The sequence below is a fragment of the Duganella sp. FT27W genome, from assembly GCF_009295655.1.
GTDB classification, from domain to species: domain Bacteria; phylum Pseudomonadota; class Gammaproteobacteria; order Burkholderiales; family Burkholderiaceae_D; genus Rugamonas; species Rugamonas zoogloeoides.
Genome location: NZ_WHIV01000005.1, coordinates 170,171 through 831,865, shown reverse-complemented (window position 1 = coordinate 831,865; position 661,695 = coordinate 170,171). Strand labels below are relative to the sequence as shown.

558 protein-coding genes, 4 tRNA genes, 2 other RNA genes and 2 pseudogenes (1 of these 566 running past the window's edge) are annotated in these 661,695 nt (G+C 62.7%); 212 read left to right on the top strand and 354 right to left on the bottom strand.

The window, feature by feature from the left end; translation table 11 throughout:
* Positions 1-496 precede the first annotated feature (496 nt).
* The 3 genes from F8197_RS25600 to F8197_RS25590 all read left to right on the top strand — a co-directional run bounded on the left by F8197_RS25600 (position 497) and on the right by F8197_RS25590 (position 4,006).
* Complete coding sequence (locus F8197_RS25600) at positions 497-1,879, top strand: sensor histidine kinase (protein ID WP_152884548.1); 1,383 nt, start codon at positions 497-499, stop codon at positions 1,877-1,879.
* 74 nt (positions 1,880-1,953) lie between these two features.
* Positions 1,954-2,718: a LytTR family DNA-binding domain-containing protein gene (locus tag F8197_RS25595; protein WP_019921917.1), complete on the top strand. Its 765-nt coding sequence runs from the start codon at positions 1,954-1,956 to the stop codon at positions 2,716-2,718.
* 109 nt (positions 2,719-2,827) lie between these two features.
* On the top strand, positions 2,828-4,006 hold the full coding sequence (locus F8197_RS25590) for a PAS domain-containing sensor histidine kinase (protein WP_152884546.1): 1,179 nt from the start codon (positions 2,828-2,830) through the stop codon (positions 4,004-4,006).
* A 6-nt stretch (positions 4,007-4,012) separates the two neighbouring features.
* Here F8197_RS25590 and F8197_RS25585 read toward each other — a convergent pair whose 3' ends face one another.
* The 3 genes from F8197_RS25585 to F8197_RS25575 all read right to left on the bottom strand — a co-directional run bounded on the left by F8197_RS25585 (position 4,013) and on the right by F8197_RS25575 (position 6,871).
* A complete protein-coding gene (locus F8197_RS25585; protein ID WP_056139181.1) occupies positions 4,013-5,071 on the bottom strand; it encodes a porin in 1,059 nt (352 codons plus the stop codon).
* Positions 5,072-5,258: 187 nt separating this feature from the next.
* Positions 5,259-5,912 (bottom strand): class I SAM-dependent methyltransferase, encoded by a 654-nt coding sequence (locus tag F8197_RS25580; RefSeq protein ID WP_152884544.1) that lies wholly within the window; start codon positions 5,910-5,912, stop codon positions 5,259-5,261.
* A gap of 17 nt (positions 5,913-5,929) precedes the next feature.
* The gene (locus F8197_RS25575; RefSeq protein WP_019921913.1) at positions 5,930-6,871 is read right to left on the bottom strand and encodes a CysB family HTH-type transcriptional regulator; all 942 of its coding nucleotides are present in this window, start codon (positions 6,869-6,871) and stop codon (positions 5,930-5,932) included.
* Positions 6,872-7,014: 143 nt separating this feature from the next.
* On the opposite strand from F8197_RS25575, the gene F8197_RS25570 reads away from it, so the two are divergent.
* The 8 genes from F8197_RS25570 to F8197_RS25535 all read left to right on the top strand — a co-directional run bounded on the left by F8197_RS25570 (position 7,015) and on the right by F8197_RS25535 (position 14,804).
* Entirely contained in the window at positions 7,015-8,709 is a 1,695-nt protein-coding gene (locus tag F8197_RS25570; RefSeq protein ID WP_152884542.1) for a nitrite/sulfite reductase, read from the top strand.
* A complete protein-coding gene (locus F8197_RS25565; RefSeq protein ID WP_152884540.1) occupies positions 8,702-9,265 on the top strand; it encodes a DUF934 domain-containing protein in 564 nt (187 codons plus the stop codon). The genes F8197_RS25570 and F8197_RS25565 overlap by 8 nt, the downstream gene beginning before the upstream one ends.
* 11 nt (positions 9,266-9,276) lie before the next feature.
* Positions 9,277-9,996, top strand: a complete 720-nt coding sequence (locus F8197_RS25560) for a phosphoadenylyl-sulfate reductase (RefSeq protein WP_152884539.1) — start codon at positions 9,277-9,279, stop codon at positions 9,994-9,996.
* Positions 9,997-10,024: 28 nt separating this feature from the next.
* Entirely contained in the window at positions 10,025-10,957 is a 933-nt protein-coding gene (gene cysD / locus F8197_RS25555; RefSeq protein ID WP_056139171.1) for a sulfate adenylyltransferase subunit CysD, read from the top strand.
* A complete protein-coding gene (locus F8197_RS25550) occupies positions 10,957-12,276 on the top strand; it encodes a sulfate adenylyltransferase subunit 1 (RefSeq protein WP_152884537.1) in 1,320 nt (439 codons plus the stop codon). The genes cysD and F8197_RS25550 overlap by 1 nt, the downstream gene beginning before the upstream one ends.
* Positions 12,277-12,441: 165 nt before the next feature.
* Positions 12,442-13,203, top strand: a complete 762-nt coding sequence (gene cobA / locus F8197_RS25545) for a uroporphyrinogen-III C-methyltransferase (RefSeq protein WP_152884536.1) — start codon at positions 12,442-12,444, stop codon at positions 13,201-13,203.
* Positions 13,204-13,258: 55 nt separating this feature from the next.
* Positions 13,259-14,026: a hypothetical protein gene (locus F8197_RS25540; protein WP_152884535.1), complete on the top strand. Its 768-nt coding sequence runs from the start codon at positions 13,259-13,261 to the stop codon at positions 14,024-14,026.
* A 10-nt stretch (positions 14,027-14,036) separates the two neighbouring features.
* Complete coding sequence (locus tag F8197_RS25535; protein WP_373996976.1) at positions 14,037-14,804, top strand: glutaminyl-peptide cyclotransferase; 768 nt, start codon at positions 14,037-14,039, stop codon at positions 14,802-14,804.
* Positions 14,805-14,907: 103 nt separating this feature from the next.
* Here F8197_RS25535 and F8197_RS25530 read toward each other — a convergent pair whose 3' ends face one another.
* Genes F8197_RS25530 through lptF form a run of 3 tightly spaced genes read right to left on the bottom strand, consistent with a single transcriptional unit; the run spans position 14,908 to position 17,582 of the window.
* The gene (locus F8197_RS25530) at positions 14,908-15,276 is read right to left on the bottom strand and encodes a sirohydrochlorin chelatase (protein WP_152884533.1); all 369 of its coding nucleotides are present in this window, start codon (positions 15,274-15,276) and stop codon (positions 14,908-14,910) included.
* Entirely contained in the window at positions 15,277-16,446 is a 1,170-nt protein-coding gene (gene lptG, locus F8197_RS25525; protein WP_019921903.1) for an LPS export ABC transporter permease LptG, read from the bottom strand.
* Complete coding sequence (gene lptF, locus F8197_RS25520) at positions 16,443-17,582, bottom strand: LPS export ABC transporter permease LptF (protein ID WP_152884530.1); 1,140 nt, start codon at positions 17,580-17,582, stop codon at positions 16,443-16,445. Before lptF ends, lptG begins: the two co-directional genes overlap by 4 nt.
* 125 nt (positions 17,583-17,707) lie before the next feature.
* Between lptF and F8197_RS25515 the strand changes: the two genes are divergently transcribed.
* Positions 17,708-19,210 carry a leucyl aminopeptidase gene (locus F8197_RS25515; RefSeq protein WP_152884528.1) on the top strand — a complete coding sequence of 501 codons (1,503 nt, stop codon included), beginning with the start codon at positions 17,708-17,710 and terminating at the stop codon, positions 19,208-19,210.
* Between the two features lie 47 nt (positions 19,211-19,257).
* On the opposite strand, the gene F8197_RS25510 is transcribed toward F8197_RS25515, so the two are convergent.
* Genes F8197_RS25510 through F8197_RS25500 form a run of 3 tightly spaced genes read right to left on the bottom strand, consistent with a single transcriptional unit; the run spans position 19,258 to position 20,272 of the window.
* A complete protein-coding gene (locus F8197_RS25510; RefSeq protein ID WP_152884527.1) occupies positions 19,258-19,719 on the bottom strand; it encodes a hypothetical protein in 462 nt (153 codons plus the stop codon).
* A gap of 59 nt (positions 19,720-19,778) precedes the next feature.
* On the bottom strand, positions 19,779-19,970 hold the full coding sequence (locus F8197_RS25505; protein ID WP_152884525.1) for a DUF1653 domain-containing protein: 192 nt from the start codon (positions 19,968-19,970) through the stop codon (positions 19,779-19,781).
* A gap of 8 nt (positions 19,971-19,978) precedes the next feature.
* Complete coding sequence (locus F8197_RS25500) at positions 19,979-20,272, bottom strand: hypothetical protein (RefSeq protein WP_227012408.1); 294 nt, start codon at positions 20,270-20,272, stop codon at positions 19,979-19,981.
* 555 nt (positions 20,273-20,827) lie between these two features.
* On the opposite strand from F8197_RS25500, the gene xth reads away from it, so the two are divergent.
* Positions 20,828-21,592 (top strand): exodeoxyribonuclease III, encoded by a 765-nt coding sequence (gene xth, locus F8197_RS25495; RefSeq protein ID WP_152884669.1) that lies wholly within the window; start codon positions 20,828-20,830, stop codon positions 21,590-21,592.
* Positions 21,593-21,595: 3 nt separating this feature from the next.
* Here the strand turns inward: xth and F8197_RS25490 are convergent, their stop codons facing one another.
* The 7 genes from F8197_RS25490 to prpB form a co-directional block, all read right to left on the bottom strand.
* On the bottom strand, positions 21,596-23,752 hold the full coding sequence (locus tag F8197_RS25490) for a bifunctional diguanylate cyclase/phosphodiesterase (RefSeq protein ID WP_227012407.1): 2,157 nt from the start codon (positions 23,750-23,752) through the stop codon (positions 21,596-21,598).
* Between the two features lie 149 nt (positions 23,753-23,901).
* Positions 23,902-25,578: a cation acetate symporter gene (locus tag F8197_RS25485; RefSeq protein WP_056139153.1), complete on the bottom strand. Its 1,677-nt coding sequence runs from the start codon at positions 25,576-25,578 to the stop codon at positions 23,902-23,904.
* Complete coding sequence (locus F8197_RS25480) at positions 25,575-25,883, bottom strand: DUF485 domain-containing protein (protein WP_056139198.1); 309 nt, start codon at positions 25,881-25,883, stop codon at positions 25,575-25,577. Before F8197_RS25480 ends, F8197_RS25485 begins: the two co-directional genes overlap by 4 nt.
* A gap of 98 nt (positions 25,884-25,981) precedes the next feature.
* Positions 25,982-27,178: a 2-methylaconitate cis-trans isomerase PrpF gene (gene prpF, locus F8197_RS25475; protein WP_152884523.1), complete on the bottom strand. Its 1,197-nt coding sequence runs from the start codon at positions 27,176-27,178 to the stop codon at positions 25,982-25,984.
* Between the two features lie 15 nt (positions 27,179-27,193).
* Positions 27,194-29,791 carry a Fe/S-dependent 2-methylisocitrate dehydratase AcnD gene (acnD, locus tag F8197_RS25470; RefSeq protein ID WP_152884667.1) on the bottom strand — a complete coding sequence of 866 codons (2,598 nt, stop codon included), beginning with the start codon at positions 29,789-29,791 and terminating at the stop codon, positions 27,194-27,196.
* An 11-nt stretch (positions 29,792-29,802) separates the two neighbouring features.
* The gene (gene prpC, locus F8197_RS25465; RefSeq protein WP_056139145.1) at positions 29,803-30,954 is read right to left on the bottom strand and encodes a 2-methylcitrate synthase; all 1,152 of its coding nucleotides are present in this window, start codon (positions 30,952-30,954) and stop codon (positions 29,803-29,805) included.
* An 11-nt stretch (positions 30,955-30,965) separates the two neighbouring features.
* On the bottom strand, positions 30,966-31,862 hold the full coding sequence (prpB, locus tag F8197_RS25460; protein ID WP_056139143.1) for a methylisocitrate lyase: 897 nt from the start codon (positions 31,860-31,862) through the stop codon (positions 30,966-30,968).
* Between the two features lie 152 nt (positions 31,863-32,014).
* Between prpB and prpR the strand changes: the two genes are divergently transcribed.
* The 4 genes from prpR to F8197_RS25440 all read left to right on the top strand — a co-directional run bounded on the left by prpR (position 32,015) and on the right by F8197_RS25440 (position 36,488).
* Entirely contained in the window at positions 32,015-33,736 is a 1,722-nt protein-coding gene (prpR, locus tag F8197_RS25455; RefSeq protein ID WP_152884517.1) for a propionate catabolism operon regulatory protein PrpR, read from the top strand.
* A gap of 108 nt (positions 33,737-33,844) precedes the next feature.
* Entirely contained in the window at positions 33,845-34,708 is an 864-nt protein-coding gene (locus F8197_RS25450; RefSeq protein WP_152884516.1) for an alpha/beta fold hydrolase, read from the top strand.
* A 17-nt stretch (positions 34,709-34,725) separates the two neighbouring features.
* Complete coding sequence (locus tag F8197_RS25445) at positions 34,726-35,766, top strand: sensor histidine kinase (protein ID WP_373996975.1); 1,041 nt, start codon at positions 34,726-34,728, stop codon at positions 35,764-35,766.
* Complete coding sequence (locus tag F8197_RS25440) at positions 35,763-36,488, top strand: LytTR family DNA-binding domain-containing protein (RefSeq protein ID WP_227012406.1); 726 nt, start codon at positions 35,763-35,765, stop codon at positions 36,486-36,488. Before F8197_RS25445 ends, F8197_RS25440 begins: the two co-directional genes overlap by 4 nt.
* Before the next feature lie 6 nt (positions 36,489-36,494).
* Here F8197_RS25440 and F8197_RS25435 read toward each other — a convergent pair whose 3' ends face one another.
* The 4 genes from F8197_RS25435 to clpS form a co-directional block, all read right to left on the bottom strand.
* Positions 36,495-38,939, bottom strand: a complete 2,445-nt coding sequence (locus tag F8197_RS25435) for an FtsX-like permease family protein (RefSeq protein ID WP_152884515.1) — start codon at positions 38,937-38,939, stop codon at positions 36,495-36,497.
* A 128-nt stretch (positions 38,940-39,067) separates the two neighbouring features.
* Positions 39,068-42,418: a S41 family peptidase gene (locus F8197_RS25430; RefSeq protein WP_152884509.1), complete on the bottom strand. Its 3,351-nt coding sequence runs from the start codon at positions 42,416-42,418 to the stop codon at positions 39,068-39,070.
* Between the two features lie 127 nt (positions 42,419-42,545).
* Positions 42,546-44,852, bottom strand: coding sequence for an ATP-dependent Clp protease ATP-binding subunit ClpA (gene clpA, locus F8197_RS25425; protein WP_152884507.1), 2,307 nt, complete (start codon positions 44,850-44,852; stop codon positions 42,546-42,548).
* Positions 44,849-45,151 carry an ATP-dependent Clp protease adapter ClpS gene (gene clpS, locus F8197_RS25420; protein WP_019921882.1) on the bottom strand — a complete coding sequence of 101 codons (303 nt, stop codon included), beginning with the start codon at positions 45,149-45,151 and terminating at the stop codon, positions 44,849-44,851. The genes clpA and clpS overlap by 4 nt, the downstream gene beginning before the upstream one ends.
* A 323-nt stretch (positions 45,152-45,474) precedes the next feature.
* Between clpS and F8197_RS25415 the strand changes: the two genes are divergently transcribed.
* Positions 45,475-45,678, top strand: a complete 204-nt coding sequence (locus F8197_RS25415; protein ID WP_019921881.1) for a cold-shock protein — start codon at positions 45,475-45,477, stop codon at positions 45,676-45,678.
* Between the two features lie 123 nt (positions 45,679-45,801).
* Here F8197_RS25415 and F8197_RS25410 read toward each other — a convergent pair whose 3' ends face one another.
* The 3 genes from F8197_RS25410 to icd form a co-directional block, all read right to left on the bottom strand.
* Positions 45,802-46,116, bottom strand: coding sequence for a DNA-binding transcriptional regulator (locus tag F8197_RS25410; protein ID WP_152884505.1), 315 nt, complete (start codon positions 46,114-46,116; stop codon positions 45,802-45,804).
* Entirely contained in the window at positions 46,113-46,457 is a 345-nt protein-coding gene (locus F8197_RS25405; protein WP_152884504.1) for a toxin, read from the bottom strand. Before F8197_RS25405 ends, F8197_RS25410 begins: the two co-directional genes overlap by 4 nt.
* A 149-nt stretch (positions 46,458-46,606) precedes the next feature.
* Positions 46,607-47,863 (bottom strand): NADP-dependent isocitrate dehydrogenase, encoded by a 1,257-nt coding sequence (gene icd / locus F8197_RS25400; RefSeq protein ID WP_152884502.1) that lies wholly within the window; start codon positions 47,861-47,863, stop codon positions 46,607-46,609.
* 163 nt (positions 47,864-48,026) lie between these two features.
* Between icd and F8197_RS25395 the strand changes: the two genes are divergently transcribed.
* On the top strand, positions 48,027-48,587 hold the full coding sequence (locus tag F8197_RS25395; RefSeq protein WP_152884501.1) for a pseudouridine synthase: 561 nt from the start codon (positions 48,027-48,029) through the stop codon (positions 48,585-48,587).
* A gap of 108 nt (positions 48,588-48,695) precedes the next feature.
* Here the strand turns inward: F8197_RS25395 and rpsT are convergent, their stop codons facing one another.
* Positions 48,696-48,968, bottom strand: a complete 273-nt coding sequence (rpsT, locus tag F8197_RS25390) for a 30S ribosomal protein S20 (RefSeq protein WP_019921878.1) — start codon at positions 48,966-48,968, stop codon at positions 48,696-48,698.
* Between the two features lie 180 nt (positions 48,969-49,148).
* On the opposite strand from rpsT, the gene murJ reads away from it, so the two are divergent.
* Positions 49,149-50,693: a murein biosynthesis integral membrane protein MurJ gene (gene murJ / locus F8197_RS25385; protein ID WP_152884499.1), complete on the top strand. Its 1,545-nt coding sequence runs from the start codon at positions 49,149-49,151 to the stop codon at positions 50,691-50,693.
* A 19-nt stretch (positions 50,694-50,712) separates the two neighbouring features.
* Here murJ and F8197_RS25380 read toward each other — a convergent pair whose 3' ends face one another.
* The 18 genes from F8197_RS25380 to F8197_RS25295 form a co-directional block, all read right to left on the bottom strand.
* Positions 50,713-51,534 carry a type II secretion system protein gene (locus F8197_RS25380; RefSeq protein WP_227012405.1) on the bottom strand — a complete coding sequence of 274 codons (822 nt, stop codon included), beginning with the start codon at positions 51,532-51,534 and terminating at the stop codon, positions 50,713-50,715.
* Positions 51,534-51,911 carry a type II secretion system protein gene (locus F8197_RS25375; RefSeq protein WP_152884497.1) on the bottom strand — a complete coding sequence of 126 codons (378 nt, stop codon included), beginning with the start codon at positions 51,909-51,911 and terminating at the stop codon, positions 51,534-51,536. The genes F8197_RS25380 and F8197_RS25375 overlap by 1 nt, the downstream gene beginning before the upstream one ends.
* Before the next feature lie 2 nt (positions 51,912-51,913).
* Positions 51,914-52,384 carry a type II secretion system protein gene (locus F8197_RS25370; protein WP_152884496.1) on the bottom strand — a complete coding sequence of 157 codons (471 nt, stop codon included), beginning with the start codon at positions 52,382-52,384 and terminating at the stop codon, positions 51,914-51,916.
* Positions 52,385-52,400: 16 nt separating this feature from the next.
* Positions 52,401-54,620, bottom strand: a complete 2,220-nt coding sequence (locus F8197_RS25365) for a secretin N-terminal domain-containing protein (RefSeq protein ID WP_152884494.1) — start codon at positions 54,618-54,620, stop codon at positions 52,401-52,403.
* Positions 54,620-55,183, bottom strand: coding sequence for a hypothetical protein (locus F8197_RS25360; RefSeq protein WP_152884492.1), 564 nt, complete (start codon positions 55,181-55,183; stop codon positions 54,620-54,622). The genes F8197_RS25365 and F8197_RS25360 overlap by 1 nt, the downstream gene beginning before the upstream one ends.
* On the bottom strand, positions 55,180-55,782 hold the full coding sequence (locus F8197_RS25355; RefSeq protein WP_152884490.1) for a hypothetical protein: 603 nt from the start codon (positions 55,780-55,782) through the stop codon (positions 55,180-55,182). The genes F8197_RS25360 and F8197_RS25355 overlap by 4 nt, the downstream gene beginning before the upstream one ends.
* Entirely contained in the window at positions 55,767-56,303 is a 537-nt protein-coding gene (locus F8197_RS25350; protein WP_152884488.1) for a PilN domain-containing protein, read from the bottom strand. Before F8197_RS25350 ends, F8197_RS25355 begins: the two co-directional genes overlap by 16 nt.
* A gap of 17 nt (positions 56,304-56,320) precedes the next feature.
* Positions 56,321-57,178 carry a hypothetical protein gene (locus F8197_RS25345; protein WP_227012404.1) on the bottom strand — a complete coding sequence of 286 codons (858 nt, stop codon included), beginning with the start codon at positions 57,176-57,178 and terminating at the stop codon, positions 56,321-56,323.
* Complete coding sequence (locus F8197_RS25340; protein ID WP_152884486.1) at positions 57,171-58,901, bottom strand: GspE/PulE family protein; 1,731 nt, start codon at positions 58,899-58,901, stop codon at positions 57,171-57,173. The genes F8197_RS25345 and F8197_RS25340 overlap by 8 nt, the downstream gene beginning before the upstream one ends.
* A complete protein-coding gene (locus F8197_RS25335; protein WP_152884484.1) occupies positions 58,898-60,085 on the bottom strand; it encodes a type II secretion system F family protein in 1,188 nt (395 codons plus the stop codon). The genes F8197_RS25340 and F8197_RS25335 overlap by 4 nt, the downstream gene beginning before the upstream one ends.
* 42 nt (positions 60,086-60,127) lie before the next feature.
* Positions 60,128-60,574 carry a type II secretion system major pseudopilin GspG gene (gene gspG, locus F8197_RS25330; RefSeq protein ID WP_152884483.1) on the bottom strand — a complete coding sequence of 149 codons (447 nt, stop codon included), beginning with the start codon at positions 60,572-60,574 and terminating at the stop codon, positions 60,128-60,130.
* Between the two features lie 135 nt (positions 60,575-60,709).
* Positions 60,710-61,642 carry a LuxR C-terminal-related transcriptional regulator gene (locus tag F8197_RS25325; RefSeq protein WP_152884481.1) on the bottom strand — a complete coding sequence of 311 codons (933 nt, stop codon included), beginning with the start codon at positions 61,640-61,642 and terminating at the stop codon, positions 60,710-60,712.
* A 23-nt stretch (positions 61,643-61,665) separates the two neighbouring features.
* Positions 61,666-62,388, bottom strand: coding sequence for a winged helix-turn-helix domain-containing protein (locus tag F8197_RS25320; protein WP_152884479.1), 723 nt, complete (start codon positions 62,386-62,388; stop codon positions 61,666-61,668).
* Between the two features lie 104 nt (positions 62,389-62,492).
* A complete protein-coding gene (locus F8197_RS25315; protein WP_152884478.1) occupies positions 62,493-63,128 on the bottom strand; it encodes an NF038129 family PEP-CTERM protein in 636 nt (211 codons plus the stop codon).
* A gap of 9 nt (positions 63,129-63,137) precedes the next feature.
* Positions 63,138-66,152, bottom strand: a complete 3,015-nt coding sequence (locus F8197_RS25310) for an ExeM/NucH family extracellular endonuclease (protein WP_152884476.1) — start codon at positions 66,150-66,152, stop codon at positions 63,138-63,140.
* Positions 66,153-66,268: 116 nt separating this feature from the next.
* Entirely contained in the window at positions 66,269-67,273 is a 1,005-nt protein-coding gene (locus F8197_RS25305; protein WP_152884475.1) for a TIGR03790 family protein, read from the bottom strand.
* A gap of 143 nt (positions 67,274-67,416) precedes the next feature.
* Positions 67,417-67,914 (bottom strand): FxDxF family PEP-CTERM protein, encoded by a 498-nt coding sequence (locus F8197_RS25300; protein WP_152884473.1) that lies wholly within the window; start codon positions 67,912-67,914, stop codon positions 67,417-67,419.
* Positions 67,915-68,321: 407 nt separating this feature from the next.
* Entirely contained in the window at positions 68,322-69,461 is a 1,140-nt protein-coding gene (locus tag F8197_RS25295; RefSeq protein WP_056139093.1) for a sugar phosphate nucleotidyltransferase, read from the bottom strand.
* A gap of 642 nt (positions 69,462-70,103) precedes the next feature.
* Between F8197_RS25295 and F8197_RS25290 the strand changes: the two genes are divergently transcribed.
* From F8197_RS25290 to galE, 5 genes are all read left to right on the top strand, one after another.
* Positions 70,104-71,663 carry an Atrophin-1 multi-domain protein gene (locus tag F8197_RS25290; protein WP_152884471.1) on the top strand — a complete coding sequence of 520 codons (1,560 nt, stop codon included), beginning with the start codon at positions 70,104-70,106 and terminating at the stop codon, positions 71,661-71,663.
* 445 nt (positions 71,664-72,108) lie between these two features.
* Positions 72,109-73,224, top strand: a complete 1,116-nt coding sequence (locus F8197_RS25285) for an Atrophin-1 multi-domain protein (RefSeq protein ID WP_152884470.1) — start codon at positions 72,109-72,111, stop codon at positions 73,222-73,224.
* Positions 73,225-73,247: 23 nt separating this feature from the next.
* Positions 73,248-73,769: a serine acetyltransferase gene (locus tag F8197_RS25280; RefSeq protein ID WP_152884468.1), complete on the top strand. Its 522-nt coding sequence runs from the start codon at positions 73,248-73,250 to the stop codon at positions 73,767-73,769.
* Positions 73,766-74,953: a glycosyltransferase family 2 protein gene (locus F8197_RS25275; RefSeq protein ID WP_152884466.1), complete on the top strand. Its 1,188-nt coding sequence runs from the start codon at positions 73,766-73,768 to the stop codon at positions 74,951-74,953. The genes F8197_RS25280 and F8197_RS25275 overlap by 4 nt, the downstream gene beginning before the upstream one ends.
* A 22-nt stretch (positions 74,954-74,975) precedes the next feature.
* Entirely contained in the window at positions 74,976-75,977 is a 1,002-nt protein-coding gene (gene galE / locus F8197_RS25270) for a UDP-glucose 4-epimerase GalE (RefSeq protein ID WP_152884465.1), read from the top strand.
* A gap of 64 nt (positions 75,978-76,041) precedes the next feature.
* On the opposite strand, the gene F8197_RS25265 is transcribed toward galE, so the two are convergent.
* The 4 genes from F8197_RS25265 to F8197_RS25250 form a co-directional block, all read right to left on the bottom strand.
* Positions 76,042-77,247 carry a glycosyltransferase family 4 protein gene (locus F8197_RS25265; protein ID WP_152884463.1) on the bottom strand — a complete coding sequence of 402 codons (1,206 nt, stop codon included), beginning with the start codon at positions 77,245-77,247 and terminating at the stop codon, positions 76,042-76,044.
* 18 nt (positions 77,248-77,265) lie between these two features.
* Entirely contained in the window at positions 77,266-78,435 is a 1,170-nt protein-coding gene (locus tag F8197_RS25260; protein WP_227012403.1) for an acyltransferase, read from the bottom strand.
* A 78-nt stretch (positions 78,436-78,513) separates the two neighbouring features.
* Entirely contained in the window at positions 78,514-79,908 is a 1,395-nt protein-coding gene (locus F8197_RS25255; RefSeq protein ID WP_227012402.1) for an O-antigen ligase, read from the bottom strand.
* Between the two features lie 109 nt (positions 79,909-80,017).
* Positions 80,018-81,091, bottom strand: a complete 1,074-nt coding sequence (locus F8197_RS25250) for a glycosyltransferase (RefSeq protein WP_152884458.1) — start codon at positions 81,089-81,091, stop codon at positions 80,018-80,020.
* Positions 81,092-81,368: 277 nt separating this feature from the next.
* Here F8197_RS25250 and F8197_RS25245 point away from each other — a divergent pair, with 277 nt between their 5' ends.
* From F8197_RS25245 to F8197_RS25225, 5 genes are read left to right on the top strand one after another with little or no spacing between them, the layout of a single operon-like run.
* Positions 81,369-82,742 (top strand): UDP-glucose/GDP-mannose dehydrogenase family protein, encoded by a 1,374-nt coding sequence (locus F8197_RS25245; protein WP_152884457.1) that lies wholly within the window; start codon positions 81,369-81,371, stop codon positions 82,740-82,742.
* Between the two features lie 10 nt (positions 82,743-82,752).
* Entirely contained in the window at positions 82,753-83,634 is an 882-nt protein-coding gene (locus F8197_RS25240) for a glycosyltransferase family 2 protein (RefSeq protein ID WP_152884455.1), read from the top strand.
* Positions 83,635-83,659: 25 nt separating this feature from the next.
* Entirely contained in the window at positions 83,660-85,147 is a 1,488-nt protein-coding gene (locus tag F8197_RS25235) for an MOP flippase family protein (RefSeq protein ID WP_152884453.1), read from the top strand.
* Positions 85,148-85,155: 8 nt separating this feature from the next.
* The gene (locus tag F8197_RS25230; RefSeq protein ID WP_193333564.1) at positions 85,156-86,145 is read left to right on the top strand and encodes a glycosyltransferase; all 990 of its coding nucleotides are present in this window, start codon (positions 85,156-85,158) and stop codon (positions 86,143-86,145) included.
* Between the two features lie 13 nt (positions 86,146-86,158).
* Entirely contained in the window at positions 86,159-87,025 is an 867-nt protein-coding gene (locus F8197_RS25225) for a glycosyltransferase (protein ID WP_193333563.1), read from the top strand.
* A 76-nt stretch (positions 87,026-87,101) separates the two neighbouring features.
* Here F8197_RS25225 and xrtB read toward each other — a convergent pair whose 3' ends face one another.
* The 9 genes from xrtB to F8197_RS25180 all read right to left on the bottom strand — a co-directional run bounded on the left by xrtB (position 87,102) and on the right by F8197_RS25180 (position 98,863).
* Complete coding sequence (gene xrtB, locus F8197_RS25220) at positions 87,102-88,739, bottom strand: exosortase B (protein WP_193333562.1); 1,638 nt, start codon at positions 88,737-88,739, stop codon at positions 87,102-87,104.
* A 17-nt stretch (positions 88,740-88,756) separates the two neighbouring features.
* A complete protein-coding gene (gene epsG / locus F8197_RS25215; RefSeq protein ID WP_227012401.1) occupies positions 88,757-89,662 on the bottom strand; it encodes a chain length determinant protein tyrosine kinase EpsG in 906 nt (301 codons plus the stop codon).
* Between the two features lie 32 nt (positions 89,663-89,694).
* The gene (epsF, locus tag F8197_RS25210; RefSeq protein WP_152884447.1) at positions 89,695-91,107 is read right to left on the bottom strand and encodes a chain length determinant protein EpsF; all 1,413 of its coding nucleotides are present in this window, start codon (positions 91,105-91,107) and stop codon (positions 89,695-89,697) included.
* 37 nt (positions 91,108-91,144) lie between these two features.
* Positions 91,145-91,942, bottom strand: a complete 798-nt coding sequence (gene epsE / locus F8197_RS25205) for a polysaccharide export protein EpsE (protein ID WP_152884659.1) — start codon at positions 91,940-91,942, stop codon at positions 91,145-91,147.
* Between the two features lie 48 nt (positions 91,943-91,990).
* Positions 91,991-92,953 (bottom strand): EpsD family peptidyl-prolyl cis-trans isomerase, encoded by a 963-nt coding sequence (locus tag F8197_RS25200; protein ID WP_152884446.1) that lies wholly within the window; start codon positions 92,951-92,953, stop codon positions 91,991-91,993.
* Between the two features lie 187 nt (positions 92,954-93,140).
* Entirely contained in the window at positions 93,141-94,520 is a 1,380-nt protein-coding gene (locus F8197_RS25195; protein ID WP_152884444.1) for an undecaprenyl-phosphate glucose phosphotransferase, read from the bottom strand.
* 5 nt (positions 94,521-94,525) lie between these two features.
* Positions 94,526-95,731, bottom strand: coding sequence for an XrtB/PEP-CTERM-associated polysaccharide biosynthesis outer membrane protein EpsL (epsL, locus tag F8197_RS25190; protein WP_152884442.1), 1,206 nt, complete (start codon positions 95,729-95,731; stop codon positions 94,526-94,528).
* 355 nt (positions 95,732-96,086) lie between these two features.
* Positions 96,087-97,991 (bottom strand): ATP-binding cassette domain-containing protein, encoded by a 1,905-nt coding sequence (locus F8197_RS25185; RefSeq protein WP_152884440.1) that lies wholly within the window; start codon positions 97,989-97,991, stop codon positions 96,087-96,089.
* Positions 97,992-98,134: 143 nt separating this feature from the next.
* Positions 98,135-98,863, bottom strand: coding sequence for a WecB/TagA/CpsF family glycosyltransferase (locus F8197_RS25180; protein WP_152884439.1), 729 nt, complete (start codon positions 98,861-98,863; stop codon positions 98,135-98,137).
* Between the two features lie 171 nt (positions 98,864-99,034).
* Between F8197_RS25180 and F8197_RS25175 the strand changes: the two genes are divergently transcribed.
* The 3 genes from F8197_RS25175 to F8197_RS25165 all read left to right on the top strand — a co-directional run bounded on the left by F8197_RS25175 (position 99,035) and on the right by F8197_RS25165 (position 102,327).
* Positions 99,035-99,109, top strand: a tRNA-Arg gene (locus F8197_RS25175).
* A gap of 309 nt (positions 99,110-99,418) precedes the next feature.
* The gene (locus F8197_RS25170) at positions 99,419-100,546 is read left to right on the top strand and encodes an acyltransferase family protein (RefSeq protein ID WP_152884437.1); all 1,128 of its coding nucleotides are present in this window, start codon (positions 99,419-99,421) and stop codon (positions 100,544-100,546) included.
* Positions 100,547-100,866: 320 nt separating this feature from the next.
* Positions 100,867-102,327 (top strand): Atrophin-1 multi-domain protein, encoded by a 1,461-nt coding sequence (locus F8197_RS25165; protein ID WP_152884435.1) that lies wholly within the window; start codon positions 100,867-100,869, stop codon positions 102,325-102,327.
* Positions 102,328-102,377: 50 nt separating this feature from the next.
* Here F8197_RS25165 and F8197_RS25160 read toward each other — a convergent pair whose 3' ends face one another.
* The 22 genes from F8197_RS25160 to F8197_RS25055 form a co-directional block, all read right to left on the bottom strand.
* Entirely contained in the window at positions 102,378-102,782 is a 405-nt protein-coding gene (locus F8197_RS25160) for a GtrA family protein (protein WP_152884433.1), read from the bottom strand.
* Positions 102,775-103,758: a glycosyltransferase family 2 protein gene (locus tag F8197_RS25155; RefSeq protein ID WP_227012400.1), complete on the bottom strand. Its 984-nt coding sequence runs from the start codon at positions 103,756-103,758 to the stop codon at positions 102,775-102,777. The genes F8197_RS25160 and F8197_RS25155 overlap by 8 nt, the downstream gene beginning before the upstream one ends.
* 5 nt (positions 103,759-103,763) lie before the next feature.
* The gene (locus F8197_RS25150; protein ID WP_152884431.1) at positions 103,764-105,356 is read right to left on the bottom strand and encodes a hypothetical protein; all 1,593 of its coding nucleotides are present in this window, start codon (positions 105,354-105,356) and stop codon (positions 103,764-103,766) included.
* Between the two features lie 432 nt (positions 105,357-105,788).
* A complete protein-coding gene (locus F8197_RS25145) occupies positions 105,789-106,178 on the bottom strand; it encodes a RidA family protein (RefSeq protein WP_019921831.1) in 390 nt (129 codons plus the stop codon).
* Positions 106,178-107,365: an acyl-CoA dehydrogenase family protein gene (locus F8197_RS25140; RefSeq protein ID WP_152884429.1), complete on the bottom strand. Its 1,188-nt coding sequence runs from the start codon at positions 107,363-107,365 to the stop codon at positions 106,178-106,180. The genes F8197_RS25145 and F8197_RS25140 overlap by 1 nt, the downstream gene beginning before the upstream one ends.
* A gap of 9 nt (positions 107,366-107,374) precedes the next feature.
* Positions 107,375-108,229, bottom strand: coding sequence for an enoyl-CoA hydratase family protein (locus F8197_RS25135; RefSeq protein WP_152884428.1), 855 nt, complete (start codon positions 108,227-108,229; stop codon positions 107,375-107,377).
* 9 nt (positions 108,230-108,238) lie between these two features.
* Complete coding sequence (locus F8197_RS25130) at positions 108,239-108,769, bottom strand: MarR family winged helix-turn-helix transcriptional regulator (RefSeq protein ID WP_152884426.1); 531 nt, start codon at positions 108,767-108,769, stop codon at positions 108,239-108,241.
* A 13-nt stretch (positions 108,770-108,782) separates the two neighbouring features.
* Positions 108,783-109,577 (bottom strand): SDR family NAD(P)-dependent oxidoreductase, encoded by a 795-nt coding sequence (locus F8197_RS25125; protein WP_152884424.1) that lies wholly within the window; start codon positions 109,575-109,577, stop codon positions 108,783-108,785.
* Complete coding sequence (locus F8197_RS25120; protein WP_373996974.1) at positions 109,574-111,898, bottom strand: bifunctional salicylyl-CoA 5-hydroxylase/oxidoreductase; 2,325 nt, start codon at positions 111,896-111,898, stop codon at positions 109,574-109,576. Before F8197_RS25120 ends, F8197_RS25125 begins: the two co-directional genes overlap by 4 nt.
* Positions 111,895-113,640 (bottom strand): AMP-binding protein, encoded by a 1,746-nt coding sequence (locus F8197_RS25115; protein WP_152884422.1) that lies wholly within the window; start codon positions 113,638-113,640, stop codon positions 111,895-111,897. The genes F8197_RS25120 and F8197_RS25115 overlap by 4 nt, the downstream gene beginning before the upstream one ends.
* Positions 113,641-113,727: 87 nt before the next feature.
* On the bottom strand, positions 113,728-114,453 hold the full coding sequence (locus F8197_RS25110; protein WP_152884420.1) for a response regulator: 726 nt from the start codon (positions 114,451-114,453) through the stop codon (positions 113,728-113,730).
* A gap of 107 nt (positions 114,454-114,560) precedes the next feature.
* Positions 114,561-119,564, bottom strand: a complete 5,004-nt coding sequence (locus F8197_RS25105; RefSeq protein ID WP_152884419.1) for a two-component regulator propeller domain-containing protein — start codon at positions 119,562-119,564, stop codon at positions 114,561-114,563.
* A 28-nt stretch (positions 119,565-119,592) separates the two neighbouring features.
* Positions 119,593-120,768 (bottom strand): patatin-like phospholipase family protein, encoded by a 1,176-nt coding sequence (locus F8197_RS25100; RefSeq protein ID WP_152884417.1) that lies wholly within the window; start codon positions 120,766-120,768, stop codon positions 119,593-119,595.
* Positions 120,769-120,819: 51 nt separating this feature from the next.
* Entirely contained in the window at positions 120,820-122,622 is a 1,803-nt protein-coding gene (ggt, locus tag F8197_RS25095; RefSeq protein WP_152884415.1) for a gamma-glutamyltransferase, read from the bottom strand.
* 220 nt (positions 122,623-122,842) lie between these two features.
* Positions 122,843-123,601: an SDR family NAD(P)-dependent oxidoreductase gene (locus tag F8197_RS25090; RefSeq protein ID WP_152884413.1), complete on the bottom strand. Its 759-nt coding sequence runs from the start codon at positions 123,599-123,601 to the stop codon at positions 122,843-122,845.
* Positions 123,602-123,708: 107 nt separating this feature from the next.
* On the bottom strand, positions 123,709-124,335 hold the full coding sequence (locus tag F8197_RS25085; protein ID WP_152884411.1) for a hypothetical protein: 627 nt from the start codon (positions 124,333-124,335) through the stop codon (positions 123,709-123,711).
* Between the two features lie 125 nt (positions 124,336-124,460).
* Positions 124,461-126,626, bottom strand: coding sequence for a sodium-translocating pyrophosphatase (locus F8197_RS25080; protein WP_152884409.1), 2,166 nt, complete (start codon positions 126,624-126,626; stop codon positions 124,461-124,463).
* Positions 126,627-126,738: 112 nt separating this feature from the next.
* Positions 126,739-127,395 (bottom strand): adenylate kinase, encoded by a 657-nt coding sequence (gene adk / locus F8197_RS25075; RefSeq protein WP_152884407.1) that lies wholly within the window; start codon positions 127,393-127,395, stop codon positions 126,739-126,741.
* Between the two features lie 325 nt (positions 127,396-127,720).
* Entirely contained in the window at positions 127,721-127,897 is a 177-nt protein-coding gene (locus F8197_RS25070) for a Trm112 family protein (RefSeq protein WP_019921816.1), read from the bottom strand.
* On the bottom strand, positions 127,887-129,011 hold the full coding sequence (gene lpxK / locus F8197_RS25065; protein ID WP_152884404.1) for a tetraacyldisaccharide 4'-kinase: 1,125 nt from the start codon (positions 129,009-129,011) through the stop codon (positions 127,887-127,889). The genes F8197_RS25070 and lpxK overlap by 11 nt, the downstream gene beginning before the upstream one ends.
* A gap of 69 nt (positions 129,012-129,080) precedes the next feature.
* Entirely contained in the window at positions 129,081-129,515 is a 435-nt protein-coding gene (locus F8197_RS25060) for a biopolymer transporter ExbD (protein ID WP_019921814.1), read from the bottom strand.
* A gap of 9 nt (positions 129,516-129,524) precedes the next feature.
* Positions 129,525-130,130: a MotA/TolQ/ExbB proton channel family protein gene (locus tag F8197_RS25055; protein ID WP_056139006.1), complete on the bottom strand. Its 606-nt coding sequence runs from the start codon at positions 130,128-130,130 to the stop codon at positions 129,525-129,527.
* 907 nt (positions 130,131-131,037) lie between these two features.
* On the opposite strand from F8197_RS25055, the gene xseA reads away from it, so the two are divergent.
* Positions 131,038-132,387 (top strand): exodeoxyribonuclease VII large subunit, encoded by a 1,350-nt coding sequence (xseA, locus tag F8197_RS25050; protein ID WP_373996980.1) that lies wholly within the window; start codon positions 131,038-131,040, stop codon positions 132,385-132,387.
* A gap of 32 nt (positions 132,388-132,419) precedes the next feature.
* Here the strand turns inward: xseA and glk are convergent, their stop codons facing one another.
* On the bottom strand, positions 132,420-133,409 hold the full coding sequence (glk, locus tag F8197_RS25045) for a glucokinase (protein ID WP_152884400.1): 990 nt from the start codon (positions 133,407-133,409) through the stop codon (positions 132,420-132,422).
* Between the two features lie 189 nt (positions 133,410-133,598).
* On the opposite strand from glk, the gene F8197_RS25040 reads away from it, so the two are divergent.
* Positions 133,599-134,579: a LacI family DNA-binding transcriptional regulator gene (locus F8197_RS25040; protein ID WP_152884398.1), complete on the top strand. Its 981-nt coding sequence runs from the start codon at positions 133,599-133,601 to the stop codon at positions 134,577-134,579.
* 225 nt (positions 134,580-134,804) lie between these two features.
* On the top strand, positions 134,805-135,380 hold the full coding sequence (sodB, locus tag F8197_RS25035; protein ID WP_019921809.1) for a superoxide dismutase [Fe]: 576 nt from the start codon (positions 134,805-134,807) through the stop codon (positions 135,378-135,380).
* 78 nt (positions 135,381-135,458) lie between these two features.
* Here the strand turns inward: sodB and F8197_RS29015 are convergent, their stop codons facing one another.
* On the bottom strand, positions 135,459-135,905 hold the full coding sequence (locus tag F8197_RS29015; protein ID WP_227012399.1) for a hypothetical protein: 447 nt from the start codon (positions 135,903-135,905) through the stop codon (positions 135,459-135,461).
* 176 nt (positions 135,906-136,081) lie between these two features.
* On the opposite strand from F8197_RS29015, the gene F8197_RS25025 reads away from it, so the two are divergent.
* The 6 genes from F8197_RS25025 to F8197_RS25000 are packed head-to-tail and all read left to right on the top strand — an operon-like array spanning position 136,082 to position 141,573.
* A complete protein-coding gene (locus tag F8197_RS25025) occupies positions 136,082-136,345 on the top strand; it encodes a DUF4148 domain-containing protein (RefSeq protein WP_152884396.1) in 264 nt (87 codons plus the stop codon).
* Positions 136,346-136,363: 18 nt separating this feature from the next.
* Entirely contained in the window at positions 136,364-137,812 is a 1,449-nt protein-coding gene (locus F8197_RS25020) for an efflux transporter outer membrane subunit (protein WP_193333560.1), read from the top strand.
* A gap of 55 nt (positions 137,813-137,867) precedes the next feature.
* Positions 137,868-138,368 (top strand): MarR family winged helix-turn-helix transcriptional regulator, encoded by a 501-nt coding sequence (locus tag F8197_RS25015; protein ID WP_019921805.1) that lies wholly within the window; start codon positions 137,868-137,870, stop codon positions 138,366-138,368.
* Between the two features lie 10 nt (positions 138,369-138,378).
* On the top strand, positions 138,379-140,505 hold the full coding sequence (locus F8197_RS25010; protein ID WP_152884394.1) for an FUSC family protein: 2,127 nt from the start codon (positions 138,379-138,381) through the stop codon (positions 140,503-140,505).
* Positions 140,495-140,695 (top strand): DUF1656 domain-containing protein, encoded by a 201-nt coding sequence (locus F8197_RS25005; protein ID WP_019921803.1) that lies wholly within the window; start codon positions 140,495-140,497, stop codon positions 140,693-140,695. Before F8197_RS25010 ends, F8197_RS25005 begins: the two co-directional genes overlap by 11 nt.
* A gap of 17 nt (positions 140,696-140,712) precedes the next feature.
* Positions 140,713-141,573: an efflux RND transporter periplasmic adaptor subunit gene (locus F8197_RS25000; protein ID WP_373996973.1), complete on the top strand. Its 861-nt coding sequence runs from the start codon at positions 140,713-140,715 to the stop codon at positions 141,571-141,573.
* 2 nt (positions 141,574-141,575) lie between these two features.
* On the opposite strand, the gene F8197_RS24995 is transcribed toward F8197_RS25000, so the two are convergent.
* From F8197_RS24995 to F8197_RS24985, 3 genes are all read right to left on the bottom strand, one after another.
* Positions 141,576-142,322, bottom strand: coding sequence for an SDR family oxidoreductase (locus tag F8197_RS24995; protein WP_152884392.1), 747 nt, complete (start codon positions 142,320-142,322; stop codon positions 141,576-141,578).
* 49 nt (positions 142,323-142,371) lie between these two features.
* On the bottom strand, positions 142,372-142,704 hold the full coding sequence (locus F8197_RS24990; protein ID WP_056138984.1) for a hypothetical protein: 333 nt from the start codon (positions 142,702-142,704) through the stop codon (positions 142,372-142,374).
* A gap of 71 nt (positions 142,705-142,775) precedes the next feature.
* Positions 142,776-144,746, bottom strand: a complete 1,971-nt coding sequence (locus F8197_RS24985; protein ID WP_227012398.1) for a TonB-dependent receptor — start codon at positions 144,744-144,746, stop codon at positions 142,776-142,778.
* Positions 144,747-144,908: 162 nt separating this feature from the next.
* On the opposite strand from F8197_RS24985, the gene F8197_RS24980 reads away from it, so the two are divergent.
* Positions 144,909-145,703 (top strand): class III extradiol ring-cleavage dioxygenase, encoded by a 795-nt coding sequence (locus tag F8197_RS24980; protein ID WP_152884390.1) that lies wholly within the window; start codon positions 144,909-144,911, stop codon positions 145,701-145,703.
* Between the two features lie 60 nt (positions 145,704-145,763).
* Here the strand turns inward: F8197_RS24980 and ylqF are convergent, their stop codons facing one another.
* A complete protein-coding gene (gene ylqF, locus F8197_RS24975; RefSeq protein WP_229214530.1) occupies positions 145,764-146,687 on the bottom strand; it encodes a ribosome biogenesis GTPase YlqF in 924 nt (307 codons plus the stop codon).
* A gap of 156 nt (positions 146,688-146,843) precedes the next feature.
* Between ylqF and F8197_RS24970 the strand changes: the two genes are divergently transcribed.
* Positions 146,844-148,832 (top strand): OPT family oligopeptide transporter, encoded by a 1,989-nt coding sequence (locus F8197_RS24970; RefSeq protein WP_152884386.1) that lies wholly within the window; start codon positions 146,844-146,846, stop codon positions 148,830-148,832.
* Positions 148,833-148,971: 139 nt separating this feature from the next.
* Positions 148,972-150,984: a S9 family peptidase gene (locus F8197_RS24965; protein ID WP_152884385.1), complete on the top strand. Its 2,013-nt coding sequence runs from the start codon at positions 148,972-148,974 to the stop codon at positions 150,982-150,984.
* Between the two features lie 15 nt (positions 150,985-150,999).
* Here F8197_RS24965 and F8197_RS24960 read toward each other — a convergent pair whose 3' ends face one another.
* Entirely contained in the window at positions 151,000-151,926 is a 927-nt protein-coding gene (locus tag F8197_RS24960; protein ID WP_152884383.1) for a histone deacetylase family protein, read from the bottom strand.
* Positions 151,927-152,024: 98 nt separating this feature from the next.
* Between F8197_RS24960 and F8197_RS24955 the strand changes: the two genes are divergently transcribed.
* The 5 genes from F8197_RS24955 to F8197_RS24935 all read left to right on the top strand — a co-directional run bounded on the left by F8197_RS24955 (position 152,025) and on the right by F8197_RS24935 (position 157,954).
* On the top strand, positions 152,025-152,945 hold the full coding sequence (locus tag F8197_RS24955) for a MoxR family ATPase (RefSeq protein WP_152884381.1): 921 nt from the start codon (positions 152,025-152,027) through the stop codon (positions 152,943-152,945).
* Positions 152,921-154,006: a DUF58 domain-containing protein gene (locus F8197_RS24950; protein WP_227012397.1), complete on the top strand. Its 1,086-nt coding sequence runs from the start codon at positions 152,921-152,923 to the stop codon at positions 154,004-154,006. The genes F8197_RS24955 and F8197_RS24950 overlap by 25 nt, the downstream gene beginning before the upstream one ends.
* Complete coding sequence (locus tag F8197_RS24945; RefSeq protein WP_152884380.1) at positions 154,003-156,006, top strand: DUF3488 and transglutaminase-like domain-containing protein; 2,004 nt, start codon at positions 154,003-154,005, stop codon at positions 156,004-156,006. The genes F8197_RS24950 and F8197_RS24945 overlap by 4 nt, the downstream gene beginning before the upstream one ends.
* The gene (mltB, locus tag F8197_RS24940; protein WP_152884378.1) at positions 155,997-157,175 is read left to right on the top strand and encodes a lytic murein transglycosylase B; all 1,179 of its coding nucleotides are present in this window, start codon (positions 155,997-155,999) and stop codon (positions 157,173-157,175) included. The genes F8197_RS24945 and mltB overlap by 10 nt, the downstream gene beginning before the upstream one ends.
* A 434-nt stretch (positions 157,176-157,609) precedes the next feature.
* Positions 157,610-157,954, top strand: coding sequence for a hypothetical protein (locus F8197_RS24935; protein WP_026637273.1), 345 nt, complete (start codon positions 157,610-157,612; stop codon positions 157,952-157,954).
* Positions 157,955-158,038: 84 nt separating this feature from the next.
* Here the strand turns inward: F8197_RS24935 and cysM are convergent, their stop codons facing one another.
* A complete protein-coding gene (cysM, locus tag F8197_RS24930; protein WP_019921789.1) occupies positions 158,039-158,941 on the bottom strand; it encodes a cysteine synthase CysM in 903 nt (300 codons plus the stop codon).
* Between the two features lie 185 nt (positions 158,942-159,126).
* Between cysM and F8197_RS24925 the strand changes: the two genes are divergently transcribed.
* Positions 159,127-160,917 carry a cyclic nucleotide-binding domain-containing thioredoxin-disulfide reductase gene (locus F8197_RS24925; protein ID WP_152884376.1) on the top strand — a complete coding sequence of 597 codons (1,791 nt, stop codon included), beginning with the start codon at positions 159,127-159,129 and terminating at the stop codon, positions 160,915-160,917.
* Positions 160,918-160,973: 56 nt separating this feature from the next.
* On the opposite strand, the gene F8197_RS24920 is transcribed toward F8197_RS24925, so the two are convergent.
* From F8197_RS24920 to gyrA, 15 genes are all read right to left on the bottom strand, one after another.
* Positions 160,974-161,387, bottom strand: coding sequence for a hypothetical protein (locus F8197_RS24920; protein WP_152884375.1), 414 nt, complete (start codon positions 161,385-161,387; stop codon positions 160,974-160,976).
* Between the two features lies 1 nt (position 161,388).
* Entirely contained in the window at positions 161,389-162,903 is a 1,515-nt protein-coding gene (locus F8197_RS24915) for an MBL fold metallo-hydrolase (RefSeq protein WP_152884373.1), read from the bottom strand.
* 70 nt (positions 162,904-162,973) lie between these two features.
* Positions 162,974-163,297, bottom strand: a complete 324-nt coding sequence (locus F8197_RS24910) for a DUF655 domain-containing protein (protein ID WP_152884371.1) — start codon at positions 163,295-163,297, stop codon at positions 162,974-162,976.
* A gap of 199 nt (positions 163,298-163,496) precedes the next feature.
* Positions 163,497-164,441: a D-glycero-beta-D-manno-heptose-7-phosphate kinase gene (rfaE1, locus tag F8197_RS24905; RefSeq protein ID WP_152884369.1), complete on the bottom strand. Its 945-nt coding sequence runs from the start codon at positions 164,439-164,441 to the stop codon at positions 163,497-163,499.
* Between the two features lie 2 nt (positions 164,442-164,443).
* Entirely contained in the window at positions 164,444-165,619 is a 1,176-nt protein-coding gene (gene lapB / locus F8197_RS24900; protein ID WP_152884367.1) for a lipopolysaccharide assembly protein LapB, read from the bottom strand.
* A gap of 35 nt (positions 165,620-165,654) precedes the next feature.
* Positions 165,655-165,957, bottom strand: a complete 303-nt coding sequence (locus tag F8197_RS24895; protein ID WP_019921782.1) for a lipopolysaccharide assembly LapA domain-containing protein — start codon at positions 165,955-165,957, stop codon at positions 165,655-165,657.
* 108 nt (positions 165,958-166,065) lie between these two features.
* On the bottom strand, positions 166,066-166,371 hold the full coding sequence (locus F8197_RS24890; protein WP_008446215.1) for an integration host factor subunit beta: 306 nt from the start codon (positions 166,369-166,371) through the stop codon (positions 166,066-166,068).
* A gap of 18 nt (positions 166,372-166,389) precedes the next feature.
* Positions 166,390-168,066 (bottom strand): 30S ribosomal protein S1, encoded by a 1,677-nt coding sequence (rpsA, locus tag F8197_RS24885; protein WP_019921781.1) that lies wholly within the window; start codon positions 168,064-168,066, stop codon positions 166,390-166,392.
* A 120-nt stretch (positions 168,067-168,186) separates the two neighbouring features.
* Positions 168,187-168,861, bottom strand: a complete 675-nt coding sequence (gene cmk / locus F8197_RS24880; protein WP_152884366.1) for a (d)CMP kinase — start codon at positions 168,859-168,861, stop codon at positions 168,187-168,189.
* 7 nt (positions 168,862-168,868) lie between these two features.
* Complete coding sequence (gene aroA / locus F8197_RS24875; protein ID WP_152884364.1) at positions 168,869-170,182, bottom strand: 3-phosphoshikimate 1-carboxyvinyltransferase; 1,314 nt, start codon at positions 170,180-170,182, stop codon at positions 168,869-168,871.
* Positions 170,183-170,278: 96 nt separating this feature from the next.
* Entirely contained in the window at positions 170,279-171,193 is a 915-nt protein-coding gene (locus F8197_RS24870) for a prephenate dehydrogenase/arogenate dehydrogenase family protein (protein WP_152884362.1), read from the bottom strand.
* A gap of 1 nt (position 171,194) precedes the next feature.
* Positions 171,195-172,307, bottom strand: coding sequence for a histidinol-phosphate transaminase (gene hisC / locus F8197_RS24865; RefSeq protein ID WP_152884359.1), 1,113 nt, complete (start codon positions 172,305-172,307; stop codon positions 171,195-171,197).
* A 140-nt stretch (positions 172,308-172,447) separates the two neighbouring features.
* The gene (gene pheA / locus F8197_RS24860) at positions 172,448-173,521 is read right to left on the bottom strand and encodes a prephenate dehydratase (RefSeq protein ID WP_152884357.1); all 1,074 of its coding nucleotides are present in this window, start codon (positions 173,519-173,521) and stop codon (positions 172,448-172,450) included.
* 4 nt (positions 173,522-173,525) lie between these two features.
* A complete protein-coding gene (serC, locus tag F8197_RS24855) occupies positions 173,526-174,620 on the bottom strand; it encodes a 3-phosphoserine/phosphohydroxythreonine transaminase (protein WP_373996972.1) in 1,095 nt (364 codons plus the stop codon).
* Between the two features lie 125 nt (positions 174,621-174,745).
* Positions 174,746-177,466: a DNA gyrase subunit A gene (gene gyrA, locus F8197_RS24850; protein WP_152884353.1), complete on the bottom strand. Its 2,721-nt coding sequence runs from the start codon at positions 177,464-177,466 to the stop codon at positions 174,746-174,748.
* A gap of 451 nt (positions 177,467-177,917) precedes the next feature.
* Between gyrA and ompA the strand changes: the two genes are divergently transcribed.
* The 5 genes from ompA (at position 177,918) to F8197_RS24825 (ending at position 182,613) form a co-directional block, all read left to right on the top strand.
* Entirely contained in the window at positions 177,918-178,631 is a 714-nt protein-coding gene (gene ompA, locus F8197_RS24845; protein WP_056138937.1) for an outer membrane protein OmpA, read from the top strand.
* A gap of 207 nt (positions 178,632-178,838) precedes the next feature.
* Positions 178,839-179,537 carry a bifunctional 2-polyprenyl-6-hydroxyphenol methylase/3-demethylubiquinol 3-O-methyltransferase UbiG gene (gene ubiG, locus F8197_RS24840; RefSeq protein WP_019921772.1) on the top strand — a complete coding sequence of 233 codons (699 nt, stop codon included), beginning with the start codon at positions 178,839-178,841 and terminating at the stop codon, positions 179,535-179,537.
* 4 nt (positions 179,538-179,541) lie between these two features.
* Positions 179,542-180,213: an HAD family hydrolase gene (locus tag F8197_RS24835; protein WP_152884352.1), complete on the top strand. Its 672-nt coding sequence runs from the start codon at positions 179,542-179,544 to the stop codon at positions 180,211-180,213.
* A 191-nt stretch (positions 180,214-180,404) separates the two neighbouring features.
* Entirely contained in the window at positions 180,405-181,391 is a 987-nt protein-coding gene (locus tag F8197_RS24830; protein WP_152884350.1) for a hypothetical protein, read from the top strand.
* A 103-nt stretch (positions 181,392-181,494) separates the two neighbouring features.
* Complete coding sequence (locus F8197_RS24825) at positions 181,495-182,613, top strand: hypothetical protein (RefSeq protein WP_152884348.1); 1,119 nt, start codon at positions 181,495-181,497, stop codon at positions 182,611-182,613.
* A gap of 2 nt (positions 182,614-182,615) precedes the next feature.
* Here the strand turns inward: F8197_RS24825 and F8197_RS24820 are convergent, their stop codons facing one another.
* From F8197_RS24820 to F8197_RS24810, 3 genes are all read right to left on the bottom strand, one after another.
* Entirely contained in the window at positions 182,616-183,887 is a 1,272-nt protein-coding gene (locus F8197_RS24820; protein WP_152884346.1) for an O-acetylhomoserine aminocarboxypropyltransferase/cysteine synthase family protein, read from the bottom strand.
* A gap of 240 nt (positions 183,888-184,127) precedes the next feature.
* The gene (locus F8197_RS24815; protein WP_373996971.1) at positions 184,128-184,550 is read right to left on the bottom strand and encodes a PIN domain-containing protein; all 423 of its coding nucleotides are present in this window, start codon (positions 184,548-184,550) and stop codon (positions 184,128-184,130) included.
* Positions 184,547-184,825: a hypothetical protein gene (locus tag F8197_RS24810; RefSeq protein ID WP_152884343.1), complete on the bottom strand. Its 279-nt coding sequence runs from the start codon at positions 184,823-184,825 to the stop codon at positions 184,547-184,549. Before F8197_RS24810 ends, F8197_RS24815 begins: the two co-directional genes overlap by 4 nt.
* A gap of 100 nt (positions 184,826-184,925) precedes the next feature.
* Between F8197_RS24810 and F8197_RS24805 the strand changes: the two genes are divergently transcribed.
* Together F8197_RS24805 and F8197_RS24800 are read left to right on the top strand one after the other, a co-directional pair.
* Positions 184,926-185,828, top strand: coding sequence for an RNA polymerase sigma-70 factor (locus tag F8197_RS24805; RefSeq protein ID WP_227012396.1), 903 nt, complete (start codon positions 184,926-184,928; stop codon positions 185,826-185,828).
* Positions 185,829-185,915: 87 nt separating this feature from the next.
* Positions 185,916-186,389, top strand: coding sequence for a carboxymuconolactone decarboxylase family protein (locus F8197_RS24800; protein WP_152884341.1), 474 nt, complete (start codon positions 185,916-185,918; stop codon positions 186,387-186,389).
* Between the two features lie 118 nt (positions 186,390-186,507).
* Here the strand turns inward: F8197_RS24800 and F8197_RS24795 are convergent, their stop codons facing one another.
* From F8197_RS24795 to F8197_RS24780, 4 genes are all read right to left on the bottom strand, one after another.
* The gene (locus tag F8197_RS24795; protein WP_152884339.1) at positions 186,508-189,564 is read right to left on the bottom strand and encodes a TonB-dependent receptor; all 3,057 of its coding nucleotides are present in this window, start codon (positions 189,562-189,564) and stop codon (positions 186,508-186,510) included.
* 562 nt (positions 189,565-190,126) lie between these two features.
* The gene (locus F8197_RS29510) at positions 190,127-191,068 is read right to left on the bottom strand and encodes a CPBP family intramembrane glutamic endopeptidase (protein WP_152884337.1); all 942 of its coding nucleotides are present in this window, start codon (positions 191,066-191,068) and stop codon (positions 190,127-190,129) included.
* Between the two features lie 92 nt (positions 191,069-191,160).
* Positions 191,161-191,961 (bottom strand): AraC family transcriptional regulator, encoded by an 801-nt coding sequence (locus F8197_RS24785; protein ID WP_152884335.1) that lies wholly within the window; start codon positions 191,959-191,961, stop codon positions 191,161-191,163.
* A 165-nt stretch (positions 191,962-192,126) separates the two neighbouring features.
* A complete protein-coding gene (locus F8197_RS24780; protein WP_152884334.1) occupies positions 192,127-192,780 on the bottom strand; it encodes a VOC family protein in 654 nt (217 codons plus the stop codon).
* Between the two features lie 469 nt (positions 192,781-193,249).
* Between F8197_RS24780 and F8197_RS24775 the strand changes: the two genes are divergently transcribed.
* Genes F8197_RS24775 through F8197_RS24765 form a run of 3 tightly spaced genes read left to right on the top strand, consistent with a single transcriptional unit; the run spans position 193,250 to position 195,533 of the window.
* Positions 193,250-193,615: a transposase gene (locus F8197_RS24775; protein WP_227012395.1), complete on the top strand. Its 366-nt coding sequence runs from the start codon at positions 193,250-193,252 to the stop codon at positions 193,613-193,615.
* Positions 193,612-193,959: an IS66 family insertion sequence element accessory protein TnpB gene (gene tnpB / locus F8197_RS24770; RefSeq protein WP_152884330.1), complete on the top strand. Its 348-nt coding sequence runs from the start codon at positions 193,612-193,614 to the stop codon at positions 193,957-193,959. Before F8197_RS24775 ends, tnpB begins: the two co-directional genes overlap by 4 nt.
* Positions 193,960-193,988: 29 nt before the next feature.
* The gene (locus tag F8197_RS24765) at positions 193,989-195,533 is read left to right on the top strand and encodes an IS66 family transposase (protein WP_152884328.1); all 1,545 of its coding nucleotides are present in this window, start codon (positions 193,989-193,991) and stop codon (positions 195,531-195,533) included.
* Between the two features lie 448 nt (positions 195,534-195,981).
* On the opposite strand, the gene F8197_RS24760 is transcribed toward F8197_RS24765, so the two are convergent.
* From F8197_RS24760 to F8197_RS24740, 5 genes are all read right to left on the bottom strand, one after another.
* Positions 195,982-196,503, bottom strand: a complete 522-nt coding sequence (locus F8197_RS24760) for a YrhB domain-containing protein (protein WP_193333559.1) — start codon at positions 196,501-196,503, stop codon at positions 195,982-195,984.
* A 79-nt stretch (positions 196,504-196,582) separates the two neighbouring features.
* The gene (locus F8197_RS24755; protein WP_152884324.1) at positions 196,583-197,197 is read right to left on the bottom strand and encodes a DUF3885 domain-containing protein; all 615 of its coding nucleotides are present in this window, start codon (positions 197,195-197,197) and stop codon (positions 196,583-196,585) included.
* 653 nt (positions 197,198-197,850) lie between these two features.
* Positions 197,851-198,882 (bottom strand): IS110 family transposase, encoded by a 1,032-nt coding sequence (locus F8197_RS24750; RefSeq protein ID WP_152884322.1) that lies wholly within the window; start codon positions 198,880-198,882, stop codon positions 197,851-197,853.
* 243 nt (positions 198,883-199,125) lie between these two features.
* The gene (locus tag F8197_RS24745) at positions 199,126-199,767 is read right to left on the bottom strand and encodes a hypothetical protein (RefSeq protein WP_152884320.1); all 642 of its coding nucleotides are present in this window, start codon (positions 199,765-199,767) and stop codon (positions 199,126-199,128) included.
* Between the two features lie 237 nt (positions 199,768-200,004).
* Positions 200,005-200,445, bottom strand: a complete 441-nt coding sequence (locus tag F8197_RS24740) for a hypothetical protein (RefSeq protein WP_152884318.1) — start codon at positions 200,443-200,445, stop codon at positions 200,005-200,007.
* 316 nt (positions 200,446-200,761) lie between these two features.
* Here F8197_RS24740 and F8197_RS29215 point away from each other — a divergent pair, with 316 nt between their 5' ends.
* Together F8197_RS29215 and F8197_RS29005 are read left to right on the top strand one after the other, a co-directional pair.
* Positions 200,762-200,884 carry a hypothetical protein gene (locus tag F8197_RS29215; RefSeq protein ID WP_255473015.1) on the top strand — a complete coding sequence of 41 codons (123 nt, stop codon included), beginning with the start codon at positions 200,762-200,764 and terminating at the stop codon, positions 200,882-200,884.
* A gap of 1,009 nt (positions 200,885-201,893) precedes the next feature.
* Entirely contained in the window at positions 201,894-202,250 is a 357-nt protein-coding gene (locus F8197_RS29005; protein ID WP_227012394.1) for an AlpA family transcriptional regulator, read from the top strand.
* Between the two features lie 54 nt (positions 202,251-202,304).
* Here F8197_RS29005 and F8197_RS24730 read toward each other — a convergent pair whose 3' ends face one another.
* Together F8197_RS24730 and ssrA are read right to left on the bottom strand one after the other, a co-directional pair.
* Positions 202,305-203,510: an integrase arm-type DNA-binding domain-containing protein gene (locus tag F8197_RS24730; RefSeq protein WP_152884316.1), complete on the bottom strand. Its 1,206-nt coding sequence runs from the start codon at positions 203,508-203,510 to the stop codon at positions 202,305-202,307.
* A 307-nt stretch (positions 203,511-203,817) separates the two neighbouring features.
* Positions 203,818-204,178: a transfer-messenger RNA gene (gene ssrA, locus F8197_RS24725) on the bottom strand.
* Positions 204,179-204,550: 372 nt separating this feature from the next.
* On the opposite strand from ssrA, the gene F8197_RS24720 reads away from it, so the two are divergent.
* Genes F8197_RS24720 through F8197_RS24710 form a run of 3 tightly spaced genes read left to right on the top strand, consistent with a single transcriptional unit; the run spans position 204,551 to position 205,884 of the window.
* Positions 204,551-205,198 carry a TetR/AcrR family transcriptional regulator gene (locus F8197_RS24720; protein ID WP_227012393.1) on the top strand — a complete coding sequence of 216 codons (648 nt, stop codon included), beginning with the start codon at positions 204,551-204,553 and terminating at the stop codon, positions 205,196-205,198.
* 50 nt (positions 205,199-205,248) lie between these two features.
* Entirely contained in the window at positions 205,249-205,548 is a 300-nt protein-coding gene (locus F8197_RS24715) for an antibiotic biosynthesis monooxygenase (protein ID WP_152884314.1), read from the top strand.
* A 33-nt stretch (positions 205,549-205,581) separates the two neighbouring features.
* Positions 205,582-205,884: a hypothetical protein gene (locus F8197_RS24710; protein WP_019921752.1), complete on the top strand. Its 303-nt coding sequence runs from the start codon at positions 205,582-205,584 to the stop codon at positions 205,882-205,884.
* A 70-nt stretch (positions 205,885-205,954) separates the two neighbouring features.
* Here F8197_RS24710 and pncB read toward each other — a convergent pair whose 3' ends face one another.
* The 4 genes from pncB to F8197_RS24690 all read right to left on the bottom strand — a co-directional run bounded on the left by pncB (position 205,955) and on the right by F8197_RS24690 (position 209,724).
* The gene (pncB, locus tag F8197_RS24705; protein ID WP_056137262.1) at positions 205,955-207,157 is read right to left on the bottom strand and encodes a nicotinate phosphoribosyltransferase; all 1,203 of its coding nucleotides are present in this window, start codon (positions 207,155-207,157) and stop codon (positions 205,955-205,957) included.
* A 64-nt stretch (positions 207,158-207,221) separates the two neighbouring features.
* Positions 207,222-207,989, bottom strand: coding sequence for a hypothetical protein (locus F8197_RS24700; RefSeq protein WP_152884312.1), 768 nt, complete (start codon positions 207,987-207,989; stop codon positions 207,222-207,224).
* 6 nt (positions 207,990-207,995) lie between these two features.
* Positions 207,996-208,856, bottom strand: a complete 861-nt coding sequence (locus tag F8197_RS24695; protein WP_152884310.1) for a cysteine hydrolase — start codon at positions 208,854-208,856, stop codon at positions 207,996-207,998.
* Between the two features lie 256 nt (positions 208,857-209,112).
* Positions 209,113-209,724, bottom strand: coding sequence for an FMN-dependent NADH-azoreductase (locus tag F8197_RS24690; protein WP_152884308.1), 612 nt, complete (start codon positions 209,722-209,724; stop codon positions 209,113-209,115).
* Positions 209,725-209,838: 114 nt separating this feature from the next.
* Between F8197_RS24690 and F8197_RS24685 the strand changes: the two genes are divergently transcribed.
* Positions 209,839-210,912 carry a LysR family transcriptional regulator gene (locus F8197_RS24685; RefSeq protein WP_152884306.1) on the top strand — a complete coding sequence of 358 codons (1,074 nt, stop codon included), beginning with the start codon at positions 209,839-209,841 and terminating at the stop codon, positions 210,910-210,912.
* Here F8197_RS24685 and F8197_RS24680 read toward each other — a convergent pair.
* Both F8197_RS24680 and F8197_RS24675 read right to left on the bottom strand, forming a co-directional pair.
* On the bottom strand, positions 210,890-211,207 hold the full coding sequence (locus F8197_RS24680) for a chaperone modulator CbpM (protein WP_227012392.1): 318 nt from the start codon (positions 211,205-211,207) through the stop codon (positions 210,890-210,892). The two genes, F8197_RS24685 and F8197_RS24680, sit on opposite strands and share 23 nt — an antisense overlap.
* 2 nt (positions 211,208-211,209) lie before the next feature.
* Entirely contained in the window at positions 211,210-212,148 is a 939-nt protein-coding gene (locus F8197_RS24675) for a DnaJ C-terminal domain-containing protein (protein ID WP_373996970.1), read from the bottom strand.
* A gap of 149 nt (positions 212,149-212,297) precedes the next feature.
* On the opposite strand from F8197_RS24675, the gene F8197_RS24670 reads away from it, so the two are divergent.
* Together F8197_RS24670 and F8197_RS24665 are read left to right on the top strand one after the other, a co-directional pair.
* Positions 212,298-213,689: an MATE family efflux transporter gene (locus F8197_RS24670; protein WP_152884302.1), complete on the top strand. Its 1,392-nt coding sequence runs from the start codon at positions 212,298-212,300 to the stop codon at positions 213,687-213,689.
* 139 nt (positions 213,690-213,828) lie between these two features.
* Entirely contained in the window at positions 213,829-216,054 is a 2,226-nt protein-coding gene (locus F8197_RS24665) for a S9 family peptidase (protein WP_193333558.1), read from the top strand.
* A 73-nt stretch (positions 216,055-216,127) separates the two neighbouring features.
* Here the strand turns inward: F8197_RS24665 and F8197_RS24660 are convergent, their stop codons facing one another.
* On the bottom strand, positions 216,128-216,319 hold the full coding sequence (locus F8197_RS24660) for a CsbD family protein (protein WP_019921742.1): 192 nt from the start codon (positions 216,317-216,319) through the stop codon (positions 216,128-216,130).
* A 232-nt stretch (positions 216,320-216,551) separates the two neighbouring features.
* On the opposite strand from F8197_RS24660, the gene F8197_RS24655 reads away from it, so the two are divergent.
* Together F8197_RS24655 and F8197_RS24650 are read left to right on the top strand one after the other, a co-directional pair.
* Entirely contained in the window at positions 216,552-217,379 is an 828-nt protein-coding gene (locus F8197_RS24655) for an HDOD domain-containing protein (RefSeq protein WP_019921741.1), read from the top strand.
* A gap of 162 nt (positions 217,380-217,541) precedes the next feature.
* On the top strand, positions 217,542-217,820 hold the full coding sequence (locus tag F8197_RS24650; protein ID WP_026637267.1) for a flagellar protein FliT: 279 nt from the start codon (positions 217,542-217,544) through the stop codon (positions 217,818-217,820).
* 67 nt (positions 217,821-217,887) lie between these two features.
* On the opposite strand, the gene F8197_RS24645 is transcribed toward F8197_RS24650, so the two are convergent.
* Positions 217,888-219,114 carry an aminotransferase class I/II-fold pyridoxal phosphate-dependent enzyme gene (locus F8197_RS24645; RefSeq protein WP_152884300.1) on the bottom strand — a complete coding sequence of 409 codons (1,227 nt, stop codon included), beginning with the start codon at positions 219,112-219,114 and terminating at the stop codon, positions 217,888-217,890.
* Positions 219,115-219,226: 112 nt separating this feature from the next.
* Entirely contained in the window at positions 219,227-221,215 is a 1,989-nt protein-coding gene (locus tag F8197_RS24640) for a hypothetical protein (RefSeq protein ID WP_193333557.1), read from the bottom strand.
* Positions 221,216-221,367: 152 nt separating this feature from the next.
* Between F8197_RS24640 and fumC the strand changes: the two genes are divergently transcribed.
* Positions 221,368-222,756 (top strand): class II fumarate hydratase, encoded by a 1,389-nt coding sequence (fumC, locus tag F8197_RS24635; RefSeq protein WP_152884296.1) that lies wholly within the window; start codon positions 221,368-221,370, stop codon positions 222,754-222,756.
* A gap of 15 nt (positions 222,757-222,771) precedes the next feature.
* On the opposite strand, the gene F8197_RS24630 is transcribed toward fumC, so the two are convergent.
* On the bottom strand, positions 222,772-223,524 hold the full coding sequence (locus F8197_RS24630) for a hypothetical protein (protein ID WP_152884294.1): 753 nt from the start codon (positions 223,522-223,524) through the stop codon (positions 222,772-222,774).
* Between the two features lie 170 nt (positions 223,525-223,694).
* Here F8197_RS24630 and F8197_RS24625 point away from each other — a divergent pair, with 170 nt between their 5' ends.
* Complete coding sequence (locus F8197_RS24625) at positions 223,695-223,913, top strand: RNA-binding S4 domain-containing protein (protein WP_026637265.1); 219 nt, start codon at positions 223,695-223,697, stop codon at positions 223,911-223,913.
* 164 nt (positions 223,914-224,077) lie between these two features.
* On the top strand, positions 224,078-224,371 hold the full coding sequence (locus F8197_RS24620) for a hypothetical protein (protein WP_056137291.1): 294 nt from the start codon (positions 224,078-224,080) through the stop codon (positions 224,369-224,371).
* A gap of 137 nt (positions 224,372-224,508) precedes the next feature.
* Here the strand turns inward: F8197_RS24620 and F8197_RS24615 are convergent, their stop codons facing one another.
* The 9 genes from F8197_RS24615 to F8197_RS24575 form a co-directional block, all read right to left on the bottom strand.
* Positions 224,509-226,248 carry a DUF692 family multinuclear iron-containing protein gene (locus F8197_RS24615; protein ID WP_152884292.1) on the bottom strand — a complete coding sequence of 580 codons (1,740 nt, stop codon included), beginning with the start codon at positions 226,246-226,248 and terminating at the stop codon, positions 224,509-224,511.
* A gap of 30 nt (positions 226,249-226,278) precedes the next feature.
* Positions 226,279-226,551 carry a DUF2282 domain-containing protein gene (locus F8197_RS24610; protein ID WP_152884290.1) on the bottom strand — a complete coding sequence of 91 codons (273 nt, stop codon included), beginning with the start codon at positions 226,549-226,551 and terminating at the stop codon, positions 226,279-226,281.
* A 112-nt stretch (positions 226,552-226,663) separates the two neighbouring features.
* Entirely contained in the window at positions 226,664-226,864 is a 201-nt protein-coding gene (locus F8197_RS24605) for a YjfB family protein (protein WP_019921731.1), read from the bottom strand.
* A 52-nt stretch (positions 226,865-226,916) separates the two neighbouring features.
* The gene (mobB, locus tag F8197_RS24600; protein ID WP_056137297.1) at positions 226,917-227,474 is read right to left on the bottom strand and encodes a molybdopterin-guanine dinucleotide biosynthesis protein B; all 558 of its coding nucleotides are present in this window, start codon (positions 227,472-227,474) and stop codon (positions 226,917-226,919) included.
* A gap of 80 nt (positions 227,475-227,554) precedes the next feature.
* Positions 227,555-227,758, bottom strand: coding sequence for a hypothetical protein (locus F8197_RS24595; RefSeq protein WP_152884288.1), 204 nt, complete (start codon positions 227,756-227,758; stop codon positions 227,555-227,557).
* A 133-nt stretch (positions 227,759-227,891) separates the two neighbouring features.
* Complete coding sequence (locus F8197_RS24590) at positions 227,892-228,701, bottom strand: general secretion pathway protein GspB (RefSeq protein WP_152884286.1); 810 nt, start codon at positions 228,699-228,701, stop codon at positions 227,892-227,894.
* Position 228,702: 1 nt separating this feature from the next.
* Positions 228,703-230,448, bottom strand: coding sequence for an AAA family ATPase (locus F8197_RS24585; RefSeq protein ID WP_152884284.1), 1,746 nt, complete (start codon positions 230,446-230,448; stop codon positions 228,703-228,705).
* A gap of 37 nt (positions 230,449-230,485) precedes the next feature.
* Entirely contained in the window at positions 230,486-231,010 is a 525-nt protein-coding gene (locus F8197_RS24580; protein ID WP_373996969.1) for a hypothetical protein, read from the bottom strand.
* Positions 231,011-231,014: 4 nt separating this feature from the next.
* A complete protein-coding gene (locus F8197_RS24575) occupies positions 231,015-231,200 on the bottom strand; it encodes a hypothetical protein (protein ID WP_019921725.1) in 186 nt (61 codons plus the stop codon).
* A 143-nt stretch (positions 231,201-231,343) separates the two neighbouring features.
* Here F8197_RS24575 and F8197_RS24570 point away from each other — a divergent pair, with 143 nt between their 5' ends.
* The 4 genes from F8197_RS24570 (at position 231,344) to F8197_RS24555 (ending at position 236,308) form a co-directional block, all read left to right on the top strand.
* The gene (locus F8197_RS24570) at positions 231,344-232,258 is read left to right on the top strand and encodes a BadF/BadG/BcrA/BcrD ATPase family protein (protein WP_152884282.1); all 915 of its coding nucleotides are present in this window, start codon (positions 231,344-231,346) and stop codon (positions 232,256-232,258) included.
* A 14-nt stretch (positions 232,259-232,272) separates the two neighbouring features.
* Positions 232,273-233,370, top strand: coding sequence for an N-acetylglucosamine-6-phosphate deacetylase (gene nagA / locus F8197_RS24565; protein ID WP_152884281.1), 1,098 nt, complete (start codon positions 232,273-232,275; stop codon positions 233,368-233,370).
* Positions 233,367-234,893 (top strand): beta-N-acetylhexosaminidase, encoded by a 1,527-nt coding sequence (nagZ, locus tag F8197_RS24560; protein WP_373996968.1) that lies wholly within the window; start codon positions 233,367-233,369, stop codon positions 234,891-234,893. Before nagA ends, nagZ begins: the two co-directional genes overlap by 4 nt.
* Positions 234,894-234,997: 104 nt before the next feature.
* Positions 234,998-236,308, top strand: coding sequence for a M48 family metallopeptidase (locus tag F8197_RS24555; RefSeq protein ID WP_152884279.1), 1,311 nt, complete (start codon positions 234,998-235,000; stop codon positions 236,306-236,308).
* 58 nt (positions 236,309-236,366) lie between these two features.
* On the opposite strand, the gene F8197_RS24550 is transcribed toward F8197_RS24555, so the two are convergent.
* Genes F8197_RS24550 through F8197_RS24530 form a run of 5 tightly spaced genes read right to left on the bottom strand, consistent with a single transcriptional unit; the run spans position 236,367 to position 242,708 of the window.
* Positions 236,367-237,284, bottom strand: coding sequence for an NAD(P)/FAD-dependent oxidoreductase (locus F8197_RS24550; RefSeq protein WP_152884277.1), 918 nt, complete (start codon positions 237,282-237,284; stop codon positions 236,367-236,369).
* Positions 237,259-237,723: an Rrf2 family transcriptional regulator gene (locus F8197_RS24545; RefSeq protein WP_152884275.1), complete on the bottom strand. Its 465-nt coding sequence runs from the start codon at positions 237,721-237,723 to the stop codon at positions 237,259-237,261. The genes F8197_RS24550 and F8197_RS24545 overlap by 26 nt, the downstream gene beginning before the upstream one ends.
* A 55-nt stretch (positions 237,724-237,778) precedes the next feature.
* Complete coding sequence (locus F8197_RS24540; RefSeq protein WP_152884274.1) at positions 237,779-239,644, bottom strand: glycoside hydrolase family 15 protein; 1,866 nt, start codon at positions 239,642-239,644, stop codon at positions 237,779-237,781.
* The gene (gene otsB / locus F8197_RS24535) at positions 239,641-240,420 is read right to left on the bottom strand and encodes a trehalose-phosphatase (RefSeq protein ID WP_152884272.1); all 780 of its coding nucleotides are present in this window, start codon (positions 240,418-240,420) and stop codon (positions 239,641-239,643) included. Before otsB ends, F8197_RS24540 begins: the two co-directional genes overlap by 4 nt.
* The gene (locus F8197_RS24530) at positions 240,420-242,708 is read right to left on the bottom strand and encodes a trehalose-6-phosphate synthase (protein ID WP_152884270.1); all 2,289 of its coding nucleotides are present in this window, start codon (positions 242,706-242,708) and stop codon (positions 240,420-240,422) included. The genes otsB and F8197_RS24530 overlap by 1 nt, the downstream gene beginning before the upstream one ends.
* Before the next feature lie 181 nt (positions 242,709-242,889).
* Between F8197_RS24530 and F8197_RS24525 the strand changes: the two genes are divergently transcribed.
* A complete protein-coding gene (locus tag F8197_RS24525) occupies positions 242,890-244,014 on the top strand; it encodes a mechanosensitive ion channel family protein (RefSeq protein ID WP_152884267.1) in 1,125 nt (374 codons plus the stop codon).
* Between the two features lie 41 nt (positions 244,015-244,055).
* On the opposite strand, the gene F8197_RS24520 is transcribed toward F8197_RS24525, so the two are convergent.
* The 8 genes from F8197_RS24520 to rpsP form a co-directional block, all read right to left on the bottom strand.
* Positions 244,056-246,794, bottom strand: a complete 2,739-nt coding sequence (locus F8197_RS24520) for a pitrilysin family protein (RefSeq protein WP_152884265.1) — start codon at positions 246,792-246,794, stop codon at positions 244,056-244,058.
* 95 nt (positions 246,795-246,889) lie between these two features.
* Complete coding sequence (locus F8197_RS24515) at positions 246,890-247,225, bottom strand: DUF3579 domain-containing protein (RefSeq protein WP_019921713.1); 336 nt, start codon at positions 247,223-247,225, stop codon at positions 246,890-246,892.
* Between the two features lie 189 nt (positions 247,226-247,414).
* The gene (locus F8197_RS24510) at positions 247,415-248,380 is read right to left on the bottom strand and encodes a CobD/CbiB family protein (protein WP_152884263.1); all 966 of its coding nucleotides are present in this window, start codon (positions 248,378-248,380) and stop codon (positions 247,415-247,417) included.
* 93 nt (positions 248,381-248,473) lie between these two features.
* Entirely contained in the window at positions 248,474-249,142 is a 669-nt protein-coding gene (locus tag F8197_RS24505) for a CoA pyrophosphatase (protein WP_152884261.1), read from the bottom strand.
* A gap of 81 nt (positions 249,143-249,223) precedes the next feature.
* Positions 249,224-249,613: a 50S ribosomal protein L19 gene (gene rplS / locus F8197_RS24500; protein ID WP_019921710.1), complete on the bottom strand. Its 390-nt coding sequence runs from the start codon at positions 249,611-249,613 to the stop codon at positions 249,224-249,226.
* Between the two features lie 121 nt (positions 249,614-249,734).
* Positions 249,735-250,481 (bottom strand): tRNA (guanosine(37)-N1)-methyltransferase TrmD, encoded by a 747-nt coding sequence (gene trmD / locus F8197_RS24495; protein WP_152884259.1) that lies wholly within the window; start codon positions 250,479-250,481, stop codon positions 249,735-249,737.
* Positions 250,482-250,502: 21 nt separating this feature from the next.
* Complete coding sequence (gene rimM, locus F8197_RS24490) at positions 250,503-251,072, bottom strand: ribosome maturation factor RimM (RefSeq protein ID WP_152884257.1); 570 nt, start codon at positions 251,070-251,072, stop codon at positions 250,503-250,505.
* A 12-nt stretch (positions 251,073-251,084) separates the two neighbouring features.
* Positions 251,085-251,330 carry a 30S ribosomal protein S16 gene (gene rpsP, locus F8197_RS24485; RefSeq protein WP_019921707.1) on the bottom strand — a complete coding sequence of 82 codons (246 nt, stop codon included), beginning with the start codon at positions 251,328-251,330 and terminating at the stop codon, positions 251,085-251,087.
* A 227-nt stretch (positions 251,331-251,557) separates the two neighbouring features.
* On the opposite strand from rpsP, the gene F8197_RS24480 reads away from it, so the two are divergent.
* Together F8197_RS24480 and F8197_RS24475 are read left to right on the top strand one after the other, a co-directional pair.
* Positions 251,558-251,974, top strand: coding sequence for an NINE protein (locus tag F8197_RS24480; protein ID WP_056137330.1), 417 nt, complete (start codon positions 251,558-251,560; stop codon positions 251,972-251,974).
* Between the two features lie 25 nt (positions 251,975-251,999).
* Positions 252,000-252,590: a glycine zipper 2TM domain-containing protein gene (locus F8197_RS24475; protein WP_056137333.1), complete on the top strand. Its 591-nt coding sequence runs from the start codon at positions 252,000-252,002 to the stop codon at positions 252,588-252,590.
* A 114-nt stretch (positions 252,591-252,704) separates the two neighbouring features.
* On the opposite strand, the gene F8197_RS24470 is transcribed toward F8197_RS24475, so the two are convergent.
* From F8197_RS24470 to ugpQ, 6 genes are all read right to left on the bottom strand, one after another.
* Entirely contained in the window at positions 252,705-254,495 is a 1,791-nt protein-coding gene (locus F8197_RS24470; protein WP_152884255.1) for an acyl-CoA dehydrogenase, read from the bottom strand.
* Between the two features lie 105 nt (positions 254,496-254,600).
* Complete coding sequence (locus tag F8197_RS24465; protein WP_152884253.1) at positions 254,601-255,539, bottom strand: electron transfer flavoprotein subunit alpha/FixB family protein; 939 nt, start codon at positions 255,537-255,539, stop codon at positions 254,601-254,603.
* Positions 255,540-255,549: 10 nt separating this feature from the next.
* Positions 255,550-256,299 (bottom strand): electron transfer flavoprotein subunit beta/FixA family protein, encoded by a 750-nt coding sequence (locus F8197_RS24460; protein ID WP_152884251.1) that lies wholly within the window; start codon positions 256,297-256,299, stop codon positions 255,550-255,552.
* Positions 256,300-256,495: 196 nt separating this feature from the next.
* Complete coding sequence (locus F8197_RS24455) at positions 256,496-256,723, bottom strand: sulfurtransferase TusA family protein (RefSeq protein WP_026637260.1); 228 nt, start codon at positions 256,721-256,723, stop codon at positions 256,496-256,498.
* 262 nt (positions 256,724-256,985) lie between these two features.
* A complete protein-coding gene (alaS, locus tag F8197_RS24450) occupies positions 256,986-259,595 on the bottom strand; it encodes an alanine--tRNA ligase (protein ID WP_152884249.1) in 2,610 nt (869 codons plus the stop codon).
* A 71-nt stretch (positions 259,596-259,666) separates the two neighbouring features.
* A complete protein-coding gene (gene ugpQ, locus F8197_RS24445; protein ID WP_152884247.1) occupies positions 259,667-260,428 on the bottom strand; it encodes a glycerophosphodiester phosphodiesterase in 762 nt (253 codons plus the stop codon).
* Between the two features lie 106 nt (positions 260,429-260,534).
* On the opposite strand from ugpQ, the gene F8197_RS24440 reads away from it, so the two are divergent.
* Positions 260,535-261,764, top strand: a complete 1,230-nt coding sequence (locus tag F8197_RS24440; protein WP_152884245.1) for a CaiB/BaiF CoA-transferase family protein — start codon at positions 260,535-260,537, stop codon at positions 261,762-261,764.
* Positions 261,765-261,772: 8 nt separating this feature from the next.
* Here F8197_RS24440 and F8197_RS24435 read toward each other — a convergent pair whose 3' ends face one another.
* The 4 genes from F8197_RS24435 to F8197_RS24420 form a co-directional block, all read right to left on the bottom strand.
* Positions 261,773-262,066 (bottom strand): type II toxin-antitoxin system HicB family antitoxin, encoded by a 294-nt coding sequence (locus F8197_RS24435; protein WP_152884243.1) that lies wholly within the window; start codon positions 262,064-262,066, stop codon positions 261,773-261,775.
* 21 nt (positions 262,067-262,087) lie between these two features.
* The gene (locus F8197_RS24430; protein ID WP_152884241.1) at positions 262,088-262,264 is read right to left on the bottom strand and encodes a type II toxin-antitoxin system HicA family toxin; all 177 of its coding nucleotides are present in this window, start codon (positions 262,262-262,264) and stop codon (positions 262,088-262,090) included.
* A gap of 79 nt (positions 262,265-262,343) precedes the next feature.
* Complete coding sequence (locus tag F8197_RS24425) at positions 262,344-262,694, bottom strand: hypothetical protein (protein ID WP_152884240.1); 351 nt, start codon at positions 262,692-262,694, stop codon at positions 262,344-262,346.
* Positions 262,695-262,822: 128 nt separating this feature from the next.
* Complete coding sequence (locus tag F8197_RS24420; RefSeq protein WP_152884238.1) at positions 262,823-264,073, bottom strand: MFS transporter; 1,251 nt, start codon at positions 264,071-264,073, stop codon at positions 262,823-262,825.
* Positions 264,074-264,177: 104 nt separating this feature from the next.
* Between F8197_RS24420 and F8197_RS24415 the strand changes: the two genes are divergently transcribed.
* Complete coding sequence (locus F8197_RS24415; RefSeq protein ID WP_152884236.1) at positions 264,178-265,080, top strand: LysR substrate-binding domain-containing protein; 903 nt, start codon at positions 264,178-264,180, stop codon at positions 265,078-265,080.
* A 22-nt stretch (positions 265,081-265,102) separates the two neighbouring features.
* Here the strand turns inward: F8197_RS24415 and F8197_RS24410 are convergent, their stop codons facing one another.
* From F8197_RS24410 to F8197_RS24395, 4 genes are read right to left on the bottom strand one after another with little or no spacing between them, the layout of a single operon-like run.
* Entirely contained in the window at positions 265,103-265,993 is an 891-nt protein-coding gene (locus tag F8197_RS24410; RefSeq protein ID WP_152884234.1) for a hypothetical protein, read from the bottom strand.
* A 14-nt stretch (positions 265,994-266,007) separates the two neighbouring features.
* Positions 266,008-266,784: a hypothetical protein gene (locus F8197_RS24405; RefSeq protein ID WP_152884232.1), complete on the bottom strand. Its 777-nt coding sequence runs from the start codon at positions 266,782-266,784 to the stop codon at positions 266,008-266,010.
* 3 nt (positions 266,785-266,787) lie between these two features.
* Positions 266,788-267,288 carry a hypothetical protein gene (locus F8197_RS24400; RefSeq protein WP_152884230.1) on the bottom strand — a complete coding sequence of 167 codons (501 nt, stop codon included), beginning with the start codon at positions 267,286-267,288 and terminating at the stop codon, positions 266,788-266,790.
* Between the two features lie 32 nt (positions 267,289-267,320).
* Positions 267,321-267,614 (bottom strand): DnaJ domain-containing protein, encoded by a 294-nt coding sequence (locus F8197_RS24395; protein WP_056137364.1) that lies wholly within the window; start codon positions 267,612-267,614, stop codon positions 267,321-267,323.
* Between the two features lie 173 nt (positions 267,615-267,787).
* Here F8197_RS24395 and F8197_RS24390 point away from each other — a divergent pair, with 173 nt between their 5' ends.
* From F8197_RS24390 to F8197_RS24375, 4 genes are all read left to right on the top strand, one after another.
* Complete coding sequence (locus tag F8197_RS24390) at positions 267,788-269,554, top strand: glutamine--tRNA ligase/YqeY domain fusion protein (protein WP_152884228.1); 1,767 nt, start codon at positions 267,788-267,790, stop codon at positions 269,552-269,554.
* A gap of 139 nt (positions 269,555-269,693) precedes the next feature.
* Entirely contained in the window at positions 269,694-271,547 is a 1,854-nt protein-coding gene (locus tag F8197_RS24385) for a CHASE domain-containing protein (RefSeq protein WP_152884227.1), read from the top strand.
* 65 nt (positions 271,548-271,612) lie between these two features.
* Positions 271,613-272,131 carry a glycine-rich domain-containing protein-like gene (locus F8197_RS24380; protein ID WP_193333556.1) on the top strand — a complete coding sequence of 173 codons (519 nt, stop codon included), beginning with the start codon at positions 271,613-271,615 and terminating at the stop codon, positions 272,129-272,131.
* Positions 272,132-272,185: 54 nt separating this feature from the next.
* Positions 272,186-272,377 (top strand): hypothetical protein, encoded by a 192-nt coding sequence (locus tag F8197_RS24375; protein ID WP_019921687.1) that lies wholly within the window; start codon positions 272,186-272,188, stop codon positions 272,375-272,377.
* Between the two features lie 71 nt (positions 272,378-272,448).
* Here F8197_RS24375 and F8197_RS24370 read toward each other — a convergent pair whose 3' ends face one another.
* Positions 272,449-272,688 carry a hypothetical protein gene (locus tag F8197_RS24370; protein WP_019921686.1) on the bottom strand — a complete coding sequence of 80 codons (240 nt, stop codon included), beginning with the start codon at positions 272,686-272,688 and terminating at the stop codon, positions 272,449-272,451.
* Between the two features lie 289 nt (positions 272,689-272,977).
* Positions 272,978-273,859, bottom strand: coding sequence for an SDR family oxidoreductase (locus F8197_RS24365; RefSeq protein ID WP_152884225.1), 882 nt, complete (start codon positions 273,857-273,859; stop codon positions 272,978-272,980).
* Positions 273,860-273,871: 12 nt separating this feature from the next.
* Between F8197_RS24365 and F8197_RS24360 the strand changes: the two genes are divergently transcribed.
* From F8197_RS24360 to F8197_RS24345, 4 genes are all read left to right on the top strand, one after another.
* Positions 273,872-274,918 carry a CDP-6-deoxy-delta-3,4-glucoseen reductase gene (locus F8197_RS24360; RefSeq protein WP_152884223.1) on the top strand — a complete coding sequence of 349 codons (1,047 nt, stop codon included), beginning with the start codon at positions 273,872-273,874 and terminating at the stop codon, positions 274,916-274,918.
* A 61-nt stretch (positions 274,919-274,979) separates the two neighbouring features.
* Complete coding sequence (locus F8197_RS24355; RefSeq protein ID WP_152884221.1) at positions 274,980-276,230, top strand: MFS transporter; 1,251 nt, start codon at positions 274,980-274,982, stop codon at positions 276,228-276,230.
* A 10-nt stretch (positions 276,231-276,240) separates the two neighbouring features.
* Positions 276,241-276,900, top strand: coding sequence for a DUF1345 domain-containing protein (locus F8197_RS24350; protein ID WP_373996967.1), 660 nt, complete (start codon positions 276,241-276,243; stop codon positions 276,898-276,900).
* 111 nt (positions 276,901-277,011) lie between these two features.
* Entirely contained in the window at positions 277,012-277,389 is a 378-nt protein-coding gene (locus F8197_RS24345; RefSeq protein WP_056137377.1) for an HPF/RaiA family ribosome-associated protein, read from the top strand.
* 27 nt (positions 277,390-277,416) lie between these two features.
* Here the strand turns inward: F8197_RS24345 and F8197_RS24340 are convergent, their stop codons facing one another.
* Positions 277,417-278,196 carry a helical backbone metal receptor gene (locus tag F8197_RS24340; RefSeq protein ID WP_152884219.1) on the bottom strand — a complete coding sequence of 260 codons (780 nt, stop codon included), beginning with the start codon at positions 278,194-278,196 and terminating at the stop codon, positions 277,417-277,419.
* 163 nt (positions 278,197-278,359) lie between these two features.
* On the opposite strand from F8197_RS24340, the gene F8197_RS24335 reads away from it, so the two are divergent.
* On the top strand, positions 278,360-279,349 hold the full coding sequence (locus tag F8197_RS24335; RefSeq protein ID WP_152884217.1) for a GGDEF domain-containing protein: 990 nt from the start codon (positions 278,360-278,362) through the stop codon (positions 279,347-279,349).
* Here F8197_RS24335 and F8197_RS24330 read toward each other — a convergent pair.
* The gene (locus tag F8197_RS24330) at positions 279,346-280,050 is read right to left on the bottom strand and encodes a DUF5610 domain-containing protein (RefSeq protein ID WP_152884215.1); all 705 of its coding nucleotides are present in this window, start codon (positions 280,048-280,050) and stop codon (positions 279,346-279,348) included. The two genes, F8197_RS24335 and F8197_RS24330, sit on opposite strands and share 4 nt — an antisense overlap.
* 79 nt (positions 280,051-280,129) lie before the next feature.
* On the opposite strand from F8197_RS24330, the gene sbcB reads away from it, so the two are divergent.
* A complete protein-coding gene (sbcB, locus tag F8197_RS24325) occupies positions 280,130-281,572 on the top strand; it encodes an exodeoxyribonuclease I (protein WP_152884214.1) in 1,443 nt (480 codons plus the stop codon).
* Between the two features lie 27 nt (positions 281,573-281,599).
* On the opposite strand, the gene pyrF is transcribed toward sbcB, so the two are convergent.
* Entirely contained in the window at positions 281,600-282,418 is an 819-nt protein-coding gene (gene pyrF / locus F8197_RS24320; RefSeq protein ID WP_373996966.1) for an orotidine-5'-phosphate decarboxylase, read from the bottom strand.
* Between the two features lie 111 nt (positions 282,419-282,529).
* Here pyrF and F8197_RS24315 point away from each other — a divergent pair, with 111 nt between their 5' ends.
* From F8197_RS24315 to F8197_RS24305, 3 genes are all read left to right on the top strand, one after another.
* Positions 282,530-283,291, top strand: a complete 762-nt coding sequence (locus tag F8197_RS24315; RefSeq protein WP_152884212.1) for an SDR family NAD(P)-dependent oxidoreductase — start codon at positions 282,530-282,532, stop codon at positions 283,289-283,291.
* A 323-nt stretch (positions 283,292-283,614) separates the two neighbouring features.
* Entirely contained in the window at positions 283,615-284,007 is a 393-nt protein-coding gene (locus tag F8197_RS24310) for a VanZ family protein (RefSeq protein WP_019921674.1), read from the top strand.
* 340 nt (positions 284,008-284,347) lie between these two features.
* A complete protein-coding gene (locus F8197_RS24305; RefSeq protein ID WP_152884210.1) occupies positions 284,348-284,896 on the top strand; it encodes a hypothetical protein in 549 nt (182 codons plus the stop codon).
* Positions 284,897-284,908: 12 nt separating this feature from the next.
* On the opposite strand, the gene F8197_RS24300 is transcribed toward F8197_RS24305, so the two are convergent.
* Positions 284,909-285,820, bottom strand: a complete 912-nt coding sequence (locus F8197_RS24300) for a TraB/GumN family protein (protein WP_227012391.1) — start codon at positions 285,818-285,820, stop codon at positions 284,909-284,911.
* 269 nt (positions 285,821-286,089) lie between these two features.
* Between F8197_RS24300 and F8197_RS24295 the strand changes: the two genes are divergently transcribed.
* Positions 286,090-287,100, top strand: coding sequence for an LLM class flavin-dependent oxidoreductase (locus F8197_RS24295; protein WP_152884208.1), 1,011 nt, complete (start codon positions 286,090-286,092; stop codon positions 287,098-287,100).
* A gap of 159 nt (positions 287,101-287,259) precedes the next feature.
* Positions 287,260-288,408 carry an MFS transporter gene (locus F8197_RS24290; protein ID WP_152884628.1) on the top strand — a complete coding sequence of 383 codons (1,149 nt, stop codon included), beginning with the start codon at positions 287,260-287,262 and terminating at the stop codon, positions 288,406-288,408.
* Between the two features lie 100 nt (positions 288,409-288,508).
* Here F8197_RS24290 and F8197_RS24285 read toward each other — a convergent pair whose 3' ends face one another.
* Complete coding sequence (locus tag F8197_RS24285; RefSeq protein ID WP_152884206.1) at positions 288,509-290,323, bottom strand: family 43 glycosylhydrolase; 1,815 nt, start codon at positions 290,321-290,323, stop codon at positions 288,509-288,511.
* A gap of 153 nt (positions 290,324-290,476) precedes the next feature.
* Positions 290,477-292,108, bottom strand: a complete 1,632-nt coding sequence (locus tag F8197_RS24280; RefSeq protein WP_152884204.1) for a M28 family peptidase — start codon at positions 292,106-292,108, stop codon at positions 290,477-290,479.
* 168 nt (positions 292,109-292,276) lie between these two features.
* Here F8197_RS24280 and gluQRS point away from each other — a divergent pair, with 168 nt between their 5' ends.
* Positions 292,277-293,233: a tRNA glutamyl-Q(34) synthetase GluQRS gene (gene gluQRS, locus F8197_RS24275; RefSeq protein WP_227012417.1), complete on the top strand. Its 957-nt coding sequence runs from the start codon at positions 292,277-292,279 to the stop codon at positions 293,231-293,233.
* 20 nt (positions 293,234-293,253) lie between these two features.
* Positions 293,254-294,768, top strand: a complete 1,515-nt coding sequence (locus F8197_RS24270; protein ID WP_152884201.1) for a CYTH and CHAD domain-containing protein — start codon at positions 293,254-293,256, stop codon at positions 294,766-294,768.
* Between the two features lie 59 nt (positions 294,769-294,827).
* On the opposite strand, the gene F8197_RS24265 is transcribed toward F8197_RS24270, so the two are convergent.
* The 3 genes from F8197_RS24265 to F8197_RS24255 all read right to left on the bottom strand — a co-directional run bounded on the left by F8197_RS24265 (position 294,828) and on the right by F8197_RS24255 (position 296,941).
* A complete protein-coding gene (locus tag F8197_RS24265; RefSeq protein ID WP_227012390.1) occupies positions 294,828-295,214 on the bottom strand; it encodes a hypothetical protein in 387 nt (128 codons plus the stop codon).
* Positions 295,215-295,274: 60 nt separating this feature from the next.
* Positions 295,275-295,874, bottom strand: a complete 600-nt coding sequence (locus F8197_RS24260) for a LysE family translocator (protein WP_152884199.1) — start codon at positions 295,872-295,874, stop codon at positions 295,275-295,277.
* Between the two features lie 116 nt (positions 295,875-295,990).
* The gene (locus F8197_RS24255) at positions 295,991-296,941 is read right to left on the bottom strand and encodes a LysR substrate-binding domain-containing protein (RefSeq protein WP_152884198.1); all 951 of its coding nucleotides are present in this window, start codon (positions 296,939-296,941) and stop codon (positions 295,991-295,993) included.
* Positions 296,942-297,158: 217 nt separating this feature from the next.
* Here F8197_RS24255 and F8197_RS24250 point away from each other — a divergent pair, with 217 nt between their 5' ends.
* From F8197_RS24250 to F8197_RS24240, 3 genes are all read left to right on the top strand, one after another.
* Positions 297,159-297,896 (top strand): HAD family phosphatase, encoded by a 738-nt coding sequence (locus tag F8197_RS24250; RefSeq protein ID WP_152884196.1) that lies wholly within the window; start codon positions 297,159-297,161, stop codon positions 297,894-297,896.
* Between the two features lie 45 nt (positions 297,897-297,941).
* Positions 297,942-299,489, top strand: a complete 1,548-nt coding sequence (locus F8197_RS24245) for a hypothetical protein (protein ID WP_152884194.1) — start codon at positions 297,942-297,944, stop codon at positions 299,487-299,489.
* A gap of 94 nt (positions 299,490-299,583) precedes the next feature.
* Positions 299,584-300,969 carry a DUF3422 family protein gene (locus F8197_RS24240; RefSeq protein WP_152884192.1) on the top strand — a complete coding sequence of 462 codons (1,386 nt, stop codon included), beginning with the start codon at positions 299,584-299,586 and terminating at the stop codon, positions 300,967-300,969.
* A 5-nt stretch (positions 300,970-300,974) separates the two neighbouring features.
* Here F8197_RS24240 and F8197_RS24235 read toward each other — a convergent pair whose 3' ends face one another.
* Positions 300,975-301,826, bottom strand: coding sequence for an alpha/beta hydrolase (locus F8197_RS24235; RefSeq protein ID WP_152884191.1), 852 nt, complete (start codon positions 301,824-301,826; stop codon positions 300,975-300,977).
* 156 nt (positions 301,827-301,982) lie between these two features.
* Between F8197_RS24235 and F8197_RS24230 the strand changes: the two genes are divergently transcribed.
* Positions 301,983-302,741, top strand: coding sequence for an alpha/beta fold hydrolase (locus tag F8197_RS24230; protein ID WP_152884189.1), 759 nt, complete (start codon positions 301,983-301,985; stop codon positions 302,739-302,741).
* 89 nt (positions 302,742-302,830) lie between these two features.
* Here the strand turns inward: F8197_RS24230 and F8197_RS24225 are convergent, their stop codons facing one another.
* From F8197_RS24225 to F8197_RS24165, 13 genes are all read right to left on the bottom strand, one after another.
* Entirely contained in the window at positions 302,831-304,453 is a 1,623-nt protein-coding gene (locus F8197_RS24225) for a methyl-accepting chemotaxis protein (RefSeq protein ID WP_227012389.1), read from the bottom strand.
* A gap of 128 nt (positions 304,454-304,581) precedes the next feature.
* The gene (locus F8197_RS24220) at positions 304,582-306,930 is read right to left on the bottom strand and encodes a glycoside hydrolase N-terminal domain-containing protein (protein WP_152884185.1); all 2,349 of its coding nucleotides are present in this window, start codon (positions 306,928-306,930) and stop codon (positions 304,582-304,584) included.
* Between the two features lie 15 nt (positions 306,931-306,945).
* Positions 306,946-309,822 (bottom strand): TIM-barrel domain-containing protein, encoded by a 2,877-nt coding sequence (locus F8197_RS24215; RefSeq protein WP_152884183.1) that lies wholly within the window; start codon positions 309,820-309,822, stop codon positions 306,946-306,948.
* Positions 309,823-309,844: 22 nt separating this feature from the next.
* On the bottom strand, positions 309,845-311,491 hold the full coding sequence (locus tag F8197_RS24210; protein ID WP_152884181.1) for a DUF5597 domain-containing protein: 1,647 nt from the start codon (positions 311,489-311,491) through the stop codon (positions 309,845-309,847).
* A 12-nt stretch (positions 311,492-311,503) separates the two neighbouring features.
* Entirely contained in the window at positions 311,504-314,512 is a 3,009-nt protein-coding gene (locus tag F8197_RS24205) for a TonB-dependent receptor (RefSeq protein ID WP_152884179.1), read from the bottom strand.
* A gap of 410 nt (positions 314,513-314,922) precedes the next feature.
* On the bottom strand, positions 314,923-316,065 hold the full coding sequence (locus F8197_RS24200; protein ID WP_152884177.1) for a sugar ABC transporter permease: 1,143 nt from the start codon (positions 316,063-316,065) through the stop codon (positions 314,923-314,925).
* A gap of 20 nt (positions 316,066-316,085) precedes the next feature.
* Positions 316,086-317,606 (bottom strand): D-xylose ABC transporter ATP-binding protein, encoded by a 1,521-nt coding sequence (xylG, locus tag F8197_RS24195; protein WP_152884175.1) that lies wholly within the window; start codon positions 317,604-317,606, stop codon positions 316,086-316,088.
* A gap of 82 nt (positions 317,607-317,688) precedes the next feature.
* Positions 317,689-318,693, bottom strand: coding sequence for a D-xylose ABC transporter substrate-binding protein (xylF, locus tag F8197_RS24190; RefSeq protein WP_056137435.1), 1,005 nt, complete (start codon positions 318,691-318,693; stop codon positions 317,689-317,691).
* 57 nt (positions 318,694-318,750) lie between these two features.
* On the bottom strand, positions 318,751-320,541 hold the full coding sequence (locus F8197_RS24185; RefSeq protein WP_056138349.1) for an IlvD/Edd family dehydratase: 1,791 nt from the start codon (positions 320,539-320,541) through the stop codon (positions 318,751-318,753).
* Positions 320,542-320,590: 49 nt separating this feature from the next.
* Positions 320,591-322,546 carry an SDR family oxidoreductase gene (locus F8197_RS29505; RefSeq protein WP_152884174.1) on the bottom strand — a complete coding sequence of 652 codons (1,956 nt, stop codon included), beginning with the start codon at positions 322,544-322,546 and terminating at the stop codon, positions 320,591-320,593.
* A 98-nt stretch (positions 322,547-322,644) separates the two neighbouring features.
* Positions 322,645-323,847 carry a DNA-binding transcriptional regulator gene (locus F8197_RS24175; RefSeq protein ID WP_152884172.1) on the bottom strand — a complete coding sequence of 401 codons (1,203 nt, stop codon included), beginning with the start codon at positions 323,845-323,847 and terminating at the stop codon, positions 322,645-322,647.
* Positions 323,848-323,990: 143 nt separating this feature from the next.
* On the bottom strand, positions 323,991-327,470 hold the full coding sequence (locus tag F8197_RS24170; protein WP_152884170.1) for a GDSL-type esterase/lipase family protein: 3,480 nt from the start codon (positions 327,468-327,470) through the stop codon (positions 323,991-323,993).
* Between the two features lie 130 nt (positions 327,471-327,600).
* Positions 327,601-328,038 (bottom strand): hypothetical protein, encoded by a 438-nt coding sequence (locus tag F8197_RS24165; RefSeq protein WP_152884169.1) that lies wholly within the window; start codon positions 328,036-328,038, stop codon positions 327,601-327,603.
* A gap of 195 nt (positions 328,039-328,233) precedes the next feature.
* On the opposite strand from F8197_RS24165, the gene hmpA reads away from it, so the two are divergent.
* The 6 genes from hmpA to soxR all read left to right on the top strand — a co-directional run bounded on the left by hmpA (position 328,234) and on the right by soxR (position 334,482).
* A complete protein-coding gene (hmpA, locus tag F8197_RS24160) occupies positions 328,234-329,412 on the top strand; it encodes an NO-inducible flavohemoprotein (RefSeq protein WP_152884167.1) in 1,179 nt (392 codons plus the stop codon).
* Positions 329,413-329,525: 113 nt separating this feature from the next.
* Positions 329,526-331,100, top strand: coding sequence for a glycoside hydrolase (locus F8197_RS24155; protein WP_152884165.1), 1,575 nt, complete (start codon positions 329,526-329,528; stop codon positions 331,098-331,100).
* A 211-nt stretch (positions 331,101-331,311) separates the two neighbouring features.
* Entirely contained in the window at positions 331,312-333,027 is a 1,716-nt protein-coding gene (locus tag F8197_RS24150; protein WP_152884163.1) for a methyl-accepting chemotaxis protein, read from the top strand.
* A 67-nt stretch (positions 333,028-333,094) separates the two neighbouring features.
* Positions 333,095-333,595 carry a YeeE/YedE family protein gene (locus F8197_RS24145; RefSeq protein ID WP_373996965.1) on the top strand — a complete coding sequence of 167 codons (501 nt, stop codon included), beginning with the start codon at positions 333,095-333,097 and terminating at the stop codon, positions 333,593-333,595.
* A gap of 9 nt (positions 333,596-333,604) precedes the next feature.
* Positions 333,605-334,021, top strand: coding sequence for a DUF6691 family protein (locus tag F8197_RS24140; RefSeq protein WP_056137452.1), 417 nt, complete (start codon positions 333,605-333,607; stop codon positions 334,019-334,021).
* Positions 334,018-334,482 carry a redox-sensitive transcriptional activator SoxR gene (gene soxR / locus F8197_RS24135; protein WP_152884159.1) on the top strand — a complete coding sequence of 155 codons (465 nt, stop codon included), beginning with the start codon at positions 334,018-334,020 and terminating at the stop codon, positions 334,480-334,482. Before F8197_RS24140 ends, soxR begins: the two co-directional genes overlap by 4 nt.
* Positions 334,483-334,536: 54 nt before the next feature.
* Here soxR and F8197_RS24130 read toward each other — a convergent pair whose 3' ends face one another.
* Complete coding sequence (locus F8197_RS24130) at positions 334,537-334,962, bottom strand: type II toxin-antitoxin system HigA family antitoxin (protein ID WP_152884157.1); 426 nt, start codon at positions 334,960-334,962, stop codon at positions 334,537-334,539.
* Positions 334,950-335,204 (bottom strand): type II toxin-antitoxin system HigB family toxin, encoded by a 255-nt coding sequence (locus tag F8197_RS29500; RefSeq protein WP_227012416.1) that lies wholly within the window; start codon positions 335,202-335,204, stop codon positions 334,950-334,952. Before F8197_RS29500 ends, F8197_RS24130 begins: the two co-directional genes overlap by 13 nt.
* 394 nt (positions 335,205-335,598) lie before the next feature.
* Here F8197_RS29500 and F8197_RS24120 point away from each other — a divergent pair, with 394 nt between their 5' ends.
* The gene (locus tag F8197_RS24120) at positions 335,599-336,732 is read left to right on the top strand and encodes a PQQ-dependent sugar dehydrogenase (RefSeq protein ID WP_227012388.1); all 1,134 of its coding nucleotides are present in this window, start codon (positions 335,599-335,601) and stop codon (positions 336,730-336,732) included.
* Positions 336,733-336,961: 229 nt separating this feature from the next.
* Here the strand turns inward: F8197_RS24120 and F8197_RS24115 are convergent.
* Positions 336,962-337,051, bottom strand: a tRNA-Ser gene (locus F8197_RS24115).
* 306 nt (positions 337,052-337,357) lie between these two features.
* On the opposite strand from F8197_RS24115, the gene F8197_RS24110 reads away from it, so the two are divergent.
* Positions 337,358-339,406 (top strand): hybrid sensor histidine kinase/response regulator, encoded by a 2,049-nt coding sequence (locus tag F8197_RS24110; RefSeq protein ID WP_152884154.1) that lies wholly within the window; start codon positions 337,358-337,360, stop codon positions 339,404-339,406.
* A gap of 65 nt (positions 339,407-339,471) precedes the next feature.
* On the opposite strand, the gene acs is transcribed toward F8197_RS24110, so the two are convergent.
* Positions 339,472-341,460: an acetate--CoA ligase gene (gene acs / locus F8197_RS24105; RefSeq protein WP_152884152.1), complete on the bottom strand. Its 1,989-nt coding sequence runs from the start codon at positions 341,458-341,460 to the stop codon at positions 339,472-339,474.
* A 239-nt stretch (positions 341,461-341,699) separates the two neighbouring features.
* Between acs and F8197_RS24100 the strand changes: the two genes are divergently transcribed.
* The 6 genes from F8197_RS24100 (at position 341,700) to F8197_RS29210 (ending at position 345,906) form a co-directional block, all read left to right on the top strand.
* On the top strand, positions 341,700-342,299 hold the full coding sequence (locus tag F8197_RS24100; protein WP_056137462.1) for a YqhA family protein: 600 nt from the start codon (positions 341,700-341,702) through the stop codon (positions 342,297-342,299).
* A gap of 45 nt (positions 342,300-342,344) precedes the next feature.
* Entirely contained in the window at positions 342,345-343,874 is a 1,530-nt protein-coding gene (locus F8197_RS24095) for a fumarate hydratase (RefSeq protein WP_056137463.1), read from the top strand.
* Positions 343,874-344,713 carry a glutamate racemase gene (murI, locus tag F8197_RS24090; protein WP_152884150.1) on the top strand — a complete coding sequence of 280 codons (840 nt, stop codon included), beginning with the start codon at positions 343,874-343,876 and terminating at the stop codon, positions 344,711-344,713. Before F8197_RS24095 ends, murI begins: the two co-directional genes overlap by 1 nt.
* Positions 344,714-344,830: 117 nt before the next feature.
* Positions 344,831-344,906, top strand: a tRNA-His gene (locus F8197_RS24085).
* A gap of 369 nt (positions 344,907-345,275) precedes the next feature.
* A complete protein-coding gene (locus tag F8197_RS24080) occupies positions 345,276-345,632 on the top strand; it encodes a hypothetical protein (protein ID WP_373996964.1) in 357 nt (118 codons plus the stop codon).
* Between the two features lie 148 nt (positions 345,633-345,780).
* The gene (locus F8197_RS29210) at positions 345,781-345,906 is read left to right on the top strand and encodes a hypothetical protein (RefSeq protein ID WP_019921624.1); all 126 of its coding nucleotides are present in this window, start codon (positions 345,781-345,783) and stop codon (positions 345,904-345,906) included.
* A gap of 80 nt (positions 345,907-345,986) precedes the next feature.
* On the opposite strand, the gene F8197_RS24075 is transcribed toward F8197_RS29210, so the two are convergent.
* The 5 genes from F8197_RS24075 to dusA form a co-directional block, all read right to left on the bottom strand.
* Positions 345,987-346,400, bottom strand: coding sequence for a hypothetical protein (locus F8197_RS24075; RefSeq protein WP_152884147.1), 414 nt, complete (start codon positions 346,398-346,400; stop codon positions 345,987-345,989).
* Between the two features lie 143 nt (positions 346,401-346,543).
* Positions 346,544-346,873, bottom strand: coding sequence for an energy transducer TonB (locus F8197_RS24070; RefSeq protein WP_082488529.1), 330 nt, complete (start codon positions 346,871-346,873; stop codon positions 346,544-346,546).
* Between the two features lie 54 nt (positions 346,874-346,927).
* Positions 346,928-347,266, bottom strand: a complete 339-nt coding sequence (locus F8197_RS24065) for an energy transducer TonB (RefSeq protein WP_152884145.1) — start codon at positions 347,264-347,266, stop codon at positions 346,928-346,930.
* Positions 347,267-347,378: 112 nt separating this feature from the next.
* Entirely contained in the window at positions 347,379-349,145 is a 1,767-nt protein-coding gene (locus F8197_RS24060) for a methyl-accepting chemotaxis protein (protein WP_193333555.1), read from the bottom strand.
* Between the two features lie 438 nt (positions 349,146-349,583).
* On the bottom strand, positions 349,584-350,603 hold the full coding sequence (dusA, locus tag F8197_RS24055; RefSeq protein ID WP_152884143.1) for a tRNA dihydrouridine(20/20a) synthase DusA: 1,020 nt from the start codon (positions 350,601-350,603) through the stop codon (positions 349,584-349,586).
* 157 nt (positions 350,604-350,760) lie between these two features.
* Here dusA and F8197_RS24050 point away from each other — a divergent pair, with 157 nt between their 5' ends.
* Positions 350,761-351,606 (top strand): hypothetical protein, encoded by an 846-nt coding sequence (locus tag F8197_RS24050; protein ID WP_152884141.1) that lies wholly within the window; start codon positions 350,761-350,763, stop codon positions 351,604-351,606.
* Between the two features lie 135 nt (positions 351,607-351,741).
* On the opposite strand, the gene F8197_RS24045 is transcribed toward F8197_RS24050, so the two are convergent.
* From F8197_RS24045 to F8197_RS24035, 3 genes are read right to left on the bottom strand one after another with little or no spacing between them, the layout of a single operon-like run.
* Positions 351,742-352,938, bottom strand: coding sequence for a GIY-YIG nuclease family protein (locus F8197_RS24045; RefSeq protein WP_152884139.1), 1,197 nt, complete (start codon positions 352,936-352,938; stop codon positions 351,742-351,744).
* Positions 352,931-355,054: a DEAD/DEAH box helicase gene (locus F8197_RS24040; RefSeq protein ID WP_152884137.1), complete on the bottom strand. Its 2,124-nt coding sequence runs from the start codon at positions 355,052-355,054 to the stop codon at positions 352,931-352,933. Before F8197_RS24040 ends, F8197_RS24045 begins: the two co-directional genes overlap by 8 nt.
* Entirely contained in the window at positions 355,051-357,852 is a 2,802-nt protein-coding gene (locus tag F8197_RS24035) for a DNA methyltransferase (protein ID WP_152884135.1), read from the bottom strand. Before F8197_RS24035 ends, F8197_RS24040 begins: the two co-directional genes overlap by 4 nt.
* 1,018 nt (positions 357,853-358,870) lie before the next feature.
* On the opposite strand from F8197_RS24035, the gene F8197_RS24030 reads away from it, so the two are divergent.
* Genes F8197_RS24030 through F8197_RS24020 form a run of 3 tightly spaced genes read left to right on the top strand, consistent with a single transcriptional unit; the run spans position 358,871 to position 360,894 of the window.
* The gene (locus tag F8197_RS24030; protein WP_152884133.1) at positions 358,871-359,629 is read left to right on the top strand and encodes a helix-turn-helix domain-containing protein; all 759 of its coding nucleotides are present in this window, start codon (positions 358,871-358,873) and stop codon (positions 359,627-359,629) included.
* A 28-nt stretch (positions 359,630-359,657) separates the two neighbouring features.
* Positions 359,658-360,392 (top strand): hypothetical protein, encoded by a 735-nt coding sequence (locus F8197_RS24025; RefSeq protein WP_193333554.1) that lies wholly within the window; start codon positions 359,658-359,660, stop codon positions 360,390-360,392.
* Between the two features lie 49 nt (positions 360,393-360,441).
* Positions 360,442-360,894, top strand: coding sequence for a GNAT family N-acetyltransferase (locus tag F8197_RS24020; protein ID WP_152884131.1), 453 nt, complete (start codon positions 360,442-360,444; stop codon positions 360,892-360,894).
* Positions 360,895-361,046: 152 nt separating this feature from the next.
* Here the strand turns inward: F8197_RS24020 and F8197_RS24015 are convergent, their stop codons facing one another.
* The 13 genes from F8197_RS24015 to F8197_RS23955 all read right to left on the bottom strand — a co-directional run bounded on the left by F8197_RS24015 (position 361,047) and on the right by F8197_RS23955 (position 378,688).
* Positions 361,047-363,296: a DUF3141 domain-containing protein gene (locus tag F8197_RS24015; RefSeq protein ID WP_373996963.1), complete on the bottom strand. Its 2,250-nt coding sequence runs from the start codon at positions 363,294-363,296 to the stop codon at positions 361,047-361,049.
* A 170-nt stretch (positions 363,297-363,466) separates the two neighbouring features.
* A complete protein-coding gene (gene typA, locus F8197_RS24010) occupies positions 363,467-365,299 on the bottom strand; it encodes a translational GTPase TypA (protein ID WP_019921614.1) in 1,833 nt (610 codons plus the stop codon).
* Between the two features lie 129 nt (positions 365,300-365,428).
* A complete protein-coding gene (locus F8197_RS24005) occupies positions 365,429-365,959 on the bottom strand; it encodes a DUF6036 family nucleotidyltransferase (RefSeq protein ID WP_152884129.1) in 531 nt (176 codons plus the stop codon).
* The gene (locus tag F8197_RS24000) at positions 365,940-366,266 is read right to left on the bottom strand and encodes a hypothetical protein (RefSeq protein ID WP_152884121.1); all 327 of its coding nucleotides are present in this window, start codon (positions 366,264-366,266) and stop codon (positions 365,940-365,942) included. Before F8197_RS24000 ends, F8197_RS24005 begins: the two co-directional genes overlap by 20 nt.
* A 109-nt stretch (positions 366,267-366,375) precedes the next feature.
* Entirely contained in the window at positions 366,376-367,299 is a 924-nt protein-coding gene (gene truB / locus F8197_RS23995; protein ID WP_152884119.1) for a tRNA pseudouridine(55) synthase TruB, read from the bottom strand.
* Positions 367,296-367,712: a 30S ribosome-binding factor RbfA gene (rbfA, locus tag F8197_RS23990; RefSeq protein WP_019921612.1), complete on the bottom strand. Its 417-nt coding sequence runs from the start codon at positions 367,710-367,712 to the stop codon at positions 367,296-367,298. The genes truB and rbfA overlap by 4 nt, the downstream gene beginning before the upstream one ends.
* Before the next feature lie 85 nt (positions 367,713-367,797).
* Positions 367,798-370,713 carry a translation initiation factor IF-2 gene (gene infB / locus F8197_RS23985; RefSeq protein WP_056137477.1) on the bottom strand — a complete coding sequence of 972 codons (2,916 nt, stop codon included), beginning with the start codon at positions 370,711-370,713 and terminating at the stop codon, positions 367,798-367,800.
* Between the two features lie 46 nt (positions 370,714-370,759).
* Positions 370,760-372,325 (bottom strand): transcription termination factor NusA, encoded by a 1,566-nt coding sequence (gene nusA, locus F8197_RS23980; RefSeq protein WP_019921610.1) that lies wholly within the window; start codon positions 372,323-372,325, stop codon positions 370,760-370,762.
* Positions 372,322-372,810 carry a ribosome maturation factor RimP gene (gene rimP, locus F8197_RS23975; protein ID WP_019921609.1) on the bottom strand — a complete coding sequence of 163 codons (489 nt, stop codon included), beginning with the start codon at positions 372,808-372,810 and terminating at the stop codon, positions 372,322-372,324. Before rimP ends, nusA begins: the two co-directional genes overlap by 4 nt.
* 248 nt (positions 372,811-373,058) lie before the next feature.
* Positions 373,059-375,470 (bottom strand): pseudouridine synthase, encoded by a 2,412-nt coding sequence (locus F8197_RS23970; RefSeq protein ID WP_152884117.1) that lies wholly within the window; start codon positions 375,468-375,470, stop codon positions 373,059-373,061.
* Positions 375,457-376,236 carry an SMC-Scp complex subunit ScpB gene (gene scpB, locus F8197_RS23965; RefSeq protein ID WP_019921607.1) on the bottom strand — a complete coding sequence of 260 codons (780 nt, stop codon included), beginning with the start codon at positions 376,234-376,236 and terminating at the stop codon, positions 375,457-375,459. The genes F8197_RS23970 and scpB overlap by 14 nt, the downstream gene beginning before the upstream one ends.
* 323 nt (positions 376,237-376,559) lie before the next feature.
* Positions 376,560-377,588 (bottom strand): glucokinase, encoded by a 1,029-nt coding sequence (locus F8197_RS23960; protein ID WP_056137479.1) that lies wholly within the window; start codon positions 377,586-377,588, stop codon positions 376,560-376,562.
* Between the two features lie 143 nt (positions 377,589-377,731).
* A complete protein-coding gene (locus F8197_RS23955) occupies positions 377,732-378,688 on the bottom strand; it encodes a VTT domain-containing protein (RefSeq protein WP_152884115.1) in 957 nt (318 codons plus the stop codon).
* A gap of 403 nt (positions 378,689-379,091) precedes the next feature.
* Between F8197_RS23955 and F8197_RS23950 the strand changes: the two genes are divergently transcribed.
* The 3 genes from F8197_RS23950 to F8197_RS23940 all read left to right on the top strand — a co-directional run bounded on the left by F8197_RS23950 (position 379,092) and on the right by F8197_RS23940 (position 384,188).
* Positions 379,092-380,582, top strand: a complete 1,491-nt coding sequence (locus F8197_RS23950) for a PQQ-binding-like beta-propeller repeat protein (protein WP_193333553.1) — start codon at positions 379,092-379,094, stop codon at positions 380,580-380,582.
* Positions 380,583-380,791: 209 nt separating this feature from the next.
* A complete protein-coding gene (locus tag F8197_RS23945) occupies positions 380,792-381,121 on the top strand; it encodes a hypothetical protein (protein ID WP_152884111.1) in 330 nt (109 codons plus the stop codon).
* A gap of 418 nt (positions 381,122-381,539) precedes the next feature.
* The gene (locus F8197_RS23940; RefSeq protein WP_227012387.1) at positions 381,540-384,188 is read left to right on the top strand and encodes a TonB-dependent receptor; all 2,649 of its coding nucleotides are present in this window, start codon (positions 381,540-381,542) and stop codon (positions 384,186-384,188) included.
* A 7-nt stretch (positions 384,189-384,195) separates the two neighbouring features.
* Here the strand turns inward: F8197_RS23940 and aroG are convergent, their stop codons facing one another.
* Positions 384,196-385,275 carry a 3-deoxy-7-phosphoheptulonate synthase AroG gene (gene aroG / locus F8197_RS23935; RefSeq protein ID WP_152884108.1) on the bottom strand — a complete coding sequence of 360 codons (1,080 nt, stop codon included), beginning with the start codon at positions 385,273-385,275 and terminating at the stop codon, positions 384,196-384,198.
* A gap of 534 nt (positions 385,276-385,809) precedes the next feature.
* Here aroG and F8197_RS23930 point away from each other — a divergent pair.
* Positions 385,810-388,434, top strand: coding sequence for a TonB-dependent receptor (locus F8197_RS23930; protein ID WP_152884106.1), 2,625 nt, complete (start codon positions 385,810-385,812; stop codon positions 388,432-388,434).
* 37 nt (positions 388,435-388,471) lie between these two features.
* Here F8197_RS23930 and tldD read toward each other — a convergent pair whose 3' ends face one another.
* Genes tldD through F8197_RS23915 form a run of 3 tightly spaced genes read right to left on the bottom strand, consistent with a single transcriptional unit; the run spans position 388,472 to position 395,009 of the window.
* Positions 388,472-389,932, bottom strand: a complete 1,461-nt coding sequence (gene tldD / locus F8197_RS23925) for a metalloprotease TldD (protein WP_152884104.1) — start codon at positions 389,930-389,932, stop codon at positions 388,472-388,474.
* A gap of 38 nt (positions 389,933-389,970) precedes the next feature.
* Positions 389,971-390,771, bottom strand: a complete 801-nt coding sequence (locus F8197_RS23920; protein WP_152884102.1) for a carbon-nitrogen hydrolase family protein — start codon at positions 390,769-390,771, stop codon at positions 389,971-389,973.
* Between the two features lie 20 nt (positions 390,772-390,791).
* Positions 390,792-395,009, bottom strand: a complete 4,218-nt coding sequence (locus tag F8197_RS23915; RefSeq protein WP_227012386.1) for a YhdP family protein — start codon at positions 395,007-395,009, stop codon at positions 390,792-390,794.
* A 176-nt stretch (positions 395,010-395,185) separates the two neighbouring features.
* Between F8197_RS23915 and glnE the strand changes: the two genes are divergently transcribed.
* Both glnE and F8197_RS23905 read left to right on the top strand, forming a co-directional pair.
* Positions 395,186-397,930: a bifunctional [glutamate--ammonia ligase]-adenylyl-L-tyrosine phosphorylase/[glutamate--ammonia-ligase] adenylyltransferase gene (gene glnE, locus F8197_RS23910; RefSeq protein WP_152884100.1), complete on the top strand. Its 2,745-nt coding sequence runs from the start codon at positions 395,186-395,188 to the stop codon at positions 397,928-397,930.
* A gap of 149 nt (positions 397,931-398,079) precedes the next feature.
* Complete coding sequence (locus F8197_RS23905; protein ID WP_152884098.1) at positions 398,080-401,022, top strand: TonB-dependent receptor domain-containing protein; 2,943 nt, start codon at positions 398,080-398,082, stop codon at positions 401,020-401,022.
* A 52-nt stretch (positions 401,023-401,074) separates the two neighbouring features.
* Here the strand turns inward: F8197_RS23905 and gap are convergent, their stop codons facing one another.
* Positions 401,075-402,085 carry a type I glyceraldehyde-3-phosphate dehydrogenase gene (gene gap, locus F8197_RS23900; RefSeq protein WP_152884096.1) on the bottom strand — a complete coding sequence of 337 codons (1,011 nt, stop codon included), beginning with the start codon at positions 402,083-402,085 and terminating at the stop codon, positions 401,075-401,077.
* Between the two features lie 44 nt (positions 402,086-402,129).
* Positions 402,130-404,124, bottom strand: a complete 1,995-nt coding sequence (tkt, locus tag F8197_RS23895; RefSeq protein WP_152884094.1) for a transketolase — start codon at positions 404,122-404,124, stop codon at positions 402,130-402,132.
* A 145-nt stretch (positions 404,125-404,269) separates the two neighbouring features.
* Here tkt and F8197_RS23890 point away from each other — a divergent pair, with 145 nt between their 5' ends.
* Positions 404,270-404,998: a 16S rRNA (uracil(1498)-N(3))-methyltransferase gene (locus F8197_RS23890; protein WP_152884093.1), complete on the top strand. Its 729-nt coding sequence runs from the start codon at positions 404,270-404,272 to the stop codon at positions 404,996-404,998.
* A gap of 95 nt (positions 404,999-405,093) precedes the next feature.
* On the opposite strand, the gene F8197_RS23885 is transcribed toward F8197_RS23890, so the two are convergent.
* Positions 405,094-407,961, bottom strand: a complete 2,868-nt coding sequence (locus tag F8197_RS23885) for a TonB-dependent receptor (protein WP_152884091.1) — start codon at positions 407,959-407,961, stop codon at positions 405,094-405,096.
* A 549-nt stretch (positions 407,962-408,510) separates the two neighbouring features.
* Between F8197_RS23885 and F8197_RS23880 the strand changes: the two genes are divergently transcribed.
* Positions 408,511-409,806 carry an aspartyl/asparaginyl beta-hydroxylase domain-containing protein gene (locus F8197_RS23880; protein WP_152884090.1) on the top strand — a complete coding sequence of 432 codons (1,296 nt, stop codon included), beginning with the start codon at positions 408,511-408,513 and terminating at the stop codon, positions 409,804-409,806.
* Positions 409,807-409,896: 90 nt separating this feature from the next.
* Here the strand turns inward: F8197_RS23880 and F8197_RS23875 are convergent, their stop codons facing one another.
* The gene (locus tag F8197_RS23875) at positions 409,897-412,725 is read right to left on the bottom strand and encodes a TonB-dependent receptor domain-containing protein (protein WP_152884088.1); all 2,829 of its coding nucleotides are present in this window, start codon (positions 412,723-412,725) and stop codon (positions 409,897-409,899) included.
* Between the two features lie 1,095 nt (positions 412,726-413,820).
* Between F8197_RS23875 and F8197_RS23870 the strand changes: the two genes are divergently transcribed.
* Positions 413,821-415,482, top strand: coding sequence for an NAD(P)/FAD-dependent oxidoreductase (locus F8197_RS23870; RefSeq protein WP_152884085.1), 1,662 nt, complete (start codon positions 413,821-413,823; stop codon positions 415,480-415,482).
* On the opposite strand, the gene F8197_RS23865 is transcribed toward F8197_RS23870, so the two are convergent.
* Positions 415,470-416,852, bottom strand: a complete 1,383-nt coding sequence (locus F8197_RS23865; RefSeq protein WP_152884084.1) for a sensor histidine kinase — start codon at positions 416,850-416,852, stop codon at positions 415,470-415,472. The genes F8197_RS23870 and F8197_RS23865 overlap by 13 nt on opposite strands.
* 266 nt (positions 416,853-417,118) lie before the next feature.
* Here F8197_RS23865 and F8197_RS23860 point away from each other — a divergent pair, with 266 nt between their 5' ends.
* A complete protein-coding gene (locus F8197_RS23860) occupies positions 417,119-419,827 on the top strand; it encodes a TonB-dependent siderophore receptor (RefSeq protein ID WP_193333552.1) in 2,709 nt (902 codons plus the stop codon).
* 66 nt (positions 419,828-419,893) lie between these two features.
* Here the strand turns inward: F8197_RS23860 and corA are convergent, their stop codons facing one another.
* From corA to glnA, 5 genes are all read right to left on the bottom strand, one after another.
* Positions 419,894-420,862, bottom strand: coding sequence for a magnesium/cobalt transporter CorA (gene corA / locus F8197_RS23855; protein ID WP_056137498.1), 969 nt, complete (start codon positions 420,860-420,862; stop codon positions 419,894-419,896).
* A gap of 91 nt (positions 420,863-420,953) precedes the next feature.
* The gene (ntrC, locus tag F8197_RS23850) at positions 420,954-422,474 is read right to left on the bottom strand and encodes a nitrogen regulation protein NR(I) (protein WP_152884080.1); all 1,521 of its coding nucleotides are present in this window, start codon (positions 422,472-422,474) and stop codon (positions 420,954-420,956) included.
* Positions 422,475-422,534: 60 nt separating this feature from the next.
* A complete protein-coding gene (glnL, locus tag F8197_RS23845) occupies positions 422,535-423,632 on the bottom strand; it encodes a nitrogen regulation protein NR(II) (protein WP_152884078.1) in 1,098 nt (365 codons plus the stop codon).
* Between the two features lie 23 nt (positions 423,633-423,655).
* Positions 423,656-424,168, bottom strand: coding sequence for a DUF4124 domain-containing protein (locus F8197_RS23840; RefSeq protein ID WP_152884076.1), 513 nt, complete (start codon positions 424,166-424,168; stop codon positions 423,656-423,658).
* 128 nt (positions 424,169-424,296) lie between these two features.
* On the bottom strand, positions 424,297-425,712 hold the full coding sequence (gene glnA / locus F8197_RS23835) for a type I glutamate--ammonia ligase (protein ID WP_019921580.1): 1,416 nt from the start codon (positions 425,710-425,712) through the stop codon (positions 424,297-424,299).
* Positions 425,713-426,044: 332 nt separating this feature from the next.
* Here glnA and F8197_RS23830 point away from each other — a divergent pair, with 332 nt between their 5' ends.
* Positions 426,045-426,503, top strand: a complete 459-nt coding sequence (locus tag F8197_RS23830; RefSeq protein WP_152884074.1) for a rhodanese-like domain-containing protein — start codon at positions 426,045-426,047, stop codon at positions 426,501-426,503.
* On the opposite strand, the gene F8197_RS23825 is transcribed toward F8197_RS23830, so the two are convergent.
* From F8197_RS23825 to F8197_RS23795, 7 genes are all read right to left on the bottom strand, one after another.
* The gene (locus F8197_RS23825) at positions 426,504-427,856 is read right to left on the bottom strand and encodes a TAXI family TRAP transporter solute-binding subunit (RefSeq protein ID WP_152884072.1); all 1,353 of its coding nucleotides are present in this window, start codon (positions 427,854-427,856) and stop codon (positions 426,504-426,506) included.
* A gap of 14 nt (positions 427,857-427,870) precedes the next feature.
* A complete protein-coding gene (locus F8197_RS23820) occupies positions 427,871-431,047 on the bottom strand; it encodes a transglycosylase domain-containing protein (RefSeq protein WP_152884070.1) in 3,177 nt (1,058 codons plus the stop codon).
* Between the two features lie 303 nt (positions 431,048-431,350).
* A complete protein-coding gene (locus F8197_RS23815; RefSeq protein WP_152884068.1) occupies positions 431,351-432,136 on the bottom strand; it encodes a molybdopterin-binding protein in 786 nt (261 codons plus the stop codon).
* Between the two features lie 14 nt (positions 432,137-432,150).
* Positions 432,151-432,990: an EI24 domain-containing protein gene (locus F8197_RS23810; RefSeq protein WP_152884066.1), complete on the bottom strand. Its 840-nt coding sequence runs from the start codon at positions 432,988-432,990 to the stop codon at positions 432,151-432,153.
* Positions 432,991-433,113: 123 nt separating this feature from the next.
* On the bottom strand, positions 433,114-434,109 hold the full coding sequence (locus F8197_RS23805) for a sterol desaturase family protein (RefSeq protein WP_152884064.1): 996 nt from the start codon (positions 434,107-434,109) through the stop codon (positions 433,114-433,116).
* Positions 434,106-434,903 carry a polysaccharide deacetylase family protein gene (locus F8197_RS23800; protein ID WP_152884062.1) on the bottom strand — a complete coding sequence of 266 codons (798 nt, stop codon included), beginning with the start codon at positions 434,901-434,903 and terminating at the stop codon, positions 434,106-434,108. Before F8197_RS23800 ends, F8197_RS23805 begins: the two co-directional genes overlap by 4 nt.
* A complete protein-coding gene (locus F8197_RS23795) occupies positions 434,903-435,883 on the bottom strand; it encodes a cytochrome D1 domain-containing protein (protein WP_152884060.1) in 981 nt (326 codons plus the stop codon). Before F8197_RS23795 ends, F8197_RS23800 begins: the two co-directional genes overlap by 1 nt.
* A 186-nt stretch (positions 435,884-436,069) precedes the next feature.
* Here F8197_RS23795 and F8197_RS23790 point away from each other — a divergent pair, with 186 nt between their 5' ends.
* Positions 436,070-436,426 carry an FKBP-type peptidyl-prolyl cis-trans isomerase gene (locus F8197_RS23790; RefSeq protein ID WP_019921571.1) on the top strand — a complete coding sequence of 119 codons (357 nt, stop codon included), beginning with the start codon at positions 436,070-436,072 and terminating at the stop codon, positions 436,424-436,426.
* A 39-nt stretch (positions 436,427-436,465) separates the two neighbouring features.
* Here F8197_RS23790 and F8197_RS23785 read toward each other — a convergent pair whose 3' ends face one another.
* Entirely contained in the window at positions 436,466-437,215 is a 750-nt protein-coding gene (locus tag F8197_RS23785) for a hypothetical protein (protein ID WP_152884059.1), read from the bottom strand.
* A gap of 224 nt (positions 437,216-437,439) precedes the next feature.
* Here F8197_RS23785 and F8197_RS23780 point away from each other — a divergent pair, with 224 nt between their 5' ends.
* Both F8197_RS23780 and F8197_RS23775 read left to right on the top strand, forming a co-directional pair.
* Entirely contained in the window at positions 437,440-437,730 is a 291-nt protein-coding gene (locus tag F8197_RS23780) for an HU family DNA-binding protein (protein ID WP_019921569.1), read from the top strand.
* 180 nt (positions 437,731-437,910) lie between these two features.
* The gene (locus F8197_RS23775; protein ID WP_019921568.1) at positions 437,911-438,162 is read left to right on the top strand and encodes an acyl-CoA-binding protein; all 252 of its coding nucleotides are present in this window, start codon (positions 437,911-437,913) and stop codon (positions 438,160-438,162) included.
* 39 nt (positions 438,163-438,201) lie between these two features.
* Here F8197_RS23775 and F8197_RS23770 read toward each other — a convergent pair whose 3' ends face one another.
* A complete protein-coding gene (locus tag F8197_RS23770; RefSeq protein WP_056137510.1) occupies positions 438,202-438,483 on the bottom strand; it encodes a polyhydroxyalkanoic acid system family protein in 282 nt (93 codons plus the stop codon).
* A gap of 270 nt (positions 438,484-438,753) precedes the next feature.
* Here F8197_RS23770 and fdxA point away from each other — a divergent pair, with 270 nt between their 5' ends.
* The 12 genes from fdxA (at position 438,754) to F8197_RS28670 (ending at position 452,225) form a co-directional block, all read left to right on the top strand.
* Positions 438,754-439,077 (top strand): ferredoxin FdxA, encoded by a 324-nt coding sequence (fdxA, locus tag F8197_RS23765; RefSeq protein ID WP_056137511.1) that lies wholly within the window; start codon positions 438,754-438,756, stop codon positions 439,075-439,077.
* Between the two features lie 85 nt (positions 439,078-439,162).
* Complete coding sequence (locus F8197_RS23760; RefSeq protein ID WP_019921565.1) at positions 439,163-440,227, top strand: NAD(P)/FAD-dependent oxidoreductase; 1,065 nt, start codon at positions 439,163-439,165, stop codon at positions 440,225-440,227.
* A gap of 260 nt (positions 440,228-440,487) precedes the next feature.
* Positions 440,488-441,729 (top strand): polyhydroxyalkanoate depolymerase, encoded by a 1,242-nt coding sequence (locus tag F8197_RS23755; RefSeq protein ID WP_152884057.1) that lies wholly within the window; start codon positions 440,488-440,490, stop codon positions 441,727-441,729.
* A gap of 77 nt (positions 441,730-441,806) precedes the next feature.
* Positions 441,807-442,217: a MarR family winged helix-turn-helix transcriptional regulator gene (locus F8197_RS23750; protein WP_152884055.1), complete on the top strand. Its 411-nt coding sequence runs from the start codon at positions 441,807-441,809 to the stop codon at positions 442,215-442,217.
* Positions 442,210-443,979, top strand: coding sequence for a chloride channel protein (locus F8197_RS23745; protein ID WP_152884054.1), 1,770 nt, complete (start codon positions 442,210-442,212; stop codon positions 443,977-443,979). Before F8197_RS23750 ends, F8197_RS23745 begins: the two co-directional genes overlap by 8 nt.
* 27 nt (positions 443,980-444,006) lie before the next feature.
* Positions 444,007-444,729 carry an electron transport complex subunit RsxB gene (gene rsxB / locus F8197_RS23740; RefSeq protein WP_373996962.1) on the top strand — a complete coding sequence of 241 codons (723 nt, stop codon included), beginning with the start codon at positions 444,007-444,009 and terminating at the stop codon, positions 444,727-444,729.
* Positions 444,726-445,373 carry an endonuclease III gene (gene nth, locus F8197_RS23735; RefSeq protein WP_056137515.1) on the top strand — a complete coding sequence of 216 codons (648 nt, stop codon included), beginning with the start codon at positions 444,726-444,728 and terminating at the stop codon, positions 445,371-445,373. The genes rsxB and nth overlap by 4 nt, the downstream gene beginning before the upstream one ends.
* Before the next feature lie 36 nt (positions 445,374-445,409).
* Complete coding sequence (locus F8197_RS23730) at positions 445,410-448,280, top strand: class I adenylate-forming enzyme family protein (protein WP_152884052.1); 2,871 nt, start codon at positions 445,410-445,412, stop codon at positions 448,278-448,280.
* A gap of 10 nt (positions 448,281-448,290) precedes the next feature.
* Positions 448,291-450,084 (top strand): AMP-binding protein, encoded by a 1,794-nt coding sequence (locus F8197_RS23725; protein WP_193333551.1) that lies wholly within the window; start codon positions 448,291-448,293, stop codon positions 450,082-450,084.
* A 13-nt stretch (positions 450,085-450,097) separates the two neighbouring features.
* The gene (locus tag F8197_RS23720) at positions 450,098-450,952 is read left to right on the top strand and encodes a hypothetical protein (protein ID WP_152884048.1); all 855 of its coding nucleotides are present in this window, start codon (positions 450,098-450,100) and stop codon (positions 450,950-450,952) included.
* A 25-nt stretch (positions 450,953-450,977) separates the two neighbouring features.
* The gene (locus tag F8197_RS23715) at positions 450,978-452,081 is read left to right on the top strand and encodes an MBOAT family O-acyltransferase (protein WP_193333550.1); all 1,104 of its coding nucleotides are present in this window, start codon (positions 450,978-450,980) and stop codon (positions 452,079-452,081) included.
* Between the two features lie 3 nt (positions 452,082-452,084).
* The gene (locus tag F8197_RS28670) at positions 452,085-452,225 is read left to right on the top strand and encodes a hypothetical protein (protein WP_193333549.1); all 141 of its coding nucleotides are present in this window, start codon (positions 452,085-452,087) and stop codon (positions 452,223-452,225) included.
* Here the strand turns inward: F8197_RS28670 and proB are convergent, their stop codons facing one another.
* The 4 genes from proB to rplU all read right to left on the bottom strand — a co-directional run bounded on the left by proB (position 452,226) and on the right by rplU (position 455,413).
* Positions 452,226-453,344: a glutamate 5-kinase gene (gene proB, locus F8197_RS23710; protein WP_152884044.1), complete on the bottom strand. Its 1,119-nt coding sequence runs from the start codon at positions 453,342-453,344 to the stop codon at positions 452,226-452,228. It abuts the gene before it with no gap.
* A 235-nt stretch (positions 453,345-453,579) separates the two neighbouring features.
* A complete protein-coding gene (gene obgE / locus F8197_RS23705) occupies positions 453,580-454,689 on the bottom strand; it encodes a GTPase ObgE (RefSeq protein ID WP_019921558.1) in 1,110 nt (369 codons plus the stop codon).
* A 112-nt stretch (positions 454,690-454,801) separates the two neighbouring features.
* Complete coding sequence (gene rpmA / locus F8197_RS23700; protein WP_019921557.1) at positions 454,802-455,062, bottom strand: 50S ribosomal protein L27; 261 nt, start codon at positions 455,060-455,062, stop codon at positions 454,802-454,804.
* A 39-nt stretch (positions 455,063-455,101) separates the two neighbouring features.
* Entirely contained in the window at positions 455,102-455,413 is a 312-nt protein-coding gene (gene rplU / locus F8197_RS23695) for a 50S ribosomal protein L21 (RefSeq protein WP_026637237.1), read from the bottom strand.
* A gap of 240 nt (positions 455,414-455,653) precedes the next feature.
* Here rplU and ispB point away from each other — a divergent pair, with 240 nt between their 5' ends.
* A complete protein-coding gene (gene ispB, locus F8197_RS23690) occupies positions 455,654-456,664 on the top strand; it encodes an octaprenyl diphosphate synthase (RefSeq protein ID WP_193333548.1) in 1,011 nt (336 codons plus the stop codon).
* Positions 456,665-456,693: 29 nt separating this feature from the next.
* Here ispB and arsC read toward each other — a convergent pair whose 3' ends face one another.
* Both arsC and F8197_RS23680 read right to left on the bottom strand, forming a co-directional pair.
* Positions 456,694-457,041 (bottom strand): arsenate reductase (glutaredoxin), encoded by a 348-nt coding sequence (gene arsC, locus F8197_RS23685; RefSeq protein WP_056137522.1) that lies wholly within the window; start codon positions 457,039-457,041, stop codon positions 456,694-456,696.
* A 37-nt stretch (positions 457,042-457,078) separates the two neighbouring features.
* Positions 457,079-459,406: a TonB-dependent receptor gene (locus F8197_RS23680; RefSeq protein WP_152884042.1), complete on the bottom strand. Its 2,328-nt coding sequence runs from the start codon at positions 459,404-459,406 to the stop codon at positions 457,079-457,081.
* Between the two features lie 310 nt (positions 459,407-459,716).
* On the opposite strand from F8197_RS23680, the gene F8197_RS23675 reads away from it, so the two are divergent.
* The 3 genes and pseudogenes from F8197_RS23675 to F8197_RS23660 all read left to right on the top strand — a co-directional run bounded on the left by F8197_RS23675 (position 459,717) and on the right by F8197_RS23660 (position 461,508).
* The gene (locus tag F8197_RS23675; protein WP_227012385.1) at positions 459,717-460,961 is read left to right on the top strand and encodes a Fic family protein; all 1,245 of its coding nucleotides are present in this window, start codon (positions 459,717-459,719) and stop codon (positions 460,959-460,961) included.
* A gap of 80 nt (positions 460,962-461,041) precedes the next feature.
* A tRNA-Pro gene (locus F8197_RS23670) sits at positions 461,042-461,118 on the top strand.
* Between the two features lie 107 nt (positions 461,119-461,225).
* A pseudogene (locus F8197_RS23660) lies at positions 461,226-461,508 on the top strand (helix-turn-helix domain-containing protein).
* Between the two features lie 151 nt (positions 461,509-461,659).
* On the opposite strand, the gene F8197_RS23655 reads toward F8197_RS23660, so the two are convergent.
* On the bottom strand, positions 461,660-462,442 hold the full coding sequence (locus tag F8197_RS23655; protein WP_152884041.1) for an IclR family transcriptional regulator C-terminal domain-containing protein: 783 nt from the start codon (positions 462,440-462,442) through the stop codon (positions 461,660-461,662).
* Between the two features lie 157 nt (positions 462,443-462,599).
* Here F8197_RS23655 and F8197_RS23650 point away from each other — a divergent pair, with 157 nt between their 5' ends.
* From F8197_RS23650 to F8197_RS23625, 6 genes are read left to right on the top strand one after another with little or no spacing between them, the layout of a single operon-like run.
* Positions 462,600-463,535 carry a 4-hydroxyphenylpyruvate dioxygenase gene (locus F8197_RS23650; RefSeq protein WP_152884039.1) on the top strand — a complete coding sequence of 312 codons (936 nt, stop codon included), beginning with the start codon at positions 462,600-462,602 and terminating at the stop codon, positions 463,533-463,535.
* On the top strand, positions 463,532-464,377 hold the full coding sequence (locus F8197_RS23645; protein WP_056137527.1) for a shikimate dehydrogenase: 846 nt from the start codon (positions 463,532-463,534) through the stop codon (positions 464,375-464,377). The genes F8197_RS23650 and F8197_RS23645 overlap by 4 nt, the downstream gene beginning before the upstream one ends.
* The gene (locus F8197_RS23640; protein WP_152884037.1) at positions 464,374-465,261 is read left to right on the top strand and encodes a sugar phosphate isomerase/epimerase; all 888 of its coding nucleotides are present in this window, start codon (positions 464,374-464,376) and stop codon (positions 465,259-465,261) included. Before F8197_RS23645 ends, F8197_RS23640 begins: the two co-directional genes overlap by 4 nt.
* Positions 465,258-465,734: a type II 3-dehydroquinate dehydratase gene (gene aroQ / locus F8197_RS23635; RefSeq protein ID WP_152884035.1), complete on the top strand. Its 477-nt coding sequence runs from the start codon at positions 465,258-465,260 to the stop codon at positions 465,732-465,734. Before F8197_RS23640 ends, aroQ begins: the two co-directional genes overlap by 4 nt.
* 40 nt (positions 465,735-465,774) lie before the next feature.
* The gene (locus F8197_RS23630; RefSeq protein WP_152884033.1) at positions 465,775-466,908 is read left to right on the top strand and encodes a porin; all 1,134 of its coding nucleotides are present in this window, start codon (positions 465,775-465,777) and stop codon (positions 466,906-466,908) included.
* Positions 466,909-466,950: 42 nt separating this feature from the next.
* On the top strand, positions 466,951-468,288 hold the full coding sequence (locus F8197_RS23625) for an MFS transporter (RefSeq protein ID WP_152884032.1): 1,338 nt from the start codon (positions 466,951-466,953) through the stop codon (positions 468,286-468,288).
* Between the two features lie 2 nt (positions 468,289-468,290).
* On the opposite strand, the gene F8197_RS23620 is transcribed toward F8197_RS23625, so the two are convergent.
* The 5 genes from F8197_RS23620 to F8197_RS23600 form a co-directional block, all read right to left on the bottom strand.
* Positions 468,291-469,301, bottom strand: coding sequence for an NADP-dependent oxidoreductase (locus F8197_RS23620; protein WP_152884030.1), 1,011 nt, complete (start codon positions 469,299-469,301; stop codon positions 468,291-468,293).
* Between the two features lie 4 nt (positions 469,302-469,305).
* The gene (locus tag F8197_RS23615; RefSeq protein WP_152884028.1) at positions 469,306-470,382 is read right to left on the bottom strand and encodes an alkene reductase; all 1,077 of its coding nucleotides are present in this window, start codon (positions 470,380-470,382) and stop codon (positions 469,306-469,308) included.
* 22 nt (positions 470,383-470,404) lie between these two features.
* Positions 470,405-471,211 (bottom strand): SDR family oxidoreductase, encoded by an 807-nt coding sequence (locus tag F8197_RS23610; protein ID WP_152884026.1) that lies wholly within the window; start codon positions 471,209-471,211, stop codon positions 470,405-470,407.
* A gap of 70 nt (positions 471,212-471,281) precedes the next feature.
* Entirely contained in the window at positions 471,282-471,890 is a 609-nt protein-coding gene (locus tag F8197_RS23605; RefSeq protein WP_056137533.1) for a TetR/AcrR family transcriptional regulator, read from the bottom strand.
* 44 nt (positions 471,891-471,934) lie between these two features.
* The gene (locus tag F8197_RS23600) at positions 471,935-473,152 is read right to left on the bottom strand and encodes an MFS transporter (protein ID WP_152884023.1); all 1,218 of its coding nucleotides are present in this window, start codon (positions 473,150-473,152) and stop codon (positions 471,935-471,937) included.
* A gap of 109 nt (positions 473,153-473,261) precedes the next feature.
* Between F8197_RS23600 and F8197_RS23595 the strand changes: the two genes are divergently transcribed.
* Positions 473,262-474,179 carry a LysR family transcriptional regulator gene (locus F8197_RS23595; protein ID WP_152884021.1) on the top strand — a complete coding sequence of 306 codons (918 nt, stop codon included), beginning with the start codon at positions 473,262-473,264 and terminating at the stop codon, positions 474,177-474,179.
* A gap of 21 nt (positions 474,180-474,200) precedes the next feature.
* Here the strand turns inward: F8197_RS23595 and F8197_RS29000 are convergent, their stop codons facing one another.
* From F8197_RS29000 to F8197_RS23565, 6 genes and pseudogenes are all read right to left on the bottom strand, one after another.
* The gene (locus F8197_RS29000; protein ID WP_227012383.1) at positions 474,201-476,969 is read right to left on the bottom strand and encodes a zinc-dependent metalloprotease; all 2,769 of its coding nucleotides are present in this window, start codon (positions 476,967-476,969) and stop codon (positions 474,201-474,203) included.
* Positions 476,970-476,976: 7 nt separating this feature from the next.
* Entirely contained in the window at positions 476,977-478,254 is a 1,278-nt protein-coding gene (locus F8197_RS23585) for a M14 family zinc carboxypeptidase (RefSeq protein ID WP_152884020.1), read from the bottom strand.
* 9 nt (positions 478,255-478,263) lie between these two features.
* The gene (locus tag F8197_RS23580; RefSeq protein WP_152884018.1) at positions 478,264-481,053 is read right to left on the bottom strand and encodes a TonB-dependent siderophore receptor; all 2,790 of its coding nucleotides are present in this window, start codon (positions 481,051-481,053) and stop codon (positions 478,264-478,266) included.
* A gap of 70 nt (positions 481,054-481,123) precedes the next feature.
* Positions 481,124-482,062 carry an N-formylglutamate amidohydrolase gene (locus F8197_RS23575; RefSeq protein ID WP_152884016.1) on the bottom strand — a complete coding sequence of 313 codons (939 nt, stop codon included), beginning with the start codon at positions 482,060-482,062 and terminating at the stop codon, positions 481,124-481,126.
* A 392-nt stretch (positions 482,063-482,454) separates the two neighbouring features.
* A pseudogene (locus F8197_RS23570) lies at positions 482,455-482,649 on the bottom strand (transposase); the annotation flags it as partial.
* Positions 482,650-482,859: 210 nt separating this feature from the next.
* Positions 482,860-483,771 carry an AraC family transcriptional regulator gene (locus tag F8197_RS23565; protein WP_193333547.1) on the bottom strand — a complete coding sequence of 304 codons (912 nt, stop codon included), beginning with the start codon at positions 483,769-483,771 and terminating at the stop codon, positions 482,860-482,862.
* A gap of 169 nt (positions 483,772-483,940) precedes the next feature.
* Here F8197_RS23565 and paoA point away from each other — a divergent pair, with 169 nt between their 5' ends.
* The 3 genes from paoA to paoC are packed head-to-tail and all read left to right on the top strand — an operon-like array spanning position 483,941 to position 487,793.
* The gene (gene paoA, locus F8197_RS23560) at positions 483,941-484,621 is read left to right on the top strand and encodes an aldehyde dehydrogenase iron-sulfur subunit PaoA (RefSeq protein ID WP_227012382.1); all 681 of its coding nucleotides are present in this window, start codon (positions 483,941-483,943) and stop codon (positions 484,619-484,621) included.
* On the top strand, positions 484,618-485,586 hold the full coding sequence (locus tag F8197_RS23555; RefSeq protein WP_152884009.1) for a xanthine dehydrogenase family protein subunit M: 969 nt from the start codon (positions 484,618-484,620) through the stop codon (positions 485,584-485,586). The genes paoA and F8197_RS23555 overlap by 4 nt, the downstream gene beginning before the upstream one ends.
* A complete protein-coding gene (paoC, locus tag F8197_RS23550) occupies positions 485,583-487,793 on the top strand; it encodes an aldehyde oxidoreductase molybdenum-binding subunit PaoC (RefSeq protein WP_152884007.1) in 2,211 nt (736 codons plus the stop codon). The genes F8197_RS23555 and paoC overlap by 4 nt, the downstream gene beginning before the upstream one ends.
* Before the next feature lie 110 nt (positions 487,794-487,903).
* Here paoC and F8197_RS23545 read toward each other — a convergent pair whose 3' ends face one another.
* From F8197_RS23545 to F8197_RS23520, 6 genes are all read right to left on the bottom strand, one after another.
* Complete coding sequence (locus F8197_RS23545) at positions 487,904-488,593, bottom strand: hypothetical protein (RefSeq protein WP_152884005.1); 690 nt, start codon at positions 488,591-488,593, stop codon at positions 487,904-487,906.
* A 122-nt stretch (positions 488,594-488,715) separates the two neighbouring features.
* On the bottom strand, positions 488,716-490,119 hold the full coding sequence (locus tag F8197_RS23540; RefSeq protein WP_152884003.1) for an alkaline phosphatase: 1,404 nt from the start codon (positions 490,117-490,119) through the stop codon (positions 488,716-488,718).
* A gap of 22 nt (positions 490,120-490,141) precedes the next feature.
* Positions 490,142-491,608, bottom strand: a complete 1,467-nt coding sequence (locus F8197_RS23535) for an alkaline phosphatase (protein WP_152883992.1) — start codon at positions 491,606-491,608, stop codon at positions 490,142-490,144.
* A gap of 89 nt (positions 491,609-491,697) precedes the next feature.
* Positions 491,698-492,867, bottom strand: coding sequence for a sensor histidine kinase (locus tag F8197_RS23530; protein WP_152883990.1), 1,170 nt, complete (start codon positions 492,865-492,867; stop codon positions 491,698-491,700).
* Positions 492,868-492,924: 57 nt separating this feature from the next.
* Positions 492,925-494,034, bottom strand: a complete 1,110-nt coding sequence (locus F8197_RS23525; RefSeq protein WP_152883989.1) for a mechanosensitive ion channel family protein — start codon at positions 494,032-494,034, stop codon at positions 492,925-492,927.
* 188 nt (positions 494,035-494,222) lie between these two features.
* Positions 494,223-495,317 carry a calcium:proton antiporter gene (locus tag F8197_RS23520; RefSeq protein ID WP_373996961.1) on the bottom strand — a complete coding sequence of 365 codons (1,095 nt, stop codon included), beginning with the start codon at positions 495,315-495,317 and terminating at the stop codon, positions 494,223-494,225.
* A 166-nt stretch (positions 495,318-495,483) separates the two neighbouring features.
* Here F8197_RS23520 and F8197_RS23515 point away from each other — a divergent pair, with 166 nt between their 5' ends.
* The gene (locus F8197_RS23515; RefSeq protein ID WP_152883985.1) at positions 495,484-496,620 is read left to right on the top strand and encodes a glycoside hydrolase family 43 protein; all 1,137 of its coding nucleotides are present in this window, start codon (positions 495,484-495,486) and stop codon (positions 496,618-496,620) included.
* Positions 496,621-496,630: 10 nt separating this feature from the next.
* Here F8197_RS23515 and F8197_RS23510 read toward each other — a convergent pair whose 3' ends face one another.
* From F8197_RS23510 to F8197_RS23465, 10 genes are all read right to left on the bottom strand, one after another.
* Positions 496,631-497,407, bottom strand: coding sequence for a PEPxxWA-CTERM sorting domain-containing protein (locus tag F8197_RS23510; RefSeq protein WP_227012381.1), 777 nt, complete (start codon positions 497,405-497,407; stop codon positions 496,631-496,633).
* Between the two features lie 348 nt (positions 497,408-497,755).
* On the bottom strand, positions 497,756-498,565 hold the full coding sequence (locus tag F8197_RS23505; protein WP_152883983.1) for an isocitrate lyase/phosphoenolpyruvate mutase family protein: 810 nt from the start codon (positions 498,563-498,565) through the stop codon (positions 497,756-497,758).
* A gap of 9 nt (positions 498,566-498,574) precedes the next feature.
* Positions 498,575-500,962 (bottom strand): DNA polymerase II, encoded by a 2,388-nt coding sequence (locus tag F8197_RS23500; protein ID WP_373996960.1) that lies wholly within the window; start codon positions 500,960-500,962, stop codon positions 498,575-498,577.
* Positions 500,963-501,008: 46 nt separating this feature from the next.
* Positions 501,009-502,070: a LacI family DNA-binding transcriptional regulator gene (locus F8197_RS23495; protein WP_056137549.1), complete on the bottom strand. Its 1,062-nt coding sequence runs from the start codon at positions 502,068-502,070 to the stop codon at positions 501,009-501,011.
* A 34-nt stretch (positions 502,071-502,104) separates the two neighbouring features.
* The gene (locus tag F8197_RS23490) at positions 502,105-502,809 is read right to left on the bottom strand and encodes a histidine phosphatase family protein (RefSeq protein ID WP_152883982.1); all 705 of its coding nucleotides are present in this window, start codon (positions 502,807-502,809) and stop codon (positions 502,105-502,107) included.
* Positions 502,810-502,816: 7 nt separating this feature from the next.
* The gene (locus F8197_RS23485; protein ID WP_152883980.1) at positions 502,817-503,440 is read right to left on the bottom strand and encodes a membrane integrity-associated transporter subunit PqiC; all 624 of its coding nucleotides are present in this window, start codon (positions 503,438-503,440) and stop codon (positions 502,817-502,819) included.
* Positions 503,437-505,059 (bottom strand): intermembrane transport protein PqiB, encoded by a 1,623-nt coding sequence (locus F8197_RS23480; protein WP_056137552.1) that lies wholly within the window; start codon positions 505,057-505,059, stop codon positions 503,437-503,439. Before F8197_RS23480 ends, F8197_RS23485 begins: the two co-directional genes overlap by 4 nt.
* Complete coding sequence (locus tag F8197_RS23475; RefSeq protein ID WP_373996959.1) at positions 505,052-506,320, bottom strand: paraquat-inducible protein A; 1,269 nt, start codon at positions 506,318-506,320, stop codon at positions 505,052-505,054. The genes F8197_RS23480 and F8197_RS23475 overlap by 8 nt, the downstream gene beginning before the upstream one ends.
* 94 nt (positions 506,321-506,414) lie before the next feature.
* The gene (locus F8197_RS23470) at positions 506,415-507,650 is read right to left on the bottom strand and encodes a M20/M25/M40 family metallo-hydrolase (RefSeq protein WP_152883979.1); all 1,236 of its coding nucleotides are present in this window, start codon (positions 507,648-507,650) and stop codon (positions 506,415-506,417) included.
* 11 nt (positions 507,651-507,661) lie between these two features.
* Positions 507,662-508,894, bottom strand: coding sequence for a urate hydroxylase PuuD (locus tag F8197_RS23465; protein ID WP_152883977.1), 1,233 nt, complete (start codon positions 508,892-508,894; stop codon positions 507,662-507,664).
* A gap of 123 nt (positions 508,895-509,017) precedes the next feature.
* Between F8197_RS23465 and F8197_RS23460 the strand changes: the two genes are divergently transcribed.
* Together F8197_RS23460 and F8197_RS23455 are read left to right on the top strand one after the other, a co-directional pair.
* A complete protein-coding gene (locus F8197_RS23460; protein WP_056137555.1) occupies positions 509,018-509,956 on the top strand; it encodes a LysR substrate-binding domain-containing protein in 939 nt (312 codons plus the stop codon).
* A gap of 101 nt (positions 509,957-510,057) precedes the next feature.
* The gene (locus F8197_RS23455) at positions 510,058-511,821 is read left to right on the top strand and encodes an allantoate amidohydrolase (protein WP_152883975.1); all 1,764 of its coding nucleotides are present in this window, start codon (positions 510,058-510,060) and stop codon (positions 511,819-511,821) included.
* Here the strand turns inward: F8197_RS23455 and F8197_RS23450 are convergent.
* From F8197_RS23450 to F8197_RS23415, 8 genes are read right to left on the bottom strand one after another with little or no spacing between them, the layout of a single operon-like run.
* Positions 511,818-512,366: an AAA family ATPase gene (locus F8197_RS23450; protein ID WP_152883974.1), complete on the bottom strand. Its 549-nt coding sequence runs from the start codon at positions 512,364-512,366 to the stop codon at positions 511,818-511,820. The genes F8197_RS23455 and F8197_RS23450 overlap by 4 nt on opposite strands.
* Positions 512,367-512,395: 29 nt before the next feature.
* A complete protein-coding gene (locus F8197_RS23445; RefSeq protein ID WP_152883972.1) occupies positions 512,396-513,631 on the bottom strand; it encodes a Zn-dependent hydrolase in 1,236 nt (411 codons plus the stop codon).
* 2 nt (positions 513,632-513,633) lie between these two features.
* Positions 513,634-515,031, bottom strand: a complete 1,398-nt coding sequence (gene hydA / locus F8197_RS23440) for a dihydropyrimidinase (protein ID WP_152883970.1) — start codon at positions 515,029-515,031, stop codon at positions 513,634-513,636.
* Positions 515,032-515,041: 10 nt separating this feature from the next.
* On the bottom strand, positions 515,042-516,586 hold the full coding sequence (locus F8197_RS23435) for an NCS1 family nucleobase:cation symporter-1 (RefSeq protein WP_227012380.1): 1,545 nt from the start codon (positions 516,584-516,586) through the stop codon (positions 515,042-515,044).
* Positions 516,587-516,641: 55 nt separating this feature from the next.
* Positions 516,642-517,934, bottom strand: a complete 1,293-nt coding sequence (gene preA, locus F8197_RS23430; RefSeq protein WP_152883969.1) for an NAD-dependent dihydropyrimidine dehydrogenase subunit PreA — start codon at positions 517,932-517,934, stop codon at positions 516,642-516,644.
* Positions 517,927-519,303 (bottom strand): NAD(P)-dependent oxidoreductase, encoded by a 1,377-nt coding sequence (locus tag F8197_RS23425; RefSeq protein ID WP_152883967.1) that lies wholly within the window; start codon positions 519,301-519,303, stop codon positions 517,927-517,929. The genes preA and F8197_RS23425 overlap by 8 nt, the downstream gene beginning before the upstream one ends.
* A gap of 60 nt (positions 519,304-519,363) precedes the next feature.
* Positions 519,364-520,866 (bottom strand): CoA-acylating methylmalonate-semialdehyde dehydrogenase, encoded by a 1,503-nt coding sequence (locus F8197_RS23420; protein WP_152883966.1) that lies wholly within the window; start codon positions 520,864-520,866, stop codon positions 519,364-519,366.
* Positions 520,867-520,880: 14 nt separating this feature from the next.
* Positions 520,881-522,197, bottom strand: coding sequence for an aspartate aminotransferase family protein (locus F8197_RS23415; protein WP_152883964.1), 1,317 nt, complete (start codon positions 522,195-522,197; stop codon positions 520,881-520,883).
* Between the two features lie 180 nt (positions 522,198-522,377).
* Between F8197_RS23415 and F8197_RS23410 the strand changes: the two genes are divergently transcribed.
* Both F8197_RS23410 and F8197_RS23405 read left to right on the top strand, forming a co-directional pair.
* Positions 522,378-523,838: a PLP-dependent aminotransferase family protein gene (locus tag F8197_RS23410; protein WP_152883962.1), complete on the top strand. Its 1,461-nt coding sequence runs from the start codon at positions 522,378-522,380 to the stop codon at positions 523,836-523,838.
* Positions 523,839-523,849: 11 nt separating this feature from the next.
* Complete coding sequence (locus F8197_RS23405) at positions 523,850-524,518, top strand: TetR/AcrR family transcriptional regulator (RefSeq protein WP_152883961.1); 669 nt, start codon at positions 523,850-523,852, stop codon at positions 524,516-524,518.
* Between the two features lie 135 nt (positions 524,519-524,653).
* Here F8197_RS23405 and F8197_RS23400 read toward each other — a convergent pair whose 3' ends face one another.
* Both F8197_RS23400 and F8197_RS23395 read right to left on the bottom strand, forming a co-directional pair.
* Entirely contained in the window at positions 524,654-525,535 is an 882-nt protein-coding gene (locus F8197_RS23400; RefSeq protein ID WP_193333546.1) for a choice-of-anchor A family protein, read from the bottom strand.
* A gap of 146 nt (positions 525,536-525,681) precedes the next feature.
* Positions 525,682-526,761: a collagen-binding domain-containing protein gene (locus F8197_RS23395; protein ID WP_227012379.1), complete on the bottom strand. Its 1,080-nt coding sequence runs from the start codon at positions 526,759-526,761 to the stop codon at positions 525,682-525,684.
* Between the two features lie 301 nt (positions 526,762-527,062).
* Here F8197_RS23395 and F8197_RS23390 point away from each other — a divergent pair, with 301 nt between their 5' ends.
* The 4 genes from F8197_RS23390 to F8197_RS23375 all read left to right on the top strand — a co-directional run bounded on the left by F8197_RS23390 (position 527,063) and on the right by F8197_RS23375 (position 529,534).
* Positions 527,063-527,320 carry a hypothetical protein gene (locus tag F8197_RS23390; RefSeq protein ID WP_152883957.1) on the top strand — a complete coding sequence of 86 codons (258 nt, stop codon included), beginning with the start codon at positions 527,063-527,065 and terminating at the stop codon, positions 527,318-527,320.
* A complete protein-coding gene (locus tag F8197_RS23385) occupies positions 527,317-528,246 on the top strand; it encodes a sensor histidine kinase (protein WP_152883955.1) in 930 nt (309 codons plus the stop codon). The genes F8197_RS23390 and F8197_RS23385 overlap by 4 nt, the downstream gene beginning before the upstream one ends.
* Positions 528,243-529,013, top strand: coding sequence for a LytTR family DNA-binding domain-containing protein (locus tag F8197_RS23380; RefSeq protein ID WP_152883954.1), 771 nt, complete (start codon positions 528,243-528,245; stop codon positions 529,011-529,013). The genes F8197_RS23385 and F8197_RS23380 overlap by 4 nt, the downstream gene beginning before the upstream one ends.
* A 95-nt stretch (positions 529,014-529,108) precedes the next feature.
* Positions 529,109-529,534: a VOC family protein gene (locus F8197_RS23375; protein ID WP_152883952.1), complete on the top strand. Its 426-nt coding sequence runs from the start codon at positions 529,109-529,111 to the stop codon at positions 529,532-529,534.
* Between the two features lie 53 nt (positions 529,535-529,587).
* Here the strand turns inward: F8197_RS23375 and F8197_RS23370 are convergent, their stop codons facing one another.
* The 7 genes from F8197_RS23370 to xapA all read right to left on the bottom strand — a co-directional run bounded on the left by F8197_RS23370 (position 529,588) and on the right by xapA (position 538,219).
* Complete coding sequence (locus F8197_RS23370; protein ID WP_152883951.1) at positions 529,588-530,859, bottom strand: nucleoside deaminase; 1,272 nt, start codon at positions 530,857-530,859, stop codon at positions 529,588-529,590.
* 4 nt (positions 530,860-530,863) lie between these two features.
* On the bottom strand, positions 530,864-531,325 hold the full coding sequence (locus tag F8197_RS23365) for a cytidine deaminase (RefSeq protein WP_152883949.1): 462 nt from the start codon (positions 531,323-531,325) through the stop codon (positions 530,864-530,866).
* Between the two features lie 15 nt (positions 531,326-531,340).
* On the bottom strand, positions 531,341-532,663 hold the full coding sequence (gene deoA, locus F8197_RS23360) for a thymidine phosphorylase (RefSeq protein ID WP_152883947.1): 1,323 nt from the start codon (positions 532,661-532,663) through the stop codon (positions 531,341-531,343).
* Positions 532,664-532,753: 90 nt separating this feature from the next.
* Positions 532,754-535,147 (bottom strand): aldehyde dehydrogenase family protein, encoded by a 2,394-nt coding sequence (locus F8197_RS23355; protein ID WP_373996958.1) that lies wholly within the window; start codon positions 535,145-535,147, stop codon positions 532,754-532,756.
* 15 nt (positions 535,148-535,162) lie between these two features.
* A complete protein-coding gene (deoC, locus tag F8197_RS23350; protein ID WP_019921497.1) occupies positions 535,163-536,134 on the bottom strand; it encodes a deoxyribose-phosphate aldolase in 972 nt (323 codons plus the stop codon).
* Complete coding sequence (locus F8197_RS23345; RefSeq protein ID WP_152883946.1) at positions 536,131-537,324, bottom strand: phosphopentomutase; 1,194 nt, start codon at positions 537,322-537,324, stop codon at positions 536,131-536,133. Before F8197_RS23345 ends, deoC begins: the two co-directional genes overlap by 4 nt.
* Before the next feature lie 55 nt (positions 537,325-537,379).
* Positions 537,380-538,219, bottom strand: coding sequence for a xanthosine phosphorylase (gene xapA, locus F8197_RS23340; RefSeq protein ID WP_019921495.1), 840 nt, complete (start codon positions 538,217-538,219; stop codon positions 537,380-537,382).
* Positions 538,220-538,484: 265 nt separating this feature from the next.
* Here xapA and F8197_RS23335 point away from each other — a divergent pair, with 265 nt between their 5' ends.
* Genes F8197_RS23335 through F8197_RS23325 form a run of 3 tightly spaced genes read left to right on the top strand, consistent with a single transcriptional unit; the run spans position 538,485 to position 541,506 of the window.
* A complete protein-coding gene (locus F8197_RS23335) occupies positions 538,485-539,651 on the top strand; it encodes a carbohydrate kinase (protein WP_373996957.1) in 1,167 nt (388 codons plus the stop codon).
* Between the two features lie 12 nt (positions 539,652-539,663).
* Positions 539,664-540,575 (top strand): pseudouridine-5'-phosphate glycosidase, encoded by a 912-nt coding sequence (locus F8197_RS23330; protein WP_019921493.1) that lies wholly within the window; start codon positions 539,664-539,666, stop codon positions 540,573-540,575.
* A gap of 13 nt (positions 540,576-540,588) precedes the next feature.
* Positions 540,589-541,506: a LysR family transcriptional regulator gene (locus F8197_RS23325; protein ID WP_056137576.1), complete on the top strand. Its 918-nt coding sequence runs from the start codon at positions 540,589-540,591 to the stop codon at positions 541,504-541,506.
* Here the strand turns inward: F8197_RS23325 and pcp are convergent.
* From pcp to F8197_RS23305, 4 genes are all read right to left on the bottom strand, one after another.
* Positions 541,496-542,146 (bottom strand): pyroglutamyl-peptidase I, encoded by a 651-nt coding sequence (gene pcp / locus F8197_RS23320; RefSeq protein WP_152884596.1) that lies wholly within the window; start codon positions 542,144-542,146, stop codon positions 541,496-541,498. The genes F8197_RS23325 and pcp overlap by 11 nt on opposite strands.
* Before the next feature lie 72 nt (positions 542,147-542,218).
* A complete protein-coding gene (locus F8197_RS23315; RefSeq protein ID WP_152883944.1) occupies positions 542,219-543,175 on the bottom strand; it encodes a DUF979 domain-containing protein in 957 nt (318 codons plus the stop codon).
* The gene (locus F8197_RS23310; RefSeq protein ID WP_152884594.1) at positions 543,172-543,870 is read right to left on the bottom strand and encodes a DUF969 domain-containing protein; all 699 of its coding nucleotides are present in this window, start codon (positions 543,868-543,870) and stop codon (positions 543,172-543,174) included. The genes F8197_RS23315 and F8197_RS23310 overlap by 4 nt, the downstream gene beginning before the upstream one ends.
* Positions 543,871-543,938: 68 nt before the next feature.
* Positions 543,939-546,296 (bottom strand): TonB-dependent receptor, encoded by a 2,358-nt coding sequence (locus tag F8197_RS23305; protein WP_193333545.1) that lies wholly within the window; start codon positions 546,294-546,296, stop codon positions 543,939-543,941.
* A gap of 507 nt (positions 546,297-546,803) precedes the next feature.
* Between F8197_RS23305 and F8197_RS23300 the strand changes: the two genes are divergently transcribed.
* The 4 genes from F8197_RS23300 (at position 546,804) to F8197_RS23285 (ending at position 551,484) form a co-directional block, all read left to right on the top strand.
* Complete coding sequence (locus tag F8197_RS23300) at positions 546,804-547,799, top strand: BMP family protein (protein WP_152883942.1); 996 nt, start codon at positions 546,804-546,806, stop codon at positions 547,797-547,799.
* Positions 547,800-547,887: 88 nt separating this feature from the next.
* Entirely contained in the window at positions 547,888-549,417 is a 1,530-nt protein-coding gene (locus tag F8197_RS23295; RefSeq protein ID WP_056137580.1) for an ABC transporter ATP-binding protein, read from the top strand.
* Positions 549,414-550,496 (top strand): ABC transporter permease, encoded by a 1,083-nt coding sequence (locus F8197_RS23290; RefSeq protein WP_056137581.1) that lies wholly within the window; start codon positions 549,414-549,416, stop codon positions 550,494-550,496. Before F8197_RS23295 ends, F8197_RS23290 begins: the two co-directional genes overlap by 4 nt.
* 16 nt (positions 550,497-550,512) lie before the next feature.
* The gene (locus tag F8197_RS23285) at positions 550,513-551,484 is read left to right on the top strand and encodes an ABC transporter permease (protein ID WP_019921484.1); all 972 of its coding nucleotides are present in this window, start codon (positions 550,513-550,515) and stop codon (positions 551,482-551,484) included.
* A gap of 43 nt (positions 551,485-551,527) precedes the next feature.
* Here F8197_RS23285 and F8197_RS23280 read toward each other — a convergent pair whose 3' ends face one another.
* From F8197_RS23280 to F8197_RS23270, 3 genes are read right to left on the bottom strand one after another with little or no spacing between them, the layout of a single operon-like run.
* Positions 551,528-551,767 carry a hypothetical protein gene (locus F8197_RS23280; RefSeq protein WP_152883940.1) on the bottom strand — a complete coding sequence of 80 codons (240 nt, stop codon included), beginning with the start codon at positions 551,765-551,767 and terminating at the stop codon, positions 551,528-551,530.
* Positions 551,764-551,973, bottom strand: coding sequence for a type II toxin-antitoxin system HigB family toxin (locus tag F8197_RS29495; protein ID WP_373996956.1), 210 nt, complete (start codon positions 551,971-551,973; stop codon positions 551,764-551,766). Before F8197_RS29495 ends, F8197_RS23280 begins: the two co-directional genes overlap by 4 nt.
* Positions 551,974-552,369, bottom strand: a complete 396-nt coding sequence (locus F8197_RS23270; protein WP_152883938.1) for a cytochrome c family protein — start codon at positions 552,367-552,369, stop codon at positions 551,974-551,976.
* Between the two features lie 211 nt (positions 552,370-552,580).
* On the opposite strand from F8197_RS23270, the gene F8197_RS29300 reads away from it, so the two are divergent.
* Together F8197_RS29300 and F8197_RS23260 are read left to right on the top strand one after the other, a co-directional pair.
* Entirely contained in the window at positions 552,581-554,230 is a 1,650-nt protein-coding gene (locus tag F8197_RS29300) for a methyl-accepting chemotaxis protein (RefSeq protein ID WP_152883937.1), read from the top strand.
* Positions 554,231-554,377: 147 nt separating this feature from the next.
* Entirely contained in the window at positions 554,378-555,301 is a 924-nt protein-coding gene (locus F8197_RS23260) for a hypothetical protein (RefSeq protein WP_152883935.1), read from the top strand.
* 60 nt (positions 555,302-555,361) lie between these two features.
* On the opposite strand, the gene F8197_RS23255 is transcribed toward F8197_RS23260, so the two are convergent.
* The 10 genes from F8197_RS23255 to puuE form a co-directional block, all read right to left on the bottom strand.
* A complete protein-coding gene (locus tag F8197_RS23255) occupies positions 555,362-556,429 on the bottom strand; it encodes a S1/P1 nuclease (RefSeq protein WP_227012378.1) in 1,068 nt (355 codons plus the stop codon).
* Between the two features lie 8 nt (positions 556,430-556,437).
* On the bottom strand, positions 556,438-557,664 hold the full coding sequence (locus F8197_RS23250; protein WP_152883932.1) for a phospholipase D-like domain-containing protein: 1,227 nt from the start codon (positions 557,662-557,664) through the stop codon (positions 556,438-556,440).
* A 9-nt stretch (positions 557,665-557,673) separates the two neighbouring features.
* Positions 557,674-559,410, bottom strand: coding sequence for a bifunctional UDP-sugar hydrolase/5'-nucleotidase (locus tag F8197_RS23245; RefSeq protein ID WP_152883931.1), 1,737 nt, complete (start codon positions 559,408-559,410; stop codon positions 557,674-557,676).
* Between the two features lie 160 nt (positions 559,411-559,570).
* The gene (locus F8197_RS23240; RefSeq protein ID WP_308937351.1) at positions 559,571-562,957 is read right to left on the bottom strand and encodes a TonB-dependent receptor; all 3,387 of its coding nucleotides are present in this window, start codon (positions 562,955-562,957) and stop codon (positions 559,571-559,573) included.
* A gap of 777 nt (positions 562,958-563,734) precedes the next feature.
* The gene (locus tag F8197_RS23235; RefSeq protein WP_193333544.1) at positions 563,735-565,216 is read right to left on the bottom strand and encodes an adenosine deaminase; all 1,482 of its coding nucleotides are present in this window, start codon (positions 565,214-565,216) and stop codon (positions 563,735-563,737) included.
* Positions 565,217-565,238: 22 nt separating this feature from the next.
* Positions 565,239-566,543 carry a guanine deaminase gene (gene guaD / locus F8197_RS23230; protein ID WP_152883928.1) on the bottom strand — a complete coding sequence of 435 codons (1,305 nt, stop codon included), beginning with the start codon at positions 566,541-566,543 and terminating at the stop codon, positions 565,239-565,241.
* Positions 566,544-566,559: 16 nt separating this feature from the next.
* Complete coding sequence (gene xdhC, locus F8197_RS23225; RefSeq protein WP_152883926.1) at positions 566,560-567,669, bottom strand: xanthine dehydrogenase accessory protein XdhC; 1,110 nt, start codon at positions 567,667-567,669, stop codon at positions 566,560-566,562.
* Between the two features lies 1 nt (position 567,670).
* Positions 567,671-570,004, bottom strand: a complete 2,334-nt coding sequence (gene xdhB / locus F8197_RS23220) for a xanthine dehydrogenase molybdopterin binding subunit (RefSeq protein WP_152883925.1) — start codon at positions 570,002-570,004, stop codon at positions 567,671-567,673.
* Positions 570,001-571,485, bottom strand: coding sequence for a xanthine dehydrogenase small subunit (gene xdhA / locus F8197_RS23215; RefSeq protein WP_152883923.1), 1,485 nt, complete (start codon positions 571,483-571,485; stop codon positions 570,001-570,003). The genes xdhB and xdhA overlap by 4 nt, the downstream gene beginning before the upstream one ends.
* A 7-nt stretch (positions 571,486-571,492) precedes the next feature.
* Positions 571,493-572,446, bottom strand: a complete 954-nt coding sequence (puuE, locus tag F8197_RS23210; RefSeq protein ID WP_152883921.1) for an allantoinase PuuE — start codon at positions 572,444-572,446, stop codon at positions 571,493-571,495.
* 126 nt (positions 572,447-572,572) lie between these two features.
* Here puuE and uraH point away from each other — a divergent pair, with 126 nt between their 5' ends.
* The 5 genes from uraH to F8197_RS23185 all read left to right on the top strand — a co-directional run bounded on the left by uraH (position 572,573) and on the right by F8197_RS23185 (position 578,940).
* Positions 572,573-572,926, top strand: a complete 354-nt coding sequence (uraH, locus tag F8197_RS23205; RefSeq protein WP_056137596.1) for a hydroxyisourate hydrolase — start codon at positions 572,573-572,575, stop codon at positions 572,924-572,926.
* A 58-nt stretch (positions 572,927-572,984) separates the two neighbouring features.
* Complete coding sequence (locus F8197_RS23200) at positions 572,985-574,499, top strand: tetratricopeptide repeat protein (protein WP_227012377.1); 1,515 nt, start codon at positions 572,985-572,987, stop codon at positions 574,497-574,499.
* Positions 574,500-574,564: 65 nt separating this feature from the next.
* Entirely contained in the window at positions 574,565-575,854 is a 1,290-nt protein-coding gene (locus F8197_RS23195) for an HlyC/CorC family transporter (protein WP_026637221.1), read from the top strand.
* 135 nt (positions 575,855-575,989) lie between these two features.
* Positions 575,990-577,714: a type IV-A pilus assembly ATPase PilB gene (gene pilB / locus F8197_RS23190; RefSeq protein WP_152883918.1), complete on the top strand. Its 1,725-nt coding sequence runs from the start codon at positions 575,990-575,992 to the stop codon at positions 577,712-577,714.
* 11 nt (positions 577,715-577,725) lie between these two features.
* Positions 577,726-578,940, top strand: a complete 1,215-nt coding sequence (locus F8197_RS23185; RefSeq protein ID WP_056137599.1) for a type II secretion system F family protein — start codon at positions 577,726-577,728, stop codon at positions 578,938-578,940.
* Between the two features lie 77 nt (positions 578,941-579,017).
* Here the strand turns inward: F8197_RS23185 and F8197_RS23180 are convergent, their stop codons facing one another.
* Positions 579,018-579,389: a histidine kinase gene (locus tag F8197_RS23180; protein WP_152883916.1), complete on the bottom strand. Its 372-nt coding sequence runs from the start codon at positions 579,387-579,389 to the stop codon at positions 579,018-579,020.
* Positions 579,390-579,567: 178 nt separating this feature from the next.
* Here F8197_RS23180 and F8197_RS23175 point away from each other — a divergent pair, with 178 nt between their 5' ends.
* The 4 genes from F8197_RS23175 (at position 579,568) to F8197_RS23160 (ending at position 582,094) form a co-directional block, all read left to right on the top strand.
* On the top strand, positions 579,568-580,446 hold the full coding sequence (locus tag F8197_RS23175; RefSeq protein WP_152883914.1) for an A24 family peptidase: 879 nt from the start codon (positions 579,568-579,570) through the stop codon (positions 580,444-580,446).
* Positions 580,443-581,048: a dephospho-CoA kinase gene (gene coaE / locus F8197_RS23170; protein WP_056137602.1), complete on the top strand. Its 606-nt coding sequence runs from the start codon at positions 580,443-580,445 to the stop codon at positions 581,046-581,048. Before F8197_RS23175 ends, coaE begins: the two co-directional genes overlap by 4 nt.
* A gap of 107 nt (positions 581,049-581,155) precedes the next feature.
* The gene (gene zapD / locus F8197_RS23165) at positions 581,156-581,911 is read left to right on the top strand and encodes a cell division protein ZapD (RefSeq protein WP_056137603.1); all 756 of its coding nucleotides are present in this window, start codon (positions 581,156-581,158) and stop codon (positions 581,909-581,911) included.
* A 9-nt stretch (positions 581,912-581,920) separates the two neighbouring features.
* Positions 581,921-582,094 (top strand): DNA gyrase inhibitor YacG, encoded by a 174-nt coding sequence (locus F8197_RS23160; RefSeq protein ID WP_019921459.1) that lies wholly within the window; start codon positions 581,921-581,923, stop codon positions 582,092-582,094.
* Between the two features lie 131 nt (positions 582,095-582,225).
* On the opposite strand, the gene F8197_RS23155 is transcribed toward F8197_RS23160, so the two are convergent.
* The 6 genes from F8197_RS23155 to argJ all read right to left on the bottom strand — a co-directional run bounded on the left by F8197_RS23155 (position 582,226) and on the right by argJ (position 586,825).
* Entirely contained in the window at positions 582,226-582,993 is a 768-nt protein-coding gene (locus tag F8197_RS23155) for an anti-sigma factor domain-containing protein (RefSeq protein WP_152883913.1), read from the bottom strand.
* A complete protein-coding gene (locus F8197_RS23150) occupies positions 582,990-583,556 on the bottom strand; it encodes a sigma-70 family RNA polymerase sigma factor (RefSeq protein ID WP_019921457.1) in 567 nt (188 codons plus the stop codon). Before F8197_RS23150 ends, F8197_RS23155 begins: the two co-directional genes overlap by 4 nt.
* Positions 583,557-583,642: 86 nt before the next feature.
* Positions 583,643-584,188 (bottom strand): DUF3455 domain-containing protein, encoded by a 546-nt coding sequence (locus F8197_RS23145; protein WP_152883911.1) that lies wholly within the window; start codon positions 584,186-584,188, stop codon positions 583,643-583,645.
* Positions 584,189-584,292: 104 nt separating this feature from the next.
* On the bottom strand, positions 584,293-584,715 hold the full coding sequence (locus F8197_RS23140; protein WP_152883909.1) for an NUDIX domain-containing protein: 423 nt from the start codon (positions 584,713-584,715) through the stop codon (positions 584,293-584,295).
* Positions 584,712-585,587, bottom strand: coding sequence for an ATP-binding protein (locus F8197_RS23135; protein WP_152883908.1), 876 nt, complete (start codon positions 585,585-585,587; stop codon positions 584,712-584,714). The genes F8197_RS23140 and F8197_RS23135 overlap by 4 nt, the downstream gene beginning before the upstream one ends.
* Positions 585,587-586,825 carry a bifunctional glutamate N-acetyltransferase/amino-acid acetyltransferase ArgJ gene (gene argJ / locus F8197_RS23130; protein WP_152883906.1) on the bottom strand — a complete coding sequence of 413 codons (1,239 nt, stop codon included), beginning with the start codon at positions 586,823-586,825 and terminating at the stop codon, positions 585,587-585,589. Before argJ ends, F8197_RS23135 begins: the two co-directional genes overlap by 1 nt.
* A gap of 319 nt (positions 586,826-587,144) precedes the next feature.
* Between argJ and F8197_RS23125 the strand changes: the two genes are divergently transcribed.
* Both F8197_RS23125 and F8197_RS23120 read left to right on the top strand, forming a co-directional pair.
* Complete coding sequence (locus tag F8197_RS23125; RefSeq protein ID WP_152883905.1) at positions 587,145-588,365, top strand: porin; 1,221 nt, start codon at positions 587,145-587,147, stop codon at positions 588,363-588,365.
* A 13-nt stretch (positions 588,366-588,378) separates the two neighbouring features.
* Positions 588,379-588,789 carry a hypothetical protein gene (locus F8197_RS23120; RefSeq protein WP_152883903.1) on the top strand — a complete coding sequence of 137 codons (411 nt, stop codon included), beginning with the start codon at positions 588,379-588,381 and terminating at the stop codon, positions 588,787-588,789.
* Between the two features lie 59 nt (positions 588,790-588,848).
* On the opposite strand, the gene F8197_RS23115 is transcribed toward F8197_RS23120, so the two are convergent.
* The 3 genes from F8197_RS23115 to secA form a co-directional block, all read right to left on the bottom strand.
* The gene (locus F8197_RS23115; RefSeq protein WP_193333543.1) at positions 588,849-589,355 is read right to left on the bottom strand and encodes a GNAT family N-acetyltransferase; all 507 of its coding nucleotides are present in this window, start codon (positions 589,353-589,355) and stop codon (positions 588,849-588,851) included.
* A complete protein-coding gene (locus F8197_RS23110; protein WP_082488538.1) occupies positions 589,336-589,626 on the bottom strand; it encodes a DUF1778 domain-containing protein in 291 nt (96 codons plus the stop codon). Before F8197_RS23110 ends, F8197_RS23115 begins: the two co-directional genes overlap by 20 nt.
* A 169-nt stretch (positions 589,627-589,795) precedes the next feature.
* Positions 589,796-592,594: a preprotein translocase subunit SecA gene (secA, locus tag F8197_RS23105; protein ID WP_152883900.1), complete on the bottom strand. Its 2,799-nt coding sequence runs from the start codon at positions 592,592-592,594 to the stop codon at positions 589,796-589,798.
* 241 nt (positions 592,595-592,835) lie between these two features.
* On the opposite strand from secA, the gene F8197_RS23100 reads away from it, so the two are divergent.
* Positions 592,836-593,315 carry a DciA family protein gene (locus F8197_RS23100; RefSeq protein WP_152883898.1) on the top strand — a complete coding sequence of 160 codons (480 nt, stop codon included), beginning with the start codon at positions 592,836-592,838 and terminating at the stop codon, positions 593,313-593,315.
* Between the two features lie 16 nt (positions 593,316-593,331).
* Here F8197_RS23100 and lpxC read toward each other — a convergent pair whose 3' ends face one another.
* The 5 genes from lpxC to F8197_RS23075 all read right to left on the bottom strand — a co-directional run bounded on the left by lpxC (position 593,332) and on the right by F8197_RS23075 (position 597,985).
* Positions 593,332-594,267 carry a UDP-3-O-acyl-N-acetylglucosamine deacetylase gene (gene lpxC, locus F8197_RS23095; RefSeq protein WP_152883897.1) on the bottom strand — a complete coding sequence of 312 codons (936 nt, stop codon included), beginning with the start codon at positions 594,265-594,267 and terminating at the stop codon, positions 593,332-593,334.
* A 42-nt stretch (positions 594,268-594,309) separates the two neighbouring features.
* Positions 594,310-595,152 (bottom strand): DMT family transporter, encoded by an 843-nt coding sequence (locus F8197_RS23090; protein WP_152883895.1) that lies wholly within the window; start codon positions 595,150-595,152, stop codon positions 594,310-594,312.
* 209 nt (positions 595,153-595,361) lie between these two features.
* Positions 595,362-596,690, bottom strand: a complete 1,329-nt coding sequence (locus F8197_RS29490) for a type II toxin-antitoxin system HipA family toxin (RefSeq protein ID WP_373996955.1) — start codon at positions 596,688-596,690, stop codon at positions 595,362-595,364.
* Positions 596,691-597,149: an XRE family transcriptional regulator gene (locus F8197_RS23080; RefSeq protein ID WP_373996954.1), complete on the bottom strand. Its 459-nt coding sequence runs from the start codon at positions 597,147-597,149 to the stop codon at positions 596,691-596,693. It lies immediately after the preceding gene.
* A gap of 68 nt (positions 597,150-597,217) precedes the next feature.
* Entirely contained in the window at positions 597,218-597,985 is a 768-nt protein-coding gene (locus F8197_RS23075) for a helix-turn-helix transcriptional regulator (RefSeq protein WP_152883894.1), read from the bottom strand.
* 94 nt (positions 597,986-598,079) lie between these two features.
* On the opposite strand from F8197_RS23075, the gene F8197_RS23070 reads away from it, so the two are divergent.
* The 3 genes from F8197_RS23070 (at position 598,080) to F8197_RS23060 (ending at position 600,269) form a co-directional block, all read left to right on the top strand.
* A complete protein-coding gene (locus tag F8197_RS23070; RefSeq protein WP_152883892.1) occupies positions 598,080-598,850 on the top strand; it encodes a class I SAM-dependent methyltransferase in 771 nt (256 codons plus the stop codon).
* Between the two features lie 70 nt (positions 598,851-598,920).
* Complete coding sequence (locus F8197_RS23065; RefSeq protein ID WP_152883890.1) at positions 598,921-599,376, top strand: DUF2628 domain-containing protein; 456 nt, start codon at positions 598,921-598,923, stop codon at positions 599,374-599,376.
* A 143-nt stretch (positions 599,377-599,519) separates the two neighbouring features.
* Positions 599,520-600,269 carry a nucleotidyltransferase domain-containing protein gene (locus F8197_RS23060; protein ID WP_229214519.1) on the top strand — a complete coding sequence of 250 codons (750 nt, stop codon included), beginning with the start codon at positions 599,520-599,522 and terminating at the stop codon, positions 600,267-600,269.
* Positions 600,270-600,888: 619 nt separating this feature from the next.
* On the opposite strand, the gene F8197_RS23055 is transcribed toward F8197_RS23060, so the two are convergent.
* The 19 genes from F8197_RS23055 to rnpB form a co-directional block, all read right to left on the bottom strand.
* Positions 600,889-602,901: an NACHT domain-containing protein gene (locus F8197_RS23055; protein WP_152883887.1), complete on the bottom strand. Its 2,013-nt coding sequence runs from the start codon at positions 602,899-602,901 to the stop codon at positions 600,889-600,891.
* A 659-nt stretch (positions 602,902-603,560) separates the two neighbouring features.
* Complete coding sequence (locus F8197_RS23050; protein WP_152883886.1) at positions 603,561-604,064, bottom strand: peroxiredoxin; 504 nt, start codon at positions 604,062-604,064, stop codon at positions 603,561-603,563.
* Between the two features lie 225 nt (positions 604,065-604,289).
* Complete coding sequence (gene ftsZ, locus F8197_RS23045; protein ID WP_019921437.1) at positions 604,290-605,507, bottom strand: cell division protein FtsZ; 1,218 nt, start codon at positions 605,505-605,507, stop codon at positions 604,290-604,292.
* Between the two features lie 178 nt (positions 605,508-605,685).
* Complete coding sequence (gene ftsA / locus F8197_RS23040; RefSeq protein WP_152883884.1) at positions 605,686-606,918, bottom strand: cell division protein FtsA; 1,233 nt, start codon at positions 606,916-606,918, stop codon at positions 605,686-605,688.
* A gap of 55 nt (positions 606,919-606,973) precedes the next feature.
* Positions 606,974-607,798 (bottom strand): cell division protein FtsQ/DivIB, encoded by an 825-nt coding sequence (locus F8197_RS23035; protein WP_152883882.1) that lies wholly within the window; start codon positions 607,796-607,798, stop codon positions 606,974-606,976.
* Between the two features lie 7 nt (positions 607,799-607,805).
* Positions 607,806-608,765 (bottom strand): D-alanine--D-alanine ligase, encoded by a 960-nt coding sequence (locus tag F8197_RS23030; protein ID WP_152883881.1) that lies wholly within the window; start codon positions 608,763-608,765, stop codon positions 607,806-607,808.
* Between the two features lie 2 nt (positions 608,766-608,767).
* Positions 608,768-610,171: a UDP-N-acetylmuramate--L-alanine ligase gene (gene murC, locus F8197_RS23025; protein WP_373996953.1), complete on the bottom strand. Its 1,404-nt coding sequence runs from the start codon at positions 610,169-610,171 to the stop codon at positions 608,768-608,770.
* A gap of 10 nt (positions 610,172-610,181) precedes the next feature.
* Positions 610,182-611,258, bottom strand: a complete 1,077-nt coding sequence (gene murG, locus F8197_RS23020; RefSeq protein ID WP_193333542.1) for an undecaprenyldiphospho-muramoylpentapeptide beta-N-acetylglucosaminyltransferase — start codon at positions 611,256-611,258, stop codon at positions 610,182-610,184.
* Complete coding sequence (ftsW, locus tag F8197_RS23015; RefSeq protein ID WP_019921431.1) at positions 611,255-612,475, bottom strand: putative lipid II flippase FtsW; 1,221 nt, start codon at positions 612,473-612,475, stop codon at positions 611,255-611,257. The genes murG and ftsW overlap by 4 nt, the downstream gene beginning before the upstream one ends.
* Positions 612,475-613,983, bottom strand: a complete 1,509-nt coding sequence (gene murD / locus F8197_RS23010; RefSeq protein ID WP_152883879.1) for a UDP-N-acetylmuramoyl-L-alanine--D-glutamate ligase — start codon at positions 613,981-613,983, stop codon at positions 612,475-612,477. The genes ftsW and murD overlap by 1 nt, the downstream gene beginning before the upstream one ends.
* Positions 613,980-615,149 carry a phospho-N-acetylmuramoyl-pentapeptide-transferase gene (gene mraY / locus F8197_RS23005; protein WP_056137626.1) on the bottom strand — a complete coding sequence of 390 codons (1,170 nt, stop codon included), beginning with the start codon at positions 615,147-615,149 and terminating at the stop codon, positions 613,980-613,982. Before mraY ends, murD begins: the two co-directional genes overlap by 4 nt.
* 2 nt (positions 615,150-615,151) lie before the next feature.
* A complete protein-coding gene (gene murF / locus F8197_RS23000; RefSeq protein WP_152883878.1) occupies positions 615,152-616,540 on the bottom strand; it encodes a UDP-N-acetylmuramoyl-tripeptide--D-alanyl-D-alanine ligase in 1,389 nt (462 codons plus the stop codon).
* Positions 616,540-618,096 carry a UDP-N-acetylmuramoyl-L-alanyl-D-glutamate--2,6-diaminopimelate ligase gene (locus F8197_RS22995; protein ID WP_373996952.1) on the bottom strand — a complete coding sequence of 519 codons (1,557 nt, stop codon included), beginning with the start codon at positions 618,094-618,096 and terminating at the stop codon, positions 616,540-616,542. The genes murF and F8197_RS22995 overlap by 1 nt, the downstream gene beginning before the upstream one ends.
* Complete coding sequence (locus F8197_RS22990) at positions 618,093-619,868, bottom strand: penicillin-binding protein 2 (protein ID WP_152883876.1); 1,776 nt, start codon at positions 619,866-619,868, stop codon at positions 618,093-618,095. The genes F8197_RS22995 and F8197_RS22990 overlap by 4 nt, the downstream gene beginning before the upstream one ends.
* Entirely contained in the window at positions 619,865-620,140 is a 276-nt protein-coding gene (gene ftsL / locus F8197_RS22985) for a cell division protein FtsL (protein WP_373996951.1), read from the bottom strand. Before ftsL ends, F8197_RS22990 begins: the two co-directional genes overlap by 4 nt.
* Positions 620,137-621,135 carry a 16S rRNA (cytosine(1402)-N(4))-methyltransferase RsmH gene (gene rsmH / locus F8197_RS22980; RefSeq protein ID WP_373996950.1) on the bottom strand — a complete coding sequence of 333 codons (999 nt, stop codon included), beginning with the start codon at positions 621,133-621,135 and terminating at the stop codon, positions 620,137-620,139. The genes ftsL and rsmH overlap by 4 nt, the downstream gene beginning before the upstream one ends.
* 8 nt (positions 621,136-621,143) lie before the next feature.
* Complete coding sequence (mraZ, locus tag F8197_RS22975) at positions 621,144-621,572, bottom strand: division/cell wall cluster transcriptional repressor MraZ (protein ID WP_026637213.1); 429 nt, start codon at positions 621,570-621,572, stop codon at positions 621,144-621,146.
* Between the two features lie 658 nt (positions 621,573-622,230).
* A complete protein-coding gene (glpK, locus tag F8197_RS22970; RefSeq protein WP_152883873.1) occupies positions 622,231-623,742 on the bottom strand; it encodes a glycerol kinase GlpK in 1,512 nt (503 codons plus the stop codon).
* Between the two features lie 57 nt (positions 623,743-623,799).
* Positions 623,800-624,147, bottom strand: an RNA gene (gene rnpB, locus F8197_RS22965) — RNase P RNA component class A.
* Between the two features lie 116 nt (positions 624,148-624,263).
* Between rnpB and F8197_RS22960 the strand changes: the two genes are divergently transcribed.
* Positions 624,264-625,976, top strand: coding sequence for a thiamine pyrophosphate-binding protein (locus tag F8197_RS22960; protein ID WP_152883871.1), 1,713 nt, complete (start codon positions 624,264-624,266; stop codon positions 625,974-625,976).
* A gap of 2 nt (positions 625,977-625,978) precedes the next feature.
* On the opposite strand, the gene F8197_RS22955 is transcribed toward F8197_RS22960, so the two are convergent.
* The gene (locus F8197_RS22955; protein WP_152883870.1) at positions 625,979-626,506 is read right to left on the bottom strand and encodes a hypothetical protein; all 528 of its coding nucleotides are present in this window, start codon (positions 626,504-626,506) and stop codon (positions 625,979-625,981) included.
* A gap of 74 nt (positions 626,507-626,580) precedes the next feature.
* A complete protein-coding gene (locus F8197_RS22950) occupies positions 626,581-627,678 on the bottom strand; it encodes a porin (protein ID WP_152883868.1) in 1,098 nt (365 codons plus the stop codon).
* 863 nt (positions 627,679-628,541) lie between these two features.
* Here F8197_RS22950 and ftsY point away from each other — a divergent pair.
* The 4 genes from ftsY to rpoH all read left to right on the top strand — a co-directional run bounded on the left by ftsY (position 628,542) and on the right by rpoH (position 632,380).
* A complete protein-coding gene (gene ftsY / locus F8197_RS22945; protein WP_152883866.1) occupies positions 628,542-629,594 on the top strand; it encodes a signal recognition particle-docking protein FtsY in 1,053 nt (350 codons plus the stop codon).
* Between the two features lie 23 nt (positions 629,595-629,617).
* Positions 629,618-630,274 (top strand): cell division ATP-binding protein FtsE, encoded by a 657-nt coding sequence (gene ftsE / locus F8197_RS22940; protein WP_152883864.1) that lies wholly within the window; start codon positions 629,618-629,620, stop codon positions 630,272-630,274.
* The gene (gene ftsX, locus F8197_RS22935) at positions 630,271-631,191 is read left to right on the top strand and encodes a permease-like cell division protein FtsX (RefSeq protein ID WP_152883862.1); all 921 of its coding nucleotides are present in this window, start codon (positions 630,271-630,273) and stop codon (positions 631,189-631,191) included. Before ftsE ends, ftsX begins: the two co-directional genes overlap by 4 nt.
* A 289-nt stretch (positions 631,192-631,480) precedes the next feature.
* Positions 631,481-632,380, top strand: a complete 900-nt coding sequence (rpoH, locus tag F8197_RS22930) for an RNA polymerase sigma factor RpoH (RefSeq protein WP_193333541.1) — start codon at positions 631,481-631,483, stop codon at positions 632,378-632,380.
* A 90-nt stretch (positions 632,381-632,470) separates the two neighbouring features.
* On the opposite strand, the gene F8197_RS22925 is transcribed toward rpoH, so the two are convergent.
* Positions 632,471-632,734 (bottom strand): hypothetical protein, encoded by a 264-nt coding sequence (locus tag F8197_RS22925; protein WP_056137638.1) that lies wholly within the window; start codon positions 632,732-632,734, stop codon positions 632,471-632,473.
* Between the two features lie 158 nt (positions 632,735-632,892).
* Between F8197_RS22925 and F8197_RS22920 the strand changes: the two genes are divergently transcribed.
* From F8197_RS22920 to F8197_RS22905, 4 genes are all read left to right on the top strand, one after another.
* Positions 632,893-633,414: a hypothetical protein gene (locus tag F8197_RS22920; RefSeq protein WP_152883860.1), complete on the top strand. Its 522-nt coding sequence runs from the start codon at positions 632,893-632,895 to the stop codon at positions 633,412-633,414.
* Positions 633,415-633,484: 70 nt separating this feature from the next.
* Entirely contained in the window at positions 633,485-635,236 is a 1,752-nt protein-coding gene (ggt, locus tag F8197_RS22915) for a gamma-glutamyltransferase (protein ID WP_193333540.1), read from the top strand.
* Position 635,237: 1 nt separating this feature from the next.
* Positions 635,238-635,975: an ABC transporter ATP-binding protein gene (locus tag F8197_RS22910; RefSeq protein ID WP_152883858.1), complete on the top strand. Its 738-nt coding sequence runs from the start codon at positions 635,238-635,240 to the stop codon at positions 635,973-635,975.
* Positions 635,968-638,355, top strand: coding sequence for a type II CAAX endopeptidase family protein (locus tag F8197_RS22905; protein ID WP_152883856.1), 2,388 nt, complete (start codon positions 635,968-635,970; stop codon positions 638,353-638,355). Before F8197_RS22910 ends, F8197_RS22905 begins: the two co-directional genes overlap by 8 nt.
* Here the strand turns inward: F8197_RS22905 and F8197_RS22900 are convergent.
* Complete coding sequence (locus F8197_RS22900; protein WP_026637209.1) at positions 638,345-639,151, bottom strand: NAD(P)-dependent oxidoreductase; 807 nt, start codon at positions 639,149-639,151, stop codon at positions 638,345-638,347. The genes F8197_RS22905 and F8197_RS22900 overlap by 11 nt on opposite strands.
* 79 nt (positions 639,152-639,230) lie before the next feature.
* Positions 639,231-640,751 carry a galactarate dehydratase gene (garD, locus tag F8197_RS22895; protein ID WP_152884580.1) on the bottom strand — a complete coding sequence of 507 codons (1,521 nt, stop codon included), beginning with the start codon at positions 640,749-640,751 and terminating at the stop codon, positions 639,231-639,233.
* 414 nt (positions 640,752-641,165) lie between these two features.
* Between garD and F8197_RS22890 the strand changes: the two genes are divergently transcribed.
* From F8197_RS22890 to F8197_RS22875, 4 genes are all read left to right on the top strand, one after another.
* Positions 641,166-641,864 carry a FadR/GntR family transcriptional regulator gene (locus tag F8197_RS22890; protein WP_193333539.1) on the top strand — a complete coding sequence of 233 codons (699 nt, stop codon included), beginning with the start codon at positions 641,166-641,168 and terminating at the stop codon, positions 641,862-641,864.
* Between the two features lie 160 nt (positions 641,865-642,024).
* Complete coding sequence (locus F8197_RS22885) at positions 642,025-642,831, top strand: rhamnogalacturonan acetylesterase (protein WP_152883853.1); 807 nt, start codon at positions 642,025-642,027, stop codon at positions 642,829-642,831.
* Positions 642,828-644,255: a pectinesterase family protein gene (locus F8197_RS22880; protein ID WP_152883852.1), complete on the top strand. Its 1,428-nt coding sequence runs from the start codon at positions 642,828-642,830 to the stop codon at positions 644,253-644,255. Before F8197_RS22885 ends, F8197_RS22880 begins: the two co-directional genes overlap by 4 nt.
* A 12-nt stretch (positions 644,256-644,267) precedes the next feature.
* Positions 644,268-646,118, top strand: coding sequence for a glycoside hydrolase family 28 protein (locus F8197_RS22875; protein WP_152883850.1), 1,851 nt, complete (start codon positions 644,268-644,270; stop codon positions 646,116-646,118).
* Between the two features lie 62 nt (positions 646,119-646,180).
* On the opposite strand, the gene F8197_RS22870 is transcribed toward F8197_RS22875, so the two are convergent.
* From F8197_RS22870 to F8197_RS22830, 9 genes are all read right to left on the bottom strand, one after another.
* Entirely contained in the window at positions 646,181-647,056 is an 876-nt protein-coding gene (locus F8197_RS22870) for an SMP-30/gluconolactonase/LRE family protein (protein WP_152883848.1), read from the bottom strand.
* The gene (locus F8197_RS22865) at positions 647,044-648,618 is read right to left on the bottom strand and encodes an aldehyde dehydrogenase (NADP(+)) (RefSeq protein WP_152883846.1); all 1,575 of its coding nucleotides are present in this window, start codon (positions 648,616-648,618) and stop codon (positions 647,044-647,046) included. Before F8197_RS22865 ends, F8197_RS22870 begins: the two co-directional genes overlap by 13 nt.
* A 71-nt stretch (positions 648,619-648,689) precedes the next feature.
* Positions 648,690-649,598 carry a 5-dehydro-4-deoxyglucarate dehydratase gene (kdgD, locus tag F8197_RS22860; protein WP_152883845.1) on the bottom strand — a complete coding sequence of 303 codons (909 nt, stop codon included), beginning with the start codon at positions 649,596-649,598 and terminating at the stop codon, positions 648,690-648,692.
* Between the two features lie 189 nt (positions 649,599-649,787).
* The gene (locus F8197_RS22855) at positions 649,788-650,573 is read right to left on the bottom strand and encodes a FadR/GntR family transcriptional regulator (protein ID WP_152883843.1); all 786 of its coding nucleotides are present in this window, start codon (positions 650,571-650,573) and stop codon (positions 649,788-649,790) included.
* 127 nt (positions 650,574-650,700) lie between these two features.
* Positions 650,701-651,531, bottom strand: a complete 831-nt coding sequence (locus F8197_RS22850) for an HDOD domain-containing protein (RefSeq protein WP_152883841.1) — start codon at positions 651,529-651,531, stop codon at positions 650,701-650,703.
* Between the two features lie 101 nt (positions 651,532-651,632).
* Positions 651,633-652,214, bottom strand: coding sequence for a TerD family protein (locus F8197_RS22845; protein ID WP_056137649.1), 582 nt, complete (start codon positions 652,212-652,214; stop codon positions 651,633-651,635).
* 26 nt (positions 652,215-652,240) lie between these two features.
* A complete protein-coding gene (locus F8197_RS22840; protein ID WP_056137650.1) occupies positions 652,241-652,933 on the bottom strand; it encodes a TIGR00266 family protein in 693 nt (230 codons plus the stop codon).
* Positions 652,934-652,951: 18 nt separating this feature from the next.
* Complete coding sequence (locus F8197_RS22835; protein ID WP_019921394.1) at positions 652,952-653,527, bottom strand: TerD family protein; 576 nt, start codon at positions 653,525-653,527, stop codon at positions 652,952-652,954.
* Between the two features lie 97 nt (positions 653,528-653,624).
* Positions 653,625-654,680: a DUF475 domain-containing protein gene (locus F8197_RS22830; protein WP_019921393.1), complete on the bottom strand. Its 1,056-nt coding sequence runs from the start codon at positions 654,678-654,680 to the stop codon at positions 653,625-653,627.
* A gap of 124 nt (positions 654,681-654,804) precedes the next feature.
* On the opposite strand from F8197_RS22830, the gene nhaR reads away from it, so the two are divergent.
* The 4 genes from nhaR (at position 654,805) to F8197_RS22810 (ending at position 658,126) form a co-directional block, all read left to right on the top strand.
* The gene (gene nhaR / locus F8197_RS22825) at positions 654,805-655,710 is read left to right on the top strand and encodes a transcriptional activator NhaR (RefSeq protein WP_373996949.1); all 906 of its coding nucleotides are present in this window, start codon (positions 654,805-654,807) and stop codon (positions 655,708-655,710) included.
* A 295-nt stretch (positions 655,711-656,005) separates the two neighbouring features.
* On the top strand, positions 656,006-657,343 hold the full coding sequence (locus F8197_RS22820; RefSeq protein WP_056137653.1) for a hemolysin family protein: 1,338 nt from the start codon (positions 656,006-656,008) through the stop codon (positions 657,341-657,343).
* A 61-nt stretch (positions 657,344-657,404) separates the two neighbouring features.
* Entirely contained in the window at positions 657,405-657,656 is a 252-nt protein-coding gene (locus F8197_RS22815; RefSeq protein WP_152883838.1) for a hypothetical protein, read from the top strand.
* Positions 657,656-658,126 (top strand): PIN domain-containing protein, encoded by a 471-nt coding sequence (locus F8197_RS22810; protein WP_193333538.1) that lies wholly within the window; start codon positions 657,656-657,658, stop codon positions 658,124-658,126. The genes F8197_RS22815 and F8197_RS22810 overlap by 1 nt, the downstream gene beginning before the upstream one ends.
* Here F8197_RS22810 and F8197_RS22805 read toward each other — a convergent pair.
* The 5 genes in view from F8197_RS22805 to F8197_RS22785 are tightly spaced (at most 34 nt apart) and all read right to left on the bottom strand, a layout consistent with a single transcriptional unit that may run on beyond the window.
* Positions 658,119-658,535 (bottom strand): DUF2809 domain-containing protein, encoded by a 417-nt coding sequence (locus F8197_RS22805; RefSeq protein ID WP_373996948.1) that lies wholly within the window; start codon positions 658,533-658,535, stop codon positions 658,119-658,121. The two genes, F8197_RS22810 and F8197_RS22805, sit on opposite strands and share 8 nt — an antisense overlap.
* Positions 658,532-659,569, bottom strand: a complete 1,038-nt coding sequence (locus F8197_RS22800) for an AI-2E family transporter (RefSeq protein ID WP_152883834.1) — start codon at positions 659,567-659,569, stop codon at positions 658,532-658,534. Before F8197_RS22800 ends, F8197_RS22805 begins: the two co-directional genes overlap by 4 nt.
* A gap of 18 nt (positions 659,570-659,587) precedes the next feature.
* Positions 659,588-660,172, bottom strand: coding sequence for an SCO family protein (locus F8197_RS22795; protein ID WP_152883833.1), 585 nt, complete (start codon positions 660,170-660,172; stop codon positions 659,588-659,590).
* Positions 660,169-661,059: a heme o synthase gene (gene cyoE / locus F8197_RS22790; protein WP_152883832.1), complete on the bottom strand. Its 891-nt coding sequence runs from the start codon at positions 661,057-661,059 to the stop codon at positions 660,169-660,171. The genes F8197_RS22795 and cyoE overlap by 4 nt, the downstream gene beginning before the upstream one ends.
* A gap of 34 nt (positions 661,060-661,093) precedes the next feature.
* Positions 661,094-661,695, bottom strand: the 3' portion of a protein-coding gene (locus F8197_RS22785; protein WP_227012376.1) for a heme A synthase. Its footprint extends 562 nt past the window's final position; 602 of the gene's 1,164 nt are visible here — the last part of the coding sequence; the start codon falls outside the window, past its right edge — the gene reads right to left on this strand; the stop codon is at positions 661,094-661,096.

The following is a 661,695-nucleotide window of genomic DNA, read 5'->3' as shown; positions in this document are numbered from 1 at the left end:
TCAGTTTAATCTCTGTTTATTTGCTACTTTCGTAGCACCCTTATTGCTAAGGGGTCGCTCACTCAAAATACTGACAGGCCACTATTTTCATAGTGCCTATTTCATTACTTCTTGTGAACATTTGATATGTTAAGTATCACAGCGACTAGCGCTGTGTGCACTTTCATCAAACGTCCACACTTATCGACTGTTAATTTTTAAAGAACTTATTCGGTGTTACTTTCGCACTTGACAAATCGTTTTGTTTGTCAGCGAGAAGGAAGAGTATGAAGCGTTTGCAGCATTTCGTCAACCTTCTTTTTTTCTCGCTTCACTCTGCATTTGCATGCGGTGTTCTGCGAGGGGGCGAATTATAGCCAACGCTGGGCGCCGTGGCAAGAAACATTTCTACGACACGGCCCATCCCCTGTTTCTTGCATCCTGTCGCACAGGCATGGCGCAAAGCGGCACTGGTCGTTACAGTTGCATCATCAAATACAGACAGTGAAAGCCGCACATGTTTCCTTTGCCAAAAACCCAAGAAACGGTCAAAACCGTCGCCACCTGGCTGCACCGTGCCTTCGATGCGGTGGCTACCTGGGTAACGCAACTGTCCTGGTGGAAGTTCCTGGTGTTTGCCATATTGATGCTGATAGCGGGCTCCATCCTGCAGGACGAGCTGTTTTCTTCCAATACGGTCATCCAGGAGAATGTTCGCAGCGACAAGTCCAAGCGTCGCAGCGGCGAAAGCAATATCGTCATCGACGACAGCGGCATTCGCTTCAATCCCCGCAACAAGAACATCAACAAGGACGCCGAGAAGGCTGTCGAGGAACATCCCGATGCTGCCGCCGTCCCTCCGGAGCCTGTAGAACCTGTGGAGCCTGCTGAGGCGGCCGAGCCGACAGTGCCGGAAGCGCCGCCGGCAGTACCAGCCACACCGGCAACCCCGGCTACCCCGGCCACCACCGGCAAATCTGGCAAAGCTGCCGCCGTCCCCTCCCTGCCCTCGCTGCCCGGCGACGAAGTCCACATCGAACTGCCGCCGCAAATCGGCGAGGAGTTGTCCAACGCTATCGAAGAAGCAGTGGACGATGCCGCCGAGCAGAAAGTGGCCCGTTACCACGTGCAGGCATCGACCTGGTTCAAGAGTTTCGTGACCTTGCTGGTGCTGGCATTATTCGGGATCAAGGCCCTGATGGGCAGCAAAAAGCGCGCGGAAGCGGAAACCCAGAACGCCAACGCCACCGCCGAACGCGAAGCCATGCAGCGCCAGCTGTCCGAAGCGCGGATGCAGATGATGCAGGCGCAAGTAGAGCCGCACTTCCTGTTCAACACCCTGGCCTCGGTCGAACACCTGATCGAAACCGATCCGCCACGCGCCTCGGCCATGCAGCGCAGCCTGATCCGCTATCTGCGCGCGGTGCTGCCGCAAATGCGCGATAACGCCCTGATCACCAACCTCGGCCGCGAAGCCGACATGGTGGAGGCTTACCTGAACCTGCTCAAAATGCGCATGGAAGAGCGCCTGATCGTGGAGTTCGATGTGCCGGACGGACTGCGCACCGCCGCCTTCCCGCCCATGATGCTGCAATCGATGGTGGAAAACGCCATCAAGCACGGACTGGAAGCGAAGCCCGAGGGCGGCGTGCTGAAAGTGCGCGCCGAAGTGGCCCACAACAAGCTGCGCGTGATTGTCTCCGATACGGGCTTGGGCTTTGGCGCCGTGCCCAGCAACGGTACTGGCCTGGGGCTGACCAACATCCGCGAACGGTTGAAACTGCTGCATGGCGAGCAGGGCCAGTTACTGATCGCCGCCAACAGCCCGAGCGGCGTGATCGCCACCATTGAGGTGCCATATGCCCTGGCCAAGACCACGCTGGAAAAGAAGCCTCATTGATTAATTGACCATGAGCGCAATTCGTTGAATAATTGATCAACTATCCTTTTGATAAACCTTAGCCAGCAAACACGATGCCTACCGCAATTATTGCCGATGACGAAAGACTGATGCGCGACCAGCTGCGCATGCGCCTGGAACAAGTGTGGCCCGAGCTTGAAATCCTGGGCGAAGCCAAGAACGGCGATGAAGCAATCGAGCTGGTGGACCAGCTCAAGCCCGACTTTACGTTTCTCGACATCCGCATGCCCGGCAAGACCGGCATGGAAGCGGCCACCGTGATTGGCAACAAGAGCAATATCGTCTTCGTTACCGCCTACGATGCCTATGCGGTCGAAGCGTTCGAGCGCGGCGCCATCGATTACGTGCTCAAGCCGTCCGAGCCGGAGCGGCTGAAAATCACGGTCGATCGCCTCAAGGAACGCCTCAACAAGCCGGTCGCGCCGGACGTAAGCGCCAGCGTGACGGCGCTGCTGTCGCAGCTGACCGAGAAAATTTCCGCCCCAAAGCCATCGCACCTGCAATGGATACAGGCGAGCATCGGCCAGGACCTGCGCATGATCCCGGTCGAGGAAATCCTGTTTTTCCGTTCCGACGAAAAATACACGTGCGTGCAGACCGAGCGCTACGAGGCGCTGATCCGCAAGCCGGTGCGCGACCTGGCCGAAGAACTCGACCCCAAGCTGTTCTGGCAAATCCACCGCGCCACCCTGGTCAATGTCAATGCGATCGAAGGCGTGACGCGCGACATTCGCGGCCGGCACCTGGTCATGATCAAGGGCCGCTCCGACAAGCTGGAAGTAAGCCGCAGCTTCCTGCATTTGTTTAAACAGATGTAAACGGCAGATCTCAAGTGCGCAGGCGCGCGCTTGAGCCGCATCAAGGGGTGGCCCCGCACTTGTCCTAAGGTACAAGATGCAGCCGCCCTTCTCCGGCTGGGGATTTTGCATGAAGCTACCCGGCCACCTCCGCTCCCTGCTCGCCATCACCGCCGCTGCCGGCGCCGCGTGGCTGGCGCAGCCTGTGGTGCGTGCGTTGTTGCGTCCATTGTTGCACCCGGTCGGGAGCAAGTCATGGCGCCGCAGCCGGGGCATCATCCAGCACGCCAGCGACGCCATTATCATCACCGACGAGCGCCAGTCCATCCTGAAGGCCAACCCTGCGGCAGCCGCCATGTTTGGTGTGACCATCGACGAGATGCAGGGCGCGCCGCTCAACGCGTTCATCCCGCGCGACCAGCGCCTCGGCGCCAACATGGCCACTTCCCACTATTTCGGCGACACCGGCATCCACCTGCGCATGAAGGGCCGCCGCGCCAGCGATTACGCGGTCACCGGCGTGCGCCGCGACGGTCAACACGTGCCGTTGGAAGGTTCCATCTCATCGCTGTACGAGAGCGGCAAGCCGATCTATACGATCATCTTGCGCGACATTACCGAGCGCAAGCAGGTACATGAACAGCTGGCACAGTCCACCACGCAGCTGCGCGAGCTGTCGGCCGCGCTGCAAACCATCCGCGAGGAGGAACGCAGGCACATCGCCCGCGAACTCCACGACGACCTGGGCCAGTTGCTGGCCACGCTGCGGGTGGACCTGGCGCTGCTGCAACGCCAGGTGCGCGAACCGGGGGCGCGCAAGCTGCTCGATGGCATGGATGACCTGGTCATGGCGGCAATCACGTCGCTGCGGCGCATCGCCAGCAACCTGCGGCCGCGCGCACTCGATGAAGGTGGTTTGTATTTTGCGCTGGAAAGCCTGCGCCAAGAATTCGTGTCCCACTACGGCATTGCCTGCCGATTGCATGCGAACGAAGAAGAATTGATACTCGATGATGCCTACAGTACAGCGATTTACCGCATCGTGCAGGAAGCGCTGACCAACATTACGCGCCATGCGCAGGCCAGCCGTGTCGATCTGTCATTGCGACGCGTCGACGATTTGCTCGATATTTCCATCCAGGATGATGGTCACGGCATCGCCGCCCAGGACATGGACAAAGCATCGTCCTATGGCCTGATCGGGATGCGCGAGCGGGTCTGGGCGCTGCACGGCGATATTTCCATCCTCAACGACGGCGGTACGCGGATTATGGTCCGCCTGCCGCTGCCGCCGCGCGCCGCTCCCTAGACCAGCTTAGAACGAGTGACGGATACCGACGTTGAAGGCCTTGTCGCCGGTGCCTGGCTCGTTGTTGTTACCAACGGTGTAGCCGGCGCCGTTCTTGTTCTTGATCTTGGCGTAGCTGGCGTAGGCGCCGGTACGCTTCGACAGCGCGTACAGGTAACCCACTGCGAACTGGTCGGCGTCCTGGTTGAAGGCGGTGCGGTCGTTCTTGCGGGTGTACGACGTCATGATGGTGCCAGCACCGACCGGGATTTGCGCGCCGACCAGCATGTCACGGCTTTCCAGGCTGGCCGTTGGGGCCACGCGGTAGCCGAAGGCATTGGCCACTGGCAGCGGCGAGCTGTTCAGGCCTTTGTTGGCGCCGAAGGCGAAGTAAGCCTTGACCACCTTGAAGTCATAGTTCAGGGCCACCAGGGTGTTCTTGCCGGTGTCACGCTCGGTCACGACGCCGTTGGCAACGGTGTCGTTGTTGCGGTTGTTGTACACCACGCGCACGTTCAACGGACCTTGCGAGAAAGCCATGCCCAGGCCGAACTGGCGCGCTGCTTCGCTGCTGCCAGCCTGCTCGCCCAGCGCGTACTGGCCGTCGATGGTGAAGCCCGAGAAGGTCGGGGTCGTGTAGATCAGCGAGTTGCTGACGCGGGTCAGGTTGCCCGAAGTTGGGAACAAGTTCTTGGCGCTACCGGCATAACCGGCGCCAAACGGGTCGGCGACCTGGCTCAACGCGTTGTACAGCATGGTTTGTTGACGACCGATGGTCAGGGTGCCGGCATCCTTGCTTTTCAGACCGACCATGGCGGCGCGGTTGAACAGCGCATTGTTGGAGTTGTCCAGGGTACCGTCGTCCACTTTCAGGCCGGCTTCCAGCTGGAAGATGGCCGACAGGCCGTTGCCCAGGTCTTCGGTACCACGGAAACCCAGACGCGACTGGCCGCCGATACCGCTGGTCACTTTGGTCACATTGCCGGCTGCACCGCCGCGCTCGGAAACCATACCGACGTCAACCAGACCGTAGATGGTGACGTTCGATTGCGCTTGGGCTTGGGCTGCGAAGCCGCCGATGATCATTGCTGCCAGAGTAAGTTTTTTCACTTGAAGATCTCTACTGAAGGTTGAAAGAGTGCTGCACGATTTGCTTGTACCGGCGGAATCATGCCTATCAATTACTTCAACAATGTGACATCGCCAAGCTGTTGTTTTCGAACCACAATGCAAAACAGCCGCACATGGCGGCTGTTCTTGGGGGCAATAAGCCTTACTTCAGGCGGCAGGACAGCAGGTAGTAATACTCGAGCCGCTCGATGCGAATCTGCTTGGTGGACGCGGCAAAGCGCTTGCGCAGCGTGCTGTCGGTCAGGTAATTCTTCATGATTTCGTAGCGCTGGCCATCGTCGGCGGTGAGGATCTGGTGGGTATTGCCTTCCATATCGGTGCGGGCAAACACCATCGAATTGCCATCGACATAGGTTTCGTCCAGCAGTACCAGCAACACTTCCTTGCCCAGCTTGGTGCGCAGCTCTTTCAGGTATTTTTCCTGGTCTTCGCGGCGCACGTGCGACCACAAGCCGGCGGCGAACACGGCGGTGTACTTGCCTTCCAGGCCGTCGGGCAGGTTGAACGCGTCCATGATGCCGAAGGTGACCACGTCCTCGTCGAGGCCACGGGTTTCGGCCAGGGCTATCATTTCCGGCAACAGGTCGGTGGCGTGGACCGACTCGGCGGTTTCCGCGATCAGGTCGGTCCAGTACGCGGTGCCGCAGGCCAGTTCCAGCACCTTGTGGCCTTCGAACATCTCGGCGACCATTTCCTGCAGGTCGTCGAGATCGTCGAAGCGCTCTTCCTGGGCATAGACCTGGTCGTAATTGTCGGCGTTAACGGCATAAAATTGTGCCAACTGATTGGTAATCATGGGAGTGCTTTCTCGTTTTACAGTTCGTAGTGCTCTTTATCGCCACTCATGGCTTGCTCCACCAGTTTGCGGTTGAGCGTGGGCGCCAGCAGTTCGATAAAGGTGTATATATAGCTGCGCAGGTAGGCGCCCTGCTTGACGGCCACGCGCGAAACGTTCATGCCAAACAGGTGTCCTACGGGAATCGCGCGCAGATTCTTGTCGCGTTCGGCGTCGAAGGCCATGCCCGCGATGATGCCGATACCCATGCCCAACTCCACATAGGTCTTGATGACGTCGGCGTCTATCGCCTCGAGCAACACGTCGAGCTTCAGGCCGCGCAGCGCAAAAGCGTGATCGATCTTGCTGCGGCCGGCAAAGGCGCCATCATAGGTGATGATCGGGTACGCTGCAATTTCTTCCAGCGTGACTTCCTTGTAACGCAACAGCGGATGGTCGGGCGCGACCACCAGCACGTGCTCCCATTGATAACATGGCAATGTGATCAAACCGTTAATGCCGGCGATCGATTCGGTGGCGATCGCCAGGTCGGCCTGGTCGCGCTGGACCATCTCGGCGATCTGCTGCGGATTACCTTGCAGTAAAGACAGCCGCACCTTGGGGAACTTGACCATGAAGGCCTGCACCACCTTCGGCAAGGTGTAGCGGGCCTGGGTGTGGGTGGTGGCAATGGTGAAGCTGCCGCTGTCCTGGGCCGCGTACTCCTTGCCGATGCGCTTGAGGCTGTCGATTTCCTGCATGATCAGTTCCACCGACGACAGCACCAGCCGCCCCGGCTCGGTCAGACCACGGATGCGCTTGCCATGCCGGGTAAAAATGTCCACTCCCAACTCTTCTTCGAGCTCGATAATCGCCTTGGACACGCCGGGCTGCGAGGTAAACAGCGCCTTGGCGGCGTCGGTCAGGTTGTAGTTCTGGCGTACAGCTTCGCGCACGAAGCGCAGTTGGTGAAGGTTCATCTCTGCCGATCTTTAATTAACGTCCATGCTTATACTCAATCCTTATATAAGCAAATAAAGACTAAGTCGTTTGGAATAAGGCTGAAGTTTATTACTATTGCAGCTACTTTGGGGATTCTAGTAAGCGACCAACCAGGAAGAATATGTATCAATACGATCAATACGACCATCTTATCGTGCGCGAACGCATTGCACAGTACCGCGACCAGGTACGTCGCCGCCTCGCCGATGAGCTGACCGAAGCCGAGTTCGTGCCGCTGCGCCTGCAAAACGGCTTGTACATGCAACGCCACGCCTACATGCTGCGCATCGCCGTGCCTTACGGCCTGCTGGCGTCGAAGCAGATGCGCATGTTCGCCCATATCGCCCGCAAGTACGACCGCGGCTATGGCCATTTCACCACGCGCCAGAACATCCAGTTCAACTGGGTGGAGCTCGAACAGACCCCGGACATCCTGACCGACCTGGCTTCGGTGGAAATGCACGCCATCCAGACCTCGGGCAACTGCATCCGCAACACCACGTCCGACCCGTATGCCGGCGTGGCCGCCGACGAGATCATCGATCCGCGTCCGTACGCCGAGGTGCTGCGCCAGTGGTCCACGTTCCACCCCGAGTTCATCGCCTTGCCGCGCAAGTTCAAGGTCGCCATCAACGGCGCCGTGGAAGACCGCGCGGCGATTGCCATCCATGACATCGGCCTGACCGTGGTGCGCAACGACGCCGGCGAGATCGGCTTCAAGTTCATGGCCGGCGGCGGCATGGGCCGCACGCCGATCATCGGCAGCGTGATCCGCGACTTCCTGCCTTGGCAGCACCTGCTCACCTATACCGAAGCCGTGATGCGCGTGTACAACCAGTACGGCCGCCGCGACAACAAATACAAGGCCCGCATCAAGATCCTGCTCAAGGCCATCGGCGCCGAAGAATTCGCGCGCCAGGTCGAAGAAGAATGGGCCGATCTCAAGGACGGTCCCGAGACGCTGACGCTGGAAGAAATGCAGCGCATTATCGACTACTTCCAGCCGCCGGCCTATCAACAGCTCGACGACAGCGATGTCGTGGCCGCGCAAGCCGGTAACAAGGCGTTCGCCAACTGGGTCGCGCGCAACGTCAAGCCGCACAAGCAGCCCGGTTACGCGGCCGTGGTGCTGTCGCTGAAAAAACCTGGCGTGCCGCCGGGCGACGCCACCGCCGAGCAGATGGACTTCATGGCCGACCTGGCCGACCGCTACAGCTTCGGCGAACTGCGCGTGACCCACGAGCAGAACGTGGTGCTGGCCGATGTCGAACAGTCGCAATTGTACGCGCTGTGGCAGGAAGCCAAGGCGCACCAGCTGGCCACGCCGAATATCGGCCTGCTGACCGATATCATCTGCTGCCCGGGCGGCGACTTCTGCTCGCTGGCCAACGCCAAGTCGATCCCGATCGCCGCGTCGATCACTGAACGCTTCGAGAACATCGATTACCAGCACGATATCGGCGAGATCGAACTCAATATCTCGGGCTGCATCAACGCCTGCGGCCACCACCACGTCGGTTCGATCGGCGTGCTCGGTGTGGACAAGGACGGCAGCGAGTGGTACCAGGTCTCGATCGGCGGCGCGCAGGGCAACAACGCCGCCATCGGCAAGATCATCGGACCGTCGTTCTCCGCGCAGCAGATGCCGGAAGTGATCGACCGCCTGCTGCAGGTGTACCTGCGCGAGCGCTTCGAGGACGAGTCGTTCGCCCAATGCGCACAGCGCCTTGGCGTGGCACCGTTCAAGCAATTTGTGTACGCCACGCCGATCGCCGAAAAAGGTGGTCGCCTGGTAGGAGAGGATGAATATGTCTGACGCTGTTAAAAACCTGATCATCAAGGGCCGCGAAGTTGTCGAAGATGGCTGGCAGGTCTTGCGCCTGGCCGAACCGGTGGAAGGTGCGCCAGCCATCGACCCGGCCACCGTCAGTGTCCCGGCAGGCCACATCATCGTGCCGCAAGCGGTATGGCTGGTGCAGCGCGAGCTGCTGGCCGCACGCGCCGCCGCTGGCGAAATCGGCGTCTGGATCGCCAGCGACGAGCGTCCGGAAGCGATCAAGGACGACCTGTCGCAGTTCGCCCTGGTGGCCGTGGACTTCCCCAAATTTACCGATGGCCGTGGCTACTCGATCGCCTACAACCTGCGCTTGCGCCTGGGCTGGACCGGCGAGCTGCGCGCGATTGGCGACGTGCTGCGCGACCAGCTGTTCCAGATGAGCCGCGTGGGCTTTGATGCCTACGTGGTGCGCGCCGACCGCGACGTGCACGACGCGCTCAAGGGCCTGTCCGATTTCTCCGAGACGTACCAGGCTTCCGTGGACCAGAAAGTACCGCTGTTCCGCCGCCACGCGCGCCTGGCCGCCGGCGCTTGATCGGAACCGCCATGAGTGATCTGAGCAAGCTCATTGCCGACAGCAGCGCCACGCTGTCGCGCATCGCCAGCGATTTTTCCCCGGCCGTTTTCGCTTCGAGCCTGGCCGCCGAAGACATGGTGCTGACCGACCTGATACTGAAATCGAAACTCGATATCGGCATCTTCTCGCTCGAAACCGGGCGCCTGCATCCCGAAACGCTGGACATGCTGGACAAGGTCAAGGACCGCTACGACGGTTACGAGATCGCGCTGTACAAGCCGCAGCCCGAAGCCGTCGATGCCTACGTGGCGCAGAACGGCCTGAACGCCTTCTACGACAGTGTAGAGATGCGCCGCGAATGCTGCCGTATTCGCAAGGTCGAACCGCTGGGCCGCGCCTTGGCCGGCAACAAGGCCTGGATAACGGGACAACGCCGCGCGCAATCGACCACCCGCGCCGAGCTGCACGTGCAGGAAGACGATGCAGCGCACGGCATGGTCAAGTTCAATCCGCTGGCCGACTGGTCGGAGGAAGACGTGTGGAATTACATCCGCGCCAACGACGTGCCGTACAACGCGCTGCACGACCAGGGCTTTCCATCGATCGGCTGCGCACCGTGCACGCGCGCCGTGCAGCCAGGCGAGGATGTACGCGCCGGCCGCTGGTGGTGGGAAAACCCGGACTCGAAGGAGTGCGGACTGCACATGGTAGACGGCAAACTGATACGCATTAAATCCGTGGCTGCCTGAGTTTCGGCCGCCGAACAAGAAAGAACATATGAACGCATTAGCTGAAAACCACGCCGTGCACGTCAATGCGCGCCACCTCGACGCCCTGGAATCGGAAGCGATCCACATCATGCGCGAAGTGGCGGCCGAGTGCTCCAACCCTGCCCTGCTGTTCTCGGGTGGTAAAGACTCGGTGGTCTTGCTGCGCATCGCAGAAAAGGCTTTCCGCCCGGGCAAATTTCCGTTCCCGCTGGTGCACGTCGATACCGGCCATAACTTCCCGGAAGTGATCACCTTCCGCGACAAGCGCGTGGCCGAACTGGGCGAGCGCCTGATCGTCGGCTCGGTCGAAGAATCGATCAAGAAGGGCACGGTGCGCCTGCGCAATCCGGCCACCGATTCGCGCAACGCCGCACAAGCGGTCACGCTGCTGGAAACCATCGCCGAACACGGTTTCGATGCCTGCATCGGCGGTGCCCGCCGCGACGAAGAAAAAGCCCGCGCCAAGGAACGCATCTTCTCGTTCCGCGACGAATTCGGCCAGTGGGATCCGAAATCGCAGCGCCCGGAATTGTGGGACCTGTATAACACCCGCGTCCATCCGGGCGAGAATATGCGCGTGTTCCCGATCTCCAACTGGACCGAGCTCGATGTGTGGCAATACATCGCCCGCGAACAGCTGGAACTGCCGCCGATCTACTTCGCCCACGAGCGCCAGGTCATTCCGCGCAACGGCCTCTTGGTGCCACTGACCGACCTGACCCCGCCGCGCGAAGGCGAAACCGTGGAAACGCAAGTGGTGCGCTTCCGCACCGTGGGCGATATCTCGTGCACCTGCCCGGTATCGTCGGACGCCTCGACGGTGGACGCCATCATCGCCGAGACGGCAGTGACGCAAGTGACCGAGCGCGGCGCCACCCGCATGGACGACCAGACTTCCGAAGCATCAATGGAAAAACGTAAAAAAGCAGGATACTTCTGATGAACGCACTGACTGACAACACTGTTCAAAATTTGTCGGAGCGCGGCCTGCTGCGCTTCATCACCGCCGGTTCCGTCGATGACGGCAAGAGCACCCTGATCGGCCGCCTGCTGTTCGACAGCAAGGGCATCTTCGCCGACCAGCTGGACGCCATGTCGCGCTCCAAGCACAAGCGCACCGTGGGCGACGCGGTCGACCTGTCGCTGCTGACCGACGGCCTGGAAGCCGAACGCGAACAGGGCATCACCATCGACGTGGCCTACCGCTACTTCGCCACGCCCAAGCGCAAGTTCATCATCGCCGACACCCCCGGCCACGAGCAGTACACGCGCAACATGGTGACCGGCGCTTCCACTGCGGACGCCGTGATCATCCTGGTCGATGTATCGAAAGTGAAGCTGCGCGAGGATGGCGGCGTCGATCTGCTGATCCAGACCAAGCGCCACTCGACCATCGCCCACCTGCTGCAGATCGAGCACGTAATCGTGGCCGTCAACAAGATGGACCTGGTGAACTACGACCAGGCGATCTACGACCGCATCGTCAAGGCTTACCAGGAATTCGCCGCCACGCTAGGCCTGAAAGATGTGACGCCAATCCCATTGTCGGCGCTGACCGGCGACAACGTGGTCGATCGCAGCGACAAGCTGGCGTGGTACCAGGGTCCTACCCTGATCGAGCTGCTCGAATCGCTGTCGGTCTATGATGAGTCGCACGATGCGCCGTTCCGCTTCCCGGTGCAGCTGGTGGCGCGCCACAACGGCCACGAAGCCAACGACTTCCGCGGCTACATGGGCCGTATCGAAGCCGGTAAAGTATCGGTCGGCGACAAGCTGGTGGTACAGCCTTCGGGCCAGAGCGCCACCGTCAAGGACATCGTCACGCTGGAAGGCTCGCACCAGTCGGCCGTGGTGGGCCAGTCGGTGACCCTGCTGCTGGAAGAATACCTGGACATCTCGCGCGGCGACCTGCTGGCCGGCGCCGACCAACCGGCCACCCTGCTCAAGACCCTGAAGGCGGACGTGTGCTGGATGTCGGACGAGCCGCTGGACCAGCGCCGCAAGTACTGGATCAAGCACGGCACCAAGCAGACGTCGGCCAAGATTACGGCAATCGAGTCGCTGTTGGACATCAATACCCAGCAGCGCCACGATGCCGACGGGCTGAAGCTGAACGACATCGCGCGCATCGGTCTGACCGTGCAGCAGCCGCTGGCAGCCGACGCCTACGCCGACATCCGCGCGACCGGCGCCTTCATCCTGATCGATGAAGTGACCCACCAGACGGTTGCAGCAGGTATGATTCGTCTGGCGGATTGAGGGGAGCCTCGCAAAACCTACTGCGCGACCCGCTATCGCATCTCCGTTGCTCAGCGTACGCAAGTACGCTTCCGCTACTCAATGCGATAGCGAGCCGCTCGCTACGGTTTTTCGAGGTCCCCTCAACCGCCCGCTGCGGCGCAGCCATTCAAGGAATTTATTGTTATGCCAACTCTCGGAAAAGTTTACCTGATCGGCGCCGGCCCCGGCGCCCAGGACCTCATGACACTGCGCGGTGCGCGCCTGCTGGCGCAAGCCGACGTGGTGCTGCACGACGCCCTGGTCACGGCCGAGATGCTGGAACTGTGCCCGCAAGCCGAGAAAATCCTGGTCGGCAAACGCTGCGGCCAGCTTTCCAGCGCCCAGCAGTTCATCAACAAGCAGCTGGTCGATCATGCCTACAAGGCCGCCGTGGTGGTGCGCCTGAAGGGCGGCGACCCGATGCTGTTCGGCCGCGCCGACGAAGAACTGCGCGCGCTCGAGGAAGCCGGTATCGAGGTGGAAGTCGTCCCCGGCATTACCACCGCACTGGCTGCCGCCGCCACCACCAAGCAGCCGCTGACCAAGCGCGGCGTCTCGCGCAGCGTGGCGTTCTTCACCTCGTCCACCGCACCGGACGAACGCGAGCAGGATGCGATACCCGATTCCGACACCCTGGTCCAGTACATGGGCGGGCGCGAGGCGATTGCCACGGCCCGGCGTCTGCTCGATGGCGGCCGGCGCCCCGATACGCCGGTGGTGGTGATCGAAAACGTCAGTCGCGCCGACCAGCATATCCGCCGCATGACCATCGCTGCCATGGCCCACGGCCTGGGCGAAGCACATGGCCCGGTGCTGGTGATGATCGGCGATGCCATGCAAACGCGTAGCCACCAGCAGCTTGAAAGCCGGATCAGCGACGCAATACAGCAGCAACTCCGCGCGTAACTCCTCAAAAAACGTAATAGAATATCCATTCTTACCAACAGTGTCAGAGGCAGCAATGGATAATGTTCACGACATCCTGGACCGTGCGTGGACCGCGCACTCGGCCGGCCAGTTCGACGCCGCGCTGCAGGACTACATCTGGTTATTCGATGCCACCTCCGAACGCGATTCGGACGTGGCGCCGCTGCGCCTGTCGTATGTGCTCAACGCCTGGGCCAAGCTGGCCGAAGAACACCTGCCCGCGCGCCAGGCACTGGTCGCCCTGCGCGACCGCGACGCCGCACTGCTGCTGGCCGCTGATGGCGGCAATCCCAATCCCGATCCCGGCGCCGACATCGATGCCAATGCGAACCTGTTCAACGACGTCCGCGCCATCAACGACAAGCTTGGTGATGCCCAGCACACATACCAGCTATTCCAGCGCCTGCCAGCAGACCTGGCCCGCGCATGCGCCAACTCGGCGCTGCCGTCGATGATGGCCTGCGGCGATTTCACTCTGGCCCACACCTACCTGCCGCATCCCGATGCCCACCTGGGCGACTATGCGGCCGAAGTGAACGCCCACGTGGCCACGCTCGATCTGCTCGGCGACGCCGGCATGTCCGAGCTGCTGGCCACCGTCTACAACTACATGACCGAAGTGCGGCTGATCCTGGAGCTGCTCGAAGGCTATGGCGACCATCCCGCCGCCGACCGTCTGCGCCAGCAAGCCGCCGCGCTGATCACTTCGGCCGAAGCGCGCGCCTGCATCGAGGCCGAATTCGCCCACCCCGGCACCACGCTCGACGCCATGGTCGAATTGCAGAACGCCGCACTCATTTAACGATACCCCAGTGAACCAGAACCGCCTGTCCCTCTTCCTTTGCGCCGCGCTGATATCGACATCTGCCGCAGCCGCGATCCCCACCTACGACTTCAAGATCGTCCACAGCTACCCGCACGACGCCCAGGCGTTTACCCAGGGCCTGTTGTACCGCGACGGTTTTCTGTACGAGAGCACGGGCCTGAACGGCAAGTCCACCATCCGCAAGGTGCAGCTGGAAACCGGCAAGGTGCTGCAAAGCCGCGACATTCCGGCGCAGTATTTCGGCGAGGGCATGACCGACTGGAACGACACGCTGGTGAGCATCACCTGGCGCTCGCAGACCGGCTTCGTGTTCGACCTGAAAACGTTCGAACCGAAGAACGAATTCGCCTACCCCGGCGAGGGCTGGGGCCTGGCGCAAAACGGCAAGGAACTGGTGCTCAGCGACGGCAGCAGCACGCTGCGCTTCCTCGATCCGAAAACCTTCCTGGAAGTGCGGCGCGTCAAAGTGACGGCCGACGGCATCGCGGTCGATCAGCTCAACGAACTGGAAGTGGTGGGCGACGAAATCTTCGCCAATATCTGGCAGACCAACACGATCGCCCGCATCGACCAGAAGACCGGCAAGATCACCGGCTGGATCGATCTCGGCAAGCTGTATGCGGAAGCAGGCAAGGGCCCGGCCGCCGACAATGTCCTCAACGGCATTGCGTACGACGCCGCAAAAAAACGCCTGTTCGTGACCGGCAAGCTGTGGCCCAAGCTCTACGAAATCAAGCTGGTACCGCGCCATTAATAATAAGGCCGCTTCAGAGCTGCCAGAGCGAGGCGTAGCGACGCAGACAGTGCGTTAGCACGGCAAGGAGCTACAACGAAGCGCTGGCTGCTCTGAAGCGGCCTTACAGGGAGTTGACGCAGTAGTCGGTCAGGGCATTCAACACGGCCGGATCTTCCCCGGCCGCCCCCACCACCTTGAACGACAGCTGCGGATGATCGCTGCGCAGCTGCTCGACCATCAGCGGCAGGTCGCGCAGAACGTGGCCGCCCTGCCCTAAAAACACCGGCACCACCGTTACTTCCGCAACGCCTTGCGCAGCCATCTGCGCCACCATCTCGGGCAGGCGCGGTTCCATCAGTTCGAGGAAGGCCAGTTCCACCTGTGTCTCGGGCAGGCGTGCGCGCGTGAGGTCGCGCAGTCGTTCGAACGGCGCGGCCCAGGATGCGGCGCGGGCGCCGTGGGCAAATAAAATCAGGGCTTGCTTGGTCATCTAATGTCTTTCCACCCACCATAGCGCACCGAGCGCCAGGAACAGGTATATCAAGCTGGGGGCCAGCGCCGTCAGGAATGCGGGCCAGGTACTGAGCACGCCAAGGTGCGAGAACAGGGTATTCACCAGCAGGAAGCTCACGCCGATCATGATGCCGACGAAAATTTTCAAACTCACGCCGCCGCTGCGGGTGTGCAGGTAGCCGAACGGCAGGGCCAGCGCCATCAGCACGAAAATCGCCAGCGGGTCGAACAGCTTTTTCCAGAACGCGATCTTGAAGCGCTCGGTCTCCTGGCGGTTTTCCTGCAGGTGGCGGGTGTAGACCAGCAGTTCGTTGGCCGACATGCGATCCGGGTCGGCGCCGGACACTGCCAGGATGCGCGGCGTGATTTCCGAGATCAGCCCCCTGGTGGCGCTATGGCGCGTCTCGATCAGGCTCGACTCCTGGCCGAAATTGTTTTCCAGGTTGGCGATCATGCCCGGCTTGAGCAGCGCCGGATTGGTGAAGATGTTTTCGGTGACGTCCGACAGCAGCCAGTTGTTATTGCCCTGGAAGGTGCCGCGCTTGGCAGCGGTGATCGAACGCAGGCGGAAGCTGTTATCGAATTCGTAGAGCTTGACGTCCACCAGCGAACCATCGGGCCGCACCTCGCGCACATTGAAAAAGCGCGAACCGGTGACGGTGCCGGTCATGCCCTCGGACTTGACGATATCCTTGGTCCACAGGCCGGAGCGGAACTCGGACGAAATCGCCGCGCCGCGCGAATTGAGCTTGATCTTGTCGGCAATGGGCGCCGTGCGCGGCGTGATCAGCTCACCGAAAATAAAGGTGATAATTACCAGCACGATGCCGATCTTGGCCAGCATCCAAGCCACCATGCCGGTGGACATGGACGCCGCGCGCATGATGGTGAACTCCGACGTGGCCGCGAACTGCGCCATGATGTAGATGGTGCCGATCAGCGAGGCTACCGGCATCACCCGGTACACATAGCCGGGAATGCGCGCGGCCACGTACAGCAGCGCGTATTGCAGCGTGTAGCCGTTCTTGCCGACCGAGCGCAGTTCGCCGGTGAGGTCGAGGAAAGCCTGCAGCAGCAGGAAGGCCACCAGCACGAAGGCAACCGCCTGCAGGATCGAGACGGCGAAATAGCGTTGCAGGATTTTCATGGCGAGACGGCCTTGTTGTCGGCGCCACTGCGCGAGCGTTTCATCGCCGCCAGCATGGCCAGCGGATGGTAAGGATGGTTCAGGTTCAGGCGCCAGGCGAACATGGCTAGCACCACCAGCGCGGTGATCAGGTGCAGCGGCCACCAGCCCAGCGCGAACGAGATTTTGCCGCCCTGGACCACGCCCTCCATCAGCTTGACCAGGTTGTTATACGAGAAGAAGATCAGCAGCGCGATGATCAGGTTGGCCGAACTGCCGGCGCGCGGATTGACAAACCCCAGCGGAATGGCCAGCAGCACCAGCAGCAAGCAGGTGAGCGGCGAGGCGATACGCGAGAGCAGTTCGGCGCGGCCGGAGTTGCTGGTATCGGCAAACAGCGCCATGGTCGGGATGGCGTCGGTGTCGCTGTCGGGGTCGAGCTCCTGCGCCTGGCTGGCCACGCGCATGCTGTAGCTTTCGAACTCCATGGTCTGGAAGTCGGACTGTCCCGGCACGCCCTGGTAGCGGCGGCCGTTCTTGAGCACCAGGTAGCGCTCACCCTTGGCGCCCGTACTGATCACGCCTTCGCGCGCGACGATGACGGCGGTGCCGCGTTCATCGACGGTGTTGACGAACACGTTGTGCACGACCGAGGTGTCGCCGGCCACGCCTTCAACAAAAAAGATGCGGTTGGCCGACGACGATTCGCGGAACTGGCCAGGCGAGACTTTTTGCAGGTCTTCGCGCTTGGCGAAGCGTTCGACGTACTCGGAGCTTTTCTCCTTGGCCCACGGCGCCGCCACCAGGCTCAGGGCGGCGGTGAGCAGCACCATCGGAATGCCGAAGGTGAGCACGGGCCAGATCCAGCGCGTGAGGCTCAGGCCCGAGGCAAACCACACCACCATTTCGGAATCGCGATAGGTGCGCGTGACCACCATCAGCACCGAAATAAAACTGGTGAGGATGAGGATGGTGGGCAGATAATTGACGGTCGCGAACATGATCAGCGCCAGCACGTCGCCGGAATCGACCTTGCCGCCGGCGGCCTTGCCGAGGATGCCGATCAGGGTCCAGGTCACGCTGACGCTGAAGAGCACCGTGAAGGTGGTGCCGGCCGCAGCGGCCATTTCTCGTCGGAGGGCGCGTTGAAAAATCATTCGAAGTTTATAATTGGTGGTTATGGCTTGAGTAATAGCTCATTACAGGGCCAAAAAATTAAAAGTAACAGCCTGGCGAAACACCCAAGACAGGCTGGAAATTCGCACACGTCACGGAGAATCAAATGGACTTTAGCATAAAAGCATTCGACACAAAGAACACCATCGCCTCGGCAAAAGCCGGGGTAGTGGCCGTCGCGGTCTTCGAGAACAAGAAGCTGTCGCAAGCGGCCAAGGCCCTCGATGGTTCCGGTGAAATCTCGGCTGCGCTCAAGTCCGGCGACATCACCGGCAAGGCCGGCACCACCCTGCTGCTGCGCGGCGTGCAAGGCGTGGCCGCCGAGCGCGTGCTGCTGGTGGGCCTGGGTAGTGAAGAAGCCGTGAGCGAGAAAAGCTTCGCCAGCGGCGTCTCGGCCGCCATCAAGGCCTTCAGCGCCCTGGGCGCGAGCGACGCTATTATCGCACTGCCGATGACCGAAGTGAAAGAGCGCGACGTCAATTGGGCGATCCGCTGCGTGGTGCAAACCGGCCACGAAGCCGTGTTCCGTACCGACGGCCAGAAGAGCAAGAAGGATCCGGCGCCTGCAGGCGTCAAGAAGGTCGCGCTGGCCGTGCCAGCCACCAACGACATCAAGCTGGCACTGGCGCAAGCCGTGGCGATCGCCAACGGCATGGACCTGACCAAGGAACTGGGCAACCTGTCCGCCAACATCTGCACCCCTACCCACCTGGCCAACACCGCCAAGAAGCTGGGCAAGGACTACAAATTCGACGTCGAAGTACTGGACCGCAAACAGCTCGAAGCGCTGAAGATGAACAGCTTCCTGTCGGTCACCAACGGCAGCGAGCAGCCGCCGAAGTTCATCATCATCAAGCACATGGGCGGCAAGGCCAAGGATGCGCCGGTGGTGCTGGTCGGTAAAGGCATCACCTTCGACACCGGCGGCATTTCGCTCAAAGCCGGTCCCGGCATGGACGAGATGAAGTACGACATGGGCGGCGCCGCTTCGGTGCTGGGCACCATGCGCGCCATCGGCGAGATGAACCTGAAACTCAACGTGATCGGCGTGATCGCCAGCTGCGAGAACATGCCGTCGGGCCGCGCCACCAAGCCGGGCGACATCGTCGCGTCGATGAACGGCCTCACCATCGAGATCCTCAACACCGACGCCGAAGGCCGCCTGGTGCTGTGCGACGCACTGACCTACGCAGAGCGCTTCAACCCGGCCGTGGTGCTGGACGTGGCCACGCTCACCGGCGCCTGCATCGTGGCGCTGGGCCACCACAAGAGCGGCCTGTTCACGCGCGACGACGACGCCCACAACGCGCTGGCCGACGAGATCATGGCGGCCGGCAAAGCCGCCGGCGACACCGCGTGGCGCCTGCCGATCGGAGAAGAGTACAACGAGCAGCTGAAGTCCAACTTCGCCGACCTGGCCAACATCGGCACCCCGGGCGGCGCGTCGTGCACGGCAGCGGCCTTCCTCGAGAACTTCACCCGCAAGTACACCTGGGCGCACCTCGACATCGCCGGCACGGCCTGGAAATCGGGCGGCGCCAAGGGCGCCACCGGCCGTCCGGTGCCGCTGCTGTCGAACTTCCTGATCAATCGTACGACGCGCGGCTAATCGACGACGCACCGCAAAAAGGCAGACTTCGGTCTGCCTTTTCCACGTCAGTACAGCGTCACGCCCGGTGATGGCGGCTGCAATTCGTCGCGCTCCTCGGCGGGACGCATGATGACCGTCAGCGTCGATGGAAAATCGTAACCGGCGCCGGTATTCTGGTCGATGAAGTAGCCGACGCCAGCCGTCAGGATCAGGTTGCCCCACAGGTTGCCATTGGGCCTGGGATCGACCCGCTCGTAAGCCCACCCTGCTCCTTCCTTCTTGCAGTCGATGCGCAAAGGCGCCGAGCTCTTGCGCAAGGTGACGCGGCCCGGCGTGGTCACGAACCACTTGCCGGCGTCGTTGTACAGCACGCAGCCCACGCCGCCGATTTGACGATGGTCAAGCACGGTTTGCACCAGCACGCTTTGTTCGGTGGGTTCGCTCAGCGAAGCGCAGCCGGCACTGGTCAGCACCGCCAGTGCAGACAGTGCATGAACGTACACGCGTGCGGGAGGACGGAAATACATGGTCGGTCTCGGTAATGGAGTCCGGGACAGTGTATCAAGACCGATGAAGATTGATTCTCTTAATCAAGAGGCGTAAAGCGTTGCACTTTGACGCCATCAACCTCGATCAGCTCGAAAAACACGGCGGCAGGACGACACCAGATCGATCCATCCGCAGCGCGGTAGACGATCATGGTGCTCAAGTCCGCTTCCAGGGTAGCCTCGCACACCAGCTCGTACAGGCCGCCCTTGTAATGCCGGTAACGCTTCATCGGTACGATCAGGCGTTCTGGGTGGCTGCCGACTTGGTGGCAACCGAAGCGCGCTCGCTGGCTTGCTCCTGCTGCTTTTTCTTCAAGTCGTTGACGACTTTCAGAATGTCGTCCATGCCGCCCTGGCCGCCCAGCGACGAGAATGCATCGAGCACCTCGTTGAGCACCTGGTTACGTACGGCAGCTTCGTCCTGGCTCACTGCCGTACCGCGTTGCAACGCCTCGGCAGCGCGCTTTTCGGCAGCGGCGGCTTCTTTTTGCGCAGCGGTCTTGCGGCCGCCAGGCACTTTGCCATGTTCCAACGCAGCTTGCCAGATCACCCAGCGACGTTGCGTTTCAAAAACCAGATACTCTTCCGGTTTGTCTTCTCGACGGCGAACGATATGTCCGTCGCGTTGTGCCCATGCCTCAAATGCAGCTCGCATTTTTATTCCTTTGCAAATGCGCTACGCGCAATTCACTGTTAAAACTACAAGATATTTCCGTATAGTACCATTTATTGCACCGGCCCAATAACCAATATAAAGGAATATTGCTAAATTGAGGTTGCTTAGTGGCAACACTAGTTTTGACTTAATTTTGTAACAGTATATTTCTTATTTGCTATTTTGTCTCGCACCATTGATTCAGTTTTGATAACTAAGAGACAAATTTGGCAATTTTTTCAGCATTTCACAATTTCTGCAACATTTTAGGCGCTGGCAACGGGATTGCGAAGTGTTATTCCAGCATTTCTTGGAAAAATCGTCACAATTGCTGCTACTAAGACAACCTCATCTGTTAAATCGGATTGCGGTAAGATGCGCCACTCATCGCGCACCGCCGCGCCCACAATTCTTCAAGGACATTAACTAGTGATGAAATTAGCTACATGGAATGTTAACTCACTGAACGTAAGACTGCCGCACGTTATGGCATGGCTAGAGGCAAATCCAATAGATGTGCTCTGCATCCAGGAAACAAAATTAACTGACGACAAGTTTCCGTTCACCCAGATCGAGGCGGCCGGCTACCACGTCGCCTACACCGGGCAAAAAACTTACAATGGTGTGGCTATTTTGTCAAAACTGCCTATCAATGATGTAGTCAAGAACAATCCTCATTTGGACGATCCGCAACAGCGTATCCTGGCGGCGACCATCGGCGGCATGCGGATCGTCTGCGCCTACGTCCCCAATGGCCAGAGCGTTGGCTCCGAGAAATACCAATACAAGATGGGTTGGCTCGACGCCTTTCACCGCTGGATCGGCGAGGAAGCTGCGCAGCATACGCAACTGGCGGTAATGGGCGACTACAACATCGCCCCCGAAGACCGCGATGTCCACGATCCGGCAGCGTGGGAAGGCGAAGTGCACGTGTCGGAACCGGAGCGCGCCCACTTGCGCCGTTTGCTCGATATCGGCCTGGCCGACGCCTTCCGCCTGTTCGAGCAACCGGAAAAATCGTTCAGCTGGTGGGACTACCGTGGCCTGGGCTTCCGCCTGAACAAAGGCCTGCGTATCGATCACATCCTGCTGTCGCCGGCGCTGGCGCAGCGCTGCACGGCGTGCGTGATCGACCGTACCCCGCGCAAGTGGGAGCAGCCGTCCGACCACACCCCGGTGATCGCCACCATCGAGTAAAGTCTATGCCAGCGCCGCATCGAGGCGCGGCAGCAGCAACCGTACTTCGTGGTGCGGCGCCGGTTCGGAGAACAGGAAGCCCTGGGCGAACTGGCAACCATGGCGCTGCAACAGCGCGTACTGGCTTTCGTTCTCCACCCCTTCCGCCACCACCGACAGCTGCAGGCTGCCCGACAGGGCGATGATGGCTGCCACGATGGCGCGGTCCTCGGCGCTGGTGGGCAAATCCTTGATGAACGCGCGGTCGATCTTGATCTTCTTGACCGGGAAGCGCTTCAAATAGGCCAGGCTCGAATAGCCGGTGCCGAAATCGTCGATCGACAGGCGGATTCCCATGGCATTGATCTGTTCGAGGATTTCCTGGGTCTGTTCGCCGTGCTGCATCAGCGCCGTCTCGGTAATCTCGAATTCCAGCAGTGCCGGATCGATGCCGGTTTCGTCGAGGATGCGCCGCACCGTCGCCACCAGGGCGCCATGCGTGAACTGGCGCGCCGACAAATTGACCGCCAGCGGTACCGGCTGCAAGCCCGCGCGCAGCCACGCCATGCTCTGCTCGCACGCCTGGCGAATCACCCATTCGCCGATCGGTACGATCAGGCCATTGTCCTCGATGATGGGAATGAAGCTGTCGGGCAGCACCAGGTCATGCTCGTCCCGGCGCCAGCGCAGCAGAACTTCCATCGCGTGCAGGCGGCGCGTGCCGATATCGATGATGGGCTGGAAGTGCAGCGAGAACTGGTCGCGCGCCAGCGCGTTGCGCAGGTTCGATTCGAGTTCGAAATACTGGGCCGCCGCCTGGTTCATCACCGGCTGGAAGTACTGGTAATTATTCCTGCCGGTGGCCTTGGCGTGGTACATCGCGGTGTCCGCGTTGCGCATCAGCGTGGCGACATCGGCGCCATCGTCGGGATAGATGCAAATACCGATCGATGGGGTGATGTGCAGATTGCGCCCGTCGAGCGGGAAGCTCTCGTCGAGCGCGGTGATGATCTGCTCGGCCACTGCACTGGCTTCAACCGGGTCGGCAATGCCCGGCAACAGCACCACGAACTCGTCGCCGCCCAGGCGCGCCACGGTATCGCTGCCGCGCACCGCGCAGCACAGGCGGTTGGCCACTTCCTTGAGCAGCTGGTCGCCGGTCATGTGGCCGAGCGAATCGTTGATGGTCTTGAAGCGATCGAGGTCGATGAACATCACGGCCAGCTGGCGCTGCGAGCGCTGGGCATTGAGCATGGCGCGGTCAAGCCGGTCCGACAACAGCGCACGGTTGGGCAGGCCGGTCAAACTGTCGTGATACGCCATGTGATGCACGCGGGCCTCGGCCTGGCGGCGCTCGATGATCTCGCCCTGCAGCAGGGCGTTGGCGCCGGCCAGTTCGGCGGTGCGCTCGAGCACCCGCACTTCCAGCTCGTCGCGCGCGCGGCTCACCGCCTCGGCGGCCTCCCGCCGTGCGGTGATGTCGTCCACCAGCCATACCGAGCGGCCACGCGGGTGGGCAAGATCGAACGGGCGGCCCGACAGGCGCGCCCAGAACACCGTGCCGTCGCGGCGTACCAGCTCGTACTCGGAAACGTTGATGCGGCCAGCCGTGAAGTCGCGCATGGTCTCGGCGCGTGCCGCCTGCCAGGCATCCTTGTCGGCATAGAAGGCCTGCACACTGAGGTTGTTCATGCCGCCCGGCGGATAGCCGAACAGTTCTTCCATCTTGGTATTGCAATGCAGGTTGCGGCCCTCCTCCACGACCGAGATGCCGAGCACCGCGCTGTCGAGGATGGCCTGGTTTTCCAGCAGCGCATTGTGCAGCGCACGCTGGTCGCGCCGCACGTCGCTGATGTCGTTGAAGACGATGGTCGCGCCCTGCACTTGCGCGCCGGCCGGCAGCGGCTTGACCCAGGCCTGCACCGCGAAATAGTGGCCGCTGGCGGGCGTCAGGTAGGTATCCCAGCGTACGCCGGGCGTGGCGCTGGCCAGGCGAGCCACGCTGGCCTCGCGCACGTGCAGCGTAAACAGCTTGTCCACGCCCGCGCCGCACGGATCGCGCCCGAGCAAAGTCACCAGCTCCGCATTGGCAGCCATGACCGTGCCGTCCACACCAAAGGCGCAGGCGGGGACGCCGATCAGCACGAGTGCGCCGGCGACAAAATCCGTATTGGTCAACATAAGGCCCCTGAAAAATCCGCAAACATGACAACTTATTATTGTTAGTTGACAGATGTTAAACCATCTTCAGGGCTTTGGGGTGGATAAAACGACAATGCCCGGCAAATACCGGGCATTGTCGTTACAACGCTACTACTGGTGGCACGTGATCAGTGGCCGCTGGCGCCGTCCGCGCCGATACCGGTTTCCGAACGCACGGTCTGTGCTTCGAAGCCATCGCGGTCGATGCGCGCACGCGGGCCCTTGTCGGTGATCGAGAACAGCCAGATGCCGATGAAGCCGACCGCCATCGAGAAGATGGCTGGCGACGCGTACGGGAACAGCGGCTCGGCCTTGCCGAACACGTCCACCCACACCGACTTCGACACCACGGTCAGTCCCACGGCGGTGAACAGGCCGAGGAAGCCGCCGACGGTTGCGCCACGGGTGGTACAGTCTTTCCACAGCACCGACATGAACAGTACTGGGAAGTTGGCCGAAGCGGCGATTGCAAATGCCAGCGAAACCATGAACGCGATGTTCTGCTTCTCGAACACGATGCCCAGCACCACGGCGACGATACCGAGCGCGATGGTGGTGATTTTCGAGACGCGCAGTTCGTCGGCGCCGGTGGCCTTGCCCTTCTTGATCACGGTGGCGTAGATATCGTGCGATACCGCCGACGCGCCGGACAGGGTCAGGCCCGCAACCACCGCCAGGATGGTGGCAAATGCCACGGCCGAAATGAAGCCGAGGAAGACGTCGCCGCCCACGGCCTTGGCCAGGTGAACCGCTGCCATGTTGTTACCGCCCAGGAGCTTGCCGGCGGCATCCTTGAATTCCGGATTGGTGCCGACCAAAACGATGGCGCCGAAACCGATGATGAAGGTCAGCACGTAGAAGTAGCCGATCCAGGTCGTGGCCCACAGGACCGATTTGCGTGCTTCTTTCGCGTTCGGGACGGTGAAGAAACGCATCAGGATGTGCGGCAGGCCGGCGGTACCGAACATCAGCGCCATACCGAACGAGATCGCCGAAATTGGATCCTTGATGAACGTGCCCGGGCCCATGATGGCGTCCTTGTTGGCGTGGACTTCCACGGCCTTGGCAAACAGTTTTTCAGGGCTGAAGCTGAACTGCGCCAGCACGGCCAGCGCCATGAAGCTCGCACCGCCCAGCAGCATCACGGCCTTGATGATCTGCACCCAGGTGGTGGCGGTCATGCCGCCGAACAGCACGTAAATCATCATCAAGGTACCAACCAGCACGACCGCGATCCAGTATTCGAGGCCGAACAGCAGCTTGATCAACTGGCCGGCGCCGACCATCTGCGCGATCAGGTAGAACGCCACCACCACCAGCGTGCCGGAAGCGGCGAAAATGCGGATCGGCTTTTGCGCGAAGCGGTAAGCGGCAACGTCGGCAAAGGTGAAGCGGCCCAGGTTGCGCAGGCGCTCTGCCATCAGGAACGTGATGACGGGCCAGCCGACCAGGAAGCCGATGGCGTAGATCAGGCCATCGTAGCCGTTCAGGAACACGGCGGCGGAAATACCGAGGAACGATGCTGCCGACATGAAGTCGCCGGCAATCGCCAGACCGTTCTGGAAACCGGTAATGCCGCCACCGGCGGTATAGAAGTCGGCGGCCGACTTGGTCTTGGCGGCAGCCCACTTGGTGACCCACAGCGTGAACAGCACGAACACGCCGAACATGGCAATCGCGGTCCAGTTGGTGGCCTGCTTGGTGGCCTGGCCCAAGTCGCCGCCGGCGGCGTACACGACGCCGCTGACTGCGGCGCCGATCAGTGCGGAAGCGACGACCGCCAGTTGACGGTTCGAGGCGCTCATGCTTTCACCCGTGCGGCGATGGCGGTGGTGAGATCGTCGTATTCGCGGTTGGCGCGACGCACGTAGATGCCGGTGATGATGACGGTGAAGACGATCACGAACAGGCCGATCGGCATGCCCCACGTCATCACGCCGTCGCCGGTTTTGGCAGCCAGCAGTTCTTTGTCGAACGCGATCAGGAGGATGTAGCCGTAATAGACCACCATCATCAGCGCGGTCAGTATCCAGCCGAACCGGGAACGCGCCTTGACCAGCTTATGGTAATTGGGGTCGGCTTTGATTTTTTGAACCAAATCGTCTTGCATCATCTGTCTCCATTTATTGAGGAACCTGCCCATTTAGCTGAGCTTGAACCCACAATAAGCTGCGAGACTTACCGCTGGCTTACACGCACTGTTATTACTTACGCCCTCACCCATCCTTCCATCAGGATGCGCGCGCTGCGGCTCATCACCGCTTTCACCACGCTCCACTCGCCATTTTTTTGCACCGCAGCGGCGCCCACGCGCAGGGTGCCCGACGGATGGCCGAAGCGCACGGCAGCGCGCTCGCCGCCGCCGGCCGCCAGGTTGACCAGCGTGCCGGGAATGGCGGCCGCCGCGCCGATGGCCACGGCGGCTGTGCCCATCATGGCGTGGTGCAGTTTGCCCATCGAAAGCGCGCGCACCAGCAGGTCGATGTCGCCTGCGTCCACCTGCCTGCCGCTCGACGCCGTGTACGACACCGGCGGCGCCACGAAGGCCACCTTGGGCGTGTGCTGGCGTTGTGCGGCCTGTTCCAGGGTTTGCACCAGGCCCATGCGCACGGCGCCGTGCGCGCGGATGGTTTCGAACATGGCCAGCGCGCGCGCATCGCCATTGATCGCGTCCTGCAGTTCGGTGCCGGTGCAGCCCACCGCCTGCGCCTCGATGAAGATGGTGGGGATGCCGGCGTTGATCATGGTGGCGCGCAGCGTGCCGATGCCGGGCACCTCGAGGTCGTCGATCACGCGCCCGGTGGGGAACATGGCGCTATTGGTGCTATTGGTGCTATTGGCGCCGCTGCCCTCCTCGTCCGCTGCCGGGTCGAGGAATTCGAGCACCACTTCCGCCGCCGGGAAGGTCACGCCATCGAGTTCGAAGTCGCCCAGCTCCTGCACCTGCCCTGCCGTCATCGGAATATGGGCGATGATGGTCTTGCCGATATTGGCCTGCCAGATGCGCACCACGGCCACGCCATCGTGCGGCACCCGTGCGGCATCGACCAGGCCTGACTGAATCGCAAATGCACCCACGGCGGCCGACAGGTTGCCGCAATTGCCGCTCCAGTCCACGAACGGCCGGTCGATGGCGACCTGGCCGAACAGGTAGTCAACGTCGTGATCCGGCCTGGTCGCCGGCGCTACGATCACGGCCTTGCTGGTGCTCGACGTGCCGTTGCCCATGCCGTCGATCTGCTTGCCGTAGGGGTCGGGGCTGCCGATCACGCGCAGCAGCAGCGCGTCGCGCGCCGCGCCCGGGGTTTGCGCGTCAAGCGGCAGGTCTTGCAGGCGGAAGAACACGCCCTTGCTGGTACCGCCACGCATATAGGTGGCGGGAATCTTCGTCTGTTGGTTCATCATGCGGCCTATGCTGTTTTATGCTGTTTTATGCTGTTGCAGGAAGTCCTGGGCAAAGCGCTGCAGCACGCCGCCCGCTTCGTAGATCGACACTTCTTCCTGGGTGTCGAGCCGGCAGATCACCGGCGTTTCCACCCGCTCTCCGTTGCGACGGTGAATCACCAGCGTGAGCATGGCGCGCGGCGTACGTTCACCCACCACGTCGTAGGTTTCGGTACCGTCCAGCGCCAGCGTCAGGCGATTGACGCCGGGCGTGAATTCCAGCGGCAGCACGCCCATGCCCACCAGGTTGGTGCGGTGGATGCGCTCGAAGCCTTCGGCGGCAATCGCTTCCACGCCGGCCAGGCGCACGCCCTTGGCGGCCCAGTCGCGCGAGGAACCCTGGCCATAGTCGGCGCCAGCCACCACGATCAGCGGCTGCTTGCGCTCCATGTAGGTCTCAATGGCTTCCCACATGCGCGTGACCGTGCCTTCCGGCTCCACGCGCGCCAGCGAACCGGCCATGACCTTGCCGTCCGCGCCGCGCACCATCTCGTTTTTCAGGGTGGGGTTGGCGAACGTGGCGCGCTGCGCGGTCAGGTGGTCGCCGCGATGGGTGGCGTACGAATTGAAGTCCTCTTCCGGCAAACCCATTCTGGCCAGGTACTCGCCCGCCGCGCTGTCGGCCATGATGGCGTTCGACGGCGACAGGTGGTCAGTGGTGATGTTATCGCCGAGCAGCGCCAGCGGACGCATGCCGGTGAGCGACCGGGCGCCCGCCAGCGCGCCTTCCCAGTACGGCGGGCGGCGGATGTAGGTCGTTTGCGGGCGCCAGTCGTACAGCGGACTCACTGCCACGCCGTCGTCAGCTTCGCGCGCGAACATCGGGATGTACACCTTGCGGAACTGTTCGGGTTTCACACTGGCCGCGACCACGGCGTCGATCTCGGCGTCCGACGGCCAGATGTCGGCCAGTTTGACCGGACAGCCGGCGGCATCCACGCCCAGCACGTCCTTTTCGATATCGAAGCGGATGGTGCCGGCAATCGCATACGCCACCACCAGCGGCGGCGAGGCCAAAAAGGCCTGCTTGGCATACGGGTGGATGCGGCCATCGAAATTGCGGTTGCCCGACAGGACGGCGGTGGCATACAAATCGCGCGCGATGACTTCCTGCTGGATCACGGGATCGAGCGCGCCGGACATGCCATTGCACGACGTGCAGGCGTAGGCCACCACGCCAAAGCCCAGTCGTTCCAGCTCGGGCATCAGGCCCGCTGCTTCCAGGTACAACGTGACGGTCTTGGAACCGGGCGCCAGCGAGGACTTGACCCATGGTTTGCGCGTCAGGCCGCGCGCGTTGGCATTGCGGGCCAGCAGGCCGGCGGCAATCATGTTGCGCGGGTTGTTGGTGTTGGTGCAGCTGGTAATGGCCGCGATGATACAGGCGCCATCGGGCATCAGGCCCGGTTCGTTTTCCACCACGCCGCTGATGCCGCGTGCTGCAAGTTCCGACGTCGGCACGCGGCTGTGCGGGTTCGATGGTCCGGCGATATTGCGCACCACCGACGACAGGTCGAACGTCAGTACGCGCTCGTATCGCGCGGTGGCCAGCGCGTCGGCCCACAGGCCGGCCTCTTTCGCATAGGTTTCCACCAGCTTGACGGTTTCCTCGTCGCGACCGGTCAGGCGCAGGTACTTGATGGTCTGCTCGTCGATGTAGAACATGGCGGCGGTCGAACCATATTCGGGCGCCATGTTGGAGATGGTGGCGCGGTCGCCCAGCGTGAGGTGGGCAGCCCCTTCGCCGTAGAACTCCAGGTACGACGACACCACTTTTTGCTGGCGCAGGAATTCGGTCAGCGCCAGCACGGTGTCGGTGGCGGTAATGCCGGGTCCCGGTTTGCCGGTCAGTTCCACGCCGATGATGTCGGGCAGGCGCATCCACGAGGCGCGGCCCAGCATCACGCTTTCCGCTTCCAGGCCACCCACGCCGATGGCGATCACGCCCAGCGCATCGACCATCGGCGTGTGCGAGTCGGTGCCGACCAGGGTATCGGGAAAGGCCACGCCGTCCTGCGCCTGGATCACCGGCGACATGCGTTCGAGGTTGATCTGGTGCAGGATGCCGTTACCGGGCGGGATCACATCGACATTCTTGAATGCCTTCTTGGTCCAGTCGATGAAGTCGAACCGGTCCTCGTTGCGGCGGTCCTCGATGGCGCGGTTCTTGGTAAAGGCATCGGGATCGAAGCCGCCGCACTCCACCGCCAGCGAATGGTCCACCACCAGTTGGGTGGGCACCACCGGGTTGACCAGCGCCGGATCGCCGCCCTGCAGGGCAATGGCGTCGCGCAGGCCGGCCAGGTCCACCAGCGCGGTCTGACCGAGGATGTCGTGGCAGACCACGCGCGCCGGGAACCACGGGAAGTCGAGATCGCGCCGGCGTTCGATCAGTTGCGACAGCGAGGCATCGAGCGTGGCGGGATCGCAGCGGCGCACCATGTTTTCAGCCAGCACGCGCGAGGTATAAGGCAACCCGGCCCAGGCGCCCGGTTCGATCGCATCGACGGCAGCGCGCGCGTCGAAGTAGTCGAGCGTGGTGCCGGGCAGCGGTTTGCGGTATTGCGTGTTCATTGGCGTAGTCATTACGAACGGTCCTTGATCGGTACGAATTGCAGGTCTTCCGGGCCGACGTAGTTGGCGCTGGGGCGAATGATCTTGTTGTCGATGCGCTGCTCGATCACGTGCGCGGCCCAGCCGGACGTGCGCGAAATGACGAACAGCGGCGTGAACATCGCGGTGGGCACGCCCATCATGTGGTACGACACGGCCGAGAACCAGTCCAGGTTGGGGAACATTTTTTTCACGTCCCACATCACGGTTTCGAGCCGCTCGGCAATGTCGAACATTTTCATCGAGCCGCCGTCCTGCGACAGTTGGCGCGCCACCTCCTTGATGACCACGTTGCGCGGATCGGAAATCGTGTACACAGGGTGGCCGAAGCCGATCACCACTTCCTTGTTGGCCACGCGGTTGCGGATGTCGGCTTCCGCTTCGTCGGCGTTTTCGTAGCGCTTCTGGATCTCGAACGCGAACTCGTTGGCGCCGCCGTGCTTGGGACCGCGCAGTGCGCCGATGGCGCCGGTGATCGCCGAGTGCATGTCCGAACCCGTGCCCGCGATCACGCGACCGGTAAAGGTGGACGCGTTGAATTCGTGTTCGGCGTACAGGATCAGTGACGTGTGCATGGCGCGCACCCAGCTCGCGGGCGGCTTGAAGCCGTGCAGCAGGTGCAGGAAGTGACCGCCGATCGAATCGTCGTCGGTTTCCACGTCGATGCGCTTGCCGTTATGGCTGTAGTGGTACCAGTACAGCAGCATCGAGCCGAACGACGCCATCAGACGGTCGGCGATGTCGCGCGCACCGGGCACATTGTGGTCGTCCTTTTCCGGCAGCACGCAGCCGAGCACCGAGGCGCCGGTGCGCATCACGTCCATCGGGTGGGCGGCGGCCGGCAAGGCTTCCAGCGCGGACTTGACAGCCTGCGGCAGGCCGCGCAGCGAACGCAGTTTGGCCTTGTAGCCGCGCAGCTCGCCGTCGTTGGGCAGCTTGCCGTGCACCAGCAGGTAGGCGATTTCCTCGAACTCGCTGGTGGTGGCCAGGTCGAGGATGTCGTAACCGCGGTAGTGCAGGTCATTGCCGGTCTTGCCGACGGAGCACAGCGCGGTATTCCCGGCCGCCACGCCGGACAGGGCGACGGATTTTTTCGGTTTGAAGGTGGTGGTGGTGTCGGTCATGGTGGTCTCCGTTATTTTTTCTGGGCCGCATTTTGAGCTGCAAACAAGGCATCGAGCTTCTGTTCGAAGCTATGGTAATTGATCCGTTCATACAGCTCGGCGCGCGTCTGCATGGTATCGAGCACATTTTGCTGGGTGCCGTCGCGGCGGATCGCGCCATACACATTTTCAGCCGCCTTGTTCATGGCGCGGAACGCGGACAGCGGATAGAGCACCAGGCCCACGTCGGCGTCGCGCAACTCGTCCACCGTGAACAGCGGCGTGGAACCGAATTCGGTGATATTGGCCAGCACCGGCACTTTTACGGCGGCGGCGAACTGCTTGTACATCTCGAGGCTGATCATCGCCTCCGGGAAGATCATGTCGGCGCCAGCCTCCACGCACGCCACCGCGCGGGCGATCGCCGCGTCCAGCCCTTCGACCGCCAGCGCGTCGGTGCGGGCCATGATCACGAACTGGTCGTCGGTGCGCGCATCGACAGCGGCGCTGACGCGATCGACCATCTCCTGCTGCGAGACGATTTCCTTGCCGGGGCGGTGGCCGCAGCGCTTGGCGCCCACCTGGTCTTCGATATGCATGGCGGCGGCGCCGGCCTTGATCATGGTCTTGACCGTGCGCGCGACATTGAAGGCCGAGGCGCCGAAACCGGTATCGGCATCGACCAGCAGCGGCAGGTCGCACACGTCGGTGATGCGGCGGATGTCGGTAAGCACGTCATCCAGGCTCGAGATGCCCAGGTCGGGCAAGCCGAGCGAGCCGGCCGCCACGCCGCCGCCCGACAGATAGATGGCGCGGAAACCGGCGCGCTTGGCCAGCAAGGCGTGATTGGCGTTGATGGCGCCGACAACCTGTAACGGCGATTCTTCTTGGACGGCCTGGCGGAATGCGGCGCCTGCGGAATAACTCATGGGTGACCTTTCAATGTTGCGGTAAAGTTAGGCGGTAGTTTGCAAACGCCGTGCCACCCGTGACCTCCTTTAAAATCAATCACTTGCTAATTTTAGATGTTGCACTATTGTTTCATTTTGAAACATCGAAACAACTGCACTACAATTGAAACATGCGCCCCCCTCCTTCCCTGCCGCTCGATCCTGACGACAAACCGGTCATCTGGACCGTTTCCGTCTCGCGCCTGTCTGATGTGTTTCGTCACATCACGCTCGAATACGACAACCGCGCCACCATCGAACAAATCCATCTCGGCTTCGACGACGCCGTGCGCCATATCCGCGCGCGCCTGGCCACCGAGCGCTGCGACGCCGTCATTGCGGCGGGCTCCAACGCCGCCTACCTGAGAAGCCGGCTGTCGGTGCCGGTGGTCGTGGCCCGCTTCAGCGGCTTCGACGTGATGCAGGCGCTGGCGCGGGCGCGGCGCGTGTCCCCGCACGTGGGCATCGTCACCTACCAGGAGCGGCTGCAGGAGCTGGCCGAATTCACCACCACCTTCGACATCGACGTGGCACAGCGCACGTACGTGACCGAGGAAGACGCGCGCGACCAGGTCAACGATTTAAAGGCCGCCGGCATCAAGGCCATCGTCGGCGCAGGCCGCATCACCGACCTGGCCGAAGAGGCGGGGCTGACGGGCGTGTTCGTGTATTCGGCGGCGTCGGTGCGCCATGCGTTCGACGATGCGCTGGAACTGGCGCGCCTGACCCAACTTGAAATGGACCGGGGCCGGGGTCGCGCACGCGGCGCCACCACGGGCGCTGGGGCCGACACACTGCGCGCCCGCCACGGCATTACCGACTTGCGCGGCGAATCGGCCGACATGGAAGCTGTGCGCCAGTCGGTGGTGCTGTATGCGAAATCCCCGGCCACAGTGCTGATACAGGGCGAGACTGGCAGCGGCAAGGAACTGGCTGCGCAGGCGATCCACAACGAGGGGCCGCGCAGCCTGGGCCAGAACCGGCCGTTCGTGGCGGTGAACTGCGGCGCCATCGCCGAGTCGCTGCTCGAATCGGAACTATTCGGCCACGAAGACGGCGCGTTTACCGGCGCGCGCCGGGGCGGCCACGCCGGCCTGTTCGAGGCGGCCAACCACGGCACCCTGTTCCTCGACGAGATCGGCGAGATGCCGCTGACGCTGCAAACCCGGCTGCTGCGGGTGCTGGAAGAACGGCAGGTGGTGCGAGTAGGCGGCACCCGGCCCATCGCCGTTGCCGTGCGCATCATCAGCGCCACCCACTGCGATCTCGAGCAGCGCATGCGCGACGGCCGCTTCCGCGCCGACCTGTTCTACCGGCTGGCGGTGCTGCGCCTGGCGCTGCCGCCGCTGCGCGCGCGGCCCGGCGACGTGGCGGCGCTGGCCGAGTGGTCGCTCAAGCATGCGCTGGCGTCGCTCGGCGCCAGGCCGCACCCCAACCTGCGCGCCGAGATGGCGGCGTGCGCGCCGCTGCTGCAAGCGTACGCCTGGCCCGGCAATATGCGCGAACTGCGCAACGTGGCTGAGCGCCTGGCGCTGTTCCTGGCGGCCGAGCCACTGCAGGCGCTCACGCCCGCGTTCATTGCTGGCGTGGCGCCGGAGCTGGCAGGCCATGGCGGTATTGGCGCCGGTGTTGACGCTGATGTTGGCAACACCGGCGCGGATGGCCCTGCCGCCGGCGCCACTGCATCGTCGCTCAGCATCGGCCGAGCGCACCGCGAGACGGCAAGCACGGCAGAGGTGCTGGCCCGCTTTGGCGGCCGGCGCGACGCGGCCGCCAATTACCTGGGCATCAGCCGCACCACGCTGTGGCGCCGGTTGCGTGCGGAGGACGGCGATCAAACCGTCACGCCTTAAAAGCGTCACGCCGTTCATCACCTGCCAGCGACCGCTCATCCACCAGCACTCGCCGCCCGTGAACCCCACCGCTAACATGGCCACACCTACCCACCACGGAGAAACGCCATGTCCTTCCCCCGCATCGTTGCCGCCATCGCCGCCGGCTTGCTGTTCGCCTCATCCGCCATCGCGGCCCCCGCCTTCAAGGTCGAGGTGACCGGCAATACCAGCGGCGCACCGATGATCCTGATCCCGGGCCTGGCATCGTCGGGCGCGGTGTGGGACGGCACGGTCCAGCGCTATTGCGGCGCGCGCCGCTGCCACGTGCTGACCCTGGCCGGCTTTGCCGGCGTACCGGCCATCGACGGCCCGCTGCTGGCCACCGCCGAACAGCAGCTGAGCGAGTACATCGCCGCCAACAAACTGGCGCAACCGGTCATCGTCGGCCACAGCCTCGGTGGCTTCCTGGCGCTGAAACTGGCCGCCGACCACCCGGAACAGGTGGGACGGCTGGTGATTGTTGACAGCCTGCCGGCACTGGCCGCGGTGCAGATGCCCAGCATTACCAGCGCACAGATGAAGGAAATGGCGGCCGGCATGCGCGTCCGCATGCTGGGCATGGATGCCGCCGCCCACCAGGCCGGCCAGCTGCAAACCCTTCGCACCATGATCACCGGTGAAGCTGACGTGCAGCGCGCCCTGGCGTGGGGCCTGGAGTCGGACCGCACCACCGTCGCCAATGCCATGGCGGACCTGATGGGACAGGATCTGCGCCAGAACATCGCCCGCATCAAGGCGCCCACGCTGGTCATGGGCAGCTGGATCGCCTATAAAAACTTCGGTACCCGCGAGCAGTTTCTGCAGACCTACCAGGACCAGTACCGCCAGTTGCCAGGCGTGACAATCGAGATGGCGGACAACGCCCGCCACTTCATCATGCTCGACGACCCGGACTGGATGTATGATCGCATCGACCAGTTCCTGAAATGATCTCACCGTAAATCCTCGTGACCGAACGCCGCCCTCTGCCCGCCCGCCTGCCCTGGTACTGGATCTTCCAGCTGGCCGGCTGGAACTTTCTGCCGCTGCTGATGGTGGCGATGACGCCCAGCGCCGAACGGACACTGGCAGCGATCGCGATTGGCTACTGGGGCGTGGCGGGCGGCCTGCTGATTTCCCACCTGTGGCGCCGGTTCCTCAAGCGGCGCATTGCAAACCGCGTGCGCGTATCGTGGAAAACCATCGCCATCGCTTTGCCCTTGCTCAGCGCCGTACATACGGCGATACAAACGGTCGGCTATTTCGTCATCAAGCCGTTCGGCGAGATACATGGCGCCGGCTGGCTGCCGGGGGCGCTGCTGTTCTGGTGGGGCGTGTACCTGGTCTGGACCATTTTTTACATGCTGGTTGCCTACCTGCGCCGCAATGCCCGGCTCGAAGCGGAAGCGCTGCAACTGCAACTGAGCGCGAAAGAAGCCGAACTGCGCGCCTTGCAGGCGCAGGTCAATCCGCACTTTTTCTTCAACAGCATGAACAGCGTGCGTGCGCTGGTGTACCAGGACCAGGACGCGGCCGCGCAAATGATCGACCAGCTGGCCAGCGTGATGCGCTACGCGCTGCAATCGGGCCACCACGACACCGTGCCGCTGGCGGCAGAAATCGAAGCGGTGCAAGCCTACCTGGCGATCGAGAAAATCCGCTTCGAGGAGCGGCTGCGCATCGCCATCGATATCGGTCCGGGCATGGACGCGGTGCGCATTCCGCCCATGACCTTGCAAACGCTGGTGGAAAACGCCGTCAAGTACGGCGTGGAGGCCAGTCCCACCGGCAGCGACATCCGCATCCGCGCGTGGCGCGACACCGACCAGGCAGTGCGCATCGACATCGCCAACCATGGCGCGCTGGCGCCGTTCACCGATTCCACCCGGGTGGGGCTGGCCAACACGCGCCAGCGGCTGGCGTTGATACTGGGCGCCGGCGCCCGGCTCGACCTGACCGAAGACGGTGGCTGGGTGCGCGCCACCATGACCGTGCCGGAGCTGCCATGATGCAAACCATGCGGGTACTGCTGATCGATGACGAGCGCCTGGCGCGTGCCGAATTGCGGCGCCTGCTGGCGACGCACCCGTACGTGGACATCGTCGGCGAAGCAGCCAACGCCGCCGACGGCATGCAGCAGATCGCCGCGTTAAAACCCGACCTGGTGTTCCTCGACGTGCAAATGCCGGGCGGTAGCGGTTTCGACATGCTGGCCGCCCTCGACGCCGCGCCGCAGGTGATTTTTACCACCGCCTTCGACCGCTACGCCTTGCAGGCGTTCGAAGTCAACGCGCTCGACTACCTGCAAAAGCCGATCCAGCCGGCGCGCATGGCGGCGGCGCTGCAGCGCTGCGCGGCGCAACGCTTTACCGATGTGCTGCCGGCAGCCACACCCGCCGCCATGCCCCAAAAACTGTTCATCAAGGACGGCGAACGTTGCTGGTTCGTCGCCCTCGACGACATCCGCCTGTTCGAGTCCGAGGGTAATTACACGCGCGCCTATTTCGACATGCACCAGCCGCTGATGCTGCGCTCCCTGAGCCAGCTCGAAGAACGGCTCGATCCGCAAAGGTTTTTCCGCGCCAGCCGCCGCCACATCGTCAATCTCGGCTTCGTCGAGCGGGTGGTGTCCAATGACGCGGGCGGGCTGGATCTGACGCTGCGCGATGGCGCGGAGATCGAAGTGTCGCGCCGCCGCGCCGCCCAGTTCCGTAGCCTGACCAATTTCTGATGGCGCTCAGGCGCGCAGCGCATCCGCTGGCGCCATGCGCATGGCCACGCGCGCCTGCCGCGCTATTGCCAGCAGCGCCACCATGACAGTCATTGCCAGCGACAGCAGCAAGGTCCAGTAGCCGCCCGGTGCATGCGCCACGTAGCCGGCCAGGTAGCGCTGGATGGCCAGTGCCGCCAGCGGCAAGCCGACGATGGCGGCTACCAGCACCAGCACACCCGTGTCGCGCACTACCAGCAGAGCGATATCGCGGCTACGCGCGCCGTGCAGCTTGCGCAGCACGATCTCCCTGGCGCGGCGCTGCACGGTGGTAGCCGACAACACGTAGGTGCCGAAGGCGGCAATCGCCAGCGCGATGGCGGTGGCAATGACCAGCAGCGTGGACAAGCGCGATTCGTCGGCGTAGTTCGCCGCCAGGATAGCGCCGGCGCGCTCGGTATGCATGATCGCATCGGGGAAGTAGCGCGGCCACAGGTCGCGCACCAGCGCTTCCACCTGCGCGGCCGGTGCCGATGCGCGCACACTCAGCGCCACGCCCGCCGTCCATAACTCGTAGGCGGTGGCGCGCGGCGCCTCGCGCAGCGTATGGAAATGCAGGTCGGGCGCGATGCCCACCACGCGCTTGCGCACGACCTTGCCGTCGAAGCCGGTAAACAGCACCACCTGCCCAACCGCCGCCTGCGGCGAGGCAAAGCCAAGGTCGCGGGTGGCAATCGCGTTGAGCACCACCGGCACGGGATCGTCTTCCTTGTCCAGCGCCGCCTGGAACAGCCGTCCGGCTTCGGGCGCGATGCGATACAGCTCGAAGAAATTGGCGCTCACGCCTTTCATTTCCATGCCAGCACCAGGGCCGCCCTCACGCCGCAGTTCGCGCGTCCACGCCTGGTCGAGCCGTCCCACCGGGTCTTCCGAAATGGCGATGCCCTGCACGCCCGGCTGCGCGGCCAGCGCGGTCATGAACGCGCGCGCGGGCGCGCTGTCACGCACCGGCGCCGGCAGATCGACAATGACGAACGGTGCCGGATCGAAGCCCGGCGAGGCGCGCAGCGCGAACGCGGTCTGCCAGGCCACGGCGGCGGTCACGCTCACAAAGCCCATGGCGATTGCCACCTGCCCGATAGTCAGCGCGCGGCGCCAGCGCATGCCGGCCATCGATTCGCTGTCCCCACGTCCCGCCAGCACCTGCGTGGGCAGCACGCGCACCGCGATCCACGCCGGGTACAGCGCCGTCGCCACGCCCAGCAAGGCGCCCAGCGCCAGCGCGGCGGCGATGTGCGGCAGCGACAGCAGGCCCTCGAGATCGCGGTTCATCAGCAGCGAGAACTGCGGCAGCGCCAGCCACGCCAGCACCAGTCCCAGCACGGTGGCCACCACGGACACCGCCACCGATTCCACCACGAAGTGCAGCACCAGGCGGCGCGCACTGGCACCGAGTACCTTGCGCACCGCCACCTCGCGCTGGCGGCGCAGCACGCGAATGGTAGCCAGGTTGACGTAATTGATGGCTGCCAGCGCCAGCACCAGCAACGCGATGGCGGCCAGCGCGGCAACCACCGCCGGGTTGGCGCGGCTGCCGGGCTTGAACACGCGGTTGCCTTGCACCTGGTGGTCGAAGTAGGCGTGGCGCAGCGGCGTGACGCCGATGTCCATGATCTTGCGCGTTCCCAGCCGCGCCAGCGTTTCGGGCGGCACATTGCGCAGGCTGGGTGCGCGATCGACCGCCTGCTGCAACGCCGCGACGATGGCCGGCAGCGCAGCCTCGGACGTCACCCGCAGCAGCACCTTGCCCATCCAGCCCTGCTGGCCGGTCAGCAGTTCGTCGCGCACCATCGGGTCGGTGAGCGTGGAATTCGCGCCCAGCAGCGAGTCGAACGGGATCGTGGTGGTCGGTGGCGGCGTGCGCACGACCGCGCCCACGCGCACCGTCTTGCCTTCGGCCTGCATGGTGCGGCCCACGGCGTCGGTGGTGCCGAACAGCCGCTGCGCGGTGGCCTGGGTGAGCACCACCGCATCCGGTTGCGCGAGCGCCTGGTGCAGGTCGCCCTGCACCGCCTGCAATCCCAGCATGTCGGCAAACCCGGGCAGCACCAGCAGTCCCTGCAAGTGGTGGCGATGCTCGCCGATGCGCACCACCAGCGGCGTGGTCTCGGGGCGCGACGGGAAGAACACGGTGGCGTCCACCACCCCGGGCGTTGCCAGGGCGGTCTGGCGCAGGAAGGCCGGCGCCACATCGTGCAGCGGCGACTGCGGATCGACGTTGTAGCGCTGCGTAACCACGACCATCTGGTCGGCGTTCGGCACGTGCGCATCGTATTGCAGCGAATAGCGGACATACCCGAGCAGCAGGATGCAGGTGCACAAGCCGACGGCCAGGCCGAGGATCACGACCAGCGAGTAGCCGGGTTCGTGCAGCAAGGTGCGCCAGCCGATGCGGAAGTCCTGGAGTTTCATTGAATATCCTGAAGTGGTGATGCCGTGACATTGCAACTAGCGTGCCACGGCACTTTCCGCGCCGGGAATCGCGCATTCAGCAGCGGCTGTTCATAGTCGAACACCGGCGCTGTCCGCTTTCGCACACCTTACTTCAATGCGGGGATCTTCTGCGGCGTATAGGGCTGCACCGGCTGCGCCTTGAGCTTTTTCGCCAGCAGGTCCAGCGCCACTTCCAGCTGGCGATCCTGGCCGGTGAAGGTGGCATGCGGCAGGTTGTCCACTTCCACGTCCGGCGTCACACCCACGCCTTCGATCAGCCAGTGGCCGTCGGCCGTATTGAACTGGCCGTTCTGCGCCACCCGTGCCATGCCGTCGTCGCTCAGGCGATTGTTATCGCTGAGCCACACGCCGGCGCCGGCAGTGCGCATGCCCACCAGCGGGGCCAGGCCCAGCGCCTTGACGCCCGCGGCAAAGGTCTCGCCGTCGGAATACGTCAGCTGGTCGATCAGCACCACCAGGTGGCCGCGGAACGTGGTCTGCATGTTCGGAGCGGGCTGGCTGCCCGGCGACGACCAGAAGGCCCACGCCTTGCGCAGCAGTTTTTCGATGATCCAGCTGTCGATATTGCCGCCGTTATTGCGGCGCACGTCGATGATCAGGCCCTCGCGGTTGACGTTGGCGTAGAAGTCGCGTGCGAACGAGGCGATGTCGCGCGCGCCCATGGCGCGCAGGTGCAGGTAGCCGATACGTCCGCCGGACGCCGCCTCCACCTGGCGTGCGCGGCTCTGTTCCCAGTCGCTGTAGCGCAGCGCCGCCTGTTTGGTCATATCCACGGGCAGCACGATCACCGGCCGGCTGCGGTTGTTCTTGTCCTTGACCTGCAAGAGCACCTGCTTGCCGGCCTGGTTGAGCAGCAGGTCGGCGATGTCGCGCGCTTCGCTGGCCGGCTTGCCGTTGACGGCGGTGATGATCTCGCCCTCCTTGATGTCCACGCCGGCCTGCGCCAAAGGTCCGCGCTCGGACGGCAGTTCCGGTTCGCTGCGGTAGATGTGATCGACCTGGTAGCCATCGGCAACGCGCGTGAACAGCGCGCCCAGGCCGGCCGGCGTGCCTTCCGGCGCCGAGCGGCGCAAGTCGCCGGGTCGGATCTGCGAGTGCAGCGCGCCCACTTCGCTCACCATCATGCCCAGGATATCGTTGAGTTCCGCGCGGTCGGTCACGCGCTCGACCAGCGGCGCATACTTCTGGCGCACGCCGGCCCAGTCCACGCCGCGCATATTGGCGTCGTAGAGGAAATCGCGGTGCATGCGCCAGGCGTCATTGAACATCTGCTTCCACTCCAGGCGCGGGTTGGACGTAAAACTCCAGTCGTCCACCTTGACCCTGGCCTTGGAGATATCGGCTGGCGCCTTGGCGCCCGCATCGACGATGATCATCTCGCCCGGCCCGGCGGCAAAGGTGCGATAGTAAACATGCTTTTTGTCCTGCGCCAGGTCGAACTCGCGCACGCCGCTGGCAAAGGTTTCCGGCTGCGGGCCGTTGGCGGCAATCGCCAGCGTTTTCAGGTTGGCCTTGCCGCCAGGCGCTTCGCTCTCGAGGTAGTACAGGCGCTTGTCGTCCATCGCCAGCGCGCGATAGTTCCCCGGCGCCAGCGGCACCTCGTACAGGCGGTCCTGCAAGCCGGCAAACACGATGGCCGGCAGTGTCTTGCCGGCGTTGGCCTTCGGCTTGGCGTCGGTGGTCTTGGAGACTTTTTCCACGGCTTTTTCTGCCGCTTTTTCAGCCGCCTGTTCAACCGCCTTGTCCTCGGTGCCGACCGCGCTCTTTTCGCCCGGCAGGCTCAGTTCATCGTCCGGCTTGAACGGGAAGCGGTTACCCGGCTGCAGCGCCAGCGCATACACGCCGGTGCGCTTGTCGAACACGGGGCCCATATTGCGGTCGCCCCACGGCGAACCGTTGGCCAGCGTGAAGTTGCGGGCCGAGAGGAAGTACAACCACTTGCCGTCCGACGAAAACACCGGCGCGCCGGACGTGAACCGGTCGCTGGTGACGAACGCCAGCTGTTTTGAAGCCAGGTTGTACAGGCCGATCTGCTCGCGCTGCTCGGTACTGGCGGCGCGCACGATGGCCAGGTTTTTACTATCCGCCGACCAGACGATTTCGTCGTGCTTGTCCACGCCCGCCTTGCCGGCGTCGTCGATCACGACATTGGTCTTGGTGGCCAGGTCCAGCAGCCAGAAGCGGCCCTTCTTGTCGGTGTGGCCCAGCCAGCGCCCGTCCGGCGACGGGTACAGTTGCCAGCGGTGACTGATGCCGTCTTTTGTGAGGCGTTCGCCCGGTCCCGAGCCATCGGCCGGGTACTTCCAGATTTCGTTTTCGCCGGTGGTATCGACGATGGCATACACCCAGCGCTCGTCGTGGCTGAATACCGCCTCGCGCGCCCGCGCACCTTCGGGAATGGCGATTTCCACGCGGCGCTGGGCGCCGGTGCCGGCCAGGCTCACGCGCCCGCGCGCAGTGAGCACCAGCCGCTCGCGCGTACCCGCCAGCTGGACGTTGGTCAGCTGCTCCAGCGGCGAGCGGATCTGGCGTACGCGCTGCTGGTCGAAGTCGGACACCAGGTCGATTGCCAGCGGGCGGTCGCTGGCCGACGCCAGGTCCAGCACGTGCACGTCGGCGCCCAGCTGGTAGGCGATACGGCCGTCGCCCAGCGCGGCGTTGCGCACATCCCATTCCTGGTGGCGCGTGTGCTGGCGCAGGTCGGCGCCAGCGGCCGTCATCGACCAGATGTTATCGGCGCCATCGCGGTCGCTGATGAAATACAGGCGACCCTGCCACCACATCGGCCTTTTGCTATTGCCGGCATCGGACGCCAGCAGTTGCACCGCCTCGGCCTTGCCATCGACATCGTAGCGCCACAGCTGCGCGTGCGCCCCGCCCCGGTAGTTCTTGACGTTGTCGTTGGTGAGCGCCAGGCCGTAGCGGGTGAAGTACAAAGTTTTGCCGGCGTCGTCGAGCACGGCGTCGTTGGCATCGGCCACGGCAAACACGCGGCGCGCCAGCGTGGTGGGCGTGACGGCTGCGACGATGCGGTGCGCCGACGGTCCCTTGCTGTCCTGGGTGCTGACCAGCACCTCGCCCTGCGCGGTCCAGCCCAGCACCGTCACGGCGCCATTTTCAAACGTGATGCGCCGTGGCAGGCCGCCAGCGAGCGGCATCACATAGGCTTCCTGCCCGCCTTCGTAGGCGCCGGTAAACGCCACCCAGCGGCCGTCGTGCGAGATGGCGGCGTTGGTTTCGGCAGCGGCGTGCGTGGTCAGGCGCTGGGCCGCGCCGCCCTGGGCGCCAGTCTTCCACAAGTCGCCTTCGGCGGTGAACACCACGGCGTCGCCACGGATGGCAGGGAATCGGTAGTAGGCGTCGGCGGCGTGGGCGCCGATCTGGGTGGCCAGCAGGCCGGTGGACAGCAACAGTTGCGACAGGCGGGACAGTTTCATGGAGACCAGGTTAAGTTGTCGGATTGAACGACAATTCTGGCACAGCTCGGGCTGCCGCAGGCAAAAATCGGGACGTAAAAAAACCCGCGCCACTTGCGTGGGCGGGTTTTTGTGCCAGCGTTGACGCTTAGTCCACTTCCACCGTTTCCGGTGACAGGGTGGGCGCCGCGTCCGGCGGTTCCGGGAACTCCAGCTTGACCACGTCCTTCTCGTCCAGGTCCACGGTGACCTTGCCGCCGGTGACCAGTCGGCCGAACAGCAGTTCGTCGGCCAGCGCTTTGCGGATCATGTCCTGGATCAGGCGCGCCATCGGGCGCGCGCCCATCAGCGGATCGAAGCCTTTCTTGCCGAGGAACTTGCGCAGCTTCTCGGTGAAGATCGCTTCGACCTTTTTCTCATGCAGCTGCTCTTCCAGCTGCATCAGGAATTTGTCCACCACGCGCAGGATGATTTCCTCGTCCAGCGCACGGAAGCTGATGATCGCGTCGATACGGTTGCGGAACTCCGGCGTGAACATGCGCTTGATGTCGCCCATCTCGTCGCCGGCCTGCTTGGAGTTGGTGAAGCCGATGGTGGCCTTTTGCAAACTCTCGGCGCCCGCGTTGGTGGTCATGATGATGATCACGTTGCGGAAGTCCGCCTTGCGGCCGTTGTTGTCGGTCAGCGTGCCATGGTCCATCACCTGCAGCAGGATGTTGAAAATGTCCGGGTGGGCTTTTTCAATTTCGTCCAGCAGCAGCACCGCGTGCGGCTTCTTGGTGATGGCTTCGGTGAGCAAACCGCCCTGGTCGAAACCGACGTAGCCCGGCGGCGCGCCGATCATGCGCGACACCGCGTGACGCTCCATGTACTCGGACATGTCGAAGCGGATCAGGTCGATGCCGAGGATGAACGCCAGCTGCTTGGCCACCTCGGTTTTACCCACGCCGGTCGGACCGGAGAACAGGAACGAACCAATCGGCTTGTCGGACTTGCCGAGGCCGGCGCGCGCCATCTTGATGGCCGACGCCAGCGCTTCGATCGCAGGATCCTGGCCGAACACCACGTTGCGCAGGTCGCGGTCGATGGTTTGCAGCTTGCTGCGATCGTCCTGGTTGACCGTTTGCGGCGGAATGCGCGCGATCTTGGCAATGATGTCCTCGATCTCGGTTTTGCCGATGGTTTTCTTCTGCTTCGATTTCGGCAGGATGCGTTGCGCCGCACCGGCTTCGTCGATCACGTCGATGGCCTTGTCGGGCAGATGGCGGTCGTTGATGAAGCGCGCTGCCAGTTCGGCCGCCGTAGACAGAGCCGACGACGTGTATTTGACGCCGTGGTGCTCCTCGAAGCGCGATTTTAGGCCACGCAGAATTTGCACGGTCTGCTCGACGGTCGGCTCGTTGACGTCCACTTTCTGGAAGCGGCGCGACAGCGCGTGGTCTTTTTCGAACACGCCGCGGAACTCGGTGTAGGTGGTCGCACCGATGCACTTGAGCTGACCATTGGCCAACGCCGGCTTGAGCAGGTTCGATGCATCGAGCGTGCCGCCCGACGCCGAACCGGCGCCGATGATGGTGTGGATCTCGTCGATGAACAGGATGCCGGCCGGGTTGTCCTTGAGCTGCTTGAGGACGGCCTTGAGGCGCTGTTCGAAATCGCCGCGATACTTGGTGCCGGCCAGCAGCGCGCCCATGTCCAGCGAATACACCACGGCGCTTTGCAGGATTTCAGGCACGTCGCCCTGGGTGATGCGGTAGGCCAGGCCTTCGGCAATCGCGGTTTTACCCACGCCGGCTTCGCCGACCAGCAGCGGATTGTTCTTGCGGCGACGGCACAGGATCTGGATCACGCGATCGACTTCCTCGTCGCGGCCGATCAGCGGATCGATCTTGCCTTCGGCAGCGGACTTGTTGAGGTTTTGCGTGAACTGGTCGAGCGGGCTTTCCTTCGGCTGGCCCTCGGCGCCCGGGGCACCCTCTTCCACGCCCTCGGACGCCTTGGCGGCATCCGATTGCTGGTCCTTGCGTACACCGTGCGAAATGAAATTGACCACGTCGAGACGGGTCACGCCCTGCTGGTGCAGGTAGTAGACGGCGTGCGAGTCCTTCTCGCCGAAGATGGCGACGAGCACGTTGGCGCCGGTCACTTCCTTCTTGCCGTTCGAAGCGGACTGCACGTGCATGATGGCACGCTGGATGACACGCTGGAAACCGAGCGTCGGCTGGGTATCGACTTCGCCGGTGCCAGGCACCGTCGGCGTATTATCGCCGATGAAGTTGGTCAAGGTCTTGCGCAGATCCTCGATGTTGACGGCACATGCGCGCAACACTTCGGCAGCCGATGGGTTGTCCAGCAGAGCGAGCAGCAAGTGCTCCACCGTGATGAATTCGTGCCGTGCCTGTCGTGCTTCGACAAACGCCATGTGCAAACTTACTTCCAATTCCTGCGCAATCATACTTCCTCCATCACGCATTGCAGGGGATGCCCCGCCTTGCGTGCGTGCGTTAAAACGAACTCCACTTTGGTACTGGCTATATCTTTTGAGAACACGCCGCACACTCCTTTGCCGTAGCGATGAACACTGAGCATTATTTGCGTGGCTGTTTCACGGTCTTTGTTGAAATACTCCTGGATGATGGCAACGACGAACTCCATGGGCGTGTAGTCGTCATTGAGCAGCGCCACCTGGAACAACGGTGGGGGTTTCAGCGCTTGCCGCTCCAGTAGGGTTTCGGTGTCATGCTTGGTTGCCATACGCTTATATTCTAATGCTTTCGGGGTTGATGCAATGTGCATTTCACCATGCACAACTAATTGTTTTCCATCTTACGCGTTTTCCTGACTTGCCGCAGATGGCGTCCGGTTTGTCAATTACAAGAGTTGCTTTTCAACCAATTCGATTAAAAGTAACAAAATGCCCATAAATCTTCTTGACTTTCAAATTTGGTCCGCTAACAATGCGTTATCGGCTCCGTGCAGAAATGTACATGTTGATAAGAAGTGAGGCGTGAGGAGGGGCAAGAAGCATCTTGCTTTTATGGCTCGTGTGATCAGTTTTAATTTTGAAAGTTCTTTTTATGGCAACAGGTACTGTTAAGTGGTTCAATGATTCCAAAGGTTTTGGCTTCATCACTCCAGATGACGGCGGCGAAGATTTGTTCGCGCACTTCTCCGCAATCAACATGAACGGTTTTAAGACCCTCAAAGAAGGTCAAAAAGTTCAATTCGAAGTCACGCAAGGCCCTAAAGGCAAGCAAGCTTCCAACATCCAGTCCACGTAATTTGGTGGCATCGATGTACAAAAACCCCGTCTGCGGGGTTTTTTTTCGCCCGTACTGCCGACCTCGCCCACAGCAAAGTGTTGTTGCGATCCGACGGTAGTCCACGCCCAGCACTGGCGCGGATCACGCCAGTGTCGCCAACTGTTCGAGCGTACCCGGGTATTTTTGCAGCAGGCGGATCAGCGTGGTGGCCTGCGCATTGGGCTTGGCGCGCCCCTGCTCCCAGTTTTCCAGCGTGCGCGCATTGACCCGCAGGTACATCGCAAATACCGGGCGCGACATCTTAAAGTCTTCACGCAGGGCGATTAATTGCGCGCCATCGACAGCCTCGAGGGCTGGAAGTTGAGGCGTGTGGGTGCGCAAGGTGAGCTTGCCCGCGCGCGACTGCGCCAGCGCGTCGAAGCCTTCCGTCAGTTCAGTAAAAATATCCCTGCTCATGATGTCGCTCTCGCTTGAAGTTCAGCATTTAACATGTGCCTGAGCACTTTTTTCTGCTCAGCGCTCAGATCGTCCTGTACGTCTTTGCCATACACGGTAAACAACCAGAATTGGCTGCCCTGAACCCAGTGGTAGTAGATGAGACGCAGTCCGCCGCGCTTGCCTTTTTGCCTGGACGAGTCGGCGAAGCGCACTTTGCGCAACCCTCCGGTTCCCTGTATCACAGCACCAGCATCCGGGTGCTGCAAAAGAAAACGCTGAAATTCGAGAAATTCCTCGTCATCAAAATACTGTGAACGATGGCGCTGGAACGATGGCAATTCGACGAAGCTTGCGTCCATGATATACGTTGATTGCGTACAGTTCAAGTTATCATACCGGGACTGGCCAAGCTATATCAACGTTCTCATCTTTGAATTGCGTTCTCACAAACAGAACGGGCGCCACCCTCTTTCGAAGATGACGCCCGCGCACTCCGGTGATTTGAACCCTACTCCATATTCTCGACCATCACCTCGCCAAAGCCCGAGCACGAGACCTGGGTGGCGCCGTCCATCAGGCGGGCGAAATCGTAGGTGACTTTTTTCGAGATGATCGAACGCTCCATGGCCTTGATGACCAGGTTGGCCGCCTCGGTCCAGCCCATGTGGCGCAACATCATTTCGGCCGACAGGATCAGCGAACCGGGGTTGACGTAATCCTTGCCGGCATACTTGGGCGCGGTGCCGTGGGTGGCTTCGAACATGGCCACCGAGTCGGACATATTGGCGCCCGGGGCGATGCCGATGCCGCCCACCTGGGCTGCCAGCGCGTCGGAGATGTAGTCGCCGTTCAGGTTCAGGGTGGCAATCACGCTGTACTCGGCCGGACGCAGCAGAATTTGTTGCAAGAATGCATCAGCGATCGAATCCTTGATGACGATGTCGCGGCCGGTCTTCGGGTTCTTGAATTTGCACCACGGACCGCCGTCGATCAGCTCGGCGCCGAATTCCTCGACCGCCACCTGGTAGGCCCAGTCACGGAAGCCACCCTCGGTGTACTTCATGATGTTGCCCTTGTGGACGATGGTCACCGAAGGCTTGTCGTTGTCGATGGCGTACTGCAACGCCTTGCGCACCAGGCGCTGCGTGCCTTCGATCGAGACCGGCTTGACGCCGATGCCCGAAGTTTCCGGGAAGCGGATCTTCTTGACGCCCATTTCCCTGACCAGGAAGTCGATCAGTTTTTTCGCGCCTTCCGAACCCTGCTCGTACTCGATGCCGGCATAGATGTCTTCGGAGTTTTCACGGAAGATCACCATCTGGGTTTTTTCCGGCTCCTTGACCGGCGACGGCACGCCGGGGAAGTAGCGCACCGGGCGCAGGCACACGTACAAGTCCAACTGCTGGCGCAGCGCCACGTTGAGCGAGCGGATGCCACCGCCTACCGGCGTGGTCAGCGGCCCCTTGATCGACACCACGTAGTCCTTGAGCACGGCCAGGGTTTCTTCGGGCAGCCAGACGTCGGGACCATACACGCGGGTCGATTTTTCGCCCGAGTAAATTTCCATCCAGTGGATCTTGCGGGCGCCGCCGTACGCCCTGGCGACAGCGGCATCGACCACCTTGATCATCACCGGCGTCACGTCGATGCCGGTACCATCGCCCTCGATGAAGGGGATGATCGGGTTATCTGGTACATTCAGGGAAAAATCGGCGTTGACGGTGATTTTCTGGCCGTCGGCGGGGACATTGATATGTTGGTACATCGCGTACTCCTAAATGGGCACCAGGGGACACCAGGCAAACAGCTACAATGCTGCTCCAGGATCAAGAAGCGCACTACTCTTCTATAAGACATAAGACACTGTTTCGCATTATGCACGACTATCATGCGAGGCGCTAGCCTACACCAATCCCACCCTCTACAGCATGGCCCTCATACTTTTTAACAAACCGTTCCAGGTCCTGTGCCAGTTCTCGCCGCAGGACGGCAAGGCCACCCTGGCCGATCATCTGACTATCCCCGACATCTACCCCGCCGGACGACTCGACTACGACAGCGAAGGCCTGATGCTGCTCACCGACGACGGCAAGCTGCAGCACGCCATCGCCCATCCCGACCACAAGGAAGCCAAGGTGTACCTGGTGCAGGTGGACGGCGTGCCCGACGCAGCCAGCCTGGCCAGGCTGCAGGCGCCGATCGACCTCGGCGACTTCACCACCCTGCCCTGCCAGGCCGTGCGCATCGCCGAACCCGAATGGCTGTGGCCGCGCAATCCGCCGATCCGCCAGCGCGCCGAGCAGCCCACCAGCTGGCTGGCGATCACGTTACAGGAAGGGAAGAACCGCCAGGTGCGGCGCATGACGGCAGCGGTGGGCTTGCCTACCTTGCGGCTGCTGCGCACGGCCATTGGCGGCATCTCGCTGGCCACGCATCCGCTGCTGCCGGGCGAGTGGATGGAAGTGTCTTCGAAGGATCTCAAGCCCTAGGAACCAGCTCCGGCCGCCGGCCGGAGCATAAACCGCCGCCCCATGCGAAAAAACCCGCGCCGGCCGAAGCCAGGCGGGTTTTTGCTGCTGCTATTCCCGAAGGGGGAATTAAGCGGCGGTTGCCAGTGCTTTGACAGCAGCGGCCAGACGGCTCTTGTGGCGAGCGGCCTTGTTTTTGTGGATGATCTTCTTGTCAGCGATGCTGTCGATGGTCGACACCGACTTCTGGAAGATTTCAGCAGCAGCGGCTTTGTCGCCAGCCTGGATTGCTTTACGAACTGCTTTGATTGCAGTGCGCAGGGTCGAACGCTGCGACGAGTTGTGCGCGTTTTGTTTAACTGCTTGACGAGCACGTTTGCGCGCTTGTGCGGTATTTGCCATGGAATTTCCTAAAATAAAGGTAGTTTGCAAACATTATCGTTTGCCAAACAGGTCGTTCGTGTGCCGAACCAAGTGAGTCAAACTGCTGCCTGCCAAACAATTATTGTCTGCATAACAGAATTCTGTACAGCCAGCGATTATAGCGATCTTTTCCGCCCGGAGCAACTATAATCATGCCCCATGAACTTGCTCAGAACCCTCGCCGCCATCTCCAGCATGACCATGCTGTCCCGTATCACCGGGTTGTTGCGTGACATTTTAATTGCCCGCGCCTTTGGCGCCGGCGGCATGACGGATGCCTACAACATCGCGTTCCGCCTGCCCAACCTGCTGCGCCGGCTGTTTGCCGAGGGCGCGTTCTCGCAGGCGTTCGTACCCATTTTATCCGAATACAAGAACAAGAAAACGCTGGAAGAAACCCGTTCGCTGGCCGACCACGTGGGCACCACGCTGGTCTGGGCCACGCTGGTGGTCACAATCATCGGCATCATCGCCGCGCCCGCGCTGCTACTGGCTGTCGGCGGCGGCCTCGCGCCCGAGTCGTTCGACGCCGGCGTGTGGATGACGCGCCTGATGTTCCCGTACATCTCGTTCATGGCCTTCGTGGCGCTCGCTGGCGGCATCCTCAATACCTGGAGCGAGTTCAAGATTCCGGCGTTTACCCCGGTGCTGCTGAATATCTCGTCGATCCTGGCGTCGCTGTTTTTGCAACAACACCTGGAACAACCGATCTACGCGATGGCGATCGCCGTGTTCGTGGGCGGCGTGCTGCAGGTGGCGATCCAGATTCCGGCCCTGATCAAGATCGGCATGTTGCCACGGCTGTCGTGGAATCCGGCCATCGGCCTGCGCGACGCTGGCGTGCGCCGCGTCCTCAAAAAAATGGGACCGGCCGTGTTTGCCGTCTCCGCCGCCCAGATCAGCCTGTTGATCAATACCGGCATCGCCTCGCGCCTGGCCGAGGGCAGCATCTCGTTCCTGACCTATGCCGACCGCCTGATGGAATTCCCCACCGCCCTGCTGGGCGTGGCGCTGGGCACCATCCTGCTGCCGAGCCTCTCGAAAGCCAACAATAGCGGCGACCGCGAAGAATACTCGTCGCTGCTGGACTGGGGCCTGCGCCTGACCTTCCTGCTGGCCATGCCGGCCGCCGTCGGCCTGGCCACGCTGGCCGAACCGCTGATCGCCACCCTGTTCCAGAACGGTGCCTTTACCGCCGCCGCCACGCAGGCCTCGTCCGAGCCACTGATCGCCTACAGCGTGGGCCTGCTCGGCATCATCCTGGTCAAGACCCTCGCGCCGGCCTTCTATGCGCAGCAGGACATCCGCACGCCGGTGCGTATCGCCATCGGCGTACTGATCGCCACCCAGTTGATGAACATGATCTTCGTGCCGCACCTGGCGGTGGCCGGCCTGGCGCTGTCGATCAGCCTGGGCGCCTGCGTAAACGCCAGCTTCCTGTACGCCGGCCTGCGCAAGCGCGACATCTACCGCCCCAAGCCGGGCTGGCCACTGTTTTTTGCCAAGCTGGTGATCGCCTGTGCGCTGATGGGCGCAACGGCCTGGTACAGCGCCAGCCACGTCAACTGGCTGGCCATGCAGCACCAGCCCCTGCTGCGCGTGGGAGCGCTGTTCCTGGTGATCGGCGTGTGCTGCGTGGTGTATTTCGGCGCGCTGCTGGTACTGGGATTCCGGCCGCGCGACTTCAAGCGCATGGCGCGCTGAGTCAGGTCCGCGCGTTCGCTTATTTCTGCGGTGCCGGACCTGGTCCCGGTTCCGGTTCCGGTCTTGACCTCGGTTCAGTTCTCGGTTCCGATTCCGGGTCCGGCGCTCTTGACGGCTCTGGTTCCGGCTCCGGCTCGGCTTCAGCCGGCGGTTCGGCCGGCTGCGCTTCCGGTCCCGGCTCACGTACCGGCTTTGATACCGGTTCGGATCCCGGTAGAGGCCCAGTTCCAGTCCCAGGCCCAAATCTAGGTCCCGCTCCTGGCGCCGGGAATGGCTGCCCCTGCGGCTGGCCGGCTGGTGCCGGCGGTAGCTGCGCATCGGGTGGCGCGGCGCCGGTGTTCGCCCCCTGCATGCCCGGTGTCCCGGGGCCGCTGGCCACGAAACGCCACTCCGAAATCTTCCGCTTGCCCGCCAAACTCTGGAAGCGCGCCGGAAAATTGCCGATCTTGACCGGCCGTGCATCCGACAGGCTGTACACCGCCATCACGCCGGTTGTCCCGCCCAGGTACACGATGCCCCACTCCGCCTTGCCCGTCATCGGATCGACAAAGATCTTGCGCAAGTGGCGGCGCGGGGTGGGAAAGCGCGGGTCGCGCAGCAGTTCCTTGAGCGACGGCGGTTGCGGCGGCTGGCCGGCAGGCGTAGCGTCGGCATAGCTTTGCAGCGCATCGCTGAAGGCGCCGCCAATGACCAGCAGTTGCTGCTCGGCGCGGCTGCGCTGGACCGTGGCGCCCAGCTTGAGCGACGCGGCGGCCACCAGCCCGATGATCGCCACCACGATAATTACGCTCAGGTAGGTAAAACCGCCTTCCCGGCGTGGATGTGCTGGCCGGCCGCGCATCACCAGTCGGCGTAAGGCTTGCCGCTGCGGTCATTGCCCGGCGCCCCGCTCCTGATGTCGTACACATTGCCCTTCAGGCCATCCTCGGGCGGCACGATGATCCAGGTGCTGTCGCTGTCGGTAACCGGGTCGCGCGGCAGCGCACGCAGGTATTTTTTCTCCACCAGCTGGTCCAGCGAATCGGGATAGCGGCCGGTGTCGCCGTAATACTGGTCGATCAGGCCGCGCAGGTTGCGCAGGTTATCGGCCAGCACCACCTCCCTGGATTTGTCCACACTGGGGAAGTAGCGCGGCACGGCCAGCGTGAGCATCAGCGCGACGATGCCCAGCACCACCAGCAGTTCGATCAGGGTGAAGCCCTTGGCCGTCTTTTTCATGATCACCACTTTTTGTAGGGCACGCCGTTCAGGCCCGCCTTCTCGCTCAGGCTGTAGACGTCATAGACATCGTCGCCCTCGCGCGGATCGTCCGCTTCACTGGCGTAGCTGCGCTTGCCCCAGGTTTGCGCGTCGGTGAGCGCCGCATCGGGATTGAACGGATCGCGCGGCACCCGGCGCAGGAAATAGATCTTGGCCTGCTTGGGCGTTTGTACATCGGGCACGCCTGCCACCAGCACGTCGAGACTGACAGGATAGCCGGTGGACGTCACGCTGCGCGTCACCCGCCCCTGTTCGTAAGCCAGCTTGTAGGCGTCGATGGCGCTGCGGATCTGTTGCAGCGCCTCGCGCAGGTCCTGCTCCTGGCGCCGCTGCACCACCACCTGCGCGGTCGGAATCACCAGTGCGCCAAGCAGGCCGACGATGGCCAGCGTCACCAGCAGTTCGATCAGGGTAAAGCCGCGCGCGCGCATCGCCGTCAGGTCCCGGTCATTGCAGCGGACGGGGCTGGCCCGACGCCGGCGGCAACGGCGCCGGCTGGCCGCGCGACAGCGGCACATCTTGCACTGGCGGCGGTACCGAAGGGATCGGTGACTCTTCCACCGGCGCTGCTGGCGCAGCTGGGGGTGCAGGTTCGGCAGGCGGCGCGATCTGCTCCGCCGGTTGGAGCGGTTGTGCCGGTTGGCCCGGTTGTGTCGGCTGCGACAGTTGTTGCCGCTGTATTTGCTGTTGCTGTTGCTGTTGCATCTGCTGTTGCTGCTGCATCTGCTGGAACTGCTGCTGTTGCAGCTGCTGCGGCGAAGGGCCGGAAGGCTGCGACGGCGACAACGTCACCGGCGCGGTTTGCGCCGGCGGCGCCAGCTCGACCACCGCGCCCACGCCCGGCCGTGGCTGGGCGCCCGGCAGCGCCGGCATTTGCACGGCGGGACGCGCGCTGAAGTCGGGGCGGCGGCGGAAGCTGGCGTCGGTGCCGGCCGAGAATTCCGAGGCCGAGGCTTCGGGCCGCTGCACGTTGCGGATCAGGCGCGGCGTGATCGACAGCACGATCTCGGTCTTCTGGTTGTCGTCGCGCTGGGTGCCGAACAGGCGGCCCAGGATCGGCAAATCACCGGCGCCGGGAATCTTGTTGCCGGTGCCGCGCTGCTCGTTGTTGATCAGGCCCGCGAGTACCTGGTTCTCGCCATCCTTCAGTTGCAAGGTGGTGCTGGCCTGGCGCGTGCCCAGCTGGTAAGCGGTGCTGCCGTTCCTGGTAGTGAGGGTGCTGACCAGGTTGCTCACTTCCAGCTCCACCTTGATGGCGATTTCGTCGTTGAGGTAAATGGTCGGCTCCACTGCCAGTTTCAGGCCCACATCCACATACGTCACGCTGTCGCTGGCAAAGCCGCCCAAGCCACCACCGGACACGGTCGGTGTAATCACCGGCAGCTTGTCGCCGATGACGATATTCGCCTTTTGCTTGTTGCGTACGCGGATGCGCGGATTGGCCAGCAGGTTGGAGTCGGTGTCGGTCTTGTTGATGTTGATGGCGCCGCTGATCCCGGACAGCAGGATGCGGTCCGAGTTCAGGTTGCGCAACTCGTTGACCGTCAGATCGCCGGCAAGGTCGGTCAGCGGGTTGATGCCGATGCTGGTCGGCCACTGCACGCCGAGGTTCATCAGCGTGCTGCGTTTGACTTCGAGGATTTCCACTTCCAGCATCACTTCCGCCTCGGGCATGTCCTGGGTGGCGATCACGCGCTCGGCCAGGCGGATCGCTTCCGGGTTGTCGCGCACGATCAGCAGGTTGAGCTTTTCATCGACCACCACGTCGCGCGTCTTGAGGATGGTCTTGAGGGTGTTGGCAACCATCTTGGCGTCGGCGTTGGCCAGGTAGAAGGTCTTGACCGTCATCTCCTGGTATTCCTTCTGCTTGGCGGCCGTATTCGGATAAATCAGTACCGTGTTGGCGTCCATCACCTGCTGCTCGAGCTGGTTGGTCAGCAGCAGGAAATAGATCGCCGCCTCGACGGTGCTGTTACGCAGCAGGACCGTGGTGCGCTGGTCGGTCTTGACGTCCTTGTCGAACACGAAGTTCAGGTTGGAGCGGCGCGAGATCACCTCGAACACCTGCTTCAGCGGCGCATCGCGGAACTCGATGGTGATCGGCTGCTTGTACGCTTTTGCCAGGCCGGTTTCAACGGCGGACGGCGCGGTCTTTTCCGTCACCTCGCGCAGCAACTGGCGTGCGGGCTCGTTGGACGGCGTCTCGGTCAGCAGTGCATTGAGGCGCTGTTTGGCCAGGTCATATTCGCCCCTGGCCACATGCTCGCGGGCGATCGCCAGCAGCTTGGCCTGACGGGCATTGCGTTCGAGCGTGCGCAAACCGGCGCGCGCGCGCTCGTTGGCCGGATCGAGCGCCAGGGCACGACGCCAGCCCTGCTCGGCCAGCTCGGGCTGGCCGTCGGCCAACTGGCGTTCGGCCTCGCGGATGAAACCCTGGGCCGCACGGTCGCGCGCCTGCACGTAGGCGGCGCGGTATTCGGCGTTGGTCGGCTCGGCCTTGAGCGCTTCCTGGTACTTGAGCAAACCTGCCTCCACCTGGTCCTGCGCCATCAGCGTATTGCCGTCGCGGTAGGCCATCTGGCCGGCGCAGCCGCCCAGCGCCAGCACCAGGGCCAGCAGCGGCGGCAACGCCAGGCGCCGGTGGTGTTTTTTAAGATGACTTGCCATCAGTCGATTGCTCCAATATTGATTTGTTGCACCTGATTCAGAGGCAGGTACGTCATGGTGAGCAGCGGCGGCATGATGCGGTCGATGCGCCAGGCGCCTTCGAGCACGGTCTGGTTGCGCGCAATATAGGTCTTGTCGCCGCGCGCCAGGTACACCTCCCAGGCGCCGTCCTGCACGGCCTTGCCGAAATAGTTGAACGGCACCGGCGGCGCCATCGGCGGTGGCGCCGGTGCGTTGGCGGCCGCGCGCTCGGCGGCCGTGGGCTGCTGCTGTTGCTGCGGCGGATTCCAGTTCTGGCCGAGGAAGACGCCCTCCCCGGCGCCGAAGGTGGCGTCACCCGCTGCGCCCACCAGCTGCGCGCGCGGCACCAGGCGCGCGATGGGCACGTCGGGCCTGGCCCCGGCGCCGGCACGGTCGCGCGCACGCTCCGATGCGGCGACGGCAGGCGCACCACGACGCACCACCGGCTCGACAATCTCACCGGCCGGCGTGCGGTCGCCGAACAGCACCAGCGCGGCGGCGCCGGCCAGCGCCAGTCCCATCACGATGTGATACGGCTTCATGGCGCATCCTTGAGGTAGAGCGTGAAGCGCAAGCGCGCCTCCACCACAGGATCGGCAATGGTCTCGCGGCGGAAGCTCACCTCGTCGAGTGCGGCGAACGGCATGTCGCGCAAGCCGTTCATGGCGAACTGCCATAGTGGCTGGTAGCCGCCCTTGACCGGCAGGGTGACCTGGTACGTGCTCACCCGGCTGGCCTTGTCGTAGCTGGATTTGTATTCGCCCTGGTTCAGCGCCAGGCCCGCTTTGGCGGCCAGGTCGAACAGGGTGCGCACCTGCTGCTCGGCGTGGCGTTTTTCGCCCAGCGTGGCATAGAAGTCGGCCAGGTTCTGGTTGGCCGACGGCGGCGGCACCGCCGGCTGCTGTGCCAGCAGCGAAGCCGGCGTGGGCAGCGGTTGCGCCATCAGCCGCGCATGGGCGGCGCGCTGCGGCAGCAGCCAGGCCCATGCCGCCACTCCGGCCACGCACAGCGCCGCCGCCACGCAGGCCGGCGCACCCACGCGCGCCACCGCCAGCCGCGCCCGCAGGATCAATGCCTGCGCGCGCGCGGCATCGATGGCGCCTGTGCCTGCACCGGTGGCGGGTTTCAGCGATTGACCCATGTGGCCTCCAGTTGAAAGCGCAACGGCCGATGCGGGTCGGTCTCCTGCACGTCGTGCCGCGTGAGGGCAACTGCGCTGAAAGCTTCCTGCTCCTTGAGTTGCGAGACGTAATCGACCATGTCGTCGCTCGATGCCGCCTCGGCGGTAATCTTGAGCACCTGCTTGCGCGCGTCGGGTTCCAGGGCGATCAGCGCGATAGCCGGTGGCGTGGCCGACGCCACGGCGTCCTGCAACTCGCGCCACGGCAGGTTCAGTTGGGCGATGGCGCTGTTGACGAACGCGGCCTGGGCTTCGGGAATGTCCACCGTGGCCACCTGCGCCGGCCGCGCCGACATGGCCGCCGCCCGCTCCTCCACGTGTTGCAACTGCTGCGCGCGGTCGCGCCGTTCGTCGGCCAGCCGGGTGGCAGACAGCACCGCGCCCGCGCACAGCAGCACACCAATTGCGCCCAGCGCCAGCAGCGCCGGATGGGCGTGGAACAGCGTGCGGCGCAGGCTGCGCGGCGCGAAATCGATGCGCATGGTCCGTGGTTTCCTGCTCATCGGGCGCCTCCCCAGGCCAGTTGCGCCACCGGCGAAAAGCCCGCGTACACCGCTTGCCGTGCGTGGTCGAGCGCCTCGCAGCCGACCGGCGCTGCGGCCGTGCCAGCAGAATTGGCCGCCCCGGCCGCGCGCAACCAGGTCGTCGGCACCGCGCCGCAGGCCTGCAACAGCGCCGGCGGCGGCAGGTCGAGCAGCAGCGCCTCGCGCTGCAAGGTCTGGGTGAGCCAGGCCTGGTCGGCGCCGGGCGGTACCGGCAGCACCCTGAGCGCCCGCACGCCGTCATCGGCGACCGGGGCCAGCGTCATCAGGCCGTCGTGCACCAGCGCATACCAGGCGCCGGCTTTGAGGCCGCCGTGCCAGCGGTTCCAGGCGCTGACAAAATGCGGCTCCACGCCGACGACAGCCAGCCGGAATTCTTCAGCCACCAGCATGAGCGACGCCAGCAAGGAGCGCGGCACGGCAGCGGCAAAGAACGGCTGCACCGCGTTCCAGTCGGCGCCGATCTGCCAGGCCGACGGCGGCTCGCCGTACAGCGACTGGAAGCGCAGGCCGGCAGCGGCCTGCAAGTCGTCAAGCCGGGTGGCGCCCTGCGGCGGCGTCACCCGCCACAGGCGCGCCAGTTCGTCGGCCAGCACGAATGCCACCGGCCGGCGTTCCACGCCCTGCTCGCTCAATAAGGTGCGCAAGGCGTTGGCGATGGCGTCGAACGGATGCGCGGACGATGTGACAATGGTGTGCTCGGCCAGCACCGTCACCGGCGCACCTCGCCAGCGGCTCACGCGCAGCAGGCTCACCGCGTGCGGCGCGATGCCGATGCGGAGCGATTGTCCGATGGCCAGGGTCATGTTACGCATGCAGGGTCACCCGCTTGATTTCGGTGAGCGTGGTACCGCCGCGCTTGACCAGTTCCAGCGCGGCCAGGCGCAGGCTGCGAGTGCCGTTGGCGTGGGCGGCCTGCTTGATCTGGCGGATCGGGCGCTTGTCGACGATCAGCTCGCGGATCTCGTCGTTGAGGGTGAGGATCTCGGCGATCGAGCGGCGGCCCTTGTAGCCGGTGCCGCGGCAGTCGCCGCACCCTTTACCCTGCATGAACAGGTAGTCCTGCGCTTCGGCGCGGGTGAGGCCCACGCTGGCCAGTTCGGCGTCGTCCGGCGTGTACTGCGCGGCGCAGTGCGGACAGTTGATGCGCACCAGGCGCTGGGCCCAGATGCCGTTCAAGGCCGAGACAAACGCGTACGGATCGATGCCCATGTGGGTAAAGCGGCCGAACACGTCGAACACGTTATTGGCATGCACGGTGGTGAGCACCAGGTGGCCCGTCAGTGCCGACTGCACGGCGATTTCCGCCGTCTCGCGGTCGCGGATTTCGCCGACCATGATCTTGTCCGGGTCATGGCGCAGGATCGAGCGCAGCCCCTTGGCAAACGTCAGCCCCTTCTTTTCGTTGACCGGGATTTGCAGGATGCCGGGCAGCTGGTATTCCACCGGGTCTTCGATGGTGATGATTTTTTCGCGGCCGTTGTGGATCTCGGTGAGCGCGGCGTACAAGGTGGTGGTCTTGCCGGAGCCGGTAGGCCCGGTCACCAGCAGCATGCCGTAAGCCTCCTGCGCCAGCACGCGCAGGGTGGCCAGCGACGGCGCATCGAAGCCGAGGGCTTCGAGCGTGAGCGAGCCATAGGCTTCGATCATGGCGCGCTTGTCGAGAATACGGATTACCGCGTCCTCGCCGTGGATGCTGGGCATGATGGACACGCGCAGGTCGATCTCGCGGCCGCCCGCCTCCACCCGGAAGCTGCCATCCTGCGGCACGCGGCGCTCGGCGATATCGAGTTCGGCCAGCACTTTCAGGCGCGAGATGATTTGTTCGGCCACCTCGATGCCGTTGACGGCGGTGGCGTGATCGAGCACGCCATCGACGCGGTACTTCACGGCCAGGCCGCCAGCTGTGCTTTCCAGGTGGATGTCCGACGCCCCGGCCTTGAGCGCATCGTACAGCGTGGAGTTGACCAGCCGCACGGCGGGACTGGCCGCTTCCGACACCGACGCGAACGACAGCACGGCAGCGGTCTTGCCGTCGCGCCGGCCTTCGCTGGCGCCGGGCAGCAGGTTGTCGGTGGCGCGCGCCGACTCCTCCTGCTTGGACAGATAGGCCTGGATGTCGGCCTGCAGCGCCAGGCGCATGGGCAGCGGTGCATGCGGCGTGGCGCGCGCCTGCGTCGACAACCAGGTTTGCAGGTCGAGGTCGAACGGGTCGGCGATCACGGCCAGCAGTTGGCCCGCATGTTCCCCTGCCTGCGCCGGCAGCGTGCGCAGCAGCACGCAGTGGCGCGCCATCGCTTGCGACAGCGGCAGCAGGTCGAAGGCTGGCGCGCAAGCCAGCATGTCGGCCGTCTCCAGCACCGGCATGGAAAACGGCTGCGCCAAAGCGCGCACCAGCTCGCGCGGCTCCAGCCCGCTCAAGCCTTCGAGCTCCTCGACCAGCGTGCGCTTCGATTGCGCGCGCAAGTGGCGCGCACGCGCCAGCAGCGCCGCATCGACCACGGGCGCCATTGCTGCAGGCAGCACGTCGGCGCTCATGACATATCTCCCGCCAGATCGAAGATCGGCATATACAGCAGCACCACGATGGCGCCCACCACTAGGCCGATGCCGGCCATCAGCAACGGTTCGAAGGTGCGGGTAAAGCGTTCGATCCAGCGCGTGATCTCGCCGTCGTAAAACGCCGCCGACTGGGTGAGCATCGGTCCCATGTCGCCGGTGCGCTCGCCCACGCGCAGCATGCGCAGCGAGATTGGCGTGGTCAGCTGGTGCGCCTCGAAGGCGGTGGACAGCGGCTGGCCCGACTCGATGTCGGCGCGCGCCGCTTGCAGATTCTGACGCAGTCCAGCCGACACCATGCCCTGCACGGTGTTGATGGCGTGGACAATGGTGATGCCGCCTTCGCTGAGCATGCCAAGCGTGAGGTACAAGCGCGAAAGTTCGTAGATGCGCACCCGTTCGCCGATGGCCGGCAGGCGGCCCAGCAGGCGCAGTACGCCGCCGTTGCGCAGCAGCCGCCGCACGCCGAGCACCAGCGCTGTCAGCGCAAAGGCGATCATGCCCAGCAACAGCCCGGTGTGGGCGCCGGCGAACTGGCCCCAGTTGAGCATTTGCTGCGACAGCCACGGCAGGTCGCGCCCGGCGCCCTGGTACACCTCGGCAAAGCGCGGCACCACATAACCGATCAAAAACAGGCTGACACCGCCGCCGACCAGCAGCAGGATGCACGGGTAGATTGCGGCAGAGACCAGTTTGCCGCGCACCAGGTCGATGCGCTGCTGGTAATCGATGAAGCGCGCGAGCGAACGCGGCAGGTCCGACGTGCCTTCGGCCGCCTTGACGATGCCGATGTACAGCGGCGGGAACAGGTCGGGCTGCTCGGCCAGCACGGCGGAAAACCGTTGGCCGTCGCGCAGGCCCGCCAGCAGGCGCTCGAGCACGCTGCGCGTGCCGGGGTTGGCCTCTTTTTCCAGCAACGCTTCCAGTCCCTCCACGATGCCGAGGCCGGCAGTCAGCAGCGCCAGCAACTCCTGGCTGAACAGCACCAGCGACAGCGCGCTGCGCTTGCTCCCGGCACGCAGTCCCTTGCCGGACGGCGCGATGGCACTGACGAACAGGCCGCGCGCCTCCACCTGGCGGCGCGCATCGGCCTCGTCGCGGCCATCGATGACCAGTTCGGAAATGACCATCTCGGCCGACAAGGTGCGTACGTCAAACTGCATGATGAAGTCGGCTTTCGGTGAAGACTGGGCTACGCGAGACGTCTATTGGGAGACGATATCGGCATCGTCGCCGCTGCCGCCAGGCTGGCCGTCGCGGCCCAGCGAGGTGATCTCGAAATCGGCTTTGGCGCCGGGCGCCTTGTACTGGTAAGCGCGGCCCCAGGGATCGGACGGCACCTTGGGCAGGTAGGGGCCGTTCCACTTGGCGCCCGCCGTGGGCGGCGCTACCAGCAGCGCGTTCATGCCCTCTTCCGTGTTGGGATAGCGGCCCACGTCGAGGCGGTAGGTATCGAGCGCCTTTTCGAATGAACCGATTTGCGCCTTAGCCATCGTCACTTCGGACTTGCCCAATTGCGAGAAGTACTTAGGGCCTACGTAGGCCGCCAGCAAACCGATGATCACGATGACTACCAGCAACTCCAGCAAGGTAAAACCGCGCGAATTATTGCTGCCCGTTACCGTCTGCGTGCGCATCTTTACCACATCCATCCAACCACTCCCTTTGTGTTACTTGCTACCTTGACGGTCCTGCGGCGCCGTGTGGCTACCACTCGACAAGGCTACCATGCTGTTTGCCGGGAAGACAATCTTTTTCAACGAACACGACCGCAGATAGTGTGGCACTCACGCCGCAAACGCCAGTTGCCGGGACCAGTGCGGCGGCGGTTGTTCGAACAGCCGCAAGGCAGCGCCGCGCGCTATCGCATGGGTCCGGTTTGAAACGCCCAGCAGGCGGTACAGCCGCTGCAAATGGTTCTTCACGGTCAGCCCGCTGATGCCGAGAATCTGGCCGATTTCATCATTGGTCTTGCCCTCGCGTACCCAGTGCAAAATCTCGGCCTCGCGCGCGCTGACCGGACGGGTCAATACCGTGACGCTGGCGATGGCACAGGCAGCGCGCCATTGCGCCAGGTGCTGCACCATCAGGTGCAAGTGCGGCAACAGCAGCGCCAGAAAATACGCGTGGCGCGCATGCGGCCGCTGCGGCAATCCCAGCAACACGAACACGCTGGACCCGCCCGGCAAGCGGCTGGTCGCTTGCAGCGCCAGGTTAGTAAAACCCAACGCGCGCAGCTCCGCGCGGAACGGCGTAGCCGATTGCAGGGCGGAGCCATCAGCGCTATCAACGGCCGGGGCGGCTTTGGCACCTTGGGCGGCATGGGTACCTTGGGTAGCTTGGGCACCTTGGGCACCTTGGGCGGCATTAGCGGCCGGGGCACCGTGGGCCGAATGCGCATCATCAGCGCCATGGACAGCATCGAGCAGCAGAGAGCGGCAACCGTGCCGGCGGCAATGGCGCGCCAGGCGTACCGCCAGCCCCTCGTCGCCGGCCAGGCGATGGCGCAGGCCGGCATCGAGCACCGCGCTGTGCTGGCATTCCATTTGCAGCAACCGGTCCTGGCCGTCGAAGTGCAACGCTACCAGTACCTGGTGCGGCAACAGCGCCTGCAATGGCCCCTGGGTCCACAGGAAAAACTGGCGCGCATCGTCCACCGGCAGCGCCGCCTCCACCGCGTGCAGCAAGTATTCCTGCTCGCGCGCGCTGAGTATGATCATCGCCGGCGTCATCGATGAAGCGCTCACGCCGCAGCGCCGACAAAGCGGTAGCCGCTGCCGCGCACGGTCTCGATGCGGCGTTGGTAGCCGGCCGGTTGCAGCGCGCTGCGCAGGCGACCCACGTGGGTGTCCACCGTGCGCTCTTCCAGGTACACGGCGTTGCCCCATACCTGGTCGAGCAGTTGTGCACGGCTGTGGATGCGGCCGGGATGGCGCATCAACACGTCGAGCAGCTTGAATTCCACCCGGCCCAGCGCCAGCTCGCGCGCACCGGCCATCACCCGCAGCGTGTGCGGATCGAGCCGCAGCCCGGCGGTATCCGAAGTGTCGTGTGCGCTCCCCTGCCAGCCGGCGCTGCGCGGCGCACGGCGCAGCAAGGCATGCACGCGCGCCAGCATTTCGCGTGGACTGAACGGCTTGGTCATGTAGTCGTCGGCGCCGCCCTCGAGCGCCATGATCTTGTCCGCTTCGCTGGCGCGCGCGGTCACCATCATCACCGGCAGCGCGCGCGTGCGCGGCTGCGTGCGCAGGCGGCGCACCAGCGCCAGCCCGGACAGTCCGCGCCGACATTCGGGCAAGTTCCAGTCGAGCAGAATCAGGTCGGGACAGTCGTCCTCGAGCAGCATCAGCGCGCTGGCAGCGTCCGGTGCGCAGCTGACCACGTGGCCGGCCATGCCGAGGTTGAGCGCAATCAGTTGCTGGGTTGCGCGGTCGTTTTCGATGACAAGGATGTGGGCGGCTGGCATGGCATATCCGTGTAAAAATTACACTATGCAATATCCTGCCGGCCCCTGACTAATATGTTTTCTTTGCGATATTTATATCATCCGCAAATAAATAGAGCCCGGCGTTACCCGCGCTGGCGCCGGCGCGCCACGCCACCGAGCAATGCCAGGCCGGCGCCCAGCATCAGCCAGGTCTGCGGCTCCGGCACCGCGCTCACCGACGTGCCGATCTGGTTCGTCAGCGGCGAGGCGGTGGCGCCGCCCAGCGACGTCCAGTTCAGCACTACCAGCGCATCGTCGGCTGTGCCCAGCGCCACGGTTTTGCTGCTATCGAACAGCGACACCGCGAATGCCGAACCGAGGCCCGACAGGGACGGATCGAGATCGCCGCTGAAGGTCACCGTAAAACCCACCTTGCCGCCGAAATTGACGGCGTGGAACAGGTCGTTGTAGCCGCTCGCGTCGTTGTTACCGATCACGTAGCCGCCAGCGAGCGAACCGCTAACATTGCCAGCCGTCTCGACCGTGGTCGGATCGCCGAAGCCGACGAAATTGGTCAGCAGCGCCTGGGCGTATGGCGTGCCGCCATTACCCGGGTTGAATTGCAGGTCGATCCAGCCGGTGTTGCCGTTGGCGGCCACCAGCGTACTGGTGTCGAGTTCGATCTGGAACACGGAGGCGGCGGACGCCAGGCTGGTGCAGGCACTCAGCGCCAGGACCAGGGCGGCACGGCGCAGGGAAGTCAGAGCAGGTTTGAACATGGTAAATCCTTAGAAATTGCCGCTATAAACGGTAGTGGTGTAAGTGATGGCCGCGGTGCCGGTCTTGGTAAAGCTCACCGGTACGGTGATGGTGGCGCCAGGCGCCAGGTTGGCGACTGCTGCCGTCAGGTAGGGCGCACCGCCTTGGCTGCCACTGGCATTGGACAACGCCACGCCGGCCGGCAGGTTTTTCAAGGCGATCTGCAACGGACCGGTCAGCGCAGTGCCAGCGGTATTGGTGATGCTGACCGTGCCGGTCCACTTGCCGCTGGCGCGGGCGAATACCAGGCCCGAAGCCGCAGTGCGCACGCTGGCCGTCACATCGGCCGGGGCGCCCGCCAGGTTCAGGGTCAGCACCACGGGGTCGTGGTCCGACGCGCGGTATGGTGCGTCGGTGTACTTGTCCTGCGGCTTGCCGTCGGTGTTGTAATCGACCGCCACCGGTTCGTCGGCATTGTTGTGCCACTCGGCCGCATCGGCCACCTGGGCGCTGAGCGCGGTGCTGGCCAGCGCGTGGTCCAGGTAGCCGGCTTCGCCGTTGAACACGTACGAATACGGCATGGCGCCGGCGCCGCGCACGAAGCGCTCGAGCTGGTTCACAAAGCCCTGGTTGACGATGGCCTGGATTGGATCTTCGTGGCCGTAGGCGTTGAAGTCGCCGATCAAGAGCACTTTCGGATCGCCGGCGGCAGCCACCAACTGCGGCACGAAGGTGCCGACCAGGCGCTGTGCCTGCCGTACGCGGGTGGGGTTCCAGCAGCTCTGGCCGTCGCCTTTGTCGGCTTCGGTAGTGCCGGCGGTCGGGCAACTGCCCTTAGACTTCAGGTGGTTGACCACCACTGTGAATTTGCCACCGTTGGGCGCGACAAAGGTTTGCGCCATCGGCGGACGGTTGTTGATGGCGTCGCTGTCGGTCAGGGCCGTGCCTTGCAGGGTCAGCGCGGATGGCTTGTAAATCATGGCCACGCGGATGGCGTCGGTGCCGGTGGTGACCGGCTTCGGTACGACCGCGTAGGTTTTGCTGCCCGGTGCAATGGCGGCGTTGAGCGCTTCCACCAGTTGCGACACAGAATAATCGCCGTCGTTCTGGATTTCCATCAGCCCCACCACGTCGGCATTCAATGCTTTCAGCTCGCCGACGATCTTGGCGCTCTGGCGCTGGAATTCGACCAGGTTGTCGGCGCCACGGCAGTTCGAGCGCGACGGCGTGCCGCTGCCCACGCTGCAACCCTGGCCGGTCTGGCCCAGGTGGTTGCCACCGTTGGTGAACGTGGTGAAGTAATTAAGGACATTGGCGCTGGCCACCTTGACGTTGCCGCTGGCCAGGGCCGGCGGCGCCGGGCGCGGATTGTCCTGCGAGAACACCGGCGGCACGGTCGGCTGCAGCTTGAAGGCTGCGCCACCACCGCCCTTCGCACCGAAGTCGATCACGCCGGTCAGGCCGGAAACGGTGTCGCCGGCACGCAGCGAACCGTCAGCGCCCAGGTAAGGAATCACGGTGGGCGTTGTAAATATGCCGTCGTCGAGAATGATCTGGTTGCGTGCGTTGGCGGCTGCCAGCGCCACGGCCTCGGACGAGCCCGGGCGGTAGCGGTTGGTCGGCGTTTCCAGCCGGCCCGACGACAGGGTCACCTCGCCGCGATCGGCCAGGTACTGCAATTGCGACACGGTCAGGTTGTTATTGAAGCGCACCAGCATGCCTTCCACTTGCGTGAAGTCGGCGAAGGGCAGTTCGATATTGGTGGGCGCGATGACAATGTCCTTGGCCAGGCCGACGATCTCGGTGATGGTGGTCAGCTCGGTATAGGTATGGCTGCTGCCGGTCGGGACGTAATCGGCCACGGTGCCGGTAATGCGGATACGGTCGCCCACCTGCACGGTGGCGGTGTTGGCGGGCGTGGTGAAGATGAACAGGCCGTCCGAGGTTTGCGGATCGCCGTCGCCCGCCTCGTCCTGGATGAAGAAGCCGGAACCGACCTTGGCGGTAACCACGCCCTCGGTGGTTTGCACCGTGCCGGCCACCGGGCTGGCCGCACCGCTGCCCTGGATTTGCGGGATGGTACGAGTAAGCGTGGCCGGCGCGGCGATTTTCACGTTGACCGTGCACACTGCCTGCTGCGACTGGTCGTTGTCGAAGCGGATGCTGACCGGATAGGTGCCGGCCGCCAGGCCGGGTACCACGGTCAGGTTGGCCGTTGCGGTGCCGCCAGCGGCAGACGCCGACTGGAAATCGGCCAGCGCAATGCCGCCCACGGCGCCGGCGGTAATCGTTGCAGCATTGACGATGCCGTCGGCATCGCTGGCGGACAGGCCGGCAGTGCCGCCCAGGCCCACGGCCAGCGCCAGGTTGGCCGGGCAGCTGGCCACGATCGGCGGCTGCACCGGCACGCCACACTGCTTGCGCTCGCTTTCGGTGGTACGCGGGCTGGGGGCGCCGGTGGCAAAATCGCTGGCGTTGTTGTCGGTGTCGGTGCAGCCGCCATTGGCGCGCAAGGCGGCCGTGGTATTGCTCAGGCCCGGACCGGCGGCGCCTTCGAAGGCGCCGGCGTTATAGCCGAGCAAATCCACCAGCGTGCCGCCAGTCGGATTGGTGCCAGTGAGCAGCGCGTTGCTCGACACCAGCGCCACCTTGCCGGCGGTGCCGCTCAGGGCCAGTTTTCCTGTGACATAAGGCGTCGGCAGGTCGGTCGTGCCGCCGCCACCGACCGCTTGCTGGAACAGGAAATACTGGCCCGGTTCGAGCTTGGGCGTGTTGGCCGGCACGGCGGTGGCAGCCCAGGTGCCGCCGGCGGCGCTGGCATACTGCACGCTCCAGCCGCTGATATCGACGGCGGCGCCGCTGCGGTTGAAAATTTCAATGAAATCGTTTTTATAGGTGGCGCCGCTATTGCCGCCACCGCCATACACCTGGCTGATAACGACGGGCGCATCGGCGCGGGCCTGGGCGGACAAGGCCGCCAGCAGGGCGGCGGCGATCAGGGTACGGGGGCCGGGGATGGCGGCGGCAGTGCGAATGGAGTTCATGTGCGATCCAGGTTAACAAAATGTTTTGAATATTGTATTTTGTATATTATTGGATCTGCATGACGACATCATGACAGGTGCTTGGTCCGAATGGATCAATCACCCTGGCTCGAACGTCACCGCGCGTAAGGAGCCGCCAACGGATCGCCGATGAACACGCCCTGCGCCGGCCAGGCCACGCTGCGCCAATAAGCCTCGATGGCGCTGTCGCCGCTCAGGTAGCGCTTGAGCAGCACGGCCGGTTGCGGGAATTTTTGCCAGTGGTTGCACGGTTCGGACACGGTGCCGTAGCTGGCGGTGGCGCCCGCCTCGAGCCAGCGCAAGCTGCTCATCTGGCTGTTGCCCAGCAGGTCGCCGCCGGCGGACGTCAGGTGGTCGGCCAGCGCACCGGGCAAAAATTTCAGGGTCTCGAGCTTGTCCACCTTGATCATGCCGGTCTGGTACACCATGATATCGCTGGCGTTTTCAAGCACGTCGGCACGCAGGTTCTTGATGGTCAGTTCGTGCGACTTGACCTTGCCCGACGGTGGAAACAGCCGCGCCCGCGAACTGCGCGCCGTGTCCGACGTGGTCAGATAATAGGCGCTGGCTTCCGGCAAACGGAAGTTGCGGGTAGTGCCACGCGCGATCAGGGCTTTGCCCAGGTCGAGCGACGTGGTGGGCAGCAGCATGCTGATGCGCATGGCGGCGGCCGCCGGCGCCAGCGCGTTGCCGTCGCCGTAGTAGGCGCTGGCTTTGCCGGGGCCGCAAGGCGTGTTGCACTGATCGGCATCGTAGCCCAGCGTCAGCGCCGAGGTGATGGCATTGCAGCCCACCGCGTACGGCGCTGTCCACACCATCAGCACGGCGCGGATCTCGGGGCCCAGCTGCCCCAGGATCTGCTGGCGCAACGGCGCGAAGTCTTCGGGGTCGAGCTTGCGGGCGCGCGGATCGAGCCGCACGTGGATGATGTTTTTCTCGGGAACCTGGTGCGCTTCGCGGTACAACGCGGCCAGCGTCACGCTGTTGGGCTCGTTGTCGTTGACCACCAGCGCCAGCTGGCTGGCCCCAAGCGCGGCATGGGCGCCGCCAGCAACGGCCGCACCCAGCAACCCCAGCGACAGCAAGATAAATGAACGCATCGCCCCACTCCCATGATCCCCGGTCGGCACGACCTGGCTGGCGCCATTATAGGGGGCTGCGGCAGCGCCCCATAAAAAAATCCCCCGGCTCGCGCGCGGGGGATTTTTGTCGGTGGGGCGGCGTGGCCGCCTCACCTGGCTGCTCAGGCAGCGTTTTTAGCTTTGCGACGGCGAGCCATGAAACCCAGCAGCGCCAGGCCACCGATCATCATGCCATAGGTTTCTGGCTCTGGTACGGCGGTAACGGTGATGTCGCCGCTGTAGAGGGCGCCCTTACCTGCAGTACCGAACAGCGACAGCACAAATGGCGCCTTGTCGGTAGAAGCGAGGTAACCAAAGCTGTATTTGCCGTAGTTATCGAACGTGCCTTTGGTGCCGTTCAGGTTCGACAGCGCGCTGTTGAAACTCAGGTTCTGGCTGCTGATGGTAACGACCACATTGTACCAACCCGAAGCCAGGCCGGTCAGGGTAATGACGTCGCTGCCGCCGGACAGGATGCCGTCGGTTGGCGTGAACTGACCGTTGAAGTGGTTCTGGTTGCCATTGGTCGGGTTGACGAAGACCGGTACCGATTGATCGGCAGCAGCAGCGCTGAACGAAGCGGCGGCCAGCAAGCTTGCTACGAGCATTTTGAATTTCATCTGAATATTCCTTAGAAGTTAATGGCCACGCTATGTTGCCAAGAATGTGTTTTTACAACAACTATAAGGATGATAGCACAATGAACCCATGTTCCGTTGCAATTTCTTTACTTTAGATAATTTTTTTGAAACCATTTTGCATTGCGGTATAAAAATTTCCTAGCAACACAAAAATTTCCCACAGTGTGAAAATTACGTTATGAAAGGTACATAAAATTTCGCGAAAGAAAAAATTAGATCAACAAAATCAATCACTTATAAGTGTGATGTAAAAAAGCCTCACAATTGTGATTATTTTGAGATTGAAGAGAAGTGTGACGAATGTCGAGAGGAGAAACGGGGGGAAGCGGGGACAAGTAACTTGGCCAGGGCAGCGCCATAGAGCGCTGTCCCGGATGTGACGGTCGTTATGCTGCGATCTCTACCTCGGACCGCGGTTTGCTGCGGCGATCGCGGGCATTGGTCCATTCGCTGGCGGTGTACTCGGACACATGCTTCATCTCGCCTGCGCGATTGACGCTGTATTCCTTAAAGACGATCATTTCTTCCAGGCTCACGTCCTGGAACACGCGCGTGTACTCGAACAACACGCTGCGTACGATCTTGGCACCGGCGCAAATATGGCTGCCGTGACCGATCCAGGTTGGTCCGATGATGGTGCTGCCAGCCTCGATCTTGCAACCTGAGCCGATGTACACCGGGCCTTCGATGGTGGTGCCTTCCCAGTCGATGCTGGTGTTCAGGCCAACCCAGATACCGTCCGCGAGCTGAATGCCCGGCACGTCCATGTGGGCCACTTCGCCCATCATCACGCTCTGCGACACTTCCCAGTAGTCCTTGACGCTGCCGATGTCGATCCAGTTGAACGTGCGGTTCTGGGCATAGAACGGCACGCCCTTCTCGACCAGCAACGGGAACAGCTCGGAACCGATATCGAACACGGTGTCGGCCGGGATCAGGTCGAGGATTTCTGGTTCGAAGATATAGATGCCGGTGCTGACAAAGTTCGACAGCGCTTCTTCTTGGCTAGGCTTTTCCTGGAACTGCGTGATCCGGCCATCCTTGTCGCTGACCACCACGCCGTAGCTGGACACTTTGTCATACGGTACTTCGCGGCAGATCACAGTGGCCTTGGAGCCTTTGCGGCGGTGTTCGAACAGCGCCGATTTCAGGTCGAGGTTGATCACCGCGTCGCCGCACAGGACGATGGTGGTGTCATCGAAAAAACCGCCGAACTGCTGGATCTTCTTCATGCCGCCAGCCGAACCGAGCGCTTCGGCAACGACTTCGCCTTCGTTGTTGGTGTAGCCCTCGAACGAGTATCCGATCTGGACGCCGTACTGGTGGCCTTCGCCGAAATAATCCTCGATTTTTTCGTGCAGGTAGCTGACGTTGACCATGATCTCATTGACCCCGTACTTGGCCAGGTGTTCGATCAGGTAAGCCATCACCGGCTTGCCCAGCACCGGTATCATCGGCTTGGGAAGGTCAAACGTCAGGGGGCGCACGCGGGTACCCTTGCCTGCGGCCAAGATCATAGCTTTCATAATGAGGTCCTCTAGATAGTTAAAAAATGTTCGAAAGGGCGCGCGGCACGCAGTGCGTCAAAGCGCACAACAGCTGCAGCAGCCCGAGAAATCAGCCCTGTCGGGTGAATCATGACATACCGTCAACTTCTTGACCAGCCCAAAATGCTGCGTGTGCACATCGAGCATCGCGGGCATACCGGGTGACTGGCCTCTTGCAACGCAATATAGCAGAGCCTAGCGCTCGCGCCCGCTTCGACTGGCAGCGGTGCGCGCCACGGCAGGATTAAATATCAATTGAATATCGGCAGTGATAATAATCTATTTCAATAAAAATATTTCGGTAGAACAATATATTTTTGACATCCAATCATATTCAAATTAAGTAGTAACTAAATTTAATAGTCAGTATGCGTTGAATATATGCCATGTCGCTTGTTTTTTGGTTAAAACAGGTCACTCAGATCCAGCGCAAACCCTGCAACTGCGGGGCTAATCAGGTTTTTTTATGCGCATGATCAATACGGTAACAATGTGTTGCACAGGTGCTGCAACCAGCCAAAATGAATTGAAAAAAATTTCGCTACGGAAAGGGTTTGTGTATAATAAATTTCAGGTTGCGTTACCGCCCAATCATTTTGAAATTATTTCCAGGAGTTAGACATGTTTTTCAATAAACCGCTTTCTGTGTCCGCGTCCCAGCTCACCAAAGTGATCGGCTGGTCGGTATTGAGCGCGTGTGCCCTGACCTTGAACGTGCAGGCGCAAACCACCGGCACGCCGGCGCCGAGCATGAGCACCCCTCCAGCATTCTCCACCTACGCTAACCCGTTTGCCGCGCAGTCGCTGTGGAACGTGCGCCCGGTAAATCCGGTGCTCGACACCTCGTACACCATACCAACCTCGAGTTACTACCCGGACATCACTGCGGGCGCTTACTCGACCGGCTTGTTCCTGGCCAAGGAAACCGATCTGCCGATGAAGATCTATGGCACCAATGGCGCCAACCTGGTCAATAATCCTGACGCTGGCGGCAATACCGAAGTTACACTGCCGCGCTGGCCTGCCAACACCCTCCCTGCCAGCGGGAGCGATGGCCACGCCGACATCTACGATCCTGTCACCAATGTGATTCACTCGTTCTGGAAACTGAAGAACGTCAATGGCAAATGGCAGGCTGGCTTATATGCATGGTCGCCAGCCACCGGCACCGGCTGGGGCGATCCGGCTCACTTCTACCTGGGTGCCCGTGCTACCGGCGTACCTGCCTCGGCCGGACTGATCCGCGCCCACGAAATCAACGATGGTTTGCCGATGTACCGCCACGCACTGGCCATGTCGCTCACCTACAATGCACTGTCGGCCACCGAGCCATACGTCTATCCGGCCACCTCGGCCGACGGCGATGCAGCCAAAACCAACAGCGGCAAGATCCCGCAAGGCGCGCTGATGATGCTGCCAGCGAACTACGACACTTCGAAGATCGCCAACCTTGCGCTGCGTAAAGTGGCCGAGACGCTGAAAACTTACGGTGCGTATGTGGTGGACCGCAACGTCGGCACGCCGTTTGTGATCTACGTGGAAACAGGCAATTCGCTGGGCCTGCACGCTGGCGGCTGGAATAATGCTGTTGCAGCTGAACTTGAGCGCATGCGTCAAAACATGCGGCGCGTAATCGGTGCGCAAAGCTGGCAGGATGGCACCGGCAAAGCGTTCGACGCCAATACGCCGAACCTCAACGCGCTGTCGATGCGTGGTCCGTGGATCAAGAACTCGGGTACCGTGACCGGCGCTTTCGACACGTGGTCGCAATCGATCGTGTTCCCAGCTTCGCCTGTGAAAACCATTATGCAAAACGGCAACTCGACCGGACTGAGCAAGATCAAATGGGGCGCACCAGTGGTGGGTAGCACCCAGCAGCTGAAAGTGATTGGCACCGGCGGCGCTACCCTGCGCATGGCGCTCTACTCGGGCGGCACGATGATCTTCGACACCGGCACCCAGAGCAATGGCTACACCAAGCGCTTTGTCTGGCCGACCGGCGCGTGGTTCGTGCTCTACGCGTCCAACGGCCTGAACCAGGCATCGAGCGTACGTGGCGAACTGGTTACCGTGGAACTGGCCCCAGCGACGATTGCGGCCAACGCCGCCAAGGCTGCCACGCTAAAGACGTTGCTGCAAGCTTCGCCGACCTATACCGGTTCGCGCAGCGGCGTAAAATGATTGAACCGTGCCGGCTGCCGTCGGCGCTGCGCTTCACCTGATGACTGGCCGACCTTGTGTCGGCCAGTAGCATTTTGCAGTGCATCAAAAAACCCTACTGTGCGCTCTACAAGTGGATTAAAATACATCACTTGATGATCAGATTGCATGCGCCGCTGCCGCGCTGCCGCGCCCCATGAACCGTTCCATCCTCAGTTCGCTGGCCCTGCTCTGCATGGCCAACACGTCGTTTGCCGCCACGCCGGCGTCCGCGCCTTCCGCTCCGCCTGCATTTGGTACTGCCGAGCATCCTTTCGCTGCCGACTCTCCATGGAATGCCCGTCCGGTTCGGCCTGTTTTCGGGACTGCCGAGATCCCCACGTCCAGTTATTTCCCCGCTATTGGGGGGGGGGCTTTTTCCACTATCAGTTTCTTGGGTGGAAAGGAATCACCGTCGCAGGAAGTTGTGGGTGCCAAGGGCAAGCCCGATGTATGGGATTACAACCAGGGCGTCCAGCGCGCCATTACCATCACGCACTGGCCGGCCGGCCTCACTCCGGCCAGCGGTAGTGACGGCCACGCCGACATTGCCGAGCCGGACACGGGTATGCTGCATTCGTTCTGGCAACTGCGCCAGCGTAACGACCACTGGGCGGCAGTCGGTTACGCCTGGAGCCGCCTTAACGGCCGAGGGTGGGGTGATCCCGCCGACTTTTACCAAGGTACGCGTGCGGTCGGTATCCCATCCACCGCAGGCCTGATCCGCCGCCACGAGGTCGAGGACGGCCAGCCCACGTATCGCCACGCGCTAGCCATGTCGCTCACCTATAACGGCTTGTCGAGCAAGCCTGCCTACATTTTCCCCGCCACCGCCGCCGACATCGATGCCGAGCGCAATACCGGCAGCATTCCCGAAGGCGCGCTGATGATGCTGCCACCGGACTACGACAGCAGCAAGATTGCCAACGCGCACCTGCGCAAGGTCGTGGACACACTGAAAACCTACGGCGCCTATGTGGTCGATCGCAACGTCGGCACGCCATTCTACATCTACGTGGAAAACGGCAGCAACTTCAACCTGCATGGCAAAAGCGGATGGAACCAGGACGTCGGCCGTGAGCTGCACCGCATCCGCGCCAATCTGCGCCAGGTGGTCTCGTCGGCCGGTTGGCTCGATGGTAACGGCAAACCGATGAAGATGGAACAGCCAACCAATCTGCTGTCGATGCGCGGCCCCTGGCGCGGCAAGGGAGGCGAATACGACGCCATCAACGACCAGCTCACGCTTGAAGCCGGCGGCAAGTCGCGCAGCTCGGTGTTGCGCGACATTGGCCGCGTCAACTGGGCGGCGCCTCGACCTGGCGCCAAATGCCGTTTCAGCGTGCAGGCCACCGGCGGCGCCACCCTGGCGCTGCAAGTGCGCAGCGCCGACATGCGCGATGAACTGTTTGACAGTGGTCCACTGGCCGACGGCGCCAGCGCCACCCTGCCCTGCCCGTTGGGCAAAGCGCGTTACGACCTGAGTGCCGTCGGCGGCAAGGCCGACGCCACCGTGCGCGCCACGCTGACCAAGCAAGATTAACATGACACGAAAGCACCAATACCATGGCTGATGATGCAGACTGGGCGGCCGACCTGGACCGTTACGGCATGCGCCGCCCTTTCCTCAAGGAACAATCGATCTGGGCCGTGTGGCTGTATCGCCGTGGCCGCCGGCTCGACCGCCGCCCGCCCGGTCTCGGGCGCAAGCTCGGGCTGGCCGTGTACTGGGGCCTGTTCCGGGTGATCGAAACCGTCACCGGCGTCAGCCTGCCCAAGAGCGCGAGCATCGGCCCCGGCCTGCGCGTCTGGCATTTCGGCAATATCTTCGTCCATCCCGACACCGTGATCGGCGCCCGCTGCACCTTGCGCCAGGGCGTCACCATCGGCAATCGCCACGCCGGCGGCCCTACCCCGGTGATCGGCGACGATGTCGAATTCGGCGCTTATGCGCAAGTGATTGGCGGCGTGCGCATCGGCAACAATGCGCGCATCGGCGCCATGTCGGTGGTGCTGTGCGACGTGCCCGACGGCGCCACCGCCGTCGGCGCCCCGGCCCGCATCATTGCCGCACGGGAGGCTGCATGATTACCGTGCTCAGCATTATTCTGTGCGCCGTGCTGGCGCTGCTGGCCATTCCCGTACTGGTGCTGCTGGTGCAATCGCTGCTGGCAGCCAAGCCGGCCGGTCCCGGCCCCGCCATGACCGGCCGCCGCCCCCGGGTGGCGGTGCTGGTGCCGGCCCATAACGAACAAGACGGCATCGGCGCCACCCTGGCCACGCTGCTGCCGCAGATGCTTGCCGGCGACCGCGTGCTGGTCGTGGCCGACAACTGCTCGGACAATACCGCCGGCGCCGCCCGCGCGGCCGGCGCCGAAGTGCGCGAACGCCATCACGCCGAACACCGTGGCAAGGGCTATGCGCTGGACTTCGGCGTGCAATGCCTGGCCGAAGATCCGCCCGAAGTCATGCTCATTGTCGATGCCGACTGCCTGGTCGAACCGGGCGCCATCGACCGCCTGGCGCGCACTGCGCTGGCCAGCGGCCGGCCGGTGCAGGCGCTGTACCTGATGCGTTCGCCTGCCGGCAGCGGCCCGATGAAGAAGATCGCGGAATTCGCCTGGACCGTGAAAAACCTGGTGCGCCCGCTCGGCTTCCTGCGCCTCGGCATCCCCTGCCCGCTGATGGGCAGCGGCATGGCCTTCCCGTGGTCGGTGATCAGCACCGCTTCGCTGGCCAATGGCCACATCGTCGAAGACATGAAGCTGGGCATGGACCTGACCCGCGCCGGCACGCCGCCGCTGTTCTGCCCGTACGTGCTGGTCTCGAGCACCTTCCCCAGCAGCGACGCCGGCACCCAGAGCCAGCGCCGCCGCTGGGAACACGGCCACCTGAGCATGATCGTTTCGGCCGCGCCGCGCTTCCTGCTTGAAGGTCTGATGCGTGGCCGCCTGGCCATGGTCGGCATGGCGCTCGACCTGATCGTGCCGCCGCTGGCGCTGCTGTCGCTGGTGGTGATCGCCGCGCTGGGCGCCAGCGCCTTGTTTGCATTGCTCAGCGGCGCGGTCGGACCGCTGCTGTTTGCGCTGTCGATCGCCGTGGCAATGGGCGTGGCCGTGCTGCTGGCTTGGTGGCGCTACGGCCGCCAGACCCTGAGCGCGGCCAACCTGGCAATGGCGGTGCTGTATATATTCTGGAAGGTGCCGGTCTATATCGGCTTCCTGATCAACCGCCAGGTCGAATGGGTGCGCTCCAAGCGCGACAGCGAATAACTCTTAATACCAAGGAATCCTCATGAAAGTTCTGGTTACCGGCGGCGCCGGCTACATTGGCTCCCATACCTGCGTCGAACTGCTGCACGCCGGTCACGACATCGTGATCGTTGACGACCTGTCCAACAGCACGGCCGATGTGGTTGAGCGCGTGACCACGCTGGCCGGCCGCGCGCCGGTCTTCATCGAGGCCGACGTCCGCGACCGCGCTGTCATGGAGCAGGTATTTGCCGCCCACGCAGTGGACGCGGTGATCCACTTCGCCGGCCTCAAGGCGGTCGGTGAATCGGTGGCGCAGCCGCTGCGCTACTACGACGTCAACGTCCACGGCAGCATCGTGCTGCTGGAAACCATGGCCCGCCACAACGTCAAGAAAATCATTTTCAGCTCGTCCGCCACGGTGTATGGCGACCCGGACACCGTGCCGATCCGCGAAGACTTCCCGCTGCGCACCACCAACCCGTACGGCGCTTCCAAGCTGATGGTGGAAAACATCATGCGCGACCACGCTAAAGCCGCGCCCGACTGGGGCATCGTGCTGCTGCGCTACTTCAACCCGGTGGGCGCCCACGAAAGCGGCCTGATCGGCGAAGATCCGCGCGGCATCCCGAACAATCTGATGCCGTTCATCGCCCAGGTGGCCGAAGGCCGCCGCGAGCGCCTGTCCGTGTTCGGCGACGACTACCCCACCACCGACGGCACCGGCATGCGCGACTACATCCACGTGGTGGACCTGGCCATCGGCCACGTCAAGGCGCTGAACAAGCTTGACGACGAGCGCGGCGTGCTGACCTACAATCTTGGCACCGGCGCCGCCAGCAGCGTGCTCGATATGGTGCGTGCTTTTGAGCGCGCCTGCGGCAAAACCATCCCGTACAAGATCGAACCACGCCGGGCCGGCGACATCGCCGTATGCTACGCCGCCACCGACGTCGCCGAACGTGAGCTGGGCTGGAAAGCCCAACGCAATATCGAGCAGATGTGCACGGATACCTGGCGCTATCAGAGCAGCCTGATTCGCTAAACGGCGACAGGCCAAGAAAAAAGCCGCTCAATGTAAGGAGCGGCTTTTTTTCGGTTGCGGCCAACTAGCCCCGGCTGCGTTTGATCAGCACTGCCAGCTTGGCCGCCTCGGTATCGATCGAATGGCGCTCGACCGCACGCTGGTGGGCGCGTTCGCCCATGACGGCGATCTGCTCGAGCGGCGTGGCCAGCACGCGTTCGATGCCGGCTGCCACAGCATCGACATCGCCGGCAGGGATCAGCCAGCCATTTTCGCCATCGTGCACCAGTTCCGGAATGCCGGCCACGTAGGTGGTCAGTACCGGGCGGCGCAACGCCATCGATTCCATCACCACCACCGGCAAACCTTCGGCAAAGCTTGGCAAGGCCAGCGCGCGCGACGCCAGGATTTCTTCGCGTACCTGGTCGCTGCTGATCCAGCCGGTAATCCGCACCACGTTTTGCAACTGGTGGCGCGCGATCAGGGTTTCGATCTCGGCGCGCATTTCGCCATCACCGGCCAGCACCAGTTCCACCGCCACGCCGCGTGCCACCAGTTGCGCCACCGCGCGCACCAGCAGCAACTGCCCTTTTTGTTCGCACAGGCGGCCCACGCACACCAGGCGCGGCGCTGCCGGCGGCGGAACAGCGACACCGGCGTGGAATGCCGGCTCCAGGCCGCAGTGGACGATTTCTACTTTCGGCCAGTCGGTGTACGGTATCCAGCGGAACAGCTGGCTGCGGCCGAAGCTGCTGATCGCCACTACGAAAGCCGAACGGGCGATCTTCTCCCTGATGTGCAAAAACTCCGGCTTGTCGAATTCTTCCGGTCCATGAACGGTAAAACTATATGCCGGGCCACCGAGTTCGCGTGCCAGCATGGCCACCTCGGCCGGATTGGTGCCGAAGTGAGCATGCAGGTGGCGCACGCCGGAGGCGCGCATCCAGCCGACCATGCGACATGCTTCGGCCAGATAGATCATATGCAGCGGCAACGGCCGGTCGGCGCGTCGCGACATGCGCAGCGCCAGTTTGACCGCGCCCAGAAATTGACCAGGTGCACGCACCAGTTCAGCAAACATGGACTTAGCCAAGGCCAGCGCGCCGTCGCGTAGAAGGTAGCGGGTTTTTTCTCGCTCGCGCAAGTCTTCGGCGTCGACCAGTTGGTCGGCCCAGCCGCGCAGTGCGAAGCGTTCGACCTCGAAGCCCTGGCGCTCAAGCGCTAGAATTTCACGACGGATAAAACTATGGCTGACTTTGGGGTATTGGTTGACGAGGTAAGCTATTTTCATTAAATATTCTATTCAACTTTAACGGAGTGCATTGGGTGCGCCAGTGGAGGCCTTGACTGCGCCGAGATCATCGTCAGCTCCAGTCTTGTCTTCAGCGTCAACCGTGGCATCAGCTTCAGCGGCGGTCGGCTCGAGTTGCGCCTCGTCGGGCGCGGCTTCGGCCACCACGTCGGCGGTAACAGCAACGGCTGGGGTGCGCCATGGGCGGATATCGAACCAGCCGTTGACCTTGTCGGCCCAGCGCTTGCCGCGCTTCATGAACCAGCTTTCGTAATAAAAAGTCGAGCCATAAGCCAGCATGAACAGCACGGCAAAGAACAGCGGCCGCTTCAGGTACTTGACGATCACGTCGCCACTACCGAGCCAGGTGAAAGTGAGCATCGGGTGGATCACGTACAGCGCATAAGAAATACCAGCAACAAACACTAGCATGCGATTGTGCAAAACCCGGACCAGGAGCGAGGTGGGCTGCATCAGCGACCCCCCTACCAATAGCAGTGCCAGGTAAGGACGCAGAAAATTGAGCCATTGTCCTTGCGGCATGCTGGAAAACGCCAGCAGCACCGCTACCGGCCAGAGTGGCACGATGCGCAGAAAATCACGCGCACGCACGCCGAACACGCCGTGATACACCAATGCCAGGGTGCAGCCTGCCAGGATTTCATCGATACGATAATAACTAATGCTCGAAGCGATCACGCCATCGTGCCAGCGTAACGCCGTAAACGCCATTCCTATGAATGGCAGCAACAACAGGCCGCGCTTGGGCAGCATTGCTACCAACAACGCCACGCCCACGTAGAACTGCAACTCCATGCACAAGCTCCACAAGTGTTCGGTCATGGGCAACAGATCGTTAGGGAAGCCATCTTCGAGTGGCAGGTTGGCGTAAAACAGCATATGACTGGCCCATTTGGAGAGCGGCACTACCGATAACACCAGCGCGATGACGAGGTACAGCCACGCCAGCGGCAACACACGGCAAAAACGCTTGACCAGGAAACCACCAATACGCTGATCCTTGAGCAGGAAGGATGTGATCAAAAAACCGGACAGGATAAAGAAGATCACCATGCCGAAGACACCGGCACTGTGGTTGAGCAGCAAAGAATGTGGTCCCAACGGTAACAGGTGCGCCGCCAGCACCAGCAAAATACTCAGCCCGCGCCAACCATCGAGTACAGACAAGTGGGCGCCATGGCCGGTAGCAGCGGGGGCCTCGGACGACAATGCTAGAGTGGTTTGCATGGCAGGCTAGATCTGGGCTCAATATCGGGACTGAACGACCGGTTTGGCGTTGCGCTCGACAACCACACTGCGCGCCAGCGCGCAACCGGCTCCAATGGCAAACCACAGATACCAGTTATACGACAGGTAATAAAACATGTTGTCGCTGACCGCACAGATCAGGAAATTGACAATGATCAGTATCAGGGAAAACGCCGCCAGCTTGTCGATTTTCACCAGCGGCGCCAGTTGCTTGATCATGCTGATTGACTGCCACAGGAAGGCGACCAAACCAATCGCGCCCAGTTCGAACAGCAACTGCACGTAAACGCTGTGGGCGCCCCACTTGATCTTGCCCGCCAGAGGGAAGAAGATCACCGAATTCTCGTAGAAGGTTTGCAGACCCTTGCCCCAGATGTAATCGACCGACGACATCCAGCCTAGCCCTGTCTCCCACAGGTAGACGCGCCAGGCAAACGAGTTCAGCGTGGCGTAGGTGGCCACTTCGTTACCCTGGCCAAGATCGAGGATACGGTCACCAATGCCGGGGATAAACAAAGCAGTCACGCCCATGACCAGCATATATACCAGGAAGCGGCGGTCGAACAACAAGGCATACAGGGCAAAGCCGAGTGCCGTGGCAAGCCAGGCACTGCGGGTTTTCGTGAGCAGCAGCAGCACCAGCATCAGCAGCAGGTAGGCAACCAGTCCACAGCGCGCGCCCAGGCCGGCCTTGGGCGGCAAGGTTTTAAACAGATAAAAGGCGATGGTAATGATCACGGTCAGATAGAACGCCATGATGTTGGCGTGGGCAAACGTACTCTTCAAGCGGAATCCGCCACTGAAATGCAAGGCAATGTCGACGAAGGAATACAGTACCGGGATCAGGGACGACCACACCATGAGCTTCAGGCAAAAACGGAAGTCCGGCTGGTTGCGCACGCAGTAATAGCCGCCAATGAACAGCGAAAAATACGACAACTGTTGCAGAAACAGGCGCACCGACTCGCCGGTGAACGGCGAATGCACGACCCCGATGGCAGTGATCAACAGGAACGGCGCCCACGCCATGTACGCACGCTGCGGTATGGCCTTGGGGCGCTCGAAGATCAGCAGGATGGCAAGCAGGATCACGATGCCGTTGATCACGCCGCCGATACCGATCATGTAGCCACCAAGCGAGAACCGGGTGAGATCGAGCGCGTTGTCCGCCCCGGCGCGTAATACAACGATAAGGAGCAGCGTCAGCTTGCGGTCATAGATCAGCAGCAGCCCAAACAACATGGCCGCCGGCAAGGCCAGCAGCTTGGCGACGCTGCCGCCCATGAGATCGACAAGGATGGGCGTGGCTGCGCCAAGCAGGCCCGCCAGGCAGATGGCCAGTGCCACCATGAGATAGACCATGCGCGACGGGTGCCGGCTAAAATCCGGCATTTTCAGCGAATGCAAAGTGGGCCTTTTCAGCAACGCAACCATATGACTCCTATATCCAATAATCGTGATCGCGTCTGCTGACAGCGAAGTTAAAACGAACTCTCATTCTTCAAGCCGGCTGGGCGGCAACGCTCATGCGGCGCTTGCCGGGCACTACGCGTACCAGCCAGGAACGCACCGCGTTCCACTCCCCGGTTTCAGCGACATGCGCACTACTGAAACGATAATAACGCCACAGCAGGGCCAGCGGGTTCCGGGTTGCCAAAACGCGGCGGTAGTCAATCTCGCGCTGCAGTTCAGGAGACGCGCCCATGCCGCGCTGCAGCACGTTCGTCATTTGTTCAAATGAGGCGTCGAAATTGCGCTGACCATCGATCTCGAGCAGCAAACCGCCATGATTGACAAACGGCGCAGGATCGAAAGCGGGTAACTGTTTCAGTGCGCTGAACGAGCGCGCCAGGAACCGCGAAATCGCTACCGACAATGCAGTCTGGTCCATGAATTTGGTGGCGCTCACGTTGTTGCCATGCCAACGGTATCGCAGCAATTGTTGTGGCACATTGTTGCACTTACCGAGGATCGCCAACTGGCCAAACAGAAAATAGTCTTCCGCCAGATGACTCACTTCCATGCTTTGCTGCTGTGGCAGGGCCTGCAGAAAATCGTTGCCATAACGGGCACCGAGCGCACGCAGCGCGCCGAGGCGCATCATGGCAGTGGGATGCGCCACCGGGTTGCGAAACAGGCTGGCAGCGGTCACGCGCTCACGCCCCACCGGCACCGACATCACGCCCAGCTTGTGCCCGGCGGCATCCATTACTTCGGCTTGGCCGCCGATCGCCACACAATCCGGCTCGGCCGCAAAGGCAACCAGCGTGATGGCCATGCGCTCGGGCAGGCAAACGTCATCGGCGTCATGGCGCATGACAAATTCGGCATTGGCAATATCGAGCCCGCAATTGAGCAACCCCGACAAGCCGGCCGCTTGCGGAAATGGATGCACCTCGATGCGTGGATCGCGCGCCGCATACGCGGCTGCCATTTCAAGGCTGCCATCAGTGGAGCCGTGATCGAGCACAAGCAGGCGCCAGTCCTGGAAGGTCTGCGCTTGCACGCTGTCAAGCGACTCCGCAAGGAAATCCATACCGTTTTTGACAGGTAACAAGACATCGATCTTTGCCAACTTAACACTCCTGCTCACACATTAAAAAATTACTCGACCATCCGTCATTCTACCATGCAAGAATAGCAATGAGATGTAACAGGCCGTCAACAGTGTGATAGCCTGCAGGGCTGTCCGGGTGGCGCACGTTTGGATGCAAAATAAACCGATGCAAATGTCGATAACGTGTAAAATTCCCAACTAAATGCTGCAGCGTAGCATAGCATGAGATCATAATGAAACGATATTGCGCCGTGCTGTTGCGGCGGCGCGCCAACAGTGAAAACAAGGAACGCGAATGAAAATTACGGTGATTGGTTCGGGCTATGTAGGCCTGGTGACGGGCGCTTGCCTGGCCGAGTTGGGTAACTCGGTATTTTGCCTCGACGTCGACGCGCGCAAGATCGACATCCTGAATAATGGCGGCGTGCCGATCTACGAGCCGGGCCTGAAGGAGATTATCGAGCGCAACCGCGCCGCAGGCCGCCTCACCTTTTCCACCGATGTTGCCGCCAGCGTGGCGCACGGCGATGTCCAGTTCATCGCCGTGGGCACTCCGCCCGACGAAGACGGCTCGGCCGACCTGCAGTACGTGGTTGCCGCCGCCCGCAACATCGGCCGCCACATGACCGAATTCAAGGTTGTCGTCGACAAATCGACGGTACCGGTCGGCACCGGCGAGAAAGTGCGCGCTGCGATCGCCGAAGAACTGGCCGCCCGTAACACCGACGTTGGCGTCACCGTGGTGTCGAATCCGGAATTCCTCAAGGAAGGCGCGGCGGTCGACGATTTCATGCGTCCGGACCGCATCGTCATTGGCGCCGACTCCGATGCCGCCGGCCAGCAGGCCCGCGACAAGATGCGCGAATTGTACGCCCCGCTCAACCGCAACCACGAGCGTATCCTGTACATGGACGTGCGCTCGGCCGAGTTCACCAAGTACGCCGCTAACGCCATGCTGGCCACCCGTATCTCGTTCATGAACGAGCTGGCGAACCTGGCGGACAAGCTCGATGTCGACATTGAAAATGTTCGTAAAGGCATCGGTTCCGACCCGCGCATCGGCTTCTCGTTCCTGTACGCCGGCACCGGCTACGGCGGCTCCTGCTTCCCGAAAGATGTGCAAGCGCTGGTACGCAGCGCCGGCGAGTTTGGCCAGCACCTGGAAATCCTGCACGCGGTCGAGTCGGTCAACAACCAGCAAAAGCAAATTTTGCTCGGCAAAATCGTCGCCCGCCTGGGCGAAGATCTGAGCGGCAAGACCTTTGCCATGTGGGGCCTGGCCTTCAAACCGAACACCGATGACATGCGCGCCGCCCCAAGCCGCGTGATGGTCAAGGAATTGCTCAAGCGCGGTGCCAAGGTCGTTGCTTTCGACCCTGTGTCGATGGAAGAGGCGCGTCATGCCTTCGAGCTCGACTTGGCAGACTTGCCGGCCGAACAGCGCGGCCTGTCGTACAGCGACGCACCGATGAGTGCAGTAACCGGTGCCGACGCGCTGATCATCATGACCGAATGGAAAGCGTTCAAGAGCCCGGACTTCGGCGCCCTCAAGGCTGCGCTGTCGCAGCCGCTGATCTTCGACGGACGCAACCTGTACGAACCGGCCACGATGCGCAAGCAAGGCGTCGAATACCACGCGATCGGGCGCGCTGGCAAGCACGTCGCCTGAGGACGGGCCGATGACTAGCTGGTTGAAGCACAAGACGCGCCGCCTGCAAGAGCGCGTTGCAAACCTGCGCCGCCTGGTCGTGCTCGAGCGCGACTGGCTGGCGTATGGGCGCCACTACGGCGCCCACCGCCAGGCCGGCGACGATGCCGGCATCGTGGTGTCGCTGACGTCCTATCCGCCACGCTTTGGCACCCTGCACCTGACGCTCAAATCGCTGCTGTCGCAGTCGCTGGCGCCGGCGCGGGTGGTGCTGTGGATTGCCCACCGCGACATGGACAAGCTGCCGCCAGCAGTGACGGCGCTGCGGGCGGCAGGCCTCGAAATCGAGGCCTGCGACGACACCCGCTCTTACAAGAAAATGATCCCGCTGCTGCAGCAAGGCGAACGGCGCGCCATCGTCACCGCCGACGACGATGTGTATTACTGGCGCGATTGGCTGCGCCAGCTGGCCGACGCCCGTACGCCGGGCAAGCTCGAAGTGGTTTGCCACCGCATGCACCGCATCCGGTTCGACGGCGCCGGCCTGCCACTGCCCTATTCCGACTGGGAGCACGACGTGCAGAACACCCGGCCCGACGTCACGCATTTCCCCACCGGCATCGGCGGCGTGCTGTATCCGCCCGGCGTGTTCGGCCCCGAAGTGCTCGACGTGGCCGCCTTTACGGCACTGTGCCCGAACGGCGACGACATCTGGTTTTACTGGATGGCACGCAGCAATGGCGCGCGCTCGAAGCGGGTTGCCGAAGTCAACCAGTTGTACTGCTGGGAGGGTTCGCAGGAAGCAGCCCTGTGGCAAAACAACCTGGTGGGCAAGGCCAACGATACCCAGATCGGCGCCATGATCGGCGCCTACGGCTTCTTCGGCGCCCCCGTCAAGGCAGCGATCATCTAATTACATCATCTCATTTGGCGGCACAGTGGAATTAAAAAACAAGACGATGCAGGCGGTGAAGTGGAACTTCCTCGCCACTGCCCTCGGCACCGTGGTCGGCATCGTGCAATTGTGGGCGTTGTCGCATATTCTCGCACCGGCACAATACGGCATCATCAGCGTTGCGCTGATGGTGGTCACCTTCTTCAACATCTTCATCGATTTCGGCATCTCCAACGCCATCATCCGGCGCCAGAACATTACCGAGCTCGAGTTGTCATCGCTGTACGCGATCAACGTCGGCCTCGGTGTGGCAACCTTCCTGGCCGTGTATTTCAGCAGCCCGCTGATTGCCACCTTCTTCAAGTCGCCCGAGCTGGAATTCCAGATCCGCATCATGTCGTTCCTGTTCCTGATGGCGCCTTTCGGCCAGCAGCAACGCGCAATCCTGGCGCGCGACATGCGCTTCAATTTTATTGCCATCGCCACCATCGTTACCTTGCTGACCAATTTTATCGTGGTCGTGGGCCTGGCGTTGCTGTATCAAAAAGCGTGGGCCGCTTCGGTGGCCTTCCTTGTCAGCGGCGCGGTCAATGCTGCCATCTTCTTCATCCACAGCCTGCGTGAACGCAAGTTCTCGCTGCGGTTCAGCTGGCCTGCGGCCAAGCCGCATATCCGCTATTCGCTGCAACTGGTCAGCGATTCGATGATCAACGTGGTCAGCATTAATACTTACCCGGCGCTGATGGCGCGCCTGGTGAGCCTGTCGGCCATCGGCGGCTACAACATTGCCAACAGCATCAGCATCATGTTGATCGAACGGCTCAAACCAGTGCTGACGCAGGCATTGTTCCCGGCGTTTGCCAAGATCCAGAACGACGACAGCCGCCTGGCCACCAACTTCCTGTTGGTGACCACCTATGGCTCGCTGGTCAACTTCCCGCTGCTGGTGGGCATGTTCGTGGCTAGCTCGTCGATCGTGGCGACGTTCTTCAACGCCGAGTGGCAATTCATCGACAGTCTGGTCAAGATCCTCTGCCTGGTAGGCATCTTCCGCAGTCTTGACGTCCCGGTGATTTCGCTGCTGCTGGTCAAGGCCAAGATGTACCTGAACGTACGCATGGGCATCGTCAAACTGGTCACTGGCGTGGCGCTCGCCTATCTGCTGGGCACCCGCTACGGCATCACCGGCATCGTCTGCAGCTTCCTGATCGTCCAGATCGGCAACACCGTGCTTGGCTACTTCGTGCTGGTGCGCGCCTGCCTGCAGGGTTTGGGCAGGGCCTATATCAAGGCCGTGCTGATTCCATTGGCGCAGGCGTTGCCGATCCTGCTCGTGTCCGGCCTGATCACGCTGTATCCGCCGAGCGCCCACCCAAGCGTCAACCTGGCACTGGTAGTCGGCGCCGGCGTGCTGGCCTACCTGCTCGGCCTGTACTTCTCGCCGTTTGCCGTGGTGCGCGAGTTCGTCGGACTGGCCAGTCGCAACGTCAGCCCCAGGCTGGAAACCCTGCTGTTGCGGCGGGCCAAATGAGCGCGTCCATGAATCAGCTTGATGACAGCGCACCGCTACTGTCGATCGTGGTACCTTGCTACAACGTGGGCGCAGCCATGCTGCCGCTGTTGCAGCGCGTGAGTGCGCAAATGGCCGCGGACTGCGAGCTGGTGCTGATCGACGACGGTTCGAGCGACGGCACTGCCAACACTGTCCGCGCCTTCCAGACCGACTACCACGGCCCCGGCCATATTGCCCTCACCGTTACCCCGAATGCTGGCGCCGCCAAGGCACGCGAGCTCGGCCTATCGCTCGCGCGCGGCCGCTTCGTGTATTTTTGCGACAGCGACGACATTATGCGGCCCACGTTTGTCGAAGTATTTCGCCGCACGCTGGCGCAATATCCGGCGCTCGACCTGCTGTTCTTCTCGTCCGAGATCGCGGTGGTCGAAGCGGACGGCATGCGGCGCCTTGGTCGAAAGGTCGAGTACGACCGCCAGCAAGTGTTCGACCACGGCAGCGCACTGCTCGAATACAATCTGCGCCAACACATGCATACTGCGGCGGTGTGGACTTTTGTAGCCCGGCGGGATTTGCTGCAAGCGGCCGGCGCCAGCTTCACGCGCCGTGGCGCCCACGAAGACCATTTGTTTACGCTCAGCACGATGCTGCATGCGCGCTGCGTGGTGGCGTTACCGGACTTGCTGTACACCCAGACCTTGCGCGCCGGCTCCCTGACCAACTCGGCCAAGAACGCCCAGTACATCACCGAGCGCATCAGCGCCTTCAACGAGGCCGATGCGCTGCTGCGCACGTCGGCGCCGGCACTGCGTGCGCTCTACGACGCGGAATCGTTCGACGCGATTGCCGCGATGATGGCCGAGAACCGGCGACTGTTGCCAGCTGTGCTGGCCGGACCGGTAGGCCTGCGCTATTTCGCTGTGCGCGCCCCGCGCGTTCTGGCGCGCGTGAGCAGGCGGGCACTGCGCGCCGCGCGGCGCCGCCTGGTACCGGGTGCTTCCCCCTCCAAACCCTGAAATGGCCCCCACCATGACCTCCTTAGTGACCGTATATATTCCGACCAAGAACCGCCTGTCGCTGCTGCGCCGCGCGGTGCAGTCGGTGCTGGGGCAAACCCACGGCCCCATCGAACTGATCATCGTATCGGACGGCTCAACCGACGGCACCTGCGACTACGTGCGCAGCTTGCAGCAGCAAGCCAACGTCAAATTGATTCACAACGAAACCTCGGTCGGTGCCTGCGCCGCGCGTAACCAGGCGCTGGACATTGCCGAGGGCGAGTTCATCACCGGCCTGGACGACGATGACATGTTCCTGCCGCACCGGCTCGAGCGCTTTATTACCGCCTGGCGCGTTCGCGAACAAGCCGGCGAACGTTTCTCCTGCCTGTTCGACCGCCGCATCGTCGATCAAGGCGGCGCGGTGACCCTGGCCAACGCCGCGCCGGTGGCTGATTTTGAGACCATGCTGGGCGAGAACCTCATCGGCAACCAGGTGTTTACGACGCCTGCACGCATGCGCGCAGCCGGCGGTTTCGATGCCGCCATGCCGGCCTGGCAGGATTGGGAAATGTGGGTGCGCTTGGTACAGCACGGTGGGCCGGCCCATAACATCGGCGCCAATAGCTACCTGATGGACGTTTCGCACGAATTCGAACGCATTACGCTCAAGTCCGGCGACCGCATCATCCAGGCTGCGAAGCTGTTCTACGCCAAGCACGGTCAAGGCGGACGCGCCCTGCCCGGCTTGCTCAATTCGCTGGGCGCCTACCCGCAGATTCGTCTGAGCCTTGGCGATTTGATGGTCATGGCAGGCACGCCGGCCACGCGTCGCCACGCGCTGCGGCAATTGCGCCGACGCCAATTCAAACCCACCATGGCAGGCACGCTGGCCTGACCGGCATTCAAGCGCACAAATAACAAGCGGCCCCGAAGGGGCCGCTTTCACATCGTACATCCGAAAAAACTTGGCCTCAGCGTGCGACCACGAGTGCATGACCGCGCGGGCTGCTGGCTGCGACCAGCTGACGCAGAAACTCCTGTTGCACGGCGTAGGCAGCCGGCGCTTCCGCATCATCATGGACGAGCATAGAAGAACGCACCAGGATGCCGTCCGCGACCTTGCCGCGCAGGCCGTCGCGGAAAATCTGCATGCGCATGGCAAAGCCACCCTGCGGATAAGCGTCACTGATCCGGGTCCAGTAGGTCACTGCTTCCAGACGACCTTGTCCGGTAGCCAACATGTGCTTGCCTGGCAGCGCGGGCGCTCCGGCTGTCATCGTCAGCGGCGCCGGCGAGAGCGACAGCACCTTGTAGCCCTGCGCCGGATAGCAAATTTCAGGCAGGTGCAGCTTGACGTCCTGGCGCTGCTCCTTGGCGTAGGCCAGCGCCAGCATTACCTGCTGGCCCTGACTGTTGACATAGGTACGCATCAAGACGTCATCATACGGTTGCTCAAGGCTGCGACCGCCATCTTCGGCGGTGGACAGCTCGGCCTGCGTGACCACGCCCTGCAGCTCGCGCCAGTCGCCGAAGCGGGTTGGTACGCTGGCGGCCAGATCGATGGTTTGGGGATTCGGCGTAAACTTCGGCGTGAGCGCCCAGGCCCCGCCGACGGCGAGCAGCATGCCAGCCAGCAGCAAGACTGCCGGACGGGTGGCAATCTGGCCCAGTTGCGCCCAGGCACCTGGCGCCAGCGCTGGCAGCTGCAGGCCGGCGCCTTCGTCGCTGGCGCCGCCACGGCGAACCATCCAGCTCAGTGCGCTATCGACGCCGATAATCAGCAGCAGCGCCGACAGGAACAGTACCAGGCCCGAGAAGCCGTGCAGGAAACCCTGGCCGGCAGCATCGCCGAAATGATACGTGATAAGCGACAGGAAAATGATGCGGATGGTATTGGCGGCAAACGAGATCGGGATGATCAGCATGGCCAGCAATACGTTGCGCACCAGCGAAGGATGGCGCACCAGGTTCATGTACAGCAGGCCCAGCGCTTCGAGCGTGAACAACGAGTTCAAACCCGCGCAAGCGTCGGCCACCAGCAGCTGGTAATGACCGATGGTGAGGATCACACCGCTGCGCGCAATCGGATAGTCCATCCAGTACAGCAGGTGTTCGGTGGCGGCCGACACGGCAATCTTCATCGGCAAGGTCACCACGTCGACGATCGATGCCGGCAGCGGAATCATGAACATCATGAAGAAGAACGCGAACCACATGCGGCTCCAGGTCCGCACGCCGAACAGCGCAATCATCAGGCCGGCCAGGACCAGGATCAGAGAACCGACCTCCAGCACATGCACTTGCTGCGAACGGCCCAACACGTAGCACAGCAGGCCCAGCGCCACGACCGGATAACCGAGCGCTGGCTTCGGATTGCGCTCAAACATCTTTTGCGAAATCAGTTGCCGCGTGCGGAAATACAGAAAACCAAAGGCTACAGTCATGACGATCGGGCCGTGCGCATTGCGATCCGAACTCCATGGCCCGTGGAACAGGTCGATCAACGTCGGTACATACAGCGCCGCCAAGCCGGCCAGCAGCACGAGCCAGGGAGCAAGCGCAGCAGGCGAAGGCGAAGGCGTCGCGGTGGGGTTCAGCGTGTGGGCCATGGCCATATCAAATCAGATCAGAAATTATTAAGCACGGAACCAACGACATGCACGCGCGCTTCGTTCAAGGACGCAACCAGGTCGTGCACCTTGCCGACGTGGGTGACATCCTGGCGTGCCACCACGACGGCAGCGCCGGTACGACCGGCCACCATCTGGGCGTCAGAGGAATCGCTGCTGGCCGGCGTGTCGATCAGGATCACGTCGTACTGGTCTGCCAGCGTGCGCAGCAGCTGTCCCAAGGCTGGGCGACCCAGCAATTCGGACGGGTTCGGTGGCGGCGCACCGGCGGTCAGCACCGACAAGTCGAGCAGCGAGGCAACGCGCTGCACTGCTTCGACACTGTTACGGCCAGACAGCACCGACGACAGGCCGACGCGGTTTTCCAGGCTGAAAATCTCGTGCTGGGACGGATGGCGCATATCGGCATCGATCAGCAGCGTGCGCTGGCCCTGCTGCGAGAACACCACCGCCAGGTTAGCAGCGAGGAAGCTGCGGCCGTCGCCACGCTCGGCACCGGTAATTGCGAGCGCTTTGCGTTCCTGGCCGGTATCGAACCAGCGCCACATCAACTGGTTGCGCAGTGCACGCAGCGACTCCACGCGCTCGGTGAAAGGCTCGTAAGCAGCAACAACGGATTCGCTGATGGCGCTTTCGCCACGCAACAGGTAAGGATAATCGTACTGGCGCGACAGCGCGAATTCGATGTCGGCCTCGGTCAGCACACCCAGCGCCAGCGCGGCATCGCCGAAGCGCACATTGCGCTCGACCTGGTGGCGCATTACGCGCTCCGCATCGGCTACCGACAGACGGCCCATCTTGATCAGGATAGCGCCGATTGAACGGTCGGGCACGGACGAAGCTGGCGATTTTTCGCGCATATCGGTGACGATATACGGTTGGATGGGTGGATTCTGGTTCATGGAGTTACTCCGTAATAAACTGGTGTCGGCGATCACTGCTGCGGTTGCGGCAACAGTGCTGCCGGCGGCGGGCTGTTCTTGCTGCGCTTGCCGATACGCGGCTTGGCAATCGTGCCCAGCACGGGCAGACCGAAGGCGTCTGCCATGTGCGCGGCCGAGCGCACGCGCTGGTCGAGCAACTCGAGCACCAGCACCACGCCGCCACCGAGGATCAAGCCGACGACGACGGCCAGCAGCAGGTTGATCAGCAAGCGCGGCGATTTCGGCTTGGTTGGTACTTCGGCGGTCGACAATACGGCGATATCGGATTGACGCGCCTGGCCTTCAAGGTTGGTCTGGTTGACACGTTGCATCGCACTTTCATACGAGCGGCGGGCATTGTCCACTTCATTGCTGAGCACGACGAATTCGTCACGCGCACCGTTCAGTTCCAACACGCGCGCCTTCTGCGCCGACAGTGCCGAACGCAGTTCATTTTCACGCTGCTGGTAGATATTGCTGTTGCTGGCAACGCCGCTCGAGGCAATGCGCATCTGTTCTTCCAGGTTCGAACGCAGCTTGTCCACTTCAGACTTCGAGGCGATGTACTGCGGGTGGTTCGACGCCAGACGCTGCGAGGTATCGGCAAACCGCGCTTCGGCCGTTGCCAGCTGCGACTTCAGGTTCTGGATCAGGCTGTTATTCAGCACATCAGGCGAGACGCCGGCATTGCCGCTGGCCTGGCGCGAGCGCGATTGCGCTTCCATCAGCAGACCCTGCACTTGCACCAGTTGGCTCGACAGCTCGTTCAGGCGGGCGGTCTCGACATCGACGCGGTTGTCGGCACTGTAGATGTTGTTTTCTTTCTGATACTTCGACAGGCGGCTCTGCGCCAGTTCGTACTGCTCGCGCAGCACCTTGATCTGGGTGTTCATGAAGCCAGAGGCCTGCAGTGCCGGATCGGTCTTGAGCTGGACCGTGAAGTCCAGGTAGCCCTGGGCAAACGCATTGGCGACAGCGGCGACAAACTGCGGATCGTTACCGCGGAAGTTAATGGTCAGTACGCTGCTGTCACGCGATGGATCGACGTCCACCTTGGCCAGCAACAAACCAGCCAGCCATTCCTTGATGGTGACAGTGCTCTCGCCGTCCTGTGCATCGCGGAACTGCTGCTGCACCGCAGGGCTTTCCGCCAGACGCAGGAACTCTACCGCCTTGAGCGCAACGCTCTTGCTGCGGATAATGTCGGCCTGGGTAGCGACATAGCCAGTCATCAGTTGCACCGGCAGTGTCACGCCGGTAACAGGATCGACACCCTTGGTGTTGAGCACGAGGGAGGTGCTGGCCTGGTAAACCTTCGGCATCAAGGCGCTGATGGCCACGGCTGCGGCCACCGTCACTGCCAGGATCAGGATGACAATCTTGTAGCGCGCGCGGAGGGCGAGAAACAAATGTGTGAAATTCATGGTGTTCTTTCTCAGTGTAGGTCAGGCAATGTCGGCCTTAGAACAGGCTCTCACGCACGTACAGCACGTCGTCGGCACGCACCAGGTCGTCGTATTTCGCTTCGATGATTTCGATCTTGCCGGTTGCGTCACGACGCTTGATGCGCAGGCCGCGTTCGGTGCCACGCGGAGTCAGCCCCCCACCGGCTGCCAGTGCCTGCAGCACCGTCATCGAACGCTCGATGCGGAAAATGCCGGGACGCTGCACTTCACCGTAAATGTAGAAGCGCGGTGCGCGCTCGATATAGACGACGTCATTGCCGTTCAAGTCCAGGTTGGCCGGCTGGTCGCCGCTACGGATCACGTCGGTCAGATCGACCACTTGCTTGGTGGTCTTTCCATCTGCAGTGCGCAGGATCGTGACCTGGTCGCCGCCTTCGGCAGCGACACCACCGGCCAGGGCCAGCACGTCGAGCAGGTTGCGGCTGCCGTCAAGCGGGAAGCGGCCCGGGCGCAGAACCTGGCCCAGCACCGAAACCTGCTGGCTCTGCAGCGAGGTTACCAGCACGTTAACTTGCGGGTTTTTGACGAAATTGCCGGACACCAGCGCCGCAGCGATTTTTTTCTCGGCAGCCGCCGACGAAAGGCCAGCTACGCTGACCTGGCCGATCAGCGGGAACGTGATGGCGCCATTGGCGCTGACACGGGTTTCCAGGCTCAGGTCGGGGTTGTTGTAGACAGAAATCCTGACCACGTCGCCGCTGCCAAGTGCCAAGTCGTTTTGCGGGGCAGCGGTAGCAGTGCCAAGTACCAGCGCCAACAGGGGCGCCATCATCCAGATTGCGATTTTCTTCATCATGTGCTCAGTCGTAAGTTAGTTTATCAGGGACCGTTACCGGGACCGTTATTTCAGTCCCGCCACGCCGCGCGCATGGGCGTCGGCTTCCTTGTCGGTCGCCGCTGCTGCCGGTGCCGGTGTTGCAGCACCAGCAGCAGGAGCAGCTGGCGTCGTGCCCGGTTCGTCAGCCTTGTTCTGGTACTCGATCTTGGTGGCTGCGCGCAGGCGCGCCAATTCTGCAGTGGCCGCATCCTTGACGCGCGTATTGGTCAGGAACTGGCCGATCTGCGCTTCAGAGGTTTGCAACGTGACCGGCGTATCCTTGATCTCGGCAACTGTCATCAGGGTGCTGCGATCACCCTCGCGGACGATGAACAATTGGCCCTTGGGCAGGTTGACAATCTTTTCGGCCAACGCTGGCGCCAGGTCCGCCGTGCTGCGGCTGATCTGCTGGCGTGCAAACTTGATGTTATTGCGGTCCATAAATGCAGCTACCTCATCGATCGACTTGGCGCTGTCGATTTCCTTCTTCAGGTCATCGGACAAGTCGCTTGTAGCCAGGTTCAGCTGGCGCAGCTCCATGGTCTTGCGCTGCGCGAACAAGGCAGGATTCTTGTCGAAATATTGCTGGATCTCGTCACGGGTAGGCTTTGCTGGCGTACCGGTTTTTTTCTGCATGTAGGCCTGGGCAATGATCAGTGCCTTGGCGCGTTCGATGGCCTGCACGACTTTCGGATCACGATCGACCTTTTCTTCCATTGCCTGGTTGAGGACGATCTGGCGGTCCACCAGCGATTCCAGCACCTGCTTGCGTGCCTGCGGCTGTTGTGCAGCCGGCACATTGACCCGTTGCAGCTCTTCGTTCAATTGCAGCGCCGTGACTTCCTCTTTACCCACCTTGACCAGTGCCTGACCGGACTTGCTCTCGCTCTTGCCACAAGCGACCAGCGTAACGGCCATGGTTACCGCCAACGCCGCCGAACCGAGCGTGCGCTGCATGTGGGTACCGCCAAATTTATTATGATTCAAGATAGTTTCCTCAGTATTCTCGTTGGTTCCGCGCGCAGCGTTCGGTCTACGCAATTAATTGCTATTTACCCAATTGCCGTGCACAAAAAGCAATGCTCGAATGGGATTATCACACAACTCTCTGCAATGCAGCATTTTTATTTGTAAGAATGTTATCGTCCTGCCTGAGCCTGGTGACAGTGAACACTCAATGAGCGTTCTCGCGCTTTAACACCACCAGGACTGTACGGACGATGATCCACATATCGAGCCACACCGACCAGTTACGCAGGTAGTCGAGATCGTATTGAATGCGAGCCTGCATCTTGTCGAGCGTGTCAGTTTCGCCACGCAAACCATTTACCTGAGCCCAACCGGTAATGCCCGGCTTGGCTTTATGGCGCAGCATGTAACCCTTGATCAGCTTACGATACTGCTCGTTGTGCGCCACCGCGTGCGGCCGTGGTCCCACAATGCTCATCCGGCCTTGCAGTACGTTGATAAACTGAGGCAATTCGTCAAGCGATGTGCGGCGCAGGAAACCACCAATTTTCGTCAGGCGCTGGTCGCCCTTGGTGGCCTGCACCACCTTGGCACCGTCCTCGGCCACCGTCATCGAGCGGAATTTGTACACCAGAATCTCCTCGCCATACAGCCCGTACCGGCGCTGGCGGAAGATCACAGGCCCCGGCGACGTAAGCTTTACGGCCAGCGCAATGGTCAGCATGATCGGCGTGAGCATGATCTGGATGATCAGCGCCAGCACGATGTCGCTGATACGCTTGATCATGCTGTTAAAGCCGGTAAAGGGCGATTCGCGAATGCCGATCACCGGCATGCCACCCAGGCTGGCAAAGCGCGCCTGCATCAGGTCAAAAATATAGATATCAGGCAGGAAATAGACCGACGCTGTAGTGTCCTCGAGTTCTTCGAGCAAATTCATGATGCGTGGCTGGGCCGAGATTGGCTGGCTGATGACGATCATCTTGATATTGTGCTGCCGTACATAGGCGGGAATGTCGCTCATGCGGCCCAGCATCGGATACGTCATGTTGCTCGGACGCCGCTCGTCGGCGCGGTCGTCGAAATAGCCATGCACGGCCATCACCTGACTCTCGTGGCGGTTGATGGTTGCGGCAAACCGTACACTGACGTCATTGGCACCGATAATCACCACTGACGTCTTTTGCCCCTCGACCGGGGCCGCACCCAGCTTGAGCACGGCCAGGTGCCCCAGGATCAACACCAGCGGGGTACCGATGCACCAGGCCAGCAGGACATTGCGGTCGTAATGCACGAGCATGCCGCTGCTGACGCCGATCAGCGCCAGCACCGTCATGGACAACAACCACCCGAGCACGATATCGCGCGCGACCTTGCGTAACTGGCCGGTGCGCCAGGTGCGGTAAGGGTCGACGTATTTATATAGCGATGATGAGACGAAAAATGCCAGCACCATCAAAACCAGGTAGTAGCCGTTGAACCCGGCGCCAAGAACCAGCGTGCACAGGTACAACATACCCATGATGACGAGCGGATCGACGACACGCTCGAAAAAAGAGACGAGAGGAATTTCGTTGACGTTCATGAGGCTTAGAAGCTCACGGTGGCGTTGAGGGCTGCACCTTTGGCGCGGAAACTGCTAGTCCTGGCAGCCGTGCTGCCGTCGCGCTTGGTATGGAAGGCGGACAACTCCAGGCTCAGGTTGCGCAGGGGTTTGTAGCTGACGCTGAGGTTGGCAACCTTGGTTGTGTCGCTCAGTCCGGTGATGTTGATCAAGCCCGGCAAGGGCCTGAACTCGCGTTTTTCGTTGCGGTAACCCGCATTGACCTCGATTTTCGAGGTGGCGGCCCACTTGGCGTTGACGCTCTGGCCAGTGGACAGTGCGGTATTGACCACCACGCCCTCGGCCGCGCCGAATTCACGCCAGACCATGCCGGTCAGCTGTACGGCCGAAAACTTGTTCCAGTTAGCAATCAGGCGGCCGTTGGTGCCCGACTTTTTGCGCACGGCCGAGGAATTGACCTCGCGCTGCACCCATCCACCGACGAAGATCAGCTGCGAAATGCCGGAAACATTCCACGACACGTTGAGCTTGACTTCATCCTGCTTGAAACCGTTGTCGACGAGCAGACCGTTACTCAACGCCTGGGTAGGATATTTCCCCTTGACCTGGCGTGCCAGCATGCCAAACGTGCTGCTGCTGCTGTCCAGGTAATCAAATCCGGTCTCGACAGTATCTTCGGTGCGGTTGTTGTACTGCTGCGAAGGCAGGTCGAAATCGAAGTCTTCGGAAATATAACCTGCGCGCAATTGCCAGGAAGGGTGCAGCCGCCAGGCGATATTACCGTACTGCTTTTTTTGCACCCGCAAGTTGCGGGCGGTAACCTGGAAGTCGGCAAACGATGCCAGCGATTCGCTGTACTTGGCGCCCACGTGACCACTCAGGGTGCGCGCCAGTTTCCAGTCGAGGTCGAGCGCACCATCCTTGCCGGTATAGTCCAGCTCGCTGAAGCGATTGAACGTAACCTTGGAAGTGCGCAGATTACCGGTCAGGTACTGGCGGCCGATCAGGCGATCGATCCCAACACCAACCACAGCTGAGCGGAAAGTATCAGACGCATTCTCGTTTCCGATAACAGCTGTGTCGCGGCGCAGCAGGTTATCGTCATACGACACGACGGCCGAGGCGAATGGGGTCAAGGTATCGCTGATCTGGGCCTGGGCGAAAGGAGCGTACAAGCCGCCAATGATGAACGGCAGTGCGAGCAGCTTACCGGCGCGGGGGGCGCGGCGCATCACCACGTGGCCACCTTGCGCAGGGTAACGCAGAAGTTGGAAGGTTGCAGATAACTCAACATTTTTTTGCTCTTATTCGAAAAGGGACAGGCGGCGCGCCACTAATATGTTGCACTGCATCAATTAATATAATTGATATTCAATAGCTGTTGCCAGATGCTAGCACCAACCATGGCAAAACGGCCACACGGGAGGAATTTGTTGCGTGCTTGCAGCATGAACTGACTCCAAGGTCGGAATCAGTGCCACACTGACAACACAGAATACCGAAAAAATTATATTGCATGCAATCATTGCTGTCTATATCGCATCGCAGCATTTTTTTTCGCAAGCCACTGTCTCGAGAAGAACTGGGTTAGCTGCGCTGTCGAGCCTCGATTTGCTCCCATTTTTCCAGCGCCGCCAACAGCTCTTCCTCGATCTCGGCCACGCGCGTATTCACGCGTTTGGCTTCACTGGCGTTCTTCTTATAAAAATCGGCATCGCTCAGCTGCAGATTCAGCGCGGTCTGCTCATCTTCCAGGGCGGCGATCAGCTTGGGCAGCTCGTCGAGCTCGCGTTGTTCCTTGAAGCTGAGCTTTTTGGTCTTGACAGCCGGAGCGGCGGCAGCGGCCGGTGCTTCGGCCTTGGCCGCTGCGGGACGAGCCGCAGGCTTGCTGGCGGTGGTGTCGCGCACGCGTTCCCAGTCGGTGTAGCCGCCGACGAATTCGCGCCAGTAGCCCTCGCCTTCGGCGACGATCACTTGCGTGACCACGTTGTCGAGGAAAGTACGATCGTGGCTGACCAGGAACACGGTGCCGGTATATTCTTCCAACAACTCTTCCAGCAATTCCAGGGTATCGATGTCGAGATCGTTGGTCGGCTCATCGAGCACCAGGCAGTTGGCCGGCTTGGCGAACAGGCGCGCCAGCAGCAAGCGGTTGCGCTCGCCACCGGACAGCGTCTTGACCGGCGAACGCGCACGCTCGGGCGAGAACAGGAAATCGTTCAGGTAGCTCATCGAGTGCTTGCGCTGACCGTTCACTTCCACCCAGTCGCTACCGGGCGAAATGGTTTCGATCAGGCTCGCTTCTTCGTTGAGCTGGGTGCGCATCTGGTCGAAGTACGCCACTTGCAGCTTGGTGCCCAGCTTGGCGGAACCGCTGTCCGGCGCCAGCTCGCCCAGGATCATCTTGAGCAAGGTGGTCTTGCCGGCGCCGTTGGCGCCGATCAGGCCGACCTTGTCGCCACGCAGGATGGTGCCGGTAAAGTTCTCGACGATCACGCGGTCGCCGAAACGCTTGCTGACATTTTCCAGGTCGGCCACGATCTTGCCCGAACGCTCGCTCGAACCCACTTCCAGCTTGACCTGGCCCTGCTGCTCGCGGCGGGCGCTGCGTTGCAGGCGCAGTGCTTCGAGACGGCGCACGCGGCCTTCGTCGCGCACGCGGCGTGCCTTGACGCCCTTGCGAATCCAGACTTCTTCCTGCGCCAGGAATTTGTCGAACTTGGCGTTTTCCACCTCTTCGTTTTCCAGCTGCTCAGCCTTGCGGGTCTGGTACGTGGTGAAATTGCCCGGGTACGACAGCAGGCGACCACGGTCGAGTTCGATAATGCGGGTGGCGACATTATCCAGGAAGGAACGGTCGTGGGTAATAAACAACACGCTGCCACGGAAATCGCGCAGCAGGCCTTCGAGCCACATGATCGAGCTGAAGTCCAGGTGGTTGGTCGGCTCGTCGAGCAGCAGCACGTCGGGCGCCGACACCAGCGCGCGCGCCAGCGCCACGCGCTTCTGCATCCCGCCCGAGAGCGTCTTCATCAGCATGTCGCCGGTCAGGTTCAGTTTGTCGAGTACGGTTTCCACCTTGTTCGACAGGCTCCAGGCATCGGCCGCGTCGAGCTTGACCTGGATGTCGTGCATGCGCTCCATGACGGCATCGTCATTGCCTTGGCCGAACTGGCCGGTCAGCGCATCGTATTCCTTGAGCAAGCCCGGCAGCTCACCCATGCCGGACGCCACGGCGTCGTGCACGGTCATTTCCGGATCAAAGACCGGCTCCTGCTCGACGTAGGCGATTTGCAGGTTCTGTTGCATGACCAGCAAGCCGTCGTCCAGCTTGAAGCGGCCCGAAATAATTTTGAGCAAAGAGGACTTGCCGGTGCCGTTGCGGCCGATCAGGCCGACGCGTTCGCCGGCTTCCAGTGAAAACTCTGCGTGGTCGAGCAGCGCGACGTGGCCGAAAGCCAGTTGAGCCGAGGAAAGGGAAATAACTGCCATAGTGATGTATGCGGTGTAGAAGCGTGAAGATGCCAGAAAGGCAAAACGCCGGCGTCGCGCAAGGCGCCGCGCCGGGAGATGATTGAAGCGCCTATTGTACCGATAGCGGCGGCCCCGGGCCAATTATCGTACGATCGACCGCCTTATCGGTACTTGAAACACATATATAAAAAGACCATGATGTCCGAGGTATAGCGGCGCAGCAGGCGGCGCGGTTCCAGGCTCAGGCGGAACAACCATTCGAGCCGCAGGCGCTGCACCAGTTTTGGCGCGCGCGGCTTGTCGCCGGCCCAGAAATCGAACAACGCGCCCACGCCCATCAAAATATTGGCGTTGACGGCAGCGCGGTGCTCGAGCATCCAGCGCTCCTGGATCGGATTGCCCATCGCCACCAGCACCACCTCGGCGCCGCTGGCATTGATGCGCTGGTCGATATCGTGCGCCGTGCGCAAGCCATCGTAGCCATCGCAACTACCCACCACCTGCTGCCCCAGCCGCTGCTCGACATGGTTGACAGCCCGCGCCAGGATCTCCGGCCGGCCGCCCACCATGAACACCTTGAGTGGACGCGGGCTGCGCGAAAACAGCAGCGGCGTGAAATCGGTGCCGTTCAGGTTGGCAGCAAAGCGTTTGCCATGCAGCAGCTTGGCAGCAATATCGAGCCCAATTCCATCGTTGACGAGCAACACCCCCGGATCCTTGACATGGTCGAGCAGGAACCGGCACTTGACCACCAGATTGGTATTGGCAAAAATCAGCAAGGTCTGACCGCGTTGCTCGACCACGCGCAACAGCCGCGCAGCCAGCGCATCGGCAGTGGTGCTCACCACCGGAAACTGGCTGATAGAGAGGATTTCAACAGGCTCGGTCATGCTGCCAGCCTGCCGTTTCGATTGAGGGGACGACGTGGGGAAGTTTTCATAGGGAGTGGTATGTGCAGGTTGCTCAGAATTCGGGCAATCATAACACTACGCCAACTAAATCCAGGGCAATTTGCTTGGGCAGCGCGCGGGGCGTCGGCTATAATGCCACCGCGTAGCGTCCTCCCCGTAGCACAATGGATAGTGCACATGCCTCCTAAGCGTGGGATACTGGTTCGATTCCAGTCGGGGGGACCAGCGAGCCTCTCCCACTGCCATGCATCTTGATCGCCACCGATCCTCCAGTCTCTTTATCGCGCATACATCCAGGGCCAATCGACGACGAGCCCACTTCTCGCAAGTCTCCCCCTCTGTCTGTGATGTACACAAAACGCCAGCACAAGACATAAAACCAGGTTCACTATCGTGTTGCAACGCAATAAAGATATGTAAATTCGTGTAAATAATGTCACTAAAAGTGCAATTTTAGTTACACACTATTGGACACCAAGTAGTTATCCCCTTAAGCTAAATATGGTTTTTTAGCAAATATTTCTCGGGGGATACATGAGCACTCACCAAGCGGCAATAGCGCCGCAGGGTCAGTCCGGCAGGCTGGCTTTTATCGATATCGCCAAAGGACTGGGCATCATCCTGATCGTCTTGGGGCACAACCAGGTATTCGGTTTCCGTTTTCCCGACGTGCGCGACTTTCTCACTGCGTTCAGGTTGCCCTTCTTCTTCTTCATGGCTGGCGTGACCTTTTCGGTGGGCAGCAAGTCTCTTGGGGAAATAGCGGTGCGTCGTGCCGACGCCTGGCTCAAGCCGTTGGTGGTGGTAGTGCTGGTGACCGGCCTACTCGATACGACGCTGCACGGCGTCACGTGGGAAAGCGTGCTGCTGGGCTTGGCGTACCCTACCGGATTCACCATCGATCCACTGCCGCTGTGGTTCCTTGCGCATTTGTGGCTGCTGTATCTGTTTTGCACAGTGCTACTCAAGGCCGACAGACGCCTGTACGACTCCGTGCCCAAACGGGTGGTTCTGCTGCTCACGCTGGCGATCTGCGGTTATTTCCTGATGAATGCTTTCGCCAGCGCTGCCGACGTACCCGCGTGCCGGGTTCAGACCGAATTCAGCGCCAACCTGTTCCAGTGCGGATTACCGTTCAGCGCAGATATCCTGCTACTGACCAGTTTTTATTTTTTGCTCGGTAATTTCTTATCGAGCTATATCAAGTATTTCCAGGTCAACCGGGTGTGGGCGGCGATCGCGCTGTTGGCGATGGCAGTATTCCAATTTGGCTTTAACTACACCATTGACTTCAATTTGCGGCACTACGACACGCTGGTGCTGACGACGTTGCAGGCGCTGTGCGGCATTTACCTCATGTTGTGCGGGTGCATGCTGCTGTCGAGGGTCACCATTGCGGCAAAAATTCTTTGCTACCTGGGCAGCGCCAGCCTGTTCATCCTGCTGTTCCATCTGAGCATTTTGCATGGCCTGATCCCGGTACTGCAACGCGACATCCATTCCAGCGTGATCATCGTGATGATTTCGCTGATCGTCGCTGCAGGCGTCCCAGCGATCTTGTGGGAAATAGCCAAGCATAATAAGTTGTTATCGGCGTTGCTGTTGCCGCGTAAGTGGCAGCGCGAGCAGACAACGCCAGGCATACAAGCGACCGCTCGCTAACGCAGCGCTTGTGGGGGCACCCGCCACGACAGATCTTGGGCTGGCCGAATTGACGTTCCTGCGGTCAGTTTTGCCCCGACGCTTCATCGAACAGCCCTTCAGCACACCAGGTCCACGGATCCGGTGTGCCTTGTAATGCTATGGCGCTCAGAAGGCATCGCTCCATAACTTTACTTTCCCAAAAGAACTAAGTAATGAAATTGTGACATCGCTGAAAAAATATTTCACAGAAACGTGAAATTGCCCTATAATAAGTTTCATAAAAGCACTTACATATTCTCACGGTCAGTTACAGCCTTCTTATCTTTCAAGGACTGTACATGAGAACTCGCGCCAACTGGCTCGGCCGCATTATCGTTACCACCTTTATTCTGGGCTCCATCGCAGCAAGCGCCGCACAAGCACAAAATTATACTCAGACCTATGGCTTCGGCACGTTTTATCGGCCGTTTGCCGCTGATTCGCTGTGGAACCTCAAGCCTGTCAACCCGGTGCTTGGCTCCAATGGCGTCAAGAAACCCCTGATCAACCTCAGCTGGATTCCATCCATCGATGACGGGGCGTATTCGGTCAAGGTGTTCATGGCCAAGGCTGGCGACCCGGCGATGACGGTGGTTGGCAAGCCCGGTATGTCTGGCGTGGGCGATCCCGATACCGGGCATTACCGCACTATCACCATTCCGCGCTGGCCAGCCGATGTGGCGCCTGCGACCGGCGAGGACGGCCATGCCGAAATCATCGATACTGTGACCGGCGTGATCCATTCGTTCTACCAGTTGCGCAAGGTGGGCAACAAGTGGACCGCGACCATGTATTCGTGGACCCGGATCGATGGCCGCGGTTTCGGCAATCCTGCCCATTGGAGCCAGGGCGCGCGCTCGTCCGGCGCCGCGCCTACGGCCGGGCTGATCCGCGTACATGAACTCAACGACAACCGCGATCATTACCGCCACGCACTCGCCATGTCATTGCCAGCCCACACCCTGGCCAACGGTATCACACACCCCAGTTACGTCTATCCGGCCACCACGGCGGATACCTCTGCGATACTGAACACGGGCGTAATTCCGCTGGGCGCGCGCCTGATGCTGCCGGCGTCGTTCGACACCTCCACGCTGAGTACAGACCAGTTGCGCAAGATCGCCAACACCCTCAAGTTGTACGGCGCGTACGCGGTGGACCGCAATTACGACACCGCGTTCCGCCTGTACGTGGAAAATGGCGCCAATTTCAACATCATGCCCAACGGTACGTGGAATACCCGGGTGGTGGCCGATCTCGAGAAAATCCGCGCCGGCCTGCGTCAGGTAGTGAGCGTGGAGCGCTATGCGGACGACAACCAGGCCGCCAAGTCTGCCGCTGCCGTCAAAGTCGCAGGCGACGCCAAGAGCCTGTTGTCGATGCGCGGCGACTGGCTCGATGCCGGCACATCGAAGAAAGGTGACGCTGTGTACGATACCTGGCTGGAGAGCGTATGGTTCCCCAAGACCACCAAGAAGGTCAACGTGGTTAACTACAGCAACGGCATCAGCAAGGTTGCAGGCTCGATGCCTGCGGCAAGAACGCCGATGCGATTTACAGCGCGCACGTCCGGTGGGGCCTTGATTCGTATGCAGTTGTGGGCGGGCAGCTCACTCGCTTACGACAGCGGCTACCTGGCCGACGGCTCGTTCGCGTCGTTCCAGTGGCCAGCGATGACCGGGCTGTCGGTAAAGCTGCTGGCCCAAAGCGGCGTTTACACCAACTGGTCTAGTGCGCGCGGCATACTGGTGGCAGAGTAAAATGGCTGGTGCGCCCCTGGCATGCGCCAGGGGGCAACGATGCATTTGCGCTACGCCGACTTCGGACGACGAAAGGTCCAAAGCAAGTTGATGGTGTACGTCAGCAGCAGCACGACTACGGTGGCTACCAGTTGTGCCAGCAAGTAATGCAAGTCTGCGCTGTCGGTCAGCAGCTTCATCAGTGCGCCGTTCAACACGGCGCCCAACGCCGCAGTGACGGCAAACTTGAGCATTGCCGATCCGTTCGACGCGCTCTTGAACGTATAGCGCACGTTCAGGAAATAGTTAACGATAGCACCCACTACGGCGCCTGTGACCGATGCGGCCACCGGATCGAGCCAGTGCAGCGAGACCGTGGTTACCAGCACGGCGTAGTGGGCCAGCGTGCCCACAGCGCCCACCAGCGCATAGAGCAGGAAGCGCATCATGCCCTTGCGCTCGCGTGGCTCAGGCATGTGGCAGCTCCTGCTGATGACGACGACGGATCAGGTAGATCGGGCGGCGCTTGGACTCGAAATAGATGCGGCCGATATACTCACCGAGTACACCGATACCGATCAACTGTATGCCGCCGAGCAGGAACACGCCTGCGGCCAATGACGCGTAGCCGGGGACATCCACGCCGAACATCCAGGTCCGGATGATCAGGTAGACGGCGCGCAGCACTGCTGCCAGGGCCACCGCAGTGCCCACATAGGTCCACACCCGCATAGGCAGCGTGCTGAAGCTGGTGAATCCCTCGAGCGCGAAGTTCCATAATTTCCAGCCGGAGAACTTGGTGTCGCCAGCGACGCGCTGTTCGCGCGCGTATTCCACCACCGTGGTTTTATAGCCGACCCAGGCAAACAGGCCTTTCATAAAACGCCGGGTTTCCGGCAGTAGCTTGAGCGCTTCCACCACTTCGCGCGTCATCAGGCGAAAGTCGCCGACATTTTCGGGAATCTTCACCTCGGAGACCGAGTTGTGCATGCGGTAGAACATGACAGCGGTCCAACGCTTGAGCGTGGAGTCCGTGGCGCGGTCGCTGCGCTTGGCGAGCACCACGTCATAGCCTTCACGCCATTTATCCACCAGCACCGCGATCATGCGCGGAGGATCTTGCAAATCGGCGTCGAACGGCACCACCAGGTCACCGCGCGCTTCGTCAAGCGCCGCGGACAATGCAGCTTCCTTGCCAAAGTTGCGGGTCAGGTCGATCACGCGCACGCGGGCGTCGCGCTCGGAGAACGCCACGAGCTGCGACAGCGTGTCGTCGCGGCTGCCATCGTTGACGCAGACAATTTCGAACCGGATGCCGGGCACGCGTTCCAGTTCCGGTATCACCTCGGCAAAAAAATGCGAGATGACTTCCGACTCGTTATAGAAGGGCACGACCAGGGACAGCAGTGGCGTGGTTGGCGACAGCGACGTCGTAAAAGTTTGGGTGTCCAATGTAATTAATCCTGTTTTAAAGTATTACGCGTGGCGGCCTGACGCTGCGTCTGCCATGCCAACGTACCCAGCAATAGCAACAACAACGCCAGCGAAGCTGCGCTCACCTTTTTTGCGAAACCTTCAACCGGCACCTCGCCGCGCACGATGCGCACCGTGTGCTCGCCCGGTGGCACTTGCACTGTTGCGAATTTGAAGGACGTGGCGGCAAACACCGGCAACGAACGGCCATCCTGGTCCTGCGCAACCCAGCCAGGGAAATAGAACTGGCGAATCGCGACCGCGCCCCCGTCGCTGGAGGACACCCGGACGACGAAAGCACCGTAGTTCTGCGATACGCTGCCCACTTTACCCTGGCCGCCCACGATCCACGCCTGCTCACTCGCATCGAGCCGCAGCGCCAGTTGAGGCAGCAATTCATCGATGCGGGCGGAAAATCCGGCATCTTTGGGGTAGTACTCGGGCGGCGTGATGCGGTACTGCACGCGCTGCGACATCGCCACCTCGTTCTGCGCGAGGGTCTGATGCTGGAATTTCTTGAACAGCGCCGAAAACTGGTAAGCGAGCAGCACCGCGAACACCGCCAGCAACATCAGCGCCATGCGTTTGCGCGCGACCGGCGACGGCAGCGCCGCAAACATCACTGCCACCATGGTCAGCACAACGAATTCCACGACGATCAACAGCCGCGACAGAAACTGCAGCGACCGGTACGGCGAAGGCGCCTCGAATACAAAGCCGAGCTTGCCCCACATGAACAGCCCGCACAACGCGGTCACCATGGTCCACATGACCACCATGGCAGTAGACGTGCCGGGGCAGGAAGTGGCGACGGTCGCGTTGCGTCGGGCGCGCAGGTATTCAGCCACCAGATAGACGGTCACGAACAAGTAAATGCTGGCAAACAGCGTATACCTGGTCACGACCGGGTTGGCGCTCATGGACAGACCGGTAAACAAGCGGGTGCCCCCGATCGGCCGCACGAACAAGGCGGCAGTATTGGCCGCATCGAACAACTGCAGTGCGGGCAGGAAGTACACCGCAGCCGTACCGACGGCCAATGCCGCCACGGCTGCCAGCAACGCCAGCATAACGAGCCTGCTCCGCGCAGCGTGCCGGGTACCGGCCGGTGCGCCCGTCGCGCCGAACAAATGCAGCAGGATATACGCGGCGATCACGGGACCGATAATCATTGCCGACAACAAATGAGTAAAGAACAAACCGGTGACCGCAACTGCCAACAACGACAGCCAGCGCACCCTGGCGGTTATCAGGTAGCGATGGGCTGCATGAAAGATGAGGGGAATCCAGACATACGCAGCGTATTCACCGATGGCGCCACGGTTGTAATAATCGGTCAGCAGGTGATACGGCGCCAAGGCAAAAGCCAGGCCTAGCACCGCCGACACTCGCACCGACGCAAAATTTCGCGCCCACCAGTAAAAGAACACGCCCGACGCCATCCCCATCAAGAACGCGGAGACGCCGATCACATGGGCCACCGACAGCCGGTGCATGAAAACCGCATCGACCAGCGCAAAGAACATGGTCGCCAATGGCGGGTAGAAGTAGAAAGCCGGGCTGCCCATGCCGGCCATTGCGTCGGGCATCCAGCGCGGGTATATCACGCCATGCTGCACGGCGTCGAGGTACGACCGGAGCCAGATAAAATGCCAGGGAATATCGTCCGAGTGGCGTGCGCCGAATACCAGCGCAGGCGCAAAAAAGGCAACCAAGACCAGGCCGCATATTAAAAACAGCAATTTCTTGCTATGTAGAAATTTATTCTCAAGCATTTTGGACAATCCGGGAAATATTTTTTTCTTCTAAAGTTCGCTGCAGTGCGTCATGCCGAGCGCCACGAGGCTCCTGCTGCGAATATCTCACGAATTGTGTTGCAATGCACGATTATTTAATAGACATCGACCTTTATTATTTTTGTAACTAAGAATGCACACCAAGTTTTACTAAGAGAAAGTAAAATAGTCTTATTATAAAATTTATATTGCAATAAAATTATTGCTACCCTCTCATGGCACCACCGCCGTGACTTCAATCTCGACCCGGGCCCGTTCCTCCACCAGCCCGGCCACCTGCACCGCCGTCATGGCGGGATAATGGGCGCCGATCACCTCGCGGTAGGCGGCGCCCACCGCCTTGTAGGCGCCGGTGTACTCCTTCGTATCGAGCACATACCAGGTCATGCGGACGATATGCTCGGGCCCCGCGCCCGCTTCGGCCAGCACGGCGACGATGTTTGCCAACGCCTGGCGCACCTGGCCGGCAAAATCGTCGGTGTGGAATACGCCCTGCGCATCCCAGCCGATCATGCCGCTGACGTACACCGTGCGGCCGCTGGCAACCACGCCATTCGAATAGCCGCGTGGACGCGGCCAGCCCGGTGGCAGCAAAAACTCCATCACGCCTCCCCTTTTGCGGACGCGGCCTCGCGCAGCAGCTCGCGCGCGATGATCAGTTGCTGCACTTCGGTCGCGCCTTCGTAGATGCGCAGCGCGCGGATTTCGCGGTACAGGCGCTCGACCGGCTGCTCGCTCACCACGCCCAGGCCGCCGAACATTTGCAGCGCGGCGTCAATCACCTGCTGCGCCGTTTCGGTGGCGGTGAGCTTGGCCATGGCCGCCTCCCTGGTCACCTTGCGGCCGCAGTCACGTTGCCACGCAGCGCGATACGTGAGCAGCGCGGCGGCGTCGATGCCGGTGGCCATGTCCGCCAGCTTGGCCTGCGTGAGCTGGAAATCCGACAGCATCTGGCCGAACATCGACCGCTGCGTGGTATGGGCCAGTGCTTCGTCCAGCGCCCGGCGCGCAAAGCCCAGTGCGGCGGCGGCCACCGAGGTGCGGAACACGTCGAGCGTGGACATCGCCACTTTGAAGCCCTGCCCGGCCGCACCGATGCGCTGCGCGGCAGGGATGCGGCACCGGTTGAACCGCAGGCGTGCCAGCGGATGGGGGGCGATCACGTCGATGCGCTCGGCGATCTCGAAGCCGGGCGTGTCCGCATCGACGATCAAGGCGCTGATGCCGCGCGCGCCCGGCTGTTCGCCGGTGCGCGCAAACACCACGTAAAAGTCGGCGATGCCGCCGTTGGAAATCCAGGTTTTTTCGCCATCCAGCACGTAGTGCTCGCCGTCCAGCGTAGCCGCGCACTGCATGGCGGCGACGTCGGAGCCGGCTTGCGGCTCGGACAGCGCAAAGGCGGCAATCGCCTCGCCACTGGCCACACGCGGCAGGTAGCGGCTGCGCTGGTCGTCGCTGCCGTGCAGGCTGATGGCGCCCGCGCCCAGGCCCTGCATGGCAAATGCGAAATCGGCCAGACCGTCGTGGCGCGCCAGCGTTTCGCGGATCAGGCAGATGGCGCGGGTGTCGATGGCGTCGGCATGGCCGCCGTGCGCCACGCCAGCCACCGCGTGGCGCAACCAGCCGCCCTCGCCCAGTTGGCGCACCAGCTGGCGGCAAGCGTCGTCAACGCTGGCGCGGTCGTGGGTGGCGTGGGCCAGGTGCTGCCGGGCCCACGCGTCGAGCGCCGCTTCCAGCGCGGCGTGGTGTGGCGCAAAGAACGGCCAGTCGAGATAAGTTTTGTCAGGCATCGTGATTCCTCAATCGCCTTCGAAGACCGGTTTTTGCTTGGCCACGAACGCATGGTAGGCGCGGTGAAAATCGTTGGTGGCCATGCAAATGGCCTGCGCCTGCGCTTCCGCCTCGATGGCCTGGTCCACGCCCATATTCCACTCCTGTTGCAGCATGGTCTTGGTCATGCCGTGGGCGAATGTGGGGCCGTCGGCCAGCCCGCGCGCCATGGTGAGCGCCGCGTGCGACAGCGCTTCGGGTTCGTGCAGGCTGTTGAAAAAGCCCCAGCGCTCGCCCTCGGCGCCGCCCATCGAGCGGCCCGTGTACAGCAGCTCGGCGGCGCGGCCCTGGCCGATCACGCGCGGCAGCAAGGCGCACGCGCCCATGTCGCAGCCGGCCAGGCCCACGCGGGTGAATAAAAACGCGGTCTTGCTGCGCGCCGTGCCGAAGCGGATGTCGGCCGCCAGCGCCAGCATGGCGCCCGCGCCCACGCACACGCCGTCCACGGCCGCCACCACCGGTTGCGGGCAGGCCCGGATGGCTTTGACCAGGTCACCGGTCAGGCGCGTAAACGCCAGCAGGCCGGGCATGTCCAGTTGCGTGAGCGGGCCGATGATGTCGTGCACATCGCCGCCGGAGCAGAAGTTTTCGCCGGCGCCCGTGATCACCACGGCCTTGATGTCGGTGGCCATGGGCAGCGCGCGGAACAGGTCGCGCAGCTCGGCGTACGAGTCGAATGTGAGCGGATTCTTGCGCTCGGGGCGGTCGAGCGTGAGCGTGGCCACGCCGCCGCTCACGTCGAACTGGAAATGGGTGGACCGGTAGCCGGCCAGTTGCCGGTTGTGGCCGGGCAGTTGCTGTGCCTGGCCGGGAAGATAACGCATGGTGGTTCCTTATTTGTCGTCGCGCGCATGCAGGCTATGCTTCATGTGCGACAGCAGTTCGATCAATTGGGTCTTGTCGGCGCCGGAGACGTCCTGCAGCAGTTCGGCAATCCACTCCTCGTGGACCTGCGCCATGGTGGCAAACGCGCGGCGGCCGGCGGCGGTGAGCTTCACGCTGAATACGCGGCCGTCCTTCGGATCGGGCACGCGCACCACCAGCTTTTCCTGCTCCAGCTGGTCGGTGATGCCGGTGATGTTACCGCCCGTGACCATCATGCGTTTGGACAGCTCGCCCATGCGCAAGCCTTGCGGGTGGCGCTCCAGTTGCGCCATCAAATCGAAGCGCGGCAAGGTGATGCCGAACGTGGCGCGCAGCCGGCTGCGGATCTCGTTTTCGATCTTGACCGTGCACGAGAGCATGCGCAGCCACAGCTTGAGCGACTGGTGGTGGTCTTGCGTCAGGCGGCTGGCAAGGTCGAGCACCGGCTCGGGCTCGGGCTCGGGCTGGTCGTCACTGTGAGGGTTGTCGTTCAGGGGCATGGCGCTTCTCGATTTACATCACTTCACCGCCGGCGACGGCGATGGCTTGTCCATTCATGGCGCCGGACTCCGGCAGGCAGAGCCAGGCCACGGCATTGGCCACCTCGCCCGCTTGCACCAGCCGCTGTTGCGGATTGCCGGCGGCCAGTTCGGCGCGCGCCTGCTCTGGCGTGCGCCCGGTTTTGGCGACGATGTTGGCGACCGCATCGCGCACGATGTCGGTGTCAGTATAGCCGGGACACACGGCATTCACCGTCACGCCTCGCGTGGCCACTTCCAGCGCCAGCGCGCGCGTAAGTCCCACCACGCCGTGCTTGGCGGCGGCGTAGGCGGCCGCGTAACGGTAGCCGGTCAGGCCCGCCGTGGAGGCAACGTTGACGATGCGGCCCCACCCGGCATCGAGCATCGCCGGCAGCGCGGCCTGGGTGCAGTGGAACACGCCACCCAGATTCACGTCCAGCATGCGCTGCCACAGCGCGGCATCGGTTTTCAGCAGCGGCGCCGATGCCGCCTGGCCGGCATTGTTGACCAGGATGTCGATGCGGCCAAGGATGCGCGCCGCTTGGTCGAAGTTGGTGCGCACGGACTCCGGATCGGCAACATCGAACGCCTGCACGTTGATGCTGCCAGCGCCGAATTCCTGGACCAGCGCAGTTTGCATGGCGGCCAGCGCTGCGGCATCGCGCCCGGCAATCGTCACGCGTGCGCCGCGCGCCAGCAGCGCACGCACGCAGGCGGCGCCGATGCCGCGCGCACCGCCGGTCACCAGCGCGTGTTTGCCGGCCAGCGGCAAGGTGGTGTCGCTCATAAGGCTTCTTTCGTGTCGTTATTCAGTTCAGCAGCGCGTTCGAGCTGGCGCTTGGCGGCAGTGTATGGCCGGGGCCAGCGCAGCGCGCGGTAGCCGCTGGCCGCCGCCTCGGCCAGCGTCCACGCCGGGTTGGCCAGATGCGGACGGCCGATCGCGCACAGGTCGGCGCGGCCGGCGGCAATGATGCCGTTGACCTGGTCGGCGCTGGTGATGGCCCCCACGGCGATGGTGGCGATGCCGGCCTCGTTGCGGATGCGGTCGGCAAACGGCGCCTGATACATGCGGCCATACACCGGCTGTTCGCGCTTGCTGACCTGCCCCGATGAGCAATCGATGATGTCGGCACCGGACGCCTTGAACAGGCGGGCAATCGCCACCGCGTCGTCGGGCGTGGTGCCGCCATCCACCCAGTCGGTGGCGGACAGGCGCACGCTCATCGGCTTGTGCGCGGGCCACGCAGCGCGCATGGCGGCAAACACGCGCAGCGGATAGCGGCAGCGGTTTTCCAGACTGCCGCCGTAGTCGTCGCGGCGATGATTGGTGAGCGGCGAGATGAACGACGACAGCAGGTAGCCATGGGCGCAATGGAGTTCCAGCCAGTCGAAGCCCGCAGCGTCCGCTGCCAGCGTGGCGCGCACGAAGTCGTCCAGCACGCGGTCCATGTCTTCAAGCGTCATCGCGTGCGCGGTTTGCGATACACCGGCCAGGTACTGCTGCTCGGATGCCGCCAGCAGCGGCCAATTGCCGCTCTCGAGCGGCTGGTCGATACCGTCCCACATCGGCCTGGTGGAACCCTTGGCACCGGCGTGCCCCAGTTGCAGCGCGATGGCGCTGTCGCTGTGCTGGTGGACGAAATCGACAATGCGGCGCCAGGCCTGCACATGCTCCGGCGTGTAGAGACCGGGACAGGCGGGCGTGATACGCGCGTCGGCGGATACCCCGGTCATCTCGGCAAACACCAGCGCCGCGCCACCCAGTGCGCGCGCACCAAGGTGCGCCAGGTGGTAGTCGCCGGCCACGCCATCGACCGCGCTGTACTGCGCCATCGGCGAGACCAGCACCCGGTTCTTGAGTACAAGGTCGCGCACCTTGAACGGCGTGAACATCGGCGGTGTCGGCGTTGCAGGCGCAGGCACGCCGGCTTGGGCGAAGGCGCGCGCGGCAAACCACGCTTCGTAGTCATCCATGTAAGCAGGGTCGCGCAGGCGCAGGTTGGCGTGCGACAGGCGCTGGCTGCGGGTAAGCATGGAATACGCGAACTGCGGCGCCGCCATGTCCGCGTAGCGCGCCACGTTCTCGAACCACTCCATCGAATTGCGCGCCGCGCTTTGCAGCTTGAGCACTTCCACCGCCCGCACTTGCTGGTACGCGGCCAGCGCCGGACGCAGCGCCCCCTGCTCACCGATGCAACGCGCCAGTTCGATCGCGTCTTCCAGCGCCAGCTTGGTGCCGGAACCGATCGAATAGTGCGCCGAGTGGGCAGCGTCGCCCATCAGCACCACCGGCACTTCGCCATGCCAGTGCACCCACTGCCCGCACACCAGGCGCGGGAACGTGATCCAGCTTGCCGCCCCGCGCTGGTGGGCGTTATTGGCCATCAGCGGGTTGCCATCGAGCTGTTCGGCAAACAGCCGTTCGCAAAACGCGATCGACTGCTCCTGGCTCATGTCGGCCAGCCCCGATGCGCGCCATACCGATTCCGGCGCTTCGACGATGAAGGTGGAGGTGTCGGCATCGAACTGGTAGATATGGGCCTGGAACCAGCCATGCGGCGTGTGCTGGAACGCGAACGTAAAGGCAGCGAATTTCTTGCGCGTGCCCAGCCACACGAAGCGGCAATGCCGGTCTTCCATCTGCGGCTGGTAGCTGGCCGCGTAGCGCGCGCGGATGCGGCTGTGGATGCCGTCGGCGGCGATCACCAGGTCGGCGTTGTAGCGCGCGGCCAGTACGGCGTCGTCGGTGACGTCGGTCTCAAACACCAGTTCCACGCCCAGCTCTTCACAGCGGTGCTGGAGGATGTTGAGCAAGTGCTTGCGGCCGATGCCGCAAAAGCCATGACCGCCGGAGGTAATGGCTTGCCCCTGGAAGCGCACGTCGATACCGTCCCAGCGGTTGAAGGCGGCCATGATGGCGTGCGCGGTGGGCGCGTCCGCTCGTACCAGGTTGTCCAGCGTCTGGTCGGACAACACCACGCCCCAGCCGAAGGTGTCGTAGGGCCGGTTGCGTTCGACCACGGTGATGCGATGCGCCGGATCCTGCTGCTTCATCAGCAGCGCGAAATACAACCCGGCGGGACCACCGCCGATGCAGACGATGTTCACTGGCCGCCCTCCCCGCCAGTGTCCACGCCTGGCAAACGCAGCTTGAAGCGTTGCAGCTTGCCCGTCTCGGTACGCGGCAGGGACGCCAGGAAGCGCACCGCGCGCGGGTACTTGTATGGCGCGATCTGGCTTTTGACGAAGTCCTGCAACTGCGCCACCAGTTCCGCCGACGGCACAACATCAGCCTTGAGTACCACGTGCGCTTCGACGATCTGGCCGCGCTGTTCGTCGGCGCGGCCCACCACGCCGCATTCGGCCACGGCCGGGTGGCGCAGCAGCGCGTCTTCCACTTCGGGCCCGGCGATGTTGTAGCCGGCCGAGATGATCATGTCGTCGGTGCGCGAGCGGTAATAGAAATAACCGTCGGCGTCCGTTTCGTAGGCGTCGCCGGTGAGGTTCCAGCCATCTAGCACGTAGTCGGCCTGGCGCGGGTCGTCGAGGTAGCGGCAGCCGGTCGGGCCTTTCACGGCCAGGCGGCCGATCACGCCCGGGCCCACCGGCCGGCCGTCGTGATCGAGCACGCAAGCCTGGTAGCCGGGCACCGGTTTGCCGGTGGCGCCGGGACGCACGTTGCCGTCGGCGGCCGAAATGAAGATGTGCAGCAGTTCGGTGGCGCCGATACCGTCGATCATTTCCAGACCGGTGGCGCTGCGCCAGGCATCGCGCGTGGCAGTCGGCAGCGCCTCGCCGGCCGACACGCTGCGGCGCAATGTGGTCAAGTCATAACGATGGTCTGGCGCAGAAGCCCCGCCGGCAGAGACGCTGCGCCGGCTGGCAGGGTCGGCACCGCCGACCAGCGCCGCCATTTGCCGGTAGAACGTGGGCGCGGTAAAGCATACGGTGGCGCGATGCGCGGCGATGGCAGCGAGCAGCGTTTCGGGCGTGGCTTTTTCCAGCAGTACGGCGCAGGCGCCCACGCGCAGCGGGAACAGCAGCAAGCCGCCGAGGCCAAAGGTAAAAGCCAGCGGCGGCGTGCCGATGAAAACATCGTCGGCGCGCGAACCGAGCACCGAGCGCGGAAAGCAGTCGCAGATGGCCAGCACGTCGCGGTGAAAGTGCATGGTGCCCTTGGGGATGCCGGTGGTGCCGGACGTAAAGCTGATCAGGCAGATGTCGTCGAGCGCGGTGTCGGCGGCAGCAAATTGCGCCGGCTGCGCCGCCATCAGCGCTTCCAGCGATTCGGGCGATAAGCTGTCATGGCCGGCGCCGCCGAAGTACACGGTGCGGGCGCGCGCCTCCGGCGTCAATTCCACCGTGCCGAGCTCCGCGCTCAGCGACTGCGCGCACAGCACGGCGTCCACCTTCGCCTTGCCGGCAATGGCGCCCAGCTCGCGCGCGCGCAGCAGCGGCATGGTGGGCACGGCGATGCAGCCGGCCTTGATCACAGCCAGCACGCACGCCGCCATCAGCGGCGTATTGGTCCCGCGCAGCAGAACGCGGTTGCCGGTTTTCAGCGCCAGCGGTCCGCGCAGCACATGGGCGATGCGATCGACCTGGGCGCGCAGCTGGTCGTAGGTCCAGGTAGCGTGTTCGCCACGCAGCGCCACACGTTCACCGGCCGCGTGGTCGAGCAGTTCGGCCGCACAGTTGAGGCGCGCAGGATAATCGAGTTCGGGCAAATCGAAGCGCAACTCGGGCCACAGTGCCGCTGGTGGCAGATGGTCGCGCGCAAAGGTGTCGGTGTGGCCGGTGACGCTGCCGGTAGCGTTGCCGGCGGCGCGGGTGGAGGCTGGTTGTGTCATGTTAGCCCTGAAGTCGGATCGGGATATCCACCCGCAAGCAGATACTTTAAACCTAAACTATCTCGACTTCAAGGCCTGCTGCCCGATTTACATCAAACCGGCCTGCCTGACCAGCCCCGCCTGCTGGTCCACCGCGCGCAGCACATCGGCCAGCACGGCCTGCACCGCCTCGTTGGACAGCCGAGCGGCGGGGTCGGACAGCAAGCCCTTGAGCGCGCCGGCTGCACCGTCGAGCCCCAGCGTGACGCAGCCGGCCAGCAGCCGTTCGACGCGCACTTGCGCGCCCTGCTGGTCACCCCGTCCCAGCAGCGCTTCGAGGTCGGTGCCGGCGGCGGTCAGCTGGTTGTGGAAACCGTTCAGGTACACCAGCAGCCGCTCGCCGTTGATGCCCAGGCGGTTGAGCGTGGCGGCCGGATCCTCGGCGTGGAGGGTGCTGCCATTGGCCGCCTGGTCGAGAAACGCGGTCAGGTGCACGCGCACTTGTTCGGCCTGGAACGGCTTGACGATGTAGCCGGCAGCGCCGGCGCTCGACGCTTCCTGCACCACGTCTTTTTCGGTGGCAGACGTGACCAGCACGAATGGCATGGCAGCGAGCGCGGGCGCGCTTTTGACCCGCTGCAGCAGTTCGAGTCCGGACAGGTGCGGCATGCGCAGGTCGCAAAAACAGATCGCCGGCCGCAGCCCGCGTTCGAGCTGGTTCCATGCGTCGAGCCCGTCTTCAGCTTCGACGATGTCGAATTTTCCGCAACTATCGATCAGGTGCATCAACACCATGCGCGAGACGACGTCGTCGTCAACTACCAGAACTTTCATGTCTCTCCTCGTGCCTCGCACTGTCTTTCCACATGTTTAACAGTGCCTGAATCATACAGGACACGCAAGCGAATTTTCTGCCGTGCAGCGGACATCCTCACGCGCTGTTAAACCCGGCTGGCCTGGTCCAACAGCGTACGCAAGCGCGGCAGCGCGGCCTCGATCTGCTGCCATTGACCGTGGTCGGCGCAGGTTTCGAGTTCGCCGCACAGCGCTTGCAGTTCCTGCTCTTCCAGGTAGCCGGCGCTGCCCTTCATGCCATGCAGCAGGCGGCCGGCGGTATCGGCGTCGCCGGCCGCCAGCGCCGCTTCCAGGTCGGCCAGGCGCAGCGGGGCGTCCTCGCGGAAGGCGCCACGCAGGCGTGCCTTGAGGTCGCCGCTGCCGCTGTGCTGGGCCAGCCGCGCCGTGTCCGGCGCGGCCGGTTCAACGCCGAACATGGCGTCGAGGTCCGGTGTGCCCGCGCGCGCCGGCGTTCCCTGCGTGGTGACCTTCTGCGCCATCGGCGGCAGGTGGAAGCCGCGCTGCAACTGGCGCTCGATCGCGCGGCTCAGTTGGAAGTGCAGCTTGTCCTCGTCGATCGGCTTGGTGAGGAAATCGTCCATGCCGGCCGCCAGGTAGCGGCTGCGGTCTTCCTCGCTGGCGTTGGCGGTGAGCGCGATGATCATCAGCTCCTGGTCGCGCACCGGCGCATCTTCCGGCCCGCCGGCGCGAATCAGCCGGGTGGCGCTGGCGCCGTCGAGTTCCGGCATGCGGCCGTCCATCAGTATCAGGTCGTAGCGCGTGAGCGCGCAGGCCTTCACCGCCAGCGCGCCATTGGCGGCGATATCGACCTTGTGGCCCAGGTCCTCAAGCATCATGCGGATGATGATCTGGTTGGTCGGGAAATCTTCCGCGCACAGCACCCGCAACTGGTGGCTGTGCGGTTCGCGCGGCACATGCGGCACCGTCGGCGGCGCCACGCCGTTGGCCAGTGGCAGCTCGAACATGAAGGTGCTGCCGGAACCGGGCGCGCTCACCGCGTTGATGCTGCCGCCCATCAGTTCCACCAGCTGGCGGCAAATCGCCAGTCCCAGGCCGGTGCCGCCGTAGCGGCGCGTGGTGGAGGCGTCGGCCTGCTCGAACTTCTGGAACAGGCGCGGAATGGCTTCGGCGTCGATGCCGATGCCGGTGTCCTCCACCAGAAAGCGGATACGGTTGATTACGCCCTTGCGGCCGGCCAGCGCGGCGACATCCTCAAGTGTCTCGCCCTCTTCCGGCATGCGTTCCACGCGCATGGTCACGGTGCCGCTGCGGGTGAACTTGAAGGCATTGCCCACCAGGTTGACCAGCACCTGGCGCAGCCGCGTGGGGTCGCCCACCACGAACTGCGGCAGGTCGTCGCCGAATACCAGCTCGAAGCCCACGCTGTGCGCGGCGGCCTGCTCCTCAAACAGGCTCACTACATTTTCCACGGTGGACGTCAGCGAAAAATCGATGTTCTCGATGGTGAGCTTGCCCGCCTCGATCTTGGAAAAATCGAGCAGGTCGTTGATGATGGTGAGCAGCGACTGGGCATTGGCCTGGCCGCGCAGGATCTGTTCGCGGGTGCCGTCCTGCAGCGATGGGTCGCGCAGCGAAAAACCCAGCATGCCGATCACGCCGGCCAGCGGCGTGCGCATCTCGTGGCTCATATTGGCCAGGAATTCGGACTTCTGGCGGGTGGCGTCTTCCGCCTTCTGCTTGGCTTGGCGCAGGCGTTCGTCGTTGTCCTGCAAGGCGCGGTTGGCCAGCGCCAGCTCCTCGGTATGCAGCCGCACTTGCCGCTCCTGCAGCAGCAGCTGGCCCTGGGTCTGGCGCAGCGTCTGCAGCGTGTCTTCCAGCTGCTGGTACGCGCGCGCGTTTTCCAGCCCGGCGGCGGCATGCGAAGCCAGCGTTTGCAACATGTCGAGGTGCACCTGGCGATACACATTGCGCGCCACGCTCTGCACACTGAGCAGGCCTACCACGCGGTCGCCCACCACCAGCGGCGCGTACATCATCGACTTCGCCCCCGGCATGCGCACGCCATCTTCGCGCACGCACGGCGCCAGCGCATCAAGACCGGTATCGTCCATGTACCTTCGGTACTCGGCGTCGAAGTCGTTGATCAGGAGCGGCTTGCCGTGCGTGAGGCACCACACGGCCAGCTGGTTCGGATCGTCCATCTGGCGCTGGTACGGCATGGTGCGCACACCCGCCTCCACCGCGAACGGGAAGTGGATCACGCCGTCCTGCTCGCGCACGAAACCGATGCCGAAGATCTCTGCCTGCATCAGGTCGTGCACGTGGCGGTACAAGGTGCTCATCAGGGTTTCCATGTCGAGCGTGGCGCTCATTTCGCGACCCAGCTCGCTCAGCACGGAGATATTGCGGTGCGCCTTTTCCACTTCCTCGGTTTGCCGTTCGGCGTCGAGACGGCGCTGTTCGGCCTCGGCGCGCTGCGACTCCGCCTCCAGCCGGCGCAGTTCGAGTTCGTGCTTTTGCTGTTGCAGCAGGCGGTTCTTGTGCTGCACTTCGGCAGTGCGCGACTCGACCAGTTCCTCAAGCTGCTGCTGCTGGCGGTGCAGGCTGCGCATGCGCGCCTGGTAGGCGGCATAGGCCGCGCCGAGCAGCAGCAGCGTGACCAGGGCGCGGAACCACCAGGTCTTCCAGAACGGCGGCAGGATGGTGATCCGGAGGGTGGCGGCGTTGTCGTTCCACACGCCATCCTTGTTGGCGGCTTTTACGCGGAACACGTACTCGCCGGGGTCGAGGTTGGTGTAGGTGGCAAAGCGCTTGGTGGCGTCGGTCACCACCCAGTCCTCGTCGAACCCCTGCAACTGGTAGGCAAAACGGTTGCGCTGCGGCGCCGCGTAGTGCAGCGCTGCGAACTCCAGCGAAAACACCGAATCGGCCTGACGCAAGGTCAGTTCCCCGGTGTGCTCGATGGCCGTCTTGAGCACATCGGCATGGTCGCCCTGCCCCGCCTTGAGCGACTTGTTAAACACCTGGAAGTCGGTGATGGCCACCGGCGGCGCCACGCTGTTTTCGCGCACGGCCTGCGGTGCGAACGCGGTGATGCCATTGAAGCCGCCGAAGTACAGCGTGCCGTCCGGGGTGCGCAGCGCCGAACCGTCGAAGTACGCGCCTTCGATGGTGCCGTCGGCATCGCTGTAATTGCGCACCATGCCGGTGGCGATATTGAACTTCGACAGGCCGCTGTTGGTGCTCAGCCACAGGTTGCCGGCACTGTCGGGCAGGATGGCGGCGATGGCGTCGTCGGCAATGCCGTCCTTGCGCAGGTAGCGGCGGAAGGTGATGGTGCCGTCGGCGGCCGTCTCCATGCGGTTGAGGCCCGCCGCCGTGCCCACCCACAGCGTGCCGGTATCGTCTTCGTACAGGCTGTGCACCTCGTCGTGGCTCAGCGACTGCGGATCGGTGGGGTTGCGGCGGAAGTGGCGGAACGTGCCGGTCTTGCGGTCGAGCAGATCGAGGCCGTTGAAGCTGCCCACCCACAGCCGGCCGCGCCGGTCTTCCAGGATCGGCCGCACCACGTTGTCGGCCAGGCTGGCGCTGTCGGCCGGGTTGTGGCGGTACGTGTGCACGTCCATGGTCTTCGGATCGAGCCGGTGCAGGCCGCCACGGCTGGCAATCCACAGCAGGCCGGCGCGGTCGGCCACGATGTTGCGGATGGTGTCGCTGGCCGGATCGCCGCGCACGAACGACAGCGTGCGGACGGTGCCGGTGGCCGGATCGAGATGGTTGACGCCGGCGCGCCCACCGATCCACACCGCGCCGGTGCCGTCAGGCGCACGCCACAGCGCTGTCACCTGGTCGTCGCTCAAACTGTCGGGCCGCGCCGGATCGTGGCGCCATACCTTGCTGCGGCCCGTCTTCGGATCGTACAGGTTCAAGCCGGCGCCAGTGCCCAGCCACAGGCGGCCGTCGCCATCCTGCGTGGCGGCCGTGGCGATGGCGCGCACCTTGTTGTCCGACAGCGCATCCGAATCCTCGGTATGGCGCACGATGCGGGCGAAGCCGCCGCTGCCCATGTCCACCCGGCTAACGCCGTCGTTCCAGGTACCTACCCAGAAAGTGCCCACGCGGTCGCGGAACAGCGCCGACACCTGGTTGTCCGCCAGGCTGTGGCTGTCGCTGAACTGGTGGCGGTACTGCACCAGCCGCTGCTCGGCCGGCAGCCAGCGCAGCAGGCCGTCGGCATGGGTGCCGATCCACAGCTGCTTTTCGATGTCTTCGTACAGCGCGGTGATGCTGGCGCCCGGCCGCAGTCCTTCGGCGGTGCCCAGGCGCCACCGCTGCGGTTCGCCCTTGTCGCCGATGCGCCACTGTTCCAGTCCGCCCATGGTGCCCACCCACAGCATCTGGTTGCGGTCCACCTGCAGCGCCAGCACGGCGTTGAAACGACTGTCGCCGCCGGCGTCGAGGCGGTAATGGATAAACCGGCTGGCGCCCGGCGCTAGCATATCGAGCCCGGTGGCGGTGGCCACCCACAGGCGGCCGGCAGCGTCGCGCGCCAGCGCGTTGACCTGGTCGTTGACCAGGCTGCCCGCATCGGCCGGGTCGTGGTGCCAGCTGGTGAAGCGCCCGGTGGCCGGATCCAGGTGATGCAGGCCATCGGCGGTAGCTACCCACAGGCCGCCCAGTCCATCGTCGGCGATGGCGCGCACGTGGCGGTTGCCGTTGCCGCGCTCCACCGGCGCCGTAGGCAGGTAGTGGACAAACGTGCGGGTGGCGGGGTCGTAGCGATCGAAGCCGCCGTCGGTGCCCACCCATAGCTGCCCCGAGGGATCGACGTGCAGCACCCGCACCCAGTTGTCGGCCAGCGTGCGCGGGTCGGACACGGCGCTTTTATAGGTCACGGTGCGGTAGCCGTCGAAGCGCGTGAGGCCGGCCTGGGTACCGAGCCAGATAAAACCCTGCTTGTCCTGGGCGATTGCCAGCACCGACTCCTGCGCCAGGCCGTGTTCCACGCTCAGCTGCTCGAAGCGCAGCGTGCGCGGCGGCGGCCCGCCCCATGCAGCGGCCGCGCCCAATACCCACAGCAGCAGGGCCGGCGCCAGCAGATGTCTCCACAGATGGTTCAGGGCGTACAAAAAACGGGGTCTCCCCAAGGGGGTGTGCTCAGGATTCGAAGAAGGCCAGCACGTCTTCCTTGCGCGCCTGGGTATCGCGCTGACCCAGACGGATCAAGTCGCAAGTATACGACGATTCGAACAACAAATACGAAGCAAGCGCCGCGCCGCGCGTTTCAGTGGCGCCAATTCCCGACAACATGGTGCGGATGGGCGCCGGCAGGCTGCCGATGTGGCGGCTGGCGATATCGTCGAGCCGCTCCGATGGCGCGATGACCAGCAGCTTGACCGGCTTGAGCGGGGTTTGTTCGAGCAGCGCCTCGGGCAGCAGCGACAGGGTCTTGTTTACCCGTTCGAGCCGCTCGATATCGACCGCCAGCGAATCGAGGAAGATCGAGGACATGGCGTGGCCGGCGATCTGCGCCAGGCTTGGATAGCGGGCCGCGCCCCGCTCCGGCGTATTGCGCGACGCCTCGGTCAGGCGCCCCGCACCGACTACCAGCACCTTGCGCGCGCCCAGGTGAATGGCCGGGGAGATCGGCGCCAGCTGGCGCATGGAGCCGTCGCCGCAGTATTCGCGGTGGCCGCCGATGAACAACGGCGTGGCGGGAAAAATGAACGGGATCGCCGACGACGCCAGCAAGTGCTCCACGCCGATCTGGTCCTGCAATGCGAGACGCTGCATGCGCACCCACGGAGATATCTCGGCGGCGGTCTGGTAAAAAGTGAGGTGGTTGCCGGCGGTGTAGGACGACGCGGTGACCGCCAGCGCGTGGAGCAGCCCTTCGGACAGCACGGCATCCAACCGGGGCAGGTCGAGCATGCGGTGCAGCAGGCCGACCAGCGGAGTGTTGTCCAGCAGCGACGCCGGCGGTGCGGCGCGCCACTTGCGCAGCAGCCAGCCGAACGACAGCAGGGAGAGCCAGCGCGCGCCCGAGCGCAGCACGCCCAGCGAATCGGCGCGGTACACCTGCGCCACTTCGATGTTCTGCCACACGTCGAGCAGCTTTTGCACGCCCTCGCCGAAGTTGTCGGCACGGCAGGCCAGCGCGGTGGCGTTGATGGCCCCGGCCGACGTGCCGCAGATGATATCGAACGGATTGCGCGCCGGCGGCCAGCCCGCTTCCCACAAGATCTCGGAGATGGCCTGTAACACTCCCACCTGGTAGGCCGCGCGCGCGCCGCCGCCGGTGAGGATCAGGCCTGTTTTCTTTTGACGTCCCATGGCCCCAGATTAGCAGGGTATGCGCGGTTTGGGAAAGCCCTTTCGGCGCGGTCAGTCGCCCAGCACGATGCCTTCGCGGCGCGGATCGGCGCCGCCGAACCACTGCGCCTTGCCGCCCACTACGCGGCGCTCGATGCCCTGCAGGCCGGAGTTCTGCTCGGTCTCGCGCACGTCGTGGCCGCGCGCCTTCAGTTGCGCGATCACCGCGGCGCTTACCCGGTCTTTTTCCAGCTCGGTCGGGCCGTTACGGCTGCCCAGGTTGGGCAGGCTGATGGCCTGCTGCACGTCGAGCTTCCAGTCCAGGGTACCGACCAGCACCTTGGCCACATAGTTGATGATGGTGGAGCCGCCCGGCGAGCCGGTGGCCAGCACCAGTTTATGCGTGCCCTTGTCGAACACCAGCGTCGGCGACATGGCGCTGCGCGGGCGCTTGCCAGCCTGCACCCGGTTTGCGATCGGGCCGTTCTCGTCCTGCGAATCGAACGAGAAGTCGGTGAGCTGGTTGTTGAGCATGAAGCCATCGACCATCTGGCGCGAACCGAAGGCGTCTTCCACCGACGTCGTCATCGACAGGCCGCCACCGAAGGCATCCACCGCCACCAGGTGCGAGGTCGAGGGCTTGTCGATGGCGGTGTCAGCGCCCCACGCCACGTCCATGGTGTCTGGGGTGCCGTAGTTGGCGCGGCCCATCGACTGGTCGCCGATCAGCGCGGCGCGTTTGGCCAGGTAGCGCTTGTCGAGCAGGGCCGAGACGCCCTTGCCCGGCAGCGGCACGAAGTCGGTATCGGCCACGTAGCGGTTGCGGTCCGCATAGGCCAGGCGCCCTGCTTCGCTGAACAGGTGGATGCCGTCGGCAGTCAGCTGGCCGTTGACCGGCTTGTACGGGCTGATGTCCTTCACTTCCAGGATGCCCAGCATCTGCGCAATCGCGATGCCGCCCGACGATGGCGGCGGCGCGCCGCACACGGTCCACGCCTTGTAGTCGCTGCAGATCGGCGCGCGCTCCTTCGCCTGGTAGCCGGCGATGTCGGCAGTGGTCAGTTTGCCCGGATTGGTCGGATGGCCGGAGACCTTGGCGACAATGTCGCGCGCAATACGCCCCTTGTAAAAGGCGTCGGCGCCGCCGTCGGCGATCTCGCGCAGGGTGCGCGCCAGTTCCGGGTTTTTCAGGATGTAGCCGACCGGGCGCGGTTGGCCCGCGTCGTCAAAAAAATAGGCGCGCGCCACCGGGTCGCGGGCCAGGTACTTGTCCCACTTGAGCAGCGCGTTCAGGCGCGGGCTGACGGCAAAGCCGTCGTCGGCCAGCTTGATGGCTGGCGCGAACAGGGTTTTCCACGGCAGGCGGCCGTGCTGCTTGTGTGCCAGTTCCAGCATGCGCAGCACGCCGGGTGCGCCGACCGAACGGCCGCCGACCACGCCGGTCTCGCGCGAGACCGGTTTGCCATCCTTGTCCTGGAACAGGTGCTCGTCGGCAGCGGCCGGCGCGGTTTCGCGGCCGTCGTACGACTGCACGCGCTTGCCATCGGAGTACAGCAGGAACGAGCCGCCGCCGATGCCCGACGATTGCGGTTCGACCAGCGTGAGCACCAGTTGGGTGGCAATCGCCGCATCGATGGCAGCGCCGCCCTGCTTGAGGATCTGGTAGCCGGCCTGGGTGGCCAGCGGATTGGCGGCAGCCACCATGAACTTCTGCGCCGACTTGCCGGCCTTTTCGGCGTAGCCGGTGGCGATTTCGGGCGCGACGTCGTGATTAATGCCGGGGACTTTGGCCGGCGCCTGCAACTGGGCGTAAACGGGGGCGTGCAAGGCGCCCAGCATGGCGGCGGCAAGCGCCAGGGTCTTCAAACGAATCATGGGTTCTCCGGATCGGGGCACGCAACCTGCGGCGCGCCTGAACGGCCATCGTACACGAAATCGTTTAAATCGTTTACTACTGAACCTTATGCCTCTTATAGAGGATGCCTCGAAAACCGTAGCGAGCGGCCCGATATCGCCTTGAGTAGCGGAAGCGTACGGAGGTACGCTGAGCAACGCAGAGGCGATAGCGGGACGCGCAGTAGGTTTGCGAGGTATCCTATTTGGCGGCCATGCGAATGGCTCCGTCAAGGCGTATGACTTCGCCATTGAGCATGGTGTTCTCGAAAATCGCCCGCGCCAGTTGCGCATACTCGTCCGGTTTGCCCAGCCGTGGCGGGAACGGCACCATGGCGCCCAGCGCATCGCGCACTTCTTGCGGCATGCCCAGCATCATCGGCGTTTCGAAAATGCCGGGCGCGATCGCCATCACGCGGATACCGCTGCGCGCCAGGTCGCGCGCCATCGGCAGCGTCAGGCCGGCTACTGCCGCCTTCGACGATGCGTACGCCGCCTGCCCCATCTGGCCATCGTACGCCGCCACCGACGCGGTATTGATGATCACCCCGCGCTCGCCGTTGTCCAGCGGCGCGGTCCTGCCCATCGCTTCGGCCGCCAGGCGCGCCATGTTGAAGGTGCCCACCAGGTTGATCGCCACCACGCGCTGGAACAGCGCCAATGCATGGGCGCCTTCCTTGCCGACCGTTTTGGCGGCCGGCGCAATGCCAGCGCAGTTGACCAGGCCGCGCAGCGGTCCCAGCGCAGTTGCTGCCGCCACTGCCGCCTGCGCATCCGCTTCGGAAGTGACATCGCAGCGCACGAACACGCCATCGAGTTCCGCCGCCAGCGCCCGTCCGCCGTCTTCCTGCACGTCGGCCAGCACCACCTTGCCGCCGGCCTGCGCCAGCATGCGCGCGGTGGCTGCGCCCAGTCCCGACGCGCCGCCGGTAACGATGAATACCTGTTCTTTTATCTGCATGGTGTCTCCGCGGTTGACGATGATGTTTACGCTCACCTTACGTTTACGTAAACGTAATATTGAGCGTCATTGTAGCCAAAATCAGCGTGGAGAGATACAGCGGCCAGTCAGCACTGGATGAACGCGCCGTTGCGCGAACACAGCTTGCCGCTGGGGCTGACCACGGTGTTGCCGGGGCCGTTGTTGTAGCGTTGGCCGTTGGGGCCGTTGCAGCCGGCGGCGTCGCAACCGGCGGTGGGCACCGGCGCGCCGGGCCGGGTGCCGGGATCGGAGCGCGGTGGTGTGGACGGCATGGGCGGTGCAGGCAGTACGCGGGAGGGCGTGGCTGGCGAGGTTGGCGCAGTGAGCGCCCGCGAAGGCGTGGCGGGCGTCATCGGCGTGGGCGTTACGCGTGATGGCGGCTGCGCCTGGTCGCGCGGATCGTTTTCGGCCGGCGACACCCGTTCGATCGCTTGCGGCACCGGCCGTCGTGGCATCGGGTCAAGCGCCTTGGCGGTGCGGCACGGCTCCTCGGCCAGGTGCTTGCCGTCGTCGCTGAGCTTACATGGCGGCAGCTTGGCGTAAGCCTCTTTTTCGGTATCGACTTCGGGCGCGCGTGGCTGCGGTGGCTGCTGGGTGGACTGTCGTGCCGGTTCCGCCGGCTGCTGCGCCCAGGCGCCGGCGCACAGCAGCGCGGCGGCCAGGCCGGCTGCCGCGCTGGCGCCGAGCCGTCCAGCGAAAGTTGGTTGATGCATGATGGTCTCCTCCTGCTTGGTATCACGCCAGCCTACCTCGTTCAAGGCAGGCCTGGCGCGCGTCAGGAGGTGTGGTTCAGCGGCGCCGCCGGTATGCTGTGACCGGCAGGTAGCGTGTCAACGTATCAACGAGTTGGTCCTGCGCCCGGCACCACAATCACGTCAGGCGCTACCACGACAGCCGGCGCCACGATCGCCGCCGGTACGGGAGTATGCGCCACCACCGGCACGCTCACCGCCAGCCAGCCCGAGGCCGGCAACAGCGGCACCAGGAGCAGCGCCACGATGTTGATGATCTTGATCAGCGGGTTGATCGCGGGGCCGGCCGTGTCCTTGTACGGGTCGCCCACGGTGTCGCCGGTGACGGCCGCCTTGTGCGCTTCGGAACCCTTGCCGCCGTGGTGACCATCCTCGATGTATTTCTTGGCGTTGTCCCAGGCGCCACCGCCGGTGGTCATGGAAATGGCCACGAACAGGCCGGTGATGATGGTCCCCATCAGCATGCCGCCCAGCGCAGCAGCCCCCAGCAGCATGCCGACGATCACCGGCACCACCACCGGCAGCAGCGACGGGATGATCATTTCGCGGATCGCCGAGGCGGTGAGCATATCGACCGCCTTGTCGTACTCGGGCTTGGCCGTGCCTTCCATGATGCCCTTGATGTCGCGGAACTGGCGCCGCACCTCCACCACCACGGCGCCGGCCGCGCGCCCCACCGCCTCCATCGCCATGGCGCCGAACAGGTACGGGATCAGGCCGCCGATGATCAGTCCGACGATCACCATCGGATTGGACAGGTCGAACAGCACGCTGCGCCCGGCGGACTCCAGCGCGTGGGTGTAATCGGCAAACAACACCAGCGACGCCAGCCCGGCCGAGCCGATCGCATACCCCTTGGTGACGGCCTTGGTGGTATTGCCCACCGCGTCGAGCGGATCGGTAATCGCGCGCACCGACTCGGGCATGCCGGCCATTTCGGCGATGCCGCCGGCGTTGTCGGTGATCGGTCCGTAGGCGTCGAGCGCCACCACGATGCCGGCCATCGACAACATCGCCGTGGCGGCAATCGCCACGCCGTAGAGCTGACCGAGCTGGTACGAGACCAGGATGGCCGCGCACACGGCCAGCACCGGGTAGGCGGTGGACTTCATCGACACCCCTAGCCCGGCAATGATGTTGGTGCCATGGCCGGTGGTCGACGCCTGGGCGATATGCTTGACCGGTGCGAAGTCGGTGCCGGTGTAGTACTCGGTGATGTACACCATCAGCCCGGTGAGCACGATGCCCACCACGGTACAGCCCAGCAGGCGCAGGCGCACCGACGGGTCGGCCCACACGTACCAGGTCACCGCGATAAAGCCCAGCAGCGACAGCCCGGCCGCCCACCACAGCCCTGTATACAGCGCCGACATGATTTTTTTACCCGGTTTGGCCTTCACCATCGAGCAGCCGATGATGGACGCGATGATCGATACGGCCCCCAGCAGCAGCGGATAGACCACGGCCGCCACCGGCGCGCTCACCATCAGCAGCGCCCCCAGCAGCATGGTGGCGATCAGCGTGACCACGTAGGTTTCAAACAGGTCGGCCGCCATGCCGGCGCAGTCGCCGACGTTGTCACCGACGTTGTCGGCGATCACGGCCGGATTGCGCGGGTCATCCTCGGGAATGCCGGCTTCGACCTTGCCCACCAGGTCGGCGCCCACGTCGGCGCCCTTGGTGAAGATGCCGCCGCCGAGGCGCGCGAAGATCGAAATCAGCGACGCCCCGAACGCCAGCCCGATGAGCGGCTCAATTAACTGGTGGGTGTTGACGGTGGCAGCAGCCAGGTCGGACGGTAGGCCTGCGGTGAGGTACATATAGAACAGCACCACGCCCAGCAGCCCCAGGCCGACGACCAGCATGCCGGTGATCGCGCCGCCGCGAAACGCCACGTCGAGCGCGGCGTTCATGCCACGGGTAGCCGCCTGCGCGGTGCGCACATTGGCGCGCACCGAGACGTTCATGCCGATGAAGCCGCAGGCGCCCGAGAGCACGGCGCCGATCAGGAAGCCGAGCGCGGTATTGAAGTCGAGGAAGATGGCAATCAGGATCAGCAGGACCACGCCGACCAGGCCGATGGTACGGTACTGGCGCGCCAGGTAGGCGGCGGCGCCCTGCTGGATGGCCAGCGAGATTTCCTGCATGCGCGCGTTGCCGGGGTCCTGGCGCAAGATCCAGCTGCGCGACCACAGGCCGTAAACGACGGCGATAACGCCGCAACCCACCGCTAACCACAAACTGGCTGCCATAGTGTCTCCCCTTTTTGTTATCGAGCGAACTGCGGAACAAACTCACAAAACGTCAAAGCGGGGAAATATGAACAGCCATGAAAAAAGCGGACGCTCGGTCCGCTTTCAGGTCTTATTCAGCCAGCGCTGCAAACACGCTGTCGCGGATTTGCTCCACCGCGCCTACCCCGGTGATACGGCGATACTTCGGTGCACCTTCGGCGCCCGACTTGGCCCAGTCGTTGTAGTAGCCAAGCAGCACTTCGGTCTGGTTGTGGTACACGTCCAGGCGTTTTTTCACGGTCTCGGCCTTGTCGTCGTCGCGCTGTACCAGGTCTTCGCCGGTAACATCGTCCTTGCCGTCGACTTTAGGCGGGTTGAACTTGACGTGGTACACACGGCCCGAACCCGGATGGCAACGGCGGCCGTCCATGCGTTCGATGATCGAGTCGTCCGGTACGTCGATTTCAAGCACGTAGTCGACATTGATGCCGGCTTCCTTCATGGCGTCCGCTTGCGGAATGGTGCGCGGGAAACCGTCGAACAGATAGCCGTTAGCGCAATCGTCCTGCTTCAGGCGTTCCTTGACCAGGCCGATGATCAGGTCGTCGGAGACCAGGCCGCCGGCGTCCATCACCTGCTTGGCCGCCAGGCCCAATTCCGTACCGGCCTTGATCGCGGCACGCAGCATGTCGCCGGTGGAGATCTGCGGAATATTGTATTTCTCTTTGATGAAATTAGCCTGGGTGCCCTTGCCGGCTCCTGGTGCTCCTAACAGAATCAGACGCATGAAGTTTCCTAAAAACAGATTTTTGGAGGGTGTGGTTAGTGGTGTTAGTTGTTGCATGGACACAGTATTAATACTGATTATCCGACTATCTTGGTACGAAACTTACCACAAAACTTGGCCCATCAGCCAGTTTGATACCGTTTATACCGTTTGTCACAGGCAAAAACGCGTTCCTGTGGGGATATTCGTATGAATAATGCACCAGCGTGACGCCGCAGCGCACCGCCATGGAACGTTATAACAGGCCCATGGGCCTGTTTGGTTTGATATGGATCAAGCCCCCACCTTCTAAAGGCTGGCGGCACAGGCAGGCAAGTGCGGACGCTCAGTCCGTCTTGTCCTGCAGGGTACGGGCCTCGTCGGCCCACATGATGGGGATGCCGTCACGAATAGGGAACGCCAGGCGGTCGCCCTTGCAAATCATTTCCTGGGCCTTCTTATCGTACTCCAGGGGGCCTTTGCAGACCGGGCAAACCAGGATATCAAGCAATCTAGCGTCCACGACATTTCTCCACAATTTGGTCGGCCAGCGCGCCATCGATGTGCGCCGTGACCGGGACGACCCATAGTCGCGGGTCGCCTCTGAGTTCTTCAATTTGCGCACATTTTACTGCATCCTTCTCGGTGATCAAGATCACATCGGCGTGCAGCGCAGCGAAAGGCCGGTCGCGGAAGTCGTGGTGGTCGGGCAGCGCCAGCTCCTGGACGTTCAAACCGGCCGCCTTGAGCATGCCGAAAAACCGCGCCGGGTTGCCGATGCCGGCGGCTGCGGCCAGGCGCTGGCCGGGCTGCGCGAGGTCGGCCAGCACCTTGCGCTGATTGCGGTCGCGCAGTTGCTCGGCGTGGCCGCCGGCCAATGTCATCTGGATCGGCGCCGGATAGTATCCTGCCGCGCTACCCGGTAACTGCGCCCGTACGGAGACCGCTGCCGCCTCGGGGGTTGCCGCCAGCGGCGTGCAGCCGACCGCGCGCACCAGTGCATCGGTGAGCACCGGCGCATTGATCACCGTGAAATCGCGCCGGCGCGACACCGGTTCGCGCAGCGGCCCGGCCGGCAGCAGCCAGCCGTTGCCGGCGCCACGGCCATCGAACAGGATGATTTCGATATCGCGCTGCAGCGCATAGTGCTGCAAGCCGTCGTCGGTGAGCAGCACGTCGATGTCGGGATACGCGGCCAGCAGCGCGCGGCCGGTGGCGGCGCGGTCGCGCCCCACCATCACCGGGCAGCCGGTGCGCTGGCGGATCAGCAGCGGCTCGTCGCCCACCTCGGCCGGCGTAGAGTCGGGGCCCACTTCACGCGCCGTATTGGCCGCGCTGCCGTGGCCGCGCGAGATCACGCCGGGCCGCATGCCGCGCGCCTGCAAAGCCTGCACCAGCCAGATCGTCAACGGCGTCTTGCCGGTGCCGCCGATGTAGATGTTACCGACCACGACCACCGGCACCGGCAGCCGCGACGACGCCAGCCAGCCGGCGCGGAACAGCGCTGCGCGCGTGCCGCTCACCGCCCGGAACAGCAGCGACACTGGCCACAGCGCGCAAGCGAGTGGCCCACGGCGCAACCAGTTGCGGGTGAGCGTTGCTTCCAGTGAAGATTGTTTGGGGGGATTATTCGACAATACCTGAGTCCTCAATGCAGCCGGCGCCGGCGTTGCGTAGCAACGAATCGCCGCGCAGGCGGGTCACCGCTACTTGCCGCCGCCGGTCTGCGCCGCAAACGTCAGCTTCTCGAAGCCCGCCACGCGCGCCGCTTCCATCACGTTCACCACCATCTGGTGCATGGCAAACTGGTCGGCATTGACGATCACGACCGGCTCCTTGTCCTTCAAGCCGCCCTTCTCGGCCGCGCCGCGCAGCGCCTGCGCCAGGCCGGCCACGTCGCGGAACGACACCGGGTCGCCGTTGATCGTGTAGTTGCCCTTGGCGTCTACCGTCACATTGAGCTCGAACGGCTTTTCTTCGGGCTTTTGCGCTTCGGCCGTCGGCAGCGTGATCTGCAGTTCGGTGAACTTGCTGTAGGTGGTGGAGACCATCAGGAAAATCAAAATCACCAGCAGCACGTCGATGAACGGGATCAGGTTGATTTCTGGGTCTTCCCGGCCCTTGCCTTTGCGGAAATTCATGCCCGCTCCTTACTTGCGCTGGCGATGCACGACATCGACGAACTTGACCGCCTGCTGCTCCATCTCGATCACGAAGCTGTCCACCAGCGCGCGGAAGTGGCGATAAAACACCAGCGTAGGCATGGCAATCGCCAGGCCGAAGCCGGTGTTGTACAGCGCCACCGAAATACCGTGCGCCAGTTGCGCCGGGTTGGCGCCCGACGGGTTTTGCGAGCCGAAAATCTCGATCATGCCCACCACCGTGCCGAACAGGCCCATCAGCGGGGCCAGCGTGGCGATGGTGCCCAGCGTGGTGAGAAAGCGGTCGAGCGTATGGGCCACGCCGCTGCCCGCTTCTTCGATCGATTCCTTCATCACGTCGCGCGGCGCATCGACGTTGCGCAGCGCGGCCGACAGCACCACGCCCAGCGGCGAACTTTTTTCCAGCTTGTCGAGGATATCGGGCGTGATATTGCCCCCGCGATAAACCTGCACCACCTCGTCGAACAGCTTTTTCGGCAAGATTTTGGCGCGGCGCAGGTACAGCAAGCGTTCGATGATCAGCGCCGTGGCGACGATCGATGCAATCAACAACAACCAGATAGGCCAACCTGCAGCTTGGAAAATGGCGAGCAAAACAAACTCCTGTGGATGAATTGGATCGGGCGCTAACCCGAAGGCGCAATGTATCTTGTTGGGCCAAAGTCGGCAAGAGGACAGTTATGCCCACATTCTGTTGATAAGATTGTGTGCAAGCACCTGCCCGGTGAATCAAGTCATTGATTTACAACGATATTTTTTCCATGCACGAATTTGACGCACCCCGACGGCGCGGGCACCAATATTACACTGGTAAACTTCTGCACAATTTGTGTGGATAAAATTGTGCGCAATGTCGCTGCTATGCTGCAAGAGTGTTGATTCATAAGGATATTTTTGCCATGAGTAAAAAACTGGCAGAACCACCTTTCACGACCATAAACCGGGTTTTCCACACCGCGCCAGGCGCAGATGACTGGTATCTACCGGCTGTTGACCATGCTTGTGCACTTCTGCACATATTGTGTGGATAAGATTGTGCGCAAGGCACTCCCGCACTGCGCAAGTCATTGATTCTAAATGGAACATTTATGCTGCGCAAAAATCAGGCAGCTATTTTTCCGAGGGTTGCGGTGGATAAGCACGGAGTTCTGCACACCTTCTGTGGACAAAATTGTGTGTAATAGCCTTAAGTGGATCCTAAGTCATTGATTTGTCACAAATTACCGTTGCAGCACAAATTTTAGGCACACCATACAATAGCGCTCGACCGCCCCGGTTATCCAATGTATGAACAGTTTATGTGGATAACTTTGTGCGTAACCATGGTCCGCCAGACTAAAGTCCTTGATCCATAAGGGTTTTTTCCAGATGCAAGTAAATCAGGCAGCCATATTTTTCGTTTAAAATCATGGACCTATCTATAATACTTCCAGCCCTTTATACAAGATGACCGCTGTGTGACCAAATTCACATAGTGTGGATAGTTTTCATGAATGAAACGATGAACTTCGACGAACCCACCGACTCCAACGCCACCGGCACGCCCGTAATCACCGTCTCCGCGCTCAACCAGGCGGTGGCGCGCCTGCTCGAGCGCTCGTTTCCGCTTACCTGGATCGCCGGCGAAATCTCCAACTTCACCCGCGCCAGCTCCGGCCACTGGTACTTCACGCTCAAGGACAATGCCGCGCAAGTGCGCGCGGTGATGTTCCGGGGCCGCGCCCAGTACGCCAACTTCACGCCGCGCGAAGGCGACAAGGTCGAAGTACGGGCCCTGGTCACGCTGTACGGCGCGCGCGGCGACTACCAGATCAACGTGGAGGCGATCCGCCGTGCCGGCGTGGGTTCGCTGTTCGAGGCGTTTTTGCGCCTGAAGGAAAAGCTCGACGCCGCCGGCCTGTTCCACCCCGACCGCAAGCGTGCATTACCCATGTTCCCGCGCACGGTGGGCATCGTCACCAGCCCGCAGGCGGCCGCGCTGCGCGACGTGCTGACGGCCCTGCGCCGGCGCGCACCGCACGTCAACATCGTGCTGTACCCCACACCGGTGCAGGGCCAGCTGGCGGCGCAAAAGATCGCTGCCGCCATCGACTCGGCCTCGCTGCGCAACGACTGCGATGTCCTGATCGTGTGCCGCGGCGGCGGCAGCATCGAGGATTTATGGTCGTTCAACGACGAGGACGTGGCGTACGCGGTGGCCAACTGCCGCATGCCGGTGATTTCCGGCGTGGGCCACGAGACCGATTTTACGATCTGCGATTTTGCCGCCGACCTGCGCGCGGCCACGCCCACGGCGGCGGCCGAACTGGCGGTCACGCCGCGCGCCGACTGGCTGGCGTCCTTGCGCACCGACGCCACCGACCTGCGCCGCGCCATGCGCCGCGCACTTGGCGACTCCGCGCAAACGCTCGACAGCTACACGCGCCGCCTGCTTAACCCCAACGCCCAGATCCGCCAGCAGCGGTTAAAACTGCTGGCGCTATCGACCGCGATGATGCACGCCAACCGGGCGCCGCTCACGCGTGCGCGCCACCAGCTCGACCGCCTGGGCGAACGGATGGCCGCCTGCACACCCGACACCCGCGCCGCGCACGCGTCGCTGGCCGGCCTGCGCCACCGCGCCACGATCGGCATGGCGCGCACGGTGCAGCAGCGCCGCGCGGCATTGGCGGCATTGTCGTCACAGCTGGAGTTGTTAAATCCGCAGAGAACGCTGGAGCGCGGGTATGCAATCGTGACCGACGAAGCGGGAGCGGTGGTGCGCTCGCCAGCGCAGATCGTGGCGGGCGGCACGCTGGGCGTGCGCCTGGCCGAAGGCGCTGCCGTGGTGGACGTGGCGGCGGTTCGGTAGACCCATGGTTGCCGCGTGCGCGGGGCGCCGATTTAATCCGTCGACAACATCGTCGACATCCCGATCAGCACCGGGTATTTTTCGGTGATCACGTAGGTCGGGATGTGCGCCAAATAGTCCGAGAACCGCCCCTTCTGCTCGAAACGCGCGCGGAACCCCGAGCGCTCGAAAAATTCGCTCATTTGCAGCACCGTGCGCCCGCCGATATAGATGCCGCCCTTGGCGCCCAGGGTGAGCGCCACGTTGCCGGCCACCGTGCCCAGCATCTCGCAAAACGCTTCGAGCGTCTCTTCGCACACGGGGCACAGGCGGTGCAGGCCGCGCTCGACGATTTCCTGCGTGGTCAGCACCTGCGGCTCGATCCGCGCCCGTTCGCACAGCGCGCGGTAGGCCAGGCCCAAACCGATGCCCGACACCAGCCGTTCGCTCGAAACGTGTTCGTGGTGGCGGCGCGCGTAGCGCAGGATGTCGATTTCGCGCTCGTTCATCGGCGCGAACGTGGTGTGGCCGCCTTCGCTGTCGATCGCTATCCAGCGCTCGCCCACCGGCACCAGGTACGACACGCCGAGGCCAGCGTCCGCCCCCACCAGGCCGATCACGGCGCCGTCGCGCGGCGCGCCGCCGCCCACCTGGTGCTTGTTCTCGGGCGCCAGGTGCGGCAGTGCGGAAGCGAGCGCGCGCAGGTCGTTGACCACCACCAGCGACTTCAAACTGAATTGCGAACACACGGCTTCGATCGAAAACGACCAGTGGTGGTTGGTCATGGTGACCCAGTCGCCGTCGATCGGGTTGGCGATCGCGATGCCGGCGTAGCGCGCCTGGTAGCCGCCCGCCGCCACCGTGGCCGGCTGCGACAAATAGGCCACCAGCGCCGCGCCCAGCGTGGGATAGGCGGCGCAATCGGCCACCCAGACCGCGTCGATCTGCTGCGGGGCGGTTTCCACCGCAAAGCTGGCGCTGCTGCCGCCGATGTCGGCCAGCAGGCGCGGGCCGCTGGCGCCGTGTGAAAAGTTCGATTCCATGTCTCTGACCTCTGCTTATTTTTGTTGTACGTTCAGCCAAATCTTCACGCAACCTGGGCTGAACAAATCGGGCCCGATTATAAGTCAGGCCCCTAAATATGGTAATCTTCGCTGAAAAGGATTTCATAATACTTCGTCAAGGATTGCACGTTGCCAGATACTTCCCCCTCCTCCGGCCCATCGACATTAATGGACGTTGCCCGCCTGGCGGGGGTCTCTCCGAGTACCGTCTCGCGCATCCTCAACGGCACCGCCAAGGTCTCCGACGACAAGCGGCTGGCCGTGCTGGCTGCCATCGAAAAGGTCAGCTTCGCACCGAACCAGATGGCGCAAGGGCTCAAGAAGGGCCGCTCGCTGACCATCGGCATCGTGGTACAGGATATCTCCTCGCCATTCTTCGACGAGACGCTGCGCGGCATCGACGACGGCCTCAAAGGCACCGGCTACGCGTCGGTGATCGTCAGCGGCCACTGGAACGCCGATGAGGAAGCGGACCGCGTGCGGCTGCTGCTGGCGCGCAAGGTCGATGGCATCATCCTGCTGTCGGGCCGCATTTCCGACGAGGCCGTGCTGGGCTTCTCTGGCCAGCGGCCGATCGTCTCCACCGGCCGCGCGCTGCAAACCCGCACTGCGCTCGGCTTCAAGACCGACAACGAATACGGCGCCTGGCTGGCCGTGCGCCACCTGGTCGAACTGGGCCACCGCCGCATCGCCTTTATTTCCGGCCCCGCCAACAACCACGATGCCGACGAACGCCTGGCCGGCTACCGCCGCGCGCTTACTGAGGCGCAGATCGACATCGACCCGGCCCTGATCGTGGAAGGCAATTACCACGAAGCGAGCGGCATGATGGCGATGAACCGCCTGTTCGACACCCACCAGCAATTCACCGCCGTGTTTGCCGCCAACGACCTCACTGCCTACGGCGCGCGCCTGGCCCTGTATCGCAAGGGCATCCGCGTACCCGACGACATCTCGCTGGTCGGCTTCGATGACCTGCCCGGCTCGTGGTACACCACGCCGCCGCTGACCACCGTGCGCCAGCCGATGTACGACATGGGCCGCATCGCCACCCAGGCGCTGCTGCGGCTGATCAATGGCGAAACGGTGCAGGGCGAGATCCCTCCCGTCGAGCTGGTAGTCCGAGAAACCACCCGCCGCGTCCGTTGAGGCGGCTGAAAAGCACCCATGTCTTCGTTGCGGCGCCTTGCCGTGCTAGCGCACTGCCTGCGGCGCCGCGCCTCGACCTGGGCGCTTTGCAGCCGCCTCAATTAACCAGATCCCACACGTAATGGGGGGCCATTTTGGCAACCGGGCGGCATCCCCCGTACAATAATGACGTTTCGCCAAAAACCACCTGGTTTCTGATAAACCCCATCCCATAAAGGAAGCTCCATGGAACATACCCTGCCACCTCTGCCATATGCAATCGACGCCCTGGCGCCACATATCTCGCAAGAAACGCTGGAATACCACTACGGCAAGCACCATCAGACCTATGTGACCAACCTGAACAACCTGATCAAGGGCACCGAGTTCGAAGAACTGCCACTGGAAGAAATAGTCAAGAAATCGTCGGGCGGCGTCTTCAACAATTCGGCGCAAGTGTGGAACCACACCTTCTACTGGAACAGCCTGACCCCGGGCGGTAAAGCCGTGAGCGGCGCGCTGGCCGACGCCATCAACGCCAAGTGGGGTTCGTTCGACAAGTTCAAGGAAGAATTCACCAAGTCGGCCGTGGGCAACTTCGGTTCGAGCTGGACCTGGCTGGTGAAAAAGGCTGACGGTTCGCTGGACATCGTCAACACCTCGAACGCCGCCACCCCGCTGACCACCGATGCCAAGGCACTGATTACCTGCGACCTGTGGGAACACGCTTACTACATCGACTACCGCAACGTGCGTCCTAAGTACATCGAGACCTTCTTCGCGCTGGCGAACTGGGACTTCGCAGCCGCCAACTTCAACTGACCGAAGACACTCCGGCTGCTTTAAGCTAAAAAGCCCGAACCCTGCAAAGGGTTCGGGCTTTTTTACGTCCATAAAAACTCAAGGCCGCGCGGTCGGTACGCCGCCGGTGCGCCGTCCCAGTTCCTCGCCGCCTTCGATATCGCCCTTTACTTCGGTATCGCTGTCGCCGCGGCTGTCGTCGGGTTCGGACTCGATGCCGACGTGGTCGTCCGGCACGCTGCCGTCGTCATCAAGCGGCACCGGGTCGCGGAAGTCGCCGTCAACCAGGCGGTCGGAAGAGGGCATCGCTTCCACGTGGTCGAAGCCGATATCGCCCGCTTCCAGCGTCTGCGAGCCGACGTCGATGCGCTCGCCCGTGCCTTGCGCATCGGTATCGCTGTCAAGCGCCATGTCGTGGTCATTGGCCACGTCGCTGCCGCTGTCGGAGTTGTCGCTCGGTCCCAGGCCACGGGTGCCGTGACCGGTGCCCAGGCTGCGATCGTTACCTCCGAGAATGTAGTCCGGGTCCAGGGTGCTGTCTGCCATGATCTGCTCCTTCAACTGTAAAACACCATTGCACCACTGCCGGTGCTCCGGCTCGGTGCGGCCACGCGCACATTGCGGCACTTGGCTATCGTGCCGATAGGAATTTTTTACTTTACAAATGTACTATTCAGGGATATAGTTACGTTCATCAACAACATCACTGACCAGGAGCCATCATGAGCACCACCACCAAAGACCTGCTGCGCGCTGCCGCCACCGTCGTCTTCGCCATTGCCGCCACCGCCACTACCGTGAGCAGCGCCTTCGCTGCCGAAGCGGCCGCCAACACCACCACAGTTGTCGCCAAGGCCGACCAGCCACACCAGCTGACCCGCGCCGAAGTGCAGGCGCAAGTGATCGAAGCCCGCAAGAACGGCACCCTGCTGGAAACCGAGGCCGACTTCGACGTTGCCCAGACCCGCCAACACGTCGCCAAGTAAGCAGCAATGATCTTCGCCATGACTTCGTCCTCCCGCCCACAGGTCCGCCCCCTCGCCACAGCACTATTGGCCTGCGCGCTGGCGGTGCTGGCCGGCTGCGCCGACATGGGCAAGATCGAGCCGCAGGCAGTCGCCATCAAGCCGCTGGAACTGAACGCCGGCAAGGCCATTGCAGACGCCGGCGCCGATGTGGCCTGGCCGACGCAAGCCTGGTGGGAAGCGCTGCACGACGAGCAATTGAACGCACTGGTGGCCACGGCAATTGCCGGCAGCCCCAACCTGCGCGCTGCCGAAGCGCGCGTGCGCCAGGCCGAGTCGCTGGCCGGCGTGGCCCGTGCCGGCACGCTGCCCAAGGTCGACGCGTCGGCCAGCATCGACCGCGAACTCTATACGGGCAATGGCGCGATTCCCGCCGCCCTGGCCGGCAAGACCGCGTGGAAAAACACGGCCATGCTGTCGGGCTCGTATGACCTCGACCTGTGGGGCCGCAACCGCGACCTGTTGGCCGCCGCGCTCGACGATGTGCGCATGGCCTCGGCCGAAGCGCAAATGGCGCGCCTGACCCTGGAAACGGCCATCGTGCGCGCCTATATCCAGTTATCGCTCGACTACACGCTGCAAGACAGCGTGGCCGAGAACCTGGAACAGCGCCACCGCATCCTCGAGATCACGCGCCAGCGTCGCGCCGCCGGCCTTGCGACCGAGCTGGAAGTGGCAAACATCGAAACAACGCTGCCAGCTGGCAAGCGCGAGCATGAGCAGATCGGATCGTCGATCGCCCTGCTGCGCAACCAGCTGGCAGCCCTGATCGGCAAAGGACCGGGCGACGGCGAATCGATCGCCCGGCCACAGCTGACCCTGCAAGACGGCGCTGGCGCGCGTGTTCCCGCCACGCTGCCTGCCGAACTCGTCGGTCGCCGGCCCGATATCGTGGCCCAACGCTGGCGCGTGGAAGCGGCCGGTGCGCGCATCAACAGCGCCAAGGCCGACTTCTATCCGAACGTGAACCTGGCGGCGTTTGTCGGTTTGCAGTCGCTGGGCTTTCCGCGCTTTTTGGAAAGCCACGCGAAGATGGCCGGCGTCACCCCGGCGATCAGCCTGCCGATTTTTGAAGGCGGCCGCCTGCGCAGCCAGCTCGGCAACCAGACTGCGCTGTACGACGTGGCCGTCGAGCAGTACAACGGCGTGGTCGTCCAGGCCATGTCGGACGTGGCCAACGCGCTGGTGCGGATCGAATCGGTGAAGCAGCAAGATCAACTGGCGCAGCAGGCACTGGCCTCGGCCCGGCGCCAGCAGCAGCTGGCCGAACGGGCCTACAAGGCCGGCATGACCGATTCGCTCAACGTCATCAACGCCCAGCTGACGTTGCTGAACGAGCAGCAGCAAATGGCGCAAGTGGCAAGCAAACAACTCGATAACTATGCATTGCTGATGACGGCACTGGGTGGAGGGGTAAAACTGGATTGATCCCCAGTTTCTAATAGTACAATCGTCCTTTTACGATGAGCAGAGGAGCAAGGCAATGAGTAGTAGTTTCGACGCGACCAACAAGCGCCTGAAAAACATCCATGCCCGTATCCCTGAGTTTCCAGAGGATCTCATGCGGTTGCTGCGCATGACCTATCACGTCCAGAAGCGCATCAAGGACCTGAGCAACGCAGCATTGCGCAAACACGATCTGGTGGACACCAGTTATATGGTACTGGCGGTGCTGTATGGATCGGAAAATGAAACCTCCACCGCCTCCACGCTGGGCGAAGCCTGCATGGAGAAACCGGCCAACCTGACGCGCGTGTGCAACGACCTGGAAAAACAGGGCTTGATCTCGCGCGGCAACCGGCCCGGCGACCGGCGCTGCGTGATGATCACGCTGACCGACGCCGGCCGCGAGATGGCCGAAAAAGTGATGCCCGAAGTCTGGGGCACCACCACGCGTGCGTACGACGGCTATGCCGCATCGGACATCGCCGCACTGGAAACCCTGCTCGCAAGGCAGCTCGACAACCTGGAAACACTCACTTAGGCAAGCAAACATGACCTCTCCCCGCGCCGCCACTCCTGATAAACACCAGAACGCGGCGCGCGGAGCGTTTCACTGGTTCGCCAGCGAAACGGCGGCCTGGTACGGCGTCGAAGGTCCGCGCCTGATGTACGTCGTCAAGGCCATGCTGGCCGCGTTTATCGCGCTGTGGCTGGCTTTCCGCCTCGAACTCGACTCCCCCTTCACCGCGCTGGCCACCACCATCATCCTGGCCCTGCCCAGCAGCGGCATGGTGCTGGAAAAAGCCTTTAACCGCTTGCTCGGCACGCTGGTCGGCTGTACCGCTTCGGTGATCCTGGTGGCGCTGTTTCCGCAGTCGCCGGTGCTGCTGTTTAGCGGCGTGGCGCTGTGGATTGCGCTGTGCACGGGCGGCGCCGCCATGCACCGCAACCAGCGCTCGTACAGCTTTGTGCTGGCCGGCTACACCGCCTGCATGATCGCCGTGCCCGCCATCGACAACCCGGCCCACGTGTTCACGCTGGCCGTCACCCGCCTGACCGAAGTAGGCCTGGGCATCATCGTCGCCACCGTGGTGCACGACGTGATCTTCCCGCGCCGTCATTCGCAGACGGTGATGCGCACCGTGCAGGCGCGCTACACGAGCTTTATCGGTTTTTGCCAGAAGGTGCTGGAGCACCGCCTGTCACCGGCCGAGACCGAAATCAATCACCTGAAATTCGCCGCCGATATCGCCGCGCTGGAATCGGGCCGGGCCGCCGCCTATTTCGAGGCCGGCCACGCCAGCGCGCACACGCGCCAGCTGCATGCATTCAACGCCGCCTTCATGGACGTGCTCACCACCTTTTATACGCTGCACCGGCTGATCCACCGCCTGCGCGCCAACAACGCGGTGCCGGTCCTGGCGCTGGTCGAACCGATCCACGCCAGCATGGCGGCAGCGCTCAAGGACGATTTGACCGCCGCGCGCATGGCGCAGATGCGCACCGGGCTGGCCGCCGACATCGCCGCCGCCCACGCCCAGGCGGGTCCACTGGAACGCCCGCAGCGGATCGACTTCGACACGGCGGTGGAACTGCTGCAGCGCTTCGCGCGCGACCTCGGCGAATTCGCCGCGCTGTACCACGGCCTGGCCGAAGACAAGCGCCAGCAAGTGAGCGATCCGGTCAGCTACACGCCGCGCACGCCGCCAGCCATCGTGCTGGCATCGAGCTTCCGCGCCGGTGCCACACTGCTCGTCGCCGCCGGCGCCTGGTACTGGCTGGCCTGGCCCGGCATGGGCAACGTGATCCTGATGGCGACGATTTTCTGCGCGCTGGCGTCGTCGTCGCCACGCCCCACCGCCATGGTGCACCAGGTGCTGATCGGCTTCCTGATCGCCGTGCCGCTGTGCTTTGTGACCGAGTTCTGGCTGGTGGCGCGCGCCGACGATTTCGCGCCGATGGTGCTGGCCACCCTGCCCATCTTCGCGCTGGGCGCCTACATCACCACCATCCAGAAATGGGCCGGCATCGGCATCGGCCTGGGACTGTTCCCGGCCACGCTGCTGGTGCCCACCAACCAGATGCACTACGACGTCGAATCGTTCCTGTCGAGCGAACTGTCGCTGATCATGGGCGTGGTAGTGGCGTACGTGATGTTCGCGGTGGTGCTGCCCGAGCACACCATGGGCCAGCGCGACCACGTGGCCGCCGCCCTGTGGCACGAAGCACGCAGTGCCTGCACGGCCAAGCTGGGACGCCTGAAACGCCGCTTCGACAACCGCGTGCGCGACCTGCTCAGCCAACTGAACGCCGCCTCCGGCCCGGCCCCGAACGACGCCGCGCGCGCCGTGGTGCGCCAGGGCCTGACCCTGCTGGAACTGGGCCACGCGGTGATCGAACTGCGCCAGCTGATCGCGGCCTCGCAAGCGGGCCCGGTGCGTCACAGCCTGCAGCAGGTGGTGGCGCGCGTGGCCGACTACCTGCAAACGCCGCAGCGCGCCCAGGGCCAGCTGGCGCTGGAGGTGATCCTGCAAGCGGGATCGGCGATCCGCGCCGTGCTGCCCGAGGCCGCCAACGACCGCCTGCCTGCACTGCATACCGCGCTGGCCGACCTGCATTCCATTTATACGTCCTTGCTGGACCAGATTTCAACAGGAGAACCCCGCCATGCCACGTGATATCAACTTTTTCGGCGTGCTGCTGCCCGGCGTGCTGCCGCTGTTTTTGCTGACGCTGGTGCTGCAAGTGGCGCTCGACAGCGTGCTTACCCGCGTGGGCGTGTACCGCCATAGCTGGCACCCGGCGCTGGTGCGCGTGTGCCTGTTCGTCTGCATCTTCAGCGCCCTGCTGATCACCCTGTATCAATAACTTTTGCGAGATCAACCGTGAGCGCATCCAAAATCTTCCGCTTCTTCCTTACCGTACTGTTACTGGGCGCCGCCCTGTTCCTGGGCCGCATGGCCTGGGACCGCTACATGGATTCCGCCTGGACCCGCGACGGCCGCGTCAAGGCCGACGTGGTCACCATCAGCGCCGACGTGGCGGGCACCGTCACCGAAGTGCTGGTGCGCGATAACCAGTTCGTCCACAAGGGCGATGTGCTGTTCGTCGTGGACAAGGCGCGCTACGAGAACACGCTGGCGCAGGCCAACGCCATGCTGCGCTCGCAGCAGGTGGAAAAAGGCCGCCGCACCAAGGAAGCCAACCGCCGCAATGCCCTTGACGCCTCGATCATCTCGGCCGAAAACCGCGAGACCGCCGAATTCGCGGTAGGCACGGCGTCGGCCCAGTACCAGGCGGCGCTGGCCGCGCGCGACCTGGCCGCGCTCAATGTCGAGCGCACCACCGTGCGTGCGCCGGTCACCGGCTATGTCACCAACCTGAATGTGCACGCGGGCGATTTTGCCGCCGTGGGTGCGTCCAAGCTGGCCGTGATCGACAGCGCCTCGTTCTACGTGGTGGGGTATTTTGAAGAGACCAAGCTGCCGCTGCTCAAACTGAACGACAAGGTCGAGATGCGCCTGATGAGCGGCGACATCGCGCTGCACGGCCACATCGAAAGCATCGCGCGCGGCATCACCGACCGCGACGCCAACCTGGGCCGCGAACTGCTGGCCGACGTCAATCCGACGTTCAGCTGGGTGCGGCTGGCGCAGCGGGTGCCGGTGCGTATCCACATCGACCAGCAGCCCAAAGACGTGACACTGGTGGCCGGCACCACCTGCACGGTGGTGATCCATAGTTGACGCTAGCGCGCCCCGCCGGCGTCGAGCAGCGCGCCGCTGACATACGACGATTGCGGCCCGAGCAGCCAGAGGATCGTCTCGGCGATTTCCTCGGGCTGGCCGCCGCGCTGCAACGGCACGGTGGACGCCAGCTTGTTGACCCGGTCGGGATCACCGCCGCTGGCGTGAATGTCGGTGTGGATGATCCCGGGCCGCACGCAATTCACGCGGATACCATCGGGCCCCACCTCCTTCGACAGCCCCAGCGTCATCACATCGATCGCGCCCTTGGTGGACGCGTAGTCGACATACACATTGCCGGCGCCATGCTTCGACGCGCCCGAGCCCACGTTGACAATGCCGCCACCGTGGCCGCCAAGCGAGGTCGCCATGCGTTTGATCGCCTCGCGGCTGCACAGCAGGTAGCTGAGAATATTGGTGGTAACCACCCGCTGCAGGCGCTCGGCCGACATGTCCACCAGCTTGCCCTGTTGTTCCAGCACGCCCACGTTGTTGACCAGCGCCGTGAGCGGCCCCAGTTGCGCATCGATGGTGGCGAACAGGCGCAGCACGTCCGCTTCCACGGCCACGTCGGCCTGCACCGCAATCGCCGCGCCGCCTTCGGCCGCGATCTGCGCGCGCAGGCGTTCGGCCGCTGCCACATTACCCAGGTAGTTGATGCAAACGGCGTAACCGCGCCGGCTGGCCAGGAGCGCGGTGGCCGCGCCGATACCCCGGCTGCTGCCGGTTACCAACATCACTTGCTTCATCGCTGTCCTTGTAAAAAAGCCCGCTGACGCGGGCTGTGGCTGACTGTGATTACACGTCCGGAGAGGTATGCGTAAGGGCATAGTGCAGGTGCTGCCACCAGTGCTCGCGCGAATCGACCATGCGCAGGCACTTCTTGTCCACCTCGGTGGGGAACACCTTATCCTGGCACTGCCTCGTCATCAACGCATTGCGCTGGTTCTCGGCATTGACCAGCGCTGCCGACAACCATATCACCAGCCCCAGCAGCACCACGGCCGTGGTCCAGGCGATATGGTTGATATAGGAAAACTCGTACAGGTTCTCGATGGCCGGTGCTGATTCCTTGTAGATATGCATCACCTTGCCTTCGGCATCCTTGCGTTCCTTGCTGATTTCTTTCATCGCTCATCCCATCGAATAAAACCGCGCCCGCGTCGCAGACGTGCCACGACGCGAGGTTACCACTGTTTCGCTTAAAAGTCGTAGCGCGCCGAGAGTTTCAGCTGGCGGCCGTCGGCGGTGTAGATGCCGCCGTTGCCGAACACGCAGTTGAATGCCTGCGAATAGTAACGCTTGTCGGTCAGGTTCTGGCCCGACAGCGCCAGTTCCCACTGGCCGAACTTGCGCGCGTAGCGGGCATCGAGCGTGGTGTATGACGGGATCTTGCTCGAGCAGCTGTTGGCGTAATCGTCGCCATAGCGCTGGTCATCGACCCATTGCACGCCGATGTCGGCGCTCTGGCCGTTGGCCGGCATCCAGCTCAGGCGCGCGGTCACGGTATTTTCGGGCACCAGTGCAATCTGCTTGCCGTGGTTGACGCCGGCGCGGAACTTGGCGTCCACGTACTGGTAATGGGCGCTCACGCTCCAGTCGGCGGCAATGCGCTGTTCGGCATCGAGTTCGAAGCCCTGGCGCCTGGTCGGATCGAGGTTGGCGTTGGCGCCGAACGGCGGCACGGTCGGATCGTAGAAGATCTCGTCGGTCAGGTTGCTGCGGAAGATACGCGCGGTAGTCTTGCTGCCGGCACCCATGACGTAAGTGGCGCCCAGTTCCAGGTCCTTCGATTTCTGCGGACGCAGTACCTGGTTGACGACCGGCGTGCCGGCGTTGTCGTCCGCGTTGGCCAGGCGATAGCTCTGGCCTGCCTTGCCAAACACGGTCAGCCCGCTGACCGGCATGTAGCTCAGCTGGACCTCCCAGGCGTTCACGCCCTGGGTGGTGTCGTAGCCGGTGGTGGCAAAGCCCAGCGGATCGCGGAATTTTTTGTCGAACAGATCGCGGCGCACGCCGGCGGAGATGCGTCCTTCGTGCACCGGATCGAAACGCAGTTCGTCGCGAAGGTAGATGGCTTTCGATTTCTGCTCGGCGTCGGCGGCGGAAAAATCGGCGGTGGTCGTGCGCTCCCACTTGGTGAAGTCGGCGCCGAACACCAGTTCATTGACCATGCCGCCCACCGCGCCCAGCTTGCGCACGCGCGGCGAGAACTGCCACTGTTTGGTTTCGTAGCTGCTGGCCGACGGTCCGAACTGCGAGACGTACAACGCATCGACAGTCTTTTTGCGGTACGACAGCTCGGCTGCCACGTCGTGGCCGGCCACACGGTACTCACCAAAGGCAGTCAGGCGGTCGCTGTCGAGCGAGCCGTAATCGTTGGGCGAGCGGGTCTGGCGCGGATTGGCGTTGAACTGCGCTTCGGACAGCGCACCGGGCAGACGCGAGTCCTGGCGCGCGCCTTCGTAGCGCACGCCCACGCGGCCGGCGTTATTGTGCCATTGCAGACCGCCGCTCAACTGGGTTTGCTTGAAGTCGTTGTTGTCGCGGTAGTTGTCGGTGCGCTGGTGGCCGGCGCTGACGTCAGCCGAGAAATCTGCCCACGACTGCGCCATGGTGGCGCGCGCTTCGCCGGCGTTGAAGCTGCCGCCTTCGACGAACACGCTGCCGCTGCCGGCGCGCTGGTTCGGGCGCTTGGTGACGATGTTGATCACGCCGCCGGTGGCGCCGTCGCCGTACAACACGCTGGCGCCGCCGCGCGTGATCTCGATGCGCTCGACGCTGTCGATCGGGATCGTGGACAGGATGGCGTTGGCTTGTTCGTTCTCCGACAGGCGCACGCCATCGACCACGATCACCATGTTCTGGGCGCTGTTGGCGCCGAAGCCGCGCAGGTCGAGGCCGAAGTCGGGGCTGCCGGTGAGGCTCTGGCGGCCGTACACGCCGCCGATCTTGCGGATCGCGGCGTTGACGTCGCCAGCGCCGGCGCGGCGGATCTCGTCGGCCGTGATCACGGTGGCGCCGATGGGTGCGAGCGACGGATCGGCATCGAAACGGGCGCCGGTGATGGTCACGGGATTCAATTCCTGTGCAACTTGCGCCAGGGCGGCGGGCGCGGTGAAGCAGAGGGACATGGCGGCGGCCAGCAGGCGCGGACGGAGGGAGATAGACATGGGATGGATGACCAGTGAAACGGGAAGGCGCATATTATACGCGTGATATTTTTACTTCTGCCGCGATCCAGAATCTGGATCGATACTATCGATATTTCCGCCATTGTGGGCTACAGCGCCCGTCCCTATATTGGCAGATTGAATTGCACGGAGCTGACCATCATGACCCTCCCCACCTATTTCCTGTCGCACGGCGGCGGCCCCTGGCCGTTCATGATGGACCAGGTAGGCCACCTGTACGCACAGCTCGACGCCTCCCTGCGCGACATTCCGCGCCAGATTGGCGGCAAGCCGCGCGCGGTGCTGGTGATCACCGCGCACTGGGAAGGACGCGACTTCCTGCTGTCGTCGTCGGCGAAACCGCCGATGATTTACGATTACGGCGGCTTCCCGCCGCACACGTACCAGGTGCAGTACCCCGCCCCCGGCTCGCCCGAACTGGCCGCGCGCGTGCAGGCGCTGTTGCAGGCCGGCGGCCACCCCGCGTCACTCGACGACGGGCGCGGCTTCGACCACGGCACGTTTTCCGCCATGGTGCCGGTATTTCCGGACGCGGACGTGCCGATCGTGCAGCTCTCCCTCAAGCACGGACTCGATGCGCGCACCCATGTCGAGGCGGGCCGTTTGCTGGCGCCGTTGCGTGATGAAGGTGTGCTGATCGTGGGCAGCGGCCTCAGTTACCACAACCTGCGCGCGTTCAACGCTCAGGGCGCGGCAGCGTCGCATGCATTCGACGACTGGCTGCGCGCAGCGATGGCGCTGCCCGCCGCCGAACGGACGGCGGCGTTACTGGAATGGGACAAGGCGCCCGGTGCGCGCATGGCGCATCCGCGGGAGGAGCATTTACTGCCGTTGATGGTGGTGCTGGGTGCGGCCGAAAACGATACGGCCACGGTGCCTTATCACGAAGATGCGTTCATGGGCGCGCTGGCGGTAAGCAGCTTCAAATTCGGGTAGCCGACAGCAGAACCGTCATCCCTGTGCGGGGACGACGGTATGGACGGTGCAGGCAGACGGTTACGTCCCGCGCTTGCCGTTGGCGGCGTTGCGCGCCTTTTCGGCCGCAGCCGCCGCCTTTTCCGCATTCTTGACCGCCATCTCCGCCTCGTGCGCCGCCAGTCGCTCCGCGCGCGAGGCCGGGGTTTCCAGCGAAATGCGGCCGAGCACGCCGCTGCGGTAGTCGCCCAGGAAAGTGTGCGACGCCTTTTCGAAGTCGTAGTCGCCACCCTTCTGGCGGAAGCCGCGCTTGGCCGCGATGCCTTCCACCACGGCGATGCCATCAAAACTCTCGATGTCCTTGAAGCCGTAACGCGCCACCAGCAAATCAGGGTAGTAACGCAGCATTTCGTCGGCCAGGTACACGGCCACTTCTTCCTCGATCAGCGCGTTGGAGCCGATCGCGTGGCTGGCGGCCAGCATCAGGCCGTCGGTAGGCAGCGCGATCTTGGGCCACAACATGCCGGGGGTATCGACCAGGATGGTGTTCTTGTCGAGGTAGAGCTTTTGCTGCTGCTTGGTCACGGCCGGCTCGTCGCCCACCTTGGCCACGCGTTTTTTCAGCAGCGCGTTCATCAGCGTCGATTTGCCGACGTTGGGGATCCCCATGATCATGATGCGCAGCGGCTTGGTGGGCACGCTGCGGTGCGGCGCCAGCTTGCGCGCCAGGTCGAGCACGCGCGCGACGTCGGCCGGCTTCTTGGTCGTCATCGGGTACGCGGTCACGCCGTCCTGGGCGTTATAGAAGTCGGCCCAGCGCGAAGTGGCGTCCGGGTCGGCCAGGTCGATCTTGTTGAGGATTTTCAGGCACGGCCGCTGGCGGAACTTGCGCAGCTCCTCCACCATGGGGTTGGTGCTGGCCTCGGGCAGGCGCGCATCGACCACCTCGATCACCAGATCGATGTTTTCCATTTGCTCCGCCGCCTTCTTCTTGGCGGCGTTCATATGCCCCGGGTACCATTGTATCGACATGCTCTGACCTTCAAAATCGTTCTGACAATCCGCTATTTTACCTGCTGGCCGGTGCGGGATTCGGATATCATGGTCCGTCTTGCTTTTCCCTAATCATATAAACAATATTGTCATCCGGAGTTTTTAACGATGAATAGTGTGGCACTGTCCAATCCGCGGGAAATCACCATCCGCGGGATTTTCCTCGGCATTCTCATCACGCTGGTGTTTACCGCCGCCCAGGTGTACCTCGGCCTGAAGGTGGGCCTCACCTTCGCCACGTCGATTCCGGCGGCGGTGATCTCGATGGCGCTGCTGTCGGCATTCAAGAACGCCACCATCCAGGAAAACAACATCGTCCAGACCATCGCCTCGGCCGCCGGCACGCTGGCCTCGGTGATCTTCGTGCTGCCTGGCCTGTTGATGGTCGGCTGGTGGGCGCACGTGCCGTTCTGGCCCACGTTTGGCGCCTGCGCCATCGGCGGCGTGCTCGGTGTGATGTACACGGTGCCGCTGCGCCGCGCGCTGGTGTCGCAATCGACGCTGCCCTACCCGGAAGGCGTGGCTGCCGCCGAAGTACTGAAAGTCGGCACCGCCACCCGCGAGGGCGCCAAGGAGGGCAAGGCGGGCCTGCAGGCAGTGCTGCTGGGCGCAATCGCCTCGGCTGTCATGGCCCTGGGCGCGGCCGCCAAGGTGATGGCCGCCGAACTGACCTTCTACTTCCGCACCGGCGCTGCCGGCGCCACCGGCATCGGCGCGGCCGGTTCGCTGGCGCTGATCGGCGCCGGCCACCTGATGGGCATCACGGTCGGCATCGCCATGCTGGTCGGCCTGGTGATCGCCTGGGGCATGCTGGTGCCGCTGCTCACGTCGCTGGCGCCCGCCGCTGCCGGCGTGGGCGCCGAGGCCCACGCGCTGGCGATCTGGAGCAAGGAAGTGCGCATGATCGGCGCCGGCGTGATCGGCGTTGCCGCCATCATCACTCTGGCCGGCCTGGCCAAGCCCATCATCGGCGGTCTCAAGTCCGCGATGGACACGGCGCGCCGCGCCAAGCAGGGCGGCGCCGTCATCGACCGCACCGAGCAGGACATCCCGATCTTCATGGTGGGCCTGGTGACCTTGCTGGCGATGGTGCCGGCCGGCTGGCTGCTGGCCAGCTTCCTGCAAGGCGGTCCGCTGGCCGAACTGGCGTTGCCGCTGGTGGCCGTGGGCGTCGGTTACATCCTGGTCGCCGGTATCTTTGCCGCCGCCGTGTGCGGCTACATGGCGGGCCTGATCGGTTCGTCCAACTCGCCGGTATCCGGCATCGCCATTTTGACCATCCTCGGCGCAGCGCTGACGGTGGGCATGGTCGGGCGCAGCGTGATGGGCCCGGAAGTGGCGCACGCGCTGATCGCCTACGCGTTGTTCGTCACCACCGTGGTGCTGGCGGTGGCCGTGATCGGCAACGACAACCTGCAGGATCTGAAAACCGGCCAGCTGGTCAACGCCACGCCGTGGAAGCAGCAGGTAGCGCTGCTGATCGGCGTGTTTGCCGGTTCGTGCGTGGTGCCGCCGGTGCTGGAACTGCTCAACCACGCCAACGGTTTCGTCGGCGCGCCGAATCTCGATTCGATCTCCGACCAGCCGCTGGCCGCGCCGCAGGCGCAACTGATTTCCACGCTGGCCAAGGGCGTCATCGGCGGCCGGCTGGAATGGAACCTGCTGGGCTATGGCGCGCTGATCGGCCTGGGCCTGGTCTTGATCAACTTCTTCCTGAAGAAGTCGTCGAACGACAAGTACAGCCTGCCGCCGCTGGGCGTGGGCCTGGCGATCTACCTGCCCAGCGCCGTGATCACGCCGGTGGTGCTCGGTGCGGTACTGGGCTACTACTTCGAGAAATCGGTCGGCAATTCGCCGGCCGGTGAAACCGCCAAGCGCCTGGCGGTGCTGATCATGTCGGGCTTCATCGTGGGCGAGAGCCTGTTCAACGTCGCGCTGGCCGGCCTGATCGTGGTCTCGGGCGAAGGCGAACCGCTGGCCATCGCCACGTCGCTGACCGAGGCGCACACCATGCTGATCTCGCTGGTGGTGGCCGTGTTCGTGGTCACCGGCCTGTACCGCTGGGCGGGCAAGCGTGGCAAGGAAGTGACCGCCTAAGCAGTCCGTCATGCCGCCTGAAATGCCGCCCTGGCTTGCGCCGGGCGGCATTTTTATTTTGGACACGAATATTGCATGGCGGATAGACACCAAGGGTTATCAACTATATAATTTCCATATCCTCAATCATGCAGAGATCATGCGCTTCCTCCCTTTCAACCTTCGTCGCCTGCCGGTACTGGCCGTCGTTGCCCTGTCCGCCGCGCCCACCTTCGCTGCCGCTCCCCTGCCCCCGATTGCCAGCTTCTTCGAAACCCCGCGTATCGATATGGTTGCGCTGTCGCCCAAGGGCGGCCACGTGGCCATGGCAATCATTCTGCCTGACGGCAAGCAGGCGATCGTCGTGCGCGATACCGTCAATCCGCAAAAAGCCACCATGCTGGCCGAGTTCGAGGCCAACGAAGTGGGCGTGTACGATATCCACTGGATCAATGAGAAGCGGCTCGGTTACACGGTCAAGAATTTTTACAAGGGCGATCGCAGCTTCCTTGACGAGTTGGCGGTGGACATCGACGGTGAAAATCAGCGCTACCTGATCAACGGCGATTGGGAGGTTCCGCGCGCGCAGTTGAAATCCAACATAGTCAGTCGTACCTTGCAGCCGGAGTATCGCTATTTCGGCGACATTGCCGACGATTCTGACGATATCCTGGTGGAGAAGGCAATCTGGAGCGCAACCGATCGGGGCGCCAAGTCCACCCGCCTGTTCCGCCTGAATACCCGCACCCAATATCTCGGTCCCGCGTTTGAAGGCAGTCAGCCGCCCACCATCTATACCTGGCGGACTGACCAGGACGGCGCGCCACGCAGCGTATCGTCGCAAGTGAAGGGGCGCTGCATTACCTACTACCGCACCCCCGACGCCACCCAGTGGACGGAAATCGACAGCGGCAGCTGCCTGCAGGACAAGCGCTTCACGCCGCTGGGGTTCGACGGCGGCAACAATATGTATGTTCAGGCGGCCTACAACGGCCAGGCGGCGCTGTTCCGCTACGACCTGAAAACCATGAAGCTCGATCAGCAGCCGCTGGTTGAAACGCCCGGCTTCGATTTCAACGGCAGCCTGGAGTTCGATCAAAAGACCCGGCGCCTGGTCGGTGTGCACCTGCAGACCGATGCCGGCACGTCCGTCTGGTTCGATGCCACGCTCAAGGCCGCGCAGGCCAGCATCGATGCGGCGCTGCCCGGCACCATCAATCAGTTCACCTGTCCCAGTGACTGCCTCGGTTCACCCGTCTTGCTGGTGCGCCGCGGCAGCGACCGCCGCCCCACCGAATACGTGCTGTACCACCGCGACACCGGTATGCTGACTGGCCTGGGCAGCTCTCACCCCGGCATCAAGCTGGCGCAAATGGGCCAGCGCAGCTTTCACCATTACCATGCGCGCGACGGCCGCGCGATCCCGGCCTACGTCACGCTGCCACCGGGCAAACCAGCCGTTGCCGCACCCACCATCGTGCTGGTCCACGGCGGTCCGTCCGTGCGCGGTGGCTTCTGGAACTGGGACGACGAAGCGCAGTTCCTGGCATCGCGCGGCTACGTGGTGATTCAGCCCGAGTTCCGCGGCAGCGCCGGCTTTGGCGCCGACCACCTGGAAGCGGGCTTCAAGCAATGGGGCGGCGCCATGCAGGACGACCTGGCCGACGCCGCGCAATGGGCGGTCAAACAGGGTTGGGCCGACCGCAGCCGCATTGCCATCATGGGGGGAAGTTACGGCGGCTACGCCACCCTGATGGGCCTGATCAAGGATCCGCAAATCTTCCGCACCGGCGTGTCGTGGGCCGGCGTGACCGACCTCGGTTTGATGTTCACGTCGGTGATGTCGGACGCCTCGGAAGAAAGCCGCGGCTACAGCATGCGCTCGGTGATCGGCGATCCGGACGCCGATGCTGAGATGTTCCGCAAGAATTCGCCGCTGCAACGTGCCGCCGAACTGAAACAGCCGCTGTTGCTGGTGCACGGCGCCAAGGATAGCCGCGTGCCGATCGAACACGCCGCCCGTTTTTACAGTGCGGTAAAAATGAACAACCCGAACGTCAGGCTGATCACGTATTCCGAAGAGGGCCACGGCTGGATGTACGAAAGCACCCGGTTGGCGTTCTGGAAAGAAGTCGAAGCATTCCTCGATACCAACCTCAAGCAAGCGCGATAAGCTGGCCGGCGCTGGCTAAATCTCGGCCAGCGCCTTCAGATGCGCGACCACGCTGCGACCGAGGGCGGACAGGTTGTAGCCCCCCTCCAGACAGCTGACGATGCGCCCTCTGGCATACAGGCGGGCGACTTCCATCAGCTGTTCGGTCATCCACGCATAATCCGCTTCCACCAGGCCCATGCCGCCGAGGTCATCCTCGCGGTGGGCGTCGAAGCCGGCCGAAATAAAAATCATCTCGGGTTTGAAAGCATGCAGCGCCGGCAGCCATTGTTCGGTGACGATGCGGCGCACGTCGTCGCCTTTCGACGCCAGCGGCACCGGCACGTTGACGCGGTTGGGCGTGATCGGCAACGGCTCGTTGTACGGGTAGAACGGGTGCTGGAAGAAGCTCACCATCAGCGCGCGCGGCTCGTCGCGGAACGCTTCTTCGGTGCCGTTGCCGTGGTGGACGTCGAAGTCGACAATCGCCACCCGTGCCAGCCCGCGCGCGTCGAGCGCGTGCTTGGCGGCGACCGCCACGTTGTTGAACAGGCAGAAGCCCATCGGCTCCATGGCGCGCGCGTGGTGGCCGGGCGGGCGCACCGAGCAGAAGGCGTTGTCGATTTCGCCGTCGATCACGGCGTCGGTGGCGGCCACCGCCGCGCCGGCCGCGCGCTGCGCCGCCAGCCAGCTCCAGGCATTGAGCGAGGTGTCGCCGTCGAGTGGATAGGTGTCGCCCGGTTCGGGCACGTTGTCGCGGATGATGGCAATCGCGTTGCGGGTGTGATTGCGTTCGAGGTCGGCGACGGCGACCAGCGGCGCTTCGCGGTAGTCGAGCAGGTCGCTGATGTGGGAGCCGATCAACTGGTCGGAAATCGCTTGCAGCCGCGCGGGCGACTCGGGGTGCCAGTCGCCCATGTCGTGGCGCTGGCAGTCTGGATGGCTGTAAATGGCGGTGGTCATGACTCTCTTGTGTCTCCGGCGCAGTTTCTCGCATAGAATCAACTGTATCAAGGTACCCGGCTGTTCCATGCTTTCTATGCGCTAATCTACCACATATCATGTACACAAAATTGCACGAAGCAGCACGGCAGGTGGCCAGCATCATCGTCGGCAAGGACTTGCAGATCCGCCAGGCGCTGGCCTGCCTGCTGGCCGGCGGCCACCTGCTGGTGGAAGACGTGCCGGGCGTGGGCAAGACCACGCTGGCGCACGCGCTGGCCATTTCGCTGGGGCTGCGTTTCAACCGCATCCAGTTCACCAGCGACCTGCTGCCGGCCGATGTGAACGGCATTTCGATCTACGACCGCGAGCAGAACGGCTTCGTGTTCCACCCCGGCCCTATCTTCACGCAAGTCTTGCTGGCCGACGAAATCAACCGCGCCACCCCGAAAACCCAGTCCGGCCTGCTCGAAGCGATGGAAGAGCGCCAGGTCAGCGCCGACGGCGTCACGAGCGAACTGCCCACGCCGTTCTTCGTGATCGCCACGCAAAATCCCACCCACCAGATCGGCACCTTCCCGCTGCCCGAGTCGCAACTCGACCGCTTTTTGATGTGCCTCTCGCTCGGCTACCCGGACGCCGCCGCCGAACGCGCGCTGCTGCTCGGCGAAGACCGCCGCGCACTGCTCAAGACCCTGCCGGCGGCGATGACGTCGAACGAACTGGCCGACGCCCAGCAATCGCTGCGCGCCCTGCACGTGGCGCCCACGCTGGCCGACTACGTGCAGCGCCTGGCCGCCGCCTCGCGCCAGAACGGCATGTTTGCCGAGGGCCTGAGCCCGCGCGCGGCCATCGCCCTGTTGCAGGCGGCCCGCGCATGGGCCGCGCTGGAAGGTCGCAACCACGTGCTGCCCGAGGATGTGCAGGCGGTGCTGGCGCCCGTGTGCGCGCACCGGCTGCGGCCCGTCAAGGCGGCGCACGGCGCGGCGCTGGCCAGCCGCGACCTGGTGCTGCAATGGCAAAAATCGGTGCCGGTGTAGTGGCCATGCAAGCGAGGTCGCGGCTGCAGGCGTGGTACCGCGACCGCCGCGAACGCTGGCTGGCCAGCCGCGACCGGCGTGAGTCGGGCACGGCCAGCGGCATTACCCTCACCCCGCGCCGCGTCTACATTCTGCCCACCCGCCCCGGCCTGGGGTTTGCCGTGCTGCTGCTGTTGATGCTGATCGGCGCCCTCAACTACAACCTGGGCCTGGGCTTCGCGCTGACCTTCTTCACCGGCGCCTGCGCGGTGGCCGACATGTTCCTCACCACCCGCAACCTGGTGGCACTGCAGCTGACGGCAGGTCGCGCCGCGCCGGTGTTTGCGGGAGAACAGGCGCAGTTCGAAGTGCAGCTGCACAATCCCACCCGGCGCGACCGCTTTGCAATCGTTATCGGCTTTGACGATGACGCTAGCTGGAAGTCCGCAGCGTCCGCAGCGGTTTCCCCGCCGGCCACCCACCCGACCGATGTGGCGGCCGGCGCCACCAGTGCTGTCGTGCTGTCGGCGCCGGCGCCCGTGCGGGGCTGGCTGGCCGCGCCGCGCATCCGCCTGGCCACCAGTTTTCCGCTCGGGCTGTTTCGCGCCTGGTCGTACTGGAAGCCGGCGCAGCAGAAGCTGGAGCTGGCGGTACTGGTGTACCCGGCGCCCGAAACGCCGGCGCCGCCGCTGCCCTCGCACGGCGCCGCCAGCGAGGACGGCCACGGTGCCGTGGGACTCGACAACTTCGCCGGCATCCGCCCCTACCAGCAGGGCGACCCGATGCGGCACCTGGCCTGGCGCCAGATCGCGCGCCACGATCCGGCGCTGGGCGGCCAACTGGTGACCAAGCAGTTCGATGGCGGCGCGGTGGCCGAACTGGCGCTCGACTTTGCCGAACTGCCGGCCCACCTCGGCCTCGAACTGCGCCTGTCGCGCATGACGCAATGGGTGCTGCAAGCGGAGCTGCGCGCCCTGCCCTACAGCCTGCGCCTGGGCGCCGCGTCGTACGGTCCGGCGCTGGGCGACGCCCACCGCGCCGCCTGCCTGCGCGCGCTGGCGCTCTACGAAGGTCACGCATGAAGGCGGCCCTGTTCGACCGCCTGCAACAGCTGCCGCGCGAAAAATCGGACACCCTGCTGTTGCTGGTGGCCGCGCTGATGGTGCTGGTTCCCCACTTCGGCCACCTGCCGCTGTGGAACAGCCTGGCGGTGTGCGCTATCCTGCTGTGGCGCACGGTGCTCACCTGGCGCGGCAGGCGCATGCCGTCCATCTGGGTGCTGCTGCCGGTGTCGGTCGCCAGCATGGCCGGCGTGTACGCAAGCTACGGCACCGTGGTGGGACGCGATCCCGGCGTCGCCATGCTCGCGCTGCTGCTGGCCTTTAAACTGCTGGAAATGCGCGCGCGGCGCGACCTGTTCGTGGTGGTGTTCCTGGCGCTGTTCGTGCTGCTGACGAATTTCTTTTATTCGCAAAGCATGCCCACCGCGCTGTTCATGGTGGCCACGCTGATCGTGCTGCTCACCGCGCTGCAAACGTTTCAGTACACGGGCGTGGTGCCGGCGCTGGGACAGCGCCTGCGCACCTCGATGCGGCTGTTCGCGCTTGCCGCGCCGCTGGCGGTGCTGATCTTCATCGTTTTCCCGCGCATCCAGGGTCCGCTGTGGGGCATGCCCGGAGACGCCGCCGGACGCACCGGCCTGTCCGACAGCATGGCGCCCGGCACGCTGTCGTCGCTGGCGCAGTCCGACGAGGTGGCGTTCCGCGTGCGCTTCACGGGTCCGCAGCCAGCGCAACAGCAGCTGTACTGGCGCAGCATCGTACTGGGCGCCTACGACGGCAGCACCTGGACCCGCGTGCCGCGTCTGCGCGGCGTGCAGCGCCAGGACATTGCCATCGCCTTGCGCGGCGCGCCGGTGCACCAGGAAATCACCATGGAACCAAGCGGCCAGCGCTGGCTGGCGGTGCTGGAGCTGGGCGGTCCGCAGGTGGCGATGACGGGCTACGGCGTGCGCGATTCGGACGAGATGGAATACTTCACCACCACCCCGGTGAACCGCCGCGCACGCTACAGCATGACGTCGTACACCGACTACGCGCTGCAGGCGAATGCGCAGCCGCCAAGCCTGGCGCGCTGGCTGGAACTGCCGGCCGGCTTTAACCCGCGCACGCTGGCGCTGGCGCGGCAACTGCGGCAAGACTCACCGCAACACGATGGCGCCGGATTATCGCGGCAGGTACTGGACAGATTCCGCCGCGAAGCCTTCAGCTACACGCTGCAACCGCCATTGGGCGGGCGCGACCTGGTGGACGACTTCCTGTTTACCAGCCGCGCCGGCTTTTGCGAACACTACGCCGGCGCCTACGTGGTGCTGATGCGCGCCATGGGCGTGCCGGCGCGCGTGGTCACCGGCTACCAGGGCGGCGAGCGCAATCCGGTCGATGGCTACCTGACCGTGCGCCAGTCCGACGCCCATGCCTGGGCCGAGATCTGGCTGCCGGGCCGGGGCTGGCTACGCGTCGATCCCACCGCCGCCGTGGCGCCGGAGCGCGTGGCCCGCAACCTGGCACGCGCACTGCCACCGCCGGTGGGATTCAATCCCCTGTTCGCGCTGCAAAACGATCCCGATTCGTGGCTGGCAGCGTTCAGATTCCGCTATGCGGCGCTCAATAATGCTTGGAATCAATACGTCCTCGATTACAATCCCGAGAGGCAGCGTAGTTTCCTTGCGGAATTAGGTGGGTTGTTGCTCACCTGGCGCATGGCGCTGGCGGCGCTGCTGGTGGCCGGTTTGCTGGCCTGGTGGCAGTGGCGGCGCCAGCGGCGCGCGGCCGATCCGCTCGAGGTCCTGTACGATGCCTTTTGCCGGCGGCAAGCGCGCCATGGCGACCCGCGCCAGCCGGACGAAGGCCCGGCCGCATATGCCGCCCGCTTGCGCACGCGGCCGGCAAGTGCGGAACAGCACGCCGCCGCCGACCGGTTTTTGTTACTGTACGGGACACTCAAATACGCCGCGCCCGATACCGAATCACGTACAGCGTCGCTGGCGACGCTTAAAACACTGTTACCCCTATGCCGATAAAACCTCTGATTGCTCCCTTGCTGGCCTCCCTGCTGCTGACCTGCGCCGTTGGCGTCCATGCGCAAGGTGTGGACCGCTACGGCTACAAGCTACCCCCGTCGCAGCAAAAGAAAGCCGCGCCCAAGAAAAAGGCAGAACCCAAGCCCGCGCCCAAGCCCGGCACCGATTACGTCGGCGAATACGTCAACTTCGGCGAGTGGAAGGAAGTGCGGACGTTCCTCGATGACGTCGCCATCCGCAACGGCTTCGACCGCAAGGAGCTCGACACCTTGATCAACCAGGTGCGCTACCTGGACTCGGTGGTGCAACTGGTCAAACCGGCGCCACCGGGCAAGCCGAAAAACTGGCAGGCCTACCGCGCCCTGAACGTCGATCCGGTGCGCACCAGCGCCGGCGTGCGGTTCTGGAACGAGAATGCCGAAGCGCTCGCGCGCGCCGAATCGCTGTACGGCGTGCCCGCCGAGATCATCGTTGCCATTGTTGGCGTGGAAACCGTGTACGGCCGCATCACCGGCCGCTTCCGCGTGCTCGACACCCTGACCACGCTGGCGTTTTCCTATCCCGAAAGCCCGACGCGCGAAGCGCGCATGGCGTACTTCAAAGGCGAGCTGGAAGCGGCGCTGCTGTTCGCCCGCGCCGACGGCCTTGAACCGCTCTCGATGCTCGGCTCGTTTGCCGGCGCCATGGGCATGCCGCAGTTCATGCCCAGCAGCGCGATGAAATACGCGGTCGATTTCGATGGCAGCGGCAAGATCGATCTGCTCGGTTCGAGCACCGACGTGGTCGGCAGCGTGGCGTCGTTCCTGGCCGCTCATGGCTGGCAGCGCCAGGTAACGGGGCCGATCGCCTACCCGGTCAAGGTCTCACCGAACCGCGCCTGGGAACCGCTGTTGCAGCAGGGCTTGACGGCAAAATACAAGCCGCAGGACTTGTCGGCAGCGGGTGTCGTCCCCACTGTTGTATTGCCGGAACAGAATTTGTATGGCCTGGTGGACTTGCAGAATGGTGGCGAAGCGACCGAATACTGGGCTGCCAATCCGAATTTCTTTGCCATTACCCAATATAACCGCAGCTACTTCTATGCGATGTCGGTAGTGGACCTGGGGCAGGCGATCAAGGACGCGCGCGGTGGCAGTGGCAACAGCGGCGCTGTAGCGACCGGTCTATAAGGATGTAAGGAAGCGTAAATGCTCTTGAGACAAGTTCTTGAGAGCACTATCTTAATTACTAACTAGAAATTATCTTCCGTGCGACAACTAACTTAGCACGGCAAAAAAATATCCTGCACACCAACAGAATTGCCTTACAATTAAGTTTAGTTGCTAATATGATGTGTGCACCGAAGCTTAGCACAAGAAGCGGTGTATAATTCTCACACAATGTTGCATCTTGACAACAAGATCACACACGCAAAGCTTTTTTTAATTGCTGCTGAGTATTATATGGCGCGATGTTGTATAATTGTGTATATATTATGAAACTTTTTATCCCGGAATTCCGTCCGTGTGTGAATTTTCCTGAGTAAGGAAGAACATTACGCAGCAAAGCGAGCTCCGAGTGTTGTACTTAGCAGGACAACTTTACAGAAGGAAAAGACGAAATCATGACAAACCAAGTCGGCATAGATATGAACAACGATGCGGATGGCGATGACCTGCTGCAATACAATCCCAACCGCCTGCTCGATACCCTGATCGAGAACCTGCGTCTGAAAAACGATGCGGCCTTGTCGCGCGCGCTGGAAGTTGCGCCGCCGGTGATCTCGAAAATTCGTCACCACCGTCTGCCGGTCGGCGCCTCGCTGCTGATTCGCATGCACGAAGTGAGCGATCTGAGCATTCGCGACCTGCGTTACTTGATGGGCGATCGCCGCAACAAGTTCCGCATCAGCGACAAACAGTTCAAACCAAAAGATCCGGTCGATTCCGGTTCGGGCAGCCAGGGTTAATTCACCCCGGTGGTCACATCATCCCGGCCCCTTATCCAGGGGCGCGGGATTGTTTGCTTTAAGTTTCTGCATCAACGTTCTATATCAGGCCGGGAACACACCGGTTGACAGGTAGCGGTCACCACGGTCGCAGACGATGAACACGATCGTCGCGTTTTCCACCGTTTGCGACAGGCGCAGTGCGATCTCGCAGGCGCCCGCTGCCGAAATTCCGCAAAAAATCCCCTCTTCCGCCGCCATCCGGCGCGCCATGCGTTCGGCTGCCGCCTGCGAAACCGATTCCACCTTGTCCACCCGCGTGCGATCGTAGATCTTCGGCAGATAGGCTTCCGGCCATTTGCGGATGCCGGGTATCGATGAACCTTCTTCCGGCTCGGCGCCGATGATCTGCACGCCCGGGTTTTGTTCTTTCAGGTAGCGCGACACGCCCATGATGGTTCCAGTCGTGCCCATGGCGCTCACAAAATGCGTGACGCGGCCTTCGGTGTCGCGCCAGATTTCGGGGCCGGTGCTGTCGTAGTGGGCACGCGCATTGTCCTGGTTGCCGAACTGGTCGAGGATGATGCCCTTGCCGTCCTTTTGCAATTGTTCGGCCATGTCGCGTGCGTATTCCATGCCGCCGGTCTTGGGTGTAAGCATGATCTGGGCGCCATAGGCGGCCATGCTCTGGCGCCGTTCCACGCTGAGGTTTTCCGGCATCAGCAGCAGCATCTTGTAGCCGCGCAGCGCAGCCGCCATGGCCAGCGCGATGCCGGTGTTGCCGCTGGTCGCTTCGATCAGCGTATCGCCGGGCTTGATGTCGCCGCGTTCCTCGGCGCGCTTGAGCATGGACATGGCCGCGCGGTCCTTGACCGAACCGGCCGGGTTATTGCCTTCGAGCTTGCCCAAAATGATGTTGTTGCGTGCCGCTGCCTCAGCGCCCGGCAGGCGGGTCAGCTGCACCAGCGGCGTATTGCCGATCGTATCTTCCAGAGTCTTGTAAGCCATCGTTTTCTTTGTCGGTGAGTGCGTCAGAACAGCCATTTTAATCCGAGTTGGGCTTGCGTGTATTGCAAGCACCACGATGGCCCCTCCCGAAAGGTTAAGGCGCGCCAACTCTTCACACGCACGCCACGCCTTGCGCTAGACTTCCATCCAATCGCCACCCCGGCGCACCCACTTCTTTCCACATCATGGCCATCTCCCCGCTCGACCCCATCGCCGCAGAAACGCACGACGCCCTGGCTTCCACGGCCACGGCTGCCGCGTCCGCTCCCACGCTCGACCTGGAAAAACGCGGCTACCAGATCTTCCCTACGCTGAGCCCCGGCGACATCAAGCACATGCTGCGCTTCGGCCAGGCGCGCACGTACCAGGACGGCGAACCGGTGATTGAAGCAGGCAAAACCTGCTACGGCCTGATGCTGGTGCTCAAGGGCGCAATTGCCATGTACCGCACCAACGGCCTCGACGACCCGCTGCTGTTCATCACCCACACCGTCGGCCAGTTCGCCGGCGAGGTGGCGCAACTGTCAGGCCGGGCGCCGCTGGCCAACGGTTACGCAGCTGGCACCACCGACGTGCTGGTGGTGCCGCCGGAATCGCTGCGCGCCTTGCTGGTCGCACATGCCGACCTGGGCGAGCGCATCGTGCGGGCATTGATCCTGCGCCGGGTGGGCCTGATCGAGCAGAACTCGGGCGGCCCCACCATCATCGGCGCGCGCAGCCAGGGCCGGGTACACGCGCTGCAAAGCTTCCTGTCGGCCAATGGCCACCCGTACAGCGTGATCGACCCGGCCGAAGATCCGCGCGCGGCCGACCTGATCGCCCTGCACCAGGCCAGCGGCGACGACCTGCCGCTGGTGGTCTGCCCCGACGGCGCCATCAAGAAAAACCCCACCACGGTGGACATGGGCCGCTGCCTGGGCATGCTGCCCGAACTGAGCGAAGACAAGGTGTGGGATGTGATCGTGGTGGGCGCCGGGCCGGCCGGCCTGGCCACCGCCGTGTATGCCGCATCCGAAGGGCTGTCGGTGCTGGCGCTGGAAACGCGCGCCTACGGCGGTCAGGCCGGCGCCAGCGCCCGTATCGAAAACTACCTGGGTTTCCCCACTGGCATCTCGGGCGGTGCGCTGGCCGGCCGTGCGTACGTGCAGGCGCAGAAGTTCGGCGTGGAAATCGCCATTCCCGCCCCCACCGGCCGCCTGATCTGCGACACCTGGCCGCTGCAAGTGGAAATGTGCGGCAGCTACCAGAAGCTCAAGGCGCGCACCGTGGTGCTGTCGTGCGGCGCGCGCTACCGCCGGCCGTCGCTGGCCAACCTCAAGCAGTTCGAGGGCAAGGGTGTTTACTACTGGGCGTCACCGATCGAGGCCAAGCTGTGCCGCTCGGAAGAAATCGTGCTGGTCGGCGGCGGCAACTCGGCCGGCCAGGCTGCCGTATTCCTGTCGGGCCATGCGTCCAAGGTGCATATATTGATCCGCCGCGACAGCCTGGCCGCCACCATGTCGAGCTACCTGATCGAGCGCATCGAAGCCACGGCCAATATCGAGCTGCACACCCACAGCGAAATCGTGGCGCTGGAAGGCAACGACGACGGCCTGAAACAGATCCGCGTGCGTAACGCCAAAACCGAACAGGAAACCGACTACGATGTGTGCCGCGTGTTCCTGTTCATCGGCGCCGATCCCAACACCGCGTGGCTCAGCGACTGCGGCGTGGACGTGGACGACCACGGCTTCATCCGCACCGGTTTCGACGTCGCCAAGGCGCAATGCCGCGCCAACTTCGAAAACGGCGTCTATCCGCGCGACATGCCCAGCCGTGCGGCGCTGGAAACCAGCGTGCCGGGCGTATTTGCCATCGGCGACGTGCGCGCCGCGTCCACCAAGCGGGTGGCAGCCGCCGTGGGCGAAGGTGCGGCGGTGGTGTCGCAGATTCACCAGTTTCTGGCGAATCTGCCGGCCGACAAGCGCGGCGGGTAAAGTTCGTAACGCTTGGCCGCGAGACAGAGGCTCCGCAGCGCATCACGCTCACGCGGTCAGGCGTTTTTAGAGAACTGCACTACCAACAACGTGAGATAAACGGCGAAAAATAGCCCCCAGGCCAAAAACCTGGCAAAGTATTTTCGCGACTCCTGCGACATCGCCTTGGGGGAAAAGGCCGCCAACGGCCCCAGAAAGCCGATCGACAGCTTGTTTCCGGTGGCAGCCCAACTCTCGCTCCGCATGAGGCGCAACATGTAGTAAGCACACATGGCAAGGGCCACGATCGCAGGCGCAAACAGCAATACAACAAGAATTGTTACCACGGGATTCTCCTCAAACCATTCGATGCAGCACACGCCGGCGTACTGTATTGCAGTCAATGTAACGATGATGGTTTTACAGGCCTGGAGACCTCGTTTATCCGTAGCGTGCAGGCTAATGCAGGCGCCAACGTCGGAACGATACATTTCATGCGGCCTCCTTCAGTCGCCGTAATTGCGCGGCCTGGTACGCGCCGAAGGCGTCGTTGAACAGGCAGCGGATCAGTGGGTCGTCGGCGATGTCGGCATCTGCCGGCGCACCGGCAATGCGCACGTACATCGACGTCAGCGACTCGCCCAGCGCCAGGCCGGCGTACAGTTTGGCGGCGGGGATTTCGGTGGTCCAGCCAAGCGATGGCGCATCGGCCGGCGCGATGCTTGCGGCTTCGAGGCTGTCGGCTTCGAGGCGGTCACGTTCAATGCTCTCGCCTCCGTCCCCTGCGATTCGGCTGGCTTCGATGCGATCGTGTTCGATGCTGCTGGCTTCGATGTGGTCGCGTGCGATGCGATCACCGTGAATACGATAGCGGAAGCGTTGCCCTGCCCCGTCGTGGTCATAGACAGTCAGCTGCCAGATGCGCGGCTCGATAAAATAGCTGTCGTCGGGCAGCTCCATCTCTTCATATTTTTGCAGCAGGCCACGCTGGCAGAAGTCCTGCACCAGCGCCATTTGCTCGGCGGTGAGCGCGGCAAAGCGGCGTGAGATGTCGGCGGTCGGTGGCGGCGTGATGGCCGGGTCGTACTCGAAATCGACATCCTGGTCGCCCACCGGCAGCACCCACGGCAGCGGCGCGGCCGGCGTCAAATCCTGCGCGCTCAGCTCGAATGCGACCGAGGGATTGATGCGCACCACTTGCGCATTGGGCAGCCAGGCGCCCACCTCCTGCGCAAACTGGCGGTAGGTGATCGGGAACATGGCGTGGTTGTACCACGACCATGGCTCCTGCACGAACTGGCACGAGCTGGGCACCACGTAGCGCGGGGCCAGTGCCTGTAATTGTTCGGGCCAGTCTTCAGGCAGCGCCACCGCCGGCGTGGCAGGCGGTGGCACTGCACGCACGCTGGCTAACGCCGGCGCGCATGCGGGTGCCGGCGCCGCTGCCGTCTCATTGCCACAGGTGCGCAACGGCGCGATCACGTCCACTTCGCGCATGGTCTGGAATGGCCACAGCACCATGTCCCACGGCGCGTATTGCTTCAACTGCTCCAGCGTTTCGGGGTCCATCCATGCATCGACCACGTTGAGGATATTCAGGCCTTCGGCGCGGATGTGGAACATGGAATCGACTTCGTCGTCGAGCGCGCGGCGGGCGATGATTTCGAACCCGCCCACCTGTACCGGCTGGTCGATCGCCAGTGGCTGCACGTTGCTGAAACCGAGTTCGCGCAACATGGCAAACAGCTCGTCGAACAGGCAGTACAGGTACACGGGCGTGGTGCGCGGCAGCAGGTGCAGGCTGTCGAACGAGCAGTGGTCGTCGTGGAAGTGCGAGATGAAGATGGCGTCGGGCGTGAGCTGCCGGACCTGGTCCAGGTCGAAACGGACATCGGGAAACGCGTGGCAATTGCGGCTGAACGGATTTTCGACAATGGGGTCGAACAGGATTTGCGTGCCGCCGGACTCGAAGACGTAGCCGGCGTGGAGGATGCGGGAAATTTTCATGACGACCTTGAGCTGACAACCATCATCCCGCCTCGGCGAACCGCCGCCCAGGCGGGGATGACGGTACTATTTACTTGGCGGCAGCCTTAGGCTTGGCCGGCGTGCCGGCCGCCACTGCCGCGCCATCCTTGCCCTTGCCATTGACCACCAGCCCCGCTGCCGACAGCTTGAGCGCGTTCTTCTCGCCCACGCCTTTTACCCGCTGCTGGAAATCGTTCCAGTCCTTGAATTCGCCCTTCTTGCGCTCTTCCAGGATGGCCTTGGACTTGGCCGGGCCGATGCCGTTGACGCTGTCGAGCGCGGCCGCGTCGGCCTTGTTGACGTCCACCTGGGCGAAAGCGAAGTTCATCGTTGCCACGAGCGCGGCGACCACGAGCATGAGTTTCTTCAACATGACATTCTCCGTTAGGGTTGATGCAGGAGCGACCATCGCACCCTGCACACTCCCTAACGCCAGCGCTTGCGCCAAGTTGACCCGCCCGGTTGAGGAAGCTCAAGCCGGCGCAGCCATATTGAGCGACCTCAGCTTAACGGCGCAGTCACAAGCCGGCGGAGTGAGTATGCCAATCAACGCAGCCAGCCAAGCGGCCATGTCAGCCGAAAAGCTCTTCGCGCGTCACCGTCGCCGTACCCAGCTTACCGACCACGATACCGCCGGCGCGATTGGCCGTCTGCACCGCGTCTTTCCAGCCGGCGCCCGCGCCCAGCATGCAGGCCATGGTGGCGATCACGGTGTCGCCTGCGCCCGAGACGTCGAACACTTCGCGCGCGGCCGCTGGCATGTGGTATTGCTCGCCGTCCGTGTACAGGGTCATGCCCTCTTCCGAGCGGGTGAGCAGCAAGGCGTCCAAACGCAGGTCGGCGCGCAGTTGCTGGGCCTTGGCGGTCAGCTGTTCTTCGCTGGACCAGGTGCCGACGATCTGGCGCATTTCGGACTTGTTTGGCGTCAGCACGGTGGCGCCCGCGTAGCGCGAAAAATCGTCGCCTTTCGGATCGACCATCACCACCTTGCCGGCCGCGCGCGCCGAGGCGATCATGTCGGCCACGGCCACCAGGCTGCCCTTGGCGTAGTCCGACAGCACGATCACGTCGTAGTCGTGCAGCAGGGTCTTGAATTGTTCGAGCTTGTCGCGCAGCACCGTGTCGGTGGGCGCTTCCTCGAAGTCGATGCGCACCATTTGCTGCTGGCGACCGATCACGCGCAGCTTGACGATGGTGGAAATCGCATCGTCGCGCTGCAGGTAGCTGTGAATGCCGCCGCTCTCGAGCATCTGCTCCACTTCGGTGCCCGCTTCGTCGGCGCCCACCACGCCCAGCAGGGCCGTGTGCGCGCCGAGGGCGGCGGCGTTGCGCGCCACGTTGGCGGCGCCGCCCAGGCGCGCTTCGCGATGATTCACGCGCACGATCGGTACCGGTGCTTCCGGCGAAATGCGGTTGACGTCGCCGAACCAGTAGCGGTCCAGCATGACGTCGCCCACGATCAGGATGCGCACCGTGTTCAATGCCGGCGCGCTGTCAGTGGTAATCTCGTTAGCCATCGTTAATTCATCACGTTGAGTTCTTCGGTACGGCGCGGCGGGTAGGTCTCCCAGCGGCTGCAACCGGGGCACTGCCAGTAGAACTGGCGCGCCTTGAAGCCGCAATGGCTGCACTGGTAGCGCGCCAGCTTTTGCGTGTAGCCGTGCACCAGGTTCTTCACCATCGACAGCTCGGAGACGATCGACGCCGGTGCATCGACCAGACGTGCTTCGAGCAGGCGGTCAAGGCCCAGCAGGGTCGGCGTGCGACGCAGCTCGTTGACCACCAGTTCCTTGGCCTCGGCCACGCCGTGCAGTTCCATCACTTCCTTGTACACCACTTCAAGCAGGTCGATCGACGACGCCTGCTCCAGGTACGATTTCAAAAGGTTGACGCCTTCCTGCGGCCGGCCCACCTTGCGGTAGCCGTCCATCATGCGCTGGGCCACCAGCGCCGTGTGCGGCACGCTGATCTGCTCCACGCGGCGCCAGGTCAGCAGCGCGCCTTCGACGTCACCCTTGGTCAGCTGGGCGTCGCCGGTGAGCAGTGTGGCGCGCACGTTGTTGCGGTCGGCCGCCAGCGACTTGTCCAGCAGTTCCTCGGCCTGGTCCACGTGCAGGTGCACCAGCGCGTCCTGCGCCATCTCGCAGTAGAACTGCGCGATTTCCTTTTGACGCGAACCGGCGCCCGATTCCTGCAGGCCCATGGCCGCTTCGATCGCGCGCGGCCACTCTTTTTCGCGCTGGAAGATCTCCAGCAACTGGCGGCGGGCCTGGGCGCCGTACTGGCCGTTGATCAGGCGGTTGAAGGTTTCCTCGGCGCGGTCCAGCAGACCCGCTTTCAGGTAATCGATACCGAGTTCGTATTCGGCGTGCTCCTTTTGTTCCTGCGGCAGGTCCGGGCGCGCCAGCAGGTTCTGGTGCACACGGATGGCGCGCTCGGTCTCGCCACGGCGGCGGAACAGGTTACCGAGCGCGAAGTGCATGTCGGCCGATTCCGGGTCCAGCCGCACGATCTCGATAAAGGCGTCGATCGCCTTGTCCGGCTGGTCGTTGAGCAGCAGGTTCAGGCCCTTGAAGTAGCCGCGCGGCAGGGTGCGCGATTCGGCCATCAATTGACGGATATCGACCCGCGCCGCCAGCCAGCCAAGGCCGAAGAAGACCGGGATACCCAGCAACCAGAAGAGTTCAAATTCCATGCTTTATTCTTTGCGTGAGACGAAGGAGGTACAACTCAGGGAGCGAGGACGCTGTCGGGCTGTGGCTGGGCATTGGCCCGCTGCGCCGTCGTTTGCATCGTCGTGATGGTGGATTTGTGTTTATTGGTTTCGCGGCGATAACGAAACACCGTGGGCGTCAACGCCAGCACGCCAAGCACGGCGCCGGCCACGAAACACCCGAGCAGCATCAGCACCAGCGGGCCGCGCAGCTCATAGTGGAGAAACAGGTGCAGATCGACTTCCTGCGTATTTTTCAGGGCGAAGCCAAAAAACAGGACGAATAGAACGAGTCCAACGAGGGTGGATACAAATTTCATCAGCCTGATTCCTGATCGGATTTTCCAAGAGCGCCAGTATGGCATTAGAACCGCTAAAAAAAAAGCGGCATCCGAGGACGCCGCTTTTTCATTTAAACCGTCACAACCTCAGTCCTCGATGATCGGTTGCCCGACCATCGCGTCGACCCGCTCGCGCAACTGCTTGCCGGGTTTGAAGTGGGGCACCCGTTTTTCAGGCACCATCACCTTGTCACCCGACTTGGGGTTACGCCCGATGCGTGGCGGCCGGCTGTTGAGGGCAAAGCTGCCAAAACCACGGATCTCGATGCGTTGACCAGTCGCCAGGGCGTTGGTCATCGCGTCGAGGATGGTCTTGACCGCGTACTCCGCATCCTTGGCCACCAGCTGAGAATAACGCTCAGCCAGGCGGTTGATGAGTTCGGACTTAGTCATCGACTGGTTCAGTGTTACTTAGTTCTTGTTATCGAACTTGGCTTTCAGCAGTGCGCCCAGGCTGGTGGTGCCCGAAGCTGCGCTGCTGTCCGAAGCCATCGACTTCATTGCTTCTGCGGTTTCTGCGTTGTCTTTCGCTTTGATCGACAGCTGGATCGAACGTGCTTTACGGTCGATGTTGATCACCAGAGCTTCGACGGCGTCGCCGACTTTCAGGTGGGTGCCAGCATCTTCCACGCGGTCACGCGAGATTTCCGAAGCGCGCAGGTAGCCTTCGACTTCTTCCGACAGCTGGATCACGGCGCCTTTAGGCTCAACCGATTTAACGGTACCGTTAACCAGCGAACCTTTGTCGTTCATGGCTGCGAAGTTGTTGAATGGGTCGCCTTCCAGCTGCTTGACGCCCAGGGAAACGCGCTCGCGCTCAACGTCGATGGCCAGAACGATGGCTTCCAGTTCGTCACCTTTCTTGAACTTGCGCACGGCTTCTTCGCCGGACTCGGTCCACGACAGGTCGGACAGGTGTACCAGGCCGTCGATGTTGCCAGCCAGGCCGATGAACACGCCGAAGTCGGTGATCGATTTGATCGCGCCGCGGACTTTGTCACCCTTCTTGTGGGTAACACCGAAGTCGTCCCATGGGTTGGCTTTGCACTGTTTCATGCCCAGCGAAATACGACGACGCTCTTCGTCGATTTCCAGAACCATCACTTCTACTTCGTCGCCCAGTTGGACAACTTTGTTTGGAGCGACGTTTTTGTTGGTCCAGTCCATTTCGGAAACGTGTACCAGGCCTTCGATACCTTGTTCCACTTCAACGAACGCGCCGTAGTCGGTGAGGTTCGTTACTTTACCGAACAGACGGGTGCCTTGTGGGTAACGACGGGACAGACCGGTCCAAGGATCGTCGCCCAGTTGTTTCACGCCCAGCGAAACACGGTTTTTCTCTTGATCGTATTTCAGGACTTTAGCGGTGATCTCTTGACCAACGGTCAGGACTTCCGATGGGTGACGCACACGACGCCATGCCAGGTCGGTGATGTGCAGCAGGCCGTCGATGCCGCCCAGGTCCACGAACGCGCCGTAGTCGGTGATGTTTTTCACAACGCCGGTCACTACAGTGCCTTCTTTCAGCGTTTCCATCAGTTTCTGACGCTCTTCGCCCATCGAAGCTTCGATGACGGCGCGACGCGACAGAACCACGTTGTTACGCTTGCGGTCCAGTTTGATAACTTTGAATTCGAGGGTTTTGCCTTCGAATGGGGTGGTGTCCTTGACTGGACGGGTGTCAACCAGCGAACCCGGCAGGAATGCGCGGATGCCGTTGGTCAGGACGGTCAGGCCGCCTTTGACTTTACCGTTCACGGTGCCGACGACGATCTCGCCCGACTCCATGGCTTTTTCCAGTGCCAGCCACGAAGCCAGACGCTTGGCTTTGTCGCGCGACAGGATGGTATCGCCGAAACCATTTTCCAGCGATTCGATGGCCACGGAAACGAAGTCGCCTACTTTGACTTCCAGTTCGCCTTGGTCATTCTTGAATTCTTCAACAGGGATGAATGCTTCCGATTTCAGGCCGGCGTTCACGATCACGAAGTTGTGATCCAGACGAACGACTTCAGCCGAGATCACTTCGCCCGAACGCATGTCTTGACGCGACAGGGATTCTTCGAAGAGGGCTGCAAAACTTTCCATATTAGACATTGTAACTTCCAGGTTTGCCAACAAGGCTCGCGATATGCGACTTCAGTTGGGTTAGGGTTGAAACACGTCTAGGCCGCAGAGCGGCCAGACACCTTACCAAAAACATACTACTTAATGCTTATGCACTACAGCGGCATACCACTGCAACACCTGCGCGACCGCTTCGTCAGCGGTCATATTCGATGTTTCCAGCACATGCGCACCTGCGGCAGGGACCAGTGGCGCGATGGCCCGGTTCGTATCCCGGTCGTCCCGCGCCTGCAAATCCATCAGCAGGTCTTCCATCCTAGCAGAAATTCCTTTGCCGATCAATTGCTTGTAGCGACGTTCGGCCCGTGCCGCAACACTTGCTGTCAAAAACACCTTGAGCGGCGCGTGCGGGAAGATCACCGAGCCCATGTCGCGCCCGTCCGCCACCACGCCCGGCGCCTTGCGGAAACCCAGTTGCAGCCCCACCAGCGCATGGCGCACGGCCGGGAACGTCGCAATCTTAGACGCCGTATTACCCACCACCTCGGCGCGAATGGCGTCGCTCACGTCCTCGTGGCCCAGCAGGATGTGCTCGCCCTGGAAGCTGCATTGCAGGTGCTCGGCCAGCTTGGCCAGTGCGTGCTCGTCGGCCAGGTCGGTGTCGCGCCGCAGCGCGGACAACGCCGTCAGGCGATAGAGCGCGCCCGAATCCAGGTAATGGAAGCCGAGCTTATCGGCAACGCGATGGGCGACAGTACCCTTGCCGGATGCGGTGGGCCCGTCGATGGTGATGACTGGAATCTGGGATGTTGGCATGTGTTTACTATTTTGCAATCGCCGCAAATGCAGCGAAATATTCAGGGAAAGTTTTGCCGACGCACTTGGGATCGTTGATGCGCACCGTGGTGCCCTTGCGCGCGGCGCCGTCGAGCGATGCCAGCGAGAAGCACATCGCCATGCGGTGATCGTCGTAGGTATCGATAGTAGCAGGAGCGAGGACGGCTGGCGGCGTCACTGTCAGGTAATCGGCGCCCTCTTCCACCACGGCGCCCAGCTTGCGCAGCTCGGTGGCCATGGCGGCGATGCGGTCGGTTTCCTTCACGCGCCAGCTGGCGATATTGCGCAAGGTGCTGGTGCCGTCCGCGTACAGGGCGGCAATCGCGATCGTCATGGCTGCGTCGGGAATGTGGTTAAAGTCGGCGTCGATCGCTTTCAACGGGCCATTGCTGCTGGCCTCGATCCAGTTGTCGCCCATGACAATCGTCGCACCCATCTGCTCGAGCGCGGCGGCAAAGCGCACATCGCCCTGGATGCTCTGCCGACCCACGCCCTCCACCCGCACCGGCCCGCCGCCGATGGCGCCGGCCGCGAGGAAATACGACGCCGACGACGCATCGCCCTCGACGTGGATGGTGCCCGGCGACTGGTATACCTGGCCCGGCTCGATCGTGAACGACGACCAGCCGTCCTGCGTCACCTGCACGCCGAAGCGGCGCACCAGGTTCAAGGTGATTTCGATATACGGCTTGGAAATCAGTTCGCCGATCACGTCGATGGTGATCGCATGGTCGCGCGCCATCAGCGGCGCAACCATCAGCAGCGCCGTCAAAAACTGGCTCGAGACGTCGCCGCGCACCGCCAGGCGCTGAGCGTGGATCCTGCCCTGATTGATGTGCAGCGGCGGGTAGCCGGGGTTGCCCGTGTATTCGACATTGGTGCCGGCGGCGTTCAGCGCATCGACCAGGTCTTCGATCGGGCGCTCATGCATGCGCGGCACGCCATGCAGCGTATAGTCGCCGCCGATCACGGCCAGCGCGGCGGTCAGGGGACGGATCGCGGTGCCGGCGTTGCCCATGAAGAGGTCGGCCGACTTGTTCGGCAACACGCCTGCCACGCCCTTGACGTGGTGGATGGTGCCGGTGGCAGTTGCTTCTTCGGTCCACTGCACGCCCAGCGAGCGCAATGCGGCCAGCATGACGGCGGTGTCGTCGGAGGCCAGCAGGTCGACGATATCGACGTCGCCCTGCGAGAGCGCGGCCAGTAGCAGGATGCGGTTGGAGATGGACTTGGAGCCCGGCAGGCGCACGGTGCCCTGTACGTGGGCGACGGGTTGGAGGTCGATGTATTCGTGGTTCATGGGTATTCCTTGTTTTGAGACGCGCCCTTCAACCGTCATGCCGTCTTGGCGGTCCGCCGCTACGGGATGACGAATCAAACGTTCCGGCTGTACTCGTTATTCCGCTTTATCCGCCGACTGCGGCGCTTCCGCCGTTTCAATCGCGGTAATCCATTGGTGCCGGGCGCGCTGGGCGTTGCCGTACACGTGTTCCAGGCCTGCGCCGTCGCCGGCTGCCAGCTTTGCGCGCAGCACGGTCAGCTGCGTCATGTACGCATCGAGTTCGGTCAGCAGCGCGGCCTGGTTGGCCAGGCTGATGTCGCGCCACATTTCCGGCGACGATCCCGCGATCCTCGTAAAATCGCGGAAGCCGCTGGCTGCATACTGGAACAACAAATCGGCGTGCGGCTTCTTCGCGATGTCATCCACCAGCGCATACGCCAGCAGGTGCGGCAAGTGGCTCACGGCCGCAAACACCTTGTCGTGTTCTTCGGGCGACAGGCGATGGATGATGGCCCCGCACGCGCGCCACGCCGCCGCTACCCGTTCCACATCAAACGCGTCGTTCTCGGCCAGCGCCGTCAGCACGACCTTTTTGCCCACGTACAGGTCGTCGATTGCCGCTTCCGGGCCGTTGGTTTCGCGTCCGGCGATGGGATGACCCGGCACGAACTGCGCAACCTTCCCTGCCAAAGCACTGCGCGCGGCAGCCACCACGTCCGACTTGGTGCTGCCGGCGTCGGTCACCACGGTGCCCGGTTGCAGGTGCGGCGCCAGCGCCGCCAGGATCGCGCCGGTCTGGGCCACCGGCGCCGCCAGCAGCACCAGGTCGGCGCCAGCCAGCGCTTCCGCCATGTCGCTGCCGATGACGTCGATGATGCCCAGTTCCAAAGCACGCTGCATCGACGCCTGCGAGCGGCCCATGCCCACGACCGTCTCCACCACGCCGGCTTTTTTCAGCGACCGCGCAAACGAGCCGCCGATCAGGCCCACGCCAAAAATGACGACTTTCTTGATTGCCGTGGACGCCATCTCAGCCCTCGGCCAGCGCCTTGGTCAGCGCTGCGATCAGCACCGCATTTTCCTGCGGCAGGCCGATCGAAATGCGCAGCCACTCGGGCAAGCCGTAGTTACCGACCGGACGCACGATCACGCCCTGCTTCAACAACGACAGGTTGACACGCGCGCCGGCGCCATCGTCGCTGCCCACCTTGACCAGCACGAAGTTGCCATACGACGGCACGTATTCAAGGCCAAGCTGCTCGAACGCCTCGATGAACTGGCGGTAGCCGGCAGCGTTGTTGGTGGCGCTCTTGGCCAAAAATTCCTTGTCGTTCAGCGCGGCGACGGCGGCAGCCTGCGCCAGCGAGTTGACGTTGAACGGCTGGCGAATGCGGTTCATCAGGTCGGTCAGCGCCGGCTGGGCGACGGCAAAGCCCACGCGCAAACCGGCCAGGCCGTACGCCTTGGAGAAGGTGCGCGAGACCAGCAGGTTCGGGTATTTTTTCACCCAGTCGGCGGACTCGAACTGGTGTTCCTGCGCCAGGAATTCGTTATACGCCTCGTCCAGCACCACGACCACGTTGGCCGGCACTTTTTGCAGGAACGCTTCGATCTCGGCGGCAGGGATGAAGGTGCCGGTCGGGTTGTTCGGGTTGGCGATGAAGACCAGGCGCGTATCGTCCGCGATGGCCGCCAGCATGGCGTCGAGGTCATGGCCGTGGGCCTTGGCCGGCACCACGATGTGACGCGCGCCCACGCCCTGCGTGGCCAGCGCGTACACCGCGAACGAATACTGCGAATAGACGACCGACTGGCCGCGCTCCACGAATGCGTGAGCAGCGATTTCCAGGATGTCGTTGCTGCCGTTGCCCAGCGTGACCCAGTCGGCCGGCACGTTGTAGCGCGTGGACAGCGCGGCTTTCAGGTCGAAGCCGTTGGCATCGGGGTAGCGACCCAGTTCGGCAGCGGCAGCGCCCATGGCGGCCCTGGCCGATTCCGGCACGCCGAACGGGTTTTCGTTGGAGGCCAGCTTGACGATGGCGTCTTCCTGCAAACCGAATTCCCGCGCGACTTCAGCGATCGGTTTGCCGGCCTGGTAAGGGGCGATGGCGCGGACGTACTCCGGCCCGAAATTCTTGGTCATGGTTGTCTCTCGTTAAGGGACCTCAAGAAACCGTAGCGAGCGGCTCGATATCGTCTTGAGTAGCGGAGGCGTACGGAGGTACGCTGAGCAACGGAGAGGCGATAGCGAGGCGCGCAGCAGGTTTTGTGAGGTCCCGGTTATTAGGTGAGGCTTACAGGGTATGAACCGAGGACCTTGAAGAAGGCGGCATTGCCCTGCAATTCTTCCAGCGCCTTGGCCACGGCGGGGTTTTCGATATGGCCTTCGACGTCCACGTAAAAATAGTATTCCCAGTTGCCGTTGCGGGCCGGGCGCGATTCGAAGCGCGTCATCGACACGCCGTTCTGCGCCAGCGATCCGAGCAGACGATAGACGGAACCGGCCTTGTGCGGCGCCGCCAGCGCCATCGACGTGCGGTCGATGCCGGACGGGCCGGTGCGCAGGGTGCCGATCACGGCAAAGCGGGTGCGGTTGTGCGGATCGTCCTGGATGTTGGCCTTGACCGTACCCAGGCTGTAACGCACGCCGGCTCGTTCGCCGGCAATCGCCGCCACCGAGTGGTCGTCGCGCGCCATGCGCGCCGCTTCGGCGTTGGACGACACGGCGCGGCGTTCGATTTCCGGGTAGTTGTTGTTCAGCCAGATCTGGCACTGCGCCAGCGCCTGGGCGTGGGCGCAAATGGCGGTCACGCCATCCATGTTGCCGGTGCCGGTGAGCAGGCTGTGACGCACGGCGATGGCCACTTCACCGCTGATCGTCAGCGGGGTGTTGAGCAGCAGGTCGAGCGTGCGGCCGATGGCGCCCTCGGTGGAATTCTCCACCGGGACCACGCCGAAGTCCGCCGTGCCGGCTTCGGTAGCGTGGAACACTTCGTCGATCGAGGCGCATGCCAGCACATCGACGGCGGTGCCGAACTGCTGGTACACGGCCTGTTCGCTGTAGGTGCCGGCCGGTCCCAGGAAGGCGACGGTGACGCGTTTTTCCAGCGAGCGGCAGGCGGACATGATCTCGCGGAAGATGGTCTGCATCTCGGCGTTGCCCATCGGGCCCGGGTTGCGGTCGGCCACGCCGCGCAGCACTTGCGCTTCGCGCTCGGGACGGAACACGGGGGCGTTGGTTTCAGCCTTGACGTGGCCAACTTCCTGCGCCACCTGGGCGCGGCGGTTCAGCAGGTCGAGGATTTGCGCGTCGATCGCATCGATCTGTTCGCGCAGGGGTTTGAGTTTGTCGTTCATGATGTTAACCAGCGGTTCGGCCGGCGAATTCGTTCAGGTAGTCCACCAGGGCTTGCACCCCTTCGATGGGCATGGCGTTGTAGATCGATGCGCGCATGCCGCCGACGGACTTGTGGCCCTTCAGTTGCAGCAGGCCGCGCGCCTTGGCGCCGGCCAGGAATTCGTCGTTCCGGCTCTCGTCCTTCAGGTAGAAGGGAATGTTCATGCGCGAGCGGCTGGCCGCTTGCACGCGGGTCTGGTAAAAATCGTCGGCATCGAGCGCCGCGTACAGCAGCTTGGCCTTGGCGATATTGCGCTCTTCCATCGCTGTCACGCCGCCGTTCTTTTTCAGCCACTGGAACACCAGGCCGGCAATATAGATGCCGTAGGTGGGCGGCGTGTTGTACATGGAGTCGTTGTCGGCCACCAGCTTGAAGTCGAACGCCGACGGGCAAGCCGGCAGCGCCTTGCCCAGCAGGTCGTCGCGCACGATGACGATGGTCAATCCGGCCGGGCCGATATTCTTTTGCGCGCCGGCGAAGATCACGCCATATTTGGCCACGTCGATCACGCGCGAGAGGATGTGCGACGACATGTCGGCCACGAACAGCACGTCCTCCTGCGGCTGCGGCACGCCGGCGTCGAAGTCGAACTCCACGCCGTCGATGGTCTCGTTGGTGCACATGTGCAGATAGGCCGCGCCGGGCGTGAGCTGCCACTCGGCCTGCGGCGGCACCGACGTCATGGACGACGCGGCGATGTTGACGTTGGCGTACTTGGCGGCTTCCTTGATGGATTTGCCCGACCACGAACCGGTGTGGATGAAATCGATGGTTGCTGGCTGCGGCTTGTGGCCCACCAGGTTCAACGGAATCAGGGCATTCTGGGACAAGCCCCCGCCCTGCATGAACAAGATCTTGTAATTGTCCGGTACTGCCAGCAGCTCGCGCAGGTCGCGCTCGGCCGCCTTGTAAATCGAAATAAACTCCGGTCCGCGGTGGCTCATCTCCATCACCGACATGCCGCTGCCATGCCAGTCCAGCATTTCGGCAGCAGCTTGCGCCAGCACTTCCTTGGGCAGGACGGCAGGGCCGGCGGAGAAGTTATAGATGTGAGTCACGTTGCGTTCCTTGGTGATCAATATAGGGAGTCCCTAAAAAAACAGGGCCAGTCTATTGTCGCACTGCTGCTCACAATAACCTGGCCCCGTGGCGCCCGGACTGGGGTCCGGACCGATGCTGCGAATTACTCCGGCTGAACGTCGTCGGCAGGCTTGTCGTCACCGGCATCGGTGGCGTCGGCGCCGTCAGCTGCGTCGGCAACTGCGGGGGCAGCCACCACTGGCTTGCCGTCCGGACCAGGCTCGAGTTCCACTTCGTCGATGTCGGTTTCCACTACGCGCTGCAGGCCGGACAGCTTGGTGCCGTCTTCCACCGCGATCAGGGTCACGCCTTGCGTGGCGCGGCCCATTTCGCGGATCTCCGCCACGCGGGTGCGAATCAAGACGCCGCCGGTGGTGATCAGCATGATCTCGTCGGTCGGTTCCACCAGGGTGGCGGCCACCACGCGGCCGTTACGCTCGGAGGTCTGGATCGCGATCATGCCCTTGGTGCCACGGCCATGGCGCGTGTACTCGGTGATCGGGGTACGCTTGCCGTAGCCGTTCTCGGTGGCGGTGAGCACCGACTGCTGCTCGTTCTCGGCCACCAGCAGCGCGATCACGCGCTGGCCTTCGTCGAGGTTCATGCCGCGCACGCCACGGGCATTGCGGCCCATCGGACGCACGTCGTTTTCGTCGAAGCGCACGGCCTTGCCGGAATCCGAGAACAGCATCACATCGTGCTCGCCGTCGGTCAGTGCAGCGCCGATCAGGAAGTCGCCTTCGTCGAGGTCCACGGCAATGATGCCGGCCTTGCGCGGATTGCTGAAGTCTTTCAGCGGCGTCTTTTTCACGGTGCCCAGGCTGGTGGACATGAACACGTAATGGTCTTCGGGGAAGGTACGGTTCTCGCCCGACAGCGGCAGGATCACGGTGATCTTCTCGTTATCGGCCAGCGGGAACATGTTCACAATAGGCTTGCCGCGCGAGTTGCGCGAGCCTTGCGGCACTTCCCACACCTTGAGCCAGTACATGCGGCCACGGTTGGAGAAGCACAGGATGTAATCGTGCGTGTTGGCGATGAACAGCTGGTCGATCCAGTCTTCTTCCTTGGTCGCCATGGCCTGCTTGCCGCGACCGCCGCGTTTCTGCGAACGGTACTCGGAAATCGGCTGCGCTTTCATGTAACCGGTGTGCGACAGGGTGACCACCATGTCCTGCGGCGTGATCAAATCTTCGGTACCGAGGTCGGTGGCGTTCAGTTCGATGTTGGAGCGGCGCGGATCCTTGGCGCGGTCGCCGAATTCGTTGACCACCGAGGTCATTTCGTCGGTGATGATGGTGGTCACGCGCGACGGCTTGGACAGGATGTCCAGCAGGTCGGCGATTTCGGCCATCACGTCGCGGTACTCGTTGACGATCTTGTCCTGTTCCAGGCCGGTCAGGCGCTGCAGACGCATTTGCAGGATTTCCTGGGCCTGGTCGTCGGACAGACGGTACATGCCGTCGGCCTGCATGCCGTAGTGCTTGGGCAGGTGCTCGGGACGGAATGCTTCGATGCCGCCCACGGTGTCACCTTCGCCGGTGCGGGCCAGCATTTCGCGCACGATCGACGAATCCCACGAACGCTCCATCAGCGACGCCTTTGCCACCGGCGGCGTAGGCGCGGCCTTGATCAGGGCAATGAAGTCGTCGATATTGGCCAGCGCAACAGCGAGGCCTTCGAGCACGTGACCGCGTTCGCGCGCCTTGCGCAGTTCGAACACGGTGCGGCGCGTGACCACTTCGCGGCGGTGCGACAGGAAGCACTGCAGCATTTCCTTCAGGTTGAGCAGGCGCGGCTGGCCATCGACCAGCGCCACCATGTTCATGCCGAAGGTGTCTTGCAATTGCGTTTGCTTGTACAGGTTGTTCAGGACAACTTCCGGTACTTCGCCGCGTTTCAGTTCGATCACCACGCGCATGCCCGATTTGTCGGACTCGTCGCGGATGTCGGAAATGCCTTCGAGCTTTTTATCGCGGACGTTCTCGGCGATACGTTCCAGCAAGGACTTCTTGTTCACCTGGTATGGCAGCTCATCGACGATGATCGCAGTGCGGCCGCCGTCCTTGCCGTATTCCTCGTAGTGGGTCTTGGCGCGCATGACCACGCGGCCACGGCCGGTGCGGTAACCGTCGCGTACGCCCGATACGCCGTAGATGATACCGCCGGTCGGGAAGTCCGGCGCCGGGATCAGTTCGATCAGTTCGTCGATCGAGCACTGCGGATTTTGCAGCACGTGCAGCGCGCCCGCAATCACTTCATGCAGGTTGTGCGGCGGGATGTTGGTGGCCATACCCACCGCGATACCGGACGAGCCGTTGATCAGCAGGTTGGGAATGCGGGTAGGCAGTACGGTCGGTTCTTTTTCCTTGCCGTCGTAGTTGGGCTGGAAGTCGACCGTGTCCTTGTCGATATCGGCCAGCAGCTCGCTGGAAATCTTGGCCAGGCGGCACTCGGTGTAACGCATCGCGGCCGCGCCGTCGCCATCGACCGAACCGAAGTTGCCCTGGCCATCGACCAGCATGTAGCGCAGCGAGAAGTGCTGCGCCATGCGCACCAGTGTGTCGTAGATCGACGCGTCGCCGTGCGGGTGATATTTACCCATGGTGTCGCCGACCACGCGCGCGCACTTGACGTAAGCGCGGTTCCACACGTAGTTGGATTCATGCATCGAGAACAAGACCCGGCGGTGCACCGGCTTGAGGCCGTCGCGCACGTCCGGCAAGGCGCGGCCCACGATCACGCTCATGGCGTAATCGAGGTAGCTCTTGCGCATCTCTTCTTCGAGGGAAATAGGGATTGTTTCTTTTGCGAATTGATCCATTGGCGGGTCGACTGATCTTTGACTGTGAGGTTATCTTGTAAGCAATGTATGCCGCACGTACTACACTGTTGCCCTGCCCTTCAATAAGGACAGGCAAGAGTAGGATTTTAACATGCGGACAGGGGCACCAACACAATTTGCCCTCGGGCCCAGCGCCTGTGCGGGTTGGCGCACGATGCACGCTTGTAACACGATGTAATATTCATGACACATTACTCATTTATTATCGACAATCACGTTGCGACAAAACAACATATTGGTAGTGAGCAAATTGGTGCAAAGGTGCACCGCTTTCGCGCACCAGGATCTATTGTGGCAAAATGAATCAGAAGTCAATTGCTTGTTTCGCAATCGGGAGACGGGCGTGACGCCCCTGCGTGGTAAAATCCGGCCCACGTAATGCACGTCGCGCAGTTTTTCTGCGGATATCACCCCCGAAAGGAAGAAAAATATGAAGAAACTTATTTCGTTGTTGGCCATCTCGGCTGCCTTTGCTGGTTCGGCATTCGCGCAAACCGCGCCTACCGCACCACCTTACGCTCCTGTTACCCAGGACATCAAGGCTGCAACGCCGAAAAGCGCCTACGTGCAAGATGCACGCGGTGTGATCGTGCGTGATCCGTTCGGTCTGTGCTGGCGCACCGGCTACTGGACCCCGGCCGATGCCGTGCCAGGTTGCGACCTGCCACTGTGCGTTGAGCCAGAAAAACTGGAAAATGGCAAGTGCGTAGCACCGCCACCACCGCCGGCTCCAGCACCAGCTCCGGCACCAACCCCAGCGCCAACGCCGAAACCAGTTCCAGTGCCAACCGCACAAAAAGTGAGCTTCGCCGCTGACGCGTTCTTCGATTTCGACAAATCGGTCCTGAAACCAGAAGGCAAAGCCAAGCTGGACGAAGTGACCTCGAAACTGGGCGCCATCAACCTGGAAGTCATCATCGCTGTTGGTCACACCGACTCCGTTGGTTCGGACGAGTACAACCAGAAGCTGTCGGTACGCCGCGCTGAAGCAGTCAAAGCCTACATCATCTCCAAAGGCGTTGACGCAACCCGCGTGTACACCGAAGGCAAAGGCGAGAAACAGCCAGTTGCCGACAACAAGACCGCCGAAGGCCGCGCGAAAAACCGTCGCGTGGAAATCGAAGTCGTAGGCACCAGCAAGTAATATAAGGGTAACTCTCAAGCCTACTGCGCGACCCGCTATCGCCTCTCCGTTGCTCAGCGTACCTCCGTACGCTTCCGCTACTCAAGACGATATCGGGCCGCTCGCTACGGCTTTCGAGTCACCCCGCCGCACGAACCCCGCCTCGGCGGGGTTTTTTTATGCCTGCTGCTTTAGAATAGCGGGATATCTTTTCATGAAAGCCGCACCATGAACGCTGATCCGTTAGAACTGCAAAAATTTTCCGACCTGGCCCACCGCTGGTGGGACCCTACCTCCGAATTCCGTCCCCTGCACGAAATCAACCCGCTGCGCCTGGAGTGGATCAATGCCCGCGTGCCGCTGGCCGGCAAGAAGGTGATCGACATCGGTTGCGGCGGCGGCATCCTCAGCGAATCGATGGCGCGCAAGGGCGCCGACGTCACCGGCATCGACCTCGGTGAAAAAGCGCTGAAAGTGGCCGACCTGCACAGCCTGGAATCGGGCGTGCAAGTACGCTATAAACTGGTGGCCGCCGAAGACATGGCCGCGCAGGAGCCGGGCCAGTACGACGTGGTCACCTGCATGGAAATGCTCGAACACGTGCCCGATCCCGGCGCCATCGTGCGCGCTGCCGCCGCGCTGGTCAAACCGGGCGGCCACGTGTTCTTTTCCACGCTCAACCGCAACCCCAAGTCCTACCTGTTTGCCATCATCGGCGCGGAATACGTGCTGCGCATGCTGCCCAAGGGCACCCACGACTACGACAAGTTCATCACGCCGTCGGAACTGGCGCAATACGTGCGCAGCGCCGGCCTGGAAACGCGCGGCATGAAGGGCCTCGGCTACAACCCGCTCACCAAGATCTATTCGCTCAATGACGACACCAGCGTCAATTACATGATCGCCACCACCCGCCCACTCGACTGACCTCATGACCACTGCCCTGACTGCCCCGCGCGCCATTCTGTTCGACCTCGACGGCACACTGGCCGACACCGCGCCCGACCTGGCCGCCGCCGTCAACCTGCTGCGCACCACGCGCGGCCTGCAACCGTCCGACTACGAACTGCTGCGCCCCACCGCGTCGGCTGGCGCGCGCGGCATGATCGGCGTGGCCTTCGGCATGACGCCCGAGGACGATGGCTACCTGGCCCTGCGCGACGGCTTTTTCGACAACTACGAAGCCAATATCGCCGACCACAGCACCCTGTTTGCCGGCGTACCCGAACTGCTGGCCGGCATCGAAGCAGCCGGCGTGCAATGGGGCGTGGTCACCAACAAACCGAAGCGCTTTACCGACCCGCTGCTGCCACTGATCGGCCTGGACCACGCCGCCTGCTCGATCTCCGGCGACACCACGGCCCACGCCAAGCCGCACCCGGCGCCGCTGTTCGAAGCCGCAGCGCGGCTGGGACTCGATCCCCGCGATTGCTGGTACGTGGGCGACGACCTGCGCGACATCCAGGCCGGCAAGGCGGCCGGCATGCCCACCATCGCTGCCGGCTGGGGTTACTGCGGTCCGCACAAGCCGCTGGACTGGCAGGCCGACCGGGTGCTGAACGACCCGTTGGCATTGCTGACCCTGATGCGGGAAACGTTGTAACCGCCGCGCATTTGCTCGGTTCTGTAGAAAACTGTTGATTTGCAAGGAGAGCAGGGGTAGCCTCCATATTTCTGCGTAGAATTACTTATTATTTTTATGGTAATTAAGCAGCAAACCTCTTCAACCCACTTTCCGACATCATGACTCTTCCCGAGCTGGCTGCCCAAACCCTGCAGCCTCCAGCAGAGCAAATGGCAGATTACACGGCGTACATTCCTGAACGCCATACCGCCCCGCAAAGCTGGTACGCCAGCGTGGCCGATGCCAGGATTCACTGGTACGACCTGATCGCCGGCTTCCCCGAGCGCCTCGACATCCACGATCCGGTCGGCCGCTACCAGCGCCGCATGCAGTTCGAGCTCGACGCGGTGGCCTCCCGGCACCACCTGTTCTTTGCCCTCACCCGCCCGCCGGTACGCTTCGACGCTGCCGGAACCGTCCACTGGGGCTTCTTTTCGCTCAAGTTGACCCTGCCGCTGCTGGTGGGCCAGGAAAAGAAGCGCGACAGCATCTCCTTCGAACTCACGGTGCCGTTTGCCGCCACGCTGAAAAAGCCGATGGTCGTGCTCACGCCCAATTACGTCACGCTCAACTGGGGCGGCCTGGTGGAAACCTTCTCCATCCACGACATCCTGCTGGCCCATGCGCCGGACAAGGTGCCGTGCCAGGTGGTGTACGTGGGCCAGACCCACGATCCGGAAGCGCAACTGTCGCGCGCGCACCTGCCCGCGCTGCAAAAGCTGCACGCCCGGCACAAGGGAGACCTCGACACCCTGCTGCTGGTCCAGCAGCTCGACGTCAAGGTCAACTGCGCCAGCGGCGACCCGGCGGAACTGCCCCATAACGCCCACCCGCGCGCCGCCGCCGTGCTGCAAGGCGAACGCATGGACTTGCTGGAAGCGGCCCTGATCCGCTATTTTGAGGGCGCCACGCCGCTGCCGCGCAAGGAAAACGAGCGCCAGTTGCGGCGCGAACGCGTGACGGCTGTGCAAGAAGCCAACAACCTGGTGCAGTTCACCATCGATTTACAGTGGCCGGAACTGGGCGCATATGACAGAATCGGCTCCGGGCAAGTGACTGCGGCAACCCGCCACCTGCTCAGTTGTTTTGTCGCCGACGGTGAAGTAATTGTGTCCCGCATGACACCTCCTGAACCGGCCAAGGGCGCCAAAGTCTGACCCCAAGTGTGACATTTCAGGTTGCCGCACAGAAATAACGGATGGATACAATTTGCGGCAGGGTCTATACTGCCCGCTTGATCTGACACACTGGAGCATCCACATGACGAGCGATTTACCCGACCAGGTCGCCGGCGAGGACGATCAAGAGCCCTCGCTGGAAGAACTGGGACTGGTATTGCCGCCCGAGGATGCGCCCGAGCCGTTCAACGACCTGCTGACGGCGCCCGAAGCATTCGACGACCTGTTGCCCCTGCTGCCGCAACGCAGCAACGCACGGCAGACCTGGCGCGTCACCGTTTCCGACGCCAAGTACCACTGGTATGACCTGTTTGCCGGCTTCCCCGAGCGGCCCGACATCCGCGACCCCATCGGCCGCCAGCTGCGCCGAATGCAGTTCGATCTCGAGGCGACCATGGAGAAGCGGCTGATTTATTTTGTCATCAACCGCCCCATCGTGCGCTTCGATCACGAGCGCAGCGTCAGCTGGGCGTTCTTCTCGCTCAAGCTTACGGTGCCGATCCTGATCGGCAGCGAAGGCAAGCGCGGCACCGTGCAGATGGACCTGGAAATTCCGTTCGCGGCCACGTTCAAGAAGCCGATCGTCACCATGACCGACTGCTTCATCACGCTCAACTGGGGCGGCCTGGTGGAAGCGCTGTCGATTCACGAGGTGCTGCAACGCTACGACCACGGCCTGAAAATTCCCAGCAAGGTGCAATACGTGGGTCAAACCAAGGACCCGGCCGGCCGTCTGGCGCGCGCGCGCCTGTCCGCCGTGCAACGCATCCACTACAACAATAACGATCACCACGACCTGTTGCTGCTGGTGCAACGCATGCAGGTGGAAGTACTGTGCGACGATGGCGACCCGAGCGAGAAGCCGGTGAACCAGAACGCGGTGGCGGCCGACATGCTGCTCAAGGACCGGGTGGACGCCATCGAATGCGCGCTGATCCGGTATTTCGAAGGGCCGATCATGCAGGGCCGCACCAGCCGCGAAGTGGATGTGCGGCGCGAGCGGCTGCGCGAGATCGAGGCCAATAATCACCTGGACGGCGTGCGCATCGACCTGCGCATCGACGACGACAACCCGTACAACGAGTTGTACTCCATCGCCGCGCCCGCCTCGCGCGCGCACATTTTCGATTGCACCTTCAAGGACGGCGCCGCGATGACGGTGCCGCTGCCCCAAGAAACGCCGGGCAAGGCGCGCGGCTGAAACTAAACTGCGGCCAGTGCCTGCTCAAGATCGGCCAGCAGATCGTCGCTGTGCTCGATGCCGATCGACAGCCGCACCGTATCGACCGTGACGCCCGCCTTGGCCAGCTCCGCCTCGTTGAGCTGGCGGTGCGTGGTGGAGGCCGGGTGACAGGCCAGCGATTTGGCGTCGCCGATATTGACCAGCCGCGTAAACAGCTGCAACGCATCCTGGAAGCGCGCGCCTCCTTCCACCCCGCCCTCGACACCAAACGTCAGCACGCCCGACGGCCGCCCGCCCAGGTATTTGACCGCCAGCGCATGGTCACGGTGGTCTTCCAGCCCGGCGTAATTGACCCACTTGACCTTGCCATGCTGGCGCAGATACCGGGCCACCGTGCGGGTGTTTTCCGTGATGCGGTCCATGCGCAGCGCCAGCGTCTCGATGCCCTGCAGGATCAAAAAGGCATTGAACGGCGAAATCGCCGCGCCGGTATTCCTCAGCGGCACCACGCGCGCGCGGCCGATGTAAGCGGCCGGCCCCAGCGCTTCGGTATAAACCACGCCGTGGTACGACACGTCCGGCTCGTTGAGGCGGCGGAACCGCTGCTTGTGCTCGGCCCACGGAAACTTGCCAGAATCGACGATCACGCCGCCGATGGAATTGCCGTGCCCGCCCAAGTACTTGGTGAGCGAATGGACCACGATATCGGCGCCATGCTCGAACGGGCGCAGCAGGTATGGCGTGGCCACCGTGTTATCGACGATCAGCGGCACGCCGTGCTGGTGCGCCACGGCAGCGATTTTTTCGATATCGGTGATATTGCCCAGCGGGTTGCCGATCGACTCGATGAACACGGCCTTGGTGCGCTCGTCGATGAGTGCGGCGAACGACGCGGGATCGGCCGGATCGGCAAAGCGCGTGGTGATGCCGAACTGCGGCAACGTGTGGGCGAACAGGTTGTACGTGCCGCCGTACAGGGTGGAGGCCGAGACGATGTTGTCGCCGGCCTCGGCAATGGTCTGGATCGCATACGTGACCGCCGCCTGCCCCGACGCCAGTGCCAGCGCCCCCACGCCGCCCTCGAGCGCAGCCAGGCGCTGCTCGAGCACGTCCTGGGTGGGATTCATGATGCGCGTATAGATATTGCCCGGCACCTTTAAATCGAACAGGTCGGCGCCGTGCTGGGTATCGTCAAACGCGTAAGCCACGGTCTGGTAGATGGGCACGGCAACTGCACGGGTAGTGGGATCGGGACGATAGCCGCCATGCACGGCCAGGGTTTCGAGCTTCATGTCTCCTCCGTTTGAATGATGTCGCCAGCGTAGAGCGATTCGAAAGACATGCCAAAGAATGAATTCGCGCCAGGTCATGCGCGCAGCGAATATGGCAGTTGGCGTGAGCATACCGGGGCGCCGGAAGCCCGTCGTGCAAGCCCCCGGCAGCCCCGTGTATAAGCCTGACTGAATTTCAAGCTCGTAGCGGCGGAGAGGGTTGGACTGTGGTTGAGTAAATAAGTTCCGCGAGGTTCGAATTCAGGGTAGCGGCGGCTTGATATTGACCACCACTCCGCCGACGAGTTCATACGGTACCCGCACCCTGGGGCCCTCTCCGCCGAAATCCCTGGGATTGCGCGTAATGATCACTCGGCAGGAAGCTTCTGCAGTCGCGCGAATGATGCAGTCTGGAAGAGGGAACTTGGGACGATTGATGAGGCTGTTGCCACGAATAATGGTGGCACGATGCATGATGTCATTGTCGGGATGGACGACCTTGATGCCAGTATCATCCAAAAAAGCCTGAAACCGAATTTTTTCCGCTGGTGTCATCACACAGGCCGCTTCCATCCAGTTAATGGAGCTGATGATCGCATCTTCATAACGGAGCATCTCCAGCGCAGCCTCGGCATGCCCGTTGAAGTTGTCCATCAGGATGTTGCTATCGAAAAGGACTTTCACCACTCGGCCCGCATCTGTCGCTGGTATTCGACGGGATCTTTCGGTTTGCTGACATCATCTTTCCAAATACCGTGCACGCTCATGATGGCAGCCAAACGCTTGGCACGTGTTGTCTCCGCCGGTGTCAGCGACTTACTCAGTGCTGCGGCTGCCGTGCTGGCAACCAGTTGGTGCAGAACCTGGGACGCAGCCGACTGCCGGGGATCAGCGTCAAGCGCGGATGACTGAAGCTGTTCGATCTCACGTTCGTCCAATTCGGTAGCGGATTGCTCCATGATGCGACTCCTCGCAGATATCACTGCAAGCAGTGTATAACATTTGGAGCCAAAAAATATTTAAGCGGATGCTGTCACAAATCGCGCATGCCAGCCGTCTATGATCCAAGCCCACTTGTTCGCCAATACCATGACCGACGCCACCACCTTCGATACCCTGCGCCCCCGCCTGTTCGCCATCGCCTACCGCATGCTGGGCGTGCGCGCCGATGCCGAGGACGTGGTGCAGGACGCCTGGCTGCGCTGGCATGGCAGCGACCACGCGGCGATCCAGTCGCCCGAAGCCTGGCTGGTCACCACCACTACCCGGCTGGCGATCGACTACCTGCGCGGCCGGCAGGCCGAGCGCGCCACCTACATCGGCTGGTGGCTGCCCGAACCCGTCGTCGAACTCGACGAACGCACGCCGGAGAGCAGCGCCGAGATGGCCAGCGACGTCTCGATGGCGTTCCTGTGGGTGCTTGAGCGCCTGTCGCCAGAAGAGCGCGCCGCCTTCCTGATGCGCCAGGTGTTCGACCACGACTACGCCGACATCGCCACCATGCTGGGCAAGACCGAAGCCGCGTGCCGGCAGATGGTGCACCGGGCGCAGGAACGCGTGCAACAGCAACAGCCGCGCTTTGACGTACCGAAACAAACCCACCAGGCCCTGCTGGGCCGCTTCATGGTGGCCGCCAAGGCAGGCGACCGCGACGCCATGAAAGCCATGATGGCCGACGACGTGCAACTGGTGTCCGACGGCGGCGGCAAGATCCTTTCCTTCATGCGCATCCTGCGCGGCGCCGGCCGGGTGGCAGGCGTGTTCTGGTCGGTGGAACACCAGCACCCGCAGCGGGTGGATTACCGCCAGGCGCGCGTGAATGGCGAACCGGGCCTGCTGCGCTACGTGGAAGGCAAGCTCGAATCGGCGCAATCGTTCGTGATCGAGGATGGCAAGATCGCTGCAGTGCTGGTGGTGCGCAATCCCGACAAGCTGACCGCCGCGCCGCAAACTATTTTGTAGCACGCTGTCACAAACGCGGCGGCGGTCGCGTCTAAGGAGTATGAGGCGCGCAATCAGGCGCCCTCCACTCCCTCGAAAGGAAACATCATGACCCAAGCCGTCCGCATCAAGGATTTTTATCGCGCCGCCCCCACCAGCCTGCAGGCGATGATTGCGCTGTCCACCAGCGTCAAGAAAAGCGCGCTGGGCATCCGCCTGGTGGAACTGGTCAACCTGCGCATCTCGCAAATCAACGGCTGCGGCGTGTGCGTGGACATGCACTGGCGCGACCTGATCAAGCAAGGCCTGGACCCGCGCCACATCAACGCAATTGCCGGCTGGCGCGAAGCCCCGCCATCGTTCTTCAGCGACAGCGAACGCGCCGCCCTCAACTGGGCCGAAGCCGTCAATGCCCTGCCGCACAAGCAGCCGGGCGACGACGATTTCGCGCTGCTGAAAACCCATTTCGACGACAACCAGATCATCGAACTGAGCTACGGCATTGCCGTGATACGCGGTTGGAACGTGATCAACGCCAGCTTGCACAATCAGATTCCCGAAGTGCCGGCGCCGGGGTTCTAACGGGTACGACGACAATCACGCGATCAAAAAAAAACTCCCGCACGGGACGCGCCCGGGCGGGAGAAAGATCGGCCGGCGTGGAGACCGTCCCCGCTGGCCGATCCGAGTGACGACGCGATCAGAACGAGTATTGCGCCAACAGGGTGTAGCGCGGACCGCTCATGAAGACCTGGCGGGTGAAGTCGCCCGCGTGCTGCTGCATGATCTGGCGCGTGTACGAGTTGGTCAGGTTGGTGCCTTCCAGGCCCACGCGGAACTTGTCCGTGAAGTCATAGAAGATCGACGCATCCACCTGGCCGTAGCCGGCCTGGTACAGCGGCAGACCGAAGGCCTGGTCGTTGTTGGTCGTCGGGATCAGGTACTTGCCCGCTGGCGCGTCCGGATTCGTGTTCAGGCCGTTGTTGCCACGGCTGCCCCACTGGGTCACGCCCAGCAGGTAGCGCGAACGCCAGTTGTAGGCCACCCGCATCGACAGGCCGTGCTGCTCGTACATCAGCGCCAGGTTGACCGTGTGGCGCGACAGTCCCTGCAACGGGGTCTTGCCGAACGGACGTCCATCGGTATCGCAGCCGTTGATGAACAGGTTGAAGTTGGACGACGCGTCGTTGCCCGAGCACCATGCTTCGTTGACCGGATCTTTCAACTTGCGCTCGCTCGACACATAGGTCCAGCTGGCCTGGCTGCCGAGGCCGCGCAGCCAGTCGGGCACGAAGTCGTAGTACTGCTGGTGGGCCAGCTCGAAACCGCGCGCATAGCCCTTGGCGCCATTGACCGGACCGGTGACCACGAAGGTCTGCTGCTTGCCGGCCGAGTCCACCGCGTTGTAGCCGAAGTTCTTGGTGGTGACGATGTCCTTGAGGTCCTTGTTAAAGGCCGAGAACGTCAGCGAGCCGGCCTTGGCGAAGTACCACTCGGCGGTCAGGTCGATGTTGGTCGACGTGGTGGGCTTCAACAGCGGATTGCCGTCGCTGGTGCCGTTCAGGCTGGTGCCGTCGAAGCGCACGGCGGTGGTGTTTCCGGCCGCGTCCCGGGTAACCGTCTGCATGTGCTGGGCATTGAGCGTGGTCTGCACCTGGAGCTGGTTGAAGTCGGGACGGGACATCGACTTGGCCACCGCGAAGCGGAATTGCAGCTGATCGCTGGCTTTCATGCGCAGGTTCAGGCTCGGCAGCCAGTTGTCGTAGGAGTTATTCACCGACTGCTGCTGCGCGAACGAGGCGATGTCGATCAGGTTGCCCTGGCCGCTCACGGGCACGCCGCTGCCGACGCTCGGCAGCGATGGACGCGTGAACGACACGTAGCCGCTGCCGGCGCCTTTGGTTTTCACGTAGCGGATGCCGACATTGCCGTCAACCGGGTACTTCAGGTTATCCCAGCCGAAGCGCAGCTGAGTGTACGCGGCGCGGGTCTTCTCGGTCTGCGTGTTGGTGGCGGCAGGGTCGTTGAAGGTTGCCGGCTTCCACGGATCGCAGGTCGAACCTTTTTCGGCGCACAGCACGTCGTGGTAGGCGTGGATCTTGGCCCACTGGTCGGGGAAGCCGCGCACCGTCGCCTCGTCCGCGAACAGCATCGGCGGAATGTTGTATTTGCCGCCGAAGAAATTGTCCATCGTCTGCAGCGACGAGCCGCCGGCGAACCGTGGATCGCTCAGGCGCGCCACGCCGTTGATCTGCCAGCCTTCCATCCACGGGAAGGTGATTGCCGACCAGTTGTAGTATTTCTGCGCCTTGTGGTTTTCGCCTTCGCGGTTCGCCATGCGCACGCCGAAGCGGATGTCGCGCAGCACTGGATCGTCGAACGCGAACTTGACGTCCGATTTCCACGCCTTCTGGTTGGCCGACGCGTGGTCCAGCGCTTCCTGGGTGTAGGCCCAGTAGTAGTTTTTCGGGTCGGCCATGTAAGCGTCCGAGCCAAGGCCAATCTGCGGCACCTTGCCGGTCGTGTTCATGGTCTGACTCGGCAGGATGAAGCCGGTCGAGACGTCGGCGTCAAAGCCCTCGGTGGTGGACCGCACATGCTGGAAGTCGTTGGTCCAGGTGAAGTCGGGCGTGATGCGCCACTGGACGTTGAGCGAAATGTCGCGCGTGGAGGATTCACGCGTATTGATGCGCTGCGAGCTGTTAAACGGCGAACCGCCGTAGGTCGGGTTCGAGATCGTGCCGCTCTGGAAGGCGCCATTCTTGTCGAATACGGAGTCCGCGCTGGCGACTTGCTGGTACCACTTGTCCTCGGACGAGGCCACGACGTGCTCGTCGAGGTCTTCCTTGTAGCGGGTTTTGAAATAGGTCAGCCCGGCAGTTAAGTCCTTGTTCGGTTTCCACTGCAGCGCCGCATAGTCGCCGCGGCGGGTGCGGTCGAAGTCCTGCGAACGATAGCCCATGCCCAGCGGTATCCATTGCGTCTTGGAGCGGTCGTACAGGGCCGGATTGGTGGAGTTTACGTGCGGGAAATACGGATCGACGCTGACGCCATCGGAACGGCTGGGGCTTTTCGCCTTGGCGAAATCGACCAGGGCGCCGACTTCACCGAATGGCGTGGTCCAGCGGTTCGACAGCAAGATGGTGCTGGTCGGCGAAGGTTTGCCCTCGCGCAGCGTCGAATACGATTCCGAAAAGCCGACAGTGCCCTTGAAGCCCTTGTAGTCGAACGGCATGGCGGTCCGCAGATTGACCAGGCCGGCAATCGCACCCTCGACCTGCTCGGCCGATGGATTCTTGTACACATCGACGCCCGACATCAGTTCCGGCGCCACGTCGGAGAAACCAAGCGAGCGGCCGCCACCGGCGGAAAACGCGTCGCGGCCGTTGATTTCCGACCGCACGTAAGTCAGCCCGCGCACCGACACGCCGGAACCCTCGACCGACTGGCGGTTCGGATCACCCGCCATGTTACGGTCGATGGTAACGCCGGCAATACGCTGCAGCACCTCGGTGACCGAACGGTCCGGCAGTTTGCCGATGTCTTCGGCAACGATCGAATCGACGACTTCGTCGGAATCCTGTTTAAGTTTTTGCGCCGATTGCAGCGCGGCGCGCTGACCGCTAACGACCACCACCGCACCGGCGGCTGGTTCGTTGGCAGGCTGGGGCTGGGTTTGGGCCATGGCCGTGCCGGCAGACAGCAAAGCGATATTTGCGACCGCGAGCGCGATCGTGGTTTTCTTGAAATTGTCCAAGGGGGTCTCCTTCTGGTGTTTTTATAGTTACACCCGAAGATATTGCACATAACACAACTCTCGACGGGATGATATACGCTAACATCTATTTTTCGCCGAACAAATAGTTGTCGAGTGGGATATATGTGTTTAACTAGGTTCACTAAACAAACCGAGATTTGAAAGCCTTTCATTGGTGAATAGAGTCGTATATATTCTTTTATAATCAATGACTTACGAAAAATAATAGGTTTGACTCCATTGTGGCTGGCAAACAACGCAGTTGTTGGTGGCGGCGTGTTTCGTGAGCAGTCTCACTGAACGCTTCGTTGACTGTCGGTGTCGCTGGCTAGATCCGTTGGCTTCTTTGCAAAGCGCCTAAGACTATGCTCAAAAACAAGGCACAGAAGGCTCTCAAGCAAGCGACATGGAGCTGGACACCGGATAGGAGCGTTGATCCGGACGAAGTCTGCACGCAAGAACGATGGTGTCCCACGATGTGGACAAATTCAGTATCCACGCGGGCTTCCAGCCAGTCACGGCCCGGAATGCACTTGCTGCCCTCCGCATTCGCATTGCACAATCACTGAACACTCACATTTATCGGCCCGGTCGAATCATTGGACATCGGTACCCTTTTCAAGCACATGAAAATGGTTCCAGCAAGAAGGAAAGCGACGCAGACAACGCTGCCTTCCGGGCCCTGCGCCCCCCCGTTGAGCCACTCGGGCCCGAGCGGCTTGAGGGCGACCAGCAGTGGAGGAATATCCATGTCGAAGCCGGTCACAGGCAAGCCAAACCCAACGGCCAGCAACCAATTCCAACCAGTATGCCAACCCATCACACCAAGAAGGCTACGCGTTCGCCATACCCAGGCACAACAAAAGACAGCGTACAAGACCATACTGACGGTGGTCAGCCAATGCTGTCCGCGATTAAAGTGTGCCAGCGCAAACACGGCCGAACTGAATGCGACGGCCAGCAATAGATTCCATTTCTTGGCCAGCAGCGACAGCAACCAACCACGGAAAAAGATCTCCTCGGTGCTGGCCTGCAAGGCAAAGCACAGTAGCAACACGACCATGAATGCCAGCGCGCCGGGCGTATGCCAGCCACCAGCGAGCACAGTCGACGGATCAGACGGCGCGCGCCCCAGCCCTCCCGCCAGCCAGATCATGGCCACTATGCCGGCGATGCTGGCCATGCCGATCACATGCCCTTGCAGGAAGCAACGAAGCTTGGCGGCGCCGGTCAAGCCGATGGCGGCGAGGCTGCGGCCTTCGACCCGCTGGACCCATAGCAACAAGATCAGCAACAACGATCCGGACGAAATCAGCAGGAATAGCGCAAATCCCCACCAGTCCACGGGCAAGCCTTTGGCATCGAGTCGAACCAAGCGCCGCAACACCGGATCCGTTGCCATGTCGCTGACAATGATGAAGATCAGGGCAAGCACGGGTGCGCACACGCCCCATGGCAACCACCCGGATGCCGTCTCCGTAGAAAAGATTTCTTGTGATTTCACTGTTCCTCCATTCAGGGCCGCACTGCGGCATAAAGAATGGCCAGATGTTAAGCATTGCCAGGTACGACGGATAGAACGATCGTGCAATCAGCTCATTTGCCGCAGGCAATGATCCAGTGCCCGGGTGTCATGCCGAACGCGCTACGGAACTGGCGGGTCAGGTGGCTTTGGTCGGCGAAACGGCAGTGAAAGGCCACGTCGGCGATGGTTTCTCCTGCACCAAGAAGCTGGCGCGCCCGTTCCAGGCGCCGCATCGTGAGATAGCGGTAGGGGCTGGTGCCAAAGGCCGTACGAAAGTCGCGTGACAATTTCCAGCGATCACGATGCGCAATGCGCTCCAAAGTTGCCAGATCAACCGATTCGTCCCAGTGTGCATGCAAGTACTCCCGCGCGAGCTCCGCCGCGCGGTAGTCGGCATTGGGCAAGCGGCGCGAGCCGCCGCCTAGCCAATCCAGGGTGACCGCCAGCTCGTACAGGGCATCACTATACTCAAGCGCGTCGAGCGGCCGGTCACAATCTTTCAATAGAGACATCGCCGCGTGCAACAAACGGCTGTCAGTTGACACCCCACCCTCAAGGAACGGCAGCGCCTTACCGCCCAGCATGCTTTGAAGGGTATATGGTTCGAGATACAAGGCCCTGTAACGGAAACCCTCCACCGTTCCAGCATGGCCGTCGTGCAGTTCATCCGGATGGATGACCACCACGCCGCCGGGCAAAGAATGGCGTTCGCTGCCACGATAATGGAAACTCTGCACCCCATCTACAGTCAGGGCGATCGCATAATTGTCGTGGCGGTGCGGAAGGTAGCCCTCGCCGGCGATAAAGGCCTCCATGCGCACGGGCTCGCCTTGTGCGCGTTTGCTCCAGTTGACGATCCTTGCTTCTCGCATCCGCTCTCCAAAACTGGCGTTCGGTCGTAGTATTTACCCGCAAACGATAGCAGAAGTGCGCCAAACAGGACAGTCGCGGTGAGTCCGCGCCGCATAAATTTCCACCCATGCGAGTAGGGCCATGCGAGTTCCGCCAAGGCCAGCTCCTGGCCGGTTTCCGCTGCATCAGTAATTGAACACTAGCGGCAAGGCAGGACGGAAATCATGCCGCAGACCGGAAAAGCCATGGTCGAACGTGATTTCCATGAGATGGTGCTTATCTTTCACAATGCTAATGCTTCCGGCATCCACCGCCGCTTGAGCTGCATCCGACCACTTTTTTTCCATGGGAGTCGTGATGGCTATAGAGGTAATTTCGAGAACACCAGCAGTGTGTTCAAGCGGTTGGCGGCGGTCGCTAGGTGCAGCATCGGGAGCTTTACCATTCTCGAGCCAGAACCACATCGGTTCCGACAAAGATACCTCGTTACCGATTCCAATAGACATACCCGCAGGCATGTACTCTGGCGTGTAATCCCACGTAGGGAATGGAATACCCAATCCCTTTACTGTGGGTCTGAAACACACCCCAAAGGGCGACACTGAACTGTCGGTCAGTCTTTCGTAAAGCATCGTTGGCCGAGTAGTTTCACTTTGAACTTCCGACTCATCAGACACCCACAGGAGCTCGATAAACGCGTTGTGAAAAAAGAATCGTCGATTTTCTGTTCCTTGGCCAGGGTGCTTGTTTCCGCCGCCCTCCGTGAGGCCGAATGCACGTAGCAAATCGGCCTCCGGTGCATCGCGTGTTGCTCGCAAAAATATGTGGTCTATTTTCATGAAAACTCACGCTTCACTTTGAATCTCATACCTGCTGTGTCAGTCTTCAATGAGCGGTTCTGGCCGTTCTCGGAAATACTAAAGGCGTAACTCTAGCACGACATCTTCAGGCTGAAACGCCACCGGTGAGAGGCGAACATTTTCCCGACATGGTTTGAGATGTATCAGGCTGGGTCCGCATGGCAGAACCAGACGCAGCCGACGACGTAAAGCCTAATGAGGCACGGCTGGGATATCTCAAACCGGGTACCCCCGGATACCCCCGGAAAAGTCCCCCGTACCCCATTGGCTACCACCGGACGCTTTTAAACCAAGCCGGACTGGCCCCCATGGAGAAAAACCCGCACGGGGCGGGTTTTTTAGGTCTTGCTGAGCCTGCTTGAAACGTAAGCGTCTTCCCACCGCCGTCTACCTTTAAAAGTCCACATACCTCAAAGTAGTTCCCGTCACTTTTTTGATGGGAATCACTTTGGATACAGATAAAACGGCAGGCAACCGCAAAGGCCGCCCCAACTATCCGGCTGACTTCAAACGGCGCCTCGCCATCGAGGCTTGCGTACCTGGTATCTCGGTGTCGAAACTGGCGCAGCAGCACAACATCAACGCCAACATGCTGTTCAAGTGGCGCCGTGAATTGCGGGTCGGTTTGTTCGAGCCGATCGCGCCGGCGCTGCTACCCGTGCTGATTAAGCCTGCTAGGGCACGGCTGCCGTCACCACGCACAGCTGAGCCAAGCAACATGATCGAAATCATCATTGGCGATGCCGTTGTGCGTCTGCATGCCGGCATCGACGCAGCGCTGCTCCAGCTCGTCTTGCAAAGCCTGCGGCCATGATTGGCTTGCCGGCGGGTACGCGCATCTGGATCGCAGCCGGTGTGACCGACATGCGCTCTGGTTTCAACGGTCTGGCGGCCAGGGTGCAAACTGCCCTGGACGAAGACCCGTTCAGTGGCCATGTGTTCGTGTTCCGTGGCCGGCGCGGCGACATGATCAAAGTGCTGTGGTGGAGCGGCGATGGGCTGTGTTTGCTGGCCAAGCGGCTTGAACGCGGCCGCTTCGTGTGGCCTCAGGCTATCAACGGTACGGTATCGCTATCCCAGGCACAACTGTCGATGCTGCTCGAAGGCATCGACTGGCGGCGCCCCGAGCGCACCTGGCAACCATCATCGGCCTTGTAAACGTCGGCGCCCTCGCGTAAACTCGGTCCATGCTCAACCTCGCCGACCTGCCCAACGATATCGATGCCCTGAAAGCATTGCTGCTCGCACAGCAGCAAGTCGTTGCCGGCTTGACGGAGCAGCTCAACACGCGCGCCGTCGAGATCGAGCATCTCAAGCTGCAGATCGCCAAATTGCGGCGCATGCAGTTCGGCCGCAAGTCGGAAAAGCTCGACCACCAGATCGAGCAACTGGAATTGCAGCTGGAAGACCTGCAGGCTGACGAGGGCGAAGCGGCGCGCGAGATGCCGGCGGCCGATCAGGCGCCGCGCAAGAAATCGGTGCGCCGTCCCTTGCCAGAACACTTGCCGCGAGACGAAAAAATGTACCCGCCGCCAAGCGAAGCTTGCCCTGCCTGCGGCGCAGGCTTGCATCCCTTGGGCGAGGACGTTGCCGAACAACTCGAATGGATACCAGGCAGCTTCCGCGTGATCCGCCATGTGCGTCCAAAACTGGCCTGCAAGTGTTGCGACACCATCGTGCAGGCACCGGCACCAAGCCGGCCGATTGCACGCGGCATCGCCGGGCCGGGCTTGCTGGCGCATGTGCTGGTGGCCAAGTTTGCCGACCACATCCCTCTGTACCGGCAGTCGGTGATCTATGCCCGCGAAGGGGTTGAACTGGAACGAGCGCTGCTGGCAAACTGGGTTGGTGCCGCCAGCGCCTTGTTGCGCCCGCTGGTGGACGCGATCCGGCGCCATGTGCTCGCTGGCACCAAGCTGCACGCCGACGATACCCCCATTCCAGTGCTGGCGCCGGGCAATGGCAAGACCAAAACAGCACGGCTGTGGACGTACGTGCGCGACGATAGCGCCGCCGGCGACACCACGCCAGCAGCGGTCTGGTTCGCCTACACGCCGGACCGCAAAGGGATCCATCCGCAAACTCACCTGGCCAACTTCAAGGGCGTGCTGCAGGCCGATGCGTATGCCGGTTTCAATGCACTCTACGTCGATGGCACCATCCAGGAAGCGGCGTGCTGGGCGCATGCGCGCCGCAAGTTCCACGATCTGCATGCCGTCAGACCATCGGCCATTACGACCGAGGCCCTGCGCCGGATCGCCGAGCTGTATGTGATCGAGGCCGAGCTACGCGGCAAACCGCCGCATGAACGACAGCAGGTGCGCGAGCAACGATCACGACCATTGCTCGACGACTTCGGCAGCTGGCTACGTGCCACGCTTGAAAAGCTGTCGCGCAAGTCGGACACGGCGGCGGCGATCCAGTACGCACTCAACCTGTGGCCGGCGCTGCTGCGCTACTGCGACAACGGCATCATCGAGATCGACAACTCGGCCGCCGAGCGCGCGCTGCGTGGCGTCGCCATCGGCCGGCGCAACTACCTGTTCGCTGGTGCCGACAGCGGTGGCGAGCGCGCTGCCGCCGTCTACTCGCTGATCGGCACGGCCAAGCTCAACGGTGTCGCCCCCGAGGCCTGGCTGCGCCATCTGCTGGCCAATATCGCCGATCATCCGGTCAACCGGGTCGATGACTTCCTGCCTTGGAACTGCGCCGCGCAGCTCCCTTCGGCTTAAACAACACGCCGCTTCCCAGCGGTGTGATGCCATCATCTTCTAATTCATTACCGGGATCAAGGCGGCGCTGGCTTGACGCTTACCTTGAAACGAATAAGTGGTGGAGACGGCGTCAATTGAACTCATCTTACAGATTCCTTTAGAATCAATGAGTTAAGCCATTTTCCCGGGTGCGTGTTTTTCAAGTTACCCTGAAAAATACCCAGAAGATGCGGAAGTGATTATTAGCATTCAAAACGCCACCGTCTAGCATTGCACGCACACCACGTTTTAGCATTCAGAGTCTTGCAAACAGAATTAATACTGGACTCTGGCTTTATTTTTTTAATGTGCGGAATTTCTGTTGCGACCGGCCGCTTCCGCCCCAAAGCCGCCGTTCGATAAAGTTGAAACGGAGTTGTAGTTTGACGCTCAGCGAAATTTTGCAAGCTCTCGCGATAATTGCGCATTAGCACTGATTGCTCCACAATTGTACTGAATCGAAACCGCTCTCTTTAAGCGCCACGACTGCTTGTTCGGCGTATTCGACTGTCAGTGCAGTGAAATAGGATGCTCCATTTTCTTGCACGTTGTCTATCACCGTTTTTGCTTGTGAGAGACCCATTTCAGATTTCTCTTTTACCGACTGAATAGCGCGTACTCTATTGGCCCCAGGATTTAATGAGAAAATCTTCACCTTTTCGGTTAGCTGTCCCAGTGGATCGCTACAGGCTTCAAATGCTTTAACGTAATGGCATACTGGAAATGCTGAGCCTGTTTCGAAAACTCTGCCATCTTCACGGTTCACAAAAACCGGACCATTCCCTCCAAGCATGGCGCGAACATCACCAGTGTCGATAAATTTTTTACTCTGATAGAAAAATACGAAACATCGTGAATATTCGCGCGTTGCACCTTCAACAATGACACAATCAGAGTTCAACGCCAATACGCTGTTCTCAAATATTTCTCTCGCTTGATTTAGATTCACGGTACCTCGCTGCTCATCAATAATCCTCAATCAGAAGTTTTTTCAGCCGAAGGTCCGGTCATGGAAGAACACGGCCCCACTACGAGGCCGCAAATGTTTGTCGCATAGCCTCGATATCGTAATTTAATAACAAGTCGCCGTACCGATTATAAAGTGCTGATAGTGCAGACTTGTCTTTTCCTATGACGTCCATTCCCCTATCGTCATACGGATGAACGACCAAGCTCTTGTTTAGATTGAGCAGATAGACTCGGCAACGCGGTTTGGGACGTATTGAACCTAAGTCAGTAGTAATGGCGCACCAAATCAGATTTTGTAGTTTGCTTACTGGAACCTCAAAGGCGCAGCATAACAAACGCAAATCTTCACCATCCTCTTCATCTTGGCCCTCCGCGTCAAACCAAACCTCTCTAACCTTGGGAATCGGAATTCCTGCAACCTTAAGCTCGCTAAGCATCGTTCGCAAAGCGAAACGGGATGCGGGAAGCCACGCTTCTAGGTGAACAAGTATTTGTTCTTCGCCAGAAAAAATATCATCGCAAACGATAGCAGCTTTACATAGCGCAGATAGTGCTTGGTCTAGTGGACTCCCACCCTCTGACAATTCGAAACGTAAGCCTCCTGGGAAATTGTAGAACAAAGCATGTCTGTATATACCGCCAGCAATCCCCTGAATTTTTGTTTTAAAGTTCATGTTTTTTCAATCGCCCACTATCGCCGAAATATGCAAGTTTGCTCCGACCGCTTTTGGCCGATTGTCGTCAATCGACTTCCGGCCGGAATGTCCAATGTTTCGCTTCAATCCTAAGCGTGTCGCCAGATTGGAGCTCTATTTCAAATTTCCCAGTCATTTGCTCCGAAGAACTATTGATGGAGGACGACGGTCCCCAACTCTCACGTCTTGGAAGTTCGATGCTGGTAAATCCTTCAAATACGAGCATATGAGGCGCCAAGCCAACTGGCAGTAAGCGAATATCGCATCGGGCAGCCGCCCAGCTAACGGAGATGGCAGAAAGCGTAGCGTCGTGTATTGATAAGGTACTAAAAGACATCGCCGTTTCCCAAAAATTTCAAATGTCCGTATATGGACTCCTCCTCGTTTGCAAACATTCCGTCTTTGGCTTTTAGGTACGACTGCTCACGTATATTCGGTCTCTAACTGCTTTGCCCGTCGTCGGGCAAGGACCATAATGGGCTATTCGCGCGCCGGCTCCCTATCGCTTCTACGGGCTTAAAGGCCACAGACATTCTCGGGTTCTGCCAGCGCCGGTTCGACCTGTTGGCCATCATCGGCATGTTTCGCAATCGTGGTTGGATACTCCTTTTTACGTACTAACTGCTTACTGCTTAGGCCGCGACCAGGCCAGGCTGGTAGTCGATGCCCTTGGTTATCATCGCCCACGCGATACGCGCCGTCTTGTTGGCCAGCGCGACCGCCGCGATGTTGTGATGCCGCGTCTCAGCGATGTGCGTCACCCAGCGACTCATCCGATCATTCTTGCTCGCCGCTGTTCGTAACACTGAACGGGCCCCGTGAATCAACAACGTCCGCAACTGAGCGTCGCCGCGTTTCGTAATGCCCAGCAATCGCTCCTTGCCGCCTGAGCTGTTTTGTCGTGGCGTCAGTCCCAGCGACGCTGCCATCTGCCTGCCACTGCTGAACTGCTTCGCGTCGCCGACATTGGCCACAATCGCGGTAGCGATGATCGGGCCGACGCCGCGCAGTTGCTGCAACCGGGTGGCGACCGGATCGGTCGATGCCGCGATTTCTATTTCCTGATCCAGTTCCTTTACTCGCAGTTCCAGGTTCAGCAGATCGAGCCACAAACCGCGCAGCAAGCGTCGGAAACGTTGTGTCAATCCGTTCTCCAGATCTTCCAGCCATAGCGGAATGGCTGCTCGCAGTTGAATCATTTCCCTTGGCGCTACCAAACCATACTCACTGCACAGCCCACGGATCTGGTTGCCCTTGGCGGAGCGCTGACTCACCAGCTCCGCTCTGATCCGGTGTATCGCCTGCAGATCCTGCTGTTCGACCGATTTGACCGCCACGAATCGCATACTCGGTCGGCTCATTGCCTCGCAAATCGCCTCGGCATCATTGGCGTCGCTCTTGTTGCTCTTCACGTACGGCTTGACGAACTGCGGCGCGATGAGCTTTACCGTGAAGCCGCGTTGCTGCAATTGCCGGGCCCAATGATGCGCGCCGCCGCAAGCTTCCATACCAATCTCGCAGCCAGGTTCTATTTTCTCCAGCAATGCCGGCAGCCATTCTGCACGACTTAGCTTCTTGCGCCATACAACCTTTTCGCTACGATCAACCCGGTGCACTTGAAAGACACTCTTGGCGAGATCAACGCCGACGCGGATCATCTTCATGGTGGACTCCTTCTTTCAACTGGTTGTGTCGAAACTCCAGTTTAGGCGCTCAGACGCCGACAGGTGAGGAGGAGTCCATCCCATTGCTTTTGGCCGTTCTCAGCCGGTCGTTCCAGCATAGCATGTTGCCGTTGCGAAAACATCATGATCTGCCCCGATGCGACGTTGTCGCCCCAAAGGGGACGGTCGCGCTTCGCAGTAATGATGCTCGATGCAATGCGGACAAGTTGTAGCTACATCCGACTATAGCGGCGAAATCTCTATCACGCTTGTCCTTGTGCGGTCAGATGCCCCAAGCTCATCCTGAAAAAGAAACACATAGAACGTTTTAGTTCTGGAGTCGTAAATAAGTTGTGAATGCAGTCGGCAGTTTTTTGGTTGAGTCACCGGCTTCATATCAAAGGTGATAAGCATTGCAATTGAGTGTTCCTTTTTTTCTTTTTCTCCCAACTCGATTGATTTGCCCAGTGTACGGTCAATAAAAGCAGTAAACGAAGACATGTCCAGCCTTTCATGCCCGTGAACGGATACTCCATTTACGGTTGTGCCGCCGAATTGAGAATCGAACAGCCGAAAAATATTTAGTGCAGCCTCCCTGGCACCAGAAAAATCGGTTCCTTCGTATTTGAACACTTGTATGAATTTGACCTTGTCGCCGTCAAATACAAACGACACGTTCTCCTTTTTCCCGTCAAGCGTTGCATCAAACGTTTCAAGACCGCCCGTAGCCTTCACTGGGACATATGGCCCATACTCCGATTGCGCAATTATCTGCGCTCGAGTCATACCGAGGTTCCAAGGCCCCAATTTGTATTCACTTACTGTTTGTGCGTGACACAAGCTTGATGCTATTAGTAAAAACGCGAAAGAGATGAGTTTTTGCATACTGGTCAACATACAATAGATTATTTAGAAACGAAGCTAGCAAAAATTGTTTTGAAAAAGTGCAATGTGGAATCGAACACGACGGTTACGTGAGGGGCGGCTACTGGCCGGACTCGGCCGGCGGCACCAACATATCATGTCGCCACGCGAACATCTTGGCTCTCCCCAATACGCCGTTGTCGCCTTTAGCGGAAGTGCCAGAACCTCTAACAGCATTTAGCCTGCGTTATGGACAAGCTATTTATTCCGTGATTGCCCCTCTTGCCGGCGTATGATTGAATGAATTTTTTCAGCGACGTCATCTTCTTGGAAGCCTTCGATTATGTGCGTGCCAGTATCCTGGCCGATACCTGTATCTTTTCGTTTTTTGAATATGATGTACTTCGCTGATACCATCATTCCAACGCCGCAATCTCCACGTCCCATACCAGTTGCAAGCGTTAGTTCTTTAGTTTGCGGCCCGCCTTTGAGGATCTTACTAACCTGGAAGCGCCCTTCTATCCAAGGCCATTTATGAAGGTCAGTTTTGGGCATAACTTTCGCTTCAAGAAGAGTTACGGTAAAAATCTGTTCCGCCTTTTCAACTTGCTGGTCGAGCGGGACTAAAGGGAAGCTACATGCCGATGCGTTTACAGCGTTCAGCGCAAGTGCCAGAAAGGAAAAAAAGGAATTCCTCATATTTTTTTTTGTTGATGTGAACGCACTAGGTCTGCTCCTGGCCGTAAGCCGCCTCTCGCTGCTTTTCACATTTTGAGTCCGCATAGTTCCAGCAGCCAGCATTGTCCGCGTATCTGTCAATTGCGATCTCACGCCACGTCGATGCCTAACAGCAGAAATGCCTAGCACCGCTCCGCTCAAGAGAATATAACGATTTCTATTCATACTGGGCGCCCCCAATTTGTCTGCTGATGCCTGCAAACAGCCACGATATCAGATTTTCCACGCGGAAAAATCACAGATTCTCACAAATGCTTCGAACGATCTTGGTGGGCGCATGCTGCGGATCGACGCGAATGTCCAGCGCGGCCGTACAAACATGCTGCTGGCCGAGCAACCAAGTTATGGGGGCAAATACGAATCGCTGGAAGGTTTCCAAAATGCCAGCCGATGGTCGTGACAATTCAGTCTTGGCCAAAACCTGCCCAAAGCGTGCTCAAACCGTGCTCAAATCGATCAGGCTACCGGACTCTTTCGTGAATTAATCGGTGCGAAGAGCCGGGCAGGATAGGTGATGTAGGCCTACACGCAAGCGTGTATTCCTCCATCACAACTCCTTATTCGCACTTCGTGCTCAACGGAATACTGCTCTGCTAGGCCAGGTGGCTACCGCCACCGATGCAATACCTTTCTCTTACGCCAAGAGGATGTGCTCGGGTAGCCACCGACCTGAAGTACATGTGTTCCCTGCTGGCGCGGGCAACCCGACGATGAACGCGGCCATCGCCGCGCCGAGCATTGCTCTGCAAGGGCGCACCATGTCGCGTGCGTCGTCGGCCAGGAACGTCTTTGCTAGCGGCGGAAATCCCGTAGTTGCCCCTGGGGGCAAGCAGGCATAGCCGGACTGTCGCCGACCATGGAGGTCACGCCATCACCGGTGTCCTCGGTGTAGCGCCGGTGCCTTGACCCCGTCCGCATCACCAACGGCCTTGGACCACTCAGCAGGGGTTCGGAGGGAGGGAACGTCCGAGCCTGTCGATGTCACCCCTGTTGCATTGCAAAAAAAGGAATCAAAAAAATCCGGTAATAATAAGAATAATATTATTCCTATGATTACTATTACCACGCGGAGCGATTGGCGCTGTAGAGTCAGCTCGCCGCACACAGACGATATGGTCGGCGGAGCGATCTTGGCGGTGCGCGTCACGGTCACCGACATGACCTCTCGTGTCAAGGATGGTCGGCGCCACATCGGCACCAAGCTCGGCGATAGGGGAAATTTAGCCGCTAAAAAAACTCGAGCAATCTTTCAGCGGCTAAAGCCCGGGACACCAGCGCCCTGCACGCTTTGATCTAATCGGCATTTGCTTCGCTTTTCGATAGGCACGCTGCGCAGGCAGGCTCATACTTCAAGCATTCGTTTCGACATACCGATCGCGCGGCAACCGCGCTCTGCTTGGGAGACAATGATGAGCAACCGAACTTTGCAATCCATAACGGCGCTGCGGCCGGGACTGGCGCCGCCGGTGGTCGAGGACAAGCAGGCAGCACCACGGCGCCCAGTTCTCATCGCAGCCAGGATTTCCGGCGTAGCAGCGCCTGCCGCAGAACGGCGAGCACTTACCCGCCAGGGCGGCTTACTGCTGGTGCGTATGCCCGAGGTAAAGGCAATCTGCGGTCTGTCGCGCAGCAGCATTTACCACCTGATCCAGCAAGGCCACTTTCCGGCGCCGGTCGCCATCGGCGGGCGGGCGCGGGCGTGGATAAAGCACGAGGTCGAAGGCTGGGTGGCGCAGCGGATACGCGCCAGTCGTCCGCAGGCGTAACTGCGCGATACAGGCGGTGCTATGGCTGATCTTGCTTTTCGAACTGTACGATGCTTACAGCCGAGCGCTTGGCGGGTCGTTGCCCGCTTTCAAACTGTCGAGGTAGTCGGACCATTGCTGCATCATCTTTCTGCGCTCGGGCAGGTGCGCAGTGCGGTTGTAGGCGCGTCCGTTGGGGTCTTTTACCGCGTGCGCCAGTTGATGCTCGATCAGGTCCGGTCGGGCGCCCAGCACTTCGTCAAGGATGGTGCGCGCCATGGCGCGGAAGCCGTGGCCGCTCATCTCGTCTTTCTCGATTCCCATCCGGCGCATCGCCGCCAGAATTGCGTTGTCGCTCATCGGGCGATCGTTTGTTCTGGCGCTGGGGAAAACATAGGTGCTTTCACCGGTCCGTGCATGCACCTCCCTCAGGATCGCCATCGCTTGCGTGGACAGCGGCACGACGTGCTGGGTTTTCGTCTTTGTCACAAGGAACCGCCACTCCGCCGCATCCAGGTCGATATCGGCCCACTTGGCCTTGCGTAGTTCACCGGGCCGCACGAACACGAGCGGCGCCAGGCGCAGTGCGCAGGAGACGATCATGGAGCCTTCGTAACGGTCGAACGTTTTGAGCAGCGCGCCGACCTTGGCCGGGTCGGTGACGGCGGAAAAATGTTCGCCTCTCACCGGTGCCAAAGCGCCGCGCAAATCGCCCGTAGGATCGCGCTGGACTCGTCCGGTGGCCACGGCATAGCGGAACACCTGTCCGCAATTGGCAAGCGCCCTTTGGGCCGTTTCAAGCGCGCCGCGGTGCTCGATGCGGCGGACGGCAGACAGCAGGTCGGGCGCGGTAATGTCCGACATCGACTTGCTCCCGATCCAGGGGAAGATGTCGCGCTCCAGGCGACTCAGGATCCGCCCACCATGGTTCTCGGCCCAGGTCGGCGAGAACTTGGCGTGCCATTCGCGCGCCACCACCTCAAAGCTGTCGGCCGCATGCTCCGGCTTGGCGGCTTTCTGCGCCTGGCGCTGCGCACTCGGATCAATCGCTTGCGCCACCAGCTTACGCGCCTGGTCACGCCTTTCCCTGGCGTCCTTCAATCCAATATCAGGGTAAGTCCCCAAGGACAATAATTTTTCTTTCCCATCAAAACGGTACCGGAAGCGCCACCACTTGCCGCCCTGCGGCGTCACCAGCAGATGAAGTCCGCGCTCATCGGGCAACTTGTAGGGCTTGGTTTCAGGCCTGGCGGTTTTGATTTTCGTCTCGGTAAGGGCCATGTCGTATCTCCGCGTGGGATAGCTTAGATACAGGCTTTAGACGAATAGTTCAGAGAGCGGCTTGATCGCTCTCATGCTCAGGCCGCGTGATTCCTGCCGGGATTGCTGCGGAACCGGAGCTTCAGGATGCGGGTAACTGGGGTGCGGGTAACTCAAAACGCGTACCCTCAGTTACCCGTAAATCGCCCCCAGTTACCCACTGGCTGCCACCGGACGCCTTTAAACCAAGCCGGACTGGCCCCCATAGAGAAAAACCCGCACGGGGCGGGTTTTTTAGGTCTTGCTGAGCCTGCTTGAAACGAATAAGTGGTGGAGACGGCGGGAATCGAACCCGCGTCCGCAAGCACTCCACAGACAGTTCTACATACTTAGCACTATCATTTAATTTAACCAGTACAACACGGACGTGCACGTTTTGGACTAGCGATTCACCTTAGATTTAGCGCTCTTTGAAGTGACCCCTCCGAGCGCGAGTCCCTGTAAATGACTCCACAGCTTTTAACGGCCCACCCCAGGGACGAGGTGTTGTGGAGCTAACAGCAATTAAGCTGCCAGTGCGTACGAGTTATCGTTTGCAGTTAAGTTTTTTCAGGTTGTATTTACGAGGTAGCCCGCCCTCGGTATGCCCTGCTCTGCTTTGCAACCCACGTCGAAACCAGGTCGTCCCCACAGACTTGTGATTCTACTCCACTTTGGCGACGAACGCACTCACGACACGTCCTCCACGTCAAACGCCCGTCACAATCGGCCGCTATGATGGCTTCAGTTCTCACATGGAACGACTCATTAGCGCCCCCACGGGACGCTTCTACCGGCGCCGGCGGTCGGGAAATATACCGGCACCATCTTCCAGCAGGATCAGGTTCACGGCCTGATTCAGCTCTGCAAGGATCAAGACTGCGCAGTTGGCTGTTGCAATGCAACACAAACCGATCAACTTCTATGACAAAAGTGTCAAATTCGCGCTGATTGTTGATTGATTGGTGATTGCCTGCATTAGAATCAACGGTGACGCGACTCTCTTGATCGATTTTCCATATATGCAACTCCCCGACGTCATCGACGCATCCCGCCCGAAAAAACGTGGCAGGCCACTCAAGGGAGCAGGCGGGGGATTGCGCACCGAACTGATCGAGAAATCGGCCGAGTTGTTCCGCACCAAGGGTTACGAGAACACCACCGTGCGCGATATCGCGGCGGCGGCTGGTGTGCAGGCGGGTAGCTGGTTTTATCACTTCAAGTCCAAGCAGGACATCCTGGCCGCCATCATGGAACACGGCCTGCAACAGGCGCTGGCCGAGGTCGAGCGGATCGGCAACCAGCCGCTGCCGCCGTGCCAGATCCTGTCGCAGCTGGTCGAGGCGCACCTGCACACCCTGCTCGCGCCCGATCATCACTATATTGCCGTGCTGCTGTACGAATGGCGTTCGCTCAATGAGCCGTCGCGTTCGCGGGTGGTGGCGCTCAAGGACCGCTATGAGGCGGTTTGGGATCGCGCCATCGGTGCGCTGCACAATTCCGGCGACTGGGTGGCGCCGTCCCAGTTCGACCGCTTGCTGATCTTCGGTGCGCTCAACTGGACTGTGCAATGGTACAAGCCCGATGCGGGCGCCGATGTACCGGAGCTGGCGCGCCAGGCGCTGCGCTTCATCCTGCGCACGCCTCCAGCACCCGACGCACAGACGTAAAAGCTTGGTTTGAGGCACAATGGGATCCTCTCCACCAGGGAAGGACATCCATGATTTACGAAGTCGCCGAGCTCTATATCAAGCCCGAATCGCACACCGCCTTCCAGGCCGGCGTGGCCGAGGCAGTGCCGCTGTTCCGCGGCGCCAAGGGTTGCCTGTCGATGCGCCTCGATCGCGATATCGAAACGCCCGATACGTACCACCTGGTCATCGGCTGGGAAACACTTGAGAACCACACGGTTGATTTTCGCGGCAGCACGGATTTCCAGGCCTGGCGTACGCTGGTGGGCGACCACTTTGCCCGTGCGCCCAAGGTGGAGCATTTCGCAACCGTGGTGGACGGCTTCTAAGCCCCATCACCCAACAACCATACGGAGGCCTTCATGACACGCACCATCCACCGCAACTTTACGGAAGTCACGGACGCCGAAAGCGCGCGCACCGCCTTGCTGTCCAAGGGTTTTCCACCGGCCAGCGTCACGCTCACCAGGCACAAGCCGCTGCCGCAGAACGGCGCCACCAGCACCGTCAGCCACCTGCTCGACAACCTGACCCCGGGCGGGCCGGATGCCGCCGAACACGCGCGCGAACGCTCCGGCGCCATGCTCACCATCGACATCTACGATGACGACCAGGTGGAACAGGCTGACGCCATTCTTTCCAGCTTCGGCGCCCGCGCAGCCTGAAAACCGTGCACGGCAGGGGATGCGGCGCAGCTTGCGGCCGCCTCCCTGCTGCGGCAGGTTCTCAGCCGAACTACACCGCAGGATGGTGAAACACCTGCCGCAAGTAAGCGAGGAAGGTCTCGTCCTTGCACACGGTCTTGCCCGGCGAGTCGGACAGCTTGGCCACCGATTGGCCATTGCAAGCGACGAGCTTCATGACGATATTGAGCGGCGCCAGGCCGACGTCGTTGGTCAGGTGCGTGCCGATGCCGAAGCCCGCCATGATGCGGTCGGCAAAGTGGCGATACAGCGAGATCGCCTTTTCCAGGTTCAAGCCGTCCGAAAACACCAGGCGCTTGGTCTTGGCGTCGATGCGCAGCGCGGCGTAGTGGGCCAGCGCCTTTTCGCCCCACACCACCGGGTCGCCGGAATCGTGGCGCAGCCCGTCGAACAGCTTGGCAAAGTACAGGTCGAAGTCGTCCAGGAACGCATCCATCCCCACCACGTCGGTCAGCGCGATCCCTAAATCGCCCCGGTATTCCTGCACCCACGCTTCGAGCGACGCCTTCTGAAAATCGCGCAGCCGCACGCCGAAGGCCTGGAACGATTGCATGTACTCGTGCGCCATGGTGCCGATCGGTACCAGGCCGAACTTCATCGCCTGATAAACGTTGGACGTGCCCTTGAAGTATTCGGGCACTTCGCGCGACAGGCGCTGCACCACCTCGTCGTGCCAAGCGCCGGAAAAGCGGCGGCGCACGCCGAAGTCGGAAAACTCGAACGGATTCAAACGCTGCGGCTCGGTCAAGCCGAATTCTTTTAATAATGCGATCTTGGCGCCCAGGCGCTGGCGGCCTTCGGCCAGCGCTGCCTGCTGGTCGAAGCGGCGGAAGTACAGCTCGTTGACGATGTACAGCACGTAAATCTCGAAGCCCATCACGTGCACTTGTGGACCGGCGGCGTGGATCACCAGCGTATTGGTGGCGGCGTCGGCGCGGACATCGATGAACTTGCGCTGGAAGCGGAACACGGTCAAGAAGTCGACGAAGTCGCTCTTGATGTAACGCAGCGCGCGCAGGTAGTCGAGTTCCTCGTCGCGGAAACTCATCGAACACAGGTGGTCGAGCTCGCGCTCGATTTCTTCGATCAGCTCGGTCAGCGGATAGGCGGTCTGGTTACGGCAGACAAACTCGTACTCGGTGTGGGCGTTGGGATGGCCGTGCAGCAGGGCCTGCCACATGGTGAATTTGTATAAATCTGTCTCCAGCAGGCTGCGGACGATGGGCTGCTTCATTGGGTCTCCAAATTGCTTATGTCCATGATCTTACGCGATCATGGGCGATAGCGTGATTCACCCGTCAGAGCCTGGCCTTGTACGCGGCCAGGGCAGCGAGCAAGTACCGCTGCACATCGCCTTGGCGCTTGAGACGGGCCAGCCCGGCAGCCAGTGGCGGCGCCAGCGCCGCGCGCGACGCGTTCAGATAGGCGTGGCCAGTGGTGGCCAGGACCACGCCAGCCTGCCGCATGGTGCTGGTGGCATGGCGCTGAGCGGGATTGAGAAAATACAGGTAATCGCCGACCGCCTCCTCCACGTCGAAGTACAGGTCGGTGCGGCCCAGCAGCAATTTCTTCACTCCCTGGGCGATGGTGGGTATGGCCGACACCTGCGTGGCCGGCAGCTCACGCAGCAGCATGCGCTCGAGTTCGACGATGCCGAGCCGGTACTCGCAGCGCACGCCGCCGGCGCGCAGCGCCTGCCAGGTGTCGAAGCGCAGGCCCGGGCGGGTAGCGTAGGCGGCAAAGCGCACGGCGTTATTGGGTTCCGGCACCCGCACCAGGGTCGGGTACAGCAACTGGTAATCGAAAGTTCTGCCCAGTTCGCCATCGACCTCGCCCAGCAGCACCAGGGCGGTTGCGCGCTTGGGCGGCACCTCGACAAAGGCAAAGCCCAGCCCCAGCTCCGTCGTGAGCTGGGTGTACACCCGGATCAGCCATTGGGTACGCGGATTGTCCAGCGGGCGCGAGAACACGAAGCGCAGCACATCCGGCGCCGCCGGGACCGCCGGCGCGACCGCTAAAGAAGCCGACGCAGCCGAGGCGGCCAGCAGCTGGCGCCGGGTGATCATCAGGGATCAGGCGTTGGCCAGCAACTCGGGCAGCACGTCGCCCGACTGCATCAGCCGCACGCCGCGCGCGGCTATCGCTTGCAGGAAGGCCTGGTACTGGGTGTCGAAGCCGTACACCGGGCTGATGCAGTCGGTGACCAGCACCAGCTTCGACGCCGCTGCGCCAAAATGGTCGGCAATGTGCTCGACCGTGGCTTTCACGCAGTGGCTGCCAGCCTCGCCTGCGACGTAAATGGTGTCGGCGGCGGCCAGGGTATCGACGAAGGCGGTGTTGAACTGGGTGGCGGGATCGTCGTCGTACGGTACTTCTGCCATCACGGCGGAATAGTGCTCGGTCCACGGATTGGCGCCCTTGGCCAGCTTGGCGACCAAGCCGAGCGCATGGTCTTCCCAGTTGTTGTAGGCAGCGCGCACGTCGTCGTGGACATTCTGGCCCCAGCTGCCGATTTCGCAATGCACGGGCCAGACCATCAGCTTGTAGCGCCCGGCCGCTTCCAGGCGATCAAGATAGTTCAGTGCGCGCTCCAGGTTGGCCGGATCGCACGGCAGGTACTGGCCGGCGCGCACCTGGGCGGCGATGATTTCGGTGAAGGGTGCAACCGCCCGGCCATCGCTGCCGGTCCAGAAGGTGGGATGGGCGATGTCGAAGCGGTGGTGCGAGTCGAGCGTGATGCTGATGGCGGAGATGCCGTCGCGGCCGTGGTTGATCAGCGTGGCCAGGCGCTGCATGTCGGCGTGGGCGCCGGGTACCGGCAGCGCCGGTGCGCGTGCTGCGCCGGTAACGGGGTGGATCGGCAAGTAAGCGGGCGGCAGATCGCAAAAATCGTTTTGCGGGTCGATGATCAACAGGTGCAGGTGGCGTTTCATGCAGGGCTCCGTAACTGGTAACCTCTATGATAGCCCGGACCGGCGCCAAGCCGTGTAGCGCGCCGATGATGCGCGGGCCAGCGCGCTGCCGAAGCGCCAGGCAGCGGCAACAATGAAGCTCGGTCGAGCGCGAACCACGCAGCGCCGTCGAGCAGCAAAGACGACGTCCCGTCAGGCGAAAACGACGAAGCCCGGTCAACAGAAAACGACGAAGCCCCGTCCAGCGGGGCTTGCGTCGATAAAGCAGTGCTACAGATTAGCCGGCGATAGCGTCGATCTGGCTGCGGGCTTTGGCAGTCGCATCGGCCACTGCTGCTTCGCCCATGGCCACGCCTTCGGCCAGGATGAACGTCACGTCGGTCATGCCGAGGAAGCCCAGCGCGGCGCGCAGGTAGGTGGTGACGTGATCGTAACCGGCGGCAGGACCGGCGCTGTACACGCCGCCGCTGGCGACCACGACATACACTTTTTTACCGGTGACCAGCCCTTCCGGGCCGTTGGCGCCGTACTGGAACGTGCGGCCGGCGCGGGCCACGTGGTCGATCCAGGCTTTCAGGCTCGAGCCCACCGAGAAGTTGTACATCGGGGTGCCGATGACGATGGTGTCGGCAGCGAGCAGCTCATCGACCAAGGCGTCCGAGGTCTTGATGGCGTAGGCCTGGTCGGCATTGCGCTGCTCGGCCGGGGTGAAGAAGGCGCCGATCAGCGATTCGGTGAGGTGTGGCAGCGGGTTCTGGGCCACGTCGCGGCGCGCCACGGTGGCAGCTGGATTGGCGGCCTGCAACTTGGCAACGAGTTCGCCGCCCAGCTGGCGCGACAGGGAACCGGTTTGACGAGCGCTGCTATCGATATGAAGAATGGTTGCCATGATGGGCTCCTGGTAAGTGGTCAGTTGCATCCATCATAGAACGGGTTTAGTATCGAGGAAACACGCTAAATTTAAATGATATCTATCGATATTGTAGATATAAGGACTTGCACCATGCGCGACCCCGGCCTCCCCTCCCTCGACCAACTCCGCGTGTTCATTGCCGTCATCGACCACGGCGGCTTTGCCCACGCGGCCCGGGCGCTGCACCGCACCCAGTCGGTGATCAGCTACACCATCGCCAACCTGGAAGAACAACTGAATATCGAGCTGCTCGACCGCAGCAAGCGCAAGCCTGTGCTGACCGAGGCCGGCAAGGCGCTGCTGGCGGACGCCCGCGCCGTGTCGCTCAAGGTCGATGGCATGCGGGCGCGGGCCAAGGCGCTGTCGTCGGGGCTGGAAGCGGAAGTGTCGCTGGTGGTCGATGTGATGTTTTCGACCTGCAAACTGGTGCGCATCCTGCACGCCTTCCAGAAGGAGTTCCCCACCGTCTCAATGCGGCTGCGCACCGAGGCGTTGGGCGCGGTCACTCAACTGGTGATGGAAAACACCTGCAAGATCGGCGTCAGCGGCTGGATGCCGGGCACGCCGGACACCATCGAGCGCCAGAGCTGCGGTTATGTGACCATGGTGCCGGTCGCCTCGCCCGACCATCCGCTGGCGCAGATCAAGGGCAAGATCCCGAGCGCAGTGCTGCGCGAGCACACCCAGCTGGTGCTTACCGACCGCAGCACGTTGACCAAGGGACAGGACTTCGGCGTGATGGCGCTGCGCGACTGGCGCCTGGGCGACCTCAGCTCCAAGCATGCGCTGCTGCGCAGCGGCATCGGCTGGGGCAATATGCCAGTGGAGTTCGTGCAATGGGACCTGGACGCGGGTCGCCTGGTGCAGCTCGACGTCAGCGAGGGCAGCTCGTTCAGCTTCCCGCTGTACGTGATACGCCGGGGCGACGAAGAGCCGGGCCCGGCCACGCGGTGGTTGATGCAGCAGTTCCTCGACCTCGAATATGCGGGCCACGATATCGACCTGGCAGCGCACGCGATGCCGCACCACGCGCAGGAGGCGCCACCGCATTTTTACCGGCTGGGCAGCGACGCGCAGCCAGGCGGACATGGCCCACGGCCGCCGATGGCGGACACGCCGCCCGGCATCGCTGCGCCTGCGCCTATCGCACTCCGGCAGCGCTGAGCTTCTGGCGCAGCCGCGAGATTTCTTCGGTCAGGTCTACCACCAGCGCCGCAACGTCGTCGTTGGCTTCGAAATCGCGCTCGATCTGCCACAGGCGCCGTGCGCGCACCAGGTCGGCGCTGGTGAAGCGCCACACTGCATGATCGTCGGGCGCCGTTTCGAGCAGCACGCCGGTGCGCACGCGTTGCACCACCCAGCCCGGCTCCACTGCGCACGCGTGCGCCAGTTCTTCCAGGGTCAGGGCCACTTCGTCAATCACCACCGCCGTGACGATGGTTTCATTGCTTGTTGCCATGTTCATCCTCCTGCGCGCGGATTGAACGCCATGTCGCGCGCCATCTGCTGATACAGTTCTTTCGCCTTATCGGTCGTGGCCGGCGGCAGCGCCACTTCGAGCAGCAGGTACAGGTCGCCTGCCTCCTTGCCCGGAATGCCGCGTCCGCGCAGGCGCAGCTTGCGGCCCGTTTGCGAGCCGGCCGGCACCGTCACATTGACCTTGCCCGATGGCGTGGTCACCTCGATCTCGCCACCGAGGGCCATTTCCCACGGCGCCACCGGCACGGTCTGATACACATCGCGGCCATCGATGCGATAGCGGGCATTGGCGCTGAACTGGATTTCCAGGTACAGGTCGCCCGGCCCCGCTTCGCCGTTCTGGCCCTGTCCGGTCAGGCGCAATTGCTGGCCGGCCGTCACGCCTTTCGGAATATTGACGCTGAGCGTGCGCTCGCGCGTGTGGATTCGGTCGTGCTCGTCGCGTTCGGCCACCATCAGGCTGATCTTGCGGGTGGCGCCGGTGTAGGAGTCGGTCAGGTCGATGGTGATGCTGGCGTGGGTGTCGTCGCCCTTTTGCGGCTGGTAGGCCTGGCGCCGGCGTCCGCCACCGTTACCGAAGTTGGCGAACAGGTCCGAGAAAAAGTCGTTGGGATCGGCGCCGCCGCCGAAGCCCCCTGCCCCCGGACGCCCGCCGCCACCGCCCCAGCCCGGCGGCGGACGAAACTCCTGACCGGCACGGAATTGCTGGCCGCGCCCGAGGTCGTCATAGGCCGCGCGCTTTTCGGCGTCGCCGAGCACGCCGTAGGCTTCGTTGAGTTCCTGGGTTTTCTTTTGCGCATCCGCTTCCTTGCTGACGTCCGGGTGGTACTTGCGGACCAGCTTGCGGTAAGCCTTCTTGATCTCGTCCTCGGAGGCCGTCTTGGCCACGCCGAGGGTCTGGTAATAATCCTTGTATTCCACCTTGTTGCTCCTGTATGGGCTGTCCACCGTCCTGTCAAAACAGTCTAGCGCAGATTAAAGCTTTAATGAGTTCGTGATCCAAATGATAATCCGCAAGTTGGTGTGTCTCACAGTAAAATCAAGGGTTTCTCCCATCAGGTCAGGTTTTCATGCCGCACACGTTCACCGTTCGTAATATTCGCGCCGAAGTTTCCTCGCTGTGGCAGCTGGCCTGGCCCATGCTGATCGGCCAACTGGCGACGGTGGGCATGGGCGTGGCGGACGTGGCCATGACGGGCCACACCAGCGCCGACGAGCTGGCGGCCGTCTCCCTGGGGGCGTCGATCTGGTCGATCATCCTGGTCACCGTGAGCGGCACCATGATGGCGATTAACAGCATCGTCGCGCACGATATCGGCGCCGGCCAGCTGGCGCGGGTGCCGCACGCGGTGCGCCAGTCGTTGTGGAAGTCGCTGGGCGTGGGCGTGATCGCCATGGCGCTGGCCAACCTGGCCACGCTGCTGTTCGACCATTTGTACCTGACCCCGCACGTCCAGCACCAGGCCGAGCTGTTCGTCCACATCATCAGCCTGGGCCTGCCGCCGTTTGCGGCATACCGCGCGCTGTACGGCTACAGCACCAGCATCAACGAAACGCGGCCGGTGATGGTGATCGCCATCCTGGGCCTGTGCGTGAACGTGTTCGTCAACTGGCTGCTGGTGTTCGGCAACTGGGGCATGCCGCAGTTGGGCGGGGTTGGCTGCGCCGTGTCCACCGCGCTGTGCATGTGGCTGATGCTCGCTGCCATGCTGCTGTGGATACGCCGCGCGCCGGCCTACCGCGCCACCTATCCGTTCACCCACTGGGAAGGCCCGCACTGGCCCGAAATCGCTTCGATGCTGCGCCTGGGCGTGCCGATCGGCATCAGCTATTTTGCCGAGGTCAGCGCATTTGGCGCGGTGAGCCTGCTGGTGGCGCGCTATGGCGTGATACCGATTTCGGCGCACCAGATCGCGCTCAATTTTACGTCGCTGGTGTTCATGGTGCCGCTCAGCTTTGGCATCGCCCTGATCACGCGCGTGGGCCAGGCCATGGGCGAAGGCGAGCCGGCGCGGGCGCGGTTCATTTCGTGGGTGGGCGTGTGGATGTCGCTGGCGTTCGGTGTGGTGTCGGCGATTTTTATCGTGCTGTTCCGCTACCAGATCGCCCGGGCCTACACGTCGGACCCGGCGGTGCAGGACTTGTGCGCGCACCTGCTGCTGTTTGCAGCGCTGTTCCAGCTGTCCGATTCCACGCAGGTGGCGGCATCGTGCGCGATACGCGGCTACAAGGTTTCGCGCCAGCCGATGGTGATCCAGGTGACGGCGTTCTGGGGCTTCGCGCTGCCGATCGGCTGCTGGCTGGGGCTGGCGCCGCAATGGCTGCCGTTTGCGCCGGCGCAGCCGATGGCGGCGTCCGGTTTCTGGATCGGTCTGGTAGTGGGACTGACGGTGGCGGCAGTGCTGCTGAGCTGGGCCCTGCAACGGCTGTCGCTGGCGCGCCTGAAGGTGGCACAGGCCTGATCCCCACGCTGGTGCGGTTCGAAAAATCCGCACCAAACTATAAACGGTATTGACCGTTTTATTCAGAACACTGCTACCTCGCCACGATTGGTACAGTCTGGTATCGTCACGGATTGCCCAATTTCCGAGACATTCTTCAATGCGCTTTATTCTCGCACCAATCACGCTTTGCGCCATGCTGGCCGGCGGCCACGCCACCGCCGAGAAACTTACCCTGGACCGCATCCACTCCGATCCGTCGCTCAGCGGCCCCGGCGTGCGCAACCTGAAAGTGTCGCCCGATGGCGCCCGCGTCACCTTCCTCAAGGGCCGCGACGACAACCAGTTCCAGCTCGACCTGTGGGAATACAACCTGAAGAACAAATCGACGCACCGCCTGGTCGACTCGAAAACCCTGGTGCCGGAAGAAAACCTGTCCGACGCCGAAAAAGCGCGCCGCGAACGCGCCCGCACCGCAGCCCTCAAGGGCATCCTCAACTACAGCTGGTCGCCGGACGGCAAGCAGCTGCTGGTGCCGATCGCCGGCAACCTGTACCTGATTGACGCCGCCAAGCCCGACGCCGCCCGCCTGGTCGCCAAGGGCAATGTGCTCGATCCGAAAATCTCGCCGAAAGGCCGCTACCTGTCGTTCGTGCGCGACCAGAACCTGTTCGTGATCGACCTGAGCAATAACCAGGAGCGCCAGTTGACCACCGACGGCGCCGGCACCATCCACAACGGCGAAGCCGAGTTCGTGGCGCAGGAAGAAATGCACCAGACCACCGGCTACTACTGGGCGCCGGACGATTCCGCCATCGCCTTCAAGCGCTACGACGAAGCGCAAGTGCCGGTCGTGCGCCGCTTTGAAATTTACGCCGACCGCACCGACGTGATCGACCAGCGCTACCCTGCCGCCGGCGATCCGAACGCCACCGTGCAATTGAAAATCGTCTCGCCGAACGGCGGCGAAATCCGCAACGTCGATCTGGGCGCCGACCAGGACATCTACCTGGTGCGCGCCGACTGGAGCAGCGACAGCAAAGCCCTGCTGTTCCAGCGCCAGAGCCGCGACCAGAAAAAACTCGAACTGATCTCGGTCGATGCCGCCACGCTGGCACAGCGCACCCTGATCACCGAAACCTCGCAAACCTGGGTCAACATCTTCGAAGACCTGCGCTTTTTGGCCAAGGGTAAAGGTTTTGTGTGGTCGTCGGAACGCACCGGTCGCAAGCACCTGTACCTGTACGACATGAACGGCAAGCTGCTGCACCCGATTTCGAGCGGCGAATGGGGCGTCGAGCGGCTGCTGGCCGTCGATGAAAAAACCGGCCGCGTGTTCGTGCAATCGAACCGCGACGCCGTGATCGACAGCCAGACCTACGCGCTCAAGCTCGACGGCTCCACTGCCGACAAGCCTACCCGCATCACCCAGGGCGACGGCTGGCACGATTCCAACTTCGCCGGCAATGGCGAAGTGTTCGTCGATACCTATTCCGATCCGAACACGCCGCCGCAGGTCAGCATCCGCCGTCCCGACGGCACCATGATCAGCTGGCTCGAGCACAATGAACTGAACGCCAGCCACCCGTATGCGAAGTATCTCGACGCGCACCTGCGCCCCGAATACGGCACCATCAAGTCGAAAGACGGCCAGACCATGTACTACTCGATCACCAAGCCCTCTGGCTTCGATCCGGCCAAGAAATACCCGGTGTACCTGTCCACCTACGGCGGTCCCGGTGCGCAGCACGTTTCGCGCAAGTGGGGCAACCTGTTTGACCAGTACATGGCGCAGCAGGGCTTCGTGGTGTGGCGCCTCGACAACCGTGGTTCGAGCCGCCGCGAACGCGCCTTTACCGACCCGATCTACCTCGACATGGGCCGCGCGGAAGTGGAAGACCAGCTGACCGGCATCGAGTGGCTGAGCCAGCAGAGCTTCATCGATCCGAAACGCATCGGCGTATTCGGCTGGAGCTACGGCGGCTTCATGACCTTGCGCCTGCTGTCGCAGGGTTCGGACAAGATCGCCATGGGCGTATCGGTAGCGCCGGTCACCGACTGGTCGCTGTACGACACCCACTACACCGAGCGTTTCATGAGCACGCCAAAGCTGAACGTGGCAGGTTATAAATCGGGCAGCGTGTTCTCGCACGTCGATGGGTTGAAATCGAAACTGTTGCTGGTGCACGGCATGGCCGACGACAACGTGCTGTTCACCAACACCACGCGCATGATCGACGCGCTGGTGGCGCGCAACGTGCAGTTCGACCTGATGACCTACCCTGGCGCCAAGCATGGCATCTCGGGCAAGGTGCCGCAGCGTCACGTGTACGGCATGATCGAAGCGTTCTTCAAGAAGAACCTGATGCCGGAAGCAACGAAATAAAGCTGAATAAACCAGCTGAACGACAAAAGGGCCGCAAATGCGGCCCTTGTTTTACCTGCACCCTAAGCGATGCTTAGTTGCGGTTACCCTTGAGGGTGTCGTCGATGGCTTCCTTGGCGTCGCCAACATTTTTCTGCAGCTTGCCTTCGGCTTGCTTGTTCAGGCCCTTGGCCTGCTGTTCGGACGAACCGACCACTTTACCGGCGCCTTCCTGGATTTTGCCGCCGATTTCCTTCGCCTTACCTTTGACTTGATCTTCGTTCATGATGCACTCCTTGGGTCAATGTTGAAGCTACGGGACACACAACGCTGTGTGCATGGGTTCTACTGTAGTCCGGTCGCGGCTGAGCTTCTGTGCGGTCGCCCACCCAAATGTAAAACGGCGGGCAGCAGAAAAGATACGGTCGGGCATCAAAAGGCTTCTTTCCGATGACGAATCGCTATATAGTTAACCTATAGCAACGTGCCCACAACCAGGAACAACCAGGAGATACCCGATGAAACTTGACGCACTGTTCCAGAATCCGACCGCGTTGCCTACCGCCCCGAAAGTTGTTGAAGAACTCATCAGCAGCTTCGACAAGGCCAGCGTCTCCACCGAAGAGATCGCCAAGAAACTGTCGACGGACCCGGTGCTGAGCGCCAAGCTGCTGCGTCTGGCCAACTCGGCCTACTACCACGTCTCGCGCAGCATCGGCACCGTGGAAGATGCGGTGCTGATGCTCGGTTTCGTCACGGTGCGCACGCTGGTCATCAGCTCCGGCCTGGTCAGCGGCTTCAAGACCGTGCCCGGCCTCGACCTTAAGCAATTCTGGCGCTACAGCTTGCACACCGCCGTGTCGGCCAAGTGGATCGCCAAGAAGACCAAGGAAAACACCGATCTCGCCTTCACCATCGGCATGATGCACGCCATCGGCCAGCTGGTGATCCATTCGGCCATGCCGGAAAAGGCGATGGCCCTCGATAAAGTGGCCGGTCCGATGGACTCGCGCCGCCTGGACGCCGAAGTGGCCTCGTTCGGCTACACCTTTGCCGACGTCGGCGCCGAACTGGCGCGCCGCTGGAAGTTCCCGGAAGCGTTTGCTGAAACCATCGTGGCCTTCCCCGAGCCGCACAAGGATGGCGAACTCAATCGCCTGGCAGCGGTCGTCTCGCTGGCCGCCTGGCGCGCACGCGTGGAGCAAGCTGGCTTGACCGCCGAAGAAATCGCCGCCTGCTACCCGACCGAATTGGCCGAAGAACTGGGCCTGGACGACGACGCCCTGATCGACGACATGCCGCCGCCGGACGAACTGTCGGCCGGCCTGGAAGAACTCGTGAAATAAGCGACAACATTTCATGCGAAAAGCTGCCTGATTTCTGTCCGGCAGCTTTTTTTTCATCTTTTTTCAAATTATTTTGATTTTGCCCTCAAGTTCCCGTTTAAGTGGACGTTAATCAAGACATGCGGTAATCCGCCTTGATGTCGCAACTTTCCAGGTGAACTGATGAACACTTCCGAAGTCCTCGCTATGTACGAAAACATTGCCGGCCTGAGCACCCAAATGGCTGCCGCTGCGCGCATGGGGGACTGGGACGGCGTCGGCAAACTGGAAACCCAATGCACCAGCGCAGCCCGCGCCACGGCCACCGGCGTCCCCGCCCTCGACGGCGCACCGCGCCTGCGCAAGATCGACCTGCTCAAACAAATCCTGGCCAACGACCGCGAAATTCGCGACCTGGCCGATCCGTGGATGAACACCGTCCCCGGCATGGCGCGCCAGTAAAATGGCCCGCCCAGCAAAAAGCGCCTCGTGAGGCGCTTTTTTCGTTTGGGCTCGCTGCTTTAGACCATCAGCCTGCCAACGCCACCCGCAACGACAACGCAATCCCCTGCGCGGCCTTGGTGATTTCGTCGAGCGACGGGAAGCTCGGGGCGATACGGATGTGGCGATCTTTGGGATCGTTACCGTACGGGAAAGCAGCGCCGGCTGGCGTCAGGGTAATGCCCGCTTCCTTGGCCAGCGCAACCGTGCGTTTGGCGGCGCCGTCCGGCGTGACCAGGTCGATGAAATAGCCGCCTTGCGGACGGGTCCAGCTCACGCCCGGCACATTGCCCAGGTATTGTTCGAATTGCGCCAGCACGGCGTCGAACTTGGGTTTCAGCAGTGCGGCGTGCTGCTCCATCAGCGCTTCCACGGTTGGCAAGTCTTTCAGCAGGCGCACGTGGCGCAGCTGGTTGATCTTGTCCGGGCCGATGCTGCGGATGCCCGAATGTTTGGTCCACCAGGCAATATTGGCCGGCGACGACGCCAGCGCGGCAATACCCGAACCGGCCCAGGTCACCTTCGATGACGACGCGAACACGAAAGCGCGGTCCGGGTGGCCGGCAGCGGCGCACGCTTCGAGAATATTCAACACTTCCAGCTTTTCAGCACCCAGATGGTGGAAGCGATAGGCGTCGTCCCACATCAGGATGAAGTCGGAGGCGGCGGTTTTCATCGCGGCCAGGCGCTGCACCACGGCGTCGGAATACACCACGCCACCCGGGTTGCTGTACTTCGGCACGCACCACATGCCCTTGATGCTGGCATCCTCGGCCACCAGTTTTTCCACCAGGTCCATGTCCGGGCCGTCATCGTTCATCGGCACGTTGATCATCTTGATGCCACGCGTTTCGCAGATGGCGAAGTGGCGGTCGTAGCCCGGTACCGGGCACAGGAAAGTCACCGGCTCGCGTACCCAGGGCGCATTGCCCGGCGTGCCGTTCAGGAGCGCGTACATGATCACGTCATGCATCAGCGACAGGCTGGCGCTGCTATCGACCACCACTTGCGCGGCCGGCACATCGAGCAGTTCGCCGAACAGTGAGCGCGCCTCCGGCAAGCCCACGGTGCCGCCGTAGTTGCGACCGTCGGTGCCGTCGGCGGCCTTGTAACCGTCCACGGCGTTCAACAAGGCGTTCGACAGGTCGAGCTGTTCCGGCGATGGTTTGCCACGGGACATATCGAGTTTCAGACCGAGCTGTTTGAACGCTCGGTACTGTTGTTGGTCCTGCGATGGGAGGTCGGCTGCAGTCATGGGGCTCTTTCAAAATGGGAAGACGAAGCTTGGAAGCGTCGATAACTATACCCCAGTTCGTCAGAGCCTTGACAGAGATTCAAGTAATATACTTATGCGAAAAATGCTGGCATCAGGGCTGCACGGCCGGTTCCGGGACCGCTGATTTGGGCGTCGGCACTTCGCGGAAATCGTCGCCCGCCGCATCGGCCGGGCCCTGTTTCTTGCGGAAGCCTTGCCAGATCTTCAGCGGCGCGCCCGACTTCTTGCGGCGCAGGTAGAACAGCGCACCAGCGCCAGCCAGCAAGGCAAGGCCCACGCCACCGGCAATCAGCGGCAGCTTGCTCGACTGTTCCTCGGGCGGCTTTTCCTTTTTGTACTTCAGCTTGGGCAGCACGCGGCGTTGCTGCACCGGCGCTGGTGGCGGGGCGGCGGCTTCGGCGGCAGTTGCTTCTGCGGTAGTTGATTCAGCGGTAGCTGCTTTGGCGGTGGCGGCTTCGGTCTTCGGCGCCTCAGTCGGCGCGGAATGCTTCTCGGCGACCGGCGTGCCTGGCGTCGCGGCTTGCTTTGCTCCGCCCTGTGCGTCTGGAGTCGCTGCTTCGTCCGATGAGTCTGGTGCCGCAGCACGCTTTGCCGCGCCTGGCGTCGCGGGCTGCTTCGCGGCCACCGGCACGTCTGCCGTGGCGGCCCGGGCATCGCTCATGCCGGAGGCAATGGTCAAGGGCTTGGTGGCGGCAGCCGGCGCGGCGGGCTTGGCGCCAGGTGCCGCCGGGGTGGCCTGTTTTGCCACCTGCGCCGCAGCGGCCGCACCGGTGGACCCGGCCAGCGCGCTTTGCAATTGCTTCACTTTGCCTTCCAGTTCCACCAGCTTGGTGGACAGCGCCTGGCTCTGCAGGTCAAGTGCCCGGCACTCTTTGGCGCTGGCGCCGGTCGGCGCGCAAGCTGCTGGCGCCGCCATTTTTTTCACACCGGCCGGCAATGGCAGGGGCGGCATCGGCAACAACGCCTGCGCCACTTGCGGCGGTGGTGCAGCGGTGGCGGTGATGGCCAGCTGACTGGCGCCTGGTCCGGCGACAACGGTCTCCGGCTTGACGCCATGCCTGGTGTCGGATTTTGACGCCAGTCCCGCCGCTGGCTTGCCTGCCGACTTGTGGGGGCCAGCCCCGGCAGGTGCTTCGGCCAGCTCAGGCGCTCCAATCACGGCAGGCTTGCCTGGCGGTTGAGGAGTACCAGCCCCGGCACGCTTGTCAGTCAGCTTAGGATCGCCCGCCCCGGCTGGCTTGTCAGCCGGCTTCGTCGCGCCATTCCCGACCGGCCTGCCGGCCACTTGGGGGAGCGGCGTCTCGGCAGCGACGGAGCGCGGCTTGTCAGCCACCGCGGCCGCACTGGATACCGGCGTCCCTGCCGCCCTGGGTGCAGGTTTTTCGGCTGTCTTGGCCGGCGCAATCACGCGCGAACCAAGCGCTTCGGAAATCCGTTCAGGAATATCGCGCACCGGCACCAGCGACGGTGGCCGGGCCTGCGCGGCCGCAGCCTTCAAGCCGCCCGGCCCGCCCACTTCCGATTCGTGGATCGACGGCATCGGCGCCGGGCGCGTGCGATCGCGTACCAGGCGGGCGGCAGCGGCCGGTGCGGCGCTGTCGGCCACCTTTGCCGGCTCGGCGGCGGCAACTACGGCAGGCACCGACACCGCTGGCGCTACCCGGACCGGTGGCGGCGCCGGATTGGGATCGGGCTGCAACCAGACCGTGGCCAGGCGGATATCGCGCCGCCCGCCCGCCGTCAACTCCACGTACACGTGCACGTAATCGGCATTGACCGCACCAGCGGTGGAAATGTGCAGGACATCCTTGCCGTCGCGCCGCACCACCGCCATCTTGACCGACGCCAGCGCCGGATTCATGGTGATGTTGGCGCCGCGATAGACGTCCAGCTGCGCCAGCCGGGCTTGCACCGGACCGCCATCGCCAGGCAGCAGTTCGACATCGGCCGACAGCGGCTGGCCGATATAGGATCGCGCGGCGACGTCGCCCAGCTCGGCAGCGTGCAGCATGGGCGCCTGAGCGACCAGCGCCAGCACGGCCAACAGGCGAAGCAAATTGTGAGTGAAGAAGCGTTGCATAATCGGTAGGCCGCCAGGCGACATCTGGGAATCTTCCTCATTAACGGCTGGAAATCGAGTTTTTGTAGCCCTCAGTAAATTTTTCCGAAGTGCGCTACACTGGTTGATGCATGCCAGATGAGAATGATTGCCATTTCCAAAAAGGAACCTTTATGAGTACCCGTAGCGAAAAAGACAGCTTTGGTCCCATCGATGTACCGTCTGAACAATTGTGGGGCGCGCAAACCCAGCGTTCCCTCGAGCATTTCCATATTTCCACCGAGCGCATGCCGCTCGAGCTGATCCACGCGCTGGCCAGCGTCAAGCGCGCCGCCGCCCGCGTCAATCTCGACCTGGGCTTGCTCGACGGCGCCAAGGCCACCGCCATCACCGGCGCCGCCGACGAAGTGCTGGCCAACCAGCACCCCACAGAATTCCCGCTGGCCGTGTGGCAAACCGGCTCGGGCACGCAATCGAACATGAATATGAACGAAGTGCTGGCCAACCGCGGCTCCGAACTGATGGGCGGCGTGCGCGGCGAATCGCGCCTGCTGCACCCGAATGACGACGTCAACAAGGGCCAGTCCTCCAACGACATCTTCCCCACCGCCATCCACGTTGCCGCTGCCCTGGCGCTGGCCAACAACGTGCTGCCGGGCCTGCGCCAGTTGCGCGCCAGTCTGCACGCCAAGGCCGAGGCTTTTGCCGACATCGTCAAAATCGGCCGCACCCACTTGCAGGACGCTACGCCGCTCACGCTGGGCCAGGAATTCTCGGGCTACGTAGCGCACCTGGACTTTGCCGAACACGCGATTCAGGCCGCCCTGCCCGGCGTGCTGCAACTGGCGGCCGGCGGCACGGCCGTGGGCACGGGCCTGAACGCCCACCCGGAGTACGCGACCCGCATTGCCACCGAGCTGGAACAAACGCTGGCGCTGCCGTTCCGCACCGCCGAGAACAAGTTTGCCGCACTGGCCGGCCACGACGCCCTGCTCTCGGCCCACGGCGCGCTGAAAACGCTGGCCGCAGCGCTGATGAAAATTGCCAACGACATACGCTGGATGGCCTCCGGTCCGCGCTCGGGCCTCGGTGAAATCACGATTCCCGAAAACGAGCCGGGCAGCTCGATCATGCCGGGCAAGGTCAATCCCACCCAGTGCGAAGCGGTCACCATGCTGTGCTGCCAGGTGTTCGGCAACGACGTGGCGATCACCATGGGCGGCGCGTCAGGCAATTTCGAGTTGAATGTGTACAAGCCGCTGATCGCGCACAACTTCCTGCAAAGCGCGCGCCTGCTGGCCGACGGCATGCGCAGCCTGGAAGAACATTGCGTGCACGGCATCGAGCCGAACCGCGACCGCATTGCCGAACTGATGGAACGCTCGCTGATGCTTGTCACCGCGCTGGCGCCGCACATCGGCTACGACAAGGCGGCCACCATCGCCAAGAAAGCCCAGCACGAAGGCACCACGCTCAAGCAGGCCGCACTGGCGCTGAACTACGTGACGGCGGAGCAGTTCGAGCAGTGGATTGTTCCGATCGACATGACGCGCCCAGGCTGATCAGTATTCATTGACTCAAAAGCCGTGCGAGTAACGCACGCCGGCCAGCCAGTCCGGCGCGGCGTTGGCGTCGTGGCCGGGGTTGAAGCGCAACATCACGGCGCCGGTCACCTTGCCGCCGCGCCCATCGCGGCTGCGGCCAACCATGGTGCTGTAGCCGAATTCGATATCGCGCTCGGTGGCGGTCGGTTGCAAATTGAGGGCCGGGGCGCCGAAGGCCTGGCTGCCCATGTAGGCGGCCTGACCGCTGCCCTGCTGGACGCCGGTACGCACCTTGGCCGGCACCGACACCGTGATGCCGATGCGGTCGCGGTTGTCGAAAATTTCGCGCGTGGTCCAGCCGACGCTGAACGCCACCGTGCGCACCGAAGACACTTGCGCCATCAGGCTGTCCGGGCTGCCGTAGCCGTCGGTCTTGCCGTAAGTGGCCATCGCCATCACCGAACTGCGCGGCGTGACCGAATACCCCATCGATAACGAAGTAAAAGCCGTGGTGGGTCGCGCCCGCAGCGCCAGCGCCGTGTTGCGTTCGGCGCCCGGGCCGGTTTCGCGCAGAATGCCGGCGGTCACCGCGCCTACCGCCCGGCCCATATGGGTTTCGAATTCCGCGATGCTCGAATAGCGACGGTTGCGATCGGCCAGCAGCGGCCGGAAATCGGCGCGCGCCTCGCTGGGCTGGACCAGCAGCGGTAGCGGCGTATCGGCCGCCGCTACGGCGCCACAGCAAGACCAGCCAGCCACGGTGATGACCATCGAAAGCTTGTTCATGATGCCACCTGAGAGGTAGAACAGCGCTCAACGTAGAGAGGTATAAGCCAGGCTACCAGTTTTTCTTGCTGGCAAATACGAGTTGCACGGTAAACTGTGCGCCTGTCGGAATACCGCTACACTATCCTTGCGGGAGCCCGTACTTGAAAACCATGGTATCAGAGGAAAAAATGCAGAAAGTCAGTTTTGAGTTGAATGGGGAATTTGTTGAGTTGAATCAGTTGCTCAAGCTCGTGGGGCTGTGCGACAGCGGCGGCGCCGGCAAGATGATGGTGGCCAGTGGCGACGTCAAGGTGGACGGCAAGCAGGAACTGCGCAAGACCGCCAAGATCCGCGCCGGCCAGCAAGTCACCGTGGGCGACATCCGTATCAGCGTCGATCCCGTGTAATTTATCTTGCATTATGGCAATAATGCGCTAAGCTGAAAACGCTGCGCGGTCCATGACACCGCGTAACGCGGCCAGCGCCCCCATCTCGTATAGTGTGGGGTCGGCTGCGGTCTGTGGCGGGCGCCAACGTTGATATTGAAACGCTTATTGAACAGGGGGACGTCATGGACGGTCCACAACCAGCCAAGCCCACCCAGGAACGCTTGCTTGGCGATCTGCGCGAAGTAATCGAAAATGCCGAAGAATTGCTGAAGAACACCACGCAATACAACGGCACCCTGTACGAAACTGCCCGCACCAAGCTGGCGCAGGCGCTGCTGGCCGCCACCGAAGAACTGGCTCGCTTCGAGGATGCCCATATCGGCCGCATGATGGAACTGACCGCGCGCGCCAACCAGCTGCACCAGGATCTCACCGGCGAAGCTCGCCTGCTGCGCGCCTTCCACCGGGAAACTTAAAGCGCTTTCCCCCTTTCTGCAAGGCGCAGCGATGCGGACGGTACGACTGTACAGCGCAGCACAGCGACGCAGACGGTACCTACTACAGCGAAGCGTAGTGACGCAGACGATACGTACGGTAAGGAGCTGCAACGCAGCTATGAAGGTTCAGTCAGGAACTCTATTGCGACGATCAGTTGCAGGTCCAGCCACAGGCGCAACTGCGCCGCCACATCGAAATCCCCGTCCACGTTGAACGCCGCGTCGAGCGCCGCACCAAAGGCACCACCGGTGCGCAACACCGTCAGCGCGGCATAAGCGCCAGCCCCGAGCGGCACCACCTGCACGCGCCAGCCGGAGCGCGCCACCACGCCAGCTTCCTGCACTGCCATGTCGGCGGGAAAATCAATGGCGGGCGCCGGCTGGTGCGCCAGCCACAGCGACACCACCGCCCAATCGGACCGCACCGGCACACAGGCGTCGTGCAGGCGCAGCCGGGCCGCGTCCAGTTGCGCCGGCGCCAGCTCGCCCAGTTGCTGCGCCGTCACAGGCACCGCGTCGGCCGCGTAATGCGCACGGTGCACGGTCCATTCGAGGCGCGCCATGTCAGCCAGGTATGGCAATTGGGCCACGTGCGGAAAATCGTCGAGGAATTCGCCCAATTGGCAGCCGAAGCGATTGAGGTCGCCATCATGCGACGGCCGGGCGCGCACATAGGCATGGGCCAGCGCACCGAAGAACTCGGCGCCGACCAGCGCGGCCACTACGGGATAGGCAGCCGCCAGCGCCTTGGTCGCGGTGGCCGCCAGGTTGCCGCGATACAGCGCCAGCCGGTGCCGATTGTGCCGATGCTCGCGCCATAACGCCAGCGCCGGCGGCGCGGCATCTGGGTTCAGCAAAGCGTCAGCGAACAGTTGCTGGCCTGGGGCAAGTGCGGCGGCACTGCCGTCTGCGCCCGGACCGGCTGTGCTGCGGCCCACACCCGAAGCGGCCGCACTATCGCCCGAACTATGTCCAACCAAGGTGACGATATTCTGTTGCGCCACCGGTGCAAGCAAGTAGCTGTGCTGCAGCGCCCTCGCCTTCGCCGCCTCGTCCAGCAACACGGCCAGCGGCGGGATATCGGTATCCCATTCGATCAGGGTCGGTACGGCGCCAAAGCGCTCCAGCGCAGCAGCGTACAGCTGCCACACGGGTTCGGCGACGGCGGCGCCGTGGTGGTCGATCACTGCCTGCGGTGTGACCAGGTGGCCACCCAGGTGCAGTTCGCCTACCGTGCCGGGGGCGATCGCGAGCAACGCTTCGAGCGTGTCTTCACCGTGGTTGCACTGGTTGACGTACAGGTTGTTGATGTCGAGCAGCAGGCCGCAGCCGGTGCGTGCTGCCAGCGCGGCCAGGAACTGCGCCTCGCTCATGCTGTCGCCATGGAACCTGGCGTAGGTGGAAACGTTTTCCAGCAGCAGTTGGCGTTGCAATGCGTTTTGCACCTGGTCCACGCGGTCGCACAGCAGGTCGAGCGCGGTGGCGTCCAGTATCAAAGGCAGCAGGTCGTTGAGGTGACGGTCGCCCACCGCGCCCCAGCACAAGTGCTCGGATACCAGGCACGGTTCGCTGTTGCGCACCAGCGCACGGACGCGCTCAAGGTGCTGCATGGAAAAGCCGCGCGCCGAACCCAGCCCCAGCCCCACGCCATGCAGGCTGACCGGATAATCGCGCCGCAACTGTTGCAGCACATGCCAGTCGCGGCCGCACTGGTCGAGGTAGTTTTCGGTATGAACTTCGAGCCAGTCCACCGCCGGACGGTCGTCGAGAAACTGCCGGTGGTGCGGCGCGCGCAAGCCAACGCCCACGCCGAGGGCGCGTGATCCAGAAGCAAGCGCGGCGGAATTACTGGCCAACTTATTGCCGGTTAAACAGGCAGGGACTGCTTACTTGGCAGGCGGCGTGGTCTTGCCACCGACTTTTTCGCACGTTCCCTTGGGAACGTTTTTCCATTCGACCGGGGCGTTATCGGTCGTGGCCTGGCCCGCGCAGGAATGCGAGCCGTCTGCCGCGGCGCAATCGTTCTGTCCGGCCTTGGCGACGCCGTAGCATTTTTCGGTATCGGCCGAGCCGGCCATGGATGGGGTGGCCGCAGTGGCCGTGCTGGCGGTACAAACTGCTGCCAGGGCGGCGGCGATCAGGGCGTGGCGTTGGTTCATGGTCGGTTCTCCTCGAAGATGATGGTGTGCAGACGCAGCGTAGCAGCAATCACGCTGCCACGGCTAGCCCGCGCGCCCTGTCCGCATGGGAGGCCCGACGCTGGCACCGCTGTCAGGCGGTGGTATTGATGGTGTTGCCGAGGTTGGAAGGCAGGCGTGGCGCCGATGGCACCGGCGGAATCGCCTCGATCAGCGCATTGGCGCTGGACGCCTGGATATCCTGCGCCTTTTTCAAAACGGCAATTCCCACCGCCTGTTTGTTGCCGGTGTCGGAAATGCTGGTTGCAAGCTGGGCAATGTTGGAAACGTCCATGGTGTCCTCCTTTAAGGCGTATCCCTTATTTACGGAAGACCGCGCCGGAACTTTAGGCCGGCGGCGAGATTTCAACGCGCTTTTTTTCCACCAGCGCCAGCAGCCAGTCCAGCACGTCCTGCGGCGCGTTCAAGTCCAGCCAGGCTGTACTGTCGGGCAACTCCTGCGGACGCGGCAAATCGGACGCCACCGCCACCACGTGCGCATCGTGCGGATACAGCGGCTCGCGTCCCTGCTCACGGCGATACACTTCCAGCTTGTCGATCGGGTATTTTTTAAAGCCTTCGAGCAGGGTCAGGTCGGCTGGTGACAGGCGCGCCAGTTGCTCCTCCAGCGTTGGCTCGGGGGCGCCGCGCAACTCGTGGACGATGGCGTAACGGAACGGCGACGCCACCATCACCTCGGCCGCGCCCGCCATGCGCAGGCGCGCACTGTCCTTGCGCGGTGGTTCCAGCTCCAGGTCGTGATGGCTGTGCTTGATCACATTGACCTTGAGACCACGGTCCGCCAGTTGCGCGATCAGGAACTCCAGCAGCGTGGTCTTGCCGCTGCCCGACGTGCCGATCACGCCCAGCACCTGGCGCAGCGGTGCGGAACTTGCTTGATGCATGAAAAACTCTCCCCGGCAACGTCATTGCTATTGCCGCACATTATACGCAGCAACATTCAACGCGGCAGGTACCGTAAGACCTATTGCTCTTCGTCCAGCTGGCGGAAGCGGTCGTTGTGCGAGCGGCCATTCGCCAGCAGGATCAGCAGCAGGCACACCAGCGCCGTAATGTAGGTGCTCGGTTCGTTATCGATAGCGGTGTACACCGTGTGGACCGCCGCATGGGCACGCGGCATGGTCATGGCGGCAGCGATCAGGAAAGGCAGCAGCGTCAGGTATTTCATGGTCATCCCCTGCAATGTTTGCAATGGGATCAAGTTATCACTGCACCGTGACGCTTTGATGACAATTTAGAATCTATTCCGGCAGGGAATGAGGCGCGCAAGCAGCGCCTCATTCCCTGCCGGGATAGATTCTTCAGTACGGAACGCGGTACCTGTAGCCTTTGTAATTGAATACGGCTTCTTTCGGGTTCAGCTTTTCCAGCAACAGGCCCGGCGCTACCTCTTCGCCCTCGCGGCGCAGGATCTTGTCCACCAGCAGCAGCCGGTCGGCGGCATTCCTGGAGTAGATATAGCCGCCCACCGTCACCGGTGGAATTGCGCGCTGTATCGGTTCCGGCAGTTCGCGCAGATTGAGTACGGGCTCCTCCACCCTGGCGGCGGTGGCTGGCGCAGGCGTGGCAGCCACGGCTGGGGAGGCTATCGATGCGGCCGCCTGCGTCGAGAGCCTCCCCTGCGGGGTGGGCGATTGCGTCGGCGGCATTGGCGACTGCGCCAGGGCGGCTGACGATTGCCCGAGCGAGGTCGAGGATTTTGCCGGCGACGTCGAAGGTTGCGCGAGCGGCGTCGTCACCGTGGCGACCGGTGGCGGCAGCGCGGTAACTGGTTCTGGCAGCGCCGTGACCGGCTCTGGCAGTGCTGCGGACGGTTGTGGCGCCGGCCCCGGTTGCTGCGGCGTGGAGGCAACAGCGTCCACGGAACCAGCCGGCATAGCCGGTGCGCTGGAGACAGCAGGCGCCACCACCGATGCCGGCCGCAACATCAAGACCAGCAGCACCACGATGACAACCGCCATCGCCACCAGCGCCAGCACCACCGGCTTTTTGAGGCGGCCGGAGGCAGCGGTGTGCGCACCGGCCTGCAAGGTGGGCGCGTGGATGGTGGGCGAGCTGCCGAGTTGACGTTCGGCTTGCGCTTTTTTTAGCGCTTCCAGGATGTAAGACATATTATTTCCCCGCTCCGGCCGCAGACTGCGCCAGCAGGCGCGGCTCTTGCACGCGGCCCAGTTGGTACAGCCGGATAAATGTTTTCGGACCGGCCACGCCGTCCGCCTTGAGCTGCTGCGCGCCCTGGAACTGGCGCAGGCGCTGGACCAGCGCAGTGTCGAGCGGCTGGTTTTCCCTCGGCGCGGCCAGTTCGTACAGCTGCGCCAGGCGCTGGGCCAGCCAATCGACGTCGGGGCCACGGTCGCCCGCCACCACCTGGTCGCGCCAGTTGGCAGGAGCGCGCCAGTACGTCGTGAATTCGCCGTCGAGTCGGGCAGCCAGCGCGGCCACGCTCACGCGCTCGGGCTGACCACCGGGCGCGGTGATGGTGGCGTTCTTCGCATCGAGCGCGGTCAGCAGCACGTAGCCGGGGATGACCGGGTTGTCGCGCAAGGTCAGCACGGCGGGCCGGTCGAGCTGGCGCAATTCATCGATGCCGCCACGGGTTTGCAGGCAGCGCAGATTCAGGCGCGCTGCGGCGGTGCACGGGTCGCTGTCGGTCAGCGTGAGTCCCCACAGACCGGCCAGTTGACGCAAGGCCGCAGCCTTGTCGGTCGCTACACCGGACTCGACAGGAGAAGTCGCCGTCGCGGACGCAACTGCGGACAAGGATGCCGACGCCGGCGCGCTTGTGGCCCCTGTCGTCGCCCGCGCGGCGCCCGGGCCGGATTCCTGCCTATTGTCGCTGGCCTTGCCGGGACCGGCTGTCGGCGTACTCGGCGCCGCCACAGTAGCCACCTGGGGCGGCACGCTGGTTTTCTGCCGCTCGGCAAACTGCAATAACAACACGCTGAGCACCACGCCACCGGCCACGCCAGCAGCCACCAGCGGCCAGCGCGCACCGGACGCAAAAGCGCCGCCCGCCCCGCCCGACCCGGTACTGTCGGCACCGGCGAACACTTCTGCGGCAGCGCGCCGCAAGATGATGCGCGACACTTGCGGCTGGTTTTCCACGTAGGCCCCCAGCAACGCGCGGTCGCACAGCAAGTTGATACGGCGCGGCACGCCCTTGGTCAGGCTGTGCACCAGGCCCATCAAGCGACGCGGGAACGGCGCAATCGCCGCCGCCCCGGCCACTGCCAGACGGTGCTCGATATAGGCAGAGGTCTCGGCCTCCGATAGCGAACCCAGGTGGTAACGCGCGATCACGCGTTGCGCCAGTTGCTCCAGCTCGGGCCGGGCCAGCATGGTGCGCAACTCGGGCTGGCCGATCAGGATGATTTGCAGCAGCTTGCGTTCGCTGGTTTCCAGGTTGGTCAGCAGGCGCAGTTGCTCGAGCACCTCGGCCGACAGGTTTTGCGCCTCGTCGATGATCAGCACATTGTTCTTGGCTTGCGCGTGGCTGGCCAGCAAATAGGCGTTGATGGCATCGACATACCCCTTGACGCTGACCGCACCAGCACCCTGCGGCGGCAAATCGATGCCGAACTCGTCGCAGATGGTCAGCAGCAGTTCCTCGACCGTGAGCTTGGGGTTGAAGATATAGCCCAGCTTGCAATTCTCGGGGATCTGCTCCATGAAACAGCGGCAGACCGTGGTCTTGCCGGCGCCGATTTCCCCGGTAAGCAGCACGAAACCGCCGCCGCTGCCGATGCCATAGAGCAGATGCGCCAGCGCTTCGCGGTGGCGTTCGCTCATGAACAGGTAGCGCGGGTCGGGCGCGATGGAGAACGGCGATTGTTTCAGGTTGAAGTATTGCGTGTACATGAAAACCTTGAGAGTGCGCGTGCCGGTATTCTAGCCTTTACTTCGGTCGCATACGCACTGGCGGTGGCTGCACCGGGGGTAAAGGCTTGTATTTGGCGCAGTAGATCTTCGACTTGGTGTCGAAATAAACGATGCGGCTGGCCGGCTTGGCCTCGCGCACCGGGTAGGCGGACGTGTCGATGCGGATGTGGTGGACGCCCACCTGGGTGATGATGGCTTGCTGCAGTTCCTCGGGGGTGGCTTCGGCCACGGCGCCCACGAAAATATAGGTGCTGGTGTCGTCGCTGACCATCACTTCGGAAATCTCGCGGCCCCACAGGCTGGCGCCGTCGGTGCGGAACCAGAAGGCGCCGCCCTCGTGCTTGTAGGCCGGGCCGAAATGCTTGACCAGGTAGTCGTAATAGTAAAAATTGGCGGTCTGGTCACGGCACAGCAGGCCGTTGCCGATGATGGTGCCGAACGTGGTGGGAACGTTTTGGGCCAGCGCCGAATCGCCGGCCAGGCTCAACATTGCAACGAACGCCAGCGCGCCGCGCCGCAGCAGGAAGGATGGAACAATCACCGGCTCAGGTCTTCGACAGCCAGGCACGGTTGGCGCTGATGCGGGCCTTGGCCGTGGCCGGCAAGGCATCGTAGCAACCGGGATACTGCTTGAGCGCGGCTTCGCGGATTTCTTTTTGCAAGCCGTTAATCAGGAAAATATACAGCACCCCACCATCCTTGGTATTTTTGGTTCCCAGGTATTTGATCATCTGTGGTCCTCCGTCTTTGGCCCATGACTATGCGGTTTCATTATGACATTATCGGCGCCGCGCACGAGAAATTGAATCGCTTGCCGTTCAAACCCGGCCAAACACCTTTTGACAGCGCGCTTTGCCACACTCTATAGTGCCGCATGATCGAATTTCTCATCGGCGTGGACGGCGGCGGCAGCGGCACCCGCGCCCGCCTGGCCCACCTCCCCCACCAAGCTTCCGGCGTACCGGTCCATCTCGGCGCCGGCATGGCCGGCCCTTCCGGCCTGTCGCTCGGCATTGCCAACGCCTGGACCGCCGTCGAACAGGCCATCGCCGCCGCCTTTGCCGACGCCGGTTTGCCGCTGGCGCCACGCGCGGCGATCGGGCTGGGCCTGGGACTGGCCGGCGTGCATAACCGGCAATGGGCGGCGCAGTTCACCGCCGCCGATCCCGGCTACGCCGGCCTGGCGCTGGCATCGGACGGCCACACCACCGTGCTGGGCGCGCATGACGGCGCGGCCGGCGCCATCATCGCGCTGGGCACGGGCAGCGTGGGCGAAGTCAGGCTGGCCGATGGCCGTCACCTGGAAGTGGGCGGCTGGGGTTTCCCGTCCGGCGACGAAGCGGGCGGCGCCTGGATCGGGCTGCACGCCATCAATCACATGCAGCAAAGTTTCGACGGCCGGCGGCCAGCAGACGCCTTTGCCGACGCCGTGGCGCAAGCGTGCGGCGTGGCGCCAGCGGGGCGCCGCGATCCGGCCGCACGTGAAATCCTCCAGCAATGGCTGGCCGGCGCCTCGCAAACCAGGTACGCGCAACTGGCGCCGGTGGTGCTGCAACATGCCGCTTCGAACGACGCCGCTCGCGCCATCCTGCAGGCAGCGGGAACCCAGGTGGCACGGCTGGCCCACGCGCTCGACGCCGACGGCACGCTGCCGATCGCCCTGTGCGGCGGACTGGCCGCGCCGCTGCGCCCGTATTTGCCGCCGGCGCTGCTGGCACGCGTGGTGCCCGCGCGCGGCGATTCGGCGGCCGGCGCGCTGCAGTTGATCCGCCAGCATCTGAACCAATAACCGGAGTGCCTATCATGCGCGCTGCAATCACAGGCAATATCCTCACTCCCCAGGGCTGGGTACACGGCGATATCGATTTCGATACGCATATCGCCGTCGTCAAAGGCGGCGCGGTCGATCCGGCGTCGAACACCGACGACTATATCCTGCCCGGCTTTATCGACCTGCACGTGCACGGCGGCGGCGGCAAGGACGTGATGGAAGCCGGCGACGCCGTGCGCACCATCGCCGCCCTGCACGCCCGCCACGGCACCACCAGCCTGCTGGCCACCACCATGACCGCCCCGCCCGACGACATCGAGCTGGCGCTGGCCGCCATCGGCCGCGCCGCCGCCCGGCGCGGCGCCGGCGAGGCGCGGGTACTGGGCGCCCACCTGGAAGGGCCGTACATCAACCCCGGCAAGCTCGGCGCGCAGCCCGACTACGCGCGCGCGGCCACGCTGGCCGACGTGCGCGCCCTGGCAGCGCTGGCGCCGTTAAAACTGATCACGGTCGCGCCCGAAATCCCCGGCCACCTGGACCTGGTCAAAGCGCTGGCGGACACCGGCATGCGGGTGCAGCTTGGCCACACCGCCGGTTCTTACGAAGACGGCAAGGCGGCGCTGGAACACGGCGCCCACGGCTTCACCCACCTGTTCAACGCCATGACCGGCCTGCACCACCGCGAGCCGGGCATGGTGGGCGCGGCGCTGGCCCATGCGCAGTACGCGGAACTGATCCCCGACCTGCTGCACGTGCACCCGGGCGCGATTCGCACCGCACTGCGCTGCATCCCGAAGCTTTATTGCGTGACCGATTCCACCGCCGCCACCGGCATGCCCGACGGCGAATACATGCTGGGCCGGCAAGTGGTCATGAAATGCCTCGGCGGCGTGCGCCTGCCCGATGGCACGCTGGCCGGCAGCGCGCTTACCATGGACCAAGCGCTGCGCAACCTGGTCAGGATCGGGCTCGACCTGGCGGACGCCTCGGCGCGCGTGTCCACTTACGCCGCCGACTACCTCGACCTGCCCGACCGGGGCCGCCTGACCACCGGCGCCTGGGCCGACCTGGTGGTGCTGGACCGCGACCTGCAACTCAAAGCCGTGTATCTGGAAGGCGAACGACTGTGACCGACATAAACAATTTACACCCAAACAATTTACGCCAACTGGCCGGCCAGCTGATCATGATCCGCTTCCCCGGCACCGAGCTCGATGCCGCCACCGCCAGCTTCATCAAGGCCAACGGCATCCGCGCCGTGTGCCTGTTTCGCGGCAATATGACCGACGCCGCCCAGCTGTCCAAACTGACGGCCGACCTGCGCGCCGCGATGGGGCCGGAGTCGCTGATCGCCATCGACCAGGAAGGCGGCGCCGTGGTGCGTGCCACCTGGGTGCCGGCGCCGCCGTCGGCCATGGGCCTGGGCGCGGCTGACGATGCCGGCCTGGTACAGCGCACCGGCGCGGCGGTGGCGCGCGCCATCCGGTCGCTCGGTTTCAACTGGAACTTCGCGCCGGTGCTGGACCTCAACAACAACCCGTACAATCCGGTGATTGCCGAGCGTTCGTTTGGCGCCGATCCGCAGCGCGCCGCCGAACTGGCGCTGGCCTGGATGGCCGGCAGCCATGCGGAAGGCGTGGCCTGCTGCGTCAAGCACTTCCCCGGCCATGGCGATACCAACGTCGATTCGCACCGCGACCTGCCCACGGTGGACAAGCCGGTGACTGAATTGGAGCGGCTGGAACTGGCGCCGTTCCGCACCGCCGCTGCACATGCGCCAGCCATGATGACCGCGCATATCGTCTATCCGACGCTCGACGCCGCCAACCCCGCCACCATGTCGCGCGCCATCCTGCACGACCTGCTGCGCGACCAGTGGCAGTATCGCGGCATCATCATCACCGACGGCATGGACATGCATGCGATTGCGCACCGCTACGGCGTGGGCCATGCGGCCGTGCGCGCGCTCACGGCCGGCGCCGACATGGTGATGGCACTGGGCACACCGCAAACGCAGGAAGAAACCCTGGCGGCAATTGCCGCCGCCATCGCCTCGGGCGAACTGCCGATCGGTGAAGTGCAGCAGCGGCTCGCGCGGCTGGCGGCGCTGGCACGCGACTACCCGTGCGGCCAGCCGCCGTACCTGGACGACGCCGACGACCGCGTGGTGATGGCCGAAGGCTGGCGCCGAGCGCTCACCGCGCATGGCGATCCGCAGCGCCCCGCTCCGGGCGCCAAGCTGCGCCTGGTGGTAAGGCAGGACGTGGTGAGCGACGGCGTATCGGAAGCGGGCGTGCCGGCGGCGCGGGTGGCCGACTCGCTGCGCCGCCTGTACGACGTCGAACTGCTGACATACGCCGATGCCGACGCCTTCGACTGGACCGCGCTGCCGCAGGATGGCCGTTTTACCATCCTGGCGTCCACCTCGCGCCTGCGTTACGGCGAACATGCGCGCCGCACCTGGCGTCCCGATTTGCACCTGGCGCTGTGGAACCCGTACCAGGCGCTGGACATCGCCGCCCCGGCCCTGCTCACCTACGGCTTCGCGGCGCCCGCGCTCGACGCCGTTAACGCCTGGCTGGCGGGCGAACTGCCAGCGTCCGGCCGCGCGCCGGTGCCGGGCTTCGGCGCGCCCCCGCCGGCACACACTTGAAATCGGCGCGGAAGGCGTTTTTTATGTAACAATACGCGCGTTTGGCCGCTGTGCCTGCGCCAGCGCCCTTGAGAAAACCAAAGTCTATGATTGAAGGATTACACATGTCCCACATTCGTCTTGCTCGTATCAGCCTGATCCTGGCCGCCATCGGCCTCAATGCCGCTCCCGCCATGCTGGGCATGAACATGGTCCACGCCCAGGACAAGGAAAAGGCCGCTGCGCCAGCGCAGGCCGATACCGTCCGTCCCGAGATCTTCAAGCTGATCGAAACCAAGCAAATCAAGGAATTGCTGGACGCTAAGAATTACGCCGAAGTCAAAACCCGCATCGATACCGCAGCGGCCACGCCCAGCCTGACGCCGTACGAGACGTTCGTGCTGAACCAGTTGCGCGCGCAACTGGGCCAGACCAGCGGCGACCAGCAAATGACGGTGCAAGGTCTCGAAGGCATGATCGACTCCGGTCGTCTGACGCCGGAACAAAAGCTCAAATTCATCGATGCCGTGGGCAGCATTTATTACAGCAATATCAAGGACTACGACAAGGCCATCGTCTGGTTCAACCGCTATGGCGCCGAGTCGGGCGACACCGCCAAGCAGCGCCAGTTCATCATCCGCTCGTACTTCCTGAAAGACGATTTCGCCAGCGCCAAGACCGAAGTGCAGAAGGACATCGCTGCCGCCAAGCAAGCCGGTACCGCGCCATCGAAAGACACGCTTAACCTGCTCGGCAACATCGGCATCAAGCTCAAGGACACCTCCCTGTACCTGACCGCCGTGGAAGAGCTGGTGCGCTACTACCCGAGCGAAGAATACTGGTTCGACCTGCTGAACCGCACGCGCGGCAAGAAGACCTACGCCCAGCGCCTGGACCTGGACATGGCCCGCCTGAAAGCGGTAGCCGCCCCGTCTAAAATGGAAACCGAAGACTACCTGGAGCAAGCCGAACTGGCCTCGCTGGGCGGCTTCTTCACCGAAGCGAAGATCGCCATCGACAAGGCCTACCCGAACGGCACCATCCCGGCCGGCAAGGACAAGGCAGCGATCACCAAGATCCGCGACACCGCCACCCGTGGCGCTGCCGACGATGCCAAGAACATCGATGCAGGCATCGCTTCCGCTCAAAAATCGAAAGAAGGCGTCGGCCTGGTCAACCTCGGCTACAACTACATCACCCTGGGCCAGTTCGACAAGGGTATCGACCTGATGAAGCAAGGTATCGCCAAGGGCGTGTCGAAAAATCCTGACGACGCCAAGCTGCGCCTGGGCTACGCCCTGGCCATGGCCGGCAAGAAGGATGAGTCGATCAAGCTGCTCGAAACCATCCAGGGCGACGACGGCCGCGCCGACCTGGCCCGCTTCTGGATCATGTACCAGAACAAGCCAGCCGCTGCAGCGCCAGCTGCCAAGTAAGCAGCTCCAGCAAAACGAAAGCCGGCGCGATGCCGGCTTTTTTACGCCTGCCGCTTTGTCAGGCGGCCAGTGCGCCGAAGATAGTGAGACGGTGGGCGGCAACACCGGCCATGGCGCCGTCGGCCACCGCCAGCGCCACGCTGCCGGCCGCACGCGCGGAGTCGCCGCAGGCGAAGACGCCGGCCACGCTGGTCGCCTTCATGGCGTCGGTGCGCACAAACATGCCGGTGGGGCCCTGCTCGAATTCGCACCCCAGTTGCTCGGCCAGCGGACTGCCGCTATGGGTACGGCTCATGAGGAACAGTCCCGCCATGGTCAGTGCGCGGCCGTCCACCAGCTCCACCGTGGCATGACCGGCGATGCGCTTGACGGCCGTGCGCTCGACGGTGACGCCGCGCGCGGCCAGCGCGGCCAACTGTTCCTGGTCCGGCACAAAGACATTATTCAAAAACAGCGTCACCTGGCCCCAGTCGGGCAGCATCAGCGCGTGATGCATCGACAGTTCGCTGGTGGCCAGCACGCCGATGCGCCCTTCCATCAATTCGTAGCCGTGGCAGTACGGGCAGTGAAACACGCTCATGCCCCAGCGCTCGGCCAGGCCGGGCAGCGCGGGCAGTTCATCGACCACGCCGGTGGCCAGCACCAGCGCCTCGGCGTCGAAGCCACGGCCGTCGGTCAGGGTGATACGAAAGCCGTGGTCCAGCCGCGTGGCCTGGGCGGCGGCGCCCTCGATCCACTGCACGGTTGGATACTTCAAAAGCTGCGCCCTGCCCTCGGCGGCAATCGCCGCCGCCTCGCGGCCATCCTGGCCGAGGAAGCCGTGCGAGTGCTGCGCGTAGCGGTTGCGGCGCTGGCCGGCGTCGATCACCAGCACGCGGCGGCGCGCACGGGCCAGCTGGGTGGCGGCGGACAGGCCGGCATAGCTGCCGCCGACGACAATGACGTCGAACTCAGTCGACATTTTTGGGGTGGTCATGGAGTGCTCCCTGGTGATGGGCATATTCGCGATTGAAGCGGGCCGACAGGTCGGCCAGCGTGACGTCCTTGAAACGCTCGATCAGCAATGCTTCCGCCTCGTCGAAGGCGCTGGCCAGGGCGTCGTTGACGGCCCGCTCGACCAGGCATCCCGGTTCCTCCGTGCGGTTGCCCATGGCGAATACGGTGGGCGAACCCACGGCTTCGTAGATGTCGCGCAGGGTGACCGTCCCGAGGTCGCAGGTGATGACCCAGCCGCCGCCATGGCCCTTGCCGGAACCGACATAGCCACGCTCGCGCAGGCCGGCCAGCACGCGCCGCACCAGCACCGGGTTGGTATCGAGGAAGCCGGACAGCTCCTCGGAAGTGAACGGGCGGTTGGCCTGCGCCATGTGCAGCAGCACGTGCAGGATGGAAGATAGTTTGCTGTCTCGTCTCATGTAACTAATGATAGTACATAAAACGAGATCGCGCACGCCAACCGCTGTTTTTACATCAAATGACGCTGTCCCACGGGGCGGACAGCCGCATGGCGCAGTTGATCAGTCCCACCATCGAATACGTCTGCGGGAAATTGCCCCACATTTCGCCGGTGACCGGGTGCGTGTCTTCCGACAGCAAACCGAGGTGGTTGCGGGCCTTGAGCATGGTCTCGAAGATTTCGCGCGCCTCTTCCTTGCGACCGATGCGCGCCAGCGCGTCGATGCGCCAGAAGGTGCAGATGTTGAACGCGGTTTCCGGCTTGCCGAAGTCGTCGGGCGCTTCGTAGCGGCGCATGTACGGGCCGTCGCACAGGGTTTTCTCGAGCGCTTCCACGGTCTTGATGAAGCGCGGGTCCATCGGATCGATGAAGTTCACTTCGGCCATCAGGAGCACGCTGGCATCGAGATCGCGGCCGCCCAGGCTTTCGACAAATGCCTGGCGTTCCTCGCTCCAGGAGTCGCGCAGCAGCGGTTCGCGGATCTGGTCGGCGCGGCCCTGCCAGTAGGCAGCGCGGTCCGGCAGTTCCAGCACGTTGGCGATTTTCGACAGGCGGTCGCACGCGGCCCAACTCATCAACATCGACGACGTGTGCACGCGCGCACGGGTGCGCAGCTCCCACATGCCGGCGTCGGGCTGGTCGTGCACGCGGAACGCCTGCTCGCCCACGGCTTCGAGCAGCGCGAATTCGGCCACGCCGGCGCGGTTGAGCAAGCGATGGTCGAGGAAGGCTTGCGCCGCGCCCAGCACCACGTTGCCATACACATCGTGCTGGAAGTGTTCCTGCGCCTGGTTACCCACGCGCACCGGCTTGTGGCCGCGATAGCCGGGCAGATGGTCGAGCGTCGATTCGGGCAGGTGTTCTTCCAGGCCGATGCCGTACAAAGGCTGGATATGGCCGCCCTTGGAGCTGGCGACGATGTTGGAGAGCCAGCGCAGGTACTCCTCCATCGTGCCCACTTCGGACAGGCTGTTCAAGGCGCGCACCACGAAGAACGCGTCGCGCAGCCAGCAGAACCGGTAGTCCCAGTTACGCTCGCTGCCGGGCGCCTCGGGAATGCTGGTGGTCATGGCGGCAATGATGGCGCCAGTGTCTTCGTACAGCGACATCTTGAGCGTGATCGCTGCGCGGATCACCACGTCCTGGTACTCGTACGGCAGCGCCAGGCGGCGGCTCCAGTTGCGCCAGTAGTTGATGGTCTCTTTCTCGAAACGGCGGCAGATATCCTCAATGCCTTCGTTGAGCGTCTCGTCCGGGCCCAGCGTGAAGTTCAGCGATTTATTCACCAGGAACCACGACTCGGACAGTAGGTGGCTCAGCGACGCATCGGTATTGAGGCGCAGCGTCTGCTCCGGCCCCACGTAGCGGATATGGTGGCTGCCGCGCGTGATCTGCGGCGTCACGCGGCCCCAGTCGAAGCGCGGGCGCACGCGCACGCGGATGCGCACCGCGCTGTTCAGAATACGGATGCGGCGGATCAGCATCAGCGGGCGGAACATGCGGTCGCGGCTCAGGAAGCGCGGCGCAAAGTCGGTGATCTCGATGCCGTGGTTGTCGGCGTCGGTCAGGCGCGTGCGAAGCACGGCGGTGTTGGGATCGTAGAACTGCTCGGTCTTGACGCAGTTTTCCAGCTCGATGCTCCACACGCTGCCGTTGTCGGAGTTGTCGAGCAAGGCGTTGAACACCGGGTCGCCGTCAAAGCGCGGCAGGCAGCACCAGACGATGTTGCCGCTTTTATCGACCATGGCGTTGTACGAGCAGTTGCCGATCACGCCGCAGTTGAGCGAGGCTTCGGGAGTGACCGGGGCGTTGACGGGGCCGAGCGCGGTCGGTGCTACGGGAATGCCGGGTGTGCCGGTCGTGCCGTTTATTGAGGTCATGGCGTGTCTCCTGGGCTGATGCTACTGGTAGATAGGGCCGTCTGTGCAGCATGGGCCAGCTGCGCGTGCAGTGCCTGCGGCGAGTCCAGGTGGCAGCGGGCCGCACTCGGTCCCGCGCCGACTTTCACGCCGATGCCGCCCAGTTCCTGGGCGTAGGCGATGCCTGCTTCGTCGGTGGTGTCGTCGCCAACGAACACCGGCTTGCGTCCCTTGAACGGTTCTTCCTGCAAAAATTCGGCCACGGCGCTGCCCTTGTTGGTGGCAGCGGGCTTCAGTTCCAGCACCATTTTGCCATGCAATAGCACGGTGCCGGGCGCGGCTGCAAGCGCGGCTGCCATGGCCTGCTCGCACTGCACCCGCAGACCGGGCGCCAGGCGGTAATGCAGCGCCAGCGCGCCGCGCTTCTCTTCCAGTAGCAGGCCGTCATGGGCCAGCACCAGCGCGCGCAAAATTAGTTGTGCGGCGTCGAGCGACGGCGCCGTGGCGATATGCAGCTGACCGTTGTAATCACGGCGCTCGGCGCCATGGACGCCGGCCACCGGCAATTTTAACGGCGCCAGCATGGCGTCGATCTGCGCGATCGGACGGCCGCTGACAATCGCCAGCCGCCCTTGCAGCCGTTCGCCCAGGCTGGCCAGCACCTGCACCAGGCCCGGCGCCACCACCACCGTATCGGGCGTCTCCGCCAGCTCGACGAGGGTGCCGTCGAAGTCGAGGAATACCGCGCCATCGAGCCACTCGGCGAGGGCAAATTTTTCCACTTCAGCAGCCATCATCAGCCCACCCGACGCAGGTTGGTGCGGCTGTGCGCGCGGATCTTCTGCATCACTTTTTCGCGCTTGCGCAGGCGTGCCGCGTCAAGCAGCATGTGGCCCGCCCAGCGGTACACATTGAAGCGACGCACGCGGTCGCGCATGCTGCGCATCCGTTCGACCTGCTCCACCGACGGCATGGTCAGGCCGCGATACAGCGCTTCGGCGCCCTGCTCAATGTGGTACGGGTTGATGATCAGCGCTTCGTGCAGCTCGCGCGCGGCGCCGGTGAACTGCGACAGCACCAGCGCGCCGTGTTCGTCGTCGCGGGCGGCGATGAATTCTTTCGCCACCAAGTTCATGCCGTCGTGCAGGCTGGTCACCATGCATACTTCGCTGGCGCGGAAGTAGCGCTGCAATTCGTTCTGGTCGTGGTGCTCGATTTTCAGGATGATCGGCAGGTAGCCGTCCTTGCCGTAGCGGTCGTTGATCTTGTCGGCCAGCTTGCGCACGCGCTGCTCGAAGTTCATGTATTCCTCGAGGTCGGAGCGGCTTGGTGCGGCGATCTGCACGAAGCTGAACTTGCCCACCATGGCCGGATGCATTTCCAGCATGCGGTCCACGGCCTGGAAGCGCTCCAGGATGCCCTTGGTGTAATCGAGGCGATCGACGCCGAACGCCAGCAGGTGGTCCTGCGGCACGCCGAGGATCTGGCGGATCTCGGTGCGGCACACGTCCACCGGCACGGTGTCCGGGTAGTCGGGCCAGGCGATCGAGATCGGGTAGTCTTCCACTTGCGTCAGCTCGTTACCATACGAGATGGTCGACGCTTCCGGCTCGATCCGGGTTTCCAGGTAGCGGTCCACGGTGTCGAGGAAGTTCTTGCGGTGGAACGGCGTGTGGAAGCCGAGGATGGTGCTGCCCAACATGCCTTCCAAAATCTCTTCGCGCCACGGGCAAATGCCGAACGACTCCGAGTTAGGCCATGGGATGTGCCAGAACGTGATAATCGTCGCTTTCGGCAGCGCTTCGCGCACCATGCGCGGCAGCAGGGCGAAATGGTAATCCTGTACCAGCACTACCGGATTGTCCGTGCGCGCTTCCTTGATCACAGCGTCGGCAAAGCGGCGGTTGACCTTGACGTACTCTTCCCAGTCCGACGAGCGGAACACCGGGCGCACGTGGGCGATATGGCAAAGGGGCCACAGGCCTTCGTTGGCGAAGCCGTAGTAGTAGCCCTTCTCTTCTTCTTCGGTCAGCCATACGCGGCGCAGCGTGTAGCTCGGATTTTTTGGCGGCACCGGCACGTGGTCGTTCTTGTCCACGGTCTCGCGGTCGGCGCTGCCGGCGCCGTGGGCAATCCAGGTACCGGAGCAGGCGCGCATCACCGCTTCCACGGCCGTCACCAGGCCGGACGCCGGACGGCGTACCTTGACGGTGCCGTCGGCGGCTTTTTCGTGGATGTACGGTTCGCGGTTGGAGACCACCAGCACCTGGTCGCCGGCGAGATCCTGCTGCAGCAGGGCCTTGAGTTTTTCAGGCGCCCAGTCGGAGCCGTTACCGACGTAGCTGCCGCCGTCGCTGTGCTGGCGCTCCTGGTGGTATTCCTCGAGCAGGCTGCGCAACTCGCCGATCAGCGGCTCCATCTCCGGTGGCGGCGGCGGTGCGTCGGGATCGGGCTTGGCGGTGGCGCGCGGAATCAGCTGGCCGCGAAGCACATCGTTCAAGCTGGCCAGCCAGCCGCGCCAGCTCAGGTGCGACACCAGCAGGGTGAGGAAGGCGATCGCCACGGCCAGCAGCGCAAAGAAGCCCAGCACGTACTTGGTGGTCTCGGCGCTGCGGCGCTCGATAAAACTCATGTCGTGCACCAGGATCAGCCGACCGAGCTCGGAACCGGCATCCATGATCGGAGTTTCAGCCACGTGCACGGGGCCGCGCGGCAGCTGCACCAGCGACTTGCGCGCGGTGCCATCTGCCGGCGGATTCCAGCAGCCCAACGAGGTCGGATAGGTGTAGGTTTTGTACAGCAGCTTGCCAGATGCATCGCAAAAGCCCAGCGCGAACAGGCGCTCATCCTCGATGGCGCCGTCGAACAAGCGCTTGATGTGGGCGCTGTCGTTGAGCAGCACGTCTTCGCGCAGCGGCACCTGCAAGGTGGTGGCAAGCAGCTGGGAGCGGTTGTCGAGGTCGCGCAGCGACCAGCGCAGCGTGAGCTTGTCCATCAATGGCACGACGATGTAGGCAAACAGGCAAAGCAGTATCGCCAGGGGCAATATGAAGCGTAAAGATAGTTTTACAGAGCGTGACAACATGAAGAATTCCTCTCAGGAGATTGCAGAGTGGCAGTGAATCGCTACATCTTCGGGTGGATGCGTACAATCGACCTCAGCTCGCCTATTGTTTCATTATTGACCGGAAAGCATTTGTTCGTTAGCGCACGCATAGGGTACATTGTGCGACGCAATATCTTTCCTTTGTCTAAAATGCTCACTCATGGAACTAGAATATTTTACTGATTTACAGCAGGGTCCGTGGCGCGCCGCAGCAGTGGTCGCCATCACCGCCGTCATCTTCGTCGCCATCGCGCTGGTACTGCACCGCGCCGGCATCGAGCTGCTCAAGCGCATCGCCCGGCACCGCCCCTACACCACCAACGCCATCAAGTATGCGTTCCGCCCGAGCCAGATCGTGGCGGCGCTGTTTGCGCTGCGGCTGGTGCTCACCGGCGCGCCCGAGACCACGCCGTTCCTCGCATCGCTCTCGCGCATCGTCAGCGTGCTGCTGATCGTCTGCCTGACCTGGCTGGCCATCGCCTGCGTCAATTCGATCAAGAAGACCATCTCCGAACTCAACCCGGTCGATGTGCTCGACAATATGCGCGCGCGCCGCGTGCTCACGCAAACGTCGGTGCTCACGCGCAGCGCCAATGCCATCATCGTGCTGCTGGGGATCGGCTTCATGCTGCTCACCTTGCCCGGTGCGCGCCAGTTCGGCGCCAGCTTGCTGGCCTCGGCCGGTGTGGCCGGCCTGGTGGCCGGTATCGCCGCCAAGCCGGTGCTGGGCAACTTCATCGCCGGCTTGCAGATCGCCTTTTCGCAGCCGATCCGCATCGACGACGTGTTGATCGTCAAGGGCGAATGGGGGCGCGTGGAGCGCATCACCGGCACCTACGTCGTGGTGCGCATCTGGGACGAGCGGCGCATGATCGTGCCGCTGCAATGGTTTATCGAAAACCCGTTCGAGAACTGGACCCACACGTCGGCCAGCATCCTGGGCACGGTGTTCCTGTGGCTGGACTTCAGCGTGCCGGTGCAAAAAGTGCGCGCCGAATTCGAACGCATCACCCACGCTTCCACGCGCTGGGACAAGCGCGTGTGCGTGCTGCACGTGACCGACGCCAACGAGAAAGGCATGCAGCTGCGCCTGCTGGTGAGCGCGGTCGATTCCGGCACGGCGTTCGATTTGCGCTGCGAAATCCGCGAGGCGATGATCGCGTTCGTGGCGGCCAACTACCCCGATTCGCTGCCGCGCTTGCGCCCTGTGCTCGATTCGCCGGGGCCGCAGGACAACAGCCTGGACAAGCGGCCGGTGCACGTGGCGGATAGTCCGCCGCCCTGATGGCATGATGAATGGACCGCTGCTGCGGTCCATTTTTTTGCCTACTTCCCTGCCTTCTTCTCGTCGCCGACCACGACCACCGTCAGCTTGGCCGGATCGACCGCCTTGCGGAATGCCGCATTGACCTGTTCCAGCGTCGCCGCCTGCAATTTGGCCTCGTAGTCCTTGCTCCAGCTATAGGTCTGGTTCAGGTACAGATTGCGGGTCCAGCCGCCGGCCACCACCTTGTCCTGTGAGCGGTTTTGCACCCGCTGCTGCAGCAGTCCCGATTTGGCCTGCGCCAGTTCCTGCGCCGTGAAGCCCTGTTTGACGGCGCGAACAAGTTCCTCGCGGATTGCCGCTTCCAGCTTTTTCAGGTTCTGCGGCGCGGCGATGGCGTTGATGGTGAAGCTGCCGGCGCGGTCGATATCGCCCGCGTGCACGGACGCCCCGCCGCCGTACGACAGGCCGTCCTTCTGGCGGATGCGGTCCATCAGGCGCGACTTCAGGCTACCGCCACCGAAGATGTAATTGGCCAGGTCCAGCGCCGGATACACCGGATCGTTCACATTGAGGTCCAGGTTCAGGCGCGCGGCAAACATGCCGTTTTCCTTTTCCGGCGCGTCGATCGCGCGGTGCACGGCCGGCTTGTCGGCTGCCGTGTCCTTCAGCGGCGCATACGCCACCTTGCTGTTCCAGCCGGTGAAGCTGTCGTCGATGGTTTTGGCGATGGCCGCCTTGTCGAAGTCACCGACGATGGCCAGTTCGCCGTGACCCGCACCATAGTAATCGCGGTGGAACGCCACCACATCGTCGCGCTTGAGGGCCTTGACCGCCGCCAGCTGTTCATCGACCGTCATGGCGGCGCGGAAGTCGCCTTTCGGATGGGTGTCGAAATATTCTTCGATGGCGTTATGGGCCAGGGACTCCGGCTCGTTGCGCGACGATTCGATCCCGACCAGCCATTGCTGGCGCAGCTGCTCGAATTCGTCCTGCGGGAAGCTGGCCTCGCGCAGCACGTGGGCCACGAGGCGCAGCGCGGCATCGAGGTTCGGGCCGGTGGTCTGGAAGCCGTACACGCCGCCCGACATCTTCAATTTGGCAAAGGCATCGGCCAGCTGCTCGCGCGTGTACTTGCTGGTGCCGCGCATCAGCATCTCGTCGGCAAAGGCGGCCACCATCTGCTGGTTGAACAGGTTTTTCTCGTCACCCCAGTGCAGCTGCAAGTCCACCGATACCGCCTCGCCGCGGTTTTTCTTGGGCAGCAGCGCCACTTTCAGGCCGCCGATGGTCGTGACCTCGGTGCGGGCGTTGATATTGTCCTGGCTCGGGTCGAACACTTCCGACGTCAGCACGCTTTGTTTGGCCTTGAAGTCTTTCATCACTTCCGCCACCGGCGGCGCGGCGGTGATCTCGGCGCGCTGCGGCTGGTCGTCGGGGATAAAGGTGCCCACCACGCGGTTGTCGCGCTTGAGGTAGCGCGCAGCGGCGGCGCTGACCTGTTCAGCGGTCACCTCGGGCAGCTTGTCACGGTTCTGGAACAGCAGGCGCCAGTCGCCCAGTGCGATTTCCTCCGACAGCGCCACGCCCACCTGCTGCGGATCGTTGAGCGATTTTTCCACGCTGTTGCTGTAGCTGCGGCGCACGCGCTCCATTTCATCAATCGTGGGCGGGGTGGCGGCAAAGCTTTCCACCGCCTGCGTCAACGCGTCGCGCACGGGGTCGAGCGGCTCGCCCGCCTTGACCACGGCGCCGATGATTTCCAGGCCCGGCGCATAGCCGGTCTGGCCAAACGCGAACACTTCGGCTGCCTTGCCGGTGGCCACCAGCGCCTTGTGCAGGCGGCCGGACGGCGTGTCGCCGAGGATCTCGCTCATGATGCCCAGCGCATTGGCGTCCGGGTGCAGCGCCGACGGGATTTTGTAGCCGAGCATGACGATCTGCATATCGCCCTTGCGGCGCACGACGAAACTGCGCTCGCCGTCCTGCTGCGGCTCCACCGTCCAGAACGGCGGCAGCACGCGCTTAGGTTTCGGGATGGCGCCAAACGACCTGGTGATCCACGCCAGCGTTTGCGCCGGGTCGAATTTGCCGGCCACGAGCAGCACCGCGTTGTCGGGCTGGTAGTAGGTGCGGTAGAACGCCTGCAGGTTCTCGATGCGCACGTTCTCGATGTCGCTGCGGTTGCCGATGGTGGAGCGGCCGTAGCTGTGCCAGTCGTAGGCCACGCTGTCCATCCGCTTGAGCATGACCGAGAACGGACTGTTCTCGCCGCTCTCGTACTCGTTGCGCACCACTGTCATTTCGGAATCGAGATCCTTGCGGGCGATGAAGGAATGGACCATGCGGTCCGCTTCCATGTCGAGCGCCCATTTCAGGTTCTCGGGGCTGGCCTGGAACACTTCGTAGTAGTTGGTACGGTCGTAAGACGTGGTGCCGTTGAAGTCCATGCCACGGCTGGCGAATTGCTGCGGGATGCTGCGGTTCTTCGGTGAGCCCTTGAACATCATGTGTTCGAGCAGGTGGGCCATGCCGGTCTCGCCGTAGTTTTCATGGCGCGAGCCGACCAGGTACGTGACGTTGACGGTGACGGTGGGCTTGGACGCGTCCGGGAACAGCAGTACTTTCAGGCCGTTGGGCAGGCGGTATTCGGTGATGCCTTCGACGGCGGGGCCCTGGACCACGCCAGCTGGCAGCGCGGTGGTGGCAGGGGCGGCCCAGGCGGTGCCGGTGGCAACAAAAGAGAGGCCGCACAGCAGCATGCTGGCAGCGGCAAGGTGTTTCAGACGGCTGGCGTTCATGGTGTCTCGCGAGAATACGGAAGAACACAGCATACGCCCTGGCCTGCCCTGCCGGGGAGAGCCCTCAGGGAAATTTACTGAGGACGAACTTAAATTTATTTTTTCTCGGGGACCAGGCAGGCATCGACCACTTGCAGATCATTGTCCTTGGCGAACGAGATCACGAAGTGATACGCCATCGGTTCGAGGTCGCGCAGCTTGCCGTTGACCACCACCGACTTGACGCCATTGACCACGGTAGGCGTGACGTAAGGCGAAAACTGCAGGTGGGAATCGCGTCCGCCACCGATGCCGGGCGGCTTGAAGCAGGCCATCACGCCGCACAGACGCTCGGCCCAATCGCTGGGACGAAACGCCCGGCCATTGCTGGTTTGGCCAAGGATGAAGAACGAATCCTGCTGTTCTACCGGTTTTTGAACTGACTCTGCCATGGGCGGCTGCTCTGCGATGAGACGTGTGGGTGAGGAACATACGTATTATATCTTATAGAAGACCTGAATACGTAAGCCCTTGATTTGACGTGGAGTTTTATTTAAAACATCCACAATGGTGCAGAAAATGCGCGCCCTGCACCATCGAACACCGCTATTGTACCGCGCTATCGCCCGCTCAAGCGATCCTCAAGGCGTGGCGCCGAGCCATACCGCGCCGGACAACAGCAGCAGCAACATCATCCACAGCAGCAGCGCGCGCCATACCAGGCCCACTGTGCTTTGCAGCGACCGCACGCTGGGCTCCTCGCCCGGCAGGGTGTCGGCCTCGACGTCGGAGATGTCCACCGTGGCCGAGTCGATCAGCGTCACGCGCACCGCGTGTTCGGCCGGGGAACCGAGGCGCACGCCCATGGCGCCGCCGCCGGCCGACAGGATAATGCCGATCGCCTCGTCAGCCCAGCGGCGCGAGAAATTGCGCCAGGCGTAGATGGCGTCCTCGAAATTGCCCACCACGGCAAACGCTACGGCGGTAAGGCGCACCGGCAGCCAGTCGATCCAGTAATAGGCCCGGCCGGCGAACAGGCCGAAGGCTTCGTTGCGCATGTGTTCCGGCTCGTTCCAGGCACGCGCCACGTATTCCGATACGCGGTACAGGATGGCGCCCACCGGGCCCAGGATCAGGAACCAGAAGAACACGCCGAACACGTTGCGGTGGGTGGTGATCAGGGCCTTTTCCACGGCCACGCGCGAGATTTCGTTGGCGTCCATGCCGATGGTGTCCTGGCGCGTCCATTCGGCCAGCAGCGCGCGCGCGGCGGTTTCGTCGCCGGCATTCAGGGCCAGCTGGATCGACGTGAAATAGTGGCTGTAGTGGCGAAAGCCCAGGGTGAGATAAACGATCAGCACGTTCCAAGCGAACGACGCCAGGAACCAGTCGTAGTAGTGCAGCACCCACGAGATGGTAGCGACCGGCACCAGCAGGATCGCCATCATCAGGAACCAGCCGATACGCCCGTGCGTGGCCTGGCCGGCATTGAACCAGGTCTCCATTCGCAATGCGAGGGTCTTGATCTCCGCGTAAATAAAATTATCCGCCCGCAGCGGTTTCATTTGCTCGATCAGCAGCGCGCACAGAATGGAAAGAAATGTCATCAATAATCCTTTTGGTCGGTACTACGTGCAGCCATACCTCAATGCCCGTTACGATAACCTAGACGTGTAACAGAATCAAACATTAAGAAGGCGTCAGGCGCGCAGGAAGTGGAATAAATTCCTGAGCATGCCGGCAGTCGCGCCCCAGATGTAATAGGTGCCATACGGCATGGCGTAAAAGCTGCGCCGACCGGACGGCAGTTCGACCGACAAGCGCTGGTGGTGCAAGCCGTCCATCAGGAACGCCAGCGGCACCTCGAAAATCTCTTCCACCTCGCCGGGATCGGCCTGCAGGGTGAACGGCGGCGTCACCAGCGCCACCACCGGCGTGACGCGGTAACCGGTGCCGGTGTAATAGTCGGGCAAGCTGCCGATCACTTCCACGTGGGTGCGATCGAGGCCGATTTCCTCCTCCGCCTCGCGCAGCGCGGTCTCGACCGGGCTGGCGTCGTACGCTTCGGCGCGGCCGCCGGGAAAGCTGATCTGGCCCGGGTGGTCGGTGAGGTCGGCGTTGCGCTGGGTGAGCACCAGGCTCAAACCCTCGGGGCGCTGCACCAGTGCGATCAGGACCGACGCGGCAGTGGCGGGCGAACCGTCCGCCCGCACCGCGTAGCTGGTTTCAGCCGCTTCGGGCGCCCACTCGGGCTGCTCGGCAAAGCGCTGGCGCAACCAGTCGGCGCTCAGGCGTTCGAGCGCCAGCGCCGGTTCGCCGGCGATCGCGTCGATCGGTAATATGCGGGGGTCGAACAGCAGCTTGGCCAAGTGGGCTCCAAAATGAAGTAACCGACTAAAAAAAGAGGGGCACCAACTTGGCGCCCCTCTCTCCAAACACAATCGCTACTATTAAGCGGCGACTGCTTTTTTCGCCGCTGGGCGACGGTTTGGCAGTTTTTCCTTGATACGTGCCGATTTACCGGAACGATCACGCAGGTAGTACAGTTTAGCGCGACGTACGTCACCGCGGCGTTTCACTTCGATCGAAGCGATCAGCGGGGAGTACAGTTGGAAGGTACGCTCTACGCCTTCGCCGGACGAGATCTTACGAACGATGAAGTTCGAGTTCAGGCCACGGTTACGACGGGAGATCACGACGCCTTCGTATGCCTGGGCGCGCTTGCGGGTGCCTTCGACTACGTTTACGTTCACGACCACGGTATCGCCAGGTGCAAAATCAGGGATGGTTTTGCCCAGGCGAGCGATTTCTTCTTGCTCGAGTTGTTGAATCACGTTCATTTTATAAACTCCAAAAGCCATCATGCCGGCGCGCTGTGGGGTTGAGCCAGATGCCCGGTAGAGGATGGTGCACTACAATAAAAATAGACAGGTTTACCTGCCCGGGGACTACAACAGGTTTTTATAAACCTGCCAAAAACTTTTCATCGATCTTGCTCAGCTGCCCTGCCGCGCGGGCCTTGACCAGCAGGTCGGGCCGCTTGCGCGCGGTCGCTTCCAGCATGCGCTGGCGGCGCCACTTGCCGATCTCGGCGTGGTTGCCGCCCATTAAAACCGGCGGCACCGCCACGCCTTCGTACGACTCGGGGCGCGTGTAATGCGGCGAATCGAGCAAACCGTTCACGAAACTGTCCTCAACTGCCGAGGCATCCGTGTTCAACACGCCGGGAATCAGGCGGATCACGGCATCCATCAAGGCCATCGCGGGCAACTCGCCGCCGGACAGCACGAAATCGCCAAGGCTGATTTCTTCGTCGATGCAGCGGTCCAACAGGCGCTGATCGACAGCTTCGTAGCGGCCGCACAGAATCACCAGGCCGGGTTCCTGCTTGAGCTGTACCACGCGCTCGTGCGTCAACTGCTTGCCCTGGGGCGACATGAACACCACGCGCGGCGCCGGCAAACCGGCTGTAACTTGCCGCGCTTTCGCTGCGTTGATCGCCGCTTCCAGGGGTTTGGCCAGCATCACCATGCCGGGGCCGCCACCGTACGGGCGGTCATCGACGGTGCGGTGATTGTCGGTGGTGAAATCACGCGGATTCCACAACGACAAGCCACATTTATTCTGTTCGAACGCGCGCCGGGTGACACCCGACTGCGTCAGTGCGGCGAACATTTCGGGGAACAGGGTCACGACATCGAATTGCATGGCGGGCCGCCCTTATGTTCACTAGTAATCAAGGCCCCAATCGACAGTGATTTTTTTCGCCTCTTTGTCCACCTTGATGATGAACGCTTCGACAAATGGAATCAGGCGCTCTTGCGCCGCGTCGTCGGGTGCTGCCTCTGCCGATGTTGCCGACATTGCCGGCTTGATGCGCAAGATCGACTGTGGACCGTTGCTCATCATGTCAGTCACCGTACCGAGGGACTCACCTTGCAGATTTTCTACTTCCAGACCGATCAACTCGGCCCAGTAAAACTCGTCTTCCGACAATACCGGGAAGCGGCTGCGCGGAATGGAAACAGCGGCGCCCTTGAGCGCTTCTGCGACATTCCGGTCAGTGACGCCGACCAGCTGTGCGACCACGTCGCCGCCATGCAGTTTGCACTGCTTGACATCGACATCGTGCAAGGTGGGCTTGTCGATCCACCAGGTTTTCACCGAGAGCAGCGCATCCGCATCTTCCGAGAAAGGACGGATCCTCACCCAGCCAGCGACGCCGTAGGCACCGAAGACAAAGCCTACCTGTGCCAGATCGTCGGGGACTTGCACCCCGGATGCTTGCTTATCGGTCAAACCAGCAACCTATTACGCTGCTTTGTTCGAAGCTACCAGGCGAGCCACGGTTGGCGACAGTTGCGCGCCGACCGATTGCCAGTGAGCCAGACGGTCAGCGGTGATGCGCAGTGGCACTTCGCCGCCTTGCGCCATCGGGTTGTAGAAACCGATGCGTTCGATGAAACGGCCATCGCGACGATTGCGCGAATCGGTTGCAACGATGTTGAAGAACGGACGCTTCTTGGCGCCTCCACGAGCTAAACGAATAACGACCATAATATTTCCAAAAAGTGTGCTAGGACGGAAAAAGCCGCAAATTATAGCGCGCCTGACCGCAAAGCAGCAAGCGTTAATGAAATAATCGGGCAGATTGGGGTAATCGAAGATTATCCCCCGTTCCGGCCAACGGGGCAATACCTGGATTCGGTTCTTGCCAAAAAAGTAGGCCGGGGGCGACATTATGACCGATACTGGCCGCCTCCGGACTTTTTTGCCGCATTCCAATGACCGCACGCCACAAAAGCAAGACCACCGCCACCCTGCTCGCCTTCCTGTTCGGCGGCCTCGGCCTGCAACGGCTGTACCTGCGCGGCTGGCGCGATCCGTGGCTCTGGTTGCACCTGGCGGCCCTGCCCGCCGCCTGGCTGGTGGCCACGCTGGCGCCGCAAGCGGACGGCTTCTACAAGCTGTTACCGATTATGCTGTCGGGACTGGCAGGCTTCCTGGAAGCGCTGGTGCTGGGCCTGATGCCGGACGACAAGTGGGATGCGCGCTTCAATCCGCATTCCGGCAAGCTGTCGAACACGCGCTGGCCCATCGCCATCGTCCTGGTTGCCACCATGACCATCGGCGCCGCGAGCTTGATTGCCACAATCTCACGCTTTTTCGATCTGCTCTACACAGGCGGCGCCTACGGCTAACTTTACAATTAACGAGGAGAACAATATGAACAAGCACTCCATCCTGCTGGCAGTGGCGCTCGCTACTCTGACATCGACGTCATATGCCCAGATGAGCAAATCGGAATACAACGCCGAGACCAAGCGCATCGCCACCCGCTACGCGGCAGACAAGAAACTGTGCGCGGAAGAAGGCAGCTCGAGCGCCCGCATGCAATGCCTGCGCGACGCCCAGAGCGAATACACGCAGCACAATGCCGACGCCAAGGCGCGCTACAACACCAAGGCGCCCAAAGCGACGGCTTGCCACGACTGCGGCCGCGTCACTTCGGTCGTTGTCGGTGAAAAAGCCGGAGAAGGCGGCGCCGTGGGCCTGATCGCTGGCGGCGTGGCGGGCGCCCTGCTGGGCAACCAGGTAGGCAGCGGCGGCGGCAAGAAACTCGCCACCCTCGCCGGCGCCGCCGGTGGCGCCTATGCGGGCAAGCAAGTGGAAGGCCACGCACGGACCACCAAGCAGTGGACCGTCCACGTGCGCTACGACGACGGCAAGCAGGACAGCTTTGTGTACGACAACGACCCGCAGATGGTCAATGGCGACCGGGTGCAGAAGCAGAACGGCACCTTGGTACGCCGCTAAGAGCATCCGATAAAACCTCCATCGCGGCGCTGCAGCGCCTCGCTCCGAAGGTTTTCTCGGGTACTCTACATCGCAAAAAAGCAGCCGAGGCTGCTTTTTTGCGTCTAAGGCCGCTTAGAACTGCGCCTCATCGAGCGCCAGCACGCCGGCGCTGCCATCGACAATCGCCGTGCGCAGAGTTGAGGACTGCGACAGGATGTGGTCGGCAAAGAAGCGTGCCGTGCCGATCTTGGCCCGGTAGAAGCCGGCATCACCCTCGGCCGCTTCGAGCTTGCCTTGCGCAATTGCCGCTGCGCGCGCCATTTGCCAGCCCCCCAAGACCACGCCGGCCAGTTTCAGGTACAGCACGCTGCCGGCAAACACGGCTTTGACGTCGCTCTTGACGTTGGCCACCACGAAGTCCACCACTGCCGCCAGGTCGTCGGCGCCAGCCGCCAGTTGTCTGGCAATCGCTTGCAGGTGGGCGTCGCCCGATGCGGCCAGTTGCGCCTGGGTGGCGCGCACTTGCTCGACCAGGCCCCTGGCCACGGCGCCACCATCGCGCACGGTCTTGCGGCCCACCAGGTCGTTGGCCTGGATCGCGGTCGTGCCTTCGTAAATCGTGAGGATCTTGGCGTCACGGTAGTGCTGGGCCGCGCCCGTCTCTTCGATGAAGCCCATGCCGCCGTGCACCTGCACGCCATCGCGCGCCACGTCCTGCGACATTTCGGTGGACCAGCCCTTGATGATCGGCACCAAGTATTCGTACACGGCCAGGTTCTGCTTGCGCACCGCCTCGTCGGCGTGGCTGTGGGCGATGTCGGACAAGCCCGCCCCCACGTAAGCCAGCGCCCGCGCTGCTTCTGTTTGCGAGCGCATATTCATCAGCATGCGGCGCACGTCAGGGTGGTGGATGATGGCGACCGGACCGGCGGAGCCAGCCACATCGCGCGACTGCACGCGGTCGCGCGCAAACGCCACCGCTTTTTGATACGCGCGCTCGGCCAGCCCAATGCCTTGCAAACCGACGCCGAAGCGCGCCGCGTTCATCATGATGAACATGTATTCGAGACCGCGATTTTCTTGGCCAACCAGGGTGCCGATAGCGCCGCCATGGTCGCCGAATTGCAGCACGGCGGTCGGGCTGGCCTTGATGCCGAGCTTGTGTTCAAGCGAGACGCAGTGGGCGTCGTTGCGCGCGCCCAGCGTGCCGTCGGCATTGACCAGAAACTTCGGCACGATAAACAGCGAAATACCTTTGACACCGGCCGGCGCATCGGGCGTGCGCGCCAGCACCAGGTGCACGATGTTGTCGGAGAAATCGTGCTCGCCGTAGGTGATGAAAATCTTGGTGCCGAACACTTTATAAGTGCCGTCGCCCTGCGGCTCGGCGCGGGTGCGCACGGCGGCCAGGTCGGAGCCTGCTTGCGGCTCGGTCAGGTTCATGGTGCCGGTCCATTCGCCCGACACCAGCTTTTCCAGGTAAATCGCTTTTTGTTCGTCGCTGCCGGCGGTCAGCAGCGCTTCGATGGCGCCGTCCGACAGCAGCGGGCACAGCGCGAACGAGATGCTGCCCGAGTTCAGCATCTCGATGCACGGCGTGGCCAGCAACTTGGGCAAGCCCTGGCCGCCAAACTCGACCGGATGCTGCACGCCCTGCCAGCCCGCCTCGCCAAAGGCCTTGAACGCGGCTTTAAAACCTTTCGAGGTCGTGACCTGGCCGTCGTGCCAGTAGCTTGGCTCCTTGTCGCTGGCGTGGTTCAGTGGCGCGATCACGCCGCTGACGAACTTGCCGTTTTCTTCGAGGATGGCTTCGGCCGTGTCGAGGGTGGCGTCTTCATTGCCGGGCAGCGCGGTGACGGTGGCCAGGTCGGCCAGTTCGTTGATGACGAACAGCATGTCTTTGAGGGGGGCTTGGTAGGGCATGATGTCTCCGGATTCTGATGTCGTGTAGGAAAATTCGGGTAAAAAAAAGCCACGATGGTCAGGCGTCCAGCGCGCGACCAGCGTGGCTCCTTGCAGCAGGGAGGATTAGCCCAGCTCGGCCACCAGCTGCGGCACCACTTCGAACAGGTCGCCCACGATGCCGTAATCGGCCACCGAGAAGATCGGCGCTTCCGGGTCCTTGTTGATGGCCACGATGACTTTCGAGTCTTTCATGCCGGCCAGGTGCTGGATCGCGCCCGAGATACCGACGGCGATGTACAGGTTAGGCGCGACGATCTTGCCGGTCTGGCCCACTTGCCAGTCGTTCGGTACGTAGCCGGCATCGACCGCTGCACGCGAAGCGCCCATGGCGGCGTTCAGCTTGTCGGCCAGCGGTTCCAGCACCTTGAAGGCTTCGCCCGAACCCATGCCACGGCCACCGGACACGATCACCTTGGCAGCGGTCAGTTCCGGACGGTCGGACTTGGCCAGCTCGCGACCCACAAAGCTCGACTTGCCCGAATCGGCCACGGCGGTCACGGTTTCGGTAGCAGCCGAACCACCGGTGGCAGCGGCGGCATCGAAGCCGGTAGCGCGCACGGTGATGACCTTGATCTTGTCGGACGATTGCACGTAGGCAATTGCATTACCGGCGTAGATAGGACGCTCGAAGGTATCGGGCGAATCGACCTTGGTGATTTCAGAAATCTGCGCCACGTCCAGCTTGGCAGCCACGCGAGGCAGGATGTTCTTGCCGTAGGCGGTGGCCGGGGCCAGGATGTGGCTGTAGGCATCGCCCTGCGCCAGGGTCAGGATTTGCTCGGCGACGTTCTCGGCCAGGCCGTCGGCAAAGTGCGGCGCGTCGGCCACGATGACTTTCGACACACCGGCGATTTGCGCGGCAGCCGCAGCGGCGGCGCCGGCGTTGGAACCGGCCACCAGCACGTGCACGTCGCCGCCGCACTGGGCAGCTGCGGTCACGGTGTGGAGGGTGCTGCCTTTCAGGCTGGCGTTGTCGTGTTCTGCGATAACTAATGCGACCATGATGATTCCTTTAGATGACTTTGGCTTCGGTGCGCAGCTTGGCGACCAGGGTGGCGGCGTCCGGCACGATGATGCCGGCCGAGCGCTTGGCAGGCTCGACAACCTTCAGCGTTTTCAGGCGCGGGGTCACATCGACGCCCAGGTCTTCCGGCTTGGTCACGTCCAGCGGCTTTTTCTTGGCCTTCATGATGTTCGGCAGCGTCACGTAGCGCGGCTCGTTCAGGCGCAGGTCGGTGGTGATGATGGCCGGCAGGGTCAATGCCAGGGTTTCCAGGCCGCCGTCCACTTCGCGGGTAACGGTGACTTTACCGTCTTCCAGTTCCACCTTCGACGCGAACGTCGCTTGCGGCCAACCGAGCAAGGCCGCCAGCATCTGGCCGGTCTGGTTGGAGTCATCGTCGATGGCCTGTTTGCCCAGGATGATCAGTTGCGGCTGTTCCTTGTCGGCCAGCGCCTTGATCAGCTTGGCCACTGCCAGCGGCTCCAGTTCCACGTCGGTCTGCACCAGGATGCCGCGATCGGCGCCGATGGCCATGCCGGTGCGCAGGGTTTCCTGGCACTTGTCCACGCCGCACGAGATCGCCACCACTTCGGTGACCTTGCCCGATTCCTTGAGGCGCGTGGCTTCTTCCAGCGCGATCTCGTCGAACGGGTTCATCGACATTTTGACATTGGCGATATCGACGCCGGTGCCGTCCGATTTGACGCGGACCTTGACGTTGTAGTCGACCACGCGTTTGACGGGTACCAAGACTTTCATAGCTGTGCCTTTGGGAAAATAGTGAATAACGGACTAAATTAGTGGGCTAGATTATATGAGAAATCCGCCGGACACAATAAATTAAAGCACGATCGTGCGATTTTTAGTTAGTGGAAGTCGTCTAAAAAGCTTCTTAGACGATCATTCCATTTGCAATGCTGAGTGAGAGCTTGGTGAGAAAGAAGGCGCCGAAAGCTTATTTGCGGCGCATCAAAAAGACGAATTCGCGGCCCGTTTGCACGTGCGAGAGCAGTGCGTTGCCGGTTTGTTTGGCGAAAGCCTGGAAGTCGCGAACGGAGCCAGGGTCGGTTGCCATGATGCGCAGCACTTCGCCGCTTTGCAGTTCCGCCAGGGCTTTTTTCGCCTTGAGGATCGGCAGCGGGCAATGCAGTTCGCGCGCATCGAGTTCCATGTGGAATTCCATGATTTCGTTGTCTAGTATCGTGTCGGTCATCTTGAACCCGCTAGTTAGCTAGGAAGTAGTGCAGCATTTTCGCAATACTACTCCTTTTCAGTGCTCTTGACGCGCTGCACCAAAATAGTTCGTACCCCGTTGCAATTCTGCAACGGGAACTTGCAAGTATACAATCAAGTCGTTCAAACAATAACGGCCCGCGCTTGACACGCGGGCCGTCGATACCCCTGATTTTACAGGGTTACTTGCAATGCAGGACTATATTTTGCCCTCAGGCTTTGGCGCCCACCCAGGCCACCACGCCTGCCAGGGCAGCTGGCAAACCACTTGGATCGGTACCGCCGGCCTGCGCCATATCGGGGCGTCCACCGCCTTTTCCGCCCACTTGTTGTGCAACGAAGTTCACCAGTTCGCCGGCCTTGACCTTGGACGTGGCGTCCGCCGTCACGCCTGCAATCAGGCTCACCTTGCCGTCGTTGACGGCGGCCAGCACGATGGCGGCGGTTTTCAGCTTGTCCTTGAGCTTGTCCATGGTCTCGCGCAGGGTCGCCACATCGGCGCCTTCCAGCACAGCTGCCAACACCTTGATGCCGTTCACATCGACCGCCTTGGTGGCCAGTTCGTCGCCCTGGCCCGAAGCCAGTTTGGATTTGAGTGCCGCCAGTTCTTTTTCCAGCGATTTCACTTGATCCTGCACGGCGCCGATCTTGACCAGCAGCTCGTCCGGGTTCGACTTGAACGCCGCTGCAGCATCGCCGAGCTTGCGTGCCAGGCCTTGCACCAGCGCCAGCGCGCCCTCGCCGGTCACCGCTTCCACGCGGCGGATGCCGGCAGCAACGCCGCCTTCGCCGATGATCTTGAACAGGCCGATGTCGCCGGTACGCTGCACGTGCACACCGCCGCACAGCTCTTTCGAGGTGCCGATGTCGAGCACGCGCACTTCGTCGCCGTACTTCTCGCCGAACAGCGCCATGGCGCCATGCTTGACGGCGTCGTCGAACGACATGTGCTGCGCTTTGGTGGCGTGGTTTTCCAGGATCTCTTTATTGACCTTGGCTTCCACTTCGGCGATTTGCTCGGCCGTCAGCGGTGCGTTGTGGCTGAAGTCGAAACGGGTTTTGTCCGGATCGACCAGCGAGCCTTTTTGCGCCACGTGGCCGCCCAGCACTTCGCGCAGGGCTTTGTGCATCAGGTGGGTGGCCGAGTGGTTGCGGATGGTGCGACCGCGCTTGTGCAAGTCCACTTCCGCCGAGACGGCGTCGCCCACTTTCAGGGTGCCCTGGGTGAGCACACCGTGCTGACCAAAGACGTCGGCCTGGATTTTCAGCGTATCTTCCACCTCGAACAGGCTGCCAGCGGCCTTGATCGCGCCCTGGTCGCCCACCTGGCCGCCGGACTCGGCGTAGAACGGGGTGGTGTCGAGCACCACGATACCCGCTTCGCCTTGCTTGAGTTCCTGCACCGACGCGCCATTGGCGTACAGCGCGATGACTTTGGCGTTGACGCTCAGGTCGTCATAACCGACGAATTTGGTTTTTTCGCCCGAGTATTCGACGTTGGCAGCCATCTTGAACTTGCCGGCGGCGCGCGCGGTTTTCTTTTGCTGCTCCATGGCGGCGTTGAAACCTGCCTCGTCGAGCGTGATGTTGCGCTCGCGGCAGATGTCGGCGGTCAGGTCCAGCGGGAAACCGTACGTGTCGTACAGGGTGAACGCGGTACCGCCGTCGAGCTTGGTCGGATCCTTGGCCAGCTGCGCTTCGAGGATCTTCATGCCGTTTTCCAGCGTTTCGCCGAAACGTTCTTCCTCGGCTTTCAGGGTGGCAGCCACGCGGTCCTTGGCTTCGGCCAGTTCCGGGTAGGCCACGCCCATCTCGATGTTCAGGTCTTCCACCAGCTTGTAGAAGAACGGCTTGGTCTGGCCCAGCTTGTGGCCGTGACGCAGCGCGCGGCGGATGATGCGGCGCAGCACGTAACCGTGGCCTTCAGGGCCCGGGATAATGCCGTCAACGATCAGGAACGACGCGGCGCGGATGTGGTCGGCGATCACGCGCAGCGACTTCGATTCCAGGTCGGTGGCGCCGGTTTCGCGCGCGGCGGCCTTGATCAGGTTCTGGAACAGATCGATTTCGTAATTGCTGTGCACGTGTTGCAGCACGGCGGCCAGGCGCTCCATGCCCATGCCGGTATCGACGCACGGCTTGGGCAGCTTGTTCATATTGCCCGCTTCGTCGCGGTTGAACTGCATGAACACCAGGTTCCAGATTTCGATGAAGCGGTCGCCGTCTTCTTCCGCCGAGCCCGGCGGGCCGCCCCAGATGTCGGCGCCGTGGTCGTAAAAGATCTCGGTGCACGGGCCGCAGGGACCGACATCGGCCATCTGCCAGAAGTTGTCGGACGCGTAGCGCGAACCCTTGTTGTCGCCGATGCGGATGATGCGCTCTTTCGGCACACCGATCTCGTTGGCCCAGATGTCGTACGCCTCGTCATCCTCGAAATACACGGTGACGGTGAGCTTTTCAGCTGGCAGGCCATAGACCTTGGTCAGCAGCTCCCAGGCGTACTGGATGGCATCGCGCTTGAAATAGTCGCCAAAGCTGAAGTTGCCCAGCATTTCGAAAAACGTGTGGTGACGCGCGGTGTAGCCGACGTTTTCCAGGTCGTTGTGCTTGCCGCCGGCGCGCACGCAGCGCTGCACGGTGGTTGCGCGCGAATACGGGCGCGTATCGAGGCCAAGGAAAACGTCCTTGAATTGCACCATGCCGCTGTTGGTCAGCAGCATGGTCGGATCATTGCCAGGTACCAGCGGGCTGGAACGGACAATCGTGTGACCCTTGGATTCAAAAAACTTGAGGAACTTCTCGCGGATTTCAGATGATTTCATGTCGTATGCAGGGAGGGTAGCTGGCAAATGCAAAGGGTTGATTATATATGACCTCCACGTTCACATGGATTCTAGCGGCCTTGTAAAGCGGATGGGCCGATCAAATCTATTCGATCGGTACAAAATCCATCCACGCCCCACAACAGGATTTCCCTGGCGCGGTCGGGATCGTTGACGGTGTAGCAAAACAGGCCGTATCCGGCAGCCTTGATGGTCGCGGCCAGTTCCCGGGTCAAATGCTTGTGGTTGGTGTTGATGGACACGGCTTGCAGCGCCCTGGCCTGCTCTTGCCAGTCGGCCGGAATGCGGTCGAGCAAATACGCGCGCGGCACCTCGGACGCGCTATCGCGGGCGGCGACCAGGGCCTCGAAGCTGAACGAGGACAGCAATGGCACATGGGCCATGTCGCCTGCTGCGATCTCGTCGGCATAGGCGTCGCGCGTCACCCGCGCCACCCAGGCGCCGGTAGCAGCTTCAAAACCGTCGGCAGGCTTGATTTCCACGTTCATCCAGATGCCCTGCTCCTTGCAGTAATCGATGAACTGGGTGTAGTACGGTACCGGCTCGCCCTTGAACTGGGCGCTGTGCCAGCTGCCCGCATCCAGCGCCGCCAGGTCGCGCGCCAGGGTGCGCGCTACCGCTCCGGGTCCGGCCACGGTGCGGCCGAAATCGGGGTCGTGCATGACCATGCCGATACCGTCTTTCGACAGCATCACATCGAACTCGACAGCGCGGAAGCCGTAAGCGAGACCGGCGCGCAAGCCGGCTACCGTATTTTCCGGCGCCAGGATGCCACCGCCGCGATGCGCAACAATTTTAGGATATGGCCACATGATGCCGAATTAGTGATGGAATTGGGAGGGACGGAACCACGACACTATCACGATCCCGGCACAGACACTACACTGGCGGGCGAGACTTCCCACAAGAGAGATAAAGATGACTTTACCGAAAGCGCTGGGCCATATCCGCGTGCTGGACCTGAGCCGCGTGCTGGCCGGCCCGTGGTGCTCGCAAAACCTGGCCGACCTGGGCGCCGACGTGATCAAGATCGAGCGCCCCGGCAACGGCGACGACACCCGCGCCTGGGGCCCGCCCTACGCCAAAGATGCCGAAGGCAACGACACCACCGAAGCAGCTTATTACATGGCCGCCAATCGCGGCAAGCGCTCGGTGACGATCGACATTGCCAGTCCCGAAGGCCAGGCCCTGCTGCGCGAACTGGTGCAGCACTGCGACGTGGTCCTGGAAAACTACAAGGTGGGCCAGCTGAAACGCTACGGCCTCGATTACGATTCACTGAAGGCCATCAAGCCCGATATCGTTTACTGCTCGGTGACCGGCTTCGGCCAGGACGGACCGTACGCGCACCGCGCCGGCTACGACTTTCTGATCCAGGGCATGGGCGGCCTGATGTCGGTCACCGGCGAACGCGACGACCTGCCCGGCGGCGGCCCGCAAAAGGCCGGCGTGGCGCTGACCGACCTGATGACAGGCATGTACGCCACCATCGCCATCCTGGCGGCATTGACCCACCGCGACCGCAGCGGCGCAGGCCAGTACATCGACATGGCGTTGCTCGACGTGCAGGTGGCCATGCTGGCCAATATGGGCAGCAACTACCTCAACAGCGGCAAGCCGCCCAAGCGCTGGGGCAATGCGCATCCGAACATCGTGCCGTACCAGACCTTCGCGTGTGCCGACGGCTACATCATCGTCGCCACCGGCAACGACGGCCAGTACCAGAAATTCGTGGAAACGGGCGGCCGCGCCGACCTGGCCTTGCACGAGCGCTATGCCACCAATCCGTTGCGCGTTAAACACCGCGAAGAACTGGTGCCGCTGCTGGCCGAGATGGTGTTACGCCAGAGCCGCGACTTCTGGATCGAGCAACTGGAAGCAGTGGGCGTACCGTGCGGCCCGATCAACAACCTCGACGACGTGTACAGCAATCCGCAAGTGCTGGCGCGCGGCATCGTCACCGAAGTGCCGCACCCGACCGCCGGCACTGTCAAACTGGTACGCAACCCGATGCGCCTATCCGCCTCGCCAGCGGACAACGCCGTCGCGCCGCCATTGCTGGGCCAGCACACTAACGACATCGTGCGCGATTTACTGGGCCACAGCGACGACGAGATTGCCGCGCTGCGGGCCAAGGGAGTGCTGTGAGCGACGGCTCAAGCCTGGAACGCCCCCAACCCCTGCCGCCCCAGCGCAGCATTCAACGACCGGACCCGCTCGGCCAGTTCCGCTGGCAAGGCAACCAGCCGCTGGCCGAATTGGGGACGTGAAGGCGCAGGTACTTGCCGGCGGTCCTCGAAATAAAAGTCGAGCGCGGTGACCAACGCGTCCTCGGCCATGCAGATGGCTTCGGATTCCGTATCGCCCTGGGTGATGGCCTCCGGGATATCGGGAAAAGTAACAACGTAACCGCCCGAGGGATCGGGGGAAAAGACAGCGGGATATTGCATGGCAACCTCCTTGATGGAACGTTAGCTGAGCTTCAGTTTTTTCTTGACCGCGTCAACTAAAGCCTGTTTGAGCTCTTTGGACGGGTGGCGCGGCAGTATGGTTTGTTCGCCGTTGGCGTAGAGTTTCAAGTGCTTCGAGCCTTGTTTAACGTGCACGCCGCGCTGCGTGAGCCAGCGCAGGAATTCGCTTTGCTTCATGGTCTCTCTCCGAATATAGTCGGTTTTTCTCGCCCGCTCAAGCAAGCAGAGCGGTCCCTGGACTGGGGCGTCCAGCCGACTATTGCAAATCCCGTTTCAGCTCCTGGATCTGGCTGGCCATATGACTGACCGCGCCGCGAATCTGGGCCGATAGTTGCGGGATGTTGGTGCAGACGCGGCGGGCGCGTTCGGCGGAGGTGGTCATGTCGGTGACCAGCTTGCGGATGCGGGCCTGGTCGCCCGATTGCAGTACTTCGCGCGCGGTGTCGCCCAGGCGGTCAACGCGCTGGATGCTGTCGCGCAGTTCACTGGGCAGGTGTTGTTCGGCCGAGCTGGCCTCGGAAGCCTGGCCGATCGCTTGTTCGACCAGGTGGAAACGGCGTTGAAGATTGTCGCTGCGAGCGCTGGTACGGTCGTTGGTGGGCTGCATGGTGTCACCTCCAGAAAGTGCGGAATGAAGAGGGAACGAACGACGTTCCCACCTTGATTCGACACTGGCTGCGGCCGACAGATTCCGTGCTATTTATTGATGTGGATCAGGGCGCTTCTCGCGGCTTCTTACTTCTCGGCCGCGCCCAACGGCGCCAGGCTGCGCAGGCGTAACGCCACCAGCAAGCCCAGGCCCAGCGCGGCGCCCAGCACCATCACCACGCCCGGCCAGCCACTGCGCTCCCACATCACACCGGTGGCCGAACCGACCACGCTCGAGCCGAGGTAGTAGAAAAACAGGTACAGCGCGGAAGCGAGCGCCTTGTTCGAGAGCGCGCGCCGCCCCACCCAGCTGCTGGCCACCGAGTGCGTGGCGAAAAAGCCGTAGGTGAACAGCGCCACGCCGGCGATGATCAGCGGCAGCCAGTTCGACAGCGTGAGCAGCAGCCCGGTGAGCATCATCGCCATCACCGCCCACAGCACGTGGCGGCGGCCATAGCGGTCGGCCAGCTTGCCCGCCCACACCGAGCTGTAGATGCCGAGCAGGTACAGGAACGACACCGTGCCCACCAGGCTCTGGCTGAGGCCAAACGGCGCCCCCAGCAAGCGATAGGCGATGTAGTTGTACAGGCTGACAAACGCGCCCATCAGCAGGAACGCCAGCGCGAACATCCAGGGCAAACCGGCATCGGTCAGGTGCAGCCTGAAACCGGCCGGCAAGGTGCGCCAGCCGCCGTGCGATGGCGTGAAATGGCGCGAAGGCGGCAGGCTGCGCCAGAATTCCCACGCCGCCATGATGCCGGCCACGCCGACGATGCCGACCGCCAGGCGCCACGAAAAATGGTCGCTGAGCACCGACGTGATCACCCGGCCCGCCATGCCGCCAAACGCGCTGCCGCTGATGTACAAGCCCATCGACAAGCCCAGCGACGTCGGTTCGATCTCCTCGCCAAGATAGGCCATGGCAATCGCCGGCATGCCGCCCAGGGCCACGCCCAGCAAGGCGCGCATGGCCAGCAGTTGGTGGTAGTTGTGGGCAAACGCGCAGAGCACCGTCATCACGGCGGCAATTGCCATGGCGGCCACCATCAGCGGTTTGCGGCCCAGCCGCTCGGAAATCGCGCTGGACACCACCAGCGACACGGCCAATGCGGCAGTCGAGATCGACAATGCCAGACTGCTTTGCGCCGCGCTCAGCGCGAACTCGTGCGACAACAACGGCATCAGCGGCTGCACGCAGTACAGCAGCGCGAAGCACGAAAAGCCGCCGAAGAACATGGCGCGGTTGCTGCGCTTGAAGTCGGCGGTGCCGGCGGCAATGCGCGACGCCGGCTTGGACGGCATGGGCAAAATAGGCGTGGCGGTGGCTGCGGTGGACATGGCGAGAAATCTGAAGCAAAGGTGATAAACCATCTTAGGATTGCACGATACGACTGTCCAATATATATTTAAGTCGTTAGTCATACTTTAAAACGATAACAGCCATGGAACTTCGTCACCTTCGTTACTTCGTCGCTGTTGCCGAGGAACTCAGTTTTACGCGTGCGGCCGAGCGGCTGCACATCGGCCAGCCGCCGCTCAGCCACCAGATCCAGATGCTGGAAGCAGAGGTGGGCGCGCAACTGCTCGAGCGCAGCAAGCGCTGGGTGCGGCTGACGGAGGCGGGCAAGCTGTTTCTCGACGATGCGCGGCGCATCCTGGCGTTATCGCACCAGGCGGTACAAACGGCGCAGCGGGCCGAGCGCGGTGAAGCCGGCGAGTTGCGCGTGGGTTTTACATTTTCCACGCCGCTCACGCCCTTGTTTGCCACCGTGATCAACCGTTACCGCCAGCGCTATCCGGGCGTAACGCTGACCCTGCATGAAATGTCCACGTTCGAGCAACTCGACGCCATCGGCGACCGCCGGCTGGACCTGGGCTTGGTGCGCCCGCCCGAGCAGGCACTGCCCGACAACGTGGACTTGACCGTGCTGCGGCGCGATCCGCTGGTGCTGGTGCTGCCGGTCGAGCATCCGCTGGCGCACAAGCAGGCGATTGCCATCAGCGACCTCAAGGGGTTGCCGCTGGTGATGTTCCCGAAAACGGCCGGCACCGGCATCCATCCGCAGATTTTCCGGCTGTGCAAGGAGGCGGGATTTGTGCCGAACATCGCGGTGGAGGCGGCCGAGGGTTCGACCATCATCGGCCTGGTGGCGGCCGGCAGCGGGATTTCCGTGTTGCCCAGTTCGTTCGAAATTATCCGCATGGGCGGCGTGTGCTACCGGCCGCTGGCCGATCCCGAAGCCAATACGGCGCTGCTGCTGGCGCGGCGCACGGATGAGATTTCGCCGCTGGTGGCGGGGTTTGTGGCGGTGGCGGAGGATGTTGCAGAAGAAGCTGCGGGCTGAGCCGCAGCCTCAACATGGATACTTACGAGTAATCCGCATCAAGCTCGGAACCGGCATAGTTCTCCAGCTCCGCAAACAAGGTTTTCATGGCCGTACGGCCACGGATGTGCTGCAGCACGGTGCAGGTTGCGCGGTAGCTGGCGATGCGGTCGAGCAGCACCGGGTGGTGTTGCACCGGTACTGCAGCGACGAGCGCGGCCCAGCCCTCTTCGAAGTCGGGCTTGTTCTTGCGCACCGATTTGACGAAGCGTTCGAACTCCTTCTGGCCGGTACGCGCCATCACCCTGCCCCCGCCTTCCACCGCGAAAATGATGGCCAGTGCGATCACGCCTTCGGCGTTGAGGTCGGTGTCGGACACCGGGCCTTCGCTGTGGTGACGGCGCAGCCAGTTGGCCAGGCGCACAATCGCCTGCACTTCCTTGCGCTGCTTGAGCATGACCACGTAGCGGTCGCTGCCGTTCCAGTTCTGGTTTGGATCGGTCTGGCACAGGTCGACGAACAGGTCGCGCAGGCGCCTCGCCGCGTACACCGGGTCGGTATCGTACTCGCCGACCAGGGAATCCTCCGGCAAGGCCGACAGCTCCTTGATCAGGCGGAAACCGATCTGGAACGCGTGCTCGGCGCCCTCCTCGATCAACAGGTCGAGGGCATCGAGGTCCGGGTCGTCGCTGTCGAGTTCAGCTTCGGGCAGCGCATGATCGAGGCCCAGCGATACCGCGCCCACCGTCAGCTGCAACGCCTTCTGGATGCCGTCGGCGGTGCGGTCGTTGGTGAACTTTTCGGCCACCATGGCGGTGATGCCGGTCAGTTCATCGGCCAGCGTGTAGGCGGCGTCATCATCGGGCTCGGCAGCCAGTTTCTGGATCGCGCGCGTCAGGCGCGGCAGGTTTTCTTTGACGATTGCTGGCAGCATGGGTCAGCGTTCCATCACGAGAAAATGCCGGTGCCGACGCTGCGGCGCGACGCCTTGACCACGCGCGTGGACGGCACTTGCTTGCGCAGGCGGTACAGCAGTTCCTTGGTCGAGCGTTGCAGGAAGTTCTGCTCTTCGTCCGGGTCGTCGTTGAACTCGGCGTCGGCCAGGTCGGCGCTGTGGCGGAACTCGGGGAACAGCTCGAACAAGGCGCGGTCCCAGCCGTCTTCCGAGGCCTGTGCCAGCGCGATCGCCAGCGGGACAACGTCGTTGTCGGACGAAGTTTGGCCGGTCAGGTACGGGCCCTTGGCGATGATCTCGCCGGCCACTTCGAGGATTTCCTTGGGCGCCATCGAGAACAAGATCGCGAACATGGTCGCACCATGGTCGGGGGCCGAGGCGGCCGCCAGCAGCTCGTTGCGGCGCTCTTCGTCGTCGGTGGCAAACACCACGCCGTGGACGTGGGCGAACAGCGACTCGGCGATGCGCTCGGGATCGTCCTCGATCTGGTCATCGGGCCAGGTAGCGGCGATAAAGGCCAGGCTGTCGGCCCAGGCCTTGGGCGGCACCAGCAAGGTGGCCAGCGACATCTTGCCGCCGTCAAAGCCGGCCATGTGCAGCGCGGTTACTTGCGGAGGGATGTTGGACAGCACTTCCACCACGGCCAGGTCGCCGTACTGGTCGGCGGCATCGGCAAACGCCTGCTCGGCATGGCCCAGGGAGCCGGCCAGCACCAACTCGGTCACTTGCTTGCTCAGCGCTGGCAGATTGCGGGTTTGGTCGTCGGCCATGGTTTAATCTCCATCCTTGTCGAACATTTGGGCAAAATCGTCGGTCGCGTTGTCTTCGTCTTCGATATCGTCGCCATCGTCGTTGGCCGACAATTGTTCCAGCGACTGGTCGTCGTCGTCCCACTTGCGCGGGTTTTTAAACAGGAAGGCGGTGATGATGGCCTGGCGCGCCAGGTCGGGCAGGTTTTCCTGCAGCGCCGCGTACATGCGGCCGGCTGCCTCGCCCTTGCACGACGCCATGGCGAACACGCGCGCGGCATCGCCGAACTCGTAGTCGCCCGCTTCGGCCAGCAGGCCTTTCGGGTCGGAAAACTCCAGGTAGTCGACCAGCGCGAAGGCCAGCATGTTGACGTCCTCGATGCCGCCGCCGGTGGCGTACTCGTCCACCAGTGCGTCGATCATGCGCTGGTAGTTCTTGCGGTCGGGCGGGTCGCCCAAGATGCCGTCGATCTGGCCTTCGAGTTCGCGCGACTGGTAGGCGAACTCCGGGTGTACTTTTCTCATGTTCCTGCTTTCGTGATGATGTGGAGGGCGTTTCAGGCAGCGGGCAACGTGGTGCCATGCAGGCTGAACAGGGAACGCCACAGCTGGTAAGCCTCGGCCTCGGCATCGATGATGATGCGGTGGTTCACGCTCTGGTTGTATTCCTCGCGCTTGACCGGGTCCGACAGGATCTCGTACGCCTTGGTGATGGCCTTGAAGCGCGCTTCGGCGCCGGGCGCCTGGTTGCGGTCCGGGTGAAAACGCATCGCCAGCGAGCGGTAGATCTTCTTGATCTCGTCCTCGGTGGCGTTCGGCGCGATTCCCAGCGTGTTGTAGTGATTTTCCATTTGGGAAACTCCGAAACAAAATAGATGAACCAAAGGCGAATTATACCTGTCGCGCCACACCCGCCCCCGGATTCGCCGCTGACCACCCATCGCAATGCAGCATTTCCCCTCGGCGCGCACGGGGGATACGGTAAAATGGTCTTTACACGAACTTCTCCAAGTCAATCTTTCAGATGAGCAACGATAAAAAAAGCGCGGCGCCAGAACTCCCTTCGAACTTCCTGCGGGCCATCATCGACCACGACCAGGCGGCCGGCACCTATGTGCGCGACGATCTGCCCACGGTGATTACCCGTTTCCCGCCGGAACCCAACGGCTACCTGCACGTGGGTCACGCCAAATCGATCTGCCTGAACTTCGGCCTGGCGCGCGACTACCAGGGCCGCTGCAATCTGCGCTTCGACGACACCAACCCGGCCAAGGAAGAGCAGGAATACGTCGATACCATCATCGACAGCGTCAAGTGGCTGGGCTTTAACTACGACTACCCTGCAGCCGATGGCGGCGTGGAACACCACCTGCACTACGCTTCCGACTATTTCGACCAGCTGTACGAAATGGCCGAGTACCTGATCGAAGAAGGCCACGCGTACGTGGACAGCCAGTCGGCAGACGATATGGCGGCCAATCGCGGCAATTTCAATACGCCGGGCGTCAATTCGCCGTTCCGCAACCGTCCCGTGGACGAATCGCTGCAAATCTTCCGCGACATGAAAGCGGGCAAATACGCCGACGGCGAGCACATCCTGCGCGCCAAGATCAGCGAAGATGCGATGTCGTCGCCCAACATGAATATGCGCGATCCGGCCATCTACCGCATCCGTCATGCGCACCACGTGCGTACCGGTGACGCCTGGTGCATCTACCCGATGTACGATTACACGCACCCGATCTCGGACGCGCTGGAAAACATCACCCATTCGATCTGCACGCTGGAATTCCAGGACCACCGCCCGTTCTACGACTGGCTGCTGGAAACCTTGTCCAGGGGGGGCTTCTTCAAGCTGCCGGTGCCGCGCCAGTACGAGTTCTCGCGCCTGAACCTCACCTACGTGGTGACATCCAAGCGCAAGCTGCGCCAGCTGGTGGACGAACACATCGTCGATGGCTGGGACGATCCGCGCATGCCCACCATTGTCGGCCTGCGCCGCCGCGGTTACACGCCCGAAGCGATCCACCTGTTCTGCGAGCGCATCGGCGTCACCAAGTCCGACGGCTGGATCGACATGAGCACGCTGGAAGGCTGCCTGCGCGAGGATCTCGATCCGAAAGCGCCGCGCGCCACTGCCGTGCTGCGTCCGTTGAAACTGATCATCGACAACTACCCGGAAGGCCAGAGCGAGGAATGCACGTCGCCGGTCCACCCGCACCACCCGGAAATGGGCGTGCGCACGTTCCCGATCACGCGCGAACTGTGGATCGAGGCAGAAGATTTCATGGAAGTGCCGAGCAAGGGTTATTTCCGCTACTACCCGCCGATCGACGACAAGCCGGGCAGCCGCGTGCGCCTGCGCCATGGTTATGTGACCGAGTGCACCGGGTACGACAAGGATGAACACGGCAACGTGGTGGCCGTGCACGTGAATTATTTCCCGGATTCGAAATCGGGCACGCCCGGCTCCGATAACTACAAGGTCAAGGGCAATATCCACTGGGTGTCCGCCGCGACCGCGTTACCGGCCGAAGTGAGGCTGTTCGAACGCCTGTTTACCGATCCGCATCCCGATGCCGGCGGCAAGGACTTCAAGGAAGTGCTCAATCCGAACGCCAAGGAAGTGATCACCGCCTACCTCGAGCCAGGCATGAGCGCGGCGCTGCCCGACCAGCGCTACCAGTTCGAGCGCCACGGTTATTTCGTGGCCGATCGCGTCGATTCGCAACCGGGCAAACCGGTGTTTAACCGCATCGTCACGCTCAAGGACAGCTTCGTGGCCAAGTAAGCGATGCCCACGACAAGCCGGCGCCCTCCAGCAGGAGGCGCCGGTTTTTTTACATCCATAAATTTACTTGACTTGCAGATCGAATATTTTTTATAGTCAATAATCTATGGACTGGCGGGGCGTCTGAAAGGCAGTGGCAATGGGGCGATTACTCGCGCAACGGCAGTGGTTCTCACCGTCGAAGCCGGTGTGGTGGGCGGGCATCCTGCTCTCGCTGGGCGTGGGTGCGCTGTGCTACGTGGCAGCCGACCGCGCGGTCGAATACGACGGCAACGCCCGCTTTATGCACCAGGCGCGCAATGCCCAATATCACATCAGCTCGTACATCGATTCCTACACCAATGTCCTGCGCGCCACGGCCAGTTTTTTTGATGCCAGCGACAACGTCACGCCCGCCGATTTCCACCGCTTCGTGAGCGGACTGCAGCTGCCATCGCACTACCCTGCCCTCGACGGCATCAACTACTCCCCCTACCTCACCGACGATGCCCGCGACGCCTTCGAGCGCGCCGCACGCCACAGCGGCGATGGCACGGCCAACGGCTACCCCGATTTCGACATCCGCCCGCGCGAACGCCGGCCCGATTACTCGGTCATCACGATGATCGAGCCAATTGCCACGTTCCGCGACCGGGTGGGCCTGAACATCGCCGCCCGTCCCGCCGTGGCCGCGTCGCTGGCGCGCGCGCGCGATACGGGCGAAGTGAGCACGTCGGGCCAGTTGATTGAAATGAACAGCCTGGGCAAGGGCGGCGGCGGCATGGCAATCCGGCTGGCCGTGTACCGGCGCGGCATGCCGCGCGCGACGGTCGAACAGCGCCGCGCCAATTTTATCGGCTCGGTGGGCATCGGCTTCAGCGTACCGCGCCTGGTCCAACTGGCCATGGAACAAATGCAGGTGCGCGACGTGCGGCTGCGCCTGTACGACGGCGGCAGCGCCAGCGCCCCGGTGCCGCGCGCGACCCTGCTATTCGACAGCCAGCCGCACGGCAAGGATGAGCGCACCGCGCAACTGTACTCGGTGGTGCTGCCGCTCGACTTCCACGGCCGCCAGTGGCAAACCCTGTTCAGCGCACCGAAGCGCGCATGGTCGAGCCGCTTCGACCTGTTCCTGCCGTGGCTGGCATTGGGCACCGGTTTTATCGGCACCCTGATGTTTTACCTGCTGTTCCACACGCTGTCCTCGTCGCGCCTGCGCGCCATCAAGATGGCCAAGGAAATGACCAGGGAATTGCGCGACAGCCAGGCCAGGCTGCAGCAGTCACACCACAAGCTGCGCCGCCTGGCAGCCCATGCCGACCAGATCAAGGAACAGGAACGCAAGCGCATCGCGCGCGAAATCCACGACGACCTCGGACAAAACCTGCTGGTGCTGCGCATCGAGGCCGACCTGCTGGCCACCCGCACCCGCCATCGCCACCCGCGCCTGCACGCGCGCGCCATGGGCACGCTGCACCAGATCGACAGCACCATCAAGAGCGTGCGCCACATCATCAACGACTTGCGGCCTACCGTGCTGGACCTGGGGTTGAACGCGGCGGTCGAATGGCAAATCGCCCAGTTCCGCACGCGCTCGGGCATGGTGTGCGAGCTCATCGAGCATCAACAGGATATCCGCGTGGACGACCGCTGCGCGACCGCGTTTTTCCGCATCCTGCAAGAGTCGCTCAGCAATATCGCCCAGCATGCCCGCGCCAGCGTGGTGCGGGTGGAGCTGGCCGAGGCGGACAATATGCTGACCATGACCATTACCGACAACGGCGTGGGCCTGCGCGCCAACAGCCGCAACAAGGTGGGATCGTTCGGCCTGGTCGGCATCGAAGAGCGCATCATCCTGCTGGGCGGCACCTGCACCATCGAGGGCGGCGCCAACGGCGGCACCGTGGTATCGATCGCGGTCCCGCTGGGACGCGAATCGCCGGCAGGCACTCGCGCTACGGAGAAATCTCACCGCGTTAGGAGTTTCCTTACGGCCATTGATAAAAATCAATAGGCATTGCTTCGGCATGGGCAAAATCGACTTGTTGCCATTTTCCTCAACCCAAGCAAAGGAACGTCATGAATGCCATCGCCGCGCTGGACCTGGAGCCGATCAAAGTCAAACTGATGCACAACAAATCCGGCGAAGGCTGGACGCTCGAACGCGCCAACGCGGTCGAGCTTGAATATCGCCGGTTTCTGACCCTGATGAAAAAATTCCCCGACGAGCAAACCTCGCCGCTGGTCGATGTCGATACCTTTTGGCATTACCACATCCTCGACACGAGGAAATACGCCGCCGATTGCCAGTCCGTGTTCGGCTACTTCCTGCACCACTTCCCGTACATCGGCATGCGCGGTGAAGAAGATGCCGCCACCCTTGAGCGCATCGGCAATCGCATGAAGGAGTTGTACGAGGAGGAATTCGGCATTGCCTACGGCAGTGTCGCCGCCAATCCTGGCGCCGCCTATTGCGGCGCCACGACGATACAGGCCGGGCAGTACGCCTATTGCGGCTGGACGCCGGGGGCGTATCGCGGCGGCGCAACCGCGTCGCTGGCTTCGCCGCTGTACACCGAACGGCCACGCCTGAGCTGACATCTGCCAAATAAAGTGGCATACTCTGGATTCAATCGATGTTGGGAGCCCACCATGGCCGTCAATTCCGTCGCATCCAGTAACGTTAATATCCAGACCACGCCACCGCCGCGCCAGGCGGAACCGGTCGCGCGCCAGGCCGAGCCAGTGGCCCCGCCACCGCAACAACAGCAGCAACCGCCACCGCAGCCGATGGTCAACACCAGCGGCCAACGGCTCGGCAGCATGATTAATACAACTGCCTAGTCACTGCCCAGCCAAGCAAAACGGCGCGTCCCCGCAAGGGTGACGCGCCGTTTTATTGAGCGGTGGGCAAATTAATTTGCCATCATCTCGCGCAGTTCGCGAATGCTGAAATCGCTGATTTCATGCATGCGGATCAGGATGGTCGCACCGATCGGCAGCGTGTTGTGGCGGATCTTGCTGATCACGGGTGGCGCCACTTCCAGCGCGCGCGACAGAGCTGCATCGTTTTTCAGTTGCAGTTTTTCAATGATCGCATCGAGGACGCGGTTAGGGTTGTAGGTTGGGGAGGAGGTGATTTCTTTAATGGACATGATATTTAGCAGGTTCGGGGTCGCCCGTTGGAGGAAAGCGACACATTGACTAATAAAATTATCGGTGCAGTTAGAGAAACCATGCGCTCACGATAGCCGCCGATCCCGCTACTACACATCTTTGTTATTTAACGGATAAGCAGAATTACACTCTCCGTGACAATGTGTGAGATTCTAACCCGATTTCTTGTGCTAGATCAAAAAAGAATTGTAAAAAAAGGTATAGAACCCTGTAATGTTAACCTGAGGCTGCTTCAATTGCAGAAATGCAACGCATCTTTACAAAAATTTACAAGGTTGCCAACAAAGATGCCACGGTGGCATGCCGTAGCCGCACGCCCAACTCCCGCTTGATACGACCATTGGCCAGCCGGCGCGACTCGGACATGAACGACAACAGCGCCGGCGTGACCACCTGCTGCAATTGCGCACGCGGCAACCGTGGCGGCCGCGCCAGGCCCAGCGCATCGGCCACGGCGTCGAAATAATCGGCCATCTTCATATTGCTGTCATCCACCGCATGGTAGAGCCGGTTGGGCTTGCCGTACCGCAGCGCGCGGACGATGATGGCAGCCAGGTCGTCGGCATGGATGTGGTTGGTATACACGTCGTGCTCGGCGATCAGCGCTGGCGTGCCCTGCTCCAGGCGCTTGCGCGGCAGCCGTTCGGCGCCATAGATGCCGGGCACGCGCAGGATGGACAGCGTCGAATCGCTGCGCACGGCCCAGCGCCGCAACACACCTTCGGCATCCACCCGCCGCGTGGCGCGCGGATTGCGCGGCGCCACCGGCCGGGTCTCGTCGAACAGGGCGCCGCCACAATCGCCATAGACGCCCGTGGTGCTCACATAAACCAGTCGGGCGTGCTCAGGTAAAATGGCGGTGAGATTGCGCGTGCGGCGGTCCAGCGGCCCCTCGCCCTGCGGCGGCGCCAGGTGCACGATGGTCGATGCCAGGCCAGCCAGGCGGCGCAGGCTGGGCGGCTGGTCGAGATCGGCAACGATGGGCACGGCGCCCAGCGCCCGCAGTTCGGCGCAGCGATCAAGGCTGCTGGTGGTGGCAAACACGCGATAGTGGCCGCGCAACAGCGGCAGCAGGCGCTTGCCGACGTCGCCGCAGCCCACGATCAGCAGGCGCGGCAGGTTGAATGTAGAACGATTAGGGTTTTTCATCTGAAGGATTGTATGACGTTTCAAATTACTGTACAGCCTAGCGGCCACCAATTCCACTGCGACGAGGATGAAACCATCCTCGCGGCTGCCATCCGCGCCGGCGTGGGACTGCCCTACGGTTGCAAAAACGGCGCTTGCAGCTCCTGCAAGGGCAAGATAGTCTCGGGTACCGTTACCCACAAGGCACACCAGGAACGGGCGCTGAGCCTGGACGAAGAAGCGGCCGGCTTCGCGCTGTTCTGTTGCGCCACCACCGCCGGCGACCTGGTGATCGAGGCCCGCGAAGTGGCTGGCAGCGCCGAATATCCGATCCGCAAGATGCCGTCGCGCGTATCCACGCTCGACAAAGTCGCGCCGGACGTGATCGTGATGACCTTGCAACTGCCGGCCAACGAAACGCTCAAGTTCCGCGCCGGCCAGTACATCGAATTCCTGCTGCGCGACGGCAAGCGCCGCAGCTACAGCATCGCCACCGCGCCGGGTGCGGACCAGCCGCTCACGCTGCACATTCGCCACCTGCCCGGCGGGCTGTTTACCGACCAGGTATTTACCACCATGAAGGAGCGCGACATCCTGCGCTTCGAAGGCCCGATGGGCACTTTCTTCGTGCGCGACGACAGCGACAAGCCGATGGTGCTGCTGGCCTCCGGCACCGGCTTTGCGCCGATCAAGGCCATTGTCGAACACCTGCGCGCCGAAGGCTCCACCCGCCCGATGACCTTGTACTGGGGCGGCCGCCGGCCGCAAGACCTGTACATGGACGCGCTGTGCCGCCAGTGGGAAGCGATCCTGCCCAACTTCACTTATGTGCCGGTAATCTCGAATGCCCTGCCGGAGGACAGCTGGACCGGGCGCACGGGCTTCGTGCACCAGGCCGTGGTGAACGACCTGCCCGACCTGTCGGGCCACCAGGTGTACGCGTGCGGCGCGCCGTTGATGGTCGAGGCGGCGCTGCGCGACTTCGTGGCCCGGTGCGGCCTGCCCGAGGACGAGTTCTACGCGGACGCCTTCACCACCGAGGCCGATCTGCACCAACCAGGTTTGATCCAGCAACCGTAATCGCATCCACCAGCAGGGCCCGGGATGCAGAGTCCCGAGGCTCTGCTCCCTGAAAGCCTTCATGTCCGACAGTCCCGCCATCTCCAACGGTTTCAGCGTCCTGCGCCACCGTAACTTCACCTTTTACCTGTTTGCCCGCACGCTCGGCACCCTGGCCGTGCAAATGCAGAACGTTGCCATCGGCTGGCAAGTCTATTCGATGACCGGCAACCTGTTCGACCTGGGCCTGATCGGCCTGGCGCAGTTTGCGCCGTTCCTGCTGCTGATCCTGATCGCCGGCCACGCCGCCGATCGCTACAACCGCCGCAACCTGATCGCCCTCGCGCTGGCCGCGCAACTGCTGTGCGGCCTGTCGCTGCTGGCCTTTACCTATGCGGGCCTGACGCAGGTGTGGCCGGTGTTCGCGGTACTGGTGCTGTTCGGCAGCGCGCGCGCCTTCATGGGGCCGGCCACACAAGCGATCCTGGTCAACCTGGTACCGCCCGAGAGCTTCGCCAAGGCGGTGGCGCTCAGTTCTTCCAGCATGCACGTGGCCGTGATCCTGGGCCCTACCCTGGGCGGCCTGTTCTACCTGGCCGGTCCGAAAACCGTTTATATGGTTTCCTCGAGCATGCTGGTGATCTCGGTGATCCTGATGTGCCTGGTCAAGTCGGTCAAGCAGCCGAGCAACCGCGCGCCAGCCACCTGGCACACGGTGCTTGAAGGCTTGCGTTTCGTGCGTTCACGGCCGGTGGTGCTGGGCGCCATTTCGCTCGACCTCTTTGCGGTGCTGTTCGGCGGCGCCACTGCGCTGCTGCCGGCGCTGGCGCACGACGTGCTGCACGTGGGTCCGCAGGGACTGGGCATGCTGCGCACCGCGCCCGGCATCGGCGCGGCGCTGTGTTCGATCGCGCTGGCGTTCTTCCCGATCACGCGCCGCGTGGGCGCCTGGATGTTCGGCGGCGTGGCGATCTTCGGCGTGGGCACGCTGGTGCTGGGCGCCACGTCCACTTTCTTGGTAGCGCTCGTCGCCCTGTTCCTGATGGGCATGGGCGACATGGTGAGCGTGTACGTGCGCCACCTGCTGGTACAGTACGAAACCCCGGACGAAATCCGGGGCCGGGTCAGCGCTGTCAACTCGGTATTCATCGGCGCCTCCAACGAACTCGGTGAATTCGAATCGGGCGTGACTGCCGGCTGGATGGGCCTCACGCGCGCGGTGCTGTTCGGCGGCGCGGCGACCCTGGTGGTGACCGGCCTGTGGGCATACCTGTTCCCCGTGCTCTCGCGCATGGACCGCTTCCCGCACGACCAGAAGAAGGTGACCAAATGAAGGTGAACAAGTGAGCTGGCGCCCCACGCTGCCGCGCATCATCCACAGCCGGCCGCACCTGAGCCTGGCGGTAGCGGTCGGTGCGCTGGTGTGGCCCTTCCTGCCGGAAGACTGGCACTGGCTCACGCGCGTGCTCACGGCGTGGGACGTGGCGGTGTGGCTGTACCTGGTGACGATGGTGTCGATGATGCTGCGCGCCGACCACCACGACATCCGCCGCGCCGCCAGCCGCCAGGACGAAAAAGGCCCGGTGATCCTGGCCACGCTATCGGTGGCGATCCTGATTTCGCTGGCCGCCATCGTGCTGCAACTGGCGTCGCTGAAAAGCCATCCCGACGACCTGCCGCTGCAATACACATTCGTGGCGCTGACCGTGATCGGCTCGTGGCTGATGACGGGCGTGATGTTCTGCTCGCACTATGCCCACCTGTATTACACCAACCAGGAGACCGAGCCGCTGCTGGGCTTCCCGGACCAGCACCTGCAACCGAACTACTGGGACTTCCTGTACTTCTCGTTCACGATCTCGGTGGCGGTGCAGACGTCGGACGTGACCGTACGCAGCCGGCGCATGCGCAAGGTGGTGCTGGGCCAATCGGTGCTGTGCTTCTTCTACAACCTGGCCATCCTCGGCCTGTCGATCAACATCGCGGCGTCGTTGATCAACTGAGCTTATCAACTGCCGCGTATGGTTGTTATCGAAGGTGGGGTATTTAACGCGAACCTAAGCATAAAAGGAGTAATATGATTTCGCAGCCAACAAAAAGACAGGAGCAATCGTATGCAAATCAATGTTAATTCCGATAAGACCGTCGCCGTTCATGCAGGCCTCCACGACCATGTACGCACCGTCGTCAGCGATTCACTCCACCGTTTCGGCGAACAGATCACCAGCGTCGAAGTTCACCTCAGCGACAACCTGGGCCAGAAGTCGGCCGACGGCGACAACCGCTGCCTGATGGAAGCACGCATCACCGGCTACAAGCCGATTGCCGTCAGCGACCATAGCGCCACCCTGCACCAGGCCATCGGCGGCGCCTCCGCCAAGCTCAAGCGCGCCATCGACAGCGCCCTGGGCCGTCTGCAAGACAAGGACAAGCACCAATCCGCCAAGGATGCCGTGCCAGCCGAAGACGACGTCGAAGAAGACATCAAGTAATATCACTGCGCAGGCAGCGGCCCGGCATCACTCCCGGGCCAGTTGCCGCAAGTAGCGCAACCCCGGCAGCGCCCGACTGCCATACCAAGACAACATTTCCCCATCGACCAGCAGCACCGGCTTGCCGATCTGCTGCTCGAGCGCATGCACATGCGCTTCGGTGAACCGGTACGGTTCGCTCGACAACAATACCCCATCGATCCCCTGCACCAGCTCCGGCGACCAGCGGAACTGCGGATAACGCACATCGCCCAGGTCCGGCACTTGCCAGCCGATTTCGGCCAGCATGCGGGCAATATAGGTGTCGGGCGAAATCGTCATCCACGGGTCTTGCCAGATCACGTACAACATGGTTTGCGGCGGGCCTTTCGGGCTGGCCTGCAGCGCCGCGTATTCGGCCTCGAAGTCGGCGCACCAGCGCGCGGCCGCTTCCTCGCGGCAGAACACGCCGCCCAGCAGGCGCGCCAGCGCCAGGTTGTCCTGCGGTCCCAGCGGATGGGTGACGATGATGTTGGGAATGAACTCGGCCAGCAGGTCGGCCGTCTCTTCCTCGTTTTCGTCGATATTGACCACCAGGTGGGTGGGCGCAAGCTGGCGGATCTTCTCGATATTGACGTCCTTGGTGCCGCCCACCTTGGGAATGTCGCGCACCAGGTCGGCCGGATGGATGCAGAAGCCGGTGCGCCCCACCAGTTGCGGCGCCAGGCCCAGGTCGCACAGCAGCTCGGTAATCGACGGCACCAGCGAGACGATGCGGGCGTTGGGATCGGCCTGGTGCTGGGTGCCGATGGCATCGGTGTAAACCATGCAAACTCCTCAATGTTTCAGTGTTGAATAGACTACATCATGCAACAACTACCTGTGTAAAATTTACACCAGTTTCAGGCCCTGGCGTGACCGCCCGCCTGCCTTTGGGCTATCATGAGAAATGCTTGCCAGCACTCATCGCTGCGCCATTGAAAGAACCACCTTGAAACAGATTAGTACCTTCGGCAAGTCTGGCTACCGGCCCGGCAACTTGCAACTCCTGCGCGACGCCAATGACGATGCAACCGTCACCAAGTTGCTGGCCAACTGTCCCGTCATGCGCCTGGAAGCAGGCAAGGCCATCCCCGAATCGAACCAAGCGCAGCTTTACATTGTATTGCGTGGCGTGCTTGCGGTGGAAACCGACAGCAACACCGGCGTGGCCGACGGCAATGGCAGCGTCAGCAAGGTGTTGCCCGGCGAGAGCCTCGGCGAACAGTCGGTGCTGGACGAGGAGGCCAACCTGTCGCGCATCACGGCGCTGGAAGACAGCGAGATCCTGGTGATCGAAGCGGACCTGGTATGGAAACTGATCGACCGGTCGAACGTGGTGGCGCGTAACCTGCTGCGCCTGCTGTCGTTCCGCATCCGCGCCGCCAACGCCCAGCTGCGTACGCGTCAGAAACTTGGCGAGTTCTACCGCCGGTTGTCGATGAACGATGGCTTGACCGGGCTGTACAACAGGGCCTGGCTCAACGACCTGCTCCCGAAGCTGGCGGCGACGGCGCACAACTCGGGGGCGCCGCTGGCGCTGATCATGATCGACCTCGACCACTTCAAACGCTTCAACGACACCCACGGCCACCTGGCTGGCGACCAGGCGCTGCGCACCGCTGCGCAAGTATTGAGCGGCGCCCTGCGGCCGACCGATTTCGCCGTGCGCTACGGCGGCGAGGAAATGATGGTGCTGCTGCCCGACACCAACGGCAAGATGGCGGTGGCGGTGGCCGAACGGCTGTGCGAACGCATGCAGCAGGCGGTCGTGTTTGCCGACATGCGCCAGCCGATGCCGCACATCACAGCCTCGTTCGGCGTAGCCACGCTGCGGCCGCAGCAAAGCGAGCAGGATCTGATTGCCAGCGCGGATGCCGCGCTCTACCGTGCCAAGGAACTGGGCCGTAACCAGGTAATGCAGGAAGCGCTTACCGATTAAACCTTGGGTGGATCGATCTGGAAGCCGCTGTCGTTGTCGGCGGCCTTGGGCGTGGTGGTAATGGCAGCGCTGGCGTTGCCGGTGGCCGTGGCGCTGGCAGCGTTCTCGGCTGGCGGCGGCGCCTTCTGGGCAGCGACAAAGTCGGCAAAACCTTGCTGGATCAAATCGTAGGTCTTGTCGATATTGGACGACAGATCGCCGCTCAGCACCTTGAAGCCCTCGAGGATGCTGCGCGCTTCCTTGAAGCCCTGCTCCACGCCCTTCTTGATGGTATCCATGAAGTTATTGAGCGAGGTCTCGTCGTCCTGGCCCGGGTTTTGCCGCTTGTACGCTTCGTAAAAACCGGTGGACAGCGATACAATGCGGTTCGCGGTAGCCTCGGGCGAGTTGTCCTGCGACGACGCGTTCTGGATTGCATCCTTGCCGAAGTCGGCTTCGAGCGCCTCGTTGATGCCGGTCAATGCGGTCTTGAATACCACCGACATCGGATCGTTCCCCGATTTGAGCGACACCGTGAGCGACGCTTCCACGATCGATGCATTAAGCTGTGCTTTTGCCTTGGCCGCCGGCGACATGTCCGCCGCTTTGTCAGTGGATGCGGTCGCCGCGGTGGCAGCCGTATTGGCCTTGAGCGGACTGATGCTACTGCTGCTACTGCTGCTACTGCTGCTGCCTGGAGTAATAGAGACTGGAGTAGCCATGATAGTGCCCCCTGTAGATGCCTGAATACCGATTATCGGCAGTTTTACCAATAACTGTAGCCCCCCTGAATACGCCTCCATGACCACACAGACTTTCCTTTGGCACGACTATGAAACTTTCGGCGCCATGGCGCGCCGCGATCGCCCGGCGCAATTCGCCGCGATCCGCACCGACGCCGAGCTCAACGAGATTGGCGATCCGATCATGCTGTATTGCCAGCCCGCCAACGATTTCTTGCCTGATCCGCAATCATGCCTGATCACCGGCATCACGCCGCAGCAGTGCCTGGAATGGGGCGTGCCCGAGCACCAGTTCGCCCGCACCATCGAACAGGCGTTTTCGGAACCCGGCACCATCGGCGTCGGCTACAACACCATCCGCTTCGATGACGAGATCACCCGCTTCATGTTCTGGCGCAACCTGATCGACCCGTACGCGCGCGAATGGCAAAACGGCTGCGGCCGCTGGGACTTGCTCGACGTGGTGCGCATGACCTATGCGCTGCGCCCGGAAGGCATCGAGTGGCCGGTCAAGGAAGATGGCAAACCCAGCTTCAAGCTCGAACACCTGGCCAAGGCCAACGGTTTGCTGCACGAAGCGGCGCACGATGCGCTGTCCGACGTGCGCGCCACCATCGCGCTGGCGCGCCTGATCCGCCAGCACCAGCCCAAGCTGTTCGATTTCTGCTTCGCGCTGCACAAGAAAGACCGCGTGGCCGACGAGATCGGCATGCACCTGGCGCCGCAACTGCGCGCGCCGTTCCTGCACGTGTCCGGCATGTTCCCGGCCGAGCGCGGCTGCCTGGCGCTGGTCTGGCCGCTGGCCACGCACCCGACCAACAAGAACGAAGTGATCGTCTGGGATTGCACCTACGATCCGACCGAACTGTTCACGCTCAATGCCGACACCATCCGCACCCGCATCTTCAGCCGCGCCGACGCCCTGCCCGAGGGTATCACGCGGCTGCCGGTCAAGAGCATCCATTTAAACAAGTCGCCGATGCTGGTGGCGAATTTGAAGACCTTGTCGCCGGCCATGGCCGCGCGCTGGGGCATCGATCTCGAACAGAGCAAGGCCCACGCCGCAATCGCCGCCGCCGGCCGCAACCTCGACGCCGAATGGGCGCAAGTATTCCACCGCCCGCCGGGCGAACCGCTCGACGTGGACGAAGATTTGTACAATGGTTTTGTCAGCCGCGACGACCGCCGCTTGCTCGATACCCTGCGCAAGGAAAGCCCGGCGCGGCTGGCCGTGGCGTCACCGTCGTTCGGCGACGCGCGCCTGGCCGAGCTGGTATTCCGTTACCGCGCGCGCAACTACCCGGAGACCTTGTCGGAAACCGAAATGGAGCACTGGGAACAGCATCGTGCGGCGAAGTTTTACGAAGGTACCGGCGGCGCCCGCACCATCGACCAGTTCTTCGGCGAGATCGATCACCTGCAGCAAGATGCCGATGAGCGGGCCGAGCAGATCCTGGCGGATTTGTATGAATACGCGGAAATGGTGGCGCCGGCGCATTGAGCACCAGCGTCACCGTTACCGGGAAAATCAGCGATACAGGTTAATCGCGTCGCGCGTCTCCAGCGCAACCCGGCGGGCGGCACTGGCAAAGTCTTCGCCCGCCTGCGGCGCCGCGTACAGGATCGCCCGCGACGAATTGATCATCATGCCAGCGCCAGCAGCTGTCTTGCCCGACTGTACGGTCGCGGCGATGTCGCCGCCCTGGGCGCCGATACCTGGCACCAGCAGCGGCATGTCGCCCACGATGGCGCGCACCTGCGCCAGCTCTTCCGGATAAGTAGCACCCACCACCAGCGCGCATTGGCCATTGCTGTTCCACTTCTCCGCCACCAGGCGCGCCACGTGCTGGTACAGCGGCTGGCCGCCGACGTCGAGGAATTGCAGGTCCGAGCCGCCCGCGTTCGAGGTGCGGCACAGGATGATCACGCCCCGGTCGCGCCACTCCATGTACGGCTCGACCGAATCGGCACCCATGTACGGATTGACGGTCACCGCATCGGCGCCGTAGCGGTCGTAGGCTTCACGTGCGTACTGGCGCGCGGTGGCGCCGATGTCGCCGCGCTTGGCGTCGAGGATCAGCGGAATGTGCGGATATTGTTCGCGCACGTAGGCGCAGATTTTTTCGAGCTGGTCTTCCGCCGACAGTGCGGCAAAATATGCGATCTGCGGCTTGAACGAGCACGCCAGGTCGGCGGTGGCGTCGATGATCTCGCGGCAAAAGTGATAGATGCCTTGCGGGTCGTTCTGGAACTGCGCCGGCAGCTTGGCCATGTCGGGATCGAGGCCCACGCACAGCAGCGACTCGTTGCTGGTCCACGCGGCGGACAGTTTGTTGATGAAATTCACGGCGCATCCTTGTAGTCTGTTGCAAACCCTCTATTGTAACGCGGCCGCAGTTACGTCCTTGAGCTCCGCTGTTAAAATTTGCCCCGTCATCCCCCTATTGAAAGCTCTGCCATGAAATTATCCGGAAAAGTCGCCATCGTCACCGGCGCCACCCAGGGCATCGGCCTGGCCTGCGCCCAGCGCCTGGTTGCCGAAGGCGCCAAGGTCATGCTGGTGGACATCAAGCCCGACGGCGAGCAAGCCGCAGCCGCGCTCGGCGCCGCCGCCCGCTTCTTCGCTGCCGACGTCAGCCAGAAGGTGGACGTGGACGCCATGGTGGCCGACACCCTGGCCGCGTTCGGCCGCATCGACATCCTGATCAACAATGCCGGCGTGACGCACGCTGCCGACTTCCTCGACGTGACCGAGGACGACTTCGACCGCGTGCTGCGCATCAACCTGAAATCGATGTTCCTGTGCGGCCAGGCCGTGGCGCGCGAGATGGTCAAGCAGCAAAGCGGCGTCATCATCAATATGTCGAGCGTGAACGCCGAGCTGGCAATTCCCAACCAGGTGCCGTACGTGGTGTCGAAAGGCGCGATCAACCAGCTGACCAAGGTGATGTCGCTCAACCTGATTCCATACGGCATTCGCGTCAACGCCATCGGCCCCGGCACCATCCTGACCGAGCTGGCCAAGCAGGCGGTCATGTCCAGCCCGGAAGCACGCCACACGATTTTGTCGCGCACGCCGATGGGCCGCTGCGGCGAGCCGGAAGAAGTCGCGTCAATCGCAGCGTTCCTGGCCAGCGACGATTCAAGCTATATGACGGGGCAAACCCTGTACGTGGACGGCGGCCGAATGGCCCTCAATTACACGGTGCCGGTGAAATAACTGCGACAGAAAATGAAGTTATGCGCAAGCCTGATGTCTGGTATCTAAAACATCAATTAGACACATATCTAGCGGAAGCCCATAATTACACCTGTCTCCACTATTCTCCTCCAAGAAAATAGTTTTAAGCCCGCTTTCACCAGCGGGCTTTTTTTTGCCCGCGATTTATCTTTCTTGTGGATTGTCATAACCGCGTCATATTGACGGCCTATACTCGATTCATCTTGAGTACATGCAACCGATAGGCATGACTGAAGAAAGGTGCACCGGCAGCCCCGGTGCACCACTCCCCAATTCCTGCTGTGCGTGGTAAGGTTTGCTTTATGATCAAGCAAATTTTTCTTTCTTCCTCGCACGCACGCCTGCGTTACTGGACTGCCATCCTCCTCTTCCTGATGATACTGGTGCTGGGTTCCCTGCCCGGCGCCCGGCAGGAAATCGGCCAGGTGGCGTCCGGTGTCCTGCTGCACTCCATTGCCTACGCCGGACTGACCTTCCTGTTGTTTACCGGTAGCACTGGCACGTTAGTGCAGCGCGCCGTCAAATCCGTGTTGACGATTGCCGCCATGGGCGCCCTGGACGAATACGTACAAAGTTTCTTCCCGTATCGCCACGGCGCCGTCTCCGACTGGCTGGTCGATTGCAGCGCTGCCGTGCTGGCCACTTTGGTCATGTGCGTTTTGTGGTCCCGGTATCGCATCCAGTCGTCAGACTGACTTCACCGCCGGGGCCGCTGCCGCTGGCCCGCGCCACGTCATGCCGCATTTGAGCAAGCTGCTCGACCTGGGCCACGCGTACCAGGCTGTGCAATGCGTGCGTCATCAAGTGCTTGCAACGGGGATCTTGCCGCTCCCCGCAGGTTGAAACTATTAACTCTTCGATAATGGTATCTGTCACGCGTGTCAACATATCGATGTCCTTTAAAAGTGATACCGGACAATTATTGCCTGTGGGTAGCATGTTTCAATTGATGTACATCAAGCGACGAAGCGTGGGCGTGAACGAAATATGGAGGTTCGACTCTGACCTGTTTTGATTATTTCAACGGAGGCAGATATGAACCGTGCAACATTCGGCAAACAGAGCAAATGGGCAGCAATGCTGGGGGTGCTGGTCATCGTGGGACTGGCGGGGTGCGCGTCGGATTCAATCGACAGCAATAGCGGCTATACCTCGAGCGGCAGCAGTGGTTCGGGAACCGCTGCCACGGGCACCGGTCCCGGCGGCGGTGGCGGTGTGCCGGCTGCAGGCACTGCAGGGGCCGGTACCAGCAGCTCGGGAAGTACGGACAGTTCCGGCATGAGCAGCACGAGCACCTATGGCTCGAGCACCAGCGGCAGCATGGGCAGCAGCACGGCCCAAGCCACGTATGGCGTGGTGCAAGCTATCGATGCCATGCCGAGAGACATGGCCGGCTCCACGGGAGTCGGCGTGAGCGGTGCGGCGGTCACCGGCGGCACCATGAACACCACCAGCGAATCACCATACCGCATCACCGTGCGTATGGACGACGGTACCAGCCAGAGCATCGTGGTCGATACCATGCCGCCATACAAGATCGGCGACCGCGTGCGCTACAGTAGCGGCGTACTAAGTGCTTACTAACGCGGCAAGCGCCTAATACAGCTGCTCGACCTGGTAGCCGCGACGCTTGAGCAATTGCGGCAGGCCGTCATCGCCGATCAGGTGCAGCAAGCCCACGCCCACGAAGGCTACCTGGTCCTGCTGCATGATGCGCTCGATATTGGCCGCCATTTCCGGATTGCGCTTGCCCAATAAAACCCGCTGCATGAACTCGGCGCCTATCGAATTGCCGCTGGTGGCGGTGCGCCAGGCGGCCTGGATGCCCGGAATGTCGGCAGCGTTCCACGCCTCGATCAGCGCCAGCGATTTTTTCATGGCCGTACCGCTTTCCAGGTCGGCCAGGCTTTCCACCAGGTACTGCTCCTGCTGGCGCGCGTTCAGCGTGTCGAACAAGCCCAGCTGGTATTCGGCGCTTTCCAGCTGGCGCACGGCCTTGTCCTGCTCCTGAGCGGCCGCCAGCAGCGCATATTCCACCGCCTGGGCGCGCTTGAAGCCGCGGGCATCGAGTTCCACGCCCACCAGCAGGTTGGCGATCAGCCATGGCTTGAATTGCTGCACTGACTGCAAGGACATGCCAGCCTTGGCCAGCGCTGGCGCCAGCTTTTGCAAGGTTTCCGGCTGCAAGTGGTTTTGCACCTTGTCGCCAGCCGGGTAGCGGCCGTGCAGCGCCATGGCTTTCTGGAACGAGGCGTTTTCACGGATATCGAGCTCGATCACCAGCGCCCGGGAATTTTGCAGCGCGCGCGACGCTTCCGCATCGAGCGGATAAAAGCCGTCCTTGCCCACGTGGATGGTGCCGAACAAATAGCTGGTCTTGCCGTCCAAAGTGACTTTGTATAATTGCCCACGGCGCGGCAAACTCGCTTCGCTTAGTCCGGCAGCCTGCGCCACCTGGCCCAACAGCGCAGCAACAAATGCAAACAAGACAATCATTTTGACAGGCATGCGAATTCCCGACGATGACAGGGGATGCCATCGAAATAACATTAATTGGTGGAGTTTGGAGGATTGCGGCGGCCTGCCGTCCTGTTTCCCATAGTAAATCAGGAAAACGCCGGGGAAAAACTATTTGTGACTTTAAGCGAGCTAAGCGTCTGATTTAATACACTTTAATAACAGGTCGATAAGAGTATCGTTAATTTACGCTGCTCCAATAACCACACCGAGTGCGGGGGCTAGGTTGAAACTGTCGGTTACGGCCCGATATGCCTTCCATGATCCCATTTTCCATCCTCGACCTTTCGCCGATCGCCGAAGGCAGCAACGCTTCCGCATCGTTCCGCAATACCCTCGATCTCGCCCAGCACGGCGAGCGCTGGGGTTTCCAGCGCTACTGGCTGGCTGAGCACCACGGCATGCCCGGCATTGCCAGTGCGGCCACGGCCGTCTTGCTGGGACACGTGGCGGGCGGCACGTCCACCATCCGGGTGGGCGCCGGCGGCATCATGCTGCCCAACCATTCGCCGCTGGTCATCGCCGAACAGTTCGGCACGCTCGAGGCGCTGTACCCGGGTCGGATCGACCTGGGCCTGGGCCGTGCGCCCGGCTCCGACCAGGTTACGGCACGCGCCCTGCGCCGTAACCTCGAGTCCGACTCCGACGCCTTCCCGCAAGACGTGCTGGAACTGCAAGATTACATGAGCGACACCCCACGCCAGCGCGTGCTGGCCGTGCCCGGCAAGGGTGCCAAGGTGCCGATGTGGATACTCGGTTCGAGCACGTTCGGCGCGCAACTGGCAGCCCACCTGGGCTTGCCGTTTGCGTTTGCCTCGCACTTCGCGCCGTCGATGATGCAGCAAGCCATTGCCCTGTACCGTAGCAACTTCCAGCCGTCGGCGCAGCTCGACAAGCCGTACGTGATGCTGGGCTTTAATGTTTTCGCGGCCGATACCGACGAGGAAGCGCACTTCCGCGCGACGTCGATGCAGCAGGCGTTCGTCAACCTGCGCACCGGCAACCCCGGCAAGCTGCAACCGCCACGGGCCGGCTACCTGGAATCGCTGGGCATATCCGAGCGCACCATGCTCGACTCGGTGCTGTCGTGCACAGCCATTGGCGCGCCGGACACGGTCCGCCAGCGCCTGCAGGAATTCATCGCCCGCACCGGCGCCGACGAACTGATGATTACCTCGCAGATCTTCGACCACCAGCATCGCTTGCGGTCGTACGAGATCACGGCAGAAGTCCGCCAGTCCATACAACGCTCGGAAGCCGGATTCGTTTAAGCGAATTCAAAAACCTGCTGCGCGACCCGCTACGGCTTTTGAGTTCGCTTGAAAGCTGCCGCCAGCAGCAAACACCGGCTCACTGTAAAATTGCCGCCTTTTCAAAAGAGGAGCAATCCCGTGAGCCAGTCCCACGCCCAGCAAGAACTTACTCCCGGCATGGTCTGGTTGTTTGCCGTTGCGACCGGCTTAATCGTCGCCAACCTGTATTACGCCCAAACCCTCATCGGCCCCATCAGCCGCGCCACCGGCCTCGATCCCGGCGCGGCCGGCCTGATCGTCACCCTCACCCAGCTCGGCTATTGCCTCGGCCTGCTGTTCATCGTGCCGCTCGGCGACCTGGTAGAAAACCGCCGCCTGATTTTCATCTCGCTGGTGGTCTGCGCGCTGGCCCTGGTGGCTGCCGCCGTGGCCGCCAATCCGCTGGTATTCCTGGCCGCTGCTCTGTGCATCGGCCTCGGTTCCGTTGCCGCGCAAATCATTGTGCCGTTTGCCGCCCACCTGGCGCGCCCCGAGGAACGGGGCCAGACCGTGGGCAAGGTCGTCAGTGGCCTGCTGATGGGCATCATGCTGGCACGCCCGGTCGCCAGCCTGGTGGCCGACGCGTTCAACTGGCACGCGATCTTCGTGCTGTCGGCGGTCGTGACCATCGCCCTCGCCTTTTTGCTGCGCGCGCGTCTGCCGCAACGCCAGCCCGAAGGCGGCATGCATTATTTCCAGCTGCTGGGATCGATGTGGCACTTGCTCAAGACCACGCCGGTGCTGCGCCGCCGCGCTGCCTACCAGGCCTGCATGTTCGGCGCCTTCAGCCTGTTCTGGACTTGCGTGTCGCTGGAATTGACAGGGCCGAATTTCGGCATCAGCCAGACCGGCGTGGCGATCTTCGCGCTGGCCGGGGTGGCCGGCGCCATCGCCTCGCCGATTGCCGGCCGCCGCGCCGACCAGGGCAAGAGCCGCTCGACCACGCTGATCGCCCTGCTGCTCGGTGCGTTGGCTTTCACGGCGCCGCTGCTGGTCGATGCCGGCCGCATCGCCAACCTGGCAATCCTCGTGTGCTGTTCGATCGTGCTCGATGCCGGCGTCTCGGCCAGCCTGGTCACCGGCCAGCGCGCGATCTTCTCACTGCCAGCCGACGTGCGCAGCCGCCTGAACGGCCTGTACATGGCGCTGTTCTTCATGGGCGGCGCCATCGGATCGTCGCTGGGCGGCTGGATGTTCGCCCACCACGGCTGGCACGGCGTGCTGCTGACCGGACTGGTCTTCCCGCTGGTCGGGCTGGCGGTGTTCACCACCGAGCCGCGCAAGTAGCCAAGACAGTCGCCTGCGGCCTGCTGCCGTGGCAGCGTGCGCCGGCCCTGCCGCCGAGGCGCGCAAGCAGCGCCTCATTCCCTGCCGGGACAGGTTCTTGCTACGGCTTGAGGTTGATATACACCGGCGCATCGCGGTCGGTGGTCAACCAGCCATCGACCAGCTTCAGTTCCGTCACCTGCATCGAACTGCGCTTGTTGTCCGGCACGCCCGGATGGACGAAGTAGAACAGGTAGGCGCGGTCGTCGCTGATCACCACTTCCGGGTGGTGGCCGCCGTTCTGGTCGTCGGCGCCCTTGCCCGGCTTGTCGAGCAGGCTGTGCGGCTGGCGGCTCCAGGTTTGCGCGTCGTCCGAGCGGTAGGCGCCCAAACCTTCGTTGCCGAGCAAGTCGGTCAGCAGCCAGTACTTCCCTTTCCACAGGAACGGCAACGGCGCCTCGCCCCGGTCGCGCGGCAGTTGCGCCGTGCCCTTGTCGGTCCAGCCATATAAATCCTTGCTGTCGGCGTAGTAGATCGACTTGCCGGTAGGCTCGTTGTTGTACCACATGCGCCAGGTGCCATCTTTCAGCCGCAGCACGCCGGCATCGATCACGCGGTCGCTCGAGAGCTTGAGCGTGCTTTCATACTTCCACTGCTTGAGATTGGCGCTGGTAAGGTGGACGATGGCGCGCGGATGCTTCCAGTCCTCGAACACTCCCGGCACCACGGTCAGGTACATATGGTAGGTGTTCTCGTGCTTGAGCACGGCTGGCGCCCAGTAGGTGGCCGTACCGCTGGTATTCGGAATCTCTTTCGGGAAATCGACCGTGCCGCGATAGGTCCAGGCGCGGCCGTCGAGCGACTCGGCCACGCCGATCGGCGTGCCATGCACCCAGCTCACGCTCGACAACCCCGGCACATTGGCGCGGCGGTTGGTATAAAACATTTTCCACTTTTTCTCGGCGTCGTCGTAGATGATGGACGGATCGGCCGCACCATCGAACACGGGGTCGCGGAACAACGGTTTCGGCGCCGGGATCTGCATGCTGGCGTCGGCGCCATAAGCGAGTTCCGTCATCAGGATCGAGCGCCGGTGGTCGCCGCCGCCCGGCAGCACCTTGTCGTGGTAAAACAGCAGCGACTTGCCATCGCGCTCGAGTATCGCGTGGTGATTGGTGGAGATTTGCAGGAAGTCGATCAGCACGCCGCGATACGTGAACGGCCCCAGCGGCGAAGCGCCGGTGGCATAGACGATTTGCCCGGGCCAGCCGGTCGAGAACGAGAAATAATACGTGCCGTTGTACTGGTGCAGGAACGGCGCTTCGCCATAGCCGGTCTTGGCCGGGAAGTTGTTGACCGCGACGTTCTTGATGCCGCCCACGGTGGCCTTGAGGTCGGCCGACAGTTGCACCACTTTCGGCACGCGGGTGCCGAAGTACAGGAACACGCGGCCATCCTTGTCGCGGAACACGGCCGGATCGATCGGTTCGTCGCCGGCATTGACATCGCGCGGCGTTTCCACCAGCGGTTTGCCGATCAGATCGACGAACGGGCCGAGCGGATTATCGGCCACGGCGATGCCGATCTGCTTGCCGCCGACGGGCGCGAAAAAGTAATACTTGCCCTGGTGTTCGAACGCTTCGGGCGCCCAGGCCTTGGCATCGGCGCTGGCCCATTTGAAGATATTGGCCGGCAGAATGGGCCCGTGATCTTTCCAGTTGGCGAGGTTGCTGGACGTGAGCACGCGCCACGACGTGGAATCCCAGTATTTGCCCGAGTTGTTCTGGTCGTCGGTGGCGTACACGACGTATTGGCCGGCAAAGTAATGGGGCGACGGGTCGGCGCTGAAGTTGTTGGTCAACAGTGTTTGCGCGCTGGCGGTCGATGCCAAAGCAGCCGCCAGGGACAGCGCCAGGCCGGCAAATACAGCGTTCATAGGATCTCCATTGTGGTGTTATGGAGGCTATGGTAGGACTGAGAGTTGGTATGGTGCTATGAATTTATTGGCGGCAGCTATATCAAAAAAAGCACAAAAAAACGCCCGGGGATACCGGGCGCTCGGTTGTCATTCAGGTGATCAATCTATTGATTATTTCGCGTTGCGTGGCTTGGCAAATGCATCGCCCGCCTTCCACTCCGGCAGTTTCGGATTGTTGGCGATGATGCGGCCCAGGTTCAGCGTGTACTGCGCCGTCTGCACCATGCCCGACAGATCCCAGCTGGCATCGTATTCGTCGCTGGCCTGGTGGTAGCGCTTGCCGTAAGCCTTGGCCTTTTCTTTGGATCCGGCAGGGTCCTTGATGTACTCGTTGCCCGAATCGATAGAGAACGCCGGTACGCCATTCTTGGCAAAGCTGAAGTGGTCGCTGCGGAAGTAGCCGCCGGCCAGGTCCGGTTCGGCCTTGGCGATATGCATGCCCATGGCTTTGGCGGCCGTCTCGGCCATCTTGCCCAGCTCGGTGCGTTCGCTGCCCTGGGTGCCGATGTCGCGCGTGGCGCCCACGAAATTCAGGCTGTCGAGGTTGAGGTTGGCGGCGGTTTTCGCCAGCGGCCACAACGGCGACGACGCGTAGGCCGCACTGCCCAGCAAGCCCTGCTCTTCGGCTGCCACCCACAGGAACATCTGGCTGCGCTTGGCCGGTGCACGTTTGGCTTCCTGCGCCATCGCCAGCAATGCTGCCGAGCCCGAGGCGTTGTCCACCGCGCCATTGAAGATGGTGTCGCCGCTCTCGCCTTGCTTGCCCAGGTGGTCGTAGTGGGCGCTGTAAATCACCACTTCGTCCTTGAGCCTGGGGTCGGTACCGGGCACCACGGCGGCGATATTGAATTGTTCGACCTTGCGCACGGCCGCCTTCATTTCGCCGTTCACCTTGGCTGCCAATGGCACCGGTTTGAAGTCGGCGCGCTCGGCCGCAGCGCGCAGCGTGTCGAGGTCCTGGCCGGCGGCCTTGAACAGGGCGCGCGCAGTGTCGTCGGTCATCCAGCCCTGCAAGGCGGTGCCCAGCGTACCGGCGGCCAGCTGGAAGCGCTCCACGCCCGACCAGCTGTTCTGGATCACGCTCCAGCCATACGATGCGGTAGGCGTGGTGTGGATCAGGATCACGCCGGCCGCGCCCTGGCGCTGGGCTTCTTCGAATTTATAGGTCCAGCGGCCGTAGTAGGTCAGGCCCTTACCGTTGAAGCGGTTCGGCTGCTCGGCGGTTGGCTGCGGATCGTTGACCATCGCCACCAGGATCTTGCCCTTCAGGTCCACGCCCTTGAAATCATCCCATTTTTCATCTTCTGCCTTGATGCCGTAGCCCACAAACACCAGCTCGGCGTTCAACTGGTGCACGGCGGTGGCGTCGCCGGGCGCAAACACCCAGTCCTTGCCGAAGGCGGCCGGCAGCGCCTGGCCATTCGCTTCCAGTTTCAACGTGCTCTCGGCAGGCAGGGTCTTGATGCCGGCGATCTGCACCGACTGGCGGAAGCTGTTGCCGTTGCCGGGCGTGAGGCCCAGTGCCTGCGCCTGGGTTTCCAGGTACAGGGCAGCCAGGTCGGCGCCGCGCTGGCCGGTACCGCGACCTTCGAGCAGGTCGTTGGACAGGAACGCGAGGTGGGCGCGCAGCGGCGCTTCCTGCACCAGGGGTGCGTTAGCGGTGCTGGCTGCGTGGGCCGGGAATGCCAGCGCCAGGCTTATGGCCAGGGCGGAGGCAACGAAGGAAGGGGTCATTTTGTGCATGATGTCCTGATGTGTTGGTCGCGGCCCGGTCAAAATTTGCCGCGCGCACATTGTATGACATTTGGTCACACTGCCTGGCGACGCCGGGCGCGCTAAAATGATGGCATGACAGACCGCAACTCAGACCGTAATCCGGACGCCAGGCCAGGGGGCAACTCCTTGGACGACTTGGTGGGCAACTCTTCGGGCAACCTGGCGCGCCATTCAGCGGGCAACTCAGTGGGCAAATACGTCGGCCGCTTCGCCCCGTCGCCCACCGGCCCGCTGCATATCGGCTCGCTGGTGGCTGCCATGGCCAGCTACCTCGACGCCAAGGTCCACCACGGCCAGTGGCTGGTGCGCATCGAGGATGTCGATGGCGACCGCAACGTGGCCGGCGCCGACGAGCACATCCTCGCCTCGCTGCAACGCTGCGGCATGGCCTGGGATGGCGACGTCACCTGGCAAAGCCGCCGCACCGGCCTGTACGACGCCGCGCTGCGCCAGCTTGGCGACCTGGTCTACCCGTGCGGCTGCTCGCGGCGCGAGATCGCCGATTCGCAATTGAGCCTCACCGGCCGCCAGGCCCAGGCGCTGATTTATCCCGGCACCTGTCGCCATGGCCTCGCACCGGGCAAGACTGCGCGCGCCCTGCGCCTGAAAGTGCCGCAGTCGCCGCCATGCGTAATTGCCTTCGAGGACCGCTGGGCCGGCCACATCAGCCAGGACCTGACCGACGAGGTGGGCGACTTCGTGATCAGGCGCGCGGACGGTTTCTGGGCCTACCAGCTGGCGGTGGTGGTGGACGATGGCGCGCAAGGCATCACCGACATCGTGCGCGGCGCCGACCTGCTTGACTCCACACCGCGCCAGCTCTACCTGCAGCAGGTGCTGGGCTTGCCGCAGCCGACCTACCTGCATGTGCCGGTGGTGGTGAATCAACAGGGCGAAAAACTGTCGAAGCAGACCGGCGCCCAGGCTTTCGATACGGGCGCCGCACCGGCCGACCTGTTGCAGCAGGCGCTGCTGCCGGCCGCCCGCTTTCTCGGCATGGCATTGACCGCCGGTTCGCTGGACGATTTCTGGCGCCAGGCGGTACCGGCCTGGGAAAATGTCCTGAGAGTTACGTGCGCCAGTCAAGGCTAAATCTGGCCTACACTGTGACGATGGAAATCGAACTCAAACTGCTGCTCGACCAGGAACACAACGCCACCCTGATGGCGCTGCCCCTGCTGGCCGACCACGCCGACGGCGCCCCGCGCCGCCAGCACCTGTCCGCGCATTATTTCGATACCCCCGACCTGCACCTGCTGCGCCACGGCGCCGGCCTGCGCGTGCGCAAGGAAGACGGTCTCTGGATCCAGACCATGAAGGCGGGCGGCAGCGTCCAGAGCGGGCTGCACAGCCGTAACGAGTGGGAATGCCCGGTGGCGCGGCCGTGGCCGCAACTGGGCAAGCTGCGCAAGCTGATAGCCAAACACGATGACGCCGAACCATGGCTCGACATGCTGGCCGCGCCCGAACTCAAGCAACGGCTCGAAGCGCTGTTCGTGGTCGAAGTGGAACGCCATACCTGGGATCTCGATTTTGAAGGCAGCCGTATCGAACTGGTGCTCGACCATGGCCATATCGAACGCCATGGCCGCCAGGTGTCCGTCAACGAAATCGAACTCGAACTCAGGGACGGCGATCCGTCCGCGCTGTTCTCGTTCGCGCTGGAATTGCACGAACATATTCCGCTGCGGATCAGCAATATCAACAAGGCCCAGCGCGGCTACCAGCTGTGCCGCGAAACCGGCACCGAGCCATACCGCGCCAAGGCGCTCACGCTCGACGCCAACGCCACCGTGGCGCAGGCGCTGCAAGCCATCCTCGGCAACTGCCTGCAACACATCCAGAACAACGAACAAGCCATCATCGACGGCGACGACCCCGAAACGCTGCACCAGATGCGGGTGGGACTGCGCCGCATGCGCTCGGCGCTGAAACTGTTCGACGACGTGGCGCCGTGCCCGCCCGCGCTGGCCGACGACATCGCCTGGCTCGGCGGCGAACTGGGCGCCGCGCGCGACGCCGACGTGCTGCTCACCGACACCCTGCCCCGGGTGCAAGCCAATCCCGGCGGCAAGAACGGCCTGATGGCGCTGCAACAATTGGCGCTGGACGCGTCACAAACCCACCGCCGCACGGCGGCGCAAGCGCTGCTGTCGCCGCGCTACACGCAATTATTGTTGAGCATGGGCGTGTGGATGCAGCACCTGTCCACCGACGTGCCCGATGCACCGCTGGCTGACTTTGCCCAGGCCACCTTGCAACGCCTGCACAAGCGTTTATTGAAACGCGCCGCCCGCATGGACGACGCCGATCCGGCATCCATCCACAGCACCCGCATCGCGGCCAAGCGTGGCCGGTATGCACTGGAATTTTTCCACGCCTTGTACCGTGAAAAATCGGCGCGCCAGTATCTGAAAGCGCTGGCGGCGATCCAGTCGGCGCTGGGCCAGCATAACGACCTGGTGGTGGCCGAAGCGCTGCTGCTGGAGATGGCCGAACAGCATCCGGATGCGCTGGACACGATCAGCTTCGCGCGCGGCTACCTGCAAGGGCTGCAAAGCCGCGAGGCGATCGACCTCGACGCCATCCGCGCCACCCTGCAGGCGTTGCGCCTGCCGCGCAACTAAAACCTGCCCCGCTGCCGAGGCGCGCACGCAGCGCCTCACTGCCTAACCGGGATAGCTTCTTAGCGTGGGACGGGCTTGGCTACGACAGCCCAGCTCACCGACGTCTTGCAACCGGCTTGCTGCACGGCAGCGAGCGCATCGTCTGCTTCGGTCGTCGCCTGCGCGTATTCCTTGTTGCCTTCGATTTTGAAGTGCAGCTGCGGCCGGGTGGAGCTCGCCATTTTCGACAGCACCGGCGCAAAGCCGCGCTCGGCCAGCACCTGGCGGCATGGCGTAATCGCTTTCAGGTCGTCCGATTCAAGCCGGATGGTCAGGGTCCAGCGCTCGACGATGCCGTGGGTGGCCAGGTCGGGATCGGGCAACATCAGGTTGGACGGCAAAGTGGCGGCGCTGGCGCCTGCCAGCGTAAAGGCCAACAACGCGGCCAGGGACAATCGACGGTACATCGGCATTCCTAATAATGAATTCAAGCTGCCATGGTAGCAGCCTTCGACTGTTCCCAACTACTAGCTGCGCAGGATCGGATACAGCGACGCCAGCAACAACAACGCCATGCTGACATTAAAGATGCGCACCGAGCGCGGATCTTGCAGAAAGCTGCGCAGCACCACGCCGAACAGCGCCCACGCCCCCACGCAGACAAAACCGATCAGCAGGAACACCAGCGCCAGCAAGAACACGTCGGCCAGGTGCGCATGCGGCGGCAGATACGTGCTCATGGCGCTGAGTATCATCACCCAGGCCTTCGGATTGATCCACTGGAAGGCAGCCGCACCCCAGAAACCGAGCGGCTTCGACAGCTGCGCCTGCTCGGCACTCATCGGCGCCGCGTGCGCCAGCTTCCACGCCAGCCACAGCAGGTAGATCGCGCCCAGGTACTTGAGGATCAGCTGCAACATCGGCACTGCCTCGAACACGGCCTGCAAGCCGAACCCCACCGCAACCACCATGAACGAAAAGCCGCCGCAAATGCCGAACAAATGCGGCAGCGAACGCCTGAATCCATAGTTCAGGCCGGAAGCCAGGATCATGGTGTTGTTTGGGCCGGGCGTGATGGAACTGACGACGGCAAAGGTACACAGCGGCAGCAGCAGATCGGGGGACATGGCGTTTCCTGAAAGAGTTTCAGTCATTGTACGCGCGGGTGTACTGGCGTGTACCAGTACAATCCTGCAATTACCCCACCGTTCTGTACTGGCGACATTGCCATCACACCCGGCCATCACACCTTCTTGCGCCGCCCCAGCAGTTTATAGACGCTCTCCAGCTCGCGCGCCACCAGGTCTTGCCCATTCTCGATCACGAAGTCCTGGAACGACGCCGCCACCTTCGGGATAGGTTGGTCGGTCAGGTGCATGATCTGCCAGTCCGCTTCCACCGGGTTGCCGGCCATCGGCAAAATCGCCAGCAGGCCCGCCTCGAATTCCAGCCCGCACGCGTGCACCGACAAAAAGCCCAGTCCCAGGCCGGCCGACACCATGCGCTTGATCGCCTCGTTGCTCGACACCTCGGAGCCGAATTCGAGCGGATGACCGGCGTCGCGCAGCAGCCGTTCGACGGCAGTGCGGGTGCCCGAGCCGCGTTCGCGCACCATCAGGTTGGCGCCCTTGATGTCGGCCAGCGTGAGCCGCTTCTTCTTCATCAGAGGGTGAGCCGGGCTGGCCACGAAAGCCATCGGGTGGCGCGCGAAGCGGGCCGCGTTGGTGCGCAGCTCGCGCGGCGGCGTGCCCATGATGGCCAGGTCGATCTCGTGGCGCGCCAGCATGCTGATGATCTCCGCGCGGTTGCCCACCTGGAGTTTCAAATGAACGTCGGGGCGCTTCAACGTAAACGGCACCAGCAGCGGCGGCAGCAAATGCTCGGCGGTGGTGACCGCGCCGATGCGCAGCGTGCCGCTGGTGACGCCTTGCAGCGCCGCCAGTTCTTCCTCCGCCTGCTGCCACAGGCGCAGCATGCGCTCGGAAAAATCGAGCATCACCTCGCCCGCAGCGGTGAGCTGGATATTGCGGCCGACCTTGCGCGTAAGGGCGATGCCGGCGATATCTTCCAGCGTGCGCAGTTGCAGCGAAATGGCCGGCTGCGTGACGTGCATCGCATCCGCCGCCCGCGACACGCTCTCGTGCCGCGCCACCAGGACCAGCGATTGCAGCTGGCGGAAACTCGGGTATTGCATAAGCCTATCCTTATCAATAACTAAAAATCTTTAATTTTTCTTTTGATTATATTACCTTTATATTGTTGGCTTGAGGGGGCTTCGAAAACCGTAGCGAGCGGCTTGTTATTGTCTTGAGTAGCGGAAGCGTACGGAAGTACGCTGAGCAACGGAAAGGCGATAGCAGGACGCGCAGTAGGTTTGCGAAGCTCCCGGACACTGTTTAGCGAGATTAAATATGAGCATAGACGTGATCTTCCTCGGTCTGGACGGCGTACTGTTCGACACCGAAACCCCGCACCTGTCGGCCTGCAACGCGGCCTTCGCCACCGCCGGCCTGTCGCTGCGCTGGGACGCGCGCGCCTTGCGCCACGCCGTCGCCACCCACGGCTACGCCCGCGCCATCGAGGGCGCCCTGCCGCCGTCGATGCCTGCACGCGACCGCAAGCGCGCCGCCGAAATGGCAAAGGACAAGCACCGCGAATTCCACCACGCGATCGTCACCGCGCCACCGAAAGCGCTGCCGGCAGCGCTGGCCCTGATCGACGACGCCATCGCCGACGGCTGCAAGATCTGCATCCTGACCGACCTGCCGGCAGCCACCGCCTCAGCGCTGCTGTCGAACGCCTTCGGCACCGACGTCAACAGCCTGTTTACGGTGGTCACGGGCAGCGCCAACTTCGACGGTCCTACCGGCACCGGCCCGTACGCCCGCGCGCTGCACGCCATCGGCGTGCAGGCGTCGGACGCCATCGCCATCGATGCCGGTGCGCCGGCCCTGCGCGCAGCGGAAAGCGCAGGCCTCTGGACCGTCAGCATCGCCCCGGCCAGACACGGCGCCGACGTGGTGCGCCCGCGCCAGTTCATCACCTACGATGCGCTGCGCGAACTGCACGGCGGACCTTACAGCCACCAGGCGCCGCAAGTGCCGCCGGTGTCGAAGCAAGCCGCAGCAGCGCGCCAATTGGCCGCCTGAGCGCCTGGTCGTGGTTCGGCGCAGGGACGGGCTTATAATAGTTTCATGAATACGATCAATCCCCTGAGCCGGACCGGCGTCACCGCCACTTCCTCCAGCACCACCGCTGCCAGCGTCAAGACAACGGCCGGTGCCACTGCAGGCGGTACGCGCGCAGGCGACTCCACCGTGGTATCGCTGGGCGCGCAGCAGGCGACCGGCCCCACCTTCCTGTGGGAGAACCGCACCCGCAGCACGGCGGCGGTCATGATGGCGCAAAACTTCGGCAACGAACCGATGGCCGGCCGCCTCAAGGGACTGGGCGGCGAATTGCTGCGGCAAGTGGCCTACGACGGCCAGGATTTTTCGCAATCGATACAGCGCGCGCCCGACGGCGTGCAAGCCGATACCTACGACATGCTGGTCGCGCCCACGCAGGTATCGCAGCATGGCATGGGCGACAACCGCATCGCGCTCACCATCACCACCCGCAGCGGCGTCAAGGTGGAACTGGCGCTTGACACCGGCGACAACAGCGTCGCGATCAAGGCCGAGAGCAGCGGCGACCTCAGTGAAACCGAACGCAAGGCGCTGGGCAAGCTGGCCGACGCTTTCCAGCAGGCCGTCGACGGCATCACCGCAGACCCGCCACGCGTTGACCTCGCCGGCCTCACGCAATTCGACAGCGGCGCGCTCGCCTCGGTGGACCTCAAGGCGTCGATCAAACTCAATCCGAAGGAAACCCAGAAGCTTGAGTTCCACGCCGACGGCGCCCGGCGTTCGGTCAGCATCGACGGCCCGTCCGGCAGCGCCAGGATCGGCGTGGACCTGACTCAGCCCGCCGCCTGGGGCAACCCGGAACAGCAGGCCAAGGCGCTGGGCCGCTACCTGCAACAGGTGGACCAGGCCAGCAGTCGGGGCCAGGCCAGCGGTGCCATGCCGGCCATGTTCAAGGACGCCTTCACCGACATGAACAGCAACTACGGCAATCCGGCCGTGGCGCCCTCCCCCAGCCAGATGCTGACCCAGCGCGACCAGGCGCTCACCACCGGCCTGGCCGACTTCAATGCATCGTTCTCGCTGCCCGATGTCGCCTCCAATCCGGCGCGGCCCACGGAAAAGGACAGCTTCTCGTACGAGTTGTCGCAGAAAACGCAGATGTCGGGCAAGTCGGCGTGGGACCTCTCGGTATCGCAACAGCAGCAGTCGCGCCTGAAGGCGAGCTACCACATGCCGGTCAAGGCCGGGGCCACGCTGGCATTGGACCTGTCGCCCAATTCGCAGAACTACAAGTACGTCACCATCGACGACAGCGCCAGCAGCACCACCAGCTTCAAGTACGACCAGGGCATGCTGGCCAAGGCCAGCCACGAGATGCAGGCGGCCCGCTCTACGCGGGTGCTGGAATACATGTACGGCAAAGTCAGGGACGACCACACCACGCCCGAAGGCAAGGCGTCATCGCGCGACCTGCTGCCGGAACTGGAAGGCGACGTGCTGCCCACCGGCGCCTGGGAACGCGCGCAGGCGCTGGCTGCCATCAACGACAAGATCTTCCTGCAAGCGAACCCGGATGCCATCGCCGCAAACCCTGAGGACGCATCACAACGCTGAGCATTTGATTTCCATCGCGTAAGGAAGGTTGTGCCGGCCGTTCCCGCGTCATATACTGCACTGCAACATATTCACTTTACTCCCAAGGAAGGTCATGTCCCTCGCATACCGCGCCACCGCCGATTTCGCCAAGCTCAATCACCCGATGCGGGTGCCGCTGTCGGCCGAAATCCATTCCCGCCCGTTCCTGCAATTGCAGGCGCCGGAAAGCCTGACCCATTTCGCGCTGTACGTGCAGCAGGACCATCCTTCGCAAAAGCTCCACCGCAGCACCCAGCACGAGATTTTGCAGCAGCTGTGCGCCCACTACGGCGTGGCCGCGCCGGGCGCGCAGGCGCGCTACTTCTTCCACGACTTCGGCCGCTTCCGCCTCAAGTGGGAGTGCCACACCGAGTTCGCGACGTTCACGTTTGTCGAGCGGGCGGACACCGATCCCGATTTCCGCCAGTCGTTCCAGAAAGTGCCGCTGCAGCACGTGCCGCAAGAGTGGCTCGCCGGCCTGCACGGCAAGATCATCGTGGCCGCCCACGTGCTGTTATGTTCTGGCGTGGAGGGCAGCGACAAGACCGAGGCGATTGCCGCCCTGTTCCAGGGCAAGTCGCTGGTGGGCAGCAACGTGGCCGGCGCCGCCGAGGTGTGGACCGATTTCCTGATCCAGCCCGACGGCTTTTCCCGCTTCGTGGTACGCGACATGGGCCTGCGCGAGTTCCAGTCCGGCCGCCTGGTGGGCCGCCTGCTGGAAATCGAAACCTACCGCATGATGGCGTTACTGGGACTGCCGAACGCGGAAGCGTCGCAGCCGCTGTTGAATGGCATCGAGAACGAACTGGCCGACCTCACCGCCACCCTGGTGCAGGCCGACCAGCCGGCGCAGGACGCGCGCATCGATGCGCGCGAAGAGGGCCACCTGCTGCACCACATCACCAGCCTGGCGGCGCGGCTCGAGAAAATCTCGGTCAACAACAGTTATCGGTTCGCCGCCTCGCAGGCGTATTTCAGCCTGGTGCAGGCGCGCATCCACGAACTGCGCGAAGTGCGCATCGCCGGCATCCAGACCCTGGCCGAATTCATGGGCCGCCGGCTGGCGCCGGCCATGCACACGTGTACGTCGGTGGCGCTGCGGCAGGAAGCGCTGGCCAAGCGTATCGGCCGCAGCAACGACTTGCTGCGCACCCGCGTGGGCATCGAGCAGGAAGGCCAGAACCGCAAGATCCTGCAATCGCTCGACGCGCGCGCAGCCCAGCAACTGCGGCTGCAACAGGCGGTGGAGGGGTTGTCGGCCGTGGCGATTTCGTACTACACGCTGGGACTGATCGGCTACGCCGGCAAGGCCATGAAGGCGGGCGGCCTGGCCGTCAACCCGGACATCCTGCAAGGGGTGGCGGTGCCGGTGGTGATCGCGGCCGTGTGGCTGGGACTGCGCCGCGTGCACCACCATATCGCCGAGCGCAGCCAGGCTGGCGCGCGCCAGCTGGCCTGAGACACTTACACTGGCAGGACCGGCTGCGGATAGAAGCGGTCGGTCAGGAAGTAGGCGATGCGCTCCTGCGTCTCCGGCAGGTAGGGGATGTTGATGTGGTTCGAACCGGGCACGATCTCGTCGGCCTGCAAGGTGCCCAGTTTTTGCACCAGCAGGTCGGTGTGCGAATGCGGCACGATGTCGTCATGCTCGGAGCGCAGCACGTACACGGGGGCGTTGATCTTTTCGGCGTACTTCACCGACTCGAACTTGTGGCGCAGGACGTATTCCACCGGCAGCGTGCGGAACTTGCGCTTGGCGATCGCCAGGATCGAATCGTAAGGCGTGATCAGCACCACGGAACACGGCTCGCGGTCGATGGCCACCTGCACCGCCACGCCGGAACCGAGGCTGCGCCCCACCACCGCCATGCGCTTGGGATCGACGTCGCGGCGGTTGGCCAGCCAGTCGTAGAGCATGCGGCCGTCTTCGACAAAATGGATTTCGGCCGGATCGCCGTGCGAATCGCCGTAGCCACGATAGTTCACGGCCAGCACGGTCATCCCGGGGAACAGCTTGCCGGCGTCGCGCGCCACCCACGACACTTCCTCCGAGCGGCCACCGAAGTACACCACGCCGGGGTGCTGGCCGGCCAGCCGCGGCGTCATCAGCCAGCCGGACAGGCGGGTGCCGTCTTTGGCGCGGATCACGACCGCGCGGGTGCGATGCCCGGCGCTGTACGGCTTGAGCACTTCGCGCCGGCTGCCCAGCGGGTTGAATAACAGGCGGTTCTGGCTAGCTGCCACCGCAGCCGTCAATCCGATCCACAACACGCTCAGAATGCCGGCCACGCCGGCGACTTTTTTTGTATGCTTCATACCGATACTGTACACTTTTTGGCCAGATGATCTGTTCCCAAACGAACAAAACGATTTGCCAGTGGTAAAGAACGTACATGGGGCCGGGTTGCCTCTTGCACAAGGGAGAGGCACGACTCGGTATAATCGTCGCTTCCTCGTTATCGCGTGCGCACCATGAAACCGGCCATCGTCCTGCTCCACAGTTCCATGAGTTCCAAGGCCCAGTGGGCCGCCCTGTCCACGCAACTGGCAGACAGGTACCGCTGCATCCCGCTCGACCTGCTCGGCTACGGCGCCGCGCCGTTTCCCTCCGCTGCCGCCAGCGCCGGTTACGTCCACACGCTGGCGCACGAGGCAGAGGCGATCAACGCCGCATTGTCCACCGCGCTGGCGCCCGACGAGCCGTTCCACCTGGTGGGCCACTCGTACGGCGGCGCCTCGGCACTGCACCTGGCGCGCCAGGCGCCCGACCGCGTGCTGTCGCTGGCGCTGCACGAGCCGGTGGCGTTCCACCTGCTGCCGGCGCACGACGCATCCAAGCGGGAAATCACCGGTGTGGTCGATACCATCCTCGCCGCACCTTCGGATCGCGACGCCACCCGCATCTTCATCGATTACTGGAACCGTCCCGGCTCGTTCGACGCCGCGCCGCCGGCCGCGCAGGACAAGATGATCGCCATGATCGCCAAGGTAAAACTGGACTTCCAGGCGCTGCTGGGCGAGCCGGTGGCGTTTGCCGACCTGGCGGACCTGAAGGTGCGCACGCTGGTGATGGCGGGCCAGCACAGCCCGATTTCCACGCGCGGCCTGGCGCCGCAGCTGGCGGCTGCGCTGCCCAATGCCACGGTGCTGGAAACGCGCGGCGCCCACATGGGACCGATCACCCATGGCGACGCCATCAACCCGGTGATCGCCGCGTTTATCGGCGCTTGATCGACGGACAGCTTGATCGACGGATAAGCAGCGCCGGACCGGCGTTGGGCGGGCGCCCGACGAGCGCGGCGCCGCCCGGTCAAATCAGATCACGTCAATCGCAGCGGCGCCGCGCGGGCAACGCCCAGGCTACGCTGGCCACCCTGTCCTCCCTGGCGACTATCGGCCACCGTGAACTGTCCCACCTGCGCCAGCAGCGCCTGCGCCTGTTCGCGCATGCTGGCCGCCGCTGCCGCCGCCTGCTCGACCAGCGCCGCATTTTGCTGGGTCATCTCGTCCATCTGGTTGATGGCCTGGTTGATCTGCTCGATGCCCGAGCTTTGCTGTTCGCTGGCCAGCGTGATCTCGCCCATGATGTCGGCCACCTTGCGCACGCTATCGACCACCTCGCCCATGGTATGGCCGGCCTGGTCCACCAGCTTGCCGCCCTCGTCCACCTTGCCGATGGAGTCGTCGATCAGCGTCTTGATTTCGCGCGCCGCCGATGCCGAACGCTGGGCGAGGTTGCGCACTTCGGTGGCCACCACGGCGAAGCCGCGTCCCTGCTCGCCGGCGCGCGCCGCTTCCACCGCCGCGTTCAGCGCCAGGATATTGGTCTGGAAGGCGATCCCGTCGATCACGCCGATGATGTCCGCCATTTTGCCGGAACTGGCCTTGATCGAGCCCATGGTCGCCACCACCTGTCCCACCACGGCGCCGCCGCGCGCAGCGACGTCGCTGGCCGACAGCACCAGCGCATTGGCCTGGCGCGCATTGTCGGCATTCTGGCGCACGGTACCCGTCATTTCTTCCATCGAACTGGCGGTTTCCTCGAGCGCGCCGGCTTGCGCCTCGGTGCGAGCCGACAGGTCGGCATTGCCGGCGGCGATTTCCTGCGCCGCCACCGTGATGGTGTCGGTGGACTGGCGCACGTCGCCGACCAGCTGCGACAGGTTGCCGTTCATCTGGCTCAGCGCGTCGAGCAACTGGCCGGTTTCGTCGCGGGACTGGTTATCGACTTGCGAAGTCAGGTCGCCAGCGGCCACGCGGCGCGCCACGGCCACCGCGCGTTCCAGCGGCGCCACCACCGAGCGGCCCAGCAGCACGGCCAGCGCGCCGCCCAGCAGCACGATGGTGGCCGCCAGCGCCAGCATCAGGGTGCGGCTCGCTTCGTTGATCTGCTCGATCTCGTCGGCGGCAACCTCGATCTGGCGGCGCTGCTCCTTGAGCAGCGCTTCGGCGGAAGCCAGGTAGGCGGCGCTGTCGGGTACATAGACGTCGCGCATGCGCTGCTGCGCCTCGTCCAGCCGTCCCTCTTTCTTGAGCGCCAGGATGCCGTCGCGGGCGCTCAGGAAGGCCTTGCGCCGCACGCCGACCTCCGCGAACAGCTTTTTCTCGATGTCGGTGTCCATCCGCGCCTCGACCTGCTTTTGCAGCAGGGCCGAGGCGTCGGTGGCAGCCTTGATGCTATCGGCGAAATACGCGCCCAGGCTCATGTCGGCACTGATGATGATGGCAGTGGTGCGCGGTATGCCCGAGTACATATTGCGATACCAGTCTTGCAGCATGCGCTCGGTAGCCATCGGCTCGTCCACCATCTGTTGGGTAGCGTTGGCCACGTGGTGCAGGCGGGTGATGCTCACGGCAATGGCGACGACCGCCAGGAACAGGATGCTGGCAAAGCCAAAGGCGAGCCGGCGCTTGATGCTGAGGTTGCTGAAAAAGTGGCGCAATTGATAACCCTGAAAGAAGACGGAAATAGGCATACATTGAAAATGTGCCGTTAGGCAATTATCATAGCGCCAACTTCGTCGCTTGGCGACCTTTCAGTGACTATCTGTTACTTTATTCCGACTTTCACTTACAAACCAGCATCGAGGCGGCTGCTTGCACCGGCGGTCAGCTGCAGTGGCCGCACGCGGTCGCCATAACGCACGCGGACCTCGCCGGTGCCGGCAATGCGGCGAATGGTGGCGGCGGTGAGCCGGCCATTGCGCCAGGCGATATCGACCTCGTACCCGCCGCGCGCCCGCAAGCCCTTTACCGAGCCATTGCGCCACACGGCAGGCAGCGCCGGCAGCAAATGCAGTTCGCCATTCTGCGACTGCAGCAGCATCTCGCTGATCGCTGCGGTAGCACCGAAATTGCCGTCGATCTGGAATGGCGGATGGGCGTCGAACAGGTTGGCGTACGTGCCGCCGGCGTTGTTGACTTCCGTGCCCTGCCCTGTTTGCAGCGCCGCCCGCGCGCCCGGCTTGGCCAACTGGCCGCGCAGCATGGTGTACGCGTGGTCGCCGTCGAGCAGCCGCGCCCAGTAGGCGATCTTCCACGCCATCGACCAGCCGGTGCCGGCGTCGCCCCGGCTCTGCAACGACACCCGGGCAGCAGCGGCCAATGCGGGCGTGGTGGTCGGCGAAATCTGCCGGCCCGGGAACAGGCCAAATAAATGCGAGACGTGGCGATGGGTGTCGCCCGGCTGGTCGAGCACCGGGTCGCCCTTCTTCTCGTCCATCCACTCCAGCAGCTGGCCCCAGCTGCCCACGCGCGGCGTCACCAGGCGGTCGCGCAGCGCCGCCACTTCAGCACCGAATGCGGTGTCGCCCAGCACCCCGGCTGCTTCCACCGTGTTGTTGAACAGGTCCCAGATGATGGCCTGGTCGTAGGTCACGCCGTCTTCGATCGGGCCGTGCTCGGGCGACCAGCCCAGCGGCGCCACCAGGCGCCCGTCCGGCAGCGCTTTGAGCGTGTCCTGCCAGAAGTGCACGGCTTCCTTCATCATCGGATACGCCACGTCGCGCAGGTAGGCGCGGTCCTGGGTGAACGCGTAGTGTTCCCAGAAGTGCTGGGCGTACCAGGCGTTGCCGGTCTTGTTCCAGATGTAGCCCATGGCGCCGAACGGGTTCGACTCGGTACGCAGCGTCCAGCCGCGCACCGGCTTGCCGGCGGCGGTCACGAACGTTTCTTCGCGCTGAACGGCCGCGCCGCTCAGGTCCGGCGCGGCCATGACCACCGAGTCCGGATGCGCAATCGCCTTGGCCGCCGTGTCGGCAATCAGCTTGCGGTACACGGGCGCCACGCCCTGCACGAAGTTCAAAAATGGCAGCGCATGTTCGGAGAGGTTGCCTGGCTCGGCCGGCCAGTAATTCATCTGGATGTTGATATTGGTGTGGTAGTCCGAGTTCCACGGCGGCGACAGGCTGTTGTTCCACAGTCCCTGCAAATTGGCCGGCAGCGAACCGCGCGAGCTCGATATCAGCAGGTAGCGGCCGTACTGGTAGAACAGCGCTTCGAGTTCCGGGTCGTTGCCTTGCGCCGTATAAGTTTCGAGACGCTGGTCGGTGGGCAGCGCGCGGCGCGCGGCCGATGCACTGCCGAAGTCCACGCTGACGCGATCGAAGCGGGCGCGGTAGTCCTGCTGGTGCGCGGCCAGCAGCGCCGGCCAAGCAGGTGCTGCGGTGACTTGCCCGGTGAGGCGCTTGAGCGGTGGCGCCCCCTGGAACTTCTTGTCGGCGTCGAGCACGTAGCTGGTGCCGGCGCCCAAAATCACGGTCACCGCATCGCAATCTTTGAACGTGATCCGGTTGCCGTCGATGGCGATGCGGCCACCCTCGTGGCGTACCTGCACCTGGCTGGCGTAGTCCATCGCGTTGGACGATGGCGCCGGGCCTTTGCCGCGCAGCGAACCGATGGCCGTGATGCGGTCGCCGCTGGCCTCGATGCGCGCCTGGTGCATGTCCGCCAGTTCGATCGAGCCGGTGTACTGGCCACGGCGGTCGGCAGACAGGCGCACCGCGATCACCTGCGCCGGATAGCTGGCCAGGGCTTCGCGCTGGAATGTGACGCCGTGGTGGGTGTAGGTGACGCGGTGCAGGCTGCGGCCGATGTCGAGCTGGCGCGTATAGCCAGTGGCCTGGTCGTGGCCTGGCAGGTTGATATACACGTCGCCGAACGGCTGATACGCGCCCATCACCTTGTGGTCGCCAGTCCACAGCGTGATGTCGTTGAACTGGATGCGTTCACGCGCCAGTTGGCCGAACAGCATGGCGCCAATGCGGCCATTGCCGATCGGGAGCGCTTCACGCTCCCAGCCGACATCGGTGTTCGGTGCCGGCTGCTGGTAGCGCAAGGTCAGATCTGCGGCAGACGCCGTCCCGGCAAGTACAAAGGACAGCGCCAGCCACGGCGCCGCCTTGATCAAGAGTTTGAACAAAGCGGCTCCGGCTGATTAACGCTTGATGGTGACGGCTTTGCCTTCGTAGGCCACCACCTTGTCGGACGCATCGAAATTGTCCGAGCTCGACACGCCAGGCTTGATGAAGCGCACGCGGAACTCGCGCTTGGCCACCATCCCCTTGTAAGAACCGGCGCGCGCGCCGATTGTCACGGTGCCGGTCTTGTCGCTGTAGGTCACCGGGATGCGGCTGAACTCCTTGCGCAGGTAGCCGTTGGACACGCCGTCATCCTCGTACAGGCTGAAGGTGCCGTCGGCGCCCGCATACACGTTGAAGGTGATCGGCGCATCGGGCTTCTCGTCCACGTACTGCGTGACCGGGCCCACCGGCACGATAGAGCCTGCCTTGACCAGCAACGGCATGCGCGTTTCCGGCGCCTTGATCGCCACCCGGGTGCCGCCTTTATGCAGCTCGCCCGTATAGAAATCGTACCAGTCCGCGCCTTTTGGCATGTACACGCTGCGTTCGCGCGCGCCGTATTCGTACACCGGCGCGACCAGGAAGCTGTGGCCGAACAGGTACTGGTCGGCGATGTTCTTCACCGCGTCGTCCTCGGGGAAGTCCATCACCAGGCCGCGCATGATGGTGCCCGACTCGTGGTGCGTGGTGGCGGCGGTCGAGTAAATGTACGGCATCAGGCGGTAGCGCAGCTTGTCGTACCAGACCATCGATTCGCGCATCGGCGAGCCTTCCGGCGAAATGATGTGGATTTCGCGCTTGACCACTTCGCCGTGCGAGCGGAACAGCGGCGAGAACGCGCCGAACTGCCACCAGCGCAGGTTCAGCTCACGCCATTCCTTGAGGTCTTCCGGCGTGCCCTGGTTGGCGGCCACGGTGCGGTTTTCCTGGGCCGAGCCCACGTCGCCGGTCTGGAAGCGCACTTCCTGCGCATAGCCGCCAATATCGTGGGTCCAGTTCGGAATGCCCGACATCGAAATCTGCACGCCGGCCGAGATCTGGTCGTACAGGTTGTTCCAGCGGCCGACGGTGTCGCCGCTCCACAGCGCGGTACCGTTGCGCTGGATACCGGCAAAGCCCGAACGCGACAGGATGAACTGGCGCTTCTGCGGCTGATCCTTGATCAGGTGGTTGTAGAAGCCCTCGGTGTGCACCAGGCTGTAGGGATTGAACGTGACTTCACCGGCGCCATACACGGTCGGTCCGATCAGCTTTTTGAAGTCTTCCAGGCGGGTGTTGGACAGCACGTCAGGTTCGGTATTGTCCATCCACCAGGCGTCGAAGCCCAGGTCCACCAGCTTCGGCTTCATCTGGCGGAAGTACATGTCCTGCGCGCCCTTGGTGTAAGGGTCGTAGTGGCTGTTCTTGTAGCCCGGTCCCACCCAGTCAAGGTCGCCGTTTTCGACGTTCTTGGTCCACATGTAGCCGGCCTTGTTCAGCTCCTGGTAGTTCTTGGTGTTCTCGTAGAACTTGCCCCAGATCGAAATCATCACGCGCGCATTGTTCTTGTGGACTTCGTCCACCATGCCTTTCGGATTCGGGAAGCGCGCCTTGTCGAAGTCGTGCGAACCCCAGCCGTCCTGCGGCCAGTAGAACCAGTCCTGCACCATGTTATCGATCGGCCAGCCCTGCTTGCGATACTCTTTGAGTACGCCCAGCAGCTGCTCCTGGGTCTCGTAGCGCTGGCGCGACTGCCACAGGCCGTACGACCATTTCGGCATCATCGGCGCTTCGCCGGTCAGGTGGCGATAGCCGGCAATCACCTTGTCGATGCTGGTCTCACCGTTGATGACGTAGTAGTTGATGCTCTGCGCAACTTCCGACGAGAAGGTCAGCGAGTGGCGTTCCGGCGCCGGCAGCGGGTCGTTGTGGGTCATGGCGATCATGCCGCCCGACGGTTTCCACTCGAGGTGTAGCTTGACCGGCTTGTTGGCTTCGAGTGTCAGTTCGAAGTTGTGGTACCACGGATTCCAGCCCTGGCGCCACACGTCCATGATCTGCTTGCCGTCGATATCGAGCTTGGCGTAGTCCGACGAATACAGCTGCATCTTGTGCACGCCCGGCTTGTCAGAGGTCAGCGTACCGTCCCACACCACTTTCACGCCGACTGCTTTTTTCGGGTCGCCCAGTTCCTTCGGCCAGTTTTCGGCCACATCCTTGAGGTACTGGTAATCGATGTCCTTTTCCTGGCGCGTCAGTACCAGCTTGTCGTCCACGTAGTAGCGCGCGGTCAGGCCGCCGGCCTTGCCGTCGGCGTCCGCCAGTTTCAGGTCGCGCGACAGGAAGCCATACGGCTTCGGATCGCCGAAGCGCGAGATCGAATTGTTGTCCCACAAAACGCCGTAGTTTTTGTCGGAGACCACGAACGGCACGGCAATGACCATATTGTGCTGCATGAGCAGCACGTCTTCGCCGTTGAGGTTCATCTGGCCGTTCTGGTGCTGGCCCAGGCCGTAATACGCGTCCCTGGTGCCGTGGTTGAAGCCCTGCGTGACCGCCATGAACGGCTTGCCGCCCACGTCCACCGGCGTCATGTTCTCCGCCGCTTGCGTCAGGAACGCTTTGCCGGCGGCATTGAAGAACTGCACCTGGCCAGTGGCCAGCGAGACCGCCACCGAAATTTTCTTGGCCTTCAGCGTGACCTTGTCCTTGCCTTGCGCAGTGACCTGGAAGTTACCGCTAACAGGAGCGGCCACGGTCATCAGCGACGGCGTGAGCTGCTTGCCCGCCTGATCGGTCTTGACCACGTGGATGATGTTGTCGTTCATGACTTCGAGGCGCACTTCCTTGGCGCCGCTGTCGGGCTTGACGACAACGCCGGTGGCGGTCTTCTCGAAGGTGCCGGCCATTGCGTGGCCGGAGATCAGCACCGCCAGGCAGGACGCCGCGGGCACGATTGCTTTGAATTGCATGTGTTCTCCTGAGTTTTTATAGTTAGTACGTGCCGACTTTAACCTTCAACACCACCGGATTGCCGGTCAGGTTGAGGCCATAGTCGGTCTGGTCGCCATTCCAGTTACGTTCCATGATCCACTTGCCGGAGGCATCATACCGCCCCTCTTCCACGCGCGCCCACATGGTCGGCTTGCCTTCCGCGTTGTCGATCTTTACCCGCGCGTGCTGGCCGACGATGATGAATTCATTGTCGGCGATCTGCGCGATCGCCACGCCGCCGTTGGGCTTCTCGGTATTGGCCGGCAGGTCCTTCACGTCCTTGAAGTACTGCGCTTCGCCGAACTGCCATTCGCGGAACGAAATGGTGGCGTTCCAGCCCTTGAGCGCGAGCTTTTGCGGCTGGCGGTCGTCGCCTTCGGCCACGCCGTAAGTGCGGCCCTCGAATGCCCACTTCGACCACTGGCGCTCCATCGGCCGGAACGCGCCGAAGATTTTTCCGTAGGCAGCCGTCATGGTCTTGTCGGTGGCCTTGTGGCCGAGCGGGAAATTGCTGTAGTCGGCGTAGTCGATCCCGAACGGCGCGAAGTTGATCGCACCACGGCCGATCACCAGGTAGGCATAGCGCACGTATTCGGCAGCGTTGCTCATCTCCGGCACGGCCAGCGCATTGTCCGCGCGCTGGAACTTGTCGAGCGTGGCAACGAACTTGCGCCATTCCGGGTTGTAGATGTCGGGAGCCGCAAAGTCGATCGAAGGCGCGGCAGCCTTGTAGATGTCGATCACGTCGAACGTCGGACCGCCGCTGGCAAAGTTCTTGTTCCAGGGCTTGACCGGTTCTTCCAGCGAATCGCGGATCGAGTTGTTGACGAACATCGGCAGGTTGTACACGTCGCGCCCCGCCTTGGCGATCTCGCCGATGTACCTGGCCACCGAATACGCGTGAAAGTACTCATCGGCGTAGTCGCCGTACACCTGCTTCCAGGTGCCGGTTGCAGCCAGCGCCACCGGCGACTTTTTACGTTTTAAAACTTCGGCCGGCACCGGACTGTTGAACTGCGCTTCGGCCTTCGAACCGTAGTCGCGCGCATAGCCGTAGGTACCCACCTCGTTCTGCACCTGCATCATGATCACGGTGCGCTGTACATCGTCGATCTTCTTGATGTGCGCCATCAGGGCGACAAAGGCCTTTTTGTCGGCCTTGAGGGTTTCCTCGCCTTGCGGCGACAGGCAGTAGATCGGTTTGCCCTGCTGATCGACCATGCGCGGGAAGCGGGCGTTGTCGAACTTGACCCACTCCGGCGTGTAACTGGCGCTGGTGTTCTTCCAGGTGCCAAACCACAGCAGCACCAGGCGCACCTTGTTCTTGCGCGCCTGGGCCACCAGGGTATCGACATAGCTGAAATCGAACTTGCCTTCGACCGGCTCGATCTGCTCCCACGCCACCGGAATTTCCAGCGTGTTGGCGTTGGCATCCTTGATGGCCGCCCACACCTTGTCCAGCGCCAGCGGATAATTGCTGGAGTTCTGGGCCTGGCCGCCAAACATGACGAACGGCGCGCCGTCCACCATCAGCGCATGGCGACCATCTTTTTGCACCAGTTCCGGAATCGGCGCGGCCGCCGCGCCAGCTGCGACCCATATTGTCAAACCAAGCGATACGACCAGCTGGCGGGCGGTTGTTTTCATGCGGTGCGTTCCTTATTCGAAGTTGTAGCTCAGGCGAGCAGTGTAGCGCGGACCGGAAGCGAACCACGCACGCCCCATCAAGCCGATACTTTGCTGCATCAGGACCTTGTATTTGGAGTCGGTGATGTTCTGTGCCTCGAGGCCGATCTGCATGCGTTCGTTGATCTTGTACGAGATCGATGCATCGGCCTGGCCGTAGTCGTCCGCCCAGGTAGGCAGTCCCCAGGCCAGGGTGCGCTTGCCGAAGGTGGCGCTGTTCGGATTGGAGTCGGTACCGTCGGTACCATTGGTGCCGCTCACGTTGACCGCTTGCAGGCTCTTCGAACGCCAGTTCCATGCCAGGCGCGCCGACCATGGGCCCTTGTCATACATCAGCGCGATGTTGTACGACTGGCGCGACAGATTTTCCAGCGGCAGGTTGCCGAACGTGGTGCCGTTGGTGTCGCAACCGTTCGCGCCCAGGTTCTGGTTGTTGACCAGGCCATCGCTGTTCGAGCAGTACTGCTGGTACACATTGTTGTACAGCGTCCGCTTGCTGTCGACAAAGGTGAAGTTACCCTGCAGGCCCAGGCCCGACCAGGCGCCCGGCAGCTTGTCGAAGTACTGCTGGTAGGCCAGCTCGAAGCCGCGGGCGCGGCCATTGGCGCCGTTGACCGGGCGCGTGGTGGCGAAGTCGCGCAGCGCGCCGCTGGCTTCGCGCAGCTGGAAGTTGTAAGTCTCGTTGACGATGACGTCCTTGAGGTCCTTGTGGAACACCGCCAGCGTCAGCGAACCCACCGGCGAGAAGTACCACTCGGCGGTCAGGTCGAGCTGCTTGGCCGTGATTGGACGCAGGTTCGGATTGCCAAGTGCCTTGCCGGTGTAGGTCACCAGACCGGTGTTGTTGTCGCGGTCCTGGTTCAGCTCCGTGTAGCCTTGCAGCTGCGAGGGATCGGGGCGCGACATTGCCGACGCGAAGGCGAAGCGGAACTGCAGCTTCTCGCTCGCCTTCATGCGCAGGTTCAGGCTGGGCAGCCAGTTGTGGTACGAGTTGCTGAACTCCTGGGCCAGCGCGTACGGTGCGATCACCGGCACACCGGGCGCCTGGTCGATCTTGCCTTTGAAGACGGTGTAGCCGTTGGCGTTGGAATCAGTTTTCACGTAACGCAGGCCGATGTTGCCGTCCACCGGGAAAGCCAGGTCATCGAAGCCGAAGCGCGTTTGCGCGTACAGCGCCTTGGTTTTCTCGCTCTGCTGGTTGATGCCGGCCGGGTCGCCGCCAAAAGTGGCCGGCTGCCAGGCGCTGCACGGTGTGCCGTTTTCCGCGCACAGGATCTGGTGATAGCTGTGCAGTTGCGTATAGCTGCCAGGATAGCCCTGGGTAAGCGACGTGGCCGGGAACACCACGGTCGGCACGGTCATTTTACCGTTGAAGAAATTGCTGAACGCGTGAGTCTGGGTGGCACCGGCAAAGCGCGGATCGCTCAGGTAAGCGAGTGCGCCATCCTTGATCTGCCACGGCTGCATCCAGCTGGCCGACACGGCTTGCCAGTTGTAGCTCGGGTTGGAGTTCTCGTTGATCGAATCGCGGTCAGTCGCGCGCGCGCCGAAGCGGATATCGCGCAGGAACGGATTGTCGAAGTCGTACTTCAGGTCGATCTTGCCGGCCTTGGACTCGGCTTTCGCGCGGTCCAGGTGCTCCATCGTGAAGGCCCAGTAGTAGTTGCTCGGATTGGCCAGGGCGGCGCGGTCGGCGTCATCGAAGATGATGCGCGGCAGGCTGCCCGACAGGTCCAGCTGCTCCTTGCGCATTTTCAGGCCGGTGGCCACGGTTGAATCGACGCTTTCGGTGTGGGCGCGGATTTTCTGCAGGTCGGTGGTAATGGTCCAGCGGTCGTTCGGACGCCAGCGCATATTCCATGCGATGTCGGTGGTGTCGGACTTGCGCCAGGCGGTGCGGGTGTCGTTGTTGAAGTTGATGCCATCGCGCGAACCGGTGCCGGTGTCGCGGTCGTCGCTCAAAGTGCCGCTGATGAACTGGCCGTTGGCGCCGTACACGCCGTTGGTGACCTTGATGTTGTACGGATCGGATGCGGCGAAGATGGCCTGTTCGTCCCAGGTCATCTTATACTTCGATTTGAAGAAGGTCAGGCCGGTCGTGATCTCGCTGTTCGGCTTCCATTGCAGGGCGCCGTATGCGCCTTCGCGGGTGCGGTCGAAGTTGAGCGAACGCCATTGCGCGCCCTTCGGCACCCATACGGTTTTACCATCGAGCACGCGCTGGTAGTACGGCTCGACCTGAATGGCGTCGGTGCGTGTGGCCGATTCCGAGTAGGCCAGGTCCACCAGCGCGCCGATCTCGCCGAACGGGGTTTTCCAACGATTGGAAACCATGCCCGAGTACGACGGCGAGGCTTTGCCCTTGCGCAGGTCGGAATGTGTGGCAGAGCCGGAAATGGCGGCCTTGAAGCCTTTGTAGTCGAACGGCAGCGCGGTACGCAAGTTGATCAGCCCACCGATGGCGCCCTCCACCTGTTCGGCCGACGGGTTCTTGTAGATATCGACGCCGGACATCAGTTCCGGCGGCACATCCTCAAAGCTCAGCGAGCGACCGCCGTTGGCGGAGAACGAATCGCGACCGTTCAGTTCCGAGCGCACGTAGCTGAGGCCACGCACCGAAACACCGGAGCCTTCCACCGAAAAGTGATCGGGATCGCTGCGCGCCATGGCGCGGTCGATGGTCACGCCTGCCACGCGTTGCAGCACCTCGGTTACCGAGCGGTCGGGCAGCTTGCCGATATCGTCGGCGGAGATCGAGTCCACCACCTCGTCGGCGTCCTGCTTGATTTTTTGCGCCGATTGCAGCGCCGCGCGCTGGCCGGTCACGATCACTGAAACAGGTGCGCCTGCTGGCGCGGCCGCCGTGTTGACGGTCGCCTCGTTGCTGGTGTTCTGCTCCTGGGCCTGGGCGGCAGCGCCCAGCATCATCGCCATCTGGGCCAGGCCCATGGCAATGGTGGTCTTTTTAAACGTGTGCTTCATCTGTGCTCTCCAAAGTTATACGGTGTGAACAAGGCTCTGCGGCCTGTTTGCGACTGTTGATTGCTGTGCTGGTGCTAGGCTACGACTGGTGGTTTTGCAGCATTGCTGCGCTTGAAATCGTTTGCAAAGTAGTGCGCAAAGGCGCGGGCGCTGGACAGCGCGGCAGGCTTGATCGTCATTGGGTGTGTCTCGCTCGTCGTTATTTTTTATCGTCTAGTGACTCGGGCTGGGGAATGCCTCGGACCTGACGAATCTATATGAAGATTCTGCAAGTTACGCAATCGTGCGGCAATTGCGAAATTCACCAAGCGCAGGAATGATAATGAGCAAGCGTCGCATACATCCGACAACTGCAATGCAAACGTCCCGCTGTCGCGGGCCGTTTGCTGGTTATTTACCCGATCAATGAACTATCTGCGCGCTGAACGTGTGGCCACGTCCACCCATACCGCCAGCGTCAGAATCGCGCCCTTGACGATCATCTGCCAGTAGCTGTCCACGTCCAGCATCGACATGCCGTTATCCAGGCTGGCCATCACCAGCGCGCCGATCAGCGCCCCGTACACGGTGCCGGAGCCGCCGCGCATCGAGGTGCCGCCGATGAAGCAGGCGGCGATTGCATCGAGCTCGCCCGAGGTGCCGGCCGACGGCGAACCGGCGGCCAGGCGCGCGGTGTTGATCAGGCCCGCCAGCGCGCACATCAACCCCATCAAGCCGAAGATCCAGAGCTTGACCGCCTGCACGTTCACACCGGACAGCCGGGTCGCCTCCATATTGCTGCCCACCGCGTAGATGCGGCGGCCGAACACGGTCTGGGTGGCCACGTAGCTGAAGATGCCCAGCAGCGCCAGCAACAGCAGTACCGGCAGCGGAATGCCCTCGTAGCTGTTGAGGGTGCGCACGAACGCGAACAGCACGGCGCCAATCGCGGCCAGGCGCAGCGCGTCCTGCCATACCGGGTGCACCGGCAGGCCATGGCGCGCCAGGCTGGCGCGCTGGCGCAGCGTGAGCACTGCCGCCAGCGCAAACAGCGCGATACCGAGCACCACGCCCATTTGCGGCGACAGGTAGCCCTGCCCCAGGTGCACCAGCGGCTCGGATACCGGCGCCACGGTCGAACCGTCGGTCACACCGAGCACGATGCCGCGATAGGCCAACATGCCGCCCAGCCCCACGATGAATGACGGTATGCCCTTGTAAGCTGTGAGGTAGCCGTTGAACAGGCCCAGTACCAGGCCGCACGCCAGCACCACCGCGATGGTGGCCGGCAGCGGCATGCCGTGCGTGACATCGAGCACCGCAGCGATGCCGCCCAGCAGGCCAAGCAGCGAACCGACCGACAGGTCGATCTCGCCGGCGATGATGACGAACGCCATGCCGCAGGCGACGATGCCGGTCACCGCCATCTGCCGCATCAGGTTCGAGAGATTACGCGGCGAGGTAAAACCGCCCTCGGTCTTCCAGCTGAAGAAGGCCCAGATGATGGCGATCGCGATCAAGAGCGCCAGGATTTTATACTGCGTGAACAGTTGTTTGAGATTGGTGGTTTGCATGGGTTCTTTGTACTCGGGGTTCAATGCGTAAGTGCTGCCGCCAGCACGGTTTCCTGGCTCAGGTTGTCGTTGACGAAATCGCCGCGCAGTTTTCCTTCTCCCATCACCAGCACGCGGTCGGACACGCCGAGCACCTCGGCCAGTTCCGACGACACCATGATGATGGACATGCCCTGCGCTGCCAGCTCCAGCATCAGCTTGTAGATTTCGAACTTGGCGCCCACGTCCACGCCGCGCGTCGGCTCATCGAGGATCAGCACCTTCGGCCGGGTCAGCAGCATCTTGGACAGCACGGCCTTTTGCTGGTTGCCGCCCGAGAGCGACGTGATCGACAGGAACGGGCTGGCCGTCTTCAATCCCAGGCGGGCGATTTCCTCGCTCACCACCGCCAGTTCGGCCTCGCGGTCGATGCGGGTAAAGCGCGCAAAGCGGCCCAGCACCGACAAGGTGATGTTCTGGCCCACGTCCATGTCGCGCACGATGCCGTGATGCTTGCGGTCTTCGGGCACCAGCGCCAGTCCGCAGCGGATCGCCTTCAATGGCGTGCGGCTGTCGATGCGCCGGCCCTCGAGCCACACCTCGGCCTCGCAGCGGCCCGGGTAGGCGCCGAACAGCGCCGTCACCAGCTCGGTGCGGCCCGCGCCCACCAGGCCGGCGATGCCGAGGATCTCGCCCCGGCGCAGCGAGAACGAAACGTTATCGACCTTCCTGCGCTCGGGACGATCAACGTCCCAGCACGTGACGTTGCGCGCTTCGAACACCACCTCGCCCGGCGTGCGTTCGAGCGACGGATACATCTGGCTCATCTCGCGGCCCACCATCTGGGCGATGATCTGGTTGACGTCCATCTTGTCCATCGGCGTGGTGGCGATGTGCTTGCCGTCGCGGATCACCACGATGGTGTCGCAGATCGCTTCCACCTCGTCGAGCTTGTGCGAGATGTACACGCACGCCACGCCCTTGGCTTTCAGGCCGCGCACGATGTCGAGCAATACCGCGATTTCGTTGGCGGTGAGCGACGACGACGGCTCGTCGAGAATCAGCACGCGGGCGTTCTTGTTGAGCGCCTTGGCAATCTCGATCAGCTGCTGGTGGCCGCCGCCGTAGGTCGATACCGGCAGCACCACGTTGACGTCGTTCAGATTGAGTTCCTTGAGCAGCGCTTCGGCGCGCTGGTTCATGGCGGGATAATCCATGCGCCCGCCGGGCAGCGTGATCTCGTTGCCGAGGAAGAGATTTTCAGTGACCGACAGCTCGGGCACCAGCATCAGTTCCTGGTGGATGATGACGATGCCGGCCGCCTCGCTCTCGCGGATCGAGTGCGCTTCGAGCGGCTTACCGTCCATTAAAATCTGGCCGTCCCAGGTGCCATGCGGGTACACGGCGGACAGCACTTTCATCAGCGTCGATTTGCCGGCGCCATTCTCACCGCACAAGCCGATGCACTCGCCCGGCATCAGGGTCAGGTCGATGCCGTCGAGCGCGGGGACACCGCCAAATTTTTTGGCGATGCCCTTCATTTCTAGCAAATAGCCGGACATACAAAGTTCTCGCAGAGGTGGTGATGGGAGGGCATGCGGCGCATGCCCTCCGGGCGCAGGCAGCGCCCTGTCTTGATATGGCTTACTTGGCTGCCAGCTGGGCCTTGGTGTAGAAGCCGTCGGTGACGACGGTATCGACGTTGGCCTTGGTCAGCAGGGTCGGTTCCAGCAGGCGCGTATCGACCTGTTTGAAGCCGTTGTTGATCTTGGCGTTGAAGGCGGGCTTCTCGCCGCGCACCAGCTGGATCGACAGGTTGGCCGCCTCGGTGGCGATCAGCTTCAATGGCTTGTAGACCGTCATGGTCTGGGTGCCGGCGATGACGCGGCGCACGCCGGCCAGATCGGCATCCTGGCCCGACACGGCCACCTTGCCGTCGAGTTTTTGCGAGGCCAGCGCCTGCACTGCGCCGCCGGCGGTGGCATCGTTGGACGCGACCACGGCATCGAGCTTGTTGCCGTTGGCGGTCAGGGCGTTTTCGATGATCGACATCGCCTCGGACGGGCTCCAGTCCTTCACCCACTGCTTGCCGATGACCTTGATGTCGCCCTTGTCGATCAGCGGTTGCAGCACTGCCAGCTGGCCTTCGCGCAGCATCTTGGCGTTGTTGTCGGTAGGGGCGCCGCCCAGCAGGTAGTAATTGCCCTTCGGTTTGACGGCCAGCACACCCTTGGCCTGCAGCTCGCCGACCTTCTTGTTATCGAACGAGATGTAGGCATCGACGTCGGCATTGAGGATCAGGCGATCGTACGACACCACCTTGATCTTGGCCTTTTTCGCTTCGCGGATGGCGTTGTTGAGCACCGTGGCGTTGTACGGCACGATGACCAGCACATCGACACCGCGCGAAATCAGGTTTTCGATCTGGGCGATCTGGCGCTGCTCGCTGGCATCGGCCGATTGCACGAACACCTTGGCGCCCTGCTTCTCGGCGGCGGCGACAAAATAGTCGCGGTCGCGCGCCCAGCGCTCGAGGCGCAGGTCGTCGATCGAGAAGCCGATTTTCGGGTTCTTGGCGTCCGCCATGGCGTTGCCGCCTGCGCACACCAGCATGACCGCGACGGCGGCGGAAGTGAGTAATTTTTTCATTTGCTTTGTCTCCTGTGAGTATTCGGTGAACGCCGGGTCTGCGCCCGGCTGTGGTTCCTAGTGGTTATGGCGCGGCAGGGTGTCGGCCACTGCGCGGTATGGTACCGCCAGTTCCATCACCGCACCATGTTCCATCTGGCCTACCGTGCTGCGGTAAATTTCCTGCCACGGCGTCTGGCTGGCGGGGTAGGCAGGAATCTCGCCTTTCTTGCGTTCTTCCCATTCCGCTGCCGGCACCAGCGCATCGCACTGGCCGGCGTTCAGATCGACGCGGATACGGTCGCCGGTGCGCAGCCATGCCAGGCCGCCGCCCACCGCGCTTTCGGGCGAGGCATTGAGGATCGACGGGCTGTCAGAGGTACCGGACTGGCGGCCGTCGCCCAGCGTCGGCAGCCAGTTGATACCGCGTTTGACCAGCGCATCGGGCGGCTGCATGTTGACCACCTCGGCCGAACCGGGCCAGCCCACCGGGCCGGCGCCACGGATGACCAGGATGCAGTCTTCGTCGATTTCCAAAGCCGGATCGTTGATGCGGGCGTGGTAGTCGCCGGAACCGTCGAACACGATGGCGCGACATTCGAAAACGTTTTCTCGACCAGGCTCGCTAAGATACCGCGCGCGGAAGGCCTCCGAAATCACCGACGTTTTCATGATGGCGAAGTCGAACAAGTTGCCCTTCAAAACGAAGAAGCCGGCGTCGGCTTTCAGTGGTGCCGCAAACGGGTAGATCACTTCGCGATCGACGGTTTCGCGCCCCGCCAGGTTTTCGCGCATGGTGCGGCCGGTGACGGTGGCGCGGTCCGAGCGCAGCATGCCCTGCTGCTCCAGTTCCCACATCACGGCCGGCACGCCGCCGGCGCGGTGGAAACGCTCGCCGAGGAATTTACCGGCCGGCTGCATATTGAGCAGCAGCGGCACGGCATGGCCGTATTCCATCCAGTCGCTCGATTTGAGTTCCACACCGGCGTGGCGCGCCATGGCCACGATGTGCTGCTGGGCGTTGGTGGAGCCGCCAATCGCTGCGTTGGTGACGATGGCGTCGAGGAAGGCGTCGCGCGTAAGGATGCTCGATGGCTTGATGTCGCGTTTGGCCATCTCCACGATGCGGCGACCGGTCTCGTAGGCCATCTGGCCCCGCTCGCGGTACGGCGCGGGAATGGCCGAACAGCCGGTGAGCGACATGCCCAGCGCTTCGGCAATCGCGTTCATGGTCGATGCCGTGCCCATGGTGTTGCAGTGCCCTGCCGACGGCGCCGAAGCGGCCGCGATCTGCAGGAATTTTTCGTTGTCGATGGTGCCGGCGGCCAGCTGGCGGCGGCCCTTCCAGATCGCCGCGCCGGAACCGGCCAGCTCGCCCTCGAACCAGCCGTCGAGCATCGGGCCGCCGGACAGCACGATGGCGGGGATATCGACGGTCGATGCGGCCATCACCTGCGCCGGCGTGGTCTTGTCGCAGCCGGTGGTGAGCACCACGGCGTCGATCGGGTAGCCGTGCAAAATCTCGACCAGGCCGAGATAGGCCAGGTTGCGGTCGATGGCGGCGGTGGGCCGGCGGCAGTTCTCGAAAATCGGGTGCAGCGGGAACTCCATGGCGATGCCGCCCGCGTCGCGGATGCCGTCGCGCACGCGCTTGGCCAGCTCCAGGTGGATGCGGTTGCACGGGCTGATGTCGCTGCCGCTCTGGGCGATGCCGATGATCGGGCGGCCCGAGCGCAGCTCTTCCGGCGTGATCCCGTAGTTCATGAAGCGCTCGAGGTACAGCGCGGTCATGTCGATGTGGTCGGGATTGTCGAACCAGTCCTGCGAGCGGTAGCGGCGCGGCGCTTCGCCGACGACGCGCTTGCTCATGTCGTTCACCTCGCTGAGGTCATTGCTCATTTTGTCGTGGCTCATCGCGTTACGCTCCGTACCAGCCGGCATCGACATAGTAATCTCGGCCGCTGCAACGGCGGGCGCTGTCGGATGCGAGGAACAGCGCCAGCGCCGCCACGTCGTCGACCTCCACGCGTGCTTTGAGGCATTGACCGGCCAGGATACGCTGTTCCTCTTCCGGCGTGTGCCACAGCGCTTCCTGGCGCGGCGTGCGCACGCCGCCGGGCACGATGCAGTTGACGCGCACATTGTGCGGTCCCAGGTCGCGGGCCAGGCCGCGCGTCATGCCTTCGATGGCTGCCTTGGCGGTCATGTACAGGGTCAGGTCCGGCAGCGCCAGGTGCCACGAGATCGAACCGAAGTTCAGGATCACGCCATCGCCTTGCGCCTGCATGGCGGGCGCCACGGCCTGGGCGCAGAAGTACTGGTGGCGCAGGTTGACGGCCATGCGGTTTTCCCAGTACTGCGGGGTGACCTCGGCCAGCGAGTGGCGGTCGTCGTTGGCGGCGTTGTTGATCAGGACATCGACCGGGCCGATGGCGGCAAACACTTTCGCCACCGTCTCCAGGTTGGTCAGGTCGCATGGCAGGTACACCGGCGGCACGGCCAGGCCGGCCAGATTGGCTTCCAGTGCGCGCGAATCGGCATCGGCGATGTCGAGGAAGTGCACGCGCGCCCCCTGGCGGGCAAACGCTTCCACCATGCCGGCGCCGATGCCGCTGCCGCCACCGGTGACGACCACGCGCTTGCCGGCCAGGCTAGGGTAAACCGGCTGCTCGAACGTGGTGCCCGATTTCGGTTGCGCGGCGCTCGGCGCGGCAACAGCCGTGCCGCGAGTCTGGTTGAGCAGCGCGCGGGTGCCGTATGTCCACGGCGTGATCTGGTCGCTGCGCTGCACGGTGTTGACCAGCGCGCCCAGCGACGGCGTGGCGATGGTGACGCGGTCGCCCAGGTGGTGCGTAAAGCCGCCGCCGGCCGCATCGCGGTCCTTGATCGGCGAGAACATCGTCCCCAGGAACAGCATGAAGCCGTCCGGGTACTGGTGGTGCGGGCCGCAGGTCTGGGCGACCAGGTCGAGCGGATCGCGGCTGATTTCGCGCATGCGGCTGCTGCCTTCCAGGCGGAAGTCGTCGTCATGGCCTTCGATCAGCATGCGCACTTCGGCGTTGCGCACGGTGTCGATGGTGAAGTGTTCGTCGAACAGGCGGATGAACGGGCCGATCGCGCACGAGCCGTTGTTGTCCTTGGCCTTGCCCAGCAACAGGGCGCTGCGGCCTTCGATGTCGCGCAGGTTGACGTCGTTGCCCAGCGTGGCGCCGCGCACCTGGGCGCGGCTGTTGACGGCCAGGACGATTTCCGGCTCGGGGTTGTTCCATTTCGAATCCGGGTGCAGACCGACGTCGGCGCCGCTGGCGACGGACGCCATCGGCTGCGACTTGGAAAAGACTTCGGCGTCATTGCCGATGCCTACTTCCATGTACTGCGACCAGATACCGCGCGCGATCAGGCTTTCCTTGAGCTTTTGCGCTTCGTCCGAACCGGGACGGATCGCCGACAGGTCGGAGCCGATGATGGTCTGGATCTCGGCGCGCAGCTCGGCGGCGCGGGCGGGAACGCCCTTGGCCTGTTCTTCGATCACGCGTTCCAGCAGGCTGACGGCAAACGTCACACCGCAGGCTTTGACGGCCTGCAGGTCGCAGGGCGCCAGCAGTTGCGGGCCGTTGTTACCGGCGTTGCGGTCGATTGCACGAGCGAGCAGTTGCTGCACCGGGCCGAGCGACGGGCCGGGTGCGCTGCGCGCGATGTCGAGGGCGTCGTCGCGCTCGAGCAGGTCCGACATGGTGTGGGCATGGCCGGAGATGTCGAACACCTCGCCATTGCGTACCGCGACCACGCAGGGGCCATCATGACACCAGACACGGCCTACCATCACTGCGCGGCTCAAGTCGTCCGGCAGCATTGCATTGATATTATTTTCCAAGGTCTCTCTCTCTCCAGGCATGCAGGCAAACTGCGAGAGGATTTTGACCCGATTCCCCGGGGGCGGCAATTATGAAACTCACCAAGCGCGGTCATGATTTACGCGCAGGCCTGCTCCTGGCCTGCCCTGGCCTGATCCTTGGCCTGATCTTGATACGCGCGCGGCGTACACCCGAGCTCCCGCTTGAATACCGCGTGCATATACTGCACCGACGTGAAGCCGCAACTGAGCGCCACGTCCGAGATCGACCGGTCGCCCCGGGCCAGCATCTCGGTGGCCGCGTCGAGCTTGAAGCGCAGGATCACGTCGTGCACGCTGCAATCGAGCTCCTGGCGGAAGTACGATTCCAGCGACGAGCGCGAAATGCCCACGTATTCGGCCACCTGGTGGGTCTTGATGCCCTGGCACGCATACTGGCGGATGAAGTGCCGCGCGCGCATTACGTGCGGGTGCTTGGGCGCTTCGTGGCGGGTGGAGGTCTGGATATTGATGCCGATTGGCGGCACCAGCACGCGCGTGCCCTGCAGGCGCGCGCCGTGCAGCATCTGGTCGAGCAGTTGGGCGGCGGTGCGCCCCATCTCCTGCGCGCCCTGGATCACGGAACTCAGGGGTATGCGGGTGAGCATGCGCGCCAGCGGGTCGTTGTCGATGCCGATCAGCGCCACCTGCTCCGGCACTTCGATGCCGGCGATGATACAGGCCTGCATCAGCTGGCGCGCGCGGGCGTCGGTCACGGCGATGATGCCGACCGGCTTGGGCAGGCTGTGCAGCCACTGGATCTGCTGCTCCACTGCCTCGTCCCAGGCGGCGGCGCTGGTGCCCAGGCCGCGATAGACCTGTGCTTCCATCTTGTCTTCGGCCATCAGGGTGCGGAACGCCTTTTCGCGCTCCTGCGCCCAGCGGTTTTCCTGCGCCTCCGGCAGGCTGAACATGGCGAAATTGCGCAGGCCCGCTTCGATCAGGTGGTCGCGCGCCAGTTTGATCAGTTTGAAGTTATCGGTGGCCACGTAGGGTACGCGGCTGTCGGGATAGCTACTGTCGTCGGCGTACGAGCCGCCCACGGCCACGACCGGGATGCGGCTGCGCGACAGGGCCGCTGCCACGGCAGGGTCGTCGAAGTCGGCGATGATGCCGTCGCCGTGCCAGCTCTCGAGGCCGGACAGGCGCAGGCGAAAGTCCTCTTCCAGAAACAAATCCCAGGCGGCACGGGTGCTGCCCAGGTATGCGGCCACGCCAGCGATGATCTCGCGGTCGAAAATCTTGTTTGCGTTAAATAACAGTGCGATACGATGAGACTTCATCTGCATCTTCAACCACCTCTATCGGGACGACACAATCCAGCACGCCAGATTTTTGGCGCGACGGGTATTGTGACATGGTTCCGTCACGAACTGAGGAATTCAGGCGAAATCTTGTTACTTTGTACAAACGCCTGTTGCAGGGATCAGTTGACTGGCGGTTTTTCTCCCTTGCTGTCAGCAGGCCGGCCAAAAACGATGCCGCGGCCGGCGGTGCTCATGTACACCACGCCGAAGGTATTGGCGTCGCCCACGACGAACTGGGCGTCGCCCGGGCCGCCGTATTGGTGCTGGTCGTCGTTGATGCGCAGCCATGTCGTGCCGGTGTCGGTCGAGCGGAACACGCCGCGCACGCCACCTACCGTGCCCCAGATGTACACGGCGGGATAGTTGGCGCCCGGCGCCGCCTTGCCGAAGCCGACTGCGGCCGCGTAAGTGATGCTGGGCAGGCTGGCGAACGTGGCGCCGGCATCAGTCGAACGGGCCAGGCCACCGTCGTACAGCGGCACCCACACGTCGCCCGAACGCGCCGGCGCGGCGCGCACCACCGCGCGCGGCGGTGCCGCCGACGCCAGCGTGGCGACCGGCGCAAAGGTAGCGCCACCGTCGCGGCTGATCAGGAAGTTCGTGCCCTTCACCGCGTAGAACCGGCTGGCGTCCACAGGATCGGCCACCGGTCGCGCGCCGCTCAATCCTGCCGCCTGCGACCAGCTGTCGCCACCATCGCGGCTGTAGTAGCTGGTCGCGGATTTTTCCGGGCTGTGGACGATGGTGGCGCCATCGGCGCTCAGCGCCAGTTGTCCCTTCTCGCCATGCAGTTTCGCGGTTTTTTTCCAGGTCACGCCCATGTCGCGCGAGACGTACATGGCGCTGCCCACGCGCGCCACCACGTTGGGATTTTGCGCGGCAAAGTCCAGTCCCCAGGTGGTGCCCATGCTGGGCGTGTGGATCGGCGAGTACTGCGTAACGTCGCTGTGGCGGAAACCGTCGTAGTCGCCGATGGCCGAAATCACCGGCCCGCCAGGGATGCTGACCAGATTGAGCGGTACGGATTCCTCGATACCGTCGTCATCGAACTTCCAGATCGCCGGCGCAGCGTGGATGTCGGTGGACTTGAACAGGCCATTGCCCGAGACGACCATCACCGCGCGCGGATCGAACGGATCAAACTCGATGCTGGCGGCCCAGTGCATGAAACTGCCGCCGATCCAGCTGACGCCGTTCGGATCGATTTTCACGCCCTGATCGACGATGCTCTGCCAGCTTTTTCCGCCATCCTGCGTCTCGAAGAACTGGTCGCCCATGCGGCCCTTGGAGTAGCGGTAGTAATTGATGGTGGAGACGATCATGCGCTGCGGGTTGGCCGGATCGACGGTGATGCCGGCGTAGGCGCGGTTGAGCGGCGGCGAGATGTCGCGCCAGGTGCCGGCGGCGATATCGTAACGCCACACGCCGCCCTCCTCCAGGCCTTCGCCGTTGGCGACATCGCCCCATGGGCCGGCGCCCCTGGCAAACGTGACCACCAGGCCGCCGTCCGCCAGCACCGCGCGGTGCGGCATCAGGTGCGCCGGGCCGCCGGCCATCGGCGTGAAGGTGCGACCGGCGTCGTTGGAAATGTACATGTTCGGACCGTTCTTGCCGAAGCGCGAGACGCCGGCGAACAGGCGCTGCGTCGCGCCGTCTTTTTTGCTGGACGGATCGAGCACCACCAGGCTCACGCCGTTCTTGTTGGGCGGCGTGGTCGTGACGTTCAGGCCCGCCAGGTGCTGCCACGTCAGGCCTTCATCGACGCTCTTGAACATGCCGTTGGCGCGCGTGCCGATATAAAGAATTTTGCCGTTGGCGGGATCGACTTGCAGCTTCTCGCCGTTACCGCGCCCCATGCCGTTGCCGTGGATTTTGAACTGGCTGGTGACGTCGATTTGTGTGAAGGTGTCGCCGTAATCGTCGGACTTGAGGATGGCGCTGGCGCCGCCGTTCAGGTACTCGATGCCGGTGGACAGATAGAGCTTGTTCGGTGACGTCGGATCGGTGGCGATCGACTCCACGCCCAGGATGCCGGTCTCCTTGTCGGACACCCAGTCCATCAACGCGACCCAGCGCCCGTTGGCGGCATTGCGGCGGTAGGCGCCACCGACGTCGGTGCGCAGGTAGATCAGGTCTTTTTGTGTTTTGCTCGAGATGATGCCGGAGATGAAGCCGCTGCCGCCGATGGCGACCGGGCGCCAGGCGTACACGGAGCCGCCGCCCTGATGGCCCAACAGTTTGTCCAGCGTGGGCGCCATCTCCCTGGCCCAGATCTCGTAGCCTTTCTGGTTCGGGTGCAGCAGATCCGGCATGATGTCCTTCGACAGCACGCCGTCCGGCTGTAAAAAAGCGTGGCCGATATCAAGGTAGAACACGTGGCGATTGTCCGCGTACCCGGCAATGATGGCGTTGACCTGTTCATTGAGGCGCCGCTCCGCATCGTCTGCCGTGGCGCCGCGCGGGAAGATCGCCAGCAGCAGGATTTTGGAGTCCGGCAGGCGGCGGCGCAGTTCATCGATATTGCGCTTGATGCCGGCCGCCGTGGTCACCGGATTTTCCTTGCGGTGGCCAGTGTTGTTGGTGCCGAACATGAGCACCGCCACCTTCGGCGCGAGGCCATCGACCTCGCCGTGCTGCAAGCGCCACAGGACGTTTTCGGTGCGGTCGCCGCCGAAGCCCAGCGCCAGCGCATCGAGCGGCTTGTAATACTGCCGGAAGACCGGCGCCCCGCTCTTTTCCCAGCCCTCGGTGATCGAGTCGCCGATGAATACCACCTGCGCCTTTTTGCCCAGCGCAGCAGCTTCCTTGAGCTTTTGTTCGTGGCGGCCGGTCCACCAACTGATGGACCATGATTCGTTGAGTTTATCGGGCGTGACCGATGCAGTGCGGTAGTCGGGACATGCCATGGTCGGCCTGGACTGCCGGATGAAGCGCACATTGGCGATGGACACCTTGCCGGCGCCGGTGGCCTCCAGCGCGAACGGCAGCTTGACGGCGGAAAAGTCGGCGCCATCGCGCACGAAGCAGCTCATTGCATACGACAGCTTTTGCCAACCCTTGCCCTGCGCGGCGCGCGCCGGCACCACGTACGAGACGGCGCGATGGCATTGATCGCCGCAGCCGACCTTGAAAGCCAGGCCGCCGTTGGCCAGTTCATCGACCTTGACGTCCAGCGCCAGCACGCCGCGCTCCACGTATGGCCGCAAGTCGAGCGGCTGGCCGCCATTGACGCGCAACGCGGCGTACCAGGCGTCCTTCCATTGCAGGGCGATTTCCTTGCCGGTGCGGGTGGCGATGACCTGACGCGTGGGCGTGCCGGGCGGCGGCGTGACCGAGGCGGTGGCGCCGGCCAGCACGGCGCTCGATTCGGAATCGGCGACGGTGAGGTGGAAGCCGGCAGGCGGCGCGCCATTGTAGATGGAAAGTTGCGTGGGAGCGGCTGGCAGCGCTGCGGCCTGGGTGGCTGCCAGCGCAGTGCTGAAGCCGGTACCGGATCCGGCGCAGACGAAAGCACATGCCAATGCGGTCGCAAACACAGCGCGCGCGCTGGCATGCGCGTTCGCAAACAAGGCGCGCGCACGGCGGGGGAAATACGTCATCGATTGTCTCGCTTGGGTTTTATTTTGCGTTCATTCTGCAAGCAGCAACTGACTGCCGCAATTGCGAAATTCACCAAGCGGACGAATGATATTGGCCGCACCGCCCATAACGCGCAGCGGCCAGGAGGATTCAGGGATTAATGGAAGCGATGACCAGCACGTCGGACGGATCGTTCCGGCCGTTGGTGGCCAGGGTGAATGCGGCCACGCCGGCCGGTCCTTCACCGTTGCTGCCGGAGAGCAGGTTGAAGTCGCCGGCGCCGCCTTGCGCATCGGGCGTGCCGTAAGCGAGGCCGCCACTGCCGCCGGTCTGGCCGATCAGCGGCTGCGAGAAGTCGAGCGGGAAGCCGGCGTAGAACTGCACCGCGTTGAAATCGTCCTTGCCGAAGGTGCCGTTGCCGGCCCGCGCGCCCTGCACGGTCACGGTCAGGTCCTGGACCTGGGCGATGGGGATTGAGCTGCCCGGCGTGGTGGTCACCAGGTCGGTATCGAGCGTGATGACGGCGGTGGCGCTGCCAAGGCTGCCGGGGGCAGCGGTCCAGGTGGCGGTGAGCGTGCGGATGGCCATGGTATTCCTCTCTTGAGACGCGCCGGGCTGGCGAAGACTTATGAATATAGTATTTCCACCCGGCCTTGTAAATGACAATTCAACCGGACGTGCCCGACACATTCACATCCATTTTAAAGATGTATTTCATTTGCATGTTTAAAGATTTCTCGCTACACTGCTTACATTGCTTAACGACATGAAAAGGCCCGCACCATGCTTAGCCCATCCCAGACCGCCCTGATCACCGCCACCGTGCCGCTGCTCGAAGCCCATGGCGAAACGCTCACCCGCCACTTCTACCAGACGCTGTTTGCCGATTTTCCGCAGGTGCTGCCGCTGTTTAACCAGTCCAACCAGAACGGCGGCACCCAGCAGCGCGCGCTGGCGTCGGCAGTGCTGTGCTACGCCCGCCATATCGAATCGCTGGACAAACTGGGACCGCTGGTGGCCACCATCGTCAACAAGCACGTCTCGCTGCAGATCCTGCCCGAGCACTACCCGCTGGTGGGCGCCTCGCTGCTCAAGGCGATCCGCGAAGTGCTGGGCGCCGAGACCGCGACCGACGCCGTGATCGAGGCCTGGGGCGTCGCCTATGGCCAGTTGGCCGACATCCTGATCGGCGCCGAACGCAGCGCCTACGCCGCGCAGGAGCAGGCCCCCGGCGGCTGGCGCGGCACGCGCGCGTTCCAGGTCGCGCGCAAGGCGGTGGAAAGCGCGGAGATCACCAGCTTCGTGCTGCGGCCCGTGGATGGCCTGCCGGTGATGGACTTCGCGCCCGGCCAGTACATCGGCGTGCGGCTCGACATCGACGGCAAGGAGCACAAGCGCCAGTACTCGCTGTCGGCGGCCAGTAACCTGGAAACGTACCGCATCAGCGTCAAGCGCGAGGCCGGCGGCATCGTGTCCAGTCACCTGCACGATGCGGTCGATACCGGCGCCTTCATCGACCTGTACGCGCCATCGGGCGCCTTTACCTTGCAGGCGGGCGAGCGGCCGGTGGTGTTGATCAGCGGCGGCGTGGGCATCACGCCCACCCTGGCCATGCTGACCGCCGCGCTGCGCGCCAACCGCACCGTGCACTTCATCCACGCCGCCCGCAACGGCCAGGTGCACGCGTTCCGCGAGCATATCGAAACACTGGCCGGCCAGTACCCCAAACTGCATCATCATTTCTGCTATGCGGCGCACGACGGCACCGGTGCGGCGCCGCACGCCACCGGTTACCTCGACCAGGCGCTGCTGGGGCAATGGCTGCCGTCCAACGATGTCGATGCCTACTTCCTCGGACCCACTGCCTTCATGCGCAGCGTGAAAGCCAGCCTGCGTGCGCTGGGCGTGCCGGATGCGCAGGCGCGGTACGAATTCTTCGGCCCGGCCGAGGCGATGCTGTAACCATTTGGCGAATTTCGTAACCGCGAAAACGCATTTTCAGTGTTGCGGCGACCAGGCGTCTCTCTCAGAATGGTGCACCCCATGGACATGGTGCTACCAATGGAGAGAGACAAATGCAAACCAAAAAAATCGCGCAACTGACATTATTGGCCGCCGCCGTCCTGGCGCCGGCATACACCCTCGCGCAGGACCGCGTCATCGACGTCAACGTCAAACAGGTAGCCGGCCCGCTGCCGGCCACCTTCAATTTTGCCGTGGGCGCCGGCCGCGCCAACGAAGGCCTGCGCGCCGACTGGCAGCAGCAGCTTGCCGAGATCAAGCGCGACGCCGGCTTCAAATACATCCGCATGCACGGCCTGCTCACCGACGACATGGGCGTGTATCGTATCGATGCGCAGGGCAAGGAGCATTACAACTTCCAGTACATCGACGCGCTGTACGACTACCTGCTGAGCATCAAAGTCAAACCGTTCGTGGAACTGGGCTTCATGCCGTCGCAAATGGCCAGCGGCGACAAGACCATTTTCTGGTGGCGCGGGAACGTCACGCCGCCCAAGAGCTACGAAGCGTGGGAGCGGCTGGTGAAGGCGCTCACCGCGCACTGGACCGAGCGCTATGGCGCCGACGAAGTGGCCAGCTGGTACTTCGAGGTGTGGAATGAGCCTAACCTGGATGGCTTCTGGGCCGGCACCCAGGATGAATACTTCAAACTATATGCGCACGCCGCGCGCGCCATCAAGAGCGTCGATGCACGCTACCGCGTGGGCGGTCCCGCCACCGCCGGCGCCGCGTGGATCCCCGAGACCATCGCCTACGCCGACAAGAACAAGGTGCCGCTCGATTTCGTCAGCACCCACACCTACGGCGTGGGCCAGGGCTTCCTCGACGAATACGGCACCACCGGCACGGTTCTGCTCAAGGACGATGGGGCGATCAGCAACGACGTGCTGCGCAACCGCCAGGAGATCGGCGCGTCCGCCATGCCCAAGCTGGAGCTGCACTACACCGAGTGGAGCTCGTCGTACACGCCGTCCGACCCTTCGCACGACAGCTATCACCAGGCCGCGTACATCCTGCAAAAGCTCAAGCAGGTTGGCACGGCCGCACAGTCGATGTCGTACTGGGTCTTCACCGATATTTTCGAGGAAGCGGGACCGCGCATCGAAGCGTTCCACGGCGGCTTCGGCTTGATGAACACGCAGGGCATCAAGAAGCCCGCGTATTTCGCGTACCAGTTCCTCAATCAGCTGGCGCCGAACGAATTGAAAAACACCGACGCCCGCTCGTACGCCACCACCGACGCCAAAGGCAACGCGCAAGTGCTGCTGTGGGATTACACCCATACCCTGCCGGAGAAGATCAACAACCAGCAGTACTTCGTCCAGGACTTGCCAGCGAGGGACAAGGGCAAGGTGGCGGTGAACGTGGCCGGGCTGAAACCGGGCGCGTACACGCTGACCGTCTCGCAGGTGGGCTACCAGCGCAACGACGCCTATACCGGCTACATTAAAATGGGATCACCCAAACAGCTGACCCGCCCGCAGGTGACAGCACTGAAGGCCATGGCCACCGGCAAACCATCGGAGCAAAAAACCGTGCGGGTGGGCGCCGACGGACGCTTTTCCACCAGCCTGCCGCTGCGCGAGAACGATGTCTATCTGCTCGATTTGCAGCAGGCGAAACGCTAGCGGGCTGGGCACTAGCGTAATAACAACGCCTGACTACCAATAATCAGTATTCATCAACAATATCTTGCCCTGGGACAATTAGTTAAATAAACTCGTCTGCAACCGTTTAACTTATGTTCCAGGCGCCCCGCCCCGCTCCTGATCTGCGAACCTCTCAGTCGTCCCCTCGCCCTCGGGATTCATTCCCACTTGCACCTACGGCGAATAAAACATGAATATCTCGAACTTTAAAATCGGCACCCGGCTTGCTGCCGGCTTCGGCATCGTACTGTTGTTGCTGGTGATGGTCGCCGCGATGGCGATCAGCCGCATCCAGAGCATCAACGCCGCCACCGACACCATGCTGGAAGACCGCTATGTAAAGGTCATGCTGACCAAGTCGATCCAGGATGAAGTCAACGCCCAGGCCAGGTTCATCCGCAACGCAACCATCGGCGCCAATGACACGGCCGAGGTGACGTCATCACTGGCCAAGCTTGAAGATTCGGTTCAAAAGAACACCAAGGCGCTGGAACAATTCAAGGGCATGATCAATAGCGACGAAGGCAGGCGCCTGTTCGACGTATTGACTGAAACACGCGGCGGCTATGCCCAGGCGCGTGAGGCCGCGGTCAAACTGCTGCGCGACGGCCAGGCCGAAGCGGCAGGCCAGTACGTGCTGAAAAATTTGCGCCCACCGCAAAACAAATTCTTCGACGCGCTGAAGACGATGGTGGAGTTCCAGGAAAAACTGATGCAGGAATCGGCCGATGAGGCCCGCAACCACGGCAGCGTCGCCATCAAATCCACGCTGATTCTCTCTGCCATCGCGGCGCTCGCCGCAATCGTCATCGGCGTGATCATCACGCGCTCGATCACCATTCCCGTCAACCGCGCGGTGGACGTGGCTCGCACCGTGGCGGCGGGCGACCTGACCAGCCGCATCACGGTCACGTCCAAAGACGAGATCGGCATGTTGCTGGCCTCGCTGGCGGAAATGAACGACAACCTCAAGAAAATCGTCGGCGAAGTGCGCAACGGTACCGAGGAAATCGCCACGGCCACCACTGAAGTCGCTACCGGCAATATGGACCTGTCCTCGCGCACCGAAGAACAGGCCAGCGCGCTGGAAGAAACCGCGTCGTCGATGGAAGAACTGACCTCCACCGTCAAGCAGAACAGCGAGAACGCGCGCCAGGCCAACCAGCTGGCGCAGTCCGCTGCGGCAGTTGCCGTGCGTGGTGGTGACGTGGTGTCGCAGGTCGTTGCCACCATGGAGTCGATCAACACGTCCGCCAGCAAGATCGTCGATATCATCTCGGTGATCGACGGTATTGCCTTCCAGACCAACATCTTGGCGCTGAATGCAGCGGTGGAAGCGGCGCGCGCCGGTGAACAGGGCCGCGGCTTCGCGGTCGTGGCGTCGGAAGTGCGCAACCTGGCGCAGCGTTCGGCCAGCGCGGCCAAGGAAATCAAGGTGCTGATCGGCGACTCGGTGGAAAAAGTGGAAGCCGGTAACAAGCTGGTGAGCACCGCCGGCACGACCATGGACGAAGTAGTGGCCAGCGTGCACAAGCTCACCAGCATCGTCGGCGAAATCACGACCGCCAGCCGCGAACAGGAAATGGGGATCGAACAGATCAACGAAGCGATCACGTCGATGGACACCGTGACCCAGCAGAACGCCGCGCTGGTGGAAGAAGCAGCAGCGGCCACGTCGGCCCTGCAGGAACAGGCCGGCAAGCTGGCGCAGGCAGTGAGCGTGTTCAAGCTGGACGAGATGGCCTCCGCCGCCACGGCGGCGCCGGTGCGCAAGATGACGCGGCCGGTGGCTGCGCTCAAACCGGCTGTCAAAGCGCCGGTGCGGCAACTGGCCAGCGCACCGAAACCCGCCCCGGCAACCAAATTCTCCAGCCAGGTCAAGGAAGCCGAGTGGGAAGAGTTTTGAGGTAATTGTTCGAGCTGATCGTCGCTTTCGGAAATGCCGCACGGTGCCAGCCGTCGCGGCATTTTTCTTGCCCGGTGCACCTTGCAGGAACCAGCTACAATTTGATCCCTTCGAAAGGTTTCTCATGACGATAGACTGGATCAACTTCGCACCGTGGAGCGCGCTGGCCGGCGGCCTGCTGATCGGCGCCGCCTGCGCCGCACTGATTTTATTCAACGGCAAAATCGCCGGCATCAGCGGCGTGCTGGGCGGCTTGCTCGGTGGCCTCTTCAAGCCGGTGCGCGGCGACATCGGCTGGCGCGCGGCCCTTATTGGCGGGCTGGTTGTCGCACCCGTAATCTATGCATTGGCGGCGCCCCTGCCGGCCGTCACGATAGCCGCAGATAACGTCGTGCTGATCGCAGCCGGCCTGCTGGTGGGCCTGGGCACGCGCTACGGCGCCGGCTGCACCAGCGGCCACGGCGTGTGCGGCCTCTCGCGCCGCTCGCCGCGTTCGATGGTCGCCACCGCCATCTTCATGCTGGCCGGCTTCGTTACCGTATACCTCGTGCGCCACGTGCTGGCCTAGGAGCGCACCATGCAAATATTAATCTCCTTGTTGGTGGGCCTGGTGTTCGGCCTAGGCCTGATCGTCTCCGGCATGACCGACCCGGCGCGGGTACTCGGTTTTCTCGACCTGGCCGGACTGTGGAACCCGTCGCTGGCATTCGTGATGGGCGGCGCCATCGCGGTCGCGTTGCCGGCGTTCGTGGTGGCGGCCAGGCGCCAGCGCACCTTGACCGGCGCGCCACTGCAACTGCCCACCGCCACCCGCATCGACCGCCGCCTGGTACTGGGCGCGCTGGCCTTCGGCGCCGGCTGGGGATTGGCCGGCCTGTGCCCCGGCCCGGCCCTGGCGCTGATTGCCACCGGCAATGGCAAGGTGCTGGTGTTTGTGGCGAGCATGCTGGTGGGGATGGGGATTTTCGAGGTGGTGGAGCGGTGGCGCCGATGAACAGGATCGATCCGGAGAAAACCCAGCTGACCGTCGGCGACGTGGCCAGCCGCAGCGGCGTGGCGGTATCGACCGTGCACTTTTACGAATCCAAGGGGCTGATCAAGGGCTGGCGCACCGAAGGCAACCAGCGCCGCTACGGGCGCAGCGTGCTGCGGCAGATCGCCGTGATCAAGGTGGCGCAACGCACCGGCATCCCGCTCGAGACCATCAGCGCGTACCTCAAAAAACTGCCGCAAGACCGCATCATCAGCGCCAGGGAGTGGCGCAAGCTGGGCGAAGATTTCCGCGCCGAACTCGACGACCGCATCGCCCGCCTGACGCGGCTGCGCGATGAGCTCGATGGTTGTATCGGGTGCGGGTGTTTGTCCACGACCGAGTGCCCGCTACGCAATGGCGGCGATGTGTTGGGTGTGGAGGGGACGGGGGCGGTGTTGTTGGAGCGGTCGTTCGAGGTGTGAGCATGCGGTGCATACACGCCTTGCGGTTCTGAAAGAACAGTGTTCAAGCTCAGGTTAAGCGACGAACACACTGGCTGGAACATTGAAGCGTTTGGACAATGCTTTAATTTGCCGCACGTTCAGCGTGCGTTTCCCATTCAGGATTTCGGACACCACGCCTTGGGTGCCAATTTCTTTCATGTCTGATTGCGTGAGTTGATGCTGTTCCATCAGCAACCGCAAGATCGCCGCTGGTGGCACGGCCTGGAGCTTGAAATGCTCGTTATCGTAGTCGCCGATGAGGTCGCCGATGCTGGCTACCAGTGCAGCAAGTGGATGATCTTCGTTGGCAGCTCCCGATTGCAACAGCGTGTTCAGCACCGCTACTGCACGGTCGTAAGCGGCCTCATCCTGAATAGCGTGGAGAGGTACAAGGCCAGACAACGCTTGATAGTGCATCGTGATTTCTTCAACGATGTTTTCACTGATTACGGTTTCCATGAGTCGTACTCCTTGTGCGTCAGCACTTTCAAGATGTATAGCCGTTGCCCATTGAAATGGATCGATGTGATGATCCGATACTTGTTCCCCCCGATGTTAAACACATGGTATTCACCGACGCGATCTGTAGCGTTGAAGACGGACTTCAGGTCGGCGAAATTGAAAAACGCTCGTGATTCAACAGTTTTTCGCCATGCCTGAAGTGGCTCTCGTGACGGGGGATGAATCTTGGCGAAGTCCATCAATGCCTTGTTGGAAATAATTCTCATGGTGAGCACCACAGAAAAATAGATTATCTCAAATTGAGATATATTGCAAACCTGTGAAAATTTCTTTACATGCGTTTGACAGCGCGGAGAAGATCAAGTTCAGGCCCAACTTGCGGAGCGTCTGCAATAATAGTTTTGCTCTACACTTCCCAACGCCCTATGGACCAGCAGCGCCGGCGCATACTTCTCGGCGCGTGTGTGGCGGGGGCACCACGATCGGGAAGTATCTGGCCGGCGTGCCCAATCCGAACGTTCGGTGCCGTCGAAGCGACCGGTCTGGCAGCATCCGCACACCAAACCGGCGCGAACCGGCATACTGTTCGTCCGAACAACCTGACATCAATCCGAAAATGGAGATCTGGAAAACATGAATTTGAACATGCTCGGCGTTGCCACCACTTTCTCGCTCACCCTGCTCGCGTTGACCGCACCGGCAGCCGCGAACGCGCAGGCCAGTGCGTCCGCGACCGGCGGCCTGCCTTTCGAGGTCAAGCCGGTCGGCACCTTCAAGAACCCCTGGGCCCTGGCATTCCTGCCCAACGGCAATGTGCTGGTGACGCAAAAAGAGGGAGCGCTGATCCTGTTCGATCCCGCCACCGGCACCAAGCGCACCGTATCGGGCACACCCGCCGTCAGCAGCAAGGGCCAGGGCGCGCTCATGGACATCGTGCCCGCGCCCGATTTCGCAACCAGCAAGCTGGTCTACTTCAGCTACTCCGAGGCGAGTACCGGTGCCAACAGCCGGGTCGTGCTCGCCACCGCGACACTGGATCTGGCAGGCGGCGCTCTCAAGGATACAAAAGCCATTTTCCGCGGCCAGGAAGCTTCGACTGGCGGACACTATTCGGGCCGTATCGGCTTCTCGCCGGATGGTAAGTATCTGTTCTTCACCAGTGGCGACCGCCAGCTTCTCGAGCCGGCGCAGGATCCCAAATCGACGCTCGGCAAGGTGCTGCGCCTGAACCTCGACGGCACGCCGGCCGCCGGCAACCCGCTCGCGGCTAAAGGCTTCGACGCAGCCATCTGGTCGTATGGCCACCGCAACCTGCTGGGCATCGCCTTCGACAAGCAGGGGCGCCTGTGGGAAATGGAAATGGGGCCGCGCCACGGCGACGAGATCAACCTGATCAAGCCAGGCCTCAACTATGGTTGGCCGAAGGTGTCGAATGGCAGCCACTACGACGGCCGGGACATCCCCGACCATGCGCCCGGCGACGGCTTCGAGGCCCCAAAAGTGTCCTGGAATCCGGCCATTTCGCCAGGTGGCCTCGCCTACTACGATGCGGACCTGTTCCCGAAGTGGAAAAATTCCCTCTTTATCACCGGTCTCTCGGGCAAATCGCTGGACCGCATCGCCCTTGACGGCGAGAACGCAACTAAAAAAGATCATTGGGACATGGGCGAACGCATCCGCGCCGTACGCACCGGGCCGGATGGCGCGCTGTGGCTGCTGGAAGACGGTTCGAGCGGCCGGTTGCTGATGCTTACGCCGAAGAAGTAAGACAGCGATTGCTCCAAATAGAAAAGCTTGATCAGGTGTAAACCGCGCGCCCACGGCGCGCGACGCCGCCGCTCGCGCGGCGGCAGATGGGCGATTCGAAGCGGCACGCCCCTGCAGGGGCGAGGCCTTCGAATTCCCCTCGCAGAGCGCGCAGGCGCTCTGCTTCTCTCCGCCACGAAAGAAATGCAAAAAGGCCACCCGAGGGTGGCCTTTTTTACATTTCTATTCTTGGCGGAGAGAGGGGGATTCGAACCCCCGATAGGTTTGACCCTATACACGCTTTCCAGGCGTGCGACTTCAACCGCTCATCCACCTCTCCTGCAACTCTTCCCCTCTCGGAGAAGCCGCAGATTATAGCAAGAAATCCACACAGCACCAACTTTATTTGGCAACTTCCTCAGTGATAGCGAATTCATAAGCTACAATATCGAGGTCTCTGCCCGATGCCGCTTTGCGGCCCACACCTGCGTGGCTGCGACCCCGACCTCTGCCTGGTCCCTGATCCCGCCCTGGCTACCGCTTTTCCGCGTGTAAACGCGCGAGCGTGTTGCATGCAACAACTCCTAACAACGTTACCGTGCGCCCTACCCGGGCGCCGGCAAGCATCGGGTTTCAGAGATCAGTCATGACCAGTTCGCTCTCCTTTCTTGATAATGGTGGTGCAGTCGGCGCCTTGATGCGCGCCCATGACTGGACCGCCACGGCGCTGGGCGATCCCCACACGTGGCCGCAATCGCTGCGCTCCTCCCTCTCGGCTTGCCTCAATTCCCCCATTCTTGGCGCGGTGCTGTGGGGGCCCGACCTGTGCATGTTTTACAACGATGCGTACGCCGAGTCGCTGGCCGATCGCCATCCGGCCGCGCTGGCCCAGCCGGTTGCCAGCGTGTGGGGCAGTGCCTGGGATAAGGTGGCGCCTGATTTCCAACGGGCCATGGCGACCGGCCTGGGCTTCTCGCACAATTATGTCGAGCTGATGATTTACCGCCACGGCCGGCGTGAGAAAACCTTCTGGAACTTTGTCGCCGCGCCCATCGTTGGCGAGGACGGCTCGGTCGTCGGCCTGCTCAACCAGGGGCAGGAGATTACCGAACAGGTCCGCAAGGACCGCGAGATTCACACCGCCCAGGCCACCCTGGTGCGTACCGTCGATGAGCGCACGCGCGACCGCAATCGCCTGTGGGAGCTGTCGGCGGACATCATGCTGCGCTGCGGTTTCGATGGCCGCATCAATACCGTCAATCCGGCGTGGCACGACGTGCTGGGCCTGGACGAGAGCGAGCTGGTTGGCGCCAACCTGCTCGACCATATCCATCCCGACGATATCAACCGCACTGCCGATGCCGCACGCATTCTGGCCGAGGGTGGCTCGGTCACGCGCTTCGACAACCGCTACCGCCACCAGGACGGCAGCTACCGCTGGATTTCGTGGTCGATCCGGCCCGATGCCGAGAACATCTATGCAGTCGGCCGCGATGTCACCGCCGAGAAGGAACAAGCCGAATTGCTGCGCTCGGCCGAAGATGCGCTGCGCCAGGCGCAGAAGATGGAGGCGGTCGGCCAGCTGACCGGCGGGCTGGCGCATGATTTCAACAACCTGCTGGCCGGCATCCAGGGCAGCCTCGACATGATCTCCCAACGCATCGGCCAGGGCCGCTATGGCGACATCAAGCGCTATGTCGATGTGGGCAGCGACGCGGCCAAGCGCGCGGCCTCGCTCACCCACCGGCTGCTGGCCTTCTCGCGCCAGCAAACGCTCGATCCCAAGCCCACCGACGTCAACCGCCTGGTGCGCGGTATGGAAGACCTGGTGCGGCGCACCGTGGGGCCCGCCGTGCAGGTGGAGGCGCATGGTCCCGACGATTTGTGGACCGCGCTGGTCGATCCGTCACAGCTGGAAAATTCGCTGCTCAACCTGTGCATCAACGCGCGCGACGCCATGCCCGAAGGCGGCCATATCCGCATTGCCACCGCCAACCACTGGCTTGACGGCGAAGCGGCCGAGGCCGACGATTTGCCGGCCGGCGAATACCTGTCGCTCAGCGTGCAGGATACCGGCACCGGCATCGCGCCGGAGGTGATCGCGCGCGTGTTCGAACCGTTCTTCACCACCAAGCAGGTTGGCGAAGGCACCGGGCTTGGCTTGTCGATGGTGTATGGCTTTGCCAAGCAGTCGGGCGGCCACGTGCGCATCTATTCGGAGCCGGGCGTGGGCACCACCGTCTGCATCTACCTGCCGCGCCACGACGGCGTGGCCGACGCTGGCGACACCGGCCAGAAAACCTCCACCGTAGCGCGCGATGTCCGTAGCGCCACCGTGCTGGTGGTCGATGACGAGCCCAGCGTGCGCCTGCTGATCGCCGATATCCTGGCCGACCTCGGATGCACGGTCCTGCAGGCCGGTGACAGCGCCGCCGGGCTGGCGGTGCTCGAATCGGGCGCGCCGATCGATTTGCTGGTGAGCGATATCGGCCTGCCCGGCGGCATGAACGGGCGCCAAATGGCGGAGCGGGGAATGCGGATCAAGCCGCGCTTGCGCGTGCTGTTCCTGACCGGGTATGCGGAAGCTGCCGTGCTGGGCAACGGCAAGCTGGCCGAAGGCATGGCCGTGATGACCAAGCCGTTCGATATCGATGTGCTGTCGGAGCGGGTTGCCGAAATGCTGGCCGGCGCCTGAACCATCTTCGTCGGCCGGCATGGCGAAGATGGCGGCGGCGCTGCCGCCACCACCGCCCACTGCTGCTACGACGCCTCTTTCAACTGCTCCAGGATGGCCGGGTTTTCCAGCGTGGAGACGTCCTGGGTAATGGTCTCGCCCTTGGCCAGCACGCGCAGCAGGCGGCGCATGATCTTGCCGGAGCGGGTTTTGGGCAGGTTGTCGCCGAAGCGGATTTCCTTCGGCTTGGCAATCGGGCCGATTTCCTTGCCCACCCAGTTGCGCAGCTCCAGCGCCAGCTTTTTCGCATCGTCGCCGGTCGGGCGCGCCTGCTTGAGCACCACGAACGCGCAAATCGATTCGCCGGTGGTATCGTCGGGACGGCCCACCACGGCAGCCTCGGCCACCAGCGGATTGGCTACCAGCGCCGATTCGATTTCCATCGTGCCCATGCGGTGACCGGACACGTTCAATACGTCGTCGATGCGGCCGGTGATGGTGAAGTAGCCGGTGTCCTTGTTGCGGATGGCGCCGTCGCCAGCGAGGTACATCTTGCCGCCCAGTTCATCCGGGAAGTAGCTGGTTTTAAAGCGGTCCGGGTTGTTCCAGATGGTGCGGATCATCGACGGCCATGGACGCTTGACGACCAGGATACCGCCCTGCCCGTTCGGCACATCGACACCGGCTTCATCGACGATGGCCGCCATGATGCCCGGCAGCGGCAAGGTGCACGAACCCGGCACCATCGGCGTGGCGCCCGGCAGCGGGGTGATCATGTGGCCGCCGGTTTCGGTTTGCCAGAACGTGTCCACGATCGGGCAACGCTCGCCGCCCACTTGGGTGTAGTACCACATCCAGGCTTCCGGATTGATCGGCTCGCCCACCGTGCCCAGCAGGCGCAGCGACGACAGGTCGTAGTTTTTAGGGTGCACTTTCGGATCCACGTCCGATGCCTTGATCAGCGAGCGGATCGCGGTCGGTGCAGTATAGAAAATGCTGACCTTGTGCTTGGCGACGGTGTCCCAGAAGCGGCCGGCGTTCGGGTAAGTCGGCACGCCTTCGAAGATCACTTGCGTGGCGCCCACGGCGGTGGGGCCGTAGGCGATATAGCTGTGACCGGTTACCCAGCCGATGTCGGCGGTGCACCAGTACACGTCGGCCGGCTTGATGTCGAACGACCATTTCATCGTGAGCGCGGCCCACAGCAGGTAGCCGCCGCTCGAATGCTGCACGCCTTTCGGGGTGCCGGTGGAGCCGGACGTGTAGAGGATGAACAGCGGATGCTCAGCATCCACCCATTCCGGTTCGCAGTCCGCCGACTGGTCGGCCACCAGGTCGTGCAGCCAGATATCGCGGCCTTCGTTGAAGCCAACATTGCCGCCCGTGCGCTTGTAGACGATGACGTCCTTGATGGTGTCGCAACCGCCCAGCGCCAGCGCTTCGTCAACGATGGCCTTCAGTGGCAGCTGCTTGCCGCCGCGCAGTTGCTCGTCGGCGGTGATCAAGGCCACGGCGCCGGCATCGATGATGCGTTCCTGCAGCGACTTGGCGGAGAAGCCGCCGAACACCACCGAGTGGGTGGCGCCGATACGGGCGCATGCCTGCATGGCGGCCACGCCCTCCACCGACATCGACATGTAGATGATGACGCGGTCGCCCTTCTTGATGCCGCGCGACTTGAGGCCGTTGGCAAATTTGCAGACTTTTTCGTGCAGCTCTTTGTAGCTGACATTGACCGACTTGCCGTCGTCCGCCTCGAAGATGATGGCGGTCTTGTCGGCGTTGCCGTTGGTCAGATTGCGGTCGAGGCAGTTGTACGACACATTGAGCTTGCCGCCTTCGAACCATTTGTAGAACGGCGCGTCGTCTTCGTTCAGGGTGCGGGTAAATGGCGTTTGCCAGGACAGGTGTTCGTTGGCCAGGCGCGCCCAGAAGCCTTCGTAGTCGGCTTCGGCTTCTGCGCACAGCGCGTTGTAACCGTCCATGCCCGACACGGTGGCCTGGGCCACGAAGGCTTCTGGCGGCGTGAAGACGCGGGTTTCCTGTGGGCCTTGCTGGGTGGTAGTGCTGCTCATACTAGTCTCCGTTGTTGGAATCGTTTGCTACAAACATAAACTTGATCGCTTACTGAGCCCTTACATGGGGTTAGTACCGGCCGGCGCTCCGGATAGTGGAGGTGATTCTATCAATATTTCGCCTGTGGTAAGGGCACACAAGGAGCCCATACGGGGCCTACGCAGCGCTGCGGCAGGCGTGCTGCGCGTGTAGAATGTCGCCATCTTATAGTCTGCACCATTTCCTGGAGTATTGCGCAATGACCGAGCCGAACAAAAAACTGGCCCCGATTCCCGCCTTCATTTTCATGTCACGCTGGCTACAATTGCCGCTGTACGTGGGCCTGATCCTGGCCCAGTGCGTGTATGTTTTCCACTTCTGGGTGGAACTCAAAGACCTGATCGGCGCCGCCATGGGCAATGATGCCGCGCTCCAGCACATCATCCAGGCTGTGGCCGTTCCCAATACCGTCGCCCCTACCCGCCTCAACGAAACCACCATCATGCTGGTGGTGCTGGGCCTGATCGACGTGGTCATGATTTCCAACCTGCTGGTGATGGTGATCATCGGCGGCTACGAAACCTTTGTCTCGCGCATGAACCTCGACGGCCACCCCGACCAGCCCGAATGGCTGTCGCACGTAAACGCCTCGGTGCTGAAAACCAAGCTGGCCATGGCCATCATCGGCATCTCGTCGATCCACCTGCTGAAAACCTTTATCAACGCCAATGCCTACGAACCCAAGGTGCTGATCGCGCAGACCGCGATCCACGTTGCGTTCCTGCTGTCGGCCATGGCGATTGCCTACACCGACCGCCTGACCACGCTGACCTACAGCGAAACCAAGTATCCGAAGTAACCGCTGGCTCACCACCGGCACTCCCATCCACCACGCGAGAACATCATGACCATCATAAAGCAAGAAGACCTGATCGAATCGGTTGCCGCCGCCCTCCAGTACATCAGCTATTACCATCCAGCCGATTACATCGAGCACCTGGCGCGCGCGTATGAATCCGAACAGAGCCCGGCCGCCAAGGACGCCATCGCGCAGATCCTGACCAACTCGCGCATGTGCGCGGAAGGCAAGCGCCCGATCTGCCAGGACACCGGCATCGTCAACGTCTTTCTGAAGATCGGCATGGGTGTACGCTTCGAAGGTTTCAGCGGCACCGTCACCGACGCCGTCAACGAAGGCGTGCGCCGTGCGTATAACTTCGACGACAACAAGCTGCGCGCCTCGATCGTGGCCGACCCGCACTTCGACCGCAAGAACACCAAGGACAACACGCCAGCCGTGGTCCACATGGAACTGGTCGAAGGCAATACCGTGGACGTCAAGGTCGCAGCCAAGGGCGGCGGCTCGGAAAACAAATCCAAGATGATCATGATGAACCCGTCCGATTCGCTGGTGGACTGGGTACTGAAAACCGTGCCGACCATGGGCGCCGGCTGGTGCCCGCCGGGCATGCTCGGCATCGGCATCGGCGGCACGGCCGAGAAAGCCATGCTGATGGCCAAGGAAGTGCTGATGGAAGACATCGACATGTTCGAGCTGAAACAGCGCGGCCCGCAGAACAAGCTCGAAGAACTGCGTATCGAACTGTGCGACAAGATCAATGCGCTGGGCATCGGCGCCCAGGGCCTGGGCGGTCTCACCACCGTGCTGGACGTGAAAATCATGATGCACCCGACCCACGCAGCCTCGAAGCCGGTCGCCATGATCCCGAACTGCGCCGCTACCCGCCATGGCCACTTCGTGCTCGACGGCTCCGGCCCTGCGTACATGACCCCGCCGCCGCTGTCCACCTGGCCTGATGTGTCGTGGGCGCCGGACACCGAGAAATCGAAACGCGTCGATCTCAACACGCTGACGAAAGAAGAAGTCGCCTCGTGGAAACCGGGCCAGACCCTGCTGCTCAACGGCAAAATGCTGACCGGCCGCGATGCTGCCCACAAGCGCATCCAGGACATGCTGGCCAAGGGCGAAGAACTGCCGGTGGACTTCAAGAACCGCGTGATCTACTACGTCGGCCCGGTCGATCCGGTGCGTGACGAAGTCGTCGGCCCTGCCGGCCCGACCACCGCCACCCGCATGGACAAGTTCACCGACATGATGCTCGAGAAAACCGGCCTGATCGCCATGATCGGCAAGGCCGAGCGCGGCCCGATCGCCATCGAATCGATCAAGAAACACCAGTCGGCGTACCTGATGGCCGTGGGCGGTTCCGCCTACCTGGTCTCCAAGGCGATCAAGGGTGCCAAGGTGCTGGGCTTTGCCGACATGGGCATGGAAGCGATCTACGAGTTCGACGTGGAAGACATGCCGGTGACGGTGGCTGTCGATGCGGCCGGCACCTCGGTGCACAACACCGGTCCGGCGGAATGGAAGGCCAAGATCGAGCAGCTGAACGTGCCCATCGTTACTGCCTGATGAACGACCTCCGCCCATATCCAGCCGAGTGCCCGATCGGCGTGTTCGACTCGGGTGTGGGCGGCCTGTCGGTGCTGCGCCATATCCGCGCGCAGCTACCCGCCGAACACCTGCTGTATTTTGCCGATTCCGGCCACGCGCCGTACGGCGAAAAGACCGAAGAATTTGTCGTCGAGCGGGCGCTGGCCGTCACGGCCTTCCTGCTCGACCACGGCGCCAAGGCGCTGGTCGTGGCCTGCAACACGGCCACCGTGGCCGCCATCAAGGCGGTGCGTGCGCGGTACCCGGAGCTGCCCGTCGTCGGCGTGGAACCGGGCCTGAAACCCGCCGCCGCCGCCAGTCGCAACGGCAAAGTGGGCGTACTGGCCACGGCCCGCACGCTCAAGGGCGAAAAATTCCTGCAACTGCGCGAACACATCAGCGCCACCACCCACGCGCAATTCCTGCTGCAACCGGCCGTCGGCCTGGTCGATCAGATCGAACTGGGCGACCTGCAAGCACCAAAGATAGCCGCCATGCTGGAGCAATACGTGGCCCCGCTGCTGGACCAGGGCGCCGACACCCTGGTGCTCGGCTGCACCCACTACCCGTTCGTGCGCAGCGGCATCGAACAGGTGCTGGCCGCGCATGACCGCGCCGACGTGGTGCTAATCGACACCGGCGACGCCGTCGCACGCCAGCTGGGGCGGCTGCTGGAAACAGGTGCGCTGCTGCGTGCGGCCGCGCCCGCTGCCCCGGCCACGTTGCGCGGTTTCACGACAGCCAGGCCGGCAGCATTGTCGGCCGCCTTCCGCGCCCTGCTCGACCTCGATCCGCCGGTGGCAGCGGCCGACGTCTAGAAAAAACGGCGGTTGCGCAAAAAACCTCGCATTTAGATTTGCAGGTTTCCAAAGTGGCTTGTATAATGCGGCACCTGCCCAGCAAACCGCGAAGCAGGCGAAGTTAGTAAGACAGTGGTGGCTGTAGCTCAGTTGGTAGAGTCCAGGATTGTGATTCCTGTTGTCGTGGGTTCGAGCCCCATCAGCCACCCCAAAGAATTATGTGAAAAGCCCGGTTCAGCCTAATGCGAACTGGGCTTTTTGCTTTGGCTTTGCCAAATCGACGTCGCCGGTACCGGTCTCGATCCGCATTGAGAGCATGGTCGGTTGCCGGCCGCGGTGCTGCCGCCCTGCCAGAGCTGGTGGTCAAATCCGTGGGTGAGACACTGCGTTACAACATTCATTGAAAGTCTATTTCCATAGGGAACTAGAATAGCGCTACAATGAAGCTGTGTCGCCGAAAGAACGCGACGTAACACTCCCACCCATCATGTCCGAAGAAAAATCCATCTCTGAAGTTTCCACCTACAGCAAAGATACGCCTGTAGGACGTCCCGACACGGACGGTCGCGCCGGCGTGTTTGTGCCTTCCGCCCTGTTCGAGCCATCGACCAACGCCGCCATCCGCAGCGGTTCCGGCATTGTCGGTTTCGGCAATCCGGACGGGTCGCTGACCGTGTATTTCGAGTCCAACCGTTTCGATGAAGGCGGCTTGCACAAGTGGGAGCACAAGGCGCGCAAGGCCTACGACCGCATGGTCATGGCCGCGCCCACCGTCTCCAAGGCCAAGATCGATGCGCGCTACCTGGACCAGGTCGGCATCATCGACGGCATGGGCATCACGCTCAAGCAGCCAGACCGCCTGACCCAGTGGCTGGAACTGTGCGACAAGCTCGATACCGCGCCGGCCTCGTCGATCACGGTCTGGAAAAACCGCTAACAGCACCTCGAAAGTTGACTAAAAGATAGACTCAAGCTGTTGTCCTACAGAACGTCGGACGTTTGGCTGATCCCTCCTACGCAACAGCTGGCTTATCCTTTAGTCATCCGATAACTCTGTCGGAAACTACTTTGAACAGGAGCCGGTCATGGCACGCTTTTTCCCCCACGCAGTCGGAACATTGCTTATCTCGTTGGCAGTCGCCTCGACCTTCGTGCTGGTCACTGAGAACGCGCTCATGAATCAGTCGGTGTCGGTTTACCACTTGCGCTAAAACCAAACCGCCAACTCCTGAAGCAAAAAATCCCGCAGCGCCTGCATGGCACTGCGGGATTTTTTTACGTGTACCGACGCTTAACGACGCCAGCCGCCGCGATGGCCACCATAGTAACCGCGACCGCCGCCGCCCCAGTAGCGGCCGAAGCCGAAGTTCAGGCCGATCGACACGGGCGGATAGTAGTACGACGGCGCCGGCTGGTAATACACGGGGGCCGGCTGGTAGATCACCGTCGATGGCTGGGTGATGTACGTGGTGGTGGTGACGGGCTGCTCGGTATATACCACGCGCGAGCTCGACTGCGGCGGCAGCTCTTCGGTGGTATAAACCGGTCCGGACGACTGCCCCGGCGCCCGGTCGGACGGCGTGACGGAGACCGTGCGCCACTGGTAGGGGTCGTGAACGACCCGGGTGCTGGTGTAATAAGGTTGCTGGGTAGCGCATCCCGTCAGCGCCGCCAGCACGCCGACCACTGCAAAGATCGATTTCATCGCCAATTCTCCTTGTTCAGAATCACACTATAAAAGGAAGTGTAGCGCGAAAGCAGCGCCATTACAGCTTGTTACACGGTGCGTGCCGTGAAATGAAAAAGGAGCCGCAAGCGGCTCCCCTTTTGTACGCAACAACTATCCAATCAGTCGAGTTTCCATGCGTAATCGACCTTGGTCCAGGTTTCAGCTGGCGCGCCGTCCTTGGTGCCTGGTTTGAACTTGCAGGCGGACAGGGCCTTGATGGCAGCCTTGTCCAGGTTCTTGAAACCGCTGGTCTTCTCGACCTTGGAGTCGGCCACCGAGCCGTCCGGCTTGACCAGGAACGACATCGACACCGTGCCCTGCTCTTCGTTCATCAGCGACGCTTTAGGATATTCGGCCTTGCAGTTCTTGGAGTCGAAGCTGGCTGGCACTTCGGCGGCAAATACGGCTGGTGCGCTCGATACGAGAACCGCTGCAACCAGACCCAACATACGCTTATTCGTCATCATGATTTTTCCCCTATGGATAATGTGGCGGTTCAGGTGTTACAGCTTCCAGCTATAGTCGACCTTGGCCCAGGTCTGCGCGACTGCGCCGTCCTTGGTGCCCGGCTTGAATTTGCAGGCCGACAGTGCTTTCATGGCGGCTTTGTCGAGGTTCTTGAAGCCGCTCGATTTTTCCAGTTTGGAATCAACAACGTTACCGTCCGCGCCAACCAGGAAGGCCATCTTGACGTCGCCCTGCTCTTCGTTGATCAGCGACGCTTTTGGATATTCAGCCTTGCAGTTCTTGGCATCGATGGTTGCCGGAACTTCTGCAGCCATGGCGGCAGCGGAGGTGGCGGACAGCAGGAAGGCGGCGATTACGGTCGAAAACTTGGTCATTTAATTTCTCTCAATTATTCTTAACAACGTTAAAGGTTCGGGTTCCCGGCCCGCCTTGGCGTTCCCACCATCACGCAACAACGTGACAGCAGCCCGGGCAATACTTAAATCGTTAAAACTCTTCCCACTCGTCAGCGCTGGCGGTGATGGTCGCGTTGACGACTTTCTTCGGCTTGGCTGCCGGTGCGGGCGCTGGCTTGCTCGCCAGTTTCTTTACCGGGGCACGGGTTGCGGCGGCGATCGGCTTTACTGCTGCCTTCGCTACTGCGACTTTCGGGGCTGGCGCATATACCGGAGCAGTTGCGCGCTCCTCGCCTTCCACCAGCTTGAAGATGCTGACGACGCGGGACAACTCGTCGGCCTGATCTTGCAAGCTCTTAGCTGCGGCGGCGGATTCTTCCACCAGCGCGGCGTTTTGCTGGGTCATGCTGTCCATCTCGATGATCGACAGGTTGACTTGTTCGATACCGGCGCTCTGCTCCTGGCTGGCGTTGGCGATCTCGCTCATGATGTCGGTCACGCGGCGCACCGACGATACGACCTCTTCCATCGTCACACCGGCCTGGCCGACCAGCTTGGTGCCGGCGCCAACTTTTTCCACCGAGTCATCGATGAGCATCTTGATTTCTTTGGCGGCGCCAGCGGAACGCTGCGCCAGGTTACGCACTTCGGACGCCACCACCGCAAAGCCACGGCCTTGTTCGCCAGCACGGGCTGCTTCCACCGCAGCGTTCAGCGCCAGGATGTTGGTCTGGAAAGCGATGCCGTCGATCACGCCGATGATGTCCACGATCTTCTTGGCCGACGCGTCGATCGAGCTCATGGTGTTGACCACTTCCGAGACCACCTTGCCGCCCTTGATCGCCACATCCGATGCAGCCGAGGCCAGCTGGTTGGCTTCCCGGGCGTTGTCGGCATTCTGTTTCACGGTCGAGGTCAGCTCTTCCATGGCAGTCGCGGTTTTTTCCAGCGAACTCGCCTGCATTTCGGTACGGGCCGACAGGTCGGTGTTACCGGCGGCGATTTCGCGGGTGGCGGTGCCGATGGTTTCGGTGCCGGAGCGAACCTGGCCCACGATATCGACCAGGCTGTCGCGCATTTCACGCATTTCGTACAGCAGGCTGCTCTTGTCGGTGGTGCTGGTGTTGATCGCTATTGCCAGGTCGCCATTGGCGATGCTGCTGGCGATGGCCGAGGTGTAGGCCGGTTCGGCGCCCAGCTGTTTCAGCAGGCCACGGGTAATCACCACGGCTGCGCCCACCGAGATCGCCACGGCCAGCAGGCCCACGATGATCATGAAGGTACGACCGCTGGCGAAGCCCTTGGCGGCTTCCACTTGCATTTCGGCGTTCAGCTTGTCTTCCAGGGCACCTAACTGGTCCAGTGCGGCCATCCACTTGACTTGGGCCGGACGGATTTCCTTGATCAGCACACGGGTGGCGGCTTCGGCCTGTCCGCTCACCCACAGGTCAGTTGCCTTGGCGATGGCCGGCATGGCAATCGCTTCCTGTTCCTTGATGGTGGCCAGCAGGGCCTTCTCTTCAGGCAGGGCTTCAACGGCGAACTTGGCGCTCAGTTTGTTTTGTGAATCGGCGTAGGCCGCTGCCAGGGCTTTGACATTGCTCAAGTCCTTGGCCATGTCGTCCGGATCGCTCAGCAGGGTGAGGATACGCAGCGTGCTGACGCGGGTAGCAACATTGGTGCGCATGTCGGTCACCAGGCGGGTGACAACGTTGTTGACGCTGATGACGTGATCGAGGCGATCCTGGATTTGTGCCATGCGGAAGATGCCAACCGTGGTCACCGCGACCAGGAAGATCAGGACCAGGGCGAATCCGAGGCCCAGGCGCATGCCAACTTTCATTTTTGCTAAATTCATTTCGTCTCTTCGTAAGTGACACTGTTGATAAGAATTTGCCCTGAACGGCCTGTCGGGGGGTAGGACACAGCCAATCCAAACATTGCAGCTAAGAAACAAAACATGACATTAGCAAACAATGACTGCGAATGCAAAATTTGGCGCCCCACCAGCGTCGCGTTGTCGTTTTTGCGTCGCAATACACACACGAAAGACGGTGGATAGAGGTGTATGGAAAGGATTATAGAGGCAAATTTTTCCGCAGGGCAAGTAAAAAATATCTAGATGCACTGGAAACATAATTTCTGAGTGGAAATTCCAACACTTGAAAATTATGCTTGCTAGTCACCCAAATAGTTGGATGAAAGTGTCATTGAAAACGCGGCGCCGGGAGGCGCCGGTGGTGGTGCGGAAGTGTCAGGGCATTGCGGCGAAAATCAGGCAGGAATCAGGCTGGAATCAGGCATAACCCAGGCGGGCTGCGGCCTGGCGCACCAGGGTGGCGTCGCCGGTCGCCAGTTGCTTCGAGTCCGACAGGGTCTGGCGGAACGACTTGGCGCCCGGCAAACCCTGCATCAGGCCCAGCATATGACGTGTAATCGAATTCATCTTCAGGCCGAGCGGGCCGTACTGCGCCAGCTGCGCCTCGATGTACGGGATCATCGCTTCGAGCACTTCGGCGCGCGATTTCGGCTCGGTGGTGGCACCGTAGTAGCGCTGGTCGAACGTGGCCATCAGGAACGGGTTGTGATACGCCTCGCGGCCCAGCATCACGCCATCGACATGGCGCAGGTGCTCGTCGATCTCGGCTTCGGTCTTGATGCCGCCGTTGATGATGATTTCAAACTGCGGGAAATCACGCTTGAGGCGGTAGGCGAAGTCGTACTTGAGCGGCGGGATTTCGCGGTTTTCCTTGGGCGAGAGCCCTTTCAAGATGGCGTTACGCGCGTGCACGATAAACGTGGTGCAGCCCGCGTCCGCCACGGTACCGACGAAATCGCGCACGAAATCGTAACTTTCGGTTTTATCGATGCCGATGCGGTGCTTGACGGTGACGTCGATATCGACCGCGTCGCGCATGGCTTTCACGCAATCGGCCACCAGTTGCGGCTCCGCCATCAGGCAGGCGCCGAACGCGCCCTTTTGTACCCGCTCGGACGGGCAACCGCAATTGAGGTTGATCTCGTCGTAGCCCCACTGCTCGCCCAGTTTCGCGCTGGTGGCCAGGTCGGCCGGGTCGCTACCACCCAGTTGCAGCGCGACCGGGTGTTCTTCGTCGTTGAAGCGCAGGTGCCGTTCGACGTCGCCATACACCAGCGCGCCGGTGGTGACCATCTCGGTGTACAGCCAGGTGTGCTGGCTGATATGGCGGTGGAACACGCGGCAGTGGCGGTCGGTCCAGTCCATCATGGGTGCCACGGAAATCCTTCGAGCGCCCATTTTCTCGGTATGTACTTGATTTTCAAACGTATATTGCATTTTTTTAACTTCTTAAGACTTCATTAAAGGCTCACGATTTCTCACGATTTCTCACGATTTTTCACTTCCAACTGCCACAACTTTTGCCACACACCTGATCGTTCCTCTAAGATAGTTTTTGTCGAAAACTTTTCTATAAAGAACCAAGGAGTGATTAATGGCAACTATTCTACCAATTGGCGACAAGTGGCAAGCTAGGATTCGAAAGCACGGATTTCCATCGATGTCTCAGAACTTTAACAAAAAGCAAGACGCGATTGCATGGGCAAAGACGACAGAGGCCGACATGATAACCCGAAAAATCATACCGGGCCTGAGTACCGGTGCGATCCGAATTGCCAGTGTTATCGACAAATACATCGAGGAAGCCATCGAGGTGAAGAGTCTCAAAGCCCTCAAGGCAGCGAAGAACGCGGCGTTGAGCGAACGCCTTACTGCTGAAGATGCAACTTTGTCGCCTTTCGGCAAAGACAAAACTTTCACCATGGTAAGGTTAAAGCGAACAATCGGAGACAGCCTAATAAAGAACATCGATGAGCACTACCTGTTGGACTTCATTAAGATGCGGATGCCTGACGCGGGCGGCGTTACGATCGGAATGGACCTTGGGTACATCAAATCCATCCTTGATTTTGCGCGACGGGTTCTTCGGCTCTCGATCAATCCTACTGTCGTGGACGATGCGCGCACACACTTTCCTCGACTCGGACTTGACCCCAAATCGGAAGAACGCACGAGGATGCCAACAGAAGCCGAAGTGGCCCTGCTGCGGGAATACTATGCGAATAAGAAACGGCAGAAAATCCCGGTTCCCGTCCTGATAGACTTTGCGCGTTCGACAGCGATGCGATTGGAGGAAATTACCAGCTTGCGTTGGTCTGATTTGAACGAAATAGATAAAACAATCTTGGTCCGAAATCGAAAAGACCCACTGCCGGACGCCTCAAGCGTGCAGCAAGAATGGCGCAAAAAGCTCGTCAGACCCAGCGCGGGGCTTGGGTGAAACGCTAACTATGCGAACGGCTCCCACCCACGCAAAAATAGCAAACGAGTGCCTGACGAGAATACGGCTGCAAGGCTCAGCAGTGCGTCCAGTAATCACCAGAGAAATAAGAAGTGTGGCACTTCGCCGCCGCCATCACTGTGGCTGGTCGATCAGGCTGGCCGTCACAGGATCGTACATCACGCTGGTGATCGAACCATCACGAATGCGCTGAACCGCTTCATCAATGACCTGAAGCGGCACCAAGAACCACTCCCGTGGTTTGACCGGATTTCCAAAGCGGTCATCAATCGTCAAGTCAAGCTGAGCCTGCCCAAACAGGCGATGAAAGATGCTTTCCAATTTGATCCGGCTCAGATTGTGCAACTTATAGGTGGCGACCACCTCCACCGCCGCCAGCAGGTACGTGGCATCTTTTTCTGCACCAGCAATACGCGTCTCCACCTTGCCGCCGGTCACGCCAATCTTGTGAATTAATTCGCGGTGCTCCGCGACGAATGGATGACTCGACTGGCTGCGCAGAACATAGATGGTGCCGGATTCAATGTCATCCGGCTCCTTCGCGCTACCAAACAATGGGCCATCATCTTTAATGATCAGGCGGCGGCCTACGGGCGCGTCTCCATCAGGATAAAGCGAACGCGAAAGGGATCGCAATAACAGATTGCTTTCGGTATGGTTATCAAAGATGACGCGCAGTCGCGGGTTATCACGGCCATCCTTGGTTTTAGTGCCTTCATACATTTCGGCTACATAAGCTGTCTGGCCGCCAACGATAAAGAAATCTCCCAATTCAATACTGGCGTTCTTCACAAAGGGCTTGGTCATCCAAGTACCCGCCTTGAGACCCGCATCAGCTGCCTCAAACAAATGCTTGAAGTGATCGAAATCCTTACAGGGCGTGCGGTCAGCAATTTCCTCGGCCGCCTTGATTTCGACGTAAGAGCGCACATGGCGCAACACCGTAATGTCGCTCTGATCATCGGGAGCCATATCAATCCCCAACTCTGCCAGCAATGCGTCCTCGTCCATAGAGTCCACATCGAGCGGGGCCGCCACTCCAGACAGCAGTCCCGGACCATCTAATTCGGCAAGCAGTGACTGGGCTGCCGGTAACTTACGAAGTTGATCTAGACGCGCGGCATAAAGGCGCTCGAAGATGTCACGACCTTCACCGTGATGTGGGATGCGGCCATGTGCCTGTTGGAAGCTCAGAATGTCCTCGAAGCCGGCAATAATGCGCTCTTCACGAGGTGTACGGCTGGAGGTTTTTAGCGGCGTGACTTCTACGCCCAACGCGTCCAGCAAATCGTCATCGTTCATATCAGCCATGATCTGATTCTCCTTGCTCCTGGGCCGCCTTGGCTTTTGCCTGCGCGCGGTAGCGAGCGAGCGCGGCAATGCCTTCTGCCATGCGTTTTTCCCATGCATCAGCGGAATTCAGGTCTGGCAACCGCCCGCGCTCAGTCTTGAATTGCAAGGCGCGCTTCGCCAGTTCGCGGGCTTCGTCCTCGGGAATGCTCAGCTTCTTGGCGGCGATGCTGGCCTGCACCTGACGCAGTGATTTTTCATCCATCGCTTTCGCCAACACGGCATAGGCGGCATCAAAGGGATTGATGCGGTCGATCAGGTCGATGTCCAAGTCGCGCACGTTGACGAATTTGCGCACCCCGTCCAGCAATGCAGTGCTCCCTTGCACTGCACTGCCGTTGGCATCGCCCTGCGCCAACGCCAACTTTGCCTGCTGCGTGATGTTCATGGCGGCAATTGCGTGTTGGCGAATGGCCTCTTGGTCGGAGTCGCTTAAATCCGGGTAACGCTCCCGCACGATCTTGCCCATGCGTAGCTGAGTAAGCTCTTCCGGCAAGGTATTTTCCTTATCGAACAAACCTCGTTCCAGCACAGTCTTGTCTTGCAAGAAATTGGTGACCACTTCGTTCAGGTCTTCCTTGCAGATGCGCGTTGCCTCCGAACTTTGTGGCGTTACCAGTCCATTGATCTCCACGTGATACTGACCTGTTTCCTGATTGACGCCAACATTGTGCCCACCCTCCTTGTAGCCAGATTCGCCGTAGTCGAAACCATCCTTCGGCCCAGCGTTTTTCGGCGTGAACTCATAGCGCGGCGCCAGCACTTGCTCCATCAACAAGCTGGCAGAAATAGCCTTGAGCATGTCATTCACGGCTTCGGCCACGGCGGATTGGTCGGCTGTTGGCTCTGCGATCAGATTGGTGAAACGTGATCGTTCCTTCCCTTCTGCATCACGGGTGGCGCGGCCAATGATCTGCACGATCTCTGTCAGACTGCTGCGGTAGCCGATGGTCAGTGCATGTTCACACCAAATCCAATCAAAGCCTTCCTTCGCCATACCCAGCGCGATGATGACGTCCACGTTATCGCGATTGTCTTTTTGCGCAGGGTCTTTCAATGCGGTGAGTACCTTGGAACGCTTGGCTGGATCGCTGTCATCCACCAGATCGGCGACTTTCAGGGTGCTACCATCCGCCGCCTTCACGATATGGAAGCCGGTAACTGGATCAACGCCTTTCCATTCGCCCAAGCCATGCATGATTTCATCAACCTCGCGCTGCTTGTCTTTGAGGCTTTCACGGGCATTCACATTCGGAATATGGATAATCGTCTTCAACGCCGGGTCCAACACCTTGGTGATTGCATCAACGTAAGGTCCCGTGTAAAAGAAGTAGCCTATGTCCAGTGATTTAAGCCAACGGTAGCCGTTCAGCTGCTCGTAGTAGGTGTACGTGACGGTCTCGAATTTGGCCTCGTCTGCAGGCCCCAGCACTGCCTCGCTGTCGCCCCGAAAATAGGAGCCGGTCATAGCAACTACATGCACCTTGTCGCGGGCGATGAGCGCGCCCAACTGGCTGCCCAGCTTGTTGTCGGGATTGCTGGAGACATGGTGAAATTCATCGATTGCGATCAGGCGGTTATCGAACGCTTCGATGCCCAGCTCTTCGACTGCAAAGCGGAACGTGGCATGGGTGCAGACCATCGCCTTGTCGGTACTCTCAAGGAACTTACGCACAGCGTCAACCTTGGATTTCGCCACTCGTGGCTCGTCCACGCCAGGCGCGTTGCACAGGTTCCATTGTGGGGCCACCTGCCAATCCCAATAGAAGCCATACTTACTTAGCGGTTCATCGGCAAAGCTGCCACCAATGGAACGTTCCGGCACCACAATAATCGCCTGCCGCATGCCTTGATTATTGAGCTTGTCCAGCGCGACAAACATTAATGCGCGGGACTTGCCTGAAGCCGGTGGAGATTTAATTAGCAGATATTGCTCGCCACGCTTGGCGTAGGCGCGCTCCTGCATGGCTCGCATTCCCATCTCATTGGCTTTGCTTGAAGCGCCTGTATGTGCCGTTGTGATGGACACCGACGGCACAGTGTATGCGTTGGTTGGATTGTTGAAGTGTTCGTTCATGCTGCTTTCTTTCCCCGGGTCGTTTTTGTGGAGGGCTTTGTAGTTGCAACCGCCATCTTCGAATAAAGTTCAAACAGTTTTCCCAACCGCTCGGTGTCGTTCTTGAAACGACGACCGATATAGATGCGTTCCAGCACCTCATCGTTGCGCTCGTGGGCACGACGCAGGTTATCCGGCATACGTTCAGGGTTGTACAGTTCGGCGATCGTGGCGGGGAAGTGAGCTTCACGCGCCAGCAGTATGTCCTCTGCACAAGCGGTCAGGTCGACCTTATTCTGCTCTGTGAGCAATGGCACAGGGAAAGTGTTCCAACCGATAGTGTTGGAGTAGCGAAAATCTGTTTTCATTTTGCCGCAGACCGTTCCAATCCAAACTAGGTGCACACGCGACGCCATCAGAGCCAAATTCCAAAGAGGCGCGTCATAAAGAGCGAAAGCTAGATTTGTAATCGTTGAATTATTATCAATTAACCCCGCCGGCAAATACTCCCGATCTTCAGATGAAACGCACGGCATAACAATTGTATGCTTCATCCCTATATTTTTTTCCCGCATTTGATGTGAATACGCAGCCATGTCGTTGGCGCCTTTGTCCGGACTCGCTAGACGCATCGCACGCACACCTTCAATGCGCTGCCGGATAGCTGCAATGTGCATTGCTGCATCTAGGTCGCAGTCTTCAATCCATAGGCAATAGCGCTCTAGACCCCGAATGAACTCCGCTGACCCATAAATGCGGCGAATAAAACGGGCATGCTGCTCTCGTGTCAGACCAAGCGCATTGAGTTCATCCCTAGACAGCAGCAGATGTCCACCGTCGTAGGGCATATTGCCACGTAGCATTTCCGTCAATTCGCCATAGGGACGGGATGCCTTTTCCACCATCACATTGCTTCCCGAGACCAAGTACGCGTTGATGTACTCCACATCCTTCACATCTACCACGTCGGCCTCGCTACTATTGGCGATGGAATATAAGCGTCCAAGCGCTTTGGTTTGCGACGATAGACCTACTATCGCCACAGTCACACCCGCGTTGTGACTGGCTAAATTGGCCCATTTGAAGGAGGTGTGGGCAAATACAATTTTATTGCCGGTGCTGAAAATCAGTGGCCAGAGAATGGGCACCTGCTGCCCCTGACAAATAGAATTGGTGGATACAAAAGCAACAACGGCTTTTGTCTTCTCAATATAATCAGCAGCCTTCATGAACCAGCCTGCTACATAGTCTAGCGATTTCCAGTTTTTGCAACGGTGACCAAAAATAGCTTTGAGGTCATCTTTTTGTTCAGCCGATTGCCATGTGCTACCCAAATAGGGCGGATTGCCGCAAATGAATGTTTCGCCACCTTGATTTTCAAAGTCGATTTCAGTTTGATTCAATGGGGTACCGAACAGATCGTCCGCTACCAGCTTCACACCCGTTCGGTCAGCATCCATTAAACCTAACCAATCCAAACGTAGTGCGTTGCCACAGATAATCCAGTTCTGTGTATTAAGCGGCAAGAATTCAAGCAGCGCGTCCTTCTGTCCGCGATATAAAACATCGCACTGGAATTCTGCAATGATCAGCGCCAGCCGTGCAATCTCTGCTGGAAAGTCGCGTAGCTCTATGCCTCGGTAGTTGGTCAACGGAATCTCGCTGCCAAGATGTAATTCGTCACGACGGCGGTTAATTTCTGCCTCGATTTCACGCATCTGTTTGTAGGCGATGACCAAGAAATTACCAGAGCCACACGCAGGGTCAAACACACGGATGTGCGCCATGCGCTTACGTAGGTTCAGTAGCTTGATCTTGTTATCACCGGCATCATTCAATTGCGATCGCAACTCATCTAGAAACAAGGGATTAAGCACCTTGAGAATGTTAGGCACGCTGGTATAGTGCATGCCCAAGGCACCACGTTCATCATCATCGGCCACCGCTTGAATCATGCTGCCGAAAATGTCAGGATTGATCTTCTTCCAGTTAAGATTGCCGGCATGGCTTAGATAAGTACGCGCCATTCGGGTAAAGCGCGGCACTTCGGTGCTGCCGGAGAAAAGGCCCCCATTGACATACGGGAAGGCATTGGCCCAGGTCGGCAAGCGCGGTTGGACGGTATCACGATCGGAAAGCTTGACATTCATCGCGCGAAAAATTTCAGACACTACATCATGTGTATTAGTCCCATCGCGCTCGCTCATTTGCTCCACGGTTTTAGTGAACAGACCATCGCCATCGAAAATATCGGTGTCTTCGGCAAAGAAGCAGAATATTAACCGTGCCATGAAGTGGTTCATGTCGGCTCGGCGATCTGCCTTCGCCCATTCAGGGTTTTCCCCAAGAAGTTCGACGTAGAGCTTGTTCAGCCGACCAGTTGCGCGTACGTCGATGGGATTGTCCCTGATCTCCTTGATGGTCGAGATACCGGCCAGCGGCAAGAAAAACCCGAAGTGGTTGGGGAAATCCGTATATGCGCAGGTGACCGTTTCGCCGCTGACCAGCTCTTCGGCTTCAAGGGTTTGACCATCCGTAGCGAGGATGAACTTAGCCTTGGCCTTTGTGGTGGCCGAGCTGGCGCGCAATACATTCAGGGTTGCGCCCACGGCGCCGACTTCGCATACCGCGATATGAATATTGTTGCGTTGGAGTACGCCCCTAGCCACGTCCGAGGTGTTATTGTTACCCGTGCGCAAACGCTTGAGGGCTGTTTCCTTGTTACCGAACGCCTGTAGGAATAGGTATGGGAACTCCGTAGGGTCAAACGGCAGGAGCGCCAAGTCTGAAATTGCTGATTCGATTTCTACTGCATTCATGGAACACTCTGGTTATCCGACGAGGCACACTTGGGTCTAGAGTGTTGGCTCATAAGTAATTAAAAAGGGCAAGAAGTATGTGCGATTTTAGCATCTGGCTTCTGAAAAAACCCTCTTCGATTAGGTATCTCTCGCCGAGTGAAAAAAGGTGCATTGTTCGGCGTGACTAGCATCCGTTTGAGGGCCTCAATTCCGGGCACCAAACGTCACTGGCGGCGCGCCAAAATCAACTGGCCTTGTCGTCCAACTTCCACTTATCCAACCAATCCGCCCATGCCTGCATCATCGTGGCGCGATGCGCTAGATAGTCCGCTTGATTGTACGTTCGCCGTACTATATGGTGACGAGGAATCTACCCAGCAGCAATCCCCAGCTCATCGCAAGCTTGGCTGAGCGTAATGGTTAATTTTTGATACTTCATCCCCAGAAAAACTGTCGCGTTCATCATTTCCTCATGAAAAATTCAATGAGGAAAGATTAGCAGCTCAAGTCAATCAGTTTTCCCGAACGAACGTCACACCGCCATTTTTTTGATTTCTGTGCTGAAATATTTTCTATCGAAAATAATTATTCGATAGCAATTTTAATTTTGACATCGAGGATGCTGAAGTGCGGAAACCTCGAAGGGGGAAGTGTTGTTTTTCTGTGGCACAACATGGCAACAGCCACAAATAACTGCCACAACATTTCAAAATCCTTTGATTTATAACGATTTTTTATCTTAATTCAGTCCAGTCCATCATCGGCGCCACGGACAGGCGGCGGCCCGGCACGGGGGCGGCGTCGGCGGCAATGTCGGTGGTGTGCGGAGCGGGAGTGGTCATGGCGGCAACTGCTGGTGGGGTATGGGGGTCGTCATTATACCGCCAAACGCCACCCCGCCGCCCCGGCCGTATTTCCCGCATAGTTGGCAAAAATAACAAAATTCATCGTTATTCCCGCATATTCACCTTCTCATTCCAGCATGAATCCCGAAGAATATGCCTCAGACAACAATCATTCGTCACCAGGGACAACCATGAATTTCGGCGCCAGGCTCAAGCAGATCAGAACCGACAAGAACCTCACCCAACCGCAGTTTGCCGAGTTGATCGGCATCGAGCAGTCTTATCTCTCCAAGCTCGAGAACGACAAGTCGCAGCCATCGGCCGAGATGTTCGGCAGCATCATCAAGGCGCTGGGCATGGCGCCCGAAGTTTTCCTGGCCGATCTCGACCAGGATACGCAGGCATCGCTGCGCCATATTCCACAAGTGAGCCAGTTCCGCGAAGGCGTGACCATCCGGCGCGTGCACCATGCGCGGCGCTATATCTTTGGTGCAGCCGCCGCTGCGGCACTGGGCTTTGCCATGATGCTGGCGGCAAACGACGGCATCTTCTTTCCCAACAATCAGTACAAATATGTTTCCAACGGCGTCATCGCGCCCGGCGAATCCGAGACCATCTTCGAGCAATACCGCCGGATCCAGGAAATGAGAATGATGGCCAAGATCATCACCATCGAAGAAATTGCGCGCTTGCAGGCCGAGTTCGAATCGAAACGGATCAGGCGCATGACGGTCGAGTCGTGGCGCGACCACGGCAGCGTGTATTTCGAGAATGTGGAAGGCGGACGGCGCATGTTCGAACTGGCCGACAAACGCTACGTCCATTCGGAGGCCAACCGGATCCTGCAATACCTGGGCGCCCTGCTCGCTTTCTGCGCACCGCTGATCCTGCTCGTCGAATGGCGGCTGCGGGCGGCAGCCCGGCGCATCACCCGCACTTCCGATAATTAAACAAACCAATCATGACAAAAGAGACACCATGTCGCAATTGAGAACCTTTTTGGCCGGCGCCACCACCATGGCCAGCGCGCTGGCAGCAGTCTTTGTGCTCACCGGTTCGAGCGATCCCGGCAGGAAGGCGAATTTTGACGAGATCACGGTCGGCCGCATCAATATCGTCGAGCCCGACGGCACCAAACGCCTCGTTATTTCGAATCGCGCCCAGTTCCCCGGCGCCTTCCATGAGGGCAAAGAAATCGAGCGCCCCAACCGCCGCACGTTTGCCGGCATGTTGTTTATCAATGAAGAAGGTACGGAAAACGGCGGCTTTCTCCAGAAAGGCAGTATTGACGGCACCGGCAAGGTCAACTCGGGACTGTCGCTGACGTTCGACCGCTTCCGCCAGGACCAGGCGCTGCAACTGCTGAACACCGACAGCGAAAAATCGCAGCAGACCGCACTGATCATCAACGATGTGCCGAACTTCAAGGTCACGTCGATGGACGATCACCCGCGCTTCCGCGAAGAAGCAGGCAAGCTCGATGCAGCGGGACGCAAAGCCTACTGGAACAAGCTGACCGAGCAAGGCAGGCTCTCCGTCAACCGCATCTGGCTCGGCAATACTGCGGCGCAGGGCTCATCGCTGCAACTCAAGGATGCGCAGGGACGCGTGCGCATGATGTTGCTGGTCGGTGCAGACGGCAAGGCCGAGATCCAGATGCTCGACGAAACCGGCAAGGTCGTCCGCAGCATCACGCCCGACTTGCAGCAATAGCCGGCCGGCGCGATACTTGGCGTTTTACCTGCCACGGAAAACCGCGCCAATGCTGCACATCGCTTTTGAATCGCCGAACCAGCCGGAAATCATCGCCCTGATTGCCGATCTCGATGCTTACCAACTGACCCTGTATCCGCCCGAGAGCGTGTATGCGCTCGACTTGCCATCGTTGATGCAGCCCGAAGTGAAGTTTGCAGTGGCGCGCGATGCGGCGGGCGCCATCGTCGGTTGCGCGGCGGTGGTGCTGTCCGGCGAATACGGCGAAATCAAGCGCATGTATGTGAAGCCCGAGGCGCGCGGCATGGGTGCGGCCAAGCGCTTGATGACGGCGTTGGAACAAGCCACGCGCGCGGCCGGTTGTGCGATGATGGTGCTGGAGACCGGGCCTGCTCAACCGGAGGCAATTGCGCTGTATGCGCGGCACGGCTTCGAACAATGCGGACCGTACGGCGATTACCGCGACGATCCGCTCAGCGTGTTCATGCGCAAGGCGCTATAGAAATTGCTGACTTAAAAAACGTCATCCCCGTGCAGGCGGGAATCCAATGTCAGGCGATCAGTGTTGACTGCGCTTTATGCCCGCGCGGCGCTGCGGAATTGGATTCCCGCCTGCGCGGGAATGACGGAGCCGAGGTCTCGAGCTGGCGGTAACTACGCCGCATCACTCCCCTGCTTTTTCTTGCGCACCACCGCCAGCTTGGGGCCGAACATCGCGGCCACGCGCTCGAGGCGCTGGGCGGCGTCGCCGGTGACGGTGCCGGTGGCGCCCACCACCTGGCGCACGATGCCCAGTGCAGTCGCGCGCGCGTCGGGGTCGTCCGGCAGCAGCAATGGCAAGTCGCGCATTGCTGCCTCCTCGGCCACCTGCAACATCAGGTACTGCTCGCGCAAGACGGTCTTGAAGCGGGTGACGCTCAATTCCTGGTCATCGGCAGTACGCAAACGCAACTGGCGGATGGTGGCAAACGCGCGTTCGTCGGCCGCGCTCATCTCCGGGCTGCGGTAGATATACAGCAGTCCTCGAATGATCGCTTCGGTCGTGCCGCCTTCGGCGGTCTTGCCGGCGGCGGCGGTGCGGTAGGCGTCGAGTGCTGCTTCGCGCGCCAGGTCACGGCCGATGCGGCGCGGCGCGCCGTTCTCGGCACGCAAGCCCACCATTGCCTGCAACACGGGCGAGCCGTACACATCGAGGAAGAATTTCTCGGTGGCCTGGTCGCGCACGTCGCGGTACGCGTCGAGCGAGGCGACGATCTGTTTCGACATGGCATCCTGCATTTGCAGGAAAATATTGTCCTTGGCGACCGGGCGGCGTTGCGCGCGTACCCTGTCGGCCAGCGCCGGGATGCCATCGAGCAGCTTGTTCTTGTTCGAGAACGCCGTGTAGCGCAAGCGCATCGGGTGCGCTTCGCGCAACTGCTTGGCGCTGTGCTCGGTCACCAGGCTCTTGACGACCGGGCTGACAAAGGTGCGGTACAAACCCTGATTGATTTCCGACACGCGCGCCACGGTGGCAAAGCGGCGTTCGTCTTCGGCATCGTTGCCGCCCAGCGCGCGCAAGGAGTCGAGCGTGCGGCGCTCGAAGCGCATCACGTAGTCGCCGCCCATCATGTCGCCGGCAGCCAGTTCTTCCTGCAGCATCTCCTCGTCTTTTTCCAGGAACACCGCTTCGTACAGGCCGGGCGGCATGATGTCGATCATGTCCATCGCGGCAGTAAACTCCTCGTGCTCCTTGTTGGCGACCGAGGCGGAAACGAAAATGCCGAGGTGGCCGATACTCTGGTGCATCGAGTAGATGATGGTCTGGCCGCCGGCGACCAGCGCGGCGTCGTCTTCATACAGGTCCAGCACCCAGCCCAGCGCCTGCTGCGGCGGCGTGATGTCGTCGCCCCACGAGCAGAACACCACGATCGGCGACTTGATGTTGCGCAGGTCGATGCGGTGGCCGTCGCTGTCGAGCAGCGCCGCTTCGCTCAGGCGGTTGCCGACGAACAGCGAGTCGGCGATGTACTGCATTTCGCCGGCATTGAGCAGCACCGGGTTGCCCCACCACTTTTCAAATTCCAGGAAGCGCGGCGCCTCGGTATCGATTTTCGAATAGACGTTGTAGTTCTTGCTCCACAGCGTGTTCGACGGATTCATCTTCTCGAAGTTGGCCACCAGTTGGGCGCCGTCGAAGATGCCGTTGCCGAGGTCGCCTGCAAGCGATGTCATCCAGGTGCCACCCAGCGCGCCGCCCAGGTAGCGCAGCGGGTTCTTGCCGCGTACGCCAGCCCAGTACGACAGCGGTGCACCGGCCAGTACCAGCGGACCGACCAGGTCGGGCTTCAACGCTGCAGTCATCATGATTTGCCAGCCGGCCTGGCAGTTGCCGATCAGGGCCGGCTTGCCATCGGCTTGCGGGTGGCGCTCGGCCACGTGGGCGATAAACGCCGCTTCGGCGCGGCACACGTCCTCGATGGTCTGGCCGGGCACCGGCACCGGCGTAAAGCCGACGAAGTAGCACGGGTGGCCGGCCTTGAGCACGACGCCGATTTCGCTGTCGTGCTTCATACCGCCGATGCCGGGGCCGTGGCCCGCGCGCGGGTCGAACACGATGAACGGGCGCTTGGTGGGGTCGGGCGCGACGCCGTCCGGCGGCGCGATGTAGCAAAGGCCGTAATTCACGGGCCGCTCGAGCGTGCGGCCATCCATGATGATTTCAAACGGGAAACTCAGTACATGCGGCGCCGTCTTGGCGGCACGGGCGATGGTATCGGTGCCGCGCTGGCGCAGCACATCAAGGAACAGGATCGACCGCTGGCAAGCGTCCACCCAGTAATCAAGCCCTTGCTGGGCGACGTTGAACGGGCTGCCGGGCCAGTTCAACAGGCCGGCCCAGGGGTTATTCTTCTCTTCACTCACAGAAATCCTCCAGTCATGTTGCCATGCACCAAAGTACTCCAGCACCGGAGAAAAGGCAAACGAATCCGGATCATGGAAATCTTGCCGAGGCCAGCATTGATTCATCTGGCAGTGATACGCATCAATAAAAAAAGCCGCCCGAAGGCGGCTTTCTGGTCTGGCAGAAGCGATTACGCTTCGCGCGATGCTTTCTTGCGCTCGTGCTCTTTCAGGAAGCGCTTGCGCAGACGGATCGATTTCGGGGTGATTTCCACCAGTTCGTCGTCGTCGATGAATTCAACTGCGTATTCCAGCGACATCTGGATCGGCGGCACCAGGCGCACGGCTTCGTCGGTACCCGACGAACGCACGTTGGTCAGCTGCTTGCCCTTGATCGGGTTGACGACCAGATCGTTGTCACGCGAGTGAATACCGATGATCATGCCTTCGTACACCGGGTCGTTGTGGACCACGAACATACGGCCGCGATCTTGCAGTTTCCAGATAGCGTAGGCAACAGCGGCGCCGTCGTCCTGCGAGATCAGCACGCCGTTGCGACGGCCGCCCAGTTCACCTTTCGAGGTGTCGACTGGTGCGTATGCATCGAACACGTGGCTCATCAGGCCGGTACCACGGGTCAGGGTCATGAATTCGCCCTGGAAGCCGATCAGGCCACGTGCTGGAATACGGTATTCCAGACGCACACGGCCTTTGCCGTCCGATTCCATGTTTTGCAGGTCGCCACGACGACGGCCCAGCTCTTCCATGACGCCGCCCTGGTTGGCTTCTTCAACGTCAACCGACAGTTGCTCGTACGGCTCGTGGCGCACGCCATCCACCATTTTGAACACCACGCGTGGACGCGATACAGCCATCTCGAAACCTTCGCGACGCATGTTTTCGATCAGGATGGTCAGGTGCAGCTCGCCACGGCCCGATACTTCGAACGTGGTGTCGTCGTCGGTAGGCGCCACGCGCAGAGCAACGTTGGCTTTCAGTTCTTTGTCCAGACGGTCGCGCAGTTGACGCGAGGTCACGAACTTGCCTTCGCGGCCAGCCAGCGGCGAGTTGTTGACCATGAAGTTCATGGTCAGGGTAGGCTCGTCGACGGTCAGCATCGGCAGCGCTTCCGGGGTGTCCGGTGCGCACACGGTCGAACCGATGCCGATTTCTTCGATACCGTTGATCAGCACGATGTCGCCGGCAACAGCGTCGTCCACCAGCACGCGCTCGAGGCCCTTGAAGTTCAGCACTTGGTTGATGCGGCCTTTGATCGGCGTGGCGCCTGGACCGTTCAGAACGATGACGTCCTGGCCGGTTTTAACGCGACCGCGGTTGATACGGCCGATACCGATTTTACCCACGTACGACGAGTAGTCGAGCGAGGTGATTTGCATCTGCAGCGGACCATCCGGATTGTCATCACGGACTGGTACGTGTTGCAGGATGGCGTCGAACAGTGGCTTCATGTCGCCGCCGCGTACGTCTTCGGTCAGGCCGGCGTAGCCGTTCAGGCCCGAAGCGTAAACAATCGGGAAGTCCAGTTGTTCGTCGGTGGCGCCCAGCTTGTCGAACAGTTCGAAGGTCTGGTTGATCGCCCATTCAGGACGTGCACCTGGACGGTCGACCTTGTTGACGACGACGATAGGCTTCAGGCCCAGGGCCAGCGCCTTGCGGGTCACAAAGCGGGTCTGTGGCATCGGGCCTTCTTGTGCATCGATCAGCAGCAGGACCGAGTCAACCATCGACAGAACACGTTCCACTTCGCCGCCGAAGTCGGCGTGGCCTGGGGTGTCAACGATGTTGATGTGGGTGCCTTCGTACTCGACTGCGCAATTCTTGGACAGAATCGTGATGCCGCGCTCTTTTTCGAGATCGTTCGAGTCCATGACACGGGTATCGACCGCCTGGTTTTCGCGGAAGGTGCCGGACTGGCGGAGCAGTTGGTCAACCAGAGTGGTTTTACCGTGGTCAACGTGGGCGATGATTGCAATGTTGCGAATTGCGCGTTTAGTAGTGGACATAGTCGTATATTTGCGGAGAAACTGCGGGTGCGCACAAAAAGCTGTACGGAAAGCCGGCTAGTATAGCATGTTGCGTTGCAACTCTATCGCCGGAAGGGTGGTTATTTTCAATGAGTTGCTTTAACGGCCTTACTGCATGGCCTCGATCATCTTCAGCAAGGCTGTCATGGAGGCCCGTTGGGACGGCGGTACTGGTGTTTGCGCCAGCCGCTTACCGATGACATCGAGCTTCACCAGATTGTGTCGCAAAAGTTCGCGAATAAAAATCTTGTCCTTGTCACGCCCGGCTGCCAGCTTGGCAACGACCAGATCGTGTGGTTCAAGGCAGTATGCTTTGAGGCCTGTATCTGCACCGTCGAGTTTAAGGTGCACCAGCCGTTCCTTCCACTTACGCGGCAAAACGGCCGTCTTCTCGTCAACCGGATCTGCATAATATCCAAATTCTTCGTGGAATCTTGAATCCATGCCGATGGTGTTCAAAAAGTCGGTATCACCGGGGCGATTCTTGGCAATCAGGTCTAGTTCAAACGACATCATCATATCATCGGCCATGTCGGGATACTTACCGTGCAATGACTGGCTGCCAATGATGACGAACTCCTTGTCATCGCATATCCGGCTGGCGGCACGCAGAACGTGTTCAACCTGAGACTTCTTCATTGATTTTCCGCACCAGCTCTTTATCGAGCATACCCACGAATGGCGGTGACTGACGCAACTGGTTGCTATAGTCGCTCGTTCCTTCCATGACAGCAATCATCTTGCCGTCATCAGGATCCATAGCAAGGCGCTCCCAGGCATCATAGGCTTGTCCGCTCGTGCCGTTGGCTCGCCAACGCCGAATATTGGACAGCGACCGCTCCTTGATTTCGGCAATCGTAAATCGCGCCAGCACTTCGCAGGCGATCTTGTGCTTGATGGCGTCGAGCACCAGGTGGGGATTGACTTTCTCGGCAGATGTTTTCATTGCGTCCTCCGCAATCGCACTTTGAGAATAGCCAAGGTACATGCGTTGGTCAAGCATTCACGCTTTAATGAAAAGCGTGAATGCGCACCATCCCGGCTGGACGAGCCGGTTAATTGCCGGTGAAGGCAATCAGCCGTTCGGGCGCCAGGATGCTGTATTCACCGAGTGTGGCGGTGCCCAGCAACTTGTCGTCCAGGTACACGCGGACCCTGCCCTCTGCGCTCGGTACCGTTACCGCTTCCTTGCCAAGCGCCAGGCGCTGGCCGTTGAGGAAACGCTTGGCCAGCTCGGCGTTCAACTGCACGGCCGGGAAGCTGGCCAGCAGTGCATCGACCGGCGCCAGCAAGCTCAATGGCTCGGGATGGGCGATCAAGGCGTCGAGCGTGATCATGTTTTCCATGGTCAACGGCCCCACCTGGGTACGGCGCAAGGCGTTCAGATGCGCGCCGCAGCCCAAAGCCTCGCCGATGTCCTGGCCCAGCACGCGAATATAGGTGCCCTTGCTGCACGTGACCGACAAGGTCAGCATCGGCGCGTCGTACGCGATCAGTTCCAGCTTGTGGATGATGACGTTGCGCGCTTCGCGCTCGAGCGTGATGCCGGCGCGCGCGTATTCGTACAGCGGCTTGCCGTCGCGTTTCAAGGCCGAATACATCGGCGGCACTTGCGCGATCGGGCCGCGGAACTGCGCCAGCACGGCGTGGATCTGCTCGAGCGTGACGTTGACGTCGCGGGTATCGATGACTTCGCCTTCGGTGTCGCCCGTATCCGTGGTCTGGCCCAGGTGCACCACGGTTTCGTAGGTTTTATCGGCTTCCAATAAATCCTGCGAGAACTTGGTGGCTTCGCCAAAGCACAGCGGCAGCAAGCCGGTGGCGAACGGGTCGAGCGTGCCGGTGTGGCCGGCCTTCTTGGCGTTCAGTACGCGCTTGGCCTTGATCAGCGCATCGTTGCTGGAAAAGCCGACCGGCTTGTCGAGCAGCAGCACACCATCGACCAGGTCACGCACGCGTTTGACTTTGGCCTGATTCATTCTTCCTTGCCGTCTTTAGCACCTTCGTCGACATCATCATCGAGCGAACGGGTGGCGTTGGCCTGGTCGATCAGTGCCGACATGGCCATGCCGCGCGCCACCGACGTGTCGTGCACGAAGTGCAGCGCCGGCAGGGTGTGGATGTGCAGGCGCTTGCCCAGCATATTGCGCAGGTAGCCCGACGCGGCCTGCAGGCCGGCCAGCGTGTTCTTCACGGTCTCGGGATCGTCCTTGAGCATGGTGAAGTAGATCTTGGCGTGGGCATAATCGGGGGTGATCTGCACCTCGGCCAGCGTGATCATGCCCACGCGCGGGTCCTTGAGTTCGAACGCAATCAGCTCCGACAAGTCTTTCTGGATTTGATCGGCAACGCGCAAGCCGCGCTGCGGGATGGTTTTACTATGTTTTGCCATGATGATATTCCATAAACGGCAAAGTGGACGGGAGCGCTTTTTGGCTCCCGTCCACTTCACCAGGTCCTACATTGGTCGCCTGTAATTACAGGGTACGGGCGATTTCCTGCACTTCGAACACTTCCAGGGAGTCGCCCACCTGGATGTCGTTGTAGTTCTTCAGCGACAGGCCGCATTCCAGACCGGCGCGTACTTCTTTCGCATCGTCCTTGAAGCGCTTGAGCGAATCGATCTCGCCAGTCCACACCACGATGTTGTTGCGCAGCAGGCGCACCGACGACGAACGCTTGACCACACCATCGGTGACCAGGCAACCGGCAACGGCGCCGACTTTCGAGACCAGGATAACCTGGCGAATCTCGACCTGGCCGGTAACGGTTTCGCGTTTTTCCGGTGCCAGCATGCCCGACAGCGCCGATTTGATCTCGTCGATCGCATCGTAAATGATGTTGTAGTAGCGAATGTCCACACCATTGGACTCGGCCAGCTTGCGGGCCTGGGCGTCGGCACGGGCGTTGAAGCCAATGATGACGGCCTTCGAGGCCACAGCAAGGTTGACGTCCGATTCCGTAATACCGCCGACGGCTGCGTGCACAACTTGTACGCGCACTTCGGAGGTGGACAGTTTCTGCAACGACGACACCAGCGCTTCTTGCGAACCCTGCACGTCGGTCTTGATGATCAACGGCAGGTTTTTGACTTCGCCTTCGGCCATCTGGTCGAACATGTTTTCCAGCTTCGCGGCTTGCTGCTTGGCCAGTTTCACGTCACGGAACTTACCTTGACGGAACAGACCAATTTCACGCGCCTTGCGCTCGTCGGCCATGACCATGACTTCTTCACCGGCTTGCGGCACTTCGGTCAGGCCCTGGATTTCGACCGGAATCGATGGACCGGCTTCGGTGATCGGCTTGCCGTTCTCGTCCAGCATGGCGCGCACGCGGCCGAACGAGGAGCCTGCCAGTATCACGTCGCCGCGCTTCAGGGTACCGGACTGCACCAGGATGGTGGCAACCGGGCCCTTGCCCTTGTCCAGGCGGCCTTCGACCACCAGGCCACGGGCCGGCGCATCGATCGGGGCTTTCAGTTCCAGTACCTCGGCCTGCAGCAGCACTTGCTCGAGCAGGTTGTCGATACCTTCACCGGTCTTGGCCGATACCGGCACGAATGGCGAATCGCCACCGTATTCTTCCGGCACCACGCTCTCGGCAACCAGCTCTTGCGTAACACGGTCAACGTTGCCGCCTGGTTTGTCGATCTTGTTGATCGCCACCACCAGTGGTACGCCAGCCGCTTTCGCGTGAGCGATAGCTTCCTTGGTTTGCGGCATCACGCCGTCGTCCGCCGCCACCACCAGGATGACGATGTCGGTGGCTTTCGCACCGCGGGCACGCATGGCCGTAAAGGCTTCGTGACCCGGCGTATCGAGGAAGGTGATCATGCCGCGTGGCGTATCGACGTGGTACGCGCCGATGTGCTGGGTAATCCCGCCGGCTTCGCCCGAGGCGACTTTGGCGCGACGGATATAGTCCAGCAGCGAGGTTTTACCGTGATCGACGTGACCCATGACGGTCACGACCGGCGCGCGTGGCTTGGACTCGAAGTGAGCATGCTCACCCTGGTCGGCCAGGATCGCTTCCGGATCGTCTTCCTCGGCGGCGTGGGCTTTGTGGCCCATTTCTTCGACGACGATCATCGCGGTTTCCTGGTCCAGCACCTGGTTAATGGTGCACATCTGGCCCAGCTTCATCAGTTGCTTGATGACCTCGGACGCCTTGACCGACATCTTGTGGGCCAGTTCGGCCACGGTGATGGTTTCCGGTACGTGAACGTCTTTGACCACGGCTTCGGTCGGGGCCTGGAAGTTGGTTTCGCGGTCATCCGATTGCGAATGACGACGACCACCCTTGCCACCGCGCCAGCTGTCGCGGCCGGTCGATGGGCCCGATGGGGCGCCACGGCCTTTGCCGCCGCCTGGGGCGCCGCGCTTCTTGTCGTCGGACCAGGTCGAGGCCACATTGGCCGACTTGATCGATTTCTTGTCGCCTGGCTTTTTATCGCCTGGCTTGTCGCCCGGCTTGGCAGCGGTAGCGGCCGTGGTCGCTGGCTTGTGCAGCGTGCCTTCGGCAACCTTCGGCTTGACCGGAACCGGTACTGGCTCCGGCGCCTTGATGGCGCGACGCGGCGCGTTCATCATGGCCTTGATCTGGGCGACTTCATCGGCCACAGCCTTGCGTGCGCGGTCGGTGGCAGCAGCTTTCTCAGCAGCTTCCTTGGCGGCAGCATCGGCTTTCTTCTTGGCTTCTTCGGCAGCAGCTTTCTTTTGCGCGTCCGCAGCAGCAGCGGCAGCGGCCGCAGCGGCACTGGCAGCAGCATCGGTTGCAGTCGCGCTGGCATTGGCGTTGCTGTTGGCGGCGTTCAGGGCCGACGCGGCAGCCTTGGCAGCAGCTTGCTCGGCATCGCGCTTGGCTTCGGCGTCGGCTTCCTTCTTGGCGCGGGCTTCGGCGTCGGCGGTTGCTTTCGCTTGCGCTTCCTTCTCGGCGTCGAGCTTGGCCAGATGCTCCTGCTTCTCGCGCAGGTCGGCTTCCTGACGTGCGATCAGTTCGGCTTGCTTGCGCACTTCTTCTTCGCGACGAGCGACTTCGGCCGGATCGATCACCGGTGCCGCAGGTGCGGCAGGGGCGGTCGTGACCGGTTCGTCGCGCTGTACGAAGGTACGCGTTTTCTTGACGGCGACCTGGATCGTGCGGGCCTTGCCATTGGCATCGGCCTGCTTGATTTCGGTCGTTTCCTTGCGCGTCAGCGTGATTTTTTTCTTTTCCACTTCGGCTGCAGCGCCGTGGGTGCGACGCAGGTGATCGAGCAGCTTATCCTTATCATCTTTCGACAATGGATCTGACGTCGAACTTTTTTCGACGCCGGCAGAACGCAGCTGCGTCAGCAGCAAGTCTGCAGGCATCTTCAGTTCGGTGGCAAATTGGGCTACGTTGTTACTCGCCATTCAGTCCTCTTTTCTATGTGTCGCGGAGATGATAAAGATACTCAAATTAAGCCTTTGCCGATTCTGCCAGGGTCCAGGCCTTGGCCTGCAGGCCCTTCGCTCGGTCGTCGTACTTCGAATCGACCAGTTTCATCTCATCGTCGGTCACATCTTCAAATTCATTCGAAATCAGCGCGCGGGCGCGGTCGGACGAGAAGGCCAGGATGGCGCCAAATTCGTCGTAGGCCAGGCCTGCAAATGCTTCAACAGTCTTGATACCTGCCAGGCCCAGCTTACCAGCGGTGATGCGGTCCATGCCTTCCAGACCGACCAGTGCCTCTTCCATGCCTTCCAGGCCTTCTTCCGAAGCAATCGCTTCGGTCACCAGGGCGTCACGGGCACGGGTACGCAGTTCGTTGACGGTATCTTCGTCAAACGATTCGATTTCCAGCATTTCGGAGATCGGCACGTAAGCGATTTCTTCCAGGCTGGCAAAGCCCTCTTCCACCAGGATGTCGGCGACTTCCTGGTCAACGTCCAGTTTTTCCATGAACAGTGCACGCACTGCCGCGGTTTCCTGGGCTGCCTTGTCGGCCGATTCCTCGGCCGTCATGATGTTGATCTTCCAGCCGGTCAGATCGGACGCCAGGCGTACGTTCTGGCCCGAGCGGCCGATGGCGATGGCGAGGTTTTCCTCGTCCACGACCACGTCCATGGCGTGTTTTTCTTCATCGACCATGATCGACGAGACATTGGCCGGGGCCAGTGCGCCAATCACGAACTGGGCCGGATCTTCGGACCACAGCACGATGTCCACGCGCTCGCCACCGAGCTCACCGGTAACGGCCTGCACGCGCGAACCGCGCATGCCGACGCAGGTACCGATCGGGTCGATGCGCTTGTCGGCCGTGTACACGGCGATTTTTGCGCGGACGCCGGCGTCGCGGGCAGCCGATTTAATTTCCAGCATGCCCTGTTCGATTTCCGGCACCTCCAGTTCAAACAGCTTGGCAATGAATTCCGGCGCGGTGCGCGACAGGATCACTTGCGGGCCGCGCATATTGCGGTCTACGCGCAGGATGTAAGCACGCACGCGGTCGCCGATACGCAGATTTTCTTTCGGGATCATCTGGTCGCGCGGCAGGCGGGCTTCGATCTTGCCGGACTCGACGATTGCATCGCCGCGTTCCATGCGCTTGATGGTGCCGGTCACGAGCGAGTCGCCACGTTCGAGGAAGTCGGCCAGGATCTGTTCGCGTTCGGCATCGCGCACGCGTTGCAGCACGACCTGCTTGGTGTCTTGGGCAAAACGGCGGCCGAATTCCACGGATTCGATCGGCTCTTCGATGTGGTCGTCCACTTCGATGTCGGCGATTTGTTCCTTGGCTTCGAAGTGCAGGATTTCCTGGTCCGGCAGTTGCAGACCGGCTTCATCTGGTACCACGTGCCAGCGGCGGAACGATTCGAATTCACCCGATTCGCGGTCGATCGAAACGCGGATGTCTACTTCACCCTCATACCGTTTCTTCGTGGCTTGCGCCAATGCGAATTCGAGGGCGCCAAATACGACATCCTTATCGACGTTCTTTTCACGCGCCAGCGCGTCTACCAATAACAAAACTTCGCGACTCATGCTTTGCGTCCCTTAAAAACCACCTGCGGCACCAAGCGTGCCTTATCCATATCGGCGAGCGTAAACTCCAACAGCGCCGGACCATCATTGCTTTCAAATTCCAACGACAAATTCTCGCCCTGGGGTTCTTGCAAGATCCCCTGGAACGATTTACGGTTGTTCGTACCCGGCATTGCGGTGCGCAGTTTGACGATTGCTTCGCAACCGGCAAAACGCACGAAGTCTTCCAGCTTGCGCACCGGGCGATCGAGCCCTGGCGACGAAATCTCGAGACGTTCGTAACTTACGTTCTCGACCGTCAGCACGTGCGACAGCTGGTGACTGACCGTGGCGCAATCTTCCACGGTAATCGGACCTTTTTCCTCAGCGTCGGCCGCGGTGAAATCGATAAACACGCGCAGCACTCCGCGCTCGGCCCGTTCGACATCAACCAGCTCATAGCCCAGACCAGTGACGGTCGTTTCAATTAACTGCGGCAGCTGCAAGAAATTCTCCAGATTAAGGCTTGTTGTCAAACCCGTTCAACAAAAAAAAAATGGGCAAGTGCCCATCTTCCAGTAATACCAACCAGAGCAAAGGATTCCTGCGGTTTTATCCGGACAAGAACTTTTACCAGGCTGGTTATTATAACCTTATTCGGTCGGCGCTGCAATCCGCGCGCGGCGGAAAACAAGGCTACAACAGCCAAAATAGGGCTTTTGCGGGTAAAAACAACCCCGCAACGGGCGCGGGATTAACCCTTGCGACGACGCGGCATGCCGTGGTCGCTGGCGCCGCCACGCGGCTGCTGCTGACCGCGACGCGGTGCGCCGCTGCTGTTGCCAAAACCAAACGTGGTTTGCAACGGATCGGGCTGGCGCGGGCCTTTGTTGGCCGGCTTGGCCTGCTGACCACGTCCCTGGCCACCCTGGCCGCCCTGCCCTTGCGGACGCGGACCGCTGGCACGCGCCGGCGCCGCATCGCCAAGCGGACGACCGCCAGCGTAAGCACCGATACCCTGCGGACGACCGCCGGGACGGCCCGAACCCTGGGCGCCACCGGCACGGCCATTGCCGCCGCCTGCGCGGCCACCCTGGCCACCACCACCGCCCTGGCCGCCGAAGCCGCCCTGGCCGCCGGCTGCGCCACGACCCTGTCCACCGCCGTTCGGACGGCCCTGGCCGCCACCGAAGCCGCCCTGACCACCCTGACCACGGCCCTGGCCGCGTGGCGGCTTGGCGAATGGCAGCGCGTTGTCGTTGCTGACATCGGCGCGGTTGAAGTTCGGTTCGTCGATGTCGTCCTCGTCGTCGTCATCACGGTCGTCGTATTCTGCCCGGCCACGTTGCGGACGCTTTTCAGGTCCCTTGTTCTGGGCCGGCTTGGCTTGCGGGCCCTTGCCGGCGCGCGCAGGCGCGGCAGCAGCCATACCGTCGGCGCCGCCTTTTTTCTCGACGCCGTACACGGCCAGCATGTCGCGCACCTGGTTTTCTTCCAGCTCTTCCCAGCGGCCGCGTTTCAGGCTGCTTGGCAGGGTCATGGCGCCGTAGCGGGTACGAATCAGGCGCGACACGGTCAGACCGATCGCTTCGAACATGCGGCGCACTTCGCGGTTACGGCCTTCGCCGATGATCACGCGGTACCACTTGTTGATGCCCTCGCCACCACCGTCGGCGATTTTCGAGAACTGCGCCAGGCCGTCTTCGAGCTCGACACCGGCCAGCAGCTTTTGACGCATGCCCTCTTCCAGCACGCCCAGGGTACGCACCGCGTATTCGCGGTCGATACCGTAGCGCGGGTGCATCAGGCGGTTGGCCAGGTCACCGGACGTGGTAAACAGCAGCAGGCCTTCGGTGTTGAAGTCGAGGCGGCCGACGGCCAGCCACTTGCCGGCCTTCATGGTCGGCAAGCGCGAGAACACCGATGGACGGCCTTCCGGATCGTCGGTCGAGACGATCTCGCCGGCCGGCTTGTGGTACACCAGCACGCGCGGCGGCTTTTTGCTCACGCGGCGCTGGATCAGCTTGCCGTTGATGCGGACCGCGTCGGTCGGCAGGATGCGCTGGCCGATGTGGGCCGGCTCGCCGTTGACCGACACGCGGCCGGCAACGATCAGGTCTTCCATGTCGCGGCGCGAGCCGAGACCGGCTTCGGCCAGCACCTTGTGCAGCTTCGGTGCATCGTCGTCGGCGGTCAGATCGCGGCGCGCAGCCTTTTGCGGCTGGCGGCCACGGCCACCTTCTTCGCTGTCGAAGGCGTCGGACGTAACGAACGAGAACACGGCATCGGCGTCGCTTGGCTTGTCGCCGGGCTGACCACGGCCCTTGGCGTTCTTGCCCTTGCCGTTTTTGCCATTGCGTGGCTGGCCGGCTTGAGTACCACCCTGGCCACCCTGGCGGCCGTTGCGCTGGCCGCGCTCGTTCGGCTGACGCGCTTCCGCCGTGCCCTCGACACCTTCGGCACCCACAGCGCCTTCCACTGCCGCAGCAGGAGCAACTTCCACCGCTTCCACTTTCGGCATCAGCGCTTCGCGCACGGCGCGCTGTTCGCGCATCTGGCGCGGGCCGCGCGGACGCTGGCCACGGTCGATACGCGGTACGCCATCGGCAGGTGCGGCGTCGCCGGCGGCAGCTTCAGCAGCCGGCGCCTCGGCTGACTGGGCGGCGGCAGAAGCTGCGGCAGCGGCCACGGCTTTGCGGGCGCGCGGCGCACGGGCCGGCTTGGCCGGCGCGTCAGCAGCAGCACCGGCGGCGCGGTCGGAAGCAGGCGCGGCAACAGCTGGCGCAGCGGCGGCAGCAGGCGCGACGGCAGCGGCAGGCGCAGAAGTAGCAACGGCAGGTGCGACTGCGGCGGCAGGAGCAGCAGGCGCCTCAACAGCAACCTTGGCCGCCGGCTTGGCGCGCGGCTTTTTCAAGGCGACCGGCGCGGCGTCGGCGGCAACTGCCTCGACCACTGCCGGCGCGGCAGCTTCGGCGGGCGCATCGGCCTTAGGCTTGCGCTTCGGCTTGGCGACCGGCGCGGCATTGCTCGCCACGGCAGCAACCGGGGCCGCATCGGCAACGCCGCCGCTTTCCGCTGCGATCTGGGCCTTGGTGCGGCGCTTGGGCTTGGCGACCGCTACTTCGGCGGCGTCGTTGACTGTCTCTGGGGATTTAGGATTGTTCATTATTCGTTTCTTGCTTGTGCTCATCGACCGTGACATCGGGACGATGCACAGGATCTTGATTAACTTCTTGGCCGGAGTCCGGGCTAGTCGCGGCTGCTATAGCCACCGGCACCTCCGTGCCATCGTCTGCTTGCGCGACACGGTCGCCGTGCGCGGCTTTTTCAAAATTCTGCTGCAGGGCCGCTTCCAGCGCGGCCATATCGGGACCACTACCCTGCGATTCACTGATTTGCTGCAACGGCGGTAACTGGGACAGGGAATTCAACCCCAGGTCATCGAGAAACTGGCGCGTGGTGCCCAACAACGAAGGCCGGCCCACCACGTCGCGGTGGCCCACCACATCGACCCAACCACGGTCTTCCAGCATCTTGATCGTCTGCGAGTTCACGGCAACGCCGCGAATTTCCTCGATATCGCCGCGCGTGACAGGCTGGCGGTAGGCGATGATGGCCAGCGTTTCCAGCGTGGCCCGCGAGTAGCGCGGCGGCTTTTCAGGGCTGAGCCGGTCGAGATAATGTTTCATCTCGGGACGGCTCTGGAACCGCCAGCCACTCGACAGGCTGACCACTTCCACTCCCTTGCCGGCCCAGTCGCGGCCCAGCTCTTCCAGCAATTCCCTGATCTGTTCGGCGCCGACCACGGCGTCGTGTTCGCCCGGCGGTTGCTCCTCGTCGACAAACAGCTTTTTCAGACTGTGGATGGTCAACGGCTCACGGGCGCATAACAAGGCGGTTTCGAGGACTTTTTTGGCCTCAGCATTATCCATAGCAATCTTATGGCTGCATGCATACACATGCACAGAATGACATCAATTACATTCAGTGAGTCGTTGAGGTAGGCGCTGCATTCAAGATGCCGCCTGCCGGAGTAGTCGCTGAAGCTGTTTTTCCGGCCGAGGCGAGTCGCCTGGCGGGAGAGAGGGAATTGCCGCTACCGCCGAAGCGATCGCATTTCATGAAACACCAGAATCGCGGCACCGTTTTCGAGCGAAAACAAGCATGACCTATCCAGGACGTTTCATCCAACTAAGTGAATTGTACCTGATAAAAGCATAAAACGCGCATTCGCTGCAGCGAAATGTAACGTGACTTACACGGAGGCAAGTCTTTCTGACAAGATTGCGGATACACCAACGAAGGCCGGATACTCTGCCGTGATCACCCAGGTAGGCACTTGCGCCAGGTACTGGAAGAACCTGCCCTTGTGCTCGAAACGGTTGCGGAAACCGGAGCGGTTGAAGCGGTCACCGAGTTTCGGCACGATGCCGCCGCCGATATAAATACCGCCCTGCGCCCCCAGCGTGACCACCAGGTTGCTGGCGATGGTACCCAGCATGCAGCAAAACACTTCGATCACTTCGTCGCACAAGGCGCACTCACCGGACAGGGCGCGGCGCGAAATGTCGGCGGCGACCAGCGGTTCGGCCTTCACGCCATGCCGTTTTGCCAGAGCGCGGTAAATCAGTTCGATACCGGCGCCCGACATCAGGCGCTCGGCCGAAACATGCTCGAATTCGGTCCAGGCATATTGCAGGATTGCCACTTCAACCGGATTAGCAGGCGCAAAGGTGACATGACCGCCTTCGCTCAGCAGTGCGGTCCAGCCATCCTTGCCGGGAATCAGGCCCGACACCCCAAGGCCGGTACCGGCGCCGATCAGGCCCAGCGGCGTGCCCGCCACGGCAGTCCCGCCGCCCACCTGGCGCTTTTGCTCGGCCGACAGGAACGGCAGCGCACTGGCCAGCGCCGTGAAGTCATTTACTACCAGCAAAGTGTCGAAATCGACTTCGCGGCGCAGCGCTTCGATCGAAAACGCCCAGTGATGGTTGGTCATGCGCACCATGTCGCCGGTGACCGGGTTGGCAATCGCGATGGCGCCGTGGCGGATGCCGCCAGCGCCTGCCCCACCGGCCTCGGCCACCACGGGCGAACCGAGGTAGGACAACAGGGCAGCCGCCAGGGTCGGGTATTCGGCACATGGCAACACGTCGATCGCCACGATCTTGCCCGGGGCGGTTTCCAGCGCGAAGCGCGCATTGGTGCCGCCGACATCCGCCAGCAGACGCGGTCCGCCTGGGAAGTCGTTGATCGGGGAGGATGGCGATGGAGTAGCTGTCATGGTCGATGAAAAATAGTTGAAGCCTAAGCTTAAGGTATTTTTACCAAGACTGGCAAGCGGTTTGTAGTTTTAGTACAAGCAACTGTGCATTTACCGCACTTGCGCTATTTTTCCTCGTAGTATGACTACCAGAGCAAGGCGGCTCATGCCGATGCCGTGGTGGTCTCGTCATCGACCACGGGACGCACGCCAAAGGCGGCATTCCAGGCATCAAGCCCGCCATGCAGGGGACGCGCCATGGTGAAGCCGTGCTGCTTGAGCTCCTTGGCCACCTGGGCGGCCGTAACGTCGTTGGGGCAGCTGCAATACACGATCACATGGCGGTCGCGGTCCACTGCGATCAGGTCCGGCGCCGGCTGGCCGCCATTGAACAGCAAGGCGCCCGGCACGGCCGGCTCCAGCAGTTGCGCCGTCACGCTGCGGGCATCGACCAGGACCGGCGCCGCGCCCTGCTCGAGCAACTGCTTGATTTCGTCGATGGTCACGCGGTCGATCTGCACCGACTGACGGAAGCGCTTGCGCTCAAGATATTTATAACCGATGAACAGCGCCAGCAATGTCAGCAGCACGGCCAGCGCGGTACTGCCCATGGTGCTGAGGGCGGTCAGCACGGAATCGATGCTGGCGTGGAAGAAGGCGCCGATGGCGATGCCGGTACCGGCCCACAAGGTAGCGCCCAGCATGCTGTAGCCGACAAAGGTGCGACTGTGCACGCCCATCGCCCCCGACAGCGGCGCGGCAATGGTGTTAAACCCGGGAATGAACTTGGAGACGATCAGCATGCGCGGCCCCCAGCGCGTAAAGCTGTCCTCGGTCTGGCTCACGCAATAATCGGGCGACAGCGAAATGCGGCACAGCAGCTTGAGAATACGCTTGCCGTACACGCGCCCCATGCGGAACCAGAAACCGTCGCTGAGCAGGCACGCGCACACGGCCACCGCCAGCACGGCAGGCCAGCTGAAATCGCCATCGACGGACAAGGCGCCGGCGACGATGAGGATGGGATAGGCGGGAATCGGCAGGCCGATTTGTTCGATCAGCACGATCGCAAACACGATCAGCACGCCATATTCTTGCAGCAGGTGGATAAAGTTTGGCATACAGATATCTTAACGTAAAAACCGCATGCCCATCCCCCGCGCGATTTCGCTTCAGCGACAAGCCGATGGTCGGTGCCGGCACCATTGGTCGACACATGAGACCGGGTGCAAGCGACAAGTTTTTCTGAACAACTGACGGTTTAATACAACAAAGTCAGGCCTGCTAGATGAAGGCCCTTCTTTTTAACGTCTTGCTATTTGGAATAGTATTTTCCCAGGCTAAAATATTACCCTTTATATAATTAGGAAAAAAATCATGTCTCAGGGTTGGAGAAGTGCAGGTTGGACGGGCGGCCTGCTCGCCACATTAATTCTCGCCGCTTGCGGCGGGGGCGGCAGTGACTCGACGACACCGGCGCCAACGACGCCGACAGCACCGACGACGCCGCCGGTCGTGGCGACCATGACTGTACAGTCGGGTACGCTCGCGCGCGTGATGGCCAGCAATGTCGGCGTCAACCTGGTGGTGACGGCCCAGGCCGCCAATTTCACGCCGACCGGCACCGTGTACGCCAGCGCCAGCGACGCCGCCGGTGTGCTGCAAGCACCAGTACAAGTCACGGCAGGCGCCAGCGGCCTGTACACGTTCTCGCTCGACACCGCCACCGGCGTGGCGCCGGGACGCTACAAGGGCAATGCCACCATCAAGCTGTGCAGCGACCAGGCATGCACGACCGCGCAAGCTGTGGCATCCATCAGCGTGCCCTACGACATCACCATCGTCGGTACAGAGACGGCCTGGCCTGGCGACAACCTCACTGCGCTGTCGGCGATGACCGGCGCCGGCGACTGGTCCACCTTCCAGGGCAACAGCGCCCACACCGGCTACGTGCCGGTCGAGATCAAGCCCGACCAGATCGCCCTGCGCTGGAAACGCGGCCTGACAGGCAACCCTGCCAGCTCGAACGGCAGCACGGTGGCGCCACAGGTCACCGCCAACGGCCTGCTGTACACGACCGACGCCACCTCGCTCTATGCCTACAAGGAAACCGACGGCAGCCGCGCCTGGAAATACGACTTCAACAACAGCTCCTACTACCCGGTCAATCCGCCGGCAGTCGCCAATGGCGTGGTGTATGCCGTCGGCAGCCAGTCCGACGCCAACTATATGTTCGCGTTCGACGCAGCCACCGGCACGGTGCAGTTCCGTGCGCGCGTGGGCTCGATCTATGACCGGCTGTCCTCGCCGGTCGTCCAGGATGGCGTGATTTATACCAACGGCGGTTCGTATGTCGGCCTGTATGGCTACAGCACCACCGGCGAAACGCTGTTCAATACCACCGCCGGCTCGGCAGCATCGCAATGGGCGCCGGCCGCCGACGCCAACGGCGTGTACCTGTACACCGGCGATGCGATCGTGGTCTTCAAACCCAAAACCGGCGAGCGCTTGGCCACCATCCGCGACAGCAGCAACAATTTGTACAGCCAGGGCAGCGGTGCGCCCGTCATCGGCGCCAATGGCGTGTATGCCACAACCGGCAACTACAACAGCAGCAGCGGTGTTACCAGCTATAGCCTGACCCGGTTCGACATCGCCAAGAGCTTCATCGATTGGCGTGTGACCGGCAGCTACGGCATCTCGCCAGCCTACTCCGCCGGCGTGCTGTACGCGCTCAACACCAATCCGTTCCGGGTGGAAGCACGCGCCGAAGCCGATGGCGCACTGCAGTGGTCGTGGACACCACAACTGAACACCGAGTCGTCGTTCTACGGCCCGGCCGTGGTGACCAAAAACCTGCTGTTCGTCAGCACCAACCGCGTCACCTACGCGATCGACAAGGTGACCCGCAAGACGGTATGGAGCTACCCTATGGCCGGCCTGTTGTCGATCAGCCAGAATGGTGTGCTGTACATTCAGAGTGCCGATGCCACTGTAGCCGTCAATCTCAAGTAAGGTACGCAGCGTAATAACAAGCCGGGCCGCCTCCATAGCGGCCCGGCTTTTTTGTACATAACTCCTTTTCGCAACAATCACAAATCGATCTGGCCCTGTTAACCAACAGTTGTGTTCGCTACCTAACATAAACCGTAATTTTGAATTGATGGGTTTGCTATAACTAAATTAATATTATTTTTTTGAAATCAAAACAAGGGGAACTCATCATGCGCTATCAACACTGGGCAGCAATCGTGATTATCGCGTCCGCAGTCTCTGGTTGTGTGGTCGAGGGCGGCGACGTCTCGAACCTGTCGGCCCAGTCGCTTGACGCGCCGCTCGAGAGCGCGATCGGTGCAGTTCCCGCCGTGGAGACCAGCGGTCACCCCGCCACCGGCGTGATGTACGCCAAGGTCAGCGACAATGGCCGGGTTCATCTGGCGCCGGCACTGAGCGAAGCAGACAGCGGAAAAGTCACGCTGGCGCCAGCAGTCAAGCTGCGCCCCGAGCAGTACCTTGGCAATATGACCATGAAACTGTGCGGCACCGACTGCTGATCCGGCTCCCGGCGGTCGATGGCGAGTATGCCAAGGACAATGCTTTTCTGTGGCAAAAAAGTCACCCGCCCCTCTACACCATTGCATTTGTTTCATGCGGATCGGTTACTCCGCACTGTAGCGCTACGACCACAGTCTTGTCGTATGTTACGCAGCCAATTGCGCTGAAGCACCACCTTTCCCACTGCTTAATTTGAGCAACACCGAATATACGTCTGTCTTGGCAAACTGCCGACTTCTGGCGACCAATGCACAAAGCTGCCGGCCACATGAAATTACAAAATTTTCAATGTTGACAGTAATTTCATGCCGATGATTTGATGGGGTGCGTGCATCACGTTTCCACGTGATCGCGCGTCGAAGTCATCTAAAAACTGCAGCGTTCATTTGGGAGAGTGAAATCATGGTGGTGAAAGTCATGGCAAGAAGCATCCGCATCGGCAGTACCGGCGCCCTGCTGGGGTTGGCAGCAATCCACGCAGCGCAGGCGCAAACAACCGATGCGCCCATGCAGCGCGTGGAAGTGACCGGCTCGTCGATCAAGCGGCTGGTGTCGGAAACGGCCAATCCGCTCACCGTGTTCCGCGCCGACGACTTCGTCAAGCAAGGACTGACCACGGCCCAGGAAGTGCTCGATCGCATACCGTCGAACAGCTCGAGTTTCAGCGCCGGCAACGCCGTCGGCGGCAACAGCTCGGGCCTGCCCACCGGCGGCCAGGCCAGCGCCGACTTGCGCGGCCTCGGTGGCGACAAGACCCTGGTGCTGCTCAATGGCCGCCGCATCGCCAACCACCCGTACGATGGCGCCAGCGTGGACCTCAACATCATTCCCGTCACGGCCCTGGAGCGCGTGGAAGTGCTGCGCGACGGCGCCTCGGCCATCTACGGCACCGATGCCATCGGCGGCGTGATCAACTTCATCACCAAACGCAACGTAAAGACCACCACCCTCACTGCCGAAGCGATTGCCCCGCGCAAGCCGGGCGCCGACGAAAAGCGCTTCAACATCTCGAGCGGCTTCGGCGACCTGGAAGCAGACGGCTACAACGTGTTCGGCGTGTTCGATTATCACAAGACCGATATCCTCAACTCGCAAATGCGCGAGTTCTCCAGGACCGGCATCATTCCTTCGCGCGGCCTGAACCTCACTTCCGGCACCACGTTCCCCGGCAATTACTTCGATCCCGGCTCGGGCGCCACCGGCAATCCCGGCTTTGCCACCGGTTGCGATGCCCCGCTGTCGGTGCCGCGCGCCAGCAACGGCACCTGCCGCCAGGACTACACCCGGCAAATCGACAACCTGCCAGAACAGGAACAAAAAACCTTCTTCGGCAAGGCCACCTTCAAGATCAATAACGACCACCAGGCCTCGGTCGAGTACCTGCACGCGGAAAACGACGTGCTGTCGCACACCGCGCCGCCACCGCAGGCCAATCTGATCCTGCCCAACACCAGCAAATACTACCCGGGTAACGCGGGCGGCACGCCGGCCATGCCGGGGCTGTCGGGCCAGCCGCTGTCGGTGAACTGGCGCCCCACCGAGGCGGGCCAGCGCGAGATCGTTTCCAAGGGCCAGGCCGACCGCCTCTCCATCTCGGTCGAAGGCTTGCTGGGCGGCTGGGATTACAAGACCGGCTTCACGCTGTCGGAAAGCCGTTCGGCGGAATATTTCACCGGCGGCTATGTACGCGACGAATCGTTCGCGGCAGGTGTGCGCAACGGTATCCTCAACCCGTTCGCGGCACAGGACGCCGCCGGCAAGGCGTATTTGGAAAGCACCGCGCTGCGCGGCCAGGTGCAAAAAGGAAAAACCCGCAACACCGGCATCGACGCCAAGGCCAGCCGCGAACTGTGGGATATGCGCGGCGGCAAGGCAGCAGTGGCCATCGGCGGCGAACTGCGCCGCGAGGAAGCGGATTTCTTCGTCAACCGCGACATCGCCGGCCAGGCTGCCAGCTCGGGCCTGTCCGGCTCGCAATCGACCGACGGCTCGCGCACCATCAAGGCCATTTTTGGCGAGCTGAACCTGCCGCTGCTGCAAGACCTGGAGGTGCAACTGGCCACGCGGTACGACAAGTACAGTGACGCCGGCAACACTACCAACCCGAAAATCGGCGTGCGCTTCCAGCCAACCAGGCAGTTGCTGCTGCGCGGTTCGGCCTCGACCGGCTTCCGCGCACCGACGCTGTTTGAAAAGAACGCCCCGCTCTCGCGCAACGATACCAATAACTCGTACAACGATCCGATCCTGTGCCCGGGCGGAAACATCTCCAACAGCCCGATCGCCAATCCGCTGCGCGACTGCGACCTGCAACAGTACAAGCTGCAAGGCGGCAACCCTGCGCTGAAACCGGAAAAATCGAAAACCTTTGCCTTTGGCGTGGTGCTCGAACCGGTGTCGCAACTGACCTTGTCGGCCGATTACTTCAATATTCGCCTGAAGGACAAGATCAATGCCCTGCCCGAGGAAGTCATTTACGGCAACTTCGAAAAATACCGCGAGCGCTTCCTGCGCAACGCCGACGGCACGCCAAACGCAATCCTCGACTTGAAGGAAAACCTGGGCAAGGTCAACACCGACGGCGTCGATCTGAGTCTGACGCTGCGCTCTGGCGCCAGCACCTATGGCAACCTGACCCTGACCGTCGATGGCACCTGGGTCCACAAGTATGAATACCAGGACGAGGTCGGCGGCGCCTACACCCAGAACGTGGCCCGCTACGCCGCCAACAACCCGGTATTTCGCTGGAAGCACAACGCCGCGCTGAACTGGCGCCTGGCCAACTGGAGCGCCACCCTGGCACAGTCGTACAAGTCCGGCTACATCGATCAGAACCTCGACATCGAGGACGCGTTTTTAAACCGCGTGCCGTCGTACAGCCTGTGGAATCTGTCAGGCACGTACACCGGCTTCACCGGTCTGTCGCTGACGGCTGGCGTGAAGAACCTGCTGGACAAGGAACCGCCGTTCTCGAACCAGGGCACGCTGTTCCAGAAAGGCTACGATCCGCGCTACACGGATCCGGTCGGCCGCGCACTCTACGTACGCGGCAGCTACACTTTTTAAAACAGCTTTATTTGGAAGCAGCCTCCGCCGCCTGCGTTGCCAGGCGGCGCTGGCGTACAGCGGCGGCCAGGCCTTGCAACACCTGCACGCTGCTGTCCCAGTCGATGCAGCCGTCGGTCACGGACTGGCCGTAGGTCAGCTCCTTGCCCGGTTCGAGGTCCTGGCGGCCGCCTACCAGGTGCGATTCCACCATCACGCCCACGATGCGGGTGTCGCCGCCGGCCACCTGGCCGGCGATGTCGGCGCAGACCGGCACCTGGTTTTCCGGCTTTTTGGAACTGTTGGCGTGCGAGGCGTCGATCATCACGCGCGGCGCCAGGCCTTGCGCGCCGATCGCCTTGCACGCTTCATCGACGCTGGCGGCGTCGTAGTTGGGCGCCTTGCCGCCACGCAGGATGATGTGGCAGTCCTCGTTGCCGGCGGTGGACACGATGGCCGAGTGGCCGCCCTTGGTCACTGACAGGAAATGGTGTGGCTGCGACGCGGCCTTGATCGCATCGACCGCGATCTTGACGTTGCCGTCGGTACCGTTCTTGAAACCGACCGGACAGGACAGGCCGGACGCCAGCTCGCGGTGCACCTGCGACTCGGTGGTGCGGGCGCCGATCGCGCCCCAGCTGATCAGGTCGGCGATGTATTGCGGGCTGATCACGTCGAGGTACTCGGTACCGGCCGGCAGGCCCAGTTCGTTGATATCGCGCAGCAGCTCGCGCGCCATGCGCAGGCCGTCGTTGATGCGGAAGCTGCTGTCCATGAACGGATCGTTGATCAGGCCCTTCCAGCCCACGGTCGTGCGCGGCTTTTCGAAGTACACGCGCATGACGATTTCGAGGTCACCTTTGAGTTCGTTACGCAGCTGCACCAGGCGGTGCGCGTATTCCATCGCCGCTTTCGTGTCGTGGATCGAGCACGGGCCCACCACTACCATCAGGCGGTCGTCCTGGCCGTGCAGGATGCGGTGCAGCGCGATGCGCGCAGCCGCTGCCGTGTTGGCGGCCGTGTCCGTGCACGCATACTCGCGAATCAGGTGGGACGGTGGCGTCAATTCCTTCATTTCGCGGATACGTAAATCATCGGTGCGGGGCATGCTGTTCTCCATTGTTTCAAAAAAGTCGAGGTGAAAAAAAACCGCCTGTGGAGGCGGTTTTTTCAGGATTTGCTGGAACTCGTTTTACTGCTACGTGCACCGGCCGCTACTCCACCGCCTCTGGGTTGGAATTGCTAAAGTAAAAGTAGCCGGTAAAGAAGAAGCAGGTCATGGCAACGAATTCGGGGTGTGATGGGTAGATAGTGGATTGACTATACGCCGATCAATACGCAGTTGGCAAGCCCTTCCCTACAAAAATTTACACCCGCCCATTTCTCTTTACATCACGCGCTATGTGTCCAGATGTAAGACGACGACATGCGGCCTGCGGGGCGACACCTCCCATTTAACGCAGAAAACCATCTTTACAGTTGTGATGGTTCGTGACTGTTGGTAATCCGCATACTTATTTAAACCGCATTGTTTCCACCTGCGCCCGGATGATCTGATGGGCTGTCTACACGACAAACCCACCCATACCAATGCACAGCAGGAGTGATAACAATGACGATCAATAAAACATCGGAACGAGCGATGTCCCGGGCCCTGCGCCTGGTGTTTGCCGGTACCCTGGCAACCGGCATGCATGGCGCCATGGCGCAAACCGGCACCGACGACGCTGCGATCCAGCGCGTGGAAGTGACCGGTTCGAGCATCAAGCGCCTGGCCAGCGAAACGGCGCTGCCGATCACGTCGATCAAGGCCAGCGATTTCGTCAAGCAGGGCCTGACGACAGCAGCCGAGGTGCTCAACACCATCTCGATGAACCAGAGTTCGACGACCAGCAGCCAGTCGGTCGGTTCCGGCACCGGCGGCATTGCCACCGCCGACTTGCGCGGCCTGGGCAGCAACAAGACGCTGGTGCTGCTCAACGGCCGCCGCATCGCCAACCATCCGTTCAACGGCTCCAGCGTGGACCTGAACATCATTCCGCTGTCCGCGCTCGAACGCGTGGAAGTGCTGCGCGACGGCGCCTCGGCCATCTACGGCACCGACGCCATCGGCGGCGTGATCAACTTCATCACCAAGCGCGAAGTACAAGGCGCCACCGTCAGCGTGGAGCGCTACCAGCCGCAGGCGAGCGGCTCGGGCGGCGAATCGCGCCTGAACCTGTCGGGCGGCTTCGGCGACCTCGACAAGGATGGCTACAACTTCTTCGGCGTGGTGGACTTGCACAAGCAGACCGCGCTGTCGGCCGTCGAACGCGATTTTTCCAGCACCAGCGTGCGCCCGGACCGAGGCATCAACAACAGCAGCGGCACCTCGCAGCCCGGTAATTTCTTCTCCGATAACGGCATCACCGGCAACCCGTACGCCGCCAGCGGCTGCGTGGGCAAGGGGCTGATCGCTGCTGCCAACGGCACCTGCCGCACCGATACCACCGCCTACATCCAGTCGATCCCGAAAACCAAGCAGGAGTCGTTCCTCGGCAAGGCCACGTTTAAACTCGGTGGCGAGAACCTGGGCACGGTCGAATACCTGCACAGCCGCAGCACCAACAGCAGCAGCATCGCACCGTCGCCGCTGACCGGCATCACCATGACGTCCGCCAGCCCGTACTACCCGGGCGGCAGCGCCGGCGTACCGGCGGTGGCCGGCCTCACGGGTGAAGACCTGACCGTCAACTGGCGCACCGTGGCCGCCGGCAACCGCGTCGGTTACGACACCAGCATCTCCGACCGCCTGGTGCTCGGTTCCGAAGGCCTGGTGGCCGGCTGGGACTACAACGTGGGCCTGACCTATGCCACCAGCAAGGCCACCAGCGCGTTTGTCGAGGGGTACACCAACGACACGCTGATGAAAGCCGGCGTACTCAATGGCATCCTGAATCCGTTCGGCGAGCAATCGACCGACGGCGCCGCGTATCTCGATTCCGCCCAGCTGCGCGGCGAGTACCTGTCGGCGCGCATGACCAGCATCGGCGTCGATGCCAAGGTGAGCCGCGAAATCTTCACGCTGCCGGCCGGCTCGGTCGGCTTTGCGGTGGGCACCGAATTCCGCCACGACAAGGCCACCTACGACGTCAACACCGAGCTGGCCTCGCAGGCGTCGAGCTCCGGCTACGCGGACGCCCAGGACCAGTCGGGCCAGCGCAATATCGCCGCGCTGTACTCGGAGCTGAGCGCGCCGCTGGCCAGGAACGTGGAACTGTCGCTGGCGGCCCGCTACGACCACTACAACGACGTCGGTGGCAGCTTCAATCCGAAGATCGGCCTGCGCTGGCAGCCAAGCAAGCAGATCATGCTGCGCACCTCGTACAACACCGGCTTCCGCGCGCCAACGCTGTACGACCTGCACGGTCCGGCTACGTCCACCTTTACCGGCAATTCGTATGACGATCCGGTACTGTGCCCGGGGGGCACGGTGGTGGCCGGCGCCAACCCCAACGTGGCCTGCAACCAGCAGCAGTACATCCGCAGCGGCGGCAACCTCAACCTCAAACCCGAGAAATCGAAGACCTTCGCGCTGGGCGCCGTCTTCGAGCCGTCCAATACGTTGAGCATGTCGCTCGACTACTTCAACATCAAAATCCGCAACAAGATCGGCACGGTGTCGGAGACCACGATCTTCAACGATTACGACAAGTACGCCAGCTACTTCGTGTATTCGGCCGACGGCAAGACGCTGCAATACGTGAATGCCGTGCTCGACAACCTCGGCGAAGTCCACACGTCCGGCATCGACGCCACCTTGCGCTGGAAACTGCCGCGCAGCGCGGCCGGCGACTTCGCCTTTGTGTTCGACGGCACCTGGGTCAACAGCTACAAGTACCAGAACGAGGCCGGCGGCGCCTTTGTGGAAAACGTGGGCGTGTACGGCGACGACAACCCGGTGTTCCGCTGGAAGCACAACGCCACCATCAACTGGAAAAAAGGTGTGTGGAGCGCCAGCCTGTCGAACAAGTTCCTGAGTGGCTACGTGGACCAGAACGACGTCGATGACGAATACAAGCACAAGGTGCGTGCGTATTCGACCTTCTCGCTGTCGGGCAGCTATGCGGGCTTCAAGAACACCGACCTGACGGTGGGCGTGAAAAACCTGTTCGACACCAATCCACCGTACACCAACCAGGGCACGACGTTCCAGAGCGGTTACGATCCCCGCTACACGGATCCGCTGGGCCGCACGTTTTACGTGAAGGCGACGTACAAGTTCTAACGCAACAAAAAACCCGGCAGCGCCGGGTTTTTCATTTTTACGCCGTGCCGCCGACGGTGACGCCGTCGATCCGCAAGGTTGGCTGCCCCACGCCCACCGGCACGCTCTGCCCTTCCTTGCCGCACACGCCCACGCCGGGATCGAGCCGCATGTCGTTGCCGATCATCGACACCCGATTGAGCACATCGGGACCGTTGCCGATCAGCGTGGCGCCCTTGACCGGGTAAGTCACCTTGCCGTTTTCGATCATGTAGGCCTCGCTGGCCGAGAACACGAACTTGCCATTGGTGATATCGACCTGGCCGCCGCCGAAATTGACCGCATATAAACCGTTTTTTACCGATGCCAGGATTTCGCCCGGGTCCTTGTCGCCGCCGAGCATATAGGTGTTGGTCATGCGCGGCATGGGCAGGTGGGCAAACGATTCGCGGCGGGCGTTGCCTGTCACCGGCATCTTCATCAGGCGCGCGTTCATGGTGTCCTGGATGTAGCCGGTCAGGATGCCGTCCTCGATCAGCGTGGTGCACTGGGTGGGATTGCCCTCGTCGTCGATGTTGAGCGAGCCGCGGCGATCGGGCAAGGTGCCGTCGTCCACCACGGTGACGCCCTTGGCCGCCACGCGCTCGCCGATCATGCCCGAGAACGTCGAAGAACCCTTGCGGTTGAAGTCGCCCTCGAGGCCGTGGCCGATCGCCTCATGCAGGAGGATGCCGGGCCAGCCCGGTCCCAGCACCACGGTAATCGGACCGGCCGGCGCCGGGCGCGCATCGAGGTTGACCACGGCCGCATCGACCGCTTCGGCCGCATACGATGCCAGCAGTGCATCGCTGAAATAGCCATAGCTGTAACGCCCGCCGCCACCGGACGAACCGGTTTCGCGGCGGCCATTCTGCTCGACGATCACGGTCAGCGACAGCCGCACCAGCGGCCGGATGTCGGCCGCCAGCACGCCGTCGCTGCGCGCGACCAGCACCACGTCGTATTCGCCGGCCAGGCCCGCCATCACCTGCACCACGCGCGGATCGCGCGCGCGCGCCATCTTTTCGACGCGTTCGAGCAGCGCCACCTTGGCCGTCGCATCGAGCGAAGCGAGCGGATCGTGCGGCAGGTACAGTGCCCGTCCGCCCACCGGCGTGATGGCGCCGGCCACCTTGATCTTGCCGTTGCCCGCACGGGCAATCGTACGGGTGGCAGCCGCCGCCTCGCGCAGCGCGATTTCCGAAATATCGTCCGAGTACGAGAACGCCGTCTTGTCGCCTGAAACAGCGCGCACACCGACGCCCTGGTCGATGGCGAAGCTGCCGGTCTTGACGATGCCCTCCTCCAGGCTCCAGCCCTCGCTCTTGGTGAACTGGAAATACAGGTCGGCATAATCGACCTTGTGGGTAAACATCGACCCCAAGGTTTTCAGCAGCTTGTCCTCGTCCAGGCCGAACGGCGTAAGCAGGATGTCGCGGGCGACCGCGAGGGTGGAGAGGTTGGCTTCGAATGGCTTCATGATGGTTCTCGTACTCAAAAGGTATTACATGCTCAGTGCTACATCGTTCGGTGCTTCAGCGCCGGCAAGCTCTGGCGCACGCCTTCCATGAAGGCAGGGTCGATCTCGCCGGTCACCACGCCCTCGCCTTCGGCCAGCACCGATTTCACGGCGCCCCACGGGTCGATCAGCATGCTGTGGCCCCAGGTACGGCGGCCGTTCGGGTGCATGCCGCCTTGCGCGGCGGCCAGCACATAGCACTGGTTTTCGATCGCACGCGCGCGCAGCAGGATTTCCCAGTGGGCCTGGCCGGTGGTATAGGTAAATGCGGCCGGCAGCACGATCAGAGAGACTGGGCCCATGGCGCGGAACAGCTCGGGGAAGCGCAGGTCGTAGCACACCGACATGCCTACCTTGCCAAACGGCGCCTCGAGCACGCCGAGGTCTTTACCGGGCACAATGGTCTTCGATTCGTTGTACGACTCGGTACCCTGGCTGAAGCCGAACAGGTGGATCTTGTCGTAGCGCCCGGCCGATTCGCCCTGCGGGTTGTACACCAGCGTGGTGTTGACCACCTTGAGCGGATCACTTGAGGCCAGCGGCAGGGTGCCGCCGATCAGCCAGATGCCGAGCTCCTTCGCCAAGCCGGCCATGAAGTCCTGGATCGGGCCCTGGCCCAGCGGCTCGGCCACGGCCACCTTGTCGGCATCGTTGATGCCCATGATGGCCCAGTACTCGGGCAGCAGCACCAGTTGCGCGCCGCCGGCGGCGGCCTGGCGTACCAGGCGGTCGGCGGTGGCGATATTGTCCGGTACGGACGGCGAGGAAATCATCTGGATGGCGGCGACGGTATGGCGCATGGCAAGTCTCCCTGTTTTGTCTATTGTGTGCTCCTGGCAGCCGGCGGATCAGCCTTGGCGGCGTCGAGCTTGGTGACAACCGGCGCCTTCCACGGCCCGGTCACCTGCATATGATAGGTCAATGCCTTCATCACGGGGGCACTGAGGAATAATTGCGCCAGAAAACTGCCCAAACCGATGACGGGATTGACGGCCAGCGCATACACCAGCGGCGCCGTGCCGAGGTTCACTTGCGGGATCACCACCACGTGCAGGTTGGTCAGTTCGTTGGCAATGTCGGCGCTGCCGTCCATCAGCACGGTGGCGGCCATGCCGTGCATTTTCAGGTTCTCGGTGCGCACGATGCCGCGCTCGATGGCGGCGTTGGCGGTCAGGCCGTCGAACGCCAGCCCTTCGGAAAACACGTCGTGGAAATCGAGCTTGAGCAGGCGCGGCAACGCTTGCAGACTGAGCACGCCCAGCAGCTTGGCGGCGCCCGGGTCCTGCTTGATGAACTGGCCCTTTTCGACGTTCATGACGATCTGGCCCGACAGGCTCGGCAAGTCCATCGCGTATGGCAAGCCGTTCCAGGCGATATCGCCCTTGAGCGAGCCCTTGCCATTGCGCACGGTACCGACAAAGCCGAAGCGGTCGAGCAGCTTGCCGGCGTCGATGATATCGAGGTTGAAATTGAGGTCGGTGGTGTGGGCATTGCCGCGCGTAGTCCACTTGCCGGTGCCGGTCAGTTCGCCGTCGGCATTGGCCAGCGACAGCTTGCTGATGCGCCACACGCGCGAATCGGGTAGTTGCACATTGCTCGCTTGCAGGTCGAGCTCGCCCAGCGGCTTGTTGAACAATTCAAAACGGTCGATCTTGATGTCCAGCGCCGGAATGGTGGCAGCAGCACTGCTCTTGCCATCCAACAGGTCGGCCACGTCGTTCGAGGCCGAGGCGGGAATCACCAGCGACGACAGGCGCGCCGTCACCTTGCCCAGGCCGTGGCCGGTGGATGGTTCGCTCCAGGTCAGGTGGCCGTTGGCCTGGGTGGAATCGATATTGGCTTGCCAGATGCTTTTATGGCGCGTGACGCCGACCACCACGTTTTCCAGTTTGCGCGCGCCGATCAGCAGTTCGCCGGTGCGCGCGGCAATCGCGTCCGGCACCACGTACTGGCTGAAATCGGCGCTGTCGGCGTCGCCCGTGAAGGCGGCGGCGGTGCTGTTGTTTGGTCCCTCGCCGGCAACAGCCTTGCCGAAGTCGAGCCAGGCGTCGGCATTCAACACGGGCAGGTTGATGTTGAGTGTGAGCCCGCTCTCCGGCTCGGGCGCCGGGGTGTTGATGCCGATGCCGCCGCGCACCAGTTGCCACGGCGTTTTGCCGCTGGCCGTGACGGTCTTCTGGCGCTGGTAATGGGCGGCAATGCCGGAACCGAGCGCGATGCGGATATCGTCATGTAGCGCGCCGCCCGCATCGGGTGTCAGCCCGCTGTTGAGCACGAAGCGCAGCGGCATGGTGTCGAGCGCCGGCTTGGCGACCGGCGCGGGCAAGTCCAGCGCCAGCCCGGACAGGTTGGAATCGACCGCGACGACCAGTTGGTGGTCGCGCACCGTGACCGTGCCGGTGTACCGGGCGGTGCCCGAAAAATGGCTGGCCAGGCGTTGCATCACCGGCGCTTGATAAGTCTTGCGGAAGCCGTCGGCAGTGAGCATGCCGCCAAGCTTGATGACGATGGCGTTGTCGCGCTGGGTGCCGCCGGTAATCGAGACGGGGCCGTCGAGGAAGATGCCGGACAGCTGGTTGAGGTTGACACCGCGCTCGTTGAACTCGATCTTGCCTTGCGCCGCCTGCACCACCGGCAAGTCCTGCAACAGCACGATGTCGTTGTTATTGAGTTGCAGCGTACCGTCCACCTTGGCATCGAGCAGGTGCGCCAGCGGCAGGCGCAGCTTGAGCGCCAGCGTGGCGTTGCCGGTCGCTTCGGTGTCCTCGGTGAAATGCGAAATCCATTCCAGCACCGGGCTGTGCTCGACGTATTTGAGGAATTCCTGCATCGGCCCGGCAGCATTGCCGTCGATTTCCAGCATCGAATCGTGGATCGTCAAATCGGGGATCACCGCCTTGACATTGGTGAGCGCCACGCCGGCCGTGGTGGCCGTATCGCCGCGTATCTCCATGCGGCCGCGCTCGAACACGAAGCTGCCCTTGATATGCTCGGCCTGCGGCCACTCGGGCAGCGGCTGGCCGTCCTTGCCCAGTTCTTTTCCACCGCGCAGGTAATGGCCGGGGGCGTAGTTCAGTTTGCCCTCGGTGAGTTTGCCGGCCACCTTGAATTCGCCGTGCGGCGCGTGCTCGCCCTGGAACGGGAAATGCGCGAGGTCGCCGCGCACCCGCACGCTGACATCGCTGGCGGTGCCGCCCTCGAGCGCGCCGGTCAGCCACGCGTACAGCTCGTGCGGGGTTTGCAGCGGCAGGTAGCGGTTGATGCGGTTGACCTGGAAACCGTCGAGCGTGCCGGTCAGATCGACCTGGCCGGCGCCCTTGCCCGACAACGGCATGGTGTGGCTGCCGCGCAAGGTGCCGGACAAGCCCTCCTGCAGGAAGTCCATGCTGTCTATCTTGAGCAGCAACTGGTCCCTGTCCTCGAACGACCAGCTGGCCTTGAGGTTGAGACGGTCGAACGGCATGGCCGGGTCGGTGAAATAACCGGGCAGTTGCAGCACCAGCTGTTGCGACGCCAGGCTGAAACTGCCGCCGCGGTCGGTGGCGTCGATGGCGCCGGTGAGATTGTCGAAGCCGGGAATTGCCGGCACCGCTGCCGTGGCCGGGTTTTTGCCGCTCTTCGGCTGGGCCAGGCGCGCTGGCTGCGGTTTCAGGCCCAGGCCCACCAGGTCGCCCTTGACCCGGTACGATTGCAGCGCCGGGAACTTGCCCTGCCACTCGGCGGAAAAATCGCGCAGCAGGCCGCTGGGCGCCGTATCGGCCAGCAAGGTGCGCTGCTGCGGCGTGAGCGGCAGGCGCGAAGCAATGCCGGCCAGCGTGCGCAGGTCCAGCTGTGGCGCGCGTATCTCGTATTTTTCCGGCCGTGGGCCGGCAGCGGCGGTGAATTTTTCCGACAGCGAGGTCGGCGCCATCACCAGGCCATCGCTGGTGGTCAAGGTCAGGTTGGTGATCTCGAGGCTGTGGCCACGGGCGCCGAATTTGGCGGCGCCGGTCTGGCGGACGCCGCCGGAGATCAGCGGCGGCAACTCCTCGCGCGCGGCAATGCGCCCGGTCAGCTGTTGCAGATCGAGCAGCGGCAAATCCTTGGCCAGCACGGCCGACACGTCGCGCAGGCCGATGTCGGCCGTAAAGGCGGTCAGGCGCTGCTGGTCAAAGCTGAGCCAGGTGCGCAGCGAACCGCCGCCCGAGTGCAGTTCAAACGGAAAATCGAGCCAGGCTTTCCAGGCTGCCACGTCGGTGTCACGCAGGTCGGCATACAGCTCGCCGGTCCACATCGAGGTATTCGAGACGCGGGCGCCGAACGCCGGGTGGGCAAAGTCGGCGCGCACGTCGAGCGGGCCGGCCAGCGCAGCCGGCGGCGTGGCCTTGAGCGCGAGTTGATGGTGCAGCCACTCGTTGCGCAGGCGGACGGTGACGCCCGTGAGCGCCAGCGTGGGGGCGCCGCGCTGGGCATCGGTCCAGCGCACGCGGCCGTCGCGGATCACGATTTCGCGCTGCGCCAGCACCCATTCCAGGCCGCGGCCATCGGACGGCTTGCCAGGGTCGAGGTACAGGCCGGCCACGTAGAGCTTGCCGTCGGCCGCGCGGCGGATGTCGAGATCGGGTTGCTTGAGCGACAAGGCGTGGAAGCGCGGTTCGGCGGTCACCACGGTCATCCACGACATGGTGGCCGCCACTTCGGGCAGGCGCAGCGCGGCCCGGCCCTGGCGGTCGTGCAACACCACGTCGCCGAGCGTCAACCTGGGCCGGAAGCCGGTCCAGGAGGCGTCGATGCGGGCGATGGTGACGGGGTTGCCGGTGGCGCGGGTGGCCAGGCGTTCGATGTCGTCACGGTAATGTTCGATATTGGGCAGCACCGCGTAACGCAGCACCAGGAACAGGATGGCAAACGCGAAATAGCCGAGCAGCGCCAGCTTGACGGTGAAACCGAGGACGTGATGGGTCGCCACGTTGCAGACCCGATAGGCGGCGCGCAGCCGGTGCCAGCGCACGGCCAACGGCCCCTCGGCTGTCGCGGTCTCCTCTTCTGTTTTCTGCATCTAATAATTAAAAATTCGGCCGCTGGCCATACAATTAATGCTACGTTCGGTTCAAGCTGGTTGCCTGTGCGACGATTCTACCGCATCGAGACGACCGCACAGCGGCGGCCGGCCACGCAAACCAATGTTTTTACACGCATTTTCCGATTAATTTACAACCAAGTCGCTGCCAGCCCATGATCGCCCCTACCGTTTCCCGTTTTTACCAGCGCTGGCTGGCCGCCGCGCCCGACCGCGCCGCCAAGTCCGATGTCCTCTGCCAACTCAACCTCGCCGACATCGACCTCGACGCCTTGCTGGCACAGGAAGCCATTGCCGGCCCCGACGGCGCGCCGCCGCTGCCACTGGTGCGTTCGATGCGGCGCCTGCGCAACCTGCTGGTGTGCGGCCTGATCCGCCGCGACCTCGAAGGCCGCGCCGACCTCGGTGAAGTGGTGGAAACGATGACACGCTTTGCCGACTTCGCCATCGCCCGCCACGTGGCCGAAATCGATGCCGAACTGCGCGTGGCCCACGGCGTACCGACGGGACGCGACTCGGGCGTGGCGCAGGAACTGATGGTGCTGGCCATGGGCAAGCAAGGCGGACGCGAACTCAATGTCTCGTCCGATATCGACCTGATCTTCGTCTATCCGGAGGATGGCGACACGGCCGCCGGCCCCGGCCAGCGCGGCCTGTCCAACCACGAATATTTTATTCGCCTCGGCAAAAAATTGATCGCCGCCTTGGCGGAGATCACGGAAGATGGCTACACGTTCCGCGTCGATATGGCATTGCGCCCCAATGGCGGCTCCGGCCCGCTGGCGGCCAGCCTGTCGATGGTGGAGAACTATTTGATCGTCCAGGGCCGCGAATGGGAACGCTATGCCTGGGTGAAAGCGCGCGCCGTCACCGGCCGCGCCGAGGATATCGATGCGCTGGACGCCATCGTCCGTCCGTTCGTGTTCCGTCGCTACCTCGACTTCGGCGTGATCGACGCCATCCGCACCATGCACGCCCAGATTCGCGCCGAAGTGAACCGCCAGGAACGCCTGCACCCCGACCGCAGCAACAACGTCAAGCTGGGCCGGGGCGGCATCCGCGAAATCGAATTCCTCACGCAAGTGTTCCAGCTGATCCGGGGGGGCCGCGACGCCGCCCTGCGCGACCGCTCCACCCGCACCACTTTGCGCATCGTCGCCGAAAAAGGCCTGTTGTCTCACACCATCGTCTATCAACTGCTCGCTTCCTACACTTTCCTGCGCAACCTGGAGCACCGCCTGCAATACCTGGACGACGCCCAGACCCACACCCTGCCCGCCAACGATGCGGACCGCCAGCTGGTGGCCGAGATGATGGGCGTGGCCGACGTGCCCACCCTGCTGGCGCAACTGGAAGCGCACCGCCAGTTCGTCGCCGGCCAGTTCGACGAAATGTTCTCCGATAAAACCAGCGAGAACGAGCACCAGATCGAACTGCAATCGAGCAACGAATGCGCCGATCCCGACAACGTCGAGGCGATGGTGGCGCAGTTCAGCGCGCTCGGCTTTACCGATGCGGCCGGCGCCGCCAAGCGCCTGGTCGCCACCTGGCAGGCGCCGCGCCTGCAATCGCTACCCGAGGCCAGCCGCAACCGCCTGCAAGCGCTGATCAACACCGCGCTGCCGCTGATCGTCGAATGCACGCGCGAAACGGGCGGCGACCAGCACGCCACGCTGGGCCGGCTGCTCGATTTCCTCGAAGCCGTGGCGCGCCGCTCGGCCTACCTGTCGCTGCTGACCGAGTACCCGCACACGCTGGCGCGCGTGATCCGCACGGTCCATGCCAGCGGCTGGGCCGCGAAGTTCCTGAGCCAGCACCCGATCCTGCTCGACGAACTGCTCGACGACCGCGTGCGCAACGCCGTGTTCGATCCCGTCAGCCTGGCGGCCGACCTGCGCCTGCAACTCGACGCCGCCGCCGGCGACACCGAGCGGCAGATGGACATCCTGCGCGAGATCCACCACGCCCAGCTGTTCCACCTGCTGGCCCAGGACCTGGCCGGTGATCTCACCGTCGAGCGGCTGGCCGACCACCTGTCGGCGCTGGCCGACACCATCGTCGCGGCAGCGATCCAGGCCATCTGGCAAACGGTGGCCACGCGCCACCGCGAGGTGCCGCAGTTCGCCGTGATCGCCTACGGCAAGCTGGGCGGCAAGGAACTCGGCTACGTGTCCGACCTCGACGTGATTTTCCTGTACGACGACCTCGATCAGGACGCGCCGGCCCAGTACGCCAAGCTGGCGCAGCGCTTCATCACCTGGATGACGTCATACACGTCGGCCGGCATCCTGTTCGACATCGACACCGCGCTGCGCCCGGACGGCGCCTCGGGCATGCTGGTCTCGAGCGTGGGAGCGTTTGAAAAATACCAGACCAGCTCGGCCTGGATCTGGGAACACCAGGCGCTCACGCGCGCGCGCTTCTGCGCCGGCGACACCGCCATCGGCCAGCGCTTCGACCAGATCCGCGATGCCGTGCTGCGCAAGGAGCGCCCGGCCGACAGCCCGCTGCGCACCGAAGTGATCGCCATGCGCAAGCGCATGGCCGACGCCAAGCCCAACACCACCGCCCAGTTCGACCTCAAGCAGGATGCGGGCGGCATGATCGACATCGAGTTCATGGTGCAGTACCTGGTGCTGCAGCACGCGGCGCAGTACCCGGAGCTGACCGTCAACATGGGCAATATCGGCCTGCTGAAAATGATGGCCGGGCTGGGCCTGATCGACCCCGATCTGGCGGCCGAAGTGGGCAACGCCTACCGCAAGCTGCGCAAATTGCAGCACCAGCTGCGCCTGCAAGGCCAGGACCTGGCGCGGGTGGACCCGGCGCTGGTGGCCGGCGAGGTCAGGCATGTACTGACGTTGTGGGAGCAATTATTCGGCCCACGCAACCGGACTTAAGTGTAGAAATAACATTGTTGCTTTTTTGTGAATTTGATTGAACTCCCGTTTACACGGCTGTGGGCCGGTGCGACATTGGTCAGTCACGCCGGGCGGTTGGACGCCGGCGGCCACCGCCAGGCGGTGTCAACCACACACGAGGAGTCGCAATGTTCACAGAGAAAACGCTGTATCGTTTGCTTCGATTCATCCCCTGCGGCGCAGCGCTTGCGCTGCCGCTGGCCCCCGCTCCTGCCCACGCGCAGGACCAGCCGGCTGCGGCCGGGCCGGTGCAACAGGTGGTCGTTACCGGCTCGCGCATCGCCGCCCCGGGCGCCGATTCGCCGTCGCCGCTGCAAGTGCTGGGCGCGGCCGATATTGCCGCCTCGGGCGCCACCAACCTGCAGGAGTTGCTGCAGAAAAATCCCACCATGGGCACGCCCGCGCTCAGCCGCACCAATTCCAACTTCCTCACCTCGGGCGGCGGCGTGACCACCGTCAACTTGCGCAATATGGGCGATTCGCGCACGCTGGTGCTGGTCAACGGCCGCCGCTTTGTTTCCGGCGTGCCCGGCGACACGGCGGTCGATCTGAACACCATCCCCACCGACTTCATCGAGCGGGTGGAGCTGCTCACCGGCGGCGCCTCGGCCACGTACGGGTCCGACGCCGTGGCCGGCGTGGTCAACATCATCCTCAAGCGTAATTTCGACGGCCTGGTAATCGACGCCCAAGCCGGCCAGAGTCACGAGCGCGACGACGACAAGCGCAAGCTTTCGCTCACCTTCGGCACCACCAGCGCCGACGGCGCCAGCAACCTGATGGGCCACTTCGGCTACAGCAAGCAGGGCGCGGTGTACTCGCGCGACCGGCCGTTTGCGGCGGTGGACCAGACCTCGGCCATTACCCGTGGCCGGCCCGACCTGGCGTTTACGCCGATTCGCCCCTACTACTCCGGTTTCGCGCCGGCCGGCCGCTTCTTTGTCGATAACGACGCCGACGGTTTCACCTACGACGCCAGCGGCAATATCATTCCGTTCGACACCAACGGCGCCAACGGCCCGGCCACCGGCTACAACCGCTCGGCGCTGCGCGCCATTGCCGTGCCCACCGAGCGCTACCTGTTTGCCCTCAACGGCACCCGTGCCCTGGGCGACAATCTCAGCACCTTCTTCGAGGGCACTTATGCCTCCACTAAAACCACCACCAATATCGAATCGTTCCCGCTCGGCGCGGACGACGTCTTCAGGCAAAGCGGCCAGGTGCCGGCCGGGGCGCTGGTGGGCGGCGTGCTGGTGAAAAATCCGCTGGTGCCGCAATACGTGTGGGACCGCATCAGCGACAACGACGACGACGGCATCCCCGACTACTACTTCCAGCGCCGGCTGTCCGAGTTCGGCCCGCGCCGCGCCCAGGCCGACCGCGACACCTTCCGCCTGGCTACCGGCCTCAAGGGCACAGTGCGCGACTGGAACTACGAGGCCTTCATCAGCTACGGCCGCACCAAGGAAGCGCAAAGTTCCACCGGCCAGGTCAACGTGCCCAACCTGCGCTACGCGCTCGACGCCGTTCCCGACGCCACCGGCGCAGCGGTTTGCCGCGATGCCAACGCGGTGGCCGAAGGCTGCGTGCCGATCAATATCTTCGGCCTGGGCACCGTCACGCCGGACGCACTCAAGTACGTCACCGCACCGGGTTCCCTGCTCACGTCGATCACGCAGAAACTGGCCGGGGCGTCGGTCAACGGCGAACTGTGGCAACTGCCGGCTGGCAAAATCGGCCTGGCTGCCGGCGTCGAGTGGCGCAGCGAAGAATCGAACGCCGTGCCAGACCCGCTCACCCAGGCCGGCCTCAATGCCGGCAACGCCACCCCGCCCACCTACGGCAAGTACCAAGTGCGCGAAGCATTCGTGGAAACCCGGGTGCCGCTGCTCAAGGACCGGCCATTTGCGCGCGACCTGTCGTTGCTGGCGACGTTCCGCCACGGCGATTACTCCACCGCGGGCAGCACCAATAGCTGGAACGCGGGCGGCGAATGGGCGGTCACGCCGGACATCAAGTTCCGCGCCACCCGCGCCCAGTCCACCCGGGCGCCCAATATCAACGAGCTGTACCAGGCCCCGTCGCAGGACTTCCCCACCGGCCTGGTCGATCCGTGCGAAGGCGTCACTACCGGCATGAGCTCGCCGCTGGCCGTCAACTGCATGGCCGCGCCCGGCGTGCAGGCCAACATGGCGGCCAACGGCGGCGTGTTCACCTTGCAGCAGGCCGACCGCCAGGGCATCAGCGGCTACAACTCCGGCAACCCCAACCTGAAAGCGGAAAAAGGCCGCTCGACCACCGTCGGCCTGGTGCTCACGCCGCGCGCGGTTGCAGCACTGGCCGGCGCCACCTTCACCATCGATTACTTCAAGATCGACATCGCCGACGCCATCGTCTCCACCGAGCGCCAGTACGCGCTGGACCAGTGCTATAACGCGGGCAACCCGGTGTTCTGCGGCTTCATCAAGCGCCGGCCGGTGGCGGTGGGCAACCTGTCGGCCGGCTCGATCGAGGACAGCGATACGGCGGTGACCAATAGCGGCGGCCTCGGCACCGAGGGCATCGACCTGACCGCGTCGTGGGCCGGGCGCGTGGGACCGGGGCGCCTGAGCACGCGGCTGGCCTACACCCGCCTGCGCGAACTGTGGACCCAGGCCACGCCCGGCCCCGAAGACCAGCGCAACAACGACGTGGGCGAAGTCACCTCGAACCAGATCAACGCGCCGCGCAACAAGGCCGTGCTCAACGCCGCCTATAAATGGGGCAACTTCGGCCTGAACTGGACCGCCACCTACAACGGCCCGGTGGCGCTCGACGACCAGTTCCTCAAGAGCCTGGACATCGCCCCCGGCGCCGTCAAGATTGGTTCGCGCACGTATAACGACTTCCAGTTCACGTACGACCTGCGCAAGTCGATCCAGTTTTACCTGGGGCTGGACAATGCCTTCAACGCCAAGCCGCCGCCGATCATCAGCGGCCTGCCGGGCACCACCACCGGCGCCGAAACCGATGCGTCCACCTACGACCCGATCGGCCGCCGCTACTACCTGGGCTTGCGGGTGAGCTTATAAAAAACCCTCCACGGCCGCGAGGCCGGGAGGGTTGTTCTGGACGAAGCCGGAATTACTTGGCGTTCATCAGCGCGACGGTAGTGTCGAGCATGCGGTTCGAGAAGCCCCACTCGTTGTCGTACCACGACGAGACTTTGACCAGGCGGCCCGACACTTTGGTCAGGGTCGAATCGAAGTTCGACGACGCCGGGTTGTGGTTGAAGTCGATCGATACCAGTGGTTCGGTCTGGTAGGTCAGCACTTCTTTCAGGTCGCCTTCGGCAGCTGCTTTCATCAGCGCGTTGACTTCGTCAACGGTGGTGTCGCGCTTGGCGATGAAGGTCAGATCGACCAGCGAAACGTTGATGGTCGGTACGCGGATGGCGAAACCGTCCAGCTTGCCGTTCAGTTCCGGCAGCACCAGGCCAACCGCGGCAGCAGCGCCGGTCTTGGTCGGGATCATGCTCATGGTCGCCGAACGGGCGCGGCGCAGGTCTTCGTGCATCACGTCCGACAGGACCTGGTCGTTGGTGTAAGCGTGCACGGTGGTCATCAGGCCGGTTTCAACGCCGATGGCGTCGTTCAGTGGCTTGACCAGCGGTGCCAGGCAGTTGGTGGTGCACGATGCGTTCGAGATCACGGTGTCGGTGGACTTCAGTACGTCCTGGTTCACGCCGTACACGATGGTGGCATCGACGTCCTTGCCGCCTGGTGCCGAGATGATGACTTTCTTGGCGCCGCCCTTCAGGTGAGCCGAAGCTTTCTCTTTGGTGGTGAAGAAGCCGGTGCACTCGAGCACCACGTCCACGCCCAGGTCGCCCCATGGGATTTCTGCCGGGTTACGCTGGGCAAACACGCGAATCACGTCGCCGTTCACGATCATGTTGTCGCCGTCTACTTCCACGGTGCCTGGGAACTTGCCGTGGGCGGTGTCGTAGCGGGTCAGGTGGGCGTTCGACTTGGCATCGCCCAGGTCGTTGATCGCAACGATCTGGATGTCTTGCTTTTTACCGCCTTCGTAGAAAGCGCGCAGCACATTGCGGCCGATACGGCCATAGCCGTTAATTGCAACTTTGATCGTCATACTTTACTCCTGATAGAAAAAATAGTTAACGCAGCAATTATAGATTAAGCAATCACCAGTTTGGCTTTCGCGACAACATTTTCCACGGTGAAGCCGAAGTGCTTGAACAGCACGCCCGCTGGTGCGGACTCGCCGAAGGTGTCGATACCGACCACGGCGCCTTCCAGGCCCACGTACTTGTACCAGAAATCGGTGACGCCGGCTTCGATCGCCACGCGTGGTACGCCTTTGGTCAATACGCTGGCTTTGTAGGCTGCGTCCTGGCGGTCGAACACGTCGGTCGATGGCATCGACACCACGCGCGCGGCAATGCCTTCGGCGTTCAGTGCCGAGGCGGCAGCGACGGCCAGCTCCACTTCGGAACCGGTGGCGATCAGGGTGACTTTGGCATCGATCACTTCCTGCAGCACGTAACCGCCACGGGCGATCGCGGCCACGGTTTCCGGCGCACGTTCCTGGTACGGCAGGTTCTGGCGCGAGAAGATCAGGGTCGATGGACCGTTCTTGCGCTTGACCGCTTCACCCCAGGCCACCATCGATTCGGTGGTGTCGCATGGACGCCAGTTGTCCAGGTTAGGAATCAAACGCATCGACGAGATGTGCTCGACTGACTGGTGGGTCGGACCGTCTTCACCGAGGCCGATGGAATCGTGGGTGAACACGAACAGCGAACGCTGTTTCATCAGTGCAGCCATGCGCAGCGCGTTGCGGCTGTAGTCGGAGAAGGTCAGGAACGTGGCGCCGAACGGGATGTAGCCACCGTGCAGGGCCACGCCGTTCATGATGGCGGCCATGCCGAATTCGCGCACGCCGTAGTTGACGTGGTTGCCCGGTTTGCCCGAACGCACGGCCACCGATTCTTTCCAGTTGGTCAGGTTCGAGCTGGTCAGATCAGCCGAGCCGCCGAGGAATTCCGGCAGCACCGGCGCCAGTGCCTGGATGGCATTCTGGCTGGCTTTGCGGGTGGCGATGGTTTCTTTCTTTTCCACGGTGGCGGCGATTGCGGCAGCCAGCGTTGCGTCAAATGCAGCTGGCAGGTCGCCGGCCATGCGGCGGCTCAGTTCGGCAGCTTCGGCCGGGAACTGGGCGCTGTAGTCGTTGAACAGCTTGGTCCAGGCGGCTTCCTGGGCGGCGCCCGCTTCCTTGGCATCCCACGCGGTGTACACGTCGGCCGGGATCTCGAACGGCGCGGCGGACCAGCCGATGTATTCGCGTACATTGGCGATTTCCTTGTCGCCCAGCGCGGCGCCGTGCACCTTGTCGCCGCCTTGCAGGTTCGGCGAACCCTTGCCGATCACGGTCTTGCAGCAGACCAGGGTCGGCTTGGTAGCAGTCTTGGCGGCAGCAATCGCGGCCGAGACGGCAGCCACATCATGGCCGTCCACGTCACGGATCACGTTCCAGCCGTAGGCTTCGAAACGGGCCGCGGTGTCGTCGGTAAACCAGCCTTCGACTTTGCCGTCGATCGAAATGCCGTTGTCGTCGTACAGGGCGATCAGCTTGGACAGGCCCAGGGTGCCGGCCAGCGCGCACACTTCGTGCGAGATACCTTCCATCAGGCAACCGTCACCGAGGAAAGCGTAGGTGTAGTGATCGACGACTTCCAGGCCCGGCTTGTTGAATTCGCTTGCCAGCAGCCATTCGGCCAGCGCCATGCCGACCGCATTGGCCAGGCCCTGGCCCAGCGGACCGGTGGTGGTTTCCACGCCCGGCGTGATATCGACTTCCGGGTGGCCCGGGGTTTTGGAATGCATCTGGCGGAAGGCGCGGATGTCGTCCATGGTCACGGCATAGCCGGACAGGTGCAGCAGCGCGTAGTGCAGCATCGAACCGTGGCCGTTGGACAACAGGAAGCGGTCGCGATTGACCCATTTCGGATTGGCCGGGTTGTGGCTGTAGTGGCCACTCCACAGCGCAACAGCGATCTCTGCCATGCCCATCGGCATGCCTGGGTGGCCGGAATTGGCCTTCTGGACGGCGTCCATTGCCAGCGCGCGGATCGCATTGGCCATATTGGTGGTGGGGAGCGTAGAAGTCATCGTAGGTCAATCACGAAAGTGTGGGAACTGGGCGCAAGGAGCGCACTAACGAAAACGCGCACAACGCTTGCAGAGCCCATTATTTTACCAGACGATGACATCGACCATTTAAAATTGCGCTCTTCGACCATTCCCCACAATCGCCATGCCTCGCTTCTTTTGCCCCCAGCCACTGGCCATCGGCCAGATTGTTTCCCTGCCCGACGCCGTGGCCCACCATGTGCAGGTGCTGCGCCTGACGCAAGGCGACCTGGTCACCCTCTTCAATGGCGAGGGCGGCGAATACACGGCCGCGTTAACCGAACTGGGGCGCCGCAGCGCCAGCGCCGAAGTGCGCAGCCATGCGCCGCGCGAGGCAGAGCTGCCGTTCGCGCTGACCCTCGTCCAGGGCGTGCCGGAAGGGAGCAAAATGGACTGGATCGTGGAGAAAGCGGTGGAACTGGGCGTGGCGGCCATCGTGCCGCTGACGGCACGGCGCTCGGTGGTGCGGCTGTCCGGCGAGCGCGCGGAAAAGCGCCTGGCGCACTGGCAAGGGGTGGTGGTCAGCGCGTCCGAGCAATGCGGGCGTAACCGGCTGGCCACGGTGGCGCCGGTGCAGGAGTTCAATCGCTGGCTGGCGGCGCCCGCCAACGGCGCCCGGCGTATCCTGCTCAGCCCGCGCGCGGAACAATCGCTGGCACAGTGGGCGCGCGATACGCCGCCCCGCGCCGTCGACTTGCTGGTGGGCCCGGAAGGCGGCTACAGCGACGAAGAGGAAGCGGCGGCAATTGCCGCCGGCGCCGTGTCGCTGTCGATGGGCCCGCGCGTGCTGCGCACCGAAACGGCGGGACTGGCGGCGCTGGCCATGCTGGCAGCCGCCTGGGGCGGCATGTAGTTTCCGCCGCACCCAAATAACAAAAGGGCAGGATGACGACGTCATCCTGCCCTTTTTTACGTGGGCGGCATCGCTGCCGCCCCGTGCCCTCTCTATTAGAAGGTGTAGCCCAGACCCAGGCTGAAGAAGCGGCCGATAGCGCCTGCCTGATGCAGCGAAGCATTGTACGGCGTTTGCACGGTAGCATTGCCGTAGGTGCTGACGTCGATCGGCGGCTGCTTGTCGAACACGTTCAGGACAGCGCCTTTCAGCGTCAGGTTCGAGCTGACTTTGTACTGCACGTTCAGGTTGGCAACGGTGAACGACGGTACGCGGCAGTAGTTAGCTGGCTGACGACCGGCGGTGAAGTATGGGCGGCCACCAACATCGATACCGGTGTTGTTGCAGTTGGTACCACCAACCGAAGGATCGAGCGACGAGAAGTCGCTGGTGTAGTTGATCGTGGTGTTCACGTCCAGCGGACCCTTGGCCCAACCCAGGCTCAACTGACCACGGTTCTTAGGCGAACCGGTAGCACCCGATACCACGGAAGGACCGTGGGTACCAGCCAGCTGGTAGGTTACGCCAGCAACGGTTTGCTCGTAGCTGATCGTGTGAGCGAAGCTCAGGTTAGTACGGAAGACGCCGTTTTCGCCCAGGTTCCAGCGGTAGCCGATGTCGGCTTCCACGCCAGTGGTCTTGGTCGAGCCACCGTTGATGTAGGCCGATTCCGCGAACAGGATCGGGCCAACCGATGGGATGCCGACCACGGTACCGCCGCCAGGTGCGGCGATATCGGTCTGCACTGCCGGGCCACGGACGAAGGTTTCGACGTAGCTAGGATCGTTACCCGCTGCGGTGACGATCTGGTTGTTCACTTCGATGCTGTAGTAGTCGATCGTTGCGTTCAAGCCCTTGAATGGCTCGAGAATCGCGCCCAGGGTGAACGATTTCGATTTCTCAGGAGCCAGATCCTTGTTAGGACGCTGCACGTACGTAGGCTGCAAGCTGCAAGCGCCCGGTACGTTGCCTGGGGTAGCGACGTTCGCATCCGGGCACAGCACTGGATCGTTGATCGAGTGGTACAGGAAGAACGAACCCGAATTGCCGGTTTCTGCCGGGTTAGGTGCGCGGAAACCACGAGCAAACGTACCACGCAGGGCGAATTGCTTCGAAGGCGACCATTTCAGGGTAGCCGCAGGCGTGTACGAGTGAACCGTGTCGAAGTGGTCATAACGACCCGACAGGTTGAACTCGACATTTTTGATTGGCGTTGCTGCCAACTCACCGAAGACTGCCTTATTGGTTTCATCACCGATCACGAAAGCCGAGGTGGAACCGACTTGGCCGTTCAGGGTCAGGGCCGATGGTGGCGCATTCCAGGTACGTTTGTGCCAGTGAACACCAACTGCCAGCTTCAGAGGACCGGCACCCAGTTGTGGCAGCAGATCGCGCGAACCGATCAGGTCAACGTAGTTCAGTTTCGATTCCATGGTGTTCGAGAAGCGCGGCGACACTTGGTCGATCAGTGCTTGCGAATTACCACCCAAAACGTTCCACTGGCCAGCGTTCAACAGTCGCTGCAGCGCGGCACGGTCTACGTAGCCGCTGTAGTCGATTTCTGCCTTGGACTTGGTCAGACCGCCGCCCAGTTGCAGATCCCACCCCAGCGCCGCGCCGTTCAGGTCAACTGCGAGACGGGTGGTGGTTGCCTTGTTGCTTTGTTGCGAAGCGCCATCGAGACCAGGAATGTAACCGTACAGGCGGGTCTGGGCAAATGGTGCGACCAGGTTGGCGCCGATCGGTTGACCAGCGGTGAAGCGGGTGCTGGGCATAGCGCCGAAGCCCGGGATCAGGACGCCGTTGTTGTTGACGTTAGTGCCTGCGAACGACGTTGGCGAGTAAGTTGCTGGCAAGCCGCGGTTGTTCAGGTTGTCACGTTGGAAGATCGAGCCTTTGACAGCCAGCTCCCAATTGTCCGGCAGCTTCTTGGTGAAACCGACCAGCAAGTTCTTGTTTTCAGTTTCAGGCTGAATATTGGCGTACGTATCCGCCACGGCGCAACCGCCGGACATGTACAGGTTGTAGTTACATTTAGGGTCCAGGAACACGAAGTTCGCTGCATTGTTCACGCCGCCGGAGGCTGCGCCATTATGGTTGTACAGGAATGGCGAATTAGTTGCAGTCAGGAAGCTGTTACGCGTGGTCGGCACACCGAAGGTCAGGTTGTTGCCGCCTTCCGAACGCCAGTCCAGCTTGTTCCAGGCCTGGTCAGTGCGCTGGCTGACCTTGATCGCGCCCTGGCGGCGCCATTCGGCAGTCGCAAACACGTTGTAGCCATCGGCGTCGATGTCACCGAAACCGGTCGACAGCGAAGCGCGATGCGTGGTACCGCCGCCGTGCTGGCTAGTACCGCTGTCAGCGGTGAAGCGGGTACCGTTGGCGCTCTTTTTCAGCTTGATGTTGACCACACCAGCCACCGCATCAGAGCCGTACAGTGCCGAGGCGCCGCTTTTCAGAACTTCGATGCTTTCGATGGCATCGAATGGAATATTGGAGACGTCAACAAACGAGCGCTGCGAATCGTCGCCGATCGCGTAAGGCGACATGCGGTGGCCATCGATCAGCACCAGAGTCGAGCCCACCGTCAGGCCGCGCAGCGAAATGCCCGACGCGCCGTTGGCGAACGCGCCCGAGAAACCGGTACCCAGGGTACCTGCGCCGTTGGCTGCCAAGTCTTGCAGCAACTCAGCGACCGAGGTCTTACCGCTACGCTGGATATCAAGTGCGGTGATGACTTGCACTGGCGCTGCGGTTTCAGTGTCGGTGCGGCTGATCAACGAACCGGTCACGACAACGCGTTGTACCGGCTGGGCAGCGCTGTCCTGCTGTGCCATCGCTGGCGTGATGGCAGCGACGGAGAATGCGCCGCTTGCAATCACTTGCAAGATCGCGATAGGCATAGGTTTGATACGCAACTTCATGAAAAAAACTCCTTCTGGGTGTGTACCTGAATTTTTTTATGGAATTCCCGGGTAAGGTCTTCCTGATAGGTGTGTCAGCATTTACAAATGTGACTCAACGGTTACATAAAACCACGCGGACTTGAATCATGTCAATTCTACGGAAGGAAACTATAGCGCTAAAACAACACATTAATTTCTCTAATGTTATTTTTCGCCATAGCTTATTCGGAAACGGTGCGAAAGATCACTGATTTAGTGCGCAAACGCCCTAGTTTGGTGCATAAATATATTTATTGCAACGCAGCACCAAATTTCCGCCAGCAGCCCGATCGAACCGCACCACCCCTGTGCATGGACGCCTTTGTGCGGATGCAGCAAAACTCGCCTGCACTTAAATTTGTATTTATATGTAACAGATAGGGCCATCGCTCCCGTGGCTGGCGAGATCCGCCGGAAATATTGCCGAACAGCACGCAATGTAACGGCAACGGGACGATTTATCGCTCGCATGAATCTTGCTGACAAGATCGGTATTTTCGTCAATAACCTGTCAGAAATGAGTCATCGATGCACATCCCCCGCTTGACGCACACTGAAATTGTCGCCCTGGAGGCTGCCGCCATCCAGGCTACCCAAAACGGCCAGGAAGAGGACGCAGCGCGCATCTGGTCGCGCATCCTGGAACTCGATCCAGGCCATGCGCCAGCCTTGTCGGCGCTGGGCAAACGCGCGTTCCGCTACCGCGATTACGACACGGCCCGCCTGGCGTTCGAACGCCTGGTGCGCACCAACCAAGATGATCCGCAAAGCTGGATCAGCCTGGCTCTGGCTTGCCAGGCACAAAAGGACGAGAATGCGGAGGAAACTGCGATCCACAATGCGCTGGTCGCCGATCCGCACAACATGGTGGCGCTGATCCTGCGCGCACAGTTGCTCGAGCGCCAGGGAAAAACCCACCAGTCCGCCACGGTATATGGCGCCGTCAAACAGGTGGCACCGCCGCTGGCCCAGCTCGAACCGGGACTGCGCAGCGCCGTCGAACATGCGGAACAATACGTCAGCAAATACCAGGACAGCTACGGCAAGTTCCTCGATCAGTTTCTCGCAGACCAGTACCAGCACCACCAGGGCGAAGACTTGCGCCGCTTTCGCGAATCGATCGATCTCATGGTCGGTCGCAAGCGCCGCTATGAATCCGAATCGATGGTCTATCACTACCCGGGCCTGTTGCCCCAGGCTTTTTTTGCGCGTGAAGACTTTCCCTGGCTTGACGCCATCGAAGCGGGAACCGACGCCATCCGCGAAGAGTTTCTGCAGGTACTCGCCGACGAACAGGACTTCGTACCTTACCTGACGTACCCTGATGATGTACCGCACCAGCAATTTGCCGAACTGAACAATTCACCGCGCTGGAGCGCCTATCATTTGATCGAAAATGGCCAGCCGGTGGCGGCGCATGCCGCCAAGTGTCCGCAGACCATGGCGCTGCTGGCGCAAGCGCCACAACCGGTGCAGCCGGGACGCACGCCGAGCGCCATGTTTTCCCTACTCAAACCGCAGACCCGCATTCCTGCCCACGTGGGCGTTTCCAATGTGCGGCTGGTGACTCACCTGCCACTGATCGTACCGCCCGACTGCGGCTTCCGCGTGGCAAACGATACGCGTCAGTGGGTGCCGGGCAAAGCCTGGGTTTTCGATGACACCATCCAGCACGAAGCCTGGAATGACAGCGAGCAGTTGCGCGTGGTACTGATCTTCGATGTCTGGCATCCTCATCTGTCGCCCGCTGAACGGGCAATGATCAGCGCCCTCAGCAGCGGCATCAGCAGCTTCCGCCAGCAGGACGGCGACTTCGCGCTGTAAGCACTTGGCACGCAATACGCAATACGCAATACGCAGCGGCAAAAAAAACGGCGAACCGTGAGGTTCGCCGTTTTGCTGAAGCCGGTCGCTTTAGAAGCGGGCGGTCAGGTTCATGAACAGCTTGCGACCCAGTGCGTCGTAGGTCGATGGGAAGGTGTTGCCGTTACCCTGGCCAACGCCGTATTTCGAGGTGATCGGCGGATCTTTGTCGAACAGGTTGTTGATACCGGCCATGACCGAGATCTGCTTGGTCACAGGGTAGCTGGCAGCCAGGTCGAAGTAGCTGGTCGCTGGCAGGCGGCGGTCCGAAGCGACAGCGCTGGTAGCGCCATCTTCCAGATCCACAGCCTTGAAGTAGCGCCAGGTCAGCGCAACGTCGGCCTTGAATGGCGAACCCCAGTTCAGACGCAGCTTGTGACGCCATTTCGGACGTGGCTGATCGCAATTGCCGTCGCCGTTGTACTTGCCGACGCAATCGTAGGCTGGTTCGCCCGGCAGTTCTTCCACTTCAAACTTGGTCAGCAGCGAGCCATTCAACATCAGGCTGAAGCGGCCATAGTCAGTAGCACGGAAGTCGTAGCTGGCGCCGACGTCCACGCCGGAAGTACGCATGCTACCAATATTGACGTTGGTACCGACGATCGATGCTTCAGGCAGCAGCCACAGGGTGCCCAGACGATCACGGGTGATTTGCGAGCAATACAGCGAGTTACCGGACTCGAGGCACTTGTTCAGCGTGGTTAACGGATTGACGTTGCTGATGGTGTCCTTGATCTTGATATCGAAGTAATCGAGCGTAACGGTCAGGTTACGCATCGGCGCAATCACCACACCGAAGGTGTTCGACTTGGCAGTTTCCGGTTTCAGGTTGGTGTTACCACCAGCGAGGTAGTTGTACTGACCGGCAGGGCTGTCCTGGATGTTGCCGTACTGGGCAGCAGTAACACCGGTGCGTGCGCACTCGGCCAGGCTGGCAGTCGGGCTGGCACCGGCACACGGGTCAGCGTCAGCGTTGAACAGGTTGTTACCGGCTGGCGAGTACAGTTCGTTGATGTTCGGTGCACGCACTGCCTTCTGGTGGGAAGCACGAACGCTCAGCATCGACGACGGTTGCCACATCAAGCCGGCACCATAGGTATTCGCCGTTACACCAGTGCTGAGGTCGGTATGACGGAACGACAGGTTGGTCGACAGCAGCTTGGCGAACGAACGGTCTTCCAGCAGTGGAATCTGGACTTCACCGAAGATATCCTTGACCACGTAGCGGCCTTTGACCGGGACAACCGGACCACCAGCGCCGTCGAGGTCGAAGTTGGCCGACGGTGCATCCGGGTTCAGTTCCAGCGATTCAACGCGACGTTCAACACCGAACGACACGCCTACACCGCTTTTTGCACCAGGCACTTTGATGCCATAGTCACCCAGGTCGGCAGCCAGCGTACCGCTCTGGATCTGCTGCGCGGTGTGACCATAGGTCTGCCCAGGGGTCTGGATGTAAGCCAGTTGTTCCGGAGTCACGGCGCCCAGCGTCCATGGGTTGTAAGGGACGCAATTCGGATCGGAGCCATCCACGACCGAGCGGCAGGTGGCTACGCCATTGACGTTGACCACGTCCAGCGCCTTGGCGCCGCGCTCTTTCGAGAAATAGTTTTCCGAGCTGCCTGCATAACGCACTTTCGAGGTTTGCGCGTACACGTCGTAGTTCCACTTGCCAACCGTGCCTTTGGCGCCGAACATCATGCGGTACGAGGTATTGTTGAACAGTGCAACGCGGCCGCCGCCTTCAACGTTACGACGCTGTACCACCACGTCGGTTTCGTCGCCAGGTGCGAACAGGCTGAATGCGTTTTTCATTGCCGGCGACAGCATCGGGTTATCGTAACGGAGCGTGTAGATATTGCCGAAGATACCGCCAGGAGCGATCTGCGCGTCGGTGGTGTTATCGTGGAAAGAGAAATTGCTGTACACGCGAATCTTGTCATTCACGTCGAAGCGGGCCGAAGCCGACACGCCATAACGCTCGCTTGGGCGTTGCAGGTGATTGATCGGGCCGTAGTTATAGGCATCGTTGGCGGTGTAAGCGCGCGGATCGCCGTTGGCGGTGGCCGTATAGATCGCGTTGGTCTTGGTATTGACGAAACGACCGGTAGCATTGGTACCAGAGCCGCCGCAACCATAGCCGGCTGCCGAAGCGGTCAGCGCGCACGAGGTAAAGTCACGCTCGGATTGCAGCAGCGCATCGTCTTTCTTGTAGCTGAAGAATACGGTGGCATTACCTTTGCCTTCAGCAAAGTTACCACCGATCAACAAGGATGCATCTTTCGAGCGGCCATCGAAGCTCTTGTTGCCTGGACGTTGGAACTGCGCGGGATTGCCCACCGAGCGGCTCTGGACCAGGTCACCGATGCCATGGGGATTGTTTTGCTGGTGGTTGTAACCACTGCCATTCAACTCGACCTGCACGCCTTCGAAGTTGTCAATCATGATGAAGTTGACCACGCCCGAAACCGCATCGGCGCCGTACACGGCGCCAGCGCCACCGGACATCACGTCCACGCGTTTGATCAGCGCGGCAGGGATCTGGTTCAAGTCGGCAGCGGTCGAGCCTGGCGAGCCAGCAGGCAGGCGGCGACCATCGACCAGCACAAGGGTACGGTTCTCGCCAAGGCCGCGCAAGTCAACCGTGGCAGTACCGGACGCGCCATTGACCACGTTGCCGGACTGGGCTGCAAACACCTGCGGCAGATTGTTCAGCAGGCTCTCGACGTTACGCACGCCATCGAGCTTGATGTCTTTGGAGCCCAGCGACACCATCGGACTGATGCTTTCGGTGTTGAGGGTCGGAATACGCGATCCGGTCACCTCAACTTTTTGCAGCGCTTCCGGCGCCGCTTCCTGCGCGTGGGCAACAACCTGCATACCCAACGCCATACCGCCGAGACACATCAAACGGATCGAGCGAGACAGTACTGTTTCCTTGATCATTATAGTTAATTCCCTTGTGTGTTTATAAGACGATTAGTGCAGCTTTTAAATGATGCTTTATCCGTCTTTTATTAATAACAGCCGAATTACCTGGATAAGGTTAATCGACCGCAATTTGCCCTTTCAATACAGCCAAAACTTTGGAAGAAGCCGAACTGCATCATTAATGAAATAGTTTCGGCCCTTCCTTCTTTCATAACAACATGCGCGATCATTTGCTGTCAATCACGACGAAAAGGGTGGGTCGCGTGCGGGGGCTCATGTCACTTTCATTTTGCACCGGGATGGTGCGATGCAAAAAGTTTCCATTAGGAATCAAAATAATTATCTAATGAGAAACAATGTCATCTGTATCAAATTCACAACAATTGCACGTTGATCATCGATTGCGCTCAGAAATTGAAAAAGAAAACAATGTAATGCCAATGTGAATGTTGAAATAAAACAACGAAAATATGGGAACAAGTAACTTTCCTGAGGCAAGGTCACGGCTCATGGGGCACTGCCCAAAATTCCCCTTTCGTCAAGAAAAAGCTGTGCAATATTGGGGTGGAACAGGCAATACGGTGTCTAAAATATCCCTCTGGCGCCAAAAGCCATGACACCATTCACTACGAGGTTGCGCGACGTTTTTCCACCGAAAACACGCGGAACGCGCCGTTGTAGGGAGAATCTTATGAACACACCAAAACGGTGCAAGTCGTGTTTTAACAACAAGTTGGTAGATAACCACAGTTAAAAGTTGTCTATTTACAATTTTTAACTGTGCGTGTCAGACCTTGTCACGCTGGCGAATCGCCGGGTGAATCACACGCGCTCCACCGAGCGCTTGTTTTATAACACTGATGCTGGGCAGTGCTTTTTATTCGTTCCACGCATTTGCGCTGCCGTTGTTGTTACCATGCCAGGGATGGGAAGCGCTAAGCAATTTTGGTAAAATGGCGGCCTTGCCTGGTAACGCAGCGTGAATAGCGCGCCGCCTTGCCTACCATCCATGGCGCCTAAACAGCGCCCCGACAGGAATTCCTCATGCTGCGTCTCAACGAAGTCAAACTCCCCCTGAACCATGCCGAAGCCGAGCTGTCTGCGGCCATCCTGGCGCGCCTTGATATCGGCGCCGACGACCTGCTCGGTTTTACCGTATTCAAACGCAGTTACGATGCCCGTAAAAAATCGGCGATCGTGCTGATTTACTCGCTAGATATCGACGTGCGTAATGAAGCGGCCGTGCTCCAGCGCATCCGCCATGACCGCCACGACATCCACCTGATGCCCTCGCCTGACATGGCGTACAAGTTTGTGGCCGACGGCGCGCAACTGGCCGCCCACCCGGACTTCCAGCGCCCGGTAGTGATCGGCATCGGCCCGTGCGGTCTGCTGACGGCACTGCTGCTGGCGCAAATGGGCTTGCGTCCCATCATTCTCGAGCGCGGCAAGGTCGTACGCGAGCGTACCGTGGACACCTTCGGATTCTGGCGCCAGCGCAAGCTCAACCCCGAGTCGAACGTGCAGTTCGGCGAAGGCGGCGCCGGCACCTTCTCGGACGGCAAGCTGTACAGCCAGATCAAGGATCCCAAGCATTACGGCCGCAAGGTGCTCACCGAGTTCGTCAAGGCCGGCGCGCCCGAGGAAATCGTCTATGTGAGCAAGCCGCACATCGGCACCTTCCGCCTGGTCAAGATGGTGGAATCGATGCGCGAGAATATCGAGGCGCTGGGCGGCGAATACCGCTTCGACAGCAAGGTCACCGACATCGATATCGAAGAAACAGCCAATGGCCGCCAGGTGCGCGCCGTGATGCTGGAAAGCGGCGAGAAGATCGTCACCGATCACGTGGTGCTGGCGATCGGCCACAGCGCACGCGACACCTTCCAGATGCTGTACGACCGTGGTGTCTATATAGAAGCGAAACCGTTTTCGATCGGCTTCCGGGTCGAACACCCGCAATCGCTGATCGATACCTGCCGCTTCGGCCCCAACGCCGGCCACCCGATCCTCGGTGCGGCCGACTACAAGCTGGTGCACCACGCGTCGAATGGCCGCGCCGTGTACAGCTTCTGCATGTGCCCGGGCGGTACGGTGGTCGCAGCCGCGTCCGAGCCGGGCCGGTTGGTCACCAACGGCATGAGCCAATACTCGCGCAACGAGCGAAACGCCAACAGCGCCATTGTGGTCAGCATTTCGCCCGAGGTGGACTACCCGGGCCATCCGCTGGCCGGGATGGAATTCCAGCGCCGGCTCGAAGAAAAGGCCTTCGAGCTCGGTGGCGGCACGTATGACGCGCCGGGCCAGCTGATGGGCGACTTCGTGGCCGGCCGCGCCTCGACCGAGTTCGGCAGCGTAACGCCGTCGTACAAGCCGGCGGTGCACCTCACCGACCTGGCGCAGATCCTGCCCGAGTACGCGGTCACGGCCCTGCGCGAAGCGTTCCCCGCATTCGACAAGCAGTTGAAAGGCTATTTCCGCCACGACGCGGTACTGACCGGCCTGGAGACGCGCACGTCGTCGCCGATCCGCATCAAGCGCCGCGACGACACCCTGCAAAGCCTCAACACGGCAGGCCTGTTCCCGGCCGGCGAAGGCGCCGGTTACGCGGGCGGCATCCTGTCGGCTGGCGTCGATGGCATCAAGGTGGCGGAGGCGGTGGCGCTGTCGATGGCGGCCGCGCAGGCCAAGGCTCAGAGCGCCTGACGGGTCACGTGCTCCTGGTCACGTACCGGCAGCCGCAGCTTGATGCGGCAGCCGGGCCCCTCGGTGGCCACGGCCACGTGACCGCCCATCTGGTGCATGATGGTATAAACGATATGCATGCCCAGGCCTGAGCCGCCCTGCCCGCGCTTGGTCGTAAAAAACGGCTCGAACAGGCGCTCGCGCACCTCGCGCGTGAGTCCGGCGCCGTTGTCGGCAAACTCCAGCAGCAACCACCGCACACCGTGCTCCAGCACCATGTCGCCGTGCAGCTCGATCTTGCCGGGCCCGCCATCGGGGTAGCCGTGCTTGACCGAATTCATCAGCAAGTTCGACAGCACCTGCGACCAGCGCCCGGCATCGAGTCGCAAGCACAACCCTGCCGGCACCATGACCTCTGCCTCGATGCCGACCTTGCGCAAGGCGGGTCCATGCGCCGACACCAGCCCCAGTGCATGCTCACGCACATCGAATTCCACCACGTGATCGCTGCCCTGGTCCACCGCCAGTTGCTTGAAATTGCCGATCAGGTCGGCAGCGCGCGCCAAGTTACGCTCAATCAGCTGGGCGGCGTCGCGCAGGCGCTCGGCGGTGGCCACCAGCGCCGAACGGGTGACCCGTTCGCTGGTCACACACCGCACCAACTCGTCGGCATAACTGCTCAGGCTGGACGACGCGGTAACTGCCACGCCAATCGGCGTATTGACCTCGTGCGCCACCCCGGCCACCAGCGCGCCCAGCGCCGCCATCTTTTCCTGCTCGACCAGAATCGCTTGCGCCGCCAGCAGGGCGTCGGTGCGCTGCCTGACCTTTTGTTCGAGTAATTGCTCGCGCTCCTGGTGCTGCAACTCGGCCGCGCAGCGGGTGGCAAAGATCGACAGCAGCGACAGCGCCAGCAGGCGCTTGTCCTCGGACATCGGCCGGGTATCGATGGCCGACAGGATGCCCAGCGTAAAGCCTTCGGTATCGATCATCGGCATGCCGATATAGCTGTCGGCGCCCATGTCCACCAGCAGCGTGTCGTGCGGATAATCGGCCTGGATGCCGCTGGCATGGAAGCACATGCTCTGGTCGGTCACGTCCTGGCACGGCGTGTTGCGCAGGCTGTATTCCATATTGGGCAGGTAATCGTCGCCGCCCCACACGGCCAGGGTGCGGATGCCTTCCGCACCGTCGGCCAGAGCCGACACGCGGCCGGCGATCACGTAATGGACGTCAAGCGCGCGCGCCAGGTCGCGCACCATCAGGCGCAGGAAGTCGTCGCCGCGTGCGCGCGCCGTGGACGCGGTGATCGCGCGCAGTGCGGCTTCCGTCAGCACGCGACCGCCTTCGGCGCCATACAGTCCCTGTTCGGGCCCGCCATTGTTGCTCATCACATCCCCTGTCGATCACTGATCATTCGTTGCTACCACGGATTAGCTATAAATTTTCAAAATAAATGTTTTTTTGTGTAAATTAATCGGTTTTTTTTGTAATTAGTGCCAAAAGTGTTGTTTATTTCAATGTTGTTACAGTGTGTGCATTGACCCCTCCGGAGGCGAATGGTCTCATAAGCGCCCTGAGTAATTTACTTATAAATTATTCAGGATAAGACGTTTATTCAGATAAAAGCTAGCTTTCGGGAGTTGTAACAATGATCATGGAAAAAGTAATGGCGCGTTCGCTGCGCTTGGTGTTTGCTGGCAGCGCCGCATTGGTATTGGCCCAACCAGCCTTGGCACAGCAGGCGGATGCGCCGGTTCAGCGCGTGGAAATCACCGGTTCGGCCATCAAGCGTATCGATGCGGAAACCGCTGTGCCAGTCACCGTGCTGCGCATGGACGACCTCAAGAAGGAAGGCATCACGACCGTCGAACAGGTCATGGCCAACCTGAGCGTATCGCAGTCGAGCCAGGGCACGAGCCAGTCGGTCGGTTCCAGCACCGGCGGTGCATCGTTTGCCGACCTGCGCGGTATTGGCGCCAACAAGACCTTGGTCCTGCTGAACGGTCGTCGCCTAGCCAACAACGCCTTCGACAGCTCGGCACCCGACCTGAACATGATCCCCTTCGCGGCCATCGAACGCGTCGAAGTCCTGCGTGATGGCGCCTCGTCGCTGTACGGTTCCGACGCGGTTGGTGGCGTGATCAACTTCATCACCAAAAAAGATTACCGTGGCGGCACCGTCACGGTGGGCGCGGACTCGAGCCAGCACGGCGGCGGTTCGTCCAACAACGCCAACTTCGGCTTCGGCTTTGGCGACCTGAACAACGACGGCTACAACATCTTCGCGATGGTGGACCACCAGGAACAGCACGCCCTGAGCGGCACCAACCGCGACTACAACAAGCGCTATGCAGGCGGCCTGTCCGGCTCGACCAGCCCGGCCAACTACTACCAGGGTGACGACAGCGCCAATCCGGCCGGTCCGAACTGCACCACCGGCACCTTCCTGATCCCTGACGGCTCGGGCGGCTGCCTGATGACCACGTCATCGTTCGTGGACTACGTCCCAAAGTCGAAGCGCACCACCGGCCTGATCAAGGGTACCCTGAAGATCAACGAGAACCATGAGTTGGGCGTGGAAGTGCTGTCCACCGAAAGCAAGATCGCCACCAAGATCGCACCGGTACCGTTCGGCGGCCTGTACATCAACCGCCTACGTCCGAATGGCACGCTGAACCCGTACTACCCGGGCAATGGCGCCACCGCCGATGCACTGGGCCTGAGCCCAACCTACACCGACAGCGACGGCGATGCCACCGCAGGCGTGAACCCAGGCTTCGTGCATGCCAAGTGGCGCGACCTGTTCCATGGTCCGCGCTCCGAAGAAAGCATCAACAAGCAACAACGTGCAGTGATCTCGCTCGCTGGCGTGGTCGCTGGCTGGGATTACCAGACCGCGCTGACCTACAACGAAAACAAGGTCAAGCAAAACCAGACCGGCTACAGCGATGGCGGCATCGTCTCGCAAGGTGTACTCGACGGCGTGATCAACGTCTTCGGCGACCAGGACGCCGCTGGCACCGCACTGCTCAACAGCGCCACCCTGGCCGGCACCATCCAGAACGCCAAAGGCATCAACAAGGGCGCCGACTTCAAGGCCAGCCGCGAAGTCGGCGACTGGTTCAAGACCGGCAACCAGTCTGCCCTGGCGTTGGGCGCCCAGTACGAACACCAGGAGTTCAGCAGCAAGGTCAACACCCCTTACGCTGAAAAAGTGGTGGCATCGACCGGTATCGATCCGAATGGCTTCAGCGCCGGCAAGCGCACTGTGACCGCGTTCTTCTCGGAACTGAACGTGCCGCTGCTCAAAACCCTGGACGTGACCGCGGCCGTACGCTACGACAAGTACAGCGACTTCGGCCACACTACCAATCCGAAGTTCGGCTTCCGCTTCCAGCCAACCAAGGCCCTGCTGTTCCGTGGTTCTTACTCGAAGGGCTTCCGTGCACCGTCGCTGTATGAGCTGTACGCACAGGACGCGTACACCAACTCGGCGAACACGCTCAACGATCCGATCAACTGCCCTGGTGGTACCAATATTCCAGGCAAGTCGGCAGCAGCGAACTGCAAGCAGCAGTTCCAGGTCCTCAACGGTGGTAACCGTAACCTGAGCCCTGAGCGTTCGAAAACCGGTACCGTAGGTGTGGTGTTCGAGCCGGTCAACAACCTGACCCTGAGCGTTGACTACTGGAACATTCGCCTGTCGCAGCAGATCGATACGCTGAAAGACTTCGACGTGCTGGGCGATCCGGTCACGTTCGCTTCGGTGTACCACCGTAATTCGCAGGGCAACCTGTCGACCGACGGTTCGCAGTGCCCTAACCCGGCCACCTGCGGCTACATCGACCTGCACAACCTGAACCTGGGCGACGTCAACACCAACGGCCTGGACCTGGCAGCGAACTACCGCCTGCGCACCAGCGCTTACGGTAACTTCACCTTTGCGATGAACAGCACCTGGGTACACAAGTACGAGTACCAGAACTTCATCGGCGGCAACTTCAACAACAGGCTCGGCGCATTCTCTGGCGACGGTGTGATCTTCCGCTGGCAGAACACGCTGAACATGGCCTGGAGCAAGGACAAGTTCGGCGCCGGCCTGACCGCCCGCTACAAATCGGGCTATCAGGACCAGATCACCGAAGACTTCGGCGTGAATCACGTGCCGTCGTACACCACCTTCGACGGCTACGGTTCGTGGCAAGTGCTCAAGGGCCTGACCCTGACCGCCGGTGTGCGCAACATCTTCGACCGCGATCCACCGCTGTCGTACCAGTCGGGCACCTTCCAGGCTGGCTACGATCCGCGCTACGCCGATCCGATGGGCCGTACGTTCTACGCACGCGGTACCTACAACTTCTAATCAGTTAGATAGTTGAAAAAAATCCCCGGGTTTTGCGACCCGGGGATTTTTTTATTGAGACAGCGGTTACAACCACCCTGCCCGCTTGAACCGTCGGTGCAATATCCAGCACACGAAAATCATGATGGACAGCGCCATCGGATAACCATACTTCCACTCCAGCTCGGGCATGAACTTGAAATTCATCCCCCACACACCGGCAAACGCGGTAACGATGGCGAAAATCGCCGCCCACGCCGCCAGGCGCTTGTTCACTTCGCTCTCTTCGATTGCCGTCATCGACAGGTTGACCTGGATCGCGGTGGCGATGGTGTCGCGGATGGTGTCGAGCGCGGCGCTGATGCGGTGCAGGTGGTCGTGGACGTCGCGGAAATAATCCTGGGTGTCCAGGCACATCGATGGCACGCGGCCGCCGTACAGGCGCCCTACCGCTTCCATCATCGGCACCACGGCGTGGCGCACGGTGGTCACTTTTCCCTTGAGTTCATACAGGCGCTCGATGTTGTCGCGCTGCTTGCCCTGGCTGAAGATCAGTTCTTCGATCTTTTCCAGCTCGGTCTCCAGCATTTCCAGCACCGGGAAATAACGGTCGACAATCGCATCCATCAGCGCATACAGCACGAAGGCCGGGCCCTTGCGCAACATGTGCGGCTCGCGCTCGGCGCGCGCCCGCACGCCCAAGAAACCCTTGGTACTCTGGCCGTCGCGCGAGGACAGCACGTAGTTCTGGCCGACGAAAATATCGACCTCGCCCAGCACCACGTCGCCATCGCGGCATTCGACGGTTTTTACCACCACGAACAACGAGTCGCCGTATTCCTCGATCTTGGGGCGCTGGTGGCCGCGGCTGGCGTCTTCCACCGCCAGTTCGTGCAGGCCGAATTCATGCTGCATGGTCGTGAGTTCTTCAGGGGTAGCCTCGTGCAGCGCCACCCAGACGAAGGTCTCGGGCTTCTCCATGTAATCACTGATTTCTTCGACCGGGATATCGGCCAGTTTTTGCCCATCCTCGTAGGCGACACAATTAAGCAGCATACACATTCCATAAAAAAATAAAGCCCCTGGCTTTGCAGCCAAGAGCTTACCTGAAACTTGTACAACGGTACTGCCGGCAATGAATGTGGCGTCAGTCGTCCTTGGCGCCGTCGATGCCCAGTTCGGCGATCTTGCGGGTGATGGTGTTGCGGCCGATGCCCAGGCGTACCGCCGCGTCGTTCTTGCGGCCGTGGGTGTGCTTGAGCGCTGTGCGGATCAGGGCCGACTCGAACTGCCGCCCCAGTACCGCCATCACTTCCTGCTGACCACCGCTGAGCATGGACGCAGCCTGCATTTCCAGCAGATTCAACCAGGCTTCCGGCGTGGCCGGCGCAGCCGAGGCCTGGGCCGACGCCGGCGCGTCGTGCGTGGCGATCGGCATCACGGTGCCGTGGTGCTGGACCGCGCTATAGCCTTCCGTCAGCGACGACTGTCCGCCGCTGCCGCCGGCGGCCGGCTGCTCCTGTGTCAGCTCCAGCGGCAAGTCCTTGACCTCGACGGTCTGGCCCGGCGCCATCACGGTGATCCAGTTGCACAGGTTTTCCAGCTGGCGCACATTGCCCGGCAACTCCAGGCCGCACAGGAAGGTCAACGCGGCATCGCTCATGCGTTTTGCTTCCACGCCCAGCTGCTTGGCGCTCTGCACCAGGAAGTGGCGCACCAAAATGGGGATGTCTTCGCGCCGTTCCCTCAAACTGGGCAGGCGCAGGCGGATCACGTTGAGGCGGTGGTACAAGTCTTCGCGGAACAGGCCTTCGCGCACGCGCTGTTCGAGGTTCTGGTGGGTGGCGGTAATGACGCGCACATTGGCCTTGATCGGCTGGTGGCCGCCGACGCGGTAGAAATGGCCGTCGGACAGTACGCGCAGCAAGCGGGTTTGCAGGTCGAACGGCATGTCGCCGATCTCATCCAAAAACAGGGTGCCGTTCTCGGCCTGCTCGAAGCGGCCGCGCCGGGTGGTCTGGGCGCCGGTAAAGGCGCCGCGTTCATGGCCGAACAATTCGGATTCCAGCAAGTCTTTCGGGATCGCCGCCGTGTTCAGGGCGATGAACGGTTGCGCCGCCCGTGGGCTGTGCTTGTGCAGCGCGCGCGCCACCAGTTCTTTACCGGAACCCGATTCACCGGTGATGAGTACCGTGACATTCGATTGCGACAGGCGGCCGATGGCGCGGAAGACTTCCTGCATCGCCGGCGCCTGGCCGAGGATCTCCGGGGTTTCCGCCGGGCCCGATTCGACACTGGTCTCGCGCAGGCTCTCGTCGAGCGCACGGCGTATCAGTTCGACGGCCTTGTCGATGTCGAACGGCTTGGCCAGGTATTCGAAGGCGCCGCCCTGGAAGGCCGCCACTGCCGAATCGAGGTCGGAAAACGCCGTGATGATGATGACCGGCAGGCCGGGGAAGCGTGACTTCACCAGTTGCAGCAGGTCGAGGCCGGAATCGCCCGGCATGCGGATGTCGGACACCAGCACTTGCGGCGTCTCGACTTCGAGCGCGGCGATGGCATCGCGCGCATTGGCAAAACTCTTCGTGGCCAGGTTCTCCCGGGCCAGCGCTTTTTCCAGTACCCAGCGGATCGATTCGTCGTCGTCTACTATCCAGATTGGCTTCATGTGTTGTGTATTTCCCGCGTGGATCGTCTATCGAGGGAAGTCGCACCTGTCTGCCAACACTTATGGCAATGGCAGCAGGATGCGGAAATCCGTGTATCCAGGCCGGCTGTCGCATTCGATCACGCCCATGTGCTGTTGCACGAAGGTTTGCGCCAATGTCAGTCCCAATCCGCTGCCGCCTTCCCTGCCCGACACCAGCGGGTAGAAAATACGGTCACGGATCTGGGGTGCGATGCCCGGCCCATTGTCGATGATATGCAAGTCTAATGCCAGCCCGTACCGTACCTTGGCCAGCGTCACCTGGCGCGCCACCCGGGTCTTCAAAATAATCTGAGCTGTCCCCTCTTCCATCTGCGCGGCCAGCGCTTGCGCGGCGTTATGGGCGATGTTCAGAACGGTCTGGATCAGCTGCTCCTTGTCGCCCCGGAACTCGGGAATCGACGCGTCGTAATCGCGCAAAATCGTCAGACCGGACGGGAACTCGGCCAGCATCAAGCTGCGCACGCGTTCGAGCACTTCGTGGATGTTGACGTCGCCCACGATGTGCGGACGGCGGTGCGGCGCCAGCAGGCGGTCCACCAGCGTTTGCAGGCGGTCCGCTTCCTTGATGATCACCTGCGTGTATTCGCGCAGTTGCACCGCGTGCAGCGCCGGCAGTTCCATCTCCAGCAGCTGCGCGGCGCCACGGATGCCGCCGAGCGGGTTCTTGATTTCGTGCGCCAGGTTGCGGATCAGTTCCTTGTTCACCTGGCTCTGGTCGAGGATGCGTTCCTCGCGGTCGAGTTTTAAATGCTGCAAGTGCTCGCGCAGCTCGATCAGGATGTGGCCGGCCGGTTCGTCGAGCGCCGAGACGATGCTGTGCACGTGCAGCGGATCGCGGCCCGCGCGCTCGAGCGTGAGATCCTGGCGCAGGTCGGAGAACTTGTGTTCGCGCGCCTGGGCGCAGATGTGGTCGAGCTCGTCGGGATTGATGAACTGGGCGCTGAGCTTTTGGCGCGATAAAGCTTTAAGCGAACTGGCCAGCAGATTTTCCGCCGCCGCGTTGGCGTAGGCGATATGGCCGTCGGCATCGAGCATGACGACCGCGGAGGCCAGCAATTCCAGGCCGGCCAGCATGGCCGGGCGTGCAGGGTGATTCAGTGCGTTGACAGGGCTCATCGGGGACTCATGGGAAAAGCAGGTTAGCGGATATTGGCGATTTCACGTTTCAGGGCTTCGACGTTTTTTTCGGCGCGGCCCACGCTGTCGCGCAGCGTGGCCGTGCGTTCCTGGTACTTGGCATAGTTGCGCTCGTCGCCGCGCCGTTCGGGCGTGCCGTTGTTGTATTCAAGGCGCAACTCGGCCAGTTTTTGCTGCTCGCTTTTGAGCTCGTCTTCGAGGATGGCGCGGCGGTCGGCATCGCGCGCGCGCTGCTCGGCATTGTCCACGCGCGGAAACGCTGCGGGCGCCGTGGCAACAGCTGCGGGCTGCCCCGCCGGCGTGGGCGACCGCGCCGGCGCAGCCCGCCGTGGCGGCGCGGCGATCACCGTGCCCGGCAAGTCCATCGCCGTGCAGTAGTTGCCGCGCTTGATATCCGTGTACTCGACGCTGCCGCCTGGCGGCGTGCACTTGTAGATCACGCCCTGGGCGGCAGCCGTCGCGCTCACCAGCGCCAGCATGCAAGCCAACGCGCCGCGTTGCAAACTCAAAATCATTCGTCATTCCGTGGATGGGTGGGTCCACGCGACTATACAACACCCCAAACAAAAACGCGGGGAAAGCCTTCGCCTTCCCCGCGTTTTTATGACTGGCGCCGGACCGGCCGGCGCCTGGCAGACTGCAATTACAGCGAGTAGTACATGTCGAACTCTGCAGGGTGGGTCGTCATGCGCATGCGCTGAACGTCCTGCATTTTCAGTTCGATGTAGGCATCGATCATCGAGTCGGAGAACACGCCGCCACGGGTCAGGAATTCGCGGTCCTTGTCCAGGTTTTCCAGTGCTTCTTCCAGCGAAGCGCACACGGTCGGGATCAGTGCGTCTTCTTCTGGCGGCAGGTGGTACAGGTCTTTCGACGCTGCTTCGCCCGGGTGGATCTTGTTCTGGATACCGTCCAGGCCAGCCATCAGCAGCGCGGCAAAGCACAGGTACACGTTGGCCAGTGGATCCGGGAAACGGGTCTCGATACGACGGCCTTTTGGATTGGCCACGTGCGGGATACGGATCGATGCCGAGCGGTTTTTAGCCGAGTACGCCAGCTTGACCGGCGCTTCGAAACCTGGCACCAGGCGCTTGTACGAGTTGGTGCCTGGATTGGTGATCGCGTTCAGTGCCTTGGCGTGCTTGATGATGCCGCCGATGTAGAACAGCGCGGTATCGGACAGGCCGGCATAGCCGTCGCCAGCGAACAGGTTGACGCCGTCTTTCCAGATCGACTGGTGCACGTGCATGCCCGAACCGTTGTCGCCAACGATAGGTTTTGGCATGAAGGTCGCGGTTTTGCCGTAGCTGTGGGCCACGTTCCAGACCACGTATTTCAGGTTCTGGGTCCAGTCGGCGCGCTCGACCAGGGTCGAGAACTTGGTGCCGATTTCGTTCTGGCCAGCGCCAGCCACTTCGTGGTGGTGCACTTCGACCGGGATGCCCAGCGATTCGAGGATCAGGCACATTTCCGAACGCATGTCCTGGAAGCTGTCCACTGGAGGAACCGGGAAGTAGCCGCCCTTGACGGTTGGACGATGGCCGCTGTTGCCACCTTCGATTTTTTCGCCGGTGGTCCACGACGCTTCGTCGGAGTCGATCTTGACGAAGCAACCCGACATGTCGATTTTCCAGCGGACGCTGTCGAAGATGAAGAATTCTGGCTCGGGACCGAAGTAGGCGGTATCGCCCAGGCCCGACGATTTCAGGTAGGCTTCAGCGCGCTTGGCGATGGAGCGTGGGTCGCGGTCGTAGCCTTTGCCGTCGGCAGGCTCGATCACGTCGCATTGCATGAACAGCGTGGTCTCTTCCATGAAGGGATCGATGTTCGCGGTGTTTGGATCAGGCATCAGGATCATGTCCGATGCTTCAATACCCTTCCAGCCGGCGATCGAGGAACCGTCGAATGCGTGACCCGATTCGAACTTGTCGATGTCGAAGTGCGACACTGGCACGGTAACGTGCTGTTCTTTACCACGGGTATCAGCGAAACGGAAATCAACGAATTTCACTTCGTTTTCCTGGACCATTTTCAGAACTTCTGCGGCTGTCATTGCCATGCGTCTCTCCTAAGATAATTTGCGGAACTGGTGCACCTACACTAAGCAGTATCCATGCCAGCCGATTCGCCCCTGCGATTGCATAACAATCTCATAAGGTTATGTTGATAGCGTCCTTGAACTTGCCGCCAAGTGCGTCCAAAATTGGGCGCACGATGGCACAGCTCAAATTTGATGACGATCAAGGCAGCACCATCGCGGTGCATTTTCAGAAAACCGCACTGAATTTGTGCAATTTTGGAATTTCTCGTGAAAATGCCTCGTTTTGGTGCGCACCGTCTTCGGCCACACAGGACGCTTATAATAATCTGAAACCCCTACTGGAACATGACATGAGCAAAATTGATGAGATTCTGGCGACGGCGCGCGGCCGCAACAAGGACTGGGCCTACGCTGGCGCGGTCACGCCCGAGGAAGCGTTCGAGCTGCTGGGGCTCGACAATGCCGTCAAGCTGGTGGACGTGCGCACCAACGCGGAGCGCGACTGGGTGGGCCGTGTGAAAATCCCCGAGGCCCAACATGGTGCGGTGCAGTGGACAACTTACCCGGGTGGCAATGCCAACCACGAATTTATCGAGCAATTGAACTCGGTGGCGCGCAAGGACCAGGTGTTGCTGTTCCTGTGCCGCTCCGGCGTGCGCTCGCGTGGTGCAGCCAAATTGGCATCCGAGCATGGCTACCAGCACTGCTTCGATATCCTGGAAGGGTTCGAGGGCGAGAAGGATGAGCATACCCATCGCAAGAACTTGAACGGGTGGTGCAAAGCCGGTCTGCCATGGACCGGGGCTTAATTAAACAGGAACCGCCTCCGCCCCTTCCGCCATCAGGAACTGGATCCGCTTGCGCACGAACTGTATGTGGGAGCGCAAGCCATACAGGCCGTCGGCAAACGACAGCGGGATCGAGATCTGGTTGACCAGCTCCTCGATCTCGTCCAGGCGCCGCAGCTGCTCTTCGTACACCTGCATGCGCGCCCCTTCCGGCGCTTCTTCCACCTTCTGCTCCACCGTGCGCAGCTGTCCATACCACTTGTACACGCGCGAACGGATGCGCCACACGTACAGCGGCGGCACGATCTTCGATAGCGGCAGGATCAGCGCGCTCAGCGCCAGCATCACCACCCACATGCGGTCGAGGAAGTTGGCGGCCCAGAACGGCATATACCGTTGCAGCAGCGGCGGCCCGTTCTTGTAGAACTTGGCCGCCTCGGCATCGACCGGAATCTCGGTGTACTTGGCCGACGGGAACTGCCCCTGCTGCTGGAACCAGCCGGCGCCGTTGTGGATGCTGCTGGCGCCCTGCACGAACAGGTCGATCAGCGCCGGATGCATATCCTCGCGCGCCACCAGCGTGGCGGTCGGCGCGATCAGGCTGTACTCGCGTGCCGGAATGTCGCGACCGAGATCGACGATGCCCTGCGGCAGCGTCACATGCGTGAGGAACGGCAGCTTGCGCGCATAAGCCTCGGCCTGGGTAAAGTCGAACAACTGGATGCCCGGCGTTTGCAGCAGCATCTGGATCAGCGGCGCTTCCGGCGCGGAAGTAAAGACCAGGCCGTCGATGCGCCCTTCCAGCAACTCCACCACGGCTGGCGTGTTGGCCAGCGAGAGGCGCTGGACGTCGCCCGTTTCCAGGCCGTTCAATTCCAGTACCTGGTGCAGCAGGCGCGGCGCGCCGGCGCCCTTGGGGCCGAAATTGATCTTCATGCCGCGCAGCTGGCTCAGCTGGGTGATCGGTTTTTTATCTTTCGGTTCGCGCAGGAACAGCCACAGCGGTTCGACGAACAGGCTGCCCAGCGAGGTCAGCTCCTCGCGGTCGGCCGTTTCTTCATTGGTGCTGCCGCTTTGCACGAAGGCGATATCGACCTTGCCGTCGCGCAGGTTGTGCAAATTCTCTCCGGACCCGGCCGACGGCACCAGCGTGACCGTGACGCCGTGCTTGGCCAGCATGGCCGCGTATTTCTTGCCGAATTCCTCGTAGGCGCTGTTTTCCTGGCCGGTACCGAGCCGCACCGTGCGCGGCGGCGCCGGATCGACCAGCCAGTAAGCGAGCAGGCACACGCCGACGATCAGCAGCACTGTGGGCAAGGTGGACGCGAACAAGTCACGCAAGGAGAACTGCGTGAACTTGAGGATTTTGGACATGTGGTGGCGCAACATCAGCCACCGCAGGCCCGCAGTGGCGCTGCCGCCACCGGTTTGGGCTGGGTGGCCGCCACTTCCGGCGCCGTGCCCGGCACCACCGGCGGTACCACCGCCGGCTTGACGACCGGGTGCGGATCGATCAACGGCATCAGGTGCGGCGCCAGCACCACCAGCAATTGCACCGGCAGCGCGCTGGTGAAGTCGTAGTTTTTCGACTCCGGCCCGTGCACATACGCGGTCATGCTGCCAAAGAAGCGCTCGCCGATATTGAACACGAACGTCGCCGACCGGTTCACATAGCGCGACTCGATCAGGCGTCCGCCGCCGCCATACACGTCGAAACGCTGGTCGCCGGTCCCGGTCTTGCCGCCCACCGGCAGCAGGGTGCCGTCCGAGGTCGTGAATGCCCCCCGCGCGCGCTTGGCGGTACCGTCCGACACCACGCCCCGGATCGCTTCGGCCACCACCTGCGCCACTTCCGGCGCCAGCACCTGCTCGTTATTGACTGGCTTGGCGCGGGTGACGGTGGTGTCATACGGCGTGTTCTTGGCGAAGTGCAAAGTCGTCACGCGCTGACTGGTCTTGCGCACGCCGCCGTTGACGATGATGCCCATCAGCTCGGCCAGCGCGGCCGGGCGGTCGGCCGAGGCGCCCAGCGTGGTCGCGTACGACGGCACCAGCGAATCGAACGGATAACCCATCTTCTTCCACTGCTTGTGCACTTCCATGAAACCTTCGACTTCCAGCAGGCCGGCGATGCGGCGATCCTGGGCGTGCTTGCGCTTGGTTTTCAGCAGCCACTGGTACACGTCCTGGCGTTCCTTCTCGCTGGCCGCGTTCATTTGCGTCAGGGTTGCGCCCGGATTGGCGTGCAGGTAAGCCACCATCCACAGTTCCAGCGGATGCACGCTGGCCAGGTAGCCGCGATCGGCCAGCGACCACTGGTCGATGGCGTACTGGTCGTACAGCTTGGCGACCTTCTCGTCCGACACCTCGTTTTGCGACGACAGGTTGGCGCGCAGGAACGACGCGAACTCCTGCTGGCTCGCCTTCGGATACACGGTGCGGTGGATCACGGCCAGGCGCACCGGCGTGCGGCGCAGGTTGGCCAGCATGATGTTGTCGAACTCGGAAACCGGCTTGCCCTTGTACTTGGCCCAGAAGCGCGCCAGGAACTCCTTGCCTTCCTTGTCCGCAAAGCGCGCCAGGTACTGGGCGCGGCGCGGATCGTCGGCGTCGGCCAGCAACGAGGCGGACGAGCCCGGCGTCTGGAACATGTAGAACTTGGCGACGTCGCGCATCAGGCGCACGAACACCAGGTTGGTCGAGCGGCGCAGCGCCTCGGTCACGGTCAGGATTTTGCCGTTGTCTTCCTTGGAGAAGTTGCCGAAGTAATGCAGGCCGCCGCCGGTGAAGAAGCCCTCGCCCGGGTTGCCCGAATACTTGCGCTCCATCGCCGCGTGCAGCATGGGCGTCAATGCCCGCGCCTCGCCGCCCACCGGCAAGCCCTTGAAGTAATCGAGCGCCCACAGCGACAGCTTGTCCTGCGGATCGACTACCACCTTGCCCAGCTCGCCCGCACTCATGCCCGCGTATTTCTTGTGCAGCTGGTCCATGATGTCGAGATAGCTGACCAGTGTGCGCAGTTTGGCCGTCGAACCCAGGTCGAGCTTGGCGCCTTCGTTGATGTCGAGCGGCTGGTCGTAGTTGTCGGTTTGCAGGCGCAGGAAGTTGGTGTCCTTGCCCTTTTCCAGCAAGGTAAAGCTGTACACCACGTTGGCCGGGTCGCCATTGCCCAGCATGCCCTTGCCGGTCAGGCCGGCAGCCTTGGCGCGCTCGGGGTCGCGCAAGTCGTTCAGCACTTGCGTGACGGCCGTTTGCGCCTGCGCATCCAGCGTGCTGGTCACGTCCAGGTCCAGGCGGTCGAGGTTGTACATCCGGTTGTCGCCCAGCAGGTTGGCCAGGTGGTTGCGGATGGCGTTGGTGGCCTTGCGCGAGACGAACGTCATCGGCGGCGCCGCTTGCAGGCCGTTGCCCTTGGCCGGGTGCAGTTTTTGTTTCAGGGCCATGTCGCGCATGGCCGCCGTGATCACACCGTCCTTGGCCAGGATGCGCAGGTGGGCATCGGCCAGCTGGTCGAGGTCTTCGGCGCCATCACCGAGGTAGTAGCTGGGACGGCGCTGCGCGATCATCAGGCTCAGCGCTTCCTTGTACACCAGCGCGGTATCGGCATCGGGTTTTTCCAGGTCGCGCGCCATGATGCGGTTGAACTCGTCGAAACCACGGCCATACCACACCCACATGCCATCGCCGACGCCGTTGACTTCGCCGTAGCCGGGCTTGGCCGACAGCGGCACCGTGTTCAGGTACTCGATGACGATGCGGCGGCGCGCACGGGTGGTGTCCGGGCCGTCCTGGTACGAGCGCAGGCTGGCCGAGATCATCTGCTGCAGCTTGTCGGTCATCGAGCCGGTGCGCCCTTCCGGCGAATGGCGGTATTTTTCGATTTGCGTGGCCAGCGTGCTGCCGCCGGCGGCGCGGTGGCCGGCGCCCAGCGCGCTCATGCTTTTCTCGAGCACGGCCTTGGCCAGCCGGTCCCATTCCACGGCCGGGTTGCGTTTCGGGTAGGTATTGTCGAGCAGTTCGCGGTTTTCGATGTACAGCAGGGAGCTGATCAGCGCCATCGGCGCCTGCTCGAACTTGCCGTAGATGCGTTCCGGGTAGGCGGTGGCGTACAGCTGCTGGGCGCGGCAATCGTAAATCGTCAGGCCGGTCTTGGTTTTCTCGTGGTACACCGGGAAGATGCCGCGCTCGGCCAGTTCCAGCATCTTGGGCGACATGCGCGACTGCGCGCCGACCTTGTATTCGCGCTCGCTCAGGCGGCCGATATAGTCAGGCAGGTTCGAGTAGCCAAGCCGCTCGTCGTACGGGCTGTCGTGCGGGAACCGGATCGACTTGCTCAGGCCCGGCTGCACCTTCCAGGTCATCTTGCCGGCCAGGTCAGTGAAAATGCGCGCCTGCATGGCGGACGTGCGGCTTTCCTGCACGCCGAGGTACAAGGCAAACGAGGCGCCGACCAGCAGCACGAGGATGAAGGCGTTGCGCGTGCGCTTGCTCTTCTTGGGTGGTTCGGACGGTGGCGCGTCAGGCTGCGCCGGCGCGAGATGCGCTTCGGAATCTTCTATGGGCATGGGGGGAACGACTTGAAGGTGACGCTTGCGTCGAAATCCCAGGACTGCCGCGCCTGCGCGCAATTTGCGCGCTGCACGCACCAGGGGCCGGCGGTAACGACGATTGCTTAACATATGAGACAAACCGGTCAGCTGTTCAGTAAAGACTGCTAGTCACCATTGCACCACAAGGCGACGGTACAGACCGGTGCGTTCGCAGAATAATTGCTTTACGGTGCGCATTTTCGCAAAAAAACAACGACGGCGACAACACCGATACGCCGCCAGGGAGAGACATCCGCCGCTGCATGGGCAGCGTTTGCTTTACTGCGCCGCGAACTCCACGCCCAGGCGCGTCAACTCGTCGCGCAATTGCTGGAACGCTTCGAGCGTCTGCGCCGGTTCGCCCTTCACGCCCAACTCGATATGGCGGCGCGTGGTGGCGTCGCCCACGCTCGGCAGGCTGAACACTTTTACGCGCGCATACTGTTCTTCGAGCGCCACCATCAGCGGCGTCAGCGACGACTCGGCGGCCTCGTACACCAGCACCGACTGTTCCAGGTGCGGTTCGCGGTTGAACAGGTTGGCATACTTGTTGTCTAACACCCATTCGATCATGGGCCAGGCCATGACCGGGAAGCCCGGCACAAAATAATGCTGGTGCAGCGAGAAGCCGGCGATGTTGTTGTACGGGTTGGGGATCAGGTCCGCGCCTTCGGCAAACTCGGCCATTTTCAGGCGGTGCAGATTTTCCGGCGAATTCAAATCGGCCGGCTGGCCGGCCTCCTCTCCCATTTGCAGGATGCGCTGCTCGATGTTGCGCTTGCCCTGTTCGTGCAGCACCAGCGGCAAACCCAGCGCGTTGGCAGCAGCCTGGCGCGTGTGGTCGTCCGGCGTGGCGCCGATGCCGCCGCAGCAGAACACGATGTCGCCGGTGGCAAACGTGCGTTGTAATGTCGCGACGATGCGCGCCGGCTCGTCGCCGAGGATGTCGGCCCAGTCGAGTTTCAGGCCACGCGCGGCCAGCAACTGCACCACCTTGGAAAAGTGCTGATCGACGCGCCTGCCGGACAGGATTTCGTCGCCGATGATGATAAGTCCGATCGCCATAAGATCCCGCTTTCTCAGAGTTCAATCGGGGTGGGGTCGTCCACTGCCGGCGCGGATACAAGCCGGGCGCGCATGCGCGCCAGCGCTTCCATGCAATAGTAGGCAAACCACAACCCGGTAAAGATAAATACCAGCACGTACAGCCAGATCGATGCAGCGGCCAGGAACGGGAAGAATACCACCGCCATCACGCCACCGAGCCAGATCGCGCCGGGCAAGGCGCCGGCCGCGCCGGACACCATGCCGATCACCAGCAAGCGCCAGCGGTGTTCGGCCAGGATGGCGCGCCGCTCCTCGGCGCTGGCGTAGTCGGCCAGCACGTCGTACACCATTACGCGGCAGGTCAGCCAGCCCCACAGCATCGCCTGCACCAGCACGGCCAGCGGCGGAAATACGTACAACGGCAAGGTCAGCAGCCACAGGCCGATAAATATCAGCATGCCGCCCACGGCCGTTCCCACGCTGCCGATCAGGCTGCCGCCGTGGCGCTGCTCGAGCTGCGGATAATGGCGCAGGCCCACGTGGCGGCATATCACCGGCATGGCGATCAGCCCGATAAAAATCAGCGCGGTCATGATCATCAGCGGCAACAGCAGCAGCATCGAGATCAGCGGCACCACCACGGCTGTCAGCGTGCCCAGCCCGAGCGAGCGCAGCCAGCTGGTGCTGGTGGTGAACAGGTTATGTTCCGCGAACAGTCCGTGCATGGCGTCGATCAGCGGTTGCAGGCCGAAGTACAGCAACACCGCCCACACGCCCACGGCCAGCAGGAACGGCGCCAGGCTCATCGCCAGCAACTTGCCGTGCCATTGCGACAGGAAAGCGCGCCCCCAGGCGCGTAACACGTTACTCATGGGCACCTCGAAAAACCGTCGCGAACGGCAGCAGTGTTGGTCGAGAAGCGCAGCTGTGCTGGAGCACAGCGAGCATCGCAGACCGACAATGCAACGCGTAGTAGGTTTTTCGAGCTGCCCTCATCAGACCACATCCTTTCGTGCATATTCCACCAGGCGCTTCAACGCCAGCCAGTGCTGCGACCAGAACCCCTTGCCGTATTCGCGCCCGGGCACGACGGTGCCGTCCGCTGCGGTTTGCGGCAGCTGGTCGCGGATGCCGGTGGTGACGAATTCCGGCGTGAAGTTGGCGGTCCTGAAAATGATATCCCACACCGGCAGCAGCACGGCGAAATTGCAGCCGCCCAGGGTGCCGGCGCCTTTCGATTCGTGGCCGACGCCGATCGCGTGGTGCATGCGGTGGTAGCGTGGCGACACCAGCAGCCGTTCGCCGAGCCAGCCGAAATGGATGCGCACATTGGCGTGCTGCAAACTTTGCAGGATGCGCGAAACCGACACCAGCATCACGTACTGCGACGGCTCCACGCCGATGCACAGCGCAATCACGCCCATGTAAATGTCGCGCAGGAAGTCGTCAAGCAGGTGGTTGCGGTTGTCGCTCCACAGGTTCATATTCTGCTGGCTGTGGTGCAGGCCGTGCAGCGCCCACCACCAGTTGAACTGGTGCGAGGCGCGGTGGTACCAGTAATCGAAGAAATCGAGCACCACGAAGTACACGAGGAAGGCGCCCAGCGGGCTGATATTGGGGATCAGCGATTCCAGGTTGAGCGGCTGGAAACTCTCGAAGCGCAGCAGCCCGGCCAGCGAGTCGAGCAGCGGGTCGAGCGTGAAGAAGATCAGCACCGAGAACAGGCCGATGCGGTGCAACACGGTATAGATAAAATCGTTCCAGCGCGCGCGCGGGTCGGTGAACTTGTGCACCGGGATCAGCGCCTCCATCGGCCGCAGCACCAGGAACAGCAAGGTCAGTTCGAGCACGCCGATCATCAGCCACTCGGTGCCCTCGAACGCTTCCTCGATGTATTCGCCGAAGCCGAGCTGGAATACCAGCGGCTGGATCACTGTTTCGAACAACCACCCCTGGGCGGTGCCGAACCAGTCGGAAATTGTCTGCATCATCGCGGTTTGAAAAGTGAAGAATAGTCAGGGTGTTCGCGCAGCGTGGCAAAGCAAAAGCCTTTTTGCTCCAGGCCGCTAATCAACAGCTCCAGGTTGGCGGGCGCCCACGCCTCCTTGCGCGACCAGATGCCCATGTGGGCCACGAAAATGTCGCCGCTGCGCAAGTCGCGCAAGGATTTTTGCAACAATACCGGATTTGGATAAGCCGTGCTCGAGAGCTCATCGCCCGAGAAGCCGGCCGGCGCCCAGCCCACGTGCGCATAGCCGCACGCCTTGGCCGCAGCCACCGTGCGCGGCGACGTGCGCCCGGCCGGTGCGCGCCACAGCGGATCGAGGTGCGCGCCCGTCAGTTCGACGAAACGGCGGTCGACGCGCTTGATTTCGTCGCAATACTGGTCTGGTGTGAGGCTGCGGAGTTTGCCGGCCGACGCACCGAAGCCGGGCTTGACGCGGAACTGGCCATCCTTTTCGCCGGCCAGCACGTCGTGGTCGAACGTATGCGAACCGAATGCATGGCCCTCGGCCACGCGCGCCTTCCAGTACCCCGACCACGACGGGTCGAGCGAATAATCGCCGCGCACGGTCTTCTCGTTGGCGAGAAAGAACGTGGCCTTGATGTGATGGCGTTTGAGGGTGTCGGCGATCAGCTCGGCCTGCGACTGGCTGCCGGTGTCGAAAGTGAGATAAATGGTGCCTTTGCAAACGCCAGCCGGCGTGGCAGGCGCTGCCGCCAGCGCCGGCAAAGCCAGTGCGGTCAGCAGCGCCCGCACCGGTCTGGCAATACGATGGTCCATCAGCGCTGGGCGGAATTGATGAAGAATACGCCGTGCGGCGAACGTCCTACCGGGATCAGCTTGGTGATCTTGCGGGTTTTCAGGTCGATCACCGCCACCTTTTTAATCCAGCGCAGCGTCACCCACATGGTCTTGCCGTCGTCGGTGATTTCCATGCAGTCCGGGCCGCCGGGCACGTTGATCTGGCCGACGTTTTCCAGCGTCTTCTGGTCGATGATGTTAATCGAGTTCGACACCCGGTTCGACACATACGTGTAGCGGCCGTCGCCCGCCGAGCGGAAGTTGTGCGCGCCCATGCCGGTCTTGATGCGCTTGACCGTCTTTTGGGTTCTCCAGTCGATCACTTCCACGTAGTCGCTGCCCATGATGCCCACCAGCAGGTACTTGTCGTCCGGTGTCATGGCAATGCCGGCTGGCAGCTTGCCAACCGACATGGTCCACTTGACCACGCCGCTGGCCAGGTCGATGGCGCTGACCTGGTCGCTGCCCTGCTGGGTGATGAAGGCGGTGGTGCTGGCCGTGTCGAACGCCATGTGGCTTGGCAGCTTGGCCAGCGGAATGCGCTTGTTCAGGGTCAGGTTGGTGCCGTTGTAGCGGTAGATATCCACCCGGTCCAGCCGCAGCGAGTTCGAGACGAACCATTTCTGGTCGGGCGAGAAGCCGATCTGGTACGGGTCGAGGATGTCCTTGAGGGTGCGCTGGATCTGGCCCGACTTGGGATCGAGGAAGATCAGTTCGTTGCCAACCGAGCTGGCGACGATCAGCGACTTGTTGTCGGGCGTGGCCATCAGGTGGTGCGGCTCCTTGCCGACCGGGAAAGTGGACAAGCTCTGGTACGTGGCCTGGTCCAGCAACTGCACGGTCGCATCGCGCGAGTTGAGCACCACCACGACATTGGCCTGGGCGCCCTGGATGAAGGCGGCGGCGCAAAGGCTGGAAACAACGATATGGCGGAGATGGCGGCGGAAACTGCTGAACATGAAGAAATCGCTTGTAGGAGCAAAGACTTTATTTTACGTGCAAACCCGGCTGTGCCGAGGGGTAAAGTTCACAATTATTCTGCCGTGCGGGCTGGCGCGCGACACCGGCCAAGGCATCGACAGCGACGCCACCTTGTCGCTGCTGCTACAATTGATGACTTGTTCCCAACAATAGAAGGAAAAGCTATGTCCACCATCACTACCGACTCCGGCCTGCAATTCATCGAACTGACGGTTGGCGACGGCGCTGAAGCCAAGGCCGGTCAAAACGTTACCGTGCATTACACCGGCTGGCTGCGCAACGACGACGGCACCAAGGGCGCCAAGTTCGATTCGAGCAAAGACCGCAACGATCCGTTCGAGTTCGCACTGGGCGCGGGCATGGTCATCCGTGGTTGGGACGAAGGCGTGCAAGGCATGAAAATCGGCGGCGCCCGCCAGCTGATCATTCCAGCGGAACTGGGCTACGGTTCGCGCGGCGCCGGCGGCGTGATTCCACCGAATGCCACCCTGATCTTCGACGTCGAACTGCTGGGCGTTTAATCGCGTTAAATAGTACCGCTGGCAGCGCGCGCACTACCCTCAGCGCTGCCAGTTGCGCCGCAACGCCTCCTGCTCCGCGCGCGTATCCATCATTCCCCCCACTATTCGCTGGTCGATCGCTTCGAGCACCGCTGTCGGCATTTCCGTGCCTGCCACGCGCTGCGCGCTCATTTGTGGCGCGGGACGCATGTTTTGTACCAGTACCGGCACCCGCCACTCTTCGCTGGCGCGGCAGGCCATGCCCACCAGGTCCTGGCTCAGGCCCACCAGCGTAAAGGTGCGGCAATAACCGCCCTGGTTCGACAAAAAACTCAAGCCCACCCGCACATCGCCTTCCGACGGCGCGGCGCCGCCCATTTGCCGGCTCAGCGCCAGATCGAGCTTGCCCTGGGCGATTAACATGCCGTTGCGGCTGATGATGGTGGTGGGCGCGGCCGGTGGTTCGCCCAGCCAGGCCGGCTGCCAGTACACCAGCGCAAAACGCCCCGCCAGCAAGCCGGCAACCAGCACGGCGCCGATCGCGGTCCAGACCTGCCAGCTCCAGCGCGGCGTTTGCGCCTTGCGCGCAGCCTGCTGCACGGCCACGCGCTGGGCCCGGATGGCCGACAGGTGTACCACCTTGCCGTAGCGCGGCGGCGGTCCGTTGTATGCATGGGATTTCACGCGCAGGGTGGCCACCCGGCGTTGCAGGCTGGCGTCGCGCTGCATGGCGTGCTCGATGGCGCGGCGGGTCGCGTCGTCCAGCTGGCCATCGGCGTAGGCAATCAGTGTGTCATCTGAAAAGCTCATCATCCTGCTCATTATCGCTGCGCAAGTCGTGCCATGATAAACCTTTTTGAACAGGATGCGAGTCCGTCAGGATTGCGTAAGCCCTTTAACTACAAGGGATCATCCGATGCAAATGGGCGCGTGGCAGGTGCAGCAAGGGTTACTTTGAAACTCTTCACGCGGAAACCATTACATCTGACAATATTTATGCTAATCTGCGCGCTCTAATAACCAAGGAGGTAGTAATGAAAAAAGGCGAACTGATTGCTGAATTTGCGAAACGCACCGAGATGTCTGCTGCTGCCGCCAACACCGCAGTAAACACCTTGATCGCCATCGTGACCGAGCGTCTTAAAAAAGGCGACACGGTAGGCATCACCGGCTTCGGCACCTTCTCCGTTGCCAAGCGTGCTGCGCGCAAAGGTCGCAATCCAGCTACCGGCGAAGCGATCAAGATCGCAGCGTCGAAAACCCCGAAATTCTCGGCGGGCGCGACCCTGAAGTCGGCTGTCAACCCGGCCAAAAAAGCCAAGTAATTGCAGCACCGCTGGCGCCCAGGTGCAGCCAGCGACAAGTAACACGGCGGTTCATGCCAGGCGCACAGCCTGCCATGGCCGCCGTTGTGCTTTGGGGCGCGTGTTTTTGAGGGGTTCCTCTAGCGGATTTCGCGAGGGCTGCGGGTATGATGGACGATTGCACCCAACACAGGAGAAGACATGAGCTTACAAGCACAATTCGAACAAGCCCAGGCGGACTCGAAAAACCTGCCGGAACGTCCGGACAATATGACCCTGCTGAAAATCTACGCGCTGTTCAAGCAGGCGTCGGTGGGCGACGCCACCGGCGAGCGTCCCGGCTTTACCGACATGGTCGGCCGCGCCAAGTTCGACGCCTGGGATGCACTCAAGGGCACCAGCGCCGACGACGCCAAACAACAGTACATCGACCTGATCGAAGACCTGAAGTAATCCCGTGCCGGCCCTGGACTACCATGGGCCGGCCTCCCGCTATGCTGCCGTAAATACGCGGCGCATCTTGTCCGCTACCTTGCTCTCGATCTGCGACGCAAACGCGCTGATCGGAAAGCCGAGCGCGATATGCAACTGCGCCTGGTTCGGCAGCAAACTCAGCGTGCCATTCACGCCGCTGCGCTCGAAGCGCAGCACATCACCATCCCAGCGCGACGTCAATTCGAATTGTTCGGACAGTTTGTCCGCAACTTGTTGCGCCGCCGCACGGGCTTGCTCGGGCGCCAGGTGGTGTTCCTGGACGATGTTGATGTCCGCCATGCACTTCCTTAAAAGTAAAACAAAGGCTGCATCATGCCAGTTGCGCCCCTGCGGCGCCAGTGTCCAGCCTGTCTGAACGCTGCCGATGGGCTCGCGCGCGAGTCGCGCTGCGGCTCCGCGCCCAGCCACGGCGCATTTGCTTATATGTATTGTATATAAGCGCCGTTTGTGAGAAATAAGGAATTACCTTAAAATACAGTGCTTTGCCGAGGTTAGCCGGCTACGCCATCGCCGACTACGCCACTGCGCACCAACATTGATAGGACTGTTATGACCCACGTTGTCACCGAATCTTGCATCAGCTGCCGTTATACGGACTGCGTCGATGTTTGCCCGGTAGATTGTTTCCGCTCTGGACCGAACTTCCTTGCCATCGACCCGGACGAGTGCATCGACTGCGCCGTTTGCGTGGCCGAGTGCCCGGTCAACGCGATTTACGCCGAAGAAGATGTGCCCGGCGACCAGCAGCAATACATCAAGCTCAACGCCGACCTGTCGCGCCACTGGCCGTCGATCACCAAGACCGTCGCCCCGCTGCCGGACGCCGACCAGTTCAAGGACGTCAAAGACAAGCTGCACCTGCTGGTACGCTAAGACGTCTGTCTGGCCGGGCAATACCGACAGCGCGCAGCGCGCTGTCGGTATTGCCTAACCATTATTGAAATCACAGGAAAAACGAATGAATAGCACTGTCACCCCTACCGGCGTCATCGAAACCGATGCCGTCATCATTGGCGCCGGCCCGGTCGGCCTGTTCCAGGTCTTCGAACTGGGCCTGCTGGAAATTAAAGCCCATGTGATCGATTCGCTGGGCGCGGTGGGCGGACAATGCGTCGAACTGTATCCTGACAAGCCGATCTACGACATCCCGGCCGTGCCTTCGTGCACCGGCCAGGAACTGACCGACAACCTGCTCAAGCAGATCGAGCCGTTCGAGCCGACCTTCCACCTGGGCCAGGAAGTGGTCAAGGTTCAACGCCGCGACGACGGCCGTTTCGACGTCGCCACCACTGCCGGTACCGAGTTCATCACCAAGACCATCTTCATTGCTGCCGGCGTCGGTTCGTTCCAGGCCCGTACCCTGAAAGTCGATGGCATCGACGTCTTCGAAGGCTCGCAACTGCACTACAAGGTCAAGGATCCTGCCCAGTTCGAAGGCAAGAACCTGGTCATCTGCGGCGGCGGCGACTCGGCCCTGGACTGGGCCCTGAACTTCGTCGGCAAGGCCGAATCGGTCGTGCTGCTGCACCGCCGTGAGGACTTCCGCGCTGCGCCAGCGTCGGTCGCCAAGATGAAGGCGCTGTGCGACGACTACGAAATGCAACTGATCGTGGGCCAGGCCACTGGTTTCGAGACCAAGGACGACAAGCTGACCGAACTGAAGGTCACCGGCCAGGACGGCGTTACCCGCCGCGTGCCGCTGGACATGCTGCTGGTGTTCTACGGCCTGTCGCCGAAGCTGGGCCCGATCGCCGAATGGGGCCTGGACATCGAACGCCGCCAGCTCAAGGTGCAGGATACCGAGAAGTTCGAAACCAATGTGCCGGGCATCTTTGCCGTGGGCGACATCAACACCTATCCGGGCAAGAAAAAGCTGATCCTGTCGGGCTTCCACGAAGCCGCGCTGGCCGCCTTCGGCGCCGCGCCGTACATCTTCCCGGACAAGAAGATCCACATGCAGTACACCACCACCTCGCCGAAGCTGCACAAGGTGCTGGGCGTGGAGACGCCAGTTTTTGATTAAGCTTGATTAACTGTTACTAGCGGACCGCCAGTAACACAACACTCAGGTAGATGTCCTACAGAAAAGCAGCGGAAACGCTGCTTTTTTTATGGCGGCAGCAGTATTATTCTTGAGACGGGATTTGTTGCGCAATATCAGTAATTTTTCCCCGAGGCACCAAAATGCATCGATCACCAGCCTCCATGCGGCCTTGCGCCGCTGAATTGGCGTATCATGCATGAATTGGTGCAACGCACCATAAAAACACCGGGACAACTATCATGCTCTACCAACTGCACGAAATGCAACGATCGATGCTCACGCCACTGATGCAGTGGGCCGATGCCTCCGCCAAAATCTTCAGCAATCCGGTCTCGCCGCTGGCGCACACGCCGTTCGCGCAGCGCATCGCCGCCGGCTACGAACTGATGTACCGACTGGGCAAGGACTACGAAAAGCCGGCGTTCGGCATCGACACGTCGCCGGTCAAGGGTATGCCCGAGCCGGTAGGCATCATCGAGCAGGTGACAGTCAACAAACCGTTCTGCCGCGTTATCCACTTCCGCAAGGACCTGGACGATCAGCAAGTGACAGACCTGGCGCAGCCGACCGTGCTGCTGGTGGCGCCGCTGTCGGGACACCACTCCACGCTGCTGCGCGACACCGTGCGCGGCTTACTGGTCGAGCACGACGTCTTCATCACGGACTGGACCGACGCCCGCATGGTGCCGCTGGCCGACGGCGCCTTCCGCCTCGACGATTACATTTATTATGTGCAGGACTTCATCCGCCACCTGGGCCCGGACGTGCACGTGATTTCCGTGTGCCAGCCCACGGTGCCGGTATTGGCCGCCATTTCGCTGATGGCAACCTCCAACGACCCTAAGCTGCCGAAAACCATGACCATGATGGGCGGCCCGATCGATCCGCGCCGTTCGCCCACTGCTGTCAACAACCTGGCCACCGAGAAAAAATTCTCGTGGTTTGAAAACACCGTGATTTACCCGGTGCCGCCGAACTACCCCGGTTTCGGCCGCAAGGTGTACCCGGGCTTCCTGCAGCACGCCGGCTTCATCGCCATGAACCCGGGCCGCCACGCCGAGAGCCACCGCGACTTCTACAACCACCTGGTCAAGGGTGACGAAGAAACCGCCGAATCGCACCGCAAGTTCTACGACGAATACAATGCCGTGCTGGACATGCCGGCCGAGTACTATCTCGACACCATCAAGACCGTGTTCCAGGAATTCGCCCTGCCGCGCGGCACCTGGGAAGTGGGCGGCCAGCTGGTGCGTCCGCAAGACATCACCTCGGTGGCGCTGTTCACGGTCGAAGGCGAGCTGGACGACATTTCCGGCGCCGGCCAGACCCAGGCCGCGCACGACCTGTGCAGCAATATTCCGGACGACATGAAGCAGGATTTCGTGGCGCCGCGCGCCGGCCACTACGGTATTTTCTCGGGTCGCCGCTGGCGCGAGATGGTCTGCCCGAAAATCACCGATTTTATCAAGCAACACGCGTAAGCCTGCAAAATGCCCGACGCTGCACCAGCGCCGGGTATTTTTTCGGTCAAATACATCACGTTGTGATATATTTCGGCATGACTAACAAAACTCTCGACAAATCGGACTTTGCCGCGCTGTCCGAATTCCGTTACCAGATGCGCCGCTTCGAACGCTTTTCCGAAGACGTGGTGCAAGCGCAAGGCATCACTCCGCTGCAATACCTGCTGCTGCTACACATCAAGGGCTATCCGGGCCGCGACTGGGCCTCGGTAGGCGAACTGGCCGAACGGCTGCAAGCGAAGCACCACGGCGTGGTGGCGCTGGCCACGCGCTGCGAAGCGATGGGCCTGGTCGTGCGGCGCGTGAGCGAGACCGACCGCCGCCGCGTGGAAATCCACCTGCTGCCGCACGGCGAAACCATCCTGGCCCAGCTGGCCGAACAGCATCGCATCGAGCTGCTGTCGCTCGAAGGCGTGTTCACCATTCCCCAAATTCGCCATGAATAAACATGACACCCGCCGCGACTTCGACGGCAAGTCGCGCCTGCTGCTGTTGACCAGCATTGCCGCCGTGGTCGGTGCGCTCAGCACCGTCACCGCCGACCTGCTGCTGCACGCGATCCGCTTCTTCATCAACCTGTTCTTCTTCCAGACCTTCTCGACCGCCTTCAGATCGCCGGCGGAGAACACGCTGGGCGCCTGGGTGATCGTGGTACCCGTGCTTGGCGGCCTGATCGTGGGCCTCATCGCGCGCTACGGTTCCGAGGCCATACGCGGCCACGGCATTCCCGAGGCGATCGAAGCCATCCTGTTCAAGAAGAGCACCATGTCGCCCAAGGTGGCGGTACTCAAACCGCTGGCGTCGGGGATTGCCATCGGCAGCGGCGGGCCGTTTGGCGCCGAAGGCCCGATCATCATGACCGGCGGCGCGGTCGGCTCGCTGATCGGCCAGCATTTTCATTTGACGGCGGCCGAGCGCAAGGCGCTGCTGGTGGCTGGCGCCACGGCCGGCATGACTGCCGTGTTCGGCACGCCGATCGCGGCCGTGCTGCTGGCAGTGGAACTGCTGCTGTTCGAACTGCGTCCGCGCAGCCTGGCGCCGGTGGCGGTGGCCTGCGCGGTGGCCGGCTTCCTGCGCCCGTTGCTGATCGAGTCAGGTCCGCTGTTTCCGCTGCACACGCAGGCGCTGGCGCCGTCCGCCCTGCTGTCGTGCCTGATCGCCGGCGTGCTGTGCGGCATGCTGGCGTGGCTGCTGTCGAACGCGCTGTACAAGGTGGAAGACGGCTTCCACAAGCTGCCGATCCACTGGATGTGGTGGCCGGCGCTTGGCGGCCTGGCCGTGGGCATCGGTGGCTACCTGCAACCGCGCGCGCTCGGCGTCGGCTACGACGTCATCGCCGACCTGCTGAACAACCACCTGGCCGCCACCGCGATCGCCAGCCTGCTGCTGGTGAAAGCCGTAATCTGGCTGCTGGCGCTCGGCTCGGGCACCTCAGGCGGCGTGCTGGCGCCCTTGCTGATGCTCGGCGCTGGCCTGGGCGCCCTGCTCGGCCCGTACCTGCCCGGCGGCGAGCCGGCCGTGTGGCCGCTGGTATTCATGGCCGCCACGCTGGGCGGCATGATGCGCGCGCCGGTGATGGCGGTGGTGTTTGCGTTCGAACTCACCCACGACGCCAATGCCCTGCTGCCGGTGCTGGCCACCGCCACGGTGGCGTACGCGTTCACGGTGATCACCATGGACCGCTCGATCCTCACCGAAAAAATCGCCCGCCGTGGCCACCACATCTATCGCGAATACGGCATCGACCCGCTCGAGCGTCACAGCGTGGCCGAGGTGATGACGCACGCCCCGCACACCATCGCCCACGATGCGTTGCTGGCCAATGTTGTGAGTACCCACTTCCATGACAAGCCGCGCCACCGCGCCTACCCGGTGGTACGCAGCGACACCGGCGCACTGGTCGGCATGCTCGACCGCGAAGGCGCGGCCAGCCGCCCGGATGCGGTGCGCGTAGGCGACCTGTTCGGCGTCAACCTGCCCCTGGTGGCGCTGACTGATGAAACCTGCCGGGCGGTTGCCACGCGGCTGGCCGTGCATGGCGCGGGCCGGCTGCCGGTGGTGGCGGACATGCAGTCGCGGCGCCTGGTCGGCATCATCAGCCACAGCGACCTGGTCAAGCCGGCGCTCGGTTTGCACACCGAAGAACTGGAACGGCAGACCGTGCGCCGCGTGCGGTTTTTCGGTGAACGGCGCGCAGATGTCGGATAATGGCGTTTTACCGATTTTGAAACCGCCGTGTCCGACCTCCGCCCCCTCGCCGACCGCATCGAAGACGTCCTGCCGCAAACGCAATGCACCAAGTGCGGCTTCGATGGCTGCCGTCCGTACGCGCAGGCGATAGCGGACGGCGCTGCCGAGATCAACCAGTGCCCGCCTGGCGGCGCCGAGGGCATCGCCAGGCTGTCGGCGGTGACCGGCCGCAAGGTCATTCCGCTCAATCCCGTCAACGGCCTCGAGCGCCCGCGCGCGGTGGCGTTTATCGACGAGTCGCTGTGCATCGGCTGTACCCTGTGCATCCAGGCCTGCCCGGTGGACGCCATCGTCGGTGCCGCCAAGCTGATGCACACCATCGTGCCCGACCTGTGCACCGGCTGCGACCTGTGCGTGAACCCGTGCCCGGTCGATTGCATCGTCATGTACCCGGTCACCGAGACCACCGGCTGGGCCGCCTGGGGCCAGCCCGAGGCCGACGCCGCCCGTGAGCGCCACGACTTCCGCACCGTGCGCCTCCAGCGCGAAAAGCAGGAAAACGACGACCGCCTGGCCGCCAAGGCCCACAGCAAGATGGAGATCGTCAACGCCATCGATCCGGCCGACGCCGCGTCCGCCGAGGCGCTCGCGCGCAAGAAAGCCATCATCGCCGCCGCCATGGAGCGCGCCCGCGCCAAGAAAGAAGCTGCGGCAGCCGATGCTGCGGCAACCGCAGCAACCAGCCAGAACGGAACCAAGCCTGAATGAATCCAGCCAAACGCCACGAAATGTTCGTGCGCTTCCGCGCCGCCAATCCCCACCCCAAGACCGAACTCGAATACACCACGCCGTTCGAACTGCTGATCGCGGTGCTGCTGTCGGCGCAGGCCACCGACGTCGGCGTGAACAAGGCCACCCGCAAGCTCTACCCGGTGGCCAACACGCCGCAGGCGATACTCGACTTGGGCGAGGACGAACTCAAGACCTATATCCAGACCATCGGCCTGTATAAAACCAAGGGCAAGAACGTGATCGCCACGTGCAGGATGCTGGTGGACCTGCACGGCGGCGAAGTGCCGCGCGACCGCGAATCGCTCGAAGCCCTGCCCGGCGTGGGGCGCAAGACCGCCAACGTGGTCATGAACACGGCGTTTGGAGAGCCGACCATGGCGGTCGATACCCATATCTTCCGCGTGTCGAACCGCACCGGGCTGGCGCCCGGCAAGAATGTCGAGATCGTCGAGCAAAAGCTATTAAAGTTCATACCTAAAGAATTCTTGCAAGATGCGCATCATTGGCTGATACTGCATGGTCGCTATACCTGCAAGGCACGTAAACCAGAGTGCTGGAACTGCATGCAGATCGATTTATGCGACTACCGCAGCAAAACTCCGCCGCCAGCCATATTGTAAGCAAGCTTACCCCACGCTATCTTTACACGTTTTTGGATGCAAAAAACTACATTCGGCGTCCTGGCGTGCCCCGCATGCCGCACGTCATTGACCAGCGATACACCATTGGCCACCAGTTTGCCGCTATCGAGCGGTGTGCTGAGCTGCCCTGACTGCGCGCTCCATGTCCCCGTGGTGCGGGGGTTCCCGCTGTTTACAGAAGCGCACCTGGGTAGCGTGGCCGACGCGCGCGCCACGCTGCCGGCGCTCGATGCCAAGCTGGCGCCCAGCCCCGACTACCTGTCATTCATGCACCGCCGCCATGTGCGCCGCATTCCCGACCGCTACGCCGCCTTCCAGCCGTTCAACGAATCGACACGCGCGTTCTACGCCCTGCTCGACCTGGCGCGCGCGCACCTGCGGCCCGGCGACCTGATACTCGACACCTGGGGCCGTACCGGCTGGAGCGGCGAGATGCTGGCAGCGGTCTTTCCCGAGCAACACGTGGTGTCGATCTGGGAAGGCAACTTCGACGTACTCGGCTACATGGGCTACGCGCATTGGCTTGCCGCCGGCCGGCGCGCGCCCAACCACGATATCGTGTTTGTGCCGCCCGGCGGTCCGCTGCCGTTCGGGGACAGCCGGTTTGCGCTGGTCCACGGCCTCGACTCGCTGCACCGCTACGCGCCCGCGACTTTCCTCGGCGACCTGCTGCGCATCGCCCGCGACGACGCGCCGATCATCTTCCCGCACGTGCACATGGCCAACAGCGAACCGTCGCCATATTTTGATCGTGGCGGCCTGATCCTGCACGGCCGGCGCCACCTGGAGCGGCTGCAAGCCGCGCGCAAGCGCCAGGCACGCAGTGCCATCGTCATGGCCGAGGTAACCTTGTTCGATGCCGGCGCGCACGGCGCCACGACCTTGCTGAGCGAGCCGGACACGCCGCATTACAACGGCCTGGTGGCGTTGACGCCGCCATCGTGGGAAGGCGCACCGCTGCGGCGGGCCGATCTCGATCTCGCCGTGCCCGGCGCACGCGGCATCGTCAACGCCCTGCTCGAGCTGGACAGCCTGAACGGCCGTGCCGTGGCCGATCCGCAGGCATTGGGCGGTCTGATGGCAGACCTGCTGCTGCGCCATCCCTGCTATGCGGACCGGCTCGACCGGCTCGGCCTGCAAGCGCTGGGGCCGGAGCAGTTGCAGATCCTGTTCCAGCTGGGGCAAATGCGTACCCTGGAAGAAACGGCGCAACGCTTGCAGTTGCCGGTCCGTCACGTGTGCGACCAGGCCCGCGCCATGGTCGATGCCGAACTGGTGCAACTGGCGCCGGTGAGCGGCGCCATGGCGCGCTTGCAGTCATATTACGCCAGCCAGGTGGTGCGGCCGCTACCGCAAGAAGAGACTTTCGAATACCTGTGGCAATTGCTGCCCACGCTGTACCGTGACCGGCCGCTGCTGCTGTGCGGCATCGACGACAGCGCCTTCGGCGTGGACGAGGTAACGCTGCTGGTGCCGGCACTGCAACAGGGCTTGCGCGCCCTGGGCGTGGGGCCCGGCGACCGCGTGGTGATGCTGTGCGCGCCACACCCGGAAGCGGTGCTGCTGACCTGGGCCATCTGGCGACTGGGCGCGGTGGTGGTGCCATTGCGCAAGGAGCTGGCCGAAACACCTGCGCAGCTGGCGCCGCTGCTCGACCGTATCGAACCGGTTTTGCTGGTGCTGGACCGCCCGCGCCTCGGCGCCGCCGCCCTCGCCACCTGTCCGGCCGTGCTGCTCGATGCCTTGCACGATGACGACAACGACGCAGCACTGCCCGCCGGGAACACCGTGCCGGAATTGTCGGCTCTGCTCGAAGACTGGCTGGAACTGCCGCCAGCATCCGCCACACACGTGGTGCAGCCAGATGATGTCGCCATGATCCTGTTTACGTCCGGCAGCACCGGCATGCCCAAGGGCGTGGTCCATAGCCAGCGCGCACTGCTGCACAGCGGCCAACTGGCGGCCACCGAGTTCGGCTGGCACGACCAGGACCTGCTGCTGTCGCTGGGCGACTTCCACACCATGAGCGGCTTGCGCAATCCACTGGTGGCGGCGCTGTTCGCGGGCGCGGGCGTGTACCTGGCCGACGAGGCCGAGCGCCACAGCGTGGGCAAGACCCTGCAGGCGGCGCAGCGCCACGGCGTGACAGTGCTGTCCACCGGACCGGCCTGGCTGTCCATGCTCGACCTGCTGCCGGCCCACCTGACCCTGCACCCGGCCAGCCTGCGCCAGATCCTGTCCACCGGCGCGCCGCTACAGCCGGCGCTGCATGCAGCGCTGGCGCAGCGCATGAACCTGGCCATTGTCGACTACTACGGTCTGACCGAAACGGGCGGCCTGTGCATGGTGTTCGACCACCTGCAAGGGGCCAGCGGAAAGCCGGTAGGCGCCGTGGTGCAAATCTGCGATGCCGACGGCGCGCCACTGGCAGCCGGCCGGGCCGGCGAACTGCGCGTGCACAGCAACCAGCTGATGCTCGGCTACTGGCGCGACGCCGCGCAAACGGCCCGCATCGCACGCGGCAACTGGCTCTATACCGGCGACATCGCCAGTCATGACGGCCACGGCCGTATCACCCTGCTGGGCCGGCACGACGACCAGCTCAAGAACGAGTTTGGCGATATCGTCCACCCGGCGCCGCTCGAGCGCGCCGTCTGCAGCCTGCCCCACGTGCGCGAGGCAGCCATCACTGCGGGACCGCAAGGCCTGGTCGGACTGCTGGTGGTCGAAGCCGGTTTCGACATGGCAGCGTTTGTCGACGCCTGCCGCCGCCAGGCCACCGCCGACGTCATGCCGCGCCTGTGGCGCGTGCGCGACACGCTTCCCTATACCGCAGCTGGTAAGCTCGACCGCAAACTGCTGGCGCATTCCCTCTCACAAGTTTAGAAAGCAGCACATGTTCGACTCCCGTTCCGGCCATGCCGCGTCGCCCTTTTTGATCGGCGCGAAAACCCTGTCTCACGGTGAACTGGACACCCAGATCGCCCTGGTCGCAGCACGCCTGCTGGCCGGCAAGCTCGACCAGCAACGCGTGCTGTTCATGGTGCGCGACGACCTGGCCGCGATGCCGCTGCTGCTCGGTTGCCTGCGCGCTGGCGCGATCCCGCTGCTGCTCGATCCCGGCACCGCCGCCAGTCAGGTGCAATACCTGCTCGAACATGCACAAGTGGCCGGCGTCATCGCCGACGCCGACCGCATTGCACAATGGCAGGAGGCCGGCATGGCCTTGCCGGCGCAGCGGATCGGCGTGGCTGGCGCCCAGGCCAAGGGCAAGCTGCTCGGCAAGCTGCTGGGCCGGCGCGCCCCGGCCGATCTCGACAACTGGCCCGGCCTGCTGTCGGCGCCGACGCCGGCAGCGCTGCCGCCAGCGCGCCAGGAAGGTCCCGCCTACGTGGTCTTCACCTCGGGCAGCACGGCGCGCCCGAAGGGCGTGGAAATGCACTGGCCGGCGCTGCTGGCGCATTCGCGCACGATAGGCGACCACTACGGGCTCGACCAGAACTCGCGCCTGATGAACCTGATGCCACTGACGCATGCCGACGGCCTGGTGCAAGGCGTGCTGCTCGCTTACCGGGTGGGCTGCGCGCTGGTGCGGCCGGCGCCGTTTTCCATCGTCGGCATCGAGGCGCTGTTGATTGCCGTGTACCGCGAACAGGTCACCCACCTGGTGGCGGCGCCCACCGCGCTGGCGCTGATGCAGCAGTACGGCAGCCACCTGGCAGAAAATTTCGGCAACGGCCATTTCCAGTTTGCCGTCTCGTGCAGCGCGCCGTTGAGCGCCGCCATCTGGACCGGCTTTAGCGACACTTTCAAAATCAAGCTGATCAACACCTATGGCCTGAGCGAAACCGGCACCTGCGGCCTGTATGCCGGACCGGACGCTGCCAGCCACAAGGTAGGCAGCGTGGGCATCCCGCGCGACATGCTGGCCAGGATCCTGCGTGAAGACGGCAGCGCAGCGGGGGACGACGAGCCGGGCGAACTGTGCCTGCAAGGTGCCAACCTGATGCACGGCTACCTCGACAATCCCGAAGCCACCGCCGCCGTGTTGCGCGACGGCTGGCTGCACACGGGCGACCAGGCGCGGCGCGACAGCGACGGTGTCTACTGGATCACCGGCCGCCTCAAGGACCTGATCATCTGTGGCGGCTACAACCTGTCGCCGGAAGCCATCAACGGCGTGCTGCTGCAACACCCGGCCGTTCTGGAAGCGGCCACCGTGGCCCTGCCCGATGCAACCTGGGGCGAAATCCCCGTAGCCTGCGTGGTGCTGCGCCCCGCCATGGAAGCCGACAGCGCGCAATTGCTGGCGCACTGCGGCAGCCACCTGGGCGCGCACGAACTGCCCAAGCGCATCGTCTTCAGTTCGCAATTGCCGCGTACGCCGTCGGGCAAGGTGATCACCGCTCAACTGCAAAAATCGCTGGCGGTAACGCCGGTGAGCGCGGGCAGCACGCACGACCCGCGCGCACAGGTTTTCGCGCTTGCTGCCGAACTGTTCCAGGTGGCCCCGCACACCTTGCAGGACAGCTCCGGTCCGGCCAACACCCCGGGCTGGGACTCGCTGGCCCACATCAATTTCGTGATCGGCCTGGAAACCCTGTTCAACATCCGCCTGAGTCCGACGGACGTGGTGCACATGGAATCGCTGGGCGCAACCGTGCACATGATCAACAGGCTGGCGCGCTGAGATGGGCGTGGCAATGGCCAAGGTCTTGCCGCTGCGCGTCTGGCTGTACAGCGTGGTGCTGGTAGCCGCCGTGATGGCGGTGGCGGCGCTGTACTACCGGTCGGCCAGACAGGAAGCCGGCGCCGCAGCGGCCGGCCAGGTTCAGCGCTTTCTTGCAGATCATCCCGACCGGCCGGGTGTGCGCGTAGTGGCACTGGGGTCTTCACTGCTGTGGGCCGCCACGCCGCCAGGCCAGTATGACAAGCTGGAAGGCATGGACTGGCTGCGGATCACCAAGAGCGGCAGCAGCATGGGGTATTTGCACGCCGTGCTGGACGTACTCGACCGCCATCCTCCCGGCATACTGGTCATCGACACCAACCTGCTGTTGCCAACCAACCCAGACTTCATCCTGGAAGAGATGCGTTATGCTTTCGCGAGCATGCTGAAGGCCCCGGTCGCCACGGCGACCGGAATACGCCTCAACGACCAGGTGACCATGTTTCCGTGCGAGGTCCAGACACCTGCCGCGATCCGGAAACAGCTGGCAGGCCTGGTTGCCCAGCAAAACGCCACGCGGACCCCACCCGACATCGACACCGCTTTACAAGCCCGACTGCTGCAACTGACGCAGCGCGGGGTACACATCGTGGTGCTGGAGATACGCCGCAGCAGCCAGTTCGAGCAGGCAATCACGCATGAAAGGCAGTCGTGGTTGCAACGCTGGAAAGCTGCCATGCCGCCAGGCCCGCGCGTCAGCTACCTCGCCTCCCCCGATTATCCCGAACCGGACTTGTACTGCGACGGTCGCCACATGAACGCCGCCGGCGCACGCCGCTTCGAGACTTGGTGGTCCGCGCAGCTGCAGTCTATGGCGAAGGGCGGCTGACATGGTATGGCTGTCTGTTTTCAGCATGCTGTTTATATCCGCGCTGGTTGCGCTCTACTGGCGGTTGCCGAGCCAATGGCGGCCATGGTTGCTGGCCGCCGGCGGCACGGTGCTGCTCGCCCATGACAGCTGGATCGGGCTGGGCGCATGGGCGGCCTTGCTGCTCTGGGTGGCGCTGATGTGCGGGCCGCAATGGCAGCGCAAGACCCTGATGCGTACCGTGGGGCTGGGCGGGGTGCTGCTGATGTTCGGCGCCTACCAGTTCGGCAAGGCCAGCCATGGTTTGATCGCCTGGCTCGGCTATGCGTTCGTCTCGCTCAAGGCGTGGCATCTGATCGCCGAACACGGCAGCGGCCCGCTGCGCGATGGCCGCGCCGCAAGTAGCCTGGCCTACCTGCTGTTCCCGCCGACGCTGGCGGTAGGCCCGGTGCAGCGCTATGAAAGCTTCCGGCTGGAACTGCTGCGCGCGCGCTGGGATGGTGCCGTCGCCTCGCAGGCGCTGCAGCGTCTGCTGTATGGCTACGTGAAAGTGGTGCTGCTGGCTGGTTACCTGCTGAATCACAAGCTCGATACCCTGGCGCTGGAGACTGGCCATCCCTGGCTCGATACGTACCTGCCTCTGCTCGGATACGGGCTCAACCTGTACTGGCAGTTTTCAGGCTACTGCGATATCGCCATCGGTTTTGCCGCGCTGCTGGGCATGCGGGTGCCGGAGAATTTTAACTTCCCGTTTTCCGCTGGTAATTTGCAGGAATTCTGGCGGCGCTGGCATATCACGGTGTCGGAATGGTGCCGCGACTTCGTGTTCCGTCCCATCCTGTCGCGTACCCGCCAGTACATGCTGGCCAGCCTGGCCAGCATGGTGGTGCTGGGCCTGTGGCACGAGCTCTCGCCGCGCTACCTGGCCTGGGGTCTGTTCCACGGCGCCGGCCTGGTGGTGGTGCATCTATGGGGCAAGCACATGCCGTGGGCGGCCGCGCTGCGCACCAACGCGCTGTGGCGGGGTTTCAGCTGGCTGCTCACGCTGCAATTTGTCATCCTCAGCTTTGCGCTGACCTCGACGCCGAACCTGGCCGCCGCCTGGCGCTGCCTGGCAACGCTGTTCGCACCACTGATACCGGGGAGTTAAACAATGTACGCATTCCTGTTACGCCACCTGCCAGCGCCGCTGGTCCACGCGCTCTACACGCTATGGTACGGCGGCTTGCTGTTGCTGCTGTGGCTCAAGTGGCCGGCCGCGCTGGGCATAGGGTTCCGCTACGGCCAGCTGTGATTACACCAGCACCAGGTTATCGCGGTGCACCAGCTCCTTGCCCTCGAGGTAGCCGAGGATGGCCTCGATCTCGCTCGACGGTTTACGCATGATGCGCCGGGTCTCGGCGCTGGTGTAGTTCGACAGCCCGCGCGCCACCGGCACACCAAGCTGGTCCACGCACGTGATCACGGCGCCGCGCCCGAACTCCCCTTTTACTTCGATCACGCCGATCGGCAACAGCGACTTGCCCTCTGCCGTCAGTTTTTGTACCGCGCCGGCGTCAAGCACGACCTGTCCTGCCGTATGCAGGTGGTCGGCCATCCATTGCTTGCGCGCGGTGAGATGGCCGGTTTGCGCGGCCAGCTCGGTGCCGATCGCTTCGCCGGCAGCCAGGCGTTCCAGGACGTTTTCTTCGCGGCCGTAGGCGATCACCGTGTGGGCGCCCGACTTGGCGGCGCGCTTGGCGGCCAGGATCTTGGTCAGCATGCCGCCGCGCCCCAGGCTGCTGCCGGCGCCGCCGGCCATCGCTTCAAGCGTCAGGTCGCCGGCGCGGCCATGCGCGATCAATACGGCGGCGGGGTCCTTGCGCGGATCGGCGCTATATAAACCCTTTTGGTCGGTAAGGATGATCAGCGCGTCGGCTTCGATCAGGTTGGCCACCAGCGCACCGAGGGTGTCGTTGTCGCCGAACTTGATTTCGTCGGTAACTACCGTGTCGTTCTCGTTGATGATCGGCACGATCCCCAAGCGCAGCAAGGTGGTCAGCGTGGAGCGGGCGTTCAGGTAGCGTTCGCGGTCGGCCAGGTCGGCGTGGGTAAGCAGCACCTGCGCCGTGCCCAGCGCGTGAGCGCGGAAGCTGGTTTCGTAGATTTGCGCCAGGCCCATCTGGCCAACGGCGGCGCAGGCCTGCAATTCGTGGATGTCGTGCGGACGGCGCTCGAAGCCAAGGCGCAACATGCCCTCTGCGATCGCGCCGGACGAGACCAGCACCACCTGCTTGCCAAGTGCGCGCAGGGCGGCGATCTGCGCGGCCCAGCGGGCAATCGCTGCGTGGTCGAGGCCGCGGCCGTCGTTGGTGACCAGCGACGAGCCGACCTTGATGATGATGCGTTGGGCTTTTTGTATAACGGAATTCATGGGTGCGACACTACTCCAGACAAGCGAAAGAAATGACTGTGCTGTGATTGTGCTTGGCTAGGACGGATGGCCCTGCTTGCCGCAGAGGGTCGCAGGCCTTGTGGTAACAAAGGACGGCGGGCATCATCAGCTGATTACGATTATGCCGCTGAAAAACAAAAGGCATAACCAGTTCAACCTGATTATGCCTTTGATACCAAATTCCGTCGAGGACTGGTGCAGTCCCGTTGGGAAATCAGTCGAGAATCTTGAAACGCGGATCGTCCGGATCGATCGACGAAATGCCGCGTGCTTCTTCGGTCATCTGGGTTTCTTCGCTACGCTGCTCGGTGTGACGCACTTGTTCCAGGTGCATCTGGATGGCGTTGACCAGCTCTTGCGTACCGTCGCGGCTCAGCGCCGAGATCTCGAACACCGGCCCCTTGAAGCCGAACTTCTTGATGAAGTCCTTTACGCGCTTGACGCGCTCCGCCTCCGGCACCATGTCGAGCTTGTTGAGCACCAGCCAGCGTGGCTTGTCCACCAGCGCTTCGTCGTACTTTTTCAGTTCGTTGACCAGGGCCTTGGCTTCCTTGACGGGATCGACATTGGTCTCGAACGGCGCCAGATCGACGATGTGCAACAGCAGACCGGTGCGCTGCAAGTGGCGCAGGAACTGGTGGCCGAGGCCCGCGCCTTCGGCGGCGCCTTCGATCAGGCCTGGAATGTCGGCGATCACAAAGCTTTTCTCGTGCGATACGCGGACCACGCCCAGGTTCGGGAACAAGGTGGTGAACGGGTAGTCGGCGATCTTCGGACGGGCGTTCGATACGGCCGAAATGAAGGTCGATTTGCCGGCATTCGGCATGCCCAGCAGGCCCACGTCGGCCAGCACTTTCAGCTCGAGGCGGATTTCGCGGCGTTCGCCTTCTTTACCTTCGGTCTTCTGGCGTGGTGCGCGGTTGGTCGAGGTCTTGAAGTGGATGTTGCCCCAGCCGCCCTCGCCGCCCTTGGCCAGCAATTCCATTTGACCGTGTTCGGTCAGGTCGGCCAGGATCTCGCCCGACACGTCGTCGATGATCAGGGTGCCGACCGGCATGCGCATGTGGATATCGTCAGCGCCCTTGCCGTAGCAATCGGCGCCACGGCCCGATTCGCCGTCTTTCGCGCGGTGCACCTTGGAGAAGCGGAAATCGACCAAGGTATTGATGTTACGGTCCGCTACAGCCCAGATCGAGCCACCCTTGCCGCCGTCGCCGCCGTCAGGGCCGCCAAATGGGCGGAATTTTTCACGGCAAAACGAGGCGCAACCATTGCCGCCGTCACCACCGATTACTTCAATTTTTGCTTCGTCGATAAACTTCATGATGTACCGCCATAAAACTAAAAGGCCCTACCATGGGCAGAGCCTTTTCGATTGAAGGCTTGCGCCTTACAAAATCGGATGGTGCGCCCCGCGCATCATCCGTGCAGCGTCATTAGGCTGCTGCTACTACGGTAACGTACTGCTTCGAGCCTGCGCCCTTGACTACGAACTTGACCACGCCATCCACCAGAGCGAACAGGGTGTGGTCTTTGCCGGTGCCAACACCTTCGCCGGCGCGCACTGGCGTGCCGCGTTGACGAATGATGATGCCGCCTGCATTGATCGTTTGACCGCCGTAAACCTTAACGCCCAGGCGTTTTGATTCTGAGTCACGACCATTTCGCGTTGTGCCGCCGCCTTTTTTGTGTGCCATGCTAAAGCTCCTTGAGTACTAGAGTGTGCCGGAACGGGATTAGCCGTTGATCGAGACGATTTGGATTTCGGTGTAATTCTGACGATGGCCTTGATGCTTCTGGTAGTGCTTACGACGACGCATCTTGAAAATCTTCACCTTATCGTGACGACCTTGAGCCACAACAGTAACCAGTACCGTAGCACCTTCAACCAGGGGAGCACCAAACTTGATGCTGTCGCCCGCGCCAACGGCGAGGACTTGGTCAATGGTGATTTCGGAACCAATGTCTGCAGGTATCTGTTCTACTTTAAGTTTTTCGCCAGCGACAACTTTGTATTGTTTGCCACCGGTTTTTATGACCGCGTACATGATTTGAAACCTCTTCATATGTTGAGAAAAATCCGCCAGCGCCTTGCAGCGACGAGTGCTGCTGTCCTGCATGGAAACCGGGGAACCGCAGATTATACATGGGATGGGTTTTCGCGTCAAAAACTATTCACAAACCGGCGGCGGCGTGGTATGTCAGTCAACTTGGCTCCCTATCAAGATGGACAAACCCACCAGCGCCCCCGGTAGCGGGGGCCATGTCGTATAATCTCGGCACCTATAATGTCAACGCACAGGTTCGTCTTGTCTGCCGCTACCCAAACCGCCCCCCAGAACACCATCGCCCACTCGATCGCCGCCGACATGGACGCGGTCAATGCGGTGATCCGCCGCAAGCTGCATTCCGAGGTCAGCCTCGTCAATCAGATTGCCGAATACATCATCAGCGCTGGCGGCAAACGCCTGCGGCCGGTATTGGTATTGCTGGTAGCTAACGCGTATTCCTATAAAGGCACAGCGCACCACGAGCTGGCCGCCGTGGTCGAATTCATTCACACCGCCACCCTGCTGCACGACGACGTGGTCGACGAATCGTCGCTGCGCCGGGGCCGCGCTACCGCCAATGCGCTGTTCGGCAATGCCGCGTCGGTGCTGGTCGGCGACTTCCTGTACTCGCGCGCGTTCCAGATGATGGCCGACCTGGCCAATATGCGCGTGATGCAAATCCTGTCCGAGGCCACCAACGTGATCGCCGAAGGCGAAGTCCTGCAACTGCTGAACATGCACGACCCGGACGTGAGCCAGGAACGCTACCTGCAAGTGATCCGCTCGAAAACCGCCAAGCTGTTCGAGGCCGCCGCCGAACTGGGCGCCCTGATCGCCGGCGCCACCGAGCCGCAGATCGCCGCCGCCGGCGAATACGGCCGCTCGCTGGGCACCGCGTTCCAGCTCATCGACGACGTGCTCGACTACGCTGGCGACGCTGCCGAAATCGGCAAGAACGTCGGCGACGACCTGCGCGAAGGCAAGCCGACGCTGCCGCTGATCTACCTGATGGAAAACGGCACGCCGGAACAGCGCCAGCTGGTGCGCACCTGCATCGAGCAAGGCGACGAGCAGCACTTCGACGCGGTCCTGGCAGCAGTGACCAGCAGCGGCGCGCTCGACTTCACGCGCCGCCAGGCCGAGATCGCTGCCGAGCGGGCGGCCGAAGCGATTGCCGGACTGCCCGAGAGCGAATACAAGGATTCGCTGCTGCAGCTGGCGCATTTCTCCGTCAATCGTACGCACTGATCAAAACGGCGCCGATGGCGCCGTTTTCATTAGAGGATCTCTTGCACCAGCTCCGCCGGCCGGCACAGGCGCACGCCCTTGTCGGTCACCACGAACGGGCGGTTGATGAGAATCGGATGGGCCATCATCGCATCGAGCAACGCCGAATCCGGCAGCGACAAGTCGCCGAGACCCAGTTCGCCGTACAGGTCGCCCTTGTCGCGCATGCCCTGGCGCACGGTCAGGCCGGACTTGGCAATCAAGCTTTCCAGTTCCGCGCGCGTGGGCGGGTTTTTCACATAATCGATAATCTGCGGTTCGACGCCAATGGCGCGGATCGCTTCGAGGGTCTTGCGCGACGTGCCGCAAGCGGTGTTGTGATAGATCGTGATTGCCATGCTGCCGCCCTTGAGTAGTCAAAGGCGGCATTATCGCCTAGAACTTCGTCGCCAGACTCAGACCGACCGCGCGCGGCATCAGGCGATAGCCCTGCACGATCGACGCCACCTGCGGGTGCTGGATCACGGTATCGTTGTCGAAGGCATTCTTGACGAACACGGTGAACGTGTAATTGTCGAAGCTGGTGCCGGCGCTGAAGTCGGCCGTGTGGTAGCCGGGCCGGTCGTAGTCGGTGGACTCGGGATTGAGCGAACCCTTGCTCGCCCCCACCCACTGCACGCCACCCATCACGAACGCGCTCTGGGCGCCGGCCAAGGCGAAGTTGTAGCGTGCGCTGATGGCCGCGTTGTACTTTGGCACGCCCTGGATGCGCGCGCCAGCCACCGCCCCCACCACGCCGTTCTGGCTGCCCACATCGTTGCTCAGTTCGGCCTTCACGTAACCGCCCGATGCACTCAGGGTCAGGCCCGCCATCGGCTTGGCCTTGATGTCGAATTCAAAGCCTTTGGTGGTGGCGTCGCCGGCATTGGCGTTATACGTGTAGGCGCAGGTGGGCAGGTACACGCCCTGCTGGATATTTTTCCACTTCACGTAAAACACGTCGGCGTTGACCGTCAGCCGGTTGCCCATAAAACGTGATTTGCTGCCCACCTCGTAGCTCCACAGGCTGTCGGCCGCGTAGTTGGGCGGGCCTTCGGTCAAGCCATTGAGTTCCAGGTCGGGGCCGCAGGTGGTCGGTGGCACGAAGATATTCGAGCCGCCCAGGCGAAAGCCCTTGGCCACGCTGGTGTACAGGGTATTGGACGGATCGACTTCCCACGTCATTGCATACTTGGGCGTGAACGCGTGCGACGACAGGCTGGCGCCGCTATTGTTGCCGGCGCCAGCCAGGTAGTTGCCGTTGCGCTGGGCAAGCGTCGACTTGGCTTTCAGGTAGCGCGCGCCGACGGTCGCGTGCACGGCGGGGGTAAAGTAATAATTGGCTTCGCCGAAGATCGACGCCTGCTTTTCGCGGTAGTGGAACTGGCCGGCAAACGAATCGTCGTTCGGGAACGAACCGGGCCGCACGTCCGGCAGCAATTCGGGGTCGTAGATATCGAAGCCGAACGCCTTGAAGGTATCGGTGAGGCCGAAGATGGGATCGTTTTCGGCAATGTCAGTGCGCTGGCGCGAGAAATAGGTACCGGCCAGCCAGGTCCATGGCGACACACTGGCATTAGAAGAGTCATAAGGGCGCGACGCGAGACGAAATTCCTGCGACACCTGGCGCACGCGGTTTTGCAGGTACACGGCCGACGGCAAGCCGGCAATCGCCTCGATCAGCGCGGGCGGCGCCTTGCCGCCGTCATCGGTCGAGGTGAGGAAGGTCGAGAGCGAATAGCTGTTGTAGGCCGAACCGTTCTGGGTGCGGTCGAACTTGCGCGAAAAATAGCTGGTGGCCGACGTCAGATCGGCGCCGCCCAGGTCCCAGTTGACGGTGATGCTGGGCGCGAACAGCTTGTCGAGCGACGGCTCGCGCACCTGTTTTTGCGCCTGGTAGTTGGGCCGCTCGAGGTTGAAGGCCGAGATATCCTTGGCATCGAGCCGCTGGTAGTAGAGGGACGGCGTCACGGTCACATCGCGCGTGGCCCGCCACTTGAGCGCCACGCGCAGCTCCTGGTCGCTGATCTGGTTGATGTTATCGGCCTGGACCGCACCATTGCCATCGACCTGGTCGATGAAGCCGCCCGTGTGCTGGGCCTGCACGCCAATGCGCAACGCCAGCTCGTCGGGCACCAGCGGGAAGTTGCCGACGATATTGGCCGACCAGCTGGGGCTGCCGCCTTTGGTATTCGACGCTTCGGTATAGGTGGTGACCTCGCGGTCCTTCAGGTCCGGCTCGTTGGGCACGAACTTGATGGTGCCGCCCATCGAGCTGGCGCCGTACAAGGTCGCCTGCGGGCCGCGCAGCACTTCCACCCGGTCGATATCGAAAAAACGCGGCTCGATATTGCCCATGGTGTACACGTTACCGACCGTGACCGGCGTATCGCCAAGATACACACCGACGGTGGCCGCGCCGGCCGTGGAGCTGATGCCACGGATTTCGATATTCGACGTACCCGGTCCCGCCCCGCCATTGCCGCTGGCAGCGGTGAACGAAATATTGGGCACCACGCGCGTGAGGTCGGTGATATCGCGGATATGCTCTTCCTGCAATTGCTTGCCGGTGACGGCGGAAATACTCATCGCCACCTTGGCCGGATCTTCCTTGCGCTTTTGCGCGGTGACCGTGACTACTTCGATCTGGTCCGGGTTAACTGCCGGCACTTGCGCTTGCGCTGTGCCTGTCAGCGCCAACGCTGCCGAAACCGCACTGAACATGATCGTCCGCCGTGTCTTCATCCGTGTTCCCCAATCGTCAAAAGTGAGCCGGTAGGCGGGGCCAGCGCCCCGAAATGATGCATCTTTTGCCAAACAACAAGCTTAACCATCTTAATCTTTTTACAAAGCAAGATCTTTGCCAACGAGATGGAAAATGTTGTCTATTGACAACGTATGCGCATGGTTATGCGTTGCAACAGCAAAAGCGTGGATCCGTTGCCGAGCCGGTGAAGGGCTACTGATTATCGACGCGAGGTGACCCCGGAATCGAACCGGCAAACAAACCGGCAAAAAAAACCGGCTTTAAATGATGGATTTCTCAGAAAAATCACCTACAATCAAACAGTTACGAATCACCAAAACCGGCAAAGAAAGCGGCAAAATGTACCACTCTCCCCATCAGTTCGAACCCATGTCGTTAAGTGATCGTCAATTGGAAGAAGTGCAGCCATTGGTGGAGCAGATTGTTCGTTCATCAATCAAGTTGACTGCCGCAGCCCACGAAACGACCAGGGCCGGTTTGCGCGAACTTGTTCGTCAAATGAACTCTTACTACAGCAACCGCATTGAAGGCCAAAGTACGCACCCGCATAACATTGAACGGGCCCTGCACAACGATTTTTCCCGCCAACCTGACGAGGCCCGTCTGCAACGCATTGCCATTGCTCATATCGACGCGGAAATAGCGCTGGAACTGCATATCGGTAACGAGTCTGCCCTGACCACGGACTTTTTGATTGAAGCGCATCGGGCGCTGTATGAGCGACTGGACCCCGAGGACCGTATTTCAGACGATGGAGAAGTGATCGTACCCGGTCAAATCAGGACGCGCGACGTGGAGGTGGGACGCCATATACCGCCAACGGCCGCGTCGCTGCCGGCTTTCCTTGAACGCCTCGACCAGGTGTACGGACCCACACGCAGTTGGGAGCGCACCCTGATTACAACCGCATGTGCGCATCACCGGGTGGCATGGGTACATCCTTTCCTCGATGGTAACGGCAGAGCCACCCGGCTGCAAAGCCATTGCGCCCTCTGGAAACTTTCTGAAGGTCTGTGGTCCCCCAATCGCGGCCTTGCGCGATCCACGACCGCTTACTACGCCGCCCTTCAAAACGCCGACTCTGCGCGCCGTGGCGATCTCGATGGCCGTGGCAACCTCAGCGCAGCCGGCTTGTTTGAGTGGGTAAAATATTTTCTTGGCATCTGCCAGGACCAGGTGGCGTATATGTCGTCCATGCTTGCACTGGAGGGTATCAAACAACGCATCGAAGCATTGATCATTTTCCGCTCGACCCAGGACAAGTCCATACGACGCGAAGCGATTCTTCCGCTGGTTCACATCTTTGGGCTGGGCCCCATCACCCGTGGCGAGTTTGCGCAGATGACAGGGTTGGGGGAGCGCAGTGCCCGCTCCCTGTTGTCCAAGCTATTGGCAGACCGGCTGCTGGTCAGCGACACGCCTTATGGCCCTGTGCGCTTCGGCATGCCGCTGAACTCGCTGGGCATGATATTCCCGAATCTTTACCCGGAAGTGGACCAGCTACTGGCCTGATTTTTCTCTTGCAACCCTATCTTGGCATGCACTTCACGCGCTTGAAGGCCACGCCGAAATATGCTGAAATAATGGTACGTCGGGGTGTAGCTTAGCCCGGTAGAGCGCTACGTTCGGGACGTAGAGGCCGGAGGTTCGAATCCTCTCACCCCGACCAAGTCCTACCACTAAAATCCGTTTTCAAAAGAAAACAGCACAGACCAGCAAGCCCGATATCGACCTGGCTGAAAAACGCTACCGTGATTTGAAGAAGGAATTAGGAAAATGAACACTACCCTTTTTGCCAGCGTCTGGGACGCGTATTGAAGATACGCCGGAGGAAGCTGCAAACATGAAGGTTCGTTCGCAATTGATGATGCAGTTGAAAAGCCGCATCACCAAATCCGGGCTGAGCCAGGAAGACGTCGCCAAGCTGCTTGACATCACTCAGCCCCGCGTGTCCGATCTAATGCGCGGCAAGATCAATTTGTTCGGCATCGATGCCTTGGTGAATATGGCGGCCAAGGCAGGCTTGCAAGTCCAACTCCAGCTGCTGGATGCAGCGTAAGCCGAAACAGAGCAGCCAATAGCACTGTCCCGGCCAAGTCGAACCAACATCGCATCGAAGGCCAGGGTACCCATCCGCAAGCTCCGCTGACGCAGGACGCGTTCGTGCCCATGACCGGCCTGGCGAACCGGTTATATCCACACCATTGCACTCAAATCCACAACATCACCGTATTGGCAGTCGCCTGCAACGCCGGCACGCAGCGCCCGGTAGCTTCCGCGCGCGAGCAACTGGCTATGCTCATCGACACCGACAGCGCTCCCACCAGGTCGCCGCGCCGGCTCTTGATCGGTACTGAAATACCGCGCAAGCCCACCTCGTACTGGTTCTCGGTAACGCCAAAGCCCGCTTCGCGGATCGCCATCAGCTCGCGCAGCAGTACGTCCTTGTCGATGACGGTCATGTGGGTGTAGGCCACCAGTTCCACGCGTTCCAGGTAGGCGTGCAAGGCGTCTTCCGGCAATCCCGAGAGCAGCACGCGGCCGGCGGTGGACGTGTAGGCCGGCAGCCGCGTGCCCGGGTCGAAGCCGGCAGTGAGCACGCGCGGCGCGTTGACGCGGCTAACGTACACCACGTCGTCGCCTTCCAGTACCGAGTAGTTGGTGGACTCCTGCAACTGCGTGGTCAGGCGCTGCAGGAACGGCACGATGGCGCGCGGCAGCCGCGCCGAGTCCAGGTAGGAGTGGCCCAGCGACAGTACCTTGGGCGTGAGCCAGAACTGCCGGCCATCGGTTTGCGCCATGCCCACGTGGACCAGCGTGAGCAGGTAGCGGCGCGCCGCGCTGCGCGTGATCTGCACCTTGTCGGCCAGCTCGCTGGCGCTCAGGCGCATCGATTCGTCGCTGAACGCACGAATCACTTCCAACCCCTTGACCAGTCCCTCGATGACGTCGCGCTTGGCGACCACCACGTCCGGCAATGCCTGTCGTCTCATGAAACCCCGCCTGATTGCTCTAATTGCACGAATTTACGATGATTGCGCGATAATCGCGCATCACGGGCGATTATTGCACTATTCGCGATTTTAGGGTCTATTTTTCATCGCGGTCGTTTTCTACACTCGCTGCATAAGTTCTTACAGCGAGGAGATCATGCACACACCGCAAGCCCATCCCGAGCCGACCAATCCACTCGGCATCGACGGCATTGAATTCATCGAATACGCCAGCGCCGAGCCGCTCGCCTTTGGCGCGCTGCTCGAGCAGCTGGGCTTTGTCGCTACCGCCCGCCACCGCTCGCGCGAAGTCACGCTGTACCGCCAGGGCAGCATGAACGTGATCGTCAATGCCGACGCACGCGCCCTGCAGCAATCTGGCACCGAGCCGCGTTCCACCATCGTCAGCGCCATCGCCCTGCGCGTGCGCGATGCCGATGCCGCCTACCGCCACGCGGTCGACCAGGGCGCCTGGCCGATTCCCACCCGCGCCGGCGTGATGGAGTTGAACATCCCCGGCGTCCATGGCCCGGGCGACTCGATCCTGTATTTCGTGGACCGCTTCCGCGACTTTTCGATTTACGACGTCGACTTCAAGCCGATTGCGCCCACGCCCGCCCCTGCTCCTGCTCCTGCTCCTGCTCCTGCTCCTGCTCCTGCTCCTGCTCCTGCTCCTGCTCCGACATTGGCCGGGCTGCACTTTTTCGGCGTGGTGCAAGCCATCGGCGCCGGCCGTGCGCCCGAATGGATCGCCTTCTACCAGCAACTGATGGACTTTCGTGCGCTGCCGGAGGGCCGCTACTTCGGCGTGGTCCCCAAAGGCACGCTGCTGGAAAGCCCGTGCCACCGCTTCTACCTGCAACTGGTGGAGCCGCCGGAAGGCGCGGCCGGCCTGCAATGGGGCGAACAGCTGATCCGCGTGGCCTTCGGTGCGCCCGATGTGCCAGCCGCCGTGCGCGCTCTCCAGCAGCGCGGCATCGTGTTTATCGACCGCGAGCCGGTCCAGGCCAGCGAGAAAGGCGCGCTCACCCAGTTGTACAAAGGCGGCGTCAGTTTCGAGCTGGTGCACAGCCATCTCGAGGAGCAGCCATGATCGACATTTCCGGCACCACGCGCATCTTCCCCGTGATCGGCTGGCCGGTCGAACAGGTGAAGGCCCCAGCGCTGTTCAACGCCTACTTCCAGCGCCACGGCCTCGATGCGCGCGTGATTCCGCTCAAGATCGAGCCGGCATCCTATGCGGCGGCAGTGCGCATGCTGATGTCGTTCGAGAACGTCGGCGGCATCTTCGTCTCGATTCCGCACAAGCCGGCCAGCGTGGGCGCAGTGCAGGTGGCAACGCCGCGCGCCGCGCTGGCCGGTTCCTGCAATGCCATCTACCGCGCTGCCGATGGCGTGCTGACCGGCGACCTGATCGACGGTGAAGGCTTCATCCGCGCGTTCGACCGCCTGTGCGCGGGCCAGGCCCCTGCACCAGCCAGTTCGCGCGCGCTGGTGGTGGGCACCGGCGGCGTCGGTTGCGCGATCGCCTACGCGCTGGCCGAACGCGGCTACGCGGAAGTGGCGATTTGCGACACCCGCCCCGAACCGGCAGCCGCATTGCAAGCCCGCCTGCGCCAGGCCTTTCCCGCCGTGCGCATCGTGATCGGCACGCCGCAAGCGGCCGGCTACGACGTGGTGGTCAACGCCACGCCGCTCGGCATGCACGCCGACGACGCCGTGCCGATCGACCTGCAGGGCGTGTCGCCCGACTGCATCGTGGCCGACTGCGGCATGAAGATCGAGATGACCCGGCTGCTGCGCCAGGCGCAGGAACGCGGCTGCCGCATCCAGAAGGGCAAGGAAATGCTGATCGAACAGGCGCCCTTGTACCTCGAACACTTCGGCTGGCCCGGGGTCTCGTCCGATGCGTTCCGCGCGCTGGAGGCATTATGAATCTCTCCAACTTCGGCATGGACAGCATTACCCTCGCCGGCCCGCTCGAAGCGAAGCTGCGCGCCTCGCAGGCACTGGGTTTTTCGCAAATCATGCTGTGGGCGCGCGACCTGGCGGGCCACCCCGGCGGGCTCGATGAAGCGGTGCGCATCGTGCGCGCCAGCGGCGTGCGGGTGACCGGCATCCAGGTGATGCGCGACTACGAAGGCCTGAGCGGCGCGCTGCACGACTATAAGTTCGACATCGCCCGCGAGCTGCTGCGGGTGTGCCAGGCGGTTGGCGCACCGCTGCTGATGGTGTGCTCCACCACCTCGAGCCACGCCAGCGACGACATCCACCTGGTGGCGCGCCAGCTGGCCAAGCTGGCCACGGCGGCGGTACCGCTGGGCGTGCGGGTGGGCTTCGAGGCATTGTCCTGGGGCCGTCATATCAACCAGTACGAACAATCGTGGCAGGCCGTGGAACTGGCCGACCATGCCAACCTGGGCGTGGTGATCGACTCGTTCCACATGCTGGCCAATCGGGCCGACCTCGATGGCCTGGCCGATATCCCGGCCCACAAGATCGCCATGGTGCAGCTGTCCGACTTCATGTGGCGCGACATCCGCTCGGCCGAAGAACGCCTGGAGACGGCGCGTCACCTGCGCGTGTTCCCCGGCGAAGGCGCCCACTCGGCGGAACTGGCCGACCTGCTGCGCCGCCTCGACCGCGGCGGCTACAGCGGCGACTACAGTTTTGAAGTCTTCAACGACGACTACCTGCAACTGGCGCCGGAAATCGTTGCTGCGCGCGCGCACCGTTCCGCCAAGTGGGTCACCGACCAGGTGCTGCGCCGCAGCCTGGAGGTGCGCCGGCCGGTCCACGGCCAGCCGGTGATGGCATGAAGCAGGCCATCCTGGTCCTGAACGGACCCAACCTCAATCTGCTGGGCCGGCGCGAGCCCGGCGTGTACGGCGCGCACACGCTGGCCGATGTCGAAGGCTTGTGCCGCGACGCCTGCGCGCACCACGGCTATACGCTGGATTTCCGCCAGTCCAACCACGAAGGGGTGCTGATCGACTGGCTGCACCAGGCCGGCGCCGCGCAAGCCAGTGGCGCACTGGCCGGCGTGGTGTTCAACGCCGGCGCGTACACCCACACGTCGGTGGCGCTACACGACGCCATCAAGGGCGCGCAGGTCAGGGTGATCGAGCTGCATATCACCAATGTGCATGCGCGCGAGCCGTTCCGCCATCACTCGTACCTGGCGCCAGCGGCATACGGCGTGATGGCCGGCTTTGGGGTACAGGGCTATGCGCTGGCGATTGCGGCGCTGGCAGCGGGGCCGCCGCCCGCCAACCGCAGCGCCGTGAAATAAAAAAACAAAATTCACACAATAACGACAACGGAGACAAGACATGAAACAGCAGCTATGCCTGGTGGCAGCGCTGGCGGGCGGCGCCATGCCCGCGCCAGCCCTGGCCCAAGGCCAGGGCCAGACCACCCTGTACGGCAATATCGATGAATACGTGGGCTACATCCGCAGCAGCAGCGGCGCCAGCATTATCGGCCTGAACGACGGCGCCATCCTGCGCAGCCGCCTCGGCGTGCGCGGCGGCGAAGACCTCGGCGGCGGCTACCAGTTCAAGTTCACGCTGGAACAGGGCTTTGCCACCGACAGCGGCGTGATGGCCGACAGCAGCCGCCTGTTCGACCGCCAGGCCTGGATCGGCCTGGCCGGCCCGTACGGCGAATGGCGCATCGGCCGCCAGAACACGGAAATCTTCATGGCCGGCGGCGCCATCGACTACACCGAGCGCACCACGTTCGGCTCGCTGTTCAACAGTTTCGGCATCCCTTCGCGCTACGACAACGACCTGTATTACAAGTCGCCACGTCTGCAAGGCGCCCAGCTGACGCTGCACTACGCGCTGCCGGAAAACGCGGGCCGCGTCGACAACGGCCCGGTGGTACAAGCCATGCTGGACTGGCAGGGAACACTGTGGCGGGCCGGCTACGTGGGCCTTGCCGTCCGGCCCGACGGCGCCACCGCCACCGTGCGCAACCGCGTTGTCTATCACAACGTGTACGTCAACTACCAGTACGGCAAGGGCAAGGTGTACCTGGCGCTGGGCCGCAGCAACAACAATACCGCCAGCGCCAACGGCTTGAACACCGCAGCCATCCTCAGCAATATCAGCAGCCCGAACAACTATTTCGCCGGCACCGACCTCAACGCCGCGCGCTACTACAACCTGGCGCAGGTCTCGGCCGACTACCGCCTCGGCCCGCAGTTGCGCGTGGGGGCACTGTACGGCGTGCTGCACGACACTTCGGGCGGCGGCGCCAGCGCGCGCGGCTTTAATTTCGGCGGCTATTACGACCTGTCCCGGCGCACCCAGCTCTACAGCTTCGCCAGCCAGCTCAAGAACGACCCGCGTGCCGGATTCCGTTTCAGCGGCTCGGCCGGACCGTCAGCCAACCTGGCTGGCGCCGACGTCAATGGAAAAAAACTGACCGGTCTGCAGATCGGCATCTTGCACAAGTTCTGATGCACTTGTTCACCATATAAACTACGATTCTTGGAGAATACAATGTCGACCGCAACCGCACAGGCCAGGCAGCAAGCTGCCGCCGCCACCCCTGCTTCGCAACATTCACCGCGCAAAGCGGCACTGGCCAGCTGGATCGGCAGCGCCGTGGAGTACTACGACTTTTTCATTTACGGTACCGCTGCCGCGCTGGTGTTCGGCAAGATATTCTTTCCCGCGTTTGATCCGGCCACTGCGGCCATTGCCGCCTTCGCCACGTTTGGCGTGGCCTATATCACCCGCCCGATCGGCGCCGTCATGCTCGGCCACATCGGCGACAAATACGGCCGCAAGAAGGTGCTCACGTTCACGCTGCTGCTGATGGGCGTATCGACCTTCCTGGTCGGCCTGCTGCCCACCTACAACCAGGCCGGCATCCTGTCGCCCATCATGCTGGTGGTGCTGCGCATGTTGCAAGGCATCTCTGCTGCCGGCGAACAGGCCGGCGCCAACTCGATGACGCTCGAACACGCGCCACCGCACCGCCGCGCCTTCTTCACCAGCTTCACACTCAGCGGCACCCAGGCCGGCCTGATCCTGGCCACGCTGGTCTTCCTGCCGATTTCCGCACTGCCGGAAGAGCAGCTGCTGTCGTGGGGCTGGCGCATTCCGTTCTTCCTCAGCGCCATCGTGGTGGTGGTCGGCTTCTGGGTGCGCCGCACGCTGCCGGAAACCCCGGCCTTCCAGGAAGAGTCCAAACTGCAGGAAGACGATCGCCTGCCGCTGACCGTGCTCCTGCAGCAGCACAAGGCCAACCTGGTGCGGGTGATCTTTGCCGCGCTGGTCTCGGTGATCAGCACCATCTTCAGCGTGTTTACGCTGTCGTATGCAGTCAATACCGTGCAACTGCCGCGTTCGACCATGCTGACGGTGCTGGTGCTGGCCAACCTGGTGGCGCTCGGTGCGATCCCGCTGTTTGCGGCGCTGTCCGACCGCATCGGCCGTCGCCCGGTGTTCATCTTCGGCGCACTCGGTTCGGCAGCGCTGGCGTGGCCTTATATGTGGGCCATCAGCACGTCCAACATTGCGCTGATCTTCGTGTTCGGCCTGCTGCTGTCGGGCGTGGTGTACAGCGCCGCCAACGGCGTGTGGCCGGCGATGTACGGCGAAATGTTCAGCACCCGCGTGCGCCTGTCAGGCATGGCGATCGGCACCCAGATCGGCTTCGCGCTGGGCGGCTTCGCCCCGACCATCAGCGCCGCCATCCTGCGCCCGAACGATCCGATGGGCTGGGTACCGGTGGCGGCGTTCGTCACCTGCACTTCGATCATTTCAGCCTTCGCGGTATTTACCGCGCGCGAGACTTGCCGGGTGCCGATGCAGGACCTCGGGAAAAATTGATACTACGGCGCCGGCGCCATCCGCACCACCACCTTGCCCCTGGCCCGCCCCTGGTCCAGGTAGGCCAGCGCTTCTTTCGCCTGGGCGAACGGATAGACCTGGTCGATCACGGGACGGATGGCGCCCGTTTCCAGCAGCTTGCCGATAGCGGCCAGCTGGGCGCCGTCCGGGCGCACGAACATGAAGGAATAAGCGGCGCCGCGCTGCCTGGCCATGCTGCGGATCTTGCGGCTGAGCAGGCCCATCACCAAGCGGAACACCACGTTCATGCCGCGCTGGCGGGCAAAATCGGCGGTAGGCGGGCCGATCAGCGAAACGACCTTGCTGCCCGGTCGGACGATGCCCAGCGCCTGTGCCAGCCCGTCGCCCTTCACCGTGCCCAGCACCACGTCGTAGTCACCCAGCACTTGGGTAAAATCCTGCTGCTTGTAGTCGATCACTTCATCGGCGCCGAGGCTGCGCACCAGCGCCACGTTGCCGGTGCTGGTGGTGGTGGCCACGCGGGCCCCCATCTGTTTGGCCAGCTGGATGGCAAACGAGCCGATGCCGCCCGAGCCGGCCGGGATGAACACCTTCTGGCCCGGCTTGACCGATGCATGCTCGTGGAACGATTGCCACGCGGTGAGCCCCACCATCGGGATCGCTGCTGCCTGCATGAAGTCGAGGTTGGCGGGCTTGTGGGCGGCTGCGTGTTCGGGTACGGCAACGAACTCGGCCAGCGATCCGCGACCGGTGTCGAACACGCTGGCAAACACCGCATCACCCACCTTGAAGCGGGTGACGCCGGCGCCGGTTGCCACCACCACGCCAGCCAGGTCGCTGCCCATCACGGCAGGCAACTCGAACTTGAGCAGCGGCTTGAATTCGCCCCTGACGATCGCGTTATCGACCGGGTTGAGGCCGGCCGCGTGGACTTGCACCAGGATCTCGCCAGGGGCGACCACGGGACGGGCAACCTCGGCCAGCGCCAGGGTGCCGGTCTTGCCATAGGCTTTCAGGATGAGTGCTTGCATGATTTCAGTTCGCCAAGGTCGGGTAATCAGTGTACCCCTTGGCGCCGGGCGTGTAGAACGTGGCCGGGTCGGGGGCGTTCAACGGGGCGTCGCGGTGCAGGCGCTCGACCAGGTCGGGATTGGCGATGAACGGGCGGCCAAAGGCCACCAGGTCGGCCTGGCCATCTTTCAACACCTGCTCGGCGCTGGCTTTGTCGAAGCCGCCGGCAGCGATGAACGGGCCATCGAAGGCGGCGCGCAAGGCAGCCTTGATGCCGGCAGGTACGGGCGGCGTGCCCATCGCGGAGTGGTCGAGCACATGCACATACAGCAGGCCCAGCCGCGACAGTTCCGCCACCAGCTCAATGTATTGTTCGTCAACGCCGTCATAGGCGCCAGCGGCATTGACCACGCCGTAAGGCGACAGGCGTATGCCCACGCGGTCGGCGCCGATCGCGGCCACTGCCGCGCGCGCCACTTCCAGCACGAAGCGGTTGCGACCTTCGGCGGTCACGCCGTAGCCGTCGGTGCGCAGGTTGATATTGGGGTTGAGGAATTGTTCAAGCAGGTAGCCATTGGCTGCGTGCAGTTCGATGCCGTCGAAGCCGGCCTCGATCGCCAGGCGCGCGGCGTCGGCATACTCCTGCACCGTGGCGGCGATGTCGTCCCCGGTCATGGCGCGCGGCGCCGTGTGCGGCAACGGCCCCTTGCCGTCGACCTGCATTTCGCCGGGGCACACTGCGGAAGACGGCCCCATCACTGCGGCACCGGCGGGCAGGTTGTCGATGTGGCTGACGCGGCCCGTGTGCATCAACTGCACGACGATCTTGCCGCCCTGCGCGTGTACCGCATCGGTCACCAGGCGCCAGCCGGCCACGTGTTCGCGATTGAACAGGCCGGGAATCCGCGGGTAGCCGAGGCCGTTGGGCGACGGCGACGTGCCTTCGGTGACGATCAGGCCGGCAGTGGCGCGCTGCGCGTAGTACGTGGCCATCAGGCTGTTGGGCGTGTTGTGCTCGACGGCGCGGCTGCGCGTCAGCGGCGACATCACTACACGGTTGGCCAGTTCAAGGCCACGCAGGGAAAAAGGTTCAAAGATCATGGTGGGCATCCGAATGTCAAGGTTAAACAGGCAGCAGGCGCGGGGCGACGGTGCCGGTCTGGGCGCTGGCGAACAGCGTGACGCGCGCGGTCTCGTATTGTTCGATCAGCGCGGCATCAGCCACCGATGGCAGGGTCAGGGTTTCGCCCTGATCGAGGCCGAACAATGCGGCATCGACCATGGCGTCGGCCGCCATCACGGTTTCCGGCGCCAGCGCGGCCAGCGGCACGCCCGACGGGTCCCACAGCTCGGTGGCGGTGGCGGCGGGCAGCACGGCCTGCACCTCGACGCCGGTGTCGGTCAACTCCTGCTCGAGACCGCGTGTAAAAGCCACCACGAACGACTTGGTGCCGCTGTAGACGGCGGTGATCGGCAGCGAGTGCAGGCCCAGCACCGAGGCGACGTTGATGATCAGGCCGGCATTGCGCTGCTTGAAGGCCGGCAGCGCGGCGTAGGTCAGGCGGGTGAGCGCCGTGATATTGAGCGCCAGTTGCGCGGCGACGTCGTCTGCGGTGCTGGCGGCCAGCGGCGCCAGGCGGGCAATGCCGGCGTTGTTGACCAGCACGCTGACGGCCGGGTTATTGGCCAGCACGTCGGCCACGCTGTCCTGCCCGGCCGTGGTGGCCAGGTCGGCAACCAGCGGCGTCACGTGCACGCCATGTTTTGCGGCCAGGCTGGCGGCCAGGGTTTGCAGGCGGTCGGCGCGGCGCGCCACCAGCACCAGGTCGTAGCCACGGGCGGCAAATCGGTCGGCGTAGATGGCGCCGATGCCGGACGAGGCGCCGGTAATGACGGCGATGTTGCGGCTGCTATGAGCGGTAACTGACATGATTTTCCTTTTAGAGAATTAAAAAATATGACGATCATCATATTCATGATCAAAAAAAACCGCCGAACAACTATTCGGCAGCCGGCAAGAACTGCTTGACGGTGGCCGCGCACAGCGCCGCCGACAACTTGGGATCGTCCACCGCGCGGGCCAGCATGGTGGTGCCGATCAGGGAACACAGCAATGCCATGGCCTGCTCGTGGGCCTGGGGCTGGCCCCAGTCCGGCATCTGGCGCGCCAGCAGGTCGACCATCTCCTTGATGTGCACGGTGGCCGCGTGACGCACTTCGGGCGCCTGGCGCGGCATTTCCGACGCCAGCGCAGAGACCGGGCAACCGTGCTCGATGGATGCAATGTGTTCCGGCGACAGATATGCGTCCATGATCGCCTTGATCGCCTGCCCCGGCGGTGCGGCGGCGGCCAGCCTGGTGGCCAGCGCCACCGCGTCGGCCCCCGCACGGTCGCCGGCCTCGGCCAGCAGCGCGTCACGCGAGGCGAAGTGGGCGTAGAAGCCGCCATGGGTGAGGCCGGCCTCCTTCATGATGTCGGCCACGCCCGTGCCATCGTAGCCGCTGCGACGGATGGCGCGCGAGGCCACCTCGACGATGCGTTCGTGGGTCACTTCCTTGCGGCTGGCAGCCGGGCGTCTGGATGATTTGGTTTGCATGACGGTCATCATATACCGGTTTCGAAATCGCTGCAAGCCGGTATCGCGTGACGCAGTTACCGCCCCGACGGTAGCGCCTGCGGGATGGGCTGCACGACAGGCCGGGCCAGCCACGCCACTGCCAGCGACACCAGCACCAATCCCAGCACTGTCGGTGCAAATGCCTGCACCCCGTACCGGTCGAGCAGCAAGCCGCCCACCAGGCCGCCGCCGGCAATCGCCAGGTTCCAGGCCGTGACCAGCATCGACTGCGCCACGTCGGCCGCCGCGCCGGCAGCATTGTCGAGCGCGGTCTGGAACAGCGTGGGAACGCCGCCGAACGCCGCACCCCACAGCGCAACGGCAAGATACATCATGATCGGCGCCGGTTGCGCCGGAACCAGCACCAGCAGCAGTGCTGCTATGGCAAAGACCACGTGGCTGGCAATGGTCAGCGCACGCAGGTGGCGGTCGATCAGCACGCCGGTGATCCAGATGCCGGCCAGCGCACTGACGCCGAATACCAGCAGCACCACGTCGATACGCTCGGCCAGACCGGCGCCGGCCAGCAACGGCGCGATATACGTGTACAGGATGTTGTGGGCCAGCACAAAGACCAGCACCATCCACAACACCGGCCGCACACCGGCCAGCGCCAGCACCAACCCCAGCGACCGGCGCGCGCCGGGCGCCTGGCCGGGCACATCGGGCACCTTGCGCCATACCCACAGCATCAGCAACAGCGCCAGCGCGCTCATGGCGGCAAAGCACAGGCGCCAGCCGATCAGCTTGCCGATAAAAGTGGCCAGCGGCACGCCGAGCGCCAGCGCCAGCGGCGTGCCCACCATGGCCACTGCGATCGCCCTGCCCTTCTGGTGCGGCGGTACCATGCGTGCCGCATAACCGGCCAGCAGCGCCCACAACACGCCGGCCGACACGCCCGCCACCAGCCGTCCCGCCATGATGGCGCCGTAGTGGCTGGAAAAACTGGTCACGCTGTTGGCGACGGCAAAGCCGGCAATCGCCAGCAGCAGCAACGGCCGCCGGCGCCAGCTTTGGGTGAGCGTTACCAGGGGTATTGCCGCCACCAGCGAGCCGATGGCGTAGATCGTCACCATCTGGCCGACCATCGACTCGGACACCGACAGGCTGGCCGCGATCGGCAACAGCAGGCCGGCCGGCAGGGTCTCGGTCAGAATGGTGAGAAAGCCGGCCATGGCGAGGGCCAGCAAGGCGGCCAGCGGCAGTGGGCGGTCCCGGTCCCGGTCATGGGGGTGGTCGTGGTCGTGCTTCATGCGCAATCCTCTCTGTAGAAAAGGCGATGATAGGCAGCGCACCAATAAAGAAAAAGTCGGGTACAGTTCCTCGTTCTACGGACAGAACTGTCCGCAATCGGAGAAACGCATGGACAGTTTGACCGGCTTTACGGTATTCGTGACAGTGGCGGAGGCGCGCAGTTTTGTCGCGGCCGGCCGCGCCCTTGGCGTATCGGCTTCGGCGGTGGGGAAAAGCATCGCCCGGCTCGAGGACAAACTCGGTGTGCGGCTGTTCCACCGCAGCACGCGCAGCATCACGCTGACGGCCGAAGGCACCCTGTTCCTCGAGCGCAGCCGGCGCATCCTGGCCGAGATCGAAGCGGCCGAGCAGGAACTGTCGCAGGCCGCCGGTGCACCGCAGGGACGGTTGCGCGTGAGCCTGCCGCTGGTGAGCACGCTGGTGCTGCCGGTGTTGAGCGAGTTCATGCGACGGCACCCGGCGGTGCAGCTTGACCTCGACTTTACCGACCGCATGGTCGATGTGATCGACGAGGGTTTCGACGCCGTGGTGCGCACCGGCCAGCCCACCGATTCGCGGCTGTCAGCGCGCCAGGTGGGCACATTCCGCCAGGTGCTGGTGGCCGCTCCCGACTACCTGGCGCGGTGCGGCACGCCGCACGCGCCGGCCGACCTGCTCGATCACACCTGTTTGCACTTCCGCTTTCCGCACAACGGCAAGCTCGAGGCGTGGCCGCTGCCTGAGCGCGATGGCCAGGTGCCGTTGCAGCTACCGGCCTCGATGGTCTGCAACAACATCGAAACGCGCGTGTGCTTTGCGCTGCTGGGACGCGGCATCGCGTTCCTGCCGGATTTCTCAATCCACAACATGCTGGCCGACGGCCGCCTGGTGCAGGTGCTGCCGGGCTGCGAGCGCAGCAGCACGTTCCACGTGCTGTGGCCGGCCAGCCGCCAACCATCGCCCAAGGTACGGGCGCTGGTGGACTTCCTGAGCGAACATCTGTTCGGCGCAGTCGCCATGGGGTGCCAGCAAAAGCAAAAGCAGTAGCAACCGCTGTAGCAGCGCCGGTCAGATCGGCGCACCCGGCGGAATCGCCGGCGCCGGCCGCAGCTTGACGCTGCGCGGATCGGCCAGGTAGCGCGTGATCAGATCAACCGCCTGGCGCCGGTTCGCGCCCACGCTGCCGCTGCCGGGATTGCGCGCCAGCCAGGCCCCCAGTTCGCGCACGCCCTGGCGCACTTCGGCCTCCACCTGCGGATGCAGGTTGCCGCCGTCGAGCAGGCGCAACACGCTGTCGAGCACGACCCAGTCGGCAGCCTGTTGCACCGCCGCCCCGCCCGCCAGCGTGGCCGGTACCGGTAGCCGTTTCCAGCCGCCGGCCAGCACCTGCGCCAGCAGGTCCGTCACGCCAGGCTGCTGCGGGTCGCGCGCATGCTGCCACGCCAGGCGATTGACGCGCGCCGGGTCGAACAGGTACAGGCAAGCCTGGGCGGCGGCGGCCTGCGCCGCTGCGTAGGGATCGAAACCGCGTTCCATGCCGGTGGCAAAATATTCGGCGCCGCGCTGGTAGCCCTGGGCGGGCGGCGTCAGCAAGTCCAGCACGTGGGCCGGCAAGGCCAACTGCTCGGCGCGCAGGCTGTCGGCCAATTGGCGCAGCGCCTGGCGTTGCACGGCGGCCGGCACCACGCGCACGCCGGCCTGGCGCGCGCCGCTGCGCGCATCGGCTGCGGTGGCGTACTCGAAGGCGCCGCCGGCCAGCAGCCGCGCCACCGCTTCGGTCTGGTAGCGGTGCAGCAGGTACACCGGCACCAACCGCGCTTCGAGTTCGCCCAGCTGGCGCTGGTCGGGCAGCACGCCCACCGAGAACTGTTGCAGCGCACGCCGGCGCGCCGCCATGATCACGTCCCAGCCGGCCAGCGCGTCGGCGTCCACGTCCCACATCAGGCCGCCCGGATGGCTGGCGCCGGCGGGGCGCGAATCGGCGTCGCTCACGTAGTCGAGGCCCTGGGCACGAGCCTGGGCGCGCAGCCGCGCCAGGCCGTCAGCTTCGGCCTGCGGCGTGGCAAACGCGGTGTAAGCGTGCGCCACCACGAAATCATCCCACGGCCCCAGCCCGGTACCGTAGGCGTTGTTGAGCGCAATGCTGCCATCGGCAGCAATGCTCAGCAACGGATGCGGATAGTCCATCACCGAGCCGTTGCCGCCCGCGTAGCGGCTGGCAGCAAAGTTATGCGTGAAACCCAGCGTATGGCCGATCTCGTGCGCGGCCAACTGGCGCAGGCGCGCCAGCGCGGCCTGTTGTATCTGCGCCAGCGCTGCCTGTTGAGCCGGCGCCAACGTTGCTTGCTGTACCGGCGCCGACGCCACTTGTGACACCGGCGCCTGTGCTGCCTGTTGTACCGATGCCGACGCCGCTTGTGCCCCCTGCGCCAGCGCCGCCGGCTGTACATGCTCCAGCGCCGCTTGCGGCAGTGCGGCCTGTCGTGCCGGGTCAGCCGGCGCTGCTTTGGCGCCGTAAGGGGCCAGCAGGCTTTCAGCAATGAGGATGTCCTGCCGCACGCGTTGCGAGTCCAGTGTGACCACGCCCCGGATGATTTCGCCGGTGCGCGGATCGAGCAGCGAGCTGCCGTACGACCAGCCGCGCGTATCGCGGTGCACCCAGTTGATGACGTTGTAGCGGATGTCCATCGGATCCACGCCCTCGGGCAACAGCTCGACCCGGTACGCATCCTGGAAGCCGGCCTTTTCGAACGCGGAGGCCCACCAGCGCGCGCCGTCGAGCAGGGCCGAGCGCACGGGTTCGGGCGCACCCCGGTCGAGGTAATAAACGATGGGCTTTTTCACCGGGCCGGATGCCGCCGCCGGATCGATGCGTTCGAGCCGGTGACGGCGCTGGCGCCGTACGTCGATGCTGTCGGCCAGCGGCACGCCGAAATCGATCACCGCGTTGGCGGTGCCGCCCGAGCCTGGGTGGAAGGTGCGCGGCGTGTAGCCGTCCTGCGGCAAGCGCACCAGGCTGATGTGCTGGCGCAGCGTGACGGCGCCGCCATCGGCCGCCACCCGGCGCACGGCCGCGCCCTCGCCAGCACCGGCCACCGCCAGGGTCAGCTCGGCTTCGAGCTCGGTATTGTCGGGAAAGCTTTTCGCCAGCTCCGCCAGCACCGCGCTGCGCGTCGCCTGCACCGTGTAGTTGCCCTGTTTGGCGCCGGCCAGGCGCCGCCCTATGCCGTGCTGATCAGTCAGCAGGAAGCTGGAGAAATCGACCAGGTATTTGCCCGGTTCGCTGGCCAGGATATCGCCCGACCACAGCACGGCAGCCGCAAACGCCTGCACCGCACTGGCGCGCTCGTCGGCATTGCCGGAGCTGGCGGTGTAGCGCGTGTTGTCCTCCACCAGGAACAACCGCGCGCCGCGCTTTTGAAAGCGCACCAGTTTGACTTCGCCGGGCTGGCCCCGGTCCAGTCCCACCTCGTTCGAACCGAGCCCGTACGGCAGCGAGCTGGCCAGCAGGAACGGGCGATCGAGCTCGCTCACGGCCAGCAACACGCGGCCCTTGTCGGCATCGCGCCAGATCGGCAGGAAGCACGGCTGGGCTGGTAAATGGGCGGTCAGCGCGACGATACTTTTCGGCGCCGCCGATGGTGACGACGACGTTGCCGCCAATGGCGATGACGCATCAGGCTTCGATGGCGGTACCGATTGTGGCGCCGAATTCGGCAATGGGACCACCGACGACGGGACTGCTTGCGCCACCGCCAGCGGCAGCGCACCCGCCAGGGCGAGGATCAACCAAGGCGCCAGCAGCACGGCGGGCGGCAAGAACAGGGTTCTGGTCATGGCAGCCTCAACGCGACGACTTCGCCAAGATCAGTTTCATCAGCTCGGTGGCGCCGACCTGCCCTTTCTGACGGATCTTGTCGCGCGGAGTGTTGTCGCCGATCTCGAACACGATCGCCTCCATGCCGTGCTGCTTGAGGAAGTAGTTGCGCGACACCGTGGTCGGTTCCAGCCGGTCCGACGCCTGCACCACCGGCTTGTAGTTCGGAATCTCGTGCTGGATGCGGTCCAGCCACTGCGGTACCAGCCCCGGCATATTGCCGACGAACTTGGGATCGAGCGTGTAATAGATATCGTCCCACGTCGAATGGAAATCGATGCCGAAGTAAAACTTGGTGCCGGCGTCGGCGCGCTGTTGCAGGAAGTCGCGCACGGCCCGCGTCTCCGGCTGGTTGAAATCGGCCCAGTCGCGGTTGAGGTCGATGCCACCCACGTTATGACGCCAGAAGCCGCCATCGACGCCGTCCGGGTTCATCAACGGCACCACGTACACGGTCCAGTCCTTGCGGAAGCGCTTGGCCAGTGCGGTATCGGCTGCCAGCGTTTCGACGAACGATTGCATGGCAAAATAACCGGTCACCTCGGGCGGATGCTGGCGCGAGATCACCACGATCGCTTTTTTCGCGGCCGGGTTGCCGACCGTAAGCAGCTTGAGCGGCCGCCCGCCCGTGCTCTTGCCGATCTCGGCGACCGGTAAATGATGCTTGCGCGCGGTGTCGTCCAGCCAGCCGTACACGCGTTTGGACGTGTGCAGTTCCTGGCCGGCGATCCACAGCGGCTGCGGGCCGGTCGGCAGACGCAAGGTCACGCTTTTCGGACGGGCCGTGGCACTGCTATTGCCTTCGGCCACCTGCGCCGGTGCGTCGGCCGCAATGCGGTCGGCGTCCAGCGGCGTCCACTGCAGGCCGTCGGTGCTTACCTGCGGCGTGTAGCGGTGGCGCGCCGCTTCCGGATACACGAGCTTGACCTGCACCTCGCCGGGCGCGCGCGACCACACCTGGAATGCGTACCACGGGCTCATGTTGATCGGCGCGTTTTCCGGCGTGATGGTGATGGTGTACGCGTTGGGGCCGGTACGCTCGATGCCGTTGACACGGGCGCCGTCGAAGTCGTTGGAAAAATACACGCCGTCTTCGTTGAACGGGAACACGCCCTTGGCCTGGCGGTCGGTGGGCTTGCTGCTGGTATCCACCACCGCGCGGATCGGCGGCTGGCCCTGGTATTGCTGGGCGGTGACGCCACCGGCCAGCAGCAAGCCAAGTAATAATGCGGAAAATTTTTTCATGTCAGCTCATCAGAAAGTATAGGCGGCAGTGACGCCGATGCGGCGGAACTGCGGCGAAAAGCCGCCGCGCCAGGACACCGGCGCATCCTGTTCGAACAGGTTGTTGACGAACAGCGCCAGCTTCACGTGCGGGATGCCGGAAAACGCCACGTTGTAATCGACCGTGGTATTGCTGCCGATGTGGCTGCAGGTATCGAAGTATTGTGCCGCCACGTTTTGCGTCGTGCAATAGGTCGGCGACGACACGCTGTTGGAGCTGTAGCCGCTGCGGTAGTTGATGGCCACGCCGTTGTCCCAGGCGCCCGACTTGATGTTGGCGCGCAGCTTGGTGGACAGGCGCGAGCCGCCATCGTAGTTGCCGGCCTGGTTGGCGCTGTAGGCATTGTCGGTCACGCTCCACTCCTGGTACTTCCAGGTGTACTCGCCTTCGAGCTTCAGGCGTACCTGGCCCAGCGCCGTGTTGAAGCGGCCGGATGCATCGAAGTCGAAGCCCGACGTGCGCGTCTTGCCGCTGTTGACGTAAGGGTTGTACACCAGCGCCACCTTGCCGATATTGCCGTAGTTGACGGTGTTACCGGGCGCGTACTTGGCCACCAGCGCCAGGAACTCGTTGTCGGTGGCCGTGCTGTCCACGCGCACCAGCTGGCCGTCGGGCAGCGTGCTCTCACCCTTGAGGATGTCGGCCAGCGTGCGGGTACCGATCTGGTCCTTGCGTTCGATATGGTAGTAGTCCACGGCCAGCGTCCAGTTCTTGACCGGTTCCCACACCAGGCCGCCGGTGATGGTGCGCGAGGTTTCCGGCTTGAGGTCCGGGTTGGACGACACGTAAGCGGGCAGCACGGCGGAACAGTCGGCGTTGCGGTAGGTGTTGGCCAGCGCCTTGTCGCCGGTGGTGGCCGTGCTCGACCCCTGCACCAGCGCGTTGAGGGTGTTGGCGATCGGGCAGCGGTGGTAATCCTGCACGCCGGTCGAGTACGAGCTGCGGCCCATGCCATTGCCCGATTCGACGATGTTCGGGGCGCGGAAGCCGCCCGAAGCGGTGGCGCGCAGCAGCAGGCTGTCGGTGGCGTTCAGGCGCAGGCCCAGCTTGGGCGAGAAGTGCGCCTCGCTATTGCTGGTCTTGTCGCCACGGCCGGCCACCGACAATTCCAGCCGCTTGAAGACCGGTATCGTGGCTTCTGCAAACAGCGCGTAGTGATCGACGGTATCCTTGACCTGCAGGCCGAACGCGCTCACCAGTTCGCCACCGAGCACATTGTCCGAGCTTTTCATTTCGTACGATTCGCGGCGGATGTCGGTACCCAGCGCGAGGCGCACCGGTCCGGCCGGCAGCTGCAACACCTCGCCCGACACGGTGGCGTCCCAGAAGCTGATACCGGCCTTGCCGTAGGTGTTACGCACCGGGTACATCGATTCGAGCAGGGCGCGGTCGTTGACCTGGCCGAACTTGTACGCGCCGCTGACGATGGCGTTGGTATAACCCTGGGCGCTGGTGCCGCGGAAGTCCTTGTCGGCCGTCGATTTCATGTGGCCGAGCGCCGATTTCCATTCCCAGCTGCCAATGTCGCCGGTCAGGCTCAGCATGGCGCGGTACTGCTGCGACGTGGTGCGGTTGAAGTTGAAGCCGTCGCCGGTATCGGCCAGGCGCGCACGGAACTCGGTCGGCGTCGAGTACGGATTGTTGGGGTGGCCCACCGGCAGCTTCGGATAATAAAACGGCCCGATCAAATTGCCGCCGTACATGTCGTACCAGTATGCAGCCGACGTGGTGGTATTGGTGGTGAAGGCGCCAAGCAGGTAGTCGGTGGTGGCGCCGGCAGCGGTCAACTCGAAATTGGCGTCGATCGCCTTGCCGATGCGGAAGTGGGTATTGCTGGCCAGCGACCAGCGTTTCGAACCGGTAGCTGCGCCATCGGTGGCCAGCGCGTCGAACTTGCACTGCTTGTCCACCGGGTCGATGGCGTCGGCCGGGCAGCCTGGCGCGGCAACGATATTGGTACTGCTGCGGAAATAGTTACCGGTCGGCGAGTACTGGCTTTTCGCATCCCAGGTCGAACGGCCCGGCGTCAGGCGGTGCCACTCGGGATAGAACTTGGCCACCTCGCCGGTGGTGTAGCCGTCGTTCTTGTAGAACTCGTAGTTGATGTAGGTGTTGTAGCCATCCTTGTCGAGGTCGCCAAAGCCGACGATGCCGGCCACGTTGCGGCTGCGCAGGTCGCGGAAACCATCTGCTTCGCGGTAATTGCTGCTGATTTTGAAACCCTGGTAGTCCTTGCGCAGGATGATGTTGATCACGCCGGCAATCGCGTCCGAACCGTAGATGGCCGAAGCGCCATCCTTGAGAATCTCGATGCGCTCGATGGCGGCGGACGGAATCGCGTCGATGTTGGTGAAGTTCTGCTGCGCGGCATCGGACAGCGCGTACTGCGCGATACGGCGGCCGTTGACCAGCACCAGCGTGGCCACCTTGCCCAGCCCGCGCATCGACACGCCCGACGAACCGTTGGCAAAGGTGGCCGCGCCCTGGGTAGCGGCGCTCAGGCTGGTGCTGACTGCGGACGTGGTGGTCAGGATGCCGAGCGCGGTAGTCTCGCCGGTGCGCTCGATGTCTTCGCGGGTGAGCACCTGCACCCAACCGGCGGCTTCGGCAGCCGTGCGCTTGATGCTCGAACCGGTAATTTCCACGCGCTGTACGGTATCTTCCGGTGCCGCGACCTGGGCGACGGCGTGATTGGCGTAAGCCAGCGACAGCGCCAGCGATACCGCCCCGGCGATGGCGTTCTGTTTCAAGTTTTTCATTTTTTCCCCTGTTATGAATGTGATGGCGTGCCCGCCACAGCGGGCGGGCCAGTGTCCGGTACCGCCGCTGTTAGCGGTAGCCGGCAGCGCGCAGGTGGGCCAGCAAGGCGTCGGCCACCACGGCTGCGGTTTGTTCGATGCGCTCGGCGCCGGCGCGCCAGTTGGCGCCAAATTCCAGCTGTACGCTGTCGATACCCTGCGGCGTCTGCACGCCGAACACGCGCACGATGGTGCCGCCGCTGAAATGGGTTTCCTTGTCCTCGGCTGCTTTTGGCAGCACGTTGAGGCCGCCGGCTTCGAGACGTGTGATCAGGCCGTCGGGCGTGGTGTAGAACGGCGCGTTGTGCGCGGTCAGGCCGCTGCCGGTGCCGCGAAAGATCGCGCCCCGGTCCAGGCTCTGGCCGTGGATATCGACCAGCAGCGCGCCCGGCTGCGTGCGCACCGTGTCGATCGCGCTGCGCAATGCGCCGTAATAGGCGTCATAGACGGGAGCGGCAGACGGCGCCTCGTAGGCGTCCTCCGCCTTGCGGTTGAAATCGATGTACTTGCGGCTGATGTTGGCGCCCACCAGGTAGGCCTGGCGGCCACTTTTTGCCAGCAGGTGGCGCTGGATGGCGGCAGCGAGCTCGTTGACGCGGTCGTCCTGCACCTTGGTGCCCTTGGCGCGCTCGGGCGCATCGGCCAGCTTGACGTTGCCGCCGTGCGGCACCGAAAACACCAGCGGCAGCGTGCCCGGCGCGATGGTCAGATAGTCGGGAAACTGGTTGGCGGACGCGGCAGGCGCAGCGGTTGCTGGCGCGAGGGCCGAATTGGCAGCCGTGTTAGCTGCTGAATTGGCGGCTGAATTGGCAGCCGCGCTGGTGGCAGCGCTGGTGGCAGCGTTGGTGGCCGCGCTGGTAGCCCTATTGCTGGCCGTACTGGCACAGCCGGTCATGGTAGCCATTCCCAGCGCCAGCAGTACTGCTGCCGCCAGTCCGGTCTTGTTGTATTGCGTCGTGTTGCCCTGCATGGTGCCCTTTCGTATTGATGTCGGGCACAAATATAAAAGGCTCACTTGCATAAATTAACGAAGGTTTTTGAATAACCTTATCGGTATCGCGCAGCTAGCCTGGCACGCCGGACGCCCCGGCGGCGCTATTTAAGCTAGCGGCGCCGACGGTGCCAAGCGGCGTTCGAACCGGGCAAATCCCCGCCCTGTGGCGGTGTCCGGGGGCTGGCGACGGTAGCGCGACCATAGCTTAAATTGTGCCGTGCGGCAGGCGCCTCGGCGCCTGTGCGTCAGCCGTGCAAGGTGCGGCCGCAAGCAAAAAAATCTTGCGGCGCAACAAAAAAACAACAGGATGGAGGGTAATGCGGGAGGGAAAGCGGCGGCGATGGCTGCGATGGCAGTGGCTATTCGGCCTTGGGACCGCGCTTCGATTCGAACACCAGATGGGCCTGGGTCAGGATTTCTTTCTTCCACTGGCTCACCATCACCGGGTGGATGCAATGGAGGTGGGCGATCTCGCTGACGGTCTTGTCGCCGCGTACCGCTTCGAGCGCCACGCGCGCCTTGAAGGCGGCGCTGTGCACCTTGCGTTTCTTGACTTCGGTCATACCCTGCTTTCCCCGGTGAGCGCGTTGCGTATCGCTTGCAAATGAACAACAAGTTTAACTTTCGGCCCGGGCAAATACATTCCAAATAAATCGGCAATTTCAGCGTGGCGCAGCATGAATATGCTAAAAATATTCGAATTACAGTATCTTTACATTCATTAGGCGATCCTCATAAGCATATAACTGGAATGCATCGGGCGCCAGCAACTGCTAAGCGCGCCAGCCATCGCGTCGCGCACGTATATCGCGCATCGGCGAGCAGCCGAAAACGCGGCTGTATTCGCGGTTGAACTGGCTGGCGCTCTCGTAGCCAACGTCGAAGGCGGCGCTGGCAGCGTCCAGGCCATCGATCAGCATGCGCCGCCGCGCTTCGTGCAGGCGCAGCTGCTTCTGGAATTGCAGCGGACTCATCGACGTCAAGCGGCGGAAATGGTGGTGCAGGGTCGAGACGCCCATGCCCGCCTGCTGCGCCAGTTGCTCCATGCGCAGCGGCTCGGTGTAATGATTGCGGATCCAGTCCAGCGCCCGCACCGTGCGGTCGCTGTCGCCGCCGGTGGTGGCAATCGCGCGCAGGCGCGCGCCTGCTGCGCTGTGCAGCACGCGATAGATGATTTCCCGCTGCAGCAGGTCACTGAGAAACGCCGACGGCTCATGCGACCCGAGCAGGTCGAGCATGCGGCCAAAGGCCGCCGCCAGTTCCACCGTCACGGCCCCGGTGCCCATGCCACACGTATCCGGTGCTGCGGCACCGGTCATATCCGTCATTAACGGCGTACTGGCCAGCACTTCGCGCACCAGGCGGATATCGAGCGCCAGCCGCAAGCACATATACGGCGCGGCCACGCTGGCGTCGAGCACTTCGCTGCTGACCGGCAAGTCGATGGCGGTCACCAAAAAGCGCGAGCGGTCATAGATAAAACTGTGCTGCCCCAGGTGCACCCGCTTGCTCCCCTGCACCACCAGCGCAATGCTGGGCAGGTACTGGGCCGGCGCCGGCGGCGTCGGCTCCAGGTGGCGGTAAAGCGTGAGCGCGGCAATGCTGGTCGGGTTTTCGACGGCGCCCACCAGCGGCGTGCTTTTTCGTACCAGCTCGGCACACAATGATTCGATTGTTTTATCCATGGTGGAGGCAATCATAGCGACTGGCGCCCCCGGCTGGCTACAGGATTCGCCACCGCCAGAGGATCAGGCAAGCGGCCTAGAGGAACGGGATACCGCCGCCCCCGCCCAGGCGGCACACTGGTCCGGTCAGCCGGGCCTTGCCCGGCATCCCCGAACCATGGAGCCCCAGATGCCAGACCTGCCGATATCAATCGCGTCAACCTCCCAAAACATTGATCGCCGCACCTTCATCGCTACCAGCTCCGGCGCCGTGGCCGCCAGCATGCTGCCCGGTCGAGCCCAGGCCGAAGGTGCGCGACAGGCCGCAGGCCAGAACCCGGCCACGGGCGGCGCCGTTGTTACCGCCAACACCACGCTCACCGTGAACGGCAAGCAACATCAGCTCGACCTCGACACCCGCGTCACCCTGCTCGACGCCCTGCGCGAACACCTGCACCTGACCGGCACCAAGAAAGGCTGCGACCACGGCCAGTGCGGCGCCTGCACGGTACTGGTCGATGGCCGCCGCATCAACTCCTGCCTGAGCCTGGCCGTCATGCACGACGGCGACCAGGTCACCACCATCGAAGGCCTGGGCACGCCCGACCAACTGCACGCGATGCAGGCGGCGTTTGTCAAGCACGACGGCTACCAGTGCGGCTACTGTACGCCGGGCCAGATCTGTTCGGCCGTAGCCACGCTCGACGAGCTCGCACGCGGCGTACCGAGCCACGTCACCGCCGACCTCAATGCCGCGCCCGTCTTCAGCGCCGCAGAACTGCGCGAGCGCATGAGCGGCAATATCTGCCGCTGCGGCGCCTATTCCAACATCATCGACGCCATCACCGACGTGGCCGGGAGCCGCGCATGAAAGCCTTCACCTACGAACGCGCGCGCACCCCGGCCGAAGCGGCGGCCGCCATCGCCCGCACCCCGGGCGCGCGCTTTATTGCCGGCGGCACCAACCTGCTCGACCTGATGAAGCTGGAAATCGACACCCCGGCACACCTGGTGGACGTCAACCACATCGGCCTCGACCAGATTGCCGCCACGCCGGACGGCGGACTGCGCATCGGCGCGCTGGTGCGCAACACGGAACTCGCTGCCGACGCCACCGTGCGGCGCGGCTACGGCGTGCTGTCGCGCGCACTGCTGGCCGGCGCCTCGGCCCAGTTGCGCAACAAGGCCACCACGGCCGGCAACCTGCTGCAACGCACGCGCTGCCCGTATTTCTATGACACCAACCAGGCCTGCAACAAGCGCCAGCCCGGCAGCGGCTGCGCGGCCGTCGGCGGTTTTACCCGGGGCCTGGCCATCATCGGCCACAGCGACGCCTGCCTGGCCACTCACCCGAGCGACATGGCCGTGGCCATGCGCGCGCTCGATGCGGTGGTGGAAACCGTGCGCGCCGACGGCGCCACGCGCCGCATCGCGATCGCCGATTTTTATCGGCTGCCCGGCAACGCGCCCGAGCGCGACACCAACCTCGCACCCGGCGAACTGATTACCTCGGTGGTGCTGCCGCCGCCAGTGGGCGGCCGGCATTTCTACCGCAAGGTGCGCGACCGCGCCTCGTATGCATTCGCGCTGGTGTCGGTGGCGGCCATCGTCCAGCAGGACGGCAGCGGGTGCGTGGCGCTGGGCGGCGTGGCCCACCAGCCGTGGCGCCGCCAGGAGGCCGACAGCGCCCTGCCGCAAGGCGCCAGGGCCGCCATGGCGCGCCTGCTGGAGGGCGCCAGACCGACTGAAGACAACAGCTACAAGGCGGTGCTGGCCGAGCGCACGCTGCACGCCATCCTCGATCAGGCCAACCCGCAAGCCAAGGAACGCGCATGAAATTCGACAAACCCGCCACTACCAGTCCGATCGACCAGCTCAAGGTGGTCGGCAAGCCCCTCTCGCGGGTGGAAGGATTGCTCAAGGTCACCGGCACAGCCACTTACGCCTACGAGCAGCACGCCGCCGCGCCGAACGCCGCCTACGGCTACGTGCTGGGCGCGGCGATTCCCAAGGGCCGCATCGACAGCATCGACATTACCCGCGCCCGCGCCGCGCCCGGCGTGCTGGCCGTGGTCACGGCCGCCAATGCCGGCCAGCTGGACAAGGGCGAGTTCTACGCCGCCCGCGCACTGGCCGGTCCCGACATCGAGCATTACCACCAGGCCGTGGCGCTGGTAGTGGCCGAGACGTTCGAGCAGGCGCGCGCCGCCGCGCAACTGGTCGATGTGCGCTACACGCGCACCGCCGGCGCCTTCGACCTGGCCGCCGCCAGGGACGGCGCGCCGCTGTCCAAGGCAGCCAAATTCGCGCCGCCGCCCGAAACCGGCATCGGCGACTTCGAATCCGCCTATGCCCAGGCCCCCATCAGGCTCGACCGGCAATACACCACGCCCGACCAGGCCCACGCCATGATGGAGCCGCATGCCAGCATCGCCGCCTGGCACGGCGACCAGCTCACGCTCTGGACCTCGATCCAGCAAATCAACTGGGGCCGGCGCGACCTGGCCAAAACGCTCGGCATCGCGGCAGACAATGTGCGGCTGGTGTCGCCGTACATCGGCGGCGGCTTCGGCGGCAAGGGCACCATCCTGTGCGACGCCGTGCTGGCGGCGCTCGGGGCGCGCGCGGCCAAGCGGCCGGTCAAGCTGGCGTTGCAGCGCCCGCTGATGTTCAACAACGTCACCCACCGCCCAGCCACCATCCAGCGCCTGCGCATCGGCGCCACCGAGAGCGGAAAAATCGTCGCCATCGGCCACGAAAGCTGGTCCGGCAATATCGCCGGCGGCCGGCCCGAGGCAGCCACCGCCGCCACCCGCCTGCTGTACGCGGGCGCCCACCGCATGACGCGGCTGCGCCTGGCGCACCTGGACCTGGCCGAAGGCAGCGCCATGCGCGCACCGGGCGAAGCGCCCGGCATGATGGCGCTGGAAATCGCCATCGATGAACTGGCCGAACAGCTGCAACTCGATCCCATCGAACTGCGCATCCGCAACGACACCCAGGTCGATCCCGAAAACCCCAAACGGCCGTTCTCCCAGCGCCAGCTGGTGCAATGCCTGCGCACCGGCGCCGAGCGCTTCGGCTGGCAGAACCGGCCGGAACGCCCGGCCAGCCGCCGCGACGGCCACTGGCTGGTCGGCTACGGCGTGGCCGCCGCCATCCGCGGCGCGCCGATCACCATGTCGGCCGCGCGCGTGCGGCTCGACCGGCGCGGCATGGTGACGGTGGAAACCGACATGACCGATATCGGCACCGGCAGCTACACCATCATCGCCCAGACCGCCGCCGAGATGATGGGCGTGACGGTCGGGCAGGTAGTGGTCAAGCTGGGCGATTCGAACTTCCCGGAATCGTCCGGCTCCGGCGGCCAGTGGGGCGCGGCATCCTCGACGGCAGGCGTGTACGCGGCGTGCGTCAAGCTGCGCGAGGCGGTGGCCAGGCAGCTTGGTTTCAAGGCCGACGATGCCACCTTTGCCGACGGCCAGGTGCGCTGGGGCGGCCGCAGCGTGCCGCTGGCCTATGCTGCACGCACGCGCGATCTGGTGGGCGAAGACAAGATGGAATACGGCGAGCTGTCGAAACAGTATGCGCAGCAGACCTTCGGCGCGCATTTCGTCGAAGTGGCGGTCGATGCGGCCACCGGCGAGGTGCGCATCCGCCGCATGCTGGCCGTGTGCGCGGCCGGCCGCATATTGAATCCCAAGACCGCGCGCAGCCAGATCATCGGCGGCATGACCATGGGCGCCGGCGCGGCGCTGATGGAAGACATGGTGGTCGATCACCAGCGCGGCTTCTTCGTGAACCACGACCTGGCCGGGTACGAAGTGCCGGTCCACGCCGACATCCCCCACCTCGATGCGATCTTCCTCGACGAGGTTGATCCCACCATGAGTCCCTTGAAAGCCAAGGGCGTGGGAGAACTGGGCATCAGCGGCACGGCAGCGGCAATCGCCAACGCCATCTACAACGCCACCGGCGTGCGGGTGCGCGATTACCCGATCACGCTCGACAAGTTGATCGACAATTTGCCCAGCCCCGTCTGATCTGGATCTGGAGCGCCCGAATAGCCTTCAGGGCCAGGCGCAGCGACGAAGACAGTACGCTAGTACGGCGAGGAGCTGCAACGCGGCCATGGAGGCTTTTTCGGGCGCTCCTAATCGAGGAAGTCGGCGAATTCTCGCTGTGCATATCCTTGCAGCTTGGTCCACGGCGCCGCAGCTGCGCCGGCGCGGGCAGTGACATCCACGCGGCGATAGAAGGTGCCGGCCTTGTCGCCGCTTTCGATCGTCACCGGAATCTGGCGCTGCTCGTCCCACAGCACGCGCTGGTACACGCCGTTGTCCTCGCGCTCGCGCCACTTCGCGCCGGGCGTGCTGCTGGCGCGGTTGGTCACGGCCATGGTTTTCAGCAGGCGCGGATCGAGCAGGTAGAACGCGCGGTCCCACGAGCCGTCGAAGTTGACGTTGCCGAACTCGGTGGCGGGGATGGCGATCACTGCCTTCTCTTTTGCATCGACAAACTCCAGGCGCGGCGTCTTACCGGCGTTGATCACGTGGCGCGGCATGGCGATGTGGTTGAGGCCATGGCGGTGGCCACCCTCCTCATGTTTATGCGGCGCCGCATGCGCCGGCAGCACCCGCGCACTCCACACGTGGCCGGGCCGGCGCAACATGGTTTCCTCGTAGCGCGACTCGCGGGTGACGCCGTCGGGGGCGACGGTTTTGCTGTAGTAGGCAATCGCCAGGTCGAGGTCGGGTGCGGTGGCCGGCGCGTTGGCAACGGCGTGAACTGTGCCGGCGAGGCTGAGGGTGGCGAGCAGCGTGGAAAGGCGGGAGATTTGCATGAGGGCTCAATTATTGGCGTTTGATTCGTCATTCCCGCGCCGGCGGGAATCCATGGACCGCGTGGATTCCCGCCTGCGCGACGGTCCGTCGTTACAGCATGACGGACCTTATTGCAGCGACTTTAAAACCCGAACGCCGTCTTCAACAACCCGAACACCTTGGTGTTATCGAGCGTGCCCTTGAACGGCTTGGCGCCGGCGCCGGTGGCAAACAGCTTCACATCGCCACCACCGTGGGTTTCGCTCGACAGGCGCACGCCGGTCTCCTGCAGGTAGTTATCGGCCAGCACCGTGGTGCTGTCGAGGTTGTCGCGCAGGTTCGGGCGGTTCGGGCCGTTGCCGAACACCAGCGTGGTGTAGGTTTTACCATCCGCATCCTTGGCCGGCAGACCGTCGCGGTAGCCACGGTTGATGTCGAGGATGGGGTTGCCGCGCTTGCCGTAGCCGTTGAACGCCAGCGTGTGGTCGTGGTCGGCGGTGACCACGATCAGGGTGTTGGCCAGGGTCGGGTCGGTCAGCCTGGCTTTGGCCAGTGCAGCCTTGATGGCGTCGTCAAAAGCGATGGTGTCGCTCAGCGCGCGCTTGGCGTTGGTGCCGTGCAGCGCATGGTCGATGCGGCCGCCTTCCACCATCAGGAAGTAGCCGTTGGTGTTTTGCGCCAGCAGGTCCATTGCCTTGACCGTCATCTCGGCCAGGCTTGGCTGGGACGCGCCCTCGCCCAGCGGCGGCGTGGCGGTGCGATCGAGTTCGTATTCGAGGTGGCTGCGGGTGCTGTACAGGCCGATGAATTTCTTGCCGGTGGCAGCATTCATCTCGGTCTTGTTGGCAGCGACCGTGTAGCCCTTGGCGGCCAGTTCGGTCAACAGGTTGCGGCCGTCGGCGCGGCCGGTAGTGTTGCCGGCGCCATAAGGCGTGAAGTGGTTGCGCCCGCCGCCCATCAGCACATCGACGCCATCGCCCAGGGCGGTATTGAAACCGGCGCCGCCCGGCACCAGTTGCGCGGCAATGTGGTACTGCGCATTGCGGTTGCAGATGTGCGACCAGGCCGTGGCCGGGGTGGCGTGGGTCAGCTCGGTGGTGGTAATCGTCCCTACGGCCTTGCCCTTGGCCTTGGCCAGTTCCAGGATGGTGGGGGCGGCCGTGCCGTTGGTGGCGGCGCAGTTGTTCACGCCGAGGTTGCCGTTGGCGTCGCGGCCCGGGTTGGTGGCGACCGTTTCGGCGGACATCGAGATTACCTCGTTGTTCATTTTCACGCCGGTCATGTAGGCGGCCATCGACGGTGCGCTGTCGGTGGTCTGGGCGTCGGCCGAGAAAGTCTTGATGCGCGCGGTACGCTCGAGCGTGTCCATGGTCAGGCTGCCGTCTTCGCCGTACTTGTAGATGCGCGCGGCGGTAATCGTGGTGGGGCCCATGCCGTCACCGAGGAAGAAGATGATGTTCTTGGCTTCGCCGGCCGCATGCGCTGGCAGGGTAAAGGAGGTAGCAAGGCCCAGGGCCAGGCTGGCCGCGATCAGGGTAGGTTTCATGTCTGGTATCCGTGTGAAAGTTTTACAGGCCGGAGGCGGTCTTGACCAGGCTAAACACCTTGGTGTTGTCGATGGTGCCGGTGAAGTTTTCGGCGCCCTTGCCGATCGCGCCCAGGAACACGTCGGTGCCGCCGTGGGTCTCGCTGCCCACCGCCACGCGCACTACCGCCTCCTGGTGGTAGGTATTGGCGCTGGTCACGCTCTCGTCCAGGCTGGCCATGCTGCTGCGGTTGCCCTGGGTGCGGTTTTCGCCATTACCGAAGCCGATGATCGAGTACGGTGCACCGTCGAGGTCCTTGTCCACCGCGCCGGTCACGTAGTTTTTCACCACGCCCAACACACCGGCATTGCCGGCGGTGGTTTTGCCGGTGCGCTTGGCGTAGCCGTTCAGGACCAGCGTGTGGTCATGGTCGGCGGTCACCACGATCAGGGTGTTTTTCAGGTCCGGGTCGGCGATGCGGGCCTTGGCCAGCACGGCCTTGATGGCGTTGTCGAACGCCACCATGTCGTGCAGGGCTTTCTTGGCCGTGGTTTCGTGCAGCGCGTGGTCGATGCGGCCGCCCTCCACCATCAGGAAGTAACCCTTGCTGTTCTTGGCCAGCACGTCCATGGCCTTGGTGGCCATTTCGGCCAGACTCGGCTCCTTGGCCGGGTCACGGTCGAGGTCGTAGCTCATGTGGCTCGACGAGAACAGGCCCAGCAGGCGGGTGGTCTTGCTGGCGTCGATCGCGTTCAGCTCGGTGACATTGCTGACGTACGTGGCGTTTTTTGCTTTCGATTCGTCGATCAGGTTGCGGCCGTCGCTGCGCTTGCCGCCGGCGGCGACCGGCACGAAGAACTGGCTGCCGCCGCCGAGCATCACGTCCAGGCCCGTGCCCAGCGCGGCATTGAAACCGGCGCCGCCCGGCACCGACGCGGCGGCGATATCGTTTTCCAGGTCGCGGTGGCAGATGTGGGCGTAGGTGGCGGCCGGGGTGGCGTGGGTGACGCGGGTGGTGGTGACCACGCCGGTAGCCATGCCCTGCGTCTTGGCCTGTTCGAGCAGGGTCGGCACCGCCGTGCCATTGCTGGCGCCGCAGTTGTTGCCGAGCTTGTTGCCGTTGGCGTCGGCCACCGGATCGACAGCGACCGTGTTGGCCGACATCGAGATCACTTCGTTGTTCATTTTGACGCCGGTCATGTAGGCGGCCATCGACGGCGCGCTGTCGGTCACTTGCGCGTCGTTGGAGTAGGTCTTCACAAACGCCGATTCCGGCAGCGTGTCGACGGTCAGCTCGCCCTCTTCGCCCACGGCGTAGATGCGGGCGGCGGTCATGGTGGTCATGCCCATGCCGTCGCCGAGGAAGAAGATCACGTTCTTGGGCGCGGCAGCCACCGGGGTGGTGGGCGCGGTCTCGTTGACAGGAGTGGAATCGCTGCTGCAGCCAGCCAGCAGGGCGGCGGTCAGGCCGGCAACGAGCAGCGGCTTGCACAAGGAGTTGCGGTTCATGGTGTGTGTATCCGGCAATCGTTTTAAAGATTTGCAAGATAACAATTCCGTATTACCGCCTCATGACAAGATGAGGCTGCTTTACAACATCAGGCAGCGTGCAGACCACTGCGGTGCAGCGGCAGGGTGACGCTGAACGTGGTGCCGTCCTGCTCGCCGGAAACGACCTCGATGCGCCCGCCGTGGGCCTGGGCAATCTGGCGCGCGATGTACAGGCCGATGCCCAGGCTGGTGTGCTCGCCTGCGTCCGCGCCGCCCTGCTGGGTGATGCGCACCAGCGGATCGAAAATACCGGCAATCTTGTCGGCCGGGATGGCGGGACCGGCATTATTGATGCTGATGACGATGTCGTTGCCGGCGTCCGCCAGCACAGTGACGGCCACCGGCGTGTCCACCAGCCCGTACTGGATGGCATTGCCGATCAGGTTGGACAGCATTTGCGCGATGCGGCCATTGTCGAGCATCGTCATCACGCTGCCCGGAACCTGCAGCGCGATCTGGCGTTCCGGGTGGAAGGTGCGCAGTTCTTCGACCACCTGGCGGCTGATGATGGCCAGGTCGCCGTGGCGGGTATCGATCGGCATATTGGCGCCGAAGTGGGTGCGGGTGTAATCGATCAGGTCGTTGACCAGGCTGCTCATGCGCCTGGCGCTGCTGTTCATGCGGGTAGCCGCCAGCGCGTACTTGTGCGGAATATCGTTGGCCTGCATCAGGAAGCTCGACCCCATCACCACCGCGCCAAGCGGATTGCGCAGGTCGTGGCCGAGGATGGCCAGGAACATGTTCTGCGACTTCTTGACCAGGTACTCGTAGCGCGCCACCGATTCGGCCAGCGCCTGGTCGATCGCCTCGTTAAAGCGCGTCATGTCGGCGCTGTCGGTGTCGCGGTCTTCCCTGGTAAACGCATCCCACAGCGCCAGCACGCTCGAACGCAGCGCGCGGTATTCCGACACCAGTTGCACGACGGTGTAACCGGACAGCAGGCGCGCCTCCGCGTGGGTTTCGGACGCGGTGTCCCGGTGGCCGTTTTCACGCTCGCGCTCGCCCAGCCCCTGCGACTTGGCCACGCGCTCCTGTTCCGATTGCGGCTGGTCGAGGTCGTCGGCCACGGCCAGCAGCATTTGCCGCGCGTGGTCGCGCAGTTCGACATCGTCCATGGTGAGCGCCGGTGGCTCGACCGTGCGGGCGAAATCTTCCCAGGCCTGCAGGATCGCTTCGATATTGCTGCGGATAAAATCGGCAAGCCGGAGGTGTGCCATGGAAGCTTGCCTTTCAGGTGCCCGAGTCCGCGCCATTCGCATCGAAGGGGTCATCGATCATACCACCTGCTGCGGCGCGCCACGCTGCGGGGCAAGGCCTGCCGTATCGCCGTCGAGCACCACCCGGCGCGACGCCATGCTGGTGCTGATGCCCATGTCGGCAAAGCGCTCCATGGTGGCCAGCAGGATGGTCTGCTGGGTATCCATGTACACCAGGTAGTTGGACGTGAGCACAAAAAACACCAGCTCGTATTCGATTGCCTCGGGCGTGACCGCTTTCAGGTGTACGCGGTCGCAGCGGATGTCGGGCTGGGCCTCGACGATGGTGCGGATCATGGCCGGCACCTGGCCCGCCAGCGCAGCCGGGGTTTCCGGGTTGATGCGGAAAGACATGACGATGCGGCGCGTGGCCATGCGCTTGTAGTTGCGCAGCACGTTTTTCAGCAGGTCGGTGTTCGATACCACGATCTGTTCGCCGCTGTCGGCGCGGATGCGCGTGGTTTTCAGGCCCACGTGTTCCACGGTGCCGGACACGCCGAGCACATTGATGGCGTCGCCCACCTCGAACGGCTTGTCCACCGCGATCGACAGCGACGCAAACAGGTCGCCGAGGATGTTCTGCGCAGCCAGTGCGATGGCAATACCGCCGATACCGAGACTGGCAATGAACGTGGTGATATTGATGCCGGCATTGGACAGCACCGACAGCAGCAGCAAGGTCCACAACAGCGTCTTGATGGCGCCGCTGACCAGCGTGTTGGCCACCGTAAGCGGCGCGTCGGCGTCGTCGGACTGGCTGCGGAAGTAGCGGCGAATGCCGATGGAGATCGCGCGCGTGAGATAAATCGTCACCTGCACGCCGATCACGATGAACCACAAATGGTCGATGCGCTGGTTCCACACGGCGCCGAAATCGAGCACCGTCAGCGCCGCCAGCACGGCGATCAGGAGGATGACAAAGTTGCTGGTGCTGGCCACCGTGGCGCTGAGCACCTCGGCCAGCGGGCGCTGGGCATGGGCGCCGGCGGCCATGTGGGCCAGGCGCCGCCGCACGAAGATCTGCAAGCCGTGCAGCAGGAAAAACACCACCGTGCCGACCACGGCAGCCACGATCCAGTCTTCGAGGGCGATGCTGGTGAGCCAGGGGCTCAATTGGTAATGGTTCAATGCGGGCTCCTGTACTTGAGTTGGCTAGATGGTAACCCCCTCAGTACTGTCGAGCCCGCACTTTTCCGTAAGGAACCTCTAAAACCGTAGCGAGCGGTTCGTTATCGTCGCGAGTAGCGGAAGCGTACGGAGGTACGCTGAGCAACGGAGCGGCGATAGCGGGCCGCGCAGTAGGTTTTCGAGATTCCTTAGGGAACGATTGCTGTGAACAGATAAACTGCAAAGATTACGAGGTGCACCGTGCCCTGCATCACCGTGGTGCGGCCAGTCCCCAGCGACAGCGTCGCGACGATCAGCGACAGCAGCAGCAACACGCTGGACTTCACATCGATACCAAGCGACAGGGTCCAGCCGGTCATCAGCGAGACCACGGCCACCGCCGGAATCGTCAGCCCGATACTGGCCAGCGCCGAGCCGAGCGCCAGGTTCAGGCTGGTTTGCAGGCGGTTGGCGCGCGCGGCGTGGAAGGCGGCGATACCTTCCGGCAGCAGCACCACGGCAGCAATGATGATGCCGACCACGGCCTTCGGAGCACCGAGCTTGAGCACGGTCGCTTCGAGCGTGGGCGACAGCATCTTGGCCAGCAGTACCACGCTGGCCAGGCAGGTCAGCAGCAAGGCAGCGGACAGCCATGTCATTTTCAGCGGCGGCGGCGGCGCGTGGGTGTCTTCGTCGTTGGTGGCCACTTCGGGCAGGAAGTAGTCGCGGTGACGCACGGTCTGCACCAGCACGAACGTGCCATAGAGCACCAGCGACACCAGCGCGATGAAGCCGAGCTGGCTGGCGCTGTACGACGGGCCGGGCACGGTGGTGGTGTAGTTGGGCAAGACCATGGTGAGAATCGAAATCGCCGCCAGCGTGGTCAGCGCGGCCGACACCCCCGACAAGGTAAACGTCTGCTCGCCGTGGCGCTTGGCGCCGGCCAGCAGGCACAGGCCCAGCATGCCGTTGAGGATGATCATCACGGCCGCGAACACTGTATCGCGCGCCAGGCCGGCAGTCGCTTCGCCGCCGGCAATCATCAGCGAGACGATCAGCGCCACCTCGATGGCGGTCACCGCAATCGCCAGCACCAGCGTGCCATACGGCTCGCCCACCTTGTGCGCCACCACCTCGGCGTGGAACACGGCCGCCAGCACGCCGGCAAACAGGCCCGCCACCAGCAGCAAGGTATAGACCTGGCCGACGATGTCCTGCGCGCCCATCGCCTGGCCGGCGATCAGCAACCAGGCGATCACCGGCGAGGCGATGGACCATATGGGCAAAGACTTCGATATTTTCACTATGACACTCCCGTGCTTGACTCTGGAAAGTGCATTGTAACTGCTGCATGCTTGCGCAATAAACAAACCGATAACCAAAATCGCGCGGGCGATGAAAATCCGGCGAGGCGGGCAGCCGGAACTGCTACCCGTGGTATGGTCCGAAAAAAATGATACGGAGACAGACATGAAGCGCAGGGAAATGACCAAGGCCATCGCGGCCGGGCTGATGATGCCGTTTGCCTTTTGCCAGCAAACTGCCCAGGCTCAAAGCAGGCCGGCCGCCGCCGGCCGCCAGTTGCGCATCGTGCCCACCATTGCGCCGGTAGCCGGCACCCGCGCCCCGGCCGAGCAGGACATGCAAGCCTACCTGTTCGTCTATTTCAAGGACGAAACCCACTCGGTCCACTTTGCCACGTCCACCGACGGCTACACCTTTACCGACATCAACGACGGCCAACCAGTGCTACTGGGCAAGGGCCTGGGCGAACAGCAAGGCGTGCGCGACCCGCACCTGATGCGCGGCCCCGACAACGCTTTTTATATGTCGATGACCGACCTGCACATCTACGCGCGCGACGCCGGCCTGCGCAGCACCGAATGGGAACGCCCGGGCGAGGATTACGGCTGGGGCAACAATCGCGCGCTGATCCTGATGAAATCGTACGACCTGGTCAACTGGACCCACGCGCTGGTGCGCATCGATCAACTGTTCCCGGCCGACTACGCCGACATCGGCGCCGCCTGGGCGCCGCAAACCATTTTCGATGCCGAAAAAAACCAGCTGATGGTGTACTTCACCACCCGCCACAAGGGCGGCCAGAACTACCTGGTGTACGCCTACGCCAACGCCGCCTACACCACGCTCGAGACGACACCACAGCAGTTGTTCCACTACCCCGACCAGACCAAGAGCACCATCGACGGCGACATCACCAGGGTGGGCAACAAGTACCACCTGTTCTACGTCGCCCACGACGCCCCGAACGGCCTGCGCCACGCGGTCTCGGACCGCATCAACACCGGCTACCAGTTCGACCCGCGCAAGATCGATCCCGAAACAGTGGCCTGCGAAGCGCCGATGGTCTGGCGCCGCATCGGCAGCAAGAACTACGTGCTGATGTACGACGTGTTCGGCCTCAAGCCGAACAACATGGGCTTCTCGGAAACCGCCGACTTCACCACCTTCAAGAACCTGGGCCGTTTCAACGACCCCGGCTCACCGATGCGCGCCACCAATTTTTCCGGCCCCAAGCATGGTTCGGTGATGCATATCACGGCGGCGGAACTGGCGCGCCTCAAGGCGCATTTCGCCCGAGCCTGACTACCGGCAGTTACGCCGCCAGCGTGCCGGCACCAGGCACTGCGCGGGACTGCTGGCGCCGACGCATCCAGCCGACCATGCCCAGGCCGCCGATCATCATGGCGTAGGTGGACGGTTCCGGCACGGCGGTGACCGAGATATTGTCGACGGCGACGTCAAAGTTGGTGAAGCCGTACATATAGCCGGGTACGAAAGTCCCGAACACCACTTCGTCCACGCTGGCCAGCACGTCGGCAAAACTGCGGCCTTCTGGCAGCTTGGGTCCGGCGCCGTCGTCGGTGGAGCCATAGCCGCCCCAGCCCGCCGGCAAGCCGGTGGCGGTCGGGTCGGCGATGGTGACCGACAGGTGCTGCCAGTCCTGGGTGGCGTCGATGGTGCCGAGCTTGTACCACACGCTCGAGTACGGCATGCCGGCCGGCGTGTTGCCATAGTCGCGCAGCTCCACCACCACGTCGCGCGCAACGTCTTGGTTGAAATACTTGATCTCGTTGGCCTTGATGTCGAGGCCCAGCGTCACCGGCCCCTTGGCCGAGTAATCGCCAAGAAAGGCGGCGTTGGTGGTGGTGCCGAACGAAATGCCGAAGTTTTCAATCACCGTGCGCAGCGCCGGCGCGCCATGGCCCATGCTGGTATCGATGCCGGAACCGCCATTGCCATCCGCCGCTTCCAGGCCGTACCAGCCCTCGTTACCATTGGAAAAATCCACTGTCGTGGAACCACCAGCCGCACAGGCGGCGCTACCAGCCAGGGCCAACATTACCGCCATCATTGCTTTGTTCAAAGTCATGAGTCTTCCTTTGTCAGTTGGAGGGAGAACAGGCCACCGGCCGCCGAAAACTTGTGATCTCCGGAGAGCCGGTGCAGGGCCAGTTTGTTGTCGTTCCATCCAGCAGTCAAAGACTATGAGTCACAAATTTGTAACCAAAATGTAACCATTGAACGGGTAAATTGCCATACTCCTACTATGCGTTCTATTTGACAACGGGCACAAAAGTGACCGACAGTATTGATTCCGACGTTACCCGTTGAGATGGCGGGCCATGCCGTCGGAATGCACCAAGGCAAGCAACGCGCAGTTCTGCACAATCGCCCGCAACGTCCATCGCACGTTGCATGTCACCTTTTTGCCACAGCGTTAATGCGCAGACGGCTGATACAAAGCCTGTAACTGGCCATACGGCATAGCCTGCGCCACCAGCGGACCGGCGTTGCCGGTGGCGAGGAAGTCGCGGCCCATTCCGGCAGCGACTGCCCACAACGCTTGCGGAATGCCGGAGCCGGCGCTCAGGCGGCACACGCCCAGCTGCATGAGCGTGTCGGCGTCCGGCACTCCCGGCCAGTCCATCACGTTGACCGGCAAGGCCGCTGCCGCGACCACCTGCGCAATCTCATCGGGCTTGACGATGCCGGCCACGAACAGGCCGTCGGCGCCGGCCGCCTGGTACAGCGCCGCGCGGCGCAGCACTTCGGCCACCCGCTCCCCTTCCGGCGCCAGGCCTTTCAGGTACACGTCGGTGCGGGTGTTGATGAAAATGTCCCTGCCCTCCTGCGCGGCCAGCTCCTTGATCGCGTTGATCTTGGCTGCCAGTACCTGCGGTGCATCGTGACCGTCTTCGAGGTTGATGCCTGCCACCCCCACGTCGATCAGGCGCAGCACGCTCAACGCCACGGCCTGCGGATCGTCGTCGTAACCGTTTTCGAAATCGACCGACAACGGCACCGTCAGCACCCGCGCGATATTGGCGGCCACCGCGATCGCCACATCGACCGGCATCTGGCCGCCGTCCGCATAGCCGGCGGCCCACGCCACGCCGGCACTGGTGGTGGCAATCGCCGGCGCACCGAGGCTTTCGAACAGCCGTGCGCTGCCCGCATCCCAGGCGTTGGGCAGGTGCAGCAAGCGGCTGCCGTCGTGCAGTTTCTTGAAGGTGGTTACAGCGTTCATCCGGGCTCCTTAAAATAAACTCGATTGCATGGTGGTGAGATTGCCGAAGCTGTCGTGCATCGGTTGCAAAATGGCGTCCGCAATCGGCTGCAGCTGCTTGGTCAGGTAATGTTCGTAGTCGATCTGCGACCGTAAATCTTCCAGCGGTTCCGGGCCGCTGGTGGTCATCACGTAGCTGATCCAGCCGCCGTTCTGGTAGCGCAGCGGGCGCCGGTGCGCCAGGTTGTATTCATCGGCCAGGCGCGCGGCGCGCACCTGCGGCGGCACGTTCACCTTGTATTCGTCGAGCGGCTGACGCAGGCGCTTGCGGTACACCAGCAGATCGTCGCATTCGCCGGCCAGCATGCGGTCCGCGTACTCGCGCACATAGTCCTGGTACGGCTGGTTCTTGAACACGCGCAGGAACAGCCCTTGCTGGAACTGCTGCGCCAGCGGCGTCCAGTCGCTGCGCGCCACTTCCAGGCCGCGATAGATCACTTCCTCTTCACCCTGCGCATTGATCATCAACCCGGCGTAGCGCTTCTTGCTGCCCATTTCCGTGCCGCGGATGGTGGGCATGAAGAATTTCTGGTAATGAGTGTCGAACTCGATTTCGAGATGGCAGTCGAGGCCATGCTTTTCCTTGAGCATGGTGCGCCACCACTGGTTGATGCCATCCGCCAGCTGCTGGCCGATGGCCAGCGCATCGTCGTTGCGATGCTCTTTTTTGAGCCAGATGAAAATCGAATCGGTGTCGCCGTAAATCACGTCGTAGCCTTGCGATTCCACCAGTGCGCGCGTCTGCTTCATCATCTGGTGGCCGCGCAGCGTCACCGACGACACCAGGCGCGGATTGAAGAAGCGGCATTCGGTGGCGCCCAGCACGCCGCAGAAGGAATTCATCAACAGCTTCAATGCCTGCGACAGCGGCTCGTTTTTCGCCCGCTTGGCGGCGTCGCGCTGCTTCCAGATTTGCGTGGTGATCTCGGGCAGGCAGTGCTTCGTGCGCGAGAACACGGTGCCGTTCACGCCTTCCACCTGCTCGGCCGGGTCGGTGGCCGCCTCGCCTTCGATCAGGCCCACCGGATCGACCAGGAAGGTGCGGATGATCGACGGGTACAGGCTTTTGTAGTCGAGCACCACGACCGAGTCGTACAGGCCCGGCTTGGAATCCATGACGAAGCCACCGGGCGACGCTCCGCCCGACACATCGCCCACGCTGGGCGCCACGTAACCCTCGCGGTGCATGCGCGGCAGGTAGTGGTGGCTGAACGCCGCGATCGAGCCACCCAGGTGGTCGGCCTGCAAGCCGGTAACGGTGGCGCGCTCGATCATGAACGCCAGCAGGTTGGCCTTGTTAAAAATACGCGTGACCAGCTCGCAGTCCTTGAGGTTGTAGTGCGCCAGCGCCGGCTTGTCTTCGTGGAAGCGCCGCTCGATCTCGGCCATCTTGTCGTAGTCGCTGCCGATGTCCTTGCCCTCGCCCAGCATCTCCTGCGAGACGTTCTCCAGGCTATACGACTGGAACATCCACGACGCCGCCTTGAGCGCATCGATCCCGTCCAACACGATGCGGCCCGTCACCGGCGCGAACATATAGCCCTGCTTGCCCGGGTGCTCGCGCCACTCGATGGTTTTGTTTTCGCGACCCAGGGTCAGTGGAATGCGGTACTTGTCGGCGTTCTTTTGCAGCACCCGCAAATCGAACTGCACCACGTTCCAGCCGATGACCACGTCGGGATCGTGGCGCGCGAACCAGCCGTTCAGGCGCTCGATGACCTGGCGCGGCGTGGCGCAGTATTCGAGGTCGAAGTCGATCGACTGCCCCGATGATGCCGGTGCAGTGCCGAGCATATACACCTGGCGCTGGCCGCAGCCTTCGAGCGCAATCGAATACAGGTCGCCGTGGGCGCTGGTTTCGATATCGAGCGAGACGATCTTGAGCGCCGGACGATAATCGGGCGCCGGCTTGAGCTTGCAGTCGAAGATCGTCGCGCCTTCGACGCGGCCGCCTTCAACGGTGACGCCGGCCGAAATGAACCGCTCCATCAAATAGCGCTCGGGCGGGCGGATATCGGCCTCGTACATGCGGATGCCATGCTCGCGCAGCGTGCGTTCAAACGCGGTGAGCGCCTTGTAGCGCGATGCGTACACGCCGATCACAGGCGTCTGCTGGAAGGTTTTCAGCTGCAGGTCGCGCAGCTCGATGCCGCCCGACTGGTCCATCAGCGCCGCGATGGCCGCGCGCTGTCCTGCCTCGGCAAAGGCGACCGAAGTTTGCGCGGTCAGGCGGATTTTCCGGGGGCCGTCGTCGGTGGCCAGCCAGAAGTCGATCTCCGTGCCGTGCGGGGTATCGCGCCAGTGGCGCGTGAGGATAAAGCCGGTGCAGGTCATGGCAGAATTATACTGTATGTGCATACAGCCGCAATTCTGGCCTTGCTCAGCTGCGGGAGCAGGCGCGGGGTCAGCCGCTACTGCGTTCGATAATCGAAAAGCCGATATCGAGTATGCGCTCCCCCACCTCGCGCTCCTGCGAGCGGTCGAGGATGAAGCGCGCTGCCGTGGTGCCGATCAGCGCGCCGTCGATGCGCACGGTGGTCAAGGCCGGATGCAGCTCGCGCGCAAACGCCAGGTCGCCCAGGCCAATGACAGCGAGCTGCTCAGGCACCGCGATGCCGAGCGCCTGCGCCTCGGTCAGCACGCCCAGCGCCACCATGTCCGAGCTGCAGAACACGGCGTCGATATCGGGATGCTGCGCCAGCAGCGCGCGCAGGCCGGTGCGACCGAAACCGGTGTTGGTGGGCGCGGGCGCCACCAGCGCGGGTATCGCCGTCTCGCCCGGCGCAGCCATGCCCAGCGCAATTGCCGTTTCCGAGAATGACCGCATGCGGCGCTGGGCGCGGTCGTCGTCGGCGCCCAGCGTGGCCACGCGGCGGCGGCCGCGCGCGTGCAAATACTCGGCCACGGCCTGCCCCACTTTTTCGTGCGAAAAGCCGATCAGCATGTCGATCGGATTGGGCGCCAGGTCCCAGGTTTCCACCACCGGGATGCCGCTGTTGAGCAGGCGCTTGCGGCCGGCTGACGAATGCATGATCCCGGTGAGGACCACGCCGTCCGGGCGGCGGCCGATGATGGCTTCGAGCAGTTCGTCCTCGCGCGAATCCTCGTAGCCCGACTGGCCCAGCATCACCTGGTAGCCATGCTGCGCCAGCGCCGCCGTCAACGACTGCACCATTTCGAGAAACACGTTGCCGGCGATGGTGGGGATCACGGCAGCGACCAGCCGGCTCTTGCGTGACGCAAGGCCGCCGGCCAGCATATTGGGCACGTAGCCGGTTTGCGCGACCGCGTCTTTCACGCGCTGCATGATCGCGTCCGACACCACGCTGGGATTGTTGAGCGCACGCGACGCGGTGATCGGCGCCACCCCGGCCAGGCGCGCAACGTCGCGCAGCGTGATGCCGCCGCTGTTGCGGCGGCGCTTGGGAATGTCGTGGCCAGGCGGGTTATCGGTGGGATCGGTCATGCTGCGATTTTAACAGGTGGACAACCGGTGAGCTTCAGCGGTAGGTGAGCATGTCTTTCCCGCCCAGCGATTCCAGGTGGGCGTAGTTGTTGAAGTAATCGAGGCCGAATTCGCCGGGCCGATGCAGCAGCCGGGTGACCGAGCAATTGGCCATCTTCCAGGTCATTTCCATGACCTGGTAGTCCTGCAAGCCCAGCACGTGCTGCATCACGGTGGCGATCACGCCGCTGGACGTCAACACCAGCGTGGCCTGCTTGCTGTCGGGGCGGTCGAGGCGTTCCAGCGCAGCCACCACGCGGGCGCGGAATTCGGGCCAGGCCTGCGCGTATTCATCGTCATGCCAGCCGGTCATCCAGCGCTGCATCGCCGCGCGAAACAGCTGCTCCATGGCGCGCTGCGGCTCGCGCTGGCCGGCCAGGCGTTCGCCCAGCGCCACCGGGTCGGCAAATTCCGGGCAGTGGCGCAGCATCACTTCGTGGTGGTCGAATTCGGCAAAACCGGGTTCGACCTCGCGTTGCGCTGGTGGCCACAAGCCGGCCGGCATCTCGGCCTGGCAGGCATCGGCTGCCTGCCCATGGCGGGCCATGCCGCCGGTCAGCACGCGGTGAAAACGCTGGCCGCGCCTGGCGAACCACTGCCCCAGCAGGCGCGCCTGCTCAATGCCGCGTGGCGACAGCTGGTCGTAATTGGCGCTGCCGAACGACGCTTGTGCGCTGCGCACCAAAAAAATCTGTCCCATGATCCGCCTACGACTGCGAAGCCGAAGCCGGGCAGGCCGCGCTGCCATTGGCAGCCAGGCCGCGCACCGCCGTGGCAATGTCAGCGCCCAGGCGTGCCACGGCGCGGCGATGGCCGGCCACCAGCGCTTCGTTACCGTCGCTCACCGTCTCGCTGGCAACCGTGCGGCAGGTCAGCACCTTCGGGCTGCCCACCTGGCGCACGCTCCACACGGCGTCGAGCAGCGCGTATTTGCCGGGTGCGGACTCGAAGCGCTGCACATTGGTGCTGATGCGGTACACGGTGGCGCCTTCCGGCGTGGGCGTGCGGAACACGTCCACCGCACCCAGGTCGTTCGTCACCACCTGCGACAAGGCCTGGCCGATTTCGGCGGCCGGCGGCGAGGTCCACAGGTCCTGCTCCAGCAAATCCATGCGGCCATCGGTGGTCACCACCAGCTGTTTGCGCGCCACCTGCTGCGGCACCGTCACGGCCGGAATCTCGATGAAATAGGCGGGCGCCGCGCCGCTTTTCGCGGTGGGCGTGCCCATACCGCTGGCCAGGCTGTAAAAGCGATCTGGCGGAGTGCTGGAGCAGCCGGCCAGCGCCGCAGCAGCAGCAACAATGGCGAGGCAATACAAACGGTGCGTCATTTCTTCTCTCCTTTTTTCTCCGGCTTGCCGCGGATGAGCGACTCGGGATGGCGTTCCAGGTAGTCGGTCAGCGCATTGAGGGACTCCATGGTTTGCGTAAGCTGTTGCAGCGCTTCGCGCAGGTCGGACTGCACCGGCGAATCCTTTTGCAGCAGTTCGTCGGCCGTGCCGAAGGTCTTGCGCGCCGCGCCAAGCGTGTCTTTCATCTCGGGCACCACTTGCGCGTCGAGCTGCTTGAGCAGGCTGTCAGCGCTTTTCAGGGTGTCGCGCAGGTTGGTGCCGATTTCCTCGAACGGTACCTTGTCGAGCTTGCGCGCGATGCTCGAGAGCTGGGTTTGCAGCTCGTCGAGCGTGTTCGGTACGGTCGGAATTTCAAGCGGGTCCTGGTTCATGTCGATCTTGGCGCTCTTGGCATTCGGGAAGAAGTCGAGCGCCACGTACAGCTGGCCGGTGAGCAGATTACCGGTGCGCAGCTGGCCGCGCAGGCCGCGCGCGACCATGCGCTCCATCACCTGCGGTCCGGCGTTGCGGTCCTGGTCGTCATCGATACTCTTCTGGAAGGCGCGGCCCAGGCGGGCCGGATACATGTCCACCGTGACCGGCATGCGGAAGGTTTTCTTGACACGGTCGAACTCCACGCCCACCGAGCGCACCTCGCCGAGCACGATGCCACGGAAGTCTACCGGCGCGCCCTGCGACAGGCCGCGCAGCGACTGGTCGAAGTACAGCACGGTGGTAATCGCGGGACCATCCGGGTCGCGCAGCGCGCTGGCCTGGTCGGCGGCCAGCAGGAACTGGCTGCCCTGCGGCGCCACCACGTCGGGCTTCTGGCCGCCGGCGCTCTCGAAGGCGATCCCGCCCACCACCAGCGCGGCCAGCGATTGCGTATTGAGCTTGAAGCCTGACGAATCGAGCCGCACATCGACGCCGCTGGCATGCCACCAGCGCGTGTTCTTGCCCACGTACTGCTCGTATGGCGCGCGGATGAACACTTTCATTTTCACGCCGCGCCCCTGCTCTTCCAGGTCGAACGCGGTCACCCGGCCTACCGGGATGCGGCGGTAGTAGACCGGCGAACCCACATCGACGGAACCGAGGCTTTCGGCGTGCAGCGTAAACAGGCTGCCTTTTTCGTCGGTGGCCACCTGCGGCGCTTCTTCCAGGCCCGCAAATTCGGTGGCGGTCTCGCCGGACTTGCCGGCATCGACGCCGATGTACGCGCCCGACAGCAGCGTGCCCAGGCCCGATACGCCGGTGGCGCCCACCTTGGGCCGCACCACCCAGAAGCGGGTGTCGGCAGCGGCAAAGCGCTCGGCTTCCTTGCTCATGTCGATCTTGACCAGCACCTTGGACAGGTCGCGCGAAATCGAGATCGAGCGCACGATGCCGATATCGACATCCTTGAACTTGACCTTGGTCTTGCCGGGTTCCAGGCCGTCGCCGCTGCGGAAGCTCACCGTCACCGACGGTCCCTGATCCACAAAGGTCTTGATCACCAGGCCCACGCCGATCAGCGCGGCCAGCAGGGGGATCAGCCAGACCAGCGAGGGCAGCCAGCGATTGGCTTTTTCGACGGCCGGTTCGTGCACCGGCCGTGGGTGGTCTTCGTTTTCAGGCATGCTTTTCTCCATGTGTATCGACGGGATCCCAGATCAGGCGCGGATCGAACTGCATCGACGCCATCATCGTCAGGACCACCACGGCGCAAAACGCCAGCGCGCCAGGGCCGGCGGTAATCACCGCCAGCGACTGGAAGCGCACCAGCGCCACCGTCAGCGTAATGACAAAAATATCGAGCATCGACCAGCGGCCGACGAATTCAACGATGCGGTACAACATCGTGCGCTGCTCCGGGCGCCAGCGCGAGCGGCGCTGCGCAGTCGCGGCCAGTATCGCCAGCGCCGCCAGCTTCATCACCGGCACCACGATACTGGCAATGAAAATGATGATGGCCAGCGCCTGCGAACCGCTGTTCCAGAACAGCAGCACGCCGCTGATGATGGTGTCGTCTTCCTTGCCGAACAGGGAGTTCGTGTACATCACTGGCAGCAGCATGGCGGGAATATAAAGAATGGTGGCTGCCAGCAGCAGCGCCCAGGTGCGGCCCACGCTGTCCGGGCGGCGCCGGTGCAGCGCCGACTTGCACCGTTCACAGTGCTGGCGGCGGCCTTTTTCGGGGGCCACCAGGCCGCAGCTATGGCACGCCACCAGTGGTGCACCGGCAGCCAGCGCCTGGTAATTGAACTGCGACTGCGACGGGCGCATGCCCTTGGGCCCCGGCAGATGCTCGCCGATATTCCATAAAATCTTGGGGTCGAACGACATCACCAGCGCCAGCATCAGGGTGAGCACGGCAAACGCGAACAGGCCCGGATGGACGATCACGCGCGCCAGGCTGGTCATCTTGACGATGGTGATCAGGATGCCGATCATCAGCACTTCCGTCATGCCCCAGCGCCGCGCCGTGCCGAGGGCGCGCAGCATGGAGTCGAATCCGGGCGGCCGCCGCCCCCGGCTCAGCGACAGCGTGACGTAGAACAGCGACGCCAGCTCCACCGCCGGCAGCACGATGGTAAACAGCGTGACGATGGCCGCAACGATCTCCATCTTCTCGCGCCAGAGCACGTAAATCGCCCCCATCAGCGTGGAAGCGATGCTGTAGCCGCCCACCGACAACTCGACGATGGGGAAGAACTGGGCAATCAAAAAGGTAAAAATGGCGGCGAGCGTGATGGCGGCCATGGCGCGCGGATCGGAGCGGATGCCGCGATAGAGTATCGAGCCGCAACGCACACACCGCGCCTTTTCGCGCGGTTGCAAAGGGCGGTGCTGGTGCAGCACGCCGCAGTCGTGGCAACTGATCAAATCGTAGCGATACACGGTCCGGCCAGAATGATGGAAACATTCATATCATACGGCAATACTGGCGCGCACAATTGTGCGGCGGGACCGGTTTCGCGGTGCTTACTTCAATTTACTTTTTGTGCAGGAAGTCGAGCAGCGTGGCGGCCACCACCTTGGTCGCTTTGCGCAAGTCGTCCAGGTTCAGGCGTTCGTCGGCCTTCTTGGCGTTCGATTCGGGCACGGTGCGCGGGCCGGCGCCGTACAGCACGGCCGGAATCCCGTGCTCGCCGTACAGGCGCGCGTCCGCGTACAACGGCGTGCCCTGGGCGGGAATGGTCTCGCCCAGGTAGGTTTGCGCATTGTGCTGCAGGCTGGCCACCAGTTGCGCGGTGCCCGGCAGTTCGCGCAGCGCGTGCGACAGCAGCAGGCGCTTGATGTCGAGCGTGATGCCCTCCTGCCCTGCCACCGCCTGTTCGATCAGGGCGCGCACGCGCGCTTCCACCTGTACCGGGTCTTCCTCGGGAATCATGCGGCGGTCGAGCTTGAGCACCACCTTGCCCGGCACGACATTGGTATTGGTGCCGCCGTCGATGCGGCCCACCAGCATGGTCGGCGAATCGATGCCGGCAATCTTCGACTTGATCTTTTTGAGCTCGGGCAGCTCGTCGTAGATGGCGTTGAGGATGCGGGTGGCCGCCTGCAATGCGTCGTGGCCCGTCTCCGGCATGGCGCCGTGGCCGGATTTGCCGTGCACGGTCACTTCCAGTTGCAGGCAGGCGTTGTGGGCGGTGACGATGTTGTAGCTGAAGCCCGCCGCAATGACGTAATCGGGCTTGGTCAGCTTTTGTTCGAGCAGCCAGCCGGGGCCCAGCAGGCCGCCGAATTCCTCGTCGTACGTGAAGTGCAGTTCCAGCGCGCCTTGCAACGGCACGCCCAGCGCTTCCAGTGCGCGGGTGGCGAAAATATAGGTGGCGAAGTCGCACTTCGAGACGGCGGCGGCGCGGCCGTAGATAAAACCGTTATCGACCACGCCGCCGTACGGCGGATAGGTCCAGTTGTCGCCGGGCGGCACCACGTCGCCGTGGGCATTGAGGGCCACCGTGGGGCCGCCGCTGTCGTACGGGCGGCGCACGATCAGGTTGGTGATGGTCTCCATGCCGTAGTCGCGTACCGCCTGCTCGGGCACCGCGTGCTGTTCGGCGGTCCAGCCGTAGGCTTGCACCAGGTTCGCCACCATTTCGGCGTGCGGCGCGTTGTTGCCGGGCGGGGTATCGGTCGGGATGCGCAGCAGTTGCTGGAGCACGCCCACCTGTTCGTCGAAATGGGCGTCGATCCATGCTGCCAGTTGTGCTTTTTGGTCGTTCATCAGTTCTTCTTTCATTTTGCCCCCGCTTCATACCAGGCGGCGACTTGCGCGCGTTCGGCATCGGTCATCTGGGTCAGGTTCGCCAGCGGCATGGCCTTCAGTTGGACCGTCTGCTTGTAGATCTTCTCGGCGTTCTGGCGGATTTCCGCTTCGTTTTCCAGCATGATGCCGGCTGGTGCGGCCGCAAAGCCGGCCTGCTTGGGTTGAGCCGCGTGGCACGACACGCAGCGCTGGTCGATGATGGTTTTCACTTGCGCGAATTGTTTGGCAGCCGCTTGCGGATCGACCGCCGGCGCAGCCGCCACCGCTGCCGGACGGCTAGGAGCGATCGCCACGGCCACCGCCGCCAGCAGCGCCAGGCCGATGACCGGATAGCGCCACTCGACGCGGCCCTTGTGGCGCAGGTTGAAGAAGTGGCGAATGAACACGCCGGCCGCCATGATCAGCGCCAGCACCAGCCACGAATACTCGTGGCGGTAAGTCATCGCGTAATGGTTGCTGATCATGATGAACAGCACCGGCAAGGTGAAGTAGTTATTGTGGACGCTGCGCTGCTTGGCCTTCTGGCCGTGCACCGGATCGGGCATGCGGCCGGCCGACATGGCTTCGACCATCTTGCGCTGGCCGGGAATGATCAGCATCAGCACGTTGCCCACCATGATGGTGCCGATCAGCGCACCGACGTGGATGTACGCGGCGCGGCCGCTGAGCATATGGGTCAGGCCAAACGCCGCCGCCACGATCAGCGCGAAGATCACCACGCCGAACCAGAAGTCGTGCTTGCCCAGCGGTGAGCGGCACAGCAGGTCATAGACGGTCCAGCCGACGACCAGGGTGCCGATGCCGATGCCCACCGCCTGCAGGCTGGTGATGTCGGCCACCGATTTGTCGATCATCATGGCCTGGGCGTTGAAGTAATAGGCGATCGTCAGCAGCGCGATGCCGGAGAGCCAGGTGGAATAGGCTTCCCACTTGAACCAGTGCAGTTCCTTCGGCAGTTCGGCCGGCGCCACCAGGTATTTTTGCGGATTATAAAAGCCGCCGCCGTGCACGGCCCACAGTTCGCCCGACACGCCCTTCTTCGCCAGCTCGGAACCCGGCGCCGGCGGGCGGATCGAGTTATCGAGCCACACGAAATAAAACGATGCGCCGATCCAGGCGATACCGGTGATGACGTGGAGCCAGCGTACCAGGAGGTTGAGCCATTCAAGGCCGTAGGGGACGAGGTACGCAAACAATTCCATGGCTAGTCTTTCAGGTCAGGGCTGTGGCTAATTTACAGAAGATAGCTGCAAATGCTGCAATGCACATGAACTATCGAGTATATTAAACATATCGTATTCCGTATAACCTGAACAAGACTTTTCATGGCCGCTCTGCCACAACACCTGGACCTGCACCTGATCCGCATTTTGTACATGCTGCTGGTGGAAAAAAACGTCTCGCGGGTGGCGCTCAAACTCAATCAGCCGCAGCCCTCGATTTCGGCCTCACTGCGCAAGCTGCGCGAGCTGACGGGTGATCCCATCCTGGTACGCGGCGCCCGTGGCATGGTGCCCACCCAGCACGGCGAGAGCCTGCTGCTGCCGGCCAAGCGCATCCTCGACGAGACCGAAAACCTGTTTTTAAAGAAGTCGCCGTTCGTGCCGCAGATCGAAGCGCGCACCTTCCACGTCGCCGCGCCCGACTATCTGGACAGCCAGTTCCTGCCCAATCTTGTTGCGCTTTTACGACGCGGCTCACCGAACAGCCGCGTCAAAATCCACAGCCTCGGCCCGCGCGTGGACTACGTGCGGCTGCTGTCGGACGGCGACATGGACCTGGTGATTGCCAACTGGGACGAACCGCCCGAGCACCTGCACATGTCCAAGCTGTTCGAGGACCCGATCACCTGCGTGATGCGCGCCGACTGTCCGTACGCGCTGCGCACGCCCAGCGACGCCATGACGCTGGACGACTACCTGACCCTGCCCCACGTGGCGCCCACCCAGCTGATGCCCGGCTACCTGGGCGTGATCGACGATTTTCTCGACCGCCAGGGCTTGCAGCGCAACGTAGTGGTGGAGTCGGCATACTTCGGCCTGATCCCCAATATGCTGGCGCAGACCGACCTGGTACTGACCACCGGGCGCCAGTTCGTGCGCCAGTACGAAAAGCAGATGCCGCTCAAAACCTACGCGCTGCCCGTCAAATTCCCGGCCATGCGGTTTTACCAGTTATGGCACGAACGCGTGCACCAGGCGCCGGAGCACAAGTGGCTGCGCGAGCAGGTGGCGGCGGCGGCCAAGGGATTGACGCTGAAGTAAGCGCGCCTGCTGCATAAATCGTATAACCCGTACCTGCCGCAGCATATGTCACGCCCCCGTCCACGCGCTATCATCAAGCCTCGATAACGGACACCCACGCCATGACCACCCTTTCCGAGCTCAATAACTGCGACGCCGCCACCTTCATCGACCGCCTGCGCGGCATCTACGAGCATTCGCCGTGGATCCCCGAGCGCGCCGCTGCCCGGCGTCCGTTCGCCAGCGAGACCGCGCTGAAGCTGGCCTTGCAGGACGTGGTCACGTGCGCCACCCTCGACGAGCAACTGGGCCTGATCCGCGAGCACCCGGAACTGGCCGGCAAGGCCGCCGTGGCTGGCCAACTGACCATGGAGTCCACCAGCGAACAGGCGGCGTCCGGCCTGCACCTGTGCAGCGCCGAGGAATACGCCGTCCTGCACCAGCTCAACGCCGACTACAACGCCAAATTCGGCTTCCCGTTCATCCTGGCGGTGAAAGGACCCACCGGCAAGGGCCTCACGCGCCGCCAGGTGATCGCCGCGTTTAGCCGCCGCCTGAAAAACCGCCGGCCCGACGAAATCGCCGAATGCCTGCGCCAGATAAAGCGCATCGCCGAAATCCGCCTGAACGACCTGCTCGGTGTTTCGCTCGACTTCGGTCCCACCATCATGGCGTGGGCCGAAACCATCGCCGCCTGGAGCGATGTCGAGGTAGCAGAGGACCAGGACTTCGACCTCACCTGCGCTTACATGACCCCTGCCCACCAGCGCACCGCCGCACAGCTGCGCGACTGGATGACCGAAGCGGGCATGGACGCCCACATCGACGCAGTGGGCAACGTGGTGGGCGTGTACCGCTCCGACGCGCCGGGCGCCAAGACCCTGATGACCGGCTCCCACTACGACACCGTGCGCAACGGCGGCAAGTACGACGGCCGCCTCGGCATCCTGCTGCCGATCGCCATCGTGCGCCACCTGCACCAGCGCGGCGAGAAACTGCCGTTCCACCTGGAGGTGGTGGGCTTCGCCGAAGAAGAAGGCGTACGCTTCAAGAGTACCTTCCTGGGCAGTAACGCGATCACCGGCCGCTTCGACATGGCGCTGCTCGACCAGGAAGACGCCGACGGCATCACCATGCGCGCGGCGCTGGCCGCCGGCGGCCACGATTTCACCGGCATCCCCGCCATCGCCCGCAAGCCGGAAGACATTCTCGCCTTTGTGGAAGTCCATATCGAACAAGGTCCCGTGCTGTTACAGCGCGACCTGGCGCTGGGCGTGGTCACGGCAATCGCCGGCAGTTCGCGATTCCTGGTGCAGCTGACCGGCCTGGCCAGCCACGCCGGCACCACGCCAATGGCCATGCGCAAGGATGCCGCTGCCGCCGCCGCAGAGATTGTGCTGCTGGTCGAACAGCGCTGCGCGCAAGCGCCATCGCTGGTCGGCACGGTAGGCCAGCTGGAAGTACCGGGAGGCTCGGTCAACGTGATTCCGGGCGCCTGCAAGCTCTCGCTCGACATCCGCGCGGCCGACGACGCGGTGCGGCTGGCGGCAGTGGCCGATGTCCTGGACGGCATTGCCGCCATCTGCGAGCGGCGCCAGGTGGAATTCGCACTGGAACAGATCGTCGATGCGGCCGCCGCGCCCTGCGCGCCGCACCTGATGGACCAGCTGGGCGCCGCAGTGGAACGCGCCGGCCTGCCACGCTACGACCTGCTATCGGGCGCCGGCCATGATGCCATGGCGATGGCAGCGATCACCGACGTCGCCATGCTGTTCACCCGCTGCGGCAACGGCGGCATCAGCCACAATCCGCTCGAGACCATGACGGCCGATGACGCCGATATTGCGGCGCGGGTGTTGCTGGATTTTGTGCGGAGCTTTGCTTAAAGGGCGGGTCGCGGGTGGGACAGCGTTGCCAATACAAAATCGGCGCGTTCCTCTACCGGTATCTTGGGCAGCAATGTGATCTCGTATCCCAGCATCGGATAGGCACGTTCGAGGCGGTTGAATTCCGCCACGGAAGCAACCATGTCGTGGCGCCGCTCGGCGTTCTGCACGTAGATTTCAGGCCAGGGTGGCGCCAGGAATACCCGCCGATGATAGCGATAGCGCTTGGTCATCGCAGCCAACACGGACGTGCCAGTGAGCTCCTCGAGTGCGGCAGCCGCGTCGATCAGCCCCCGGTCGAAAAACACCCACGCGGCGCCGCGCCGCTTCGCCTGGGCATAATCTTTTTGCGCCATAGCGATGGCACGGTTCAGGAAGGCGGCCAAGTCCACCCAAGGCAAAGCCGAACCTGCGGACAGCGTTTCTTCCTGCACGATACGCAGACCCGGCTCCTGCACCACCATGTGGCCCCGCCTGGCCAGTTCTGCGAGCAGTGTGGACTTTCCGCCTCCCGAACAGCCGGAAATGACCACCAGATTATTCATGCCGCTCTCTCGTTCGTTAAACCACCAGATTACACTATGCCCGCCCGCTCCAGCATCGCATGCAACAGCACATTGCACCCCGCCTCCAGGTGCTCCGGCTTGGCGTCTTCGATTTCGTTGTGGCTGATGCCGTCCTTGCACGGCACGAAGATCATGCCCGATGGCGCCAGGCGGGCGGCGTAGATGGCGTCGTGGCCGGCGCCCGAGACCACGTCCATGGTCGAGTATCCGAGTTTGGCGGTGGCGCTGCGCACCGCGTCCACGCAGTCCGGGTGGAACGGGCATGGCGGGTAGTACGACACGCGTTCGAGCGCGATGCTCAAGCCGGAATCACTCTGGGTCTTGTCGATGAACGCCAGTAGCTCGCCGTGCATGGTGTTGAGCAGTTCATCGTTCACGTTGCGCAGGTCGATGCTGAATTTGACTTCGCCCGGGATCACGTTGCGGCTGTTGGGGAACACCTGCACCATGCCCACCGTGCCACGGCCGTACGGCGGGTAGCGGTTGGCAATCGCTACCACTTCCTGCATGATCACCGTGGACACCTGCAAGGCATCCCTGCGCAATCCCATCGGCGTGGGGCCGGCGTGGGCTTCCATGCCGGTCACCACGCAGTCGTACCACGACAGCCCCATCACGGCCGGCACCACGCCAATCACCTTGTCGGCGTCCTCCAGCACCGGGCCCTGTTCGATATGCGTTTCGAAATATGCGCCGATCGGATGCTGGCCCGGCACCTGGTCGCCCTTGTAGCCGATGCGTTCCAGTTCCTCGCCCACGGTCTTGCCGTCGGTGTCCTTGGCCGCGTACGCGGTCTCCAGGCTGAAGGCGCCGCAGAAGACGCCGGAGCCCATCATCACCGGCACGAAGCGTGAGCCTTCCTCGTTGGTCCAGAAGGCCACTTCGATCGGCGCCTCGGTCTTGATGTTCCTGTCGTTCAGGGTGCGCACCACTTCCAGCCCGGCCAGCACGCCGTAGTTGCCATCGAACTTGCCGCCGGTGGGCTGGGTGTCGATATGGCTGCCGGTCATCACCGGCGGCAGCGCGTTGTTGGTGCCGTCGCGGCGCATGAACACGTTGCCGATCTGGTCGATCGTGATCGACATCCCTGCTTCCCTGCCCCACTTGACCACCAGGTCGCGGCCCTGCTTGTCCAGGTCCGTCAACGCCAGGCGCTTGACGCCGCCCTTGGCGGTGGCGCCGATTTGTGCCAGTTCCATCAGCGCCGCCCACAGGCGGTCGCCATTGATGCGCATGTCAGTCATAGTCAGAGTCCTCGTGTGGATGCTGTGAAGGCGGGACGGTCGATGTGGCGGCCAGCGCCCTCCACCGCCATCAGTTCGCCGCGATGGAATACCACGTTGCCCGCCGCCAGCGTGGTTGACGGGATGCCCTTGACGGTGCGCCCCTCGAACACATTGAAGCCGCCCTTGGCAAATTGCGTTTTGGCTGAAATGGTGCGGGTTCCTTGCGGGTCCCACACCACGATATCGGCGTCCGCCCCCACGGCAATCACGCCCTTGCGCGGGTAGATGTTGAAAATTTGCGCGGCGTTGGTGGACGTGACGCGCACGAATTCCGACGGCGTGAGCACGCCGGTATTCACACCCGCATCCCATACCACCGACATGCGGTCTTCCACGCCGCCGCAGCCGTTCGGGATCTTGGTAAAGTCATCCTTGCCGGCCGCTTTTTGCGCGGCGCAGAACGTGCAATGGTCGGTGGCGGTCGTGTGCAGGTTGCCGCTCTGCAGACCGTTCCACAACGCCTTTTGGTGGTGCTTGCTGCGAAACGGTGGGCTCATCACGTGGCCGGCCGCAAATTCAAGATCCTCGCTCTGGTACACGCTGTCGTCGATCACCAGGTGACCGGCCAGCGCCTCGCCATACACGCGCTGGCCGTGCGACCGCGCACGGGTAATCGCCTCGAGCGACTCTTCGCAGGAGACGTGGACGATGTACACCGGGGTATTCAATACGTTGGCAATCGCAATCGCGCGGTTGGCCGCTTCCGCTTCCACGGCCGGAGGGCGCGAAAGCGGATGCGAGCTGGGACCGGTCAGGCCCTGCTTCAACAAATCCTGCTGCAGCTGGTACACCAGCTCACCGTTCTCCGCGTGCACGGTCGGAATCGCGCCGAGTTCGAGCGAGCGGCGGAAGCTTTTCACCAGCGTCTCGTCGTCGGCCATGATGGCGTTCTTGTACGCCATGAAGTGCTTGAAACTGTTGACGCCATGGTCGCGCACCAGGATGCCCATGTCGCGGTGCACGGTGTCGTCCCACCACGTGATGGCCACGTGGAAGGTGTAGTCACCGGCCGACCTGGCCGACCACTCGCGCCATTGGTGATAAGCCTCGATCAGGTTCTGCTGCGGCGCGGGGATGACGAAGTCCATGATGGTGGTGGTGCCGCCGGCCAGGCCGGCCGCCGTGCCGGTGAAAAAATCGTCGGACGTGACGGTGCCCATGAACGGCAGGTTCATGTGCGTGTGGGTGTCGATCCCGCCCGGCATCACGTACTGGCCGGTGGCGTCGATCACCTTGGCCGATGCTGGTGCATCGAGGTTCTCGCCCACGGCCACGATCTTGTCGCCGTAGCACAGCACATCGGCGCGGAAAGCACGGTCGGCGTTGACGACGGTGCCGCCACGGATAATGGTAGTCATTGCAGTCTCCTTAGGGGTGGGCCGGCGCGCCGACGGCGGGCACGGTTTTCCCCTTCATCATGATCCCGTACACCACGGCGGAGATGGCAACACCAACAAACCACGCGTAGGTATAGATCGTTTTAAAACCGTCGCCCACGTCCGGGAACGACGCCGGGAACGCAGCATTGAGGAAGCCGGGAATATTGGGCAGCACGCCGACGATGAACGCCACCAGCGCCGCCATGTTCCAGCCACTCATTGGCCCACTGAGATACGAGTACTGGCCGCGCTCGCGGTACAGCTCCGCCACATCGAGTTCCGTCTTGCGCACCAGGTAGTAATCGACGATCAGGATGCCGGCAATGGGGCCGAGCAGCGCCGAGTAGCCGATCAGCCAGGTGAACACATAGCCCTGGGTCGATTCCAGTATCTTCCACGGCATCATGACGATGGCGATGGCCGCCGTCAGGTAGCCGCCGGTGCGGTACGTGATGCGCTTGGGCGCCAGCGCCGAAAAATCGTATGCCGGCCCCACCAGGTTGGCGGCCAGGTTGACCGACACCGTGTCGATCAGCAGGATAATCAGCGCCACCAGCACTGCCACGCCGGTCATGCGGCTGGCCAGGTCCACCGGGTCCCAGATCGCCTTGCCGTACAGCACCACCGTGGCCGACGTGACGATCACCGCCATCATCGACAGCAGTGCCATCGGCACCGGCAAGCCCACGGTTTGACCCACCACCTGGTCGCGCTGGGTTTTGGCAAAGCGGGTAAAGTCGGGAATGTTCAATGCCAGCGTGGCCCAGAATCCCACCATGGCGGTCAGCGATGGCCAGAACACGGACCAGAACTGGCCGGCCTTTTTACCGCCCTCGACGAACTGCGATGGCGCCGACAGCAGGTCGCCGAAGCCGCCGGCCTTGTTGTGCACCCATGCCAGCAGCACGAAGCAGATCAGGATTTTCAGCGGCGCGGTGTAGGTTTCCAGTTTGCGGATCGATTCCATGCCGTGCACGATGTAGTACAGCTGAATGGCCCAGAAGCCCAGGAAACACAGCAGCTGCGCAGCGTTGATGCCCAACACTGCGATCTTGTCGCCGCCGATCTCGCCGCCCATCAACACCCCGAGCAGGGTGTAGATCATCTGCCCGCCGAACCAGGTTTGAATGCCGTACCAGCCGCAGGCGACGATGGCGCGCATCAGTGCCGGCAGCTTGGCGCCGGCCGTGCCAAACGACGCCCGCGCCAGCACTGCGTACGGAATGCCGAACTTGGTGCCCGCGTGGCCGATCAACAGCATCGGCAACAGCACGATGGCATTGGCCAGGAAGACCGTGAGCACCGCCTGCCAGCCGGACATGCCGCCTTCGATCAAACTGGCCGACAGCGTGTACGCCGGAATGCACATCACCATGCCCACCCACAGCGCGGCAAAGTGGTACCAGCGCCACGTGCGCTGCGCGGCGGTGGTAGGCGCCAGGTCTTCGTTCCACAGTTGCGGGCTGACGGGAAGTTCACTGTTATTCACGGGACGGTCTCCAAGGGTTGACGGGCATGCTGCATCGAGTAACATCCTGCAAACGTTGCAAGTTTCGTACCCAGTACACCTACACTGCTGCCACCGTCTCTTACACCGCCTTTACTGCCGCCACGTTCTCCGCGCGCGGGTTGCGCGGGTCCTGGGTCCAGTTCATGTACGGCTTGCCGGTCTTCTGCGGCACCATCGTGATGCAGCCCTGCACCGGGCAGGTGATCTCGCACAGGTTGCAGCCCACGCACTCCTCCTTGATCACCTCGTAGGTGCGCACGCCGGCAGCGTCGATCAGCTGGCTGATCGACTGGTGCGACGTGTCTTCGCACGCCACGTAACAGCGGCCGCACTTGATGCAGTCGTCCTGGTTGATCTGGGCAATGACCTGGTAGTTCATGTTCAGGTATTTCCAGTCGGTGGTGTTGGGCACAGCCTTGCCCACGAAGTCGCTCACCTTCGTGTAACCCTTTTGATCCATCCAGCGCGACAGGCCATCCTTCATCTCTTCGACGATGCGGAAGCCATGCAGCATGGCTGCCGTGCACACCTGCACGCAGCCCGAACCGAGCGCCATGAACTCGGCCGCGTCGCGCCAGTTGCCGATGCCGCCGATGCCGGAAATCGGCAAGCCTTGCGTGGCCGGATCGCGGGCGATTTCCGCCACCATGTTCAGCGCAATCGGCTTGACCGCCGTGCCGCAGTAACCGCCGTGGGTGCTGGCGCCGCCCACCACCGGAAACGCCACCATCTGGTCCAGGTCCAGGTGCGTGATCGAGTTGATGGTGTTGATCAGCGAGACCGCATCGGCCCCGCCAGCCTTGGCGGCACGGGCCGGCGCGCGCACGTCGGTGATGTTGGGCGTGAGCTTGACGATGACGGGCAGCTTGCTGTGCGTCTTGCACCAGCGCGTGACCATTTCAACGTATTCCGGCACCTGGCCCACGGCCGCGCCCATGCCGCGTTCCGGCATGCCGTGCGGGCAGCCGAAATTGAGTTCAATGCCGTCGGCGCCGGTCGCTTCCACCAGCGGCAGGATATCGGCCCACAGCTTTTCTTCGCACGGCAGCATCAGCGAGACGATGATCACGCGGTCGGGCCAGTCCTTTTTCACCTGCGTGATTTCCTGCAGGTTGATCTCGAGCGAACGGTCGGTAATGAGCTCGATGTTGTTAAAGCCGATCACCTCGCGGTTCTTGCCGTACAGGGCCGAATAGCGCGACGAGACGTTGACGGCGGCCGGGTCTTCACCAAGGGTTTTCCACACCACGCCACCCCAGCCGGCCTCGAAGGCGCGCACCACGTTGTAGGCCTTGTCGGTGGGCGGCGCGGAGGCGAGCCAGAACGGATTGACCGATTTGATGCCGCAAAATTCGATGCTCAGGTCAGCCATTTGCGGCCTCCAGTTTAAGATTGATATCGCTGTGAATGGCGTGGGCCGCCAGCTTGCCGTGTTGTACCGCCTGCACCGTCAAATCCTGGCCCGGCGCCACGCAGTCGCCGCCGGCGTAAATCTTCGGCAGCACGGTGCGGAACTGGTCATCGACATGAATCTTGTCGCCGTCGCGCTTGAGCGTGGACGCCAGCGGATCGCTGATGCTGGCTACATCCATGCCCTGGCCGATGGCCTTGAAGATGGCGTCGGCCGCAATCTCGAACGTCTCGCCGGTGCCCGTCAAACGGCCGCCAATGTCGGTGGTGCGCTCGAAGCGCATGCCGCGCACGCGGCCCGCATCGTCCAGCAGCACCTGCTGCGGCTGCGCCCATGTGCGCATGCGCACCTGGTTGTCCTTGGCGATATGCTGTTCATGTTCGGTCGCGCTCATCGCTTCGAAACCACGGCGGTACACGAGCGTCACTTCCTCCGCGCCGAGGCGCTGGATCTGCACCGCCATGTCGATCGCCGTGTTGCCGGCACCGATAACGATGGCGCGCGATGGCAGCGGCAGCGCGGTCAGGTCGCTGGCCTGGCGCAATTCGGCGATGTAGTCCACCGCCGCCAGCAGGCCTGGCGCATCTTCGCCGGTCAGGCCCAATTGCTTGCTGGCGCCCAGGCCCAGGCCGAGGAACACGGCGTCGTACTGCGCATGTAAATCTTTCAGTTGCAGGTTGGCGCCGAGCTTCTGGCCATGGCGGATCTCGATGCCGCCGATCTCGAGCAGGAAGTTCACTTCCTTCTGCGCGAAATTGTCGGTGAGCTTGTACTTGGCGATGCCGTATTCGTTGAGGCCGCCCGATTTTTCCTGCGCCTCGAACACCACCACGTCGTTGCCCAGCATGGCCAGGCGGTGCGCGCACGACAGGCCCGCCGGTCCGGCGCCTACCACCGCAATGGTCTTGCCGGTGGATGCGGCGCGCGCAAACGGGTGATTGGAGAGCGCCATATTGTCGATCGCGTAGCGTTGCAGCAGGCCGATTTTCACCGGCTGCCCTTCCGCGTCGTGGTTGCGCACGCAGGCGTCTTCGCACAGGATTTCGGTGGGACAGACGCGCGCGCAGCTGCCGCCCAAAATGTTTTGCTTGAGGATGCCGGTGGCGGCGCCGTTGATGTTTTCATCGTGGATATTGCGGATGAAACTGGCGACGTCGATGCCGGTCGGGCAGATGCGCGTGCACGGCGCATCGTAGCAGTACAGGCAGCGCGCGCTTTCGATCGCGGCCTGGCGCGCATTGAGCGCGGGCGCCAGGTCGGTGAAGTGGGAAGCCAATTGGGCATTGGCTTCCTTTGGGTGCGGCATGTAGTTCAGAGATTCGATCATCATTCTTTTTTCCTGGCGAGATACTGCGATGCTTGGTGTGAACGTGATGCTGAAAGAGCGGTCTTACTTCATCTGAGGGAATGCAAATTCCGCGCCAGCAGTGGAGGTATTCGGCCAGCGTTCCATCACCGCTTTATGGCGCGTGTAAAAGCGCACGCCTTCGGGTCCGTACGCGTGATGGTCGCCAAACAGGCTGCGCTTCCAGCCCCCAAAACTGTTGAACGCCATAGGCACCGGCAGCGGTACATTCACGCCCACCATGCCCACCTGGATCTGTCGCACGAACTCGCGCGCGGTGCCGCCGTCGCGCGTGTAAATCGCCACACCGTTGCCATACTCGTTGCGGTTGATCAGCTCCACCGCGCTGCCCACGTCGGACAGGCGCACGATGCACAGCACGGGACCGAAAATCTCTTCCTTGTAGATGCTCATATCGGGCGTGACATGGTCGAATAATGTACCGCCGATGAAGAAGCCGTTCTCGCGTTCGGGCACCACGTGGTTGCGGCCATCGACCGCCAGCGTGGCGCCCTGCTCCACGCCTTCGCCAATCAATTTCTCTATACGCTGCTTGGCCGCGCTGGAAACGACAGGCCCCATTTCGGCGTCATGCGCCATGCCGTCGCGCACTTTCAGTGCGGCCGTGCGCTGTGCCAGTGCATCGATGATTTTGTCGCCGGCGTCGCCCACCGCCACCACCACGGAAATCGCCATGCAGCGCTCGCCGGCCGAACCAAATGCTGCGCCCATCAGCGCATCGACCGTCATGTCCATGTCGGCGTCGGGCATCACCACCATGTGATTTTTGGCGCCGCCCAATGCCTGCACGCGCTTGCCCGCCGCGCAGCCGCGCGCATAAATATATTCGGCAATCGGCGTGCTGCCGACAAAGCTCAAGGCCTGAATCGAGGGATGATCGAGCAGCGCATCGACCGCCAGCTTATCGCCCTGCACCACGTTGAATACGCCGTCCGGCAGGCCCGCTTCCTTGAGCAGTTTGGCGTGCAAGAGCGAGGCCGACGGATCGCGTTCGGACGGTTTCAAAATGAAGGTATTGCCGCAGGCGATGGCCAGCGGGAACATCCACATTGGCACCATCACCGGGAAGTTAAATGGCGTGATGCCGGCCACCACGCCCAGCGGCTGGCGCACCGACCACGCATCGATGCCGCGCGAAATCTGTTCGGTGAATTCACCCTTGAGCATTTGCGGAATGCCGACCGCGAACTCCACCATCTCGATGCCGCGCGCCACCTCGCCCTGGGCGTCGGCAAAGGTCTTGCCGTGTTCGAGCGTGACCACCGCCGCGAAATCGTCCACGTGCTGCTGGCACAGTTGCAGGTATTTGAAGAGCACGCGGGCGCGGGTCAGCGGCGGCGTGGCCGACCACGATGGAAACGCTGCTTCTGCTGCGCGCACGGCGGCATCCACCTCTTCCCCGCTGGCCAGCGCCACGCGGGCGACCGGTTCGCCCAGTGCCGGGTTGAAGACATCGGCGTAACGGCCGGAAGCCGTGTCCTGCTTGGCGCCGTTGATGAAGTGGGTGATGGTGTCAAGTTGGTTCATGTCGTTAGTCCGCTTCAATCGAGGTTTTTCAAAATCGTGGCCAGCTTGCCGAACAACTCGTCGACGTGTTTTTTCTCGAGCACCAGCGGCGGCGAGAGCGCGATGATGTCGCCGGTCACGCGGATCAATACGCCGTCGGCAAACGCCTGCTTGAACGCGGCAAACGCGCGCGCACCGGGCTTGCCGGTAATCGGCGCCAGTTCGATGCCGGCCACCAGGCCAATGGTGCGGATGTCGATCACGTGCGGCAGGCCCTTGAGCGAATGCACGGCATCGGTCCAGTACTCGACCATGCCGGCCGCGTGGCCGAGAATGTCCTGTTCCTTGAACACTTCCAGCGTGGCTAGCGAGGCCGCGCAGGCGACCGGATGGCCCGAATACGTGTAGCCGTGGAACAGTTCAATGCCCGGTGGCGCATCCATGAACGCATCGTGGATGTGCTGCTTGCTGAATACCGCGCCCATCGGAATGGTGCCGTTGGTCAGGCCCTTGGCGGTAGTCATCAGGTCCGGTTCGACGTCGAAATAATCGGCTGCGAACGGTGTGGCCAGGCGGCCGAAACCGGTGATCACTTCATCGAAGATCAACAGGATGCCGTGCTTGGTGCACAGCTCGCGCAAGCGTTTCAGGTAGCTTTTGGGCGGCACCAGCACGCCGGTGGAACCGGCCACCGGCTCCACGATCACGGCCGCGATGGTGGACGCGTCGTGCAGCGTGACGATGCGCTCCAGCTCGTCGGCCAGTTCGAAGCCGTGTTCCGGTTCGCCGCGCGTGTAAGCGTTTTTCTCGAGGTTGTGCGTGTGCGGCAGGTGATCGACGCCGGGCAGCATCACGCCGTACGGCTTGCGGTTGCCGGCGATGCCGCCGACCGAAATGCCGCCGAAGCCCACGCCGTGGTAGCCGCGTTCGCGGCCGATCAGGCGGGTGCGGCCAGCCTCGCCGCGCGCGCGGTGATAGGCCAGCGCCATCTTCAGCGCGGTGTCCACCGCCTCGGAACCGGAGTTGGTGTAGAACACGTGGCCGAAGCGGTGGCTGGTGTAGTCCATCAACCGGTCGGCCAGTTCGAACGCGGCCGGGTGGCCCATCTGGAACGTGGGAGCGAAGTCGAGCTGGCCCACCATTTCGCGCACGGCCGCGACGATCTTCGGCTGCGCGTGGCCGCACGGTACGCACCACAGGCCGGCAGTGCCGTCGAGGACGCTGTTGCCATCGACATCCTTGTAGTACATGCCTTCGGCGGAGACCAGCAGGCGCGGGTTAGCCTTGAAATCGCGGTTGTTGGTAAACGGCATCCAGAACGATGCCATCGAGTCGGGGCGGGACAGGTTCATGCATATCTCCATGAAGGGGAATTTTTGACGACCCGTAAAAAAATTTTACAAGTGGCAAAACGATGATGCAATAATAGTCAGCGATATAACTATGGCACATATACACAGACGGTAAAACAGTCCAACCGTATCGGTGGTAAAAACAGTACAGTTTCGCTTTGGCTAGCGGGGAACGCAACGATGGAATCGGCAAGCATTGTGGTGGATCAAGCAGACTGTGCGGCAGCGTGGCCGGTATTGGCCATAGAGCGCAGCAGGAAGGGCAGCCTGGTCGAGCAGATCGTGGCCGCGATTGCCGCCATGGTGGGCCGCCGCGAGTTGCGCATCGGCACTAAAATGCCGTCGGTCAGGCAGTTTGCCAAGTGTAATGGCATCAGTACCTTTACAGTTGTGGAGTCGTACGACCGCCTGGTCACGCTGGGGCTGCTGATGTCGCGCCGTGGTTCCGGCTACTTTGTTGCGCGCCAGGACTTGCCGCCGGCCATGACGCCGATGGCCATGCACACCATGCCCACCGCCATCGACGCCCTCACGCCGGACCTGTATTCGGGCGTCTCCGAGGCCCTGGCGGCCGGCGTGGGCTGGCTGCCGCCCGAGTGGTACGGCGACGACACCGTGCTCGACGCCGTGCGCCATGCGATGCGCATTCCGTCGAACCGGCTGCGCGGCTACGGCCACTCAATGGGTTTTCCCACACTGCGCCATCACATGGCGGCTACCCTCAGCGACGACCTGTTCCCGGTCGATCCCGAGCAGATCCTGCTCACCCACGGCGCCACCCATGCGTTCGACCTGATCCTGCGCACCCTCACCCGCCCCGGCGACACGGTGTTCGTCGAAGATCCCGGCTACAGCAACCTGCACTCGCTGATCCTGCACCACGGCTGCATCGCGGTCGGCATTCCGCGCGGCGAGCACGGTATCGATGTCGAGCTACTGGCGCACCAGGCGGCCCTCACCCAGCCCAAGCTCATGTTCGTCAACACGGTGCTGCAAAACCCGCTGGGCACATCCCTGAGCGCCGCGCAGGCGCACCGGCTGCTGGCCCTGGCCGAGCAGTTCGACTTCTGGCTGGTGGAGGACGATATCTACCGCGAGCTGGCGCAGCGCGGCGAGGCGTCACTGGCAGCGATGGACGGCCTGCGGCGGGTGATCCGCGTGGGCAGCTTTTCCAAGACATTGTCGCCGGTGCTGCGGGTGGGATCGATCTGTGCGTCCGCCTCGCTGCTGCCCGAGCTGCTGCGCGTGAAAATGCTGGCGGGACTGACCACGTCCGAGATCAACGAGCGCGCCGTGTACCACGCCATCAGCGCACGGCCGTATAAACGCATGGTGGACAAGCTGGTGGCGCAGCTCGAAGCAGGCCGCGAGCGCACCATCGAGAGCCTGCGCAGCGCGGGCATGGCGCCGCTGGCCAAGCCGCGCGGCGGCATGTTCGTCTCGGCCGGCTGGGATGTTTCACCCCTCCCCGACTGGAACGGCAAGACCATCGCCGATGCGGCGCTCAAGGCCGGCATCCTGCTCTCGCCGTGCGATTTCTTCATGCTGCGACCGCCCGAGTCGGTCTGGTTCCGCTTCAACGTCGCCTACAGCAACCACACGCAACTGCTGGACTTCCTGCAGTCGGTCCGTCCTGCCTGAAAGAGCTGAACATGTCGATCGTCAAACTGCCACCAGCACCACGGATCAAGCGCCGCGTCATCAACCGCGACAAGCTTGAAGCCGACATCGTAGTCGTGGCCGTGCGCGTGTTTGCCGAAAGCGGCTACGAGGGCGCATCGATCGCCACCATTGCCGACCGGGCCGGCCTGTCGAAGCAGAACCTGATGTACTACTTCCCCACCAAGCAGGCCCTGTACGAGCGCGTGCTCGACGATGTGCTCGACGACTGGCTGGAACGGATGGACAGCCTGGCGGCAGGCGACCAGGAGCCGCAGGCGGTGCTGCGCGCCTATGTGCAGGCCAAGCTGAAGTTTTCGCGCGAGCAGCCGTGGGCGTCGCGCGTGTATGCGATGGAGGTGATCAGCGGCGCCCAGTTGTACGGCGCGCAGATCCAGCGTCGCGTGGTGCCGCTGCTGCGCAAGGATATCGCGGTGTTCGAGCAGTGGATTGCAGCCGGCAAGATCGCCCCGGTCAACGCCACCCACCTGCTGTTCGCCATCTGGGCCATGACCCAGTCCTACGCCGACTTCGCACCGCAGATGGCGCTGGTGCTGAACCGCAAGCAGCTGGGCAAAAAGGATTTCGACGACGCCGAACAGCTGATCGTCGATATGGTGCTGGCGGCGGTCAGCGTGCCAGCAGCAACCAAGAGCGTCTGACAACCGCTGCAACGCCGCCGTCAGCGTTTGACCAGAAAGCGCCAAGAGCGCCTGACAACCGCTCAGGGCAAGGCGCAGCGCCGCAGGCAGTACGAACGTACGGCAAGGCGCTGCAACGCCGCCCTGAGCGGCTTGTCAGGCACTCTTGCGGCGGCGGGCTACGACGCCCATCAAACCCAGGCCCGCCAACAGCATGGCCCAGGTTTGCGCTTCCGGCACGGCAGTGGCAACCAGCTCCAGTCCCGGCACGTCAACGGCGGCAAAGCCCCCGCCAACGGCGTTACCGATGGTCACCGACGAATTCCAGTCATTGACTACCACCGTGCCGTAGATAGTGCCGCTGCCACCGGTCACGGTAGCCTTGGGCGCCAGCACGTTGGCGTTGAAGCCATTCTGAAAATTGAGGGTGGTGGCGTCGGCAAAGTTGAACAGCACGTTGTAGCCGTCGAACGCGCTGAAGCCGCCCTTGAACGTGGCGCTGTCGCCGAGGAAGTTGACGATCAGCGTGGCGCCCGCGCTCAGGTTCGAGAAGCTGTACCAGCTGCTGGAATCGAGCCAGCTGGCGTCGAGGTTGATCACTTCGACCTGGCTGTTGGTGCCGTTGATGAAGATGCCGTTCCATTTTTGCTCGGTACTGGCAGTAGGCGTCAGCGCCGCCAGCGCCTTCGAAGTTTGCGTGAGCGACGTGGCCAGCGCGTTCAGGTCGGCTGGCGCGGCGCCGGTGATGACCGGGCCCTTCAGGGTGCCGCTCTGGTTCAGGTAGCTGGTGCCGCCCACGTAGGTGCTGCCGTGGTCGACGCTGCCGCCGGTGAACGTGAAATCGCGGCCAGCAACCACGGCGTAGTCACCGTAGGCGCTGTTTTTGCTGGTATTGACGGAATAGTTGGCCAGGCTGATGTCGCGGCCGGCCAGGATCGATCCATCCACCCTGCCGCTGCCGGACTTGAAATCGTTGAACGAATAGACAGCGGCGCCACCCAGGTCGATCTCGAGCACGTCGGCATGAACTACGGTCATTGCCGAGGCAAGGGCAACAGACGAGATGAAGCGGGCGGTAATTGTCGAAACGGACATGGCAGGGGTTCCCTTTTTAGGTAGAACCCCCGAGTCTAGCATAAATTATATTTACGCAAAACATTTTCTATTTCTACAATCCAACAAATTTAACCCTGCTTGCGGCGGCGGGCCATGAAGCCCAGCATGCCCAGGCCGGCCAGCATCATGGCATAGGTTTCCGCTTCCGGCACGGCCGTGGCCAGGCTGCCACTGAACTGTTGCAAGTGCACTTCGCCCTGCTGATTGAATGCCTTGGCATACACGCCGCCCTCGACATTGGCGCCGCCGAGGTTGCTGAACGTACCGTCGGCGACCACGACCTGGCCGACAAAGGTACGGTCCACGGTCACGCTGGTGGCGCCGGCGAAGTTCCAGATCAGCGAGCTGCCCAGGCTGTTTGGAGCGAGGATGTTGGCGCTCAGCGACAGGACCTTGTTGTCGGTGTTGAAGATCACCGTGCTGGCGTTGGTCAGGTTGAACGCGAACTCGTTGGTATTGGCCGAGAAGATCTTGCTGTCGAGCGAGGTCAGGTCGAATACCAGCACGCCGCTGGCATTGCCGGTGCCGCTGAAGGTCACCTTGTGGTCGTTGTTGGAGAATCCTACCGAGGTGCCGGTCGTGCCCTTGAGCGCCGCCAGCTTCGTGCTCATATTGTTGATCACGTTCGAGAAGTCGGTGCTGTTGGCGGCGGCGCGGGCAGCGTCCATCACGGCAGTGGTCGAGGCCAGCGGACGGTTGTTATTGGTTCCACTGTAGCTGGCAGCGTGGCCCTTGCCATTGAAGTTGACATTGGTGGCGGCCCCAGCCACCCAGGCGTCGCCATTGAACGTCGACGAGGTGGCGCTGCCGCCCACGTAGGCCTGGCCGGTGTTGACGATGATGCCGTTGGCGCTGCCACCTACCACGGCGCCGAGGCCGTTTACATGCAGATTGCCGCTGGCGCTGCCGCCCACGGTCAGGCCGGCATAGGCCGACTTGGCGGTGTCCGAAGCGTGCTGGACATAATCGCCGCCCTGCAGGTTGCCGGCGACATAGGTGCGGCCATCGACGTGCGACGTCGAAGTCATATCGCCCTTCACCACCACGTTGAATTGCTTGAGCATTTCATCAGCCGTCAATGGCGCGGCGTGTGCAACGCCTGCGAACAGGGTGGAAGCGGCAAGAGCGACACAGGTACGAACCATCATGGTGACTTATCCTTAAAAATTGGTGGAAGGTTGTGATCGGGATCAGTTAGATTCCATATCCACAACAACAATTGCGATGATATCACCATAATTGCAATTTGAATACTTTATTTTTTGCAATTGACAATTTTTTTCTGCAACGCACCATCCACGCCTGGCTACAGTCTCGCCCCACTTGTCGCGCGCAATCGCCGCTGATCCCGCCAAAACCGCAGTTGATCGGAAACCGCGCCCGGACGACGGCCGGCACGGCTACAGTGACTCCATCAACACTGATCGACACTTCACCAGGGAGACCACCATGAGCAACTTTTTCCACAACGCCGGCAATGTCGTCGATGAAATCACCCGCGCTTTCACCCAGGCGCTGCGCTTCGGTGCGCGCACCATCCGACGCCTGTCCTGGCCGGCGCTGCTGGGCGCCGCACTGGTGCTGGCCTTCATCGTCAGCATCCTGCCGCTGGCCTTGACCCTGTTTGCCATCTTCCTGGTGGTGAAACTGGTGATGGGCGCCTGCGACGGCCAGCGCGGCCGCGTCATCAAGGAGCCGCTGCAATGAAAAAGGGCCGGCTGACCGCAGCCGGCTACAGCAACGCCAAGGGCGCGCTCGACATCGTGCGCGAAATCGGCGAGATCACGGCCACCCTGTGGTGGCGCTTTTTCGACTGGCTGGCCCAGGTGGAATGGCGCAAGCTGGTGATCATCTGGCTGCTGGTCATGATCTTCGGCATGACGCCGTTCGGCCATCCCGAGCAGACCGGCGCCTTCATCGTGCTGTCGCTGGGACTGAAGGTGCTCGCTGGCGGCAAGCGCCGCGCCGAACTCGAAGCGCGCGACGCCACCACCCATGCCGACGAAGAAGGCCTGGAACGGCGCCTGGTCGAAGCGCGCATGGCCGCGCTGCAGGCGCAGGTGGAGCCCCACTTCCTGTTCAACACCCTGGCCCTGATCGGCCAGTTGATCGAGACCGATCCACCGCAGGCCGCGCGCATCCACCAGAACCTGATCGACTACCTGCGCGCCACGCTGCCGCAGATGCGCGCACGCGGCGCCGGCACCCTGGGCCGGCAGATCGAGATGTCGCGCGCGTATCTGGCCATCATGCAGGCGCGCATGCGCGCCCGGCTGGCCGTGTCGATCGATGTGCCCGACGAGATGCAAAGCGCGACCTTCCCGGTGATGATGCTGCAGATCCTGATCGAAAACGCCATCAAGCACGGGCTGGAGCCGAAGATCGCGGGCGGACGCATCGACATCCGCGCCAGCGTCGAGGGCCAGGTGCTGCAAGTCGATGTGCTCGACGACGGTATCGGCTTCAATGTGCACGCGGGCGACGGCCTGGGGCTGGCCAACGTGCGCGAGCGGCTGCGCATCCTGTACGGCAACCGCGCCCAGCTGGTGATCGAGGCGCCGCTCACCGGCGGCACCCGCGCCAGCATCCGCCTGCCCTATGCGCCCGACATCTTTGCCGGCGGTGCGCCATGAACCGCCCTACCGCGCTGATCGCCGACGACGAGGAAGGCATGCGCGAGCAACTGCGCAGCCGCCTGCGCGACGCCTGGCCCGCGCTCGACATCGTGGCCGAAGCGGCCAACGGCATCGAGGCCGTGGCGCTGGCCGGCCAGCACCAGCCCGACATCGTCTTCCTCGACATCCGCATGCCCGGCCTGTCCGGCATCGAAGCGGCGCGCCTGCTGTTCAGGCGCTGCCACCTGGTGTTCGTCACCGCGTACGACCAGTACGCGATCGAGGCCTTCGAACAGGGCGCGCTCGACTACCTGATGAAACCGGTGGGCAGCGAACGCCTGAAGACCACGTGCGCGCGCCTGCAGCAGCTGGTGGGCCGCCAGCCGACCGACATCGAGCGCCAGCTGAAAGCGCTGCTGACACAGCCAGGCCGACCGTCCGCAGCGCCGGCAGCGCCCGACTACCTGCGCTGGATCCAGGCCGTGGTGGGCGCCAACCTGCGCATGATCAGCACGCGCGAGGTGCTGTACTTCCAGGCCGACGAAAAATACACGCGGGTCCAGACCGGCCAGTCGGAAGTGCTGATCCGCAAACCGCTCAAGGAGCTGGCGGACGAGCTCGACCCCGACGAATTCTGGCGCATCCACCGCTCGACCCTGGTGCGGGTGGACGCCATCGAAGGCATCACGCGCGACCTGCGCGGCCGGCAAATGCTCAAGGTACGCAACCATCCGGCGCTGCTGGAAGTAAGCCGGGGCCATGCCGGCAAGTTCCAGCAAATGTGAATACGCTTGATGGGGATCAGGCTATACTGAATTGTCATTGAACTTGCTCCCCGTTCGGTGATCGAAACAGTTCCACTTTCCGCACTGGAGGAACCATGACCAGCATCCCCAAGCCAACCTTGTGCAATGTCGTGCCCTGCGTGCGCTACCGCGATGCGCCGGCCGCCATCAAATGGCTGAGCGACACCTTCGGCTTCGAACCCCAGCTGGTGGTGCCCAACGACGACGGCACCATCGCCCACGCCCAGCTGGTATTCGGCAATGGCGTGATCATGCTCAGTTCCGTCTTCAACACCGAGTTCGGCCGCCTGATGAAACAGCCGGCCGACATCGGCCATGCGGTCACGCAAAGCACCTACCTGGTCGTCAACGACGCCGACCACGTGTACAGCCGGGTGCTCGAGGCTGGCGCCGAGATCCTGCTCGACATCAAGGACGAAGACTACGGCGGCCGGGGGTTTACCTGCCGCGATCCGGAGGGGCATATCTGGAGTATCGGCACCTACGACCCGCAAACCTGATGGAGCACCCACCCTGACCTCCAGCGCTGCGTTGCGGCTCCTTGCTCTGGCGGTCAGGCCGGGCGCTTGAGGGCAGCGACCAGCGCCTGGTCACGGACCTGGGTAGGATGCAGGCGGATGACGTCGCGGTACAGCGGTGGCATGGCCGCGCACAGGGCGGCCAGGGCTGCTGCGTCGATGCGTGGCGTCACGTACTGGAACTGGTGCGGGTTATGGTCAGGCAGCGGGCCTTCCATGGTCGAGGCCCAGGCGCCCAGGTCCATGAAGCTGGCGGCGCCGTGGTCCGGTCCGTGCGCAAACACGAACGTGCCTTCGCGCGGGTGGCCCAGGTACCGCCGCACCTCTTCCTGTTCCTCCGGCGTGGCGCCGTCCATCAGCTTGTAGCGCAGCTGCGCGTAGGCGCGCGTGATTTCCATGAACGCGGTGCGGATGCCCGACTGCGCGCGCTTGCCGGACATGCACAGCAGCAGGTTGCCGAAGGCGTCGAGCAGGGCCACGGCGTCGCCTTTGGATACAGCGGCGCCTGCGCTGTGGCTGGCGTGGTGACCTTCCTTCTCATTGCCCTGGTCCCGCGCCATGGCTTGCAGCAAAAACGGCGCCAGGCCGGCGTCAGGCGCATGCGGTGCGCAGCGGTACGTCAGCGCATCGGGATGCAGCTGTTTGAGCGCGCGCACGATGCGGTGGTCGGGCGCCAGCGTGGCCGGGTCGCGCAGCTGATCGCGCGCGCGGTCGGCGCCGAACAACGCCACCACTTCGCGCGAAGTGGCTTCGAACGCCAGCGCGCACAGCGCCTGGGTGGCCTCCGCGATGGTTTTACCGATGAAGAACGAGCGCGGCGTGGCGCCGGCGCCCGCGCGCGCATACAGCGATGCGCCCAGCACCGCCGGGTAGCTGAAGCTGCGTTGCGCCTGTGCGCGCAAGCCTGCCGGCAGCGCTTCGAACACAGCCGCCTCATCGTAGTTGATGCCGGCAATGCGGTCGGGCGCGGCTGCCACCACGTTGAAGCCGCCGGCCAGGATCGCGCCGCTGCACATGCAGCACGGGTCGAGCGTGGTGACGATGGTGATATCTTCGGGCGGCGGCAGCGCGCGGCCCCGGGCCCGTTCGGCGTAGTACCAGTCGATCAGCTGGCGTTCGCCGTGCGCGGTGGGGTCGAACACCAGGCCGTGCAAAACGACGTTGTTGTGCAACGACTTGAGCACGTTGCCGTGCTGGTCGAGCATCAGGCCACCAACACCGAACGTGCCCTGGGTCTTGGCCGCGATGGCCTCGGCCGCCGCAATGGCGACGGCGGCCTGGACATCGATTGTCTTCTTGAAGACCAAGGACTTACTTCTTCAGGTCGGCGCGGCCGAACCCGTTGGGCAGCTGTTCGGCTGCCGTGGTCTCCAAAATGTCGCCCTTGAGATTGGTGAGCAGCACCGGCAGCTCGTCGCCGCCCAGTTCCAGGATCACCTGGCGGCATGCGCCGCACGGGGCGATCGGGCCGTCGGTCTCGCCGATCACGACCAGCTGGTCGAAGTCGCCGGGCTGGTAGCCGTGGGCAAAGGCGCTGAAGAACGCCGTGCGCTCGGCGCAGTTGCACAAGCCATAGGCGGCGTTTTCCACGTTACAGCCGTGGAAAACCTTGCCGTCGCGGGTTTGCAGCGCGGCGCCGACCTTGAAGTTGGAGTACGGCGTGTAAGCCTTCAGGCGCGCGGCGGTGGCTTCGGCGATCAGTTCTTGTTTGTTCATGGTGTCCTCTTGTTTTTGTGATGCCGGCTGGCCGCGGCTCTGACCCCGCACTGCCATCCGGCTGTTTCGGGGTTACGGGCGGATCGTGCGGTATACCACCGGGTTGGCGGCGGGTGCCGTCTCGCCGATCTGGTACGCCGCCTGGATCTCGCGGATCGCCTGCTCGGCTGCTTCCTGCGTGCGCGCATGGACCATTGCCAGCGGCTGGCCGGCTTCGATCTTGTCGCCGAGGCCCGCCAGGCCGGTCAGGCCGACCGCGAAGTCGATCGGGTCGGCCGCGCGGCGGCGCCCGCCGCCCAGCGATACCACGGCCAAGCCGATCTCGCGGCAGTTGGTGGTGGCCGCATAACCGGATACCAGCGCCGGCGCCGGCACGATGATCGGCGAGCGTTCCAGGTACTTGTCCGGATTGTCCATCAGGTCGGCCGGGCCGCCCAGGGCCGTGACCATGCGGGCGAAGCGTTCGGCCGCTTCGCCGCTGTCGAGCGACGCTTGCAGCTTGGCGCGCGCTTCGTCTTCGGTCGCAGCCAGCTTGCCCAGCACCAGCATCTCGGCGCACAGCGCCATCGTCACTTCGTGCAGGCGTGCGGGGCGCGACTTGCCGGTCAGGTAGTCGATTGCGCCGCGCACTTCCACCGCGTTGCCGGCGTAAGGCGCCAGCGATTCGTTCATGTCGGTCAGGATGGCGGACGTGGTCATGCCCGCGCCGTTACCCACCTGGACGATGCTCTCGGCCAGTTCCACCGACTTTTCGTATGTGGGCATGAAGGCGCCGGTGCCGGTCTTCACGTCCATCACCAGCGCATCGAGGCCGGCCGACAGCTTTTTCGACAGAATCGAGCCGGTGATCATGGCCACCGATTCCACGGTGGCGGTGACATCGCGCACACCATAGAAAATCTTGTCGGACGGCGCCAGCGACGCCGTCTGACCGATGATGGCCACGCCCACTTCCTTGACCACTTTGCGGAACAAGGCGTTGTCCGGCACCGTGCTGTAGCCGGGGATCGAATCGAACTTGTCGAGCGTGCCGCCGGTGTGACCGAGGCCACGGCCCGAGATCATCGGCACGAAGCCGCCGCACGCAGCGATCATGGGGCCCAGCAGCAGCGAGACCACGTCACCGACACCGCCGGTAGAGTGTTTATCGACCACGGGACCCGGCAAATCGAGCGAGCGCCAGTCCAGCACTTCGCCCGAGTCGCGCATGGCCAAGGTGAACGCCACGCGTTCGTCCATGGTCATGTCGTTGAAATACACGGCCATCGCCAGTGCGGCGATCTGGCCTTCGGTGATGCTTTTGGTGGTGATGCCACCGACGAAGAACTGGATCTCCTGGGCCGACAGGATGCCGCCGTCACGCTTCTTGCGTATGATCTCTTGAGGTAAAAACATGCGATTCTCCGCTTGGAAATATGGTGCTGAAAGTGATACGGGCCGGCAGCTCCAAAGGAACGCCGGCCCTGATTGTCCTGTCCTTAAGCGTTAAACGCCGTAAGGAATCCAGACATTCTTGACTTGCGACGCATGCGCCAGCACTGCGCGGCCGCCGGCTTGGGCCGTGCTATACCAGTCGCGGCCCTTGGCGCCGCCCACCCAGGTGCGCTTGAGCGACGCGGCCGACAGGCGCTCCACTTCAGCGCAACCGGCAGCCGAGCCGTCGTGGCGCCACACGGCGTCGATGTCGCTGTGCGTGGCCAGCGTGCGCGCCAGTTCGTCGGCGCTGCCGGTGACGATGTTCACCACGCCACCGGGCAGGTCCGACGTATCGAACACCTGGTACAAATCGGTGGCCGACAGCGGATGCGCTTCGGACGGCACCACCACCGCGCGGTTGCCCATCGCGATGGCAGGAGCGACGAGCGAGATCAGTCCCAGCAGCGGCGCCTCGTTCGGGCACACGATGCCGATCACGCCGACCGGTTCGTTCAGCGCCACGGTCACACCGTGCATCGGCGGCTGGTGCGCCAGGCCGTCGTACTTGTCGGCGTACGCTGCGTAGTAGAACAGGCGTTCGATCGAAGCCTGCACTTCCTTCTCGGCGCTGGCGCTCGAGGCGCCGGTCATGGCGGCAATGCGCGCCGCGAATTCCTCGCCACGTGCGGCCAGGTTTTCCGCGATGTAGTACAGCACTTGCGCGCGGTTGTGCGCGGTCGCTTTCGACCAGCCGCCGGCTTTGTGGGCCGCTTCCACCGCGTTGCGGATGTCCTTGCGGCTGCCCTCGCCCACTTCGGCGATGAAGGCGCCATCGGCACCGTGGACTGCGCGGCTGTAGGCGCCGTCAGGGCGCGTCTGCTTGCCGCCGATGTACATCTTGGCGGTGCGGTCGATGGCAAACGCGCCACCGGCAGCAATCGGCGCCGGCGCCTTGATCTTGGCCGGAGCAGCCAGGACCGGCGCAGCAGGACGTGCATCTTCCGACAGCGCGGTCAGATATTCGTACATGCCTTCGCGGCCGCCTTCACGGCCGAAGCCGGACTCGCGGTAGCCGCCGAAGCCGCAGGCGGCGTCGAACTGGTTGGCGGTGTTAATCCACACCACGCCAGCCTTGATCTGCGGCGCGACGTCGAGCGCCAGCGAGATGTTCTCGGTCCACACGCACGCGGCCAGGCCATACACGGTGTTGTTGGCCAGTTGTACCGCTTCCGGCGGGGTGCGGAAGCTCATGGCGACCAGCACCGGTCCGAAGATTTCGGCCTGCGCCACGGCAGCCGAGGTGGAGGCGCCGGTGATCAGCGTGGGCGGGAACCATGCGCCATCGACGGGAATATCGCACGCCGGCTGGTACACGGTGCAGCCTTCGGCGCGGGCCGATTCCACCAGTTCGGTGATGCGCTGCTGCTGGATCGGATCGACCAGCGCACCGACGTCGATCGATTTTTCCAGCGGCGCACCGAGCGTGAGCTTGTCCATGCGCGCGCGCAGCTTGGCCAGGAACTTGGCTTCGACCGACTCCTGCACCAGCAGGCGCGAACCGGCGCAGCATACCTGCCCCTGGTTGAACCAGATCGAATCGACCAGGCCTTCGACGGCCGCGTCCAGGTCCGCGTCTTCGAACACGATGAATGGCGACTTGCCGCCCAGTTCCAGCGACAGCTTCTTGCCGCTGCCGGCAGTGGCAATGCGGATCTGGCGACCGACTTCGGTGGAACCGGTGAAGGCCAGCTTGTCGATGCCCGCGTGGTTGACGATGGCTTCGCCCACGGCGCCGTCGCCGGTGACGATGTTGACGACGCCGGCCGGCACGCCAGCCTGCACGCAGATTTCGGCAAACAGCATGGCGGTCAGCGACGTGAATTCGGCCGGCTTGAACACGACCGTGTTACCGGCAGCCAGCGCCGGTGCGATTTTCCACGACAGCATCAGCAGCGGGAAATTCCACGGCACGATCTGGCCCACCACGCCCACGGCGCGGTAGTCGGCAAATTCTTCGGCTTGCAGTTGCGCCCAGCCGGCGTGGTAGTAGAAGTGGCGCGCGGCCAGCGGCAGGTCGACGTCGCGGGTTTCGCGGATGGTCTTGCCGTTGTCCAGGGTTTCCAGCACCGCGAACAGGCGCGCATGCTTTTGCAGCAGGCGTGCGATCGCGTACAGCACCTTGGCGCGGCCATGGCCGCCCAGTGCCTGCCAGCCCGGCTGCGCGCGGCGCGCGGCGGCTACGGCGCGGTCGACATCGTCGCCGGTCGCTTGCGTGAGGTCGGCCAGCTTGGAAGCATCGGCCGGGTTGGTGGAGGCGAACAGTGCGCCGGCGTCGGTCCAGGCGTTGTCGATGAACAGGCCGAAGGTGCGGCCGTGTTGTTCCAGCCACGCTTGCGCTTCTTTCTGGCTTTCGGGTGCTGGGCCGTATTCCATGGTGTTGAGGATCTCTTTAATTGATGGCATGACGTGTCCAGATTCTTAAGGTTGGGCGTGACGGTGCGCGGCCGAATAACTGCCGGTCACGTAATGTTCGAGCTGGCGTTCGATGTCGGTCAGCAGGCTCGAAGCACCAATGCGGAACAGGTGCGGCTCGAGCCACTCGTTGCCCAGTTCTTCCTTCATCAGGGTCAGGTACTGCAATGCCGCTTTCGCCGTGCCCACGCCGCCCGCAGGCTTGTAGCCGATCTTGAAACCGGTCTGCTCGTGGTAGTCGCGAATCGCGCGCACCATCGTCAGCGACACGGGAATCGTGGCATTCACAGGCTCCTTGCCGGTGGACGTCTTGATGAAGTCAGCGCCGGCCATCATGCACACCCACGACGCCTTGGCCACGTTTTCCAGCGTCACCAGTTCACCGGTGGCCAGGATGGCTTTCACGTGCGCGTCGCCGCAGGCCTGGCGGTAAGCCAGCATCTCGTCGTACAGCGCCTGCCAGTTGCCGGTCAGGACGTGCTGACGCGTGATCACGATATCGATTTCGGACGCGCCGGCAGCCACCGACAGTTCGATCTCGCGCACCTTGGTTTCCATGCTGGTGAGACCAGCCGGGAAACCGGTGGAGACGGCGGCGATCGGCAGGCGGCCTTGCAGCACTTCGCCGGCCGGCTTGATCATCTCGTGGTACACGCACACGGCGCCGGTGGTGAGCGGGTAATCGGACAGGCCCAGTGCCTCGACCAGGTCGGCGCGCAGCGGACGCATGGCCTTGCGGCACAGGCGCTCCACGCGGCCCGGGGTGTCGTCTCCCGACAGCGTGGTCAGGTCGATCAGGCCGATGGCCTTGACCAGCCACGCAGCCTGGTACTCTTTTTTCACCGTGCGGCGGTTGGCCAGGCTGGCGGCGCGGCGGTCGGCCGCGCTCTTGTTGATGTGGATGTGGTTGATCCAGCCCAGGTCCAGCGGGACGGCTTCGTTACGCTTGAAATCAGCGAGGTGCAAGTCTTGGCTCATAACAGGTTGTTTCCGTTGGAAAGTGGTGGCACGCCCAGGTGGTGCGCCAGGGTCTGGCCGATGTCGGAGAACGATTCCGAGATGGGCAGCTGCTGCGGCTTGATACCGGGGCCGAAGAAAATCATCGGGATGTGTTCGCGCGTGTGGTCGGAGCCGGGCCAGGTCGGGTCGCAACCATGGTCGGCGGTGATCACGGCCACGTCGCCGTCCTGCATGCGGGCGATGAACTCGGGCAGGCGCGCATCCATTTCGTGCAGCGCGTTCGAGTAGCCGGTAACGTCGCGGCGGTGGCCGAAAGCCTGGTCGAAGTCGACGAAGTTGACGAACGTGAGCGACTTGTCGCCCGCCTCGTCCTGGACTTTCAGCAACGCGTCGAACAGCGCCATATTGTCCTTGCCCTTGACCACGCGCGACACGCCTTGCGTGGCAAAGATGTCGCTGATCTTGCCGAGCGCGATCACTTCGCCGCCATCGTTCTTCACGTGGTCGAGCAAGGTGGGCGCCGGTGGCGCGACCGCGTAGTCGTGACGGTTGGTGGTGCGGGTGTAATTGCCGTTGGCGCCGGTGAACGGACGCGCGATCACGCGGCCGATGTTGTACGGCTCCACCAGCTTGAAGGCGATCTCGCACACCTGATACAGGCGCTCGAGGCCGAACGATTCTTCATGCGCGGCGATCTGCAGCACCGAATCGGCCGAGGTGTAGATGATCGGTTTGCCGGTAGCGACGTGTTCATCGCCATGCTTGTTGATGATTTCCGTGCCCGAGGCGTGGCAGTCGCCGAGAAAACCCGGCACGCCAGTCAGTTCCTGCAGCTTTTGCGTGAGCTCCGCCGGGAACGACGGCACCGTTTTCGGGAAATAGCCCCAGTCGAATTCCACCGGCACGCCGGCGATCTCCCAGTGGCCGGACTGGGTGTCCTTGCCGGTGGAGCGCTCGCGCGCGGCGCCGTAGGCGGCGGTGAAACCGTCACGCTGGTTGAAACCCTGGGCCCACTCGCCGCTGGCGGCATGGGCGGCCGCGGCCAGGCCCAGTTTTTCCATCACCGGCAACTGCATCGGCGTGCCAGCCTTGGCGGCCCAGTCGGCGATATGGCCGAAAGTGTTGACGCCGACATCGTTGTACTTGTCCGCGTCGGGCGTGGCGCCGAGGCCGAAGGAATCAAGCAGGAGGATAAATGCGCGTTTCATGGTGTGCTCCTTCAAAAGCAAAAAAGGGCGGACCAGCCGCCCCTTCGGGTATTACTTACGCCTGCGGGGTTTTGCCCACGTTGGCCAGGAAGGCCAAAATCACTTCGATCAGCGACGTGGCGGCAACGGCTGCGTATTTCAGCGTTTGCTCGTGCGACAGCGGGAACGGCGACAGGCCCTCTGCCAGGTTGGTGATGGCGGACACGCCCACCACTTTCAGGCCGCAATGACGGGCCGACACCACTTCCGGCACCACCGACATGCCGACGACATCGGCGCCCAGCGTTTTGAAGGCGCGGATTTCGGCCGGGGTCTCGAAGTTGGGACCGGCGTAGGCGATGTACACGCCTTCGTGCAGCGGCACGTTCTTTTCCTTGGCCGACGCGTGCAGCAGCGCGCGCAGGTCGGCGTCGTAGGCGTTGGCCATGCTGAAGAAGCGCGGACCGAAACGCTCGTCGTTAGGGCCCATCATCGGGGTGCCCGGCAGGTAGTTGATATGGTCGGTCAGCGCCACCAGCGAGCCGGCATCGACTTCGGTGCGCAGCGAACCGGCCGCATTGGTCACGAACAGCATCTCGCAGCCCAGCAGTTTCATGGTGCGCACGGCGCTGGTCATCACGCCCAGGCCATAGCCTTCGTACACGTGGCCGCGGCCCTTCATGCACACCACCTGCACGCCCGCCAGGGTGCCCACCACCAGTTCGCCGGCGTGGCCGTGCACGGTGCTGATCGGGAAGCCCGGCAGCTCGTTGAAGCTGATGGTGACTGCGTCGGTCATCTGCTCGGCCAGCACGCCCAGGCCGGAGCCCAGGATCATCGCCACGCGTGGCTTGAAGTCTGCAGGAATGCGGGCACGGACGATTTCGGCGGCCTGGAATGGGGAGTTGCTGGACATGATTTTCCTCTGTTGTTCTTGGGATGGGCCGATCGGGTCGCGCCGAGAGACGGCCATTGGACGAGCATGGAGATGCGACATGATGCCTCATCCCCATTATGTATGGCAAATACCATTTTTCTTGCCCATTTATATTTGGCGCATATAAATGGGCCAGTATTATAAATCATCCGAAACTTCGCTGACGCAAGCTACTGATAGCGGTTGACCGAATTCAGACATTTGTTTACCATCACAGACAAATGTTTAAACCAGACCATGCCTTGTGAACGAACTCTCGAAGAAGGAACAGCTGTACCAGCTGATCCACGCCAATCCCTTCATCTCGCAGCAGGACCTGGCGGCGGACCTGGGCCTGTCGCGCTCGGCCGTGGCCGGCCATATCGCCAGCCTGATCCGCGAGCGGCGCCTGCTCGGCCGCGCCTACGTGCTGCCGGCGCCGCGCGACCAGCGCCCGGTGGTGTGCATCGGCGCGGCCAACGTGGACCGCAAGCTGCGCACCATCGCCGCCCTGCAAGCCGGCACCTCGAATCCCGCCACCGCGTCGGAAGCCTATGGCGGCGTGGCGCGCAATATCGCCGAGAACCTGGCGCGCCTGCAAACCCCGGTAGCGCTGCTGACCGCCCTCGGCGACGACGGCGCCGGCCGCGCACTGCAAGACCATGCGCAGGCCACCGGCATCGACACGCGCGGCAGCCTGGCGCTGGCCAATACCGCCAGCGGCACCTACACCGCCATCCTCGACGCCGAAGGCGAACTGCACGTGGCCCTGGCCGACATGGCGCTGTACGACCAACTGACGCCCGAATTTCTGGCCAGCCGCGCGCCGCAACGCGCCGCCGCCGCGCTCACGGTCGCGGACCTGAACCTGCCACGCGACACGGTGGCCGCGCTGATCGACAGCGCCCGAAACGACGCCGCTGGCGCACCGCTGGTTCTTGTCGCCGTCTCGCAGCCCAAGATGGCGCGCCTGCCGCACGACCTGCACGGCGTGCGCCTGTTGATCCTCAACCGCGCCGAACTTGAAACCCTGGCCGGCCGCCTGCTCCCCACCGAAGCCGACGTGCGCGCCGCCTGCGCCGAGGTGCAGCAACGCGGCGCGCGCGACGTCATCGTCACCTGCGGCAGCCAGGGCGTGTTCCACACCCGCGCCGGCCAGCTGGTGTGGCTGGCCGCGCACCAGGTAAAAGTGGTCGATGTAACCGGCGCCGGCGATGCCTTCTCCGCCGCGGTCTGCTGGTCGCTGGTGCAGGAACAAGACAGTGCCGACCTGACCCTGGCCTGCCGGCGTGGCCTGGCGCTGGCCGCCGTCACCGTGCAAAGCGCCAGCACCGTGGCGCCACTGTCCGACGCCGGCCTGCTCGACAACATCTCCGATACCGATGCGACGCACGACCCCGGCAATGCCGCGCCGCTCTATACCAACGCATAACAAGGAACCATCATGCATCAATACCTGCTGTTCTCCCCTGAAGTTGCCGCCGCCCGCGCTGCCGGCAAGGCCATCGTCGCGCTGGAATCGACCATCATCTCGCACGGCATGCCCTACCCGCAAAACGTGCAGATGGCGCGTGAAGTGGAACAGATCATCCGCGACGGCGGCGCCGTGCCGGCCACCATCGCCATCATCGGCGGCAAGATCTGCATCGGCCTGTCCGATGAACAGTTAGAGCTGCTGGGCACCTCGCCCGACGCCATGAAGGTCAGCCGCCGCGACCTGCCGTTCGTGCTGTCGCAGTCGAAGCTGGGCGCCACCACCGTGGCCGCCACCATGATCTGCGCCGAACTGGCCGGCATTTCCGTGTTTGTCACCGGCGGCATCGGCGGCGTGCACCGTGGCGCCGAGACCAGTTTCGACATCTCGGCCGACTTGCAGGAACTGGCGCAGACGTCGGTGGCCGTGGTGTGTGCGGGCGTGAAATCGATCCTCGACATCGGCTTGACGCTCGAATACCTGGAAACCCACGGCGTGCCGGTGGTGAGCGTGGGCCAGCGCGGCTTCCCGGCGTTCTTCACCCGCGAGAGCGGCTTCAATGCCGACTTCCAGCTCGACACCCCGGCCGAGCAAGCTGGCTTCATCCGCACCAAGTGGGCATTGGGCCTCAAGGGCGGCGTGGTGGTCAGCAACCCGGTGCCGGCCAGCGAGGCGATGCCGAAAGAAGAGATCGACGCCATCACGCTGCAGGCGCTGGGCGAAGCGGATGATCAGGGCGTGACCGGCAAGAACGTCACGCCGTTCCTGCTCGCGCGCATCAAGGCGCTGACCGCAGGCCGCAGCCTGGTGACCAATATCGCGCTGGTGAAAAACAACGCCCGCTGCGGCGCCGCGCTGGCGGTGGCGATGCTCGCCGCCTGATACACTAACGCCCATGTCCATCGACCTGAAACAACTGAAGTACTTCCTCGCCGTCGCAGAAGAAAAGAGTTTCAGCCGGGCGGCCGAGCGGCTGCACATATCGCAGCCGCCGCTCAGCCAGCAGATCATGAAGCTCGAGAGCGAACTCGGTGTGAAGCTGTTCGCCCGCACCACGCGCACGTTCGAGCTTACCGTGGCCGGCAAGGCGCTCATGAGCGAGGCCTCCGACCTGCTGGGCCGCATGCGCATGACCATCGACACCATCCGCCAGATCGATCGCGGCGAAGTCGGCCGCCTGCGCGTGGGCATCGTCGGTTCGGCCATGTGGGGACCGATCCCCAGCCTGCTCGAGGAATTCCAGACCAAGTTCCCGCGCGTGACCTGGACCATCCACGAACTGGGCCCCACCCTGCAATACGAGGCGCTGCGCGCCAAGCAGGTGGACGTGGGATTCTGGCGCGAGCCGCGCATCGACGAAGATCTGCTGCGCCAGGATCACCTGCGCCAGGAGCTGTGCTTCAAGGAGGATGTGTGCGTGGCGATCAACGAGCACCACCCGCTGGCCAAGGCCGACGCCATCGAGTTGATCGACATTGCCAACGAACCGATGCTCACGCTGGCGCTCGACAAGTCGTCGTTCCCGCGCTATTTGATCCAGTGCTGCGTGGATGCCGGCTTCCAGCCGACCATTTTCCAGGAAGCGACCGAGCCGCAAACCCTGCTGGCGATGGTGGGCGCGGGCCTGGGCGTCACGCTGCTGCCCGAAACTACCAGCCGCATCGGCTGGCCCGGCGTGGTGTTCGTACCGATCCGCACCAACCCGCCATCGGCCAATCTTTACATTACCTACACCGCGCTGGACGACGCGCCGGTGGTGCGCGCCTTTCTCAACATTCTCAATCCACCGGCCCGCACCGACATCAGTGAGTGACGCCGCCCGACTCGCGCACATCGACCGTGTGGGCGAGCGTGGTGCGGATCGCGATACGCAACCCTTCCACCATGTCGTCGAGCCGCATGCTGGCAGTGCCCGGATGGGCGGCGGCCTGCTGCGGCAGGTACGGAATATGGATAAAGCCGGCGCGCATGGTGGTACCCCAGTCGCGCGCCTGGTGCATCAGGCCGTAGAACACGTGGTTGCACACGAAGGTGCCGGCGGTTTGCGACACCGATGCCGGCAGCCCCGCCTCGCGCAGCGCGTGGACGATGGCCTTGATCGGCAAGGTGGAGAAGTACGCGGCCGGCGCGCCATACACCACCGGCTGGTCGACGATCTGGCGCTGCACGTTGTCGGCAATCGGGGCGTCGTCGATGTTGATGGCGATGCGCTCGACCGACAGATCGACGCGGCCGCCCGCCTGCCCCACGGCGATCACCATGCATGGCTGCAGTTCTTCCACCGCGTGGTGCAGCACCTTGTTGGCCTGTCCGAATACGCACGGCAGCTGACGCGCGTGGACGATGAAGTCGCCCTCGCTCCAGCCCTGCAGGGCACGCACGGCTTCCCACGATGGGTTGATGGTCTCCTGGTTGAAAGGCTCGAAGCCCGTCAACAGGATGATTTTTCGCATTGGCATATTGGTTACCTCCTACCTCCTACCAGGACGCTACTCTACTCCAATTGTCGTTGCCCGGCATGACCGTTACAAATTCATCAAAAAGTACAGCAGCGCGATATTGGCCAGTAATACCGGCACTGCGGTGGCCACCTGCGCCTTGATCACGGCGTTCTTGTCGGGCAGTTCGAGCAGCGCGGCCGGCACGATATTGAAGTTGGCCGCCATCGGCGTCATGAGCGTGCCGCAGTAGGCGCTGAACATGCCGATCGCCGCCATCACCGCCGGATTGGCGTCAAACACACCGACCAGCACCGGCACCCCGACGCCGCCCGCGATCACCGGGAAAGCCGCGAAGCCGTTCCCCATGATGATGGTAAACAGCGCCATGCCCAGGCAGTACACGGCCACCGCCACCAGCTTCATGTCCATGTCGATGTACGACGTGACCACGTGCGCCACCGCCTTGCCCATGCCCGCTTCGGAAAACAGCAGGCCCAGTACCGCCAGCATGTGCGGCAGCACCACGGCCCACCCCAGGTGATCGACCAGCCGCCGCGATTCGCGCAGCGCCTGCACCGGCGTGGCGCGGGTGAGCGCACAGGCAATGGCAACGGCAATCAGCGAACCGCAACCGAGGCTCGCCAGGGTCAGGTTCTTCTGGTCGAGCAGGAACCGGCCGTCGAATTGCACATCTTTTAATAGCGTGGAACCGATCATGGTCACCACAGGGATGGCCAGCGCGGGCAGCAGCAGCTTGTGACCGAGCCGCGCGGCGCTGCTTTGCCGTTCCTGCGGCGTGCGTTCGCCGTGGCGGCCCAGCGCCACGCCGCCGAAGCCGGCGATCAGCGCCATCACCACCATCAGCGCGCCGGCGGCCATGGGTGGCAGTTCTTCGCCGGCCAGGTACACCACCGCGTACAGGCCCCAGAACAGCGCGCTCGAATACCGCTTCGGATGGTGGCGGTCGCGCAGCGTCATCACGGCAATCGCCAGCAGCATCGCGCCCAGCACATAATAAAAATAGTCGAGGCGGATGATCATGGCGCCATCCGTTTCATGGTGCGCGCAATCTGGGCGTCAAACCGGTGCAGCCGCCATGCGTGAATGATGAAAGCGGTGACCGCCGTCGGGATGCCCCACAGCGCGATGTGCAGCGGATCGACGTTCAGTCCCTCGCCGAGCAGGAAAGTCTGCATCAGCACGATGGCGCCGAAGGCGACAAAGACGTCCTCGCCGAAGAACAGGCCGACGTTGTCGGTGGCGGCGGACATGGCGCGGATGCGGTGGCGCACCGTGTCGGGCAGCTTTGGGTAGCGTACTTCGGCCGCGCCTTCGGCCATCGGCGCGATCAGCGGGCGCACCATGTTCGGGTGGCCGCCGATGCTGGTCAGCCCGAAGGCGGCGCTCACTTCGCGGATGGCAAGATAGACGATCAGCAGGCGACCAGCGGTGGCCGACTTGATGCGGGCGATCGACGCCTGCGCATGCTCCTTCAGGCCGTAGCGCTCGAGCAGGCCGATGGCGGCCAGCGGCAGCAGCAGGATCAATGGCAGGTTGCGGGTTTTGATAAACGCCGCGCCCAGGGTGGCCAGCAGGGTGGGCACGTCCATGGCGGCGGCAAAGCCGGTCACGAAACAGGCGGCGACCACCACCAGCACGGGATGGGCGCGCAGGGCAAAGCCCACGATGATCACGGCCACGCCCAAGAGCGGCCACAGATTGACGGTATGGTTCAACAAAATGCCTCCCAAAGTAAAAAGCCCCGCGCACTTTGCAGTGCGCGGGGCTTTGAATTTACAGCAAATTAGAAATTGACCTTGAAGGTACCGCCCCAGGTGCGCGGTTCGTTCATGATGCCGGTCAGGTTGTCGAAGTCGATCGCGCCGAGGATCACCTGGCGGTCGGTGATGTTACGGCCGAACGCCGCCACTTCGTACTTGCCATTGCCCCACTTGTAGGCCGCGCGCACGCCGCCTTCGGTCAGCTTCTTGGCCGTGTACTCAGGCGCTTCGTACAGGAAGAAATTGTAGCTGGTGCGGTAGGCCCAGTCGGTCATGGCGTAGAACTCGCCGTTGCCGATCTCGGTGCTGTACTTGAGCGTGAAGTTCAGCTGGTTCTTCGGCGCGCGCGGCAGCGGGTTGCCGTCGATGGACGAGTAGCCGGCGCGCGGGCTGAAGTTGGTCGGCGTGCAGCCGCTCGAACCGTCGCCATTCAAGCTGTTGGCGTTGTTACCGCAGTGCTGGACGATCAGGCTCTTGTCCTTGATTTCGGTATCGTTGTAGCTATAGCCGGCGGTCATGCTGAATTCGTCGCTCAGGTTGGCCTGGAAGTCCAGTTCCACGCCGCGCCCGGTCACCTTGTCGGCGTTGATCAGGCGGTTCATATTCACCGTGCCGTTGCCGGCGGTGAGCTGCTTATTCTTCATGCGGTAGTCGAACACCGAAACGCTCAGGCGGGCGCGGCGGTCGAACAGGTCCTGCTTGATGCCGGCCTCGTACGACAAAGCCTTTTCGGCGCCTGCAAACGACGGCTCGCTCTTCAGGTCATCGAGGCGCCCCTGCATCGACGGCGCACGATAGCCGGTGGCCACGCGGGCGAACAGGTTGGTGGTTTTGTTCAGCTCATAGGTGCCGCTCAAGTCCCAGCTGAAGTTGTGCGATGTGTCGTTGAGGTTGAAATTGGTGCGGTCAACCGGGCGCGGACCTTCCACGCGCGAGGCACGGAAATCCTTCTTGTCGTTGGTGTAGCGCACACCCCCGCGCACCTTGAACTGGTCCGATACCGTGTAGTTGAGCGAGCCGAAAGCCGCATACGACTTGGTATCCTGGAACTGCACCGCGTAGTTGGCGTTCTGCGGATTGCCGGGCGCGAAGCTGTTGAAGCTGATGCTGTCGATCTGGATGCTCTCGTCGAAGTAGAACAGGCCGGCGATCCACTGCAGCGGGCCGCGGTAGTTGGACTCGGCGCGGAACTCCTGCGAGAACTGGCGGTGATTCGGCAGCACGTCGGCGGTCTCCACCGGGAACGGGATGTAGCCGGGGCCCGACGGCGGCGCGAAGGCAGCGCCATAGCCGCCATCGACGTCGGCGCGGCTGTAGAACTTGAGTTTTTCGTAGCCGGTGATCGAGTGCAGCGTGATGTCGCCGGTGGTGTACTTCAGGCGCATGCTGCCGCCCTTGGTTTCCAGGTCCTGCTGGTTGATGCCGTCGCTGGCGTACGAACCGTAGTCGAAACCGTCCACCAGGTCGTTGGTGCCCTTCTTGATGATATTGGCGCGGAACAGTGCGGCGTTGCCGTGGTAGTTGCGGGCGTGGACGTTGAACAGGGCAGAGAAGTCCTTGTTCGGCTGCACCAGCGCCTGCAGGCGGAACGCCTGGTCGCCATAGCCTTCGAAGTCCTGGGTGCCCTTGCCGGCGGTAGGGTTGGTGTTGTGCACGCGGTTGTCGCGGTGCTGGCTGGTGCCCGAGAAGCGCAGCGCCACGGTGTCGCTGACCGGCATGTTGAACACGCCTTCGGCCGTCTTGGCCGAAAAGCTGCCGATGCCCAGCTGCAGATAGCCTTCGGTCTTGAAGACCGGCTTGGCCGAGTCGAACTTGATCACGCCGGCCGGGGAGTTACGGCCGAACAGCGTGCCCTGCGGGCCGCGCAGCACTTCCACCTGGTCCACGTCGAACACCGGGAAGCCCTTGAGCATGGCGTTTTCCATCACGATGTCGTCCATCACCAGGCCGACCGGCTGCGACGCGTTCAGGTCGAAGTCGGTGTTGCCGAGACCACGGATGTAAAAGCGCGGGAAGGTGCGGCCGTAGTCCGATTCGATGCTGACCGACGGCGTGCGACCGGACAGGAAGCGGATGTCGGCGGCGCCGGAGGTGAGCACATCGAGCTTGTCGCCCTTGACGGTGGCGATCGACATCGGCACGTCGCGAATGTTCTCGGCGCGGCGCTGGGCGGTGACGATCACGGTTTCGAGCTGGTTGCGGGTGGCCGGGGCAGCGGTGCCGGCGGCGCTGGCGTCCTGTTCCGCCCCCTGCTCTGCCACGGCTGCAGCGACTGCCGCCGCTTCGGCGGCCAGGGCCGACGACAGCGGGAAGGCGCTGGCCACGGCCAGGGCGATCAGCGATGGTACGGCGGACCGCAAGACGAAACGATGTGTGCTCATGGATACTGCTCCCGGATATTGTTTATATGGTTATGTGGAAAACGCTGGATGCGATGCTAGCACGGTCAAAAAGCGCCGCAAACCGGGATTTTCCCCAGCTTGATTAATAGCTAATCGATATAAATAGCCAAGCAAAAACGAATTTGTCGTACATATCAAGACTGATGCATAGTTGTAGGCTGCTTAAAAAATAGTCGCGAGCGGCATGTTTGCTGCGTTGCAGAGTGAAAACGCGGCGGCGGCGGAGAAATTGAAGAAGGCAAGCTGCGCAAGGCGCCGTGTGAAATCGGGCCGGTGTGCATGAAAACGCAACAGTGAAAAAATATTTTATTTGGTTTGCAACGTTGCTGCGGTGCGACACGTGCGAATGCTAGTGATGGTTTCACGCAGCGGCCCCTGAAATGGTCCGATTGCTTAAAAATCAGGCAGTCGATGCGAGAAAACGCGGCCAAAGTACATGTTTCGTCCAATAAAAATATACAATATCGTTCTTCCAGGAGCCTATTCATGAAACTTAAACAACTTAGTTTGACGGTTGCAGCCGTGTTGGTCGCTGCCAGCGCGTCCGCAGCGGCCCCAAAACTGGCCGTCGTGTATGACGCCGGCGGCAAGTTCGACAAATCGTTCAACCAGTCCGCATTCGAAGGCGCCTCGCGCTTCAAGCAGGAAACCGGTATCAATTTCATCGAGGTGCAAGCCTCCAGCGACACCCAGGCCGAGCAGGTGCTGCGTGGCCTGGCCCGCAAGAACCTGGACCTGATCGCTTCGATCGGCTTCGCCCAGCAGGCTGCCGTGCAGAAGGTCGCCAAGGAATTCCCGAAAGTGCGCTTCGTGCTGATCGACGGTGTGGCGCAAGGCGCCAACGTCAACTCGATCACCTTTAAAGAAGAAGAAGGTTCGTACCTGGTCGGCGTGGCTGGCGCCATGGCGTCGAAATCGAAAAAGCTCGGCTTCATCGGCGGCATCGACATTCCGCTGATCCGCACCTTCGCCTGCGGCTACACGCAGGGCGCCAAGGCGGTCAATCCGAAGATCGACATATTCTCCAACATGGTGGGCACCACCGCCGCCGCCTGGAACGATCCGGCCAAGGGTGGCGAACTGGCGCGCTCGCAGTTCGACCGTGGCGTGGACGTGGTATTCGCCGTGGCCGGCGGTTCGGGCATGGGCACGCTGCAAACGGCCAAGGAAAAAGGCAAGCTGGCGATCGGCGTCGATTCGAACCAGAACGCGCTGTATCCAGGCTCGATCCTGACGTCGATGGTCAAGCGCGTGGACAACGCCGTGTACGACTCGTTCACGCAAGTGAAGAACGGCACCTGGAAGGCCGGCGTCACTGCCAAGGGCCTGAAGGAAGGCGGCGTCGATTGGGCGCTGGACGCCAGCAACCGCAAGCTGATCACCCCGGAGATCGAAAAGCGCGTGCTTGGCGCCCGCAAGGACATCATCGACGGCAAGGTCAAGGTGATCGACATCCGTTCGGGCGCGGCCTGCCCGGTCTGATCCCTGTTTGACTTCAGAGCGCGCCGCCGGGGAGCATCCCCGGCGGCGCGTTTGGTTTTTTTCTTATTACTCCGCACCGACTACGACTATGCAGCCAGCAGTAGAATTTCGCGGCATCTCCAAGCACTTTGGGGCTGTCAAGGCGAACACGGACGTCAGCTTCGCCATCGCCAAGGGTTCGATCCATGGCCTGGTGGGCGAGAACGGCGCCGGCAAATCGACCCTGATGAGCATCCTGTACGGATACTACCGCGCCGATGGCGGGGAGATCCTGCTCGATGGCCAGGCGCGCCACATCCGCACCAGCCAGGAGGCGATCGCGATGGGCATCGGCATGGTGCACCAGCACTTCATGCTGGTCGAGAACATGACCGTGCTCGATAACGTCATGCTGGGCAGCGAAGGCGGCTTCCAGCTCAAGCCCAAGCGCGCGGCGGTCGAAGCGAAGCTGCGCGAGATCTGCGCCCGCTACCGCCTCGACGTCGATCCGCTGGCCGTGATCCACGACCTGTCCGTCGGCGCGCAGCAGCGCGTGGAGATCCTCAAGCAGATCTACCGCAGCGCCAACATCCTGATCCTCGACGAGCCGACCGCCGTGCTCACGGCGCAGGAAACCGCGTCGCTGTTCGAAATCCTGCGCCTGTTCAAGGAACAGGGCAAGACCATCATCCTGATCACCCACAAGCTGCAGGAAATCCTCGACATCACCGACACCGTCACCGTGATGCGCGGCGGGCGCGTGATCGGCGCCGTGCCCACCGCCGGCACCACCAAGGAAGACCTGGCCAACATGATGGTGGGCCGCCAGATCATCAACAACCTGCCCCGCGCGCCCTACAATCCGGGCGCGCCGGTGCTGCACGTGCAGAACCTGCAATTGCAGGACGGCCAGGGCGTCAAGCTGCTGGCCGATATCGGCTTTACGCTGCGCGCCGGCGAGATCGTCGCCATTGCCGGCGTGTCCGGCAACGGCCAGAGCGAGTTGATGGAGATTTTGTCCGGCATGCGCCTGCCGTCGTCGGGCCAGGTGGACTTCCAGGGCAAGGCGCTGCCGTTTGCCGGCCGCTCCGACGCCGACGGCCTGCCGCGCACCATCCGCGACCTGGGCATCGCCCACATTCCGGAAGACCGCCTGCGCGACGGCGTGGTGAAAAACTTCTCGGTCATGCACAACACCATCCTCGGTTACCAGGACAAGCTCAAAGGCCGCTGGGGCCTGTTCGACTTCAAGGCCATCGCAGCGCGCTGCGCGGCGCTGATGAAGGACTTCGATGTGCGCCCCAACAACCACGACCTGCGTATCGGCCTGCTCTCGGGCGGCAACCAGCAAAAGGTGGTGATCGCGCGCGAAGTGCTGGCGCAACCGACGCTGATGCTGGTGGGCCAGCCCACCCGTGGCGTCGATATCGGCACCATCGAGAGCATCCACCGCCAGTTGCTGGCGCTGCGCGACTCCGGCGTGGCCATCCTGCTGGTGTCGGTCGAACTGGAAGAAGTGCGGGCGCTGGCCGACCGTATTCTCGTCATGTGCGGCGGCCGCATTACCGGCGAACTGAAAATTGAAGAATTCGATACCACCCGCATTGGCTTGCTGATGGGCGGGATGCACAAATCATGAACAACCAAGACCTGCCACGCTGGGCGACAGCCTTTGTCATGCCCCTCCTGAACCTGCTGTCGGCCCTCCTGGTGACCGCGCTGGTGATCCACATGCTGGGCGAAAGCCCTACCGAGTCGCTGGCCATCCTGGTCAACAGCGCTGTCGTCAATCCGGAAGGCCTGAGCTACACGCTGTTCTATGCGTCCACGTTCATCTTTACCGGTCTCGCGGTGTCGATCGCCATGCAGGCAGGCCTGTTCAACATCGGCGCCGAAGGCCAGATGTACCTGGGCGGCCTTGGTCTCACGCTGGCCATGCTGGCCTTCGACAGCTCGCTGCCGGCATGGGCGCTGATCCCGGTCGGCGTGCTCGGTGCGGCGCTGTTCGGCGGCCTGTGGGCGTTCCTGCCCGGCTACCTGCAAGCGAAGCGCGGCAGCCACGTGGTGGTCACCACCATCATGTTCAACTTCATCGCCGCGTCCCTGATGAACTTCGTGATCGTCAAGTACATGATCCCGGACGGCGAGCAGAATCCCGCCAGCCGCCTGTTTACCGAAGCGGCCGAGCTGCCGCGCCTGAACCAGTGGTTCCCGATCCTGGGCGAGACCCCGCTCAACATCAGCTTCTTCCTGGCCATCCTCGCGCTGGCCGTGTACGGCGTGATGACCACGCGGTCGTCGTGGGGCTTCAAGGTGCGCGCCACGGGCCTGAACAAGCATGCGGCCCACTACGCCGGCATCCGTATCAGCAAGATGATCATCGTCGTCATGCTGATCTCGGGCGCGCTGGCTGGCCTCGGCGCCGTCAACTCGGTCATGGGTTCCACCCACTACCTGTCGCTCAACTTCGTCGGTGGCGCCGGTTTCATCGGCATCGCCATTGCGCTGATGGGCCGCCAGCACCCGGTGGGCATCTTCCTGTCGGCAGTGCTGTTCGGCGCACTGACCCAGGGCGGCTTCGACCTGTCACTGGAAAAGCAGAACATCCCGCCCGAAACCGTGATCCTGATCCAGGGCCTGATCATCCTGTTCTGCGGCGCCATGGAAAACCTGTACGCGCCGGTCATCGCCAAGATGCTGAACCTGAAGAAGAAATGACTACTGGACTGACAATATGACTTTTGACGACCTCCATCTTGGCAGCATCCTGGTATCGACCGTGCGCAATGCGCCGGTGCTGATTTTCGCCGGCATGGCCGGCCTGTTCGCCGAACGCTCGGGCGTGATCGACATCGGCCTGGAAGGCAAGATACTCGCCAGCGCGTTTGTTTCGGCCGCCGTGGCGTACATCACGCAAAACCCGTGGAACGGCATCGCCGCCGGCATGCTGGTGTCCATCCTGCTGGCCACCCTGCAAGCCTACGTGGCCATCACCCAGAAGGGCAACCAGCTGGTCGCCGGCATCGCCATCAACATCGCCATGAGCGGGTTGACCTTTGTCGTGGCCCAGTACATCTTCCAGCAGGGCGGCCGCACGCCGGACATCGGGTCCGCGCGCCTGTTCGACGTGGTGCTGCCGGGGACCGCTGCGATTCGCGACGTGCCGTTCATCGGCTGGGTGTATGCGCACCTGATCGGCGGCCATTCGGTGCTGGTGTACCTGGCGTTCGCGCTGGTGCCGCTGGTGCACTGGCTGCTGTACCACACCCGCTTCGGCCTGCGCCTGCGCGCCTGCGGCGAGAACCCGCACGCGGCCGATGCCGCCGGCGTCAATGTCGCCCGCCAGCGCTACATCACCATGATCGTGGCGGGCGTATTGTGCTCGTTCTCGGGCGCATACCTGTCGATCGTGCAGAGCGGCTTCTTCCTGCGCGACATGTCGGCCGGTGCCGGCTACCTGGCCCTGACGGCCATGGTGTTCGGTAACTGGCGGCCGCTGTACACGTTCCTCGGCTGCCTGATGTTCGGATTCTTCGCTGCCGTGCAAATCCAGATCGAAGGCGTGGACCTGCCGGTGGTAGGCCGCCTGCCAGGCTCGCTGATCCAGATGGTGCCGTACGTGGTGACAGTGATCGTGCTGGCTGGCTTGATGGCCAAGTCGGTGGCGCCCAAAGCTTTGGGTACGCCGTTCGTCAAGTCGCGCTAATCAGGCATCTGTTGATGGCGCGGCGTTCATGGCTGCCGCGCCATCAAATAAGAGAGTAATGCTTCTGTTCATAGTTGCCGACCAGCGTGGCCAGCAACTCCAGCAGCCCGGCCAGCGGATGCTGCTCGTTATCCCCCATTACGTCGAGCACGCGGTTCATCAACGCCACCGCGTGATCGTAGCTGTCCTCATCGTGGATCGGCCGCAACCGCGCCACCCTGTCGAGCTCGCCCCATGCCGCTTCGAGTGCGTGGGCATCAATATCGTCTGTCAGAGTATTCATTGCCGGACCCTTCCCTGCTGATAACGCTTGGTCCACTTATCATACTCGCCGTGTGTGAACACGTCGCGAATAAAGATCGTGCCACTGGCGTAATGAACAATGGCGATTAGCCGGAATTTATTGCCGCCAAGATTGAACACGGTAAATGGTGGGACGTAGTCCGCACTGCGGCTAAGCGTCTTAAGATCGGAAAAATTCGCACTCACTCAGCGCAAGCCGCGCATATAGGCCAGCAAATCGGCCACCTGCTGCTCGTCGCTGATGCCCCAGAAGCGCATGCTGGTGCCGGGCACCACGTCGTGCGGGGCGCGCAGGAAGGCGGCCAGGTTGGCTTCGGTCCAGACCAGGCCCGAGCGCTTCATCGCTTCCGAGTATTTGTAGCCCGCCGACGTGCCGGCCTTGCGGCCGACGATGGCGTTCAGCTGCGGGCCGTAGGCCGGTTGCGCGTACTTGCCCACCTGGTGGCACGACGCGCATTTGAGGAACGCGGCTTCACCGGCCTTCGGGTTGCCGATTCTGGCGGCAGCCGGGGCGGCGTGGACCACGGGCGCGAGCAGCGCTACAGTGGCGGCGCACAACAACAGGAACTGACGATTTTTCATCTGAGACAAGGCTAAGCTGGCGTGACGCCGATAGCGGCGAAGTTTACAGCAAACCACGTTCAATCTATCTTTTTGGAAAGGATAGATTTCCACATGGAAACCCTTGTACAATCCTGTCCATCTACCTGCATGTCCCAGCCCCGCCTTGCAGCATCCCAGTATTACTCCGGCCCCAAGCTCCGCCGCTGTCCACCTTCACCGGAGCAGCACCATGAAACTTACCAATATCAAGATCGGCCCGCGCCTGATCATCGCCTTCAGCTTCGTCCTCACCATGCTGCTGGCGGTCGCAGTCCTCAGCGTCACCCGCATGTCCGCCATCCAGCAGGCGATGGTCGAAATCACCAAGGGCAATAATATGGAAGCGAGCATGGCGTCGGCCATGCGCCTGGCCGTTGACGATCGCATGATCGCGCTGCGCAACATCGTGCTGTTGCAGGATGCGGCCGACATGCAGGCGCAGGTCGAGCGTATCCGCCACCAGGCCGCCGACTACGCCAGCGCCGAGCAGAAACTGCGCCAGACCTTCGAGGTGTACGGCATCCTGCCCGAAGAAACGGCGCTGCTCGAAGACATCAAGACCCATGCTGCGGCAGCCCTGCCGCTGATGGAAAAGATCCAGGCGCTGGGCCTGTCGAACAACAACGCCGAAGCCACCCGGGTCCTGATGCACGAGCTGCGCACCGCGCAAAAAAAATGGCAGGACAGCCTGGCCGCACTGGTCGCCAGCGAAAATCGCCAGAACGAGGAAGCCACCGCGCAGGCCGACGCTACCTATGAACTGGCACGCAACCTCACCATTGGCATCAGCACCCTGGCCATCCTCGCCGGCCTGATCACCGCCTGGCTGATCACGCGCAGCATCACCACGCCGATCAACCGCGCCGTGGAGATCGCCCAGACCGTGGCCGCCGGCAACCTGACCAGCGACATCGTGGTGCAGGGTCGCGACGAGACCGCGATGCTGCTGGGCGCTCTGAAGGAAATGAACGCCAGCCTGCAGCAGATCGTCGGCCAGGTCCGCGCCGGTACCGACACCATGACCACCGCTGCCGGGGAAATCGCCAGCGGCAACCTCGACCTGTCGTCACGCACCGAGCAGCAGGCCGGCTCGCTGGAAGAAACCGCGTCGTCGATGGAAGAGCTGACGTCCACCGTCAAGCAAAACGACGACAACGCCCGGCAGGCCAACAGCCTGGCCACCAGCGCCTCTGAGCTGGCCGGCAAGGGCGGCGTGGTGATTGCCAGCGTGGTGCAGACGATGGAAGCGATCAACGATTCGTCGAAGAAGATCGTCGAGATCATCAGCGTGATCGACGGCATCGCGTTCCAGACCAATATCCTTGCGCTCAATGCGGCGGTGGAAGCGGCGCGCGCCGGTGAGCAGGGTCGCGGCTTCGCGGTCGTGGCAACCGAGGTGCGCAACCTGGCCCACCGCAGCGCGGCGGCGGCCAAGGAAATCAAGACCCTGATCGGCGACTCGGTCGCCAAGGTCGATGCCGGAGCGGCGCTGGTGGACGAAGCCGGCACCACCATGAGCGACGTGGTGGACAGCGTGCGCCGGGTGCGCGACATGATTGCCGAAATCGCCGCTGCCAGCCGCGAACAAAGCATGGGCATCGAGCAGGTCAACCACGCCATCATCGAGATGGACGGCGTGACCCAGCAGAACGCCGCGCTGGTCGAGCAGTCGGCGGCCGCCGCCGCATCGATGCAGCAGCAGGCGGAGGAACTGGCCGACCTGGTGGGCAAGTTCGTGTTGCCCTCGTCTCCGGTGTCCGTGCGCAGCATAGCGCCGGTCGTCAGCAGCCGTGGTCCCATTGGCGCGGCAAATGCTGGACTGCGTGTCGCAGCAGCGTGACGGCCCTGCGCAGCATGCAACGGCATCGCGTAAGCAGCAGCCAGGCCGAGCCTGGCGCCGCGCACGTTTTCGCAGCGCGCCTGCAGCAAGTGCGTTGGCAAGAGCCTGCGCCGCGTGGCACACTGCGGGTTTTTCCTGGCTCCCTCCATGCGGCAACCCGATACTGAAGGCCGGCGCAAGACCTGGCGGCTGCTACTCGCTGCAGGCCTGCTGCTGTGCGGCGCTCCTGCCCGCGCCGCCGTGGCCGCACCGACAATATTGACGTATCCGCTCACCAGCGAAGGCGTGGACAGCCGCTACGACTACGAGTGGGCAGTGCTGCGCATGGCGCTGGAGAAGTCCGGTGCACGCGCGGGCGAGTTCGATGTGCGGCGCTCGGCGGTGGCCATGTCGCCGCCGCGCGTGCTGCACGAAATGCGCTCGCAGCCGGGGCGGATCAATGTATTCGTGCGCGCCACCTCGGCCGAACTGGAACGCGAGTTTTTGCCGGTGCGCCTGCCCGTCGATCGCGGCCTGCTGGGCTACCGCCTGCTGCTGATACGCGCCTCAGATCAGCCGCGCTATGCGCGCGTGCGCAGCGCGGCCGACCTGGCGTCCATGCGCGCCGGCCTGGGCCAGGGCTGGACCGACGTCGAGATCCTGCGTGCGGCCGGAATACCCGTGGTGGAAGGCAGCAGCTACACGGGATTGTTTTCCATGCTCGATGCCAACCGCTTCGATTTTTTCCTGCGCTCGATCGACGAGGCCTCGCGCGAGATCGATGAGCGCCATGAAGAATATCCACGGATGGCAGTCGAGCAAACGCTGCTCGTACACTACCCGCTGCCGCGCTACTTTTTCCTGCGCCGCGACGCGCAAGGCAGGCAGCTGGCCACGCGCATCGAAGCGGGCATGGAGACCATGATCCGCGACGGTTCGCTGGGCACCCTGTTCCAGCGCTACAAGGGCGACCTGATACGCAAGGCGCAGCTCGACCAGCGCCGCGTGATCCGCCTCGCCAATCCGCAACTGGGACCGGAAACGCCGCTGGCGCGGCACGAGTTGTGGTTCAATCCGCTGACGGGGAAATGAACGGGAACCCCGCCTGCGCGGCGTTTCGCCGGGACGGGGTGACGGCGCAAACGCCGGCGCTTACGGCCAGATTGCTTTCAGCACCGCCGCCAGTTGGTACCCGCCCTGCGTGAGCTGCTGCCTGGCGATGGCCGAGCTGGGGACCGGGTAATTGTCCGGCATCGCCAGCGCCCACACGTTATAGCTCTCGCCCGTGCTTTTGCTGGTCTGCTTCGTCGCCGCACCCACCGTCACGTCGGCGTAGGCCACCTTGGAAATCGCCAGCGACTGGTCCGCCCATTGATACGGCCAGGTAGCCAGGTCGCCCTTGGCCGACACCACCGTCGGGTTGCCGGCGATGACCAGCTTGGCGAACTGCTCAGGCGTGCGCGCGCCGATGCGGCGGAACGCGTAGTTGACCACCGTGGTGTCCCAGTACGAGTGGAACGGGCGCGTGGTTTGCGGTGCGCGGGCGGGTGCCCCCGCAGGCTTGGTCTCTTCCACCGGCGCGGCCGGGATCAGCTTGTCGCTGGTGGCAGTGAGCTTGACGTCGTCGAGCAGCAGGTTGTTGCCGCCGCGCGCGTCGAACACTTCGCCGGCGTCCAGTTGGGCCTGGGTGGGCACCACGAACTTGCCGTCGCTGGAAACGAAACCGGCGCCCACGTGCAGCGGCTGGGCAATGTCGCCGGCCAGGTGGGTGAGGATCAACAATGCCTGGCGCGGCGTGAAGTTGTGCGGGTTGGTCGTTGCATCGGCCTTGCCCTGCAGGACCGCGATGCACTGCTTGGCCGTCTGCACGATATCGTCTTCGGCCGTGCCCACGCCGTGGTCGTGGTAGCTCGGCAGCTGGAACGGCACGTCGGTGTAGTGGTATTCGCTGTGCTTGGGATTGGCCGCCACGTACGAGGTCATCTCGGCGCTTTGCGGACCGCAGTACGTGCCCTTCACGCAGTCGGCCCAGGTGGAGATTTTTTCCAGGCTCTCGCCCGGCAGCAACAGCGCCTGCACGTGCTGCTGCGCATTGCTGCCCTTGAGCAGCTGGTCGGCGATCGCGCCCACCGCGCGGTGGCCATCGTTGCCCCAGGCATGCGCGTTGAACGAGACGAAGGCGCCGGACAGCGCCAGGATCAATGGGAGCTGCTTTTTCATAAATTGCTTCATTCTGCTTTACCCTTGACCGGTTTCGGATACTGCTTGTTGATGTTGAGCGGCTGCGCGTACGGCGACGTCCAGATCTGCTCTTGCGTGGCGGCCAGGCGCTCGGCCATTTTCTCGTTGCGCATCACCACCTCGAAATTGCGCGACAGGTCCATGTAGCCCCCGGCCCAGTTGCTGGTGCCCACCCAGGCGACCTGGTTGTCGATCACCATGGTCTTGCTGTGGATGACGCGCGCGAACGGAATGAAGCCGCTCGACGACATCGGCAAGGTCACCACGCGGATCTCGACGTTGGGCAGTACCGCCAGGCTTTTCAGGTACGCTTGCGCCGGCTGCTCCAGGTTCCAGTTCGAGACCATCAGCTTGACCTTCACGCCGCGGTTGGCGGCGGCGCGCACGGCGTTGTCGATCACCGCGTAATAAGGACGGGTGCCGTTGGGACCATAGCTGACCGGCGCGTAGTCAAGCAGTTGCACCCGTACCTCGGTCTTGGCGTCGGCCAGCAGCGCAGGCAGACCGCTTTCGGAGTCGCCGATACCACGGGTGTTGTACTTGTTGGGGCTGGCCAGCAGGTAGGCGTCCTGGCGGTAGTCGGCCGCCACCACTTTCTTGTTCACCTCGGGCACCTTGCCGCCCTTGGCCAGCAGGCCCTGGGCGCGCCAGTCCTGGTTGAACACGGCCAGCACCTCGCCGACGATTTTCGCGTCGGTGATGCGCAGTCCCGTTTCGTGGATATGCTCGAACGCGCGCCAGTCGAAGTTCTGGCTGCCGATAAAGGCCTCTTTACCATCGACCACCAGGTACTTGGCGTGGATGATGCCGTTGCCGGTCAGCTTGGAAAAATCGAGGATGCGCAGCTCCAGGTTCGGAATCGCTTTCAGGCGGTCCAGCGTGGCCGCTTCCGACAGCCCCACGCCCTTCTGGTCGATCAGGAAGCGGATCTTGACGCCGCGCTGGCCGGCGGCAGCCAGGCGTTCCACCACTTTTTCGAACGCGCTGCCAGGCTTGGTGACGGCGTAGAACTGGCCGATCACGATTTCCTTCTTGGCGTTGTCGAACATCTCGCTCCACACCGTGACCGGGTCGCGCAGATCGGGATTGCGCAACACCGTTTCGGCCGGCGAGGTTTGCACCAGCTCGAAACCGGGAATGGAAAACTCGGCGCGCGCAGCGCCGGTGGCAGCCAGCAGCGCTGGCACGAGGACGGACAGTAAAACTCGACGCATGGGTAACTCCTATTGCAGGCGCTGGTAGCGCTGTTGTGGCTGGGCGGCGCCGGCGGGTTTGCCGGCCTGTTCGCGCTTGACCAGGTAATCGTTGAGGGCATCGATATCGCGGATACCGGTATCGGTGCGGTTGCGGCCATTGGCAAACATAGGGAAGCCGTCGCCGCCTTCGGCCAGGAAGTTATTGACCATCACGCGGTACGACGCTTCGCGGTCGAGCGGTTTGCCATTCAGCTTGGCGCTGCCCGGCACCACCTTGCTGCCGTCGCCACGCCGCGCATCCCACTGGTAAGTAAAGCCCTCGGACACTTGCAGCAGGCCGCGAATGTCTTCGCGCCCGCCGCTCCACTGCTGTTCGAGCAGGTCGAGAATTTGCCAGCCCTTGAGGTTCATCACCACCAGCGTGTTCCCGAACGGCAGCACCATGCGGGTCTGGCCCACGCTGGCGCGGCCGTTGTCGGTATCGAGATCCTGGCGCATGCCGCCGTTGTTCATGAAGCCGATCTGCACGCCGAACGGACGGCCCGCCTGCAGCACCGAATCGGCCACCAGGTCGCCGAGCGCGGACTCGCCGCTGTCGGCGCGCTTGCGCACCACGCTGGGTACCGCCAGGCGCGCCACCGGGTGCGCCAGCAGCGCCGCGCTGCGCTCCCGCGCGGTCTCCAGGTATGCCGCCAGTTGCGGATCTTTCGGCCATTTGCCGGGCACCATCACCTCCTGGCGCGCGCGGATGTCCTTGAGCGTGTTGGTTTGCGTATCGACGGTGAGCGCGATGCGGCCCAGCACGTGGCCGCCCATGTCCGACTGCGTGACGGTGCGGCCATCGACCTGGCACAGGTAACCTTTATGCGAGTGGCCGCTGACCACGAGCCGCACGGCCGGATCGAGGCGCTTGACGATATCGACCACGGGGCCGGTCAGCTTGCTGCAATCGGGCTGGTCGAATTTTTCCACCGTGCTGCCGCCCTGGTGCACCAGCGCCACGAATACGCCCACGCCCTGCTGGCGCAGCTCGGGCAGCTGGCGGTTGATGGCGTCCGCTTCGTCGATGAATTCGAGGCCGGCGATGCCGGAGGCCAGCGCCGCCTCGGCGGTGCTTTTCAGGACGGTGCCGATGAAGGCGACCTTGACGCCATGGGCCGTCTCGATTTTATAAGCGGGCAGCAACGGCTTGCGGGTGGCGGTGTCGATCACGTTGGCGGCCAGGTACGAAAATTTGGCGCCACCGAAGTCCGGTGCGTACTTGCAGGCCTTGTCGGCACGCGGCGACTTGCAGCCGCCCATCTGCTGGCGCAGCAGTTCCACCCGGCCGGCATCGAACTCGTGGTTGCCCACCGAGCTGGCGCGCAGGCCCAGCAAATTCATGGCGCCGATGGTGGGCTCGTCGGCCCACATTGACGAGATGGCGGGACTGGCGCCCACCAGGTCGCCGGCGCCGACCAGCAGCAGTTGCGGATCCTCGCGGCGCCATGCCTGCAAGGCAGCGCCGATGGTGTCGATGCCGCCCGCCTCGATGGTGCGCGGACCGCCGCCTTTGGCGCTGTCCCACACGTACTTGCTGGGCTCGAGGTTGCCGTGGAAATCGTTGAGCGTGACCAGCTCGATCTGCACCAGGTTAGAAGTGGCAACGGAAGCAGAAACCGGAGCAGCGGACGGCGCCGGCAGGCGCGTCGAACAAGCTGACAGCGAGGCCGCCAGGGAGGCGGCCAGCACGATCGCGGCCACCGGACGAAGAGATAAGTTCATTGCAGTCCAGGCGTGTCGGAATCGATTATTGTACCGCGCAAAAGCAGGCCGGGAACAGCGTAAAAGCTCGCTGGAATAATACGTTACAAAGCAGTTCGGGCATAAAAAAACGGCCGGTGTCGCCACCGGCCGTTCCGTGTTTCAAGGAGGTGTTACGAACTTAGAATTCGTACTTCACAGTCGCTTGAACGGCCCACTGCGATTCGCCTTTGGCCTGGCGTACTTCCAGGTTTTCGACGTTCTCGCGCACCTGGTAACGGTAACGACCCTGGGCATCGAGACCGGCATAGTCCACGAAGCTGCGTGCTTGCGCGCCGCCGCCCTGGAACAGCACTTCATTGATACGGCCCCACTTCTTGTTCAGCAAGTTGCCGACGTTGAAGATATCGAACGTGAAGACAGCTTTATGACCGCTGAAGAAGCTCGGGATTTCCTGGGCAATGCGCATGTCGAAGCTGTTGGTCCATGGCGAGAAGTCGGTGTTACGACCGACCACGCCACCGGCTGCCTGTTTCAGCGCCTTGTTGCTGTTCACGATGTTCCAGAACTTGGTTTCGTTGGCGTTGTTGGTCGGGGTATCGCCCACGAACACCACCTGGCCCGAACCTGGCGCCGACGGGATGTACATCAGGTCGTTACCCGAGATCGAGTCGCCGTTCAAGTCGTTGTTGATGGTCCAGCTGTATGGCTTGCCCGAACGACCTTCGTAGAACAGACCGAACGTGGTCTTGTAATTGTCGAAGAAACGCTTCTGGAAGTTCAGCACCGCGCTGATACGGTCTTTGACCAGGTAGCTCGAGTTGGCCGACACTTCTTCGTTCGGATTGAATACCGAACGGCCGCTGAAAGTCGAGTTCGAGGTCGACGAGGTCAGTGGCGACACTTCCTTCGCTTCGGTGTACGAGTACGCCAGCGACCAGCTATAGCCACTCGACATCGGACGCGACAGCGACACGGTGGCGACGTTGCTGTAGCCCTTGTTGGTGCCGGTGGCGACCAGGACGTTACCGAACGAGGCATTGCTGCCTGCCTTGTTGCGGAAGGTGCTGCAAGTGCCCGAGGTGATGGCGGTGCCGCTGGCATTCCAGCACGCGCCGTTGTAGCCGGCGGCGGTGTAGTACAGCGAACGGCCGTCGGTACCGGTGCGGGTGGCCGCGCCCAGGTTGTAGTTCTGGTAGTAGATGGCGTCACGCACCTGGGTGCGCAGCAGTTCCGCGCCCAGCACGATGCCATACCATGGCAGTTCGTGGTCCAGCGCGATGTTGGCTTTCCATACCGACGGCTGGCGCAGGCCTGGGGCCAGGGCGTCGATCGGCGGTACCGGGGTGGAGGCTGCCAGCGTGCCTGGCGCTACACCGACAGCTGGATTGAAACCGCCATCGGCGGTCGAGCAAGGGCTGGTGGACGAACCGCACGACAGGGTGCGGGTTGCTACGCCATTGTTCTGGAACGGGTTGGCCAGCCATACGGTCGCTGCCGCGCCCTGGAACAGGCCGGCGCCGCCACGCAACTGGGTCTGGCGCGGGGTGTCGAACTTGAAGTTGAAGCCGGCGCGCGGCTGCCACAGGGTCTGGCCGTCGAAGGTGACGGTGTTGTCGATGCCGAAGCCACCGGTCTGGCGGCCAGCAGCATTGACCGGACCGACCGCCTGGGCCACGGTCGCATTCTGGGTTGGGCGCTCAGGGATGCTGGCACGGTCAACCCGCAGGCCGTAGCTCAGGGTCAGTTGCGGGTTGACGGTCCATACGTCCTGCAGGAACAGGCCGGTGTTCTTCATGGTGAAGTTGGCGGCGGCGTTCTGCTCGAGCGTGTTGCCGGCCGAGGCGGTCAGCAGCGTGTAGGTGGTTGGACGACCGCGGCGGAAGTTCTCCAGCACAGCCTGTTCCACTTGGGCGGCGGTGGCCGTACCGCAGTTGAAGTTGGCGGCGCTATTATTGAACTGGTAGGTGATGTAGGCCGGGTTCTTGGTCGGATCTGGGTACGCCGTGCTAGCCGCCGGGACGTTGGCGTTCTGGCAGCCGAACGAATAGTTACCGTAGGTATTTTGCAGGAACGCGTTGAAGATCTCGTTCTTGGCATAGTCGCCACCGAACTTGATTTCATGGTCGCCCACGGTCCAGTTGGCGCCACCGTACAGGTCCAGGGTCTTGGTGTTCAGATTGTTGAACTGGCGGCTAGGCTCGGTACCGAAGTTCAGCGAACGGCTCGCTGGCACGTTGGTGAGGCCGGCCGGCAGCGCGCCGTTGAACGACAGGCTGACCGCTGGCAGCGTCGAGTTGTTGGCAGGAACACTCTGGTAATCGCGTTGCGATGCCTTGAACTCGGTCGAGAAGGTCGGGGTCCAGTCCGAGGTCAGTTGCGCAACCTTGGTCTCGATGTTTTTCTCGGTGGCGTACCACTGCGAGTTCAGCGACAGGGCGCTGCTGGTAATGTTCGGGAAGACCGGTTCCGACTGCTCGGTCTTCGAGTAACGCACCATCAGGCGGTGGTCGTCGTTGATGTTCCAGTCCAGCTTGAGCAGCTTGTCGGTTACGTCCAGCTTGGTGCCGGTGGGTACTTCATTACCGCCGATGTCGATGCCATAGCCCTGGGCAATGGTTTGCGCCTGGCTGATGGCCGCTGGCGAGATCGCCACGTTGGTCAGGCTGCTGCCGATCGGACCGAAGGCCGGCGTGGTGCGCGACGATTCCAGCTTTTCGTAGTTGGCGAAGAAGAACAGCTTGTCCTTGATGATCGGACCGCCCAGGGTCACGCCCTTGGTGGTGTCCTTCGATGCAGGCGGGGCGAAGTATTCGCCGGTGGTCTGGTTGTAACGGTCGCCGGCCAGCTTGTCGTCACGGAACACGTAGTACACGCTGCCCTTGACGGTGTTGGTGCCGGACTTGGTGACGGCGTTGATGTTGCCGCCGATGTAGCCCTTCTGGGTCACGTCGTAGTTGGCCACGTTGACCTGCACCGACTGGATCGCTTCGATCGAGATCGGCTGCTTGGAGGTCGGCGAGCCGCTCGCTTCCAGGCCGAAGGTGTCATTCACGGCCACGCCGTCGATGGTCAGCGAGTTGTAGCGCGAGTTCTGGCCGGCGACGGACATTTCGCCACGGTCTTTATCGGTCTGCGAAACGCGCGGGTCGCTGCGGGCGTAGTCTTGCAGGTTGCGGTTGATCGAACCCTGGATCGCCAGTTCGGTCGCGCTGATGCTGGTACCGGCGCCCATATTGGTTTTCGAGAATTTTTCGGAACGGGCGGCGGAGCCGGCCACGGTCACGACTTGCATTTGCGCGCCGAGGGTTGCGTCCACGGTGGCGGTTTCCGCCAGCTGCGTGTACACATTGTCGCGCTTTTCTTCAACGCCATCCTTGGAGATGATGATCGTGTACGGACCACCGGTACGCAGGCCGCGCTGCAGGTAGCGGCCTTCGGCATCGGTCACCACCTTGGTGCTGGTGCCGGACTCGGTGTGGACGATGGTAACGGTCGCGCCAGCGGCAGGCTTGCCGTCACCAGCCGAAATGCGGCCGGCGATCGACGACGTCGTGTTCTGAGCCATGGCTGGAACTGTCGCAAGCGCGATAGACAGGCTGAACGCAATTTGCGTCAGCTTGAGCCGTTTGTGATTGATCATTGTATAACCCCAAAAAAGACTAATAGTTATGGAAACCCCGGAAAACCTACTGCGCGTCCCGCTATCGTCTCTGCGTTGCTCAGCGTACTTTCGTACGCTTCCGCTACTCGAGTCGATACCAGGCCGCTCGCTACGGTTTTTCACGGTTTCCTTTTGTCGAAACCTGCTCGTGGCAGGGATCTCCCTCTTACGTTTGCTGCAACTGGTCAGACCGTCCAAGTCCACCCGGCACAAACGTGCAGCGGGTGAGTGTAGCGGTGAAATATGTCAGGGCTGTGACGGGGACAAGCTCCGGGCAAGGAAAAAAACTTGCCTTTTTGGATCATTTAATCGGACTATGCATTAACCAAAAATCGCTGACAAATACGTTTTACCTTAAAGATTCAGATCGAAAAACTATAAATGAGCTGCAAAAAACGCTGAAAATCTGGTCGTCACGATCGTCCCGTCAAAAACAGGCAAAATTATAAGTCAGCGGTTCTCACGTGAAATCCATTCATTACCAAATAAGCATCAACCCAGCGCTGCTTCGCGGAATTGTGTAGCTTGTGGGCCACATTTGGTAAAAAAGATATATCCAGTGGAAGGAAATAAAGGTAGGAGTGACAACAGCGTGTGGCTGTGGTGCGGGGGGAAATATTTATGACAAAGTACCTGCGGGTGTGGACGTTGCGCCACACACCCGCTGTTTTCAACGCCGGATCAGCGCCTTTGCTTCGGTTGCGCCTTGGCAATATCGGCTTCAAATTTGTCGAATTTGCCGTCTAAAGCTTTCAACAAGCGTTGTTTGTCTGCATCAGCCAGGAAAGAATAACGGATGCTGTCGTACGAAAGTTTCTTCACCTCGCCATATGTCGGCTGGTAACGCGACGCGAACAGCACGAATTCGCCCGACAGGTTGTTGCGCGAAACGCCGGCATCGTCAGTGCTGAGCACGAACGGCACGCCATATTTGCGGAACAGGGTGACCGGGTGTTCCTGGTCTTTGATGCCCAAAATAAAGTCGTTACTGCTCAAATTGACCTCGACCGCGATGTTCCGATCACGCATTTTTTTCATGATGCCGAGCGGATCGTGCTCGTGGACGATGTCCATGCCGTGGCCGATGCGGCTGGCGCCGGCCACGTCGAGCGCATCCTTGATGTGGAATTTCAAACCTTCCGGTTCCACCATGCCCAACGACAGCTCGCCCGCGTGCAGCGCCAGTTTCACGGCCGGATACTTCGCTTTCAGGAAGCCGTACATTTTCATGTGCAGCGCGTAGTCGCGCATCGACACGTGGGTGCTTTCCTGGCCGACGATGTTCACGCCGACGATCATCGGGCTGGCCGTGGCGAGTTTAAAGCTCGACACCATTTGCGAGAACACCTGCGACGGCGTGAGGAAGCGCAGCGCGAATGGCTGGTAGCGCAGCGTGAAATCCTGGTCGTCGATGCCGGCGCCCGATTTCTTCACGTTGTCCAGGTACGCGGCGATCCAGCCGTTGAACGCCTGGTCGCCTTCGAGCTTGTTCATGTACGCTGCCAGGTCGGCGTCGGTGACGGTACCCAAACGCGCCTTGTCGTCAAAGCTGGTGTCCTGGGCAATCGGCGCGATCTCGAAAATGGTTTCGATGTAACTGAGGTTTTCCTCGATGGCGCGGCGCTTGAGCGTTTGCAGGCCCTCGGCGGTATTGGTGGACGCGACCGGGTTGAAATAGGCGAAGGTGTCGAAGAACTGGCGGTCGGGCGGGTTCTGGATGGCGCCGTGGTTGTGGTAATCCTTGTCGGACCAGCGCTGCAGCAGGTTGGCCAGGAAAGTATTGTCCTGCAGGCTGTCTTCGCCCGACAGGCACGCGCGTTCGGCCAGCGGCCTGGCGCGTTCGGCCTTGGCGACCGCCTGATCGACGTTGATGGTGTAGCCGGCCTTGTTGACGCAGAAGCCTTCCTTGTCCACCCAGCGCAGGTACTGCTCGGCGTACAGCGCGCCGGAATAATGGTGGTGCAGGTCGCCACCCTTGGGCATCAGCGTGAAGAACATGGTCAGTTCGGCCAGCTTGGGATCCTTGCCCGCCACCATCGAGGCAAACACATTGCTGGTGATCGCTTCATTGCTTGCGGCTTGCGCGGCCAGCGGCGCGCCGCACAGCATGGCGACAGCCAATGGGATGGCCAGGGCTTTGGAACTGACGAAGTGTTTGTGCATGGTGCTTCCCAAGGTAAGTGAATCAAGTGCGGACGTGGACCCGGCGGCCGGCCGAATACGTGGCGGCAATCGCCCGGTCGTCGCCCAGCAGCGCCAGCGCGAACAGCAGTTCCTCCAGGCTGGCGACGCTGCTGGAGCGGCGCTGCAACAGCGGCGTACCCTGCGGATCGACGACGATGAAATCGGCCTCCGCGCCCGGAGCAAAATTGCCGATCGTGCCCTCGAGCTGCATGGCGCGCGCCGCGCCCAGCGTGGCCAGGTAAAACATCCGCAAGGCCGGCAGGTGGCTGCCCTTCAAGCGCGCTACTTTATAGGCTTCATTCATGGTTTGCAACATCGAGAACGACGTACCGCCGCCCACGTCCGTGGCCAGCGATACCAGCATGCCCGCCTGGTCGGCGCGCTCGAAGTCGAACAGCCCGCTGCCCAGGAACAGGTTCGACGTGGGGCAGATCGCCGCCGCCGCGCCGGTTTCCGCCATGCGCCGGCGGTCGGTTTCGTCAAGCCAGATGCAGTGGCCGTACATGGCGCGCGGGCGCAGCATGCCGTAGCTGTCGTACACGTCGATGTAGCTGCGCGACTGCGGGAACAGTTCGCGCACCCACGCGCATTCGGCTTCATTTTCCGAGACATGGGTCTGGATATAGGTGTCCGGGTACGCGCGCGCCAGCTCGCCGGCCAGGTGCAATTGCTCGTTGGTGGACGTGGGCGCGAAGCGCGGCGTGATCGCGTACTGCGAGCGGCCACGGTTATGCCAGCGGTTGATCAGGGCTTCGGTATCGCGCGCGCCGCCCTGCGCCGTGTCGCGCAAGAACTCCGGGCAGTTGCGGTCCATCAGGACCTTGCCGGCCACCATGCGCAAGCCGCGCGCTTCGCTGGCGGTGAAGAACGCGTCCACCGACTGCGGATGCACGGTGCAGTACACCATGGCGGTGGTGGTGCCGCAGCGCAGCAGCTCGTCGAGGAAAAACTCGGCCACGCCGGCCGCGTGGACCGGGTCTTCGAAGCCGCGCTCCACCGGAAACGTATAGGTCTCCAGCCACGGCAGCAGCCCTTCCGACGGCGACGCGATCATGTCGGTTTGCGGGTAGTGGATGTGGGTATCGATAAAGCCGGGCATGAGCAGCTTGCCGCTGTAGTCGTGCACCGTGGTCCCCGGCGGCAGCGTGGCGTGCAAGGTGGCATAGTCGCCCGCCGCCTGGACCTTGCCATCGGCGACGATCAACAGGCCGTCTTCATGCCAGGCATGCGCGTTGTCGCTGAAGGCCGGATCGGCGAGAAAGTGCAGCAAGCTGCCACGGTAGGCTTGCAGGTCGGTGGTGGACATAGGGGTCTTTCTGAAATTAAGCGGTGATGCGTTGGTGTTGCCGGGGTTGCTGACTTTGCCGAGGTTGCGGATATTGCGCCTCCCAGACCATCAGCAATTGCGCGCACACGGAGGCGGCGATGGCGGCCGGGAGCTTGCTGGTAATGCCGGGCAGCCCGATCGGGCACACCATGGCGGCGATGCGGTCCTGCGCGATGCCGCGCGCAGCCAGGCGCCGCTCGAATTGTACCCGTTTGGTGGAGGATCCGATCAGGCCGAACCAACCCACGTGCGGGCGCGCCAGGATGGCTTCGGACAGGCGCTGGTCGAGCGCGTGGCTGTGGGTGAGCACCAGGTAGCTGGCGCCGTCCGACGCGCGCGCCACCAGCGCCTCGGGCGTGTCGGTTGCTTCCACCGTGACGTTGGCCGGCACGGTAGCGGGGAACATGTCTTCGCGTTCGTCGATCCAGGTGACGGTACACGGCAGCTCGCCCAGCGTGCGGACGATGGCGGCGCCCACGTGGCCGGCGCCGAACAGCAGCAGGTGGGCGCGCGGCGCCGGGCAGACGTCGAGCAGCCAGCGGCGGCCGGTTACGTCGCGGACCACGATGGTGGTGCCGGAAGTTGCGGAAGTGGTCGCGCCGGCCGTCGTGCTGAAGTCCGGCATACGAGTGCCGGACTTCGCGCCTATCATGCCGATCGGGGTGGCAGCGTCCAAGGATGGTGCCGCGCCCCCCCCGGCAATCACAACGCCGCCGGCATCCAGCAGCAGCGCTGCCGGTGCACCGTCGATAGCGCTCAAGCGCCAGCAGTCTTCGCGCGTCCGGGCGCGCAGCCCGGCCAGCACGGCGCGCAGCGCATCATCGACCACCTCGAACGCGAGGTGCACCACGCCGCCGCAGCACTGGCCCAGCGTGGGGCCGAGCGCGTAGCGTTCGAGCCGGGTGGCGCCGGCAGTAGGGTCGTCCAGCATGGCGCGGGCCAGGTCCACAGCGCACAGTTCCAGGTGGCCGCCGCCGATGGTGTCGAGCTGACGGGCGCGCGTGACCAGCATTTTGGCGCCGGTCTCGCGCGGGCCGGAACCCTCGACGATGGCCACCGTCACCAGCACCGCCGGCTCGTCCACGTTGGTCAGCCACGCATTCATCTCAGGCCCCGAGTTCGACGATGGACACCGCGCGCAGGATTTCCTCGCTGGTGGCCGGGGCGTTGAGCGGCGGGTTGACGCGGTGGCCGCCCACGCTGGAAATCGCGTCGCGAATCGCAAAAAACACCGAGAACGGCAGCAGCAGCGGCGGCTCGCCCACGGCTTTCGAGCGGTGGATGCTGTCCTCGACGTTGTCGTTCTGGTACAGCGTGACGCGCAAGTCTTCCGGGCAGTCCGAGATGCCGGGGATCTTGTAGGTGGACGGTGCGTGCGTCATCAGCTTGCCGGCGCCATTCCACCACAGCTGTTCGGTGGTGAGCCAGCCCATGCCCTGGATGAAGGCGCCCTCCACCTGGCCGATGTCGATGGCCGGGTTGAGCGAGCGGCCGGCGTCGTACAGGGCGTCGGCGCGCAGCAGCTTCCATTCGCCGGTCAGCGTATCGACCACCACTTCGGACACCGCCGCACCATACGCGTAGTACGAGAACGGATGGCCGTTCATGGTTTTCGGATCCCAGTGCAGGCCCGGCGTGGCATAGAAGCCGTCGGACCACAGCTGCACCCGCGCCAGGTAGGCTTTTTGTACCAGCTCGGGGAATGGCACGACGTGGCCGTTGACGTGTACGGCGTTGTCCGCGAAGCGCACCGGCTGGCCGTCGTCGGCGCCATACAGCTTTATGGCGTGAGCCGTGAGGCGTTCGCGGATCTGGCGCGCGGCGTCCTGCGCGGCCTTGCCGTTCAAATCCGCGCCGGTGGAGGCGGCCGTGGCCGACGTGTTCGACACCTTGCTGGTATCGGTGGCGGTCACCCGCAGGTTTTCCATGGAGACGCCCAGTTCGTGCGCCACCACCTGCATCACCTTGGTGTTGATGCCCTGCCCCATCTCGGTGCCGCCGTGATTGACCAGCACCGAGCCATCGACATACACGTGCACCAGCGCGCCGGCCTGGTTCAGGTGGGTGACGTTAAAGGCGATGCCGAATTTGAGCGGCGTGAGCGCCAGCCCTTTTTTCAGCACCGGGCTGGTTTGATTGAAGGCGTCGATGGCGGCGCGGCGCGCGCGGTAGGCGCTGCTGCGTTCCAGGTCGGCGGTCAATGCTTCGATGACGTTATCGACGATCTCCTGGCCGTAGGGCGTGATATTGCGCTCGGCACGGCCATAGAAATTGACGCGGCGGATATCGAGCGCATCGCGCCCCAGGTTGCGGGCGATGTCGTCGATGATGTATTCGATGGCGATCGCGCCCTGCGGTCCGCCGAAGCCCCGGAACGCGGTGTTGGACTGGGTATTGGTCTTGCCGCAGCCGGCCAGGATTTCCACGTCCGACAGATAATAGGTGTTGTCGAAGTGGCAGACCGCACGCGTGGCCACGGGGCCGGACAGGTCGGCCGAGTAACCGGCACGCAGCGTCATGTCCACCTTGGCGGCCAGGATCTTGCCGGTATCGTCGTAGCCCACTTCGTACTCGTAGTAGAAGCAGTGGCGCTTGCCGGTGACCAGCATGTCGTCGTCGCGGTCGGCGCGCAGCTTGACCGGGCGTTTCAGCTTGGCGGCAGCGATGCCGGCAGCAGCGGCCCACAGCGCCGACTGCGACTCCTTGCCGCCGAAGCCACCGCCCATGCGGCGGCATTCGACCTGCACCTTGTGCGAGTGCACGCCCAGCGCATGGGCCACCACATGCTGCATTTCGCTCGGATGCTGGGTGGAGCATTGCACCAGCATCCCATGATCTTCCTTCGGTATCGCGTAGGCGATCTGGCCTTCGAGGTAAAACTGCTCCTGGCCGCCCACGAACAGTTTGCCTTTTACCACGCGCGGCGCCAGGTCGAACGCGGTCTGGAAATCGCCGCGTTTGAGTGCCATCGGTGGCAGCACGTACGATTGCGCGGCTTTCGCTTCCTGCGGCGTGAGGATGGCCGGCAGCTCCTCGTAGTCGATCACGGCGCGGCGCGCGGCGCGGCGGGCGTTGTCGTGGGTGTCGGCCACCACGATGAAGATCGGCTGGCCCACGTACAGCACTTCGCCGGCGGACAGGATCGGATCGTCATGGATGATCGGGCCGCAGTCGTTGGTGCCGACGATGTCGGCCGCCGTGTACACGGCCACCACGCCGCCTGATGTGCGCACTGGCGCCAGGTCGATGCTTTTGATATTGGCGTGCGCTTTCGACGACAAGCACAGCGCCGCGTGCACGGTACCTTGCAGCTCGGGGATGTCGTCGGTGTACGTGGCCTGGCCCAGCACATGCAGCTCGGCCGATTCGTGCTTGCGCGGGATGCCGACGGCTTGCCAGCCTGCTTCACGCACGCGGTTGGGGGCGGTGGGCTGGTTCATGCGGACTCCCTGGCGTCTTTGAAAGCGAAGGCATTGACCGACTCGTTGCCGAGCGGCGCCTCGAGGCGCGTCTCGAACCAGAACCGGCGCAGCAGGTTTTGCGCGGTCTGCATGCGGTAGGTGCCGGAGGCGCGCATGTCGGACAGCGGTTTGAAATCCTGCGCCAGCATATCCATCGCCACCCGCAGGTTGGCTTCATTCCAGCGCAGGCCGGTGAGCGCACTTTCGGCGCGCGGTGCGCGACGCGGCGTGGCGGCCATGCCGCCGTAGGCGATGCGGGCGTCGATGATCTGGTCGCCGTCGAGCGTGAACGCAAACGCCGCGCACACGGCCGAGATATCCTGGTCGAAGCGCTTAGCCAGCTTATAGGTGCGGAACTGGACATTCTCGCGCGGCAGCGGCACCCGCACGGCAGCGACGATTTCGTCGGTCCGCAGATCCTTTTTCTGGTAGTCGAGGTAGAACGCTTCGAGCGGCAGCACGCGCTGGCCCGCCGGGCCTTGCAGCACCACTTCACTGCCCACCGCGATCAGCCACGGCATCGAGTCGCCGATCGGCGAGCCGTTGGCGACGTTGCCGCCCAGGGTGCCGGCGTTACGGATCGGCAGCGACGCAAAACGCTGGCGCAATTCGCCCAGCTGCGTCGGATACAGCTCGCACAGCGCGTTGTAGGCGTCTTCGAGCGAGACCCCGGCGCCGATTTCCAGCATGTCGCCCTGCTCCGTCACCGTTTGCAGCGCAGTGACGTGGCCCAGGTAGATGATGTCGCCCAGTTCACGCAGCTGCTTGGTCACCCACAGGCCGATGTCGGTGGAGCCGGCCAGCAGCGTGGCTTGCGGATGAGCGGCGCGCAGGGCGACGAGTTCCGCCAGCGTGTGCGGCGCGTAAAAGGTGCGGCCGTGGGCTGTGTAGCTGGTGCCCGCGTCGCGTTGCAGCGCTTGCAGTTGTGCGGTGAGCGCGGCGCGGTCGAAGGTGACGGCCGGCAGTTCGGTCATGCGGTGGGCGGCGTCGATGATGGGACGGTAGCCGGTGCAGCGGCACAGGTTGCCGGACAGGCAGTCATCGATCTCGCGGCGCTGTGCCGGCTGGCCGTTTTTGTCGAGGTACATGCCCCACAGCGACATCACGAAACCGGGGGTACAGAAGCCGCACTGGGAACCGTGACACTCCACCATGGCTTGCTGCACCGGGTGCAGCGCGCCGTCCTGCTGCTGCAAGTCTTCGACAGTAAACAGCGCCTTGCCGTCGAGCGTGGGCGCGAACTGGATGCAGGAATTGACCGCCTTCATTTCAAGCTGGCCAGTGGCGTTCAAGCTGCCGACCACCACGGTGCAGGCGCCGCAATCGCCTTCGGCGCAGCCTTCCTTGGTGCCGGTGCAATGGAGGTCTTCGCGCAGGTGCTGGAGCACGGTGCGGGTAGGTGCGCCACCGGCAAATTCGCGCACGGTGCCACGGAAGTAAAAGCGGATCGGTTCGGACATCTTGGCCTCAGGCTGCAAAAGGATGGGTGGAGCGCCAGTGGTCGGCGATATCGATGCGGCGCGTGATCCACACCTGCTCGTGGCCCTGCACATAGTCGAGGAAGCGCGCCAGCGCGGCCAGCCGCGCCGGCCGGCCCACGATGCGGCAGTGAAGGCCGATCGACAGCATCTTGGGCGCGTTCAGGCCCGCCGGGTCGCCTTCGGCATACAGCACGTCGAACGCATCTTTCAGATAGTCGAAGAACTGCGTGCCCGAATTGAAGCCCTGGGCGGCGGCAAAGCGCATGTCGTTGGTGTCGAGCGTGTAGGGCACGATCAGTTGCGGTGCAGTGGTCGGCTGGCCATCGGCGCCCGTGTGAACCACCTGCTGCCAGAATGGCAGGTCGTCGCCATAGTGGTCGGCGTCGTATGCGAAGCCGCCATGTTCCATCACCAGCCGGCGCGTGTTGGGCGAGTCACGGCCCGTGTACCAGCCTTGCGGCGCGCTGCCGGTGAGCGCGCGGATGATGTCCACGGCTTCTTTCATGTGGGCACGCTCCGTGGCTTCGTCCATGTTCTGGTAGCTGATCCAGCGCAGGCCGTGGCAGGCGATCTCGTGGCCCAGCGACTGGAAGGCGGCGACAGCCTCCGGGTGGCGCTTGAGCGCCATCGCCACGCCAAACACGGTCAGCGGCAGCTTGCGGTCCTCGAACAGGCGCAGCACGCGCCACAGGCCGGCGCGCGAACCGTATTCGTACAACGACTCCATGCTCATGTGGCGGTCGGGGAACGAGGCGGCGCCGATGATCTCGGACAGGAAGGTCTCGGAGCCGGCGTCGCCGTGCAGCACGCTGTTTTCGCCACCCTCCTCGTAATTGAGCACGAATTGCAGCGCCACCCGGGCGCCGCCGGGCCAGCGGGCGTGGGGCGGGGTGCGGCCGTAGCCGATCAGGTCGCGCGGGTAGTTGTCGTAAGTGCTCATAGGTTTGTGCGGGAACGCGGGCCGGGGTATGGGGAATATATCCTTAATCATATAGGCGCCGGCGCGCGCCGGTATATGATTTACACGATAGCCGCTTGTCATTCACCGATATAGGACACTACCGCCATGGGCAAACTCAGCACGCACGTACTCGATATCACCCAGGGCAAGCCCGGCGCCGGCGTCAAGCTGGCGCTTTACGCGGTCAACGCAGAGGGCCGCACCCTGCTCACCACCGATGTCACCAATGCGGACGGGCGCTGCGCCACGCCGCTGCTGGCGGGCGAACAGCTCACCGCAGGCAAATACGAGCTGGTATTCGCTGCCGGCGATTATTTTGCGGCGCAGGGCGTGCAGGTGCCCGAGCCACGCTTCGTTGACGAAGTGACCATCGCCTTCGGCGTCGCCGACGCCGAGCAGAACTACCACGTGCCGCTGGTGGTCTCGCCGTGGGCGTATTCGACCTATCGCGGCAGCTGAGGCCACCCCGGGGGCGCCGTGCTTGCCGCGCCCGGCAAAGCCCCCTAAGATGCGCACCATGACCACCTCTCACCCGGCGTTGACCGCCTCCCTGCTGCGCCAGGCCGTGCAATTGCAACAGCAAGGCCAGCTGCCGCCCGCGCAGGCGCTGTACCGGCAAGTGCTGGCGCTCGACCCGCAGCAGTTCGACGCCCTGCACCTGCTGGGCGTGATCGCGCGCCAGCAGGGCGATGCGGCCGGCGCCATCGCATTGATCGCGCAGGCAATCGCGGTCGATCCGGCACAGCCGAAGGCCCACGCCAACCTGGGCGTGGCGCTGATGGATGCGGGCCGGGCGCAGGAGGCGCTGGACAGCCACGAGCGCGCCATCGCGCTGCAACCCGACTACGCCATGGCGTGGAGCAATCGCGGCAACGCCCTTCGCCAGTTGCGGCGCCATGACGAGGCGCTGCACAGCTACCAGCGCGCCGTCTCCCTCCACCCCAACTACCCGGAAGCGCACTGCAACCGCGCCATCGTGCTGCAGGAAATGGGCCGCTACGCCGAGGCCCTGGGTGCGGCCGAGGATGCGCTGGACCTGCGCGAGCGCTACGCCGACGCCTGGTTCGCCCGTGGCAACGCGCTGCACGGCTTGCGCCAGCTGGCCGCTGCGGTGGACAGCTTCGAGCGGGCCATCGCACTGCGCCCGCAATGGGCCGAGGCGCACAGCGCGCTGGGCGCCAGCCTGCAAAAGCTCGGTGACTTCGACGCCGCGCTGGCCGCCTACGACCGCGCGCTGGCGCTCAAGCCCGGCCACGCGCTGGCGCACTACCATCGCGGCAATACGCTGCGCTCTCTGGGCCGCACCGAGGAAGCCGTTGCCGCCTACCGCGCCGCACTGGCCCATGGCGACGATCCGCAAACCATCGCCTTCGCGCTGGCCTCGGTGGGCGCGGGCGCAACCCCGGCCACGCTGCCGGGCGACTACGTGCGCACCCTGTTCGACCAGTACGCCAACCACTTCGACCAGCACCTGACCGAAGTGCTCGGCTACCGCACCCCGGCCGCGCTCGACGCACTGATCCGCAGCGCCGGGCATCGTGAAGCGCTCGATATCGTCGATCTCGGCTGCGGCACCGGCCTGTGCGGCCCCTACCTGCACGCGTACGCGCGCCGCCTCGACGGCGTGGACCTGTCGCAGCAGATGCTCGACAAGGCGGCCGAACGGGCACTGTACAACGAGCTCGCCTGTACCGACCTGGTGGACTACCTGGCCGGCCGCGAAAAGGCGTGGGACCTGGCGGTGGCTGCCGACGTTTTTGTCTATATCGGCGACCTGGCGCCCGTGTTCGACGCCGTACACCAGGCGCTGCGCCCGGGCGGGCGCTTCTGCTTTTCGGTCGAAGCGGGCACACCAGACGGCGCCGACTACGTGTTGCAACCATCCAACCGCTACGCCCACACGCTGCCGTACCTGCAGCGCCTGGCGACCGCGACCGGCTTCACCATCCTCGCCACCGACGCGCTGGCAGCGCGCCAGGAAAACGGCGCGCCCATCACCGCCCACACCGTCCTGCTCGGCAAACCGTTGTAGACAAACTTGCATGTGGTGGGGGAGTGACTTAGAATTCGAGGCTTCTCCGCCACCGATCGCCATCTTTGGATACCGTGCCCTTATGGGTGCAGCTGCTTGCACTCGGCCTGCTGATTTTGTTTTCGGCTTTCTTCGCCATGGCGGAGACGGCGCTCATGGCGGCCAACCGCCATCGCTTGCGCCATGAAGCCAAACGTGGCAATCGCCGCGCCATCACCACCCTCTGGCTGCTCGAACGGACCGGCAAGCTGCTCTCGCTGGTGCTCATTGCCAATACGCTGATCAATGCCACCGCCACCGCGCTGGTGACGTCGATCGCGATCCAGGCCTTCGGCCACGACGACAACGTCATCATCGTCTCCACCGCCTGCATCGCCTTTCTGCTGATCGTGTTCGCGGAAATTTCGCCAAAGATGATCGGCGCCACCTACCCCGAGAAAATCGCCCTGCCCACCAGCATGGTGCTGCGCCCGCTGATGGCAGTGTTCAAGCCGGTGATCTGGTTTGTCAACCTGTTCGTCACACAAATCCTGCGGCTGTTCCGCACTCAGGCCGGCGGCCAGGTGAACGATGCGCGCGTCTCGCCCGAGGAGCTGCGCTCGATCGTGCTCGAGGGCGGCAACTTCATTCCGCAAAAGCACAAGAGCATCCTGCTCAACCTGTTCGACCTCGATACCATCACCGTCGAAGACATCATGACCCCGCGCTCGCAGGTCGAGGCGCTGGACCTGGAACTGCCGGTCGAGCAAATCAAGCGCGAGCTGACCACCTGCCAGCACAACAAGCTGCCCGTCTATGAAGGCGAGATCAACCGCATCGTCGGGATTTTGCACGTGCGCAAGGCAGTGGCGCTGCTCAACCAGGAAGACGATTTGACCGTCGACCACTTCCGCCAGTTGCTTACCCCGCCGTACTTCATTCCGCAGGAAACCGGCGCCTTTACCCAGCTGCAATATTTTCAGGAAAACAAGCAGCGGCTCGGCATCATCGTTGATGAGTACGGCGAGGTGCAGGGCCTGGTCACGCTCGACGACATCATCGAGGAAATGATCGGCGAATTCACCACGTCCCTGCCCGACAATGCTCCGCCCGACACCTTCGGCTGGAACGACGCTGGCGCCTGCACACTGGAAGGCACGACCGCGCTGCGCGACGCCAACCGCCGCCTGGGCCTGGACTTTCCGCTCGACGGGCCCAAGACCCTGAACGGCATGCTGCTTGAATTATTGCAGGACATCCCTGATGCGCCGATCAGTATCAAGGTTGGCAATTGCATCATCGAAGTGGTCGAAGCTGATGATCAAGCCATCAAAGTGGTCAAATTGCTACGTACCGGCGGCAAACGCAGCCATTGAATCGTGCGCCGGTGGGTGCACGCAACAGCAGAGGTACAATCGGCTCGACCAGCGGACCTTGCGCTTTACAAAGGATGTGCCTGAGGGCATGATTCAGAAGGGCAACAGGTTCGCCCTCCACCATCGGAAGCAGCCATGGCCGCAGTCCTACCGAACACCGTTACGATGCCGGGCCTGGCGCGCGCCCTGATGCAGGCAGGCCGCCTGTCGCCGCAGCAGGCCGAGGCACTCAACAAGAAAGCCCACCACGAAAAACAGCCGTTCATCGACGTGCTGCTGGCCAGCGGCGCCATCGACTCGCGCGCATTGGCCACGTTTTGCGCCGAAACCTTCGCCTATCCGCTGCTCGACGTGTCCATGCTCGATATCGAGGCGCTGCCCGCCAAGGCCATCGACGCCAAGCTGATGCAGGGACAGCGCGTGGTGGCGCTGGCCAAACGCGGCAACAAGATGGCCGTGGCGATTTCCGACCCCACCAATACCCAGGCGCTCGACCAGGTCAAGTTCCAGACCGAATCCACCGTGGAACCGGTGATCGTGCCGCACGACGCGCTGTTGCAGCTGCTGGCGCGGTTCGGGCGCAGCGCCGAGCAGAGCATCGCCGACCTGGCCGGCCCGGAGACGGACTTCCAGTTTGCCGAGGAAGAAGAAGCGCCGGCCAGCGCGGCCGACACCGCTGCCGCCAACGAAGTGGAAGATGCGCCGGTCGTACGTTTTCTCAACAAGATGCTGCTTGACGCCGTCACCATGGGCGCATCCGACCTGCACTTCGAGCCGTTTGAAAAATTCTACCGGGTGCGCTTTCGCGTCGATGGCGTGCTGATCGAGCATGCGCAGCCGCCGGTGTCGATCAAGGACAAGCTGGTGTCGCGCATCAAGGTGCTGGCCAAGCTCGACATTTCCGAAAAACGGGTGCCGCAGGACGGCCGCATGCGCCTGGTGGCCTCGCCTACCCGCACCATCGACCTGCGCGTCTCCACGCTGCCCACGCTGTTCGGTGAGAAAACCGTAATGCGTATCCTGGACGGCAGCCAGGCGCAGATGGGCATCGACGCGCTCGGCTACGAGCCTGAACAAAAGGCGCTGCTGATGGACGCCATCCACCGCCCGTACGGCATGGTGCTGGTGACCGGGCCCACCGGCTCGGGCAAGACGGTGTCGCTGTACACGTGCCTGAACGTGATCAACAAGCCCGGCATCAATATCTCCACCGCCGAAGACCCGGCCGAGATCAACCTGCCCGGCGTCAACCAGGTCAACGTCAACGACAAGGCGGGACTGACGTTTCCGGTGGCATTGAAATCGTTCCTGCGCCAGGACCCGGACATCATCATGGTCGGCGAGATCCGCGACCTCGAAACCGCCGATATCGCAGTAAAAGCTGCGCAAACCGGCCACCTGGTGTTTTCCACGCTGCATACCAACGATGCACCGTCCACTCTCACCCGGCTGATGAACATGGGCGTGGCGCCGTTTAATATCGCCTCGTCGGTGACCCTGATCACGGCCCAGCGCCTGGCCCGGCGGCTGTGCGTGTGCAAGCAGCCGGTGGACATTTCTGCGGACTTGCTGATCAAGGCCGGCTTCCAGCCCGCCGACCTCGATGGCACCTGGAAGCCGTACGGTCCGATCGGCTGCGAGCGCTGCAACGGCGGCGGCTACAAGGGACGCGTGGGCCTCTACCAGATCATGCCGATCACGCCGGCCATCGAAGCGCTGATCCTGGCCCACGGCAACGCCATGCAGATCGCCGCCCAGGCCCAGCTCGAAGGCGTGAAATCGCTGCGGCAGTCGGGGCTGCTCAAGGTCAGGCAAGGCATGACCAGCCTTGAAGAAGTACTCGGCTGCACCAACGAATAGGACTGCGACCCATGGCAAACACCGGCAACCAGGTCAAGGAAACCATTTTTGCGTGGGAAGGCAAGGACAAGACCGGCAAGACCGTGCGCGGCGAACTGCGCGCCGGCGGCGAAGCCGTGGTCAACGTCACCTTGCGGCGCCAGGGCATCATGGTTACCAAGGTGCGCAAGAAAACCTACCGCAGCGGCAAGCGCATCAAGGAAAAGGACATCAGCCTGTTTACGCGCCAGCTGGCCACCATGATGAAAGCCGGTGTGCCGTTGCTGCAGGCGTTCGATATCGTCGGCAAGGGCCATTCCAATCCGTCGGTCTCCAAGCTGGTGCTGGATTTGCGCGCCGATATCGAGACCGGCACCAGCCTCAACCAGGCGTTCCGCAAATTCCCGCTGTACTTCGACGCGCTGTTCTGCAACCTGGTGGCCGCCGGCGAACAGGCTGGCATCCTGGAAGACCTGCTCACCCGGCTGGCCATCTACAAGGAAAAGACGCTGGCCATGAAGGCCAAGATCCGGTCGGCGCTGATGTACCCGATCTCGATCCTGGCGGTCGCTTTCATCGTCACCGCCGTGATCATGATCTGGGTGGTGCCTGCGTTCAAGGAAGTATTTGCCAGCTTCGGCGCCAACCTGCCCGCCCCCACGCTGTTCGTCATGGCGCTCTCGGAATTCTTCGTGAACTGGTGGTATGTAATTTTTGGTAGTCTTGGCTTCGGCATCTGGTTGTTCTTCCGCACCTGGAAACGCTCGGTGCCGATGCAGCGCGCCATGGACCGGCTGATCCTGCGCGTGCCCGTTTTTGGCGAGGTGGTGCGCAAGGCCACGATTGCGCGCTGGACCCGCACCCTGTCCACCATGTTTGCTGCCGGCGTGCCGCTGGTCGAGTCGCTCGACTCGGTGGGCGGTGCGGCCGGCAACGCCGTCTATGCGGACGCCACGCGCCGCATCCAGAATGAAGTGAGCACGGGAACCAGCCTCACCGCAGCCATGCAGAACGCCGACGTGTTCCCGAATATGGTCACGCAGATGGTGTCGATCGGCGAAGAATCGGGCGCGCTCGACGCCATGCTGGGCAAGGTGGCCGACTTTTACGAGGAAGAAGTGGACGAGGCCGTGGCCTCGCTGTCGAGCCTGATGGAGCCGGCCATAATGGTGATCCTGGGCGTGCTGATCGGCGGGCTGGTGATTGCCATGTATTTGCCGATCTTCAAGCTGGGTTCGGTGGTGTAAGCGGATTGGCTGCGTTGTCAGAAACGGCCTGGCCGCGTTGTTCGGCTGAGGCTGCGACTGGGACCAGGCTGCGCAGGTCAGCCAGCGTTTTTGGTGTTTCCGCCTTTTATAGGTGGACGCAGCGCTTGTAGGCGCTGGCGGCCATCGGCCAGGGCGGCGTCGCCCTGGTCGAGCAGGTGTTCGATGGCTGCGCGCTCGGCGCTGCCGGCGGGAAAACGCTGGCCCACGCTTTGAAAGCTCAGCAGGATCCCCTGCATGCCTTGCAGCAGCGCGTCGTGGACGTCGCAGGCCAGGCGTTCGCGCTCGGCCAGTTGCGCCAGCAGGTCGCGGCGGCGGCACATGGTCTTGCACCAGCGGTTGTGGCACAGCAAGCCCAGCATCAGGCAGAGAAATAGTCCCAGCAACAGGCAGCCTGCCAGCCATAGCGGTGGGGGTAAGGAAGTCGGCAATCGAAGCTCCAACCAGATCAGTTCCGCCACCTTGCCATTAACTTTTGGTTACGCCCATATCTCGTACGGGGGAGAAACTGCCCCAGGGTGGGGCAAATTTGACTGGCGCGTCTTCGGCCATGCTTTAATATGCGCTGGGGTCATCAATCGACCAATTTTTCAGGAAATCTACTCACTCATGCTGCAACCGTCCCTGCTGTTCGCTCCCGCCGGCGAGCTTGTCATCAGCCTGATCGCCGGGCTGTTCGGCCTCTTGATCGGCAGCTTCCTCAACGTCGTGATTCACCGCCTGCCGCAAATGATGCAGCGCGAGTCGGACAATTATTGCGATGAAGAAGCCGGAAAGCCGCCGCGCCACACCACCCGGTACAGCCTGGTAGCGCCACGCTCGGCCTGCCCGCACTGCGGCCACCAGATCACGGCGCTGGAAAACATCCCGGTCATCAGCTGGCTGGCGCTGCGCGGCAAATGCAGCCAGTGCAAGGCGCCGATCTCGGCGCGCTACCCGCTGGTGGAATTGCTGACGGCCGCGCTGTCGGCGCTGGTGGTGTGGCAGTTCGGCAGCGGCTGGCAGGGACTGGGCGGCTTGCTGCTGCTGTATATGCTGGTCGCGCTCACCTTTATTGACTTCGATACCCAGCTGTTGCCCGACGACCTGACCTACCCGCTGCTGTGGGCCGGCTTGCTGCTCAATCTGAACGCCACCTATGTCTCGCTCGAAAGCGCGGTGATCGGCGCGGCCGCCGGCTACCTGGTGCTGTGGTCGATTTACTGGGCCTACAAACTGCTGCGCAAGCGCGAAGGCATGGGCTATGGCGACTTCAAGCTGCTGGCCGCCCTCGGCGCCTGGCTCGGCTGGACCATGTTGCCGGCCATCGTGCTGATGGCCTCGCTGGTGGGTTCGGTGGTCGGCATCGTGCTGATGGTCCTCAACCGGCGCGGGCTCGACTACCAGATTCCGTTCGGCCCATACCTGGCGGCCTCGGGCCTGACCTGCTTCCTGTACCGCGCGCCGCTGGCCGATGTCAGCGCCATCCTGTACCCGGTGCTGCGATGACGGGCACTTTTGCAGTCGGCCTGACGGGCGGCATCGGCAGCGGCAAGAGCACCGTGGCCGACCTGTTTGCCGCACGCGGCGCCTCGATTGTCGATACCGACGTCATCGCCCACAGCCTGACCGCGCCGGGCGGCGCGGCGATGCCGGCCATCATCGCCGCGTTTGGCGCCGAGTTTGCCGATGCCAATGGCGCACTCGACCGTCCCCGCATGCGCGCGCTGGTGTTTTCCGATGCCAAAGCAAAAGCCACGCTCGAAGCAATCCTGCACCCGCGCATCCGCGCCGGCGCGCTCGCTGCTGCCGAGGCCGCCACTGGCGACTACGTGATGTACGCGGTGCCGCTGCTGGTGGAGTCGGGAACGTGGCGTGACAGGGTGTCGCGCATACTCGCGGTAGACTGTCGCGAAGACGTGCAGATCGCCCGCGTCATGGCCCGCAATAATCTGTCCGAAACGCAAGTACGCGCCATCATGGCGGCCCAGGCCAGCCGGGCCGAACGGCTGGCGGCAGCCGACGATGTCATCGACAATAACGGCGGTCTCGACGCGCTGGCGCCGCAAATCGACCGTCTGCACGCCCAATATCTGCAAATGCGCGGTTAATTTCGGCAGGAATCGCGCACTATGCTGTCGCAATATTTGTAATTTTGCTTGGCTTGCTTCAAAATCACGTGCATTGTCTGCAGGTCCACCTATAGAGGGATGTTATTTTGATCGTCTACGAATATCCTTTCAACGAACGCATCCGCACCTTGTTGCGCTTGGAGGATCTGTACGAGAAATTCCAGTTCTTTGTGCATCAGCCCGACCCGATGCAGCACCACGTCGCCCTGTCCACCATTTTCGACATGCTCGAAGTGGCCGGCCGCGCCGACCTCAAATCCGATCTGCTGCAAGAACTCGAACGCCAGCGCCAGACCCTGCTCGGCTATCGCCTCAATCCCAACGTCCAGCCCGAAATGCTCGACGCCATCCTGGCCGAAGTGGACAGTGTCAGCAGCGCCCTGGTCGCCGCGCAAGGCAAGACCGGCCAGAACGTGCGCGACAACGAGTGGCTGATGAGCATCCGTGGCCGCACCATCATTCCGGGCGGCGCCTGCGACTTCGACATGCCGTCGTACTACGCCTGGCAGCAGCGTCCGGCCGAGCAGCGCTATAGCGACATCGTTACCTGGTTCACGCCGCTGGCGCCGCTGTTCGATGCGCTGGGCCTGGTGTTGCGCCTGCTGCGCGATTCGGGCGTGCCGGTCAAAATGATTGCCGTGGCCGGCAGCTACCAGCAAATGTTGCAAGGCAAGGTGTACCAGATGCTGCGCCTGTCGCTCGACGAAACCTCGGGCGCGATCCCCGAAATTTCCGCCAACAAGTATATGTTGTGGGTCCGGTTCACCACCCAGGGCGGCGACCTGAAACCCAAGCCGCTGGAAGATCAGGTACCATTCGAGCTTACTCTCTGCAACTTCTGATCAAATAATATGGTTACCGTAGTCTCCTGCCCGACCTGTTCCGCCAAAGTGGAATGGAAGCCTGAAAACAAGTATCGCCCGTTCTGCTCGGAGCGCTGCAAGCAGATCGATCTCGGCGCCTGGGCCGAGGAGAAGTACGCGATTCCGGCCGCGCCACCAAAAGATCCGCACGAGGAAGAGTAAGCGGAGTCAGCGCGCTGCAAATGCCGCTGTAACTTGCGAAAAACTCGATTCCCGCCCGCGCGGGAATGACGGCTCACCGGCTGGTGATCGATGCTGCCGCCGACCGTTACACTGCCGTTCCCCGGTTCCCCCTACATCGCTACCTTGACCGCCCTGCCGATATACAGGATCGGCCCGGTCGGCTTGCCGGTCGGCGAACCCGCTTCCGGTTCCAGCGTGATTTCAAACAGCTGATCCTGCTGCACCTGCGGCAGTTGATCGAGGGTCAGCTTGACCGATTGATTCGGTCGCACCAGCCCCAGCGATACCGGGGCTTTCCAGTCCGTTCCCTTGGTCCAGAATTGCAGCGACTTGTTACCCGGCACGGACACACCGTGCAGCGGCGTCAGCGTCAGCTTGCGGTTCAGGCTGGCCTGGACCACGTAGCCGGCAGTACGCTCCTGCGGCGCCACCAGCACCACCATGTACGCCGGTTGCAGCGCCTCGCTCGACGGTTGGCGCGTGAGCAGCACGGCCAGCACCAGCGTGGCAAACACGGCCCCGCCACTAAGCGCACGCCACAGGCGCAAGTCGTCCCACCAGCGGCGCCAGCCACCGGCGGCTGTCACGGCCGACGGTGTCAGACTGCTTGCCAGCTTATTGGCAGACTGGTCCGCCGCAGCCGTGGCGCGGCTGCCGGCGACGCTGTTGCTGATTTTAGGCCACAGTTCCGGCGACGGTTCAGTTGGCTCTGCCAGCGCGGTCAGCGGCAGCAGGCGCTGTTCCCACGCGGCCACTTCGGCGCGCAGCAATGGCTCCAGGGCCAGCCGGCGTTCGATGTCCTGGCGCGCGGCCAGCGGCAAGGTGCCCAGCACGTACTCGCCAGCGAGCTCCCTTAATGTTTCGATAGATTCCGTCATGCCATGCACTCCCGCAAAGCGGCCAGGCCGCGCTTGAGCCAGGCTTTGACCGTGCCCAGCGGCGCGTTCAGCCGCGCCGCGATTTCACTGTGGCTGCACCCATCGACATAGGCGCAGACGATGCTGTTGCGCTTGGCGCTGTCGAGGTGGCCGAGGCAGTCATTCAGGCGTCCCATATTCGCTTGCAGCTCGAACTGCTCGGCGACCGTGTCGCCCTGCCCGTCCTGCGCTTCCTGCAGGGCGTCGAGCGCGTCGTTGTCGTCGGTATAGACGTCGCGTTCACGCGAGCGCAGCGCGTTCAGTGCCTGGTGCCGCACCACGCTGAAGATCCAGCCGCGCCCGGCGCCACGACCGGCATCGAAGCTGGCCGCTTTTTGCCAGATGCTGACAAAGGCGTCGTGCAGCACGTCCTCGGCCAGGTCGCGCCGGCGCACGATGCGCAGCGCCACGCCCAGCAAATGGCGGCCGTCCTGCTGGTACAGGCGGTGCAGCGCCTGCTGGTCGCCAAGCGCACAGGCGTGCAGCGCAGCGTCGTAATCGAATCCGTCGGCGGTTGGTGGCATCGGCATTCTGAGGTGAGGTGGGCGGAGCGCTGCTGCGGCTGATTATAGCCGAGGGCTGCGCGCCCGCCCGCTTCGGTTCATTGCTATCAGGCGGCTTTCCAGAAGATGTAGTCGGCCTGGTACTGCACCTTCTCTTTGGCGCCCGCGTTGCCCGCGCCGCACATGCCGGCCGGCGCCACGCCACCCCTGGTGGCCACGCGCTGTATGTACTTCACACCCATCATGGCGCCGTTGCCCATGGCCGGGTTGGCCTTGACCAGTTGCGACGGGATATTGCCGGCGCCCGCCGGTGCGACCGCGAGCTGGGTGGCGGTCACTTTCGAGCCGTCGTTGCTCTGCCAGGTGGCCGGTGGACCGAAGTATTTACCGACGTTCATGCCGCCGCGGTCGGTCAGCTGCGCATCGGGGCCGATGAAGGTCCATTCGAACTGGTCGGCGCTGTCTTTCTTCAGTTTGCATTCGTAGGTGATGTCGCCGGCGCCCACGGTTTCCATGGCGACCTTGTGGCCGGCCGGTACCTGCACGGTGGCGGGCAGCGCTTGTTGATTGAAGCTGGGCATGCTCGGTGAGCTGGCGCAGGCCGAAAGCATGACAGCAGCGGCAATGGCGGACGTAATGGCGAGGGTTTTCATGGCGGGCTCCTGAAGTCGTTGTGAGGTGGCGGCGCATGGTTGTGCGCCGATACCTGTACTACCCGCCGGCACTGCGTTTGGATGCAGTGCGATGCAAAAATATTTTAGCGGCCGAGGTTACCACCAAAGCGCAGCTGGTCGAGCCACTCGATCAGCGGAATGGTGGCCGGCAGCAGCGGCTCCACGCCTACCGTGCCCTGCCATGCGAACGCCTGTCCCTCCAGGCTTTGCGGCTCACCGTGCCAGTCGCGGCTGATGAAGAAATGCAGGCGCACGTGCGCGTGCGGATACACGTGCTCGACGCCGCACCACTCCTCGGCGCTGTTGATGGTCAAGCCCAGCTCCTCGACAAACTCGCGTTTCAGGGCTTCGAGGATGGTTTCGCCGGGATCGACTTTACCGCCCGGGAATTCCCAGTAGCCGTCGTACGGTTTGCCGGCCGGGCGCTGGCCCAGCAGCACGTCGCCGTTCGACTGCATCAGGATGCCCACGGCGACGTCGATCGGCTTGATTGCTGCATCGCTCATGCCAGCCGCCCCGCGTAATCCTTGGCGAACTGCCACGCCACACGGCCCGAACGCGAGCCGCGTTGCAAGGCCCAGCGCAGCGCGTCGCCACGGGCGTCGGCAATCTGCGTCCCGGTGCAGCCGAGTGTAGCGAGCCAGTGGTTGACGATTTCCAGGTAATCGTCCTGCTTGAACGGATAAAACGTCAGCCACAGCCCGAACCGCTCGGACAGCGAGATTTTTTCCTCGACCGTCTCGCCCGGATGCAGGTCGCCATCGTCGCCGTGTTTATAGCTCATGTTGTCGGACATGCGCTCGGGCAGCAGGTGGCGGCGGTTCGAGGTGGCGTAGATCAGCACGTTGTCGGACTGCGCCGAGATGCTGCCGTCGAGCGCCACCTTGAGCGCCTTGTAGCCGCTCTCGCCTTCTTCGAACGACAGGTCGTCGCAAAAGATGATGAAGCGCTCGGGCCGGCCGGCCACGAGATCGACGATATCGGGCAGCTCGGCCAGGTCCGCCTTGTCCACCTCGATCAGGCGCAGGCCATCCTTGGCGAACTGGTTCAGGCACGCCTTGATCAGCGACGACTTGCCGGTGCCACGGGCGCCGGTCAGCAGCACGTTGTTGGCCGGGCGGCCGGCCACGAACTGGCGCGTGTTCCGCTCGATCTGCTGCTTTTGCGGGCCGATGTGCTGCAAGTCGTCCAGCGCAATATCGGACACGTGCGCCACCGCCTGCAGGTAGCTGGCACCACCCATGCCGCCGCTGCGCTGGCGCCAGCGGAACGCATAGCCGCGCGTCCAGTCCGGTACTGGCGGCGCCGGTGGCAGCACCGCTTCCACCCGCGCCAGCACGGCCTCGGCACGGGCCAGGAATTGTTCGAGCGTGGTCATCACGAACGGTAGTCGGCGTTGATGCTCACGTAGTCGTGCGACAGGTCGCAGGTGTACACGGTAGCGGCCTGGTCGCCGCGCGCCAGTTTCACGCGCACCAGGATTTCGCTCTGCTGCATCACGCGCTGGCCATCGGCTTCCTGGTAGTCGGGATTGCGGCCGCCGTTCTTGGCTACCCACACGTCGTCAAGGTACAGGTTGAGCTTGCTGACGTCGAGATCATCGACGCCGGCATAGCCGATCGCGGCCAGGATGCGGCCCAGGTTCGGGTCGGACGCGAAGAACGCCGTTTTCACCAGCGGCGAGTGGCCGATCGAATAGGCGATCTTGCGCGCCTCGGCCACGCTGGCCGCGTCTTCCACGGTAATGGTGATGAACTTGGTGGCGCCTTCGCCGTCGCGCACGATGGCCTGCGCCAGGAACAGCGACAGCTCGGTGACGGCGGCAGCCAGCTCGCGGTATTCAGGCGACTCGACCGAATCGATCACCAGGCTGCCGGCGCCGGTGGCGATCAGCATGAAGGAATCGTTGGTCGAAGTATCGCCGTCGATGGTGATGCAATTGAAGGTCTGGTCGGCCACCTGCTTGACCAGCACGTCCAGCACCGGCTGCGCCACCCTGGCGTCGAACGCCAGGTAGCCGAGCATGGTAGCCATGTTCGGCTTGATCATGCCGGCGCCCTTGGAGATGCCGCTCATGGTGACCGTGTGGCCGGCGATGGTGACCGTGCGCGAACCGGCCTTGGGCTGGGTGTCGGTGGTCATGATGGCTTCGGCCGCATTGAACCAGTTATCGGCTTGCAGGCCGGCCACCGCTTGCGGCAGGCCGGCGATCACCTTGGCCGCCGGCAAAGGTTCGAGGATCACGCCGGTGGAGAACGGCAGGATCTGCGCCGCGTCGCAGCCGAGTTGGGCCGCCAGCGCGGCGCAGGTTTCGTTGGCCAGCGACAGGCCCAGTTCGCCGGTACCGGCGTTGGCGTTGCCGGTGTTGACCAGCAGTGCAACGACCGGCTTGCCGGTTTCCCTGGCGGCTGCCAGGTGGGCCTTGGCGATCTGCACCGGCGCGGCGCAGAAACGGTTGAGGGTGAACACGCCGGCAACGGTGGCGGTAGGCGCCAGCTTCATCACCAGCACGTCCTTGCGGTTGGGCTTTTTGATGCCGGCTTGAGCGAAGCCGATCTCGATACCGGCAACGGGTTTCAGGTCGGCAGCGACGGGCAGAGGGGAATTGACGGCCATATTCAGTGATCTCGTAGGTGGCAGGGAAGCCGATATTGTAATGCCTGACCGGCAAAACGGCGCGGTGCGTGAGCGATGACTTTCAGTCGTGGCATAAATGTTAAACATGCCTGCACGATTACTGACACGATGTCATACAACTTATTGATTTTGCAGGTCTTTTGCATAAAAACGACGGAATATAGAACGATCGTCCACTTTTTTGCATTTATTTTCATGCCGCAGGGCAATTTAGTTTAAGTTGAGCAACGAATGCCCCATCCCCGCATCGCCCCAGACAACGTAGTACAAGACAACCCTCAGCAAGGACGAGCACCTCATGAAAAAGCAACTATTAGTAGCAGCGATCCTGGCCGCCATGGCCACGATGCAGGCCCACGCCGGCGCCCTCGACGACGGCAACCTCAGCATCAGCGGTTTCGGCACCGTTGGCGTTGCCAAAGGCAATTCCGATACTGCCGAGTTCGCGCGTTACAACCAGGCCAAGGGCGTGGGCGACAGCCCGCGCATCAGCCTCGACACCAACCTCGGCCTGCAAGCGACCTACAAGATGAACGACTGGCTTTCGGGCACGGTGCAAGTACTGAGCCGCAAGGGCCCGGAAGGCAACTTCGGCACCGAAGTCACCTGGGGCTTCCTGAAAGCGAAGATCAACGACGAAGTGAGCGTGCGCGTGGGCCGCGTGGTCGTGCCGACCTTCCTGATCTCGGACTACCAGAACGTGGGCTACGCCAACACCATGATGCGCCCGCCAATCGAGCTGTACGCGCAGAACCCGATTGAAAACTCGGACGGCGCCGACATCAATTACCAGACCAACTTTGGCGACCTCAACTTCACGGCCCAGGCCTTTGTCGGCGTTTCACGCGGCAAGATCTACGTGTCGTCGGGCAGCGGCTCGGTGGCCACCTACCGCGCGCCGGACGCCGGCATCAGCATCAGCGGCGAATACGGCCCGTTCATCGTGCGCGCCGCGCACGCCCGCGCCGAGATGGAAATCAACGACATCGGCTCGCTCAACACCTTGAGCAACACTCTGACGGCCGTGGGCTTCGGCAAGCTGGCTTCCGACCTGAATTTCAAGGACGGCAAGAAGATCGCGTTCACCTCGATCGGCATGACCATGGACTGGAACAACATCCTGCTGCAAGCCGAATACGCCCAGCGCCGCGCCAAGGAACCGGTGTACCTGGCCGACACCAACGCCTGGTACGCGATGGCCGGCTACCGCATCGGCAAGTTCGTGCCCTACGTTGCACACTCGAAGGTGGAAGGTCACGGCAGTTCGGTCACCGTGCCGGCCGCGTTTGCCGCCGCGCCAGCCGCATTGCGCGGCGCCGTCACCGGCCTGATGGGTGCGCAGGAACAGAGCACCAGCCTGGTGGGCGTGCGCTGGGACTTCGCCAAATCGATGGCCCTCAAGGTGCAGCTGGACCACGTGACACCGAAAGCCAAGTCGGGCTACCTGATCCACGCACCGGCCGCCGGCACCACCAAAGACATCAACGTGGTCGCAGTCGGCCTCGACTTCGTATTCTGATCCGGGAGCACCTATGAACAACAATATTATTGCTGCAGCACTGGTGGCCGCGCTGGGCGCCGTCGCACTGCCGGCCTCGGCCGAAGTGGTCGTGATCGTCAGCCAGAAGAACCCGGCCACCCGCATGTTCTCGGAGCAGGCTTCACAGTTCTTCCTTGGTAAGTCGAACCTGTTCACACCGGTGGACTTGCCGGAAAGCTCGGCCGTGCGCGCCGAGTTCTACAAGAAGGTGGCGGACAAGGATACGGCACAAGTCAAAGCCTTGTGGTCGAAGCTGGTGTTTACCGGCAAGGCTACCGCACCGAAGGAATACGCCAGCGCCGCCGAAGTGAAAAAGGCCGTGGCAGCCGATCCGAAGGCGATCGGCTATATCGAGAAGTCTGCCGTCGATGATACGGTGAAGGTGATTTTGACGTTGCCGTAAGATGAAGTAGTGGCGGTCACTGTGGGTCACGGTGGCCGCCCTGTTCCAGGCAGTAAGAGTTACCCGTTCGGAAATTCAGGCATCGACGCGATCGGCAATACCAGGATGTCCGGATCGTTGGGAAGCTGTATGAAGCCGTATTTCTTGTAGAAGTCGACGGCGCCGTCTTTGGCGTCGACGAACATGGCAAAGCCGCCAACCAGCCGCGAAGCCTGGCACACCCGCTCCATCGCTTCGAACAACAGGCGCTCACCGTAGCCGCGCTGTTGCGCGTTGGCCGATACCGCCAGCCTCGCCAGCGTATATCCCGCCACGTTCACAGGTAACTTTTTTGCCATCGCAACTGGCAAATCATCCTTGGGCGTGACATCCCGGATGGCCATGGTCACGAAGCCTTGAACCACTGTCGGGCTCTCTTCCTCGATGAGCACAAATGTTTTAGAGGTATTATTTTTTTGATGCTGGCGCGCCGTGGTCCTCAACCAATGATTAAGGTCTGTATTGCCGCAGTCGAAATTGGCTACATCATGCGCTTTACCGAGCGCCTCAATCTTTACGATCGCCATATTTCTCTTCCATGAATCGCTTGAAGCCCCGCTGCATCGCTGCATTGGGTTGCGGCGGGCTATCGAGCAGGTTGAGCAACATGGCGGCATCATCCCGAGAAATGGTGATGCGTTTTTCTCGATCCACAATCTTCTGTGCTTTTTCCAGCGCTGCCTGCACTACAAAACCATTCAAGGTAGTACCGGTTAACTCGGCTGCAGAGTTCAATACTTCCGCGACCGCAGTGGAGATCCGGGCAGTAATCCGCTCTTTCTCAAGTAGTGCGCTCATGAAATATCCTTCGGTGAGTTGACGATGACAGACGATCCAACCAATATAACACAAGTTGATTAATCGGCGACAAATTGACGCCATGCGACACTTTGTCACCTACTAGCAACACGCGTAAAAAAACCGCCATCATCGCGTGCGATCATGGCGGTTTTTCAATCGAAGTTTATTACGCCAGCTTGCCGTGGCAAGCCTTGTACTTCTTGCCGCTGCCACATGGGCAGGGGTCGTTGCGGCCGACTTTCAGGCCCATTTCCATCAGCTGCTCGCCCGTGAGGTTTTGCAGTTCCGGCGGCAGGCCCGCGTAGTTGTTGGCCGAGGCCGGCGCTGGCGCCAGCAGGTCTTCCGGCGCCGCGTTCGGGTCGAAGTCGGCGTGCTGGTAGCTGACGTTTTCCACGTGCGACTTCTGCATCTCGGCTTCGGCCAGTTCGATCTCGTCGCGCGACTGGATGCGCACGGTCATGATCAGCTTGACCACTTCGTTCTTGATCATGTCCAGCATCTGGCCGAACAGCTCGAACGCTTCGCGCTTGTACTCCTGCTTCGGATTCTTTTGCGCGTAGCCGCGCAGGTGGATACCCTGGCGCAGGTGGTCGAGTGCGGCAAGGTGCTCGCGCCAGTGGCTGTCCACGCTTTGCAGCATGACGTTGCGTTCGAAGCCGGCAAACGATTCGCGGCCGACAATGGCGATCTTCGCTTCGTACTGGGCATCGGCAGCAGCCAGCACGCGTTCCAGGATGTCGTCGTCGTTGATGTCTTTTTCGGTCTCGAGCATGTGCGCGAGCGGCAGGTCGATTTGCCATTCGGACGCCAGCGACGCTTCCAGGCCCGCGATATTCCACTGCTCTTCGACCGATTCGGCCGGCACGTATTCGCGTACCAGGTCGGTGAAGGCGCCGTGGCGCAGCGAATCGATCAGTTCCTTGGTGTCGGTGGCTTCGAGCAGCTCGTTACGCTGCTGGTAGATCACCTTGCGCTGGTCGTTGGCGACGTCGTCGTATTCCAGCAATTGCTTGCGGATGTCGAAGTTGCGCGCTTCCACCTTGCGCTGGGCCGATTCGATCGAGCGCGAGACGATGCCCGCTTCGATCGGTTCGCCTTCCGGCATTTTCAGGCGGTCCATCACGGCGCGCATGCGGTCGCCCGCGAAGATGCGCAGCAGCGGATCGTCAAGCGACAGGAAGAAGCGCGACATGCCGGGATCGCCCTGACGTGCTGCACGGCCGCGCAATTGATTGTCCACGCGGCGCGATTCGTGGCGTTCGGTGCCGATGATGTGCAAGCCGCCGGCGGCCACCACTTCTTCGTGCAGCGCCTGCCAGCCGTCGCGCAGTGCCTTGGCCTGCTTGGCCTTGTCGGCGTCGGACAGGTCGGGATTGGCTTCGATGAACTGGATCTGCTTTTCCACGTTACCGCCCAACACGATGTCGGTACCGCGACCGGCCATGTTGGTGGCGATGGTGATGGCCTTGGGGCTACCGGCCTGGGCGATGATCTCCGCTTCGCGGGCGTGCTGCTTGGCGTTCAGGACGTTGTGCGGCAGGCCGGCCTTGGTCAGGATGCTCGACAGCAGTTCGGAATTCTCGATCGAAGTGGTACCGACCAGCACTGGCTGGTTGCGGTCGTAGCACTCGCGGATTTCCAGCATCATGGCGTTGTACTTTTCCTGCGCCGACTTGTACACCTGGTCCTGGCGGTCCTTGCGGGCCGATGGGCGGTTCGGCGGCACTACCACGGTCTCGAGACCGTAGATTTCCTGGAATTCGTACGCTTCGGTATCGGCGGTACCGGTCATGCCGGACAGCTTGGCGTACATGCGGAAGTAGTTCTGGAACGTGATCGAGGCCAGGGTCTGGTTCTCGTTCTGGATCTTGACGCCTTCTTTGGCTTCCACCGCCTGGTGCAGGCCGTCGGACCAGCGGCGGCCGGTCATCAGGCGGCCGGTGAATTCATCGACGATGACGACTTCATCGTTCTGCACCACGTACTGCTGATCCTTGTGGTACAGCGCGTGTGCGCGCAGCGCGGCGTACAGGTGGTGTACCAGCGTGATGTTGGCGGAGTCGTACAGCGACGCGCCTTCGGCCAGCAGGCCCATCTGCGTGAGGATGGCTTCGGCCTTCTCGTGACCGGCTTCGGTGAGCAGCACCTGGTGCGATTTCTCATCCTTGGTGTAGTCGCCCGGCACTTCGATCTTGCCCTTGCCGTCGGACGTTTCTTCGCCGATTTGCAGGGTCAGGTGCTGCGGCACTTCGTTGATCTTGTAGTACAGGTCGGTATGATTTTCCGCCTGGCCCGAGATGATCAAAGGGGTACGTGCTTCATCGATCAGGATCGAGTCGACTTCATCGACGATGCCGAAGTTCAGTTCGCGCTGGACGCGGTCCTTGGCGTCGAACACCATGTTGTCGCGCAGATAGTCGAAGCCGAATTCGTTGTTGGTGCCGTAGGTGATGTCCGAACGGTAGGCCAGCTGCTTGGTGCCGTGGTCCATCTGCGACAGGTTGATGCCGGTGGTGAGGCCAAGCCAGCTGTACAGCTTGGCCATGGTCTCGGCATCGCGCTGGGCCAGGTAATCATTGACCGTGACGATGTGCACGCCCTTGCCGGACAGCGCGTTCAGGTAGGCAGGCAGGGTGCCGGTCAGGGTTTTGCCCTCGCCGGTGCCCATTTCAGCGATCTTGCCATGGTGCAGAACCATACCGCCGAGCATTTGCACGTCGAAGTGGCGCATCTTGAACACGCGCTTGCTGGCCTCGCGGCAGACCGCGAACGCTTCGGGCAACAGGGCATCGAGCGACTCGCCCTTGGCGACCCGGTCCTTGAACTCGGGCGTCTTGGCTTGCAGCTCGGCATCCGACAGTTTTTCCATGGCCGGCTCGAGGGCATTGATCTCGCGTACCGTTTTTTGGTATTGCTTGAGCAGCCGCTGGTTGCGGCTGCCAAAAATCTTGGTCAGTAATGACATGCTTGAATTCTTGAAAAAACGCCGTTAAAAAAGCTCTGTAGGTGAAAAACGCTAGACCGCACGGAGTTCGACTATGGCAAAAGACGATGATTTTATCACGCGTCCGGGGGTACATTGGGTCTATGGTCTGGATAACAATAGCGGATAGGTGAACAATGTCACCAAACCAATCTATTTTACCCGGTGGTGACAGATTAGCCGGCGACTGACGTGCGGGGCGCCGTTGTGATATGTTCGCGCCATGCGATTCAATTCCTCCAACCTGACAATCAAGCGCCGCACCGCCGTGGTCGCCACCGACTTTCTGCGCCGCGACGACAAGATGGCCGCCCTGCTGCCGGCCATCGAGCGCATGGCCGCGCTACAAAAAGACTGCGCTGCGGCGCTGCCGACCATGTTCCGCTACTGCGACATCCTCGCTTTTGAGGATGGCCAGCTGACCCTGTCCGTGCCGAACGCAGCGCTGGCAGCCAAGCTCAAACAGCAAATTCCGAAATTGCAGGAAACCCTGGCCAAGCGCGGCTGGCAAGTGAGCGCCACGCGCCTGAAGGTGCAGATGACCAAAGCGGCCGAAATCAAGGAACAGATGCGCTCGCTGTCGCTGTCGGAAGCGGCGGTCACCGCGTTCGACGACCTCGGCAACAACCTCGAGCAGTCGCCGCAGAATGCCACGCTGATCGCGGCCTTGAAGGCGATGGTGGCACGCCGCCGCGAGGTCTGACGCGTCTAGATCGCCGCTAAATTTGCGTCCACTCGCTGGCCATTTGGCGGGCGTACGACTGCGGAGCGGCCTCAACCTTGTCGAACGTCACGATTTCATACGCATCGGGATGCTTGAGCAATTCCAGCAACAACTGGTTGTTCAGCGCATGCCCAGACTTGTGCGCCTCGTAACCGGCGATCAGCGGATGGCCTACCAGGTACAAGTCGCCGATGGCGTCCAGAATCTTGTGGCGCACGAACTCGTCGTCGTAGCGCAGCCCGTCCGAATTCAAGATGCGGTACTCGTCCATCACGATGGCGTTTTCCAGCGAACCGCCACGCGCCAGGCCGATGCCGCGCAACATTTCCACGTCCTGCATGAAGCCGAAGGTACGGGCCCGCGCCACGTCGTGCACGTACGAGACGTCGCCGAAATCGACCACGGCGCGCTGCTGCGTGCCATCGACGGCCGGATGGTTGAACTCGATGAAGAAATCGAGCTTGAAACCGTCATGCGGCACCAGGCGCGCCCATTTTTCGCGGTCACCCGTGCCTTCACGGATTTCCACCGGTTTTAATACGCGGATGAATTTCTTGGCGGCCGGCTGCTCCAGCACGCCCGCTTGTTGCAAAAGAAATACGAACGAGGAGGCCGAGCCGTCCATGATCGGAATTTCCTCGGCGCTCACTTCGATGTACAGGTTGTCGATGCCGAGGCCGGCGCAGGCCGACATCAAATGCTCGACCGTGGAGACGCGGGCGCCGTCCTTGACCAGCACCGACGCCATGCGCGTATCGCCGACCGCCATCGCGCTCGACGGGAACTCGACCATGGGCGAGAGATCGACGCGACGGAACACGATGCCGGTATCGGGTTCGGCCGGGCGCAGGGTCAGCTCGACCTTGCGTCCGGAATGCAGGCCCACGCCGGTGGTGCGGACCAGTTCTTTGATGGTGCGTTGTTTTAACATGGGCTGATTATATCCAAGTTGTCCGGCCGGGGTTGGCTAAGGCTACGGATGTTCCGACTCCTTGTGAACGGACTCGCGCCGCACCAGGTAGATACCGCTGGCAATGATGATACCCGCTCCCAGCAAGGTGTAGCCATCCGGCAGCGCCTGCCACAACAACCAGTCGATCGCCACGCCCCAGGCCAGCGCCGTGTACTCGAACGGCGCCACGATCGACGCCTTGCCGGTACTAAAGGCCTTGGTAATCGCCAGCTGGCCGAAAAAGCCCGACAGCGCCAGCGCCAGCAGCACCCAGCCGTCGGCCGCGCGCACCGGCACCCACACCGGCCAGGCCAGCGCCACGCCGCCGATCGCCATCAGGGTCAGCAGCCAGAACATCATCGACTCGGTACTGTCGGTGCGCGCGAGCAGCCGCGCCGTAATGGCCGACACCGCGTAGCACGCGGCCGCCGCCAGGATCGCCAGCCCGCCCAAGGTAAGGAAGCCGCTGCCTTCGGGGCGCAGCACCACCAGCACGCCAACCAGCCCAACCACGATGGCCACCCACTGGCCGGCCACCACGCGCTCCTTGAGCACGAACACCGACAGCATGGTGATGAGCGCAGGTGCGATAAAGAAGATCGAATACGCCTCGGCCAGCGACAGCGCCTTGAGGCCATACGCAAACGTGGTGAGCATGCCGATGCCGAGCAACGCGCGGAAAACGTGCATGCCCCAGCGCACCTTGAGAATGCCGCGAAACGCCCCGCGATACCAGATGTACACACACAGCAGCGGCAGCGAACTCAAGGCGCGCAAGGCGGTCACCTGGGTGGCGGGATACGTGGCCGATAACAGTTTCATGGTGGTGTCCATGAACGAAAACATCATCACGGCAGTCAGCATGGCGTAGATGCTGTGCAGGTTTTCCTTGCGGGAGATCGTGGAAGTGAAAGCGGAAGTCAGGGGAAGCTCCTTGCTACGCTGGCCCGGAGAGGGCCACTGGGAACGTCATCATGGCGACGTCCGGAGCCAGGACGGCGCGAGTTGGATCATGCGCGGTCGGCCATGATTATAGCAAGTTGACAATGGGTGTGCTGGTGGGCGAGGTTTGCCTACTCCCTCAATGGTGAGCGGCGTGCCCTGGGTGGCGTATCCGCATAGGCGTCGGTTCGGAAGCCTCGCCGCTGGGACAGCAGCGCCTCGCCATCGATGCGTTGGGCGAGCTCTTCGATGTCGGCAACGGACACACCATATGCCTGGAAGTGCTCTTTCCATCCATCCACGACGAGAATAACCTTTGCCACCTCGGCGCAGGCCTCGCGCGCGGTCAGGCCGAATAAGGCGTGCTGAGACATCGCATTCACGAGCGTCGAGTCACGGCCGTCTGCGCCAACACCGAGCTCCTGGTGCCCCTGTCCGGAATTTGTGGGAAGCACGTCGTAGGCAGGCGCCAGCGCGAGCCGGCGTACCCTGGCGGACGCGCCCTTCCCGGCAGGTTCGGGGATAACCAAGAGCGTATGGTTCTTTTCATGATCGTCGGTATTATCGATAAGGATATTGAACACCATGCGCCGAAATAACTCAGCCATTTCGCGCCTGTTTTCGCCATTCGCAGTCCTGCCGGATCGGCGCAGTAGTTGCGCCAGGTTCGGGTAGCTCAGGTCAGGTTCCTGGGTTGCGGTGACCAGCGCACGCAGGGCAGTGCCTGCCGAGATACAGTGGACACGCTGTGCGCCCTTGCGGTCGAATCGTCGCACCGCGATGGCGTTTTCCCCGGCGAGGGGCACCAGCCGGGTCTCGGCCACGGTAATGCCGGCTTTGCCGCAAAGCGTCATGGTGGCGTGCTCGATCAGAGGAACGTCCACCGGTTCGTTGTTGAAGAATTTAATGACCCACTGCTCTCCCCCAATTTCGATCAGCGCCTTTGGCTTGGCGCCGCCGAAGCTGCCGCCTGATGCGGCCATGCGCCCTTCCAGCTCGGTGATCGGTTCTTTGCCGCTGATTTTCGCGATAATCTCGCTGAGCTTTTGCGCGCTCTCGAGCCGAGGTAGCGGCCCGACGATGCGGGGCAAGTATGCGTCTTGGGAAGTGGAAACACCCAACGCGCCAAAGCGGTCGTCACCGGCGTAGTACAGGAACTCCATTAATGACGACCGGGCAGGCTTGTCGATGAATCGGATAACCCGCTCACCCCAGCGGTCCGGCCGGGCATCATCGACGGCGCCCGCAGCAACCTCCTTGGTGCGTGGCAAATGTTCGATATCGACCAATGGCAGGTCTTCGCTCAACGGAAAACCCGATGCCAACCATGTGGGCGCATAGGTCAACGAGACGCCCTTGCCCGCGGTCACCAGGTTCAAGGTACCGACGAGACGGGGGTTGTCGGGCTCTTCAATAAACCAGAGATAAAGCTCGTTAGAAACAAGCTGATGGGTTGCCACCTAAGCCTCCTTGGCTTCCTTGCGTTTCTGGCGCGTTTGTGCAGACGCCTGGGCGCGGGCTTTGCCGAGCGCTACCGCTTTTCTGACGTCGAGTTCCAGTGCTCCACGATCCTTGTCAGGAGAGGCCAGCTCCGCAAGTGCACCGTCGCGGCCGATCAACCACAGGGCTGTAGCATAAATTCCCATGCCAACGCCAGGCTCGCCGGCCTCCAGCCGCATCAGTGTGGGCACGGACACGCCCAGCCGGGACGCCCATGACACCAGTGACTCTTTGCGGCGCAGTCTTGCGACTGCCAGGTCCGCCCCCAGGCGCTCAAGTGCCGACAGCGTGGCGGGCGGGAGTTGCTGTAGGGCGATAGGTATCTTAGGCATAATAAAAAGAATAGTAAAAACAACTGTTTCGTACAAGTCTTTGTTAGTTTCCCGAATATTCGCTTGTCGACTGAAGTCAATATACACAAAGAATTACATGAAAATGCTATTTTCGTGCAATTCTTTATTTACCTGAGTGTGAATAATGGCTGCCGTTATGGCAGCAACATCACCAGCTTCAGATCATGCCGCTTGGCCAGATGCATAGTCACCTGCGTCAAGGCCAGCTCCCCCATCGCAGGATGCTGGAAGCGGCGCAGGCCGCCGTCGCGGGCTACCACGTCCTGCAAGGTCCAGAGAGCCTGGAACTCGGCACTGCCTTGCGACAGCTCGGCGATCAGGCCGGCGACGGCGGGCAGACCCGCGTGCTTGCCGATGTCGGCGCGGAACTCGGCCACCAGGCGGCTGGCGCGGTCGTCCCAGTCGACGATCAGGCCGCGCGCGGCAGCGCTGCGGAACATGAAGCGCAGCAGGTTCGGACGCAGCGGCGCATTGGCCTCGACATCGAGCCAGCCGCCGAACAGCGCCAGCGCGTCGGCGTTCCAGGCCAGCGCATCCCACTGGCGATCGAGCACATAGGCCGGGGCGTTGATCGCGTCCACCATCGCCTGCAATGGCTGCGCTTCTTCGTGCGTGGCGCTTGCTTGCGGGTCAATTCTATCGGCCAGGCTGAACAGATAACCGCGCTCGGCTGCGCTCAGTTGCAGCACGTCGGCCAGGCGCGCCAGCAGGTTGCTCGACGCGGACACATCCCTGCCCTGCTCGAGCCAGGTCAGCCAGGTAGGGCTGACGTCGCACAGCTGTGCCAGTTCCTCGCGCCGCAGGCCGGGCGTGCGGCGGCGGCCGCCCGCCGGCAAACCCGCCTGTTCGGGCGTGATGCGCTCGCGGTGGGCGCGGATGAAGTCGCCGAGATTATGTTGCATGGTAGTTCCTTATACCAGGATAAATCCTTGTCTTGTTACAGGATAGGAATCCACCTATTCTGCCCTGGCCGCCACCTTTTTTGGAGAAAATCTCATGCAGCAGCCAGCCCTCGTCGCCCAGCAGTTCGGCAACACCGCCAGCGCCTATTTGACCAGCGCGGTCCACGCGCAAGGCGCCGACCTGACCGCATTGCGCGACATCGCCGCCGGCTTGACCGGCAGCGCCAAGCTCCCCGTCGTGCTCGATCTCGGCTGCGGCGCCGGCCACGCCAGCTTCGCGGTGGCGCCGGTGGCCGAGTCGGTCACGGCGTTCGACCTGGCGCCGGAAATGCTGGCCGTGGTGGCCGGCGCCGCACGCGAACGGGGCCTGGCGCAGATCGTCACGCAGCAAGGCAACGTGGCCAGCCTGCCGTTTGCCGACGCGTCATTCTGCATGGTGATGACGCGTTTTTCCGCCCACCACTGGCTCGACGTGCCGGCCGCGCTGCGCGAAGTCAACCGCGTACTGAAGCCCGGCGGCGTGTTGGTCGTCATCGACATCACGGCGCCCGAATCACCTTTGCACGACACCACCTTGCAGGCAGTGGAATTGCTGCGCGACGGCTCGCACGTGCGCGACTACCGCGCCTCGGAATGGCTGCGCATGCTCGATGAGGCAGGCTTCGCGTGCAAGCGCGTGAGCGACTGGAAACTGCACATGCAATTCGACGAATGGACCGCACGCATGCGCACGCCAGCCGAACGCGTGACCGCGATCCGCAGCCTGCTACGCAACGCGCCGGCGGAGACGCGCGAGTATTTCGCGGTGCAGGACGATGACTCGTTCACCATCGATTCGACCCTGTTCAAGGCGTCATTGCGATGAGTTGCCATCCGTCAACACCCCTCCCTCGATTCGCTGGAATCATGGCCTTCCAACGTGAATCGGAGGAAATATGGATACGTGCCAGCAGTGCGGTTCCGGTATCAATGTCGTCAAGCCCGCATGCGGGACATGCGGTACGCCTATCCCGCGCACCGGTGAACAGCAGTCCGCTGCTGACCTGTCGCCAGCGTGGCGCGCCAGGTTTGCACTGATCGACAAAGCGGGCGGCCCGTCGCTGCCCGGTGTGAAAACCCTGCCAGTCAGTGAACGCTTCAAGCTGATGAACTGGTGGGCGCTGTTTTTCGGCGCGTTTTATTACATTGCGAAAGGGATGTGGAGAAAGGCGATCTCCCTGTCGGTAGCGTTATCCATCGCCTTTTTATTACTGGAGTTGTTCATGGCCGCTCTGGCGATGCCCGATGCTGGCAATGGGATTGCGACCGGCGCAGCAGCCGCTCTTTTCGGCATCCGCGCCAACATCGATTACTACAAAAAAATCGTGCTGCGGCAGAATGGCTGGTGGTAGCGAAATTAACGACTACCCGCCCGGAGGTTGATGTCGCCTCAAACCGCATATTAACGCTCTCGGCAGCACTAACCAAGGCGGCCCGGCTGCGATATAGTTGCGGAATGATTCCAACTGACATCCGTGAAGAAATACTGAGCCGCATGCGCCGTGCCGAAGCCGAGCATGGCGTGCGCATCCTGCTGGCGGTCGAATCCGGCAGCCGCGCCTGGGGCTTTGCCTCGCCCAACAGCGACTACGATGCGCGTTTTATTTATGTCCATCCGCAAGACTGGTACCTGTCGGTCGGGCTGGAGGAGCAGCGCGACGTGATCGAATATCCGATTGTCGATGATATCGATCTCAACGGTTGGGACTTGCGCAAGGCGCTGCGCCTGTTCGCGCGTTCCAACCCGGCGTTTGTCGAATGGATACAGTCGCCGATCATCTATGCCGAACACGGTCCGTTTGCTGCGGCGGCGCGCGCGCTGCTGCCGGACGTGTACTCGGGCGAGACCGGCATTTACCACTACCGCAGCATGGCCAAGACCAATTATCGCGGCTATCTGCAAAGCGACCTGGTGCCGCTGAAAAAATACTTTTACGTGCTGCGCCCGTTGCTGGCCGTGCGCTGGCTCGAGCGTTACGGTACAGCTGCGCCGATCGAGTTTGAAAAACTGCTGCACCTGGTCGCCGACCAGCCGCAACTGCTGGCCGACATCGATGCCCTGCTGGTGCAAAAGCGTGCGGCGCCGGAACTGGGTCTGGCGCCCGCCATTGCCAGCATCAACGCGTTTGTCGAAAGCGAACTGGCGCGACTGGAATCGATCAAACCAGCGCCGCACCAGCGCGGTGACATGGTGCCGGCGCTGAGTGACGTCTTCCGCAACTGCCTGCATCAGGCATGGTCGTAAACGCGTCCAGACTACGCGTTGCCGTGGCACAGCAATACGTTAACACTGTTCGCTACAGAGCCTGTAACGCCCCGCAGGTACTGCTCGACATAATCCAAATCTGCAGAGGCATTGCCTGAATTTTTCCCGGCGCCACAGCCTACACATCCACGACTTCGCCCCTCCCCCAAACCGGGCTGCGCGCCGCCCACCCATGCTGCTCCAATTAACTGGAGATACCACCATAAGCGAAACCATAGCCATCATCGCTCTTCCCATCAAAGGAGCGCCTACTACTGCTTTCGCACGGCGAGGACCTCGCCCAACGCACCAAACAAGAAGACATCGACACGCTATACCTTTGGTTTGTGCTGGTGACACCGATGAGCGGCAGCGCGCTGACCATGCTGAGCGAACTCGACCTTTATCCGTCCGGCCTGCAGTTTTTCAGCTTAATTTTTACAACCAGCTGGTGACCATGCAAAAAAAATCAACATCATAAAATTTAAACAAGCTAAGATAAATTTAATATTAAATTTTTTTATTATTTTTTAAAATTAATTTAGAAAAATTATCTTAAAAATACATGATCCGATATATCATAGTGTTATTAATTATCAGGCTATTGAAATTTAAATATTTACTTTAATTCAATAACATCTTTATTTTCAGACTTAACATCATTAGTTATCTTCGAAAGAAGATTTTTGGTGAAATGCGTTCGCGATTGCTCATCCGAAAAATTATCACAAAAATATTTACAAGCTTCAAAATCAACATTTAAACCCATAGGGCTTCGTAATAAAACTCGTGTTACAGCCTCAAAGTTCCCGGGCAAGTTCAAGACACTATTATTATTGTCGTTAACTTGCAAAGCAGACTTTTTTTTGCCTAAACCCTTTATAGGTCTCATTTTATCATCAGGAAAACACTTTGATTTATCTAAAACAAGAGGATCTTTCTTTGAAAATAAAATATCACCAATGATACACATATTATCAAAGAGTCTGATTACAACAAGTGGATCCTTCAGATTTGGTAATTTTACGTAAGACAGGGATATTTTAAAATTATATACCTCTCTCTTTCCACTGTGATCCTCTGTAATTTCCTCATCAGTAGGAAACGCTCCTTTCGCAATTACCACTCGCCCAGCAAATGCGCTAGATTTCCTCAATTCTATTTCATCAGCAGAGATGGAAGGAGGCAACCCCTTATACGTTACATTTCTATATTGCATCGCAGCTGTGGCAAAAGGTAAAGAAAAATATTTTCTAAAAGCGGGCTGATCCAAATCATAAACTTGATCTATTAAGTTGTAAAACTTATCTAGAATGTTTTCATTAAATATATGCTTAAAAACCTCACCCTGCTGTATTTTTCCTTCAGTGCAAATATACTGAGCCGCAAAATACTCGGCAAGCGATTTATGTGACCATTTATAAAATACACCATCTCGTGAAAATACTGGCACAGCACGTGTAAGATCTTCTAAAAAATCACTTTCAGAAAAATTTAATCCCACACATACGGATTTAGCTTCTCTTATCCATTCTAGGATTTTATCTTTATCCCCCTCAATTTCACCATTTAAAGTAGAAATAAATCCCATTACTCTTAGAACACGGTGGAAACTATCGAGATCTAGCTTTGACTTTTTTTCTCTTGTATTATAGCCATCTTTACTTGAATCATGCCAGTCAAACAATGCATCAAACACCTGTCGATAAAATATATGCTTTTTCTCTGGTACATTCTGCTTGTACTCGAAACAACGGTAGAGGAGTGTTGTTAGTAAAGGGTTTTCCAAAAACTCATGCACTGCGCGCAGCTCTTTTCCTTTAAGCCTAGCGATTAATTTCTCTGAACGAGTTCCATCTTTATCGTATTTTTTTATTAGAGCAAACGATTCAGATTTTTTTAAAGGTCGAATCCTAAATTGTGTAAAAGACGGAAAAGCCGCTAATCCGCTCTCGGCCCTCGATGTCAAAGCATAGCAATTTCTTGGATACGTTTCGACAAAATTTTTTACATCTTTGGTGACTGCTTCTCTGTCTTTAAACGGAATTTCATCATATCCATCAAAAAAGAATACCAACTCACCGTTCTTCAAAATTTCGGCTATGTTAGACGCAGTGAACTTCTTTGTTCCATCCAGTTGCTCATAATTGAGCTCACCCTGCAACAAATCTAAAATTGTTCGAGTTTGAGAAAGATGACGTAACTCTATAAAGACAGGTACAGCAAAATTCGACCTAATACATTGCACTAATAAATATCTCATCAAAGTACTCTTCCCCATTCCTGCGGTATCCGTTATGAGTACCCTCTTGCACTCAGGGATGAAGTTCATATGAAATTTATTAATGAATATTCCACTATCCTCGACCTCAGAAGCTGTTCTAATTACTGTAAGAGGGATATATAAATCTTCCAACGGGATCTGATTTTGAAAAACAAGAGTATTTAAAAAAGAGTGCCTTTCCAACTGTCGATCAATATAATCAACAAATTGATTTATGAAAATCCCTTTCACCTGATCTGTTACAGAAGAGATCCCCTTAAATGCAGCATTTATCACTGGCTTCACTAAGACAGCTAAAACCTCTTTTGTTGCCACTCCAGCAATATTAAGTGTGAGGGGATCAACCACAATTTTCTCCAATTATGAAATTATTTCATATGGTAAATACCGCATCTAAAATTGTCAACAAATTTGAGACTATCATAAATCTTAATATAGTCTCATAATCGCGAATTTTTTCACTAAATGATTTGACATCTCGTCTAATAAATAATGTAAACCTCGCCGTATTCTTCGTCAGATCGTGGCCGAACTTACAGCATAGATGTCGGCGGCATCACTACAGGAACATCGCCGAGTACACGTCGAAGCACCCTTGGAACGCTTTGGTGAACTGCAAAAATCAATAAAGCCGCAATGGCGTGGCCATTTCCGTATTACTAAGTCTTCGCAAGCATGCAGCGCCACTTCATGTTGCAACGGGGAGAACAGCAGAGTATCGACCGCGCCGGGGCAAGGCTGGACAGTGGTATCATCAATACGCCATTTGTGGCAATGGGTCTGCGATCTAAGGACAGCAGATATAGTCAGGTATGCGCCGTGCGCTGCGGCGTCATTGGATAGCGATAAAAACAGAGGCGGGACTAGTGACATCGAGTACTTGAATACCGTCAAAAACTAGGATTGCGACATTGCGTGGAGAGTTCATCGTCAGAATATATACGTCCGGATTATCCAAAAAAAACGGCGCCTCGGCGCCGTTTGTCATTGCTGCGAACTGAAGCCGGTTACACCTGGCCCAGCAACGTCTCCGCATTCGACACTTCGAACTTGCCGCCCTGCTCGATATTCAGCTGGGTGACTTTGCCGTCTTCCACCAGCAGCGAGTAGCGCTGCGAGCGGGTACCCATGCCGTGCTTGCTGAAGTCGGCGTCCAGGCCCAGCGCCTTGCTGTAGGCGGCGTTACCGTCGGCCATCATGCGGACGATGCCGGTGGCTTTCTGGTCGCGGCCCCAGGCGCCCATCACGAACGCGTCGTTGACCGAGATGCACCAGATTTCATCGACGCCCTTGGCTTTAAGTTCGTCCGCGTGCTGGACGTAACCTGGTACGTGCTGTGCCGAGCAGGTCGGCGTGTAGGCGCCCGGCAGGCCGAAGATGGCGATCTTCTTGCCCTTGACCAGGTCCTGCACGTTGAACACGTTCGGGCCCAGTGCGCAGCCTTCGGTTTCGGTTTCGATGAATTCGGCCAGGGTGCCTTCCGGCAGTTGATCGCCGATCTTGATGGTCATGGTGACTCCTTTATAAAATGTTGGAACGAAAAAAAGCCGCGACGCGCGCGGCTCTTCACGGCTAGCAACAGCCAGTATGCCTGAACCGCCGCGATCGTGCAGGCGACGGTTCAACCAAGGCCTAGAGCGCTTAACATAACCTTCAGGGCAAGGCGCAGCGACGAAGACAGTACGCATGTACGGCGAGGCGCTGCAACGAAGCCATGGAGGTTTTGTTACGCGCTCTTAATCGGCTTGCTTGCGCAGGAAGGCCGGGATGTCATAGGTCTCCATGCCATTCTTTTCCATCGCGCGCACTTGTTCCGAGGCCGACTCGCGGCGCCATACGGCTGGCGCCTTCATGCCGTCGAAACCGGCCGCGCCGGAACCCATCACGCCGGTCGCGCCCATCGACACATTGACCGCCGCGCCGCCCATGCCAGCCGATGGCATCATCGGGCTGTTGTGGGTGCCGGTGCGCAGCATTTGCTGCGGCACCAGTTGCACGTGCTTCTTGGTCTTGCCGAGGCCGGTGGCAACCACGGTCACGCGGATCTCGTCGCCCATCGAGTCGTCGTAGGCGATACCCTGGGCGATCGATGCATCCGGTGCGGCGAAGGCGCGCACGGCGGCCATGACTTCCTTGATCTCCTTACCTTTCAGGCCACGGCTGGCGGTCACATTGACCAGCACGCCGCGGGCGCCCGACAGGTCGACACCGTCGAGCAGCGGCGAGGCCACGGCCTGTTCGGCGGCGATGCGCGCGCGGTCCACGCCCGAGGCGGTCGCGGTGCCCATCATGGCCTTGCCCTGCTCGCCCATGATGGTTTTGACGTCGTTGAAGTCGACGTTGATGTGGCCCGGCACGTTGATGATCTCGGCGATACCGGCTACCGCGTTGTTCAGCACATCGTCGGCGTGTTGCAGCCACTCGATCAGCGATTCGTCTTCGTAGATCTCTTCGAGTTTTTCGTTGAGGATCACGATCAGCGAGTCGACATTGGCCGACAGCTGCTCCAGGCCTTCGTCGGCGATGTCCATGCACTTCTGGCCTTCGTGCGAGAACGGCTTGGAGACGACAGCCACGGTCAGCGCGCCCAGAGACTTGGCCACTTCGGCCACGATCGGTGCGGCGCCGGTACCGGTACCGCCGCCCATGCCGGCAGCGATGAAGACCATGTGCGCGCCACGCAGCGCGTCTTCGATGCGCGCGCGCGAATCTTCGGCCAGCTTGCGGCCGACTTCCGGCTTCATGCCGGCGCCCAGGCCGGTCTCGCCGATCTGGATGATGTTGTCCGCACGCGAGGTGGCCAGCGCCTGCGCATCGGTATTGGCGGCGATGAACTCCACGCCGGACATGCCCTTGTTGATCATGTGTTGAACCGCATTGCCACCTGCTCCGCCGACACCGACCACCTTGATGACGGTGCCCAAAGCTGCGTTATCGACCATATCGAACTCCATGATGTGCTCCCTATCAGTTTGCCGTTTCCAAGCGCCAGTCCTCATAGTAATAGGAGAACTGGAGATTGAAAACTGCGGATTAATTTAAATAATTTAGATGCTTACGTTTTCGTTCAGTTTTGTTCAACTGCATACTGCGTTCGTTCTGCTTTGTGCTACATATCCTGTACTGCCCTGCTTAAAAGTTCCCGAGGAACCACTCCTTCATGCGCTGCCATACCGCCTTCACCGAACCATCCTGGCGCGTGACGATGTGCCCGCGCAGGTACTGCTTTTTCGCTTCCAGCAGCAGGCCCAGCACCGTGGCGTAGCGCGGGCTGCGCACCACGTCGGCCAGCTGGCCCCGGTAGTCGGGCGTACCCAGGCGCGCAGGGCGCAGGAAGATGTCTTCCGCCATCTCCACCATGCCCGGCATGATGGCCGTGCCGCCGGTGAGGACGATGCCCGACGACAGCACGCCTTCGTAACCCGACTCGCGCACCACCTGGTGCACCATCGCAAACAGCTCTTCCACGCGCGGCTCGATCACGGCTGCCAGCGCCTGGCGCGACAGCGTGCGCGGACCACGGTCGCCCAGCCCAGGCACTTCCAGCGTTTCGCCCGGATCGGCCAGCACCTGCTTGGCCACGCCGAAGCGGATCTTGATCTCCTCCGCTTCCGCCGTGGGCGTGCGCAGCGCCATGGCGATGTCGTTGGTGATCTGGTCGCCTGCGATCGGGATCACCGCCGTGTGGCGGATCGCGCCGTCGGAGAACACCGCCACGTCGGTGGTGCCGCCGCCGATGTCGATCAGCACCACGCCCAGTTCTTTTTCATCGGTGGTCAGCACCGCGTCGGCCGAGGCCATCGGTTGCAAAATCAGGTCCGAAACTTCCAGCCCGCAACGACGCACGCACTTGACGATGTTTTGCACCGCAGACACGGCGCCGGTCACGATATGGACTTTGACTTCGAGACGGATGCCGCTCATGCCGATCGGCTCGCGCACATCTTCCTGGCTGTCGACAATGAACTCCTGCGGCACGGTGTGCAGCAATTGCTGATCAGTCGGAATGTTAACCGCCTTTGCCGTTTCGATGACGCGCGCTACGTCGGTGGCCGTTACTTCCTTTTCCTTGATGGCCACCATGCCGCTCGAATTGAAGCTGCGGATATGACTGCCAGCAATGCCCGCGTACACATTGCGGATCTTGCAGTCGGCCATGAGCTCGGCTTCTTCCAGCGCGCGCTGGATCGATTCGACGGTCGCTTCGATGTTGACCACCACGCCTTTTTTCAGGCCCCTCGATTCGTGCTGACCCAGCCCGATCACTTCGTGGCGTCCATCGCTCATCACCTCCGCCACCACGGCCACCACCTTGGAGGTGCCGATGTCGAGACCGACGATCAGGTTTTTCGCGTCTTTTGTCATGTGTTGCCTGCTCTGTTCTGCTTGATTGTTATCGTGGTTATTGTGCTGACCGTGCTTATCTTGTTACCGGCGCTGGCTTTTGCCCACCGCCCGTGGTCTTCTTCATCGCCTGCTTTTTCGGCCAGGCGCCGTCCTTCGGTATCTTCAATCCCCTGGCGCTCAGCGCCAGGCCGTTCTGGTAACGCATATCGATGGTCTCGATTTCCGGCAGGTGTTCCACCAGTTGCGGGTAGATACCCATCAGGCGCTCCACGCGCTCCTTCAACGTGGTGCTGGTCTGCTCGCGGCCCAGCGCCACGCTGGTGCCGTTGTCGAGCCTGACGGTCCACGCATAGCGCGAGGACAGCGACAGCGCTGCCGGCACCAGTTGCAGCGGCGCGAACCAGGTGCGCAGCTCGGCGTAACGCGCCAGTACGTCCTTCTCGCTGCCATCGGGGCCGTCGAATTCCGGCAACTCGTGATCCTCTTCCGCCTCGGCCAGGTTGGCGGTAAACACATCGCCCTTGGTCGAGAGCAGGCGGCCGTCCTCGCCCCACGTGCCCAGCGCCTCGTGCTCTTCCAGCGTGACGATCAGCTGGTCGGGCCACTCGCGGCGCACCGTTGCGCGGCGCACCCACGGCACCGCCTCGAACACCTGGCGCACCGAGTCCAGATTGGTGGTAAAGAAGTTGCCCCTCAGGCGCCACAGCGCGCTGTTGCGCAAGGTCAGCTGGTTCACGTGGCGCAGGCCGTCCTGGTCCATGCTCTCGATGCGGATCGCGCGCAGGTCGAACATCGGACGCTGTGCCACCCACCACACGCCGGCGCCGATGCATGCCAGCAGCGCGGCTGCGAACAGCGCGCTGGCGGTGGCATTCAAGGCTTTAGCGTCTTGCCACATCGTGCGTTCAACCCTTCATTTTCAAACGGGCCGTGCGCAGGATCGCCACGCACAGGTCTTCGTAGCTCATGCCTTCGGCACGCGCCGCCATCGGCACCAGCGAGTGGCCGGTCATGCCGGGCGAGGTGTTGACCTCGAGCAGGAACGGCTTCTGGTCGCGTTCGCGCAGCAGCACGTCCACCCTGCCCCAGCCTTCGCACTTGACGTTGCGGTAAGCCGCCACCGCGATGCGCTGCATCTCGGCGGTCAGCTCGGGCGGCAGCACGGCCGGGCAGATGTACCGGGTGTCGTCGCTGAAGTACTTGTTCTGGTAGTCGTAGTTGCCGGCTGGCGCGACGATTTCCACGATCGGCAGCGCGCGGGCATCAGTTCCTGAGCCGAGTACGGCCACCGTGAATTCGCGGCCGGTGACAAATTCCTCGGCCAGCACGGCGTCGTCGATGGCGGCGGCGATATCGCACGCGGCCTTGAAATCGGCAGCGACTTCCACCTTGGTGATGCCGATGGTCGAGCCTTCATGCGGCGGCTTGACGATCAGTGGCAGGCCCAGGTCGGCACTGACGGCATCGAGGTCGGAGGCGGCGTCGATCACCGCGTAGCGCGGCGTTGGCAGGCCGGCGGCCAGCCACAGGATCTTGGTGGTGATCTTGTCCATCGCCACGGCGCTGGCCATCACGCCGCTGCCCGTGTACGGAATGCGCAGCAGTTCCAGCGCGCCCTGCAGGCTGCCGTCTTCGCCGTAGCGGCCGTGCAGCGCGATGAACACGCGGTCGAATTGTTGCTCGGCCAGTTCGGCCAGCGTGCGCTCGCCGGTGTCGAAGCCGTGAGCGTCAACGCCCTTGCTTTGCAGCGCCTTGAGCACGCCGGCGCCCGACATCAGCGACACTTCGCGCTCGGCAGAACGGCCGCCGAACAGCACGCCCACCTTGCCCAGCGCCTTGATATCTTCAGTAGAGATGATGCTCATGGTCAGACCTTTGGATAATGAGTCAGTTTGGCCGGCACGGCGCTGATGGCGCCGGCGCCCATGGTGATGACGACGTCGCCGTCCTTCACCACGCTCATGATGGTTTCCGGCATATCGCCGATGTTTTCCACGAAAATCGGTTCGATCTTGCCGCGTGCGCGCAAGGCGTGCGCCAGCGAGCGGCCGTCGGCAGCCACGATCGGCGCTTCGCCGGCCGCGTACACCTCGGCCAGCACCAGCACGTCGGGCGCGCCCAGCACCTTGACGAAATCTTCGAACAGGTCGCGGGTGCGGCTGTAGCGGTGCGGCTGGAACGCCAGCACCAGGCGGCGGCCCGGGTACGCAGCGCGCGCGGCTGCCAGCGTCACTTCGGTTTCCACCGGGTGGTGGCCAAAATCATCGACCAGCGCGAACGTGCCGCGCGGTTCAGCTCCACCTTGGATGGCAACCTCGCCATAACGCGTAAAGCGGCGGCCCACGCCACCGAAGCCGGCCAGGCCCGCTTGCGTGTGGTGGTCGGCGATGCCGATTTCGCGGGCAATCGCGATCGCCGAGCAGGCATTCTGCACGTTGTGCAGGCCGGGCTGGTTGAGCACCACGTCAAGGTCCGGGTAGCCGTCCTGCAGCACGGTGAAATGCATTTCCACGCCGACGGCGCGGGCGTTGATGGCGCGCACTTCCGCTTCTTCATGGAAGCCGTAGGTGGTGACCGGCTTGGTCACGTGCGGGATGATCGAGCGCACGTGCGGATCGTCGATGCACAGCATGGCGCGGCCGTAGAACGGCAGGCGGTGCGTGAAGTGCACGAACGCCTGCTTGAGCTTTTCGAAATCGTGCTCGTAAGTGTCCATGTGGTCGGCGTCGATGTTGGTGATCACCTCGATCATCGGCGTCAGGTTCAGGAACGACGCATCCGATTCATCGGCTTCGGCCACCAGGTAGTCGCCGGTGCCCAGTTTGGCATTGGCGCCGGCAGCGGTCAGGCGTCCGCCGATGACAAAGGTCGGATCGAGGCCGCCCTGCGCCAGCACCGATGCCACCAGGCTGGTGGTGGTGGTTTTGCCGTGGGTGCCGGCAATCGCGATGCCGCGTTTCAGGCGCATCAATTCGCCGAGCATCACTGCGCGCGGCACGATCGGCACCTTGCGCGCGCGCGCTGCCAGTACTTCCGGATTGTCCTGCTGCACAGCGGTCGAGGTGACGACAGCGTCGGCGGCGCCGATATTGTCGGCTGCATGACCCTGGAACACTTTGGCGCCCATGTCCGCCAGCCGCTGGGTGACAGCGTTGCTGCCCAGGTCCGAGCCGGAAACGGAATAGCCGAGCGTGAGCAGCACTTCGGCGATGCCGCTCATGCCGCTGCCGCCGATGCCGACGAAGTGTATGTTCTGTACTTTATGTTTCACTGCCCTGTTCCTATACTTTTACTGCAAGTTGTTCGATTACCTGCGCGATCGCCTCGTTCGCATCGCGCTTGCCCACCTTGTGCGCTGCCGTCGCCATGGTGAGACACGCGGTGCGGGTGAGCGTCTCGAGCAGCGTTGCCACGCTTTGCGCGCTCATTTCCGTCTGCGGCATGTGGATCGCCGCGTTCTGCTTCGCCATCCACTGCGCGTTGTCGCGCTGGTGGCTGGTGGTCGATGCCACCAGCGGCACCAGCACGCTGGCCACGCCGGCGGCAGTCAGCTCCGACACCGTGATGGCGCCAGCACGGCAAATCACCACGTCGGCCTGCGCGTAGGCGCTGGCCATGTCGTCGATGAAATCGACCACGTTGGCCGCCACGCCGGCTTGCGCGTACGACGCGCGCAGCGCATCGATATTCTTCTTGCCCGACTGGTGCGTGACTACCGGCCGCTGCTCCGCCGGAATCAGCGCCAGCGCGCTTGGTAAATTGTCGTTGAGCGCCTTCGCGCCCAGGCTGCCGCCGACGACCAGGATGCGCAGCGCGCCGCTGCGGCCCGCGAAACGCTCGGCCGGCGCCGGCAGATCGAGGATCTCCTTGCGCACCGGGTTGCCGGTCACCACCGCCTTGTCGGCCGCCTTGCCGAAGTTGGCAGGGAAGCCGAAGCACACGCGCTCGGCGAACGGCACCAGCGTCTTGTTCGACAACAGCAGCGCGGCGTCGGCGTTCACCAGTGCCAGCGGCGTGGCGCGCAGCTTGGCCATCAAGCCCCCCGGTACAGTAACGTAGCCGCCCATGCCGAGGATGACATCGGGCTTGCGCCGGCCGATAAAACCGTGGCACGCGATGAAGGCTTTCACCATTTTCAGCGCGCCGCCGATCGAGTGCGACAATCCCTTGCCGCGCATGCCGGTAAAGTCGATGCTGTCCATCGCGATGCCGCTTTTCGGCACCAGGTCTTGTTCCATGCCGGCGGACGTGCCGAGCCAGGTTACTTCCCAGCCGCGCGCGCGCATGGTCTGCGCGATGGCCAGGCCGGGGAAAATGTGGCCGCCGGTGCCGGCTGCCATGATCATCAGTCGTTTCATAATCTGCCACCACGCATCAGGACCCGGTTCTCGTAGTCGATCCGGAGCAGGATCGCCAGGCCGATGCAGTTAATTACCACGCCCGTACCGCCATAGCTCATCAGCGGCAGGGTCAATCCCTTGGTGGGCAGCAGGCCAAGGTTCACGCCCATATTGATAAAGGTCTGCACACCGATCCAGATGCCGATGCCCTTGGCCGTCAGGCCGGCAAAGGTCTGGTCGATGGCAATAGCCTGGCGGCCGATGTCAAACGCCCGCTTGACGATCCAGTAGAACATCGAAATCACGATCAGCACGCCGACCAGGCCCAGTTCCTCGCCGATCACCGCCATCAGGAAGTCGGTGTGCGCTTCGGGCAGGTAGTGCAGTTTTTCCACGCTGCCGCCCAGGCCAACGCCGAAGATTTCGCCGCGACCGAACGCGATCAGCGAGTGCGTCAGCTGGTACGCCTTGTTCATCGCATTGTTCTCGTCCCACGGATTGAGGTAGGCGAAATAGCGCTCGCGGCGGAATTTCGACAGCGCGATGATGGAACCGAAAATCGCGACCAGCATCACGCCGATGCCGCCGAACCACACGGCGTTGATCCCGCCCAGGAACAGGATGCCCATGGTGATGCAGACGATCACGCCGAACGCACCCAGGTCGGGCTCGAGCAGCAGCAGCAAACCGACAAAGCCCACTGCGGCGGCCATCGGCAAAAAGCCCTTGGTCAGCTTGTGCATGTATTCCTGCTTGCGCACCGTGTAGTCGGCCGCGTACAGCACCGCCACCACCTTCATCAGTTCCGACGGCTGGATCTTGATCACGACCAGCGACAGCCAGCGGCGGCTGCCGTTCACCACGGAACCGAGGCCCGGGATCAGCACCATCACCAGCAGCACCAGCGTGCCGATGAACAGGTACGGCGCCCACTTTTGCAAGGTGGCGATGCGGGTGCGGAACACGAACATGCCGATCACCAGCGAAACCACCACGAACATGGCCTGGCGTTGCAGGAAATAGGTATTCTGCCAGCGCACGTAGTTGGCAAAGCGCGGCGAATCGGGCAGCGAGATCGACGCCGAATACACCATCACCATCCCCAGCAACATCAGGATGATGGTGACCCAGACCAGCGGCTGGTCGTACTCCATCATCTTCGACTGCCGCGCGCGGCCATCGATCGGCGTGACCGCCGATTTCTGTCCGAAGCGGAACGGCATCTGGAAGGCCATCAGAGCTCCTGTCCGTTGTCGAGGGCGATCTCGCGCACGGTGTCGATGAACACCTGGGCGCGATGCGCGTAGTTCTTGAACATGTCCATGCTGGCGCACGCCGGCGACAGCAACACGGCGTCGCCGGTCTGCGCCAGGTCGCGCGCACGCATGACCGCTTTGGGCAGGTCGGTGCCGCAGTCTTCCAGCGCAATGCCGGTATCCGCCAGCGCAGCGCGCAGCAGTGCCGCATCGCGGCCGATCAGCAGCGCGGCGCGCACGTAGCGGCCGGCCGGCTCGGCCAGCGGACCGAAGTCCTGGCCCTTGCCGTCGCCGCCCAGGATCACCACCAGGCGCTGGTCGGCGCCCGTGAAAGCCTTACCGAGGCCGTTCAATGCAGCCACGGTGGCGCCCACGTTGGTGCCCTTGCTGTCATCGTAGTATTCGACGTCGTTGATCGCGCCCACCAGTTCCACCCGGTGCGGCTGGCCGCGGTAGTCGCGCAGGCCGTGCAGCAGTGGCGCCAGCGGCAGGTCGATGGCGCGGCACAGCGCCAGCGCGGCCAGCGCGTTGGCGGCGTTGTGCACGCCACGGATTTGCAGCGCGTCGGACGGCATCAGGTTTTTCACCATGGTCTCGACCGGTGGCGGCGGCGGATCGTTCTTCTTGCGTTTTTTCGGTTCGCCCTCGTCCTCGGCCGGCACGGCGGTGGCCAGCCACAGCACGTTGCGCTCGTTGTGCAAGCCGAAGTCGCCCAGGTGTTTCGGGGCATCGGTACCGAAGCTGACATTGACGCCATTGTTGCCGGCCATGCGCATCACGGTCGCGTCGTCGCGGTTCAATACGCGCACGGTGTCGTGGGCGAAGATGCGGTGCTTGGCGGCGGCATACGACGGCATGTCGCCGTGCCAGTCCAGGTGGTCCTGTGTCACGTTCAAAACCGTGGCGGCGTGCGCTTCGAGGGTGAAGGTGGTTTCGAGCTGGAAGCTGGAAAGTTCGAGCACCCACACGTCAGGCAGGCTGCCGTTATCGAGTACTTCGCGCAGCACGTCGAGCGCCGCCGGGCTGATATTGCCCGCCACGCGCACGGTCTTGCCCGCGCGTTCGCACAGCTGGCCCACCAGCGTGGTCACGGTCGTTTTGCCGTTGGTGCCGGTAATTGCGATGATCTTCGGCGCATAGTCACGCTCAAGCTTTAGCGCTTCGAGCGCCTGGGCGAACAATTCGATCTCGCCCCGGACCGGAATGCCGGCGGCAGCGGCTGCGGGCGCAATCTCCGCCAGTTCGCGGCCCGGCGCCAGGCCGGGGCTCACTGCCACGAAGTCCACACCGGCCAGCAGCGCCGCGTCGAAAGCACCGGCGACGAATTCCACGTCGGGCACGGCGGCTTGCAACGCAGGCAGGCGCTCGGGCGACTCGCGGGTATCGGCCACGCGCACGCGCGCGCCGCTGCGGGCGAGCCACAGCGCCATCGCCAGGCCGGATTCGCCCAGCCCCAGTACCAGTGCGTTTTTGCCGTCGTAGCTCATCGCAGCTTCAGGGTAGATAAACCAACCAGCACCAGCATCATCGTGATGATCCAGAAACGCACGACGACCTGGGTCTCTTTCCAGCCTTTTTGTTCGAAATGGTGGTGCAAAGGCGCCATCAGGAACACGCGGCGGCCCACGCCGTAACGCTTCTTGGTGTACTTGAACCAGCTCACCTGCATGATCACCGACACCGTCTCCGCCACGAAAATACCGCCCATGATGAACAGCACGATTTCCTGGCGCACGATCACGGCGATGGTGCCCAGCGCGCCGCCCAGGGCGAGTGCGCCGACATCGCCCATGAACACCTGGGCCGGATGGGTGTTAAACCACAGGAAGGCCAGGCCGGCGCCAGCCAGCGCGCCGCAGAAGATGATCAATTCGCCCGCGCCCGGAATGTGCGGAATCAGCAGGTACTTCGAATACGTAGCGCTACCGGTCAGGTAGGCGAACAGGCCCAGGGCCGCGCCGACCAGGATGGTCGGCATGATGGCCAGGCCGTCGAGACCATCGGTAAAGTTGACGGCGTTGCTGGTGCCGACGATCACGCAGTACGTCAGCGCGATGAAGCCCCACACGCCCAGCGGATAGCTGATGGTCTTGAAGAACGGTACGATCAGGTCGGCCTTGGGCGGCAAGTCCATCTGGAAGCCCGACTGCACCCAGGCGAAGAACAGCTCGAACACCTTGCCGGCATTCGGCGCGGACACCGAGAACGCCAGGTACAGCGCGGCGGCCAAGCCGACCAGCGACTGCCAGAAGTATTTTTCGGCCGAGCGCATGCCCTCCGGGTCCTGGTTGACCACCTTGCGGTAGTCATCGACCCAGCCGATGGCGCCAAAGCCCAGCGTGACCACCAGCACCGGCCAGATCAGGCGGTTGGACAGGTCGCACCACAGCAGCGTGGAGACGCCGATGGCGATCAGGATCAGCACACCGCCCATGGTGGGGGTGCCGTGTTTTTTCAGGTGTGTTTGCGGACCGTCGGTGCGCACGGCCTGGCCGTACTTGAGCGACGTCAGCATGCGGATCACGGCCGGACCGGCCGCCAGGCCGATGATCAGGGCGGTGGCCGCAGCAGCCACGGCGCGGAAAGTGATGAAGTTAAAGACCCGGAGCGGGCCTATCTCGTCCTGGAAAAACTGAGCGAGCCAAAGCAGCATGATTAGTGACTTCCTTTAATAGCTTGTTGCAATCCAATCAAATGCTGCACGACCCGTTCCATTTTCATGAAGCGGGAGCCCTTGATCAATACGGTTGCGTTCGACGTTACTGCCGCATCCACTGCGGACAGCAAGGCGTCGAATTGTTCAAAATGACGAATGGCGTCCCCACGCATGTGGGCGGCCAGTTCGCCGGTGACCAGCACCTGTTCGATGCCTTTGTTCTGCGCGTAAGCGCCGATCTCTTGGTGGAACTCGCGGCCCTGCGTACCCACTTCGCCCATGTCGCCCAGCACCAGCACGCGCGGGCTGGCGGCGCGGGCCAATACGTCGATGGCGGCGCGCACCGAATCCGGGTTGGCGTTGTAGGTGTCGTCGATGACGGTGGCGCCATTGGCGGCGGCCTTGCGTTGCAGGCGGCCGCTGACCGGCGCAAACGTGTCGAGTCCCAGCTTGATGTGTTCCAGCGCGATGCCGGCCGCGTACGTACACGCTACCGCGGCCAGGGCATTGCGCACATTATGTTCGCCGGCCGCCTGCAGGTTGACGAAGAACTGTTCTTCGCTTTTGCTGTTGCTTGCGCGGATGGTGATGAACATCTCGTTACCGAAGTCGTTGGCACGGAAGGTGCACGACACCTCGGCCGCCTTGCTCAAACCGAAGCGCAGCACGCGGCGGCCGGCGGCCAGTTCATCCCATACCGGCGTGTACTCGTCGCCGTGCGGATAGACCGCGACGCCGTCAGCGGGCAAAGCCGCCAGCACGGCGCCGTTTTCGCGCGCTACCGCTTCCACCGTGTGCATGAATTCCTGGTGTTCGCGCTGGGCGTTGTTGACCATGGCGATGGTCGGTGCGGCAATCGCGGCCAGGCGGGCGATTTCGCCCGGATGGTTCATGCCCATCTCGATCACGGCCGACTGCTGCTGCGCGTCCATGCGGAACAGCGTCAGTGGCACGCCGATTTCGTTATTCAGGTTGCCGCGCGTGGCCAGGCGCCCGGTTTCGCCGTGGGCAGCGGCCAGGATGGTGGCGATCATTTCCTTGACGGTGGTTTTGCCGTTACTGCCGGTAACGCCGATCACCGGCACTGCGAACTGCCCGCGCCACCAGTTGGCCAGCTGGCCCAGCGCCGCCAGGGTGTTCGGCACGACGATGGCCGGTACGCTCAAACCATCTGGTACTTCTTCCACCACCACGGCAGCGACGCCTTTGGCAGCGACATCGTGCAGGAACTTGTGGGCGTCGAACACCTCGCCGCGCAAGGCGACGAACAGGGCGCCGGCGGCCACGCTGCGGCTGTCGGTGGACACACCATTGAATTCAAGCGCGCCGTCGCCGGCGAACGTGGCGCTGGTGAGCGAAGGCAGGACCTGTGCGAGTGCAGCGCGCATCAATGGGTCCTCATCATGGTCAGGCGCGCCGACAGCGCCAGCTGGGCGTGGTCGGTGTCCGAGAACGACAGCTTCTTGCCCTTGATTTCCTGGTACGGCTCATGGCCCTTGCCGGCCAGCAGGATCACGTCGGCCTTGGCCGCGTGCTTGATCGCCGACAGGATGGCGCCGGCGCGGTCGTCCTGGGTTTGCACGCGCGAAGCCGGGTTGTTCAGGTCCATGCCGGCCACGATCTGCAGGATGATCGCATGCGGATCTTCGCTGCGCGGGTTGTCGCTGGTGACGATCACCTGGTCGGCCGCCTGGGCGATCTTGCCCATTTGCGGACGCTTGCCCGGATCGCGGTCGCCGCCGCAGCCGAACACGCACCACAGCTGGCCGTTGCGATCGGTGGCGACAGCGCGCAGCGCAGCCAGGGTTTTTTCCAGCGCGTCGGGCGTGTGGGCGTAGTCGATCACGATCAGCGGCGCATCCTGGCCGCCCACCTGCTGCATGCGGCCCGGCGCCGGGACCAGCGCTTCCACCGCCTCGATGGCGCCGCGCAGGCCGGTGCCTTTGGCCAGCAACGCGCCGATCACGCCCAGCGCATTGCTGATATTGAAGGCGCCTACCAGGTGGGTTTTCACCAGCGCCACGCCCAGCGGGCAGTCGAGGTGGAACTCGGTGCCGCCGGCGCGGCCGGTGCGCAACTGGCTGGCGCGCAGCACCAGCACGTCGTCGATATCCGGTTGCGCGGCTTCGTCCTTGAGCGTGTAGCCGATCAGCGGAATGGTGCCGGCCAGCGCCGGCTTGGCTTTCAGGTGGGCGATCAGGCGCAGGCCGGCCGGATCGTCGAGGTTGACGACAGCGGTTTTCAGGCCCGGCCAGTCGAACAGTTTGACCTTGGCCGCTTCGTACGCGGCCATGTCGCCGTGGTAGTCGAGGTGATCGCGGGTGAGGTTGGTAAACACGGCCACGTCGAAATGCATGCCGGCCACGCGGTGCTGATCGAGGCCGATCGACGACACTTCGATGGCCAGCGACCTGGCGCCTTTTTCGCGCAGGCCGGCCAGGGTGCGCGCCAGCAGCACAGCGTCGGGCGTGGTGTAGCCGGTAACGTCGTAATCGACTTCGCCGCGCGCGCGGAACACGCCCACGCCCAGCGTGCCGACCACGGCAGCGAGTTCGCCACTGCGCGCCAGGGCCTGGCCCAGCCACACGGCGCTCGAGGTCTTGCCGTTGGTGCCGGTCACGCCTACCGTAAACATGGCGCTGTCAGGCTGCGCGTAGTAGGCGTGGGCGATCGGGCCCGCGTGTTGTTTGAGATCGGCCACGCCGATGCTGGCGACAGTGGCGCTGTCGGGCAGCGCACCGCCAGCAGCGTCGAACACCACCAGCGCGGCGCCGTTGGCCACCGCGCTGTCGATAAAGGCGCGGCCTTCGGCAAAAGCGAAAAACACGTCGCCCGGTTCCACGCGGCGCGAGTCCGAGGTCAGGCGCGCGCCTGGCGCCAGCTTGCGGATTGCGTCGGCGATGGCGTGTGTTCCGGCCAGCGGGTCGAAGTTTAAAGTCGTCACATGTTCCCCTGTGCTGCGGATTCAGGAATGATGATATGGGTCAGGTCGGAGTCCGGCGCCACGTTCTTGTTGCGCAGCGCCTGCGCGGCCAGGGCGGAAAACACCGGGCCGGCGACGTCGCCACCGTATTTGAAGGGACCGCTCGGCTCGTCGATCATGACGGCAATGATGAAGCGCGGGTCCGACATCGGCGCCATGCCGACGAAGTTGCCGATGTACTTGCTATGCGAGTAACGGCCGTTGACGACCTTTTGCGCGGTGCCGGTCTTGCCGCCCACGCGGTAGCCAGGCACCTGCGCCTTGACGGCGGAACCGCCCGGAAGCGTCACCATTTCCAGCATCTCGCGCATTTCGGCGGCGGTCTTGGGGCTCACTACCTGGGTGCCGTGCGGCGCTTCGGTCACTTTCTGGAACGACAGCGGAATGATGTCGCCGTTGCGCGCGAAAATCATGTACGAACGGGCCAGCTGGATCAGCGATACCGTCAGGCCCTGGCCGAAGCTGATATTGGCGTGTTCCACCGTGCGCCAGGTTTTGTAAGGACGCAGGCGACCCGCCACGGCGCCCGGGAAACCCCAGCGCGGCGGCTGGCCGAAGCCCACCTTGGTATAGATTTCCCACAGGTCCTGCGCCGGCATGGCCAGCGCAATCTTCAACGTACCGATATTGGAAGACTTCTGGATCACGGTCTGGACGTCGATCGTGTGGTGCGGGCTGGTATCGCGGATAGGATGGCCGCCGACCATGGCCACGCCGTTGCCGGTATCAATCATGGTGTGCGGCGTGATGCGTTTTTCATCGAGCGCCAGGCCCACCGTGAATGGCTTGAGCGTGGAGCCGGGTTCGAAACTGTCGGTCATCACGCGGTTGCGCAGCTGCTCGCCGGTGAGCTTGGAACGGTCGTTCGGGTTGTAGGTCGGGTAGTTGGCCAGCGCCAGCACTTCGCCCGTGTGCACGTCGAGCACCACGGCGGCGCCGGCCTTGGCCTTGAACTTTTCCACCGCGTCTTTCACCTGGGTGAAGGCGATGTACTGGATCTTGCTGTCGATCGAGAGCGTGAGGTCCTTGCCATCGTGCGGTTCGCGCACCGAGCCGATATCTTCGACGATGTGGCCCAGGCGGTCGCGGATCACGCGGCGCGTGCCGGGCTGGCCGACCAGGCTTTTTTGCTGGGCGAGCTCCATCGATTCCTGGCCCACGTCTTCGAGGTTGGTAAAGCCCACCACGTGGGTGGTCACTTCGCCCTGCGGGTAGAACCGTTTGTATTCTTTTTCCGAGCCGATGCCGGCGATATTGAGCTTGGCGATCTTGTCGGCCACGTCCAGCTCGACCTGGCGCTTGAGGTACACGAAGCTGCGGTCGGAATCGAGCTTTTTCTGCAGCTCGGCGTTGGTCATGCCCAGCAGCGTGGCCATTTCCTTGAGCTTGTCGGCGGGCGCGTTCTGCACGTCGTCCGGGTTGGCCCAGATCCCCTTGACCGGCACCGACGACGCCAGCACCTGGCCGTCGCGGTCGGTGATCTTGCCGCGCGTGGCGGGCAGCACCAGGGTGCGGGCATAGCGGGCTTCGCCCTGCTTTTGCAGGAACTGGGTGGACATGCCCTGCAACCACATGGCGCGGCCGGCCAGCGCGGCAAACGCAAAGAACAACACGAACAGCACGACGCGCGAACGCCATACCGGCAGGCTCACCGCCAGTACCGGGTTTTTCGAGAACGGCACGCCCTTGGAGCGGGCGACCCGTGCGTTGTTCTGGTTGCCGCTGCGGCTCATTTCGATGCCTCGGGGGTCAGGTATTGCGTGCGCGCGGCGGTCAGCGCGGTCATGCCCAGGTCACGGCGGGCGATTTCCTCGATACGCGCGTGCTTGCCCAGGGTGGACTGGTCGAGCTGGAGCTGCGACCATTCGATGTCGAGCTGGCGCGCCTGCGACTGCGAGCGTTCCAGCTCGATGAACAGGTGGCGCGCCTGGTACTGGGCGTTGACCAGCGACAGGCCGCAGCCCACCAGCAAGGTGACCAGCACGATGTTGATCTTGCCGCTCACGCCGCGTCCTCGGGGAAAGGCAAACGGCGCGCCACGCGCATCACCGCCGAACGGGCGCGCGGGTTGGCGTCCACTTCGGCGTCGGACGGCTTGAGCTTCGCCAGCAGCTTGATCTCGGGCTGAGGCAGGTCCACGGCGCGGATCGGCAGGCGGCGGTCGGGCTGTTCGACATTGGCGCGGGCGGCAAAGAAGCGCTTGACCATGCGGTCTTCCAGCGAGTGGAAGCTGATGATGGCCATGATGCCGCCCGGGGCCAGGCTGTCGTACGCCTGGTTCAGACCGATTTCGAGGTCTTCAAGCTCTTTATTGATGAAAATCCGGATAGCCTGAAAGGTGCGAGTGGCCGGATCCTTGCCCTTCTCCCGGGTTTTGACCGCGCCTGCCACGATGCCGGCAAGCTGTCGTGTGGTCGAAATTGGTTCGATTGCCCGGCGAGCAACAATCGCCTTTGCAATCTGGAAAGCAAACCGTTCTTCCCCATATTCTTTGATAACCTTTTCCAGTGTCTGTTCGTTTTCGATGGCAAGCCATTCGGCTGCCGACATGCCGCGCGTGGTGTCCATGCGCATGTCGAGCGGACCGTCGTTGCGGAAGCTGAAGCCGCGTGCGGCGTCGTCCACCTGCGGCGACGAAATGCCCAGGTCGAGCAGGATGCCGTCCACCTGCGCCGCGCCGCGTGCGGCAAGCGCCGCGCGCATGGTGGCGAAGCTGTCATGGACGATGGTGAAGCGTGGATCGTCGATTTGTTCGGCGGTGGCGATTGCCTGCAGGTCCTTGTCGAAGGCGATCAGGCGCGCGTTGGCGCCCAGCTTCGACAGGATCAGGCGCGAGTGGCCGCCACGGCCGAAGGTGCCGTCGACGAACACGCCGTTGGCGCGTGCGCCGTGCAGCGCCAGGGCATCGACCGCCTCGTCCAGCAGGACGGTGCGATGCTGGAAATCGGATGCTGCACGGTCGGATACCGGGCTGTCAGGTACCGTAGTAGTAGTGATCACGGAGTACCTTAGAAAGAGAAATTGGCGAGGACATCGGGGGTGCCGGCATCAATGGCCTGCTGCTCTTTTTCCGCCATCTTGGCGGCATCCCAGATTTCGAAATGCGAGCCCATGCCCATCAACATCACTTCGCGCTCGATGCCGACGGCGGTGCGCAGCTCGGGAGCGATCAGGATGCGGCCGGCGGTGTCGAGTTCGACGTCGGTGGCGTAGCCAAGGAAGATGCGTTGCCAGGCGCGCGCCTGCATGGGCCACTGGGCGATCTGCTGGCGGTGCTGCTCCCACACGGGACGGGGGAACAGCATGACGCAGCCATCGGGATGGCGGGTGAGCGTGAGGCGGCCATCGCATTGGATGGCCAGCGCGTCACGATGCTTGGCAGGGATGGACATCCTGCCCTTTGCATCGAGATTGATTGCGGACGCGCCTTGAAACACGGGATTACCTTTGACCTCAGTATTGTTAGCGGAGCATGAATTGCAACTTTTATCGTTCAACTTCCGCTGCCGCTAAGTCAGTAGAAATTTCCCACAAAAAGACACTTTTTCACACAGATGCCCACTTTAGAGGATGGAAGAATGGTGGTCAAGCGCTTTCCGGCAATCGAAAACCCGATTTTATTAATGAAATTAAGGACTTAGCGTGATTCCTTGAAGCCACCTAGAAACAAAATAGCTCAACAAATTAAGTACTTATCTCAAAAACTGAATGTGGACTCTCATCTGTACACATGGTTTTGGGGTTTGCGCTCGATCAAAAATGACGGGAACAAAACAATAAAATAAATGCATAAAGTTGCCAGGTGCCAACATTGCATTAAATTATTTACAACAGTCGAGTTCGGTAATGTCGAGGAGGCGAAAGCGGGACAAACACGATGAATGCCGTGCAAAGCGGCACTAGCAGCGGCGGAATAGCGGGTGAGTGACTTTCAGTCGGCTTTCAATGGTTCAAACTGGTCGATCGGCCGAACATACCATTTGGCTCAAGTTGTCTATACATATTAACGCACAGCGGCGCCACGTAAACCGGCATTATACGCCGCTCAAAAGACCCGAACACGGGGTTTTTCGGGGTGCTTAAATTATTAAAAAGTTAACCTTCCAGCTCCTGATGCCAGTCGCGCGACCGCGCGACCGCCCTGCCCCAGGTCGCCAGAAGGGCCTGGCGCTGGTCGTCGCCCATGGCCGGTTCGAAGCGCCGTTCGCAGGTCCATTGCGCCGCCACCTCCTCGCGGCTGTCCCAGTAGCCCACCGCCAGCCCGGCCAGGTAGGCAGCGCCCAGCGCCGTGGTTTCGGTCACCTGCGGACGCACCACCGGCACGCCCAGCAGATCGGCCTGGAACTGCATCAGGAGGTCGTTGCGGGCGGCGCCGCCGTCGGCACGCACCTCGGTGAGGGTGAAGTCGCGGTGCGACGCGGCCACGTCGCGCTGCATGGCGATCATCAGCTCGGCGCTTTGGTAGGCGATCGCCTCGAGCGCAGCACGGGCGATATGACCGCGATGACTGCCCCGGCTCAGCCCCACCAGGGCGCCGCGCGCGTACGGGTCCCAGTGCGGCGCGCCCAGGCCCACAAAGGCCGGCACCAGGAATACGCCGCCGCTGTCGGGCACGCTGGCAGCGAGCGCCTCGACCTCGCTCGACTGCCGGATCAGGCCCAGGCCGTCGCGCAGCCACTGCACCGTGGCGCCGCCCATGAACACGCTGCCCTCCATCAGGTAATCGGTCTCGCCGTCGAGGCGCCAGCCCACGGTGGTGAGCAGGCGGTTGTGCGATGCCACCGGGTGGCGACCCAGGTGCATTAGCATGAAGCAGCCGGTGCCATAGGTATTCTTGACCATGCCCGGCTGCAGGCAGGCCTGGCCGAAGGTGGCGGCCTGCTGGTCGCCGGCGATGCCGGCCACCGGTATCGGCACGCCGAACAGCTCGGGCCTGGTGGTGCCGATTTCCTCGCTCGACGACACCACCTGCGGCAGCAGTTCTGCGGGAATGTCGAACAGCGCCAGCATGTCGCTGTCCCAGCGCAGCAGGTGGATATTGAACAGCATGGTGCGCGACGCGTTGCCGACGTCGGTCACGTGGCGGCCGGTCAGCTGGAACGCCAGCCAGCTGTCGATGGTGCCGAACGCCAGTTCGCCGCGCCGCGCGCGGTCGCGCGCGCCGGGTACATGGTCGAGCAGCCATTTCAGCTTGGTGGCGGAGAAATAGGCGTCCAGTTCCAGCCCGGTGGCGGCCTTGATCGCGCGCTCCTGGCCCGCTGCGCGCAGGGCGTCGCAGGTATCGGCCGTACGGCGGTCCTGCCAGACGATGGCCGGGGCGATCGGCTCGCCCGTCGCGCGGTCCCACACCATGGTGGTTTCGCGCTGGTTGGCAATGCCGATGGCGAGGATCTGGCGCGGGTCGATGTGGTTGTCGCGCAGGACCTGGCGGGCGACGTCGAGCTGGCTGCGCCAGATGTCGTGCGGATCGTGCTCGACCCAGCCCGGATGGGGGAAATGCTGGGGATATTCGGCCGCCGCGCTGCCGCAGATGTGGCCGGCGTGGTCGAACACGATGGCGCGCGAGCTGGTGGTACCCTGGTCCAGGGCAAGTATGTAGTGTTTCATCGGCGTCCCCCGGTCGGCGCGGCGTCGCGTCGATCCGGCAGGCGCCGCATGGTCATTAGTTGAAGCAAGCCGATAGGCCGGATTTTGTTACGGCGCGGCAGAACCGCGCTATGACAGCCATTCCTCTAGGCGCTGGATTACTCCAGCGCTCAAGCTTCCTACCCGCACGCTCCGCGAGCAGCATCATCGCGTGCCTATTTGGAATTGCACCAGGTGGAGGTTACCGCGTTTCACCGTAACTTAATACGCTCGTCTCTGTGGCCCTGTTCCTCGCCTTATACCTCGCCGGCTTGCGCCAGCAAAGGCTTTCGGCGGACGGCCGTTAACCGTCACCCCGCTCTGTGGAGTCCGGACCTTCCTCCCGCCAGGCATTACGCGCTGGCCAGCGGCTGTCTGGCTTGCTTCAGGCGGTATTGTACCAGTCCATGCCGCCAATTCCGAATTTGATGTCGCCATTGTTAAAGCCCGCGCCGTGGGGCCGTCTTAGAATGACGCACCACCACCTGACAAGGCCTCCTACAATGACGCACCCCACCCGCAGCGGCGGCCAGATCCTGGTCGACGCCCTCCAGATCCACGGCGTCGATACCGCCTTCGGCGTGCCCGGCGAAAGCTATCTCGACGTGCTCGACGCGCTGCACGACTCCGGCATCCGCTTCATCATCAACCGCCAGGAAGGCGGCGCCGCCTTCATGGCCGATGCCTACGGCAAAATGACGGGCCGTCCCGGGATCTGTTTTGTGACGCGGGGGCCGGGGGCCACCAACGCATCGATCGGCGTGCACACCGCATACCAGGATTCGACGCCGATGATCCTGTTCATCGGCCAGGTCGGCAGCGACTTCATCGACCGCGAAGCATTCCAGGAAATCGACTACCGCCGCATGTTCGGCCAGATGGCCAAGTGGGTAGCGCAGATCGATCGCGCCGACCGCATCCCCGAATACCTGGCGCGCGCGTTCCAGGTCGCTACCAGCGGCCGTCCCGGCCCGGTGGTGCTGGCCCTGCCCGAGGACATGCTCACCACCCTGGCCACCGTGGCCGACACGCGCCGCTACCAGCCGGTGCAGGCGTCGCCATCGACCGCGCAAATGGCGGCCGTGCGCGCCATGCTGGAAGGCGCGCAGCGCCCGCTGCTCCTGATCGGCGGCGGCGGCTGGACCGAACCGGCATGCGCCCACCTGCGCCGCTTTGCGGAAATCAACGACCTGCCGGTGGCATGCGCGTTCCGCTTCCAGGACCTGCTCGACAACGACCACCCGAATTACGCCGGCGACGTCGGCATCGGCATCAACCCGGCGCTGGCCAGGCGCGTGCGCGAGGCCGACGTGATCGTTGCCATCGGCCCGCGCCTGGGCGAGATGACCACCGGCGGCTACGGCCTGCTGGCCGCGCCAGTGCCGCAGCAGCGCCTGGTGCACGTCCATGCGGACGCCGAGGAACTGGGCAGCGTGTACCAGGCCGAGTTGATGATCAACAGCGGCATGCCGCAATTTGCCGCCATGCTGGCCGCACTCGAACCACTCAACAGCGATGCCTGGCGCGCCAGCGTGGCGGCCGCCCGCGCCGACCTGGCGGCCTGGCAGCAACAGCCGCCGATCTTCCAGGACGGCAGCGCGCCGCTCGACCTGTGGCAGGTGGTGCAGGACATCGACCGCATCGCCCCGCACGACGTCATCATCACCAATGGCGCCGGCAACTACGCCACCTGGGCGCACCGCTTCCACCGCTACGGCGGCATGCGCACCCAGCTGGCGCCCACCAGCGGCGCCATGGGCTACAGCGTGCCGGCCGGCGTGGCGGCCAAGATCATCGACCCGGCCCGCACCGTGATCACCTTTGCCGGCGATGGCGAATACATGATGAACGGCCAGGAACTGGCCACGGCGGTGCAGTACCGCGCGGGCGTGGTGGTGATCGTGTTTAACAATGGCATGTTCGGCACCATCCGCATGCACCAGGAACGCGATTACCCGGGCCGCGTATCGGGCACGGAGTTGCACAACCCCGACTTCGCGGCGCTGGCGGTGGCCTATGGCGGCCATGGCGAGGTGGTGACAGCGACGGCGGAATTCGCGCCCGCGCTGGCGCGTGCGCTGGCGTGGGCCGATGAGAAACAGCTGCCGGCGCTGATCGAGCTGCGCTATGACGGCGAGCTGATTACGCCGGGAGCGACGTTAACCACCATCCGCAGGACTGCCCAGGCCGCACAGGCGGCCAGGAAAATCAGCTAATCTCAGGCGCCGCCGTTCTCGACGGCCGGCGCATTCTTCTGCTCTTTTTGCGGCGGGCAGGCGCGGCACACGCCGGCCTTGCGGCCGAAGTCGGTCACCAGCGGCAGCCGCATCGGCAGCGTGGCGTCACCGCAATAGCCGCCGTCGAGCACCAGCGCCTTGCCGCCATCGACGATCTTGCCGCTGATGGTGCGTTCGTCCTCTTCCGGCGGTTGCACGGTGAAGTACATCTGCCTGCCGCGCGGGTCGATGTTGACGTCGCTGGCCACCACCGGCCAGCTGATGCCGCCGGCCGTATATTCGTACAGCACGGTATCGACTTCGTTAAACCGCTGCAAGGTGATGCGCTGGCCGCCGAACTCGCCGCTGTCGGCGTTGATGCACAAGTCGGAAAACACCAGCATGCCGTAACGCGGCAAGCCGCGCTCGTCGGCGGCCTTGCGCGTGCCGGACGCCTTGGGCGCAGCCAGCACCGCGCACGAGGCCAGCAGCAGAGCGCCGGCCAGCAGCGCACGTTGTTGGTTCTTCATTCGTTGATCGCTTTCCCAAAAGAACAACGGCTGCACCAGGCAGCCGTTGTGGATTCTAAATCTGAAAAATCAGATTAGAACGAGTGTTTTACGCCCAGGTTGAACGCTTTGTCGCCCGTACCGCTTTCGGTGTTGTTACCAACGGTGTAAGCAGCGCCGTTCTTGTTGTTGATTTTAGCGAAAGCAACATAGGTGCTGGTGCGCTTCGACAGCGCGTACGAGTAACCGACAGCCAGTTGGGTAGCATCGCGGTTCAGCGGATCTTTGTCGTTTTTACGGGTGTACGAAGCCATCACGGTGCCAGCGTCGCCTACTGGTGCGGTCAGACCAACCAGTGCGTTGACGGTGTTTTCCGAGTTGCCGTAAGGAACGGTGCTGTATGCGTTAGGCACTGCAACGTTCGAGCTGTTCAGGCCCTTGTTGTTGCCGTAAGCAAAGTAAGCTTTAACAACTTTGAAGTTGTAGTTCACACCAACCAGGGTGTTGTAGCCGTTACGCAGGTTAGGATTGGTTGCGGTGTCGTTGTTGTGCGTGTTGTACGCGATACCAACGTTCAGGTCGCCATTGGTGTACAGACCCGACGCGCCGATTTGACGCTGCGCGCCCGAATCGCCAGCTTGTTCGCCCAGGCTGTACGAAACCGAACCCGAGAAACCGTAGTAGCTAGGGGTTTTGTACACAACAGCGTTGTCGTTGCGGGTGCCGGTCGTGACGTTAGCCACGGCGCTGGTCGAGCCCACTGGGAACAAGTTTTTGGCGGTACCGGCCATGCCCATTGCGAACGGGTCAGCCACGTCGCGCAGAACTTCGTAGTAAGGGGTGTACTGACGACCCAGGGTCAGGGTACCGGCAGTTTTCGAGCTCAGACCAACATAAGCTTCGCGGTTGAACAGACGGTTGGTGGAGTTGTCCAGTGCGCCGTCGTCGGTTTTTACGCCGGCTTCCAGTTTGAAGATAGCGCTCAGACCGCCACCCAGGTCTTCAGTGCCTTTGAAGCCGATACGCGAAGCCGAAGCAGTGCCGCTACCCAGTTTGGTAACGTTACCGTTGATACCGCCACGTTCAGCGACGATACCGGCATCGACGATACCGTACAGGGTAACGTTCGATTGTGCCATTGCGACGTTGCTCAGGGCGCCCAGGATGGCGATGGAGATCAGGGATTTTTTCATTCTTTATTTCCTTCAGTTGTATTGCTATCAAAAGGTAAAGCTAGTAGTGCGGCTCAATTCGGTTGCTTATCGACGCCTGCTCGGACGCCGTTGGGCGTGAGGGCTTACTCCCCAGCAGCCACTGCTTGCTTACCGTGGCGCTATCGGCACCGGAGGCGGTACTCTACAGCTGCTTGGTTACCTGGCTGGTACAAAAACGTTCATGTTGCCCCGTTGTCGTGCTTGCCAGACATCCAAAACGCCCGTATTTTATCGCATCGCAATATTTCATGCCGAGCAAGCGAACCAGCCCCGTTTTTTCCGCACGATGAACATGACTTGACAGTCCGTTGTACGGTCTGTCTGTGTCACTGTGCATGTCATGCACCAGCTACTACATCGTGGTCGGACCAAGTAAAAATAGCTACATTGCTATTTACGACGCTATTTTATAACGAAGAGCTCGTGTTAACCCCCAACTCATTGCTAATAAGCTTACAACTTGTCATCTGGTTTGCCACTGAAATATTCCCGGAAGTGTCAAAAACCAACTTTGAAACCGGTATTACAGGCGTGTGACAGGGTTAACTTCTGTTCCAAATGCAACTTTCAGGGACATATCAGCATTTTGTAAGTAAATGCTACCTGTTGTGCCGTAGCCACAAAAACTGCACCACTTCGTGCGCTTACCGCCCCAAACAGGGGCGCGACGCACCGAAAACGCCGCCTTGCATATGAGCAAAACTCATGTGCTGCATTTTCCGATGCCCCTTGCCGACTTGATTGTCAGGGCCGCGATCCACCGCACGCGCTCTGGTAAAATAGCATCATTTCCTCCCATGTCCGGCCTGGCCGGGCATCAGCTTGAAGCGCCCCAACCACCTATGTTTAGTTTCTTCAAGAAAAAACCTGTCGCCCCTGAAGTGCCGCAGGTGTCCGCTCCGGTCCCAGCATCGGTACCGGCTCCGGTGCCGGCCACGCCAGCGATTATTGTCACGCCCGACCTGCCGGACCTGCTGCCGATCGAGGAGCCGGCGCAAAAGCAATCGTGGATGTCGCGCCTGAAGGCGGGATTGTCCAAGACGTCGAGCAACCTGTCGCTGCTGTTCGTCGGCGCCAAGATCGACGACGACCTGTACGACGAGCTCGAAGCAGCACTTTTAATGGCCGACGCCGGTGTCGATGCCACCGAGTACCTGCTGACGGCGCTCAAGCGCAAGGTCAAGGAAGACAAGCTGCTCGATGCGGCTGCCGTCAAGGCCGCGCTCAAGCAATTGCTGACCGAACTGCTGCTGCCGCTGCAAAAGCCATTCGAACTGGGCCGCCACCAGCCAATGGTGATGATGATCTCGGGCGTCAACGGCGCCGGCAAGACCACCACCATCGGCAAGCTGGCCAAGCACATGCAGTCGAACGGCCAGTCGGTGCTGCTGGCCGCTGGCGACACGTTCCGCGCCGCCGCCCGCGAGCAATTGATGGTCTGGGGCCAGCGCAACAACATTACCGTGATTTCGCAAGCATCGGGCGATCCCGCTGCCGTGTCGTTTGACGCGGTGCAGTCGGGCAAGGCGCGCGGCCTCGACGTCGTGATGATCGACACCGCCGGCCGCCTGCCCACCCAGTTGCATCTGATGGAAGAATTGAAAAAGGTCCAGCGCGTGATCGGCAAGGGCATGGACGGCGCCCCGCACGAAACCTTGTTGGTCATCGACGGCAATACCGGGCAAAATGCGCTGGCGCAAGTAAAAGCGTTCGACGACGCCCTCAAGCTGACCGGCCTGGTCATTACCAAGCTGGACGGCACTGCCAAGGGCGGCGTGCTGGCTGCCATCGCGCGCGTACGCCCTGTGCCCGTGTACTTTATTGGCATCGGTGAAAAAATCGAAGACTTGCAGCCGTTTGTCGCGGCCGAGTTTGTTGAAGCGCTGCTCGGCTAATCACGGATAACCACACCATCAGAATGATCGAATTCCGCAACGTCTCCAAGCAGTACTCCCCCGATGCGGTGGCGCTGCGCGACCTCTCGTTCAACGTTGACAAGGGCGAACTGGTGTTCCTGGCCGGCCCGTCCGGCGCCGGCAAGTCCACCCTGCTGAAAATGATCGCCGCCGTGGAACGTCCCACGGCGGGCCAGGTGATCGTCAACGGCAAGGATATTTCGCGCATCCGCTCATCGGCCGTACCGTTCCTGCGCCGCAAGCTGGGCCTGATCTTCCAGCAGCAGCGCCTGCTCACCGACCGCACCATCCTGGCCAACGTGATGCTGCCGCTGCTGGTCACCGGCTCGTCGCACCGCGAAGCCGAGCAACGCGCCCGCGCCGCGCTCGACAAGGTAGGACTGCTCGAACGCGCCAGCGCCCAGCCGCTGGCCCTGTCCGGCGGCGAACAGCAGCGCGTATCGATCGCGCGCGCCATTGTCAACCGGCCGCAGGTGATCCTGGCCGACGAACCCACTGCCAACCTCGACCGTGCCAGCGCCAACAAGGTGCTCGATGCACTCAAGGCCTTCCACTCGGTGGGCGTGACCTGCCTCATTTCCAGCCACGACGAGCAAATGCTGGACGCCGCCGCGCGCGTGATCCGGCTCAACCATGGTCAACTGGAGGTGGCGCCATGACTTACTGGTTCCGCCAGCACCATTACGCGCTGTCGGTCGCGCTGGTGCACCTGCGCCGCGCACCGGGCAGTTTCCTGTTCAATATATTAGTGGTGGCGATTGCGCTGGCGCTGCCGTTCATGGGTGCCACCCTGCTCGACAATGTGCGCCCCATGTCCGAGCAGTTGTCGGTCGATCCCGAGCTGAGCATCTTCCTCAAGCAGGATACGCCGCGCCAGCAGGCCGAAGAACTGGCCGTGCTGCTGCGCCAGGCCGTGCCCGACAAGCAGGCCAAGATCATTTTCACCGAGCGCGAAAAAGCGCTGGAGACGCTCAAGGAAAAAAGCGGCCTGGCCGACGTGCTGACCACCCTGGGCGAAAACCCCTTGCCGGACAGCTATGTGCTGAAACTCGATGCGTTCCGTCTGGCCGAGTCCGGCGGCGACGTGGATGTGCTGGCCGAGCAGATCCGCGAGCTGCCCGGGGTCGACACGGTGCAAGTCGATTCGGCCTGGGTCAAGCGCCTGGCCGCCCTGCTGGGCATCCTGCGCCTGGCGCTGCTGCTGCTGGCGGCCACGCTGGGCACGGTGGTGGTGGCCGTGGTGTTCAACACCATCCGTTTGCAAGTGCTGACCCAGCGCGAGGAAATCCAGGTTTCCAAGCTGATCGGCGCCACCGACAGCTTCATCCACCGCCCGTTCTATTACACCGGTGCGCTGCTGGGCCTGTGCTCGGGCGCGCTGGCGCTGGGTGCGGTGGCCCTGGCGCTGCGCCCGCTCAATGCAGCAATCGCCGAGTTCGCTCGCCTGTATGCGTCGGAATTCCAGCTGACGCCGTTGTCGCCGCCGCTGATGGCCGGCTTGCTGGCCCTGTCCGCCGGGCTGGGCCTGATCGGCGCCGTCCTGTCGGTGCAGCGCCACCTGGCGCGCGTGCAATAATCTCTCACCGCCGCAACCGCCTGGTTGCGGCGCCTCAGGTGCGGCCGCGCACCGACTTCCCAAGCCCCTCCCCTCAGCATAGGCACGACATTAAGTCCAGTCTAAGCTGCAACGCGCACACTCCATACATGGAAGCGATGAGCTTCATCAAGCTCATAGCAAATTTACTATCAAGGTCATAGATTTGCAGTGATTGGCACTCTCGGACAGAGAGTGCTAATATATGAACACTGCAGAGCTAATCAATGTCTTTGTAGCAACCAGCAATCATCGAGCGAAGGAAATGAAAATGACTATGATGTCCGCAACGACCTCGTTGGCCCCTGCCAACAACAGTGCTCTGGGACTCGGGTTCACTGGCAACCTGGGGAACCTGGACGCCTATATTTCGGCTGTCAACCGCCTGCCGATGTTGACGCACGCCGATGAGGTATCGCTGGGTAAACGCCTCAAGGAAAGCAATGATCTGGCCGCCGCGCAGCAACTGGTGCTGTCGCACCTGCGCCTGGTGGTGTCGATCGCCCGTGGCTACCTCGGTTACGGTTTGCCGCACGCCGATCTGATCCAGGAAGGTAATATCGGCCTGATGAAGGCGGTCAAGCGTTTCGACCCTGACCAGAACGTGCGCCTGGTGTCGTATGCCATGCACTGGATCAAGGCCGAGATGCATGAGTACATCCTGAAAAACTGGCGCCTGGTCAAGGTGGCAACCACCAAGGCCCAGCGCAAGCTGTTCTTCAACCTACGCAGCCACAAGACCGGTCTCGATGCAATGAGCCCGGCGCAAGTGGACAGCCTGGCGAAGATGCTCGACGTCAAGCGCGAAGAAGTGATCGAGATGGAAACCCGTCTCAGCGGTCGCGACATCGCGCTGGAATCGCCAACCGATGACGAAGACGACAAGTTCGCGCCGATCGCCTACCTGTCGTCCGAGCAATCGGAACCGACCCGGGTGCTGGAAGCGGAGCAAGTCACGCGCCTGCAATCGGAAGGCCTGGAGCAGGCGCTGGGCAAGCTCGACGCACGCTCGCGCCGCATCGTCGAAGCGCGCTGGCTGGCCAACGACGACGGCTCGGGCGCCACGCTGCACACGCTGGCGGAAGAGTTCGGTGTATCGGCCGAGCGCATCCGCCAGATCGAGTCGGCAGCGTTGAAGAAAATGAAGGGTTCGCTGGCGGCGTACGTTTAATCCGCACTGCCAGCCGGTGTCGGGCCCAGCGGGCCCGACACCAAGCAGTAAAACCCGCGTCACGCTGACCGCGTACGGGGTAGCAGCTTCTTATTCAGCCAGGCTTTTCGCCAACAATTCGCCCACCAGCTGATTCATATCAACGCCACGTGCTGTTGCTTGTGCATTTAATTGCGCAACCAGGTCGCTATTCAATTTGACGGCAAACGGTACCAGGCCCAGGGCCTGGTCGCGGCGGCGCTGTTCGCGCTTGTCGATCACTTCCGGCGCCTTGCCGAAGCTGGACGCGTGGCCCGCCGACATTTTGCCCATGATTTTTTTGGCATCGGCCTTGGCCAGTTCGGTCTTGCGCATGGTAATTCCCTGTGAGTGTTTGCTAAGTGCCGACATTCTACGCAGCTTGGGCGCTGCCGGTGCGGTTTGTTTGCCCCTGAGCCGTTACGGCTTAACCGTGCGACACACAAATGATAGTTTTGTTAAGATTTTTAACCATAATATTCAGAGAGGTCAAGATGAAGAAATCCATTTTGCGCCAGCTGATCGTCCTGCCCCTGCTGACGGTCGTAATGGCCGGGCTGTATGCCTGTGGCTCGGCATCCGGCACCAGCCGCGCCGCTGCCTTAGCACAGCAGCAACCGTTCAACACCACCTACGTGCTGGCGCAAGGCGCCAGCGCCATGATCGCTCCAGCCGCCCAGCCCGCTGCCAGCGGCAAGTCCGGCACGCTGGTCGCCCCTGTCGTGCGCCTCGACCGCGTCAATGACAGCCGCTGCCGCGAAGGCGCCGTGTGCGTCTGGGCCGGCTACATCAGCTACAGCTTCAGCCTCACCCGTCCGGACGGCGCCACCAGCAATTTCGTCCTGTCCGACAGCATGCCCAACGGCGCCACCAGCGTCACGCAGGACGGCCTGACCTTCACCCTGGCCGGCGTCGAACCGCAAGCGGTGCCGCCCAAGAACGACATCATTCCCGATTACCGGGTCAGCATCCGGGTGAGCAACGTGGCGGTCGCGCCGCAGCCCAAGCCGGCCTAACGGGATAGTTGATTTATTGCCAGCAGGATCGGGTAAGCTATCGGTAACTTCCGCCCCGAGAGCTACCGCCATGATTCTGCGCCACCGTTCGATCCTGATTTCCACCATCATTGTCACCCTGGCGCTGCCGCCAGCCTGGGCCAAAACGCCGGTGGCAACCGGTACCGGCGGTGCAGTGGCCACCATCAGCGAGCCGGCGTCGAAAGCTGCGATCGCCATCCTCAACCAGGGCGGCAACGCCATCGATGCGGCAGTGGCGGCCGCCGCCACGCTGGGCGTGACCGATCCGTTCAGCTGCGGCATCGGCGGCGGCGGCTTCATGGTGATCTACCTGGCCAAAGACAAGCGCGTGATCACCATCGACCACCGCGAGACCGCGCCCGCCAGTTTCACACCGACCGTGTTCCTCGACCAGGGCAAGCCGATCGATTTCGAGACCGTGGTGGCCAGCGGCATGTCGGTCGGTGTGCCCGGCACCGTGCGCGGCTGGGACGAGGCGCTCACCCGCTACGGCTCGATGTCGTTCAAGCAGGTGCTGGCGCCTGCCGTCAAGGTGGCCACCGATGGCTTTACTGTCAACGACAACTTCACCCGGCTGCTCGGCATCAATCTCGACAAGTTCGGCAAATTCCCGGCCACCGCCGCCATTTATCTCAAGAACGGCAAGCCGCCGGTAGCCGGCAGCGTGCTGCGCAACCCGGACCTGGCGCGCGCGTACCGCGAACTGGGCGCCGGCGGCGTCAGGGCTTTTTATACCGGCAAGATGGGCCGTGCCGTGGTCGATGCCGTCAACCGTCCCACCGTGGCGGCGGGTGTGAGCGTCCGCCCCGGCAACATGAGCATGGCCGACCTGGCCAATTACGAAGCACGCCTGCGCCTGCCGGTGCACAGCACCTATCGCGGCTACGACATCTATGGCATGCCGCTGCCCGGCTCGGGCGGTATTGCGATTGCCGAAGCGCTCAACATCCTCGAAGGCTACGACCTGAAAACCATGCCGCGCGAGCAGGTCGAGCACCTGTACCTGGAAGCGAGCCGCCTGGCCTTTGCCGACCGCAACGCTTACCTGGCCGACCCGGAATTCATCGATGCCCCGGTGGCCGGCCTGCTGAACAAGGACTATGCCGCGCGCCGCCGCGAAGCCATCGATCCGGCCCGCGCCACGCTGCACGCACCGGCCGGCGATCCGTATCCGTTCCAGAACGACACCAGCGTGCCGCTGCGTCCCGCCAGCGCCAAGCTGCTGGCCGAGGGCGCCCACACCACGCACCTGACGGTCGCCGACAAGGAAGGCAATATCGTCTCGTACACCTACACCATTGAGTCGTGGGGCGGCAGCGGCATGGTGGTGCCCGGTTACGGCTTCCTGCTCAATAACGAGATGACCGATTTCGACTTTTCCGGTCCGGCGCCCAATGTGCCGGAAGCGGGCAAGCGTCCGCGCAGCAGCATGTCGCCCACGCTGGCCTTCAAGGACGGCAAACCGGCATTTTCGATCGGCAGCCCGGGCGGCGCCACCATCATCACCACCGTGCTGCAAACCATCGTCAATTACATCGACCTGGGCCTGACCATGCCGCAGGCGGTCGATGCGCCGCGCCTGTCCGAGCGCAACGGCATGGCCACCGATATCGAACCGGGGTACGCCGCGCTGCCGGCAGCGCAGGCGCTGGCCCAACGCGGCCAGCGCTGGAGCGCGGAGCCCGAGGAAATCGGCGCCGCCAACGCGCTGGTGTTCAACCCGGACGGCACGGTAACGGCGGTGAGCGAAGGCTGGCGCCACGGCGTGGGCAGCGCCATGGTGCAAAAGTCGGCGCATTAGCATGATCGAATTCCAGGGTTTATCCAAGACCTACGGCGCGTTTGACGCCGTCAAGCCGTTGCACCTGACTGTGCCGCGCGGGGAGCTGTTCGGCTTCCTCGGTCCCAACGGCGCCGGCAAGACCACCACCATCCGCATGATGATGGGCATCCTGGTGCCCAGCGCCGGGCGGGTCCTGATCGACGGCTTCGATTGCCACGCGCAGCCGGCCGAGGTCAAGCGCCGGGTGGGCTACCTGCCCGACACGCCGGTGTTTTACGACTACCTGCGCGGGCGCGAGATCCTGGCTTTTGTAGCCGAGATGCACGGCTATCCGCGCGCGGAGGCGGCAGCGCGCAGCGCACGCCTGCTGGCGGAATTCGGCCTGGCAGAAGCGGGCGAAGACTACGCGGTCAACTACTCGCTGGGCATGAAGAAGCGACTGGGCCTGGCCTGTGCGCTGATCCACGACCCGGTGGTGCTGATCCTCGACGAACCGATCAACGGCCTCGATCCGCGCGCCTCGCGCGATGTGCAGGAACTGCTGCTGGCTGCCGCCGCGCGCGGCGTCACCATTTTTGTTTCCACCCATTTGCTCGACATGGCCGAAAAGCTGTGCGACCGCGTGGGCATCATCCACCGGGGCCAGCTGGTTGCCACCGGCACGCTTGACGACATCCGCGCCGAAGCGGCGAGCAGCGGTTCGCTAGAAGACGTGTTCCTCAAGATTACCGACGACGCGGCTGCCGGCGATGCGTGACCAGCACGCGGTGCATGCACCGCCGTCCCCGGCGCGCGCGATATGGCTGATGACCAGGATGCGGCTGCGACGCCAGCTCAACCAGGTCGGCAGCGTGTTCGCCCGCAAAAAGAAACCGCCGAAGGCCGGCGCCCCCGTCACCCGCGTCGCCAACGGCGGCAAGCGCAACGGCATGTGGATCATCTCGGCCGTCGTGGCGGTGCTGATGCTGTTCGTGTGCCTGAACATGTCGCGTATGGCGGTGCTCAATATGCAGTGCCGGCTGGTGGACGGCGGCGCCTGCGCCCAGGCCGGCGCAAACCGGAACGGCTACTTCAACTTCGAGGCGGCAGCGGCCGAACTGCACGCGGCGCCATTCGATCCTTCCCTGCTGGGCGGCCTGGCGATGGTGCTCACCGCGCTGTTCGCCATCTCGGTGCTGCTGCCGCTGGCCGGCAAGGAGCTGGCCAAGCCGGACTGGGACCTCGAATGGCTGGTGACGCTGCCGGTGGAGCGCTCCACCCTGCTGTGGGGGCGACTGGTGGAACGCAGCGCCAGCAACCTGTCCGGCACCTTCGCGCTGTTTCCGCCGTACGCGATGATCGCCTGGTACTCCGGCTACCAGTGGACCGCCGTGCCGATCGCACTGCTGGCCACCGCGCTGCTGCTGCCGCTGGCAGCGCTGCTGCACACGCTGGCCGACACCGGCGTGCGACTGTGGCTGGCGGCAGCGCAGTTGCGCAACCTGCAGGCGCTGCTCTCGCTGCTGAACGCGCCCATGCTGTACCTGGTGTTCGCACTGTCCATGCCCGCCGCCAGCAGCTTCGTGATGGACCTGGCGCGCGGCTTTCCGGCCTGGGGCTTGTGGCTGCCGCCCGGCGTGCTGCTGCAGGCAATCCAGGCCCAAAGCCTGCCACAATTCGCCATGCTGGCAGCGCTGCTGGCGGCGCAACTGGTCTTGCTGCTGTGGCTGGGAGTGGCGCTGATGCGCCGGCAACTGCGCCATGGCGTGGTCGGCTCGGGCGTGCGCGAGAGCGGGCGCAAGACCGCCGCATCCACGCCGCCGGAGAAGCCGGGCCTGCACCTGCCGCTATCGCCGGTGATGCGGCGCGAGCTGCGCCTGCTGGCGCGCGACCGCAACTTCCTGGTGCAAACCCTGGTGCTGCCGCTGATCGTGGTGGGCAGCCAGCTGGTGTTCAACGGCAAACTGGACACCCTCTCCCAGTTCGGCACCATGCCGACCGTGGCGGCGGCGATTGCATTCGGCATCGGCGTATATGTACTGATGCTGTCGGCCTTCCAGACCCTCAACAACGAGGGCAACGCCCTGTGGCTGCTGTACACGGTGCCCCATTCGGTGGAAAGCGTGTTGAAGGAAAAGGCGCGGCTGTGGGGTGCGCTGGCCCTGGTCTATCCGCTGATGGTGGCCGTGCTCACCCTCGCCACCGCGCCGGCGCCAACCTGGCAGATGCTGGTGCTGCTGTCGATCGTGCTGGCTGGCATTCCGATCTATTCCACCATCGCCGTGGCGCTGGGCGTGTTCGCGTGCGATCCCACGGCCATCGAAGTGCACAAGCGCATCCGCCCCACCTACAGCTACCTGTTCCTGCTGCTGGCCGGCTTTTACACGTGGTCGATCTACACCAGCGTGTGGTCGCAGAAAGTGGTGATCATGGTGCTGAGCGCCGCACTGGCGCTGGCCCTGTGGCAGAAGGCGCGCGACGCCCTGCCCTACCTGCTCGATACGGGCGCGTCGCCGCCGGCGCGGGTATCGGCCTCCGACGGCCTGATCGCCGCCACCGGCTTTTTCATCGTGCAGGCCATCGTCGCGCTGCTGCTGATGCAAGGCAAACCGCAGGCCACGCTGCCGGCATTGACGATAGCCTTCGGCGTGGCCGGCCTGCTGGTGTATGCGCTGATGCGGCTGGTTTACTGGCGCGCAAAAACTGCCGACGTGCCGGCGATACTGCGCGGCGCGGGCTGGTGGCCGTCGATAAAAATCGCGGTGCTGCCGTGTGCGCTGGCCTGCGCGGTGGCGCTGGCGTACCTGGCCGCGCTCAAGGCGTGGCACGTGCCGCTGCCGGCCGGCGATTCTCTGGTCGATGCGGTAGCCTATTCGGGGCTGTGGATGGTGGCGTTGACGGTGGTGGCGGCGCCGCTGTGCGAGGAATTCATTTTCCGGGGCCTGATCTACGGCGGCTTGCGCCGTTCGATACCGGCCTGGCAGGCGCTCGCGGCGAGCGCGGCGATCTTCGCGGTGGTGCATCCACCGCTGGCAATGCTGCCCGTGTTCGTGCTGGGCTGCTGCGCGGCGTGGGCCTATGAACGCAGCAGGACGCTGCTCGCGCCCATGCTGGTCCATGCGGTGTACAACGCGGTGGTGCTGGCTGCTAGTCCTTGAAACGCATCGGCGCCAGCGCAAAGGCGCCGCCGTGGTACGTGACGGAGCTGTTCGGGTCCGGGTACACGCCGCTGTCGGGGAACTTGCCGTCGAACTGCTTCGAGCTGTCCTTGGGGCGGTAGCCGATGTGCGATGCCTTGCTGTTGTCCCACCAGGCGACGTCGTTGTCGGACGTGCCGAACAGGATGGTAAAGCCCACGCGGGTGGCGAACAGCGAGCTGCGCAGCGCTTCCACTAGGTCGTCGTAACTGAGCCACGTGACCATCATGCGGCGGTCGGCCGGTTCCGGGAACGATGAGCCGATGCGCAGGCAGACGGTTTCGAGGCCGGTGCGGTCGTAGTAGTAGCTGGCCAGCTGCTCGCCGAAGCATTTCGACACGCCGTAAAAACTGTCCGGGCGGGTGGGCGCGGTGGCGTCGATGTAATCGGTGTTGCGGTAAAAGCCGACCGTGTGATTCGAGCTGGCGAAGATGATGCGGCGGGTACCGTGCTTGTGCGCTGCTTCGTACAGGTTGGCGGTGCCGATGATGTTGGCCTGGACGATGTTTTCAAACGTGTTCTCGGTGGAGATGCCGCCGAAGTGCAGCACCGCTTCCACGCCTTCAAGCAGCTGCATGACCGCAGCCTTGTCGGACAGGTCGCACTGGATGATTTCCTCGCCCTCCCGGGCTTCGCCCAGGTCGGCGATGTCGGACAGTACCACTACATCGGCCCAGGGTTTGATGCGATCACGCAGAACCTTACCCAGGCCGCCGGCAGCGCCGGTCAGCAGCAAACGTTTGAATGGCTTAGTCATAGTCTCTTTTTATCTGTGTAACTGTAGTCTTATAAAGTACGCTTGCTGCCAACCGGCCGGGATCGACCGCGCGATGCGGTTACGTCACCGGGGCCGGGTTGAACAGCACGAGCGCGTTTTGCAGCTTCCATTTTTCGGCCCAGGTTTCGCGGCCGCTGGCCACGTCCAGCACCAGCTGGAACATCTCCCAGCCGACGTCCGCGATGGTGGCGTCGCCGCTGGCGATACGGCCGGCGTTGATGTCCATCAGGTCGTGCCAGCGCTTGGCCAGATCGTTGCGGGTAGCGACCTTGATCACCGGGACTTCGGCCAGGCCGTAAGGGGTGCCGCGACCGGTGGTGAAGATGTGAACATTCATCCCCGCAGCCAGTTGCAGTGTACCGCAAATGAAATCGCTGGCGGGAGTGGCGGCATAGATCAAACCCTTCTGTTTGAGCTTTTCACCCGGACTAATCACGCCGTTGATTGCACTGCTGCCCGACTTGACGATCGAGCCCATGGCTTTCTCGACGATGTTGGACAAACCGCCCTTCTTGTTACCGGGCGTGGTGTTGGCGCTGCGGTCAACGCCGCCGTGGTCGAGGTAGCGGTCGTACCACGCCATCTCGCGGATCATGGCCGCGGCCACTTCCGGCGTTTCGGCGCGCGAAGTCAATTGGTCGATGCCGTCACGGACCTCGGTGGTTTCCGAGAACATCACGGTGGCGCCGGCACGCACCAGCAAATCGGTGGCAAAGCCCACGGCCGGGTTGGCGGTCACGCCCGAGAAGGCATCGCTGCCGCCGCACTGCACGCCCACCACCAGTTCGGACGCCGGCACGGTTTCGCGCTGGCGCGCGTTCAGGCGCTGCAGGTTGGTATCGGCCTGCTTCATGATCGAATCGATCATCGACATGAAGCCCACGTGCTCGCCGTCCTGCAGGCAGACCAGCGCCGGGTCGGCGCCGCCTTCGTTCTGGATCGGGATCGAACCCTTGGGGAACAGGCGCGTCGGCTGCAGCTTTTCGCAGCCAAGGCTCACGACCATGGCCTGGCCGCCGAAGTTGGGGTTCAGTGCGATATTGCGCACGGTGCGGATCGGGATCTCGGCGCCGGGCGCGTCGATCGCCACGCCGCAGCCGTAGGTGTGTTCGAGGCAGACGACATCGTCCACGTTCGGGTACTTGGGCAGCAGCTCTTTCTTGATGCGGTCCACGGCGAATTCCACCACGCCCGAGACGCATTGCACGGTGGTGGTGATGCCCAGGATGTTGCGGGTGCCGACGCTGCCGTCCGGATTGCGGAAGCCCTGGAAGGTGTAGCCTTCCAGCGGCTCGGCCTTCGGCAGCGCGCGGGTGGAGATCGGCAAGCCTTCGAGGCCCAGGGCGCCCGGCATGATCACGTTGCCTTCGTTGAGCCAGCGGCCCGCCGGCAGGTCTTCACCGGCAAAGCCGATGGTGACGTTGTAGCGGATCACTTCATCGCCCTTGGCCAGGTCGCGCAGCGCCACCTTGTGGCCTTGCGGGACGGCTTCGAGCAAAGTCAGGCCGTTTTCAAATACGGCGCCGGCCGGCAGGCCGCCGTCGTTGACGACAATGGCGACGTTGTCGTTGTCGTGCATGAGGATGTAGCGCGGGGTGCTGACCGGGGTAGCGCCGGGGGCGGTGGCAGGGACACGCTTGATATCGGTAATGCTGGATGGTGGCGTCATTCTGGCTTCCTTTCCGGGAGTCTCTACCCGGCTAACGTTGTTTTTTCGGCTTTCAAATTGGTCAGGCCAATTTAGTTATTGGTCCGCCCAATTTTTTCATGTGGGGACAAACCGCGCCCTTGCAACCCGCATTCCACCGTGCTTTAATCGCATTTTCAAGCTATTGGCACGGTACTCGGGAGGCTATTTGACGCTCCGAGTATGCCACCTAAAAAAGTATTTGGCTAGTCCGCGTTGACCAATTTGGTCAGACCACCTTAGAATGGCCTGACCAAATGGCAGAGAAATTATCCCTAAAGCCATACCTAAAAAAACGAGACAATGATGCAGAAGAGAACTTCCGCACTCCCCGACCCGCATGTCCATGAAGCGCGCCTCTACCGCGTGGTGGCGGACCGCATCCAGGACCTGATCCGCACCGAAAATATCGCTCCCGGCGAACGCCTGCCCTCCGAACGCGACCTTGCCACCAAGCTCAGTGTCAGCCGCGCCTCGCTGCGCGAAGCGCTGATCGCGCTCGAACTGGGTGGCGTGATCGAGGTGCGCGGCGGCTCCGGCGTGTATGTCAGCGAGCGCCCCGCGCCTGCCGACCTGCCGGAAGTGGGCCCCGGCCCGTTCGAAGTGCTGTCCGCGCGGCGCCTGATCGAAGCCGAGATTGCCGCGATTGCCGCCCGCGTGGCCACCGACAGCGCCATCGACGCCATCCTGCAGGCCGTGGTCGAGATGGAGCAGAGCCACGCCAACTACTCGAGCAACGAGCAGGCCGACCGCAACTTCCACCTGGCGATCGCCCGCGCCACCGGTAACAGCGCGCTGGTCGGTTCGCTCAACTACTTGTGGGACCAGCGCGGCCGGCTGTGGCACAAGCTCAAGGAGCACTTCCAGACCGAGGAACTGCGCCAGGAGACGCTCAAGGATCACCGCCGCATCCTGGAAGCCATCGCCGCCCACGATCCGGCCGCCGCCCGCAAAGCCATGCGCGCCCACCTCGAACGCGTGACGCGTACGTTCTCGCGCGGCTGACCGCTTCATCCGACCGCCGCGCGCGGCGATCAACTTATTGAGTGTTTCCGGCTGGTCGTGCTGCACGTGTGCTTTGCACAACAGTCGTCCAAAAAAACAGTCGCCAACCCGGCGCCGGACCGGCACACCGCGGTCCGCGCCAACTGCCTGTGAGAAGACCATGATTACCCGCCTGATCTTAGCCGCCTTTGCCTCGTGCGTTGCCACCTCCGCCACCCTGATGTCCGCGCCGGTGCACGCGGCCGAACCAGCCAAGCCGGCGCGCCTGATCCTGGTGGGCGACTCCACCATGGCCAGCAACAGCGGCTACGGCGACGCCTTCTGCGCCCGCGTCCACCGCGCCAATACCTGCATCAACCTGGCCAAGGGTGGCCGCAGCTCCGGCAGCTTCCGCGCCGAGGGCCGCTGGGACGAAGTCGAAGGCCTGCTGCGCGGCGCTGCCGCCTACAGCACCACGTATGTGCTGATCCAGTTCGGTCACAACGACCAGCCGGGCAAACCGGGCCGCTCCACCGATCTCGCCACCGAGTTCCCGGCCAATATGGCGCGCTACGCGCAGGAAGTAAAAGCGCTGGGCGGTATCCCGGTGCTGGTCACCCCGCTCACCAGGCGCAGCTTCGTCGGCGGCGTCCTGCAAAACAACCTGGTGCCGTGGGCCGACGTGATCCGCGCCACCGCCAAGGCGCAGCAGGTGGCGCTGCTCGACCTCAACGCCGACAGCTTTGCCGCCGTGCAGGCAATGGGGTCCGAACAGGCGGATACCTTTGCGGTGGAACCGCCGCCGGCGAAAAAAGATCCCGCTGCGCTCACGGCCGGCAACGTGGAAGTGGCCGGCGCCGCCAAGTCCGCGTTCGACTACACCCACCTCGGCCCCAAGGGCGCGGCCTATTTCGCCGACATGGTGGTGGGCGAAATGAAAACGGCGGTGCCGGTGTCGGCAGGCCTGTTCATCGCACCACGTCCATGACGGCCACCGTACGTGCAGCCGCGACGGCGCTGTTGCTGCTGACGTGTTCTGGCAGCGCCCAGGCCCAAAGCGAACCGGCGCGGCGCCCGCAACTGACAGTCGAACAGGCCAGACACTATGCCTACGGCGAAGTGCTCAAGTATGTGGGCCCGGCCGGCAGCGAACGGATCGATCCGTGGGACCCGCTGGCCGATCCGCTGGCGCGCGGCGCAGCCTTTACGCCTGACTACGTGGTGGACCAAGCGGCCAAGGCCGATGGCGTCAAGATCTTCAACACGGTGCAGGCGGCGGTCAGCCGCGCGGTGGCCGACAGCCGCGCCGCGCCAACCAAGCGCCTGTACCTGCTGGTCAAACCGGGCACCTACCCGGAACTGGTGTACGTGCCGGCCGTGGCGGCGCCAATCACGCTATACGGCGACGGCAAGGATGCCGCCGCCACCCGTATCACGGCCAAACTCGATGCGTCCGCCACCGGCGCCGACTACACGGCCTTGTACATCGCGCAGTTTGCCGCCGTGGCGCCCGAGATCCGCGCCATGTTCGACAGCGTGAAAGACCGCGACCAGATCCGCACCTTCGGCACGGCCACCGTGTGGGTGCAAAGCGACGGCTTCCAGGCCCGCAACCTGACGTTCGAGAACGGCTACAACAAGGACATCGGCAACGCCCGCGCGGAAGCGCTCCCCAATGTGAACAACGTCCACCACCAGGCGCTGGCGCTGCAAGTGGACGGCGCCGACAAGGCGCAGTTCGAGAACGTGCGCCTGATCGGCTTCCAGGACACACTGTACGTGAAGGCCAAGGCGGTAGCGACCAGCACACGCAGCTTCTTCAACAAGTCGTACATCGAAGGCGATGTCGATTTCATTTTCGGCGACAGCACCGCGTATTTTTACCAGAGCGAGATCAGGACGCTGGGCGACCGCGGCGTGTCGTACGTGGCCGCACCGAACACCAACATCAAAACCAGATATGGCTTCGTGTTCGACAGCAGCCGCTTCACGCACGATGGCTCAAGCAACGCCCGCGCCGGCCAGTTCCACCTGCTGCGCCAGTGGTTCCACAACTCCAAGTGCACACCGTACGCCAGGCTCGCGTTGACCGGGTACAGCTGCACGCTCGGTACGACGGACGTGTATCGCGCGCCGGTCGGCACACTCACCAAAACCACGCTGGAAACCGTGGGCAAGATGGTGGTGCTGAACTCCCGTATCGGCGCCCACATCAACCGCCAGCGTCCGTGGGCGGACTGGAACAGGCCGGGAGCGATTGCCTACCGGCCGGTCCAGTACAGCAGCAACGATTACTGGCACAACCTGGCCAGGAACGGCATCGATCCGGTGAAAGACCTGGGCTACGGCGAGCAGCCGTCGCCGGCCGCCATCTTTGTCGCGGAATTCAATAACCAACACGACGATGAATAACAAGGAGACTGCATGACCCTCACTATCAATACCCGGCGCCGCAACCTGATGAAAGCCCTGCCGGCGGCAGGCATCACGCTGGGCCTGCCCGCCAGTGCTGCCGTGGCGCCCGATCCGTGGCTGCAGGCGCAAGCCATCATCGACCACGTCTCGAAGCCGCTTAAATTCCGCAAGCAGGATTTCGTGGTGACCAAGTTCGGCGCCAAGCCGTGCAAGCTCACCAACATCAAGGCCTGGGTATCGTTCGAGGGACAGGACACGCTGGCCACACCCGCCGCCAAATCGCCCGACTGCTACGGCGCCATCAAGGCCGCCATCAAGGCGTGCCACGAAGCGGGCGGTGGCCGCGTGGTGATCCCGGCCGGGAACTGGTACTGCGCCGGCCCGATCGTGCTGCTGTCGAACGTCAACGTGCATTTGAGCGCGGGCGCGCACATCTACTTCAGCCACGACCCGGCCGACTACGCCAAGTACGGCGACATCGACTGCGGCAAGAACGGCAAGCTGGTGATCTCACGCTGGCAGAGCAACGACTGTCTCAATTACTCGTCGATGATTTACGCCTATGGCCAGGACAATATCGCACTGACCGGCGAAGACTGGACCAGCGTGCTCGACGGCCAGGGCGGTGTGCCGTTCAACGAAGCGGGCGATTGCTGGTGGACCTGGAAGGGCAAGCAAAAAACCATCAACTCGATCGGCCAGGGCAACACGCCCAATTTCGTCGCCGGCAAAATGTCGGAAAATACCGAGAACCCGAACAACGCCAAATCGCTGGCGGACGTCGCGCCCGGGATCACCGACGCCGAGCGCGCGCTCATCGAAGGCAAGGACCAGACCTGGAGGACGGACGCCAAGTACCTGCCGTCGCTGTCGGAAGCAGGTGTACGACTGGCCAAGCGCGTCTTTGGCGTGGGCCATTATTTGCGTCCGCCGATGATCCAGATTATTGGCTGCACCAACGTGCTGCTGCAGGGTTACCACGTGATGCGCACGCCGTTCTGGATGCACCACCCGGTCCATTGTCGCAACCTGGTGATCCGCAAGGTGCACTGCGAAAGCCATGGCCCCAACAGCGACGGCTTCGATCCCGAAGCGTGCGACCACGTGCTGGTGGAAGACTGCACCTTCGACACCGGCGACGACTGCATCGCCATCAAGGCCGGCAAGAACCAGGACACGCAATACGGCCCGTCGCAAAACATCGTGATCCAGAACTGCATCATGCACAGCGGCCACGGCGCCGTCACGCTGGGCAGCGAGATGGCCGGCGGCATCCAGAACGTGTTCGCGCAAAAGCTGGTGTTCCAGAACGCCAACTGGCAAACCAACCCGCTCAACATCGCCATCCGCCTGAAGACCAACCTCAATCGCGGCGGCTACCTGCGCAATTTCTACGTGCGCGACGTGTCGATCCCGAACGGCGTGCAGTTGACGGCCTCGCACTACGCCACCTTCCCCGACTCGCCGATCAACGGCAAGCAGGTGGCCACCGCTGCCGGCGCCGTGGTGGCGTTCGACTGCGACTACATCCCCACCGCCGACCACGTGCGCACCAGGCCACCGGTGGTCAACAACATCCACATCTCGAACGTGCGGGTTGGGAATGTGACGAAGGACGGCAAGACCGGCTCCTGCTTCCAGGCCATCATGCTGCTCGGCCCCGTCGCTTCCGACTATAACGGCCCGCAACCGGCGCCGCCGGTGGTGCCGATCACGGACGTGACGATCACCGACTGCGATTTTGGTGCGCCGACCAACGCGGCCGAACCGTGGTTCATGTATAACGTGAAGGGGGTGACGCTCAAGAACGTCACCATTGCGGGCAAGGTGTACAACCAGACCTTGAACGCGCCGGCATAAGTCATCATCAAAATAAAAAAAGGCAGGTGCTTCCGCATCTGCCTTTTTACTTTGCTACGCCATCAAGCCCCGAACGGCGTTTCCGCAATGCCTTTGACCCCAGGCTCGAGCAAAATCACCGCCCCGCCCCACTCCGCATCTTCCGGTTTCCCGGACGGAATCGACGTCACCAGCAACTGGTCCAGGTTCTTGCCGCCGAACGCGCACATGGCCGGTTTCAACATCGGCACATCAAGCTTGCGGTCAAGCTTGCCCTGCGGCGTGAAGCGCAGGATGTAGCCGCCGTCGTTGCCGCAGACCCAGTAACAACCTTCGCTATCGACTGCCGCGCCATCGGGCCGGCCCACCGACTTGGTCAGATCGGCAAACACGCGCTGGTTGGTCGGTACGCCATCGTCGATGTCGTAGTCGAACGCCCAGACCATGCGCCGCAACGGATGCGAATCGGACAGGTACATGGTACGGCCATCGGGCGAAAAGCCGAGGCCGTTCTGCGTGAGCAGGGCGGAGACCATCGGTGCCGAGATGCCACGGCTGTCGTAGCGATACAGCTTGCCCACCGGGCGCGCCTGGCCCATGTCCATGAACATGGTGCCAGACAAAAACCGGCCCTGGCGGTCGCAACGACCGTCGTTGAAGCGCATGCCTTCGCCCAGATCCGCGCCCGGTGTGGCCAGCCTGGTCTGGGTGGCCGCTTGCGCTTCACCAAGATCGAGCTGGAACATGCCGGTTTCCATGCCGGCAATCAGGCCGCCGCCGGCCCGGGTCGCGACGCAGCCTGCCATCTCGTCCAGGGTCCAGAACCGCGTGGCGCCCGACACGGGGTCGAGGCGCCAGATGCGCCTGGCGGGAATGTCGGTCCAATAGAAGACCGATTCCGCTGCGCTCCAGGTGGGGCTTTCCCCCACCGCACACTTGATGTCGCTTACGCGTTCCATACCAGGTCACCGTTGACGATGCGCGGAAGTTTTTCCGGATTTTCGTCAGTCAGCGAAGTTGGCAGCAGGTACGACGGTACGTCCTGGTAGCTGACCGGACGCAGGAAGCGGTCGATGGCCGACGCGCCCACCGAGGTGGTGCGGCTGTCGGACGTCGATGGGAACGGGCCGCCGTGGACCATGGCATGCGCCACTTCCACGCCGGTGCCGAAGCCGTTGAACAGGATGCGGCCCACTTTGCGCTCGAGGATCGGCAGCAGGCGGGCAGCCAGTTCGCGGTCATCGGCGGTAGCGTGCACGGCGCCGGTCAGCTGACCTTCGACGTGGTTGGCAACAGCCAGCAGCTCGGCTTCGTCTTCCGCTACCACCAGCAGCGAAGTTGGTCCGAAGATTTCGCCTTCCAGCTTGTCGTCGGCCAGGAATTTCTTGGCTGGTACCTGGTACAGGAATGCTTGCGCGGCGCATGGGGCTTCGGTGCTTTGACCAACAGCGACTTGCTCTACGCCTTCCACGCCGGCCAGGTTTTTCACGCCCGACACGTACGCTTTGTGGATGCCCGGGGTCAGCATGGTCGAAGCAGCCTTGGCGCCGATGGTGCCGGCGGTGGCGTCAACGAATGCTTGCAGCTTGTCGCCCTTGATACCGATCAGCAAACCTGGGTTGGTGCAGAACTGGCCGGCGCCCATGGTCAGCGAATCGGCAAACGCTTGCGGCAGCTTGGCGTTGTCCAACGCGCCTGGCAGCAGGAATACCGGGTTGATCGAGCTCATTTCGGCGTACACAGGGATTGGTTCCTTGCGTTCGGCAGCGGTTTTCATCAGCGCCAGGCCACCGGCGCGCGAGCCGGTAAAGCCCACGGCCTTGATGGCTGGATGGCTGACCAGGGCCTGGCCCACGGTCTGGCCCGAACCGATGATCATCGAGAACACGCCAGCTGGCAGGCCCGACTCTTCCACCGCTTTCGACACGGCTTTACCGACCAGCTCGGACGTGCCGAGGTGGGCCGAGTGGGCCTTGACGATGACCGGGCAACCGGCAGCCAGCGCCGAAGCGGTATCGCCACCAGCGACCGAGAACGCCAGCGGGAAATTCGACGCGCCGAACACGGCGACCGGGCCCAGGCCGATTTTGCGCAGGCGCAGGTCAGGGCGTGGCGGGGTGCGTTCCGGCAGCGCGCTGTCGAGCGTGGCCGACTGGAAGCGGCCGTCGCGCACGACTTTGGCAAACAGTTTCAGTTGATTGACGGTACGACCGCGCTCGCCTTCGAGGCGGGCTTGCGGCAGGCCGGTTTCCTGCATCGCGCGCTCGATCAGGGCCGGGCCCAGATCCATGATGCGGTCAGCGATGGTTTCGAGGAACTTGGCGCGCACTTCCAGGCTGGTGGCGCGGTACGGATCAAAAGCTGCGTCGGCCAGTTGGGCCGCTTGTTCCAGGTCGGCGGCGCTGGCCAGGCCGAACGCCGGTTCGATTTCGACGTTGCGCGATGGGTCGATCGCCTTGATCGTGCCCTCTTTACCTACCAGTGCTTTACCGCCAATGATCATTTCGCCAGCTACTTGCATATCGACTCCTTAGATGTGTGAAAAGCGCGGACCAGCCGCGCTTGAATTCAAATCAGAAAACAGGCTTCAAATTACTTGGCTTGTTTTTTGATCAGTTTGTCCAGCATGTCGCATTCTTCCGCAGTCAGGTCGGTCAGCGGAGCGCGGACCGGACCGGCATCGTGGCCAACCAGGCGGGCGCCGGCCTTGACGATGCTGACGGCGTAACCGGCTTTGCGGTTGCGGATTTCCAGGTATGGCAGGAAGAACTCGTCGATCATGCGGTTTTGTTCTGCGAAGTTGTCCGCAGCAACTGCATGGTAGAAGTCCATCGCCAGTTGTGGCACGAAGTTGAACACTGCCGACGAGTATACCGGAGTACCGATGGCCTTGTAGGCAGCGGCGTACACTTCGGCGGTAGGCAGGCCGCCCAGGTAGCTGAAGCGGTCGCCCATTTTGCGCCAGATCGAGACCATCAGTTCGATGTCGCCGATGCCGTCCTTGAAGCCGATCAGGTTAGGGCAACGGTCGGCCAGACGGGCCAGCGAATCAGGGGTCAGGCGGCAGTTGGCGCGGTTGTACACGACCACGCCCAGGTTGGTGGCTTTGCAGACCTCGGCAACGTGCTCGATCAGGCCGTCCTGGCTCGCTTCGGTCAGGTAATGTGGCAGCAGCAGCAGGCCTTGGGCGCCGGCTTTCTCGGCTTCTTTGGCGTACGCAGCGGCAACGCGGGTCGGACCACCGACGCCGGCCAGGATCGGCACTTGGCCACGGCAGGTATCGACAGCGGTTTTGATGATTTCAGGGAATTCTTGTGGGGTCAGCGAGAAGAACTCGCCCGTGCCGCCGGCAGCGAACAGCGCGCTGGCGCCGAATGGCGACAGCCACTCCAGGCGCTCGATGTACGATTTCTTGTTGAAGTCACCCTGGGCATCGAAGTCGGTAATAGGGAACGACAGCAGGCCAGAGGAAAGGATTTTTTTCAGGTCATTCGGTTGCATAACAGTCTCCAAGAATCGACATCTAATGTGTGGAAGGGGTCTCACGCGGTGTGAACAAGATCATCTGCACCGGTTGTATGACATCGTACAACCATATCCGAGCGGGGGCAAGCACTTTCCTGAGAACCGCCACACGGTCTGTGGCCGCGCGGCAAAACAGTCAAGAATTTGATTGCCAGCCGCTGGCCGTCAGGCGTCCGGGGCAATGCCCTCCTGGGCCCGGCGCAGGCGCTCACGGCTGTTGCTCAGGTGGGTACGCATGGCCGCGCGCGCTGCTTCGGCATCCTGGCGCAGGATGGCGCGATAGATGTCGTCGTGCTCGCGGTTGACGCGCTCCAGGTACGCGGCCGGGTCAGAATGGGCCAGTTGCGCGGAGTTTACGCGCGCGCGCGGGATGATGGTGTTGCCGAGGTCGCTCAGGATATCGACAAAATAACGGTTGCCGGTCGATTGCGCGATCAACAGGTGGAAATGGACATCCGCCTCCACCGAACCGGGCTGGCCGGCCGAGCTCTGGATGCGCGCCAGCGCTTCGCCCATTTGCTGCACCTGCTCTTCGCTGCGGCGGGTGGCCGCCAGCCAGGCCGCTTCGGTTTCCAGGCTGATACGCAGTTCCAGGATGGACAGCACGTCGCCAATGGTGCGGATGGTGTCGGACGAAATGCGCAGGTTGGCCGGTTGCGGCGCCAGCACGAAGGTGCCGATGCCATGGCGGGTTTGCACCAGGCCTGCTGCCTGCAGGTGCGAAATCGCTTCGCGCACCACCGTGCGGCTGACGCCGTGCATTTCCATGATCACCGACTCGGTCGGCAGCTTTTCGCCTGGTTTCAGGGTGCCGGCCTGTATGGTCTGGGTAAAGCTTTCCACCACGCCCTGGGCGAGGTTGCGGTGTTTCTTGCGCGGCGACGCGATTGGCGCCGGCGCCGGGGTGACGTGCCCCTCGGCGGGAATGGCGGCTGCTGCGGTGTGATTCATGGTAATGAGTTTGTTGTATGACGACTGTTGCCATTATCGCCCATGCAGCGGCGCCGATAACCAGACGATGGCCTATTTCTGGTCAAAATGATGATTAACACATCGTTTATGCCACAAAAGCGGGCAATCAGACCAGTAGTGCAGCGCTCATCGAGGCAGCATCGTCGTGCGAGTCGCGCAGGATCTGCTCGAGCGCGGCGTTGTCATCGATAAAGCCGGCCAGACCGGCCGGGCCTTGGGCCGCTTCCTGTTTCGACGCCAGCGGCGAAGCCACCGGCGCCAGGTGTTTGGCGATGAGCAAGGTATCGCGCAGACCGAGCGGCGGCGGCGTGAGCGTGGCGCCGGGCAGAGAAACCACGGCCAGCGCCACCGGATCGGGTATGCACAGCTTTTTCATGAGCTCGCGGGCAATGATTTCCTGCGGCGCGCCGAGCCAGTCGGCAGGATCGTCGAGCAGGCCCGGCATATCGTCGGCCTGCGACAGCAGGTAAAAGCCCCCTGCTTCGTGGATGATGCCGGCAAACAGCGCGGTGTCGGGATCGGTGGCGGTGAGCTTGCCGGCAATCACATACGACAACGCGGCGACATGGGCCGTGTGGCGCCACAGCTGCTCGGCCTGGGCGCGCAGCCGCAGATCACGGATGCGGGCGCCGAACTGGCGCACCACCATCGCTGCCGCCATCGAGTACAGGTGGCGGTAGCCCACGCGCGCCACCGCTGCGCGCACGCTGGTGATCGGCGTGCCGCTGCGGTTGAACACGGCAGCATTGGCCAGCGCCACGGTACGGGCGGCCAGGACCGGTTCGGCCAGCACGCGGCGCAGCACATCTTCGGTATCGCAATCGGGATCGGCCAGGGTCATCTGCAGGCGCAGGGCGGCATTGACACTGGTAGGAAAGACCAGCTCGCCGCGCGCAGCTTGCGTGACGATGTGCGAGATCTGGTTGAGTTTAAGCATGGCAACATTATAGCGTCACGACAAAGACCGCTTCAACTGCTTTAATGAAAGGGGCCCCGCGCCGGTACGCGGGGCTTTGCTACGGTACTACAACTGCTCGATTACAGGTGCGCGGAAATTTGCGGCAGCAGGTCGTCGAAGGTACGGCCGTTGCCGTTTTCGCCGATGGCGTGCATTTTCCAGGCACCGTTGTGACGGTAAACCTTGGCCATGATCTGGGCCGAGTGCGGGCCTTGCACCGACAGGTTGAAGCGGGCGACTTCCTGGCCGTTGTTGGCGTCGATCAGGCGGCAGTAGGCGTTTTCCACCTGCGAGAAGGTCTGGCCGGTGAAGCTGTTGACGGTAAACACCAGGCTTTTAACCGTTGGTGGCACAGCGTTCAGATCGACGTTGATTTGTTCGTCGTCGCCGTCGCCGGCGCCGGTGCGGTTGTCACCGGTGTGGACCACGCTGCCGTCCTTGCTGCGCAGCTGGCGGAACCAGATCACGTCCACCGGACGATTGCCTTCGTCGAACATGACGACCGACGCGTCGAGATCGACCGCTTCGCTCTTCGAGCCGAAACCGAGGAAACCCTTGGTCTTGATGGCATCCCAGCCCAGGCCCATGGTGACCTTGCCGAGGGCGCCGCCGCCTTCTTTTTCCAGATTGATCTTCTGGCCCTTGCTCAAACTGACTGACATGTTTGTTCTCCTTGTTTGTTGGTTTATTACGCGGGGGTTTGCACCCAGGTCTTGAACGCCGTGCTGTTGCGCGAGCAGATCAGGACCTTGCCGCTGCCGGAAAAGCGCAGCACCATGCCTTCGCCACTGGTCTGGCTGTTGACCAGGTTGCCGAGGAAGCCGCTGCTGCCACCGGTGGTGACCGAGATTTCGTAGCGCAGGCGGTTGTCCCACGCCACCACGTGCGAGTTGTCGATGACGACATCGCGCCCGGGCGTCACTTCCAGCTCCGACATCGAACCGAAGCCCGACACCGCCACCTGGCCGTTGCCGGAGGTTTCGGTGATGAAGAAGCCGCCACTCTGGGCGAACAGCGCATTGCCCACGCTTTGCGTGCGCACCTTCAGCTCCACTGTTTCGGACGCCGCCACGAAGGCGCCGTCGCTGAGCATGTACTGCTCCTTGCCGACGTCGAGAATTTGCACCGCGCCCGGCAACCGCGGCGACAGCAGGCAATCGCCGTCGCCGCGTACCGCTTCGATATGCTGCTGGAAGAAGGATTCGCCGTTGGCAAAGCGCCGCATGATGGCGGCACCGATGCCGCCGGTCATCTTGCCCTTGAGGTCAAGCGCCTCCTCCATCATCACCATCGCATCGGACTCGCAGTAAATCTTTTCACCGCGTGCCAGCGACACATGCAGGAACGGATCGATATCACCGGTCACCGAAAATTTAGGCATGACGAACCCTTTCCTGGTTTAAACGCTGACGCCGAACGAGGCAGCGAGGGGACCGAGGCCGCCCTTGAAGCCCTGGCCCACGGCCTTGAATTTCCACTCGGCGCCGTTGCGATACACCTCGCCGAAGATCATGGCCGACTCGGTCGAACCGTCTTCCGACAGGTCGTAGCGGGCAATTTCCGCTTCGCCGGCGGCGTTGACGGTGCGCACGTAGGCTTTTTGCACCTGGCCGAAGTTCTGCTTGCGGGCGTCGCCGTCGTGAATGGTCACGCAGATGGCGATGCGCTCGATGTCGGCCGGTACGGTGGACAGGTCGATGGTGACGGTTTCGTCGTCGCCAGCGCCGTCGCCGGTGCGGTTGTCACCGGAGTGGGTGACGGCGCCGTCGGACGACTTGAGGTTGTTGTAGAAGATAAAGTCGTTGTCGGCGCGGACTTTGCCGTCGGCCTTGAGCAGGAATGCAGAACCGTCCAGGTCGAACGCGCTGCCATCGGTGGAGCGCACGTCCCAGCCGAGGCCGACGATGATTTTCGACAGGCCTGGGGCTTCTTTGCTCAGATTAACGTTACCGCCTTTTTGCAGACTGATTGCCATGGTAAAACTCCTTAATAATAAAAAGAAAACCGGACAAGGGGTACTACAGTGCAGCGCGCCGTGTCCGTATCAGACGGCGCGCTGTGTTCCTGGTTCGTTACTTCGCTGCGATAGCCGCAGTGGCTTCCTGCTGGCGACGGTAACGAATCGACGACCAGACCGAGGCGGCAATGAACGCCACACCAATCAGGCCGGTAAAGATTTCCGGCACGTGGAACTTCATACTGGCCAACATGATCGCGGCCAAAATACCGATGGCGTAGTGGGCGCCGTGTTCAAGGTACACGAACTGGTCGAGCGTACCCTTTTTTACCAGGTACACCGTCATCGAACGCACGAACATCGCGCCAATGGCCAGGCCCAGCATGATGATCACGACGTCGGTGGTGATGGCAAACGCGCCGATCACGCCGTCAAAGCTGAACGATGCATCGAGCACTTCGAGGTACAGGAAACCACCGATACCGCCCTTTTTGACCATGTCGCCGACATCGCTGCCGCCTTCTTCCTCTTTTTCCAGCAGGCTGCTGATGGCGTCAACGCCAACGTACACCAGGATGCCCCACAGGCCCGAGATCAGCACGACCAGTTTTTGCGCTTCGGTCACGATGCTCATGCAGCCCAGCAGTACCGCCAGCGAAATCATCACGGAGATCGACGACACCTTGCCGAGCGAACCGAGTTTCTTCTCGAAGTTACCGAGCCAGTGCACTTCCTTGTCGTCGTCGAGCAGGAAGTTCAGGAACACCAGCAGCAGGAACATGCCGCCGAAGGCCGCCACTTCCGCGTGGTGGTTGGTCAGGTGCATCGAATAGGTTTTCGGGTCGTTCAGCGCCAGGGTCCACACATCCATGATGCTGATGTCGGCCGCCACGGCCACGATGACCAGCGGGAACAGCAATCGCATACCGAACACGGCAATGATGATGCCCAGGCCCAGGAACAGCTTTTGCCAGAACTCGTCCCAGTTCTTCAGGACCGACGCGTTGACCACCGCGTTATCGAACGACAGCGACACTTCCATCGCCGCCAGAATCACCGCCACGCCGAACGCCGACAGCGCCCCGCTCCATCCGCCCAGCTCGTAACCCCACCAGCCGGCCAAACCCAGGCAGATGAAGGTCACGAGGAAGGAAATTCTGAAATGCTTCATGGATTTCTCTCGTTATAAGTAGTGAATCTGGTTATGAATTGACCGGTCGAGTATAGACCCTGACAACCTATTTAAAAATAGAAGATAATTGAAGTATTACTTCGGAATAATTGAAGGGTTAAATGTGAAAACCAGCGGCTTGAACTACCGTCATTTGTACTTTTTCTGGATCGTTGCCAAGGAGGGCGGCGTCACGCGGGCGGCCGAGCGGCTGGGGCTGGCCGTGCAGACCATCAGCATGCAACTGTCCGCCCTTGAGCTTTCAATTGGCAAGCAACTACTGGAACCGCAGGGCCGGCGCCTGGTGCCCACCGAGGCCGGCCGGCTGGCCTTCAGCTATTGCGAGCAGATTTTCCTGCTGGGCGACCAGTTGCAAGATGCGCTCGATGAAGCCGAGGCCGGCAAGATGCGGCTCACGGTGGGTATTTCCGATTCGCTGCCCAAGCTGATCGCGTTCCGCCTGCTGCAGGCCACGCAAACCATGAACAAGCAGGTGCGGCTGGTATGCATGGAGGACGAATTCGAAAACCTGCTGGCCGATCTCGCCTTGGGCAAGCTCGACGTGGTACTGACCGACCGCACCGTGCGCGCCGGCGGCAGCCTGAAAGTGTTCAGCCACCTGCTGGGCGAGAGCGACATGAAACTGTTCGGCGTGCCGCGCCTGGCGGAAAAATACCGGGGCAACTTCCCGGCCAGCCTGCACCACGCGCCATTACTAGTACCCACCCGCAACAATGCGCTGCGCGGACGCATCGACACCTGGCTGGTGCAACACAAGGTGCGCGCCGAGATCGCCGGCGAATTCGAAGACAACGCCATGCTCAACACGTTCGGGCGCAACGGCATGGGCCTGTTTTTCGCGCCGTCGGCGCTGGCGCACGATATCGAAGACCAGCTCGGCGCCGTGCTGGTCGGCGACGCGCCCGAGCTGCGCGAGCATTTCTATGCCATTTCCAACGAACGCAAGATTCGTCACCCTGCTATCGAGGCCATTATCTCCACCGTCCACAGCGGCCTTTTCGCCCACTAGAGCACCTGACCAAGCCTCCAGAGCGGCGTTGCAGCGCCTTGCCGTACATTCGTACTGTCTTCGTCGCTGCGCCTTGCTCTGAAGGCTTTGTCAGGCGCTCATCTAAAACCGCCAGAGCGGCGTTGCAGCTCCTTGCCGTACAGCCGTACTGTCTTCGTCGCTGCGCCTTGCTCTGAAGGCTTTGTCAGGCGCTCCCATCCACCTTGCCCCTCCCGAAAGAGGCAATTCGTGCTGCTTTGGGCCGCTGTCGTTTAAGATAAGCGTTTTATACGAAGAAATTCGCCGCTCGGCCCCTATGCAAAACGTTCTGCTTGTCGTGCTCGCCCTATTTCTGGTCGCGCTCAATGGATTCTTTGTGGCGGCCGAGTTCGGCATTGTCACGCTGCGTAAAACCCGGGTACGGGCAATTGCCAAGACGCAGGGACTACGGGGGCGCATACTCGGCAAGGTGCACGGCGAGCTCGATGCCTACCTGTCGGCCTGCCAGTTGGGCATCACGCTGGCCTCGCTGGGCCTGGGCTGGGTGGGCGAACCGGCGTTTGCCAGCCTGCTCGAGCCGCTGCTCACCGCCATCGGCATCACCAAGCCCGAGGTGGTACACGGCATCGCCTTCGTGTTTGCCTTCAGCGTGATTTCGTTCCTGCACATCGTGGTGGGCGAGCTGGCGCCGAAATCGCTGGCGATCCGCATGCCGGAGGTGGTGGGCCTGTGGTGCGCGCCGCCGCTGTATGTCTTCTACTGGATCATGTACCCGTTCATCTGGGTGCTCAACGCCAGCGCCAACATGGTGCTGCGCATCGCGGGCCTGGCCGGCAAAGGCGGCCACGACAGCCATTACTCGGTCGAAGAGCTCAAGCTGATCCTGCGCACCAGCCAGCCCGGCGAAAAGTTCAACAAGGACGAGCGCAACATCCTGGCCCACTCGCTCGATTTTTCCGACCTGGCCGTCTCCGACCTGATGCGTCCGATTAACGAGGTAATCAGCCTGCACGCGAGCCGCACGCTGGCCGACAATCTCGACACCATGCTGCGCAACCGCTTCAGCCGCTACCCGTATTACGACCGCGACGGCGAGACCGTGCTGGGCGTGGTGCACCTGAAAGACCTGTTCTTCGCCCAGCAGTCGGGCAAGCCGATCACCGACCTGGTGCCGTTCCTGCGTCCGGTGGAAACCATCTCGGCGCGCACACCAGCGCTGGAACAGTTCCGCCGCTTCCGCGACGGCGCGCCCCACTTCGCGCTGATCGGCGAAAAAAACAAGCGGCCGGTCGGCTTCATCACGCTCGACAACCTGCTGGGCGCGATGGTGGGCGAAATCCACGACGAATTCCGCCTCAACGAAAACGACTGGCTCAAGCAACCGGACGGCACCCTGATCGGCAAGGCCAGCCTGCCGATCTTCTCGCTCGAACGCACCCTGGGCATCGATATCGAGAACGAGGAACTGGGCATGGAGGAAGTGGAATCGGTGGGCGGCCTGATCATGGTCAAGCTCGGCGATATCCCCAAGCAGGGCCAGCGCATCAGTTTCCGCCATTTCGATATCGTGGCAAAAAAAATGAACGGACCGCGTATCTTGCTGGTCAAAGTGATACCGAAGGACGATACTGAGGATAATGCGGATCTGGACTAGGGCTAAAGCCTCCAGCCCATGAACCGCACCAGGGATGTAGTGAGTACATGGGGAGCACATCATGGGAAACGCAAAACCGAAGAAAACCGCGCCGTACGACGAAGTTCCGCCGCCTGATACTGGTGCAACGCACCTGCAGGTTGCTGAAGCAGAAGTTCGTTACTGCACAGCCGAGCAAGATGCCCGACTCAAGGCCGAACGCCTGATCATGCACCGCAAAGCGGTTGCCATGATTGTCGGCCTCTGGAAGGATCGCGAAGGCGGCCCTGTTGATGGCATCGACTATCAAAATCAGCACCGTGCAGCATGGTAGTGGACGCACCGGTCCTGATCGATACCAACATCTGGATCGATGTACTCGGCGGCGTGCCTGATGCCAAAATGGTGCTGGATAACCACATTGACATTGCCATGAGCGCCATCAGCTTCGCCGAGGTCGCGTCCGGCTGCGAACCGGATGAGCTCGCTATGTTCGAGACGTTTGTTGAAGCCGGACGATGGGCGCAAACCCTGCAAGTGATCCACACAAACGACCAGATCATCAAACTGGCGGCGGCATTCAACAAGAATCCGGCGACTGGCCGGGGGCATGGAAAAAAACGCCTGCCCGATTCCATTATCGCGGCCACGGCGTTCGTGACCGGCCGCGTTCTCCTGACCCGCAACGCGGCAGACTTCAAAATGGTCGCGCATTACACGCCGTATCAGGGCCAATGGTTGAACGAAGATGCCTCAGGCGGACAAACAGTCAAACATTGGGTCGCAACTACGGTCGTCAGGTAATACTGCAATCACACCGGTCGCGCCGGATTGCCGACTCGATCACGAATGCCACCACCGCCCCCACCGTGTACGCCACCAGGTCCATCCAGCCAAACGCCGTCCCCAGCACCAGGTGCCCGAGCGGATGGGCGCGCACGGCCACGATCCATGGCGCCTGGAACAACTGGCCGAACTCCACCACGTAAGAAATCGCCAGCGCGCCCAGCACCAGCCGGGCAACGCTCGAGCGCGGTGCGATCACGGCCAGGCCGAAGAACACCATCATGGTCCACAGCGCGTCGCCCGGGTACTTGCCCAGCGCGGCCGGAAACAGGCCGGGATACCGGCGCGACGCCAGGCCCAGCGCAATGACCGTCAGCACCATCGCGCCGTACACCAGCCGGTTGCGCGGCTTGAGGGGAAAACTCACACCTGCGCGGTGTAGTTGCGCAGCAGCCCCATGCCTACCGCCAGCAGGGTCGGACCGATGAACAGCCCGACAAAGCCGAACGCCAGCACGCCACCCATCACGCCCAGCAGCACCAGGATGAACGGCAAGCTGCTGCCACGGCTGATCAAGAGCGGCTTGACCACGTTATCGACGCCGCTGATCAACAGCACGCCCCACACGGCCATGAAGATGGCCCAGCCGGTCTGGCCGTGGTCGAACAGCCAGATGGTGGCGCCGATCCAGATGATTGGCGGCCCCACCGGAATCAGCGAGAACAGGAAGGTGGCCACCGACAGCAGCGCCACGGCCGGCACGCCGGCGATCAAAAAGCCCACCGCCGCCACCACCGATTGCGCCAGCGCCGTGCCCAGCAAGCCGTACATCACGCCGCGCACGGTGCGGCTGATGGTGTCCGATACCGACGTTGCCTGCTCGGCGCCGATCAGCTTGTCCATGGCCCGGCCCAGCGACGACAGCATGGTGACGCCGTCGCGGTACAGGAAGAAGCTGACGAACACGGCCAGGCTCACCTGGGCCACGCCGCTGCCCAGCAGCACACCGCCACCGAGCAGCAGGTGGCGCGCCGGTTCGAGCAGGTTCTTGGCGACGTTGAGCAATTCCTCGCGGCTGCCCAGCAGGCGGCGCAAATACGTGTCGATCATCTCGCCCACCAGCGGCAGGTCGCGCAGCCAGGCCGGCGGCGCCAGCGTGCCGCTGCCGAGGCTGGCTTTGAAATGGTCGTAGAACGAGGCGGCGTTGTCGGCGATATTCCAGGTCACCAGCGCGAGCGGCACCAGAATCAACAAGGTCAGGCCCACGCTCATGATGGCGGCGGCCAGCGAGCGCCGGCCCTTGACCTTGTTCAGCAGGCGCAAGTACAGCGGCCAGCTTGAAATGGTGATGGCGCAGGCGAACAGGATGGCGGCCACGAACGGGCGCAACACGATCAGGCAGCCGATGACCAGCAGGATGACGGCGGCGAGCCGGGTGAAGGGTTGAAAGCGTTGGCGCATGCCGGCTCCGCAGGAGATCTACAGCAGTTGTTGAATATCGTGAACGATGGCCGCCTGGCCTTTGGCATGCGGCACCATCAGGCGCACCTTGCCATTCTTGTCGAAGATGTAGCTCGCTGCCGTGTGGTCCACCGAGTAATTGGCGGCGTCGGTGCCGGGCACCTTGGCGTAAAAGATCTTGAATTCCTTGGCTACCGCTGCAGTCTGTTCAGGCGTGCCGTACAGGCCGATGAAGCGCGGATCGAAGGTGGGCACGTATTGCGCCAGCAACGGCTGGGTGTCGCGCTCGGGATCGACGGTGACAAACAGCACCTGCACCTGGTCCGCCCTGGGACCGAGGGTTTTCATCACGCCGGCCATCTCGGCCATGGTGGTGGGACACACGTCGGGGCACTGGGTAAAGCCGAAGAACATCACCACCACCTTGCCCCGGAAGTCGGCCATGGTGCGCGGCTTGCCGGTATGGTCGGTCAGCGCGAAGTCTTTCGCAAAGGCGGCGCCGGTGATGTCGACATTCTGGAACGACTGCGAAGACGATTTTTCGCTACAGCCGGTCAGCAACATGGAAACGGCCAGCACGGCCGAAGCGAACAGTTTCTTCATATTTTGATGTAGTGGTCCACCAGCAGCGCCGCGAACAGCAAGCCCAGGTACATGATCGACCAGGCGAACGCCTTGCGGGCCACCTGGTCGGAATAATGGCGATAAATCTTCCACGAGTGATGCAGGAAGACCGCATTGAGGATGATCGCAGAAACCAGGTAAATCAGTCCGCTCATTTGCACCACGTAAGGCAGCACGGTGGTGGCGGCCAGCGCGATCGAGTACAGCCACACGTGGAACTGCGTGTATTCCATGCCGTGCGTGACCGGCAGCATCGGCAGGCCCGACTTGGCGTAGTCGTCGCGGCGGTACAGCGCCAGCGCCCAGAAATGCGGCGGGGTCCAGACGAAAATGATCATCACCAGCAGCCACGCTTCGGCCGGTACTTCGTTGGTCATCGCGGCCCAGCCCAGGGCCGGCGGCATGGCGCCCGACAGGCCACCGATGACGATGTTCTGCGGCGTGGCCGGTTTCAAGATCATCGTATAAATCACGGCGTAGCCGACAAAGCTGAAGAACGTGAGCCACATGGTGAGCGGATTGACCAGCGCATACAAGATCCACATGCCGGCGCCGCCGATCAGCAGCGCGAATAACACGGTTTCGCCCACGGTCACGTCGCCCATGGCGTTCGGACGGCGCGCGGTGCGGGCCATGCGCGCGTCGATTTCGCGCTCGGCCAGGCAATTGACCGCAAACGCCGCGCTGGTGAGCAGGAAAATGCCCAGCGTGGCGGGCACCGCCACGCGCCAGTCCGGTATCCCGTCCGTCGCCAGGAACATGCCGATGATGGCGCAAAACACCGCCATCTGGGTGATGCGCGGCTTGGTCAGCGCCCAGAACTGCGAGGCGCGGCGGGAAGGTTTGGTCAGAGTATGCGTGGTCATGATGTCATTTCGAAGCGCTTAGCCAGAAGGCAAGCTATTGCTGCTTCAACGGTGAATGGTGCGATAAACCAGCACCCGAAGCTGCTTTTTTAGCAAGATCGTGCTGGAATTTAGCCTTGTAGTTTAACACGGTCAGCAAAAGTACCAGCAGCGCCGCACCGGCGTTGTGCAATACGGCAATGGTCAGCGGGAAGCTGAAGTAGATCGTTGCCAGTCCGGTGGCAACCTGCGCGGCCAGCACGATGGCGATGTAGCGCGCGGTTTTGTGCAGGACAACATTACCCCACGCGCGCCACGCAGTGTAGCCGGCCACCAGCGCCACGATGAAGCCCGCATTGCGGTGTACCCAGTGGATCGCCGTCAGCGCCGCAAACGGAATGTAATGGCCGGCAGCGGTCTTGCCCAACTCGCGCCACAGCGTAAAGCCGTGTTCGAAATCCATCTCCGGCACCAGTTTGCCGCCGCACAGCGGGAAGTCGGTGCACGCCAGCGTGGCGTAGTTGGTGCTTACCCAGCCGCCGAGGGCGATCTGTACCACCAGCAATACCGCCGAGATGCCGGCCAGCCAGCGGATCTTGCGCATCGCAGTGGGCGAGCCGGACAAGGTGCGCACCGGGGAAATCAGCTGGTTCTGGC

What these genes read in the sequence shown, in the direction of transcription:
- F8197_RS25600 (WP_152884548.1), top strand. Translation starts at nt 497, where the DNA reads ATGTTTCCTTTGCCAAAAACCCAAGAAACGGTCAAAACCGTCGCCACC.
- F8197_RS25595 (WP_019921917.1), top strand. Translation starts at nt 1,954, where the DNA reads ATGCCTACCGCAATTATTGCCGATGACGAAAGACTGATGCGCGACCAG.
- F8197_RS25590 (WP_152884546.1), top strand. Translation starts at nt 2,828, where the DNA reads ATGAAGCTACCCGGCCACCTCCGCTCCCTGCTCGCCATCACCGCCGCT.
- F8197_RS25585 (WP_056139181.1), bottom strand. Translation starts at nt 5,071, where the DNA reads ATGATCATCGGCGGCTTCGCAGCCCAAGCCCAAGCGCAATCGAACGTC.
- F8197_RS25580 (WP_152884544.1), bottom strand. Translation starts at nt 5,912, where the DNA reads ATGATTACCAATCAGTTGGCACAATTTTATGCCGTTAACGCCGACAAT.
- F8197_RS25575 (WP_019921913.1), bottom strand. Translation starts at nt 6,871, where the DNA reads ATGAACCTTCACCAACTGCGCTTCGTGCGCGAAGCTGTACGCCAGAAC.
- F8197_RS25570 (WP_152884542.1), top strand. Translation starts at nt 7,015, where the DNA reads ATGTATCAATACGATCAATACGACCATCTTATCGTGCGCGAACGCATT.
- F8197_RS25565 (WP_152884540.1), top strand. Translation starts at nt 8,702, where the DNA reads ATGTCTGACGCTGTTAAAAACCTGATCATCAAGGGCCGCGAAGTTGTC.
- F8197_RS25560 (WP_152884539.1), top strand. Translation starts at nt 9,277, where the DNA reads ATGAGTGATCTGAGCAAGCTCATTGCCGACAGCAGCGCCACGCTGTCG.
- cysD (WP_056139171.1), top strand. Translation starts at nt 10,025, where the DNA reads ATGAACGCATTAGCTGAAAACCACGCCGTGCACGTCAATGCGCGCCAC.
- F8197_RS25550 (WP_152884537.1), top strand. Translation starts at nt 10,957, where the DNA reads ATGAACGCACTGACTGACAACACTGTTCAAAATTTGTCGGAGCGCGGC.
- cobA (WP_152884536.1), top strand. Translation starts at nt 12,442, where the DNA reads ATGCCAACTCTCGGAAAAGTTTACCTGATCGGCGCCGGCCCCGGCGCC.
- F8197_RS25540 (WP_152884535.1), top strand. Translation starts at nt 13,259, where the DNA reads ATGGATAATGTTCACGACATCCTGGACCGTGCGTGGACCGCGCACTCG.
- F8197_RS25530 (WP_152884533.1), bottom strand. Translation starts at nt 15,276, where the DNA reads ATGACCAAGCAAGCCCTGATTTTATTTGCCCACGGCGCCCGCGCCGCA.
- lptG (WP_019921903.1), bottom strand. Translation starts at nt 16,446, where the DNA reads ATGAAAATCCTGCAACGCTATTTCGCCGTCTCGATCCTGCAGGCGGTT.
- lptF (WP_152884530.1), bottom strand. Translation starts at nt 17,582, where the DNA reads ATGATTTTTCAACGCGCCCTCCGACGAGAAATGGCCGCTGCGGCCGGC.
- F8197_RS25515 (WP_152884528.1), top strand. Translation starts at nt 17,708, where the DNA reads ATGGACTTTAGCATAAAAGCATTCGACACAAAGAACACCATCGCCTCG.
- F8197_RS25510 (WP_152884527.1), bottom strand. Translation starts at nt 19,719, where the DNA reads ATGTATTTCCGTCCTCCCGCACGCGTGTACGTTCATGCACTGTCTGCA.
- F8197_RS25505 (WP_152884525.1), bottom strand. Translation starts at nt 19,970, where the DNA reads ATGAAGCGTTACCGGCATTACAAGGGCGGCCTGTACGAGCTGGTGTGC.
- xth (WP_152884669.1), top strand. Translation starts at nt 20,828, where the DNA reads ATGAAATTAGCTACATGGAATGTTAACTCACTGAACGTAAGACTGCCG.
- F8197_RS25490 (WP_227012407.1), bottom strand. Translation starts at nt 23,752, where the DNA reads ATGTTGACCAATACGGATTTTGTCGCCGGCGCACTCGTGCTGATCGGC.
- F8197_RS25485 (WP_056139153.1), bottom strand. Translation starts at nt 25,578, where the DNA reads ATGAGCGCCTCGAACCGTCAACTGGCGGTCGTCGCTTCCGCACTGATC.
- F8197_RS25480 (WP_056139198.1), bottom strand. Translation starts at nt 25,883, where the DNA reads ATGCAAGACGATTTGGTTCAAAAAATCAAAGCCGACCCCAATTACCAT.
- prpF (WP_152884523.1), bottom strand. Translation starts at nt 27,178, where the DNA reads ATGATGAACCAACAGACGAAGATTCCCGCCACCTATATGCGTGGCGGT.
- acnD (WP_152884667.1), bottom strand. Translation starts at nt 29,791, where the DNA reads ATGAACACGCAATACCGCAAACCGCTGCCCGGCACCACGCTCGACTAC.
- prpC (WP_056139145.1), bottom strand. Translation starts at nt 30,954, where the DNA reads ATGACCGACACCACCACCACCTTCAAACCGAAAAAATCCGTCGCCCTG.
- prpB (WP_056139143.1), bottom strand. Translation starts at nt 31,862, where the DNA reads ATGAGTTATTCCGCAGGCGCCGCATTCCGCCAGGCCGTCCAAGAAGAA.
- prpR (WP_152884517.1), top strand. Translation starts at nt 32,015, where the DNA reads ATGCGCCCCCCTCCTTCCCTGCCGCTCGATCCTGACGACAAACCGGTC.
- F8197_RS25450 (WP_152884516.1), top strand. Translation starts at nt 33,845, where the DNA reads ATGTCCTTCCCCCGCATCGTTGCCGCCATCGCCGCCGGCTTGCTGTTC.
- F8197_RS25440 (WP_227012406.1), top strand. Translation starts at nt 35,763, where the DNA reads ATGATGCAAACCATGCGGGTACTGCTGATCGATGACGAGCGCCTGGCG.
- F8197_RS25435 (WP_152884515.1), bottom strand. Translation starts at nt 38,939, where the DNA reads ATGAAACTCCAGGACTTCCGCATCGGCTGGCGCACCTTGCTGCACGAA.
- F8197_RS25430 (WP_152884509.1), bottom strand. Translation starts at nt 42,418, where the DNA reads ATGAAACTGTCCCGCCTGTCGCAACTGTTGCTGTCCACCGGCCTGCTG.
- clpA (WP_152884507.1), bottom strand. Translation starts at nt 44,852, where the DNA reads ATGATTGCGCAGGAATTGGAAGTAAGTTTGCACATGGCGTTTGTCGAA.
- clpS (WP_019921882.1), bottom strand. Translation starts at nt 45,151, where the DNA reads ATGGCAACCAAGCATGACACCGAAACCCTACTGGAGCGGCAAGCGCTG.
- F8197_RS25415 (WP_019921881.1), top strand. Translation starts at nt 45,475, where the DNA reads ATGGCAACAGGTACTGTTAAGTGGTTCAATGATTCCAAAGGTTTTGGC.
- F8197_RS25410 (WP_152884505.1), bottom strand. Translation starts at nt 46,116, where the DNA reads ATGAGCAGGGATATTTTTACTGAACTGACGGAAGGCTTCGACGCGCTG.
- F8197_RS25405 (WP_152884504.1), bottom strand. Translation starts at nt 46,457, where the DNA reads ATGGACGCAAGCTTCGTCGAATTGCCATCGTTCCAGCGCCATCGTTCA.
- icd (WP_152884502.1), bottom strand. Translation starts at nt 47,863, where the DNA reads ATGTACCAACATATCAATGTCCCCGCCGACGGCCAGAAAATCACCGTC.
- F8197_RS25395 (WP_152884501.1), top strand. Translation starts at nt 48,027, where the DNA reads ATGGCCCTCATACTTTTTAACAAACCGTTCCAGGTCCTGTGCCAGTTC.
- rpsT (WP_019921878.1), bottom strand. Translation starts at nt 48,968, where the DNA reads ATGGCAAATACCGCACAAGCGCGCAAACGTGCTCGTCAAGCAGTTAAA.
- murJ (WP_152884499.1), top strand. Translation starts at nt 49,149, where the DNA reads ATGAACTTGCTCAGAACCCTCGCCGCCATCTCCAGCATGACCATGCTG.
- F8197_RS25380 (WP_227012405.1), bottom strand. Translation starts at nt 51,534, where the DNA reads ATGCGCGGCCGGCCAGCACATCCACGCCGGGAAGGCGGTTTTACCTAC.
- F8197_RS25375 (WP_152884497.1), bottom strand. Translation starts at nt 51,911, where the DNA reads ATGAAAAAGACGGCCAAGGGCTTCACCCTGATCGAACTGCTGGTGGTG.
- F8197_RS25370 (WP_152884496.1), bottom strand. Translation starts at nt 52,384, where the DNA reads ATGCGCGCGCGCGGCTTTACCCTGATCGAACTGCTGGTGACGCTGGCC.
- F8197_RS25365 (WP_152884494.1), bottom strand. Translation starts at nt 54,620, where the DNA reads ATGGCAAGTCATCTTAAAAAACACCACCGGCGCCTGGCGTTGCCGCCG.
- F8197_RS25360 (WP_152884492.1), bottom strand. Translation starts at nt 55,183, where the DNA reads ATGAAGCCGTATCACATCGTGATGGGACTGGCGCTGGCCGGCGCCGCC.
- F8197_RS25355 (WP_152884490.1), bottom strand. Translation starts at nt 55,782, where the DNA reads ATGGGTCAATCGCTGAAACCCGCCACCGGTGCAGGCACAGGCGCCATC.
- F8197_RS25350 (WP_152884488.1), bottom strand. Translation starts at nt 56,303, where the DNA reads ATGCGCATCGATTTCGCGCCGCGCAGCCTGCGCCGCACGCTGTTCCAC.
- F8197_RS25345 (WP_227012404.1), bottom strand. Translation starts at nt 57,178, where the DNA reads ATGCGTAACATGACCCTGGCCATCGGACAATCGCTCCGCATCGGCATC.
- F8197_RS25340 (WP_152884486.1), bottom strand. Translation starts at nt 58,901, where the DNA reads ATGAGCGCCGACGTGCTGCCTGCAGCAATGGCGCCCGTGGTCGATGCG.
- F8197_RS25335 (WP_152884484.1), bottom strand. Translation starts at nt 60,085, where the DNA reads ATGCAGTTTGACGTACGCACCTTGTCGGCCGAGATGGTCATTTCCGAA.
- gspG (WP_152884483.1), bottom strand. Translation starts at nt 60,574, where the DNA reads ATGGATGTGGTAAAGATGCGCACGCAGACGGTAACGGGCAGCAATAAT.
- F8197_RS25325 (WP_152884481.1), bottom strand. Translation starts at nt 61,642, where the DNA reads ATGATCATACTCAGCGCGCGCGAGCAGGAATACTTGCTGCACGCGGTG.
- F8197_RS25320 (WP_152884479.1), bottom strand. Translation starts at nt 62,388, where the DNA reads ATGCCAGCCGCCCACATCCTTGTCATCGAAAACGACCGCGCAACCCAG.
- F8197_RS25315 (WP_152884478.1), bottom strand. Translation starts at nt 63,128, where the DNA reads ATGTTCAAACCTGCTCTGACTTCCCTGCGCCGTGCCGCCCTGGTCCTG.
- F8197_RS25310 (WP_152884476.1), bottom strand. Translation starts at nt 66,152, where the DNA reads ATGAACTCCATTCGCACTGCCGCCGCCATCCCCGGCCCCCGTACCCTG.
- F8197_RS25305 (WP_152884475.1), bottom strand. Translation starts at nt 67,273, where the DNA reads ATGCGTTCATTTATCTTGCTGTCGCTGGGGTTGCTGGGTGCGGCCGTT.
- F8197_RS25300 (WP_152884473.1), bottom strand. Translation starts at nt 67,914, where the DNA reads ATGAAATTCAAAATGCTCGTAGCAAGCTTGCTGGCCGCCGCTTCGTTC.
- F8197_RS25295 (WP_056139093.1), bottom strand. Translation starts at nt 69,461, where the DNA reads ATGAAAGCTATGATCTTGGCCGCAGGCAAGGGTACCCGCGTGCGCCCC.
- F8197_RS25290 (WP_152884471.1), top strand. Translation starts at nt 70,104, where the DNA reads ATGTTTTTCAATAAACCGCTTTCTGTGTCCGCGTCCCAGCTCACCAAA.
- F8197_RS25280 (WP_152884468.1), top strand. Translation starts at nt 73,248, where the DNA reads ATGGCTGATGATGCAGACTGGGCGGCCGACCTGGACCGTTACGGCATG.
- F8197_RS25275 (WP_152884466.1), top strand. Translation starts at nt 73,766, where the DNA reads ATGATTACCGTGCTCAGCATTATTCTGTGCGCCGTGCTGGCGCTGCTG.
- galE (WP_152884465.1), top strand. Translation starts at nt 74,976, where the DNA reads ATGAAAGTTCTGGTTACCGGCGGCGCCGGCTACATTGGCTCCCATACC.
- F8197_RS25265 (WP_152884463.1), bottom strand. Translation starts at nt 77,247, where the DNA reads ATGAAAATAGCTTACCTCGTCAACCAATACCCCAAAGTCAGCCATAGT.
- F8197_RS25255 (WP_227012402.1), bottom strand. Translation starts at nt 79,908, where the DNA reads ATGCCGGATTTTAGCCGGCACCCGTCGCGCATGGTCTATCTCATGGTG.
- F8197_RS25245 (WP_152884457.1), top strand. Translation starts at nt 81,369, where the DNA reads ATGAAAATTACGGTGATTGGTTCGGGCTATGTAGGCCTGGTGACGGGC.
- F8197_RS25240 (WP_152884455.1), top strand. Translation starts at nt 82,753, where the DNA reads ATGACTAGCTGGTTGAAGCACAAGACGCGCCGCCTGCAAGAGCGCGTT.
- F8197_RS25230 (WP_193333564.1), top strand. Translation starts at nt 85,156, where the DNA reads ATGAATCAGCTTGATGACAGCGCACCGCTACTGTCGATCGTGGTACCT.
- F8197_RS25225 (WP_193333563.1), top strand. Translation starts at nt 86,159, where the DNA reads ATGACCTCCTTAGTGACCGTATATATTCCGACCAAGAACCGCCTGTCG.
- xrtB (WP_193333562.1), bottom strand. Translation starts at nt 88,739, where the DNA reads ATGGCCCACACGCTGAACCCCACCGCGACGCCTTCGCCTTCGCCTGCT.
- epsG (WP_227012401.1), bottom strand. Translation starts at nt 89,662, where the DNA reads ATGAACCAGAATCCACCCATCCAACCGTATATCGTCACCGATATGCGC.
- epsF (WP_152884447.1), bottom strand. Translation starts at nt 91,107, where the DNA reads ATGAATTTCACACATTTGTTTCTCGCCCTCCGCGCGCGCTACAAGATT.
- epsE (WP_152884659.1), bottom strand. Translation starts at nt 91,942, where the DNA reads ATGAAGAAAATCGCAATCTGGATGATGGCGCCCCTGTTGGCGCTGGTA.
- F8197_RS25195 (WP_152884444.1), bottom strand. Translation starts at nt 94,520, where the DNA reads ATGAACGTCAACGAAATTCCTCTCGTCTCTTTTTTCGAGCGTGTCGTC.
- epsL (WP_152884442.1), bottom strand. Translation starts at nt 95,731, where the DNA reads ATGCGCCGCGCCCCCCGCGCCGGTAAGCTGCTCGCACTGCCGTTCATC.
- F8197_RS25185 (WP_152884440.1), bottom strand. Translation starts at nt 97,991, where the DNA reads ATGGCAGTTATTTCCCTTTCCTCGGCTCAACTGGCTTTCGGCCACGTC.
- F8197_RS25180 (WP_152884439.1), bottom strand. Translation starts at nt 98,863, where the DNA reads ATGACCGAGCCTGTTGAAATCCTCTCTATCAGCCAGTTTCCGGTGGTG.
- F8197_RS25170 (WP_152884437.1), top strand. Translation starts at nt 99,419, where the DNA reads ATGAGCACTCACCAAGCGGCAATAGCGCCGCAGGGTCAGTCCGGCAGG.
- F8197_RS25165 (WP_152884435.1), top strand. Translation starts at nt 100,867, where the DNA reads ATGAGAACTCGCGCCAACTGGCTCGGCCGCATTATCGTTACCACCTTT.
- F8197_RS25160 (WP_152884433.1), bottom strand. Translation starts at nt 102,782, where the DNA reads ATGCCTGAGCCACGCGAGCGCAAGGGCATGATGCGCTTCCTGCTCTAT.
- F8197_RS25150 (WP_152884431.1), bottom strand. Translation starts at nt 105,356, where the DNA reads ATGGCCGGCATGGGCAGCCCGGCTTTCTACTTCTACCCGCCATTGGCG.
- F8197_RS25145 (WP_019921831.1), bottom strand. Translation starts at nt 106,178, where the DNA reads ATGGAGTTTTTGCTGCCACCGGGCTGGCCGCGTCCACGCGGCTATTCG.
- F8197_RS25140 (WP_152884429.1), bottom strand. Translation starts at nt 107,365, where the DNA reads ATGCCTGACAAAACTTATCTCGACTGGCCGTTCTTTGCGCCACACCAC.
- F8197_RS25135 (WP_152884428.1), bottom strand. Translation starts at nt 108,229, where the DNA reads ATGCGTTATCTTCCCGGCCAGGCACAGCAACTGCCCGGCCACAACCGG.
- F8197_RS25130 (WP_152884426.1), bottom strand. Translation starts at nt 108,769, where the DNA reads ATGCCCCTGAACGACAACCCTCACAGTGACGACCAGCCCGAGCCCGAG.
- F8197_RS25125 (WP_152884424.1), bottom strand. Translation starts at nt 109,577, where the DNA reads ATGAGCGACACCACCTTGCCGCTGGCCGGCAAACACGCGCTGGTGACC.
- F8197_RS25115 (WP_152884422.1), bottom strand. Translation starts at nt 113,640, where the DNA reads ATGACACAACCAGCCTCCACCCGCGCCGCCGGCAACGCTACCGGCAGC.
- F8197_RS25110 (WP_152884420.1), bottom strand. Translation starts at nt 114,453, where the DNA reads ATGAAAGTTCTGGTAGTTGACGACGACGTCGTCTCGCGCATGGTGTTG.
- F8197_RS25100 (WP_152884417.1), bottom strand. Translation starts at nt 120,768, where the DNA reads ATGGGACGTCAAAAGAAAACAGGCCTGATCCTCACCGGCGGCGGCGCG.
- ggt (WP_152884415.1), bottom strand. Translation starts at nt 122,622, where the DNA reads ATGATTCGTTTGAAGACCCTGGCGCTTGCCGCCGCCATGCTGGGCGCC.
- F8197_RS25090 (WP_152884413.1), bottom strand. Translation starts at nt 123,601, where the DNA reads ATGCAGATAAAAGAACAGGTATTCATCGTTACCGGCGGCGCGTCGGGA.
- F8197_RS25085 (WP_152884411.1), bottom strand. Translation starts at nt 124,335, where the DNA reads ATGCATCAACCAACTTTCGCTGGACGGCTCGGCGCCAGCGCGGCAGCC.
- F8197_RS25080 (WP_152884409.1), bottom strand. Translation starts at nt 126,626, where the DNA reads ATGGCAGCCAGTTTGTGGTTAGCGGTGGGTTGCGGCGTTATCGCCGTC.
- adk (WP_152884407.1), bottom strand. Translation starts at nt 127,395, where the DNA reads ATGCGTCTGATTCTGTTAGGAGCACCAGGAGCCGGCAAGGGCACCCAG.
- F8197_RS25060 (WP_019921814.1), bottom strand. Translation starts at nt 129,515, where the DNA reads ATGAATTTCCGCAAAGGCAAGGGCCGGGAAGACCCAGAAATCAACCTG.
- xseA (WP_373996980.1), top strand. Translation starts at nt 131,038, where the DNA reads ATGAACTTCGACGAACCCACCGACTCCAACGCCACCGGCACGCCCGTA.
- glk (WP_152884400.1), bottom strand. Translation starts at nt 133,409, where the DNA reads ATGGAATCGAACTTTTCACACGGCGCCAGCGGCCCGCGCCTGCTGGCC.
- F8197_RS25040 (WP_152884398.1), top strand. Translation starts at nt 133,599, where the DNA reads ATGGACGTTGCCCGCCTGGCGGGGGTCTCTCCGAGTACCGTCTCGCGC.
- sodB (WP_019921809.1), top strand. Translation starts at nt 134,805, where the DNA reads ATGGAACATACCCTGCCACCTCTGCCATATGCAATCGACGCCCTGGCG.
- F8197_RS29015 (WP_227012399.1), bottom strand. Translation starts at nt 135,905, where the DNA reads ATGGCAGACAGCACCCTGGACCCGGACTACATTCTCGGAGGTAACGAT.
- F8197_RS25025 (WP_152884396.1), top strand. Translation starts at nt 136,082, where the DNA reads ATGAGCACCACCACCAAAGACCTGCTGCGCGCTGCCGCCACCGTCGTC.
- F8197_RS25020 (WP_193333560.1), top strand. Translation starts at nt 136,364, where the DNA reads ATGACTTCGTCCTCCCGCCCACAGGTCCGCCCCCTCGCCACAGCACTA.
- F8197_RS25015 (WP_019921805.1), top strand. Translation starts at nt 137,868, where the DNA reads ATGAGTAGTAGTTTCGACGCGACCAACAAGCGCCTGAAAAACATCCAT.
- F8197_RS25010 (WP_152884394.1), top strand. Translation starts at nt 138,379, where the DNA reads ATGACCTCTCCCCGCGCCGCCACTCCTGATAAACACCAGAACGCGGCG.
- F8197_RS25005 (WP_019921803.1), top strand. Translation starts at nt 140,495, where the DNA reads ATGCCACGTGATATCAACTTTTTCGGCGTGCTGCTGCCCGGCGTGCTG.
- F8197_RS24995 (WP_152884392.1), bottom strand. Translation starts at nt 142,322, where the DNA reads ATGAAGCAAGTGATGTTGGTAACCGGCAGCAGCCGGGGTATCGGCGCG.
- F8197_RS24990 (WP_056138984.1), bottom strand. Translation starts at nt 142,704, where the DNA reads ATGAAAGAAATCAGCAAGGAACGCAAGGATGCCGAAGGCAAGGTGATG.
- F8197_RS24985 (WP_227012398.1), bottom strand. Translation starts at nt 144,746, where the DNA reads ATGTCTATCTCCCTCCGTCCGCGCCTGCTGGCCGCCGCCATGTCCCTC.
- F8197_RS24980 (WP_152884390.1), top strand. Translation starts at nt 144,909, where the DNA reads ATGACCCTCCCCACCTATTTCCTGTCGCACGGCGGCGGCCCCTGGCCG.
- ylqF (WP_229214530.1), bottom strand. Translation starts at nt 146,687, where the DNA reads ATGAACGCCGCCAAGAAGAAGGCGGCGGAGCAAATGGAAAACATCGAT.
- F8197_RS24970 (WP_152884386.1), top strand. Translation starts at nt 146,844, where the DNA reads ATGAATAGTGTGGCACTGTCCAATCCGCGGGAAATCACCATCCGCGGG.
- F8197_RS24965 (WP_152884385.1), top strand. Translation starts at nt 148,972, where the DNA reads ATGCGCTTCCTCCCTTTCAACCTTCGTCGCCTGCCGGTACTGGCCGTC.
- F8197_RS24960 (WP_152884383.1), bottom strand. Translation starts at nt 151,926, where the DNA reads ATGACCACCGCCATTTACAGCCATCCAGACTGCCAGCGCCACGACATG.
- F8197_RS24955 (WP_152884381.1), top strand. Translation starts at nt 152,025, where the DNA reads ATGTACACAAAATTGCACGAAGCAGCACGGCAGGTGGCCAGCATCATC.
- F8197_RS24950 (WP_227012397.1), top strand. Translation starts at nt 152,921, where the DNA reads ATGGCAAAAATCGGTGCCGGTGTAGTGGCCATGCAAGCGAGGTCGCGG.
- F8197_RS24945 (WP_152884380.1), top strand. Translation starts at nt 154,003, where the DNA reads ATGAAGGCGGCCCTGTTCGACCGCCTGCAACAGCTGCCGCGCGAAAAA.
- mltB (WP_152884378.1), top strand. Translation starts at nt 155,997, where the DNA reads ATGCCGATAAAACCTCTGATTGCTCCCTTGCTGGCCTCCCTGCTGCTG.
- F8197_RS24935 (WP_026637273.1), top strand. Translation starts at nt 157,610, where the DNA reads ATGACAAACCAAGTCGGCATAGATATGAACAACGATGCGGATGGCGAT.
- cysM (WP_019921789.1), bottom strand. Translation starts at nt 158,941, where the DNA reads ATGGCTTACAAGACTCTGGAAGATACGATCGGCAATACGCCGCTGGTG.
- F8197_RS24925 (WP_152884376.1), top strand. Translation starts at nt 159,127, where the DNA reads ATGGCCATCTCCCCGCTCGACCCCATCGCCGCAGAAACGCACGACGCC.
- F8197_RS24920 (WP_152884375.1), bottom strand. Translation starts at nt 161,387, where the DNA reads ATGTATCGTTCCGACGTTGGCGCCTGCATTAGCCTGCACGCTACGGAT.
- F8197_RS24915 (WP_152884373.1), bottom strand. Translation starts at nt 162,903, where the DNA reads ATGAAAATTTCCCGCATCCTCCACGCCGGCTACGTCTTCGAGTCCGGC.
- F8197_RS24910 (WP_152884371.1), bottom strand. Translation starts at nt 163,297, where the DNA reads ATGTTGAAGAAACTCATGCTCGTGGTCGCCGCGCTCGTGGCAACGATG.
- rfaE1 (WP_152884369.1), bottom strand. Translation starts at nt 164,441, where the DNA reads ATGGCTAACGAGATTACCACTGACAGCGCGCCGGCATTGAACACGGTG.
- lapB (WP_152884367.1), bottom strand. Translation starts at nt 165,619, where the DNA reads ATGGAATTTGAACTCTTCTGGTTGCTGGGTATCCCGGTCTTCTTCGGC.
- F8197_RS24895 (WP_019921782.1), bottom strand. Translation starts at nt 165,957, where the DNA reads ATGAAATTTGTATCCACCCTCGTTGGACTCGTTCTATTCGTCCTGTTT.
- F8197_RS24890 (WP_008446215.1), bottom strand. Translation starts at nt 166,371, where the DNA reads ATGACTAAGTCCGAACTCATCAACCGCCTGGCTGAGCGTTATTCTCAG.
- rpsA (WP_019921781.1), bottom strand. Translation starts at nt 168,066, where the DNA reads ATGGAAAGTTTTGCAGCCCTCTTCGAAGAATCCCTGTCGCGTCAAGAC.
- cmk (WP_152884366.1), bottom strand. Translation starts at nt 168,861, where the DNA reads ATGCCAACATCCCAGATTCCAGTCATCACCATCGACGGGCCCACCGCA.
- aroA (WP_152884364.1), bottom strand. Translation starts at nt 170,182, where the DNA reads ATGAACCACGAATACATCGACCTCCAACCCGTCGCCCACGTACAGGGC.
- F8197_RS24870 (WP_152884362.1), bottom strand. Translation starts at nt 171,193, where the DNA reads ATGGCGTCCACGGCAATCAAGAAAGTCGTCATTTTTGGCGTGGGCCTG.
- hisC (WP_152884359.1), bottom strand. Translation starts at nt 172,307, where the DNA reads ATGACCAAGAATTTCGGGCCGGAGTACGTCCGCGCCATCGCCCCTTAC.
- pheA (WP_152884357.1), bottom strand. Translation starts at nt 173,521, where the DNA reads ATGAACGACAAACTCAAACCCCTGCGCGAACAGATCGATGCGATCGAC.
- gyrA (WP_152884353.1), bottom strand. Translation starts at nt 177,466, where the DNA reads ATGGATCAATTCGCAAAAGAAACAATCCCTATTTCCCTCGAAGAAGAG.
- ompA (WP_056138937.1), top strand. Translation starts at nt 177,918, where the DNA reads ATGAAGAAACTTATTTCGTTGTTGGCCATCTCGGCTGCCTTTGCTGGT.
- ubiG (WP_019921772.1), top strand. Translation starts at nt 178,839, where the DNA reads ATGAACGCTGATCCGTTAGAACTGCAAAAATTTTCCGACCTGGCCCAC.
- F8197_RS24835 (WP_152884352.1), top strand. Translation starts at nt 179,542, where the DNA reads ATGACCACTGCCCTGACTGCCCCGCGCGCCATTCTGTTCGACCTCGAC.
- F8197_RS24830 (WP_152884350.1), top strand. Translation starts at nt 180,405, where the DNA reads ATGGCAGATTACACGGCGTACATTCCTGAACGCCATACCGCCCCGCAA.
- F8197_RS24825 (WP_152884348.1), top strand. Translation starts at nt 181,495, where the DNA reads ATGACGAGCGATTTACCCGACCAGGTCGCCGGCGAGGACGATCAAGAG.
- F8197_RS24820 (WP_152884346.1), bottom strand. Translation starts at nt 183,887, where the DNA reads ATGAAGCTCGAAACCCTGGCCGTGCATGGCGGCTATCGTCCCGATCCC.
- F8197_RS24810 (WP_152884343.1), bottom strand. Translation starts at nt 184,825, where the DNA reads ATGGAGCAATCCGCTACCGAATTGGACGAACGTGAGATCGAACAGCTT.
- F8197_RS24805 (WP_227012396.1), top strand. Translation starts at nt 184,926, where the DNA reads ATGATCCAAGCCCACTTGTTCGCCAATACCATGACCGACGCCACCACC.
- F8197_RS24800 (WP_152884341.1), top strand. Translation starts at nt 185,916, where the DNA reads ATGACCCAAGCCGTCCGCATCAAGGATTTTTATCGCGCCGCCCCCACC.
- F8197_RS24785 (WP_152884335.1), bottom strand. Translation starts at nt 191,961, where the DNA reads ATGCGAGAAGCAAGGATCGTCAACTGGAGCAAACGCGCACAAGGCGAG.
- F8197_RS24780 (WP_152884334.1), bottom strand. Translation starts at nt 192,780, where the DNA reads ATGAAAATAGACCACATATTTTTGCGAGCAACACGCGATGCACCGGAG.
- tnpB (WP_152884330.1), top strand. Translation starts at nt 193,612, where the DNA reads ATGATTGGCTTGCCGGCGGGTACGCGCATCTGGATCGCAGCCGGTGTG.
- F8197_RS24765 (WP_152884328.1), top strand. Translation starts at nt 193,989, where the DNA reads ATGCTCAACCTCGCCGACCTGCCCAACGATATCGATGCCCTGAAAGCA.
- F8197_RS24755 (WP_152884324.1), bottom strand. Translation starts at nt 197,197, where the DNA reads ATGAACTTTAAAACAAAAATTCAGGGGATTGCTGGCGGTATATACAGA.
- F8197_RS24750 (WP_152884322.1), bottom strand. Translation starts at nt 198,882, where the DNA reads ATGAAGATGATCCGCGTCGGCGTTGATCTCGCCAAGAGTGTCTTTCAA.
- F8197_RS24745 (WP_152884320.1), bottom strand. Translation starts at nt 199,767, where the DNA reads ATGCAAAAACTCATCTCTTTCGCGTTTTTACTAATAGCATCAAGCTTG.
- F8197_RS24740 (WP_152884318.1), bottom strand. Translation starts at nt 200,445, where the DNA reads ATGAGGAATTCCTTTTTTTCCTTTCTGGCACTTGCGCTGAACGCTGTA.
- F8197_RS29215 (WP_255473015.1), top strand. Translation starts at nt 200,762, where the DNA reads ATGCTGCGGATCGACGCGAATGTCCAGCGCGGCCGTACAAACATGCTG.
- F8197_RS29005 (WP_227012394.1), top strand. Translation starts at nt 201,894, where the DNA reads ATGAGCAACCGAACTTTGCAATCCATAACGGCGCTGCGGCCGGGACTG.
- F8197_RS24730 (WP_152884316.1), bottom strand. Translation starts at nt 203,510, where the DNA reads ATGGCCCTTACCGAGACGAAAATCAAAACCGCCAGGCCTGAAACCAAG.
- F8197_RS24720 (WP_227012393.1), top strand. Translation starts at nt 204,551, where the DNA reads ATGCAACTCCCCGACGTCATCGACGCATCCCGCCCGAAAAAACGTGGC.
- F8197_RS24715 (WP_152884314.1), top strand. Translation starts at nt 205,249, where the DNA reads ATGATTTACGAAGTCGCCGAGCTCTATATCAAGCCCGAATCGCACACC.
- F8197_RS24710 (WP_019921752.1), top strand. Translation starts at nt 205,582, where the DNA reads ATGACACGCACCATCCACCGCAACTTTACGGAAGTCACGGACGCCGAA.
- pncB (WP_056137262.1), bottom strand. Translation starts at nt 207,157, where the DNA reads ATGAAGCAGCCCATCGTCCGCAGCCTGCTGGAGACAGATTTATACAAA.
- F8197_RS24700 (WP_152884312.1), bottom strand. Translation starts at nt 207,989, where the DNA reads ATGATCACCCGGCGCCAGCTGCTGGCCGCCTCGGCTGCGTCGGCTTCT.
- F8197_RS24695 (WP_152884310.1), bottom strand. Translation starts at nt 208,856, where the DNA reads ATGAAACGCCACCTGCACCTGTTGATCATCGACCCGCAAAACGATTTT.
- F8197_RS24690 (WP_152884308.1), bottom strand. Translation starts at nt 209,724, where the DNA reads ATGGCAACCATTCTTCATATCGATAGCAGCGCTCGTCAAACCGGTTCC.
- F8197_RS24685 (WP_152884306.1), top strand. Translation starts at nt 209,839, where the DNA reads ATGCGCGACCCCGGCCTCCCCTCCCTCGACCAACTCCGCGTGTTCATT.
- F8197_RS24680 (WP_227012392.1), bottom strand. Translation starts at nt 211,207, where the DNA reads ATGGCAACAAGCAATGAAACCATCGTCACGGCGGTGGTGATTGACGAA.
- F8197_RS24670 (WP_152884302.1), top strand. Translation starts at nt 212,298, where the DNA reads ATGCCGCACACGTTCACCGTTCGTAATATTCGCGCCGAAGTTTCCTCG.
- F8197_RS24665 (WP_193333558.1), top strand. Translation starts at nt 213,829, where the DNA reads ATGCGCTTTATTCTCGCACCAATCACGCTTTGCGCCATGCTGGCCGGC.
- F8197_RS24660 (WP_019921742.1), bottom strand. Translation starts at nt 216,319, where the DNA reads ATGAACGAAGATCAAGTCAAAGGTAAGGCGAAGGAAATCGGCGGCAAA.
- F8197_RS24655 (WP_019921741.1), top strand. Translation starts at nt 216,552, where the DNA reads ATGAAACTTGACGCACTGTTCCAGAATCCGACCGCGTTGCCTACCGCC.
- F8197_RS24650 (WP_026637267.1), top strand. Translation starts at nt 217,542, where the DNA reads ATGAACACTTCCGAAGTCCTCGCTATGTACGAAAACATTGCCGGCCTG.
- F8197_RS24645 (WP_152884300.1), bottom strand. Translation starts at nt 219,114, where the DNA reads ATGACTGCAGCCGACCTCCCATCGCAGGACCAACAACAGTACCGAGCG.
- F8197_RS24640 (WP_193333557.1), bottom strand. Translation starts at nt 221,215, where the DNA reads ATGCAACGCTTCTTCACTCACAATTTGCTTCGCCTGTTGGCCGTGCTG.
- fumC (WP_152884296.1), top strand. Translation starts at nt 221,368, where the DNA reads ATGAGTACCCGTAGCGAAAAAGACAGCTTTGGTCCCATCGATGTACCG.
- F8197_RS24630 (WP_152884294.1), bottom strand. Translation starts at nt 223,524, where the DNA reads ATGAACAAGCTTTCGATGGTCATCACCGTGGCTGGCTGGTCTTGCTGT.
- F8197_RS24625 (WP_026637265.1), top strand. Translation starts at nt 223,695, where the DNA reads ATGCAGAAAGTCAGTTTTGAGTTGAATGGGGAATTTGTTGAGTTGAAT.
- F8197_RS24620 (WP_056137291.1), top strand. Translation starts at nt 224,078, where the DNA reads ATGGACGGTCCACAACCAGCCAAGCCCACCCAGGAACGCTTGCTTGGC.
- F8197_RS24610 (WP_152884290.1), bottom strand. Translation starts at nt 226,551, where the DNA reads ATGAACCAACGCCACGCCCTGATCGCCGCCGCCCTGGCAGCAGTTTGT.
- F8197_RS24605 (WP_019921731.1), bottom strand. Translation starts at nt 226,864, where the DNA reads ATGGACGTTTCCAACATTGCCCAGCTTGCAACCAGCATTTCCGACACC.
- mobB (WP_056137297.1), bottom strand. Translation starts at nt 227,474, where the DNA reads ATGCATCAAGCAAGTTCCGCACCGCTGCGCCAGGTGCTGGGCGTGATC.
- F8197_RS24595 (WP_152884288.1), bottom strand. Translation starts at nt 227,758, where the DNA reads ATGAAATACCTGACGCTGCTGCCTTTCCTGATCGCTGCCGCCATGACC.
- F8197_RS24590 (WP_152884286.1), bottom strand. Translation starts at nt 228,701, where the DNA reads ATGTCTTACATCCTGGAAGCGCTAAAAAAAGCGCAAGCCGAACGTCAA.
- F8197_RS24585 (WP_152884284.1), bottom strand. Translation starts at nt 230,448, where the DNA reads ATGTACACGCAATACTTCAACCTGAAACAATCGCCGTTCTCCATCGCG.
- F8197_RS24575 (WP_019921725.1), bottom strand. Translation starts at nt 231,200, where the DNA reads ATGATCAAATACCTGGGAACCAAAAATACCAAGGATGGTGGGGTGCTG.
- F8197_RS24570 (WP_152884282.1), top strand. Translation starts at nt 231,344, where the DNA reads ATGATCGAATTTCTCATCGGCGTGGACGGCGGCGGCAGCGGCACCCGC.
- nagA (WP_152884281.1), top strand. Translation starts at nt 232,273, where the DNA reads ATGCGCGCTGCAATCACAGGCAATATCCTCACTCCCCAGGGCTGGGTA.
- F8197_RS24555 (WP_152884279.1), top strand. Translation starts at nt 234,998, where the DNA reads ATGTCCCACATTCGTCTTGCTCGTATCAGCCTGATCCTGGCCGCCATC.
- F8197_RS24550 (WP_152884277.1), bottom strand. Translation starts at nt 237,284, where the DNA reads ATGACCACCCCAAAAATGTCGACTGAGTTCGACGTCATTGTCGTCGGC.
- F8197_RS24545 (WP_152884275.1), bottom strand. Translation starts at nt 237,723, where the DNA reads ATGAGACGAGACAGCAAACTATCTTCCATCCTGCACGTGCTGCTGCAC.
- F8197_RS24540 (WP_152884274.1), bottom strand. Translation starts at nt 239,644, where the DNA reads ATGACCTCAATAAACGGCACGACCGGCACACCCGGCATTCCCGTAGCA.
- otsB (WP_152884272.1), bottom strand. Translation starts at nt 240,420, where the DNA reads ATGATGGCTGCTGAAGTGGAAAAATTTGCCCTCGCCGAGTGGCTCGAT.
- F8197_RS24530 (WP_152884270.1), bottom strand. Translation starts at nt 242,708, where the DNA reads ATGTTGTCACGCTCTGTAAAACTATCTTTACGCTTCATATTGCCCCTG.
- F8197_RS24525 (WP_152884267.1), top strand. Translation starts at nt 242,890, where the DNA reads ATGGAACTAGAATATTTTACTGATTTACAGCAGGGTCCGTGGCGCGCC.
- F8197_RS24520 (WP_152884265.1), bottom strand. Translation starts at nt 246,794, where the DNA reads ATGAACGCCAGCCGTCTGAAACACCTTGCCGCTGCCAGCATGCTGCTG.
- F8197_RS24515 (WP_019921713.1), bottom strand. Translation starts at nt 247,225, where the DNA reads ATGGCAGAGTCAGTTCAAAAACCGGTAGAACAGCAGGATTCGTTCTTC.
- F8197_RS24510 (WP_152884263.1), bottom strand. Translation starts at nt 248,380, where the DNA reads ATGACATTTCTTTCCATTCTGTGCGCGCTGCTGATCGAGCAAATGAAA.
- rplS (WP_019921710.1), bottom strand. Translation starts at nt 249,613, where the DNA reads ATGAACGTGATTCAACAACTCGAGCAAGAAGAAATCGCTCGCCTGGGC.
- trmD (WP_152884259.1), bottom strand. Translation starts at nt 250,481, where the DNA reads ATGCAATTCGATGTCGTGACCCTGTTCCCCGAAATGTTCGCCGCACTG.
- rpsP (WP_019921707.1), bottom strand. Translation starts at nt 251,330, where the DNA reads ATGGTCGTTATTCGTTTAGCTCGTGGAGGCGCCAAGAAGCGTCCGTTC.
- F8197_RS24480 (WP_056137330.1), top strand. Translation starts at nt 251,558, where the DNA reads ATGACCGCACGCCACAAAAGCAAGACCACCGCCACCCTGCTCGCCTTC.
- F8197_RS24475 (WP_056137333.1), top strand. Translation starts at nt 252,000, where the DNA reads ATGAACAAGCACTCCATCCTGCTGGCAGTGGCGCTCGCTACTCTGACA.
- F8197_RS24470 (WP_152884255.1), bottom strand. Translation starts at nt 254,495, where the DNA reads ATGCCCTACCAAGCCCCCCTCAAAGACATGCTGTTCGTCATCAACGAA.
- F8197_RS24465 (WP_152884253.1), bottom strand. Translation starts at nt 255,539, where the DNA reads ATGGTCGCATTAGTTATCGCAGAACACGACAACGCCAGCCTGAAAGGC.
- F8197_RS24460 (WP_152884251.1), bottom strand. Translation starts at nt 256,299, where the DNA reads ATGAAAGTCTTGGTACCCGTCAAACGCGTGGTCGACTACAACGTCAAG.
- F8197_RS24455 (WP_026637260.1), bottom strand. Translation starts at nt 256,723, where the DNA reads ATGGAATTCCACATGGAACTCGATGCGCGCGAACTGCATTGCCCGCTG.
- alaS (WP_152884249.1), bottom strand. Translation starts at nt 259,595, where the DNA reads ATGAAATCATCTGAAATCCGCGAGAAGTTCCTCAAGTTTTTTGAATCC.
- ugpQ (WP_152884247.1), bottom strand. Translation starts at nt 260,428, where the DNA reads ATGTGGCCATATCCTAAAATTGTTGCGCATCGCGGCGGTGGCATCCTG.
- F8197_RS24440 (WP_152884245.1), top strand. Translation starts at nt 260,535, where the DNA reads ATGACTTTACCGAAAGCGCTGGGCCATATCCGCGTGCTGGACCTGAGC.
- F8197_RS24435 (WP_152884243.1), bottom strand. Translation starts at nt 262,066, where the DNA reads ATGCAATATCCCGCTGTCTTTTCCCCCGATCCCTCGGGCGGTTACGTT.
- F8197_RS24430 (WP_152884241.1), bottom strand. Translation starts at nt 262,264, where the DNA reads ATGAAGCAAAGCGAATTCCTGCGCTGGCTCACGCAGCGCGGCGTGCAC.
- F8197_RS24425 (WP_152884240.1), bottom strand. Translation starts at nt 262,694, where the DNA reads ATGCAGCCCACCAACGACCGTACCAGCGCTCGCAGCGACAATCTTCAA.
- F8197_RS24420 (WP_152884238.1), bottom strand. Translation starts at nt 264,073, where the DNA reads ATGTCCACCGCAGCCACCGCCACGCCTATTTTGCCCATGCCGTCCAAG.
- F8197_RS24415 (WP_152884236.1), top strand. Translation starts at nt 264,178, where the DNA reads ATGGAACTTCGTCACCTTCGTTACTTCGTCGCTGTTGCCGAGGAACTC.
- F8197_RS24410 (WP_152884234.1), bottom strand. Translation starts at nt 265,993, where the DNA reads ATGCTGCCAGCAATCGTCAAAGAAAACCTGCCGCGCCTGACGCGCGCG.
- F8197_RS24405 (WP_152884232.1), bottom strand. Translation starts at nt 266,784, where the DNA reads ATGGCCGACGACCAAACCCGCAATCTGCCAGCGCTGAGCAAGCAAGTG.
- F8197_RS24400 (WP_152884230.1), bottom strand. Translation starts at nt 267,288, where the DNA reads ATGAGAAAAGTACACCCGGAGTTCGCCTACCAGTCGCGCGAACTCGAA.
- F8197_RS24395 (WP_056137364.1), bottom strand. Translation starts at nt 267,614, where the DNA reads ATGGAAAATCACTACAACACGCTGGGAATCGCGCCGAACGCCACCGAG.
- F8197_RS24390 (WP_152884228.1), top strand. Translation starts at nt 267,788, where the DNA reads ATGAGCAACGATAAAAAAAGCGCGGCGCCAGAACTCCCTTCGAACTTC.
- F8197_RS24385 (WP_152884227.1), top strand. Translation starts at nt 269,694, where the DNA reads ATGGGGCGATTACTCGCGCAACGGCAGTGGTTCTCACCGTCGAAGCCG.
- F8197_RS24380 (WP_193333556.1), top strand. Translation starts at nt 271,613, where the DNA reads ATGAATGCCATCGCCGCGCTGGACCTGGAGCCGATCAAAGTCAAACTG.
- F8197_RS24375 (WP_019921687.1), top strand. Translation starts at nt 272,186, where the DNA reads ATGGCCGTCAATTCCGTCGCATCCAGTAACGTTAATATCCAGACCACG.
- F8197_RS24370 (WP_019921686.1), bottom strand. Translation starts at nt 272,688, where the DNA reads ATGTCCATTAAAGAAATCACCTCCTCCCCAACCTACAACCCTAACCGC.
- F8197_RS24365 (WP_152884225.1), bottom strand. Translation starts at nt 273,859, where the DNA reads ATGAAAAACCCTAATCGTTCTACATTCAACCTGCCGCGCCTGCTGATC.
- F8197_RS24360 (WP_152884223.1), top strand. Translation starts at nt 273,872, where the DNA reads ATGACGTTTCAAATTACTGTACAGCCTAGCGGCCACCAATTCCACTGC.
- F8197_RS24355 (WP_152884221.1), top strand. Translation starts at nt 274,980, where the DNA reads ATGTCCGACAGTCCCGCCATCTCCAACGGTTTCAGCGTCCTGCGCCAC.
- F8197_RS24345 (WP_056137377.1), top strand. Translation starts at nt 277,012, where the DNA reads ATGCAAATCAATGTTAATTCCGATAAGACCGTCGCCGTTCATGCAGGC.
- F8197_RS24340 (WP_152884219.1), bottom strand. Translation starts at nt 278,196, where the DNA reads ATGGTTTACACCGATGCCATCGGCACCCAGCACCAGGCCGATCCCAAC.
- F8197_RS24330 (WP_152884215.1), bottom strand. Translation starts at nt 280,050, where the DNA reads ATGGCTACTCCAGTCTCTATTACTCCAGGCAGCAGCAGTAGCAGCAGT.
- sbcB (WP_152884214.1), top strand. Translation starts at nt 280,130, where the DNA reads ATGACCACACAGACTTTCCTTTGGCACGACTATGAAACTTTCGGCGCC.
- F8197_RS24315 (WP_152884212.1), top strand. Translation starts at nt 282,530, where the DNA reads ATGAAATTATCCGGAAAAGTCGCCATCGTCACCGGCGCCACCCAGGGC.
- F8197_RS24310 (WP_019921674.1), top strand. Translation starts at nt 283,615, where the DNA reads ATGATCAAGCAAATTTTTCTTTCTTCCTCGCACGCACGCCTGCGTTAC.
- F8197_RS24305 (WP_152884210.1), top strand. Translation starts at nt 284,348, where the DNA reads ATGAACCGTGCAACATTCGGCAAACAGAGCAAATGGGCAGCAATGCTG.
- F8197_RS24300 (WP_227012391.1), bottom strand. Translation starts at nt 285,820, where the DNA reads ATGCCTGTCAAAATGATTGTCTTGTTTGCATTTGTTGCTGCGCTGTTG.
- F8197_RS24295 (WP_152884208.1), top strand. Translation starts at nt 286,090, where the DNA reads ATGATCCCATTTTCCATCCTCGACCTTTCGCCGATCGCCGAAGGCAGC.
- F8197_RS24290 (WP_152884628.1), top strand. Translation starts at nt 287,260, where the DNA reads ATGGTCTGGTTGTTTGCCGTTGCGACCGGCTTAATCGTCGCCAACCTG.
- F8197_RS24285 (WP_152884206.1), bottom strand. Translation starts at nt 290,323, where the DNA reads ATGAACGCTGTATTTGCCGGCCTGGCGCTGTCCCTGGCGGCTGCTTTG.
- F8197_RS24280 (WP_152884204.1), bottom strand. Translation starts at nt 292,108, where the DNA reads ATGCACAAAATGACCCCTTCCTTCGTTGCCTCCGCCCTGGCCATAAGC.
- F8197_RS24270 (WP_152884201.1), top strand. Translation starts at nt 293,254, where the DNA reads ATGGAAATCGAACTCAAACTGCTGCTCGACCAGGAACACAACGCCACC.
- F8197_RS24265 (WP_227012390.1), bottom strand. Translation starts at nt 295,214, where the DNA reads ATGTACCGTCGATTGTCCCTGGCCGCGTTGTTGGCCTTTACGCTGGCA.
- F8197_RS24260 (WP_152884199.1), bottom strand. Translation starts at nt 295,874, where the DNA reads ATGTCCCCCGATCTGCTGCTGCCGCTGTGTACCTTTGCCGTCGTCAGT.
- F8197_RS24255 (WP_152884198.1), bottom strand. Translation starts at nt 296,941, where the DNA reads ATGCAATACCCGAGTTTCCGCCAGCTGCAATCGCTGGTCCTGGTGGCG.
- F8197_RS24250 (WP_152884196.1), top strand. Translation starts at nt 297,159, where the DNA reads ATGAGCATAGACGTGATCTTCCTCGGTCTGGACGGCGTACTGTTCGAC.
- F8197_RS24245 (WP_152884194.1), top strand. Translation starts at nt 297,942, where the DNA reads ATGAATACGATCAATCCCCTGAGCCGGACCGGCGTCACCGCCACTTCC.
- F8197_RS24240 (WP_152884192.1), top strand. Translation starts at nt 299,584, where the DNA reads ATGTCCCTCGCATACCGCGCCACCGCCGATTTCGCCAAGCTCAATCAC.
- F8197_RS24235 (WP_152884191.1), bottom strand. Translation starts at nt 301,826, where the DNA reads ATGAAGCATACAAAAAAAGTCGCCGGCGTGGCCGGCATTCTGAGCGTG.
- F8197_RS24230 (WP_152884189.1), top strand. Translation starts at nt 301,983, where the DNA reads ATGAAACCGGCCATCGTCCTGCTCCACAGTTCCATGAGTTCCAAGGCC.
- F8197_RS24215 (WP_152884183.1), bottom strand. Translation starts at nt 309,822, where the DNA reads ATGCAATTCAAAGCAATCGTGCCCGCGGCGTCCTGCCTGGCGGTGCTG.
- F8197_RS24210 (WP_152884181.1), bottom strand. Translation starts at nt 311,491, where the DNA reads ATGAAAACAACCGCCCGCCAGCTGGTCGTATCGCTTGGTTTGACAATA.
- F8197_RS24205 (WP_152884179.1), bottom strand. Translation starts at nt 314,512, where the DNA reads ATGAAGCACACGTTTAAAAAGACCACCATTGCCATGGGCCTGGCCCAG.
- F8197_RS24200 (WP_152884177.1), bottom strand. Translation starts at nt 316,065, where the DNA reads ATGCAAACCACCAATCTCAAACAACTGTTCACGCAGTATAAAATCCTG.
- xylG (WP_152884175.1), bottom strand. Translation starts at nt 317,606, where the DNA reads ATGTCCGGCTATTTGCTAGAAATGAAGGGCATCGCCAAAAAATTTGGC.
- xylF (WP_056137435.1), bottom strand. Translation starts at nt 318,693, where the DNA reads ATGAAAAAATTACTCACTTCCGCCGCCGTCGCGGTCATGCTGGTGTGC.
- F8197_RS24185 (WP_056138349.1), bottom strand. Translation starts at nt 320,541, where the DNA reads ATGAGCAAGCGCGTCGTCGGCGAAGCGCCGCGCCGCTACCGCTCGCAG.
- F8197_RS24175 (WP_152884172.1), bottom strand. Translation starts at nt 323,847, where the DNA reads ATGAAGTCTCATCGTATCGCACTGTTATTTAACGCAAACAAGATTTTC.
- F8197_RS24170 (WP_152884170.1), bottom strand. Translation starts at nt 327,470, where the DNA reads ATGACGTATTTCCCCCGCCGTGCGCGCGCCTTGTTTGCGAACGCGCAT.
- F8197_RS24165 (WP_152884169.1), bottom strand. Translation starts at nt 328,038, where the DNA reads ATGGCCATCCGCACGCTCACCGCCACCTGGACCGCTGCCCCCGGCAGC.
- hmpA (WP_152884167.1), top strand. Translation starts at nt 328,234, where the DNA reads ATGCTTAGCCCATCCCAGACCGCCCTGATCACCGCCACCGTGCCGCTG.
- F8197_RS24155 (WP_152884165.1), top strand. Translation starts at nt 329,526, where the DNA reads ATGCAAACCAAAAAAATCGCGCAACTGACATTATTGGCCGCCGCCGTC.
- F8197_RS24150 (WP_152884163.1), top strand. Translation starts at nt 331,312, where the DNA reads ATGAATATCTCGAACTTTAAAATCGGCACCCGGCTTGCTGCCGGCTTC.
- F8197_RS24140 (WP_056137452.1), top strand. Translation starts at nt 333,605, where the DNA reads ATGCAAATATTAATCTCCTTGTTGGTGGGCCTGGTGTTCGGCCTAGGC.
- soxR (WP_152884159.1), top strand. Translation starts at nt 334,018, where the DNA reads ATGAACAGGATCGATCCGGAGAAAACCCAGCTGACCGTCGGCGACGTG.
- F8197_RS24130 (WP_152884157.1), bottom strand. Translation starts at nt 334,962, where the DNA reads ATGGAAACCGTAATCAGTGAAAACATCGTTGAAGAAATCACGATGCAC.
- F8197_RS29500 (WP_227012416.1), bottom strand. Translation starts at nt 335,204, where the DNA reads ATGGACTTCGCCAAGATTCATCCCCCGTCACGAGAGCCACTTCAGGCA.
- F8197_RS24120 (WP_227012388.1), top strand. Translation starts at nt 335,599, where the DNA reads ATGAATTTGAACATGCTCGGCGTTGCCACCACTTTCTCGCTCACCCTG.
- F8197_RS24110 (WP_152884154.1), top strand. Translation starts at nt 337,358, where the DNA reads ATGACCAGTTCGCTCTCCTTTCTTGATAATGGTGGTGCAGTCGGCGCC.
- acs (WP_152884152.1), bottom strand. Translation starts at nt 341,460, where the DNA reads ATGAGCAGCACTACCACCCAGCAAGGCCCACAGGAAACCCGCGTCTTC.
- F8197_RS24100 (WP_056137462.1), top strand. Translation starts at nt 341,700, where the DNA reads ATGACCGAGCCGAACAAAAAACTGGCCCCGATTCCCGCCTTCATTTTC.
- F8197_RS24095 (WP_056137463.1), top strand. Translation starts at nt 342,345, where the DNA reads ATGACCATCATAAAGCAAGAAGACCTGATCGAATCGGTTGCCGCCGCC.
- murI (WP_152884150.1), top strand. Translation starts at nt 343,874, where the DNA reads ATGAACGACCTCCGCCCATATCCAGCCGAGTGCCCGATCGGCGTGTTC.
- F8197_RS29210 (WP_019921624.1), top strand. Translation starts at nt 345,781, where the DNA reads ATGGCACGCTTTTTCCCCCACGCAGTCGGAACATTGCTTATCTCGTTG.
- F8197_RS24075 (WP_152884147.1), bottom strand. Translation starts at nt 346,400, where the DNA reads ATGAAATCGATCTTTGCAGTGGTCGGCGTGCTGGCGGCGCTGACGGGA.
- F8197_RS24070 (WP_082488529.1), bottom strand. Translation starts at nt 346,873, where the DNA reads ATGTTGGGTCTGGTTGCAGCGGTTCTCGTATCGAGCGCACCAGCCGTA.
- F8197_RS24065 (WP_152884145.1), bottom strand. Translation starts at nt 347,266, where the DNA reads ATGACCAAGTTTTCGACCGTAATCGCCGCCTTCCTGCTGTCCGCCACC.
- F8197_RS24060 (WP_193333555.1), bottom strand. Translation starts at nt 349,145, where the DNA reads ATGAATTTAGCAAAAATGAAAGTTGGCATGCGCCTGGGCCTCGGATTC.
- dusA (WP_152884143.1), bottom strand. Translation starts at nt 350,603, where the DNA reads ATGCAATATACGTTTGAAAATCAAGTACATACCGAGAAAATGGGCGCT.
- F8197_RS24050 (WP_152884141.1), top strand. Translation starts at nt 350,761, where the DNA reads ATGGCAACTATTCTACCAATTGGCGACAAGTGGCAAGCTAGGATTCGA.
- F8197_RS24045 (WP_152884139.1), bottom strand. Translation starts at nt 352,938, where the DNA reads ATGGCTGATATGAACGATGACGATTTGCTGGACGCGTTGGGCGTAGAA.
- F8197_RS24040 (WP_152884137.1), bottom strand. Translation starts at nt 355,054, where the DNA reads ATGAACGAACACTTCAACAATCCAACCAACGCATACACTGTGCCGTCG.
- F8197_RS24035 (WP_152884135.1), bottom strand. Translation starts at nt 357,852, where the DNA reads ATGAATGCAGTAGAAATCGAATCAGCAATTTCAGACTTGGCGCTCCTG.
- F8197_RS24030 (WP_152884133.1), top strand. Translation starts at nt 358,871, where the DNA reads ATGAATTTCGGCGCCAGGCTCAAGCAGATCAGAACCGACAAGAACCTC.
- F8197_RS24025 (WP_193333554.1), top strand. Translation starts at nt 359,658, where the DNA reads ATGTCGCAATTGAGAACCTTTTTGGCCGGCGCCACCACCATGGCCAGC.
- F8197_RS24020 (WP_152884131.1), top strand. Translation starts at nt 360,442, where the DNA reads ATGCTGCACATCGCTTTTGAATCGCCGAACCAGCCGGAAATCATCGCC.
- typA (WP_019921614.1), bottom strand. Translation starts at nt 365,299, where the DNA reads ATGTCCACTACTAAACGCGCAATTCGCAACATTGCAATCATCGCCCAC.
- F8197_RS24005 (WP_152884129.1), bottom strand. Translation starts at nt 365,959, where the DNA reads ATGAAGAAGTCTCAGGTTGAACACGTTCTGCGTGCCGCCAGCCGGATA.
- F8197_RS24000 (WP_152884121.1), bottom strand. Translation starts at nt 366,266, where the DNA reads ATGAAAACATCTGCCGAGAAAGTCAATCCCCACCTGGTGCTCGACGCC.
- truB (WP_152884119.1), bottom strand. Translation starts at nt 367,299, where the DNA reads ATGAATCAGGCCAAAGTCAAACGCGTGCGTGACCTGGTCGATGGTGTG.
- rbfA (WP_019921612.1), bottom strand. Translation starts at nt 367,712, where the DNA reads ATGGCAAAACATAGTAAAACCATCCCGCAGCGCGGCTTGCGCGTTGCC.
- infB (WP_056137477.1), bottom strand. Translation starts at nt 370,713, where the DNA reads ATGGCGAGTAACAACGTAGCCCAATTTGCCACCGAACTGAAGATGCCT.
- nusA (WP_019921610.1), bottom strand. Translation starts at nt 372,325, where the DNA reads ATGAGTCGCGAAGTTTTGTTATTGGTAGACGCGCTGGCGCGTGAAAAG.
- F8197_RS23970 (WP_152884117.1), bottom strand. Translation starts at nt 375,470, where the DNA reads ATGAACAATCCTAAATCCCCAGAGACAGTCAACGACGCCGCCGAAGTA.
- scpB (WP_019921607.1), bottom strand. Translation starts at nt 376,236, where the DNA reads ATGGATAATGCTGAGGCCAAAAAAGTCCTCGAAACCGCCTTGTTATGC.
- F8197_RS23960 (WP_056137479.1), bottom strand. Translation starts at nt 377,588, where the DNA reads ATGACAGCTACTCCATCGCCATCCTCCCCGATCAACGACTTCCCAGGC.
- F8197_RS23955 (WP_152884115.1), bottom strand. Translation starts at nt 378,688, where the DNA reads ATGCCAAACTTTATCCACCTGCTGCAAGAATATGGCGTGCTGATCGTG.
- F8197_RS23950 (WP_193333553.1), top strand. Translation starts at nt 379,092, where the DNA reads ATGACTGTACAGTCGGGTACGCTCGCGCGCGTGATGGCCAGCAATGTC.
- F8197_RS23945 (WP_152884111.1), top strand. Translation starts at nt 380,792, where the DNA reads ATGCGCTATCAACACTGGGCAGCAATCGTGATTATCGCGTCCGCAGTC.
- F8197_RS23940 (WP_227012387.1), top strand. Translation starts at nt 381,540, where the DNA reads ATGGCAAGAAGCATCCGCATCGGCAGTACCGGCGCCCTGCTGGGGTTG.
- aroG (WP_152884108.1), bottom strand. Translation starts at nt 385,275, where the DNA reads ATGCCCCGCACCGATGATTTACGTATCCGCGAAATGAAGGAATTGACG.
- F8197_RS23930 (WP_152884106.1), top strand. Translation starts at nt 385,810, where the DNA reads ATGTCCCGGGCCCTGCGCCTGGTGTTTGCCGGTACCCTGGCAACCGGC.
- tldD (WP_152884104.1), bottom strand. Translation starts at nt 389,932, where the DNA reads ATGAAGCCATTCGAAGCCAACCTCTCCACCCTCGCGGTCGCCCGCGAC.
- F8197_RS23920 (WP_152884102.1), bottom strand. Translation starts at nt 390,771, where the DNA reads ATGCGCCATACCGTCGCCGCCATCCAGATGATTTCCTCGCCGTCCGTA.
- F8197_RS23915 (WP_227012386.1), bottom strand. Translation starts at nt 395,009, where the DNA reads ATGCAGAAAACAGAAGAGGAGACCGCGACAGCCGAGGGGCCGTTGGCC.
- glnE (WP_152884100.1), top strand. Translation starts at nt 395,186, where the DNA reads ATGATCGCCCCTACCGTTTCCCGTTTTTACCAGCGCTGGCTGGCCGCC.
- F8197_RS23905 (WP_152884098.1), top strand. Translation starts at nt 398,080, where the DNA reads ATGTTCACAGAGAAAACGCTGTATCGTTTGCTTCGATTCATCCCCTGC.
- gap (WP_152884096.1), bottom strand. Translation starts at nt 402,085, where the DNA reads ATGACGATCAAAGTTGCAATTAACGGCTATGGCCGTATCGGCCGCAAT.
- tkt (WP_152884094.1), bottom strand. Translation starts at nt 404,124, where the DNA reads ATGACTTCTACGCTCCCCACCACCAATATGGCCAATGCGATCCGCGCG.
- F8197_RS23890 (WP_152884093.1), top strand. Translation starts at nt 404,270, where the DNA reads ATGCCTCGCTTCTTTTGCCCCCAGCCACTGGCCATCGGCCAGATTGTT.
- F8197_RS23885 (WP_152884091.1), bottom strand. Translation starts at nt 407,961, where the DNA reads ATGAAGTTGCGTATCAAACCTATGCCTATCGCGATCTTGCAAGTGATT.
- F8197_RS23880 (WP_152884090.1), top strand. Translation starts at nt 408,511, where the DNA reads ATGCACATCCCCCGCTTGACGCACACTGAAATTGTCGCCCTGGAGGCT.
- F8197_RS23875 (WP_152884088.1), bottom strand. Translation starts at nt 412,725, where the DNA reads ATGCAGGTTGTTGCCCACGCGCAGGAAGCGGCGCCGGAAGCGCTGCAA.
- F8197_RS23870 (WP_152884085.1), top strand. Translation starts at nt 413,821, where the DNA reads ATGCTGCGTCTCAACGAAGTCAAACTCCCCCTGAACCATGCCGAAGCC.
- F8197_RS23865 (WP_152884084.1), bottom strand. Translation starts at nt 416,852, where the DNA reads ATGAGCAACAATGGCGGGCCCGAACAGGGACTGTATGGCGCCGAAGGC.
- F8197_RS23860 (WP_193333552.1), top strand. Translation starts at nt 417,119, where the DNA reads ATGGAAAAAGTAATGGCGCGTTCGCTGCGCTTGGTGTTTGCTGGCAGC.
- corA (WP_056137498.1), bottom strand. Translation starts at nt 420,862, where the DNA reads ATGCTGCTTAATTGTGTCGCCTACGAGGATGGGCAAAAACTGGCCGAT.
- ntrC (WP_152884080.1), bottom strand. Translation starts at nt 422,474, where the DNA reads ATGAAGCCAATCTGGATAGTAGACGACGACGAATCGATCCGCTGGGTA.
- glnL (WP_152884078.1), bottom strand. Translation starts at nt 423,632, where the DNA reads ATGAGCCCTGTCAACGCACTGAATCACCCTGCACGCCCGGCCATGCTG.
- F8197_RS23840 (WP_152884076.1), bottom strand. Translation starts at nt 424,168, where the DNA reads ATGATTTTGAGTTTGCAACGCGGCGCGTTGGCTTGCATGCTGGCGCTG.
- glnA (WP_019921580.1), bottom strand. Translation starts at nt 425,712, where the DNA reads ATGGCAATGACAGCCGCAGAAGTTCTGAAAATGGTCCAGGAAAACGAA.
- F8197_RS23830 (WP_152884074.1), top strand. Translation starts at nt 426,045, where the DNA reads ATGAGCAAAATTGATGAGATTCTGGCGACGGCGCGCGGCCGCAACAAG.
- F8197_RS23825 (WP_152884072.1), bottom strand. Translation starts at nt 427,856, where the DNA reads ATGTCCAAAATCCTCAAGTTCACGCAGTTCTCCTTGCGTGACTTGTTC.
- F8197_RS23820 (WP_152884070.1), bottom strand. Translation starts at nt 431,047, where the DNA reads ATGCCCATAGAAGATTCCGAAGCGCATCTCGCGCCGGCGCAGCCTGAC.
- F8197_RS23815 (WP_152884068.1), bottom strand. Translation starts at nt 432,136, where the DNA reads ATGGCGATCGGACTTATCATCATCGGCGACGAAATCCTGTCCGGCAGG.
- F8197_RS23810 (WP_152884066.1), bottom strand. Translation starts at nt 432,990, where the DNA reads ATGAGTAACGTGTTACGCGCCTGGGGGCGCGCTTTCCTGTCGCAATGG.
- F8197_RS23805 (WP_152884064.1), bottom strand. Translation starts at nt 434,109, where the DNA reads ATGATGCAGACAATTTCCGACTGGTTCGGCACCGCCCAGGGGTGGTTG.
- F8197_RS23800 (WP_152884062.1), bottom strand. Translation starts at nt 434,903, where the DNA reads ATGGACCATCGTATTGCCAGACCGGTGCGGGCGCTGCTGACCGCACTG.
- F8197_RS23795 (WP_152884060.1), bottom strand. Translation starts at nt 435,883, where the DNA reads ATGTTCAGCAGTTTCCGCCGCCATCTCCGCCATATCGTTGTTTCCAGC.
- F8197_RS23790 (WP_019921571.1), top strand. Translation starts at nt 436,070, where the DNA reads ATGTCCACCATCACTACCGACTCCGGCCTGCAATTCATCGAACTGACG.
- F8197_RS23785 (WP_152884059.1), bottom strand. Translation starts at nt 437,215, where the DNA reads ATGAGCTTTTCAGATGACACACTGATTGCCTACGCCGATGGCCAGCTG.
- F8197_RS23780 (WP_019921569.1), top strand. Translation starts at nt 437,440, where the DNA reads ATGAAAAAAGGCGAACTGATTGCTGAATTTGCGAAACGCACCGAGATG.
- F8197_RS23775 (WP_019921568.1), top strand. Translation starts at nt 437,911, where the DNA reads ATGAGCTTACAAGCACAATTCGAACAAGCCCAGGCGGACTCGAAAAAC.
- F8197_RS23770 (WP_056137510.1), bottom strand. Translation starts at nt 438,483, where the DNA reads ATGGCGGACATCAACATCGTCCAGGAACACCACCTGGCGCCCGAGCAA.
- fdxA (WP_056137511.1), top strand. Translation starts at nt 438,754, where the DNA reads ATGACCCACGTTGTCACCGAATCTTGCATCAGCTGCCGTTATACGGAC.
- F8197_RS23760 (WP_019921565.1), top strand. Translation starts at nt 439,163, where the DNA reads ATGAATAGCACTGTCACCCCTACCGGCGTCATCGAAACCGATGCCGTC.
- F8197_RS23755 (WP_152884057.1), top strand. Translation starts at nt 440,488, where the DNA reads ATGCTCTACCAACTGCACGAAATGCAACGATCGATGCTCACGCCACTG.
- F8197_RS23750 (WP_152884055.1), top strand. Translation starts at nt 441,807, where the DNA reads ATGACTAACAAAACTCTCGACAAATCGGACTTTGCCGCGCTGTCCGAA.
- F8197_RS23745 (WP_152884054.1), top strand. Translation starts at nt 442,210, where the DNA reads ATGAATAAACATGACACCCGCCGCGACTTCGACGGCAAGTCGCGCCTG.
- nth (WP_056137515.1), top strand. Translation starts at nt 444,726, where the DNA reads ATGAATCCAGCCAAACGCCACGAAATGTTCGTGCGCTTCCGCGCCGCC.
- F8197_RS23730 (WP_152884052.1), top strand. Translation starts at nt 445,410, where the DNA reads ATGCAAAAAACTACATTCGGCGTCCTGGCGTGCCCCGCATGCCGCACG.
- F8197_RS23725 (WP_193333551.1), top strand. Translation starts at nt 448,291, where the DNA reads ATGTTCGACTCCCGTTCCGGCCATGCCGCGTCGCCCTTTTTGATCGGC.
- F8197_RS23720 (WP_152884048.1), top strand. Translation starts at nt 450,098, where the DNA reads ATGGCCAAGGTCTTGCCGCTGCGCGTCTGGCTGTACAGCGTGGTGCTG.
- F8197_RS23715 (WP_193333550.1), top strand. Translation starts at nt 450,978, where the DNA reads ATGCTGTTTATATCCGCGCTGGTTGCGCTCTACTGGCGGTTGCCGAGC.
- F8197_RS28670 (WP_193333549.1), top strand. Translation starts at nt 452,085, where the DNA reads ATGTACGCATTCCTGTTACGCCACCTGCCAGCGCCGCTGGTCCACGCG.
- proB (WP_152884044.1), bottom strand. Translation starts at nt 453,344, where the DNA reads ATGAATTCCGTTATACAAAAAGCCCAACGCATCATCATCAAGGTCGGC.
- obgE (WP_019921558.1), bottom strand. Translation starts at nt 454,689, where the DNA reads ATGAAGTTTATCGACGAAGCAAAAATTGAAGTAATCGGTGGTGACGGC.
- rpmA (WP_019921557.1), bottom strand. Translation starts at nt 455,062, where the DNA reads ATGGCACACAAAAAAGGCGGCGGCACAACGCGAAATGGTCGTGACTCA.
- rplU (WP_026637237.1), bottom strand. Translation starts at nt 455,413, where the DNA reads ATGTACGCGGTCATAAAAACCGGTGGCAAACAATACAAAGTTGTCGCT.
- ispB (WP_193333548.1), top strand. Translation starts at nt 455,654, where the DNA reads ATGTCAACGCACAGGTTCGTCTTGTCTGCCGCTACCCAAACCGCCCCC.
- arsC (WP_056137522.1), bottom strand. Translation starts at nt 457,041, where the DNA reads ATGGCAATCACGATCTATCACAACACCGCTTGCGGCACGTCGCGCAAG.
- F8197_RS23680 (WP_152884042.1), bottom strand. Translation starts at nt 459,406, where the DNA reads ATGTTCAGTGCGGTTTCGGCAGCGTTGGCGCTGACAGGCACAGCGCAA.
- F8197_RS23675 (WP_227012385.1), top strand. Translation starts at nt 459,717, where the DNA reads ATGGATTTCTCAGAAAAATCACCTACAATCAAACAGTTACGAATCACC.
- F8197_RS23655 (WP_152884041.1), bottom strand. Translation starts at nt 462,442, where the DNA reads ATGAGACGACAGGCATTGCCGGACGTGGTGGTCGCCAAGCGCGACGTC.
- F8197_RS23650 (WP_152884039.1), top strand. Translation starts at nt 462,600, where the DNA reads ATGCACACACCGCAAGCCCATCCCGAGCCGACCAATCCACTCGGCATC.
- F8197_RS23645 (WP_056137527.1), top strand. Translation starts at nt 463,532, where the DNA reads ATGATCGACATTTCCGGCACCACGCGCATCTTCCCCGTGATCGGCTGG.
- F8197_RS23640 (WP_152884037.1), top strand. Translation starts at nt 464,374, where the DNA reads ATGAATCTCTCCAACTTCGGCATGGACAGCATTACCCTCGCCGGCCCG.
- aroQ (WP_152884035.1), top strand. Translation starts at nt 465,258, where the DNA reads ATGAAGCAGGCCATCCTGGTCCTGAACGGACCCAACCTCAATCTGCTG.
- F8197_RS23630 (WP_152884033.1), top strand. Translation starts at nt 465,775, where the DNA reads ATGAAACAGCAGCTATGCCTGGTGGCAGCGCTGGCGGGCGGCGCCATG.
- F8197_RS23625 (WP_152884032.1), top strand. Translation starts at nt 466,951, where the DNA reads ATGTCGACCGCAACCGCACAGGCCAGGCAGCAAGCTGCCGCCGCCACC.
- F8197_RS23620 (WP_152884030.1), bottom strand. Translation starts at nt 469,301, where the DNA reads ATGCAAGCACTCATCCTGAAAGCCTATGGCAAGACCGGCACCCTGGCG.
- F8197_RS23615 (WP_152884028.1), bottom strand. Translation starts at nt 470,382, where the DNA reads ATGATCTTTGAACCTTTTTCCCTGCGTGGCCTTGAACTGGCCAACCGT.
- F8197_RS23610 (WP_152884026.1), bottom strand. Translation starts at nt 471,211, where the DNA reads ATGTCAGTTACCGCTCATAGCAGCCGCAACATCGCCGTCATTACCGGC.
- F8197_RS23605 (WP_056137533.1), bottom strand. Translation starts at nt 471,890, where the DNA reads ATGATGACCGTCATGCAAACCAAATCATCCAGACGCCCGGCTGCCAGC.
- F8197_RS23600 (WP_152884023.1), bottom strand. Translation starts at nt 473,152, where the DNA reads ATGAAGCACGACCACGACCACCCCCATGACCGGGACCGGGACCGCCCA.
- F8197_RS23595 (WP_152884021.1), top strand. Translation starts at nt 473,262, where the DNA reads ATGGACAGTTTGACCGGCTTTACGGTATTCGTGACAGTGGCGGAGGCG.
- F8197_RS29000 (WP_227012383.1), bottom strand. Translation starts at nt 476,969, where the DNA reads ATGACCAGAACCCTGTTCTTGCCGCCCGCCGTGCTGCTGGCGCCTTGG.
- F8197_RS23585 (WP_152884020.1), bottom strand. Translation starts at nt 478,254, where the DNA reads ATGAAAAAATTTTCCGCATTATTACTTGGCTTGCTGCTGGCCGGTGGC.
- F8197_RS23580 (WP_152884018.1), bottom strand. Translation starts at nt 481,053, where the DNA reads ATGAAAAACTTGAAACAGAACGCCATCGCCGGGGCGGTATCGCTGGCG.
- F8197_RS23575 (WP_152884016.1), bottom strand. Translation starts at nt 482,062, where the DNA reads ATGCAGGGCAACACGACGCAATACAACAAGACCGGACTGGCGGCAGCA.
- F8197_RS23565 (WP_193333547.1), bottom strand. Translation starts at nt 483,771, where the DNA reads ATGGATAAAACAATCGAATCATTGTGTGCCGAGCTGGTACGAAAAAGC.
- paoA (WP_227012382.1), top strand. Translation starts at nt 483,941, where the DNA reads ATGCCAGACCTGCCGATATCAATCGCGTCAACCTCCCAAAACATTGAT.
- F8197_RS23555 (WP_152884009.1), top strand. Translation starts at nt 484,618, where the DNA reads ATGAAAGCCTTCACCTACGAACGCGCGCGCACCCCGGCCGAAGCGGCG.
- paoC (WP_152884007.1), top strand. Translation starts at nt 485,583, where the DNA reads ATGAAATTCGACAAACCCGCCACTACCAGTCCGATCGACCAGCTCAAG.
- F8197_RS23545 (WP_152884005.1), bottom strand. Translation starts at nt 488,593, where the DNA reads ATGCAAATCTCCCGCCTTTCCACGCTGCTCGCCACCCTCAGCCTCGCC.
- F8197_RS23540 (WP_152884003.1), bottom strand. Translation starts at nt 490,119, where the DNA reads ATGAAACCTACCCTGATCGCGGCCAGCCTGGCCCTGGGCCTTGCTACC.
- F8197_RS23535 (WP_152883992.1), bottom strand. Translation starts at nt 491,608, where the DNA reads ATGAACCGCAACTCCTTGTGCAAGCCGCTGCTCGTTGCCGGCCTGACC.
- F8197_RS23530 (WP_152883990.1), bottom strand. Translation starts at nt 492,867, where the DNA reads ATGGCACACCTCCGGCTTGCCGATTTTATCCGCAGCAATATCGAAGCG.
- F8197_RS23515 (WP_152883985.1), top strand. Translation starts at nt 495,484, where the DNA reads ATGAAGCGCAGGGAAATGACCAAGGCCATCGCGGCCGGGCTGATGATG.
- F8197_RS23510 (WP_227012381.1), bottom strand. Translation starts at nt 497,407, where the DNA reads ATGACTTTGAACAAAGCAATGATGGCGGTAATGTTGGCCCTGGCTGGT.
- F8197_RS23505 (WP_152883983.1), bottom strand. Translation starts at nt 498,565, where the DNA reads ATGAACGCTGTAACCACCTTCAAGAAACTGCACGACGGCAGCCGCTTG.
- F8197_RS23500 (WP_373996960.1), bottom strand. Translation starts at nt 500,962, where the DNA reads ATGCACATACAGTATAATTCTGCCATGACCTGCACCGGCTTTATCCTC.
- F8197_RS23495 (WP_056137549.1), bottom strand. Translation starts at nt 502,070, where the DNA reads ATGACCGATCCCACCGATAACCCGCCTGGCCACGACATTCCCAAGCGC.
- F8197_RS23490 (WP_152883982.1), bottom strand. Translation starts at nt 502,809, where the DNA reads ATGGGACAGATTTTTTTGGTGCGCAGCGCACAAGCGTCGTTCGGCAGC.
- F8197_RS23485 (WP_152883980.1), bottom strand. Translation starts at nt 503,440, where the DNA reads ATGACGCACCGTTTGTATTGCCTCGCCATTGTTGCTGCTGCTGCGGCG.
- F8197_RS23480 (WP_056137552.1), bottom strand. Translation starts at nt 505,059, where the DNA reads ATGCCTGAAAACGAAGACCACCCACGGCCGGTGCACGAACCGGCCGTC.
- F8197_RS23470 (WP_152883979.1), bottom strand. Translation starts at nt 507,650, where the DNA reads ATGAACGACCAAAAAGCACAACTGGCAGCATGGATCGACGCCCATTTC.
- F8197_RS23465 (WP_152883977.1), bottom strand. Translation starts at nt 508,894, where the DNA reads ATGGAATTGTTTGCGTACCTCGTCCCCTACGGCCTTGAATGGCTCAAC.
- F8197_RS23460 (WP_056137555.1), top strand. Translation starts at nt 509,018, where the DNA reads ATGGCCGCTCTGCCACAACACCTGGACCTGCACCTGATCCGCATTTTG.
- F8197_RS23455 (WP_152883975.1), top strand. Translation starts at nt 510,058, where the DNA reads ATGACCACCCTTTCCGAGCTCAATAACTGCGACGCCGCCACCTTCATC.
- F8197_RS23450 (WP_152883974.1), bottom strand. Translation starts at nt 512,366, where the DNA reads ATGAATAATCTGGTGGTCATTTCCGGCTGTTCGGGAGGCGGAAAGTCC.
- F8197_RS23445 (WP_152883972.1), bottom strand. Translation starts at nt 513,631, where the DNA reads ATGACTGACATGCGCATCAATGGCGACCGCCTGTGGGCGGCGCTGATG.
- hydA (WP_152883970.1), bottom strand. Translation starts at nt 515,031, where the DNA reads ATGACTACCATTATCCGTGGCGGCACCGTCGTCAACGCCGACCGTGCT.
- F8197_RS23435 (WP_227012380.1), bottom strand. Translation starts at nt 516,586, where the DNA reads ATGTTACTCGATGCAGCATGCCCGTCAACCCTTGGAGACCGTCCCGTG.
- preA (WP_152883969.1), bottom strand. Translation starts at nt 517,934, where the DNA reads ATGGCTGACCTGAGCATCGAATTTTGCGGCATCAAATCGGTCAATCCG.
- F8197_RS23425 (WP_152883967.1), bottom strand. Translation starts at nt 519,303, where the DNA reads ATGATGATCGAATCTCTGAACTACATGCCGCACCCAAAGGAAGCCAAT.
- F8197_RS23420 (WP_152883966.1), bottom strand. Translation starts at nt 520,866, where the DNA reads ATGAACCAACTTGACACCATCACCCACTTCATCAACGGCGCCAAGCAG.
- F8197_RS23415 (WP_152883964.1), bottom strand. Translation starts at nt 522,197, where the DNA reads ATGAACCTGTCCCGCCCCGACTCGATGGCATCGTTCTGGATGCCGTTT.
- F8197_RS23410 (WP_152883962.1), top strand. Translation starts at nt 522,378, where the DNA reads ATGGAATCGGCAAGCATTGTGGTGGATCAAGCAGACTGTGCGGCAGCG.
- F8197_RS23405 (WP_152883961.1), top strand. Translation starts at nt 523,850, where the DNA reads ATGTCGATCGTCAAACTGCCACCAGCACCACGGATCAAGCGCCGCGTC.
- F8197_RS23400 (WP_193333546.1), bottom strand. Translation starts at nt 525,535, where the DNA reads ATGACCGTAGTTCATGCCGACGTGCTCGAGATCGACCTGGGTGGCGCC.
- F8197_RS23395 (WP_227012379.1), bottom strand. Translation starts at nt 526,761, where the DNA reads ATGATGGTTCGTACCTGTGTCGCTCTTGCCGCTTCCACCCTGTTCGCA.
- F8197_RS23390 (WP_152883957.1), top strand. Translation starts at nt 527,063, where the DNA reads ATGAGCAACTTTTTCCACAACGCCGGCAATGTCGTCGATGAAATCACC.
- F8197_RS23385 (WP_152883955.1), top strand. Translation starts at nt 527,317, where the DNA reads ATGAAAAAGGGCCGGCTGACCGCAGCCGGCTACAGCAACGCCAAGGGC.
- F8197_RS23380 (WP_152883954.1), top strand. Translation starts at nt 528,243, where the DNA reads ATGAACCGCCCTACCGCGCTGATCGCCGACGACGAGGAAGGCATGCGC.
- F8197_RS23375 (WP_152883952.1), top strand. Translation starts at nt 529,109, where the DNA reads ATGACCAGCATCCCCAAGCCAACCTTGTGCAATGTCGTGCCCTGCGTG.
- F8197_RS23365 (WP_152883949.1), bottom strand. Translation starts at nt 531,325, where the DNA reads ATGGCAGTGCGGGGTCAGAGCCGCGGCCAGCCGGCATCACAAAAACAA.
- deoA (WP_152883947.1), bottom strand. Translation starts at nt 532,663, where the DNA reads ATGTTTTTACCTCAAGAGATCATACGCAAGAAGCGTGACGGCGGCATC.
- F8197_RS23355 (WP_373996958.1), bottom strand. Translation starts at nt 535,147, where the DNA reads ATGCCATCAATTAAAGAGATCCTCAACACCATGGAATACGGCCCAGCA.
- deoC (WP_019921497.1), bottom strand. Translation starts at nt 536,134, where the DNA reads ATGAGCCAAGACTTGCACCTCGCTGATTTCAAGCGTAACGAAGCCGTC.
- F8197_RS23345 (WP_152883946.1), bottom strand. Translation starts at nt 537,324, where the DNA reads ATGAAACGCGCATTTATCCTCCTGCTTGATTCCTTCGGCCTCGGCGCC.
- xapA (WP_019921495.1), bottom strand. Translation starts at nt 538,219, where the DNA reads ATGTCCAGCAACTCCCCATTCCAGGCCGCCGAAATCGTCCGTGCCCGC.
- F8197_RS23330 (WP_019921493.1), top strand. Translation starts at nt 539,664, where the DNA reads ATGCATCAATACCTGCTGTTCTCCCCTGAAGTTGCCGCCGCCCGCGCT.
- F8197_RS23325 (WP_056137576.1), top strand. Translation starts at nt 540,589, where the DNA reads ATGTCCATCGACCTGAAACAACTGAAGTACTTCCTCGCCGTCGCAGAA.
- pcp (WP_152884596.1), bottom strand. Translation starts at nt 542,146, where the DNA reads ATGCGAAAAATCATCCTGTTGACGGGCTTCGAGCCTTTCAACCAGGAG.
- F8197_RS23315 (WP_152883944.1), bottom strand. Translation starts at nt 543,175, where the DNA reads ATGATCATCCGCCTCGACTATTTTTATTATGTGCTGGGCGCGATGCTG.
- F8197_RS23305 (WP_193333545.1), bottom strand. Translation starts at nt 546,296, where the DNA reads ATGAGCACACATCGTTTCGTCTTGCGGTCCGCCGTACCATCGCTGATC.
- F8197_RS23300 (WP_152883942.1), top strand. Translation starts at nt 546,804, where the DNA reads ATGAAACTTAAACAACTTAGTTTGACGGTTGCAGCCGTGTTGGTCGCT.
- F8197_RS23295 (WP_056137580.1), top strand. Translation starts at nt 547,888, where the DNA reads ATGCAGCCAGCAGTAGAATTTCGCGGCATCTCCAAGCACTTTGGGGCT.
- F8197_RS23290 (WP_056137581.1), top strand. Translation starts at nt 549,414, where the DNA reads ATGAACAACCAAGACCTGCCACGCTGGGCGACAGCCTTTGTCATGCCC.
- F8197_RS23285 (WP_019921484.1), top strand. Translation starts at nt 550,513, where the DNA reads ATGACTTTTGACGACCTCCATCTTGGCAGCATCCTGGTATCGACCGTG.
- F8197_RS23280 (WP_152883940.1), bottom strand. Translation starts at nt 551,767, where the DNA reads ATGAATACTCTGACAGACGATATTGATGCCCACGCACTCGAAGCGGCA.
- F8197_RS23270 (WP_152883938.1), bottom strand. Translation starts at nt 552,369, where the DNA reads ATGAAAAATCGTCAGTTCCTGTTGTTGTGCGCCGCCACTGTAGCGCTG.
- F8197_RS29300 (WP_152883937.1), top strand. Translation starts at nt 552,581, where the DNA reads ATGAAACTTACCAATATCAAGATCGGCCCGCGCCTGATCATCGCCTTC.
- F8197_RS23260 (WP_152883935.1), top strand. Translation starts at nt 554,378, where the DNA reads ATGCGGCAACCCGATACTGAAGGCCGGCGCAAGACCTGGCGGCTGCTA.
- F8197_RS23255 (WP_227012378.1), bottom strand. Translation starts at nt 556,429, where the DNA reads ATGAAAAAGCAGCTCCCATTGATCCTGGCGCTGTCCGGCGCCTTCGTC.
- F8197_RS23250 (WP_152883932.1), bottom strand. Translation starts at nt 557,664, where the DNA reads ATGCGTCGAGTTTTACTGTCCGTCCTCGTGCCAGCGCTGCTGGCTGCC.
- F8197_RS23245 (WP_152883931.1), bottom strand. Translation starts at nt 559,410, where the DNA reads ATGAACTTATCTCTTCGTCCGGTGGCCGCGATCGTGCTGGCCGCCTCC.
- F8197_RS23240 (WP_308937351.1), bottom strand. Translation starts at nt 562,957, where the DNA reads ATGGCTCAGAACACGACGTCGTCGATCGCCGGCCGCATTTCGGCTGGT.
- F8197_RS23235 (WP_193333544.1), bottom strand. Translation starts at nt 565,216, where the DNA reads ATGCACAAACACTTCGTCAGTTCCAAAGCCCTGGCCATCCCATTGGCT.
- guaD (WP_152883928.1), bottom strand. Translation starts at nt 566,543, where the DNA reads ATGTCCACCACCGACCTGCAAGCCTACCGTGGCAGCTTGCTGCACTTT.
- xdhC (WP_152883926.1), bottom strand. Translation starts at nt 567,669, where the DNA reads ATGAATGCGTGGCTGACCAACGTGGACGAGCCGGCGGTGCTGGTGACG.
- xdhB (WP_152883925.1), bottom strand. Translation starts at nt 570,004, where the DNA reads ATGAACCAGCCCACCGCCCCCAACCGCGTGCGTGAAGCAGGCTGGCAA.
- xdhA (WP_152883923.1), bottom strand. Translation starts at nt 571,485, where the DNA reads ATGTCCGAACCGATCCGCTTTTACTTCCGTGGCACCGTGCGCGAATTT.
- puuE (WP_152883921.1), bottom strand. Translation starts at nt 572,446, where the DNA reads ATGAGCACTTACGACAACTACCCGCGCGACCTGATCGGCTACGGCCGC.
- uraH (WP_056137596.1), top strand. Translation starts at nt 572,573, where the DNA reads ATGGGCAAACTCAGCACGCACGTACTCGATATCACCCAGGGCAAGCCC.
- F8197_RS23200 (WP_227012377.1), top strand. Translation starts at nt 572,985, where the DNA reads ATGACCACCTCTCACCCGGCGTTGACCGCCTCCCTGCTGCGCCAGGCC.
- pilB (WP_152883918.1), top strand. Translation starts at nt 575,990, where the DNA reads ATGGCCGCAGTCCTACCGAACACCGTTACGATGCCGGGCCTGGCGCGC.
- F8197_RS23185 (WP_056137599.1), top strand. Translation starts at nt 577,726, where the DNA reads ATGGCAAACACCGGCAACCAGGTCAAGGAAACCATTTTTGCGTGGGAA.
- F8197_RS23175 (WP_152883914.1), top strand. Translation starts at nt 579,568, where the DNA reads ATGCTGCAACCGTCCCTGCTGTTCGCTCCCGCCGGCGAGCTTGTCATC.
- coaE (WP_056137602.1), top strand. Translation starts at nt 580,443, where the DNA reads ATGACGGGCACTTTTGCAGTCGGCCTGACGGGCGGCATCGGCAGCGGC.
- F8197_RS23160 (WP_019921459.1), top strand. Translation starts at nt 581,921, where the DNA reads ATGGTTACCGTAGTCTCCTGCCCGACCTGTTCCGCCAAAGTGGAATGG.
- F8197_RS23155 (WP_152883913.1), bottom strand. Translation starts at nt 582,993, where the DNA reads ATGACGGAATCTATCGAAACATTAAGGGAGCTCGCTGGCGAGTACGTG.
- F8197_RS23150 (WP_019921457.1), bottom strand. Translation starts at nt 583,556, where the DNA reads ATGCCACCAACCGCCGACGGATTCGATTACGACGCTGCGCTGCACGCC.
- F8197_RS23145 (WP_152883911.1), bottom strand. Translation starts at nt 584,188, where the DNA reads ATGAAAACCCTCGCCATTACGTCCGCCATTGCCGCTGCTGTCATGCTT.
- F8197_RS23140 (WP_152883909.1), bottom strand. Translation starts at nt 584,715, where the DNA reads ATGAGCGATGCAGCAATCAAGCCGATCGACGTCGCCGTGGGCATCCTG.
- F8197_RS23135 (WP_152883908.1), bottom strand. Translation starts at nt 585,587, where the DNA reads ATGACCACGCTCGAACAATTCCTGGCCCGTGCCGAGGCCGTGCTGGCG.
- argJ (WP_152883906.1), bottom strand. Translation starts at nt 586,825, where the DNA reads ATGGCCGTCAATTCCCCTCTGCCCGTCGCTGCCGACCTGAAACCCGTT.
- F8197_RS23125 (WP_152883905.1), top strand. Translation starts at nt 587,145, where the DNA reads ATGAAAAAGCAACTATTAGTAGCAGCGATCCTGGCCGCCATGGCCACG.
- F8197_RS23120 (WP_152883903.1), top strand. Translation starts at nt 588,379, where the DNA reads ATGAACAACAATATTATTGCTGCAGCACTGGTGGCCGCGCTGGGCGCC.
- F8197_RS23115 (WP_193333543.1), bottom strand. Translation starts at nt 589,355, where the DNA reads ATGGCGATCGTAAAGATTGAGGCGCTCGGTAAAGCGCATGATGTAGCC.
- F8197_RS23110 (WP_082488538.1), bottom strand. Translation starts at nt 589,626, where the DNA reads ATGAGCGCACTACTTGAGAAAGAGCGGATTACTGCCCGGATCTCCACT.
- secA (WP_152883900.1), bottom strand. Translation starts at nt 592,594, where the DNA reads ATGTCATTACTGACCAAGATTTTTGGCAGCCGCAACCAGCGGCTGCTC.
- F8197_RS23100 (WP_152883898.1), top strand. Translation starts at nt 592,836, where the DNA reads ATGCGATTCAATTCCTCCAACCTGACAATCAAGCGCCGCACCGCCGTG.
- lpxC (WP_152883897.1), bottom strand. Translation starts at nt 594,267, where the DNA reads ATGTTAAAACAACGCACCATCAAAGAACTGGTCCGCACCACCGGCGTG.
- F8197_RS23090 (WP_152883895.1), bottom strand. Translation starts at nt 595,152, where the DNA reads ATGCTGACTGCCGTGATGATGTTTTCGTTCATGGACACCACCATGAAA.
- F8197_RS23075 (WP_152883894.1), bottom strand. Translation starts at nt 597,985, where the DNA reads ATGCAACATAATCTCGGCGACTTCATCCGCGCCCACCGCGAGCGCATC.
- F8197_RS23070 (WP_152883892.1), top strand. Translation starts at nt 598,080, where the DNA reads ATGCAGCAGCCAGCCCTCGTCGCCCAGCAGTTCGGCAACACCGCCAGC.
- F8197_RS23065 (WP_152883890.1), top strand. Translation starts at nt 598,921, where the DNA reads ATGGATACGTGCCAGCAGTGCGGTTCCGGTATCAATGTCGTCAAGCCC.
- F8197_RS23060 (WP_229214519.1), top strand. Translation starts at nt 599,520, where the DNA reads ATGCGCCGTGCCGAAGCCGAGCATGGCGTGCGCATCCTGCTGGCGGTC.
- F8197_RS23050 (WP_152883886.1), bottom strand. Translation starts at nt 604,064, where the DNA reads ATGACCATCAAGATCGGCGATCAACTGCCGGAAGGCACCCTGGCCGAA.
- ftsZ (WP_019921437.1), bottom strand. Translation starts at nt 605,507, where the DNA reads ATGGAGTTCGATATGGTCGATAACGCAGCTTTGGGCACCGTCATCAAG.
- ftsA (WP_152883884.1), bottom strand. Translation starts at nt 606,918, where the DNA reads ATGACAAAAGACGCGAAAAACCTGATCGTCGGTCTCGACATCGGCACC.
- F8197_RS23035 (WP_152883882.1), bottom strand. Translation starts at nt 607,798, where the DNA reads ATGTGGCAAGACGCTAAAGCCTTGAATGCCACCGCCAGCGCGCTGTTC.
- F8197_RS23030 (WP_152883881.1), bottom strand. Translation starts at nt 608,765, where the DNA reads ATGAGCATCATCTCTACTGAAGATATCAAGGCGCTGGGCAAGGTGGGC.
- murG (WP_193333542.1), bottom strand. Translation starts at nt 611,258, where the DNA reads ATGAAACGACTGATGATCATGGCAGCCGGCACCGGCGGCCACATTTTC.
- ftsW (WP_019921431.1), bottom strand. Translation starts at nt 612,475, where the DNA reads ATGGCCTTCCAGATGCCGTTCCGCTTCGGACAGAAATCGGCGGTCACG.
- murD (WP_152883879.1), bottom strand. Translation starts at nt 613,983, where the DNA reads ATGAGCTACGACGGCAAAAACGCACTGGTACTGGGGCTGGGCGAATCC.
- mraY (WP_056137626.1), bottom strand. Translation starts at nt 615,149, where the DNA reads ATGCTGCTTTGGCTCGCTCAGTTTTTCCAGGACGAGATAGGCCCGCTC.
- murF (WP_152883878.1), bottom strand. Translation starts at nt 616,540, where the DNA reads ATGCGCGCTGCACTCGCACAGGTCCTGCCTTCGCTCACCAGCGCCACG.
- F8197_RS22990 (WP_152883876.1), bottom strand. Translation starts at nt 619,868, where the DNA reads ATGAGCCGCAGCGGCAACCAGAACAACGCACGGGTCGCCCGCTCCAAG.
- glpK (WP_152883873.1), bottom strand. Translation starts at nt 623,742, where the DNA reads ATGAAACACTACATACTTGCCCTGGACCAGGGTACCACCAGCTCGCGC.
- F8197_RS22960 (WP_152883871.1), top strand. Translation starts at nt 624,264, where the DNA reads ATGACGCACCCCACCCGCAGCGGCGGCCAGATCCTGGTCGACGCCCTC.
- F8197_RS22955 (WP_152883870.1), bottom strand. Translation starts at nt 626,506, where the DNA reads ATGAAGAACCAACAACGTGCGCTGCTGGCCGGCGCTCTGCTGCTGGCC.
- F8197_RS22950 (WP_152883868.1), bottom strand. Translation starts at nt 627,678, where the DNA reads ATGAAAAAATCCCTGATCTCCATCGCCATCCTGGGCGCCCTGAGCAAC.
- ftsY (WP_152883866.1), top strand. Translation starts at nt 628,542, where the DNA reads ATGTTTAGTTTCTTCAAGAAAAAACCTGTCGCCCCTGAAGTGCCGCAG.
- ftsE (WP_152883864.1), top strand. Translation starts at nt 629,618, where the DNA reads ATGATCGAATTCCGCAACGTCTCCAAGCAGTACTCCCCCGATGCGGTG.
- ftsX (WP_152883862.1), top strand. Translation starts at nt 630,271, where the DNA reads ATGACTTACTGGTTCCGCCAGCACCATTACGCGCTGTCGGTCGCGCTG.
- rpoH (WP_193333541.1), top strand. Translation starts at nt 631,481, where the DNA reads ATGACTATGATGTCCGCAACGACCTCGTTGGCCCCTGCCAACAACAGT.
- F8197_RS22925 (WP_056137638.1), bottom strand. Translation starts at nt 632,734, where the DNA reads ATGCGCAAGACCGAACTGGCCAAGGCCGATGCCAAAAAAATCATGGGC.
- F8197_RS22920 (WP_152883860.1), top strand. Translation starts at nt 632,893, where the DNA reads ATGAAGAAATCCATTTTGCGCCAGCTGATCGTCCTGCCCCTGCTGACG.
- ggt (WP_193333540.1), top strand. Translation starts at nt 633,485, where the DNA reads ATGATTCTGCGCCACCGTTCGATCCTGATTTCCACCATCATTGTCACC.
- F8197_RS22910 (WP_152883858.1), top strand. Translation starts at nt 635,238, where the DNA reads ATGATCGAATTCCAGGGTTTATCCAAGACCTACGGCGCGTTTGACGCC.
- F8197_RS22905 (WP_152883856.1), top strand. Translation starts at nt 635,968, where the DNA reads ATGCGTGACCAGCACGCGGTGCATGCACCGCCGTCCCCGGCGCGCGCG.
- F8197_RS22900 (WP_026637209.1), bottom strand. Translation starts at nt 639,151, where the DNA reads ATGACTAAGCCATTCAAACGTTTGCTGCTGACCGGCGCTGCCGGCGGC.
- garD (WP_152884580.1), bottom strand. Translation starts at nt 640,751, where the DNA reads ATGCACGACAACGACAACGTCGCCATTGTCGTCAACGACGGCGGCCTG.
- F8197_RS22890 (WP_193333539.1), top strand. Translation starts at nt 641,166, where the DNA reads ATGCAGAAGAGAACTTCCGCACTCCCCGACCCGCATGTCCATGAAGCG.
- F8197_RS22885 (WP_152883853.1), top strand. Translation starts at nt 642,025, where the DNA reads ATGATTACCCGCCTGATCTTAGCCGCCTTTGCCTCGTGCGTTGCCACC.
- F8197_RS22880 (WP_152883852.1), top strand. Translation starts at nt 642,828, where the DNA reads ATGACGGCCACCGTACGTGCAGCCGCGACGGCGCTGTTGCTGCTGACG.
- F8197_RS22875 (WP_152883850.1), top strand. Translation starts at nt 644,268, where the DNA reads ATGACCCTCACTATCAATACCCGGCGCCGCAACCTGATGAAAGCCCTG.
- F8197_RS22870 (WP_152883848.1), bottom strand. Translation starts at nt 647,056, where the DNA reads ATGGAACGCGTAAGCGACATCAAGTGTGCGGTGGGGGAAAGCCCCACC.
- F8197_RS22865 (WP_152883846.1), bottom strand. Translation starts at nt 648,618, where the DNA reads ATGCAAGTAGCTGGCGAAATGATCATTGGCGGTAAAGCACTGGTAGGT.
- kdgD (WP_152883845.1), bottom strand. Translation starts at nt 649,598, where the DNA reads ATGCAACCGAATGACCTGAAAAAAATCCTTTCCTCTGGCCTGCTGTCG.
- F8197_RS22855 (WP_152883843.1), bottom strand. Translation starts at nt 650,573, where the DNA reads ATGAATCACACCGCAGCAGCCGCCATTCCCGCCGAGGGGCACGTCACC.
- F8197_RS22850 (WP_152883841.1), bottom strand. Translation starts at nt 651,531, where the DNA reads ATGCTTAAACTCAACCAGATCTCGCACATCGTCACGCAAGCTGCGCGC.
- F8197_RS22845 (WP_056137649.1), bottom strand. Translation starts at nt 652,214, where the DNA reads ATGTCAGTCAGTTTGAGCAAGGGCCAGAAGATCAATCTGGAAAAAGAA.
- F8197_RS22840 (WP_056137650.1), bottom strand. Translation starts at nt 652,933, where the DNA reads ATGCCTAAATTTTCGGTGACCGGTGATATCGATCCGTTCCTGCATGTG.
- F8197_RS22835 (WP_019921394.1), bottom strand. Translation starts at nt 653,527, where the DNA reads ATGGCAATCAGTCTGCAAAAAGGCGGTAACGTTAATCTGAGCAAAGAA.
- F8197_RS22830 (WP_019921393.1), bottom strand. Translation starts at nt 654,680, where the DNA reads ATGAAGCATTTCAGAATTTCCTTCCTCGTGACCTTCATCTGCCTGGGT.
- F8197_RS22820 (WP_056137653.1), top strand. Translation starts at nt 656,006, where the DNA reads ATGCAAAACGTTCTGCTTGTCGTGCTCGCCCTATTTCTGGTCGCGCTC.
- F8197_RS22815 (WP_152883838.1), top strand. Translation starts at nt 657,405, where the DNA reads ATGGGAAACGCAAAACCGAAGAAAACCGCGCCGTACGACGAAGTTCCG.
- F8197_RS22800 (WP_152883834.1), bottom strand. Translation starts at nt 659,569, where the DNA reads ATGCGCCAACGCTTTCAACCCTTCACCCGGCTCGCCGCCGTCATCCTG.
- F8197_RS22795 (WP_152883833.1), bottom strand. Translation starts at nt 660,172, where the DNA reads ATGAAGAAACTGTTCGCTTCGGCCGTGCTGGCCGTTTCCATGTTGCTG.
- cyoE (WP_152883832.1), bottom strand. Translation starts at nt 661,059, where the DNA reads ATGACCACGCATACTCTGACCAAACCTTCCCGCCGCGCCTCGCAGTTC.